Annotated in this window: 808 protein-coding genes, 4 tRNA genes, 1 other RNA gene, 4 pseudogenes and 1 riboswitch (1 of these 818 cut by a window edge); of the genes and pseudogenes, 495 read left to right on the top strand and 322 right to left on the bottom strand. The window is 71.0% G+C overall.

The genetic code is table 11. The annotated features are described in order from the left end of the window. On the bottom strand, positions 1-176 hold the beginning of the coding sequence (locus MUN74_RS05460; protein ID WP_244855417.1) for a TetR/AcrR family transcriptional regulator. It extends 388 nt beyond the left edge of the window; 176 of the gene's 564 nt are visible here — the first part of the coding sequence; it begins with the start codon at positions 174-176; the stop codon falls past the left edge of the window. 60 nt (positions 177-236) lie between these two features. Between MUN74_RS05460 and MUN74_RS05455 the strand changes: the two genes are divergently transcribed. Next, positions 237-710 carry a DUF1772 domain-containing protein gene (locus MUN74_RS05455; RefSeq protein ID WP_244855416.1) on the top strand — a complete coding sequence of 158 codons (474 nt, stop codon included), beginning with the start codon at positions 237-239 and terminating at the stop codon, positions 708-710. Between the two features lie 168 nt (positions 711-878). Further along, positions 879-1,838 carry a sugar phosphate isomerase/epimerase family protein gene (locus MUN74_RS05450; RefSeq protein ID WP_244855415.1) on the top strand — a complete coding sequence of 320 codons (960 nt, stop codon included), beginning with the start codon at positions 879-881 and terminating at the stop codon, positions 1,836-1,838. A gap of 90 nt (positions 1,839-1,928) precedes the next feature. Here the strand turns inward: MUN74_RS05450 and MUN74_RS05445 are convergent, their stop codons facing one another. Continuing rightward, entirely contained in the window at positions 1,929-3,116 is a 1,188-nt protein-coding gene (locus MUN74_RS05445; RefSeq protein ID WP_244855414.1) for an ROK family transcriptional regulator, read from the bottom strand. A 116-nt stretch (positions 3,117-3,232) separates the two neighbouring features. Here MUN74_RS05445 and MUN74_RS05440 point away from each other — a divergent pair, with 116 nt between their 5' ends. The 8 genes from MUN74_RS05440 (at position 3,233) to MUN74_RS05405 (ending at position 11,725) form a co-directional block, all read left to right on the top strand. Continuing rightward, the gene (locus MUN74_RS05440) at positions 3,233-4,339 is read left to right on the top strand and encodes a Gfo/Idh/MocA family protein (RefSeq protein WP_244855413.1); all 1,107 of its coding nucleotides are present in this window, start codon (positions 3,233-3,235) and stop codon (positions 4,337-4,339) included. A 14-nt stretch (positions 4,340-4,353) separates the two neighbouring features. Next, positions 4,354-5,895 (top strand): sugar ABC transporter ATP-binding protein, encoded by a 1,542-nt coding sequence (locus tag MUN74_RS05435; protein WP_244856358.1) that lies wholly within the window; start codon positions 4,354-4,356, stop codon positions 5,893-5,895. Next, the gene (locus MUN74_RS05430; protein WP_244855412.1) at positions 5,892-6,974 is read left to right on the top strand and encodes an ABC transporter permease; all 1,083 of its coding nucleotides are present in this window, start codon (positions 5,892-5,894) and stop codon (positions 6,972-6,974) included. Before MUN74_RS05435 ends, MUN74_RS05430 begins: the two co-directional genes overlap by 4 nt. Beyond that, on the top strand, positions 6,971-8,206 hold the full coding sequence (locus MUN74_RS05425; protein ID WP_244855411.1) for an ABC transporter permease subunit: 1,236 nt from the start codon (positions 6,971-6,973) through the stop codon (positions 8,204-8,206). The genes MUN74_RS05430 and MUN74_RS05425 overlap by 4 nt, the downstream gene beginning before the upstream one ends. Continuing rightward, complete coding sequence (locus MUN74_RS05420; RefSeq protein WP_244855410.1) at positions 8,206-9,411, top strand: substrate-binding domain-containing protein; 1,206 nt, start codon at positions 8,206-8,208, stop codon at positions 9,409-9,411. Before MUN74_RS05425 ends, MUN74_RS05420 begins: the two co-directional genes overlap by 1 nt. Positions 9,412-9,547: 136 nt before the next feature. After that, positions 9,548-10,417 (top strand): sugar phosphate isomerase/epimerase family protein, encoded by an 870-nt coding sequence (locus tag MUN74_RS05415; protein ID WP_244855409.1) that lies wholly within the window; start codon positions 9,548-9,550, stop codon positions 10,415-10,417. Next, positions 10,414-11,424, top strand: a complete 1,011-nt coding sequence (locus MUN74_RS05410; RefSeq protein WP_244855408.1) for a sugar phosphate isomerase/epimerase family protein — start codon at positions 10,414-10,416, stop codon at positions 11,422-11,424. The genes MUN74_RS05415 and MUN74_RS05410 overlap by 4 nt, the downstream gene beginning before the upstream one ends. 7 nt (positions 11,425-11,431) lie before the next feature. Next, on the top strand, positions 11,432-11,725 hold the full coding sequence (locus MUN74_RS05405) for a Dabb family protein (protein ID WP_244855407.1): 294 nt from the start codon (positions 11,432-11,434) through the stop codon (positions 11,723-11,725). 9 nt (positions 11,726-11,734) lie between these two features. Here MUN74_RS05405 and MUN74_RS05400 read toward each other — a convergent pair whose 3' ends face one another. From MUN74_RS05400 to MUN74_RS05390, 3 genes are all read right to left on the bottom strand, one after another. Beyond that, positions 11,735-12,439 (bottom strand): amidase domain-containing protein, encoded by a 705-nt coding sequence (locus MUN74_RS05400; protein ID WP_244855406.1) that lies wholly within the window; start codon positions 12,437-12,439, stop codon positions 11,735-11,737. A gap of 217 nt (positions 12,440-12,656) precedes the next feature. Further along, positions 12,657-13,322 (bottom strand): ABC transporter ATP-binding protein, encoded by a 666-nt coding sequence (locus MUN74_RS05395; protein ID WP_244856357.1) that lies wholly within the window; start codon positions 13,320-13,322, stop codon positions 12,657-12,659. A gap of 110 nt (positions 13,323-13,432) precedes the next feature. Further along, on the bottom strand, positions 13,433-14,962 hold the full coding sequence (locus MUN74_RS05390; RefSeq protein ID WP_244855405.1) for an ABC transporter permease: 1,530 nt from the start codon (positions 14,960-14,962) through the stop codon (positions 13,433-13,435). Positions 14,963-15,182: 220 nt separating this feature from the next. Here MUN74_RS05390 and MUN74_RS05385 point away from each other — a divergent pair, with 220 nt between their 5' ends. The 3 genes from MUN74_RS05385 to MUN74_RS05375 all read left to right on the top strand — a co-directional run bounded on the left by MUN74_RS05385 (position 15,183) and on the right by MUN74_RS05375 (position 19,492). Next, entirely contained in the window at positions 15,183-15,929 is a 747-nt protein-coding gene (locus tag MUN74_RS05385) for a response regulator transcription factor (RefSeq protein WP_244855404.1), read from the top strand. Beyond that, positions 15,926-17,491, top strand: coding sequence for a sensor histidine kinase (locus tag MUN74_RS05380; RefSeq protein ID WP_244855403.1), 1,566 nt, complete (start codon positions 15,926-15,928; stop codon positions 17,489-17,491). Before MUN74_RS05385 ends, MUN74_RS05380 begins: the two co-directional genes overlap by 4 nt. 153 nt (positions 17,492-17,644) lie before the next feature. Next, positions 17,645-19,492 carry a Xaa-Pro dipeptidyl-peptidase gene (locus MUN74_RS05375; protein ID WP_244855402.1) on the top strand — a complete coding sequence of 616 codons (1,848 nt, stop codon included), beginning with the start codon at positions 17,645-17,647 and terminating at the stop codon, positions 19,490-19,492. Between the two features lie 134 nt (positions 19,493-19,626). On the opposite strand, the gene MUN74_RS05370 is transcribed toward MUN74_RS05375, so the two are convergent. Together MUN74_RS05370 and MUN74_RS05365 are read right to left on the bottom strand one after the other, a co-directional pair. After that, positions 19,627-20,064 (bottom strand): MarR family winged helix-turn-helix transcriptional regulator, encoded by a 438-nt coding sequence (locus MUN74_RS05370; protein WP_244855401.1) that lies wholly within the window; start codon positions 20,062-20,064, stop codon positions 19,627-19,629. Between the two features lie 10 nt (positions 20,065-20,074). Beyond that, positions 20,075-21,727, bottom strand: coding sequence for an MDR family MFS transporter (locus MUN74_RS05365; protein WP_454665267.1), 1,653 nt, complete (start codon positions 21,725-21,727; stop codon positions 20,075-20,077). 255 nt (positions 21,728-21,982) lie between these two features. Between MUN74_RS05365 and MUN74_RS05360 the strand changes: the two genes are divergently transcribed. From MUN74_RS05360 to MUN74_RS05320, 9 genes are all read left to right on the top strand, one after another. Further along, on the top strand, positions 21,983-23,197 hold the full coding sequence (locus tag MUN74_RS05360; protein WP_244855399.1) for a PucR family transcriptional regulator: 1,215 nt from the start codon (positions 21,983-21,985) through the stop codon (positions 23,195-23,197). A 262-nt stretch (positions 23,198-23,459) separates the two neighbouring features. Then, complete coding sequence (locus tag MUN74_RS05355) at positions 23,460-25,388, top strand: M64 family metallopeptidase (protein ID WP_244855398.1); 1,929 nt, start codon at positions 23,460-23,462, stop codon at positions 25,386-25,388. Between the two features lie 361 nt (positions 25,389-25,749). Next, positions 25,750-26,238 carry a 50S ribosomal protein L10 gene (rplJ, locus tag MUN74_RS05350; protein ID WP_244855397.1) on the top strand — a complete coding sequence of 163 codons (489 nt, stop codon included), beginning with the start codon at positions 25,750-25,752 and terminating at the stop codon, positions 26,236-26,238. A gap of 49 nt (positions 26,239-26,287) precedes the next feature. Continuing rightward, positions 26,288-26,671: a 50S ribosomal protein L7/L12 gene (gene rplL / locus MUN74_RS05345; RefSeq protein WP_244855396.1), complete on the top strand. Its 384-nt coding sequence runs from the start codon at positions 26,288-26,290 to the stop codon at positions 26,669-26,671. Between the two features lie 162 nt (positions 26,672-26,833). Then, positions 26,834-27,304, top strand: coding sequence for a MarR family winged helix-turn-helix transcriptional regulator (locus MUN74_RS05340; RefSeq protein ID WP_244855395.1), 471 nt, complete (start codon positions 26,834-26,836; stop codon positions 27,302-27,304). Beyond that, entirely contained in the window at positions 27,301-28,548 is a 1,248-nt protein-coding gene (locus MUN74_RS05335; protein ID WP_244855394.1) for an MFS transporter, read from the top strand. Before MUN74_RS05340 ends, MUN74_RS05335 begins: the two co-directional genes overlap by 4 nt. Positions 28,549-28,738: 190 nt before the next feature. Next, positions 28,739-30,088 carry an ABC transporter substrate-binding protein gene (locus MUN74_RS05330; protein ID WP_244855393.1) on the top strand — a complete coding sequence of 450 codons (1,350 nt, stop codon included), beginning with the start codon at positions 28,739-28,741 and terminating at the stop codon, positions 30,086-30,088. Between the two features lie 107 nt (positions 30,089-30,195). Next, on the top strand, positions 30,196-31,167 hold the full coding sequence (locus tag MUN74_RS05325) for a carbohydrate ABC transporter permease (protein WP_244855392.1): 972 nt from the start codon (positions 30,196-30,198) through the stop codon (positions 31,165-31,167). Further along, complete coding sequence (locus MUN74_RS05320; RefSeq protein WP_244855391.1) at positions 31,164-32,156, top strand: carbohydrate ABC transporter permease; 993 nt, start codon at positions 31,164-31,166, stop codon at positions 32,154-32,156. Before MUN74_RS05325 ends, MUN74_RS05320 begins: the two co-directional genes overlap by 4 nt. A 79-nt stretch (positions 32,157-32,235) precedes the next feature. On the opposite strand, the gene MUN74_RS05315 is transcribed toward MUN74_RS05320, so the two are convergent. After that, positions 32,236-33,483: a hypothetical protein gene (locus MUN74_RS05315; RefSeq protein WP_244855390.1), complete on the bottom strand. Its 1,248-nt coding sequence runs from the start codon at positions 33,481-33,483 to the stop codon at positions 32,236-32,238. Between the two features lie 256 nt (positions 33,484-33,739). Here MUN74_RS05315 and MUN74_RS05310 point away from each other — a divergent pair, with 256 nt between their 5' ends. Beyond that, a complete protein-coding gene (locus MUN74_RS05310) occupies positions 33,740-35,680 on the top strand; it encodes an ABC transporter ATP-binding protein (protein WP_244856356.1) in 1,941 nt (646 codons plus the stop codon). A 69-nt stretch (positions 35,681-35,749) separates the two neighbouring features. Here the strand turns inward: MUN74_RS05310 and MUN74_RS05305 are convergent, their stop codons facing one another. Together MUN74_RS05305 and MUN74_RS05300 are read right to left on the bottom strand one after the other, a co-directional pair. Next, positions 35,750-36,514, bottom strand: a complete 765-nt coding sequence (locus MUN74_RS05305) for a DUF305 domain-containing protein (RefSeq protein WP_244855389.1) — start codon at positions 36,512-36,514, stop codon at positions 35,750-35,752. Next, a complete protein-coding gene (locus MUN74_RS05300; protein ID WP_244855388.1) occupies positions 36,511-37,221 on the bottom strand; it encodes a DUF3105 domain-containing protein in 711 nt (236 codons plus the stop codon). The genes MUN74_RS05305 and MUN74_RS05300 overlap by 4 nt, the downstream gene beginning before the upstream one ends. A gap of 263 nt (positions 37,222-37,484) precedes the next feature. On the opposite strand from MUN74_RS05300, the gene MUN74_RS05295 reads away from it, so the two are divergent. The 6 genes from MUN74_RS05295 (at position 37,485) to MUN74_RS05270 (ending at position 44,350) form a co-directional block, all read left to right on the top strand. Then, the gene (locus MUN74_RS05295) at positions 37,485-38,858 is read left to right on the top strand and encodes a cystathionine beta-synthase (protein WP_244855387.1); all 1,374 of its coding nucleotides are present in this window, start codon (positions 37,485-37,487) and stop codon (positions 38,856-38,858) included. A 27-nt stretch (positions 38,859-38,885) separates the two neighbouring features. Next, complete coding sequence (locus MUN74_RS05290; protein ID WP_244855386.1) at positions 38,886-40,082, top strand: cystathionine gamma-synthase; 1,197 nt, start codon at positions 38,886-38,888, stop codon at positions 40,080-40,082. Positions 40,083-40,216: 134 nt separating this feature from the next. After that, positions 40,217-41,032, top strand: a complete 816-nt coding sequence (locus MUN74_RS05285; protein ID WP_244855385.1) for a slipin family protein — start codon at positions 40,217-40,219, stop codon at positions 41,030-41,032. 54 nt (positions 41,033-41,086) lie between these two features. After that, the gene (locus MUN74_RS05280; protein ID WP_244855384.1) at positions 41,087-42,514 is read left to right on the top strand and encodes an APC family permease; all 1,428 of its coding nucleotides are present in this window, start codon (positions 41,087-41,089) and stop codon (positions 42,512-42,514) included. Beyond that, positions 42,511-43,449 (top strand): cyclase family protein, encoded by a 939-nt coding sequence (locus MUN74_RS05275; protein ID WP_244855383.1) that lies wholly within the window; start codon positions 42,511-42,513, stop codon positions 43,447-43,449. Before MUN74_RS05280 ends, MUN74_RS05275 begins: the two co-directional genes overlap by 4 nt. Positions 43,450-43,519: 70 nt before the next feature. Next, a complete protein-coding gene (locus tag MUN74_RS05270) occupies positions 43,520-44,350 on the top strand; it encodes an aldo/keto reductase (protein WP_244855382.1) in 831 nt (276 codons plus the stop codon). Positions 44,351-44,514: 164 nt separating this feature from the next. Here the strand turns inward: MUN74_RS05270 and MUN74_RS05265 are convergent, their stop codons facing one another. Further along, positions 44,515-50,703, bottom strand: coding sequence for a GH92 family glycosyl hydrolase (locus MUN74_RS05265; RefSeq protein WP_244855381.1), 6,189 nt, complete (start codon positions 50,701-50,703; stop codon positions 44,515-44,517). A 169-nt stretch (positions 50,704-50,872) separates the two neighbouring features. On the opposite strand from MUN74_RS05265, the gene MUN74_RS05260 reads away from it, so the two are divergent. The 6 genes from MUN74_RS05260 (at position 50,873) to MUN74_RS05235 (ending at position 58,949) form a co-directional block, all read left to right on the top strand. Then, positions 50,873-51,886, top strand: coding sequence for a LacI family DNA-binding transcriptional regulator (locus tag MUN74_RS05260; RefSeq protein ID WP_244855379.1), 1,014 nt, complete (start codon positions 50,873-50,875; stop codon positions 51,884-51,886). Positions 51,887-51,975: 89 nt separating this feature from the next. After that, positions 51,976-53,397 carry an MFS transporter gene (locus MUN74_RS05255; protein ID WP_244855378.1) on the top strand — a complete coding sequence of 474 codons (1,422 nt, stop codon included), beginning with the start codon at positions 51,976-51,978 and terminating at the stop codon, positions 53,395-53,397. Positions 53,398-53,565: 168 nt separating this feature from the next. Further along, positions 53,566-54,639 (top strand): LacI family DNA-binding transcriptional regulator, encoded by a 1,074-nt coding sequence (locus tag MUN74_RS05250; RefSeq protein ID WP_244855376.1) that lies wholly within the window; start codon positions 53,566-53,568, stop codon positions 54,637-54,639. 174 nt (positions 54,640-54,813) lie between these two features. Further along, the gene (gene mmsA / locus MUN74_RS05245) at positions 54,814-56,358 is read left to right on the top strand and encodes a multiple monosaccharide ABC transporter ATP-binding protein (RefSeq protein WP_244855375.1); all 1,545 of its coding nucleotides are present in this window, start codon (positions 54,814-54,816) and stop codon (positions 56,356-56,358) included. After that, entirely contained in the window at positions 56,355-57,713 is a 1,359-nt protein-coding gene (gene mmsB / locus MUN74_RS05240) for a multiple monosaccharide ABC transporter permease (RefSeq protein WP_244855373.1), read from the top strand. Before mmsA ends, mmsB begins: the two co-directional genes overlap by 4 nt. A 114-nt stretch (positions 57,714-57,827) precedes the next feature. Beyond that, the gene (locus tag MUN74_RS05235) at positions 57,828-58,949 is read left to right on the top strand and encodes a substrate-binding domain-containing protein (protein ID WP_244855372.1); all 1,122 of its coding nucleotides are present in this window, start codon (positions 57,828-57,830) and stop codon (positions 58,947-58,949) included. A gap of 121 nt (positions 58,950-59,070) precedes the next feature. Here MUN74_RS05235 and MUN74_RS05230 read toward each other — a convergent pair whose 3' ends face one another. Further along, positions 59,071-59,460 carry a VOC family protein gene (locus tag MUN74_RS05230; RefSeq protein ID WP_244856355.1) on the bottom strand — a complete coding sequence of 130 codons (390 nt, stop codon included), beginning with the start codon at positions 59,458-59,460 and terminating at the stop codon, positions 59,071-59,073. Between the two features lie 147 nt (positions 59,461-59,607). Between MUN74_RS05230 and MUN74_RS05225 the strand changes: the two genes are divergently transcribed. Continuing rightward, a complete protein-coding gene (locus MUN74_RS05225) occupies positions 59,608-60,192 on the top strand; it encodes an HhH-GPD-type base excision DNA repair protein (protein WP_244856354.1) in 585 nt (194 codons plus the stop codon). 57 nt (positions 60,193-60,249) lie between these two features. Here the strand turns inward: MUN74_RS05225 and MUN74_RS05220 are convergent, their stop codons facing one another. Next, entirely contained in the window at positions 60,250-61,050 is an 801-nt protein-coding gene (locus MUN74_RS05220; protein ID WP_244855370.1) for an alpha/beta fold hydrolase, read from the bottom strand. Between the two features lie 586 nt (positions 61,051-61,636). Here MUN74_RS05220 and nrdH point away from each other — a divergent pair. From nrdH to MUN74_RS05195, 5 genes are all read left to right on the top strand, one after another. Next, positions 61,637-61,870, top strand: coding sequence for a glutaredoxin-like protein NrdH (gene nrdH, locus MUN74_RS05215; RefSeq protein WP_244855369.1), 234 nt, complete (start codon positions 61,637-61,639; stop codon positions 61,868-61,870). A 65-nt stretch (positions 61,871-61,935) separates the two neighbouring features. Next, positions 61,936-62,352, top strand: a complete 417-nt coding sequence (nrdI, locus tag MUN74_RS05210) for a class Ib ribonucleoside-diphosphate reductase assembly flavoprotein NrdI (protein WP_244855367.1) — start codon at positions 61,936-61,938, stop codon at positions 62,350-62,352. 5 nt (positions 62,353-62,357) lie between these two features. After that, complete coding sequence (gene nrdE / locus MUN74_RS05205) at positions 62,358-64,484, top strand: class 1b ribonucleoside-diphosphate reductase subunit alpha (RefSeq protein ID WP_244855365.1); 2,127 nt, start codon at positions 62,358-62,360, stop codon at positions 64,482-64,484. A 52-nt stretch (positions 64,485-64,536) separates the two neighbouring features. After that, positions 64,537-65,559: a class 1b ribonucleoside-diphosphate reductase subunit beta gene (nrdF, locus tag MUN74_RS05200; RefSeq protein WP_244855364.1), complete on the top strand. Its 1,023-nt coding sequence runs from the start codon at positions 64,537-64,539 to the stop codon at positions 65,557-65,559. 128 nt (positions 65,560-65,687) lie between these two features. Continuing rightward, positions 65,688-66,095 (top strand): CHY zinc finger protein, encoded by a 408-nt coding sequence (locus tag MUN74_RS05195; protein WP_370647347.1) that lies wholly within the window; start codon positions 65,688-65,690, stop codon positions 66,093-66,095. Between the two features lie 63 nt (positions 66,096-66,158). Here MUN74_RS05195 and MUN74_RS05190 read toward each other — a convergent pair whose 3' ends face one another. From MUN74_RS05190 to MUN74_RS05170, 5 genes are all read right to left on the bottom strand, one after another. Next, entirely contained in the window at positions 66,159-67,178 is a 1,020-nt protein-coding gene (locus MUN74_RS05190; RefSeq protein ID WP_244855362.1) for a hypothetical protein, read from the bottom strand. A 115-nt stretch (positions 67,179-67,293) separates the two neighbouring features. Further along, entirely contained in the window at positions 67,294-67,971 is a 678-nt protein-coding gene (locus MUN74_RS05185) for an SRPBCC domain-containing protein (RefSeq protein ID WP_244855361.1), read from the bottom strand. Between the two features lie 16 nt (positions 67,972-67,987). Then, entirely contained in the window at positions 67,988-68,416 is a 429-nt protein-coding gene (locus MUN74_RS05180) for an ArsR/SmtB family transcription factor (RefSeq protein ID WP_244855360.1), read from the bottom strand. 31 nt (positions 68,417-68,447) lie between these two features. Then, a complete protein-coding gene (locus MUN74_RS05175) occupies positions 68,448-68,786 on the bottom strand; it encodes a hypothetical protein (protein WP_244855358.1) in 339 nt (112 codons plus the stop codon). A gap of 83 nt (positions 68,787-68,869) precedes the next feature. After that, positions 68,870-69,166 carry a hypothetical protein gene (locus MUN74_RS05170; RefSeq protein WP_244855357.1) on the bottom strand — a complete coding sequence of 99 codons (297 nt, stop codon included), beginning with the start codon at positions 69,164-69,166 and terminating at the stop codon, positions 68,870-68,872. 71 nt (positions 69,167-69,237) lie between these two features. On the opposite strand from MUN74_RS05170, the gene MUN74_RS05165 reads away from it, so the two are divergent. Continuing rightward, positions 69,238-69,843: a uracil-DNA glycosylase family protein gene (locus MUN74_RS05165; RefSeq protein ID WP_244855355.1), complete on the top strand. Its 606-nt coding sequence runs from the start codon at positions 69,238-69,240 to the stop codon at positions 69,841-69,843. Positions 69,844-69,890: 47 nt separating this feature from the next. On the opposite strand, the gene MUN74_RS05160 is transcribed toward MUN74_RS05165, so the two are convergent. Next, complete coding sequence (locus tag MUN74_RS05160; protein WP_244855353.1) at positions 69,891-70,280, bottom strand: MmcQ/YjbR family DNA-binding protein; 390 nt, start codon at positions 70,278-70,280, stop codon at positions 69,891-69,893. A 111-nt stretch (positions 70,281-70,391) separates the two neighbouring features. On the opposite strand from MUN74_RS05160, the gene MUN74_RS05155 reads away from it, so the two are divergent. Continuing rightward, positions 70,392-71,033, top strand: coding sequence for an NAD(P)-dependent oxidoreductase (locus MUN74_RS05155; RefSeq protein WP_244855352.1), 642 nt, complete (start codon positions 70,392-70,394; stop codon positions 71,031-71,033). 85 nt (positions 71,034-71,118) lie between these two features. On the opposite strand, the gene MUN74_RS05150 is transcribed toward MUN74_RS05155, so the two are convergent. The 3 genes from MUN74_RS05150 to MUN74_RS05140 all read right to left on the bottom strand — a co-directional run bounded on the left by MUN74_RS05150 (position 71,119) and on the right by MUN74_RS05140 (position 73,516). After that, the gene (locus MUN74_RS05150) at positions 71,119-71,910 is read right to left on the bottom strand and encodes an aminoglycoside adenylyltransferase domain-containing protein (RefSeq protein WP_244855350.1); all 792 of its coding nucleotides are present in this window, start codon (positions 71,908-71,910) and stop codon (positions 71,119-71,121) included. A 125-nt stretch (positions 71,911-72,035) separates the two neighbouring features. Beyond that, the gene (locus MUN74_RS05145) at positions 72,036-72,617 is read right to left on the bottom strand and encodes a dihydrofolate reductase family protein (protein ID WP_244855348.1); all 582 of its coding nucleotides are present in this window, start codon (positions 72,615-72,617) and stop codon (positions 72,036-72,038) included. Between the two features lie 101 nt (positions 72,618-72,718). Beyond that, on the bottom strand, positions 72,719-73,516 hold the full coding sequence (locus MUN74_RS05140) for an SDR family NAD(P)-dependent oxidoreductase (protein ID WP_244855347.1): 798 nt from the start codon (positions 73,514-73,516) through the stop codon (positions 72,719-72,721). A gap of 62 nt (positions 73,517-73,578) precedes the next feature. Here MUN74_RS05140 and MUN74_RS05135 point away from each other — a divergent pair, with 62 nt between their 5' ends. Beyond that, positions 73,579-74,208, top strand: coding sequence for a TetR/AcrR family transcriptional regulator (locus MUN74_RS05135; protein WP_244855346.1), 630 nt, complete (start codon positions 73,579-73,581; stop codon positions 74,206-74,208). A gap of 33 nt (positions 74,209-74,241) precedes the next feature. Here MUN74_RS05135 and MUN74_RS05130 read toward each other — a convergent pair whose 3' ends face one another. Further along, a complete protein-coding gene (locus MUN74_RS05130) occupies positions 74,242-75,321 on the bottom strand; it encodes a sensor histidine kinase (RefSeq protein ID WP_244855344.1) in 1,080 nt (359 codons plus the stop codon). Then, on the bottom strand, positions 75,318-76,049 hold the full coding sequence (locus MUN74_RS05125) for a response regulator transcription factor (protein WP_244855342.1): 732 nt from the start codon (positions 76,047-76,049) through the stop codon (positions 75,318-75,320). The genes MUN74_RS05130 and MUN74_RS05125 overlap by 4 nt, the downstream gene beginning before the upstream one ends. A gap of 88 nt (positions 76,050-76,137) precedes the next feature. Between MUN74_RS05125 and MUN74_RS05120 the strand changes: the two genes are divergently transcribed. Genes MUN74_RS05120 through arr form a run of 3 tightly spaced genes read left to right on the top strand, consistent with a single transcriptional unit; the run spans position 76,138 to position 77,573 of the window. Further along, positions 76,138-76,764: a M15 family metallopeptidase gene (locus MUN74_RS05120; protein WP_244855341.1), complete on the top strand. Its 627-nt coding sequence runs from the start codon at positions 76,138-76,140 to the stop codon at positions 76,762-76,764. A 42-nt stretch (positions 76,765-76,806) separates the two neighbouring features. Beyond that, the gene (locus MUN74_RS05115) at positions 76,807-77,157 is read left to right on the top strand and encodes a LysR family transcriptional regulator (protein WP_244855339.1); all 351 of its coding nucleotides are present in this window, start codon (positions 76,807-76,809) and stop codon (positions 77,155-77,157) included. A gap of 5 nt (positions 77,158-77,162) precedes the next feature. Further along, positions 77,163-77,573: an NAD(+)--rifampin ADP-ribosyltransferase gene (gene arr / locus MUN74_RS05110; RefSeq protein WP_244856352.1), complete on the top strand. Its 411-nt coding sequence runs from the start codon at positions 77,163-77,165 to the stop codon at positions 77,571-77,573. Positions 77,574-77,596: 23 nt separating this feature from the next. On the opposite strand, the gene MUN74_RS05105 is transcribed toward arr, so the two are convergent. Next, a complete protein-coding gene (locus MUN74_RS05105; RefSeq protein WP_244855337.1) occupies positions 77,597-78,004 on the bottom strand; it encodes a VOC family protein in 408 nt (135 codons plus the stop codon). A 98-nt stretch (positions 78,005-78,102) separates the two neighbouring features. Then, positions 78,103-79,851 carry an L-aspartate oxidase gene (locus MUN74_RS05100; protein ID WP_244855336.1) on the bottom strand — a complete coding sequence of 583 codons (1,749 nt, stop codon included), beginning with the start codon at positions 79,849-79,851 and terminating at the stop codon, positions 78,103-78,105. A gap of 71 nt (positions 79,852-79,922) precedes the next feature. Here MUN74_RS05100 and MUN74_RS05095 point away from each other — a divergent pair, with 71 nt between their 5' ends. After that, positions 79,923-80,867 carry a LysR family transcriptional regulator gene (locus tag MUN74_RS05095; RefSeq protein ID WP_244855335.1) on the top strand — a complete coding sequence of 315 codons (945 nt, stop codon included), beginning with the start codon at positions 79,923-79,925 and terminating at the stop codon, positions 80,865-80,867. A gap of 72 nt (positions 80,868-80,939) precedes the next feature. Here the strand turns inward: MUN74_RS05095 and MUN74_RS05090 are convergent, their stop codons facing one another. Then, positions 80,940-82,736 (bottom strand): acyl-CoA dehydrogenase, encoded by a 1,797-nt coding sequence (locus tag MUN74_RS05090; RefSeq protein ID WP_244855333.1) that lies wholly within the window; start codon positions 82,734-82,736, stop codon positions 80,940-80,942. Positions 82,737-82,905: 169 nt separating this feature from the next. Between MUN74_RS05090 and MUN74_RS05085 the strand changes: the two genes are divergently transcribed. The 4 genes from MUN74_RS05085 to MUN74_RS05070 are packed head-to-tail and all read left to right on the top strand — an operon-like array spanning position 82,906 to position 86,947. Beyond that, a complete protein-coding gene (locus MUN74_RS05085; protein ID WP_244855332.1) occupies positions 82,906-83,682 on the top strand; it encodes an electron transfer flavoprotein subunit beta/FixA family protein in 777 nt (258 codons plus the stop codon). Between the two features lie 10 nt (positions 83,683-83,692). Next, the gene (locus MUN74_RS05080; protein WP_244855331.1) at positions 83,693-84,679 is read left to right on the top strand and encodes an electron transfer flavoprotein subunit alpha/FixB family protein; all 987 of its coding nucleotides are present in this window, start codon (positions 83,693-83,695) and stop codon (positions 84,677-84,679) included. A gap of 5 nt (positions 84,680-84,684) precedes the next feature. Continuing rightward, positions 84,685-86,361, top strand: coding sequence for a cytochrome b/b6 domain-containing protein (locus MUN74_RS05075; RefSeq protein WP_244855330.1), 1,677 nt, complete (start codon positions 84,685-84,687; stop codon positions 86,359-86,361). 1 nt (position 86,362) lies between these two features. Beyond that, positions 86,363-86,947 (top strand): TetR/AcrR family transcriptional regulator, encoded by a 585-nt coding sequence (locus MUN74_RS05070; RefSeq protein ID WP_244855329.1) that lies wholly within the window; start codon positions 86,363-86,365, stop codon positions 86,945-86,947. Between the two features lie 42 nt (positions 86,948-86,989). Here MUN74_RS05070 and MUN74_RS05065 read toward each other — a convergent pair whose 3' ends face one another. Then, positions 86,990-88,132, bottom strand: coding sequence for an acyl-CoA dehydrogenase family protein (locus tag MUN74_RS05065; protein WP_244855328.1), 1,143 nt, complete (start codon positions 88,130-88,132; stop codon positions 86,990-86,992). Between the two features lie 216 nt (positions 88,133-88,348). On the opposite strand from MUN74_RS05065, the gene MUN74_RS05060 reads away from it, so the two are divergent. Beyond that, positions 88,349-89,281, top strand: a complete 933-nt coding sequence (locus tag MUN74_RS05060; protein ID WP_244855327.1) for a lytic transglycosylase domain-containing protein — start codon at positions 88,349-88,351, stop codon at positions 89,279-89,281. A gap of 3 nt (positions 89,282-89,284) precedes the next feature. Here the strand turns inward: MUN74_RS05060 and MUN74_RS05055 are convergent, their stop codons facing one another. Beyond that, positions 89,285-89,710 (bottom strand): MarR family winged helix-turn-helix transcriptional regulator, encoded by a 426-nt coding sequence (locus MUN74_RS05055; protein ID WP_244855326.1) that lies wholly within the window; start codon positions 89,708-89,710, stop codon positions 89,285-89,287. Between the two features lie 77 nt (positions 89,711-89,787). On the opposite strand from MUN74_RS05055, the gene MUN74_RS05050 reads away from it, so the two are divergent. After that, positions 89,788-90,282: a peroxiredoxin family protein gene (locus tag MUN74_RS05050; protein WP_244855325.1), complete on the top strand. Its 495-nt coding sequence runs from the start codon at positions 89,788-89,790 to the stop codon at positions 90,280-90,282. Between the two features lies 1 nt (position 90,283). Here MUN74_RS05050 and MUN74_RS05045 read toward each other — a convergent pair whose 3' ends face one another. Next, the gene (locus MUN74_RS05045; protein WP_244855324.1) at positions 90,284-91,093 is read right to left on the bottom strand and encodes an SDR family oxidoreductase; all 810 of its coding nucleotides are present in this window, start codon (positions 91,091-91,093) and stop codon (positions 90,284-90,286) included. Positions 91,094-91,160: 67 nt separating this feature from the next. Here MUN74_RS05045 and MUN74_RS05040 point away from each other — a divergent pair, with 67 nt between their 5' ends. Both MUN74_RS05040 and MUN74_RS05035 read left to right on the top strand, forming a co-directional pair. Continuing rightward, positions 91,161-91,805, top strand: a complete 645-nt coding sequence (locus tag MUN74_RS05040; protein ID WP_244855323.1) for a TetR/AcrR family transcriptional regulator — start codon at positions 91,161-91,163, stop codon at positions 91,803-91,805. A gap of 77 nt (positions 91,806-91,882) precedes the next feature. Next, positions 91,883-92,476 (top strand): hypothetical protein, encoded by a 594-nt coding sequence (locus MUN74_RS05035; protein WP_244855322.1) that lies wholly within the window; start codon positions 91,883-91,885, stop codon positions 92,474-92,476. Here the strand turns inward: MUN74_RS05035 and MUN74_RS05030 are convergent. Continuing rightward, the gene (locus MUN74_RS05030; RefSeq protein WP_244855321.1) at positions 92,362-93,042 is read right to left on the bottom strand and encodes an HAD family hydrolase; all 681 of its coding nucleotides are present in this window, start codon (positions 93,040-93,042) and stop codon (positions 92,362-92,364) included. The genes MUN74_RS05035 and MUN74_RS05030 overlap by 115 nt on opposite strands. Positions 93,043-93,216: 174 nt before the next feature. Here MUN74_RS05030 and MUN74_RS05025 point away from each other — a divergent pair, with 174 nt between their 5' ends. After that, positions 93,217-94,599: an MFS transporter gene (locus MUN74_RS05025; protein ID WP_244855320.1), complete on the top strand. Its 1,383-nt coding sequence runs from the start codon at positions 93,217-93,219 to the stop codon at positions 94,597-94,599. Positions 94,600-94,674: 75 nt separating this feature from the next. On the opposite strand, the gene MUN74_RS05020 is transcribed toward MUN74_RS05025, so the two are convergent. From MUN74_RS05020 to MUN74_RS05010, 3 genes are all read right to left on the bottom strand, one after another. Next, positions 94,675-95,370 carry a YdeI/OmpD-associated family protein gene (locus MUN74_RS05020; protein WP_244855319.1) on the bottom strand — a complete coding sequence of 232 codons (696 nt, stop codon included), beginning with the start codon at positions 95,368-95,370 and terminating at the stop codon, positions 94,675-94,677. 76 nt (positions 95,371-95,446) lie between these two features. Continuing rightward, positions 95,447-96,190, bottom strand: a complete 744-nt coding sequence (locus MUN74_RS05015) for a formylglycine-generating enzyme family protein (protein ID WP_244855318.1) — start codon at positions 96,188-96,190, stop codon at positions 95,447-95,449. 10 nt (positions 96,191-96,200) lie between these two features. After that, a complete protein-coding gene (locus MUN74_RS05010) occupies positions 96,201-96,578 on the bottom strand; it encodes a DUF2255 family protein (RefSeq protein WP_244855317.1) in 378 nt (125 codons plus the stop codon). An 82-nt stretch (positions 96,579-96,660) separates the two neighbouring features. Here MUN74_RS05010 and MUN74_RS05005 point away from each other — a divergent pair, with 82 nt between their 5' ends. The 12 genes from MUN74_RS05005 (at position 96,661) to MUN74_RS04950 (ending at position 112,594) form a co-directional block, all read left to right on the top strand. Next, a complete protein-coding gene (locus tag MUN74_RS05005; RefSeq protein WP_244855316.1) occupies positions 96,661-97,215 on the top strand; it encodes a bifunctional nuclease family protein in 555 nt (184 codons plus the stop codon). Between the two features lie 157 nt (positions 97,216-97,372). Continuing rightward, positions 97,373-98,161 carry a discoidin domain-containing protein gene (locus tag MUN74_RS05000; RefSeq protein ID WP_244855315.1) on the top strand — a complete coding sequence of 263 codons (789 nt, stop codon included), beginning with the start codon at positions 97,373-97,375 and terminating at the stop codon, positions 98,159-98,161. After that, positions 98,062-99,819: a family 20 glycosylhydrolase gene (locus MUN74_RS04995; RefSeq protein ID WP_244856351.1), complete on the top strand. Its 1,758-nt coding sequence runs from the start codon at positions 98,062-98,064 to the stop codon at positions 99,817-99,819. Before MUN74_RS05000 ends, MUN74_RS04995 begins: the two co-directional genes overlap by 100 nt. A 259-nt stretch (positions 99,820-100,078) precedes the next feature. Next, positions 100,079-101,233: an ROK family transcriptional regulator gene (locus MUN74_RS04990; RefSeq protein WP_244855314.1), complete on the top strand. Its 1,155-nt coding sequence runs from the start codon at positions 100,079-100,081 to the stop codon at positions 101,231-101,233. Between the two features lie 28 nt (positions 101,234-101,261). Continuing rightward, complete coding sequence (locus MUN74_RS04985) at positions 101,262-102,125, top strand: ABC transporter permease (RefSeq protein WP_244855313.1); 864 nt, start codon at positions 101,262-101,264, stop codon at positions 102,123-102,125. Further along, positions 102,122-102,937: an ABC transporter ATP-binding protein gene (locus MUN74_RS04980; RefSeq protein ID WP_244855312.1), complete on the top strand. Its 816-nt coding sequence runs from the start codon at positions 102,122-102,124 to the stop codon at positions 102,935-102,937. The genes MUN74_RS04985 and MUN74_RS04980 overlap by 4 nt, the downstream gene beginning before the upstream one ends. 28 nt (positions 102,938-102,965) lie before the next feature. Then, positions 102,966-103,982 carry an aliphatic sulfonate ABC transporter substrate-binding protein gene (locus MUN74_RS04975; protein WP_244855311.1) on the top strand — a complete coding sequence of 339 codons (1,017 nt, stop codon included), beginning with the start codon at positions 102,966-102,968 and terminating at the stop codon, positions 103,980-103,982. 28 nt (positions 103,983-104,010) lie between these two features. Next, a complete protein-coding gene (locus MUN74_RS04970) occupies positions 104,011-105,486 on the top strand; it encodes a sulfatase family protein (protein WP_244855310.1) in 1,476 nt (491 codons plus the stop codon). Between the two features lie 116 nt (positions 105,487-105,602). Continuing rightward, the gene (locus MUN74_RS04965; RefSeq protein WP_244855309.1) at positions 105,603-107,042 is read left to right on the top strand and encodes a sulfatase family protein; all 1,440 of its coding nucleotides are present in this window, start codon (positions 105,603-105,605) and stop codon (positions 107,040-107,042) included. A gap of 51 nt (positions 107,043-107,093) precedes the next feature. Beyond that, positions 107,094-107,894 carry an alpha/beta fold hydrolase gene (locus tag MUN74_RS04960; RefSeq protein ID WP_244855308.1) on the top strand — a complete coding sequence of 267 codons (801 nt, stop codon included), beginning with the start codon at positions 107,094-107,096 and terminating at the stop codon, positions 107,892-107,894. A 111-nt stretch (positions 107,895-108,005) separates the two neighbouring features. Further along, positions 108,006-112,004: a prealbumin-like fold domain-containing protein gene (locus MUN74_RS04955; protein WP_244855307.1), complete on the top strand. Its 3,999-nt coding sequence runs from the start codon at positions 108,006-108,008 to the stop codon at positions 112,002-112,004. Positions 112,005-112,129: 125 nt separating this feature from the next. Continuing rightward, positions 112,130-112,594, top strand: coding sequence for a recombinase family protein (locus MUN74_RS04950; protein ID WP_370647346.1), 465 nt, complete (start codon positions 112,130-112,132; stop codon positions 112,592-112,594). A gap of 62 nt (positions 112,595-112,656) precedes the next feature. Here MUN74_RS04950 and MUN74_RS04945 read toward each other — a convergent pair whose 3' ends face one another. Further along, positions 112,657-113,538 carry a hypothetical protein gene (locus MUN74_RS04945; RefSeq protein WP_244855306.1) on the bottom strand — a complete coding sequence of 294 codons (882 nt, stop codon included), beginning with the start codon at positions 113,536-113,538 and terminating at the stop codon, positions 112,657-112,659. After that, positions 113,528-114,091, bottom strand: coding sequence for an RNA polymerase sigma factor (locus MUN74_RS04940; RefSeq protein ID WP_244855305.1), 564 nt, complete (start codon positions 114,089-114,091; stop codon positions 113,528-113,530). The genes MUN74_RS04945 and MUN74_RS04940 overlap by 11 nt, the downstream gene beginning before the upstream one ends. A gap of 261 nt (positions 114,092-114,352) precedes the next feature. Between MUN74_RS04940 and MUN74_RS04935 the strand changes: the two genes are divergently transcribed. Further along, positions 114,353-115,726 carry a flavin monoamine oxidase family protein gene (locus MUN74_RS04935; RefSeq protein ID WP_244855304.1) on the top strand — a complete coding sequence of 458 codons (1,374 nt, stop codon included), beginning with the start codon at positions 114,353-114,355 and terminating at the stop codon, positions 115,724-115,726. Positions 115,727-115,830: 104 nt separating this feature from the next. Here MUN74_RS04935 and MUN74_RS04930 read toward each other — a convergent pair whose 3' ends face one another. The 3 genes from MUN74_RS04930 to MUN74_RS04920 all read right to left on the bottom strand — a co-directional run bounded on the left by MUN74_RS04930 (position 115,831) and on the right by MUN74_RS04920 (position 118,967). Then, positions 115,831-116,505: a TetR/AcrR family transcriptional regulator gene (locus tag MUN74_RS04930; RefSeq protein WP_244855303.1), complete on the bottom strand. Its 675-nt coding sequence runs from the start codon at positions 116,503-116,505 to the stop codon at positions 115,831-115,833. Positions 116,506-116,522: 17 nt separating this feature from the next. Continuing rightward, complete coding sequence (ectB, locus tag MUN74_RS04925; RefSeq protein ID WP_244855302.1) at positions 116,523-117,812, bottom strand: diaminobutyrate--2-oxoglutarate transaminase; 1,290 nt, start codon at positions 117,810-117,812, stop codon at positions 116,523-116,525. A gap of 102 nt (positions 117,813-117,914) precedes the next feature. Continuing rightward, entirely contained in the window at positions 117,915-118,967 is a 1,053-nt protein-coding gene (locus MUN74_RS04920; RefSeq protein ID WP_244855301.1) for a LacI family DNA-binding transcriptional regulator, read from the bottom strand. 161 nt (positions 118,968-119,128) lie between these two features. Here MUN74_RS04920 and MUN74_RS04915 point away from each other — a divergent pair, with 161 nt between their 5' ends. From MUN74_RS04915 to MUN74_RS04885, 7 genes are read left to right on the top strand one after another with little or no spacing between them, the layout of a single operon-like run. Next, complete coding sequence (locus MUN74_RS04915; protein ID WP_244855300.1) at positions 119,129-120,772, top strand: ABC transporter substrate-binding protein; 1,644 nt, start codon at positions 119,129-119,131, stop codon at positions 120,770-120,772. 27 nt (positions 120,773-120,799) lie between these two features. Continuing rightward, on the top strand, positions 120,800-121,747 hold the full coding sequence (locus MUN74_RS04910; RefSeq protein WP_244855299.1) for an ABC transporter permease: 948 nt from the start codon (positions 120,800-120,802) through the stop codon (positions 121,745-121,747). Then, complete coding sequence (locus MUN74_RS04905; RefSeq protein ID WP_244855298.1) at positions 121,744-122,679, top strand: ABC transporter permease; 936 nt, start codon at positions 121,744-121,746, stop codon at positions 122,677-122,679. The genes MUN74_RS04910 and MUN74_RS04905 overlap by 4 nt, the downstream gene beginning before the upstream one ends. Further along, positions 122,679-123,575, top strand: coding sequence for an ABC transporter ATP-binding protein (locus MUN74_RS04900; RefSeq protein ID WP_244855297.1), 897 nt, complete (start codon positions 122,679-122,681; stop codon positions 123,573-123,575). The genes MUN74_RS04905 and MUN74_RS04900 overlap by 1 nt, the downstream gene beginning before the upstream one ends. Further along, positions 123,572-124,399 (top strand): ABC transporter ATP-binding protein, encoded by an 828-nt coding sequence (locus tag MUN74_RS04895; protein WP_244855296.1) that lies wholly within the window; start codon positions 123,572-123,574, stop codon positions 124,397-124,399. Before MUN74_RS04900 ends, MUN74_RS04895 begins: the two co-directional genes overlap by 4 nt. A 56-nt stretch (positions 124,400-124,455) precedes the next feature. Next, on the top strand, positions 124,456-125,541 hold the full coding sequence (locus MUN74_RS04890; RefSeq protein ID WP_244855295.1) for a C45 family autoproteolytic acyltransferase/hydrolase: 1,086 nt from the start codon (positions 124,456-124,458) through the stop codon (positions 125,539-125,541). A 56-nt stretch (positions 125,542-125,597) separates the two neighbouring features. Continuing rightward, positions 125,598-126,674 (top strand): CPBP family intramembrane glutamic endopeptidase, encoded by a 1,077-nt coding sequence (locus MUN74_RS04885; RefSeq protein WP_244855294.1) that lies wholly within the window; start codon positions 125,598-125,600, stop codon positions 126,672-126,674. A 13-nt stretch (positions 126,675-126,687) separates the two neighbouring features. Here the strand turns inward: MUN74_RS04885 and MUN74_RS04880 are convergent, their stop codons facing one another. Beyond that, the gene (locus MUN74_RS04880; protein ID WP_244855293.1) at positions 126,688-126,978 is read right to left on the bottom strand and encodes a DUF4287 domain-containing protein; all 291 of its coding nucleotides are present in this window, start codon (positions 126,976-126,978) and stop codon (positions 126,688-126,690) included. Between the two features lie 54 nt (positions 126,979-127,032). Beyond that, a complete protein-coding gene (locus MUN74_RS04875) occupies positions 127,033-127,419 on the bottom strand; it encodes a cupin domain-containing protein (protein WP_244855292.1) in 387 nt (128 codons plus the stop codon). Positions 127,420-127,572: 153 nt separating this feature from the next. Here MUN74_RS04875 and MUN74_RS04870 point away from each other — a divergent pair, with 153 nt between their 5' ends. Continuing rightward, a complete protein-coding gene (locus tag MUN74_RS04870) occupies positions 127,573-128,562 on the top strand; it encodes an ArsR/SmtB family transcription factor (RefSeq protein ID WP_244855291.1) in 990 nt (329 codons plus the stop codon). Between the two features lie 86 nt (positions 128,563-128,648). On the opposite strand, the gene MUN74_RS04865 is transcribed toward MUN74_RS04870, so the two are convergent. Both MUN74_RS04865 and MUN74_RS04860 read right to left on the bottom strand, forming a co-directional pair. Further along, complete coding sequence (locus tag MUN74_RS04865) at positions 128,649-129,671, bottom strand: hypothetical protein (RefSeq protein WP_244855290.1); 1,023 nt, start codon at positions 129,669-129,671, stop codon at positions 128,649-128,651. Positions 129,672-129,879: 208 nt separating this feature from the next. Continuing rightward, entirely contained in the window at positions 129,880-131,637 is a 1,758-nt protein-coding gene (locus tag MUN74_RS04860; protein WP_244855289.1) for an HNH endonuclease signature motif containing protein, read from the bottom strand. 331 nt (positions 131,638-131,968) lie between these two features. Here MUN74_RS04860 and MUN74_RS04855 point away from each other — a divergent pair, with 331 nt between their 5' ends. After that, positions 131,969-132,484 (top strand): GNAT family N-acetyltransferase, encoded by a 516-nt coding sequence (locus MUN74_RS04855; RefSeq protein WP_244855288.1) that lies wholly within the window; start codon positions 131,969-131,971, stop codon positions 132,482-132,484. A 211-nt stretch (positions 132,485-132,695) separates the two neighbouring features. Here MUN74_RS04855 and MUN74_RS04850 read toward each other — a convergent pair whose 3' ends face one another. Both MUN74_RS04850 and MUN74_RS04845 read right to left on the bottom strand, forming a co-directional pair. Then, entirely contained in the window at positions 132,696-135,908 is a 3,213-nt protein-coding gene (locus MUN74_RS04850) for a glycosyl hydrolase family 95 catalytic domain-containing protein (RefSeq protein ID WP_244855287.1), read from the bottom strand. 132 nt (positions 135,909-136,040) lie between these two features. Further along, complete coding sequence (locus tag MUN74_RS04845) at positions 136,041-136,919, bottom strand: LysR family transcriptional regulator (protein WP_244855286.1); 879 nt, start codon at positions 136,917-136,919, stop codon at positions 136,041-136,043. 117 nt (positions 136,920-137,036) lie between these two features. Here MUN74_RS04845 and MUN74_RS04840 point away from each other — a divergent pair, with 117 nt between their 5' ends. Beyond that, positions 137,037-138,542, top strand: coding sequence for an aminotransferase class I/II-fold pyridoxal phosphate-dependent enzyme (locus MUN74_RS04840; protein WP_244855285.1), 1,506 nt, complete (start codon positions 137,037-137,039; stop codon positions 138,540-138,542). On the opposite strand, the gene MUN74_RS04835 is transcribed toward MUN74_RS04840, so the two are convergent. After that, positions 138,520-139,095, bottom strand: coding sequence for a GNAT family N-acetyltransferase (locus MUN74_RS04835; RefSeq protein ID WP_244855284.1), 576 nt, complete (start codon positions 139,093-139,095; stop codon positions 138,520-138,522). The genes MUN74_RS04840 and MUN74_RS04835 overlap by 23 nt on opposite strands. A gap of 78 nt (positions 139,096-139,173) precedes the next feature. Then, positions 139,174-140,301: a DNA glycosylase AlkZ-like family protein gene (locus tag MUN74_RS04830; RefSeq protein WP_244855283.1), complete on the bottom strand. Its 1,128-nt coding sequence runs from the start codon at positions 140,299-140,301 to the stop codon at positions 139,174-139,176. Between the two features lie 372 nt (positions 140,302-140,673). On the opposite strand from MUN74_RS04830, the gene MUN74_RS04825 reads away from it, so the two are divergent. Beyond that, positions 140,674-141,168 (top strand): FBP domain-containing protein, encoded by a 495-nt coding sequence (locus tag MUN74_RS04825; RefSeq protein WP_244855282.1) that lies wholly within the window; start codon positions 140,674-140,676, stop codon positions 141,166-141,168. 51 nt (positions 141,169-141,219) lie between these two features. On the opposite strand, the gene MUN74_RS04820 is transcribed toward MUN74_RS04825, so the two are convergent. The 4 genes from MUN74_RS04820 to MUN74_RS04805 all read right to left on the bottom strand — a co-directional run bounded on the left by MUN74_RS04820 (position 141,220) and on the right by MUN74_RS04805 (position 144,427). Further along, entirely contained in the window at positions 141,220-141,618 is a 399-nt protein-coding gene (locus MUN74_RS04820) for a hypothetical protein (RefSeq protein WP_244855281.1), read from the bottom strand. Positions 141,619-141,701: 83 nt separating this feature from the next. Beyond that, positions 141,702-143,441, bottom strand: coding sequence for an alpha/beta hydrolase (locus MUN74_RS04815; protein ID WP_244855280.1), 1,740 nt, complete (start codon positions 143,439-143,441; stop codon positions 141,702-141,704). Beyond that, positions 143,441-143,716 (bottom strand): hypothetical protein, encoded by a 276-nt coding sequence (locus MUN74_RS04810; protein WP_244855279.1) that lies wholly within the window; start codon positions 143,714-143,716, stop codon positions 143,441-143,443. The genes MUN74_RS04815 and MUN74_RS04810 overlap by 1 nt, the downstream gene beginning before the upstream one ends. Before the next feature lie 93 nt (positions 143,717-143,809). Continuing rightward, positions 143,810-144,427, bottom strand: coding sequence for a TetR/AcrR family transcriptional regulator (locus MUN74_RS04805; protein ID WP_244855278.1), 618 nt, complete (start codon positions 144,425-144,427; stop codon positions 143,810-143,812). A 176-nt stretch (positions 144,428-144,603) separates the two neighbouring features. Between MUN74_RS04805 and MUN74_RS04800 the strand changes: the two genes are divergently transcribed. The 3 genes from MUN74_RS04800 to MUN74_RS04790 are packed head-to-tail and all read left to right on the top strand — an operon-like array spanning position 144,604 to position 147,534. Further along, complete coding sequence (locus MUN74_RS04800) at positions 144,604-145,974, top strand: NAD(P)/FAD-dependent oxidoreductase (RefSeq protein WP_244855277.1); 1,371 nt, start codon at positions 144,604-144,606, stop codon at positions 145,972-145,974. A 51-nt stretch (positions 145,975-146,025) separates the two neighbouring features. Next, positions 146,026-146,406 carry a cupin domain-containing protein gene (locus MUN74_RS04795; RefSeq protein ID WP_244855276.1) on the top strand — a complete coding sequence of 127 codons (381 nt, stop codon included), beginning with the start codon at positions 146,026-146,028 and terminating at the stop codon, positions 146,404-146,406. A 54-nt stretch (positions 146,407-146,460) separates the two neighbouring features. Next, complete coding sequence (locus MUN74_RS04790; protein WP_244855275.1) at positions 146,461-147,534, top strand: epoxide hydrolase family protein; 1,074 nt, start codon at positions 146,461-146,463, stop codon at positions 147,532-147,534. Between the two features lie 16 nt (positions 147,535-147,550). Here the strand turns inward: MUN74_RS04790 and MUN74_RS04785 are convergent, their stop codons facing one another. Beyond that, on the bottom strand, positions 147,551-149,200 hold the full coding sequence (locus MUN74_RS04785; protein ID WP_244855274.1) for a PucR family transcriptional regulator: 1,650 nt from the start codon (positions 149,198-149,200) through the stop codon (positions 147,551-147,553). A 121-nt stretch (positions 149,201-149,321) separates the two neighbouring features. Between MUN74_RS04785 and lysA (MUN74_RS04780) the strand changes: the two genes are divergently transcribed. The 4 genes from lysA (MUN74_RS04780) to MUN74_RS04765 are packed head-to-tail and all read left to right on the top strand — an operon-like array spanning position 149,322 to position 153,428. Further along, on the top strand, positions 149,322-150,632 hold the full coding sequence (gene lysA / locus MUN74_RS04780) for a diaminopimelate decarboxylase (RefSeq protein ID WP_244855273.1): 1,311 nt from the start codon (positions 149,322-149,324) through the stop codon (positions 150,630-150,632). Between the two features lie 47 nt (positions 150,633-150,679). Then, positions 150,680-151,612 carry an ABC transporter substrate-binding protein gene (locus MUN74_RS04775; protein WP_244855272.1) on the top strand — a complete coding sequence of 311 codons (933 nt, stop codon included), beginning with the start codon at positions 150,680-150,682 and terminating at the stop codon, positions 151,610-151,612. Next, the gene (locus tag MUN74_RS04770; RefSeq protein ID WP_244855271.1) at positions 151,609-152,622 is read left to right on the top strand and encodes an amino acid ABC transporter permease; all 1,014 of its coding nucleotides are present in this window, start codon (positions 151,609-151,611) and stop codon (positions 152,620-152,622) included. The genes MUN74_RS04775 and MUN74_RS04770 overlap by 4 nt, the downstream gene beginning before the upstream one ends. Beyond that, positions 152,619-153,428 carry an amino acid ABC transporter ATP-binding protein gene (locus MUN74_RS04765; protein ID WP_244855270.1) on the top strand — a complete coding sequence of 270 codons (810 nt, stop codon included), beginning with the start codon at positions 152,619-152,621 and terminating at the stop codon, positions 153,426-153,428. Before MUN74_RS04770 ends, MUN74_RS04765 begins: the two co-directional genes overlap by 4 nt. 124 nt (positions 153,429-153,552) lie before the next feature. Here MUN74_RS04765 and MUN74_RS04760 read toward each other — a convergent pair whose 3' ends face one another. Continuing rightward, positions 153,553-153,927, bottom strand: coding sequence for a hypothetical protein (locus MUN74_RS04760; RefSeq protein ID WP_244855269.1), 375 nt, complete (start codon positions 153,925-153,927; stop codon positions 153,553-153,555). A 44-nt stretch (positions 153,928-153,971) separates the two neighbouring features. Beyond that, positions 153,972-154,439 (bottom strand): VOC family protein, encoded by a 468-nt coding sequence (locus MUN74_RS04755; RefSeq protein ID WP_244855268.1) that lies wholly within the window; start codon positions 154,437-154,439, stop codon positions 153,972-153,974. A gap of 230 nt (positions 154,440-154,669) precedes the next feature. On the opposite strand from MUN74_RS04755, the gene MUN74_RS04750 reads away from it, so the two are divergent. Beyond that, positions 154,670-156,418 (top strand): FG-GAP repeat domain-containing protein, encoded by a 1,749-nt coding sequence (locus MUN74_RS04750; RefSeq protein WP_244855267.1) that lies wholly within the window; start codon positions 154,670-154,672, stop codon positions 156,416-156,418. Positions 156,419-156,485: 67 nt separating this feature from the next. Here the strand turns inward: MUN74_RS04750 and MUN74_RS04745 are convergent, their stop codons facing one another. Further along, the gene (locus tag MUN74_RS04745; protein WP_244855266.1) at positions 156,486-157,217 is read right to left on the bottom strand and encodes a hypothetical protein; all 732 of its coding nucleotides are present in this window, start codon (positions 157,215-157,217) and stop codon (positions 156,486-156,488) included. After that, positions 157,214-157,897 carry a TetR/AcrR family transcriptional regulator gene (locus MUN74_RS04740; protein ID WP_244855265.1) on the bottom strand — a complete coding sequence of 228 codons (684 nt, stop codon included), beginning with the start codon at positions 157,895-157,897 and terminating at the stop codon, positions 157,214-157,216. The genes MUN74_RS04745 and MUN74_RS04740 overlap by 4 nt, the downstream gene beginning before the upstream one ends. A 101-nt stretch (positions 157,898-157,998) precedes the next feature. Here MUN74_RS04740 and MUN74_RS04735 point away from each other — a divergent pair, with 101 nt between their 5' ends. From MUN74_RS04735 to MUN74_RS04720, 4 genes are all read left to right on the top strand, one after another. Then, positions 157,999-159,042 carry an NAD(P)-dependent alcohol dehydrogenase gene (locus MUN74_RS04735; RefSeq protein WP_244855264.1) on the top strand — a complete coding sequence of 348 codons (1,044 nt, stop codon included), beginning with the start codon at positions 157,999-158,001 and terminating at the stop codon, positions 159,040-159,042. 126 nt (positions 159,043-159,168) lie between these two features. Next, positions 159,169-159,642, top strand: a complete 474-nt coding sequence (locus tag MUN74_RS04730; protein WP_244855263.1) for an SRPBCC domain-containing protein — start codon at positions 159,169-159,171, stop codon at positions 159,640-159,642. Next, complete coding sequence (locus MUN74_RS04725) at positions 159,639-159,956, top strand: ArsR/SmtB family transcription factor (RefSeq protein ID WP_244855262.1); 318 nt, start codon at positions 159,639-159,641, stop codon at positions 159,954-159,956. Before MUN74_RS04730 ends, MUN74_RS04725 begins: the two co-directional genes overlap by 4 nt. A 100-nt stretch (positions 159,957-160,056) precedes the next feature. Beyond that, positions 160,057-160,218: a hypothetical protein gene (locus tag MUN74_RS04720; RefSeq protein ID WP_244855261.1), complete on the top strand. Its 162-nt coding sequence runs from the start codon at positions 160,057-160,059 to the stop codon at positions 160,216-160,218. A gap of 21 nt (positions 160,219-160,239) precedes the next feature. Here MUN74_RS04720 and MUN74_RS04715 read toward each other — a convergent pair whose 3' ends face one another. Together MUN74_RS04715 and MUN74_RS04710 are read right to left on the bottom strand one after the other, a co-directional pair. Then, the gene (locus MUN74_RS04715) at positions 160,240-161,556 is read right to left on the bottom strand and encodes a glycosyltransferase (protein ID WP_244855260.1); all 1,317 of its coding nucleotides are present in this window, start codon (positions 161,554-161,556) and stop codon (positions 160,240-160,242) included. A 59-nt stretch (positions 161,557-161,615) separates the two neighbouring features. Next, entirely contained in the window at positions 161,616-162,068 is a 453-nt protein-coding gene (locus MUN74_RS04710; protein ID WP_244855259.1) for an Lrp/AsnC family transcriptional regulator, read from the bottom strand. 104 nt (positions 162,069-162,172) lie between these two features. Here MUN74_RS04710 and MUN74_RS04705 point away from each other — a divergent pair, with 104 nt between their 5' ends. From MUN74_RS04705 to MUN74_RS04695, 3 genes are all read left to right on the top strand, one after another. After that, positions 162,173-162,847 (top strand): LysE family translocator, encoded by a 675-nt coding sequence (locus MUN74_RS04705; RefSeq protein WP_244855258.1) that lies wholly within the window; start codon positions 162,173-162,175, stop codon positions 162,845-162,847. A 57-nt stretch (positions 162,848-162,904) separates the two neighbouring features. Next, positions 162,905-163,198: a hypothetical protein gene (locus MUN74_RS04700; protein WP_244855257.1), complete on the top strand. Its 294-nt coding sequence runs from the start codon at positions 162,905-162,907 to the stop codon at positions 163,196-163,198. Positions 163,199-163,268: 70 nt separating this feature from the next. Next, complete coding sequence (locus MUN74_RS04695) at positions 163,269-164,345, top strand: winged helix DNA-binding domain-containing protein (protein ID WP_244855256.1); 1,077 nt, start codon at positions 163,269-163,271, stop codon at positions 164,343-164,345. 48 nt (positions 164,346-164,393) lie between these two features. Here the strand turns inward: MUN74_RS04695 and MUN74_RS04690 are convergent, their stop codons facing one another. The 4 genes from MUN74_RS04690 to MUN74_RS04675 all read right to left on the bottom strand — a co-directional run bounded on the left by MUN74_RS04690 (position 164,394) and on the right by MUN74_RS04675 (position 167,721). Next, a complete protein-coding gene (locus tag MUN74_RS04690; RefSeq protein WP_244855255.1) occupies positions 164,394-165,581 on the bottom strand; it encodes a low temperature requirement protein A in 1,188 nt (395 codons plus the stop codon). Between the two features lie 73 nt (positions 165,582-165,654). Then, on the bottom strand, positions 165,655-166,326 hold the full coding sequence (locus tag MUN74_RS04685) for a CatA-like O-acetyltransferase (RefSeq protein WP_244855254.1): 672 nt from the start codon (positions 166,324-166,326) through the stop codon (positions 165,655-165,657). A gap of 125 nt (positions 166,327-166,451) precedes the next feature. Further along, positions 166,452-167,054 (bottom strand): 2'-5' RNA ligase family protein, encoded by a 603-nt coding sequence (locus tag MUN74_RS04680; protein ID WP_244855253.1) that lies wholly within the window; start codon positions 167,052-167,054, stop codon positions 166,452-166,454. A 19-nt stretch (positions 167,055-167,073) separates the two neighbouring features. After that, positions 167,074-167,721: a TetR/AcrR family transcriptional regulator gene (locus MUN74_RS04675; protein ID WP_244855252.1), complete on the bottom strand. Its 648-nt coding sequence runs from the start codon at positions 167,719-167,721 to the stop codon at positions 167,074-167,076. A 154-nt stretch (positions 167,722-167,875) separates the two neighbouring features. Here MUN74_RS04675 and MUN74_RS04670 point away from each other — a divergent pair, with 154 nt between their 5' ends. Then, entirely contained in the window at positions 167,876-168,568 is a 693-nt protein-coding gene (locus MUN74_RS04670; protein WP_244855251.1) for a hypothetical protein, read from the top strand. Between the two features lie 148 nt (positions 168,569-168,716). Continuing rightward, complete coding sequence (locus MUN74_RS04665; RefSeq protein WP_244855250.1) at positions 168,717-170,309, top strand: ABC-F family ATP-binding cassette domain-containing protein; 1,593 nt, start codon at positions 168,717-168,719, stop codon at positions 170,307-170,309. 85 nt (positions 170,310-170,394) lie between these two features. Here MUN74_RS04665 and MUN74_RS04660 read toward each other — a convergent pair whose 3' ends face one another. The 5 genes from MUN74_RS04660 to MUN74_RS04640 form a co-directional block, all read right to left on the bottom strand. After that, positions 170,395-171,381 carry a hypothetical protein gene (locus MUN74_RS04660; RefSeq protein WP_244855249.1) on the bottom strand — a complete coding sequence of 329 codons (987 nt, stop codon included), beginning with the start codon at positions 171,379-171,381 and terminating at the stop codon, positions 170,395-170,397. Between the two features lie 133 nt (positions 171,382-171,514). Beyond that, positions 171,515-172,297, bottom strand: coding sequence for an SDR family oxidoreductase (locus MUN74_RS04655; protein ID WP_244855248.1), 783 nt, complete (start codon positions 172,295-172,297; stop codon positions 171,515-171,517). Positions 172,298-172,302: 5 nt separating this feature from the next. After that, complete coding sequence (locus MUN74_RS04650) at positions 172,303-173,067, bottom strand: SDR family oxidoreductase (protein ID WP_244855247.1); 765 nt, start codon at positions 173,065-173,067, stop codon at positions 172,303-172,305. Between the two features lie 119 nt (positions 173,068-173,186). Continuing rightward, the gene (locus MUN74_RS04645) at positions 173,187-173,564 is read right to left on the bottom strand and encodes a sigma-70 family RNA polymerase sigma factor family protein (RefSeq protein ID WP_244855246.1); all 378 of its coding nucleotides are present in this window, start codon (positions 173,562-173,564) and stop codon (positions 173,187-173,189) included. Further along, positions 173,551-174,432 carry an RNA polymerase sigma-70 factor gene (locus MUN74_RS04640; RefSeq protein ID WP_244855245.1) on the bottom strand — a complete coding sequence of 294 codons (882 nt, stop codon included), beginning with the start codon at positions 174,430-174,432 and terminating at the stop codon, positions 173,551-173,553. Before MUN74_RS04640 ends, MUN74_RS04645 begins: the two co-directional genes overlap by 14 nt. A gap of 233 nt (positions 174,433-174,665) precedes the next feature. Here MUN74_RS04640 and MUN74_RS04635 point away from each other — a divergent pair, with 233 nt between their 5' ends. Next, a complete protein-coding gene (locus MUN74_RS04635) occupies positions 174,666-175,202 on the top strand; it encodes a dihydrofolate reductase family protein (protein ID WP_255820934.1) in 537 nt (178 codons plus the stop codon). A 30-nt stretch (positions 175,203-175,232) separates the two neighbouring features. After that, positions 175,233-176,141: an aminoglycoside phosphotransferase family protein gene (locus MUN74_RS04630; protein ID WP_244855243.1), complete on the top strand. Its 909-nt coding sequence runs from the start codon at positions 175,233-175,235 to the stop codon at positions 176,139-176,141. 194 nt (positions 176,142-176,335) lie between these two features. Here the strand turns inward: MUN74_RS04630 and MUN74_RS04625 are convergent, their stop codons facing one another. Next, the gene (locus MUN74_RS04625) at positions 176,336-178,699 is read right to left on the bottom strand and encodes a glycoside hydrolase family 84 protein (protein WP_244855242.1); all 2,364 of its coding nucleotides are present in this window, start codon (positions 178,697-178,699) and stop codon (positions 176,336-176,338) included. Between the two features lie 404 nt (positions 178,700-179,103). Here MUN74_RS04625 and MUN74_RS04620 point away from each other — a divergent pair, with 404 nt between their 5' ends. Both MUN74_RS04620 and MUN74_RS04615 read left to right on the top strand, forming a co-directional pair. Further along, positions 179,104-180,297, top strand: coding sequence for an ROK family transcriptional regulator (locus MUN74_RS04620; protein WP_244855241.1), 1,194 nt, complete (start codon positions 179,104-179,106; stop codon positions 180,295-180,297). A gap of 257 nt (positions 180,298-180,554) precedes the next feature. Continuing rightward, complete coding sequence (locus MUN74_RS04615; RefSeq protein ID WP_244855240.1) at positions 180,555-181,742, top strand: T6SS phospholipase effector Tle1-like catalytic domain-containing protein; 1,188 nt, start codon at positions 180,555-180,557, stop codon at positions 181,740-181,742. On the opposite strand, the gene MUN74_RS04610 is transcribed toward MUN74_RS04615, so the two are convergent. The 3 genes from MUN74_RS04610 to sigJ (MUN74_RS04600) all read right to left on the bottom strand — a co-directional run bounded on the left by MUN74_RS04610 (position 181,723) and on the right by sigJ (MUN74_RS04600) (position 185,878). Further along, the gene (locus tag MUN74_RS04610) at positions 181,723-183,051 is read right to left on the bottom strand and encodes an MBL fold metallo-hydrolase (protein WP_244855239.1); all 1,329 of its coding nucleotides are present in this window, start codon (positions 183,049-183,051) and stop codon (positions 181,723-181,725) included. The genes MUN74_RS04615 and MUN74_RS04610 overlap by 20 nt on opposite strands. Further along, positions 183,038-184,915 (bottom strand): gluzincin family metallopeptidase, encoded by a 1,878-nt coding sequence (locus MUN74_RS04605; protein ID WP_244855238.1) that lies wholly within the window; start codon positions 184,913-184,915, stop codon positions 183,038-183,040. Before MUN74_RS04605 ends, MUN74_RS04610 begins: the two co-directional genes overlap by 14 nt. Positions 184,916-185,014: 99 nt before the next feature. Beyond that, the gene (gene sigJ / locus MUN74_RS04600) at positions 185,015-185,878 is read right to left on the bottom strand and encodes an RNA polymerase sigma factor SigJ (RefSeq protein ID WP_244855237.1); all 864 of its coding nucleotides are present in this window, start codon (positions 185,876-185,878) and stop codon (positions 185,015-185,017) included. A gap of 233 nt (positions 185,879-186,111) precedes the next feature. On the opposite strand from sigJ (MUN74_RS04600), the gene MUN74_RS04595 reads away from it, so the two are divergent. From MUN74_RS04595 to MUN74_RS04570, 6 genes are all read left to right on the top strand, one after another. Further along, complete coding sequence (locus MUN74_RS04595; RefSeq protein WP_244855236.1) at positions 186,112-186,432, top strand: nitroreductase family deazaflavin-dependent oxidoreductase; 321 nt, start codon at positions 186,112-186,114, stop codon at positions 186,430-186,432. Positions 186,433-186,728: 296 nt separating this feature from the next. Next, on the top strand, positions 186,729-187,352 hold the full coding sequence (locus MUN74_RS04590; RefSeq protein ID WP_244855235.1) for a carboxymuconolactone decarboxylase family protein: 624 nt from the start codon (positions 186,729-186,731) through the stop codon (positions 187,350-187,352). After that, positions 187,349-188,224, top strand: coding sequence for an RNA polymerase sigma-70 factor (locus MUN74_RS04585; RefSeq protein WP_244855234.1), 876 nt, complete (start codon positions 187,349-187,351; stop codon positions 188,222-188,224). Before MUN74_RS04590 ends, MUN74_RS04585 begins: the two co-directional genes overlap by 4 nt. Before the next feature lie 143 nt (positions 188,225-188,367). After that, entirely contained in the window at positions 188,368-188,853 is a 486-nt protein-coding gene (locus MUN74_RS04580) for a nitroreductase/quinone reductase family protein (protein WP_244855233.1), read from the top strand. Between the two features lie 119 nt (positions 188,854-188,972). Then, on the top strand, positions 188,973-189,395 hold the full coding sequence (locus tag MUN74_RS04575) for a hypothetical protein (protein ID WP_244855232.1): 423 nt from the start codon (positions 188,973-188,975) through the stop codon (positions 189,393-189,395). A 26-nt stretch (positions 189,396-189,421) separates the two neighbouring features. Then, the gene (locus MUN74_RS04570; RefSeq protein WP_244855231.1) at positions 189,422-190,318 is read left to right on the top strand and encodes a TerC family protein; all 897 of its coding nucleotides are present in this window, start codon (positions 189,422-189,424) and stop codon (positions 190,316-190,318) included. Between the two features lie 36 nt (positions 190,319-190,354). Here the strand turns inward: MUN74_RS04570 and MUN74_RS04565 are convergent, their stop codons facing one another. From MUN74_RS04565 to MUN74_RS04555, 3 genes are read right to left on the bottom strand one after another with little or no spacing between them, the layout of a single operon-like run. Next, positions 190,355-191,587 carry an RNA polymerase sigma factor gene (locus MUN74_RS04565; RefSeq protein WP_244855230.1) on the bottom strand — a complete coding sequence of 411 codons (1,233 nt, stop codon included), beginning with the start codon at positions 191,585-191,587 and terminating at the stop codon, positions 190,355-190,357. Positions 191,588-191,606: 19 nt separating this feature from the next. Beyond that, positions 191,607-191,936 carry a YciI family protein gene (locus MUN74_RS04560; RefSeq protein ID WP_244855229.1) on the bottom strand — a complete coding sequence of 110 codons (330 nt, stop codon included), beginning with the start codon at positions 191,934-191,936 and terminating at the stop codon, positions 191,607-191,609. A gap of 50 nt (positions 191,937-191,986) precedes the next feature. Further along, positions 191,987-192,586: a dihydrofolate reductase family protein gene (locus MUN74_RS04555; RefSeq protein ID WP_244855228.1), complete on the bottom strand. Its 600-nt coding sequence runs from the start codon at positions 192,584-192,586 to the stop codon at positions 191,987-191,989. A 208-nt stretch (positions 192,587-192,794) separates the two neighbouring features. Between MUN74_RS04555 and MUN74_RS04550 the strand changes: the two genes are divergently transcribed. Together MUN74_RS04550 and MUN74_RS04545 are read left to right on the top strand one after the other, a co-directional pair. Beyond that, positions 192,795-193,589: an SDR family NAD(P)-dependent oxidoreductase gene (locus tag MUN74_RS04550; protein ID WP_244855227.1), complete on the top strand. Its 795-nt coding sequence runs from the start codon at positions 192,795-192,797 to the stop codon at positions 193,587-193,589. A 103-nt stretch (positions 193,590-193,692) separates the two neighbouring features. Then, on the top strand, positions 193,693-194,043 hold the full coding sequence (locus MUN74_RS04545; RefSeq protein WP_244855226.1) for a metallopeptidase family protein: 351 nt from the start codon (positions 193,693-193,695) through the stop codon (positions 194,041-194,043). Positions 194,044-194,098: 55 nt separating this feature from the next. On the opposite strand, the gene MUN74_RS04540 is transcribed toward MUN74_RS04545, so the two are convergent. The 11 genes from MUN74_RS04540 to MUN74_RS04490 all read right to left on the bottom strand — a co-directional run bounded on the left by MUN74_RS04540 (position 194,099) and on the right by MUN74_RS04490 (position 204,156). Next, complete coding sequence (locus MUN74_RS04540; protein WP_244855225.1) at positions 194,099-194,503, bottom strand: hypothetical protein; 405 nt, start codon at positions 194,501-194,503, stop codon at positions 194,099-194,101. Then, on the bottom strand, positions 194,479-195,456 hold the full coding sequence (locus MUN74_RS04535; protein WP_244855224.1) for a low temperature requirement protein A: 978 nt from the start codon (positions 195,454-195,456) through the stop codon (positions 194,479-194,481). Before MUN74_RS04535 ends, MUN74_RS04540 begins: the two co-directional genes overlap by 25 nt. A gap of 57 nt (positions 195,457-195,513) precedes the next feature. Then, positions 195,514-195,936 (bottom strand): acyl-CoA thioesterase, encoded by a 423-nt coding sequence (locus MUN74_RS04530; protein ID WP_244855223.1) that lies wholly within the window; start codon positions 195,934-195,936, stop codon positions 195,514-195,516. A 113-nt stretch (positions 195,937-196,049) separates the two neighbouring features. Next, positions 196,050-196,517 (bottom strand): hypothetical protein, encoded by a 468-nt coding sequence (locus MUN74_RS04525; protein ID WP_244855222.1) that lies wholly within the window; start codon positions 196,515-196,517, stop codon positions 196,050-196,052. 125 nt (positions 196,518-196,642) lie between these two features. Next, positions 196,643-198,982, bottom strand: coding sequence for an arylsulfatase (locus MUN74_RS04520; RefSeq protein ID WP_244855221.1), 2,340 nt, complete (start codon positions 198,980-198,982; stop codon positions 196,643-196,645). After that, positions 198,979-199,980: an ABC transporter substrate-binding protein gene (locus MUN74_RS04515; protein WP_244855220.1), complete on the bottom strand. Its 1,002-nt coding sequence runs from the start codon at positions 199,978-199,980 to the stop codon at positions 198,979-198,981. The genes MUN74_RS04520 and MUN74_RS04515 overlap by 4 nt, the downstream gene beginning before the upstream one ends. 60 nt (positions 199,981-200,040) lie before the next feature. Then, a complete protein-coding gene (locus MUN74_RS04510) occupies positions 200,041-200,859 on the bottom strand; it encodes an ABC transporter ATP-binding protein (RefSeq protein ID WP_244855219.1) in 819 nt (272 codons plus the stop codon). After that, on the bottom strand, positions 200,841-201,701 hold the full coding sequence (locus tag MUN74_RS04505) for an ABC transporter permease (RefSeq protein WP_244855218.1): 861 nt from the start codon (positions 201,699-201,701) through the stop codon (positions 200,841-200,843). The genes MUN74_RS04510 and MUN74_RS04505 overlap by 19 nt, the downstream gene beginning before the upstream one ends. A gap of 186 nt (positions 201,702-201,887) precedes the next feature. Next, entirely contained in the window at positions 201,888-202,652 is a 765-nt protein-coding gene (locus MUN74_RS04500) for a PspA/IM30 family protein (protein ID WP_244855217.1), read from the bottom strand. Continuing rightward, positions 202,649-203,362 carry an FUSC family protein gene (locus MUN74_RS04495; protein WP_244855216.1) on the bottom strand — a complete coding sequence of 238 codons (714 nt, stop codon included), beginning with the start codon at positions 203,360-203,362 and terminating at the stop codon, positions 202,649-202,651. The genes MUN74_RS04500 and MUN74_RS04495 overlap by 4 nt, the downstream gene beginning before the upstream one ends. Before the next feature lie 221 nt (positions 203,363-203,583). Next, complete coding sequence (locus MUN74_RS04490) at positions 203,584-204,156, bottom strand: dienelactone hydrolase family protein (RefSeq protein WP_244855215.1); 573 nt, start codon at positions 204,154-204,156, stop codon at positions 203,584-203,586. A gap of 197 nt (positions 204,157-204,353) precedes the next feature. On the opposite strand from MUN74_RS04490, the gene MUN74_RS04485 reads away from it, so the two are divergent. From MUN74_RS04485 to MUN74_RS04455, 7 genes are all read left to right on the top strand, one after another. After that, complete coding sequence (locus MUN74_RS04485; RefSeq protein ID WP_244855214.1) at positions 204,354-204,623, top strand: hypothetical protein; 270 nt, start codon at positions 204,354-204,356, stop codon at positions 204,621-204,623. Further along, a complete protein-coding gene (locus MUN74_RS04480) occupies positions 204,623-206,245 on the top strand; it encodes a putative T7SS-secreted protein (protein ID WP_244855213.1) in 1,623 nt (540 codons plus the stop codon). The genes MUN74_RS04485 and MUN74_RS04480 overlap by 1 nt, the downstream gene beginning before the upstream one ends. Positions 206,246-206,264: 19 nt before the next feature. Further along, positions 206,265-206,714, top strand: coding sequence for a hypothetical protein (locus MUN74_RS04475; protein ID WP_244855212.1), 450 nt, complete (start codon positions 206,265-206,267; stop codon positions 206,712-206,714). Then, positions 206,711-207,340, top strand: a complete 630-nt coding sequence (locus tag MUN74_RS04470) for a hypothetical protein (RefSeq protein WP_244855211.1) — start codon at positions 206,711-206,713, stop codon at positions 207,338-207,340. The genes MUN74_RS04475 and MUN74_RS04470 overlap by 4 nt, the downstream gene beginning before the upstream one ends. A 289-nt stretch (positions 207,341-207,629) precedes the next feature. Continuing rightward, a complete protein-coding gene (locus MUN74_RS04465; protein ID WP_244855210.1) occupies positions 207,630-208,121 on the top strand; it encodes a DUF6069 family protein in 492 nt (163 codons plus the stop codon). Positions 208,122-208,173: 52 nt separating this feature from the next. Beyond that, complete coding sequence (locus MUN74_RS04460) at positions 208,174-209,331, top strand: sensor histidine kinase (RefSeq protein WP_244856349.1); 1,158 nt, start codon at positions 208,174-208,176, stop codon at positions 209,329-209,331. Further along, positions 209,328-209,942, top strand: coding sequence for a response regulator transcription factor (locus MUN74_RS04455; protein ID WP_255820933.1), 615 nt, complete (start codon positions 209,328-209,330; stop codon positions 209,940-209,942). The genes MUN74_RS04460 and MUN74_RS04455 overlap by 4 nt, the downstream gene beginning before the upstream one ends. Positions 209,943-210,206: 264 nt before the next feature. Here MUN74_RS04455 and MUN74_RS19290 read toward each other — a convergent pair. Continuing rightward, positions 210,207-210,599 (bottom strand): annotated as a pseudogene (locus tag MUN74_RS19290) (HDIG domain-containing metalloprotein); the annotation flags it as partial. Positions 210,600-210,692: 93 nt separating this feature from the next. Here MUN74_RS19290 and MUN74_RS04450 point away from each other — a divergent pair. Together MUN74_RS04450 and MUN74_RS04445 are read left to right on the top strand one after the other, a co-directional pair. Continuing rightward, entirely contained in the window at positions 210,693-211,127 is a 435-nt protein-coding gene (locus MUN74_RS04450) for a hypothetical protein (protein WP_244855209.1), read from the top strand. Positions 211,128-211,137: 10 nt separating this feature from the next. After that, the gene (locus MUN74_RS04445) at positions 211,138-211,686 is read left to right on the top strand and encodes an ATP-binding protein (RefSeq protein ID WP_244855208.1); all 549 of its coding nucleotides are present in this window, start codon (positions 211,138-211,140) and stop codon (positions 211,684-211,686) included. Positions 211,687-211,734: 48 nt separating this feature from the next. On the opposite strand, the gene MUN74_RS04440 is transcribed toward MUN74_RS04445, so the two are convergent. Next, positions 211,735-212,718: a helix-turn-helix transcriptional regulator gene (locus MUN74_RS04440; protein WP_244855207.1), complete on the bottom strand. Its 984-nt coding sequence runs from the start codon at positions 212,716-212,718 to the stop codon at positions 211,735-211,737. Between the two features lie 28 nt (positions 212,719-212,746). Between MUN74_RS04440 and MUN74_RS04435 the strand changes: the two genes are divergently transcribed. Further along, on the top strand, positions 212,747-213,943 hold the full coding sequence (locus tag MUN74_RS04435; RefSeq protein WP_244855206.1) for an epoxide hydrolase family protein: 1,197 nt from the start codon (positions 212,747-212,749) through the stop codon (positions 213,941-213,943). 48 nt (positions 213,944-213,991) lie between these two features. Here the strand turns inward: MUN74_RS04435 and MUN74_RS04430 are convergent, their stop codons facing one another. Next, positions 213,992-214,249 carry a cell division protein CrgA gene (locus MUN74_RS04430; protein WP_244855205.1) on the bottom strand — a complete coding sequence of 86 codons (258 nt, stop codon included), beginning with the start codon at positions 214,247-214,249 and terminating at the stop codon, positions 213,992-213,994. Between the two features lie 39 nt (positions 214,250-214,288). After that, positions 214,289-215,281 (bottom strand): EamA family transporter, encoded by a 993-nt coding sequence (locus MUN74_RS04425; protein WP_244855204.1) that lies wholly within the window; start codon positions 215,279-215,281, stop codon positions 214,289-214,291. Positions 215,282-215,353: 72 nt separating this feature from the next. On the opposite strand from MUN74_RS04425, the gene MUN74_RS04420 reads away from it, so the two are divergent. After that, complete coding sequence (locus MUN74_RS04420; RefSeq protein WP_244855203.1) at positions 215,354-216,307, top strand: LysR family transcriptional regulator; 954 nt, start codon at positions 215,354-215,356, stop codon at positions 216,305-216,307. A 26-nt stretch (positions 216,308-216,333) separates the two neighbouring features. Further along, positions 216,334-216,699: a DUF5655 domain-containing protein gene (locus MUN74_RS04415; RefSeq protein WP_244855202.1), complete on the top strand. Its 366-nt coding sequence runs from the start codon at positions 216,334-216,336 to the stop codon at positions 216,697-216,699. A gap of 69 nt (positions 216,700-216,768) precedes the next feature. On the opposite strand, the gene MUN74_RS04410 is transcribed toward MUN74_RS04415, so the two are convergent. Continuing rightward, a complete protein-coding gene (locus tag MUN74_RS04410; RefSeq protein WP_244855201.1) occupies positions 216,769-218,208 on the bottom strand; it encodes an HNH endonuclease signature motif containing protein in 1,440 nt (479 codons plus the stop codon). Positions 218,209-218,449: 241 nt separating this feature from the next. Between MUN74_RS04410 and MUN74_RS04405 the strand changes: the two genes are divergently transcribed. Next, a complete protein-coding gene (locus tag MUN74_RS04405) occupies positions 218,450-219,028 on the top strand; it encodes a VanZ family protein (protein WP_244855200.1) in 579 nt (192 codons plus the stop codon). 140 nt (positions 219,029-219,168) lie between these two features. Here the strand turns inward: MUN74_RS04405 and MUN74_RS04400 are convergent, their stop codons facing one another. Continuing rightward, positions 219,169-219,819, bottom strand: a complete 651-nt coding sequence (locus MUN74_RS04400; protein ID WP_244855199.1) for a hypothetical protein — start codon at positions 219,817-219,819, stop codon at positions 219,169-219,171. Between the two features lie 207 nt (positions 219,820-220,026). Then, on the bottom strand, positions 220,027-220,614 hold the full coding sequence (locus tag MUN74_RS04395; protein WP_244855198.1) for a hypothetical protein: 588 nt from the start codon (positions 220,612-220,614) through the stop codon (positions 220,027-220,029). Positions 220,615-220,872: 258 nt separating this feature from the next. Here MUN74_RS04395 and MUN74_RS04390 point away from each other — a divergent pair, with 258 nt between their 5' ends. Further along, positions 220,873-222,183, top strand: coding sequence for a PIN-like domain-containing protein (locus MUN74_RS04390; protein ID WP_244855197.1), 1,311 nt, complete (start codon positions 220,873-220,875; stop codon positions 222,181-222,183). Between the two features lie 224 nt (positions 222,184-222,407). Here MUN74_RS04390 and MUN74_RS04385 read toward each other — a convergent pair whose 3' ends face one another. Both MUN74_RS04385 and MUN74_RS04380 read right to left on the bottom strand, forming a co-directional pair. After that, positions 222,408-222,803 carry a hypothetical protein gene (locus MUN74_RS04385; RefSeq protein WP_244855196.1) on the bottom strand — a complete coding sequence of 132 codons (396 nt, stop codon included), beginning with the start codon at positions 222,801-222,803 and terminating at the stop codon, positions 222,408-222,410. A gap of 405 nt (positions 222,804-223,208) precedes the next feature. After that, entirely contained in the window at positions 223,209-224,828 is a 1,620-nt protein-coding gene (locus MUN74_RS04380) for an ORC-CDC6 family AAA ATPase (RefSeq protein ID WP_244855195.1), read from the bottom strand. Positions 224,829-225,297: 469 nt separating this feature from the next. Here MUN74_RS04380 and MUN74_RS04375 point away from each other — a divergent pair, with 469 nt between their 5' ends. The 3 genes from MUN74_RS04375 to MUN74_RS04365 all read left to right on the top strand — a co-directional run bounded on the left by MUN74_RS04375 (position 225,298) and on the right by MUN74_RS04365 (position 229,407). Continuing rightward, positions 225,298-226,083 carry a dCTP deaminase domain-containing protein gene (locus MUN74_RS04375; protein ID WP_244855194.1) on the top strand — a complete coding sequence of 262 codons (786 nt, stop codon included), beginning with the start codon at positions 225,298-225,300 and terminating at the stop codon, positions 226,081-226,083. After that, the gene (locus tag MUN74_RS04370; protein ID WP_244855193.1) at positions 226,080-226,688 is read left to right on the top strand and encodes a deoxynucleoside kinase; all 609 of its coding nucleotides are present in this window, start codon (positions 226,080-226,082) and stop codon (positions 226,686-226,688) included. Before MUN74_RS04375 ends, MUN74_RS04370 begins: the two co-directional genes overlap by 4 nt. Positions 226,689-226,773: 85 nt before the next feature. Continuing rightward, positions 226,774-229,407, top strand: coding sequence for an ATP-dependent Clp protease ATP-binding subunit (locus MUN74_RS04365; protein ID WP_244855192.1), 2,634 nt, complete (start codon positions 226,774-226,776; stop codon positions 229,405-229,407). 200 nt (positions 229,408-229,607) lie between these two features. On the opposite strand, the gene MUN74_RS04360 is transcribed toward MUN74_RS04365, so the two are convergent. The 4 genes from MUN74_RS04360 to MUN74_RS04345 form a co-directional block, all read right to left on the bottom strand. Further along, positions 229,608-230,267, bottom strand: coding sequence for a response regulator (locus MUN74_RS04360; RefSeq protein WP_244855191.1), 660 nt, complete (start codon positions 230,265-230,267; stop codon positions 229,608-229,610). Beyond that, the gene (locus MUN74_RS04355) at positions 230,264-231,421 is read right to left on the bottom strand and encodes a sensor histidine kinase (protein ID WP_244855190.1); all 1,158 of its coding nucleotides are present in this window, start codon (positions 231,419-231,421) and stop codon (positions 230,264-230,266) included. The genes MUN74_RS04360 and MUN74_RS04355 overlap by 4 nt, the downstream gene beginning before the upstream one ends. After that, complete coding sequence (locus tag MUN74_RS04350; protein ID WP_244855189.1) at positions 231,418-232,071, bottom strand: DUF2306 domain-containing protein; 654 nt, start codon at positions 232,069-232,071, stop codon at positions 231,418-231,420. The genes MUN74_RS04355 and MUN74_RS04350 overlap by 4 nt, the downstream gene beginning before the upstream one ends. Before the next feature lie 95 nt (positions 232,072-232,166). After that, complete coding sequence (locus MUN74_RS04345; protein ID WP_244855188.1) at positions 232,167-233,564, bottom strand: NAD(P)-binding protein; 1,398 nt, start codon at positions 233,562-233,564, stop codon at positions 232,167-232,169. Positions 233,565-233,779: 215 nt separating this feature from the next. Here MUN74_RS04345 and MUN74_RS04340 point away from each other — a divergent pair, with 215 nt between their 5' ends. Continuing rightward, complete coding sequence (locus tag MUN74_RS04340) at positions 233,780-238,312, top strand: beta strand repeat-containing protein (RefSeq protein WP_244855187.1); 4,533 nt, start codon at positions 233,780-233,782, stop codon at positions 238,310-238,312. A gap of 78 nt (positions 238,313-238,390) precedes the next feature. On the opposite strand, the gene MUN74_RS04335 is transcribed toward MUN74_RS04340, so the two are convergent. Then, a complete protein-coding gene (locus tag MUN74_RS04335) occupies positions 238,391-239,245 on the bottom strand; it encodes a class I SAM-dependent methyltransferase (protein WP_244855186.1) in 855 nt (284 codons plus the stop codon). Between the two features lie 167 nt (positions 239,246-239,412). On the opposite strand from MUN74_RS04335, the gene MUN74_RS04330 reads away from it, so the two are divergent. Next, positions 239,413-240,222, top strand: coding sequence for an inositol monophosphatase family protein (locus tag MUN74_RS04330; protein WP_244855185.1), 810 nt, complete (start codon positions 239,413-239,415; stop codon positions 240,220-240,222). Positions 240,223-240,397: 175 nt separating this feature from the next. Here the strand turns inward: MUN74_RS04330 and MUN74_RS04325 are convergent, their stop codons facing one another. Continuing rightward, a complete protein-coding gene (locus tag MUN74_RS04325) occupies positions 240,398-240,970 on the bottom strand; it encodes a hypothetical protein (protein ID WP_244855184.1) in 573 nt (190 codons plus the stop codon). 55 nt (positions 240,971-241,025) lie between these two features. Beyond that, positions 241,026-241,679: an FMN-dependent NADH-azoreductase gene (locus MUN74_RS04320; RefSeq protein ID WP_244855183.1), complete on the bottom strand. Its 654-nt coding sequence runs from the start codon at positions 241,677-241,679 to the stop codon at positions 241,026-241,028. Between the two features lie 95 nt (positions 241,680-241,774). Between MUN74_RS04320 and MUN74_RS04315 the strand changes: the two genes are divergently transcribed. Together MUN74_RS04315 and MUN74_RS04310 are read left to right on the top strand one after the other, a co-directional pair. Next, positions 241,775-242,233, top strand: coding sequence for a MarR family winged helix-turn-helix transcriptional regulator (locus MUN74_RS04315; RefSeq protein ID WP_244855182.1), 459 nt, complete (start codon positions 241,775-241,777; stop codon positions 242,231-242,233). Positions 242,234-242,316: 83 nt separating this feature from the next. After that, positions 242,317-243,744 carry a hypothetical protein gene (locus MUN74_RS04310; protein WP_244855181.1) on the top strand — a complete coding sequence of 476 codons (1,428 nt, stop codon included), beginning with the start codon at positions 242,317-242,319 and terminating at the stop codon, positions 243,742-243,744. 170 nt (positions 243,745-243,914) lie between these two features. On the opposite strand, the gene MUN74_RS04305 is transcribed toward MUN74_RS04310, so the two are convergent. Beyond that, a complete protein-coding gene (locus MUN74_RS04305; RefSeq protein WP_244855180.1) occupies positions 243,915-245,195 on the bottom strand; it encodes an MFS transporter in 1,281 nt (426 codons plus the stop codon). 171 nt (positions 245,196-245,366) lie between these two features. Between MUN74_RS04305 and MUN74_RS04300 the strand changes: the two genes are divergently transcribed. After that, a complete protein-coding gene (locus tag MUN74_RS04300; RefSeq protein ID WP_244855179.1) occupies positions 245,367-245,912 on the top strand; it encodes a CGNR zinc finger domain-containing protein in 546 nt (181 codons plus the stop codon). A 21-nt stretch (positions 245,913-245,933) separates the two neighbouring features. Here the strand turns inward: MUN74_RS04300 and MUN74_RS04295 are convergent, their stop codons facing one another. Further along, positions 245,934-246,296, bottom strand: a complete 363-nt coding sequence (locus tag MUN74_RS04295) for a DUF4406 domain-containing protein (RefSeq protein ID WP_244855178.1) — start codon at positions 246,294-246,296, stop codon at positions 245,934-245,936. 59 nt (positions 246,297-246,355) lie between these two features. On the opposite strand from MUN74_RS04295, the gene MUN74_RS04290 reads away from it, so the two are divergent. Next, positions 246,356-247,120 carry a DeoR/GlpR family DNA-binding transcription regulator gene (locus MUN74_RS04290; protein ID WP_244855177.1) on the top strand — a complete coding sequence of 255 codons (765 nt, stop codon included), beginning with the start codon at positions 246,356-246,358 and terminating at the stop codon, positions 247,118-247,120. Here MUN74_RS04290 and MUN74_RS04285 read toward each other — a convergent pair. After that, positions 247,098-247,931, bottom strand: coding sequence for a DUF2306 domain-containing protein (locus MUN74_RS04285; RefSeq protein WP_244855176.1), 834 nt, complete (start codon positions 247,929-247,931; stop codon positions 247,098-247,100). The genes MUN74_RS04290 and MUN74_RS04285 overlap by 23 nt on opposite strands. Before the next feature lie 106 nt (positions 247,932-248,037). Next, a complete protein-coding gene (locus MUN74_RS04280) occupies positions 248,038-248,250 on the bottom strand; it encodes a DUF2188 domain-containing protein (RefSeq protein ID WP_244855175.1) in 213 nt (70 codons plus the stop codon). A gap of 288 nt (positions 248,251-248,538) precedes the next feature. Between MUN74_RS04280 and MUN74_RS04275 the strand changes: the two genes are divergently transcribed. Further along, positions 248,539-249,174: a VOC family protein gene (locus MUN74_RS04275; RefSeq protein WP_244855174.1), complete on the top strand. Its 636-nt coding sequence runs from the start codon at positions 248,539-248,541 to the stop codon at positions 249,172-249,174. A 19-nt stretch (positions 249,175-249,193) separates the two neighbouring features. Here MUN74_RS04275 and MUN74_RS04270 read toward each other — a convergent pair whose 3' ends face one another. Further along, positions 249,194-250,525, bottom strand: coding sequence for a 6-phospho-beta-glucosidase (locus MUN74_RS04270; RefSeq protein WP_244855173.1), 1,332 nt, complete (start codon positions 250,523-250,525; stop codon positions 249,194-249,196). After that, entirely contained in the window at positions 250,522-251,271 is a 750-nt protein-coding gene (locus MUN74_RS04265; RefSeq protein WP_244855172.1) for a DeoR/GlpR family DNA-binding transcription regulator, read from the bottom strand. Before MUN74_RS04265 ends, MUN74_RS04270 begins: the two co-directional genes overlap by 4 nt. A 137-nt stretch (positions 251,272-251,408) precedes the next feature. Here MUN74_RS04265 and MUN74_RS04260 point away from each other — a divergent pair, with 137 nt between their 5' ends. The 5 genes from MUN74_RS04260 to MUN74_RS04240 all read left to right on the top strand — a co-directional run bounded on the left by MUN74_RS04260 (position 251,409) and on the right by MUN74_RS04240 (position 258,885). Then, entirely contained in the window at positions 251,409-252,506 is a 1,098-nt protein-coding gene (locus MUN74_RS04260; protein ID WP_244855171.1) for a carbohydrate kinase family protein, read from the top strand. After that, complete coding sequence (locus MUN74_RS04255) at positions 252,503-253,858, top strand: ABC transporter substrate-binding protein (RefSeq protein WP_244855170.1); 1,356 nt, start codon at positions 252,503-252,505, stop codon at positions 253,856-253,858. Before MUN74_RS04260 ends, MUN74_RS04255 begins: the two co-directional genes overlap by 4 nt. Next, positions 253,851-254,756, top strand: coding sequence for a carbohydrate ABC transporter permease (locus MUN74_RS04250; RefSeq protein ID WP_244855169.1), 906 nt, complete (start codon positions 253,851-253,853; stop codon positions 254,754-254,756). The genes MUN74_RS04255 and MUN74_RS04250 overlap by 8 nt, the downstream gene beginning before the upstream one ends. Beyond that, positions 254,753-255,571 (top strand): carbohydrate ABC transporter permease, encoded by an 819-nt coding sequence (locus MUN74_RS04245; protein WP_244855168.1) that lies wholly within the window; start codon positions 254,753-254,755, stop codon positions 255,569-255,571. The genes MUN74_RS04250 and MUN74_RS04245 overlap by 4 nt, the downstream gene beginning before the upstream one ends. 212 nt (positions 255,572-255,783) lie before the next feature. Continuing rightward, positions 255,784-258,885, top strand: a complete 3,102-nt coding sequence (locus MUN74_RS04240) for an NEW3 domain-containing protein (RefSeq protein WP_244855167.1) — start codon at positions 255,784-255,786, stop codon at positions 258,883-258,885. Positions 258,886-259,050: 165 nt separating this feature from the next. Here the strand turns inward: MUN74_RS04240 and MUN74_RS04235 are convergent, their stop codons facing one another. Both MUN74_RS04235 and MUN74_RS04230 read right to left on the bottom strand, forming a co-directional pair. Then, positions 259,051-260,706 carry an ABC-F family ATP-binding cassette domain-containing protein gene (locus MUN74_RS04235; protein ID WP_244855166.1) on the bottom strand — a complete coding sequence of 552 codons (1,656 nt, stop codon included), beginning with the start codon at positions 260,704-260,706 and terminating at the stop codon, positions 259,051-259,053. A gap of 260 nt (positions 260,707-260,966) precedes the next feature. Next, positions 260,967-261,680: a TetR/AcrR family transcriptional regulator gene (locus MUN74_RS04230; RefSeq protein WP_244855165.1), complete on the bottom strand. Its 714-nt coding sequence runs from the start codon at positions 261,678-261,680 to the stop codon at positions 260,967-260,969. 69 nt (positions 261,681-261,749) lie between these two features. Here MUN74_RS04230 and MUN74_RS04225 point away from each other — a divergent pair, with 69 nt between their 5' ends. Then, complete coding sequence (locus MUN74_RS04225; RefSeq protein ID WP_244855164.1) at positions 261,750-263,144, top strand: amidase; 1,395 nt, start codon at positions 261,750-261,752, stop codon at positions 263,142-263,144. A gap of 95 nt (positions 263,145-263,239) precedes the next feature. Continuing rightward, complete coding sequence (locus MUN74_RS04220; RefSeq protein WP_244855163.1) at positions 263,240-264,730, top strand: APC family permease; 1,491 nt, start codon at positions 263,240-263,242, stop codon at positions 264,728-264,730. A 25-nt stretch (positions 264,731-264,755) separates the two neighbouring features. Here MUN74_RS04220 and MUN74_RS04215 read toward each other — a convergent pair whose 3' ends face one another. Then, a complete protein-coding gene (locus MUN74_RS04215) occupies positions 264,756-265,958 on the bottom strand; it encodes an FAD-dependent oxidoreductase (protein WP_244855162.1) in 1,203 nt (400 codons plus the stop codon). 40 nt (positions 265,959-265,998) lie between these two features. Between MUN74_RS04215 and MUN74_RS04210 the strand changes: the two genes are divergently transcribed. Further along, on the top strand, positions 265,999-266,415 hold the full coding sequence (locus MUN74_RS04210) for a hypothetical protein (RefSeq protein ID WP_244855161.1): 417 nt from the start codon (positions 265,999-266,001) through the stop codon (positions 266,413-266,415). A 48-nt stretch (positions 266,416-266,463) separates the two neighbouring features. On the opposite strand, the gene MUN74_RS04205 is transcribed toward MUN74_RS04210, so the two are convergent. Together MUN74_RS04205 and MUN74_RS04200 are read right to left on the bottom strand one after the other, a co-directional pair. Then, the gene (locus tag MUN74_RS04205; RefSeq protein ID WP_244855160.1) at positions 266,464-267,168 is read right to left on the bottom strand and encodes an endonuclease/exonuclease/phosphatase family protein; all 705 of its coding nucleotides are present in this window, start codon (positions 267,166-267,168) and stop codon (positions 266,464-266,466) included. Positions 267,169-267,239: 71 nt separating this feature from the next. Then, a complete protein-coding gene (locus MUN74_RS04200; RefSeq protein WP_244855159.1) occupies positions 267,240-268,205 on the bottom strand; it encodes an NAD(P)/FAD-dependent oxidoreductase in 966 nt (321 codons plus the stop codon). 67 nt (positions 268,206-268,272) lie between these two features. Here MUN74_RS04200 and MUN74_RS04195 point away from each other — a divergent pair, with 67 nt between their 5' ends. After that, positions 268,273-268,875: an XRE family transcriptional regulator gene (locus MUN74_RS04195; RefSeq protein WP_244855158.1), complete on the top strand. Its 603-nt coding sequence runs from the start codon at positions 268,273-268,275 to the stop codon at positions 268,873-268,875. 80 nt (positions 268,876-268,955) lie between these two features. After that, positions 268,956-269,330 carry a PLD nuclease N-terminal domain-containing protein gene (locus tag MUN74_RS04190; RefSeq protein ID WP_244855157.1) on the top strand — a complete coding sequence of 125 codons (375 nt, stop codon included), beginning with the start codon at positions 268,956-268,958 and terminating at the stop codon, positions 269,328-269,330. Between the two features lie 72 nt (positions 269,331-269,402). On the opposite strand, the gene MUN74_RS04185 is transcribed toward MUN74_RS04190, so the two are convergent. Then, positions 269,403-269,990, bottom strand: a complete 588-nt coding sequence (locus MUN74_RS04185) for a helix-turn-helix domain-containing protein (RefSeq protein ID WP_244855156.1) — start codon at positions 269,988-269,990, stop codon at positions 269,403-269,405. A gap of 99 nt (positions 269,991-270,089) precedes the next feature. On the opposite strand from MUN74_RS04185, the gene speB reads away from it, so the two are divergent. The 4 genes from speB (at position 270,090) to MUN74_RS04165 (ending at position 273,685) form a co-directional block, all read left to right on the top strand. After that, the gene (speB, locus tag MUN74_RS04180) at positions 270,090-271,046 is read left to right on the top strand and encodes an agmatinase (RefSeq protein ID WP_244855155.1); all 957 of its coding nucleotides are present in this window, start codon (positions 270,090-270,092) and stop codon (positions 271,044-271,046) included. Positions 271,047-271,179: 133 nt separating this feature from the next. Beyond that, positions 271,180-271,602 carry a YybH family protein gene (locus MUN74_RS04175; RefSeq protein WP_244855154.1) on the top strand — a complete coding sequence of 141 codons (423 nt, stop codon included), beginning with the start codon at positions 271,180-271,182 and terminating at the stop codon, positions 271,600-271,602. 36 nt (positions 271,603-271,638) lie between these two features. Continuing rightward, a complete protein-coding gene (locus MUN74_RS04170; protein WP_244855153.1) occupies positions 271,639-273,045 on the top strand; it encodes a purine-cytosine permease family protein in 1,407 nt (468 codons plus the stop codon). Next, positions 273,038-273,685, top strand: a complete 648-nt coding sequence (locus MUN74_RS04165) for a cyclase family protein (RefSeq protein ID WP_244855152.1) — start codon at positions 273,038-273,040, stop codon at positions 273,683-273,685. Before MUN74_RS04170 ends, MUN74_RS04165 begins: the two co-directional genes overlap by 8 nt. 147 nt (positions 273,686-273,832) lie before the next feature. On the opposite strand, the gene MUN74_RS04160 is transcribed toward MUN74_RS04165, so the two are convergent. After that, the gene (locus MUN74_RS04160) at positions 273,833-274,471 is read right to left on the bottom strand and encodes a TetR/AcrR family transcriptional regulator (RefSeq protein WP_244855151.1); all 639 of its coding nucleotides are present in this window, start codon (positions 274,469-274,471) and stop codon (positions 273,833-273,835) included. A 127-nt stretch (positions 274,472-274,598) separates the two neighbouring features. Between MUN74_RS04160 and MUN74_RS04155 the strand changes: the two genes are divergently transcribed. From MUN74_RS04155 to MUN74_RS04130, 6 genes and pseudogenes are all read left to right on the top strand, one after another. Then, complete coding sequence (locus tag MUN74_RS04155; protein WP_244855150.1) at positions 274,599-276,110, top strand: purine-cytosine permease family protein; 1,512 nt, start codon at positions 274,599-274,601, stop codon at positions 276,108-276,110. Continuing rightward, complete coding sequence (locus tag MUN74_RS04150; RefSeq protein WP_244855149.1) at positions 276,107-277,306, top strand: serine hydrolase domain-containing protein; 1,200 nt, start codon at positions 276,107-276,109, stop codon at positions 277,304-277,306. Before MUN74_RS04155 ends, MUN74_RS04150 begins: the two co-directional genes overlap by 4 nt. A gap of 168 nt (positions 277,307-277,474) precedes the next feature. Next, positions 277,475-279,814 (top strand): MFS transporter, encoded by a 2,340-nt coding sequence (locus MUN74_RS04145; RefSeq protein WP_244855148.1) that lies wholly within the window; start codon positions 277,475-277,477, stop codon positions 279,812-279,814. Positions 279,815-279,914: 100 nt separating this feature from the next. Continuing rightward, positions 279,915-280,547, top strand: coding sequence for a VOC family protein (locus MUN74_RS04140; RefSeq protein ID WP_244855147.1), 633 nt, complete (start codon positions 279,915-279,917; stop codon positions 280,545-280,547). A gap of 228 nt (positions 280,548-280,775) precedes the next feature. After that, a pseudogene (locus MUN74_RS19285) lies at positions 280,776-281,570 on the top strand (glycoside hydrolase); the annotation flags it as partial. A 1,072-nt stretch (positions 281,571-282,642) separates the two neighbouring features. Beyond that, the gene (locus tag MUN74_RS04130) at positions 282,643-284,427 is read left to right on the top strand and encodes an RICIN domain-containing protein (protein ID WP_244855145.1); all 1,785 of its coding nucleotides are present in this window, start codon (positions 282,643-282,645) and stop codon (positions 284,425-284,427) included. Between the two features lie 81 nt (positions 284,428-284,508). On the opposite strand, the gene MUN74_RS04125 is transcribed toward MUN74_RS04130, so the two are convergent. After that, entirely contained in the window at positions 284,509-285,552 is a 1,044-nt protein-coding gene (locus MUN74_RS04125) for a LacI family DNA-binding transcriptional regulator (protein ID WP_370647345.1), read from the bottom strand. A 138-nt stretch (positions 285,553-285,690) separates the two neighbouring features. On the opposite strand from MUN74_RS04125, the gene MUN74_RS04120 reads away from it, so the two are divergent. The 4 genes from MUN74_RS04120 to MUN74_RS04105 all read left to right on the top strand — a co-directional run bounded on the left by MUN74_RS04120 (position 285,691) and on the right by MUN74_RS04105 (position 290,907). Next, on the top strand, positions 285,691-286,665 hold the full coding sequence (locus MUN74_RS04120) for a carbohydrate ABC transporter permease (RefSeq protein WP_370647375.1): 975 nt from the start codon (positions 285,691-285,693) through the stop codon (positions 286,663-286,665). Continuing rightward, positions 286,662-287,600, top strand: a complete 939-nt coding sequence (locus MUN74_RS04115; RefSeq protein ID WP_244855143.1) for a carbohydrate ABC transporter permease — start codon at positions 286,662-286,664, stop codon at positions 287,598-287,600. The genes MUN74_RS04120 and MUN74_RS04115 overlap by 4 nt, the downstream gene beginning before the upstream one ends. Positions 287,601-287,656: 56 nt before the next feature. Then, positions 287,657-288,997 carry an ABC transporter substrate-binding protein gene (locus tag MUN74_RS04110; protein WP_244855142.1) on the top strand — a complete coding sequence of 447 codons (1,341 nt, stop codon included), beginning with the start codon at positions 287,657-287,659 and terminating at the stop codon, positions 288,995-288,997. Positions 288,998-289,125: 128 nt separating this feature from the next. After that, positions 289,126-290,907 (top strand): glycoside hydrolase family 35 protein, encoded by a 1,782-nt coding sequence (locus MUN74_RS04105; RefSeq protein WP_244855141.1) that lies wholly within the window; start codon positions 289,126-289,128, stop codon positions 290,905-290,907. A 32-nt stretch (positions 290,908-290,939) separates the two neighbouring features. Here the strand turns inward: MUN74_RS04105 and MUN74_RS04100 are convergent, their stop codons facing one another. Together MUN74_RS04100 and sigJ (MUN74_RS04095) are read right to left on the bottom strand one after the other, a co-directional pair. Continuing rightward, entirely contained in the window at positions 290,940-291,230 is a 291-nt protein-coding gene (locus MUN74_RS04100) for a DUF1905 domain-containing protein (protein ID WP_244855140.1), read from the bottom strand. A 4-nt stretch (positions 291,231-291,234) separates the two neighbouring features. Next, a complete protein-coding gene (gene sigJ, locus MUN74_RS04095; RefSeq protein ID WP_244855139.1) occupies positions 291,235-292,167 on the bottom strand; it encodes an RNA polymerase sigma factor SigJ in 933 nt (310 codons plus the stop codon). Between the two features lie 129 nt (positions 292,168-292,296). Here sigJ (MUN74_RS04095) and MUN74_RS04090 point away from each other — a divergent pair, with 129 nt between their 5' ends. Both MUN74_RS04090 and MUN74_RS04085 read left to right on the top strand, forming a co-directional pair. Beyond that, on the top strand, positions 292,297-293,049 hold the full coding sequence (locus MUN74_RS04090; RefSeq protein ID WP_244855138.1) for an SDR family oxidoreductase: 753 nt from the start codon (positions 292,297-292,299) through the stop codon (positions 293,047-293,049). A 105-nt stretch (positions 293,050-293,154) separates the two neighbouring features. After that, complete coding sequence (locus MUN74_RS04085; protein ID WP_244856346.1) at positions 293,155-294,027, top strand: aldo/keto reductase; 873 nt, start codon at positions 293,155-293,157, stop codon at positions 294,025-294,027. A gap of 296 nt (positions 294,028-294,323) precedes the next feature. Here MUN74_RS04085 and MUN74_RS04080 read toward each other — a convergent pair whose 3' ends face one another. Continuing rightward, positions 294,324-295,208, bottom strand: a complete 885-nt coding sequence (locus MUN74_RS04080) for a 3-methyladenine DNA glycosylase (RefSeq protein WP_244855137.1) — start codon at positions 295,206-295,208, stop codon at positions 294,324-294,326. Positions 295,209-295,317: 109 nt separating this feature from the next. Here MUN74_RS04080 and MUN74_RS04075 point away from each other — a divergent pair, with 109 nt between their 5' ends. Both MUN74_RS04075 and MUN74_RS04070 read left to right on the top strand, forming a co-directional pair. Further along, on the top strand, positions 295,318-296,847 hold the full coding sequence (locus MUN74_RS04075) for an ATP-dependent DNA ligase (RefSeq protein WP_244855136.1): 1,530 nt from the start codon (positions 295,318-295,320) through the stop codon (positions 296,845-296,847). 54 nt (positions 296,848-296,901) lie between these two features. Next, positions 296,902-298,743, top strand: coding sequence for an SLC13 family permease (locus MUN74_RS04070; RefSeq protein ID WP_244855135.1), 1,842 nt, complete (start codon positions 296,902-296,904; stop codon positions 298,741-298,743). Between the two features lie 72 nt (positions 298,744-298,815). On the opposite strand, the gene MUN74_RS04065 is transcribed toward MUN74_RS04070, so the two are convergent. From MUN74_RS04065 to MUN74_RS04055, 3 genes are all read right to left on the bottom strand, one after another. Next, positions 298,816-299,139 carry a TfoX/Sxy family protein gene (locus MUN74_RS04065; protein ID WP_244855134.1) on the bottom strand — a complete coding sequence of 108 codons (324 nt, stop codon included), beginning with the start codon at positions 299,137-299,139 and terminating at the stop codon, positions 298,816-298,818. A 41-nt stretch (positions 299,140-299,180) separates the two neighbouring features. Next, positions 299,181-299,786, bottom strand: a complete 606-nt coding sequence (locus MUN74_RS04060; protein WP_244856345.1) for a dihydrofolate reductase family protein — start codon at positions 299,784-299,786, stop codon at positions 299,181-299,183. 214 nt (positions 299,787-300,000) lie between these two features. Then, positions 300,001-301,305, bottom strand: coding sequence for an MFS transporter (locus tag MUN74_RS04055; RefSeq protein ID WP_244855133.1), 1,305 nt, complete (start codon positions 301,303-301,305; stop codon positions 300,001-300,003). 66 nt (positions 301,306-301,371) lie between these two features. Between MUN74_RS04055 and MUN74_RS04050 the strand changes: the two genes are divergently transcribed. Beyond that, positions 301,372-301,926, top strand: a complete 555-nt coding sequence (locus MUN74_RS04050; protein WP_244855132.1) for a CGNR zinc finger domain-containing protein — start codon at positions 301,372-301,374, stop codon at positions 301,924-301,926. Between the two features lie 6 nt (positions 301,927-301,932). Here MUN74_RS04050 and MUN74_RS04045 read toward each other — a convergent pair whose 3' ends face one another. Continuing rightward, a complete protein-coding gene (locus MUN74_RS04045) occupies positions 301,933-302,892 on the bottom strand; it encodes a GlxA family transcriptional regulator (RefSeq protein WP_244855131.1) in 960 nt (319 codons plus the stop codon). A gap of 71 nt (positions 302,893-302,963) precedes the next feature. Here MUN74_RS04045 and MUN74_RS04040 point away from each other — a divergent pair, with 71 nt between their 5' ends. Both MUN74_RS04040 and MUN74_RS04035 read left to right on the top strand, forming a co-directional pair. Then, positions 302,964-303,824, top strand: coding sequence for an MBL fold metallo-hydrolase (locus tag MUN74_RS04040; protein WP_244855130.1), 861 nt, complete (start codon positions 302,964-302,966; stop codon positions 303,822-303,824). Positions 303,825-303,893: 69 nt separating this feature from the next. Next, positions 303,894-304,319 carry a VOC family protein gene (locus tag MUN74_RS04035; RefSeq protein ID WP_244855129.1) on the top strand — a complete coding sequence of 142 codons (426 nt, stop codon included), beginning with the start codon at positions 303,894-303,896 and terminating at the stop codon, positions 304,317-304,319. A gap of 3 nt (positions 304,320-304,322) precedes the next feature. Here the strand turns inward: MUN74_RS04035 and MUN74_RS04030 are convergent, their stop codons facing one another. Next, positions 304,323-305,228 (bottom strand): alpha/beta fold hydrolase, encoded by a 906-nt coding sequence (locus MUN74_RS04030; protein ID WP_244855128.1) that lies wholly within the window; start codon positions 305,226-305,228, stop codon positions 304,323-304,325. Positions 305,229-305,240: 12 nt separating this feature from the next. Further along, a complete protein-coding gene (locus tag MUN74_RS04025) occupies positions 305,241-306,164 on the bottom strand; it encodes an alpha/beta fold hydrolase (RefSeq protein WP_244855127.1) in 924 nt (307 codons plus the stop codon). A gap of 77 nt (positions 306,165-306,241) precedes the next feature. Between MUN74_RS04025 and MUN74_RS04020 the strand changes: the two genes are divergently transcribed. Both MUN74_RS04020 and MUN74_RS04015 read left to right on the top strand, forming a co-directional pair. Continuing rightward, entirely contained in the window at positions 306,242-306,796 is a 555-nt protein-coding gene (locus MUN74_RS04020) for a TetR/AcrR family transcriptional regulator (RefSeq protein WP_244855126.1), read from the top strand. A gap of 62 nt (positions 306,797-306,858) precedes the next feature. Continuing rightward, the gene (locus MUN74_RS04015; protein WP_244855125.1) at positions 306,859-307,761 is read left to right on the top strand and encodes an intradiol ring-cleavage dioxygenase; all 903 of its coding nucleotides are present in this window, start codon (positions 306,859-306,861) and stop codon (positions 307,759-307,761) included. 58 nt (positions 307,762-307,819) lie between these two features. On the opposite strand, the gene MUN74_RS04010 is transcribed toward MUN74_RS04015, so the two are convergent. Then, positions 307,820-309,733 (bottom strand): choice-of-anchor A family protein, encoded by a 1,914-nt coding sequence (locus tag MUN74_RS04010; RefSeq protein WP_244855124.1) that lies wholly within the window; start codon positions 309,731-309,733, stop codon positions 307,820-307,822. Positions 309,734-309,970: 237 nt separating this feature from the next. Between MUN74_RS04010 and MUN74_RS04005 the strand changes: the two genes are divergently transcribed. Continuing rightward, on the top strand, positions 309,971-310,762 hold the full coding sequence (locus MUN74_RS04005; protein WP_244855123.1) for a siderophore-interacting protein: 792 nt from the start codon (positions 309,971-309,973) through the stop codon (positions 310,760-310,762). Positions 310,763-310,794: 32 nt separating this feature from the next. Next, positions 310,795-311,322, top strand: coding sequence for a hypothetical protein (locus MUN74_RS04000; RefSeq protein ID WP_244855122.1), 528 nt, complete (start codon positions 310,795-310,797; stop codon positions 311,320-311,322). Positions 311,323-311,406: 84 nt separating this feature from the next. Here the strand turns inward: MUN74_RS04000 and MUN74_RS03995 are convergent, their stop codons facing one another. After that, on the bottom strand, positions 311,407-312,375 hold the full coding sequence (locus MUN74_RS03995; protein ID WP_244855121.1) for a helix-turn-helix transcriptional regulator: 969 nt from the start codon (positions 312,373-312,375) through the stop codon (positions 311,407-311,409). 63 nt (positions 312,376-312,438) lie between these two features. Between MUN74_RS03995 and MUN74_RS03990 the strand changes: the two genes are divergently transcribed. Beyond that, positions 312,439-313,608, top strand: a complete 1,170-nt coding sequence (locus tag MUN74_RS03990; RefSeq protein ID WP_244855120.1) for an epoxide hydrolase family protein — start codon at positions 312,439-312,441, stop codon at positions 313,606-313,608. A gap of 129 nt (positions 313,609-313,737) precedes the next feature. Here the strand turns inward: MUN74_RS03990 and MUN74_RS03985 are convergent, their stop codons facing one another. After that, a complete protein-coding gene (locus MUN74_RS03985) occupies positions 313,738-314,580 on the bottom strand; it encodes an alpha/beta hydrolase (RefSeq protein ID WP_244855119.1) in 843 nt (280 codons plus the stop codon). A 144-nt stretch (positions 314,581-314,724) separates the two neighbouring features. On the opposite strand from MUN74_RS03985, the gene MUN74_RS03980 reads away from it, so the two are divergent. Further along, positions 314,725-315,306: a TetR/AcrR family transcriptional regulator gene (locus MUN74_RS03980; protein WP_244855118.1), complete on the top strand. Its 582-nt coding sequence runs from the start codon at positions 314,725-314,727 to the stop codon at positions 315,304-315,306. A 62-nt stretch (positions 315,307-315,368) separates the two neighbouring features. Beyond that, complete coding sequence (locus MUN74_RS03975; protein WP_244855117.1) at positions 315,369-315,962, top strand: class I SAM-dependent methyltransferase; 594 nt, start codon at positions 315,369-315,371, stop codon at positions 315,960-315,962. Here MUN74_RS03975 and MUN74_RS03970 read toward each other — a convergent pair. Beyond that, positions 315,931-316,728 (bottom strand): EI24 domain-containing protein, encoded by a 798-nt coding sequence (locus MUN74_RS03970; RefSeq protein ID WP_244855116.1) that lies wholly within the window; start codon positions 316,726-316,728, stop codon positions 315,931-315,933. The two genes, MUN74_RS03975 and MUN74_RS03970, sit on opposite strands and share 32 nt — an antisense overlap. A 38-nt stretch (positions 316,729-316,766) precedes the next feature. Between MUN74_RS03970 and MUN74_RS03965 the strand changes: the two genes are divergently transcribed. Next, complete coding sequence (locus MUN74_RS03965) at positions 316,767-317,600, top strand: alpha/beta fold hydrolase (RefSeq protein WP_244855115.1); 834 nt, start codon at positions 316,767-316,769, stop codon at positions 317,598-317,600. A 16-nt stretch (positions 317,601-317,616) separates the two neighbouring features. On the opposite strand, the gene MUN74_RS03960 is transcribed toward MUN74_RS03965, so the two are convergent. Both MUN74_RS03960 and MUN74_RS03955 read right to left on the bottom strand, forming a co-directional pair. Next, the gene (locus MUN74_RS03960) at positions 317,617-318,696 is read right to left on the bottom strand and encodes a trans-sulfuration enzyme family protein (protein WP_244855114.1); all 1,080 of its coding nucleotides are present in this window, start codon (positions 318,694-318,696) and stop codon (positions 317,617-317,619) included. A 9-nt stretch (positions 318,697-318,705) separates the two neighbouring features. After that, positions 318,706-319,608, bottom strand: coding sequence for a transposase (locus MUN74_RS03955; protein ID WP_244855113.1), 903 nt, complete (start codon positions 319,606-319,608; stop codon positions 318,706-318,708). 55 nt (positions 319,609-319,663) lie between these two features. On the opposite strand from MUN74_RS03955, the gene MUN74_RS03950 reads away from it, so the two are divergent. Further along, on the top strand, positions 319,664-320,347 hold the full coding sequence (locus MUN74_RS03950; RefSeq protein ID WP_244855112.1) for an NAD-dependent deacylase: 684 nt from the start codon (positions 319,664-319,666) through the stop codon (positions 320,345-320,347). Here the strand turns inward: MUN74_RS03950 and MUN74_RS03945 are convergent. Next, positions 320,344-320,820 carry an NUDIX hydrolase gene (locus MUN74_RS03945; protein ID WP_244855111.1) on the bottom strand — a complete coding sequence of 159 codons (477 nt, stop codon included), beginning with the start codon at positions 320,818-320,820 and terminating at the stop codon, positions 320,344-320,346. The two genes, MUN74_RS03950 and MUN74_RS03945, sit on opposite strands and share 4 nt — an antisense overlap. Positions 320,821-320,886: 66 nt before the next feature. Here MUN74_RS03945 and MUN74_RS03940 point away from each other — a divergent pair, with 66 nt between their 5' ends. The 7 genes from MUN74_RS03940 (at position 320,887) to MUN74_RS19250 (ending at position 327,010) form a co-directional block, all read left to right on the top strand. Continuing rightward, positions 320,887-321,525 carry an NAD(P)H-binding protein gene (locus MUN74_RS03940; RefSeq protein ID WP_244855110.1) on the top strand — a complete coding sequence of 213 codons (639 nt, stop codon included), beginning with the start codon at positions 320,887-320,889 and terminating at the stop codon, positions 321,523-321,525. Positions 321,526-321,766: 241 nt separating this feature from the next. Continuing rightward, entirely contained in the window at positions 321,767-322,819 is a 1,053-nt protein-coding gene (locus MUN74_RS03935; RefSeq protein WP_244855109.1) for a GNAT family N-acetyltransferase, read from the top strand. A gap of 108 nt (positions 322,820-322,927) precedes the next feature. Then, positions 322,928-323,131 carry a hypothetical protein gene (locus tag MUN74_RS03930; RefSeq protein WP_244855108.1) on the top strand — a complete coding sequence of 68 codons (204 nt, stop codon included), beginning with the start codon at positions 322,928-322,930 and terminating at the stop codon, positions 323,129-323,131. 164 nt (positions 323,132-323,295) lie between these two features. Next, positions 323,296-323,598 (top strand): DUF1540 domain-containing protein, encoded by a 303-nt coding sequence (locus tag MUN74_RS03925; protein WP_244855107.1) that lies wholly within the window; start codon positions 323,296-323,298, stop codon positions 323,596-323,598. Positions 323,599-323,793: 195 nt separating this feature from the next. Continuing rightward, positions 323,794-325,242 (top strand): Gfo/Idh/MocA family protein, encoded by a 1,449-nt coding sequence (locus MUN74_RS03920; RefSeq protein ID WP_244855106.1) that lies wholly within the window; start codon positions 323,794-323,796, stop codon positions 325,240-325,242. Positions 325,243-325,264: 22 nt separating this feature from the next. Further along, a complete protein-coding gene (locus MUN74_RS03915; RefSeq protein WP_244855105.1) occupies positions 325,265-326,377 on the top strand; it encodes a discoidin domain-containing protein in 1,113 nt (370 codons plus the stop codon). A gap of 150 nt (positions 326,378-326,527) precedes the next feature. Continuing rightward, on the top strand, positions 326,528-327,010 hold the full coding sequence (locus tag MUN74_RS19250; protein WP_305038264.1) for a helix-turn-helix domain-containing protein: 483 nt from the start codon (positions 326,528-326,530) through the stop codon (positions 327,008-327,010). Here the strand turns inward: MUN74_RS19250 and MUN74_RS03905 are convergent. From MUN74_RS03905 to MUN74_RS03895, 3 genes are all read right to left on the bottom strand, one after another. After that, complete coding sequence (locus tag MUN74_RS03905) at positions 326,992-327,627, bottom strand: ClpP family protease (protein WP_244855104.1); 636 nt, start codon at positions 327,625-327,627, stop codon at positions 326,992-326,994. The two genes, MUN74_RS19250 and MUN74_RS03905, sit on opposite strands and share 19 nt — an antisense overlap. Beyond that, complete coding sequence (locus MUN74_RS03900; RefSeq protein WP_244855103.1) at positions 327,624-328,244, bottom strand: ClpP family protease; 621 nt, start codon at positions 328,242-328,244, stop codon at positions 327,624-327,626. Before MUN74_RS03900 ends, MUN74_RS03905 begins: the two co-directional genes overlap by 4 nt. A gap of 153 nt (positions 328,245-328,397) precedes the next feature. Continuing rightward, positions 328,398-328,922 carry a MarR family winged helix-turn-helix transcriptional regulator gene (locus MUN74_RS03895; RefSeq protein ID WP_244855102.1) on the bottom strand — a complete coding sequence of 175 codons (525 nt, stop codon included), beginning with the start codon at positions 328,920-328,922 and terminating at the stop codon, positions 328,398-328,400. Between the two features lie 101 nt (positions 328,923-329,023). On the opposite strand from MUN74_RS03895, the gene MUN74_RS03890 reads away from it, so the two are divergent. Next, entirely contained in the window at positions 329,024-329,596 is a 573-nt protein-coding gene (locus MUN74_RS03890; RefSeq protein WP_244855101.1) for an NADPH-dependent F420 reductase, read from the top strand. A 75-nt stretch (positions 329,597-329,671) separates the two neighbouring features. Here MUN74_RS03890 and MUN74_RS03885 read toward each other — a convergent pair whose 3' ends face one another. Beyond that, positions 329,672-330,526 carry an MBL fold metallo-hydrolase gene (locus MUN74_RS03885; protein ID WP_244855100.1) on the bottom strand — a complete coding sequence of 285 codons (855 nt, stop codon included), beginning with the start codon at positions 330,524-330,526 and terminating at the stop codon, positions 329,672-329,674. 114 nt (positions 330,527-330,640) lie between these two features. Here MUN74_RS03885 and MUN74_RS03880 point away from each other — a divergent pair, with 114 nt between their 5' ends. From MUN74_RS03880 to MUN74_RS03870, 3 genes are all read left to right on the top strand, one after another. Then, positions 330,641-331,330 (top strand): NUDIX hydrolase, encoded by a 690-nt coding sequence (locus tag MUN74_RS03880; RefSeq protein WP_244855099.1) that lies wholly within the window; start codon positions 330,641-330,643, stop codon positions 331,328-331,330. Between the two features lie 2 nt (positions 331,331-331,332). Further along, positions 331,333-332,793 carry a phytoene desaturase family protein gene (locus tag MUN74_RS03875; RefSeq protein WP_244855098.1) on the top strand — a complete coding sequence of 487 codons (1,461 nt, stop codon included), beginning with the start codon at positions 331,333-331,335 and terminating at the stop codon, positions 332,791-332,793. A gap of 115 nt (positions 332,794-332,908) precedes the next feature. Further along, on the top strand, positions 332,909-334,363 hold the full coding sequence (locus MUN74_RS03870) for a lipase maturation factor family protein (RefSeq protein ID WP_244855097.1): 1,455 nt from the start codon (positions 332,909-332,911) through the stop codon (positions 334,361-334,363). Positions 334,364-334,469: 106 nt separating this feature from the next. Here the strand turns inward: MUN74_RS03870 and MUN74_RS03865 are convergent, their stop codons facing one another. Beyond that, positions 334,470-335,948, bottom strand: a complete 1,479-nt coding sequence (locus tag MUN74_RS03865; protein ID WP_370647344.1) for an MDR family MFS transporter — start codon at positions 335,946-335,948, stop codon at positions 334,470-334,472. Between the two features lie 74 nt (positions 335,949-336,022). Between MUN74_RS03865 and MUN74_RS03860 the strand changes: the two genes are divergently transcribed. Continuing rightward, positions 336,023-337,171, top strand: coding sequence for an AI-2E family transporter (locus tag MUN74_RS03860; protein ID WP_244855096.1), 1,149 nt, complete (start codon positions 336,023-336,025; stop codon positions 337,169-337,171). Positions 337,172-337,182: 11 nt separating this feature from the next. Here MUN74_RS03860 and MUN74_RS03855 read toward each other — a convergent pair whose 3' ends face one another. Beyond that, entirely contained in the window at positions 337,183-338,541 is a 1,359-nt protein-coding gene (locus MUN74_RS03855) for a GNAT family N-acetyltransferase (protein ID WP_244855095.1), read from the bottom strand. A 143-nt stretch (positions 338,542-338,684) separates the two neighbouring features. Beyond that, positions 338,685-338,993 carry a hypothetical protein gene (locus tag MUN74_RS03850; protein WP_244855094.1) on the bottom strand — a complete coding sequence of 103 codons (309 nt, stop codon included), beginning with the start codon at positions 338,991-338,993 and terminating at the stop codon, positions 338,685-338,687. Between the two features lie 219 nt (positions 338,994-339,212). Here MUN74_RS03850 and MUN74_RS03845 point away from each other — a divergent pair, with 219 nt between their 5' ends. Continuing rightward, positions 339,213-340,499 (top strand): multidrug effflux MFS transporter, encoded by a 1,287-nt coding sequence (locus MUN74_RS03845; RefSeq protein ID WP_244855093.1) that lies wholly within the window; start codon positions 339,213-339,215, stop codon positions 340,497-340,499. Between the two features lie 25 nt (positions 340,500-340,524). Next, positions 340,525-341,223: a phosphatase PAP2 family protein gene (locus MUN74_RS03840; RefSeq protein WP_244855092.1), complete on the top strand. Its 699-nt coding sequence runs from the start codon at positions 340,525-340,527 to the stop codon at positions 341,221-341,223. A 101-nt stretch (positions 341,224-341,324) separates the two neighbouring features. On the opposite strand, the gene MUN74_RS03835 is transcribed toward MUN74_RS03840, so the two are convergent. The 5 genes from MUN74_RS03835 to MUN74_RS03815 form a co-directional block, all read right to left on the bottom strand. After that, complete coding sequence (locus MUN74_RS03835; RefSeq protein WP_244855091.1) at positions 341,325-341,873, bottom strand: MogA/MoaB family molybdenum cofactor biosynthesis protein; 549 nt, start codon at positions 341,871-341,873, stop codon at positions 341,325-341,327. Next, positions 341,870-342,352, bottom strand: coding sequence for a cyclic pyranopterin monophosphate synthase MoaC (gene moaC / locus MUN74_RS03830; protein WP_244855090.1), 483 nt, complete (start codon positions 342,350-342,352; stop codon positions 341,870-341,872). The genes MUN74_RS03835 and moaC overlap by 4 nt, the downstream gene beginning before the upstream one ends. Next, positions 342,345-343,676 carry a molybdopterin molybdotransferase MoeA gene (locus MUN74_RS03825; protein ID WP_244855089.1) on the bottom strand — a complete coding sequence of 444 codons (1,332 nt, stop codon included), beginning with the start codon at positions 343,674-343,676 and terminating at the stop codon, positions 342,345-342,347. The genes moaC and MUN74_RS03825 overlap by 8 nt, the downstream gene beginning before the upstream one ends. A gap of 95 nt (positions 343,677-343,771) precedes the next feature. After that, the gene (locus MUN74_RS03820) at positions 343,772-344,455 is read right to left on the bottom strand and encodes a DNA alkylation repair protein (RefSeq protein ID WP_244855088.1); all 684 of its coding nucleotides are present in this window, start codon (positions 344,453-344,455) and stop codon (positions 343,772-343,774) included. Between the two features lie 2 nt (positions 344,456-344,457). Then, positions 344,458-344,706 carry a MoaD/ThiS family protein gene (locus tag MUN74_RS03815; RefSeq protein ID WP_244855087.1) on the bottom strand — a complete coding sequence of 83 codons (249 nt, stop codon included), beginning with the start codon at positions 344,704-344,706 and terminating at the stop codon, positions 344,458-344,460. A 1,348-nt stretch (positions 344,707-346,054) separates the two neighbouring features. Between MUN74_RS03815 and MUN74_RS03810 the strand changes: the two genes are divergently transcribed. After that, positions 346,055-347,284, top strand: coding sequence for a ThiF family adenylyltransferase (locus MUN74_RS03810; RefSeq protein WP_244855086.1), 1,230 nt, complete (start codon positions 346,055-346,057; stop codon positions 347,282-347,284). A gap of 28 nt (positions 347,285-347,312) precedes the next feature. Then, positions 347,313-347,726 carry a molybdenum cofactor biosynthesis protein MoaE gene (locus tag MUN74_RS03805; RefSeq protein WP_244855085.1) on the top strand — a complete coding sequence of 138 codons (414 nt, stop codon included), beginning with the start codon at positions 347,313-347,315 and terminating at the stop codon, positions 347,724-347,726. Between the two features lie 6 nt (positions 347,727-347,732). Here MUN74_RS03805 and moaA read toward each other — a convergent pair whose 3' ends face one another. The 5 genes from moaA to MUN74_RS03780 all read right to left on the bottom strand — a co-directional run bounded on the left by moaA (position 347,733) and on the right by MUN74_RS03780 (position 352,246). Beyond that, on the bottom strand, positions 347,733-348,833 hold the full coding sequence (gene moaA, locus MUN74_RS03800; protein WP_305038263.1) for a GTP 3',8-cyclase MoaA: 1,101 nt from the start codon (positions 348,831-348,833) through the stop codon (positions 347,733-347,735). A 62-nt stretch (positions 348,834-348,895) separates the two neighbouring features. Then, positions 348,896-350,158 (bottom strand): sulfate/molybdate ABC transporter ATP-binding protein, encoded by a 1,263-nt coding sequence (locus tag MUN74_RS03795; protein WP_244855084.1) that lies wholly within the window; start codon positions 350,156-350,158, stop codon positions 348,896-348,898. 2 nt (positions 350,159-350,160) lie between these two features. After that, on the bottom strand, positions 350,161-350,988 hold the full coding sequence (locus MUN74_RS03790) for an ABC transporter permease (RefSeq protein ID WP_370647374.1): 828 nt from the start codon (positions 350,986-350,988) through the stop codon (positions 350,161-350,163). Positions 350,989-351,011: 23 nt separating this feature from the next. Then, on the bottom strand, positions 351,012-351,842 hold the full coding sequence (gene modA / locus MUN74_RS03785; protein WP_244855083.1) for a molybdate ABC transporter substrate-binding protein: 831 nt from the start codon (positions 351,840-351,842) through the stop codon (positions 351,012-351,014). After that, on the bottom strand, positions 351,839-352,246 hold the full coding sequence (locus tag MUN74_RS03780) for a TOBE domain-containing protein (protein WP_244855082.1): 408 nt from the start codon (positions 352,244-352,246) through the stop codon (positions 351,839-351,841). The genes modA and MUN74_RS03780 overlap by 4 nt, the downstream gene beginning before the upstream one ends. A gap of 229 nt (positions 352,247-352,475) precedes the next feature. Between MUN74_RS03780 and MUN74_RS03775 the strand changes: the two genes are divergently transcribed. Both MUN74_RS03775 and MUN74_RS03770 read left to right on the top strand, forming a co-directional pair. Beyond that, positions 352,476-354,068, top strand: coding sequence for an NCS2 family permease (locus MUN74_RS03775; RefSeq protein ID WP_244855081.1), 1,593 nt, complete (start codon positions 352,476-352,478; stop codon positions 354,066-354,068). 177 nt (positions 354,069-354,245) lie between these two features. Continuing rightward, positions 354,246-355,484 (top strand): MFS transporter, encoded by a 1,239-nt coding sequence (locus MUN74_RS03770; protein ID WP_244855080.1) that lies wholly within the window; start codon positions 354,246-354,248, stop codon positions 355,482-355,484. A 132-nt stretch (positions 355,485-355,616) separates the two neighbouring features. Here the strand turns inward: MUN74_RS03770 and MUN74_RS03765 are convergent, their stop codons facing one another. The 5 genes from MUN74_RS03765 to MUN74_RS03745 form a co-directional block, all read right to left on the bottom strand. Beyond that, positions 355,617-356,387: an SDR family oxidoreductase gene (locus tag MUN74_RS03765; RefSeq protein ID WP_244855079.1), complete on the bottom strand. Its 771-nt coding sequence runs from the start codon at positions 356,385-356,387 to the stop codon at positions 355,617-355,619. Then, entirely contained in the window at positions 356,384-357,202 is an 819-nt protein-coding gene (gene xdhC, locus MUN74_RS03760; RefSeq protein WP_244855078.1) for a xanthine dehydrogenase accessory protein XdhC, read from the bottom strand. Before xdhC ends, MUN74_RS03765 begins: the two co-directional genes overlap by 4 nt. 17 nt (positions 357,203-357,219) lie before the next feature. Continuing rightward, positions 357,220-359,637: a xanthine dehydrogenase molybdopterin binding subunit gene (gene xdhB / locus MUN74_RS03755; RefSeq protein ID WP_244855077.1), complete on the bottom strand. Its 2,418-nt coding sequence runs from the start codon at positions 359,635-359,637 to the stop codon at positions 357,220-357,222. After that, complete coding sequence (locus MUN74_RS03750) at positions 359,634-361,121, bottom strand: xanthine dehydrogenase small subunit (RefSeq protein WP_244855076.1); 1,488 nt, start codon at positions 361,119-361,121, stop codon at positions 359,634-359,636. Before MUN74_RS03750 ends, xdhB begins: the two co-directional genes overlap by 4 nt. A 198-nt stretch (positions 361,122-361,319) precedes the next feature. Further along, positions 361,320-361,493, bottom strand: coding sequence for a hypothetical protein (locus MUN74_RS03745; RefSeq protein WP_244855075.1), 174 nt, complete (start codon positions 361,491-361,493; stop codon positions 361,320-361,322). 344 nt (positions 361,494-361,837) lie between these two features. Here MUN74_RS03745 and MUN74_RS03740 point away from each other — a divergent pair, with 344 nt between their 5' ends. Further along, on the top strand, positions 361,838-362,116 hold the full coding sequence (locus MUN74_RS03740; RefSeq protein WP_244855074.1) for a GIY-YIG nuclease family protein: 279 nt from the start codon (positions 361,838-361,840) through the stop codon (positions 362,114-362,116). 111 nt (positions 362,117-362,227) lie between these two features. Here MUN74_RS03740 and MUN74_RS03735 read toward each other — a convergent pair whose 3' ends face one another. Then, positions 362,228-362,983: an IclR family transcriptional regulator gene (locus MUN74_RS03735; RefSeq protein ID WP_244855073.1), complete on the bottom strand. Its 756-nt coding sequence runs from the start codon at positions 362,981-362,983 to the stop codon at positions 362,228-362,230. Positions 362,984-363,272: 289 nt separating this feature from the next. Here MUN74_RS03735 and MUN74_RS03730 point away from each other — a divergent pair, with 289 nt between their 5' ends. The 15 genes from MUN74_RS03730 (at position 363,273) to menC (ending at position 381,273) form a co-directional block, all read left to right on the top strand. Continuing rightward, complete coding sequence (locus MUN74_RS03730; RefSeq protein ID WP_244855072.1) at positions 363,273-364,715, top strand: NAD(P)-dependent malic enzyme; 1,443 nt, start codon at positions 363,273-363,275, stop codon at positions 364,713-364,715. Beyond that, positions 364,712-366,325, top strand: coding sequence for a malate synthase A (gene aceB / locus MUN74_RS03725; protein ID WP_244855071.1), 1,614 nt, complete (start codon positions 364,712-364,714; stop codon positions 366,323-366,325). The genes MUN74_RS03730 and aceB overlap by 4 nt, the downstream gene beginning before the upstream one ends. A 2-nt stretch (positions 366,326-366,327) precedes the next feature. Then, positions 366,328-367,674, top strand: a complete 1,347-nt coding sequence (locus tag MUN74_RS03720) for a DUF6986 family protein (protein WP_244856341.1) — start codon at positions 366,328-366,330, stop codon at positions 367,672-367,674. A 46-nt stretch (positions 367,675-367,720) separates the two neighbouring features. After that, on the top strand, positions 367,721-368,533 hold the full coding sequence (locus MUN74_RS03715; protein ID WP_244855070.1) for a bifunctional allantoicase/(S)-ureidoglycine aminohydrolase: 813 nt from the start codon (positions 367,721-367,723) through the stop codon (positions 368,531-368,533). A 286-nt stretch (positions 368,534-368,819) separates the two neighbouring features. Continuing rightward, a complete protein-coding gene (locus tag MUN74_RS03710; protein WP_244855069.1) occupies positions 368,820-369,626 on the top strand; it encodes a hydroxypyruvate isomerase family protein in 807 nt (268 codons plus the stop codon). Positions 369,627-369,701: 75 nt separating this feature from the next. Next, positions 369,702-370,580, top strand: a complete 879-nt coding sequence (locus MUN74_RS03705) for a 2-hydroxy-3-oxopropionate reductase (protein ID WP_244855068.1) — start codon at positions 369,702-369,704, stop codon at positions 370,578-370,580. 55 nt (positions 370,581-370,635) lie between these two features. Next, positions 370,636-372,423, top strand: coding sequence for a glyoxylate carboligase (gene gcl, locus MUN74_RS03700; RefSeq protein ID WP_244855067.1), 1,788 nt, complete (start codon positions 370,636-370,638; stop codon positions 372,421-372,423). A 46-nt stretch (positions 372,424-372,469) separates the two neighbouring features. Next, positions 372,470-375,010, top strand: coding sequence for an allantoinase AllB (gene allB / locus MUN74_RS03695; protein ID WP_244855066.1), 2,541 nt, complete (start codon positions 372,470-372,472; stop codon positions 375,008-375,010). Between the two features lie 214 nt (positions 375,011-375,224). Continuing rightward, complete coding sequence (bcp, locus tag MUN74_RS03690) at positions 375,225-375,701, top strand: thioredoxin-dependent thiol peroxidase (RefSeq protein WP_244855065.1); 477 nt, start codon at positions 375,225-375,227, stop codon at positions 375,699-375,701. Between the two features lie 174 nt (positions 375,702-375,875). Beyond that, entirely contained in the window at positions 375,876-376,373 is a 498-nt protein-coding gene (gene uraD / locus MUN74_RS03685) for a 2-oxo-4-hydroxy-4-carboxy-5-ureidoimidazoline decarboxylase (RefSeq protein WP_244855064.1), read from the top strand. After that, positions 376,370-376,780: a hydroxyisourate hydrolase gene (gene uraH, locus MUN74_RS03680; protein WP_244855063.1), complete on the top strand. Its 411-nt coding sequence runs from the start codon at positions 376,370-376,372 to the stop codon at positions 376,778-376,780. The genes uraD and uraH overlap by 4 nt, the downstream gene beginning before the upstream one ends. Before the next feature lie 7 nt (positions 376,781-376,787). Then, complete coding sequence (gene pucL, locus MUN74_RS03675; protein ID WP_244855062.1) at positions 376,788-377,798, top strand: factor-independent urate hydroxylase; 1,011 nt, start codon at positions 376,788-376,790, stop codon at positions 377,796-377,798. A 318-nt stretch (positions 377,799-378,116) separates the two neighbouring features. Continuing rightward, a complete protein-coding gene (locus tag MUN74_RS03670; protein ID WP_244855061.1) occupies positions 378,117-379,031 on the top strand; it encodes a hypothetical protein in 915 nt (304 codons plus the stop codon). A 206-nt stretch (positions 379,032-379,237) separates the two neighbouring features. Continuing rightward, a complete protein-coding gene (locus MUN74_RS03665; RefSeq protein WP_244855060.1) occupies positions 379,238-380,077 on the top strand; it encodes a GNAT family N-acetyltransferase in 840 nt (279 codons plus the stop codon). Next, positions 380,074-381,273: an o-succinylbenzoate synthase gene (menC, locus tag MUN74_RS03660; protein ID WP_244855059.1), complete on the top strand. Its 1,200-nt coding sequence runs from the start codon at positions 380,074-380,076 to the stop codon at positions 381,271-381,273. The genes MUN74_RS03665 and menC overlap by 4 nt, the downstream gene beginning before the upstream one ends. 30 nt (positions 381,274-381,303) lie before the next feature. On the opposite strand, the gene MUN74_RS03655 is transcribed toward menC, so the two are convergent. Genes MUN74_RS03655 through MUN74_RS03645 form a run of 3 tightly spaced genes read right to left on the bottom strand, consistent with a single transcriptional unit; the run spans position 381,304 to position 384,401 of the window. Continuing rightward, positions 381,304-382,161, bottom strand: coding sequence for an aminoglycoside phosphotransferase family protein (locus MUN74_RS03655; protein ID WP_244855058.1), 858 nt, complete (start codon positions 382,159-382,161; stop codon positions 381,304-381,306). Next, positions 382,158-383,477 (bottom strand): non-homologous end-joining DNA ligase, encoded by a 1,320-nt coding sequence (ligD, locus tag MUN74_RS03650; protein ID WP_244855057.1) that lies wholly within the window; start codon positions 383,475-383,477, stop codon positions 382,158-382,160. The genes MUN74_RS03655 and ligD overlap by 4 nt, the downstream gene beginning before the upstream one ends. A gap of 9 nt (positions 383,478-383,486) precedes the next feature. Beyond that, positions 383,487-384,401: a helix-turn-helix domain-containing protein gene (locus tag MUN74_RS03645; RefSeq protein ID WP_244855056.1), complete on the bottom strand. Its 915-nt coding sequence runs from the start codon at positions 384,399-384,401 to the stop codon at positions 383,487-383,489. A gap of 147 nt (positions 384,402-384,548) precedes the next feature. Here MUN74_RS03645 and MUN74_RS03640 point away from each other — a divergent pair, with 147 nt between their 5' ends. After that, positions 384,549-385,004, top strand: a complete 456-nt coding sequence (locus MUN74_RS03640; protein ID WP_244855055.1) for an SRPBCC domain-containing protein — start codon at positions 384,549-384,551, stop codon at positions 385,002-385,004. Positions 385,005-385,049: 45 nt separating this feature from the next. On the opposite strand, the gene narI is transcribed toward MUN74_RS03640, so the two are convergent. The 4 genes and pseudogenes from narI to MUN74_RS03620 all read right to left on the bottom strand — a co-directional run bounded on the left by narI (position 385,050) and on the right by MUN74_RS03620 (position 392,002). Next, positions 385,050-385,817 carry a respiratory nitrate reductase subunit gamma gene (gene narI, locus MUN74_RS03635; protein WP_244855054.1) on the bottom strand — a complete coding sequence of 256 codons (768 nt, stop codon included), beginning with the start codon at positions 385,815-385,817 and terminating at the stop codon, positions 385,050-385,052. After that, on the bottom strand, positions 385,814-386,572 hold the full coding sequence (narJ, locus tag MUN74_RS03630; RefSeq protein ID WP_244855053.1) for a nitrate reductase molybdenum cofactor assembly chaperone: 759 nt from the start codon (positions 386,570-386,572) through the stop codon (positions 385,814-385,816). Before narJ ends, narI begins: the two co-directional genes overlap by 4 nt. After that, positions 386,572-388,248, bottom strand: a complete 1,677-nt coding sequence (gene narH, locus MUN74_RS03625) for a nitrate reductase subunit beta (RefSeq protein WP_244855052.1) — start codon at positions 388,246-388,248, stop codon at positions 386,572-386,574. The genes narJ and narH overlap by 1 nt, the downstream gene beginning before the upstream one ends. Beyond that, a pseudogene (locus tag MUN74_RS03620) lies at positions 388,248-392,002 on the bottom strand (nitrate reductase subunit alpha). Before MUN74_RS03620 ends, narH begins: the two are co-directional and overlap by 1 nt. A 232-nt stretch (positions 392,003-392,234) precedes the next feature. On the opposite strand from MUN74_RS03620, the gene MUN74_RS03615 reads away from it, so the two are divergent. Genes MUN74_RS03615 through MUN74_RS03605 form a run of 3 tightly spaced genes read left to right on the top strand, consistent with a single transcriptional unit; the run spans position 392,235 to position 396,061 of the window. Further along, positions 392,235-393,509, top strand: a complete 1,275-nt coding sequence (locus MUN74_RS03615; protein WP_370647343.1) for a nitrate/nitrite transporter — start codon at positions 392,235-392,237, stop codon at positions 393,507-393,509. A 9-nt stretch (positions 393,510-393,518) separates the two neighbouring features. Further along, positions 393,519-395,441 (top strand): helicase HerA-like domain-containing protein, encoded by a 1,923-nt coding sequence (locus tag MUN74_RS03610; RefSeq protein WP_244855051.1) that lies wholly within the window; start codon positions 393,519-393,521, stop codon positions 395,439-395,441. Then, complete coding sequence (locus MUN74_RS03605) at positions 395,441-396,061, top strand: GNAT family N-acetyltransferase (RefSeq protein ID WP_244855050.1); 621 nt, start codon at positions 395,441-395,443, stop codon at positions 396,059-396,061. Before MUN74_RS03610 ends, MUN74_RS03605 begins: the two co-directional genes overlap by 1 nt. Here MUN74_RS03605 and MUN74_RS03600 read toward each other — a convergent pair whose 3' ends face one another. Together MUN74_RS03600 and MUN74_RS03595 are read right to left on the bottom strand one after the other, a co-directional pair. Next, positions 396,062-396,583, bottom strand: coding sequence for a hypothetical protein (locus MUN74_RS03600; protein WP_244855049.1), 522 nt, complete (start codon positions 396,581-396,583; stop codon positions 396,062-396,064). It lies immediately after the preceding gene. A gap of 326 nt (positions 396,584-396,909) precedes the next feature. Continuing rightward, the gene (locus MUN74_RS03595) at positions 396,910-398,082 is read right to left on the bottom strand and encodes an ROK family transcriptional regulator (protein ID WP_370647342.1); all 1,173 of its coding nucleotides are present in this window, start codon (positions 398,080-398,082) and stop codon (positions 396,910-396,912) included. A 145-nt stretch (positions 398,083-398,227) separates the two neighbouring features. Between MUN74_RS03595 and MUN74_RS03590 the strand changes: the two genes are divergently transcribed. The 4 genes from MUN74_RS03590 to MUN74_RS03575 are packed head-to-tail and all read left to right on the top strand — an operon-like array spanning position 398,228 to position 403,812. Continuing rightward, positions 398,228-399,550 (top strand): extracellular solute-binding protein, encoded by a 1,323-nt coding sequence (locus MUN74_RS03590; protein WP_244855048.1) that lies wholly within the window; start codon positions 398,228-398,230, stop codon positions 399,548-399,550. Position 399,551: 1 nt separating this feature from the next. Then, a complete protein-coding gene (locus MUN74_RS03585; RefSeq protein ID WP_244855047.1) occupies positions 399,552-400,535 on the top strand; it encodes a carbohydrate ABC transporter permease in 984 nt (327 codons plus the stop codon). Continuing rightward, the gene (locus MUN74_RS03580; RefSeq protein WP_244855046.1) at positions 400,535-401,431 is read left to right on the top strand and encodes a carbohydrate ABC transporter permease; all 897 of its coding nucleotides are present in this window, start codon (positions 400,535-400,537) and stop codon (positions 401,429-401,431) included. Before MUN74_RS03585 ends, MUN74_RS03580 begins: the two co-directional genes overlap by 1 nt. A 2-nt stretch (positions 401,432-401,433) precedes the next feature. Further along, positions 401,434-403,812 (top strand): beta-xylosidase/alpha-l-arabinosidase, encoded by a 2,379-nt coding sequence (locus MUN74_RS03575; RefSeq protein ID WP_244855045.1) that lies wholly within the window; start codon positions 401,434-401,436, stop codon positions 403,810-403,812. A gap of 53 nt (positions 403,813-403,865) precedes the next feature. On the opposite strand, the gene MUN74_RS03570 is transcribed toward MUN74_RS03575, so the two are convergent. Continuing rightward, complete coding sequence (locus tag MUN74_RS03570) at positions 403,866-404,903, bottom strand: LacI family DNA-binding transcriptional regulator (protein WP_244855044.1); 1,038 nt, start codon at positions 404,901-404,903, stop codon at positions 403,866-403,868. Positions 404,904-405,027: 124 nt separating this feature from the next. Here MUN74_RS03570 and xylA point away from each other — a divergent pair, with 124 nt between their 5' ends. Then, positions 405,028-406,221: a xylose isomerase gene (gene xylA / locus MUN74_RS03565; RefSeq protein ID WP_244855043.1), complete on the top strand. Its 1,194-nt coding sequence runs from the start codon at positions 405,028-405,030 to the stop codon at positions 406,219-406,221. A gap of 65 nt (positions 406,222-406,286) precedes the next feature. Next, positions 406,287-407,723 (top strand): xylulokinase, encoded by a 1,437-nt coding sequence (xylB, locus tag MUN74_RS03560; RefSeq protein ID WP_244855042.1) that lies wholly within the window; start codon positions 406,287-406,289, stop codon positions 407,721-407,723. 198 nt (positions 407,724-407,921) lie between these two features. Here xylB and MUN74_RS03555 read toward each other — a convergent pair. From MUN74_RS03555 to MUN74_RS03535, 5 genes are all read right to left on the bottom strand, one after another. After that, positions 407,922-408,009, bottom strand: a tRNA-Ser gene (locus MUN74_RS03555). Beyond that, an RNA gene (ffs, locus tag MUN74_RS03550) (signal recognition particle sRNA small type) lies at positions 408,007-408,103 on the bottom strand. The genes MUN74_RS03555 and ffs overlap by 3 nt, the downstream gene beginning before the upstream one ends. Positions 408,104-408,278: 175 nt before the next feature. Beyond that, the gene (locus tag MUN74_RS03545) at positions 408,279-409,229 is read right to left on the bottom strand and encodes an NAD-dependent epimerase/dehydratase family protein (RefSeq protein WP_244855041.1); all 951 of its coding nucleotides are present in this window, start codon (positions 409,227-409,229) and stop codon (positions 408,279-408,281) included. After that, complete coding sequence (locus MUN74_RS03540) at positions 409,226-410,212, bottom strand: bile acid:sodium symporter family protein (protein WP_244855040.1); 987 nt, start codon at positions 410,210-410,212, stop codon at positions 409,226-409,228. Before MUN74_RS03540 ends, MUN74_RS03545 begins: the two co-directional genes overlap by 4 nt. Further along, complete coding sequence (locus MUN74_RS03535) at positions 410,209-411,597, bottom strand: flavin-containing monooxygenase (RefSeq protein ID WP_244855039.1); 1,389 nt, start codon at positions 411,595-411,597, stop codon at positions 410,209-410,211. The genes MUN74_RS03540 and MUN74_RS03535 overlap by 4 nt, the downstream gene beginning before the upstream one ends. 187 nt (positions 411,598-411,784) lie before the next feature. Between MUN74_RS03535 and pta the strand changes: the two genes are divergently transcribed. The 5 genes from pta (at position 411,785) to MUN74_RS03510 (ending at position 424,720) form a co-directional block, all read left to right on the top strand. Next, positions 411,785-413,974: a phosphate acetyltransferase gene (pta, locus tag MUN74_RS03530; RefSeq protein WP_244855038.1), complete on the top strand. Its 2,190-nt coding sequence runs from the start codon at positions 411,785-411,787 to the stop codon at positions 413,972-413,974. Next, entirely contained in the window at positions 413,971-415,218 is a 1,248-nt protein-coding gene (locus MUN74_RS03525) for an acetate/propionate family kinase (protein WP_244855037.1), read from the top strand. Before pta ends, MUN74_RS03525 begins: the two co-directional genes overlap by 4 nt. Before the next feature lie 54 nt (positions 415,219-415,272). Next, the gene (locus MUN74_RS03520) at positions 415,273-415,851 is read left to right on the top strand and encodes a helix-turn-helix domain-containing protein (RefSeq protein ID WP_244855036.1); all 579 of its coding nucleotides are present in this window, start codon (positions 415,273-415,275) and stop codon (positions 415,849-415,851) included. After that, positions 415,848-417,248, top strand: coding sequence for an MFS transporter (locus tag MUN74_RS03515; RefSeq protein ID WP_244855035.1), 1,401 nt, complete (start codon positions 415,848-415,850; stop codon positions 417,246-417,248). Before MUN74_RS03520 ends, MUN74_RS03515 begins: the two co-directional genes overlap by 4 nt. A 113-nt stretch (positions 417,249-417,361) precedes the next feature. Beyond that, complete coding sequence (locus MUN74_RS03510; RefSeq protein ID WP_244855034.1) at positions 417,362-424,720, top strand: IPT/TIG domain-containing protein; 7,359 nt, start codon at positions 417,362-417,364, stop codon at positions 424,718-424,720. A gap of 45 nt (positions 424,721-424,765) precedes the next feature. On the opposite strand, the gene MUN74_RS03505 is transcribed toward MUN74_RS03510, so the two are convergent. Then, positions 424,766-425,125 carry a TraR/DksA family transcriptional regulator gene (locus MUN74_RS03505; protein WP_244856338.1) on the bottom strand — a complete coding sequence of 120 codons (360 nt, stop codon included), beginning with the start codon at positions 425,123-425,125 and terminating at the stop codon, positions 424,766-424,768. 91 nt (positions 425,126-425,216) lie between these two features. On the opposite strand from MUN74_RS03505, the gene MUN74_RS03500 reads away from it, so the two are divergent. From MUN74_RS03500 to MUN74_RS03445, 12 genes are all read left to right on the top strand, one after another. After that, positions 425,217-427,679 carry a DNA polymerase III subunit gamma and tau gene (locus MUN74_RS03500; RefSeq protein WP_244855033.1) on the top strand — a complete coding sequence of 821 codons (2,463 nt, stop codon included), beginning with the start codon at positions 425,217-425,219 and terminating at the stop codon, positions 427,677-427,679. A gap of 3 nt (positions 427,680-427,682) precedes the next feature. Then, positions 427,683-428,279 carry a recombination mediator RecR gene (recR, locus tag MUN74_RS03495; protein WP_244855032.1) on the top strand — a complete coding sequence of 199 codons (597 nt, stop codon included), beginning with the start codon at positions 427,683-427,685 and terminating at the stop codon, positions 428,277-428,279. Positions 428,280-428,411: 132 nt separating this feature from the next. After that, on the top strand, positions 428,412-428,795 hold the full coding sequence (locus MUN74_RS03490) for a YybH family protein (RefSeq protein WP_244855031.1): 384 nt from the start codon (positions 428,412-428,414) through the stop codon (positions 428,793-428,795). 194 nt (positions 428,796-428,989) lie between these two features. Then, positions 428,990-430,264, top strand: a complete 1,275-nt coding sequence (locus tag MUN74_RS03485) for an aspartate kinase (RefSeq protein ID WP_244855030.1) — start codon at positions 428,990-428,992, stop codon at positions 430,262-430,264. 192 nt (positions 430,265-430,456) lie between these two features. After that, positions 430,457-431,512 carry an aspartate-semialdehyde dehydrogenase gene (locus tag MUN74_RS03480; protein WP_244855029.1) on the top strand — a complete coding sequence of 352 codons (1,056 nt, stop codon included), beginning with the start codon at positions 430,457-430,459 and terminating at the stop codon, positions 431,510-431,512. A gap of 209 nt (positions 431,513-431,721) precedes the next feature. After that, positions 431,722-433,023 carry an ABC transporter substrate-binding protein gene (locus MUN74_RS03475; protein ID WP_244855028.1) on the top strand — a complete coding sequence of 434 codons (1,302 nt, stop codon included), beginning with the start codon at positions 431,722-431,724 and terminating at the stop codon, positions 433,021-433,023. Positions 433,024-433,025: 2 nt separating this feature from the next. After that, complete coding sequence (locus tag MUN74_RS03470) at positions 433,026-433,997, top strand: carbohydrate ABC transporter permease (protein ID WP_244855027.1); 972 nt, start codon at positions 433,026-433,028, stop codon at positions 433,995-433,997. Further along, the gene (locus MUN74_RS03465; RefSeq protein ID WP_244855026.1) at positions 433,994-434,941 is read left to right on the top strand and encodes a carbohydrate ABC transporter permease; all 948 of its coding nucleotides are present in this window, start codon (positions 433,994-433,996) and stop codon (positions 434,939-434,941) included. The genes MUN74_RS03470 and MUN74_RS03465 overlap by 4 nt, the downstream gene beginning before the upstream one ends. 2 nt (positions 434,942-434,943) lie before the next feature. Further along, positions 434,944-436,800: an amylo-alpha-1,6-glucosidase gene (locus MUN74_RS03460; protein ID WP_244855025.1), complete on the top strand. Its 1,857-nt coding sequence runs from the start codon at positions 434,944-434,946 to the stop codon at positions 436,798-436,800. Between the two features lie 116 nt (positions 436,801-436,916). Further along, positions 436,917-438,233, top strand: a complete 1,317-nt coding sequence (locus MUN74_RS03455; protein ID WP_244855024.1) for an ABC transporter substrate-binding protein — start codon at positions 436,917-436,919, stop codon at positions 438,231-438,233. Between the two features lie 2 nt (positions 438,234-438,235). Further along, a complete protein-coding gene (locus tag MUN74_RS03450; protein WP_244855023.1) occupies positions 438,236-439,192 on the top strand; it encodes a carbohydrate ABC transporter permease in 957 nt (318 codons plus the stop codon). Continuing rightward, the gene (locus MUN74_RS03445) at positions 439,189-440,094 is read left to right on the top strand and encodes a carbohydrate ABC transporter permease (RefSeq protein ID WP_244855022.1); all 906 of its coding nucleotides are present in this window, start codon (positions 439,189-439,191) and stop codon (positions 440,092-440,094) included. The genes MUN74_RS03450 and MUN74_RS03445 overlap by 4 nt, the downstream gene beginning before the upstream one ends. A gap of 110 nt (positions 440,095-440,204) precedes the next feature. Here the strand turns inward: MUN74_RS03445 and MUN74_RS03440 are convergent, their stop codons facing one another. Together MUN74_RS03440 and MUN74_RS03435 are read right to left on the bottom strand one after the other, a co-directional pair. Then, positions 440,205-440,501: a GIY-YIG nuclease family protein gene (locus MUN74_RS03440; RefSeq protein ID WP_244855021.1), complete on the bottom strand. Its 297-nt coding sequence runs from the start codon at positions 440,499-440,501 to the stop codon at positions 440,205-440,207. Positions 440,502-440,685: 184 nt separating this feature from the next. Beyond that, entirely contained in the window at positions 440,686-441,342 is a 657-nt protein-coding gene (locus MUN74_RS03435) for a GntR family transcriptional regulator (protein WP_244855020.1), read from the bottom strand. A gap of 163 nt (positions 441,343-441,505) precedes the next feature. On the opposite strand from MUN74_RS03435, the gene MUN74_RS03430 reads away from it, so the two are divergent. The 5 genes from MUN74_RS03430 to MUN74_RS03410 are packed head-to-tail and all read left to right on the top strand — an operon-like array spanning position 441,506 to position 448,842. Beyond that, positions 441,506-443,650 (top strand): beta-galactosidase, encoded by a 2,145-nt coding sequence (locus MUN74_RS03430; RefSeq protein WP_244855019.1) that lies wholly within the window; start codon positions 441,506-441,508, stop codon positions 443,648-443,650. Positions 443,651-443,656: 6 nt separating this feature from the next. Beyond that, positions 443,657-445,057, top strand: coding sequence for an aminomethyl-transferring glycine dehydrogenase subunit GcvPA (gcvPA, locus tag MUN74_RS03425; RefSeq protein WP_244855018.1), 1,401 nt, complete (start codon positions 443,657-443,659; stop codon positions 445,055-445,057). Further along, positions 445,054-446,703: an aminomethyl-transferring glycine dehydrogenase subunit GcvPB gene (gcvPB, locus tag MUN74_RS03420; protein WP_244855017.1), complete on the top strand. Its 1,650-nt coding sequence runs from the start codon at positions 445,054-445,056 to the stop codon at positions 446,701-446,703. The genes gcvPA and gcvPB overlap by 4 nt, the downstream gene beginning before the upstream one ends. A gap of 2 nt (positions 446,704-446,705) precedes the next feature. Further along, positions 446,706-448,094 carry an ATP-NAD kinase family protein gene (locus MUN74_RS03415; protein WP_244855016.1) on the top strand — a complete coding sequence of 463 codons (1,389 nt, stop codon included), beginning with the start codon at positions 446,706-446,708 and terminating at the stop codon, positions 448,092-448,094. Further along, positions 448,084-448,842, top strand: coding sequence for an SDR family NAD(P)-dependent oxidoreductase (locus MUN74_RS03410; protein WP_244855015.1), 759 nt, complete (start codon positions 448,084-448,086; stop codon positions 448,840-448,842). The genes MUN74_RS03415 and MUN74_RS03410 overlap by 11 nt, the downstream gene beginning before the upstream one ends. Before the next feature lie 140 nt (positions 448,843-448,982). Here MUN74_RS03410 and MUN74_RS03405 read toward each other — a convergent pair whose 3' ends face one another. The 4 genes from MUN74_RS03405 to MUN74_RS03390 are packed head-to-tail and all read right to left on the bottom strand — an operon-like array spanning position 448,983 to position 453,169. After that, positions 448,983-449,366 (bottom strand): RidA family protein, encoded by a 384-nt coding sequence (locus tag MUN74_RS03405; protein WP_244855014.1) that lies wholly within the window; start codon positions 449,364-449,366, stop codon positions 448,983-448,985. Positions 449,367-449,422: 56 nt separating this feature from the next. Next, positions 449,423-450,154 carry an IclR family transcriptional regulator gene (locus tag MUN74_RS03400; RefSeq protein ID WP_244855013.1) on the bottom strand — a complete coding sequence of 244 codons (732 nt, stop codon included), beginning with the start codon at positions 450,152-450,154 and terminating at the stop codon, positions 449,423-449,425. Position 450,155: 1 nt separating this feature from the next. Next, the gene (locus tag MUN74_RS03395) at positions 450,156-451,868 is read right to left on the bottom strand and encodes an N-acyl-D-amino-acid deacylase family protein (RefSeq protein WP_244855012.1); all 1,713 of its coding nucleotides are present in this window, start codon (positions 451,866-451,868) and stop codon (positions 450,156-450,158) included. Positions 451,869-451,876: 8 nt separating this feature from the next. Then, positions 451,877-453,169 carry an alanine racemase gene (locus MUN74_RS03390; protein ID WP_244855011.1) on the bottom strand — a complete coding sequence of 431 codons (1,293 nt, stop codon included), beginning with the start codon at positions 453,167-453,169 and terminating at the stop codon, positions 451,877-451,879. 76 nt (positions 453,170-453,245) lie between these two features. On the opposite strand from MUN74_RS03390, the gene MUN74_RS03385 reads away from it, so the two are divergent. The 19 genes from MUN74_RS03385 to MUN74_RS03295 all read left to right on the top strand — a co-directional run bounded on the left by MUN74_RS03385 (position 453,246) and on the right by MUN74_RS03295 (position 475,341). Further along, positions 453,246-454,196: a sugar kinase gene (locus MUN74_RS03385; protein ID WP_244855010.1), complete on the top strand. Its 951-nt coding sequence runs from the start codon at positions 453,246-453,248 to the stop codon at positions 454,194-454,196. Then, a complete protein-coding gene (locus MUN74_RS03380) occupies positions 454,193-454,813 on the top strand; it encodes a bifunctional 4-hydroxy-2-oxoglutarate aldolase/2-dehydro-3-deoxy-phosphogluconate aldolase (RefSeq protein ID WP_244855009.1) in 621 nt (206 codons plus the stop codon). Before MUN74_RS03385 ends, MUN74_RS03380 begins: the two co-directional genes overlap by 4 nt. A 117-nt stretch (positions 454,814-454,930) precedes the next feature. Further along, entirely contained in the window at positions 454,931-456,115 is a 1,185-nt protein-coding gene (locus MUN74_RS03375; RefSeq protein ID WP_244855008.1) for an ROK family transcriptional regulator, read from the top strand. 94 nt (positions 456,116-456,209) lie between these two features. Beyond that, positions 456,210-457,556 carry an extracellular solute-binding protein gene (locus MUN74_RS03370; RefSeq protein ID WP_244855007.1) on the top strand — a complete coding sequence of 449 codons (1,347 nt, stop codon included), beginning with the start codon at positions 456,210-456,212 and terminating at the stop codon, positions 457,554-457,556. A gap of 4 nt (positions 457,557-457,560) precedes the next feature. After that, positions 457,561-458,547, top strand: a complete 987-nt coding sequence (locus MUN74_RS03365) for a carbohydrate ABC transporter permease (protein WP_244855006.1) — start codon at positions 457,561-457,563, stop codon at positions 458,545-458,547. Continuing rightward, complete coding sequence (locus MUN74_RS03360) at positions 458,544-459,371, top strand: carbohydrate ABC transporter permease (protein WP_244855005.1); 828 nt, start codon at positions 458,544-458,546, stop codon at positions 459,369-459,371. Before MUN74_RS03365 ends, MUN74_RS03360 begins: the two co-directional genes overlap by 4 nt. A gap of 2 nt (positions 459,372-459,373) precedes the next feature. Further along, a complete protein-coding gene (locus tag MUN74_RS03355) occupies positions 459,374-460,630 on the top strand; it encodes a family 4 glycosyl hydrolase (protein ID WP_244855004.1) in 1,257 nt (418 codons plus the stop codon). Further along, positions 460,627-461,646, top strand: coding sequence for an N-acetylglucosamine kinase (locus MUN74_RS03350; RefSeq protein WP_244855003.1), 1,020 nt, complete (start codon positions 460,627-460,629; stop codon positions 461,644-461,646). The genes MUN74_RS03355 and MUN74_RS03350 overlap by 4 nt, the downstream gene beginning before the upstream one ends. Positions 461,647-461,709: 63 nt before the next feature. Continuing rightward, a complete protein-coding gene (locus tag MUN74_RS03345) occupies positions 461,710-462,150 on the top strand; it encodes a VOC family protein (protein WP_244855002.1) in 441 nt (146 codons plus the stop codon). Positions 462,151-462,256: 106 nt separating this feature from the next. Then, positions 462,257-463,687 carry a malate:quinone oxidoreductase gene (locus MUN74_RS03340; RefSeq protein ID WP_244856337.1) on the top strand — a complete coding sequence of 477 codons (1,431 nt, stop codon included), beginning with the start codon at positions 462,257-462,259 and terminating at the stop codon, positions 463,685-463,687. Positions 463,688-463,969: 282 nt separating this feature from the next. Beyond that, positions 463,970-465,760, top strand: a complete 1,791-nt coding sequence (locus tag MUN74_RS03335) for an ABC-F family ATP-binding cassette domain-containing protein (RefSeq protein ID WP_244855001.1) — start codon at positions 463,970-463,972, stop codon at positions 465,758-465,760. A 96-nt stretch (positions 465,761-465,856) separates the two neighbouring features. Next, the gene (locus MUN74_RS03330; RefSeq protein ID WP_244855000.1) at positions 465,857-467,983 is read left to right on the top strand and encodes an intein-containing Rv2578c family radical SAM protein; all 2,127 of its coding nucleotides are present in this window, start codon (positions 465,857-465,859) and stop codon (positions 467,981-467,983) included. 131 nt (positions 467,984-468,114) lie between these two features. Beyond that, positions 468,115-469,524: a sensor histidine kinase gene (locus tag MUN74_RS03325; protein WP_244854999.1), complete on the top strand. Its 1,410-nt coding sequence runs from the start codon at positions 468,115-468,117 to the stop codon at positions 469,522-469,524. A gap of 4 nt (positions 469,525-469,528) precedes the next feature. Continuing rightward, a complete protein-coding gene (locus MUN74_RS03320) occupies positions 469,529-470,659 on the top strand; it encodes a hypothetical protein (protein ID WP_244854998.1) in 1,131 nt (376 codons plus the stop codon). Then, entirely contained in the window at positions 470,646-471,323 is a 678-nt protein-coding gene (locus MUN74_RS03315; protein ID WP_244854997.1) for a response regulator transcription factor, read from the top strand. Before MUN74_RS03320 ends, MUN74_RS03315 begins: the two co-directional genes overlap by 14 nt. Next, positions 471,324-471,938: a thymidine kinase gene (locus MUN74_RS03310; protein WP_244854996.1), complete on the top strand. Its 615-nt coding sequence runs from the start codon at positions 471,324-471,326 to the stop codon at positions 471,936-471,938. 126 nt (positions 471,939-472,064) lie between these two features. Further along, the gene (locus MUN74_RS03305) at positions 472,065-472,916 is read left to right on the top strand and encodes a universal stress protein (RefSeq protein ID WP_244854995.1); all 852 of its coding nucleotides are present in this window, start codon (positions 472,065-472,067) and stop codon (positions 472,914-472,916) included. After that, positions 472,913-474,043, top strand: a complete 1,131-nt coding sequence (locus tag MUN74_RS03300) for a heparan-alpha-glucosaminide N-acetyltransferase domain-containing protein (RefSeq protein ID WP_244854994.1) — start codon at positions 472,913-472,915, stop codon at positions 474,041-474,043. Before MUN74_RS03305 ends, MUN74_RS03300 begins: the two co-directional genes overlap by 4 nt. Then, a complete protein-coding gene (locus tag MUN74_RS03295) occupies positions 474,028-475,341 on the top strand; it encodes a UDP-glucose dehydrogenase family protein (protein WP_244854993.1) in 1,314 nt (437 codons plus the stop codon). The genes MUN74_RS03300 and MUN74_RS03295 overlap by 16 nt, the downstream gene beginning before the upstream one ends. Before the next feature lie 91 nt (positions 475,342-475,432). On the opposite strand, the gene MUN74_RS03290 is transcribed toward MUN74_RS03295, so the two are convergent. The 3 genes from MUN74_RS03290 to MUN74_RS03280 all read right to left on the bottom strand — a co-directional run bounded on the left by MUN74_RS03290 (position 475,433) and on the right by MUN74_RS03280 (position 479,288). Further along, positions 475,433-475,509 (bottom strand) — tRNA-Pro (locus tag MUN74_RS03290). Between the two features lie 105 nt (positions 475,510-475,614). Next, positions 475,615-476,592, bottom strand: coding sequence for a metallophosphoesterase (locus tag MUN74_RS03285; protein WP_244854992.1), 978 nt, complete (start codon positions 476,590-476,592; stop codon positions 475,615-475,617). Further along, on the bottom strand, positions 476,589-479,288 hold the full coding sequence (locus MUN74_RS03280; protein ID WP_244854991.1) for a transglycosylase domain-containing protein: 2,700 nt from the start codon (positions 479,286-479,288) through the stop codon (positions 476,589-476,591). Before MUN74_RS03280 ends, MUN74_RS03285 begins: the two co-directional genes overlap by 4 nt. A gap of 97 nt (positions 479,289-479,385) precedes the next feature. Between MUN74_RS03280 and MUN74_RS03275 the strand changes: the two genes are divergently transcribed. Both MUN74_RS03275 and MUN74_RS03270 read left to right on the top strand, forming a co-directional pair. Continuing rightward, on the top strand, positions 479,386-479,619 hold the full coding sequence (locus MUN74_RS03275) for a Sp36 family protein (RefSeq protein ID WP_244854990.1): 234 nt from the start codon (positions 479,386-479,388) through the stop codon (positions 479,617-479,619). After that, positions 479,619-480,089 carry a RidA family protein gene (locus tag MUN74_RS03270; RefSeq protein WP_244854989.1) on the top strand — a complete coding sequence of 157 codons (471 nt, stop codon included), beginning with the start codon at positions 479,619-479,621 and terminating at the stop codon, positions 480,087-480,089. Before MUN74_RS03275 ends, MUN74_RS03270 begins: the two co-directional genes overlap by 1 nt. 79 nt (positions 480,090-480,168) lie before the next feature. Here MUN74_RS03270 and acs read toward each other — a convergent pair whose 3' ends face one another. Further along, positions 480,169-482,121 (bottom strand): acetate--CoA ligase, encoded by a 1,953-nt coding sequence (gene acs / locus MUN74_RS03265; RefSeq protein WP_244854988.1) that lies wholly within the window; start codon positions 482,119-482,121, stop codon positions 480,169-480,171. 870 nt (positions 482,122-482,991) lie between these two features. On the opposite strand from acs, the gene MUN74_RS03260 reads away from it, so the two are divergent. From MUN74_RS03260 to MUN74_RS03240, 5 genes are all read left to right on the top strand, one after another. After that, a complete protein-coding gene (locus MUN74_RS03260; RefSeq protein WP_244856336.1) occupies positions 482,992-483,861 on the top strand; it encodes a TadA family conjugal transfer-associated ATPase in 870 nt (289 codons plus the stop codon). Continuing rightward, entirely contained in the window at positions 483,858-484,814 is a 957-nt protein-coding gene (locus MUN74_RS03255; RefSeq protein WP_244854987.1) for a type II secretion system F family protein, read from the top strand. The genes MUN74_RS03260 and MUN74_RS03255 overlap by 4 nt, the downstream gene beginning before the upstream one ends. Positions 484,815-484,875: 61 nt before the next feature. Further along, a complete protein-coding gene (locus MUN74_RS03250) occupies positions 484,876-485,181 on the top strand; it encodes a DUF4244 domain-containing protein (protein ID WP_244854986.1) in 306 nt (101 codons plus the stop codon). A gap of 16 nt (positions 485,182-485,197) precedes the next feature. After that, positions 485,198-485,506, top strand: coding sequence for a TadE family type IV pilus minor pilin (locus MUN74_RS03245; RefSeq protein ID WP_244854985.1), 309 nt, complete (start codon positions 485,198-485,200; stop codon positions 485,504-485,506). Between the two features lie 17 nt (positions 485,507-485,523). After that, a complete protein-coding gene (locus MUN74_RS03240; RefSeq protein ID WP_244854984.1) occupies positions 485,524-485,871 on the top strand; it encodes an Rv3654c family TadE-like protein in 348 nt (115 codons plus the stop codon). Between the two features lie 91 nt (positions 485,872-485,962). Here MUN74_RS03240 and MUN74_RS03235 read toward each other — a convergent pair whose 3' ends face one another. Next, complete coding sequence (locus MUN74_RS03235) at positions 485,963-486,199, bottom strand: hypothetical protein (RefSeq protein ID WP_244854983.1); 237 nt, start codon at positions 486,197-486,199, stop codon at positions 485,963-485,965. A 209-nt stretch (positions 486,200-486,408) separates the two neighbouring features. Between MUN74_RS03235 and topA the strand changes: the two genes are divergently transcribed. The 5 genes from topA to MUN74_RS03210 all read left to right on the top strand — a co-directional run bounded on the left by topA (position 486,409) and on the right by MUN74_RS03210 (position 492,915). Next, entirely contained in the window at positions 486,409-489,189 is a 2,781-nt protein-coding gene (gene topA, locus MUN74_RS03230) for a type I DNA topoisomerase (protein WP_244854982.1), read from the top strand. Continuing rightward, entirely contained in the window at positions 489,186-489,845 is a 660-nt protein-coding gene (gene tmk / locus MUN74_RS03225; protein WP_244854981.1) for a dTMP kinase, read from the top strand. Before topA ends, tmk begins: the two co-directional genes overlap by 4 nt. Before the next feature lie 35 nt (positions 489,846-489,880). Further along, the gene (locus tag MUN74_RS03220) at positions 489,881-491,110 is read left to right on the top strand and encodes a DNA polymerase III subunit delta' (RefSeq protein WP_244854980.1); all 1,230 of its coding nucleotides are present in this window, start codon (positions 489,881-489,883) and stop codon (positions 491,108-491,110) included. Further along, positions 491,107-492,696, top strand: coding sequence for an alpha/beta hydrolase (locus MUN74_RS03215; RefSeq protein ID WP_370647340.1), 1,590 nt, complete (start codon positions 491,107-491,109; stop codon positions 492,694-492,696). The genes MUN74_RS03220 and MUN74_RS03215 overlap by 4 nt, the downstream gene beginning before the upstream one ends. A gap of 143 nt (positions 492,697-492,839) precedes the next feature. Further along, positions 492,840-492,915, top strand: a tRNA-Thr gene (locus MUN74_RS03210). A 139-nt stretch (positions 492,916-493,054) separates the two neighbouring features. Here MUN74_RS03210 and MUN74_RS03205 read toward each other — a convergent pair. Beyond that, positions 493,055-493,891, bottom strand: coding sequence for an SGNH/GDSL hydrolase family protein (locus MUN74_RS03205; RefSeq protein ID WP_244854979.1), 837 nt, complete (start codon positions 493,889-493,891; stop codon positions 493,055-493,057). Then, the gene (locus MUN74_RS03200; protein WP_244854978.1) at positions 493,888-494,721 is read right to left on the bottom strand and encodes an SGNH/GDSL hydrolase family protein; all 834 of its coding nucleotides are present in this window, start codon (positions 494,719-494,721) and stop codon (positions 493,888-493,890) included. The genes MUN74_RS03205 and MUN74_RS03200 overlap by 4 nt, the downstream gene beginning before the upstream one ends. A gap of 94 nt (positions 494,722-494,815) precedes the next feature. Here MUN74_RS03200 and MUN74_RS03195 point away from each other — a divergent pair, with 94 nt between their 5' ends. From MUN74_RS03195 to MUN74_RS03180, 4 genes are all read left to right on the top strand, one after another. Next, positions 494,816-495,802 (top strand): Gfo/Idh/MocA family protein, encoded by a 987-nt coding sequence (locus MUN74_RS03195; protein ID WP_244854977.1) that lies wholly within the window; start codon positions 494,816-494,818, stop codon positions 495,800-495,802. Between the two features lie 54 nt (positions 495,803-495,856). Continuing rightward, the gene (locus tag MUN74_RS03190; protein ID WP_244854976.1) at positions 495,857-497,353 is read left to right on the top strand and encodes a D-alanyl-D-alanine carboxypeptidase/D-alanyl-D-alanine-endopeptidase; all 1,497 of its coding nucleotides are present in this window, start codon (positions 495,857-495,859) and stop codon (positions 497,351-497,353) included. Between the two features lie 87 nt (positions 497,354-497,440). Then, the gene (locus MUN74_RS03185) at positions 497,441-498,079 is read left to right on the top strand and encodes an isochorismatase family protein (RefSeq protein WP_244854975.1); all 639 of its coding nucleotides are present in this window, start codon (positions 497,441-497,443) and stop codon (positions 498,077-498,079) included. Then, complete coding sequence (locus MUN74_RS03180) at positions 498,076-498,885, top strand: alpha/beta fold hydrolase (RefSeq protein ID WP_244854974.1); 810 nt, start codon at positions 498,076-498,078, stop codon at positions 498,883-498,885. The genes MUN74_RS03185 and MUN74_RS03180 overlap by 4 nt, the downstream gene beginning before the upstream one ends. Positions 498,886-498,942: 57 nt before the next feature. Here the strand turns inward: MUN74_RS03180 and hpaD are convergent, their stop codons facing one another. From hpaD to MUN74_RS03125, 11 genes are all read right to left on the bottom strand, one after another. Beyond that, a complete protein-coding gene (gene hpaD, locus MUN74_RS03175; RefSeq protein WP_244854973.1) occupies positions 498,943-500,085 on the bottom strand; it encodes a 3,4-dihydroxyphenylacetate 2,3-dioxygenase in 1,143 nt (380 codons plus the stop codon). 33 nt (positions 500,086-500,118) lie between these two features. Then, complete coding sequence (hpaE, locus tag MUN74_RS03170; RefSeq protein ID WP_244854972.1) at positions 500,119-501,663, bottom strand: 5-carboxymethyl-2-hydroxymuconate semialdehyde dehydrogenase; 1,545 nt, start codon at positions 501,661-501,663, stop codon at positions 500,119-500,121. A 59-nt stretch (positions 501,664-501,722) separates the two neighbouring features. Continuing rightward, entirely contained in the window at positions 501,723-502,394 is a 672-nt protein-coding gene (locus MUN74_RS03165; protein ID WP_244854971.1) for a GntR family transcriptional regulator, read from the bottom strand. Next, positions 502,391-503,941 (bottom strand): fumarylacetoacetate hydrolase family protein, encoded by a 1,551-nt coding sequence (locus MUN74_RS03160; RefSeq protein WP_244854970.1) that lies wholly within the window; start codon positions 503,939-503,941, stop codon positions 502,391-502,393. Before MUN74_RS03160 ends, MUN74_RS03165 begins: the two co-directional genes overlap by 4 nt. A gap of 102 nt (positions 503,942-504,043) precedes the next feature. Next, positions 504,044-504,949 (bottom strand): HpcH/HpaI aldolase family protein, encoded by a 906-nt coding sequence (locus MUN74_RS03155; RefSeq protein ID WP_370647339.1) that lies wholly within the window; start codon positions 504,947-504,949, stop codon positions 504,044-504,046. Next, complete coding sequence (gene hpaH / locus MUN74_RS03150) at positions 504,934-505,719, bottom strand: 2-oxo-hept-4-ene-1,7-dioate hydratase (RefSeq protein ID WP_244854969.1); 786 nt, start codon at positions 505,717-505,719, stop codon at positions 504,934-504,936. Before hpaH ends, MUN74_RS03155 begins: the two co-directional genes overlap by 16 nt. Before the next feature lie 105 nt (positions 505,720-505,824). Then, complete coding sequence (locus MUN74_RS03145) at positions 505,825-507,504, bottom strand: thiamine pyrophosphate-binding protein (RefSeq protein ID WP_244854968.1); 1,680 nt, start codon at positions 507,502-507,504, stop codon at positions 505,825-505,827. 301 nt (positions 507,505-507,805) lie between these two features. Then, complete coding sequence (locus MUN74_RS03140; RefSeq protein WP_244854967.1) at positions 507,806-509,215, bottom strand: aldehyde dehydrogenase family protein; 1,410 nt, start codon at positions 509,213-509,215, stop codon at positions 507,806-507,808. 51 nt (positions 509,216-509,266) lie between these two features. Beyond that, a complete protein-coding gene (locus tag MUN74_RS03135; RefSeq protein WP_244854966.1) occupies positions 509,267-511,249 on the bottom strand; it encodes a primary-amine oxidase in 1,983 nt (660 codons plus the stop codon). 222 nt (positions 511,250-511,471) lie between these two features. Then, positions 511,472-512,404: an AraC-like ligand-binding domain-containing protein gene (locus MUN74_RS03130; RefSeq protein WP_244854965.1), complete on the bottom strand. Its 933-nt coding sequence runs from the start codon at positions 512,402-512,404 to the stop codon at positions 511,472-511,474. Positions 512,405-512,507: 103 nt separating this feature from the next. Then, positions 512,508-513,131: a TetR/AcrR family transcriptional regulator gene (locus MUN74_RS03125; RefSeq protein ID WP_244854964.1), complete on the bottom strand. Its 624-nt coding sequence runs from the start codon at positions 513,129-513,131 to the stop codon at positions 512,508-512,510. 141 nt (positions 513,132-513,272) lie between these two features. Here MUN74_RS03125 and MUN74_RS03120 point away from each other — a divergent pair, with 141 nt between their 5' ends. Next, positions 513,273-514,775, top strand: a complete 1,503-nt coding sequence (locus MUN74_RS03120; protein WP_244854963.1) for an APC family permease — start codon at positions 513,273-513,275, stop codon at positions 514,773-514,775. A 97-nt stretch (positions 514,776-514,872) separates the two neighbouring features. Next, positions 514,873-515,178, top strand: a complete 306-nt coding sequence (locus tag MUN74_RS03115) for a hypothetical protein (RefSeq protein WP_244854962.1) — start codon at positions 514,873-514,875, stop codon at positions 515,176-515,178. Between the two features lie 21 nt (positions 515,179-515,199). On the opposite strand, the gene MUN74_RS03110 is transcribed toward MUN74_RS03115, so the two are convergent. Continuing rightward, positions 515,200-516,303 carry a VanZ family protein gene (locus tag MUN74_RS03110; RefSeq protein ID WP_244854961.1) on the bottom strand — a complete coding sequence of 368 codons (1,104 nt, stop codon included), beginning with the start codon at positions 516,301-516,303 and terminating at the stop codon, positions 515,200-515,202. A 207-nt stretch (positions 516,304-516,510) separates the two neighbouring features. Between MUN74_RS03110 and MUN74_RS03105 the strand changes: the two genes are divergently transcribed. The 3 genes from MUN74_RS03105 (at position 516,511) to MUN74_RS03095 (ending at position 520,148) form a co-directional block, all read left to right on the top strand. Beyond that, positions 516,511-518,007, top strand: coding sequence for a glyceraldehyde-3-phosphate dehydrogenase (locus MUN74_RS03105; RefSeq protein ID WP_370647338.1), 1,497 nt, complete (start codon positions 516,511-516,513; stop codon positions 518,005-518,007). Positions 518,008-518,090: 83 nt separating this feature from the next. Continuing rightward, positions 518,091-519,266 carry a thiolase family protein gene (locus tag MUN74_RS03100; protein WP_244854960.1) on the top strand — a complete coding sequence of 392 codons (1,176 nt, stop codon included), beginning with the start codon at positions 518,091-518,093 and terminating at the stop codon, positions 519,264-519,266. Positions 519,267-519,359: 93 nt separating this feature from the next. Further along, a complete protein-coding gene (locus MUN74_RS03095; RefSeq protein ID WP_244854959.1) occupies positions 519,360-520,148 on the top strand; it encodes an SDR family NAD(P)-dependent oxidoreductase in 789 nt (262 codons plus the stop codon). A gap of 80 nt (positions 520,149-520,228) precedes the next feature. On the opposite strand, the gene MUN74_RS03090 is transcribed toward MUN74_RS03095, so the two are convergent. From MUN74_RS03090 to MUN74_RS03080, 3 genes are all read right to left on the bottom strand, one after another. Next, positions 520,229-521,209 carry a permease prefix domain 1-containing protein gene (locus MUN74_RS03090; RefSeq protein ID WP_244854958.1) on the bottom strand — a complete coding sequence of 327 codons (981 nt, stop codon included), beginning with the start codon at positions 521,207-521,209 and terminating at the stop codon, positions 520,229-520,231. Beyond that, the gene (locus tag MUN74_RS03085) at positions 521,206-521,547 is read right to left on the bottom strand and encodes a PadR family transcriptional regulator (protein WP_244854957.1); all 342 of its coding nucleotides are present in this window, start codon (positions 521,545-521,547) and stop codon (positions 521,206-521,208) included. Before MUN74_RS03085 ends, MUN74_RS03090 begins: the two co-directional genes overlap by 4 nt. A 101-nt stretch (positions 521,548-521,648) precedes the next feature. Further along, the gene (locus MUN74_RS03080) at positions 521,649-523,091 is read right to left on the bottom strand and encodes a helix-turn-helix domain-containing protein (protein ID WP_244854956.1); all 1,443 of its coding nucleotides are present in this window, start codon (positions 523,089-523,091) and stop codon (positions 521,649-521,651) included. A gap of 129 nt (positions 523,092-523,220) precedes the next feature. On the opposite strand from MUN74_RS03080, the gene MUN74_RS03075 reads away from it, so the two are divergent. The 3 genes from MUN74_RS03075 (at position 523,221) to MUN74_RS03065 (ending at position 526,148) form a co-directional block, all read left to right on the top strand. Further along, complete coding sequence (locus tag MUN74_RS03075) at positions 523,221-525,104, top strand: phosphoenolpyruvate carboxykinase (GTP) (protein WP_244854955.1); 1,884 nt, start codon at positions 523,221-523,223, stop codon at positions 525,102-525,104. 133 nt (positions 525,105-525,237) lie between these two features. After that, the gene (locus MUN74_RS03070) at positions 525,238-525,654 is read left to right on the top strand and encodes a DUF1622 domain-containing protein (protein ID WP_244854954.1); all 417 of its coding nucleotides are present in this window, start codon (positions 525,238-525,240) and stop codon (positions 525,652-525,654) included. Then, positions 525,654-526,148 carry a 2'-5' RNA ligase family protein gene (locus MUN74_RS03065; RefSeq protein WP_244854953.1) on the top strand — a complete coding sequence of 165 codons (495 nt, stop codon included), beginning with the start codon at positions 525,654-525,656 and terminating at the stop codon, positions 526,146-526,148. Before MUN74_RS03070 ends, MUN74_RS03065 begins: the two co-directional genes overlap by 1 nt. A gap of 27 nt (positions 526,149-526,175) precedes the next feature. On the opposite strand, the gene MUN74_RS03060 is transcribed toward MUN74_RS03065, so the two are convergent. The 5 genes from MUN74_RS03060 to MUN74_RS03040 all read right to left on the bottom strand — a co-directional run bounded on the left by MUN74_RS03060 (position 526,176) and on the right by MUN74_RS03040 (position 531,410). Further along, a complete protein-coding gene (locus tag MUN74_RS03060) occupies positions 526,176-527,009 on the bottom strand; it encodes a hypothetical protein (protein ID WP_244854952.1) in 834 nt (277 codons plus the stop codon). Positions 527,010-527,164: 155 nt separating this feature from the next. After that, positions 527,165-529,135 carry an ABC transporter ATP-binding protein gene (locus MUN74_RS03055; RefSeq protein WP_244854951.1) on the bottom strand — a complete coding sequence of 657 codons (1,971 nt, stop codon included), beginning with the start codon at positions 529,133-529,135 and terminating at the stop codon, positions 527,165-527,167. A gap of 83 nt (positions 529,136-529,218) precedes the next feature. Then, positions 529,219-529,446, bottom strand: coding sequence for a hypothetical protein (locus MUN74_RS03050; protein WP_244854950.1), 228 nt, complete (start codon positions 529,444-529,446; stop codon positions 529,219-529,221). A gap of 49 nt (positions 529,447-529,495) precedes the next feature. Continuing rightward, positions 529,496-530,488 (bottom strand): carbohydrate kinase family protein, encoded by a 993-nt coding sequence (locus MUN74_RS03045; protein WP_244854949.1) that lies wholly within the window; start codon positions 530,486-530,488, stop codon positions 529,496-529,498. Next, positions 530,472-531,410, bottom strand: a complete 939-nt coding sequence (locus MUN74_RS03040) for a pseudouridine-5'-phosphate glycosidase (protein WP_244854948.1) — start codon at positions 531,408-531,410, stop codon at positions 530,472-530,474. Before MUN74_RS03040 ends, MUN74_RS03045 begins: the two co-directional genes overlap by 17 nt. Before the next feature lie 105 nt (positions 531,411-531,515). Between MUN74_RS03040 and MUN74_RS03035 the strand changes: the two genes are divergently transcribed. Then, positions 531,516-531,929, top strand: a complete 414-nt coding sequence (locus MUN74_RS03035; RefSeq protein ID WP_244854947.1) for a VOC family protein — start codon at positions 531,516-531,518, stop codon at positions 531,927-531,929. Positions 531,930-532,045: 116 nt separating this feature from the next. Beyond that, the gene (locus MUN74_RS03030) at positions 532,046-532,396 is read left to right on the top strand and encodes a hypothetical protein (protein ID WP_244854946.1); all 351 of its coding nucleotides are present in this window, start codon (positions 532,046-532,048) and stop codon (positions 532,394-532,396) included. A 24-nt stretch (positions 532,397-532,420) separates the two neighbouring features. On the opposite strand, the gene MUN74_RS03025 is transcribed toward MUN74_RS03030, so the two are convergent. Together MUN74_RS03025 and MUN74_RS03020 are read right to left on the bottom strand one after the other, a co-directional pair. Continuing rightward, positions 532,421-532,834, bottom strand: coding sequence for a four-helix bundle copper-binding protein (locus tag MUN74_RS03025; RefSeq protein WP_244854945.1), 414 nt, complete (start codon positions 532,832-532,834; stop codon positions 532,421-532,423). Positions 532,835-533,039: 205 nt separating this feature from the next. Next, complete coding sequence (locus MUN74_RS03020; protein ID WP_244854944.1) at positions 533,040-534,428, bottom strand: MFS transporter; 1,389 nt, start codon at positions 534,426-534,428, stop codon at positions 533,040-533,042. 304 nt (positions 534,429-534,732) lie between these two features. On the opposite strand from MUN74_RS03020, the gene MUN74_RS03015 reads away from it, so the two are divergent. Then, positions 534,733-535,191 (top strand): DUF2269 family protein, encoded by a 459-nt coding sequence (locus MUN74_RS03015; protein ID WP_244854943.1) that lies wholly within the window; start codon positions 534,733-534,735, stop codon positions 535,189-535,191. 98 nt (positions 535,192-535,289) lie between these two features. On the opposite strand, the gene ribH is transcribed toward MUN74_RS03015, so the two are convergent. The 5 genes from ribH to MUN74_RS02990 all read right to left on the bottom strand — a co-directional run bounded on the left by ribH (position 535,290) and on the right by MUN74_RS02990 (position 540,200). Further along, complete coding sequence (gene ribH / locus MUN74_RS03010; protein WP_244854942.1) at positions 535,290-535,775, bottom strand: 6,7-dimethyl-8-ribityllumazine synthase; 486 nt, start codon at positions 535,773-535,775, stop codon at positions 535,290-535,292. Further along, on the bottom strand, positions 535,772-537,085 hold the full coding sequence (ribA, locus tag MUN74_RS03005; protein WP_244854941.1) for a GTP cyclohydrolase II: 1,314 nt from the start codon (positions 537,083-537,085) through the stop codon (positions 535,772-535,774). Before ribA ends, ribH begins: the two co-directional genes overlap by 4 nt. After that, entirely contained in the window at positions 537,082-537,789 is a 708-nt protein-coding gene (locus MUN74_RS03000) for a riboflavin synthase (RefSeq protein WP_244854940.1), read from the bottom strand. The genes ribA and MUN74_RS03000 overlap by 4 nt, the downstream gene beginning before the upstream one ends. Positions 537,790-537,791: 2 nt before the next feature. Further along, positions 537,792-538,838, bottom strand: coding sequence for a bifunctional diaminohydroxyphosphoribosylaminopyrimidine deaminase/5-amino-6-(5-phosphoribosylamino)uracil reductase RibD (gene ribD / locus MUN74_RS02995; protein WP_244854939.1), 1,047 nt, complete (start codon positions 538,836-538,838; stop codon positions 537,792-537,794). An 85-nt stretch (positions 538,839-538,923) separates the two neighbouring features. Beyond that, a riboswitch (FMN riboswitch) is annotated at positions 538,924-539,069 on the bottom strand. Between the two features lie 129 nt (positions 539,070-539,198). Beyond that, on the bottom strand, positions 539,199-540,200 hold the full coding sequence (locus tag MUN74_RS02990; protein ID WP_244854938.1) for a sugar-binding transcriptional regulator: 1,002 nt from the start codon (positions 540,198-540,200) through the stop codon (positions 539,199-539,201). Between the two features lie 121 nt (positions 540,201-540,321). On the opposite strand from MUN74_RS02990, the gene MUN74_RS02985 reads away from it, so the two are divergent. The 3 genes from MUN74_RS02985 (at position 540,322) to glpK (ending at position 544,655) form a co-directional block, all read left to right on the top strand. Beyond that, on the top strand, positions 540,322-542,085 hold the full coding sequence (locus MUN74_RS02985; RefSeq protein WP_244854937.1) for a glycerol-3-phosphate dehydrogenase/oxidase: 1,764 nt from the start codon (positions 540,322-540,324) through the stop codon (positions 542,083-542,085). Between the two features lie 233 nt (positions 542,086-542,318). Further along, the gene (locus tag MUN74_RS02980) at positions 542,319-543,077 is read left to right on the top strand and encodes an MIP/aquaporin family protein (RefSeq protein ID WP_244854936.1); all 759 of its coding nucleotides are present in this window, start codon (positions 542,319-542,321) and stop codon (positions 543,075-543,077) included. Between the two features lie 63 nt (positions 543,078-543,140). Beyond that, positions 543,141-544,655 (top strand): glycerol kinase GlpK, encoded by a 1,515-nt coding sequence (glpK, locus tag MUN74_RS02975; protein ID WP_244854935.1) that lies wholly within the window; start codon positions 543,141-543,143, stop codon positions 544,653-544,655. Between the two features lie 136 nt (positions 544,656-544,791). Here the strand turns inward: glpK and MUN74_RS02970 are convergent, their stop codons facing one another. Genes MUN74_RS02970 through MUN74_RS02950 form a run of 5 tightly spaced genes read right to left on the bottom strand, consistent with a single transcriptional unit; the run spans position 544,792 to position 549,368 of the window. Then, entirely contained in the window at positions 544,792-545,592 is an 801-nt protein-coding gene (locus MUN74_RS02970) for an HAD family hydrolase (protein ID WP_244854934.1), read from the bottom strand. Beyond that, positions 545,589-546,182, bottom strand: coding sequence for a GNAT family N-acetyltransferase (locus MUN74_RS02965; protein WP_244854933.1), 594 nt, complete (start codon positions 546,180-546,182; stop codon positions 545,589-545,591). The genes MUN74_RS02970 and MUN74_RS02965 overlap by 4 nt, the downstream gene beginning before the upstream one ends. A gap of 1 nt (position 546,183) precedes the next feature. Next, positions 546,184-547,194: a tryptophan--tRNA ligase gene (gene trpS, locus MUN74_RS02960; RefSeq protein WP_244854932.1), complete on the bottom strand. Its 1,011-nt coding sequence runs from the start codon at positions 547,192-547,194 to the stop codon at positions 546,184-546,186. 29 nt (positions 547,195-547,223) lie between these two features. After that, positions 547,224-548,063, bottom strand: coding sequence for an exodeoxyribonuclease III (locus MUN74_RS02955; RefSeq protein WP_244854931.1), 840 nt, complete (start codon positions 548,061-548,063; stop codon positions 547,224-547,226). Between the two features lie 9 nt (positions 548,064-548,072). Further along, on the bottom strand, positions 548,073-549,368 hold the full coding sequence (locus MUN74_RS02950) for a YihY/virulence factor BrkB family protein (protein WP_244854930.1): 1,296 nt from the start codon (positions 549,366-549,368) through the stop codon (positions 548,073-548,075). A gap of 342 nt (positions 549,369-549,710) precedes the next feature. Here MUN74_RS02950 and MUN74_RS02945 point away from each other — a divergent pair, with 342 nt between their 5' ends. The 4 genes from MUN74_RS02945 to MUN74_RS02930 all read left to right on the top strand — a co-directional run bounded on the left by MUN74_RS02945 (position 549,711) and on the right by MUN74_RS02930 (position 573,895). After that, on the top strand, positions 549,711-553,247 hold the full coding sequence (locus MUN74_RS02945; protein ID WP_244854929.1) for a DUF7927 domain-containing protein: 3,537 nt from the start codon (positions 549,711-549,713) through the stop codon (positions 553,245-553,247). A gap of 221 nt (positions 553,248-553,468) precedes the next feature. Further along, the gene (locus MUN74_RS02940) at positions 553,469-556,012 is read left to right on the top strand and encodes a DUF7927 domain-containing protein (RefSeq protein ID WP_244854927.1); all 2,544 of its coding nucleotides are present in this window, start codon (positions 553,469-553,471) and stop codon (positions 556,010-556,012) included. Between the two features lie 377 nt (positions 556,013-556,389). Continuing rightward, on the top strand, positions 556,390-563,586 hold the full coding sequence (locus MUN74_RS02935) for a prealbumin-like fold domain-containing protein (RefSeq protein WP_244854925.1): 7,197 nt from the start codon (positions 556,390-556,392) through the stop codon (positions 563,584-563,586). 274 nt (positions 563,587-563,860) lie between these two features. Then, on the top strand, positions 563,861-573,895 hold the full coding sequence (locus MUN74_RS02930; RefSeq protein WP_244854924.1) for a VWA domain-containing protein: 10,035 nt from the start codon (positions 563,861-563,863) through the stop codon (positions 573,893-573,895). Between the two features lie 223 nt (positions 573,896-574,118). On the opposite strand, the gene MUN74_RS02925 is transcribed toward MUN74_RS02930, so the two are convergent. From MUN74_RS02925 to sdhC, 4 genes are read right to left on the bottom strand one after another with little or no spacing between them, the layout of a single operon-like run. Beyond that, entirely contained in the window at positions 574,119-574,889 is a 771-nt protein-coding gene (locus MUN74_RS02925) for a succinate dehydrogenase iron-sulfur subunit (protein ID WP_244854922.1), read from the bottom strand. Between the two features lie 2 nt (positions 574,890-574,891). Continuing rightward, positions 574,892-576,700 carry a succinate dehydrogenase flavoprotein subunit gene (sdhA, locus tag MUN74_RS02920; RefSeq protein WP_244854920.1) on the bottom strand — a complete coding sequence of 603 codons (1,809 nt, stop codon included), beginning with the start codon at positions 576,698-576,700 and terminating at the stop codon, positions 574,892-574,894. A gap of 7 nt (positions 576,701-576,707) precedes the next feature. After that, positions 576,708-577,157: a succinate dehydrogenase hydrophobic membrane anchor subunit gene (locus tag MUN74_RS02915; protein WP_244854918.1), complete on the bottom strand. Its 450-nt coding sequence runs from the start codon at positions 577,155-577,157 to the stop codon at positions 576,708-576,710. A 13-nt stretch (positions 577,158-577,170) separates the two neighbouring features. Continuing rightward, complete coding sequence (sdhC, locus tag MUN74_RS02910) at positions 577,171-577,593, bottom strand: succinate dehydrogenase, cytochrome b556 subunit (protein ID WP_244854917.1); 423 nt, start codon at positions 577,591-577,593, stop codon at positions 577,171-577,173. A 171-nt stretch (positions 577,594-577,764) separates the two neighbouring features. On the opposite strand from sdhC, the gene MUN74_RS02905 reads away from it, so the two are divergent. The 16 genes from MUN74_RS02905 (at position 577,765) to MUN74_RS02830 (ending at position 593,476) form a co-directional block, all read left to right on the top strand. Further along, on the top strand, positions 577,765-578,883 hold the full coding sequence (locus tag MUN74_RS02905; protein ID WP_244854915.1) for a mannose-1-phosphate guanylyltransferase: 1,119 nt from the start codon (positions 577,765-577,767) through the stop codon (positions 578,881-578,883). Between the two features lie 34 nt (positions 578,884-578,917). Then, positions 578,918-579,988: a BMP family lipoprotein gene (locus MUN74_RS02900; protein ID WP_244854914.1), complete on the top strand. Its 1,071-nt coding sequence runs from the start codon at positions 578,918-578,920 to the stop codon at positions 579,986-579,988. Positions 579,989-580,172: 184 nt separating this feature from the next. Continuing rightward, positions 580,173-581,282: a BMP family lipoprotein gene (locus MUN74_RS02895; protein ID WP_244854912.1), complete on the top strand. Its 1,110-nt coding sequence runs from the start codon at positions 580,173-580,175 to the stop codon at positions 581,280-581,282. Positions 581,283-581,450: 168 nt separating this feature from the next. Beyond that, positions 581,451-582,968, top strand: a complete 1,518-nt coding sequence (locus MUN74_RS02890) for an ABC transporter ATP-binding protein (RefSeq protein ID WP_244854910.1) — start codon at positions 581,451-581,453, stop codon at positions 582,966-582,968. Further along, the gene (locus tag MUN74_RS02885; protein ID WP_244854908.1) at positions 582,965-584,248 is read left to right on the top strand and encodes an ABC transporter permease; all 1,284 of its coding nucleotides are present in this window, start codon (positions 582,965-582,967) and stop codon (positions 584,246-584,248) included. The genes MUN74_RS02890 and MUN74_RS02885 overlap by 4 nt, the downstream gene beginning before the upstream one ends. Continuing rightward, positions 584,245-585,561, top strand: a complete 1,317-nt coding sequence (locus MUN74_RS02880; RefSeq protein ID WP_244854906.1) for an ABC transporter permease — start codon at positions 584,245-584,247, stop codon at positions 585,559-585,561. Before MUN74_RS02885 ends, MUN74_RS02880 begins: the two co-directional genes overlap by 4 nt. A gap of 64 nt (positions 585,562-585,625) precedes the next feature. After that, positions 585,626-586,042 carry a cytidine deaminase gene (locus MUN74_RS02875; protein WP_244854905.1) on the top strand — a complete coding sequence of 139 codons (417 nt, stop codon included), beginning with the start codon at positions 585,626-585,628 and terminating at the stop codon, positions 586,040-586,042. Continuing rightward, positions 586,039-587,346, top strand: coding sequence for a thymidine phosphorylase (locus MUN74_RS02870; protein WP_244854903.1), 1,308 nt, complete (start codon positions 586,039-586,041; stop codon positions 587,344-587,346). Before MUN74_RS02875 ends, MUN74_RS02870 begins: the two co-directional genes overlap by 4 nt. Positions 587,347-587,366: 20 nt before the next feature. Then, positions 587,367-587,711, top strand: a complete 345-nt coding sequence (locus MUN74_RS02865) for a hypothetical protein (RefSeq protein WP_244854901.1) — start codon at positions 587,367-587,369, stop codon at positions 587,709-587,711. A 94-nt stretch (positions 587,712-587,805) separates the two neighbouring features. Next, complete coding sequence (locus MUN74_RS02860) at positions 587,806-588,735, top strand: ABC transporter ATP-binding protein (RefSeq protein WP_244854899.1); 930 nt, start codon at positions 587,806-587,808, stop codon at positions 588,733-588,735. Continuing rightward, the gene (locus MUN74_RS02855) at positions 588,732-589,565 is read left to right on the top strand and encodes an ABC transporter permease (RefSeq protein ID WP_244854897.1); all 834 of its coding nucleotides are present in this window, start codon (positions 588,732-588,734) and stop codon (positions 589,563-589,565) included. Before MUN74_RS02860 ends, MUN74_RS02855 begins: the two co-directional genes overlap by 4 nt. Before the next feature lie 68 nt (positions 589,566-589,633). After that, positions 589,634-590,824: a sensor histidine kinase gene (locus MUN74_RS02850; RefSeq protein WP_244854896.1), complete on the top strand. Its 1,191-nt coding sequence runs from the start codon at positions 589,634-589,636 to the stop codon at positions 590,822-590,824. Beyond that, positions 590,821-591,483: a response regulator transcription factor gene (locus MUN74_RS02845; RefSeq protein ID WP_244854895.1), complete on the top strand. Its 663-nt coding sequence runs from the start codon at positions 590,821-590,823 to the stop codon at positions 591,481-591,483. The genes MUN74_RS02850 and MUN74_RS02845 overlap by 4 nt, the downstream gene beginning before the upstream one ends. Before the next feature lie 77 nt (positions 591,484-591,560). Then, positions 591,561-592,676, top strand: coding sequence for an adenosine deaminase (locus MUN74_RS02840; protein WP_370647373.1), 1,116 nt, complete (start codon positions 591,561-591,563; stop codon positions 592,674-592,676). A 66-nt stretch (positions 592,677-592,742) separates the two neighbouring features. Beyond that, positions 592,743-593,195 (top strand): PTS sugar transporter subunit IIA, encoded by a 453-nt coding sequence (locus tag MUN74_RS02835; protein WP_244854892.1) that lies wholly within the window; start codon positions 592,743-592,745, stop codon positions 593,193-593,195. Next, on the top strand, positions 593,192-593,476 hold the full coding sequence (locus tag MUN74_RS02830) for a PTS sugar transporter subunit IIB (protein WP_244854890.1): 285 nt from the start codon (positions 593,192-593,194) through the stop codon (positions 593,474-593,476). Before MUN74_RS02835 ends, MUN74_RS02830 begins: the two co-directional genes overlap by 4 nt. A 21-nt stretch (positions 593,477-593,497) precedes the next feature. Here MUN74_RS02830 and MUN74_RS02825 read toward each other — a convergent pair whose 3' ends face one another. Both MUN74_RS02825 and MUN74_RS02820 read right to left on the bottom strand, forming a co-directional pair. Continuing rightward, the gene (locus tag MUN74_RS02825; RefSeq protein WP_244854889.1) at positions 593,498-595,222 is read right to left on the bottom strand and encodes a phospho-sugar mutase; all 1,725 of its coding nucleotides are present in this window, start codon (positions 595,220-595,222) and stop codon (positions 593,498-593,500) included. 95 nt (positions 595,223-595,317) lie between these two features. Then, a complete protein-coding gene (locus MUN74_RS02820; protein ID WP_244854888.1) occupies positions 595,318-596,145 on the bottom strand; it encodes a purine-nucleoside phosphorylase in 828 nt (275 codons plus the stop codon). A gap of 85 nt (positions 596,146-596,230) precedes the next feature. Between MUN74_RS02820 and MUN74_RS02815 the strand changes: the two genes are divergently transcribed. Together MUN74_RS02815 and MUN74_RS02810 are read left to right on the top strand one after the other, a co-directional pair. After that, positions 596,231-597,661, top strand: coding sequence for an NAD(P)H-quinone dehydrogenase (locus MUN74_RS02815; RefSeq protein ID WP_244854886.1), 1,431 nt, complete (start codon positions 596,231-596,233; stop codon positions 597,659-597,661). 158 nt (positions 597,662-597,819) lie between these two features. Then, positions 597,820-599,322 carry an amino acid permease gene (locus MUN74_RS02810; protein ID WP_244854885.1) on the top strand — a complete coding sequence of 501 codons (1,503 nt, stop codon included), beginning with the start codon at positions 597,820-597,822 and terminating at the stop codon, positions 599,320-599,322. Between the two features lie 21 nt (positions 599,323-599,343). On the opposite strand, the gene MUN74_RS02805 is transcribed toward MUN74_RS02810, so the two are convergent. The 4 genes from MUN74_RS02805 to MUN74_RS02790 form a co-directional block, all read right to left on the bottom strand. Next, the gene (locus MUN74_RS02805) at positions 599,344-599,751 is read right to left on the bottom strand and encodes a GNAT family N-acetyltransferase (protein WP_244854883.1); all 408 of its coding nucleotides are present in this window, start codon (positions 599,749-599,751) and stop codon (positions 599,344-599,346) included. Beyond that, the gene (locus MUN74_RS02800) at positions 599,751-600,221 is read right to left on the bottom strand and encodes a carboxymuconolactone decarboxylase family protein (protein WP_244854881.1); all 471 of its coding nucleotides are present in this window, start codon (positions 600,219-600,221) and stop codon (positions 599,751-599,753) included. Before MUN74_RS02800 ends, MUN74_RS02805 begins: the two co-directional genes overlap by 1 nt. 43 nt (positions 600,222-600,264) lie before the next feature. Continuing rightward, positions 600,265-602,034, bottom strand: a complete 1,770-nt coding sequence (locus tag MUN74_RS02795) for an acetyl/propionyl/methylcrotonyl-CoA carboxylase subunit alpha (protein ID WP_244854880.1) — start codon at positions 602,032-602,034, stop codon at positions 600,265-600,267. Between the two features lie 95 nt (positions 602,035-602,129). Continuing rightward, entirely contained in the window at positions 602,130-602,771 is a 642-nt protein-coding gene (locus tag MUN74_RS02790; protein ID WP_244854879.1) for a Maf family protein, read from the bottom strand. Between the two features lie 45 nt (positions 602,772-602,816). Here MUN74_RS02790 and MUN74_RS02785 point away from each other — a divergent pair, with 45 nt between their 5' ends. The 4 genes from MUN74_RS02785 to MUN74_RS02770 all read left to right on the top strand — a co-directional run bounded on the left by MUN74_RS02785 (position 602,817) and on the right by MUN74_RS02770 (position 607,337). Beyond that, positions 602,817-604,184, top strand: a complete 1,368-nt coding sequence (locus tag MUN74_RS02785; protein ID WP_244854878.1) for a class I SAM-dependent RNA methyltransferase — start codon at positions 602,817-602,819, stop codon at positions 604,182-604,184. A 192-nt stretch (positions 604,185-604,376) separates the two neighbouring features. After that, positions 604,377-605,051, top strand: coding sequence for a response regulator transcription factor (locus tag MUN74_RS02780; protein ID WP_244854876.1), 675 nt, complete (start codon positions 604,377-604,379; stop codon positions 605,049-605,051). Continuing rightward, entirely contained in the window at positions 605,038-606,330 is a 1,293-nt protein-coding gene (locus tag MUN74_RS02775) for a sensor histidine kinase (protein WP_244854874.1), read from the top strand. The genes MUN74_RS02780 and MUN74_RS02775 overlap by 14 nt, the downstream gene beginning before the upstream one ends. Further along, positions 606,327-607,337, top strand: a complete 1,011-nt coding sequence (locus MUN74_RS02770) for a hypothetical protein (protein WP_244854873.1) — start codon at positions 606,327-606,329, stop codon at positions 607,335-607,337. Before MUN74_RS02775 ends, MUN74_RS02770 begins: the two co-directional genes overlap by 4 nt. Positions 607,338-607,764: 427 nt before the next feature. On the opposite strand, the gene MUN74_RS02765 is transcribed toward MUN74_RS02770, so the two are convergent. Next, positions 607,765-608,037 (bottom strand): acyl-CoA carboxylase epsilon subunit, encoded by a 273-nt coding sequence (locus MUN74_RS02765; protein WP_244854871.1) that lies wholly within the window; start codon positions 608,035-608,037, stop codon positions 607,765-607,767. An 11-nt stretch (positions 608,038-608,048) separates the two neighbouring features. Further along, complete coding sequence (locus MUN74_RS02760) at positions 608,049-609,671, bottom strand: acyl-CoA carboxylase subunit beta (protein ID WP_244854869.1); 1,623 nt, start codon at positions 609,669-609,671, stop codon at positions 608,049-608,051. Positions 609,672-609,800: 129 nt separating this feature from the next. Between MUN74_RS02760 and MUN74_RS02755 the strand changes: the two genes are divergently transcribed. The 3 genes from MUN74_RS02755 to MUN74_RS02745 all read left to right on the top strand — a co-directional run bounded on the left by MUN74_RS02755 (position 609,801) and on the right by MUN74_RS02745 (position 612,181). Further along, a complete protein-coding gene (locus MUN74_RS02755; protein WP_244854867.1) occupies positions 609,801-610,673 on the top strand; it encodes a biotin--[acetyl-CoA-carboxylase] ligase in 873 nt (290 codons plus the stop codon). Between the two features lie 7 nt (positions 610,674-610,680). Next, on the top strand, positions 610,681-611,241 hold the full coding sequence (locus MUN74_RS02750) for a PH domain-containing protein (protein WP_244854866.1): 561 nt from the start codon (positions 610,681-610,683) through the stop codon (positions 611,239-611,241). Positions 611,242-611,326: 85 nt separating this feature from the next. After that, entirely contained in the window at positions 611,327-612,181 is an 855-nt protein-coding gene (locus MUN74_RS02745) for a DarT ssDNA thymidine ADP-ribosyltransferase family protein (RefSeq protein WP_244854864.1), read from the top strand. Here the strand turns inward: MUN74_RS02745 and MUN74_RS02740 are convergent. Next, positions 612,139-612,717, bottom strand: a complete 579-nt coding sequence (locus tag MUN74_RS02740) for a GtrA family protein (RefSeq protein ID WP_244854862.1) — start codon at positions 612,715-612,717, stop codon at positions 612,139-612,141. The genes MUN74_RS02745 and MUN74_RS02740 overlap by 43 nt on opposite strands. A gap of 118 nt (positions 612,718-612,835) precedes the next feature. Here MUN74_RS02740 and MUN74_RS02735 point away from each other — a divergent pair, with 118 nt between their 5' ends. The 3 genes from MUN74_RS02735 (at position 612,836) to MUN74_RS02725 (ending at position 615,880) form a co-directional block, all read left to right on the top strand. Beyond that, positions 612,836-613,927, top strand: coding sequence for a 5-(carboxyamino)imidazole ribonucleotide synthase (locus MUN74_RS02735; protein ID WP_244854861.1), 1,092 nt, complete (start codon positions 612,836-612,838; stop codon positions 613,925-613,927). A gap of 115 nt (positions 613,928-614,042) precedes the next feature. Next, positions 614,043-614,510 (top strand): 5-(carboxyamino)imidazole ribonucleotide mutase, encoded by a 468-nt coding sequence (purE, locus tag MUN74_RS02730; protein WP_244856330.1) that lies wholly within the window; start codon positions 614,043-614,045, stop codon positions 614,508-614,510. Then, complete coding sequence (locus MUN74_RS02725; RefSeq protein WP_244854859.1) at positions 614,507-615,880, top strand: LCP family protein; 1,374 nt, start codon at positions 614,507-614,509, stop codon at positions 615,878-615,880. The genes purE and MUN74_RS02725 overlap by 4 nt, the downstream gene beginning before the upstream one ends. A gap of 80 nt (positions 615,881-615,960) precedes the next feature. Here the strand turns inward: MUN74_RS02725 and MUN74_RS02720 are convergent, their stop codons facing one another. Continuing rightward, positions 615,961-617,100 (bottom strand): glycosyltransferase, encoded by a 1,140-nt coding sequence (locus MUN74_RS02720; RefSeq protein ID WP_244854858.1) that lies wholly within the window; start codon positions 617,098-617,100, stop codon positions 615,961-615,963. Positions 617,101-617,265: 165 nt separating this feature from the next. On the opposite strand from MUN74_RS02720, the gene MUN74_RS02715 reads away from it, so the two are divergent. Both MUN74_RS02715 and MUN74_RS02710 read left to right on the top strand, forming a co-directional pair. Further along, entirely contained in the window at positions 617,266-618,216 is a 951-nt protein-coding gene (locus MUN74_RS02715; RefSeq protein WP_244854856.1) for a glycosyltransferase, read from the top strand. After that, on the top strand, positions 618,213-619,046 hold the full coding sequence (locus tag MUN74_RS02710; RefSeq protein ID WP_370647337.1) for a glycosyltransferase: 834 nt from the start codon (positions 618,213-618,215) through the stop codon (positions 619,044-619,046). Before MUN74_RS02715 ends, MUN74_RS02710 begins: the two co-directional genes overlap by 4 nt. Before the next feature lie 9 nt (positions 619,047-619,055). Here MUN74_RS02710 and MUN74_RS02705 read toward each other — a convergent pair whose 3' ends face one another. From MUN74_RS02705 to MUN74_RS02695, 3 genes are read right to left on the bottom strand one after another with little or no spacing between them, the layout of a single operon-like run. Then, a complete protein-coding gene (locus tag MUN74_RS02705) occupies positions 619,056-620,222 on the bottom strand; it encodes a hypothetical protein (protein WP_244854855.1) in 1,167 nt (388 codons plus the stop codon). Then, positions 620,219-621,331: a DegT/DnrJ/EryC1/StrS family aminotransferase gene (locus MUN74_RS02700; RefSeq protein ID WP_244854853.1), complete on the bottom strand. Its 1,113-nt coding sequence runs from the start codon at positions 621,329-621,331 to the stop codon at positions 620,219-620,221. The genes MUN74_RS02705 and MUN74_RS02700 overlap by 4 nt, the downstream gene beginning before the upstream one ends. Further along, a complete protein-coding gene (locus MUN74_RS02695; protein ID WP_244854852.1) occupies positions 621,328-622,293 on the bottom strand; it encodes a dTDP-glucose 4,6-dehydratase in 966 nt (321 codons plus the stop codon). The genes MUN74_RS02700 and MUN74_RS02695 overlap by 4 nt, the downstream gene beginning before the upstream one ends. Positions 622,294-622,378: 85 nt before the next feature. On the opposite strand from MUN74_RS02695, the gene MUN74_RS02690 reads away from it, so the two are divergent. The 4 genes from MUN74_RS02690 (at position 622,379) to MUN74_RS02675 (ending at position 628,403) form a co-directional block, all read left to right on the top strand. Then, positions 622,379-622,834 (top strand): acyltransferase, encoded by a 456-nt coding sequence (locus MUN74_RS02690; protein WP_244854850.1) that lies wholly within the window; start codon positions 622,379-622,381, stop codon positions 622,832-622,834. A 163-nt stretch (positions 622,835-622,997) separates the two neighbouring features. Continuing rightward, entirely contained in the window at positions 622,998-625,376 is a 2,379-nt protein-coding gene (locus MUN74_RS02685; RefSeq protein ID WP_244854848.1) for an LGFP repeat-containing protein, read from the top strand. 70 nt (positions 625,377-625,446) lie between these two features. Then, on the top strand, positions 625,447-626,445 hold the full coding sequence (gene galE, locus MUN74_RS02680; protein ID WP_244854847.1) for a UDP-glucose 4-epimerase GalE: 999 nt from the start codon (positions 625,447-625,449) through the stop codon (positions 626,443-626,445). Continuing rightward, positions 626,442-628,403 carry a DUF6541 family protein gene (locus MUN74_RS02675; RefSeq protein ID WP_244854845.1) on the top strand — a complete coding sequence of 654 codons (1,962 nt, stop codon included), beginning with the start codon at positions 626,442-626,444 and terminating at the stop codon, positions 628,401-628,403. The genes galE (MUN74_RS02680) and MUN74_RS02675 overlap by 4 nt, the downstream gene beginning before the upstream one ends. 3 nt (positions 628,404-628,406) lie before the next feature. Here MUN74_RS02675 and MUN74_RS02670 read toward each other — a convergent pair whose 3' ends face one another. Next, entirely contained in the window at positions 628,407-628,841 is a 435-nt protein-coding gene (locus MUN74_RS02670) for a DUF2304 domain-containing protein (protein ID WP_244854843.1), read from the bottom strand. Between the two features lie 4 nt (positions 628,842-628,845). Next, positions 628,846-629,547, bottom strand: coding sequence for a glycosyltransferase family 2 protein (locus MUN74_RS02665; protein ID WP_244854842.1), 702 nt, complete (start codon positions 629,545-629,547; stop codon positions 628,846-628,848). 72 nt (positions 629,548-629,619) lie between these two features. Between MUN74_RS02665 and MUN74_RS02660 the strand changes: the two genes are divergently transcribed. Genes MUN74_RS02660 through MUN74_RS02620 form a run of 9 tightly spaced genes read left to right on the top strand, consistent with a single transcriptional unit; the run spans position 629,620 to position 639,948 of the window. Next, complete coding sequence (locus tag MUN74_RS02660; protein ID WP_244854841.1) at positions 629,620-630,231, top strand: acyltransferase; 612 nt, start codon at positions 629,620-629,622, stop codon at positions 630,229-630,231. Further along, positions 630,228-631,328 carry a DegT/DnrJ/EryC1/StrS family aminotransferase gene (locus MUN74_RS02655; RefSeq protein WP_244854839.1) on the top strand — a complete coding sequence of 367 codons (1,101 nt, stop codon included), beginning with the start codon at positions 630,228-630,230 and terminating at the stop codon, positions 631,326-631,328. The genes MUN74_RS02660 and MUN74_RS02655 overlap by 4 nt, the downstream gene beginning before the upstream one ends. Then, positions 631,328-632,314: a Gfo/Idh/MocA family protein gene (locus MUN74_RS02650; RefSeq protein WP_244854837.1), complete on the top strand. Its 987-nt coding sequence runs from the start codon at positions 631,328-631,330 to the stop codon at positions 632,312-632,314. Before MUN74_RS02655 ends, MUN74_RS02650 begins: the two co-directional genes overlap by 1 nt. Before the next feature lie 5 nt (positions 632,315-632,319). After that, positions 632,320-633,504: a glycosyltransferase family 4 protein gene (locus tag MUN74_RS02645; protein ID WP_244854836.1), complete on the top strand. Its 1,185-nt coding sequence runs from the start codon at positions 632,320-632,322 to the stop codon at positions 633,502-633,504. Then, positions 633,501-635,291: an ABC transporter ATP-binding protein gene (locus MUN74_RS02640; RefSeq protein ID WP_244854834.1), complete on the top strand. Its 1,791-nt coding sequence runs from the start codon at positions 633,501-633,503 to the stop codon at positions 635,289-635,291. Before MUN74_RS02645 ends, MUN74_RS02640 begins: the two co-directional genes overlap by 4 nt. A gap of 27 nt (positions 635,292-635,318) precedes the next feature. After that, positions 635,319-636,512, top strand: coding sequence for a glycosyltransferase family protein (locus MUN74_RS02635; RefSeq protein WP_244854833.1), 1,194 nt, complete (start codon positions 635,319-635,321; stop codon positions 636,510-636,512). Further along, a complete protein-coding gene (locus tag MUN74_RS02630) occupies positions 636,505-637,596 on the top strand; it encodes a glycosyltransferase (RefSeq protein ID WP_244854831.1) in 1,092 nt (363 codons plus the stop codon). Before MUN74_RS02635 ends, MUN74_RS02630 begins: the two co-directional genes overlap by 8 nt. 43 nt (positions 637,597-637,639) lie before the next feature. Next, positions 637,640-638,785 carry a glycosyltransferase family protein gene (locus MUN74_RS02625; protein WP_244854830.1) on the top strand — a complete coding sequence of 382 codons (1,146 nt, stop codon included), beginning with the start codon at positions 637,640-637,642 and terminating at the stop codon, positions 638,783-638,785. After that, complete coding sequence (locus MUN74_RS02620) at positions 638,782-639,948, top strand: glycosyltransferase family protein (protein ID WP_244854828.1); 1,167 nt, start codon at positions 638,782-638,784, stop codon at positions 639,946-639,948. The genes MUN74_RS02625 and MUN74_RS02620 overlap by 4 nt, the downstream gene beginning before the upstream one ends. Here MUN74_RS02620 and MUN74_RS02615 read toward each other — a convergent pair. After that, positions 639,926-641,089 (bottom strand): acyltransferase family protein, encoded by a 1,164-nt coding sequence (locus MUN74_RS02615; RefSeq protein WP_244854827.1) that lies wholly within the window; start codon positions 641,087-641,089, stop codon positions 639,926-639,928. The two genes, MUN74_RS02620 and MUN74_RS02615, sit on opposite strands and share 23 nt — an antisense overlap. After that, the gene (wecB, locus tag MUN74_RS02610) at positions 641,082-642,149 is read right to left on the bottom strand and encodes a non-hydrolyzing UDP-N-acetylglucosamine 2-epimerase (protein WP_305038262.1); all 1,068 of its coding nucleotides are present in this window, start codon (positions 642,147-642,149) and stop codon (positions 641,082-641,084) included. Before wecB ends, MUN74_RS02615 begins: the two co-directional genes overlap by 8 nt. A 73-nt stretch (positions 642,150-642,222) precedes the next feature. On the opposite strand from wecB, the gene MUN74_RS02605 reads away from it, so the two are divergent. From MUN74_RS02605 to glf, 3 genes are read left to right on the top strand one after another with little or no spacing between them, the layout of a single operon-like run. After that, entirely contained in the window at positions 642,223-643,293 is a 1,071-nt protein-coding gene (locus MUN74_RS02605; protein ID WP_244854826.1) for a glycosyltransferase family 2 protein, read from the top strand. A gap of 57 nt (positions 643,294-643,350) precedes the next feature. After that, complete coding sequence (locus MUN74_RS02600; RefSeq protein WP_244854824.1) at positions 643,351-644,652, top strand: nucleotide sugar dehydrogenase; 1,302 nt, start codon at positions 643,351-643,353, stop codon at positions 644,650-644,652. Further along, positions 644,649-645,800, top strand: coding sequence for a UDP-galactopyranose mutase (gene glf, locus MUN74_RS02595; protein ID WP_244854822.1), 1,152 nt, complete (start codon positions 644,649-644,651; stop codon positions 645,798-645,800). The genes MUN74_RS02600 and glf overlap by 4 nt, the downstream gene beginning before the upstream one ends. Before the next feature lie 57 nt (positions 645,801-645,857). Here the strand turns inward: glf and MUN74_RS02590 are convergent, their stop codons facing one another. Then, the gene (locus MUN74_RS02590) at positions 645,858-647,780 is read right to left on the bottom strand and encodes a glycosyltransferase (RefSeq protein WP_244854821.1); all 1,923 of its coding nucleotides are present in this window, start codon (positions 647,778-647,780) and stop codon (positions 645,858-645,860) included. Positions 647,781-647,834: 54 nt separating this feature from the next. Then, positions 647,835-649,064 (bottom strand): lipopolysaccharide biosynthesis protein, encoded by a 1,230-nt coding sequence (locus MUN74_RS02585; RefSeq protein WP_244854819.1) that lies wholly within the window; start codon positions 649,062-649,064, stop codon positions 647,835-647,837. A gap of 184 nt (positions 649,065-649,248) precedes the next feature. Here MUN74_RS02585 and MUN74_RS02580 point away from each other — a divergent pair, with 184 nt between their 5' ends. Beyond that, a complete protein-coding gene (locus tag MUN74_RS02580) occupies positions 649,249-650,820 on the top strand; it encodes a class I SAM-dependent methyltransferase (RefSeq protein ID WP_244854817.1) in 1,572 nt (523 codons plus the stop codon). After that, positions 650,817-651,023 (top strand): hypothetical protein, encoded by a 207-nt coding sequence (locus tag MUN74_RS02575; RefSeq protein WP_244854816.1) that lies wholly within the window; start codon positions 650,817-650,819, stop codon positions 651,021-651,023. Before MUN74_RS02580 ends, MUN74_RS02575 begins: the two co-directional genes overlap by 4 nt. A 72-nt stretch (positions 651,024-651,095) precedes the next feature. Here MUN74_RS02575 and MUN74_RS02570 read toward each other — a convergent pair whose 3' ends face one another. Genes MUN74_RS02570 through MUN74_RS02550 form a run of 5 tightly spaced genes read right to left on the bottom strand, consistent with a single transcriptional unit; the run spans position 651,096 to position 656,782 of the window. After that, positions 651,096-652,481, bottom strand: coding sequence for a bifunctional cytidylyltransferase/SDR family oxidoreductase (locus tag MUN74_RS02570; protein ID WP_244856319.1), 1,386 nt, complete (start codon positions 652,479-652,481; stop codon positions 651,096-651,098). Beyond that, a complete protein-coding gene (locus MUN74_RS02565; RefSeq protein WP_244854814.1) occupies positions 652,478-653,224 on the bottom strand; it encodes an ABC transporter ATP-binding protein in 747 nt (248 codons plus the stop codon). The genes MUN74_RS02570 and MUN74_RS02565 overlap by 4 nt, the downstream gene beginning before the upstream one ends. After that, positions 653,208-654,077, bottom strand: coding sequence for an ABC transporter permease (locus tag MUN74_RS02560; protein WP_244854812.1), 870 nt, complete (start codon positions 654,075-654,077; stop codon positions 653,208-653,210). Before MUN74_RS02560 ends, MUN74_RS02565 begins: the two co-directional genes overlap by 17 nt. Before the next feature lie 57 nt (positions 654,078-654,134). Beyond that, positions 654,135-655,391 (bottom strand): O-antigen ligase family protein, encoded by a 1,257-nt coding sequence (locus MUN74_RS02555; protein ID WP_244854811.1) that lies wholly within the window; start codon positions 655,389-655,391, stop codon positions 654,135-654,137. Beyond that, positions 655,388-656,782, bottom strand: coding sequence for an O-antigen ligase family protein (locus MUN74_RS02550; protein WP_244854809.1), 1,395 nt, complete (start codon positions 656,780-656,782; stop codon positions 655,388-655,390). Before MUN74_RS02550 ends, MUN74_RS02555 begins: the two co-directional genes overlap by 4 nt. A 60-nt stretch (positions 656,783-656,842) precedes the next feature. On the opposite strand from MUN74_RS02550, the gene MUN74_RS02545 reads away from it, so the two are divergent. Further along, a complete protein-coding gene (locus tag MUN74_RS02545) occupies positions 656,843-658,138 on the top strand; it encodes a UDP-glucose dehydrogenase family protein (protein WP_244854807.1) in 1,296 nt (431 codons plus the stop codon). Position 658,139: 1 nt separating this feature from the next. Here MUN74_RS02545 and MUN74_RS02540 read toward each other — a convergent pair whose 3' ends face one another. Next, on the bottom strand, positions 658,140-660,206 hold the full coding sequence (locus MUN74_RS02540) for an acyltransferase family protein (RefSeq protein ID WP_244854806.1): 2,067 nt from the start codon (positions 660,204-660,206) through the stop codon (positions 658,140-658,142). 174 nt (positions 660,207-660,380) lie between these two features. Here MUN74_RS02540 and MUN74_RS02535 point away from each other — a divergent pair, with 174 nt between their 5' ends. After that, positions 660,381-661,376 (top strand): glycosyltransferase family 2 protein, encoded by a 996-nt coding sequence (locus MUN74_RS02535; protein WP_244854805.1) that lies wholly within the window; start codon positions 660,381-660,383, stop codon positions 661,374-661,376. Here the strand turns inward: MUN74_RS02535 and MUN74_RS02530 are convergent. Then, positions 661,356-661,706, bottom strand: coding sequence for a hypothetical protein (locus MUN74_RS02530; protein WP_244854804.1), 351 nt, complete (start codon positions 661,704-661,706; stop codon positions 661,356-661,358). The genes MUN74_RS02535 and MUN74_RS02530 overlap by 21 nt on opposite strands. A 117-nt stretch (positions 661,707-661,823) precedes the next feature. Then, the gene (locus MUN74_RS02525) at positions 661,824-661,967 is read right to left on the bottom strand and encodes a hypothetical protein (RefSeq protein ID WP_244854803.1); all 144 of its coding nucleotides are present in this window, start codon (positions 661,965-661,967) and stop codon (positions 661,824-661,826) included. A gap of 138 nt (positions 661,968-662,105) precedes the next feature. On the opposite strand from MUN74_RS02525, the gene MUN74_RS02520 reads away from it, so the two are divergent. Continuing rightward, positions 662,106-663,197 (top strand): hypothetical protein, encoded by a 1,092-nt coding sequence (locus tag MUN74_RS02520; RefSeq protein ID WP_244854802.1) that lies wholly within the window; start codon positions 662,106-662,108, stop codon positions 663,195-663,197. A gap of 300 nt (positions 663,198-663,497) precedes the next feature. Here MUN74_RS02520 and MUN74_RS02515 read toward each other — a convergent pair whose 3' ends face one another. Genes MUN74_RS02515 through MUN74_RS02500 form a run of 4 tightly spaced genes read right to left on the bottom strand, consistent with a single transcriptional unit; the run spans position 663,498 to position 668,532 of the window. After that, the gene (locus MUN74_RS02515; protein WP_244854800.1) at positions 663,498-664,742 is read right to left on the bottom strand and encodes a polysaccharide pyruvyl transferase family protein; all 1,245 of its coding nucleotides are present in this window, start codon (positions 664,740-664,742) and stop codon (positions 663,498-663,500) included. Next, complete coding sequence (locus MUN74_RS02510; protein ID WP_244854799.1) at positions 664,739-665,707, bottom strand: lysylphosphatidylglycerol synthase domain-containing protein; 969 nt, start codon at positions 665,705-665,707, stop codon at positions 664,739-664,741. Before MUN74_RS02510 ends, MUN74_RS02515 begins: the two co-directional genes overlap by 4 nt. Further along, complete coding sequence (locus MUN74_RS02505; RefSeq protein WP_244854798.1) at positions 665,704-666,792, bottom strand: nitroreductase family protein; 1,089 nt, start codon at positions 666,790-666,792, stop codon at positions 665,704-665,706. The genes MUN74_RS02510 and MUN74_RS02505 overlap by 4 nt, the downstream gene beginning before the upstream one ends. A 45-nt stretch (positions 666,793-666,837) precedes the next feature. Then, entirely contained in the window at positions 666,838-668,532 is a 1,695-nt protein-coding gene (locus MUN74_RS02500) for a glycosyltransferase family protein (protein ID WP_244854797.1), read from the bottom strand. Between the two features lie 112 nt (positions 668,533-668,644). Here MUN74_RS02500 and MUN74_RS02495 point away from each other — a divergent pair, with 112 nt between their 5' ends. Beyond that, positions 668,645-669,730 carry a glycosyltransferase family 4 protein gene (locus MUN74_RS02495; protein ID WP_244854796.1) on the top strand — a complete coding sequence of 362 codons (1,086 nt, stop codon included), beginning with the start codon at positions 668,645-668,647 and terminating at the stop codon, positions 669,728-669,730. Here the strand turns inward: MUN74_RS02495 and MUN74_RS02490 are convergent. Continuing rightward, positions 669,727-671,499, bottom strand: coding sequence for a glycosyltransferase family 2 protein (locus MUN74_RS02490; RefSeq protein WP_244854795.1), 1,773 nt, complete (start codon positions 671,497-671,499; stop codon positions 669,727-669,729). The two genes, MUN74_RS02495 and MUN74_RS02490, sit on opposite strands and share 4 nt — an antisense overlap. A gap of 84 nt (positions 671,500-671,583) precedes the next feature. Next, a complete protein-coding gene (locus MUN74_RS02485) occupies positions 671,584-674,295 on the bottom strand; it encodes a glycosyltransferase (RefSeq protein WP_244854794.1) in 2,712 nt (903 codons plus the stop codon). A 92-nt stretch (positions 674,296-674,387) separates the two neighbouring features. On the opposite strand from MUN74_RS02485, the pseudogene MUN74_RS19280 reads away from it, so the two are divergent. Continuing rightward, positions 674,388-674,783: pseudogene (locus MUN74_RS19280) on the top strand (type I phosphomannose isomerase catalytic subunit); the annotation flags it as partial. Here the strand turns inward: MUN74_RS19280 and MUN74_RS19275 are convergent. Further along, positions 674,670-674,936 (bottom strand): hypothetical protein, encoded by a 267-nt coding sequence (locus MUN74_RS19275; RefSeq protein ID WP_370647336.1) that lies wholly within the window; start codon positions 674,934-674,936, stop codon positions 674,670-674,672. The pseudogene MUN74_RS19280 and the gene MUN74_RS19275 overlap by 114 nt on opposite strands. Positions 674,937-675,166: 230 nt before the next feature. Here MUN74_RS19275 and MUN74_RS19270 point away from each other — a divergent pair, with 230 nt between their 5' ends. Both MUN74_RS19270 and MUN74_RS02475 read left to right on the top strand, forming a co-directional pair. Continuing rightward, the gene (locus tag MUN74_RS19270) at positions 675,167-675,658 is read left to right on the top strand and encodes a cupin domain-containing protein (RefSeq protein ID WP_370647335.1); all 492 of its coding nucleotides are present in this window, start codon (positions 675,167-675,169) and stop codon (positions 675,656-675,658) included. An 83-nt stretch (positions 675,659-675,741) separates the two neighbouring features. Next, complete coding sequence (locus MUN74_RS02475; RefSeq protein ID WP_244854793.1) at positions 675,742-676,923, top strand: glycosyltransferase family 2 protein; 1,182 nt, start codon at positions 675,742-675,744, stop codon at positions 676,921-676,923. Between the two features lie 31 nt (positions 676,924-676,954). On the opposite strand, the gene MUN74_RS02470 is transcribed toward MUN74_RS02475, so the two are convergent. Continuing rightward, entirely contained in the window at positions 676,955-677,401 is a 447-nt protein-coding gene (locus tag MUN74_RS02470) for an acyltransferase (protein ID WP_244854792.1), read from the bottom strand. A gap of 72 nt (positions 677,402-677,473) precedes the next feature. Continuing rightward, positions 677,474-678,430, bottom strand: coding sequence for a GlxA family transcriptional regulator (locus MUN74_RS02465; protein WP_244854791.1), 957 nt, complete (start codon positions 678,428-678,430; stop codon positions 677,474-677,476). A 104-nt stretch (positions 678,431-678,534) separates the two neighbouring features. On the opposite strand from MUN74_RS02465, the gene MUN74_RS02460 reads away from it, so the two are divergent. From MUN74_RS02460 to MUN74_RS02440, 5 genes are all read left to right on the top strand, one after another. Continuing rightward, positions 678,535-678,678, top strand: a complete 144-nt coding sequence (locus tag MUN74_RS02460) for a hypothetical protein (RefSeq protein WP_244854790.1) — start codon at positions 678,535-678,537, stop codon at positions 678,676-678,678. 96 nt (positions 678,679-678,774) lie between these two features. Then, the gene (gene galE / locus MUN74_RS02455) at positions 678,775-679,737 is read left to right on the top strand and encodes a UDP-glucose 4-epimerase GalE (RefSeq protein WP_244854789.1); all 963 of its coding nucleotides are present in this window, start codon (positions 678,775-678,777) and stop codon (positions 679,735-679,737) included. Between the two features lie 170 nt (positions 679,738-679,907). Beyond that, positions 679,908-680,228 (top strand): WhiB family transcriptional regulator, encoded by a 321-nt coding sequence (locus MUN74_RS02450; protein ID WP_244856317.1) that lies wholly within the window; start codon positions 679,908-679,910, stop codon positions 680,226-680,228. A gap of 119 nt (positions 680,229-680,347) precedes the next feature. Beyond that, positions 680,348-683,494 carry a glycosyltransferase gene (locus tag MUN74_RS02445; protein ID WP_244854788.1) on the top strand — a complete coding sequence of 1,049 codons (3,147 nt, stop codon included), beginning with the start codon at positions 680,348-680,350 and terminating at the stop codon, positions 683,492-683,494. Next, positions 683,484-684,959, top strand: coding sequence for a DUF5719 family protein (locus MUN74_RS02440; RefSeq protein ID WP_244854787.1), 1,476 nt, complete (start codon positions 683,484-683,486; stop codon positions 684,957-684,959). The genes MUN74_RS02445 and MUN74_RS02440 overlap by 11 nt, the downstream gene beginning before the upstream one ends. A gap of 16 nt (positions 684,960-684,975) precedes the next feature. On the opposite strand, the gene MUN74_RS02435 is transcribed toward MUN74_RS02440, so the two are convergent. Beyond that, on the bottom strand, positions 684,976-685,332 hold the full coding sequence (locus MUN74_RS02435; protein WP_244854786.1) for a hypothetical protein: 357 nt from the start codon (positions 685,330-685,332) through the stop codon (positions 684,976-684,978). Between the two features lie 129 nt (positions 685,333-685,461). On the opposite strand from MUN74_RS02435, the gene MUN74_RS02430 reads away from it, so the two are divergent. The 3 genes from MUN74_RS02430 (at position 685,462) to ahcY (ending at position 688,655) form a co-directional block, all read left to right on the top strand. Continuing rightward, on the top strand, positions 685,462-685,677 hold the full coding sequence (locus MUN74_RS02430) for a DUF3499 family protein (RefSeq protein WP_244854785.1): 216 nt from the start codon (positions 685,462-685,464) through the stop codon (positions 685,675-685,677). Then, entirely contained in the window at positions 685,674-687,110 is a 1,437-nt protein-coding gene (locus tag MUN74_RS02425) for a phosphomannomutase/phosphoglucomutase (RefSeq protein WP_244854784.1), read from the top strand. Before MUN74_RS02430 ends, MUN74_RS02425 begins: the two co-directional genes overlap by 4 nt. A gap of 63 nt (positions 687,111-687,173) precedes the next feature. After that, entirely contained in the window at positions 687,174-688,655 is a 1,482-nt protein-coding gene (gene ahcY / locus MUN74_RS02420) for an adenosylhomocysteinase (protein ID WP_244854783.1), read from the top strand. 31 nt (positions 688,656-688,686) lie between these two features. Here the strand turns inward: ahcY and MUN74_RS02415 are convergent, their stop codons facing one another. Beyond that, positions 688,687-689,544 (bottom strand): RDD family protein, encoded by an 858-nt coding sequence (locus MUN74_RS02415; RefSeq protein ID WP_244854782.1) that lies wholly within the window; start codon positions 689,542-689,544, stop codon positions 688,687-688,689. A 17-nt stretch (positions 689,545-689,561) separates the two neighbouring features. Between MUN74_RS02415 and MUN74_RS02410 the strand changes: the two genes are divergently transcribed. Further along, positions 689,562-690,557, top strand: coding sequence for a stage II sporulation protein M (locus MUN74_RS02410; protein ID WP_244854781.1), 996 nt, complete (start codon positions 689,562-689,564; stop codon positions 690,555-690,557). 192 nt (positions 690,558-690,749) lie between these two features. Here the strand turns inward: MUN74_RS02410 and MUN74_RS02405 are convergent, their stop codons facing one another. The 6 genes from MUN74_RS02405 to MUN74_RS02380 all read right to left on the bottom strand — a co-directional run bounded on the left by MUN74_RS02405 (position 690,750) and on the right by MUN74_RS02380 (position 697,463). Further along, on the bottom strand, positions 690,750-691,508 hold the full coding sequence (locus MUN74_RS02405) for an aquaporin (protein WP_244854780.1): 759 nt from the start codon (positions 691,506-691,508) through the stop codon (positions 690,750-690,752). A 227-nt stretch (positions 691,509-691,735) separates the two neighbouring features. After that, positions 691,736-693,073, bottom strand: a complete 1,338-nt coding sequence (locus MUN74_RS02400) for a DUF58 domain-containing protein (RefSeq protein ID WP_244854779.1) — start codon at positions 693,071-693,073, stop codon at positions 691,736-691,738. A 46-nt stretch (positions 693,074-693,119) separates the two neighbouring features. Next, positions 693,120-694,223 carry an AAA family ATPase gene (locus tag MUN74_RS02395; protein ID WP_244854778.1) on the bottom strand — a complete coding sequence of 368 codons (1,104 nt, stop codon included), beginning with the start codon at positions 694,221-694,223 and terminating at the stop codon, positions 693,120-693,122. Beyond that, complete coding sequence (locus MUN74_RS02390; RefSeq protein WP_244854777.1) at positions 694,220-695,461, bottom strand: DUF4350 domain-containing protein; 1,242 nt, start codon at positions 695,459-695,461, stop codon at positions 694,220-694,222. The genes MUN74_RS02395 and MUN74_RS02390 overlap by 4 nt, the downstream gene beginning before the upstream one ends. Further along, the gene (locus tag MUN74_RS02385) at positions 695,458-696,126 is read right to left on the bottom strand and encodes a DUF4129 domain-containing protein (RefSeq protein WP_244854776.1); all 669 of its coding nucleotides are present in this window, start codon (positions 696,124-696,126) and stop codon (positions 695,458-695,460) included. The genes MUN74_RS02390 and MUN74_RS02385 overlap by 4 nt, the downstream gene beginning before the upstream one ends. Continuing rightward, the gene (locus MUN74_RS02380) at positions 696,111-697,463 is read right to left on the bottom strand and encodes a DUF7847 domain-containing protein (protein ID WP_244854775.1); all 1,353 of its coding nucleotides are present in this window, start codon (positions 697,461-697,463) and stop codon (positions 696,111-696,113) included. The genes MUN74_RS02385 and MUN74_RS02380 overlap by 16 nt, the downstream gene beginning before the upstream one ends. Before the next feature lie 126 nt (positions 697,464-697,589). Here MUN74_RS02380 and mtrA point away from each other — a divergent pair, with 126 nt between their 5' ends. The 7 genes from mtrA (at position 697,590) to MUN74_RS02345 (ending at position 707,749) form a co-directional block, all read left to right on the top strand. After that, positions 697,590-698,270, top strand: coding sequence for an MtrAB system response regulator MtrA (gene mtrA, locus MUN74_RS02375; protein ID WP_244854774.1), 681 nt, complete (start codon positions 697,590-697,592; stop codon positions 698,268-698,270). A 15-nt stretch (positions 698,271-698,285) separates the two neighbouring features. Then, entirely contained in the window at positions 698,286-699,956 is a 1,671-nt protein-coding gene (mtrB, locus tag MUN74_RS02370) for an MtrAB system histidine kinase MtrB (protein WP_244854773.1), read from the top strand. After that, positions 699,949-701,661: an LpqB family beta-propeller domain-containing protein gene (locus MUN74_RS02365; protein WP_244854772.1), complete on the top strand. Its 1,713-nt coding sequence runs from the start codon at positions 699,949-699,951 to the stop codon at positions 701,659-701,661. The genes mtrB and MUN74_RS02365 overlap by 8 nt, the downstream gene beginning before the upstream one ends. Positions 701,662-701,757: 96 nt before the next feature. Then, positions 701,758-702,501, top strand: coding sequence for a ComF family protein (locus tag MUN74_RS02360; RefSeq protein WP_244854771.1), 744 nt, complete (start codon positions 701,758-701,760; stop codon positions 702,499-702,501). Positions 702,502-702,591: 90 nt separating this feature from the next. After that, positions 702,592-703,296: a ribosome hibernation-promoting factor, HPF/YfiA family gene (gene hpf / locus MUN74_RS02355; RefSeq protein WP_244854770.1), complete on the top strand. Its 705-nt coding sequence runs from the start codon at positions 702,592-702,594 to the stop codon at positions 703,294-703,296. Positions 703,297-703,491: 195 nt separating this feature from the next. Further along, on the top strand, positions 703,492-706,284 hold the full coding sequence (gene secA, locus MUN74_RS02350; RefSeq protein ID WP_244854769.1) for a preprotein translocase subunit SecA: 2,793 nt from the start codon (positions 703,492-703,494) through the stop codon (positions 706,282-706,284). A 7-nt stretch (positions 706,285-706,291) separates the two neighbouring features. Next, positions 706,292-707,749: a carboxylesterase/lipase family protein gene (locus MUN74_RS02345; RefSeq protein WP_244854768.1), complete on the top strand. Its 1,458-nt coding sequence runs from the start codon at positions 706,292-706,294 to the stop codon at positions 707,747-707,749. A gap of 30 nt (positions 707,750-707,779) precedes the next feature. Here the strand turns inward: MUN74_RS02345 and MUN74_RS02340 are convergent, their stop codons facing one another. Then, complete coding sequence (locus tag MUN74_RS02340; protein ID WP_244854767.1) at positions 707,780-708,229, bottom strand: Rv3235 family protein; 450 nt, start codon at positions 708,227-708,229, stop codon at positions 707,780-707,782. A gap of 181 nt (positions 708,230-708,410) precedes the next feature. Here MUN74_RS02340 and MUN74_RS02335 point away from each other — a divergent pair, with 181 nt between their 5' ends. Then, the gene (locus tag MUN74_RS02335) at positions 708,411-709,010 is read left to right on the top strand and encodes a hypothetical protein (RefSeq protein WP_244854766.1); all 600 of its coding nucleotides are present in this window, start codon (positions 708,411-708,413) and stop codon (positions 709,008-709,010) included. Positions 709,011-709,029: 19 nt separating this feature from the next. Here the strand turns inward: MUN74_RS02335 and MUN74_RS02330 are convergent, their stop codons facing one another. Beyond that, positions 709,030-709,323 carry a helix-turn-helix domain-containing protein gene (locus MUN74_RS02330; protein ID WP_244854765.1) on the bottom strand — a complete coding sequence of 98 codons (294 nt, stop codon included), beginning with the start codon at positions 709,321-709,323 and terminating at the stop codon, positions 709,030-709,032. A gap of 132 nt (positions 709,324-709,455) precedes the next feature. On the opposite strand from MUN74_RS02330, the gene MUN74_RS02325 reads away from it, so the two are divergent. The 3 genes from MUN74_RS02325 to MUN74_RS02315 all read left to right on the top strand — a co-directional run bounded on the left by MUN74_RS02325 (position 709,456) and on the right by MUN74_RS02315 (position 712,955). Continuing rightward, on the top strand, positions 709,456-710,076 hold the full coding sequence (locus tag MUN74_RS02325; RefSeq protein WP_244854764.1) for a CpaB family protein: 621 nt from the start codon (positions 709,456-709,458) through the stop codon (positions 710,074-710,076). A 1-nt stretch (position 710,077) separates the two neighbouring features. Then, positions 710,078-711,316, top strand: coding sequence for a CpaE/TadZ family protein (locus tag MUN74_RS02320; protein ID WP_244854763.1), 1,239 nt, complete (start codon positions 710,078-710,080; stop codon positions 711,314-711,316). Between the two features lie 145 nt (positions 711,317-711,461). Next, positions 711,462-712,955, top strand: coding sequence for a sensor histidine kinase (locus MUN74_RS02315; RefSeq protein ID WP_244854762.1), 1,494 nt, complete (start codon positions 711,462-711,464; stop codon positions 712,953-712,955). A gap of 191 nt (positions 712,956-713,146) precedes the next feature. Here MUN74_RS02315 and MUN74_RS02310 read toward each other — a convergent pair whose 3' ends face one another. Continuing rightward, positions 713,147-713,395, bottom strand: a complete 249-nt coding sequence (locus MUN74_RS02310) for a WhiB family transcriptional regulator (RefSeq protein WP_055859573.1) — start codon at positions 713,393-713,395, stop codon at positions 713,147-713,149. Between the two features lie 199 nt (positions 713,396-713,594). Here MUN74_RS02310 and MUN74_RS02305 point away from each other — a divergent pair, with 199 nt between their 5' ends. After that, on the top strand, positions 713,595-714,083 hold the full coding sequence (locus tag MUN74_RS02305; protein ID WP_244854761.1) for a hypothetical protein: 489 nt from the start codon (positions 713,595-713,597) through the stop codon (positions 714,081-714,083). 58 nt (positions 714,084-714,141) lie between these two features. Here MUN74_RS02305 and bcp (MUN74_RS02300) read toward each other — a convergent pair whose 3' ends face one another. The 3 genes from bcp (MUN74_RS02300) to aroA form a co-directional block, all read right to left on the bottom strand. Next, positions 714,142-714,621, bottom strand: coding sequence for a thioredoxin-dependent thiol peroxidase (gene bcp, locus MUN74_RS02300; protein ID WP_244854760.1), 480 nt, complete (start codon positions 714,619-714,621; stop codon positions 714,142-714,144). A gap of 83 nt (positions 714,622-714,704) precedes the next feature. Continuing rightward, on the bottom strand, positions 714,705-715,745 hold the full coding sequence (rsgA, locus tag MUN74_RS02295; protein ID WP_244854759.1) for a ribosome small subunit-dependent GTPase A: 1,041 nt from the start codon (positions 715,743-715,745) through the stop codon (positions 714,705-714,707). Continuing rightward, positions 715,742-717,118: a 3-phosphoshikimate 1-carboxyvinyltransferase gene (aroA, locus tag MUN74_RS02290; RefSeq protein WP_244854758.1), complete on the bottom strand. Its 1,377-nt coding sequence runs from the start codon at positions 717,116-717,118 to the stop codon at positions 715,742-715,744. Before aroA ends, rsgA begins: the two co-directional genes overlap by 4 nt. 141 nt (positions 717,119-717,259) lie before the next feature. On the opposite strand from aroA, the gene MUN74_RS02285 reads away from it, so the two are divergent. From MUN74_RS02285 to MUN74_RS02275, 3 genes are read left to right on the top strand one after another with little or no spacing between them, the layout of a single operon-like run. Then, positions 717,260-717,904: a sigma-70 family RNA polymerase sigma factor gene (locus MUN74_RS02285; RefSeq protein WP_244854757.1), complete on the top strand. Its 645-nt coding sequence runs from the start codon at positions 717,260-717,262 to the stop codon at positions 717,902-717,904. After that, positions 717,901-718,161, top strand: a complete 261-nt coding sequence (locus tag MUN74_RS02280; RefSeq protein ID WP_244854756.1) for a zf-HC2 domain-containing protein — start codon at positions 717,901-717,903, stop codon at positions 718,159-718,161. Before MUN74_RS02285 ends, MUN74_RS02280 begins: the two co-directional genes overlap by 4 nt. Positions 718,162-718,221: 60 nt before the next feature. Next, complete coding sequence (locus MUN74_RS02275; RefSeq protein ID WP_244854755.1) at positions 718,222-720,471, top strand: MMPL family transporter; 2,250 nt, start codon at positions 718,222-718,224, stop codon at positions 720,469-720,471. Positions 720,472-720,535: 64 nt separating this feature from the next. Here MUN74_RS02275 and MUN74_RS02270 read toward each other — a convergent pair whose 3' ends face one another. Next, positions 720,536-724,339: a multifunctional oxoglutarate decarboxylase/oxoglutarate dehydrogenase thiamine pyrophosphate-binding subunit/dihydrolipoyllysine-residue succinyltransferase subunit gene (locus MUN74_RS02270; protein WP_244854754.1), complete on the bottom strand. Its 3,804-nt coding sequence runs from the start codon at positions 724,337-724,339 to the stop codon at positions 720,536-720,538. 144 nt (positions 724,340-724,483) lie between these two features. Between MUN74_RS02270 and guaB1 the strand changes: the two genes are divergently transcribed. The 4 genes from guaB1 (at position 724,484) to MUN74_RS02250 (ending at position 728,881) form a co-directional block, all read left to right on the top strand. Next, positions 724,484-725,923 (top strand): GMP reductase, encoded by a 1,440-nt coding sequence (gene guaB1, locus MUN74_RS02265; RefSeq protein WP_244854753.1) that lies wholly within the window; start codon positions 724,484-724,486, stop codon positions 725,921-725,923. A 95-nt stretch (positions 725,924-726,018) separates the two neighbouring features. Next, positions 726,019-727,344, top strand: a complete 1,326-nt coding sequence (locus tag MUN74_RS02260) for a hemolysin family protein (RefSeq protein WP_244854752.1) — start codon at positions 726,019-726,021, stop codon at positions 727,342-727,344. After that, a complete protein-coding gene (locus tag MUN74_RS02255; RefSeq protein ID WP_244854751.1) occupies positions 727,341-728,378 on the top strand; it encodes a hemolysin family protein in 1,038 nt (345 codons plus the stop codon). The genes MUN74_RS02260 and MUN74_RS02255 overlap by 4 nt, the downstream gene beginning before the upstream one ends. 74 nt (positions 728,379-728,452) lie before the next feature. Continuing rightward, positions 728,453-728,881, top strand: coding sequence for a VOC family protein (locus MUN74_RS02250; protein ID WP_244854750.1), 429 nt, complete (start codon positions 728,453-728,455; stop codon positions 728,879-728,881). 15 nt (positions 728,882-728,896) lie between these two features. Here the strand turns inward: MUN74_RS02250 and MUN74_RS02245 are convergent, their stop codons facing one another. After that, positions 728,897-730,006: an NADH:flavin oxidoreductase/NADH oxidase gene (locus MUN74_RS02245; RefSeq protein ID WP_244854749.1), complete on the bottom strand. Its 1,110-nt coding sequence runs from the start codon at positions 730,004-730,006 to the stop codon at positions 728,897-728,899. Then, positions 730,003-730,653 carry an HAD family hydrolase gene (locus MUN74_RS02240; protein WP_244854748.1) on the bottom strand — a complete coding sequence of 217 codons (651 nt, stop codon included), beginning with the start codon at positions 730,651-730,653 and terminating at the stop codon, positions 730,003-730,005. Before MUN74_RS02240 ends, MUN74_RS02245 begins: the two co-directional genes overlap by 4 nt. Positions 730,654-730,677: 24 nt before the next feature. Here MUN74_RS02240 and MUN74_RS02235 point away from each other — a divergent pair, with 24 nt between their 5' ends. After that, entirely contained in the window at positions 730,678-731,529 is an 852-nt protein-coding gene (locus tag MUN74_RS02235; protein WP_244854747.1) for an ADP-dependent NAD(P)H-hydrate dehydratase, read from the top strand. Between the two features lie 57 nt (positions 731,530-731,586). Here MUN74_RS02235 and MUN74_RS02230 read toward each other — a convergent pair whose 3' ends face one another. From MUN74_RS02230 to MUN74_RS02220, 3 genes are all read right to left on the bottom strand, one after another. After that, positions 731,587-732,381 (bottom strand): amino acid ABC transporter ATP-binding protein, encoded by a 795-nt coding sequence (locus tag MUN74_RS02230; protein ID WP_244854746.1) that lies wholly within the window; start codon positions 732,379-732,381, stop codon positions 731,587-731,589. After that, the gene (locus MUN74_RS02225) at positions 732,378-733,268 is read right to left on the bottom strand and encodes an amino acid ABC transporter permease (RefSeq protein ID WP_244854745.1); all 891 of its coding nucleotides are present in this window, start codon (positions 733,266-733,268) and stop codon (positions 732,378-732,380) included. The genes MUN74_RS02230 and MUN74_RS02225 overlap by 4 nt, the downstream gene beginning before the upstream one ends. 63 nt (positions 733,269-733,331) lie before the next feature. Beyond that, a complete protein-coding gene (locus MUN74_RS02220; protein ID WP_244854744.1) occupies positions 733,332-734,222 on the bottom strand; it encodes an ABC transporter substrate-binding protein in 891 nt (296 codons plus the stop codon). A 96-nt stretch (positions 734,223-734,318) separates the two neighbouring features. Here MUN74_RS02220 and MUN74_RS02215 point away from each other — a divergent pair, with 96 nt between their 5' ends. The 3 genes from MUN74_RS02215 to MUN74_RS02205 all read left to right on the top strand — a co-directional run bounded on the left by MUN74_RS02215 (position 734,319) and on the right by MUN74_RS02205 (position 737,331). Then, positions 734,319-735,635 (top strand): glycosyltransferase 87 family protein, encoded by a 1,317-nt coding sequence (locus tag MUN74_RS02215; protein ID WP_244854743.1) that lies wholly within the window; start codon positions 734,319-734,321, stop codon positions 735,633-735,635. A 2-nt stretch (positions 735,636-735,637) separates the two neighbouring features. After that, positions 735,638-735,943: a thiamine-binding protein gene (locus MUN74_RS02210; RefSeq protein ID WP_244854742.1), complete on the top strand. Its 306-nt coding sequence runs from the start codon at positions 735,638-735,640 to the stop codon at positions 735,941-735,943. Positions 735,944-736,056: 113 nt separating this feature from the next. Then, a complete protein-coding gene (locus tag MUN74_RS02205) occupies positions 736,057-737,331 on the top strand; it encodes an MFS transporter (RefSeq protein WP_244854741.1) in 1,275 nt (424 codons plus the stop codon). A gap of 64 nt (positions 737,332-737,395) precedes the next feature. On the opposite strand, the gene MUN74_RS02200 is transcribed toward MUN74_RS02205, so the two are convergent. From MUN74_RS02200 to MUN74_RS02180, 5 genes are all read right to left on the bottom strand, one after another. Next, positions 737,396-738,046: a response regulator transcription factor gene (locus MUN74_RS02200; RefSeq protein ID WP_244854740.1), complete on the bottom strand. Its 651-nt coding sequence runs from the start codon at positions 738,044-738,046 to the stop codon at positions 737,396-737,398. Then, entirely contained in the window at positions 738,047-739,357 is a 1,311-nt protein-coding gene (locus tag MUN74_RS02195; RefSeq protein WP_244854739.1) for a hypothetical protein, read from the bottom strand. Then, a complete protein-coding gene (locus MUN74_RS02190) occupies positions 739,354-740,511 on the bottom strand; it encodes a sensor histidine kinase (RefSeq protein WP_244854738.1) in 1,158 nt (385 codons plus the stop codon). Before MUN74_RS02190 ends, MUN74_RS02195 begins: the two co-directional genes overlap by 4 nt. Positions 740,512-740,594: 83 nt before the next feature. Further along, positions 740,595-741,800, bottom strand: a complete 1,206-nt coding sequence (gene metX / locus MUN74_RS02185) for a homoserine O-acetyltransferase MetX (protein WP_244854737.1) — start codon at positions 741,798-741,800, stop codon at positions 740,595-740,597. A 139-nt stretch (positions 741,801-741,939) separates the two neighbouring features. Beyond that, a complete protein-coding gene (locus MUN74_RS02180) occupies positions 741,940-743,262 on the bottom strand; it encodes a bifunctional o-acetylhomoserine/o-acetylserine sulfhydrylase (protein ID WP_244854736.1) in 1,323 nt (440 codons plus the stop codon). 290 nt (positions 743,263-743,552) lie between these two features. Between MUN74_RS02180 and MUN74_RS02175 the strand changes: the two genes are divergently transcribed. Further along, entirely contained in the window at positions 743,553-743,999 is a 447-nt protein-coding gene (locus tag MUN74_RS02175; protein WP_244854735.1) for a hypothetical protein, read from the top strand. Between the two features lie 100 nt (positions 744,000-744,099). Here MUN74_RS02175 and MUN74_RS02170 read toward each other — a convergent pair whose 3' ends face one another. Then, positions 744,100-745,200: an acyltransferase family protein gene (locus MUN74_RS02170; RefSeq protein WP_244854734.1), complete on the bottom strand. Its 1,101-nt coding sequence runs from the start codon at positions 745,198-745,200 to the stop codon at positions 744,100-744,102. A gap of 59 nt (positions 745,201-745,259) precedes the next feature. Between MUN74_RS02170 and MUN74_RS02165 the strand changes: the two genes are divergently transcribed. The 7 genes from MUN74_RS02165 (at position 745,260) to MUN74_RS02135 (ending at position 750,341) form a co-directional block, all read left to right on the top strand. Continuing rightward, positions 745,260-746,048, top strand: coding sequence for an SDR family NAD(P)-dependent oxidoreductase (locus MUN74_RS02165; RefSeq protein WP_244854733.1), 789 nt, complete (start codon positions 745,260-745,262; stop codon positions 746,046-746,048). Next, a complete protein-coding gene (locus MUN74_RS02160) occupies positions 746,045-746,887 on the top strand; it encodes a potassium channel family protein (RefSeq protein ID WP_244854732.1) in 843 nt (280 codons plus the stop codon). Before MUN74_RS02165 ends, MUN74_RS02160 begins: the two co-directional genes overlap by 4 nt. Before the next feature lie 26 nt (positions 746,888-746,913). Then, positions 746,914-747,453: a phosphoribosyltransferase gene (locus MUN74_RS02155; protein WP_244854731.1), complete on the top strand. Its 540-nt coding sequence runs from the start codon at positions 746,914-746,916 to the stop codon at positions 747,451-747,453. Then, complete coding sequence (locus MUN74_RS02150; protein WP_244854730.1) at positions 747,450-748,169, top strand: Type 1 glutamine amidotransferase-like domain-containing protein; 720 nt, start codon at positions 747,450-747,452, stop codon at positions 748,167-748,169. Before MUN74_RS02155 ends, MUN74_RS02150 begins: the two co-directional genes overlap by 4 nt. Beyond that, positions 748,166-748,909, top strand: coding sequence for a Type 1 glutamine amidotransferase-like domain-containing protein (locus MUN74_RS02145; RefSeq protein WP_244854729.1), 744 nt, complete (start codon positions 748,166-748,168; stop codon positions 748,907-748,909). Before MUN74_RS02150 ends, MUN74_RS02145 begins: the two co-directional genes overlap by 4 nt. Then, positions 748,909-749,604: a uracil-DNA glycosylase gene (locus MUN74_RS02140; protein ID WP_244856315.1), complete on the top strand. Its 696-nt coding sequence runs from the start codon at positions 748,909-748,911 to the stop codon at positions 749,602-749,604. The genes MUN74_RS02145 and MUN74_RS02140 overlap by 1 nt, the downstream gene beginning before the upstream one ends. Before the next feature lie 158 nt (positions 749,605-749,762). Continuing rightward, the gene (locus tag MUN74_RS02135) at positions 749,763-750,341 is read left to right on the top strand and encodes a GNAT family N-acetyltransferase (protein ID WP_244854728.1); all 579 of its coding nucleotides are present in this window, start codon (positions 749,763-749,765) and stop codon (positions 750,339-750,341) included. Positions 750,342-750,376: 35 nt separating this feature from the next. On the opposite strand, the gene MUN74_RS02130 is transcribed toward MUN74_RS02135, so the two are convergent. After that, positions 750,377-751,051, bottom strand: a complete 675-nt coding sequence (locus MUN74_RS02130; protein WP_244854727.1) for a hypothetical protein — start codon at positions 751,049-751,051, stop codon at positions 750,377-750,379. 128 nt (positions 751,052-751,179) lie between these two features. Between MUN74_RS02130 and MUN74_RS02125 the strand changes: the two genes are divergently transcribed. The 5 genes from MUN74_RS02125 to MUN74_RS02105 all read left to right on the top strand — a co-directional run bounded on the left by MUN74_RS02125 (position 751,180) and on the right by MUN74_RS02105 (position 757,880). Beyond that, complete coding sequence (locus MUN74_RS02125) at positions 751,180-752,604, top strand: amidase (protein ID WP_244854726.1); 1,425 nt, start codon at positions 751,180-751,182, stop codon at positions 752,602-752,604. 104 nt (positions 752,605-752,708) lie between these two features. Next, positions 752,709-753,578 (top strand): ABC transporter ATP-binding protein, encoded by an 870-nt coding sequence (locus tag MUN74_RS02120; RefSeq protein WP_244854725.1) that lies wholly within the window; start codon positions 752,709-752,711, stop codon positions 753,576-753,578. 84 nt (positions 753,579-753,662) lie between these two features. Continuing rightward, on the top strand, positions 753,663-754,646 hold the full coding sequence (locus MUN74_RS02115) for an iron-siderophore ABC transporter substrate-binding protein (RefSeq protein ID WP_244854724.1): 984 nt from the start codon (positions 753,663-753,665) through the stop codon (positions 754,644-754,646). Positions 754,647-754,653: 7 nt separating this feature from the next. Beyond that, positions 754,654-756,786, top strand: coding sequence for an iron ABC transporter permease (locus tag MUN74_RS02110; RefSeq protein WP_244854723.1), 2,133 nt, complete (start codon positions 754,654-754,656; stop codon positions 756,784-756,786). Positions 756,787-756,884: 98 nt separating this feature from the next. After that, positions 756,885-757,880: a siderophore-interacting protein gene (locus MUN74_RS02105; RefSeq protein ID WP_244854722.1), complete on the top strand. Its 996-nt coding sequence runs from the start codon at positions 756,885-756,887 to the stop codon at positions 757,878-757,880. On the opposite strand, the gene MUN74_RS02100 is transcribed toward MUN74_RS02105, so the two are convergent. From MUN74_RS02100 to MUN74_RS02070, 7 genes are all read right to left on the bottom strand, one after another. Next, positions 757,843-758,265 (bottom strand): Fe-S oxidoreductase, encoded by a 423-nt coding sequence (locus MUN74_RS02100; protein ID WP_244856313.1) that lies wholly within the window; start codon positions 758,263-758,265, stop codon positions 757,843-757,845. The genes MUN74_RS02105 and MUN74_RS02100 overlap by 38 nt on opposite strands. 83 nt (positions 758,266-758,348) lie before the next feature. Next, complete coding sequence (locus MUN74_RS02095; RefSeq protein ID WP_244854721.1) at positions 758,349-759,194, bottom strand: arginase family protein; 846 nt, start codon at positions 759,192-759,194, stop codon at positions 758,349-758,351. A gap of 168 nt (positions 759,195-759,362) precedes the next feature. Continuing rightward, entirely contained in the window at positions 759,363-760,097 is a 735-nt protein-coding gene (locus MUN74_RS02090; protein ID WP_244854720.1) for a PspA/IM30 family protein, read from the bottom strand. Between the two features lie 90 nt (positions 760,098-760,187). Then, positions 760,188-762,260 (bottom strand): TPM domain-containing protein, encoded by a 2,073-nt coding sequence (locus MUN74_RS19210; protein WP_255820930.1) that lies wholly within the window; start codon positions 762,258-762,260, stop codon positions 760,188-760,190. A 171-nt stretch (positions 762,261-762,431) separates the two neighbouring features. Continuing rightward, positions 762,432-762,504 (bottom strand) — tRNA-Arg (locus tag MUN74_RS02080). A gap of 82 nt (positions 762,505-762,586) precedes the next feature. Further along, positions 762,587-763,780, bottom strand: coding sequence for an ROK family transcriptional regulator (locus MUN74_RS02075; RefSeq protein ID WP_244854719.1), 1,194 nt, complete (start codon positions 763,778-763,780; stop codon positions 762,587-762,589). Next, positions 763,780-764,406, bottom strand: a complete 627-nt coding sequence (locus tag MUN74_RS02070) for an iron ABC transporter ATP-binding protein (RefSeq protein ID WP_244854718.1) — start codon at positions 764,404-764,406, stop codon at positions 763,780-763,782. Before MUN74_RS02070 ends, MUN74_RS02075 begins: the two co-directional genes overlap by 1 nt. A gap of 38 nt (positions 764,407-764,444) precedes the next feature. On the opposite strand from MUN74_RS02070, the gene MUN74_RS02065 reads away from it, so the two are divergent. The 8 genes from MUN74_RS02065 (at position 764,445) to prfA (ending at position 775,585) form a co-directional block, all read left to right on the top strand. Continuing rightward, the gene (locus MUN74_RS02065; RefSeq protein ID WP_244854717.1) at positions 764,445-766,118 is read left to right on the top strand and encodes an arginine--tRNA ligase; all 1,674 of its coding nucleotides are present in this window, start codon (positions 764,445-764,447) and stop codon (positions 766,116-766,118) included. A gap of 28 nt (positions 766,119-766,146) precedes the next feature. Next, complete coding sequence (locus MUN74_RS02060) at positions 766,147-767,067, top strand: LmeA family phospholipid-binding protein (protein WP_244854716.1); 921 nt, start codon at positions 766,147-766,149, stop codon at positions 767,065-767,067. Positions 767,068-767,222: 155 nt separating this feature from the next. Then, entirely contained in the window at positions 767,223-768,704 is a 1,482-nt protein-coding gene (gene lysA / locus MUN74_RS02055) for a diaminopimelate decarboxylase (protein WP_244854715.1), read from the top strand. Continuing rightward, complete coding sequence (locus tag MUN74_RS02050) at positions 768,701-770,011, top strand: homoserine dehydrogenase (protein ID WP_244854714.1); 1,311 nt, start codon at positions 768,701-768,703, stop codon at positions 770,009-770,011. Before lysA (MUN74_RS02055) ends, MUN74_RS02050 begins: the two co-directional genes overlap by 4 nt. Then, the gene (gene thrC, locus MUN74_RS02045) at positions 770,008-771,117 is read left to right on the top strand and encodes a threonine synthase (RefSeq protein ID WP_244854713.1); all 1,110 of its coding nucleotides are present in this window, start codon (positions 770,008-770,010) and stop codon (positions 771,115-771,117) included. The genes MUN74_RS02050 and thrC overlap by 4 nt, the downstream gene beginning before the upstream one ends. Further along, entirely contained in the window at positions 771,114-772,058 is a 945-nt protein-coding gene (thrB, locus tag MUN74_RS02040; protein ID WP_244854712.1) for a homoserine kinase, read from the top strand. The genes thrC and thrB overlap by 4 nt, the downstream gene beginning before the upstream one ends. Before the next feature lie 277 nt (positions 772,059-772,335). Continuing rightward, positions 772,336-774,501, top strand: a complete 2,166-nt coding sequence (gene rho, locus MUN74_RS02035; protein WP_244854711.1) for a transcription termination factor Rho — start codon at positions 772,336-772,338, stop codon at positions 774,499-774,501. Positions 774,502-774,508: 7 nt separating this feature from the next. Then, positions 774,509-775,585, top strand: a complete 1,077-nt coding sequence (prfA, locus tag MUN74_RS02030; protein ID WP_244854710.1) for a peptide chain release factor 1 — start codon at positions 774,509-774,511, stop codon at positions 775,583-775,585. 87 nt (positions 775,586-775,672) lie between these two features. Here the strand turns inward: prfA and epsC are convergent, their stop codons facing one another. Beyond that, positions 775,673-776,251: a serine O-acetyltransferase EpsC gene (gene epsC / locus MUN74_RS02025; protein WP_244854709.1), complete on the bottom strand. Its 579-nt coding sequence runs from the start codon at positions 776,249-776,251 to the stop codon at positions 775,673-775,675. Positions 776,252-776,255: 4 nt separating this feature from the next. Further along, positions 776,256-777,191, bottom strand: a complete 936-nt coding sequence (gene cysK, locus MUN74_RS02020) for a cysteine synthase A (protein ID WP_244854708.1) — start codon at positions 777,189-777,191, stop codon at positions 776,256-776,258. Between the two features lie 118 nt (positions 777,192-777,309). On the opposite strand from cysK, the gene prmC reads away from it, so the two are divergent. After that, positions 777,310-778,158 carry a peptide chain release factor N(5)-glutamine methyltransferase gene (prmC, locus tag MUN74_RS02015; protein ID WP_244856311.1) on the top strand — a complete coding sequence of 283 codons (849 nt, stop codon included), beginning with the start codon at positions 777,310-777,312 and terminating at the stop codon, positions 778,156-778,158. Positions 778,159-778,179: 21 nt separating this feature from the next. Here prmC and MUN74_RS02010 read toward each other — a convergent pair whose 3' ends face one another. Then, a complete protein-coding gene (locus tag MUN74_RS02010; RefSeq protein WP_244854707.1) occupies positions 778,180-779,181 on the bottom strand; it encodes a TetR/AcrR family transcriptional regulator in 1,002 nt (333 codons plus the stop codon). A 130-nt stretch (positions 779,182-779,311) separates the two neighbouring features. Here MUN74_RS02010 and MUN74_RS02005 point away from each other — a divergent pair, with 130 nt between their 5' ends. From MUN74_RS02005 to MUN74_RS01935, 15 genes are all read left to right on the top strand, one after another. Continuing rightward, a complete protein-coding gene (locus MUN74_RS02005; RefSeq protein ID WP_244854706.1) occupies positions 779,312-780,244 on the top strand; it encodes an ATP-binding cassette domain-containing protein in 933 nt (310 codons plus the stop codon). 13 nt (positions 780,245-780,257) lie between these two features. Then, complete coding sequence (locus MUN74_RS02000; RefSeq protein ID WP_244854705.1) at positions 780,258-781,076, top strand: ABC transporter permease; 819 nt, start codon at positions 780,258-780,260, stop codon at positions 781,074-781,076. Between the two features lie 88 nt (positions 781,077-781,164). Then, positions 781,165-781,959, top strand: coding sequence for an L-threonylcarbamoyladenylate synthase (locus MUN74_RS01995; RefSeq protein ID WP_244854704.1), 795 nt, complete (start codon positions 781,165-781,167; stop codon positions 781,957-781,959). Further along, a complete protein-coding gene (locus MUN74_RS01990; RefSeq protein WP_244854703.1) occupies positions 781,956-783,224 on the top strand; it encodes an MraY family glycosyltransferase in 1,269 nt (422 codons plus the stop codon). Before MUN74_RS01995 ends, MUN74_RS01990 begins: the two co-directional genes overlap by 4 nt. 52 nt (positions 783,225-783,276) lie before the next feature. Then, complete coding sequence (locus tag MUN74_RS01985) at positions 783,277-783,756, top strand: Cg1360 family ATP-synthase-associated protein (RefSeq protein WP_244854702.1); 480 nt, start codon at positions 783,277-783,279, stop codon at positions 783,754-783,756. 182 nt (positions 783,757-783,938) lie between these two features. Next, positions 783,939-784,736 (top strand): F0F1 ATP synthase subunit A, encoded by a 798-nt coding sequence (gene atpB / locus MUN74_RS01980; RefSeq protein ID WP_244856309.1) that lies wholly within the window; start codon positions 783,939-783,941, stop codon positions 784,734-784,736. Positions 784,737-784,791: 55 nt separating this feature from the next. Further along, the gene (gene atpE / locus MUN74_RS01975) at positions 784,792-785,028 is read left to right on the top strand and encodes an ATP synthase F0 subunit C (RefSeq protein WP_231431480.1); all 237 of its coding nucleotides are present in this window, start codon (positions 784,792-784,794) and stop codon (positions 785,026-785,028) included. A gap of 28 nt (positions 785,029-785,056) precedes the next feature. Beyond that, the gene (locus MUN74_RS01970; protein WP_244854701.1) at positions 785,057-785,614 is read left to right on the top strand and encodes a F0F1 ATP synthase subunit B; all 558 of its coding nucleotides are present in this window, start codon (positions 785,057-785,059) and stop codon (positions 785,612-785,614) included. Between the two features lie 3 nt (positions 785,615-785,617). After that, positions 785,618-786,412 (top strand): F0F1 ATP synthase subunit delta, encoded by a 795-nt coding sequence (locus MUN74_RS01965; RefSeq protein WP_244854700.1) that lies wholly within the window; start codon positions 785,618-785,620, stop codon positions 786,410-786,412. Between the two features lie 92 nt (positions 786,413-786,504). Next, a complete protein-coding gene (gene atpA / locus MUN74_RS01960; RefSeq protein WP_244854699.1) occupies positions 786,505-788,145 on the top strand; it encodes a F0F1 ATP synthase subunit alpha in 1,641 nt (546 codons plus the stop codon). A 40-nt stretch (positions 788,146-788,185) separates the two neighbouring features. Then, on the top strand, positions 788,186-789,082 hold the full coding sequence (locus MUN74_RS01955; RefSeq protein WP_244854698.1) for a F0F1 ATP synthase subunit gamma: 897 nt from the start codon (positions 788,186-788,188) through the stop codon (positions 789,080-789,082). A gap of 23 nt (positions 789,083-789,105) precedes the next feature. Further along, positions 789,106-790,560, top strand: coding sequence for a F0F1 ATP synthase subunit beta (gene atpD, locus MUN74_RS01950; RefSeq protein WP_244854697.1), 1,455 nt, complete (start codon positions 789,106-789,108; stop codon positions 790,558-790,560). Between the two features lie 2 nt (positions 790,561-790,562). Next, a complete protein-coding gene (locus MUN74_RS01945; protein WP_244854696.1) occupies positions 790,563-790,823 on the top strand; it encodes a F0F1 ATP synthase subunit epsilon in 261 nt (86 codons plus the stop codon). A 10-nt stretch (positions 790,824-790,833) separates the two neighbouring features. Next, positions 790,834-791,406, top strand: a complete 573-nt coding sequence (locus MUN74_RS01940; RefSeq protein WP_244854695.1) for a P-loop nucleotide/nucleoside kinase family protein — start codon at positions 790,834-790,836, stop codon at positions 791,404-791,406. Then, positions 791,406-792,167, top strand: a complete 762-nt coding sequence (locus tag MUN74_RS01935; RefSeq protein WP_244854694.1) for a YaaA family protein — start codon at positions 791,406-791,408, stop codon at positions 792,165-792,167. Before MUN74_RS01940 ends, MUN74_RS01935 begins: the two co-directional genes overlap by 1 nt. A gap of 177 nt (positions 792,168-792,344) precedes the next feature. Here MUN74_RS01935 and MUN74_RS01930 read toward each other — a convergent pair whose 3' ends face one another. From MUN74_RS01930 to MUN74_RS01920, 3 genes are all read right to left on the bottom strand, one after another. Beyond that, on the bottom strand, positions 792,345-793,163 hold the full coding sequence (locus tag MUN74_RS01930; protein WP_244854693.1) for a zinc metalloprotease: 819 nt from the start codon (positions 793,161-793,163) through the stop codon (positions 792,345-792,347). A gap of 176 nt (positions 793,164-793,339) precedes the next feature. Beyond that, positions 793,340-793,930, bottom strand: a complete 591-nt coding sequence (locus MUN74_RS01925; protein WP_244856308.1) for a DNA-3-methyladenine glycosylase I — start codon at positions 793,928-793,930, stop codon at positions 793,340-793,342. Positions 793,931-793,935: 5 nt separating this feature from the next. Next, positions 793,936-794,427, bottom strand: coding sequence for a methylated-DNA--[protein]-cysteine S-methyltransferase (locus MUN74_RS01920; RefSeq protein WP_244854692.1), 492 nt, complete (start codon positions 794,425-794,427; stop codon positions 793,936-793,938). Positions 794,428-794,605: 178 nt separating this feature from the next. Between MUN74_RS01920 and MUN74_RS01915 the strand changes: the two genes are divergently transcribed. Beyond that, positions 794,606-795,763 (top strand): DUF4192 family protein, encoded by a 1,158-nt coding sequence (locus tag MUN74_RS01915; RefSeq protein WP_244854691.1) that lies wholly within the window; start codon positions 794,606-794,608, stop codon positions 795,761-795,763. A gap of 69 nt (positions 795,764-795,832) precedes the next feature. Here the strand turns inward: MUN74_RS01915 and MUN74_RS01910 are convergent, their stop codons facing one another. Beyond that, positions 795,833-797,218: an aspartate aminotransferase family protein gene (locus MUN74_RS01910; protein WP_244854690.1), complete on the bottom strand. Its 1,386-nt coding sequence runs from the start codon at positions 797,216-797,218 to the stop codon at positions 795,833-795,835. 12 nt (positions 797,219-797,230) lie between these two features. Next, on the bottom strand, positions 797,231-797,713 hold the full coding sequence (locus MUN74_RS01905) for an Lrp/AsnC family transcriptional regulator (RefSeq protein WP_244854689.1): 483 nt from the start codon (positions 797,711-797,713) through the stop codon (positions 797,231-797,233). Positions 797,714-797,849: 136 nt separating this feature from the next. Between MUN74_RS01905 and MUN74_RS01900 the strand changes: the two genes are divergently transcribed. The 13 genes from MUN74_RS01900 (at position 797,850) to MUN74_RS01840 (ending at position 819,850) form a co-directional block, all read left to right on the top strand. Next, positions 797,850-798,824, top strand: a complete 975-nt coding sequence (locus MUN74_RS01900; protein ID WP_244854688.1) for an FHA domain-containing protein — start codon at positions 797,850-797,852, stop codon at positions 798,822-798,824. After that, entirely contained in the window at positions 798,821-799,657 is an 837-nt protein-coding gene (locus tag MUN74_RS01895; protein ID WP_244854687.1) for a PP2C family protein-serine/threonine phosphatase, read from the top strand. Before MUN74_RS01900 ends, MUN74_RS01895 begins: the two co-directional genes overlap by 4 nt. 131 nt (positions 799,658-799,788) lie before the next feature. Continuing rightward, on the top strand, positions 799,789-801,180 hold the full coding sequence (locus tag MUN74_RS01890) for a serine/threonine-protein kinase (protein ID WP_370647334.1): 1,392 nt from the start codon (positions 799,789-799,791) through the stop codon (positions 801,178-801,180). After that, entirely contained in the window at positions 801,180-807,059 is a 5,880-nt protein-coding gene (locus MUN74_RS01885; RefSeq protein ID WP_244854685.1) for an Ig-like domain-containing protein, read from the top strand. The genes MUN74_RS01890 and MUN74_RS01885 overlap by 1 nt, the downstream gene beginning before the upstream one ends. Beyond that, on the top strand, positions 807,056-808,027 hold the full coding sequence (locus MUN74_RS01880) for an AAA family ATPase (RefSeq protein ID WP_244854684.1): 972 nt from the start codon (positions 807,056-807,058) through the stop codon (positions 808,025-808,027). Before MUN74_RS01885 ends, MUN74_RS01880 begins: the two co-directional genes overlap by 4 nt. After that, on the top strand, positions 808,024-809,337 hold the full coding sequence (locus tag MUN74_RS01875; RefSeq protein ID WP_244854683.1) for a DUF58 domain-containing protein: 1,314 nt from the start codon (positions 808,024-808,026) through the stop codon (positions 809,335-809,337). Before MUN74_RS01880 ends, MUN74_RS01875 begins: the two co-directional genes overlap by 4 nt. Further along, on the top strand, positions 809,334-811,625 hold the full coding sequence (locus tag MUN74_RS01870; protein WP_244854682.1) for a transglutaminase TgpA family protein: 2,292 nt from the start codon (positions 809,334-809,336) through the stop codon (positions 811,623-811,625). Before MUN74_RS01875 ends, MUN74_RS01870 begins: the two co-directional genes overlap by 4 nt. Further along, complete coding sequence (locus MUN74_RS01865) at positions 811,622-812,311, top strand: zinc-ribbon domain-containing protein (RefSeq protein ID WP_244854681.1); 690 nt, start codon at positions 811,622-811,624, stop codon at positions 812,309-812,311. The genes MUN74_RS01870 and MUN74_RS01865 overlap by 4 nt, the downstream gene beginning before the upstream one ends. Positions 812,312-812,430: 119 nt before the next feature. Further along, positions 812,431-815,496 (top strand): FtsK/SpoIIIE domain-containing protein, encoded by a 3,066-nt coding sequence (locus MUN74_RS01860; RefSeq protein WP_244854680.1) that lies wholly within the window; start codon positions 812,431-812,433, stop codon positions 815,494-815,496. A 128-nt stretch (positions 815,497-815,624) separates the two neighbouring features. Continuing rightward, on the top strand, positions 815,625-816,839 hold the full coding sequence (locus tag MUN74_RS01855) for an ABC transporter substrate-binding protein (protein WP_244854679.1): 1,215 nt from the start codon (positions 815,625-815,627) through the stop codon (positions 816,837-816,839). 2 nt (positions 816,840-816,841) lie between these two features. Then, positions 816,842-818,038 carry an ABC transporter ATP-binding protein gene (locus MUN74_RS01850; protein ID WP_244854678.1) on the top strand — a complete coding sequence of 399 codons (1,197 nt, stop codon included), beginning with the start codon at positions 816,842-816,844 and terminating at the stop codon, positions 818,036-818,038. 1 nt (position 818,039) lies between these two features. Continuing rightward, positions 818,040-818,951, top strand: a complete 912-nt coding sequence (locus MUN74_RS01845; RefSeq protein WP_244854677.1) for an ABC transporter permease — start codon at positions 818,040-818,042, stop codon at positions 818,949-818,951. 116 nt (positions 818,952-819,067) lie between these two features. After that, entirely contained in the window at positions 819,068-819,850 is a 783-nt protein-coding gene (locus MUN74_RS01840; protein ID WP_244856306.1) for an ABC transporter permease, read from the top strand. Positions 819,851-819,957: 107 nt separating this feature from the next. Here the strand turns inward: MUN74_RS01840 and MUN74_RS01835 are convergent, their stop codons facing one another. Both MUN74_RS01835 and gabT read right to left on the bottom strand, forming a co-directional pair. Beyond that, complete coding sequence (locus MUN74_RS01835; RefSeq protein ID WP_244854676.1) at positions 819,958-820,947, bottom strand: asparaginase; 990 nt, start codon at positions 820,945-820,947, stop codon at positions 819,958-819,960. 4 nt (positions 820,948-820,951) lie between these two features. Beyond that, positions 820,952-822,340, bottom strand: coding sequence for a 4-aminobutyrate--2-oxoglutarate transaminase (gene gabT, locus MUN74_RS01830; RefSeq protein WP_244854675.1), 1,389 nt, complete (start codon positions 822,338-822,340; stop codon positions 820,952-820,954). A gap of 68 nt (positions 822,341-822,408) precedes the next feature. On the opposite strand from gabT, the gene MUN74_RS01825 reads away from it, so the two are divergent. Further along, positions 822,409-822,888, top strand: coding sequence for an OsmC family protein (locus tag MUN74_RS01825; RefSeq protein ID WP_244854674.1), 480 nt, complete (start codon positions 822,409-822,411; stop codon positions 822,886-822,888). Positions 822,889-822,920: 32 nt separating this feature from the next. Here MUN74_RS01825 and MUN74_RS01820 read toward each other — a convergent pair whose 3' ends face one another. Together MUN74_RS01820 and MUN74_RS01815 are read right to left on the bottom strand one after the other, a co-directional pair. Further along, the gene (locus tag MUN74_RS01820) at positions 822,921-823,880 is read right to left on the bottom strand and encodes a hypothetical protein (RefSeq protein ID WP_244854673.1); all 960 of its coding nucleotides are present in this window, start codon (positions 823,878-823,880) and stop codon (positions 822,921-822,923) included. 115 nt (positions 823,881-823,995) lie between these two features. After that, entirely contained in the window at positions 823,996-824,742 is a 747-nt protein-coding gene (locus MUN74_RS01815) for a lysophospholipid acyltransferase family protein (protein WP_244854672.1), read from the bottom strand. Positions 824,743-824,892: 150 nt separating this feature from the next. Here MUN74_RS01815 and MUN74_RS01810 point away from each other — a divergent pair, with 150 nt between their 5' ends. From MUN74_RS01810 to MUN74_RS01785, 6 genes are all read left to right on the top strand, one after another. After that, on the top strand, positions 824,893-825,531 hold the full coding sequence (locus tag MUN74_RS01810; RefSeq protein WP_244854671.1) for a 4'-phosphopantetheinyl transferase family protein: 639 nt from the start codon (positions 824,893-824,895) through the stop codon (positions 825,529-825,531). Between the two features lie 68 nt (positions 825,532-825,599). Then, positions 825,600-826,691 (top strand): 1-deoxy-D-xylulose-5-phosphate reductoisomerase, encoded by a 1,092-nt coding sequence (gene dxr / locus MUN74_RS01805; protein ID WP_244854670.1) that lies wholly within the window; start codon positions 825,600-825,602, stop codon positions 826,689-826,691. Positions 826,692-826,736: 45 nt separating this feature from the next. Then, positions 826,737-828,062, top strand: a complete 1,326-nt coding sequence (locus MUN74_RS01800; RefSeq protein ID WP_244854669.1) for a M50 family metallopeptidase — start codon at positions 826,737-826,739, stop codon at positions 828,060-828,062. 157 nt (positions 828,063-828,219) lie between these two features. Further along, a complete protein-coding gene (locus tag MUN74_RS01795) occupies positions 828,220-829,422 on the top strand; it encodes a sensor histidine kinase (RefSeq protein WP_244854668.1) in 1,203 nt (400 codons plus the stop codon). Then, positions 829,419-830,084: a response regulator gene (locus MUN74_RS01790; RefSeq protein ID WP_244854667.1), complete on the top strand. Its 666-nt coding sequence runs from the start codon at positions 829,419-829,421 to the stop codon at positions 830,082-830,084. The genes MUN74_RS01795 and MUN74_RS01790 overlap by 4 nt, the downstream gene beginning before the upstream one ends. A 145-nt stretch (positions 830,085-830,229) precedes the next feature. Continuing rightward, positions 830,230-830,535 (top strand): SHOCT domain-containing protein, encoded by a 306-nt coding sequence (locus MUN74_RS01785; RefSeq protein ID WP_244854666.1) that lies wholly within the window; start codon positions 830,230-830,232, stop codon positions 830,533-830,535. 88 nt (positions 830,536-830,623) lie between these two features. Here MUN74_RS01785 and MUN74_RS01780 read toward each other — a convergent pair whose 3' ends face one another. Beyond that, positions 830,624-831,877: a low temperature requirement protein A gene (locus MUN74_RS01780; RefSeq protein ID WP_244854665.1), complete on the bottom strand. Its 1,254-nt coding sequence runs from the start codon at positions 831,875-831,877 to the stop codon at positions 830,624-830,626. 153 nt (positions 831,878-832,030) lie between these two features. After that, entirely contained in the window at positions 832,031-833,215 is a 1,185-nt protein-coding gene (locus tag MUN74_RS01775; protein WP_244854664.1) for an acetyl-CoA C-acetyltransferase, read from the bottom strand. A 220-nt stretch (positions 833,216-833,435) separates the two neighbouring features. Here MUN74_RS01775 and MUN74_RS01770 point away from each other — a divergent pair, with 220 nt between their 5' ends. The 12 genes from MUN74_RS01770 to ispG all read left to right on the top strand — a co-directional run bounded on the left by MUN74_RS01770 (position 833,436) and on the right by ispG (position 844,331). Further along, a complete protein-coding gene (locus MUN74_RS01770; RefSeq protein WP_244854663.1) occupies positions 833,436-834,635 on the top strand; it encodes a substrate-binding domain-containing protein in 1,200 nt (399 codons plus the stop codon). A gap of 4 nt (positions 834,636-834,639) precedes the next feature. Further along, positions 834,640-835,398 carry an ABC transporter ATP-binding protein gene (locus MUN74_RS01765; protein ID WP_244854662.1) on the top strand — a complete coding sequence of 253 codons (759 nt, stop codon included), beginning with the start codon at positions 834,640-834,642 and terminating at the stop codon, positions 835,396-835,398. Then, on the top strand, positions 835,395-836,108 hold the full coding sequence (locus MUN74_RS01760) for an ABC transporter ATP-binding protein (protein WP_244854661.1): 714 nt from the start codon (positions 835,395-835,397) through the stop codon (positions 836,106-836,108). The genes MUN74_RS01765 and MUN74_RS01760 overlap by 4 nt, the downstream gene beginning before the upstream one ends. Then, positions 836,108-836,983, top strand: a complete 876-nt coding sequence (locus MUN74_RS01755; protein WP_244854660.1) for a branched-chain amino acid ABC transporter permease — start codon at positions 836,108-836,110, stop codon at positions 836,981-836,983. The genes MUN74_RS01760 and MUN74_RS01755 overlap by 1 nt, the downstream gene beginning before the upstream one ends. Continuing rightward, positions 836,980-838,071 (top strand): branched-chain amino acid ABC transporter permease, encoded by a 1,092-nt coding sequence (locus MUN74_RS01750; protein WP_370647333.1) that lies wholly within the window; start codon positions 836,980-836,982, stop codon positions 838,069-838,071. The genes MUN74_RS01755 and MUN74_RS01750 overlap by 4 nt, the downstream gene beginning before the upstream one ends. Before the next feature lie 61 nt (positions 838,072-838,132). Then, the gene (locus tag MUN74_RS01745; RefSeq protein WP_244854658.1) at positions 838,133-838,879 is read left to right on the top strand and encodes a 3-hydroxybutyrate dehydrogenase; all 747 of its coding nucleotides are present in this window, start codon (positions 838,133-838,135) and stop codon (positions 838,877-838,879) included. Then, complete coding sequence (locus MUN74_RS01740; protein ID WP_244854657.1) at positions 838,876-839,775, top strand: alpha/beta fold hydrolase; 900 nt, start codon at positions 838,876-838,878, stop codon at positions 839,773-839,775. The genes MUN74_RS01745 and MUN74_RS01740 overlap by 4 nt, the downstream gene beginning before the upstream one ends. Beyond that, positions 839,772-840,545 (top strand): CoA transferase subunit A, encoded by a 774-nt coding sequence (locus MUN74_RS01735; protein WP_244854656.1) that lies wholly within the window; start codon positions 839,772-839,774, stop codon positions 840,543-840,545. Before MUN74_RS01740 ends, MUN74_RS01735 begins: the two co-directional genes overlap by 4 nt. A 1-nt stretch (position 840,546) precedes the next feature. Beyond that, positions 840,547-841,188, top strand: a complete 642-nt coding sequence (locus MUN74_RS01730; protein ID WP_244854655.1) for a CoA transferase subunit B — start codon at positions 840,547-840,549, stop codon at positions 841,186-841,188. Between the two features lie 2 nt (positions 841,189-841,190). Then, the gene (locus tag MUN74_RS01725) at positions 841,191-842,258 is read left to right on the top strand and encodes an alpha/beta hydrolase (protein ID WP_244854654.1); all 1,068 of its coding nucleotides are present in this window, start codon (positions 841,191-841,193) and stop codon (positions 842,256-842,258) included. A gap of 101 nt (positions 842,259-842,359) precedes the next feature. Then, complete coding sequence (locus tag MUN74_RS01720) at positions 842,360-843,127, top strand: hypothetical protein (protein WP_244854653.1); 768 nt, start codon at positions 842,360-842,362, stop codon at positions 843,125-843,127. A 73-nt stretch (positions 843,128-843,200) separates the two neighbouring features. Then, entirely contained in the window at positions 843,201-844,331 is a 1,131-nt protein-coding gene (ispG, locus tag MUN74_RS01715) for a flavodoxin-dependent (E)-4-hydroxy-3-methylbut-2-enyl-diphosphate synthase (protein ID WP_231432358.1), read from the top strand. A 3-nt stretch (positions 844,332-844,334) separates the two neighbouring features. Here ispG and MUN74_RS01710 read toward each other — a convergent pair whose 3' ends face one another. Next, positions 844,335-845,756 (bottom strand): RNB domain-containing ribonuclease, encoded by a 1,422-nt coding sequence (locus MUN74_RS01710; protein ID WP_244854652.1) that lies wholly within the window; start codon positions 845,754-845,756, stop codon positions 844,335-844,337. A 9-nt stretch (positions 845,757-845,765) separates the two neighbouring features. Further along, positions 845,766-846,776, bottom strand: coding sequence for a phosphotransferase (locus MUN74_RS01705; RefSeq protein ID WP_244854651.1), 1,011 nt, complete (start codon positions 846,774-846,776; stop codon positions 845,766-845,768). Between the two features lie 51 nt (positions 846,777-846,827). Between MUN74_RS01705 and MUN74_RS01700 the strand changes: the two genes are divergently transcribed. Further along, positions 846,828-848,591, top strand: coding sequence for a proline--tRNA ligase (locus MUN74_RS01700; RefSeq protein ID WP_244854650.1), 1,764 nt, complete (start codon positions 846,828-846,830; stop codon positions 848,589-848,591). A 64-nt stretch (positions 848,592-848,655) separates the two neighbouring features. Here the strand turns inward: MUN74_RS01700 and MUN74_RS01695 are convergent, their stop codons facing one another. Beyond that, the gene (locus MUN74_RS01695; protein ID WP_244854649.1) at positions 848,656-849,726 is read right to left on the bottom strand and encodes a potassium channel family protein; all 1,071 of its coding nucleotides are present in this window, start codon (positions 849,724-849,726) and stop codon (positions 848,656-848,658) included. 98 nt (positions 849,727-849,824) lie between these two features. Between MUN74_RS01695 and MUN74_RS01690 the strand changes: the two genes are divergently transcribed. Both MUN74_RS01690 and MUN74_RS01685 read left to right on the top strand, forming a co-directional pair. Next, positions 849,825-850,916, top strand: coding sequence for an LOG family protein (locus MUN74_RS01690; RefSeq protein ID WP_244854648.1), 1,092 nt, complete (start codon positions 849,825-849,827; stop codon positions 850,914-850,916). A gap of 164 nt (positions 850,917-851,080) precedes the next feature. After that, the gene (locus tag MUN74_RS01685; RefSeq protein ID WP_244854647.1) at positions 851,081-853,144 is read left to right on the top strand and encodes a PhoX family protein; all 2,064 of its coding nucleotides are present in this window, start codon (positions 851,081-851,083) and stop codon (positions 853,142-853,144) included. 88 nt (positions 853,145-853,232) lie between these two features. On the opposite strand, the gene MUN74_RS01680 is transcribed toward MUN74_RS01685, so the two are convergent. Continuing rightward, positions 853,233-854,357: a glycosyltransferase gene (locus MUN74_RS01680; protein WP_244854646.1), complete on the bottom strand. Its 1,125-nt coding sequence runs from the start codon at positions 854,355-854,357 to the stop codon at positions 853,233-853,235. 24 nt (positions 854,358-854,381) lie between these two features. Beyond that, complete coding sequence (locus tag MUN74_RS01675; RefSeq protein ID WP_244854645.1) at positions 854,382-854,969, bottom strand: TetR/AcrR family transcriptional regulator; 588 nt, start codon at positions 854,967-854,969, stop codon at positions 854,382-854,384. Between the two features lie 155 nt (positions 854,970-855,124). On the opposite strand from MUN74_RS01675, the gene nusA reads away from it, so the two are divergent. The 4 genes from nusA to rbfA all read left to right on the top strand — a co-directional run bounded on the left by nusA (position 855,125) and on the right by rbfA (position 859,846). Then, on the top strand, positions 855,125-856,123 hold the full coding sequence (gene nusA, locus MUN74_RS01670; protein ID WP_244854644.1) for a transcription termination factor NusA: 999 nt from the start codon (positions 855,125-855,127) through the stop codon (positions 856,121-856,123). Positions 856,124-856,173: 50 nt separating this feature from the next. Then, complete coding sequence (locus tag MUN74_RS01665; protein WP_370647332.1) at positions 856,174-856,437, top strand: YlxR family protein; 264 nt, start codon at positions 856,174-856,176, stop codon at positions 856,435-856,437. Between the two features lie 100 nt (positions 856,438-856,537). After that, positions 856,538-859,315, top strand: a complete 2,778-nt coding sequence (infB, locus tag MUN74_RS01660; protein ID WP_244854642.1) for a translation initiation factor IF-2 — start codon at positions 856,538-856,540, stop codon at positions 859,313-859,315. A 63-nt stretch (positions 859,316-859,378) separates the two neighbouring features. Continuing rightward, complete coding sequence (rbfA, locus tag MUN74_RS01655) at positions 859,379-859,846, top strand: 30S ribosome-binding factor RbfA (protein ID WP_244854641.1); 468 nt, start codon at positions 859,379-859,381, stop codon at positions 859,844-859,846. Between the two features lie 55 nt (positions 859,847-859,901). Here rbfA and MUN74_RS01650 read toward each other — a convergent pair whose 3' ends face one another. Both MUN74_RS01650 and MUN74_RS01645 read right to left on the bottom strand, forming a co-directional pair. Then, a complete protein-coding gene (locus tag MUN74_RS01650) occupies positions 859,902-860,828 on the bottom strand; it encodes a LysR family transcriptional regulator (RefSeq protein ID WP_244854640.1) in 927 nt (308 codons plus the stop codon). Between the two features lie 111 nt (positions 860,829-860,939). Beyond that, positions 860,940-861,830, bottom strand: a complete 891-nt coding sequence (locus MUN74_RS01645) for an HhH-GPD family protein (protein ID WP_244854639.1) — start codon at positions 861,828-861,830, stop codon at positions 860,940-860,942. A gap of 60 nt (positions 861,831-861,890) precedes the next feature. Here MUN74_RS01645 and MUN74_RS01640 point away from each other — a divergent pair, with 60 nt between their 5' ends. Beyond that, positions 861,891-862,481 (top strand): nucleoside/nucleotide kinase family protein, encoded by a 591-nt coding sequence (locus MUN74_RS01640; protein ID WP_244854638.1) that lies wholly within the window; start codon positions 861,891-861,893, stop codon positions 862,479-862,481. Positions 862,482-862,856: 375 nt separating this feature from the next. Then, complete coding sequence (locus MUN74_RS01635) at positions 862,857-865,190, top strand: InlB B-repeat-containing protein (RefSeq protein ID WP_244854637.1); 2,334 nt, start codon at positions 862,857-862,859, stop codon at positions 865,188-865,190. A 164-nt stretch (positions 865,191-865,354) separates the two neighbouring features. On the opposite strand, the gene MUN74_RS01630 is transcribed toward MUN74_RS01635, so the two are convergent. Next, positions 865,355-866,353, bottom strand: coding sequence for a ketopantoate reductase family protein (locus MUN74_RS01630; RefSeq protein WP_244854636.1), 999 nt, complete (start codon positions 866,351-866,353; stop codon positions 865,355-865,357). A 41-nt stretch (positions 866,354-866,394) separates the two neighbouring features. Here MUN74_RS01630 and truB point away from each other — a divergent pair, with 41 nt between their 5' ends. The 6 genes from truB to MUN74_RS01600 are packed head-to-tail and all read left to right on the top strand — an operon-like array spanning position 866,395 to position 870,909. Further along, on the top strand, positions 866,395-867,381 hold the full coding sequence (gene truB / locus MUN74_RS01625; RefSeq protein WP_370647331.1) for a tRNA pseudouridine(55) synthase TruB: 987 nt from the start codon (positions 866,395-866,397) through the stop codon (positions 867,379-867,381). Beyond that, the gene (locus MUN74_RS01620) at positions 867,378-867,746 is read left to right on the top strand and encodes a hypothetical protein (protein WP_244854635.1); all 369 of its coding nucleotides are present in this window, start codon (positions 867,378-867,380) and stop codon (positions 867,744-867,746) included. Before truB ends, MUN74_RS01620 begins: the two co-directional genes overlap by 4 nt. 46 nt (positions 867,747-867,792) lie before the next feature. Then, a complete protein-coding gene (locus MUN74_RS01615; protein ID WP_370647330.1) occupies positions 867,793-868,302 on the top strand; it encodes a hypothetical protein in 510 nt (169 codons plus the stop codon). Continuing rightward, positions 868,299-869,231, top strand: coding sequence for a bifunctional riboflavin kinase/FAD synthetase (locus MUN74_RS01610; protein ID WP_244854634.1), 933 nt, complete (start codon positions 868,299-868,301; stop codon positions 869,229-869,231). The genes MUN74_RS01615 and MUN74_RS01610 overlap by 4 nt, the downstream gene beginning before the upstream one ends. Then, positions 869,228-870,436: an MFS transporter gene (locus tag MUN74_RS01605; RefSeq protein WP_244854633.1), complete on the top strand. Its 1,209-nt coding sequence runs from the start codon at positions 869,228-869,230 to the stop codon at positions 870,434-870,436. Before MUN74_RS01610 ends, MUN74_RS01605 begins: the two co-directional genes overlap by 4 nt. A gap of 59 nt (positions 870,437-870,495) precedes the next feature. Continuing rightward, positions 870,496-870,909 carry a hypothetical protein gene (locus tag MUN74_RS01600; RefSeq protein ID WP_244854632.1) on the top strand — a complete coding sequence of 138 codons (414 nt, stop codon included), beginning with the start codon at positions 870,496-870,498 and terminating at the stop codon, positions 870,907-870,909. Between the two features lie 49 nt (positions 870,910-870,958). Here the strand turns inward: MUN74_RS01600 and MUN74_RS01595 are convergent, their stop codons facing one another. Then, positions 870,959-871,891: an ROK family protein gene (locus tag MUN74_RS01595; RefSeq protein ID WP_244854631.1), complete on the bottom strand. Its 933-nt coding sequence runs from the start codon at positions 871,889-871,891 to the stop codon at positions 870,959-870,961. Between the two features lie 118 nt (positions 871,892-872,009). Here MUN74_RS01595 and MUN74_RS01590 point away from each other — a divergent pair, with 118 nt between their 5' ends. The 5 genes from MUN74_RS01590 to MUN74_RS01570 all read left to right on the top strand — a co-directional run bounded on the left by MUN74_RS01590 (position 872,010) and on the right by MUN74_RS01570 (position 876,840). Continuing rightward, positions 872,010-872,954: a sugar-binding transcriptional regulator gene (locus MUN74_RS01590; protein ID WP_244854630.1), complete on the top strand. Its 945-nt coding sequence runs from the start codon at positions 872,010-872,012 to the stop codon at positions 872,952-872,954. A 103-nt stretch (positions 872,955-873,057) separates the two neighbouring features. Then, positions 873,058-874,080 carry a deoxyribose-phosphate aldolase gene (deoC, locus tag MUN74_RS01585; RefSeq protein WP_244854629.1) on the top strand — a complete coding sequence of 341 codons (1,023 nt, stop codon included), beginning with the start codon at positions 873,058-873,060 and terminating at the stop codon, positions 874,078-874,080. 54 nt (positions 874,081-874,134) lie between these two features. Continuing rightward, positions 874,135-875,721: an aldehyde dehydrogenase family protein gene (locus MUN74_RS01580; protein WP_244854628.1), complete on the top strand. Its 1,587-nt coding sequence runs from the start codon at positions 874,135-874,137 to the stop codon at positions 875,719-875,721. Further along, a complete protein-coding gene (locus MUN74_RS01575) occupies positions 875,718-876,578 on the top strand; it encodes an aldehyde dehydrogenase family protein (RefSeq protein ID WP_244854627.1) in 861 nt (286 codons plus the stop codon). The genes MUN74_RS01580 and MUN74_RS01575 overlap by 4 nt, the downstream gene beginning before the upstream one ends. Before the next feature lie 10 nt (positions 876,579-876,588). After that, positions 876,589-876,840 carry a hypothetical protein gene (locus MUN74_RS01570; protein ID WP_244854626.1) on the top strand — a complete coding sequence of 84 codons (252 nt, stop codon included), beginning with the start codon at positions 876,589-876,591 and terminating at the stop codon, positions 876,838-876,840. Positions 876,841-877,079: 239 nt separating this feature from the next. On the opposite strand, the gene MUN74_RS01565 is transcribed toward MUN74_RS01570, so the two are convergent. After that, on the bottom strand, positions 877,080-878,480 hold the full coding sequence (locus tag MUN74_RS01565; RefSeq protein WP_244854625.1) for an HNH endonuclease signature motif containing protein: 1,401 nt from the start codon (positions 878,478-878,480) through the stop codon (positions 877,080-877,082). A gap of 333 nt (positions 878,481-878,813) precedes the next feature. On the opposite strand from MUN74_RS01565, the gene MUN74_RS01560 reads away from it, so the two are divergent. Further along, on the top strand, positions 878,814-879,794 hold the full coding sequence (locus MUN74_RS01560; protein WP_244854624.1) for a glycerophosphodiester phosphodiesterase: 981 nt from the start codon (positions 878,814-878,816) through the stop codon (positions 879,792-879,794). Between the two features lie 170 nt (positions 879,795-879,964). Here MUN74_RS01560 and MUN74_RS01555 read toward each other — a convergent pair whose 3' ends face one another. Then, positions 879,965-880,240, bottom strand: a complete 276-nt coding sequence (locus MUN74_RS01555; RefSeq protein ID WP_244854623.1) for a metal-sensitive transcriptional regulator — start codon at positions 880,238-880,240, stop codon at positions 879,965-879,967. A 54-nt stretch (positions 880,241-880,294) separates the two neighbouring features. On the opposite strand from MUN74_RS01555, the gene MUN74_RS01550 reads away from it, so the two are divergent. The 3 genes from MUN74_RS01550 (at position 880,295) to MUN74_RS01540 (ending at position 886,751) form a co-directional block, all read left to right on the top strand. After that, positions 880,295-882,889 carry a heavy metal translocating P-type ATPase gene (locus MUN74_RS01550; protein ID WP_244854622.1) on the top strand — a complete coding sequence of 865 codons (2,595 nt, stop codon included), beginning with the start codon at positions 880,295-880,297 and terminating at the stop codon, positions 882,887-882,889. A 77-nt stretch (positions 882,890-882,966) separates the two neighbouring features. Beyond that, positions 882,967-884,793, top strand: a complete 1,827-nt coding sequence (locus MUN74_RS01545) for a DUF2207 domain-containing protein (protein WP_244854621.1) — start codon at positions 882,967-882,969, stop codon at positions 884,791-884,793. 35 nt (positions 884,794-884,828) lie between these two features. After that, entirely contained in the window at positions 884,829-886,751 is a 1,923-nt protein-coding gene (locus tag MUN74_RS01540; RefSeq protein WP_244854620.1) for a DUF2207 domain-containing protein, read from the top strand. Between the two features lie 5 nt (positions 886,752-886,756). On the opposite strand, the gene MUN74_RS01535 is transcribed toward MUN74_RS01540, so the two are convergent. Next, a complete protein-coding gene (locus MUN74_RS01535) occupies positions 886,757-886,966 on the bottom strand; it encodes a hypothetical protein (RefSeq protein WP_244854619.1) in 210 nt (69 codons plus the stop codon). 345 nt (positions 886,967-887,311) lie between these two features. On the opposite strand from MUN74_RS01535, the gene MUN74_RS01530 reads away from it, so the two are divergent. From MUN74_RS01530 to MUN74_RS01505, 6 genes are all read left to right on the top strand, one after another. Beyond that, positions 887,312-889,438, top strand: coding sequence for a DEAD/DEAH box helicase (locus tag MUN74_RS01530; RefSeq protein ID WP_244854618.1), 2,127 nt, complete (start codon positions 887,312-887,314; stop codon positions 889,436-889,438). Between the two features lie 193 nt (positions 889,439-889,631). Continuing rightward, complete coding sequence (locus MUN74_RS01525) at positions 889,632-890,663, top strand: 6-phosphofructokinase (protein WP_244854617.1); 1,032 nt, start codon at positions 889,632-889,634, stop codon at positions 890,661-890,663. Positions 890,664-890,666: 3 nt separating this feature from the next. Beyond that, positions 890,667-891,143, top strand: a complete 477-nt coding sequence (locus MUN74_RS01520; protein ID WP_244854616.1) for an 8-oxo-dGTP diphosphatase — start codon at positions 890,667-890,669, stop codon at positions 891,141-891,143. A 57-nt stretch (positions 891,144-891,200) separates the two neighbouring features. After that, positions 891,201-892,382, top strand: a complete 1,182-nt coding sequence (locus MUN74_RS01515) for an inorganic phosphate transporter (RefSeq protein ID WP_244854615.1) — start codon at positions 891,201-891,203, stop codon at positions 892,380-892,382. Continuing rightward, positions 892,379-892,726: a peptidase gene (locus MUN74_RS01510; protein ID WP_244854614.1), complete on the top strand. Its 348-nt coding sequence runs from the start codon at positions 892,379-892,381 to the stop codon at positions 892,724-892,726. The genes MUN74_RS01515 and MUN74_RS01510 overlap by 4 nt, the downstream gene beginning before the upstream one ends. Before the next feature lie 104 nt (positions 892,727-892,830). Further along, positions 892,831-894,252, top strand: coding sequence for an NCS2 family permease (locus MUN74_RS01505; protein ID WP_244854613.1), 1,422 nt, complete (start codon positions 892,831-892,833; stop codon positions 894,250-894,252). A gap of 76 nt (positions 894,253-894,328) precedes the next feature. Here the strand turns inward: MUN74_RS01505 and MUN74_RS01500 are convergent, their stop codons facing one another. Beyond that, positions 894,329-895,615, bottom strand: a complete 1,287-nt coding sequence (locus MUN74_RS01500; RefSeq protein ID WP_244854612.1) for a uracil-xanthine permease family protein — start codon at positions 895,613-895,615, stop codon at positions 894,329-894,331. Between the two features lie 136 nt (positions 895,616-895,751). Here MUN74_RS01500 and MUN74_RS01495 point away from each other — a divergent pair, with 136 nt between their 5' ends. Then, positions 895,752-896,063, top strand: a complete 312-nt coding sequence (locus MUN74_RS01495) for a DUF4190 domain-containing protein (RefSeq protein WP_244854611.1) — start codon at positions 895,752-895,754, stop codon at positions 896,061-896,063. A 290-nt stretch (positions 896,064-896,353) separates the two neighbouring features. After that, positions 896,354-897,817 carry an aspartate ammonia-lyase gene (locus MUN74_RS01490; protein WP_244854610.1) on the top strand — a complete coding sequence of 488 codons (1,464 nt, stop codon included), beginning with the start codon at positions 896,354-896,356 and terminating at the stop codon, positions 897,815-897,817. Between the two features lie 100 nt (positions 897,818-897,917). Here the strand turns inward: MUN74_RS01490 and MUN74_RS01485 are convergent, their stop codons facing one another. Next, positions 897,918-898,340 (bottom strand): MarR family winged helix-turn-helix transcriptional regulator, encoded by a 423-nt coding sequence (locus MUN74_RS01485; protein ID WP_244854609.1) that lies wholly within the window; start codon positions 898,338-898,340, stop codon positions 897,918-897,920. An 86-nt stretch (positions 898,341-898,426) separates the two neighbouring features. Between MUN74_RS01485 and MUN74_RS01480 the strand changes: the two genes are divergently transcribed. Next, a complete protein-coding gene (locus MUN74_RS01480; protein WP_244854608.1) occupies positions 898,427-899,347 on the top strand; it encodes an alpha/beta hydrolase in 921 nt (306 codons plus the stop codon). A 10-nt stretch (positions 899,348-899,357) separates the two neighbouring features. Here the strand turns inward: MUN74_RS01480 and MUN74_RS01475 are convergent, their stop codons facing one another. The 3 genes from MUN74_RS01475 to MUN74_RS01465 form a co-directional block, all read right to left on the bottom strand. Next, positions 899,358-900,233 (bottom strand): fumarylacetoacetate hydrolase family protein, encoded by an 876-nt coding sequence (locus MUN74_RS01475; protein WP_244854607.1) that lies wholly within the window; start codon positions 900,231-900,233, stop codon positions 899,358-899,360. 124 nt (positions 900,234-900,357) lie between these two features. Next, complete coding sequence (locus MUN74_RS01470) at positions 900,358-901,125, bottom strand: SDR family NAD(P)-dependent oxidoreductase (RefSeq protein ID WP_244854606.1); 768 nt, start codon at positions 901,123-901,125, stop codon at positions 900,358-900,360. Positions 901,126-901,182: 57 nt separating this feature from the next. After that, positions 901,183-902,028, bottom strand: coding sequence for a fumarylacetoacetate hydrolase family protein (locus MUN74_RS01465; RefSeq protein WP_244854605.1), 846 nt, complete (start codon positions 902,026-902,028; stop codon positions 901,183-901,185). Between the two features lie 146 nt (positions 902,029-902,174). Between MUN74_RS01465 and MUN74_RS01460 the strand changes: the two genes are divergently transcribed. From MUN74_RS01460 to MUN74_RS01430, 7 genes are all read left to right on the top strand, one after another. Then, on the top strand, positions 902,175-903,488 hold the full coding sequence (locus tag MUN74_RS01460) for an enolase C-terminal domain-like protein (protein WP_244854604.1): 1,314 nt from the start codon (positions 902,175-902,177) through the stop codon (positions 903,486-903,488). Then, entirely contained in the window at positions 903,485-904,450 is a 966-nt protein-coding gene (locus MUN74_RS01455; protein WP_244854603.1) for an aldo/keto reductase, read from the top strand. Before MUN74_RS01460 ends, MUN74_RS01455 begins: the two co-directional genes overlap by 4 nt. Next, a complete protein-coding gene (locus MUN74_RS01450; protein WP_244854602.1) occupies positions 904,447-905,283 on the top strand; it encodes an amidohydrolase family protein in 837 nt (278 codons plus the stop codon). The genes MUN74_RS01455 and MUN74_RS01450 overlap by 4 nt, the downstream gene beginning before the upstream one ends. A 112-nt stretch (positions 905,284-905,395) precedes the next feature. Next, on the top strand, positions 905,396-905,836 hold the full coding sequence (locus MUN74_RS01445; RefSeq protein WP_244854601.1) for an RbsD/FucU family protein: 441 nt from the start codon (positions 905,396-905,398) through the stop codon (positions 905,834-905,836). Then, complete coding sequence (locus MUN74_RS01440; protein ID WP_244854600.1) at positions 905,833-907,359, top strand: sugar ABC transporter ATP-binding protein; 1,527 nt, start codon at positions 905,833-905,835, stop codon at positions 907,357-907,359. The genes MUN74_RS01445 and MUN74_RS01440 overlap by 4 nt, the downstream gene beginning before the upstream one ends. Then, positions 907,356-908,402, top strand: a complete 1,047-nt coding sequence (locus tag MUN74_RS01435; protein ID WP_244854599.1) for an ABC transporter permease — start codon at positions 907,356-907,358, stop codon at positions 908,400-908,402. The genes MUN74_RS01440 and MUN74_RS01435 overlap by 4 nt, the downstream gene beginning before the upstream one ends. 106 nt (positions 908,403-908,508) lie before the next feature. Beyond that, a complete protein-coding gene (locus MUN74_RS01430; protein WP_244854598.1) occupies positions 908,509-909,498 on the top strand; it encodes an ABC transporter substrate-binding protein in 990 nt (329 codons plus the stop codon). A gap of 276 nt (positions 909,499-909,774) precedes the next feature. On the opposite strand, the gene MUN74_RS01425 is transcribed toward MUN74_RS01430, so the two are convergent. Both MUN74_RS01425 and MUN74_RS01420 read right to left on the bottom strand, forming a co-directional pair. After that, positions 909,775-910,446 (bottom strand): FadR/GntR family transcriptional regulator, encoded by a 672-nt coding sequence (locus MUN74_RS01425; protein ID WP_244854597.1) that lies wholly within the window; start codon positions 910,444-910,446, stop codon positions 909,775-909,777. Positions 910,447-910,477: 31 nt separating this feature from the next. After that, positions 910,478-912,016: an AlkA N-terminal domain-containing protein gene (locus tag MUN74_RS01420; protein ID WP_244854596.1), complete on the bottom strand. Its 1,539-nt coding sequence runs from the start codon at positions 912,014-912,016 to the stop codon at positions 910,478-910,480. A 74-nt stretch (positions 912,017-912,090) separates the two neighbouring features. Here MUN74_RS01420 and MUN74_RS01415 point away from each other — a divergent pair, with 74 nt between their 5' ends. The 5 genes from MUN74_RS01415 (at position 912,091) to MUN74_RS01395 (ending at position 918,191) form a co-directional block, all read left to right on the top strand. After that, positions 912,091-913,488 carry an FAD-binding oxidoreductase gene (locus MUN74_RS01415; RefSeq protein WP_244854595.1) on the top strand — a complete coding sequence of 466 codons (1,398 nt, stop codon included), beginning with the start codon at positions 912,091-912,093 and terminating at the stop codon, positions 913,486-913,488. 88 nt (positions 913,489-913,576) lie between these two features. Beyond that, on the top strand, positions 913,577-914,737 hold the full coding sequence (locus tag MUN74_RS01410; protein WP_244854594.1) for a PrsW family intramembrane metalloprotease: 1,161 nt from the start codon (positions 913,577-913,579) through the stop codon (positions 914,735-914,737). 65 nt (positions 914,738-914,802) lie between these two features. Continuing rightward, entirely contained in the window at positions 914,803-916,095 is a 1,293-nt protein-coding gene (locus tag MUN74_RS01405) for a GAF domain-containing protein (protein WP_244854593.1), read from the top strand. Positions 916,096-916,234: 139 nt separating this feature from the next. After that, complete coding sequence (exaC, locus tag MUN74_RS01400; protein WP_244854592.1) at positions 916,235-917,758, top strand: acetaldehyde dehydrogenase ExaC; 1,524 nt, start codon at positions 916,235-916,237, stop codon at positions 917,756-917,758. Between the two features lie 13 nt (positions 917,759-917,771). Then, positions 917,772-918,191, top strand: coding sequence for a DUF779 domain-containing protein (locus MUN74_RS01395; RefSeq protein WP_244854591.1), 420 nt, complete (start codon positions 917,772-917,774; stop codon positions 918,189-918,191). Positions 918,192-918,303: the final 112 nt, after the last annotated feature.

Raw genomic sequence — 918,303 nt, 5'->3', positions numbered from 1 at the left:
TCGCGCCCGCCGGGGAAGTGGCGGTAGAGGATCGGCTGGCTGTACCCGATCTCGTCGGCGAGCCGGCGCACGGTGACGGCTGCCCAGCCCTCGTCCTCGGCGATCCGCCGGGTGGTGTCGAGGATGAGTCGCTCGCGCTCGCGGAATCGCTCGGCCTCTTGCGGGGTGCGTGCCATGCGGCTATGTTAGCGGCGATAACAGTTAGCACTGCTAACACTTTCTGAAGGAGCTCGAGCATGTCGATCGTCATCGCCGTAGCCGCGGTCATCGCAGTACTGAACCTCGCCGTCATCTTCGGCACCGACGTGGTCGCGGCCGTGGTGCTGCGCCCCGTCTACGCCGAGCTCGACGACCGCAGCATGGTGCAGGTCGTCGGCCGCGGCCACTACTACGGCGACCGGCGCCTGCCCGTCGTCGGCATCCTCGGCACGGTGCTGACCGCGGCGTCCGTCGTGCTCGCCGCGCTCTGGGGCACGCCGCTCGCCGCAACCGCTGCGGCGATCGCGCTCGTGCTGCTGCTCGTCTGGCTCGCGATGTTCGCTCGCATCTCGGCGCCCATCAACAAGGTGCTCACCGCCGCGGCGCTCGCCGGCGAGGTGCCCGCCGACGCCCGCTCGCTGCAGGCGCGCTGGGAATCGATCATCGTGCTGCGCTCAGTGCTGCTGGGGCTGGCGATCCTGCTGCTGTGCGCGACGCTCGCGCTCGCGTGAGCTGGCCGCTCACGGGCTGCGCACGACCGTCCCGTGAGCGACCGAGTGGTTCAGATGACGCGCCAGCGACTTCTGGGGGACCCGCCGACGACTTTTGATTGACGAACCGTCAAAAGTAGGCGACAGTGTTCGGCACGGACACTCGACGACGAGATGGAAGGAATGAGCATGTGCTACGGACATGACGGAGAAGGCGCGCTGCGCGAATCACTCGCCCGGCGCGGGGTGACCCGGCGCGGCCTGCTGCTCGGCGCGCTGGGCGCAACGGCCGCCGCCGCGACGCTCGGCGCGGGAGCCGCACCCGCGATGGCCGAGGCCGGGAAGAAACCGTGGAAGCGCGTGCCGCCCGGCAAGATCAGCATCCAGCTGTGGACCGTGCGCGAAGCGCTCGGCGCCCCCTGGGGTCCGGGCGACTACGACACCACGCTGCGCGCGATCGCCGACGCGGGCTACCCGCGCGTCGAGCAGGCGCTCGGCTACTTCGGCCGCACCGCCGCGGAGCTGCGCGCGTTCTACGACGAGATCGGCATCCAGGCGACGTCGTCGCACGACGGCCCGTCGGCCGACGCGTCGGCGCTCGAGCTGAAGCTCGAGAATGCGGCGACGCTCGGTCAGCGATACCTCAACGTGCCCTACTTCGCCTCGAACTCGCTCGCCGACTGGCAGCAGCTGGCCGACACGATGAACGAGGAGGCCCGGGCGGCGAAGGGTTACGGAATCGCCTACGGCTATCACAACCACGCGCACGAGTTCACGACCGACCTGGGCGGCGGGCTCACGCCGTGGCAGGTGCTCACCGAGCGCCTCGACCCCGCCCTCGTGCACCTCGAGGCCGACCTCTACTGGGTCGTCACGGGCGGCATCCAGAGCGGCGACGGGGCGAGCGACCCCGAGCAGTTCGCCATCGACGTGATCGACCAGGCGCCGCAGCGCGTGCGCCAGTTCCACGTCAAGGACCGCCACCTCGACGGCGACATGGCCGACCTCGGCACCGGCACGATCGACTTCGCGCGCATCTTCCGCGCCCATGCCGTCGAGGAGTACATCGTCGAGAACGACACCCCCGACGTCACGCCGCTGCAGACCGCCCGGGTCGGGTACGACTACCTGTTCGACCTGCGCTTCTGACGCGGGCCACGCCGGCCTGCGGCATCCCGAACAGGATGACGCAGGCCGGCGTCCCGGTCGGGCGCGAAGCTCGACGTGCTTCGAGTCGCGTCAGCGCGCGGCGAGGGCGTCGATGCCCTCGGGCGAGAGCACGTGGTGGATGGCGAGCATGCTCGCGCCGAGCACGGCGGCGTTCTCGGCGGCCGCCGACTGCACGATCGAGAGGTGCTCGGTCGCGAGCGGCATCGACCGCGTGTAGACGACCTCGCGCACGCCCGCGATGAGGTGCTCGCCCGCACGGGCCATCGAACCGCCGATCGCGATGACCGACGGGTTCACGAGGCTCACGCACGCGGTCAGCACCTCGCCGATGTCGCGGCCGGCCTGGCGCACCGCCTGGATCGCGTCGATGTCGCCGCGCTTGACGAGTTCGACGACATCGCCGCCCGACGCCGCGTCGATGCCCTCGTCGCGCAGGGCGCGGGCGATCGCCGGGCCCGAGGCGAGGGCCTCGAGGCATCCCCGGTTGCCGCAGTGGCAGGGAACGTCGCTGCCGCGGGCGACCCGCACGTGGCCGATGTCGCCCGCGATGCCCTGGGCGCCGCGCTGCAGCAGCCCGCCCGAGATGATGCCCGAGCCGATGCCCGTCGCGACCTTCACGAACATGAGGTGCTCGACCTGCGGCCACGCGAGGGCGCGCTCGCCGAGCGCCATGATGTTGACGTCGTTGTCGACGAGCACGGGCACCTCGAGGTGCTGCTGCACCCAGCCCGGCACGTCGAACCGGTCCCAGCCGGGCATGATCGGCGGGTTCACGGGGCGGCCGGTCGAGTGCTCGACGGGGCCCGGCACGCCGATGCCGATCGCGACGAGGTCGCGGCGGTCGCGGCCGAGGCCCTCGATGAGCTCGAGGCCCTGCTCGACCATCCAGCCGAGCACCGCCTCAGGGCCCTGGGCGATGTCCTTGCGTTCGGAGTGCTCGACGAGCACGGTTCCCGCGAGGTCGGTGACCGCGAGCGAGGCATGCGAGGCGCCGAGGTCGGCGGCGAGCACGATGCGGGCCGAGGGATTGAGTGCGAACTGCGACGGCGGCCGACCGCCCGTGGAGGCGGCGTCGGCGACGGGCGTGACGAGGCCGAGCCGCATGAGCTCGTCGACCCGTGCCGCGATCGTCGACCGGGCCAGGCCCGTCGACTGCGCGAGCGAGGCGCGCGTGCGCGGGGCGCCGTCGCGCAGCAGCTGGAACAGCTCGCTCGCGCCCGACGCTCCGAGCGCGGATCCCCGACTGATGTCCACCATGCAACCGAGTAAAGCACACGGTCTTCGTCGCAACACCGATCCGCTACCTGATTCTGAACGAACAACTTTTGACGAAGGACTAGCAAAAGTTGTCGAACGTGTGTCACGATGTCCGCATGACAACGGACGTCATCGCCCCGGCCCGCACTCGACGTGCCGGCTTCGTCGGTGGCGGCTTCATGGCCGCTGTGCACTCGCGTGCCGCTCGCGCCGCCCGAGCCGACCTCGTCGGCGCCGCCTCGTCGTCGCCCTCGCGCGCCGCAGCGGCCGCCGAACGACTCGGCCTCGGTGCCGGTTACGACTCCTTCGAAGCCCTGCTCGCCGATCCCGACATCGAGGTCGTGCACATCTGCACGCCGAACACGACGCACGCCGCGTTCGCGCGGGCAGCGCTCGAGGCGGGCAAGCACGTGATCTGCGAGAAGCCCCTCGCGACGACGACGGCGGATGCCGAGGCGCTCGCCGACCTCGCCGCCGAGCGCGGACTCGTCGCGGCGGTGCCGTTCGTCTACCGCTTCCACCCGATGGCCCGCGAGGCCCGCGCCCGGGTCGCCGCGGGGGAGACCGGCCGCCTGCTCAGCGTGCACGGCGCCTACCTGCAGGACTGGCTCGCCACACCGCGCGACGACGACTGGCGCGTCGACACGGCGCTCGGCGGTCCGTCGCGTGCATTCGCCGACATCGGCTCGCACCTCGTCGACCTCGTCGAGTTCGTCGCGGGCGAGCGCATCGTGCGGCTCGCGGCCTCGACGCGCACGGTCTACGCCGAGCGCGCCGACCACGCGGCGATCGAGACCGAAGACCTCGTCGCGCTCGTCGTCGAGCTCTCCTCGGGTGCGCTCGGCACCCTGCTCGTGTCGCAGGTCGCACCCGGCCGCAAGAACGCGCTCTCGATCGAGCTCGCCGGCACCGACGCGAGCGTGCGGTTCGAACAGGAGCGCCCCGACACGCTCTGGATCGGCCGCACCGAGGCCTCGAGCATCGTCGAGCGCGACCCGGCCCGCCTCGCGGCCGACGCGGCGAGGCTCTCGCTCGTGCCCGCCGGGCACCCCATGGGCTACCAGGACGCGTTCAACGCCTTCGTCGCCGACGCGTACGCCGCGATCGACGGCGCGCGGCCCGAGGGCCTGCCGACCTTCGCCGACGGACTGCGCGCCGCCCGGGTCACCGAGGCCGTGCTCGCCTCGGCCGAACGACACGACTGGGTGGAGGTGGCGGCATGAGCGGCACGAGCGGCATGGCCCCGTCGGCGCAGGCGCCCGGCTCCGCGGCAGCGCCGGGAGCGCCCGTGCTCGTCGCCGACGGCCTCGAGAAGTCGTTCTTCGGCGTGACCGTGCTGCGCGGCGTGGGGCTCACCCTGCGCGCCGGCGAGGTGCACGGGCTCGTCGGCGAGAACGGCGCGGGCAAGTCGACCTTCATGAAGATCCTCGCGGGCGTCTACGAGCGCGACGCGGGCACGGTGCGCCTCGGCGGCGAGGAGGTCGCCTTCACGCACCCCGTGCAGGCCGCTCGCGCCGGACTCGCCACGGTCTTCCAGGAGTTCAACCTGCTGCCCGAGCGCACGGTCGCGCAGAACGTCTTCCTCGGCCGTGAGCCCAAGCGTCGCGGTCTCGTCGACCGCAAGGCGATGCTCGCCGAGACCCGCTCGCTGCTCGCGGAGCTCGGCATCGACTCGATCGACGCGGATGCCCCGGTCAGGACCCTCACGGTCGCCGAGCAGCAGATCGTCGAGATCGTGAAGGCGCTCTCGGTCGACGCCCGGGTCATCCAGATGGACGAGCCGACCGCGGCCCTCGCCGACCACGAGGTCGAGCTGCTCTACGCGATCGTGCGGCGCCTGCAGGCGCGCGGCGTCGCGATCCTCTACGTCTCGCACCGGCTCAAGGAGATCTTCGACCTCTGCGACACGATCACCGTGCTGAAGGACGGCGCGCTCGTGTCGAGCGGTCCGGCTGCCGAGCTCGACACCGACGAGCTCGTGCGGCGGATGGTCGGCCGCCCGATCTCCGCGTACTTCCCCGACCCCGAACCCGGCACCGTCGTCGGTGAGCCGCGACTCGAGCTGCGGGGCGCCGGCAACGCCTACGTCGACGGCGTCGACCTCACGCTCCGCGCCGGCGAGATCGTCGGCGTCGCGGGCCTGCAGGGCTCGGGTCGCACCGAGCTCGTCGAGGCGGTGTTCGGCATCGCGCCGTTCACGCGCGGCGAGCTGCGACTCGACGGGCAGGCCGTGCAGATCTCGTCGGCCCGCCAGGCGGTCAAGCGCGGCGTCGCCCTCATCACCGAGGACCGCAAGGCGCAGGGGCTCGCCCTCAACCAGTCGATCGCCGACAACGCCCTGCTCGTCATCCGGTCGGTGTTCTCGCGGCGCACCCGCGAGACGCGGCGCGAACTGCCGGGCGTGCTCTCGTCGCTCGAGCTCTCGTCGCGAGGACTCGACCAGGAGGTGCAGTACCTCTCCGGCGGCAACCAGCAGAAGGTCGTGCTGGCGAAGTGGCTCGCCACGAAGCCGCGCGTCGTGCTCCTCGACGAACCCACCCGCGGCATCGACGTCGGCGCCAAGGTCGCCGTCTACACGCTCATGCGCCGACTCGCGAACGAAGGGGTCGCCATCCTCATGATCTCCTCCGAGCTGCCCGAGGTGATCGGCATGTCCGATCGCATCATCGTCATGCACGACGGCCGGGCATCGGCCGAGCTGCCCGCCCGCAGCGACGAGGCCACCATCCTCGGCGCCGCGACCGGCACTCTGCGCGTCGGCGGGGAGGAGCTGCGATGAGCACCACGACCCCCGCCTCGGTGCGCCGCACGGCACCGCGCCGCCGCCGGCTCGACGCGAGCCTCATCGTCGGCATCGCCCTCGTCGCCGTGATCATCGTCGGCGCGATCCTCGTCGCGTCGGTCGGCCGCAACTTCTTCAGCGCCGGCAACATCCGCGACATCCTCACCGGCATGAGCGTGCTCGGGTTCGTCGCGATCGGGCAGACGCTCGTGATCCTGTGCGCATCGCTCGACCTCTCGGTGCCCTACGTCGTCAGCCTGTCGAGCCTCATCGCCGCCGACCTCATGGCCGGCAACCCGGCGAACATCCCGCTCGCGATCGTCGCCGTGCTCGTGGTCGCCGCCGTCATCGGGCTCGCGAACGGGCTCATCGTCACGAAGCTCAAGGTGAACGGCTTCATCGCGACGCTCGGCACGGGGCTCATCATCAAGGGCTACCTCGACTCGAACTACAAGGGCACGAGCGGACAGGTGCCGTGGGAGTTCCAGCTCATCGGCGCGACGGGCATCGGGCCGATCCCGATCTCGACGCTGCTCATGCTGCTCGTCGCGGTGGCGGGCGCCTTCTTCCTCGCCCGCACCCGCACCGGCAACCACATGTTCGCCGTCGGCGGCAACGAGCAGGTCGCTCGGCTCTCGGGCATCCGCACCGCGCGGCCCCTCATCGTCGCCCACGTGCTCTGCTCGATCACCGCGGCGCTCGCCGGGCTGCTGCTCGCGAGCCGGCTCGGCGTCGGCAGCCCCGTCGTCGGCACGCAGGGCGGGTACGACCTGCTCTCGATCGCCGCGGTCGTGCTCGGCGGCACGCTCCTCATGGGCGGCCGCGGGTCGATCTGGGGCACGATCGGCGGCGTCGCCATCTTCGCCGTCGTCGACAACGTCATGAGCGTCATGCAGGTGAACCCGTTCCTGAAGGACGTCGTGCGCGGCGTCGTCATCGTCGCGGCCGTCGCCGTCTACACGAGCCGCTCGGTCGACCGGCGCAGGCCCCGGTTCGCGAACGCCGCGCCACCGCCGACCGCGAACGGCTCAGGACCCGCGAACGGCAGCGACACGCGAGAGGAGGCCCGCGCATGACCGCCGTCACGACCGACCGACCCGGTTTCGGGCAGCGCCTCGCCGACCTCGGTCGCGCCCTCGTGAGCCCCCGCGGGGCCGTCTTCTTGCTGCTCATCGTGCTGCTCGTCGCGATCGCGCTGATCAACCCGTCGTTCGCGGAGCCGAGCCAGTTCATCCGCTTCATCCAGCGCGTCGCCCCGGTCGCGATCGTCGCGATCGGGCAGTACTTCGTCATCGTCGGCGGCGAGTTCGACCTCTCGATGGGCTCCGTCGTGACCACCCAGGTCGTGATCGCCGGCAACCTCATCGGCCAGGACGACGCGAAGTCGCTGCCCGTGCTCCTGCTCATGCTCGCGTTCGGCGCGTTCATCGGCCTCGTGAACGGCCTCATCGTGTCGTTCCTGAAGGTGCCGAGCTTCATCGTCACCCTGGGCATGATGCTGGCGCTGCTCGGCGCGACGCTCTACTGGACGGGCGGTGCCGCGACCGGAAACCCGGCCGACGGGTTCCGCGAGATCGGGCGCGGCGGCATCCGCGACCTGCCGGTCATCGACATCCTGCCGTGGTCGGTGCTCGTGCTCGCGATCGTGCTCGCCGCGGCGATCTGGTTCTCGAAGCGGCCGTTCGGGCGCACGATCATCGCGCTCGGCGACAACCCCACCACGGCCCGTTTCTCGGGCACCCGCAACTGGTGGGTGAAGACCTCGACCTTCATGATCTCGTCGCTGTCGGCGACGATCGCGGGCGTGCTCCTCGTCGGCTACGCAGGCGTGCACCCCTCGGTCGGGCGCGGCTACGAGTTCACCGCCATCACGGCGGTCGTGCTCGGCGGCGTCGTGCTCGGCGGCGGGCGCGGCTGGGTGGTCGCCGCCGCGGCCGGTGCGTTCGCCCTCGAGGCGCTCTTCACCCTCCTGAACTTCGCGGGAGTGCCCTCGACGTACCGTGACGCGGTGCAGGGCGCGATCATCATCCTCGCGGTCGCGTACTCGGCGACGACCTTCCGGGCGCGCCGCCGCGGACGCGGCATCGAGGCCCCCTCGCCGTCATCGGATCCGGTCGCGGATGCCCCGGCCGAGGCATCCCGCCCCGATTCGCCCACCTCGCCCGACGCGGCGACCCAGATCTCGCCCCCAGCGGCGACCCAGACTTCGCCGGCACCGGCGGAGGAGCGCGATGCCGAGGCATCCGCTCGCCCTGCACCCATTCCCTCGACGCAGAGGGCTGACAACGAAACCAAGGGAGGTTCGTGATGCGACGCAGGTATGCGGTGGCATCCGCCATGGTCGGCGCCCTCGCGCTGATCGCGCTCGCCGGCTGTACCACCGACCCCAACGTGACCGCGCCGACGGAGGACGCCGGCGCCACGGAGGAGTCCGTCGAGTGGTTCGACCAGGAGCTCTTCGACAAGCAGGACGCCGAACGCGACGTCGTGCCGGAGGGGCCCGACGGCCAGCCGTGGCTCCAGCACATCAACGCCGAGATGGTCGACACGTCCGAGTTCGCGAGCGACGGCGCCAAGAAGGCGTGCTTCGCCAACGCCTCGATCTCGAACCCGTGGCGCACGACCGGCTGGATCACGATGAACCAGCAGCTGAAGGTGCTGCAGGACGCCGGTGTGATCAGCGAGATGGAGACGCGCGACGCGCAGGACTCCGACGACACGCAGATCGCGGACATCGACTACTTCATCGAGGAGGGCGGCTGCGACATCTTCCTGATCTCGCCGAACTCCACCGCGGCGATGACCCCGGCCGTCGAGCGCGCATGCGACACGGGCAAGCCCGTCGTCGTGTTCGACCGCGGCGTGCAGACCGACTGCCCGGTCACGTTCATCCACCCGATCGGCGGATTCGCGTGGGGCATCGACACGGCCGAGTTCCTCATCGACGAGCTCGACGAGGGCGACAAGGTCGTGGCGCTCCGCATCCTGCCGGGTGTCGACGTGCTCGAGCAGCGCTGGGCCGCGGCCGAGAAGCTGTTCGACGAGGCCGGCATCGAGGCCGTCGACTACTTCACGGGTGCCGACCCCGCCGAGATCAAGAAGATCATCTCCGACGAGCTCGCCAAGGGCGACGTCGACGGCGTCTGGATGGACGCCGGTGACGGCGCCGTCGCCGCCATCGAGGCGTTCGAGGACGCCGGCGTCGACTACCCCGTGATGACGGGTGAGGACGAGATGAGCTTCCTCCGCAAGTGGAAGGAGACGGGGCTCACGGGTCTCGCGCCGGTCTACTCGAACTTCCAGTGGCGCACGCCGCTCCTCGCCGCGCAGAAGATCTTCGCCGGCGAAGAGGTGCCGCAGGAGTGGGTGCTGCCGCAGTCGCCGATCACCGCGGAGGAGGTCGACGAGTACCTCGCGCTGAACGAGAACATGCCCGACGGCCACTACGCGAAGTTCGGCGGCGAGGACCTGCCGGGTTACCCGCAGGTCTGGGAGGACCGCATCGTCCCGTGAGCCGCTGAGTACGGTGGTCGAGTAGCGACGACCCCACTTCGGTGGTCGAGTAGCGACGAAGGAGCGTATCGAGACCTCGCAACAGGTCTCGATACGCTTCGCTACTCGACCACCGCAACGTCTGCAAGGAGGCAGCATGCGCCGCACCATCGGCGTGAACACCTGGGTGTGGGCCTCGCCCCTCACCGACGAGAACCTGCCGGCGCTCGCCGCGAAGGCGGCGGCGCTCGGCTTCGGCGCGATCGAGCTGCCGGTCGAGAACCCCGGCGACTGGTCGGCGGATGCCGCTGCCGACGTGCTCCGTGAACATCGCCTGGCACCGATCGTGATCGGCGCCATGGGCCCCGGTCGCAACCTCGTCGCCGCTCCCGGCTCAGAGGTCGTCGCGACCCAGAACTACCTCGTGCACTGCCTCGGCGTCGCCGAGCGACTCGGCTCGCCGGTCGTCGCGGGCCCCTTCACCGCGGCCACGGGCCGGGCGTGGCGCATGGATGCCGAGGAACGCGAGGCGCGCTACCGCGAACTCCGGGCGAGCCTCGCCCCCGTCGTCCGCAAGGCGGAGGACCGCGGCATCCGACTCGCGATCGAACCCCTGAACCGCTACGAGACGAGCCTCGTGAACACCGTCGAGCAGGCGCTCGAGGCGCTCGGGCCGCTGCTCGGGCCGGGCCTCGGGCTCGCGCTCGACAGCTACCACCTCAACATCGAGGAGAAGTCGATCGGCGACGCGATCCGCGCGGCGGGCGACCACCTCGCCTACGTGCAGGTGTGCGGCAACGACCGCGGCGCCGTGGGCGACGACCACCTCGACTGGCCGGCGTTCCTCGACGCCCTCGACGACGTGGGCTACGCGGGCGCGCTCGGGCTCGAGAGCTTCACGGGCGAGAACGCGACCATCGCGGTCGCCGCCTCCGTGTGGCGGCCGCTCGCCCCCTCGCAGGACGAACTCGCGGCACGGAGCATCCGCTACCTGACCGCCTTGCAGGACGAAAGGAACCCGGCATGACCGCCACCCACCCCGTCACGCTCTTCACCGGCCAGTGGGCCGACCTGCCGTTCGCCGAGGTCGCGCGCCTCGCGGCCGAGTGGGGCTACGACGGCCTCGAGATCGCGTGCTCGGGCGACCACCTCGACCTCAAGCTCGCCGAGGAGGAGCCGGGCTACCTCGCCGAACGCCGCGAGATCCTCGACCGGCACGGCCTCGAGGTCTACGCGATCTCCAACCACCTCACCGGGCAGGCGGTGTGCGACGACCCCATCGACTTCCGCCACGAGGCGATCGTGCGACCGTACACGTGGGGCGACGGCGACCCCGAGGGCGTGCGGCAGCGCGCCGCCGACGACATGATGCGCTCCGCGCGCGTCGCCCGCAAGCTCGGCGTCGACACCGTCGTCGGGTTCACCGGGTCGAAGATCTGGCCGTACGTGGCCATGTTCCCGCCCGTGCCGGCGTCGATGATCGACGCCGGCTACGAGGACTTCGCGAACCGGTGGAACCCGATCCTCGACGTGTTCGACGCCGAGGGCGTGCGCTTCGCGCACGAGGTGCACCCCTCCGAGATCGCCTACGACTACTGGACGAGCGTGCGCACCCTCGAGGCGATCGACCGGCGAGAGGCGTTCGGCTTCAACTGGGACCCGTCGCACATGATGTGGCAGGGCATCGACCCGGTCGGGTTCATCGTCGACTTCGCCGACCGCATCTACCACGTCGACTGCAAGGACACACGGCTGCGCCCGGCGACGGGACGCCCCGGCATCATGGGGTCGCACCTGCCGTGGGGCGACCCGCGCCGCGGCTGGGACTTCGTCTCGACCGGTCACGGCGACGTGCCGTGGGAGGACGCGTTCCGCGCGCTCGACGCGATCGGGTACACCGGCCCGATCTCGGTCGAGTGGGAGGACGCCGGCATGGACCGCCTGCACGGCGCCGCCGAGGCGGTCGGCTTCATCCGCTCCAAGCTCTTCCCCCGCCCGACCGCGTCGTTCGACGCCGCATTCTCGAACCAGTAGGAGTCGCATGTCGATCGAGCACACCGTCGTCTTCCGGCTCGTCCACGAGCCCGGCTCGGCCGAGGAGCAGGAGTTCCTGGCCACCGCCCGCGAGACCCTCACGGGAATTCCGGGCGTCGAGGGCTTCGCCGTCCTGCGGCAGGTCAGTCCGAAGAGCGCCCTCACGCACCAGTTCCGCATGACGTTCGCCGACGCCGCCGCGTACGACGCCTACAACGCGCACCCGGCGCACGTCGGCTTCGTCGAGGGCCGCTGGGTGCCCGAGGTCGCCGAGTTCCAGGAGTACGACTTCTTGGCCTGACCGGCCGCGTCAGCCCCTCACACTCCAGAAGTACACCTTCGTCTTCGGATGCTTCGGGTGGTCGTCGACCGACCGGTCCCACGTCGCGTCGGTGTGGCCCGCGTAGTACACGTGCACGTCGCCCTCGTCGTCCTCGCGCACGGCGGTCACGACGGCGGTGTGGTCGCGGTCGCCCGAGGCATCCCAGTCGAACTGCACGATGTCGCCCGGCTTCACCTTCGCGCGCTGCGCATCGGAGAGGGGCGTCGCGCGCTCGGGGTGCGCGGCGAGGTAGTCGCTGAACAGGGTGGACGACCGCCAGGCGTCGCTCGACGCGTAGGGGTCGCCGTCGGTCGAGTGCCACCACTCGTCGTCGACCGCCCAGCCGCGCTCGATGAGCGACTGCGACGCGAAGTTGACGCAGTCGTCGTCGCCGAGCACGCCGTAGTCGTCGTTCGCGCCATCCCAGTACTCGCGCACGTACTCGAGCTGGCGCAGCACGGGGGCGGGCAGGTCGGGGTCGAGCTCGAGCGCGGCCGCGTTGGGGTGGACGCCCCGCCCGCCCTGCGTGCCGGGCCCGGTCGGCCCCGGAGGGGTCGCGGCCGCGACCGCCGCAGTCACGATCGCCACGACGAGCCACACGACGAGCCCGAGCACGACGACGAGCGCACCGCCGACGACGAGGCGTCGGCGCAGGTACACGCCGGGGGAGGGGCGTTCGGTCGGCTGGGTCATCGCATCCACGCTACGTCGTGGCACCCTCGGGCGGGCTGAGCCGCGCGCGCGCCGGGCCGCGTCGGTGTTCGCAACTGAGGACGGCCGCCGGGCAGCGCGGCGTGTCGAGTACGCCCGACGGCGTGTCGCCCAGCTTGTCCAGAGCTGCGAACACGGCGAACCGGATGCCTCGCCGGGCGGCATCCCGACGAGGCATCCCCATTCGACCGAAGCGCGGTCAGCGTTCGGTGACCGCGCCGTTCTTGATGTGCAGGCGCCGCTCGGCGCGCCGGGCGACCGCCGAGTCGTGCGTCACGATCACGAGCGTGAGGCCGCGGTCGCGCCAGAGCCCCTCGAGCAGGCCCAGGATCTCGTCGCGGGTCTCCTCGTCGAGGGCACCCGTCGGCTCGTCGGCGAGCAGCACATCAGGCTCCTTGACGAGTGCGCGGGCGATCGCGACGCGCTGCTGCTGGCCGCCCGAGAGCTCTCCGGGCACGTGCGTCGCGCGGTCGGCGAGTCCGACGGCGGCGAGCGCCTCGGCGGCTCGGCGACGCCGCTCTTCCGCCGGCACCCCGAGCGGCTCGAGCCCCGTCTCGACGTTCTCCTGTGCGGTGAGGGTCGGGATGAGGTTGAACCCCTGGAACACGAACCCGACCTCCTTCGCGCGCACCCGGGCGAGTTTCGCGTCGGGCAGGTGCGAGATGTCGGCGTCGCCGAGCCGCACCCGCCCCGACGTGGGCCGGTCGAGCGCGCCGAGCATCTGCAGCAGCGTCGACTTGCCGCCGCCCGTCGGGCCCTGGATCGCGACCATCTGGCCGGCCGCGATCTCGAGGCTCACGTCCTTGAGCGCGGTCACGGTGCGCTTGCCCGGGTATTGCTTGGTGACGTTCTCGAGCACGTACATGGGGGTTCCCTTCGGTCTGATCGGTGAGGTGTCGCTCCCTGAGCTCGTCGAAGGGGCGATGACGGATGCCTCGGGGCCGGCGCCGGGGCCGGTCTGCACATCGATCCGGGTCATGCGACGCTCCGCAGCGCCTCGGCCGGACGCAGGCGCGAGGCCCGCCAGCCGCCGATCGCACCGGCGAGCAGGCCGCCGAGCACGGCGAGCCCGATCGCGACGGCGACGACGCCCACCGTGACCGGTGCGTTCAGCACGACCTCGGTGGTCGATTGCGTCGCCATGCTCGCGCCGAACGGCCCTCCCGCCATGCCGCCGGCTTGCGCCGCGGCATCCCCGGCCGGCATGGCGCCGCCCGGGCCGCCCGCACCCGGCCCGCCGAACGAGGTGCCGCCCGCGCTGCCACCCAGGGTGAGACCGGCGAGGTTGACGATCCAGATGCCCGCGAGTCCGAGCACGAGTCCTGCGGCGCCGCCGATGAGGCCCTGCACGAGCGATTCGCCCGCGACCTGGCCGACGATGCGCCCGCCCGGCCAGCCGATGGCCTTGAGCGTGCCGAACTCGCGCGTGCGCCGGGTGACGCCCTGGATGGTGAAGAGGATCGCGATGAGGAACGCGGCGACGAGCACCGCGAGCGAGATCCACAGCCCGAGGTTCTGGATGAGGCTCGACGCGGTCGAGAGCGAGCCCGAGACCTGCGAGGCGAGGTCGGCCTGGGTCGAGACGGTGGTGTCGGGCAGCGCCTCCTCGATGTCGGCCTGCACGGCGTCGATCCCGCTCGACGAGGTCGCCTGCACGTAGAGGTCGCTGATCATGCCGTCCTCGCCCGAGAGCGACTGGGCGAGGTCGAGCGGCATGTACGCGTTCGACGCGGTCGTCGCATCCGCCGAGGTCGAGGCGACCGTGCCGACCACCTCGAAGTCGGTGCCGCCGAGGTCGATCGTGTCGCCGACCGCGAGCTCGGCGCTCGTCGCATACGTGTCGTCGAGCACGACGACGGCCTGCCCCGTGTCGCCCGACTCGAGGCCGCGCCCGGCCGTGAGCTCGACCGACGAGAGCGGACCGACGGCGGAACCCTCGGGGTCGACGCCAAGCACCGTGACGCGATCGACGTCGAACGCACTGCCGCCCGCGCCGTCGAAGCCGCCCTGCGGGGGCTGCTGGGCCTGGCCGTCGCCGCCGGGCATCGTCTGGTCGCCGCCCTGCGCGCCCTGCGCGGAGAAGTCGGGCAGCTCGCCCGAGAACGTCACGTTCTCGAGCGACAGCGCAGCAGCGGCACCCGCGACCCCGTCGATGCCCTGCACGGTCTCGAGAGCCGACGCGTCGAAGGTCTGCGAGCCGGGACCCGAGGTGAGCCGCGACTGGCTGATCGAGGTCGAGCCGTCGGACGTCTGCCCGGCGTCGGCGCCGAACTCGAAGCGCTGCGGGCCGTCGCCCTCGCCGGGCGCCGCGGGCGTCGCGCTCACCGTGAGATCGGTGCCGACGCCGTAGACCGACTGCAGCACCTGCGCCTGCGCCTGCTGCACGCCCGTCGAGACGGCATTCACGATCATGACGAGCGCGATGGCGAGCGCCATGCCGATCGCGACGATCGCGGTCTGCCTGCGCCGGCCGGCGAGTTCGCGCCGGAGATAGGTGAAGAACATGGAGGTCCTCTCGTCGTTGGGGTCGGCCCGACGGTATGAGCGCACGCTGTGGCGGCACTTTGGCCCGGCTATGCGTCGCCCATGAGGGTTGAGGAGCGAGCGAAGCGAGCGTCTCGAAACCGATTCGGGTTTCGACACGGCGCTGGCGCGCCTCCTCAACCCACGACGTGCGCACAGGCGAGGCATAGGAATCGCATAGCTCGATGCGGATACTGGAGGCATGAGCTCGACGCCCCCCGCCCCGCACCGTGCCCCCGCGATCGCCAAGGGCGACGGGTCGATGGTGCGCGTGCTCGTCGTCGACGACGAGCACTCGCTCACCGAGCTGCTGAAGATGGCGCTCAAGTACGAGGGCTGGGACGTGCGCACCGCCGCCGACGGCGCGACCGCCGTGCGGGTCGCGCGCGAGTTCCGGCCCGACGCGATCGTGCTCGACATCATGCTGCCCGACATCGACGGGCTGGAGGTGCTGCAGCGGGTGCGCGCCGACGGCACCGAGACACCCGTGCTCTTCCTCACCGCGAAGGACTCGCTCGACGACCGCATCGCCGGGCTCACCGCGGGCGGCGATGACTACGTCACGAAGCCGTTCAGCCTCGAAGAGGTGGTGGCGCGGCTGCGCGGGCTCATCCGCCGCTCGACGCTCACCCTCGCGCAGGCGAAGGACCCGGTGCTCACCGTCGGCGACCTCACCCTCGACGAGGACTCGTACGAGGTGGCCCGCGGCGGCGAGCCGATCGAGCTCACCGCGACCGAGTTCGAGCTGCTGCGCTACCTCATGCGCAACCCCCGCCGCGTGCTCTCCAAGGCGCAGATCCTCGACCGCGTCTGGTCGTACGACTTCGGCGGCAAGGAGACGGTGGTCGAGCTCTACATCTCCTACCTGCGCAAGAAGATCGACGCCGGTCGACCGCCCATGATCCACACGGTGCGCGGCGCCGGCTACATGCTGAAGGCGGCGGGATGACGCACCCCGGCGACCCCGGATACGCCGCCGCCCGCCGCGAGGCGACCACGCGCGGCCCCGACGCCTCCGCCGAACCCGTCGACGGTGCCGGCGCCTCGGGCCGACGCCGCCCGTGGACCCTCAGGCGGCGGCTGCTCGTCATCGTGGCGTCGCTGCTCGTCGCGGTGAGCGCGGTCGTCGGCGTCGTGAGCGTCGCCGTCTTCCACAGCTCGTCGGTCGCCCGGCTCGACGCCAACCTCGACTCGGCGATCTCGCGCGCGAACGTCGCGATCGCGGGCCAGCCGCCCGGGTTCCCCGGCAACCCCGACGAGGCGCCGAGCCTCGTGCTCAACGTGCCGGGCCAGGAGGCGGGCACGCTCGCCGCCCTCGTGCCCGATGACGGCGAGCCGCGCGCGGGCTACATCACCGAGGAGGGGCGGGTGCTCGACCTGCCGCAGCACCTCGCGCAGAAGCTCGCCGCGGTGCCGGCCGACGGCGAACCGCACTCGATCAAGGTCGGCGACCTCGGCGACTACCGCGCCCTCGCCGTGCAGGAGGCGGAGTGGGACCGCGTCTCGATCGTGCTCGCGCTGCCGCTCGCGGAGGTCGACGCGGCGACGTCGCAGCTCGCGATCACCATCTCGATCGTCGCGCTCGCGGGGCTCGCCGTCGCGCTCGGGCTCGGCTCGCTCATCGTCACCCGAGCGCTGAGTCCGCTCGCGCGCGTCACCGCGACCGCCCAGCGCGTGTCGGAGCTGCCGCTCGACCGCGGCGACGTCGCGCTCGCCGAGCGGGTCGACGTCGACGACGACGGCACCGAGGTCGGCCGGCTCGGCTCGGCATTCAACCGGATGCTCGGGCACGTGGCATCCGCCCTCACCGCACGCGAGCAGAGCGAGCAGAAGGTGCGCCGCTTCGTGGCCGACGCCTCGCACGAGCTGCGCACGCCGCTCGCGTCGATCCGCGGGTACGCCGAGCTCACGCGCCTGCACGGCGGCGAGCTGCCCGAGGATGTGGTGCACGCGCTCTCGCGCATCGAGTCGGAGTCGGTGCGCATGACCGAGCTCGTCGAGGACCTGCTGCTGCTCGCCCGGCTCGACGAGGGACGCGAGCTCGTCCACTCCGAGGTCGACCTGCGGGCCCTCGTGGTCGACGCCGTCGGCGACGCGCAGGCCGCCGGGCCCGACCACGAGTGGTCGGTCGACGCGGCCGAGTCGCCCGTCGTGGTGTCGGGCGACGACGCGCGCCTGCGCCAGGTGCTCGCGAACCTGCTCGCGAACGCCCGCCTGCACACGCCCGCCGGCACCGCGGTCACGGCGCGGCTCACGAAGGCCGACGGGCGGGCCCGCCTCGACATCGTCGACGACGGCCCCGGCATCGACGAGGGGCTGCGCGATCGCCTGTTCGAACGCTTCGCGCGGGGGGATGCCTCGCGCTCGCGCCGCGCCGGTTCGACGGGTCTCGGGCTCGCGATCGTGCGCGCGGTCGTCGAGGCCCAGCACGGCACCGTCTCGGTCGAGTCGAAACCCGGGCGCACGGTCTTCACGGTCGAGCTGCCGCTCGCCGCTGCATCCGTCGGGTGAGCAGCGCGCGCGCGGAGATTGTTGCACAAAAGACCGTCGATGTCTGGCGCGTCGCGGGCTCGCACCCCTAGCGTGTGGAGGAGTCACGGGGTCGTGGCACCGTGACGATGCGGACGAAGGCGATGGCCCCGGCATGTCCGAAGGAGCATCCGCATGTCATCAGCGGTACCAACGACCGCACGACGACGCCTGACCCGCACCGCCGCACTGCTGACCGCCGTCATCGCCGGCGCCGGTCTCGCCGCCGCCGCGCCGGCGTACGCGAGTCCTGAGCCGGCCGAGCCGACGTTCGTCGACGGCCTCTCCCAGGCCGTCTTCACGAAGAACTCGGCCGAGTGGATCAACGAGGAGGCCTGGGTCGAGAGCGACGTCGACTCCGACCGCGACGGCAAGCCCGACCTCGTGCACATCGACGTCAGCCGGGTGCCCGAGACGAACACCGCCGGTCTCGACGTGCCCGTCATCATGGAGCTGAGCCCGTACTACGCGGGCGGCTCGCAGGTCACGAACTGGCCGGTCGACCACGAGCTCGGCGACCCGCCCGCGACGAAGGACCCGTGGCCCGCCTACGTGCCGACGAACCGCACGAGCCCCACGATCTCGCGCTCGCTCGAGAGCACGTGGGTGCCCCGCGGCTTCGCCGTCGTGCACGCCGAGGGCTTCGGCAGCGGCTGGTCGGAGGGCTGCCCCACCTCGGGCGGCACGAACGAGTCGCTCGCCGGCAAGGCGGTCGTCGACTGGCTCAACGGCCGGGCCAAGGCCTACACGAAGCCCGACCGCGCGACCGAGGTCGCCGCCGACTGGACGACGGGCAGCGTCGGCATGATCGGCACCTCGTACAACGGCACGCTGCCGATCGGCGTCGCCTCGACCGGCGTCGAGGGGCTCGACGCGATCGTCCCCGTCTCGGCGATCTCCGACTGGTACGACTACTACCGCGCCAACGGCGCCGTGCGCGCACCGGGCGGCTACCAGGGTGAAGACCTCGACGTGCTCGCCGACTACGTGTACACGCGCTTCGACCAGGAGATCTGCCAGCCGATCATCGACGAGCTGCGCGCGAACGAAGACCGCGCCACGGGCGACCGCAGCGCGTTCTGGGAGGAGCGCAACTACCTCGCGAACGCCGACAAGATCCACGCCGCCACTCTCGTCGCCCACGGGCTCAACGACTGGAACGTCATGACGAAGAACGCCGCGGCCCTCTACGAGGAGCTCAAGGCGCACGGCGTGCCGCACCAGATCTACCTGCACCAGGGCGGCCACGGCGGCAACCCGACCGACACGATGCTCAACCGCTGGTTCACGCGCTACCTGTACGACGTCGACAACGGCGTCGAGCAGCTGCCGAAGGCGTACATCGTGCGCGAGGACAAGACGCTCACCGAGTACCCCGAGTGGCCCGATCCCGCGATGGAGGACGTGAAGCTCAAGCTCGCCCCGGCGGCCACTGCTGACGGCGTCGGCGCGCTCGCGGTGTCGCGCAACCCGAGCAAGGCGTTCGAGGACCTCGTCGACGACGCGTCGATCACCGCGGCCCAGCTCGCGGCTGCGGCCACGTCGCCGAACCGCCTCGCCTACCGCACGGGCACGCTCGGCACGCCGATGCGACTCTCGGGCACCCCGACGGTGTCGCTGCGACTCGCGGTCGACCGCCCGAAGGCGAACCTCACCGCACTCCTCGTCGAGTACCCGCTGACGGGCTCGCCGAAGATCATCACGCGCGGCTGGATGGACGTCGAGAACCGCGAGTCCGACGCCGTCACGACTCCGGTCACGCCCGGCACGGCGTACGACTTCTCGTTCGACCTGCAGCCGAAGGACTACGTGTTCCAGACCGGCTCGCAGATCGGCGTGGTCGTGCTCTCGAGCGACCGCGAGTACACGGTGCGCCCGGCCCCCGGGACGACGCTCTCGCTGCAGCCCTTCGCGTCCGAGGTGCACCTGCCCCTCGTCGGAGGCACCGAGGCGCTGAACGCGTCGCTGCACGCGGCGCGCTGAGCTTCGCTCGCATCGGCTGAGACGCCGAAGGAGCGCATCGGGACCGTCGGTCCCGGTGCGCTCCTTCGTTGCACGCGAACGGCGGGGGAGTCCGTTCGGCGCGGCCGGGCGGCAGGGGGAGGTCCGCCCGGGGTTCAGGCCTCCGCGAGCACCTTCAGCATCTCGGCGAAGGTCTCGAGCTCGGCGACCGAGCGCTCGCTGAGCGCCTCGTGCAGTCGCGCCTGGTTCTTCGCCCGCAGCACCGCGACCCGTTCGATCGCGAACGCGGTGGGCTCGAGCACGCGCACCCGCCCGTCGCGTTCGTCGGGCCGGCTCATGACCAGCCCGTCCTCCTCGAGGATGCGCACCTGCCGGCTCACGACGCTCTTGTCCATGTCGAAGAGCTCCGCGAGCTGGTGCGCGTTCGACGAGCCGAGTCGCACGATCGTCGACAGCAGCTTGTACCCGGCGGGGTTCAGCTCGGGATGGATCTGCTGGGCCGCCTCCTTCCACACCGTGCGGGCGCGGTTGAAGACGACGGCCAGCTGATCTTCGACGCGGGCGATCGCCTCGTCGACGGACGGGCTGCTCATGGCGATCATGCTACTTGCGGGCCTCCTCGGCCGTGGCGGTGCCTGCGGTCTTCGACGAGCGGGCGGATGCCTCGGGGCCGGCGCCGGTCGCGGCATCCCGCCCCTCGACGACCTGCAGCGACGAGGTGACCGGCGCGGCGATCTCGGCGTCGGCGAGGTCGATCGCGACCTGCTCGGCCTCCTCGGCCAGGCTCTGCGCGGCGTTCTTCGTCGACAGCGGCTTGTTCGGGAGGAACGCGATCGCGATGAGGCTCAGCACCGCGAGGGGGATCGCGATGAAGAAGACGTCGGCGATGCCGTGGCCGTACGAGCCCTCGACGATCACGCGGATCGTGTCGGGCAGCTCCGAGACCTTCGGCAGCGTGCCGCCCGCGAGCGACTTGAGCGCGTCGATCTCGTCGGGCGAGGTCGGCGTGAACTTCGACAGGCCGTCGGTGATGTGGGTCGTCACCTGGGTGGCGAGCACCGAGCCCATGATCGTCACGCCGATGGTGCCGGCGATCGAGCGGAAGAAGTTCACGCCCGAGCTCGCGGCACCGAGCTGCGACGGCGGGGTGTCGTTCTGCACGACGAGGGTCAGGTTCTGCATGACCATGCCGAGGCCTGCGCCGAGCACGAACATGTAGACCGACACGAGGGTGAACTCGGTGTCGTAGCGCAGGGTCGTCATCGCGGTGACGCCGGCGATCACGAAGACCGTGCCGAGCAGCATCCAGCCCTTCCACTTGCCGAAGCGGCTGACGAGCTGGCCGATGCCGATCGAGGCGCCCATCTGGCCGACGATCATGGGGATCGTCATGAGGCCCGACTCGGTCGGCGTCGCACCGCGCGCGAGCTGGAAGTACTGCGCGAGGAAGACGCTCGTCGCGAACATCGCCACGCCGATCGAGATCGATGCGATCACCGAGAGGGTGAAGGTGCGGTTCGTGAAGAGGGTCATCGGGACGATGGGCTCCTCGACGAAGAACTCCGTGACGACGAAGCCGATGACGGCCGCAGCCGAGACGCCGATGATGACGAAGCTCTCCATCGAGTCCCAGTCGAACTGGTTGCCGCCCATCGACACCCAGATGAGCAGGAGCGAGACGCCCACGGTGAGCAGGATCGCGCCGAGGTAGTCGATCTTGACGCGCTCGCGGTTCGGCTTCGGCAGGTGCAGCGTGCGCTGGATCATGATGATCGCGGCGATCGCGAAGGGCACGCCGATGAAGAAGTTGGCGCGCCAGCCGAACGCGTCGGTGATGACGCCGCCGAGCAGCGGCCCGCCGATCGTGGCGAGGGCCATGATGCCGCCGACGATGCCCATGTACTTGCCGCGCTCGCGCGGCGAGATGATGAGCGCGACGGCGATCATGACGAGCGACATGAGGCCGCCGGCGCCGAGGCCCTGCACGACGCGGACGGCGATGAGCATCGTGGTCGACTGCGAGAAGCCGGCGATGACGGTGCCGACGACGAAGAGGCCGAGCGCGATCTGCAGCAGCAGCTTGCGGTCGAGGAGGTCGGCGAGCTTGCCCCAGATCGGGGTCGAGACGGCGGTCGCGAGCAGGCTCGCGGTGATGACCCAGGTGTAGGCGGCCTGGTCGCCTCCGAGGTCGGAGATGATGACGGGCATCGAGGTCGAGACGACCGTGCCCGAGAGCACGGCGACGAACATGCCCATGATGAGGCCCGACAGGGCCGTGAACACCTCGCGCGGCGAACGCGTCGCCTCGGTGTCGTTCGGGAGTGTTGCAGTCAAAGGAGATCCTTCACAGAAAGTTGATTACGGTCAACTATAAGTCATTCGTTGATCATCATCAACTATCGACTGAAGTCAACTATTCCCCGGTCATCGCCATCGGTATCCTGAGAGCCTGGATGCGACGCGTGCCCCCAGTGCGCCACCCGACCGCGCGCCGCACCTCGGAGGCAGCCGGTGACCGTCAGTCAGCTCGTCAATCTCATCGCCCGTGAACTCGGCCGCCCCGCCCTCCTCGAAGACGGCCGGTACCGCGTCGTCGCCTTCAGCCCGCAGTCGGAGGTCATCGACGAGGTGCGGCGCCGCTCGATCCTCGAGCACCACGCCGGCCCGAGCGTGCATTCCTGGCTCGCGGGGCTCGGCGTGTACAGCTCCGACGAGGTCATGCACGTGCCCCGCAACCCGTCGCTCGGCATGATGCAACGGCTCCACGTGCCCATCCGCACACCCGACGGCACCCGAGCACACCTCTGGCTCATCGAGGAGCCCGAGGTGATGGCGCCCGAGGACGTCGCCCGCGCACGCGAGCTCGCCGGGCGCCTCGCCGAGGAATGGGCGAGGCTCCTCTCGCAGCGCGACGACGAGACCGCCCGACGGGCCGAGCGCACCCGCGCGCTGTTCCTCGGCGAGCCCCGCGAGCGGCTCCTGGCGGCCGACGAGCTGGTCGCCTCGGGCGATGTCGACCCGTCGACCGCGTTCCGCACCCACCTGCTGACCGCGCGCGACCGGGGCGTGCCCGGACGCGAGGAGCTCGAGGGCGCCGAACGACGGATCCGACGGCTGCTCGCGGGTCTCGCACCGCTCACCCTCGTGACCGCCGACGGGGTGCTCGTCGTCGCGCCCGACGACGGCGGGCGCCTGCATCCCGACACCGGCGTCGTCGCCGAGCGCCTCCGGTCGGCCGCGATCCGCGCCGACGGCCCGCTGAGCGACCCGATCGTCGCGGTCGGCGGTGCGGTCGTCCACCTCGCCGACTCGGCCAGGAGCCACCGCGAGGCACGGCGGGCCCTCGCGGTCGCGACGGCCTTCGGGCTTCCGGGCCCCACGATCGCCTGGGACGAGCTCGGCGTGTACCGCGGCCTGCAGTCCGCAGCCGCGCTCGGCCTCCGGTCGGCCGACTTCTCGGCCGGATTCGCCGGACTCCTCGACGAGCGCGACGGCGACGTCCTGCTCGAGACGCTCGAGGCGTACTTCGAGCACGGCGGCCGGCTCCGCGACGTCGCCGCCCGACTCAACGTGCACCGGGCGACCGCCTACCATCGCCTCGCACGCATCGAACGCATCCTCGGCGTCGACCTGCGCGACGGGCTCGAGCACCTCGGCCTGCACCTGGCGGTGCTCCTGCACCGGATCGAGGCCTCCGCGAGCGTCGAGGAGGACGCCGGCTCCTGACGCCCCGCAGCGGACGCCGACCGCCGACCCGACCGCCCGTGCGACAACTGTCGCACCCCCGGCCGCGGTTGCTCGACAGTGGGCGGATGACCCCGTCGTGCGGGCTTCCTAGGCTGTGAGACACCCGACACGGGCAATCAGAGCACGCACCCGCCGTCACCGCGGCGGGCCGGAGTTCGCCGCGCCACCCCTGCGCCGACCCACCGACCACGCCGCCGCCCCCCGCCGCGCCGTGGCACATCCAGACGAAGGGAACCACCGCATGAACGCCCAACCGCTCGCCCCGCCCCCCGCCCGACGCACCCCCGCGCAGGCCGCGCGCCGGGTCGGCGCCCTCGCGCTCGCCGCAGCGCTGACCACCGGCCTGACGGTCACCGCCGCCCAGTCCGCGACCGCCGACGAGCCCGCCGTCGGCAGCTCGACGCTCGTTCCGATCCAGGTCACCGGCGACCCGTCGGAGCGCTTCTCGCTCGTCATCCTCGGCGACGGCTACACCGCCGACGAGCAGCCGCTCTTCCGCGAGCAGGTCGAGAAGCACCTCGAGACCATGTGGAGCATCGAGCCGTACAAGAGCTACCGCAACTACTTCAACGTCTACGCGGTCGAGATCATCTCGGGCGAGTCCGGCATCAGCTGCGACTCGTCGCTCGACTCCCCGCGCCGCGACACCCCGCTCAAGATGTCGTTCTGGGGCGGCTGCAACCCGAAGAGCGTGCAGCGGCTCATCACCATGGACGGCGCCAAGGCCCGCGAGTACGCGAAGATCGCGCCGAAGGTCGACCAGGTGCTCGCGCTCGCCAACAGCGACACGTACGGCGGAGCCGGCGGCAGCTACGCGACCGCGAGCGGCGGCAACTCGCTCTCGGCGCTCATCTCGCCGCACGAGATCGGCCACTCGCTCGGCGGCCTCGCCGACGAGTACGACTACTACACGCGCGGCGTGACCACGGGTGACTACACCGGCGGCGAACCGCGGTCGGCGCACCACACCATCATGACCGTCGACGAGATGGCCTCGCAGCAGGCCAAGTGGTGGCGCTGGCTCGGCGAGCCGAGCGAGGCCGGCGGCGTCATCGGCGCCTACGAGGGCGGCCAGTACTACTCGACCGGCATCTTCCGCCCCAGCCGGCACTCGATGATGAAGACGCTCGGCTACCAGATGGACCAGGTCTCGCGCGAGATCATGACCGAGCGCATCTCGTCGAAGATCCCGCTCATTGCCGACGCGCCCGACGAGGCGACCCCCGTCTCGGCCGACGAGGTCATCTCGATCGACGTCGCCCACCCCGTCTACCACGAGCTCGACATCACGTGGACGATCAACGGCAAGGCGGTGCCGAAGCCGCACGACTCGACGACCCAGCTCGACCTCGCCAAGACGAAGGCGAAGGCCGGCGACGTCGTGACCGTGACGGTCGTCGACGACACGCCGTTCGTTCGCGATCCCGCGCTCCGCGAGCGCCCCTCGATGACGCAGACGCGGTCGTGGACCGTCGGCACCGGCCGGGCGGCCGCGAGCGATGTCGCGCCCGCGTTCACCGAGTCGACCCAGACCGAGCGCCCCGTCGGCGCGAACGACGTGCTCTACGTCGAGACGACGCACCGCGCCGACCGGGTCTTCGACGTGATCTGGACGGTCGACGGCGTGCGCCAGGCCAACCCGCACAACGCGCGCACCCTCGCGCTCGCCGACCTCGGGCTCTCGGTCGGCACGCACACGGTCACGGCCTCGGTCGGCGACTCGAAGCGGCCCGGCGCCGCGGCCGAGACGCGCACGTGGACGGTCGACGCGCAGGGTCCGACCGTCGAGTCCGTCGTCTCGGCACCCGTCGAGACCTCGGTCGGCGAGAACGGCGAGCCGCACTACGTCGTCGACGAGTCGTTCACGATGAAGCTGGCCGCGACCGACGACCAGGCCGGCGCCCTCGTCACCGAGTTCCGCCTCGACGGCGACGGCTGGCACAACTACTACGGCTGGCCGACCGACGCGAACGCGCCGTTCCTGTTCACGCCGACGGGCACGAACGTCGACGACCTGATCTACGGCAACCTCGGCACGGGTGGCATGTCGCTCTCCCCGTTCCAGGAGCGCGAGCCGGGCTACGGCACGCACCGGGTCGAGTACCGTGCGACCGACGCGGCGGGCAACATCGGACCGGTGCAGGCGTTCACCGTCGACGTGCGGCAGTGAGCCGGCTGTCGCGCCCTCTCGGCGCGGCATCCCCGGCCTGAACCGAGGCACCCGGGCCGCACGGCCCGGGTGCCTCGTCGCGTGCGGGCGCCCCCTTCGCGATTTGGCGAACCCCGGGGCATCCGTTACGCTTGTCGGAGCCGAAGACCGCTGGTTGTCGTGCGCGCTCGTGAAAGCGAGTGAATGCGACCGAAGTCTTGCGAAAGCAAGTGCCCGCGCAGGTGTGACGAAGACTTTCCGAGTGAATCGGGCCGAGCTCCGCGCAACTGCGCCGGAGCTCTTTTCTTTCTCCCCATTGCTTCCAGCGCTCCCAGGCCGTGCACCGCCTCCGCGATGCACGTTGAATTCACAAGGAGTGGCCATGGCGAACAAGGAAGCCTCGGTTGCCGAACTCACGAACCTGTTCGAGAGCTCGGCCGCCGTTCTGCTGACCGAATACCGCGGCCTGACGGTTGCCCAGCTCAAGGAGCTGCGCAACAGCATCCGTCAGGACGCGAGCTACGCCGTGGTGAAGAACACGCTGACCAAGATCGCCGCCAACAAGGCCGGCATCACGACGCTGGACGACGACCTCACCGGTCCGTCCGCCGTCGCCTTCGTGCATGGTGACTTCGTCGCCACTGCCAAGGCCGTGCGTGACTTCGCCAAGGCGAACCCGAATCTTGTGATCAAGGGCGGCGTCTTCGAGGGCAAGACCCTCGACGCCGACGAGGTCAACAAGTACGCCTCGCTCGAGAGCCGTGAGGTTCTGCTCGCGAAGGCGGCGGGAATGATGAAGGCGACGATGGGCAAGGCTGCCGCCACCATCGATGCCCTTCGCGCAAAGCTGGAGACCGTCGAGGCCGCGTAAGCGCCCGACGATCTCGTCATAAAAACCCCATCAAAGTAGGAGATACATCATGGCGAAGCTCACCACCGAAGAGCTGCTCGAGCAGTTTGCCGGCCTGACGCTTGTCGAGCTCAGCGAGTTCGTGAAGGCGTTCGAGGAGAAGTTCGAAGTCACCGCGGCCGCTCCGGTCGCCGTCGCCGGCGCTGCCGGTGGCGCGGGCGCTGCTGAAGAGGCTGAGGAGAAGGACTCCTTCGACGTCATCCTCGAGGCCGCCGGCGACAAGAAGATCCAGGTCATCAAGGTCGTCCGCGAGCTCACCTCGCTCGGCCTCGGCGAGGCCAAGGCCGTCGTCGACGGTGCTCCCAAGGCCGTGCTCGAGGGCGCGAACAAGGAGACCGCCGACAAGGCGAAGGCCGCCCTCGAGGAGGCCGGCGCGACCGTCACCCTCAAGTAATCCCCGCCCGCCTGAGCGGGTTGGCAGCTTGAGGTGACCAGCGTCACCTGAACACACGGATGCCCCGTGGTCGAACATCGACCACGGGGCATCCGTCGTCTCCGGGCCGTGGACAACGGCGACGCACTCGACAAATAGATAGCATGACTATATAGTTGAGCTATGCAATCTTCCACCGATCCGTCCAGCCTGACCGACCTCATCGGCGATCTCGTCTCGGTGAACAACCGCCTCACCCGCCTCGCCGCCGCCTCGACGCCCGCCGCCGAGTCGCCGGCCGTCTGGCGCACGATCGCCGTGCTGCGCGACCTCGGCCCGATGCGCCTCGGCGAGCTCGCCCGCGTCAGCCGCGTCAGCCAGCCCACGATGACGAAGCTCGTGCACACCCTCGACGAGCGCGGCTGGATCCGCCGCATCGCCGACGCGAACGACGCCCGCGCCTGGCTCATCTCGGCCGATCCAGCGGGTCTCGCGGCGCTCGACGCCTGGCGCGACGAGCTCGTCGGGGCGATGGCCCCCTACTTCGACGACCTCTCGGCCGACGAGCGCGACGCGCTCGCCAGGGCCGTGGCCGTCATCCGCACCCGTATCGAGCGCGCGGACGACGCCGCGCGGAATGGAGCCACTGCGTGACCGCCCACGCCACCCGCGAGACATCCGCATCGATCCTGAAGCAGCCGAAGGCCGTCTGGGCCGTCGCGTTCGCGTGCGTGATCGCGTTCATGGGCATCGGCCTCGTCGACCCGATCCTCCCGGCGATCGCCGAGAGCCTGAAGGCGACGCCGACCGAGACCGAGATGCTCTTCACGAGCTACCTGCTCATCACCGGCCTCGCGATGCTCGGCACGAGCTGGCTGTCGAGCCGCATCGGCGCGAAGAAGACGCTGCTCATCGGGCTCGGGCTCATCATCGTGTTCGCGGCGGCCGCCGGTCTCTCGCAGAACGTCGAGTCGGTGATCGGCTTCCGCGCGGGCTGGGGCCTCGGCAACGCGCTCTTCATCTCGACCGCGCTCGCGACGATCGTCGGCGCGGCGGCGGGCGGCACCGGCTCCGCGATCATCCTCTACGAGGCGGCGCTCGGCCTCGGCATCGCGATCGGGCCGCTCCTCGGGGGCCTCCTCGGCCACGTCAGCTGGCGGGGCCCGTTCTTCGGCACCGCAGCGCTCATGGCGGTCGGCTTCATCGCGATCGTGGCCTTCCTGAAAGACGATCCGGATGCCGCTCGTCCCGAGCCGACGAAACTCTCCGCCCCGATCCGGGCGCTCCGTCAGCCCGCCCTCGCCGTGCTCGCCGCGGCCGCCCTGTTCTACAACATCGGCTTCTTCGTGCTGCTCGCGTACTCGCCGTTCCCGCTCGGGTTCGACGCCCTCGGCCTCGGCTTCACGTTCTTCGGCTGGGGCCTCGCGCTCGCGATCACGTCGGTCTTCGTCGCGCCGCTGCTGACGGCTCGGATGCCGCGCACCCGCGTGCTCTGGATCGCACTGCCGCTGCTCTCGCTCGACCTCGTCGCGGCCGGGGTGTTCATCGACGACCAGGCGGCGCTCGTCGCGTGCATCGTCGTCGGCGGACTCGTGCTCGGTGTGCTCAACACGGTGCTCACCGAGTGCGTCATGGAGGCGACCGACCTGCAGCGCTCCGTCGCGTCGAGCGCCTACTCGGCGGTGCGGTTCCTCGGCGGCGCGATCGCCCCGCCGGCCGCCGCCGAACTGGCCCACCTGATCGCACCCGACGCCCCGTACTACGCGGCCGCGATCTCGGTCGGCGTCGCCCTCGTGATCGTCGTCGCCGGGCACCGCGCGCTCCGCCGGGTCGACCGCGTCGAGGAGGAGCCCGCGGAGGTCGAGGCGGAGGCCATCACCGTCGGCGACGCCGCCTAGTTCGCCGCCCCGGCTCACCCCGGGGCATCCGCACTGATCTTTGGGGGAGCGCTCTCTCCCAGCGTTCGCAAGCAACTGATCGGTGCCGTATCGTGACCCGCCACCCCCTTGTGGGCGCATTCGCCCTGCCATAGCGTGGAAAACGGAGCCGTTTCGGCTCCGCCTGCACCACACTCGACGAGGAGGAGACATGGGATTCACACGGCATCGCCGTTGGATGGCACCGGTCGTGGTAGCCGCAGCGGTCGGCCTCACGCTGACGGCCTGCACGGGCGACATCGCGAACGAAGGAGAGGCCACCGGCGACTGCGGTCCCTACGAGACCTACGGCACGTTCGACAAGGGCACCGAGGTCAACGTCTACGGCACGATCCTCGACCCCGAGGCCGAACTGCTGAACCAGTCGTGGGCCGACTTCGAGAACTGCACGGGCATCGACATCGTCTACGAGGGGTCCGACCAGTACGAAGAGCAGCTCAACGTCCGCATCGAGGGCGGCAACCCGCCCGACCTCGGCATCACCCCGCAGCCGGGCCTCATCGCCCGCCTCGCCCAGCAGGGCGACCTGCTCAAGGCGCCGAAGTCGGTGGCTGACAACGTGGCCGAGTACTGGTCGGAGGACTGGGCGAACTACGGCACCGTCGACGGCGAACTCTACGGGGCCCCGCTCATGGCGAACATCAAGGGCTGGGTCTGGTACTCGCCCGCGATGTTCGAGGAGAACGGCTGGGAGGTCCCGACGACGCTCGACGAACTCACGACGCTGACCAAGGAGATCCGCGATTCGGGTGCGGTCGACAAGCCCTGGTGCGTCGGCTTCGCGTCGGGTGCGGCGACGGGCTGGCCCGGCACCGACTGGGTGGAGGACTTCGTGCTGCGCCAGCAGGGCGCTGACGTCTACGACCAATGGGTCGCCCATGACATCGCGTTCAACGACCCGAAGATCGCCCAGGCGTTCGACTCGGTCGGCGAGTTCATCCGCGACGACGCCAATGTGAACGGCGGCCTCGGAGACGTGCGGTCGATCGCGACGACCGACTTCGGAGACGCGGGCCTGCCGATTCTCGACGGATCGTGCGCCCTGCACCACCAGGCCTCGTTCTACGAGGGCTTCTGGCCCGAGGGGACCAAGGTCGCCGAGGACGGCGACGTGTGGGCCTTCATGCTCCCTGGCACCGAGGCCGGCGCCAACGCGGTCACGGGCGGCGGCGAGATCGTCGCGGCGTTCTCCGACGCTGACGAGGTCGTGGCGGCGCAGACCTACCTGTCCAGCCCCGAATGGGCGAACTCGCGCGTCAAGCTCGGCGGCGTCATCAGCGCCAACACCGGGCTCGACCCCGAGAACGCGGGCAGTGATCTGCTGAAGGCCTCGGTCGAGCTCCTCCAGGACCCGAACACGACCTTCCGCTTCGACGGCTCCGACGTGATGCCGGCCGCGGTGGGCTCGGGCTCGTTCTGGACGGGCATGGTCGACTGGATCGGCGGCAAGAGCACGAAGGACACGCTCGACTTCATCGAGGCGAGCTGGCCGCAGGAGTGACGGACGTCTCGGGGCCGAGCAGCGCTCGGCCCCGAGGCATCCCCACCCGCCCTGCCGTGCCGTGCGCCGGCGACCACTGATTCCGCGAGCGATCGGAGGCATTCGAGTTGACCACCGCCGACCTGATCGGCAAGATCTTCCAGATCCTGCTGGGGCTCGCGCTCTTCGCGGCCGTCATCGGGCTGATCCTGTTCCTCATCGACCGCGCACCAAAGCGCGGTCGTGAGTGGTACCAGCTCGTGTTGTTCCTCGCTCCCGCGTGCCTCCTGCTGGCAGTGGGGCTGCTCTACCCTGCAGTGCGAACCGCGTTCACGTCGTTCACGAACCGGGCTGGCGAACTCGTCGGCTTCGACAATTACGTGTGGATGTTCACGCAGCCCGAGGCGCTGCTCACCCTCGGCAACACGATCCTCTGGGTCGTGCTCGTGCCGACCATATCGACCGGCATCGGGCTCGCGTACGCCGTGTTCATCGATCGGTCGCGCGGCGAGAAGATCTACAAGTCGCTCGTGTTCATGCCCGTCGCGATCTCGTTCGTCGGCGCGGGCATCATCTGGAAGTTCATCTACGAGTACCGTCCGGCGGCCCGCCCCCAGATCGGCCTGCTCAACCAGATCGTGGTCTGGTTCGGCGGCGAGCCCGTGCTCTGGCTGCAGGAACCCTTCATCAACACGCTGCTGCTCATCGTCGTCATGATCTGGGTGCAGACGGGCTTCGCGGTCGTCGTGCTGTCGGCGTCGATCAAGGGCATCCCGAGCGAGCAGCTCGAGGCAGCGGAGCTCGACGGGGCCACCGACTGGCAGCGATTCCGCAACGTGACGCTGCCCGGCATCCGCGGCGGTCTCGTCGTGGTCGTCACGACGATCACGATCGCGACCCTCAAGGTGTTCGACATCGTGCGCGTCATGACCGGCGGCAACTTCAACACGAGCGTCATCGCGAACGAGATGTACACGCAGGCCTTCCGCGCAGCCGAGCCGGGCCGCGGCGCCGCGCTCGCCCTCGTGCTGTTCCTGCTCGTCGTACCGATCGTCGTCTACAACATCCGCGTGCTCCGCAAGCAGAGGGAGATCCGATGAGCCAGGTCACCGGATCGAGCGACAAGGCGATCGCGAAGGAGCTCGACGCGGCCGCCCGCAGCGGCTACAACCTCGACGGCACCAAGGCGACGCGCGTCAAGCGTCGGCTCACGTCGCGCACGGCGACGGTGTTCGCACTCCTCATCGCCGTGCTCTGGACGCTGCCGACGTTCGGGTTGTTCGTCTCCTCGTTCCGGCCGGCCGACCAGATCAACACGACCGGCTGGTGGACGGCCTTCGAGAACTGGGGCTGGACACTCGACAACTACAGCGAGGTCCTCCTCTCGGCGTCGTCCTCGGCCCCGCAGCTCGGGTCGTATTTCGTCAACTCGCTCGCCATCACGATCCCCGTCGTCGTGTTCTGCACGGTGCTCGCGGCGATGGCCGCGTACGCGCTCGCGTGGATCAAGTTCCCGTTCGTCGACTGGGTGTTCATCGGCATCTTCGCCCTGCAGATCGTGCCCCTGCAGATGGCCCTCATTCCACTCCTCCAGATCTTCACGACGACGCTGAAGCCTGCGCAGGAATGGCTGCACGGTGTCATCCCGATCATCCCCGACGAGACGTACGTGCAGGTGTGGATCGCCCACGTGATCTTCGGCCTGCCGCTCGCGATCTTCCTGCTGCACAACTTCATCTCGGAGATCCCGCGCGAGCTCATGGAGGCGGCGCGGGTCGACGGCGCGACGCACGGGCAGATCTTCATGCGCATCGTCGTGCCGCTGTCTGTGCCGATCCTGGCGTCGTTCGCGATCTTCGAGTTCCTCTGGGTGTGGAACGACCTGCTCGTCGCGCTCGTCTTCTCGGGCGGCACGGCCGATGTCGCTCCGCTCACCCAGCGCCTCGCCGAGCTCGCAGGCCAGCGCGGACAGACGTGGCAGCGCCTGACCGCCGCGGCGTTCATCTCGCTCGTCATCCCGCTCATCGTGTTCTTCAGCCTGCAGCGCTACTTCGTACGAGGTCTGCTCGCCGGTTCGACGAAGGGCTGAGCGGCTGGCGGATGCCCCGGCCGGGGCATCCGCGCTTCGACCGTGTACCGAGCAGCAGCCGGGCCGCCGCGCCGCCGGCTCAGCTGTGCCGACGGCGACGCGGGGCGAGCATCACCGCAGGTGCGCCGAGCCCGATCAGCAGGGCGACGGCGAGCAGCGCGCCGCCCGCGTCGGTGCCGGTGGCCGCGAGCTGCGGCCCGGCCGCGTCGGCGGGCGCGGGCGACGGCGTGGGCGTGGGCGAGGGCGAGGGAGTGGGAGTCGGCGTCACGATCACCGCAGGGCAGGCGGACGTGCTCGTGGTCTCGCTCGCCGCGAGGGCGACCGTGCCGAGCGGCACGAAGTTGCCGCCGCCGAGCCACGGCGGCTCCTCCCACGGCGCGGCCTGCCAGGCGCCGTCGACGTGGACGACGATGTCGAGACCGGGGGGCAGCGCGCCGAGGTCTACACTCGCCGCACCGGAAGCATCGCCCGTCACCGGCACGGGCGTCGCGAACGTCCCGGCGTCGGTCGCCGTGGCGGCGTCGGCGCCGACCGTGTACTCGACGCCGGCCTCGAGGTTCGACAGGGTGGCCGTGGCACCGGCCGTTCCGCCCGCCGCCGTGCACTGCTGCACCGCGACCTCGATCGCCGGCTGGCACGGTTCGACGGCGAAGGCGACCCAGTCGAACATGGCCGTCTGCGTCGGTTCCTCGGGGCTCCATTGCACATACACCGTGTAGTTGCCGGGCGGCATGCTCACGATCTCGCGCTGTTCCGTCTCTGACGCGGCCACGAACGGCCCGCCGAGCGAGAACGCGGGGCCGGCCACGTCGAAGAGATACGGCTCGCCGGGCACCATGCTGGTGAACGTGATGAGCGTCGAGCCGTCGTCGCCGAGGCTGCAGGCGAGCGGCGCCGTCGCGACGTCGAGGTCGGGGCATGCCGCCACCGTCGCGGGGATCGTGCCGCCGAAGGAGCTCTCGCCGTAGCCGTCGGGGCGACTGATCTCGACGACGTAGTCACCGGCCGGCAGGGTGAATGACGTCGAGATCGTGGAGTTGTCGCCGAGGCGCGTCACCTCGTCGACCTGGACCCCGCCGCTCCAGATGACGATGTCGTACGGCGCATCCGGGTACGTCGCCGTGATCTCAACCGTGAGCGGCGTCGGGGCGTGGCCGATGCACTGGCCGCCGGTGACCGCCGCGTTCTCGAACTCCCGCTTCATCGGCGCGAACGCTTCCGCCGGCGCGGCGAAGAGCGCGATGCCGCCGGCGACCAGGGCAGCGATCGCGCCGAGCGAGACGATCGCGCGCAGGCGCGAGGTCCACCGACCGGGTTTCGGGTCCATCTCGGCACTTCCTCGAGGCTCGGGATCGCCCGGCATCGCCACGTTCCCAGGCGGGGGACGGCGGGTATCGGGTCGGGATGCGCGGGTACGACCGGAGTTGCGGCTCACGGTATACCCGTGCTCCGCCGGCGGCTGGCCCCAGTTCGGGGTGGCGGCCTCGGGGCCGCGACCGCACGACGGGCCACGCCCGCCGGGTGCGCCCGGGGCGAACGCCGTCGGGCGCGCCGGTGGCCCGCCGTAGGGTGAACGCATGAGCATGCACGGCGGTGGCGGGGGAGGCGGCGGCCAGGTCGGCCGTTACGGCAAGGCGCGCACACGCATCGCCTCGGCCGACGAGGCGGCGCAGCGCGCCGAGAACGCCGACGCGCCGAAGATCCCGCACCTGCTGCGACGCATCTCCGAGCTCTTCGCCCCGCACAAGGGCGCCCTCGCGACGACCGTCGTGCTCGTGCTCATCGGCGCCGCGCTCAGCGTCATCCCGCCGTTGCTCACCCAGCGCGCGTTCGACGACGGCCTCTTCCCGACCGGCGCCGGCGGCGAGGCATCCCCGCCGAACCTGCCCGTGCTGTCGACGCTCGTGCTGGCCATGATCGCCGTCTTCGTCGTGTCGGCCCTGCTCGGCGTCTGGCAGACGTGGCTCACGGCGACGATCGGCAACAAGGTCATGGGCGCCCTGCGCGTGCGGCTGTTCAGCCACCTGCAGGCGATGGAGCTGAGCTTCTTCACGCGCACGAAGACGGGCATCATCCAGTCGCGCCTGCAGAACGACGTCGGCGGCGTCGCCGGCGTGCTCACGAACACCGTGTCGAGCGTGCTCGGCAACACCGTCACCGTCATCAGCGCCTTCGTCGCGATGCTGCTACTCAACTGGCAGCTCACGGTCGTCGCGCTCGTGCTCATGCCGTTCATGGTGATCGCGCAGCGGCGCGTCGGGCAGGTGCGGGCACGCCTCGCCGGCAAGACGCAGGAGTCGCTGTCGGAGATGACGGCGATCACGCAGGAGACGCTGAGCGTCTCGGGCATCCTGCTGTCGAAGAGCTTCAGCCGGCAGCAGAGCGAGATTGACCGCTACTCCGACGAGAACCGCAACCAGATCGGGCTGCAGGTCAAGCAGCAGATGACGGGCCAGTGGTTCTTCGCGATGGTGAACATCTTCATGTCGTCGATCCCGGCGATCGTCTACCTCGTCTCGGGCTGGCTCATCGCGGGCGGCAACGCCGACGTGACCGCCGGCACGATCGTCGCGTTCACGACGGTGCAGGCGCGCCTGCTCTTCCCGCTCATGGGGCTCATGCGGGTCGCGCTCGACCTGCAGACCTCGAGCGCGCTGTTCGCGCGCATCTTCGAGTACCTCGACCTGCGGCCGGCGATCAGCGACAAGGCCGACGCGCGTGCGGTGCCGACCGACGGCGCGCTCGGCCGGGTCGAGTTCGACGACGTCTCGTTCCACTACCCCGACGCGGTACGCACCGAGGGCGACGAGCCCCGTCCGACGCTCGACGGTGTGAGCTTCACGATCGAGCCCGGGCAGTTCGCCGCGTTCGTCGGCCCGAGCGGGGCCGGCAAGACCACGGTGTCGTACCTCGTTCCGCGGCTCTACGAGGCGACGAGCGGCGCCGTGCGCTTCGCGGGGGTCGACGTGCGCGACCTCGATCGCGACTCGCTCATGTCGCACATCGGCATCGTGAGCCAGGAGACGTACCTCTTCCACGCCTCCATCGCCGACAACCTGCGGTACGCGAGACCCGAGGCGACCGACGCCGAGCTCGAGGCTGCCGCGCGGGCCGCGAACATCCACGAGACGATCGCGTCGTTCCCCGACGGCTACGACACGATCGTGGGCGAACGCGGCTACCGGCTCTCGGGCGGCGAGAAGCAGCGCATCGCGATCGCGCGCGTGCTGCTGAAAGACCCGGCGGTGCTCGTGCTCGACGAGGCGACGAGCGCGCTCGACACGATCTCGGAGCGGGTCGTGCAGCAGGCGCTCGACGACGCCGCGCGCGGTCGCACGACCATCGCGATCGCGCACCGGCTCTCGACGGTCGTCGCGGCCGACGTCATCTTCGTGATCGTCGCCGGCCGGGTGGTCGAGCGCGGCACGCACGCCGAGCTCGTCGCGGCGGGCGGCGTCTACGCCTCGCTCTACCGGCAGCAGGAGGAGCGACCGGTGCATGCGGAGGCTCCGCTGGTCGAGTAGCGCCGCACAGGTCACCGGGTCTCGAGACGCTTCCGACGTCGTCGGGCGCTCCTCGACCGGCGGAACCGCTCAGCCGGTCGGCGAGCGCTCGGCGAGCAACTGCTGCATGAGCTCGATCTCGCTCGTCTGGCTCGCGACGATCGAGCGGGCGAGCGCCGTGACGACGTCGTTCGACGAGCGCTCGAGCAGGGCGTCGGCCATCTCGACCGCGCCCCGGTGATGCGCGATCATGAGTTCGAGGAACCGTCGCTCGGCGGCCTCTCCGGAGAGCGTACGGAGTTCGGCGACCTGCTCGGGCGTCGCGAGGCCCGGCATCGGCGCACCCGGCTCGTGGGCGCCGGCACCCGAGCCGTGCGCGTCGTGGCCGCTGCCCGGCACGGGTCGCGTCATCCACGTCATCGACGGCTCGCTGCCGGCCTGCGGCAGCCCCCACGCGCTCAGCCAGCCGTACATCTGCCCCGCCTGCTGGGCCTGGGTCGTCGCCATGTCGTAGGCGAGCAGGCGGATCTCGTCGTCGTCGGTCGCGTCGCGCACGATGAGCGCGAGCTCGACGCCCTGCTGGTGATGCACCTGCATGTCGCGGGCGAACCCGGCCTCGGCGCTCGTGTTCGTCGGCGTCGGGTCGTCGAGGGTCGAGAGCCGCCCGATCGCGAACGCCGCGATCGCGACGATGACGATGGCGACGGATGCGACGACGATCGCCGCGACGCGGCTGCCACCGCTGCCGCCGCGACCGGTGCCACGACGCTCGTCGTGCCCGGTCGCCGCGTCGAGCGGCCCGGGCTCCGCACCGTCCGCGTCGGGCTCGGTGGCGGGCTCCGCCCGCCGGGTCACGACAGCTTGCCGGGCGCGTCGAGGCCGCCCGAGCAGGGGGCGCCGGGCTCGGGCGCGTTCTGGCTCTGCCAGTACTGCTCGACGAACTGCGCGATGCGCGGGTCCGAGGCATCCTCGACCTGCAGCTGCGCGTTCCAGGCGCTGAGCACGATGGGGGAGGGCAGGCCCTCGTACGGCGACAGCACGACGTAGGTCGTCGGCAGCTCGGCGGTGAGCTTGCCGAGCTCGTCGGCCGGCAGCGCCGGGTCGACCGTCACCCAGACGGCGCCGTGCTCGAGCGAGTGCACGGCGTTCTCGTTCGGCACGGGCTGGCTGTATACGCCGCAGTTGAGCCACACCTGGTTGTGCTCGCCGCCGGCCGGCGGGGTCTCGGTGTAGTCGATCGGGCCTTCGACGTGCGCGCCGCCCTGGTAGGAGAAGGTCTGCACGCCCTCGATCGCGCCGCTCGCGCCGCCGCCGCCGTCGGCCGCGGCATCCGCGTTCGTGCCCTTCGGCGCGAGCACGATCGCCGTGACGAGCAGGCCCACCGCGACCAGGCCGCCGACGGCGCCGGCCCACACCAGGATGCGGCGGTTGCGCTTGGACCGGGCTTCGCGGCGCTTGAACTCCTCGAGCTGGCGCTGTCGCTCGGCGGCGCGCTGCTGCTTCGTGGTCTGCTTCGTGGCCTGCTGCTTCGCCTTCGGGGGAACGGGCGGGGTCGCGCTCACGCGGGGCCTCTCTCGATGGGGACGTCGGGTGGTGGGGCCGGCGCCGCACTCGGGCACCGTCTCCTATACGAATGCATGCGGCTGTGAGAACGCCGCATCGACGCGCTGATCGGGCCCCTTTCTGAAAGCTCGGCGCCCCGGCTAGAGTTGACGACGTGCTCCTCTCGCTGTGTTGTCGCTGACGTCTTCCACCGACCCCGCACGCACGCCCGATCGTTCGCCGCACCCCGGCTGAGCCGTGGCCGACTCGCAAGGACACCGCAATGAAGTACGCAGAATCGATCGTCGACCTCGTCGGCGACACCCCGCTCGTGAAGCTCCAGCACGTGACCGAGGGGGTGACCGCGGCAACGCTGCTCGTGAAGCTCGAGTACTTCAACCCGGGCGGCTCGTCGAAGGACCGCATCGCCGGCCGTATCATCGATGCGGCCGAGCGCGAGGGCCTGCTGAAGCCGGGCGGCACGATCGTCGAGCCGACGAGCGGCAACACGGGCGTCGGGCTCGCGCTCGTCGCCCAGCAGCGCGGGTACAAGTGCATCTTCGTGTGCCCCGACAAGGTCGGCGAGGACAAGCGCAACGTGCTCACGGCGTACGGCGCCGAGGTCGTCGTCACCCCGACCGCCGTCGCGCCCGACAGCCCCGAGTCGTACTACGGCGTCTCCGACCGGCTCGCCCGCGAGATCCCCGGTGCGTTCAAGCCCAACCAGTACGCCAACCCCAACGGGCCGCGCTCGCACTACGAGACCACGGGTCCCGAGATCTGGCGCGACACCGACGGCCGGGTGACGCACTTCGTCGCGGGCGTCGGCACGGGCGGCACGATCACCGGCACCGGGCGCTACCTGCGCGAGGTCTCGGGCGACGCGGTGCGCATCATCGGCGCCGACCCCGAGGGGTCGGTGTACTCGGGCGGCACCGGGCGTCCGTACTTCGTCGAGGGCGTCGGCGAGGACTTCTGGCCCGACGCCTACGACCCCGACGTGCCGCACGAGATCATCGCCGTGAGCGACGCCGACTCGTTCGCGATGACCCGTCGGCTCGCCCGTGAGGAGGGCATCCTCGTCGGCGGGTCGAGCGGCATGGCCGTCGTCGCCGCACTGCGCGCGGCATCCGCACCCGGGGTCACCGCCGACGACGTGTTCGTCGTGCTGCTGCCCGACGGCGGCCGCGGTTACCTCGGCAAGATCTTCAACGACAAGTGGATGCGTGCGTACGGCTTCGGCAACGCGCCCACGGGCCACACCATCGCCGACCTGCTCGCCGCGAAGGCCGACCGCACGGCCCCGCTCGTCTACGTGCACCCGAACGACACGGTGCGCGAGGCGATCGACCGCATGACCGAGACCGGCGTCTCGCAGGTCGTCGTCGTCGGGCACGAGCCGCCCGTCGTGCTCGGCGAGGTGCTCGGCGCCCTGCACGAGGACGTCCTGCTCGAGCAGGTCTTCACCGGAGCCGTGAAGCTCACCGACGAGGTCGGCGGAGTGGTCGGCGAGGCGCTGCCCCTCATCGGCGTGCAGGAGCCCGTGGCCGCAGCGCGCACCGCGTTCACCGACGCGCCCGCGATGCTCGTGACCGACGGCGGCAAGGCGCTCGGCGTGATCACCCGCACCGACCTGCTCACCTACCTCTCCCACTGACCTCCCCTCACGTAAGGCACCACCCTCATGAACACCGACCACGCCCGCTTCGACACCCGTGCCATCCACGCCGGCCAGGCCTTCGACCCGACGACGGGCGCCGTGATCCCGCCGATCTACCAGACCTCGACCTATGTGCAGGAGGGGATCGGCGGCCTCCGCGGCGGCTACGAGTACTCGCGCGGCGGCAACCCCACTCGCGACGCGCTCCAGGCGCAGCTCGCGGCGCTCGAGGGCGGCGCGCACGGCCTGTCGTTCGCGTCGGGCCTCGCCGCGGAGGACGCGCTGCTGCGCACGGTCCTGCAGCCCGGCGACCACGTCATCATCGGCAACGACGTCTACGGCGGCACGCACCGGCTCATCCGTCGGGTGTTCGGTGCGTGGGGCGTGCGCGACTCGACCGTCGACACGAGCGACCTCGACGCGGTGCGCGCCGCGATCGAACCCGCGACGAAGGTGCTCTGGATCGAGACGCCGTCGAACCCGCTCATGAAGATCTCGGATGTCGCGGCGCTCGCCGAGCTCGGGCACGAGGCCGGCCTCGTGGTCGTCGTCGACAACACGTTCGCCTCGCCGGCGTTGCAGCAGCCGCTCGCCCTCGGCGCCGACGTCGTCGTGCACTCGACGACGAAGTACCTGGGCGGCCACTCCGATGTCGTCGGCGGTGCGCTCGTGTTCGCGGGCGGCGCGGGCGCGTCGGGCGGTGCCGCCGGGCCGATCGACCGCGACGACCTGCACGACCGGGTGAAGTTCACCCAGTTCGCCGCGGGTGCCGTCTCGGGGCCGTTCGACGCCTTCCTCACCTCGCGCGGCATCAAGACCCTGGGGGTGCGGATGCAGCGCCACAGCCAGAACGCCCTCGCGATCGCCCGCCGGCTCGAGGAGCACGACGCGATCGCGCACGTGTACTACCCGGGCCTCGAGTCGCACCCCGGCCACGAACTGGCCGCGCGCCAGATGTCGGGCTTCGGCGGCATGCTCTCGATCGCGCTCGCCGGGGGCGGGGAGGCGGCACGCCGGTTCGCGGAGTCGACGACGCTGTTCCAGCTCGCCGAGTCGCTCGGCGGCGTCGAGTCGCTCGTGAACTACCCGTCGGAGATGACGCACGCCTCGGTGCGTGGCACCGAGGCCGAGGTGCCCGAGTCGGTCGTGCGCCTCTCGGTGGGCATCGAGGACGTCGACGACCTGCTCGCCGACATCGACCAGACCCTCGCGCGGCTGTAGTCCGGCCCGGCGGTCGAGTAGCGCCGACGCGGAGCGGCGACGCGTATCGAGACCACGGCCGCGTCACCGGCGGGAGTGCGACAATGGAGGTGACGGCGCGCGGCCCGTCACCGGCGCCGCAGGAGATGAGTGCCATGGTCTGGCTCTGGATCACCGTGATCGTCGTCGCCATCGTCGCGATCATCCTGTTCTTCATGTCGGTGAAGATCGTGAAGCAGTACGAGCGCGGCGTCGTGCTGCGGTTCGGCCGCCTGAACGGCGTGCGCGATCCGGGTATCCGCTTCATCATCCCCGTCGTCGACGTGATGACGAAGGTCTCGCTGCGGGTCGTGACCCAGCCGATCCAGTCGCAGGGCATCATCACGCGCGACAACGTGAGCGTCGGCGTCTCGGCGGTCGCGTACTACCGGGTGACCGACGCCGTGAAGTCGGTGATCGTCATCGAGAACGTCACGGCGGCCATCGACCAGATCGCGCAGACCACCCTGCGCAAGGTGATCGGGCAGCACCACCTCGACGAAGCGCTCTCCGACACGGCCGTGCTGAACCTCAACATCCGCGAGATCCTCGACGGCACGACCGCCGAGTGGGGCGTGCAGGTCACGCTCGTGGAGCTCAAGGACATCCTGCTGCCCGACGCCATGAAGCGGGCGATGGCCCGCCAGGCGGAGGCCGAGCGCGAGAAGCGCGCGAAGATCATCGCGGCCGAGGGCGAGGCGCTCGCCGCGGCGCAGCTCGGCGTGGCGAGCGACACGATGATGTCGCATCCGCTCGCCCTGCAGCTGCGCACGCTGCAGACGCTCGTCGAGGTCGGCGTCGACAAGAACACGCTCGTCGTCGTGCCCGCGCCACTGCTCGGCTCGATCGGCGAGCTCACGTCGTTCATCGATCGCGAGGCGGCGGTCGCGCAGGTGCGCGCCGACGTCGGCAAGGTGGCAGGAAATCGATGAAGAGTGTCGACCCTGCCATCGCCGGGTGTCGGTGGCACCCTGCAGAATGAGCGGGTGACTTCGAACACGGATGCCCCGGCCACGACGCCGCGCGACGGCGCGACGCCGCACGCTGCAGGCGCGCAGGGCGCTCCCGCGCACCACGGCACGCTCGGGCTCGGCCAGGGCACGGCGCTCTACATCGCGAGCGTGCTGGGCACCGGCATCCTCGTGCTGCCCGGCCTCGCCGCCGAGGTCGCCGGGCCGGCCTCGATCATCTCGGTCGCCGCGGTCCTCGTGCTGTCGATCCCGCTCGCGGGCACCTTCGCCGCGCTCGCCGCGCGCTATCCCGACGCGGGCGGCGTCGCGAGCTTCGTGCGTCGGGCGCTCGGCGACACGGCCGCACGCATGGCCGGGTACTGGTTCTACTTCGGCGTCTGCATCGGTGCGCCCGTGCTCGCGGTGCTCGGCGGCGAGTACGTCGTCGCGGTGCTCGGCGTCGACCGCTCGGCGGTGCCGATCATCGGGCTCGCGGTGTTCGTGCCGCCGTACATCGCCAACTGGTTCGGGGTGCGCGTCGCCGGCTGGGTGCAGTTCGTGCTGACGGGCCTGCTCATCACGGTCGTGGTCGGGGTCGTCGCCGTGACGTTCCCGGCGGCCGAGGCGTCGAACTTCCAGCCGTTCCTGCCGCACGGGTGGGCCGGCGTCGGCGTGGCCATCAGCCTCTTCGTCTGGGCGTTCGCCGGGTGGGAGGTCGGCACCCACATCGCCGGCGAGTTCAAGAACCCGCGGCGCACGATCCCGATCGCGACGGCCATCGCGGTCGTCGTCGTGGGCGTCGGCTACCTCGCGCTGCAGTTCGTCACCGTCGCCGTGCTCGGCGATCGCGCGGGCGACGGGCAGGTGCCGCTGCTCGACCTCGTCTCCACGACGGCACCGGGCATCGGGCCCGTGCTCGTCGCGATCATCGCGGCGATCGTCACGGTCGGCGTGATGAACGCCTACCTGCCGGCGTTCGGCAAGCTCGGCGCCGCGCTCGGTCGTGACGGCGACCTGCCGCGCTGGCTCGCGAAGGGCGCGGCCGACGGCGAGATCCCGCGCCGTGCCCTCGCCGTCACGGGCGTCATCATCCTGATCTACTACGCGCTCATGCTCGCGAACGACCTCGACCTCACGGGCTTCATCCTCATCCACACGAGCAACATGGTCGCCATCTACGCGGCGGGCATGCTCGCGGCGACCCTGCTGCTGCGCACCTGGTCGTTCGGCTGGTGGCTCGCCGTCGTCGCGACGATCATGACCGCGGCGCTGCTCGTGCTCGCCTGGTCGAACCTGCTCGTGCCCGCGGTGCTCGCGCTCGCCGCCGTGGCCGTCACCGTCGTGCGGCGTATCCGCGCGCGGCGCGCGACGTCGCCCGCCGACGGGGCGGCCGAGGCACGCGCGACGCCTGAATCCGAGACCGCCCCAGACCATCACCCGACGCCAGAGGAGCAACCCGCGTGACCGAGTACCGCGCCCACTTCGACGCCGAGATCGCCTTCGCGAACGGGGGCGATCTCCGCACGACCGGCTTCCGGCTCGACCTGCCGACGAACGACGTGACCGAGGCCGAGATCGCCGAGCTGCTCGTGCGGCACCTGGGCCTCGCGCTCGTCGCGAGCGTCGACCTCACGAACCTCGCGATCGTCGAAGAGCCGCACCGGGGGTCGCGGGGCGTCGAGGCCGGGCGCGACGCCGACCCCGCGGCATCCGCTGCACCGCAGGACGGCCGCGGCCGGCTCGTCGACCTCAGCCACACGGTCGCCGCCGGGCTCACGACCTACCCGGGGCTGCCCGCCCCGACGATCACGCCGTTCCTCACGCGCGAGGCGTCGCGCGCGAACTACGCCCCGGGCACCGAGTTCGCGATGGACGTCATCACGATGATCGGCAACACGGGCACCTACCTCGACAGCCCGTTCCACCGGTACGCCGGTGGGGGAGACCTCGCGAGCCTGTCGCTCGAGACGCTCGTCGGCCTGCGCGCCGAGGTCTTCAGGCTGACCGATGCTTCGCAGCGAGGCATCCCCGCCGAGGTGTTCTTCGACCGCGAGCTCGCGGGGTCGGCCGTGCTGCTGCACACCGGGTGGAGCCGCTGGTTCGGCCGGCCCGAGTACGCCGCCGGCGCGCCGTTCCTCACCGAGGCCGGCGCACGGCATCTCGTCGACGCGGGCGTCGCGCTCGTGGGCATCGACTCGGTCAACATCGACGACGTCGAGTCGGGCGGCGAGCGCCCCGCGCACTCGATCCTGCTCGACGCGGGCGTGCACGTCGTCGAGCACCTGACCGGTCTCGAGCAGGTGCCGCCGCGCGGCGCCCGGTTCACGGCCGTGCCGCCCAAGGTCGAGGCGTTCGGCACCTTCCCGGTGCGCGCCTTCGCCGAGCTGCCCGCCGACTGAGCACGGCGCGCGCCTCACCCCACGGAGGGTGACGCTACTCATCGGGCGGGTCGTGCGACAGTATTGGGGCATGAGTACTCCGGCCTACTCCCTTCGCGACGGCAACACGATTCCCGCGATCGGATTGGGCACGTACGGGCTCAACGACCAGGTCGGCATCGGCTCGATCGTCTCGGCGATCGCCGACGGCTACCGGCTCATCGACACCGCCTACAACTACGGCAACGAGGAGGCCGTGGGTGAGGCGATCCGGCGCACCGAGATCGACCGCAGCGATCTCGTCATCACGACGAAGCTGCCCGGTCGCCACCACGGGTTCGACGAGACGATCGCGAGCTTCGAGGAGTCGCGCACCCGGCTCGGGCTCGAATGGGTCGACCTCTACCTCATCCACTGGCCGCTGCCGCGCATCGACAAGTACGTCGAGAGCTGGCGCGCGATGATCTCGCTGCGCGAAAAGGGCCTCGTGCGCTCGATCGGCGTCTCGAACTTCACGCCCAAGATGCTTCGGCGGCTCATCGCCGAGACGGGGGTGACCCCGGTCGTCAACCAGGTCGAACTGCACCCGTACTTCCCGCAGGCCGAGCTGCGCGCGTTCCACGACGAGCACGAGATCCGCACCGAGAGCTGGAGCCCGCTGGCTCGCCGCACCGAGCTGCTGCGCGAACCCGTCGTCGTCGAGATCGCCGCCGCGCACGGGGTCTCGCCCGCCCAGGTCGTCCTGCGCTGGCACGTCGAGCTCGAGGCCGTGCCGATCCCGAAGTCGTCCGATCACGAGCGGCGTCGCGAGAACCTCGACGTCTTCGGGTTCGCGCTCGGCGCCGACGAGGTCGAGGCGATCTCGGCGCTCGAGCGCGGTCGCATCTGGGGCGCCGACCCCGAGACGCACGAGGAGTTCTGAGCGTCGCGAGCCCGACGCCCGACCGCCGGGCGCGACGGCTCGGCTCGCCCTCCCGTGACGACGAAGCGGGATGCCGCGGCCGACGTCGGCCGCGGCATCCCGCTCGTGTTCGAGTCCGGAGCACCGGTCCGGTGCGCCCGTGACGGACGCACCGGACCGGATCCTCACCAGAGGATCAGCGGGACCGGCACGGTCTGCGAATCCTGGAAGCCGCCGTCACCCGTGAACTCGCCGTGCACGAGATGCACGCCGGCCGGGAGCTTCGGGAGCTTGACCTTCACCCGGCCGTCGGCCGTCGCGGCCACCTGCACGTCGGCGATCGGGCGGTCGCCGTCGTAGACGGTGAACGTTCCGACCGGCGAGCGGCCGTCGAGGGCGGTGACCTGCGCCACGAACTGCACGCCCGACCCCGCCTTCGCGAGCAGCTGGTCGGGCGCACCGACCGAGACGGTGGCGACCTCGACGGTGGTGACCGTCACGGTGAGCTTCGCCTTCGCGCTGAGCGCCGACGTGGTGCCCTCGGCGACGATCGTGTGCTTGCCGGCCTTCGTGGTCGCGGGGATGACGACCTGTGCGGTGAATCCGCCGCGCCCGTCGGTCGTGACCTCGGCGAGCCGGACCGGCCGGGAACGCAGCGTGATCGTCACGGTCTCCGCCGCGCCGAAGCCGCGTCCGGTGATCTCGAGGGTCTCGCCCTGCGCCACGCGGCCGTCGCCGAGCTCGAGCTCGGGCGCGACGACCGGTGCGTCGCCGACCTCGATCGAGAGCGGCTCCGAGGTCGAGGGCAGGTACGACGTCGGCACGTCGGGCGTGAACCGAGCCGTGTACGTGTGGGTACCCGAGGTCTCCACTCGTACGTCGACCGTCGCGGTGCCGGCTGTGACCGCCGCGGTGCCGACCACCGTGTCGCCCTCGAGGATCTCGACGAGGCCGGTCGCCGCCGTCGGCGCGACGGTCACCGTGAACGGCACCAGGTCACCGGCCACGGGTGCGGCGGCATCCGACCCGAGCGTCACCGTCGTGGCCTTCGCCGGCGTGAGCACGCTGATCGTGGCCGAGGCCTCGACCGCCGACACCGCTCCGACCGCGGTCACCGGGTACTCGCCGTCGACGGTGTCGGCCGGAACGGTGAGCTCGGTGTCGATCACGCCGTCGCCGTTCGAGGTCGTCGACACGGGTGCGCCGTCGCCGAGCCGGAGCTCGATCGCCTCGTCGGGCGCGAACCCGGTGCCCGTGACCCGGATCGTGCCGCCGGGCGCGACCTGGGTCGGATCGACCGCGATCTCGGGGGTGTAGACGGGCGCGGGCTCGTCGACGACGATCTCGACCGTGGTCGACGCCGAGCGGATGCCGTCGTCGACCGTGACGGAGACCGTGTAGGTGCCCGCGACGGTGTACGCGTGCTCGCCGGTGACCGCGCCGTCGACCACCGGCACCGACGACACCGCGGTGCCGTCGCCCCAGTTCACGACCGCCGACTGCTCGGCGGCGCCACCCGTGGTGGTCGCGAGCGTCGCCCCGAACGTCTCGCCCGCGACCTGCGTCTCGACCGTCTGCGGCTGCACCTCGAGCGGAGCGGCGGCCGAACGGTCGCCGTCGGAGGCGATGGCGAAGACGTGCACGCGGCCGTCCCTGAGGGTGCCGGCCTCGGTCGGCATCGTCAGCGACTCGACGACCTTCGGGGCGCCTTCGGCGTCGGTGTCGATCGTGATCGGCGCCGTCGCGTAGATCGCGGTGTTCTTGACCGACGACTCGGCTCCGGTGCCCGAGAGGCGCCCCTCCGAGACCGCGAGCACGGTGTTGCCGAAGGCCGGGTTGCCCGAGGCGCCGACCCAGTCGCCGAACGAGACCGGCACGCTCTGCGTGGATCCGTCGGTGAAGTGCAGCACCGCGGCGGGCTGACGTGCGCTCTCGGTCGCGGTGCCGACGAAGGCGAGCTGCGTCGCCCCGGCGCCGAGGTCGAGTCGGACGGTCTGCCCGTCGCCCGTGATGTTGTCGGGCTTGCCGGCTGCGACGGCGGGGAGGTCGTACGTCAGCTCGGTGCCCGGGATGGTGAGGGTCTGGCCCTGGACGAATCCGTCGGCGGCGAGCTTGTCGCGGAAGTACCCGAAGCCCTGGCCGTCGCAGTTCGCGGCGGTCGTGCCCAGGTCGCCGATGCAGACCGAGCCGAACGAGCCGACGAGCGACTCGTCACGCGTGACCGAGACGTTCGAGGCTGCCGAGGCGGCGGCTCCGCTCGAGTCCTGCACGATCACCGAGGCGGTGTACACGCCGGGGGCCGTGAAGGTGTGCGGCGCCGAGACCCGCCAGCCGCCGAGGTCGTCGCGCGTGAGCTTCGACTCGACCGGTCCGCTGCCGTCGCCGTAGTCGACGACGACCTGGTACCCCGACGCCGAGGCCTCGGTGCCGACGATCGTCGCGACCGTGCCCGTGAACTCGGTGTCGACCGCGACCGACTGCGCCGCGGCGGCGCTGACGGTGAGGCCCTCGGCCGTGCCCGCCTTCGCGAACAGCTCGACCTCGGAGAGGGTGAGCGGCCCGCCGGCCGACGACACCTCGAGCCGGAGGCTCGTGAACACGCCGTCGGAGTCGGCCGAGAAGGGGCGCGTCTGGGTCGGCCAGGCGAAGGCCTCGCCGTCGCGGTGGTCGAGCTCCGTCCAGTTCTCGCCGTCGGTCGAGCCCGAGAGCGTCCACGACGCCGGGGCCGCGTCGCGAGCGGCGCCCGTGAGCGTGTACTGGCCGACCGTGACCGGACCGGACTGCGACGTCCAGGTCAGCACGGCACTGCCCGAGTCGAACGTCGTCGCCGTGTTCATGCTGTCGTCGACGAGGGCCGCGGTCGACGTGCCGTCGCCCGCCGTGAGCGTGCCGCGGCCCGGCTTGGTGGCGTCGACGACGGAGCGCGGAACGTCGAGCTCCTCACCGAGGTCCTTCGCGCCCCAGTCGCTCGGCTCGTCGCTCATCGCGAACTCGAGCTCGCCGCCGTCGCGCAGCAGGTCGCCGTCGAGCGTCGTCGCGTCGATCGCCGTGCCGTTCAGCTCGACGCCGGAGACGTAGGTCTTGCCGTCGGAGGCGCCGGGTGCCGAGATCACGAGGTCGTTCTCGCCGATGCTGAGCGTCGCGCGGTCGAACAGCGGCGTGCCGATCGTGTAGTCGCCGGAGCCCACCTCGAGCGGGTAGAGGCCCAGCGCCGAGAACACGTACCAGGCCGAGAACTCGCCGTTGTCCTCGTCGCCCGGGTAGCCCTGGCCGATGTCGGAACCCACGAAGAGGCGCTGCTGGATGTCGCGGATGAGCGCCTGCGCCTCGGCGGGGTCGCCCGCCTCGGCGAGCACGTACGGGATGTGGTGCGCGACCTGGTTCGACATGCCGAGCATGCCGAGGCGCACGTCGCGCGCCTCCCGCGCCTCGTGGATGCCGGAGTAGTCGGCCTTCTCGCGAACCGTGAGGAACTCGTCGAGCTGGTCGAGCAGCCCCTGCCGCCCGCCGTAGAGCGCGGCGAGTCCCGCGACGTCGTGCGGTGCGTGGAAGCCGAAGGTCTTCGCGCTCGCCTCGGTGAACGCGCCGCCCCAGGCCTTCTGGTCGAAGTCGGCGCCGACGGGCCAGCTGCCGTCCGCGTTGCGGGCGGTGAAGGTGTCGGCCTCGGGGTTGAACATCTGCACGAAGTCCCGGGCGCGGGCCTGGAAGTACTCGGCCTCGTCGCGGAGCCGGTCGACGCGGTCGGCGGGGGTGTTCGGGTCGTCGGCGAGTGCCGCCGCCATCTCACCGATGCCGAAGTCGTTGATGAAGCCCTCGAGCCCCCACGAGGCGCTCTCGTGCGTGCTCTCCTCGGTGAAGCCGAGGAAGATCGACTGCGCGAGGCCCTTGCGACCGACGGCGTTCGAGACGGGCAGCACGGTGGCGTTCTTGACGGCGGCGTCGTACGCCTCGAGCGCGGTGTCGGTGTCGAGCGCGCCGGCGAGGTACGCCTCGGCGAAGGCCACGTCGGAGCTCGTGCCGGTCATGAGGTCGGCGTAGCCGGGGGAGGACCAGCGGGCGATCCAGCCGCCGTCGCGGTACTGCTGCACGAAGCCGTCGACGAGCTCCTCGGTCACGTCGGGGTAGAGCAGCGAGTAGAGCGGCCATGCGGTCCGGTAGGTGTCCCAGAATCCGTTGTTGACGTAGATCTTGCCGTCGACGAGCTTCGCGTTCGTCGCGGTGTCGGTCGCCGAACCGGTCGTCGCCGACACGGGGCTCGCGTACCGGTACTCGGGGTCGCCCGCCGTGCCGACGTTCTCGAACTGCGAGTTCGGGTAGAGGTTCAGCCGGTAGAGGCTCGAGTACAGGGTCACGAGCTGGGTGTCGGTCGCCCCCTCGACGTCGTGGATGACGCCGAGCCGGTCGTTCCAAGCCTGCTGCACAGCGGCGTGGGCATCGTCGAAGGACACGCCCGCGAGCTCGAGCTCGTGGTTGCGCTGCGCCTGCTGCTGGGAGATGAACGACGACGCGATGCGGAGTTCGACGGTGCGGTCGCCCGCGGTGTCGAACGCGGCGAATCGGGCGCTGCCGTTGCGGTTGCCGCGGGTCGTCGGGCCGGCGTTCGTCGGCTGCGCGTCGAAGGTGCCGTAGACGAACATGCGAGTCCGCCCCGGCCAGCCCGAACCGCCGTCGACCCAGCCGCTGACCGTGTTGCCCGTGATCGTGAGCTTCGACGAGTTCACGAGCTGGTCGACGATGACCGAGCTCTGGTCGCCGGTGAAGCCGAACCGGTAGATCGCGCCGTGGTCGGTCGCGGTCACCTCGGTCGTCATCCCGTTGTCGAACTGCACGCCGTACACGTCGGGCCGCGCGACCTCGTTCTCGTGGTGGAACTCGAGACGCCGGTCGTCGAGCGTCGAGGTGGGGTTCGCGCTCGCCGCGGGCAGCACGGCCAGCTGGTTGCGGTCGCCCATCCAGATGCTCGGCTGGTGCGAGAAGCCGATGCCCTCCAGTGCGGGGAGGTTCTGCGACGTGTTCGCGCCCTGGTACTGGTAGATCGTGCCGGTGTTGTCGGCGTTCGTCATCGGGGTGATGAAGTTGAAGCCGTTCGGCCAGCCGACCGCCGGGATGTTGTTGCCGCGCGAGAACCCGCCGGTCGAGTTCGTGCCGCGACGCGTGTCGACGTACGAGACGAGCCCGTCGCCGGTGTCGCGCGGGGCGGCCTCGTCGATGCTGAGGTCGTCGATCCAGCCGAGCACGGGCGTGCCGGCGGCCGGCGTCTCGATGCGGGTGACGCCGTCGCCCGGGTGGTCGTAGTCGAGGAGGACGCCGGTGACCGTGCGGCCCGCGAGCGAGCCCAGGTCGACGGTGACCTTGTTCCACTGGTCGGGCCAGAGCGCGTTCGAGAGTCCCTGCGAGCGTGCGTCTGCGCCGTAGCCGTACGAGTCGGTCAGGTCGGCCGCGGCGAGCGTCGTGCCGTCGTCGAGCACGAGGTCGACGGCGACGAAGGTCGACGCGTAGGTCTGCCCCGCGTCGAGCACGGGGAAGACGGTGTACGAGAGCCGGCTGTCGTCCTCGATGGCGATGTCGAGGTCGGTGTAGAGCGCCGTCGAGGACGAGGCGGGGCCCGCGCCGAGGTGCTTGCCGGTGTACCGCACGGCGTGCGTGCCCGAGAAGCCGACGTTCGTCTTCGCGGTGTACGAGCTCGTCGGGCCCGAGTCGACCTCGAGCGCGAGGTCGGAGGCGACGGGTTCCGCGTCGACGTCGGAGATCGGCTCCCAGCCGGCGAGCTGGATGAGTCCGCCCGCGTGGTTCGCGGTGATGTCGAGCCGGTAGTAGCGGCACGCGGCGCTCGGCGCGGCGAGCGTGAACGTGCGCGTCTGGCCGCGACCGGTGAAGGACTCGCCGCTGCGCGTGTCGACGACGGTCCAGTCGGTGCCGTTGTCGGAACCGAGCACGCGGAAGTCGCGGGGGTCGCGGTCGGGGGCGTCGTCGCCCGAGGTGAGGGTGTAGGCCTCGATGGGATGCGGCGCGGCGAGTTCGTACTGCGCCCAGCCGGTCGACGCGAAGATGAGCCACTTCGATCCGGCGTTGCCGTCGGCCAGCTTGACCGCGGTCTCGTTCGGCGGGTTCTCGCCCGACGCCGTGATCGCGGTCACCTCCGGCAGCAGGCTGCCCGGCACGTTGCGGTCGCCGGTGAGGTTGACCGACTCGCCGGTGCCGGTGAGCACGGGCACCGCGTCGCCCGCCTCGAAGGACGACGTGAAGGTCACCTCCCCCGGGGCGGCCGCCGCGGAGATCGGCGTCAAGACCGCCGCCGCCATCGCCATCGTGATCACTGCTGTCGCGGTCGCCCGCGTTCGGCGGGCCCCGCCCGACCGGTTGAAGTGCTTCACCGTCGCTCCCTTGTCGCTACGCTGCGATATGACACCGCTGTCATACGATGTTGGACGGTACCACGGTTGCCGTCCGGTGCGGAAGCCCGCGACGACTCCGACCGACGCAGTCCGGCGCACGCGCGGATTCCGTGGAGAATGGGCCGATCGCCGGTCACGAGGGAGGGCCATGCAGACACCAGCCGGACCGCCGGTCGCACGCGCGACGCTCGCGCAGGTCGCCGAGCGCGCGGGAGTGAGCCTGAAGACGGCGTCGCGTGCGCTCGCGGGCGAGTCGTACGTCAGCGAAGCGACCCTCGCTCGCGTCCTCGCCGCCGCGAGCGCGCTCGACTACCAGCGCAACACCGCAGCGAGCCTGCTCGCGAGCGGACGCCTCGCCGACTCCATCGGGCTCGTCACGGGCGACTTCACGAACCCGTTCTACTCGGCGCTCGCCCAGGCCGTCGAAGACGAGCTGCGTCCGCACGGCATCCACCTCGCCGTCGCGAACTCGCGCGAGTCGGCCGAGCAGGAGTGGCGCACCGTGCAGGACCTCGCCGATCGCAAGACGAAGGCGCTCATCGTCGTGTCGGCCATGCCCGACCACGCCGAGTACGCGCGGCTGCAGGCCCGGGGCATCCCGATCGTGTTCGTCGACCGCCCGGCCGAGCACATCGAGGCCGACTCGGTCGTCTTCGACAACCGGGCCGGCGGCCGGCTCGCCGCCGAGCACCTGCGCGACGCGGGCCACCGTCGCATCGCGTTCATCGGCGACTACAGCTGGCTGCCCACGTTCGTGCAGCGCTCGGCGGGCATGGGCGACGTGCTCGACGAGGCGGGTGCCGACTGGCGGGGCCTGCTGCGCACCGACGCGCACGACGTCGCCTCCGCGCGGGCGGCGACCGCGAGCCTGCTCGCCCTCGCCGAGCCGCCGACCGCGATCGTCGCCGGCAACAACCGGGTGCTGCTCGGCGCGGTCGAGGAGCTCGCGACCCGCGAGCGGGCCGACCGCCCGGCCGTGATCGGCTTCGACGACGTCGAATGGGCGCGGGTGCTGGGCATCACGGTCGTCACCGGCGACGTCGACGCGCTCGGGCGGCGGGCCGCCCAGTTCGCGATGGCGAGGCTCAACGACCGTTCGAGCGCGCTCGAACGCGCGTCGCTGCCGATGCGGCTGATCGTGCGGGCGCAGTCGCGCTGGTGACCTGCGGTTCCCTGCGAGCGCCGTCCCGTCGCCCGGATGCCGCGGGCGCGCTTGAGTTCAAGTGCCCTTGAGGTCGTAGGCTCGATCGGGTGAGTGAACCGACCGCCGAGACCCAGCTGCCGACCGATGCGAACCCGGCGGTCGAGCACGCGACGAGCGCACCGGTCGACGCGCGCAGCCCCCTGTCGCCGCCCTACCGCTGGCTGTCGATCGGCATGTTCGCGCTCATCTTCCTCGCGGCGTTCGAGGCCATGGCGGTCACGACGATCATGCCGCTCGTCGCGAGCGACCTGCACGGCGAGGCGCTCTACGCGCTCGCCTTCGCGGTGCCGCTCGCCGCGGGCATCATCGGCATGGTTATCGCGGGCAACTGGACCGACCGCTCGGGTCCGCTGCCGTCGCTCGTGACGGCGGCCGGGCTCTTCGTGGTGGGCCTGCTCATCGCGGGTACGGCGACCGACATGAACGTCCTCATCGTCGGCCGCTTCGTGCACGGCCTCTCGGGTGCCGCGGTCATCGTGCCGCTGTACGTGATCGTGGCGCGGGTCTACCCCGACGCGCTGCGCGCCCGCGTGTTCGCCGGCTTCGCGGCGGCTTGGGTGATCCCGTCGATGGTCGGCCCGGCCGTCGCCGGACTCGTCGCCGAGACGTGGAGCTGGCACTGGGTGTTCCTCGGCGTGATCGTGCTGCTCGTGCCCGCCGCGGCGATGATCCTGCCGCCGGTGCTGCGCGTGCGCGACCAGATCGCGGGCGACCCTGCGGTCGCGTGGAGCTTCGGTCGCGTCGGCTGGGCGGTGCTCGTCGCGGTGGGCGCGCTCGGCGTCTCGCTCGCGAAGGAGTTCGGCGACCCGTGGCGCTGGGTCGTCGCCGCCGTCGCGGTCGTGCTCGTCGTCGTCGCCGTGCGTCCGCTGCTGCCGGTCGGCACCCTCCGCGCGGCCCGCGGGCTGCCCGCGACCGTACTCTCGCGCTTCGTTGTCGCCGGCGCGTTCTTCGGCAGCGAGATCTACCTGCCCTACCTGCTCATGGAGGACTACGACTTCAGCGCGAGCGCCGCCGGCGCCGTGCTTACGGGCGCGGGCGTCAGCTGGGCGGTGGCGTCGTGGCTGCAGGGCCGCCTCGGCGAACGCGTGTCGAACGCGAGGGCGGTCGTCATCGGGTCGGCGGGTCTCCTCGCGGCGCTCGTCGTCGTGCTCGCGGTCGCGGTGTTCACGCTGCCGCCCGCGATCGCGTTCGTCGCCTGGACCCTCGCCGGCGGCGCGATGGGCTTCATGTACCCGCGGCACTCGGTGTCGGTGCTCGGCCAGTCGAAGGTCTCGGAGCAGGGCTTCAACAGCGCCGCACTCTCGATCGCCGAGTCGCTCGGCGCTGCGGTCGCGCTCGCCGTCACCGCGCTCGTGTCGAGCGCGTTCGTCGCAGGGGGCTTCGCGCCCGACTTCGCCGTCACCGTCGTCGTCGCGGTCGTGGCACTGCTGCTCGCGTCACGCGTGCGGCCCGCGGCATCCCGTTCATAGGCTTCTGCCGGCGCCCGGGATGCCGCGGCGCGGGGTCGCTCGAAATCGATTCGATTCGACCCCGCCATGTGACTGTCACATCATTCGCCTGTCGGCGACGGGGTCGGGTGTGCATAATGGAATCACCTTCGATGTGACCGTGCACATCGGTTCCAGAACGGTCTGGCAGTGAATCCTGAGACTCCCAAGGGGCGGGCGCCCAGCATCCGCGATGTCGCGCGCCTGGCCGAGGTCTCGCACCAGACCGTCTCGCGGGTGCTCAACGATCACCCGAGCATCCGGCCCGAGACGCGCGAACGAGTGCTCGCCGCGATGGAGACGCTGCAGTACCGGCCGAACCGCGCCGCGCGAGCGCTCGTCACGAGCCGGTCGCACACCATCGGCGTGCTCGCCTCGACGAGCACCGAGTACGGGCCGGCGACGAGCATCGCCGCGATCGAGGACGCGGCCCGCGAGCACGGGTACTACGTCAACACGGCGAACATCGCCGACCAGTCGGCCGAGGGCATCGCCGACGCGCTCGAGCACCTCATGCTGCAGGCGATCGAGGGCCTCGTCGTGATCGCGCCGCAGGTGCGGGTCTTCGAGGTGCTCGCGGCTTCGCCCGTCGGCGTGCCGTTCGTGAGCCTGCAGTCGACCGGGCGCAGCGACCACCTGGCGCTCTCGGTCGACCAGGTGACCGGCGCACGCCGCGCGACCCAGCACCTCATCAACCTCGGGCACCGCGACGTCGTGCACCTCGCGGGGCCGCAGGACTGGATCGAGGCCGAGGCGCGCATGCGCGGGTTCCTCGACGCGATCGGCGACGCCGACCTCGACCTGCGTCCGCCGATCCTCGGCGACTGGAGTGCGGACTTCGGCTACTTCGCCGGTCGCGAGCTGCTGCGGCACCGCGACTTCACGGCCGTCTTCGCGGCCAACGACCAGATGGCGATCGGGTTCATGCACGCCGTGCGCGACATGGGCCTCGACGTGCCCGGCGACATCAGCGTCGTCGGGTTCGACGACATCCCCGTCGCGCAGCACGTCTGGCCTCCGCTGACGACGGTGTACCAGGACTACCGCGAGACGGGCCGTCGCGCCGTGGCCCTGCTGCTCAACCAGGTGCACGGCGAGCGGGTGCTCGAGGTCGAGCAGGTGGTGCCGCGGCTCGTCGTGCGCGGCTCCACCGGCGAGGCGCCCGCGGCGCGGTTCGGCGGCCGCACTCCCGACGGCGCCGCCGGTCGGCCGACCGCGTTCTGATCGCAGTCTCATCACAGTCTGGCCCCAGTCCGGGGCCCCGCTTGACACGCGACGTTCTCGGATGCACCATAGGTCTCGATGTGAACGGTCACACGCGTCACATCGAGTCCTTGAACCTGACACAGAGGTCGTGATGAACCCGTCGACGATGACCGCAGCACCGGCAGGCCGCCGATGAACGCGCAGCCGATCCTCGAGATGCGCTCCATCACGAAGGAGTTCCCGGGCGTCAAGGCGCTCTCCGACGTCACGCTCACCGTGATGCCCGCCGAGGTCCACGCGATCTGCGGCGAGAACGGCGCCGGCAAGTCGACGCTCATGAAGGTGCTCTCGGGTGTGTACCCGTACGGCACCTACACGGGCGAGATCTACTTCCGCGGCGAAGAGGTGCAGTTCAGGGACATCCGCGCGAGCGAGGCCGCCGGCATCGCGATCATCCACCAGGAGCTCGCGCTCATCCCCGAGCTCTCGATCACCGAGAACATCTTCCTCGGCAACGAGATCGCCAAGCGCGGCCGCATCGACTGGGCCGAGGCGAAGATCCGCGCGCTCGACCTGCTCGCCCGCGTCGGGCTCGAGGAGGACCCCGACACGCAGATCAAGCACCTCGGCGTCGGCAAGCAGCAGCTCGTCGAGATCGCGAAGGCGCTCGCGAAGGACGTCAAGCTGCTCATCCTCGACGAGCCGACCGCCGCCCTCAACGAAGACGACTCCGAGCACCTGCTCGACCTGATCCGCGGCCTCAAGGGCAAGGGGATCACGTCGATCATGATCTCCCACAAGCTCAACGAGATCGAGGAGATCGCCGACGAGATCACGATCATCCGCGACGGCCACACCATCGAGACGCTCGACGTCAAGGCGGGTGGCGTCGACGAGGACCGCATCATCCGCGGCATGGTCGGCCGCTCGCTCGAGAGCCGGTTCCCCGACCGCACCCCGCACATCGGCGACGTCTTCTTCGAGGTGAAGGACTGGACGATCCAGCACCCGCAGGTGCCCGAGCGCCTCGTCGCGAAGGGCTCGAACCTCAACGTGCGCCGCGGCGAGATCGTCGGCCTCGCCGGCCTCATGGGCGCAGGCCGCACCGAGCTCGCGATGAGCATCTTCGGCCGGTCGTACGGCAACTACCTCTCGGGCACGATCGTGAAGGACGGCCAGGAGATCGTGCTCAAGGACGTCGAGTCGGCGATCGACCACGGCCTCGCGTACGTGAGCGAGGACCGCAAGCAGCTCGGCCTCAACCTGCTCGACTCGATCAAGCGGTCGATCGTCGCGGCGAAGCTCTCGAAGATCTCCAAGCGCGGCGTCGTCGACGACTCGCAGGAGTTCGGCATCGCCGAGGACTACCGCAAGCAGCTGCGCATCAAGACCCCGAGCGTCGACGTCGGCGTCTCGAAGCTGTCGGGCGGCAACCAGCAGAAGGTCGTGCTGGCGAAGTGGATGTTCACCGACCCCGACCTGCTCATCCTCGACGAGCCGACGCGCGGCATCGACGTCGGCGCGAAGTACGAGATCTACACGATCATCCAGGCGCTCGCGGCGCAGGGCAAGGGCGTCATCCTCATCTCGAGCGAACTGCCCGAGCTGCTCGGCATCGCCGACCGCATCTACACGGTCTTCGAGGGCCAGATCACCGACAACATCCCCGCATCAGAGGCGAACCCCGAGGCGCTCATGCGCAGCATGACCTCGGCCAAGAAGAAGGCGAACGCATGAGCACCGCGAGCACTCCCGCGAGCAACCCTCCGAAGAAGAAGGGCGGCCTCTCCGACATCCGCAAGGTGTTCGGCGGCGGCCAGTCGAGCCTGCGGCAGTTCGGCATCCTCGGCAGCCTCATCGTCATCATCGTGATCTTCCAGATCTGGACGGGTGGGCTGACGCTCTCGCCGACGAACCTCATCAACGTCGTCAACCAGTACTCCTACATCCTGATCCTGTCGATCGGCATGGTGATGGTCATCATCATGGGCCACATCGACCTGTCGGTGGGCTCGGTGGCGGCCTTCACGGGCATCGTCGTGGCGAAGTCGATGGACGACTGGGGCCTGCCCTGGTGGGCCGCGATCCTGCTCGGCCTCGCGGTCGGCGTCGCGATCGGCGCGTGGCAGGGGTTCTGGGTCGCCTTCGTCGGGGTACCGGCGTTCATCGTGACGCTGGCCGGCATGCTCGTCTTCCGAGGCGGCAACCAGTTCATCGGGCAGTCGACGACGACGCCCGTGCCGCAGGAGTTCAGCTTCATCGGGGCCGGCTACCTGCCCGAGCTCGCCGTGCCGCTGAACTTCAACGTGCTCACGATGCTGCTCGGCCTCGCCGGCGCCGCATGGATCGTCTGGCACGAGTTCCGGCTTCGCAGCACCCAGAAGAAGCTCGGTTCCGAGATGGCGCCCGTCTGGGTCAGCGTCGTCAAGGTCGTCGTGCTCGCGGGCGTCATCCTCTGGGCGGCCTGGCTGTTCGCGACCGGCCGTCCCGGCACGAGCTTCCCGATCTCGGGCATCATCCTCGTCGTGCTCGTGATCGTCTACTCGTTCGTCACGAACAACACGATCTTCGGCCGCCACATCTACGCGGTCGGCGGCAACCGCCTCGCCGCGACCCTGTCGGGCGTGAAGGACCGCCGCGTCGACTTCTTCGTCATGATGAACATGTCGGTGCTCGCAGCCCTCGCGGGCATGATCTTCGTCGCTAGGTCGACGGCCTCCGGCCCGCAGGACGGCAACGGCTGGGAGCTCGACGCGATCGCGGCCGTGTTCATCGGCGGCGCGGCCGTCTCGGGCGGCATCGGCACCGTGATCGGGTCGATCGTCGGTGGCCTCGTGATGGCGTTCCTCAACAACGGCCTGCAGCTCATCGGCGCCGGCGCCGACGTCGTGCAGATCATCAAGGGCCTCGTGCTGCTGCTCGCGGTCGCGGTCGACGTCTGGTCGAAGCGCCAGGGCGGAGCCTCGATCTTCGGCATCTGGTCGAACCGCCGCAAGGCGAAGCTCGAGTCGCAGGGCCCGACCGAGCCCCCGGCCGTCGCGCCCACCAACGTGTCGAACGAGTCGTCGCAGCCGGCCGACCTGCCGCGGTGACGCTCGGGATGCCGCGGCGCCCGGTCGCCGCATCCCCTCGGCCCCTCACCACCACCCCGCAGACCTTCCCCTCCAAGAGAAGTCCGAAAATCCCAACCAGAAAGTGATTGATCAATGAAGAAGCTCACTCTCGCAGCCACCGCAGTGGCCGCGATCGCAGCGCTCGCGCTGACGGGTTGCTCCGGCGACCGCGGCGGTTCGTCGGGCGGCGGCGACGAGACCACCTCGGCCGGTTTCGCGGCCGACTCGACCATCGGCGTGGCCCTGCCCGACAAGACCAGTGAGAACTGGGTGCTCGCGGGCGGTCTCTTCGAGGACGGCCTGAAGGAGGCCGGCTTCAAGGGCGACGTGCAGTACGCACCGGCCTCGAACACCGTCGCCGAGCAGCAGAACCAGATCTCGTCGATGGTCACGAACGGCGCGAAGGTCATCGTCATCGGCGCGAAGGACGGCAAGCAGCTCGGCACGCAGCTGCAGCAGGCCGCCGACGCGGGCGTGAAGATCATCGCCTACGACCGGCTCATCGAGAACACGCCGAACGTCGACTACTACGTCGCGTTCGACAACTTCAAGGTCGGCCAGCTGCAGGGCCAGGCGCTGCTCGACGGTCTCGCCAAGCGCGCGGGCCACGACGCGCCGTACAACATCGAGCTCTTCAGCGGCTCGCCCGACGACGCGAACTCGGCCGTGTTCTTCAACGGTGCGATGGACGTGCTCCAGCCGAAGATCGACGACGGCACCCTCGTGGTGACCTCGGGCCAGACCGACATCGCGCAGACCGCGACGCAGGGCTGGGAGGCCGAGAACGCGCAGAGCCGCATGGACTCGCTGCTCGCCGCGAACTACGCCTCGGCGAACGTCGACGGCGTGCTCTCGCCGAACGACAACCTCGCCCGCGCGATCATCACCTCGATCAAGCAGGCCGGCAAGGACATCTCGAAGGTGACCGTCACGGGTCAGGACTCCGAGGTCGAGTCGGTGAAGTCGATCATGGCCGGTGAGCAGTACTCGACCATCAACAAGGACACGACCCTCCTCGTGGAGCAGACGATCAACATGATCAAGCAGCTCCAGGCGGGCGAAGAGGTCGACGTCAACGACACCGAGCAGTACGACAACGGCGTGAAGGTCGTTCCGGCGTACCTGCTCGACCCGGTCATCGTGACCAAGGAGAACGCCGCGGAGGCCTACAAGAACAACCCCAACCTCCTCGACATCGTCAACCAGGCGGGCTGACCGCTCGCGTCGACGACGCACTGACGACGGCCCTCGCTCCTCCGGGAGCGGGGGCCGTCGCCGTCGGTGCGAAGCCGGATGCCGGGGGCGCGGCGTCGGCCCGCAGCATCCGTGCTCGTGATCAGCCTGCGGCCTGCTGCGACCAGGCGGGCAGCTGCTGCAGGGTCCACCGGTTGCCGTCGGGGTCGCTGAACGTGACGAAGCGGCCCCAGGCCTGCTCGTCGACGCCCTGTGCGTCGACTCCGGCGGCGCGCAACTGGGCGAGCGCGGCGTCGGCATCGGGGATGACGGCCTGGATCACGTCGAGCCGGCCGGGCTCGATCGTGCCGCCGAGCCCCTCGCCGAAGGCGATCGAGCACGCCGAGCCGGGCGGGGTGACCTGCACGAAGCGCAGGGTGTCGCTGACCCGCTGGTCGTGGTCGGCGTTGAACCCGCACTGGTCGACGTAGAACGCCTTCGCGCGGTCGACGTCGGTGACGGGCACGTGGATGAGTTCGATCTTGACGTCCATCTCGAGCGCCATGGCTCTCCTCCGTTGGTCGTTGGACTGGAATCGTTCGGATCTCGGGTGGCGGTGCTGGGCTTCGGGCTCGAGCCCATTCCAGCACTCGCCGCCGACATCCGCACCCCATGGCCCGCGGCATCCGTCGGTGCGAGGATGGTTCGCATGGCACTGCACATCACGGGCGACCAGGCGGCCGACGAGCTGCTCACCGACGACGCGTTCGCGCTGCTCACGGGCATGCTGCTCGACCAGCAGGTCGCGATGGAGACGGCCTTCGCGGGGCCGTCGAAGATCCGCGAGCGACTCGGCACGATCGAGCCCGGCGAGATCGCCGCGACCGACCCCGACCGCATGGTCGAGGTGTTCACGCAGACCCCGGCCGTGCACCGCTACCCGGGGTCGATGGCGGGCCGCGTGCAGGCGCTGGCCGCGGCGGTGCGCGACGACTGGGGCGGCGACGCGACCGCGATCTGGACGCAGGGCGACCCGTCGGGCGCCGAGGTGCTGAAGCGACTCAAGGCGCTGCCGGGCTTCGGCGAGCAGAAGGCGAAGATCTTCCTCGCGCTCCTCGGCAAGCAGTGCGGGCTCGAGGCACCGGGCTGGCGCGAGGCCGCCGGCGCCTACGGCGAGGCGGGCTCGTTCTCGTCGGTCGCCGACATCGTGAGCCCCGAGTCGCTCGCCAAGGTGCGGGCGCACAAGCAGGCGATGAAGGCGGCGGCGAAGGCCGCCAAGGCCTGATCGGCAGACGTCGGCGGATGCCCCGGGGCCGACCCCGGGGCATCCGCCATGCTGCGACTACTCGACGAGGAACTCGGCGATCGCGAGGGCCATGGTCGACGGCTCCCACGCGTGGTTCGCGGCTCGGATCGGGCGGGACCGCGCGTTCGGCATCGACGCGACGATCGATGCGGCCGCCGTCGTCATGATCGGCATGGTCTCGTCGCCGACGAGGGCGAGGGTGGGTGCCGTGATGTGCTTCCACAGCTCGGCGCGCGGTGCCGACTGGGTCCAGGCGAGCGACTCGGCGTCGGGCTCGAGGCTCGGGCCGAGTTCGAGCATGATCGGCCACCCCGGGCTCTGCTTCGCGCCGGCGAGCCACTCGGGCGGCATGTCCGACATGTAGTGCTCGATGACCGCGGTCGGATCGCCGGCCGCGATCCGCTCGCGCATGCCCGCGAGGAACTCCGCGCCCCGGGTGCCGAGCTCCTCGTCGAGCGGAACCTCGAACAGCACGAGCTTCGAGACCGGCAGGCCGGCTGCGGCCGCGGCGAGAGCGATCGACCCGCCCGACGAGTTGCCGTACAGCGCGACGTCGTCGGCGATGCCGCCGCGCCTGATCTCGCCGATGAGCGCGCGCAGGTCGTCGATCGTCTGGGCGAGCGTGATCGGTGCGGCGGCGGGGCTCTCGCCGCGGCCGCGCCGGTCGTAGTTCACGACGTCGAAGCCGTGGCCGGCGAGGGCGGCGGCCATCGCCACCGTCGTCGGGTCGAACGCCCGGTACTGCATGGCGCCGCCGATGAGGATCACGGGCGGCCCGAAGCCGGCCCGGTCGTACGCGATGCGCGTCCCGTCGGCTGAGGTCGTGTACTCGGTCATCCGGCTCCCTTGCTCGGGGCACAGGGTACGCCGCGCGGGCGGATGCCTCCACCGGGCGCGGGGCGGCGGCGGGGCGTCCGCCGTGTCGTCGGGTGAAGCGGGCGGGACGATACCCGGCTCGTCGCTTGGGGGGACGCCGGGTACCGTCCCTACAGAAGAGATGCATCGGCGGCCCGATCATGACGCGGGTCGGCGGAATTCGTGAGACGAGCTCGACACGCTCGCGCGTCGCGGCCGGAATGTCGGTGGCTGGTGGCATGGTGAGAGCACAACACCATATGTAGGGGTGAGGGTGTCGAACGGCCCCCAAGTGTCGTGCAGCGCGACACGCCGGAGATTCATCCACAGTCGAGAAATCTCGATTCCGCACGGCTGTGGAGAACCGCTCGCCGAACCCCGCAAACAGGCCGATCATCGCGACTTCGCGCTGTTCACAACCCGTGGATAACTCCGTGGATAACTACACGAATGTAACTACAGCATGTTGTGGCGGTTCAGTTCGGCAGACACTAGATGTAGTATTGAAGTACCAGTTAGCAACACGGGGGACGGGCTCCTCCAAGGGCCCGGGAACGAGGGGAAAACAATGACGGTCACGGTCTACACCAAGCCTTCTTGCGTCCAGTGCAACGCGACGTATCGCGCCCTCGACAGCAAGGGCATCGAGTACGAAGTGCTCGACCTCTCTGTCGACGAGAGCGCGCTCGCGCAGGTCAAGGAGCTCGGCTACCTGCAGGCCCCGGTCGTCATCACCGACGAAGACCACTGGTCGGGCTTCCGTCCCGACAAGATCGACGAGCTCGCCGCGCGTCTGAGCTGATCACCTTGGCTTGAACGCAGCCGGTGAGCTCGGGGGAGTGAACCGGTAACGCGAAGGAGACGATCATGACGAACCTGGTCTACTTCTCGAGCGTCTCGGGCAACACGAAGCGCTTCATCGAGAAGCTCGGCCGACCGGCCGATCGCATTCCGCTGCACGCCCGCGACGAGGCGCTGCACGCCGACGAGCCGTTCGTGCTCGTCGTTCCGACCTACGGCGGAGGCGACGGCAAGGGCGCCGTGCCGAAGCAGGTCATCAAGTTCCTCAACGACGAGCGCAATCGTGCGCTCATCCGCGGCGTGATCAGCGCCGGCAACACCAACTTCGGGTCGGCCTACTGCCTCGCGGGCGACATCATCGCCCAGAAGTGCAAGGTGCCGCACCTCTACCGCTTCGAAGTATTCGGAACCCCAGACGACGTTCGCGCCGTCGACGATGGATTGGACGCATTTTGGTCAAGTCAACTGCAGCAGACGGCGTAGCCCTCATGGAGGCCCCGCGCACGGCGATGGATTACCACTCGCTCAACGCGATGCTGAACCTCTACGGCCCGAACGGCGAGATCCAGTTCGACAAAGACCGTGAGGCGGCTCGCGAGTACTTCCTGCAGCACGTCAACCAGAACACCGTCTTCTTCCATTCCCTGAAGGAGCGGCTCGACTACCTCGTCGAGAAGGAGTACTACGAGCCGCAGGTGCTCGAGCAGTACTCGTTCGAGTTCATCCAGAAGCTCAACGACCTCGCGTACTCGAAGAAGTTCCGCTTCGAGACCTTCCTCGGCGCGTTCAAGTACTACACGAGCTACACGCTCAAGACCTTCGACGGCAAGCGCTACCTCGAGCGCTTCGAGGACCGCGTCGTGATGACCGCGCTCGGCCTCGCGCAGGGCGACGAGCAGCTGGCGATCGACCTCGTCGAGGAGATCATCGGCGGCCGCTTCCAGCCGGCCACCCCGACCTTCCTCAACACGGGCAAGGCGCAGCGCGGCGAGCTCGTCAGCTGCTTCCTGCTGCGCATCGAAGACAACATGGAGTCGATCGCCCGCGGAATCAACTCGGCACTGCAGCTCTCGAAGCGCGGCGGCGGCGTGGCCCTCCTGCTGTCGAACATCCGCGAGTCGGGTGCGCCGATCAAGCAGATCGAGAACCAGTCGTCGGGCATCATCCCCGTCATGAAGCTGCTCGAGGACTCGTTCAGCTACGCGAACCAGCTCGGTGCCCGCCAGGGCGCCGGCGCGGTGTACCTGTCGGCCCACCACCCCGACATCATGCGGTTCCTCGACACGAAGCGCGAGAACGCCGACGAGAAGATCCGCATCAAGACGCTGTCGCTCGGCGTCGTCGTGCCCGACATCACCTTCGAGCTCGCGAAGAACAACGAAGACATGTACCTCTTCTCGCCGTACGACGTCGAGAAGGTCTACGGCAAGCCGTTCGGCGACGTGCCGATCACCGAGCACTACCGCGAGATGGTCGACAACCCGCGCATCAAGAAGACGAAGATCAACGCGCGCGAGTTCTTCCAGACGATCGCCGAGATCCAGTTCGAGTCGGGCTACCCGTACATCGTGTTCGAAGACACGGTGAACAAGGCGAACCCGATCAAGGGCCGCATCAACATGTCGAACCTCTGCAGCGAGATCCTGCAGGTGAACACGCCGACCACGTACAACGAAGACCTCTCGTACGACCAGATCGGCAAGGACATCAGCTGCAACCTCGGTTCGCTGAACATCGCGCTCACGATGGACTCGCCCGACTTCGGCAAGACCGTCGAGACCGCGATCCGCGGTCTCACCTCGGTGTCGAACCAGAGCCACATCACCTCGGTGCGCTCGGTCGAAGACGGCAACGACAAGTCGCACGCCATCGGCCTCGGCCAGATGAACCTGCACGGCTACCTCGCCCGCGAGCGCATCTTCTACGGCTCGGAAGAGGGCATCGACTTCACGAACATCTACTTCTACACGGTGCTGTTCCACGCGCTGCGCGCGTCGAACCGCATCGCGATCGAGCGCGGCGAGACCTTCGACGGCTTCGCCGACTCGAAGTACGCGTCGGGTGAGTTCTTCGACAAGTACACGGATGCCGCGTGGGTACCCGAGACCGCGAAGGTGACGCAGCTCTTCGCCGACGCCGGGGTGCACATCCCGACCCAGCAGGACTGGCTCGAGCTGAAGGCGTCGATCCAGGAGCACGGCATCTACAACCAGAACCTGCAGGCGGTGCCGCCGACCGGCTCGATCTCGTACATCAACAACTCGACGGCGTCGATCCACCCGATCGCCTCGAAGATCGAGATCCGTAAAGAGGGCAAGCTCGGGCGCGTCTACTACCCGGCGGCGTTCATGACGAACGACAACCTCGAGTACTACCAGGACGCGTACGAGATCGGCTACGAGAAGGTCATCGACACCTACGCCGCGGCAACGCAGCACGTCGACCAGGGCCTCTCGCTCACGCTCTTCTTCAAGGACACGGCGACGACCCGCGACATCAACAAGGCGCAGATCTACGCATGGAAGAAGGGGATCAAGACGATCTACTACATCCGCCTGCGTCAGCTCGCGCTCGAGGGCACGAACCTGGACGAGTGCGTGTCGTGCATGCTGTAGTCCGGTGATCGAGTAGCGAAGCGTATCGAGATCTGAAATCGAAGGAACAGGGATGACTCTCACCGATCCGGTCAACGCGGCCGGCAACGACCCGGCGCACACCGGCGGCAAGCTCAAGCTCGTCGACCACGTCAACGCGATCAACTGGAACCGCATCCAGGACGACAAGGACCTCGAGGTCTGGAACCGCCTGGTGAACAACTTCTGGCTGCCCGAGAAGGTGCCGCTGTCGAACGACATCCAGTCGTGGAACACGCTGACGCCCGAGGAGCAGACGCTCACGATGCGCGTGTTCACGGGGCTCACCCTGCTCGACACGATCCAGGGCACGGTCGGCGCGGTCTCCCTCATCCCCGACGCGATCACCCCGCACGAAGAGGCGGTGTACACGAACATCGCGTTCATGGAGTCGGTGCACGCGAAGAGCTACTCGTCGATCTTCTCGACGCTGTGCTCGACGAAGGAGATCGACGACGCCTTCCGCTGGTCGGTCGACAACGAGAACCTGCAGAAGAAGGCCGCGATCGTCATGGAGTACTACCGTGGCGACGAGCCGCTGAAGCGCAAGGTCGCTTCGACGCTGCTCGAGAGCTTCCTCTTCTACTCGGGCTTCTACCTGCCGATGTACTGGTCGTCGCGCGCCAAGCTCACCAACACGGCCGACCTCATCCGCCTCATCATCCGCGACGAGGCCGTGCATGGGTACTACATCGGCTACAAGTTCCAGAAGGGGCTCGAGCAGGTCGACCAGGCAACGCGCGACGACCTCAAGGACTACACGTTCTCGCTGCTCTACGAGCTCTACGACAACGAGGTGCAGTACACGCAAGACCTGTACGACGGCGTCGGCCTCACTGAAGATGTCAAGAAGTTCCTCCACTACAACGCCAACAAGGCCCTCATGAACCTCGGCTACGAGCCGATGTTCCCGAAGACCGTCACCGACGTGAACCCGGCGATCCTCTCGGCACTCTCGCCGAACGCCGACGAGAACCACGACTTCTTCTCGGGGTCGGGCTCGTCGTACGTGATCGGCAAGGCCGTGGTCACTGAAGACGAGGACTGGGACTTCTAGTCGCCTGCTGTTTTCGCAACGTGACGAGGGGTGGATGCCACGAGGCATCCACCCCTCGTCTGTTTGTCCATGGTGGTCGAACGCCCGTATCGCGATGGGCGCGCGAACAGCCCGGTACCCTCGGTCGGGTGATCATCTCCGGCGTCCGTGAACCTCGAGACGACTTCGAACACGGTTCGGGGCCGGCCATGCGGCCGCAGGTGCACGGGTCGGTCGTCGATGCCGAGACCCGCTGCGTCCATTACCGAACCGAACTCGATGTCATCGCCATCAAGTTCTCGTGCTGCGGCGACTTCTACCCCTGTCACTTCTGTCATCGTGACGCGGTCGATCACCCGGCCGTGCAATGGCCGGCAGAGGAGTCCCATGAACGCGCTGTACTCTGCGGGGTTTGCAGCGCCTTGCTGACGATCGCCGAGTACGCCGACGCGTACACGTGTCCGTCCTGCGCCGCTCCGTTCAACCCCGGATGCAAACTGCACTGGGAGTACTACTTCTGCGCCCCCATCGACACCGCACGCGACGCAGGAGCCTGACGCTTCTCTGTCGATGAGCGCCTGACCGTCGCAGGCGAAGGCATCATCCTCGGTATCGGGGCGTCAGAGCCCCCAGTAGTACGCGTCAGCCGATCCGTTCGGGTTGCGTGCGACGGCCTTCACGGTTAGCGACAGCCCCGGGCCGGAGCCGACGGGGCACGTGATCGGGATGGTCACCGAGCCGGACTCGGCGCCGCCCGAGACGAGCTGCGTGAACCCACCCGTCGCCCGGTCAGGCGATTCGGTGAGCGCGTAGTAGATGTCGACGGTGTCGCCTTCTCGGGCTTGCCAGCTCATGTCCATGGTGACGACCTGGCCTGTCGGGTTCTCGCCGCAGTCGCCGCGTTCGCCGGGCTCCATCCCGAGGATCGCGGGGTCGAAGGGATGCTCGGCCGAGTATCCACCGGTCGCGTCACCGCCCGTTGCGGGCTCCTCCTCCCAGGCGTCGGCAGCGGCCTCCTCTTCCGCGCGCTGCTTCGCGGCAGCGGCGGCGGCATCGGCCGCAGCCTTGCCGGCCTTCTGCGCGGCGACGACCTGGTCGGAGGCGGCCTTCACCCGGGTGAGCGCGTCGACGAGGTCGTCCGCCGTGGCGAGCTCGGCGACTGCCTTCGCGAGCGCATCACGGGACGTGCCGGCGAGCGGACTCGCCGTGGTGAGTGCCTCGGCCTGTGCGCCTGCACTCGTGGCGAGCGCGCGGAGTGCTTCGTCGACCGCATCGACGGCGGCCGAGACGTCGTCGTGGTCGCCGTCGGCGATCGCGAAGGCGAGCGCCACGCGCGCGGCTTCGAACGCCGCCGCAGCGTCGGCGTGCACGGCATTGCCGAGCGCCGTGGTGAGCCCGTCGAACCCGCCGTTGAGGCGGGCCGCCTCGGCCTTCGCCTCGGCGAGCGCTGCCGCAGCCTTCCGGTCGCCGGCGGCCTGCTTCTCCGCAGCGACCTCGCTGGCCAGCTGACGGTTGTGCTGGTCGACGGCGACCGCAGTGACGGGGACGGAGACCGCCCCGAAGACGATGAGCACCCCGGCGGCGACCGCCGCGACGCGCGCCCGCCTCGGCAGCGCCGCGAACCGACTGACGATCTTCACTCTGGACGTCCTCCTCGACGCATCCTGACAACGGCGTCAAGCATCTCATCCCGACGAGGTCGGAAATGACGCAGGAGGAAGAGGGCGGCCGGACTCCGGCGGAGCGGCCGGTCGATCACTCCGTCTCGGCCCTCGGCGCCTCCCCGGTGTACGCCGCATACGTCCGATCCGCCGCCCCCTTCGCGACCTCCGCACTCACCCCGTCCCGCTCATGCGCCGCGGCCCACGCGTCGGCCGATCGGCGCATGAACGTCTTGCCCTCGTCGCTCGCGACCCAGGCGGGCGCCTCCTCTGATGAGATGCCGTCGTCGCCGCCTGAGAAGTGCAGTGCGAGGCCGAGCAGTCCCTGGTCCCACCCGATGCCGGTCGCCGACGGGCCGAACTGCTCCCACATGCCGTCGGGCAGGCTCGCCGCCGTCGCGACGTTCTCGAGTTCGAGGCGAGTGTGCGAGGCATCCACCTCGACGAGGCGCACGCTGACGATCGCCGGTTCGCCGGAGCCCATGCCCCAGGTGACCGAGTAGCCGGCCGCGCCGTCGCGCGGCGGCTCGCAGCTGCGGATCTCGCCGCCGGCATTGCCCTCGAGCTGGTAGCGGCCGCCGAGGCGCAGGTCGCCCGAGACCGGCAGGAACCAGCGCGGAATGCGCTCCGCGCTCGTCACCGCGTCCCACACGTCGTCGATGGGGGAGGGATAGGTCTGCGCGAGCTGCTGCACGTAGGCGAGCGCGCCGTCGACCTCCTTCGTCTCGATGCTGCGCGTGACGGCGTCGAGCTGGGCGTTCACGTCGACCATGTCGGTACTCCTTCGTTCAGTCGTCATTCGAATCGGTGGTGGTGGTGCCGCGGTGGGGCGGTGATGGCGGTGCGGATGCCGCATCCGGAGCATCCGCCACCGGTTTCGTCGCGGCGGCCTTGCGTTGCGCGAGTCGACCGCGCGCGAGCTCGGTGCCGAGGGCGTCGAGCTTCGGCTGCCAGAACCGGCGGAAGTGGTCGAACCACGCGTCGGCCTGTGCGAGCGGGGCCGGGTCGACGGCGTAGAGCCGCCGCGCGCCCTCGGGGCGCACGGTGACGAACCCCGACTCGCGGAGCACGCGCAGATGCTGCGAGACCGCCGGCTGCGAGATGCCGAACTCGGCCTGCACGACCGAACCGACCTCGCCGGCGGACGCCTCGCCATCGGCGATCAGCTCGAGGATGCGGCGGCGGACCGGGTCTCCGAGGACATCGAGCGCGTGCATGCGTCTATATTTGCGCTGTGACTTATATAAGTCAAGGATTATTTGTGGTCGCGGAGTCGGCCCGGCGGCGCCGCACCCTCCGGACGACGAGCCCGGCGACGGCGACGCCGGCGATCACGATCGGGATCGCGATCGGCCAGAGCGGGGCGAAGCCGAGCAGGAACGCGAGCCCCTCGAAGCCGACGAACGAGCCAGCGGCAATGTAGATCGTGGCGCTCGCGGTGAACAATCGGAGGTTCACGGCTGCGATGAGGCCGCGCACGCGGTCGGCGACGGTCCGCCCGCCAGCGGGCGCCTGGCGCGACGCGACCTCCGAGCGTGACGGGGGCTGCTGTTCTGAAGGGTCGATGAAACGGGTGTGCTGAGGCACGGTGCTCTCCGATGGGTCGATGCATGCATGGATGCGGAGAGCCGGCCCTCGGGGCGCGGTGAAGGGAGTGGTCGCGGGCCGGCTCAGGCGAGCACAGCGCCGGGAGCACGCGGTCGTGCGTCCTGGCGCGCGCGGGTCGGGCCGGGCGGATGGGCCCGTACCCGCCGATCGCTTGGTCGATCCGTACCGTGACGGGGAGCGGCGAGCGCCCCGACGACGACGAGCGTCGCGACGACGACGGCGATCGCCGCAGCGAGCACCACGGCGAGCCCGATGCCGATCATGACGAGCGCACCGTCGGCGTGCGCGCCGAGCACCGGGGTGACGAGCACCCACAGGAACTCGATCAGCTGCCGGATCTCGTCGAACACGTCACCCATGCTAGATCGTTCGCCTGCGCGACGGCCCGCCGAGGCATCCGCGCATCGTCGCAGCATGCGACCCTGAGAAGGTGACTGCGCAGGCCCACGGCGACGAGCTCGAACGCATCCGCGACGAGATCATCGCCGACCCCGAGAATGCGGCGTTCACCGCGCTCGGCTGGAAGCCGTTGTTCGCCGCATCGCCCGAGTCGCGGGTGCTGCTCATCGGTCAGGCACCCGGGAGGCGGGCGCAGGAATCGGGCATCCCGTGGAATGACGCCAGCGGCGACACCCTGACCCGGTGGCTCGGCGTCGACCGCGAGACCTTCCACGACCCGAATGCGTTCGCGATCGTGCCGATGGACTTCTACTTCCCCGGCAAGGCACCCTCGGGCGACCTCCCTCCGCGCCGGGGAGTCGCGGCCACGTGGCATCCGCCCATCTTCGAGCAGCTCGTGAACGTACGGTTGACCGTGCTCGTGGGTGCGCACGCACAGCGCGCCTACCTGCCCGACCGGTTGCCGACGCTGACCGAGACCGTCCGGCACTGGCGTGACTACCTGCCGTCGAAGTTTCCGGTCGTGCACCCTTCGCCCCGCAACATCGCGTGGCAGCAGCGCAACCCGTGGTTCGAGGCTGAGACGGTGCCCGACCTGCGGGAGGCGGTGGCGTCGGCCCTGAGCGGCGGGGGATAGCAACCGACCGACGCGACGCGACGCGACGCGCCGGCCGAAGCCCGCCGCTACGACTCGTCGCCGAACAGCTCGCGCCTCAGGTACTTCGGCGCCTGCACCCGCCACGCCTCGGTCACGAGCTCGGCGAGGTGGTCGGGCTCGATGCCCGCCATGCGGAACGCGACCTTCGGCTCGCCCCACCGGGTCGTCTGGTCGAGGAACACGTCGGGCGCCATCTCGCGGAGCGCGAACGCGTCGACCGGGTCGGCGACCTTCACCCCCACGACGAGCTCGGCCGCGATGATCTCGCGCACGTCGTCGGGGATGCTCGGCCATGGATGGCACTCCCACGCATAGAGCTTGTTGCGCACGAACCACGCCGCGCCGCCCGTCGTGGCCCGCTCCTCGCTGCCGGGCAACCGGTTCGCGGTACGTCGCACGTCGTCGAGATCGGGCACGGGGCGAGCCTATGCCCGGCCGGCGACACCTGGCGCAACGCCGGAATTCTGCGAGCCCCCGTGCGTTGCACTCCCTGGACGCCGCCACCGGGGCGGCAGGAGGAGTTGAGCATGGCCCGCATCGTCGTCATCGGAGGCACCGGCTACGCCGGTGGTCACATCGCAGCCGAGGCCGCCGCGCGTGGACACGAGGTCGTCTCGGTGTCGCGCAACGAGCCCGCCGAGAAGGTCGATGGCGTCGCCTACGTGCAGGGCTCGATCCTCGATCTCGACGGTCTCGAGGCGCAGTTCGACGGCGCCGACGCCGTGATCTCGGCCGTCGCGCCCCGCGGCGACATGACCGACGCCGTGCCCGATGCGCTCAAGGAGCTCGCCGCCCGGCTCACCGACACCCCCACCCGACTCGGCGTGGTCGGCGGCGCGATGGGCAGCCTCTCGGCGCCCGGCGGTCCGCGGCTCTACGACCTCGGTGTGCCTGAGCAGTACCTCCACGAGGCGACCGTCGGCGTCGAGTCGCTCGAGCTGCTCGAGGCGAGCGAGGCCGGGCTCGACTGGTTCCTCGTGCACCCGCCGAAGGTCTTCGGCTCGTGGGAGCCCGGCGAGCGCACCGGCTCGTACCGCGAGGGCGGCGACGTCTTCGTGCAGGCGGCCGACGGCAGCTCGTTCATCTCGGGGGCCGACTTCGCCATCGCGGTCGTCGACGAGGTCGAGCGCGGCAACCACCGTCGCGAGCGCTTCACCGTCGGCTACTGAACATGATCTGACGGCCGGATGCCGCTGCCCGCGCACCGCTCCGCGATGCGCCGACGCCGCACGGCGGCGGCATCCGGTTCGCACGTCACCTGACGTCCAAGGTCGCCGCGAGTTCCGTCGCCTGCGCCGCGAGCACGTGCGAGAGCGCGGCGACCTCGTCGGCGAGGCCCGTCCAGTCGTCATCGGCCTCCCCGCGGTAGCCCGCTCGCGCGCGCTCCATGAGGGCTCGGTCGGCCGGCTCCAGCGACGGCGCCACCGCCGCTGCGGCGACGTCCTTCGGCACGATCTCGCCGGTGCGCAGCGTGGTCACGATGCGGGCGAAGGCGAGCAGCGTGTTCCGCTCGTCGCCGACGATCTCCTCGAGGATGTCGGGGATGATCGCGAGCATCGCCTCGCGAAGCCGAGCCGGCGACACGGGGTCGACGACCTCCGCGAGTGGGCGCCCGTGAAGCACGCGGTGCGCGGACTGGGCCGTCGACAGCAGGATCGGCACGTCGGGATCCACGGTCGGTTCGAGCCGCTGCCCCGCTTCGAGGTCGGCACGCAGCCACTCGCCGAACTGGAAGTCGTGTTCCGCCGGCTCGGGCCAGCGGCCGTCGCTGCCGATGATGATGACCGTCAGCTCGAGCGGGCGGCCCTCGGCGCCATCGGCGAACGTGCCGGAGCGCCCGTGCCAGTCGGAGGCGCCGAGCAGCACCCGCGTGAGCGCCTCGCGCTCGTCGTGGGTGAGTGAGCGCCGCGCGAGCACGAGGACGTCGAGGTCGCTGTCGGGTCGGAGCCCGCCGGACACGGCTGATCCGTACAGGTAGACGCCCACGATGTCGCCGGGGTCGGCCTCGTCGAGGTGCTCCACGACGGGCGCGAGCTGCTCATCCATTCGGCCACGCTACCAACCGGCCACGGCCGCCCGACGACGAGCGCCGCGCCGGCTTCGGCAGGTGGGCGCGGCAACCAGTGCCGCGAGCGCTTCACCGTCGACCGATCCTGACGGGCTGGATGCCGCTACTTCACGACACGGAAACGCAAATGCGTCGCGGCATCCGTCTCGACGGCCCGGATGCGCTCGAGCCGAACGTGCCGGTCGAGCCAGCCCGGTTCGAACAGTGGCGTGCCGCTGCCGAACAGCACCGGCACGACGTGCAGCGAGATCTCGTCGACGAGCCCTTCGCGCAGGTACTGTCGCGCGATGTCTGCGCCGCCCATGATGCCGACGTCCTGCTCGCCGGCGGTCTCGCGCGCGGCCTCGAGCGCCGAGCGGATGTCGCGGGCGAACGTGTAGACGCCGTCCTCGGGCACCTCGTCGGGGGTGCTGTGGCTCACGACCTGCAGCGGAACCCGGGCCGGCCCGGTCGGGCCGTCGGCCGCCCACCACTTGATCGAGTTGTCGTACGTGCGGCGTTCGCAGATGACCGCGCCGAGACGCGCGCCCGCCTGCTCGAGCAGTTCGCGATCGCGCTCGTCGCCGGCGAACGCCCAGTCGTGGAGTGCCTCCCCGCCGACGCCCATGCCCTCGTCGGGAGTCATGCCACTCGCGGCGATGTACCCGTCGAGCGAAATGCTGATGTCGAAGACGACCGTGCTCATGATGTTGCTCCTCTCGAATCGGTGCTTCTACTCATGCGTCGAACGGGAACGCCACCGATCGACATCGCACCCCGAGGAACCGACGACGAACGCCCCCGCGCTCACCGCGTGGGCCCGGTGACCACCCGCCCGCTCATCGAGAGGGCGACCCGTCGCGGCAACCAGCCGACGAGCGAGCTCGCGACCGCGTTGGCCCGGCCGGCGACGACGCTCGGCGGAGTGCTGCGGCGGTCGAGTCGCGAGAGCGCGAGCGACACGACCTGCTCGGGCGTCTGGAAGCTGCCGACCGAGGCGTCTTCGGTGCCCACCACGTCGAAGAACTCGGTGCGCGTCGCGCCGGGACTGACGGTCAGTACGCGCAGGCCCGACTCGCGGGTCTCGTAGGCGATCGCCTCGGTGAAGCTCAGCACGAACGCCTTCGTCGCCCCGTACACGGCCATGTCGGGGCACGGCTGGTAGGCGGCGGTGCTCGCGATGCTGACGAGGGCGCCGCGCCCGTCGGCCACGAGGTCGGGCAGGAACTCGCGGGTGATCGCGACGAGGGAGGCGACGTTCACCTGCACCATCTCGGCGGTGCGTGCGGCGTCGGCCGTCACGAGCGGGCCCTTCATGCCGAAGCCCGCGTTGTTCACGAGCGTCTGAATGCGGATGCCGCGTGCCTCGAGCTCCTCGCGCAGCTTCGATGCGGCGTCGGGGCGGGCGAGGTCGAGTGCGATGGGCGTCGCACGCACGCCGTGCTCGGCCTCGATGCGCGCGGCGAGTTCGCGCAGGCGGTCTTCGCGACGGGCGACGAGCACGATGTCGGCGCCGCGGTCGGCGAGCATGGTCGCGAACGTCGCGCCGAGGCCCGAGCTCGCGCCGGTGACGAGGGCGGTGGTTGCGGTGAAGTCGATGGTCATGTCCGCAAATGTAGACACTGACAGCATTGTTGTCAATGTCTACTTTCCGATAGGGTGCAGGAGTGACCGAACGCGCGTACCACCACGGCAACCTGCGCCAGGCCCTGCTCGAGCGCGCCTGGTCGACGATCGACGACGAGGGGCTCGACGCCCTCTCGATGCGGCAGCTCGCGCGTGATGTCGGGGTCAGCCATGGGGCATCCGCCCGTCATTTCGCCGACCGCACCGCCCTGCTCGACGCTGTCGCGATCACCGGGTTCGAACGCATGAACACCGCGCTCGCCGAGGCGGTCGCGGCCGAGCCGACCTTCGCCGGCGGCCTGCGTTCGGCCGGTTTCGCGTACATCGGGTTCGCCGTCGAGCACCCCGCGATCCTCGACCTCATGTACAAGGCGAAGCACCACCCCGAGGCATCCGTCGAACTCGTCGACCTCGGCCGCGCGAGCATGGCGGCCGTCGTCGCGCTCGTCGCCGAGGGGCAGCAGCGCGGCGAGATCAGGCCCGGCGACGTCGAGCGGCAGGCCCTCGTCGTCTTCGCCGCCGTGCACGGCGTCGCCGCGCTCGCCACCGACGACCTGCTCGACGGCGTCGACTGGCGGGTCGCAGCGGATGCGACGCTCGAGGCCGTGCTCGGCGCGCTCGCGGTCGCCGGTGCGAGCGGCGAGCAGCACGAGGCATCCGCCGTCCGCTGAAGCCACCGGCCCGCTGACCGCAGCCGTCGTCGCCTATCGTGCCGTGGGCAACCGCACGTCGACCACGAGCCCGCCGCCGTCGCGCGGAGCCAGTTCGAGCGCTCCGTCGTGCGCGCGCACGATGCTCTGCACGATCGCGAGGCCGAGCCCGACGCCCGCGTGATCGCTGCGGATGCGCTCGCTGCCGCGCTGGAACGGCTCGGTCAGCGTTGCGGCCACCTGCGGGCTGATCGGCTTGCCGGTGTTCTCGACCGTGAGCGTGACGGTGTCGCCGGCCGTGCCGGTCGTGATGCGCACGTCTCCGCCGTCGGGCAGGTTGTGCACGATCGCGTTGTGCACGAGGTTCGTCGTCAGCTGCAGCAGGAGGGCTGGCGACCCCAGGGTTTGAGCGACCGGTCCGGCGGCCTCGAGCGTGACGCCGCGCGCCTCGGCGAGGGGCAGCAGGGTCTCGACCGCCTCCTCGGCGAGGAGCGACAGGTCGACCGGCTCGCGCGTGAACGACCGCTGGTCGGCGCGGGTGAGCAGCAGGAGTGCTTCGGTGAGCTCGATCGCCCGCGCGTTGACGATGCGGAGGCGCTCGACGAGCGCTTCGTGGTCGGCGTTCGGATCGTCACGGGCGACGTCGAGCATGGTCTGCGTGATCGCGAGCGGCGTGCGCAGCTCGTGCGAGGCGTTCGCGGCGAAGCGCTGCTGCTCGGCGACGTGCGCCTCGAGCCGGGCGAGCATGGCGTCGAAGCTGTCGGCGAGCTCGCGGAACTCGTCTTGCGAGCCCTCCAGCTCGATTCGGTGCGAGAGCGACCCCGTCGCGGCCTTGCGGGTCGCCGCCGTGATGCGGCGGAGCGGTGCGAGCATGCGCCCGGCGAGGAACCACCCGCCGACGAGACCGAGCACGAGCAGGAACAGCAGCGCCCAGCTCACCGCGGGCACGAACGCCCGCACGAGGTCGTTGCGGCCGGGCATCATCTCGTCGAGGTTCGAGCCGGCCTGCTCGGGCACGTAGCGCAGCAGGTACGCCCAGACGACCGCGAGCAGCAGCCCTCCTGCGACCACGAGGAAGCCGGCGTAGCTGAGCGTGAGCTTGAGCCGGACGCTGAGCCCGGGCGGCCGGGTCATCCGCGTCCGCCCGGCGGCCGGCCCGCGGCATCCCCGTCGCCGCCGCCGCTCGCGGCGTCGATGTCGGAGCCGACGTCGATGCGGTAGCCCACGCCGACGACGGTGGCGATGATCCACGGCTCGCCGAGGCGCTTGCGCAAGGCCGACACCGTGATGCGTACGGCGTTCGTGAACGGGTCGGCGTTCTCGTCCCACGCCCGCTCGAGCAGCTCCTCGGCGCTGACGACCCCTCCGCCGGCCTCGACGAGCACCTCGAGCACGGCGAACTGCTTGCGCGTGAGCGCGACGTACCGTCCGTTGCGGAAGACCTCTCGCCGGAACGGATCGACCCGCAGCCCTGCGATCTCGCGCACGGGCGGCGTGATCCGCCCGCGCCGCCGTCCGAGTGCCCGCAACCGCAGCACGAGCTCCTGCAGTTCGAACGGCTTCGTCAGGTAGTCGTCGGCGCCGAGCTCGAACCCGGTGGCCTTGTCGTCGAGCCGGTCGGCGGCGGTGAGCATGATGATCGGGATGCCGCTGCCCGAGGCCACGATGCGCTCGGCGACCTCGTCGCCCGAGGGGCCCGGGATGTCGCGGTCGAGCACCGCGACGTCGTAGCTGTTGACGCTCAAGAGCTCGAGTGCGGTGTCGCCGTCGCCCGCGAGGTCGGCCGCGATCGCCTCGCGTCGCAGACCGTCGCGGATCGCCTCGGCCATGAAGGGCTCATCCTCGACGACCAGCACCCGCATGCCGTCCATGATACGAACCCGCGCATATCGTCCGCGTATCGGATTCCGCAGACGCTCTCGCAACACGGCGCTGCCTTGACTGGGAGACATGAATCACGCACGATCCTCACGAGCCCGCCGACGCCTGACCGCCCTGGTGGTCGCGCTCGGCCTGCTGCTGGTCGGCGCGGCGGTCACCGGCGTGCTCGTCGCCCGTTCGGCGCCGACGGCGCTGGCCGACGCGCTCGACGGCGCTGCGACGGCTGCCGACGGGCAGGGTGTCGATCCGGCCGACGACGGCGAGCTGCCCGACGGGGCGACCGTCTTCGACGACGGATACGCCGGAATCGCGAAGCTCGATCCCGAGCTGCTCGGTGCCCTCCGGGCGGCGGCCGGCGATGCAGGGCCCGACGACGTCGACTTCATCGTCAACAGCGGCTGGCGCTCGCCCGAGTACCAGCAGGAGTTGCTCGACGAAGCCGTCGCCGAGTACGGCTCGGTCGAGGAGGCGGCCCGGTGGGTCGCCACCCCCGAGCGATCGGCGCACGTCGCCGGCGAAGCGGTCGACGTCGGCCTGGATGCCACGGTCTGGCTGGCCGACCACGGCGCGGAGTACGGGCTGTGCCAGATCTACGACAACGAGGCGTGGCACTTCGAGCTGCGCCCCGAGGCCGTCGACGCGGGGTGCCCGGAGAAGTACTGGGACCCGACCTTCGATCCTCGCCTGCAGGGGTGAGAGGCCCCGCCCCGATACGATCGTCGGGGAGGGAGGGCTCAGGTGAACGTCACCCTGCTGGTCCGGTACGTCGCCGTCGCCGAGGAGCTGCACTTCCCGCGCGCGGCGAAGGCGCTGGGCATTCCGCTCGCCTCGCTGTATTCGTCGATCGAGAAGCTCGAGAGCGAGGTGGGCACGCAGCTCGTCGTCCGCGACGGTGCCAACACCCGCCTGACCAAGGCCGGAACCCTGTTCCTCGAGACGGCCCGCGCCGAGATCGCCGCCGCTCCGCCGCCGCCGCCGGCAAAGCCGGTCGTCCCGGCCGGCGGCAAGGCGAAGGCGTCGAAGGGCAAGGGCCGCGCCCCGATCGTGAAAGGCCAGCCGAAGCCCTACAAGAAGCGTCAGAGCCGGTGAGCACGGTGAGCCGGCCACACGACGACGGTCCGTTCTTCCACGGCACGAAGGCCGACCTGCAGGTGGGCGATCTGCTGCGCGCCGGCTTCCGGTCGAACTATCGGCCCGAGGTCGTGATGAACCACATCTACTTCACCGCGCTGCGCGACGGTGCCGGCCTCGCCGCGGAGCTCGCCGCAGGCGACGGCACGCCGCGCGTCTACGCCGTCGAGCCGACCGGGCCGTTCGAGGACGATCCGAACGTGACCGACAAGAAGTTCCCCGGCAATCCGACGCGCTCGTATCGCAGCCGCGACCCGCTCCGCGTCCTCGGCGAGGTCACCGACTGGACGCGGCTGACGTCCGAGGCGCTGCAGACCTGGCGAGACCGGCTCGCGGAGCTCCGCGCCGACGAGCGCGGCGAGATCATCAACTAGGAGACCCCGTTCATCGTCGCGGCTCAGCCGGCGGCGAACTCGCGGGGCGGGTTGTGCATGAACTCGAGCCGGATGCCGTTGTCCTCCTCCACGAACGAGGCGTAGTAGCGCTCGTTGAACCGCGGGTAGAGCTTCGGCTCGCGCACGGCGGTCCAGCCGGCATCCATGGCGATCGCGTGCAGGCGGTCGACCTCGTCGCGGGACTCGACCGCGAACGCGAGATGCTGCCAGCCGACCCGGCCGTGCCGGTGCGGTCCGCTGTCGGCCTCGCGTGCGGGGAAGAGGATCAGCTCCTCTTCGCCCCGGCTCCAGGCCACACTGCCCTCGGCGTCCTGCCGGGTGCAGCCGAGCGCCTGCATCACGGGGTCGAACTGCTCGATCGAGCGGGCGAGGTCGTCGACGGAGACGCCGAGGTGGTCGAAGAGGGCCATCACGCCATCGTATGGGCGGGTGCCGAGGTGTTCCCGCGCGGACGATGGGTGAGGGGCGGATGCCTCATGGCATCCGCCCCCGCTGCACGGCGCAGCCCCTACTCGACGAGCTTGCCCACGGTCGACACCTCGTGCATGAGCGCCGTGATCTCGTCGGGGATCGCCGGGATCTCCTCGCGCGTCACGCCCGTCGCGGGCGACCACACGAGGTTCACCTGCAGCGACTCGTCGATCGCCGGGTAGTCGCTGCGGTTGTGGCATCCGCGCGTCTCGCGACGTTCGAGCGCGGCTTCGAGGGTCGCGCGCGCCGCGAGCGCGGCCGACTTGAGATCGAAGGCGTGCGCGAGGTCCTGGTAACCGGCGATGTCGGGGTGCACGCCGATGTCGGCCATGCGCGCCTCGATCGCGTCGAGCTCGGCGAGGCCGGCTCGCAGGCCCTGCTCGTCACGGACGACGCCCGCGTGCTCGGTCATCGTGTCGCGGATCGCGCGCTGGAGGGCGCGCACGTTCTCGGATCCGTCCGACGAGAGCAGCGCGGCGATCTCGTCGCGCGCGACTTCGACCGCGGCCGCCGAGCGCTGCTGGGCCGGCAGGGCGGCCGAGTACGCGGCCGCCGCCTGCCCGACGATGCGCCCGAAGACGAGCAGTTCGATGAGCGAGTTGCCACCCAGCCGGTTCGCTCCGTGCAGGCCCGAGGATGCCTCGCCGATGGCGTAGAGCCCGGGCACGTCGGTGCCGTGGTCGTCGGGGCGCACCCAGACGCCGCCCATCGAGTAGTGCGCCGTCGGCGCGATCTCGATGGGTTGCTTCGTGATGTCGAGCATCTGCAGCTCGAGCATGGTCTGGTACACGCGCGGCAGACGCTGCATGATCGTCTCGCGGGGCAGGTGCGAGACGTCGAGCCAGACACCGCCGTTGGGAGTGCCGCGCCCCTCCTTGATCTCGGTGTAGCAGGCGAGTGCGACGCGGTCGCGCGTCGAGAGCTCGAGCCGCTCGGGGTCGTACTTGTGCATGAAGCGCTCGCCGAGGCCGTTGGTGAGGATGCCGCCCTCACCCCGCGCCGCTTCGGAGATGAGGGTGCCGGCCGCGCTCTCGGGCTCGATGATGCCGGAGGGGTGGAACTGCACGAGCTCGGGGTCGCGCACGCGCCCGCCGGCCTCGACGGCGAGCCGCCACGAGTCGCCCGTGTTCTCGTCGCGTCGTGACGACGTGCGTCGCCAGATGCGGTTGTGCCCGCCCGCGGCGAGGATCACCGCGTCGGCGTGGATGAGGTAGCGGGTGCCGGTCTCGAGGTCGAAGCCGTAGGCGCCGAACACCGCACCGTCGTCGTTCACGAGGATGCGCGTGACGTACACCGTGTCGAGGATCGGCACCTCGAGCTGCGCGGCGCGGTTGACGAGCGTGCGCTGGATCTCGAGCCCCGTGTAGTCGCCCGCGAACGCCGTGCGACGGTAGGTGTGCGCCCCGAAGAAGCGCTGCGAGATGCGGCCGTCGGCCTCGCGGGCGAACGGCATGCCGTAGCGCTCGAGATCCTGGATGCCGCGGCCCGCGCCCTTCGTGACGGTTTCGACCGTTCGTGGATCGGCGAGCAGGTAGCTCTCCTTGAGGGTGTCGGCGGCATGCTGCTGCCAGCTGTCGTCGGGGTCCATGGTGGCGAGGGCGGCGTTGATGCCGCCCGCGGCGAGCGAGGTGTGCGCGTCGGACTTCTGGCGCTTGCCGAGCGCGAGCACGTCGACGCCGGCCTCGGCGAGTTCGATGGCGGCGCGCAGGCCCGAGCCGCCGGTGCCGATGACGAGCACGGTCGTGGAGAGCTGACGCTCGGTCGTGGTGCTGGTGGGGGTGGTCATGCGATCGACGGTAGGCGCGTCGCTTCGATTACTCCAATGCATATTGAGCGTGGTGACAATGCGCGTAGAGTATGCGTGTGAACCTCGAGCAGCTGCAGAGCTTCGTGACCGTCGCGCGCTTCGGCAATTTCACCCGCGCCGCCGAAGAGCTCTATCTCGCGCAGCCGACGCTGAGCCGGCAGATCACCGCCCTCGAACGGGACCTGGGTGCCGAGCTGTTCCGTCGTGCCCGCGGCGGTTCGACGCTCACCCCCGCGGGGGAGTCGCTGCTGCCGCTCGCACGCCGCATGCTCGCCGACGCCGAGTCGGTGCGGCGCGAGCTCGCCGAGCTCGCGGGTCTCGAGCGCGGGCGGGTGCGACTCGGCGCCACCCCGACCCTCTGCATCAGCCTCGTCGCCGAGGTGCTCAGTGCGTTCCATGCGGAGCATCCCGGCATCGACCTGCACCTCTCCGAGCAGGGGTCGCGGCGCCTGCTCGACGAGCTCGTGAGCGGCGAGCTCGACCTCGCGCTCATCACGACGTCCGACGCGAGCGACGCCGCCGAGCGCTTCATCACGACCCCGCTGCTCGTCGAGGAACTCGTCGTCGTCTCCTCGGCGGTGAGGCCGCCCGTCGCAGACGGGGACGCCATCGCGCTCGCCGAGGTCGCCGCCCTGCCGCAGATCGTGTTCAGCTCGACGTACGACCTGCGTGGCACGACCGACGCGGCGTTCGCCGATGCCGGGCTCACCCCCGAGGTCGTGCTCGAGGGCGCCGAGATGGACGCCGTGCTGCGGTTCGTCGAACGGGGCCTCGGCGTCGCGATCGTGCCGGCGCTCGTGCTCGTCGACCGTCCGGGCCTGCGCTCGGTCCGGCTCGAGGCGCCGACCCTCGCCCGCACCATCAGCCTCGCGCGCCCGGTCGATGTCGAGCCCACGGCGGCGGTCGAGGTCATGCAGCGCACGATCGCCGCCACCGCGCAGGGCTTCGCGGCACGGGCGGGAGCGACGATGCGGCTCGCCGAGCCGAACCGCTGACCGCGGGGACCCTCGGAAACGACGATGCGCCCGCCCCGAGGGGCGAGCGCATCGTGGTTCGTGCCGATCGCGTCAGACGCGCGCCCCGCGAGCCGCGGCGTCGCCGAGCGCGGCACCGTCGAGGGCGAAGAGGTCGCGCGAGCCGGCGGTCGCCGCACCGACGAGGCCGGCCGCCTGCGGCAGCAGCTGCTCGGCGTAGAAGCGGGCCAGCGGCAGCTGCGTCTCGGCGACGCCGTCGGCGTCGAGCCCACGAGCGGCGAGCGCCGACTTCGCGAGCAGCCAGCCGCCCACGACGAGGCCCCAGATGCGCTGGTACGGGCTCGAGCCCGAGAGCACCGCGTTGGGGTCGGTGGCGCCGGTACGCAGCATCCACGCCGTCGTGCGCTCGAGTGCGTCGAGCTGCTCGCCCAGGTTGGAGCGGATCGAGGCGAACTCCTCGCCGGCTGCGGCGAGCTGGGCGTCGAGCTCGCGCATGGTCGCGATGAACTCGAGCGCCGATGCGCCGTCGCGCACCGGGAGCTTGCGGCCGACGAGGTCGGCGGCCTGGATGCCGTTCGTGCCCTCGTAGATCGCGGCGATGCGCACGTCGCGGTAGTGCTGCGCGGCGCCCGTCTCCTCGATGAAGCCCATGCCGCCGTGGATCTGCAGGGCGAGCGATGTGAGCTCGTTGCCGAGGTCGGTGCCGAACGACTTGCAGATGGGGGTCAGCAGGCCGACGATCTCGTTGGCGCGGGCGCGCACCGCGGCGTCGGGGTTGTGCGTCGACTGGTCGACGTACGTCGCGTTCAGCAGCATCATGCGGCGCATCGCGGCGATGTACGCCTTCTGCGTCATGAGCATGCGGCGCACGTCGGGGAAGTCGATGATGGGCGAGTCCTGGGTCGCGCCGATCGCGCGGCCCTGGATGCGCTCCTGCGCGTAGTCGAGCGACTGCTGGTACGCGCGCTCGGATACGGCCAGGCCCTGCGTGCCGACCGAGAGGCGGGCGCTGTTCATCATGACGAACATGATGCGCATGCCGATGTTCTCCTCGCCGACGAGGTAACCGGTCGCGTCCTCGTACGACAGCACGCAGGTGGGCGAGCCGTGGATGCCCATCTTGTGCTCGACGCCGACGGTGTGCACGCCGTTGCGCTCGCCGAGCGAGCCGTCCTCGTTCACGAGGAACTTCGGCACGATGAAGATCGAGATGCCCTTCGTGCCGGCCGGCGCGTCGGGCGTGCGGGCGAGCACGAGGTGCACGATCTGCTCGCTGAGGTCGTGGTCGCCGAAGGTGATGAAGATCTTCTGGCCGGTGATGCCGTAGGTGCCGTCTTCGCGCTTGACCGCCTTGGTCGTCAGCGCGCCGACGTCGGAGCCCGCGTGCGGCTCGGTGAGGTTCATGGTGCCGGCCCACTCGCCCGAGACCATCTTCGGCAGCCACTGCTGCTTCTGCTCGTCGCTGCCGTAGTGCAGCAGCGCCTCGATCGCACCCTGCGTGAGCAGCGGGGCGAGCGAGAACGCCATGTTGGAGGTCATCATGAGCTCCTGCACCGCGAGACCGACGGTGCGCGGGAAGTTGCCGCCGCCGTACTCCTCGGGCAGCGGGACCGAGCCCCAGCCGGCGTCGACGTAGGCCGCGTAGGCCTCCTTGAAGCCGGTCGCGGTCGTGACGGTGCCGTCGGCGTTGAGCTTCGAGCCCTCGAGGTCGCCGGCGCGGTTGGTGGGGGCGACCACCTCGGCCATGAAGCTGCCGACCTCGTCGAGCACTTCGGACACGGTCTCCATGTCGGCGTGCTCGAATCCGGGCAGCTGCGCGACGGCGTCGTAGTCGACGACGTGCTCGAGGGTGAAGGCGATGTCTGCAACAGGGGGTCGGAATCCGCTCATGCCCGCAGCGTAACCTCGCGTCTCGCGCGCGCGGACCCGAACTGTGGACGCTCTACGAGGAGCATCGGTCGCGAATGGCAGTGCTTTGGCGGCATCCCACAAGAACCACCCCGACCCAGGCAAGCAAGTGCTTGGTTAGGATGGAGCGAAACCGTGTCGAAGGAGCGGAATGAAGATCGTCGTCCTGGTCAAAGAGGTGCCCGACACGTACGGGGACCGCAAGCTGAACCTGCAGACCGGCCTCGCCGACCGCGCCGCGAGCGAGACGGTGCTCGACGAGATCGGCGAGCGCGCGCTCGAGGTCGCGCTCTCGTACGCCGATGCGAACGCCGGTACCGAGGTGGTCGTGCTCTCGATGTCGCCCGAGTCGGCGGCCGCGACCGTGCGCAAGGGCCTCGCGATGGGCGCGTCGTCGGCCGTGCAGGTCGTCGACGAGGCGCTCGTCGGCGCCGACACCGGCCTCACCGCTGAGGTGCTCGCCGCGGCGCTGCAGCGCATCGGGTACGACCTCGTGATCGCGGGCAACGAGTCGACCGACGGGTCGGGCGGCGTGCTGCCGGCCATGATCGCCGAGCTGCTCGACGTGCCGAACGCGACGAGCCTCAACTCGGTCGAGATCACCGACGCCGAGGTGCGCGGCGAGCGCGCGAGCGACGACGCCACGATGCAGGTCGCGGCCCAGCTGCCCGCGGTGATCTCGATCACCGAGCGCCTGCCCGACGCCCGCTTCCCGAACTTCAAGGGCATCATGGCCGCGAAGAAGAAGCCCTTCGAGACGCTCTCGCTCGCCGACCTCGGCGTCGACGCCGACACCACCGACGCCGCGCGCTCGATCATGATCTCGCTGGCAGAGAAGCCCCCGCGCACGGCGGGGACCAAGATCGTCGACGAGGGCGACGCCGGCGAGCAACTCGCCGACTTCCTCGTCCAGAACCGGCTCGCGTAAAGGAACCGAGATGACTGACTACAAGGCCGACTCGATCCTCGTGCTCGTCGAGCTGACCCCCGCGGGTGAGCTCGCCAAGAGTGCCGCGGGCCTCCTCGGCGCCGCTGCCGGCGTCGGCACCCCCGTCGCCGTCATCGTCGCCCCCGCTGGGGCCGGCGAGCAGGCGGGTGCGGATGCTGCCGCGCTCGGCGCGACCCACGTGCTCGTCGCCGAACATGCCCAGACGAGCACGCAGCTCACGGTGCCGGGCGCCGATGCGCTCGCCGCCGCAGCCGAGCTCGTGCGCCCCGACGCCGTGCTCGTGTCCAACTCGATCGAGGGCCGCGAGATCGCGGCCCGCTTCGCCGCCCGCACGCGCTCGGCGCTCGCGGTCGACGCGGTCGCGGTCTCGCGCGACGCCGAGGGCGTCGTCGCCCACCACTCGGTCTACGGAGGCGCCTACAACGTCGACTCGGCCGCCACGTGGGGCGCGCCTGTGATCACCGTCCGCCAGGGTGCGGTCGACGCGCGCGCCGAGGCGCAGCCGGCGTCGGTCGAGCGGATCACGGTCGAGGCCTCCGGTCGTCGCAGCGCCACGGTCGAGAGCGTCGAGGCCGCCGTGGTCGCGTCGTCGCGCCCCGAGCTGCGCGGTGCCGCGAAGGTCGTCTCCGGCGGACGCGGTCTCGGCTCGGCCGACCAGTTCGCACTCGTCGACCAGCTCGCCGACGTGCTCGGCGCCGCGGTCGGCGCCTCGCGGGCAGCGGTCGACGCGGGCTACGTGCCGCAGTCGTACCAGGTCGGCCAGACCGGCGTCTCGGTGTCGCCGCAGCTGTACATCGCGCTCGGCATCTCGGGCGCGATCCAGCACCGCGCCGGCATGCAGACCGCCAAGACGATCGTCGCGATCAACAAGGACGGCGACGCCCCGATCTTCGAGATCGCCGACTTCGGCGTCGTCGGCGACCTGTTCACGGTCGTGCCGCAGCTCATCGCCGCGCTCGAGGCGCGGAAGGCGTAGCGCCGATGGCGACGTACGGGCGAACGACGCGGCAGGGGCTGCCCCGCTTCCCGGGCGGCGACCCCTGGCCACCGGTGGTCGAGGTCGACGGGCTCGTCGGCGCTGTACGCACGGCAGTCGCCGCGGGCATCGCCGCCGACACCGTGACGGGGCATGCCGCGCCCGAGGTCGCGGCAAGGGAGGCCGGCACCACTGCCGTGCCTCCGGCAGCGATCACAGCCGAAACGCCCACGGTCGCCGGTCCCGCGCTCGTCGCGACGTCGGAGCGACCGCTGCGACGCGGACTGCCCCGCGTCGCCGGCGGCGAGCCGTGGCCGCCCGCTCGCACGGCTCCGGCAGCGGCATCCTCGGCCGCCCCGGTGGCCGGGCCCACGACAGCGGAGGTGGCGCCGATCGCGACCGTCCCGAGCGCCACGACCGCGCCGAGCGCCACGGCGGCGCCGAGCGCCACGGCGGCGGCGACGGCCACGTCGGGCGGCATCGCGCTGCGTCGCGGCCTGCCCCGAACGCCTGACGGAGACCCGTGGCCTCCGGCGGGCTCCGCACCCGCTCGGCCCGAGCGCGTCGTCGAGGCTCCGGCGGTCGCGGCCGTCGCGGCCGTCGCCGCCCCGGCGGTCGCCGAGCCCGAGACCGTTCCGGCTCCCGCGGCGGCTGTGACGCCTGCGCCTGCGCCGGCACCGGTCGCGGCATCCGTCGCCCCACGCGCCCCGATGCCGCAGCCGCGCCGTGCGGCGCCCGTCGCGGCATCCGCCCCGCCCGTCGCCGAACCGTGGCCGAAGCTGTACGGTCCGTTCTCGCGAGCCGAATGGGCCGCAGCGCTCGTCATCGGCGGTTTCGGCCTGCTCCTCGCCGGCACGGGCGTCGTCGTGCTCGTCAACTGGCTGCTGGCCACCGCGCCGATGCAGGACTTCCTCGCAACGTACCCGGGCGAGTACCACCTGCCCGAGTCGGCGCCCGTGGGCATTCCTGCGTGGCTCGGCTGGCAGCACTTCTTCAACGTGTTCCTGATCGTCCTCATCATCCGGTCGGGCCTGCAGGTGCGCACCCAGAAGCGGCCGACCGCGTTCTGGACACCGCGCTGGAACGCGAAGCGGAAGATCAGCCTCGCGCTCTGGTTCCATCAGTCGCTCGACCTCCTGTGGCTCGTCAACGGACTCGTGTTCGTCGTGCTGCTCTTCGTCACCGGGCAGTGGATGCGCATCGTGCCGACGAGCTGGGAGGTCTTCCCGAACGCGGTCTCGGCGCTGCTGCAGTACCTCTCGCTCGACTGGCCGACCGAGAACGGCTGGGTGAACTACAACAGCCTGCAGCAGCTCGCCTACTTCGCCACCGTCTTCATCGCGGCCCCGCTCGCCGTGATCACGGGCGTGCGCATGTCGGGGCTCTGGCCGAAGAACGCCAAGGCGCTCAACCGCATCTACCCCGTCGAGTGGGCGCGCGCCGTGCACTTCCCGGTGATGCTCTACTTCGTGGCGTTCATCGTCGTGCACGTCGGCCTCGTCTTCGCGACCGGGGTGCTGCGCAACCTCAACCACATGTACGCGAGCCAGGACACCGTGAGCTGGCTCGGCTTCTGGATCTTCGTCGGCTCGCTCGTGGTGATCGGGATCGCCTGGATCGCCGCGCGACCACTCGTGCTGGCGCCGATCGCACGCCTGTTCGGCAAGGTCTCAGGGCGCTGACGTGGGCGACGGACCGGGTCGGCGCGAGCAGATCATCGCGATCGCGCGCAGGCAGATCGCCTCGCGCGGCTACTCGTCGACCACCGTGCGCGACATCGCCGACGAGGCGGGGATCCTCTCGGGCAGCCTGTACCACCACTTCGCGTCGAAGGAGGCGGTGCTGCAGGAGATCCTGCGCACCTTCATGGACGAGACGCTCGCCCAGTTCGAGCGCATCGTCGCCAGCTCGGCCGGGTACCGGAGCCATCTCGACCAGCTCATCGAGCATGCGTTCCTCACGATCGCCGAGCGCCCCGACGACGTGCGCATCTACCAGAACGAGACCGGGTTCCTGATGACCCAGCCCGGCTTCGAGTTCCTCGTCGACGGTGCCGCCCGCATCGAGGAGCTCTGGCTCGACCAGATCATCGCGGGTCAGCGCGACGGCGTCTTCCGCGACACCGTCGACCCGCGCCTGGCGTTCCGGTTCATCCGCGACGCGGTGTGGTCGACGGTGTTCTGGTACCGCCCCGGCGGCAGCCACACGGCCGCGAGCGTGAGCGAGAACTACCTCGAGCTGCTGCACTCGGGGCTCCTGGCCGACTGAGCGGCGTGCGCCCGTCGCGCTGCCGGTCGATCGGCCGGATGTTCAGCGCGAGTCGAGCAGGCGCTTGGCGATGATCATGCGCATGACCTCGTTCGTGCCTTCGAGGATCCGGTGCACGCGCAGGTCGCGCACGACGCGTTCGAGGCCGAAGTCGGAGAGATAGCCGTAGCCGCCGTGCAGCTGCAGCGCCTCGTCGGCGACGGCGAACGCGACATCGGTGGCGAACCGCTTCGCCATCGCGCACCGTGCGGTGGCGTCGGGAGCGCCCTCGTCGAGCGCGCTCGCCGCATCGTGAACCACGAGGCGGGCGGCGTGGAGCTCGGTCGCGAGGTCGGCGAGGGTGAACCGCACCGCCTGGTGCTCGGCGAGCGGCCGCCCGAACGTCTCGCGCTCGCGAACGTGCCGGAGCGCCCGGTCGAGCGCCCACTGCGCACCGCCGAGGGAGCACGCCGCGATGCTCACGCGCCCGCCGTCGAGCCCCGACAGCGCGATCGCGAAGCCGCCGCCCTCGGCCCCGAGCCGGTTGCCGACCGGCACCCGCACGTCGTCGAGCACCACCTGGCGGGTCGGCTGCGCGCGCCAGCCCATCTTGCGCTCGTCCGGTCCGAACGAGAGACCGGATGCCCCGGCGGGAACCACGATCGCACTGATGCCGTGCGGGCCTGACCCCCCGGTGCGGGCGAACACGAGGTACACGGCCGAGGAGCCGGCGCCCGAGATGAACTGCTTCACCCCGTTCAGCACGTACTCGTCGCCGTCTCGGCGGGCGGTCGTCGTGATCGCCGCGGCATCCGACCCGGCAGAGGGCTCGGTGAGGCAGTAGCTGCCGCGGTCGACGAACGAGGTGAGGCCCGGCAGCCAGCGTTCGCGCTGGGCGGCGTCGCCGTACCGGTCGATCATCCAGGCGACCATGTTGTGGATCGAGATATAGGCGGCGATCGTGGTGTCGCCCATGGCCAGTTCCTCGTACACGAGCGCCGCGGTCAGTCGATCGAGCGCCGAGCCGCCGACATCCTCGCCGACCAGGACGCCGCCCAGCCCGAGCCGACCGGCCTGTTCGAGCGCGTCGACCGGGAAGTGCATCGTCTGATCGCGTTCGTTCGCGAACGGGGCGAGCTCTGCCGCCGTGAACTCGCGGACGGCGCCGACGATCGCGCGCTGGTCTTCGGAGAGTGCGCTCGACATGGCCGTTCAGCCCTTCTTCGTGCCGATGCGGCCGAGCCTATCCGCTCGGGGCACGCCCGCGCGAGGGATCGCACCGGGACGCCTGTGGAGAATTCCGTGCGGGAGTCGCCCGAGGCGCGTACCGTGGGAGGACGGGTCGTGTGCCGTGCTCATTCGGGCGCGTCGACCGGCCCGGCGGGCACCGCGAACCAACGCCCGAACGGAGTGAGCCACCTGATGTCATGGGACGACGACGCCGACGAGTACGGCGCGCACCACCGGTCGCCCCGCGAGCGACCGACCGGCTGGCGCCTCGTGCGTCGCATCGCGGCGTACTCGGGCATCGTCGTGGGCTCGATCGCCGGCGCGGTGGCGCTCGTCGTCGGCGTGGTCTACGGCGTGAACGTCATGGGCACGGCGGCGAACCCCGGCGGATTCGCCGCGCCCGACGCGTACGGCACCCGCGTCGCACTGCCGCCCGTCGCCTCGACGCCCGACGACGGCCAAGGCGACGCGCTCGGTCAGGGCGGTTCCGGCACCGGCATCGGCGACGACGGCGATACGAGCGGCGAGGAGCCGACGGGCCTCTCGAGCTCGGGCGCAGCACCACTGCCGTCCGTCGACCCCGAGTGGCTCTCGCGCATCTCCGGCGCGACCGGCATTCCCGAGCGGGCGCTCACCGCCTACGCGTTCGCACACGTGATGCTCGCCGACGAGGCGCCCGAGTGCGGCGTCGACTGGGCGACGATCGCCGCGATCGGCGACGTCGAGTCGGGGCACGGCAGCCACGGCGACAGCTCGCTCGACGAGTACGGCAACGCCGAGCCGCCGATCATCGGACCGGCCCTCGACGGCAAGGGCGTCGCGAAGATCGACGACACCGACGACGGCATCTTCGACGGCGACCAGAAGTTCGATCGCGCGGTCGGTCCGATGCAGTTCATCCCGTCGACGTGGGAGAAGTGGGGCAGCGACGGCAACGGCGACGACCTCGCCGACCCGAACCAGATCGACGACGCGGCGCTCACGACCGCACGGTACCTCTGCGCATCGGGCCCGATGACCGACCCCGAGGGCTGGCGAGCCGCGGTCTACTCGTACAACCACGACAACGACTACGTCGACAAGGTCGCGCGCATCGCCAACGAGTTCGCCGCTGCAGCCGGGTAGTCTTCAGCGCTCGAGCAGGTCGCCCAGTGCGCCCTGTGCAGCCGCGTATCGCTCGGTGCCGAGGGCGCTGGCGTACGACGCCTCGACCTCCGCGACGATGCGCAGGCAGTCGGCCAGGGCTCGCTCGCCCTTCGGGGTGGCGACGATGAGTCGTGCCCGGCGGTCGGCGGGGTCGGGGCGTCGCTCGAGGTAGCCTCCCCGCTCGAGGTCGTCGACCAGCTCGCCCATCGCCTGGGGCGTCATGCCCGCCTGGGCGGCGAGTCGGGTGAGCCGGAGGCCGGTGCGATCGAGCGAGCCCAGCAGCACCGAGTGGCGCACGCGCAGGTCGGGGTAGCCGGCGCGGGTCAGGGCCTCGAACACGCGAGCCTCGAACTCCTTCGCGAAGCGGGCAGCGAGCATCCCGAGGGGGAGCTCCGGCGAGTGGGCCATGGACCAACGCTAGCCGAGCGCCAGATCTTCAAGTAGCCTGTTGATCAGGCAACCTGAATAGATGAGAAGGAGACAGCATGATCACCGTCGGAACGCCGGCACCGGACCTGGACCTGATCGACACCTCGGGGGAGCGGTTGCGACTGCTCGACGCGGTCGGCGAGCGGGGCCTCGTCGTGTTCTTCATGCGGACGACGACCTGCCCGATCTGCAATGCGCACGTCCGCGACCTCGTCGCACGGGCCGACGAGTTCGCGGACCGCGGCATCGCCGTACTCGTCGTCGTGCCCGAGGGGCGGGACGAGGCGGCCAGTTGGGCGAGTCGGCGCGGCATCCCGCTCACGGTCGTCACGGGTGGCAGCGCCTCGGCCCACGAGCAGGTCGGCCTCACCCGGCGCGTGTTCGGTTCGATGCAGCAGTCGGGCACGCTGCTGCTCGACGCCGCAGGCGTCGTGCGCTACGCGCAGTCGTCGACGCTGCCGACGGGCAGCTACGACCGCGTCGCCGTCGCGCGGGCCGTCGACGAGTTGGTCGCAGCCGTCGAGCGGCCTGCGCGCGGCCGGCCGGTGTAGGTCAGGAGCTCGGCTTCGCGTCGTTCCACGACCAGATGTCGTCGCCGCGGAGCGTCGCGTCGGCGCCGCCGTCGCAGTAGATCGTCTGGCCCGCCATGTGCGTGTTCTCGACGCTCGTGAGCCAGACGAGCAGGTTCGCGATCGACTCCGCGGGCTGGTGGTAGTTGAGCGGCATCGGCACGGCCGCGTCGACCATCGCGAGACCTTCGGGGTTGTCGAGCAGGCCCGCGGTCATCGGCGTGATGACGGTGCCGGGTGCGATCGCGTTGAGCGGGATGCCGGCACCGGCCCAGGCCTCGGAGATCGACTCGCGGCGTACCCAGCGCGAGAGGGCGCGCTTCGACGACGGGTACACGAGGTAGCCGACCTCGGGGCCCTGCTCGGCGAGCGTCGCCGCGACCTCGAGCGCGCCCGCCTCGTCGCCGGCGAGGGCGGCCTCGACCAGCTCGGGTGCGTTCGGCTGCAGCGACGCCATCGACGAGACGACCGCGGCGCGCGGCGCCGACGAGGCGCGTAGCGCGGGCAGCAGCCCCTCGAGCACGGCGGTCACGCCGAAGAAGTTGACGGCCATCGTGACGGGTGCCGGCGCCGAGAGGCCTGCACAGGCGATGACACCGTCGACGACGCCGCCCGACTGCTCGAGCACGCCCGCGACCGCGGCGGCGCGGCCTTCGGCGGTCGACAGGTCGGCCTCGACGTCGGCATCGCGGAGGTCGACGCCGATCACGCGGGCGCCCTGCTCGCCGAGCGCGCGCTTCGTGGCGGCGCCGATGCCCGAGGCCGAGCCCGTCACGACGTAGGTGCGAGTCATGATGATTCCCTTCGGAAGAGTGAGATCGTATATTTGACACACTACGACAAAAATCATGGAGGCGGCTGTGGATGCTGCGGAGCGAGTGACGCCGCCGGGCGGGGCGGGCGGGGCCGGCGAGGCGGGGAGGCCGGCGCGCGGGCGCGGTCGGCCGAGCGTCGTCGACGTCGACGCGGTCGCCGAGGTCGCGTTCGAGCTCTGGTCGACGCGCGGCTACGGCGCGACCGGCTGGAAGGAGCTCGCCGCGGCGACCGGGGTGAGCGCCCGCACGCTCATGCGCCATTTCGGCACCCGCGATCGGATCGCCTGGGCCGAGGTCGAGGCGGCGAACGAGCGCCTCGTCGACGCGATCGCCGTGCTGCCGTCCGACCTGCCGTCGGCGGAAGCCGTGCGTCGAATCATCGTCGCCTCCATCTCGCACGACCGGCACATCCGTCGCAGCGCGACCGCATGGTTCCGCCTGATCGCCTCGGAGCCCGAGCTCGCGGCGACCGCGGCGGCGGCGAACCGCGTGTGGACGACGCGGATCGCGACGTTCCTCGGCTCGCGACTTCCCGATGCGTCGCCCGAGGTGTGCCGGGCTCTCGCCGCGGCGCTCGAGGCGGCGACCTTCGCCGCGCTCAGCGCGTGGGCGGAGACGGGCGGTGCGGGCGACCCGGCAGACGCGGTCGACCGTGCGCTCGTGTGGATCGAGTTCGGCCCGCCGGGCTGAGCCGGCGGAGCGGCCGCGACCACGGCCGCTCGACCGTCGTGCGAGTCGCGGCGGCCGCGACCACTAGGCTCCCGCTCATGGAACGACGGCTCCTCGGGTGGATCAGGTTCTGGCTCGTGGTCATGATGGCCGGGCTCGTCGTGAGCGGCATCACCGCCTTCCCTCTCGACGTCGAGCTCGCGTTCGCCGCCGAGCTGCTGCAGCGCATCGGCGCCGCGGCATGGGTGCCCGGCGTCGCGGAGTGGGTGCAGCGCGTCGACGAGGCGTTGCGCGAGACCTATCAGGAGCACCCGTTCATCGCGTACGGCACCGACTGGCTCGCCTTCGCACATCTCGTGATCGCGCTCGCGTTCATCGGCCCGTACCGCGACCCGGTGCGCAACGTCTGGGTCACCCAGTGGGGCATGCTCGCGTGCCTCGGCGTCGTGCCGCTCGCCCTCGTCGCGGGCTCCATCCGCGGCATCCCGCTCGGATGGCAGCTGATCGACATGTCGTTCGGCGTCATCGGAATCGTGCCGCTCATCATCGTGCTGCGACTCACGCGCCGGCTCGAACGTCAGTCGCCGACGAGCCCCGGCAGTTCGGCCATGTCGGTGAACACGAGCGACGCACCCGCAGCCGTGAGCTCGGCGGGGTCGGTGCGGGTCGGTCCGGGCGGTGCGAAACCGTAGACCGTTGCGCCCGCGGCGACGCCCGCGGTGACCCCGGCGACCGAGTCCTCGATGACGAGTGCGGTCGTCGGGTCGACGCCGAGCGCGCGGGCCGCGGCGAGATAGACGTCGGGGGCGGGCTTCGTGCGCGGTTGCTCCATGCCGCTGAAGATGCGGTCGCCGAAGAACGGGCGCAGCCCCGTGGCATCCAGCTGCAGCTCGACCTTGCCGCGATCGGCCCCCGACACGCACGCCACGCGGTCGCCGCGGTCGGCTGTGATGGCGGCGAGCGCCTGTGCGACGCCGGGGATCGGAGTGACCTCGGTCGCGAGGGCCGTGTCGCGGCGGCGGCGGAACGCGCCGATCCAGGTGTCGTCGATGCGAACGCCCGTGTGCTCGAGGATGACGGGCCACTCGTCGCGCAGCGAGCGGCCGAGGAAGTAGCGCACGACATCGGCCTCGCCGAGTTCCCAGTCGAGCTCGCGCAGCATCTGGCGCAGCACTCCGAGCGTGATGCGCTCCGAATCGACGAGCACGCCGTCGCAGTCGAAGAGCACGGCTGGGAAGCGGGAGATCGGGGTCGTCACCCCGCAAGGATACGGGCGCGTCGTGGGGCCGGCGGACGAACGGCACCGAGACCTCCCAATCAGATCTGAAATCGTATATGATCGCGGAAGGTCGTCGACGACCCTTCGTGGCGACCTCCTCGGCAGGCGCTCGGCGCGCCCGCCGGGCCCCTGACCAGACGAAGGAGTCACGCGATGAGCGCACCCGACCAGCCCGGGTTCACCCCGACCGGCACGATCGCCCAGGTCGGCGACCGAAGACGAGTGGTCTTCGCGACCGTCGTCGGCACGACCGTCGAGTGGTACGACTTCTTCATCTACGCCTCGGCGGCGGGCCTCGTGTTCGGCGAGCTGTTCTTCGCGCCGGCGGGCCCCGGCATGGCGACGATCCTGTCGTTCCTCACGGTCGGCATCAGCTTCCTGTTCCGCCCGCTCGGCGCGTTCCTCGCCGGTCACTTCGGCGACAAGTACGGCCGCCGCCTCGTGCTCATGCTGACCCTCATCCTCATGGGCGTCGCGACCGCGCTCGTCGGCCTGCTGCCGACCTACGCCGCGATCGGCATCGCGGCGCCGATCCTGCTCATCCTGCTGCGCGTGCTGCAGGGCATCTCGGCCGGCGGCGAGTGGGGCGGCGCCGTGCTCATGGCGGTCGAGCACGCGCCCAAGCAGAAGCGCGGCCTCTTCGGCGCCTCGCCGCAGATCGGCGTGCCCCTCGGCCTGCTGCTCGCCTCGGGCACGATGGCGCTCATGACGGCCATCGCACCCGGCGACGCCTTCCTCGCGTGGGGCTGGCGCATCCCGTTCCTGCTCAGCGTCGTGCTGATCCTCATCGGCTACTACGTGCGCCGCAGCGTCGAGGAGAGCCCCGTGTTCGTCGAGATCGCCGAGCGCAAGGAGCAGACGCGCATGCCGATCGTGCAGTTGTTCCGCAAGCACCTGCTGCTCGTGATCATCGCCGCGCTCGTCTTCGCCGGCAACAACGCCGTCGGCTACATGACGACGGGCGGCTACATCCAGAACTACGCGACCGACGCCGCGGGACCGCTCGCGCTCGAGCGCGGACCCGTGCTCTGGGCCGTCGCCGGGTCGGCCGTCACGTGGCTGCTCGCGACGGGGTTCGCCGGCTGGCTGAGCGACCGCCTCGGCCGGCGCACGACGTACATCATCGGGTGGATCCTGCAGCTCGCGGGCGTGTTCCTCTTGTTCCCGCTCGTGAACACGGGCTCGATCGGACTGCTGTTCCTCGGTCTCGCGATCCTCACGATCGGCCTCGGCTTCACCTACGGCCCGCAGGCGGCGCTGTACTCGGAGCTGTTCCCGGCGTCGATCCGGTTCTCGGGCGTCTCGATCTCGTACGCGATCGGCGCGATCATCGGCGGCGCGTTCGCTCCGACGATCGCCTCGGCGCTCGTGCAGGCGACCGGCACGACGATGTCGGTCACGTGGTACCTCGCCGGCATGACCCTCGTCGGGCTCGTCGCGACCCTGTTGCTGCGCGACCGCTCGGGCATCCCGCTCGGCCCCGACCACGAGGCCGAGCAGGAGCAGAGCCCCATCTACGGGCTCGCGAAGGCCTGAGGCGGGCGGCGGGGTTCGACCCGTTGCACCTTGACGGCACGAGGGGCGGACGCTTGGCATCCGCCCCTCGTCGCGTCAGGGGCCTTCGGCGGCGGCTGCGGCGGCCCGCGCCGCCTCGGCCGCTCGGGCGACCCACTTCGGCACCTCGCCGTAGCGCTGGAACGGCACGAGCACCCCGGCCGCGCTGTCGTCGATGAGCTGCTGCAGCCGGCGCTCTCGTGTCGCCTCCTGCTTCGCCTGCAGCACCCAGTGCGTGGTCTGGCGCCGGTACGTCGGGGTCGCGGCGTCGAGGAACGCGGATGCCGCGGGGTTCGCCGCGACGCGGGCGGCCCACTCGGGCGGCAGGGCCTGGTCGGGGTTCTCGTGCGAGTAGATGCCCGTGCGGTCGTCGCGACGCCGGGTGTAGGCGGCGAGGCCGGCCTCGGTCATGAGCCCCTTCGCGGTCAGCTCTTCGACGAGGGCGATGTTGACCTTCGACCAGGTGCTCGACGGCTTGCGGGGCGACCACCGCTGGCGCACCGCGTCGTCGTCGATGCGCTGGGCGACCGAGTCGATCCACCCGAAGCAGAGGGCGACGGGCACCGCCGTCGCCCACGTGATCGGGCGGTCGGCGACGTGCTTCTTGTAGAGGCCCATCCATAGCTCGGTCTCGGTGGCGTGGTTGGCCTCGAGCCACGTGCGGAACTCGTCGGGGCCGGAGAAGAAGACCGCCGGGCGTTCGGGCGTGCCGCCGGGCGTGCCGATCTGCGCGGGGCTCGTCTCGTCAGGCATGTGCCGAGTCTGCCATGCGCCGCCGACACGTCGGCGGGACCCGCATCGCGCCCAGTGTCGCGCGAGCGACGGGGCGTCAGCGTCGCGGCGTCCACCCCGGCGGCAGCGGCCCGCCGATCGTCGCGCGTTCGACGTCGGCCGCGAGCGACCAGCCCTGCGCGGCATCCTCGTCGTCGAAGCCGCCGCGGGCGACGCGGAAGCCGACGTCCTCGTGGTGCATGCCCGGCGCCCCGCCGCGACGCGTCGACGCGCGCACGCTCCACGCGTCGTCGGCGAACCCGCCGCCGCGGAACACCCGGTAGTCGTCGTAGCGCGCCGGGTCGAGCAGGTCCCAGCACCACTCCCACGTATTGCCGAGCGTGTCGAACAGGCCGTTGAGGTTCGGCAGCTTGAGCCCGACGCGCTGCGGTGTCGTGACGCCGTCCGCCGCAGTCCAGGCGACGTCGGCGAGCGGGCCGTAGTGCGGGCCCGTCGAGCCCGCGCGGCACGCGTACTCCCACTCCGCTTCGGTCGGCAGCCGGTAGCCGTCGCTCGTCGCATCCCACCGCACGTCGAGGCCGTCGAACGCGTACGCGTGTTCGAGCCCCTCCCACTCGGAGAGGGCGTTGCAGAACCGGATCGCCCGCAGCCAGCTCACGTCGGTCGCGGGCCGAAGCGGATGCTGCGCCGTCTCGCCGATCGCCTCGGCGAGCTGCTCCTGCGTGACGGCGAACACGCCGATCTCGAACGGCTCGAGCTCGACCGTCCACCGCACCTTGCGGCGGGCGTCGTGCAGGGTCACCGAGCCGCCGGGCAGGCTCGCCAGCTCGAGGTCGGGCATCACCCGTCGATCACCCGGCCGGGACGAGTCGGACGGTCACGTCGTACCGGTGCTCGCCGACGACCGTCGCGACGATGTTCTCCGCGTAGCGCGCGTACTTCTCGCGGTAGGCCGCGTCGAGGTCGGCGTGCACGTCGGTCGCGGCATCCGCGAATCGCACGTCTCGTTCGATGCCGCCCGCCCGGATGCGGCCCGTGCCGCTCGCGACCGCCCGCCGGTACCAGCCGGCCTCGGGCCCGTACGCCGAGCGCACGTAGAGGCCGTCGCCGACGCGGGCGACCCACATCGTGACGTACGGGCGCAGCGTGCCGTCGGGGCGCCGCGAGGCGAGCTCCAGCTCTTCGGCGGCGCCGATGCGGTCGAGCTCGTCGGGGGTCCACTCGGTCATCGCCGGCTCCTTCGGTCGCGGATGATGTGTCGGCTGGTGTCAGAGCCTACGCTCGGAGGAGGGTCGCGGAACGGAGGCGCACATGATCCAGGTGCGGGTGCTCGGCATCGCGCTCGACCAGTCGGGGCAGCACCTCGTGCTGCTGCGGCCGCTCGTCGACGGCCCCGACGGGCCCGTCGTCGTGCCGATCTGGATCGGCCAGAACGAGGCGAACTCGATCCTCATCGCCCTGAGTGGCGAGGCCACGCCGCGCCCGCTCACCCACGACCTGACGACGACCCTGCTCGGAACGCTCGGCGCCCGGCTCGACCGGGTCGAGGTGACCCGGCTCGACGAGGGCACGTTCTACGCCGAGCTCACGCTCGTCACTCGGCAGGGCCCGCGCATCGTCGATGCCCGGCCCTCCGACGCGATCGCGCTCGCGGTGCGGTCGGAGGCGACCATCTGGGTCGCCCAGCAGGTGCTCGAGGACGCGGGCATCCCGGCCGAGCTCGCCGGCGAGGCGGCGGCCGAACCCGCCGAACCGCCGCACTGGGGGGATGCCTCGGGCGGGGCGGCCGCGCAGATCGACGAGTCGAAGCTCGAGGAGTTCAAGAAGTTCCTCGACGACGTCGACCCCGAGGACTTCGAGGGCTGAATCCGTATCGTCCGGTTGTTGCCGGCAGAAGTCGGATGGATAGCCGCTTTCGTCGCGGTGCGGCGCCGCAAAGGCCGAATTACGACGGGCCGTTGACGGAAAAAACATCGGATCTTAGCGTGAGGCGCAATTCCGTGACCTCGATGAGGAGATCCCCATGCAACGCAGTTCCAGACTCACGGCGGCTGCGCTCGCCGCAGTGCTCATCGCGCCCGTGGTGCCCATTGCGGCGACCGCAGCAGCAGCGGCCGAGCCGGCTGCGGCCACGGCAGCCGCCCCGCCGAACCTCGCCCTGACCGCGACGGCCACCGCGTCGTCGACCGAGCTCGACGACGCACGCTTCGTGCCCGCCCACGTGAACGACGGCGACGCGTCGACGCGCTGGTCGTCGAAGTACCAGGACGACAACTGGGTGCAGCTCGCCCTCGCCGAACCCGCCGACGTCGAGCGCGTCGTGATCGACTGGCCCAACGCCTGCGCCCGGGCCTTCAGCATCCAGACGAGCGTCGACGGCGTGACCTGGACGACGCAGGCCGAGCGGACGTCGGCCACGTGCCCGCGGACCGACGACATCGAGATCGACGCGGGCGGGCCGGTCGGCTTCGTGCGCATGCAGGGCGCGCAGCGCTGGTCGACCTGGGGCTACTCGATCGCCGAGTTCGCCGTGTACGACCAGCCCTTGCCCGAACCCGAGCCGCAGCTGCCGCTCGTCCCGCAACCCGTGTCGGTCGAGCGCGGCGAGGGCGACTACGTGCTGCCGCGCGACGCCGAGGTGCGCGCGACGGGCGAAGCGGCCGAGGCCGGCGAGTACCTCGCCGACGTGATCCCCAGTCGACCGGATACGACCTGCCGGTCGTCGACGAGGGCGACGCGGCGATCTCGATCGAGGTCGCGCCGGGGTCGGCGCCCGCCGGGCACGAGGCCGAGGGGTACTCGCTCGACGTGACCGCCGACGGCATCGATATTGCCGCAGACACCGCGGCCGGTGCGCTCAACGGCGTCCAGACCCTGCGCCAGCTGCTGCCGGCGTGGATCGAGTCGGACACCGCGGTCGACCTCTCGTGGACGGTTCCCGTCGTCGCCATCGACGACTACCCGCGGTTCGAGTACCGCGGATTCATGATCGACACGGCACGGAGCTTCTACACCGTCGACGAGATCAAGCGCATCATCGACACCACCGCCCCGTTGAAGCTCAACCGGCTGCACCTGCACCTCAGCGACGACCAGGGCTGGCGCCTGGCGATCGACACCCCGGAGGAGAACCCGTCGGGCATCGAGTACGGCCGCCTGACCGAGGTCAGCGGTGCCACCGCGATGACGTACAACGGCAACGGCCAGCTCATGGGAACGGAGCTCGGGCACACGGGCTTCTACACGAAGGCGGACTACCGGGAGATCATCGACTACGCGGCGCGCAACGGCATGACCGTCGTACCCGAGATCGACCTGCCCGGGCACACCAACGCCGCGCTGCACGCCATCCCGCAGCTCAACTCGGCCGGATCGAACCCGAAGCCGATGCCCGGCGAGTCGACGGCGCCGCACCAGGGCACGGGCGACGTCGGCATCTCGACGTTCGACGCGAACAACGCGAACACCTACGTGTTCATCACGGAGGTGCTGCGCCAGCTCGCCGAGCTGACGCCCGGCGAGCTGCTGCACATCGGCGGCGACGAGGCGCACTCGACGAGCCGGGCCGACTACACGAAGATGGTCGACTTCGCGACGAGCACGGTGGCCGACCTCGGCAAGACGGTCGTCGGGTGGAACGAGTACGCCGGCACGGCACTGCCCGAGGACGCCGCCGTCGTGCAGTACTGGAACGGCGGCACGGCAGCGGTCGCGAACGCCGTGAACACCCGTGGGGCGAAGGTCATCCTCTCGCCGGCGAACAAGACCTACATGCCGCAGAAGCAGGACGCGCGTCAGCCGCTCGGCGGAACCTGGGCGTGCGGCTCGCCCTGCACGCTCGAGAACGCGTACAACTGGAACCCCGGCACGCAGATCGCCGGGATCTCCGAGCAGGACGTGCTCGGTGTCGAGGCCGCGGTCTGGGGCGAGTTCATCCGCGGAGTCGACCAGGCGCAGTTCTACAGCTTCCCGCGCCTGCTCGCGACGGCGGAAGCCGGCTGGACCCCGCAGGCCCGCAAGAACACCGCGGAGTTCGTCGAACGAGTGGGGGCATCGGGGCCGCGGATGGCGGCGTCGGGCGTCAACTTCTTCCCGACCGCCACGGTCGACTGGAGCGCTTCGGCCGCACCGGTCGTGACCGCGCACCCGGTCACCGCGACGCCAGAGGCGGCCGGCGACGCACCCACCGCCTCGCGCCTCGCCGTCGACTGGCGCGTCAGCGCGCCGGGCGCGACGGCAACCTCGTTGTCGGCGGAGCTCGTGTGGGACGACGGCGTTCGCGAACGCGTGGCGTTGACGGCCTCGACCGCGGTCGACATCGCCGGCATGACGAACAGCACGGAGTTCGCGGGCTCGAGCCGGCGGAACTTCCACACCTCGGGCGTGCACGTCGGTCACCTGCGACTCATGGGCGACGGCGACCCCGTGGTCGCGGGGTCGATCGCTGTGACGGTGCCGGGCCGGCGCTGACGCGCCGGCGGCAGCCCGAATACCGGGGGCGCGAGGGTCGACGGACCCTCGCGCCCCTGTGCGTCCACGGGGCCGGGAGACCGCTCCTCACCCCTTCGAACGGTTTCCGTGAAATTCGAAACTGAATTATGCCGGGTTGTTGACGGAAAAATTCGGCCTTCCTAGCCTGATCCTCGTGACCTTGCCCAGTGGAGTGCACGCACTCGTCAGACGGACCCACGAAGACCGCGTTCTTCGGGTGCTCCGCGAGCACGGCGGGATGACCCGCGCAGACCTCGCGGACCACATCCGCCTCTCGCGGACGACCGTCTCGGAGATCACCGCATCGTTGCTCGATCGCGGCGTCATCTCCGTCTCCGAGGACGACACCCCGAGGCTCGGTCGCGGGCGGCCGGCCGAGATCCTCACCCTCGACCCGGCCGCCGGACAATACGTCGGCGTCGACTTCGCCCACCGTCGGGTGCGGGTGGCCGTCGCCAATGCCGCGCACGAGCTCATCGCCTCGGACACCGCGCCCTACGAGCAGGCCGACGACTGGCCGACGCGCGTCGATGCGGCGTTCGCGCTCATCGAACGCATGGCCGAAGAGCACGAGCTGCACTTCAGCGGGGTGCTCGGCGTCGGCATCGGATTTCCCGGCCCGTTCTCGCCGCGCCTGCCGCGCGGCGAGTCGGAGCCCGTCGCCGAGGCGAGGCGCGCGGGCGCAGCGCTCGTCGTCTCCTCGTTCGAGCGACGCTTCTCGGCGCCCGTCGTGCTCGACAACAACACGCGGCTCGCGGCGCTCGCCGAGGCGGCCTGGGTGACCGCGACCGAGGTCGATCACCTGCTCTACGTCCGGCTGTCGGCCGGCATCGGCGGCGGCGTCGTCGTCTCGGGTCGGCTCGTGACCGGGGCGACCGGCCTGGCCGGCGAGATCGGGCACATGACGGTCGGCGGCCACCAGCGGGACTGCCGTTGCGGCAAGCGCGGCTGCCTCGAGACGGTCGCCTCGATCGGTGCGGTGCTCGACCGCTGCCGCGACGCGGGCGTCGAGTTCGACGGCATCGCCGCACTCGCCGCGGCCGCGGAGAAGGGCGACCCGGTCGCCATCGGCGCCCTCCGGGAGGCGGGGGAGGCGACCGGCCACGTACTCGGTTCGCTCGCCGTCGCGCTCAACCCCTCCGACATCGTCATCGGCGGCGAGATCGCCCAGATCGCCGATGTCGTCGTCGAACAGGCGGCCGCCACCATCGCCTACGAACTCGTGCCGGTCGGCGGTGCGGTGCCCCGCATCCGCCGCGCCACCCTCGGCGACGAGGGCGGCGCGATCGGCGGCATCATCGCGTTGCTGCGCGGCACCCCGCTGCTCGCCGGCTACCACCCCTCGGTGGACTCCCCACCCGCCGAACCCCGATTGCGAAGGAGCGCCCCCTGATGTCCACAGCAGTACGAGGAGGCCCGGGATGGTCACGGTGACGGAGAAGCGCCCCGGCGCGCCCACGGGGGCGCGCATCGACCGCGGCGCAGGTGCCTCGTCGAACGACCGGGGCGCATCCCGCAAGTCGTCGCGCTCGCGGACGCCCGGACGCGGTCGGACGATCGTGCTCAGCACGATCAGCATCGCCGCGGGGATCGGCATCTGGTGGCTGCTCTCGGCCATCGGCTTCCGGTTGCCCTCGCCGGTCGAGGTCGCCGTTCGCGGGTGGGAACTCCTCATCGACGGCACGCTCGTCACCGATGTGGTCGCGAGCCTCACGCGCGTGCTCATCGGTTTCGCGCTCGGCACGATCGTCGCGATCCCCGTCGGGTTCCTGATGGGCTGGTACGTCACGGCGCGCGGACTCATCGAGCCGTGGATCCAGTTCTTCCGCACCATCCCGCCGCTCGCGATCATCCCGCTCGCGATCGTCCTGCTCGGCATCGGCGAGGAGCCGAAGATCCTCGTCATCTTCCTCGCGGCGTTCTTCGCCTGCGTGATCTCGACGTTCCAGGGCGTCGTGACGGTCGACCGAACGCTCATCAACGCCGCGCGGGTGCTCGGCACGAACGACGCCGGCATCTTCGCGCGGGTCGTCGTGCCCGCCTCGGTGCCGTTCATCCTCGTCGGCATGCGCGTCGGCCTCGGCGCCTCGTGGGCGACGCTCGTCGCAGCCGAGCTGATCGCCGCGCAGGTCGGCCTCGGCTACCGGATGCAGCAGGCGCAGCTCTACTACGACCTCCCGACGATCTTCGTCGGCCTCATCGTCATCGGCGTGCTCGGCCTGGTCATGGACCGGATCCTGCTGTTCGCCGAGCAGAAGCTCACCGGATGGCAGGAACGTCGATGACCATGCACACCGCAGGAACGAACGCACCCCGCATCTCGGTGCGCGGCGTGACCAAGACCTTCGACCTCAAGGGCGAGGAGTTCGTCGCCCTCGACGACGTCTCGCTCGACGTCGCCGACAACGAGTTCGTCACCGTCGTCGGACCGTCGGGATGCGGCAAGTCGACGCTCATGAACATCCTCGCGGGCCTCGACTCGCCGACCGACGGCGAGGCGCTCGTCGACGGCGTGCCGGTCGCAGGTCCGGGGCCCGATCGCGGCGTCATCTTCCAGCAGTACGCGCTCTTCCCCTGGCTCACCGTGCGCAAGAACGTCGAGTTCGGGCTCAAGACCGCGGGCCTGCCGGCGAAGGAGCGCCGCGAGAAGGCCGAGCACTTCATCGAGATGGTCGGGCTCGGCGAATTCGCCGACGCACTGCCGAAGATGCTCTCGGGCGGCATGAAGCAGCGATGCGCCATCGCCCGCGCCTACGCCGTCGACCCCAGCATCCTGCTCATGGACGAGCCGTTCGGCGCGCTCGACGCGCTGACGCGCGTGAAGCTGCAGGAGCAACTGCTCGACACCTGGAGCCAGGAGAAGCGCACGGTCGCGTTCATCACGCACGACGTCGACGAGGCCGTCTTCCTCGCGAACCGCGTCGTCGTGATGGCCGCCCGCCCGGGGCGCATCTACGAGATCGTCGACGTCGACCTGCCCTACCCGCGCACCGAGGAGATGCGGCTCAGCCCCGAGTTCGCCGAGCTTCGCAACCGCGTCTGGAACGCGGTCTACCACCAGACCCCCGGCCACCGTGCCGCCAGCGCTGTCGCCTGACAGCACGATCCCCCCAAGGAAGAAACCCATGACACGCTCAGCTCAGATCCGCGGCATCGCCGCCGCGGCCGCCGCAGCTCTCACCGCCCTCGCCCTCGCCGGATGCGCCACCCCCGCCGCCAACGGCTCGTCGGGCGGCGACGCCGAGATGCCGAAGGTGCGGTTCGGGTACATCGCCGACTTCAATGGCGCGAGCCTGCTCGCGATCGCCGACGACCAAGGGCTGTGGGAGGACGCCGGGCTCGAGGTCGAGACCCCGGTGTTCACCAACGGCCCGCTGCAGATCCAGGCGCTCGGCACGAACGACCTCGACTTCGGGTACATCGGCCCCGGTGCGATGTGGCTGCCGGCCTCGGGCCAGGCGCAGGTCGCCGCGATCAACAGCCTCGGCAATGCCGACCGCGTCATCGCGCAGCCCGGCATCACCTCGATCGAGGACCTGAAGGGCAAGAAGGTCGCCGTGCCCGAGGGCACGTCGGGCGACATGATCCTGACGATGGCGCTGAAGTCGGCCGACATGACGACCGACGACATCGAGAAGGTCGTGATGGACCCGGCGACCGTCGTGTCGGCGTTCGCCTCCGGACAGGTCGACGCGGCGGGCATCTGGTACCCGCTCATCGGCACGATCGAGCAGCAGGTCCCCGACCTCGAGATCCTCGCCGAGAACGAGGACTTCTCCGACGAGGTCGCCTTCCCGAGCGCGTTCGTCGTGAGCCCGGCGTTCAGCGAACAGCACCCCGAGGCGACGACCGCCGTGCTCGGCGTGCTGCGCGAGGCGATGGACTTCCGTGCCGAGCACCTCGACGAGACGGTGCAGCTCACCGCCGACATGCTGAAGGCCGACCCCGAGGCATTCGCGACCGACGCGCAGTACGCGAAGTACATGTCGGCCGGCGAACTCGACGCGCTCACCGAGGACGGCACGGTCGCGACCTGGCTCACCGGCCTCAACGAGTACTTCGTCGAGGCGGGCAAGCTCGACACCGCGACCGACGCGAACACCTACTACCTCGGCGACGAGTTCGTCGCGGCCGGGCAGTGACGTGACCGGTCGCAACATCCTGTTCCTCATGACCGACCAGCATCGGGTGGACAGCCTCGGTGCCTACGGCAACCCGACGGCGTCGACGCCGGCGCTCGACGAGCTCGCCCGCACGGGCACGCGGTTCGACCGGTGGTACACGCCGACGGCGATCTGCACCCCCGCCCGGGCGAGCCTGCTCACCGGTCAGGCACCGTTCCGCCACAAGCTGCTCGCCAACAACGAGCGCAACGTCGGTTACATCGAAGACCTGCCCGCCGACCACTACGCGTTCACGACCGACCTGCGGGCGGCCGGGTACAACTGCGGACTGATCGGCAAGTGGCATGCGGGAACCGAGCGCACCGCCGCCGACTTCGGCTTCGACGGCCCGCACTTCGACGGATGGCACAACGCGATCGACCACGAGGACTACCTCGCGTACCTCGACGAGCGCGGCCTGCCGCACTACGAGATCAGCGACCAGATCCGAGGGGTGCTGCCGAACGGCGGGCCGGGCAACCTGCTCGCCGCCCGGCTGCACCAGCCGGTCGAGGCGACGTTCGAGCACTACCTCGCGACGCGCACGATCGAGATGCTGGAGCGGTACGCCGACGACTACCGGTCGGGGGCGCGGCCGTTCTACCTCGCGTTGCACTTCTTCGGGCCGCACCTGCCGTACGTCGTGCCGAGCGAGTACTACGACATGTTCGATCCCGACGAGGTCGAACTGCCGCACTCGGTGGCCGAGACCTTCGACGGCAAGCCCCCGGTGCAGCGCAACTACAGCGCGCACTGGTCGTACGACTCGCTGGCGCCCGAGACGAGCCGCAAGCTCATCGCGATCTCGTGGGGCTACGTCGCCCTCATCGACTCGCAGATCGGACGGGTGCTCGAGGCGCTCGACCGTCTCGGGCTCGTCGACGACACCGCGGTGTTCTTCAGTTGCGACCACGGCGAGTTCACAGGTGCGCATCGCCTGCACGACAAGGGCCCGGCGATGTACGAGGACATCTACCGGACGCCCGGGATCGTGCGCATCCCGGGGGCGCCCGAGGGTCAGGAGCGCGACGAGTTCGTGAGTCTGCTCGATTGCACAGCGACGTTCCTCGACCTCGCCGGCCTCGATCCGTCGAACGCGGTCGACTCGCGCAGCCTCGTCCCGCTCGTCGCGGGGGAGTCGCCCGAGTGGGCCGACGACCTCGTCTGCGAGTTCCACGGACACCACTTCCCGTACCCGCAGCGCATGCTCCGCACCGACCGGTACAAGCTCGTCGTCAACCCCGACTCGGTCAACGAGCTGTACGATCTCGAGCTCGATCCGCACGAGCTGCAGAACCTCTACGCGGTACCGGGTTCGGCGCCCGTGCGCGACGCCATGCTCGCGCGACTGTACGAGCTGCTGCGCGAGCGCGGCGACAAGTTCTACCACTGGATGACGGCCATGTACCCGGTCGGAGGTGTGGAGTACGACCCGTCGTTCAGCGGGTTCGACGACCGCGCCTACGAGGAGTCCGCCACCTGACCGACCGCCGCGCCCCGGCGTCGCACCGCCTGTTCCGCGACGCCGGGGACCCGGCCCGACCGCACTCGGCCCGCTTCGACCCGCTCGAGGGCGACGGGCGACACCGAATGAGGAAGATGAACGCCACCCAGTCCCGACCGAACGTCGTGATCATCCTGACCGACGACCATGCCGCGCACGCGATCGGCGCGTACGGATCGGTCGTGAACCGCACCCCCCGCATCGACGAGATCGCCGACGCCGGTGTGCGGCTCGACAACTGCTTCTGCACGAACGCCCTGTGCACGCCGAGCCGGGCCTCGATCCTCACCGGCACGTACAGCCACGTCAACGGCGTGACGACGCTCGAGACGCCGATCGATGCGAGTCAGCCGACCTTCGTCTCGCAGCTGCGCGAGGCCGGCTACCGCACGGCGATCGTCGGCAAGTGGCACATGGGAGAGGGGCCGGGCCACGACCCGCAGGGCTTCGACCACTGGGCGGTGCTACGCGACCAGGGCGAGTACTTCGACCCCCAGATCCTCACCGCCGACGGCGTCGAGGTCGTGCCCGGGTACGCGACGGACGTCATCACCGACCTCTCGCTCGCGTGGCTCGACTCGCTCGATGGCGACGAACCGTGGTGCCTGCTCATCCATCACAAGGCGCCGCACCGGCCGTGGGAGCCCGACGAACGGCACCGGGGCATGTACGCCGACCCGATCCCGGTACCCGCGACCTTCGCCGACGATTACGCGACGCGAGGCTCGGCGGCGCACCGGGCGGCGATGCGCATCGCCGACCACCTCACCCTCACCGACCTCAAGTCGCCGCCGCCCGAGGGCCTCACCTACGAGCAAGCCGCGCTCTGGAAGTACCAGCGCTACATGGAGGACTACCTCGCGTGCGTCGCATCCGTCGACGACAACGTCGGCCGGGTGATCGACTGGTTGCGCGAACGCGACGTGTTCGACGACACGCTGCTCATGTACACGTCCGACCAGGGCTTCTTCCTCGGCGACCACGGCTGGTTCGACAAGCGCTTCATGTACGACGAGTCGCTGCGGATGCCGCTCCTCGTGAGCTGCCCGTCGCGGATCCCGCATCGGGAGGCACCGCTCGAGCAGATCGTCACGAACGTCGACTTCGCCCAGACCATCCTCGCCGCCGCCGGCATCGACGCCCACCCGAGGATGCAGGGCACGAGCCTCTGGCCCCAGCTGACCGACGAGCCCGACCGGCCCACCCGCAGCGCGATGTACTACCGCTATTGGGAGAACGACGACGTCAACCACCACGCGTTCGCCCACTACGGAGTGCGCACCGACCGGTACAAGCTGATCTACTTCTACAACGACGGGCTCGGGCTGCCGGGTTCGTCACCGCACAGCTACCCGCCGGAGTGGGAGCTGTACGACCTCGAGGCCGACCCCGACGAGTTGCACAACGTCTACCTCGACCCGGCGTATCGCGAGATCAGGGACGAGCTCGAGGTCGTGCTGTGGGAGTTGCAGGCCGAACTGCTCGACGAGCCGCATCCGTCTCAGCAGCGCCCGGCCCGGGTCGCGGCGGCCTGACGGCGCGCCCGCGGCTCCGACGGCGGCCGGCGGCGCGGCAGAATGGCTGACATGGATGCCTCGCTGCCGCCGCGAACCATGATGCCGTCGCCCCAGTACGTGATGGCGCCCGACGGCGTCCGCATCGCGACGTACGTGTGGGGCGACGACGACGCGCCGACCGTGCTGTGCGTGCACGGGTTCGCGTCGAGCTGCAAGGACAACTGGGTCGACACGGGCATGGTGCGAGACCTCGTCGCGGCCGGGTTCCGGGTCGTCGGCGTCGACCAGCGCGGGCACGGAGCGAGCGGCACTCCGCACGAGGCATCCGCCTACCGCATGTCGGCGTTCGTCGAAGACCTCGTGACCGTGCTCGACACCTACCTGCTCGACGGCGTGCGCTACCTCGGGTACTCGCTCGGCGGCCGCGTGGGCTGGCAGCTCGCGGTGCAGGCGCCCGAGCACGTCTCGCGTGCGGTGCTCGGCGGCATCCCCGACGGGCGGCCGCTCGCACGCCTGCAGATCGACCAGGCGCGCGCGTACGCCGACCACGGCACGCCCGTCGACGACCAGGTGACGCGCAACTACGTCACCCTCGCCGAGCGGGTGCACGGCAACGACCTGCGCGCGCTGATCGCGCTCGCCGAGGGGATGCGGCTGGGCGACGCCGACCCCGATCCGGCCGACCCGCCGCGCCAGGAGGTGCTGTTCGCGACCGGCACCGACGACGCGATCGTCGAGCAGTCGCGCAGCCTCGCCGCCGCGACGCCGCGGGGGACGTTCGTCGAGGTGCCGGGGCGGCACCACTTCAACACCCCCGGGTCGAGGGTGTTCCGGCAGGCGGCGGTCGATTTCCTCGGCGCGACGGGCTGACCGCGACGAGCGGGGGTGTCGCCCGGCGCGAGGATTCGCTACGGTGAAACGGTGCGCACCCCGGGGGGATCGGGCGGTTCGAGGCGCGTGACCAGGGTACGGTCGCGGTGGATGAGTGCGCGCATCGGGGCCGCCGCGCTCGCGGGCGCGTTGCTGGCCGCACTGCTCGTGCCGTTCGCCGGCACCGCTCCCGCTTCTGCGGCGACGCTGCAGCCGTCGGGGCTCACGACCGGCATGATCATCGACGGAACGACGACGACGCCGGGCTCACCCCCCTCGACGTTCAACTGGGGCGACTTCATCTCGAACGTGCAGCCCGACAGCAGCTTCACCTTCACCCCGACCGGGCCGTACACGACGACGCAGGGGCTGCAGTCCACGGGTGTGATCCAGGGCGCGTTCGACTGGGACAACAACTCGGCGTCCGCCGCCTGCGCCGTCGGCGCGGAGCCGACGGGTGCGCCGCCCAGCCAGGGCCCCAACACCAACCCGTGGGTGCCCGGCACGGCCAAGCCGAACGAGAAGGGCGACCTGTGCTCGACGGGCTACGGGCTCGAGGTCGTGACCGACGCCGCCGGGGTGCGGCACGCGATCCTCTACGGGTACTGGACGCGCTACGTCGGCAACGGCGAGGTCAGCATCTACCAGCACCTCGAAGGGCCGGGCGCGGGTCGGTGCAACGACGTGCTGCTCGAGTTCGACTACGCCTCCTCGGGCACGACCGCCCGGATCCTGCGGTGGGTGCCGACCGCGGGCGACGCGTGCGCGAACGAACTCGGCGCCGGCACGTGGCAGGCCCAGCCGGGCACCGCCGACTTCGCCTGGGCGACGGGCGTGCGACAGGAGGGGCCGCCGCTGACGAACCAGTTCCTGGACACGTTCGGCGAGTTCGCCATCGATCTCAACACCGCGGGCATCTTCGCCCCGACGCAGTGCAGCACCTTCTCGGTCTCGGAGATGTTCACGCGCACCGGCAACTCGCCGCAGGCGAACATCCAGGACTTCGCCGACCACGCGCCCGACCGCATGAGCCTCGCGAACTGCGGTGCCCTCACGGTCACGAAGGCGACGGTGCCCGCCGGTGTCGTGGCGAGCGACGAGTTCGGGTTCGCCGTGCGACGTGACGGCGGAGCGGTCATCCCGGGACCGCCGCCGGTCGAGACGATCATGGACTCGGTCGTCGCGGGCCAGACGAAGACGTACGAGAACGTGCTCTCGAGCTCGCAGTACCACCTCGACGAGGTCTCGATCCCGCCGCCGTGGTCGTTGCAATCGATCGTCTGCACGGCCATCCCGCTCGGCGGCGGCGACCCCCAGCAGTTCGTCATCGACGATCCCTCCGACACGTTCCTCGTGTCGCCCGAGAACACGACCGACTGCCTGATCACGAACGCCGCGGCCGTCGTCACCGTCGAGAAGCAGACGTTGCCCGACGGCTCCGAACAGCAGTTCGGCTTCGACGTGACGGGCCAGCAGCCCGTCTCGATCGCCGACGGCGGTCGGCGTTCGTTCGCGGTGCCCGTCGGCGAGGACGTGACGATCACCGAGGGCGAGGCCGAGGGGTGGCTCCCGCCGGACATCTCGTGCGACACGGGCGGCGCCGAGGTCGACGGCCGCTCGGTGACCGTGACGCCCGAGGCGGGCGAGAACATCACGTGCACGTTCACGAACACGCAACTCGGCACCGTCGTGATCTCGAAGGAGGCGCACGGCATCGACGGGCGCACCTACCACTTCACGAGCGACCTCCCCGGCGGTGAGAACTTCGACATCGCGGTGCCGAACGGCGACGGCACCCTCTACGAGCAGGTGTTCACCGACGTGCCGCCGGGCGACTACACGGTCGGCGAGGACCCCGACGCCGAGACCCCGCCCACCAGGCTGGCCGACCTGTCGTGCACCTACGGCGGCACCGACCACACGGGCGACACCGAGGCGCGCAGCATCGGGTTCAGCGTGCTGCCCGGTGAGACCGTGCGATGCTTCTTCACGAACAGCCTCCCGGGCTCGATCGCGGTGATCAAGCGCACGGTGCCGGTCGAGTACGACCAGTTGTTCGACTTCACCTTCACGCCGCCCGAGGGCGCGCCGACCGACTTCCAGCTCAACGGCAACTCGACGCCGCCGAACGTCGCACTGCGCTCGTTCCTGTCGCTCGAGGCCGGCCAGTACACGATCACCGAGCCCGACGACGTGTCGGGGTGGGCGTTCGACCCCAGCGCCCTCGACTGCAACGGGGCCGAGTGGGCGGTCAGCGACGACGGCCGGGGAGTCGTCGTCGATCTCGCCGACGCCGACGCAGCCGTGTGCTTCTTCACCAACCGCGCCGACACGGCGACCCTCACGCTCGAGAAGACCGTCGCGGGCGCGGATCCCGGCCTCGGCTGGTCGTTCGGCTTCGAGCTCGTCGCCGCCGACGGCACGATCGTCGGGCGCACCGCCACTGAGGCCGCGCCCGTCGTGAGCTGGGACGCGCTCGTGCCCGGCGCCGTCTACACGCTGCGCGAGGCCGGCGCGGCCCAGGCGGGGTGGACGCGAAGCCCGATCACCTGCCAGGGCATGCCCGACATCGATCCGGCCGCGCCCGAGTACCAGTTCACGGCGCTCCCCGGACAGGCGGTGACGTGCACGGCGGAGAACACCGCCGCGCCCTCCTCGATCAGCGTCGCGAAGGTGGCCACGGGCATCGGCACCGAGCTCGAGTGGTCGTTCGACCTGCACATCGACCCGCTGCCCGACGGCGAGACCGATCCGAAGACCGTGAACGGCGTCGGCCAGTCGGGTGAGACGGCGACCTGGTCGGGCCTCGTGGCCGGGCGCAGCTACTCGATCACCGAGGACGACGCACCGGGCTGGACGAACCGGTTGAGCTGCACCGGGGTGACCGACGAGCAGCCCGGTGTCGCCGGCCTGCAGTTCACGGCGCCGGTCGGGCAGTCGCTCGCCTGCACCTTCATCAACGAGGCGGTTCCGGGCAACGGCACCCTCACGAAGACCTCGCTCGGCGGCGACGACGAATTCGAGTTCGTGCTCGTCGACCTCGACAACGGCATCGACCCCGTGCCCGTTCCGGTGACGACGGCCGGCGGCACCGCCACGATCACGCTGCCCTCGATCTTCCCCGGCGTGCGGTACTCGTTCGTCGAGACCGACCACCCCGACTGGATCGAGGGATCGCTCACCTGCATGATCACGCCCGGCGACGGCGGTGAGCGCTTCCTGCTCGACGACCTCAGCGACTTCTCGGTGAACCCGGGCGACGTCGGCGAGTGCACCGCGGTGAACTCCGCCTACGGACGGATCGTCATCGTGAAGGCGGTCGACGGCGCCGACGGCGCGTTCGACTTCACGGGCGACTGGCAGTCGCCGCCCGACTTCTCGATCACGACGAGCGACGGCACCGGTTCGGCGTCGTTCGACCGCATCGTGCCCGGCAGCTACACCGTGGAGGAGCTCGCGAAGGACGGCTACGACACGACCGACCTCACGTGCGTCGACGGTGACGCGGAGGGCACCACGTCGACGGCGGACGGCCTCGTCGGTTCGATCGAACTCGACCCCGGTGAGACCGTGACCTGCACGTACACGAACACCGAACGCGGCGTCATCGTCGTCGACAAGTCGACGACGCCCGCCGGTTCGCCGCAGGAATTCGGCTTCGAGTGGGGGCCCGACGGCGGTGAGACCCAGGGGTTCACGCTCGCGGATGCCTCTGAGCCGTTCTCGACCGCACCGATCGAGCCCGGCGACTACCGGGTCACCGAGCTCGCCACCGACGGCTGGACCCTCGACGGCATCGAGTGCACCGGCGCGGCATCGACGCCGACGGTCGAGGGTCCGAGCGCCCTCGTCGCGCTCGGGGCCGGCGAGACCGTGGTCTGCGCGTTCGCGAACACGCAGGACTCGCCGCCCGAACCGCCGGAGCCCCCGGAGCCGCCCGCACCTCCGGCACCGCCCGGGCCGCAGCCGCCCGGACCGGGAACGCTGCCGGCGTCGGGCTTCGCCGCGCTGTGGCCCGCGGTCGCCGCGCTCGCGCTGCTCGCGGCCGGTGCCGGCGTGGTCGTGGTCGGTCGGTACCGCGCGCGACGGTCGGGATCGAAACGGAGCTGAGCACCCCGAGCGGCATCCGCGTCGACAGGGCCGCCGCCGGCCCCGGAGTCGGTGGGAGCGCGTACGATGATTGCCGGACCGAACCGGGCCGTACCGGGCCCGACGGGCAGGAGCGAGGCGATCAGATGAGCGACGAGAACCCCACGATGGGTGCGTCGTCGTCGACGCACACGCACATGCATGCGCACACCGCGATCACGTGCCCCGAGTGCTTCGTCGAGCTGCAGCGCGACGGCGACTGGTGGATGGCTCGGCCCGAGGGGTCGCGCCTCGTCGGCCTCGTGATCCAGCGCGACGACATGCCGCCCATCCTCGAGCAGCGCGAAGACCTGCTCGCGTTCGGCGTCGAGATCGAGGACTTCCGCTACCCGGCGCCCGAGAACCTGCTCGAGTCGTGGGAGCAGCGACTCGCCCGCTTCTTCGGCACACTGCGCGACGGCGACGTGCTCGTCGTCGCGAACGTGCACTCGCTCGGTCGCGACGTCGACGAAGAGCTGCGCACGCTCGCCGAACTGCGACGCCGCGGCGTCGTCGTCAAGGTGCTGAGCCACGGCGCGCGGCACCTCGAGAGCACCGGGCTCGAGGGATAGGCCGAGCGGCCATTAGCGCCGCGCATTCGCGTATGCGCGGCGCTACGGTTCGCAGGGGCCTCCTAGAGCCCGCTTGCCTGCCCGAGGCCGAGGTTGATCGGTGCGATCACCACGGACGGCCAGTCGTCGAGCCAGTCGGAGGCGACGACCGAGTGCGCGTTCACTCCGCCGCCGTCCACCGGTGGGCCGAGCTCCGCCCCCGTCTCGAGCGCCACGAGATTCTCGGCGTACTCAGTGAACGTCTGGTCGCCGATGCTCGCCATGTACTGCTCGACGTCGTCGCCTGGTGCGAAACCCGCGGTCGTCGTGACGGCGACGCCGTCGCCGACCAGCGGGCGTGAGAACGTAACGATCACGTTCGTCCGCAGTCGACCGGGCCCCTCGACGAGATCATCGTTGACATAGAGGCCGGACCAGTCGTAGCCGAGGAACTCGCCGGATCCCTTCTCCTCGACGGTCGGCTCCGCGCCGAGCACCGCGGTGAGCGTCGAGACGATCAGGTCGGTGCCGTCGTCGTAGGAGACCGCCGTGACGATGGTGCCCGCTGCGTCCTCGAAGTCGATCGCCTCTGGTCGGACGACGATCGTCGTCACCGTGTCGAGCCGATCGGCGGCCTCGGCCGGCGTCGGCGTCGTGACCGGGGACTCCTCGGGAGCCGACTCGGCCTCGGTCGGAGACGGCGACTCCGGCGCCGTGGGTGGCGGCGAGGCCGACTCGGTCGGCACCGGGGCCGGGCCCGCGAACGGTGCCGGTGCGAGGGTGAAGGCGACGAGTGCGCCTCCGGTCACGAGAGCGATCAGGAGGACCGCTGCGACCATGCTGCCGACGAGTCGCTCGATGCGGTGCGGTCGTCGCGGGGTGCGGCGCGCCTCGGTCATGAGGCCGCCCTTGGCCGACGCCAGCAGCCCGGCCATCTCCTCACCGGTCGGTGGTTCAGTTCTCATCGACGGTCACCGCCTTCCTCAAGCGCGTCCGATTCCGGGAGACCCGCTGCTTCACCGCGCCCACACTGAGGCCGAGCTCGGCGGCGACCTGCGCGTACGGCAGGCCTTCGAGGAGGCACAGTTCGCAGACCCGGCGATCGACCGCGTCGAGGCGCTCGATCGCGTCGAGCACCCAGCGCAGCTCTTCACGGGCCGACTCGCGCGCCTCGTCGGCCCTGACGAGCGACATGTGGGCGGGCATCCACTCCTCGGGCAGCTCGTCGGCGGCGGACCGCGCGTGCTTCCGTCGCGCGTTCGCCGCCACGTTGCGGCACGTCACGAGCAGCCAGGGCAGCAGGGAACGGTCGAGCAGCGCGATGTCGGCCCCTCGTCGCCAGAGCGTCAGGAAGGTGTCCTGCACGATCTCCTCGACGTCCATGCTGCTCGGCGCGAGCGCCCACGCGTAGCGGGCGACCGTCGTCGCATGTCGATCGAACGCGTTCGACAGGGCGCGCTCGTCCCCCTGACCGATCCTGCGCAGCAGGTCGGAATCACCGGGTTCGTCATCGTCCACGGGAAACCTCCTCACAGCAGGAATGTCGCCGGATCGCCCGAAGGTCACATGTCGTTCGGGCAATTCTGCACTGAAGCCGTCCCCGAAAATGAACCGCGAGGTCGGTGCGTCGTTCCGGGTTGCGCAACCACGCCGACCGGTAAATGAATTCGGCGGGCCTCGCCGCTCACGCGTAGGCACCCGGCGCTCGTAGGCTGCCCCGACGAAGACCGCACCGTCGCGGCGTCGACGGACTCGAAGACTCGATGAGGAGCAGCACACGTGAGAGAGATCACCAGGGACGTCGTCGTGATCGGCGGCGGAGTGAGCGGACTCGTGACCGCCCGGCGGCTGGTCGAGGCGGGCGCGTCGGTCGCCCTGCTCGAGGCCCGCGACCGCGTCGGCGGCCGCACCTGGTCGGACACGGTCGACGGCGAGTGGTTCGAGCTCGGCGGCCAATGGATCTCGGCCGGACAGGACGCACTCGAGTCGCTCCTCGCCGAGCTCGGCAAGGAGACCTTCGCGCGCTACCGCGACGGCCGCTCGGTGTACCTCGCGCCCGACGGTCGGCGCACCGAGTTCGAGGGCGAAGACTTTCCGACCGCGCCCGAGACGGTGGCCGCGATGAACACCCTCGTCGCCGCGCTCGACGAGCTCGCAGCCGAGCTCGACCCGGCCGAGCCGTGGGCGCATCCGCGCGCTGCCGAGCTCGATGCGATCAGCTTCAGCGCGTGGCTGCGCACGCTCAGCGACGACGACGAGGCGGTCCGCGCGTTCGACCACTTCATCGCGGGCGGCATGCTCACGAAGCCCGCCCACACGTTCTCGGTGCTGCAGGCGATGCTCATGGCGGCGTCGGCGGGCTCGCTGCACGAGCTCGTCGACGACGGGCTGCTGCTCGACCGCCGCGTGGTGGGCGGCATGCAGTCGGTCTCGACCCAGCTCGCCGACGAGCTCGGCGACGACGTGGTCTTCCTGTCGTCACCCGTGCGCAAGCTGGGCTGGACCGACGAGGGAGCCGGTCGCGCGGCATCCGTCATCGCTGAAAGCGACGAACTGCGAGTGAACGCCCGCTTCGCGGTGGTCGCCGTGCCGCCGAACCTCTACTCCCTCATCCGGTACGAGCCGCACCTGCCGCGCGAGCGCATGGTCTCGCAGCAGCACCAGTCGATGGGTCTCGTCGTGAAGGTGCAGGCCGCGTACGAGACGCCGTTCTGGCGGGAGCAGGGGCTCGCCGGCACCGGGTTCGGCCGCAACGAGTTCGTGTGCGAGGTGTACGACAACTCGACCCACGGCTCGACGCAGGGCATGCTCGTCGGCTTCGTCGTCGACGTCGAGGCCGAGCGGCTCTGGGCGATGCCCGACGCCGAGCGACGGGCCGCCGTGCTCGACTCGTTCGCCGCGTACTTCGGCGACGAGGCGCGCAACCCCGTCGCCGTCGCGATGTCGGACTGGGGGAACGAGGAGTGGACGCGCGGCGCCTATGCCTGCAGCTACGACCTCGGCGGCCTGAGCCGCTGGGGCCACCTGCAGAACGAGCCGGTCGGCCCGATCTTCTTCGCGTCGAGCGACATCCAAGGCGTCGGCTACCTGCACGTGGACGGTGCGATCCGCATCGGCGGCGACACGGCGCGGCGCATCCTCGCCGCGTGGTAGGGCACCTCGACCGGGATGCCTCGGTCGGGCGTCGGCCCCGCGGTGAGGCATCCGCGGCATGCCTGACGGGGATGCCTCGCCCGAGGCATCCCGACCGGTTCCGTTCAGCGGGCCGGGGCGATGCGGTGCCGCGCGGCCAGTCCGTCGAGCAGCAGGCCGAGCGCCAGCTCGAATGCACGGTCGGCGACGAGCGCGCGCTCCTCGATGAGCTGCCGGCGGTGCAGCACGTAGGCCTGCGCGACGATGCCCGGCGCCTCGGGCTCGTAGACGTCCTCGGGGCCGAGCGAGTCGATCGCGCCGCCGAACACGAGCTGCTCGATCGCCGAGATCGACGCGAACACCTCGGGCGGCGGGAATCCGGCCGCCTGGAACCCGACGATCACGCGCTGGTACATCTGCGTCGCCTCGGGGGTGTCGCGGATCGGCAGGTGCGCGTAGAGGGCCACGCACTCGCGGTGCGCGCGCAGCACGCGGAGGTAGCTGCGCGCCCACCGCTCGGTCGCCGCCCGCCAGGGGAGCGAGCCGAAACCCGAGGCGTCGACGTCGCGCACGAGGCGCGCCTGGATCCAGTCGAGGATGACCGAGCGCGACGACGCATGGTTGTAGATGGCGCTCGGCACGACGCCGAGCCGCTCGGCGAGGGCCTGGATCGTGAGCGCGCCCGCCCCCTTGCGATCGACGAGGCGCAGCGCCTCGTCGGTGATGCGCTCGCGGGTCAGCACCGCGACGCGCGGTCGACCGGCGCCGCGCCGCGGGGCTGGAGGCGCGTCGCCGGTCATCGCGGTCGGGCGGTCGCTCAGCTCGCCGCGAGCGCGTCGGCCGTGACCGCGGCGAGGCTCTCGCGCACGATCGCGAGGCCGCGCAGCAGCTCGTCGTCGGTGATGGTGAGCGCCGGCAGGAACTTCAGCACCTCGTCGTGCGCACCCGAGGTCTCGATGACGAGGCCGCGCGTGAACGCGTCCTTCGAGATGCGGCCGGCGAGCGTGCGGTCGCCGTCGGAGACGAGCCCGTACATGAGGCCGCGGCCGCGCACCGTGAGGCCGAGCGAGGGGTTCGCCGCAGCGATCTGCTCGAGCTCGGCGGCGAGGAGCGCCGACTTGCGGGCGACGTCGTCGACGAACGCGGTGTTCGCCCAGTACGTCTCGAGGGCGACGCGCGCCGACACGAAGGCGAGGTTGTTGCCGCGGAACGTGCCGGTGTGGGCGCCCGGCTTCCACACGTCGACCTCGGGGCGCAGCAGCACGAGCGACATCGGCAGGCCCGAGCCCGAGATCGACTTCGACACGGTCACGATGTCGGGCACGATGCCCGCGGCCTCGAACGCGAAGAACGCACCCGTGCGGCCGACGCCCGCCTGGATCTCGTCGAGGATGAGCAGGATGCCGCGCTCGGCGGTGATCGCGCGCAGGCGCTGCAGCCACGGCACGCTCGCGACGTTGATGCCGCCCTCGCCCTGCACCGCCTCGACGATGACCGCTGCGGGCAGGTCGAGGCCCGAGCCCGGGTCGTCGAGCATCTTCTCGAAGAGGTCGAGCGTGTCGACGTTCTCGCCGAGGTAGCCGTCGTAGGGGAGGCGCACGACGTTGTCGAGCGACTGGCCCGCCGCGCTGCGGTAGTGGCTGTTGCCGGTCGCGGCGAGGGCGCCGAGGCTCAGGCCGTGGAACGCGTTCGTGAACGCCACGACGGTCGAGCGGCCGGTGGCCTGGCGGGCGACCTTGAGGGCCGCCTCGACGGCGTTCGCGCCGGTGGGGCCCGTGAACTGCAGCTTGTGGTCGAGGCCGCGCGGAGCGAGGATCAGCCGCTCGAACGCCTCGATGAACGCGCGCTTGGCCGAGGTCGCCATGTCGAGGCCGTGGATGATGCCGTCGCGCTCGAGGTAGTCGATGAGGGCCCGCGTGAACGCCGGGTTGTTGTGGCCGTAGTTGAGCACGCCCGCGCCGGCGAAGAAGTCGAGGTACTCGCGACCGTCGGCATCGACGAGGGTCGAGCCGGTCGCACGGTCGAACACCGTCGGGAACGAGCGCACGTAGCCGCGCACCTCGGACTCGCGGCGGTCGAACACGTCGAGGTTCACGGCATCGCTCATGGCGGGCAGGCTCCTTCTGGGTGAGGGGATGCGGTGCATCGAGCCTACGGCCTCAGCCGGTGCGTCAGCTGCGTGCGGAGGTCAGCGGGGGATCGGCCGGCGTCACGCGGGCGCCGCGGTGGCCGTCCCACGCCGCGTCGTGGAGTCGCGGATCGCGAGCAGGCTCGTGGGGTCCTTGCTCGACCAGTCGACGGCCTCGCCCTCGAGCACGCTGATGAGCGAGTCGACCGCGAGCCGGGCGGTCTCGACGGGGCGCATGTCGAGCGACGTGATCGACGGCGTCGAGGTGCGGGTCACGACGGCATCGGAACCGGCGGCGACGAGCAGGTCTTCGGGCACGTCGTACCCGAGTTCGATGGCTCCGGCGACGAAGCCGGTGGCGTGCCGGCCGGTCAGGCAGTACACGCCGTCGGGCCGGTCGGATGCCTCGGCGAGGAGCTCGTGCGCCATCGACCGCCCGCCCTCGACGCCGCTCGTCTCGTCGAGCGTGCGGATCAGCGGCGCCATGTCGTGCTCCGCGGCCCATCGCTCGTACCCTCGCAGGGCCAGCGCGTTCCACGAGTTCTCGTCGGTGCCGGTGACGAGCGCGATGCGCTGCGCCCCGGACTCGCGAAGGTGGTCGAGCACGAGGAAGGTGTCGCGCTCGGTCTGCTGCGAGATCGCCGGGAAGTCGTCGGGGCGATCGGGGTCGACGCCGATCGCGACGAAGGGGATGCGCTTGCGGTCGAGGAGGGTGAGCGCGGGGTCGTTGCGGATCGGGGACTCCACGAGGCATCCGTCGGCGGCGAGCGACGACCGCGGCGCACCGGGCTTCGCCGGGTCGCTGATGAGCATGAGCGAATACCCGTGGTCCATCGCGGCGAGGGCGGCCGAGCCGGCGAAGCGGAGGAAGTAGTCGACGCCCTCGGGCATCGCGGTGTCGAGCGACTCGAGAGGCCGGATGAGCAGCGAGATCACGCCGAGCTTCGACTGCCGCAGCCCGCGTGCGACGGCGTTCGGCTCGTAGCCGAGTTCGTCGGCGACGCGCCTGACGCGCTCGATCGTCTCGGCACCGATCGTGCCCTTGCCGTTCAGCGCGTTCGAGACCGTCGTGCGCGAGACGCCGGCGCGCTCGGCGACGTCGTTGATCGTCGGTCTGGCCGCATCGATGGACACCCGGCCAGCGTAGCAAGCGAACGGCGCCCGCGGGAGTAGGGATCCTGACGAAAGAATCGATTCAGGGAATCGATTTACAAGAATCGATTCTTCTAGTACCTTCGCCGTTAGCTCATCGCATCATCGGCGTGAGATTCAACGGAGAACCTCAGGAGGACACAGTGAAAACCGCAGTGACGAGAGCATCGATCGCGCTCCTCGCGGTCGCGAGCCTGGGGCTCGCGGGATGCACGGCCGACCGCGGCGGCGATTCCGGCGCGAAGCTCGACGACGGCGAGCTCCTGCAGCTCACGCCGGCGGCCACCGGCGAGGTCGACAAGGTCACCTGGAACTCGACCTACGGCGAGCTCGCGACGCTCGACCCGGTGAAGGCGTTCAACTACCCCGAGAACACGATCATCTCGAACCTCTGCGAGTCGCTGTTCCAGTTGCAGCCCGACTTCTCGGTCGAGCCGAACCTCGCCTCGAGCTTCACGGTCTCCGACGACGCGAAGACCTACGTCTTCCAGATCCGCGACGACGTCACCTTCTGGGACGGCACGCCGATGACCACCGACGACGTCGTCTACAGCCTGAACCGGCACCTCGACCCCGCCGAGGGCAGCTACCTCGCGTCGAGCTTCGCCGACGTGACGAGCATCGAGAAGACCGGCGACCAGGAGGTCACGCTCACCCTGTCGGAGCCCAACACCATCCTCGACGAGGAGCTCGCCACGAACCTCGGCGCCGTCGTGCAGCAGCAGCAGCGCGAGGCGGCCGGCGAGAACTACGGCAACCCCGAGGCCGGCGTCATGTGCACCGGTCCGTTCCAGGTGGGGGAGTGGAAGCAGGGCCAGTCGATCACGCTCGAGCGCTACGACGACTACTGGAACGCCGACAAGCGCGCCAAGGCGAAGGAGGTCGACATCGGATTCGTCGTCGACCCCACCGCCATCGCGACCGGGCTCTCCACCGGCGAGATCCAGGGCTCGTACGACGTGCCGCTGCCGGCGCTCGGCCAGCTCTCGTCGAGCAGCACGGGTGCGCTGTCGTTCGGGCAGGGCATGCAGATCATGGCGATCATCTCGACCGGCAACGGCACCTTCGGCGACCCGGCCGTGCGCCGTGCGCTCACCCGCGCGACCGACCGCCAGGCGATCGCCGACACCGTGTACGAGGGCACCGGCACGCCGTCGCGCTCGATCGTCCCGCAGGGTCCCTGGAACCGGTACCCCGACGTCGCCGAGCAGCGCGACACCGAGCTGCCCGACCTGAGCTACGACCTCGAGGCGGCCAAGCAGGAGCTCGAGGCCGCGACCGTCGACCTCTCGCAGCCGATCAAGATCGCGTACCCGAGCGAGCGGGCGTTCTACGCCGACATCCTCAACGAGATGGCCAACGGCGCCAAGGAGCTCGGACTCACCCTCGAACCGACCGGCGTGCCGAGCGCGCAGTTCGGCGCGTTCTTCTCCGACCCCGAGGCGCGCAAGGGCTACGACGGCTTCGTGACCACGAACTACCTCTCGAGCCCGTCGCCGCTCGCACACCTCGACAACGTCGCCTACACGGGCAGCCAGCAGAACTACGCGGGCTTCTCCGACCCCGAGGTCGACGCGGCGATCGACGCGGCCTATGCCGAGAGCGACCCCGACAAGCGTGCCGAGCTCACGGTCGCCGCCGAGGCCCTCGTCATGCAGCAGCAGCCCTGGGTGCCGATCAACGACCTCGCGGTGCGCCTCTACCTCGACGAGTCGGTGACGGGCGTGCCCGCGTCGTTCGTCTACCTGTACTACCCCTGGGCCGCCGACCTCGGCTCGGCCGAGTAACCGGGTGCACACGGGAAGGGATCGTCCATGCTCTACGTACTGAAACGCATCGTCGCGCTGGCGCTGGTGCTGCTCGTCTCCAGCTTCATCGTGTTCAGCGGGATGTACTTCGCGCCGGGAAGCCCCGAGCAGTTCCTCGTCCAGGGCCGCACGGTCACCCCCGAGGTGCTCGAGGCGATCCGAGCGCAGTACGGGCTGGACGATCCCTTCCTGGTGCGCTACTGGAACTGGCTCGTCGACGTGCTCCACGGCGACTTCGGCCGCTCGCTGCTGACGCAGCAGGACGTCTCGACGCTCATCGAGTCGCGACTGCCCACGACGCTCTTCCTCGCCGCGTACGCCGCGATCATCATCGTGCTCGTCGGCGTGGGGCTCGGGATCCTCGCGGCCACCCGCTCGGGCGTGTTCGAGAAGGTCGTCGTGTTCGGTTCGAACCTCGGGTTCGCGGTGCCCACGTTCTTCGCCGCGCTCGTGCTCATGGCGATGTTCGGCGCGAACCTCGGCTGGTTCCCGGTCTCGGGATCGGGCGACGGGTTCGCCGACCGGGTCTGGCACCTCACGCTGCCGGCGATCGCCCTCGCGTTCCCGGCGATCGCCGTCGTGGCCCGCATCACCCGCACCGCGGTGCGGGAGGAGCAGGGCTCGGAGCACGTCATCATGGCGGTCGCCCGCGGCGTGCCCAAGCGCATCGTCCTCGGCCGGCACACGATCCGCAACTCGATGCTGCCCGTGACCACGGTCATCGGCACGAACATCGCGGGCCTGCTCGCGAGCGCGTTCGTGATCGAGTACGCGTTCACGCTCGACGGCATCGGGTCGCTGCTCGTCAACTCCGTGCAGAAGAAGGACTTCGCCGTCGTGCAGGCGATCGCGCTCATCATGGTGCTCGCGTTCGGCCTCATCAATCTCATCGTCGACCTGCTCTACGCCGTGATCGATCCGCGGGTGCGACTGGCCAAGGAGGTGTCGGCATGACGAGTCGGCAGACCACCACCGAGCCGCCGGCGAACACCGTCGGCCAGGACACCGTCGCCGTGCAGGCGGTGCGCCGGCAGCGGCTCGACGTCCCGGTGTCGGGCTGGAAGCGCCTGCGGCTGCGCCTCGGCGTCCTCGGGCTCATCTGCGCCGGCGTGCTCGCCGTCGTGGTGCTCACGGCGATCTTCGCCCCCTACCTCGCGCCGTACGACCCGTACGTCGGCTCGGTCATCGACCGGCACCTGCCGCCGAGCCCCGAGCACTGGTTCGGCACCGACCAGTCGGGCCGCGACATCTTCTCGCGCATCGTCTGGGGAGCGCGCACGAGCCTCATCGGCCCCGTCGTCGTCGTCCTCGTCGCGGCCGTCTCGGCCTCGCTCCTCGCGCTCACCGCCGTGTGGTTCGGTGGTCGCGTCGACGCGTTCATCGGCCGGGTCCTCGACGTGCTGTTCGCGTTCCCGAACATGCTGCTCGCGATCCTCGCGGTCGCGATCTTCGGGCCGTCGCTGCTCACCGCCTCGATCGCGCTCGCCATCGGCTTCACGCCGTACTCGGCCCGCGTCATCCGGTCGGTCGCCCTGCGCGAACGCAACCTGCCGTACGTGTCGTCCGCGCAGCTGCAGGGCATCTCGGGGCTCGTCATCACCGGTCGGCACATCCTGCCGAACGTCCGCACCCAGATCTTCACGGGCATGACCATCAACTTCGGCTACGCGATGATCGACCTCGCCGCGCTCTCGTTCCTCGGGCTCGGCGTGCAGCCGCCCACGCCCGACTGGGGGCTCATGGTGTCGAACGGCCAGGCCTCGCTGCTGCAGGGGTACTGGGAGCAGAGCGTGTTCGCGGGCCTCGCGATCGTCATCACCGTGGCCGCGCTCGGCTACGTCGGAGAGCAGCTCGGCGGGCGCCGAGCCGCGGGAAGGACGCGCTGATGTTGAACGTCGACCACCTCACGCTGTCGGTCGTCGATCCCGACACGGGGCACGAGACCGAGATCCTCCGCGGCAACTCGTTCTCGCTCGGCCAGGGCGAGGCGCTCGGGCTCGTCGGCGAGTCGGGCTCGGGCAAGTCGATGACGCTCAAGTGCATCCTCGGCATCGAGCCGGGCGGCGCCCGGGTCGGGGGCTCGATCGAGCTCGACGGGACGGACCTGCTCGCCGCGAGCGGCGAGCCCCTGCGCCGCATCCGGGCGAACGACCTCGCGCTCATCGCGCAGAACCCGCACGGCGCGCTCAACCCCGTGCTCCGGGTCGAGCGGTTCCTCATCGAGGGCATGGCCGATGCCCGGGGCATCCCCACAGCCATGGCGAAGGCCCGCGCCGCCGACCTGCTGCGGCAGGTGGGCATCACCGACACCGAACGGGTGCTCCGGTCGTATCCGCACCAGCTCTCGGGCGGGATGCTGCAGCGCGTGGTGATCGCGGGCGCGATGTCGGGCGAGCCGAAGCTCTTGCTCGCCGACGAGCCGACCACGGCGCTCGACGTGACGACGCAGGCGGAGGTCGTGGCGATCCTCGACGAGAAGCGTCGCGAGAACGGGCTGTCGATGATCTTCGTGACGCACGACCTCGACCTCGCGGCGGCCGTCTGCGACCGACTCGCGGTGATGAAGGACGGCGCCATCCTCGAGATCGGCACGCCCGACGAGATCCGCGACCGGCCGAAGACCGAGTACACCCGTGCCCTCATGGCCGCGCGCCCGCTGCTGCATCCGGCCGGGCGTGCGCCGGTGGCCTCGAGCGGCGCGCCGGCGCTCTCGGACGGGGAGCCGCTGCGGTCGGACGGCCCCGAGCCGGTGCTGTCGAACGGAACGGAGGCGCACGAATGAGCACGGACCTGATTCTCGAGGCGGAGGGGCTCCGCCGCACCTTCCACGTCGGTCGCCGCTCGAGCGTCACCGCGCTCGACGACGTCTCGTGCGCGGTGCGCCGCGGCACGTGCCTCGCGGTCGTCGGCGAGTCGGGGTCGGGCAAGTCGACGCTCGCCCGCGTGATCGTCGGCCTCGAGACGGCCGACGCCGGAGTCGTGCGCATCGACGGCGCCGAGGTCAGGCCGACGACCTCCCGTGCTCGCCTGCGCACGCGTGCCAAGCTCGTGCAGATGGTGTTCCAGGACCCGCAGGGGTCACTGAACCGGTCGCTGCCCGTGTCGGCGACGATCGACGAGATGCTGCGCGTGCACCGGCCCGACCTCGACCGGGCCGGTCGCCGGGAGTGTCTGCTGGAGCTCTTCGCCGAGGTCGGCCTCACCGAGCGGCACGCCGACGCGAAGCCCTCGGCGTTGTCGGGCGGCCAGAAGCAGCGCGTCGCGATCGCCAGGGCCCTCGCCGCGGAACCCGAGATCATCGTGCTCGACGAAGCCGTCTCGGCGCTCGACGTCTCGGTGCAGGCGCAGGTGCTCGACCTCCTCGACCGGCTCCGCAGCGACAAGGGCCTCACCTACCTGTTCATCACGCACGACCTCTCGGTCGTGCGCGCCGTCGCCGACGACGTCATCGTCATGCGGCGCGGCAGCATCGTCGAACGGGGGACGGTCGACGACATCCTCGACCGTCCGACGCACCCGTACACGAGACTGCTGCTCGAGTGCGCACCCCAGCCCGGCTGGGTGCCGCGCCGAGGCGTCATCGAGGAACTCGCCCACCAGCTCTGACCGCGACGGGAGACCCGCCGCATGATCCACACCGCTTTTTTCGAAGGAACGATCCATTGCACAGCATCATCGACCGCCTGCACGTCGTCGCGAACGCGGCCGACCCGTTCGACCGCGGGCGTGAGCGCGGCACGCAACTCCGCGACGCGCTGCCGGCGGGGCTGCAGACCTACCTCGAGCTCTTCGCGAAGTACGAGCTCGACGAGGCCGTCGTGCGCGACCTCGCGATGAGCTGCGCCGATGCGGTCGGCGGATGGCGGCCGGTGCGCCTCGCCGAGATGGATGGCATCGCGGCCGGTGCCGGGGTCGAGCCGTGGCACGTGTACGCGCTCAACGCGCGCACCGAGATCCTCTCGCAGGGCGTCGGGGCGGCGCCGGGCGAGTGCTCGACGATCGGTCGCCGGGTGCAGCTCGCCGACGGCTCGGTGCGCACGTTCGGGCTGCAGACCTGGGACTGGCACCACCAGCTCGACGGCGAGTGGCACACTCACGAGACGCGCGGCGGCCGTTACGACTTCGCGGGGCTCACCGAGCACGGCATGCTCGGCAAGATCGGCGTGAACAGCGCGGGTCTCGCCCTGCACTTCAACATCCTCGGGCACCGCACGGACGGTGCCGGCGGCGTGCCGGTGCACGTGCTGTCGGCGACCGTGCTCGAGGAGGCGGCCTCGGTGGAGGAGGCCCTCGAGATCGTGCGCGACGCTCCCCGCAGCGCGTCGAGCTCCTTCACGCTGCTCGACGCCGACACGGTGGTGACGACCGACATCACGCCGATCGGCGTGTTCGTCGTCGAGCCGGTCGACGGCACGGTCGTGCGCACGAACCACTTCCTGAGCCGTGAGGCGCAGGCCGAGGAGAAGACCGAGATCTACCAGCCCGACTCCGACGAGCGGTACGGCCTGATCGCCAGCCGCTTCGCCGACTACCCGGAGCCGCGCACCGACGAGGAGCTGCTCGCCTTCCTCTACTCCGACCCCGGCCAGCCGCTGCTCTGCCACCGACCCGACCTCACGCTGCCCTTCGGCGAACGCTGGGCGACGCTCGCGACCGTGCAGCTCGACCCGGCGACGCGGACGGCGCGCATCGCGAACGGCACCCCGATCGACGCCCGCGCAGGCGACTGGCGCACGTTCGTCGCCTGACGATCTCCGTCGCACGACGGATCCGCAGCAGGAGCCGCCTCGGTAGCGTGGCGACCGTGAGCGAGGACCCGAGCAACCCGATGGACCCGAGCAACCCGACGGACACGACCGACATCGACGACGCCGCGGCGACCGTGATGCCACGTGCTGCGACGGCGCCGGCATCGCAGCCTACGGCGCCGGTCGTCCCGGCACCCGAAGCACGCACGTCCGTGCCGTGGGTGCCCGTCGTGGTGTTCGCCGTCGTCTCGTGCGGGCTCGCCTGGCTCGTGGCCTGGCCGCTCTGGGTGCGCGGCGAGGGGATGGCGGACCCGATGGTGCCCGTCATCGCCGCGGCGATGATGCTCACCCCCGCCGTCGCGACCCTCGTGGCGATCCTCGTGGAGGCGCGGGCCGGCGGACCACGTCGGGCACGTGACATCCTGCGCGGTCTCGGGATGTGGCCGCTGCGACCGGCTCGGCGAACGATCGGCTTCAGCGTCGTCGCGATCATCGCGATGCCGGTGCTCATCGCGATCGGCCTCGCGATCACGTGGTTCGCCGGATTCGCCGTGCTCGATCCGGTCGGGTTCTCGGGCTTCGCCGAGGCGTTCGCTGCACAACTGCCGGCTGACACGCCGCTCCCGCCGGTCGGAATCGTCGTCGCGCTGCAGTTCGCGATGATCCCGATCGCCGCCGTGATCAACGCGCCGTTCGCGTTCGGCGAGGAGGTGGGCTGGCGGGGCTGGCTCCTGCCGGCGCTGCGCCCGCTCGGCGACTGGCCGGCGTTGCTGCTGTCGGGTGCGTTCTGGGGCTTCTGGCACACTCCGCTCATCCTGCTCGGCTACAACTTCGGCCTCACCGACGTGACGGGCGTGCTGCTCATGGTGCTCGCGTGCACGCTGTTCGGGATCCTCCTCGGCTGGACGCGCCTGCGCACGGGGTCGGTCTGGCCGGCCGTGTTCGCGCACGGGTCGTTCAACGCTTCGGCGGGGATGGGCGCGCTCCTCGTGGCATCCGGTTCGCCCGTGCCGCCCGCCTGGCTGGCCGGCCCGCTCGGCCTGATCATGTGCATCGTGTTCGCGTGCATGGTCGCGCTGCTCGCGGCAGCGGGGCAGTTCCGCAGGTCGCGGCTGTCGGCGCGGCTCGGCTGAGCCGCGCCGCCCGTCAGGGATGCGGGTTCGTCGCCTTGCCGTCGAGCCAGAGCGTGTCGGTGACGTCTCGGTGCACCCCGTCGGTACCGACGTGCTTAGTGCTGATCTGCGGCCCCTTGGTGATGACGTGCACGAGCGCCATCGCGTGACCGCGGCCGAGGCCGTAGTCCTCGGCGAGCCACGCGACGATCGGCGTCGCCTTCGTGGTCTCGTCGAAGCCGCGTTCGTGCGCGAGCTCGACGAACTGGCGCGGGGTGAGGCCGGTCTTGGTCTCGATGTTGTCGAGGTAGGCCTGGAACGACATGGTGGATGCTCCTTATCGTGGTGCGTGCGGTGTTCGTGCCGCGTGTGGTGGGCCCTACTCGGCCCAGGTCTGCACGATGGTCTCGGCGGCGTGGATGCCGATGAGCCGCAGACGTCCTTCGCCGATGTTCGTGAACCCGTGCCAGACGCCCGACGGTGCGGTCGCCGTGTCGCCGGCGCGGGCGATGAGCTCGGTGTCGCCGACCGTGATGCGGGCGGTGCCCTCGAGCACGATCCAGGTCTCGCTGTAGGGGTGCCAGTGCAGGTCGGCGCCCTGGCCGGGCTCGTTGTCGACGAAGAAGTACGAGATGCTCGCACCGTGCTCGCGACCGACGAAGCGCCGGGTGCGGCCGGTGCCGATGCGCAGCTCGTCCGCGCTCACGACGACGGGTGTCACGGGCGGGGTCATCGTCGGCGTCAGGGTGATCTCGGCGGCGTTCATGGGTGCTCCCTCGGTTCGGTGGTGGTCGATGCGTCGGGTCGACGGTCGGTGCGGATGCCGCGGTGCGAGGCCCCGGCATCGTGCTCGAGGCGTTCGCGCTGCGTCTTGAGGACAGCCTCGGCCCGAGGCATCCGCACCCGTTAGAGTTTCGATGTGGATCGAAACTTCGTGGAGTTCCGGCTCGCGCCGGGCGACATCTCGGCGATCCGGTTCGGCGTCTCGCCAGGGCACGAGCTCAGCCATGCCATGCGCGTGCTGCAGCGGCCCGAGGCGCATCCACTGCAGTGGGGCTGGCTGCGCGCGGTGCGCGGCCGGGTGCCGCGCGAGGCGTTCGAGCTGCTCGCGGTCGTGATCGGCATCGACGGGTACATGCCCGACTTCCTCACCTCCGAACCCGGGTGGGATCTGGAACCCGAGGAGGAGGCGGCCCGCATGCGGGTCGCGCCGGTCGAGCCCATGCTCGTCGACCTGCACAAGATGGTCGCTCGGTCGGAGGGCGCCAGGCAGCAGGCGATCCGGCGCATGATCGACGAGCCCGAGCGGGCGCGCGCAATGATCGCCGACGCGTGGAGCGAGGTGTGGGCCGCCGTTCTCGCACCCGTGTGGACCCAGCTCGAACGGTTGCTGCGCGCCGACATCGCGGTGCGATCGCGCCGCGTCGCGACGGCCGGCGTGGGCGCGATGGTGAGCGAACTGCATCCGTCGGTGAGCTGGAGCGACGACGCCGTGCGGGTCGAGCTGCGCCTGCACCGTGAGGCGCTCGACTGTCGCGGATCGGGACTCGTGCTCGTGCCGTCGGTCATGTCGTCGTTCGGGTGCATGGTGCTCACCGAGCCGCCCGCGCAACCGACCGTGTTCTACCCGGCGCAGGGCGTCACCGAGACCTGGGCTCGCGACCCTGCGTCGACGGTCGCGGCGCTCGGCGCGCTCATCGGGCCGGCACGCGCCGAGATCCTGCTCGGTGCGCACGTCGCGCGCACCACGTCGCAGGTCGCGGCGGACGTGGGGCTCGCGATCTCGACCGCGTCGCACCATCTGTCGGTGCTGCGCGAGGGCGGGCTCGTCGCGTCGACGCGCGACGGAGCTCGGATGCTGCACCTGCGGACTCCGCTCGGCGAGGCGCTCGTGGGTGCGATGCTCTGAGGCGTCGGGGTCTCGAGACTGCGCAACCTCACGCCGCCCGCTCCGAGCCGCTCGCGCGCGTGACGCTCGCTGCGCCCGCTCGCGAGCTACGCGGCGGCCGCGTCGACCCAGCGCAGTACTCGCAGGGCGCGAAGGGTGTTCCAACGGCTGGGCTCACCCTCGGGTGCGTCGAGTGCGAAGTACACCTCGCCCGGCCACGGTTGACCTGCGAGCCAGCGACCGTCGTCGCCGCGCTTCGCGAGCAGCAGGTCGACGGCGTCGGAGACGCGCGCATCGGGTGCATCGCCCGTCGACCGGAAGTAGTCGAGTGCACGCAGCACGTCGTAGAACCAGTACGTCGGAAACGAGAAGTTGCGGTAACGGGGCTGCACGATCTCGCCCGTCGAGCGGCGGCGGAAGAGGGCACGCTCGAGCAGGTACTCCTCACCGCGTCGTCGAGCCGCGGTGACCGCGGTGAGATCGGCTGTCGGCGGTGTGCCGTCGTGGGCGGCGCCGGTCGACGTGGATGCCGCTTCGGCTTCGCCGCCCTGGAGGTCGGGGTTGCTGCTGCCGGCGCCCCGGACCGCCCGCTCGTATTCGAGCAGCCCCTCGAGGACGCACAGCGTCGAGTCGAACGACGACCGCTCGGATTCGTCGCGCGGTTCGCAGTTCCAACCGCCGTCGGGCAGCTGCTCGTCGAGCAGGCGCGCGATGATGCGGTCGCTGCCGGCACCGAGTACTCCGAAGTAGGCGCCCGCGGCGAGGACTCCGCCGTTGATGCACTCCTCGACCTCGCCGTGGAAGAAGGGCAGGTCGCCCCAGTAGTGCCAGGTGACCCCGTCGCGCACCCGCCCGATCGCACGGCGCACGGCCGGTGCCGCGGGCACGGCGCCGAGACGGCGAAGCGATTGCAGTGACCACATGACGCTGCGTCGATCGCCGTGTTCGCCGTACTCGTCGTCGTTCCAGTAGCCGCGTTCGTCTTGCAGGGCGAGCAGTCGGGCGCCCCAGCCTTCGGTCGAGATGCGTGCGCGCTCGGCTGCGGCCCCTTCGGCGTCGTCGCGCAGGTCGTGCAGCACCTGCCATCGGATCGCCGGGTCGGCGTCGAGCAGCCAGTCGATGACGTCCATGCACGACATGTTCGCCGACACCACCGACAGCCGCCACCCGTTGTTGCCGGACGCCGGGTTCGGCATGCCGACGCGGAAGACCCCTGCTCGCCACGTTCGCAGTTCTGGCCATCCACCCGCAGTTCTGCTCATCCACCCGCAGTTCTGCTCATCCGCCCGCAGTTCTGCTCATCCACCCGCAGTCCTGCTCATCCACCCGCAGTACTGCTCACCCTGCTCGCAGTTCGAATCGCGCCCGGCCGCCGAGTCGTGGACGCTGGGCGGGATCGATGTGCGGCGGTGGAACGAACCAGACCTCTCGAGCCTTCGCCCTGATCTGCCAACCGCCGCGGTGGATCGTGCGATGGCAATGGCTGCACAACAGCACGCCGTTGGAGACGTCGGTGGGGCCGAGGTCGCGCTTCCACCAGAGGATGTGGTGGGCGTGCACGTACGCGATGTTGCGACCGCAGCTCGCGCACCCGCCGTCGCGTTCGGCGAGCGCCAGCCGCTGGGCACGGGTGAAACGTCGTCGCCGGCGCGCGAGGTCGAGCGGTTCGCTGTCGCCGCCGAGCACGACTGGGATGAGCTCGGCCTCGGCGGCGAGACGTCTGGCGGTCGCCGCGGAGACGCGACGATCGAATCCGTCGAGCTCGGCGACCGCGCATCTGGAGATCGCCGCATCGCGGTCGGGCCACGGATGCCGCGCGCTCGGAGGCGGTGACGAACGCGGCGGACTCGCTCCGGCCGGCGGTGATGAGGGTGCGCTCGCGTGGGCGGGCGGTGTTGGGGACGGACTCGCGTGGGCCGACCGTGAGCCGGGCTCAGGCTCGGCGGCGGCCCGTCGCGACGTGGGAGGACTCGCACCCGCCGGCGGTGTTGAGGACGGACTCACGTGGGCCGGTGGAGAAGCGGGCTCGTGCTCGGCGGCGGTCGGAGGCTGAACCGGTGCCGCCCCGATGCCCGCCGACGCGAGGTCGGCTCGAAGGGCGTCGAGGTGCATGCGCACGACGACGGTCGTCGCCGCGACGACGGGCAACTCGGCGCAGCCGAGGGTGTGGCGCGCGAGATCGGCGAGCGCATCGGCCTGCAGCTGCGGAATCGTGCGTTCGTCGGAGACGATCGGCGTGCCGTCGTCGCCGCTGCGGTAACCCTTGTCGCCGGGGTCGCCGTCGCCCTCCCGACCGCTGTCGCGGCGTTGATCTTCGCGCCGACGGAGCATGTCGCTCACGATCGCTTCGACAGCAGCCTTGACGGGCGCCGCGGTGACGGCGTCGAGGCGCGCGGTGAAACGCACCATGCCCGATGCCTCTTCGTGGATCGTCAGTGAGCGCTGTCGGTGGAGCAACTCGTCGCGCGGCTCGACGCCGTCGGGATCGAGTCGTGCTTCAGCGTGTGCCAGTGCGCGCTGCAGCAGTGAGAACGACGTACCGACGGCGAACCCCGCGAGTTGCGCCTCGTACGCGCTCGCTCGAGCGGGGCTCGTTCGCGGCGCGACCCGGTCGAGCATCGTGCAGATCGCGTTCGCAGCGTCGAGCCCGATCCGGCCGTCGTCGAATGCCGATGCCACGTGCGGTCGCAAGGGCGGCAGCAGTTCGCCCGTGAACGACTCACGACCCCGGATCGCGGTGCCGACCCGCACGAGCTTCGCGGCCTCGCGCACGGGCGAGCCGGTCGTGACGGCGATGAGCTGCGGCGCGTTGCGATGCCCGTGCCGCCTGGCGAGGCCCTCGGCGCCGAACGCACGGTCGCTGCGCCGCTCGATCTCGGCCGAGAGTCGTGCGAGGACGACGTCGGCCTGCCGCCGCAGTCGTGCGGCCGCATCGAGGGCGCGCACGAGACCGCCGTCGCTCATCGCGGGGATGTCGTCGCCGGCGCCGCCCGAAGGCGCGGACACCCGCTCGTCACCGAACGCGGGAACCGCACCCGACCACTCCGCACGCAGCGCGTCGAGGTCTGCCTCGAGTGCGGTGAGCGGGTTCGTCATGCTTCGATTGTGCCGCGAGCCACTGACATTCCGATTGGACCGTTTTGTCGACCTGATCAGCGAAATCGACTGTGGAGAACTTCGAGCGAGCCCTGCCTGTGGAGGACGAGTCGGCATGGCGCGGCCGGGATGAGACGGTGGGTTTCGAGACGGTCGCTGCGCTCCCTCCTCAACCCGCTCGGGCGAGACGGTCGCTGCGCTCCCTCCTCAACCCGTCGGGCGAGACGGTCGCTGCGCTCCCTCCTCAACCCGTCGGGCGAGACGGTCGCTGCGCTCCCTCCTCAACCCGCTGGAGTGGGGTGCTCAGCGTCTGGTGCGAGAGACTGGCGGCATGCCCCCTACAGCCCCCGCGCGCATCGCGCTCCCCGTCGACCTCGAGATCCGCGACGACCGTTACACCCTTCGGCGCACGACCCTCGACGACCTGCCCGCGCTCGTCGCGCTGCTCGCCGCCGACGCGCTCCGCCGCAACGACGACAGCACCGATCCCGAGCACTTCGCCCGGTACGAGCGGGCCTTCGACGCCATCGACGCAGACCCGGCCCAGACGCTCGTCTCGATCGCCGACGCCGACGGTCGCCTCGTCGGCACGATGCAGCTCACGCTCATCCCGGGCCTCGCGCGCGGCGGCGCCTACCGCATGCAGATCGAGGCCGTGCGCGTCGCCGACGACCTGCGCGGGCGTGGCGTCGGCAGCGCGATGATCCGGTGGGCCGTCGACCAGGCGCGCGCGAGCGGGGCGGCGCTCGTGCAGCTCACCTCCGACGCCCGCCGCGAAGACGCGCACCGCTTCTACGAGCGGCTCGGCTTCGCGGCATCCCACGTCGGGTTCAAGCTCTTCCTCTGACGCTGCCGGAGCGGTTTCGAGACGGTCGCTCCGCGCCCCGCTCAACCGGCAGGGTGGGTTTCGAGACGGTCGCTGCGCTCCCTCCTCAACCCGCAGGGTGGGTTTCGAGACGGTCGCTCCGCGACCTCCTCAACCGGCCTTCACGTCGACGAATCGGATGCCCCGGGCCGAAGCCTGAGGCATCCGATTCGATGCGCGATCGAGAGTCTGGTCAGGCGGCCGGGCCGAGATCGCGCATCGGCTTGCCGTTCTTCGTGTTCGCGGGCTTCACCTTGCGGCGATCGCCGTTCACGACGACCGTGACGTTCGACATGTTCGGTGCACGGTCGGCGACGACGTCGTACGAGACGACCTCGCCGTCCTTCCACTCGCAGCTCACCTTGTAGCCGCCGCGGGCGCGCAGGCCGGTGAACGAACCGGATGCCGCCCAGTCGGCGGGCAGCGCCGGCAGCAGGCGGATCACGCCGTCGTGACTCTGTAGCAGCATCTCGGCGATCGCTCCCGTGATGCCGAAGTTGCCGTCGAGCTGGAACGGCGGGTGGTTGCACCACAGGTTCGACAGCGTGTTGTAGGTGAGCAGGCCCCGCACCATGATGCCGGCGCGCTCGGCGTCGCCGAGGCGGGCGAACAGGGCGGTGCGCCACGGCCACGTCCACGAACGGCGGCTGTCGCCCGACACGGTGCCCGCGGTGAACGGCACGCCCTCCTTCTCGCCGCAGCGCGCCTTGAGCGACACGAGTGCCGCCGCCGCGAACTCGGGCGACGACGGCGTGATCTGCCGGCCCGGGTACACCGCGAACAGGTGCGAGGTGTGCCGGTGGATGTCGGTCGGGTCGTCGCGGTCGGACTGCCACTCCTGCAGCTGGCCCCACTTGCCGATCTTGTTCGGCGCGAGCCGCGACTGCAGGTCGGCGATCGTCGCCCGGTACTCGACGTCGGCGCCGAGCTCCTCGTCGCCGAGGGCGTCGGCGCAATCGAGGTAGTTCTGGAACAGGTCCCAGATGATCTGCTGGTCGTACATGACGCCGTCCTCGCGGGGGCCGTGCTCGGGCGACCAGCCGTCTGGCGCGACGAGGGTGCCGTCGGGCAGCTCCTTCAGGCGGTCCTGCCAGAACTCGCAGATCTCCTTGATCATCGGGTAGGCGACGTCGCGCAGGTACGTCTTGTCCTGCGTGAACGCCCAGTGCTCGTAGACGTGCTGCATGTACCAGGCGCTCGCGACGGTGTTCCACTCCCACGAGTTGCCGCCGAAGATGCTCTGCGAGGTGCGGGCCGTCCAGCCGCGGGTGTTCTCGCCGAACGCGTTGCGGGTGGCGACCCGGCTCGGCACGGCGACCTGCTGCACGAACGCGATGAGCGCCTCGTGCGACTCGGGGAGGTCGGCCGTCTCGGCGCCCCAGTAGTTCATCTGCACGTTGATGTTCGTGTGGTAATCGCTCGCCCACGCCGGCTGGTTGCTGTTGTTCCAGAGCCCCTGCAGGTTGGCGGGCAGGCCGCCGGGCCGCGACGAGCTCAGCAGCAGGTAGCGGCCGAAGTCGTACATCGTCTGCTCGAGCGTCGGATCGGACTCGCCCGCGCCGTAACGGGCGAGCCGCGTCGTCGTGGGCAGCGCCAGCACCGCGGCATCCGTCTCGCCCCACTCGACCGCGGCGCGCGACATGAGCTCGGAGACCTGGGCGACGTGCTCGTCGAGCAGGTCGTCGAAGCTGCGCGCGACCGCCGCCTCGAGCGCCGCGTCGATGCCCGGCTGCGGCGGGTCGCCGCGCCAGCCGTCAGCGGCGCTCAGCTTGTAGTCGGTGCGCGCGTCGAGGAGGAGGGTGAGGGTCGACGCGCCCGTCACGCGCAGGCCCGCGCCGTCGGCCGTGACCTCGCCGTCGGTGTCGGCGATGCGCACCGTCGCCGCGTGGCTGAGGTCGTTCGCCATGGTGCCCGCGAAGCCGATGCGGCGTGCGGCGACATCGGCCGAGGCGGGGGAGTTCTCCTGCTCGGAGGCGAGCGTGATCGTGCCGGTCAGCGCGCCGGCCGTGTCGCTCGTGTACCGGAGCACGACGACGTCGGCCTCGCGGCTCGCGAACGCCTCGCGCAGCACCGTGCCCGAGACCGTGGCGAAGTGGGTCGTGTGCACGCCGACGGTCGGGTCGAGCGCCCGGCGGTACCCGACCACGTTGCGCTGGCCCCGCGTCGTGTACCCGCTGCCCGTGAGCGCGACGCCGGCGAGCCGGAACGCGCCGGGCGACGTGAAGGTCAGCCGGTAGATCGAGTACGCCGTCGAATTCGCGAACGAGAAGCTCTTCGCCTCGCCGCGGCCACCGAACGCGACGCCCGACTTCGTGTCGAGGGTCTTCCACGCGAGCCCGTCGTTGGAGGCGGCGAGCACCCAGTCGCGCGGATCGGCCTCGGGCGCGTCGGGCCCGCTCGTCAGCACGTAGCCGGTGAGCGCCCGCTTCGCGCCGAGCTCGAGCTGCCACGCGGCGCCCGATCCGGCGTCGGCCACCTGCCAGACCGTGGATGCCTCGCCGTCGACGCTGCCCACGAGCGAGTCGGCGTGTCCCGTGGGCGACGAGACGTAGACGCTGCCTCCGGTCGCGAGCTCGACGCCGCCGAGCCCGATCTCGGCGACCTGGAAGTGGCTCACGCCGGCCTTCGGCACGAAGTCGATGCGGTAGAAGCGGTAGGCGGTCGTGTTCTGGAACTCGTACGTCTTCGTCTGGAAGCGCTGCTCGAACGGCGCACCCGTGCGCGAGTCGAGCGTCGCCCATGTGCCGCCGTCGTTCGAGCCGAGCACCCGCCACTCCTGCGGGTCGCGCGCCGGCACGTCGTTCGCGCTCGTGAAGCTGTACGACGAGACCACGGCGGGGGTCGGCAGCTCGGCCTGCCAGAGCACGTGCGACGGCGGGCCGTCGATGCACCACTTCGTCTGGCTGTTGCCGTCGTAGCTCTTGTCGACGTCTTCGGCGCCCCAGATCTTGTACGGGCCGCCGGGCGCCGTGACCTTCGGGCGGGCGCCGAACCCGATCGTGAGCGTGCCGAAGTCGCGGTACGAGCCGAAACCCGTCACACTCGTGTCGTAGGCGCCGTCGGGCTTGCCGGCGAGCGCGTTGTCGTAGTCGTTGAGCCCGCCCCAGAGGCTCTGCTCGTTGAACTGCACGACCTCCTCATCGGGGTTGCCGAAGAGCATCGCGCCGAGGCGGCCGTTGCCGATCGGCAGTGCCTGCTTCTCCCAGTCGGTGGCCGGGGTGCCGTACCAGAGCGCCTTCGGCGAGAGCTCGGGCACCGGGATGCCGCGACCGGCGGCTGCCGCGACCCGGCCGCCGACGAGCGCCGCCGCGGGCTGGGCGGCGAGGAACTGGGGGACGAGCGGGGCGAGTGCGACGAGCCCGCCGAGCTGCAGGGCACGACGGCGCGGAATCTCGCGTTGGAGCATCGGGGAACCTCCGGAGCATCATTGATCTGGTGTTTAACAGGTCTTGACCCACTGTGATCGGCGAAAACAGCGAGGTGCGATCAATCCTGCCCGATTAAAGATCGGATGTATAGAGATCTCGGCAAACGCCGCTCATGCAAGCGTTCTCACCATGAGCGCGACGAGGTCGGGGTCGAGCGTCGGCGCCGTGGCGAGCGACACGGCCCGCGAGAGTTCGAGGCCGGCGACGTCGAGCACGGCGAGGTCGTCGCGTTCGGGCGGCAGGGCGAGCTCGGGCACGAGCGCCACGCCGAGGCCCGCGGCGACGTACTCGACGACGACGCGGTAGTCGTCGCTGCGCGGCCCCACGATGGGGTCGAAACCCGCCCGCACGGCCGCGGCGCGGAACCCCGCGTCGATCGGGTCGTCGTCATGCGTGCCGATCACCCATCGCTCGCCGGCGAGCGCGCCGAGCCGCACCTGCCCGCGGCCTGCGAGCGGATGCCGCGCCGGCACGACGAGCGAGAAGTGCTCGGTGAACAGGGGAGTGGTCGTGTAGCCGGCCGCCGCGCGCGGCTGCTCGCCGGGCGCCGTGTAGACGACCGCTGCGTCGAGGTCGAGCCGCTCGAGCGACGACTGCAGCACGTCGAGCTCCGCCTCGGTGATGCGGGCGACGAGCCCGGCGGCGTCGAACGCTGCGACGAGCGCGGGCAGCAGCCTGGCGGCGGCCGTCGGGAAGACGCCGAACCGCACCGTGCGCCGCGCCTCGCCGAGCGCGGTGCGCACCTCGTCGAGCGCCCGGTCGGCGCGGTCGACGATGGCGGCGGCATGCGGCAGCCAGAGCCGCCCGGCGGGGGTGAGCACCGTGCCCGCCGCGGAGCTCTCGACGACCGCGGCCCCCGTCGCGCGGGCGAGCCCCGCGAGGTGATGGGCGACCGTCGGCTGGCTCCAGCCGAGCTCGCGGGCGGCGGCGGCCACCGAGCCGTGCTCGGCGATCGCGCGGAGGGCGCGCAACTGGCGCAGGTCGATCACGCTCCCTCCCTCCCTCGCGGCATTCGCCGGAGCATCAATCCCAGATCAATAGCTGCTATCGATCATTCCAGAACAATCGGTATTCCGTATTGAGATTCGGCACGGGACGATGGAGGCATGCCCACTCCCTATGCCGACGCCGTCGCCCGCTACGCCGAGACCGACCGCGCCCGGGTCTACGTGCCCGGGCACGCCGCCGACCCCGACGCGGCGCCCGCGCTCACCGAGTGGTTCGGCCCCGAACTGCTGCGGCGCGACGTCCCGCCGCTGCTCGGCGGCATCGACAAGGGGCCCGGCAACCCGCTGGCGGAGTCGCTCGCGCTCGCCGCCCGCGCCTGGAACGCCCGCCGTACCTGGTTCCTCACGAACGGAGCCTCCCAGGGCAACCGCATCGCCGCCCTCGCGCTCGGTGCCTACCGTGACGCCGACGCACCGGTCGTCGGCCAGCGCAGCGCCCACTCGTCGTTCATCGACGGCGTCATCCTCGCCGGGCTCGCGCCGCGCTTCGTCGCACCCGCGATCGACCCGCACCTCGGCATCAACCACGGCGTCTCGCCCGACGCACTCCGCGCCGCACTCGCCGGCGTCGACCGTCCGAAGGGCGTGTACCTCATCTCGCCGAGCTACTTCGGGGCCGTCGCCGACGTGGCAGCGCTCGCCGACGTCGCCCACGAGGCCGGCGCCCCGCTCATCGTCGACGCGGCCTGGGGCGCGCACTTCGGCTTCCACCCCGACCTGCCCGAGAACCCGTTGCGGCTCGGCGCCGACCTCGTCATCTCGAGCACGCACAAGCTCGGCGGCAGCCTCACGCAGTCGGCGATGCTGCACCTCGCCGACGGGCCGTACGCCGACGAGCTCGAGCCGCTCGTCGAGCGCGCGTTCATGCTCACGCAGTCGACGAGCGCGAGCTCGCTCCTGCTCGCCTCGCTCGACCTCGCCCGCGAGACCCTCGAGACGGGGCACGACCGCATCGCCGCGTCGATCGCCGCGGCCGACCGGCTGCGCGACGAGATCCGGGCGCGCGGGCGGTTCGCCGTCGTGAGCGACGGCTTCGGCGAGTTCGACGACATCATCGACGCCGACCCGCTGCGCGTCTCGATCGACGTCGCCCGCGGCGGCCTGCACGGGCACACCGTGCGCGAACAACTCGAGCGCGAGGGCATCTCGTTCGAGATCTCGACCGACTCGGCCGTCGTCGCCGTGCTCGGCGCCGGCGTCGTGCCCGACGCCGACCGCATCGTCGAGGCGCTGCACGCGATCGCACCCGAGTCGAGCGGCGACGGGGTATCCGCGATCGAGGCGGCCGTCGCGTTGCCCGCGCCCGGACCGCTCGCGATGCTGCCCCGCGCGGCGTTCCTCGCGCAGGGCGACGCCGTGCCGGTCGCCGACGCGATCGGGCGCGTGTCGACCGACGCGCTCGCCGCCTACCCGCCCGGCATCCCGAACGTGTTGCCGGGCGAGGTGATCACGGCCGAGGTCGTGGCCTTCCTGCAGCGCATCGCCGGGACGCCGGGCGGCTACGTGCGCGGTGCGGTCGACCCGTCGCTCGCGACCCTTCGCGTCGTGCGCGACGCGGATGCCGTCGACCGGCCCGTGTGCCTCAGCGCAGGTCGAGCCGCATGATCACCCGCGGGTGACCCGACAGCACCGACGTGGTGTCTGAGGCCTTGGTGAAGCCCGCCTCTTCGAAGACTGCGCGGGTGCCGACGTAGGCCATCGTCAGGTCGACCTTCTCGCCGCGGTTGTCGACGGGATAGCCCTCGATCGCGGGTGCGCCGTTCGCACGGGCGAAGTCGACCGCGCCCGCGAGCAGGTGGTGCACGAGGCCCTTCTTGCGATGACCCGGCCGCACCCGGAAGCACCAGACCGACCACACGTCGAGATCGTCGACGTGCGGGATTCGCCGGTTCTTCGCGAAGCTCGTGTCGGCGCGGGGATGCACCGCCGCCCAGCCGACCGGCTCGTCGCCGTCGTACGCGAGCACGCCGGGCGGGGGGTCCATCGAGCACAGCTCGCGCACCCGCTCGGACCGCTGCGGCTCGCGCAGCGCGACGTTCTCCTTCGAGCTCAGCAGGCGGTAGCTCAGGCAGAAGCACACGTTCGAGGTCGGCTTCTTCGGCCCGATCACCGCCGCAACGTCGTCGAACACATCCGCCGGTCGCACCTCGATCGCCATGCCACCAGCATGGCAGCGACCGCCGACACCCGTCGCTCCTCGACACCCCGCCGACACTCCGCGCAGGGGGGTCGAGCCTCAACGGCGGCGGCGGTCGGCGACCTCGAGCCCGAGCCACTCCGCGAGCGCGGCGATCTCGCCGTCGACCGCGTCGCGCGTCGCACGATCGAACGGCACGTCCTCGTGCACGGCGTTCACGACGAGCACGCCGTCGCCGCGCTCGGCCTTCGCGTCGAGCTTGCCGACGAGCCGGTCGCCCACGAGGATCGGCAGCGCGAAGTACCCCCACCGCCGCTTCAGGGCCGGCTTGTACATCTCGAGCGTGTACTCGAAGTCGAAGAGCTGCAGGGCGCGCTTGCGGTCGTAGATGAGCCGGTCGAACGGCGACAGGAGTGCTGCGCGCGGCTCGAACGGACGGCCGGATGCCTCGTCGCCGAGGGACGCGAGCAACTCGGGGTCGACCCGCCATTCACCGGGCACGCCGTCGACGACGGCCGGCTCGCCGGCCCGCCCGACGTCGACCGGCTCGAGCGGCATCTTCGTGCTCTTCGCCCTGGCGATGCCGAGCGACGTCAGTCGGCGCTCGTTGCGCAGCGCCGTCGCTGCCTCGGCGGTCAGTTCGGAGCCCGGCACGACCGCCGGGTACACCCGCTCCGCGAGCGTCCACAGGCGTTCGCGCCCCTGCCGGCCGGCGATCGCGATCTCGCCGCGCAGCGCGAGCGACTCGAGCATGCGGCTCACGTTGCGATCGTGGGTCCACCCGGTCGACTGCCAGGCCACGGCGCTCGTGTCGGGGATGTCGCGGGAGAGCATCGGCGCCGGAGCATCCGCCAGCAGGTTCAGCACGTCGCGTCGGAACCCGTCATTCTGCTCGAGCCAGTCGCGCCAGCGCGGCCATTCGGGAAACGAGGCCATCTCGGACCGCAGCATCGGAAGATCGCCGACGGGCCGGATGAGCGCGTCGAGCTCGAACAGCGCGCGGTCGCGCTCGAGTGCCGCGGTCAGGTCGCTCGGGCGGTACGACCCGCCGAGCCGGCTCCACGCGGCGAGGTCGGCGTTCGGCGCGATCGCCGCGGTCGGGTCGAGTTGCAGCAGGTTGAGATCGTGCACGAGGCTGACGAGGTCGGTCGGCCGGGATGCCTCGAGCCGTTGTGCACGCACCGCGAGGCGTCGGGCCGTGGTGAGGTCGAGCCGATGCGCTGCCATGGGGTCGAGGCTAGACCCGACCCCCGACGACCCCGACCCCCGACGACCCCGACCCCCGAGGACCCCGACGCCAGGCGACCCCCGATGCCGATCCTCACCCGCTCATCGAGTGCCGACCGGCCCGTTCAGCCGCCGTTCCGGTTCGCGGGCGTAGACTCGGCGATCGTGAATCGTTCTGGTGTGCCCGCGAATGCGCGCGGGCGTGAGGGGGTCGCCGGCGCCGTACGCGCCGCGATCAGTTGACCCCGCCCGCGGTCGCCGGCATCCGCCCGGGGGCCGCCGTCGTCCGCGCCCGGAAACGCCCGTGGCCGACGTCGTCGCACACGTCAACGTGCCGCCCGATCGGGTGGCGAACAGAACAGGTTCCGATTCATGCTTCCCATCACCGACGCGCAGATCCGCGCGTCCTTCGTCAACGCCACCGTCCGTGAGCGCAACACGCTCACCCTGCCCGCCGACTTCGCCGACCTCGACTGGGACCGCCGCGACTTCCTCGGCTGGCGCGACCGCAAGCTGCCGAACGTCGCCTACGTCGTCGCGGAGGTCGACGGCGAACTGGTCGGCGTCATGCTGAAGCGCGCCGAGGGGCGCATGCGCTCACGCCCCCAGTGCGCCTGGTGCGAGGACGTGCACCTGCCGAACGACGTGCTCTTCTTCATCGCGCGCCGCGCCGGACAGGCGGGCCGCAAGGGCGACACCGTCGGCACGCTCGTGTGCGCCGACTTCCAGTGCTCGGCGAACGCGCGCAAGCGCCCGCCGACCGCGTACATCGGTTTCGACGTCGAGGCCGCCCGCGAACGCCGCGTCGAGGCGCTGCGCGACAACGTGCTCGGGTTCATCCGCACGGTGGGCGCCGGCGAGGGCTGAGCGAGGTCATCCGATCGTGGCCGCGCCGTGTCGCGCGGCCACGATCGGACATCACTCCGAAACAGGCTCGGAGGCCTCAGGGGAACCGGGCTCGCAGTCGCTGCCGCCGGAGAGGAACGATCCCTCGGTCGACATCGCGAACGTGATGCGCGACCTGCGGTCGTTGCCGCCGACGAGTCGCGGTCCGAGATCCCCTTCGCGGACGACCTCGGTCTCATATCCGTGCTCTCCCCAGAGCGCGGCGACCTCGTCGAGGTGCGCGTCGATGGTCGCCTCGTCGGTCGCGCCGTCGCCGAGCCGCGAGAACGCGTACTGCACGCCCACCCCGCCGCTAGCGGTCGTGCATTCGTACGGCGCCGGGTCGTCGCGGTTCTCCCAGTCGCCGCCGAGCAGGGTCTCGGTCTCGTCGAAGAGGGCCGCGAGTTCGTCTCGGGCGGTCTCAGCGGTCATGTCCGATTGTCCTTCCGTTGCACAGCCGACCAGGGCGAGGACGGCGGCGACCGCGGCGATGAGGCCTCCGGTGCGGGCGAGCATCACACCACCCCGCCGGAGTCGTCACCCGGCGCGCCCGGCGCGAGCGTCGTGAGATCGCTCGTGACCAGGTCGCCGCGACCGAGGTTGATGAGGGCGAGGTTGCGCACCGACTCGCTCGACGGGATGAGGTACTCGCCGTGTCCGTGCGACTCGGCGAGCCGCTCGCCCGAGATCGGGTCGGTCTCGCCGCCGTTGGTGCCGAATTCGTTCACTCCGGTCCAGTCGGCCGGGTCCTGGCGTCCGCTCAGGATCCGCCCGGTCGGTGCCCACGGGTCGTCGATCGTCTCGCCGGCCCAGACCTGGCCGTCGGGCACGTGGAGCCCGCCGAGGCTGACATCGCCCGTCAGACCCGCCGACCCGTACATCGCGAACGAGTCGGCCGAGATGCCCGGCTGGCTCAGTGCGATCGCGACGGTCGGCGTGCCGTACGAGTGGGCGTTGATGTTGAGCGTCGTTCCGGTGCCGACGGTCGCGTCGTAGGCGCGGAGTTCCTGTTCGAGCAGCTTCGCGCCGGTGCGGGCGTGCCCTTCGCCGAGCACGGTGATCGCGTCGGGCGACGAGTAGCCGATCCAGGCGACGACCGCCGTCGAACCGCCGAGGCCGAGGTAGGTCGCCCACTCGTCCTCCGTTCGCTTCATCGTCTTCGCATCGGTCACGGCGTTGACCATGTCGCTCGTCGACGAGTACATGCCCGAGACCTGGAACGTCGCGTTCGTCGCCGTGTCGAGGTCGCCGACCGAGATGGCCGCGAGCGGCTTCGGCTCGGCGTCGGCATCCAGCGAGACGAGCTGCATCGGATAGTTCTTCGACGCCGTCGCCAGCGCCTCCCGGATCGCGCGCAGGTCGCTCAGCTCCTGCGAACCGAGGCCGGTCGCCTCGAGCCGTGTGATGGTGCGGTCGAGCACGAGGCGGTTCGCGAGGTCTCGCGCGGCATACGGCACGCCGCCGAGGTTGCCGACGATCTCGGGGATGCCGTTCACGAGGGTGCGCCGCGCCTCCGGAGAGAGCGTCGCCCACAGTTCGGCGACCGCGTTCGGGTCGGCCTCGATCAGGGTTTCGGCGAGCTCGGGATGCAGCTCGAGCAGCAGCGCGAGGTCTCCTTCGGAGAGCTCCGAGAGCTTCTCGAGCAGCGCGCTCGCTGACGACGACGCGATCGTCTCGGCATCGATCCGCCAGGCGCCGCCCAGCGAAAGCGCATCGGTGAGGCGGGCGGCGAGCTCGCGGTCGATCCGGCGCCGCTCACGGACGAGTTCATCCCAGTCGTGCTCGACGGCGTCGAGTCCCGAGCGCGCGTCCTCGATCGTCTCGCGATAGCGGGCTCGACGACGCGCGATGCGTTCGTCCTCGGACTCGTCGCCCGTGGTGAAGCCGGGCGGCGCGAGCACCCGCAGCTCGCGGGTGGCCGCCGCCTCGTCGTCGTGCAGCTCGTCGCGGCGCTCGCGAAGCGCGCGTTCGGTCTCCGCGAGCGTCTCGAGGTCGCCCGCGTAGCCGCGGAGCAGTTGCGCGTGATGATCGAATCCGTCGGCGAGTACGACCAGGTCGGGACCCGGCCCGTCGAGTGCCGTGAGGAAGGACGACTTCGCCTCGCCCTTCCATTCGTCGTCCTCGGCGATGCCTCTGGCGTCGTCGAGCCGTGAGATCGCCTCGCGGATGCCGTCTGCGGCGTCCTGCCGTGCTCGTGCGACCGCCCGGATCTGATCGGGATATCCCGCCGACGGGTGATCCTCCGTCCACGCCATCAGTCTGTTTCCCCGAGTACGCGGTCCTGCTGGGCGAAGCGGTCGGCGACGGTCGTGGGTCGTTCGGCGAGTTCCGAGAGTCGCGTGTGCAGCGCCTCGGCGCGAGCCGCATGCTGGCGCGCCGCCTCGGCGAGCGCGTCCTCGGCGGTCGGGGACTGGAGTCCCGCCGCGCCCGGTGAGACCACGCGTGACTGCAGTACGAGCCGCTCGGCGGCCGATTCGAGCTTCCGCGTGATCTGCTCGAGATGCTCGCGATCGATCGACAGGTCAGTCATTCGTCCCCCGATCGTGTCGACCTGGTTCGAGGGTAGCCGACGGCGGCATCTCGTACGGCTGCGCGGCCGGTCGCGCGACCGGTCGTGCGGCCGTCACTCGGCAGGCGAACCGGAGCGCCCGAACACGAGGGCGTCGAGCAGCACCTCGAGCGAGGCCTGCACCCGCTCGTCGGTCCAGACCTCGGGGTCTTCGATCGCCTTCACCTCGTAGCCGCGGCAGTAGAGGTAGAGGATGTCGGCGATGTGGGCGGCCTCGTCGTGGTCGACCCGTTCGCCGTCGTGCGCGACGTGCTCGGCGCCCGCGAGGAACTTGCCGTAGGTGGCATCCGTAACGCCCTTCACCACCTCGTAGGCGCGCCGGTTCGCGCCGCGCACGTCGGCGATGACCTCGATCCAGAGGCTGCGCAGCACGTTCTCCTCGGGGGAGGAGGAGCACATCCAGCGGGTGAGCTCGGCGAGGCGCTCGACGCCGACGCGATCGCCGAGGTGGGCCGCGCGCGACTCGTCCCACTGGGCGCGGGCGTGGTCGAGCGCGTTCGCCATGAGCAGCGCGCGCGACGGCACGAAGTTCGTGATGTAGGCGGTCGAGCGGTCGAGGCGCTCGGCCACGGCGCGCAGCGTCACGGCGCGCGTGCCGCGCTCGCGGGCGACCTCGACGGTCGCGCGGGCGATGTCGGCGAGGCGCTCGTCGGGGTCGACCTCGATCGGCACGGGCCTCCCTCCCTCACCGGCTCGTCGTGCGCGAGCCGGCGTTTGACAGCCTGACATGACGAGGGTACGTTTCAAAACACTGTTGTACAACACGCCGATATCTCAGGCGAACGGGATGCCTCGCCGGCGCCCCGTCCGCGGCGGCGGACCCTCGACGAAGATGGAGCACACCCCACATGACGGTCAACGGCGGCGTCTCGTTCTGGCTGCAGCAGGTCGGCGTGCCGACCCCGCGACCGGCGCTTCCGGGCGACCTCGACGTGGACGTGGCGATCGTCGGCGCCGGCTACACCGGGCTCTGGACGGCCTACTACCTGAAGCGCGACCAGCCCGACCTGCGCGTCGCCGTGCTCGAGCGCCGCTTCGCGGGCTACGGGGCCTCGGGGCGCAACGGCGGGTGGCTCACCAACTCGGTCACCGGCGGCCGTGCCCAGTACGTGAAGACGCACGGCCGTGAGGCCGCGATCGCGCAGCAGCGCGCGCTCAACGCGACGGTCGACGAGGTCATCGCGGTCGCCGCGACCGAGGGCATCGACGCCGACATCCACAAGGGTGGCGAGTTCGAGGTGGCGCTGAACCCGGCCCAGCTCGCCCGGCTCGAGGCCGCCGGCGGGTCGGAGCAGTCGTGGCCCGCGACCGACGTCGAGGTGTTCGACGCGAAGGCCGCCGCCGCGCGCATCAACGTCGACGGCGTGCTGGGCGGTATCTGGCACCCGCACGCGGCACGCATCCACCCCGCGAAGCTCGCACTCGGGCTCGCGCAGGCCGTCGAACGGCTCGGCGTCGCGATCTACGAGGGCACGACCGTCACCGAGATCGTGCCCGGCGAGGCCCGTACCGACCACGGCACCGTGCGCGCGGCGCACGTGCTGCGCGCGACCGAGGGCTTCACGCCCGATCTCAAGGGCCTGCACCGCACCTGGCTGCCGATGAACTCGTCGCTCATCGTGACCGAACCGCTCGCAGCTTCCGTCTGGGAGCAGATCGGCTGGAACGGCCGCGAGGTGCTCGGCGACTTCGCGCACGTCTACATGTACGCGCAGCGCACCGCCGACGACCGCATCGCGTTCGGCGGCCGCGGTGTGCCCTACCGCTACGGGTCGCACGTCGACCAGGACGGACAGACCCAGCAGCGCACGATCGAGAGCTTGACGGCCCTCCTGAACCGCTTCTTCCCGCAGACGACGAGCGCCGCGATCGACCACGCCTGGTCGGGCGTGCTCGGCGTTCCCCGCGACTGGGCGGCGACCGTCGGCCACGACCGGGCGACCGGCCTCGGCTGGGCCGGCGGCTACGTCGGCACGGGCGTGACCGCCACGAACCTCGCGGGTCGCACGTTGCGCGACCTCGTGCTCGGCCAGGACACCGAGCTCACCCGCCTGCCGTGGGTGGGGCACCAGGCCCGCAACTGGGAGATCGAGCCGCTGCGCTGGCTCGCCGTGCAGGCGATCTACACCGCGTACCACGCCGCCGACCGCGGGGAGCAGCGGGGGCGGGCGACCACGTCGCCCATCGCGAAGGTCGCCGACCTCGTCGCCGGGCGCTGAACGCGGGGCCGCGCGCCCACGACCCCGAACGTATCGAACATCGGAGCAACCATGACCGACCAGCCCACCGCCGTACCGACCGTCGCAGGGCTCGCGCCGACCGCGCGCGACCTCGGCCCTGCCGTGCCGAAGCCCACCGCCCTGACCGAGGGCGTGCTCGAGGCGTCCGGTTCGCTGTGGGAGGTGCCCGGCATCGACGTCGGCTACTGGGAGTGCACGCCCGGTCGGTTCGCCGCCGCGCGCGAGGGCTACACGGAGGTGTGCCAGTTCCTGTCAGGGAGCGTGACGATCGAGGTCGACGGCGAGGAGCCCGTGACCTTCGGCGCCGGCGACACCCTCATCACGCCGAGCGGCTGGCGCGGCGTGTGGGACGTGCACGAGACCGTGCGCAAGCTCTACGTCATCATCGACGACGTGCGGTCGGTCGGGTAGCGCGCAGCGCGTATCGAGACCACGGCCGTCGGTCGAGCCCGATACCGTCGGGCCATGCAGCCCTTCCCGATCTCCGTCTCCGACGACGTGCTCGACGACCTGCGCGCCCGGCTCACCCGCACGCGCTTCACCACCCCGAGCGCGTCCGCCTGGGGTGCGGGCGTCGACCCCGGTTATCTCGCCTCGCTCGTCGACTACTGGGCGAACGACTTCGACTGGCGCGCGGCCGAGGCACGGCTCAACGAGTATCCGCAGTTCGTCGACCGCGGGCAGCACTTCGTGCACCTGCGGCGCGACCCGACGAGGCCGCCCGTGCTGCTCGCGCACGGGTGGCCGAGCAGCTTCGTCGAGATGCTGCCGCTCGCCGACCTGCTCGACGTCGACGTCGTGATCCCGTCGCTGCCGGGATTCCTCTTCTCCGAACTCGTCGACGGCCCGCTCACCCGAGCTGCGATCGCCGAGGCCTTCCACGTGCTCATGACCGAGACGCTCGGGTACGACCGGTACTTCGCGTTCGGTGGCGACATCGGCGGTGCGGCGTCGACGTGGCTCGCGACGATGCACCCGAACGAGGTGGCGGGGCTGCACCTCATCCACGGCGCGTTCCCGGCCGACTTCGACGCGTCGCCGATCACGCCCGACGAGCAGGCGTTCCTCGACGCCGAGGCGGCGTACGACGAAGGCGACGAGGGCTACAGCTCGATCATGGGCACCCGCCCCGACACGATCGCCGCCGCCCTTGTCGACTCGCCGGCCGGGCTCGCCGCCTGGATCGTCGACAAGTACCGCGACTGGAGCGACTGCGGGGGTGACGTCGAGTCGCGGTTCGATCGAGATGCGCTCTGCACCATCCTCACGCTGTACTGGGCGACGGGATCGATCGGCACCTCGTTCCGCCAGTACCTCGACTTTCCACACAACGCGAAGCGGCCGACCGTCACGGTGCCGACGGCCGTGACGCTCAGCTGCGAACCGGGCATGCGCGGGTTCCCGCGTTCGATCGTCGAACGCGCCGTGACCGACCTTCGCCACTACTCGGAGCCGGGACGAGGCGGTCACTTCCTCGCGTTCGAGGAACCCCAGCTCGCCGCCGACGAACTCGGTGCCTTCATGCGCTCGGTGGGGTGACCGCTGCCCGGCGGGCTCAGCGCGCGAGCGCGCGCAGCTGCAGCCACGCGGCGAGCCGCTCGTCGGCGTCGCCGATCCGCACGCCATGCGACTCGGTCGCCCGCCGCAGCCGGTGCCGCACGGTGTTCTCGTGCACGCCGAGGCGCTCGGCCGCCTGGGCGACGTTGCCGAAGCACTCGAGCCACACGAGCAGCGTCTCGGCGACGGCCCGGGAGGCCTCGGCCTCCGACGACTGCAGGGCGTCGAGGGCGGGGTCGCGCAGCTCGTCGCCCGCGGCGAACAGCTCGGCGACCCGGTCGACGACGAGGAGCGGTCGCAGGCTTGCGGCCGTCACGATGCGCTGTCCTGCGACGCCGCGCTCCCGGACGCCGTGCGTGCCGCCTGCCGACCCGGCAGCCCTGGAGGCCACGGCCCCGCCCTCCGCAGCCCCGCGACCCGCGACCTCGAGCAACCGGTCGGCGAGGTCTCTCGCCCCGGCCACGTCGCCCGAGCGGTGCGCCGGGCCGGTGACGGCGATGCGCGTGCCCGGTCCGACGAGCCGGTCGACGAGCGGTACGAGGGGCTCGGCGACCGTCGTCGCCTCGTCGACGGAGCCGGCCGCGAAGAGCGCGTACACGCGTGAGCGGTGGGCGACGGCGACCGCATCAGGCCGGTTGAGCACGAGGTGGCGGATGACGGTCGACCGCAGTTGCGCGACCGCCGTCGGGCCCGCACTCGGCACCTCGAACGCGAGCAACGCGGCGCCCCGGTCCTCGTCGATGCCGAGCTCGGCGAACTCGGTGCCGGTGAGGTCGATGCCGGTGAGCAGCGTGCGCAGCCGGTCCTCGCGCGGTCGCTGGTCGGTCGCGTGCGCCCGCAGGTCGTCGAGCAGGTGGGCGCCCGCGAGCGCGCTCGCCCGTCGCATCCGCGCCTCCTGATCGGCCGTCACGGGCGCCTCGCCCGACGCGTCGATCGCCCAGATGCTGCCGAGCGGCAGGGCGCCGGCGCGGATCGCGAAGGCGACTCGCGGCTCCTCGTCGCCGAGACGCGGGTACTTGATGGGGCGGTCGGAGCGCAGCACCGTGCGGTACTGGTCGTCGTTGTAGGGGGAAGCGGGCACCTGCCGCGCGAGGATGCCGTGCGTGCGCAGCGTGTCGATGAGCTGGCCCGGCACCGACGAGTAGGCGAGGATGTTGCGGCTCAGGTCTTCGACGGCGACCGAGCCGCCGAAGAACTCGGCCAGTTCGTTCGCGATCGCGAAGAGCGGTTCGGCGCCGCGCTGCTGCGGCGGCGCGAGCGACGCCTCGGCCTCGCCGAGCAGGTGCGTGAGCTGCGCGTCCAGCAGCCGCCAGCTGATGCGGTCGGCGACGCGCACGAGCGGCAGGCCCGTCGACTCGACGATGGCCGCGAGCGCGGGCACGCGGTCGGCACTGCACTTGAGCGCGAGGCCGGCGGCGCCGTGTTCGGCCGCCGCACCGGCGAGTGCCGCGAGGCGGGCGGTGCTGAGCGACGCCGTCGAGGGTGCGAGCAGCAGGGTGGATGCGACGTCCCCGAGTTCCTCGGCGATGTCGACGAACTCCGTGCCGGTGACGGCGACGGACGGCAGCGGCGGACCGATCGGCGTCACCGTGCGCGGGCCGAGTCCGTCGACGAGTTCGGCAAGCGTGACCCGCGGGCTCGGCGACACGCCAGTTGGAGAAATCGCTGCATCCATGGGGCAAAGTTATCCGAGATCGCCAACCAATCGCGATCCCGTTCTTCCTAGGCTGGCCACCGCGACGGCGAAGGCGCCGCGCGAAGGAGGAACGATGACCGCGAACCGCCCCGCACCCGCGGGCACCCGCCTGGGCGAACTCTGGCGCATCCTGCCCGAGGAGTCGTCGGCGAGCGCCGACGGCGTGCTCGAGATCGGCGGCGTCGCCGTCACCGAGCTCGCGGAGCGCTTCGGCACGCCGTTGCACGTCTACGACGAGGAGGGGCTGCGACGCCAGATCGGCCGCTTCGTCGAGGGGCTGCGCGAACGGTGGCCGAACTCCGAGGTGCTGTTCGCCTCGAAGTCGCTGCCCGCGGTCGGCATGTACCGGCTCGCCCACGAGGAGGGGCTCTCGATCGACATCGCCGGCGGCGGCGAGCTGCGGCTCGCGCTCGCCGCGGGCGTCGACCCCGAGCGCCTCTACTTCCACGGCAACGCGAAGACCGACGCCGAGCTGCGCCTCGCGCTCGAGGCCGGCATCGGCGCGATCATCGTCGACAACGACGACGAGCTCGATCGGCTCGAACGCCTGCTCGAACGGCCGCAGCGGCTCCTGCTCCGCGTCATCCCCGGTGTCGAGGCGAAGACCCACGCGTCGCAGGCGACCGGCGGGCAGAACTCGAAGTTCGGCCTGCCGATCGACCAGGCCGCCCGCGCGATCGCCCGGATGCAGGCGCACCCGCTCATGCAGTTCGAGGGCGTGCACCTGCACATCGGCTCCCAGATCCTCGACGTCGCGCAGTTCGGCGAGGCCGTCGCGAAGATCTCGAGCGTCGGCACCTTCGGCACGTACGACGTCGGCGGCGGTCTCGGCATCGCGTACACCTACGACGAGGAGGCCCCCGAGGTCGCCGCCTACCTCGACGAGATCGTCGCGGCAGCGCGGGCGCACCTGCCGGCCGACGCCAAGCTCATGATCGAGCCCGGACGCTCGGTCGTCGCGCGCGCGGGCGTGACCCTGTACCGGGTGACCACGGTCAAGCGCACCGGACGCACCTTCGTCGCCGTCGACGGCGGCCTCGCCGACCAGATGGACATCGCCCTCACCCAGCAGCGCTACGAGGCGATCATCGCCGACCGCCTGCTCGAGCCGTGGACGGAGACCGCGCAGCTCGTCGGCCGCCAGTGCGAGTCGGGCGACCTGCTCGTCGACGGCGCCGCGCTGCCGCCCGCGCGGGTCGGCGACCTCGTCGTCATGCCGGCGACCGGCGCGTACGCCTACACGATGTCGAACAACTACAACGGCGCCCTGAAGCCCGCGATCGTCTTCGCGAGCGAGGGCGACGCCCGCCTCGTCACTCGTCGCGAGACCTACGACGACCTCCTCGCGACGCACGCGCCGGCCATGGCCGAGGCGTTCGCCTGAGGCATCCCGATCGATCACCAACCCCCACCACGACAAGGAAGTCACCGATGATCGCACGCACCACCCTCCTGTTCGGCGCGACGGCCGTCGCCGCCGCCCTCGCCCTCACCGGCTGCTCGGGGGCCTCGGGCTCCGGCGCCCAGGCCGCCGCGGGCTCGAGCCTGCCCGCCGGCGACGAGGTCTCGACGACCGTCGACGAGTCGCTGCACGACCTGCTGCCCGACGACATCGTCGAGAAGGGCCGCATCGACGTCGCCGTCGACATCCCGTTCCCGCCCATGGCGATGTACGACGACCAGAACCGGGCGATCGGGTTCGACCCCGAGCTCGGCCGGCTCATCGGCCAGAAGCTCGGCATCGACGTGTCGCTCAACAAGCAGGCGTTCGACTCGGTGATCCCGTCGCTGCAGGCCGACAAGAACGACATCATCATGAGCGGCATGAACGACACCCCCGAGCGGCAGGCGACGCTGAGCTTCGTCGACTACACGCACGGCGGGTTCGCGATCCTCGTGCAGGCCGGCAACGAGGCCGGCGTGCACACCCAGCAGGACCTCTGCGGCAAGACCGTCGCGGTGCAGAAGGCCACGGTGCAGGGCGAGCTGCTGCGGGCCATGGAGTGCGACGGCGACCCCGTCACCGTGACCGAGCTGCCGAGCGACCTCGACGCGCAGACCGCGCTCCGGGCCGGCAAGAGCGACGCCTACGTCGCCGACGCCGTGGTCGCGGAGTATGTCGCGGCGACGACCGACGACGGCGAGGCGTTCGACGTCGTGCGCGACCCCGAGAACCCGGCCGGCTTCAACCCGGTCTACAGCGGCATCGGCATCCTCAAGGAGGACACCGGCCTCGTCGAGGCCGTGCAGGCCGCGATGCAGGCCCTCATCGACGAGGGCACCTACCAGCAGGTGCTCGAGCGCAACAACATCGCCGCCTACGCCGTCGAGTCGGCCGAGGTGAACCAGGGGGCGGAGCAGTGACGACCGCACCAGCGGCGCCCGCCGCACCCTCGACAGCGCCCGGCGCTGCGCCCGGCTTCGGCGCTGCACCCGAGTCGACCGACGACGACGTCCGCGCCATCCCGCTGCGCCGGCCGTGGCGCTGGATCAGCGCCGCCGTGGTGCTCGTGTTCGTCGCCGGGTTCGCGTACTCGGTGTTCACGAACCCGAACATCGACTTCGCGGCGATCGGGCAGTTCCTCGTCGATCCGCGCATCATCGACGGCGTGTGGCTGACCCTGCTCATCACGTTCATCGCGATGGTCGTCTCGACGGTGCTCGCGATCGTCATCGCGGCGATGCGACTCTCGTCGAACCCCGTGCTCACGAGCGTCGCGTGGTTCTACGTGTGGGCGTTCCGCGGCACGCCGCTGCTCGTGCAGATCGTGCTCTGGGGGTACCTGGGCCTGCTCTACGAGAAGCTGTCGATCGGCATCCCGTTCACCGACATCGTGTTCTGGCAGGCCGACACGAACCTGCTGATCACGGCGATGGTCGCGGGCATCCTCGCGCTCACCCTCAACCAGGCCGCGTACTCGTCGGAGATCGTGCGCGCCGGCATGATCTCGGTCGACGAGGGCCAGCGCGAGGCCGCGTACTCGCTCGGCATGTCGCCGCTGTACACGTTCCGCAGGGTGCTGCTGCCGCAGGCGATGCGGGTGATCATCCCGCCGATGGGCAACGAGACCATCTCGATGCTGAAGAACACCTCGCTGCTCTCGGTGATCGCGGTGCTCGAGATCTACACGCAGGCCACCGTCATCTCGTCGCAGAACCTCAAGCAGGTCGAGCTGCTCATCGTCGCGAGCATCTGGTACCTCGTCATGACGAGCATCCTGTCGATCCCGCAGTACTACCTCGAGCGACGGTACGGCCGCGGCACCAGCCGCAACCTGCCGCCGACCCCGTTCCAGCGCCTGCGTCAGGCGTTCGCCTCGCGCCGGCCCGGCCCCGAGCCCGCGCCCGAGACCAAGGCGGTCAGTGCAGCATGAACACCCTCACCACCACGAAACCGATCGAGGATGCCGCGGCCGAGGCCCGGCCGCTCGTCGAGATCCGCCGCGTGCGCAAGAGCTTCGGAGCCCACCAGGTGCTGCGCGACGTGTCGCTCGCCGTGCCCGCCGGCACCGTGACCGTGCTGCTCGGCCCGTCGGGCTCGGGCAAGTCGACCCTGCTGCGCTGCGTCAACCACCTCGAGTCGATCGACGGCGGGCGCATCATCGTCGACGGCGAGCTCATCGGCTATCGGCAGGCGGGCCACGACATCCACGAGATGACGCCGAAGCAGATCGCCAGGCAGCGCCGTGACATCGGCATGGTGTTCCAGAAGTTCAACCTGTTCCCGCACATGACCGCGCTCGAGAACATCACCGAGGCACCCGTGGGCATCGCGGGTGCACCGCGCGCGAAGGCGAAGGCGCGCGCGCTCGAACTGCTCGACCGGGTCGGCCTCGCCGACTTCGCGAGGCACTACCCGGCCCAGCTGTCGGGCGGCCAGCAGCAGCGCGTCGCGATCGCGCGGGCCCTCGCGATGGACCCGAAGCTGATGCTCTTCGACGAGCCGACCTCGGCGCTCGACCCCGAGCTCGTCGGCGACGTGCTCGACGTCATGCGCGAGCTCGCGAACGAGGGCATGACGATGATCGTGGTCACCCACGAGATCGGCTTCGCGCGGGGCGTCGCCGACCAGGTCGTGTTCATGGACGGGGGCGTCGTGGTCGAGGCCGGACGGCCCGAGGACGTCATCGACCGACCGCAGCGGCAGCGCACGCGCGACTTCCTCGAGAGCGTGCGATAGCCGACGGGGAGACCCGGGCGCCCGGCCGGCGAGGGGGGAACCGCCGGCCGGGCGCCCGTATCCGTCGTCGGTTCGCCGACGTCGTCGGTTCGGCGACGCCCCCGTCGTCGGCGGCGGTGCGACGTCAGCCGATCGCGACGAGCAGGCTGAGCACCGCGAGCACGATGACGACGGGCGTCATCGTGAGGCGTTCGGCCCGGCTGCGCGAGATCGCGTCCATCGCGATGCCGAGCACGAAGTAGGCGAACACGATCCACATGCCGACCGTCGACACCGCGTCGGACACGACGTCGACGAGACCGGCCCGATCGAGGGCGAGCACGGCGATGATCGCGTAGATCACGATCGACACCGCGCTGCCGACGCGCAGCCGCGCGGGCAGGACGCGATGCTGACCGCCCCACGCGAACCGGCCCAGCGGGGCACCGAGCGCGAGCGCGAGCTGGAAGATCGCGAGCAGGGCGAGCAGGACGCAGAGCGCGATCGCGGCGGCGGGCATGGGCCCGAGCCTAGCGAGCGCCGGCGACGAGCGAGTGGTGCGGCCTACGCGTTCTCGAGCTCTGCGATCACGACCTTCTTCTGGCCCATCATCACCTGGATCTGCTCGGGCCGCTTCGTCAGGTCGCCCATGTTCGCCGGGATGACCTGCCAGCTCACGCCGAAGCGGTCCTTGCACCAGCCGCACTGCTCGGCCTCGGGCACGTGCGACAGTGCTGCCCAGTACCGATCGATCTCGGCCTGGTCGGCGCACGACACGACGAACGAGATCGACTCGTTGAACGTGAAGAGCGGGCCGCCGTCGAGGCAGACGAAGTCGACGCCGTTCAACGTGAACTGCCCGTTGAGCACCTTGCCGCGCATGCCGACGAAGTGCTCGTCGAGCGCTTCGTCGGGGTACTCGTCGATGCGCCTGATGCGCGAGTTCGGGAACACCTCGACGTAGTACTCCATCGCCTCGCGGGCGTTGTCGCTGAACCACAGGCACGGCTGGATGGGTGAGAGCTCGGCCATCGGAAACCCCTTTGTTCGGCCCGTCGCTTCGGCGGCAACGTTACGCCGGTCGCGCCCACTGGTCGAGTGGACCGGTGGACTCGCGGGCCGGCGTGCCGTTCGTCGCGGCCGAACCCCCCGAACGGGGGTGAGTTCGACGGCGCGTCGCTCGCCTAGGGTGAATCGACCCGACCGACTGGAGACCACCGGTGAACCCTGCTGAATCGGTGCGCCGCGTCCGCGGCGCTCGCATGTTCGGACTGCTTGCCGCGCTGACGGCGGCGGCGCTGATCTCGACGATGTCGCCGACCCCGGCCGACGCCGTCGAGGCGACGACCGTGTCCGTGAGCGGCATCGCACGCCTGGGCGGCGCATCGCGGGTCGCCGGAGCGGGCGAGGTCAAGGTGATCGTCACGACGAGTCCCTACTCGGATTCCGGGCCGTCGGCCCTCACCGCTGCCGACGGCAGTTTCGTGATCCCCGACGTGCCGGTCGGCGCTTACGCCGGCGTGAAGTTCATCAACCTGGGCGCGACCGACTCGCTGAACGGCTGGTACGACGGAGAGGCCTGCGGCTCGGAATGCCCGTGGATCACGTTGAGCGCCGACGTGGTGCTGGATCACACCCTTCCAGCGGGCCGCGGCCCGCAGGGCGTCGTCCGGAACACCGCAGGTTCGCCGCTGCGCGGCATCATGGCGACGCTGCAACGACGAGACGCCGTCAATCCCGTCTGGTACGAACAGCAGGTCGTGACCACCGGGGCCGATGGCCGGTACCGGTTCGCGCAGGTCTTCGACGGCATCTACCGGATCGTGTTCCGCGATCCCGCCTCCGTCTACGCGACGCAGAACCAGGCGGGCACCGCGCCCGACGACACGTCGAAGGTCATCGACATGCGGAACGGCGCCGTGCCGGCGGCCATCGACGTGAAGCTGCGGCGAGCCGGGAGCCTGTCCGTCCAAGTCAAGACGCTGGGCCTGCTCCCGGCATCGAGCACGTACTACCTCGACCTCGAGCGCCGGACGTCGGACGGCGCGTGGCGCATCATCGAGGAGGACGTCGTGGTCTCGGCGAGCAAGTCGACCTTCGCTCGACGCGGGCTCTACCCGGGCACGTATCGGGTGAGGGGTCATGTCTCGGGCGGTGGCTTCGAACAGGTGAAGATCAGCGCCTTCGCCATCGGCGAGGGGGCCGCCGTCACGGGAACCGTGACCTTCAAGACGGACGAGAACGGGCCGAATCGCGACTTCTCCGGCGACCGTCGGCCCGATGTGCTCGCGATCAGCAAGACGGGAAGTCTGCTGATGTACCCGGGGCGATCCGACGGGAGCCTCGCGTCGTCGAAGGTGATCGGCTCAGGGTGGACGGCCTTCGATCATGTCTTCGCGGTCGGCGATTTCTCGGGCGACGGTCTGCCCGACCTCCTCGCGCGAGACCGCACGGGCGCGTTGTGGCTGTACCGGGGCAACGGCGTCGGCGGGTGGCGCGGCGGGGGCATCAAGGTCGGCACGGGGTGGCAGGGGTTCACCGCGATCTACGGCGCAGGCGACTTCAACGGCGACGGCGCCAACGACGTCATCGCGCGGGACACCGCCGGACGCCTCCGCCTGTATCCGGGCAACGGCTCAGGCGGCTTCCGTGCCTCGTCGCAGATCGGGTCGGGATGGGGGAGCTTCAAGACACTCATCGGCGACGGTGACATCGACGGCAACGGCACGGACGACACGCTCGTCGTGTCGAACTACCTCGTCCCCGCGAGCGGGCGGCCCGACCTCGTCGTGTATCGCGCCACCGGTACCGGCTCTTGGATGTCAGGGTCGAAGGTCATCGGCTACGGCTTCTCGCCGTACAACGTCGTGCTGGGCGCGGGCAACCGCGCGGTGATCGCGCGCGACACGAGCGGGCGACTGTGGCGCTCGACATCGCCCGACTGGGGCGCGCCCTTCGGTGCACCGAAGCAGATCGGGACGGGGTGGTCCACGCTCAGGTTCGTGCGCTGATCGCCGATCGCGACCGGCGCGAGTCGTGAGCGCGGCGAGCGTGTCGAGACCAGGGCGGATGCCGCAGCTACAGGTACCGCACGATCATGAGCGCGATCACGAAACCCACGACGGCGCTCATCACCCAGCCGATCGCCGCGCCGAGGTACCAGGCCTGCACGACCGCGAACCGCGTCCGCTCGCTCGAGTCCGCCGGGAGCCGGCGGACGCGGCGGTCGGTGAGCCAGAGCACCGGCACGATGAGCGCCGCCATCAGCAGGAACGCCCCGAACTGCAGGGCGAGCCACCACGAGCGGGCGCCAGCACTCGCCGCATCGAGCGCGCCGAGCAGGGCGAGCGTGACCTGCTGCGGGCCGCAGATCGCGAGCAGCGCGGCGGCCCCGACGAACAGGATCGCCGCTCGTGCCCAGCGCTCGCCGACGGTGAGCGGAACCTTCGGCACGGGCGCGGTCGGTTCGGCGCCCCAGCGCATCGACTCGTCGGGCCGGCGCGCGCGGAAGTGCCAGACCTGACGCTGCGCCCCGTACGCCGTGATCGGCCACAGCACGAGCGCGACGAGCGCTGCGGCGAGCCACGCGAAGATCTCGTTCGCGGTGAACGGCCAGTCGAGCCGGGCGCCGAGCACGACGAGTCCGATCCACGCTCCGAGGCAGAGCGGCATGCCGACTCCGACCGCGAGCGCTGCCCAGGCGAGTTGCTTCGCCACCGACCGCCTGGCCGGCGTGGCCGGCCGCGCCGCGTTCGTCTGCTCCGAGGCGGTGGCGGTCGCGGATGCCTCGGGGCCGGCGTCGCTCGTCAACGCTCCGCCGCCCGGCGCCGCTCGAGGCCCTCGAGCACGAGGTCGAGTCCGAACTCGAACTCGGTCTGGTCGTCGCACCAGCCGAGCGTCGAGTCGGGGTCGTCGTGCACGACGTCGGCGAGCATGGCCGCGAGGTGCGGCGCGAGCGCGGCGAACGCCGACGGGTCGGCCGGGGGCTCGGCCGCGTTGTCGTCGTTGAGCTCCTGCACGAATCCGTACATGCGGCTGCCGATCGCGTGCAAACCGTGGTGGATCAGATCGTGCGAGAGCCCTCCGGCGCGCATGATGCCCACGATGCCGTCGGCGTAGCGGATGGCGAGCAGCCCGGGCGTCCCGCGTGCGTTCATGACGCCGGGTGCCCAGGGATGCCGCAGCAGCACGCTCCGCGCGCCGAGGATGCGTTCGCGGAGCGTGGGAGACCAGTCCGAGGCATCCATCGATCGCGGCGGGGTGAAGCCGCCGACCTCGGCTTCGATCTCGGCGAAGACCTGCTCGACGAGGCCGTCGAGGATCGCGTTCTTGTTGGGCAGGTGGTAGTAGATCGACATCGCCTCGACGCCGAGTTCGTCGGCGAGTGCGCGCATCGTGAGTCGATCGATGCCCTCGCGGTCGGCGATGCGCAGCGCGGTCTGCAGCACGCTCTTGCGGCTGAGGGGCGTTCGCGCGGCGGTTCTGGGCACAGTTCACCGTACAACGTCAGGTAATTGTCGCGAAGGTCTGGACACGCGCAGTGCGGCGGCGTATCTTACGTCGTAAGACTTACAACGTAAGGGAGACGATGATGTCGATCGCAGCACAGCCGGAGGAGACGGCCGCCGAGGCGGCAGCGACGACGAGCGAAGCCACGATGCGCGCCGCCTACCTCGATCGATTCGGGCCGCCCGGCGTCGTGGGCGTCACCAGAATTGCGAAGCCCGAACCCCGGCCGGGGGAGCTGCGCGTGCGCCTGCGCGCCTCGACCGTGAGCGTCGCCGACCAGCGCCTGCGCAGCCGGCGTCTGCCGCGCGGCTTCAGCCTGATGGTGGCGCCGACCGTCGGCCTCTTCCGGCCGCGGCAGCACGTGCTCGGCATGGACGGCGCCGGCGTCGTCGACGCCGTCGGCACCGGGGTCACGCGGTTCGCCGCGGGTGACGAGGTCATCGTCATGCGGGGGTCGCGCATGGGCTGCCACGCCGAGTACGTGACGATCGCCGCCGACGGCGAGGTGGCGCCGAAGCCCGCGAACCTCGACTTCGACGAGGCCGCCGCGATCGTCTTCGGCGGGCACACCGCAGTCCGGTATCTCGATCGCGTCGCGATCGGACCGGGCAGCGAGGTGCTCGTGAACGGCGCCTCCGGCGCGGTCGGTTCGGCGGTCGTGCAGCTCGCGGCGGCACGCGGTGCGAACGTCACGGCGGTCACGAGCGGCGGCAACACCGAGCTCGTGCGCTCGCTCGGCGCGCGCCGCATCATCGACTACACGCGCGAGGACTTCGCGGCGCCGGGGGAGGCCGGTCGCTACGACGTGATCGTCGAGTGCGTCGGCAATGCGCCGTTCACGCGGGTGGCGCACCTGCTGCGTCCCGGTGGTGCGCTGCTGCTCGTCATCCTCGACCTGCCCGGTCTGCTCTCGGCGAAGCGCCAGGCGCGGCGAAGCGGCCTCGTCGTCGACCACGAGGGTGGACGCATGGGCGCAGCGGGCATGGAGCGGCTCGCCGCGCTCGCCGAGTCTGGCGTGTTGCGTCCCGTGATCGACCGCACCTACGCACTCGACGAGGTCGTCGAAGCGCACCGCTACGTCGATGGCGGGCACAAGCGGGGGAGCGTCGTGCTGCGGATCGGCTGATCCGAAGAAATGCAACTCTGCGGTTGCGCTCTGTGATGGATCATGCAACTATTGGGTTGCAGGTGATCATTCGATCGCCGCGACATCCACTCAGCATCCGCTGGAAGGAGCGCGATCATGGTGAGCATGACCGACAACGAAGCATCCGTCATCGACGAAGGCGCCTTCACGGTACGACGGACGATCCGCATCGCCGCCCCCCTCGAGAAGGTCTGGCGTGCCGTCACCGAGCCCGAGCACATCTCGCGATGGTTCGGGCGGACGGTGCTCGACGGCGCGGGGGTCGGCGCCACGGGCGCGATGACGTTCGAGGGGTACGGCGTGATCCCGCTGCGCGTCGAGGCGATCGACGCCCCGCGCTCGGTCTCGTACCGCTGGGGCAACGACGACGCGGCCGACCGCCGGCCCGACGTCGTCGACGAGGCGACGACGACGGTCTTCACATTCACCCTCGACGAGGTCGACGGCGGCACCGAGCTCACGGTCGTCGAGACCGGCTTCGACCGCACGAGCAACCCGGCGTCGAACATGGCCGACCACGCGCAGGGCTGGGTCGAAGAGCTCGACAAGCTCGTCGCCCTGCTCGAGGGCGAAGCATGAGCTCAGCGACGCTGGTTCCCGTGTTCGCCGCCTTGGGCGACGAGACGCGCTGGAGCATCCTCGCGGCGCTCGGCGAGGGCGACGCTTCGGCGTCGGCCCTCGCCGAGCGCTTGCCCGTGACCCGCCAGGCGATCGCCAAGCACCTCGCGGTGCTCGCGGAGGTCGGCCTGGTCGAGCCCGTGCGGGTCGGCCGCGAGGTGCGCTATCGCGTGCTCGGCGCCGAGCTCAGTGCGACCGCCGCCCGTCTCGACGCCGTCGGCCGTGAATGGGAGCGTCGCCTCGCCGCGATCAAGGAGATCGCGGAGGGGTTGTGAGGCTGCGTTCCCCGCAGTTTCCCAGATACCCCCGGGGTATTGTTTTGAGTGGGTTGCGAGCGCCCGGCTCGCCCCTCACCCGAACCCCTGGAGGAATCCCATGTGCAGTGCCGTGACGTGTCGCAAGTGCGGCAAGACGACGTGGTCGGGCTGCGGCCAGCACGTCGACCAGGTGATGCGCGCCGTGCCCCGCAACGAGCGCTGCGCGGGTCACGAGAACGAGCCGTCGACCGGGTTCTTCGCCCGCATCTTCGGGCGCTGAGCCCGCCGCCCGGGCCGTGCGTCAGGTGCGGCGGGCGCCTGCAGGCGGCTCCACCGGCGCCCGGTTCGCGTCGATCCGCTCGAGTTCGTCGAGCAGGGCGCCGCTTGCGGCATCCCGTCTGATCGCGGTGCCGAGTCGCTCCGCCGCGAGCCGCAAGCGCTCGTCCCCGAGCACGTCGGCGACCGCCTCGGCGATGCGCGCTGACGAGGCCTGGCGAGGCACGGTTAGGCCGGCGCCCCGTGCGGTGACCCGCACGGCGTTGTCGACCTGGTCGCGGCCGTGGTGCAGCACGACGAGCGGGCAGCCCGCGGCCAACGCCTTCATGACCGTGCCGTGCCCGCCGTGCGTCACGACGACGGCCGCGTCGCGCATGGCCGCGGCATGCGGGGCGGATGCCTCGACGACGACGTTCGCCGGAGCGTGGAGTGCCTCGGGCTCGACTGCGGGGCCGGTCGTGACGAGTCCGCGCACTGGCAACGTGCCGAGCGCATCGGCGATGCGCTGGAGGCAGTCGGTCTGGTTCTGGAACGTCGACGACATCGCCACGAGCACGAGCGGGTCATCACCGGGCGGCGGCGTCCACGCGGGGTCGGCCGCCCAGGCGGGGTCGTCGAGCACGGGGCCCACGTAGCGCACGTTCGGCCCGAACTCGCCTGCGAAGTCGAACTCGGCCGAGGTGAGCACGAGCTCGCGCCGGGCGTGGTGCACCTGCTCCCAGGTGGTGCCGATCGGCGCGAGTCCGTATCGCGCGCGTGTCTCGTTGAGCGCAGGCAGCGTGTACCCGTCGAGCAACCGGCTCGTCATGGCGTTCGCTGCGCGGTCGCGAAACGACCCGAAGGCGCCGCGCATCGGCTTCATGCCCGCGCCGCCCGGCGGCCGGCCTGCGACGGGCGCGATGTAGACGTTCGGCATGAGCACGTCGAACGGGATGCCGCGGGCTTCCGCCCCGATCATCGCGCCGAGGGTGAAGAACGTGGTGACGACGAGGTCGGGGTGATCGGCGCCGATCGCCGCGAGGGTGTCGTGCGCGTGTCCGGCCGCGGGGCCCGAGAGGTAGTGGTCGGCCATGCCGCGGGCGAGCTCGAGCGGGTTGCGGATCGCCCAGTCGCGGTACGCGTCGGTCGGCACCGCGCTCCAGGTGCGCACCGTGGCACCGGTGCGGCGCGCCGCCTCGAGCATGCTGGCGTCGACGATCGCCGTGACGCGGTGGCCGCGCTCCACGAGCCGACGCACCACCCCGAGTTCAACGGGCACCGTGCCGCCGCCGTCGGCGAGGGCGAAGAGATACGTGTGCGCGGTGGCTGCGCCCGGCGACGCTGCCGGGATCTCGATGTTCATGCGCGCGAGCCTAGGAACGGCGTCGGGTCGCGGCATCCGGGCTGCCGCTGAGAACGGCGTCAGATCGGCAGCGGCCGGTCGTCGACGATGGTCTTCATGACGAGCGTGGAGGCGACCCGGCGCACGCCGGGGAGCGCCGAGAGGCGTTCGTCCCACAATCGCTGGTACGCGGCGAGGTCGGGCACCGCGACGCGCAGCAGGTAGTCGGGATCGCCGAAGAGGCGCAGCGCCTGGATCACCTCGGGGATCTCGGCGACGGCGGCATCGAACGCCGGCACCGTGGCGCGGTTCGCCTGCTCCATCGTGACGAAGACGAGCGCGCCGAAGCCGAGCCCGACCCGGTCGGCGTCGATCACGGCTCGGTATCCGGTGATCGCGCCCGACTCCTCGAGCGCGCGCAACCGGCGGTGCGTCGGCGACATGCTGAGCTGCACCCGGTCGGCGAGCTCGGTGAGACTCAGCCGGCCGTCCAGCTGGAGTTCGGCAAGGATTTTCCGATCAGTGGCGTCCATGGGGTGGATTCTTCCACGACAGGTGCTGCGTCGGGCTGAATTCGGCAGCGGCTTCCAACGCGAGTCGCATACGTTCGAGGGGCCCGAATGAAGGAGGCCCCGGAATGGACGTACAGCTGCTCGTCGCGTGCTCGGTCATGATGACGCTCATGGTGCTGCTGCCCGGCCCCGACTGGGCCTACCTCATCGCCGCGGGCACGAGCGGCCGCAGCATCCTGCCGCCGATCGCGGGCGTGCTGCTCGGGTACCTCGTCGTAGTGGCCGCCGTCGCGGTGGGCGTCGGTGCCGCCGTCGCCGCGGTGCCGTGGGTGATCGTCGTGCTCACGTTCTCGGCGGCCGCCTACCTCGTCTACCTCGGCGTGCGGGTGCTGCGCGATCCGCCGGTCGTCGCCGCCGCGACGGATGGGCGAGCGGAGCTGGACGCGAGCGCCGGCCCGGCGCCGGTCGCGGCATCCGACCGCCCGTGGCTGCGCCTCGCGCAGGGCGCGGGCGTCAGCGGGCTGAATCCGAAGGGCCTGCTCGTGCTCGTGGTGCTGCTGCCGCAGTTCACGGATGACTCGGGGTCGTGGCCGATCCCCGTGCAGCTCGCCGTGCTCGGGCTGATCTTCGTCGGCTGCTGCGCCCTCGTCTACACCGTCGTCGGGTTCGGCGCGCGAGCCGTGCTTCGCTTGCGGCCGTCGGCGATGAAGGTCGTCTCACGGGTGTCGGGGGCGGCGATGATCGTGCTCGCCGGCGCGCTCGTCGTCGAGCAGGTGCCGCACCTCGCGGGCTGGGCGTGATCGGGCGGGTCGTCCGGAGAGCTCGTGATCATGGGCATGTACCGGACGGCGGTTGCCATGAACGCCGACTGGGATGAGCATGGTCTGATGTCACTGCGACCGGGAGGTGCGAGTTTGAAGCGATTTCCCCATGGGCTCGTCTCGATCGGTGCGGTCGTTCTCGGGATCGTGGTGATCGCGGTCACGTTCCTGATTCAACTGCCTCGCATCCACGACGTCGACGTCAACGGCGGCGTCGACTACACGACCCCCGCGGAGTTCGCCTTCTCGCTCGGCGGTGTCGCACTCGTCGTGGCGGGCCTCGTGTACGGCTTGATCTCGCTCATTCGGTGGTCCGGTCGGCGGGAGTGATCTCCGTCGCAGTGCCTCGCGGCCGGCAGCGTCGAGACCGATCGACACCGGCCCGCCGTACGCTCGGAGCATGATCACCGATCGCGACCTCGCCCGATGGCGGCTGCGCTCACAGTCGCTCGCCGCGCCGCTCGACGGGGCGGAGTCGGTCGTGCGATCACTCCTCGCCGTGCAGGCCGAGAACCCGGCGCAGTCGGCGTGGGCGGTCGCGACACGCACGAGCGACCCGAGCGTCGGAGATCTCGCCGGAGCGCTCGCGGGCGGGCGGGTCATCCGCACGCACGTCCTGCGGCCGACCTGGCACTACGTGCACGCCGACGACGTGCGCTGGCTCACCGAGCTCACCGCGCCGCGCGTGCTGCCGGTGTTCGACCAGCAGTTGAAGCCGCTCGCCGAGCACTTCTCCGCGCTCGCCGACGCGGTCGAGGCCACATTGGGCGCGGCATCCGACCGCACCCGAGCCGAGTTGGGCGCAGCGCTGGCCGAGCAGGGGTTCGAGCTGACCGGGCAGCAGCTCATGCTGGTCGTCGGGCGGCTCGAGATGACGGGGCTCGTCTGCAGCGGCGCGCCGCGCGACGGCGAGCATACGTATGCACTCCTGAGCGAGCGCGTCTCGGGCGGACGCGGGCTCGATCGCGACGAGGCGCTCGCCGAGCTCGCGCTGCGGTACTGCCTCGCTCACGGACCGGCGACCGAACGGGACCTCGCCTACTGGGCCACGCTCACGGTGACCGACGCGCGCCGCGGCATCGCGGCGGTCGCCGACCGGCTCGAGTCGTTCGAGCACGATGGGCGCACCTACTGGCACGCGATGGGTGAGACACCACCGGCGGGGCCCGCCGAACCCGAGGGTCATTTGCTGCAGGTCCTCGACGAGATGTACCGCGGCTACCAGGACTCGCGCTGGGTGCTCGACGGCGAGGGCATCGTGCCGCGCGAGCGTGAGACGGCGATCGGCATGGCGCTCGTCGACGGGCAACTGCTGGCCGCCATGAAGCGCACCGTCAACGCGAAGGCGGTCACCTTCGCGCTGCATCCGCATCGCGCGCTCGCTCGGTACGAGCGCGAGGCGATCGACGACGCGGCGGCGCGCTACGGGCGGTTCCTCGGGCTCGAGGCGCGGGTGCAGGTGGCCGGCACCGACTGAGGGCGCCGATGCGGCCCGGCGCGCGGCTCGGGCCGATGCGTGGCGCGCTCAACCCGTCGGCGTGACCGGCAGTCCCGCCTCGGTACCGGGCCCGACCGCGCGCTTGCGTCGATTGGTGAGCTCGGAGATCGCGACGATCACCCCGAGCACGACGGCCGCCGCGGCGATCGCGAGCTGCGCGTCGAGCACGAGGCTCGCGAGTCCGAGCGCGGCCGTGAGCAGCAGCGCGGGCACCGCCCAGCCGAGCACCGCGCGCAACGGCCGGCCGAACCGCAGCGAGACGATCGCGTTCGTCGCGTAGAAGATCGCGATGCCGCCGGCGAGGGCGAGTACGGATGCCTCGGGCAGCGGCTCGTGCGGATGGGCGATCGCCGCGGCGAGCGCACCCGAGATCGCGGTCACGCCGACGACGATCAGGAAGGGCAGGAACCCGACGGTGTCGCGGATCGCCCGGAAGTCGCCCGCCTCGCGCAGCGCGTCGAGGCCGGTGCGCATGGCGTCGGTGCCGTACATGAAGAACGACCACGCGAGCATCGAGATGACGCACAGGCCGAGCGCGGCGGTGACGCCTTCGGCGGCGCCCCAGTGCCCGCTCAGCGTCGCGACGCATACGAGCACCGACTCGCCGAGCACGATCACCACGAGCAGGCCGAATCGCTCCGAGAGGTGCTCTGTGTTCATGTTCGGCAGCACGCGGTCGGCCCAGCTGCGGCTGCTCGTGACGAGCAGGGCAACCTCGACGACGATGGCGAGGCCCCAGAGCGCGAACATCCATGGCACCGGCACCCAGATCGAGACGAGCCAGATGAGGGCGGTCGCGCCGTTGTAGGCGAGCACCCGCACCCGCGACGCCGTGCCGCCCGTGCGCCACGACACGGCGATCCAGAGCCCGAGCAGCACGAATCGCAGTGCGGCGTTGCCGGCCGCGAAGAGCCACGCGCGCTCGCCCGTGGCCTCGGGCGCGGCGACCGCGATCGCGCCGACCGAGATCATCGCGGCGAGCATCACGAGCGCGAGCTGCCGGCGGGTGAGCCAGGGCATCACGTTGACCGTGAAGGTCAGGTTCACCCACGACCACCACACCGAGGCGAACAGGGCGACGAACAGCAGCAGCCCCGACACCGTCGGATGCTCCTGCAGTCCGTGCGCGAGCTGCCCCACGAGCGCCACGAAGATCAGGTCAAAGAAGAGCTCCATCCAGTGCGCGCGGGATGGATCGCGATCGGGAACCGTCACGGGCACCCCCTCGTCCGGCGTGGCGTTGCTGCCGGACACGCTACGCGCGGTGCGCGGCCGTGTCACGCACCCGTCAGGCGGCGACCCATGAGGGATCGGCGAAGAGCTGTTCGAGCTCGCCGACGAGTCGAGCGGTGTGGAACCCGTCGGCCGAGGCGTGGTGGATCTGCACGGCGAGCGGCAGGAGGGTACGGCCGCCACGCTCGACGTACCGCCCGAGCGTGAAGATCGGCGCGAAGTGGTTCGACCCGCCGTCGATCTGCAGGGTGAACCCGGTGAAGCTCGTCCAGGGGATGCTCGAGACGTCGAAGCCGTTCGCGGGCAGCCCACCTTGCGGGAACATCTCGGTCGCGGTGGCCGCGGACGCGAGCACCTCGACCGCAGCGTCGTGGAAGCTCGCGAAGTCGGCGTCGTACGGCACCGACACGGCGGCGAAGGTCTCCCGCTCGGGATTGAACACCGTGAATGCCGGGTGCACGACCGGCCACGTGGCGGGTGCGCCGTCGTCGGTGAGCGTCATGCGGAACTCGGCGTGCCGGTTCACGACGTTCGCGATCGCCCAGATCTGCGACGGGTAGGTCTTGCGGGATGCTGCGCGCAGGGCGGCGACGAACGCGGTGACGTCGAGCTCGACCGTCATCGCGTAGGTGCACGGCACGCGGTGCCGGTAGTGCTCGAACGCCTCGCGGCGCGGCCAGGTGTCGAGGTCGATCGGCGTGGGCGTCGGCGGCGGGGTCGTCGGCATGCGTTCGATCCTCGCATCTACGACCTCGGGCCGCTCATTCCACCGCGGATGAATAACGACGTGGGCACCGAGCGGGCATGCTGCGCGGGGTGCTCGCCGTGACCGAGAGGGCGGTGACGGCGGGCTCAATCAAGCTCGGCAGCGAGAGCCGTTTTGGAGCCGAGCGGCAGCACCTCGGCGTGTTCGACGCCGGCTCGATACCAGACGAACTCGACCTCGGCGATGGTCTCTGCCGGCCCATCGGCGATTTCGCGCCGGCGGCGCTCGAGCGTGTCGCCCCACGCGCGTTCGTCGAGCGTGCCCGCGTACGCCAGCGACATGTGGAACACCCACTCGTCGAGCGGGAGCTCGCCGATGCGGTCGAAGTCCGTCGCATCCAGGGCGGTGGTCAGGCTCGCGTAGGCGTCGACGAGCGATGGCGAGCGCTCGGCGCGCGCGATGATCACCTGGAACGGCGGCGGGAACCCGTCGATCGCACGAACGCGCACGTCGACCGGCGGCTGCTTCGCGGCCCATGCTGCGAGTGCAGAGCGCAGCGCGTCGACCCGCTCGGGCTCGAAGAACCCGCGCAGCGTCACGTGTCCGGCATCGGGGTGGGTGATCGAGGCAGGCAGGCCTCGCAGCAGCGCCGATTGCTCGGCGTCGTAGAACTCGGCGACGGCGCCGGTGGGACGCAGCACCAGATACTGCTGGCCCTCGAGCGACTCGAGCTGGCGGGAGCCGGTCATGAACGGTCTGCGCATGCGCCTACCGCCCCCGCCCGCCCGCGACATGCGCCTCGATGCCGTCGAGGATGCGCGCCAGCCCGAACTCGAACCCGTCGGGCGAAGTCGCGTCACCGACGAATGCCGGGTCGCGCATGACGTCGGCCACCGCGTCGAGCCCGCGGGCGCGCAGCTGGACGTCGAGGAAGCCGCGCACGGCTCGTCGCCGGTCGGGATGCGTCACGCTCAGGGCGGGCGGAGTCGGGGCGTTGCGGCGGAGATTCGCGTCATACCGTGCGTGGCTGTCGAGCAGGTAGGCCGAGTACAGCACCTCGTTCGACGGCAGACCGGCCGGCCCGAGTCCGACGATCAGCACGTCGAGCCAGGCTGCGGTGTGCGGAGTCAGCGGAAGCGTCGTGGGCACGTCGAGCAGCCACGGGCGCGCGATGAATCGCTCGTGCAGGCGCTGCGACCACGTCGTCGCCGCGGCGCGCCAGTCGTCGGCGGGCAGCTCGGGAGCCGCGCCCCACGCCCGGTCGGCGACCAGTACGACGAGCTCCTCCTTGGAGTCGACGTAGCGATAGAGGGCGTTGGTCGTGACGCCGATGCGCGCCGCCACCTTCGGCAGGGATGCCGCGGCGATTCCTTCGCCGTCGGCCAGGTCCATCGCGGCCGCGACGATCTCATCCACGGTGTGCGCCGGCTTGCGGCCACGCCTGGTCGAGGTGTCGACGACGTCCCACGCGGAGGCGAGTCCGGGGGCAGGGCTTCGAGATCGACGTCGTCGGTGATCGGCATGAAAGAAATAGTAGACGGCTTACACAATTAACGTTACTGTGCATGGCATGAACAGTGCATCCCATACACAGATTCAATCCACCGACGCCGTTCGCCGCTGGATCGGCTGGGCCGCGGTCATCGGCGGCATCTTCGCCGTCGTCGAGCTGCCGCTCTACTTCGCCGTACCCGCGTGCCCCGTCGACGAGTGCGGTGTCGACACGGGCGCACTCATGCCCGACTGGCTGATCCTCACGCGCACGCTGCTCAGCTTCTTCGCGCTCGTCTCGCTGCTCGTCTTCATGAGCGGCGTGCGATTCCTGATCGCTCCGCGCGCGCCGCAGCTCGAGTGGTTCGCCGTCGTCGCGGGCACCACCGGCGCCGCATGGACGATCGTCGACCTCGTCGCCAAGGGCCTCGAGGGCGGCAGTGCGATCCTGGCCGACGAGTGGATCGACCCCACCCGCAGCGTGCCGACCTACCTGCTCTACGGCGCGATCACGCACCTGCTGCTGCTCGTGTTCAACGTCGCGTTCGGGTACGCCGTGCTGCGCTCGGGGGCGCTGCCCCGCTGGGTCGCCTGGTCCTCGTTCGTCTTCGCGGTGCTGCACGTCGCGGGCGTGCCGTCGATGTTCCTCGGCCACAATTCGTACGACTTCTACGCCGCGAACGGCTGGGGAGCGGTCGCGACCTTCAACGGCATCAGCGTGATCTGGCTCGCGATCGTCGGCATCGCGGTACTGCGCACGCGACGTCCGTGACCGAGAGAGCGAGCGAGGCGGATGCCTCGACCGACGCCCGGCCTGCACGCAGGCGCGCTCGATAGAGTGGGGCGCCGGCTCGAGGCATCCGTCTCGCCGTTCTGGAAACCCCTGCGAACCGCACCGCACCCCGAAACCGAGGACCCCCGTGAGCCTGATCCGCCTGAACGACGTGAGCATCGAGTTCGACGGGCGCACCGTGCTCAAGGAGGCGTTCCTCAAGCTCAAGCAGGGTGACCGGGTCGCGCTCATCGGCAAGAACGGCACGGGCAAGTCGAGCCTGCTCGAGGTCGTGCTCGGCCGGCGCGAGCCGTCGGGCGGTACCCGCGACGTCACGCTCGGCACGACGATCGGGTACTTCTCGCAGTTCTCCGAGCTCGACGGCGAGCAGAGCATCGCGCAGACGCTGAGCGCCCACTTCGCCGACGTGCACGAGACGCAGGCGCGGCTCGACGAGATCGGGCTCGCGCTCGCCGAACCGATGCCCGACGACGAGATGACCCGCCTGCTCACCGAGCAGGGCGAGCTGTTCGAGCGCATGGACCACATCGGCGGCTGGACCTACGAGACCACGATCGACACCGTGCTCACCCGGCTCGGCTTCGACGACGAGCGCCGCAACCTGCCCGTCGACCGGCTTTCGGGCGGCTGGCGCAACCGGGCTGCGCTCGCGCAGATCCTCGTGCAGGCGCCCGACGTGCTGCTGCTCGACGAGCCCACGAACTTCCTCGACCTCGACGGCGTCAAGTGGATCGAGAACTGGCTGCAGTCGTTCGGGGGCGCCGTGCTCGTCGTCTCGCACGACCGGCAGTTCCTCGACGGCGTCGTCGACCGCATCATCGAGATCGAGAACTACCGCCTGCAGGAGTACGAGGGCGACTACTCGGCCTACGTGCACGCCAAGCAGTCGCGGCTCAAGATGCTCGAGAAGCAGTTCGCCCACGAAGAGGAGCTGCTCGCCTACGAGCAGGCCGCCGCGTCCGCGCGCCGAGAGGCCGCGCGCAACCCGTCGAACGCGGTCGCCCGCCGGCTCGCCGACATCAAGAAGCGGCAGGCGCCCCGCCCGATCGACCAGATCATCACGTCGATCTACGACGGGCTCAAGGTCTCGAACGACCTGCTCACCGTAACGGGCCTCACGAAGGGCTTCGGCGGCGCGCCGCTCTTCGAGGGCGTCTCGTTCGACCTGCAGCGCGGCGACCGGGTCGCGATCATCGGCTCGAACGGCTCGGGCAAGTCGACCCTGCTCGACGTGCTGACCGAGGATGCCGCGGCCGATGCCGGCTCGGTGCGCTGGGCGAAGGGCGCCAGGTTCGTGTCGTACAACCGGGTCTACGCCGAGCTCGACCTCACCGACACGGTGGGCCACGCCGTCAACGCCTACCCCGACTCGCTCGCGTTCACCGCGACGAAGAAGAGCGTCGGGCGGTTCCTCGCGATGCTGCAGTTCTCCGACGCCGACCTGCAGCAGAAGATCGGCAACCTGTCGGGCGGTCAGAAGGCGCGCGTCGCGATCGCGCAGTGCCTGCTCTCTGGCGCTGCGGTGATCGTGCTCGACGAGCCGACCAACCACCTCGACATCACGTCGACCCAGGTCATGGAGCGGGCGCTCACGCACTTCCCGGGCGCGGTCGTCGTGGTGTCGCACGACCGGTTCTTCGTCGACAAGCTCGCCGATCGCCTGCTCGTGTTCGAGGGCGGCGGGCGCGTCGTCGAGAAGCCCGCGACCGGGGCTCTGTAGGGGGCCGACGCGCGGGGCGTCCGATGAGTCGGACTCGCCCTCGTCGCGCGTTCGCCCCGGCGCCGCCGCTCGGCTGAGATCCCCGTCAGTCGTCGCCGCGGTGCTTGTCCGCTTCGGCCTCGTGCCAAGCGCGCAACTCCGATTCGGGCAGTTCCACGAGCGATCCGAAGACGGCTGCCACGTCTTCCGCGGTGGCGCCGGAACCGGCGCGGACCTCGACCCACCGGTCGTCGTCGAGGCGCGTCCCCGCGACGAGGCGATCCGTCGTCGCCCACCCGCCGTCGATGATCTCGCAACGACCTGCGAAGTCGGCCATGGTCTCGTCGCCCTCGAAGCCCTGACCTCCGCCGCCGACGACGCGCCAGCAGGCGAACCCGTCGGGGTCGGCAGTGCCGGGGTTGCCGGTCGGCGTGGTCGTGATCGAGAGTTCGTGCCCGTTGCGATCGACGGTGACGCCTGCGGCGTCGTTCGACGACGACGTGAGCTCGGCAGTGGTGCCGCCGAGGTCGGTGCTGATCGGATCGACGAGCGACTGGAAGAGCTGTTCGCGCAACGCCGCCTCGCGTTCCTGCGCTTCGGCGGCCTGCTGCTGCACGTCGGTGACGATCGGCACGACCAGTGGCACGGCGATCGCGACGGCGCAGATCGCCCCGGCGAGGCGCCACCAGCGCGGCAGCGCGAGCATCGACAGTGCGCCGGTGGCGACTCCGATGACCGCCTCGGCGGGGAGGCCGAGCACCCGGTCCAGCGGAATCTCTCCGCTGGACCGGACGGCGATCGCGATGCCGGCGACCGGAACGAGCGCGAGCAGGACGGCTGCAAGGAGATGTCGTCGACGGTCGACCGCGCGCAGTGCGAAGAAGAACCCGGTGATGCTCGCAGCCAGCACCCCGACGACGATGACGACCCCGGCGAGGTTGCCGAACAGAACGACGATGAGGGAACTCGCGTACAGTCCGGCGGCCATCCACCCCGCGAGGCCCAGACCGATCGGAATGATGACGAGCAGTGCCGGATGCGGTGGCGGTGGCGTCGGCGCATGCCCCTCGTCGGATCGGCTGGCTGACGTCATCGTGTTCTCCGTCCGGGTGGAGGATCCGGCTTCGTAGGGTTGCCGGTCGCGCGTGGCATACGCCTCCACGTGGACGGCACGCTAGCGCATGACGGACGAATCCCGCGCCACCACCCCGATCAGGACGCTTCGTTCAGCCGACGCCCTCGAGTGCGACGTTCGGCATGCCGCCGGCGCGGAACCAGTCGTCGTAGCGCGTCGTGGCGAGCGTGGCGTCGGGGCCCGGCAGCAGCTCGCGCTCCTCGAGGTTCGTGCCGAAGTACCGCGCGAGCGGGTCGACCTTCACGTCGCGCAGGTCGCTGCGTTCGCGCAGGTGCCGGCGCACGAGTTGCTCGAGGTGGAACTGCTCGGGCCCCGCGAACTCCACCATCCGCCCGAGCGGCGGGCCGACGGCCACCGAGGCCACCGCGGCAGCCACGTCCTCGGCGGCCATCGGCTGGAACAGCGCCCGGGAGAGCCGCACGACGTCGTGGTCGCTGCCCGCGTCGGCGATGTTCGCGATGAACTCGAAGAACTGGGTGGCGTGCACGATCGAGTACGGCCGGCCCGACTGGCGGATCAGTCGTTCCTGGGCGGCCTTCGCGGCGAAGTACCCGCCCTCGGTGCGAGCCAGCCGGTCGGTGCCGACGACCGAGAGCGCCACGTGGTGGGCGACGCCGGCGGCCGCGCCATACGTCAGCAGGTTGAGCGTCGACCCGTAGAAGAAGTCGTTCGCGGCGGCTTCGTCGAGGTAGTCCGAGTTCGACACGTCGACGAGCGTCTCCGCACCGGCGAGGGCTTCGGCGAGGCCCTCGCCGGTGTAGGAGTTCACCCCCGTCGCGCGCGAGGCTGCGACGACGTCGTGCCCGGCGGCACGGAGCCGGGCGACGAGGCGGGTGCCGATGAGACCGGTGCCGCCGATCACTGCGATGCGCATGGCGACTACTTCGCCGCCGGTGCCGACTGTGCGGCGAGCCACTCGCCGAACGTCTGGGTCGACAGCTGCGCGCCGGCGCTCTCGGGCACGAGCTCGGTGCCGCGCAGCTTGGTGCCGAAGTACGGTGCCTCGGGGTCGCCGACGACGGTGCGCGGGTCGCCCTTCGCCGCGAGGCCGCGGCGGATGAACTCGTCCTGCCCGAGCCGCTCGGGCCCGCCGATCTCGAGGGTGCCGTCGAGCGGAGCACCAGCGGCGACGCGAGCGACCGCGGCCGAGACGTCGGCTGCGGCGATCGGCTGCATCAAGCCGGTCGACAGGGTGGCGACGCCGTCGACGGTCGCTTCGTCGGCGATGCGGCCGGCGAACTCGAAGAACTGGGTGGCGCGCACGATCGAGTAGGGCACGCCCGACTCCTCGATGAGCCGCTCCTGTGCGACCTTCGCGCGCAGGTAGCCGCTGCTCGGCAGTCGCTCGGCGCCGACGATCGAGAGCGCCACGTGGTGTCCGACGCCCGCTTCGCGTTCGGCGGCGATCAGGTTGTTCGTGGAGGTCGTGAAGAACGCGAGCACGTCGTCGTCGGCGAACGACGGCGAGTTCGACACGTCGACGACGACGTCGGCCCCGGCGAGTGCCTCGGCGACGCCCTCGCCCGTGATGGTGTTCACGCCCGAGCCGGGGGAGGCGGCGACGGCCTCGTGGCCGTGCTCGGCGAGGAGCTCGACGACCTTCGAGCCGATCAGGCCGGTTCCTCCGATGACGACGATCTTCATGTCTGGTGCCTTCCGTCCCGGGCGGCGGCCGATCCGCTGCCTTCACCCAGCTCTGACCGGGTGGTCGCCTGAGTTGTGACGGGATCGGGCGAATCCACCCGATCCCGATCTCGGACGCGTCAGCGGTCGCTCGGCGTGTGCCGGTTCCAGTGGGCGAGCTTCGCCGGGGCGACCGAGAGCCAGAGCGCGTCGATCACGTCGTCGGCGTCAGGGCCGGTGTCGACAGCGAGTGCGGCGACGACCACGTCGTCGTCGCCCCGCACGATGAGGCCGGGCCCGCCGTTCACGGTCGACGCCTGCACCGAGGCATCCGCCCCGCTCGTCAGCCGCCGGCGCAGTTCGCGCATGACGGAGGTTCGCCCACGCATCGCGCAGCCGGTCTCGTCGCCGGTGTCGACGACGAGTCGCACGTCACGGTGCAGGCAGCTCGCGAGCGCGACCTCGTCGCCCGAGCGAAGCGCCGCGAGCAGCCGCTCGACCGGGTCACGAGGCGACACGGGCAGTCACCGCGCCGAGCTTGTGCGGGTTCATCATCCAGAGCACCTGGTCGATGCCGTCGCGGCTCGTGACGATCGTGAGCACGGCGAACGTGGCTCCCTCCTTCGAGAGCAGCACCGACGGCTGGCCGTTGGTGTCGGCCTCGACGATCTCGACGCCCTCCCAGAAGTGGGTGTGGAACGCCCGCACGAATTTCGCGACGCGCTCGCGCCCGACGACCGGGAACTTCGACGCGCGCACGACGCCGCCGCCGTCGGAGTACGACACCACATCATCGGCGAGCAGCCGTTCGAGGGCGACGAGGTCGCCCGTCTTCGCCGCCGCGAGGAACGCGGTCAGCAGGCGTCGCTGTTCCGACGGCGGCACCTCGCGTCGGCGCTCGCCCGTGAGGTGCTTCCGGGCGCGGCTGACCAGCTGGCGCGCCGCCGCCTCGGAGACCTGCACGATCTCGCTGATCTGGTCGTACGGGTAGGCGAACGCCTCGCGCAGCACGTATGCGGCCCGCTCGGTGGCGGTGAGCTTCTCGAGCATGACGAGCACGGCGAAGCCGAGCGCCTCGGCGCGCTCGGCCCCGAGGGTGGGGTCGGCGCTCGTGTCGACGGGTTCGGGCAGCCACGGGCCGACGTAGGTCTCGCGACGGGCGCGGGCCGACTGCAGCGCGTTGATCGCGAGCCGGGTCGTCGTGGTGGCGAGGAACGCGGGCGGGTCGTCGACGACCGTGCGATCGGTGCCCTGCCAGCGCAGCCACGCGTCCTGCACGATGTCCTCGGCCTCGCTCGCGCTGCCGAGCATGCGGTAGGCGATGCCGAACAGGCGTCCGCGCACGGCTTCGAACGCGGTCAACGCGTCGTCGAGGTCCGCTCGCATGCGTGCTCCCGTCTTCGATGGTGGGACGACGGTCGTCCCCACTGACTGAGACCGGATGCCCCGCCCGAATGTGACGGCTCGGCCGGAATTCGTTCCGTGACGATCCGATTCGCCGAGCGAGGCGTCTGCCGGGACTCTATCGCCGCGGCGTCCATTCGACGGGTCGGCCCGGAGCCGTCGGGCCCGTGCCATTCGTCCGTGACTTCGCGCGGCGGGCAGGGGAGGCTGGGGCGATGGGCAACGTGACGATCTCTTTCGAAATGACGCTCGACGGGGTGTTCGACCAGATGGAGTACTGGTTCGACGAGAACGATCCCGGGCTGCAGCGGGCGAGCGACGAACTCGTGTTCGGCGCCGACGCCGTGCTGCTCGGCCGCAGGAGCTACGAGTTCTTCCGCGAGTACTGGCCCGCGCAGACCGACGACCGCGGCTTCGCCGCGCACTACAACGCGCTGCCGAAGTACGTCGCGTCGACGACGCTGAGCGGGCCGCTCGACTGGAACTGCACCCTCATCGAGGGCGACCTCGCCGACTACACACGCGGACTGCTCGACCAATACGACTCGATCATCTCGCACGGCTACGGCGGCGTCGCTGCGGCGCTCGTCGATGCCGGCCTCGTCGACGAGGTGCAGGCCGGCATCCATCCGTTCATCGTGGGGCAGGCCGAGGAGCGGCTCCGCTCGCCGCATCCCATCGGTCTCGAACTGCTCGACGTGCGCCGCACCGACACGGGCATCATCCAGGCAAGGTACTCGCCGCGACGCTGACTGCCGCCGCGCGCAGGGCAGAATGGGCGGATGCCGCTGCACGACGACGAGCTCGACATCGATGCGGCGCTCGTGGCCGACCTCCTGCGCCGGCAGCGTCCCGTGTGGGCCGACCTGCCGATCGTCGAGGCGGGCGGCGGCACCGACAACCGCATGTTCCGCCTCGGCGACGAGCTGCTGGCGCGGATGCCGCGTACGAAGGACACCGCGGGCTCATTGCGCAAGGAACGGGAGTGGGTGCCTCGGCTCGCGCCCAGACTGTCGCTGCGCGTGCCGACTCCCGAGTTCGCGGGGTCGCCGACTCCGGAGTATCCGGCGGAGTGGGCGGTCGTGCGCTGGATCGACGGCGCCGTGCCCGATGCCGGCAACGTCTCGGACTGGGCGGAGTTCGGCGCCGACCTCGCGGGGTTCGTGCGCGAGCTGCACGCGATCGACCTCATGGGTGCGACGCGTGACGGTGACCTCAGCTGGTACCGCGGCGGCAGCCTGGGCGACGCCGACCGGTGGATCGGCGGCTACTTCGACGAGTGTCGTCCACTCGTGGGGGACGACCTCGACGTCGACACGCTCGAGCGCTGGTGGCGCGAGGCCGTCGCCATGCCCGACTCGACCGCCGGCCCGGTGTGGCTGCACGGCGACCTGCGACCGGGCAACCTGCTCGTGCGCGACGGCCGGCTGCTCGCCGTGATCGACTTCGGCGCGCTCTCGGTCGGTGCGCCCGACGCCGAGCACGCGCCCGTGTGGGACCTGCCCGCCCCAGCCCGTGACGCGTACTTCGCGGCGGTGGAGCTCGACGAAGCGACCTGGCTGCGCGCTCGCGCATGGGCGATCGGCGTCGCTGTCTCGGGCATCGCGTACTACTGGGAGACGTTCCCCGAGTTCGTCGCCGAGTGCCGCGCGCGTCTGCGCGCCGTGCTCGACGGTGCGGGTGAGCACTAGGAGACGATCGTCGTCACGGCTGTGCAAGTTCCGCCTCATCGTGAGGCGGAACTTGCACAGCCCGAACGAGGAACCCGAGCCCCGAGACGGCCGCGGCATCCCGAGGAGTCGCGGAGCGCAGGAATGTGCGACACCCGCGCAGCGGAGTGCCCTCCCACCCGTAGAGGAGTGGGAGGGCACCGGTCAGAGCGGCCTCACTTCGCCGCGTAGATGCCGAACTCCCAGATCGAGTAGCCCCACGTGGTCTTGCGGTCGATGCCCTGCATGCGCACGTACTGCACCGGGGCGGCCTCGTCGAACGTGAAGAGGTCGAGCCCGCAGGTCGAGTCGTTCACCGTGCGGATCGTCGTCCAGGTCACCCCGTCGTTCGAGGTCTGCAGCTCGTACGCATTCGCGCAGGCCGACTCCCAGTTGAGGGTGATGCCGCGCACGACCGTCGGTTCGGCGAGCTTCACCTGCACCCACGAGTCGTCGCTGTAGCCCGACGCCCAGCGGGTCGTCGCCTTGTCGTCGTTGACGTTCGCCACGCCGAATTGCGGCACCTCGACGCTCGACGCGGTCGCCGTGCCCTTCGGGGCGACGTTGACGACGTCGCCGGCGTCCCACATCGCGAGCGTGAACCCGATGCGGCCGTGGAACACGTCGAGCACGCCGTCGGCGATGCGCACCTTGGCCTTGCCCCATGTGTTGTCGGCCGGGTCGACCACGACGGCCGCGGCCTGGGCCGCCGTGGCCTTCGCCGAGGCGGCGAGCGAGTCGGACGACGCCTGGTCGCCGTCGATGCGCGCCTGCACGGCGTCGAGCAGTTCGACGGTCGCGTCGCCCCAGAGCTTCGTCGCGTCGAGCCAGGGGCTCGCGTCCGAGAGGAACGCCGGGTCGGTCGGCCCGCTGCGGATCGCGTCGGGTGCGTCGGCGATGGCGACGGCGTACGAACGCAGTCCGGCGACGGCACCGGCCTTGTCGCCCGCGTCCCAGCTCTCCCAGAACGCCGCGATGCGCGCGTTCAGCTCGGGCGACTGCGGCTGCCACGGCGCACCGAAGCTCGGCGCGAGGTGGTTCAGGTCGGCGAAGACGCGCAGCGAAGCGGCCGTCGCGGCATCCCCGTTCGCGATGAATCGCAGCGCCTGGTCCCAGTTGTGCTCGGCGTCGTACGCCTCGTCGTTCCACGTGAAGTCGGCGACGCCGAAGATCGCGATCTTGCTCGCGGCGGCCTGGTTCATCGGGTTCGAGACGATGCCGGCGAGGTACTCGCCGAGGCCGGCCTCGCGCTTGTCGTAGGGCGCGAGCAGCAGCCGGCCCGAGGTCTGCCCGTAGTCGTTCACGGGGTAGTTGTCCCACAGGAAGGTCGGGCCGCCGAACACGGTCGCGGCCTTCTTCGCCTGGTCGACCGTGACCTCCTGGGGCACGACGCCCTCGCCGGTCCACATCACGACGACGTCCTCGTCCATGCCGCGCAGCGCGGTCTTGTAGCCCGAGTCGGTCGTGTTGTAGTACTCGGTCGGCACCATCTGCAGCGGGTAGGCACCCTCGTGGGTCTCGATGAACTCCTTCTGCACCCGGTCGAGGAAGGTGGCCTGCGCGATGCCGGCCGTGCGGGCGCTCGGTGCGCCGAACGCGGTGCGGTCGGCGTCGCAGTGCCAGCTGCCGAGGTTGATGTCGTCGAGCGGGATGTTGAACGCGCGCACCCCGAGGTCGTACATCTGCTGCATCTTGCCGGTCAGCGCCTGGTAGTCGCCGTCGCTGGAGTAGCAGACCGTGTTGCCGGGGGAGAGGGCGAACGTGAACCGCACGTGGTTGTCGGTCGCCGTCTGCACGAGGTCGCCGAGCTCGGCGAGCTTGTCGGCGGGGTACGGGTCGCGCCACTTGTCGCGGTGGTACGGGTCGTCCTTCGGCGCGTAGATGTAGGTGTTCGCCTTCACGTCGCCGTAGAACTCGAGCTGGTCGAGGCGCTCCTCGTGGGTCCACGGGTTGCCGTAGAAGCCCTCGATCGTGCCGCGCAGCGGCATCGACGGGAAGTCGCTGACCGAGGCGCCGGCGATGCGGTAGCCGCCGTCGTCCTTCGGTACGAAGAGCTGCTCGAGCGTCTTCACCGCGTAGAACTGGCCGGCCGCGTCGACGCCGCCGAGGGCGACGGTGCCGAGGGGGCCGCTCGAACGGTCGGCGCGGATCGCGTAGCCCTCCGCATGCTCGGGCACCTCGGTGCCGGCGAGCGCCGCCGCGATGTCGGCGCGCGTCGTCGCGCCCAGCTCGATCGTGAGCGGGGCGGTGCCGCTGCGCTTCGCACGCTCGTCGATGCGGTCGACGCCGTGGGCGGTGAGCGTCTCGCGCAGGGCGGCGAGGGCCGCGGCATCCGTGCCGTCGTCGACGACGACCTCGACGCGCCCCGGCACGTTCAGGTCGGAGCTGGCCCGGTCGATCGACTGCGGGGTCGGGCTCACGGTGGGCAGCTCGCCGGCGGGTGGCGCGGCGGCGGCCGGGAGCGGCATCAGCACCCCGGCCAGGGCCACGGCGCAGACTCCCGCCGTGGCCATCAACGTCTTGCGAATCGATTGCATCATTGCCTCCAATTTCTCGACGACACTGTCTGTTCGGCGTCGGTCGGCGACGCCGTTCGAACCCGGATGCCGCTCGCTGCGCCGCCCGGGCGTCGGCGCGCAGCACGGCGGAGGTCGCGGTAGGGCGCGCAGACGGAGCCGGAGTCCCGCGGCCAATCCCCGACCGCGGGACTCGCGCGACGGGAGTCGGATTCCCGTGCATCAGGCCCACTTTGTTGACTTAGTAAACTAAGTTGGTACGAACCTAGGCGATTCGCGGTCGAGGCGTCAAGGGGCAAGATGTTCTCGAGCCCGGTAGCGCGACCCGAGACCGCGTCGTGGGCCGCACGCCGGACGGCCCGTGATCGCTCGCGGGCCGGCTGTTCCACCGCCCGCGACCGCTTCGCCCGATCGAGGAGACCATGACCGTGAGCACCGTGACCCCGCAGCGCAAGCACGACCTCCAGCGTCGGTTCGCGAGCACGGGCGTCGTCGACGCACAGACGGCGATCCGTCGTGAGAACCTGCTGCGCGCGTTGAGCCTCATCGCCCGCGAACCCGCCCCGGTCACGCGGGCGGTCATCGCCCGGCAGACCGGCCTCACCTCGGCGACCGCCTCGTCGCTCGTCGCCGAGCTCATCGAGCTGGGCCTCGTCACCGAGACCGGCCAGGCCGAGAGCACGGGCGGCAAGCGGGCGACGAGCCTCGCGATCGACACGAGCACGCACCTCATCGCGGTCGCGGTCGTGCGCACCCGTGCGATCGACGCCGCGCTCGTCGACCTCGCCGGTCGCACGGTGGCGAACAGCCGGGTCGAGCTCACGGGCAAGGTCGAGACCTCGGCCGTCGTCGATGCGGTGCGCGCGCTCGCCGACGGCGTCGAGTCGCGCCTGCTCGCCGCGTGCGTGCAGGTGCCCGGCGTCACGAACGACGGCGTCGTCGTGGACAGCGTGCAGCTCGACTGGTACGCCGTGCCCGTCGCGAGCATCCTCGAGGAGGCGATCGGCGTGCCGACCTCGGTCGTCAACGACGTCGACGCCGAGGCGCTCACCGAGGCGGCCGACGCCGCCGACGGCGCGGTCCGGCTCGTCGTGCACCTCGGCGAGGGTGTCGGCGCCGCGGTCACCAACGGCGGCGCGCTCATGGCCGGCGCGACCGGCCGTGCGGGTGAGATAGGTCACGTGCGCGTCGTCTTCGAGGGCAGCCGGGCGATCTGCCGGTGCGGTCTGTCGGGATGCCTCGAGTCGGCGGCCTCCATGAGCGCGATGCTCGGCGACGCCTACACCGACGAGCTCGACGAGCACGACACGAGCCTGCTCGCGTCGACCGCCGAGTCGCGCGAGCGCATGGCGTTCGGAGCCCGCGCGCTCTCACGGGCGCTGCGCATCATGGCGGCGCTGCTCGACCCGCAGGAGGTCGTCATCGCCGGCGCCGCCCCGGCGCTCGGCCCGCACTTCCTCGGCACGCTGCGCGACGAGTTCGAGATGTATCCCGCGAAGGGCACGGCGCCGGTGCCGATCCGGTACGGACGACCCGAGCTCGGCCGCCACCTCGGCCCGGCCCGCTCGGCGCTCGCGCCGATCCTCGGCGACGCGCTGCCGCTCACCGAGCGCGCGTCGTAACCGGTCGTCGAGCCGGTCGAGGCGCCGTGAGGCTCTCGGTCGTCGAGTGCGACGCTTGGACAGGAGCATCCGACATTCACGTCCGAATGCGAGGGTGTCGGTCGAATGGTCCTGCTCGAGGGCGGAGGTCGAACGGCCCGAACGCGCCGCCGCGGAACTCAGTGTCAGCGCTGAGGAGCGCCCGTCGCCGTCGGCGTAGCGTTCGCACCGTGACGGGCTCGGCCCGAGCCCCAGGCGATGGCGGAGGGGGAGCGATCGTGAAGAACATCGTCATGTGCTTCGACGGCACCGGCGCGCAGGTCCGGGCGACGAGGAACTCGAACGTCGTGCTGCTCTACTCGATGCTCGACCTCTCCGATCCGGCGAAGCAGGTCGCCTATTACGACCCCGGCCTCGGCACGCAGGCCGCCGCGGGCGCCTGGTCGCCGGCGGCCCGTGCCCTGTCGAAGCTGTTCGGGCTCGCGTTCGGAACGGGGATCCGGCGCAACCTCGGTGAGGCGTACCTGTGGCTCGCGAACAACTGGGTGCCGGGCGATCGCATCTACCTCTTCGGCTTCAGCCGCGGCGCCTACACCGCACGGGCGCTCGCCGGCATGCTCAGGAACGTCGGCCTCGTGCGCCCCGGCTCGGAGAACCTCGTCGAATACGTGGTCGCCACCTACACCCGTCGCCACGACGACCGGCGGCGACGCCCGGCGGCCGCCGCGGACGACGCGCAGGAGGCGGCCTTCTGGGGCGACGCCCACAAGACCGCCGAGCTGTTCGGCCGGCCGGTCGACGACGAGGGCCGCACGACGCCGCCGATCGCCTACCTCGGCCTGTGGGACACGGTGAAATCGGTCGGGATGCTGCGGTGGGAGGTGCACTGGCGCGACACGAACAAGCTCGGCATGGCCGACCACGTGCGTCACGCGCTGTCGATCCACGAGTGGCGGCGCCCGTTCCTGCCTGCACCGGTCACGCCCGACCCCGAGGCGCCCCGGCCACGGCTCGAGGAGATGTGGTTCACGGGCGTGCACACCGACGTCGGCGGCGGCTTCCCCGACGATCGCCTCAGCCGCATCTCGCTCAAGTGGGTCGTCGACGGGGCGATCGACGACGGCATCCTGCTCGCCGCGCGCGGGCGCAACCGCTACGAGCGCAGTTGCCGCGTCGAGGCCGGCGACGTGCAGGGCGGCGTGGGAGCCATGAGCGGCTGGTGGCGGCTGCTCGGGGTGGCGCATCGCCGCGTCCCGGCATCCGCCGTCGTGCACGAGAGCGTGCGGCTGCGCCGCGACGGCGGCGGTCGCGACCTGCCGGAGTTCGGGCCCGGCGTGACGTGGGGCGACACCGACTGGCTGACACCCCGGGAGATCGCGGCGCCCGAGGCGCCCGAGGCGCCCAAGGCGCTCAAGGCGCCGAAGGCGGCGGATGCTGCCGGCGCCCTCACGGCTCCGGGATCGTGAACGTGATCTGGGTCCACCGCTTCTCGGGGTCCTGGGTCACGATGGGGTCGTCGATGAGCGCGTCGGCCCGCACGATCTTCGCCGCCGTGTCGCCGAGCGCCGAGATGAGGTGCGGTTCGGGAATGGTGTCGTCCCACTCGGGCACCGACCCCCACGGCAGCATCGCGTAGACGGGCTGGTGCGCGAGCACCTCGTCGACGAACCGCCGGGGCGTCGCATTGTGGGAGCCGTGGTGCCCGATCTTGTAGAAGATCAGCCCGTCGAGGTGCGTTCGGGCGGCGGGGTCGTCGAGCACGTGCCGCCAGGCGCCCTCCTGCGAGTCGCCCACGAACAGCAGCCGATGCCCGTGCACGTCGAGCACGAAGAACACGCTCGTGTTGTTGACCGCTCGCTCGAGCACGGCGGCGGCGGCGAGCAGCGGATCGAGCTCCGAGCCGAGCTCGTCGAGGTCGGCGTCATCCGCGACCTCGAGCAGGGCCGCGAGCGTCGGGTCGTCCGACAGACCGGCCGTGATCGCGCCCGCCTCGACCGCGAACGACGGGGCGAAGAGCGGAAGCGGCGCATGGGGCTTCTCGGGGTCGAGGGCGTCGGCGTACGCGATCCAGTGGTCCTTCTTCGGCGGATCCATCCGCTTGAGGTCGGCCGGGTCGCGCGACGGACCCAGCACGGTGACGGACGCGCCCGCCACCGACGTCGCGATGCGGTTGCGATCGGGCTCGAGGTCGGGGAGGAACCGGACCCTCGGGTCGCCGGCGAACCGACCATCACCGGCGCTGAGCAGGCGCGACATCGCCTTGCGATTGGGTCCGTCGAACATCGAGTTCAGCGCGAGCGCCTCCGCGAGTGCGCGCCGGTGCGAGTCACGGCCCGGCCGATCGCTCGCCGCGAGGGTGCGCGCGGCGGCGTGGATCGCCTCCGCACTCTCGACCTGACCGGTGCGCAGCGCGACCGCGTCGGTGTCGTCGGGGTCTTCGACGAACGACACCCACACCTCGCCGACCTCGACCGCGTCCCATTCGGCGTCGGCGAAGCCGCTCACGTGGTCGGTGTGGCGGTGAGTCGCGACGACCACGTCGAGACGGGGCGGATCGCCGTTGGTCGACGCCGAGCGCAGGTCGGAGACGATCGTCGAGACCGTCTCGCCGATCTCGCGTGACCGACCGTCGACCTTGAACCGCCCGTGCGAGTGCACACCGCAGTCGACGAGCATGCGCCAGGCGGTGTCGTCGTCGTCGACGGTGATGAGGAAGGCATCGCCGAACCCGACGTTGTACATCCTCACGCTGACCGTGGTGTCATGCGTGCTCATGAGCCTGCTCCGTGGTGGGTGCCGGGCCGTTGGCGGGCGACGGCTCCGGCTCGTTCTCGGGTTCGGATGCCGCATCCGCCGCGAGATGCAGGTGGGCGAAGTCGATGCGGAGGGCGGCGTTCGGCAGCCACGCGGCGAGTGGGTCGTCGTCGACGATGCCGTCGGCGAAGTCGAGCATGCGGGCGAGCCGCCGGGTGCCGACCTCGTGCTGCTGCTCAGCGAACCCGCGGAGGGGCTCGTCCTCGGGCAATGGGCTCGACCGCGGGAGCGGCTTCGTCACGATCGCCTCGACCACCCCGTCGACGCGGGCGATGACGGTGCAGGCCGCCCGGAGTGGCATCCCGTTCGTGTCGACGGTCGCTTCGAGGTCGTCGCGCCGCTGCACGAACTGGATGACGAAGATCGGCCGTGGCTGCCGGTCGGCGGCCGACAGGTACGAGACGTGCGCGCCCATCATGTCGACGTCGTGCCCGGGGTCGAGTCCGAGCGCGTCGGCGTTCGCCGCGCCCCACGCCTCGAGCGAGGTCGCGATGCGCCCCCACGGCACGTCGGCGGAGGTGCCGTGCACATCGAGGTCGAGGGTCGTCGTCACCACGAGGGTCTCGAGCTGCACGAGCGGGCCGTCCTCGAGCGTCAGCGGGATCGGCGGATCCGGCCACGCGAGCGCCTCGTCGGCGAGGGAGGCGACCGAGTCGGGGTAGATGCCCCGCTGCCGCAGCGACTCGACGAGCGTAGCCCGGAGCCGCATCGCGTCGCCCGGGTAGAGGGCGCGGTCGGCGGTGACGATCGCCCGCACGACGTCGCCGAAGGTGACGTCGACGACGGGCAGGTACTCGAACGCCCGCACGACCATGCCGAGCAGGCGGTCGGCGTTGCGCACCGCTTCGACGGCGACCCGGTTGACGAGGTCGGGGTGCAGGGCGCCGGGCGGGAGCACGCCTGTGCCTCCGCTCGCGATGCGCCGGAGGTCGGCGGTGCTCGACCGGTACACGTCGAGGAACGCCTCGAACACGGCGGTGACGAAGAACGCGCCGCGTTCGTGCGGCTCGACCGCGGCGGCGAACGCGGCCGGGGTGCGCTTCGAGTCGAGCGCGCTGCGCAGGGCCTTGCCGCGCGCGGTGGTCGCACCGAACTCCTTCGCGAGGTCGAGGAGGGCGTCGGCCGATCGGAGGTCCGCCTGCGACGACGCCACCGCACCGGCGACGATGTCGGCGAACGCGAAGTGGTGGAACAGGGCGACGAGGTCGGCGAACGCCTCGTGCCATGCGAAGACGTCGGGGTTCGTCGCCTCGGTGAAGTACTCGCGCAGCCGGTCGACGAGGGCGTGCGTGACCTCGTGGGCGATGATGTCGGTCGAGAGGCACGTGAACACGAGCTGGCGCGGCAGATTCGCACCGGGTTCGTCGTCGGCGAGGAAGTACCCGAACAGCACGGCACGCCGCTTCGGATCGAAGTACGCGTTGCGGCCCTCGAACGCGTGCGGCACGAGTCGCAGGGGCTTGCTGCCGCGCCACTCGAAGCGCCGCCCGAGGAACCGCTCGAAGCGCTCGATGACGCTCATCGCGACGCCGTACACGATCTGCTGGTGCGAACGGGGGTCGCGCTCCGACGGGGCGAGCCCGCCCTGGGCGAGGATCGCGGGGTGGTCGAGGTCGACCGGGTGGTAGAGCACACGGCGGGTCGGGTCGTAGTCGACGACCTGGATCAGCTGGCCCATCGGCCCGGGACGAAGCCCGCGCTCGAACGGGATGTCGAGGTTGAGGGTCGACCCGCCGAGGCGGCTCGACATCGGGTCGAACGCGTAGGCGCGCAACCGCCGTCGGTCGGGCAGCTGGATCAGCGGCATCTCGCTCGTCGGCGTCATCGCAACCTCCCACAGGAGTGGAACGATGCTCACGCTATGGATGCGGCGGGACCGCCGGAACAGTGGTGACACTGAGTTGCACGGCGCGGCGTGCGCCGTCTACTGCAGGTGCCCGAGCTTCTTCGGGTTGCCGACGCCGTGGATCGCCGAGATGCGATCGCCGTCGAACTCGAGCGCGAGCACCGAGACGACGCGTCCGCGTCGGCGCACGACGATGCCCGGTGCGGCGTTGACCTCGGCGGTCTCGAAGTCGAGTCCTCGCCCGCCGACGCCGCGCAGCAGCTGACGTGCGACCGAGTCGGCGCCGACGACGACCTCGGTCGAGGCATCCGGGTAGAAGCCGTTCGAGTCGAAGTGCCCGCGCGCGTCGGTCGCGAGCGCCGAGATGAGCCCGTCGAGGTCGCCGTCGGCGGCCGCGCGGGCGAACCGGTCGGCCAGTCGCCGGGCCTCGCCGGCATCGACCGAGAACCGTGCCTCGCCGTGCGCCGCGATGCGACGGCGCGCCCGCGACGCCGACTGGCGTGCGCTCGCGGGGCTCACGCCGAGCACGTCGGCGACCTGGTCGAAGCCGAGGTCGAACACGTCGTGCAGCAGGAACGCCGTGCGCTCGGCGGGTGTGAGCTGCTCGAGCACGACGAGCAGCGCCATGCGCACCGAGTCGTCGAGGGTGACGCGGTCCTCCGGCAGGGTGCGCTCGTCGGTGACGATCGGCTCGGGCAGCCACGGGCCGACGTAGGCCCGACGGGAGCGCTCGTGCGCCCGCAACCGATCGATCGACAACCGCGACGCGACCGTGACGAGCCACGCGCGCGGGTCGTCGAGGGGTTCGTCGCCGCGGGCGAGCAGGCGCACGTAGGTCTCCTGCGTGACGTCCTCGGCGTCGGCGACCGAGCCGAGCACCCGGTAGGCGACGTCGCGCACGACGCGGCGATGCTCGATCCAGAGGTCGGCGAATTCGGTCATGTCAGTACGACGATCCACCAGCGCCGGGTGTGACGGCAAGTGCGCGCGAACTTCGGCGGCACTGTCACGATCGCAGGCGCTCGATCGTCTCCCTGGGTATGAACGAGATGCTCTCCGCTGCACGACCGGCCGATTCTCCGTCATCCGGCAAGGATGCCTCGGGCCGGCGTCCGCCCAGGGGGCTGGTCCACGCGACCGAACCGGTGGCGCGCGCGCTCGCCGGACGCAGGTGGATGCCGATCTGGGCGGTGATCCGCCACCGGGGTCGCAAGAGCGGCACCGCCTACGAGACGCCGATCGCGGTCGTGCCGACGACCAGCAGCGCGATCGTCATGATCGGACTGCCGTGGGGCGCGCACACGAACTGGGCGCGCAACGTCGTCGCCGCGGGCGGCGCCACCCTGCGCTGGAAGGCGCGCGACGTCGAGGTCGTGCACCCGCGCATCATCGACGGCGCCGAGGCCGAGCGCCTCGCGAAGCCGGCGTTCCGGGCCGTGGTCAAACGCTTCCCGGCGGCGATCGTGCTCGATCGGGCGGCGCCGCCGGTCGAGTAGGCGCGCAGCGCCGTATCGAGACCACCGCCCGAGCGGCCTCGATACGCTTCGCTACTCGACCGATTCGACTCCTCGACCGGGCGACCTCCCCATGTGACCAATGCCAATTGCGCCTCAATTGAGGCGGAACTGAAACAGCTCGAACGGGAATCCGCCGGGCCCGCCGTTCGCCCGCCGCGGCATCCCGAACAGAAATCTCGATGCGGATGTCACACGCGCACGCCGGCCGGTGTCTTCATGTCGACGGAATGATCCGGGGACCGACCCTCCGGCCGTCTCGACCCCAGGAGGACACGATGACCACGCAGACCCGCATCCCGCCGACCGAGCTCACGGGCGTCTTCGGCAGTGTCGTGAAGGTGGCCGCCAAGCGCATGATCGGCCGGGTGCCCGACTCGATGGGCGTGCTCGCGCACCACCCCGCGCTCATGCGGGCGTCGATGGGCATCGGCCGCAAGATCGAGGCGCTCGACGAGCTCGACGCGAACCTCGCGAGCTACGCCGTGATGGCGACCGCCGCGACCATCGGCTGCAGCTGGTGCCTCGACTTCAACTACTACAAGTCGCACAACGAGGGGCTCGACGAGGCGAAGGCCCGGCAGGTGCCGGTGTGGCGCGAATCGTCGGTGTTCACGCCGCTCGAGCGCGACGTCATGGAGTACGCCGAGGCGATGAGCCAGACTCCGCCCGCCGTGACCGACGAACTGTCGGCCGCGCTGCTCGACGCGCTCGGCCCGGCCGCGCTCATCGAGCTCACCGCGAAGGTCGCGTTCATGAACATGAGCTCGCGCATGAACGTCGCGCTCGGCATCCACTCGGAGGGCTACGCCGACGCGTGCGAGCTGCCGCCGCTCGCGACGCGGGCAGCGGCGTCGGCGCCCGAGGCCACCGCACCCGAGGTCGTAGGCTCGGCATCATGACCGACGATCCGTTCGTCACCCATCGCAGCCTGCTCTTCACCGTCGCGTACGAGATGCTCGGGTCGGCGGCCGACGCCGAGGACGTGCTGCAGGAGGCGTGGCTGCGCTGGAGCACGGTCGACCGCTCCCAGGTGCGCGACGAGCGCGCGTACCTCGTGCGCATCGTCACCCGTCAGGCACTCAACCACCTGCGCACGCTGGCCCGGCGCCGCGAGTCGTACGTGGGCGAGTGGCTGCCCGAGCCGCTGCTGACGAGTCCGGATGTCGCGGACGACGTCGAGCTCGCCGAGAACGTGTCGATCGCGATGCTCACGGTGCTCGAGACGCTCGGCCCGACCGAACGCGCGGTGTTCGTGCTGCGCGAGGTCTTCGACGTCTCATACGACGAGATCGCCGACGCCGTGGGCAAGACGCCGGCCGCGGTGCGCCAGATCGCGCACCGGGCGAAGGAGCACGTCTCGGCCCGCCGTCCGCGCATCGCGGTCGACCGGGCCGAGCAGGAAGCCGTGATCACCCGGTTCATGCACGCGGTGAACTCGGGCGACCTGCAGGGCCTCATGGACGTGCTCGCGCCCGACGTCGTCTCGGTCGCCGACGGCGGCGGGTTCGTGCGGGGTGCGGCGCGGCATCCGATCGTCGGTGCCGACAAGATCGCACGCTACCTGCTCGGCGGCCTCGCGAAGCTCGGGCTGCCGTTCGAGGCGCGGCCGACGTGGGTCAACGGGCATCCGGCGCTGCGTGGCGAGATCGACGGGTCGCTCGCCGGCGCGATCTGCTTCGAGATCGAGGACGGTCGCATCACCCGCATCTTCTCGATCGCGAACCCCTACAAGCTCGGCCGCCTCGACGAGGAGGCCGAGCTCGCGCGGTGAGGTAGCGGTCGTCGCGGAGCGCGTGCGCGAAGCGCGCCGCCGCGAGTCGAGGCCTGGTGACACGTATCGAATCTGGCCGGTTCCCGCCATCCGCGGGATGATTGAGGGGTAGCAGCACTCGCCACCAGAGGGAGGCGATCCCCATGGCGTTCGACACCCCGAACGGCACCCGAGGGGCGCACCAACCGGCTCGCAATCGCTTCGAGCGCTGGGCCAATCGGCGATTCGCCGAGCGCATCCGCCGCAAGGGCGACCGGAGCGGCACGAAGCTCGCGCTCGTCACGATCGGCCGCCGCTCGGGTCTCGAGCGCGTGACTCCCGTGCGGTGGTTTCCCGCGAACGGCGGCGGTGCGCGCTACATCGTGGCCTCGGCGAACGGCGCCGCGCGCAACCCGGCCTGGTACTACAACATCGCGGAGCATCCCGACCGGGTGCGCATCGAGTTCGCCGGCCGACGCATCGAGGTCACGGCCGAGCAGCTGCACGGGGAGGAGCGCGCCGCCGCCTGGAAGCAGATCACGGCGGCGGCGCACGGATTCTCGAAGTACGAGCAGGTCACCGATCGGGAGATCCCCGTCATCAAGCTGACCCCGCGCACCGACGGCGGCGCGGCGCGGTCGGTCGGCTGACGCGCGCCCGCGGCATCCTCGGCCCTCGGCCCTCGGCCCTCGGCCCTCGGCCCTCGGCCCCCGGCCCTCGGCCCTCGGCGACGGCGACGCACGGCGGTGCGGGCTCGTACAGTGATGGGATGGACGCCTGCGCCGCCCTCGCCGACTCGATCGCGGCGCTCGCCGACCGCGGCTATTCGAACCGGCGGTTCCTGAAGGAACTCGGTCGCGTCGCCGGCGTACGTCGCGGACCGCTCTGGCCGTTCGACGCGGCCCGCGGCGGCCGCAACCGGCTGCGCGGGCGGGGATTCCGGCGGTCCGTCGACGACGAGACCGACGGCCAGGCTCGCCACTTCGCCGGTACCGTCGCGGTCGCCGCGCGCATCGGCGGCGGGCTCACGCGGTGGCTGACGGTGCGGGTGCTGCGCGATACGCCCGACACGGCCGACGGCCGGCTGAGCGAGGAGGCCATCGAGTTCGCCCGGGCGATCCGGTCGGGCGAGCTCGCGCAGGCGGATGCCGCGGCCTGGGTGCGACAGCGGCTCTGTCATTCCGCCCGTTGACGTGACGCGCTCCCTACGATGAACGCGTGGACTTCTCCTTCGCCCTCACCCCCGACCTCATCGCCGTCTTCCTCACCCTGTTCGTGCTCGAGATCGTGCTCGGCGTCGACAACGTCATCTTCATCTCGATCCTCGCGTCGAAGCTCCCGAAGGAGCAGCAGGCGAAGGCCCGCAACCTCGGCCTGACGCTCGCGATGCTGATTCGCGTGGTGCTCGTCTTCTTCGCGGGCTGGATCATCACGCTCAAGGAGGACATCGTCGAACTGTGGGGCATGGGCTTCTCGGTGAAGGACTTCATCCTGATCGCCGGTGGCCTCTTCCTCGTCTACAAGGCGGTCACCGAGATCCACCACAAGCTCGAGGGCGCCGAGGAGGAGCACGGCGTGGCGCCGAAGCGCATCACGTTCGGGTCGGTGCTCGCGCAGATCCTCGCGCTCGACGTCGTCTTCTCGCTCGACTCGGTGATCACCGCGGTGGGCATGACCGAGAACCTCGTCGTCATCGTGACGGTCGTCGTGCTGTCGTTCGGCATCATGCTCTTCGCGGCGCGGTTCATCTTCACGTTCGTGAACCGCCACCCCACGGTGAAGATGCTCGCGCTCTCGTTCCTGCTGCTGATCGGCGTGTTCCTCATCGCCGAGGGCTTCGGCGCGCACATCGACAAGGCGCTCATCTACATGCCGATGGCGTTCGCCATCCTGGTCGAGGCGCTCAACCTCATCGCGGCGTCGCGCAAGGCCAAGCGCGAGCAGCGGCGCCGTCAGCCGGTGCAGCTGCGCCCGCAGTATCCGGCCATCGACGAGTCGGCCGCGGTGGCCGCGGCGCTCTCGAAGGGCGAGCCCGGTGCCGGTTCGGTCGGCCTGTCGAGCCGCCCGGTCGAGGGCGAGCGGGATGCCTCGGAGGAGCGCGCCGGCCTCGGGTGAGGTCGGGCTCCCGAGCTCATCCAGCCCCGGCGATCCTCAGCCGAGCTCGTCGCGGCGCCGCGTCAGGTACGCGTGCTCGGCCGTGTTGCCCGCGAGGGCGATCGCGCGCCCGTACGCGATGCGCGACTCCGCCGGGCGTCCCGCCCTGCGCAGCAGCTCGGCCCGGGTGGCGTGGAACGCGTGGTACCCCGACAGGGCGGGCTCGAGGCGGTCGACGGTCGGCAGCGCAGCCTCCGGGCCGTGGAGCTCGGCGATCGCGATCGCGCGGTTGAGCGCCACGACCGGCGACCGGTCGACGTGCACGAGCTGGTCGTAGAGGGCGAGCACCTGCGACCAGTCGGTGTCGCGGGGGTCGTGCGCGTCGGTGTGCACCGCGTTGATCGCGGCGAGCAGCTGGTAGCGGCCGGGCGCCTGCGCGGCATCCAGTCGTTCCCGCACGAGCCGGTGCCCCTCGTCGACGAGTGCCTGGTCCCACGCGTCGCGGTCCTGTTCGCCGAGGGGCACGAGCTCACCGCCCGCGGTGAGCCGGGCCGGTCGGCGTGCCTCGATGAGCAGCATGAGCGCCAGCAGGCCCGCGACCTCGCCGTCGTTGGGCAGCAACTCGCGAACGAGCCGGGTCAGCCGGATCGCCTCGCGGGTCAGGTCGGCGCGCACCGGGTCGGAGTCGGCGCCGGTCGCGAGATAGCCCTCGTTGAAGACCACGTAGAGCACCGTGAGCACGCCGTCGACGCGGGCGGGCAGGTCGCTGGCCGTCGGCACCCGGTAGGGGATGCGGGCGACCGCGATCTTGTCCTTCGCGCGCGTGATGCGCCGAGCCATGGCGCCCTCCTGCACGAGGAACGCCCGGGCGATCTCGGGCACGGTCAGGCCGCCGACCATCCGCAGGGTGAGTGCGACTCGCGCCTCCATCGCGAGGGCGGGGTGGCAGCAGGTGAAGATGAGCCGGAGCCGGTCGTCGTCGATCGCGCCGAGCGGTTCGGGCACGTCGGCGTCGACCAGCATGAGCGCCTCCCGTTGCTTGTCGTCGCGTCGGTGCTCGCGCCGGATCCGGTCGATCGCCTTGTGGTTCGCGGTCGTGGTGAGCCAGGCGCCGGGGTTCGGCGGCACGCCGTCGGCAGGCCAGCGTTCGACTGCGATCGCGAACGCCTCGGCCGCGGCATCCTCGGCGATGTCGAGATCGCCGAAGCGCTTGGCGAGCGAAGCAACCACCCGCGCCCATTCGTCGCGGTGTGCTCGGGCGATCGCGCCGCGCGCGTCGTCGTGGGTCACTCGGCGGGATCCGCTGCGCTCATCCGAAGATGAGCGGCCGCACCTCGAGCCGTCGGTTGCAGGCCCTGGATCCGTCGGCCATGAGCGCCAGCGCGACGTCGAGGTCGGGGGCCTCGATGATCCAGAGGCCCGCCATGTGCTCCTTCGACTCGATGAACGGGCCGTCGGTGAACACGGGCTCCTCGCCGCGGCCGTCGATGACGGTCGCGCTGCTGGGCGCGGCGAGGCCCGCGGCGAACACCCAGTGACCACCCGCCCGGAGCCGGTCGTTGAACTCGTCGATCGCGAGCATCTCCTCCTCGGTGCCGGAGTTCGTGCGGTCGTCGATCACGGAAACCAGGTACTGCATCTCACACCTCCACGGGGCGGTTCACCTGCCATTCTGCAGATGGTCGGTCGCTACGCATACTGCGGGCGCCCGCTCGGCCGGAACGTCTGCGCCGTGATGCCGGTCGCGAACGTGCGGGAGTCGAGCGGTTCGAGTGCGAAGTCCTTGCCCTCGTCGGGGAACAGCCGGGTGCCGGCGCCGACGATCACCGGGAAGACGATGAGCGTCAGCTCGTCGACGAGCTCGCGTTCGAGCAGCCAACGGATGAGCTGCCCGCTGCCGTGCACCTGCAGTTCGCCGCCCGGAGTCGCCTTCAGGTCCCGGATCGCGGCCTCGACATCGCCCGAGAGCACGGTGGTGTCGGGCCACTGCGGCGTCGTGATGGTGTTCGAGGCGACGAACTTCGGGCGCGTGTTGAGCGAGCGCACGAACGGGTTCTCGAAGTCGTGCTGCACGCCCCAGTACCCGGCGAACAGGTCGTAGGTGCGCCGGCCGAACAGGAACGCGTCGGCCCGCAGGTAGAAGTCGCCGATGTAGCGCAGCGACTCGTCGTCGCCGAGCGGCATCGCCCAGCCACCACGTTCGAACCCGGGGTCGAACTCGGGGTTGTTGCCGCCGTTCGCCTGCATGACGCCGTCGATGGTGATCTGCGTGTTGGTGACGAGTTTCATGGTCGTCGTTTCCCTTCTCCTGCGCCCCCGTTCGGGGCGCCCTCACCATCACCACGAACAGGGATGCCGCGATCGGACAGTTCTCGCGGAACTTTTTTCGCACGATTCGGATGCCGCCAACGGAGTGCAACCCGTTGGTTGCGTTACTGCCATCATTTATGCAACCATTGGGTTGCATTATTGGAGTCACCGACGAGGAGAGACCATCATGCTGCTGAAGGACAAGGTCGCCGTGATCCACGGCGGCGGAGGATCGATCGGCGCGGCCGCCGCACGAGTGTTCGCCCGCGAGGGCGCACGGCTCTTCCTCGCGGGGCGGAGCCTGCCCCGACTCGAAGCCGCGGCCGCGGCGGCACGCGCCGAGGGTGCCGAGGTCGACCTCGCCGTCGTCGACGCCATGGACCCGGCCGCCGTCGACCGTCACATCGACGACATCGCCGAGCGGGCCGGGCGCATCGACGTCGCGCTCAACGCGGTCGGCTTCGACCACGTGCAGGGCCTGCCGATCGCCGAGACCTCGCTCGACGACTACCTGCACCCCGTCGTCGGCTACCTGCAGACGAACTTCGTGACGGCGAAGGCCGTCTCACGGCACATGGTCGCGCAGCGCTCGGGCGTGATCCTCACGATCTCGACGCCGGGAGCGCGGCTCACCGGGCGCGGCCTCATCGGCAACGCCGCCCAGTCGGCGGGCCTCGAGGGATTCTCGCGCGCGCTCGCCGGCGAGCTCGGCCCCGACGGGGTGCGCGTCGTCTGCGTGCGCCCGCATGCGATGGCCGACGCGCTCGCGACGTCGTACACGCGCGACATGTTCGGTCGCATCGCGGAGGCTGGCGGCATCCCGTTCGACGACTGGATCACCGGCCTCGAGAGCACGACCCTGCTCGGCCGCCTGCCGTCGCTCGACGAGGTCGCGGAGTACCTGGCGTTCGCCGCGTCCGATCGCGCAGCCTCGATGACGGGTGCGATCGCGAACCTCTCGGCGGGGGCGCTGGTCGACTGAACCGCGTCGGGTGCGGCCGCGCCGATTCCGTCGTCAGCGAACGGGATGCCCCGGATCGGCCGATTCCGGCCGTGAGCGCCCGATCGGGGTTCAGAATCAGACCATGGTCGAGATCTCCGACGACGACTTCGAACAGATGGTCAGCGAGGTGTTCGACGCGCTGCCCGACGAGATGGTGCGCGGGGTCGAGAACGTCGCGATCCTCATCGCGAACCAGCCGCCGGGTGAGCGGCCGCGGCTCTTCGGTCTCTACAGCGGGCGTCCGCTGAAGACGCGCGGGGTGTACGGCTACGGTGAGCTGCCCGACCGCATCACGCTGTTCAAGAACAACATGCAGGCGCACTCGGCCGACCTCGACGCGTTGCGCGCACGCGTGCGCATCACCCTCGTGCACGAGATCGGCCACTACTTCGGCCTCGACGACGCCCGCCTCGGCGAGCTCGGCTGGGCGTAGCGCCCCGCCGATCGAGGGCCGGGCGTGCAGGCGGCCCGCGATCGGCGCGTTGCGATCAGATGGATGCCTCGGCGTCCGCCGTCTCGGCATGGCGCGCGTCGATCTCGGGCTCGAGCAGGTGCCGCTTCGCGGCCTGCAGGGTGTGCGAGTAGCCCACGAGTTCGTGGCCGACGACCTCGATCACGCAGGAGAGCGACACGAGGCCGATCACGGTGACGAGCGCCGTGAGGTCGCCGCCCGGCTCGAGGTCGATCGGCGCTCCGGCGTCGGTGGCGGCTGCGATGAGCACCGCGGCGACGAGCGGCACCAGGTTCGCGATGAACAGCGGCACGTGCGTGAAGTCCATGGAGTGCATGAGCACGCTCCAGATGAGGAACACGAGCACGACCACGCAGGCGACCGGCACCGCGAGGGCGAGCGTGATCTGCAGCAGGCTCAGCTCCTGGTGCTCGACCCCCACCGCGGCGACGTGCAGCCCCGCCCGACCGCGGCGATCGCGCCGAACAGTGGAAGATGCACGTACCGCCAGCCCCACGTGCGTTCGGGCCAGCGCTCGAGGATCGTGCGCGAGGGAACCAGGTAGTACGCCCACCACAGCCCGGCGGCGATCACGAGCCCCGCCGCGACGATCGCGACCGCAGCGATCGACCACCCCTGTTCGGCGACGAGGGCGCCGACCGCCGCGACCGTTCCCGCGATGACCTCCCCGATCGTGATGAGCGTGAGCAGGCCGAATCGCTCGGCGATGTGGCCGGCGTTCCACGGCGCCCGCCCGTACCGGCGCTCGATGACGACGGGTGCGACGAGTTCGGCGGTCGCGAGCACGACGATGGCCGTGATCGTCGCGCCCGTCGGGATGCCGGGGATGGTCGTGAGCAGCCAGCCGACCTGCGCGACCGCGATGACGACCGCGTACCCGATGGCGGTGCGCCGATGCGCCGGATCCTCGCGCGCCGCGCGCAGCCACAGCGCGATCAGCGGCACGCGCATGACGATGTAGCCGGCGACGAGCAGCATGTTGTTCGGGCTCGCGCCATGCGCGGCATCCTCGAAGCTGACGGGCAATCCGAAGATGAAGATGACGACGCCGACCATCTGTGCGACGACGGCCGCGCGCACGAGGGCGTCGTCGTTGTCGTACGCCGACGAGAACCACGTGAAGTTGAGCCACGCCCATGACACCCCGAAGATCGCGAACAGGTAGGCGCCGATGCCCGGTCCGACCTCGCCTGCGAACACCGCGTGCGCCAGCTCGTCGGCTGCGGCGGCGAACGCGATGACGTACGTGAGGTCGTAGAGCAGCTCGAGCGGAGTGACGGCGCGATGCCGTTTGTCGGGGTTGCGACCCGACATGGGGCGCAGGCGATGCCTGAGGTCGAGCCTGAGCTGGGCGGTGAGGGTCGGCGTCGTCATGGGGACATGATGCGCCGGTGCGCGCCGCGCGTCGAGGGCGGGCGGTGCGCGATCGCGTCACTCCGCCGGTTCGAAGAACAGCGCCTGCAGTTCGTCGGGCCAGTCGGCGCCCCGGCGCGTGCGCGCGTCGACGTAGGCCACGATCATGAGGCAGGTCGCGGTCGTGGCGCCCGAGGCATCCGTCATCGTGCACTCGATGATCGCGTCGTGCCCCTGGAACTCGCGCACGAACGACGTGATCGTCACCGCCTGGTCGCCGTCGACCGGGCGCACGAAGTCGATCTCGAGCCGCCGCACCCAGGTCATGAACCCGAGCGTGCCGAGGGTCGGGAGGTCCCAGCCGGCGTAGCGGGCGAGCCCCTCCATGCGGTGGTCGGTGAAGTACCTCGCGTAGTTGCCCGTGCTGAGGTGCTGGAACGGATCGAGCTCGGAGAACGCCACCTGGTGCGTGGTCTCGTAGACGATCGGCTTCTGCGCCATGGACGACATTCTCCTCATCGGGCGCGAGCGGGTGAACCCCGCGTTCGGGGTGCGTCCCCTTCGGAGAATCGGTGGTGAAGCAGAATTGCAGAGCGCTTCTGCAGAGCGATGTCCTACCGGGTGATGTCGACGTCGACGACGCCGAACGTGAACGGGATCGTGAACGTTCCACCCGGGCCAGGCGGCTCGATCGACAGCGCGATGAACGACACCATCGCCAGCGCCGCCCAAACGAGGGTCGCCGCGATCATGATGATCACTGCACGGTCGATGAGTCGCAGCGCGGATGCCTCGGTGCGACCCGGCCGCAGCACGAGGCTGATCGCCACGACGACGGTCACCGCGATCCCGAGGTAGACGAGCGGGCTCGGACTCAGGGTGAGGTTCACGCACGTCGACACCGGTTCGGGGCCGTCGACGGCCGCATCGAAGCAGGCGCCCTTGCTCGCGAAGCCGACGAACGAGTAGACGATCCCCGTGCTCAGCGCGGAGAAGATCATGCCGCGGATGCGACGGATGATCGTCGCGCCCGGCACGCTCGCAAGTGAGCCGGCCTGCGACTGGTCGAGCATCTCGGGCATCGGATCCTCCATCGGAATCGGCCTACCGGCATCGTGGCAGTCGCCTGACGGTGGGGCAATACCCCGATGGGGCCGGCCGGGCTCGATGCGCCCGCCCGGCCCCCGTCGGCCCCGGGCCCGACCCGTCAGTCGTAGTACAGCGCCGCGCTGTGGGCGAGCTCGGCGACCGCAGACGGATCGTACGGCGCGCGCTCGCCGGGGGTGAAGGTCACACCGACCAGCTCGCCCGTGAACTCGAACGACCCGTGGCGCTCGTACAGCGGCCAGCTCACCGGTCCGCCGCTGTTGCGCCCGACCTCGATGCCCGAGAACGGCGCCATGCCGACGAGCATCCGCACGCCGTCGAGACGCGCGCGTTCGACGCCGTCCACGGTGATCGCGACGTCCCAGCGGAACTCGGGCCGCCACTCCAGCGAGACGCCGAGCACGTGCGCGCCGTGCGGCAGCACGCCCGCCGACACCTCGAGCAGGCGCCCGTACTCGTTGTACGAGAAGTGCAGCTCGCCGTGCTCGATCCACAGTGAGTAGCCGCCGCCCTGGTCGCCGTGCGCGACGATCACGCCCTCGCTCCCGGCGTCGAGCACCACATCGGCCCAGAGGTCGACCGACCGCAGCGTCACGAGCGCCGCCGCCCGATGACGTTCGAGCTTCGGTGCCCCGGGTAGCAGGCGCAGCGGCCGCTGGAACAACGCCTCCTCCGGTCGGCGCACGTCGCTGAACGCGGCGCCGAGCGGGAACACCGCGTTGCGCCAGGCCGCCTCCTCCCAGGCGGCGGCGAGCTCGCGAACCTGCTCGGGATGCTCCGCGCTCACGTCGTGCAGTTCGTTGGGGTCGTTCGCGACGTCGTAGAGCTGCCACTCGTCGTCGTCGAACGCCGCCCCGAACGCGTGGTCGGTGACGAGCTTCCAGCCGTCGCGCGTGAAGCCGCGGTTGCCGCCGAACTCGGAGTACTGCTCGCGGCGCGTGCTCGGCGCGTTCTCGCGGGCGACGCTCGCGAAGCTCACGCCGTCGATCTCCTGCGCGGGCAGGTTGTGCCGCACCCCGCCGTGGTCGACGCCCGCGAGCTCGAGGATCGTGGGCAGCACGTCGGTCACGTACTGGAACTGGTTGCGGATGCCGTGATCGCCGTCGGCGCGCGGCAGCCCCTTCGGCCAGCTCAGGAGGAAGGGCACACGCACGCCGCCCTCGAAGGTCTGCCCCTTGAAGTACCGGAACGGGGTGTTCGAGGCGAGCGCCCACCCGCGCGGGTAGTGCGTCATCGCCTGCGGCCCGCCGATGAGGTCGAGGTCGCGTTCGACGTCGGGGTCCCAGTCGGCCGGCAAGCCGGGCACGTGCACGAACCGGCTGAAGTACGAGCGCGTGCCCTCGGGTCCGCCCTCCGAGGTGCCGCCGTTGTCGCTCGTGACGATGACGACGGTGTTCTCGAGGTCGCCGGTCTGCTCGAGGGTGTCGAGCAGTCGGCCGAGGTTCTGGTCGACGTTGTCGACCATCGCGGCGTAGACCTCCATGTGGCGGGCGTAGAGCTCCTGCGTCTCGTCGTGGAGGTCGTCCCACGCGGGCACCTCATGGCCGAACGCGGCCGTGCGATCGGGCAGCGGCAGGTCGTCGGGGAAGAGTCCCTGCGCCTTCTGGCTTGCGAGCCGGGCTTCGCGGATCGCGTCCCACCCGGCGGCGTATCGGCCGCGGTGGCGGGCGAGGTCGACGGGCTTCGCACCGAGCGGGCCGTGCATCGCCGTGTGCGCGAAGTACAGCAGGAACGGCTTGTCGGGGTCGTTCGCACGCAGGGCGCTGATCATCGAGATCGCCTGGTCGGTGTAGTCGTCGGTCACGTAGTACGGCTCGTCGTCGCGCCCGGCGAGCGTCTCGGGGCCGACCGGCGAGTTGTCGCGAATGAGCCGGTTCGGGTGGAAGAAGCTGTTGAGCCCCTCGAGCGACCCGTAGTACCGGTCGAACCCCCGCTGCAGCGGCCAGGTGTGCTTCGACGCGGCATCGTTCATGAGCGCGTCGCGGGTGAGGTGCCACTTGCCGACCATGTACGTCGCGTAGCCCGCATCACGGAGGATCTCGGGCAGCGTCAGCACGTCGTCGTCGATCTCGAGCCGCAGGTTCGGGAACCCCGGGTCGGAGTTCGCGACGCTCGCGAACCCGGCGCGGTGCGGGTTGAGCCCCGTGAGCAGCGCCGCCCGCGCCGGCGAGCAGACCGGCGTCGTGTGGTAATTCGTGAGCCGCACGCCCGAGGCGGCGACCCGGTCGAGGTTCGGCGTCGGGATCTCCGATCCGAACGGCCCGAGGTCGCTGAAGCCGAGGTCGTCGAGCAGCACGACGACGACGTTCGGCGCGCCCTCTGGCGCCCGCTTCGAGCGCGGCCAGGCCCGCTGCGACTGCGGCACGGTGCGGCCGATCGCGCCGGGGTGGCGGTCGTAGCCGCGGGCGAAATCAGGGATGCCGCGTTCGTCGACGCTCATCGTGAGGCCTCGATCGCCGCGTTGTAGCGGTCGTCGAGCGACTGGGCCACGTCGGGAGCCTCGGGGATCAGCCCGATCTCGGCGTAGGTGTCGGCCTGCTGCTGCTGGCTGGTCGTGAACTCGTCGCCGAGCGGCACGAGGTCGTAGGTGTCGCGCGCGGTGACCGCTGTCGCGATCTCGAGCGGCAGCCCCGTCGTCTCGGCGTAGACCTTCGCCCACTCGTCGGGGTGTTCGTCGGCCCACCGATAGGCACGGTCGAGGCGCAGGACGTAGTCCTCGATCGCGTCGGCCTTGGCGTCGTCGGCGAGCGCCGCGTCGGTCGCGACGGTGATGTTCCAGTCGGTGACGACGTCGGAGGCGTTCGCGATCACCTGGCCACCCGCCGCGAGCGCGATCGCGCGCTGCGGGTCGAGCAGCGCCGCGGCGTCGACGTCGCCGTTCGTGAGCGCCGTGTACGCGTCGGCCGGCGGCAGGTTCGCGGGCACGATGTCGTCGTACGTGAGGCCGTGCTCGCCGAGGATCTCGATGAGCGAGTACTGCAGGGTCGTGCCCTGCAGTGTCGCGACCTTCTTGCCGGCCAGGTCGGCCGCGTCGTCGATGTCGGAGCCGGCCGGCACGACGATCTCGACGACGCTGCCGCCCGGCGCGCTGGTCTTCGCGGCGGCGACGATGTGCGCCTCGGTTCCGGCGACCTGCCCGAAGATCATGGGGGTGTCGGCCATGTTGACGACGTCGATCTGCCCAGACGGCACGGCTTCGAGGGCCGCCGGGCCGGAGTCGAACAGCGCGGTGTCGATCTCGTAGTCGACCCCGTCGTTCTCGCCGGACGCCTCGAGCAGGGCTTCGCTCACCTTCGCCTGGCCGAGTTGGCCGACGTGGAGGGTGACGGTGCCGTCGTTCGGCGTCGAGGATGCCGCGGTCGCGGCGCAGCCCGACAGGGCGAGGCCGGCGACGGCGAGTACGGCCGTCGAGGCGATCGTGGTGGAGCGGATGGGCATGGTCGTTCCGTTTCTCTTGGTGGGTGCGGTGGTCTCAGGTGGTGAAGCGGGCCGCGCCGGTCAGTGGTCGTCGTCGCCGACGCCGAGCTCGGTGAGCAGGCGGGCGCGCAGCGCCGCGAACTCGGGGCGCGAGCGTCGGCCCTCGACGGGCAGGTCGACGCCCACGTCGAGCGAGAGCTCGCCGTCGGTGAGCACGATGATGCGGTCGGCGAGCAGCACGGCCTCGTCGACGTCGTGCGTGACGAGCAGGACGGCCGGTGTGTGCCGGGCGATCAGCCCGCGCAGCAGGCGGTGCATGCGGATGCGGGTGAGCGCGTCGAGCGCGCCGAACGGCTCGTCCATCAGCAGCAGCGAGGGCTCGCGCACGAGGGCCCGCGCGAGCGAGACGCGCTGCGCCTCGCCGCCCGAGAGCGTCTTCGGCCAGACGCAGGCCTTGTCGGCGAGGCCGACCTCGTCGAGCAGGGCGCCTGCGCGTCCGCGGGCGTCGCGACCGGCTCGACCTGCGCGTGGCAGGCCGAGCAGCACGTTGTCGAGCACCTTGGCCCAGGGCAGCAGTCGCGAGTCCTGGAACGCGACCGAGGGCAGCGCGGGCGCGTGCAGCGAGCCGGTATACTCGGTGTCGAGCCCAGCGAGGATGCGCAGGAGGGTCGACTTGCCCGAGCCCGAGCGGCCGAGGAGGGCGACGAACTCGCCGCGGCGGAGGTCGAGTTCGATGCCGTGCAGCACGCCGCGTCCGTCGAAGCTGCGGGTGACGCCGTGGGCGCGCACGACGAGCTCGCTCGCCTCCGCCGACCCGGGCGACGGGGATGCCTCGGACGAGGCATCCGGTTCGATGATGATGCCCGATGCGGGCGCAGTGGTCACAGCGTCGATCGCCATGTCAGGGTCTTCCTCTCGATGAAGCGGACGAGCGTGTCGGAGATGAGCCCGAGCAGGGCGTAGACGACGAGGCCGACGACGATGATGTCGGTCTGGCTGAGGCTGCGGGCCTGCATCATGAGGTAGCCGATGCCGCTCGACGCGTTGATCTGCTCGGAGACGACGAGCACGAGCCAGGCGATCGACACGGCGAACCGCAGGCCGGTGAAGAAGTTCGGCAGCGCGCCCGGCAGCACGATGCGGCGGATGATCTCGACCTTGCCGAGGCCGACGGTGCGGGCGAGGTCGATGTACTTCCGATCGACGCCGCGGATGCCCGCGTACGTGTTGAGGTAGATCGGGAACGCGACCGCGAGGGCGACGAGGAAGACCTTCACCTCCTCGCCGATGCCGAACCAGATGATGGCGAGAGGCAGCAGCGCGAGGATCGGCATCGCGCGGATCATCTGCAGGTTCGCGTCGAGCAGCACCTGCCCGAGCGCGAACAGGCCCGTGACGATCGCGAGCGCGAGGCCGACGACGATGCCGATCACGAGGCCGAGCATCGCCCGCTGCAGCGACACGAGCAGGTGCTCGCCGAGCGCGCCGCTTGCGACCAGCCGCCAGCCCGCCTCGCCGACGGCGAGGGGAGCGGGGAAGATGCGCGCAGAGAGTGCCCCGCTCGCCGAGGCAGCGAACCACACCCCGAGCAGCACGAGCGGCCCGATCCAGCGCAGGTTCGCGGGGTCGGTGCGCCGGCGCGCGGGCACCACGTCGCGCGTGATGCGGTCATCGATGCCGGGGCGCAGCGACTCGTCGGCAGCCACCCCTCGCCCGGCCTTCACAGCTGTTTCGATCGCCATGAGGGTATTCAGGCAGAGCCCTCGCGGCCGCTTCCAGCCTGTTCGTCACGCGGCGACAGCCGGGGTCACGCAGCGTCGGCCGGGGTCATCCGGCGTGCGGAATCGTCACCCGGTGTCATCCGGTCGGTCGGTCGAGTAGCGCGAAGCGCGTATCGAGACCACCGGCGCGGTCACCTCACGTCGCGGCTAGCCCTGCCCGATGCCCAGCCACCCGTCGGGGCCGTCGGCTCGCCGCTGCGAGGTGCCTCCGGCTGAGTCACCCGACTGCATCGCGCGCAGCTGCCGGTCGATCTCCGCCTGCGCCGACATCGCCGCGAGCTGCCGCTCGATATCGGCGTCGGGGGAGGCCGTGAGGTCCTTGAGGGCGCCGCTCGCGAGCAGCTCGTCGGTCGCGGCGGCGCGCGCCTGCATCTGGGCGACGCGGTCGCGGGCCCGGTCGAGGCTCGTGCCGATGTCGTCGATGCTCGCCCCGAGGCCGGCGACGGCCTCGTTCGCCTTCACCTGCGCCGCCGACGCGGTGTACGTGGCCTTGATCGTCTCCTTCTCGATGCGGAAGGCAGCGATCTGCTCCGACAGCTGACGTTCGCGGCTCTGCAGCTGCGCCGTCTGCTGCTGCAGCGAGTTGAACTGGTCCTGCAGCTTGGCGACCTGGCCCTCGAGGAGGGCGCGCCGCTCGAGGGCTGCGCGCGCGAGGTCTTCGCGGCCCTGCGCCATCGCCTCGCGGGCCTGCTCGCCGAGCCGCTGGTAGCGGGCGCCCATCTCCTGCCCCTGCAGGTCGATGCGCTTCTTCGCGGTCGCGACGTCGGCGACCGCCTGACGCACCTGCTGCAGCAGCTTCACCTGCTGCTCGTAGCTGTCGTCGAGGGTCTCACGCGGATCTTCGATCTTGTCGAGGGTCTTCTTCGTCTTGCTGCGGAAGATCGTGCGGACGCGCGCGGTGTTGTCGCTCATGGTCTGGTCTCCTTCAGATCGAACGTCGAGCGTGGTCGGTGAACGGACGCCGCGGGCCGGGACGGCGGCCGCGTCGGCGTGCGGAGCGGTTCGTCGTGCCGGTTGAGTCGTCGCAGCTCGTCGACGCCGGCGGCGAGGGCGGCGACCTCGCGCTCCAGGTCGGCCTGCAGGTCGGTGAGCGTCTCGTCGGTCGCTCCTTCGAGGCCGGATGCCACGGCCGAACGCAACCGCCGCACGAGCCCCGCCAATTGATCGACCCGGCTGGTCGCCGCGGGAAGCTCGGCGGCGAGCACCGCCTGGTCGGTCTCGCTCTCGAGCAACCGCAGCTGCAGGTCGAGTGCCGTGCCCTCCTCGCGGATGCGGCGGAACAGCCTCGGCAGCTCGCCGTGGCTCGATGCGGCGGGGGCGACGTGCCCGGTGCTCCGGCCGCGCGCGGCGCGCCCACTGCGCCCATCGGGCCGGGCGGTGCCCGTTGCGAGGTCGATCGCGGCCTGCCCGCTGTCGAGGGTCTCGGCGAGTCGGACCCGTAGCGCGAGCACCTTTCGGCGCGGGCCGCGGCTGAAACCCGCGCGGGCGCGCAGGGTGGTGTCGGCGACCGTACGGCTGCGACGGATGCGCCGGTAGACGGCTCGAACGACGAGCACGATCGTCGTCACCGAGACGACGAACATGATCAGGAACGCGACGAGGATGCCGAGCAGCACCTCCATGACCCCCACCTCCCGTCGGCGCGGCATCGGTGCCGCCCGCAAACGCGATATAACGCAATCTACGCTCGGGTCGGCCGAGGGCCTAGCCCTCACTGCGAATTCGGAGGCGGCGGGCGCCACCGACGGCCATCACTCGGTGGTCGAGGAGCGACGTGTCTCGATACGGCGCTTCGCGCCTACTCGACAACCGGCGTATCGAGACCGGCCTCAGGCGACCCGCCTCACACGCGCGCGAGAAACTCCAGCACGCGCCGCATGAGCAGCGCGCTCGCCTCGGCGTCGTAGCTCGGCAGCGTGGGGTCGGCGAAGTAGTGCTGGTCGCCCGGGTACAGGAAGAGCTCGGCGTCGTCGGCCGACGCGACCAGCTCGCGCGCGGCATCCACATCGCCCTCGTCGATGAAGATCGGGTCGGCGTCGGCGCCGTGGATCTGCACGGGTACGCCCGCCGGCCATCCGCCGAACTCCGAGGCGGGCAGGCACGAGTAGCAGAAGAGCGCGCCGCGGGCGCCGGGGCGGGTCTGCGCGAGCCGTTGCGCGGGCACGACGCCGAGCGAGAACCCGGCGTAGACGAGGTCGTTCGGCAGGTTGTCGGCGGCGCGTGCGCCGCGCGCCATGATCTCGCTGAACCCGACCTCGCTCGCGTAGCCGACGCCCTCGTCGATCGAGGCGAACGTGCGGCCCTCGAACAGGTCGGGGGTGTGCACCGTGTGGCCGGCCTCGCGCAGTTCGTTCGCGAGGATCTCGATGCCCTCGGTGAGGCCGAGCGCGTGGTGGAAGAGCAGGACTTCGGTCATCGTGGCGACTCCGTTCGTAGGCCGGCGCGGGGCCGGTGCGCGTACGGTCGCGACGCTACCGGTACCCTCCACCACTGTCGACGGGGTGGTGTTCGACGGCCGTGATGGGGAGTGCTGCCCATCGCGACCTCACCCGCACGATGATGAGATGCTCGTGTGCCTTCCGGCGCAGCATCCCGATCGGAATGGAGCGAGTGATGGCCGATGTCGACCTCGACCTGACAGCGCTGCAGACCGCGCAGATGCGCGTCGGCGCAGCGCTGACGACGTTCGCGTCGGCTGATCGCGTCGGCGACGACCTCGCCGACCTGACGGGCGAGTCGCGCCTCGCGAGCCGGGTGCATGACTTCGCCGGCAACTGGGACCACAACCGCGGCAAGCTCGAAGAGCAGCTCGAGACCGTGCGCGACTGGCTCGATGCCATCGTCGAGACGTTCACCGAGCTCGACGAAGACATGGAGGGCTGATGAGTTCCGGACTCGCCGTCGAGTACGAAGACGTCTTCGCCGGGCGACCGGCACAGCTCGAGACCCGCGCACGTCGCCTGCAGTCGACGGCCGACGCGATCGAGCGCGCCGCCGACGCTCTGCGCGACCTCGTCGACGACCAGGTCTCGAAGTCGACCGAGCAGGTCGGCGAGAGTGCCGAGGAGGCGGCGAAGGGCCTGCGCCGCGCGTTCCGCCGCTACAGCGGCACCGCGTCGGCGCTGACGACGTTCGCCGTCGAGCTCGCACCCATCCAGGAGCGGGCGCGCGCGGCCGTCGGCGACGCCGACTTCCACCAGGACCGCGTCTACAGCCGCGAGCGCGACCTCGGCGACCTGAACAACAAGATCACGCAGGCCGAGGCGGCGGGCAAGCCGACCGACGACCTGCGCGACGACCTGTGGGCCGCGAACAACGAGATCGCGACCTCCCACCGGCATGTCGAAGACGCGCGGCGCGTGCTGCGCGAGGCGCGCGAGCAGATCTGGGATGCCGCGGACCGGGCGATCCGCGAGATCGAGACCGCCATCGAACACGGCGCCGACTCGTTCGGCGACAACTGGGACCAGTTCTGGGGTGGCGTCGGTGACGTGCTCTCGTCGGTCGGGGAGTGGTTGTCCGACGTGCTGACGCCGGTCATCGACTGGCTCGTGCAGGTCGTCAGCGAGCTCGTGTCGGAGCTCGTCGTGCTGCTCATGATGGTCGTCGGCGCGCTGGTCGTGGGGCTCGTGTTCACGCTGTTCGGACCGATCGGGCTGCTCGTGCTCGGCCTCGGGCTCGCGGTGGGCATCATCGCGCTCGTCTGGGGCGAGCAGGCGGGCTCGCCCCAGCTGAAGAACAGCAAGACCGAGTCGACGCGCGACGAGAACGACCCGAAGCGCAACGGGGAGCTCGACGGCCAGGAGGCGCGCGACTACCAGGACCTGATGCAGCAGCTCGCCCAACAGGACGACCACGGCAAGGACAGCCTGACCGAGATCAAGGTCGTCGCGATCAAGGACGCCGACGGCAACATCATCTCGTGGCGCATCCAGACGCCGAGCACGCAGAACTGGGGCCCGTTCAACACCGACGGCGCCATGAACGACCTGCGCACCGACCTCATGCTGTCGCTCTTCCCCGAGATGCGCACGCAGTACGAAGAGGCGGTGTGGCAGGCGATGACCGACGCCGGCGTCTTCGAGAGCGACGCGCCGATCATGTTCACCGGCTGGTCGCTCGGCGGCATGATGGCCGGCGAGATGGCCACCGACCCGCGGGTCGCCGACCGGGTCGAGTCCGTCTTCGTCGCCGGCTCCGCGATCGACAAGCACTACAGCGACATGCCCGACGGCGTGCGCGTCACGCAGATCAAGAACGGCATCGACCCGGTGCACACGCTCGAGTTCGTCGGGCTCGACCCGATCGACCGGCTCGCGGAGTTCGACTCCGACTGGCAGGAGTACCGACCGCTCCAGTGGCCGATGCACGATGCGACCATGTACGGTGACCAGGCTGAGCACTACCTGCCCGAGCCTCGGCCGGGCGACGAGATCTTCTTCGCCGAGACGGGGGACGGAAGCTATGAGGAGGCATACGTTGCGCAGTACACGCGTGGGTCGTAGGGGGCGCGGCACGCTGCGCGTGACGGCATTGGTCGCGACGTTCGCGATCGGGGCGGTCGCGCTCGTCGGCTGCACGACCGCGGAGCCCGACGTGGCCGGCCTGGAGTCGGAGCTGTCGCAGGTCGACGGCGTGAACGACGCGGTCGTCGGGGTCACCCACTCGGGGGCGCCGTGGAACACCCAGCTCGTCGTGACGCTCTACATCGACGACGACACGGCAGACGGCATGGTCGGGGCTGCGCGTGCCGCGGCCCCCGTCTTCGTCGCCGGCGGCGCGGGCGCACGCCACGAGGTGAGCATGTACTTCATCCCCGGTCAGCGCAGCGACTACGAGAGCGACTTCGACGCCGAGTCGTACGAGCTGACCGTCACGCCCGAGGTCGCCGCCGCCCTCGGCGTGTCCGACAGCGGACCGTTCTCGCTGCGGATCTCGCCCGCCCAGATGCGCCAGATCGCGGCCGGCGAGTGAACGACGAGACGGCGCAGCTCGCGCCGCCGCGACTGACGTTCCAGTTGCCCGGCCGCTGGCTCACGGTCGACCCGCGCGACGAACGGCAGGCCCGCGAGCAGGTCGACGCGGCCGTACGCGACCTCGTGGGCGCAGCCGACGACGCCGTGCTCGCCCGCCGGAGCCTCACCGCGAGCTTCGACCGTGCGATCGCCGCGGCATGGAAGGCCGAGGCGCACGCCCTGTTCCTGTGCTTCGAAGCGGCCCCGGGCGTCACGCTGCCGGTATCGCTGACGGTGCACGCGCCCGAGCGGCTGCGGATGACGCCCGCGATCGGCACGTCGGCAGACGCCGTGCTCGGCGTGCTCGCGAAAGGGCTCGCGGCGTCGACCGCCGCCGGGGCCGAGACCGCACGTCGTCTCGACGGACCGCGCGCGAGCGTGCTGCGCACCGACCGCGAGATCGAGGAGCTCGTCGAGGAGGACGGCGTCGCTGTCACCGCCGTGCGCCTCGAGGTCGACTACTGGTTCGCGGTGCCCGGGTCGAAGCAGGTCGTGCTCGCGAGCTTCGCGACCCCGCTCGGCGAGATCCGCAACGCGATGCTGAGCTTCTTCGACTCGATCGCGCTCGCCGCCTCGTTCGCGTAGCCCACGGCAGGTTGAGGAGGCGCGAAGCGCCGTCTCGAAACCCGCGGCAGGTTGAGGAGGCGCGAAGCGCCGTCTCGAAACCCGCGGCCGCCGAGGAGCGCACGCCGTCGGCGGGACATCCCTTCGCGCACCCTGTGGACATGTGGAATTGTGGCCGCCTGACCGGTGGACTTGTGGACTTGTGGCCGTTGCTCCCGGATGGATCTCGCCAGCGCACGCGAAACACCCACCCCCGATCAGTGACATTCGTCTCTGCCGCCGCGCCGTCGCAGTTCATACCGTCGAAGGCATGGATACGACAACCGATCAGACCGAGACCGACGCCCAGACCAACGACCCGACCAACGCCGCTGCCGTTCGCCCCCCGGCCGACATCGCCGCGGCCCGCCGCCGTCGACTCCTCCGCGCCGCGACCGTCGCAGCCGCGGTCGTGCTGCCCCTGCTCGTGTGGGTGGTCGCGGTGCCGCTCGCGGGGCTCGACCTCGTGGCGGGCGTCGGCCCGACCGCCCAGACCGTCACGCCGGCGTCGATCGTCGCCGTCGCGCTGCTGATGGGCTTCGCCGCGTGGGGCGTCATCGCCCTGCTGGAGCGGGTGACCCGCCACGGCCGACGCATTTTCGCCATCGTCGGCTGGACGCTCCTCGCGCTCTCGCTGCTCGGCCCGGTCGGCGCGGGCGCCTCGGGCGCGGTGCTCGTGACCCTCCTCGCGATGCACCTCGTCACGGGCGGCGCCATCATCATCGGCCTGCCGCTCGCGGCCCGCCGACGGAGCGCTGAGTAGATTGGCTCGCGGAACCAGCCCGATTGCGGAGCCGACCAGGATGCGTGACGTGATGACGACGATCGAAGAACCGCAGTCCCCGCCGCGCACGGCCGCGTGGCTCGCCTACCGGCCGGCGGCGTGGCTCGCCCTCATCGCGGCGCCCGTGCTGCTCGTCGCCCCGCTCGTCGCGGCCATCGTCGCCGGCGACCCGGTGCGCATCGCCTACGTCGTGCTCATCGGCGTCGCGTTCGGCGTCGCGGTGTCGCGGCCGTTCGGCGCCGGCCGCCGCCCGAGCGTCATGACCGAGATCGTCTTCGTCGCCCTGCTCGCACTCTGCACCGGATACTTCTGGCTCTGGCAGTCGGGGCAGGCGCTGCTGTTTCCGCTGCTCGCCGTCGCCGCGTCGCTCGCGATCCGGCGGCGCTGGGCGATGGGCGTCGTCGGCTCGATCGCGGTGACCGGTGCACTGGCGGTGGGCTTCGCCGAGTGGTCGCTCGCCGGAGCAGTGCTCGTGGGCTTCGCCGCGTTCGCGGGCGGCGCGGGCAACTACCTCGTGCAGTACTACGTCGCGCTCGCGCACGAGCTCGACCGCACCCGCGAGCGGCTCGCCGATGCGGCCGTCGCCGAGGAGCGCCTGCGCTTCTCGCGCGACCTGCACGACCTGCTCGGTCATTCGCTCTCGGTCATCGCGGTGAAGTCCGAGGCCGCGCGCCGGTTGATGAACCCCGATCCGGATGCCGCGGCCGCACACATCTCGGATGTCGAAGGGATCGCCCGCGAAGCCCTCGGCGAGGTGCGTTCGGTGGTGGCCGGCTCGCGAGCGGTGAGCCTTCGCGACGAGGTGGCGAACGCACGTCGCACCCTCGAGGAGGCCGGGGTGGCGACATCCGTGATCATGCCCGAGCGGCCGCTGCCGGTCACGGTCGACGCCCTGCTCGGCTGGGTCGTGCGCGAGGCGGCGACGAATGTGCTGCGGCACTCGGTGGCGCGCGAGTGCGCGATCGAGGTCGTAGCCGACGACGATCGGGTCACGATCGCCTTCTCCGACGACGGGCCGAGTCGGTCGCGCGGGGCGTCGGCCGCGGCATCCGCGTCGCCTGCCGTGGGCAACGGCCTGCGCGGCCTCCGTGAACGCGTCGCAGCCGCGGGCGGCGAGTTCGCGGTCGAAGCTGCGCCGCGCTTCAGGGTGACGGCCGTCGTGCCGCTGAACGGGGAGACGCTGCGGTGAGCGAGCCGACGACGATCCTCATCGCCGAGGACCAGCGCATGATGCGCTCGGCGCTCGCCACCCTGCTGGGGCTCGAGCCCGACCTCGAGGTCGTCGGCGCGGTCGAGCGCGGCGACGAGGTGGTCGCGGCCGCCGAGCGGCTGGCGCCCGACGTGGTACTGCTCGACATCGAGCTGCCCGGCAGGAGCGGACTCGACGTGATCGCGCCGCTGCTCGCCGCGCTGCCGAGCTGCCTCGTCGTCGTCGTGACGACCTTCGGCCGGCCCGGCTACCTGGCCCGGGCGCTCGCGGCTGGGGCGAGCGGCTTCCTCGTGAAGGACGACCCGGTCGAGCAGCTCGCCGCGGCGATCCGCCGGGTGCGCGCGGGGGAGCGGGTCGTCGACCCGAAGCTCGCCGCCGAGGCGCTCGGCACGAGCGACAACCCGCTCACTGCCCGTGAAGCCGAGGTACTGCGCGCCTCGGCCGACGGCGCGACGATCCACGATCTCGCCGAGCAGTTCTTCCTCTCGCCGAGCACCGTGCGCAACTACCTGTCGAACGCGATCGGCAAGCTCGACGCCCGCAACCGCATCGAGGCGCTTGCGATCGCCCGCGACCGCGGGTGGGTGTGACGGGCTGCGAGACGTCAGCGATCGGGCATCTGCGCGACGCGCAGCCACGGGATCGAGGCATCCGGCCGCGCCGCCGCACCCCGGGCCTCGCCATCGCAGCGCACGATGACGGCCCAGTCGGCGAGCGCCCGCAGCTTCGAGTCGGGTGCGCAGGCGGCGCACCGCCCGCGCTGACGGCGTGCCTTGCACCGAGACGTGCGCCATGTGCGTCGCAGTGATCGCGGCCGCCGCGGTGACGAGCGGCTGGGCGAGTCGCATCCGTCGCCCCATCGACCCGATCACGTCGGCGCCCCGCTCGGCATGACCGTGCGAGCTGATCCGGCCATCCCTGCGGGTCGTGGTGTCGGGCTTGCCGATGTCGTGGAGGAGCGCCGCGAGCACGAGCAGGGCGCGACGTTCGTCGTCGACGTCGCGCTCGTCGGCGTACGCGGCGGCGAGGTCGGCCGCCCACAGCGAGTGCACGAGCACGTCGCCCTCGGGGTGCCAGTGCGGGTCCTGCGGGGTCGTTGCGAGCGCGGCGATCTCGGGGATCGCGTCGATCAGGCCCGCGTCGCGAATCGCCTGCGAGGGGGTGCGCTCGGAGCGGGCGATCGCGAGCAGCGCAGCGCCTGCGGCTGCTTCCGACGGGATGCCGCGGGCATTGGTCGGCTCGACCATCGAGACCTCCTCGGGAACACGGGTCAGCCTACGATGCCGTGGTGATCCGAGCCCGGGTACCCGGCGCGGAGCAGGCTCGACGATGATGGGGTCGTGAGCTTCGAAATCTACCTGCAGGACTTCGCCGACACTCCGCGCGACCGCCGTGACGCGGTCGGGCCACTTCTGCGCTCGTTCACGGACGAGTCCGGCGAGAATATCCGCACTGCTGATGGCATGGCCGCGGTCTACGGGGCGGACGACGACCCGCTGACGGGATTGATGCTCAACCATGTCGAGGGTGAGCTCGTCTGGCAGGTCATCTTCGATCTCGCCGTAGCGGGCGACTGGGTCATCATGCCTGTCGGATGCCCGGTGTGCGTCGTGAGTGAGGCGCAGGCTGATTCTGTACCGCCGGAGCTCCACGACAATGGCGTCGTCCTGGTCGACTCGGGGTCGCGATTGCTCGATGTCATCGTGAATGGGAGTGACGAAACCGGGCCGTCCTTGACGAATGACGACGGATCGACTGCGTCGGACCACCCCTAGAATGCCCCGCATGCGGATCGTCGTCTCGGGTACCCACGCCAGCGGCAAGACCACGCTAATCGACGACTTCGTCGAGGCCCACCCCGAGTATGAGCGATGGGGCGACGCCTTCGAGTTCGTCGACTCCGCGCTCGACGAGCCCGACGCGTCGACGTACTTCGAGCAGCTCGTCTCGAGCGGTAAGCGCCTGCTCGCCGGCGGACCGGAGCAAGACGTCATCGTCGAGCGGGGGCCGCTCGACTTCCTCGCGTACCTGGCCGCGCTCGAGACGCTGGGGCGCGGCGGTCGCTCGTCGGCCCTCTACGAACAGGGACTCGAGCTGACCTCGCGGGCGATGAGCGAGGTCGACCTGCTCGTCATCCTGCCGCTCCAGCACCGCAACGGCCCCGAGGCGGCTGCCGACGAAGACCTCGAACTGCGCAGCGCGATGAACGAGTCCCTGCTCGAACTGAGCGACGACCAGGATCTGACCGGCGACCGTGCCCGTGTGATCGAGGTGGTCGGCGATCGAACAGCACGGCTCGCTGCGGTGAACGCTGCGCTCGCCGACTTCGGTTGACGTTCGGATCGCCCCGGGGGCGAACACAGGGCCATTCGGAATCCCCGGTCACGCGCTCGCGGTCGCGTACCTGCGAGCGAGCACCTGAATCGCCTCGGTCAGCTCGGGCGGGCCATCGACGGTGAAGTCCTCGTCGAGCAGGGCGAGGTAGACGGCGACCGTCATAGGGTGGTCGGCGCCCGTGACGAGCACGCAGCGCTCGTCGTCGATCGTCTCGACCAGGCCGACCGAGGGATCGATCTTCTCGGCGACGACGCTCGCCGGCGCGTGCACGACGACACGGGCGCGAAAGCGCCAACCCGCCGAGGCGACGCCGCGCAGCACGTAGCCCGCGACGTCGTCGGCCGGGAGACCGCGCGGGTTGAACCGTCGCCGGGTCGGCGGGCGAAGCGCCATGCGGTCGACGCGGAAGCTGCGCCAGTCGTCGCGCTCGAGGTCGAACGCCACGAGGTACCAACGACGGCCCCAACTCACGAGCCGGTACGGCTCGACCCGACGGAGCGACGCCTCGCCCTGGAACGGCGTGTACTCGAACCGGAGCCATTCGGTGCGCTGCACGGCGCCGGCGATCGCGGCGAGCATCGGCGCCTCGACGCTCGGCCCGGTGTCTCGCGCCTGAGGGGCGGTCGCCGCGGCCATCGCGCTCACCTGTTCGGCCAGCTGATGCGGCAGCACGTGCTCGAGCTTGGCGAGGGACCGTGCAGCGCTCGCCTCGATGCCGGCGACGGCGTTCGACGTGACCTGGTGCAGGGCGATCGCTACGGCGATGCCCTCGTCGTCGTCGAGCATCAGCGGCGGCAGGTCGGTCGCTCGGTCGAGGCGGTAGCCGCCCGCCCTGCCGCTCGTGGCGTCGATGACGTAGCCGAGTTGACGAAGGCGCCCGATGTCGGAGCGGATGGTGCGGGTCGACACCGCCAGCCGCTCCGCGAGTTCGGTCGCCGTCCAGTCCTGGCGCTGCCGTAGCAGCGCCAGGACCTGCAGCACGCGCGTCGCGGTCTGGTTCACGGGCGTCCTCGATTCACGGAAGCTCATCTTCCGCATTCGTTTCTACCGTAGGGGCATGACGAACAGCGAGCCGACCACCGGCACCCAGCAGGCCACCACTTCGACGATCGAGCCGAACGACGAGCGCGTCATCCCGTTCACCCTCTCGATCCCTGCCGCGGATCTCGACGACCTCCACGACCGTCTCGCCCGCACGCGCTACACGACCGAGGTGCCGGGCGGCGACCCGGCCTACGGAGCGAGCCTCACCAAGGTGCGCGAGACGGCCGAGTACTGGCGAGACGAGTTCGACTGGCGCGCCGTCGAGCAGCGACTTGCCGCCTTTCCGCAGTTCATGACGACGATCGACGGGCAGCCGATCCACTTCCTGCACGTGCGCTCGGCCGAGCCGAACGCGTTCCCCATCGTGCTCACGCACGGCTGGCCGGGATCGTTCGCCGAGTTCGCCGACATGATCGGGCCGCTGGTCGATCCGGTTGCGCACGGCGGTCGCGCCGAGGACGCCTTCCACGTCGTGGTGCCGAGCTTCCCGGGTTACGCGTTCAGCGGGCCGGTCACGGAGGCGGGCTGGGGATCGGCGCGGGTCGCGGCCGCATGGGACGTGCTGATGAAGCGCCTCGGCTACGAGCGCTACGGCGCGCACGGTGGTGACGGCGGATCGCTCGTCGGCCGCGAACTCGGCATCCTCGCCCCCGACGGCCTCGTCGGCACGCATGTGCTGCAGCTGTTCTCGTTCCCGAGCGGCGACCCCGCCGAGTTCGAGAAGCTGGAGCCGAAGGATTTCGAGGCGCTCGAGATCTTGAAGAACTTCGGCGAGATCTCGGCGTTCGCCAGCCTGCAGTCGACGAGGCCGCAGACACTCGCGCACGCGCTCGCCGACTCGCCGGTCGGGCAGCTCGCCTGGAACGAGCTCATGGCGACGTTCGACCGGCCGACCGAACTCACCCGCGACCAGATCCTCACGCACGTGTCGCTGTACTGGTTCACGAACACCGCCGGGTCCTCGGCGCGGCAGTACAAGGAGGACGCGCGGTTCAACGCGGGTGAGGGCGTCGCTGCCCGCATCAATCACGCACCGACGGGGGTGTCGATCTTCAAGAACGACTTCCACTCGATCCGCACGTTCGCCGAGCGAGACAACGACCAGATCGTGTTCTGGAAGGAGCACGAGGTCGGCGGCCACTTCGCCGCGATGGAGGTGCCCGAGGCCCTGGTCGGCGACCTGCGCGAGTTCTTCCGACCGCTGCGCTGAGTCCGCGAACCGAGACGGCCGCGCCCTCCGGGGTGCGGCCGTCTCCGTTCAGAACGAGCGCGTCGGCTGTCGTCGGCTCGCGGCCAGGAGGAGCCTGCCCGTCAGTGCCAAGGGGGCGCCGATGAGCAGGGGGATCAGCCCCACCACGAGGTTCGCCGAGCCGAGCTCGGGCATCGGAAGCTCCCCGCGCGAGGCGTAGAAGGTGAGTATCCAGATGAGGCCGAACAGCGTCGCGGGAATGCCGCACGCGAGGAGCACGATCGCAGCGGTACGGAGTCCGCTCGACTGAGGAACAACGTTGGTCACCCCGAAAGACTAGGGCGCTGGATGCCGGGCGTGAGTGGATCAGCTCGTCCCAGAACGGGGACTTGCGGGTTGGGGCATCGGGGTGATCGCGGTGCGTTCCGAGGGTCGCGTGCGGGGCGGGACCTGAGCCTGCGCCGTGCCGCCAGGGCCCCGTCCAGCGCCACGCCGCACCGGCGCATTCGCGATGAACACGCCGCCGACGAGCACGACCCCGCCGATGATCTCCCACCCGTTCGGGATCTGCGCGAGCAGCAGGGCCGCCGAGATCATCGCGACGACGGGCGCGAGCAGCACCCACGGCACCACCGACGCCGAGCGGTTGCGGGCGAGCAGCGCGTTGAAGATGGCGTAGCCGACGAGGGTGCAGAGCCCCGCCGTGTACAGGGTTGAGACGAGTGGCCGCCAGCCGAACACGGCGATGCCCGCGGCGATCGCGTCGGGCCCCTCGATGAGCGCCGACAGGGCGAGTGCCGGCAGCGGCACGACGAGCGACGACCAGACCGTGAGCGACAGCGCACCGAACCGCTTCGCGGGTGCGACCGGACCGGCCTTGCGCGAGATCACGTTGCCGATCGCCCATGAGAGTGCGGCGAGCAGGCACATCACGACCGCGATCGCCGGGGCGTCGCCGCCGCGACCGAGCGCGACGACGCCGAGCCCGACCGTACCGACGAGCACGCCGATCGTCTGCATGCGGTTCGGCCGTTCGCGCAGGGCGAGCGCCGCCACCACGATCGTCAGTACGACCTGCGCCTGCAGCAGCAGCGCCGCGATGCCGGGCTGCAGTCCGAGCGCGATCGAGGTGTAGAGCAGGGCGAACTGGCCGAGGCTCATGAACAGGCCGACGCCGACGATGGTCTTCCAGCTCGCAACCGGGCGGGGCACGAAGACGACCGCGAGGGCGACGACTGCGAAGCGCACGGCGACGAAGAAGAGGGGCGGGATGCCTCGCATGCCCCAGTCGATCACGACGAAATTGAAGCCCCACATCGTCGCCACCAGGGCAGCCAGCAGCATGTCGCGTCTCGTCATGGCTCTACTTCACCGCGTCGCATCCGGAAACACCAGCGATCATTTGTGCGAGTAATTCGGTAGCATCCGTACATGATCGATCTCGAAGCGGTGGTCGCCCTGCGTGCCGTTGCCACCAACGGAAGCGTCGCGGCCGCGGCCGACGCGCTCGGCTTCACGCCGTCGGCGGTGTCGCAGCAGATCAAGCGGCTCGAACGCGGCACGCGCGTCGCCCTGCTCGAGCGAGCCGGCCGCGGGGTCGTGCTCACCGATGCCGGGCGGCACCTGGTCACGTCGTCGGCGAACGTGCTCGCCGACCTCGAGCGACTCGAGGCCGACCTGCACTTGGCGGGCGGCACCGGTGCGGCCGAACGCGGTCCGGTGGTTGGCGAGGTGCGCATCGGCGCGTTCTCGACGGCGGTGCGCGGCATCCTCGTCGATGTGCTGCCGCGGCTGCGGGCGGAGCATCCCGAACTGCGGGTGCCGATGCGCGAGAGCGAGCCGTGGGAGACGATCGCCCTCGTCGCGTCGGGGCAGCGCGACCTCGGCATCGTGCACCGGTGGGGCGGCGTGGCGCTCGCGATGCCCGAGCACCTCGTCGAGACGCCGCTGTTCACGGATGTCGCGGATGTGATCCTGCGGCGGGACCACCGGCTCGCGGACCGGGCAGAACTCACGCCGCTCGATCTCGCGAACGAGGAGTGGATCGCGACGTTCGACTCGACCATTTGCCGGCAGTGGCTGCGGCGGCTGTTCGACGGCGTCTCGAACGCGCCGCGCGTCGTGCACGAGTCGATGGAGTTCGAGAACCACCTCGAGCTCGTGCGGGCGGGGCTCGGGGTCGCGTTGGTTCCGCGGATGGGGCGGCCGGCGTTGCACCCTGACCTGGTGGCGATCCCGACGGTGCGGCCGGCCTCGACGCGTGGCGTGTCGGCGGTGCATCGGCGCAGCCAGGCGGATTCGCCGGCGTTGCAGGTGGTGCTCGATGCGGTCGTGGATGCCGCGGTCGGACTTTCGGCGGAGGCGACCTCGTCGGCTACCGGCTGACGTCGTCGCTGCCTATCGTGGTCGGCATGAGCGAGCCGGTCGAGGGCGAGGAGTTCTTCGCGGACGACGCTCAGGCACGTGCGATCTATCGTGCGCTCGCGCGTCCGTTCGTCGGCCTCGAGGGCGTGGAGGTGCGCGTCTCGAAGAGCCAGGTCGCCCTTCGCGCCAGACGGGGCTTCGCCTACTGCTGGGCTCCGTCGCGGTACATCTCGTCGGACGTGCCGGTGGTCGTGTCGATCGCGTTGCCCGAGCGGCTGGAATCGGAGCGGTTCAAAGAGATCGCGCATCCAGCGAATTCGACGTGGATGCATCATGTCGAGCTTCGGCAGGTCGACGATGTCGACGCTGAACTGGTCGGTTGGGTGCGACTGGCGTGGGAGAACGCCCGCTGAAGCTGGCGGTTACGCCGCTCGATCGTCGCGCCGCTCGATCGTCACGCACCCGATCATCGCGTCACCCGATCATCGCGTCACCCGATCGTGGCGCAGCTCGAATCGCGCCCGCCCACCGAGGCGCGGCACCTGGTCGGGGTCGATGTGCGGTGGTGGGATGAACCACACCTCGCTCGGTCGCGCGTCGATACTCCACCCGTCGCGGTGGATGCGGTGGTGGCAGAAGCTGCAGAGCATCACGCCGTTCGAGAGGTTGGTCGGTCCGGCGTCTCGCTCCCACCACCGGATGTGGTGGGCTTCGACATACGCGATGTTCTGGCCGCAGGAGGCGCAGCCGCCGTCGCGCTCGCCGAGCGCGAGGCGTTGCGCCCTGGTGAAGAGCCGGACCTGCCTTCCGAGGTCGAGCGGGAGGCTCTCGCCGCCGAGCACAGCGGGGATGAGTTCGGCGTCGGCGGCCATGCGGCGCGCCGTGGATGCCGAGACGGGCTGGTCGAGACCGTCGATGCGGGCGTGTCCGAGGCCGCTCTGGAGGGTGTCGAGGTCGACGCGGACGACGACCGTGGTCTTCGCGAGGGGCGTGAGCGTCTGGCTGCAGCCGAGCGTGTGGCGCGCGAGCGCGGCGAGCGCGTCGGCCTGGATCTGCGGGATCGATCGGGTGTCGTCGAGGACCGGCGCGTGGTCGACGTCGCCCGCCTGGCGTCGGCGCAGCGCATCGCTGACGAGGGCCTCGATCGCCGCCTTGACCGGTGCGGCGCTCTCGGGGTCGAGTCGGGCCACCAGGTGCACCACGCCGTGGCGGTCTTCGCGCATCGTCAGCGAGCGCTCCGAACGGAGTTCGTCGTCGCGGGGCTCGACGCCGTCGGGATCGAGCCGCGCCTCTGCCTCGCGGACTCCGCGCAGGAGCGTCTCGAGCGGAACCTGCCTGGCCAGTTCGACGAGCGCAGCTTCGACCACGTCGACTCGGGAGGCATCGGCTCTCGCAGACGCTCGGTCGAGCATCGAGGTGATCGCGGAGGCGGCATCGAGACCAATCACCGCGGCTGCGAGCGCCGTCGCCACATGCGGATGCCGCGACGGCGCGCGCTCACCGCTGAAGGTCTGCCGTTCGGCGGTCGCCGTGCCCACCGCGATCAGCCGCTGCGCGTCGGTGCGCGACGCCCCGGTGGACGCGGCGATGAGTCGTGTCGGATTGTGGAACCCCTGCGCCTTCGCGAGCCCGGTCTCGCCGAACTCGGGCCCGGAGCGTCGCGCGACCTCGGCCGCGACCCGGGCGAGCACGGCGTCGATGTCGCGCCGCGTCTTCGCCAGCGCATCGGTGACCCGGATGAGACCCGAATCGCTCATCTGCTCGAGGTCGAGCTGAGCCGACCCGAGGCTCGCGCCGAAGGGCGGCATCGCGCCGGCCCACGCCTCACGGAGCCCCGCCACCCCGCGTTCGAGGGCGGCCAGCGCGTGCAGCGCGGCCGGTGCCGCGGGCACGGCCTGCGCGGGTCGCGAGGTCTCTTCCATGTCTCCACTCTGCGCCCACCCACTGACATTCGCCCGCGCTGGAAATCAGCGATGATCGGCTGTTTCGCCTGTGGACAAATCGCGCAGAACGCGACCTGTGGAGGACAAGTCGCGCGCCGTGGCATCCGGCGCATCGGAGCGGTCGAACAGGGAGCGCCAGCGGTGGTGCGGAAAGGCTCGTGCCGATCCCGCTGAGCGCGTGGCTCGGCCGTTCTGAAGGTTCGCAGGGAGAGAATGCCCTGTGACCTCCTCGACCCCCTCGCGATCGAACCGCGGCCGCGGCATCCTGATCGTCGCGTTCGTCGTGTACCTTGCGCTGCTCGCGTGGGTGGTGCTGTGGAAGCTCGACGTGCCCTGGATCGGCGAAGCCGCAGGCCTCGCCAGGCCGATCAAGCTGGTGCCGTTCGTGCCGGCCGGCGACGACGGCGCGAGCAAACCGACCGAACTGCTGATCAACCTCGTGCTCTTCGTGCCCTTCGGGCTGTTCGCCGGCGCACTCGCGCCAAAATGGTCGTGGTGGAAGACCGGCCTCGCCGCGCTCGCCACGAGCCTCGTGCTCGAGACGGTGCAGCACGCCATCTCGACGGGCAGCTTCGACACCACCGACCTCATCGTCAACACCGCCGGAGCGCTCATCGGCTGGAGCATCTTCGTCGCCGTGCGGCGCGTGGCGGGCGAGCGCACGTCGGTCGTGATGTCGCGCGTGTGCGTCGTCGTCACGACACTTTCGCTCGTCGCGGTGCTCGCGTTCGTCGCGTCACCGCTGGAGTATGGGCCGCAGCGCGATGTGGTCGTGGAGCGGTCGAACCCGACACCGTAGCTGGTCGGGTACCGCGCGGAGCGCAACGCCTGGAAGGCTCCGCGTGGAGATTGAGGGATCGCCGTGGCGTGTTCCGCCCGGCGCTGACGCCGCATCGAGGACACGTCGACTGGCATTCCGCTTCGAAGCGGCGGAGTCGCCTACTCGCCTTCGCTCTGAGCAGCGAGTTGCTTCTCGCGCTCTTGCTTCTCTGCGATGAGAACGGCGTGCTTGTCTCGATGATCCATGCAGGTAGCCGAGGTGTCGGCGCCGATACCGAGCTGATACCGGATCTCCTGCGCTGCTGCCTGGGACGCAGCGCCATCTGGCCAGACCGCGTCGTACGCGGACTCGTAATCAGGTGCGTTCACCATGGTGCTCAACGTGCCGAGCGCGCTGATATTGAAGTCGCGCAGAGTGGTGATCTCGTTGCCGAGATCGTTTGGCCACTCGTAATACTCGTCGTCGAACAACTCAGTCTGCGCGCTGATGGAGTCCATTTGGACCTGGGCGGCCGCTTTCACGGCTGCGGGGTCGGGCGAACCCCCGTTGAGGAACTCATCTTCGCTCGCCTTGAACGCCGCGGTCAGCGCTTCGATCGTTGCATTCGTCGGGCAGACGATGCCGAGGTAGCGATCGGCCGCTTCGTCAACCGTGAGCTCCACTGGCCCTGGGTCGATCGTCGGCGTCGGGCTTGGGGTGATCGTCTGCGATGGCTTGGGAGCGGCCTGGTGGTTCGGTGTCGCCGTGCACCCTGCGAGCATCAGACACGTCGCGGCAAGAAGAGCGGCGTGCGCAGGAAGGTTCTTCATCGTCCGGGCCTCCTTGGTGCCTGCTGCATCCCCTGACGCGGAGGCGCAAGCCAACGTGCTGTCAATGCTGTCCGGCTAACGGTCCATACGCGACCTTAAACACGTCCATCACCCTCGAAGTGGGGCCGGGCGGGTCCGCATCTTTGGGCCCGTTCGACGGGGATGACGCCTAGCTCGAATCGGCATCGGGGATGGGAGCGCAGGTAATCAGACAGGATCGATCCGCAGCACCGGCGCCGCCTCATCCACGGTCAGATCATCGACAACCCGAATCTCACGAGCGAGCTCATCGACCTCCCCGACGACCGTCCCGAACCGCTCACGATCCCCGCACACCGCCGTCACGGTCACGAGGTGCGTGCCGAGATCCCACGTGTACGTCGCGAACGGCGGCCGGCCACCAGCCGGATGAGGCATCACGAGCTTCTCGCCCACGCCAAGGTACGTACCGCGGAACTCCTCGGTGTCGTCGTACTCGATCGGCATCGATGCTCGCGCGATCCGCACCTCAGGCGTCGCTGCCTGCACCTGGGCCATCACGACGAGCAGGTCGGGCTCGGCCTTCCAGACCCACACGAGCACGCGCCCGTCGGCCTTGCGCATCAGGAACGGCACGGCCTGGCTCATCGCCCACGCGCTGAAGCCGCCGCGCTTCGACCCCGAGGCATCCGCCCCCTTGGCCTGCGACAGCAGCATGCCGATCGCCGCCTTGCGGGCGCGGCGACCGCGGAACCCGAGGGAGTCGGTGACGGGCACCCACAGGGAGCGATCGGGTTCGGCGTGGAGTCGGGGCACGCTCCCAGCCTACGAGGCGGGCAGTGTTCGATCGGCGGATGCCTCGGCCGCTACATCATCGACTGCAAGAGCCGCGTGGCCGGTTGTCTTTGATTGCGTAGCACCATGTGACCCCGGTTTCGCCATGAATGTGAATCCGGCCTTTTCCGGATTATGGGAAATCGGCGTTGGGCAAGCCCCCGATCTGGGGACTCATCACTTCAAGTCGATCGGGGCTTCGCCGTGGCACGATGACGCAAGTAGAGCGGAGTCGAGAGTATGAAAAGCAGGTTTCGCGGGTACTACCCGCCTTCGCACGATGAGCTTGCCGAGCTCTGGAATGACGGCGTCGTAATACTCGACACCAACGCGCTCTTGAATCTGTTTCGATACACAGCCGACACGAGAAATAGCTTCCTAACGTTGCTTGCGGAGCGGGTGGAGTCCCTGTGGCTGCCACATCAGGTTGGGCTCGAGTTCCATCGTCGGCGACTCGAAGTCATCAACATGCAGGGGAGGGCCTTCGTCGATATCGATGAGAGTCTCACTTCGGCGAAGAATTCGGTGCAGGCTGCGATCAACAAGTTCAAGAGGCATCCTTCTCTGGACACGGCAGGACTCTCGGAGCTCTTGGAGACCAGCATTCGCGATATCGCCAACGGCCTTGCAAAGGCACGTGCAAGTCACGATGCCGATGTCGTTGGCGCTCATGCGATTGAAGCGACCTTTGATTCCATTACGGCGCTGTACGAAGGAAAGGTAGGCGAACCCTTCGGAGATTCCGAGCTGAAGGCGATACACGACGAAGGTGAAGTGCGGTATGCCGAGAGCATCCCGCCGGGCTACAAAGACAAAGCCAAGGATGGGACAGCGAAGTACGGTGATCTCGTCCTCTGGCGCCAGATCCTTGACTATGGGCGAGCGATGCAGAAGCCCGCAATCTTCGTCACGGACGATTCGAAGGAAGACTGGTGGTACATCGTCGAAGGAAAGACTCAGGGGCCGCGAGTTGAGCTCATCGACGAGTATTTTGATTCTGCGAAGGCCCGCATCCACTTCTACAGCCCTGAGCGGTTTCTTGCATACGCCCAGGAGCGAGGTTCGCAGATCAGCGCGAGTTCGCTGGATGAGGTTGAGCAGGTCTCGACGGCCCGTGCTGGTCGATCGGCACCGCAGGTTAATGATCTACTGCACGAGCGGGAAGTTCTGCGACGGCATCTCCACACCAACTTGCTTGAACGTCGAGAAGAAGCTGGAGGAGTTGGCCTTCGCGAAACCCTGAACATCGTGCGTTCGCTGGAGGATCGCCTCGATGAGCTTTCCGCGAGAATCAGTTCTATCCAAGACGATCTTGCTCATGAGGATGTCGACGGTAACCGGGTGCAAGCGCTGGAAATGCGCGAAGGGTTGCTCGCTGAGCAGTCGCACCTTACGAGCCAGTTGGCTACACTGACCCGTCACCTCGATGTCCTGCAGCGGCGCCGACGGCGCGATGCGCACCTGCGGGCCGATTCACGCGATCTTGAGCGTAGATTGACGGAGATCGATGATCGACTGCGAGACGCGGGCTACTTTGACCTCGACGAATAACTGGCGCGACTGAGGCGATTTGTCGGTGCAGGGCAGTGCCGTCTGGCTCGATTGTTGACTTTAGGCAGCTGATGTCGACGACCACGGCGCGGCGGATCGTCGGTTGGCGGCGGACCTGCATTCGGTGACAGCACCTACGTGGAGCGATCGGGTCCGGCGTGGAGTCGTGGCACGCTCCCAGCATGCGAGGCGGGCAGCGTGTGAATGATAGATGCCTCGGGCGACTACATCATCGACTGCAAGAGCCGCGTGGCCTGCTGATTGTCGTCGGTCGCGAGCACGACGCGGTTGCGGGTGGCGACGTAGACGAGCGAGATGTTGATGCCGGCCTCGCCCAGCGCACGCGCCATGCCGCCGAACACGCCCGGCGTATCGATGTCGGGCTCGGGCAGCGCCGGGCTCACGATGACGTCGGTCACCGCGTCGACCGCGATGTCTGCGCCCTCGAGCGCCGCCGTGGCACCCGCGACGTCGTCGACGAGGATGTGGACGGCACCCCGACCACCCTCCATGATCGCGCAGAGACCCTCGATGTTGACGCCCGCATTGCCGAGCGCTTCGCCGAGCCGAGCCCCCTCGCCGGGCTGATCCTCGAGGGTGACCAAGAGATCCTTCGCCATGACGGCACCTCCTTCTCGGGCTGTCTCTGGTCTACGCCGGTGGGGTTGGGGCGTCAATGCATGTTGCCGCGAGTCCACCGATGTCAGGAGCCAACTGAAATGCATATATCGACGCGCGAGAACGGCCGGTGTGCGAGCCGATCGAGCGGATCACTGTGTCGGGCAACGCAAACCCGCATTGAATACCCTCTGGAGCGGTGGGGCCCACGGCATCTCATTGAGACGCTCCATTTCACCGATGCCGCGGACGTGCTACGCGTAACGACCATCAGTTCGTCGACCGCACCGAGCGGGACCTTGCTGGCCAGACAATGCCGCACTACGTGTTCGTGGCGATTCCGACGGCGTGAAGAGGGTCGACTCGTGCGGCTTCGGCCGAGCACCGGCAGGGTCAGGCAGGAGACATTATGGCTCTAGGTCAAACAACGGTGATGGTTCTGTCGCGACAGACTCACCAAGCCCATCACGTTGTGCACGAAGATTACTTGCTTGATGGTCGCGCCACTCTGGCGAGTAGACCCACTCGGCGCGGCGAAGCTTGTCGAACTCGGCGGTTCCTTTCCAGAACTCCGGGATGCCGGTTCGGAGCCGCTGATCTGCGACCTGGGCGAGGTCAACCATGAATGCCATGGTCTTGATCCCACGCCAGTTTGGAGTGTTCGGAACCGTGTCTTTGATTCGATGCAAGAGTCGAAGGCTTTCGAGCTGTTGAATCTCCTTACCCCACCCACTTCCTTCGAGGTCGGATTGCTTCACGAGTACGAACGCGATATCGCCGGATTCTCGAGTGAAATCACAAATGTCTCGCCATCGCGAACTCAATGCCGGAGCATCAGTTCCGGCGTCCAGGCTCAGTTCTTCCTCTTCCTTGGTATTGAGCCGCTTCCGAACTGCCCGATGTACATCCCCCGCTTGGATGTTCACCCTGGCAGCGTCCTTGTAGGTTCCTGCCTTGCTCATTCGTTCGATCGCCTCGTCGAGCGCGGCATCGGTCAGGGTGATGTAGTCGCGAGCCACGGCTCCGCCGCAAGCAAGAACCATGCGCGCACGAGCGGTGTCGGTAAAGAGTTGAGGCGAAGTAACTTTGAACTCGGCGAGCACGCCGTCGAGCATGTCTTCGAGAAAGCGCTGGGCCGTCGCAAAATCGTCGAGGGTAACGTCCAGTGCCAGCCTGTCAATGTCTTGGGTTGGCTGCATACCAATCGGTGGATTACCTTCCACGAATGGGCGCAATCGCGACCCCACTCCGCCGACTTTCAGCCAAACTCCGGTGCTCTTGCAAACTTGGTGTAGGTAGTCGAGAACATGCGGCTGATCCTGCAACCTCACGAAGTAGTAATCGTCGATGAATATGATCGCGTGCTGATCCGCGGAACGCTTGACGAGTTGCGAAAGTACGTGTGCGATCTGTGGTGCGAGTTGTTGAAGGCGTTCAATTTTCAGCTCTTCGAACTCCGCCTCGCTCGAATGTGTGGACGTGGAGGAGCGCCCGGCCGCGAGTCGTGCCCCGGCATTGCCGCCTTCGAGCGGGATTCCGAGGCTGAGACGTCCTTGGGCCTTTACGTCGCGCGCAGCTCTTCTCTCGACCTTTCGAATCAGGCTTTGCGGGTCCTCGAGAATTGCGCTCAGTTTTCGGGCGAGTCGCTTCGAATCGACTTTGAGACGAGTGTCCTTGTACAGGTGACCGACTCGAATTGGAGGGGCGATCTCGTCAAGAAGTGCAACAAGTATCTCGATCAGGACGTCGGGGAATTCCCGACCCTTGAACCTCTCCATGTCAACCGTCGCCACCGCAATGCCATCTGCTTGAAGACGCTTGCGGACCACGTGCAGCAGCGTGGATTTGCCTGTCCCACGACGGCCAGTCAGCAGATGGTGGCGGCGGGCAGCGAGTTTGTCGGTGACCCCAGGGCGGAGTTCGATGAAGCGCTCGTACACGCGATCCGCTGAACTCTCATCGGCGCGAGCTGCTTCCGCGAGTGCTTTTCGTACTGCGCCAACGTCGCGGACGAACAGTTCTCCCATTGGCTCTTCCTTCACACGCGCACATCGCTCCGACAACAGGCCCTTGAATGCTGCTGCGGCGCATCCTCCTGATCGTCATGCGATCCTACGGTCGGCTTGACGCAAATTGACGTATGTCTTTGTGACCCGTTCTAGGGGTGGCCCCTTCGAGGCTGAGCACATCAAGTCGCCATAGAACGCCGCTTCGAAGCCCTCACCTGGTACAGGAGGCAGGTCTCGCGTCGCGGGCGTGAGTTGGTGAATCTTCGTGTCGATAGGTTTCCCACTGCACAACAAGATCAGGTTGACGAGGCCACGGAGAGTGTGCGCGACGCCGCCCGTCCATGTTGGGATGTTCGCGTCCCAGTTGTGCCGCAAGAGCAACTCTGTCGAGCGAATGGGCCGGGCCGCCGCCAACGCGAGTCAATCATCCGTACTCAATCGGCAGGGCGAGTGGCCGAGCATCGCGGCGACTGGAATGCTTCAACTCATGTCTTCGACACTCATCGACAAGCAGATCATCTCGCTCGCGGAGAGCGGGCTCTTGATCACCTCCGAGTTTGCGCCGGAGCGCGTCAAACAAGCGTGCTACGAGCTACGCGCTTCGGATATCTTCTATGATCTCGACGAGCCAGATCGGCGACACGTTGCAGCGCTAGGCGACACAATCTTGATGAAGCCAAAGCAGATGATCGTGTTCATCACGATGGAGTCCCTCGATCTACCAGACGACTATTTCGGTCGGGTCATGAGCAAGGGACAACTATTCAGTTTGGGCCTCGTGCCTGTCAACACATTTGCCGACCCAGGGTTCGTCGGCCGCCTGGGAATTGTGATGATCAACGCGTCGAACGAGTACCTCGCGATCCCTCCAGGCACAGCGATCGCGAAAATCGAGTTCGTGAAACTGGATGAGCCTGTCGCGCGGCCTTATTCCGGGCAGCACGGATACGAGACCGAGATATGGCCGATCGCGAACTCATTCAAACTGTCCAAATCCGAGATCAAGAAGGATCCAAGGGTTGGCGATACGGTAAGTGAGCTCACTCGCGCATACGGAGACGATTTCGGTCGCGTTACCACCCGAGTGTTCCGCTACGAGCGGAGGTTGCTTATAGCTTCGGCGCTGTTTGTTCTGTTGTCCATGGCCGTCGTCCTGGCAATCGGTGACGAGTCAATTGAAGACAACTGGTTAGCGGTCGTAATCGGTGTGCTGAGCAACGTACTCTTTCAGCTCATTCTGTGGTTCGGACTGAACTTGCGGCGTCGGAAATGACGAAATCATCGGTCGTGGTGTCGGTACTCGGCAACATTGCGGCTGGAAAGACCACGATCGCTGGGTCGCTCGCCCGCAGCATCTCGCTGAGACCCGTGCTCGAGCGGCCGGAACTCAATCCGTTCTTGCCAAGGCTGCGCGCGGCGCCGACTCGATGGTGCTTCGCGAATCAGGCGTGGTATATCAACGAAGCTGCTAACTCGCTGCGCCTCGCAATGGGACAGGGCGGGGTGTTGGATCACTCGTTGGAAGAACTGATTGAGATCCACACACCCGTGTTCGTCGAGAACAAGTGGCTGGAGCGGTCTGAAGCTGATTTGTTGACGGCGCTTGGGCGGACTTTGACACGCGGGATCGCGGTTCCTGATGTGTACGTGCTCGCGGAGTGTCCTTTTGAGGTGCTTATCGAGCGGGTCACTGCTCGAGGTCGTGGCGCGGACCGAGTCCCCGACATCCGTTATCTGGAATTGGTGACAGCGGAGCGCGAGAGGTTCCTCGCGACCACGACCGTGCCCGTCGTGCGGGTTGACACCTCCACGCTTGACATTCGACAGCCCGCATCCGCTTCGACCGTCGCGGCAGATATTCTGCGGGCCCTCGCCTAGCTGCCGACTGGAGTCGCGTGGAATACTCCAGACACGGACGCGTTGAACTTGAGCGAACCACACTCAACTTCAACCAGGAGGCCAGGTGCCCAACGACTTCAACGAGGCCGGCGCGAGCTCGTTCGACGAGTTCCTCGCCCGATACCTCGCGGGTGAGCAAGCTCGGCAGGCGCGGTCGATCGACCTCAGCCGGTTCTTGACTGCCCGTACTCAATCGATCCTTCAGCAGGCGGGCCGCTTCGCCCTCGAACGCGGACAGGTCGAGCTCGACGCCCTGCACATCCTGCGCGTCATCGTCGAAGACGAGAGCGTGCAGCAGGCGATCCGACGCATCGGCGCGAGCCCCGAACGCATCATCACGGCGACCGAGGCACGTCTGCCCGCTGCCGGCGAGGTCGCCGACATCAACGCGGCGACGATCACGCCGAGTGCTTCCCGCGCGCTGTTCCACAGCTACCAGGTGGCGCGCTCGTCGGGGGCGACGTACATCGACCCCGAGCACCTGTTCTTCGCGTTGGTGCTGGGGCAGGATGCGCCTGCGGGGCAGGTGCTGGCTCGGGCTGGGGTGACGGCTGAGGCGTTGACGCAGGGGATGCGTGAGCACGACGGGGGGACCGGTTTCGAGACGCGTCCGACTTCGTCGGGTGCTCCTCAACCCGCGGATGAGGAGTCGACCACGCCGATGCTCGACAAGTTCGGCATGGACCTCACCGAGCTGGCCGCGAACGGCGAGCTCGACCCCGTGATCGGGCGTGCCGACGAGATCGAGCAGACGATTGAGATTCTCAGCCGCCGCACCAAGAACAACCCGGTGCTCGTCGGCGAGGCCGGCGTCGGCAAGACGGCGATCGTCGAGGGCCTCGCCCGCGCGATCGTCGAGGAGAACGTGCCCGAGGCGCTGCTCGGCAAGCGCGTCATCGCGCTCGACCTGCCCGGCATGCTCGCCGGCACCCGCTACCGCGGCGACTTCGAAGAGCGCCTCACGAAGACCATGGAGGAGATCGCCGACAACAAGGGCGAGCTCATCGTCTTCATCGATGAGGTGCACACGGTCGTCGGCGCAGGTGGTGCGGGCGACGGCGGCATGGACGCGGGCAACATCCTGAAGCCCCGCCTCGCACGCGGCGACCTGCACCTCGTGGGTGCGACCACGCTCAACGAGTACCGCAAGATCGAGAAGGACCCGGCGCTCGAGCGCCGCTTCCAGCCGGTGCGCGTCGGCGAGCCGTCGATCGACGACGCCGTGCTCATCCTGCAGGGCGTCAAGCCTGCGTACGAGCAGCACCACGGCATCGAATACACGGATGCCGCGATCCGCGCCGCCGTCGAACTGAGCGCCCGCTACCTGACCGACCGGGTGCTGCCCGACAAGGCGATCGACCTCATCGACCAGGCCGGCGCGCGCCTGCGGCTGCGCCTCGGCGTGAAGGTGGATGTCTCCGCCCTGCAGGTGCGCCTGGGTGAGCTCGAGGCGGAGAAGAACGCCGCGGTGTCGAACGAGCACTATGAGGAGGCATCCCGGATTCGGGATGAGATCTCGAAGGTGCAGGGGAAGCTCGATGAGGCGACGTCGGTCGGTCGAGTAGGCGCGCAGCGCCGTATCGAGACCACCGATAGCGAGGGTTTCGATACGCGTGCTCCTTCGTCGCTCGCTACTCAACCGGCGGCGACCATTGTCGACGAGGCCGACATCGCCGCGGTGATCTCGCGGGCCACCGGCATCCCGGTGAACCGCCTCACTGAGACCGAGCGCGAGCGCCTCGCCGACCTCGAGGGCGAGCTGCACCAGCGCGTCATCGGGCAGGACGACGCGGTCACCGCGGTCGCGAAGGCCGTGCGCCGCAACCGCACCGGCATGGGCGACAGCCGCCGGCCGGTCGGGTCGTTCCTGTTCCTCGGGCCGACGGGTGTCGGCAAGACCGAGCTCGCGAAGTCCCTCGCCGACCGCCTGTTCGACGACGAGACCGCCGTGATCCGATTCGACATGTCGGAGTTCGGCGAGCGGCACACCGTGTCGCGCCTCGTCGGCGCCCCTCCCGGCTACGTCGGCTACGACGAGGCCGGCCAGCTCACCGAGCGCGTGCGCCGCAACCCGTACTCGATCGTGCTGTTCGACGAGATCGAGAAGGCGCACCCCGACGTGTTCAACCTGCTGCTGCAGGTGCTCGACGACGGACGCCTCACCGACGGCCAGGGCCGCACGGTCGACTTCCGCAACACGGTCGTCGTGATGACCTCGAACCTCGGTTCGGAGTTCCTCGCGTCGCGGTCGGGTGCGCTCGGCTTCGTCGCGGGCACGGATGCCTCGGGCTTCGCGTCGCAGGACGACGTGAAGGCTCGCGTCATGGGCAAGCTGCGCGAGGCCATGCGGCCCGAGTTCCTCAACCGCATCGACGAGATCGTGCTGTTCCAGAAGCTCGACCAGCCCCAGCTCGAGCAGATCGTGCGCCTGATGCTCGGTGCCACGGCGCGACGTCTCGCCTCGCGCGAGGTCGGCCTCGAGGTGACCGATGCCGCGGTCGCGCTGCTCGCCGAGCGAGGGTACGAGCCCGAGTACGGTGCGCGCCCGTTGCGCCGCGTCATCCAGCGCGAGGTCGACGACCGCATCGCCGACCTGTTCGTCTCGGGTGCCGTGGGCGACGGGGGCGCGGTGCACGTCGACGCCCGCGACGGCGAGTTCGTCGTCACCGCCGCCGGTCTCGTGCCGATGGCGGCGTAACCCCTCCCGCCGGTTGAGGAGGCGCGCCAGCGCCGTCTCGAAACCCAGTGACCCGACCTGCGAAACCGAACCCCCGGCCCTCGTTCCCCGAGGGCCGGGCGTTCGTCGTGCGCGGTCGCGGGTCTCGATACGCGTGCTCCTTCGTCAGGCGCTCCTCAACCCAAGGGTTTCGATACGCGTCCGACTCCGTCGGGCGCTACTCAACCGGCGGCGGCGCGCTCGTGCGCCCAGATCGCGAGCTCGACGCGGTTGCGGGCGCCCGTCTTGGCCATGATGCTCGCGATGTGCGTCTTCACCGTGCTCAGCGAGATGTGCAGCTCGCGCCCGATCTCGGTGTTGCCGAGGCCGCGGGCGAGCGCGGCGAGCACGTCCTCCTCGCGGTCGGTGAGCGGGGTGACCGGTGCCACCGGTACTGCAGGTGCGGATCCAGCCGACCCCGCGAACGCCTCGATGAGGCGCACCGTCACGTTCGGGTCGATGAGCGCGTCGCCGCGGGCGGCCGCGTGCACGGCCTCGGCGAGCAGCACGGGCCCGGCGTTCTTGAGCAGGAATCCGCGCGCGCCCACCCGCAGCGCGCCGTAGACGTACTCGTCGAGATCGAACGTCGTGATGACCACGACCGCCATCGGGTCGGCGATCCCGGGCCCCGCGAGCTCACGCGTCGCCTCGAGACCGTCCATCACCGGCATCCGGATGTCGAACAGGCACACGTCGGGCCGCAGCTCGCGCGCGAGGGAGACCGCCGCGGCGCCGTCGGCGGCCTCGCCGACCACCTCGATGCCGGGCTGCGCATCGAGGATCATGCGCAGGCCCGACCGCACGAGCTCCTGGTCGTCGGCGATCAGCACGCGCACGTTCATGACGACCATCCTGCGCGTGGCAGGTTCGCGGTGACGGCCCATCCGCCGCGCGGCGCCGGGCCGGCCTGGCAGGTGCCGCCGAGCAGCGCGGCCCGCTCGGCCATGCCGGTGAGGCCGAAACCGGGCTGTGCGGATGCCTCAGGCTCGCCGTCGTTCTGAACCGAGAGCCGCACGCCGTCGGCGTCGGCGAGCACCCGCACGTCGACGCGCGTCGCACCACGGGCGTGCCGGCGGGCGTTCGTCACGCCCTCCTGTGCGAGTCTGAAGACGGTCGCGGCGACGACCGGCGGCAGCGCGTCGACGTCGCCCTCGAGCTGCACGTCGACGACGGGGGAGCCGTCGCCCGCGGCGAGAGCCCGCAGGTCGGCGATGCCGGGCAGCGGTGCCAGGTCGGCCGCGGGTGCGGCATCCCGCCCCGATGCCGCCGAGTCGGGTCGGCGCAGCACGCGCACGATCGCCCGCATCTCGTCGAGCGTGCGCGACGCCTCGATCTCGATCACGCGCAGCACCTCGGCTGCGGCCGCGGGGTCGGCCCGTGCGACCGCCGTGCCCGCCTGCGCCTGGATCGCGATCGCCGACACGTGGTGCGCGACGGTGTCGTGCAGGTCGCGCGCGAGCTGCTCGCGTTCGAGCAGGCGCGCCCGGTCGAGCTCGCGCGCCCGGGAGCCGGCGCGCCAGCGGAACGCGACGCCGAGGGTGCACGTCAGGGTCGCGACCGCGACTCCGCCGATGACGTCGCCCAACGGCGGGGCACCGCCGACGTACTCGAGCAGCACGCCGGCGACGACGAGCGCGGCGCCGCCGATGAGCGCCCGGCCCGACCCCCAGCGGAATGTCGCGTACACGAGCACGAGGAAGTACGCGGTCGTGAACAGCTGCGAGTCGCCGCCCGTCGCGAGGCTCACGGCGGTGCCGGCGCCGAACGCGATCGCGAGCATCGTGAACGGCCGCGTGCGTCGCCACAACAGCGTCGGCGCGAGCGCCACGAGCACGACCGCCCAGAGCCAGCGCCACGGCACGTCGGTTCGCAGCGCGACCTCGACGAGCGCGAGCGCCATGACGAGGCCGACGAGCACCCAGTCGCGCCAGACCCGTCGCGGCGGTGGCGGTGCAGCGGCCGGCGCGTGCCAGAGCGCGCTGGCGGGGCTCGTCATGCCCCGATGATACGTCGGCGACGGATGACGAACTCGGCCACCGCGAGGTTGATCACCCAACCCGCGCCCATGAGCACCGCGTGCATCGCCTCGCCGGGGGCGCCGAACACGAGCGTGAACGGCAGGAACGTGAAGACCTGCGTGCCGGCGCCGATGCCGATCGCGTAGGCGCGCGTCATCCAGGCGCTGTGCGTCGCGACGTCGCCGCGGCGGATCGCGAGGAACGCGACGACGATCGCGGCCGCCATCGTGGTGCCGAAGCCGAGGCGCATCACCCAGAGGGCGGGGCCGTTGACCGCCGGCATCGAGTAGAACAGCGTCATCCACAGCGCCGACCCCGCCGAGAGCAGGCCCGCGGGTGCCGCGATGCGCCCCGCGATGCGGTGCCAGCGGTGACGTCGCAGCGACGGTGCGAACTGCAGCGCGCCGAGCACGAGGAAGATGCTCGACCCCACGACGTGCACGATCACGGGCACCGGCGAGTCGAAGAACCGCGCGTTGTCGGCGTTCACCGGGCCGCCGCTCGCGAGCGAGGTCAGGCGGAACGCGCCGCCGAGGAGCGGCACGAGGCTCAGGGCGATGAGGCCCGCGGGAACGAGCCACTCGGGGCGGCGGGTCGTGGTGCGGCGTGCGGCGGTCGTCGTGGTCATGCCCCGATGCTCGCGCCGCCGAGGTCTCCGGCACATCGGCCGAGTGGCTCGACCGCATCGGCCGATCGGCCGAGCCTCGATGCGCTCCTTCGTCGCTACTCGACCACCGAGACGGTGCCTCCGCTCAGCTCCATGAGCCGGGCGACGCCCGGCCGGGTGTGCGCCTGCAGCCGACCGAGTACCTCGTCGAGCTCGGTCGAGTGCGGAGACCCGGGCGCGATGCGTGCCGGATTGATCGCGACGGTCGACGCCCACGCGGCGATGTCGGGCTCCGCCCCGAACGACATCGCGTTGCGGGCGCCGACCGCGGTCATGCGCACCCACGCCGCCATCGAGTCGGGGTAGGGCGACGGCGGGCACAGCCGGTTCTTCTCGTCGTCGTCGGTGCGGGTGGCCTCGACGTAGCCCGCGATCGCCGCCCCGAAGCACGGAAAGCCCGACCGCACCGGCTGCAGCGTCATCTCGCCGGGCGACCAGATCGGCACGAGCGGCCGGTTGAGCAGGCCCTTGCCGGCGCAGTGCACGACGAGTGCGTCGTCGGCGATCGGGATCGACCCGCTCGCGAAGTCGATTCGCCCCCGTGCGACCCGCGTGATGTGCCCGAGTCGCACGACGTCATCGATCGTGCGCAGCAGGTCGAGCTCCCACGTCGCGAGGGTGGGCGCCCGCGCCATGGTGGGCATCACCGAGCGGTCGATGCGCAGCATGATGCCCGCGTCCTCGAGCCGCAGGAACAGCTGCTCGAGCGACTCCGCCGTCTCGCCCGCCTCCATGGTGTCGGCGACCATGCCGAGGAACACCTCTGGCACGGGCTGTACGACTGCGCGGTTGATCATCCACGGGTCGCGCGGCCGAATCCACGTGATGGCGTCGGGTGCGACGCCGTGCGTCAGCAGCCACACGCAGGCGTCGGTCGCGGTCTTGCCCGACCCGACGATCACGTACTGACTCGCCGGTTCGTCGACGTGGGCGAGCTCCCCCACCGGCACGACGCGCGCGCCGTCGTCGACCTCGAACGGGGGCGGAAGCTCGGCAGGCACCAGGGGTGCGAGGTAGTGCGCGTCGACGACCCGGCACCGATCGGGAACCGTGAACCGTTCGCCCGACACCCGCGACGCGAACGTGCGGTCGCCGAGGTACTCGCAGCCGGGGAAGAACTCGACCCGTCCCGAGTCGAGCAGGCGGTCGGCGAGGATGCGCTCGTAGTACGCGCAGATCTCCGACTTCGTCGCGCGCTCCTGCAGCCCGGTCTCCGGCCCGCGGTGCTGCACGCGGCCACCGCCGAGCAGCGTCGAGCCGACGCCGTAGAGGGCGGATGCCTGGTGCAGGCGCACGAACGGGTAGGCCTCGAGCCAGTGGCCGCCGACCCCGTGCCGGCGATCGACGATCGCCACCCTCGCCCGGTCGGTGTGGTCAATGAGCGCGTCGGTGAACGCCATCCCCATCGCCCCCGCCCCGACCACGAGGTAGTCGACGTCGACCGCGGTGCTCATGGGAAGACCTCCCGCAAACAAGCCAAGAAATCCTCACGATCGGTCATGCTCTCAGGATCCTCCCGTCGGCCGACGGGCACAATCGCCCGCGGGTGCGCCCGCCACCCCCGTTCTCGGGGTGGCGGATGTCGCGCGACGGCGCGATTGTTGGCACCAGTTCCGCATCGAACCCGACGATCGCGGATCGACGGCGATGGCCGCCCCGAGGAGGGCCCATGTCCTACGCGTCCGAACCGCGCTCAACCGACGTGGTCGCCTCGGCGGCGACCGATGCGGGCGTGCACCGACCGAGACTGCTCGCGCTCGTGCTCCTCACCGTCGCTGCGGTGGTCCTCGCGGTCGCGACGCCGTCGGTCGCCTTCGCCGTCGATGACGGGATGCAGCTGCGGTACGCGTGCGCCCAGAAGTCGAACGGGCTCATGCGGGCGGCGTCAGCTCCCGGCGACTGCCGGCCGAAGCAGGAGACGGCGGTCGCCATCTGGCCCGGCCCGACCACGCTGTGCATCCAGCCCGACGGCTCGGTGCGCCGCTATGTATCGGCGAAGTCGTGCACGGGAACGAAGCCGGCGGGCACCAAGCTCGTCGTGCCGACCACGAACGGGCAGCCCGTCTACTTCTGCGCCCCGAGCTCGGGGGTGCTGCGACGGGTGAGCGCCTCGACCGCGTGTCTCAGCGGCGAGCGGCGCTGGGTGATCGGCAACCACGTGCCGAGCGACCTCACGCTCTCGAACGACGACGTGCTCGAGAACGAGCCCGCCGGCACCGTCGTCGGAACCCTCGCGCTCGTCGACGAAGACCCCGCGGCGACGCCCGCGTTCACGCTCGTGAGCGGCACGGGTGACGCCGACAACTCGTCGTTCACGATCACCGGGTCGACCCTGAAGACCGCCGCGAGCTTCGACTACGAGGTGAAGCAGAGTTACTCGATCCGCGTGCGCGGCAGCGACGGCTACGGCGGCAGCCGCGAGGAGGCGTTCACGATCGGCGTGCTCGACGTCGTCGAGGACCTGCCGCCGACCGCCGTCGACGACTCGGCGACCGTCGACGAGGACAGCGGCGCGACGGCGATCGACGTGCTCGCGAACGACGAGAACGGCGACGGCGGACCGATCGCGATCAGCCAGGTCTCGCAGCCGGCGGACGGCACCGTCGAGATCGCCGGCGACGAGGCATCCCTCACCTACGAACCCGGCCCCGCGTACTGCAACGACCCGCCCGGAACGACCCCCGACACGTTCACCTACACGCTCGCGCCCGGCGGGTCGACCGCGACGGTGAGCGTGCGGGTCACGTGCGTCGACGACCTGCCGGTCGCCGCCGACGACGAGGCGACCGTGAATGAGGATGCTCCCGCCACGGCGATCGACGTGCTCGCGAACGACGAGGACCTCGACGGCGGCCCGCGCTCGATCACGAGCGTCGTGCAGCCCGACCACGGCACCGTCGCCATCACCGGCGGCGGAACCGGGCTCACCTACGCGCCCGATGCCGACTACTGCAACGCCCCGGGCGGCGAGCCCGACGTGTTCAGCTACACCCTCACGCCGGGCGACGGCAATGCCCAGGTGTCGGTCACCGTGACCTGCATCGCGGACGCGCCCGTCGCCGACGATGAGAGCTTCGGCGACGCCGACGCAGCGGTCGGCAACACCGCCTACGTGATCGACGACCCCACCGACGCCGCGCCGACCGTTGCCGGCCCGCATCTCGTGGTCACGGGCGACCTGCTCGAGGGCGACACCGACGGCGACCAAGGTACCGAGCTCGCGATCGTGCCCGGCACGTTCGCGACCCAGCAGGGCGGCAGTGTCACGCTCGAGGCCGACGGCGACGTCGTCTACACGCCGCCGGCCGGCTGCACGACGGTCTCCGACGGGTTCGACTACACCGTCACCGACCAGGACGCGGTCGCCCCGCTCACCGGCACCGGCCACGTCACCATCGCCATCGGCGACTGCGTCTGGTACGTGAGCAACGACGCGGCGGGCAACAGCGGCACCTCGACCGCACCGTTCGACACGATCGCGCAGGCGGCCTCGGCGAGCGCCGCGGGCGACGACCTCTTCGTCTTCGACGGCGACGGCAGCACCACCGGGTACTCGACCGCGATCACGCTCGACGACGACCAGCAGCTCATCGGCGAGGCATCCGACCTCGTCGTCGACGGCCGCACCCTGCACCAGGGCGACCCGGCGAAGCGGCCGACGATCACCATGGCCTCTGGCACCTTCGTCATCGGACTCGGCGTCGGCAACCGCGTCGCCGGGCTCGAGGTGCACCCCGTCACCGCGGGCGGCGGCATCGGCGTCGTCGACATCGCGAACGACCCGGGCGGTGACGCGACCATCGACGACGTGCGCATCGTCGATGCGATCGACGGCGGCATCGGCCTCGCGCTGCAGGGCCTGACCGGCACGAACGTGATCGGCGATCTCGACGTCGACGTGATCGGCACGGGCGTGTTCGTCGACTCCACCCAGAAGGTCGTGTTCGACCCGGCGGCCACCGTGAAGATCCGCACCTCGGGAACCGGTTGGACGTTGCTCGCGCGGCTCTGCAATCTCGAAGGAAGCCAGATCGACCAGCTCGTCACGACCGGAGTGTCCAACGGCGGCGGCGTCAACCTGCAGCAGACGACCGGCGCCCTCGCGTTCGGCGACCTCGACATCCGCACGCTGAACTCGAGCCAGGCGGCCTTCTCGCTCAGCCTGACCGGTCCGGTGACCGTGCCGGCGAGCGCGACCGCGAAGATCGTCGCGACCAACGGCCCGGCGGTCAGCGTCGGCGCGTCGTCGGGCTCGCAGCTCTCGTTCGACGAGGTGACCGCGACGAAGAGCGGTGTGTACGGCATCAACATCGACCAGATCGGCGCGGGCACGTTCTCGGCGGCGGCTGGCGAGCTCTCGTCGGGGCCCTTCGGACTCACGCCATTCAGGGTGCGCGGCGGCACCGGCGACATCTCGTACGGCGGCTCGATCACCGACGGACCGGCGACCACCAGCGTCGACATCCAGAACCGCGCCGGAGGCACCGTCACGCTCTCGGGATCGATCACCGACGGCAGCGACGCGGGCGGCGGCATCGTCGTCGCGAACAACACCGGCGGCGCCACCGTGCTCTCGGGGCCGTCGAAGCACCTCGAGACCGGTACCGCCGACGGCATCCGGTTCGCCTCATCCAGCGGGCACAGCCTCTCGATCACGGGCGGCGGACTCGACGTCACGACGACGAGCGGGATGCCGCTCGAAGCCGCCCTGTCGGGCACCATCGTCGTCACCGGCGCCGGCAACAGGCTCTCGAGCACGACCGGCACCGCGCTCACGATCGCGCTGACCGGCATCGGGGCCGACGACGTCACGTTCCAGCGCATCGCCTCGAACGGGGCGCCCTCGGGCATCGTGCTGGCCGGCACGGGCACGGCGGGCGGACTGCACGTCACGGGCGGCGGCAGCACCGTCCAGGGCGGGGACGCCTCGGGCGGCACGATCGCCGCCGCCACCGGCGACGGCATCTCGCTGCAGAACACCGCGGATGCCTCGTTCCGCAACGTCCGCGTCGAGAACAGTGCCGGCAACGGCATCTCGGGCATCGGCGTCACCGGGTTCTCGTTCCTCAGCGGCACGGTCACGGGGGCGGGCGACGCTGCTGGCGAAGACGGCATCGCCTTCGACGGGGCGGGCATCGTCAACCTCTCGGGCGTCGTCGACATCTCGAACAACGTGCTCACGTCGAACGAGGCATCCGGCATCTCGATCGCCAACCGCGGCGGCACGATCTCGCAGCTGAAGATCGACGGCAACCGCATCGCCGATGCCGGTGACCTGCTCACGCCCGGCTCGGCGGTGGTGATGTCGGCGACCGGAAGTTCGGCCGGTGCCGCGACGATCTCGAAGGGCACGATCTCGAGCAACGTGATCAGCGACTTCCGCGCCGGCGATGGTATCCGCGTGCTCGGCGGCAACACCGAGAGTGCCATCCCGTCGACACTCGGCGCGAGTGTCGTCGCAATCACCGGCAACCGCATGGACGGCGGCGACGGCGGCCCCGGGCAGCAACCCGACACGTTCGCCGACGTCAGAGTGTTCGGTGCGGGCGTCGGCAACTTCGACGTGTCGAACAACGGCACCAACGCCGAGCCGCTCCGCCACTTCGAGTGCGAGGTGATCGATATCGCGACCGGCGGCGCGGCGAACGTCACGGCGACAGTGAACGCCAACGTCATCGCGGCCGGAAACGGATCAGGTTGCGTCGGTATCTCGGCCGAAGCGCGCTCGTTCGGCTCGGTCGGGGCGGACCTCGCCGCGCGGGTCACGAACAACCAGGTACGGTCGACCGCCGGCCCGGGGATCTCGGTAGTGGCGAGTGGCGCCGGCGAGGTCTCGTCGCGCGTGAAGGACAACACCGTCTGGGCGCCGACCGGCGGCTACGCGGGCATCTTCGCCGCTTCGGGCGAGGATGGCGACATCGGAGCCCGGCTCTGCCTGGCGATCACCGGCAACACGACGGCGGGCGGCACGGACCAGCTGGTCGGGTTCCGCGCGCCCGGTATCGAGCTCGCGAAGGAGGCGGACGACCTGCTCAAGAATCCCTTCGGCATCGAGGGCCTGCCGGCAGGGCTGACCGCATCGCCCAACGTCGAGTTCTACGTGAACAGTCTCAACGCGAGTACGCCGGGCGACCTCGGCGTCGGTGGCACCTTCCTCTCGAAAGCGACGGCCGGCTTCTCTCCATGCGCGACCGCGCAGTGACCCGGCGTACGCCCAGCTGAGACCCCGTGAGCCGGTCGCCACGACCGGCTCACGGGGTTTCAGCGCGCGTGCGGCCGGTCAGCGGCGGGTCGCGGTGACGAGCAGGTACTCCCACCGCATCGCGCCGTCGCCGTCGGTCTGCAGCTGCGTGTCGCCGAGCGCGGCGAGCGCGTCGTCGAGCGCCCGCACGGCGTCGGCATCGTCGGCGATGCGGCGGTACACCGCGATCGTCGGGCCGTAGTTGGCCTTGAAGTAGTCGCGGAACTCTGCGCCCGTGGCGAAGTGATCGACGACGACCGAGTCGCGCTGCACCTCGACGTCGTCGACCGCGTCGCCGAAGAGGGTGCGCACGTGCGACTCGTCGCCCCAGAGCGGGGCCGGCTGCGTACCCTCGGGCAGGGGCGGAGCGAACGGCTTCATCGCGCGGAACATGCGGCCGATGAACCCCTCGGGCGTCCAGCTCAGCACACCGACGCGACCGCCGGGGCGGGTGACGCGCAGCAGTTCGCCCGCCGCCGCCTCGTGGTGCGGGGCGAACATGATGCCGATGGCCGAGATCGCCGCGTCGAACGCGGCGTCGTCGTACGGCAGGTGCTCGGCGTCGGCCTCGACCCACTCGAGGTCGACGCCGGCATCGGCCGCGTTGCGGCGGCCTGCCTCGAAGAGCTCGGGTGCGAGGTCGCTCGCCACGACGTCGGCACCGCGGGCGGCCGCGCGGATCGCAGCGCTGCCGGTGCCCGCCGCGACGTCGAGCACGCGGTCGCCGGCGCGCACGCCGACGGCGTCGACGAGGCGCGCTCCGAGCGGCCAGACGAGGTCGGCGGCGACCGCCGGGTAGTCGCCCGACGCCCACATGCTGCGGTGCTTGGCCTTGAGTTCGCGGTCGGCGTCGGTGTCGACGCCGGCCGAGGTGGTCGGGTTGGTTCCAGTCATCGGGGGCTCCTTCAGTCGGGGTGATGACAACAGGAGCGAGTGTCGGTCGGGGCGGTGCGGTGCCGCATCCGTGCGCGCACGGAGATCGGGCTCAGGGTCGGGCAGAACCTCGCGTAGCTTTACCCCGGGGGAGACCCGCGTAGCACCGAGCCTGCTATCTTCGGCGCGTGCACCTCAGTGACGTCGATGTGGCGATCGCCACGGCCGAGGCCGGAGCCGCTGTCGTGGCGAGACGCTACGGCGGTCCGAATGCGCGGTTCGCGAAATCGGCGACTGATTTCGCCACGCAAGCCGATCTCGATGCCGAGCAGGCGATGCTCGCAGTACTCGACGAGCATCGACCGGCTGACGCCCGCATCGGCGAGGAATCGGGTGCGTCGGGCGGCGGCGGCGGAACTCGCCGCTGGCTCATCGACCCGCTCTGCGGAACGTTGAACTTCGCCGCAGGGACGCCCCTCTTCGCGGTGAACGTCGCGCTTCGCGAGGGCGACGCCGATCTCGCCTCGGCCGTCGCCGAACCGATCTCCGGCGATCTCTTCTGGACCGATGGCGAACGTGCACGGCGCCGATCTCGCGGCACTGAAGAGGCGCTCGTCCCGAGCGCGAGATCGGGGCTCGTCGAGATCAACTGCGACGGGCCGCTCGACCGCCCGTTCGTCGGCGGGCAACTCGTCGCCGACTCGCTCCTTCGCGCCGAGTACGGTCCGCGGGTCATCTCCTCCACGCTCGGGGTGGCGTGGGTCGCCGCCGGTCGCCGAGCCGCGTACGTCTCAGACGGGCGTCTGCATGACAACCTGCACTTCGCCGCAGGGATCGCGCTGTGCGAAGCATCCGGTTGCGTCGTCAGCGACCTGGCGGGCGAGCCCCTGCGCAGCGGGAACGGGCTGCTCATCGCCGCCGATGCCCCGACCCATGAACGGACGCTCGCACTCATCGCCCCGCACTCGGAAGCCGTTCGGGCCGAGCTCGCCACGTAGCCCGACTCGGCGAGACTCGCGTGCGGGGTCTCGATACGCGTGCTCCTTCGTCGCGCGCTACTCGACCGGCGGTGGGGAGTCACGCGCTACTCGACCGGCGGGGCGCCGGTGGCGCGGCGACGATGCGGCGTCGAGACGCCCAGGAGAAGGCGGCCGGAGCTGTTTCAGTTCCGCCTCACGATGAGGCGGAACTGAAAGAGCCTCCAGACAGGACTCCATCGGTCGTCGATCGGGCGAGGCCGATCGCGAGCGCGCGCAGCCGCGCTCCGTACGCCGTGATCGCGAGCGTCGTGAACGCGTAGATCACGAGAGCCTGCAGCACGTAGGCGGGGTAGTCGATGACCCACAGCGGTGCCGACGGGTCGGTCGCGCTCGCCGGGTTGTCGTGCACGTACGGCACAGCCTCGGCGAGGAGGTAGCCGACCGCCTGGCCGGCACCGTAGACGACGACCAGCATGCCGAGCGCGAGCCAGGCCTGGCCGGCGCGTCGCCGCCACACGTCGCGGGCCGACCGCAGCGCCGTGCGCGGTTGCCACGTGCCGTCGACCGGTGCGGCGATCGCGCTCAGCACCGGAGCGAGCACGACGCCGGCGATGAGCAGGGCGAACAGCAGCAGCATCCCGATCATGAGCAACGATTCGCTGCCGGCACGGCTCCGCATGAGCTGCGGGATGAGGAGGAGGACGAGCAGGGGCAGGCAGCCGAGGGCGGTGACCGCCCAGCCGCGCAGGAAGCTGACGAGAGACATGCCTCGAGTCAACCGGCCCGCGCGGCCGGGCGATATCGGGTCAACCCCCGAAACCTCACGCCGCCGCGGCTCGCGCGTCGCGCCCGAACTCGGCGCCCAGCCGACGCGCCTCGGCATGTGCAGCGAGCCGGCCGGGCTCGGCGTCGGCGATCGCGAGGTTCGGGCGGAACTCGATCGAGTCGATCTCGTCGATGCCCGCCCAGCGCAGCCACCCCTCGAAGAACGGCTGCTGGAAGTCGGCGCCGAACGCCGGCGGCCGCCCCTCGCCGTAGACCGCGCTCGAGTACACGACCGCGGCGCGCTTGCCCTCGAGCAGGCCCGAGTACCCCGTCTCGCCGTCGAAGCCGAACACCCAGCCGGGCTGGCTCACGACGTCGATGAACTGCTTCGCGATGTAGGGCACCCCCGAGTTCCACATGGGCAGGCTGAACAGGTAGAGGTCGGCCGCGGCGAAGCGCTCGAACGCGAGGCGGGCGCGGTGCCAGGCGATCTCCTCGGCACCCTTGGGCTCGTCGCCTGCGAACACGCGCATCTTGGCGCCCGCTCCGTCGGGGCCGAAGGCGGGCAGCGAGCCGTCCCAGAGGTCCCAGTGCGAGACGGATGCCTCGGGCGAGACCTCCGCGAACGACTCGACGAACGTGCGGGCGATCGCGAGCGAGTGCGACGCCTCACCGCGCGGCGAGGCGGAGATGTGCAGGAGCGTGGTCATGGTGGTCCCTTCAAGTGTGTGCAGACGCACATATCGTGACGAGAGGCGAGTCTGGCATATGTGTGCGCACGCACGCAAGTGGTAGGGTTCACGGCATGAGCAGATCGAGCGACGCCGAACGCGCCTGGGAGTCCCTGCTGCGGCTGCACGCAGCCGTGCTGCCGCGACTCGAGCGCGCGGTCGCGACCGATGGCGGGCTGCCGCTCGGCTGGTACGACGTGCTGCTCGAGCTCAACGACGCGGGCGGGCGCCTGACGATGGGCAAGTTGGGGGAGCGCGTCGTGCTGAGCCGCACCCGGGTGAGCCGCCTCGTCGACGACCTCGTCGCCGCTGGGCTGGTCGGCCGCGAGGTCAACCCCGACGACGGGCGTTCGGCCTACGCAGTGCTCACCGCCGCCGGCCGACGGCGGTTCCTCGCCGGGGCGAAGGCGTACCTGCCGGCGATCGATCGCGAGTTCGCACCGGTCGGTCGCGACGGCGTGCGTGCGCTCGCCGACGCGATCGAGCAGGCGCTCATCGCGATCGACCCCGAGGCGCCGATCCGCAGCCGATAATCTGTCGGGCATGACCGTCTCGGCCCGACCCGCCTCCGACCACCGACCGACCGTCGCGGTCGAGCGCAGGGCCTGAGCCGGTGGTGCGCGCCCACGACGAGCGGTTTTCACGCGGACGCGCCGCCCGCACCGCACGACGCCGGGCGGAGCGCGCTCGCGTCGAGCGCGAACTGCGCGACGTCCGGTTCGTCGAGGTGCCCGAGACGTCGGCTTCGGCCTTCGCACGCACGGCGGCCGGACTCGCGAACGCCTTCGCCATCGGCGCGGGGGCGACGTGGCTGCTGTTGCTCATCACCGCGATCGTCGGCGACGAAGCGCTCGGCGACCTGTCGCGCGAGCTCGAGTTCGAGGAGTTCTTCCGCGCGACGGTGCTGCCGCTGTTCGGGCTCGCCGCGGCGCTGGCGCTCGCGATTCCCTTGCTCGGCGCCCTCGACGCCACGACGTCGCTGCGGCTGCTCGAACGCCACGTCGCCGCGCACCCCGACCAGGTGCCGTCGGCGGGGCAGCGCGCACGGCTCGCGATCCTTCCCGCCCGTCACGTCCGCCGTGCGGTGCTCGCGGTCGCCGTGATCGCCATGGCGGTCGGCGGCTTCTGTCTGTGCTTCGCGCTGTTCGACGACGAGGGACGGACACCCGTCGTGTGGACGATCGTGGGCGTCAGCGCGGCGGTGATCGTCGCGTGGCTCGTCGTGCGGTCGATCCTGCTCGGCGTCGAGGAGGGGCAGGAGGCCCGCCGCGCCGAGCTCGAGGTGGGCTGGAACCGTACGGTCGTCGCCGCCGACTTCGCCGAGGAACATCGGCGCGAGGCATCCCCGGTCGAGGACCCGCCCGCGCTGCTGCGCGAACGCTTCTTCCGCGTCATCGACCGCGCGCTCCTCGTCGCGGGGTGCGCGCTCTTCGCGGTGGCGGCGATCTGGTTCGTGTCGGTCTGGCTGCGACAGCCGTGCCGGCAGTGCGACGAACGCTACTTCGACGAGCCGGTCGAACGGTTCATCGACGGGCTCAGCCTCTGGGGCGGCGTCGCGATCGCGTGCGCACTGGCGATCACGATCGGGCTCGCCGTCGTGCGGATCGTCATGATGCGCCGCGTCGAGCTGGCCGCGGTGCGCTGGGTCGCCGACGGGCGACCGAGGCGTGCTCCCGATGAGGTCACCGACGCGCTGCTGCTCGACCCGCGGGCCGGGCGGTGGGCGTCGCTGGCGATCGTCGCCGCGATCATGCCGATCGCCCTGTTCGCGATCGCGGGATTCGCCGGGTCTGACCTGAGGGCCGGGCGACCCGGCATCGCGCTCGCGGTGGCGGTCGCCGTGGTGGTCGCCGCGCCGACGCTCGCGACGCTCGTCGGCATGGCCGACCTGCGCGGCGCCGTTCGCGAGCGCAACCTGCTGCGCGCGGCGCTCTCGCCCGGAGACCCCGACCAGTCGTCGCTCGCCGGCCGTCGTCTGGCCGAGCAGCGCCGACGTGCCAAGCGCGATCGACGCGCGCAGCGCCGCACCCCTCCCGCTGGTTGAGGAGCGCCGACGCGGAGCGGCGACGCGTCTCTCCTGCTGGTTGAGGAGCGCCGACGCGGAGCGGCGACGCGTCTCGAAACCGGCTCGCAAGGGTTTCGAGACGCGTGCTCCTTCGTCGCTCGCTCCTCAACCAGCGGAGGGAAGACGCGTGCTCCTTCGTCGCTCGCTCCTCAACCAGCGGCGACCGGGGATGCCTCGGGCTCGCGCCGCTCGGGGATCGCGAGCTCGGCGGGGTCGGTGACGCGCGGCAGCGGGCCGAGTGCGACCCAGATCACGGCCGCGAACGTGAAGAGCACGCCGATCAGGATGCCGAGGCGCGTGCCGACGAGCTCGCCGACGATGCCGCCGGCGGCAGCGCCGAACGCGATCGTGCCGTACGAGACCCAGCGCATGCTCGCGTTCACGCGCCCGAGCATGTGGTCGGGCGTGCGCAGCTGCCGGATCGTGATGAGGATGACGCTCGACAGCGTCGCCCCGGCGTCGCCGACGGCGAACACGAGTCCGAGCACGATGACGAGCAGGGGTGCACCCCACGAGGCATCCGCGACCGGGAGCACGAGCAGCACGACGCACTCGGCGATCGCGGTCAGCAGGATGGGGCGGCCCGCCCCGAACCTCCGGACGAGCGGCCCCGCGAGGAGCGAGCCCGCCAGCGCGCCCGTCGCTCCGATCGCGAGGATGAGGCCGACCTGGAACGCGTCGAGCCCGAGCTCGTCGACCGCGTGCAGCAGGAACAGCACCATGACCCACTGGATGAAGGGGTTGTAGAGCGCCGAGAACCCGAGGTTCGCGACGAGGTACCTGTCGCGGCGCACGAACGAGAGCCCGGCCCGCAGTTCGTCGATGAAGCGGCCTCGCTCGGCGGGCAGGGTCTCATGCGCACGGATGCCGCCGACCGAGAGGGCCGAGATGACGTAGCCGCCCGCCGTGACGAGGAGGGCGAGCGGCGCGGTGATGAGCTGCACGAGCAGCCCGCCGAGCCCCGGACCGCCGACCTGGATGGCGGCCGCCGTGGCGGCGAGCTTCGAGTTCGCGGAGGCGAGCCCCGAGGGTGGGACGACGCTCGGCACGATCGACTGGTACGACACCTCGAAGAGCACGGTGAAGCAGCCGATCGCCGCGGCGAGCAGGAGCAGGGCCGGCATCGTCAGCATGCCCGCGACGGCCGCGACGATGATCGCGACGGTGAGCGCGGCGCGGCCCCAGTCGGAGATGACGATCATCGGGCGACGACGGTGCCGGTCGACGAGCACGCCGAGCGGCAGCGCGAGCAGCAGGAACGGCAGCCACCGTGCGACCCCGAGCAGCCCGAGTTCGAGCGCGGAGGCGTTCAGCGTGAGCACCGCGAGCAGCGGCAGGGCGAGCTCGGCGACCTGGGCGGCCGCGACACCGGCGCCCTGTGCGACCCAGAGGCGCGAGAAGTCGGCCGCGCGTCGAGGACGGACCGCCACGATGCGGTGTCTAACGGATGATCGTACGAGCATGCATTACAGCGTGGCAGAACATCTCCAATGCGTAAAGCCCGGAATGTGCATTAGCATGATGGTGTGGCGGTTCTCGACTCGTATCGTCGGCGCGAAAGTCCCTTCGCGCAGATCGCGGGCGCCGTCGGGCTCGATCTCATGAACACCGTCTCCGAGCGGCTCGCGCCCGAGCTCTGCGTCGACTACCTCGTCGACTACGACGAGGTCGTGCGCTTCGGCGTCGAGACCGGCCTCGTCGACGACGAGCAGGCGGCGGTGCTGCGCGCGCTCGCGTCGCGGCATCCCGACGTCGCCGTTGCCGAGTGGACTCTCGTGCGCGGACTGCGCGAGGACCTGTACGCGGCCTGCTACGAGGGCGGGCCCACCGAACCGGTCGTGCGCGAGCACGCCGAGGCGGTCGCGGCGGGCACGCTCGCGCGAGCCGGCGACGGGTGGGAGTGGAGCTTCGCCGTCGACCTCGCGCTGCCGCGCCGACGTCTGGCGCTCGCGGCGGTCGACCTGCTGCTGCGCGACGACCTCGACCGGCTCGCGCAGTGCGCCGACGCCGAGTGCGGCTGGGTGTTCCTCGACTCGTCGCCCCGGCACAACCGCCGCTGGTGCGTCGCATCCGACTGCGGCAACCGCAACCGGGTGCGCGACTTCTACGCGCGCAAGCAGGCGGCCACGACCGGCGTCGTCGAGTAGGGCGCCGGCCGGGCCGGCGCGTCAGCAGGTCGAGCGTGCGGGAACCTCGTCGAGCGAGTGATAGACGGGGATGCCGCGGTCGTGGGCGATCGCGACGTCCTGGTCGGCGCCGCGCGAGTCGCCGGGGAGCCGCAGCACGGCGTCGCAGTGCTGCAGGAGGCGCTCCGCCGTCGGGTACATGACCTCGGCCGCGAGTGGATCGGCCGGGCCGGTCGCACCGGCGCTCGAGAGGACGGGCAGTGCGACCCACTCGCCGATCATCGGCACGTGGCCGGCCCGGAAGATCGGCCAGGCCGCTGCTTCGAGGCGCCGCAGGTTCTCGGCCATCAACTCGGGGTCGCCTCCCGTGCCCGAGGCATAGGGTCCAGCGATCAGGATCATCATCGATTTGCTCATATCGGGCACAATACTGCAGAATCGTGAAAGAACCGGAAGGAACGTGAATGCTGGCCGCTGCGCGCAAAGACCTGCTCCTCGCTCGACTCCGCCGCGACGGTCGCATCGTCGCGAAGAAGATCGCCCTCGAACTCGGGCTGTCGGAGGACAGCATCCGGCGCGACCTGCGTGGCCTGGAAGCTGCGGGCCTGGCCGTGCGGGTGTACGGCGGGGCGCTCCCGGCGTCGCCCGCCGTCGCCGACTATGCGACCCGCACGTCGGTCGCCCCCGAGAGCAAGCGCGACGTGGCCGCGGCCGCCGCAGCGCTGATCGAGCCCGGGGCCACCGTCATCCTCGACGGCGGCACGACGACCCTCGCGGTCGTCGAGGCCCTGCCCAGGATGCTGGAGTGCACGATCATCACGCACAGCCCGACCGTCGCGGGCAGCCTCCTCGAGCACGCGGCCGACGTGTTCCTGATCGGCGGCCGGCTCTTCAAGCACTCCGCGGTGGCCTGCGGCGCAGCCGCCGTCGAGGCCGCCAACACGATCAGCGCCGACCTGTTCCTCCTCGGCGTCACGGGCGTGCACCCGGCGGCGGGGCTGACCACCGGCGATCCCGACGAAGCCGCCATGAAGCGTGCCCTCGCCTCGCGTGCCGCCGAGACGTACGTGCTCGCGAGTGCCGAGAAGATCGGCACGGCCTCGCGGTACACCGTCGTGCCGTTCGACGCAGTCGCCGGAATCGTCACCGACGGCGAACCGGACGACGCGACGTTGCGCGAGCTCACCGCGGCCGGGGTTCGGTTGATCAGCGCCGATGCGCGCCGGTGACGACACCGGGGGTCGGCGCTGGACCGCCTGACCGCCAGACGCCCGGCAGCCCGCGCCGCGCGATGAGCCACTCGGCGACGATGAGGTTCGGCACCCAGCAGAGGAACGGCACCGCGGCGTACGCGTTCGCGAACACGGCGTCGAAGTCGGTGCCCGGGGCGACGAAGGGCAGTTGCACGAGGAGCAGCAGCGGCAGCCAGATGCGCAGGGTCACGGCGGCGTAGGTGAGGGCGAGGTTGCGCATCATCCAGGCTCGGTGGGTGTCGACGTCGCGCCGGCGGATCGCGCGATAGGCGAGCCATCCCGACACGAGCCAGAGCACGCCGAGCCCGCCGAAGCCGAACAGGCCGACGAGTCCGGCGTCGTTCACCGGTGCGATCACGAGCGCCGCGATGCCGCCGACGCCGATCGCCCCCAGGTAGACGCGCCCCGTCCAGCGGTGCACGCGCGGATGCCGGTCGCGCAGGCCGCGCCAGAACTGCAGCGGCCCGAGCATGAGCGCGATGCCGCCGCCGACGATGTGGGCGTAGAACGCGACCTGGATCGGCAGTGACTGCTCGGCGTAGTTGCCGGCGAGCCCGCCCGACGGCGACGCGGCGAGCTCGCGCAGCGGTGCCGTCAGGTAGGGCACGACGGCGAACGCGGCGATGCCGAGCGACGAGAGCAGCACCCAGGTCCAAGCGATGCGGGTACCGGTGCGGCGCGGTGCGCGAGTCGGGCCGTCTCCGGTGCGGCCGGTGACGATCTGGTCGTCCGACGTGCTCGAACGTTCGGGAAGGGTGCTCTGCTGGGCTGCGGTCTCGGTGGTCACAGCGGCAAGCTACGACCGCGCCGGGAGCGCCGACAGGGGGAGAACCCCCGAAAGCCGGGGTGAGTCGTCGCGCGACGGTCGCCGGAAGCGGTTGCAGGACGTCGCGTCAGCCCGCGGTCGTGTCGCCCTCGTCGGTGATGGCGCCGGTCGGCTCTGCGTCGATCACGGTGTGCCGGGTGCCCATCGCGAGTGCGAGCCGCTCGCCCTCCTCGACGGCCTCCTCGCGACTCGCGAAGCTCTGCGAGAGCTCCGGTGAGTCTTCGACGTGGTTCTCCCACTGCCCGCGGTTCGAGCGGGTCTCGATGTCTCCCTTGGCCATGTCGTCTCCTCGGCGTGTGTGGTCATGTGGTCATGTGGTCGCACACGGTGTGGAAATGTGGATTTGTGGCGTCCCTCGCCGGAGCGGTACATCCCTCGCTCGAGCCGCCCGTCCCGCGGCGCGAGCAGTGAGACAGTCGGGAGCGAGCCAGCGGGAGCGCCGTCGTTCGCGAACCTACGCGGAACCGGCAGCATCCGCACCGGGGTTGACGAGCACGGGAGTGAATGCGGACCGGATGGACGGGCGCCGGGGTTGACGCGGCCCGCCCGCTCCGGAATCGTCACCCCCATGGACACCGAAGACCAGCAACGGCTCACGTCGATCCGCTCGATCACGCTCGAGGTCGACGACCCCGACGCCGCCGCCCGGTTCTACGACGAGGCCTTCGAGCTCGGCGATCGGCTGCGGCTCAGGCGATCGGATGCCCCGACGAGCGGCTTCCGCGGATTCACGATGTCGCTCATCGTCGCCCAGCCGGCCGACGTCCTGCACCTGTTCGACGCGGCCGTCGCCGCCGGTGCGACCGTGCTGAAGCCCGCCGAGAAGTCGCTCTGGGGGTTCGGCGGCATCGTGCAGGCACCCGACGGCACCATCTGGCAGATGGCGAGCGAGTCGAAGAAGGACACCGGCCCCGCCACGCATCGCATCGAGAACGTCGTGCTGCTGCTCGGCGCCGACGACGTGTCGGCGAGCAAGCGCATCTACGCAGACCGCGGCCTCACCGTCGCGAAGAGCATCGGCGGCTACGTCGACTTCGCCATGGGCGACAGCCCGATCGGCCTCGGGCTCTACAAGCGTCGCTCGCTCGCGAAGACCGTGGGCGTCGCGGCCGACGGCACCGGTTCGCATCGGGTGGAGATCAACGGGGATGCCGCGGCCTTCGTCGACCCAGACGGCTTCGCGTGGGCGCCGGCGCCGGAGTGAGCGCCGACGTCGGGGGCGCCTACGCCGTGAGCGTCTCGCCGATCTCGGGGAACGCCTGGCTGTAGCGGTCGACGAGCGAGCGCGCGACGCCGACCGAGTCGACGAGCGGGTGCGCGGCGAAGCCGCGCCAGGCGAGCTCGCGCGACCCCTCGTGCACGGCACCGATGACGAGCCGCTCGGCCGACTTCACCTGCGTCATGAGTCCCAGCATGTCGCCGCGCACGGGTGCGATCGGCCACGGGTGCACCCCGTCGGCGTCGACGACGCAGCCGACCTCGACGACCGCGTCCTCGGGCAACTGCGGCACGAGGGTGTTGTTGCGCACGTTGAGGATCATGGTCGACGGGCGGCCGCTCGCGAGCGCCGCCATGAGGTCGAGCGCGACCTGGTGGTAGCCGCCGCCGTCGACGTCGGAGGCGTGGCGCTCCTCGTCGGCCTCGCGGCTCTCGGCCATGTAGCTCGACTCGCGGTCGTGGCGCGCCTGCAGCCAGGTGGCGAGCGGGTCGTCGCCCGGCGCCGAATAGAACTGCGCCTGCTGGCGGTCGATGAACTCGCCGCGCGTCGTCGCGGCCGCGCTGATGCGCGCCGTCGCCTCCCGCGTGAAGTAGTAGTAGTACAGGTACTCGTTCGGCAGCGCGCCGATCGCGCGCACCCAGTCGAAGCCCATGAGCCTCGCCTCTTCGATCGACTCGAGCGAGGCATCCGACCCGAGCAGGCGGGGCAGCAGGTCGTCGCCGCCCGCCGTGATCGACCGCAACCAGCCGAGGTGGTTGAGGCCGACGTAGTCGAACGTGATCGCGTCGGCCGAGCTGCCGGCGGCCGCAGCCGCGCGGCGCATGAGGCCGATCGGGGTGTCGCAGATGCCGACGACCCGCTCGCCGAGCACGCGCTGCATCGCCTCGGTGACGATGCCGGCCGGGTTCGTGAAGTTGATGACCCACGCCTCGGGGGCGACCCGGCGGATCGTCTCGGCGAGGCGCGTCATGAACGGCACCGTGCGCAGGGCGTACGCGAGGCCGCCGGGGCCGACCGTCTCCTGGCCGAGCACGCCGAGCTCCAGTGCGGTGCGCTCGTCGAGGATGCGGCCGCGGGTGCCGCCGATGCGAACCGCGCTGAAGATGAAGTCGGCGCCGCGCAGCGCCTCGTCGAGGTCGGTCGTCGTCGTGATCGTCGGCACGTGACGGCGCTCGGCCGCCAAGCGCGCCAGGATCGCTCCGATGATCTCGAGCCGGTCGGCCGACACGTCGTAGAGTGCGAGTTCGTCGATGCGCACGGGGGCGTCGTCGGCGGCGACCGCCTCGAACACCTGGGGAACGCGGAACCCGCCGCCGCCGATGATCGTGAGCTTCACGCCGTCATCACCTCGACTCCCGCTTCGCGGAGGAGGTCGAGGGTCGCGGCATCCGCATCGTCGTTGGTGACGACCGCCGAGATCTGCTCGGGCCCGCACACGCTCAGCACGCCCACGCCCGGGAACTTCGACGCGTCGGCCAGCACGACCGTGCGTTGCGACGACTCGATCATCGCCCGTTTGACGGGCACCTCCATGCCGGTCGTGTCACTGATGGTGCCGTCGGCGCGGATGCCGCTCGTGCCGAGGAAGCACATGGTCGCCCGGATCTGCGCGAGCGCCTGCTCGGTGAGCGTGCCGATCATGGAGTTGTAGTTCTTGCGCACCGCGCCGCCGAGCACGATGAGCTCGACGTCGTCGTCGTCGCGCAGTTCATCGATGACGGCGAGGCTCGAGGTGACGACCGTGATGCGTCGGCCGCGCAGCTGGGCCGCGAGCAGCGCGGTCGTCGTGCCGATGTCGATGATGACGACGTCGCCGTCGGCGACGAGCTCGGCCGCCCGCTCGGCGACCCGCGACTTCTCGGGCGCGTGCTGGCGCTCGACGTCGGTGAACGGGATCTGGTCGGGCTCGATGCTGCCGCCCCCGCGCACGCGGCGCAGCAGGCCCTCGGCGCTGAGGGCGTTGAGGTCGCGGCGGATCGTCGAGAGCGAGACGCCGAACTGCACGGCGAGCTCTTCGACGGTGACTTCGCCGTCGGTGCGCAGGGAGTTCAGGATCTGAGCCTGTCGCGTTGCTGTGAGCATGAGCACGATGCTAGCAGTCAACTTCGAGCATGAATCGACGATTTCGAGCATGAATTGACGCAGAACCGTTCATTCGAGAGTATGTTCAGTCAAAGCCGATCTCGCGATCGCGCGGTCGATGCAATCGAGGAGGATGCGTGGCAGAACGGGTGGTCGACGGCACCGTCGACGTGCTCCTCACCGGGCCGGTCTTCTTCGACCTGGTGATGACCGGCGTGGCCGGAGCACCGCGGCCCGGCACCGAGATCTACGCCGACGCGCTCGCCACGAGCCCCGGCGGCGTCGCCAATCTCGCCGTCGCGACCGCCCGCCTCGGGCTCAGCACCTCGCTCGCCGCGACGCTCGGCGACGACGTCTACGGCCGCTGGTGCTGGGAGTTCCTCGGCGACCGCGAGGGCGTCGACCTCGGCCGCTCGCGCCTCGTGCCCGGCTGGCCGACCCCCGTCACGGTCTCCATCGCGTCGGGCGACGACCGCAGCATGGTCACCCGCGAGGAACCCTCGCCGTTCACCGCTGCCGAACTCGTCGGCGACGGCACCCGCGCCCGCGCCGCCTTCGTCGACCTCGGCGCCGCGCGCGGCGGCCGCGGCGACGACGCCTGGTGGCGCACCGCCGCGCACGCGGGCACCAAGGTCTTCGCCGACCTCGGGTGGGATGCGACGGAGCGATGGGACCCGGCCGACCTCGGCCCGCTCGCCGACTGCTTCGCGTTCACCCCCAACGAGACCGAGGCGATGGCCTACACGCGCACCGACTCGGCCGCCGCCGCGGCCCGCGCACTCGCCGAACGCGTGCCCCTCGTCGTCGTCACCCGCGGCGAGCAGGGGGCCGTCGCGATCGACGCCGCCCGCGGTGAAGAGGTCACCGTTGCGGCCGTGCCCTCGAACGGCCGCGATGCCACGGGTGCGGGCGACGTCTTCGGCGCGGCCCTCGTCTACGGCACCCTGCACGAACTGCCGCTCGCCGATCGGCTCTCGTTCGCAGCGCTGTGCGCCGCGCTCGCGGTCGAGCACGCCGGCGGAGCGGTCGGTGCGCCCGGCCGGGGCGACCTCGCCGACTGGTGGCAGCACACGCGCGACGGGGCCGACCGCGAGCTCGCGCGCCGGTTCGCGTTCATGGACGACGCCTTCCCCGAGGCATCCGGGCGCCGCAGAGCGGAGCTCACCTTCCCCTTCGCCGACTACGGCTCCACAGCAGCCCGGCGATCGAATCCCGAGAAGAGAGGTACATCATGAGACGGAACACCCGACTGACCGCGGTGGCGCTGACCGGCGCCGCGCTCGTCGTCGCCCTCACGAGCTGCGCCCCCGGCACCGGCGCCCCCACGGGCACCGCCGACACCGGCGACATCAGCACCGACATCTCGGGCGTGGGCGACGTGACGCTCACCGTCTGGGACCAGGAGGTGCGCGGCGGCCAGAACGAGCAGATGGAACAGCTCAACAAGGCCTTCATGGAGAAGTACCCGAACGTCACGATCGACCGCAACTCGCAGTCGTTCGACGACCTCGCCACGACGCTGCGGCTCGCCCTCACCGACGAGGACGCCCCCGACGTCGTGCAGGCGAACAACGGCCGCAACACCATGGGCCAGTTCGTCGCCGCGCAGCAGCTGCGCCCGCTCGACGACTACGCCGAGGCGTACGGCTGGACCGACCGCTACTCGCCCTCGGTGCTGCAGTACTCGACCTACAGCGACGACGCGAAGGTGTTCGGCGACGGCAGCCTCTACGGCCTGCCCCAGGTGGGCGAGGTCGTCGGCGTCTTCTACTCGAAGTCCAAGCTCGAGGAACTCGGCCTCGAGGTGCCGACCGACTGGAGCGAGTTCGACGCGGCCCTCAAGTCCGCGAAGGCCGCGGGGGAGACCCCGATGCTGCTCGGCAACATCGAGAAGTGGCCCGCGCTGCACGTGTTCGGCCCGGTGCAGGGCGACGACGTCGACCCCGAGGTCATCACCGACCTCGGCCTCGGCAACGCAGGCCAGAGCTGGACCACCCCCGAGAACGTCGCCGCCGCGACGACCCTGCAGGAGTGGGTCGACGCCGGCTACTTCAACGACGGCGTGAACGGCACCGACTACGACGCGGCCTGGCAGTCGCTCGCGGCCGGCGACGGCGTGTTCCTCATCGGCGGGTCGTGGCTCGCCGCCGACCTCGCCGACGCGATGGGCGACGACGTCGGGTTCTTCATCCCGAACACCGGCGACGGCACGCCCGCGACCACCGGCGGCACCGGCCTGCCGTTCACGATCACCTCGGCCGCCGACAACACCGACGTGGCCGCTGCGTACATCGACTTCATCACGAGCGACGACGCGATGCAGGTGCTCGCCGACACCGGCAACCTGCCCGTCAACCGCACCGCCGAGCTCGCACCGAGCGAGGGCGTGATGGCCGACGTGTTCACCGTGTTCGGCGACGTCACCGGCAAGGGCGCCCTGCTTCCGTACCTCGACTACGCGACGCCGACCTTCGGCGACACGATGGGTCAGGCGCTGCAGGACCTGCTCGCCGGCCAGACGACGCCCGAGAAGTTCACCGAGACCCTCGAGGCCGACTACTCGGAGTTCGTCGCGAGCAATGAGTAGCGGCACGACCACGGTCGGGCGGAGCGCCTCGCGGCGTTCCGCCCGATCGGCGTGGGTTCCCTGGGCGTACCTCGCGCCCGCCATCCTGCTCTACGGCGCCTTCCTGCTCTTCCCGCTCGGCCGCGCCGCGCAGTTCTCCCTCTTCCAGTGGGACGGGCTCGGCGCCTCCACCTTCGTGGGGCTCGACAACTACGCCGAGATCATCGCCGACCCGCGACTGCGCGAGGCGTTCTGGCACGCCCTCGTGCTCGTCTTCTTCTACGCGGTGCTGCCGCTCGGCATCGGACTGCTGCTCGCGAGCCTGCTCACCCGGGCGCAGGTGCGCGGGCTCGGGTTCTTCCGCAGCGTGATCTTCCTGCCGCAGGTCATCGCGATGGTGGTCGTCGCCGTCACCTGGCGGCAGATCTACGCGCCCGACGGACCGCTCAACGGGTTCCTGCGCCTGATCGGGCTCGGGTCGCTCGCGCGGCCGTGGCTCGGCGACTACACGTTCACGCTGCCCGCGGTCGGCCTCATCGGCACGTGGGTCTGCACGGGCCTCGTGACCGTGCTGCTCATGGCCGGCATGAGCCGGGTGCCGCGCGAGCTCTACGAGGCCGCGCGTCTCGACGGCTCGGGGCCCGTGCGCGAGTTCTTCGCGATCACGTTGCCGATGGTGCGCGGCGAGATCACGGTCGCACTCACGCTCACGATCGTCGCCGCGCTCAAGACCTTCGACCTCGTCTACGTGACCACGAGCGGCGGGCCGGGCACCTCGACGACGGTGCCGAGCTTCGAGATCTACCGGCGGGCGTTCCAACTGGGCGAGGTCGGGGTCGCGACCGCCGTCGGCGTCGTGCTGACGCTCATCGTCTTCGCCATCAACGCCGTCGTGAACGTGATCGGAGACCGCAAATGAAGGTGTCCCCGATCGAACGGGGCGCGAACTACGTCGTGCTCATCGGGTTCGCGCTCATCGTGCTCGGCCCCATCGCCGTCATCGTGTCGCTCGCGTTCGGCCCGCAGAGCGCGTCGGCCGCGCGCGAGGGCGGACTGTTCCACCCCGAGAACTTCCCCGAGGCGTGGGAGATCGGCCGTTTCGGCCAGTACATGCTGACCTCGCTCGTCGTCGCCGTGATCGTCGTGATCGTCGCCGTGCTCGCGTCGATCCTCGCCGGGTATGCGCTCGGCACGATGAAGTTCCGCGGGGCGACCGTGGTGTTCTACGTGTTCCTGCTCGGCATCATGGTGCCGACCGAGGCGTTCATCGTGCCGCTCTACTTCGACCTGCGGGTCGTCGGGCTGACGAACACGGTGTGGGGCGTCGCCCTGCCGCAGATCGCGATGTCGATCGCGTTCGGCACGTACTGGATGCGGACGTACTTCCGCACCTCGAGTCGCGCGCTCATCGACGCCGCCCGCCTCGACGGCGCGGGGTCGATGCGCATCCTGTGGCAGGTGCTCGTGCCGATCGGGCGACCGGCGATCCTCACGCTCGTGCTGCTGACGTTCATGTGGACGTGGAACGAGTTCCTGATCCCGCTCGTGATGTCGCCGAACGGCTCGGTGCGCACCGCGCCGCTCGGGCTCGCGTTCTTCCAGGGCCAGTACACGCAGGGCACGGCGCTGCTCGCGGCGGGCGCCGTCATCGTCGCGTTGCCGATCGTGCTGCTCTACGTGTTCCTGCAGCGCCACTTCATCAAGGGCATGATCGAGGGCGCCGTGCGCGAGTGATCGATGCGCGCCGGGCGTGGCCGGCGCAGAGCGGGGTGCGCGCGCGTCTGGTGGGCGCGCACCCCGCGTCGGCATGCCCAAATGTGCGCACGAGCGCGCACGCATTAATGCGCGAAGCTGCGTGAAACTGCTTGATTGTTCGATCGAGTCTGCTCTAGCTTGAGGGGAGATCGGGCGGCAGTCCGTCGTCCGAGTGTCCAACGGAGGACCGCATGAAACGACATCACGCCATCCTGCTGACCTCGCTGGTCGCGGCCGCCGTGCTCTTGACGCCCGGCACCGCGCTCGCGGCGACGATGGGCAACGGCGACTCCGGCTCGCCCGCCGCGGCTGCCGCGACCGGGTCGACCGCCGCGGCCGACGCCGCCACCAAGCTCGAGGTCGGCGACCCCTCGATCGCGATCGACACCGAGCGGGGCAAGATCGACGTCATGGGCATCTGGGCCCACCCCGACGACGACGCCGGGTTCACGACACCGTGCGGCGTCTGGCACGACCTGTACGGCGTGCGCTGCGGCATCATCATGGCCACCCGTGGCGAGGGCGGCTCGAACTCGGTCGGCCCCGAGGCCGGCCCCGACCTCGGCCTGCGCCGCGAGAACGAGGACCGCACCTCGCACGTGCGCTCGGGCACGATCGACATCTTCAACCTCGACCGCGTCGACTTCTTCTACAACACCTCGGCGGCGCTCACCGCGAAGGTGTGGGACGCCGACGAGACGCTGCGCCGCACGGTGCGCATCATCCGCGAGACCCAGCCCGAGATCCTCGTCGGCTCGACGCCGTCGCTCGCGGCCGGGCACGGCAACCACCAGTACGCGCAGGGCCGCATGATCTGGGAGGCCGCGGCGGCCGCCGCCGATCCCGAGATGTTCCCCGAGCAGCTCACCGGCCTGGGGGCCGTCGACACCTGGCAGGTGAAGAAGATCCTCGCCGGCGGCCTGACCACCGGCGCGGGCGGCACCGCCGCGCCGAACTGCAACACGGGCTTCACGCCCGCCGCGACGAACCCGTTCACGGTCGTCGGCACCTGGACCGGTTACGACTCGCCGTACACCTGGGCCGAGGGCAACGTGCAGGGCCAGCAGGCCGGCACCGCCAAGACGTGGGCGCAGGTCGGCCGCGAGGGCGGTCGCGCGCACCCGACGCAGGCGCGCGTGATGGAGAAGGGCCTCACCAACCCGAGCTGCCAGCGCTACGGCGTCTCGCAGTCGATCGTGCCGATGCAGCCCAACAGCGCACCGGCCTCGGCGAACGACGACGCGGTGCTCTACGGCGCGGTCGTCGCCGACCCGGGCGGCATGCCGCTCGGCTCGCAGTTCGCGCTCGCGGTCGACGAGTACTACCAGGCGCCGGGCGAACCGTTCGACGTCACCGTCTCGGCGCGCTCCGGCGAGGGCGACCTCGACGGCGGCACGGTGAGCCTCGCGGTGCCGGCCGGCTGGCAGGTCTCCGAACCCGTCACGATCGACGGCATCGGCGACGAGGATGCCGCCACGGCGACCTTCACCGTCACCCCGGCGTCGAACGCCGCGGTCGGCGTGTACAAGCTCGCAGCATCCTTCGACGGCGAGGTCACGGCGTACAACGACACCCGCATCGAGCTCGTCGCACCCGTCGAGGGCCGCTTCGAGCGCTGGGGCAACATGGCCGAGTACGAGCAGTGGACCCGCGACCACGACGCCTACGTCGGCGGCCGTTCGGGTGCCGTCGCCCAGATCGGTGCCGGTGAGACCATGACCGTGCCGGTCGAGGTGACGAACCGCACCGCGGCGACCGAGTCGGGCCAGGTCGCGCTGACCGTGCCCGCCGGGTTCGTCGCCGACGCGGCATCCAAGTCGTTCACGGGGCTCGCCCCGGGCGACACCGCGACGGTCGAGTTCGTCGTCACCCACACCGACCCGGCCGACCCGGGCAGCCGCACGGTGACGTTCACCGCGACGACGACCTCGGGTGCGGGCACGTCGACCGAGAACGAGACGGTGTACCTCGTGCCCACGGTCGTGATCCCCGAGCTCGCCTCGGCGCCGACCGTCGACGGCGCGGCCGACGACGTCTACACGGGCGCGCCCGTCGACATCGGCACCCGCTGGGAGGGCGCGGCCTGCGCCGCCGACGGCGTCGACTGCGGCGACGGCAGCCTCGCGAAGCTCGGCTGGTTCGACGACGCGCTCTACGCGCAGATCCGCGTGACCGACGACGTCGCGAGCGCGGCGGCGACGCCCGACCGGTGCTTCGGCCACTGGCTCGTCGACTCGGTCGAGCTGCTGCTCGACCCGCGCGGCGACTCGGTCGACACGTCGACGACGTTCAAGCTCGGCATGTTCCCCTTCACCGACGATGCCGAGGGCGCCAACGGCAACGGCGAGAACGGCCCGTGCTGGTCGCGCGACGCCGACAACCACCAGGGGTTCTCGACTGGCCCGCTCGCCGAGACCGTCGAGGGCGGGCTCAACGCCCCCGGCGTCGAGGTGGCGGTCGAGGTCGTGCGCGAGGCCGACGGCAGCTACGCCGGCGGCGGCTACGACCTCGAGGTGAAGGTGCCGCTCGCGGACCTGCCCGCGGCCGTGGGGCCGACGAGCGCCGTCCCGTCGGGCGACGCCGCGGCGAACGACGTCGACCCGAGCTACCTCGGGCTCAACGTCACGCCGTACGACTCCGACACGCAGGACTTCATCGGCCAGACCCGCACCGCGTGGTCGGCCTTCGGAAGCCAGCAGTCGGAGCCGTACCGCTGGGGTCACGCCTACCTCGACGGCTACACGCCGCCGGCCGACCGGTCGACCGAGGCCTCGGCGCCGATCATCCCCGACACCGCCCTGCAGGGTGTGCAGTCGCCGCAGACGGTCGCCCAGTCGGCCACCCGCGGCGGCACGATCTCGGGGGTGCAGCCGAGTGACGCCATGAGCGTGACCGACGTCAAGATCCAGCAGAAGAACGTGCGCATCTCGGTCGACGCAGAGCAGGCGGGAACCGTGCGCGTCTTCCTCTGGAAGGGCGACACGACGTTCATCCCGGTGTGGACCTCGAGCTGCGCCGGCGACGTGTACGGCTTCGAGGCGTGCTCGCCGACCGACGGTGCAGCACCGCCGTGGGCGCCCGACATGAGCGGTCGCCTGCTCGGCACGTTCGAGCAGAGCGTCGACGCGGGCAAGGCCAAGCTGACCGTGCCGATCGACGCCGGCGTGCGCGCCGCGCTCGCCGATGACGCCCGCATCCTCGTCTCGTACGCGGAGCGCGACGGCGTCGACGCGGGCGACGGGGTCAACGCGTGGAGCTTCCCGATCGAGGCATCCCGCCCCGGCAAGGGCTGATCCGCGGCTGAAGCACCGCCACTGGGTGAACGCCCGGTCCGCATCCGCGGGCCGGGCGTTCGCGTCGCCGCCGCGACTTCGGCGATCGCCGCCGGATCGGACGGGATCGTGCCGAAACACCCGAAGTCGTGGCGATCGCCGAAGTCATGGCTGGCGGGCGGCGCATCACTCCGGCAGCCGCAACCGCTGCCCCCCGAACCGCTCGCGCAGCAACCGGTCGTGCGAGACGAGCACGACCGCACCCGCGAACGTCTCGAGCGCGCCCTCGAGGTCTTCGACGAGGTCGGGGGAGAGGTGGTTCGTCGGCTCGTCGAGCAGCAGCAGCTCGTGCGGCTCGCTCACGAGCAGGGCCAGCTCGAGCCGCCGTCGCTGGCCGTACGAGAGCGCGCCGACCGGCACCGCGAGATCGCGCGGATGGAACAGCCCGAGCGGCATGAGCCGCGCCTCGGCCGTCTCGAGGTCCTCGCGGAGACCGGCGGCGTACACGTCGAGCAGGGGCTGCCCGCTCGGCGCGATCGCGCTGTGCTGTCGCAGGTGCCCGATGCGCCGCGACGCCGTCACCGTGCCCGCGTCGGCGCGCCGCTCGCCCGCGATGACCCGCAGCAGGCTCGTCTTGCCGATGCCGTTGCGCCCGGTGATGAGCAGGCGGTCGCCGGCGGCGAGTTCGAGATCGTCGACGGATGCCTCGGCCACGCGCACCCCGGAGAGCGCGAGCAGCACCGGGCTCGCGTCGTCCGCGGCATCCGGCCCGATGCCCGCCGCAGGCGCCGCGCTCATGCCGGGTGCGCTGAACGTCAGCGGTTCAGGCGGCGGCGCCACCGGTTCGGCGAGCAGTCGCGTGACCTGCGCCTTCGCCATGCGGATGCGGCCCATCGCTCCGTGGGTGCGGTCGCGGGGTGTGAAGGCGCCGTGCCCCATGGCCGCCTTCTCCATCTTTCGCGGGATCGCGGCGAGCCGGCCCGCGTTCGCCGCGATGAGCTCTCGGTTGCGGGCGAGGTCGCCCTTCCACTCCTCGTAGGCGAGCCGATGCCGTTCGCGCTCGTTCCGCTTCGCGACGAGGTAACCGGCGTAGCCGTCGCCGTAGCGCGAGACGCCGCCGTCGTCGACCTCGACGATCACCTGCGTGAGCGCCTGCAGGAACGCGCGGTCGTGGGTCACCACGACGACCGTGCCGTCGTGCGCCCGCAACCGGTCGACGAGCCACTGCCACGCGTCGTCGTCGAGATCGTTGCTCGGCTCGTCGAGCAGCAGCAGCTCGGGGTTGGCGGCGACCGTCGCCGCGATCGCGACACGCGAGCGTTCGCCGCCCGACAGCGTCGCCCACTCGCGTTCGCGATCGAGGCCGCCGACGCCGAGCGCCTCGAGCGACGCGTCGAGTCGGGTGGGGGCTCCGTAGCCGTCGCGCGACTCGAACCGCTCGGTGAGCGCCGCGTACTCGGCGAGGGCGACATCGAGGGCGGCGCCGTCGAGTCCGGCGCCGTCGAGTCCGGCCAGGCCCTGCTCGGCGACGCGCATGGCGAGTTCGAGCGCGCGCAGCTCGGCCGAGCAGGCGTCGATCGCGTCGTGCATCGTCGCGCCGGCGGGCAGTTCGAGCACCTGGTCGAGCATGCCGATGCCGCCCGCGACCCGCACGATGAGCTCGCCGGCGTCGGGGTCGATCGCCCCGCCGATGAGGCGGAGCAGGGTCGACTTGCCCGAGCCGTTGTCGCCGATGACGCCGACGCGCTCGCCCGGGCGGAACGAGAGGTCGATGCGATCGAGCACGACGCGGTCGGCGAAGCGCTTGGTCACTCCGTGGAGTGAGAGTCGGCTGGTGGTCATGGGTGAACTCCCTTCCCGGCCCGTTCGCGAATGCGCGAACGCCGGTCGATGCTCGTCGCCGAGCACCGCTCAGAGGGTGCTGCGAGCATCGACGGCTGCGAGCCGTACGATCAGTGGTCGATGGCGCGTCGATCGGCGGCGCGAAGCGCCTGCGCGAAACGATGCGGAAGCCGTGGAGCTGAGCTCGACACGGCTCACCACTCAGGAGTAGATCAGCGTACCCATTGCCGCACGACCCTAGTTGCGGTCGCCGAGTGATGTCAAGTGCCGGCTTCGGCCGGACCCGGTACGAGGGTCGCGCCGAGTCCCGCGATGAGGGCCTCGAGGCCCTGGTCGAACGTCTCGAGGTCGCGCATGGCGGCGACCTCGTCGGGCGCGGCGGCTGCGGCTGCCGCATCCCGTTCGGCAGTGGATGCGGCATCCGGTGCGGTCACGGACGCGGCGGCCGCCCGCCGCGTCGACGTCGTGCTGCGCGCCCACACCACGAGGAACCCCGAGGCGTACGCGTCGACGATGCCGAGCACCTGGCGTGCCTGGTCGGGCGCGAGCCCGGCCCGCTCGAGGCCCGCGAGCACGCCGACGAGGTGCGGTGCGACGGGTGTCGTGTCGTACGGAGCGAGGGCGAGCAGCTCGAACGCGTGCGGCAGCGCGACCGCGAGGTCGCGGTAGGTACCGAGGGTTCGGCGCACCGCCTGCTGCCAGGGCTCGCCCGGTTCGTCGTGCAGGTCGAGCCGCTCGATGAGCTGCTCGACGATGGCATCGACGAGGTCGTCGCGACTCGCGACGTGCGTGTACAGGCTCATCGGCGCGACGCCGAGCTCGGTCGCGAGCCGGCGCATCGTGAGCGCGTCGAGCCCGTCGCGTTCGACGAGGTCGATCGCCGCGTCGGTGACCTCGCGGCGGGTGAGGGTCTGGCGGGGTGCGCGCCGGCGCGGAGCAACCGCCTTCTGAACTGCCGCTTGACGTGACGCCATGCGTGCAAGAGTATCGTCCGTACAGTGTACGGAAGCGTACAACGTACGGATCTGCGAAAGGCACCCCACATGGACCTGTTCCGGCTCACCGCCACCGAGGCATCGGAGCTGATGCGACGACGCGAGCTGTCGCCCGTCGACCTGCTCGAATCGGTCATCGCCCGCACCGAGGCGACCGAACCCGTGATCAACGCCGTCACCGAGCAGTGGATCGACGAAGCGCGCGACGCCGCGCGCACGTCGGAGGCCCGGTTCGCGGCGGGCGACGACCTCCGCCCGCTCGAGGGCATCCCGCTCATGCTCAAGGACGAGCAGCCCATCGCGGGTCGCCTGCTCGAAGACGGCTGCCTGCTCGAGAAGGGCCACATCGCCGACGAGACGCACCCGATCGTCGAGCGCATCCTGGCCGCGGGCGCGGTCGTCCACGCGCGCACCACCACCCCCGAGTACTGCTGCGCGCCGGTCACGCACTCGAAGCTGTGGGGCATCACCCGCAACCCGTGGAACCCCGACTTCACCCCCGGCGGCTCGTCGGGTGGATCGGGCGCCGTGCTCGCGGCCGGTTCGACCCTGCTCGCGACGGGGTCCGACATCGGCGGCTCGATCCGCATCCCGGCGTCGTTCTGCGGGGTCGTCGGCTTCAAGCCGCCGTTCGGGCGGGTGCCGGGCATGGCGCCGTTCAACTCCGACACGTACTGCGCCGACGGTCCGATGGGCCGCAGCGTCGGCGACGTCGCCATGCTGCAGAACGTCATCTCGGGGCCGTGGGTCGGCGACGCGGCATCCCTGCGCGACATCGCGACCGTCTCGGGCGCCGTCGGATCCCTCGAGGGCGTGCGCATCGCGCTCTGCCTCGACCTCGGCGGCTACGACGTCGACCCGTCGGTCGAGCACAACACGCGCGCGGTCGGCCGGGCGCTCGTCGCGGCCGGCGCGACCGTCGACATGGTCGAGCTGCCGTGGGGTCCCGACCTCGTGCAGGAGACCTCGTGGCCGCACTTCGGCGCGGTCATGGGCCCGTTCATCGAGTCGATCCTCGAGGGCGACGCGTCACGCGCCGACCAGCTCATGCCGTACACCCGGGCGTTCGCGGCGAAGGCCGCGGCCGGCGGCGACTACGTCGAGGGCCTCGTCGCCGAGAGCGCGTTCTACCGTCCCTTCGCCGAACTCATGACCGAGTACGACGCCCTCGTCTGCCCGACGATCGCGACGACCGGCTTCGCCGCCGACGAGCCGTCGACCGACAGCGCCGCAGTGTTCGGCAAGCTCATGACGCTGCCGTTCAACGTGATCGGCCGCGTGCCCGTGCTCGCCGTGCCGTCGGGCGTCGCGCCGAACGGCGTCCCGACCGGCGTGCAGATCGTCGGTCGCACGTATGACGACGCGGCCGTCTTCCGCGTCGGCGCCGCGCTCGAGCAGGAGCTCGGACTCTGGACCGACCCCGCCTGGTGGCCCGAGGTCTAGGCCGCCCGATCCGGTGCCGCCGCCGTTCGCGTCGGCACCGGATCGACCACCCCACGCAGCATCCCCGTCATCACCGTCGCTGACCAGGAGTACCCATGACCACATCCCCCGACCCGGCGCCCGGCGTCACGACCGCCCCCGCCCCCGCGACCATCCCGCCAGGCGCCGTCGCCGGCGGGTCGCTCGCCCGCGGCAGGCTCGGCACCTTCGACATCTTCTTCTTCGTGGTCGCCGCGGCAGCCCCGCTCGCCGTCATGGCCGGTGCGGCGCCGCTCGCCTTCCGCCTCGGCGGCATCGGTGCTCCGGGGGCGTACGTGTTCAGCGGCATCGTGTACATCCTCTGCGCCGCCGGGTTCACGGCGTTCGCCCGCCACGTGCGCAACGCGGGCGCGTTCTACGCCTTCATCGGGCGCGGCCTCGGTCGGCGCACCGGCGGGGCCGCGGCCCTCGTGGCCCTGCTGTCGTACGCGCTCATCTGCGCGGGCTTCTACGGGTTCCTCGGCTTCTACGCCGCCGAGACGTTCAACCCGATGCTCGGACTCGACGTGCACTGGTCGGTGTACGCGCTCGCGGGTGTCGCGATCGTCGCCCTGCTCGGCTACCGGCAGATCGACATCGGCGCGCGCGTGCTCGCGGTGCTCATGATCCTCGAGGTGCTCATCCTCGTGGTGCTCGCGATCGCCGTGCTCGCGACCGAGGGCACGACGAACTTCACGGTCGAGCCGTTCGCGCCCGGCAACGTGTTCAACCTCGCCTCGGGCGGCATGTTCGTGCTCGCACTCGGCGCGTTCATCGGCTTCGAGGGCACGGCGATCTACGCCGAGGAGGCGCGCGATGCCGAGCGCACCGTGCCGCGGGCGACGTACCTCGCAGTCGGGTTCCTCGCCCTGTTCTACGGCTTCATCGCGTGGGTCGCGGTCGCGGCGCTCGGCGTCGACGGGCTCACCGAGTTCTCGCTGTCGGACGCGTTCCAGGGGCTGTACTTCATGCTCGCCGAGTCGTACCTCGGGGCGTGGGCGTCGACGGTGATGGGGCTCCTCATCGTGACGAGCATCCTCGCGGCGACGATCGCGTTCCACAACGCGACCAGCCGGTACCTCTTCGCCCTCGGCCGCGACGGCGTGCTGCCCGCGAAGCTCACGCGCACGCACCCGCGGTTCCACTCGCCGGTGCTCGCGAGCCTCGTGACGACGATCGTGTCGGTGCTGCTCATCGCGATCACGATCGGACTGCGCGGGGACCCCTACCTGCAGCTGCTGCTCTGGACGAACGGCGTCGGCATCATCGGCGTCGTCGCGCTGCAGCTGCTCTGCATGGTCAGCGTCGTGCGCTTCTTCAGCCGTGATCGCCGCGGGCACGGGGTGTTCCGCGTGGTGATCGCGCCCCTGCTCGGCGTGCTCGGCCTCGCGGCGGGCCTCGCCCTCATGCTCACGAACCTCGACCTGCTGACCGGGCGCGACGACTGGGTGAACTGGGCGCTCATGTCGACGCTCGTCGTCGCGGCCGTTTTCGGCGCCACCAGGCCCGGGCATGCCCCGTCCTCGATCGCGGATGAGCCCGCGGCCGCGGCATCCGTCGGCGCCTGACTGCCGCGGCGCGGCCGGGCCCCGATCAGGATGCCTCGGGCGCGCCGCCGAGCGCGGTGGGCGATTCGAGCGCTGCGGCGGTCGCGGCAGCGGCCTCGGGGTCGACCGCGTCGAACCGGTCGAACGCGAATGGTGCGAGGTCGACCCGCGGCGCCGCGCCCTCGGCGAGGTCGGCGAGCACGAGGCCCATGAGCGCCGAGAACTTGAAGCCCTCGCCCGAGTCGCCGCACGCGACCGTCACGCCCGGCAGCGGCGTGCCGATCACGAAGCGGCCGTCGGGGGAGTCGGTCCAGCTGCACACCTTGGCGTCGACCACGGTCGCGCCCGTCATGCCGAGGGTCGATCGGGCGTAGTCGAGCAGCATCGCGGTGCGCGATTCGTCGGGCGTGCGGTCGTCGTCGACGCCCCACGCGACGTCGCGCAGCGGCGCGTCGAGGCCGAGCTTGTAGCCGACTCGGGGCGTCGTCATCGCGTAGAGCGTGGGTCGCTCGCCGCTCGCGATGTCGATGAGGTCGGGCAGGTCGTCGAACGGGCGTGCCGGGTCGGCGACGTGCACGACCTGCTCGAGGTGCGGACGCAGCGGCACCGAGAGCCCCAGGTGACCGAGCAGGGTGGATGCCCCGGGGCCGGCGGCGATCACGAGGGCGTCGGCCTCGAGCACCTCACCGCCCTCGAGGTGGACCCGTGCGCCCCCGCCGCCCGACCCGGTGCCCGTCGCATCCGTCTCGAGGTCGACGACGTGCCCGATGCGCAGTTCGCCGCCCGCCTGCTCGAACCGTCGCAGCTGCGCGCGCAGCGAGACCTCGGCGAGCACGGGACCCGCCTCCGAGGTGTAGATGGCGCCGCGCCCGTCGGGTACGAGGCCCGGGAAGCGGGTGGCGACCCGGTCGGCGCCGAGCCGCAGGTGGGGGATGCCCTCCATCGCGAGCGTCCACTCGAAGCGGTCGAGCGAGGCACGGTCGTCGCGCCAGACGAGCCCGCGGCGCAGGAACACCGGTTCGCCCGCGATCGACGACAGCCGCTCCATCGCCTCGAGGCTCTGTCGGGTCATCGCGATCTTCGCCGGGTCGGGGTCGGCGAGCCGCCAGATGCGGGTCGGGCCGTGCGACGACGAGAGCGCGTTGCCGGGGCCGTAGCGGTCGACGAGGGTGACGCGGTGGCCGCGTTCGGCGAGCTCGGCCGCGGTCGGAAGCCCCCAGGCGCCGGCGCCGATGACGATGATCTGCATGGTTCCATCCTCGCCCGCCGCGCTGGTGGAGAATGTCCGCATGACGGTAGGAGTCCGGCTCATCGTCGACGTCGCGAACGTGATGGGGTCGAAGCCCGACGGCTGGTGGCGCGACCGGGCGAGGGCCGCGACGCGTCTGCTCGGCGAACTGCCGCAGCTTCTCGGACGCACGGTCGAGCTGCCCCATGGCGAAGCGGCGGACGAACCCGTTCGCGTCGACGCGGTCGTCGCCGTGGTCGAGGGTGCCGCCCGATCGGCCGAGGCGCCCGCCGGCATCGAGCTCGTGCGCGCGACGGCCGACGGCGACGCCGCGATCGTGGAGATCGCGAACGTCGCCGTCGGCGGAGCATCCGGTTCGACCCTGGTGGTGACCGCGGATCGCGGGCTGCGCGCCCGGCTCGACCCGGGTGTGCGCGTCGCGGGACCGGGCTGGCTCAACGCCCTGATCGGGCGCTGAGCCCCGGGTGTGACAGCGGCGACGAACGGCCCCGCGGAGTCCGCCTGATCAGATGACGACGTCGATCTCGTCGTCGGCGTGCAGGCCGACGTACTGCGCGTCGACGAGGATCGGCAGGTGGTCGCTCGACCCGCGGGGCAGCGTCTCGACGCGACGGATCTCGAAGTCGGCCGACGTCGCGAAGTCGAAGTGCCCGCGGAAGTACTTGTACCGCGTGTAGGTGCGACTGTCGCTCAGCGTGAGCTCGTAGCCCGCATCGCGCACCTTCTCGGCCAGATTGTCCTTGAACACGGGGTAGTTGTAGTCGCCGACCATGAGCGTCGGCAGGTGCGGCCCCATGAGCTGCAGCGCGCCGAGCGCCGAGCGGATCTGGTGCCGTCGCAACGAGTTGAGGGCCGTGAGCGGCGCCGCGTGGAACGACGCGACGATCACGTCGCGGCCGTGCTCGAGGTCGGTGAGCCGGGCGCCGAGCAGCCGCTCGTGGGCGGGCCGGAGGATGCGGTCGTGCAGCGACTTCTTGAGCGCGAAGGCGCGGATGTCGCGGGGCTCGAACCGATCGTCGCGGTAGTACATCGCGAGGCCGAGCCGGTTGCCCGTCGTCGAGTGCGCGAGGCGCAGCCGGCCGACCCGCTCGGCAAGGTTCGACGTGTCGACCTCCTGCAGGCAGAGCACCTCGGGTGAGTAGCGCTCATCGAGCGCCGCGAGCTCGGAGATGGCGCGGTGCTTGCGCAGGTTGTAGCTGATGACCAGCATCACCTCAGCCTAAATGGTCGAAGGTGAACGGCGGCCGTGGATGTCGCGACGAGTCACCCGCCCTGCGGCGGTCAGCTGCCGGCGGCAGGCGCTCGGCGCGCGACGACGGCCCGGACCTCCTCCTCGACGAGGTCGGCATTGATCGCCGCGCCGGCCATGCTGCCCGCGGCCATCGCGAACGGCACCGACGACCGGGGATCGGTCACGTTGCCCGCCGCCCACACGCCCGGCACGCTCGTGCGCCCCATCGCGTCGACCACGACGAACTCGCCGCCCATGGGGTGCGGGGCGCGCTCGGCGCCCAGCCGGCGCAGCACCGGGTCGTTCGGCTCGGGTGCGGGGCCGACGAAGATCGCGTCGGCCGCGATCTCGGTGCCGTCGACGAGCCGGATGCCGCGGAGCGACCCCCGCTCGTCGGCGACGACCGCGGCCACGGGGCGCTCCTCGACGACCACCCCGCGTGCCACGAGGCCGTCGCGGGCGTCGACCGGGAGGCCGGCATCGTGCGCGAAGACGGTGACGTCGGTCGACAACTGCCGCATGAGCTGCGCCTGGTGCACCTGCGCCGCCGAGGTGGCGATGACCGCGATGCGGCGGTCGCGCACCTCCCAGCCGTCGCAGTACGGGCAGAGGAACGCACCGCGTCCCCACTGCTCGGCGAGACCGGGGACGGATGGCAGCGCGTCACGCAGGCCGCTCGCGACGAGCAGCCGTCGGGTGCGCCGGCGCGCGCCATCGGCGAGCTCGAGTTCGAAGCCGGCGGGCCCTTCGGGCTCGGCGCGCGCGCCGATCGCGACGCCCGTGCGGATCGTCACGTTCTCGTAGCGGCCCAACTCGGCGCGGCCGTCGGCGAGCAGGTCGAGCGGCGACGTGTGATCCCGGCCGAGCACGCCGTGCATGTGGCCGGCGAAGCGGTTGCGGGGAGCGCCCTCGTCGAGCACGAGCACGCTGCGGCGCGACCGGCCCAGCATGAGGGCCGCGCTGAGCCCGGCGCTGCCGCCGCCGACGATGATGACGTCCCACGAGTTCTGCTGCATGATCCGATCGTCGGCCGTGGCAGTATGAAATGGCAAGTGAGTTTGCCGGAACAGCAAAGGATGTCCCGTGGCCGCCGACCCCGCCGAATCGCCCTCCGATCCGCCCATCGACCGCATGCTCGACGGCGTCGCCGCGCGGCTGCGCGCGCTCCGCACCCGTCGTGGCCTCACCCTCGCCGAGCTCTCGGAGGAGACCGGCATCTCGACGAGCACGCTCTCGCGCCTCGAGTCGGGTGGCCGCCGACCGACGCTCGATCTGCTGATCCGGCTCGCCGCGGTCTACCGGGCGAGCCTCGACGACCTCGTCGGCGCACCGCAGATCGCCGACCCCCGCGTGCACCCGAAGCCCTTCTACCGCGGCGGCAAGGCGATCATCCCGCTCACCCGCAGCAACCCCGACCTGCACGCCTACAAGATGGTGCTGCCGGGGCATCCGCCCGAGGCGCCGGTCGAGCAGCGCGCGCACGAGGGCTACGACTGGATCTACGTGCTCAGCGGTCGCGTGCGCCTCGCGCTCGGCGACGAGGAGCTCGTGCTCGAGCCCGGCGAGGCCGCCGAGTTCGACACGCGGATGCCGCACGGCACGGCGAGCGCGTCGCTCGAGCCGGCCGAGATCCTCAACCTCCTGAGCGCGCAGGGTGAACGCGTGCACCTGCGCGAAGCGCGGTGATCGCGGGGCACACGTGAAGGCGTCGCGCGCCGCTCGCGCGGGCTCGACCTCGCGGTCGCCGTCGCCCTAGGCTGGCGGCCATGCCGATGGTCTTCTCGCTCGTGGTCCTCGCGGGCATGGTCTACGCCCTCGTCGATCTCATCATGCGCGACGAGTCGCAGGTCAAGCACCTGCCGAAGTTCGGGTGGATCCTGCTCGTGATCTTCCTGCCGCTCATCGGCACGGTGCTCTGGTTCACGCTCGGCCGCGAGTACTCGTCGAGCGGCCGGGGCCTCGGCGGATTCACGCCCGCGGGCCGCGCGCCCGAGGAGCCGTACGTGCCGCCGATGCCGCGCGACACCCGCTCGACCGAGGAGCAGATCGCCGACCTCGACCGCGAGATCGAGTACTACCAGAAGCGCGCCGAGCTCGAGCAGCGCAAGCGCGAGCTCGGCGGGGGCTCGCAGGTCGAGTAGGCGCGCAGCCCCGTATCGAGGCCGCGGCGGGTGGTCTCGAAACGCTCCTTCGTCGCTACTCGACCGACCGGTTCAGCTCGAGCCGCTCCACGACGCGGGCACGATCACCCAGACGACCTCGGCGCCGAGTTCGTCGTCGGCGCGCCAGTTGTGCGGCTCGCGGCCGGGGAAGGTCATCGAGTCGCCCGCGACGAGCGGCACCTCGCGGTCGACGAAGCGCACGCTCACGGCGCCCGAGAGCACGTGCAGCACCTCGACGTCGCTCGAGATCGTGTAGAGCTCGGCGCCGCCCGACGCCCCGGGCTCCATGACCGAGCGGATCATCTGCACCCGTGACTCGCTGCGCGGCGAGATGAGGTGCTCGGCGACGCCCGTGCCGCCGAGGTTGATGCGGGGCGCAGAGGCGAGCTGGACGACCTGGATCTCGGGCTCGGCGAACAGCGAGCCGACCGAGATCGAGAGCACCTGGCAGAGCTGCACGAGCGTCGCGACGCTCGGCGACGTCTCGTCGCGCTCGAGCCGGCTCAGGAAGCCCTTGGTGAGTCCGGCGGCTGCGGCGACCTGCGCGAGGGTGAGCCCCTGCGCGGTGCGGGCGTTGCGCAGGCGAGGGCCGATCGCCATGGGGGAGTCGCTCGGCGACGGCGGGACCGGTCGTTGCATGCGGGCTCCTTCGGGGTCGACGGCGGGCTGTTGACACCGTAGCGGGCCGGTCGTAGCATTGCCCCGAAGTTTACTCCAGTACATCGGAGGTTTCGCAATATGCAACCGGATGTTTCGCCCGAACCCATCGGTCCCGTCGACGCCAGCCGTGTCCCGCGCTTCGCGGGCATCGCGACGTTCGCCCGCCTTCCCCGCCTCGACGAGGTGCCGCACGCCGACATCGCCGTCGTGGGCGTGCCCTTCGACAGCGGCGTGAGCTACCGCCCCGGCGCGCGATTCGGCCCGTCGCACGTGCGCGAGGCGTCGCGCCTGCTGCGACCGTTCAACCCGGCGCAGGGCGTGCTGCCCTTCGCCGTGCAGCAGGTCGCCGACGCGGGCGACATCGCCGTCAACCCGTTCGACATCGCCGAGGCCGTCGCCGACGTCGAGGCCGGCGCCCGCTCGCTCGCCGAGCAGGCCGACCGGCTCGTCGTCATCGGCGGCGACCACACGATCGCGCTGCCGCTGCTGCGCGCCGTCACGGCGCAGCACGGCCCCGTCGCAGTGCTGCACTTCGATGCCCACCTCGACACGTGGGACACCTACTTCGGGGCCCCGATCACGCACGGCACGCCGTTCCGCCGTGCGTCGGAGGAGGGGCTCATCGACCTCACCGCGAGCATGCACGTCGGCACCCGCGGCCCGCTCTACGGCGTCGAGGACCTGACCGACGACGCACGACTCGGCTTCGCGATCGTCACGAGCGAGGACATCGAGGAGCAGGGCGTCGAGTCGGCGATCGAGCGCATCCGCGCCCGCATCGGCGACAAGCCGCTCTACATCTCGATCGACATCGACGTGCTCGACCCGGCGCACGCGCCCGGCACGGGCACCCCCGAGGCGGGCGGGCTCACGAGCCGTGAGCTCCTCCGCATCATCCGCGCCCTCGCCGACAAGCGCATCGTCGGCGCCGACGTCGTCGAGGTCGCCCCGGCCTACGACCACGCGCAGCTGACGGCGGTCGCGGCATCCCACGTCGCCTACGAGCTCATCAGCGCGATGGCGCCCCGCGCCTGACCCGGCGACCCGACCGCCATGACCTCGGAGATCGCCACGATCTCGGACCGGATCGCGCACATGCATCCGATTCCGTGGCGATCGCCGAGATCGTGGCGGCCCTCGAACCCCCACCCGATCGAAGGAGATCGACATGACCACCCGTGAACCGACCGTCGACGAGGTGCTCGCCGCCGCCGACGCGATCGTCGACGCGTTCGCCGCGACCGACGGACCCCGCTACTTCGCGGGCTTCGCCCCCGACGCGAGCTTCATGTTCCACACCGAGGCCGCACGGCTCGACGACCGCGCCGCCTACGAGGCCCTCTGGGCGGAGTGGACGGGGGGCGGCTGGCGCGTGCTCTCCTGCGAGTCGAGCAACCGACTCGTGCAGACCTACCCGGGCGGCGCCGTGTTCTCGCACGACGTCGCGACCCGCGTCGACACCGGCGACGGCGAGGACGCGTACACCGAGCGGGAGACGATCGTCTTCCGCGTCGACGGTGACGGACTCCTCGCCGTGCACGAGCACCTCTCACCCATGCCCGGCGCCGACGCCGACGCATCCACCGACTGACGGCCCACGCCGACTCCCACCCCCACAGGAGAAGCAATGTCGCTCTACACCCGTCTCGACCGCCGATTGGCGCAGCAGGCCGACAACTCGGGGCCGGTCCGCGGCACCCTGTCGACGCCGCGCATCGGAATGATCTGGCTGGCGGCGAACCTCGTCGTCACGACCCTGCTCACCGGCACCCTGTTCATCCCGGCCGTCGACTACGGCGTCGCGATCACGATGATCGTGCTCGGCACGCTCGGCGGCGCCGTCGTGCTCACGCTCGTCGGCAACATCGGCACCCGCACGGGCCTGCCGACGATGGCGCTCACGCGCGGCGCGTTCGGCACCCGCGGCGGCTACCTGCCGATGGCGGCGAACGTGATCATCCTCATGGGCTGGAGCTGGGTGCAGGCGATGCTCGCGGGCGTCACGGTGAACTACCTCGTCGAGAGCCTCACGGGCTTCTCGAGCCCGATCCTGTTCTCGGTGCTGTGCCAGACGATCGTCGTCATCCTGGCGATCTTCGGCCACGACGGCATCGCCCGGGTCGAGCCGTGGCTCGCGGTGCTCATGCTCGCGATCATCGCGTGGATCTTCTTCGTCGCGTTCTCGACCTTCGGGCCGGGCGAGTACCAGGCGATCCCGGTCGACCTGTCGATCGGGTACACACCCGCGATCGTGCTCGACATCGTCATCGCGACCGCCGTGTCGTGGACGGTGCTCTCGGCTGACTTCAACCGCCTCGCGGTGTCGAGCCGCGCGGGCATACTCGGTTCGGGCATCGGCTACACGCTCTCGACCGTCATCGCCATGACGCTCGGCGCGACCGCGATCGGCTACGTCATCCTCTCGGGCGGCGACGCGGCCGCGTTCGACCCGGGTGTGCTCGTCGCGGCGTTCGGCGCGCCGATCGCGATCGTCATCTTCGTCTCGGTGATGGCGACGAACTCGATGGTCGTCTACGGCATGACCACGTCGATCGTGAACGCGAGCGCAGGCCGGGCGAAGCTGCGGTTCCTGCCCACCGCGCTCGTCGTGGGCGTGATCTCGATCGTCGGCTCGACGTGGCTGGCCCTGCTCGACCAGTTCACGACGTTCCTCACGATCATCGGCGCGTTCTTCGTGCCCGTGTTCGCGATCATGATCGTCGACTACTACCTGATCAAGCGGTCGTCGTACACCCGCGACCTGCTCGAGCACCGCGGCGGCCGGTACTGGTACCTCGCGGGCGTCAACTGGTTCGCGGTCGGCGCCTGGGCGATCGGCGCGTTCGCGTCGTACCTCATGGTCTTCGTGTGGCCGAGCCCGGTCGGCGCGACGATCCCCGCGTTCGTCATCACGTTCGTGCTCTACCTCGTCGCGATGCTGCCCGAGCGGGCGCGCACCGTACGGGAACCGAGCGTGCACCTCGCCGAGGTCGCGACCGAGCAGAGCGACGAGGATGCCGCGGCCCATGCGTGACCTCAGCAGGCTCGTCTCGGGCGGCATGCGGGTGTACCCGGGCGACCCCGAGGTCGCGATCGGGCCGGCGCTCGAGGTCGCGACCGACGGCGTCGACGTCGCGCTCCTGCGCCTCGGCTCGCACACCGGCACGCACCTCGACGCGCCGTCGCACACGGTGCCGGGCGGACGCACGACCGGTCGCATCGGGCTCGACGAGCTCGTGGGGGAGGCGCTCGTCGTGCACCTGACGGGCCTCGAGCCGCGCGAGGTCTACGGGCTCGCCGAGATCGAGGCGGCGCTCGGCGGGCCGCTCGCCGAGCAGGTCGAGCCGATCGTGATCGTCGACACGGGGTGGGCGCAGCACTTCGAGACCGATGCCGCGCTCGACCACCCCGCGCTCGACGCGGAGGCCGCGGCCGAGCTCGTGCGACGCGGCATGCACGTGCTCGCCGTCGACACCTTGAGCCCCGACCTCACAGGCGGCGACGGCGGATTCCCGGTGCACGAAGCGGTGCTCGGCGCCGACCGGCTCATCGTCGAGAACGTCGCGGGCCTCGACGGGCTGCCTGCGCGCGTGCGGGTCGGGTTCTTCCCGCTGCGGGTCGACCTCGACGGGGCGCCCGTGCGGGCGGTCGCGTTCGACGTCGACCCTGAATAGCGCTCATCGAAGCGCGCCGGGCTGTTCGCAACTCAGGATGCCGGGCTCGACACGCCGCGGCTCTGGCCGTCCGAGCGGCGTGTCGCCCGAGGCATCCTGAGTTGCGAACGCGAGCCCGCACGTCGCGCGCACGCCTCGCGGAGCGTGTCAGTCGGCGAGCGCCGCGACCGCGGCGCGCAGGCGACCCGGCTCGAGCCCGAGCGCCCACTCGGCGGCGTCGGTGACGAACCGCGCGTAGGCGTCGGGTGTGAAGGTGCCGGTGTTGTTGGCGTACGCCCCGAATCCGTCGATCGCGATGAAGATGCGCACGCACGCGACCAGCGCGTCGTCGCAGGCGAACACCCCGGCGGCGATGCCCTCCTCGACCAGCTCGGTGAGCTTCGCGCGGTCGAGCGACTCCTGCTCCTCGAGCGCGTCGTCGAGCGCGGGGCGGAACCGGCTGAGGTGGCGCGCGTTCAGCCACAGCCGAGAAATGGGTCGCGCCCCGGGACTCTCGACCCGCGAGACGAGGCGAGCCATGCGCTCGAGCGGCTCGCCGCCCTCGGGCACGAGGGTCTCGCGCTCGTCGCTCACGGCGTGCACGAACGCGGCGATCACGAGGTCCTCCGCGACGGGGAAGTAGTGGCTGATGAGGCCGGGCCGCACCCCCAGGCGGTCGGCGACCGCGCGCAGCGTGATGCCCTCGAGGCCGTCGTCGAGGGCGATCGCCGCCGCAGCCGCGACGATCTCGGCGCGTCGCTCGGCCGGCGGCTTGCGGGCTCGGGTCGTGGGCGCGCTTGACATCATGCCGATCATGTTATTGGATAAGCGACCAATAGCCCATTGGTCATGTGACCAATAGCAGCGTCGCACACGGCAGCCCGGCACGGCCCCGACCCGACGCCGCCTCGGGCCCCCGCCGAGAGGATCCCCCGTGTCATCCCAGACTCCCGCAGCGTCGCAGGACTACGTCGACGCACCCACCCAGCCCGAGACCCGCGGCATCGAGGTCGTCAGCCCGTCGGAACGCCACGGACGCGCCCGCGACCTGTTCGGCGTCTGGGCGGCGCCGAACGTCAGCATCCTGAACTTCACCATCGGCGCGACGATGATCCTGCTCGGCCTCGAGATCTGGCAGGCGATCGCCGTGATCGTCGCGGCGAACCTGCTCTGGGTGTTCCCCGGCCTCATCGCGATCTCGGGCCCCGCCGCCGGCACCTCGGGCTCGGTCATCAGCCGAGCGCTCTACGGGGTCTTCGGCAACAAGATCATCATCGCCTTCACCGGGTGGCTCATCTCGGCCGTCTTCCTCGCGCTCAACTGGCTCGCCTCGTCGTTCATGGGCGCCGACCTGCTCGCCCAGTGGGGCTTCACCGACCCGCTGTGGGGGCCGGTGGTCGTCACGCTCCTCGTCTCGGCGATCACCGTGCTCGTCGCGGTCTACGGGCACGGCCTCATCATCAAGAGCTACACGGCGATCTCGATCGGCCTCTTCGCGGTCTTCCTCGCCGTCACGGCGTTCGCGCTGCCGACGGTCGACTGGGCCTACCAGGCGCCCGAGCCCCTCACGGGCGTGCCGCTCTGGTCGGCCGTGACGATCGGCTTCACGATCCTCGCCTCCACCCCGCTCTCGTACATCAACAGCCCCGACATCGCGCGCTACCTGCCGCGCGAGACGAAGGCGTCGCACATCATCGCGGCGACCGCGCTCGGCGGCGCCCTGCCGGGCATCTTCTTCACCGCCGTCGGCGCCCTCATCGTGACCGGACTCGACGGCGCGGCGGTCGATTCCGGCATCGAGGGAGCGATCCTCGGCATCCTGCCGACCTGGCTCGGGCCGCTGCTCGTGCTCGCCGTCATCGTCAACACGGTCGCCCTGAACGGCATGACGACCTACACCTCGAGCATGGCGCTCCAGTCGGTCGGCGTGCCGATCCGCCGCATCCCGTCGGCCATCGTCATCGGCGTCATCGGCACCGCGCTCACGCTGTACCTCGTGATGTCGACGAGCCTGCTCGACGCGGTGAACCTCATGCTGCAGTTCCTCGTCATCGTCTCGGGCCCGGCCATGGCGATCTTCGCGACCGACATCATCCTGCGCCGCAACCGCTACGACGCGAACGACCTCTTCGACGAGGAGCGCGGCGGCAGGTTCTGGTACACGGCCGGCTGGAGCATCCCGGGCATGACCGCCGTCGTGCTGGGCGGCGTCGCGACCGCGGTCTGCCTCTCGACCACCGTGTGGTCGGGCCCCGTCTCGGAGGCGATGGGCTTCATCGACCTCTCGGTGCCGGTCGGCATGACCGTCTCCGCGCTCGTCTACCTCGGGCTCTCGAAGACGCCGCTCGGCCGGTTCGACGAGGTGCGCGCCGTTGCCCCGCGCACGGCGTCGGCGACGGCGGATGCCGCGACCGCCGCCGCCCCCGAGCCCGAGACCGCCGCATGAGCACCGGGCCCCACCCCGCCCGCTACCCGGGCGCGCCCGCCGGCGTGCCGAGCCTCGACACCTGGCAGGAGGCGCCGGGCAACCGCTGGGCGTTCGGCGGCCTCGCCGAGCTCGTGCCGACGGCGACGATCTCGCGCACGGCGCCCGGTGTGCGTGCCGCAGCAGCCGAGACGGCGACCGTGCGGCTCGACGCACTGACCCCGCACCTGCCCGACCTCGAGCGCCGGCTCGAGGCGACCTGCACCGACGCGTTCCTCGTGCTGCGCGGCGACGAGGTCGTGGCCGAGTACGCCAAGCCCGGGTTCGCGCCCGATCAGCGCCACCTGCTCATGAGCGTCTCGAAGTCGCTCTGCGGGCTCGTCGTCGGCGCGCTCGTCGGCGACGGCCGCATCGACCCCGACCGCCCGGTCGTCGACTACGTGCCCGAACTCGCAGGATCGGCGTACGACGGCCCGACCGTGCGGCACGTGCTCGACATGCGCGTCGCCGTCGACTACGACGAGAACTACGTCGACCCGGCGTCCGAGGTGCAGACGCACGACCGCTCGGCCGGCTGGCGCGTGCGCCGCCCGGGCGATCCGGCCGACACGTACGAGTTCCTGACGACGCTGCGCACCCGCCCCGACGCCGACGCACCCGGCGGGGGCGGGGCGTTCCAGTACTGCTCCGCGAACACCGACGTGCTCGCCTGGATCGTCGAGCGGGTCACCGGGCTGCGCTACGTCGAGGCGCTGAGCGAGTTCCTCTGGTCGAAGCTGGGCGCCGACCGCGATGCGACGATCACGGTCGACGCGGCGGGCTTCGGCTTCGCGAACGCCGGCATCTCGTGCACGGCGCGCGACCTCGCGCGGGTCGGCCGGGTGGTGCTCGACGGCGGGCTCGCGCCGGGCGGCCGGGTCGTCCCCGAGGCGTGGGCGCGCGGCATCCTCGCCGGGGGAGACCGCGACGCGATGACCTACGAGGGGTTCACGGGCGCGTTCCCGGGCGGCTCGTACACGTCGCAGTGGTGGTGCATGGGCAACGAGCGCGGCAACGTGAGCGGCATCGGCATCCACGGGCAGAACCTGTGGCTCGACCCGGCGACCGACTCGGTGATCGTCAAGTTCTCGACCTGGCCCGACCCCGACACGGCCGAGTGGAACGACCTGCAGAGCACCCTGCTCGTCGACGTCTGCGAGGCGCTCGACTCGGTGTGAGTCGATTGCGGGCGATACGGATGCCTCGGGGCTGCGCAGCCCCGAGGCATCCCTCGTCGGCCGCCGACGAATCGGTGCCAGCCCGGAGGCCGCGCCAGAACCTGAGGTTCTATCATCCAGATGGCTCGAACCCCCGCCGCACTGCGGCGCCGACCATCGGGAGGACACGTGGACGGCCATCTCGCAACGCTCGTGCCCCTCGCCGCCGACGCTGCCGACCCGTCCGACTGGAGCCTCTTCCAGTCGGGGTTCATCAGCTGGTTCGTCGACCATGCTCTCGTGTGGGTGGCCGTCTGGCTCGTGACGGTCGTTGCGGCCCGGCTGCTCTCGATCTGGAAGCTCTGGACTCGGAAGCCCGTCACCCGCAGCAGCAGCACGGAGGCGAAGCTGGTCGGCGCCGGAGTGACCGCGCTCGCCGCGTTCGCGTTCGTCGTGGTCGGCAGCATCACGAGCCTCATCGCACCCTGGCTCGTCGTCGCCTGGATCGGCGTCGGGGTCATCGCAACCGTCGGCATCGTGGTGCTGGCATTCGGGATGGCGACCACTCCGTGGCTCCGCATCACCGTGACCGGCACGGGCGGCGCGACGAACGACGCGTGGGCCACCGAGGTCACGGTGCGCATGCGCGAGCTCAACGCCGACAACCCGAAGGGGCGCATCGAACGCCCCGACGGATCCGACCTCAACGAGCTCGTCGCGATCGCCGACCGCACCGACAACTGGGCGGTCGCGCTCGTCGGCGGAGCGGTGTCGATGCTGTTCAACCTGACTCCCTGGCGGCTCGAGGTCACCGTGTTCAATTCCGTGTCCGGCGTGGCACGTCTCCGCCGCAACGGCCGGGTCGTCGACGACGCATCGCTCCAGCTGCCCGCGCCGCCCGCCGACGGCGGGCACCCCGGCGAACTGCTCACGCTCGCAGCGGCGTTCGCCGCCGTGACGGTCGCGCACGAGTACCCAGACATCGTCGGCTTCTACAACACGAACGACTGGCGGGGCCTCGGACTCATCGGCGTCGCCCGCGGCACCGACGACCCTGCGCTCCGCGAGCGGTACATCGCGCGGGCACGAGAGGTGGACCCCGACAGCATCCTCGTCGAGTACGAGGACGTCTACCACCGATACGCCGGAGCGACCGATGCCCGACGGCTGCGCGAACTCATCGAACGGCTCGAACCCATGATCGCGTCCGCGGCGCTGCAGGCCGGGCGGCCGATCGCGGGGATCGGCACGGAGGACGAGTCGGTCACCGGCGCGACTGGGACCCGGAGCGAACCGGGGAAGCCCGAGGCGGATGCGTCCGGCGCCCGATGGTCGGGCCGCCGCTACGTCGAGCCGCCGATGCTCATGCTGCGGCTGCAGAGCTACTACCTGATGACCATTCGCAACTGGCTCGTGGCGGCCGACGGCTCGGCGAAGGACGACGCGGCGGGCGGGCACGCGGATCGGCCCGAGCGGCTCGAGCGCGCGACCATCGTCGCCGCCGAGCTCGTCGCCGCCCTCGACGAGTTGAAGCGAGAGGCGGATGCGAAGCAGCGCAGGGCGCAGTATGCCAAGCAGCGAACGTCGCTCGAGCGTATGGAGCAGCGCGCGGCCCTCGGCCTGCTGCTGCTCAACGACGAACGCATGAAGAGCCGCACTGCGGCCGACACGGCCGCTGTCGACGACGCGGAGGCGTCCGCGCGCCTGCGGCAGCGGGTCGAGCTCGCGACCGGCTGGAAGAACATCGCCAAGCGATCGGGCCTCGTCGAGGTGAAGTACTCGGTGGCGTGCTACGAGAGCCGGCGCATCGCCGAGGGGTGGGCCGACGACGACGCCGACTTCGAGTTCATCGTCGCGCAGCTCGGCGCCGTCTGCGGAGACGACGAGTACCGGCAGCTCGCCCTCGCAGATCCCGAGCTCGCCCCGCTCGTCGACCCGCGCGGCGACCGGGCACGCCGGATCAGGATGCGCGATGCCGTGCTGCTCGACATGAACGACGCCTGGCAGATCGAACGGTTCCGCAGGGTCAGAGTGCCGCTCGAGCGTGCCGGCGTGCGTACACCGCAGGACCTCGTCGTCCCGGCGACGCAGAGCCGGGTGGTGCTGCGTTCGGACCTCGACTTCGACGAGGTGACGTCGCTCGCCGACGCGGCGCGCATCCTGCATGCGGTGATGACGACCGAGTGCGACCTGGTCCCCGACCGGTTCGACGGACGCGACGCCGATCGCGAGCACTGGGCGCGACTTCGCGCCGCACGTGCGCTGCTCGACGACGACCGGCACACGGTGCGGACGCTGTGCGACGAGCACGCCCAGGACCGCGACACACTGGTCGACGAGCTTGCGTCCGCAATGTTCTGGCGGCCCGACGAACGCGAGGAGCGCACGGTCGGCGACTACGTCGACCGGATGATCGAGCGGCTGGGCGGCCCGCACGGCCTGCCGGTGGCCCAACCGGACGAACCTGCCGAACCGGCCGAAGCTGACGAGCGTGACGCGGCTGGCGGCCGCGACGAGCCCGCTGCATGATCGAGCCGCTCAGGCGCGCGACGCGGCGCCGGCGCACCCGCGCACGATCGGTCAGGATTCGAGAAGCAGGGGTCGTCGCCACGCTCGTAGCGTGATGGGCATGTCAACGATCGAATCCATCACCCTCGAAGTCCAGGACACCGCCGCCGCCGACCGCTTCTACGCCGACGCGTTCGCGCTCGACGCGCTCGACGGCCGAGTGCGCACCCGGGCCGCCGACCAGCACACGAGCGGCTTCCGCGGCTACACCCTCTCGCTCGTCGTGCCGCAGCCCGGCAACGCCCAGGCGCTCTTCGACGCGGCCGTCGCCGCCGGTGCGACCGTGCTGAAGCCCATCGCGAAGTCGCTCTGGGGCGTCGGCGGCTCCGTGCAGGCGCCCGACGGTGCCATCTGGAAGTTCGCCACCTCGGCCAAGAAGGACACCGAGCCCGTCAGCCGGGCGTTCGACCGCATGGTGCTGCTGCTCGGCGTCGAGGACGTCGGCGCCAGCAAGCGCTTCTACGCCGAGCAGGGCTTCACCGTCGGCAAGAGCTTCGGCAGCTACGTCGACTTCGAGACGCCGGGCAGCCCGATCGGCCTCGGCCTCTACAAGCGGCGCGCGCTCGCCAAGGACGCGGGTGTGCCGGAGGAGGGCACGGGTTCGCACCGGCTCGTGATCGCCGGCACCGGCGGCGCGGTCACCGACCCCGACGGGTTCGCATGGGCACCGGCATCGCAGACCGCCCCGGCGTGACCGCATCGCCGTCGTGACCGATGGTGATACCGCGACCCGTCCTCACGGACGCCGAGACCCCTGACGCATGTCGCGTCGGGGGTCTCCTCCGTCTGACCGCCGGATGCCGCCGACGAGTGCGCCCGGACCCCCGGGCTTCCAAATGTTGACGTGAACATGTAACCTCGCGGCGAGGAGTGTTGACGTCAACATCCTTGGTCCATCTTGACGGCGGAAAGGACGGCATCGATGAAGATGTCACGCGGAAGACGAATCACCGCGCTCATCGCGACCGGCGCGCTCGCCGGCGCACTGGTCGTACCGCTCGCGACGGCTGCGGCCGAAGCGGCGGACGGCACGACCATCACCCCGAATCCCGCGTACGCGGGCGAGGCGTTCGAAGGCTGGGGTACGAGCCTCGTCTGGTTCGCCAACGCGACCGGCGGCTACCCCGATGAATTGCGCGAGGAGCTGTACCAGGCGGTGTTCGGCGAAGACGGCCTCGACCTGAACATCGCGCGCTACAACATCGGGGGCGGCAACGCGAGCGATGTCGGCGACTACCTGCGTGCCGGCGGCGCGGTCGACGGCTGGTGGGCGGAGAACCCCGACGGCGACGCCGGCGCCTACGGCGGCGTCTCGACCGACCTCGCCGATCGGGACGCACTGCTCGCCGCCTGGGACCCCGACGACCCCGCGTCGTACGACTGGGAGGCCGACGCGACCCAGCGATGGTGGGTCGAGCGGCTCGCCGCCGACGACCGCATCACGCACTGGGAGACGTTCGCCAACTCGGCGCCGTACTTCATGACCGAGAGCGGATACGTGTCCGGCGGCTTCGACGCGTCGGCCGAGCAGTTGAAGCCCGCCGCGATCCCGGCGTTCGCGAGCTATCTCGTCAACGTCACCGAGCGCCTCGAGGACGAGTACGGTATCGAGGTCGACACGATCGACCCCCTCAACGAGCCGAATACGAACTACTGGGGCACGCGACTGCAGGACGGCGTACCCGTCGGCGGCCGGCAGGAGGGCATGCACGTCGGCCCCGTGCGGCAGGCGCAGCTCGTGGACGCCGTCCACGCCGAGCTCGCCGAGGCCGGCACGACGACCGATGCCGGTGTCTCCGCGATGGACGAGACGAACCCGGGCATCTTCGCGACCGACTGGGCCGCCTACCCGCAGCAGACCCGCGACGCGATCGCACGCATGAACGTGCACACCTACGGCACGTCGGGCCGGCTCGTCGTGCGCGATCTCGCCAAGCAGGCCGACACCGACCTCTGGATGAGCGAGATCGAGGGCAACTGGGGCGGCTCGTGGAACCCGCTCAGCATGGAGAACGGACTCGGCATCGCCGGCCGCATCCAGGACGACCTGCGCGAGCTCGAGCCGAAGGCGTGGGTGCTCTGGCAGCCCGTCGAAGACCTCTACAACATGCAACCGCAGGGCGAGAACCTCAACTGGGGATCGATCTTCATCGACCTCGACTGCAAGCCGTACGCGGAGGGCGGCGAGACGGTGTGGAAGTCGGAGCGACGCGTGGCCGACGCGGGCGGCGACTCGACCGCGGTGCCCGAGTGCGGCGTCTCGATCAACTCGAAGTTCAACGCGATCCGCAACTTCACGAAGTACATCCACGAAGGCGACCACCTCATCGCCGTCGACGATCCGTCGAGCACGGCGGCGGTGCGAGGCGACGGAACGGGCGCGACGATCGTGCACCGCAACACGGCCGCCTCGTCGCAGCAGGTCACGCTCGACCTGTCCAACTTCGGTGAGATCGCCGCGGATGCGCGCGTGACCCCCGTCACGACGACGCAGGCCGATTCGGCCGACGCCCCCACGGCGAACGCCCTCGTCGCCGGTGAGCCCGTCGCGATCGATCGCGAGGCGGGCACTGCGACGCTCACGGTGCCGGCGAAATCGGTCACCACGTTCGTCATCGACGGCGTCTCCGGCGTCGCCGGCGCCGCGCCCGCCCTTCGCGACGGCCACGACTACCAGTTCGTGGGGCTCCAGAGCGGCAAGGCGCTCACGGCCGGCACCACCGGGGCAGCCACCGCCATCCGCGATCTGGCGACGGATGCCGCCGCAGCAGCCCCCCCAGACGTGGACGGTGCATGCCGTCGACGCCGGGGAGCGCGAAGCGACCCACCGGGTGGTGCTCGAGGCCTCCGACGGCCGGGTGCTGGGGGCGACGAACGCCGGCACGGACCTGCGTACCGCGGGCATCGACGCCGCAGCGGCCGACCCCGCGACCCGGTGGGTCGTCAACACGACCGACGGACGCGGCTACTCGCTCGTCAACGAGAAGCTCGCGGTCGCCCTCGACGTGAACGGGCAGTCGACCGCGAACGGTGCGACGGTCGGCGTCTACGGCTCGAACGGCGGCGCCAACCAGACGTGGGATCCGCGCGACCTGGCACCGCTCGACGGCCAGACGGTCGCCGCGCGCACCGCGGTCGGTACCCCGCCGGTCCTGCCGGAGACGGTCGTTCCGCGCTACGCATGGGGGGCCGGCGTGCCCGTCCCCGTGATCTGGCGGCAGCCCGACGAGCGTGCGTGGGCGGAGCCCGGCCGCGTCGAGGTGCCCGGCACCGCGACCGACGTCTTCGGCGGGCAGGTCGCCGTCACGGCCCTCGTCGACGTCGGCGGACTCACTGCGACCGACCCGGTCTCGATGACCGTCGCGGTCGGTGCGGCGCCGAACGGCGTCGAGTCGGCCGCGCCCACGACGGTGCCGGCCCGGATCGGGGCGTCGGAGAACACGTTCGACGTTCCGGTGACGTGGGACTGGTCGAGCCTGCCCGACGGGGCCTTCGACGAGGTCGGCGTCGTGCGGGTACCGGGCGAGGCATCCGCCGACGGAACGACGCTCGCGGCGACGCTGTCGGTGATCGTCACCGAGGGCAGTCTGCGCAACGTCAACCCCGACCCGGGCACGACCGCCTCGGCGAGCTCGACCGAGTCGGGCTACCCCGTCGACCGCACCCGCAACGGCGTGGAGGGCGACAAGGGCTGGTCGAACTGGGTCTCGTCGAACAAGCCGGCCCAGTCGACGCTCACCTACGCGTACGCCGCTGCGCATCAGGTGGAGCAGGTCTCGGTGCAGTTCTACCGCGACGGCACTACGAGCTGGGCGCAGACCATGCAGGTGCTGTTGCGCGCGGCCGACGGCACCTGGTTGCCCGCACCGGGATGGGAGTCGTTCCAGCCGGTGGCGTCGCCCGCCGACGGCAGCGCGCCGACCGTCGTGGCGTCGTTCGATCCGGTCACGGCGACCGGCGTTCGCGTCGTCATGAACGCGTACCCGAACACGCACCTCATCGTGTCGGAGGTGAAGGTGTTCGAGTCGGTGCCGTCGCCGGCCGCGATCGCCGACCTCGCCGCGCTGCGGATCGACGGCGTGACGATCGACGGCTTCGACCCCGAGACGCACGACTACGCGGTCGACGTCGCCGGCGGGCGCCTGCCGGTCGTCGACGCGATCGCGCTCGACCGCGACGCGACGGTGCGCGTGTCGCAGCCGGCCGCCGCGAAGGGTTGGGTCGGCACGGTCGGAGTGACGTCGGCCGACGGCTCGGTGAATGCGGTCTACACGGTCACGATCCGCCGGCACGCCACGATCGACGAGCTCACCCTGGCCGACCGGCCGCGCGTCGGAACACCCGTCGCGAGCGTGGGCGTCCTCGACCCGGTCGACGGCGAGATCGCGTACCGGTGGCTCAGCAACGGCGAGCCGATCGACGGTGCGACCGAGGCGACCTACACCCCCGTCACGAGGGACGCGGGCAAGCTGCTGAGCGTCGAGGTCACCGTGTCGGCCGACGGCGTTGCCGCCGCGACGGCCGAGACCCCCGCGCAGCGGGTGCTCGCCGCCAACGCCCGGAAGCCGGAGTAGGGGCGCGGGCTCATCGGCGGGATGCCCCGGGTGCACGCCCGCGGCATCCCGTCGTCTGCCCGGGGTCGGCCGGGCGGGTGCTCAGCCGCGCGGCTGAGCGGTGCTCGCGCGCACGATCAGCTCGGTCGGCACGAGGATGCTGGTCGCGTCGCCTCCGGTCTCGACCTCGAGCAGGAGCGTCTCGACCGAGCGTCGGCCGACTTCGTCGAAGAACTGCCGCACGGTGGTGAGCGGCGGCCAGAAGCTGCGCGACTCCTCCATGTCGTCGAAGCCGACCACGCTGACCTCGCCGGGCACGGCTCGACCGGTCTCGTGGAGCGCGCGCAGCACGCCGAGCGCCATCTGGTCGTTCGCAGCGAAGATCGCGGTGACCGCGGGGACGGCGGCGAGCCGCAGCCCGAGCTCGTGACCCGACTCGCTCGACCAGTCGCCCACGAGCACGGGCGGCACGTCGGCGCCGTGGGCGCGCAGCGTCGCCTCCCACGCCTCACGGCGATGCGTCGCCGAGTACGAGCGCTCGGGGCCGGCGACGTGCCAGACCGTGCGGTGGCCGAGCGAGAGCAGGTGCTCGGTCGCGAGTCGCGCGCCGTGGGCCTGGTCGGTGTCGACGACGGGGTAGCGGTCGCCGGCGGTCGAGTCGACGACGACGACGGGCAGCCCCGGCGGCAGTTCGACGTCGCTCTCGTCGAGCAGGTGCGCCTCGACGATGATGATGACGCCGTCGACGGCCTCTTCGCTCAGCCGGTCGAACGCGACCGACACCTCGCCCTGGGTGGGGTGCGGCACGGGGATGAGGTTGATCGAGTACCCCGCGTCGGCGGCCGCGACGGCGATCGCGTCGAGCGTGCGCATGTTGCCGAAGCTCGACAGGGTGAACATGATGACCCCGATGCTGTGGAAGCGCCCCGAGCGCAACGCCCGCGCGGCGCTGTTCGGCCGGTAGCCGAGCGCCCGCATGGCCTCGAGCACGCGGTCGCGCGTCTCGGGGTCGACGTTGTCGCGGCCGTTCGACACGCGTGAGACCGTCTGGCCCGAGACGCCCGCCTCGCGGGCGACGTCGGCCATCGACGGCCCGCGCCGACGTGCGGTCGGGGCTGGCGTCTCGTGGCGGTCGGCCATCGTCATGTTCGCTCCTTCTGACGAGTCCATGCTGCCCACTGGCGCATGTTCACGTCAACATGCTACGGTGTCCGCATCGCATGTTGACGTGAACATGCTCCCGATTGGAAGAAACCGATGACAACGACGTCCGCACCGCAGCCGATGCGCCCGAGCTCGGCCGCGACCGCGCCCGGCGCATCCCGCGGGGCACGAGAGCCCGGGGCATCCGGTGCGCCGAATGCCGGCCGCACCCGCCGCCGCCGAGCCGGCCACCGCAACGAGTGGAAGGGCCTCGCCTTCACGGCACCCTTCCTCGTCGTCTTCCTGCTCGTGTTCATCGCCCCGGTGGTCTACTCGATCTACCTCAGCCTGTTCCGCGAGCAGCTCATCGGCGGCAACGCCTTCGTCGGCCTCGACAACTACCTCGAGCTCGCCGTCGACCCGCAGTTCTGGGACGGGTTCGGGCGCGTCGTGCTCTTCCTGCTCATCCAGGTGCCCATCATGCTCGGCATCGCCCTCGTCGCCGCCCTCGCCATCGACAGCGCCCGCCTGCACGCGTCGGGCTTCTTCCGCATCGCGATCTTCCTGCCGTACGCGGTCCCGGCGGTCGTCGCGGTGCTCATGTGGGGCTTCATCTACGGCGACCAGTTCGGGCTCGTCGCGAACCTCAACGACTGGCTCGGCTCGACCGTCTTCGCCCCGTTCTCGCGCGAGTTCATCCTCGTCTCGATCGGCAACATCGTCACCTGGGAGTTCGTCGGCTACAACATGCTGATCTTCTACTCGGCCCTCCGCGTCATCCCGACCGACCTCTACGAGGCCGCCGAGCTCGACGGCGCCGGACCGTTCCGGGTGGTCACCGGAATCAAGCTGCCGGCCCTGCGCGGCGCGATCGTCATCGCGACGATCTTCTCGATCATCGGCAGCTTCCAGCTGTTCAACGAGCCGAACATCCTGCGCACGCTCGCTCCGAACATCATCACGACGTTCTTCACGCCCAACATGTACGCCTACAACCTGTCGTTCTCGGGCCAGCAGTACAACCAGGCCGCGACCGTGGCCATCGTCATGGGCGTCATCACCGCCGTGATCGCCTACGTCGTGCAGCTGCGCGGCTCGCGCAAGGAGGAACGATGAGCACGCTCACCGAGGCGATGACGACGGCGGATGCCTCGGGCCGAGGCCGCGCCCGGGCGTCGCGCCGCCCCCGCCGCAGCACCTCGGCGCTGCGCCCGCGCAAGTCGATCGCGTTCACCGTGCTCATGTCGCTGCTCGCGCTCTACGCGCTCGTGCCGCTCGCCTGGCTCGTCATCAACTCCACGAAGACCCAGGCCGGCCTGTTCTCGAGCTTCGGGCTCTGGTTCGACGATGACTTCGTGTTCTTCCAGAACGTCTGGGAGACGCTCACCTACCGCGACGGCATCTTCGTGCGCTGGCTCGGCAACACCCTGCTCTACGTCGTCGTCGGCGCCGGCGGCGCCACCCTGCTCGCGACGCTCGCCGGGTACGGGCTCGCGAAGTTCCGGTTCGCCGGCCGGCGCGCGATCTTCGCCGTCGTGCTCGGGGCGATCGCCGTGCCGGGTACCGCGCTGGCCGTGCCGACCTTCCTCATGTTCAGCCAGCTCGGGCTCACGAACACGCCGTGGGCGGTCATCATCCCGTCGCTCATCAGCCCGTTCGGGCTCTACCTGATCTGGGTCTACGCGGTCGACTCCGTGCCGACCGAGATCCTCGAGGCGGCCCGGATGGACGGCGCGGGGGAGTTCCGCACGTTCTTCACGATCACGATCCGGCTGCTCGCACCCGGCATCGTCACGGTGCTGCTGTTCACCGTCGTCGCGACCTGGAACAACTACTTCCTCCCGCTGATCATGCTGAGCGACCCGACGTGGTATCCGCTCACGGTCGGCCTGAACCAGTGGAGCGCGCAGGCCTCGGGCGTCGCCGCGCAGCCCATCTACAACCTGGTGATCACGGGGTCGCTCCTCACGATCATCCCCATCGTCGTCGCGTTCCTCGGCCTGCAGCGGTTCTGGCAGTCGGGGCTCAGCGCCGGCAGCGTCAAGCAATGACGCGCACCCGTCCCACGCACCACCACACGGCACAACGAAGTGAAGGGAAACCCCACATGGCCATCTCACGCACCGCGCGTCGCGCGCTGACGATCGCCGCCACCGCCGCGCTCGCCGTCGGCACGCTCGCCGCCTGCTCCCCGAGCGGCGGCGGCACCGAGGCATCCGGTTCGGCCGACGACCTCGACGCCGCCCTCGAGCAGGGCGGCGAGCTCACCTACTGGAGCTGGACCCCGAGCGCCGAGGCGCAGGTCGCGGCCTTCGAGAAGGCGTACCCGAACGTCGACGTCGAACTCGTCAACGCGGGCACCAACACCGAGGAGTACACGAAGCTGCAGAACGCGATCAAGGCCGGCTCGGGCGCCCCCGACGTCGTGCAGATCGAGTACTACGCGATCCCGCAGTTCGCCCTCTCCGACTCGCTCGTCGACCTGTCGCAGTACGGTCTCGACAGCCTCGAGGACGAGTACAGCGCCTCGACGTGGGGCTCGGTCAACGTCGGCGGCAAGCTCGTCGGCCTGCCGCAGGACTCGGGCCCCATGGCCCTCTTCTACAACCAGGCCGTCTTCGACCAGTACGGCATCGAGGTGCCGACGACGTGGGACGAGTACGTCGCCGCCGCCGAGAAGCTGCACGCCGCCGACCCGACGAAGTACATCACGAGCGACACCGGCGACTCGGGCTTCACGACGAGCATGATCTGGCAGGCCGGCGGTCGCCCCTTCGCGACCGACGGCACCGACGTCACGATCGACTTCGCCGACGAGGGCACGAAGAAGTGGACCGGCGTCTGGAACCAGCTCATCGAGAACGACCTCGTCGCACCGATCCCCGGGTGGAGCGACGAGTGGTACAAGGGCCTCGGCGACGGCACCATCGCGTCGCTCGTGATCGGCGCCTGGATGCCGGGCGTGCTCGAGTCGAGCGTCGCCGACGCGGCCGGCGACTGGCGCGTCGCGCCGATGCCGACCTACGACGGCACGCCCGTCGCCTCGGAGAACGGCGGCGGCGGACAGTCGGTCGTCAAGCAGTCGAAGAACCCGGCGCTCGCCGCGGCCTTCCTGCGCTGGCTCAACAGCGACCCCGAGTCGATCTCGATCTTCCTCGAGAAGGGCGGCTTCCCCTCGACGACCGCCGACCTCGAGGACCCCGACTTCGTCGGCTACGAGTCGGAGTACTTCGGCGGCCAGAAGATCAACGAGGTGCTGACGCAGGCCTCGAAGGACGTCTCGAGCGGCTGGCAGTACCTGCCGTACCAGGTCTACGCGAACAGCATCTACGGCGACACCGTCGGCCAGGCCTACGCGAACAAGACGAGCCTCGACGACGGCCTCGCCGCCTGGCAGGAGCAGCTCGTCGACTACGGCAACGAGCAGGGCTTCACGGTCAACCAGTAGCCCGTTCGTGGGTTGAGGAGCGCCCGACGAAGGAGGACGCGTCTCGAAACCCCGCGGTTTCGAGACGGCACCTTCGTCGCCTCCTCAACCCACCCTGAATTCCCGAACAACCCAGAAACGGATGCCTCGTGACCGCCCCTTCCCGCTTCGCCATCGGCGAGTCCGACTTCGAGCTCGACGGCCGGCCGCACCGCGTCATCGCGGGCGCACTGCACTACTTCCGGGTGCACCCCGACCTGTGGGCCGATCGCATCCGCAAGGCGAGGCTCATGGGGCTCAACACGATCGAGACGTACGTCGCCTGGAACGCCCATGAGCCCCGGCGGGGCGAATGGAGCGCCGAGGGCGGGCTCGACCTCGGCCGGTTCCTCGACCTCGTCGCCGCCGAGGGACTGCACGCGATCGTGCGGCCGGGGCCGTACATCTGCGCCGAGTGGGACAACGGCGGCCTGCCCGCGTGGTTGCTGCGCGATCCCGTCGTCGGTGTGCGCCGGTCGGAGCCGCGCTATCTCGCGGCCGTTGGCGAGTACCTGCGTCGTGTCTACGAGATCGTCGCGCCCCGGCAGGTCGACGCGGGCGGACCGGTCGTGCTCGTGCAGATCGAGAACGAGTACGGAGCGTACGGCGCCGACAAGGCCTACCTGCAGCACCTCGTCGACGTCACGCGCGATGCGGGCATCACCGTGCCGCTCACGACGATCGATCAGCCGGTGCCGCAGATGCTCGCCGACGGCAGCCTGCCCGGACTCCACCTCACCGCGTCGTTCGGCTCGCGCTCGGTCGAACGGCTGGCCGCGCTCCGCGAGTTCCAGCCGCGCGGGCCGCTCATGTGCATGGAGTTCTGGTGCGGCTGGTTCGACGACTGGGGCTCGCACCACCACACGACCGATGTCGCGGCGTCGGCGGCCGAGCTCGACGCGCTGCTCGCGGCGGGCGCCTCGGTCAACGTCTACATGTTCCACGGCGGCACGAACTTCGGGCTCACGAACGGAGCGAACGACAAGGGTCGGTACGCCCCCATCACGACGAGCTACGACTACGACGCACCGCTCGACGAGGCGGGGCATCCGACCGAGAAGTTCTTCGCCTTCCGCGAGGTCATCGCGAAGTACGCCCCCGTGCCCGACGAGGTGCCGCCTGCGGCGACCACGGCGCCCGTGCTCGAAGCGCCGTTGCGCCACGGACCGGCCCTCCTCGACGTGGCCGAGCGGCTCGGCGACGCCGTCGACGTCGAGTCGATGCCGACGTTCGACGAACTCGACCATGACGGCGGAGTGGTCGTGTTCTCGACGACGATCGACCACGACGGTCCGGCGACGCTCACGATCGGCGACGAGGTGCGCGACCGGTGCTGGGCGCTCGTCGACGGTGTGCCGGTCGGCGTGCTGGCGCGCGATGCGCACGAGCGGGCGATCCGCATCGCCGACCCCCGCGGTCGGCTGACGCTCGTGGTCGAAGACCAGGGCCGCGTGAACTACGGCCGACGCATCGGCGAGCCGAAGGGGCTCGTCGGCGGCGTGCAGCTCGCGGGTCGCGAGCTCACCGGCTGGCGGGCCACGCCGCTCGACCTCGACCGGGTGCCGGCGCTCGCCGCAGAGACGGTCGCGGGCTCCGCGGATGCTCCCGGCGTGGAGTCGGTCGTAGGCCCGTCGCTCGCGATCGCCGAGTTCGACCTCGACGAGCCGACCGACCTCTTCATCGACACGGCGGGCTGGGGCAAGGGCATCGCCTGGATCAACGGGTTCATGCTCGGTCGGTACTGGCGGCGCGGGCCGCAGCAGACGCTCTACGTGCCGGGCCCCGTCGTTCGTTCGGGCCGCAACACGGTCGTCGTGCTCGAGTTCGAGTCGTTCGCCGACCCGACGGTGCGGCTCGTGGCGGGGCCGGCGCTCGGGCACACCGAGATCTGATCGCCGGCAGCGCGTGAGGCGCCCGCCAGGTGTCAGGGCGCTCCGACCGTCAGCCGCACCTCGACGAGGTCGCCGACCTCGAGCGACTCGGCGGCGCGCACCCACGCCTTGACGGGCACGATGTAGCCGCCGTCCTTCGGCCAGAGCGCGGTCGGCCACTCGCTGCCGCCGATGCGCACCGTCGCCGGCACCATGCCCCAGCCGTAGCTGACGAGCGGAGCGACCGCGGCGAGGTCGTCGCACGCGGCGGGCGGGACGGTCACGAAGTGCCACGGCGCGGGGCCCCGCCAGAACCACAGCTCGCCGCTGAAGTCGAACTCCATCGGCTCAGGATACGGGTGGTGCGTTCCAGCGCCGCAGCTTCTCGGGGTTGCGCATGATCCAGGTCTGCGAGACCCGGTCGCCCCGCACCTCGACGACGGCGACCGTGTCGACGACGCCCTCCTCGCCGAACGCGAGCGTGAGGCCGTCGGCGGTCTCGTGCAGCGACCACTCGAGCGCCGGCCCCCGCTGCGTGAGGATGCCGGCGACGAAACGGGCCACGTGATCGGGCCCGAGTACGCGCCGGCGCGCCGCCGTCGCGAACCCGCCGCCGTCGGAGACGAGCACCACGTCGGGGTCGAGCAGCGAGATCAGCGAATCGAGCCGCCCCGATCCGGCTGCGGCGACGAACGCGCGCACGACCTCGTCGTGGCGTTCGCGGCTCACGACGCCCTCGCGGCGTTCGCGGACATGCCGGCGGGCGGAGGCGGCGAGCTGCCGGCACGCCGCCGGCGTGCGGCCGACCACCTCGGCGATCTCGGCGAACGACATGGCGAACACGTCGTGCAGCACGAACGCGACGCGCTCGGCGGGCGTCAGCGACTCGAGCACGACGAGCAGCGCCGTCGAGACCGACTCGTCGAGCATCGCGCGGTCGAGGGGGTCGTCGGCCGAGCGCACCGCGAAGCGCGCGGCATCCGCCGTCGGCAGCGGTTCGGGCAGCCACTCGCCGACGTAGCGTTCGTGCCGGTGGCGGGCGGACCCGAGCTGGTCGAGGCAGACGCGGCTCACCACCCGCATGAGCCAGGCGCCAGGTCGCTCGATCGCGTCGCGCTCCTCGAGCGGCATCCGATACCAGCGGGCGAAGCCCTCCTGCACCGCGTCCTCCGCATCCGCGACCGTGCCGAGCATGCGGTAGGCGAGGCCCACGAGGGCCGGGCGTTCGGCCTCGACCTCGGCATCGCGCGCGTCGGTGGGGGCGGTGGGCGCTTCGGGCATGCCCTCAGCCTCGCACGTGGCGACGCGAGCGGCACCTTGCATTCGGGCCGGCCGTGTCGTCGGACTGGTGAAGGGGCGAAACGGATGCCCCGCCGTCGCCGCACCCGCGGCCCGAACGAGGAGCTCACCATGAAGATCGCCGTCGCCGGAGGAACCGGAACGGTCGGACGCCACGTCGTGGACGTCGCCCGGGAACGCGGACACGAGGTCGTCGTCCTCACGCGGTCGGCCGGCGTCGACGTGATCACGGGGCAGGGACTCGCCGCGGCATTGCGAGGCGTCGAGGCGGTCGTCGACACGAGCAACCTGGTGACGCTCGACGCGAAGAAGGCCGAACGGTTCTTCACGACCGGATCGCGCAACCTGCTCGCCGCCGAGGCCGCCGCGAGCGTGCGTCACCACGTGCTGCTCTCGATCGTCGGCATCGACCGGGCACCGTACGGCTACTACGCCGCGAAGGTGGCGCAGGAGCGCGTCGTCGAGCAGGGCGACGTGCCGTGGACGATCCAGCGCGCGACCCAGTTCCACGAGTTCGCGGCGCAGATGCTCGACGGCATGTCGTTCGCGGGCCTGCACCTCGCGCCCAAGTTGCGCACCGCGCCCGTCGCGGCACGAGAGGTCGGCGAGCGGCTCGTCGCGGTCGCCGAGGCGGGGCCGGCCGGGCACGTGGCCGATCTCGCCGGTCCGCGCGAGGAGCGGCTCGAGGAGATGATCCGCAAACTCGCCCGGGCGCGGGCGCTTCGCGGGCCGGTGATCGCCGTGTCGATGCCGGGCAAGCAGTTCGCGGCGATGCGTTCGGGCGCGACGCTGCCCGGCCCCGACGCGGTGCGCGCCCGGCAGACGTTCGACGAGTGGGTGGCTGGAACCCCGGTGGCCGAGTAGCGCGCGACGAAGGAGCGCGCGTATCGAGACCCGTCGCTAGGGTTGACACTCGTGAAGACCATCGATCTCGCCGGCATCGCGGCGCCCAACGTCGTGCTCGGACTCATGCGCATCGAGCAGCTCGGCGACGACGAGGTGCGCACCCTCATCGGCACGGCCCGCGACGCGGGCATCGACTTCTTCGACCACGCCGACATCTACGGCGAGACGCTGCACGCGTGCGAGCGACGGTTCGCCGAGGCGATGCAGCTCTCGTCGTCCGAGCGCGAGCAGGTCACGCTGCAGACGAAGTGCGGCATCGTGAAGGACGGTCCGTACTTCGACTTCTCGTACGAGCACATCATGGAGTCGGTCGACGGCTCGCTCGCGGCGCTCGAGACCGACTACCTCGACATCCTGCTGCTGCACCGGCCCGACGCCCTCGTCGAGCCCGACGAGGTCGCCCGCGCGTTCGACGAGCTCGAGGCATCCGGCAAGGTGCGCGCCTTCGGCGTCTCGAACCACACGCCGAGCCAGATCGAGCTGCTGCGCCGCTCGGTGCGCCAGCCGATCGTCGCGAACCAGCTGCAACTGTCGATCACGCACGCGCCGATCATCGCCCAGGGCATCTCGGCGAACATGCAGGGCTTCTGGCAGTCGACGATGCTCGACGGGGGAGTGGTCGACTACTGCCGCATGAACGGCATCACGATCCAGGCGTGGTCACCGCTGCAGGCGGGCTTCTTCAACGGCGTCTTCCTCGGGTCGGCCGACTACCCCGAGCTCAACGCGGCCATCGACCGGCTCGCCGAGAAGTACGACGTCACGCCCATCGCGATCGCCACCGCGTGGATCACCCGACACCCCGCGAACATGCAGGTCGTGCTCGGCACGACGAACCCGACGCGCGTCGCCGACGCCGCAGCCGGTTCGGCGGTGCCGCTCACGCGCCCCGAGTGGTACGAGCTGTTCCGCGCCGCGGGCTACCAGGTGCCCTGAGCCGCGCTCCGTCGGGCGGGCCGGTATGCCAGCGGATCCCGCTGCCACTGCTGCCCTGCTGCCGCTGCTGCCGCTGCCGTTCGCGCTGTCACTGCCGTTCGCACTGCCACTGATGCCCCCGCTGGCGCTGGTGTTGGCCCCGCTGCCCTCCCGCTGCCGCTCTGCCGGCGCGTCAGCAGGCATCCCTCTTCGGAGGGTGTGGTCATGTGGAATTGTGGTCGGCCAGGGTGTGGTCATGTGGAATTGTGGTCGGCCTCCCCGGAGTGGATGACGCCGGGCCGCACGACCACGCGAAGTCACCCGACCGGCAGCGCCGCCAGAGTGGGCGTCGCGAACGCGGCATCCAGGATGCTGCGCCGCAGGCCGTTCGCGCGCTCGGCGAACCCGCGTTGCCGGCGCACGTACTCGGCCTTGCCCTCGGGCGTCTCGATGCGCACGGGCTCGCCGCCCCACGGCTCCATGTCGTAGGGCGACGCCTGCATGTCGAGAAAGCGGATGTCGCGGGCGAGCTCGAACGCGTCGAGCAGGAGTTCGCCGGGCACGAGCGGACCGAGCTTCACCGCCCACTTGTAGACGTCCATGTTGGCGTGCAGGCAACCGGGCTGCTCGAGCTGCGGCTGCGACTCGCGGGTCGGCTCGAAGCGGTTGCGCGGCACCGCGTCGGGCGTGAAGAAGCGGAACGCGTCGATGTGCGTGCAGCGCAGCTCGTGCGCCTCGACGACCTGATCGGTCGCGGCCTGGCCGAGTCGCAGCGGCACGGGGTGCCGATGCGCGCCCTGGCGGTAGACCATCGCCCACTCGTGCAGCCCGAAGCATCCGAACGAGCCGGCGCGCCGCGCCGTGAGCCGCAGCATGCGCTCGACCGACGCGAGCATGGGGCCCTTCTCGGCCGTCATCGCCTCGCGATCGACCACGAGCGAGCCGGATGCCGCGCCCGGCGCGTACCAGCGCCAGCCCGCGCGCTCGGTGGCCGCTGCGCGGTCGAGCTCGATGCCGGGACCCGGGTGCCAGCGGCGCAGCAGGCTCGGCGAGTACGAGTAGTACGTGAAGAGGAAGTCCTCGATCGGGTGCTGCTCTCGCGCCGCAGCCCGTGCGCGATGACCGGCCGTGAGCGCGTCGGCCCGCTCGGCGTGCGCCGCGGCGCGGGCGCGCCAGTCGGCGGCGGCGAGCAGGGTGGTCATCCTTCAAGGGTACGTTCCGTGGTCGGTCGGTCGGTCGGTCGCTCGGGTACCGCGGAGCGCGGATCGAGACCACCGGTCGCGTGTCGGCGGCACCTGCCAGACTGGGCGCGTGCTGCTCGAAGAGCTCGTCACCACATCCGATGCCGTCGGGTCGACCCGTTCGCGCCTCGCGAAGGTCGACGCCCTCGCGGCGTTGCTGCGCCGCCTCGAACCCGACGAGATCGCGCCCGCGGTCGGGTTCCTCGTCGCCAAGCCACGACAGGGTCGGGTGGGCGTCGGGTGGCGCGGACTCGCCGCAGCGGTCGACGCGACGCCCGCGGCCGACGAGCCCTCGCTCACGGTCGACGACCTCAACGCAGCCCTCGACCGGTTGGCCGGGGCCGGCGGCGCGGGGTCGTCGGGCGACCGCGCCCGCGAGCTCGCCGAGCTGCTCGGCCGCGCGACCGATCGCGAGCAGCATTTCATCGGCGGAGTGCTGCTCGGCGAGCTCCGCACCGGCGCGCTCGAGGGCGTGCTCACCGACGCGATCGCCCGAGCCGCCGACCGGCCGGGCGACGTCGTGCGCCGCGCCGCGATGCTGTCGGGCGACCTCGGCGAGACCGCACGGCTCGCGCTCACCGGTTCCGAGGCCGAACTCGAGGCGGTCGAGCTCGTCGTCGGGCGGCCCGTGCTGCCGATGCTCGCGGCGACCGCGGCGACGCCGACGGCCGCGATCGAGCTCACGGGCGAGGCATCCGTCGAGTACAAGCTCGACGGCGCGCGCATCCAGGTGCACCGCAACGGCGACGACGTGCGCGTCTTCACCCGCAACCTCGCCGACGTGACCCACCGGCTGCCCGAGGTCGTCGAGGTCGTTCGGGGCCTGCCGGTCCGCGACGTCATCCTCGACGGCGAGACGCTCTCGCTCGACGAAGACGGCGCGCCGCGGCCGTTCCAAGAGACGATGTCGAGGTTCGGCGCCGAGCACGCGCGAGAGACCGTGCTGCATCCCTGGTTCTTCGACGTGCTGCACGTCGACGGTCGTGACCTGCTCGACGAACCGCTCGCGATCCGGCTCGCCGAGCTCGAGCGCATCGCGCCGGCCCATCGCATCCCGGGCGAGGTGACGGCCGACCCCGAGGTCGCCGAACGAGTCTCGGCCGAGGCGCTCGCCGCAGGCCAGGAGGGCGTCGTCGTCAAGGCGATCGGCTCGCCGTACGCGGCGGGCCGGCGCGGGTCGAGCTGGGTCAAGGTCAAGCCCGTGCACACGTACGACCTCGTCGTGCTCGCGTGCGAGTGGGGCTCGGGGCGGCGCACCGGCTGGCTCTCGAACCTGCACCTCGGCGCGCTCGACCCCGACGGCGAGTACGGCGAGCCGGGCGGCTACGTCATGGTCGGCAAGACGTTCAAGGGGCTCACCGACGAGCTGCTGCGCTGGCAGACCGAGCGATTCCAAGAGATCGAGGTGCGCCGCACCCCGCACACGGTCTGGGTCGAGCCGATCACGGTCGTCGAGATCGCGATCGACGGCGTGCAGCGGTCGAGCCGGTACCCGGGCGGCATCGCCCTGCGCTTCGCGCGCGTGAAGGGCTACCGCGACGACAAGCGGCCGGGCGACGCCGACACGATCCAGACGCTGCGCGCGCTGCTGCGCGGCTGACGGGCCGACCGGCTCCTCCCGATCGCGCCCGTTCGTGCGCGATACTGTGGCACCGTGGACTGGCAGCTGCTGGTTGTGCTCGCATTGCTCGTCGCATCCATCGTGATGTTCGCGATCAATCGACCGCGCATGGACGTGGTCGCCGTGGCGCTGCTCGTCGCCCTGCCGCTCACCGGCGTGCTGACCGTGCCCGAGACGCTGTCGGGGTTCTCCGACCCCAACGTCGTGCTCATCGCCGCGCTGTTCGTGATCGGCGAGGGCCTCTCGCGCACCGGGCTCACCTACCGGCTCGGCGACTGGCTCTCGGCGCGAGCCGGCACGAGCACCACGCGGCTCATCGTGCTGCTCATGCTCACCGTCGCGCTGCTCGGGGCCTTCATGAGCTCGACCGGGGTCGTGGCGATCTTCATCCCCGTCGTGCTCAGCATCGCCGCGCGGCTCGGCGTCTCGCCACGCCGGCTCATGATGCCGCTCAGCTTCGCCGCACTCATCAGCGGCATGCTCACGCTCATCGCGACCGCGCCGAACCTCGTGATCGACGCCGAACTCGTGCGCGCGGGCGAGCAGGGGTTCGGGTTCTTCTCGATCACCCCGTTCGGACTCGTCGTGCTCGCACTCGGCATCGGCTACATGCTCGTCGCGCGCCGGTTCCTCGGCGACGACGCCGACGCGGAGCCGATCGGCGCCGACCGCACGTACGGACACCTCATGACCGACTACCGCCTCGCCGATCGCGATCGGCGGCTGCAGGTCGGACGGGGTTCGCCGCTCATCGGCCGGAGCCTCGGCGAGGTCGACCTGCGCCGGCACGGCATGCGGGTGATCGCCGTCGAGCGCCGACGGTGGCTGCGGCGCACCCTCGAGGTCACCGCGACCGCCCCGTCGGCCGTGATCGGCCGCGGCGACGTGCTGCTCGTCGACGTCTTCGCGCGTCGCGACGAGCTCGAGGGGTACCTGCGGCGGCTGCGCCTGCGCACCCGGCCCGTCGACGACGGGTTCCTCGCCGAGCGGTCGCGCGAGGTCGGACTCGGCGAGGTGATGCCACCGCCGAACTCGGCCGCGCTCGGCCGGACGGTCGGCGAGCTGCGCACCCGGGAGCTCTACCGCGTCGACGTGATGGGCCTGCGTCGCGGCACCGAGGCGCTGTCGGGCTCGCTCGCCGCCGAGCGTGTGCGGCTCGGGGACACCCTGCTCGTCGTGGGCGCGTGGGAGGACGTGCAGCGGCTGCCCGCACGCAGTGCCGACTTCGTGGCGCTCGAGCTGCCGGCCGAGGTGCGCGAGCAGTCGCCGGCCGCGAACCGCGCGCCGTTCGCGCTCCTCAGCGTGGTCGTCATGGTCGTGCTGATGGTCACCGGCATCGTGCCGAACGTGATCGCCGCGCTCATCGCCTGCCTCATGATGGGCCTGTTCGGCTGCATCGACATGTCGAGCGCGTACCGGGCGATCCACTGGCCGACGCTCCTGCTCATCGTCGGCATGCTGCCCTTCGCGCTCGCCCTCGAACGCACGGGCGGCATCGACCTCGCCGTCGACGCGCTCACCGGCGTGCTCGGCGAGGGGAGCCCGACCGTGCTGCTCGCCGGACTGTTCATCACGACCGCCCTGATCGGCTTGTTCGTGTCGAACACGGCGACGGCGGTGCTGATGGGGCCGGTCGCGATCGTGATGGCCGAGAAGCTCGGGGCCTCGCCCTACCCGTTCGCGATGGTCGTCATGCTCGCGGCGTCGGCCGCGTACATGACACCGGTGTCGTCGCCCGTGAACACGCTCGTGCTCGGGCCGGGGCGCTACCGGTTCTCGGACTTCGCACGCATCGGCACCCCGTTCGCCCTCATCGTCATGATCGTGGCGATCACCATGGTGCCCTGGCTGCTGCCGCTGTACCCGGGCCGGTGAGGCGCCGGCGCGACTGCGGGGCCGACGCGGCGCCGCTGCGAGCCGACGCGAGCCGACCGTCTGCGACCCCGCTCAGCTGGGCGTGATCGAGTCGACGAACGCGTACGCCTCGCGGGCGACCGTGCGCCATCGGTCGACGCCCTCGGCGACCGGCACGACCGCCCACTCCCGCATCGGGCGTCCGCGCATCACCATGTTGTCGAGCCCGGCCTCCGCGATGCGGTCCTCGGCGAGCTTCACGACGAGGTCGCCCTGCGACGAGACGAACGCGAAGAACTTGCCGCGCACCGACAGGCCCTCGGAGCCGAACATGCGGCCGAAGCCCACGTCGGGCTCCGCGAGCAGCTCGGTCGCCACCTGCTCGAGGAGCTCGAACCCCTCGTCACGCGTGCCCAATTCGCCCTCCTCGCCTGCTCGCCCGCCGCGTAGCCCCGGGCTCATTCGCCGATCGTGATGCCGGTGACCGGCTCGCCCGCGCGGTCGTAGACCAGCCCGACGGCGCCGCTGGCGTAGGTGCGGGCGGGCTGCGCGAGGCGGAACGCCGCGGGATGCACCCCGTCGCGGAACATCCGCTTGCCCGTGCCGAACGCGACCGGGTACAGGTACAGGTTCAGCCGGTCGACGAGGTCGTCGTCGAGGAGCGTCTGCAACAGGTCGCCGCTGCCGATGGTGTGGATCTCGTCGAAACGCTCCTTCAGGCCGGGCAGCTCGCGCACCGGGTCGCCGATCACGGTCGTACCCGCCCACGTCGGCTCGCCGAGCGTGCGCGAGACGACGAACTTCGGCACCGCGTTGAACTTGTCGCCGATCGGGTCGGACTGCTTCGGCCAGTACGACGCGAAGATGTCGTAGGTCTTGCGGCCGAGCAGCAACGCGTCGAGGCGGTCGATGCCGGCCATGATGTCGGCGCCGTTCTCGTCGTCGAGGTACGGCGCCTGCCAGCCTCCGTAGGGGAAGCCGCCGTCTTCGTCTTCGCCGGGCCCGCCCGGGGCCTGGTACACCCCGTCGAGCGTGACGAACAGGTCTGCGGCGATGATGCCCATGGTCGGCTCCTTCACGTACCGGTCGGCACGGCGGCCCGGCTCGTCGGCGACGGCGGGTCGCGGGTGCGCGCCTCGCACATCACCATCATTCGCCCCCCGCGGCTCGAACGGAACCCCTGCTCGACGCCCGCGCACCCGCATGCACCGAATGGAGGAACGCTCGGGCGACACGCGGCCGGGCGCCCGCAGCGACCGGCGTGGCGCGCGGAAGTTCCTACAGATCCGAACCGGATGCCTCCGCCGAGGTCGCCCGTCCGGCCAGCCGTGCGCGCCAGACGACGACGTACCCGGCAGTCGCGATGAGCGCCACGGCGGTCGCCGCCAGGAACACGGCCTGGACCCCGAACGCGGCGGCGCCGGCGCCGGCGAGTGCCGACCCGAGCGGCAGCGCACCCCAGCTGATCACCCGTGAGGCGGCGTAGACCCGACCGATGAGGTCGGCGGGCGTCGTCTGCTGGCGGATGACCGCGACCACGATGCGCCAGACGCTCGACCCCGCGCCGGCGGCGACGACGCCCGCGGCGACGACCCAGACCGGTGCCCCGAGCGCCGAGGGTGCCACGAGCGCGATCGTGCCGAGGCAGTCGGCGAAGAGCAGAACGCCGTCGCCGAGACGCCGCTGCAGCGCGCTCGTGACCATCGAGGCGCCGATGCCGCCGGCGGCCATCGCGGTCAGCAGCCAGCCGTAGCCCGCGGGCGAGAGACCGAGCGGTCCCGGGGCGACCGCGTGCACGACGAATACCGCGAGCCACATGCCCCACACGAGATTCATCGCCGCTGTGAGCACGGTGAGCGATCGCTGCAGGGGATGCCGCCAGAGGAAGACGATGCCGTCGCGGACCCGGCCCGTCGGAACCGCGGACGTCGCGCCGGCTCCGCCGCCCGTGGCCGCGACGGCCTCCGCCGCTGCGGCGATGCGCGACCGCGCCCGCTGCCAGCCCGTGGCGAGGCCGATCGCCGCGAGGCCGGCGAGCGCGTAGAGCGCGCTGCCCGTCGCCGCCGACAGCGCCGCCGAGACGCCGACGAGCCACCCGGCGAGCGGTGGGCCCACGAGCTGGTTCGCGACGTTCACCGTCGCCTCGAGCCGGGCGTTCGCGCCCGTGAGCGCGCCGCCCGGCACGATCGTCGGCACCGCGGCGACGAGCGACGTGTCGACGAGCGTCTCGGCGACGCCGTACACGAACGCGGCGGCGAGCACGGCAGTCACGACGGGGCCGTCGAACAGGATGACGGCGGCGAGGCCGGCGAAGGCGAGCATCCGCACCGCGTTGACGCTCATGAGCAGGCGAGGCGCTGCGATCCGGTCGACGATCCACCCGGCGTGCAGGCCGAACAGCGGCCAGGCGATCGTCGCGACGGTGGCGACGAGGGCGATCTCGCCGGGGGAGGCGCCGGCGGCGAGTGCGACGAGCGGCATCGCCGTGAGCATGACGCCGTCGCCCAGGTTGGCGGCGCCGGCGCCCGCCCACAACCAGCGGAACGACCTCGTCGCCGCTGTCTCACCGGTGAAACTCCTCATACTGGTGAGACTACGCACCTGGCGACTAACCTGTCAATCGGCTTGCACTGGTGAGAGAATGAGAGCGTGGACTTCGAACACGTCGCCAACTCGCTCGCCCTCGAGCTCGTGAACTCGGTCACCGACCGCGAGCACACGACCGATTGGCTGGCCGAACCGGCGGTCGCGGCGGCTTGGGCCGACTCGCTCGACCTGCCGCTCGACGCGCCGCTCGACGACCGCGGGCGCGGGGTGCTCACCGATCTGCGCGCGGCGATCACCCGGGTGTTCGGCGCGGTGGCCGCCGGCGATCCCGCCGACGCCGCCGCCGTGCGGAGCATCACCGACGCTCACGCGCGCGGCCTCGACGCGTACGGGTACGTCGTCGACGGGGCATCCGTCTCGCGAGCCTGGCCCGAGCGCTGGAGCGCCGACGCCCTCGCCGCGCGCTTCGCGGAGTCGGCCGTCGACGAGCTCACGGGCGAGCGGCTCGCCCGCGTGAAGGAGTGCCCGAGCTGCGGCTGGCTGTTCGTCGACACGAGCCGCAACCATGCTCGTCGTTGGTGCTCGATGGAGATGTGCGGCAACCGCGACAAGGCGTACCGGCACTACCACCGGAGGCGCGGCGCCGACATCAAGTAGCGGCGGTCAGGCGGCCTCGGGCCCGCGGAACGCCGCACGGTGGGCGGCCGGGCTGACTCCGAGGCGCCGCTGGAAGTGATGCCGCAGGTTCACGGCGCTGCCGAAGCCCGATCGTGCGGCGATCGCCTCGACCGGATCATCGCCCTGCTCGAGGAGCAGCCGCGCGTGGTCGACGCGCTGGTCCAGCAGCCACTGCTGCGGGCTCGTCGCCGTGCGGTCGCGGAAGTGGCGCGTGAAGGTGCGCCGTGAGAGGTGCGCGACGCCCGCCCAGCGGTCGAGATCGACGGGGTCGGCGAGGCTCGCCCGCGCCCACACCATCGCGCGCTCGATCGGATCGTCGTCGCCGTTCGAGGCCGCCATGGGCACCGGGATGTACTGGGCCTGCGAGCCGGTGCGGTGCGGTGCGAGCACGAGGGCCCGCGCGAGGTCGGCCGCGACCGCGCTGCCGCGGTCGCGGCGGGTGAGGTGCAGGCAGCAGTCGAGGGCGGCGGCGACGCCGGCCGATGTGACGACGTCGCCGAGATCGGACCAGAGGATGTCGCGGCGCACCACGACCTCCGGGTGCTCGCGTGCCAGCCGGTCGGCCGCCGACCAGTGCGTCGCCACCTCTCGGCCGTCGGCGACGCCGCTGGCCGCGACGACGAACGATCCGAGGCAGAGGCCGACGATGCGAGCGCCGCGGCCGTGCGCCGTGCGCACCGCGGCGAGCAGTTCGGGCGACGGCACGAGGCCCGCCTTCCAGCTCGGGATGACGATCATGTCGGCGTCGGCGAGGGCCTCCAAGCCCGCATCGACGACGATGCGATAGCCCGCGGCGGTGGCGAGCGGGCCCGGGTGCTCGGCGCAGACCTGCACGTCGTACTGCGCAGCGGCGCTGTCGATGCCGGCGGCGCCGAAGACGAGTGTTGGCACCGAGAGGTGGAACGGGCTGATGCCGTCGAAGGCGACGACCGCGACGGAGTGCATGGCCCGATCTTACCGAAGAGTGGCCTTCGGGCCACTTTCGCGGCGGCGGTGCGGCGGGCAGCATGGTCGACATGACGACATCCGACGTGACCACGACCCCCACCCGATCCGGCGCCGCGGCGACCTCGCGGGGTCAGCGCGAGGTCCACCGCTTCGAGGCCCTGCTCGTCGGCGGTCCGACGCTGCACTTCCGGTACGCCGGGCTGGCCTTCCTCACCGACCCGACGTTCGACGAGCCGGGCGACTACGAAGGGGCGATCGCGCTGCACAAGCTCACGGGGCCGGCCGTGCGCCCCGACGAGCTCGGGCCGATCGACGTCGTCCTCCTCTCGCACGACCAGCACTTCGACAATCTCGACCGCGCCGGCCGGGAACTGCTCGCGACGGTCGACACCGTGCTCTCGACGCCCGACGCGGCCGGTCGCATCGAGGGAGTCACGGGCCTCGAGGCCTGGCAGGCGGTGTCGATCGGCGAGGCCGAGATCACGGCGGTGCCCGCGCTGCACGGACCGGAGGGGGCCGAGGCGCAGAGCGGCGTCGTGACGGGCTTCGTGCTGCGCGCTCCGGGTGTGCCCGTCGTCTACGTGTCGGGCGACAACGCCTCGGTCGAGCTCGTTCGCGAGATCGCCGGCCGGGTCGGTCCGATCGACGTGGCGATCCTGTTCACGGGCGCTGCGAATCCCGGTCGATTCGGTGACGTCGACGTCACCCTCAACGCGCGCACCGCCCTCGAAGCGGCGGTCGCCCTGGGCGACGCGCTCATCGTGCCGATCCACGCGGAGGGGTGGGCGCACTTCTCCGAGACGCTCGAACGTCTCGAGCTCGTGTTCGGCTACGGCGGCGAGGCCGACCGGCTGCGGGTGCCCGAGAAGGGGCGTCGACTCGTCGTCGATCGCTCGGCGGGGCTCGAGGATGTCGCAGGCCGGGCGTAGCCTGTGCCGCGTGACCGGTCGCGGGCGGCGGCCGATCGAAACGCAGACGAAGAGACGGACGGAGCCATCATGGCCAACCTGGTCGTGCATTTCGAGATCCACGCGAGCGAGCCGCAGCGGCTCGTCGACTTCTACTCCCAGCTGCTCGGCTGGCGGTTCACGCAGTTCGGCGACACCCCGTACTGGGTGATCGACACCGGTGAGGGCGCCATCGGCAACGTCGCGGGCCAGCCGGGCATGGGTATCAACGGCGGGCTCACCCAGCGGCAGGGGCCGCCGCCCCAGCAGGGTGCACCGATCAACGGCTGCAACATCGTGGTGGGCGTCGACGACGTCGACGCGCTCTTCGCGCGCGGCATCGAGCTCGGCGCGACCGAGGCCCTGCCGCCCGAAGACATGGAGGGTGTCGGCCGCGGCGCCTACCTGCACGACCCCGACGGCAACCTCTTCGGCCTCATCACCCCCGTGATGAGCGACGGCACCCAGGCGATGTGAGCGTCAGCCCGTTCGGGCGAACCAGTCGAGCGTGAGATCGACGACCTCCTGGGGCCGGTCGTCGGTGATGAAGTGCGCGGCGTCGTCGACGAAGGCGAACTCGAGACGGTCGGCATGCTCGCGGGGGTCGCCCGAGATCCGTCGCACGAGGTCTTCGGTGAACGGCTCGTCGCGACGGCCGAACACGACGAGGGCCGGCGGGTGCAGGCGCTGCCGCTTGTAGGCGCCGCCCATGATCCGCCCCGCCTCGGGAAGGACCATGCCCCGGTACAGCCGGCCGATCGCGGCATCGATCTCGGGTCGCTGCGTCGGCGCGAGATAGGACTCGATCGTCTCGGGGTCGAAACCGTTCACGGCGTACTCGTCGGTGAAGAGCCAGGCGAGTGAACGACCGCGCCGGTGCAGGCTGAGCGGCGGCAGGTGACTGAGACCGCTCAACAGCTTCGGGCTGAACGAGATGAACGTCGGCGGCACCGAGAGCATGACCATCGACTCGACGCGCTCGGGGTGGGCGTACGCGAGCTGGCAGCCGGTGATCGCCCCCATGTCGTGGCAGAGCAGGCGTACGCGCTCGAGCTCGAGTGCGTCGAGCAGCGCGACGAGGTCGTGCAGCCGCGTCTCGCGCCCGATGCGCGGGTCGTCGGCCTCGGTCCAGCCCGCGCCGCGCAGGTCGGGGCAGATCGCCCGGTACCCGTGTTCGGCGAGGCGGGGTGCGACCTCGCGCCACTGCCACCAGTGCTGCGGGAACCCGTGCAGCAGCACGATCGGGGCGCCCTCGCCGATCGCGGCGACGTGGGTGCGCAGTCCGGGGGTCTCGACGACGAGGTGCTCGAAGCCGGCCGCGGGCGGCAGGGGCGGCGACCAGGTCGCCTCGTCAGCGGGGATGCTGCGGAGCAGTGGGGTGTCCATGGTGGCCTCCGGCTATTCGGTGCGGTCGGATGCGCCGGTGCGCCCGAACCAGTCGAGTACGAGTTCGGCGACCGCCCCGGGGGCGTCGTCGACGATGAAGTGGGCGGCGTCGTCGACGAATGCGAGCTCGAGGTCGTCGGCGTACCGGTCGGCGCCGCGGCACAGGCGCCTGATGAGCGCTTCGTCCCACGGGTGGTCGAGCCGCCCGAAGGCGATGAGCGTCGGCGGCTGCAACCGCCGGCGACGGTAGTCGCCGCGGGCGAAGCGCAGCGACATCGGGATCGCCATGCCGCCGAAGATCCGCCGGACGGCACTGTCCACCTCAGGTCGTGACAACGGCGCCAGGTAGGTCGCGATCGTCTGGGCCGACGGCCGGTGCGCGGTGTGCGCGTCGTCGTACAGCCAGTCGAGCGATCCGCCCCGGCGATGCAGGAGCAGGCGCGGCATGTGCCGGAACCCCGGCACGAGCTCGGCGCTGAACCCCATGAAGAACGGCGGCACCGAGAGCTGCACCAGTGAGCGCACGCGCTCGGGATGCCGGTAGGCGAGCTGCATCGCCGGAATCGCGCCCATGTCATGGGCGAGGAAGCGGGGTCGCTCGAGGTCGAGCGCGTCGAGGAGTGCGACGAGGTCGGCGACGTACGACTCGGCGCCGATGCGGGGGTCGTCGGCCTCCGTCCAGCCGGTGCCGCGCAGGTCCGGGCAGACGGCGCGGTACCCGGCCTTCGCGAGCCGGGGCGCGACGTCACGCCACATCCACCAGTGCTCGGGGAACCCGTGCAGCAGCACGACCGGCTCGCCCTCGCCGATGGTCGCGACGTGCGTGCGCAGGCCGGGGGTCTCGACGATCGAATGCTCGAAGCCGAGAGCCTCGGGCAGCGGCGGCGACCACGTCTCAGCGTCGGCGGCGACCTTCTGGGAAGCGGGCGTGTCCATGACGACTCCTTCGTCGCAGCATTACTACGTTCGTAGTAGGACTATGTTCATAGTACCCCTGATCGAGCGAGGTGTACATGGCCACGACCCGAGACCGTGCTCTCGATGCGGCGCTCCTCCTGCTCGGCACCGAGGGGGTGCGGGCGCTCACCCACGCGCGGGTCGACGCGGCCGCCGGACTGCCGGCCGGCAGCACCTCGAACTGGTTCCGCACCCGCAGGGCGCTGCTCGCCGGGTGCGTCGACCACCTCGCCGAGCAGGAACGCGCCGACTTCGACTCGTCGGGGGCGCCCGCACCGCGCACGCCCGACGAGTTCGTCGACGGCCTCTGTCTGGTCTTCGACCTCGAGACCGGGCCGCTCGCAGCACGAACCCGTGCCCGATACTCGCTCTGGCTCGAGCTCGGCGACGACCCCGAGCTCGGCGCCCCGCTGCGGCGGCAGCGACTCGAGTTCGAACGGTGGACTGAGGCGTTCCTGGTCGGGTTCGGCATGCCCGACCCGGCGACCGCGACGAAGACCGTCATGGCGCTCGGCGACGGCCTGGTCCTGCACCGGCTCACCGTCGACCCCGTGCTCGACGCGCGCCCGCTCCTCGAGCGTGCGGTGCGAGCGCTCATGGCCGGGGCATAGCGGCCGCACAGCCCCCGGCGAGGCATCCGGGTCATGCTCGATGACGACGTGAGGAGCCCGACATGACCGACCGCGACCGCACCACCGACCCCCGCTGGCTCGACGCCGACGGCAACGAGATCGACGAGGACCACCGCGGCCTCGTCTACGACATCCGCACCCTGGTCGACCGCCGCCGGGCGCTCGGCATCTTCGGCGGCATCGGGCTCACCTCGCTGCTCGCGGCCTGCGCCGGCGGGTCGTCGCCCACGGCGACCGCGACGACGGATGCCTCGGCGGGGGCATCCGCAACCGCCACGCCGACGCCGTCGAGCAGTGCGGCGGCCGGGGCCACCGGCCCCCTCGACGAGGTCCCCGACGAGACCGGCGGGCCGTACCCGGGCGACGGCTCGAACGGCGTCAACGTGCTCGACGACTCGGGCATCGTGCGCCGCGACATCCGCTCGTCGTTCGGCTCGTCGACCACGGTCGCCGAGGGGGTGCCGCTTGAGATCGCGCTCACGGTGCGCGACGCCGCGACGGGCAGCGCGCTCGTCGGTGCCGGGGTCTACCTCTGGCACTGCGACCGCGGTGGCAGCTACTCGCTGTACTCACCCGGGGTCGAGAATGAGAACTACCTGCGCGGCGTGCAGGCGACCGACGAGACGGGCACCGTACGGTTCACCTCGATCTACCCGGCCTGCTACTCGGGACGCTGGCCGCACATCCACTTCGAGGTGTACGCCGACGTCGACAACGCCGTCGCCTCGGGGCCGATCGTGAAGACCTCGCAGATCGCGCTGCCCGAAGAGGCGAACGCGCTCGTCTACGCGACCTCGGGCTACGAGCAGAGCGTGCGCAACCTGGCGCAGACGAGCCTCAGCCGCGACATGGTCTTCGGCGACGACGGCGGCATCCACCAGATCGCGAGCATGTCGGGCTCGGTCGCGAACGGCTACACCGCGGCGCTCACCATCGGGGTGTGAGACGACGGATGCCCCGGGCATGAAGCCCGAGGCATCCGTCTCGCTTCGCGCGCCGAGCTCAGGCGCTGCGGCGACGGCGCACGACCAGCGCGGCGACGCCCGCGGCGATCAACAGGGCCGCACCGGCGAGGGCGGGCACGAGGCCCTGCACGCCGGTCTCGGCGAGGTCGCCGTCACCGCTCGTCGACCCCGGCGTCGGGGCGGGGCTCGGGCCGGGGTTCGGCGACGGGCTCGGGCCGGGCGAGGGCGTGGGGCCGACGGGCACGTTCGCGGTGTTCGTCACCGTGACCAGCACGTTCTCGCCGTCGGCGATCACGACCGTGTCGGGGCTGAACGTCGGCTCGCCCCACTCGACGCCCTCGATCACCGGCAGGTCGGTCTCGGTGAACTCGACGACGGTGCCGGCCGGGAGATCCTGCGGTCCGTCGACGACGGTTCCGTCGGCGGTGACCGTGAGCGAACCGGCCTGCTCGGTGCCGTCGACCGTGTACGCGTAGTCGACGGTGAACTCGGTGTCGTCGGGCACCACCGAGGCGGCATCCCCTTCGACGGCCTTCGCGACCGAGAAGCCGCCGGTCGCGAGCACGGCCGAGGACGTGCGGTTCGTGACGGTGACGCGGGTGTTCTCGTCGTCGGCGATCGTCACCTGCGCCGGGCTGATCGCGGGGGTGCCCCATTCGACGCCCGGGATGGCGGGCAGGTCGGTCTCGGTGAAGTCGACGACCGTGCCGACGGGCAGGTCCTGCGGGCCGTCGACGACGGTGCCGTCGGCGAGCAGCGTGAGCTCTCCCGTCACCGTCTCGCCGTCGAGGTCGTACGAGTACTCGAGCGTGAACTCGGTGTCGGCGGGGACGCTGCCGGCCTGGGGGCCGGTGACGACCTTGGCCGCCGAGAAGCCGCCCACCTGCTGGCAGCCGAGGGGACCGCCGCCGGTCCACGGGTAGTTGTGGAGCTCGTTGCCGACGCCGCGCGTCGTGAGGTCGCCGCCGACGTGCACGCGGCCGTTCGTCGACGCGGTGATGTCGGTGTCGGCGTTCGGCGCGAGGATCGAGCCCATGAACTGGCTCGTGCCGCCGATGAGCAGCGAGGTCGTGTCGGTGAAGTTCCAGAGGATGCGCGAGGCCGCGTTGCCGAACTCGGGGCTCGCCAGGTCGTCGACGCGCACGCCGTCGATCGCCACGTAGTTCGGCGAGAACGCGATGTCGGCCGAGCCGACGACGTTGATCACGACCGGTACGTCGGCGGGAAGCGAGACGAACGTCACCTCGGTGATCGCCGAGAGCGCACCCGCGGCGACCGTGAACACCTGCGGGTCGTCGCCGGGAGTTCCGGTGAACTCGATGCGGTTGGCCGCGATCAGGCCGGTGCCCGTGTCGGGGTAGGCGGCGATGTCGGCCGAGGCATCGGCGATGACCGTCTGGAAGTCGGCGTTCGGGGCCATCGCGGCGGCTTGGCCGAGCCCGGTCTCGATGCCGCCGCCGTTCGTCACGACGGTACCGCTGGCCTGCCCGCCGACCTGCACGGCGCCGCCACCCGTGATGTTCGCGCCGACGTCGACGGTAGTGGTCGGTGCGACCGTGAGTTCGCCGCCGACGGCGAGCATGGTGCTGCCGCCGGGCGGGACGATGCCCGAACCGGCGCCGACGACGCCGACGTTGAAGACTCCGCCGCTCGGCTTGTCGAAGACGGCGTCACCGCGCACGAGCAGCAGCCCCTCGGACTCGGCGGCGGACGCACCGGCCCGGAAGTCGCCGCCGGCGTAGACCGCGACGTTCGTGTCGGTGTAGGTCGGGCCGGGGCCGATCGGGGGTGCGCCGCCGTCGGGCGGGCAGATCGGCAGCGGTTCGGCCGCGTTCGCGGGTGCGGCCGGCGTGGCGGTCGCGAGTGCGACGGCGCCGATCACGGCCAGGGTTCCTGCGGCGGCGATGCTCGCGCCCGTGCGGAGGGCGCGTCGAATTCGATGGGGCTTCACGGTTCGAGCTCTCTGTGTTGCTGACGGGGGACGGGGTGGGTCGTGCGGGCACACGATGCATCCACTCGATTGAAGAGACGTGGCGGGGGCCGAATCATGACGCGGGTTCGCGGAATTCGTCAGGGATCCTCTCGAACCGAGCCCGAGCGAGGTCGTCGCACCCTCGCCCAGCTGACGGGGTGCGCGGACGAGTCTCGTGTGAGTAAGGTAAGGATTACCTAAATCGAAGGAGCGTTCGTGGCCGTCAGCAACATCGCCGTGACTCACGCCTCGACCGGTCTGGTCGAGGCCGAGGTGATCCGGGCCGAGCGCGTCTCGCCCCACTTCGTGCGGCTGACCGTCGCCGGTGACCAGCTCGCCGACTGGCGTCACCTCGGGTTCGACCAGTGGTTCCGGCTCGCAGTGCCGACCGCCGGCGACACGCGGTTCGACAACCTCGCCGACACGTACGACATGGCCGGGTACCTCCGCTACCTCACGCTGCCGAAGGCGACGCGGCCCGTCATCCGCAACTACACGGTGCGCGAGTTCCGGCCCGAGCTCGGCGAACTCGACATCGACTTCGTCGTGCACGGCGACGACGGCGTCGCCGGGCCGTGGGCGAACGACCTGCCCGTCGGTGCGCACGTCGCACTCATCGACCAGGGCTGCGGCTTCCAGCCGGTCGAGTCCGACTGGACGCTCCTCGTCGGCGACGAGAGCGCCCTGCCCGCGGTGCTGGGCATCCTGCGCGACCTGCCGCGCGACGCCCGGGGCCACGCGATCGTCGAGATCCCCGACGCCGACGACTTCCAGCACGTCGACGCGCCCGCGGGGTTCGACGTGCACTGGGTCATCCGACGGCCCGGCGCGCCGGCAGGGCGGGGCGCGCTCGACCACCTGCGCGAGCTGCCCTTCCCCGACGGATCGGTCTACGCGTTCGCGGCCGGTGAGTCCAAGCTCGCGACCGGCGCGCGACGCCACCTCGTGAGCGAGCGCGGTGTGCCCAAGCACAACGTGTCGTTCTGCGGGTACTGGCGCGCCCGCTGACCGCGCCCCGTCCGCGGACGTAGACTGCGGAAATGGAGGCCTCGACGAGCACCACGCTGGTCGTCGTCGGTGACGAGACGACGAGCGCCATCCACGCGCTCGAGGGCTTCGCGAACGTGCAGGCGGCCTCGCTGACGGATGCCTCCGACGCCGAGGTCGCGCGCTGGTCGTCGGTGTCGGCCGCACCGTACGTCGTGCACGACCACGATCCGCTCGCGCACGTCGCTGCCGCGTGGGTCGAGTTCTTCGACGACCTGTCGACCTACGGGGTGCTCGAGCTCGAGATCGCACGTGCGCTCGAGGCGGCCGGCCGCCACGAGCTCGACGTACCCGACTACTACGTCGTGATCCATCCCGAGCACCTGCAGATCACGTGGAAGCACTGGTGGCTCGGCGTGCTCTCGAGCGCGTCGCCCAGCCGCGTCATCCCGTGGCCCGCTGCCGACGAGTCGCTCGCGCAACTGCTGCGGCGGCTGCCCGCCGCTCGGGCGTGGCCCGAGGTGGACGCCTGGCTGCCGACGGTCGCGAGCGCCGTGCCCGACCGCATCGGGCTCGGCTGACCTCCGAGGCGGATGCCCCGTGGCCGATGTCGGCCGTGGCCGGTCGGCGGGCTCACCGGTCGCCGAGCTCATCGGCTGCCGAGCTCACCGGCTGCCGAGCTCTCCGATCGCCGCTCGCCGGTACCGCTCGGCGTAGGCGATGAGGAGTGGACGGAGCTCATCGGGCGACTCGACCGTGAAGTCCATGCCCAGCATGCCGATGTACGCCGCGACGGTGTCGAGACTGTCAGCGCCCGTGACGAGCACGCTGGTCCGCTCGTCGACGGGCTCGACGACCCCGACCGTGGGGTTGATCCGTGCCAGCACGGTCTCCGCCGGGGCGGCGACGCGCAGGCGTGCGTGCACGTTCCAGCCGGTCGCGGCGATCGTGCGCATCGCGAACGCGGTCGGGTCGCCGCCGGGCACGGGCTGCGGCTCGAACCGTCGACGGGTCGGCATGCGGGGCTCGATCCAGTCGACCCGGAAGGTGCCCCACTCGCCGCTGCGCGGGTCGCGCGCGACGAGGTGCCAGCGCCGCTGCCAGCTGAGCAGGCGGTACGGCTCGACGAGCACTGCGTCGCCCTTGAAATCGAAGCGCAGCCACTCGACGTCGCGGATCGCCGCGGCCACCGCCTGGAGCACCGCGGGGTCGACCTCGGGGTCGGGGGCGTCGGTGTCGATGTTCTCCGGCCCGCGGTCGACGGTGCTCCGGAGCGCGTCGACGGTCGGACGCAGGCGGGCGGGCAGCACCTGCTCGAGCTTGGCGAGCGCCCGGCCGCTCGACTCGTGGATGCCGGCGATCCCGGTCGCCGCGCGAAGACCGACCGCGACGGCGATCGCCTCCTCGTCGTCGAGCAGCAGGGGCGGCAGCTTGGCCCCTGCACCGAGTCGGTACCCGCCGGTCGTGCCCCGCGTCGCATCGACTGGGTAGCCGAGCTCCCGCAGGCGGTCGATGTCGTTGCGGATGGTGCGGGTCGTGACGCCGAGGCGGCCGGCGAGTTCGGTCCCCGTCCAGTCGGGTCGCGACTGCAGCAGCGACAGCAGCGCGAGCAGGCGTGCGGCGGTGTCGGTCATGTCTCCGAGATTCTTCCAGAATCAGGAACGATCCATTCCTGTATCGACCGTACCGTCGGAGACATGAACTCCACCACCGCTTCCACCGAGATCCGCCCCTTCCGCATCGAGGTCGCCCAGGCCGAGATCGACGACCTGCACGAGCGCCTCGCGCGCACCCGCCTCCCGCAGCCTGCCCCGGTCGACGACTGGGATGCCGGTACGCCGAACTCCTACCTCCGCGAGGCCGTCGAGCGCTGGCGCTCGGGCTTCGACTGGCGCGCGGTCGAGGCGCGCATCAACGAGGTGCCGCATTTCATGACCGAGGTCGACGGCCAGCCGATCCACTTCATCCACGTGCGCTCGCCGCACGCCGGCGCGACGCCCCTGCTCCTCGCGCACACCTACCCCGGGTCTTCCGTCGACTACCTCGACCTCATCGGACCGCTCGTCGACCCCGTCGCCCACGGCGGCCGCGCCGAGGACGCCTTCGACGTCGTCGTGCCCGACGCGCCGGGTTTCGGGTTCTCGAACCCCGTCGCCGAGACCGGCTGGACGACCGCTCGCGTCGCCCGGGCCTACGACACCCTCATGCGCCGGCTCGGCTACGCGGAGTACGGCATCCACGGCTCCGACAACGGCGCGCTCGTCGCCCGCGACCTGGGGCTCCTGAACCCCGAGGGCTTCCTCGGCCTGCACGTGCTGCAGCTGTTCTCGTTCCCGTCGGGCGACCCCGCCGAGTTCGAGCGGCTCGAGCCGCAGGACTACGCCGGGCTCGAGCACATGCAGTGGTTCCAGTCGGTCGGCGGCTATAACACGATGAACGCGAGCCGCCCGCAGACCGTCGCCGTGGGGCTCAGCGACTCGCCCGTCGGCCTGCTCGCGTACAGCGAGCTGTTCAACTCGTTCGGCAACGGCACCTCGCTCGTGCCGCTCGACGCGATCCTCATGGAGGTGAGCGTCAACTGGTTCGCGAACGCCGCGGCCGGGATGAGCCGTGCCTACCTCGACAACGCGCGGGCGGCGGCGGCCGCGAGCGCGGCAGGGGAGGAGCCGCAGGTGAACGCGGCGCCGACCGGTGTCGCCGTGTTCGCCGACGACTTCCAGACGATCAGGGTGTTCGCCGAGCGTGACAACTCGAACATCGTGCACTGGAGCCGGTTCGACCGGGGCGGCCACTTCGCCGCGCTCGAGGTGCCCGAGCTCGTCGTCGGCGACATCCGGGCCTTCTTCTCCGGGTTGCGCGAGGCCTGAGCGCCGAACGGCACCGCGGATGCCGCGAGCGAATCGCTCGCGGCATCCGCGTGCGGTGCGGTGGAAACGGGCGAAGGCGCGGATCCGATCGGATCCGCGCCTTCCGCGTGGGCCGGGAGCGACCCGGGATCAGGCGACCTGCGCCGCCCGGGCGTGCTCGGTCGCCCAGTTCAGCGCGTACTCGGCGACCTCCTCCCAGCCGTCCTGGCTGACGATGCGGTGCGTGCGCCCCGCGAACTCGCGGTAGTCGACGACCGCGGGGCTGCCGCTCGAGGTGTACTTCTTCACGATGGCCCGGCCGATGGCCGGGGGCACGACGTGGTCGATCTCGCCGGTGATGACGAGGAGCGGCGCGCGGTCGGCTCGGGCGTAGTCGACGTGCGTCACGCCGCCCTTCTCGTTGAGCGTCGAGGCGACGCCCTCGAAGAACACCCGGTTGTACGAGTTCACCGCGTACTCCTCCCAGATGCGGTCGGAGGCCTCGCGGGGGAGGTCGTTGCCGAAGGTGAAGTGGAAGTGCCCCTTCGAGATCGGCTTCGCGCCGTTCTTGTCGAACGGGTTCGCGAGGATCGGGAAGCCCGTGCGCAGCGTCGAGGGCGGCAGCGTCGTGATGCCGGCGGTCTGGCCGGGCTCGACGCCCACGTACGCGGCGCCGAGGCCGCGGTCGGCGAGCATCTGGGTGATCACGCCGCCGAACGAGTGGCCCATGATGATCGGCTTGGCGGGGAGGGCGCGGATGATGCGCTCGTAGTGGTCCACGATCTGCTTCAGGCCGATGCCCTTGAGCGCCTCGGGGTTCGAGCGGATGTCGGCGACCTCGCGGTCGTCGATGCCGGGCCAGCCAGGGACGATCACCTCGTGGCCGCGGGCCCGGAAGTACTCGGCCCAGGTGTCCCAGCTCTTCGGGGTCATCCAGAGGCCGTGGACGAGGACGATGGTGGCCTTGCTGCGGTCGGCGTCGGTGGTGTTCATGGTTCCTGCTCCTTCTGGTGCGATGCGGTGGATGCTTCGATGTGAAGTAGAACGATCGTTCTATCTCTTTCTATTCCCAGAATGTACGCCCAGGGCGGAACGGATGTCAAGCAAAAAGAGAAAGATCGTTCTATCATTTTCGGTATGGCAGCACGAACCACCTCCACCGGCGCCTCAGCGGCGCGCGAACGACTGCTCCAGACCGCGTCGGAGCTCTTCTACCGGGAGGGCATCCACGCCGTGGGCGTCGACCGCATCATCGCCGAGGCCGGCGTGACCCGCGCCACGTTCTACCGGCACTTCCCGAGCAAGGAGGACCTCGTCGAGGCCTACCTCGGGGTCGAGGACGCGAACATCCGCGGCGCGTTCGCCGCCGCCGAGGAGTCGGGGGCCGAGCCGAAGGAGCTCGTCGGCCTCGTCATCGACGGCCTCGCCGACGACGTCTCGCGTCACCACACGCGCGGGTGCCCATTCATCAACGCCGCGGCCGAGTACCCCGACCCGGCGAGCGGCGTCCGCAAGGCGGTCGCCGAGCACCGCGAGTGGTTCCGCTCCGAGCTCGAGCACGTGCTCGAGGCCGCGGAGGCCGACGACCCCGAGGGTGCGGCCGGCCAGCTCGTGCTCCTCCGCGACGCCGCGATGGTCGGGGGGTACCTCGACGGCTGGGAGCGCGTGCGTCCGTCGTTCGTCGCCGCCGCCACCCGGACAGCCGGGCTCGACCGCTGACGAATGCGGTCGGCATCCGCCTGCCCGGTGACAGCGTCGGCCGAGCGCGGTAGCGTGCCGGGGTGACCTCACCCCGACCGGTCGACCGCGACTCGCTCGACGACCTCGAGCGCGAGCTCATCGGGCGCGTGCGCGGCCGCGTGCTCGAGATCGGCGCCGGCGAGGGCGAGAACTTCGGTGCCTTCGCCCTCGACGTCGAGTGGATCGGGCTCGAGCCCGACGCCGATCGCCGCGTCGAACTCGCCACCAGGGCCCGCGAATGGCGGCACGACGCAGAGCCCCTCGACGCCGTCGCCGAGGCGATCCCGTTGCCCGACCACTCCGTCGACGCGGTCGTCGGCACGTACGTCCTCTGCTCGGTGGCCGATCAGGCCGTCGCGCTCGCCGAGGTCCGGCGGGTGCTCGTACCCGGCGGCCGGGTGGTCTTCGTCGACCACGTCGCCGCACCGCACGGCACGGCGAAGCGGGCGATCCAGCGCCTCGCCACGCCGATCTCGAAGCGGTGGTGCCACGGCTGCCACTGGGATCGCGAGACCGAGCAGGCGCTCGTCGACGCGGGATTCGTCGGCACCGACGTCCGGCGGTTCCGCGCGAGGTCGCTGCCGTTCGGGCCGGTCCCGATCCTCATGTTCGAGGGCCGGGCGCCGGGGGAGTGACGGTCGCCCCCGCGGCGGGCGGGGGGCCGTCGGGCTTCGCCGCGCCGAGCGCCGCCCGGGCGAGCATCGTCGACCCGGCCACCGCTGCCGGCATCGTGAACACCGCACCGAGCGGCACCATGAAGCACAGCTGGGTCGCGACGCCGAAGCCGAACATCGCCGCACGATGGCCGCGCAGCAACCGGCGCCGATCGGCGCCGTACAGGTCGCGTGCGGCGAAGGCCCGTGAGACGAGCTCGGCGGCGAGGAGCCGCCCCGAGAGCACGATCCCGAGCACCGGCCCGACGACGGCGCCGACGAGCGGCACGAACCCGACCAGACCCACGCCCATCGCGATGAGCGCACCGACGCCGATGAGCGCGAGCGAGTCGCCGACCGCGCGCCAGAACCCGGCGCCCTGCTCGGGAACGTCGCCGCCCAGTTCGGTCTCGACCGCGCGCCAGATGCGCTCGTAGAAGGGATCGCCGACGGCGAGCGTGACGGCCGTGAACGTCACCGCGGCGAGCACCACCGCAGCCGCGAGCACGACGGCGCCGAGCACCCCGCGCACGACGCCCGGCCACGGGTCGGGCCAGTCGTCGGCGAACGGCGTGAGCCAGTCGGTGATCGACGGCAGCCCGAACCCGAGCCCGACGAGGGCGGCGACGACCACGAGGAAGACGATCGCCGCCGGGATGAGACCGAGGAACATCACACCCGGCCGCCTGCCCCAGAACCCGAAACCGCGCGCGAGCATCGCCACGCCCGAGAAGAATCCGCCGACCACGCGCCAAGCCTAGGCTGGGTGGCGACACGGAGGTTCGCATGGTCACCGCACACGACGTCGAGGTCGGCGACGGGCGCGTCCTGCGCGCCTACGACTCGGGGCCGGATGCCGCGACCCGGCTCACCCTCATGTGGCATCACGGCTCGCCGCAGACCGGTCGGCTGCTCGACCCGGTGCTCGAGGCGGCGTCGACGCGCGGCATCCGCCTCGTCTCGTACGCGCGCCCCGGGTACGGCGGCTCCTCGCCGAACCCGGGGCGCGACGTCGCCTCCTCGGCTGCCGACGCGGTCGCGGTGGCCGACGCGCTCGGCGTCGAGCGGTTCGCGTCGATGGGCGCGTCGGGCGGCGGTCCGCATGCCCTCGCAGGCGCCGCCCTCGCTCCCGACCGGGTGCTCGGCGTCGTCACGCTCGCGGGCGTCGCGCCGTTCACCGAGGCGTTCGACTGGTTCGAGGGCATGCACGCGCCGGGTGCCCTCCGCGCCGCGCGCGAGGGCCGAGCCGCTCGGGCGCGGTTCGCCGAGACCGAGGAGTTCGACCCGGAGGTGTTCCTGCCGGTCGACCTCGTGGCCCTCGAGCGCCGGTGGGACTCGCTCGGGGCCGACGCCGCCCGCGCCGATCGCGAGGGGCGAGGCGGGCTCGTCGACGACGACGTCGCCTTCGTCGAACCGTGGGGCTTCGAGCTCGAGCAGGTCGCGGCGCCCGTCCTGCTCGTGCAGGGCGAGGGCGACCGCATCGTGCCGCGACGGCACGCGGTCTCGATGCTCGCCCGGTTGCCGAACGCCTCGCTCTGGATGCGCCTCGACGACGGACACGTCTCGGTGCTCGACACCGTTCCCGACGCGATGGACTGGCTGCTCGAACGGCTCGGCTGAGCGCCTGCGGCGGAGGTCAGCCGATCGTGTCGAGCGCCGCCGAGAGATCGCGCCAGAGGTCGTCGACCTGCTCGATGCCGACCGAGAGTCGCACGAGGCCCTCGGGGATGGTCGGCTGCTCGGCGGGCCAGCGCCGCCGCCGCTCGAAGGTCGATTCGACGCCGCCGAGGCTCGTCGCGTGGACCCACAACCGGGTGCGCTCCACGAGCGCGTCGGCCGGCCCGGCGCCGCCGCGCACGACGATCGACACGATCGCGCCGAAGCCCGGGTACCGCACCTCGTCGAGGGCGGGGTGGCCGTCGAGCCGGCGTACGAGCTCCTGCGCGTTCGCCTGTGCGCGCTCGAGCCGGACGGCGAGGGTGCGTATGCCGCGCAGCGCGAGATACGTCTCGAGCGGCGCGGGGATCGCTCCGCCCAGGGTGCGGCGTTGTACGAGCGCGGCTTCGTGCTCGGCGGACGCGGCGATCGCGGCGCCCATGACCACGTCGCTGTGCCCCGAGAGGTACTTCGTCGCCGAGTGCACGACCAGGTCGGCGCCGAGCGCGAGCGGCCGCTGCAGCAACGGCGTCGCGAAGGTGTTGTCGACCGCGACGAGTGCGCCGTGCGCGTGCGCGGCCGCGGCGATCGCGGCGATGTCGGCGACCTCGAGCGCCGGGTTCGTCGGCGTCTCGAACCACACCATGGCCGCACCCTCGCACGCGGCCGCCACCGCGGCAGTGTCGGCGATGTCGACGAACTCGACGCGCAGCCGCCCCTGCTGGGCGCGCTCCTCGAGGAGCGCGACCGTGCCGGTGTACGAGTGCCGCGGCGCCACCACGAGTCCACCGGGCTCGACGAGGTCGAGCACCGCCGAGATCGCCGCCATGCCCGAGGCGAACGAGACGCAGCGGCCGCCCTCGAGGGCGCCGAGCACGTCTTCGAACGCGGTCCAGCTCGGATTGCCGTACCGTCCGTACGCGATGTCGCCGCCGGCGACGTACGTCGAGGTCAGGTGCACGGGCACGTTCATCGGGGCGTCGGGCGCATGCGCGGGTCGACCTGCCACGACGGCGACGGTGTCGGGGTGGAGGTCGGAATCGTCGGAGGCGGCGTGCATGCCGCAAGGCTAGTCGAGCGCGTCGCGCGCCGCGGTCGCCTCGTCGCGGGCCGACTCGGCCGCCCGTGCGGCGCGGTCGCGGTCGCGCGCGAGCCGCCGCCGCTCGCGCCCCGACTCGGCCAAGCGCTCCTCGAGCTCGCGCAGTTCGTCGTCGAGCTCGTCGCGGCGTTCGGTGTCGGCGGCCATGCGGTCGTCGATATCGGAGAGCTCGTGTTCGAGGTCGTCGAGGGCGGCGGATGCCTCGGCCGCGCGCTCCTCGGCTGCCGATGCCGCGCGTTCGCGCTCCCGGCGCTCCTCCTGTTCGCGTTCGGCCCGTTCCCGGGCTTCGGTCGCGGCATCCGCACCGGCTCGCCTGGACCGGCTGCTCGATGAGGTGCGTCGCCTCGACGCGGCCTCGACGTCGCCCGGCTCGCCCGCGACGGCGCCGTCGAGGTCGACCTCGACGCCGACCGCCTCGAGGCCGCGCACGAGCCGGCCGCTGCGCACCGCTTCGGCGGCCGCGGCATCCGCCATGCCCGCCTGCAGCGTCTGGGCGAGCTCGTCGAGCACGGGTTGCCGCACCGGGCTGCCGAGCTCGTCGGCGAGACCGCCCGCCTCCTGGGCCAGCGCCGCGACGAGGCGGCGCCGCTCCTTCGCGAATCGCGCGAGCGAGACGGCGTCGAGGTCGTCCTGGGCGTCGCGCAACTCCTCGCCGAGTTCGAGCAACTGCTCGACCTCGTCGCCGCGATGCCGCACGAGCTGGTTCGCGAGCCAGGCCGCGGGGGAGGGGCGCTTGAGCGCCCCGACGGCGTCGGCGAGCTCGCGGTCGTCGTCGCGCAGCTCGCGGGCGCGGGTGTTGCGGGCAGCGGTGAACTCGTCGGGACGGAGCGCGTAGAGCGCCGCCGCCTCGTCGACGAGCGCATCGGCGGGCATACCGCCCATCCTGCAAGATCGTGCGCGATTGCGACAGGGCGTGGATCATGGAGCCATGAAGGTCGTCGTGCTCACGGGCGCCGGCATCTCGGCGGAGAGCGGGGTGCCGACGTTCCGCGACGCCGGCGGGCTCTGGGAGGGGCACCGCGTCGAGGACGTCGCGACGCCCGAGGCGTTCGCGCGCGACTCCGACACGGTGCAGCGGTTCTACGACGCCCGGCGGCACGCGGTCGCCCTCGCCGAGCCGAACCCCGCGCACGACGCGCTCGCCGGGCTCGAGCGTGCGCTCGGCGACGACCTGCTCGTCGTCACCCAGAACATCGACGGCCTGCACGAACGAGCCGGCTCGCAGCGGGTGCTGCACATGCACGGCGAGCTCTCCGTCGCCAGGTGCACGGCCTGTGGGGCGCGCTCACCGGTGCCCGGCGACCTGATCGACCGGCCGGCCTGCCCAGCATGCGGTGAGCGGATGCTGCGCCCCGACGTCGTCTGGTTCGGCGAGATGCCCTACGGGCTCGACGAGATCGAGCAGGCCCTGGCATCGTGCGACGTGTTCGCCGCGATCGGCACGTCGGGTGCCGTGTACCCGGCCGCGGGCTTCGTCGTCACCGCTGCCGAGCACGGCGCGCGCACGATCGAGCTGAACCTCGCGGCGAGCGAGATCACGCCGCTGTTCGACGAGGTGCGCCACGGGCCCGCGAGCATCGTCGTGCCCGACTGGTGCGACGAGTTGCGCTAGTCGCGCCTCGCCAACCACGACTCGAGCGCGTCGAGCACCTGCACCTGGCCCTTGGTCACGAGCACGCGCGCCTCGCCGAGGGCGACCCAGCGTGCATCGTCGACCTCGGGAAAGGACTGCACGCGCCCCGACCGCGGCGGCCACTCGAGCTCGAACGTGTTGCTGTCGACGCCGACCACGTCGAACTCCGGCGCCTCGCCGGCGAACACCCGGATGAGCTTGCCCGACGCGTAGCGGAACTCGCCCAGGTCGACGTAGTCGAGCTCGGGCGGCGCGACGCCGATCTCCTCGCCGAACTCACGGCGCGCGGCGAGCAGCGGGTGCTCGGTCGCGGCGAGGTACTCGCCCTTCGGTACGGTCCACGCGCCCTCGTGCTTGCGGGCCCAGAACGGCCCGCCCATGTGCGCGATGAACACCTCGGTGCCCGGCCCGAGGTCGCGGTGCAGCAGCACGCCCGCGCTCGTCACCGCCACGGTCGACCCCCTTGCGGCGGCAGACCCGACCGGTAGCGTGGACCGGGACATGCGAAGGAGTCGCCCATGGCACGCATCGTACTCATCGGCGGTCACGGCAAGGTCGCCCTGCTGCTCGAACGGCTGCTCGTCGCGCGCGGCGACGAGGTCGACGCCGTCATCCGCAACCCCGAGCACGCCGCTGACGTGATCGAGACGGGCGCGAAACCGGTGGTCGCCGACATCGAGACGCTCGACGTCGACGGCTTCGTCGACCTCGTGCGCGGCCACGACGCCGTCGTGTGGTCGGCCGGCGCGGGCGGCGGCGACCCTCGTCGCACGTACGCGGTCGACCGCGACGCCGCCCTGCGGTCGATGGCCGCTGCCGAACTCGCCGATGTCCGCCGGTACGTCATGGTGTCGTACTTCCGCTCGCCCGATCACACGGTGCCCGAGGGCGACTCGTTCCACGCCTACGCCGAGGCGAAGGCCGCCGCCGACGAGCACCTCGCGACGACGCCGCTCGACTGGACGATCCTCGGTCCGAGTCGGCTCACCGACGGCGACGGCACGGGCGGCATCGACGCCGAGGCATCCGAGAGCCTGACGGTCGACCGGGCCGACGTCGCCGCCGTCGCGGCCGCCGTGCTCGAAGAGCCGGCGACCATCGGCCGGACGATCCGCTTCAACGTGGGATCGACGCCGATCGTCGACGCGATCCGCTGACCGGCCCGACCCGCCGAGAGGTCGCCGGGGCAGGGTTCAGGTCATTGCTGGCGCGGCCGGCGCACGAGCGCCCAGAGGCTCGCGAGCAGCCCGATCCCACCCACCGTCGCGATCACCGCGAGCACCGACCACAAGATCTGTTCGATCGACATCGTCCACCTCCGAGTGCGTGGCACCCATTCTGCTCTCGGAGCCGAACCGAACTCCAGCATCGTGCGCCGGTTCGTGCGAGGATCTGGGCATGCCCGCCCCCGAGCTCCCGCTTTCTCGCCGCGTCGGCCCGTCGCCCGAGCCGCAGCTCCCGACTCATCCCGACGTCGCGAACTGGCGCGCGGCGACAGCGGCCGATGTCGACGAACTGCTCGCATTCCACGCCGACGTCGCGGCCGCCGACCACCCCGAGTGGATCGAGACGCGCGACGAAGTGATGGAGGCGTTCGAGGCCTCGCACATCGATCCCTCCCGCGACACGATGCTCGGCATCGACGCGAGCGGGCGCGTTCTCGCGTCGGGCTCCGTCGTCGTGCCGACGGGGCGTGAGACGCTCATCCGGGCCATCGCGCTCGGCGCCGTGCGTCCCGACGCGCGCGGTCGAGGCATCGGCCGGGCGTTGCTCGACTGGCAGCTCGAGCGGGCTCGCGAACGGCTCGCGGGGTTCGACGACCCACTGCCGGGCTGGATCGTCGCCTACGCCGAGGAGCGCGCACCCGACGCGGGCGCGCTGCTCGAGCGGGCCGGGTTGCCGCAGCGCCGTCACTTCTTCACGCTCGGCCGCGACGTCTCGCTGCCGATCGAGCCGATCGAGCCGCGCACCGACGACGTCGATCTCGTGCCGTGGGCGACCGAGTGGACCGAGTCGACCCGCCTCGCCCGCAACGAGGCCTTCGCCGACCACTGGGGCAGCCAGTCGACCGGGCCCGAGACCTGGGGTCGCATCGTCGGTGCCGAGCACTTCGCACCGTCGCTCTCGTTCGTCGCCGTCGAGCGCGGTGCGGCCGGTGCGCGCGGCGATCGCGTCGTCGGGTTCGTGCTGGCGCTCTGCAACCCGGGAGACTGGCCGGGTCAGGGGTTCAGCTCGTCGTACGTGCAGCTCGTCGGCGTGGTCCGCGAGCAGCGCGGGCGACGCATCGCGCAGGCGCTGCTCGCCCGGCACCTCGAGGCCTGTCGCGCAGCGGGCCTCGATCAATCGATCCTCGACGTCGATGCCGAGAGCCCGACCGGTGCGCTGGGGCTCTACACGGCTCTCGGCTACGTGGTCGCCAACACGCACCACAGCCACGTGCTCGAGTACTGAGGCTGCGCGTCGCCTGAGTCAAGGCGTTGACGGATGCCTCGTGGCCCGCGCACGCTCGAATCGACGAACTCGATCGTGGAGACGAACTCGATCGTGGAGGAGGGCGAGATGACCGACGAACGAGGACCCGACCCGACACCGACGGATCCCGACGAGACGGACGACGCGACGCAGCGACTCGATCGTGAGGGCGACCCGGCGGAATCGCCCGAGGGCGGCGAGCCCGGGCCCGACGCGAACGACGTGGAGGCCGACAACCCGGTCGAGGAGGACACGATCGAGACCGTCGACCCCGACAACGCACCCGGTTGACGTCGACGCCCCGGGTCCCGGATCGGCCCGGAAAGGTAAGGCAATCCTCAGAAGAAACTCGGCACTGATCTGCGGAAATCGTCCCTCGAAGTGCTGCGTTCCGACGTGATGCGGGGCTACCATCCAGATACTCGCACGGTCAGCACCCACTTCAGGAGGTCACCATGAGCATGACGCTCGACGAGATGCCCGCAGTCGCCGAGTGCTCGGTCGCCGGGTGCTCCTACAACGACCACTCGCACTGCCATGCGGCGGCCGTGACGATCGCCGGCTCGCCCGGCGACGCGGAGTGCGCGACGTTCATCCCGCTCGGCTCGAAGGGTGGACTCGACAAGGTGCTCACCCATGTCGGCGCCTGCCAGCGCTCCGAGTGCATCCACAACTCGAAGCTCGAGTGCACCGCGGCCGCGGTGCGCATCGGCGCAGGGGCCGATGACGCCGACTGCCTGACGTACGAAGTCGCCTGACCCTTTTCGACGAACGGGCCGTTCCGCTGACGCGGGGCGGCCCGTTGTCCGTGCGGAGTTGGCGGTCAACTCCATTGCGCGTTTGTGATCATTTCGATCACTTTTGAATCAACTCTTGACATCCAGCGATCATTCGCGAGAGTGTGCTCCCCAAGTGACCTACCCACTGACGCCAGGAGTGCAACGATGCGTTTCTTGACCAGTTCTCGTGAGCGAACCCGGCCGGCGGCCGGACTCGAGTCGATGCCGTCGGGCTTCACTCGACGCAATCTCATCGGCGGCGCGCTGGCCGGCGTGGCCATCGCGACGGCCGCGTCGGCCGGACCCGCCGGCGCCCTCGCACCGATGCGCGCCTCGGGTGCGAAGTCGATGGCGAACGTGCCGTTCGAGGCCGTCGACACCGTGAAGATCGGCCTGATCGGCCTCGGCAACCGAGGCATGGGCATGCTCGGCAGCTGGGTCGCGGTGCCCGGCGCCGAGGTCGTCGCCGTCTGCGACATCCGAGCCGATCGGGCGACGCGCGCCGCCGATCGCGTCGCAGCCGCGGGCAAGACCCGCCCGCGCGAGTACGGCGGTGCCGACACCTCGTTCCAGAAGATGCTCGACACCGAAGAACTCGACCTCGTCTACATCGCGACCCCCTGGGAGTTCCACTACCCGCAGGGCAAGGCCGCCCTCCGCGCCGGCGCCCACGTCGGCGTCGAACTGCCGATCGCGACCGAGCTCGACGAGCTGTGGGACCTCGTCGACACGAGCGAGCAGACCCGCAAGCACCTGTGGCTGATGGAGAACTGCTCGTACGGCCGCAACGAGCTCGCGATGCTCAAGATGGCGCACGACGGCGTGTTCGGCGACATCACGAGCGGCCACGGCGGCTACCTGCACGACCTCCGGGCACTGCTCTTCAACGACGGCTACTACACCGACGACTGGCGACGCATCTGGCACACGAAGAGCGTCGCGAGCTTCTACCCGATGCACGGACTCGCACCGATCGCCGCCGCCATGGACATCAACCGCGGCGACCGGTTCACGACGCTCTCCGCGACGACCACCGCACCGCGCGGCCTCGCCGACTACCGCGAGCGCTTCGTGCCGCGCGACCACCGGTCGTGGAAGGAGGAGTACGTCAACGGCGACCTGGTGACCTGCATGATCAACACGGCGAAGGGCCGCACGATCCGGGCCGAGCACAACGTCAGCCAGCCGCGCCCGTACAGCCGCATCAACACGCTCGAGGGCAGCCGCGGCCTCTTCGAGGACTATGCCGGCAGCGACGCGACCGGAGCCCGGATCTACGTCGAGCCGCTGCACAGCGGTGACACCTGGCGCGGCGCGAGCGCCCTGCGCACCGAGTACGACCACTGGCTCTGGAAGGACCTCGAGGGTCCCGCGTCGGGCGGCGGCCACGGTGGCATGGACTACGTGCTCCAGTGGCGCATCGTGCAGCTGATGCGCACCGGCCAGGTGCCCGACATCGACGTGTACGACTCGGCGGCGTGGTGCGCCCCGGTGCCGCTCAGCGTGATGTCGATCGAGAAGAACGGCCGCCCGGTCGAGGTGCCCGACTTCACACGGGGCGAGTGGAAGAAGCTCCGCCTCGGCCTCGACTCCGTCCGCACGACCATGCCCGCCGTCGCCTGACGCCGACGAGAGAGGAACAGACATGTCATCGAAGACCGTCCGGCGCGGCGCACTCGCGCTCGCCCTCGCCTCGACGCTCGCGCTCGCGGTCCAGCCCGCGTTCGCCAGCACCCCGGATGACGCGACCGAACCGGTCGCGACGAGCACCCCCGCGCCGGCGGTTCCCGAGTCGTCGCCCGCGCCCGAGCCCGACGGAGCGGCGCCGTCGACCGAAGCCCCGTCGACCGAAGCCCCGTCGACGGACGCGCCGTCGGCCGACGTTCCCGCCCCGGAGGCCGTCGCGCCCGGGGCATCCGGTTCGAGCGGCCCGGCCGCGGCCCCGACGCCCGTCGAGGCCGCCGAGGAGGAGCCGCCCGCCGAACCCGACATCGCCGTCTCGATCTCGGAGATCAGCCTCGACGGCCCGGCGATCCTCGACGTCGAGGTCACCGTGCAGAACGACTCGGCGAAGGCGATGACCAAGGTCGGCGTGTCGTTCGCGGGTCCGATCGGCTGGCAGGTCGTCGCCGTCGACGACGACCTCGGACGCATCGCGCCCGGCGACGACGAGTCGGCCGCCTTCCAGATCCGCATTCCCGAGAAGCGACCCGGCTACGCGCTGCGGGTCTTCACCGCGACCGCCGAGTACCGCGGCGGCGACGGTGCGGGGACTGCGACCGAGACGGTCTCGATCCCGACGATCCCGCCCATGCCGAACCTCATCGACCAGTCGACGTTGTCGATCGCCGACGTCTCGAGCGAGGAGACGGTTTCGGAGCGCACGCCGGCGACCAACGCGATCGACGGCGACACGAACACCATCTGGCACACCGCCTACCGCGACGGCGCCCGCCCGTACCCGCACCACATCACGATCGACCTCGGCGCCGAGTACGACGTGACCGGCCTCGAGTACGTGACGCGGCAGAACGCGGTCAACGGTCGGATGAAGGACTACCAGGTCTACGTCTCGGCCGACGGCACGACGTGGGGCGATCCGGTCGCGACCGGTTCGTTCACGGCCGACCTCGGCCCGCAGCGCGTGGCATTCGCGGCGACCGCCGGTCGCTACGTGAAGCTCGTCGGCCTGAACTCGATCGCCGGTAACGCGTTCGGCGGTGCTGCGGAGATCAACATCGGCGGCATCCGCCGATGAAGGCCCCGACTCGACGCCGAGGCGTCGAGTCGGTGGGCGCAGGCGGCGCGGGTTCGGGTCCCGCGTCGCCTGCGACGTCTGCGCAGGCGCGCATTCTGCTGTGAGCGGATGACCCTGTCGCAGCGCCGCCGCCGCGGTTAGCCTCTCGACATGGGCAAGGTCGTCGAGTTCCCGAAGGTGAAGAAGCGGTCGAAGCCGCTCTGGCGCGACGTGCTCGGCGAGGTGCTGCGCGGCGAACGGCTCGCGCAGGAGCGGATCCTCACCGAGGTCGCGGCGACGGCCGGCGTCTCGCCGCAGTACCTCTCCGAGATCGAACGCGGCCGCAAGGAGCCGTCGAGCGAGGTGCTCGGCGCCGTCACCGAGGCGCTCGGGCTCGAGCTCTTCGAGGTCGCGCACCGGGTCGGCGAGCTGCTCGGGACCCGCCACGAGGCCGAGCGCCGCGACGACGAGCGGCGCGAGTCGCTCGAGCGCGAGCGGGCGTTCGCGTTCCGGTCCGACCTGCCGGCGAGGCATCCGGCCGTCGATCTCGGCACCGTGCTCGTGCTCGACGTCGACGGGCCCCCGGTGGTGATCGCCGACGGCGGCGCGACGGCCGCCGCGCCGCCCGGCGGCGTCTACCTGCTCGCGGCGTAGGCCCCGACACCCGAGCCGACCGACACGCGTGCCGTCAGCACGTGGTCGGCGAGGCCGTACTCGACGGCCGCCGCGGCCGGCAGGATGAGGTCGCGGTCGGTGTCGTGACGCAGCGTCGCCACGTCGTGGCCGGTATCGGCCGCGAGGGCCGCTTCGAGCTCGGCGCGCACGCGCACCACCTCATCCGCGTGGATGATGAGGTCGGGGATGGTGCCCCGGCCCTGCGTCGACGGCTGGTGCAGCACGACCCGCCCGTGCGGCAGGATCGCCCGCTGTCCCTTCGCGCCGCCCGCGAGCAGCACGGCGGCGGGCCCGCCGGCCTGGCCGACGCACGTCGTCGCGACATCGGGGCGGATGTGCTGCATCGTGTCGTAGACCGCGAGCGCCGCGCCAGGCGAGCCGCCGGGGGAGTTGAGGTAGAGGCTGATGGGAGTGTCGCTCGACTCCGACGCGAGGTGCAGGAACTGCGCGATGAGCACGTTCGCGACGCCGTCGTCGATCTCGGTGCCGAGGTAGACGATGCGCTCCGAGAGCAGGCGGCTGTACACGTCGAGCGAGCGTTCGCTGTTGCCGCGACGCTCGATGACGTACGGGATGGTGTAGCTGGAGCTGGTCATGCGCTCGCTCGCAATCCGGTCTGGGGGCGCTCGGCCCTCGGGAACATCTCGTCGAAGCCGTCGACGACGCGGTCGATGAAGCCGTAGTCGACCGACTCCGCCGCCGTGTACCAGCGGTCGCGCAACGAGTCCTCGGCGATCTTCGCGAGCGGTTGCCCGGTGTTCTCGGCCGTGATGCCGAGCACCGTGTCGCGGGTGTACCGAAGGTCGTCGGCCTGCAGCTCGACGTCGACCGCGGTGCCGCCGATGCCCGCCGAACCCTGGTGCATGAGGATGCGCGCGTGCGGCAGCGCGAACCGCTTGCCCGGCGTGCCGGCGCTCAGCAGGAACTGCCCTGCGCTCGCCGCGATGCCGTACGCGATCGTCGCGACGTCGTTCGGGATGGACCGCATCAGGTCGGCGATCGCGAGCATGGCCGAGACCGAGCCGCCCGGCGAGTTGATCCAGAATCGGATGTCGCGACGGGGGTCGTCACCGGCGAGGGTGACGAGCTGCGCGCAGAGCCGGTTGCCGCCCTGCTGGTCGAGCTCGTCGCCGAGCACGATGATGCGTTCGTGGAAGAGCCGGGCGGTGAGCTCGGCGTCGATCGGCTGGATCGCCGGGGTCTGTTCGCTCATGACCCCAGCCTGCGCTGCGGCGGGCTCAGGTGGGGCGGACGCTGCTCAGAGCAGTGCTGCTCTCGGCAGACTGAGCGGGCTGAGGAGGAGCGCCGGCGCGCTCTTTCCGCAGGTCGAGGAGCGCCGACGCGGAGCGGCGACGCGTCTCGAGACCTAGCCCGCGAGCTCCCGCGCGACCGGCCCCTCGCTGTACTGGCACGAGGTCGCGCTCAGGCGCTCGTCGGGGTCGAGCTTCGACAGCACGGCGCCCGCGATCACGTAGAGCTGCTCGAGCTGCTCGGGCGTGAGCGCGTCGAGCACGTTGGCGCGTACGGTGCCGACGTGGCCGGGTGCCGCCGCGGCCATGAGGTCGAGGCCCGCTTCGGTGATCGTCGCGTTCGTGGCGCGGCGGTCTTCGGGGCACGGGAACCGCCGGATGAGCCCGCGCTCCTCGAGCCGGCGGGCGACGTGCGAGAGCCGGGGGAGCGTCGCATTGGTGCGCGAGGCGAGCTCGGTCATGCGCAGTGTGCGGCCGGGTTCGTCGGCCAGCGCCATGAGCGCGACGTACTCGAAGTGGGTGATTCCGGCGTCGCGCAGCAGCTGCGTGTCGAGCGCGCCCGGCAGCAGTTCGGCGACGGCGATGAGGCGAACCCACGCCGCCGATTCCTCCGTGCTCAGCCACTTCGTGTCGTCGGTCATGTCCTCAGTCTACCGCAATAGTTGACGGAACAACTGAATTGGCGTACAGTGATGGTTGTCGAAACAAGTAATCGCGTCGAACGGCGCGGGGAGGAAAGACAATGACCACGGTCAGCATCATCGGCAACGGCAACATGGGTCAGGCGATCGGCGGCATCGTCGCCGCGGGCGGCAACAGCGTCGAGGTGCTCGGCCGCGATCTCGCGAAGCCCGTCACGGGCGACATCGTCGTGCTCGCCGTGCCCCACTTCGCGATCGCCGAGATCGCCGAGGCCCGCCGCGCCGAGCTCGCCGGCAAGATCGTCGTCGACATCACCAACCCGCTGAACTTCGAGACCTTCGACTCGCTCGTTCCCGCATCCGACAGCTCGAAGGCCGCCGAGCTCGCCGAGCTCCTGCCCGAGTCGCGCGTGCTCAAGGCCTTCAACACCAACTTCGCCGCGACCCTGGCCTCGAAGTCGGTCGGCGAGGAGGAGACCACGGTGCTCGTGGCCGGCGACGACGCCGTGGCCAAGCAGGCGCTCATCGACGTGGTGCGCGCCGGTGGCGTCAAGGCGATCGACGCTGGTGCCCTCAAGCGCGCCCGCGAGCTCGAGTCGATCGGCTTCCTCCAGCTCACCCTCGCGGTGCAGGAGAAGATCGGCTGGACCGGCGGCTTCGCCGTCGCGGCCTGAGCCCAGCACAGCGCTGAACCGAACGAGTCGCCCGCTTCCGAACGGAGGCGGGCGACTCGGCGTATCCGGCGGGCGTCAGCGGCGGTCGCGCAGGTACTTCAGCTGCGCCCGCATGGATGCCTCGGCGGCACCTCGCACCGCAGCATCCGTGTCGGCGTAGACGACGTCGGTGACGGCGCCGACCGAGGCCGCCGCGGCATCGACGCCGAGCCGGGCGAGCGCGGCACGCACCTGGTCGAGCCGCTCGGCCCGGTGCGCGAGGTAGGCGCCGCAGATCGCCGCGAGATCGGGCAGCGCAGGCCCGTGCCCCGGCAGCACCGCGACGGGGCCGGGCGTGCCGAGCGAACGCAGCCGCTCGAGCGAGTCGAGGTAGGCGCCGAGCGCGCCGTCGGGGTCGGCGATGATCGTCGTGCCGCGGCCGAGCACGGTGTCGCCCGTGAGCACGGCGAGCGGTGATGGCGGTGCAGCGGGCACGACGCCTGTGCCGGGGGCCGCGGGCGCCTCGCCGACGAGCGCGAAGCACGCCGAGTCGGCCGTGTGCCCGGGCGTCGCCACGACCTCGAGCTCGATCCCGGCCGCCGTGATGCGTTCGCCGTCGATGAGCGGGTCGGCGTCGCGGCAGAAGGCCGGGTCGATCGCTCGCACCGGTGCGCCGGTCATGCGGGCGAACGCGTCGATCGCCTCGGTGTGGTCGGCGTGATGGTGCGTGATGAGCACGAGCTCGACGGGCAGCGCCGCGAGCAGCTCGAGGTGGCCGGCGTCCGCCGGGCCTGGATCGACGACGATCGTCGACCGCGTGCCCGGCGCCTGCAACAGGTAGCTGTTCGTGCCGTCGAGGGTCATCGGGCCGGGGTTCGGTGCGAGTACGGCGCGGGCGAACCGCGTCGGCCCCGACGGGTCGACGTGCGTCGGTGCGGTGGGCTCCTCCATGTCGGCAGTGTATCGACGGGTCGGCTCGGGGAATCCGTCGATCGGTGTGGGTCGGCGCCAACCGGGGCGTGGGAAGGCTGGCCCGTGCTCCGATCACCGGCCTAGGCTGAAGGGATGGACAGCGTGCCCGAATCTCCGTCCACCTCCGTCGCCGACCGACCGATCGCCGGCTCCGCCGCCACCGTCGTGCTGCTGCGCGACGGCGAGCTCGGCGTCGAGGTGCTGCTGGCCGAGCGTCCGAGCGACCGCGGTTCGTTCGCGGGCGCCTGGGTGTTCCCGGGCGGCGCCGTCGACGACGACGACCTGCTCGGCGACGCACGCGACGGCGTCGACGCGGCCCGGCGTGCGGCCGTGCGGGAGGTCGCCGAAGAGGTCGGGCTGGTCGTGGATGCCACGGAGCTCGTGCCGTTCTCGCGATGGACGCCGCCGAGCGGTGCCCCCAAGCAGCTCACGACCACGTTCTTCGCGGTGCGCGTCCCCGACGGCGACTTCCGGCTCGCGGCCGACGAGGTCGTCGCCGTCGACTGGCTGCGGCCCGCCGACGCCCTCGAGCGGCATGCGGCCGGCGAGCTCACGCTCTGGCCGCCGACCTGGGTCACGCTGCACGGGCTCGCCGGCGCGACGTCGGTCGACGCCGCCCTCGCCTCGTTCGCAGCCGGCGATGTCCTCGAGTACGTCGCCCGCCGCGACGACGCACGGCGCATGGTGCTCTGGCAGGAGGACGACGAGGTCGCCGGCGCACGCGGCCACCGGCACCGGCTGCTCATGGAGCGGCTGCCCTGGGTCTACGAGCGCGAGTTCTGAGCGTGGTCGACGTCACCGTCGTGGGGTCGGGACCGAACGGTCTCGTCGCCGCGGTGCTGGCCGCCCGCGCCGGACTCTCGGTGCGCGTGCTCGAGGCCGCGCCGACGCTCGGCGGCGGCGTCCGCACGGCCGAACTCACCCTTCCCGGGTTCCGCCACGACGTCTGCTCGGCCGTGCACCCCGCTGCGCTCGCCTCGCCGGTGTTCCGCAAGCTGGGCCTCCTCGACGGGCCTCGGGCACCCGAGTGGATCGTGCCCGACGTCTCGTACGCCCACCCGCTGCCGGGTGGGCGGGCGGGCATCGCCTGGCGCGACCTCGACCGCACGGTCGACGGCCTCGGCGCCGACGGGCCCTCCTGGCGCCGTCTCGTCGCCCCCCTGCTCGCGCGACAGCGCGGCGTCGTGGCGTTCACGGGCTCGCAGCTGCTGCAGGTGCCGCGCGACCCGATCGCCGCGGTGCGATTCGGGCTTCGCGCGCTCGAGCAGGGCACGGGGGCATGGAACTCCCGCTTCAGCGGCGACGTCGCGCCCGCGCTGCTCACCGGGGTCGTCGCGCACGCGGCGGGGCGCATGCCGTCGCTCGCCTCGGCCGGCGCGGGCCTGCTGCTCGCGATGCACGGCCACGGGGTCGGCTGGGGCCTTCCCGTCGGCGGCTCGCAGGCGATCGCCGACGCCCTCGTCGCCGAGCTGCGCGACCACGGCGCCGAGATCGAGACGGATGCCCCGGTGCGGAGCCTCGACGAGGTCGGCGACTCGCGTGCGGTGCTGCTCGACACCTCGCCCGAACTGCTGTTCTCGGCCGAGCTGCCCCGCCGCTACGAACGGGCACTGCGCCGCTACCGGTACGGTTCGGGCGTCGCGAAGGTCGATTTCGCGCTCGACGGACCCGTGCCGTGGGCGAACCCGGCCGTCGGGCTCGCGCCGACCGTGCACATCGGCGGCAGCCGCCGTGAGATCGCGCTCGCCGAGAACGCGGTCGCGCACGGCCTCCAGCCCGGGGTGAACGTGCACGGCGCCGGGGCCGGCGGCGCGCCGAGGCATCCCTACGTGCTCGTCTGCCAGCCGAGCGTCGTCGACCCGACGCGCGCGCCCGAGGGCAAGCACGTGCTGTGGGCCTACACGCATGTGCCGGCAGGGTCGACGCTCGACGCGACCGAGCTCGTGACCGCCGCCGTCGAGCGTTTCGCGCCCGGATTCCGCGACGTCGTGCTCGCGTCGGCGGCGAGCTCGGCGGCCGAGGTCGGCGCCTACAACGCGAACTACGTCGGCGGAGACATCTACTCGGGCGAGTTGACGTTCGCGCAGCTCGTGAAGCGGCCCGTCGTGTCGACCGCACCGTGGCGCACGCCCGTCGACGGGGTCTACCTGTGCTCGAGCGCGACGCCGCCCGGGCCGGCCGTGCACGGCATGAACGGGTGGTACGCCGCGAAGCTCGCGCTGAAGGAGCGGTTCGGCGTCGGGTAGCAGGAAACGTCGGTCGAGGAGCGGCGAAGGACCGTGTCGAGGCCACTCCGTCGGTGGTCTCGATACGGCGCTTCGCGCCTACTCGACCGACCAGGGTCGGGCGTAGCGTGGAGGCGTGGACTGGACCGCCTGGTTCGACGCGAACGACTACGAGGTCGCCCGCCAGGTGCTGCAGCGCGGCGTCGCGGCGCTCGCGGTGGTCGCGTTCGTCTCGACGCTGAACCAGTTCCGGCCCCTGCTCGGCGAGCACGGGCTCCTGCCCGTGCCCGCGCTGCTCCGCCGGGCGAACGCTCCGGGCGCCAGGCTGCGCGGTCCGACGATCTTCCGCTGGGGCTACACCGACCGGGGGCTCGTGGCGGTCGCCGTGTCGGGCGTCGTGCTCGCGGCATCCCTCGTCATCGGCCTGCCGCAGGCGGGCCCGCCCTGGCTGCCGCTCGCCGTCTTCCTCGCGCTGTGGGTGCTGTACCTCTCGATCGTGAACGTCGGCCAGACGTTCTACGGCTTCGGCTGGGAGATGCTGCTCTGCGAGGCCCTGTTCACGGTCGCGTTCCTCGGCTCCGACCAGGTGCCGCCGCCGCTCACGATCGTGGTGGCGGTGTGGTGGCTCGTGTTCCGGCTCGAGTTCGGTGCGGGCATGATCAAGATCCGCGGCGGGCGCGAGTGGCGCGACCTCACGGCGCTCATGTACCACCACGAGACGCAGCCGATGCCGGGCCCGCTCAGCCGGCAGGCGCACCTGCTGCCGCCGTGGTTCCACCGCGGCGAGGTGCTCGGCAACCACTTCGCGCAGCTCGTCGTGCCGTTCCTGCTGTTCGTGCCGGGGCCCGTCGGCTCGGCTGCGGCGGCCGTCGTCATTCTCACCCAGCTGTGGCTCATCGTGACCGGCAACTTCGCGTGGCTCAACTGGATCACGGTCGTGCTCGCGGCCTCGGCGATCACCGACCCGGTGTGGCACTGGCTGATCCCGGCGATTCCCGCCGACCTCGGGGCGGATGCCTCGGGCTCACCGCTCTGGTGGATGATCGTCGTGCTCGCCGTGAGCGCCCTGATCGTCGTGCTCAGCTGGTGGCCGCTGCGCAACCTGTTCGCGCACCGCCAGCTCATGAACGCGAGCTTCAACCGGTGGATGCTCGTGAACGCCTACGGCGCGTTCGGCACCGTCACGAAGCGACGTATCGAGATCGTCGTCGCGGGCACGCTCGACGAGATCCCCGACGACGATGCGGCGTGGCGGGAGTACGCCTTCAAGGGCAAGCCGGGCGACGTGCGCGCGCTGCCGCGCCAGTGGGCGCCGTACCACCTGCGGCTCGACTGGCTGATGTGGTTCCTGCCGCTCGGGCGGATGTGGGAGCCGTGGTTCGGCGTCTTCATCGAGCGACTGCTCGCGGCCGACGCGCCGACGCTCGCGCTGCTCGCGCACGATCCGTTCGACGGGGAGGCGCCGCGCTGGATCCGCGTGCACGCGTACCACTACCGCTTCGCGACGCGGGCCGAGCACCGGGCGACGGGCGACCGCTGGGTGCGCACGCTCGAGGGTGCGGTCGTGCCGCCGCTCGCGCGTCGGGACTGAGGGTGACTGGCGAGTCGCAGGAACGAACCGGCGAATCGAGCCTGCAGACGGTGCGGCCGGGCAGATCCTCATGCAACTCGCCGGTCGCCCCTCGACCCGCTGGGCGTCAGCCCGCGGCGGACGCCTCGGCCGGCCGGTGCTCGATCTCGTCGACGCGGGCGCGCGGCATCGCGACCGCCGCGATGATCGTGAGCACGGCCGCGATTGCGACCGCGAAGAACACCGCGGCCGACGCGGCCTGGATGGCCACGGGCGACTCGTCGCCGAGCCCCGAGCGCGCGATCACGCCGTTCGCGACCGCGCCGAAGATCGCGACGCCGACCGCGCTGCCGACCGAGCGCAGGAACATGTTCGCGCCCGTCACGACGCCGCGCTCCTCCCACGGCACCGACGACTGGGCCGCGATGAGCGTCGGCGACGCGATGAGCCCGAGTCCGAGGCCCACGATGAAGCAGGCGATCGCCGTGGTCACGACGTTCGGGGTGAACGAGACCGCGAAGAGCGCGATGCTGCCGAGCACCGCGATCGTGATGCCGATGAGCGCGGTGTTCTTGAACCCGATGCGCAGGTACAGGCGGCCCGAGTTCGACGCCGAGATCGGCCAGCCGAGGGTGAGCGCTGCGACCGCGAGTCCCGAGACCAGGGGCGATGCGTCCGCGGTCTTCTCGAGGAAGGTCGGCACGTACGACGTGAGCCCGATGAGCACGGCGCCGACGCCGAGCGAGATGAGCGACGTCGTCACGATGAGCCGTCGCGAGAAGACCCACAGCGGCAGCACGGGCTCGGCCGCACGCAGCTCGATGAACACGAACGCGACGAGCAGCAGCCCGCCCACGCCGAAGGCGATGAGGCTCTGCCACGAGTACCAAGCCCACGCCTGGCCGCCCTCGAGCACGCCGAGGATGACGAGCGTGAGCCCGATCGTGAGCGCGATCGAGCCGGTGATGTCGATGCGGTGCTGTTTGCGCTCGAACGACTCGTGGTATGCCCGCCAGAGCATCACGCCCGCGATGATGCAGAGGGGGATGTTGATGAAGAAGATCCAGCGCCACGTCAGGAACTCGGCGAACACGCCGCCGAGGGTCGGGCCGAGCACCGACGCCGCCGCCCAGACGCTCGCGATGTACCCCTGCACCTTCGCGCGCTCGCGCACCGTGTAGATGTCGCCGGTGATGGTGATCGACACGGGCATCACGGCACCGGCGCCGAGGCCCTGCACCGCGCGGAACACGATGAGCGAGGTCATGTCCCACGCGAACCCGCAGAGCACCGACCCGACGAGGAACAGCGCGATGCCGACGAGCATGATGGGCTTGCGGCCGACGGTGTCGGCGAGCTTCGCGTACACGGGCACCGACACCGCCTGCGCGAGCAGGTAGATCGAGAACAGCCAGGGGAACTGCGCGAACCCGCCGATGTCCCGCACGATCGACGGCACGGCCGTCGCGAGGATCGTCGAGTCGATCGCGATGAGCCCCGTCGCGAGCATGACCGCGATGAGCACGGGCCCGCGCTCCGACCGGAATCCAACACCTGCTGCGTCGCCCACGCCACTCCTCTCGCGGACGGCGCGCGCACGCGGCATCCATAAGGGTGCAATCACGGCACCGGGCCGTTTCATTCCCCGCGGATGCCGCGTGCCGGCCGTACGGTCGGAACATGAAGCCTTTCGGTCTGCCTGCGAAGCGTCGCCCCGCCGAGTCCGCCGCACCGGCGAACCCGGCGACGACGCCGTCGATGACCGTGGAGCCCGCCCCATTGCCCGAGTTCCGCATCCGCGCCTTCCGCGTCGGGTTCACGGCGACCCTGGGCGTGCTGCTCGCGCTCCTGCTCGGCGGCATCGTCGGACAGCTGTCGACGGTCATCCTCTATGTGGCGCTCGCGCTCTTCCTGGCGCTCGGCCTCGACCCGGCGGTGAGCTGGATGCAGCGCAAGGGGCTGCCGCGATGGGCGGCGATCCTCATCGTCATCGCCGTCGTGATCGGGGTGTTCGTCGCCCTGATCGCGGCGATCGTGCCGATCGTGATCAACGAGGGCACGAAGATCGTGAACGACTGGGATCGCATCGCGTTCAACCTGCAGCACAACGACTTCGTCACGTGGATCAACGACATCACGGGCGGCGACGCCGTCGACCAGACGATCAAGGCGATCGGCGACTGGGTCAGCAATCCCGCGAACATCGGCTCGCTCGGCGGCGGCATCCTCGCCGTCGGCGCGGGCATCGCCGGCGGCTTCACGGGCGCGATCATCGTGCTCATCCTCACCCTGTACTTCCTCGCGTCGCTGCGGGGGATGCGCCGGGCGTCGGCCCGCTTCGTGCCGGCGAGCTCGCGCCGCGGCTACCTCGACGTGGCCGGCGACATCACCGACGCGGTCGGCCGGTACGTGATGGGCCAGGTCACGCTCGGTGCGGTCAACGGCGTGCTGAGCCTCTTCTACCTGTCGATCATCGGTGCGCCCGCGCCGATCCTGCTCGCGTTCATCGCGTTCCTGTGCTCGCTCGTGCCGCTCGTCGGCACGCTGACGGGCGCGATCATCATCTCGCTCGTGTGCCTCACCGCGTCGCCCGTCACCGCGCTCGCCGCGGCGATCTACTACCTGATCTACATGCAGGTCGAGGCCTACGTCATCAGCCCGCGCATCATGAACCGGGCCGTGGCGGTGCCCGGCGCGCTCGTCGTCATCGCGGCGGTCGCGGGCGGCACGCTCGGCGGGGTGCTCGGCGCCCTCGTCGCGATCCCGGTCGCGGCGTCGCTCATCATCATCCTCGAGAAGGTCGTGTTCCCGAAGCTCGACGCCCGCTGAGGCCGGCGGGCTCAGAACCAGATGCTGAGGTGCGGGGTGCGCGGCGACGCGAAGAGCCGGTCGGCGAGCGCGAGCGAGCCCGGCGTCGTCTCGACGATGCGCCCGGCGCGGGCGAGCAGCGACGGCGTCACGTCGCCGAGGTAGATCGCGCCGAGCTCGGCGACCCCGAGCCGCAGTCCCAGCCCCTGCGAGGGGCGCGAGCGCCGCGCAGCTCGAGCCGAGGCATCCGTGCCACCGGGTTCGGCCCGCCGCACCTCGGCATGGCCCTTGGCTGAGAACTCGATCGCGAACCGGCCCGCCGCATAGCCCTGCGGGTCGTCGATGTCGAGCACGAGCGAGCCGCTGCCCGAGTACCGTCGCGCCTCGAGCGCGGCGACCGGATCGAGGATGCGCAACCACAGGTGGTCGGACACCTCGCCGATGCCGATCGCGCGGCGGTCGGCGACGAGCCACGGCAGGGGCTCCTCGATGGAGCGCAGCCGACCGCGGATCTTCGCGACCAGGTCGTGCTCGATGAGGAAGCGCCAGAGCGCCCGCTCGGCCTCGTCGGTCGCGGCGGCGAGGAAGTCGAACTCGAGGGCCATCTCGTGCGTGCCGGGCTCGGGCCGCAGGCGGAAGACGACGAAGCCCTGCGGCTGGTCGTGCCGGTCGTCGTAGCGGGCGACGCGGATCGCGCGCGACCGCTCGCTGTCGGGGTCGTGTGTGCCGAGCATGCGATCGAGCAGGCCGGGCCAGCGGTCGATCTCGCCAGGGGTCCTCGCGACCGCGCGGCGTGCGATCGCCGCTGCGGCCGGGCGCATGACCTGCGGGGAGACGAACTGCACCCGTCCGGGCTCGGCGGGCGCGGTCCACTCGACCCGACGGCGGTCGACCTCGACCGTCGCGATCCGCGCGGCGGGTGCGTACCCGTAGCGTCCGTACAGCGTGGCCTCCGAGGCGGTGAGCATCGCGAGCGCGGCCCCAGCGGCCTGTGCGCTGCGGAGCTCGGCCTCCATCATCGCGCGGGCGATGCCGCGCCGGCGATGGGTCGGCGCGACCGTCACCGAGGCGACGGCCCAGGCGTCGACGCTGCGGCCGCCCGGCACGCTGAGGCCGCTCGGCCAGCAGGCGGCGGTCGCGACCGGGACGTCGGGCGCGTCGAGCGTCGGGTCGTAGACGCCGACGACGCGGCGGTCGGCGATCACCGACAGTTCACGGGCGAGTTCGGGCGCGTGCGCGCGGCCCTCGTGGAAGCCGCGCCGGTCGGCGTCGACCCACGCCTCGAGCGCGGATCGATCAGCGGGATCGAGGACGCGGTACTCGAGGCCCCGCGCAGCGAGCGCGGCCTCGGCCTTCTGGTCGAGCGGGATGTCTCGCAGATCGAACGGCATCGATCCAGACTACCGACGCGGCGTCGCGAATCGGCTGGGGATCCGCTTCGGACGGCGTCGTGGAGGCGGTCAGCGCGGTCGTCGGCAGACGACGGTCGTCGGCGGGCGGCGAAGTCCGACGACGACGCCCGACGACGCCCGCGTCAGTCGTCGCCGGTGCGGCGGGGTCGGCGCGGGTCGTTCGACGCGAACCGGCCGTGGCGCTCGGCGGCGTCGTGCAGCTCGGGATCTTCGTCGGTCGAGGTGTACGAGCCGACCTCGTCATCGACGACGCCCTCGCCGCTCGTGTACGCGCCGGCGACCGTGCGCAGGTGCGGGGCCGAGCCGTCGACGTCGGTGTACTCGCCCTCGGTGGGGTCGGCGTCGGCTGCGGCCTGGTCGGCAGCCTCGGCGTGCCGGGATGCTTCGTCGCCGCGCTCGCGGGTCGGGTCTTCGCGTTCGGATCCGGACATCTTCGCTCCCTCGCTCGAATGCATCGGGGCGCCGTCGGTTCGGCGACGTCGTCGGTTCGAAGTCTACTCGCGAAGCCTGCACGGAGTGCTCGAGTGCGGCGCTGCGTCGAGTAGAATCGAGCCTTCTCGAATGCTTCGAATCGATTCGAGTCCGGCGTCCGACGGCGTGCGCCGCAGCATCCCCGCCGCCTTTCCGCCTCCCAGCACGCCAGGAACGCCATGTCCGCCACGAGTCCCATCCCCATCGTCCGCCCCGACGACACCCGGTCGACGCCGGTCGTGTCGGTGCATCCCGGCGACCGCCTGTCGAGCCGTCAGCGGCTCGTCTACGTGCTCGTGCTCGGGGCGCTCACGGCGCTCGGCCCGTTCACGGTCGACCTCTACCTGCCCGCGTTCCCCGTGCTGCAGGACGAGTTCGGCGTCTCGGCGGCAGCGGTGCAGATCACGCTCACCGGCACGATGATCGGGTTCGGTTTCGGACAGCTCATCGTCGGCCCCTGGAGCGACAAGGTCGGCCGGCGACTGCCGCTCATGCTCTCGACCGCGCTGCACATCGCCGCGTCGATCGGTGCGGCGCTGTCGCCCGACATCGCGTGGCTCGCCGCGTTCCGGCTGCTGCAGGGCTTCGGCGCGGCAGCGGGCGGTGTCGTCGCGATGGCGATGGTGCGCGACCTGTTCGGCGGCAAGCCGCTCGTGAAGATGCTCTCGCGGCTCGCCCTCGTGAACGGGCTCGCACCGGTGCTCGCACCGGTGATCGGGTCGCAGCTGCTGCAGGTCATGGACTGGCGCGGCGTGTTCTGGGTGCTCGCCGGCTACGGCGTCGTCGTCGTGTTGTGCGTCGCGTTCCTCATCGTCGAGACGCTGCCGCCGTCGCGGCGCCACGTCTCGGGTCACACGACGATGCGCGACCGGTACGCGTCGCTGTTCCGCGACCGGGTCTACCTCGGTGCCGCGCTGGTCGGCGGCATGGTGTTCACCGGCCTGTTCGGTTACCTGTCGACGTCGTCGTTCCTCTTCCAGGAGGTCTACGAGTTCACCGCCCAGCAGTACGGACTGCTCTTCGGCGTCAACTCGATCGGCATCATCATCGGCGTGCAGACGAGCTCGCGGCTCATGCGCGGGCGGGTCGCCCCGCAGTGGATCCTCGCGGTCACGACCCTCGTGCTGTTCGGCTCGGCGATCGCGATCGGCGTGCTCGACGTGACCGGGGCCGGCCTCTGGGGCACGATCGTGCCGCTGTTCCTGTTCATCACGGCGTGCGGGTTCTCGTTCCCCGCGGTGCAGATCCTCGCGCTCGCGTCGCACGGCAGCGAGGCGGGCACCGCGGCGTCGCTGCTCGGTGCGCTCAACTTCGGGCTCGCCGGGCTCATCTCGCCGGTGATCGGCGTCATGGGCGTGGGCAGCGCCCTGCCGATGGCGATCGTCATGACGGGCGCCGCGGCCGTCGCCATCATCGGGCTGTGGGCGCTCGTGCGCCCGAAGACGGTGCCGCCGCTCACCGACTGAGCGTGCGACCGCCTACGGTTGACGCATGGTTGCAGGAGAGACCGGGCGGGATGCCGCGGTGCGACGTGTACGTCGGCGGGCGCCGCTCATCGGGGGCATCGCCGCGATCGTGACGGCGACGCTCCTCGGCTTCGTCATCATGGTGCGCAACGGCGGTGTGCCATTCCCGGTGGACGAGGAGTGGGTCGAGGAGATGGTGTCGCTCCGCGGGCCCGTCGGCGACGCGTTCGGCTACTTCATGAACGCGCTCGGCGGCGGGATCATCGGCGTCTTCGTCGTGCCGGTCGCGACCGCGATCCTGCTGCTCATCCTGCGGCGACCCTGGGCCGCGTTCTACTTCATCGTCGCCTCGGCCGCCAGCGCAGCCGTCGTGCAGGTGCTGAAGTCGTTCTTCGATCGGGCAAGACCCGAGGACATGATCGTCGTCTCCGACCACGGTTCATTCCCGTCGGGGCATGTGGCGAACGCGGCGACCATCGCGGTCGCGCTCGGCGTGATCGTGCCGCGGGTCTGGGTGTGGGTGCTCGGCGCCGTCTACACGGTGCTCATGGCGGTCAGCCGCACGTACCTCGGGGCGCACTGGCTGAGCGACACGGTCGGCGGAGCGCTCGTCGGCGCCGGGGTCGCGCTCGTGCTGTGGGCGGTGTTCGCCGCGCCCCTCGAGCGCGAGCGACTGGCGTGGATCGATCGCAGGACCAAGCGCGACACCTCGGTGGTCGAGTAGCGACGCAGGAGCGTATCGAGACCCGTTGCGTGAGTCTCGATACGCGTGCTCCTTCGTCGCGCGCTACTCGACCACCGGAGGGAGTGCTCGGTCGTCGCGCGCTACTCGACCACCGGAGGGGACGCGTGGTCGCCGCCCGCGAGTTGGTCGAGCACGTGATCGAGCACTTCGCCGAGCAGGGCGAGGCCGTCGCGCACGCCGCCGCGCGAGCCCGGCAGGTTGACGACGAAGGTCGAGCCGGCGACGCCCGCGACCCCGCGGGTGAGCAGCGCGGTCGGCGTGGTCGCCGAGCCGCGTCGGCGCAGCTCCTCCATGAAGCCGGGAAGCTCCCGGTCGAGCACGGCGGCCGTCGCCTCGGGGGTGAGGTCGCTGGGGGCGAGTCCGGTGCCGCCCGTCGTCACGACGACGGCCGGGGCCGCGTCGATCGCGCGCCCGAGGGCCACGGCGAACTCCGCGCCGTCGGCGACGACGACCGGGCCGCGCACCTCGAAGCCGCGCTCGGCCAACCAAGCCGCGATGACGGGACCGGTGGCGTCTTCGTAGACGCCGGCCGCGGCGCGCGTCGAGGCGACGAGCACGGTCGCAGCACGGGGCATCCCCTCGTCTGCCGTCGCGGCCATGCCGCCGGCCGCACCGCCGTGCCCGGTCATTCGCGGCTCCAGTCGCCGCTCTTGCCGCCCTCCTTCGCGAGCACCATGATGTCGGTGATCACCGCGCGGTTGTCGACGGCCTTGATCATGTCGTAGAGCGTGAGGGCGGCGACGCTCGCGGCGGTCAGCGCCTCCATCTCGACGCCGGTCACGCCCTTCGTGGTCGCGGTCGCGACGACGCGCACGCGCGAACCGTCGGCGGTGATGTCGACATCGAGCTTCGTGAGCGGCAGGGGGTGGCAGAGCGGGATGAGTGCCGACGTCTGCTTCGCGGCCATGATGCCGGCGATGCGTGCGGTGCCGATCGCCTCGCCCTTGGGCAGGGTGCCGTCGGCGATCATCGAGACCACCTCGGGCCGCGTCGTGAGCACGGCCTGCGCGCTCGCGGTGCGCTTCGTGATCGCCTTGTCGGTGACGTCGACCATGTGCGCCGACCCGTCGTCGCGCAGGTGGGTGAGGCGGGGCGGGGTGTCAGTCATCGATCCTCCAGACGTCGACGAGGGAACCGGCCGGCAGCGCATCGACGCCGATCGGCAGGTGCACGAGCACCGTGGCGTTCGCGTAGGCGTGCAGCAGGTGCGAGCTCGGGGCGCCGACCTCGACGGCGCCATCGCCGTCGACGATGCCGCGGCGCACCTGGTGGCGCCGGCCCGGCGACGTCACGTCGTGCGCGAGACGCAGGCGGGCGCGGTGCCGGTCGGGCGTGAGCCCTTCGAGCCGGCGCAGCACGGGGCGCAGGAACAGCTCGAACGACACGAGCGCCGAGACCGGATTGCCGGGGAACGAGACGACCGGCACGCTGACGGCGCCTTCGGTGCGGGATGCCTCGACCGCGGCATCCTCGTCGGCAGGCAGCATCGCCGTGCCGAGTCCCTGCGGACCGCCGGGCTGGATCGCGACCTTCGTGAACTCGACGCCGAGCGGCTCGAGGGCGTCGCGCACGACCTCGAAGGCGCCCGCGCTCACCCCGCCCGTCGTGACGACGAGGTCGACCGGCGAGCCGGCGACGGGGCGGATGCCGCGCGCGATCGCCGCTCGCACCGCATCGGGTTCGTCGGGTGCGACGGCGACGACGACCTCGGCGCCGCACTCGCGCAGCGCGGCGCTGAGCATCGCGGTGTTGGCGTCGTGGATCTGCCCCGGCCGCAGCGCCGACCCGGGCGGTCGAAGCTCGTGCCCGGTCGAGAGCAGCAGCACCCGCAGGCGGCGGCGCACCGTGACCTGCGTGAGGCCCGCAGCGGCGACCACCCCGAGTTGCGCCGGCCCGAGCCGGGAGCCCGCGGCGAGCAGAAGCTCGCCGCCGGCGACGTCGCTGCCCGCCCTGCGAACGAACTGGCCGTGCGCGACGGGTGCGGTGAACGCGACGACCGACCCGGCGGGGGAGTCGTGCCGGCCGCCGCCGAGTCCGATGAACGCGGGCGGGTCCGCCACCTCGATCTGCACGACCGCGTCGGCGCCGCGGGGGATCGGCGCGCCGGTCATGATGGGCGACGCGGTGCCGGGTGCGAGGTCGAAGACCGGGTCGCCCGCTGCGCTCGTCGGACCGACGGGCAGGCGAACCGGTGCGGCCGGGCTCGCGTCGGCGAGGTCGACCGCGCGCACCGCGTAGCCGTCCATCTGCGAGTTGTCGAAGCCGGGCAGATCGGTGGGGGAGAGGAGGCCGGACGCCAGTACGCGCCCGAGCGCATCGTCGACCGCGACGACCTCGGCTCCCTCGTCGCTCGCACCTGCTGAGGAGAGCCGAGACCCGAGCGGATCGAGCAGCTCATGCACGGCACGCTGGTGTTCGGCGTAGGTGCGCATGCGGCCTCCTGCTGTACGTCGTCGGCGGTGCTTCGTCGCCCAGTGGGCAGTGTAGTCGCGGGGTCCGCTCCCCGAACCTCCCGAAGTGTTGAGCTCTACGCGGTCGCGCCCTGCCGGCTCACCATCTCGCCGATCCAGATCGGGGCGAACGGCGACGTGCAGTTCGGCGGCGTCGGGTAGTCCTTCAGCACCTCGAGCCGCTCGCCGATCGCGATCGCCCGAGCCCGCTCGGCCGGGTGGTTGATGCCGATCATCGCCAGGCAGGTGTTCATCTCCCACTGCAGCGGTTCGGCGGCGCCCTGCATCTCGCGTTCGATCTCGTCGAGCAGGGCGTCGAGGTCGACGAGCTCGGGCTGCTTCGCGACGACGTCGGCCGTCAGCGCCCAGCCGGCCGCGGCGACGTGCGGATCGGTGTCGTCGAGCCAGGCGAGCCGCAGCGTCTCGCGGTGCGGGCTCTTCTTCACGACGTAATTCACGAGCCAGTCGCGCACCTTCGGCGCCCGGGCCTCGCGCAGCATCGCATCGAGCTCGGCGGCGTCGAATGACTTGGGTTTCGCGATGAGGATCGCGACGAGGCGGGCTGCGGTGTCGTCGGTCGCCCACAGCTCGAGCGCGAGCTCGTGCTGCGTCTTGAGGTCCTTCGCGACGCCGCGCAGCTTCGTGAGGTTGACGCCGTGGTCGTCGCCGTGGCGCTCGTTCACGGCACGCATCTTCGGGTCTTCGAGTTCGGCGAGCCGCGCCAGCACGTCGGCGGCGGTCATCGAGGTGGTGCCGGCCATGCTCACCCGCCGGCGAACGGGGGAAGGATGTCGACGGTCGCCCCGACCGGATGCGCGGGGTCGCGGTGAACGGTGCCGTCGACGAGGAACGAGCCGCTGCGGAGCACGCGCTCCATCGCGACGCCGTAGCGTTCGACGAGCTCGTCGCGCAGGGCGCCGAGGGTCGAGTCAGCGGCGATGTCGAGGCGCTCCTCCTCGACGCCGGCCGCCTCGGCGGCCGCCGCGAAGTACCGGACGGTCACGGGAGGCATGCGACGATGCTACCCCGGCGCGGGATGCCCCGTCGGTCGAGTAGCGACGAAGGAGCGTATCGAGGCCACGGCCGAGTCGATCAAGCGTTTGGTTGAGGAGCGCCGACGGATTCGAGGCGAGAAACCAATCGTGCGCCGAGCTGAAGGGCGCCCCAAAAGACCCGCTCGAAACCACCGAGGTCCTCTTGGGCTGCTGATGATGTGGGCCGGAACCGACTTGGTGGCGGGCGGTGGCGCATTGTGCGCGACTGGCGTCGGTTGCACCGGTGGCGGATTCATGGTCGCCGGTGGGATTGCTCTCGCGTCCGCAGGTACGGCCGCAGCGACGAGCGGACTGACCGGTTTGATCGGATACGCGAGGGAGACAGCCGCGTCGAAGTCATGAACCGTGACGCCGCGGGTGGGTCACGAGAAACTGAGAAGTCGGGAATGCTTGGGGAGAGCGGGACGAAAAACGCCGGGCACAACCTTGACGAAAACCGGGCCTCGGCTATCGAAATGATGTCGAAAACCCGGCGCCAGGCGTGCGAGCCGGTCAGTTGCACTTTCAACAGGGACGTGAAAAGTACTTGTACGACTTTGAGACGGTTTCTTGGATTGGTATGCCGCGACCCCTCCAGAAGCGGATCTCAGGCCACCAGAATGTCACACGTGTCGTAGAACAAGGGGCAAAGATCCTGGGGGTCAACTAGTGAACTTGGAGAATGCGCGTGAGCTTGCGATGGCTCCAGAGATCTGGGAGATCACGTTGCGTGATGGCACCATACTGAAGGTCCTTTCACATGCCTATCGAGTCGAACACGACGAGGCAGTCTTCCTGCTCCTGTTCGAAGGTTCCCCGCCCTTCTACGTCGACTCCTTGCGGATACCGCTGTCCCTCTTGCCGGTCGACTTCTCATAGTGGCGAGTTTCGCAAGCATCCGGGAAGTCGCCAGCACGCTTGCCGGCAGAGGAATAGTCGCTGAGGAACATAAGGAGGGGTCTGCTGAAGGTTCGGTTGAGCTCTTGAGCTCGTGATCCGGCTCAGGTCCGGCGAGCCGCGCCGTCGACCGCTCGTCGAGCCCCGCGAGGGGAATCTCAGTCGCGCAGCCGAGAGCATCGACTCCGCCGAAGCGGAACTTATCGGCCGGGATGATCCTGCGGCGGTGGAACTGCATTCATTCATCGCAGCCTTCCGAAATCGCTACGGTGTCACGTCATCGGACTAACCACAAAGCCGATGCCAAGACGCGCGAGCTGGGTTGTAGCGCGAGCGATGCGATTTCGTGGCGCCCGTGCGGCATCCGATATTCGGAAACAGATGTCCACCAAGCGGAGGCGTCGTTCTGGCCGAGCTTACAATTGGCGCATGCCCTCGACGCCCGCAGCAGCCGCGACGACGCGCGTCACAGACGCGCGGCCGAACCCGCGCCCGCTCGTCGAGCCCGCCCCGCCGCTCGCTCCCGAGCGCATCGCCCGGTACAGCCGGCAGATCATGCTGCCGGGCTTCGGTGAGCTCGCCCAGCGACGCCTTGCCGCGGCGCGGGTGCTCGTGATCGGCGCCGGCGGCCTCGGCGCGACCGTCGTGCCGCTGCTCGCGGCCACGGGCGTCGGCACGATCGGCATCGCCGACGACGACGACGTCGAGCTCTCGAACCTGCACCGCCAGCTCGGTCACGGCGTCGCCGACCTCGGCCGGCCGAAGGTCGATTCGCTCGCCGACACGGTCGCGGCGACCGACCCCGAGATCCGCGTCGTGCGGCACCGCGAACGCCTGACCTCGGCGAACCTCGTCGACCTCCTGGCCGATTACGACCTGCTCGTCGACGGCAGCGACAACTTCCCGACCCGGTACCTCGCGAACGACGCCGCGATCATCGCGGGCGTGCCGCTCGTGTGGGGCTCGATCCTGCGGTTCCACGGGCAGGTGAGCATCGCGTGGCACCGCGAGGGCCCAACCTACCGCGACCTCTTCCCGGTGCCCCCGCCGCCCGACGAGGTGCTCTCGTGCGAGCTCGGCGGCGTGCTGCCCTCGCTCTGCGTGACGGTCGGCGCGCTCATGTCGGGCGAGGTCGTGAAGCTCGTCACGGGCGTCGGCACGCCGCTGCTCGGCCGGGTCACGACGATCGACGCGCTCACCGGCCGCACCCGCGAGCTTGCCTACGAGGCGATCGCAGATGCGCCCGAGATCACCTCGCTCGTCGACTACGAGCTGTTCTGCGGGCTCGAGCCGACGGTCGGCGCCGGCTCCGAGGCATCCGCTCGGTCGAATCAGGATGCCGCGGACCCTCGCATCTCGGCCGCCGAACTGCTGCGCCGCCTGCGCGAGGGCGCGCCGATGCGGCTCGTCGACGTGCGCGAGCCCGCCGAGGCCGAGCTGCGACGCATCGACGGGTCCGAGCTCGTGCCGCTCGGCGACCTGCTCACGGGCGCCGAGCCCGCCGCGGGTGACGGTGCGATCGTCGTCTACTGTGAACGGGACGTCCGCTCGCGTCGCGCGGCGCGGGCACTCGCCGACCGGGGCCACGTCGACGTGACGTACCTGGCCGGCGGCATCGACGGCTTCGCCGCCGTCGCCTCGGAGTTCGTGCGTCGATGACGGCGCCGACCAGTCGGAAGCGAGACGCATGAGCACCACCCTGGCCGCCATCACCGACCAGCCAATCGACGAGGGCGCCGTGCGCGCCGCCGTCGAGGCCGACGCGAGCGGCGCGATCGTGCTGTTCTGCGGCGTCGTGCGCGATCACGACGGCGGCCGCGGCGTGCACTCGCTCGACTACCGCGCGCACCCCGAGGCCGAGCGGTTCCTCGCCGAGTGCGTCGAACGCGTCGCGTCGGAGACCGGGCTCGCGATCGCCGCGGTGCACCGGGTCGGCGAGCTGAAGATCGGCGATGTCGCGCTCTACGCGGCCACGGCGGCCGCGCACCGTGCCGAGGCGTTCGACGCGTGCGAGCGACTCGTCGAGGAGATCAAGCGCACCGTGCCGATCTGGAAGCGGCAGCACTTCGCCGACGGCGTCTCGGAGTGGGTCGGGCTGTAGGCCGGCTCACCCGCCGATGTAGCTCATCTCGACCTTCTGGCGCGCGAGCCGCAGTTCGGGCGTGAGCGTCGAGCGGATCTCGCTGTACCGGTCATCGCGCGCGCCCCAGATGCCGGCCATCGCGAGAGAGAGCCCCTCGTCGTCGATGCCGCCGCGCAGGAGCGCCCGCAGGTCGTGCCCCTCGTCGGCGAACAGGCACGTGAAGAGCTTGCCCTCGGTCGAGATTCGCGCGCGGTTGCAGGTGCCGCAGAACGCGTTCGTCACGCTCGAGATGAGTCCGATCTCGCCGCCGCCGTCGGTGTACCGCCAGCGCGTCGCGGTCTCGCCGGGCGCGGTCGCCCCGAGCGGTTCGAGCGGCATCTCGGCGCCGATGCGCTCGACGATCTCGGCCGACGGCACGACCTCGTCGAGCGACCAGCCGTTCGACGTGCCGACGTCCATGTACTCGATGAACCTCAGGGTGTACGGAGTTCCCTTGAAATGCCTGGCCATCGGCAGGATCTCGTCGTCGTTGAGGCCGCGCTTGACGACCATGTTGAGCTTGATCGGGCCGAGCCCAGCCTCGTGCGCGGCGTCGATGCCGTCGAGCACGCGCGAGACCGGGAACCGCACGTCGTTCATCGCCTGGAACCGCGCGTCGTCGAGCGAGTCGAGCGACACCGTGACGCGGGTGAGCCCCGCCTGCTTGAGCGATGCGGCCTTGACCGCGAGGGCCGAGCCGTTGGTCGTGAGGGCGATCTCGAGCGGTCGCCCGTCGGGCGTGCGCAGTTCGGCGAGCTGCTCGATGAGCGACTCGACGCCGCGGCGCAGCAGAGGTTCGCCGCCCGTGAGGCGCAGCTTCTCGACGCCGTTCGCGGCGGCGACCCGCGCGATGCGCGTGATCTCCTCGAAGCTCAGCAATTCGTCGCGGTCGAGGAACGCGTAGTCGCGCCCGAAGACGGCCTTCGGCATGCAGTACACGCAGCGGAAGTTGCACCGGTCGGTGATCGAGATGCGGAGGTCGCGCATCGGCCGAGCGAGGCGGTCGGTGACGAGCCCGGTCGAGGGCAGCCGGCGCGCGCGAGGGCGCCCCGTCGCGTCATCGCGTGTCGGAACGGTCGTCGTCATCGGTCACCCCCTCGTGTCGGCCACTACGGTAACACCGCCGCTGCGCGGCTCCGCAAACGGAGTCAGGACTCCGCGCGCACCGAGACGTCACCCGCGGCGACGCTGAAGGCGAGTCGCGAACCGTTGCGGAGGTCGAGCGCGACCGCGCGTGACGACGGCACGTCGACGGCGAGCCCGGGGTGCTCGGCGATGCGGATGCGAACGCCGCCAGGGGCCGGCTCGACGAGCGAGACCGTGCCGGTCCAGCGGTTCGGTCGGTCCGGTCCTGCAGCGGGCATCGACGGCGATGCGGATGCCTCGGACCCGAGCCCGGCTCGGACCGCGGCATCCCGGTCGGTGCGCCCGGATGCCTCGGCGCCGAGTCCATCGCGGCCGGCGGCATCCCGCTCGGCTTGGTCGGAACCTGCGGGACCGACGTGCACGGCGCCAGGGCTGAACACCGCCGAGGCGGCCGATCCGATGTGCAGCACGCCGACTCCGCGCAGCTCGAGCCCGTCGGCGATGAGGCGGTCGCGTGCGGCGGCGACGCCCGTCACGAGGTTCACGCCGGCGAGGGCGGCGATGAACGGCGTGCGCGGGTGCCCCAGCACCTCGCCCGTCGGGCCCTCGTCGACGATCGCGCCGTCGTGCAGGATCGCCGCCCGCCGGGCGAGCACGATCGCGTCGAGCGGGTCGTGGGTGACGAGCACTGCCGGAACCTCGAGCCGAGCGAGCTCGTCGGCGACGAGCCGCCGCATGGATGCCGCGGCCTCGACGTCGAGCGCGGCGAACGGCTCGTCGAGCAGGAGCGCCTCGGGTTCGGCGGCGAGGGTTCGCGCGAGGGCGACGCGCTGCTGCTGCCCGCCGGAGAGCGCGGCCGGTCGACGGTCGCCGAGGCCCTCGAGTCCGACGCGGGCGAGCCAGTCGTCGGCGGCAGCGCGCGCCGTGCGGGCGGGCACGCCGCGGGCACGCGCGCCGAAGGCGATGTTCTCGCGGGCGGTCAGGTGGGGGAAGACGAGGCCGTGCTGTCCGAGCAGGCCCACCCGGCGATCGGCGGGCGGCAGCACGATGCGTCGCCCGTCGCCGAGGTCGGTGAGCACGCGCTCGCCGAGCAGGACCCGCCCGACGTTCGGCTCGAGGTGGCCCGCGATCGCGCCGAGCAGGGTCGACTTGCCCGAGCCGTTCGGCCCGAGCACGGCGAGCACGTCGCCCGGCTCGACGAGGAGTCGGGCCTCGAGCCGGAACGTGCCGGCGGCGACCTGCACGTCGACGTCGAGGGCCTGCGTCGGCGGCGTGGACACTGGGCCCGGCGGGATGAGGACGCGGGCGTTCGGGGGAGTGGGCACGCTCATCGCGGGGCGTCCGCCCGCCAGCCGCGCATGAGCAGCAGCACCCCGATCGCGACGAGGATGAGCATGAGTGAGAGGGCGATCGCCGTGTCCTCCTCGACGCCCGCGCCGTTGAAGGCCGTGTAGATCGCGAGCGGCATCGTGCGGGTCGTGCCCGCCGAGTTGCCGGCGAACAGGGCGGTTGCGCCGAACTCGCCGAGCGCGCGGGCGAAGCACAGCACGGTGCCGGCGACGAGGCCGGGCGCGACGAGCGGCAGCGTGATTCGCCGGAACACCGTCCACCTGCTCGCGCCGAGCCCGGCGGCGACGAGCTCGTACCGCGTGCCCGCGGTGCGGAGCGCGCCCTCGACCGAGATCACGAGGAACGGCAGCGCGACGAACGTCTGCGCGATGACGACGGCCGTGGTCGTGAACGGGACGCGGAGCCCGAACGCCGCGAGCGCGTCGCCGAAGAGGCCCTGCCGGCCGAGGAGTGCGAGCAGCGCGATGCCGCCGACGAGCGGCGGCAGCACGAGCGGCAGCGTCGTGAGCGTGCGCAGCACGGCGGCGAGGGCTGGGCCCGACCGGGCGATGACGAGGGCGAGGGGCACGCCGAGCACGATGCACACGGCGGTCGCGATCGAGGCCGTCGTCAGCGACAGGCCGAGGGCCTGCAGCGCCTCGGGCGAGGTGATCGCGGCGGGCACGCCGACCCAGTCGAGCCGGGCGAACAGTGCGGCGAACGGCAGCACGAGCACGGCGGCGCCGATCGCCGCGGGCACGTAGAGCCACAGCGGGAAGCGCGCCGCGACGCGGGTGGCGTCGCGGCGCGCGGGCGGCGCCGTCAGCGAGCGGGATGCCGCCGTCTGCGTCACGGCGCTCCGAAGCCGAACGAGGCGAGCACCTGCTGCCCCGCCTCCGACGCGACGAACTCCACGAACGCAGCGGCGGCGTCGGGGTTCGGCGCGTCGGTCAGGGCCGCGAGCGGGTAGACGTTGGTCGCGGCATCCGCGTCGTCGATCTCGACGCCCGCGACGGCGTCGCCGGCCGCCCGCACGTCGGTGACGTAGACGAGTCCGGCGTCGGCCTCGCCTGCCTTCACCTTGGTGAGCACCGCGGTGACGTTCTGCTCCTCGCTCGCGGGGGTGACCGTGATGCCCGCATCGGCGATGAGCGTCTGCGCCGCGTTGCCGCACGGCACCTCGGGCGCGCAGACGACGACCGTGATCGGGCCGCCGTCGGCGCCCGTCGCCGCGCCGTCGGCGAGGTCGTCGAGCCCCGCGATGCCGAGCGGGTTGTCCGGGGCGACCGCGATCTCGAGCACGTTGGTCGCGAAGTCGACTGGCTCGTCGGCGAGGCCTGCGTCGACCACCTTCGTCATGTTCTTCTCGTCGGCCGAGGCGAACACGTCGGCCGAGGCGCCCTCGATGAGCTGGGTCGCGAGCACCGACGATCCGTCGTACGTGATCGGCACGACGTCGAGCCCGGGGTGCGCGGCCTCGAACTCCGTCGCGAGCTCGTCGAAGGCGCCGCCGAGCGAGGCTGCCGCGAAGATCGTGAGTTCACCGCCGAGGTCGTCGGTCGCGGCGGTCGGTGCGGCGCTCGGCTCCGTGGTCGAGTCGCCGGCGCCCGAGGCGCACCCCGTGAGGGCGAGCGCGGCGAGGCCGATCACGACGGGCAGCAGGTGGCGGGGACGGGTCATTGCGAAGCATCCTTCTCGGTCTCGATGATGACCGTGGTCGCCTTGACCACGGCGACGCCGCGCGAGCCGACCTCGAGCCGCAGCTCGCGCGCCGCCTCGGCGGACATGAGCGAGACGACGCGGTGCGGCCCGCACTGCAGCTCGACCTGGGCCATGAGCCCGTCGATCTGCACGTCGGTCACCAAGCCGACGAAGCGGTTGCGTGCGCTGCGGCGCACGTGGCTGCGGTCGGCGACGGCGGCGGCGACCGCCTTCGCCCGCTCGGCGAGCTCGGCGCCGGGCACGACCTGGAGACCCGCACCGTCCTTCGTGGAGCTCAGTGCGCCGTCGTGCACCCACCGGCGCACGGTGTCGTCGCTCACGCCGAGCAACTCGGCGGCCTCACTGATCCGATAGTGCGTCATGAACCACACGATATCGCCGCATCTGCGGAGGCGCAATTCCGATATCCATAATGTGGAAGCGCGATTCCGAAAATCTCTAGACGCGGGCCCGACCGACTGCTAGCTTCGAACCCGGCCGCCGCAGGAACCCTGACGACCGTGCGGCCACCCATGAGTCGGATCAACGGAGATCCACCCGGTACCCCGGGGAGTCCACCGCGCCGGCGTTCAACAGCAAGGAAGCCCTCTCATGGATTCGACAACGCGCGCCGGCGATGACGCCGCCGTGACGCAGTCCGACGGCACCGCCGGGACTGCAGATTCCCCAACCCCCAACCTCGAGGCCCGCACCGAGCCGTCGCTCGACACGTTCGCCGTCGCGAGCGTGCCGAACCCGTTGCCCACGGGCGCGACGACGACGGTCGACGCCGAGCCCAAGAACGCCTTCGACCGGTTCTTCGAGATCTCGCGGCGCGGCTCGACCCTCGCCCGGGAGTTCCGCGGCGGCATCGTGACCTTCGTCACGATGGCCTACATCGTCATCCTCAACCCGCTCATCCTCGGCAACGTGCCCGACGTCGACGGCAACGTGCTCAACCCGGCCATGGTCGGCGCGGCGACCGGCCTCACCGCCGGCGTCATGACGATCCTGTTCGGCGTCTTCGCGCGACTGCCGTTCGCGCTCGCGGCCGGCCTCGGCATCAACTCGTTCCTCGCGGTCTCGGTCGTCGGGCAGGTCACCTGGCCCGAGGCCATGGGCCTCGTCGTCATCAACGGCATCATCATCGTGCTGCTCGGTGCCACCGGCGCCCGGACCGCGATCTTCAAGGCCGTGCCGCAGGCGCTCAAGGCCGCGATCACGGTCGGCATCGGCCTGTTCATAGCCTTCATCGGCTTCGTCGACTCGGGCTTCGTCAACCGCACCCCGGGCGGCCCGCCCGTGCAGCTCGGCGACGCCGGATCGATCACGTCGGTGCCGACGCTGATCTTCCTGCTCGGCCTCCTCACGATCGGCATCCTGGTCGCGCGGCGCGTGCCCGGCGGCATCCTCATCGGCATCGTCTCGACGACGATCGTTGCGATCATCGCGCAGGCCATCCTGAACCTCGGCCCCTCGTTCGAGGACCCGAACGGCTGGCACATGACGATCCCCGAGCTGCCCGCCTCATGGGTGACCGTGCCCGACTTCGGGCTCGTCGGCCAGTTCGACCTGTTCGGTGCGTTCAGCCGCATCGGCGTGCTGAGCGCGACGATGCTCGTCTTCACCCTCGTGTTCTCGAACTTCTTCGACGCGATGGGCACCATGACCGGTCTCGCGAAGAACGCCGGCCTCGCCCACAAGGACGGCACGTTCCCGCGCCTGCGCTCGGCGTTCGTCGTCGAGGGTCTCGGTGCGGTCGCGGGCGGCGCCACGTCGACGTCGTCGAACACGGTCTACGTCGACAGCGCCTCGGGCATCGGCGAGGGCGCCCGTTCGGGCGTCGCGTCGCTCGTCGTCGGCGTGCTGTTCCTGCTCTCGATGTTCCTCACGCCGCTCACCCTCGTGGTGCCGATCGAGGTCGGCTCGGCCGCCCTCGTCGTCGTCGGTGCGATGATGATGGCGCAGATCAAGGAGATCAAGTTCTCGAACTTCGCGGTCGCGCTGCCGGCGTTCCTCACGATCGTGACGATGCCGCTGACCTACTCGATCGCGAACGGCATCGGCGTCGGCTTCATCTCGTGGACGCTCGTGAACGCCCTCTCGGGCCGCGCCAACAAGGTGCACTGGCTCATGTGGGTCGTCTCGGCGGGCTTCGCGCTCTACTTCGTGCGCGGACCGATCGAGGCGATGCTGGCAGGCTAGACGCAGCCGGCTCCACGACGACGGCCTGGCCCGGTCCGCACTCCGTGTGCGGTCCGGGTCGGGCCGATTCGCGTGCGGCAGGGTGATTCGGGATGCCTCGGCGCGAGGCATCCGCAACGGATCAGCCCGCCTGCGCGGTCGCCGCCGGTAATGCACACATGAGAAAGAGGAACGCACGTGACGCATTCGGTCTGGCGCGCGCCCGGCATGCCCGCCCTGCTGACGATGGTCGCGGCGGGCTTCTCGGGGTATGCGGTGCTGCTGCCCGTCGCTCCGCAGTGGGCGGTGACGGGCGGAGCGGATGCCGCGGGTGCCGGCCTCGTCACGGGCGTCTTCATGCTCTCGACGGTGCTGTTCCAGGTGTTCGTGCCGGCGGCGTTGCGCCGGCTCGGCTGGGGGCCCGTGCTCGTCGCGGGGCTCGTGCTACTCGGGGCCCCGTCGCTCGCGCTGCTCGCCTCGAACGATCTCGTCGCGGTGCTCGCCGTCTCGGCCGTCCGCGGAGCGGGCTTCGCCGTGCTCACCGTCGCGGGGTCGGGCGCGGTCGCCGACCTCGTCGAACCTGCACGCCGCGGGCGCGCGATCGGTGCGTTCGGCCTCGCGATCGCCGGGCCGCAGTTGCTGCTGCTGCCGCTGGCGCCCTGGGTCGCTCAGACGTTCGGCTATGGGTGGGTGTTCGTCGCGGGGGCGCTGCCGCTCGTCGGCATCGTGCCCGCGGTCAGGCTCGCCCGCCGCCTGCACGCCCGTCACGCGGAGCAGGCGGCCGCCGCGGCTTCGGCCTCCAAGCACGTGCATCAGGTCGGGCGGGGCGCCGCGTTGCGCGCCCTGTTCGCGCCCGTCGGGATCCTGCTCGGCGTCACGCTCGCGGGCGGCGCGCTCATCACGTTCACCCCGCAGGTCACGGACAACGCCGTCGCCGTGACGTTCGGGCTCGCGCTGTTCACCGGCATGGCCGCGCTCACCCGGTGGCTCGTCGGTGGACTCGCCGACCGGTACGGGACGCACCAGCTGCTCTGGCCGTTCATCGTCGCGACGACGGCCGGGCTCGGGCTCGTGGCGTGGGCCGTCGTCGGGCTTGGGGAAGTTGCGGGTTCAAGTCCCGCAGTCGGTCCCGGTGGCGCTCTGGATGCCGCGACCGCGCCGCTCCTCGTCGGGCTGGCGTTCGTCGGGGTGAGCTACGGAGCGCTGCAGAACCTCACCATGGGCGAGGCGTTCGCCGTGGTGCAGCCGAACCAGTCGGTCTTCGCGAGTGCGGTCTGGAACATCGGCTTCGACGCGGGCAGCGGCATCGGCGCGATCGTCGTCGGCGTGATCGCGACGGGGTCGTCGTTCAGCGTCGCGTTCCTCGTCGCGGGCGCCATCTCGCTCGCGACGCTGCCGCTCGCGCTGCGTCGCCGGCCGACCGTCGCGACGGACTGACGCCGCGGTCGCGATTCTTGTGTAGGAACTTCTGGCGCAGGGGCGGCGTGTCGGTGCGCGACACTCCGGGGGTGCGCCAGTTCTTCCTACACTGGCGATTCGCGTGGGGCGCGGGCTAGCACGCCGGGCGGGTCAGCCGCGGCCGACGAAGGGCATGCCGGCGGCGGTCGCGGTCAACTGCGGCACGCTCGCCTCGGCGGGCAGGCTCGCGAGCTGCGCGATGAGACCGGCGACGATCGCCACGTCCATCGTCGGCTCGACCAGGCGTCGCCCATCGGGTTGCAGGGCGCCCTCGCCGACGAAGCCGTCCAGCAGTTCGGTGCGCGCGTTGCCGACGTCGAGCTGCGTGCAGCTGATGCCATAGGGCCGCCCGTCGAGCTCGATCGACTTCGAGAGTCCGGCGATCGCGTGCTTCGTCGTCGTGTACGCGACCGACTTCGGCCGCGGCGAGTGCGCGGCGATCGAGCCGTTGTCGATGATGCGTCCGCCGCTCGGGCGCTGAGCAACCATCTGGCGGAACGCCGCCCCGGCGCAGAGCACGGCGCCCGTGAGATTGACGGCGACGACCTCGGCCCAGTCGTCGGGGCGCAGCTCGCCGATGTCGGCCGCCGGTCCGGGCACGCCCGCGTTGTTCACGAGCACGTCGAGGCGCCCGAACCGCTCGACGTGCGCGGCGACGAGCGCATCGACCTGCTCGGGCACGGTCACGTCGCAGGGCACGACGAGGGCGGCGGGATGCCTCGAGCTGTCGTCGCCCGTCGCGGCGGCGGCCTCCTCGAGCGGACCGGTTCGGCGCCCCGCGAGGGTGACGCCGAAGCCGGCGTCGAGCAGGGCGCGGGCGGTCGCCCGCCCGATGCCCGTGCCGGCCCCGGTGACGATGACCGAGCGCACGGGTGCGGTCATGCGGCCTCCTCGATGAGCTGCAGGATGCGTGCCGCCACGCTCACCGCGATCGTCGCGGGCGCCTTGCCGGCCACCTCGGGGATGCCGATCGGCGTCGTCACCCGCCCGAGGTCGGCCTCGTCGTGGCCGAGCTCGGTGAGTTTCGCCGTGAACCTGACCCACTTCGACTTCGACCCGATGAGCCCGATCGAGCCCAGGCGATCGCGACGCAACGCGCTGTCGGTGATCGCCAGATCTTCGAGATGGTCGTGGGTCATGATGAGCACGTGGGCGCCCGGCGGCAGTTCGGCCAGGCCCGCTTCAGGCACGGGCTCGTGGTGCACGCGCACGTCGGCGACGGCATCGGCGAGTACGCCCGAGACGCCGGGCACTCCGAGGCGGGACGGCGCGAGCATCTCGGCACGCGAGTCGACGAGGTGCAGTTCGAGCTCCTGCCGCGCGAGGATGCGCGCGAGCTCGAGGCCGACGTGCCCCATGCCGAACACGGCGACCGACGGAACGACCCGCACGGGTTCGAGCATGAGCGTGACCTCTCCTCCGCAGCACTGCACGCCGTATTCGGTCGTGGCCTTGTCGCTGAGCTTCAGGGTGAGCAGTTCGGGTTCGGCCGAGCCGGCCGCGAGCAGTTCGCGGGCCCGGTCGATCGCGGTCTGCTCGAGGTTGCCGCCGCCGACGGTGCCGAACACCGTGTCGGGGGCGACGACCATCTTCGCGCCGCCGTTGCGCGGGGCGTGGCCGCGCACGATGGCGAGCGTGACGATCACCGCGGGCGTCCGCGCGTCGCGGAGGCGCCGGAGGGCGTCGAGCCAGTCCATCGTGCGCGACCCTCCGTTCAGGAGTCGGCGCCCGCGAGGGCGGGCTCGGTGCCCGCCTCGGCGTCGACGGTCGTGCGGCTCGGCTCAGCGGCATCCGCGTCGATGGATGCCTCGGCCCGCGCCGCCTCGATCGCCCAGTAGACCGCTTCGGGAGTCGCGGGCGAGCCCAGCACGACGCCGCGCCCCGCCGGACCGAACGCGCCGACGGCGGTGCGGATCGCTTCACGCGCGCTGAACCCGAGCATCAACGGCGGCTCGCCGACGGCCTTCGAACCGTACACGGCGCCGTCTTCGCGGGCCTTCTCGAACAGGCGCACGTTGAACTCCTCAGGCATCTCCGAGAAGCTGGGCAGTTTGTACGTCGAGGCCGACTGGGTCAGCAGGCGGCCTCGGCCGGGGCCGTCGGTCTCGTCCCAGCGCAGCTCCTCGAGCGTGAGCCAGCCGACGCCCTGCACGTACGCGCCCTCGATCTGGCCGATGTCGAGCATCGGGGAGAGCGAGTCGCCCACATCGTGGATGATGTCGACGCGGCGCACCCGGTACGCGCCCGTGAAGCCGTCGACCTCGACCTCGGTCGCCGCGGCGCCGTATGAGTAGTACTTGAACGGCGAGCCCTGCATGAGGTCGGGGTTCCAGTGCAGGCCCTCGGTGCGGTAGTAGCCGGCCGCCCAGAGCTGCACGCGCTGCAGGTACGCCGCCTCGGCGACCTCGGCGAAGCTCAGCCGCTGGTCGCGGTTGCCGAGACCCGTGACGAAACCGCCCTCGAAGCGCACGTCGCGCTCGTCGACGTTCAACAGGCGCCCGGCGACCTTCGCCATGCGCTCGCGGATCTGCTCGCACGCGTTCTTCACGGCGCCGCCGTTGAGGTCGGCGCCCGAACTGGCCGCGGTCGCCGAGGTGTTCGGCACCTTGTCGGTGCGGGTCGGGGCGAGCCGCACCTGGTGCAGTTCGAGGCCGAGCGCCGTCGCGGCGACCTGCAGCATCTTCGTGTGCAGGCCCTGGCCCATCTCGGTGCCGCCGTGGTTGATGAGCACCGAGCCGTCCTTGTAGACGTGCACGAGCGCGCCCGCCTGGTTGAACGCCGCGAAGTTGAACGAGATGCCGAACTTGATGGGCGTGATCGCGAGGCCGCGCTTCACGTCGTCGTGCCCGGCGTTGAACTCCGCGATCTCCGCGCTGCGCACGTCGAAGTCGCACTCGCTCTTCAGCTGCGACCAGATGAGCGGCATGCGCTCGGCGTCCTTCACGAGCTGGCCGTACGGTGTGGTCTGGCCGGGCGCGTAGAAGTTCTGCTCGCGCAGCACCGTCGGGTCGATGCCGAGCTCGGGGGCGATGCGGCCGAGGATGTCCTCGATGAGGAACACGCCCTGCGGCCCGCCGAAGCCGCGGAACGCGGTGTTCGACGTCTTGTTCGTCTTCGCGATGCGCCCGTGGGCGTGCACGTTCGGAATCCAGTAGGCGTTGTCGAGGTGGCAGAGCGCGCGGCCGAGCACGGGCTCGGAGAGGTCGATGCTCCAGCCGCCGTCGGCGGTGAGGGTGGCGTCGAGCCCCTGCAGGAACCCGTCGGCGCTCACGCCGACCTTCCACGTGATGTGGAAGGGGTGGCGCTTGCCCGTCATCGTCAGGTCCTGCGTGCGGTTGAGGCGCAGGCGCACGGGGCGGCCGGTGAGCTTCGAGCCGAGCGCGGCGATCGCGGCGAGGCCGTGCGGCTGCATCTCCTTTCCGCCGAAGCCGCCGCCCATGCGCAGCTGCTGCACGGTCACCTCGCTCGAGGCGATGCCGAGCACGTGCGCGACGATCTCCTGCGTCTCGGAGGGGTGCTGCGTCGAGCACTGGATGAAGTACTGCCCCTCGCTGTCTCGCACGGCGAACGACGCCTGCGTCTCGAGGTAGAAGTGCTCCTGGCCGCCGAACTGGGTGACACCCTCGAAGACGCGGTCGGCCGCGGCGATGGCCGTCTTCGCGTCGCCGCGCTCGACCGTGCGGGCGATGCCCTGGAACGAGTCGGCGTCGATGGCCTCCTGCACCGTGATGTACGACGGCAGCGGCTCGTACTCGACCTTCACGGCCTCGGCACCGAGGCGGGCCGACTCGGGGGAGTCGCCGAGCACCCACACGAGCGCGTGGCCGTAGAACATGGCCTCGCTCGGGAAGAGCGGCTCGTCGTGCTTGATGCCGGCGTCGTTGAGACCGGGCACGTCGTCGGCGGTGAGCACGCGCACGACGCCGGGCACGTCGTAGGCGGGGCCGACGTCGATCGTCACGCGGGCGTGCGCGTTCGTCGACTGCACGGGCCAGGCGGTGAGCACGCCCGTCGAGAGGCCGGCGACGTCGTCGGTGTACATGGCGGCGCCGGTCACGTGCAGCGCGGCGCTCTCGTGCGCGGCGCGGCGGCCGACGACGGGGTTGGCGGGGCGGTCGGCGAGGGCGCTCATGCCGACACCTCCTTCTCGTCGTGGATCGTGGTCGAGTAGAGCTTCAGCAGTGCGCTGCCGAGCATGAGCGAGCGGTAGTCGCTCGAGGCGCGGTGGTCGCTCATCGGCGTGCCCTCGCCCTTCAGCACCGCCGATGCCGCCTTGACGGTGGCGATGTTCCAGGCCTTGCCGACGAGCGCGGCCTCGGTGTCGTACGCGCGAAGCGGCGTCGCGGCGACGCCGCCGAGTCCGATGCGGGCGTTCGTGACGACCCCGCCCGCGATGTCGAGTGCGAAGCCGAGCGCCACGCTCGAGATGTCGTCGAAGCGGCGCTTCGCGATCTTGTGGAACGCCGTCACGCGGGCGAGCGGCAACGGGATGCGAATCGCACGGATGAGCTCGTCGGGCCGGCGGATCGTCTGCCGGTAGCCCGTGAAGTAGTCGGCGAGCTCGACCTCGCGCTCGCCGTCGGACGAGGCCAGCACGAGCCGCGCGCCGAGGGCGAGGAGGGCGGGCGGGGTGTCGCCGATGGGCGAGCCCGTGCCGAGGTTGCCGCCGATGGTGCCGCGGTTGCGGATGAGCCGCGACGCGAACTGCGGGAAGAGCTGCGCGAGGAGCGGCACCCGGCCGTCGAGTTGGCGTTCGACTTCGGAGAGCGCCAGCGCTGCGCCGATCTCGATGACGTCGTCGCCGATGTCGAGGGTGCGCAGCTCGTCGAGCTGTTCGATCGCGACGACGAGGGGCGCGCGGCGGCCACGCAGGTTGACCTCGACGCCGACGTCGGTCGAACCCGCGACGAGGAGGGGCGACTCCTCGTCGCGCAGGATGCGCAGGGCCTCGTCGAGCGAGGCGGGGCGGACGAACCGCCCACCGCCGGCGGTGAAGTCGGTCGGCACGGGCGCGGGCGCGGGGTGCCCGCGGCGTTCGGCGAGCACGTCGCCGGGCTCGGGCGAGCCGAGCTCGTAGGCGGCGTCGCGGATCGGGCGGTACCCGGTGCAGCGGCAGAGGTTGCCGCTCAGCGCGTGCAGGTCGAAGCCGTTCGGCCCGTGCTCGGGGTCGTGCACGGGGCATCCCTCATCATGCGCGTCGGCCGGATCGTGGTCGTGCGCCGGGGCCGGAACGCGGTCGGTGCGGTAGTACTCGCCCGCCATGCTGCAGGCGAAGCCGGGGGTGCAGTAGCCGCACTGCGAGCCGCCCGCCTCGGCGAGCTTCTCCTGCACGGGGTGCAGATCGTCGGGGGAGCCGAGGCCCTCGGCGGTCACGACCTCCTGGCCGTTGAGCGCCGCGACGGGCACGAGACAGGCGTTGACCGCGGTCCACTCGGTGCCGCCGCCGGCGGCGGGCGTCGCGATGAGCATCGCGCACGCGCCGCACTCGCCTTCGGCGCAGCCCTCTTTGCTGCCCGTGAGGCCGGTGTCGCGCAACCAGTCGAGTGCGGTCGTGTGGGCGGTGGCACCCTCGAGCGGGCGTCGAAGCCCGTTGACGGTGATGGCGATCTCGTCCATGGATCTCCTCGGGTGAGGCGTCATCGATGACGCCTGCGGCACCGGGGCCCCGGTGGCCCCACCTCGCGCCGCGCCTGCCAAGGGCAGTACATACCGATAGTACTGCGTCGGTGGCAGGAAGTTCTTACGATTCGGAATCCCGATTTCGCAGAACGGATATTTGCTCGCGTGAGCGCTTGTTCGCGCTCGCCCGCTCGTTCAGGCGGCCCGGCGGCTCAGCCCGGACGTGCGGTGGAACCAGCGGGCGAAGATGCCCCGCCTGGCGGCGCGCGCCGGGATGTAGATGTCGGGGTCGACCTCGATCGAGGCATAGCTCACGGCGAGCGGTCGGTTGACGATCGTTGCGTCCTCGTGGTCGTGGCGGTCGTACATTCGTCACCCTCCTCTCCGTCGAATCACTTCCGTATAACGGAAGCAAAGTTCTGAACTACGGAAAGAGTATGGCGAAGCGGGATGCCGCGTCAATACCCGTGGTGGGTTGAGGAGCGACGAAGGAGCGTCTCGAAACCCGTGGTGTGTTGAGGAGCGACGAAGGAGTGTCTCGAAACCCGTGGTGGGTTGAGGAGCGACGAAGGAGCGTCTCGAAACCCGAATTCGTCGCGACCTTGCCGATCGACTCATCCTCCCCAGCGCGACCTCGCGGCGAGGCATCCGAATTCAAGCCTGAAGGTCGTGCCGGGGGCCGCGGGCTCCCGCATCCTCGAACGATGCCGCACATGTACATGCTCCGCTGTAGCGATGGAACCTATTACGTCGGAAGCACGCGCAATCTCGAGCGACGCCTCGAAGAGCATTCGCTCGGAGTAGTCCCGTCCTACACCTCGACGCGACGGCCCGTCGAGCTCGTCTTCGCTGAGGAGTACGACCGGATCGACGACGCGTACGCCCGTGAGAAGCAGGTGCAGGGCTGGAGTCGCCGCAAGCGCGAAGCGCTGATCCGCGGCGAGTTCGGACAGCTCCCGGGGTTGAGCAGTCGGGCGCGCGACAAGCGCTGAGCGGTCGACGACCCGCTGGGTGGGTTTCGAGACGGTCGCTGCGCTCCCTCCTCAACCCGCTGGGTGGGTTTCGAGACGGTCGCTGCGCTCCCTCCTCAACCCGCCGCGGGGCTACGCGGCGGCTGTCGCGTCGGCGATCTCCTGCACGACCTCGCGCAGCACGGGGATGGCGCGCTCGGCGAACTCCTCGTCGACACGGGCGACCGGGCCCGAGACCGACACCGCGGTCGGGATGGGGGCTCCGGGCACCGTCATCGCGTAGCAGCGCACGCCGATCTCCTGCTCGCCGTCGTCGATCGCGTACCCGCGCTCGCGGATGAGGCGGAGATCGTCGAGCAGCGCGTCGAGCGTGTCGATCGAGTGCACGGTCGACTGCGGGAGCCCCGTGCGGGCGATGATGTCGCGCACGGTGTCGTCGTCGAGCTGGGCGAGGATCGCCTTGCCGACGCCCGTGGCGTGCAGGTGCGAGCGGCGGCCGACCTCGGTGAACATGCGCATGGCGTGCGGCGACGGTGCCTGCGAGACGTAGATGACCTGGTCGCCGTCGAGGGTTGCGAGGTTCGCGGTCTCGCCGAGTCGTTCGACGAGCTCCTTGAGCTGGGGGCGGGCGAGCCGGCCGAACTGGCGGTTCGCGACCTCGCCGAGGCGCACGAGGCGCGGGCCGAGCGCGTAGCGACGGTTCGCGAGCTGCCGGGCGTAGCCGAGGGCGACGAGCGTGCGCAGCAGGCGATGGATCGTGGGCAGCGGCAGCTCGGCCATCGTCGAGAGCTCGCTCAGCGTGACGTCGCCGCCCGCGTCGGCGATGAGCTCGAGCAGGTCGAACACCCTCGCGACCGACTTGACGCCCTCGGGCTGACCCTCCGCCATGCGCTGCTCCGTTCATCGTCGTGGCAGCTCTTATCCGCATCGCGGAAAACTGCCGGGATGCAGTCAACATACCGCACCGCGTGTGCGTTGTCGGCGAGGGATGCCGCGGGCATGGGTTTCGAGACGCTCCTTCGTCGCTCCTCAACCCACTCAGTCGATGCTCCTCAGCCCACCCGAGCGTCGTACCTCGCGGCAATCGGGGCTTGAGTTTCCGAATAGCAGACAATAACATCCGTAATACGGAAACCGCCGCGCTTGAAACAACGCGGGCAGTCAAGAAAGTGATCCGATGGCGAATCCCAGTCCCGGCTACTCCATCCAGCTCCGCGTCGAGGCGCCAGCGGGCGTCACCGCGACGAGCGAACTCGTCGTGGCGGCGGCCGACGCCGGCGCGGTCATCACCGCCGTCGACGTCAGCGAGTCGAGCACCGACCGGGTGCTCGTCGACCTCACCTGCTACGCCGAGAGCGCCGAGCACGCCGCCCAGGTCGCCGCCGCGCTCGCCGCTCGCGAGGGCGTCGTCGTGCACGAGGTGGCCGACCGCACCTTCCGCCTGCACCAGGGCGGCAAGCTCGAGATCGTGCCGAAGACGCCGCTGCGCAACCGCGACGACCTCTCCCGCGCCTACACGCCCGGCGTCGCCCGGGTCTGCCTCGCGATCGCCGAGCGTCCCGCCGACGCGCGCCGCCTCACCGTCAAGGGCAACACGATCGCCGTCGTCACCGACGGCTCGGCCGTGCTCGGCCTCGGCAACATCGGCGCGACGGCGTCGATCCCGGTGATGGAGGGCAAGGCCGCCCTCTTCAAGCAGTTCGCCGACGTCGACGCCTGGCCCGTCGCCCTCGACACGCAGGACACCGAGGAGATCATCGCGATCGTCAAGGCGCTCGCACCCGTCTACGGCGGCATCAACCTCGAGGACATCGCGGCGCCCCGCTGCTTCGAGATCGAGCGTCGCCTCCGCGAGGAGCTCGACATCCCCGTCTTCCACGACGACCAGCACGGCACCGCCATCGTGACGCTCGCGGCGCTCATGAACGCCCTGCGCGTCGTCGGCAAGCGCCTCGGCGACGTGCGCATCGTCGTCTCGGGCGTCGGCGCGGCCGGCAACGCGATCATCCAGCTGCTCAAGGCCGAGGGCGCACGTCACATCGTCGCGTGCGGTCGCAACGGCGCCATCCACCGCGGCGAGCGGTACGCCGACGGCCACCGCACGTGGCTCGCGGCGAACACCAACGCCGACGGCGTCACCGGTACGCTCGCCGAGGTGCTCGTCGGCGCCGACGTCTTCATCGGCGTGAGCGCTCCGAACCTGCTCGGCGAGGCCGAGGTCGAGAGCATGGCCGACGACGCGATCGTCTTCGCGATGGCGAACCCCGACCCCGAGGTCGACCCCGTCGTCGCCGCCCGCCACGCGGCCGTCGTCGCCACGGGTCGCAGCGACTTCCCGAACCAGATCAACAACGTGCTCGCGTTCCCGGGCTTCTTCCGGGGCCTGCTCGATGCCGGCGCCGTCGACATCACGCCCGAGATGCTCGTCGCCGCGGCAGAGGCGATCGCCTCGTGCGTGCGCGATGATGAACTCAACGCGAGCTACATCATTCCGAGCGTCTTCGACCCCGATGTCGCCCGAGTCGTCGCCGAGGCCGTGGCCGGTGCGGCGCACGCGGGCACCGCCGCCGCCGCCGACCTCGAGACCATCGCCGCAACGCAGGAAGGCGCCGCCGCATGACCACCGACATCCGTTCCCTCGAGATCACCGGCCCGGCCGAGATCGACGGCGCCGACGAGATCCTGACGCCCGAGGCGCTCGCCTTCGTCGAGGCGCTGCACCGCGAGTTCGACGGCCGCCGCCTCGAGCTCCTCGCCGCCCGCAAGGTGAAGCGCGACCGCATCGCCGCCGGCGGCACGCTCGACTTCCTGCCCGAGACGCGCGAGATCCGCGAGTCCGACTGGAAGGTCGCACCCGCCCCCGAGGCGCTGCTCGACCGCCGCGTCGAGATCACCGGCCCGCCGTCGCCCGCGAAGATGGCGATCAACGCGCTGAACTCCGAGGCGCGCGTGTGGCTCGCCGACCTCGAGGACGCGGCCGCTCCGAAGTGGGAGAACGTCGTCGGCGGCATCCTGAACCTTCGCGACGCCGCCCGTGGCACCCTCGCCTTCACGTCGCCGCAGGGCAAGGCGTATGCCCTGCGCACCGACGTGCGCCGCCCGACCGTCGTCACGCGTCCCCGCGGCTGGCACCTGCCCGAGCGGCACGTGCTCGTCGACGGACGCGAAGGCAGCGGCTCGCTCGTCGACTTCGGCCTGCACTTCTTCCACACGGCGCGCCAGCTCATCGAGAACGGCGACGGTCCCTACTACTACCTGCCGAAGATGGAGAGCCACCTCGAGGCCCGCCTCTGGAACGACGTCTTCGTCTTCGCCCAGGAGTACCTCGGCATCGCCCGCGGCACCGTGCGCGCGACCGTGCTCATCGAGACCATCCCCGCCGCGTTCGAGATGGACGAGATCCTCTACGAGCTGCGCGAGCACGCCTCGGGCCTCAACGCCGGCCGCTGGGACTACCTGTTCAGCATGATCAAGGTCTTCCGCGACGCGGGCGACGCCTACATCCTGCCCGACCGGGCCCAGGTGGCGATGACCGCGCCGTTCATGCGCGCCTACACAGAGCTGCTCGTGAAGACCTGCCACCGCCGTGGCGCCTTCGCGATGGGCGGCATGGCCGCCGTCGTGCCGAACCGCAACGACCTCGAGGTCACCCGTGCCGCCTTCGACAAGGTGCGCGCCGACAAGACCCGTGAGGCGAACGACGGCTTCGACGGCTCGTGGGTCGCGCACCCCGACCTCGTGCCGGTCTGCCGCGAGGTGTTCGACCAGGTGCTCGGCGCCAAGCCGAACCAGCTCGGCAAGCAGCGCCCCGAGGTCGAGGTCACCGCGGCCCAGCTGCTCGACGTCGCGTCGGCCGGCGGCGACGTCACCGAGAAGGGCCTCCACGACAACCTCTACGTCGCGGTCGCCTACACCGCCGTCTGGCTGTCGGGCAACGGTGCGGTCGCCATCCACAACCTGATGGAGGATGCCGCGACCGCCGAGATCTCGCGATCGCAGGTGTGGCAGCAGCTGAAGAACGGGGTCGTCTACGCCGACTCCGGCAACACCGCCACCGTCGAGCTCGTGCGCAGCGTGCTCGCCGAGGAGGTCGAGCGCCTGCGCGGCGAGGTGCCCGCCGACCGGTTCGCCGCGTACTACGAGCCCGCCGCGAAACTCATCGAGGAGATCTGCACCTCCGACGACTACGTCGACTTCCTCACCCTGCCCGCCTACGAGCTGCTGGGATGAGCATGGTCGACAGCGAGGTCGCGGGCGGCCAGGGCGCGGCATCGGATGCTGCGCCGCTGCGCACCGCGCTGACCGCCGCCGACCTCGACCGCGTCGAGGCGCGGCTCGCCGACACCGACGAGCTGCTCGCGACCGTCTACCCGGGCGACGACGGCTCCCGCCAGCCCGTGCACACCGTGTACGTGCCGGCCGACACCTTCACTCCCGAGCTGCCTGCGGCGTGGGGCCGCGCAGCCGAGGAGTCCGTGACTGCGGACGGCGGGTTCGAGGCTCTCGCCGTCCGCATGGGGGTGGATCCCGCACTCGCGGCGCGCATCGCGCCGCGAGTGCGGGAGAAACTCGCCCGCGAACCGATCGAAGACCTGCGTCTCGACTTCGAGGACGGCTACGGCGACCGCGGCGACGAGATCGAGGACGCCGACGCCGTGCGCGCCGCCGAACAGGTCGCCGCCGCCGTGGCCGCCGGCGTCGCACCGCCCTTCATCGGCATCAGGTTCAAGTGCTTCGAGGCGCCCACCCGGGCCCGGGGCATCCGCACCCTCGACCTCTTCATCGGCGCGCTCGTCGCCCGAAGCGGCGCGGCGGGCCTGCCCGACGGCCTCGTGCTCACACTGCCGAAGGTGACGACGGTCGCGCAGGTCGAGGCGATGGTCGACCTCGTCACCGCGCTCGAGCGCGCGCACGGACTGCCCGAGGGACGACTGCGTTTCGAGGTGCAGGTCGAGACGCCGCAGCTCATCCTCGGCGCCGACGGCACGTCGCCCGTGGCGCAGCTCGCCGTCGCGGCGCCGGGGCGCATCACCGCCCTGCACTACGGCACCTACGACTACAGCGCGTCGCTGCAGATCGCGGCCCGCTACCAGTCGATGGAGCACCCGGTCGCCGACCTCGCGAAGGAGATCATGCAGCTCGCGGTCGCCGGCACCGGCATCCGGCTGTCCGACGGGTCGACGAACATCCTGCCGATCGGCGATCGCACCGAGGAGGCCTGGCGCCTGCACGCGCGACTCGTGCGACGCTCGCTCGAACGCGGCTTCTACCAGGGCTGGGACCTCCACCCGCACCAGCTGCCGACGCGGTACCTCGCGACCTACGCGTTCTACCGCGAGGGCTACCCCGAGGCATCCGTTCGCCTGCGCAACTATCTCGAGCGCACCGCCGGCGCCGTGCTCGACGAGCCGGCCACGGCCCGCGCGCTCGCCGACTTCGTGCTGCGCGGTGTCGAATGCGGCGCCGTCGGCGAGACCGAGATCGTCGCCGACATCGGCATCGACCGGCGCGCGCTGACGGTGCTCGCGCACCCGAAGCTCGCGAACGTCGCGCAGGCGGCAGGTGCCGCCGACGCCTGAGCGGGATGCCGCCACCCACCCCACACCCCACCGACGAGGACCATCGATGAGTTACTACACCCCGAGCGGCGGACTGCCGCCGCAGACCGACCTGCTCACCGACCGGGCGGTCGTGAAGCTCGCCTACACCTTCATCCCGAAGGGGGTGCTGCGCGACATCGTCACGTCGAGCCTGCCCGGCTTCACCGACACGCGCGCGTGGATCATCGCCCGCCCCACCCCGAGCTCCGCGACGACCTTCTCGCAGCTCATCGTCGAGATCGCGCCGGGCGGCGGCGCGGCGAAGCCCGAGGTCGAGGCAGGCGTCGAGGGCGTCGTCTTCGTGACCGCCGGCGCGCTCACGCTCACGCTCGAGGGGGAGCGGCACGTGCTCGAGGCGGGCGGGTACGCCTTCATCGCGCCCGGCGCGTCGTGGTCGCTCGCCAACGAGGGCGACGAGCTCACGAGCTTCCACTGGATCCGCAAGGCGTACGAGTACCTCGACGGCGTCGAGCCGCCGGCGTCGTTCGTGACCCGCGACCAGGACATCGAGCCCGTGCCGATGCCCGACACCGGCGGCGTGTGGGCGACGACCCGCTTCTCCGACGCGAGCGACCTCGCACACGACATGCAGGTGAACATCGTGACGTTCCAGCCGGGCGGGTCGATCCCGTTCGCCGAGACCCACGTCATGGAGCACGGCCTGTTCGTGCTGCAGGGCAAGGCCGTCTACCGGCTCAACGACGACTGGGTCGAGTGCGAGGCCGGCGACTACATGCTGCTGCGCGCGTTCTGCCCGCAGGCCTGCTACGCGGGCGGCCCCGAGCCGTTCCGCTACCTGCTCTACAAGGACATGAACCGGCAGATCCGGCTCACCTGAGCACCTGCCCGCGCGGTGACACCCGCGCGGGCGGGTGTGCGAAGCGCCCGGCGACGAGAGGTCCGTCGCCGGGCGCTTCGTCGTCTCCGTCGGTCGGCGAGTCGTCGGAGAATTCGGCGATCGGGCGCGTCTCCGAGCGTCATGGCGTCTTCTCTCCTGCATTTCGCCCCGGATGCCTCGGCGGCATGCGTCACAAGGGTTGACGCCGTACGACTCTGCGCTTACGATTTCATACAGCAAAAGAATTATTCCGGAATGCGGAAGAGAATCACGAAAGAAGTCGACGATGACGTACACGGTGAACTGCTCGATCCTCCTCACCGAGCTGCCCCTGCTCGAGCGCCCGGCCGCGGCCAAGGCCGCCGGCTTCGACGCCGTCGAGTTCTGGTGGCCGTTCGCCGAGTCGGTGCCCGCCGACCGCGACGTCGACGCCTTCATCGGCGCGATCCGCGACGCGGGCGTGCAGCTGACCGGCCTCAACTTCAACGCGGGCGACATGCCCGCCGGCGACCGCGGCCTCGTCTCGTGGCCGGCGCGTTCGAACGAGTTCCGCGACAACATCGCGGTCGTCGCCGGCATCGGCCAGGCGCTCGGCACGACGGGCTTCAACGCGCTCTACGGCCTCCGCCAGGACGGCGTCGACGCCGCCGAGCAGGACGCCGCGGCGATCGAGAACCTCGCGGCCGCGGCGGCGGGCGTCGCCCCCATCGGTGGCACCGTGCTGCTCGAGCCGGTCTCCGGCGCCCCGGCCTACCCGCTGAAGACCGCGGCCGACGCCGTGCGCGTGATCGACGCCGTGCGCGAAGCCTCCGGCACTGAGAACCTCAAGCTCCTCGCCGACTTCTACCACCTCGCCGTCAACGGCGACGACGTCGCCGCCGTGATCGAGGCGCACGCCGCGTCGTTCGGCCACATCCAGATCGCCGACGACCCCGGTCGTGGCGCCCCCGGCACCGGCACGCTGCCCCTCGACGCGTGGATCGCCCGCAGCCGCGAGCTCGGCTACGAGGGCCCGATCGGTCTCGAGTACAAGGCGCCGATCGACAAAGCCTTCACGTGGCTCGCCGGCGCCGAAGCATCCGCACGCGCCTGACCGGCGCCCGCGCCGCCGCCTGACACGCCAACGCAGACACCAGACCCGCACGACGCAACCAGAAGGACCCACCTCATGAGCAAGATCGCGATCATCGGCCTCGGCATCATGGGCCTGCCCATGGCCAAGAACCTCGTCACCGCCGGGCACGAGGTCACCGGCTACAACCGCAGCCAGGCCCCGATCGACGCGCTCGTCGCCGCTGGCGGCAACGGTGCGTCGAGCATCGCCGACGCGGTGAAGGACGCCGACGTCGTCATCACGATGGTGCCCGACTCGCCCGACGTCGAGGGCGTCGTGCGCGGCGAGGGCGGCGTGTTCGCGAACGCCAGGCCGGGTGCGCTGTGGATCGACAACTCGTCGATCCGCCCCGATGTCGCGAAGGAGCTCGCCGAGGAGGCCGTCGCGGCGGGCTTCGGCGCGGTCGACGCGCCCGTCTCGGGCGGCGAGCAGGGCGCCATCGACGGCGTGCTCTCGATCATGGTCGGCGGCAGCGATGCCGACTTCGCCGCGGCGCTGCCCGTGCTCGAGGGCATCGGCAAGACCATCGTGCACGTCGGCCCGGCCGGTGCCGGCCAGACCGTCAAGGCGGCGAACCAGCTCATCGTCGCCGTCAACATCCAGGCGCTCGCCGAGGCGGTCGTCTTCCTCGAAGCCTTCGGCGTCGACACCGACGCCGCGCTGAAGGTCCTGGGCGGCGGGCTCGCCGGCTCCAAGGTCCTCGACCAGAAGGGGCAGAAGATGCTGAACCGCGACTTCGCCCCCGGATTCCGCCTCGCGCTCCACAACAAGGACCTGGGCATCGTCACCGCCGCCGCACGCCGGGCCGGCATCACCGTTCCGCTCGGCTCGGCCGTCGCCCAGCTGGTCACGTCGCTCGTCGCCCGCGGCGACGGCGGACTCGACCACTCGGGCCTCTTCAAGCTCACCGCCGAGCTCGCCGGTCGCGAGTAGCCCCGCGCCGCGGCATCCACCCACGCCTTTCCACTTTCTCCGAAGGAGCACTCCCATGACTCGCATGCGCGCCGTCGACGCCATCGTGCAGATCCTGATCAAGGAGGGCGCCACCGAGGCCTTCGGCCTGCCCGGTGCCGCGATCAACCCCCTCTACTCCGCGATGCGGGCCAACGGCGGCATCCGGCACACCCTCGCCCGCCACGTCGAGGGCGCCTCGCACATGGCCGACGGCTACAGCCGCACCGGCGACGGCCGCATCGGCGTGTGCATCGGCACCTCGGGCCCCGCGGGCACCGACATGATCACGGGCCTCTACGCCGCGATCGCCGACTCGATCCCGATGCTGTGCATCACGGGCCAGGCGCCCGTCGCGAAGCTCGACAAAGAGGACTTCCAGGCCGTCGACATCGCCTCGATCGCGAAGCCGGTCACGAAGTTCGCGAAGACCGTGCTCGAGGGCGCCCAGGTGCCGGGCGCCTTCCAGTCGGCGTTCCAGATCATGCGCTCGGGCCGCCCCGGTCCCGTGCTCATCGACCTGCCGTTCGACGTGCAGATGACCGAGATCGAGTTCGACATCGACACGTACGAGCCGCTGCCGGTGGCCAAGCCCGCCGCGACCCGCGCGCAGGCCGAGAAGGTGCTCGACCTGCTCGTCGCCTCCAAGCACCCCGCGATCATCGCGGGCGGCGGCATCGTCAACTCGGGCGCGTCGGCCAAGCTCGTCGAGCTCGCCGAGACCCTCGGGGTGCCCGTCTTCCCGACGCTCATGGGTTGGGGCGCGATCGCCGACGACCACCCGCTCGCCGCCGGCCTCGTCGGCATCCAGACCTCGCAGCGCTACGGCAACGCGAGCTTCCTCGAGTCCGACTTCGTGCTCGGCATCGGCAACCGCTGGGCGAACCGCCACACGGGCGGCCTCGACACCTATCGCAAGGGCCGCACATTCGTGCACGTCGACATCGAGCCCACCCAGATCGGCCGCGTGTTCGCACCCGACTACGGCGTGGTGTCCGACGCGAGCGCCTTCATCGACGCTTTGCTTGCGGCGGCGCGCGACCGGGTGGCGTCGCTGCCCGACTACTTCGGCTGGGCCGAGGAGTGCCGCGGCCGCAAGGCGACCCTGCTGCGCAAGACCAACTTCGACGACGTGCCGATGAAGCCGCACCGCGTCTACCAGGAGATGCTGTCGGCGTTCGGCCACGACACCACCTACGTGACGACGATCGGCCTGTCGCAGATCGCCGGCGCCCAGCTGCTGCACGTCTACGGCCCCCGTCAGTGGATCAACGCGGGCCAGGCCGGCCCGCTCGGCTGGACCCTGCCCGCGGCGCTCGGCGTCGTGCGCGGCAAGCCCGAGGAGAAGGTGGTCGCCCTCTCCGGCGACTACGACTTCCAGTTCATGATCGAGGAGCTCGCGGTCGGCGCGCAGCACCGGCTGCCGTACATCCACGTCGTCGTGAACAACAGCTACCTCGGCCTCATCCGCCAGTCGCAGCGCGGCTTCGAGATGGACTACGAGGTCTCGCTGGCGTTCGACAACATCAACACGCCGTTCGACCCCGAGAGCGTCGCGACCGGCTACGGCGTCGACCACGTCAAGGTGGCCGAGGGCCTCGGCTGCAAGGCGATCCGGGTCGAGCGCCCCGAAGACCTCGCGGCCGGCTTCGCCGAGGCCGAGCGGCTGCGCGAGGAGTTCCAGGTGCCGGTGGTCGTCGAGGTGATCCTCGAGCGCGTCACGAACATCGCGATGGGCGCCGACCTCGACACGATGAACGAGTTCCAGGACCTCGCGACCTCACCCGCCGACGCACCCGAGTCGGTCTACGCGCTGCTCGACTGAGCCGCGCCCCCTCCCGCTGGCCGTGCTGAGACGGAAGACTGAACCCATGCGCATCGTGATCGCGCCCGACAAGTTCAAGGGGTCGCTGTCGGCTCCCGAGGTGGCCGCGCGGGTCGCCGAGGGCGCCCGCCGTGTCGACCCCGCGATCGAGGTCGACGCGATCCCGGTGGCCGACGGCGGCGAGGGTACGCTCGACGCGGCCCTCGCGGCCGGCTTCGAGCGCCGTACGGCGACCGTCGCCGGCCCGCTGGGCGCGCCGGTCGAGGCCGCCCTCGCGCTGCGCGGCGACGAGGCGGTCGTCGAGATGGCGCAGGCGTCGGGTCTCGACCTGGTACCTGCAGGCGGGGTGGATGCCTCGGGCGCGACGAGCATCGGAACCGGTCAGCTGATCGCGGCCGCACTCGACGCGGGTGCCCGGCGCATCGTGCTCGGCATCGGCGGCAGCGCCTCGACCGACGGGGGAGCGGGCGTGCTGCAGGGGCTCGGCGCGCGCCTCCTCGACGCGACGGGTGCCGAGCTGCCGGTCGGCGGGGGAGCGCTCGCCCGTCTCGCGCGCGTCGACCTGACCGGGCTCGACCCGCGGCTCGGCTCCGCCGAGATCGTGCTCGCGAGCGACGTCGACAACCCGCTGCTCGGGCCGACCGGCGCTGCGGCGGTGTTCGGTCCGCAGAAGGGCGCGTCGCCCGACGCGGTCGTCGCGCTCGACGCGGCGCTCGCGAACTTCGTCGCCGTGCTCGCCGCCGAGGACTCATCGCTCGCCGTGCCGGCCGCCGTCGCCGCCGAGCGGCCCGGTGCCGGAGCGGCCGGCGGTGTCGGCTTCGCCGCGCTCGCGGTGCTCGGCGCCGAGCGGCGGCCGGGCATCGACGTCGTGCTCGAGTTCACCGGCCTCGAGGCCCGGCTTGCGGGCGCAGACGCCGTGATCACGGGCGAGGGCAGCCTCGACGCGCAGAGCCTCATGGGCAAGACGCCCGTCGGCGTCGCCCGCGCGGCGCGGCTCGCGGGTGTTCCCGTGTACGCCGTGAGCGGGCGGCGACTGCTGAGCGACGACGAGGTGCGCGATGCCGGATTCGTCGCCGCGCGCTCGCTCGCCGAGCTCGAACCCGACCCAGCACGCAGCATGGCCGAGGCATCCGACCTGCTGGCCCGACTCTCGGAGGAACTCGTGACCGACCTCATCGCAAGCCGGGCGTCCGCCCGCGGAACCGCGGGCGCCGGCGGCACCGCCGACGCCTCGGTGGCATTCGACGTCGTGTTCCGCGCACGGCGCGCCCTCGTCACGAACGAGGGCGACGGAGCCCCCGTCGAGCGCTCGGTCGAGATCGGCGTGCGCGACGGTCGCATCGTCGCGATCACCCCGCTCGGTACGGGACTCGCCGGCGCCGAGGTCGTCGAGCTCGCCGCCGACGAGGTGCTGCTGCCCGGTCTCGTCGACACCCACGTGCACGTCAACGAGCCCGGCCGCACCGAGTGGGAGGGCTTCGCCTCCGCGACGCGCGCCGCGCTCGCGGGCGGCGTGACCACGATCATCGACATGCCGCTCAACTCGATCCCCCCGACCGTCTCGGTCGCGGCGCTCGACGAGAAGCGCGCGGCCGCCGCCGGCCAGACCTTCGTCGACGTCGGCTTCTGGGGCGGCGTCGTGCCCGGCAACCTCGACGAGCTCGCACCCCTCGTCGACGAGGGCGTGTTCGGGTTCAAGTGCTTCCTGCTGCACTCGGGCGTCGACGAGTTCCCGCAGGTCACAGCCGACGAGATGGAGCAGGCGATGCGGGTCATCGCCGAGCGCGACTCGATGCTCGTCGTGCACGCCGAGGACGCGCACGTCATCGACGCCGCGCCGCACCGGGGCGGCCCCGGCTACGCCGACTTCCTCGCCTCGCGTCCGCGTGCGGCCGAGGATGCGGCGATCGCCGAGGTCATCGAGCGGGCGGGCTGCACGGGCGCCCGGGCGCACATCCTGCACCTCTCCTCTTCCGACTCGCTCGGGCAGATCGCCCGGGCCAAAGCCGCGGGCACGGACCTCAGCGTCGAGACGTGCCCGCACTACCTCACCCTGTTCGCGGAGGACGTGCCCGCCGGCGCGACGGCCTTCAAGTGCTGCCCGCCGATCCGCGAGGACGCGAACCGCGACCGGCTGTGGGCGGGTCTCGTCGACGGCGTCATCGACTACGTCGTGTCCGACCACTCGCCGTCGACGCCCGACATGAAGTACCAGGGCGACGGCGACTTCGAGCTCGCGTGGGGCGGCATCGCGTCGCTGCAGCTCGGCCTGCCGCTCATCTGGACCGAGGCGCGCGAGCGCGGCATCGGCCTCGAGCGGGTCGTCGAGTGGATGGCGCAGCGACCCGCCGAGCGGGTCGGCCTCACCAGGAAGGGGCGCATCGCGCTCGGTTTCGCCGCCGACTTCGCGGTGTTCGCGCCCGACGAGCAGTTCACCGTCGATGCCCGCTCGCTCGAGCATCGGCACCCCGTCACGCCGTACGACGGTCGCGAGCTCACGGGGGGTGTGCGCCGTGCGTACCTCGCGGGCGCCCACGTCGACCGCGAGCGGGCCCAGGGCCGGATGCTCCGAAAAGGGAACGCGTAGCATCCCGGGGGCCGCGAGGCCGGCCGGTCCGATACCGTGCCGGTCCGCGGCCGAATCCCGTCGCCCGGTCGATCAGTCGATCACCTGATCATCCGATCGACCGGCGACACCAGCGTTCCACCACCACCCTCCCGCCAACCGAACCGGACCACCGGACCCCGCGAGGGACACCGGCGCCGAGGCATCCCCGTCGACCGAAGAAACGGAGCCCCTCATGATCAACTCGTCCGAAGAGCTGGAGACCGGCCAGCAGGCCCCCGACTTCGCCCTGCCCGACGCCACCGGCACGGTGCGCCGGCTGAGCGACCACCGGGGCGGCCCCGTCATCGTCTACTTCTACCCGGCCGCGTTCACGCCCGGCTGCACGACCGAGGCGTGCGATTTCCGCGAGAACCTCGCGTCGTTCCAGTCGGCCGGCTACACCGTGCTCGGCATCTCGCCCGACCCGGTCTCGCGGCTCGCCGAGTTCGCCGAGGCCGAGCAGCTCTCGTTCCCGCTGCTCTCCGACGAGGACGCGCAGGTCGCCCGCGCGTGGGGTGCGTGGGGCCAGAAGACGGTCGCCGGCCGCACCTTCGACGGACTCATCCGCTCGACGGCGGTCATCGACGCCGACGGCCGGGTCGCCGCCCTCGAGTACAACGTCGACCCGAACGGGCACGTCGGCCGTCTGCGGGAGCAGCTCGGCCTCTGAGCGCGCTGGAACCGGATGCCTCGTGGCACGACTTCTTCATCGGAAATCGTTGCCACGGGGCATCCGTGTTGTTAGCATTGTCACATGCTGAAATAACAGTTCCACGATGTGAAACATCAGTTTCACATATCCGTACACCGTGGATGCCAGCAGAATGAGAAAGTGACTCAAGCGATGAAGCTTGAAGAGTTCAACGAAGCTGGTCGCTCGGAGGCGATCGCCACGCTTCGACCATGCGTCGACGTCACACGATGGTGCGAGCACCTCGCCGACCGTCGACCGTACGGCTCGATCGACGAGCTCGTGAGTGAGGCCGGCGCCGCCGCGTCGCCGTTCACGGCCGACGAGGTCGAGCAGGCGCTCAGCCACCATCCCCGCATCGGGGAGCGTGCGCGCGGTGCGAGTACCGAGGCAGCCCTGTCGCGATCCGAGCAGGCGGGCGTCGACCCCGCCGACGCCGAGATCGCACGGGCGCTCGCCGAGGGCAACGCCGCGTACGAGCAGCGGTTCGGGCGGGTGTTCCTCATCCGTGCGGCCGGCCGCTCGGCGGGCGAGATCCTCGAGGCGCTCACCGCCCGGCTCGGCAACGACGACGCGACCGAAGAGCGGGTCGTCGCCGAGCAGCTGCGCGAGATCGCCGTACTCAGATTGAAGGGGGCAATCGCCGCATGACCGATTCGCAGCCTGCGACCGTCTCGCAGATCACGACGCACGTGCTCGACGCCCAGCGCGGCAAGCCCGCTGCCGGGGTGCCCGTCGAGCTGTACCGCCGTTCCGGTGCCGGTGCCGGTGCCGGTGCCGGGGCCGCCGCCGGCTCCGCTTCCGGCGGTGACGGCTGGGAGCTCGTCGCGAGCGCCGTGACCGACGACGACGGGCGGGCGAAGCAGCTCGGCCCCGAGACGATCCCCAACGGCGAGTACCGACTCCGGTTCGACACCGGCGCCTACTTCGCCTCCACCCAGACCGAAGCCTTCTACCCCGAAGTGCAGCTCACGTTCCTCGTCGCCGAGGAGGGTCGCCACTACCACGTGCCGATCCTGCTGAGCCCCTTCGCCTATTCGACCTACCGAGGAAGTTAGAACGAACATGACCGACACCCTGATCAACACCGTGACCACCACCGACGCCGCGGGCGGCGCGACCGCCGCCTCCTCGGGCGCTGCCTCGGCCTCGGCCTCGGCTGAGACCTCGGCCGCGGCATCCGGCGCCATCGTGCTCGGCCCGAACCAGTACGGCAAGGCCGAGGTCCGCGTCGTCAAGGTCACGCGCGACACCGACCGCCACGAGATCGAGGACCTCAACGTCACGTCGCAGCTGCGCGGCGACTTCGCCGGGGCGCACCTCGACGGCGACAACGCGCACGTCGTCGCGACCGACACCCAGAAGAACACCGTGTTCGCGTTCGCACGCGACGGCATCGGTTCGCCCGAGGCGTTCCTGCTGCGTCTCGCCGACCACTTCATCGGCTCGTTCGACTGGGTCACCGGCGGCCGCTGGCTCGCCGAGAGCTACGCGTGGGAGCGCATCACCGCCCACGGCGAGCCGCACGACCACTCGTTCGTGCGCAAGGGGCAAGAGGTGCGCACCGCCGCGGTCATCGCCGACGGCGACACGCGTCACGTCGTCGCGGGCCTCAAGGACCTCACCGTGCTGAAGACGACGCAGTCGGGCTTCGTCGGCTACCCGAAGGACCGCTACACGACCCTGCAGGAGACGACCGACCGCATCCTCGCGACGAGCGTCGCGACGCGCTGGCGCTACCAGCCGGGTGCCGAGGTCGACTACAACGCCGTCTACGACAGCGTGAAGGCGATCCTGCTCGAGACGTTCACCGAGCACTACTCGGCGGCGCTGCAGACGACGCTCTTCGAGATGGGTCAGGCCGTGCTCGAGGCGCACCCCGAGATCGCGGAGATCCGCTTCTCGATGCCGAACAAGCACCACTTCGTCGTCGACCTCTCGCCGTTCGGGCTCGACAACCCCAACGAGGTGTTCTACGCGAGCGACCGTTCGTACGGCCTCATCGAGGCGACCGTCACGCGCGAGGGGCTCGCCGAGGCGCCCGAGGTCTGGGCATCGACCGGCGCCTTCTGCTGACGCGCGCTTCGCTCGCCTGAGGCATCTGGTTCACCTGGTCTGCCTGGATCGTCTGGTTCGCCGGATTCACCGAGAGTGCACTTGTCGTCCAAACGCGGGCGACAAGTGCACTTTCGCGTGGTCTCGGCGAGAGGCATCCACGGTGCTCCTCGTCGAGAGTGCACTTGTCGCCCGTAGCGGGGCAACGAGTGCACTCTCGAAGCTTGGGCGGGCGTGACGAGCGTGTGACTCGTCCTCGACAGCAGCGAAGAGCCCGAGTCATCCACGAGTGGGCATTCAGGACGGGGACCGTCGCATGCCGAGTGCGAGCATCATCGGATGCGAGAGTTGCCGTTCGACCTCACCTTGCGTCCGTTCACGACCACCGAGGGGCTCCAGCGAGGACTCAGCCCCAAGCGGCTGCGCAAGCGCGACCTGATCACCCCGGTGCGGGGTGTTCGCCTCGCCATCACCGAGGCCGACTCGTTGACGCAACGCTGCGCAGCGCTCGACCTGCATCTGTCGCATCCGACCGCGGCGTTCAGCCACGCGACGGCGGCGCAGCTGTGGGGCATGCCACTGCCTCGCCGGCACGAGTTCCCGGCTCCGCTCCACGTCGTGGTTTGGGGCGGCGTGACACCGCTGCGTGTCAGCGGCGTCATCGGACACCGTTCGGCGGAGCCGCTGCGCACCTCGCTCCAGCGCGGGCTGGTAATCGTGAGCGCGGCTGACGCATGGTGCCAGCTCGCCACCATCCTCGACGAGAGCGAACTCGTCCAGGCCGGCGACCGTCTGATCGGCCGTCCCTCTCCGCTCACGACGGTTCCCGAGATCGATGCGGCGCTCGCGCGATACGGCTCACGCCGGGGCGCTCGCGTGCTGCGATCTGCCAGGAAACACCTTCGCATCGGCTCGGAGTCCCCGAAGGAGAGCACGCTCCGGCTCGGCGTGATCGCGGCGGGGTTTCCCGAACCCGAGCCGAACGGCGTCATCGCGCTGCGCTCGGGGCGGAGCACGCACGGGGACCTCGTCTTCCGCGCGTGGAAGGTGCTGCTCGAGTACGACGGGGCGCATCATCGTGTCGACGATGTCCAGTGGGCGCGCGATGTCGATCGGCTCAACGAGCTCGCAGGCAACGGATGGCTCGCCATACGAGTCAACAGGGCGTCGGACCACAGGGTGATCCTGAGACAACTCGACGAGGCGATGCGCCTGCGCGGGTGGGACGGTACCGCGAGGTCGACGCACGAGTGAGCCGAACGTCGTATCGAGAGCGCACTTGCCGCCCGATCCGGGGCGACGAGTGCGATCTCGGCGAATGGGAAGTGCGCTGGATCTCCAGCACGTGGCATTGAGAGCGCACTTCTCGCCCCTTCACGGGCGACGAGTGCGCTTTCGATGGGTGTCGGGCGCGAAGGCACGGGCCGCACCGCAGCAACACCCTCGGCTAGCCTCGACACATGGACGCCGCCGTCGCCGAAGCCCTCACCGCCGCCGATCGGGCCGACCTCGGCGCAGGCATCATCACGCGCGAGGCCGCCGAGCACGAGATCGCCGCGGTGCTCGACCGGTTCGAGTCGACGTGGGGCGCGGGTCGCGGCCCCGACCACTCGATGATCCGCGCCCTGGTGCACGCGGGCGGCACGGTGCTCGTCGCGGTCGCCGACGACGAGGGCGGGGTGGATGCCTCGTCGACGCCGCCGTTCGCGAGGCCGGGCGAACTGCTCGGGTCGACGCTCGGGTTCCTCGGCTGGAACGAGGGCATCCACCTGCACTCGCACATGAACGCGGTCGCGCCGGCCGCCCGCGGCCACGGCATCGGGCTCGCGCTGAAGCTCCGCCAGCGCGCGATCTGCCTCGAGCATCGCGTCGACGAGATCCGCTGGACGTTCGACCCGCTCATCCGCCGCAACGCGCACATGAACCTCGTGCGGCTCGGTGCCGAGGTCGCCGCGTACCTGCCCGAGTTCTACGGCGTGCTCGGCGACGACATCTCGGGCGCCGACCGCAGCGACCGTTTCGAGGTGCGCTGGCGACTCGACTCGCCACGCGTGCGGCGTGCGCTCGCCGGCGGCGTGCCGGCCCGCTGGTCGGGATCGAACGGCTTCGCGCTCGTGCCCGACTTCGAGGCACTACGGCGGGATGACGCAGCCGGCGCGGCGCGGATGCGCGAGGCATCCGTGCGCGCGTTCACCGAGATGGCGCGGCAGGGGCTGCGGCCCGAGCTCGACGCCGACGGGAACTACGTGTTCACCGCCGACGCGCCCGACCGCGCACCCGAGGCCGAGGAGGCGAGATGACGAACCCGACCCGCATCGAGGCGATCGAGCTGCACCGCATCGAGGTGCCGCTCGTGCGTCCGTTCGAGACGAGCTTCGGCCGAGAGACGGTGCGCGAGGCGCTGCTCGTGCACGTCCGCACCGACACCGGCGAAGGCTGGGGCGAGTGCGTGGCCGGCCGGGAGCCGTTCTACTCGTCCGAGTACGTCGACGGCGCGGCATCCGTCATCGAACAGTTCCTCGGTCCCGCCCTGCTCGACGCACCGCACCCGCACGGCGGCCAAGTGGCGGCCGACGCTGCCGACGGCGCCGGCGACCGCGGCGCCTCGGTGCCGCTCGCACGGTCGGTCGCCCGAACGCTCGCGTTCGTGGCCGGCCATCGCATGGCGAAGGCCGCGCTCGAGGCGGCCGTGCTCGACGCCGAGCTGCGTGCGCAGGGGCGCTCGATGGGTGAGGCGTTCGGCGCCGAACGCGAGTGGGTCGACTGCGGCGTCTCGGTCGGCATCGCGCCGACGCTCGAGGAACTGCTCGACGAGGTCACCGGCTACCTCGAGGCCGGGTACCGGCGCATCAAGCTCAAGATCAAGCCCGGCTGGGACGTCGTGCCCGTCGCCGCCGTGCGCGAGCTCATGGGCGCCGGAGGGCTGCTGCAGGTCGATGCGAACACGGCGTACACGGGCGACGACATCCCGACGCTCGCGAGCCTCGACGCGTTCGACCTGCTGCTCATCGAGCAGCCCTTCGCCGAGGAGGATCTCGCCACCCACGCCCGCCTCGCGGCCGCCTGCGACACCCCGGTCTGCCTCGACGAATCGATACTGGATGCCGCGACGGCGGTCGACGCGATCGATCGCGGTGCCACGAGCATCGTCAACATCAAGCCCGGACGCATGGGCGGCTACCTCGAGGCGCTGCGCGTGCACGACGCGTGCCGCGAGCTCGACGTGCCGGTGTGGTGCGGCGGCATGCTCGAGACCGGCATCGGCCGGGCGGCCAACGTGGCGCTCGCCGCGCTGCCCGGGTTCACGCTGCCAGGCGACACCTCGGCGTCCGACCGCTACTACGCCGATGACGTGACCGAGCCGTTCGTGCTCGGCGAGGGGGAGCACCGCGGCCAGTTGCGCGTGCCCGACGGGCCGGGCACCGGCGTCACCGTGCGCACCGAGCTGGTTCGGGAGTGGGCGTCGAGGCCGCCCGTCGTGCTGTCTCGTCCCTGAGCCGGATCCGACTCCCGGTGGGTCGGCGAGTCAGAGCCTGAGATCGGCCGCCGTCACCCCGATGCGCGTGACCGACTCGGCGTGCACGGGGTCGTCGGCGATCGCGAACCAGGTCGACGACAGCGCGCACCACGCCACGAGCCAGTCGCGCAGTCGCGACGGCAGGATGCCGGTCTCGGCGACGACGACACCGAACTGGCGCTCGAGACGCCCGGGCTGCAGCGCCCGCGCGTGCGACGGGTTGCACAGCAGGTTGCAGTAGTCGAAGGTCGCCTCGCCGACGAGTCCCTTCGGGTCGATCACCAGCCACCCGCGCTCGCCGAAGTCGAGCACGTTGCCGTGGTGCAGGTCGCCGTGCAGCGCGCGCACGTCATGTTGGGAGGAGAGCAGGCGGTCGGCGTAGTCGGCACCCTGCCGGTGCAGCGGGTCGAAGTCGTCGGCGTGCGCGAACAACTCGCGGAACCACTCCTCGAGCGGGACGAGCAGCGGGACCCCCGAGTCGGCGAGGGTGGGGAGCTCGACGGGGTCGCGATGCACGCGCGCCGCCGCTTCGCAGATGATGCGGGTCGCGCCGTCGTCGTCGCCGTCGACGACCATCTGCACGAGGTCGCGTGTGCCGGTCGCGCGTTCGAGCAGCACCGCCTGCCCGTCGCGCTGCAGGACGCGGGCGGCACCGCGGCCGTCGAGCTGTTCGAGCAGTTCGGCGCCGCGTTCCTCTTCGTCGACGTGGGCCACCTTGAGCACCGCGGGGATGCCGTCGATCGTGCGCACCGGGATGAGCGTGCTCGAGGCGGTCGTGTGCGGGTCGCCCTCGGCGTGCAGGCGCCAGCGGTGCAGCCACTCGACGTCGGCGCGGTGCCCGGGGTCGACGGGGCCGAGGTCGCTCACGAGGTCGGGTCCGAGCTGCTGCCGGCGTCGGCGCCGCTTCCTTCGGCTCGGGCGCGTCCGCCCGGGAACGACAGCGAGCCGTCCTCGTCGCGGTACTTCGCCCACGGGTCGTAGTCGACCTCGAGCGGCTCCTGCGCAGGGCGCTCTGCCTCGGGCACGTGCTGCAGGTTCACCCGGATCCGGTACCAGAGCGACGAGCTGCCCCGCATGCCGTCGACGAGCACGTCGGCCGGTTCGAGGCGTGCGACGACGCCGGGATGCCGCTCCTTCCACCGTTCGAGGCCCTCGAGCGCCTCGGGCTTCGTCTTGGCACGCGCGATCTCGATGAGCGGCATCGTCGACTGGCGTTGCCCCGAGCCGTCGCCCGAGCCGCGACGCGGGGGCTTCTCGGCGGGCCCGAGCTCGTCGGCGAGCCGCAGCAGCCCGTCGAGGCGGCCGACCGCGTCGTCGATGCCGGCCGCGGCATCGCCGCGCTCGGCGAAGCGTTCGAGCACCGTGGCGACGGTGAAGCGCTCGGGCCTGCTCTCGCGCACCTCCGACCAGTCGAGCGGGGTCGAGACGCGCGCGTCGGGCAGTGGGCGCACCGAGTAGGCAGACGCGACCGTGCGGTCCTTCGCGTTCTGGTTGAAGTCGACGAACACGCTCTCGCCGCGCTCCTCCTTCCACCAGCGGGCCGACGCGAGTCCCGGAGCGCGTGACTCGACCTCGCGAGCGAGCGTCTCGGCGGCGAGCCGCACCTCGGGATAGGTCCACTCGGGCGCGATGCGCACCGAGATGTGGATGCCGCGCGAGCCCGAGGTCTTGGGCCAGCCGACCAGCCCGACGTCGTCGAGCACCTCGCGCGCGACGAACGCGACGTCGACGATCTGCGACCAGTCGACGCCCGGCATCGGGTCGAGATCGACGCGCAGTTCGTCGGGGTGGTCGAGGTCGTCGGCCCGTACCGGGTGCGGGTTGAGGTCGATGCATCCGAGGTTGACGACCCAGGCGAGGGCGGCCGCATCGTTCACGACGACCTCTTCGGCCGAGTTGCCCGAGGCGTAGTGCAGGGTCGCCGTCTCGATCCAGTCGGGGCGCTTGTCGGGGGCGCGCTTCTGGAAGAACGCCTCCTGGTCGATGCCCTTCACGAACCGCTTGAGCACCATCGGCCGGCCGCCAGCTCCGTGCAGCGCTCCGTCGGCGACGGCGACGTAGTAGTTGACGAGGTCGAGCTTCGTGAGCCCTGGCTCGGGGAAGACGACCTTGTCGGGGTGCGAGATGCGCACCTCGCGACCGTCGAGTTCGATGACCTCTGCCGCACGCGCCGTCGGGCTCACCCTCTCACCCTAGGTCGGGGCGGTGCCGCGAGGGAACCCCGCCGCGCGCGCCGCCGCCGCATACCGTCGCGGGGTCTCGCCGATGACGGTGCGGAACTCGCGGGTGAAATGCGCCTGGTCGGAGAAGCCGAGCTCGGCCGCGAGCTCGGCGATCGGCGGCGGATCGGACGCGGCGAGCCGGTGCGCCGCCTCCTGCATGCGGTAGCGGCCGATGAGCCACTTGGGCGTCAGCCCGAGCCGCGAGCGCACGAGGCGTTCGAGCGCTCGGAGCCCGAGTCCGGCCGCCTCGGCGAGCTCGCTCGCCCGCAGGATGGAGCGATCGGTCTCGGCGAGCTCGACGACCCGCGCTGCAAGGGCGGAGTCGTCGTCGAGGGCGAGCCGCTGCAGGCCGAGCCAGTCGGCGAAGGCCGCGACCGCCTCGTCGTCGCGACCGGCGCCGGCGGACTCCCGGACCCGGGCGACGCCGGCCGCGGCGCCGTGCAATCGCAGCGCCTCGACCGGCACCGAACCGCCGACCAGCGCGCGGATCTCGCCGGGGGCGATCAGCCCCGCGACGCCCGGTTGCAGGAGGGCGCCGACGGCCCAGCCCTCGCCCTCGAGGCGTGAGACGCCCCGCCCGATCGATGGCCCGTACAGCGCAGCGGCGTCGGGCTCGACCACGAGGTTCGCGGACGGGTACTCGAGCACGCCCTGTTCGACCACGACGCCGGTGGGCAGCCGCCACCGGGGCACCCAGAAGTGCCGCACCACGTGCGCGACCGGTGCCGGTGCGGGAAACCGCGCGAGCCGCACCGGTTCGTTCGCCGCGTGCTGAGCGGCCGCGTCGGATGCGATCGGAGCGAGTCCGGGCTCCCCGCTCCGCGGCGCGAGCACGCCCTTGACGGCCGCGCCGGCGCGCGTGCGCCAGTAGTCCGAGGGCTGCATGCTCCGAGTATGGCGTCGCCCGCCGACACCGTCGCTCGTGGCCACGACCCCCGGGCGACGCTGTCGCGTTTCTGCAAGACGCCCGCCACGAGGCATCCGTACCGTCGAACCGAACCCGAGCACAGAACGAGAGAGTGGAGCACCGACATGTCCGATTTCGAGATGACCCTGTACGTCGCGGCCGAGCCGCAGCAGGTGTGGGAGGCGATCACGGGCGACGAGGGCAGCCGCGCCGTCATGTGGGGCTCGGCGATCCGCGGCGAGCTCGCCGCGGGTGAGCGCTACGAGTACGTGGGCCCGGGCCAGGACGGCGACGAGACCGTGCACGTCTACGGCGAGGTGCTCGCCGCCGAGCCGGGCACGTTGCTGCAGCTCTCCGAGCACCCCGGCCCCACGTATCGCGAGAACCACGCCGAGCTGCGCAGCCGCATGACGTGGCGCATGGACTCCGCCGGCGACGGCCTCACGAAGCTGACCTTCACGAACGACGAGTGGAGCGAGGGGCACCCGGCCGAGGCGGAGACGGCCGAGACGTGGCCGCTCGTGCTCTCGAGCTTCAAGTCGTGGATCGAGACGGGCCGGGCGCTGCCGTTCCCGGCGTGAGGCCGACACCCGACTGGGCCGGTCCGGACCGGCCCACGAACCACCTCACAGCTTCGTGAGCTTCTTCGGGTCGGGTGTCTGGATGCCCTCCCAGCCGCGCCGGGTCGGGTGCGACCCGGTGCGGCCGTCGGCGTCGCGCGAGCGGTACACGATGTACGGCCGGAAGAGGTACCCGACGGGCGCCGAGAACACGTGCACGAGCCGCGTGAACGGCCAGAGTGCGAACAACAGCGTCGCGCACAGCACGTGCAACTGGAACATGAGCGGCACCTCGGCCATGAGCTGCGGCTGCGGCTGCAGGATGATGAGGCTGCGGAACCACGGCCCGATCGTTCCTCGGTACTCGTAGCCGGGTCCGAGCACCTGGTACATCACGGTGGCGAGCGAGCCGAAGAGGATGACGCCGCCGAGGAACACGTACATGACCTTGTCCATGCGCGTCGTCGCGAGGAACACCGGCCCGACGGTGCGCCGTCGGTAGATGAGGATGGCCAGCCCCGCGATCGTGAGCAGTGCCGCGAGCGAGCCGAGCACGGTCGCGCCGAGGTGGTACATGTGCTCGTCGATGCCGATCGCGTACAGCCACTCGCGGGGGATGAGCAGGCCCACGACGTGCCCCACCAGCACCGCCAGGATGCCGAGGTGGAACATCGGCGACCCCCAGCGCAGCAGCCGATTCTCGTAGGTCTGGCTCGACCTGGTCGTCCAGCCGAACTTGTCGTAGCGGTACCGCCAGATGTGCCCGACGACGAACACCGCGAACGCCGCGTACGGCAGCGCGACCCAGAGCAGCACGTTCCAGGCGTCGTTCATGCGCGGACCTCCTCGTGCGCGGCGCCGACCGGCGCGTATGGTGCCGTGGCCGCCCGGCCGGGCATGCCGAGGAACGACAGCCCGACCGTCTCGGCCGGCGGCCCCTCGTTCACGAGCGCGAGGTAGCGCTCGCGGGTCTCGTCGTCGAGCTCGGGCAGCGATCGGCAGACGGCGCGCACGAGCCCGGCCCACGGGCTGCCCTGCTTCTCGAGTGCCTCGCGCAGCACCTCGAGCCCGTCGCGATGGGCGGCGATGAGCTCGGATGCCTCGGGCGAATCGCTCCGCGCGGAGAACTCGAGCACAGCAGGCAGGAAGTCGGGCAGCTCGTCGGCGTCGAACTCCCACCCGGCCGCCCGGTAGGTCTCGATGAACGACACGAGCGCTGCGCCGCGCTTGCGGGTGTCGCCCGCCTGGAAGTAGGTGAGGTAGAGGCAGCACTTGCGCTTGAGGTCGAACGTCGCGACGTAGTCGGCCTCGAGCTCTGCGGCCGGCGTCGCGGCGACGTGGTCGAGGAAGGCGCGGAACTCGCCCGACAGCTCGGGTGGCAGCCCTGCGAGGGCGTCGTCCTGAGCCTGTCGAAGGGATGCCTCGACCGCGGCCGCGCGCTCGGCGAAGCCCGCGCCCGGGTAGTCGAGCAGCAGTGACGCCGCCATGTGCACGAGACGGCGCTGGTCGTCGGTGAGTCGCAACCCGGCGCCCGCGACCCGCCGCGGGGCGTCGCCCGGTCGACGGAAGATGAGCGGCAGCCTGGCCATCACGCGCCCCCGTCCGTCGAGGAGGCGCCATCCGGCGGCGAAGCGGCGTCCTTCGGCGGGAAGAGCCCCTGCGGCGTGCCGTTGCCGTCCCAGTTGAGCAGGTTCACCCGGCCAGGCGACGAGGGTCGGTCGGCCGTCTGCCGGTTCTTCAGCGCGTGGAAGTTCTCGACCGCGACCGGCACCTGCTGGCCGCTCGACGAGCCGAACGGGCCTGCACCGCCCATGCCGGGCCCGCCGTCGTAATCGAGCGAGCACGCGAGTTCGTCGAGCTCGCGCGCCTGCTCGGTGTGTGCGGCCGGGATGACGTAGCGCTCCTCGTACTTCGCGATCGCGAGCAGCCGGTACATCTCCTCGAGCGTGTCGCCCGACATGCCGACGGCGTCGGCGATGCGTTCGTCCTTGCCCTCGCCGAGGTTGATGCCGCGCATGTACGAGCGCATCGCGGCGAGCTTGCGCAGCGACGCCTCGACGGGGCGGGTGTCGCCCGCCGTGAACAGGCCCGCGAGGTACTCGAGCGGGATCCGCAGCTTCGAGATCGCCGAGAACAGCGTCTTCGCGTCTTCGCCGTCGTTGCCCGACGAGGCGACGACGTCGACGACGGGGGAGAGCGGCGGGATGTACCAGACCATCGGCATCGTGCGGTACTCGGGGTGCAGCGGCAGCGCGACCTTGTACTCGTTGATGAGCTTGTGGATGGGGGAGCGCTGGGCGGCGTCGATCCAGTCCTCGGGGATGCCGGCCTCGCGCGCGGCCTGCACGACCGCGGGGTCGTGCGGGTCGAGGAAGACGCTGCGCTGCGACTCGAGCAGCTCGTGCTCGTTCTCGACGCGGGCCGCCTCGGCGACCTTGTCGGCGTCGTAGAGCACGAGCCCGAGGTACCGAAGCCGACCGACGCACGTCTCGGAGCAGACGGTCGGCAGCCCGACCTCGAGCCGCGGGTAGCAGAGCGTGCACTTCTCGGCCTTGCCGGTCTTGTGGTTGAAGTAGACCTTCTTGTAGGGGCATCCCGACACGCACATGCGCCATCCGCGGCACTGGTCCTGGTCGACGAGCACGATCCCGTCCTCGACCCGCTTGTACATCGCGCCCGACGGACACGAGGCGACGCACGAGGGGTTCAGGCAGTGCTCGCAGATGCGCGGCAGGTAGAACATGAACGTCTGCTCGAACTCGCTCGCGACGTGCTCCGACATGTGCTGCAGGATCGGGTCGTCCTGCATCGTCTCGCCCGACCCGCCGAGGTTGTCGTCCCAGTTCGCCGACCACGAGATCTTCATGTCCTCGCCGGTGAGCAGGCTCTTGGGCTTCGCGACCGGGGTGTGCTCGCCCGCGGGGGCGTTGAGCAGCATGTCGTACTCGTAGGTCCACGGCTCGTAGTAGTCGTGGATCTCGGGCAGCTTCGGGTTCGAGAAGATCGTCGCGAGCTTCTTGAGCCGCCCGCCCGAGCGGAGCTTCAGGCGCCCCGACTTCGTGCGCATCCAGCCGCCGCCCCACTTCTCCTGGTCCTCGTAGCGGCGCGGATAGCCGATGCCGGGCCGGGTCTCGACGTTGTTGAACCACACGTACTCGACGCCCGAGCGGTTCGTCCACGCCTGCTTGCAGGTGACGCTGCAGGTGTGGCACCCGATGCACTTGTCGAGGTTCATGACCATCGACATCTGCGCCATGACCTTCATCAGTACTCGACCTCCTGGCTGCGACGGCGGATCACCGTGACCTCGTCTCGTTGGTTGCCCGTCGGGCCGAGGTAGTTGAACGCGAAGGCGAGCTGCGCGTAGCCGCCGATCAGGTGGCTGGGTTTCAGCAGCACGCGGGTCAGCGAATTGTGGATGCCGCCGCGGAGGCCGCTCGTCTCGGTCCGCGGCACATCCACCGTCCGGTCCTTCGCGTGGTACATGTACACCGTGCCCTCGGGCATGCGGTGCGAGACGATCGCGCGGGCGACGACGACGCCGTTGCGGTTGTACGACTCGATCCACTCGTTGTCGCGCACGCCGATCTTCTCCGCGTCCTGCGGGCTCATCCAGATCGTGGGGCCGCCGCGCGAGAGCGAAAGCATGAAGAGGTTGTCCTGGTACTCGGAGTGGATCGACCACTTCGAGTGCGGCGTGAGGTAGCGCACCGCGACCTCGGCGCGGCCGGCCGCTGCGGGGTCGCCGCTCGGCGCCGTCGAACCGGGCGCCGGCGAGTCCCCGAAGAGCCGTGCGAGGTCGAGCGGAGGCCGGTAGACCGGCAGGTTCTCACCGAGCTCGCTCATCCAGTCGTGGTCGAGGAAGAAGTGCTGGCGGCCGGTGAGGGTGTGCCACGGCTTCAGGTGCTCGACGTTGATCGCGAAGGCCGTGTAGCGGCGGCCGCCGTGCTCGGAGCCCGACCACTCGGGGCTCGTGATGACCGAGACGGGGCGCGACTGCACGTCGGCGAACCGGATGCGGCCACCCTCGTGATCCTCGGCGAGTTGGGCGATGCGTTGCCCGGTGCGCTTTTCGAGTTGGCGGAACCCCTGCACCGAGAGCCGGCCGTTCGTCGTGCCCGAGAGCGCGAGGATGGCCTCGCACACCTTCACGTCGGAATCGAGCAGCGGCTGCCCGGCGCCGGCACCGCTCGTCGCGACGCCGTTGAGGCGCCCGAGCTCGGCGACCTCTGGCGTCGGGTCGAACACGATGCCCTTCGTGACCATGCCCGCCGACGCTGCGAGGGGCCGAGCGTCGCCATCTTGTCGGCGATCGCGGTGTAGTCGCGCTCGACGACGACGAGCTTGGGCATCGTGACCCCGGGCACGAGCGGCAACCCGTCCTCGACGATGCCGTGCGGCGTCGCCATCGCGTCGGGGGTGTCGTGCATGAGGGGAGCTGCGACGAGGTCGCTGCGGGTGCCGAGGTGCTTTCGCGCGTAGAGCGAGAGGCGCTGCGCGATGAGGTGGAAGATCTCGAAGTCGGTCTTCGTCTGCCAGGGCGGCGCGATCGCCGGGTTGAACGAGTGGACGAACGGGTGCATGTCGGTCGACGAGAGGTCGTGCTTCTCGTACCAGGTCGCGGCCGGCAGCACGACGTCGGAGAACAGCGTCGTCGAGGTCATGCGGAAGTCGGTCGTGACGAGCAGGTCGAGCTTGCCCTCGGGCGCCTCATCGTGCCATTCGATCGTGTTCGGCCTGCGCTCGGGCGGCGCCTCGGCGGCGCGCACCGCCGAGTCGGTGCCGAGCAGGTGCTTGAGGAAGTATTCGTTGCCCTTGCCCGAGGAGCCGAGGATGTTCGCCCGCCACACGTTGAGCACGCGCGGGAAGTTCTCGGGCGAGTCGGGGTCCTCGCACGCGAACCGCAGCGACCCGTCGTTCAGCGAGTCGACGACGTACTCGGCGGGTTCGCGGCCGGCGGCCCGCGCGTCGTCGACGAGGTCGAGCGGGTTGCGGTCGAACGTGGGATAGCTCGGCATCCAGCCGCGCTTCGCCGACTCGACGAGGCAGTCGGCGGTCGTCCGCCCCGCGAACAGGCCCGCCGCGAGCGGCGAGGCGAGCTGGTCGGCGGGGAGTCCGTCGTAGCGCCACTGGTCGGTCGCGAGGTACCAGAACGCGGTGCCGATCATCGCGCGGCCCGGCCGGGACCAGTCGCTCGCGGTGCCGTACTGGGTGTATCCGGTGACGGGCCGCACCTTCTCCTGGCCGACGTAGTGCGCCCAGCCGCCGCCGTTGACGCCCTGGCACCCGGTCATCGTCGTGAGCGCGAGGAACGTGCGGTAGATCGTGTCGGAGTGGAACCAGTGGTTGGTGCCCGCGCCCATGAGGATCATCGAGCGGCCGCCCGAGCGTTCGGCGTTGTCGGCGAACTCGCGACCGATGCGCTCGGCCTGCTCGGCGGGAACGCCCGTGATCTCCTCCTGCCACGCCGGTGTGCCGGGCGTGGACGGGTCGTCGTAGCCGGTCGGCCATTCGCCGTGCAGCCCGTCACGGGGGACCCCGTACTGGGCGAGCACCAGGTCGAACACGGTCGTCACGGTGCTGCCGGCGACTTCGACCGTGGGCACGCCGCGGCGAACGACGCCGGCACCGCCCTCGTGCTCGGCACCCGGCGCGGGCGCGACGTCGAAGCGCGGCAGGTCGACGGCCGCGGTCGCGCCGAGCCATGCGGCGTCGTCCATGATCGAGAGCAGCGGGTCGACGCCCTCGAGGTCGAGGTTCCACCTGCCCTCGTCGTCGGCGCTGAACCGGTGCCCGAGCGAGCCGTTCGGCACGACGGGCTCGCCGCCCTCGCCGAGCAGCACGGTCTTGAACGCGGCATTCGCGACCCCCGCCGATTCGCCGCCGAGATCGGCCGCGGTGAGGAACTTCCCCGGTACGAAGCCGTCGCCCCGCGGTTCGAGGGTGACCAGGTAGGGGGCATCCGAATAGGTCTTCAGGTACTGCGCGAAGCGCTCGGTGCGCCGCTCGACGAGGAACTCCCGCAGGATCACGTGTCCCATCGCCATCGCGAGGGCGGCGTCGGTGCCCGGGTGCGGCGCGAGCCATTCGTCGGCGAACTTCGTGTTGTCGGCGTAGTCGGGCGAGACCGTCACGACCTTCTGGCCGCGGTAGCGGGCCTCGGTCATGAAGTGCGCGTCGGGCGTGCGGGTGACCGGCACGTTCGAGCCCCACATCATGAGGTAGGTGGAGTTCCACCAGTCGGCCGACTCGGGCACGTCGGTCTGGTCGCCGAACACCTGCGGGCTCGCGACGGGCAGGTCGGCGTACCAGTCGTAGAACGACTGCATCGTGCCGCCGATGAGGTTGATGAAGCGGGCACCCGCGCCGTGCGACACCATCGACATCGCCGGGATCGGGGAGAAGCCCGCGACCCGGTCGGGCCCGTACGCCTTGATGGTGTGCACGTGCGCCGCCGCGATGATCTCGAGCGCCTCGTCCCAGCTCGCGCGCACGAGCCCGCCCTTGCCGCGGGCCCGCTTGTACGCACGGGATGCCTCGGGGTCGTCGACGAGCGCCGCCCAGGCGAGCACGGGGTCGCCGCCGACCCGGGCCTTCGCAGCCCGGTACCGCTCGACCAACACGCCGCGCAGGTAGGGGTAGCGCACGCGCGTCGGGGAGTAGGTGTACCAGCTGAAGGCGGCGCCGCGCGGGCAGCCGCGGGGCTCGTACTCGGGGGAGTCGGGGCCGACCGACGGGTAGTCGGTCTCCTGCGTCTCCCACGTGATGATGCCGTCCTTCACGTAGACCTTCCACGAGCAGGAGCCCGTGCAGTTCACCCCGTGGGTGGAGCGGACGACCTTGTCGTGTGACCAGCGGTCGCGATAGAAGACGTCGCCCTTGCGACCGCCCTCGAGGGTCACCGTGCGCAGGTCGGGAGACACCTCGCCGGGCCGCACGAAGCGGCCGAGCTTGACGAGGGCATCGGCGAGCGCGCCGTCGGTGGCTGGACCGCTCGAACTCGGGGGCGTCTGACTCACGAAGGCCTCCTCGCCTGTGCGACGAACGCCGTTGCCGGCGCCGCCGGGGTTGCCGCTTGACGCGGACACTACCGACCGTATTGCGCACGGCGGCGGTCTGTCGAGGCGTTTCACCGGGTTTATCCGATGTTCACGAACTCGGCCGAAATGGCTGGCCACACGGGTCATACGCCCGGTACTGTCGGGCGCAGACGGCGGGTTCGCCGGCACATCGCACCGATCGGGGGCAGCGTTGAGCGAGTCATCGAAGCAGGCCGGGGCAGTGGCCGAGGCGCCGGGCCCGCCCCCGCTCAAAGGGCAACTCGGCCAGGTGCTGCTCGCCACGTTCGCCTCGGCGATCGGCTTCTGGGCGTGGATGCTCATCGCCCCGCTGCAGAAGACGTACGCGACCGAGATGGGCCTCGACGAGGGGCAGATCTCGCTCATGCTCGCGACGCCCGTGCTCGTCGGCGCGCTCGGGCGCATCGTGACGGGGGCCATGACCGACCGCTTCGGCGGGCGCAAGATGTTCACCATCGTGCTGCTCGGGTCGGTGCCCGCGGTGCTGCTCGTCGCGCTCGCCGGCGAGATCAAGAGCTTCCCGCTGCTGCTCGTGGCGGGGTTCTACCTCGGCGTCGCCGGCACGATCTTCGCGGTCGGCGTGCCGTTCTCGAGCGCCTGGTACGAGGCGAAACGGCGCGGTTTCGCGACCGGCGTGTTCGGCATGGGCATGATCGGCACGGCGATCTCGGCGTTCCTCACGCCGCGCCTCGCCGAGTCGATCGGCTACCTTCCGACGCACCTCCTCGTCGCCGGAATCATGGCCGTGGCGGCGATCGTCGTCTGGCTGTTCCTGCGCGACTCGCCCCGATGGGAGCCGAGCCGGCAGCCGCTCGTGCCGAAGGTGGTCGGCGCGCTGAAGCTGCCGATCACGTGGGAGATGGCGTTCCTCTACGGCATCGTCTTCGGCGGCTTCGTCGCCTTCTCGACGTTCCTGCCGAAGTACCTCACGACGATCTACCCCGACGAGGTCGACCCGGTCGGGGCGGGCACGCGCACCGCGCTGTTCGCGGCCGCGGCCGTGATCGCGCGGCCGATCGGCGGCACGCTCGCCGACCACGTCGGACCGAAGGTGATCTCGCTCATCTCGCTCGCCGGCATCGTCTCGCTCGCGTACATCGTCGGGCAGCAGCCGCCCGAGGGCATCCTCACCGGGGTCACGTTCATCCTCATGGCTGCGGCGATGGGCCTCGGCATGGGCGCGGTCTTCGCGTGGGTCGGTCCGTCGACTCCGCCCGACAAGGTCGGCGCCGTCACCGGTGTGGTCGCGGCCGCCGGCGGCCTCGGCGGCTACTTCCCGCCGCTCGTGATGGGCGCGACGTACAACCCCGAGACGAATTCGTACGCGCTCGGCCTGTGGCTGCTCGTGCTCGTCGGCGCCGTCGCCCTCGTGGTGGCCGGCATGCTGCGAGACGCGCGTCCCGGCTCGGCCAAGCCGTCGCCGGGATCGGCGGCATCCCCTCGATAGGATCGCCGCATGGCCGATGACGCGGTGAAGCAAGCTCAGGAGGCGGCCGCCGCTGCGGCCGAGGCGGCGAAGGCGCTGCAGGCGCAGGCCGAGGCCGCGATCAAGGCGGCTGAGGAGGCGGCGGCGCTCGCGAAAGCGGCCGCCGAGGCGGCGAAGGCCGGGGATGCCGCGGCAGAGACGCCGGCGCCGACGGAGCCGTCCGCCGCAGCCGGAACTCCGGCCGCACCGGCGCCCGAGACGCCCGCCGCGAGCACGCCGGCATCCGCACCGCCCGCGGCCGGGGCATCCGGCCCCCTCGACGCGAAGCACGTCGAGACGGTGCGCGCCGGGTACGCCTTCGAGGGTCCGGCCCTCGAGATGGGCGCGCTCGTCAACGGCGAGGCCGACCCCTCCGTGCCGGTGCGCATCCCGATCGCCATGACGAACCGGCACGGCCTCGTCGCCGGAGCCACCGGCACCGGCAAGACCCGCACCCTGCAGGTGCTCGCCGAGCAGCTCTCGGCGGCGGGCGTCGCGGTGTTCGCGGCCGACATCAAGGGCGACCTCTCGGGCGTCGCGACCCCCGGCGAGGGCAACGAGAAGCTCCTCAAGCGCACGGCCGGCATCGGCCAGGAGTGGACGGCGGCGAGCTTCCCGACCGAGTTCTTCTCGCTCGGCGGCGTCGGCCGCGGCGTGCCGATCCGCGCGACGATCTCGGGCTTCGGACCGCTGCTGCTGTCGAAGGTGCTCGGCCTCAACGACACCCAGGAGTCCAGCCTCGGGCTCGTCTTCCACTACGCGAACCGCGAGGGGCTCGCGCTCCTCGACCTCGAGGACCTGCGCGCCGTGCTCGCCTACCTCGTGAGCGACGCGGGCAAGGGCGAGCTCGAGGGGCTCGGCGGCCTGTCGAAGGCGACGGTCGGGGTCATCCTGCGCGAGCTCATCACGTTCGCCGACCAGGGCGCCGACGTGTTCTTCGGCGAGCCCGAGATCGACACCGCCGAGTTCCTGCGCACAGCCGCCGACGGGCGCGGCGTGATCAGCCTGCTCGAGGTACCGGGCGTCGCCGACAAGCCGGCGCTGTACTCGACGTTCCTCATGTGGCTGCTCGCCGACCTCTTCACCGACCTGCCCGAGGTCGGCGACCTCGACAAGCCGAAGCTCGTGTTCTTCTTCGACGAGGCGCACCTGCTCTTCAAGGACGCCTCGAAGGAGTTCCTCGCGCAGATCACGCAGACCGTGCGGCTCATCCGGTCGAAGGGCGTCGGCGTGTTCTTCGTGACGCAGACGCCGAAGGACGTGCCGGGCGACGTGCTCGCCCAGCTCGGCTCGCGGGTGCAGCACCAGCTGCGCGCGTTCACCCCCGACGACGCGAAGGCGCTCAAGGCGACCGTGTCGACGTACCCGAACTCGGGCTACGACCTGGAGGAGACGCTCACCATGCTCGGCACGGGCGAGGCGATCGTCACGGTCATGAACGAGAAGGGCGCGCCGTCGCCCGTGGCGTGGACGCGGCTGCGCGCACCCCAGGCGTCGATGTCGCCCTCGCCCGACGCCGTGATCGACGCGGCGGTCGCCGCGTCGCCGCTCACGGCGAAGTATGCGACCGGCATCGATCGCGAGTCGGCTCACGAGATCCTGACGAAGAAGCTCGCGGATGCCGCAGCGAAGGTCGACGCCGAGCAGGCGGCCGCCGCCAAGGCGAAGGCCGATGCCGAGTACGCGAAGATGCAGGCCAAGATCGAGGCCGATGCGGCGAAGGCCGACAAGAAGGCGCAGGCCGAGTACGACCGGCTGATGAAGCAGACGTCGGGGAGCTCGCGGTCGCGCACGAGCTCGCGGTCGAAGTCGAAGGAGAAGTCGGCGCTCGAGGAGGTGCTCGGCTCGCGCACGACGCAGACGGTGATCAAGGAGGTCATCACCGGCATCTTCGGCATGGCCAAGCGTCGCTGATGGCGTTCGAGATCCGACCGTACCGTCCGTCCGATCGCGACGACGTCGCATTGATCTGCCTGCGCACCGCTGCGGCCGGCGGCGACGCGACCGGGGTGTACTCCGACGACACGCTCATGCCCGAGGTGTTCGCCCTGCCGTACCTCGAGTACGCGCCCGACCTCGTCTTCGTCGTCGCCGACGAACAGCGGGCGGCCGGGTACGTCATGGCGGTCGCCGACACAGCCGACTTCGTCGAGTGGTGGAAGCGCGAGTGGGCGCCCGGCTTCGCGGAGCGGCATCCCGTCGTCGCACCGCCGACCGCGCACCAGCCAGCGTTCTCCGAGGCGGCCCTCGTCGACGCGGGCCTGCATCCCGAACGCATGCTCATCGACGAGCTCGACGACTATCCGGCCCACCTGCACATCGACCTCCTGCCCGAACTGCAGGGCCAGGGCTGGGGGCGGCGGCTCATCGACACGGTGCGCGCGGCGCTCGCCGAGCGCGGCGTCGATGCGCTCCACCTCGGACTCGCCGCTGAGAACACCGGCGCGCGGGCGTTCTACGACCGACTCGGCTTCCACGAACTGCCGTCGAGCCGGCCCGACGCGCCGAAGCTCGGCATCGCGACGAGCGCCTGATCAGGCCATCAGGGCGCGGCGCTCGAACCAGTAGAGCAGTCCGGGGTCGCTCTCGCGCAGTTCGGCGAGCGTGACGGGATCGGGCCGGGTCACCTCTTCGACGTCGAGCGTGCGGGCGACGAGATCCATCGAAGCGGCATCCCAGAACCGGCCGCGCATGCGGAACCGGCCGCGACCGCCGCGGCAGACGACGAACAGCTCTTCGGTCGTCTCGAGACTGTTGGGTCGGTAGAGCTGGATGCGCAGGACCTTCGCGACGTCGCGGGCGGCGACGACGGTCGTGGCGCCGAAGAAGCCGCGCTCGACGATGCCCTGGCGGCTGACCGAGACACGGGTGCGACGGTACGCGACCCAGCCGAGGCACATGAGTGCGAAGACGATCGCGGCCGTGACGGCGACGACCGGCCAGGAGCCGGTCGGATCGAGCACCCACAGCTCGACCGCCAGGAGGGGCAGCACGAGTGCGGCGGCGGCGATGCTGTAGCTCCACCCGAGCGAGCGACGAGGCCTCAGGGTGATCACCCTGAGGCCGTCGCCCCCTGCTGCCGCTGCGCCGATGGAGGAGCCCCCTGCGTCCCCACTCCTCGTGTCCACCTGTGCCGCTGACATCTCTCACATCATGCGGCCAACGCGCGATGCGCGCCATTCGGCATTAATGAGGACACGGGGGTCGGGCACGGTCGTTCGCTGGTCGGGCACAGTCGTTCGCCATCATTCGGGACGGTGGAGGGAAGTGTGTGCCGGCGTCGTGGGGTCGACGAGAACGCCGTCGTCTTCGTCGACATCTCGGGCCCTCACGACCCGGCTCAGGACAGCATAGGCGGTGCCGGCGACGCTCGTCGACGTGCTCAGCCGTCGGTCCCGACGGGCTCGCGAAGCAGGTCGGCGAACGCCGCCTCGGCGGCGCCGATCAGCAGGCGGTCCTCGCCGAGCGCGGCCACACGGATCTCGAGCGACTCGGCGGCCGCCGGCATGGTCTGCGCCACGACGGCGTCGCGGAGTGCGTCGGGGTCGCTCGCGGCGACCGTGGCGAGGAACCCGCCGAGGATGACGAGCGACGGGTTCAGCACGTTGACCGCGTTGGCGAGCGCCGTGGCGAGGATGCGGCGCTGGCGCGAGAGCTCGGCCTCGACGTCGGCGTCGGCGCGCGCGGCGAGTGCGGCGGCGAGCGTCGGCTCGTCGGCCGACGCGAGGCCGACCACCGTGAGCAGCCGTGCGCGACTCACCTCCTCCTCGAGCACCCCCGCCGGCGCGGTGCGATCGTCGGGGTCCGAGATGCCCGGGCGGTTCCAGCCGAACTCGCCCGCGTAGCCGCCCGCGCCGGCGACGGGCAGACCGTGCACGATGAGGCCGCCGCCGATGCCGCTCGCACCGCCGTTGAGGTAGACGATGTCGTCGACGCCGCGCCCGGCGCCGAAGAGGTGCTCGGCGGTCACGCCGAAGGTGGCGTCGTTGCCGACGACGGCGGGAAGCCCCGTCGCGTGCTCGACGAGCGCCGGAAGCGGCACGTCGCGCCACTGCAGGTGCGGGGCGAGTCTCACCATTCCGTCGCCCGCACGAACGAGACCGGGCACCGCGAGACCGATCGCGACGATGCGCGCGCCCGCCAGTTCGGCACCGCGCCAGCGGTCGATCGTGCGCGCGACGATGTCAGCCGTCTCGGTGGGAGAGACGATGCGATCGACGTCGATGCGCTCGCGCGCGGGGATGCGGCCGTCGAGCCCGACGGCGGCGATCGTGACGGCATCGAGCTCGGGGTTGACCGCGATCGCGACGACATCGGGGGAGGGGGCGACGACCGGTGACGGTCGACCGACCCGGTTGGTCGGGTCGGGCGCCCGCTCGACCGCCAGCCCGAGGTCGACGAGTTCGGCGGCGAGCGACGCGACGGTCGAACGGTTGAGACCCGTCATGGCGGTCAGCCGGGCGCGTGAGAGCGGCCCCTCGAGATGCACGAGGGTGAGGAGTTTCGAGAGGTTTCGACGATGGACGCCGTCGAAGGTTCCGCTCCGTTCGATCACCCGTTCACTCTAGGGAGTGCTGGGATCGCTCGGTTGCGGACACGCCGAATTTGTTGCGCTTGACTCGATATCCGGAGGCGACGTATATTCGAGGCGTCCAAGATCACTTTCGGCACAACACCCGAAAATTTCGAGAGGTTCAACGATGAACAGACGCAGCACCAAGCTCGTCGCGCTCGGGGCGACCGTCGGACTCGCGGCGTTCGCGCTCGCGGGCTGCGCGCCGGCGGCAGGCGGAGGCGACGCCTCAGGCGACGGCACGACGATCACGTGGTGGCACAACGGCACCGGTGAGCCGCTGAAGTCCTTCTGGGAGGACGTGGCCGACGAGTTCGAGGCCGACCACCCCGGCGTCACCGTCAAGGTCGAGGCCTTCCAGAACGAGGACCTGCAGCGCACCCTCATTCCCAACGCGCTCCAGGCCGGTGGCGACGCGGCGCCCGACCTCTTCATGGTGTGGGCCGAAGGTGAGATCAAGGCACAGGTCGAGGCCGGCTACCTCAAGGACCTCAGCGGCCTCACCGACGTCGTCGAGAGCGTCGGCGGTGCCGGCACGGGCTGGAACGTCGACGGCAAGCAGTACGGCATCCCCTACCGCTACGGCATCGAAGGCATCTGGTACAACGCCGACCTGTTCGAGAAGGCGGGCATCACCGAGCCGCCGGCGACCTTCGACGAGTTCGGCGAGGCGATCGACAAGCTCTCCGCCTCGGGCGTCTCGCCGGTCGGCGTCGGCGCGGCCGACGGCTGGCCCGCGGCCCACTGGTGGTACCAGTTCGCCATCAAGACGTGCTCGCCCGAGTCGCTCGAGAAGGCGGCCGACACCCTCGACTTCAGCGACCCCTGCTTCGTCGAGGCGGGCGAGAACCTGAAGGCCTGGATGGACTCGTTCGACGGCGACCTGCCCTTCCAGTCGAACCCGACCAGCACCCCCGCGCAGAGCGTGCCGAACAGTTCGGCCGGCCTGCTCGCCTCCGAGGCGACCGCCATGGAGCTCATGGGCACCTGGCACCGCGGCGAGGTCGCGAAGCTCGTTCCGGGCGCACCCGCCGACAACCCGCCGGCACCCGAGTGGCTCGCCTGGATGCCCGTGCCCGACATCGAGGGTGCCGAGGGTGCACCCGGTGCCGCGCTCGGCTCCGGTGACGCGTGGGGCGTCTACGCCGACGCTCCCGACGAGACGCTCGACCTGCTCGAGTACATCATGAGCGAAGACGTGCAGAAGCGCTTCGCGGCGACGGGCGAGATCCCGACCGTCGCGGGCGCCGAGGCCGGCATCACCGACCCCGTGCTCAAGCAGATCGCCGACGGCACGGTGGGCGCCTCGCTCGTCGTGACGTGGCTCGACACCCAGTACGGCCCGGTCATCGGCCAGGCGATGAACGACGCCATCGTGGCCCTCATGTTCGGCGACGGAACGCCCGAGTCGGTCCCCGACGCCATGAACGCAGCGGCGGCCACGCTCTAGCATGACTGCACTCGAAACGGCCGGGCCCGCGGTGACCGCGGGTCCGGCCCCTCGCATCGAGCGGCGTCCGACACGACGCAACACGCGCAAGTGGGGCGAGATCTCGCTCTTCGCCGGACCCGCCGTGCTCGTCTACGTCGTCTTCGTCCTCCTGCCCGTCGTGCTGGCGGCGTACTACAGCTTCTTCAATTGGAACGGGCTGGGTCCGCTCGACCGGTTCATCGGTCTCGACAACTACACCCGGTTGCTCACGGATCCCGTGTTCCACCGTTCGGTGTACAACAACTTCTTCATCATCGTCCTGTCGCTGCTGATCCAGGGGCCGCTCGCGATCCTCATCGCGCTGCTCATGAACCGACCCCTGCGGTTCCGCGGCCTCCTCCGCGCCCTCATCTTCGTGCCCTACGTGCTGAGCGAGGTCACGGCCGGTCTCGCCTGGCAGATCCTGCTGCAGTCGGTGCCGCCGGCGCGTTGGGGCCCGGTCGACACGCTCCTGCAGGCGATCGGCATCGAGAACCCGCCGGCCTGGCTCGCCGATCCCGATGTCGTGATGTGGACCATGTTCGGCATCCTCACCTGGAAGTACCTCGGGCTCGCCATCATCCTGATGCTCGCCGGCCTGTCGGGCGTTCCCGAGGAGCTCTACGAGGCCGCAGCCCTCGACGGCGCCGGCTGGTGGAAGACGCAGTGGTACATCACCGTGCCGCTGCTCGGACCGACCATCCGCATCTGGGCCTTCCTGTCGATCATCGGGGCGCTGCAGCTGTTCGACATGGTCTGGATCGTGACCGGAGGCGGGCCGCTGAACGCGTCGTCGACGATGGCGGTCTACATGGTCAAGAACGGGCTCAACGTCACCCAGATCGGCTACGGCAGCGCCGTCGCCGTCGTCCTGTTCCTCATCTCCCTCGTCATCGCCCTCGTGTACCAGCGCTTCGCGCTGCGGCGTGATCTCGCCGGAGCCATCACCGGAGGGGTGCGCTGATGACCGCAACGACCGCCATGACCGTCGCCGACCCGGCATCCGTCCCGCGACGACGAGCCGGCCAGCGCTTCGACTGGGGCCAGCCGTTCGTGTACCTCGTCGCACTCGTCGTCGCCGCCCTCGCGGTCGGGCCGGTGCTCTACGTGTTCGTCTCGGGATTCCGCACGAACCCCGATTTCTTCGCGAACCCCGCGGGGATGCCCGATCCGTGGACCGTCGACAACTACGCGCGGGTGCTGACCGACCCGACCTTCTGGAACCAGGTGCTCGCGAGCATGGTGACGGCGCTCGGCACGACCCTCGGGGTCATGCTGATCGGCGTCATGGCCGCGTTCGTGATCGCCCGCTACGACTTCAGGGGCCGCGAGTTCCTCTACGCCATGTTCACGACGGGGCTGCTGTTCCCCCTCACGATCTCGATCCTCCCGCTGACCGTGCTGCTGCGGCAGATGAACCTCTTCGGCAACTGGTGGGGGCTCATCATCCCCCAGGTGGCCTTCGCGCTTCCGACGACGATCATCATCCTCGTCCCCTTCCTGCGCGCCATCCCCGGCGAGCTCGAGGACGCGGCGATGGTCGACGGGTCGAGCCGGATCGGGTTCTTCTGGCGCATCATGCTGCCCCTGTCGATGCCGGCACTCATGACCGTGGGCGTGCTCGCGTTCGTGGGCAGCTGGAACGCCTACCTGCTGCCGCTGTTCGTGCTGCAGGCCGGCGGCGCCGGCGTCGACAGTTACACCCTGCCGCTCGGCGTGCAGTTCTTCTCGACCGCGTACGGGCAGGACACCACCGGCGTGCTCTCGTACACGGCGCTCGCGATGCTCCCCGCGATCGCCTTCTTCACCCTTGCCGAGAAACGCATCGTCGGCGGGCTCCAGGGAGCGGTGAAGGGATGACGATGGAACACGCCCGCCCCTGGCAGGACACCTCCGTGCCCGCCACCGAACGGGTCGACTCGCTCATCGCGGCGCTCAGCCTCGACGAGAAGCTCGCGCAGCTCTACGGCGTCTGGGTCGGCGCCTCCGCGGACGGCACCGACGTCGCGCCGAACCAGCACGAGATGATCGGCGACGTCGACCTCGACGCGTTGATCCCCGACGGCCTCGGCCAGCTCACCCGGCCGTTCGGCACCGCACCGGTCGACCCGGGCGTTGGGGCGCTCTCGCTCGCCCGCACCCAGCGCCGCATCGTCGCCGAGAGCCGCCTCGGCGTGCCCGCGCTGGCCCACGAGGAGTGCCTCGCCGGGTTCGCCGCCTGGGGCGCGACCGCGTACCCGGTTCCGCTCAGCTGGGCGGCGACGTTCGATCCGGCGCTCATCGAACGGATGTCGCGGCGCATCGGCGACGACCTCCGGCGCGTCGGCATCCACCAGGGGCTCGCACCGGTGCTGGACGTCGTGCGCGACGCCCGCTGGGGCCGGGTCGAGGAGACCATGGGCGAGGACCCGTACCTCGTCGGCACCGTCGGCGCCGCGTACGTCCGCGGCCTGGAGTCGGCCGGCGTGGTCGCGACGCTCAAGCACTTCGTGGGCTACTCGGCCTCGAAGGCCGGCCGCAACCTCGCGCCGGTCTCGGTGGGCGGGCGCGAGCTCGCCGACGTGCTGCTGCCGCCGTTCGAGATGGTGCTGCGCGAGGGCGCTCCCCGCAGCGTGATGAACGCGTACACCGACATCGACGGGATTCCGACGGCGGCCGACGCGGCCCTGCTCACCGACCTGCTGCGCGGCGTGTGGGGCTTCGAGGGCACGGTCGTCGCCGACTACTTCTCGATCGCCTTCCTGCAGACGTTGCACGGCACCGCGGGCTCCCTCGCGGACGCCGCAGCCGCCGCGCTCGAGGCCGGCATCGACGTGGAGCTGCCGACCGTGCACGCGTTCGGGGCGCCGCTGCGCGAGGCGATCGCCGACGGGCGTCTCGACCCCGCGGTCGTCGACCGGGCACTGCGTCGCGTGCTCGCGCAGAAGCTCGAGCTGGGCCTGCTCGATGCCGACTGGGATCCCGTACCCGAGGCGTTGCGCGATCTCGCCGACGACCTCGAGGCGGTGCGGGGCGCCGTCGACCTCGACCCGCCGGCGAATCGGGCGCTCGCCGCCGAGATCGCCGAACGAGCGATCGTCCTGCTGCACAACGACGGCACGCTGCCGCTGGATGCCGCGGCCGGTGCTCCCGCTCGGATCGCCGTGATCGGCCCGAACGGCGACGATCGGTTCGCGGTGCTCGGCTGCTATTCGTTCCCAGCCCACGTGGGCGTCCACCACCCGGCCTCGGGCGACGGCATCGCGCTGCCGACGCTGCTCGAGTCGCTGCGCGCGGAGTTCCCGGGCACGGAGATCGACCACGTGCTCGGCACCTCCGTCGACGGCGGCGAGACGGACGGCATCGCCGAGGCGGTGGCCGCGGCATCCGCAGCCGATCTGGTCGTGCTCGCCCTCGGCGACCGCGCCGGACTGTTCGGCAGGGGGACGAGCGGCGAGGGATGCGACGCGGAGTCGCTCGCACTGCCCGGTGCGCAGGGCGCGCTCCTCGAGTCGGTGCTCGACACCGGCACTCCGACGGTCGTGACGCTGCTGGCGGGGCGCCCGTACACGCTCGGCACCGCGCCCGAGCGTGCTGCCGGCATCCTCGAGGCCTTCTTCGCGGGCGAGGAGGGGACGCGTGCGCTGGCCGGCGTCCTCAGCGGGCGCGTCGCGCCGTCCGGCCGCCTCCCGATCTCGGTGCCGGCGACGGCCGGCGTGCACCCCTCCACCTACCTCGCCCCGCCGCTCGCGCAGCGCAACGGCGTGTCGAGCATCGACCCGACGGCGAGGTACCCGTTCGGCCACGGCCTCACGTACACGAGCTTCGAGTGGGGCGAGGTGCGGGGCGAGGCGTCAGAGATCCCGACCGACGGCGAGGTCGCCGTGCAGGTGCGGGTCGCGAACACGGGTGCCCGCGCCGGCGCCGAGGTGGTGCAGCTCTACCTGCACGACCCGGTCGCGAGCGTGGTGCGCCCCGTGCAGCGGCTCATCGGCTACGCGCGGGTCGACCTGGCGCCCGGGGAGGCCGTCGACGTGCGCTTCGTCGTGCCCGCCGACCTGTCGTCGTTCACCGCGCGCGACGGCGCTCGCATCGTCGAGCCGGGCGTGCTCGTGCTCGGCCTCGGCCGATCGAGCGCCGACCTGGTCGGGACGCACCGGGTCGAGCTCACCGGGAGGGTGCGCCGCGTCGACCACACCCGGCGCCTGCACCCCGAGGTCACCGTCGAACGGCTGCCGCTGGAGGCGCCGGTCACGGCGTGATCCCACGGCCACCGGCCGACGGCTGCACTCAGCCGTCGGCCGTGGCGGCGGCGTCAGCCGTCGGCCGGGGCAGCGGTGCTCTCGCGGACCACGAGGCTCGTGGCGAGGTCCATCCGCGGGGTCGGCGCCGTCGGGTCGGCGGGGGCGTCCGCGAGCCGGATCGCCAGGCGCGCCGCCTCCTCGCCCATGCGGCGCAGCGGCTGGTGCACCGTCGTGAGCCGCGGGGTGAGCCAGCGCGCGAGCGGGATGTCGTCGTAGCCGACGACCGAGAGGTCCTCGGGCACCCGCAGGCCGAGCTCGCGCGCCACCTCGAGCACGCCGAGCGCCTGCATGTCGCTGCCCGCGAACACCGCGGTCGGCCGATCGGGGCTGGTGAGCAGCTCCTGCGCGTGGTCGCGTCCGCCGGTCACGTGGAAGTCGCCGAAGCGGATCCAGGCGGGGTCGATCGCGAGACCGGCCGAGTTCATCGCGGACCGGTAACCGTCGACGCGTGCCAGCGAGCACATCATGTCCTCGGGGCCGGTGATCGCGGCGATCCGCCGATGGCCGAGCTCGATCAGGTGCCGGGTGGCGGCGAGCCCGCCCGACCAGTTCGCCGAGCCGACGCTCGGCGCGTCGGGCGACGGGTCGCCGGCGGGGTCGACGATGACGAACGGGATCGCCCGGGCGCGCAGCTGCTCCCGGTAGTCCGGCGCGAGGTCACTGAAGACGAGCACGACCCCGACCGGGCGGCGCCGCATGACCCCCTCGACCCAGTCGGCGTCGGGCGAGTGCCGGCTTCCGCTCACCGTGAGCACGACGCTCAGGCCGTGCTCCTTCGCGACCGACTCGACGCCGTCGATGAGCTCCATCGACCAGATGGGGTCGAGCTCGTGGAAGACGATCTCGATCAACTCGGCGCGGGTCTCGCTGCGCCCGCCGCCGCGCCGCCGGTAGCCGCGCTCGGCGAGCACGTGCTCGACCCGCTCGCGCGTGGCCTCGGAGACGTCGGCGCGCCCGTTCAGCACCTTGGAGATGGTCGACAGCGAGACGCCGGCCTCGTCGGCGACGTCGGCGAGCGTGACGCGCGCGCCCGCGGCATCCGATTTCATGTTTCGAATCCTAGTGTCGAAATTTCCGGAAGGGTTTCCCGGGAATCGGTTTGCGTGTCTCAGCGTGTCGGGTTATGTTGAACTCGCCAACAAATCATCGACGACGCTGAAAGGCGGATCATCCATGGCCAGCGCGCCCACCCGCGACGACAAGTTCTCCTTCGGCCTCTGGACCGTCGGCTACAACGGCACCGACCCCTTCGGTGGTCCGACCCGCGATGCGCTCGACGTCGTGCACGTGGTCGAGAAGCTCGCCGAGCTCGGCGCGTACGGGCTGACGTTCCACGACGACGACCTGTTCGCCTTCGGCTCGACCGACGCCGAGCGGCAGACCCAGATCGACCGCCTCAAGCAGGCGCTCGCCGACACCGGCCTCATCGTGCCGATGGTCACCACGAACCTCTTCTCGGCACCGGTCTTCAAGGACGGCGGCTTCACGTCGAACGACCGGGACGTGCGACGCTTCGCGATGCGCAAGGTGATGCGCCAGCTCGAGCTCGGCGTCGAGCTCGGGGCGAAGACCTTCGTCATGTGGGGCGGGCGCGAGGGCGCCGAGTACGACTCCGCGAAGGACATCCGTGCGGCGCTCGACCGCTACCGCGAGGCGGTGAACTTCCTCGGCCAGCACGTCATCGACCAGGGTTGGGACATCCGCTTCGCGATCGAGCCCAAGCCCAACGAGCCGCGCGGCGACATCCTGCTGCCGACCCTCGGACACGCGATCGCGTTCATCGACTCGCTCGAGCACCCCGAGCTCGTTGGCCTCAACCCCGAAGTCGGCCACGAGCAGATGGCGGGCCTCAACTTCGCCGCAGGCATCGCCCAGGCGCTGTACCACGGCAAGCTCTTCCACATCGACCTCAACGGCCAGCGCGGCATCAAGTACGACCAGGACCTCGTGTTCGGTCACGGCGACCTGCACAATGCCTTCGCGCTCGTCGACCTGCTCGAGAACGGCGGCCCCGGCGGCGTGCCCGCCTACGACGGCCCGCGTCACTTCGACTACAAGCCGAGCCGCACGGAGGACGAGCGCGGCGTCTGGGAGTCGGCTGCAGCGAACATGCGCACCTACCTGCTGCTCAAGGAGCGCGCAGCCGCGTTCCGCGCCGATCCCGAGGTGCAGGAGGCGCTCGCGGCCGCGAAGGTCGACGAGCTCGCCGCGCCCACGCTGGACGCGGACGAGACCTGGGAGTCGCTCGCCGCCGACCGCTCGGCGTTCGAGGACTTCGACGCGAACGCGTACCTCGGCGGCAAGGGCTTCGGCTTCGTGCGCCTGCAGCAGCTCGCCACCGAACACCTGCTCGGCGCTCGCGGCTGACCCCGCGCCCGCACCGCCCCGCCGATCATCCACCCGCCCGTCGCATCGTCGCCAAGGAGGGCAACGTGACGCTCGTCGCCGGAGTCGACTCGTCGACCCAGTCGTGCAAGGTCGTGATCCGGGATGCCGCCACCGGCGCGCTCGTCCGGACCGGTCGCGCCCCGCATCCCGACGGAACCGAGGCCGACCCGCAGCACTGGTGGCGCGCGCTGCAGTCGGCGATCGCCGCAGCGGGCGGACTCGACGACGTCGCCGCGGTGTCGATCGCCGGCCAGCAGCACGGCATGGTCGTGCTCGACGCCGACGGCCGGGTCATTCGCCCGGCCCTCCTCTGGAACGACACCCGCTCGGCGGGAGCGGCCCGCGATCTGACCCGCGAGGTCGGCTCGCGGGCCTACGCCGACCGCACCGGCGTGGTGCCCGTCGCCTCGTTCACGGCGACGAAGCTGCGGTGGTTGCGCGATGTCGAGCCGGCCAACGCGGCGCGCGTCGCCGCGGTCGCGCTCCCGCACGACTGGCTCACCTGGCGGCTGCGCGGGTACGGCCCGGCCGGCGACGCCGAGTCGCCGCTCGGGCCTGTGCTCGAGGAGCTCGTCACCGACCGGTCCGACGCGAGCGGCACCGCGTACTGGGGCGCCCGCGGGTACGACCGCGACCTCCTGGTCCGCGCGCTCGGCCACGACGCCGTGCTGCCGCGGGTGGCCGGCCCGGCCGACCGGGTCGGCGCGACGGCGGCCGGCGTCGTCGTCGGCCCGGGCTGCGGCGACAACGCGGGCGCCGCACTGGGACTCGACGCGCAGCCGGGCGACGTCATCGTGTCGATCGGCACGTCCGGCACGGTGTTCGCCGTCGCGGACGCACCGATCGCCGATGCGTCGGGCACCGTCGCAGGCTTCGCCGACGCGAGCGGCAACTGGCTGCCGCTCATCGCGACCCTCAACGCCGCGCGCGTGCTCGACTCGGCCGCCGGCCTGCTCGGCGTCGACCACGACGAACTCGGCAGGCTCGCGCTCGAGGCCGAGCCCGGGGCATCCGGTCTCGTGCTCGTGCCGTACTTCGAGGGGGAGCGCACCCCGAACCTTCCCGAGGCGACCGCCTCGCTGACCGGCATGACGCTCGCCTCCACCACCCGGCCGAACCTCGCCAGGGCGGCCGTCGAGGGGTTGCTGTGCGGGCTCGCCGACGGCCTCGACGCCGTGCGGGGCCAGGGCGTGGCGGCGCGACGCGTGCTGCTGATCGGCGGCGCCGCGCAGAACCCCGCCGTGCGGGCGATCGCCGCCCAGGTGTTCGACGTGCCGGTGGCCGTGCCCGCCCCGAGCGAGTACGTCGCCGACGGGGCCGCCCGCCAGGCGGCCTGGGCGCTCATGGGCGAGCGACCGGCTTGGGCCGTCGAGTTCGCGGTCGAGCTCGAGCCCGACACCCGGCCCGAGATCCGGGCGGCGTACGCCGCCGCGACGGCACGCATCGCGGTCGACTCCGGGAGCGCCGCAGTCGACGACTGACCCGGCCGCCGGAGCCGCTTCCGGTGACCGGTCTGCGCCGTGCGTGCGCACCCGGCGTGGGACATCTCGGCGGAGGGTGGGGGATTCGATACCCGGTGCGGGTGCTGTGCGCGCACCCGGCGTGGGACATCTCGGCGGAGGATGGGGGATTCGAAGCCCGGTGCGGGTGCTGTGCGCGCACCCGGCGTGAACGGTTCTTGGCGGAGGATGGGGGATTCGAACCCCCGAGGGCTTTCACCCAACACGCTTTCCAAGCGTGCGCCATAGGCCACTAGGCGAATCCTCCAGTGACCCCCCACGCACCCGCCAGAGCCCGGTTACCCTTGCTGCGTTTCCGCCCTGGGGGAGTTGGCCTGGATGGCGCCACGTGGGGAGCCTCGGACAGTCTACCCGAGTCCTGAGGGCTCGCCGTACGCGCGGCCGGTGGCAGCCGTCGGCGGGCGCGATCCTCCGAAGGATGGCCGTATCCGAGTCGGCTGGAGAGGAGCATCCGACACGAACCGCCGATATCGGGCCTCTGCGTCGGATGCTCCTGCCCGAGCTGCACCGACTGCGCTACCCGCGCGCGGCTCGCGCCTCGAGGTAGGCGTCGAACGCCTCGCGGCTCGTCCTGCCGGGCACGTACCCGAGCTGCGTCTTGAGCCGGTCGTTCGCGAGCACCGGCCGGTACTGCAGGAAACCCACCCGCTCGGGCCCGTGCACCGTGAGCCGCAGCGCCCGCCCCGCGCGCAGCGCGAACGCGAGCACGCCCGGCGACAGGGTGAGCACGGGCTTGCCGAGCGCGTCGGCGATCTCGTGCACGGTGACCTTGCCGTCGCCGGCGACGTTGAACTCGCCGGTCACGTCGCCCGTGGCGCCCGCCACGATCGCGCCGACGACGTCGTCGACCCACACGAACACGAACGGGCTGTCGGAGCCGCGGATCGCGAGGATGCGCGGCCCGTCCCACAGCGCGGTGATCTGGTTCGCGACCGTCGGGCCGAGGATCGTGCCGATGCGCAGCACGACCTGCCCGAGCGACGGATGCCCCGCCCGGTAGTCGGCGAGCATCTCCTCGACGAGACGCTTGTGGCGCGAGTAGCTGAACTCCTCGTTGCCGCGGATGGCGTCGGTCTCGGTCAGCCACTCGGGGTTGTCGGCGTGATAGCCGTAGGCCGCGCCCGACGACGACACGACGATGCGGGAGACGCCGTAGGCGACCGCGGCGTCGAGCACGTTGCGGGTGCCCTGCACGTCGACGCGGTACTCGATCTCCTCGTCGAGGGCGCCCGGGTTCACGATGGCCGCGAGGTGCACGATCGTGTCGATGCGGTGCTTCGCGACGACGGTCGCGACGGCCTGCGCGTCGGTCACGTCGCACGACTCGACGACGACCCCGTCGACGACCTGCGCGGGTGGGCGCACGTCGCCCGAGACGACGAGTTCGACGAGGGGATGCCGCGCCAGGGCGGCGACCGCGGAGGAGCCGAGGAACCCCGACCCGCCGGTCACGAGCACGCGCCTCATTCGGCGTCCTCCGACCCGGTGGTCTCGATACGCTCGCTGCGCTCGCCACGCGACCGACCAGGAGGCGCCGTCGCCGCGGCATCCGCCCGCTTCTTCGTGTGCCGCGCCCAGAAGGAGGCGACCGCGAGGCCCGCGATGATGTCCCAGATGCCCCACCAGCCGGCGACGACGGCCATGCCGCCGAGACCGCCGAAGAACGCGAAGACGAGCCCCAGCCCGAGCCCCGAGTTGCGGATGCCGACCTCGAACGTGATCGCCTTGCGGTCGCGCACGCCGAGCCCGCCGATGCGGGCGCTCGCGTAGCCGAGGCCGAGCGCGACGGCGTCGTGCAGGAAGACGGCGACGAGCACGACGCCGATGTACGCCATGAAGATCGCCCAGTTGCCGATGAGCGCCGCGGCGATGAAGCCGACGAGACCGAGCAGGCTGATCCAGCGGGCGTAGGGCTGCACGCGCTCGGCGAGGCGGGTCCACCTGGCGCGGATGAGCATGCCCGCGAAGAACGGCAGGCCGATGATGAGGAAGATGTCGGCGAGCATCTGCCAGCCGTCGAGGCTCACCTGGTGCATGAGTTCGCGCGCGGTCGGGTGGAGGCTGCCCCAGAACGCGAGCGAGATCGGCAGCACGAAGATGTAGACCACGTTCGACACGGCCGTCATCGACACCGAGAGGGCGACGTTGCCGCGCGAGCAGTAGGTGAGCACCTGCGAGATGTTGCCGGGCGGGCAGCACGCGACGAGGATCATGCCGAGCGCGATCGACGCCTGCACGTTCAGCAGCAGCGTGAGCGCGAACGTGACCGCGGGCAGCAGCACGAGCTGCGCGACGAGCGCGATGATCATCGCCTTCGGCGCCTTGGCGACGGCCTTGAAGTCGTCGACGCTCGTGTCGAGCGCGATGCCGAACATGATGAGCCCGAGCACGATGTTGAGCGCGACGAGCGAGCCCGGGGTGAAGTTGAGGACGACGTCGTCGATGTTCACGCGGTCACCTCGTCGGTCGAGGAGCTGCGCGCATCGAGACCACGGTCGACCGGGGATGCGGCGGGCAGCGCCTTCCGCAGCTTCTTGACGTTGCGCCGGTAGGCGTCCTTGTTGACGTAGTACGACATGCGGTCGAGCCCGAGGTAGTCGTAACCGCCGGTGAGGTCGGGCCATGCGGCATCCGCCCGGCGCCGGAAGGCGGCCGCCTGCTCGGGTGCCCCGCCTGCGGCGGCGAGGTAGGCGGCGATGAGGTCCGCCTGCTCGTAGCGGCCCTGCCAGCCGATTCCCGACGCCTCGATCATGCCGAGCACGTACAGGCCGTTGAAGCTCGGCGGGAAGATGTTCATGAAGAGCGACGGAGAGGCGCCCCGCCAGTTGAGGTGCTCGCGCGCCACGAACGGATAATCGAGCTTGTAGCCGGTCGCGAGCACGACGAGGTCGTAATCGCCCGACGTGCCGTCGGCACCGTGTTCACCGACGAAATGCACCGTGTCGCCGTCGAAGCGGTCGATGTCGGGCACGACCCGCAGGTCGCCCTGTCCGAGGTGGTTCAGGATCAGCGTGTTCACGATCGGGTGCGACTCGTAGATCTTGTAGTCGGGCTTCGGGAATCCGAAGCGCACCGGGTCGCCCGTGAACGCCTCGAGCACGCGCGTGTCGACGAACTGCTTGATCGGCGCGGGCAGCGGCCGGCCCTGGTTGAGCGTGTCGGACGGCTTGCCGAAGAGGTAGCGGGGCACGAAGTAGTAGCCGCGGCGCACCGACAGGTCGACGGATGCCGCGTGGTGCACGGCATCGACCGCGATGTCGCATCCCGAATTGCCGGCGCCGATGATGAGCACGCGCTTGCCGTCGAACACCCTCGCCGACTTGTACGCGCTCGTGTGCATGACCTCGCCGGTGAAGTCGCCGCGGAACGACGGCACGTTCGGCTCGGCGAGCGTGCCGTTCGCGAGGATCACCGCCGAGTAGTCGCCCTCGAACGTGTCGCCGCCGTCGGTTACGGCGGTGAGCCGCCAGCCGTTCGCACCCGGCGTCTCGCCGTCGGCGACCGGCAGCGGCTCGACGCTCGTGACCCTCGTGCCGAAGTGGAAGTGCTCGCGCAGCCCGAACCGGTCGGCGTACGCGCGGAAGTACTCGAGGAGCTCGCGATGGCCGGGGTAGTCGGCGGTCGACCGCATCGGGAACTCGGCGAACTCGGTCGTCGTGCGGCTCGAGATGAGGTGCGCGGACTCGTACATGGTCGAGCGGGGGTTGTCGATGTTCCAGAGGCCGCCGACGTCGGCGCCGGCCTCGAAACCGTGGAAGGAGAGCCCGGCGCGGCTCAGTGCTCGCGCGCCGGCGAGGCCGGAGGGGCCCGCTCCGATGAGGGCGATGGGGTTCACGGGTGGGGGATTTCGGGTTCGGGTCGCGCCGCAGGGGAGACGGCACGGCACGTCGATGTGCCCGATCAGCCTAGGCGAAGATCGTTCGGATTCCTTCCCCTTCGCGCGGGGGTCGATTCGGATGACGCGGGTGTACTCCCCGCGAACTCCCGACCGGGCGACGGCGCCGCCGAATAGGCTGGGAATCGTGGCGCACAGCATCTACATCTGCTCGGCCGAGGGGAACACCGGCAAGTCCACCGTCGCGCTCGGCACGCTCGACACCCTGACCCGGCGTGCCGCGAAGGTCGGCGTGTTCCGGCCCATCGCGCGGTCGACCGCCGAACGCGACTACGTGCTCGAGCTGCTGCTCGCGCACGACGGCGTCGTGCCGCTCTCGTACGACGAGGCGATCGGCGTCTCGTACGACGAGGTGCACGCCGACCCCGACGCGGCACTCGCGACGATCGTGCGGCGCTTCAAGGCGATCGAGGGGCGGTGCGACGCGGTCGTCATCATCGGGTCGGACTATACCGACGTGGGCAGCCCGACCGAGCTCGCCTACAACGCCCGCATCGCCGCGAACCTCGGCACCCCCGTGCTGCTCGTGCTCGGCGGCCGTGTCGGCGAAGGACAGAACCGGGCGCTCAGCGAACGACTCGGCGACAGCGACGCCCGCACGCCCGACGAGCTCGCCCAGCTCTCCGAGCTCGCGGTCGAGGAGCTCGAGCGCGAGCACGCGTCGCTTCTCGGCGTCGTCGTCAACCGCGCCGACCCCGGCCGGCTCGACGAGATCGTCGCGGCGGTGCGGGCGGCCGGGCTCGGGCCGGTGTCGGGCGCCCGCCCGGCGACCGGCGCCGGCGGCGCGGCATCCTCGACCGAGGCCGACGGCGCGGCTGTCTGGGCGATCCCGGAAGACCAGTTCCTCGTCGCCCCGTCGATGCGCACGATCATGCAGGCCGTCGACGGCGAGCTGTACGCGGGCGACCCCGACCTCCTCGACCGCGAGGCGCTCGGCGTCGTGATCGCCGCGATGTCGATGGAGAACGTGCTCTCGCGGCTCATCGAGGGTTCGGTCGTGATCGTGCCGGGCGACCGCAGCGAGGTGCTGCTCGGCGTGCTGACGGCGCACTCGTCGCAGACGTTCCCCTCGGTGTCGGGCATCGTGCTGAACGGCGGGTTCCCGCTCTCCGAGCACATCGTGCGACTCGTCGAGGGCCTGAAGGCCGGGCTGCCGATCATCCGCACCGAGCTGTCGAGCTACGAGACCGCGCTCGCGATCACGCACACACGCGGCCGCCTCGCCGCCGAGTCGCAGCGCAAGCGCGACACCGCGCTCTCGCTCTTCGAGCACCACGTCGACGCCGATGCCCTGCTCGACCGGCTCGAGATCGCGAGCCCCGACGTCGTCACGCCGCTCATGTTCGAGTTCGGGTTGCTCGAGCGCGCGCGTCGCGACCGCAAGCACATCGTGCTGCCCGAGGGCTACGACGACCGCATCCTGCGCGCCGCGGCGACGCTCCTCGCGCGCGACGTCGCCGACCTCACGATCCTCGGCGAGGAGATCGAGATCCGCTCGCGCGCGATCGGGCTCGGCCTCGACATCTCGCGCGCGACCGTGCTCTCGAACCACGACTTCGTCTACGTCACCCGCTTCGCCGAGGAGTACCAGAAGCGCCGCGCCCACAAGGGCGTCACGCTCGAGCAGGCGCGCGAGCGCGTGCAGGACGTGTCGTACTTCGGCACCATGATGGTGGAGCTCGGCATGGCCGACGGCATGGTGTCGGGCGCCGCGCACACCACCGCGCACACGATCAAGCCCTCGTTCGAGATCATCAAGACGAAGCCCGGCGTCGACGTCGTCTCGAGCGTGTTCCTCATGGCCCTCGCCGACCGGGTGCTCGTCTACGGCGACTGCGCGATCGTGCCCGACCCGACCGCCGAGCAGCTCGCCGACATCGCGATCTCGTCGGCCCGCACGGCGGCGCAGTTCGGCATCGAGCCGCGCATCGCGATGCTGTCGTACTCGACCGGGGAGTCGGGCGCGGGCGCCGACGTCGACAAGGTGCGGCTGGCGACGGAGCTCGTGCGCGAGCGCGCGCCCGAGCTCGCCGTCGAGGGGCCGATCCAGTACGACGCGGCCGCCGACGCCGCGGTCGCCCGTACGAAGCTGCCCGAGTCGGAGGTCGCGGGTCGGGCGACGGTCTTCGTGTTCCCCGACCTCAACACGGGCAACAACACGTACAAGGCGGTGCAGCGGTCGGCCGGTGCGGTCGCCATCGGGCCGGTGCTCCAAGGCCTCAACAAGCCGGTGAACGACCTCTCCCGCGGGGCGCTCGTACAGGACATCGTCAACACCGTGGCCATCACGGCGATCCAGGCGGCGGATGCCTCGTGAGCCTCGTCCTCGTCATCAACTCGGGCTCCTCGTCGCTCAAGTACCAGTTGATCGAGGCCGGCTCGGGCCGCTCACTTGCCTCGGGCCTCGTCGAGCGGATCGGGCGCTGGGGAGGGCGGGCGAAGCACGTCGCGCCGGTGGCGGCGACGTCGGGTCGCGAAGGAGATGCCGCCGAGGCCCCTTCGCCGAGCTCAGGGGACACCGTCACCCGTGAGCGCGAGGTCGACGTGCGCGACCATTTCGCGGCGTTCGACGTGATGCTCGAGGCCTTCGCCGAGACCGGTCCGTCGCTCGTGGCGCACCCGCCCGTCGCGGTGGGCCACCGTGTCGTGCAGGGCGGCGCCAGGTTCTTCGAACCGACCGTCATCACCGACCTCGTGAAGATCAACATCGACGAGCTCTCGACGCTTGCGCCCCTGCACAACTCGGCCAACCTCGAGGGCATCGAGGCGGCGCAGCGGGCGTTCCCCGACGTGCCGCACGTCGCCGTCTTCGACACGGCGTTCCACCAGACGATGCCGCCGGCTGCGTACACCTATGCGATCGACCGGGACGTCGCGGCGAAGCACCGCATCCGGCGCTACGGCTTCCACGGCACGTCGCACCGCTACGTCTCGCGCGCTGCGGCGGAGTTCGTCGGCCGACCCGTCGAGGAGCTGCGGCAGATCGTGCTGCACCTCGGCAACGGCGCCTCGGCCTGCGCGATCGACGGGGGCCGATCCGTCGACACGAGCATGGGCATGACCCCGCTCGAAGGGCTCGTCATGGGCACCCGCTCGGGCGACCTCGACCCGGCCGTGCTGCTGCACCTGCAGCGGCGCGCCGGACTCGACGTGGACGGCGTCGACGAACTGCTCAACCGCCGCAGCGGCATCCTCGGCCTCGGCGGGCACGCCGACATGCGCGACCTGGTCGACGCGTCAGAGGCCGGCGACGAGCGCGCGTCGCTCGCGCTCGACGTGTACGCCCACCGGCTGAAGGCCTACATCGGGGCGTACCTCGCGCAACTCGGCGGGGTCGACGTGATCTCGTTCACCGCGGGGGTGGGGGAGAACTCGGTGCGGGTTCGTGCCGCGGCGCTCGCCGGGCTCGAACGGCTCGGCATCGAGCTCGACCCGGTGCGCAACGCCGTTCGCGGCAGCGAGACACGCGTGATCTCGACCGACGCGTCGCCCGTGACGCTGCTCGTCGTGCCGACGAACGAGGAGCTCGAGATCGCCCGGCAGACGCTCGCGGCGGTCTGAGCCAACTCTGCAAGAACTATTGCGCAATAGTTCTTGCAGAGTTACGCTGGCGGTATGAGCGAGCACGAGAAGTCCATCGACCTGCGCGACGCGGGGGCGATGCGCGCCATGGCCCACCCGTTGCGGCTGCGCATCCTGGGTCTCCTGCGCATGCACGGGCCGCAGTCGACCGGCATGCTCGCCGAGGCGACCGGCGCCGCGTCGGGATCGATCAGCTACCACCTGTCGACGCTCGCGAAGCACGGCTTCGTCGAGGCCGCACCCGACCTCGGCCGCGACGGGCGTGAACGCTGGTGGCGCGCGGCGCACGAGGTGACGAGCCTCAACGCCGAGAGCTACCTCGACGACCCCGACCGCCGCGAGGCCGCAGAGGCGATGCGCCGCACCGTCGTCGACGCGTACCACCGTGAACTGCTCGAAGCGATCGACGCCGATTACTCGCTCGAACCCGAATGGATCGCCGCCTCCGACTCGAGCGACGGCGGGGCGCAGCTCACCCTCGACGAGTTCCGCGAGCTCACCGCCGACCTCGCCGCGGTGCGCGACAAGTGGTGGGCGGTCGGTCGCGAGCCCCGGCCCGGCACCCGAGCGGTGCGCTGGATCACCCACACCTTCCCGAGGACCGAGCAATGAGCGTCGAGGTCGCCGCCGGCGATGCGTCGATCGAGGCGGATGCCGCGACCGAGGCCGCTCGCGGGGCGCGAGACGCCGCGTCGACCCCCGCCGGCTCGGTCGAGACGCCGCGCCGTCGCATCCCGCTGCTGGCCAACCTCGCTGCGGCGCTGTTCTCGCGCGGCGGCAACGCGATCGCGCTCGTCGCCCTGCCGATCATCGCACTGCAGCAGACGGGGTCGCCGCTCGCCGCCGGTGTCGTCGGCGTGTTCGCGACCGTGCCGCTCGTGATCGGGGGCGCCTTCGGCGGCGTGCTCGTCGACCGGTTCGGCTACCGCGTCTCGTCGATCGTCGCCGACCTCGCGAGCGCGGTCACGGTGCTCGCGATCCCGGTGCTGCACGCGACCGTCGGGCTGCCGTTCCCCGTGCTGCTCGCCCTCGTCTTCCTCGGCGGGCTGCTCGACCCGCCCGGCGACACCGCGAAGACGTCGATGACGCCCGACCTGGCTGCGCTCGCCCGCTGGCCGATCGAGCGTGCGGCGGGCGCGCAGTCGGCCGTCGAGCGCTCGGCGATGATGCTCGGCGCGGGCACCGCGGGCGCGCTCGTCGCACTGCTCGGGCCGATGCCCGCGCTCTACATCGACGCGGCGGGCTTCGCGGTCTCGGCGCTGCTCGTGGCGGGGCTCATCCCGCGCTGGGACCGTGTGCGGGCGGCGGAACCGGCCGCCCACGTGGTGCCGGCGACCGACGGCGGGTCCACGGCGCTTCCGGGCGTCGTCGACGCCGCCGGTCCCGAGCCCTCGGCCACGGGCACCGGCGGGTTCATGGAGGGGCTCCGCTTCGTGGCATCCTCGCCGCTGCTGCGCTCGATCGTGCTGCTCGTCACGTTCACGAACGCGATCGACGCCGCCGGAATGACGGTGCTCAAGCCGCTCTACGCGACCGACGTGCTCGGCGACCCCGCCCAACTGGGATTCATGATGGGGTGCTTCGCGGCCGGCGCCCTCACCGGATCGATCGTGTTCGGGGCCGTCGGCCACCGGTTCTCGGGGCGCGCCCTGTTCGCGGCGTGCTTCATGGTCGCCGGCACCGTGCCGTACCTGACGATGGCCCTCGGGGCGCCCGCACCGGTGCTGCTGCCCGTGCTCGCCCTGTCGGGGTTCGCGGCCGGAGCGATCAATCCGATGATCTCGACGGCCATGTACGCCCTGATCCCCGACGGCATGCGCGCCCGGGTGTTCGGGGTGACGACGGCCGGCGTGGCGGCGACCATGCCGCTCGGCGCGTTCCTCGGCGGTCTCGCGGCCGAGCAGGCGGGACTCGTGCCGACGCTGGTGGCGTGCGCCGCGCTGTATCTGGTGCTCGCGTCGTCGCCGCTGTACCTGCGATCGTTCCGTGGGCTGGCTTCGATGGAATGACCCCCATTCGGGGGTGATTTCGAGTCATCCCCTTACCGCGGGACGCTCGGTCGCCATACATTGAGCGCATGCGGCGCGGGGGGCGTCGCAGCTGACTTCTGGGGGGACGTCATATGCCGTTCGCGCGCGCCCGCATTGCCACCGACCGGAAGCGCCGCGGCGCACACCGGGCAGCCGACCCGCGGGGGAGGCGGGCGATTCGCTGGCTCGCCGCGGTCGGCGTCGTCGCGCTGACCGCCGGGGGCGGCGCGATCTCGGCACAGGCCGCGCCGGGAGACTCGTCATACGCCGAGGGGCAGTTCCTCTCCGGGTCGCTGCTCGACTTCGTCGACCTCAGCGCCATCGCCGGCATCGACGGCGAGACCGCGTCGAGCGACGGCGTCACGCCCGAGACGAACTCGACGAACCTCGATCTCACGGCGCTCTCCCTGCTCAATGTCGACATCGGCGGCGGGGTGCAGATTCCGCTGAACTTCGCGAACGCCGGCGTCGTCGGCCAGTATGCGAGCGCGCAGACCGACGGTTCCTCGATCGGCGCCTCGGGGCTCATCTCCGACTCCGGCGCGATCGGCACCGGGATCACGCCCGCCCCCGGCGTCGCGCCCGGACCCCTGAGCATCGACCTCGCCGACCTTCTCGGCCCGGAGTTCGCCGCCACGATCTCCGACCTCGACGTGACCCTCGGGGCCATCAGCGCCAACGCCTCCGCAACCCAAGGCGGAGTGCCCGTGGGCGACTACGAGATCGCGAGTGCGACGGTCGTGGTCGACAGCCCGATCGTCGAGGGCATCACCGGCACGGTGGACGCTGCCGTCGCTGACCTGGACACCGCGGTCGACGGGCTCGCCGGACCGGACGGGTCGCTCGTCGACGGCGTGCTCTCGGCGGTCGACAGCGTGCTCGCCGTGGGCGGACTCGGAACCGCCTCCGCCACCGTCACGGTCGACCTGCAGGCCGCGGTCGACGGCGTGCTCGCCGTGCCGCTCGACTCCGGCGGCGGCGTGGTGATCGACCTCGAGGACGGCACCATCACGCTCGACCTCGATCAGTTGGTGGGCGGGCTCAACTCGCTCGACCCGAGCACCGAGCTGCTCTCGAGCGCAGTGCTCACCGAGGTCACGACGCAGGTTGCCGGGCTCATCGACGGACTCGTCGACGACCTCGACGCGGCGGTGACCAATGCGCTCAACAACGCGGCGGTCAGCGTGAACGTCAACGTGAACGCGGCCGGCCTCGTTCCCCTCGTGAACGTGACGGTCACCGGCACGCTGCTGCAGATCGCGAACGGCACCGCGACCGTCGGCATCACCGCTCTGGGCGTGCTGCCCATCACCGGCCTCACGCCGGCCGTCGTGCTCGGCACCCTCGGCCCGATCGTCGACGCGGTGATCGACCCCGACACCGGTGCACTCGGCACCTTCCTCACCACGCTGACGAACGACGTGCTCAACCCGGTCATCGACGACCTGAACCCCGCGCTGCTGCTCATCAACACCCTCGTCTCGCTGCTCGCGAACGTGCAGGAGCCCTCACCCGGTGTTGCAGGCCAGGTCTTCCAGGAGACGGCACTGCGACTGAGCCTGCTGCCCACGACGATCGTGCCGGAGCTGCTCGAACTCGACCTGGCCCGTGCACTCGTCGGCCCGAACCTCGTCGCCCCCGTACTGACGACGCTCACACCCGACGAAGGGCCGACGGACGGCGGCACGCTCGTCACGATCGACGGCACCGCGCTCGGCGATGCGACGGCCGTCACCATCGGTGGAGCTTCCGTGACGTTCAACCAGGTGAGCGCGTCGCAGATCACGTTCACGACGCCACCGCACGCCGCGGGCACGGTCGACGTGGTCGTGACCACTCCCGCCGGGGTTTCCGGGCCGCTGCCGTTCACCTACGTGCCGGCGCCGGTGCTCACGACGCTCACCCCTGACGAAGGACCGACGGCGGGCAACACGCTCGTCACGATCGAGGGCACGAACCTCGCCGGCGCGACCGCGGTGACCGTCGACGGCGCCTCCGTCGGCTTCACGCAGGTCGACGACACGCATGTGACGTTCTCGACCCCGGCGCATGCCGCCGGTCCCGTCGACGTGACGGTCACGACTGCCGGTGGTGAGAGTGATCCGCTCACGTTCACGTACATTCCGGCGCCGGTGCTGACCGACCTCGATCCTGATGCAGGTCCGGTCGCCGGCGGCACACCGGTGACGATCAACGGCACCGATCTGGCGGGTGCGAGCGAGGTGACGGTGGACGGGGTGTCGGTGCCGTTCACGCAGGTGAGTGACACGCAGATCACGTTCACGACGCCTGCGCACGCGGCCGGCCCGGTCGACGTGGTCGTGACCACGCCTGGTGGTGAGAGCAACGCGTTGCCGTTCACGTACTTCGATGTGCCGGTGCTGACGAGCCTCACCCCTGATGAGGGTCCGGCTGCGGGTGGCACACTCGTGACGATCGACGGCACCGCGCTCGGCGGTGCGACGCAGGTGACGGTGGACGGGGTGTCGGTGCCGTTCACGCAGGTGAGCGACACGCAGATCACGTTCACGACCGAGCCGCATGCGGCGGGCCCGGTCGACGTGGTGGTGACGACGCCCGGCGGTGCGAGCGATCCGCTCGAGTTCACCTACCTCCCCGGCCCGGTGATCGATGCCCTCGATCCTGACGCGGGTCCGGTCGCGGGCGGCACGCCGGTGACGATCACGGGAACCGACCTGGCGGGGGCGACCGAGGTCACGGTCGACGGGGTGCCGGTGCCGTTCACCCAGGTGAGCGACACGGAGATCACGTTCGAGACGCCGGCGCATGCGGCGGGTGCGGTGGACGTCGTCGTGACCACGGGCGGCGGCGAGAGCAACGCCCTGCCGTTCACGTATTACGACGTGCCGGCGATCGTCACGCTCGCACCCGATGAGGGTCCGACTGCCGGTGGCACGATCGTGACGGTCACGGGTACTGACCTCGCGGGTACGACGGACCTGACGATCGATGGGGTGTCGGTGCCGTTCACGCAGGTGGACGACACGACGGTGGCGTTCGAGACCCCGCCGCACGCGGCGGGCACGGTCGATGTGATCGTGACGACGCCGGGCGGTGAGAGCAACCCGCTGCCGTTCACCTACGTGCCGGCGCCGGTACTGACGTCGTTGGCCCCTGATGAGGGCCCGGTCGCTGGCGGCACGCCGGTGACGATCACGGGAACCGACTTGGCGGGTGCGACCGAGGTCACGGTCGACGGGGTGTCGGTGCCGTTCACCCCGGTGAGCGACACGGAGGTCACGTTCGAGACGCCGGCCCACGCCGCGGGTCCGGTGAACGTGGTCGTCGTGACCGCGGGCGGGCCGAGCAACGCGCTGCCGTTCACGTACTTCGATGTGCCGGTGTTGACGTCGCTGGATCCCGATGAGGGGCCGACCGCGGGTGGCACGCTCGTGACGATCGACGGCACCGCGCTCGGTGGTGCGACGCAGGTGACGGTCGACGGGGTGTCGGTGCCGTTCACGCAGGTGAGTGACACGGAGATCACGTTCGAGACCCTGCCGCACGCGGCGGGGCCGGTGGATGTCACGGTCACGACTCCGGGCGGTGAGAGCGATCCGCTGCCGTTCACCTACGTGCCGGCGCCGGTGCTGACGGCGTTGGCCCCTGATGAGGGTCCGGTCGCGGGCGGCACGCCGGTGACGATCACCGGCACCGACCTGGCGGGTGCGACCGAGGTCACGGTCGACGGGGTGTCGGTGCCGTTCACCCAGGTGAGCGATACGGAGATCACGTTCGAGACACCGGCCCACGCGGCCGGCGCGGTCGACGTGGTCGTGACCACGCCCGGTGGTGAGAGCAACGCGTTGCCGTTCACGTACTTCGATGTGCCGGTGTTGACGTCGCTGGATCCCGATGAGGGGCCGACCGCGGGCGGCACGCTCGTGACGATCGACGGCACCGCGCTCGGCGGTGCGACCGAGGTCACGGTCGACGGGGTGTCCGTGCTGTTCACGCAGGTGAGCGACACGCAGATCACGTTCACGACCGAGCCGCACGCGGCGGGACCGGTGGATGTCACGGTCACGACTCCGGGCGGTGAGAGCGATCCGCTCACGTTCACCTACGTGCCGGCGCCGGCGCTCACGGCGCTCACGCCCGATGAGGGCCCGGTCGCGGGCGGCACGCCGGTGACGATCACGGGAACCGACCTCGCGGGGGCGACCGAGGTCACGGTCGACGGGGTGTCGGTGCCGTTCACCCAGGTGAGCGATACGGAGATCACGTTCGAGACACCGGCCCACGCGGCCGGCCCGGTCGACGTGGTGGTCACGACGCCGGGCGGGGACAGCAACGCGTTGCCGTTCACCTATTTCGACATGCCGGTGCTGACGAGCCTCACCCCTGATGAGGGTCCGGCTGCGGGCGGCACGCTCGTGACGATCGACGGCACCGCGCTCGGCGGTGCGACCGAGGTCACGGTCGACGGGGTGTCCGTGCCGTTCACGCAGGTGAGCGACACGCAGATCACGTTCACGACCGAGCCGCACGCGGCGGGACCGGTCGACGTCGTGGTGACGACGCCCGGCGGTGCGAGCGACCCGCTCGAGTTCACCTACCTCCCCGGCCCGGTGATCGATGCCCTCGATCCTGACGCGGGTCCGGTCGCGGGCGGCACGCCGGTGACGATCACGGGAACCGACCTCGCGGGGGCGACCGAGGTCACGGTCGACGGGGTGCCGGTGCCGTTCACCCAGGTCAGTGACACGGAGATCACGTTCGAGACACCGGCCCACGCGGCCGGCGCGGTCGACGTCGTCGTGACCACGGGCGGCGGTGAGAGCAACGCCCTGCCGTTCACGTACTACGACGTGCCCACGCTCACGGCGCTCGATCCCGATCAGGGCCCGATTGCGGGTGGAACCATCGTCACCGTCACGGGTACCGCGCTCAGCGGTGCGACCGAGCTGACGGTCGACGGCGTCCCCGTGCCCTTCACCCCGGTGAGTGACACGATGATCGTGTTCACGACGCCACCGCATGCCGCGGGGCCGGTCGACGTCATCGTCAGCACCCCCGGTGGCGAAAGCGGGCCGCTCACCTTCACCTACTTCGCTACGCCGGCGCTGACGAGTCTCGACCCGGACGCGGGCCCGGTGGCGGGTGGCACCCCGGTGACGATCACGGGTACGGCCCTCGGCGGTGCGACGGAGGTCACGGTCGATGGTGTGCCGGTGGCGTTCACGCCGGTGAGCGACACCGAGATCACCTTCACGACGCCGGCGCATGTCGCGGGTGCGGTCGACGTAGTCGTGACGACGCCGGGCGGTGACAGCAATGCGTTGCCGTTCACCTACGTCGCACTGCCGGCGATCACGGCGCTCGTGCCCGATGAGGGCCCGACGGCGGGGGGCACGATCGTGACCGTCACGGGCACGAACCTCGGTGGCACGACGGAGCTCACCATCGGCGGGGTGTCGGTGCCGTTCACCCAGGTGGACGACACGACCGTCGCATTCCAGACGCCGTCGCACGCAGCCGGCCCCGTCGACGTCGTCGTGACGACGCCCGGCGGGTCGAGCAATCCGCTGCCGTTCACGTACGTGCCGGCGCCGGTGCTCACGCTCCTCGACCCCGACGAGGGCCCCGTAGCGGGCGGTACCCCGGTGACGATCACCGGCACCGACCTCGCGGGAGCGACCGAGGTGACGGTCGACGGTGTGCCGGTGGCGTTCAGCCAGGTCAGCGGAACCGAGATCGACTTCACGACGCCGGCCCACGCGGCCGGAGCGGTCAACGTGGTCGTGACGACCGCGGGAGGACCGAGCAACGCGCTGCCGTTCACGTTCGTGGCGGCACCGGTCCTCACCGCTCTCGCGCCGGACGCCGGCCCGGTCGCCGGTGGAACGCCCGTCACGATCACGGGCACCGCACTCGGCGGCGCCACCGCCGTGACCGTCGACGGGGTGCCCGTGGCCTTCACGCAGGTGAGCGACACGGAGATCACCTTCACGACCCCGGCGCACGCCGCGGGTGAGGTCGATGTGGTCGTGACGACCGCAGGCGGTGCCAGCAACGCGCTGCCGTTCGAGTACGTGCCGGCGCCCATCCTCACCGGCCTCGCGCCGGACCAGGGGCCGTCGGCCGGCGGGACGCCGGTGACGATCACGGGAACCGACCTGGGCGGTGCGACCGAGGTGACGATCGATGGGGTGCCGGTGCCTTTCGTGCAGGTGAGCGACACCGAAATCACCTTCACGACCCCGGCACACATCCCGGGGACGGCCGACGTGGTCGTGACGACGGCGGGCGGCGACAGCAACGCGCTGCCGTACCTCTACATCGTCGCCGCGGGCCTCGACACCCTCTCGCCCGACGAAGGACCGACGGCGGGCGGCACGCTCGTCACGATCAGCGGCTCCGATCTCGCGGACGCGTCGGGGGTGACGGTCGACGGAGCGCCGGTGGCCTTCACGCAGGTGAGCGATACGGAGGTGACGTTCACGACTCCGCCGCACGCCGCCGGCACGGTCGACGTGGTCGTCACCACTCCTGGCGGGGCGAGCAACGCGCTGCCGTTCACCTACGTACCGGCTCCCGTGCTCGACGCCCTCGAGCCTGACGCGGGGCCGATCGCGGGCGGCACCGCCGTGACGATCACCGGCACCGATCTCGGTGACGCGACCGGCGTGACGATCGGCGGAGTCCCCGTGCCGTTCACGCAGGTCAGCGACACGGAGATCACGTTCGTGACCCCGGCGCACGTGGCCGGCCCCGCCGATGTCGTCGTGACGACCGTCGGCGGCGAGAGCAACGCGCTGCCGTTCACGTTCGTCGCCGTTCCGGCGCTCACGAGCCTCGCCCCCGACGAGGGGCCCGCCAGCGGCGGCACGGTCGTCACCATCACGGGCGCCGATCTCGGGGATGCCTCGGAAGTGACGGTCGACGGGGTTGAGGTGCCGTTCACCCAGGTGAGCGACACCGAGATCACGTTCGTCACCCCGCCGCACGCCGCCGGGGCGGTCGACGTGGTGGTCACGACGCCGGGCGGCGCGAGCGGCCCGCTCGAGTTCACCTATCTGCCGGCGGCGATCGACGACGTCGAGCCTCCGACGGGACCCGCCGCAGGCGGAACCGAGGTCACGATCGCCGGCCAGTGCTTCACCGGCGCGACCGATGTGCTCTTCGGCGACACCCCGGCGACCTCGTTCGAGGTGGTCGATGACGGCACGATCGTCGCGGTGGCCCCGGCGGGCACGGGAGTCGTCGACATCACCGTCGTCGGCAGCGAGCAGTGCGGCGAGGCGAACCTGCCCGACGCGTTCACCTACCAGCCGACGCCGACCCCGGCGCCCACGCCGGGCGCGCCGTCCGGCGGCATGGCGGCGACGGGCATCGACCTGATCGGTCCGCTCGCACTCGGCGGCGGGGTGCTCCTGCTCGGGCTCGGGATGCTGCTCGTGGTGCGTCGCCGCTCGGCTCGCTCCTGAGATCGGTGGCGGGTGCCCGGCGAGGATCGCCGGGCACCCGCCTCGTCACCGCTCGAGGCGGGCGCAGTCGATGCAGAGCGTCGCGGTCGGACGGGCGTCGAGGCGGGCGACGGTGATGCGCTTGCCGCACCTCGCGCAGACGCCGTAGGTTCCGTCGGCGATGCGGGCGAGCGCGTGGTCGATCTCGGCGAGCTCCGACTGCACGTCGGCGAGCACGGCGGTGCGCTGCGACCACTCCTGCGTCATCGTCGGGCCCTCGGGGTCGTGCTCGTCGTCGGCGCTCGCCTCGGAGCGGGCGTGGCGCACCTCGCTCATCTGGTCGTCGAACTCTGCGGCGCGCTCCTGGGCGTCGGCGCGCTCGGCGAGCAGCCGGGCCTGGAACCTCTCGAGCTGAGCCGGGGTCATCGTCGTCACCGTGATCACGCTCCTTCCGTCCGTGCATCGTACGCCCGAGGCATCCGGATGCCGTGTCGGACGCGGCAACTACGATTGATGCGTGGTCACCGCCCTATATCGCCGCTACCGGCCAGAGACGTTCGCCGAGATGATCGGCCAGTCCCAGGTGACGGAGCCGCTGATGACGGCGCTCCGCACCGATCGGGTCAATCACGCGTACCTCTTCAGCGGCCCGCGCGGGTGCGGCAAGACGACGTCCGCGCGCATCCTCGCGCGCTGCCTCAACTGCGCTGAAGGGCCGACGGATGCTCCGTGCGGGGTGTGCCCGAGCTGCATCGAGCTCTCCCGTGGTGGTGGCGGGTCGCTCGACGTGGTCGAGATCGACGCCGCGAGCCACGGTGGTGTCGACGACGCCCGTGACCTGCGCGAGCGCGCCATCTTCGCGCCGGCGCGCGATCGCTACAAGATCTTCATCATCGACGAGGCGCACATGGTGACCTCGGGCGGGTTCAACGCGCTGCTCAAGATCGTCGAAGAGCCGCCCGAGCACGTGAAGTTCATCTTCGCGACGACCGAGCCCGACAAGGTGCTCGGCACGATCCGCTCGCGCACGCACCACTACCCGTTCCGGCTCGTGCCGCCGGCACCCATGCTCGAGTACGTGCAGCAGCTCTGCAACGAAGAGGGCATCTCGGTCGAGCCGGGCGTGCTCGCGCTCGTCGTGCGAGCCGGCGGCGGGTCGCCGCGCGACACGCTGTCGCTGCTCGACCAGCTCATCGCGGGCTCCGAGGGCTCGGCCATCGACTACGAGCGCGCCGTCGCCCTGCTCGGCTACACGCACGGCGCCCTGCTCGACGAGGTGATCGACGCGATCGGCTCGCACGACGCCGCCGGTGCGTTCGCGGCGGCCGACCGCGTGGTGCAGACCGGGCAGGATCCGCGGCGCTTCGTCGAGGACCTGCTCGAGCGCCTGCGCGACCTGATCGTCGTGGCGGCGTCGACGCCCGAGGCCGCCGCCGCGGTGCTGCGCGGGGTGCCCGAAGACGAGCTCGCCCGCATGGCCGTGCAGGCGCGGGCGTTCGGCCCCGCCGAGCTGTCGCGCGTCGCCGACCTCGTCAGCCAGACGCTCACCGAGATGACGGGGGCGACCTCGCCGCGCCTGCACCTCGAACTCATGCTCGCCCGCGTGCTCGTGCCCGCGAGCGACGACACCGCGCGCGGGGCACTCGCACGCGTCGAGCGGCTTGAGCGCCAGGTCGGCGCCGGGGGAGCGGCAGCGAGTCCCGCGGCCGCGACCGAGACGGTCGATCAGAGCGCACGTCGGGCCGATTCGCCCGCTCGACCCGCCGCGGCGAGCGTTGCGGCGGAGCCGGCACGTCCGTCGCGTGGCGCGGAGCCGATGGCCGAACCCGCCCGCGTGGCGGAGGTGCTCGAGGCCGCCATGCCCGAGCAGCGCGCGGCCGCCGAGCGACCCGCGGCTCCCGAGGCACCTGCCGCTGCCGAGGCATCGGCCGCTGCCGCCGAACCGCCGACCGCGCGTGCGACGGCGGACGCCTCTCCGACGGCGCCGGCGTTCACGCGGCCGAGCGGGCCGATCACCGTGCAGCAGATGCGCGACGCCTGGCCCGAGGTGCTCAACGTCCTCCAGCGCAAGAAGCGCACCGCGTGGATGGCCGCGCTGACCGCGCAGGTGCTCGAGTACCGTACCGACGAGGCAGTCCTCGTGCTCGGCTTCACGAGCGCCGGTGACGTCGAGGGCTTGCGCAGCGGCACCGGATCGCAGAACTCGGCGGAGCTGCTTCGTGCGGCGATCGACGAGGTGCTCGGCGTGACGGTCAAGTTCATCCCTCGGGTGATCGGCGGCGGCGGGCCGGGTGGTGCAGCTCGGCCCGAGACGCCGTCGGCGCCGCCCTCGCGTCCGGCCGGAGACGCCGGCACGACTCCCGTCGCCGCACCGGCGACCGCAGCCGGCGCCACGGGGGCGACCCGGTCAGGCACCTCGGCGTCGGAGTCGACTTCGGCGGCGGACCTGGCGCCGAGCACGACGAGCGCCGGGGCGTCGGCACCGTCGGGTCCCGTCGATTCCTGGGCGACCGTCGCCATTCCCCGCGATCCCGAAGGCGACACCGACGCAGCCTCCGTCACGCCGACCGCCCGAACCGCGACGGCGCTCGCCGAGCGGCCCGAATCCACGCCTGCCGAGCAGACGACACGGCAGACGGCGACGGCCGTCTCCGCCGCTGCCCGTCCGGTCGCTGCGGGCGACGTGCCCGACTACGTGCCCGACGACGCTGATGCGCCGCCCGCCGACGACGAGCCGCCATTCGACCCGGGCCCTGAGCCCGAGTCGTTCGACTCCGCGCCGCCCGTCGCCCCGCGTTCGGCGTCGGCCGAGCCCGCCGTCGCGGCACGCGCGTCGGCGCCGAGCCGACCGCGACCGGCCGCGTCGACCACCGACGGCGGCATCCAGCGGTACGGCGAGGCGGTCGTGCGCGAGGTGCTCGGCGCGACCTTCCTCGAAGAGATCGAAGTGCCCGGTCGCGGGTTCGGGGAGCGTGCGTAGCCCGTGTACGAAGGCATCGTCCAAGAACTGATCGACGAGCTCGGCCGGCTGCCCGGCATCGGGCCGAAGTCCGCCCAGCGCATCGCGTTCCACATCGTGCAGACCGAGCACTTCGACGTCTCGCGGCTCGCCGAGATCCTGCTGCAGATCCGCGACAAGGTGCGGTTCTGCGAGATCTGCGGCAACGTCTCCGAGCAGTCGACCTGCTCGATCTGCCGCGACCCTCGGCGCGACCCGTCGTACATCTGCGTCGTCGAGGAGGCGAAAGACGTGGTGGCGATCGAGCGCACCCGCGAGTTCCGCGGGCTGTACCACGTGCTCGGCGGCGCGATCAGCCCGATCGACGGCATCGGCCCCGACGAGCTGCGCATCCGCCAGCTCATGCAGCGGCTCGCCGACGGCTCCGTCACCGAGGTCATCATCGCGACCGACCCGAACCTCGAGGGCGAGGCGACGGCCACCTACCTCAGCCGACTGCTCACCACGCTCGAGATCAAGGTCACGCGGCTCGCCTCCGGCCTTCCCGTCGGCGGCGACCTCGAGTACGCCGACGAGGTCACCCTCGGCCGCGCGTTCGAGGGGCGTCGCGTCGTCGGCTGATGTCGCACGCACCGGTGGTCGAGCAGCGACGAAGAAGCGTATCGAGACCCGTCACCGTCTCGATGCGGCGCTGCGCGCCTCCTCGACCGATCGGCGGTTGACGCACGCATGGGGCTCGCGTAGACCGGGGTCATGAGCGAGACGACGAACGAACCGGCATCCGATCGCACCTCGAACTGGGTCGACGGCTACGTGCGGGCCTGGCGCAGCAACGACCCCGACGACATCCGGGCCCTCTTCACCGTCGACGCGGTCTACCTGCTCGCGCCCGACGCCGAACCGCTGCGCGGGCACGAGGGCATCGTCGCGGGCTGGCTCGAGCACGCCGACCAGGACGGCGAATGGTCGTTCGAGTGGAAGCCCCTGCACGAGGCATCCGATCTCGCCTTCGTGCAGGGCCGCACCGAGTACCCGGCTGAGCGCGACTACCTCAACCTGTGGGTGATCCGGTTCGCGCCCGACGGGCGCGCCACCGAGTTCACCGAGTGGTACATGGCGCGCGACCACAGCGAGTAGGCGGGAGGCGGGGGCGGGGTCTCGATACGCTTCGCTCCTCGACCACTGGGGCTGCGCTACTCGACCGACCGCCTTGCCCGCCCGTCCGACGGCTGACGTCACATGGCGGGGCGCGCATGCGCGCCGCCGTATGATGAAGCAATCCGACGACGGGCCCGTCGGCCCGCGCGCGCCCAGAACCCCCTGGAGGCCCCGTGAGCTTGATCGTGCAGAAGTTCGGCGGGTCGTCCGTCGCCGATGCAGAGAGCATCAAGCGGGTCGCCAAGCGCATCGTCGAGACGCGCAAGGCGGGCAACGACGTCGTCGTCGCGGTCTCCGCCATGGGCGACACGACCGACGAGCTGCTCGACCTCGCGAACGAGGTCACGCCGATCCCGGCGCCGCGCGAGCTCGACATGCTGCTGTCGGCCGGCGAGCGCATCTCGATGGCGCTGCTCGCGATGGCGATCAAGAGCATGGGCCACGAGGCGCGCAGCTTCACCGGCAGTCAGGCCGGCATGATCACCGACGCCCAGCACGGCGCCGCCCGCATCGTCGACGTCACCCCCGTGCGCCTCCGCGAGGCGCTCGACGAGGGGGCGATCGTGATCGTCGCCGGGTTCCAGGGCTTCAACCGCGACACCCGTGACATCACGACCCTCGGCCGCGGGGGCAGCGACACGACCGCGGTCGCGCTCGCCGCGTCGCTCGACGCCGACGTCTGCGAGATCTACACCGATGTCGACGGCGTCTTCACCTCCGACCCGCGCGTCGTGAAGAAGGCGCACAAGCTCGACCGGATCACGAGCGAGGAGATGCTCGAGCTCGCCGCATCGGGCGCGAAGGTCCTGCACATCCGCGCCGTCGAGTACGCACGCCGCCACGGCGTGACCCTGCACGTGCGTTCGTCGTTCAACAACAACGAGGGGACGATCGTCTACGACCCCTCGCGTCTTCCCGAAGGAGCAGCTGTGGAAGAGTCCGTCATCGCCGGTGTCGCGATCGACCTGTCCGAGGCGAAGATCACGGTCGTCGGCGTTCCCGACAAGCCGGGCGCCGCGGCGAAGATCTTCAAGATCGTCGCGGGCACGAACGCGAACGTCGACGTCATCGTGCAGAACGTGTCGGCCGCGGCGACCGGCCGCACCGACATCTCGTTCACGGTGCCGAAGGCCGACGGCGAGAAGGCGCTCACGGCGCTCGCCGGCGCGCAGGACGCGATCGGCTTCGAGGCCCTGCAGTACGACGACCAGATCGGCAAGCTCTCGCTCGTCGGCAATGCGATGCGTTCGGCCGCCGGTGTATCGGCGAAGCTGTTCGAGGCGCTGTACCAAGCGGGCATCAACATCGAGATGATCTCGACGAGCGAGATCCGCATCTCGGTCGTGACGCGCGCCGACAGCGTGCACGCCGCGGCGCGTGCGGTGCACACGGCGTTCGACCTCGACGGCGACGACGACGCGGTCGTGCACGGCGGCACGGGTCGCTAGCGAGACGGATGCCCCGGGGTGGTCGTCGTACGCGAGTCGAAGCCCTGCCACTCCAGCGGACGTCGGCCGCCACGCGGCATCCCGCCCCGTTTGCTGAGAAAGCTGCCAATTCAGGAGGGATTCGCGCAATCCTGCCGGAGCCGCCTCCGATGTCCTGCAAACTGAAATGAACTCGAAGAGCAAGAGGGTGACATGAGCAATGGTGTGAACATCGGCGTCGTCGGCGCCACCGGCCAGGTCGGTGCGGTCGTGCGGCGACTGCTCGAGGAGCGCGACTTCCCGGTCGGGCAGATCCGCTTCTTCGCGTCGGCGCGCTCGGCCGGCACGACGCTGCCGTTCAAGGGCGAGGACATCGTCGTCGAGGACGCCTCGACCGCCGACCCCACGGGGCTCGACCTCGCGATCTTCTCGGCCGGTGCCACCCTGTCGAAGGCCCAGGCGCCCCGCTTCGCCGCGGCCGGCGTGACGGTGATCGACAACTCGAGCGGCTGGCGCATGGACCCCGAGGTGCCGCTCGTCGTGAGCGAGGTCAACCCGCACGCGATCGACGAGGCCAAGAAGGGCATCATCGCCAACCCGAACTGCACGACGATGGCCGCGATGCCCGTGCTCAAGGTGCTGCACGACGAGGCCGGCCTCGAGCGTCTCATCGTCGCGACCTACCAGGCGGTCTCGGGTGCGGGCCTCGCCGGCGGCGAGGAACTGCTCGAGCAGGCCAAGGCCGCGGTCGCGCAGGACGCGATCAACCTCGTGCACGACGGCTCGGCGGTCGAGCTCCCGGCGCCCGCGAAGTTCCCGCGGCCGATCGCGTTCGACGTGATCCCGCTCGCCGGCTCGATCGTCGACGACGGCGACCTCGAGACCGACGAGGAGAAGAAGCTCCGCAACGAGAGCCGCAAGATCCTCGAGCTGCCCGGCCTGCTCGTCGCGGGCACGTGCGTGCGCGTGCCGGTGTTCACCGGTCACTCGCTGTCGATCCACGCGGAGTTCGCGAACCCCATCACGCCCGAGCGGGCGACCGAGCTGCTCGCCGAGGCGCCCGGGGTCGAACTGAGCGAGGTGCCGACGCCGCTCCAGGCCGCCGGCACCGACCCGAGCTACGTCGGCCGCATCCGCCAGGACCAGTCGGCGCCGGAGGGCAAGGGTCTCGTGCTCTTCGTCTCGAACGACAACCTCCGCAAGGGCGCGGCGCTGAACGCCGTGCAGATCGCGGAGTTGGTGGCGGCGAAGCTGCCGGCGAGCGTGTAGCCGGCTTCACCCAGCACGAAACGGATGCCCCGTGGCCGACCCGGCCACGGGGCATCCGTCGTTCTCGGGAGCGCCGGTTCGCCCCGTTGCGCGTTCGTGACCTCGCACACCTTGACGCGATTGAGTTTTGTATACAGAATAATGACGAGCAATCCCCCTCACGCCGGCTCATCGCCGGCCCCTCCTGCAATGACGAAAGAGGTAGCGGAATGGCCCGCTCGAACTCGAAGATGAGGCGCCTGCTGGCGATCGGTGCTGCGAGCGCCGTCGCGATCGGACTCGCGGCGTGCAGCGGCGGGGGAGGTGCGCATGACAAGAACACCGTGGTGTGGTCGACCTGGGGTTCGGCCGATGAGCTGACCCGCTACAAGGAGTTCAACGCGGAGTTCATGAAGCGTCACCCCGACATCACGGTGAAGTTCCAGCCGGTCGCGGGCTACGGCGACTACCACTCCAAGCTGCTCGCGCAGCTCGCGAGCAACACGGCGCCCGACGTGTTCTACGTCGGCGACGACCAGATCGGGCAGTTCGTCGACTCGGGCCGACTCATGGACATGACGAAGCTCATGAACTCGAAGGACAGCCAGACGAAGCCCGACGACTTCTTCCCGGGCCTGTTCGGCGCAGCCGAGAAGGACGGCGAATACTACGCCGCACCGAACGACGCGAACCCCGACGTGCTCTGGTACGACAAGGAGACGCTGAAGGCGGCCGGCATCACCGAAGACCCGGCGACCCTCGCGGAGAACGGCGAGTGGACGACCGACAAGTTCCTCGAGATGAACGACGAGCTGAAGGCCAATGGCGTCGCCGGCACGCTCTTCTGGAACTACTGGGCGACCCACTGGAGCTGGCTGTCGTCGCAGGGCGACCCGGCCCCGTACGACGAGTCGGGCGCCTTCATCGCGAACGAGGACCCGCAGACCGTCGCCGACGTGCAGACGCTCGGCGACTACTTCGCGGACGGCAAGTTCGTCGTCGCCGACACGCTGCCCGACGGTGCAGGCGCCGACAGCCTCTTCGTCACGGGCAAGGCCGGCTTCTTCGTGCAGGGCCGGTACACGATCGGCACCGTCGAGGCCGCCGGCACCGCCGATCAGGTCGACATCGTCCGGTGGCCCACGCCCGACGGCAAGGAGGCGCCGACGGGTGTCGCGACGAGCTTCCTCGCGATGAACGAGAACACGAAGTCGAAGGACGCCTCGTTCACGTTCTGGACCGAGTTCCTCTCCGCCGAGGGCCAGAAGTTCCGCCTCGCGGGCGGCGGCAACGCCGTGCCCTCGATCAAGGGCGCCGACGAGGTCGTGCTCGAGGACGACTACCCCGAGCACGCCAAGACGATGCTCGAGATGCGCGACATCGGCTTCGAGGACTACCCGGCCGAGGCCGCGATCCCGAGCCTCGCGACCGACATCAGCGAGCTCTTCCAGAAGCTCTACGAGGGCAAGGCCGACGCGCAGCAGACGCTCGACGCCGCCGCCGACCTCGTCGCGGAGAAGCAGGGCGAGTAAGCGTGAGCCAGATCGCTTCCGGCGAGCGGATGCTGCAGGACCTCCCTGCGGCATCCGCTCCGCCCCGGCGCCAGCTCCGCAAGGAGTCGGCGTGGCGCCGCCGCGACCGGCGCTGGGGATTCGTCTTCGTCGCGCCCCAGCTCATCGGCATGGTGCTCTTCGTCGTGCTGCCGTTCGCGGCGAGCCTCGTGCTCGCCTTCACGAGCTGGGACGGCCTGGGCGAACTGACCTGGGTCGGCTTCGAGAACTTCACCGCGCAGTTCCAGGACGACCTGCTGTGGCGCTCCATCCTGAACACCCTGATCATCGCGGTGATCACGGTGCCCGTCGGCCTCGGCCTCGCGGTGATCATCGCGGTCGCGCTCGAGAAGCTGAAGACGCGCACGCTCTACCTCATCCTGTTCTTCGCCCCCGTCGTCACGTCGACCGTCGCGGTCGCGATGATCTGGCAGCAGATGTTCCGCTCCGACGGCGTGCTGTCGACCGCGATCTCGAAGATCTTCGGCATCGCCCCGCCCGACTGGCTGCAGGACCCGAAGCTCGCGTTGCTCGCGGTCTGCATCGTCGCGATCTGGGCGTCGCTCGGCCTCAACGTGGTGATCTTCCTCGCGGGCCTGCAGAACATCTCGCCCTCGGTGATCGAGGCGGCCCGGATCGACGGCGCGGGCCCGTGGACGCTCTTCACGGCCATCCGCCTGCCGTTGCTGTCGCCGATCGTCTTCTTCTCGTCGGTCGTGGCGTTCATCTCGTCGCTGCAGACGTTCGACATCGTCTACGTGCTCGTATCGGGCGGTGGGCCCGACAACGCGACCCGTACGATCGTCTACCACATCTACGACCTCGGCTTCGGGCGGTTCGAGTTCGGACCGTCGAGCGCGGCGAGCATCATCCTGCTCATCCTCACGCTCATCATCACCGCGATCCAGTTCGGCGCCCAGAAGAAGTTCGTGCACTACGAGGACGACCCCGCATGAGTCTCACGAATCCCAGCCTCGCCGACGGCTCGGTCGCCCCGCCGACCGACTCGACCGTCGCCATGAGCGCGCCCGGCTACGCGCCGCGTCCGACCGGTGCGCGCACGGGCGGGGGCAAGCGCCGGCTCGGCTCGACGATCCTGCACATCGTGCTCATCATCGCCGGCATCTCGATGGTGTTCCCGTTCATCTGGATGCTGCTCACGTCGTTCAAGACGCTGCCGCAGCTGCTGCAGGATCCGCTCTCGTTCCTGCCGCAACCCTGGACGTTCGACAACTACGTCGAGGCGTGGAACGCCGTGCCGTTCGGCCAGGCGTACGTCAACAGCATCTACATCGCGGTGCTCGTCGTGGTGGGCACGCTCATCACGGCGTCGATGGCCGGCTACGCGTTCGCCCGCATCCCGTTCAAGGGCAGCCGGGTGCTGTTCATCGTCTTCCTCGCGACGCAGATGATCCCCGCGCAGGTGACGCTCATCCCGTTCTACCTGCTGATGTCGTCGTTCGGCTGGGTCGACTCGCACCTCTCGCTCATCGTGCCGGCCCTGCTCGCGAACCCCTTCGCGGTGTTCCTCATGCGCCAGTTCGTGCTGAGCCTGCCGAAGGAGCTCGAGGAGGCTGCACTCGTCGACGGCGCCGGCCGCTGGCGCATCTTCTGGAGCGTCGTGCTGCCGAACCTGAAGCCGGGTCTCGCGGCCCTCGCGATCATCACCTCGCTCGGTGTCTGGAACGCCTTCCTGTTCCCGCTCGTGCTGCTCAACACGCCCGACCTGTTCACGGTGCCGCTGCTGCTCACGAGCTTCCAGGGCCAGTTCGGCTCGATCAACTACGGCCTCGTGATGGCGGCCAGCGCGATCTCGACGATTCCGATGCTCATCGTGTTCGTCATCGGACAGCGCCGCATCCTCAACAGCATGGCCGCCTCGGGACTGGGAGGACGATGATCTTGGCCGGTCGAGCAGCGAGCGCCAGCGAGCGTATCGAGATCACCCCCGAGAACCTGGCAGCCCTCGCCGGTCGCCACCTCGACCTCGTGCAGGCCCCGTTCACGCTGCCGCGCTCGCGCGTGCTCGTGTTCCGGGCCGATCGCTCCGAGGTCGTCGAGCGTGGGGGCGTCGTCACCCCTGCTTCGAGCCTTCGGGTGCACACGTCCGAGTACGAGCGCTGGCTCGACGACTGCCGGGTCATCGACGAACTGACGGTTCGGGATGCCTCGGGGTCGGCGTTGCCCGTGACGGCGGTGCTGCCGCACGCGATCGAGTTCGGCGGGGGAGCGGCGACGCTGACGTTCGCCGGGCCCGGTGCGCTGTCGATCGGCCTCGGTCGGTCGAGTAGCGACGAAGGAGCGTATCGAGACCACCGCAGCGAGGGTCTCGATACGCGTGCTCCTTCGTCGCGCGCTACTCGACCGGCGGAAGAGGACTCGATCGACGGTCTCTCGGTCGAGTGGACGACCCCCGACGGAGCGCGAACCCGGGTCGAGCTCACGCCGGAGGCGCCCTCGGTGCGGCTGCGCATCGGCTCCGACCGCGGCGTCGACCACGAGGCATCCATCTCGCACCGAACCGATCTCGAAGCGACCGAGGCCCTCTGGGCCGACTGGTTCGCGAAGTGCCCGATCGTGCGCGACGACCTGCAGCAGATGGCCGCGTTCTGCTGGTGGGTGCTCGGCGCGAACATCGTCGAGCTGCCCGGGCTCGGCGACGCGCGCGGCGTGGTGCCGTCGAAGATCGGCTACGTCGGCGTCTGGCAGTGGGACGCGTACTTCATCGCGATGGGCCTGCGACACGGCGACCCGGCGCTCGCGCGCGAGCAGCTCGAGATCGCGTTCCGCTATCCGAGCGAGAACGGGCAGTTGCCCGACGTCGTGCACGAAGAGGGCGTACTCGCGACGAGCGACGACCTGCCGCAGGCCGACCGCGACCGGTTGCGGCGTGCGGGGTCGCAGATCGCCGACCCGAACGCACCCGTGCCGCTCACGAAGCCGCCGCTCGCGGCCTGGGCCCTCGCGAAGGTGCTCGAGGCCGAGGACGCACCCGACTGGGCGCGCGAGCAGCTCGCGACGATCCGCCGGTCGCAGGACTGGTGGTTCGCCGGCAGCGACCTCGACGGCGACGGCATGCCCGAGTACGGGCACCCGTACTCCTCGGGGCTCGACGACAGCCCCATCTTCGACGGCCCGCTGCCGACGACCGCGCCCGACCTCGGCGCGTACCTCGTGCTGCAGGACCTCGAGCTCGCCCGCCTCGCCGAGCGCTACGGCGCCGATGCCGCGGGCGACCCGGCCGCCCACCGAGAGCGCGCCGCCCGCACGCTCGAGCTCCTGCTCGGACTCTGGAACGAGGCATCCGGCCGGTTCGAGGCCCGCGCCGCGGGTGCGGCGGTCGCGAGCGACGCGATCGTCGGCTTCATGCCGCTCCTGACCGGAGCGCTGCCCGAGCCGGTGCTCGACGCGTTGATCGAGGCGCTCGGAGACCCCGAGCGATACGCCCTGCCCTGGTCGGTGCCGACGGTCTCGGCCGCCGACCCCGACTTCTCCGCGACGCGGATGTGGCGGGGGCCGGTGTGGGTGAACACCAATCGGCTCATCATCGAGGGGCTGCGGGCCTCGGGGCGCGACCACCTCGCGCACGACCTCGCCGAACGCACCGTCGCGCTCGTCGTGCACGGCGGCGGGCCGCACGAGTACTTCAACCCGCTGACGGGAGAGAAGGCGCCGACGGCCACAACGGCCTTCGGCTGGTCGGCGGCCCTGTTCATCGACCTCGCGGTCGAGCTCTCGGCTTCGGCGTCGGTCGAGTAGCGACGAAGGAGCGTATCGAGACCACCGCCCGCGGCATCCGTGGTCTCGATACGGCGCTGCGCGCCTGCTCGACCGACGGACACGAACCATCATTCACAACAGACAAGGAAGTCCAGATGAAGTCACGCACCCTGCTCGCCCCCGTCGTGGCCCTCGGCGCCGCGGCACTCCTCGCCGGCTGCGCGATGGGCGGCGGCCAGCCGACCGGCAGCCAGGTCGTGCTCGACCCCGACGCGAAGGTCGACGGCGAGATCACGATCTGGTCGTGGGACGTCGCCGCGACCGCGCTCGAGCGGCTCGCGCCCGAGTTCGAGGCCGAGCACCCCGGCACGAAGATCAACGTCGTCGACGTCGGCTACGACAACGCCTACGACAAGCTCTCGGTGGGCCTCCAGGCGGGCAGCGGCCTGCCCGACGTCGTCACGGTCGAGACCGACCGGGCCCCCGGGTACATCAACGAGTTCCCGACCGGCCTGGTCGACCTCACGCCCGCCTTCGGCGACGACGAGGCCGACTTCGACCCGTTCAAGTGGCAGGCGCAGTCCGACGCCGACGGCGCGCTCAAGGTCGTGCCGTGGGACTCGGGCACGGTCGGCCTCTTCTACCGCGCCGACTACTTCGACGAGGCGGGCATCGACCCGACCACGATCGAGACGTGGGACGACCTCGTGGCCGCGGGCGAGCAGATCAAGGCGAAGACCGGCCACACGCTCATGTCGCAGGATGTCTCGACGGGCGGCGGCTTCCAGATGCTGCTGCAGCAGCAGGGCCAGGGCCTGTTCGACGAGAACGGCGACATCACCGTCAACTCGCCCGAGGCCGTCGAGGCGCTCACGCTGCTGCAGACGATCAACGAGAAGGGCCTGCTCAAGAACGTCGACGGCTGGGACGGCCGCGTCACGAGCGCCAAGGACGGCGACTCGGCGGTCACGCCCGAGGCGGTCTGGTGGATCGGCACCCTGCAGGGCGACGCCCCCGAGCTCAGCGGCAGCTACGGCGTGACCGAGCTGCCCGCGTTCGAGGACGGCGGTGTGCGCACGTCGAACAGCGGTGGCTCGGGCCTCGCGATCCCGACGCAGGCGAAGAACCCGCAGCTCGCCGCGGCGTTCATCGACTTCGTGCTCGCCGACGCCGACAACCAGGCGTCGATGATGGAGAACGAGGGGCTCTTCCCGTCCTACCTGCCGGCCCTCCAGGGCGAGTACTTCGCGACGCCGCAGGAGTACTTCGACGGCCAGCCCGTCTACGAGCTCTTCGCCGAACAGACCGCGAACATCCCGCCGATCACGTTCACGACCGACAACGCCGAGGCGAGCGACATCGTCGCCAACGCGGTCGTCGCCGCCGTGCTGAACGGGGCCGACCCGCAGCAGGCGCTCGACGACGCTGCGAAGCAGATCGCCACCGCGACCGGTCGCGAGATCGCCGAGTAGCCATGGCCTCGCCGACGCTCACCACGGGTGGGCGGGGAACGGCACCCGCCCGGGGCATCCGAAACCTGAAACCGGATGCCCCGGGCCGCCGCCGGTCGCTGGGGCGACGCCTCCAGCGGCCGGGGGCGTGGTTCGCACTCCCCGCCGCCGCCCTGCTCGTCATCTTCTTCGCGTACCCGCTCGTCACCTCGCTCTGGCAGAGCTTCTTCGCCACCTCGGGCGGGGTGTCGACCTGGGTCGGGCTCGAGCAGTACGCGCGGCTCTTCGAGGACCCGCTCGTCGCGAAGAGCCTCTTCAACGCCCTGCTCATCCTCGTGGTGCAGGTGCCCCTCATGATCGGCCTCGCGCTCGGTCTCGCGTACCTGCTCAACCAGGCCTGGCTGCGGTTCAGGTCGGGGTTCCGGCTGCTGACCTTCCTGCCCGCGGTCACGACGCTCGTCGCCTACGCGGTCGTCTTCAAGGTGATGCTCGCGACCGACGGCGGAGCGGTCAACCAGATGCTCGGCCTCGTCGGCGTCGCGCCCGTCGACTGGCTCAACAACGAATGGTGGGCGCGCGTCGCCCTCATCGGAGCCATCACGTGGCGGTGGACCGGTTACAACATGGTCATCATCCTCGCGGGGTTGCAGTCGATCCCCGGCGAGCTTTACGAGGCGGCCCGCATCGACGGCGCCGGGCGCTGGCAGATCTTCACGAGGATCGTCATCCCGCAGCTGCGGCCGGTGCTCATCTTCACGACGGTCACCTCGACCATCGGCGCGCTGCAGCTCTTCGACGAGAACTGGATCCTCACCGAGGGCGGCCCGAACGACGCGACGCTGACGCCCGTGCTCTACCTGTACAAGGTCGGGTTCCGGCAGTTCGACTTCGGGTACGCGTCGGCGATCGCCTGGATGCTCGTCGTCATCACCGCGATCATCTCGATCGTGCAGTTCCGCCTCATGAGGGAGAAGCCGTGACCGCGACGAGCGCCCTGACCGCCGTCAATCCCGCCGTGGGGGTGCCCCGCGAGGAGCGGCCCTCCGGCCCCGGGCCGGCACTGCGCCGGGGCATCCTGCGCCTGCCCGTCTACCTCGTGCTCGTCGTCTCGAGCGTGCTCGCGGTCGTGCCGTTCCTCTGGATGGTGATCGCGTCGACGCACTCGACGCCGGAGCTCTTCGGCACGCCGCTCCCGGTGCTGCCCGGCGACCAGTTGTGGGAGAACCTCGCGCGCCTGCAGGAGTCGGTGAACTTCAGCCAGGTGATGCTCAACAGCTTCGGCGTCGCGGTCGTGTACACCGTGTTCTCGTCGGCGGTGAGCGTCATGGCCGGGTACGGGCTCGCGACGTACCGGTTCCGCGGGCGGGGTGTGCTGCTCGGCGTCGTGCTCGTGACCATGATGATCCCGATGCAGGTGCTGCTCGTGCCGCTCTTCCAGATGATGGCGAGCGCGGGGCTCATCGACACGTACCAGGCGGTGATCCTGCCGTTCCTCGCGAACGCGTTCGGCATCTTCCTGATGCGGCAGGCGTTCCTCGACTTCCCCGTTACGCTCATCGAGGCGGCCCGCATCGACGGGGCGGGGGAGCTGCGCACGTTCTGGCGCATCGTGCTGCCCGTCGCGCGGCCGCAGCTCGCGGCGCTCGTGATCTACACCTTCATCAGCCAGTGGAACTCGTTCATCTGGCCCCTGCTCATGCTCAACACCGAGGACAAGTACACGGTGCCGGTGGCGCTCAACACGATGATCGGCATGTCACGGGTCGACTACTCGGGCCTCATGCTCGGGTCGCTGCTCGCCACGCTGCCGCTGCTCGTGCTGTTCCTGGTCTTCCAGAAGCAGTTCGTCTCGGGCCTGCTCGGCGGGGCCGTGAAGGGGTAGGAGGCCGGGTCGGTCGAGTAGGCGCGAAGCGCCGTATCGAGGCCACCCGGCGGTCGGTCGAGTAGGGCGCGAAGCGCGTATCGAGACCACCGGGGAGCATGCTCTCGCGCCTACTCGTCCGCCTTCTTCGGGAACCGCTTCCTCGCGAGCTCCGGCAGCAACTCGAACCGCCCCTCGATCAGCGCCGACCGTTTCGCACGGCCCCACCCCTGTACGTGCTTCTCGGCGAAGTACGCGTCATCGATCCGGTCGAACTCGTGCTGGAAGACGAGCGCCACCGGGCGACGTCGTCGCGTGTACTCGGCGCCAGCGCCCGAGTTGTGCTCGGCGAGGCGGCGGTCGAGGTTCTTGGTGCTGCCGACGTAGTACGAGCCGTCGCGGCACTCGAGGATGTACATGAAGGCCATTCGGCGATCATCACGGGTCGTCGGCGACATGGATGCCTCGCGGCCGTGATTCACCGAGGCATCAGTGCTCGACGCTCGTGGGGAGGACGAGTGGTGGTCTCGATACGGCGCTGCGCGCCTACTCGACCGACCGACGGGAGCGGTGGTCTCGATACGGGCTTCGCCCTACTCGACCGACCGGCTGCTACGCCGTGAAGTAGGGGCTCGAGGCGTTGTCGAGGATGCGGCGCATGCCGTGCAGCCAGTTGATCTTGAGCGCCGCGACGGCGCCGGGAACGTCACCGTCGGCGAGACAGGCGGCGATCGCGGCGTGCTCGGCCGCGACGCGCTCGATCATCACGTTGTTCGGCACGAGCAGCGACTCGTAGCGGTGGAAGGCGCCGCGCACGCTCTCGATCACGTCGAGGAGTCGGCGGTTGGGGCAGGCCGAGAGCATGATGCCGTGCCACTCGTCGTCCTTCGTGACCACGAGGGCGTGCTCGACGACCTCCTGGTCGAACTCGGCCGCGAGCGTCGACAGGCGCGCGCCGATCTTCCGCAACTCGTCGACGGGGCTGAGCTCGAGGGCGAGGCTCTCGAGCGCCGCCATCACGGGCGCGAGGTCTTCGAACTCGCTGGCGCTGAGCGGCACGAACCGGAACCCCTTGCCGTTCTCGCTCGTGATCTGACCCTCGCTCTCGAGGGCGATGAGCGCTTCGCGCAGGGGGGTGCGACTGACGCCGAGCTCGCCGGCGAGCTGCACCTCGTTGATGCCCTCGCCCGGCTGCACCTCGCCGGCGCGCATGCGTGCGAGCAATTCCTCACGGACCTGCGAGCGCAGGTTCTTGCGTTCGATCGCCATGAAGATCGCCTTTCAGGCCGCGAGCGGCCGTTCGTCCGTCGCGGCAAGCCTAGGGCCGAGGCCGGGCTTGACCGCTTCCGGCATCCGGTTTACGGTGTCTGTATACAGAATACATTCTGCATCGCAGATGTACACCCCCGCGCACACTCAGAGAGGAGCAGGTGTGACCGACGAGTCCCCTCGAGCGATCCGCCTCGACGCGCTCGCCTACGGCGGCGACTACAACCCCGACCAGTGGTCGGAGGAGGTCTGGCACCAGGACATCCGCCTCATGCGCGAGGCCGGGGTCAACATCGTGAGCCTGCCGGTCTTCTCGTGGCCGCAGCTCGAGACAGCTCCCGGCGTCTACGAGTGGGACTGGCTCGACCGCATCATCGACCTGCTCTGGGCGGGCGGCATCGCCGTCGACCTCGCGACCGCGACCGCGACGCCGCCGTCGTGGCTCATTCGTTCGCACCCCGAGATGCTGCCGTGGAACGAAGCCGGTCAGCGCCTCGAATTCGGGTCGCGGCAGGCGTACTGCCCGAGCTCGCCGGTCTGGCGCGAGAACGTCGCGCGGATGACGCGGGCGATGGCCGACCGGTACGGCGACCACCCCGCCCTCGCCCTCTGGCACGTCTCCAACGAGTACGGCGACCACGTGTCGCGCTGCTGGTGCCCCGAGTCGTCGGCGCACTTCCGTCGCTGGCTCGAGGCCCGCTACGGCGACCTCGACGGCCTCAACGAGGCCTGGGGCGTCAACGTCTGGGGCCAGCGCTACACCGACTGGGCGCACATCGAGGCGCCGCGCCGCTCGACCGGCCCGGTGAATCCGACGCAGCTCCTCGACTTCGAGCGCTTCTCGTCCGACGCGCTGCTCGAGCTCTTCCAGCTCGAGGTCGACATCCTCCGCGAGATCACCCCCGAGATCGGCGTCACCACGAACTTCATGTCGATCCTGCGCGACCTCGACTACTGGAAGTTCGCCGCCGCCGAGGACCTCGTCACCGACGACGCCTACCCCGACCCGGCCGACCCGCTCGCGCACGTGCCGGCCGCGCTCAACTACGGCTACATGCGCTCGCTCAAGGGCGGGCAGCCGTGGCTGCTGCTCGAGCAGGCGCCGAGCGGCGTCAGCTGGCGCGACGTGAACGTGCCGAAGGCGCCGGGCCATTACCGCATCGGAAGCCTGCAGGCGATCGCGCACGGCTCCGACGGCGCGATGGTGTTCCAGTGGCGGCAGGCCAAGTACGGGCAGGAGAAGTTCCACTCCGCGATGGTCGGGCACCGTGGCGAGGCATCCCGCTCGTTCCAAGAGGCGAAGGCGTTCGGCGCCGAGCTGAAGCAGCTCGAGCCCGTGCGAGGCAGCCGGGTGCGCTCGCGCATCGCGCTCGTCGTCGACCACGACTCGTGGTGGGGCTCGTCGGCCACCGAGTCGCTGCCCTCGCAGCGACTGCAGTGGCTCGCCCAGACGCGCGCCTGGCACGCTGCGCTGCACGCGCTCGGCCACGCGGTCGACACCGTGCGCGCCACCGGCCCGCTCGACGGGTACGACGTCGTCGTGGTGCCGAATCTCTACGTCGCGGATGCTGCGCAAGCGCAGGTGTTCTCCGACTTCGTCGCCAGAGGCGGGCAGCTCGTCGTCGGCCCGTTCTCGGGCGTCGTCGACGACACCGAGAAGGTGCACGACGGGGGAGCGCCCGGTCCGCTGCGTGGACTCCTCGGCATCGAGGTCGACGAGCAGTGGCCCGTGGCCGACGGGCTCGCCGAACGCGTCGCGTTCTCCGCCGGCGGCGAGTTCGACGTCCCCACCTGGGGCGAGTGGCTCGAGGTGCACGACGGCACCGAGGTGCTCGCGCGGTACGCGTCGGGTGAGCTCGACGGGCGCGCTGCGATCACGCGGCGCGCCGTCGGTGGTCTCGATACGGCGCTTCGCGCCTACTCGACCGACCGACCCGGCGCCGCCTGGTACGTGAGCTGCGTGCTCGAGCACGACGGGCTCGTCGCGCTGTTCCGCGACGCGCTCGCGGCGGCGGGTCTGCCGGCGCGCGAGCGCATCGACCTCGACCTCGAGGCCGTCACCCGCAGCGACGAGACGACCGACTACACCTTCGTGCTCAACCACGGCCGCCGCGAGATCACGGTCGACGTGCCGACGGGCGCGAACGACCTGCTCGGTGGCGAGGGTCTCGAAACGCTCCGCTCCTCGACCACCGGTGGCCGCACCACCCTGACGCTCCCGCGCTTCGGCGCCGCCGTGCTCGCGACCCCGCGCGCGGCGGAGCCGCCCTTCATCACCCTGTCCCACGCACACGACACGAACGACTGAGGCACCATGACCGACACCTTCGTCCATCCGTACATCCCCAACACCGCACCCGCCACGAAGCAGGCGATGCTCGACGCCGTCGGCGCCGCATCGACCGACGAGTTCTACGCCGACGTGCCCGCCGAGCTCCGCCTCGGACGAGCGCTCGACCTGCCGGCGCCGCTCGTCGCCGAGCAGGACCTCGCCCGCCACGTGCGCGGCCTGCTCGCGAAGAACCGCTCGACCGACGAGCGGCTGAGCTTCCTCGGCCACGGCACCTACCACCACTACGTGCCCGCCGTCGTCGACGAGGTGATCAACCGCAGCGAGTTCCTCACCGCGTACGCGGGCGAGCCGTACGAGGACCACGGCCGGTTCCAAGCCCTGTTCCAGTACCAGTCGCTCATGGCCGAGCTCCTCGCGATGGACGTCGTGAACGTGCCCACCTACGACGGTTACCAGGCCACGGCGACGAGTCTCGCCATGGCCGGGCGCATCACCGGTCGCCGCCGCGTACTGGTCGCGAGCGACGTGCTGCCCGCCAAGTACTCGAAGGTGCTCGACTACGTGCGCGTGCACCTCGACCTCGAGCAGGTCGAGACGGTGAACGGCACGGCGGATGTCGCGGCCGTCGCCGCACGACTGGGCGACGACGTCGCGGCCGTGTGGATCGAGACGCCGAGCGTGACCGGCGCCGTCGAGGCGTCGCTGCCCGCGATCGCCGAGGCCGCGCACGCGGTCGGGGCGGTCGTCGTCGTCGGCACCGACCCGATCGGCTACGGCGTGCTCACCCCGCCCGCCGAGCAGGGCGCCGACATCGTGTGCGGCGACATCCAGTCGCTCGGCCTGCACCAGTGGTTCGGCGGCGCGCACGGCGGATTCATCGCGGTGCACGACGACCCGACGTTCGTCATGGAGATGCCCTCGCGCCTCTTCGGCCTCGCGACGACCGACGTGCCGGGCGAGGTCGGCTTCGGCGACGTCGCCTACGAGCGCACCTCGTTCGCCCTCCGCGAGGAGGGCAAGGAGTGGGTCGGCACCGCCGCCGCCCTCTGGGGCATCGCCGCCGGCGTCTACCTCGCGCTCATGGGCCCGCAGGGCATGCGCGACCTCGGCGAGCTTCTGCTCGCCCGCACGCGGTACGCCCAGCAGCAGCTCGCCGCCATCCCGGGCGTCGCGCTCGGCGACGAGGCCCTGCACCTGCGCGAGTTCACGATCGACGTGGCCGGCGCGGGGCTCACCGCGCAGGGCGTCGTCGAGGCGCTGCGACGCCAGGGCATCGAGCCCGGCGTCGTGCTCGGCGAGCACGAGCTCGTCGTGTGCGTAACCGAAGTCACCGGCCAGGCCGACATCGACCGGCTCGCCGCCGCGATCGGCGCGCTCGCCGGGGCATCCACCGTCACGACCACCAAGGAGGACCGCGCATGACGCTCCCCATCGCCCCCAAGCCCGCGATCCGTCGCTTCCACCAGGCCAGCTGGGACGAGCCGGTCATCTTCGAGCTCTCCACGCCGGGCGAGCGTGGCGTGCTCGTCACGCCGATCGAGCCGGGCGTGCGCGAGGTCGTCGGCGACATCGTCGCCGACCTGCCCGCGGGGCTGCGCCGCGCGGTCGCCCCCGCTCTCCCCGAGATGGGGCAGCAGCGCGTGCTCAAGCACTACCTGCGCCTCTCGCAGGAGAACCTCGGCGCCGACCTCAACGTCGACATCGGCCAGGGCACCTGCACCATGAAGTACTCGCCGAAGATCAACGACCAGTTGATCGGCGTGCCGCAGCTCACCGCGATGCACCCGCTGCAGGATCCGGCCGACGCGCAGGGCGTGCTCGAGATCGCCTGGAACCTCGAGCGCATGCTCGCCGAGATCTCGGGCATGGACGAGGTGTCGCTCCACACCCAGGGCGGCTCGGCCGCGATCTGGTCGAACATCGCGATGATCCGCGCGTATCACGAGGCGAACGGCGAGGGCGAGCAGCGTCGCGAGGTCATCACGACGATCTTCAGCCACCCGTCCAACGCGGCGGCGGCGAAGGCGGCGGGCTACGACGTCATCACCGTGTTCCCCGACGCCGACGGCTACCCCGACCTCGCGGCCCTCAAGGCCGCGCTCTCGCCCCGCACCGCCGCGATCATGGTCACCAACCCCGAGGACACCGGCATCTACAACCCGGCGATCAAGCAGTGGGTGGATGCCGCGCACGAGGTGGGTGCGCTCGCCTCGTACGACCAGGCGAACGCGAACGGCATCCTCGGCATCACCCGCGCCCGCGACGCCGGGTTCGACGTGTGCCACTTCAACCTGCACAAGACGTTCTCGACCCCGCACGCGTGCGGCGGTCCGGGTGCCGGTGCCAACGCGGTGAGCGCCGCGCTCGCGCCGTTCCTGCCGGGTCCGCGCATCGTGCGGTCGGTGGATGCCTCGGGGTCGGCGTCGTTCGACGTGCAGCAGGCCGGCCCGCAGTCGATCGGCGCGGTCGCCCCGTTCCACGGCGTGATCCCGAACATCGTGCGCGCCTACTCGTGGATCATGGCCCTCGGTGCCGAGGGCCTCCTCGCCGCCGCCGAGATCGCCGTGCTCAACAACAACTACCTGCTCAAGAAGGTCACCGACATCCCCGGCGCCTCGGCGCCGTACGCCGAGGGCCGTCGCCGCATCGAGCAGGTTCGTTACTCATGGCAGGAGCTCTTCGAGGACACCGGCATCTCGTCCGAGGAGATCGGCATCCGCATGACCGACTTCGGCATGCACTACTGGACGAGCCACCACCCGTACGTCGTGCCGCAGCCGTTCACGCTCGAGCCGACCGAGTCGTACTCCATGGCCGAGATCGACGAGTACGTCGCCACGCTCGCCGAGGTCGCGCGCGAAGCCCGTGAGGAGCCCGAGGTCGTGCGCACCGCGCCGCACAACCAGACCGTGCACCACACCCACCACGACGACCTCGACGACCCCGAGCGCTGGGCCATCACGTGGCGGGCCTACCAGCGCAAGTACTTCGGCTCGGTCGGTCGAGTAGCGCAGCGTATCGAGACCACCGAGACCACCGAGGCCCCCGCTGCGGAGCCGGCCGCCTGAGCATGCTCGCCCTCGTCGTGAACCCCGTCGCCGGGGTCGGCGGTCCCGCTGGGCTCGCCGGCTCCGACGGCGCGGCCGTGCAGGCGGAGGCCGCCGCGCGCGGTGCCGCACCGCAGGCGGGCGAACGGGCGAGGCTCGCGCTCGAGGTCGTCGCTTCCGCTTCGCGGGTTGCGGAGGGAGCGCAGCGACCGTCTCGAAACCCGGCCGACCTGGGGCGCCCGGTCGTCCTCACCGCCGCCGGCCCGATGGGCGAGGACGCGGTACGCGCCGCAGGCCTCGAGCCGCGCGTCGTCTACCGGCCGGCCGGCGCCGACCCCGAGGCGTCCGGGTGCACGACCACACCGACGGACACGACCGCCGCCGTGCGCGCGCTCGTCGCCGCCGGCGCCACCCTCGTGCTCTTCGCGGGCGGCGACGGCACCGCGCGCGACGTGGCCGCGGGCCTCGGCGCGGACGCCGCGCTCGCTTCCGTAGGAACTTCTGCCCGACACGCCGAGCCGACGGCCGCCGACACCGGCGTGTCGGCGAGAAGTTCCTCCACACGGGAGGCAGGCGTGTTGGTCGGCGACGCGGCGGCTGCACGGGTCGCCGCCCTCGGCATCCCCGCCGGCGTCAAGATGTACTCACCCGTCTTCGCCGTGAGTCCGCGCGCGGCCGGCGCGCTCGCCCAAGCGTGGGTCGAGGCATCCGAGACCGGCGCAGCCCTGCCCCTGCAGGAGCGCGAGGTGCTCGACATCGACGAGGCGGCCATGCGGCGTGCCCGCGTCGAACCGCGCCTCTACGACACCATGCTCGTGCCCTACCGGGCGGGCCGCACCCAGTCGCGCAAGGCGGCGACGCCGACGAGCGAACATGCCGCGGTCGTCGGCGCGGCACGCGGTGCCGCCCGCGAGATGCGGCCCGGCATCCGCTACCTGCTCGGGCCGGGCGGCACGATGGCCGAACTCGCCCGCGAGCTCGGCATCGAGAAGACCCCGCTCGGGGTCGACGTCGTGCTCGACGGCCGGGTCGTGCTCGCGGGTGCGAGCGAGCGCGAGCTCGTCGACGAGATCTCGCGCGGGCCGGCGAAGGCCGTCGTCAGCGTCATCGGCGGGCAGGGCTTCCTGCTCGGACGCGGCAACCAGCAGCTCTCGGCACGCGTGCTGCGCCTGCTCGACGACGACCCGCTCGTCGTCGTCGCCCCCGAGCAGAAGCTCATCGACCTCGGCGGGCGCCCACTGCTCGTCGACACCGGCGACCCGCACGTCGACGCCCGCCTCGCGGGGTTCGCGCGCGTGATCACCGGCCCCTCCACCACGAGCGTCTACCCGGTGCAGGCACCCGACGCCGAGGCAGCCGACCAGACTGACAACACCAACCCCCACACCGAAGGAGAAGGCCATGCGCCTTGAGAACAAGCAGGCCATCGTCACCGGCGGCGCGGGCGGCATCGGCCGCGCGACGTCGATCGCGCTCGCCGCCGAGGGCGCGAAGGTCGCCGTCGTCGACCTCGACCTCGAAGCCGCGCAGGCCGTCGCCGACGAGATCCGCGAGGCCGGCGGCACCGCCGTCGCGATCGGCGCGGACGTCGCGAGCGAGGCCGACATCGAACGGGTCGTGCAGACCGTGGTCGACGAGTTCGGCGGCGTGAACGTCGTGTTCAACAACGCGGGGATCATCCGCCGCACGACCGCCGTCGAGACGACCGTCGAGGAGTGGGACCGCGTGTTCGGCGTGAACGTGCGGTCGATCTTCCTCATGTGCAAGCACGTCGTGCCGATCATGGCGGCCGCGGGCGGCGGCTCGATCGTCAACACCGGCTCGGGCTGGGGCCTCAAGGGCGGCGGCCAGGCGATCTCGTACTGCGCCTCGAAGGGGGCCGTCGTCAACATGACCCGCGCGCTCGCGATCGACCACGGCCCGCAGGGCATCCGCGTCAACTCGGTGAACCCGGGCGACGTGAACACCGGGATGCTGCGCGACGAGGCACGCCAGCTCGGCCAGGCCGAGGACGGGTTCCTCGCCGAGGCCGCCGACCGGCCGCTGCGGCGCATGGGCGAACCGCGTGAGATCGCCGCGGCGGTCGTGTGGCTCGCGAGCGACGAGTCGAGCTACGTCACCGGTTCGGCGCTCGTCGTCGACGGCGGCGGCATCGCCTGACGAACTCGTCGGTCGAGTAGGCGCGCAGCGCCGTATCGAGACCACGGATGCCGGGGAACCGGTTGTTTCGAGATGCGCTTCGCGCTACTCGACCGACCGGTGGTCTCGATACGCGCTTCGCGCTACTCGACCGGCCGGCGTCAGCCCTGCGGGATCGCGGCGACGACGTCGATCTCGACGAGGATGTTCGCGAGTCGCGAGCCGACCGTGGTGCGCACGGGGTACGGCTCGGTGAAGAACTCGGCGTACGCCTCGTTGTACTCCGCGAAGTCGGCGAGGTCCTCGAGGTGGGCGGTGACCTTCACGACGTCGTCGTGGGTGAGCCCGTACTCGGCGAGCACCGCGCCGATGTTGCGCAGCACCTGGCGGGTCTGCTCCTTCACGCCGCCCTCGACGACGAGCCCGGTCGCCGGGTCCTGCGGGCCGAAGCCCGCCGTGTACAGGAATCCGTTCGCGACGACGCCGTGGCTGTAGGGCCCGGCCGGCTTCGGCGCGTTCGAGAGGGTGACGGCGGTCTTGGACATGGGGTTCCTCCTGTGTGTGGGTGGTCGAGGGGGATGCCTCGGCCGAGGCATCCGGTTCAGCCGAGCTCTCGCGAGATGAGCTCGGCGGTCTCCCGCATCGCGGGCAGGTCGGCCTTCAGCCGGTCGAGGTCGGCGACCATGCGGATCGCCGTGACCGAGAGCGCGCCGACGATGCCCATCGAACTGCGGATGGGCACGGCGATGCAGTTCACGAAGGCCTCGAACTCTCGGTCGTCGGTCGCGTAGCCGCGGGCGGAGACGAGCGCCAGTTCGCGGTCGAGCCGCTCGCGCGAGTCGATCGTGAGGTCGGTGTACCGCTGCCAGACGACGCCGTCGAGCACCGCGTCACGGCCCGCCCGGTCGAGGTCGGCGAGGATCGCCTTGCCGACCGCCGAGCAGTAGGGGATCACGGCGCGACCGATGCGCGAGTACATGCGCACGCCGGACTCGTCCTCGGCCTTGTCGACGTAGACGATCGAGCGGTCCATGAGTGCGGCGAGGTGCACGGTGTTGCCCGTGCGGCGCTGCAACCGGCGCACGTGCTCGGAGCCGGCCTCGCGCAGGTCGAGCGAGTCGAGCGCCTGCTTCGAGAGCGCCGCGAGCTGCGTGCCGAGGGTGTACCGGCCCGAGCCGCGCTTGCGCACCCAGCCGACCGACTCGAGCGCCTGCAGCTCGCGGAACATCGTCGACCGGTGCAGCGAGAACTCCTCGGCGAGCTCGGCGACCGTCCGCGGGTCGGCGGCGATCGCCTCGATGATGCGCGCCGCGCGCGTCACGCTCTGCGACATGTCAGCCCTCCCTTCCAGATCCGGGTTGGGGAGGGAGCGCAGCGACCGTCTCGAAACCTGACCCCGGGTTTCGGGACGCTTCGCTCCTCAACCCGCTGACGTTCGTCGACCGCCGAAGCCCCATGCCCGGTGTCGCCCCGGTGAGCTCGCCGCCCGCGAGCACGGGCACGCCCGCGACGAACACGTCGTCGATGCCCTCGGCGAGCCCGAGCGGCGCGTCGTATGCCGCGCGCGGGCCGACGTGCGAGGGGTCGACGAGCACGAGGTCGGCGATCGCGCCCTCGCGCACGACGCCTCGATCGCCGAGTCCGAACCGCTCGGCCGCGCGCGCGGAGACGAGGGCCGCGGCATCCGGCCAGCTCATCGCCCCCTGCTCGCGCACGAGCAGCGAGAGGTACCTCGCGAACGACCCGCGCGCCCGCGGATGAGGATGGCGGCCGAGGAAGATGCCGTCGGAGCCGCCGATCGCGCTGGGCAGCGAGAGGATCGCCGCAAGCTCGTCGTCGCTGCGCTCGTGCTGCACCGCCATCACGACGTTGACCTCGAGCCGCGACGCCACGAGCACGTCGAGGGCGAAGTCGATCGCATCGGTGTCGACGCCCGTGCGCCGGGTCGCCTGCACCGCGCCCTCGGCGAGGGTGAGCCCGTGCGCCCAGTCGTACTCGGGCGCCGCGACGTGCGCGAGTGTGAGCATGGCCGGCCAGTCGGGCCCGAGGCTCGCGTAGCCGGTGATCGTCGGGAACCAGTCGCGGCGCAGCCGTCGGCGCGAAGCGGGATCGGCCAGCACGGCGACCACCTCGTCGGCGGGGCGCACGGTGAGCTCGGCGGGCAGGATCGGCATCGCGAGGATCGAGCAGCCACGCGTGTAGGGGTAGGCGTCGAAGCTCGCGTCGACGCCCGCGGCCGCGAGACGGGCGAGCTGGTCGCGAACGATGCCGGGTTCGGCGTGGAAGTGCGACACGTGCACGCGCACCCCGCCGGCCGCGGCGATCGCGGCGATCTCGTCGATGCCCGCGGCCGAGTTCGCCTCGTAGCCGCCGCGCATGTGCGAGACGTACACGCCGCCCGCATCGGCGACGGGCCGGGTGAGTTCGGCGAGCTCGGCGGCATCGGCGAACACACCGGGAACGTAATCGAGACCGGTCGAGAGGCCCGCGGCGCCGTCGTCGAGGCCGGATGCGACGAGGTCGCGCATCTCGTCGAGCTCGGCGCGGGTCGGTGATGCGGTCGAGCGGCCCATCACGGCGAAGCGGACGGTGCCTGCCGGGACGAGGGTGGCGACGTTGAGCGCGGTCGCGCCGTCGTACCCGGCGAGGAGGCCGGCGATGCCGCCGCCCGCGTAGTGCGGGTGCGGTCCGTTGATCGCCGCGAAGTACTCGGTGCCGTAGACGCCGTCGCCCGGGGCGAAACCGACCCCGTCCTGACCGCCGATGACGGTCGTGACCCCCTGGCGGAGCAGTGCGAGCTGCACCTCGGGGACGAAGACGGCCGCGTCGGCGTGCGAGTGGGCGTCGACGAAGCCGGGCATGAGCAGCCGCCCGCCCGCGTCGACCATGGTCGTGGGTTGAGGAGCGAGCGCAGCGAGCGTCTCGAAACCCGCACCTGACGTCTCGACGATCCGCGCGACCCGCCCGCCCTCGAGCAGCACGTCGTGCAGCCCGGGCCGTTCGCCGGTCGCGTCGACGACGCGCGCATTCGTGATCAGCACGGTCACAGCGGGCCTCAGAAGTACGTGCGCACGAGGTCGACGACGCGGTCGCTGCCGGCGTGCTCGACGACGGGGATCCACCGCCACTTGTCGAACGCGGTGCACGGGTGTGAGAGGCCGAGCGCGACGACGTCGCCGATGCCGACCGGGAGCACGCCGCCCGCCTCGGCCCGCAGGTACGCGTGCTGGTCGTTGACGGCGGTGACGGATGCCTCGCCGAGGGGCCGCACGTCGGCGCCCGGTTCGGCGGCGACGCCGAGCGGCACCGGCATCCCCTCGTCGTACGGCAGGTCGCGCTTGCCCCCGTCGAGCAGGGCGAGCCCGGGTTCGGGATGCGACACGATGCGGGCGTGCCCGCGCATCGCCGGGGTGAGTTCGGCGTCGATGGGGGAGATGCCGCGGTAGAAGCCCTCGTCGTGCACGAGCGACGCGCCCGAGCGCAGCACCCAGCGCGTCGCGTGCACCTCGGCGTCGGCCTCGATCCCGGGTCCGAAGACGTCGGCGACGAGGTCGAGGTAGGCGCTGCCGCCGGCCGTGACGACGAGCGGGCCGTCGGTCGGTGCGGCGAGCCGGCGAACCTCGTCGTGCAGTTCGAGCAGGTCGGCGAGGTAGTCGCGCACGGCGGCGACCGCGACCGAGGAGCGGTCGTGACCGAGGCTGCCTTCGTACCCGGCGACTCCGGCGAGCCGGAGTGCGGGGGAGTCGGCCACTCGGCGGGCGATCTCGACCGCCTCGTCGAGTCCGCGGGCTCCCGTGCGACCGCCGCCGGCGCCGAGCTCGACGAGCACCGCGAGCGGGCGCGCCGGTGCGTCGATCGCCGCCGCGAGCCCGCGCTCCATCGCCTCGACGGTCTCGATCGAGTCGACCCACGACCAGAACTCGAACGACGCGTCGGCGGCCTGTTCGGCGGCGAGCCACGCGAGCGCATCGGGTGCGACGAGCGCGTTCGCGAGCATGATCGAGCGAACTCCGAACGAGCGGGCGGTGCGCACCTGGCCCGGGGTCGCGAGGGTGAGGCCGGTCGCGCCGGCCTCGAGCTGCAGACGCCACAGGGCCGGGGCCATGGTGGTCTTGCCGTGCGGCATGAGCTCGAGCCCGCGTTCGGCGCACCAGCGCTGGATGGTCGAGGCGTTGTGCTCGAGCGCTGCCCGGTCGAGTGCGAGCAGGGGAGTCCAGAACTCGGCGAGCGTCGGTGCGGTCGCGAGGAACTCGCGCACGCTGAGGCCGGCGGCACGGGCCGGTAGGCCCTTGTCGCTCGACTCGAGGCGGGTGTCGGCGGTCTCGGCGAGCGGCGTGAGGCGGGACATCCGGTGCGCTCCTTCGGTATGTTGCGAATGCTGCAACGCGTTTGCGCAACGCGTGCACACCGGTCAGCATAGACCGGTGACCGCCGCCCCGCAGCCCGAGCTCATCGCCGTCGGCGAGACGATGGCGCTCGTGACACCCGCCCTCGCCGAGCCGCTCGAGCGAGCCGTCGACTTCCACGTCGAGGCGGCCGGCGCCGAGTCGAACGTCGCCTCGCACCTCGCCGCACTCGGCCACGCCGCGGCCTGGGCCGGTCGCGTCGGCGACGACGCGCTGGGCCGCCGCCTCGTCGCCCAGCTCTCGACCCGCGGCGTCGACGCCAGCCTGGTCGAACGGGATGCCGCGGCGCCGACCGGTCTCTATGTCAAGGATCCGGGCAACGGTGTGCAGTACTACCGCGCCGGCTCCGCCGCATCGCGCATGTCGCCCGCGTTCGCCGAGCGGCTGCCGCTCGACGGCGTTCGCGTGGTGCATCTGAGTGGCATCACCGCGGCACTCTCGAGTGACTGCGACGCGATGCTCGACGCGCTCGTCTCCCGTGCCCGCGCGGCGCGGGCGCTCGTGAGCTTCGACGTCAACCATCGCGCGGCCCTGTGGTCGTCGACCGCGGCCGCTGCGCGACGCCTGCGCGCGCTCGCCGCCGCCGCCGACCTCGTCTTCGTCGGACTCGACGAGGCGGCCCGGCTGTGGGGCACGTCCACCCCGAGTGACGTGCGCGCCCTCCTCCCCGAGCCCGGCCGGCTCGTCGTGAAGGACGGCGACGTCGGCGCGACGGAGTTCGGGCGCGCCGCCGACGGCACCGACGGTGTCGCACATGCCGCGGCGCACGCGGTCGAGGTGGTCGAAGCGGTCGGAGCGGGCGACGCGTTCGCCGCCGGCTACCTCGCCGCGCTCCTCGAGGGTCGCGATGCCGCCGCGCGACTCGGTACCGGTCACGATCGCGCCGTGCTCGTGCTCGGCGAGACGAGCGACTTCCCCCGCGGCATCCCGACCGCAGCACGTCAGAGCACCGAGGAGCCGACGCCATGACGACCATCGACAACCGCGCCTTCGACACGCTGCTCGCGGGTCGCCCGCTGATGGCGATCTTCCGCGGCCTCGGCGTGGAGCGCAGCCTCGAGCTGGCGCGTCAGGCGTGGGCGCTCGGCATCGACGTCGTCGAACTGCCGATCCAGTCGGCGGAAGACGTCGAGGCGCTCGCCGCCGTCGCCGAGGCCGGGCGCGCCGAGGGGCGCATCGTCGGTGCCGGCACCGTGGTCGCCAGGCGTCACGTCGACGAGGCCCGCGCCGCGGGTGCCGCCTTCACGGTCAGCCCCGGCTTCGACGAGCGAATCGTACGTGCGTCGTTCGAGGCGGGCCTGCCGCCGCTGCCCGGCGTCGCGACCGCGACCGAGGTGCAGCAGGCGATGTCGCTCGGCCTCACCTGGCTGAAGGCGTTTCCCGCGTCGCTCCTCGGACCGGCCTGGTTCGGCGCGATGGCCGGCCCGTTCCCCGAGGCACGGTTCGTCGCGACGGGTGGCATGGATGCCGCCAACGCCGGCGTCTTCCTCGCGCGGGGTGTGCGCACCGTCGCCGTCGGATCGGCGCTCGAAGACCCCGAGCAGTTGCCCGCGCTGGCCGCGCTGCTCGCGTCGCGCTCCGCGTAGGGGCGGGGCGGGCCGTTCCGCGGACCTGATCGCGCCGTCATCGATTCCGGCTGCCCTCTTACTATCAAGAAAGTTTCCTGTTACATTTGCGTCGAACCCGATGCGAAGGAGCAGGGAATGGGCGCGAAGTCGTTGCAGGGCACCCCGGCATGGCTCGGCGCGGTCAACGACCGCACCGCCTACGCGCTGCTGCTCGAGCACGGCGTGCTCACCCGCAATCGCATCGGCGAGCTCTCGGGCCTGTCGAAGCCGACCGCGTCGCAGATCGTGTCGCGACTCGAGGGCGCGGGGCTCATCCACGTCGTCGGCGAGGTGTCGGGCGGCCGCGGGCCGAACGCGGCCGGCTACGCCGCACGCACCGACCTCGTCTACGGCGTCGCCGTCGACGTGACGGCCACGACCATCCGCGCCGCGGCGGTCGATGCGGCCGGCGACGACCACCCCGTCGTCGAACGTCCGGCGAAGCAGCCCGGCGGCGCGCGCACGGCCCACGGCGACCTCACCTGGGCGATCGAGGCGGCGTCCGACGCCGCAGGCATCGACGCCGAGCGCGTCCGTCGGGTCATGGTCGGCGTGCAGGGCGCCGTCGACTCCCGCACGGACGAGCTGTCGTTCGCCGAGGCGCTTCCGGGCTGGCCCCGCCGCGGCATCCGCGGCAGCCTCGAAGACAGCCTGCAGCGCATCGTGACGATCGAGAACGACGTGAACCTCGCGGCGATCGCCGAGCGCACGCGCGGCGCGGGCGCCGGCACGGCGGGTTTCGCGCTGCTCTGGATGGGCAACGGCCTCGGCGTCACGATCGACCTCGACGGCGACCTCGTGCGCGGTGCCGGCGGCAGCGCGGGCGAGATCGGCTACCTCGAGGTGCCCGCCGCGGCCGCCGACATCGACCCCACGGCGGTCGACCTGCAAGACCTGATGGGCGGTCCGGCGGTCGGCCGCGTGCTCCGTGCGAACGGCATCGCCGGGCGTACGCTCGCGGAGCGACTCGCCCGTCTCGAGGCCTCGCCCGGTCGCGACGACGCGATCGCCCAGCTCGCCCAGCGCATCGCGATCGGCCTCGCTCCGCTGGCCGCGCTCGTCGACCCCGGACTCGTCGTGCTCGGCGGCCCGACCGGGGCGGCCGGCGGCAAGGCCCTCGCCGACGCCGTGCGCACGACCCTCCGGCGCACCACGCGCTGGTCGCCCGACGTCGTCGCGACGAGCGTCGAGGAGCACCCCGTGCTCCGCGGCGCGCGCGACCGACTCGTCGCCGAGGTGCGGGCGTCGCTCCTCGACGACGTCAGTTCCCTCATCGCGTGAACCGAACGCACCACCTCAGTTGCACCCGTGAACGACCGCACCACCGCAGTTGCACCCGTATCCCACTCACACCGACCGCACCAATGAGGACATCATGAGAAATCGATCACTGGCCGGCACCGTCGCGATCGCGACGGCCCTCGCCACCGCCGCAGCGCTCGCGCTGTCCGGCTGCTCGTCCGACACGAGCGGCACCGACTTCGCCACCAGCACGCCGAAGAACCTCGAGGGCACCGTCTCCTTCTGGCACTTCTTCTCCGACCGCGAGGCCGACGTCATCCAGTCCGTCGTCGACGACTTCGAGAAGGAGAACCCCGGTGTCAAGGTCGAGGTGCACTCCGGCCAGGACGACGAGAAGCTCCGCAAGGCGATCGCGACGGGCAGCAAGGTCGACCTCGGCCTCAGCTACTCGACCGACATCGTCGGCAACTTCTGCTCGACGGGCGCGTTCCGCGACCTCAACGACGTCATCGAGCGCGACGGCGTCGACCTCGGGCAGTTCCCCGACATCGTCAAGAGCTACACCGAGTTCGACGGCACGCGCTGCTCGATGCCCGTGCTCGCCGATGCCTACGGCCTCTACTACAACAAGGACCTGCTGAGCGCGGCCGGCTTCTCGGAGCCGCCGAAGACGCTGAGCGAGCTGGAGACGATGGCCGACGCGCTCACGACGTACAACGACGACGGCAGCATCAAGACGCTCGGCTTCAACCCGATGATGGGCTGGGCCGAGAACTCGGCCGCGCACTACGGCCCGCTCGCCGGCGGCGAGTGGCTCAACGACGACGGCACGAGCGCGGTCGGTTCGTCGGGCACGTGGAACGACCTCATGGAGTGGCAGGAGGCGTACGTGCAGAAGATCGGCTACGACAAGCTGAACACCTTCACCTCGGGCCTCGGCCAGGAGTTCTCGGCCGACAACCCCTTCCAGAAGGGCGCCGTCGCGATGAACCTCGACGGCGAGTACCGCACGGCCTTCATCGCCGACCAGGCGCCCGACCTGAACTACGGCACGGCCCCCATGCCGGTGCTCGACGGCAAGGACGACCTGTACGGCGCGGGCTACATCACGGGCAACATCGCGGGCATCTCGAAGGGGTCGAAGGAGCCCGAGCTCGCCTGGGCGTTGCTCAAGTACCTCACGACCGACACCGACGCCGTCGTGAAGCTCGCGAACGGACTCAAGAACGTGCCGACCACGGCCGACGCGCTCGCGAGCCCCGACCTCGACCTTCCCGACCAGTTCACGACGTTCCTCGACATCATGAACGACCCGAACTCGGCGACGACGCCGCCGAGCCCGCTCGGCGCCGGGTACCAGCAGACGTTCCAGGACTTCTGGAACACCTACCAGGACGGCTCGGTCGACGATCTGCAGGCCGGCCTCGACGGGGTCGACCAGGCGATCGACGACCAGCTCGCCCTCGTGACCGGCCCGTAGTCCGGTGACCACTGCAGTACGCACGGCCCGGGGGCGGGCGACGGTGACCGTCGCCCGCCCCCGCGGGTCACGCCGACGGCGCAACCTCGTCGTCCTGTCGATGCTCGCGCCCGCCCTGCTGGGCCTCCTGATCTTCTTCGTGTACCCGCTCGTCGCCTCGGTGTACTACTCGTTCACCCGCTACGACCTGGTGTCGCCGCCCGAGTGGATCGGCCTGCGCAACTACACCTACCTGTTCACCCAGGACCCGAAGGTGTGGGTCGCGACGCTCAACACGCTCTGGTTCGTGGTGTTCCTCGTGCCGATCAAGATCATCTTCGCCCTCGGCATCGCCGGGCTGCTCGTGAGAGCGAAGCGCGTCGCCGGCGTCTGGCGCACGGTCTTCTACCTCCCCGCGCTCGTTCCGCCCGTGGCATCCGTCGTCGCCTTCGTGTTCCTGTTCAACCCCGGCACCGGACCGGTCAACCAGGTGCTGAAGTTCTTCGGCATCCCCGGGCCGCTGTGGTTCAACGACCCCGCCTGGTCGAAGCCCTCGCTCGTGATCCTCGGCATCTGGGTGATGGGCGACATCATGATCATCTTCCTCGCCTCGCTGCTCGACGTCCCGCGCGAGCAGTACGAGGCGGCGTCGCTCGACGGCGCCAACGGCGTGCAGCAACTGCGTTACGTGACGCTGCCGAACATCCGCCCGGTGCTGCTGTTCGCAGTCATCACCGGTGTGATCGCCGCGCTCCAGTACTTCACCGAGGCAGCCGTCGCCTCGACCGTCGCCAACGGCAAGGCCGTCGTCGGCGAGGGCACGGGGTCGGCGCTCGGCTACCCCGACAACTCGCTGCTCACGTACACGCAGTGGCTCTACGTGCGCGGCTTCGCCAACTACCAGCTCGGCTACGCCTCGGCGCTCGCCGTCATCCTCTTCGTCGTCGCGAGCGTGCTCCTCGTGATGCTGCTGCGCCGGTTCAAGGCCTTCACCCCGGAGAACGCCGCATGAGACTCCGCACGACCCTCGCCTGGATCGCCGAGAACGCCCTCCTCGTCGCGCTCGCGATCCTCTTCATCGCCCCGATCGTGTTCGTCGCGCTCACGTCGCTCATGTCGAGCGAGCAGACGCTCACGGCGTCGTTCTGGCCCGACCCGTTCGAGTGGTCGAACTACACGACGGCGTTCACCGAGGTGCCGCTCGCGCTCTGGTTCGGCAACTCGACGATCTACGCGGTGCTCGCGACGGCGTTCATGCTGCTCTCGAGCGTGCCCGCGGCGTACGTGCTGGCCAAGATCCGGTTCCGCGGCGCGAACCTCATCTTCACGGCCATCATCATCGCGATGCTGCTGCCGCCGCAGGTGACGGCGATCCCGATCTACGTCATGTGGTCGCAGCTCGGCCTGACCGGCACGCTCTGGCCGCTCATCCTGCCCAACCTGCTCGGCGACGCGTTCTCGATCTTCCTGCTCCGGCAGTTCTTCCTCACGATCCCGTCCGAGTACGCGGACTCCGCTCGCATCGACGGCAACGGCGAGTGGGGCGTGCTCACCCGGGTGATGGTGCCGATGGCGAAGCCGGGCATCGCCGCCACCGCGATCTTCATGTTCTTCCACTCGTGGAACGACTACTACGGCCCGCTGCTCTACACGTCCGAGAACTCGGCGGCGTGGCCGGTCGCCTACGGGCTGGCCTCGTTCCGAGGCATCCACGGCACCGACTGGGGCCTGACGATGGCGATGACGCTGCTCGTCACGGTGCCCGTCGTGCTCATCTTCTTCTTCGCCCAGCGCGTCTTCGTCGAGGGCATCACCATGACCGGAGTGAAAGGCTGACCATGAGACTCGCCATCGTCGGCGGCGGTTCGACCTATACCCCAGAGCTCATCGACGGCTTCGCGCGACTGCGCGAGACCCTGCCGCTCGAGGAGGTGCGGCTCGTCGACCCCGACGAATCGCGCCTCGCCCTCGTCGCCGGGATGTCGCGGCGGATGCTCGAGCACGCCGGCCATTCCGCCCGCGTCGTCGGTACGACCGACCTCGTCGACGGGGTCGCCGACGCCGACGCCGTCCTCATCCAGTTGCGGGTCGGCGGACAGCACGCCCGTCACGCCGACGAGACCTGGCCGCACGAGGTGGGCTGCATCGGCCAGGAGACGACGGGACCGGGCGGGCTCGCGAAGGCGCTGCGCACCGTGCCCGTCGTGCTGCGGATCGCCGAGACCGTGCGGCGCCACGCGAAGCCCGACGCCTGGATCGTCGACTTCACGAACCCCGTCGGCATCGTGACGCGTGCGCTCCTCGAGGCCGGGCACCGTGCGGTCGGCCTCTGCAACGTCGCGATCGGCTTCCAGCGTCGGTACGCATCGCTCTACGGGGTCGAGCACGACCGCGTGCACCTCGGCCACGTCGGACTCAACCACCTCACGTGGGAACGCAGCGTCACGATCGACGGTCGCGACCGACTGCCCGAGCTCCTCGCCGACCGGCTCGGCGATCTCGCTGGCGAGGTGCACCTCGCGCCCGAGCTCCTCACCCAGCTCGGCATCGTGCCCTCGTACTACCTGCGCTACTACTACGCGCACGACGAGGTGCTGCGCGAGCAGCTCGCCGAGCCGACCCGTGCCGAGGCGGTGCAGGCGATCGAACGCGAACTCCTCGAGCTCTACGCCGACGAGTCGCAGCACGTGAAGCCGGCGGCCCTCGAGGGCCGCGGCGGCGCCTTCTACTCGGAGGCCGCGATCGAACTGCTCGCCGCGATGCAGGGTGGCGCCGACCGAGCCCGCGTCGTGAACCTCCGCAACGACGGCGTGCTGCCGTTCCTGCCCGACGACCACGTCATCGAGGTGCCGGCCGCGTACCGCGACGGGCGATTCGTCGCCGAACCGGTCGCACCGCTCGCCGACGACCTCGCCGGCCTCGTGGCAGCGGTCGCCGGCTACGAGCGCCTCGCGCTCGACGCGGCCGTGCACGGCGGGCGCGACCGGGTGCTGCGCGCCATGCGCGCCCACCCGCTCGTGCTGCAGCACGACCGCGCCGAGCGGCTCACCGACCTGCTCATGGCCGAGAACGCCCGCTTCCTGGAGTGGGCGTGATCGGGCGGGTCGACGAGCCGGATGCCACGGCCGTCGTGGTCGCGGTCGACGGCGGGGGATCGAAGACCGATGCCGTCGCGCTGCGCCTCGACGGCGAACTCGTCGCCCACCGCCGCGGACCCGGTTCGAGCCCGCACTTCGAGGGACTCGACGCGTCGGTCGACGTCGTCGACGGGCTCGTGCGCGCGGTCGCGGGGGAGCGGCCCGTCGTCCATGCCGGCCTCTACCTCTCGGGCCTCGACCTGCCGATCGAGATCGAGCGCTACCGATCGGCGATCGCGGGTCACTCGTGGGCCGCGGCGTCGCTCGTGGTCGACAACGACCTGTACGCCCTCCTGCGGGCCGGCACCGACGAGCCCGACTCCGTCGCGATCGTGTGCGGCACCGGCGTGAACGCGATCGGCATCCGCGCCGACGGCGCGCAGGTGCGGTTCCCGTCGCTCGGCGCACTGTCGGGCGACTGGGGCGGCGGGTCCGGACTCGGCGAGGAGGTCCTGTGGCATGCCGCGCGCGCGGTCGACGGGCGCGGCCCGGCGACGGCGCTCGTCGGCGAGATCGAGCGCCGGCTCGCCGTCGGCTCGGTGGGCGAGCTCATCGAGGGCCTGCATTTCGGCGACCGGGATGCCTCTGAGCTGATCGCGCTCGCTCCTGCGGTGTTCGCCGCGGCGCGCGCCGGCGATGCCGTGGCGATCTCGCTCGTCGAGCGGCAGGCGACCGAGCTGGCCGACTTCGCCCGGGCGTGCCTCACCCGACTCGACCTGCTCGACCACGAGGTGCCCGTGGTGCTCGGCGGCGGAATCGCCCGGTCGGGCGATGAGCGTCTGCTCCGGGGCATCCGGTCGGAGCTCGCGGCGGTCGCGCCGCGCGCGCGACTGGGCATCGTCGACGACGCACCCATCGTCGGGGCGGCCCTGCTGGCGCTCGGCGCCGCGGGGGCCGGCGATGCGGCGCTCGTGCGTGCCCGGGCCGCGGTCTCGGCGGTGACGTCGCCCGAGGCGGCGCTCCTCGAGGCCTGAATCGCGACGGACGGCTCGGTCTTGGCACGTGACGCCGTCGGCGGTCGGGCGTACGCTCGGCGCATGAGCATCCCGCAGCGCTTCTCGCTCGTCACGCTCGGCGTCGCCGATGTCGAGGCGGCGACCGCCTTCTATCATCGGCTCGGCTGGCACGAGGCCCGCTCGTCGGTGCCGGGCGAGGTAGCGTTCTTCGCGACACCCGGCGGCGTGGTCGCGCTCTGGCAGACGGCCGAACTCGCGAAAGACGCGGCACTGCCCACGTTCCACGCGAACGCACCGGCATTTCGTGCGGTCGCGCTCGCCATCAATCTCGGCTCGCGCGACGAGGTCGACGACGCGGTCGGCGACTGGGTGCTCGCCGGCGGTTCGATCTCGAAGGCCCCCGCCGCGACCGAGTGGGGCGGGTACAGCGGGTACGTCGCCGATCCCGACGGCAACCTGTGGGAGCTGGCGCACAACCCGGGCTGGCCGCTCGACGAGCGAGGGTTGCCGCAGCTCGACTGAGTGACGCGAAGAGTACCCCGGTCAAGGGCACCCTCTGCGCCCATCTAGACTGGAATCCGTGAATTCAGAGGAAACCGTCGACGTCGTGCTGATCGGCGGGGGCATCATGAGCGCCACGCTCGGCTCCCTGATCTCCCAGCTCCAGCCCGATTGGACGATCCGCCTCTACGAACGCCTCGGCGAGGTCGCACAGGAGTCGTCGAACGCGTGGAACAACGCGGGCACGGGTCACGCCGCCCTCTGCGAGCTCAACTACATGCCCGAGAATCCCGACGGCACCGTGAGCGCCGCGAAGGCCGTCTCGATCAACGAGCAGTTCCAGATCAGCCGCCAGTACTGGGCCTACCTCGTCGCCCAGGGCGCGCTGCCCGAGCCGCACAACTTCATCAACTCGACGCCGCACATGACCTTCGTGCGCGGCTCGGCGAACATCGAATACCTGCGCAAGCGCGTCGCCGCCCTGAAAGACCAGCCGCTCTTCCCCGACCTCGAGTACACCGAAGACCTCGAGCGCATCGCCGAGTGGACGCCGCTGCTCGCGAAGAAGCGCAACCCGAAGGCCCGCGTGGCCGCGACCCGCATCGAGGCGGGCACCGACGTCGACTTCGGCGCGCTCACGAAGTACCTCATGGAGGACATGTCCTCGCGGGGTGCGTCGATCCAGACGAACCACCAGGTCACCTGGCTCAAGCGCCAGAAGGACGGAACGTGGAAGCTGCGGCTGCGGCACACGGTCGGCAACACCCCGAAGATGGTGCGCGCGCGCTTCGTGTTCGTCGGGGCCGGCGGCGGTGCGCTCGCGCTGCTCCAGCACTCCGGCATCCCCGAGATCAAGGGCTTCGGCGGCTTCCCGATCTCGGGCCAGTTCCTCCGCACGACCGACCCGAAGATCGTCGCCCAGCACCAGGCGAAGGTGTACGGCAAGGCGGCGGTCGGCGCGCCGCCCATGTCGGTGCCGCACCTCGACACCCGCGTCGTCGACGGCGAGACCGCGCTGTTGTTCGGCCCGTACGCCGGCTTCACGCCCAAGTTCCTGAAGACGAGCACGTGGTTCGACCTGCCGTTCTCGGTCCGCCTGCACAACCTCTGGCCGATGATCCAGGTCGGTCTCAAGAACTTCGACCTCGTGAAGTACCTCGTCGGCGAGCTCATGGCGAACCGCGAGAAGAAGATGAAGGCGCTTCGCGAGTTCATGCCCACGGCGAAGACCGGCGACTGGGAGCTCATCACGGCCGGCCAGCGCGTGCAGGTCATGAAGAAGGACCCGCAGAAGGGCGGCGTGCTGCAGTTCGGCACCGAGGTCATCACGGGGGCCGACGGCACGATCGCGGGCCTGCTCGGTGCGTCGCCCGGCGCCTCGACGGCCGCGCCGATCATGCTCGACCTGCTCGGCCGCTGCTTCCCCGACCGCATGGCCGAGTGGGAGCCCAAGCTGCGCGAGATGATCCCGAGCTACGGCACGACGCTCTCCGACGACCCGGTCGCCGCCGAGGCGTCGCTGAAGGCGACGGCCGACGTGCTGGGGCTCACCGCCTGAGCCTCGGCTGCTTGCGCGCCCGCGCGATCGTCTGCTACGGTCGTCAACACTATGAAGTGAGTACGACCCATCGTCCCGCGCCTGAGGCGCCGTTGACGTCGGGTGTGCTCGCGGAGTTGACGAACTCCAGCTGATCGGCGCGGCGCCGTGCCGATCGACGCGACCGGCGCACCCATCACGGCAACGCCCGGCGGGAATCCTCTTCGCCTCCGAACGGTCGTCGCGCTCGCGCTTCACGACGACCGGCGACCGTTCGGGGCCTTCCGCGAATGGCGGTCCCATATGCCGGTACAGCTTTCCTTCTCGAATCATCTCCGGGCCGACGGACTGTCGGTCTCCTTCCCCGACCGACGCATCTTCTCCGACCTCGGCTTCACGGTCGCACCGGGACAGCGGGTCGGCCTCATCGGCGAGAACGGAGCTGGCAAGTCCACGCTCCTGCGCCTCCTCTCCACCGACACGGATGCCGCATCCGCGGGTCTCCCCGACGCGGCATCCGTCGCGGGCCGGGTGACGAGGCCGCGCCGCACGCGGCTCCTCGAGCAGGAGGTGCCGTTCGCGCCCGACGAGCGGGTGGGTCTCGTGCTCGAGGCCGCACTCGCCGAGGTGCGGGCGATCGAGCGCGAGCTCGACGCCGCCGCCGAGGCGCTCGGCGGTGAGGTCGACGCCGACGGCGAGGCCGCCTCGTCGCGGTACGCGGCGGCGCTCGACGCCGCCGAGCGTGCCGAGGTCTGGACGGCCGAGGCTCGCCGCGACGAACTGCTCGAGGGGCTCGGGGTCGCTGGCCTCGGCCTCGACCGTCGCATCGACGAGCTCTCCGGCGGGCAGCGGTCGCGGTTCGCCCTGGCCGCGCTCCTGCTCTCGTCGCCCGAGGCATTGCTCCTCGACGAACCGACGAACCACCTCGACGACGACGCGGCCGACTTCCTCGAGTCGCGACTGCGCGCCTGGGGCGGGCCGGTGCTCTTCGCGAGCCACGACCGGGCGTTCCTCGACCGTGTGGCGACCGGACTCATCGACCTCGACCCGGGGCGGCAGGGGGCCATCGCGGCGGCGCACGCGGCCGCCGGCGGCAACGGACGGGACGGCGCGGGCCGTCGCAACGTGAACCGCGGCGACGTCCTCAGCGCGTCGGGCGGCACGGTGTTCGGCGGCGGGTTCAGCGAGTTCCTCGCGGTCAAGGCCGACGAGCGCACCCGCTGGCAGCATCAGTACGACGACGAGCAGGAGGAGCTGAAGCGTCTCCGCGCGGCGGTCGCCGAGACGGCGCGCAACGTGGCCTACGGTCGGGCCGCGACCGACAACGACAAGTTCATCCGGCACTTCAAGGGCGAGAACGTCGCCCGCACCGTGTCGCGCCGGGTGCGCAACGCCGAGCAGCGGCTCGAGGTCCTCGAGCGCGAGCAGCTGCCGAAACCGCCGACGCCGCTGGCGTTCGCGGGCATCCCGACGGGTTCGCACGCGCTCGAGGAGGAGGCGGGTTCGCTCCTGCAGCTCGGCGACGTCGTCGTCGAGGGTCGGCTGCGCATCGACGAGCTGAACCTCGCCCCGCTCGCCCGGCTCCTCGTCACGGGCGCGAACGGTGCGGGCAAGTCGACGCTGCTCGGTGTGCTCGCGGGCGAGCTCGAGCCCGACCGCGGCACGCTGCGGCGACGCAAGGGTCTGCGCGTGCAGCTGCTCGAGCAGGACGTGCGGTTCGCCGACCCCGGTGCGACGCCGCGGGAGCTGTACGCGCGGGTGCTCGGCGAGCGACGCGCCGAGCAGGTGCCGCTCTCGGGCCTGGGGCTGATCGCGCTGCGGGACCTCGACCGACCGGTGGGGGCGCTCTCGGTCGGGCAGCAGCGCCGGCTCGCGCTCGCGCTCGTGATCGCCCGGCCGCCGCACGTGTTCCTGCTCGACGAGCCGACGAACCACCTGTCGCTCGCGCTCGCGACCGACCTCGAGGAGGCGCTCGGCGGCTATCCCGGCGCCGTCGTCATCGCCAGTCACGACCGCTGGCTGCGCCGGCGATGGGCGGGGGAGCATCTCGAGCTCCACTCGGGTGCGGCGGTTCCGGCAACTGCGGCGACCTGACCCGGGATGCCTCGGGGTCGGCGCGACCCCGAGGCATCCGCGTCCGCCCCATGCCGGGCGCTTGCACCAGATTCGAATGTATGTTCGAATGGAGGAGTGAGATGGAGCGGGCAGGAGCTGGGCGTCGACCAGGTCGACGCCCTGCCCGGCCTCGCCCGGCTCAACAACCTCGTGCGTTCGGTGCAGACGCCCGAGTTCGCCGGCATGACCTTCCACGAGGTGCTCGCGAAGTCGGCACTCAACCGGGTGCCCGGCCAGTCGATGATGCCCTTCGGGTGGACCATCAACCCCTACCGGGGCTGCAGCCACGCGTGTGTCTACTGCCTGGATCCGTCTACGGCGATCACGATGGCCGACGGACGTACGAAGTCGCTCGCCGAGATTCAGATCGGCGACGAGGTGATGGGCACGAGGGCGATCGGTCGGTATCGCACGTATGTTCAGGCGAAGGTGCTGGCGAAATGGTCGTCACGCAAGGCGGCCTACCGCGTTCGCCTCGCAGACGGCACGGAGATCATCGCCAGCGGGGACCATCGATTCCTCACCGAGCGTGGTTGGAAGCACGTGACGGGCGCGATGCAGGGTGCGTCACAGCGTCCATATCTCACGACGAACAACTCGCTCGTCGGGTTCGGTGGCGGAAGGGCAGTGCCGTTCCCGCCTTCGACGTCTGAAGATTATCGTCGCGGCTATCTCACCGGCATGATCCGCGGAGACGCGATGATGCTTCGACGCACGTATGCACGTTCGACCGGTGGTTCGTACGTCGCGCATCGTTTCAGGCTGGCTCTTGCCGATGAGGAGGCGTTGGACAGAACACGTCAGTACTTGGAATCCTTCGGCGTTCCGACGTCCACGTTCCAGTTCTCGGCCGCGACAGCACGCCGTCGCGAGATGACCGCGATCCGAACGTCGAGGGCCCGCGATTTCGACGCGATCACTGCCTTGGTCGAGTGGCCGAAACAGTCGACCGAGGAGTGGGACGCCGGATATCTCGGCGGCATCTTCGACGCGGAAGGTTCGTGTTCACGCGGGGCGCTCCGTATTTCGAACTCCGACGAGACGATCCTCTGTGCGATCGAGGCGGCGTTGAGCCGGTTCCGCATCGACTATGTGCGCGAGGGGCAGCGGGAGAACGGTGTCTCGAGCGTTCGGGTACGGGGCGGGCTCAGCGCGCGCAACGCGTTCTTCGCCGTCAGCCAGCCGGCGATCAGCCGTAAGCTCGCGTTCGCCGGCACCACTGTGAAGACCTTGGGCGACCTCCGCGTGGTCGCGATCGAGCCGCTCGGCGCGACCCTCGACATGCTCGACATCACGACGTCTACGGGCGACTTCATCGCGAACGGCGTGGTCAGCCACAACTGCTTCGCCCGACCGACCCACAGCTATCTCGACCTCGACGCGGGCGACGACTTCGACCGGCAGATCATCGTCAAGGTGAACGTCGCCGAGGTGCTGCGCAAAGAGCTCGCGCGCCCGTCGTGGCGGCATGAACCGGTCGCGCTCGGCACGAACACCGACCCGTACCAGCGCGCAGAGGGGCGTTACGCGCTCATGCCCGGCATCGTCGACGAGCTCACGGCGAGCGGCACGCCGTTCAGCGTGCTGACGAAGGGCACGCTGCTGCGGCGCGACCTGCCGAAGATCGCCGCGGCCGCCGAGCACGTGCCGGTCGACCTCGCGATGTCGATCGCGATCTACGACCCCGAGCTGCAGCAGTCGATCGAGCCGGGCACGCCGTCGACCAAGGCACGGCTCGCGACGGTGACCGCGGTGCGCGACGCCGGCCTCGACTGCGCGGTCTTCCTCATGCCGATCCTGCCGTACCTCACCGACTCCAAGGCGCACCTCGACGAGGCGCTCCGACAGGCCAAGGCGGCCGGCGCGACGAGCGTGCTGTACACCGCACTCCACCTGCGCGGGGCGGTGAAACCCTGGTTCATGCACTGGCTCGAGCGCGAACACCCCGAGCTCGTGCCGAAGTACCGGTCGATGTACTACGGCGGCAACGCCTACGCACCGAAGGAGTACCGGCGCTGGCTCGGTCAGCGCATGCAGCCGCTGATCAGGGCGCACGGACTCGCCCGCGGCACCGAAGACCCGGTCACGGGTGGCGTGCGCTCCACCGCGCTGCGCGGCGGCCGACGTGCGGCGCAGCAGCGATCCGGCGCCGAGCTGCCGCTCGACATCGCCGCGCCGAGCGACCCCGGGATGCTGTTCTGAGGTTTCGAGCGACTGCTCGAAGCCGATCATGAAGCGGCCCGGATGCGCGGAACGGCGCAGAACTGGGATAATTCGCTGAGCCCGATCCACATGACCGATCGGGCCGGCGTCGCGAGTGGTGGAGGTTCACGATGAGCCTGGGGTTGCCGGGGCACCTCGCACGCGACAGCCTGAGCCGCGCACTCGCCTTCGCGGGCCATTGCGCCGCGTTCGCCTGCCTCGCCGTCTCGATCGCCGTCGGCATCATCGTCGCGACCATCGGCGGGGCGTCGGGCGGATGGGCGGGCGCCGCATTGTCGGGCGTCATGGTGCTCGCGCTCGCCGCGGTCGCACGATTCCCGACGGTCACGCTGACCGTGCTCGCACTCGTCGTCGGCACGGGCGTCGTCCTCGCGCTCACCGTGCTCATCATGCGCCCGGGCGGGTTCGAATCCACGAACAACGCCCTGCTCGCGCTCCCGCGCATCGCCCTGCTGCTCGTCGGCGGTGCAGGCAGCGGTTCGCTCATCGCGATCGTCTGGGCGACGCTCGGCTACGCACTGGGCGAGGCGGCGATGTTCCTCGGGGTCGCGCTCGCCGGCGGGGTGTACGCGACGAACACCGCGGCGGCCGCCGCGTTCGGCATCCTCCTCGTCGTGCGGGTCTTCGACGGGGTCTCCCGCCGCTCCGACGCACGTCAGGAGACGGGACTGCACCGGGCGAGCCAGCAGACCCGCGAGCTCGCCATCCGACACGACTACGAGCTGCGAGCGACGGCGCGACTGCACGACACCGCCCTCAGCCACCTCATCGCGATCGCCGCCGCCGGGTCGGGCGCCGTCGACGAGCGGCTGCGTGCGGGGATCCGACAGGATCTCGGCCTCATCGTCGGTCGCGACTGGGCGATCGATCACGCCGGTCCCGCCACGAGAACCGCGCCCGCACAACGCTCGGGCGCACAATCGCCATCGACGTCGCGCGGCAGCACGGTCGCGACGACCGCCGCCGCGACGACCGCCGCCGGCGCGGGCGAGTCCGCCGCGGTCGACGACACGCTCGCGACGAGCGCGGGCCGGGCCCGCCGGCGGGGTGCCACGCGACGCTCGACGGCCCACGGCTCCGCCGGAGCGGGCCCGGCCAGGGGAGCGGCCGATCCGCTGCCGATGTCGAACGGTGGTCCGCCGCTCGCACAGGCGTTCACCGCCGCCGAGCACGCCGGGCTCACGGTGCGCGTCACGGGTGATGTCGGGGTGATGCACGTGCTCGGGCCGGCGCGCGCCGAAGCGCTCGACGCCGCGGTCGCCCAGTGCCTCATCAACGTGGCCCGTCACGCGGGCGTCGGCGAGGCCGAGCTCGCGCTCGGCCTCGGCGGCGGCGAGGTGACCGTCGCCGTCATGGACAGCGGCGTCGGCTTCGACGAGTCGGCCGTGCCCGACGACCGCATCGGGCTGCGCACCTCGATCCGTGCCCGGATCGAGCAGCAGGAGGGCACGGTCCGCCTGTGGTCCACGAAGGGCATCGGCACCACGATCGTGCTCACGGTCCCCGAAGGGGGTGCGTGAACCGATGCGGTTGACCCAGCAGGAGGCCGACCCGATCGGCGCCATCACGGCCGCCCCGATCGTCGTCATCGGGGCCGTGCTCTCGTTCGGAACCTCGCTCGCGCTCACCTGGGTGCACCGAGCCGAGATCGTCGCGCCCGCCGCCGCGATCGCATCGATCGTGCTCGTCGCCGCCGCGGGCGTGGTCGCCGCGATCTCCGCGGCCCCGTCGCGTGCGCCGTTCACCGCGGAGCGGCTGTGGCTCGTGGTGACGCTCGCGGTCGGCGCGGCGATCGCCGAGTACATGAGCACGGTCGGCTCGAACCAGTACCTCTACGACGACTTCGGTCCGGTCGTGATCGGCATGCTGATCCTCTCGGTCGCGCCGTTCTGCACCTGGCTCTCGCTCGCGCTCGCCGGGGTGCTCGCCTCGATCGTGCTGTCCATCCTCGTGGTCGGAGCCTCGGCGTACGTGCTCGCCGACGCCCCGGTCGCGGCGCTCATCGCGATCAACGCGGCTCCGGTCATCGCCCTCACAGCCGCCGCGGCGGGCTACGCCTACGCGATCATCGCCGAGACGCTCGCGTGGCAGCGCGAGGCGAACCGGGCCGCGCTCCAGCGCGACGCCGAGCTGCGCGCCGGCATCGCGCGGTCGGTGCAGCAGAGCCGGGTCTCGGTGCTCGGTCGTGAGGTGCTGCCGTTCCTCGCGGGCGTGATGACCGCCGAACGCATCTCGGTCGCCGACGCCGACCGCGCCCGCGAGCTCGCGGAGGAGCTGCGCCGGGCGCTGCGCGCCGGTATCGAGTCGACCTGGCTCGACGACCTCGCCGCGAATCTGCGGGTGAGCCGCGGTGTCGAGACGTTCGTCGACGACCCCACGGGCGCCGCCGACCTGCTCGGCGACGACCAGCGCTCGGCACTGACCGCTCTCATCACCTGGCTCGCCGAGACCGGTCGTTCCGAGCGCGTCGGCGTGTCGTTCGCACCCGAGCCGGGCGGCGGGCTGATCCGCATCGTGGCCGATCCGTCGGGGCGTCCGCCCGCGAAGCGTGAACTCGATCGTTTCGTCGCCGTGGCTCGCGCTGTGGCGTTGGGTGCCGAATCGGTCTCGACGCGGGAGAATGTCAGTGTGGAGCTGAGATATGTCATCGAGTGAACCGGCAGCGACGCCGCGCCATCGACTCGCGATCCTCGACGATCACGGGCTGATCGTCGACAGCCTGGCCAGGTGGTTCGCCGACCTCGCACCCGATTTCGAGGTCGTCGTCACGGCCACCTCGTGGATGGACCTCGTGCGCAGTCCAGCGTTCCCCGTCGAGCTCGTGCTGATGGACCTGCAGCTCGGCGACAACGACAGCGTGTCGATCGAGTCGCGCGTTCGCGCGTGCCGGGCCGCCGGCGCCCGGGTCATCGTCGTCACCGCCCTCGACGACGAGGAGTCGCGCGAGCGCAGCATGGCCGCGGGGGCGGCGGGCTTCGTCTCGAAGACGCTGCCGGCCGAGACCCTCGTCGACTACGCGCGACGCGTGATGCGCGGAGAACGTCTGCCGCGGCATCCCCGGCCGATCGGCGCCGTCGGCACCAGCGGCGGCACCACGACGATGTCGGGTGTGCACCTCAGTCCGGCCGAGGAGCGGGCGCTGCGCTATTACGCGCAGGGCCTCAGCACGCTCGAGGTCGGCCAGCGCATGGACGTCGGCTACGAGACGGCGAAGACGTACCTGCGACGGGTGCGCGAGAAGTACGCGAAGGTCGGCAAGCCGGCCAGTCGCAAGGCGGAACTGATCCGCCGGGCGGCGGAAGACGGGTTCCTCGAGTAGATGGCGAAGCTGTACTTCCGCTATGGGGCGATGAACTCCGGCAAGTCCACGGCGTTGCTCCAGGCGGCGTTCAACTACGAGGAGCGGGGCCATCGGGTGCTGCTCGCGAAGCCCGCGATCGACACGAAGGGCGACCGCGACATCGTCTCCCGGCTCGGCGTCGTGCGCGAGGTCGACTTCGTGATCGAACCCGACGCGCCCGTGCTCGACCGGTTCCAGGGGCATCGCACCCGCGTGATCGAGGAGGCCGGCCGCGACGTGAGCTGCCTGCTCGTCGACGAGGCGCAGTTCCTGTCGTCCGACCAGGTCGACGACCTGCTGCGCATCGCCCTCATCGACGGCATCCCGGTGCTCGCGTACGGCATCCGTACCGACTTCCAGACGGTCGCCTTTCCCGGCAGCCGGCGACTGCTCGAGGTGTCGCACTCGCTCGAAGAGCTGAAGACGATCTGCCGGTGCGGCCGCAAGGCCATCTTCAACGGCCGCCGAATCGACGGCCGCTACATCTTCGATGGCGACCAGGTCGCGATCGACGGGGTCGAGGTCGCCTACGAGTCGCTCTGCGGGGTCTGCTACCTGCAGGAGTCGGGCGGGGTGCTCAACGGTCGTCACTGAGCGGGATGCCGCGGCCGAGGTCGTGCGTTCCCGGTGTCGCACGATGTCGCGTCGCGGGTGCACGGCGTCCGAGAGGGTGGTGCCGCCGCGGCATCCGCGTGATGATGGAGGCGGGAGGGCCGCCGCATGAGTGAGATCGTCGTCGGAGTCAGCACCGCCGGACAGGCCGGCCTGCGGGCCGTGCGCTGGGGCGCCGAACGGGCCTCGGCGCAGCGGGCACGGCTGCGGCTCGTGCACGTCGTCGACAGTGCCGTGGAGGCCACCGGAGATGCGGAGCTGCTGCTCGCCGCCCTCGACCGCGCGCGTGCATCGCTGGCCGACGCGGCGGGCGTCGCGCTCGACGTCGACCCGGCACTCGAGGTCGAGACCGATCTCGAGCAGGGTTCCCCGGTCGACGTGTTCGCGGCCCGGTCGCGCGGAGCGGGACTCCTCGTCGTCGGCAGCGACTGGCACGGCGGCAAACGGCCGAGCCGGCGCGGCGTGCACAGCCTGCGCATCGCGGCGGCGAGCGAGGCGCCCGTCGCCGTCGTGCCCGACATCGACGTCTCAGCCCGGCGAGGGGTGGTCGTTGGCGTCGACGGCTCCGAGCCGGGCGGTCGTGCCCTCGCCTTCGCCGCCGACGAGGCCGAAGGCCGCGGGGTGCCGCTCGTCGCGGTGCACGCGTGGGACATGGCGCTCATGGCCGGGGGCGAATACGGCTACGGTCCGGCGATGGTCGCCGTCGACGACCTCAGCGACGCGGCACGCACCGTGCTGGACGACGTACTCGACCCGATCGTCGCCGAGCGCCCCGAACTCGAGATCGAGCGACGCATCGAGGCGGGCGATCCGGTCACGGCGCTCTCGGAGGCGGCAGCCTCCGCCGAGCTGCTCGTCGTCGGCAGCCACGGCAGGGGAGCGATCGCACGCTTCCTGCTCGGGTCGGTGAGTCACGGGGTGCTCTCGCGCCTCGAGGCGCCGACGGTCGTCGTGCGGTGAGCACGACGCCCGACGTGCCGGCGGTGCGGGACCGTGTTCGCGCTCCTGCTCCCGCCCGCGTCGACGGCATCGACGCGGCGCGAGGGCTGGCACTCATCGGCATGTTCGTCGCGCACGTCGCACCTGCCGTCTCCTCGCCTCAGGTCGCCGAGCTCATCGCGATGGCCGATGAACGACCGCGCCTGCTGTTCGCGCTCACCGCGGGATTCGGGCTCGGGTTCATCTCGGGCGGTACCCGGCCGATCGCGGAGCGACGGGGCGTGCTGCGCCGGCAGATCACGGTGCGCGCACTCATCCTCATCGCCCTCGGACTGCTGATCGCGGCCACGCTGCACCCGCTCGTCTACATCATCCTCGACGTCTACGGGGTGGCGTTCCTCATCATGCTGCCGCTGCTGTTCCTTCCGGCCCGGGTCGCGCTCGTGCTCGGCGGCGTGCTGCTCGCGATCGCTCCAGGCCTCGCGGCGGCCGCGCAGTACGACCCGCAGGTCGTCGCCGCCGGCGACGGCGAGGTCGGCCTGCTTGTCGACTGGGTGCTCACGGGCGCCTATCCGGTCATCGTCTGGGTGCCGGTCATGCTCATCGGGCTCGGCCTCGCGCGCCTCGGTGCGGCCCGGCCCCGGGTGGTCGCCTCGTATGCGCTCGCCGGGGCGCTCGTCGCGGTCGTCATGCTGCCGCTCACCCGGCTCCTGCCCGACGAGGGGGATGCCACGGCTCCCGTCTTCGCGCACGCCGTGTCGGCCTCCGCGCTTGCGCTCGGAAACGTCGGCGTCGGCCTCGTGATCGTGGCCGGCATGGTCACGCTCACCGCGTTGGCGGTCCCTGGCGTCCGCCGCGTCGCCGGCGCCGTGCTGTCGCCGGTGACCGCGATGGGTGCGATGCCGCTGAGCATCTACACGCTGCACCTGATCGTGATCTCGGCGGCGAAGCGCGTCGAGGACGGGTACTTCACCGATGACTCCTGGGCGCTCACGATCGGCCTCGTCGTCGGCAGCATGGTCTTCGCCTGGTGCTGGCGCCGGTGGCTCGGCCGCGGTCCGCTCGAACGGCTGCTGCGCGCGGCGAGCGGGCGCAGCCGCGAGAATGGAAGCCCGGCTCGAAAGGACCTGCCATGCGCATCTCGGTGATCGGCTGCGGCTACCTCGGAGCGGTGCACGCCGCCGCGATGGCCGAGCTCGGGCACGACGTCGTCGGCGTCGACGTCGACTCGGCGAAGATTGCAGAGCTCGCGGCCGGGCGCCCCCCGTTCTTCGAGCCCGGCCTCCACGAGATCCTGACGTCGGCGATCGCGTCGGGGCGACTGCGCTTCTCGACCGACGTCGCCGACGCAGCCGACGCCGAGGTGCACTTCGTCGCCGTCGGCACGCCGCAGTCGGCCGGCTCGAATGCCGCCGACCTGCGCTACGTGGACGCGGCGTTCGAGTCGCTCGCCCCGCATCTCGCCGACGGTGCGCTCGTCGTCGGCAAGAGCACGGTGCCGGTCGGCACGGCGGAGCGCCTCGCCGAGCGCCTCTCGGGCCTCGCGCCCCACGCCGAGCTCGCCTGGAACCCCGAGTTCCTGCGCGAGGGGTTCGCGGTGCGCGACACGCTCGAGCCCGACCGGCTCGTGTACGGCGTCGCCGATCCGAGCGGCGACGGCCACGCGGCATCCGTGCTCGATCACGTCTACCGGGCCGCGATCGAGGCGGGCACGCCGCGCATCGTCACCGACTACGCGACCGCCGAACTCGTGAAGGTCGCCGCCAACGCGTTCCTCGCGACGAAGATCAGCTTCATCAACGCGATGGCCGAGATCGCCGACGTCACGGGTGCCGACGTGGTCGCACTCGCCGACGCGATCGGCCACGACGCCCGCATCGGGCGACGGTTCCTGAACGCCGGCGTCGGGTTCGGCGGCGGGTGCCTGCCGAAGGACATCCGGGCGTTCGCCGCCCGAGCCGAGGAGCTCGGCCGGGGCGAGTCGCTCGCGTTCCTGCGCGAGGTCGATGCGATCAACCTGCGCCAGCGGCAGCGTGTCGTCGACCTCGCCGTCGATGCGCTCGGCGGAAGCGTGCACCGCAACCGCGTCGCCGTGCTCGGGGTGACGTTCAAGCCCGAGTCCGACGACGTGCGCGACGCGCCCGCCCTCGACGTCGCCGTACAGCTCAAGGGGCTCGGCGCCGATGTCGTCGCGACCGATCCCGAGGGTATTGAGAACGCGCGCGCCAGGCACCCGCAGCTCGACTACGTCTCGTCGACGCGCGAGGCGCTGCGCGGTGCCGACCTCGTCGTGCTCGTCACCGAATGGCGCGAGTACCGCGCCCTCGACCCCGTCGACACGGGCCGGCTCGTCTCGGGCCGCCGCATCATCGACGCACGCAACGTGCTGGACGCCCGAGTGTGGCGCGCGGCCGGATGGGAGCTGCGGGGGATCGGGCGGCCGTGAGGCCGGTCGTCGAGCGGTGCGCAGCGCCCCGTACCGAGACCGACATCGGGAACGACAGAACCCCCTCCGATCTCGGAGGGGGTTCTGCGTATGGTCGGGGTGACAGGATTTGAACCTGCGACCTCTTCGTCCCGAACGAAGCGCGCTACCAAGCTGCGCCACACCCCGGTGGCCCCGCAGGGCCTCAACAAGGATAGCCGATATTTCGAACGCCGCTGACCACCGAGCGGATGGCGCGGGCGCGAGACATCGCGCCCGAGCATCCGTACGCGATCAGGCGGCCGGAACGAGGGTGATCAGCGTCGCCTCGGGCGGGCAGGCGAACCGCACCGGGGCGAAGATCGATGTGCCGAGACCGGCCGAGACGTTCAGGAAGGCCGATCGGAGGCCGTGCCGCCAGACGCTCAGCCCCTTGACCTGCTTGCGCGGGATGTCGCAGTTCGTGACGAGCGCACCGTAGCCGGGCACGCAGACCTGGCCGCCGTGCGTGTGGCCGGCGAGGATGAGCTGGGCTCCGTGGTTGACGAACGAGTTGAGCACGCGCTGGTACGGGGCGTGGGCGACGCCGATCGTCACGGTCGGTCGGGCAGCCGAACGGCTCGTGCCGACGTCGGGCCAGGTCTCATCGCCGAGCGGGTCGTCGGCCCGGAGTTCGTCGATCGCCGCCGTGATCAGGTCGAGCCGGTCGTATCCCTTGTGCGGGTCGTCGACCCCGAAGAACTCGAAGTGCGTGCCACGCAGGTCGAGGCTCGCCGCGGTGTTGTCGAGGTCCTGCCAGCCGAGCTCGGCGAAATAGCCGTGCAGGGCGTCGATGTCGAGCCGCTTCGACTTGGGGCGGTGCCGCGACGGACCCGTGAAGTAGCCGAACGGGTTCTTCGGGGTCGGGCCGAAGTAGTCGTTCGAACCGTTCACGAACACGCCGGGGATGCCCTCGAATCGCTCGAACGCCCGGCGGATGCCCTCGAGCCCGCGCTCGTGCCCGAGGTTGTCGCCGGTGTCGACGATCAGGTCGGGCTCGAGCTCGGCGAGTGCGCGCACCCAGTCCTGCTTGTCGCGCTGCCACGGTGCCATGTGCAGGTCGGAGAGGTGCAGCACCCGGATCGGCTCGGCGCCGACCGGAAGCACAGGCACCTCGGCGCGGCGCAGCGTCCACCGGGTGCGCTCGACGAGCGAGCCCCACGCGAACGCGGCGACGCCCGCCGCGCCGATCGCCAGGGCGATCCGCGCGACGGGCGTCAGGCGGCCGGTCAACCGGCCACCGGCGGTGTGTTGCCGTCGGTTCCGCCGCCCGGCGTGCCGTCGCCGCCGTCGCCGCCGCCTCCGGTGAAGCGGCCGATCACGATCGTGACCTTCTGGCCGGGCTTCGCATTCTCGCCGGCGCCCGGCGACTGCGAGATGACGAGACCGTCCTTCGACTGGTCATCGGTGTCTTGACGATCACGATCGACGCGGAAGCCGGCCGCGGAGAGGGTCGCCTCAGCCTGATCGGCCTGCATGCCCGTCACGTCGGGCAATGCGCTCAGGTTGCCGCGGCTGGTCTTCAGCGAGATCGACGAGCCCTTCGGTGCCTGACCGGTCGCCGACTGGCTGCCGATCGTGCCCTTCGGCTGCGCCGAATCCACTTCGCCGTCCATGGACCAGCCGAAGCCGGCATCCTGGAGCGCCTTCTGCGCGGCCTCGGGCGAGAGGCCGAGCACGCTCGGCACGTTGGCCATCGGGGTCGTCAGGAACTTCTGGTCGGGCTCGGGGAAAGCCCCGCCCGGGTACTTCGTGTTCGCGACGTCCATGATGCGCGGCCAGATGTTGTGACGGAGCACGGCGGCCTGCTCACCGTTGATGAACGTCTCGCGAAGGTTCACGAAGCCCGTCGTGTTGTAGACGCCGACGACCGTGGCGACGCGCGTGGAGGCGCCGCTCATCCAGGTCGCGACGGCGTCGTCCGTCGTACCGGTCTTGCCGATCATCGGAGTCCCGGCGGTGTCCATCTGCCGGCGCGAGGATCCGCCCGTGCCTTCCGTCATGACCCGCTGAAGGGCATAGTCCATGCCCGCCGCCACCTCGGGGGTGATCGCCTGCGTACAGGTCGACTTCGGCACCTCGACCGGTTCGCCCTTGGCATCGGTCATGTGGTCGATCACGATCGGCGTGCACGACTTGCCGCCACCGGCGACCGCGGCGAACGCCGTGGCCATCGAGATCGGTGCGATCTCCTCGGTGCCGAGCACAGCCGAGGGACCGAACGCGATGCGGTTGCCCTCTTCATTGATGCCTTCGCCGAGCGGCTTGCCGTCAGCGCGCCCGGAACTCATGAGTGCGGTCGCACCCTTCTTGATGCCGCACAAGTCGAGCTGCTTCGCCATGGCGATGTAGCCGGTGTTCTCCGAGTTGACGGTGTTGAAGAGCGCCGACCAGTAGCCGCCGTTGCCACCCTCGTCGTTGCCGGGGTTCCAGCCCGCCGTGGAGGTGTTGTCCTCGGGACAACTGCTCTTGAAGGTGCCCCAGTCGGAGCGGCGTCGGGCGTCCATGCTCTCGTTGACCGAGTGCCCTTCCTTCAGCCACTCGGCGAGGGTGAAGATCTTGAACGTCGACCCGGGTTGGAATCCGCTCGAGCTGCCGTAGTCGGCAGTCGCGTTGTAATTGACCGCGTCGTACTGGTCGCCGGTCACCTCGGGGTCGACGTTGTACGTCGTGTTCTGGACCATGGCGAGCACCTTGCCGGTGCCGACCTCGACCGAAACGGCCGAGCTGCCGATGTTCGCTTCGGGGATGGAGCCAGGCACGTTGTCGTGCACGGCCGAGTACGCAGCCGTCTGGAGGTCCATGTCGACGGTGGTGTAGATGTCGAGGCCACCGCGCTCGAGCCGTTCCGCACCCTCGTTGACGTCGGGAGTCTCGGGGTCGTCGAGCTTGTTCTTGATCTCCCACGTCACGTAGTCGCAGAAGTACGCGTACACCGGAGAGGCCTGGCAACCGCTCGAGGGCTCGGTGATCTTCGGCGCTACCGGCTCGGCCTTCGCCGCGTCGTGCTGCTCCTTCGTGATCTTCTTCTGCTGGAGCATCTTGTCGAGGATGTAGTCGCGACGCTCCTTGTTGCGCGCGTACGGCACCGTCTCGCCGTCGACGACGGTCGCAGCGCCGTTCAGCTCGTCGTCGGGGTAGTCGAGGCGGAACTCCTCGGGACTGTTCACGATCGCGATGAGGCTCGCCGCCTGGGCGAGCGTCAGGTCGTGGGCGTTCGTGCCGAAGTAGTACTGCGCGGCGGTCTGCACGCCGTAGATCTGCCCGCCGAAGCCCGCGATGTTGAGATAGCCGCGCAGGATGTCGTCTTTCGAGTACTTCTTCTCGACCGAGATCGCGTACCGCATCTCTTTCAGCTTGCGGTCGACCGAGGTCTTGGTGTGCTTCTCCCAAGCCTCGAGGCGCTCCTCTTGCGTCTTCGCCTTGGCCATGTCGTTGGCGACGAGGACGTTCTTCACGTACTGCTGCGTGATCGACGAGCCACCCTGGGTGCCGCCGCCGCTGATCGTCGAAAGCGCGCCGCGGACCGTGCCCGCGATGTCGATGCCGCCGTGGTCGTAGAACCGCGGGTCCTCGCCCGCGACCGCCGCGTCCTTCAGGAACGGCGAGATGTACTCGAGCGAGACCTCTTCGCGGTTGTCGTCGTAGAACCACGCCATGGGCGACGCGGACCCGTCGGCCTTCACCGCGTAGATGGTCGACTTCTGCGCCAGATCGCCGATCTCGAGCGAGCTCGGCAGGTTCTCGAACATCGTGATGCTGTTGTTCGCAGCCATGCCGGTCACGGCCAGTGCCGGGGTCACCGCAGCGGTGACGAGGATGCCGGCGAGAGCGCTCAGGCCGACGAAGCCGAGGATTCCGGTGCCGACGTCGCTCATCGTTCGTTTTTGGGCAGACATATAGTGGAGCGTATCGGAGAAGGCTGGCAAATCCCGATACGCGCGCTGGGCGTCGTATCAGGGAAGACACGCCGAGTCCGGTGATTCCCGCACGCATCGTGCACGAGACATCCGAAGAGGAGCCCATATGCAGGCCTGGGAGTACATCACCACTCCGCTGCTCATCCACAACACCGCTGCCATCCTCAACAACTGGGGCTCGGAGGGGTGGGAGCTCGTGCAGATCGTGCAGGGGCCCGAGGGCGGCCTCGTCGCCTACCTGAAGCGGCCGAAGGGCGACGAGTCGTCGGCTGCCGCCCAGGCCGGCGCGGCTGCGGCAGCCCAGGCCGCGAAGCAGTTCGAGGGCGAGGGGCACGCCTGATGGCCGGCTACGAGGCCCGCCTCGCCGAGCTCGGTATCGAGCTTCCCGAGGTCGCCGCACCCGTCGCCGCCTACGTGCCCGCCGTCGTGACCGGTTCGTACGTCTACACCTCGGGCCAGCTGCCGTTCACGGCCGGGTCCCTGCCCGCCACCGGCAAGGTCGGCGACGGTCACGGACTCGTGCCCGCAGACGACGCCAAGGCCTACGCCCGCACGTGCGTGCTCAACGCGCTCGCGGCCGTGCGCGCCGAGATCGGTTCGCTCGACCGCGTCACCCGCATCGTGAAGCTCGTCGGCTTCGTCGCGAGCGACCCGGCCTTCACCGGTCAGCCCGGTGTCATCAACGGCGCTTCAGAGGCGCTCGGCGAGATCTTCGGCGACGCCGGCCGCCACGCTCGCTCCGCCGTGGGCGTCGCGGTGCTGCCGCTCGACTCGCCCGTCGAGCTCGAACTGGTCGTCGAGTTCGCCTGACGCACCCGACCTGAATACGGATGCCTCGGCGGGAAGCTTCCCGCCGAGGCATCCGTGTCTCAGATGAGCGCGCGGTGCGCTACTTCACCTGCTCGCTGATGATCTGCATGATCGAGGTGTCGGCCAGCGTCGTGGTGTCGCCGATCTGACGGCCCTCGGCGAGGTCGCGCAGCAGGCGGCGCATGATCTTGCCCGAGCGGGTCTTCGGCAGTTCGTTGACGATGAACACCTGCCGCGGGCGGGCGATGGCGCCGATCTGGGTCGCGACGTGCTTGCGCAACTCCTCCGACGCGGCGGCGAGGTCGTCGCCGTGCTCGGCCTGGCTCTGCTTGAGGATGACGAACGCGACCACGGCCTGACCGGTCGTCTCGTCGGACGCGCCGACGACCGCGGCCTCAGCGGTCCACGGGTGGGCGACGAGCGACGACTCGATCTCGGCCGTCGAGAGGCGGTGGCCCGAGACGTTCATGACGTCGTCGACCCGGCCGAGCAGCCAGATGTCGCCGTCTTCATCGCGGCGGGCGCCGTCACCGGCGAAGTACTTGTCGCCGAACTTCTCCCAGTAGGTCTCCTTGAAGCGCTCGGGATCGCCCCAGATGCCGCGCAGCATCGACGGCCACGGCTCGGTGATGACGAGGAGCCCGCCGTCCTCTCCTTCGACCGGGGTGCCGTCGTCGCTCAGGATGTCGATCGAGATGCCGGGGATGGCGACCTGCGCCGAACCCGGCTTGAGGTCGGTGATGCCGGGCAGCGCCGAGATCATGATCGCGCCGGTCTCGGTCTGCCACCACGTGTCGACCACGGGGATCGAGCCGCCGCCGATGACGTGGCGGTACCAGATCCACGCCTCGGGGTTGATCGGCTCGCCGACCGAGCCGAGCAGGCGCAGCGAGCGCAGGTTGAACTCGTGGGGGATCTGCCGGCCGAGCTTCATGAACGAGCGGATCGCCGTGGGGGCGGTGTAGAGGATGGAGACCTTGTACTTCTCGACGATCTCCCACCAGCGGCCCGGGTGCGGCGTGTCGGGGGTGCCCTCGTAGAGCACCTGCGTCGCCGCGTTGGCGAGCGGGCCGTAGACGACGTACGAGTGGCCCGTGATCCAGCCGACGTCGGCGGTGCACCAGTAGACGTCGGTCTCGGGGTGCAGGTCGAAGACGTTCTTGTGGGTGAACGCGGCCTGGGTCAGGTACCCGCCGCTCGAGTGCACCACACCCTTCGGCTTGCCCGTCGTGCCCGACGTGTAGAGGATGAACAGCGGGTGCTCGGCGTTGAAGGCCTTGGCCTCGTGCTCTGCGGATGCCTCGCCGACGGCGTCGTGCCACCACACGTCGCGGCCCGCCTCGACGTCGACGTCGTTGCCCGTGCGCTTGACGACGAGCACCTTCTCGACCGAGCCGGCCGTCTTCGCGATCGCCTCGTCGACGGTCGGCTTCAGCGGGAAGACGCGACCCTTGCGGTAACCGCCGTCGGCGGTGATGACGACCTTCGCCTCGGCGTCGTCGATGCGCGACGCGAGGCTGTCGGAGCTGAAGCCGCCGAACACGACCGAGTGGATCGCGCCGATGCGCGCGACGGCGAGCATCGAGACGACGGCCTCGGGGATCATCGGCAGGTAGATGGCGACGCGGTCGCCCTCGCCGACGCCGAGTCCTTCGAGCACGTTGGCCGCCCGCTTGACCTCGTCGGTCAGCTCGGCGTACGTGATGTCGCGACTGTCGCCCGGCTCGCCCTCGAAGTGGATGGCGACGCGGTCGCCGAGTCCGGCCTCGACGTGTCGGTCGAGGCAGTTGACGGCGACGTTGAGCTCGCCGTCGTCGAACCACTTCGCGAACGGCGGGTTCGACCAGTCGAGGGTTCGGGTGAACGGCTTCTGCCAGGTCAGCAGTTCGCGGGCCTGGTCGGCCCAGAAGCCGAGCCGGTCGGTCTTCGCGGCCTCGTAGAGGCTCTCGTCGGCGATGGCTTGGGCGGCGAACTCGGGGCTCGGACGGAAGCGCCTGATCTCCTCGAGTGCGTGATCGATCTGAACGGTCATGGTTCTCCGGTCGCTCCTTCGCGATCTGTTTCATCGGTTGGGTCGCCTGCCCCACCCAGCACACTACCCCGCGGCCATGACCGTGTTGCACGCGTGCGGAAACACTTCGTGCGAATGCTCTTCCGCGCGCGTTCGAGAGGCGCTACTGTGCCTTTGCGCAGAGAATTCTGAGTGTCCGCACAAATGAGGACAAAAAATGCTTGCGCATTGTTTCTGAGGCCGTACACTGAGTACCGCCCGAACACTCGTTTCGAGGCCTGCAGCACTCGAGATTCCCCCCAATCCTTGTGCTGCCGAGGCGGCACCTGTTCCCCCCAATGGGTGCCGCCCCCTTCTGTTAACGCACCGATCAGTCTCGCGGTGCCGAGAGAGTCCTCCTCCACAACGCCGTGGAGGGGGACTCTTTCCACATCCGGGCCTGAGACGGATTCGAGCAACGGTCGCCGTTCGTACGCTCGCCGCATGAGCCTTCCGTTCGTTGCGACGCCGTCCTGGCGCGCGAGCGCCTCGGCCCCCGTGCTCGCGGTGCCGGGGGCGTCCGCGGTGCCTCGGGTGTCCGCGGTGCCGGGAGCGCCGGCGCTGCCGGATGCGCCCGCGCTGCCGGATGCGCCCGCGGTGCCGGGGGTGTCCGGTGCGCGTGCCGGCCGTGTCGCGAGCCCGTCCGCAGCGCCCGAGCGCGCCGGCGTTCTCGGGCCGGCGGGGTCAGCCGACGTCGATCGGGAGCGCGAGGACGGGGCGGACGCCGACGGCGCGGGTCGCTCGAGATTCGTGCCGACGGCACCGGTCGCCTTCTCCGGCGCCTCGGGGCACGTCGAAGCCGTCGACCTCGCCGAACTCGGCCCGCTCGAACCGTTCGCCGCCGACGGCCCGGTGACCGACCTGTTCGTGAACGGTGCCGCCGGCCTCTGGGTCGACCGCGGGCACGGCGCCGTTCGCGAGCTCGCCTGGTCGGCCGACGAGGCGGAGGTACGTGCGCTCGCCGTGCGACTCATCGCCCGGGGTGGCCGACATGTCGACGAAGCGACGCCCGCGGTCGACGTGCGGCTCGGCCGCGGCATCCGCGTTCACGTCGTGCTGCCGCCGGTGTCGACTGCGGGCACGCTCGTCTCGGTGCGCATCCCGCGCGCAGCAGGGCGTTCGCTCGACGACCTCGCCGCCGGAGGCATGCTCGACGATCGGCAGCGCGAGCGGCTCACGGCCGCCGTCGCCGCCCGTGAGAACCTGCTGATCACCGGTGCCGGCGGCACCGGCAAGACCACGATGCTCGCCGCGCTCCTGAGCCTCGCCCCCGCGCACGAACGGCTCGTCGTCATCGAAGACGTCTCCGAGCTCCGGGTCGAGCACCCGCATGTCGTCGCCCTCGAAGCGCGGCAGCCGAACCTCGAGGGCACCGGTCGCATCGGGCTCGACGCGCTCCTGCGCGAGGCACTGCGGATGCGTCCCGATCGACTGGTCGTCGGCGAGTGCCGCGGCGCCGAACTGCGCGAACTGCTCGCGGCGCTCAACACCGGCCACGACGGTGGCGCCGGAACCCTGCACGCCAACTCGCTCGCCGACGTGCCCGCGCGGCTCGAGGCGCTCGGGGCGACCGCCGGGCTCACCGCTGACGCGGTCGCCCGCCAGACGGCGAGTGCGTTCGACCTCGTGCTGCATCTCGAACGCGTCGAGGGTCGCCGTCGGCTCGCGCAGGTGGGGTGGTTCGTGGTTGAAGACGGGCGACTCGGAATCGAGGCCCTGTGAAGACACGCCTGAGGCTGCGCCCCCGCATCGACCCGGGCGCCGAGGTCGACGCCGTCGCCGGTATCACCGAGCGGCTCGCCGTGCTGCTCGCCGCCGGGGTGCCCGCGGCGACCGCCTGGCGTCACGTCGCGATCGGTCGCAACGCGGCCGACGAGCAGGTGCTCGCGGCCGCGGCGACGGCCGCCGGCGAAGGAGACGACATCGCCGAGGCGATCCGGCGAGCGTGCGAGGAGCGGCCGGGAACGGCCGCGACGTGGGCGGTGCTCGCTGCGGCATGGTCGGTCGCCGCGGAGGCCGGAGCCCCGCTCGCCGCGAGCCTCAGGTCGCTCGCTGCGGTGCTCCGCGACGAGGCGCAGCTGCGACGCGACGTCGCCACCGCGCTCGCCGGGCCTGCCGCGAGTGCCCGACTCGTGTCGGCGCTGCCCGTGGTCGCGCTCGGCTTCGGCGCGATGCTCGGGTTCGACACCATCGGCATCCTGCTCGGCAACCCGCTCGGGCTCGCGTGTCTCGTGCTCGGTTCGCTCTTCCTCTGGGTCGGCGCACGGTGGAATCGCCGCCTCGCCCGTTCGGCCTCCGCCTCGCGCGCCGACGCCGGTCTCGAGCTCGAGCTGCTCGCGATCGCGATGTCGAGCGGCGCCTCGATCCAGCGGGCCCGCGCCCTCGCCCTGGCCGCGATGCAGCGGCATCTCCCGAGGGTCGCGGGCGACGGCACCGTGGTCGACGACGTCGTCGGGCTCGCCGAGCGGGCCGGCGCACCCGTCGCCGAACTGCTCCGGGCGGAGGCGTTCCGCGTCCGCCGTGCGGCGCGCACCGACGGCGAGTCGAGGGCTGCGGCGCTCGGCGTGCGTCTCATGCTGCCGCTCGGCGCCTGCGTGCTGCCGGCGTTCGTGCTGCTGGGCGTCGCACCGCTCATGATCTCCGTCGTCACGGGCACCCTCGGCGGTGCGATGTGACGGCCCCAGGCTCGTGCCGCACAGCCGCCGGTCCGCCGGCGAAACCGAAGGGAATACCGACATGCAGAACCCCTCAACCGCGGCGATCGACGCGCCCGACGTGCCGGCCGCCGCTGCCACGGGCGGCGCGACCGATCGTCTCCCGTTCGACGTCGACGCCGGCGGCTCCGCCGATGTGCGCCGAGCGAGCCTGTTCCGCCGTCTGGCGCGCCGCGTGGCCGGTGAGCGCGGCGCCGCCACCGCCGAGTACGCCGTCGCCACGATGGCGGCCGTCGGCTTCGCCGGGCTCCTCGTCGTCATCCTGCGCGGTGACGAGGTGCGCGGCATCCTCACCGATCTCGTGCGGAATGCGCTCACGGTCGGCTGATCGCGAACGCGGCAGCGTGACGGCGGAGTTCGCCGTCGCGCTGCCGGCGATCGCGCTCGTCCTCGCCGTCTGCCTCGGTGCGGTGCTGCTCGCGGCGCAGCAGGTGCGACTCACGGATGCCGCTGCCGATGCCGCGCGAGCGCTCGGCCGCGGTGAAGACGCCGGCAGTGCCCGCTCGATCGCCGCACGCGTCGCGGGCGATGTCGCGATCGAGGTCGTGAACGACGGCGACATCGTGTGCGCGCTGTTGAGCACGTCGGGGGCGGGGCTCCTGTCGGCGGTGCGTCTCGAGGCACGATCGTGCGCGCTCGGGGGCGGGCTGTGAGGCGGGCTGTGCGGCGGGTGGATCGCGGCGACGAGCGTGGCGCGGCGACCGTGGTCGCGGTCGGGCTGGTCGGTGCGATCGTGCTCGTCGCGTCGGTCTTCGTCCCGGCGCTCGGTGCCTTCGTCATGTCGCAACGCGCAGCCAATGCCGCCGACGCGGCCGCGCTCGCCGCCGCCGACGCCTCGGCCGGCATCGTCACCGGCGTACCGTGCGAACGCGCCGCCGACCTCGCATCGCGAAACGGCGCGATGCTCGCGTCATGCACCCTCGACGGCCCGGTCGCCGACGTCTCGGTGCACGCCGACGTCCTCGGATTCACCGTGTCAGCGCGGGCGAGGGCCGGTCCGCCGGGATGGGAGGGATGACGTGTTCCCCACCCGACCCGGGGCGAGCTCGGCCGAATCGAGACGCGCTTCGACCGAATCGGCACGCGCTTCGGTCGGAGGCCGGTCAGGCTCAGTCGAAGACGGTCTCGATGAAGCGGTACTCGACCGCCGACGGGCGGTCGTCGCCCGGCGTGTCGAACTCGAGGCCCGCCGCGCGGGAGTAGACGTAGCGCTTGCCCGCGTCGACGCCGAGCTCGAGTCGCGGCTTGGGGTCGCCCGTCTCCAGGAATGCCGTCGCCACGGTCTTGCCCTCGAGCGGGCCGTCGATCAGCTTGGCCGTGTACGAGCCCTGAGATGACGTGTCCATGCGGCCATTCTCCTCCGACGCGGGGGAACCGCAAGGGGTGGCGCTGCGCGGCGCAGCGGGCGGAATCGGTGCGGGGCGGTGGGCGTACACACCGCCGGGGTGTGTAAGGTGTGGCTGTCTGCGGAGCGTACCGCCGACCATGGCACACCGCTCGGGGGCGCGGCAATCGATGTGCGTTCTCGTCTCAGAAGTGGAACAAGAGGAGTCTGGTGTCAGGCGCGAAAAAACTGGTGATCGTCGAGTCGCCGACCAAGATGAAGTCCATCGCCCAGTACCTGGGCGAGGGCTACGAGGTGCTCTCCTCGGTCGGTCACATCCGCGATCTCATCGAGCCGAAGAATCTTCCCGCCGAGCTCAAGAAGGGCCCGCTCGGCAAGTTCTCCGTCGACGTCGACAACGGATTCGAGCCCTACTACGTCGTCTCCGACTCGAAGAAGAAGACGGTCGCCGAACTCAAGCGCGCGCTCAAGGGCGCCGACGAACTCCTGCTCGCAACCGATGAGGACCGCGAGGGCGAGGCCATCGCGTGGCACCTGCTGCAGGAGCTGAAGCCGAAGGTGCCCGTGCGCCGAATGGTCTTCCACGAGATCACGAAGGACGCGATCCAGAAGGCGAAGGACAACACTCGCGAGCTCGACACCGCCCTCGTCGACGCGCAGGAGACCCGACGCATCCTCGACCGCCTCTACGGCTACGAGGTCTCGCCCGTGCTCTGGCGCAAGGTCGGCCCCGGCCTCTCGGCCGGACGCGTGCAGTCGGCCGCGACGCGCCTCGTCGTCGACCGTGAGCGCGAACGACTCGCGTTCGTCGCCGCGGGCTACTGGGACCTCGCGGGACGCTTCGCCGACGAGGCATCCGCATCGAGCTCGTTCGAGGCGAAGCTCGTGCGCCTCGGCGGCGAACGGGTCGCGACCGGTCGTGACTTCGACGACGCCGGCAAGCTGAAGTCGAAGGCCGTCGTGCTCGACGAGGCCGCGGCCGAGGCACTCGTCACCGCGCTCCGCGCCGACGGGGTCTCGCGCACCGTCTCGAAGGTCGAGTCGAAGCCGTACTCGCGTCGTCCGGCGGCGCCGTTCACGACGTCGACCCTGCAGCAGGAGTCGGCCCGCAAGCTCCGTCTCTCGGCCAAGGACACGATGCGCGTGGCGCAGTCGCTCTACGAGAACGGCTACATCACCTATATGCGTACCGACTCGTCGTCGCTGTCGCAGCAGGCGATCACGGCCGCGCGCACCCAGGCGACGGCGCTCTACGGCGCCGACTCGATTCCCGACAAGCCCCGCGTGTACGCCGGCAAGTCGAAGAACGCGCAGGAGGCGCACGAGGCGATCCGCCCGTCGGGCGAGGTGTTCCGCACGCCGTCGTCGTTGCAGGGCGCGCTCCGCGGTCGCGAGTTCGACCTCTACGACCTCATCTGGAAGCGCACCGTGGCCTCGCAGATGGCCGACGCGAAGGGCCAGACCGCGACGGTCACGATCGCCGTCGGTCCCACGAAGTCAGACGCCGTGACGCCCGAGGGCGCCGCCGTGCCGATCGCGGGCACGATCGCCGAGTTCACGGCGAGCGGCACCGTGATCACGTTCCGCGGGTTCCTCGCCGCGTATGAAGAGGGACGCGACGAGGAGCGCAACGCCGACGACGCGCCGGGCGAGGCGAAGCTGCCCCCGCTGAAGGAGGGGCAGTCGCTCGCGATGCCCGAGCTCGAGGCCAAGGGGCACGAGACGAGCCCGCCGCCGCGCTACACCGAGGCGAGCCTCGTCAAGCGGCTCGAGGAGCTTGGCATCGGGCGCCCGTCGACGTTCGCGTCGATCATCTCGACCATCCTCGACCGCGGCTACGTGACGCAGCGCGGCCAGGCGCTCGTGCCGAGCTGGGTCGCGTTCTCGGTCGTCCGCCTGCTCGAGGAGCATTTCGGCGAACTCGTCCAGTACGACTTCACCGCCGAGATGGAGGACGACCTCGACCGCATCGCCTCGGGCGAGGCCGACCGGGTCGACTGGCTCAACGGCTTCTACTTCGGCTCCGACCAGCACCGCGGCCTCCGCCAGGTCGTCGACAACCTCGGCGACATCGACGCGCGCGAGATCAACTCGGTCGCGATCGCACCCGACATCACGCTGCGCATCGGCAAGTACGGCCCCTATCTCGAGACCGTCGATGCGGATGCCGCGACCGATGCCGCCCCGCGCCGGGTGAACCTGCCTGAGGGGCTTGCTCCAGACGAGCTCACCGAGGCCAAGGCTCGCGAGTTGATCGAGGCACCGGTCCAGAGCGATCGCGTGCTCGGCGCGAACCCCGAGAACGGCAAGCAGGTCGTCGTGAAGGACGGCCGGTTCGGCCCGTACGTGACCGAGCTCGAGCCTGAACCCGAGGCCCCCGCGACGGCAGAGGCGACCGTGGACCCGGCGACGGGCGAGGTCGTCGAGCCGCCGAAGTCGAAGCGCGCGCCGAAGAAGGCGGCGGCCGCGAAGCCGCGCACCGCGTCGCTCTTCAAGAGCATGCAGATCGAGGAGGTCGACCTCGCCACGGCCCTGAAGCTGCTCGACCTGCCGCGCGTCGTCGGGCTCGACCCCGAGTCGGGCGTCGAGATCACCGCGCAGAACGGTCGCTACGGCCCGTACCTCAAGAAGGACGCCGACACGCGCACGCTCCCGAGCGAGGACGCGATCTTCGACATCGACCTCGCCGGCGCCCTCGAACTCTTCGCACAGCCGAAGTACGGCGCTCGCCGGGCGTCGAGCGCGCTCAAGGAGTTCGACAACGACCCCGTGAGCGGCAAGCCGATCAAGGTGAAGGACGGCCGCTTCGGCCCGTACGTCACCGACGGCACGACGAACGCGACGATCCCGCGGGCCGAGTCGGTCGAGGACATCACCTTCGAGCGTGCGGTGGAGTTGCTGCAGATCAAGCGCGACAAGGGGCCGGCCGCCCCGCGCAAGAAGGCGGCCGCCAAGAAGCCCGCGGCGAAGAGGACGGCGTCGAAGAAGTGACCGGTGTCGAACCGGCATCCGGCTCGGTGACGGGTCGCGGGCTGTTCATCACCCTCGAAGGCGGCGACGGCTCGGGCAAGACGACCCAGGCCGAACTGCTGCATGAGTGGCTCGCCGGCGAGGGCCGCACCGTCGTGCGCACCCGCGAGCCGGGTGGCACCGCCGTCGGCATCGAGGTGCGCGAGATCGTGCTGCACCACCGCGGCGACATCGCCCCGCGCGCCGAGGCGCTCCTCTACGCGGCCGACCGCGCCCACCACGTCGCGACCGTCGTGCGCCCCGCGCTCGCGCGCGGCGAGGTCGTCATCCAGGACCGCTACATCGACTCGTCGGTGGCCTACCAGGGTGCCGGACGGGTGCTCGACCCCGAGGCCGTGCGCGGCCTCTCCGAGTGGGCGACCGAGGGGCTCATGCCCGACCTCACGATCCTGCTCGACCTCGACGCCGTCGCGGCGCGCGGTCGGCTCGACGAGGCCCGCACGCGCTACGACCGGCTCGAGGCCGAGGCATCCGAGTTCCACGACCGGGTGCGCTCGGCGTACCTCGGGCTCGCCGAGGCCGAGCCCGAGCGGTTCCTCGTCGTCGACGCCTCGCAGCCGGTCGACGAGATCGCGGCGAAGATCCGCGAGCGCGTGGCGTTGCTGACCGGGCTCTGAGCTTCGCGTCGGCGGCGGAAGGTAGCGTGGAACCCGTGAGCGTGTGGAGCGAGCTGACCGGCCAGGACGTGGCGATCGCCGTCTTCCGGGCGGCTGCCGAAGCCGCCGGCGTCCGCCCCGGGGCATCCACCGCCTCCACCGTGACCGACGGCGACGGAACGGTCATGGCGAAGTCGGGTCCCGGTCAGCAGATGACCCACTCGTGGCTCATCACCGGCCCGCCCGGTTCGGGGCGCTCGAATCTTGCGTACGCGTTCGCGACCGCGCTCATCTCGGGGCGGCCCGACGGCGACGACGCGACCCGCATCCAGGTCGATGCCCGCAGCCACCCCGACCTGCACGTGCTCGCGACCGAGGGCGTGATCATCAAGCGCGACGACGTGCGCGAGATCGTCAAGCGCTCGCACTACGCGCCGTCGATCGGGCGGCACCGCGTCATCATCGTCGAAGACGCCGACCGCATGACCGAGCAGACGTCGAACTTCCTGCTCAAAGAGCTCGAGGAGCCGCCCGAGCGCACGGTCTGGATCCTGTGCGCGCCGAGCGAGGCCGACCTCATCCCGACGATCCGTTCGCGCGTGCGTTCCGTTCGGCTGCAGGTGCCGAGCGTCGCCGACGTGGCGGAGCTGCTCGTGCGCCGTGACGGCGTCGACGCCGAGCTCGCCGAGCGCGCTGCGCGCGAGGCGCAGAGCCACATCGGCATGGCGCACCGGCTCGCGACCGACGAGCAGGCGCGCGCCCGTCGGTCCGAGACGCTCGAGCTCGCGCTCGACGTGTGCTCGACGGCGAGCGCCGTGCTGACGGCCGCACGCTTCCTCGAGATCGCGGGCGACGACGCGAAGGCGATCACCGAGCTGCGCGACGCCGAGGAGCGCGAGCACGCGCTGCACTCGCTCGGCATCGCACCCGGCCAGGCGGTCCCGCCGGCACTCAGGCCCCAGATCAAGGCCCTCGAAGACGACCAGAAGCGGCGCGCGACGCGGAGCCTCCGCGACGGCATCGACCGCATCCTCGTCGACCTCGCGTCGCTGTACCGCGACATCCTGCTCATCCAGCTCGACGCCGACGTCGACCTCGTCAACCGCGAGCTGCTGCCGCGCCTCGAGCGCGCCGCCGATCAGGCGACGCCGGCCCGCACGCTCGCGACGCTCGACGCCATCCAGACCGCACGCACGCGCATCGAGGGCAACGTCCAGCCCGCCCTCGCCCTCGAGGCCATGCTGGTCTCGGCCGTGCGCGCACCCGACACCCGAAGGGCCGCATGACCGACACGACCCCCAGCCCGACCGGTCCCGTCCGCCGGTTCTCGACGGTGCGGATGCCTCGTGGCCGGCGCCGCGCGGCGTTCGCCGCGGCACTCGTCGCGGTGCTCGCGCTGAGCGGCTGCGTGCCGTCGTTCCTCGAGCAGAAGCAGCCCGTCTCGACGCCGACGGGCGAACACGTCGCGGCCGACCTCGAGCCCTTCTACACGCAGGTCCTCGAGTGGGAGCGTTGTGGTGACGGACTGGGTTGCGCCACGGCGAAGGCGCCCCTCGACTGGAGCGACCCAGCGGCGGGCGAGATCGACCTCGCCCTCGTGCGCCACGTCGCCACCGGCGAGAAGCTCGGGTCGCTGCTGGTGAACCCCGGCGGGCCCGGCGGGTCGGGCTACGACTTCATCCACGACTCGCTCGACTACGCCGTCGGACAGCCCCTGCAGGAGCGGTTCGACATCGTCGGGTTCGACCCCAGGGGCGTCGGCCGTTCGTCGGCGGTCTCGTGCCTCGAGCCCGCCGAGATGGACGACTATCTCTACGGCATCACACCCGGTGAGCGCGGCAGCGACGAATGGATCGCAGACCGTCGCGAGGCATCGGCTGCGTTCGGCGCCGCATGTGCCGACAGCACGGGCGACCTGCTCGCGAACGTCGACACGAAGAGCGCGGCACGCGACCTCGACCTGCTGCGCGCCGTCCTCGGCGACGAGAAGCTCAACTACCTGGGGTACTCCTACGGCACCTTCCTCGGTGCCACGTACGCCGACCTCTACCCCGAGAAGGTCGGCCGGCTCGTGCTCGACGGCGCGATCGACCCGTCTGCCAGCGACTTCGAGGTGACGAAGGCGCAGTCGGTCGGATTCGAGCAGGCGCTCGCGGCCTATCTCGACGACTGCCTCGCATCGACCGACGGCGACTGCCCGTTCGACGGCACCGTCGACGAGGCCAAGGACGAGATCGGTCGCCTGATCGCGTCGGTCGACGAGAGCCCGCTGCGGGGCAGCGACGGCCGCATGGTCGGCGCCGACACCCTCGTCACGGCGATCATCTACCCGCTGTACAGCGCCGACATGTGGGGCTACCTCGACGACCTGTTCGATGCGACGATGTTCGGCGACGGCGACCTCGCGCTCGCCTACGCCGACGCCTACAACGGTCGCGACCCCGACGGCACGTACGCCGACAACCAGACCGAGGCGTTCCGCGCGGTCAACTGCCTCGACTACACGTACCAGTCCGACGCCGACGTGATGCGCGAACATGCCGCCGAGATGGCCGACGTGGCACCGACGATCGGCCCGTACATGGGCTACGGCGATCTCGCGTGCATCGACTGGCCGTACCCGCCGGCGAGCGAGCGGTCCGAGATCCACGCCGCCGGCGCCGACCCGATCATGGTCGTCGGCACCACCGGTGACCCGGCGACCCCGTACGAGTGGGCGGTCGCGCTCGCCGACCAGCTCGACTCGGGCGTGCTCGTGAGCTATGACGGCGAGGGGCACACGGCGTACAACAAGTCGAACTCGTGCGTGAACGACGCCGTCGAGTCGTACTTCATCGACGGCACCGTTCCCGCGAAGGACCCGAAGTGCTGAGGGCGGCCGTGCGCCAGCCGGCCGGGTGACGCGGCGCCGGGGCATCCGGTTCGTCGAAGCCGGGGAGTGGTCATTCGCACCCCGAACCATCCGCTAGTATTGACTCTCGTGCCACGCGGTGCGCAACGCGCATCGCGAGTCACGCCGCCTTAGCTCAGTCGGCAGAGCGTCTCACTCGTAATGAGAAGGTCGTGGGTTCGATTCCCACAGGCGGCTCCACCAGAAGGCCCCGGAGAGATCCGGGGCCTTCCGCCGTTCCGGGGGCGTGCACGAGACGGGGCTCGCACGCACGAAGGGCCCGGGTTCGCCGGGCCCATCGCGCTCTCCCGAGGGAGGTCGCGGGAGAGTCTCGGGGACGTCAGCCGAGTGCGGGCTTGACGAGTGCCGCGTAGTTCGCGTACCCGGTCGAGTTCGGGTGGAATGCCGCAGTCGTGTTGAACCAGCTGAAGCTGTTGATCCACGGCGACGAGCTGCCGATGCCGTGGCCGGTGAACGCGACCTCGACGTCGACGAAGCCCGCGCCGTTCGCGGCCGCGGTCGCCTCGAGCACGTCGTTGAGCGTGGCGGTGTCGGCGTTGACCCGTGCGGCGTATGCGTAGCTCGACGGCTCGTTGAAGAGCTTCGGGTACCCGGTGACGACGACCTTGCCGTCGGCGGCGAGGCGCGACTTGATCTGCGTGATGACGCCGGCGACCTTCGCGCCGACGACGCTCGACGTGCCGCCCGCGATCATGCCCTCGGCCGTCGACAGCTGCGACTGGCAGGTCGTGTTCGAGATGAACACGAAGCAGTTCTGCATGATGTTCGAGAAGCCGAGGTCGTTGCCGCCGACGGTCAGCGTGACGCGCTTCGTGCCGAGCGGGATCGCGGCGATCTGGCCGGCTGAGACCTCGACGGTCGACGCGCCCGAGCACGCCGGGAACGCGGTCAGCTTGATCGCGGCGTCGGCGTCGAGTCGTTTCGGGTAGCTGTTGCTGCTGCGGTAACAGCTCGTGTCGAGGTAGCTGCCGCCGCCCTGGCCTGCGGCGAACGAGTCGCCGAGCGCCGTGTAGGTGAGCTCGGTCGTGCCTCCACCGCCTCCGCCGGGCTTGCCGCCGCCGCCCTTCGCGGCGAACGCGGGCGAGGCGCCGGCGAGGGCGAGAGCGGTGATGACGACGGCTGCGGATGCCGCGGCCAGCGTGCGGCGGATGTTCATGGTGCCACCTCCAGGTAGGCGTCGTGGACGACTTCGGCGTAGGCCGCGTAGCCCGCGGCGTTGGGGTGCAGGAACGTGACGGGATCGAGCGGGTTCGAGCCCAGCCACGCGGCAGGACCCGCCTCGGCGCCGTGGCCCGCGAACGCGTCGGCGACGGGGACGAAAACGGTCGGCGAACCGGTCGCGGCCGCGGATGCGACGCCCGCCGCGACCTGCCCGTTGAGGGTCGCCACCGCCTGGTCGATGAGCGTCGGCAGGCCGGGGACCGCGCCGTCGAAGGGGATCGGATAGCCCGTGACCAGGATCTGCGCCTGCGGCGACCGCGCGTGCACGGCCGCGACGAGGCCCGACATGCGCGTCGTGACCGCGCCCGACTCGAGCACCTCGACCGCTGCGCCGTAGGCGGCGGCGCATGCGAGGCTCGACGGGTCGGGCACGCACGCCGCATACACGTCGCCGATGCCGAGGTCGCCGGCACCGGCGGTGATCGTGACGAGGGTCGTGCCGCGGTTGACCTGGCCGAGCTGCGACCCGGCGACGTCGCCGATCGTCGCGCCGCTGCATCCCGCGTTGCGCAGCAGGTTCAGGCGCGGCATCTCGTCGAGCAGGTTCGCGTAGCCGGCGCCGGTGCGCAGGCAGGCATCGAGCGGTACGCCCGCACCCTGCCCGGCGGCGAGCGAGTCGCCCAGTGCGACGTACTTCGCGACGGGATGCTCCGGGGGCGCCGCCTGCGCGGGTGATGCGAACCCGATCGGGATCGCCAGGAGGACGGAGGCGAGCGCAGCGGCGACGATGCCGCGTCGCGCCGGCCGGGGTGAAGGCGCGTTCATGACCCAACGTTAGGAGCGAAGGTGAGTAATCCGCATATCCCAGATCAGGGGGTGCGGCCGTCGACGGCAGCGTGACGGCAATAGTCTGGAGCGCATGACCGAATCACTGCGCTGGGGCATTCTCGCGACGGGCGGCATCGCCCGGATGTTCACGACCGACCTGCGCCTGCACGGCTTCGACGTCCGGGCGGTCGGCTCGCGTTCCGAGTCGTCGGCCGCGCGATTCGCCGACGAGTTCGAGATCGATCGCATGCACGGCAGCTACGAGTCGCTCGTCGCCGACCCCGAGGTCGACGTCGTCTACGTCGCGACCCCGCACCCGATGCACGCCGAGAACGCGGTGCGCGCCCTCGAGGCCGGCAAGCACGTGCTCGTCGAGAAGGCGTTCGCGCTCAACGAGGCCGAGGCGCGGCGCATCGCCGAGGCGGCCGAGGCCAACGGCAGGGTCGCCCTCGAGGCCATGTGGACGAGGTACCTGCCGCACATGGTGCGCATCCGCGAACTCGTCGCGGCCGGCGTCATCGGCGACCTCCGGGGCCTCATCGCCGACCACACGCAGCTCCTGTCGGAGGACCCGGCCCACCGCCTGAACGCGCTGGAGCTCGGCGGCGGCGCTCTGCTCGACCTCGGCATCTACCCGATCTCGTTCGCGTGGGACCTGTTCGGCGAGCCGGCCGAGATCACCGCTGCGGCGACGTTCAAGCCGTCCGGAGCCGACGCCCAGGTGTCGGCGGTGTTCCGCTACGACGGCGGACGCACGGCGTCGACCTTCTCCGCCTCGAACACGCAGGGCCCGAACACGGCCGTCGTGCTCGGCTCGGAGGCCCGCATCGAGATCGACTCGGTCTGGTATTCGCCGACAACGTTCCGCGTGGTGCGGCCCGACGGGGTCGTCGTCGAGGAGTACGTCTCCCAGGTCGAGGGCCGCGGCATGCACTACCAGGCCGCCGCGCTCGAGCGCGCGGTCGCCGACGGGCGACTCGACGGCGGTGACATCCTGCCGACCCGCGAGAGCGTCGCCGTCATGGGCACCCTCGACCGCATCCGCGCGCAGATCGGGCTCGCCTATCCGGGGGAGTGATCGGCGAAGGCCGGTCTCCTGCGGCTCCCAGCGGCCGGCGCGTATGATGCCCGGGTGAACGACGAGACGGATGCTCCGGGCGAGACGCCGGGCTCCGTCGAGCCGTCGAGCACGACCGACACCGATGCAGCGACGCCTCGCACCGGAGCATCCTTCATCGGGTTCGTTCGCAAGCACCGCGTGCCGCTCGCCATCGTCGGCGGCGTGGTCGCGCTCGCACTCGCCGGCACGGCGGCGGTGTTCGCCGGCGCCGCGACCGTCGCCGAGCCGACCGCGATCGCGGCACCGACGCCGAGCGAGACGCCGACGCCGACCCCCGAGGCGCGCCCCGTGCCGACCGCGGCTCCCGTGAGTCGCATCCGCACCTGCTCGGTCGCCGACCGGGCGGCCGACGCCAGGCTCGCGAACCTGCAGGCTCAGGTGCTCAACGCGAAGACGGGCGAGGTGCTCTACGACCGCGGCGGCACGACGGCGTCGCGCACGGCGAGCGTCATGAAGGTGCTGACGTCGGCCGCCGCGCTCTCGGTGCTGGGCCCCGACCACCGGGCGGCGACCACGGTCGTGAAGGGGGCCGAGCCCGGGTCGATCGTGCTCGTCGGCGGCGGCGACGTGACCCTCTCGCGCACGCCGTCGGGCGACGAGACCGTGTATCCGGGCGCCGCGCACCTCGACGACCTCGCCGCGCAGGTGCAGGCCGCCTGGGCCGCCGACCCCGCGAACCCGCCGATCACGAAGCTCATCCTCGACGCCTCGTATTTCGGCGGCGACGAATGGCAGCCGAGCTGGGAGCTCGTCGAGCGCGACGACGGCTACATGTCGAACATCACGGCGCTCATGGTCGACGGCGACCGCGACGACCCGTACTCGAACACCTCGACGCGCAGCGACGACCCGATCAGCCGCGCGGGCGTCGCATTCGCCGATGCGCTCGGCGGCGTCGCGACCATCGAGCGCGGCACCGCGCCGGCAGGAGCGCAGCAGCTCGGGCAGGTGCTCTCGCCGACCGTCGCCGAGCTCGTCGACAAGGCCCTCGTCGTCAGCGACAACACGGTCGCCGAGATGCTCGCCCGCCTCGTCGCGATCGAGACCGGCTCGGGCAACACGTTCTCCGCGATCAACGCGGGTGTGCTCGAGGGGCTCGCGGGCTACGGCGTCGACACCGCGGGCATCACGATCGTCGACGGCTCCGGGCTGTCCGACGACAACGCGGTTCCGCCCGCCTACCTCACCCGGCTGTTCGTGAAGATCAACGCCCGCGAGGGGAACCTCGGGTACCTGCTCGACTCGCTGCCCGTCGCGGGGGAGCGCGGCTCGCTCTCGTACGACGACCGCTTCTGGGGCGACAACGCCGTGGCCGACGGCAGCGTCATCGCGAAGACCGGCTGGATCAACACGGGCTACACGCTCGCCGGCGTGATCCGCGCCGAGGACGGCACCGACCTCACGTTCGCGATCTATGCACTCGGCGACGTCACCGACGAGGCGAAGACCGCGATCGACACGCTCGCGACCGGCTTCTACCTCTGCGGCGACAACCTGTCGAACCAGTAGCGCGGGTCGCGGCATCCCGGGCAGACGGTCTCAACCGCCGCCGCCGCTCGGGGTTGTCGGCCGCGCGGTCGGAGAGACAATGGAGTCATGACCCGCGCGCTGTTCATCATCGACGTCCAGAACGACTTCACCGAGGGGGGTGCCCTCGGGGTCGACGGGGGAGCCGCCGTCGCCGCCGGTGTGAGCGACCTGCTCGCGAAGCACCGCGACGCGTACTCGCTCGTCATCGCGTCGCGCGACTGGCACTCGGGCGACAACGACAACGGCGGCCACTTCGCCACCGATGCCGAACCCGACTTCGTCGACACCTGGCCCTCGCACTGCGTCGCCGGCACGCTCGGCGCCGAGTACCATCCCGCGCTCGCCGTCGACGAGATCGACGTGCACATCCGCAAGGGGCAGGGCGTGCCCGCCTACTCGATCTACGAGGGCACCGACGACGCCGGCGAGAGCGTGAGCGAGGTGCTCGGCCGCCACGGGATCACCGACGTCGACGTCGTCGGCATCGCGACCGACTACTGCGTGCGCGCGAGCGCGCTCGACGCCCTCGAGCACGGCCAGCACGTGCGCGTGCTGACCGACCTCGTCGCCGGCGTCGCGGCCGAATCGTCGGCGGCGGCGCTCGCCGAGCTCGGGCATGCGGGTGCGACGATCGCCGACTCGGGCGCGGTCGGCGCGACGGATGCGGCGGGCGACGACACCGAGGCGTCCGGAACCGCGGAATGATCGGCGGCGCGCCCGATCGCACGCCGACACTTCACGCCGAGGCCGACGACGGCGCCCTCATCGCGTATCGGCGCTACGGCGGCGCAGGCGCGGATGCCGCGGGGGCCGTGGCGGCAGCGGCGGGGCCGCAGCTGCCGCCCGTGCTGCTCGTGCACGGCTTCGCGACCGACGCCCGCGTGACCTGGCAGGGCACCGGCTGGGTGAAGGCGCTCGTCGACGCCGGACGCGACGTCATCACCGTCGACCTGCGCGGACACGGCGAGAGCGACACGCCGATCGAGGCCGACGCCTACCGCGCGGCGGTGCTCGGCGCCGACCTCGTCGCCGTGCTCGACTCGGTCGGCGTACCCGTGGTCGACGTCGTGGCCTACTCGATGGGATGCCGCGTGGCGACCGCGTTCGCGACGCTCGCGCCCGACCGTCTGCGACGCCTCGTGCTCGGCGGGGCAGGGCCGCGCGAGCACTTCGCGGCCTGGCGGCTCGACGAGGTGCGGGCGCTCCTCCTCGACGGTGTGCCGTCGAGCGACCCGGTCGTCGAGCAGGTGCTCAAGCCGGCGCTCGACGCCGGCGCCGACCCCGAGGTGCTGCTCGCGGTCGTCTCGGGGTTCGCGGGCGCGCCCCTCGAGGTTCCCGGCGGCGTGCCCGTGCTGTTCGTCGCGGGCGAGCTCGACCCGGTTCCGGCCGGTGTGGCCGAACTCGCGCGCGACCACGGCGCCGAGCTCGTGACCGTGCCCGGGCGCGATCACGTGTCGACGCTCACGTCGCGCGTGTTCAAGGACGCGGCGATCGGGTTCCTCGGGTCCTGAACGGCGAAGGGGCGCCGCAGCGATCGCCGCGACGCCCCGTCAACCGAAGCCGTCGGCCTACAGCGTGTTGCCGAGCTTGAAGCCCTGCTCCTCGTCGCCCTTGCGGGTGTACGAGAAGCCGTCGGCGCCGATCGTCACGGCCATCTCCGACGAGTCGGTGCGCGCGACGACGGGCTGCGGGTTGCCGTCGAGATCGAGCACGAGCGAGGCGTCCGTGTACCACGAGGGAACGACGGGGTTGCCCCACCAGTCGCGGCGCTGGTTGTCGTGTACGTCCCACGTGACGACGGGGTTGTCGGGGTCGCCCGTGTAGTAGTCCTGCGTGTAGACCTCGACGCGGTGCCCGTCGGGGTCGCGCAGGTACAGGTAGAACGCGTTCGAGACGCCGTGGCGGCCGGGACCGCGCTCGATCGCGTCGGAGCGGCGCAGCGCACCGAGCTTGTCGCAGATCGCGAGGATGTTGTGCTTCTCGTGCGTCGCGAAGCACACGTGGTGCATGCGCGGGCCGTCGCCGCCGGTCATGGCGGTGTCGTGCACGGTGGGCTTGCGGCGCATCCACGCGGCGTAGACCGTGCCCTCCTCGTCCTGGATGTCCTCGGTGACGCGGAAGCCGAGGTCTTGCATGAACTTCACCGCGCGCGGCACGTCGGGCGTGACCTGGTTGAAGTGGTCGAGGCGCACGAGCTCGCCGGGCACGTGCAGGTCGTAGCGCCAGCTCATCCGCTCGACGTGATCGGCCTGGTAGAAGAACTCGTACGGGAAGCCCAGCGGGTCCTCGACGCGCACCGAGTCACCGATGCCCTTCGTGAAGCCCTCAGGGCGACGCTCGACGCGGCATCCCAGTTCGGTGTAGAAGGCGACCGCCTTGTCGAGCTCCTCGGGAGTGCGCACCCGGTACGAGAACGCGGCGACCGCCGCGATCGGGCCCTTGCGCAGCACGAGGTTGTGGTGGATGAACTCCTCGGTCGAGCGCAGGTAGATCGCCTCGTCGTCCTCCTCGGTGACGTAGAGGCCGAGCACGTCGACGTAGAACTCGCGGCTCGCGGCGAGGTCGGTGACGATGAGCTCCATATAGGCGCAGCGCAGGATGTCGGGGGCCGGGGCCGACGGGGTCGGCACCGGGTTGTCGGTGGAGATGGGGGCTTCCTGCGAAACGTAGAAGCCCGACGACGTCAGGGTCATATCGTCGCGGTTGGTCATGTCAGCGTCCTTGCGTGGGTGGGTCGGCGGGCTTCAGCGGGGGTCCGGGTCGTCGAGGTCGGATGCCTCGTGGACCTGCTGCTTGCCGAAGGTGGGGTTGTGCGGCGCGCCGAGCGTGATGTGCACGCTCTGCTGGTCGGTGTAGAAGTCGATCGAGCGGTAACCGCCCTCGTGGCCGAGGCCCGAGGCCTTGACGCCGCCGAAGGGGGTGCGGAGGTCGCGCACGTTGTTCGAGTTGAGCCACACCATGCCGGCCTCGACCGACTGGGCGAAGTTGTGCGCGCGCTTGAGGTCGTTCGTCCAGATGTAGGCGGCGAGCCCGTACTTCGTGTTGTTCGCGAGGGCGAGCGCCTCATCCTCGGTGTCGAACGGCGTGATCGCGACGACCGGGCCGAAGATCTCCTCCTGGAAGATGCGCGCGTCGGGTGCGACGTCGGCGAACACGGTGGGGGCGACGTAGTTGCCCGTCGGGAAGCCGTCGGGGCGGCCGCCGCCCGCGACGAGCCGGCCCTCGGTCTTGCCGAGCTCGACGTAGCTCATGACCTTGTCGTAGTGCTCGGGGTGCACGAGCGCGCCGACCTCGGTCTTCGGGTCGTGCGGGTGGCCCACCTTCACTCGCGCGGCCTGCGCGGCGTAGCGCTCGACGAACTCGTCGTACACGTCGCGCTGCACGAGGATGCGGCTGCCCGCGGTGCAGCGCTCGCCGTTGAGCGAGAACACGCCGAAGATGCACGCGTCGATCGCGACGTCGAGGTCGGCGTCGGCGAAGACGACGGCGGGGCTCTTGCCGCCGAGCTCCATCGAGAGGCCCTTGAGGTACGGGGCGGCGTTGCCGAAGATGAGCTGTCCGGTCGAGCTCTCGCCCGTGAACGAGATGAGCGGCACGTCGGGGTGCTTCACGAGCGCGTCGCCCGCGTCTTCACCCAGCCCGTTGACGAGGTTGAACACGCCCTTGGGCAGGCCCGCCTCCTCGAAGATGCCGGCCCAGAGCGACGCCGAGAGCGGCGTGAACTCGGCGGGCTTGAGCACGACGGTGTTGCCGGTCGCGAGCGCGGGGCCGAGCTTCCACGACTCGAGCATGAACGGCGTGTTCCACGGCGTGATGAGGCCCGCGACGCCGATCGGCTTGCGGTTCACGTAGTTCATCTGCTTGCCGGGCACCTTGAACGCGTCGTCGGCCTGGGCGACGATGAGGTCGGCAAAGAAGCGGAAGTTCTCGGCGGCGCGGCGGGCCTGGCCGAGCGCCTGCGTGATCGGCAGGCCGGAGTCGAACGACTCGAGCTCGGCGAGGCGCTGGTCGCGCGACTCGACGATGTCGGCGATCTTGTGCAGCACGCGCGAGCGCTCGCGGGGGAGCATCCGGGGCCACGGGCCCTCGGTGAAGGCGCGACGTGCGGCGGCGACGGCGCGCTCGATGTCGGCCTTCTTGCCGGCGGCGGCGTGCACGTACGTCTCGTTCGTGACGGGGTTCAGCACCTCGAAGGTGTCGCCGTCGATCGAGTCGACGAACTCGCCGTCGATGTAGTGGCGGATGCGGTCGGGCAGCCCCTCGGGCGTGTAGTCGGTGTAATCGGTCATCTGTTGCTCGCCTTCGTGTGTGGTCGGGGTGGGCGGCGCGGCTCGCGCGCCACGCGGGGTCAGGGGGTCGGCACGGGATGCCGCAGCTCGGCCTGGTGCTCGAGCACGGCGTCGAGCGTGGCCGTGCGGTGGGCCCGTGCGGCGAGCTCGATCTCGAGGGCGTCGGCGCCCTGCTCGATGAGGGCGACGATGTGCTCGTGCTCGTCGACCGACTCGTGCGCGCGGCCCGGCACGAAGCTGAACGACGAATCGCGCAGCACCTTCATGCGGTTCCAGCCGCGGTGCACGAGGTCGAGGATGTGCGGGTTCGGGCACTCCTCGTAGAGCACCGCGTGGAACTCGAGGTTGAGCTCGGTGAAGCGGTGCGGGTCGAAGTCGTCGAGCGAGCGGCGCATGCGCTCGTTGATCTCGCGGGCGCGGCGCAGGTGCTCGGGCGTGAGGGCGGGAGCCGAGAGCGCGGTCGCGGCGCCCTCGACGAGGGCGAGCGTCTGCATGGTGTGCAGGTACTCGGTCTCCTTGATGAGGGCGACCTGCGCGCCGACGTTGCGCTCGAACGTCACGAGTCCTTCGGCCTCGAGCCGGCGGATCGCCTCGCGCACGGGCACGACGCTCACGTCGAGCTCGGCCGCGATCGGGCCGAGCACGAGCCGGTAGCCGGGCACGTAGCGCCCGTCGTCGATGCGCTCGCGGATGAACCGGTAGGCCCGCTGCGACTTCGATTCGGCGTTCATCGTTCGTCCGCTTCGTCCTGAACCGGTCGGAGGGACGCCTCGTACCGCGCCCGCCACTCGGCGTTCATGGGGAACAGGCCGTCGACGGATGCCCCGGCCGCGACCTGCTCGGCGACCCAGGCGTCCTCCGCCTCCTGCGCGGCCGCCTCGGCCGCGACCTCCGCGGCGATCGCCGCTGGGATCACGAGCACCCCGTCGCCGTCGCCGACGATGACGTCGCCGGGCTGCACGGCAGCGCCGCCGCAGGCGATCGTGACATCCGTCTCCCACGGCACGTGGCGGCGGCCGAGCACGCTCGGGTGCGGGCCCTGGCTGAACACCGGGATGTCGAACTCGGCGACCGCGTCGAAGTCGCGCACACCGCCGTCGGTGACGATGCCGGCCGCGCCGCGCACCTGTGCACGGAGGGCGAGCACGTCACCGACCGTGCCGGTGCCGCGCTCGCCGCGGGCCTCGACGACGAGCACCTCGCCGGCCTCGACCGTGTCGAATGCGCGCTTCTGGGCGTTGAACCCGCCGCCGAACTCCTTGAACAGGTCGGGACGGAACGGGATGAACCGCAGCGTCTTCGCGGTGCCGACGATGCGGTCGCCCGGGTGGTTCGCGTACACGCCCTCGATGAACACGTCGTGGTAGCCGCGCTTGCGGAGTGCCGCCGAGATCGTCGCGACGGCCGCGCTCGAGAGCAGGTCGCGCACCTCGTCGGTGAGCACGGTCGGGGATGCCGCAGGTACGGCGCCGGCCGCGGCATCCGCCCCGGTCGCGGCCGGTGCGTCGAGCGGGCTGGCCTTGCCGGCGGCGACGGCCGCGGCGTGCTCGGCCTCCGAGCCCCACGCCTCGATGCGCTGGGCGTCGTCGATGGCGGGCTTGGTGCCGAAGTCGCCGAACGGGACGTCGCCCTCGGTGACGGTCGTGACGAGGCGGCCGGTCGTCGGCGTGCCGGGCGCGAGCGGCGCGTCGACCTCGACCTCGACGACGTCGCCCGGCACGACGACCGAGGAGCCGGCGGGCGTGCCGGTCAGGATGACGTCGCCCGTCTCGAGCGTCATGTGCTGCGAGAGGTCGGCCACGAGTCGCCCGAACGGGAACAGCAGGGTGTCGCTGGTGTCGAGCTGCACGAGCTCGCCGTTGACCCAGGTGCGCACGCGCCAGCCGTCTTCGCCCGCGACGCTCGCGGGGATCGCGGCCGGCCCGATGGGGGTGAAGCCGTCGCCGCCCTTGTTGCGCACGTTCGAGCCCTTGTCGGCGGCGCGCAGGTCGTAGAGGCCGAAGTCGTTCGCGGCGGTGACCTGGGCGACGTGCTTCCAGCCGTCGGCGGGGGAGACGTGGCGGGCGGGCTCGCCGATGACGATCGCGATCTCGCCCTCGAAGGCGAGCAGCTCGGTGCCCGCGGGGCGCTCGATCGTGCCGCCGGTCGGAGCGAGGGAGGACGCCGGCTTGAAGAAGTAGCTCGGCTGCGCGGGCGTACGACCACGTTGCGTGGCCCTCGACGGGTAGTTGAGGTGCACGGCGATGATCTTGCCGGGGGTCGGGATACCGAAGGTCATTGACGTCCTCGTCTCGTGATATCAGAAATCATATACGATCTGGCTGGGGTTGTGAAGGGCCGCGCGCGTCGGCATCGGTGCAGACACGGGATGCCACGTGGCTCAGTAGCTCGTGCGCGGCGGCGTGGCCGGGGCATCCGTCTCGCTTGCGGCATCGGGCCCGACCGGTCGTGAGGCGATGAACCGGTCGGCGAGCGCCTCGGAGGCGCGGGCGAGGATCGCGACGTCGGCGCCGACGGCGGCGAACGACGCACCGGCCGCGAGGTAGCGGTCGGCGTCCTCGGCGACGAAGGCGTTGATGCCGACGGGCTTACCGGCCGCCTGCGCGGCGCGGATGGCGGCCATCGCGGCGTCGACGACATCGGGATGCGACGGCTGGCCGAGCAGTCCCATCGAGCCGGCGAGGTCGGCCGGGCCGACGAAGATCGCGTCGACCCCGTCGACCGCGAGGATCTCCTCGACGTTCGCGACCGCGGTCGCCGACTCGATCTGCACGGTGAGGCTCACGGTCGCCGAGGCGCCGGCGAGGTAGCCCTCGACGCGGTTCCAGCGCGACGACCGCGCGAGCGAGGCACCGACGCCGCGCACGCCGTGGTCGGTCGGGCCGGGGCGATGGCCCGAGGCATCCGGCTCGGATGCGTGGGCCGCGGTGCCCGGATACCGCACGGCACGCACGATCTCGCGTGCCTGCTCGGCCGTGTCGACCATGGGCACGAGCAGGTTCTGCACGCCGAGGTCGAGGTACTGCTTGATGACGACGGTGTCGCCGTACGGCGGGCGCACGAGCGTCGAGACCGGGTACGCCGAGACGGCGTAGAGCTGGTTCAGGATCGTCTGCAGGTCGTTGGGGGAGTGCTCGGCGTCGATGAGCAGCCAGTCGACGCCGCTGCCCGCCGCGATCTCGGCGACGAGCGGGCTCGCCGAGCACACCCACATGCCGATGAGCGGGCGGTCGGCCCCGGTGACCCGGCTGATGAACGGCTCGGGGAGGTTCAGGCGAATCGGCACGTGATCGCCCCCAGCTGTCCGTAGTCGGCGTGCACGGTGTCGCCCCGCTCGACCCACATGGGCCGGGTGAACGAGCCGGCGAGGATGATCTCGCCCGCCTCGAGGGACTGGCCGTGCTGGGCGAGCTTGTTCGCGAGCCAGGCGACGCCCATCGCCGGGTGGCCGAGCACGGCTGCGGCGACGCCCGACTCCTCGATCGTCTGGTTGCGGTAGAGCAGAGCGCCGATCCAGCGCAGGTCGACCTCGTCGACCTTCACGGGGCGTCCGCCGACCACCATCGCGCCCATCGCCGCGTTGTCGCTGATCGTGTCGACGATCGTGCGGCCCTGCAGCTCGATGTGCGAGTTGAGGATCTCGAGCGCCGGCACGACGTACGCGGTCGCGTCGAGCACGTCGAAGATCGTCGTGTTCGGGCCGGTGAGCGGCTTCGCGAGCACGAACGCGAGCTCGACCTCGATGCGCACGTTCGAGAACCGGTCGAACTCGATCTCGGCACCCGACTCGAACACCATGTCGTCGAGGATGACGCCGTAGTCGGGTTCGGTGATGCCGGTCGCGACCTGCATGACCTTCGAGGTGAGGCCGATCTTGCGGCCGACGAGCCGGGCGCCACCGGCGATGCGTCGGTCGGCCCAGACCTTCTGCACGGCGTATGCGTCGTCGACGGTCATGTCGGGGTGCCGCGCGGTCAGCCGCGGCACGATGCTGCGGTCGCGATCGGCAGCGACGAGCTCGTCGGCGATCGACTCGATGGCGGATTGGTCAAGCACGCGGGCTCCACTTCGTCGTCGGGGCGTTCATCACAGATCGTATACGATCTGGCTCATCCTGCACAGGGGCCTGCGCAGATGGGCGAGCGCGGCGGGCGGGATGCCTCAGCGCGAGTTCACCCGAATGATCTCGTGCTGGTACGGGGCGATGACCGATCCTGAGATGCGGCAGTCGAGCATGAGGAACGGCCGCTCGGCGACCGGCCGTGCCGCCCACTCGGCGAGCGCCTCGAGGTCGGCGAGCGTGCGCACGACGACGCCCTGGGCGCCGAACGCGGTCGCAGCGCCCGCGAAGTCCGCCTCGGGGATGCGCATCGGAGCCTCGGCGAGGCCCTTCAGCCCGTACAGGTTGACCTCGGCACCGTAGGCGGCGTCGTTCCAGATCACGGCGATGCCGCGGCCGGCCGCGGTGCGCACGGCGGTCTCGAGGTCGGCGAGGGCCATGAGCCCGCCGCCGTCGCCCGACGTGAGCACGATCGTCGCGTCGGGTTTCGCGGCCGCGGCGCCGGCGACGCTCGGGAAACCCTGCCCGATCGACTGGAAGGCCGTGCCGACCATCATCATGCGGTCGGGCGAGGCGACCGGCCAGTACATGTTCGCCCAGCCGATGAAGTGCCCGCCGTCGGAGACGACGACCCGGTCCTCGGGCAGCAGTTCGGCGATCCGCGTCGCGACCGCGCGCGGGTCGAGGCGGCCGTCGCCCGCGAGGCCGTCGGGGCGGTCGGGGCCGGGGTAGGCGCGGAGTGCGGCGATGTCGACCGACTCGCGCCAGCCCGACGGCGTGGCACCGGTCACGGCCAGTTCGGCGACGAGTGCGCGGGCGATGACGCCGGCGTCGGCACGGAGGTATCCGCCGACGTGCGGGTGGGTCGCAGCCGGTGCGACGTCGATCTGGAACACCCGGGTGCCGGGCGCGAACAGCTCGCCGAACCGCATCGTGAACTGGTTGAGCGAGGCGCCGAAGACGACGGCGACGTCGGCCTCGTGCACGAGCGCCATCGCGCCGTCGGCGCCGAATCCGCCGGTGACGCCGAGGTCGTAGCTGGTCTCGGGGAAGATGCCCCGTCCGAGCGCGGTCGACGCGGTCACGGCTCCGGTCGCCGCGGCGAGCTCGCCGAGCGCCTCGCCCGCGTCGGCGAGCCAGGCGCCGCGGCCGGCGAGGAGGAACGGGCGCTCGGCGCCGGCGAGCGCGCGTGCGATCTCGGCGATCGTCGCCACCGCGAACTCGCCGGCGGGGGCGAGGGGCGCGGGATGCCGCGGGGCCGGCGCCTCCACGAGCGGGCCGGCCTCGACCGACGCGACGTCGTAGGGGATCGCGAGCACGACGGGCACCCGGTAGTTGAGCGCGTGCTCGACGGCGATGACGGTGGTCGCGGCGGCGTCGGTGCGGCCGACGGTGTACGTGCGCGCCCCGACGGCGGAGGCGAGGGCGATCTGGTCGACGTCCCACGGGCGGGGACCAGAGGTGGGCTCATCGCCGACGACGAGCACGAGCGGCACGCGCGCCTGCGCCGCCTCGGCGAGCGAGGTGAGCGTGTTCGTGAAACCGGCGCCGTACGTCGACGTCGCCGCCGCGAGCCGCTTCGAGGCGCGGTAGTGCGCGTCGGCGGCCACGACCCCGCCGGCCTCATGGCGGACCGCCGTGAACGCGGCACCCGTCTCCTTCTCGAGCGCGTCGAGGAAGTAGGCGTTGCCGTTGCCCATGACGCCGAAGACGTGGTCGACGTGGGCGGCGAGCGCGTGGGCGACGTGTGCGGAGACGGTGGTGGACGAGGTCGCGGGCATCGCGGAGCCTTTCGAGACGTGACGGAGGTGGTGGATTCCGTATGTGTCTCGCGGCAGGGGCCCGCTTCGTGCCCATTTTTCGAGCACCGGCGCCGCGCGCGATCGACGATCGGCGGCGCCTGGACGTGTCGAGTATACGACGCCGCCCCTCGTGCGTTCGGCGGCCCGGCTCGGGGCACGGAGGGTCGTGCGTCCTCGGCCGCGCGCCTGGCTGACGACGCGCGCACGCGGCACGCAGCACGCAGCACGGAGCGCCGAGCGCCGACGCCCTGAGGACGTCGGCGCTCCGCGGCATCCGGCCTCAGCCGTTGACGACCTGCGGGACGGACACCGCCTTCAGGCCCTCGACGCCGAACTCGAGGCCGTACCCCGACTGCTTGACCCCGCCGAAGGGGATCATGGGGTGCACGCCGCCGTGCGAGTTGATCCAGACGGTGCCGGCCTCGAGGCGGGCGGCGATCTCGCGGGCGCGGTCGCGGTCGCCCGACCAGACCGAGGCGCCGAGGCCGACCTCGACGTCGTTCGCGAGCCGCACGGCCTCGTCGACGTCGGAGTACCGGATGATCGGCAGCGCCGGGCCGAACTGCTCCTCGACGACGAGCGGGTTCTGCGGGTCGATGTCGGCGACGAGGGTCGTCGGGTAGAAATGGCCGGGCTGCTCTCGGTCGGGTTCGCCGCCGACGAGCACGCGGGCGCCCGACGCCTTGGCCGCCTCGACGAGCCGGTCGACGACGCCGAACTGCATGCCGTTCTGCAGGGGGCCGAGCACGTTCTGCTCGTCGAGTCCGACGCCCATCGGCATCTGCGCGGCGAACGCCGTGAGCGACTCGCAGACCGCGTCGTAGACGTCGTCGTGCACGTACAGCCGCTTCATCGCGGCGCACGTCTGCCCGGTGTTGATGAACGCGCCCCAGAAGAGCCCCTCGGCGATCGCCGCGGGGTCGACGTCGGGCAGCACGATGCCGGCGTCGTTGCCGCCGAGCTCGAGCGTGAGCCGCGTCAGGTTGCCGGCGGAGGCCTCGATGATGCGCTTGCCGGTCGCGGTCGAGCCGGTGAACATGATCTTGCCGAACTCGGGGCGGGCGACCATCTCGGCGCCGACGGCGCCGTCGCCGGCGACGACCTCGAGGACTCCCTCGGGGAGCACCTCGTTCATGACGGTGGCGAGGGCGAGGCCCGAGAGCGTCGTGTACTCGCTGGGCTTCGCGACGACCGTGTTGCCCATGCGCAGCGCCGGCGCGATCTGCCAGATCGCGATCATCATCGGCCAGTTCCACGGGGTGATCGCCGCGACGGTGCCGACGGGGCGGTAGTGCAGCTCGGCGTAGGTCTCGCCGTCGTCGACGACGACCTCGCCAGGGAGCGGGGTCTCGGCGGTCGCGCGCAGCCAGCCGACGCAGGCGCCGACCTCGAAGCGGGCGTTCGGGCCGTTCAGCGGCTTGCCCTGCTCGCGCGAGAGCACCCGGGCGAGCGGCTCGGCCGCAGCCTCGATCGCGTCGGCGACGCGGTGCAGAGTCGCCCGGCGTTCGTCGTCGCCCAGGGCAGCCCATGCCGGCTGGGCCGCGGTCGCCCGTGCGATCGCGCGGTCGAGATCGGCGGGGCCGTGCACGGGCGCTCGGCCGATCACCTCGTCGGTGGCGGGGTCGTGCACCTCGCGGCTCGGGCCGTCGGCCGGGGCGATCGCGGCGAGCAGCTCTGCTTCGCTGTTCATGAGGGTCTCCTTCTCGGGTTCGTTCGGTCGGTTCGAAGAGCGGTCGTCGGCTCAGTGCCCGCAGGCGCAGGCGTCGCCCGTGCCGCAGCAGCCCGAGGCATCCGCCCGGCTCGCATCGGGCAGGTCGAGCGCGGGGTTGCGGTCGAGGAAGCCGTGCGGCTTGAACAGGAAGCCCGAGTAGTCGACAGGCATGACCGGCCAGTCCTCGGGGCGCGGGAGGTGTGTGGGCCCGAACACATGCCAGAGCACGAGGTCGGTGCCGTCGAGGTCGCGGTCGGCCTGCTGCCAGGCGGGGATGCCGGCACCGCCCGCATGGGCGTTCGGGTAGTCGCCCGCGGGGAAGCGCTCGTCGGGCGAGTAGGCCGTCGCCCAGAGGTGCTTCGTCGCGAAGTTCGCCCGGCCCCACACGGTCGAGTCGGGCTGCGCGAGCAGCGTCGACTTGCCCTCGGGGATGAGCCAGAAGGCGGTGGGGCGCCCGACCGCGTTGCGCCGCGATGCGCTCGCGACCTGCCAGACCCGCGAGGTCGCGCCGTTCGCGACGCGGCCGGCTTCCGACTCGCGCGTGATCGGGGTGACCTTCCACGTGAAGGCGTTGCCGTAGGGGTTCTCCGGGCCGGTCGGCACCCCGACCGCGTCGATCTCGGCGAGCGTGTTGTCGTCGCCGTCGATCGAGACGTCGAGACGGGCGCAGAACAGGTGCTGGTGCACGGGTGCGAAGAGGCCCGGCGCGATCTCGTTCGCGTGCGGGTCGTCGCGGCCGGGCTCGCCCGCGCCGGCGAAGACGATGCCGGTGGCCTTCGCCTCCATCTGGATCGTGCCGTCGAGGTACAGGTACCAGAAGAAGCCGTAGTCGTAGTTGCCGATCGTCGCGAAGTAGCTGATCACGAGGCGCCGGCTGCGCCGCACCTCGGGCCGCTCGCCCATCTCGTTGTGCTTCCAGAGGATGCCGTAGTCCTCCTCGTGCATGCAGACGACGTTCGGCATGCGCACGGGGTTGCCGTGATCGTCGGCCACGTGGGCGTCGAAGTAGTGGATGACGCCGAGGCAGTCGCATCCCAGTTGCAGGGCGTTCGCGTTCTTGCCGAGCAGGTATTCGCCGGCGTCGAAGTAGCTGATCCAGAAGCGGGTGGGCGACGTGTCGCCGTACGGCACGACCATCTCGGGCACGCTCGCGCGGGAGAGCACGGGGCGGTGCTCGTCGCCGTCGCGGAAGGAGACCTGGTGCAGCACGAGCCCCTCACGCGCGTTGAAGCCGACCCGGAACCGCCAGTTCTCCCACTCGACCGCGTTGCCGTCGACACGATAGCTCGGCCCCTCGGGCTGGGTGATCTCGATGGGCTTGAGGCTCGTGCGGGCGGGGCCTGCCGACTCGGCGTCGTAGCGGCCGTCGAGGTCGGGCACCGGGGCGCCGTCGTGGTCCTCGACGCGGATGACCCGGCGCTCGGTGAGGTCGATGTGCACCACGAGGCCCTCGACGGGGTGCGACCAGTGGTTGTCGCCGGGCGAGTCCTTGAGGAACGTGAGCGAGCGGATGACGCGGCGACCGACCTCGTCGGACCGGTTGAAGAAGCCCGGCGCGAGCGGGCCGCAGAACGCGAGCTCGATCTTGTCGGCGAGCCCTCGGCGCTCCATCGCGGTGCGCCACTCGGGGGAGGACTTCACGATCTCGGCGGCGAGCTCGTACTCCTCGAACAGGTATTGGGGCTGCCCGTAGGGCGGATGCTGCGGGTCGAGGTCGCGCCAGTCGTCGATCTCGCCCGTCGTGAGGTTCACGACGGCCTCGGCCGCCTGGCCGGTGTCGAGCTCGAGGATCGTGTAGCGCAGCCGGCGCTCGACGGGGTCGCCCTCGGCGAAGCCCGCGACGAGTGCCTTGTCGGGCTCCTCGGGCATGACGTTCGGGAACCGCGTGTGCTCGCCGACCCGCCCGGCCTCGACCAGGATCTCGCGTCCGCGCTCGAACTCCTCCGCGGTCGTCAGGTCGAGGGGGTGGCGCACCTCGGTCGGGGCGACGGTGAGCAGTTCGTGGTGGTGCATGGATCCTCCAGGGTCGTTTCCCAGTCTTCGTGGCGGGTGCGTCGTCGTCTTGTCGCTCCGGGCGCGGTGGTGTTCCGTGCGCGCACGGGTGCGGGTGCGGTTGGCGGGGCGGTGGCGGGGCGCGCGTGCGCGTGCTGCGCGCATACGAGCTCGAGTGCGGGTTCGGGATGCTGCGGCGCGATGTCGCCGCAGGCGCAGGTCGTCGACGCGGCCGAGCGCGGGCTACCGCTCGCCGCGGATCGCGCTCGGCGAGCGGTCGAACTCGGTGCGGAACACGCGGCTGAAGTGCGCCGCGTCGGCGAAGCCCCACTCGCTCGCGATGCTCGAGATCGACCGGTGGTCGAACGCGGGGTCGGCGAGGCGGCGGCGGCACTCCTCGAGCCGGCGCCGGCGCACCCAGCCCGAGACCGTCGCACCGTGCTCGTGGAACAGCGAATGCAGGTGGCGGGGCGAGACGAAGTGCGCCGCTGCGAGGCTGCCCGGGTCGAGTTCGGTCGAGCGCAGGTGCTCGTCGATGTAGCGGGTGACCTCGCTGAACAACCGCTGTCGCGGGCTCGTCGACACCCGGGCCGTCGCGAGCTCGTTCGAGAGCATGGCGGCGACGAGGTCGACGCTCGTGCGGGCGAGGCGGTCGCCGCCGGGTCCGCCGACCAGCTCGAGGTTGCCGGCGAGGTTCGCGAGGTGCGGTACGACGACGTCACCGAGCCCGCCGGCGTCGCCGAGCGACGTCGCCGTGAGCTCGCCGACGGCGTCGTGCGGGAGGTCGAGGGCGTGCGCCGGGAACATGAGCACGAAGGTGCTCGACCGCTCCTCGAAGGCGAGCGAGTAGGGGTGGTCGGTGTCGTAGATGACGAGCGATCCGGGCCGGAGCACCGTCTCGCGTCCGTGCTGCACGAGGAGGCCGGTGCCCTCGAGCTGCAGGCCCACCTTGTAGCAGCGTCGCGGCGAGTCGGCGATGAGTCTCGGCGTGCGCTCGACGAGGTGCTCGTCGGCCGCGACGATCGAGCAGTGCACGTCGCCCGCGGCGACGTGGCGGATGCCCCCGCCGAACGGGTCGGGACGGTCGGTCGTCACCCGGAGCGGCACGAAGGACTCGCTCACCGCCGTGCGGAATCGGGGGAAGTCCAGACTTCCCGTCGTCGTCGCTCGACCCATCGCCATTCCTCCTCGAACCGCCTCGATGGTTGCGAACACCATAGGACTATCCATTTGGATAGTCAAGAAATCGGGCGGGTCGAGGATGCTGCGCCCTCGCGCCTCAGCTGCGGGTCGCGTGCTCCTCGACGAGTCGGCGGATGCGCGCGAGCACCCGCTCGGCGTCGGCGTCGACCCCGAGCACGAGGGTCTTGAAGACGAGCCCGTCGAGGGCGAACCAGATCACCTCGATGAGCTCGTCGTCGTCGATGCCGAGCTCGAGGAGCCGGTCGCGGGTCGCCCGTCGGTAGGTCTCGTAGTACTGCTCGACCGCGGGGCGCAGCTCGGGCCGGCGTCGCGACTCGAGCAGCAGCTCGTACTGGAACGCCTGCACCGCCGTGCTGCGCGAGGCGAGCGACGCGAGCCCCTCCGCGAAGTGCGCCGTGTCGCCCGGCGCTCCGCGACCCGCCATGTTCGTCTCGCGCAGGCTCTCGTCGACCGCGAACGAGAGCGCCTCGGCGATCAGCTGGTCGCGTGTGCCGAAGTGGTGACGCACGAGTCCGTGCGAGACGCCGGCCTCGGCCGCGACCGCCCGGTAGGTCAGCGCTCGCAGGCCCGACTCGGCCACCACCGTGATCGTCGCGGCCAAGAGGGCCTGCCGGCCGGAGGTCGTCGCCGCGGGCGTCGATGACGTCGTGGCCGGCGTCTCGGTGTCGTCGGCCGGGGGCGAGGGGCGTTCACTGCTCACAGCGAGCACGATAGCGGGCCGGCGCGCGAGCGGCGCCGGCATGCCGCGGTGGTCAAGCACCGTGCGCCGCCGGACAAGACGGCGCGGATGCGGCGGGGGAGTATTGCGTCTGCCCCGTCCCCGTCGAACACTGGAGTTCACATGAGTGCGAGCACGCTCCCCGACACGATCGCTCCCGAGCACCGTACCCGCGGCAAGCTCGGCGTTCCCGCGATCGTGGTGCTGATCATCGCGGCATCCGCGCCCCTCACCGTCATCGCGGGCGGTGCCACGACCGCCTATTCCGTCACCGGCTCGATCGCGGTGCCGATCGGGTATCTCGTGCTCGCCGCCGTTCTCGCCGTGTTCTCGCTCGGCTACGCCGCGATGAGCCGGTTCATCACGAACGCCGGCGCGTTCTACGCCTACGCGGCGCAGGGGCTCGGGCGCCCCGTCGGCGTCGGCGTCGCCCTCATTGCCCTCGTGGCGTACAACTGCATGCAGATCGGCATCTGGGGCATGTTCGGCTTCCAGATCTCGGTGCTCGTCAGCGAGAAGCTCGGCATCGACGTGCCGTGGTGGGTCGGCGTGGTCGTCTTCATCCTCATCGTGGGCCTGCTCGGCGTGAACCGGGTCGACCTCTCGGCGAAGGTGCTCGGCGTCATCGTCGTGCTCGAGTTCGTCGTGGTCACCGTCTTCGACGTCGTCGCGTTCGCGAACCCCGCCGACGGCTTCACGGCGGCGCCCATCTCGCCCGCCTCGCTCCTGCTGCCCGGCATCGGCGCCGTGCTCGTCTTCGGCATCGCCGCGTTCATGGGCTTCGAGTCGGCGGCGATCTACGGCGAGGAGGCGAAGGACCCGAAGCGCACGGTCGCCCGGGCCACGTTCGCCGCCGTCATCATCATCGGCGTGTTCTACGCGATCTCCTCCTGGGCGCTCGCGCTCGCCGTGGGCACCGACAAGATCTCCTCGGGCGGCATCTCGCCCGAGGAGGCCGGACCGCCGCTGTTCTTCGCGTTCGTCGCCGAGCGGCTCGGACCGATCATGGTCGACTTCATGTCGCTGCTGTTCATCACGAGCCTGTTCGCCGCGCTCGTCAGCTTCCACAACGCCGTCGCCCGGTACGGGTTCGCACTCGGCCGCGAGGGCGTGCTGCCCGCCTGGTTCGCCAAGGTGCGCGAGCGCAGCGGCTCGCCGTGGGCCGGCTCGATCGCACAGTCGGTCCTGGCGCTCGTCGTCGTCGGGGTCTTCGCGATCGCCGGTGCCGGCAGCGAGCTCGGGCCGCTGTTCCCCGTCGTCACGCTCTTCAACTGGCTCACCAACACGGGTGCCCTCGGGCTCGTGCTGCTCATGGCGGTGGTCTCGCTCGCGGTCATCGGCTACTTCCGCCGCGACCAGCGCGACGTCGGCGTGGGTTCGCGCATCGTGTCGCCGGTGCTCTCGTTCCTCGCACTCACGACGGTGCTCGTGCTCATCGTCATGAACTTCACCGTGCTGCTCGGCCAGGCCGAGCCCGACGCCACGACCTTCCTGCTGCCGGCGCTCATCGTGCTCGCGGGGGTCGTCGGCATCGTCTGGGGCCTCGTGCTCCGCGGGCGGCGGCCCGACGTCTACCGCCGCATCGGCCACGGCGCGGAGGGCGCGACGGCCGAGCACCTCGGCTGAGCCCGCCCGTCGCGGGCCGGCACCCGACGCGAGGCGTCAGGGTGCCGGCCTGCGACGCGAGGCGTCACGGGCCCGCCCGCCACGGCATGATTGACGCATGAAGACCGTGCAGTTGCGCCGCTACCAGATCGTCCCCGGCGAGTACGAGGCGTTCGTCTCGTGGTTCGAGGCGAAGATGCCCCCGGTGCGGCGGGCGACGGGTTTCGCGGTCGAGTTCGCCTACGGCGTGCCCGAGGCGAACGAGTTCGTGTGGGCCGTGAGCGTGCCCGGCGACCGCGCCGAGTTCGAGCGCACCGAGGCCGCCTACGTCGTCTCGCCCGAGCGGGCGGCGATCTTCGAGGGCATCCCCGAGCGCATCGCGAGCAAGGAGATCGGCTACGTCGACGACGTCCGCATCGCCTGAGCGGTCGAGCGCGGCACCCGCCTAACGCGGCGTCGTCGTCGACGAGGCCTCACCGAGCGCCGTCTTCGCCGTCGCCGGCCGCGCACGCCCGACCGCGTCCATGCCCGCCACGGCCTGGGCGAACCCGCGGTGGCCGCGGGTCGTGAAGGCGCCCACGAGGTTGGCGATCGCGAGCACCGGGGCGACGAGGGCGAGCAGACCCGGGAGCAGACCCGCGATCGTGTAGCCGCCGATGCCGACGGCGAAACGGACGACTCGGCGTCCGAGCTTCGGTGGCCGCATCTCGACGGCCTCGATGAGCACGACGCGCTCGCCGATGGTGACGCCGCCGGCGAGCACCGACCACGCCTGCGCACCGATCGCGACGAGCGTGGTCGCGAGCCCGACGCGATCGGGGTCGAACCACGCCGGCAGACCTCCGGCGAGCACCGAGACGACCGCGGACGCCATCACGGCGAGCCCGTAGGCGGTGAGCCACACCGTGAGCAGGTCGACGACCATCGCGAGCACTCGGCGTCCTGCCGTGACCGGCGCGTCGTCGGCGGTCGCCGGAGTCGCCCGGCCCCGCCCGCGCCACGGGTGCAGCGCCGCCGCGGCGATCGCCGAACCGAGCACGGCGCCGACCGTGTTCGCGGCGAGGTCACCCGTGTCGAACAGCCGGTACGCGCAGGGGAAGAGTCCCCACACACCCGTCAGCTGGGTGACCTCGATCGCGAGCGACACGATCGCTCCCGACCCGGCGGCGACGAGGACGCCCCGGCCGAAGAGCGCCCGCGCGAAGAAGCCGAGCGGCAGGAACAGCAGGATGTTGAGCACGAGCTGCTGGAACGCCGGGTTGCGCAGCAGCGAACCGCCGTGCTCGGCCTGCAGCCGAGCGATGTCGGTGACGACGGCGAACGGGTTCAGTTCGACGCCGACGCAGTCGTACGCGCCGTCGGGCAGCGGGAGCAGGGTGTACGCCCACAGTCCCATGACGTAGAACAGCAGCGCGATCCAGCCGAGCAGGCGGGCTCCCGAGAAGCCGCCGCGGCGGCGGTAGCTGAGGGCGACGAGCGGCACGAAGACGACGACGAGCGCGGCGGAGCCCACGATGATCGCGATGACGCCGGGCATGATGCGATCCACGTCACAGCAGTCTACGGAGGTCGCACGAGGTCGCCGTGCCGTCGCGCGCCGACGCATGCGTTCGACGTCACGTACAGCAATCACGCATCGATGTCCACGTATGATCGAGACATCCCCGGAAAGAATGCGGCCAGCGCTGCCCACCGGCAGACGCGGTCGCACGACCCTGGTCGACGACGCCCGCGCGCTCGGCCGAGAAGGAAGACCGTGAGCCACGAGTTCGACGCCCGCCGTGCTGAATGGATCGCCAAGGAGGAGCTCGCCGAGCGGATGATTCCGCTCATCGGCGGCCTCTACCGTGACCACGGGGTCGTGACCTCGATCCACGGCCGCCGCCTCATCAACCGCTCCGCGATCGAGCTCGTGAAGGCGCACCGCTTCGCACGTCAGGCCGGCGACGACGAGCTCGACCTCGCCGACACGATGCGCGTGCTCGAGGCGCTCCGCGAGATCGCCCCCGGCCCCGCGTCGATCGACGTCGCCCGCATCGTGAGCCGCCACGCCGCCGCGCAGGCCGCTGGCGAGGCGCCCGGGTTCACGGACTTCGTGCGCGCCGAGATCGCCCCCGTCGCGGGCGGCGCCGCCCCCGAGGCATCCGGCACCGACGTCGTGCTCTACGGGTTCGGCCGCATCGGCCGTCTGCTCGCCCGCATCCTGATCGCCCACTCGGGTGGCGGCCAGGGCCTCAACCTGCGCGCGATCGTCGTGCGCAAGGGCAGCGACAACGACCTCATGAAGCGCGCGAGCCTGCTGCGCCGCGACTCGGTGCACGGCCCCTTCGCCGGCACGATCGAGGTCGACGAGGCGAACAACACGATCCTCGCCAACGGCACGCTCATCCAGGTCATCTACTCGAACGACCCCGCGACGATCGACTACACCGAGTACGGCATCCACGACGCGATCGTCGTCGACAACACGGGCCGCTGGCGCGACGAGGCCGGCCTCAGCCAGCACCTGCAGTCGACGGGCGTCTCGCGCGTGCTCCTCACCGCGCCGGGCAAGGGCGCGATCAAGAACATCGTGCACGGCATCAACACCGACGACATCGTCGACGCCGACCGCATCCTCTCGGCGGCTTCGTGCACGACGAACGCGATCACTCCGGTGCTGAAGGCCGTCAACGACGCCTACGGCGTGGTGCGCGGACACGTCGAGACCGTGCACTCGTTCACGAACGACCAGAACCTCATCGACAACTTCCACAAGGGCGACCGTCGCGGCCGCTCGGCGGCGCTCAACATGGTCATCACCGAGACCGGTGCGGCGAAGGCCGTCTCGAAGGCGCTGCCCGAGCTCGAGGGCAAGCTCACCGGCTCGGCGATCCGCGTGCCCACGCCCGACGTGTCACTCGCGATCCTCAACCTGCAGCTCGAGCGGCCGACCTCGAAGGACGAGATCAACAAGTACCTCCGCCAGGTGTCGCTCACGTCGCCGCTGCGCCAGCAGATCGACTACATCGAGTCGCCCGAGGTGGTCTCGACCGACTTCGTCGGCAACAACCGCGCGGGCATCGTCGACGGCCTCGCCACGATCGCCGACGGCACCGACACCGTGCTCTACGTCTGGTACGACAACGAGTACGGCTACTCGTGCCAGGTCGTGCGCGTCATCGAGGCGATGGCGGGTTCGCACCCGATCGTCTTCCCCGAGCGCCAGCCCGTCGTGCTCGCCTCGCTCGAGCGCGAGGTCGTGCCCGTCTGACCTGCTTCACGATCGATCGGATGCCCCGTGCGCGAGTCCGCGTCCGGGGCATCCGCCGTTCGCGGCCGACGTAGGCTGGAGCCATGAGCAACGAAGCCGTGATCGTCGACGTCGTGCGCACCCCCGTCGGGCGCGGCAAGCCCGGCGGACTCCTCTCGGGCGTGCACCCGGTCGATCTGCTCGCGGGGGTGCTCGACGCGCTCGTCTCGCGCAGCGACCTCGACCCGGGACTCGTCGACGACGTCATCGGCGGCTGCGTCAGCCAGATCGGCGAGCAGAGTTACAACATCACCCGCAACGCGGTGCTCGCCGCCGGCTTCCCCGAGCACGTCCCCGGAACGACCATCGACCGGCAGTGCGGGTCGAGCCAGCAGGCCGCGACGTTCGCCGCCCAGGCCGTCATCGCGGGCAGCGCCGACATCGTGATCGCCTGCGGCGTCGAGTCGATGAGCCGCGTGCCGCTCGGCACGAGCGCCGCCGGCGCCGACCCCTTCGGCTCGCGCCTGCGCAATCGCTACCCCGAGGGGCTCGTGAACCAGGGCGTCTCGGCCGAGCTCATCGCCGCGAAGTGGGGCTTCTCGCGCGACGAGCTCGACGCGTTCTCCGCGCGCTCGCACGAGCTCGCGGCCGCCGCGACCGAGTCGGGCGCCTTCGCGACCGAGGTCGTGCCCGTGCCCGGCGTCGACTCGCTCACGGACGAGACCGTTCGCCCCGGCACGAGCGCCGAGTCGCTCGCGGGGCTCAAGCCGGCGTTCCGCACCGACGCGCTCGCCGAGCGCTTTCCCGAACTCGACTGGCGCATCACGCCCGGCAACTCGTCGCCGCTCACCGACGGAGCATCCGCAGCCCTCATCATGAGCGCCGAACGCGCCTCGCAGCTGGGGCTCACCCCCCGCGCGCGGTTCCGGGCGTTCTCGGTCGTCGGCAGCGACCCGCTCTACATGCTCACGGGCGTGATCCCGGCGACGGCCAAGGTGCTCGAGCGAGCCGGGCTCACGCACGACGACATCGACGCGTACGAGGTGAACGAGGCGTTCGCCTCGGTGCCGCTCGCGTGGCTCGCCGACACCCGGGCCGACCCCGAGAAGCTCAACCCGCGCGGCGGCGCGATCGCGCTCGGGCACGCGCTGGGCTCCTCCGGAACGCGCCTGCTCACAACGCTCGTCAACCAGCTCGAGGCGACCGGCGGGCGCTTCGGCCTGCAGACGATGTGCGAAGGCGGCGGCATGGCGAACGCCACCGTCATCGAGCGCATCTGACCGCACCACCCGCTCGCTGAGCCTGTCGAAGCGAGACCACCACGACCGCGCGCTTCGGCAGGCTCAGCGAGCGACCTCCACGAAGGAGCACACATGGAACTCAGCGGCGCATCCGCGATCGTCACCGGCGGGGCCTCGGGCCTCGGCCGGGCGACGGCTGCCGCCCTCATCGACGGCGGCGCCTCGGTCGTCATCGTCGACCTGCCCGGGCCCCGCGGCGAGGAGGCCGCGGCCGCCCTCGGCGAGAACGCCCGGTTCGTCGCGGCCGACGTCTCGAACGAGGCCGACGTGCAGGCCGCGGTCGACGCGGCGCAGGCGCTCGCGCCGCTCCGTGTCGCGGTGAACTGCGCCGGCATCGTGACCGCGAACCGCACGGTCGGCCGTGAGGGCGCGGGCCCGCTCGACGCATTCGAGCGCACGATCCGGGTGAACCTCATCGGCACCTTCAACGTGACCCGGCTCGCCGCCGCGGCGATGGCGCAGAACGAGCCCGTCACCTCCTCGCTCGCCGGCGGACCCGAGACGGCCGAGCGCGGCGTCATCGTGAACACGGCGTCGGTCGCGGCGTTCGACGGCCAGATCGGCCAGGCCGCCTACTCGGCGTCGAAGGCGGGCGTCGCGGGCATGACCCTGCCGATCGCGCGCGACCTCTCGAAGCTGCTGATCCGCGTCATGACGATCGCGCCCGGCATCTTCGAGACGCCCATGATGGCCGGCATGCCCGACGAGGTCCGCGCCTCGCTCGAGGCGCAGGTGCCGCACCCCTCCCGGCTCGGCCACCCCACCGAGTACGCCGCCCTCGTGCGTTCGATCATCGCGAACCCCATGCTCAACGGCGAGGTCATCCGCCTCGACGGCGCGATCCGCATGCAGCCGAAGTGACCTGACGAACCTCGCGACAGGATGCCTCGGGGCCGGCGATCATCGCCGGCCCCGAGGCATCCGTGTTCATGCCGCCGCGTTCACACGGCCGTGATGCGCTGCTGCGACCGGGCCGCCTTGATGAAGCCGTCGACGACGTCCCACGCGGCGGCGGCGATCACGACCACCACGACGATGGGCGCGATCACGGCGCCCGCCTCGCCCCACGGCCAGCCGACCGCCTCGAGAGCCGCCGGGTTGAAGAGCTGCCCGGTCGCCCAGAGCCACAGGCCGGGCACGACCCAAGCGGCGCCGAGCACGAGGTTGATGCCCGCGAGGCCCCACGTCCAGCCACGGACGTACACGGCGATCGCGAACGCCGCCTCGAGCACGATGAGAACGAGGAAATACGGCAGCCAGAAGCTCCACAGCGCCGGGTCGAGGAGCGGCATCGACGAGAGCGCGTCGACCCACGGCAGCCCGAACTGCTGTACGACGAGCAGCACGCCGAAGATGCCGAGCAGCACGAGCGACGAGACGAGGTCGACGAGCCGGTTGGTGCGGCCGTCGTCGGCGATCTGCGGCAGCATCTCGGGCTTCCACTCGAGATCGATGCCGCGCTGCCCGGGGGCGGCGGGCACCCGTTCGAGGATCGCGAAGACGAGCGTCGTCCAGAAGCAGAGGTGCACGCCGACCGAGAGCGCGCCCGAGACCGCGCTGCCGATGACCTCGCCGACCTCGACGCCCGACAGCAGCTGCCCGAGCGTGATGCCGGCGACCGCGATCGGGAGCACGAGCGCGAGCAGGAACTTCAGCAGCCGCCACCACACGAGGAAGTAGCGCGGGCCGATGAGTTGCAGCGGGCGCCCGATGTAGTCGGCGGCGAGGGCGGCCGGGTCGCCGAGCGCCGTCAGTGCGGCGTGCTCGGCGTCGGCCGGCGCCTGCCCCTCGTCGACGAGTGCGTCGGTCGCGTCGCCGATGCGTTCGCGCAACTCTCGCTCGAGCTCGTCGCGCTGGGCCTCGGGCACGCTGCGGCCGGCGGCCCAGACGTAGCGGTCGGTCAGGCTGGTGGTGGCGTTCATGATTCGTCTCCGTCGGTGAGGCGGGCGAGGGCATCGTCGATGCGTCGCCAGTCGGTCATGAGGGTGTCGGCGAGGAGCTCGCCGGTCGGGCTCGTGCGATAGAACTTGCGGGGCCTCGCCTCGTCGGTGTTCCACTCGCTCGTGAGCAGCCCCTGCTTCTCGAGCCGGCGCAGCAGCGGGTAGAGCGTGTTGGCGTCGACGAGGATGCCGAGCGAGTTGAGCGACTCGAGCAGTGCGTAGCCGTAGTCGGGCGTGCGCAGCCGCACGAGGCAGGCGAGCACGACGGTGCCGCGGCGCAGCTCTTGCAGGTGCCCGGCGGTCGTCTCATCGAGGTTCATGCCTCACACGATACTGTGCCAAACACACTATTGCAACAGAAACTTCATTGCGCGGCGGATGCCTCGGCTCGAGGCATCCCGATCGGAAGGGCCGGCCGCGCCTACTGCCCGGCGTGCGCCTCGAGGAACTCGTACACCGACACGTCGTCGACGCCGGGGAAGGTGCCCGAGGGCAGCGGGGAGAGCACGTGCGCGTGCAGCCGCGCGCTCGGCCAGGCCTGGCCCGCCCACCGCTCGGCGAGCTCCGAGGGGGCACGGCGGCAGCACGACTCGTCGGGGCACGTCGACACCGCGCGCACCGTCGTCTCGCGACCGCGGAACCACTTGGCCTGCGCGAACGGCACGCCGACCGTGATCGAGAACTCCGCGGCATCCGTTCGGCCGGTCTGGGTCGCGCACCAGAAGGTGCCCGCCGGGGTGTCGGTGTACTGGTAGTTCTCGGTCGTGCGGTTGGTGTGCTCGAAGGCGGTGCGGGCACTCCACTTCTTGCACACCCACTGGCCCTCGATCGAGCCCGTCACGTCGGTCGGCAGCGGCAGCCCGTCGTTCTCGTAGCCCTTGAGCAGTGCGCCGTCGCCGTTCACCCGCAGGAAGTGCAGGGTCATGTCGAGGTGCTCGGTCGCGAGGTTCGTGAACCGCAGCGCCGCCGCCTCGTGGGTGACGCCGAACGCGTCGCGGAAGTCCTCGATCGCGAGTCGCTTCTCCTTCTTCGCCTCCTGCAGGAACGCGACCGACGCGTCCTGCGGCATGAGGCACGCCGCCGCGAAGTAGTTGATCTCAAGGCGCTGCCAGAGGAACTCGTCGTAACTGGCCGGGGGAGTGTGCCCGAGGAGTCGGTGCGCCATCGCCTGCAGCGCCATCGAGCGCAGGCCGTGTCCGCCCGGGATCGAGGCGGGCGGCAGGTAGATGCGCCCGTTCGCGAGGTCGGTGATCGAGCGGGTCGAGTCGGGCAGGTCGTCGACGTAGATGAGCTGGAAGCCGAGCTTCTCGGCCATCACGCCGACCTCGCGGTGGGTGAGCGCGCCCGACCGGTGCCCGGAGGCGCGCACCTGCTCCTCGGCGAGGGCCTCGATGTCGCGCAGGTAGTTGTGCTGCCCGCGCATGCGCTCGCGCAGGTCGGTGTTCGCGCGCCGCGCCTCCTCGGGCGTCGCGATCGCCTCCGACGCGCGGCGCTGCAGCTCGCGGTGGAGGCCCACGACCGCTTCGAGCGTCTCGTCGGTGATTCCGCGCGAGGGTTTCACGGGCGGCAGCCCGAGGCTCGCGTACAGCGGACCCGACTGGGCGCGACCGAGCTCGAGCTCGAGTGCGGCCCGACGGCTCGGCGCCTCGCGCGAGAGCAGGTCGGCGAGGTCGACGCCGAGCGCCGCCGCGAGGGCGTCGAGCGTCGAGAGCTTCGGCTCTCGCTTGCCGTTCTCGATGAGGGAGAGCTGGCTGCCGGCCATGCCGACGGCGTCGCCGAGCTGGTCGAGCGTGAGCCCGCGCTCGCCGCGGAAATGGCGTATGCGGTGGCCGAGGGTCGCGAGATCGGGGGAGCCTGCCTTCATCCGTTAAGAATATCGAAAGATCGCAGATTCTTAACACCCGATTTGGCGGGTGGGATGCCGCGAAGAGGCGCATTCTGGAAATACGAACCGATCCGGCGCCGTGCCGGGCAGCATTTGGAAGGGACGACGATGACCATCTCCGGGCTCTCGACCGACACGGACGGCACCCAGTCATACGGCGAAGGCCACGCGCAGCGCGGCACCACCGACCCGGCCCTTCGCGCCTGGGTCGACGAGATCGCCGGCCTCACGAAGCCCGACGCCGTCGTGTGGTGCGACGGTTCGCAGCACGAGGCCGACCTGCTCGAGCGCCAGCTCGTGGCCGAGGGCAAGCTCATCAAGCTCAACCCCGAGTGGCGCCCCAACAGCTACCTCGCGCGCACCGACCCCTCCGACGTCGCGCGCGTCGAGGACCGCACCTTCATCTGCTCGACCTACGAGGAGGACGCGGGCCCGACGAACAACTGGCGCGACCCGCGCGAGATGCGCGACGAACTCACCGAGGTCTTCGACGGCTCGATGAAGGGCCGCACGATGTACGTCGTGCCCTTCTCGATGGGCCCGCTCGGCGGCCCGATCTCGCAGCTCGGCGTCGAGATCACCGACTCGCCCTACGTCGTGCTGTCGATGGGCATCATGACCCGCATGGGCGAGCAGGTCTACCGCCTCATCGAGGCCGGCGAGCCCTGGGTGCGCACCGTGCACTCGGTCGGTTACCCGCTCGTCGACGGCGTCGGCCACCACCGCGCCGAGATCGAGTGGCCCTGCAACGACGAGAAGTACATCGTGCAGTTCCCCGACTCGCGCGAGATCTGGTCGTACGGCTCGGGCTACGGCGGCAACGCCCTGCTCGCGAAGAAGTGCTTCGCGCTGCGCATCGCCTCGGTGATGGCGCGCGACGAGGGCTGGCTCGCCGAGCACATGCTGCTCATCAAGATCACCTCGCCCGAGGGCAAGTCGTACCACGTGGCTGCGGCGTTCCCCTCGGCCTGCGGCAAGACGAACCTCGCGATGCTGCAGCCCACGATCCCGGGCTGGAAGGTCGAGACGATCGGCGATGACATCGCCTGGATGCGTCCCGGCGAGGACGGCCGCCTCTACGCGATCAACCCCGAGGCCGGCTTCTTCGGCGTCGCGCCCGGCACGGGTGAGTCGACGAACCCGACCGCGGTGCAGACGCTCTGGGGCAACACGATCTTCACGAACGTGGCGCTCCGCCCCGACGGCGACGTCTGGTGGGAGGGCCTGACCGACGAGGTCCCGGCCGAGCTCACCGACTGGGAGGGCAACCCCTGGACGCCCGCCTCGGGTCGTCCGGCCGCGCACCCGAACTCGCGCTTCACGGTCGCCGCCGCCCAGTGCCCGCAGATCTCCGACGACTGGGACGCCCACGACGGCGTGCCGATCGACGCGATCCTGTTCGGCGGTCGTCGTGCGACGAACGTGCCGCTCGTGGCCGAGGCCCGCTCGTGGAAGCACGGCGTCTTCATGGGTGCGACCATCTCGTCGGAGAAGACGGCTGCGGCCGAGGGCACCGTCGGCGAGCTGCGCCGTGACCCGTTCGCGATGCTGCCGTTCTGCGGCTACAACATGGCCGACTACTGGGGCCACTGGGTGAAGATGGGCCGCGTGCTCGGCCAGAACGCGCCGAAGATCTTCCAGGTCAACTGGTTCCGCAAGGGCGCCGACGGCTCGTTCCTGTGGCCCGGGTTCGGCGAGAACTCGCGCGTGCTCGAGTGGATCGTCGGCCGCGTCGAGGGCACCGCCGACACGGTCGAGACCCCCATCGGCCTGCTGCCGGCCGCCGACTCGCTCGACCTCGACGGCCTCGAACTCAGCGACGAGACCCTCGCGCAGCTCTTCGACGTGGACCGTGACTCGTGGCTCGCCGAGTGCGACCTGACCGACGAGTACTTCGCCCAGTTCGGCGACCGCGTGCCCGCGGCGCTGAAGGCCGAGCTCTCGAGCCTGCGCTACCACCTCGAGCACGCCTCGTCGCCCGTCGCCGAGTAGCGATCACCGCGGTCCCGAGGGGGCGGACGCCGGCCGGCGTCCGCCCCCTTCGCGTCCCCGCCTCCGCGCCACGCGGGCTGCGTCGACGGGCCTCCGCCCCACCCGGGTCTAGCGTGTGCGGCAGGAGGGTGCCATGGACTTCGGCCAGATCATCACCCGCGCGGGCGAGGTCATCGACGTCGTCGGCGTGCTCGCGATCGTCATCGGGGTGCTGTACGCGATGGTGGATGCCGCGGTCCGGCGCCTGCGCAACACGGGACCGGTCTACGAACGCTTCCGCAGGGTGCTCGGCCGGGGCATCCTGATCGGCCTCGAACTGCTCGTCGCCGCCGATATCATCCGCACCGTCGCCGTCACCCCGACGCTCGAGTCGGTCGGCGTGCTCGGCATCATCGTGCTCATCCGGACGTTCCTCAGCTGGTCGCTCGCGGTCGAGATCGACGGGCGATGGCCGTGGCAGCGGCGGCGTGACACGACGGCGGGTGAACCGCGCGACGACGACGCGACGGTCGTCGGCGACGACGAATCGGCGACGGCCACTGCCCGCTGATGGCACGGTACGTCGTGGTGCTGCCGCTGGAGCCCCTCGCCGCCGGCGAGGTGTTCACGGTCGCGCAATGGCCGCTGCACGTGACCCTCGTCGAACCGTTCGAGACCGACCTCGACGCCGACGCGCTGGTGGCGGCGCTGGCGGGCGTCGCGCGCGAGGCCGCACCGCGGCCGATCTCGGTCGCGGTCGGCGACGACGCGATGTTCGGCCCCCGCCGCGACATCCCCGTCTCGCTCGTGCGCGACGGCGGTGAGATCGCCGCCCTGCGGGCCGCGACGATCGCGAGGCTGCGCGAACTCGGCGTCGACCTCGTGCGCCTGCGACCCGACTTCCGCCCGCACGTGACGGCGAAGCGTCACGGCCGCGTGCATCGGGGTGAGCGGCTCGACCTCGGCACGGTCGCACTCGTGCGACTCCGCCCGCCGGAGACCTCGCATCACGGCCGGATCGCGGGATCGTGGCCGCTCGGCGAGCTCTCGGCGGGCGGAGTCTGACGGCGCCGGGCCGAGCCCGGCGACCGGTCAGTCGAACGTGTGCGGGTCGTCGAGGTGCCCGATGACGCGCAGCACGGCGGCGGGCGCGTAGCGGAACTCGACCGTGCCGCTCGCGCCGGGCTCGGCCGGGCCGACCCACGTGCTCGAGCCTTCGTGCAGGCGCACCCAGCCGTCCTCGAAGAGCACGTCGGTGCCGATCACGAACGCCATCGCCGGGGTCTCGCCCTGGCGCACCGCGATCGACCCTTCGAACACCTGCGACGCCTGCGCGTCGACCTCGGCGCGGGCCTGCACGCCCACGAGCGGCCTGACGATCGGCGTCGCGAAGCCGGGCGCCTGGAAGGGGCTCTGCTTCGCCGCGTCGGCGACGACGCCGAAGTTGACGCTCGTCGAGACGAGGCTGAGCGAGGCATGGCCGTCGAGCACGAGCCGGCTCGACACGCTGAAGCGGTAGAAGAGCCGGCCCGACTCGCGTGCGGGCGGCAGCACCGCGGCGCTCGCCCAGTTGCGCGACCAGGCGAGCGGGCCGCGGTCGGCGTCGTGCTTGGGCGGGTCGTAGAGGCTCGCGGTGAGGCGCACCGAGCCGTCGGCGCGCGTCGGCGCCGCCTTCAGCGAGCTGCGGCCGCGATCGTCGTCGGGCATGACGTCGCGAACGGGGGTGAAGGCGGGCAGCTCGAGCGGCTCCCAGTGCCGCAGCCAACCCTGCAGGGCCGACTGCACGCGGTCGAACGAGTTGCCGAGGCCCGCGCGGCGGGTCGTCGTGGCGTCGCCGCCGACGTCGGGCAGGTCGTCGATGAGGCCGACGGGGATCCCGTCGTAGGGGTCGAGGTCGCGTGCGGTGGGCACGGTCGCGATGGTCATGATGGGTCCTCCAGGGGGCGTGGGCTCAGGGCATCCACGTTCGGATGCGATGGCTCAACGCTAGGAAGCCGGTGCTTCCGGTCCATCCGAGCAGGCACTGAGGTTCGCCCGGGCTGGCACTGAACCCGGGTGGATGCGTCGCCCCGGCCCCCCGCTCAGACGAGGAGCTGGTGCTCGGCGAGCTCGCGGTAGAGCGGCACGCTCGCGACGAGCTCCTCGTGCGTGCCCTCGCCGATCACCCGGCCGTCGTCGAGGACGACGATGCGGTCGGAGTCGACGACCGTCGAGAGCCGGTGGGCGATCACGATGAGCGTGCGACCTGCGGCGACGGCGTCGATCGCCTCGCGCATCATGCGCTCGTTGACGCCGTCGAGCGACGAGGTCGATTCGTCGAGCAGCAGGATCGGCGGCGCGGCGAGCAGCGCCCGGGCGATCGCGAGGCGCTGCCGCTCGCCGCCCGAGAGCATGATGCCGTCGTCGCCGACCGCCGCACCCAGTCCGGCCGGGTCGCGATCGAGCACCGCGCCGAGGTTGACCGCGCGCAGCACGTGCTCGCACTCGGCGTCGGTCGCGTCGGGCGAGCCGAGCAGCAGGTTCTCGCGGATGGTGCCGGCGAGAACGGGCGCGTCCTGCTCGACGTAGCCGATCTGGGCCCGGAGCTCGGTGCGGTCGATCGAGCGCAGGTCGAGGCCGCCCATGCGCACGGTGCCGACCGACGGATCGTAGAAGCGCTCGACGAGCGCGAGGATCGTCGACTTGCCCGCGCCCGACGGGCCGACGAGCGCGATGCGCCGGCCGCGCGGCACGTCGAACGAGACGCCGCGAAGCACCGGTTGGCGCTCGGTGACGTCGGGCTCGGGCAGGTGCTCGTCAGCCGAGTCGTTGGCCGGGTCGGCCGGGTCCTGCCGCGTCGATGCGTACGCGAAGTGCACGTCGTCGAAGGCGATCGCCGGCGCGTCGGGCAGCAGGCCCTCGTTCGCATCGCCGACGATGAGCGCCCGCGGGGCGAGCTCGCGGTCGTGCTCGTCCTCATCGGGCAGGTCGAGGATCTCCTGGATGCGGCCGAGTGCACCGAGCGCCGAGTTGACCGAGGTGATCGCGCCGAACGCCTGCCCGAGCGGCAGGATCATCATGAACAGGAACAGGATGAACGCGACGAGGTTCGCGACCGAGGTCGCGCCCGAGGCGACCCGGTACCCGCCGACGCCGAGCACGACGAGGAACGACACCTGCATCGCGATGCCCGCGATGGGCACGATGAGCGCCGAGATCTTGGCGACCTGCACACCCATGCGCCAGGCGCCTTCGGCCTCGGCCTCGACGGCGGCGACCTCGCGTTCGGTCGCGCCCGCGGCGCGGATGGTGCGTACGGCGCCGATGGCGCGTTCGACGCTGGCGGCGACATCCCCGACCTTCGCCTGGGCGGCGTGCGAGGCCTCGCGCACCCGCTGCGACAGCAGGGTGACGGTCGTGATCGCGATCGCGACGACGAGCACGGTGAGCCCGAGCAGCACGGGGTCGAGGATGAGCATCGCGATGAGCGCGCCGACGAAGGTGACGGTGCCGCCGATCGCCTCGACGAGGCCCTGCGTGAGCACGGCGCGCAGCATCGTGGTGTCGCTGCCGACGCGCGAGACGAGGTCGCCGGTGCGGCGGGTGTCGAACTCGGCGATGGGCAGGTTGAGCAGCTTGGCGATGAGCCGCTTGCGACTCGAGAGCACGACGCCCTCGCCTGTGCGCTGCAGCAGGTAGTGCTGGTAGCCCGAGATCACGCCGCTGATCACGACGAGGGCGACGAGCGCCCAGACGATGCCGCCGAGCGGGTCGCCCGCCTGCACGGTGTTGATGACGCTGCCGACGAGCAGCGGCTGGGCGAGGCTCGCGAGCGCGCCGACGATCGAGAGCACGGCGACCCAGATGAGCACGGGGCGGTGCTCGAAGATGAACGGCAGCAACTGCGCGAAGGTCGCGCGCGGGCCGGTGGGCTGATCGCCGCGGCGGCCGAAGCGCGAGGTGCGGGCCTTGCGGTCGTCTGTTCGGGAGTCGGACGCCGATCGCGCGGTGCGTTCGGGACGGCGGCGCGCTTCGCGCTCTGATCGGCGGGTGGGGGTCTCGCTGGTGCTCATGCTCGCTCTCTCGTCGATGACGGCGAATCGGATGCCTCGCGCCCCCGTCGCCCGCGTCATCGCCGCATTGCAGCCTACGCGCCTCAGCTGCGTCCGTACTTCTTGTGCACCGCCTGCTTCGAGACCTCCAGCGCGAGTGCGATGAGCTGCCAGCTCGATCCGGCGGCGCGGGCCCGGCGGACGGCGACGGACTCGGCGCGGTCGAGCGCTCGATTGAGGTCGACGCGAGCCCGATGCAGCTCGCGCAACGCTCGGTAGGGGTCGTCGCCGTCGGCTGCGGCGATGGCGGTGCGGAGGCGGTGGTCGTCCATGCCGTCAACCGTAGTTGACGTTGGCGCACCGTGTCAACCTACGTTGACGTCAGGGGTCTGCGACGCCGACCTCCGCTCCGGCGGCGGTGATCACGCGCGCGGCGAGCCGATGCCCGGCCCGCGCTGCGGCCGCGGGGTCGGCGCCGCCCAGGGCCGAGGCGAGATAACCTGCGGCGAACGCATCGCCCGCACCGGTGAGGTCGCGAGCCTCGGGCACCGGGTCGACGGGCACGGTCGCGACCGATGCGCCCGCCGCGAACACCTGGGTGGGGTCGGGTCCGTGCTTGACGACGATCGTCGCCGCGATCGGCCTCGACCTGAGACCGTATCCGTCCCCGTGGCCGTACCCGTGCCCGAGCCCGAGTCCGAGCAGTGCCGCCTCCGTCTCGTTGGCGAAGAGCACGTCGGGCGCGAGCGACGCGTAGAGGTCGAGCACCTCGTCGACGCCGAGGCCCGTGAGCAGACCCGTCGAGGATGCGTCGATCGAGAGGCCGGCACCGCGTCGGCGGGCCTCGGCGATGAGCTCGAGGACCGCCGTGCGCGCGGGTTCGCGCTCGAAGCCGTAGCTCGGCACATGCAACCAGGAGGCGCCGTGGAGCCAGTCCGGCTCGACCCCGTCGAGCAGGGCCGATGCGCCGCGGTCGGGGAACATCGTCCGCTCGCCGGCCGGATCGACGATCACGACGACCGCACCGGTCGTACCGCGACGCTGCACGAGCGTCTCGGCACCGGAGGCCTCGAGCGCCGAGACGAGCGCGTCGCCCGCCGCGTCGGGTCCGACGCAGCCGATGAATCGGGTCGTGACGAGCGGGGCCGCGAGCGCGGCGACGTTCGCGGCGCTGCCGCCGCGCGTGCGGAAGACGCGAGCCGCGGTGTCGGTGCCGTCGCGAACCGGCTCGGAGGCCCACACCACGATGTCCTCCACGAGGTCGCCGACGATCGCGAGGAGCGGTCGGCCCGAGGCATCCGCCCCATCGCCCGTCGCCCCGCCATCGGCCGCCGGCCCAGCCACGGCGCCCGCCCCGTCAGCCGGCGATCGCACGCGCGATCTCCGCACCGAGCGCGACGTTGGCCGCATACAGTTCGAGGTTGACCTCGAGGCTGCGCCCGCCCGTCTCGCGCTGGAATCGGTCGAGCAGGAACGGCGTGGTGTCGTGGCCCGTGATGCCCGCGGCGTCGGCGGCCGCGAGGGCCTCGGCGAGCACCCGGTCGTGCAGGGCGGGGTCGAGCTGCCGGTCGGCGGCGATCGGGTTGGCGACGAGCACCGCGGCCCGCTGCCCGAAGTCGTCGCGCGCCCGTGCGAGCGCAGCCGCTTCGGCGGGGGAGTCGACGCGGTAGTCGACGGAGAAGCCGGAGTCGGCGACCGTGAAGGCCGGGAACCGCGTCGTGCGATAGCCGACGACCGGCACCCCGAGCGTCTCGAGGCGCTCGAGCGTCGCGCCGATGTCGAGGATCGACTTCACGCCGGCGCTCACGAGGGTGATCGGCGTCTCGGCGAGCACCGGAAGATCTGCCGACTCGTCGAAGCTCTCGCCCGCGCCGCGGTGCACACCGCCGAGCCCGCCCGTCGACATCACGCGGATGCCGGCGCGATGCGCGAGCCACGCGGTCGCCGCGACGGTGGTGCCCGCATCCAGCCGCTTCGCCCGGGTGATCGGCAGGTCGCGCACGCTCGCCTTCACGACGTCGTCCGCCGTGCACAGCCGTTCGATCTCGGCGCCGGAGAGGCCCACGACCGCGACGCCGTCGACGACGCCGATGGTCGCCGGCACGACTCCGGTCGCACGCACGTCGGCCTCCGACCCGAGCCCGACCTCGAGGTTGCGCGGCCGCGGCAGACCGTGCGTGAGGATGGTCGACTCGAGCGCGAGCACCGGCCGCCCCGCGTCGAGGGCGGCGCGCACCTCGTCGGAGACGCGGATCGCGGCGTGGTCGGCTGGAACGGGGTGCACGTCGGCGGGCATGCGGCAATGCTAGGGGCGGCTACCGACACGACCGGGATGCCTCGCCCACGGCATCCCTCGGCTGCGGGGTACCCGGCGAGCGGGCCGCGGCGCTACGGTGGCGCCATGAGCGAGACATCAGATTCGGCGGGCCCCGTCGGCATCCTCGCGGCGCTCGGCAGCATGAGCGTCGACGACGAGGCCGCGGCAGGCGCCTTCTACCGCGACGTGCTCGGCGCCACGATCGACGAACTGCCGCTCGGCGGCGGGCTCGTCGTCACCTTCGGCGACGGCCATCGCCTGCACGTGTACGGCAAGGGAAGCCGGCACGAACCCGCGTCGTACACCGCCCTCGCGCTCGTGGTCGCCGACATCGACGAGGCCGTCATCCGGCTCAACGCGCTCGGCGTCGCCACGAAGATCTACGACGACGCCGTGCTGCCGACCGACGAACGCGGCATCGCGCGCACCGACTCCGGCTCCCGCGCCTGGTTCCTCGACCCGGCGCGCAATGTGCTGAGCGTCGCCCAGCTCGGCTGATCGTCAGATTCGTCGGCCGCGTCGGGCGACACTGTTGCCGCGTGTGACGGCCGCCCGCGACATCCCGACGCCGTCCGCGTATCGTCGCCTGCACGAACCGATCACGAGGAGCCCTCATGTCGCACCGCGAGCCGCACGCCGCCACCCAGCCCCGCACGGGCCGGGCGACGGGCATGCGCGGCTGCGTGCACGCGAGCGAGTGCTCGAGCGATCGTCCGGGCCACGGCCTGCACGCGATGCAGCTGCGGCTCGCGACCGCGACGCCGTCGAAGTGGCTCGACGCGATCGTGACCTCGATCGACGCCGACGGCTTCGCCACCGTCGCGACGCTCGCGGGCGGGGCACGCCGAGTCTGGCACCACGACGCGTTCGCGGGCGAACTGCAGGTCGGCGACCCGGTCGCCGTGCACGGCGTCTACGGCGTGCTCGCAGCGGGCGGACTGCGGTTCAGCGTCGCGGAGGCGTGAGCCGAACAGCCGTCGGGTGACCGCTCAGGCCATCGACATCGACCCCATCATCTTCTCCATGGCGGCGGCGCACTGATCGCAGGCCATGGCGCACATGCGGCAGTGCTCGCTCATCTCGGCGTGCTGCATGCACTCGGCCGAGCAGGCGCGACACATCGCGATCGTCGTCTGCATCATCGACGTCATGACCTCTCGGTCCATGCCGCGCATTCGCAGCATCATCCGCATCATGGTGTCGCACACGTCGGCGCAGTTCGCGCACATCGCGGCGCAGCGGCCCATGCCCTCGCCCGCGTCCGCATCGGCGCACATGAGGCACGCCTGCACGCATGCGGAGAGGGCCTCCAGACACTCCTGCATCATCGCCGCATCCATGCCCTGCATCGGCATCTCGCCGGTCGACATGGCGTCCTTCATCATGTCCATCGTCATGTTCATCGGCGCACCCGTTCCCACCCGGGCGGCCGAGCGTCGACGGTGCCGACGCGGGGATCGGCGGCCCTGATGCGGGCCATGCTACGCCGGGGCCGGTCGCGCCAGAAGGGGCTCGGAACGACGACGCATCCTCAACGGGGCAGCCGCAGACACGACGAGGGGGATGCCGCGCGGCATCCCCCTCGCGGACCGAGCGGCCCGAACCCGACTACAGCACGGCCGACGACTCGAGCCCGGCCTCGTCGAAGTCGACGTCGCGGGTCTCCTTCGAGACGAGCAGCGCGATGAGCGTGAGCACCGCCATCGCCGAGAGGTAGATGCCGACCCAGAACGGGCTGCCGCCGCCCGCCTGCCAGAGCGCGACCGCGATGAACGGGGCGACCGCGGCGCCGAGGATCGACGACACGTTGTACGAGATGCCCGAACCCGTGTAGCGCACGTTCGTCGGGAACAGCTCGGGCAGGAGCGCCCCCATCGGGCCGAACGTCATGCCCATCAGCGAGAAGCCGATCACGAGCCAGCCCATGACGCCCGCGAAGCCCGCCGACAGCAGCGGAACCCAGAGCAGGCCGAACACGATGATCGCGAGCGTGACCCAGATGAGCGTCTTGCGGCGGCCCCAGCGGTCGGCCCACGGGCCGGACAGCAGGGTGAAGACACCGAAGAACACGACGCCGCCGATGAGCATGAGCACGAACGTGTTGTACGAGTAGCCGAGGCCGGGCAGCACGCCCTCCGAGGCCTCGACCGGCGCACGGCCGTAGCTCAGCGAGAACGTGGTCATCAGGTAGAAGAGCACGTACGTCGCAAGCATGAAGAAGGTTCCGAGGATGAGCTGCTTCCAGTAGTTCTTGAAGACGCTCGCGAGCGGCAGTCGCTTCAGGCGCCCCTGCTTCGATGCGGCCGAGAACGCGGTCGACTCGACGAGGCGCAGGCGCACCCAGAGCCCGACGGCGACCATCACGACCGAGAACAGGAACGGGATGCGCCAGCCCCAGTCGAGGAACGCCTGCGACGGCATCGTCGGGTCGCTCGACGGCAGCGCGGCGGCGATGATCAGGAACAGGCCGTTCGCGATGATGAAGCCGATCGGCGCGCCGAGCTGCGGGAACGTGCCGTACCAGGCGCGCTTGCCCTTCGGGGCGTTCTCGGTCGCGACGAGCGCGGCGCCCGACCACTCGCCGCCGAGGGCGAAGCCCTGCGCGATGCGGAGGATGACGAGCAGCAGCGGCGCGAGCCAGCCCACCGCGGCGTAGGTCGGCAGCACGCCGATGAGGAACGTGGCGATGCCCATCGTGAGGAGGGCGCCGACGAGGGTCGCCTTGCGGCCGACCCGGTCGCCGAGGTGGCCGAAGACGACCGCGCCGAGCGGGCGGGCGACCATGGCGGCGCCGAACACGGCGAACGAGGCGAGCAGCGCGGTCGTCGGGTCGCCGGTCGGGAAGAAGAGGTGGGGGAAGACGAGCACGGCCGCGGTCGCGTAGACGTAGAAGTCGTAGAACTCGATCGTCGTGCCGATGAGGCTCGCGAGGATCACGCGACTGCGTGGGTTGGCGGGTGCTGCGGGTGCGGCCGTGGCCGCGGTCGATGACGACATCGCTGCGAAGACTCCAGTGGTGTTGCGGGTGACGCTGCGCTCGGGGCACGTCGGTCTGGCGCTGGGCCGCGAGGCAGTGATGGAATCGTCGCTTGTGGCAACCCGCATACGATACGGCAGGGATGCCGCGCCACCCCGCGATCGGGGGTGATCGGTGCCGCTCGCTGCGACGAACGGTGGCGATCGTGCGACGAACGGTCGGTCGGTCGAGCAGCGCAGCGGATCGACGCCACCCGTGCCCGCGGCATCCGGTTCAACCGAAGGTTCGACGCGGCAGGAGCGCCCGCCTCGTTAGGCTGAGCGCATGGATACCCTCTTCAGCGTTCTGCACGTGACCGCGGCCGTCTTCATCGTGGGCCCGATGGCCATCCTGCCGATGACCGCGATGCGCGCGGTGCGTGCCGGCAACGGGGCGCAGGTCGCCACGCTCGCGAAGTCGACGATGATCTTCAGCTGGCTCTCGCTCGCCGTGTTCGTGTTCGGCTTCGGCGCCATGAGCATGGCGCCCGATGAGTACGACCTGTCGGTGACGACGCCGTGGATCCTCTGGTCGATCATCCTCTACGTCATCGCCTTCGGCCTGAGCCTCTTCGTCGTCGTGCCGGCGATGAACCGCGCCGCCGAGGCGCTGCAGGCGAGCGGGGCGGATGCCTCGGGCGCGACGGCCGGCGAGTCGAAGGGCTACCCGGCGATCGCGGCCGGCAGCGGCATCGTGTCGCTCCTGCTCCTCGCGGTCGTCGTGCTCATGGTCTGGAAGCCGTAGGCGCACCGCCTCCGGTGGTCGAGTAGCGACGAAGGAGCGTATCGAGACCCTCGCGACGGGCCTCGATACGCTCCGCTACTCGACCACCGGAGTACTCGCTACTCGAACGACTTCGGAGCGCGCAGCGCGCCGAGCGCCCGCGCCGTCGCGATCGCGGCCTCGGCCGCCTCACGACCCTTGTCCTCCTTCGAGCCGGGCAGGCCCGCACGGTCGAGGCCCTGCTGCTCGTCGTCGAGGGTGAGCACGCCGAACCCGACGGGCTTGCCCGTGTCGAGCGCGACCCGCGTGAGCCCATCGGTCGCGGCCGACGACACGTACTCGAAGTGCGGCGTGCCGCCGCGGATGATCACGCCGAGCGCGACCACCGCGTCGGCGCCCGCCTCGAGCGCGGCCTTCGAGACGACCGGCAGCTCGAAGCTGCCCGGCACCCGCACGAGCTCGTAGTCGGCGCCGGCGCCCTCGAGCGTGCGCGTCGCGCCGGCGATGAGTCCGTCGGTGATCTCGTCGTGCCAGCTGCCGGCGACGATCACGACCTTGAGGCCGCTGCCGTCGATGTCGAGGATCGGGGATCCCTGTCCGCTCATGATGCGTGTCCTTCCAGGAGGGCTTCAGCCGCGGCATCCGCGAGCTGCTGGTCGTCGATGGCGTGGCCCATGCGCGACGCCTTGGTCTCGAGGTACGCCTGGTTCACGCGGCCGACGCCGACGACGAGCGGAAGTCGCTCGACGACGTCGATGCCGTGCGCGGTGAGCTGGCGCACCTTCTCGGGGTTGTTCGTGAGCAGGCGCACCTTCTCGATGCCGAGGTCGGTGAGGATCGCCGTCGCGGCCGTGTAGTCGCGGGCGTCGATCGGCAGGCCGAGGGCGACGTTCGCATCGAGCGTGTCGAGGCCCTGCTCCTGCAGCCGGTAGGCGCGCAGCTTGTTGATGAGGCCGATGCCGCGCCCTTCGTGCCCGCGCAGGTAGACGACCACGCCGCCGTCCTGCTGGATCGTCTGCAGCGCCGTGTCGAGCTGCGGCCCGCACTCGCACTTCAGCGAGCCGAAGGCTTCGCCCGTCAGGCACTCGGAGTGCACGCGGACGATGGCGCCCGCCGGGTCGGCGGCGGGGTCGCCCGCGATGATCGCGACGTGGTCGGCGCCCGTGCCCCGGTCTCGGTACGCCCGCACCCGGAAGTCGCCGTGCACGGTCGGCAGCATCGTCTCGACCTCGAAGTCCACAGGGGAGGACTCGTCGATCGCGGCCCGGGCCTGTCGAAGCGCATCGGCGTCGAATGCCTGACCGTCGAATCGCTCGCGCAACCAGTCGGTGAGCGCGGCGACGGTCGTCACCGGCAGGCCCTCGCGCTCGCCGAGCGCGATGAGGCCGGGCAGGCGCATCATCTCGCCGTCGTCCTCGACGAGCTCGCCGATCACGCCGACGGGCGCGAGCCCGGCGAGGCGCATGAGGTCGACCGCGGCCTCGGTGTGGCCGGCACGCTCGCGCACGCCGCCGTCCACCGCGCGCAGCGGCAGGATGTGCCCGGGCCGTACGAGCGCGCGCGGCGTCGAGTCGGGATCGGCGAGCACGCGCAGGGTGTGCGCTCGCTCGGCGGCGGAGATGCCGGTCGAGTTGCGGTCGGCCGCGTCGACCGAGACCGTGTACGCGGTGCCGCGCACGTCTTCGTTGCGTTCGACCATGAGCGGCAGCGACAGCCGGTCGGCGACCGAGTTCGGCATCGGGGCGCAGAGGTAGCCGCTGGTGTGGCGCACCATCCACGCGATCCACTCCTGGGTCGCGAACTCGGCGGCCATGATGGCGTCGCCCTCGTTCTCGCGGGCCTCGTCGTCGGCGACGATGACGGGCTTGCCCGCGCGCAGCGCGTCGAGCACTTCTGGGATCGTGGCGAGGCTCATGCCGCGCCTCCTTCGGTCGTGATGGCGGGATCTGCGGGCTGAGGAGCGCCCGGCGCAGGAGGGCGCGTCTCGAAGCCCACCGACGACGGCAACGTCCGGTGGTCGCCGTAGCGCAGCATCCGCGCCACCTGCCTCGCGACGATGTCGGTCTCGATGTTGACGAGGTCGCCGACCTCGCGCTCGCCGAGCGTGGTCGCGACGAGCGTCTCGGGGATGAGCGACACCTCGAACCAGTCGCCGTCAGCGTCGGCGCCGACGCTCGAGACCGTCAGCGAGACGCCGTCGACGGCGATCGAGCCCTTGTCGACGACGAGCGGCGCGTGCTCGGGGTCGAGCGAGAACCGCACGTAACGCCAGGCCTCGCCCGGGCGGATCTCGAGCACCCGAGCGGTGCCGTCGATGTGGCCCTGCACGATGTGCCCGCCGAGCCGGTCGCCCACCCGGGCGGCGCGCTCGAGGTTGACGGCGAGTCCCTCGCGCGCATCGTCGAGGGTCGACATGGCGAGGGTCTGGGCCATCACGTCGGCGGTGAAGCCCTCGGCGTCGAAGTCGACGACCGTGAGGCAGACGCCGGACACCGCGATGGAGTCGCCGTGGGCGACGCCCTCGACGGCGAGCGGCCCGCGCACGGTGAGTCGTGCGGCGTCGTCGCTGCGCTCGACGCGCGTGATGCGGCCGAGCTCCTCGATGATTCCCGTGAACATGGTCAGTTCCCTCCAGGGTGGGTGGTCGGGTGGGCGACGAGCAGCACGTCGTCGCCGAGCCGCTCGACGGCGGCGAAGCGGAAGCGGTGGGCATCGGCGATCGTCGAGATGCCGAGATCGCCGACCGCGAGGTGCGGGCCGCCGAGGAGCGCCGGCGCGACGTAGACGAGGAGTTCGTCGACGAGACCGGTGGCGAGGAAGGCGGTCGCGAGCGTGGGCCCGCCTTCGACGAAGAGCGAGCGGATGCCGCGGCGCTGGAGTTCCTCGAGGTCGGCGGCGAGATCTTCGCCGGTCAGGAGGACGGGCGTGTGCGGGTGCCGGTGGACCGCGGCGTCGGCGGGAACCGCGCGGCGACCGAAGACGACCGGCACGGGCTGTTCGTCGAGCAGGTGCCCGCCGTCGTCGCGCGCGGTGAGCGACGGGTCGTCGGCGAACACCGTGCCGGTGCCGACCGCGATGGCGTCGGCCGCCGCCCGACGACGGTGCACGTCAGCGCGTGCGGCCGGCCCCGTGATCCACTGGCTCGTGCCGTCCGTCGCGGCGGTGCGGGCGTCGAGCGTCGCCGCCCACTTCACGATCACCCGCGGGCGCCGGCTGCGGGCGGCGAAGAGCCAGTCGTCGAGCATCGCCTCGACCTCGCCGGCGAGCACACCCGCGGTCACGTCGACGCCCGCCGCGCGCAAGCGAGCGGCACCGCCGGAGGAATGATCGCCAGGGTCGGCGACCGCATAGACGACGCGCCTGACGCCGGCGTCGACGAGGGCGACGGCGCAGGGGCCGGTGCGGCCGGTGTGGTTGCAGGGCTCGAGGGTCACGACGGCGGTCGCGCCGCGTGCGGCGCCTGGCTCGAGCTTCGACAGCGCGTCGACCTCGGCATGCGCCGTGCCCGCGCCGCGGTGCCAGCCCTCGGCGAGGACGTCGCCGGCGGGGGAGAGGATCACGCACCCCACCCGCGGGTTCACCCCGCGAGCCGGTCCGAGCTCGGCGAGCTCCAGGGCGCGGCGCATCGCGGCGGCGTCCGCCCCGAGCCGTTCATCGACCGTCGTCATTCCTCGTCCTCATCCGAGGCTCCGGGAATGCTCGGTCGGCCACGGTGCGATCGCCGTGGCGTCGACGGCGCACACGGCGCTGCCGACACGTGCCGCCTCCCATCCGGACTTTCACCGTCGGTACCGGAATTCCACCGGCTCAACCGTGCGCTGCCGATCTCTCGATCGATCGCGCCCGGCTCGCGGACTATCACCGCCGGCTCGGAATTACACCGACCCCGGAGCACGTTTCTCGTGTTCGATCATAGGTCAACGCAGGACGGGCCGACCTATTCCCGCGTCGCCGAGCGGGTTGGGAGCGACGGAGGAGCGTCTCGAAACCGGGGGGGGTGGTTTCGAGACGGTCGCTGCGCTCCCTCCTCACCCAGCCTGATGCTCCACCAGGGCCCGCGCCGTTCCCTCGTCGACGATCAGGTCGGTGATGAGTCCGGCGGCGAGGGCGCCGCGCAGGCCGGCGAGCTTCGCCCTGCCGGAGACGACGCAGATGCGGCGGGGCGCTCGGCGGAGCACCGAGAAGTCGGGACCGGTCGCACGTGCGTTCAGCGGGATGCCGTCGGTCGAGCCGTCGGCGCGATAGAACACCGTCGCCACGTCGCCGACGGCGCCGTCGGCGCTCAACGCCTCGTAGTCGGCCCGCTCGAGGTATCCGCCCTGGTAGACGTGGCTCGGCACCTCGGCGAACGGCGACCCGATGCCGAAGATGGCGAGGTCGAGCCGGCCCTGCAGCTCGAGGAGCCGCCGGGTCGAGCGTTCGCGCCAGAACGCCTCCTTGGTCGCGGGGTCGTCGAAGAACGCGGGCACCGGGAACTGCTGGACGCGCGCGCCGAACGCGTCGCCGAAGCGGCGCAGCAGCTCGCTCGCGTAGACGATGCCGGTCGTGCGCAGGTTGCCGGCGCCGTTGAGCTGCACGATCTCGGTGTTGTGCGTCGCCTTCGGCACGAGGTGGCGGCTCATCGCGCCCATCGTCGAGCCCCAGGCGACGCCGACGAGCTGGTTCGAGTCGATGAACCGCCCGAGAATTCGTGCAGCGGAGAGTGCGACCCGATCGAGCCGGTCGACGTCGCTCGCGTGGTCGGGCACGGGGATGACGTGGGCCGCGACCTCGAACCGCTCGAGGATCTCCTGCTCGATGCGGCTCGGCAGGTCGAGCGGCGAGTGGATCGAGATCTCGACGAGCCCGCTGGCCCTGGCGTGGCTCAACAGGCGGGAGACGGAGGATCGCGAGGTGTGCAGCTCGTGCGCGATCGCATCCATCGTGAGGTCCTGCAGGTAGTAGAGGTGCGCTGCGCGCAGCGCGTCCCGCGTCTTGCCGGGCACCGCCTCGTCGGCGTCCACCGTCGCGAGGAGTTCCTTGTCGATCATCCGTCCACCTTGCACATATGTGCACGCACCTTGCAAGTTCGTGCTGTCGTGTTCACGATGTATTCATCCACATTCGGCAGGCTTCGTGCAAGCCCGCCGTTCGCTTCCCGAGAGGACAGTGATGTCAGCGCAATCGACGAACCGGAACCGCCGGCAGCCCGCTTCGGCCGGCGCGGTCTCGACCCGTGAGGCGGTCGCGGCACTGCGCGGGCGCCCGCACGCCGCGGTGCTCGTGATCGGCGGCGGCATCAACGGCATCGCGACGTTCCGCGACCTCGCCCTCCAGGGCGTCGACGTCGTGCTCGTCGAGCGCGGCGACTTCGTCTCGGGGGCGTCATCCGCCTCCTCGCACATGATCCACGGCGGCATCCGGTACCTCGAGAACGGCGAGTTCCGGCTCGTCAAGGAATCGGTCGAGGAGCGAAACGGGCTCATCCGCATCGCACCCCACTACGTCAAGCCGCTCGAGACCACGGTGCCGATCTTCTCGACCTTCTCGGGCATCCTCTCGGCCCCGCTGCGGTTCCTCACCCACAAGTCGGGCAAGCCGACCGAGCGCGGCGCCGCGCTCATCAAGACCGGACTCACCATCTACGACTCGTTCTCGCGCGACGGCGGCACGGTTCCCCGTCACCGGTTCCACGGTGCGAAGCGCTCGCTCGCCGAGCTGCCGGCCCTGAACCCCGGCGTGAAGTACACCGCGACCTACTACGACGCGAGCATGCACGACCCCGAACGGCTCGCACTCGACGTGCTCTTCGACGGCCTCGCCGCCGGAGCGCACGCCCGTGCGGTGAACTACGTCGAGGCGATCGGCCACGATGCGGCCGGCGTGCGGCTGCGCGACACGACGACGGGCGAGGAGTTCTCGGTCGCCGCCGACGTGGTCGTCAACACCTCTGGCCCCTGGACGGACCTCACGAACACCGACCTCGGCCGCGAGACCCGGTTCATGGGCGGCACCAAGGGCTCGCACATCGTGCTCGACCACCCCGAGCTCTACGCCGCCACCGCAGGCCGCGAGATCTTCTTCGAGCACGAGGACGGCCGGATCGTGCTCATCTACCCGCTCAAGGGCCGCGTGATGGTCGGCACGACCGACCTCGAGCACGACATGCGCGAGCCCGCGATCTGCACCGAGGAGGAGGTCGACTACTTCTTCGACCTCATCGCGCACGTTTTCCCAGCCGTCCGTGTCGACCGCTCGCAGATCGTCTACCGCTTCTCGGGGGTGCGGCCGCTGCCCCGGCACGACGACACCCAGCCCGGCTTCGTGTCGCGCGACTACCGCATCGAGCGGGCGGATGCCTCGGGCCGGCCCGGCACCACCGTGCTGAGCCTCGTCGGCGGCAAGTGGACGACGTTCCGCGCGCTCGCCGAGCACCTCTCCGACGAGGTGCTCGCGCTCCTCGGACGCGAGCGGGTCGTCTCGACCGAGGGGCTCGCGATCGGCGGCGGCGTCGGCTACCCCGCGACCGACGATGCGCGACGCGTCTGGGTCGTCTCGCACGGCGACGAGGTCGGCCGCGCCCGCGCGGACGAGCTGCTCGAACGCTACGGAACGCGGGCGGCGGCCTTCCTCGCCGACATCGAGGGCGAGCAGGACGAGCCGCTCGCGCACCACCCCGGCTACAGCCGGCTCGAGGTCGCCTGGCTTGCGCGCAACGAGCGCGTGGTCCACCTGCAGGACGTCGTGCTCCGGCGCACGAGTCTCGCGTTCACGGGCGCGATCACGGCCCCGCTCCTCGAGGAACTCGCGGGCATCGTCGGCGGCGAACTCGGCTGGGACACCGGTCGCGTCGCGGCCGAGATCGCTGCGACGACGCACCTGCTCGCCGAGCGTCACGGGGTCGAACTCGGAGCGGTCCCGACCCCCGTGGGTTGAGGAGCGCCCGACGAAGGAGGTCGCGTCTCGAGACCGGGTCGGCCACGTGCGGCAGGTTCTGAGACGCTGCTTCGTCGCGCCGCAACCCCCGCCCGAATCTGCACGGATGTGCACGCGGAAACCCCTCGATTCGGCGATTCCGGCGGGTACGTTTCATCGGGGCCGAACGCGGCCCATCGTTCGGAACACGGGCGGATGCGGCATCCGCGCCGCCCTCGTGAAAGAAGGTCAACGTGGACAATCTCGGTCTCGTCTTCCTCTCGGAAGTCGTCGGCACCGCACTGCTCGTGCTGCTCGGCTGCGGCGTCGTCGCCAACGTCGCGCTCGCGCGGAACAAGGGACACAACGGCGGCTTCCTGATGGTGAACATCGGCTGGGGCCTCGCGGTCTTCGCCGGCGTCACCGTCTCGTACGCCTCGGGCGCACAGCTCAACCCCGCCGTCACCCTCGGTCTCGTGGCGAACGGCGCCCAGGAGTTCGGCTCCGGTGTGCCCGTGAACCTGGTCTCGGTGCTGACCTACATCGGCGCCCAGATGATCGGCGCGTTCATCGGTGCGGTGTTCTGCTGGCTCGCCTACAAGCAGCACTTCGACGCCGAACCCGACGCGGGCAACAAGCTCGGCGTGTTCTCGACCGGTCCGGCGATCCGCTCGTACGGCTGGAACCTCGTCACCGAGATCATCGGCACCTTCGTGCTCGTCTTCGTCGTCATCGGCTTCGGTCGCAACGGCGACGCCGCGGGGCTCACTGCGCTGGGCGCCCTGCCCGTCGCGCTCCTCGTGATCGGCATCGGCGCCTCGCTCGGCGGGCCGACCGGCTACGCGATCAACCCGGCCCGTGACCTCGGGCCGCGCATCGCGCACGCCATCCTCCCGATCAAGGGCAAGGGTGGTTCGGACTGGTCGTACTCGTGGGTGCCGGTCGTCGGCCCCATCATCGGCGGCGTGCTCGCCGGCTGGGCGGCACTCGTGCTGCTCCCCGTCCTCGGCTGACCCCGAGGCATCCACCCCTCAACCACACCATTCACCATTCACTGACAGCAACGGAGTTCTCAGATGGCTGACTACGTCCTCGCGATCGACCAGGGCACCACCTCGTCGCGCGCGATCATCTTCGACAAGGCCGGATCGATCGTCTCGACCGGCCAGCTCGAGCACGAGCAGATCTTCCCGAAGGCGGGCTGGGTCGAGCACGACCCGACCGAGATCTGGACCAACACGGGCGAGGTGATCGGCCAGGCCCTCGGCAAGGCGAACCTGACCCGGCACGACATCGCCGCGGTCGGCATCACGAACCAGCGCGAGACCGCGGTCGTGTGGGACAAGAACACCGGCGAGCCGGTCTACAACGCGATCGTGTGGCAGGACACCCGCACGCAGTCGATCGTCGACCGCCTCGCGGCCGACGGCGGCGTCGAGCGCTTCAAGGCCAAGGTCGGCCTGCCCCTTGCGACCTACTTCTCGGGCACGAAGATCGTCTGGATCCTCGAGAACGTGCCCGGTGCGCGCGAGAAGGCCGAAGCGGGCGACCTGCTGTTCGGAACGACCGACACGTGGGTGCTGTGGAACCTCACCGGTGGCGTCGAGGGCGGCGTGCACGCGACGGATGTCACGAACGCCTCGCGGACCATGTTCATGGATCTCGAGACGCTGCAGTGGGACGACGAGATCCTCGCCGCCTTCGGCGTGCCGCGCTCGATGCTGCCCGAGATCAAGAGCTCCTCCGAGGTCTACGGCGTCGCGAACGAGCACTCCCTCCTCCGCGAGACCCCGATCTCGGGCATCCTCGGCGACCAGCAGGCCGCGACCTTCGGGCAGGCCGCGTTCGCAACCGGCGAGGCCAAGAACACCTACGGCACGGGCAACTTCCTGATCTTCAACACGGGTGAGGAGATCGTCCACTCCAAGAACGGGCTGCTCACGACCGTCGGGTACAAGCTCGGCGACCAGCCGGTGCACTACGCGCTCGAGGGATCGATCGCGGTCACGGGATCGCTGATCCAGTGGCTCCGCGACAACCTCGGGCTGATCTCTTCGGCTGCCGAGGTCGAGGAGCTCGCGAACTCGGTCGAGGACAACGGCGGTGCGTACTTCGTGCCCGCGTTCTCGGGCCTCTTCGCACCGTACTGGCGACCCGATGCGCGTGGGGCCCTCGTGGGCCTCACCCGCTACGTGAACAAGGGCCACATCGCCCGGGCCGCGCTCGAGGCGATCGCCTTCCAGACCCGCGACGTCATCGAGGCCGTGAATGCCGACGCCGGTGTCGACCTGACCGAGCTGCGCGTCGACGGCGGTGCCACCGCCAACGACACCCTGCTGCAGTTCCAGGCCGACATCCTCGGCGTGCCGGTCGTGCGGCCGGTCGTCGCCGAGACGACCGCGCTCGGCGCCGCCTACGCGGCGGGACTCGCGGTCGGCTTCTGGTCGAGCCTCGACGAGCTCGCGCAGAACTGGCAGGAGGACCGGCGCTGGACCCCGTCGATGGACGAGGCCGAGCGTGCGCGACTCGACCGCAACTGGAAGAAGGCGGTGTCGAAGACCCTCGACTGGGTCGACGGCGACGTCGTCTGACATCGAGTGCGCCCACCGCGGGTTACGGTGGGTTCGCGGGCCGGGCGCATGGGGGTGCGCCCGGCCCCCCTGCCGTTCGAGGCGCGAGGGCTCCGGTGGGTCGCTCCCGGCGCGGCGAGCCCTCGCGCCGCGGGCGTCAGCGGAGCCGGTCGGCGAGCAGCGGGGCCAGCTCGTCGAGCGACGCGATCTCCGTGACCTCGGCGGCTTCGGCCGCCTCCGCATCGTCAGGAAGAGGCCGCCCGCCTGCACGGTTCAGCCACACGCCGAGGAGTCCCGCCCGCGCCGCCCCGATCGCATCGGTCACGAGCCGGTCGCCGACGTATGCCGCACGCCCGACGGGCGCGGCCTCCGCGAAGCGGCCGAGGGCAAGCTCGAAGATCGCCGGATCGGGCTTGGCGACGCCCACGTCGCCCGAGGCGATGACGAGTTCGAACCGCTCGAGCAGGCCGAGCCGTTCGAGCTTCGTCGTCTGCAGCTCGAGCTCGCCGTTCGTGATCACGCCGAGCCGAACGCCGGGCAGCGCGGTCTCGACGGCCGCGAGCGCTGGGAGCGCGTCGTCGTGCAGCGACCACCACTCGCGGTAGCGCTCGAAGTACCGGGCGAACCAGGCGCTCGCCGCGAGGTCGTCGAGCTCGTCGTCGTGGGCGAGGGCGAAGTCACGGGCGCGAGCGCGGCGCTGCCCTTCGTACGTCGCGCGCCCGGCAAGGTACTCGTGGTAATGCTGCTCTTCGAGTTCGTGCCAGAGCCGCTGCGCCGCGTCGTCGTCGCCGATGTATGCCCGTTCCCGCATGTGGAGCACGATCGCCGTGGCGACCGCCTCGCGGTGCGCCATGAGGGTGTCGTCGAGGTCGAAGAGCACGACGGGAGCCGCAGGTGCCGTGGTCGATTCCGCCGGGCCGCCGGCGTCCGGTCGACGAGTGTCCTCGTCGGCGGTCACGCGGCACCGCCCTCGTCGGTCACCTCGCCGAGCAGCGGCCGCCAGCTGACTCGCGCATCGGCGACCGGCAGTCGCCCTCGCTCGCCCGACCACCCCGGGAGATCGGCGCCGTCACGGGCGGGAACCGTCGTCTCCGCCGTCGTGGTGTTGCAGAACCCGGAGGCGCGGGCGACCATGGCCGATGCCGTGTTGCCCGCGTTCGCGCGCCAGGTGATGGTCTCGGTCCCGGGGAATCCGTCGAACGCCCACGTGCAGACGGCATCGAGGGCCTCGGCCATGTACGCCGAGCCGCGGTGTTCGGCACCCAGCCAGTAGCCCACCTCGCGACCCTTCGCGCGCAGGCTGATGACGCCCATGAGCGAGCCGCCCGGCGCGGCACGCAGGGCCCACGTCAACTCGGCACCCGACTGCCATGCGCTCGGTACATACTCGTCGAGGAATCCGCGCGCGTGCGCATCGGTGTACGGCCACGGCGTCGTGAGGAACCGCTCGAACAGCGGGTCCTTGCAGTACCGCGCAACCCGCTCGGCATCGCCTGACACTGGAAGGTCGAGCACGAGCCGCGACGTCTGCAACGTGACCGGCCGCATGTCAGCGCTTTCGCACGAATCCGACGCGGTCGTACACGTCGCGCAGCACCTTCTCAGCGCGCTCGGCGGCCCGGTCGGCGCCGATCGTGAGCAGGCGGTCGAGTTCGGCAGGATCTTCGAGCAGTTCGAGGGTGCGCGCACGGATCGGGGTGAGCCGATCGACGACGACCTCGGCGAGGTCCTTCTTGAGGTCGCCGTAGCCGCGCCCGGCGTAGCGCGCCTCGAGGTCGGCGATCGAGTCGCCCGAGATCGTCGCGTAGATGTCGAGCAGGTTCGAGATGCCCGGCTTCGCGGCCGGGTCGTAGCGGATCTCGCGCTCGGCGTCGGTGACCGCGCTCTTGAACTTCTTCGCCGTGATCGCGGGGTCGTCCATGAGCTTCACGAGGCCGGCCTCGGAGGCCGCCGACTTCGACATCTTCGCGGTCGGCTCCTGCAGGTCGTAGATGCGTGCCGACTCCTTCGGGATGAGCGCCTCGGGCACGACGAACGTGTCGCCGTACCGCGAGTTGAAGCGCCCTGCGAGGTCGCGAGTGAGCTCGAGGTGCTGGCGCTGGTCGTCGCCGACGGGAACGAGCTCGGTGTCGTACAGCAGGATGTCGGCGGCCATGAGCACCGGGTAGGTGAACAGGCCGACGGTCGTCGCCTCGGCGCCGTAGCGGCTCGACTTGTCTTTGAACTGCGTCATGCGGCTCGCCTCGCCGAAGCCCGTCATGGTGCCGAGCACCCAGGCGAGCTCGGCGTGCGCGGGCACGTGCGACTGCACGAACAGCGTCGACCGTTCGAGGTCGACGCCCGCGGCGAGGTACTGCGCGGCGGTGCGGCGCACGTTGTCGTGCAGCGCCTTCGGGTCTTGCTGCACGGTGATCGCGTGCAGGTCGACGACGCAGTAGATCGGGTCGTACTCGTCTTGCAGCGCGACCCAGTTGACGAGGGCGCCGAGGTAGTTGCCGAGGTGGAGCGAGTCGCTCGACGGCTGCATGCCGGAGAAGACGACGGGTCGGTTGGTGTTCATGGAAGTCCTCAGAGGTGGAGTAAGCGTGATCAGATGGCGTAGTCGACGACGACGGGGGCGTGGTCGGACCATCGCTCGTCGTAGGCCGCCGCGCGATCGACGACGTACGAGGCGACCCGCTCGGCAAGGGCCGGGGTCGCGAGGTGGTAGTCGATGCGCCACCCGGTGTCGTTGTCGAACGCCTGGCCTCGCTGGGACCACCAGGTGTAGGGGCCGGGCACCTCGCCCGCGTCGCGCCGGCCGACGTCGACCCAGCCGAGGCCTGCGCCCGCGTTGTATGCGGGGTCGTCCTCGGCGCCGACGAACCGGTCGAAGTAGGCGCGCTCGGTCGGCAGGAAGCCCGCCTTCTTGACGTTGCCCCTCCAGTTCTTGATGTCGAGCGTGCGGTGCCCGACGTTGAGGTCGCCGACGACGACCGCGAACTCGGAGTGCGCGGCGAGCTCGGGCAGCCGCGCCTCCATCGCATCGAGGAACTTGTACTTCTCGACCTGCTTGGGCGTTCCGTCTTCGCCCGAGTGCACGTACGCGCTCACGACCGTGAGCACCGTGTCGCCGACCTCGTAGTCGGCCTCGAGCCAGCGGCCCGCGCTGTCGAAATCGGCCGCGCCGAGCTCGACCCGGTGGATGTGCGCCCGACGGCGGCTCGCGATCGCGACGCCCGCCCGGCCCTTCGCCGTCGCGGGGTCGTGCAGGATGTCCCACTCGTCGCCGAGCAGCCCCTGGAGGTCTTCGGTCGACGCGCGCACCTCTTGCAGCGCGAGGATGTCGACATCGCGCCCGGCGAGCCAGTCGCCCATGCCCTTGCGGAACGAGGCGCGCACCCCGTTGACGTTGACGCTGGCGAGACGGAGGGGCTTCGCAGAGGGCATGCGTCGATCCTACGGGAGGCCTCCGACGCCGCCGGCCGCGGGGGCGCCGTCGGGCATCGCCTCGAGGTCGGCGAGCTCTTGCTCGGCGCGTGCGAGCCGCCGATTCGCACTGAAGTGCTCGAACCAGCCGGCGTCGGCGACCGCGTTGCGCGCCACGCGGACCCGCACCCGGGCCGCCGTGAGCAGCGCCTCCCGCTCGCGTTGCCGGGCCTCGGCCGCGAGCTGCTCGGCGGTGACGAGGCGCAGGCTCTCGTTCGCGTCGGCCGCCTCGACCGCGATCCAGGCGGAGGCGGTCAGGATCACGATGCTCGTCAGGTGGAACCAGAGCAGGAGGCCCACGAACACCGCGAAGGTCGCGAGCAGCGGGTTGCTCGTGACGCTCGAGACGAGCAGCCCGCTCAGCAGCTGCAGGGCGGAGAGCGCGGCCGCGCCGAGCAGCGAACCGACCCACATCCGCCGCCACGGCATCGCCGCGCCGGAGAGGAAGCGGAACATCACCGCGAGGGCGAGCGTGTCGATGACGAACACGACGATGAGCGTGCCGAAGCGCACCGTGAACGCCTCCCAGCCGTCGGCGTTCGGCAGGTCGAGCACGTCGAAGAGCCAGGCGACGAACGACGTCGTCGCGACCGAGAGCACCGACGCGAGGATGAGCACGCCGCCGAAGGCGAACCCGGCGAGGAAGTCCCGGGCCTTCAGCAGCACGTACGCCCGGGTGTCCTTCGGCAGCCCGAAGATGCTGCGCACCGCGAGGCGCGCGTACGTGATCCAGCCGATGGCGGTCCAGATGAGGCTGATGACGGCGATCGCACCGGTCCACCCGAGCACCCCGCTCGACACGGTCACGATCGAGTTGAGCGCATCCTGCGAGATGACGCCCGTGGTGTCGGCGTCGCCGATCAGCCCGGGCGCGTACGTGTTGACGAGCTTGATGAGCGCTTTGAGCGTGTCGGGGTTGCTCGTGAGCCATAGCCCGCCGACCGCGAACAGCACGTACACCGCGGCGAACACGGCGAAGAGCGCCTGGTAGCTGAGCCCCGCGGCCAGCAGGAACCCATTGCGTGCGAGAAAGTGGCGCCAGACCCGAACCGGGAACAGCGCCATCGTCTTCTTCGTGATGGTCGTGACAGTGCTGATCGGCTCGTCGAACCGGTCGCGCAGCGGCTGGCTCAGGGCGTCGAACCGCTCCTTCGCGCTCGGCGCAGCGGTCGGCGTCTGCTCCGGCGGTGCGACCGGGCCGACACCGGACGCAGCGTCGTCCTTCGCCGCCGCACGGCCGCGCCGACGGGACGCTCGATCACTCACGATCCCAACGATAGCGAGAAGCGTGAGTTGCCCCCTGCACGGCGGCGGTGCTGTCCGGGATGCTCCGACCGGGGCCGCTCAGGGGCAGCACTGAACCCCGCTCAGCGTGTACCCCGAAATCGCTCATTTCTGTACCCCGACTTCGGGGGGTGAGAGGTGAGAAATCCTTGAAAACGGGGGACGGGCCGGAGAAGACTGACCGCGCCGACCCGAAGGCCGAGCCGGTGCATCCAGTACGAGATGAGCGGAACCATGCAACCACGCAGCAGAACCCGACCCGAACCCCGAACGCGGATTCGGGGGACACTGAGCCCCGGTCTCGGTGGTCTCCTCGCCGCCGTCGTGGCGGGCGCGCTCGTGCTCGCCGGAGTACCGGCGATCGCGTCGGCTGACGACGCGGCGGCACCCGCCGGCACGTCGGCGGCGACCGCGGACGCGTCATCCCCGACGGCGTCTGCGACGCAACCCCCTGCGGCTGAACCCGAGCCGACGGCGTCGGTCGATCCGGCCGATCCGGTCGATCCGCCGGCACCTGCCGACGAGCCGGCGACGGAGCCCCAGACACCGGCCGAGGAGACGCCGGCCGAGCAGACGCCGGCCGAGCAGACGCCGGCCGCCGATCCGGTCGATCCGCCGGGCGACGATCCGGCCGCCGGCCCGGTCGGCCCCGTGGCCGCGCAGGACGGCTCTGCGCCGGGCGCGGCCACCGACGCCCCGGCGGACGAGGCCCCGGCCGCGGCGACGCCGAAGCGGGCCGCGGTCGCCGTCGACTGCGAGACGATCCCGATCGCGAACGACGATCGGAGCGCGCGCGACGCGTGCCTCGCCGAACAGCGCACGGGTCTGCGCTCGCTCGCCGCCGCCGCCCCGACGGTGGGCACGGTCGCGAACCCCGACCTGCAGCCGAACTGCGGCGTCGACATCGCGCTCGTGCTCGACAAGTCGGGCTCGATCGGTGCCGCGGGCATCGCGAACCTGAAGGCGGCAGCCGACGCGTTCACGAGTGCGCTCGTCGACACCGGTTCGCAGGTGTCGGTGACCGCGTTCGACCAGGACGCGTCGGTGCTGCTCGGGGCGACCGACCTGACGAGTGCGAACCTCGCCGCGATCCAGGGCTCGTACGCCGGCCTCGTGAGCGACGGCTGGACGAACTGGAAGCGCGGGCTCGAACTCGCGGCCGGCACGTTCGGCGGCTTCGACGACGCGGTCGACCTCACGATCATGATCACCGACGGCAATCCGAACACCGTCGATCCCGCCGACGGGGGAGAGTTCCCCGACGGCTCGGCCGGTGCGCTCGACCCGGCGATCGAGCAGGCGAACGCGATCAAGCTCTCGCCGTCGCACCTGTTCGGCATCGCCGTCGGCAGCGACCTCGACCTCGAGCCGATCAGGGCCATCACCGGTGACGACGTCTACGGCGGCGACCTCACGAGCGCCGACCACGTCGTCACGACCGACTACGGCACGCTCGGCGGCCAGCTCAAGCAGATCGCGCTCGAGCTCTGCGGCGGCTCGGTCTTCGTGCACAAGGAGATCGCCGGCCAGCCCGTCGAGGGCTGGCAGTTCGCGACCGGCGACGCCGAGGTGTCGCCGTCGTCGCAGACGACCGACGAGACGGGCACGACCGAGGCGTTCGAGGTGACCGGGTTCACGAGCGACACCCGCACCGTCGAGTTCGCCGAGGAGGACCGTCCGTTCCACCACCGCACCGACGTCGCCTGCGAGGACGGCGACGGGCCGCTGCCCGTCACCCTCGTCGGCGACCTCGGCTGGCGGGTCGACGTCGGCATCGAGTCGATCGTGCACTGCACCGTCGAGAACGCCGTCGAGCCGCCGGTCTGGCGGGTCACGAAGAGCGCCGACCCGCCGAGCGGCACCGCCGTCGAGCCGGGTGACGAGATCGAGTACACCCTCGCCGTCGAGCACGTCTCGGGCCCGGCCGCAACCGACCTCGAGCTCTTCGACGACGTCTCGCAGCTGGCCCCGTACGTCGACTTCGACGGATTCGTCGGGTCGCCGCCCGTCGTCGAGTCGGACTGGAACACGACCCACCCGGGCCGACTCTTCCTGAAGCTCGCGTCGCTCGAGGCCGGTGAGACGTTGCAGATCACGTACCGCGTCATCGTCTCGGCGGACACCCCGCCGGGAACGGTGCTCCGCAACCACGTGCTCACGAACTGCCCGACCGAGCCCCTCCTCGTCGGCCCCGACGAGGTCGAGGCCGAGTCCGACGCGTGCGTGACCGAGCACCCGACGCCGGGCTTCGTGCTCTGGAAGACGAGCGACCCCGCCGACGGACTCGTCGAACCGGGCGACACGATCGAGTACACGCTGCACGCGTGGAACTTCTCGCAGGCGAGCGTCGAGGGCGCGACCGCGGTCGACGACCTCGCCGACGTGCTCGACGACGCGACCCTGACGGAGCCGCTCGATCCGTCGCTCACGCTCGACGGCACCGACCTCGAGTGGGCCGTGCCCGACCTGGCGGTCGGCTCCGACGAGGCCACGGTCTCGTTCGAGGTCACCGTCGACGACGACGCGTGGAACGCGCAGCTCGTCAACGTCGTGACGCCCGACACCCCGGGCATCTGCCCGCCCGGCGACGGGGGAGGGGAACCGCCCGTCGTCATCGGGGGGCTGGATGCCGGGTCGCAGCGTTCGCCCGGGGCATCCGCGCAGGTCGTGCCCGAGGTGACCGACTGCACGACCGAGCATCGCACGCCCAACGTCGACCTCGCCGTCACGAAGACCGCGACCACGGCCGACGGCGACGCGGTCGACTCCGGTTCGACGCCGCCCGACGTCGTGTCGTACGAGGTGCGCGTCGAGAACCTCGGCGACGACCCGGCGTACGGGGTCGAGGTGACCGACGTGCTGCCCGAGGGCGTGGCCTTCGTGCCGGGCTCCGAGGTCGTCGTGACGACGCCGCCCGGCGAGGAGGCGGGCTGGACGATCGACGACTCGGTCGGCGGCGAGTTGACGTTCCGATATCCGGGGCCGTTCGCGCCGGGCGACACGGCGACGATCACGTTCGACGTCGAGGTGGGCGAACTGGCCCAGCCCGATCCGACCGTGCCGATCCCCGACCTCGTGAACACGGTGTGCGTGTTCAGCGGGCCGGTGCCCGCGCCCGAGCCGCCGGCGCTCATCGCCGCCCTCGACGTCGTCGGCCCGGGTGCCGACGCCCCGAGCCGCGATGCGAACCCCGGGAACGACTGCGACGAGGCATCCACCCCCGTCAAGTCGATCGCGCTCGACGGCGGCGCGCAGTGCGTGAACGACACGCCATGGTTCGCGTACTCGGTCACGCCGGTGAACGTCGACTCGCCCCAGGTCGCCCTGATCTGGTGGACGGCCGACGCCTTCGCCGCGCACGATCCCTCGATCGATGCGGGCGACGAGGCGGCGCTCCTCGCCGACGGCGCCTCGCAGGTCGACTACCTCGACGTGCCCGCCGACTGGGTGCCGGGCGACTCGATCGACGGCCGGCAGCTCTGGCCGGGCGCAGCGGTCGACGAGAACGGCGACCCGATCGCCTGGCCCGGCTGGACCGAGCTTGCCGACGGCACGTGGGTGCTCGACCCGGATGCTCCGTTCTACGACCTCCGCGAGGAGGCCGTGGTCGAGATCCGCATCAACCCGTCGACCGACGTGATCACGGTCTACCCGCCGGCGACGCCGAACTGCAACGCGGCCCCGCCCGCGAACGAGGTGCCGGAGAACCCGTCGAACCCCGGGCAGTCGACCCCGCAGGGCATGGCGACGACCGGCATCGACGGGGCGGGCCTCCTGTCGGGCGCGATCGCCCTGTTCGTGCTCGGCGCACTCGGCGCCGTCGGCGCGTGGGTTCGGGCGCGTCGATCGAGCGGCGCATGAGCGCCGCCTGACGGGCGGTGGGATGCCTCGGCGCGACGCGCGCCGGGGCATCCCCCTCTTCAGGGTACAAAAGATGAGAAATCCTTGTCGTCGGCGCCGATCGCGGCGCACACTGGCACTGCTGACCCGACTACCCGAGCCGGCTCCCATACCCGACGTCTGGAGCTGTCATGCAACGATCTCTGCCTGCGCACCGCGCGGCCCGAATCCGAGGCGGGGGCGTGCGCGCTGCGCTCGCCGCCGTCACCGTCGGCGCTCTCGTGATCTTCGGAGCGCCCATGGTCGCCGCCGCCGACGAGGCGGCACCCGCCGACCCGACCGCGGCGGTCGCCGCCGCACCCGAGGCCGAACCGGCGCCCGATCCCGCGGCCGAACCGGCACCCGAGCCGGCCCCGGAACCCGCGGCCGAACCGGAGCCCGCACCGGCGCCGGCGGAGTCCGCTCCCGCTGCCGAGCCCGCGCCCGCTGCCGAGCCCGCTCCTGCGGCGGAGCCCGCCCCTGCGGCGGAGCCCGCCCCTGCTGCCGAGCCCGCCCCTGCTGCGGAGCCCGAGCCTGAGGCGCCGGTGGCCGACGCGCCGGCGGGAGCATCGACGTCGCCCGCTCCGGCGGCCAGGACCGTTGCCGCAGCCGACGAGGCCGGCGGGCCTCCGGTCACGACGATCCCCGAGTGGAACGACCACGTCGCGATCTGCCACGCGACCGCGAGCGACTCGAACCCGTACGTGTTCATCAGCCCGAGCGTGCGGTCGATCATCGACCCGAACGGCGACCCGAGCGACCCGTACTCGGGCGGCCACGCGCACGCGACGCATCAGGACCTCCAGGACATCATCCCGGTCTTCGACTACAAGGACAAGGACGGGGTCGAGCATCACTTCCCCGGCCTCAACACCACGAAGACCGAGCTGACCGAGGAGGACTGCAACCCGGCTCCGCCTGAGATCGAGCTCTTCGCCGCCGTGTGCACCGAGGTCGGCGGCACGCCGCCGGCCCTGAAGGTCACGCTGCTCGACCTGCTGCTCAACTTCGACTACACCATCACCGTGTACGTCTCCGGTACGGACGACGTCGTCGCGACGTTCGACTTCACCGACCCCGACGGTTCGTTCGACCACGACTTCCAGTTGCAACCGGGAACGTACGACGTGGTGCTCCATCGCGAGGGCGACGATCCCGAGAACGACCTCGAGAAGACCGTCACCGTGAACCCCTGCCCGACCGCTCCGGTCCCGCACTGGGTGCTGCAGAAGTGGTCGGATCCGACCGACGGTGAGACGGTCGAGCCCGGTGACGAGATCACGTACACCCTCCAGGCGTACAACGACTCGGACGCGGTCGTGACCGGTGCGCAGGCGTTCGACGACGTGAGCGACGTGCTCGACAACGGCACGCTGGGCACGCTCGGTGCGGGGCTCACCGGTCCGGTCGGCGATGTGCTGACCTGGAACATCCCCGACCTCGAACCGGGTGCGACCGCGACCGTCACGTACACGGTCATCGTCGATGGTGACTCCGCCGGCACCCTGCTGCATAACGTGGTCGTTCCCGGCCCCGGCGGCGAGTGCCCGACCGACGACGTCGTGCTCGAGAAGGCCGCGGTCGCGGTCGCGGCCGAGGACGACCCGTGCGTCGTCGACCACCCGGTCGCCGACGTCGACCTCGTGCTCGTGAAGGACGAGGCGACCGAGAACGACGAACCGGTCGACTCCGGCGAGGGTGACGTCATCACGTACACCATCACGGTCACGAACGAGGGAGAGGACCCGGCATACCGGAGCCTCGTCACCGACACCCTTCCCGAGGGCGTGACCTACGTCGACGGGTCTGCGGTCATCGCGCCGAACCCCGGCGAGTGGGATCCGGTCGAGGTCGCGGACGGCGTGCTCACCGCGCAGCACAACGGCTGGATCTACCCGGGCGACGTCATCACGATCACGTTCGAGGCCACGGTCGGCGAGCTCTCGCAGCCCGCACCCGACCAGCCGATCCCCGATCTCGTGAACGGCGCCTGCGTCGCGAGCGAGGCGTATCCCGACCCCGAGCCGCAGGTCGCTGCTGACGTCGCGGCCTCGGCCGCCGGGGTCGACTCGAATCCCGAGAACAACTGCGACGACGCCGTGACGCCCGTGAAGTCGATCGGCCTCGTCGGGCTCGCGCAGTGCGTGAACGACACCCCGTGGTTCACGTACTCGATCACGCCGTTCAACATCACCGACCCCGCGGCCAATCCGATCTCGCTGATCTGGTGGACGCCCGAGGCGTTCGCGAACCGCGACCCGTCGATCCCCGCCGATGACATCTCGGCGTTGCTCGCGGACGGGGCGTCGGAGGTGGACCCGATCGCCTATCCCGACGGATGGGTGAGCGGCGACACGATCTCGGGCCAGCAGCTCTGGCCGGGAGCGGCGGTGAACGAAGCCGGAGACCCGATCGCCTGGCCCGGCTGGACCGAGCTGGCCGACGGCACCTGGGTGCTCGACCCGAGCGCACCGTTCTACGACCTGCGGTCGCAGGCGGTCGCCGAGATCCGCATCAACCCGTCCAGCGACGCCGACGTGGTCTACCCGCCGCCGACGCCGAACTGCAACGCGGCACCCGACCAGCCGACGCCGCCCGTGACGCCGCCGTCGACTCCGACGGGTTCGACGCAGGGACTCGCCGAGACGGGTGTCGAGACCGGCCTGATGCTGCCGTTCGCGGTGCTGCTGACGGCGATCGGGGCCGCGGCGATCGCGCGCGGAGCACGCCGCCGTCGCGTCGACTGATCCACTGAGACGGATGCCTCGCCGGGAGCGATCCCGGCGAGGCATTCGCCGTTCGCCGCGAAGTCCGGAATCGGGGGACGCTCCGGTTCGCACACTGGACTTGACGACGACGCACCCGGGCAAATCGAACCTGTACCCCGTTTTCGAGTGTTTCGGGGACGGATCTGTACCCCGAACATGAGGATCCCCCCGTTTTGGTGTCACCCGCCCCCTATCCGCAGCCCCACGGCGATGCGAGTATGAGCGCGAGTCCGCACCCACGGGCTCGCATGTCCGCTTTCAGCGGACTTCGGGGTTCGTGCCCGCGAACTCCGAATGGCTCGGTCGCCCGGGCCGGATTACAGCCGGAAGTTCCCGCTTCCGAAACCCGAAGGCTGATGATGAACGTCAAGCGATCTTTCCGCACCCGTTCCACCGACCCGGCGACCGCTCCCAGGTCGACGCGCCTGCGCCTCGAACGCGCGAGGAAGCGCTTCATCAGCGCCCTCGCGATCGCCGGCCTGATCGCGACGGGCGGTGCCGTGTACACGGTCGCGCTGGCACCGGCGCAGTCCGCGTCGGCGGTCGATCTCGGCAATGGGATCATCACGTCGTTCGAGATCGACGGGGACACGGACAGTGACGGGCAGCTCGACTGGCGGAACGTCGTCGGGTCGACGCCCAAGGCGCCCTACACCGCTGGGAGCGGACAGTCGACGGGCATCCTCGACGCCCAGCGCAGCTGGGACTCGGGCACGACGCCGGCCGACGTCAACGGCGGGGCGAAGGGCACGTGCGGTGCGACCGAGACGCTCAGCGTCTTCCCGGGCGGCGCGAAGGTCAACGACGACCCGTGGAAGGCGCTGATCACCAACTCGGCGAACGCCAAGGGCGACGCCTGTACCGGTGGCTCGGCCTACGAGGTCGTGACGGTCAACGGCGTGCCGCACACGATCTTCTACGCGTACTGGACCCGTCTGTCGGGCAACGGCGACATGACGTCCTACGAGATCTTCCAGGGGCCGGCTGCCGGGCGCGCCGACGACTACCTCATCGAGTTCAACTACGACCCGTCGTCGGGAACGTCCGTGCGCGTGCTCGGCTGGAACGGCTCGGCGTGGGTGTCGACCGGCGATCCGGTCGTGTACAAGGCGGCGGTCGGCGGCAACACCGACACGAACACCTCGGGAAACGATGCGACCTTCGGTGAGATGGCCGTCGACCTCACGGCATCGGGCCTCCTGCCGGCCGGCGGCACCTGCCGTACCTTCCTCGACGCGGGCTTCATCACGCGCACCGGCAACAACGACACGGCGACGCTGCAGGACATGCTCGCTTCGACCGACCCGATCACCCTCTCGAACTGCGGCAACCTCGTCGTCAAGAAGGTCGGTACCGCGGGCGGTCCCGACGCGACGTTCAGCTACACCGTGAACCGCACGGGCGGCGGGCAGGTGCACGACGGCACGCTCACGGGCACGGTCGCCGACACGGTCGCCGGCAACAACGGCCTGGGCGCCGGGATCAAGATCGGCGACACCCACAACTGGGGCAACGTCTTCGCCGGGAACGACTACAAGCTCACCGAGGCGGCGCCGCCGTCGCCCTGGGCCTTCAAGCAGACCACCTGTACGGTGACGAACCCCACCACGAACCAGGTCGAGACGACCACCAACGGCGGCTTCGCCATGTACGTCGGCGCCACCACGACCTGCACGATCGAGAACGTCACCTCCGCGGTGAAGATCACGAAGGTCGCACAGGGCGATGCGGCGACGTTCGACTTCACCGTCACCGGACAGCAGGGCACCGTGCAGGTGCCGGGCAACTCGAGCTCGCAGGTGTTCTACTACACGCCCGGTTCGACCGTCGACATCACCGAGATCGCCGAGCCCGGCGACCCGGCGTGGAAGCTGCAGTCCATCGCGTGCACGCCGCAGGGCGGCGCGTACCAGACCGACGTCCCGACCGGGAAAGCCTCCGTGCAGACGGTCGCCGGACAGGTGATCGAGTGCACGTTCACGAACCGCCAGGACGGCCAGATCAAGATCATCAAGAAGGTCCAGGGCGACGGCGGCGAATTCCACTTCACGGGCAACTGGAACGGCGGCGTGACCCCCACGCTCACGCCCGGTGAGAACGGCAGCGACGAGGTCCTGTACACCAGCGTCACCCCGGGCGCCTACAGCGTCCAGGAGCTCACACCCGCACCGGAGTACGACGTGACCGCCCTCACCTGCGCGGGCGACGTCGCCGACGACACCTCGAGCGGAAACGTCGCGACGGGCGTCGGCACGATCGACCTCGACCCGGGCGAGCTCGTCACCTGCACCTACACGAACACGCAGCGCGGCGACCTCACGGTCATCAAGCAGACGATCCCCGACGGTGCGACGCAGTCCTTCGACTTCACGCTCACCGACCAGACGAACTTCTCGCTGACCGACGGCGGCTCGAAGGCCTTCGACAACATCAAGCCCAAGACGTACACGCTCGAAGAGGTGAACCTTCCCGACGGCTGGAAGGTCGACAACATCTCGTGCGCCGTGGACGGCGGCGTGCCCTCCCAGACGACCGCCGCCAAGCGCGACGTCGTCGTCGGCATCGGACAGAGCGTCGTCTGCACCGTCACGAACGAGGCGACCAAGGGCAAGCTCGTCGTCGAGAAGCACGTCGAGAACGTGCCCGACGGCGTCGCATGGGGTCCGTTCTCGCTGAGCCTCAGCGACGCGCCCGCGAGCGAGCAGAACCCGCAGACGGTCGACAGCACCGATGCGACCGCCGAGTGGGACAACCTCGTGGTCGGCAAGACCTACACGATCACCGAGACCGTTCCCGACGGCTGGACGCTGAAGAGCTTCACCTGCAACGTGACCGACCAGGACGGCAACCCGAACAACGCGTCGGTGACGTTCACCGTCACCCCCGGTCTGGTCGTCGAATGCGACATCACCAACACGGCCAAGCCCGGCGAGGTGACGCTCGAGAAGAAGGTCGAGGGGGTCGCGCCGGGATTCGCGTGGTCGTTCGACTTCACGATCTCGCCCGCCGACCAGGTGACGCCGTCGGCGAAGCAGACGGTGTCGGGCACCGGAAACTCCACCGAGAGCATCACGTGGAAGAACCTCACCGTCGGACACGTCTACACGATCACCGAGACGCCGAAGGCCGGCTGGGAGTCCAGCGCGGTCGAGTGCGGTGAGGACGTCGACCCGAACACGCCCGGCGACCAGTTCCGGGTGACTCCGGGCTTCACGCTCACCTGCACGGCGACGAACACGGCCAAGCCCGCGACGGCGAAGGTGACGAAGACGGCGATCGGCGCCGACGGGACCTTCACCTTCGTCCTCACGCCCCTGGCTCCGGCCGGTGACCCGGTCGAGCAGTCGGTCAGCGTCGACGCCGGCCAGTCGGGCTCGACGACGTTCACCGCCCTCGTGCCCGGCACGAAGTACTCCATCGCCGAGAAGGACCCGGGAGCCGGCTGGACCGCCGGCGCCCTCGTCTGCAAGGTCAAGGCCATCGGCTCCGACACCTGGACCGACATCGACGAGACCGGATTCACGGTGCAGCCCGGCGACACGTTCGAGTGCACGATCACGAACACCGCCAAGGCGACGATCGTCATCGTCAAGAACATCAACGGCGACGACGCGACGTTCAACTTCACGGGCACGTGGCTCGACCCCCAGGCGTTCACCATCACCACGGTGAACGGCACGAAATCGAACACGTACAACGACGTGCTGCCGGGCACCTACCAGGTGACCGAGCTGCTCACGACGGCCCACATCGGCGCGCTGCAGTGCACCGACCCCGACCAGGGCTCGAGCGTCGCCGGCCTCGTCGGCACGATCGACCTCGACCCGGGTGAGACCGTCGTCTGCACCTACTCGAACACGCAGCTCGGCAAGATCATCGTCGACAAGGTCGTCCCCGGGGTCGGATCGATCCCCGGCGGCGCGACGCAGGTGTTCGACTTCGAGTTCGGAGACGACCCGTTCACGCTGACCGACGGCGCCGACCCCTTCGAGTCGGGGCTGCTCGTTCCGGGTGAGTACACCGTCGAAGAGCTCGCCGAGGCGAACTGGCATCTCACCGGTCTCCAGTGCCCCGTCGGCGAGGGCGACAAGTCGACCGTCGAGATCGATGGCTCGGTCGCGACGATCGACCTCGCTGCCGGTGACGTGGTGCACTGCACCTACACCAACGCCCCCGACACCGGCGACCTGACGGTGCGCAAGACCGTCGACGGGGTGCCGCAGGGCTACGACTTCGAGTTCGAGATCTTCCTCGCCGGCGGCACGCCGCCGTCACAGAAGGTCACCGACGAGGACCCGAGCGTCAGCTGGAGCGACCTCGTCGTCGGTCAGACCTACACCCTCACCGAGGGCGACGTCGGCGGCTGGAACGAGGGCGACTTCATCTGCAACAGCGGCTCGCTGAAGGATGCGGACGACGAGCTCGCCGGCTTCCAGTTCGTCGTGACGCCCGGCCTCTCGATCAGCTGCACGATCGAGAACACCGCGGTCCCCGGCAAGGTGACGGTCGAGAAGGGCGTCTCGGGCGTGCCCGAGGACTTCGACTGGTCGTTCCAGCTCGAGATCAGCCCGACCGAGGGCGTCGAGGGCGACAGCCCGCAGACGGTCAGCGGCACGGGCGACGTGACCGACACGGCGACGTGGTCGAACCTCGCGATCGGCCAGCAGTACGTCATCACCGAGCTGCCGGTGCCCGCCGGCTGGACCGGCGGCGAGATCACCTGCTCCGTCGGCGGCGACCCGCTCACCGACGAGAACGGCGACGAAGCCGGCTTCGCCTTCACGGCGACGCCTGGCCTCGAGGTCGCGTGCGAGCTCACGAACAAGGTGATCCCGCCGACCGGCCTGATCGAGAAGCACCTGACGTCGATCGCGCAGCAGACGGACGGCACGTGGGACCTCGAGTACGAGGTGACGGTCGAGAACCAGAGCCCGGTCGCCCCGCTGGTCTACGACCTCCGCGACGAACCGCAGTTCGGCGCAGGCGTCGTGATCAACGAGGCGAGCGCGACCGGACCGGCGGACAGCTCGGCGGCGTCGTGGGATCCGATCGGCGACCCGGCGGACTTCGTACTCGCCGACGACACCTCGGTGCCGGCATCCCAGACCGACACCTACGTGATCACGATCAACGCGACCGTGCCGGCGGAGGTCTACGAGACGGGCCAGGACCAGTGCCAGGAGGGCGACGACGGCGGCTTCCGCAACACGGCCTGGCTGACGGTCGGGCACGGTGAACCGCAGCCGGCCACCGACTGCGACGTCCCCGGGCGCACGACCATCGAGAAGTCCCTCGACGGCCAGCCCGTGCGCGACGCGGTGACCGGTGACTGGACCGTCAAGTACAACGTGGTGGTCACGAACCAGAGCGACCTCCGCGACCAGTACTACGACCTGAGCGACGACCTCGGCTTCCCCGCCGGCGTCGAGATCGTCTCGGCCACGGCGACGACCGATGCGCCCAGCACGGGCTCCGTCGACGTCGCCGACTGGAACGGTGACACGGTGACCGCGCTCGCCGACGACGCGCCCATCGCGAAGTCGGCCGTGCACACCTACAAGATCACCGTGGTCGCCGATGTCGACGAGATCACCGACATCGACGACGTCCAGTGCGTCGAGTCGACGAGCGGCAAGGGCTTCTTCAACGAGGTCACGCTCGACAACGGCACGATCACGACGACGGACGACGCGTGCGCGACGCCGCCCGTCGGTCGGATCACGCTCATGAAGCACGTCGACCTGTCGGCGTTCGAGGGCATCGACCCGGCCGACCTCGGCCTCGGCGACGGGGTGGTGCAGCTCGCCGCGAAGGACTGGCTGCTGACCGGTGAGGGCCTGCTGAAGGGCATCGCCGAACTCGGCGACCAGGGCCTCGTGTTCACGGTGCCGACGGGCGACTACACGCTCGACGAGGAGCCGACCGCGATGGCCGCCGGTCACCCGCTGCTGAAGTACTTCTTCAGTCAGGGCTGGAGCTGCGACGACGAGACGCCCGCCGGCGACACGGCGACCGTCTCGCTCGGAAAGCTCACGAGCTGCGACCTCACCAACAAGGCCGAGCTCGCCGACGTCGGCCTCGAGAAGTCGTACGACCTCGGCGACGACCCCGACGGTTACATCGAGCAGGGCGACACCTTCGACTTCGTGCTGAAGGTGACGAACCACTCGACGGTGCCGGTCGCCGGGCTCGACGTGACCGACGTCATCGACTCCGAGCTCGTGGTCGCCGGCGACCCGGTCTTCGACGGTCCCGGCACCTGGACCGAGACCGGCACGACGGGCGACAACGACTTCGCCGCCCACGGCGACGGGCCGTTCGCGCCGGGTGACGTGATCACGATCACCATCCCGGTCACGCTGCCCGCAGCGCCGGTCGAGACGCCCGACGTCGTCGGACCCGACGACCCCGCGCCGACGGTCGAGCCGGTCGACCTCGACGACGTGCCGAACGAGGCGTGCGTCGCGATCACCGACGGCGAGGGCGTGCTGCCCGACCTCATCGAGCGCAACAACTGCGACTCGGTCGAGGTGCCCAAGAAGGCGATCGACTCCGGCGCCTACGTGCGCTGCGTCGCCGACGTCCCGTGGCTCTACTACGACATCCAGGTGTCCGACGGCGTCGAGCCCGGCGACATCACGGTGACGTGGACGAGTGCCGACGGCACGCTCACGAAGACGCAGACGATCGCGTGGGACGAGCGCGAGGGCAAGCTGCTCTGGCCGGGTGCGGCGGTCGACGAGAACGGCGTGCCGTACGAGTTCCCGGGCTGGCGCCCCATCACCGAAGAGGACCTGATCAACCCGCCGACGCCGGGCACCCGGTTCGGTGACCTGATCCTCGACGAGACGGTGCCGACGTACCCGTGGCGCGACATGGAGAACCCGGCGACGATCACCTTCTCGATCAACCCGTCGCAGTCGGTGCTCGCGGTCTACCCGCAGGCCCTCCCGGCCTGTGCGATCGATCGCACGCCGGACGTGAGCATCGTGAAGGAGGCGAGCGTCACCCAGGCGAAGCCGGGTACCTCGTTCGACTACACGCTGTCGGTCTCGACCACCGGAACCGGGTCGGCCGAGCCCGTCGAGATCTTCGACGAGATCCCGTCGGAGCTCAAGGTGACCGACATCACGACCGCCGGCTCGCCGACCTTCCCGCGCTGGCAGGACTGCGAGGTCACGGGTCAGGACAGCGACGGCTACGGCGGCACGCTGCACTGCGACCTGCTCGGCGTGCTCGGCCCCGACTACCCGGAGGCACCCGACATCGTGCTCGACGTGAGCGTCGACCCGGGCACGACGTCGACCGAGGTCGAGAACACGGGCGAGGTCTGCTGGCAGAACGCCGACGACACGTCCGACGATCCGGCCGTCCTGTGCGACGACGACTCGGTGACGGTCACGATCCCGCAGCCGCAGCCCTCGATGCCGGCCACCGGGTTCGGCGGGTCGCCGTTCATCTGGGGCGCGGCCGGGCTCGTGATCCTGGGCGGCCTGCTGGTCGCCGCCGGGGTCGTGATCCGTCGACGCAAGCACGGGACGCCGTCGGCGTAACCCACTGCACCAACCTTCCGGGGGTCGGGCCTGAAGGCCCGGCCCCCGGTTGTTCGTGTCCCCCGAATGGGGTTATTCGAGTATTTGTCGTTAACCCCGTTTTCGGGGGACAAGGTTTTGAAAACCCCAGATCAAAGTTCTAATCAGAATCTGCGTTGTCCCCCGTTTTGGTGCCAGCCCACCCCTGTTACGTACCCCGAATCCTCTGCTTGACTCGGCGCAACTGCGCGATCCGACGTGGCGCGGCATTACCCGATCAGAAGGTTCGACGACCATGGACAGCTTGTTCGACCCGTTCCGTTCCGCTCCGCTCCACGACGGCCGGCGTGCTCGACGCCGTCGCACCGAACGCCGATCACGATCGCTGCGTGCGACGATCGCCGCGCTCACCGCGGGCGCGATGCTCGCGGTCGGGCTGCCGACGATCGCGTTCGCCGCGGCGAACGGCGAGGCGGGGGCGGATGCCTCGGCGACCGAGTCGTCGCAGACGAGCGAGCAGGCCGGCGCCGAGGCATCCACGACGGCGAACGACCAGGCGCCCGCCGCAGACGAGCCGACCACGCAGCAGCCGGCCGAACCGCCTGCCGACGACGCGGCGGCCGACGACTCGACCGGCGACGACGCACCCGTCGCCGAGCCGCCGGCCGCCGACCCGCCGACGAGTGAGCCGCCCGCAGCGGAGACGCCGACGACCGAAGAGCCCGAGGCATCCACGCCACCGACCGAGGAGGCACCCGCCACCGGGCCGCCGACGAGGGCCAAGGCCGCGCCACCCGCGATCACCCCGCTCGCGGCGGCGCCGGCGGACACGGCCGACTGTACGACGAACTGCGGCAACCTCACCATCACCAACGTCGTCTCCGGCGGACCCGCGACGCCGAACCAGTGGACGCTGCACGCGATCCGCTCGAGCAACAGCGACAACTACGACTTCACGTCGGGACAGACCCGACCGGTGCCGCGCAACACCACCTACACCCTCTACGCCGACAACGGGCCGGCCGACTACACGACGACCTTCTCGTGCACCACCGGCGGCTCGGGCGGGCAGGACCCCGATTGGGACGAGGACGACCGCACGGTCACCTTCAGCAACTCGAACGGCAACCCCACGCAGAAGTTCGCGAACTGCACGTTCACCCAGACCTACTCGGGTCCCGCGACGATCAACGTCCAGGTCGGCGGCAGCCGCACCGGCCTCTCGAGCGTCGGCGGCCTCGGCGGCGTGACTCTCCAGCTCTACACCGACAACGGCGGCAGCTTCGGCTCCATCATCAACCAGCCGTGGGCCACCTGCACCTCGACCGCAGCCGGCGTCTGCACCTTCACGGTGCCGAACGCGAACGGCTCGCGCTACTGGGTCGCCCAGGCGACGCCGGGCGTTCCGGCCGGCTGGTTCCAGAACAACAACCTCGCCACGGGCACATCGCCCGCCTCGTCGCCGTACCGCTTCCAGACCTCGGTCATCGACAGCGGCGGAACGTACAGCTCGCTGAGCGACTTCATGATCGCCACGGGCAGCACCGCGAACAACGCGTCCGGCGGCATCTGGCAGAACTCGCTCGCGAATCCCACCAGAGCCCAGCAGTGCGGTGTGCGCGTCGCGCTGGTGATCGACCTCTCCGGCTCGGTCGCACCGAACTTCACCGAACTGAAGAACGCCGCCAAGGGCTTCGTCACGGCGCTGCAGGGCACGCCCTCGCAGGTCGGCATCTTCACCTTCAACAACGTGGCACCGGCGTCGTCGGGCGCGAACCTCGGCATCACCCCGGTCTCGACCGTGGCCGGCGCGAACACCGTGCGCAACCACATCGACGGCTTCTCGACGCCGACCGATGCGACGAACTGGGATCGCGGCATCTACCAGGTGGCGACGAGCGGCACGCAGTACGACCTCGCCGTCGTCCTCACCGACGGCAACCCGACGGTCTACGCGGGCGACGAAGGCCCCGGCAACCGCACGCGCTTCCGCGAGGTCGAGAACGGCGTGTTCTCGGCGAACGCGCTCAAGGCGCTCGGCACCCGCGTCGTGGCGTTCGGAGTCGGCGACGGCGTCGGCGGCTCGCCGAACAACCTGATCGCGATCTCGGGCAGCACGCTGAACTCCGACTACTTCCAGTCGGCCGACTACAACGAGGCCGGCACGATCCTCCGCAACCTCGCGCTCGGTTCCTGCCAGGGATCGATCTCGGTCGTCAAGCAGGTCGTCTCGAACACGAGCACGGGCGAGCAGAAGACGGGCCAGACCCCCGCCGGCGGCTGGAACTTCACCGCGCAGCCCACGACCGGCGGCATCACGCCCGCCTCCCAGTCGGGTGTGACCGCGGCCGGAACCGGCGCCGTGAACCTCCCGCTCACGTTCGCCGGCGGCACGACCTCTGGCACGGTCAAGGTCACCGAGGATCCGCAGGGCCACAGCATCGTCACGTCGAGCGGCAAGAACGCCGTCTGCACCGACGTCGCCACCGGCGGCGCCATCACCGTGACGAACGAGACGAACGGCTTCTCGATCCCGGTCAGCTCCACGCAGGCCGTCAGCTGCACGGTCTGGAACCGGCCACCGCTGCCGCAGGCGACGTACAGCGTCAACAAGGTCTGGGTCGTGAACGGCGTGACCTACCAGAACGGTCAGCAGCCGATCGGCCTCACGGCCCAGCTCACCGTCGGCGGCGCGAACGCGCCGTGGGTGACGCCGCAGGGACCGGTCCCGGCCAACACCGTCGTGTCGCTGAACGAGACGACGAGCGTCGGCTCTCGGGATCTCTGCCGCATCACCGACAGCAGGGTGACGCTCGCGAACGGCAGCGCTCCGGCCAACGGCGCCCTGCCGTACAGCGCGACGCTGCAACCCGGCGACAACACCTACACGATCACGAACACCGTCACCTGCGACTCCCAGTTGACGCTGAAGAAGACGGTCGCGAACGGTCCGGCCGCACCGGGCGCGTGGAACCTCGACGCGGTCGCCCCCGGCGGGGCGCTCGCCGGGCCGAACGGAGCCACCGGCACCCCCGGGGCGACCGCCCTCGTGACGCCGAACGTGACGTATCCGCTCGTTGAGACGGGTGATCCGCGCTACGTGCAGACGCTCGGCCTGAACGCCGTCCCGATCCCGCCCGCCACGGGCAGCTGGGACTGCGTGCAGGTCAACGCGGCCGGAACGGTCGTCCCCGGCTTCGCCGACGGCCTCAACGGCGGGGTCACGGTTCCGCTGGGCTTCCGGGTGCAGTGCACGGCGGTCAACCAGACGGCGTCGCTGACGCTCATCAAGAACGTCGACAACGACCTCGACCTCGACGCCGACCCTGCCGACTGGACGCTCGTCGCGACCCCGAAGGCGCCCGCTCCTGCCGGCCTCGGAGCCGTCGACGCGACCTCGGGCGACACGGTGTTCGTCCGCCCCGGTCAGACGTACACGATCTCCGAGACCGGGGGCCCCGACGGCTGGGAGCAGACGTCGGTCATGTGCCGCACGACGCCGAACGGCCAGTTCGTCGAGACGAACGAGATCACCGTGGCCGCGCTCGGACAGGGCACGTGCGTCGTGTACAACGATCCGATCGCCCCGACGCTCGAGCTCGAGAAGGTCGTGACCGACGGCGTCGTGTCGGCCGACGAGTTCACGTTGAGCGCAAGCCGCGCCGACGACGACCAGATCGTCGCCATCGGCGACGGCGGCACCGGCGGCCCGGTTCCGGTGCCGGCGGGCGTCGCGTTCGATCTCGCCGAGACGACCGACCTCGCTCACGCCGACCAGTTCGCCCCGGGCGTCTGGACCTGTTCGCTCAACGACGGACCCGACACTCCCGTCCCGTCCGCGAGCGTGCCCGCCCTCGGAGCCGGTGACGAGCTCTCGTGCACCGTCGTCAACACGCTCAAGCCCATCACCCCGTCGATCACGAAGACAGCGGGGGTGCCCGTGCCGAACGCCGACGGCAGCTGGACCATCGCGTACGACATCGTCGTGACGAACCCGAGCGCGTTCCAGTCGCTCGGCTACGTGCTCTCCGACCGGCTCGAGTTCGGCTCGGAGGTCACGGTGAACAGCGCGAGCTACCAGCGCACGTTGCCGCTTCCGGCGGGATCGAGCGAGAACTGGACGGTCCCCTTCGACCAGATCCAGCCGTTCGACGGTGAGCCGCAACTCGCGCCGGGCACCTCGCACACGTGGCGGGTCACCGTGAACGCGACCCTCGACGTGGACGCCGACTTCGACGGCACCACTGCCGCGGCCTGCGACGACCTCGAGCCGGGCACTGTCGGATTCCTCAACACGGCGACCATGTACGTCGGGCAGACCCCCTACGCGGCATCCGACTGCGCCCTGCCGGTGAAGCCGACGATCACGAAGACCGGCGGCACCGCCGTCGACAACGGCGACGGAACCTGGACCCTGCCGTACACGATCACGGTGACGAACCCCTCGGCCACGACCGGCGTCGTCTACGACCTCAGGGACGAGCTCGACCTGCCCACCACGGCGACGCAGGAGGGCGACCCGACGGTCGTCGGCAAGCCGGCCGGCGTCGCGACCGTGCCCACCTGGACGGGGGCGGCGCCGAACGACCTCCTCGCCGACGACGTCGCCCTCGCGGGCGGCGCGGCGGCTCACGTCTACCAGATCGCGGTCACGGTGCGTCTCGGTGCCGACGACCCGACCTACACGTGCCCGAGCGCGGACGGCCTCGACAACACGGCGACGCTCGTCTCGGGCAACCAGACGACGGATGCCACGGGCTGCGTGACCCTCGAGTCGCCGAAGATCACCCACACCAAGGTGGTCGTCCCCGGCTCGGTCGCGCAGGCGATCGACGGCACGTGGAGCATCCAGTACGACGTCGTCGTGACGAACACCGGCACGGTCGGCGGCGTCTACGACCTCTCGGACACCACCCACTTCGGTGCCGGTGTCACGGGCGGCACGTACTCGGCCACGAAGAACGGCGTCGCGATCCCCGGCTGGACGAACGGCGGCGTCCTCGCCGACGACGCCTACCTCGCGGCCGGCGACCCCGACCCGAGCGACACCTACCGCGTGACGGTCACGGGCATCGCCCTCACGGGCCCCGACCTGACACCGGCCCAGTCGGCATGTCCGACCGGTGGCAGCGGGAACGCGGCGTTCAACAACACGGCGACCCTGACGGTCGCGGGCGTTCCGGCCGATGCATCGGCGTGCGACTCGCCCAGCGCCCCGAAGATCGTGAAGTCGGGGGCGACCTCGACCCAGCAGCCCGACTCGACCTGGAACGTCGCGTACACGCTGACCGTCTCCAACACCGACCCGGGTGCCAAGCCGTCGTACTACTCGCTGACCGATGACCCGGCGTTCCCGGCCGGCGTCGCCTACCTCGGCTACGCGATCGACGGGGGCGCACCCGTGACCCCGTACGACGGCTCGCCGTTCACGGTGGCATCGGACAAGCCGATCGCCGCCGGAGCGACCGACGTCTACACCGTCGTGCTGAACGTCGACGCCCCCGCCGGGGACATCGACCCCGACGAACTCGAGTGCAAGACCGCCGACCACTCCGACGGTGTCGGCTTCCTGAACAACGCCATCGTGACGTCGGGCGACATCGCGCGCACCGACGACGACTGCACCGACATCGAGCGCGGCGGCGAGCCGACCGTCGTGAAGGGCGACCCGACGGTCACGCAGGACGGCGACGGGCTCTGGACGATCGTGTACGACGTCACGGTGACCGGCAACTCGGAGTTCGTCTCGCGCTACACGCTCGCCGACTCGCTGCGGTTCGGCCCCGAGGTCGACATCCAGTCGGCGAGCTGGGAGGGCGAGGGCGCGAACGGCACCTGGAGCGACCCCGAGAACGACCCGACGGCCGACATCGTGCCGAACAGCACGGCACCGGCCGACAAGGTCATCGGCATCGACGGCGTGCACACCTACACGGTGACCGTCACCGCGAAGGTCGACGAGGCGGCGTTCGGCGTCCCGACGACGAACACCTGTTCGCCGACCGAGGCGGACCCGAACGTGGGCTTCCTCAACGAGGTCACGCTCACGTCGAACGGCATCCCCTCGAGCGACACGGGGTGCGGCCTTCCCGCCGAGCCCGAGGTGACCAAGACCTTCGACGGCCCGGTCACCGGGGACGCGAGCGGGTGGACGGCGAGCTACACGATCACCGTGCACAACACGAGTGCCGACCAGGCGCTGGTCTACGACCTCGACGACGCGCCCGACTACGCCGACGGCGTCGTCATCACGGGTGCCACGGTCGAGTCGGCCGACGTCACGGTCAACCCCGGCTGGAACGGCGACGACGACACCGAGATCGTCGCCGACCAGGCGCTCGCGGGCGGCGCGACCCACACCTACACGGTGACGGTCACCTTCACCGTCGACGCGGATGCCCCGGCCGAAGGCCTCGTCTGCGCCGGCGACCAGACCGAGGGGGACGGCCTGCTGAACACGGCGACCGTCATCTCGGGCGACGAGTACACCGCCGACGACTGCGGCGACGTGCCCGTGGTCGTCATCGTCGACAAGGCATGGGTCATCGACGGCGGCGAGCCGATCGCGTGGAACAGCGACGACCTGCCCGACGGGTTCACCGCCCAGGGGCAGCTCGACGGTTCCGACGTCGACTGGGGCGCCGAGTCCGGACCGTACGCCCTCGGCGACCAGGTGACGGTCGGCGAGACCGACGTCGTCGTGCCCACCGGGTGCGTGCTCGTCGACACCGCCGGCAACGGCACGGGCGACAAGACGCTGGATGCCGCGGTGTCGACGTTCCTCATCACGAACGAGGTCGACTGCACGCAGACCGTGAACCTCGAGAAGACGGTCGTCAACGCGCACGGCGGCGACGCCGTGGCCGACGACTGGACCGTCAGCGCATCGAGCCCCGGCGACGGCTTCGGCGGTCCGGGCACGGCGAGCGGATCCGTTCGACTCGACGCCCCGTACACCCTTGCCGAGACCTCGGTCGAGTGGACGAACGGCGACGAGTACCGGGTCGCAGCGACCTGGGCGTGCACGTCCGACCAGGGCGACGACGCATTCACGCTCACGGATGCGACCGGTTCGACGACCGCGACCATCGAAGTGCACGAACTCGGCGCCACGGTCGACTGCGAGATCGTCAACACCGACATCGCGCCGAAGCTCACCCTCGTGAAGGAGGTGCAGCCCGACGCGGTCGCGGCGGACTTCCCGCCGACGCTGTGGACGGTCTCGGCGACCGAGGACGGCGAGGACCCGATCGTCACGGGCGCCGGCACCGCGAGCGGGGCGGTCGACGCGAACGTCGACTACGTGCTCGACGAGGTCGCGACCGACTTCGCAGGCGCCGACGAGTTCGAGGCCGGCACCTGGAGCTGCGACGCCGCCGGCGTCCTCGACGGCGACACCGTGAACCTCGACCCGGGCGACGACGTCACCTGCACGATCGTCAATACGGCGAAGCCGGCGACGTACTCCGTCGTCAAGGACGTCACCGACGTCGTGCAGCACGACGACGGCAGCTGGACGATCGAGTACCGGGTCACGGTCACCGACGAGAGCGTCGTCTCGGCGGTCACGTACGACCTCACCGACTCGCTCGCCGACTTCGGCAGCGGCATCCGCATCGACTCGGCCGCCTGGCAGGGACCCGACGGTGCCGCCGGCTCCTGGGCCGACCCCGAGGCCGAGCCGGTGGAGGAGCTCGCGGACGACGTCGTGCTCCCCGCCTCCGTCGGCACCCACGTCTACGACGTGACGGTCGACGCGACCGTCACCGCCGACGTGGTCTGGGACGACCCCGAGACCGAGGAGGTCGAGGGCTCGACGAGTTGCGTGCCCGGCGAGCAGGGCGGCTTCGCGAACACCGCGACGCTGACCGTCGCGGGCGTGCCGACCGAGGCCGGGGCGTGCGACGAGCCCGGCCGCACGACCGCGGTGAAGGCGCCCACCGGCCCCGCGACCCTCGTCGCACCGGGCCAGTGGGAGGTCGAGTACGAGATCACGGTCGACACCGTCGGCTCGCACGATCTCGTCTACGACCTCGACGATGCGCTCGCATTCCCCGACGGCGTGAGCATCGTCTCGGCGTCGGCGACCGATCCCGACGGCGACCCGGTCGCCGACTGGAACGGTCAGGATGCGACGACCCTCGCCACCGCGCACGCGATCGTGGCCGGAGACACCCACGTGTGGACGATCACCGTCCGCGCGAACGTCGCCTCCATCACCTCGATCGACCTCGCGACGTGCGAGGCGACCGAGACGGGCGGCGGATTCCTCAACACGGCCGAGATGACGAACGGCACGTTCACGACCGAGCTCGAGGGGTGCACCGACATCCCCGTCGGCAAGCTGCGGCTCACGAAGTCGGTCGACAACACGGCTCTCCTCGACCTCGGCATCGATCCGGCGGAGCTGCTCGCGGCAGCCGACTGGAACCTCAGCGGCGAGTCGGCCACAACGTTCGCGCAGTACCTGAACGGCGGCGGCCTCGAGCTCGTCGTCCCGGTCGGGTCCTACCTGCTCGGCGAGCAGCTGGCGGCCGCGCACGCGAGCAACCCGTTCGCGGCGTACTACCACGCCGAGGCCTGGCTCTGCGGCGACGCGGCGGTCACCCACGCGCAGGTCGCGCCGGGCGGCACCACCGTGTGCTCGCTGAAGAACGTCGCCGAGTCGTTCGACGTCGGCATCGAGAAGGAGTACGTGCTTCCCGACGACCAGACCGCGGTGCAGGCGGGCGACGCGTTCGAGTACCGGCTCACGGTGACGAACCACGGCACGCTCGACGTGCCGGGCCTCGAGGTCTCCGACCTGCTCGACGACGACCTCGTCGTCACGGGGCCGGCCACGTTCGCGCCGGCCGACGACCCGGCGCAGACGGGCACGTGGGCGCAGACGTCGGGTGATGCCGACAACGCGTTCGCGGCGACGTACACGGGCGCGTACCCGGCGGGGGCGGTGACCGTCATCACCATCCCGGTGCAGATGGCCGTGCCCGCGCCGCTGCCGCCGGTGCCGCCCGTCGGGCCCGACGACCCGGCGCCGCCCGTGCCGGTCGTCGACCTGGGCGACATCCCCAACGAGGCCTGCGTTGCGATCGTGGCGTCCGAGCAGCCCGAGCTCGCCGAGTTCGCCGGGCTCGCGCGCGGACTCGCACTCGCCGAGGACGGCGTGATCCCCGACATGGTGCCCGCGAACGACTGCGACGACGTCGACGTGCCGACGAAGGCCATCGACCCGGCGGCCTACACCCGCTGCGTCAACGACGTGCCGTACCTCTACTTCGACGTCGCGGTCTCCGACGACGTCGAGCCCGGGCCGATCACGGTGACCTGGACGCCCGACCCGACCGTCTACCCCGACGCCGAGCCGATCGTCATGCAGGTGCCGTGGAGCGAGCGCAACGGCCGGCTGCTCTGGCCGTACGGTGTCGTGAACGACGACGGCATCTCGATCGGCTGGCCCGGCTGGCGCCTGATCGAGGAGGGCGACGTCGTCGGCGAGAACGGCATCGTCGACATGTGGGAGAACATGGTCAAGGACTCGAAGCTCCCGAGCTACGCGTTCGCCGACCAGGTGAATCCGATGACGATCACCTTCTCGGTCAACCCGAGTGAGTCGATCCTCGCGGTGTACCCGCAGGCCACCCCGGCGTGCGAGGTCGTGCGCGACCCGTCGGTCGAGATCGTGAAGACGTCGAGCGTCGAGCAGGCCAAGCCGGGCGACGCATTCGACTACACCCTGTCGGTGACCAACTCGGGTCTCGGCGCCATCGAGAACATGGAGCTCTTCGACGAGATCCCGGCTGACCTCAAGGTCACCGGCATCACGACGGCCGAGGCGCCCGCGTTCCCGCGCTGGGACGACTGCGCGGTGACCGACGCCGACGCCGACGGGTACGGCGGCACGCTGCACTGCGTGCTCAACGGCATGATCGGCGGCACGCAACCGGATGCTCCGGACGTGGGGCTCTCGGTCGTGCTCGATCCGGCGACCACCGTCGACAGCATCGACAACACCGGCGAGGTCTGCTGGAACGATCCCGACGACGAGCCCGTGGAGCCCGAGGCCGAGGCGGAGCCCGCCGCCGAGGGCGAGGTCGGTGCGGCCGCGGCGATCGATCCCGAACTGCCCGTCCTGTGCGACGACTCGACCGTGACGGTCACGGTCGTGACGAGCCCGTCGCCGAGGCCGACCCCGAAGCCCGGGATCGCCTCGACCGGGTTCGCCGGAGGCCCCTTCCTGTGGGGAGCTGCCGGGCTGCTGCTGATCGGCGCGCTGCTGGTCGCGACGACGATCGTCCGTCGTCGTCGACCGGGGGAGCGGCGCACCGAGTAGCGCCCGACGAAAGGGACGGGGGGCCGGGGCAGCGGGTGCACCGGCCCCTCGTTCGTCCCTCCAGGTCGTTCCGGGGGTGCATTTCCGCAGTCAGGCGGGTGCATCCGGCCCGAAGCTTGCGCAAAAGCACCCCCGGAACGCAGCCGAGGGTGCGGAAGCGCACTGAAACGCGAACGGGGCCGGTCGCCTCAGGCGACCGGCCCCGTTCGCGGAGCGCAGGTGGTTACGGCTTGCCGCGCATGACGGCCTGCTTCACCTCGGCGATGGCCTTCGTGACCTCGATGCCGCGGGGGCACGCCTCGGTGCAGTTGAAGGTCGTGCGGCAGCGCCACACGCCCTCCTTGTCGTTGAGGATGTCGAGGCGGGTCTGCGCGTTGTCGTCGCGCGAGTCGAAGATGAAGCGGTGCGCGTTGACGATCGCGGCCGGTCCGAAGTACTGGCCGTCGGTCCAGAACACGGGGCACGACGAGGTGCACGCGGCGCAGAGGATGCACTTCGTGGTGTCGTCGAAGATCGCGCGCTGCGCGACCGACTGCACGCGCTCCTTGCCGGCCTCGGGGGTCGAGTTCGCGACGAGGAACGGCTGCACCTCGCGGTAGCTCGCGAAGAACGGCTCCATGTCGACGATGAGGTCCTTCTCGAGCGGCAGGCCCTTGATCGCCTCGACGTAGATCGGCTTCGAGATGTCGAGGTCCTTGATCAGCGTCTTGCAGGCGAGCCGGTTGCGGCCGTTGATGCGCATCGCGTCGGACCCGCAGATGCCGTGGGCGCACGAGCGGCGGAACGTCAGCGAGCCGTCCTGCTCCCACTTGATCTTGTGGAGGGCGTCGAGCACGCGGTCGGTTGCGTACATCTCGACGTCGAAGTCCTGCCAGCGCGGCTCGGTGTCGACGTCGGGGTCGAAGCGACGGATCAGGAAGGTGACCGTGAACGACTGGATGGCGTCGGACCCCGATGCGGCCGGCTGCTGTGCTTCGAGCGTGGCGGTGCTCACGATCAGTACTTCCTCTCCATCGGCTGGTAGCGCGTGACGACGACCGGCTTCCAGTCGAGCCGGATGTGGTCGCTCGCATCGGACGAGTGCGCGTCACCCGACAGGTACGCCATCGTGTGCTGCATGAACTTCTCGTCGTCGCGGTTCGGGAAGTCGTCGCGCATGTGGCCGCCGCGACTCTCCTCCCGGTTGCGGGCGCTCGTGACGACGACCTCGGCGAGGTCGAGCAGGAAGCCGAGCTCGACGGCCTCGAGCAGGTCGGTGTTGAACCGCTTGCCCTTGTCCTGCACGGCGACGTCCTTGTAGCGCTCGCGGAGACCGGCGATCACGCCGGCCGCGTGGGCGAGCGACTCGTCGGTGCGGAACACCTGGGCGTTGCGGTCCATCTCGTCCTGCAGCTCCTTGCGGATCGCGGCGATCCGCTCGGTGCCGGTCGAGTCGCGCAGGCCCACGAGGAGGTCGCGGACGCCGGCGGCGGGGTCGTCGGGCAGCGGCAGGAAGTCGACGCCCGAGTTCACGTACTCGACCGCGTTGCGGCCGGCGCGCTTGCCGAAGACGTTGATGTCGAGCAGCGAGTTCGTGCCGAGTCGGTTCGAACCGTGCACCGAGACGCACGCGCACTCGCCGGCGGCGTACAGGCCGGGCACGACGGTCGTGTTGTCGCGAAGCACCTCGGCGTTGTTGTTGGTGGGGATGCCGCCCATCGCGTAGTGCGCGGTCGGCATGACGGGCACCGGCTCGTAGACGGGGTCGACGCCCAGGTAGGTGCGCGCGAACTCGGTGATGTCGGGCAGCTTCGTCTCGAGCACCTCGGCGCCCAGGTGGGTGCAGTCGAGCAGCACGTAGTCCTTGTGCGGGCCGGCGCCGCGGCCCTCGGCCACCTCTTGCACCATGCAGCGGGCGACGATGTCGCGCGGCGCCAGGTCCTTGATGGTGGGGGCGTAGCGCTCCATGAAGCGCTCACCGCTCGCGTTGCGCAGGATCGCGCCCTCGCCGCGGGCGCCCTCGGTGAGGAGGATGCCGAGGCCGGCGAGCCCGGTCGGGTGGAACTGGAAGAACTCCATGTCCTCGAGCGGCAGGCCCTTGCGCCAGATGATGCCGACGCCGTCGCCCGTGAGGGTGTGCGCGTTCGACGTCGTCTTGAAGATCTTGCCGAAGCCGCCGGTGGCGAAGATGATCGCCTTCGCCTGGAAGACGTGCAGCTCGCCGGTCGCGAGTTCGTACGCGACGACGCCGCTCGGCTGCTGGACGCCGTCGACCTCGGTCATGACGACGTCGAGCGCGTAGTACTCGTTGTAGAACTCGATGCCGAGCTTGACGCAGTTCTGGAACAGCGTCTGCAGGATCATGTGACCCGTGCGGTCGGCCGCGTAGCAGGCGCGGCGCACGGGCGCCTTGCCGTGGTCGCGGGTGTGGCCGCCGAAGCGGCGCTGGTCGATCTTGCCCTCGGGCGTGCGGTTGAACGGCAGGCCCATGTTCTCGAGGTCGATGACCGCGTCGATCGCCTCTTTCGCGAGGATCTCGGCCGCGTCCTGGTCGACGAGGTAGTCGCCGCCCTTGACGGTGTCGAAGGTGTGCCACTCCCACGAGTCCTCCTCGACGTTCGCGAGCGCCGCGGCCATGCCGCCCTGCGCCGCGCCCGTGTGCGAGCGGGTGGGGTAGAGCTTCGAGATGACGGCGGTCTTCGCGCCCGGGCCGGCCTCGATGGCCGCCCGCATGCCGGCGCCGCCGGCGCCGACGATCACGATGTCGTACTGGTGGTAGTGGACGCCGTCGACGATCTTCGTCTCGACGTGGGTCTCGCTGGTCACATGTCTCCTAGAGCGCGGCGCAGAAACTGGGGAGGAGGTCCGCCGGGGCACCGGCGGGGCACGGGTCGAACGTGAAGACGACGAGGGTGCCGAGCACGATGAGCACGGCGGCCGCTGCGAAGAGCGCGCCCTTCAGGACCTTCTGCACCGCACCGGGGTTCGTGTAGTCGTTCACGAGGGTGCGCATGCCGTTGGCGCCGTGGATGAGGGCGAGCCAGAGCATCAGCACGTCCCACCACTGCCAGAACGGGTCGGCCCACTTGCCGCCGACGAAGCCGAAGTCGATGGCGTGGATGCCGTCGCCGAGCATGAGGTTGGTGAAGAGGTGCCCGAAGATGAGCACGAGCAGCAGCACGCCGGAGGCGCGCATGTAGATCCAGCCCCACTTCTCCCAGTTGGCGCCGCCCTTTCGGGCCGGACGCGCCGGAGTGCGGGGTGCTTCGATGGTCGCAGTCATGTCAGTGAACCCCTCAGTGCCCGAACACGTTCATCAGGTGGCGCGGCGTGAACGCGAGCATCGTGATCACCCAGAGGGCGATGACGATCCAGAACAGCACCTTCTGGTGGCGCGTGGCCCAGGCCCAGAAGTCGACCAGGATGATGCGCAGGCCGTTGAACGCGTGGAACACGATCGCGCCGACGAGCGCGACCTCGCCGAGGCCCATGATCGGCGTCTGGTACGCGCCGATGACGGTGTTGTACGCCTCGGGGCTCACCCGCACGAGTGCCGTGTCGAGGATGTGCACGAGGAGGAAGAAGAAGATGGCGACACCCGTGATGCGGTGCAGCACCCATGACCACATACCCTCGTGGCCGCGATAGAGCGTGCCGCCCGGCTTCTGCTTCGCCGGCTTCTCGGGTGCGGTCAGGGTTCCTGCCGAGGTCTCTGGCATGAACAACCCTCCCTGGCTGTGTGAAACACGCCCTTGACAAGCGGGCGCAGGGGCACGACGGCCCGATCCGAGTCTAGACCCGGCTCGCTCGCCATGCAGGTGAGGGCACCCTTAGCCGATCGCCGCGACGGCGATCAGGTCGGTGGGATGCCTCGCCGCTATCCTGTTCGGATGCCGAACGAACCGCTCGAGGGCTTCTACACGATCATCCCCGCCGGGGGAGTGGGTTCGCGCCTCTGGCCGCTCTCCCGCGCCGACGCGCCGAAGTTCCTGCACGACCTCACCGGATCGGGGCAGACGCTCCTCAAGGACACCTGGGACCGCCTCGCACCGCTCTCGGGCGACCAGCGCATCATGATCGTCACCGGGCGCGCCCACCGCGGTGCCGTCGAGGAGCAGCTGCCCGACCTGGCCGACGCGAACATCGTGCTCGAGTCGGAGCCGCGCGACTCGACCGCGGCGATCGGCCTCGCGGCGGCGATCCTCGAGCGCCGCGAGCCCGGCGTCGTCATCGGCTCGTTCGCCGCCGACCACGTCATCTCGGGCGATGCCCTCTTCCAGGCGGCGGTCACCGAAGCCGTCACCGCGGCGCAGGCCGGCTACATCGCGACGATCGGCATCACCCCGACGGAGCCGGCGGTCGGCTTCGGCTACATCGAGTGCGGCAGCGCGCTCGACATCCCGGGCACCGAGCACGCCGAGGTCGTGTCGAGCTTCGTCGAGAAGCCCGACCTCACGACCGCGAAGCGCTACCTGGCCGGCGGCAAGCACCTCTGGAACGCGGGCATGTTCATCGCCCGCGCCGACCAGCTGCTCGCCGAGATCGAGCGCAACAAGCCCGAACTCCATGCCGGACTCGTCGAGCTCGCCGAGGCGTGGGACGACCCCGCGACCCGCGGCCCGGCGGTCGACCGCATCTGGCCGAGGCTCGAGAAGATCGCGATCGACTACTCGGTCGCCGAGCCCGCGGCCGCGGCGGGGCGTCTCGCCGTCATCCGCGGGCATTTCCAGTGGGACGACGTCGGCGACTTCGCCTCCCTCGCGAAACTCAACACCGCCGGCCGCTCGGGCGAGCTCGCGATCCTCGGCGAGCACGCCCGCGTGCTCGCCGACGCGTCGAGCGGCATCGTCGTGAGCCGCTCGAAGCGCGTCATCAGCCTCATCGGCGTGCGCGATATCGTCGTCGTCGACACCCCCGACGCGCTGCTGGTCACGACGAGCGAGCACGCCCAGCGCGTGAAGGCGGTCGTCGACGCACTGCGGCTCGGCGGCTCGAGCGACGTGCTCTGACCACGCACCACCTCACGGAAGAACGGGTATCAGGATGCCTCGGGCACAGCGTCTCCTCCTCGTCGCGGCGTCGGCCGCGGCATCCCTCGCCCTCGTCTCGTGCGCGACCGCGCCCGAGGCGAAGCCGACCGACGCGGCGAGCGAGGTCTGCGCGCGGATGGTGACGAACTCGGGCGGTCTCGAGGACCGTTCGTTCAACCAGTCGAGCTGGGAGGGCCTGCAGGCCGCCGAGCAGGAGTACGGCATCGACGCGAAGGCGATCGTCTCCACCGGTGAGACCGATCTCGCACCGAACGTCGCCCAGGCCGTCGACTCGGGCTGCGAGCTCATCGTGACGGTCGGCTGGGAGCTCGCCGAGGCGACGACCGACCAGGCGGCGAAGAACCCCGACCTCCACTTCGCGATCGTCGACGAGACGGTCGAGGGCGACAACATCAAGCCCGTCGTGTTCGACACGGCGCAGGCGTCGTTCCTCGCCGGCTACCTCGCGGCCGGCGTGTCCAAGACGGGCGTCGTCGCGACGTTCGGCGGCGGCAACCAGCCGCCCGTGACCCTCTTCATGGACGGCTTCGTCGACGGCGTCGCGAAGTACAACGAGGTGCACGGCACGAACGTGCGCGCGCTCGGCTGGGACAAGGCGAAGCAGGACGGCGCGTTCACGGGCGACTTCGAAGACGTCAACAAGGGCAAGACGCTCACCCAGGGCTTCATCGACCAGGGCGCCGACGTGATCCTGCCGGTGGCCGGCCAGGTGGGCGAGGGCGCGGCCGCGGCGGCGCTCGAGCACGACGGCGTCTCGGTGATCTGGGTCGACAGCGACGGCTACGAGACCCTCAACGCGCAGTTCCGCCCCGTCGTGCTCACGAGCGTGCTCAAGAACACGCAGGACGCGATGGTCGAGATCATGGGCGATGTCATCGACGACGAGTTCACGAACGAGCCCTACATCGGCACGCTCGAGAACGGCGGCGTCGAGATCGCGCCGTACCACGACCTCGCGCCGCTCGTCTCCGACGAGCTCGACGGCGAGATCGACGGCCTGCGGAAGGCCATCATCGCGGGCGACCTGGTCGTCGACTCGCCGAGCGCCCCGTCGCGCGGCTGAGCCGCAGGGACGCGTTCACCCCCGTTCGCGGGACAGGCCGCCTGCTCATATGAGCAGAATGTCGCGTATTCATAACCATTGGCCGATCGATGCGGCCGAGCCCATGGCGCACGACGAAACATTGGGTAACGTGACATCGATCAGCCCCGCGAAGGTCGGGGTCTTGCGTCTTTTGGAGGACACAGTGAAGGTCACGACCAAGAAGGCCGCGCTCGGCGGCCTCGCGCTGCTCGGCAGCAGCGCCCTGCTGCTCGCGGGCTGCGCATCCGCGCCCGAAGAGGCGGCCACCCCGACGGCCGAGGCGATCGAAGGCTTCCAGCCGTGCATGGTCTCCGACGCGGGCGGCTTCGACGACAAGTCCTTCAACCAGCTGGGCTACGAGGGCATCAACAAGGCCGCCGACGAGCTCGGCGTCAAGGCCATCACGGTCGAGTCGAAGGACGAGACCGAGTACGCCCCGAACCTCTCGAGCCTCGTCGACCAGGGCTGCTCGGTCATCACGACCGTCGGCTTCGCCCTCTCGGCGGCGACCGTCGAGTCGGCGCTCGCCAACCCCGACATCGAGTACATCATCATCGACGACGCGGCCGACAACGACTTCGACGGCAAGGTCGACGCCCCGAACATCAAGCCGATCCTCTTCGACACCGCCCAGGCCGCGTTCCTCGCGGGCTACGCGGGCGCCGACTTCTCGGAGACCGGCGTCGTCGGCACGTACGGCGGCATGAACTTCCCGACCGTGTCGATCTTCATGGACGGCTTCGCCCAGGGCGTCGACTACCACAACAAGGAGAAGGGCACCGACGTCAAGGTCGTCGGCTGGGACCGCGCCAAGCAAGACGGCTCCTTCACCGGCGGCTTCGAGGCCAACGACCAGGCCCGCCAGACCGCGCAGGCGCTCATCGACCAGAACATCGACGTGCTGCTGCCCGTCGGCGGCCCGATCTACCAGTCGGGTGCCGCGGCCGTGCGCGACTCGGGTCGTGACATCGCGATGATCGGCGTCGACGCCGACCTGACGCAGACCGACCCCTCGGTCGCCGACCTGATCCTCACCTCGATCCTCAAGGGCATCGACGTGGCGACCTACGACTCGGTGCTCGCCGCGGGCAAGGGCGACTTCGACGCCGCTCCCTACGTCGGCACGCTGGAGAACGAGGGCGTCGGCATCGCGCCGTTCCACGACTTCGAGTCGAAGGTGTCGCCTGAGCTCCAGGGCGAGCTCGACGACCTGAAGGCCGCCATCATCTCGGGCGACGTTCCGGTCGAGTCGTACCTCTCCGGCCAGGAGTAAGTCGACACCGCCAGATCGGGGAGGTCGGTTCGCCGGCCTCCCCGATCTGCGTTCCACCCGGTCGCGCGTCTTCGCGCCGACCGCAACATCTGAGCGACCCGCCATTCGGGTCGCCGACATCCGCGCACCATCTGCTGCAGATGCAGCGCGCTCACTAGGATTCAGAACATGAAGCTCGAACTTCGCGGTATCACGAAGCGGTTCGGCAGCCTGGTCGCGAACGACCATATCGACCTCACCGTGGAGGCCGGAGAGATCCACTGCCTGCTCGGCGAGAACGGTGCAGGCAAGTCGACGCTGATGAACGTGCTCTACGGCCTCTACCAGGCCGACGAGGGCGAGATCCTCCTCAACGACGAGGTGCAGCACTTCTCCGGGCCCGGCGACGCGATGGCGGCCGGCATCGGCATGGTGCACCAGCACTTCATGCTCATCCCCGTGTTCACGGTCGCCGAGAACGTCATGCTCGGCAACGAGGCGACCAGGGGCGGCGGATTCCTCGACCTCGACGCGGCCCGCCGAAGGGTCCGCGAGATCAGCGAGCGGTTCGGGTTCGACGTCGATCCCGACGCGCTCGTCGACGACCTGCCGGTCGGCGTGCAGCAGCGCGTCGAGATCATCAAGGCGCTCTCGCGCGACGCGAAGGTGCTCGTGTTCGACGAGCCCACCGCGGTGCTGACGCCCCAGGAGACCGACGAGCTCATGGAGATCATGCGCCAGCTCAAGGCCTCCGGCGCATCGATCGTCTTCATCACCCACAAGCTCCGCGAGGTGCGCGAGGTCGCCGACCGCATCACCGTCATCCGGCTCGGCAAGGTCGTCGGCGAGGCGTCGCCGACCGCGTCGAACACCGAGCTCGCGTCGCTCATGGTCGGCCGCGCCGTCGAGCTCACCGTGCAGAAGGACGCGCCGAAACTCGGCGAGCCCGCCCTCGTCGTCGAGGGGCTCACCGTCATCGACCACATCGGCCAGCTCGTCGTCAACGACGTGAGCTTCGAGGTGCGCAGGGGCGAGATCCTCGCCGTCGCGGGCGTGCAGGGCAACGGGCAGACCGAGCTCACCGAGGCGCTCGTCGGCCTGCAGCCGCGGGTGCGCGGGTCGATCACGCTCGAGGGCACCGAGCTCACGACCGAGAGCGTCCGCAAGATCCTCGACTCCGGCGTCGGGTTCGTCCCCGAAGACCGCAACGAAGACGGCCTCGTCGGCGAGTTCACGATCGCCGAGAACCTCATGCTCGACCGCTCCGACGGCGCGCCGTTCGTGAAGGCTGGCAACATCCAGCGCGGCCTCCTCGCCGAGTTCGCGCGCGACAAGGTCGAGGAGTTCGACGTCCGCACGCAGGGCATCGACGAGAAGGTGCGCCAGCTCTCGGGCGGCAACCAGCAGAAGGTCGTCCTCGCGCGCGAGCTCAGCCGCGACCTCAGCCTCCTCGTCGCCGCGCAGCCCACCCGCGGCGTCGACGTCGGCTCGATCGAGTTCATCCACAAGCGCATCGTCGAGACCCGCGACCGTGGCGTGCCCGTCGTCGTCGTCTCGACCGAGCTCGACGAGGTCGCCGCCCTCGCCGACCGGATCATGGTCATGTACCGCGGCAAGGTCGTCGGCATCGTGCCGGGCGACACCCCCCGCGACGTCCTCGGCCTCATGATGGCCGGCGAACAGCCTGCAGAAGGAGCCGCAGCATGAGCGACGAGGCCTCGACGAACACGACGAGCACGCCCCGCGACACGACGACCGTACCGGCCCAGGCGCCCGAGCCCTCGCGCTGGCACACGATGTGGCAGCAGATCGTCACGGGCAACGCCCTCATCTCGGTGCTCTCGGTCGTGCTCGCGCTCATCGTCGGCGCGATCATGATCGCGTTCACCGACGAAGAGGTGCAGCAGGCGAGCGTGTACTTCTTCGCCCGCCCCGGCGACACGTTCATCGCCGTCTGGAACTCGGTCTCGGGCGCCTACTCGGCACTCTTCCAGGGCTCGATCTACAACTTCCGGCGCGACAGCTTCGTCGACGGCATCAAGCCGCTCACCGACACGCTGACGTTCGCGACACCGCTCATCGCGGGCGGCCTCGGCGTCGCCCTCGCCTTCCGCGTCGGCATGTTCAACATCGGCGGCCGCGGCCAGATGCTGATCGCCGCGTCGGTCGCCGGCTGGCTCGCCTTCGGGTTCGACATGCCGTGGGGCATCCACATGCTCGTCGCCCTCATCGGCGGCCTTCTCGGCGGCGCCCTCTGGGGCGGCATCGCCGGCCTCCTGAAGGCGCGCACGGGTGCGCACGAGGTGATCGTCACGATCATGCTCAACTTCGTCGCGTTCTACCTCGTGTCCTGGATGCTGCGCACCCCCGGCCTCCTCCAGGCGCCGGGCTCGTCGAACCCGAAGACGCCGCCCATGAAGGAGACGGCGGTCTTCTTCGACCTGCTCGGGCCGAAGTACAACCTGCACTTCGGCTTCATCCTCGCGGTCGCGGCGACCGTGCTCGTCTGGTGGATCCTGTCGCGCTCGAGCCTCGGCTTCCGCTTCCGGGCGGTCGGTGAGAACCCGAACGCGGCGCGCGTCGCGGGCATCAACGTGCCGTCGATGTACGTCTACGCGATGCTCATCTCGGGCGCGCTGCTCGGCCTCGCCGGCGTCAGCCAGGTGCTCGGCACGGTGACCACCGGCTTCACGGCCGGCATCGACGCGGGCGTCGGCTTCGACGCCATCACGGTCGCCCTGCTCGGCCGCTCGACGCCGTGGGGCACGTTCCTCGCCGGCATCCTGTTCGGCGCCTTCAAGGCCGGCGGGTACTCGATGCAGGCCGCCGAGGGCGTGCCGATCGACATCGTGCTCGTCGTGCAGTCGCTCATCGTGCTCTTCATCGCGGCGCCGCCGCTCGTGCGCACGATCTTCCGCCTGCCCGACCCGACCCGCGCGCCGAAGAGACCCCGCCCGATCGTCACGAAGGAGGTGGCGGCGAAGTGAGCACCGTCACCGAGCACCACACGGTCGCACCCCAGCCCGACGCCCTCGCCAAGACGGTCGTCGTCAGCTGGAAGGCCCCGATCGCCTACGCGGTCTTCACGCTCGTCGCGCTCGCCCTCGCGGTGTTCGCACCGCGTGACGGCGACACCACCTACCGGCTGACCGCGTCCGACAAGGACGTGATCCAGGTCGCGAACATCACGGTGCCGGCGATGCCCGCGCTCTGGACGGTCGTGATCCTGCTCGCGGCGCTCACCGCCTATGCGGTGTGGTCGACGTCGGCCAAGCGCCGAGTGCCGCTCTGGATCACGGTGATCTTCGCCGTGCTCTTCCTGTTCGGCTTCCTCACGTGGGCGGGCGCCGGTGCGACGCTGCCGATGATCGGCCTGCTGTTCGGCTCGCTGAGCCTCGCCGTTCCGCTCATCTTCGGCTCGCTCGCGGGCGTCATGGGCGAGCGTGCGGGTGTCATCAACATCGCGATCGAGGGCCAGCTGCTCGCCGGCGCCTTCTCGTCGGCCGTCGTCGCCTCCGCGGTGGCGTCCGCCACGGGCTCGCCGTGGATCGGCCTCATCTCGGGCTCGGTCGGCGCGATGATCGCGGGCATGCTCGTCGGCATGGTGCTCGCGGCCTTCGCGATCAAGTACTTCGTCGACCAGGTCATCGTGGGTGTCGTGCTCAACGTGCTCGTCACGGGCCTCACGAGCTTCTTCTTCTCGCAGGTGCTCTCGAACAACGCGGCCGTGCTGAACTCGCCGCCGAGGTTCCCGCGCCTGCCGATCCCGCTGCTCAGCGACATCCCCGTCATCGGGCCGGTCTTCTTCCGCCAGACGGTGATCGTGTACATCATGTACATCGCGGTCGCCGCGGTCTACGTCGGGCTCTTCCACACCCGCTGGGGCCTTCGCCTCCGTGCGGTCGGCGAGCACCCGCAGGCCGCCGACACGGTGGGCATCAACGTGAACCGCACGCGGTTCTGGAACGTCGCCCTCGCGGGTGCGATCGCCGGCTTCGGCGGCACGTTCTTCACGATCGGCTCGGGCATCGCCTTCAACAAGGAGATGACCGCCGGAGCGGGCTTCATCGCCCTGGCCGCGGTGATCTTCGGTGGCTGGGACCCGATCCGGGCGACGCTCGCAGCGCTCCTGTTCGGCTTCGCGTCGAACCTGCAGAACACGCTCTCGGTGATCGGTTCGCCCGTGCCGAGCGAGTTCATGCTCATGCTGCCGTACGTCGTCACGATCATCGCGGTGGCCGGGCTCGTGGGCAAGGTCCGCGGACCGGCTGCGGCGGGCAAGCCCTACATCAAATCCTGACCGGATGCCTCGGGGCAGGCGCTGCCCCGAGGCATCCGTCACCCATCTCGAACGGGGGAGCAGCATGACCGCGACCGACGTGATCGACTGGGCCGACCTGCGCGAGCGTGCTCGCGAGGCCATGGCCAAGGCCTACGTGCCGTATTCGGAGTTCCCGGTGGGCGCCGCCGCGGTCGTCGACGACGGCCGCATCGTGAGCGGGTGCAACGTCGAGAACGCCTCCTACGGCGTGACGCTGTGCGCCGAGTGCTCGCTCGTGTCGGCGCTCGTGATGTCGGGCGGCGGCAAGCTCGTCGCCTTCACGTGCGTCGACGGGCACGGGGCGACGCTCATGCCGTGCGGCCGCTGCCGGCAACTGCTCTACGAGCACTCGGCCGAGGGCATGGTGCTCGACACCGTCTCCGGCTTCAAGACCATCGACGAGGTGCTGCCCGACGCGTTCGGCCCGCGGCAGCTCGCTGAATTCCGAGGAGAATCATGACCGACGCCGCCATCGAGCCGTTCGACGCCGTCGACCTCATCCGTGCCAAGCGCGACGGGCACGAGCTCGAGACGCCCGAGATCGACTGGCTCGTCGACGCCTACACCCGCGGCTACGTCGCCGACGAGCAGATGTCGGCCATGACCATGGCGATCTTCCTCAACGGCATGAGCCGACGCGAGATCCGCGACCTGACGATGGCGATGATCGCCTCGGGCGAGCGCATGGACTTCTCGGGGCTCGGCAAGCCCACGAGCGACAAGCACTCCACGGGCGGAGTCGGCGACAAGATCACGCTCCCGCTCATGCCGCTCGTCGCGACATTCGGCGTCGCCGTGCCGCAGCTCTCGGGCCGCGGCCTCGGGCACACGGGCGGCACGCTCGACAAGCTCGAGTCGATCCCGGGCTGGCGCGCCGACCTCACGAACGACGAGATGTTCGCGCAGCTGCGCGACGTCGGCGGCGTGATCTGCGCCGCGGGCGCCGGGCTCGCGCCGGCCGACAAGAAGCTCTACGCGCTCCGCGACATCACCGGCACGGTCGAGGCGATCCCGCTCATCGCCTCGTCGATCATGTCGAAGAAGATCGCCGAAGGCACGGGCGCGCTCGTGCTCGACGTGAAGTTCGGCTCGGGGGCGTTCCTGCAGGACATCGAGCGTTCGCGGGAGCTCGCCCGCACCATGGTCGAGCTCGGTGAGGACGCGGGGGTTGCCACGAGCGCACTCATCACCAACATGAACGTGCCGCTCGGCCTCACGATCGGCAACGCCAACGAGGTGCGCGAGTCGGTCGAGGTGCTCGCCGGCGGCGGCCCGGCCGACGTGCGCGAGCTCACGATCGCACTCGCGCGCGAGATGCTCGAGCTCGCGGGCCGCGACGGCGACGACGTCGAGGCCGCGCTCGACGACGGACGCGCGATGGACACGTGGCGCCGGTCGATCGAGGCGCAGGGCGGCGACCCCGACGCGCCGATGCCGGTCGCGAACGAGCAGCACGTCGTGACCGCCGACCGCGACGGCGTGCTCGTCGAACAGCAGGCGCTGCCGTTCGGCATCGCCGCGTGGCGACTCGGTGCCGGGCGCGCGCGCAAGGAGGATCCGGTGCACCACGCCGCGGGCATCGACCTGCACGCGAAGCCCGGCGACGTCGTGCGTGCGGGGCAGCCGCTGTTCACGCTGCACGCCGACGAGCCCGCCCGCTTCGAGCGAGCACTCGCGGCCGTCGAGGGCGCCTGGCGCATCGGCGACGCGGGCGACCCGATCGAAGACGGCGGGCCGCTCATCGCCGACCGCATCGGGCGCTGAGCGACCCGATGGCGGCGCCGGTGGGTGACGACGACCGCACGTCGGGCCGAGCGGGGGAGGACTCCCGACTGAGGCTGCGACGGCGGTTGGCGCCCTGGCTCACCGGCCTGCCGTACCTCGTGCTGGCCGTGATGTGGATCGGGTTCCTGTCGACGCTCGACGACCCTGCGGCCATGGGCTGGATCGCGATCATGTGGTGCTCGTGCCTCGTGCTGCTCCCGCTCGCGGTGGTCGGTGCGGTCTGGGCCCGCAGCGGCGGCGACCGGGGGACCATGTGGGGCGGGATCATCGCCGCCGTGATCTGCCTCCCCGGGTTCGTCATGGGCCTGTTCGCGCTGCCGTCCGTGATCGCGAGCATCGCCTGAGCGGTCGTCTCTGCGCCGCGACATGACGAATGTCATGCCCACGACGTGACAGCCGTGTGAGGGCCACGGCCGTCGTCGTCGCCACGATGGAGGCATGACCACGACAGCCTCAGCGCTCGACGAGCGCATCACGACCGTTCCGGCGGTCGCCGCGACCGGCATCGCGAAGAGCTTCGGCTCGGTGCGAGCCGTCGACCGGGTCGACCTCGAGATCCGCCAGGGCGAGATCGTCGCCTTCCTCGGGCCGAACGGCGCGGGCAAGACGACGACGATCGACCTGTTGCTCGGCCTCGCCCAGCCCGACGAGGGCCGGGTCGAGGTGTTCGGGCAGACGCCCCGCGGCGCGATCGCCCGCGGCTTCGTCTCGGCGGTGCTGCAGACCGGGGGCCTCCTCGGCGACCTCACCGTGCGCGAGACCCTCGCCCTCACCGCGAGCCTGTTCGCCGACACCCGTCCGGTCGCCGAGGTGCTCGACCGGGCCGGCATCGCCGAGATCGCGGATCGCCGGGTCAAGCTGTGCTCGGGCGGGCAGCAGCAGCGCCTCCGGTTCGCGATGGCGCTGCTCAGCGATCCGGGGCTGCTCATCCTCGACGAGCCGACGACGGGCATGGACGTCGAGGGGCGGCGAGCGTTCTGGGGAGCCATCCGTGCGGATGCGGCGAGGGGTCGCACCGTGCTGTTCGCCACGCACTACCTCGAAGAGGCCGACGAGTACGCCGACCGCATCGTGCTCATGAGCCGGGGTCGCATCGTCGCCGACGGCACGGCCGCCGAGATCAAGAACCTCGTCGCCGGACGCACCGTGCACGCGACCCTGCCCGGTGCCGACCAGGTCGCCCTGGCCGCGCTGCCGGGCGTCGAGCAGGTCGAGGTGCAGGGCGACCGGGTCGTCCTGCGCACCCGCGACTCCGATGCCGTCGCCCGGCACCTCCTCACCACCACCGACGCGCGCGATCTCGAGATCACGACGCAGAACCTCGAGAGCGTCTTCCTGGCGCTCACCGCCGAAGGAGCGAACTCATGAGCGGCACCACCCCCGACACCGCAGCCGGCGCACCCGCACGGGTCGCCCTCGAGCGCCGGGTGCCGCCGTTCGGCGGCTTCAACCTGACCTACCTCGGCATCGAGCTCATGCGCAAGCTCCGCAACCGGCGCACGCTCGTCTTCACGCTCGCCTTCCCCGTCGTGATGTTCTTCATCGTCGGCTACAACCTGCGCGACGTGCCGCTCACGTCCACCCCGATCGCCGACGGCGGGCCGTCGGTCGCGGCGTACATCATGGTGTCGATGGCGATGTACGGCGCGATGATGTCGGCCACGCAGACCGGTGCATCCGTCGCCGTCGAGCGCGCCCAGGGGTGGAGTCGCCAACTGCGGCTCACGCCGCTCAACCCGCTCGTCAACGTCCTCATCAAGATGATCGCGGGCATGCTCCTCGGGCTCGTCGCGGTCGTGGCGACGTTCGTCGCGGGAGCCTTCTCCGGCGTCCACCTGAGCGCCGGGCAGTGGATCGTCTCGGGCCTCGCCGGCTGGCTGCTCGCGGGCGCCGTGTTCACGACGCTCGGCCTGTTCATCGGCTATCTCGTGCCCGGCGAGAACGCCGCGCAGATCACGAGCCTCGTGATCGTGTTCCTCGCGTTCATCGGCGGACTCTTCTACCCGGTCGAGAGCATGCCCGACTTCCTGCAGGTCATCGCGAAGTTCACCCCCGTCTACGGCATCTCCGAGATCGCCCGTTCGCCGCTCACGGGCGACGCCCCCGACATCTGGGCGTTCGTGAACGCGGCGGTGTGGCTCGTGCTGTTCCTCGCAGGCACCGCGCAGGCGTTCCGCCGCGACACGGCCCGCGGATGAGCGAGCGAACCCGGCCGGGCGCCCGTACCGGGCGCCCGGCCGGCGTGCGCGCCCCTAGCATGGGAGCCATGTTCAGCGACGACCGCACCGTGCGCGGCGCTCGGCGCTGGCCGCTCCGGCCGGCGTGGGTCGTGCCGAACGAGGGCGGTGACCTGCGCGCCTCGCTGCGTTCGCGTGGGGCGGTCAGCTGGTACATCGGCGGCGGTCTCTCGCTCCTCTGGTTGTTCGCCCCGCTCCACGAGCTCGTGTTCGAGCCCGTGCCCGATCTCCTCGGGGCGGCGCACGCGGGCTGGTTCCTCGCCCTCGGCATCGGGCTCCTCGTCGTCTACGCCCTCGCCTTCCTCTGCTCCGCGCCCGTCGTGTGGGTGCTGCCGGGTCGCCTGCGGCCGCTCGTGCCGCTCGGGTTGTTCGCGCTGTCGTTCACGCTCGTGCCGTGGTACGGCTGGGGCGTGCGCGGCGTCTGGACCTACGTCGGCGTCGCCGTCGGCATGTGCGTGCTGCGCTGGCGGCCCACGATGATCGCCATCGTCGGGCTCGCCGTGCTCGCCTACCTGTTCGGGATCCCGCTCGCAGCCGCAGGAGGGCCCGACCTGTTCCTGCCCGCGATCATCCTGTCGATCTCGCTCATGATGGCGGCGTTCGCCCGCCAACTCGCGGCGATGAACGAGCTGCGGTCGGCCCAGGAGGAGCTGCAGGTGATGGCGGCGGATCGCGAACGCGGCCGCATCGCGCGCGACATGCACGACCTCCTCGGCCACTCGCTCACCGTCATCACGGTCAAGAGCGAGCTCGCCGGCCGGCTCGTCGATCTCGACCCCGACGGCGCCAAGCGGGAGATCGGCGAGATCGAGCAGCTCGCCCGCGGCGCGCTCGCCGACGTGCGGACGACCGTGTCCGGCTTCCGAGGCGCGAGCCTGGGCCGCGAGCTCTCCGCCGCGCGGGTGGCGTTGCAGGCGGCCGGAATCCGCGCGGAGCTGCCGAGCTCGGTCGACGTCGTCGACGAGTCGCACCGCGAACTCGCCGGATGGGTCGTACGCGAGGGCGTCACCAACGTCGTGCGCCACTCCGAGGCGTCCGTCTGCCGGGTCACGCTCGCCGGCCGCGCCGTCGAGATCGCAGACGACGGGGTCGGGCCGAGCACGGCTTCGCGCGACTCGACGGGGCTCGCGGGGCTCCGCGAGCGCGCCGAGGCCGCCGGCGCGGTCCTCACGGTCGGCCGCAGCGAGCTCGGCGGCTTCGGGTTGCGGGTGGCGTGGTGAGCGGGCCCGTCGGGGCGGGGACGCCGGATGGGACCGGCGACGCGGATGCCGCGACCGTGCGCCTCCTGATCGCCGACGACCAGGCCCTCGTGCGCGGGGCGCTGTCCGCCCTGCTGGGACTCGAGCCCGACATCGAGGTCGTCGCGGAGGTCGGGCGTGGCGACGAGGTCGTTCCGGCTGCGCGCGCCTCGCATCCCGACGTGTGCCTCGTCGACATCGAGATGCCCGGCATCGACGGCATCGAGGCGGCGCAGCGGCTCCGCGACGAGGTGCCCGCCTGCCGAGTCCTCATCGTGACGACCTTCGGTCGACCCGGCTACCTCAAGCGCGCGCTGCAGGCGGGGGCGGCGGGATTCATCGTGAAGGACACGCCGGCGGCGCAGCTCGCGGACGCCGTCCGACGGGTCGCCGGGGGCTTCCGAGTCGTCGACCCCGGGCTCGCCGCTGAGTCGCTCGCCCAGGGCGACTCGCCGCTGACCGAGCGCGAGACCGACGTGCTCGCGCTCGCCCGCACGGGCGGATCGATCTCCGACCTCGCCCGCATCCTGCACCTCTCGGAGGGCACGGTCCGCAACCACCTGTCGAGCGCGATCGGCAAGACCGGCGGGCGCAATCGCGCCGATGCCGCGCGCATCGCCGAGTCGAACGGATGGCTCTGACCGGTCGCGCGACGCCATCCTTCGAATTCGCCGAGACGTGGCGCGACGCCCGCCGCTATCGTTGTCTCGTGAACACGATTCCGACCGAGTACCGCCTCGAGGGCGACGGCACGAACATCCAGGCTCTGCCGAAGGTCTCGCTGCACGACCACCTCGACGGCGGGCTGCGTCCGCAGAGCCTCATCGAACTCGCCGACGAGATCGGGCTCGAGGTGCCCGCGTCCGACGCCGACTCGCTCGCGACGTGGTTCACCGACCAGTCGAACTCGGGCTCACTCGTCGAGTACCTGAAGACCTTCGACCTCACCACGGCCGTCATGCAGACGCGTGCCGGCCTCTCGCGCGTCGCGCGCGAGTTCGTGCAGGACCTCGCGGCCGACGGCGTCGTCTACGGCGAGATCCGCTGGGCCCCCGAGCAGCACCTCACGCGCGGACTCACGCTCGACGAAGCGGTCGAGGCCGTGCAGGAGGGGCTCGAGCAGGGGGCCGACGACGTACGGCACCAGAGCGGCCGCACGATCCGCACCGGCCAGCTCGTCACCGCGATGCGCCACGCCGACCGGGGTCTCGAGATCGCCGAGCTCGCCGTGCGGCACCGCGACCGCGGCGTCGTCGGGTTCGACATCGCCGGTGCCGAGGCCGGGTTCCCGGCGAGCCGGCACCGCACCGCGTTCGACTACCTCGCGAGCCAGTTCATGCCCGTCACGGTGCACGCGGGCGAGGCCGACGGCCTCGACTCCATCCGCGGAGCCCTCTTCGACGGACGCGCCCTCCGCCTCGGGCACGGCGTGCGACTCGCCGAAGACCTCGTGATCGAGCGTCAGGACGACGAGAACACCTACGTCTCGCTCGGTCCGGTCGCGCAGTGGGTGCGCGACCGCGAGATCGCCCTCGAGACGAGCCCCTCGTCGAACCTGCAGACCGGCGCCATCGCCGCCTGGGGCGACGAGCTCATCGACCACCCGTTCGACCTGCTCTACCAGCTGGGCTTCCGGGTGACCGTCAACACCGACAACCGCCTGCAGTCGGGCACGAGCCTCACGCGAGAGCTCGCACTGCTGAGCGACGCGTTCGGGTACGACCTCGACGACCTCGAGACCTTCCAGCTGAACGCCGCCGCCGCGGCGTTCCTGCCGCTCGACGACCGCGACGAACTCGCCGAGCTGATCCAGGACGGCTTCGACGAAGCCTGACGCGACCCCTGCGGCCGGATGCCTCGTGCCCCGGCCGCTCGGCCCGCCGCCCCGAACGGACCCGAGATGAACCTCCCCCCGCTGCCCGACGACGCCGTCGTCATCGGCGCGCACGCCGCCGACTGGCGTGCCGCCGTGCGCGAAGCCGGTCGCGCCCTCACCCGATCGGGGTCGACCAAGGCCGAGTACGCCGATCGAATGGTCGCCGTCATCGAGGAGTTCGGCGCGTACGTCGTCATCGCCCCCGGGCTGGCGCTCGCGCACGCGCGACCCGGACCCGACGTGCGTCGCGAGGGCATCGCGGTCGTGACGCTCGCCGAGCCGGTGCCGTTCGGCCACCCGCACAACGACCCCGTGCGGGTCGTCGTCGGGCTCGCGGTGTCGAACGCGGAGGAGCACGTCGCCTCGGTCGCGACGCTCGCCAACGTGTTCAACGACACGGGCGCGGTCAGCCGACTGGCGCACGCGGGCGATGCCGACGAGGTCCGCGGACTCCTCGGCCTCGAGGCGGCCGCGTGAAGATCATCGCCGTGTGCGGCGCCGGCATCGGCACCTCGGCGATCCTCAAGGTCAACGCCGAGCGCGCACTCGAACGACTCGAGCTGTCGGCCGACGTCGACGCGAGCGACCTCGCGGGCGTGGCGGTCGCGGCCGCCGACGCGCAGGTCATCCTCACGTCGACCGAGCTCGCCGACGCCGTGCGCGACGCGATCGGGCGAAGCTTCACCGAGGTCGTCGAGGTCGTGAACTACTTCGACGTCGACGAGATCACGCGCCTGCTCGAGCGTTCACTCGCCTGAGGCATCCGGCTCGGCGTCGACTCAGGCGACCAGCTCGCGCATGCCGGCCTCGAGCGCGTCGATCGTCGCCGTCGCTGCGGCGCGGCGCTCGGCGACGGAGCCCCGGTCGGCGACCGCGTCGAGGTAGACCTTGAGCTTCGGCTCGGTGCCGCTCGGGCGCACCATGACCCGCGAGCCGCCCTCGAGCACGATGCGCAGCACGTCGGACGGCGGCAGGTCGCCGAAGCCATCGGCGAGGTCTTCGATGCGTTCGACGCGGATGCCGCCCACCGAGGCCGGCGGTTCGGCGCGCAGGCGCGCCATGACGGTGCCGATGCGCGAGAGGTCGGTGACGCGGATCGACACCTGGCCCGACGCGTGGCAGCCGAACCGCTCGACGAAGTCGTCGAGGTGGTCGGCCACGGTCTTGCCCTCGGCCTTCAGCGACGCCGCGAGCGACAGGAACGCGACCGCGGCCGAGATGCCGTCCTTGTCGCGCACGACTTCGGGGTTGACGAGGTAGCCGAGCGCCTCCTCGAAGCCGAAGACGAGGCCTGGCGCACGGGAGATCCACTTGAATCCCGTGAGCGTCGCCTCGAAGTCGAGCCCGTAGGCGCGTGCGACGGCCTCGAGCCCGGGCGACGAGACGATCGAGCACGCCAGGGCCCCGTTCGGCCCGCCCTCGCCGGTCGCTGCATCGGCGGCGCGGCGCGCGGCGAGCCAGCCGAGCGTGAGGCCGACCTCGTTGCCCGTGAGGCGCCGGTAGCCGGCCCCGTCGGGCGCTGAGGGGTCGGGGACCGCGATCGCGAGCCGGTCGGCGTCGGGGTCGTTCGCGACGATGAGCTCGGCGTCTGCGGCGCGCGCGGCCTCGAACGAGAGGTCCATCGCCCCGGGCTCCTCGGGGTTCGGGAACGAGACCGTCGGGAACGCCGCGTCGGGCGCGATCTGCGCCTGGACGAGGGTCGGCGCATCGAAGCCGGCCGTCTCGAGCACCCGTGCCGCCGTCTCCCAGCCGACGCCGTGCATGGCCGTGTAGACGACGCGGGGCTGCGCGGCGGGCGCACCGGGCGCGGCGCTCGCGGCGGTTCGCCGCACGTACTCGTCGACGACCGACTCGGCCGCCGTCTCGAACTCGCCACGCGGTAGTGCGGGTACCGTCGTCGAGGCGGCGACGCGCAGGATGTGCTCGGCGATCTCGGCATCGGCCGGTGCGACGATCTGGGAGCCGTGGTCCTGCCCGCCGAGGTAGACCTTGTAGCCGTTGTCGTTCGGCGGGTTGTGCGAGGCCGTGACCATGACGCCCGCCGAGGTGTCGAGGTGGCGCACCGCGAACGCGAGCACGGGCGTCGGCAGCAGGCGCGGCAGCAGCACCGCGCGCACGCCGGCGCCGGCGAAGATCTCGGCCGAGTCCCGCGCGAACACGTCGGAGTTCTTGCGCCCGTCGTAGCCGATGACGACCGACGGCGTCGTGCCGGGCTCGGCCCGCTCGACGAGGTACGCGGCGAGGCCGGCGGCGGCCTGCGACACGAGTACGCGGTTCATGCGGTTCGGACCGGCGGCGATCTCGCCGCGCAGGCCCGCGGTGCCGAACGCGAGTCGCGAGTCGAACCGGTCGGCGAGGTCGGCGGCCGCCTCGGCGTCGCCGCCGCGCACGGCCTCGACGATCGCGGCCAGCTCGGTGCGCGTCTCGGCGTCGGGGTCCTGCGCGATCCAGGCCTCGGCGAGGGCGACGCGCTCGGCGTCGCGGGAGTCGAGTTCGTGCGACATCCGTCGTCCTTTCTGCGCCGCTCGCTGCGCTGGTCGAAGCGAGTCGCCGAAGCGGCGGGTCGGGCTCCCCTCGGCAGGCTCGGGGAGCGGTCCTTCTAGAGCGAGGCGACGATCTTCGCGAGCAGGGCGCTGATCACGGGCTCAGCGGCCTGGCCGGCCTCGATGACCTCCTGGTGGCTGAGCGGCGTCTGCTGGATGCCGGCGGCGAGGTTCGTGATGAGCGACATGCCGAGCACCTCCATGCCCGCCTGGCGCGCGGCGATCGCCTCGAGCGCGGTCGACATGCCGACGATGTGGCCGCCGATGGCCTTCGCCATCTGCACCTCGGCGGGCGTCTCATAGTGCGGCCCGGTGAACTGGCAGTACACGCCCTCGTCGAGGGTCGGGTCGATCGAGTGCGCCAGGTCGCGCAGGCGCTTCGAGTAGAGGTCGGTGAGGTCGACGAACGTCGCGCCCTCGAGCGGCGAGTCGGCCGTGAGGTTGATGTGGTCGCTGATGAGCACGGGTGTGCCGGGCTTCCACGTCTCCTTGATGCCGCCGGCGCCGTTGGTGAGGATCATGGTCTTCGCGCCCGTCGCGGCCGCGGTGCGCACCGAGTGCACGACCCGGCGCACGCCGTGCCGCTCGTAGTAGTGGGTGCGGGCGCCGATGACGAGGGCGCGCTTGCCGGTCGGCAGCAGCACCGAGCGCAGCGTGCCGACGTGCCCCTCGACGGCGGGCTTCGAGAAGCCGGGCACGTCGGTGGCCGCGATCGTGTGGGTCGTCTCGCCGATGAGCTCGGCGGCCTTGCCCCAGCCCGAGCCGAGCGTGAGGGCGATGTCGTGGTGCTCGACGCCGGTCAGGTCGGCGATCTGGTCCGCGGCCTCGCGGGCGATGGCGAACGGGTCGGCTGAGGGCGCGTCGAGCGGGTTGGCATCGTGCATCCCACCACTCTAGAGCGCGGGGGATGCTTCGGGCACGGCGCTGCTCATGTGCTGGCCGGGTACGCGGAACTGACAGAATATGAGCATGGCCTACGAGTTCGAGCGCACGCAACGGATCGCCGTCCTCGGAGGGGGACCCGGCGGCTACGAGGCGGCACTCGCCGCGGCCCAGCTCGGTGCGGAGGTCACCCTCATCGAGCGTGCGGGCGTCGGCGGCTCAGCCGTGCTCACCGACGTCGTGCCCTCGAAGTCGCTCATCGCCACCGCAGAGGCATCCAACGCCGTGAAGGAGGCGGCAGACCTCGGCGTGCAGTTCTACGCGAAGGGCGAGGCCGAGAAGGCCGTCAAGCCGCAGGTCGCGATCAACCTCGCCGCCGTGAACAAGCGGCTCCTCGGACTCGCCGCGCAGCAGTCGGAGGACATGCGCTCGAACCTCCTCGAGGCCGGCGTGCACCTCGTGCACGGCGAGGGTCGCCTCGACGGCCCCAACGCGGTGATCGTCTCGACGGCGAAGGGCGGCACCGACTTCGACCGCATCGAGGCCGACACGCTCGTGCTCTCGGTCGGCGCGTCGCCGCGCGTGCTGCCGACGGCGGTGCCCGACGGCGAGCGCATCCTGACCTGGACGCAGCTCTACTCGCTCCAGCAGGTGCCCGAGCACCTGATCGTCGTGGGATCCGGCGTCACCGGCGCCGAGTTCGCCTCGGCGTACCGGGCGCTCGGTGCGAAGGTCACGCTCATCTCGAGCCGCGACCAAGTGCTGCCCGGCGAAGATGCCGACGCGGCATCCGTCATCGAGAAGGTGTTCAAGCGCAACGGCATGAAGGTGCTGAACAAGTCGCGCGCCGAGTCGGTCGTGCGCGAGGGCGACGGCGTCGTCGCGACGCTCTCCGACGGGCGCGAGGTGCACGGTTCGCACTGCCTCATGGCGGTCGGCTCGGTGCCGAACACGCGCGACCTCGGGCTCGAGCAGGCGGGCGTGCAGCTCGCCGAGTCGGGGCACATCCGGGTGAACCGGGTGGCGCGCACCTCGATGCCGAACATCTACGCGGCCGGCGACTGCACGACGTTCCTGCCGCTCGCCTCGGTCGCCTCGATGCAGGGGCGCACGGCCGTGTTCCACGCGATGGGCGACGTCGTGAACCCGCCCGAGAACCGCAACATCACCTCGAACATCTTCACCCAGCCCGAGATCGCGACCGTCGGCTGGACCGAGAAGGAGATCGAGGAGGGCGTCGTGCCGGGCGTCGTCTACAAGCTGCCGCTGTCGTCGAACCCGCGCGCGAAGATGATGGGCATCCGCGAGGGCTTCGTGAAGCTCTTCGCCTCGAGCGGCTCCGGCTCGATCATCGGCGGCGTCATCGTCGCGCCGAAGGCCTCCGAGCTCATCTTCCCGCTCGCGCTCGCCGTCGAGCACCGGCTCACGGTCGATCAGTTCGCCGAAGCGTTCCCGGTGTACCCCTCGCTGTCGGGCTCGCTCACCGACGCCGCGCGAGCCATGCACATCGTGCGCTGAGTCCCTCGCCTGCCGAGCCGCACCGGCCGTCGCGCCGAGTCGTGTCGTCGCGTCGCGTCACGCCGCGCGGAGCCGCGCCCGCCTGGTGACGACGCCCGGGCGTACGCTGGGTCACACGCAGCGTCGCGGCCGCGGCGCGCCGACGGCTTGGGGGAGCGATGAACCTGCGCGTGAAATCGGTCGAGGCCTCGATCGCCGACTCGGTCGACGAGTCGAGGAGCCTCAAACGCTCGCTCGGCACCTGGGACCTCGCCCTCATGGGCATCGCGGTCGCGGTCGGCGCCGGCATCTTCTCGGTCGGGGCGCAGGCCGCCGCGAACTTCGCGGGGCCGAGCGTCATCCTCTCGTTCGTGCTCGCCGCCGTCACGTGCGGCCTCGCGATCATGTGCTACGCCGAGTTCGCCTCGACGGTGCCCGTCGCCGGCAGCGCCTACACCTTCACCTACGCGACGATGGGGGAGCTGCTCGCCTGGATCATCGGGTGGGACCTCATCCTCGAGATGTTCACCGCCGCTGCGGTGCTCGCGAAGTACTGGGGCGTGTACCTGTCGGAGGCGCTCCTCGCGTTCGGCGTGCCGTTCCCGGCGACGTTCTCGATCGGCGGCATCGAGGTGAGCTGGCCCGCCTTCCTCATCGTCGCGGTCTTCACGGTGCTGCTCGTCGCGGGCACGAAGCTCACCGCGCGCGTGGGCGCCGTGTTCACGCTCATCAAGGTCGCGATCGTGCTGTTCGTGATCGTCGTGGGCTTCTTCTTCGTGCAGGCGGCCAACTTCACGCCGTTCATCCCCGAGGCGGTGCCCACCGAGGGCGGGGCGGCGGATGCCTGGACGCAGTCGTTGTTCGCCTGGATGACGGGTGCGGCGCCGGCGCAGTACGGCGTGTTCGGCATGCTGGCCGCGGCATCCCTCGTGTTCTTCGCGTTCATCGGGTTCGACGTGGTCGCGACGAGCGCCGAGGAGGTGCGCGAGCCGCAGAAACGGCTGCCCCGGGGCATCTTCCTCGGGCTCGGCATCGTGACGCTGCTCTACGTGCTCGTCTCGATCGTGATGACGGGCATGGTGCCGTACACCGAGCTCGCGGCTGAAGAGAGCCCGTCGCTCGCGACCGCGTTCCGGCTCGTCGGCCAGGACTGGGCGTCGGCCGTCATCTCGCTCGGCGCGCTCGCTGGTCTCACGACCGTGATCATGGTGCTGCTGCTCGGCCTGTCGCGCATCGTGTTCGCGATGAGCCGCGACGGGCTGTTGCCGCGCTGGCTCTCGAAGACGACCGAGCACACGAAGACCCCGGCGCGCATCCAGATCATCGGCGGCACGGTCGTCGCCCTCGTCGCCGCGTTCACCGACGTCGGCCTCCTCGAGGAGATGATCAACATCGGCACGCTCTCGGCGTTCGTGCTCGTGTCGATCGGCGTGGTCGTGCTGCGCCGCACCCGGCCCGACCTCAAGCGCGGCTTCACGGTGCCGCTCTCGCCCGTGCTGCCGATCCTCTCGGCGGCGCTCTGCGTGTGGCTCATGCTCAACCTGACGACGCTCACCTGGGTGCGGTTCCTCGTGTGGCTCGTGCTCGGCGTCGTGATCTACCTGCTCTACGGCCGGCGCCGGTCCCGCCTCGCGGGCGAACGCGTGAGCGAGGTCGAACTGCCGACCGCTCAGGGCACCTGAGCCCGCGACCGCTTCGCCCGATCAGCCGCGAGCGCGGATCGCCGCGAGATGCTCGGGGCGCCGCGGCACGACGTGCGCGGCGTACTCGGGATGCTTCGGCAGCCAGGCGCGCACGTAGGGGCAGACCGGCACGATCGCGAAGCCGCGCGCGATCACGTCGTCGACGACCGTCCGCACGAGGAACGAGGCGAGCCCCTGGCCTGCGTAGCCGTCGTCGACGCCGGTGTGGATGAGCACCCGCTCGGTGCGGCCCGAATCGCCGAGGACGTCGACGTACTGCTCCTCGCCGATGACGGGGTCGGGTGCCGTGGACGCTCCCGACGCGGCATCCGCCTCGATCGAGTCGACGACCGCGGATGCCTCGTGATCGAGCAGCACGTAGCGCGACTCGGCCGGCCGGTCCTCGACGGTGAAGCGTTCTGCGGTCATCACCGGAGCCGCCCCTCCGCGTCCCGTGGCCTGACGGGATGCTCGCTCAGGATCGAGATGCGGTTGAAGAGGTTGATGGTCGCGGCGACCCATTCGGCGGCGACGAACTTGCGCTCGCCGAGCACCTGCCGTGCGGCGGCGAGGTCGGCCTGGGCGTCATCGGTCAACGGCAGGCGGGTCACGGCTTCCGCGACCGCGAGCACCGCCTCCTGCCGCGGCGAGTAGCGGTCGGTCTCGCGCCAGGCCGGCAGCAGGTCGAGCAGCTGCTGCGCGACGCCGGCCGCGCGGGCCTGCCTCGAGTGGAGGTCGAGGCAGAAGCCGCACCCGTTCAGCTGGGAGGCCCGGACCTTGATGAGCTCGATCTCCTCGGCGCCGAGGCCGAGCTCGGCCGCCTCGCGGGCGACGACGGCCGAGTAGTCCGAGGCGGCCTGCCATGACGCCGGACCGCACTTGTCGAGGTACGGACGCATCGGGCAGGCTCCTCTCCGAGAACGGCCGTGGCCGCGAAGGTGTCTACGCGTCGGCGATCGACAGCAGCAGGTGGCCGCTCGAGACGGTCGCGCCGGCCTCGGCGTTGATGCCGCCGACGACGCCGTCCTTGTGGGCGACGATGGGCTGCTCCATCTTCATCGCCTCGAGCACGAGCACGAGGTCGCCCTTGACGACCTTGTCGCCCTCGGCGACGGCGACCTTGACGACGGTCGCCTGCATGGGCGCCTTCACGGCGTCGCCGGTGCCGGTGTCGACGGCGTGCGAGCCGCTGCGGCGGCGCGGGGCGGGGCCGGCGGTGCGCGAGAGGGATGCTCCGCCCGCGAGTCGCTTCGGCAGGCTGACGTCGATGCGTCGGCCGGCGACCTCGACGACCACGTTCGTGCGCGCGGCGGGCCCCGTCGTCTCCTCGAGCTCGCCCGACCACGGCTCGATCGTGTTGTCGTACTCGGTCTCGATCCAGCGCGTGTACACCGAGAACGGCTCGTCGCCGGCCGGGGCGAAGGCGGGGTCGTCGACGATGTCGCGGTGGAAGGGCAGCACGGTCGGCAGCCCGGCGACCTCGAACTCGTCGAGGGCGCGGCGGGCGCGCTCGAGCGCGTCCTTGCGGTCGCGGCCGGTGACGATGAGCTTGGCGAGCAGCGAGTCGAAGGCGCCCGAGATCTCGTCGCCGCTCGTCACGCCCGAGTCGACGCGCACGCCGGGACCGCCCGGGAAGCGCAGCTGGTGGATCGGGCCCGGCGCGGGCAGGAAGTTGCGGCCCGGGTCTTCGCCGTTGATGCGGAACTCGAACGAGTGGCCGGTCGTCACAGGGTCGGGGTAGTCGAGCACGCCGCCCTCGGCGAGTCGGAACTGCTCGCGCACGAGGTCGAGGCCCGTGACCTCCTCGGACACGGGGTGCTCCACCTGCAGGCGCGTGTTCACCTCGAGGAACGAGACCGTGCCGTCCTGGCCGATGAGGAACTCGCAGGTGCCGGCGCCGACGTAGCCGACCTCCTTGAGGATCGCCTTGGAGGCGCTGTACAGCGCCTCGATCTGGGCATCGGTGAGGAACGGCGCGGGCGCCTCCTCGACGAGCTTCTGGTGCCGGCGCTGCAGCGAGCAGTCGCGCGTCGACACGACGACGACGTTGCCGTGCTGGTCGGCGAGGCACTGGGTCTCGACGTGGCGGGGCTTGTCGAGGTACTTCTCGACGAAGCACTCGCCCCGGCCGAACGCGGCGACCGCCTCGCGGGTGGCGGACTCGAACAGCTCGGGCACCTCGTCGCGGGTGCGAGCGACCTTGAGACCGCGGCCGCCGCCGCCGAACGCCGCCTTGATCGCGACGGGCAGGCCGTGCACGTCGACGAAGTCGAGCACCTCCGAGGCATCCGCCACGGGGTTGAGGGTGCCGGGCGCGAGCGGCGCGCCCACCTTCTCGGCCACGTGCCGGGCCGACACCTTGTCGCCGAGGCGTTCGATCGCCTCGGGCGACGGGCCGATCCAGATGAGGCCCGCGGCGATGACGGCGCGGGCGAAGTCGGGGTTCTCGGCGAGGAAGCCGTAGCCGGGGTGCACGGCGTCGGCACCCGAGCGACGGGCCACCGAGAGGATCTTGTCGATGACGAGGTACGTGTCGGCGCTCGTCGTGCCGTCGAGCGCGTAGGCCTCGTCGGCGAGCTTCACGTGACGGGCGTCGCGGTCCTGATCGGCGTACACGGCGACCGAGCCGAGGCCGGCGTCGCGTGCGGCGCGGATGACGCGGACGGCGATCTCTCCACGGTTGGCGATGAGGACCTTGGTGATGCGCGGCATGAACCCCAGCCTATTGCGCAGCGCCGTCAGGCCTTTGGGTGACCTCCACAAAATGATCGGAAGTCTCTTGCGGCAGTTGACAATCGACCCCCGGGTCAGGCGCCGCGGTTCCAGAGCGAGGTCCAGTCGACGCCGAGCTCTCGCACGAGGTCGCGCAGCGTCGACAGCGAGAGGCCGACGACGGTCGACGGATCGCCCTCGACGCGGCGGATGAACGGCCCGCCGAGCGAGTCGACCGTGAACGCGCCGGCGACGAGCAGCGGTTCGCCCGAGGCGATGTACGCGTCGATCTCGGACTCGTCGAGCGCGGCGAAGCGGACGGTCGCGACATCGGCCCGTCCGACCGCGCCGTTCGCGCGGCCGCCCCGGTGGTCGATGAGCCAATGGCCCGACCACAGGTCGCCGTGGCCGCCGTTCTGGGCGAGCCAGCGCGCCTTCGCGACCTCGGGCGTGTGCGGCTTGCCGTGGATCGCGCCGCCCGTGAGGAACGCCGAGTCGCCGCCGAGGATGAGCCCGTCGATCGGCTCGCCGCCCGGCTGGGCGCCCACGAGCGCCTCGGCCTTCGCGCGGGCGAGCAGCTGCACCATGTCGGGCGCCGCGAGCGGGCCGTCGATCGCCTCGCGTGCCGCTACGGCCGCCTCCTCGTCGACGCCGGGTGGCACCGCGATCGGCTCGATGCCCGCCGAGCGCAGCGTCTGCAGGCGGGCGGGCGACGTTGAGGCGAGGTAGAGGCGCATCCCTCCATCCTGCCCGCGGTCAGGCGGCTGTGGAATGCTCGGAGCATGGTGAACCCCGATCGTCGACGCAGCAACCGATCCCGCCGCCGCCCGGCGGGCTCCGCAGCTGCCGCGCCTCGCGTCCAGCGCCCCGCCCCGGCCGAACCCAGGCTCGACGGGCCGGTGCTCGAGCTCGACGTCGAACGGATCGCGCACGGCGGCGTCGCCGTCGCGCGACACGAGGGCCGGGTGGTCTTCGTCGCCGACGCGATTCCGGGCGAGCGGGTCAGGGCCCGCGTCACCGACGACTCGAAGGCGAAGTTCTGGCGCGCCGACACCCTCGAGGTGCTCGACGCCTCGCCCGACCGGCGCGAGCACCCCTGGGCCGAGGCGGGCGTCGACCGCGCGCCCGAGCTCCGCGCGGGCGGTGCCGAGTTCGGCCACATCGCGATGGCCCGCCAGCGCGCGCTGAAGGCCGAGGTGCTCGTCGACGCACTCGCGCGGTTCGGCGGCGTCGAGCGCGCCGTCGCCGTCGAGGCCGTCGACCCCGCCCTCGCGCCCGGCGCCGACGCCGAACAGGGCACCGGCTGGCGCACGCGCCTGCGGCTCCAGGTCGACGCCGAGGGCCGGGTCGGGCCGTACGCGTCGCGCAGTCATCGCGTCGTGCCGGTCGCGTCGGTGCCGCTCGCGGTACCCGAGCTCGCGCCGCTCGCCCCGCTCGACGAGCGGTTCGCCGGCGCCACGGCGGTCGATCTCGTCGCACCGTCGCTCGGCAACCCCTGGGTGGTCGTCGACACGGGCGAGTCCACGCGCGGCGGTCGTCAGCGCATCGAGGAGCAGGTCGGCGACCGGGTCTTCCGACTCGACCGGGGCGGCTTCTGGCAGGTGCACCGCGGCGCCGCGGCGACGCTGACCTCGGCTGTGCAGCAGGCCGTCGACGCCGAGCTGTTCGACCCGCGGGCGGCGAACCACGACCTCTACGGCGGAGTGGGCCTGCTCGCGGCGGCCGTCGGCGACCGCTTCGGCGAGACGGTGCGCATCACGAGCGTCGAGTCCGACGCGCGGGCGACCGAGCACGCCGGCGCGAACCTCGCCGACTGGGTCGGCGCCCGCGCGATCACCGGCCGGGTCGACCGCTACCTCGACGAGCTCGTCGCCACGGCCGCCGCGAGCCGCACCGAGCGCGACCGGCTGCACGCCGCGACCGTCGTGCTCGACCCGCCGCGTTCGGGCGCCGGTCGCGAGGTGGTCGACCGGCTCGCCGAACTCCGCCCCCGGCAGCTCGTGTACGTGGCGTGCGACCCCGTCGCGCTCGCCCGTGACGTGGGACTGCTGCGCGAACGCGGCTACGAGCTCGACGAGGTGCGCGCGTTCGACCTCTTCCCGAACACCCACCACGTCGAGGCGGTGGCGCGGCTGACGGTCGCCGGGTAGCGCACGCGCGCTCGACGCCGCCGGCCGGGGGACACCGACGTCGACCCTCGACGATGCCGGGACTGCGCCGCGCCCGACGCCGGCGCGCGGCATCCGTGATCGCAGCGGCATGTCGCGCCCGACGGCCGATCACGGCGGTCGTCGACCGCTATCGTTGAGTCCGAGCCCGCAACCGACGAGAAGGGGGACCTCGTGGCAGACGGCGCGCATCAGGCGACGGTCGCGATCGTCGACGACCACGAGGCCGTACGGCTCGGTCTGCGCGCCGCGTGCGAAACGGCGGGGTACGTCGTGGTCGCCGACACGGCCGACGTCGCGACCCTCATCCCCATCATCGACGGTCGCCCGTGCGACGTCGTCGTGCTCGACCTCTCGCTCGGCGACGGCACGAGCGTGACCGAGAACGTCCGTGCGGTGCTCCGCACCGGCAGCGCGGTGCTCGTGCACAGCATCGCCGACCGGGTCGCGGCGGTGCGCGAGTCGCTCGCCGCCGGGGCTGCGGGCGTCATTCCGAAGGCCTCGCCGATGTCGGCGGTCATCGCGTCGATCGCGACGGTCGCCGCGGGCGGCGTGCTCAACAACGTCGAGTGGGCGAGCGCGATCGAGGCCGACCGCGACTTCGCGAAGGCGCAGCTCGGCCGGCGCGAGCGCGACGTGCTCCACCTCTACGCCTCGGGACTCCCGCTCAAGGCCGTCGCCATCCAGCTCGGCATCGCCCACTCGACGGCGCGCGAGTACCTCGACCGCATCCGCGCGAAGTACGTCGAGGTCGGTCGTCCAGCCCCCACGAAGGTCGACCTGCTGCGTCGGGCGGTCGAAGACGGCATCCTGCCGGGCCTCGACGACGGCGGAGATGCCCGCTCCTGAATGGCGGGTGCCCCGCCTCGCGCGGCGCCGCGCCACCGTGACGAGGGCCCAGGTCGAGACGATCGTGGCCCGGGCGCTCGGGCTGTTCGGACTCGTGTTCGGCGCCCAGACGGTGCCGCTCGCGCTCGCGCAGGCCGATGCGCTCGGCCGGGGTTCCGGCGCCGCGCTCATGGCGGGCCTCTACGGGGCGATCGCCGCCCTCGCGGTGGCGACCGCCATGAAGTCCGCCGTGCGCGTGGCGTGCCTCGTCTTCGCCGGACTGTACGCCGTGGCCCTCATCGTGTGGCCGCTCCTCGTCGCCGACCCCGCAGCGCTCGACGGCGCGGCGCCGTGGCTCTACTACCTCTGCACCGTCGCGACGACGGCGGCCGTCGTCGCGCTGCCCCCGATCTGGGCGGCCGCGTACACGTTCGTGATCCCCGCCCTCTACGGCGTCATCCGGGTGACCCCGTCGGGCGGCGGCGCGCCGCCGCTGCTCGCCGTGCTCGACGCCGTCTACGCGATCGTGCTCGGCGTCGTGGTGCTCGCGATCGTCACGATGCTGCGCGAGGCCGCCGAGGCCGTCGACAACGCCCAGGAGGCGGCCCTCGAGCGCTACGACCTCGCGGCTCGCCAGCATGCGACCGAGGCCGAACGCGTCAAGGTCGACGCGCTGGTGCACGACTCGGTGCTGACGACGCTGCTGTCGGCGGCCGCGGCCACCACCCCGGGCGAGCAGCAGCTCGCGGCGCGGATGGCGCGCGATGCGTTGCACCGCCTCGACGAGGCGGGGGCGACGGGCCCGCGTGCGCTCGACCGGGTCGGGCTCGCCGTGCTCGTGCGGCGGTTGCGCGCCGCGCTCACGACGTTCACGACGCCGTTCACCGTGCGCGTCGTGAACGCGGCCGGCGTCGAGCTGCCGGTGGAGGCGATCGACGCCCTCTACACGGCGTCCGTGCAGGCCATGGTCAACAGCCTGCAGCACGCGGGCGAGCCCGGACGACGGGTACGCCGCGACATCCGGATCCGCGGTGTGCGAGCCGGCGGTTGCGTCATCGAGATCTCCGACAACGGCATCGGGTTCGACCCCGCCACGGTGCCGGCCGTGCGGCTCGGACTGCGGGTCTCGATCGAGGAACGCCTCTCGAACGTCGGCGGCAGCGCCGACATCGCCTCGCAACCGGGCCACGGCACGACCGTCACGCTCGCGTGGCCGGCGGGCGCGGGGCACGCGCCGCGCACCGACGCGGGCCGGCTCGGCGGGCCGTCGCCCGCCGACGGCGAGGAGGTCGACTCGTGATCACGATTCCCCGCTGGCTCCTGCTCGTCCTGGGCGCCCTCTTCTCCGCCTATCACGTGGTGCTCGGCATCTACTCGATCGGGATCCCCGCGTCGCCCTGGCCGGCGGCCGCGGCGCTCCTCCTCTACGCCGCCGCGACGGTCATGAGCCTGTGGCCGTCCCGCCGCATCCGCATGCCCGACTGGCTCGCCGCGTTCGACCTCGCGGTGAGCCTCGTCGTGCCGGTGCTCGTCACGGGCCAGCTCGACCCCGCCGTCGACAACGGCTACGCGACCTGGTACGTCGCCGCGGTCGGCACCCTCATGACGATCGCCGCGGCACGCCGCCGGCTGGTCACCGCGTGGCTCGGCGTCATCGCGCTCGCCGTGCAGACCGTCATCTGGGCCGGCCCGCTCGCTCTCGGCTCGCTCGGCGTCATCGGCAGCATCGTCTGGGTGGCGATCGCGCACATGCTGACGAGCGCGCTCGCGAGCGCCGGCCGCGAGACCCGGCGCTACGCGCAGGCCGAGCGCGAGGCGGCGGCGTGGCAGGCCGCGCAGGACGCGCACCTCTTCGAGGGTCGCATGCGCCTCGCGCACACGAACCGCGTCGCGGCGCCCATGCTGCGCCGCATCGCCGACCTCGACGGCCGGCTCAACGACGCGCAGCGAGCCGAGTGCCGCCTGCTCGAGGCGACGGTGCGCGACGAGATCCGGGGCCGGATGCTGCTCACCGACGCCGTCCGGGCCGAGGTGCAGCGCGCCCGCCAGCGGGGCATCGACGTCACGTTGCTCGACGAGGGCGGCATCGACGACCTCGACGAGGCGGCGCGCGACCGGGTGCTCTCGCAACTGGCCGAGGCCATCGCCGGGTCGACGGCCGATCGGATCATCGCCCGCACGGCCGCCGAGGGATCGCCGACCGCGGTGACCGTCGTCGGGCTCGTCGAGGGCGGCGATTCGGAGGCCGGTCTGGGGGACACCGACGACCTCGACGTGGAGCTCTGGCTCGAGATCCCGCGCGCCTGATCGCGGGCGGAGCAGGCGGCGGCGGAAGAACGCGGTCCGCAGCGGCCCGGCGACGAACGGGTCACGCCGTCGGTCCTGCCCCCGCGGGTGCGCTGCCGAACTGGATGCGGTCCGTCAGGACATGAAGGAGGGGACCCAGGACATGAAGGAGGGGGACCGATCCTCGATCGGTCCCCCTCAAGCCCGAGCCACGGCGACAACCCGAATATCGCCCTGGCTCGCCCCCAACAGGTCATCGGTTACCCGACCGATGACTGTGGCGGCTCCAGTGGAGCCTGCACATCAATAGTCCATGATCTGCAAGCCCGATACCAGTCAGCATTTCGGGGGACAGCCGTGTCCCCCTGCGAGGTGGGCACCGGATCGACCCGCGCGAGGGCGCGCGGGACTCCGCCGGCGCCTGCCGGACGAAACGGGGTACACGCGATCAGCGGAGCGAGCGCACCCAGCGACCCGGGCCGACCTCGACCGGCCGGCGGAACGCCGTCGTCGACCGCACCCACGGGTCGCGGCCCGGTTCGGCCTCGGCGGCGGAGGCGTCGACGGCCGCTTCGGCGTCGACCGCGGCGAGGAGCACCGCGGTGACCGCTGCGGCCTCCTCGTCGGTCACGCTGGTGAGGATGCGCAGGTCGACCGCGCGGGGGTCGCCCCCTGCCACGGTCCGCGCCGTGCCCGAGGCATCCATCTCGTCGTCGTTCATCGTCGCGCCCCTTACAGCGGGATGTTGCCGTGCTTCTTGGACGGCAGGCTCGCGCGCTTCGTGCGCAGGGCGCGCAGCGCCTTCACGACGGCGACCCGCGTGGCGGCCGGCTCGATCACGCCGTCGAGCTCGCCGCGCTCGGCGGCGAGGAACGGCGAGGCGACGTTGTACGTGTACTCGTTCGCGAGCTTCGTGCGCACGGCTGCGACGTCTTCACCCGCCTCCTCGGCGCGCTTGATCTCGCCGCGGTAGAGGATGTTCACGGCGCCCTGACCGCCCATGACGGCGATCTCGGCCGTGGGCCACGCGAGGTTGATGTCGGCACCGAGCTGCTTCGAGCCCATCACGATGTACGCGCCGCCGTAGGCCTTGCGCGTGATGACGGTGACGAGCGGCACCGTCGCCTCGGCGTACGCGTACAGCAGCTTCGCGCCGCGGCGGATGACGCCCGTCCACTCCTGGTCGGTGCCGGGCAGGTAGCCGGGAACGTCGACGAGCGTGAGGATCGGGATCGAGAACGCGTCGCAGAAGCGCACGAACCGCGATGCCTTCTCGCCCGCGGCGATGTTCAGGGTGCCGGCCATCTGCGACGGCTGGTTGGCGATGATGCCGACCGTGCGACCCTCGACGCGGGCGAAGCCGACGACGATGTTGGGTGCGTAGAGCGGCTGCACCTCGAGGAAGTCGCCGTGGTCGACGACGCCTTCGATGACCGAGTGCATGTCGTACGGCTGGTTCGGCGAGTCGGGGATGATCGTGTTCAGCCGCTTGTCGTCGTCGGTGATCTCGAGCTCCACCTCGGAGTCGTACACCGGCGCGTCGGTCATGTTGTTGTCGGGCAGGAACGACACGAGCGTGCGCGCGTAGTCGAGTGCGTCGGACTCGTCGCTCGCGAGGTAGTGCGCGACGCCCGAGACGGTGTTGTGCGTGAGCGCGCCGCCGAGCTCCTCCATGCCGACGTCTTCACCGGTGACGGTCTTGATGACGTCGGGACCGGTGACGAACATCTGGCTCGTCTTGTCGACCATGATCACGAAGTCGGTGAGGGCGGGGGAGTACACCGCTCCGCCCGCGGCAGGGCCGCAGATGATCGAGATCTGCGGGATGACGCCCGAGGCCTGCGTGTTGCGGCGGAAGATCTCGCCGTACTTGCCGAGGGCGACGACGCCCTCCTGGATGCGGGCGCCGCCCGAGTCGAGGATGCCGATGATCGGCACGCCGACCTTGATGGCGTGCTCCATGATCTTGATGATCTTCTCGCCGGCGACCTCGCCGAGCGAGCCGCCGAAGATCGTGAAGTCCTGCGAGTACACGGCGACCTGGCGACCGTGGATCGTGCCGGTGCCGATGACGACGGAGTCGCCGTAGGGGCGCTTCGCGTCCATGCCGAAGGCGTGGGTGCGGTGGCGCACGAACTCGTCGAACTCGACGAACGAGCCCGGGTCGAGGAGCTCGGCGATGCGCTCGCGCGCGGTCATCTTGCCCTTGGCGTGCTGCTTCTCGATCGCGGCCTCGCCCGACGCGGTCACCGCTTCGTGGTAGCGCTGCTTGAGGTCGGCGAGCTTGCCGGCGGTCGTGGAGAGGTCGGGGCCGTCAGTCGATTCGGTCACGTCGTTCACTCTACCGGCGGGCATCCGGGCGAGTTCGTTGACGGTTTCCTACAAATCCACTCGCGAGTTGCCCGACTATGCACAAAAGCGGTCGACTCGCGGCCCGGTCGGACCCGCGTGGCGGTCCGACCGGCGGGCCGTAGGGTGTGAGGCATGGAGTGGGAGCGATCGCGCGCGGCCGTGCCGCGCTTCGAGTTCCTCGCCGAGGCGGGGTCGACGAACGACGAGCTGCGCCGGGCGGCGACGAGCGAGGATGCAGCGGGCTGGCCGCACGGCTCGGTGATCGTCACCGACAACCAGACGAAGGGTCGTGGCCGGCTGGGCCGCACCTGGCTCGCACCGACCGGCAAGACGCTCGCGATCTCGCTCCTCCTGCGGCCTGCGCTCGGCGGGGGGAGAGCGTTCCCGCCCGACGCGTACGGCTGGATCCCGTTGATCGCCGGGGCGGCGATGACCGAGGCCGTGCGCAACGCCGTCGACGCCGCGGCGGCGCGTGTCGCGGCGACCGACCCCGAGCACGATGCCGACGACCGCTCGGGCGGGGTGTCGGTCGAGCTCAAGTGGCCGAACGACGTGCTCGTGTCCGACTACAAGATCTGCGGCATCCTCTCGGAGCTCGTGCCAGCGACGGAGGACGTGCCGGCCGCCGTCGTCGTCGGCGCGGGACTCAACCTGACCCTCGACGAGCACGACCTGCCGACGCTCACGTCGACCTCGCTGCTGCTCGCGACGGGCGTCAGGCCCGACGGCGACGCCGTGCTCGCCGACTACCTGACGCGCTTCCTCGCGATGTTCGACGACTTCTGTCGCGCCGGCGCCGACGCGGCCGCCGCCTCGATCGACCGGCGCGTCACCGAGCTCTGCGGCACCATCGGCGCCGAGGTGCGCGTCGAGCTCCCGGGCGACCGCGAGCTCCTCGGCCGTGCCGAGCGGCTCGACGCCGACGGGCGACTCGTGGTCATCGACCGCGAGAACGGCGAGCCCTGGTCTGTCGCCGCCGGCGACGTGACCCACCTGCGCTATTAATGGGCGTATGACGAGAGCCGACGCGCCGATGACGGCTGCGCCGACGGCTCCGCCAGAGCGGGTCGTCGCGCGGGTGCGCCGCCACGCCCGCGTGCTCGTCCTGCCGGTGCTCGTGCTCCTCGTCGTCGCCGCGGGCGCCGGCTACGCCGTCGGCTTCGTCGACGAATCATGGCAGCTGCTCGCCGTCGGCGCCGGTGCGCTCCTCGTGGTCGTGCTCGGCTGCCTGCTGCCGTACCTCGCGTGGCTCACCAGTCGCACGACGATCACGACGAGGCGCATCATCATGCGCCACGGGGTCTTCGTCCGCGTGCGCAACGAGGTCGCGCACGCGCGGGTGCGCGAGGTGACCGTGCGCAAGTCGCCCGGCCAGAGCATGTTCAACTCGGGCGATGTCTTCGTCGACATCGGTCAGGAGAAGCCGGTCGTGCTGCGCGACCTGCCGAAGCCGCAGCTCGTGCAGTCGGCGCTGCACGAGCTCATGGAGGCCGCGCATCGCGGGCCGTACGGGCACCCGCACGGGGCGCCCGCGCCGCTCGACGGCGACACCGTGGCGTGGGGCGGTCGCTGAGCGCGTAATGTAGTCGGGCGCATCCCGCGCGCCCCCGAGCGCGAGACGCACGATGAGCGCGATCCGCTCGATGAAGGGTTCTGACTTGGCCGACGAATGCATCCACGGTTTCGACGACGGGCTCTGCGCCATCTGCTTCCCGCCGAAGCAGGCCGAACCCGTGACGACCGCTCCCGTGCGCGGCTCGACGCGTGAGAACGCGCGCACCGCGACGTACTCGACCCGCACGGCCACGGCCGACGCGGGCCGCCCCTCCCGCCCGGCGCCCTCGGCCCGCCCCCTGACCGCGCCGCCCGTCGACGTGGGGGCGATGCGCATCTATCACGTGACGCACATCGACAACCTCGCGCGCATCCTCGGCGCGGGTGCGATCGTGCCCGACGCCGGCGGGGCGAATCCGGCGGTCGACCTCGCGGCCCCGGCGGTTCGCGCGTTCCGTCGCACCGCCGCGGTGCCCGGCACCGACGCGGTGCTCGCGGACTACGTGCCGTTCCTGCTCACCCCCGACGCGCTCGTCTGGGACGCCGTGCGCACGGCCACCCCGGATCCGCGTCTCAGCGCGGAAGCGGTCGAGCGGCCCGCCGCCGACCACGTCATGCTCGTCGGCTCGGTCGCGGCGGCCAGGGGTGCGTCGACCGCGTCCGGCGCGATCGCCGCGAGCGCCATGGATGCCTCGCTGCCAGGTTCGGCCGTGGTCGTCGAGTGGCCCGACGTCGAGCGGTTGCTGCGCCGACTCGCCCACGACGACGAGTCGGCCCGGCTCGCGACGGCCGAGCTGCTCGTCCGCGGCGACGTGCCGCTCGAGCGCATCGCGCTCATCGCCGTCGCGAACGAGAAGGTGCGCGACCGGGTGCGTGCGGCGCTCGCCGCGGTGGGAGTGCGCGCCCGCGTGGCGGTCTACCCGCCGTGGTTCCTGCCGGCGGCCGTCGACGAGGGCTGAGGCGGCTCCTCGAAGATGGCCCGCTGGGCCTCTTCGACGCGGTCGACCTGCGAGAGCCCGTCTGAGCGATGGTGCCCGTAGACCCAGTACCGGTAGAGCACGAAGCGGAACGCCGTGCCGAGCCCGAGCCCGATGACGTTCGACGAGATGTTGTCGGCGACGAGGTTCGTGAGTCCGAGTGCGTGATGGCTGATCCAGAGGCACCCGAGCGAGATCGCCATGCCGCCCAGCGAGACGATCACGTACTCGGCGAACTCGCGCAGGTAGTTGCGACGACGATGCTTGCGGAAGGTCCAGTACCGGTTGCCGAGCCAGTTGAACACGATCGCGACGCTCGTCGAGATGGTCTTCGCGCCGATCGCCGACTGCGCCCAGCCGTCGGCGCCGAACATGCCGAGTCGCAGGGCGTTGAAGAGCGCCACGTCGATCACGAGGCCGATGAGGCCGACCACGCCGAACTTCAGGGCGTAGGCGATGAGCCCGTGCCAGGCACGGGCGGCGAGACCCTGCTGGCGATCGGGAGCGACGGTGGTCACCGGCACATCCTATTCCCCGAGCCCTAGACTGAACTGGGCGTCGACCGGCGCCGAGGCGATGAGAACTGGGGTGCACGGAGTGCGGGTCGGAGTGATCGGCGGCGGACAGCTGGCCCGGATGATGATTCCTGCGGCGATCGAGCTCGGCGTCGAGATCCGGGTGCTCGCCGAGCAGCCCGGCATGTCGGCCGAGATCGCCGCCGATCGGGTGGGCGACTACACCGACACGGCGACCGTGCTCGAGTTCGCGAAGACCGTCGACGTCGTCACGTTCGACCACGAGCACGTGCCGCAGGACGTGCTGCGGGCGATGGTCGACGCGGGCGTGCCGGTGCATCCCGGTCCCGACGCCCTGCGGTTCGCGCAAGACAAGCTGCTCATGCGCGAGCGCCTCTCCGAGCTCGGCCTGCCCGTGCCCGACTGGGCGCGCGTCGAGACCGTCGACGAGCTCGACGCGTTCATCGCCGCCCACGGCGGAGCGGCCGTCGTGAAGACGCCGCGCGGCGGGTACGACGGCAAGGGCGTGCGGGTCGTGCGCAGCGCCGGCGAGGTCGCCGAGTGGTTCTCGACGATCGTCGAGGACGGCCGGCAGGGCGCACTCCTCGTCGAGGAGCTCGTCGACTTCCGACGTGAGCTCGCGCAGCTCGTCGCCCGTCGTCCGAGCGGCGAGATCGTCGCGTGGCCCGTCGTCGAGACGGTGCAGGTCGGCGGGGTCTGCAGCGAGGTCATCGCCCCCGCGCCGCGTTCGGCCGGCCGGCTCGCCGACGTCGCGGCCGACGTCGCCGTCACGATCGCCGAGGGGCTCGGAGTCACGGGCGTGCTCGCGGTCGAGCTCTTCGAGACGACCGACGACCGCATCCTCGTGAACGAGCTCGCGATGCGCCCGCACAACAGCGGGCACTGGTCGATGGACGGCGCGACGACGGGGCAGTTCGAGCAGCACCTGCGCGCCGTGCTCGACCTGCCGCTCGGCGCGACGGGCAGCCGCGACGAGTGGTCGGTCATGGTCAACGTGCTCGGCGGTCCCGCCGAGGGCGTGCTCACCGACCGCTACGCCGAGGCGCTCGCGGGGCACCCGACCGTCAAGGTGCACAACTACGGCAAGGCGCCGCGTCCCGGTCGCAAGATCGGCCATGTGACGGCGACGGGCGACGATCTCGACGCCGTCGTGTACGAGGCGCGGGCCGCCGCCGCGTTCTTCCAGGACTGAGGCGCCACCGTCGGTCGGGTCGGCGCGCAGGTGTCGTTGCGGGGATCTCCCAGCGCCCGGCCGTACACTCGATCAAGTGACTGAGACGAACAGCAGCCCGCTCGTCGGCGTCGTGATGGGGTCGGACTCCGACTGGAACGTCATGCGCGACGCGTCGGCGGTCCTCGACGAGTTCGGCGTCGCCCACGAGGTCGAGGTCGTCTCGGCGCACCGCACGCCCGAGAAGATGATCGCCTACGGCAAGGAGGCGGCCGCGCGCGGTCTCAGGGTGATCATCGCGGGCGCCGGCGGCGCAGCGCACCTGCCGGGCATGCTCGCCTCCGTCACGACCCTGCCCGTGATCGGCGTCCCCGTGCCGCTCGCGAAGCTCGACGGCCTCGACTCCCTGCTCTCGATCGTGCAGATGCCCGGCGGCATCCCCGTCGCGACCATGGCCATCGGCGGTGCGAAGAACGCCGGCCTCTACGCGGTACGCGTGCTCGGGGCATCCAACCCGGCCCTGCAGGCCGCCCTCGACACCTACGCGCGCGATCTCGCGGCCCTCGTCGAGGAGAAGAACGAGCGGCTGAAGCAGTCTCGATGAGCGTCGCAGCAAGCCCCATCCGCTATCCGGATGTCGCCTCGCGCACCGTGATGACCCGCCGCGGGTGGTGGCTCGTGGTGCTCAACTTCCTCATCCCCGGCGCCCCGCAGGTGCTCGCCGGCAACCGCCGGCTCGGCCGTTTCGGGCTCGGCGCGACGATGGTGTTCTGGGTGCTCGCGATCCTCACCGTGCTCGGATGGTTCCTGTGGCGGCCGTTGCTGTTCACGATCGCGACCACGACGTGGACGCTGTGGCTCATCGCCGTCATGCTCGTCTTCTACGCCGTGCTGTGGGTCGTGCTCACGCTCGACACGCTGCGGCTCGTGCGCATCGTCAAGACGGCTCCGTCGGCTCGCGGCTGGATCGCCGGCCTCACGACGCTGGTCATGATCGTGCTGTCGGGGGCCGCCGCGTACGGTGCGTACTTCTCGTTCACCGCGAGCGGCGTCATCTCGTCGATGTTCGTGGCCGGCCCCAGCCTGCCGCCCGACGAGAACAACCGCTACAACATCCTGCTGCTCGGCGGCGACTCCGGTCCCGACCGGGAGGGCATGCGGCCCGACAGCATGTCGATCGTGTCGATCGACGCCGACACCGGCGAGGCCGTCACGATCGGACTGCCGCGCGACCTCGAATACTTCCCGTTCCCCGACGGCTCGCCGCTCGCCGAGGTGTATCCCGAGGGTTACGGTGCGATCGACGGCTGCGAGGTCGACGTCTGCCAGCTCAACTCGGTCTACACCGAGGTCGAGCTGAAGAGCCCCGAGATGTACCCCGACGCGGTCGCACGCGGCTCCGAGCCCGGCATCGAGGGCATGCGCGACGCGGCCGAGGGCATCACCGGCCTCGACATCCAGTACTACGCGCTCATCGACATGCAGGGCTTCGAGGCGCTCATCAACGCGCTCGGCGGCGTCGACATCGACGTCGAGACCCGCATCCCCATCGGCGGCGACGAGGACAACAACGGCGTCGACGGCTGGATCGAACCGGGCAAGCAGCACCTCGACGGCTACCACGCGCTCTGGTACGGCCGGGCGCGCTACGGCGTCGCCGGCGGCGACTACGAGCGGATGGCGCGCCAGCGCGTGCTGCAGGAGGCGATCCTGCGCCAGTTCACGCCCGCCAATGTGCTCGCGAAGTTCCAGGAGGTCGCCGCGGCCGGCGCCGACACCGTGAAGACCGACCTCCCGCAGGGGAGCCTCGGCTACTTCGTGAACCTCGGCATGAAGACCAAGGAACAGCCGATGCAGCACGTCGAGCTCACGCCCGACAACGGCATCGACCCGACCGACCCCGACTACGAGTACATCCGCCAGCTCGTGCACGACGCGGTCGTGCCGCCCGCGACCGAGGAGCCGGCCGAGTAGATCGGGCGGGGGAGGCCGGCCGACGGCGGTCGTCGGCGTGTGCGGGTCGTGGCGAGACGGATGCCTCGGGGCCGACGCCGTCAGATCTCGGCGTGGAGCGCCCAGACGCGCTCCGCCGAGTCGCGCCAGCTGAACGCGTGGGCGCGGTCGGAGCCGGCGACCGAGAGACGCTCGGCGAGGTCGGCGTCGCCGGCCACGTCGGAGATCGCGGCGGCCAGCCGCTCGGCGTAGCCTGCGCCGCCCTCGCCGACCTCGACCTGACGGCCCGCCTCGGCCGAGACCTCGACGTAGGCCGGGGTGTCGGAGTGGATCACGGGGACGCCGAGGTGGAACGCCTCGATGAGCGACGTGCCCGAACCCTCGTCGTGGCTCGGCGCGACGTAGGCCGTCGCACCGGAGAGGACGGTCGCGAGGTCGGCCGGATCGGCGATTTCGAGCGCACGCACCCGGCCGGGGGCGACACCGGCCTCCTCGGCGACCGTCGCGAGGTGCAGTTCGCCCCAGTTCTCGGGCCCGAGCACCACGAGCGGCAGGTCGGGGCCGCCCTGCGAGCCGAGCGCGGCGAGCACGTCGACGACGCCGTTGCGGGGGTCGAGGGAGCCGGTCGTGACGAGGTAGTCGGCGGGGAGGGCGAACCGTGCCGCCCGGTCCGCCGCGTCGCGGGGCATCTTCAGCCCGAGACGCGGTGCCGTGCCGATGACGCGCACTCGGTCGCCGAAATCGGCGACCATCGAGAGCCGTTCGGCCAGCGCGTGCGTGGGAACGACGACGGCGTCGGCGTGCTTGCGGGCGCGCTTCAGCATGCCCTTGTGCCACGCCACGCTCGTGGACGTGAGCGACTCGGGGTGGGTCCACGCGAGCAGGTCGTGCACCGTGACGACCGTCTGGTCGCCCGCCGTGCGGTCATGACGTCGCAGGGGGGCGAAGAGCCCGGGAGCGTGCACCATGCCGCCGCCGGGTGAGGTCGTGAGCCCGAACTGCCAGGCCGCGGCGAGCTCGCGACGCGCGAGACTCGTCTTGTAGAGCCCGGACAGGCCGGGGAACCGATCGGTGAGCCGGTCGTAGTCGGCCGGCGGCGACGACGAGACGACGCCCTCGACCTGACAACCGGGCGGGGTCGCCGCGATGAGCGACTCGGTGAGCGCCTCGGTGTAGCGGCCGAGCGCACCGGGCACCGGCGCGACCACTTGGTCGACGATCATCCGAAGCGTCGTGGGCATGCCCCTCCTTCGAGCGTCACAGGCGACCCTCCAATCTATCGCGCGCCTTTCCGAGAATCCGGCGAGAGCCGCATGCTGTGGAAAGCCCGTGCGCCCGGACAGGGCAAGATAGTCAGGGAGCCCGTCGCGAGCCACGGGCCCGTCAGCCGAGATCAGCGAGAGTCGATGAGTCCGTCACCAGTGCCCCCACGCGTCGTCGCCGTCGTCGTCGCCTACAACCGGGCGGCCCTCCTCGCCGAGGTGCTCGGCGCGCTCGCGGCCCAGCAGTTGCCGCTCGCGAAGGTCGTCGTCGTCGACAACGCGTCGACCGACGACTCCGCCGAGGTCGCCCGCGCTGCCGGCGATCTCGTCGACCTCGTCTCGCTGCCGCGGAACACGGGCGGCGCCGGCGGGTTCGCCGCGGGCATGGCGGTCGCGCTCGCCGATCACGACCCCGACTGGCTCTGGCTCATGGACGACGACACGGTGCCGACCGCCTCGGCGCTCGCCGAGCTCGTCGGCGCGGTCGACGGCACCGACCTCGTCGCCGCGGGCTCGCGCGTCGTCTGGCACGACGGCACCGAGCATCCGATGAACACGCCCCGCGAGAAGCCCTTCGTCGACCGCGACGAGCGCATCGCCGCGGCGCGCCGCGGAGGCATCCCGATTCGCAGCACCTCGTTCGTCTCGATGCTCGTGCGCGCCGACGTCGTGCGCGAGATCGGGCTGCCGATCGCCGACTACTTCATCTGGAACGACGACTTCGAATACTCCACCCGCGTGCTGCGCGGCCGACGTGGCGTGCACGTGCCGTCGTCGGTCGTCGTGCACAAGACCAGGGTGCTCGGGGCGACCGACGCCGACCCCGGTCCGCGGTTCTACTACGAGGTGCGCAACAAGCTCTGGATGTTCCGTCGCTCGTCGAGCCTGTCGGCGGGGGAGAAGCTCGTCTACGGCGCGTCGAGCGTCCGCCGATGGATCCGCACGTTCACGCGGTCGGACGACCGTGCCGTGCTCCGCGACGGCTGGAAGCGCGGCTACCGCGACGGCACTCGCACGAGGCCCCGCCCCAACGCGATGTCGCTCGACGGACTCGGGCGGGCGACCGACGCCGTGCGCCTGGTGGAACCGACGTGAGCGCGCCGTTCTCGCTGCTCATGCCGGTCTACCGCGGCGACGACGCCGCGCACTTCGCGAAGGCCTTCACCTCGACGGTCGGCGAGCAGACGGTGCGGCCGGCCCAGGTCGTGCTCGTGCAGGACGGACCCGTCGACGACGAACTGTCGGCGGCGATCGACCGCGTCGTCGACGAGAGCCCGGTGCCGGTCACGCACCACGCCCTCGACGAGAACGTCGGGCTCGCGCGTGCGCTCGACCTCGGACTGACGCTGTGCGAGCACGAGATCGTGGCCCGCATGGACGCCGACGACATCTCCCTGCCCGAGCGCTTCGCCAAGCAGCTCCCGGTGATCGAGGGCGGCGCCGACCTCGTCGGCACCGGCATGTTCGAGTTCCTCGACGACGGCGGGGCGATCGTCGCGCGCCGGACACCGCGCACCGGCCACGACGAGATCTCGCGCTATGCGCGGTTCCACGATCCGTTCAGCCACCCGACCGTGATGTACCGGCGCACCGCCGTCGAACGGGCCGGCGGGTACCAGCCCCTCGGGCTCATGGAGGACTACTGGTTGTTCGCGAGGATGATCGACACCGGAGCATCCGTCGAGAACCTCGCCGACCCGCTCGTCATGTACCGCGTCGGCGCGGGCGCCTACGCCCGCCGAGGCGGGCGCGCCCAGTGGCGCAGCGAGCTCGAGCTGCAGCGCGCGCTGCGCCGCATCCGGTTCACGAGCCGCTGGGAGTACGTGCGCAACGTCACCGTGCGCGGCGTGTACCGGTTCGTGCCGGAGCGGGTGCGGAAGGTCGCCTATCGCAGGCTGATCGCGCGCGGGGGCACGGCGGCCTGAGGCGCCGCGTCAGCGGCCGCCGTCCGCGATCTCGTCGAGCACCCGGGCGAGCGCCGAAGCCGACGCCGACTCCGACGCGTGATCGCGCGCCCAGCGATTGCCCCTGACCGCCTGGTCGCGCATGCGTCGGGGGTCGTCGAGCAATGCCGAGACCTGCTCGTAGATGTGCTCGTGCGGGGTGACCAGCCAGGCGCCGGTGGCCTCGGACCCGAGATCGGGCTCGAGCCGGGGATCGGCACTGCAGAGCATGGCGGCACCGCGGGCCATCGCCTCGATGCCGAAGACACCCGGCACGTATGCGTAGAACTGGTTGAGCACGATGTGGGCCTCGTCGATCGCGGCGAGCACCTCGGTGTTCGAGGCGTTCGTGAGCTCGCGGTACTCGACGTTCGGGCGCTCGGCGCAGATGCGGTTCATCGCCTCACGCACGAGCGCCGTGCCCTTCACCGTCGGGTTCGACGGCGCGTGCAGGACCACGATGCGCTCGGGGGCGTCGAATCGCGAGAAGTCGTCCGTGAAGTTCGCGTCGGGATGGAAGTAGAGGAAGGGGTGAGTCCGACGCGTGAGGTAGGACGTCTGGTCGACCGACATCGAGAAGATCGCGTCGGAGAATTCGTCGGCCACTGCTGCCCGCCGGCGGACCGGTTCCTCGTACTGGTCCGTGAGGAGCTCGGGCCGTGCCTCGGCGAGCTTGGAGCCGACGTTCGGCCGGCCCGTGCGGTCGGCGAGCTCGCACATGAGCCGGAGCGATCGGATGTCGGTGCCCGTGAAGTACGTGACGAGCCGCTTGCCGCGGCGCTTCAGGAACGCGAACTCGAACCGTCGCTCGTCATCGACGATGTCGAGGAACCCGGCGCGACCGACGTACACGAAACCGCGGGCGCGGCGCAGCAGCCACGCGAACACGATCGCTCCGCCGTAGAGCCGACGGAACCGTCCCCATCGGCCCTCGTCGTCGCGGATGACGACGTCGTAGTCGACGTCGTAGAACGGGTGCGGCTGCTGCACGACGCTCACCGATCCGGGAATGGCGTCGGCCAGGTGCCGAGTGACCGACGCGACCTCCTCGACGCCGACGACCCAGTCGACCTTGCGGCGGAACCAGCCGACGGGGGCGAACAGTGCGTACGCCACCGTCGTCAGGCGCCGCTGGTGTCGCGTGAGCGCGCTCGTCATCGCCCGCGGGACTCCGCGATGCTCGCGACGAGGGCGTCGCGCACGAGTTCGAGATCACGTTCGTCGAGCTGCTCGTACAGGGGGAGCGTGAGCGCCTGCCGGTGCGCCCTGGTCGAGTTCGGCAGCAGTGCGTCGCCGATACCGAACCGATCGCGGAAGTAGGGCTGCAGGTGCATGCCGTAGGTGCCGAGCGTGGTCTCGACGTCGCGGCGCGCCATCGACCTGATCACCTCGTCGCGGTCGATCCCCTGGTCGAGCAGGACGACGTACGACTGGTACGTCGGTTCGATGCCCTCGGGTACGACGGGCACCCGAGCGCCCTCGACGTCGGCGAGCAGGCCGTCCAGTACGCGGGCGCGGGCCCGCCGCTGCTCGACGATGCCGTCGAGGCGCGACATCTGCACGACGCCGATCGCGGCATGCACGTCGCTCAACCGGTAGTTGTACCCGGCGTCGACGAACTCCATGTAGAGCTCGCCCCGCACGGCGCCGTGGGCACGGAGAACGCGCAGCCGGTCGGCGAGCTCGGGATCCGACGTCGTGATCATGCCGCCCTCGCCGGTCGTGATGACCTTGCGCGGATGGAACGAGTAGACGCCGGCGGTGCCCAGCGATCCCGCCTGCCGGCCGCGGTAGCTGCCGGCGAGCGCGCACGCCGCGTCTTCGAGGACGGGCAGCCCGTGGGCGGCCGCCACGGCGTTGATCGCGTCCATGTCGGCGCAGAGCCCGAACGCGTGCACCGGCATGATCGCCTTGGTGCGCGGCGTGATCGCGGCCTCGATGAGCGTCGCGTCGATGTTGAAGGTGTCGAGGTCGATGTCGACGAACACGGGCGTCGCGCCCGTCTCCACGACGGCGTTCGCCGTCGCCGGGAAACTGAAGTCGGGAATGACCACCTCGTCGCCCGGACCGACCCCCAGTGCGTGCAGTGCGAGGTGGAGTCCGGTCGTCGCCGAGCTCGTCGCGAACGCGTAGGCCACGCCGGCCTTCGCAGCGACGAGACGCTCGAACTCGGCGGTGCGCGGGCCCTGGGTCAGATATCCGCTCGCCAGCACCTCCGCGACGGCCGCGGCCTCCTCGACGCCGAGCACCGGGACGTTCAGCCTCATGCAAGGACTCCGCGGTACCAGTCGATCGTGCTGGCCAGCGCGTCGTCGGAGAGCGGCGTCGGCGCGTGGCCGAGGATTCCGGTCAGCTTCGTGACGTCGGCGCAGTGGCGGCGAACGTCGCCGGGGCGCTCGTCGGTGTGGACGACGGGGTGGTCGGGGCGGTCCATGATGGCGAGGATGCGGCGGACGAGGTCGTTCACCGACGTCTCCACTCCGGTCGCGACGTTGAGGACCTGCCCGCGGCAGCGAGGCTCGTCGTGGATGCGGGCGATCAGGTCGGCGGTCTCCTTGACGTACGTGAAGTCGCGCGTCTGCTCGCCGTCGCCGAAGATCTCGATCGGCCGGTCCTCGAGCACGCGCCGGACCACGATCGGGATGATGCCCGCGTAGCTTCCGGGGTTCTGGCGGGGTCCGATGTTGTTGAACGGCCGGATGACGGTCGCGTCGATGCCGAACGTCTGCACGTACGACTCGATGATGTGGTCGGCGGCCGACTTGCTCGCGGCGTACGGCGTGATCGCGTCGTGCGGGTGCTGCTCGTCCATCGGGACGTATCGCGCCGAGCCGTAGGCCTCAGAGCTCGACACGTGCACGAGACGCTCGATCAGGCCCCGGCGGACGATCTCGCAGAACGTCGTCGCGATGCCGACGTTGGTCTGCACGGTCCACGCCGGGAACGTGAGCGAGGTCGGCAGCGGGATGACGGCGAGGTCGAACACGACGTCGACCTCGTTGCGCTCGACCACGTCCTGCATCGCGGCCAGGTCGGCGGCATCGAGCCGGACGACCTCGATGTCGGGCCGGGCGATGACGGCGTCGCGGAGATTGTCCTCGTTGCCGAGGAAGAAGTTGTCGACGACCGTGATCTTGCTCGGCTCGTCGCGGATGAGCCGATCGACGAGATGGCTTCCGATGAAGCCGGCTCCGCCCGTGACGAGGACTGACTTGGATCGAACGGACATCGACATCCCAACGCGTAGAGTTCTGGAAGGAACGGGCGACGGCCCGCGCCAACACCTTAGCAACGCCACCCGAGGAGTACCCGCGATGTCCGAGGCCGGCCAGGCGGCACCGTTCGATCACGGCGTCCCCGCGAACCCGTTCAACCCCCATGCGTGGCTCGTCGGCGATCCCGTGGTGGGCGCCGGTACGTGGATCGGCGCCTTCACGGTCATCGACGGCAGCGGCGGGCTCGAGATCGGCGAAGGATGCGACATCTCGTCGGGCGTCCACATCTACACGCACTCGACGGTCGCGCGGTGCGTCAGCGAACGGCGTGCGGGCATCGAGCGGGCCCGTTCCACGATCGGCTCGAACGTCTACGTCGGCGCGAATGCGACCATCCTGATGGGAGTGGCGATCGGCCATCACTCGGTGGTCGCCGCGGGAGCAGTCGTGACCGAAGGCACGATCGCACCCCCGTACAGCCTGCTCGTCGGCGTCCCGGCGCGGGTGATCGAGGGTGGTGCGTCGAAGTACGCGGCGTCCGCCGACACTCCGTAGCGGGTCTGGTGCATGGCACGCGCCTCCCTACAATGGGGTGGAGCGGAGCCGCTCTGCACGCGATTCCGCCGAGCACGCGCTCGGAGACGGTTGGGGGACCATGCGATCGCTACTGAGGGGGGTTCTCGCGACCCTGGCCGGGCTCGCAATCATCGTGGCCGGCGTGATCTCGCCGATCGGGCAGACCGGGGCGTCAGCGGCGACCGGCAAGGACTTCAACCCGGGCAACATCATCTCGGACGACGTCTTCTACAACTCGAAGACGATGACGGTCGACCAGGTCCAGGCGTTCCTCAACGCCAAGGTCCCCATCTGTCGCGAGGGATACACCTGCCTCAAGAGCTATGTCGAGACGACGAGGTCGCAGCCCGCCAGGTCGGAGGGCTGCAGCGCGTATGCCGGCCAGACCGAGTCGGCCGCACGGATCATCTACAAGGTCGCGACCGCCTGCGGGATCAACCCGAGGGCACTGATCGTCCTGCTCGAGAAGGAGCAGGGACTCGTGACCGACACCTGGCCCACCGCGCGCCAGTATCGCTCGGCCACGGGCTACGGCTGCCCGGACACCGCCGATTGCGACGTCAACTACTACGGCTTCTTCAACCAGCTCTACAACGCCGCGTGGCAGTTCAAGAAGTATCGTGCCCGGCCGGCCGACCGCGCATACCAGGCGGGCCGCTACAACACGATCCTCTGGCACCCGAACAGCGCGTGCGGGAGCTCTCAGGTGTACATCCAGAACCAGGCGACCGCGGGCCTCTACCTGTACACGCCGTACCGGCCGAACCAGGCTGCGCTCGACAACCTCTACGGCACGGGGAACGACTGCTCGTCGTACGGCAACCGGAACTTCTGGCGTATGTTCACCGACTGGTTCGGTTCGACGACGATCCAGGTGCACCCGCTGCTCGTCGCCGCTTGGACGAAGAACGGCGGCGCGACCGGGACGAGGCTGGGGCCGCCGCTCGCGAACGCCGTGTCCCTCTCGGGCGGCGGGCTCATGCAGCGATTCAAGTACGGCGAGCTCGTCTACCGCTCCGACCTGGGGGCGTTCCGGACCGCCGCTTCGATCTCGAAGTACTACTACTCGAAGGGCGGCGTGACGAGCGGCCTCGGGTACCCCGTCAGCGACGTCGCCGGTGCCGATGCCATCGAGCACACGCAGTCGTTCGAGTTCGGCTACGTGAGCTGGAAGCCGACGAGCGGGATCGCGGTCCGCGGCGGTTATCGGGTCTCCGGTGCGTTCCTCACGAACTGGAAGGCCCTCAAGTCCTGGTCGGGTGTGCTCGGCTACCCGACCTCGAACGTCGTCAGCCACGGCAGTGGATGGACCTCGCAGCGCTTCGAGAAGGGCCGCCTGCTCTACAGCGGCTCGGTCATGTACTGGATGCCGACGAAGATGTGGGACTACTGGACGGCGCACGGCGGGTTGACCGGCTCCATCGGCGCGCCGACGACATCGCCGAAGGGGTCGGCCACGACCTCGTGGACGCAGCGGTTCGTCTATGCCCAGCTCACGCAGTCGAGCGCGGGCGTCGTGACGCAGTACGGCGGTGCGTCGGTCTCAGGCACCTGGAGGACGAACTGGTTCGCCCTCGGCGGCCCGAGCGGTCTCCTGGGCTACGCGGTCGCCGGCGTCGTCGACGAGGGCTCCGGCTGGTCGTCGCAGCGGTTCGAGAAGGGCCGCCTGCTCTACAGCGGCAAGGCCATGTACTGGTTGCCGGGCAAGATCTGGGACGCCTGGAAGGCGGCAGGCGGCGTGAAGGCGCCGATCGGAACACCGACCACGTCGCCCGCAGGGTCGTGGTCGAAGGGGTGGACGCAGCAGTTCAGGTGGGGCGCGATGTCGGTCGACGCGGCTGGAACGGTGAAGAGCCGGGGCGGCGCGAAGGTATCGGGTGTCTACTTCACGAACTGGTCCGCCCTCGGCGGCGGTGGCGGCGTGCTCGGCTATGCGGTCGCCGGCGTGGTCGACGAGGGATCGGGCTGGTCGTCGCAACGCTTCGAGCGGGGGCGCCTGCTGTACAGCGGCACCGTCATGTACTGGCTGCCGAACGCCATCTGGGACGCCTGGAAGTCGGCCGGCGGCCTCAAGGCGCCGGTCGGGCCGCCGGTGAAGTCTCCGACCGGATCGTGGTCGACCGGATGGACCCAGCAGTTCTCGAACGGCTACCTCGCGGTCGACGCGGCCGGCAAGGTGCGGAGCGGCGCCAAGGTCTCAGGGGTCTACCTCACGAATTGGACGGCGCTCGGCGGCGGAAGCGGTGTGCTCGGCTTCGCGGTCGCAGGGGTGGTCGACGAGGGGTCGGGCTGGTCGTCGCAGCAGTTCGAGCGGGGACGGCTGCTGTACAGCGGCAAGGTCATGTACTGGCTGCCCGGCAGGATCTGGGATGCATGGAAGGCCGCAGGGGGGCTGAAGGCCCCGGTCGGAGTGCCCGCGAAGTCGCCGACCGGCTCGTGGTCGAAGGGGTGGACGCAGCAGTTCACGAAGGGGTCCATGCGGGTCGACTCGGCTGGAAAGGTGACCACGACACTGGGGTGACCGGCCCCGCGTCGGGTGCGGCCGCGGACGCCGCACCGATCGGTCAGGCGCTCACCGGTAAGCTGTGCGGGTGTCAGTCCTCATCACCGGCGGCGCCGGGTACATCGGCGCACACATCGTCCGGCTGCTGGTCGATCGGGGCGACCGCGTGGTCGTGGTCGACGATCTCTCGAGCGGCGACGCTTCGCGGCTCTCCGGAGCCACCCTCGTGCGAATCGATCTCGCCGGCGACGGCGCACGTGAACGGCTCGGCTCGGCGATCCGCGACCACGGGGTGACGAGCGTCGTGCATCTGGCCGCCCGCAAGAACGCGGCCGAATCCGTCACCGATCCGGCCGGCTACTACCGTGACAACGTCGGTGGCCTGGCCGCCGTCATCGGCGCCTGCGCCGACACCGGTGTGCGTCGTCTCGTGTTCTCGTCGTCGGCAGCCGTCTACGGCACCCCTGCTGTCCCGCGGGTCGACGAGGCCGCACCCACGCAGCCCATCAACCCGTACGGCGAGTCGAAACTCGTCGGCGAGTGGCTCGTGCGAGATGCCGCGACCGCTCACGGCATCGACGCGATCAGTCTCCGGTACTTCAACGTCGCCGGCGCCGGCTGGCCCGACCTGGGCGACCCGTTCCCGCTCAATCTCATCACGATCGCCATCGACCGGGTTCGCAGGGGCCTCGCGCCGAGCGTCTTCGGCGCCGACTTCGACACCCCTGACGGAACGGGCGTGCGCGACTACGTCCATGTCATGGACCTCGCTGAAGCGCATCTCGCTGCCCTCGATGCGCTGGCGTCGAGGCAGCAGGCGGACTCGCCGGCTGGAGCGCAGGTCTTCAACGTCGGCACGGGCGAGGGGGCGAGCGTCCTCGAGGTGCTCGACCGGCTGCGCGCTGCGTCGGGCATCCGATTCGAGGTGCAGGTGGGGCCGCGTCGGCCGGGTGACCCAGCTGCGGTCGTCGCCGATCCGGCGATGATCGCCCAGCAGCTCGGCTGGCGTGCGACGCGGACGCTCGACGACATGGTGTCGAGCGCGTGGCAGGCGGAGCGACCGGAACCCACGGCGTCGCTCGCATGAGCTGGTTCGAATTCGTGCCGCCCGTCGGGGTGGCCATCGCGGTGATGTTCGGGCCGGGACTCGCGCTCGGGCTCGCGGCGGGTGCTCGACGACTGACCCTGTGGGCGATCGCACCGGCGATCACGGTCGCGTTCCTGTCGCTCGTCGCCATCGTGTTCGGCCGGGCGGGCATCAACTGGGGTCCGCTCCCCGTCGCCGTCGCACTCGCGGTCGTCGCGGTCCCGATCGCGGTCGTCCGGCAGGTCATGCGACGCCGCTTCGGACGGCCCGATCGGCCGGAGTCGGTGTTGAGCGCATGGACCGTCGCCGGTCTCGGCATCGCAGCCGTGCTCATCAGCTCTCAGCTCATCATCGGGCTCCAGGCGCCCGACCGAATCTCGCAGACGTTCGACGCCTACTTCCACCTCAACGGAATCCGCTACATCATCGAGACGGGCAGCGCGTCGTCGTTCGACATCCAGGGTCTCGTGCTGCCGGCGGGCCAGCGGCCGTTCTACCCCGCGGGCTGGCATGCGGTCGCCTCGCTCGTCGCCGTCACGGGTGTCGGAAGCATCCCCGTCGCGGTGAACGCGGTGAGCATCGTGATCGCGGCGCTCGTCTGGCCGGCCGGATGCCTCCTGCTCATGCGCTCGCTGATGCCGAGGAGCCGCACGGCGGCACTCGCGACCGGCGTACTCGCCGCGGCGTTCCCGGCCTTCCCCATCATGATGCTCACGTTCGGCGTGCTCTACCCGTACTGCCTCGCGCTCGCGATGCTGCCCGCCGCGCTGGGGCTCGGATTCGCGATCGGTCAGGCGAGGAGCCTGCACGGCAGCGGCATCCTCTTCCGGAGCCTGCTGCTCGTGCTCGCGCTGCTCGGCATCGCCTTCGCCCAGCCCGCCGGAGCGTTCGGGTGGGCGGCGATGACGCTGCCGCTCGTACTGTGGCGCGCGGTGCCCGCCATTGCGAGACTCGACGGCGCCCGTCGCGTCATCTGGTGGCTCGTGCTCGCCATCGGCCTGGTCGGGTTCGCAGCCGCATGGGTCTGGTTCGGACGCATCGGCGAGAACACCCCCTGGATCGCCTACACCAACCTGCTCGGTGCGCTGGGGGAGGCGCTGTTCCACGGATTCAAGGCGTCGTTCCCGTCGATCATCGCGTGCGTGCTCGCGCTGATCGGCGTCTTCGACCTCGTCCGACGTCGCGAGAAGCTCTGGTTCGTCGGCACCTGGGCGGTGACGATCGTGTTGTTCGTCGTCGCAGCCGGAGGCCCGTCCTGGAAGCTTCGCGCACTCGTCGACGGCATCTTCTATCGCGATCCGCCGCGGCTGAGCGCCCTGCTCGTGATCACCGCGGTGCCGATGGCCGTGTTCGGAACGGTCGCTCTCTGGCGTCTCGTGCAGGCCAGGCTCGAGCGTCGGCAACGCATCGAGCCGGGCTCGGCTGCTGCACGGACCCTGGCTGCGGCATCCCTCGTCGTACTGGCGATCGCCACCCAGGCGAGCCCCGCCATGTGGACGCAACTCGGCCTCACCATGCGCGCCTACACGGATGCGGAAGACGCCCCGATCCTCTCCGGCAGCGAGCGACGGCTCATCGAGCGGATGCCCGAGCACGTCCCTGCTGACGCCCTCGTCGCAGGCAACCCCTGGACCGGTACCCCGTTCGCGTACGCCCTCACGGGCATCCACATGATGAACCCGCACTTCAACTCGTACCTGTACCCCGAGGCCCGACTCATCAACGAGCACCTCGCCGATGCGCTCGAGGATCCCGCGGTGTGCGAGGCGGTGCGATCGACCGGGGTGTCGTACGTGCTCGACTTCGGCGGCTACTTCAAGGATGCGGGCGAGACGGGACTCGAGATCGACGGGACGACGCCGTTCCGCGGGCTGCGAGACCTCGCCGAGGCGGGGGTCGCCGAGGAAGTCGACCGCGAGGGCGACGCCGTGCTGTACCGGATCACGGCCTGCGACTGATCGTCAGTCGTGCCGGGCGTCGTTCGCCGGCTGCGTCGAAGCCGGCTGCGCCGTCGCCGTCGGTTCGGCGTCCGGTGCGGCGCCTTCGGCGACCGAGTCGCCGCGCGCGTCCTCCGTCTCGGCCTGGGTGAGGGCGATCTGTCGTGCGAGCAGCGTGATGCGTCGATTGACCTGGACGTTGCGTCGGTACGTCGTCGCCACGAACACCAGGAAGGCGAGGATGAGCGCGTAGAGCATCAGGTCGGCACCACGGCCGACGCCGATGGTGTTCGCGATCCAGCTCAGCCATTGCGGGAAGAGGATCGAGGCGATCGCCACGACCACGAACGCCGCCATGAAGAGGCGTCGGAGCGCGAGGTGGCTGTCGCCCGCCGTGGGCCGGGCGAGGAACAGGCCGATCAGGATGACACCGACGACGAGGAGGATCTGGATCCACATGGCGCTACCTCACCAGCAGGTCGACGAGGATGTTGACCGAGTTCAGGAGGGACTGGCCCTTCGATTTCGAGTAGTCGGTGTACAGGACCTCGACCGGGAACTCCCGCCACGGGAGCTTGGTTCGACCCAGCTTGAGCACGATCTCCGAGGCATGTGCCATGCGGTCCTGCTCGAGGTGGATCTGCGCCGCGGCGTCGCTGCGGATGACGCGGAGGCCGTTGTGGGCATCGGTGAGCTTGAGCCCGGTGGTGAGGTTGGTCACCTTCACGGCGGTCTTCAGCACGATGCGCTTCAGCACGCCGGGGTTGGTGCGGTCGTCGAGGAACCGCGACCCGAACACGATCGCGACGTCGTCCTGCTTCGCGAGGTCGAGCATCAGCATCGCGTCCTCGATGCGGTGCTGGCCGTCGGCGTCGAAGGTGACGAGGAACCTCGCACCGGGCTGCCTCACGGCATACTCGAAGCCGGTCTGCAGGGCAGCGCCCTGGCCGAGGTTCACGGGATGACGGACGACGCGGGCGCCCGCGGCCTCGGCGGCCGCTATCGAGCCGTCGGTGCTGCCGTCGTCGATGCAGACGATGTGCGCGAAGTGCTCACGGAGCTCGGTGACGACACGGCCGATGACGGTCTCCTCGTTGTAGAGGGGGATCACGATCCAGGTGTCGTCGGAGTGCCGCCGGGCGTCGGTGCGGGCGGAACTGTCCATCAGGCCATTCTTGCAGAACACGGTAGGCTGTCTGCGCAGCCGCGGCTGCCCGGACCGCATGAGGAGCACAGATTGTCAACACCTTCGAGCGCCCGCATCGTCGACTCCGCAGATGTCTCGCCCGAAGCGACCATCGGTGACGGCAGCTCGGTGTGGCACCTCGCCCAGGTGCGCGAGCAGGCCGTGCTCGGCGAGAACTGCGTGATCGGCCGCGGCGCATACATCGGCACGGGCGTTCGACTCGGCGACAACTGCAAGGTGCAGAACTACGCACTCGTCTACGAGCCCGCGTCGCTCGCCGACGGCGTGTTCATCGGACCTGCCGTCGTGCTCACGAACGACACGTACCCGCGGGCGGTGAACCCCGACGGAACGCTGAAGAGCGCCCACGACTGGGAGCCCGTCGGCGTGACGATCCGCGAGGGAGCCTCGGTGGGCGCCCGGGCGGTCTGCGTGGCACCGGTTACGATCGGTGCCTGGTCGACGATCGCTGCCGGCGCCGTCGTCACCAAGGACGTCCCCGACTTCGCGTTGATGGCCGGCGTGCCCGCCCGACGCCTCGGGTGGGTCGGCAAGGCCGGTCAACGGCTCGTGGCCGACGGAGAGATCTGGCGCTGTCCCGCGACGGGCGCCGAGTACGTCGAGACCGATGGGGTCTTGAGAGAGATGAGTGAGAACGCATGACCGAGTCGTTCATTCCGCCCGCGAAGCCGATCATCGGCGACGACGAACGAGCCGCCGTCGACCGGGTGCTGCAGTCCGGCATGGTGGCCCAGGGCCCCGAGGTCGCCGCCTTCGAGCGCGAGTTCGCCGAGACGCTCGTCGACGGTCGCGAATCGGTCGCCGTGAACTCGGGCACGTCCGGGTTGCACCTCGGGCTGCTCGCCGCAGGCATCGGACCGGGCGACGAGGTCATCGTGCCGTCGTTCACGTTCGCGGCGACGGCCAACTCGGTCGCGCTCACGGGGGCGACTCCCGTCTTCGCCGACATCGAACCGGCTCAGTTCACGCTCGACCCCGCGTCGGTCGAAGCCGCCGTCACCGAGCGCACGAAGGCCATCATGCCCGTGCACCTCTACGGTCACCCGGCGCACATGGACGAGCTGCAGGCGGTCGCCGACCGCCATGGTCTGGCGCTCTTCGAAGACGCCGCGCAGGCGCACGGCGCCTCGCTCGGCGGACGCAAGGTCGGCACGTTCGGCCGGTTCGCGATGTTCAGCCTGTATCCGACGAAGAACATGACGAGCGGTGAGGGCGGCATGGTGACGTGCGAGACCTCCGAGCTCGTGCGCAACGTCAAACTGCTGCGCAACCAGGGCATGGAGGCGCAGTACCAGAACGAGGTCGTCGGCTTCAACGCCCGCATGACCGACATCCACGCTGCGATCGGCCGCGTGCAGCTGACGAAGGTCGGCGGCTGGACCGAGACCCGGCAGGCCAACGCGGCCTTCCTCGACCGCGAACTGCGCGGTGTCGTCGTGCCGCCCGTGGCCGACGGCGCGGTGCACGTCTACCACCAGTACACGATTCGCGTGCCCGAAGACCGCGACGGCTTCGTGGCGGCCCTCAAGAACGAGTACGCGGTCGGCAGCGGCGTCTACTACCCCGTGCCGAACCACCGTCTCGCGTCGCTCGCGCACTTCGCACCCGGGCTGCACCTGGCCGAGACCGAACGGGCTGCCGCCGAGGTCGTGTCGCTGCCCGTGCACCCCTCGCTCTCGCAGCGCGACCTCGAGCGCATCGTCGAGGCCGTGAACGCCGTCGCCGGGGCGGGCGCCTGATGGCCGGGCTGCGCGCCGGCCTCATCGGCGTCGGCATGATGGGGCGCCACCACGCCCGGGTGCTGCGCGAGCTGCCCGGCGTCGACCTGGTCGCGATCGCCGACCCGGGCGGCGATCCGCACGGCGTCGCCGGTGACCTCGAGGTGCTGCCCGACGTCGAGTCGATGATCGCGGTCGGCATCGACCTCGCGGTCGTCGCGATCCCGACCCGGTTCCACTACGACGCCGCGATGAAGCTCGCCGACGCCGGGGTGCACACCCTCGTCGAGAAGCCGATCGCTCAGACCGTCGAACAGGGCCGCGAGATGGCCGATGCCTTCGCCGCTCGGGGGCTCGTCGGCGCCGTCGGCCACATCGAGCGGTTCAACCCGGCTCTCCAGGAGCTGCGTCGGCGCATCGCGGCCGGAGACCTCGGTGAGGTCTACCAGATCGCCACGCGACGACAGGGCCCATTCCCCGCACGGATCGCCGACGTCGGCGTCGTCAAGGACCTCGGTTCGCACGACGTGGACCTGACCGCATGGGTCGCCCAGAGCGAGTACGCCTCGATCTCAGCGCAGACGCTCCACAAGAGCGGCCGCGAGTACGAGGACATGGTGCTCGCGACCGGCCGCCTGCGCAACGGGGTGCTCGTGAATCACGTCGTCAACTGGCTGAGCCCGATGAAGGAGCGCGTCACGATCGTCACCGGCGAGCTCGGCGCGTTCGTGGCCGATACCTCGACCGGCGACCTCACGCTCTTCCGCAACGGCACCGTGGCCACCGAGTGGGAGACGGTCTCGGCCTTCCGAGGTGTCAGCGAAGGCGACATGACGCGGTTCGCGTTCGCAAAGCGCGAGCCGTTGCGCGTCGAGCACGAGGCGTTCCGCGACGCCGTGCTCGGCGAGCGGCACGACGTGGTGACCATGGAGGAAGGGCTGCGAACCCTGGTCGTCGTGGAGGGCGCGATCTCCTCCGCCGCGACGGGTTCCGTCGTCGAGTTCTGACTACGATGCGCGTCACGATCGCCACGCGGATCTTCACGCCCGAGCCGGCTGCGGCCGCGTTCCGGCTCGCTGCACTCGCCGACGGTCTCCGCGAGCGGAACCACGACGTGACGGTGCTCACGTCCGCGGCGCCGGCCGGTCTGACGGACGGTGTCGACGACCAGACGGGTCCGACGGTCCGGCGAGCACCGGTCCTGCGTGACCGTCGCGGACAGATCCGCGGCTACCTCCAGTACCTCAGCTTCGACGTGCCACTCGTCTTCCGGCTGCTGTTCGGACGCCGGAGCGATGTCGTCGTGTCCGAGCCGCCTCCCACCACGGGGGCCGTCGTGCGGCTCGTCTGCGCCGTCCGCCGGTGTCCGTACGTGTACTACGCCGCCGACATCTGGTCGGATGCCGCGCAGTCGGCGGGTACCCCCGGATGGATCGTCGCGGGCGTCCGCGCGCTCGAACGCTGGGCACTTCGAGGCGCTGCCGCGGTCGTCGCGGTCAGCGACGGAGTCGCGGACCGGGTACGCGACCTCACGCGCCGTGACGTCGTGACGGTCGTGCGCAACGGGATCGACACGAGCGTGTTCGCGCCCGGCGCCGAGCCACCCGCCGGGCCCCCCACGATCGTCTACGCGGGAACCACGTCGGAGTGGCAAGGCGCGGATGTCTTCATCCGCGCCATGCCGGGCGTGCTCGAGCAGGTTCCCGATGCCAGGCTGATCTACCTCGGTCAGGGCACCGCCTGGGAACACCTGCGCGAACTCGCCGAGCGCACCGCGCCCGAATCGATCGAGTTCCGCGGCCCCGTCCCGCCGGCCGCAGCGGCGGACATCCTCGCCGGAGCGCGCATCGGCGCGGTGAGCCTGAGGCCCGGACAGGGCTACGACTTCGCGGTACCGACGAAGATCTTCGCCACGATCGCCTGCGGCACGCCCGTGCTCTTCGCCGGCCAGGGCGCGTCGGTCGAGGTGATCACGCCCGAGCTCGGCCGGAGCGTCGACTGGGATGCGGCATCCGTCGCCGTCGCGATCACCGAGATGCTCATCGCGCCGGACCGACCGGAGGAGCGCACCGCACGCGCACGATGGGCTGCGGCGCACGCGTCGCTCGCAGCGACCGGACGTGCCGCCGCAGCCGTCGTCGAATCGGCGGCACGCCGCCCGCGCCAATCCGAATCCGAAGGGATCCACCGCTCATGAGACAGGTGCTGTCGGCCTACCGGAGCATGCTGCCGCTCCTGCCCACCGGCGCCCGGCGATTCCTGTGGGTCTACGTCGTCATCTCGAGCGCGCTCGCGGTGCTCGACATCGCCGCGCTCATGCTGCTCGCGGTCTCGTTGACCGGCATGGTGCAGGGCAAGCCGCTGCAACTGCCGTTCATCGGCGCCATCGAGCCCGACTCGACGATCTGGTTGCTCGTCGTCGTGTGCTCGCTCATCGTCGTGAAATCGATCCTCGCGGCGGGGCTGCAATGGATCGCGACGCGACGGTTCGCCGCGTACGAACTGCGGATCGGCGATCAGTTGTTCGACGCGTACATCACGGCACCGTGGACCGAGCGGCTGCGCCGCAACACCGCCCAGCTCGTCCGGCTCGCCGATGTCGGCATCGCGGCGATCATCGGCGGCTTCCTCATCCCGCTGATCACGCTGCCCTCGATGCTCGCGACCTTCGTCGCCGTCGTGGTCGTCCTCGTGGTGAGCCAGCCGATGACCGCCGCGATCACACTCGTGTACCTGGGGCTGATCGCGTTGCTGCTGTACTGGCTCGTCTCCCGCCGGGCCACCGTCGCCGGACGGGTGAACCGCGACTACTCCTTCAAGGTGGCCGAGCTCATGACCGATATGGTCTCGGCGCTGAAGGAGATCACACTCCGCGGTTCGGCCCGTTCCGTCGCGGAGGTCGTGCACGACAATCGCATCCACACCACTCGGGCCCGCGCGAACCTCAGCTTCCTCGGAGCGGTGCCGCGCTTCGTGTTCGACGCGGCGCTCGTCGGCGGCTTCCTGTTGATCGGCGGTTTCGCGTGGCTCATCGGCGGACCCGCCGAGGCGTTCTCGGCGATCGCCCTGTTCGGCGTCGCGGGCTTCCGACTCGTGCCGTCCCTGACGGGATTCCAGTCGGTGGTGACTCAGACCCAGGCGAGCGTGCCGATCGTGACCGCGGTGATCCGCGACATCCGTGACGCCGAGGGGCACACGCTCGCCGCGGAGGAGCTCGGCAGGCAGCCGCTGGGGTCTGCACCGAAGCGGCTCGAGTTGCGCGACGTCGCCTTCACCTATCCGGGCACGAGCCTCGAAGCCGTGCACGCGATCGACCTCGACGTCCCGCTCGGCAGCAGCCTCGGTCTGGTCGGCTCATCGGGCGCCGGGAAGTCCACGCTCGTCGATGTGCTCCTCGGCCTGCTGACACCCACTCGGGGCAGCGTGACCATCGACGGCACTCCGCTGCACGACGTGCTTCGGGACTGGCGCTCCCGCGTCGGCTATGTGCCGCAGGAGGTCGCGCTGTTCGCCGGCTCGGTGGCGCAGAACGTCGCGCTCACCTGGACCACGGACTTCGACGAGGACCGCGTCAGGCGCGCGCTCGAGCGTGCACAGCTGCTCGAGGTGATCGAGTCGAGGCCGGGCGGCATCCACGCCCCGGTCGGCGATCGCGGCATGTCGCTGTCCGGCGGGCAGCGTCAGCGGCTCGGCATCGCGCGTGCGCTCTACGACGACCCGCTCGTGCTCGTGATGGACGAGGCGACGAGCGCGCTCGACACGAAGACCGAGTCCGAAGTGGCCCGTGCCATTCGTGAACTGCACGGGTCGGTCACGGTCATCGCGATCGCGCATCGACTCTCGACGATCCGCGAGAGCGATCAGGTGTGCTTCATGCGCGACGGGACCATCGTCGCATCGGGCACGTTCGACGAGGTCGTGCGCGACGAGCCCGACTTCGCGGAGCAGGCGGCGCTCGCCGGCCTCACCGAGGACGACCGATGACGTGGCTGGAACGGGCCGGGTAGTCGCATGCTTCCACGTGGCCTCACTGCGGTCGCCGGCCGACTGACCAGACTGGTGCCCGAACCGCTGCTCGCCCGAATCCTTCCGGGCCGGCTGCGCTACGACCCGGCGTCGCTGGCGGTCGCCGTACCTCCCGAAACCCCGATCCGCCTGTTCGTCGGGCCGGTGAACTTCGCCGGCCAGGGGTGGCAGTGGGCGCGCGCCGCCGAGCGGCTGCCCGGCGTGGGTGCGGTCAGCATGGCCTATCGCATCGGCACGGAGTTCGGCTATCCCGTCGACGTGGAGGTTCCCGCCTCTGCGTACGTCTTCTCGAAGAGTTGGCAGAGGGCCCAGCGCGAGGCGGTCACCGGCGGCTTCAGCCATGTGATCGTCGAGGCCGAACGCCATCTCTTCGGACGCGTCTACGACCAGACCGTCGAGCAGCAGGTGCGGGAGCTCCTCGCTTCGGATGTCCGGGTGGCGATGCTCTCGCATGGCAGCGACCTCCGGTTGCCGAGTCGTCATGCGGCCACGCATCCGGATTCACCGTTCCAGCCCGACTGGGATCAGACCGCCGTGTTCGAACGCCAGGCTGCCGACAATCTCGCACTGCTCGAGCGCCTGGGACTGCCGGTCTTCGTCTCGACCCTCGGACTCCTCAGCGACATGCCGTCGGCCGACTGGCTGCCCGTCGTCATCGACGTCGAAGCCTGGAGCGGCGGCGAGCCCCCCATGCTTCGGGCGCGTCCCGTCGTGGCGCATGCGCCGAGCAACGGTCGTATCAAGGGTTCGGACCTCATCGACCCCGCGCTCTCGCGTCTGCATGGCGAAGGGTTGATCGAGTATCGACGGGTCACCGGCGTCCCGGCCGCGGAGATGCCGGAGCTCTACCGCAGCGCCGACATCGTGCTCGACCAGTTCAGGCTCGGCGACTACGGCGTCGCCGCGTGCGAGGCGCTCGCGGCCGGCCGGGTCGTCGTCGGACACGTCGCCGACCCGGTGCGCTCGGCGGTCTCCGCTCGAACCGGCCTCGAGCTGCCGGTCGTCGAATCGGCAGGAGCCGACGTCGAGCGGGTGCTCCGGCGACTCGTCGCTGATCCCGATGGGGCCAGGGCTGTCGCCGCACGTGGGCCGGCATTCGTGCGCGAAGTCCACGATGGACGGTTCTCGGCCGATGCGATGAGCCGCTTCCTCGGCACGGTTCGGGATGACGATGGCTGAGACGACACCGGAGATGCGAGAGACGCCCACGATCGACGTCGTCATCGCGGTTCACGACGCGAGTCGTCCGGTGACCCGGGCGATCGCCTCCGTGCTGCACGACGGTGTGGACGGGGTTCGGGTCATCGTGGTGTGCCACGGCGTTTCCGCCGATGCCTTCGACCGGACGGCGTTCGCCGACGAAGCCGTGGACTGGCGCGAATACTCCGACGGCATACGATCACCGGCCGGCCCGTTCGATCATGGGCTCAGCGTCGCGACGGCCGATTACGTCGCGATCATGGGGTCCGACGACTTCCTCGAGCATGGGGCGGTTGCGGCTGCCTCCGCCCGTCTCGGCGCTGACGCACCCGATGCGCTCGTGCTGCCGTTGCGGCATCAGTCGGGGGAGGCGGTGCGCACACCGCTGGCGCGGCGTGGGCGAGTCCGGCGACTCGATCCGGTGCGAGATCGCCTGGCGTACCGCACCGCACCGCTCGCCCTCCTGCGACGCCGCCTCATCGATGAGCTCGAGCTGTCGCTGACCCCGGGCCTCGCCTCCGGCGAGGACATCGACTTCTCGTCGCGACTGTGGTTCTCCGGTGCTCGCGTCGACTTCCACCCGGCTGACCCCGCGTATGTCATCGGTGCCGACGCGGCGACTCGCGTGACTGCGGCGCCCATGCCGGCGGCGACCGAACTCGAAGCCGTGCGGATGCTCCTGGCGAGCGAGTGGATCCGCGGCTTGACCGTCCCGAAAGCCCGCAGCCTCGTCATCAAGCTCATTCGGATCCACATACTCGGCCCGATCCTCCGACGAGCGGAATCCGATGAGCTGTCGCCCTCGGATGTCGAGGCATACAGCGAGGTCGCTCGTGCTGCGGTTGCCCTGGCTCCGGGCGCGGTGCGTCCGTTCGCCCGCGTCGACCGCGACCTCGTCGATGTGCTCGCATCGGGTTCTGCGTCTGCAGCCGCTGTGCTCGACATCGCACGCGTCCGACCTGCCGCAGGGCGCTTCGCCCGCCTCGTCCCGCGCAACATCTTCGCCACTCTCGATCGCGAGGGAGCGGTCCGACGATTCCTCCGGTACCGGACGTGGCCGTGAGCGCCCTCCCGCCATCAGAAACCATGAAGAACGGATCCACCGCATGAACGACCATCGGCCGCCACGCAAGCACGTGCTGATCCTGTCGTTCTCACCGATCGCCGGTGATGCGCGGGTGCTCAAACAGGTGGACCTGTTGCGCCGTGAATACGACGTGACGACGTGCGGCATCGGCGAGTTCGACCGCGAGGGCCTCGAGCACATCCGCATCCCCGACGGCCTCGCCGCCCGTGAACTCGACGGAAGGCGCATCACCCTGCGGCAGTATCGCGCAGCCTACCGACGGATTCCCGCGGTCGAGTGGACCAGACGGGCCCTCGCCGGCCGAACCTTCGACGTCGTCCTCGCGAATGACGTCGAATCGGTTCCGGTCGCATTGGAACTGCGCCCGGCCGACGGCGTCCATGCGGACCTCCACGAGTACGTCTCCCGCCTGCACGAGGAGAATCCTGCCTGGAACAGGCGGATCCGCCCCTTCTGGGAATGGGTGTGCCGGCGCTACGTCGCGAGGGCATCGTCGTGGACGACCGTGAGCGACGGGCTCGCGCGAGAGTACGAGCGGGAGTTCGGGTTCCGCCCCGAGGTCGTCACGAACGCGGCGCCGTACGCGGCACTCTCGCCCCAACCCGTCGCGTCGCCGGTTCGCCTCGTGCATTCGGGCGTCTGTCTGCGCAATCGCAACCTCATCGCGCTCATCGACGCAGTCGACCGGTCGTCCGCCGCCCTCACGCTCGACCTCTACCTGACCCCGAATGATCCGGCTCATCTCGCGGAGCTCCGTGCCCGCGCCGCCGACGTCGAGGGCGTCGAGGTGCGCGACCCCGTTCCCTACGCCGACCTGGTCGCGACGTTGAACGCCTACGACGTCGGAGTCTTCGCGGGACCTCCCGTCAACTTCAACGCCGAATGGGCGCTGCCGAACAAGCTCTTCGACTTCATCCAGGCCCGCCTCGGGATCATCGTGGGGCCGTCGGTCGAGATGGCCGCGTACGTCGACCGGTACGGGCTCGGACGCGTGACGTCGGACTTCGACGCCGACGCGCTCGCGGCGACCTTCGACACCGTGACCGCTGCCGACGTCGCGGCTTGGAAGGGCAAGTCGGATGCGGCGGCCGAACCGCTGTCCGCCGAGCGGCAGAGCGCGCCCTGGGCGACCGCGATCCGTCGACTGACGGGAGCGTCGGCATGAGCGGCCGCGGCGACGAAGCGCGTTCAGCAGGGCGCCGACCGACGCTGTTGATCCTCTCGTTCTCGGACATCTCCGCAGATGCTCGGGTGCTGAAGCAGGTCGAGCACTTCTCGACGTCGTACGAGGTCACGACGTGCGGGTACGGGCCGTCGCCGTCGCCGGACGTGACGCACATCGAGGTGCCGGGAGACCGGGTCATCTGGCGGTACGACCGAGCGGCCCTCCTCCTGCGGCGGTATCGTCACGCGTACTGGACGAGCCCGGCGATCGAATGGACGGCCGGTGCGCTGTCGGACATGCGGTTCGACGTCGTCCTCGCGAACGACGTCGACGCCGTGGGGCTCGCCCTCTCGCTGCACCCGACACACGGGGTGCACGCGGATCTGCACGAGTATGCACCGCGTCAGAAGGAGGAGCTTCCTCGCTGGCGGTGGTTCGTCGCTCCGTTCATCGCCTGGATGTGCCGTACGTTCGTCGCCCACGCCCAGTCATGGACGACGGTGAGCGGAGGGCTCGCTCGCGAGTACCGACGCGTATTCGGGTTCGACGCGCAGGTCGTGACGAACGCCTCACCGTACCTGTCGCTCTCGCCGACACCCGTGGAGGACCCCATCCGGCTGGTCCATTCGGGTGCCTGCCTGCGCAACCGGCACCTGATGACCCTGATCGACGGAGTCGAGGTCGCTTCGCGAGCGGTGACGCTCGATCTCTACCTGACCCCCAACGACCCGGCCTACCTCGCCGAGCTGCGCTCGAGGGCGGCCGGGGTCCCGGGCGTGCGGGTGCACGATCCCCTGCCCTATGCAGAGCTCGTACGAGCCCTGAACGGCTACGACGTCGGGGTCTTCGTGCTCCCGCCCGTCAACTTCAACTACGAGTGGGCGCTGCCGAACAAGCTCTTCGATTTCGTGCAGGCCCGCCTCGCGGTGCTGGTGGGGCCCTCGGCCGAGATGGCGGCGTACGTCCGCGAGTACGGGCTGGGGTCGATCACCGACGACTTCAGCGCAGCGGCTCTCGGGCGGGCCATCGACGAGCTGGACGTCGATTCCGTCACCGGTTTCAAGCGGCGAGCGGATGCATCGGCTGTCTCGCTGTCGGCCGAGGCTCAGGTGGCGATCTGGGACCGGGCGCTCACCGCGCTCACCGAGTCGCGGCCGGGCTGAGCTCGCTGTCGACCGCCGCCCGTCGTGCGCGTCGTTCGTCCCAGGTCCGCCGCAGGAGGCGTTCGCAGGGGCGTTCGACGAGGTAGTGCAGGGCTGCGGCGACCCCGAGCGATACCACGAGCAGAGCAGCGTACCAGGCGAGGTTCGCCCAGCTCGGCGCGCGAGCGCCGACGACGGCGAGAACGCCGTAGATGACCGTCGCGTGCACGAGGTAGAACGCGTACGACCACTCGCCGAGGAGTACCAGGACGCGCTTGCGCAGCAGCGAGAATCGGCCGCGCAGGTCGCGCCACGCCACGGCCGCGATCGTCAGCGCGCAGAGCGCGATGATCCATTCGTTCGCGCTCAGCACGACGAAGCGCACGAATCCGTTGTCGGGAGCGACGCGCGGGGCGATGACGACGAATCCGAGGAACGCGGCACTCGCGAGATAACACCAGATGGGCGCGATGCGGACTCGCCATCCCATCAGGATCGCGCGGGCGAGACCCATCCCGATCACGAACTCCGAGAGTCGGATCACGGGCCACGGCAGGCCGGCCCACCAGGAACCCGGCTCGAGGATGACCGAGATGCGGAAGGCGAGGGCCGCCGCGAAGACTGCAGCGGTGATGAGCAGCGCGCCGCGCGCGCGCACGAGGTTGAAGATGCGGTTGATCGCCGGGTGCAGCGCGTAGAAGAACGCCTCGCACGTCAACGTCCACGCCGCGGGGTTGCCGGAGAACAGGATCGTCGGGTCGCGCCACCAGCCCTGGATGAGCACGACGGAGAGCAGCAGGATGCCGAGGTCGAAGGGTTTGACCCACCAGTCCTCGGGCGATGGCGCGAAGCTGTAGAACACCGGTATCGCGAGGAACAGGGCGACGAGGGCGGAGGGATAGATGCGCGCGAACCGACGCCACCAGAAGGTCGGCGCGTCGACCGATGCCCGGGCCGACCAGGTCAGCACGAAACCCGAGAGGACGAAGAAGAACGTCACACCGTAGGCGCCGTAGCTCAGCGCGCCGTGGATCGGCAGTGGCGCCAGGTTGCTCATGTGGTGGGCGAAGACCGCGAAAGCGGCCCACCATCGCAGGCCGGTCAGCGAGTCGAGCCGGATGGGACGGACGACCGGCGAGAGCCCGACGGGTCCGTCAGCCATGGGACTCGAGGAGCAGTCGGACGACGCGCTCGGCGGCGCGCCCGTCGCCGTACGGTGTCGCATCGGTCGGTCGTGGCGCCGCTCGTCGTACGGCATCGGTGATCGCCTGCGGATCGGTCGCGAGCGTGTTCCAGCCGAGGTCGACGGTCTCGACCCATTCGGTCTCGGTTCGCACGGTGACGCAGGGAACGCGGAGGAGGAACGCCTCCTTCTGGAGGCCACCCGAGTCGGTGACCACGCTGCGAGACGCGAGGACGGCCGAGATCAGGTCGGGATAGGCGAGCGGGGCGTGGGCGATGAGCGAGCCCTGCCCCAGGTCGAGCGCGTGCTCGGCCGCCGTCGCCACGAGTCGAGGATGGGCGAGCAGCACGACCGGCAGGTCGAGCGAGGCGAGCGCTCCGAGGATCGATCGCAGGATCGCAGGGTCGTCGGTGTTCTCGGCGCGGTGGATGGTCGCGACGTGGAAGGCGCCGGGTGTCAGACCGAGTTCTTCGACGAGTCTCGACGGCGAGCCCGCGACGCGATCGCGAACCTGGTGGAGGACATCGGTCATGACGTCGCCCACGAGCACCGAGCGGTCGCTCAGCCCCTCGCTCGCGAGATGCGACATCGCCACCTCGGTCGGTGCCAGGCAGAGGTCGGCGGCATGATCGGTGAGCACGCGGTTGTGCTCCTCCGGCATGCGCCGATTGAACGATCGGAGGCCCGCCTCGAGGTGGGCGAGGGGACGATGCAGTTTCACCGCGCTCACCGCAGCAGCCAGGGTGGAGTTCGTGTCGCCGTAGGCGAGCACCCAGTCGGGGGAGTGCTCGTCGAACACGGCATCGAGTGCGCCGAGCATCGCGCCCGTCTGCACGCCGTGGCCACCCGAACCGACGCCGAGGTGCACGTCGGGCGTCGGGATGCCGAGGTCCTCGAAGAAGACGTCCGAGAGCATCGGGTCGTAGTGCTGGCCGGTGTGCACGATGACATGGTCGATGTTCGCGGCGGCAGCGGCGGCAGCGATGGGGGCGAGCTTCACGAACTGCGGGCGAGCACCCACCACACTGACGACCTTCACGTGCAGAGATTCTAGGTCAGGAAGCTGCCGATCACCGCGACGCCCGGCGCCTCGGCGCTGATAGCGTCGGAGCGTGCTGCCCTCCACCCCAGCGGTCGACGTCGTGATCGCCGTGCATGATCCACGGCGGCGGATCGAGCGTGCGGTGCGGTCGGTGCTCACCTCGATCGCCGTCGCGCGGGCCGTCGTGGTCTGTCACAACACGCCGGTCTCGGGAATCGCGGAGCGGCTCGGCGAGCTCGTCGACGATCCCCGCGTGATCCTCGACGGATTGCGCGACGACATTCCGAGTCCGGCAGGACCCTTCAACCTCGGCCTGGACCGGGCGCAGGCGCCGTACTTCGCCATCATGGGTTCGGACGATGAGCTCGCCGACGGCGCGATCGACGAGTGGCTCCGCGTGGCCGAGCGCGACCGCGCCGACGTCGTGATCCCGGCACTTCGCTACGCGGGCGGCCGGCGTGTCCCGACGCCGCCGACGCGACCGTTGCGGACCACCGGGCTCGACGCGGTTCGCGATCGCCTCGCCTATCGGACCGCTCCGCTCGGCCTGATCGGACGCGAGCGGTTCGGTTCGCTGCGGTTCACCGAGGGCCTCGTGACCGGCGAGGACCTCGAGTACTCGACCCGGTTGTGGTTCTCGGGCGCACGGATCGCTCGGGTGCGGTCCGGGGCCGAGTACCTGATCCACGACGATGCCGAACGGGTCACGTTCACGAAGCGCCCGGTCGCCGTCGAGCTCCGAGCGGTCACGGCACTGCTGGAGAACGACTGGGTGCGAGGGCTGACGGCGGTCGAGCGCGTCGCCATCGCCGTCAAGCTGTGGCGGCTTCCGATCTTCGGCACGGCGCACTACCGGGCCGGTGCCTGGACCCCGGCGGATCGCGAATCGCTCAGCGAGGTCGGCCGAGCCGTCGGACTGCTGGCCCCGGCGGCGTCGGAGGTGCTCTCCCGGGCGGATCATGCGCTCGTCGCGGCCATCCTCGACCCCTCGGTGCCCGACGATGAGCTCGACCGGCGGTCGCGAGCCCGACGCCGGTTCGCGACGCCGTCGGCGCTGCTGCCGAGGCGACTCGGTCGGGTTGCGGCGCGGGAAGCGCCGATCCGCTTCGCCGCGGCGACGTGGTTCGCCGGGCGGGCGTGATCGCCCGACGGCCGACGGCGGAGTTCCGGGTGGTCGCGCCAAGATAGACTCGAATTCATGCGTATCGCCGTCGTGGCCCTCGGAAAGATCGGCCTCCCTCTTGCTGTGCAGTTCGCCGATCAGGGCCACGAGGTCATCGGCGTCGACGTCAACCAGGCCGTCGTCGATCTGGTGAACGCCGGCACCGAGCCGTTCCCCGGTGAGGCCCACCTGCAGGAGAAGCTCGCCGAGCTCGTGCCGGCAGGGCGCCTGCGCGCCACCACCGACTACGCCGAGGCCGTTCCCGGGGCGGATGCCGTCGTCATCGTCGTGCCGCTGTTCGTGAACGACGAGACCTGGGAGCCCGACTTCGGCTGGATGGACGCCGCGACGCGCTCGCTCGCCGAGCACCTCACGCCCGGCACGCTCGTCTCGTACGAGACGACCCTCCCCGTCGGCACCACGCGCGGCCGCTGGAAGCCGATGATCGAGCAGGTGTCGGGCCTCACCGAGGGCACTGACTTCCACCTCGTGTTCTCGCCCGAGCGGGTGCTCACCGGACGCGTCTTCGAAGATCTCCGCAAGTACCCGAAGCTCGTGGGCGCGCTGGGCGCAGAGGGCACGCGCCGCGCGGTCGAGTTCTACGAGGCGGTGCTCGAGTTCGACGAGCGTCCCGACCTCGCCCGCGCCAACGGCGTGTGGGACATGGGTTCGCCCGAGGCATCCGAGATGGCGAAGCTGGCCGAGACCACGTACCGCGACGTCAACATCGGCCTCGCCAACCAGTTCGCCCTCTACGCCGACGAGGTCGGCGTCGACGTGTACGCCGTCATCGAGGCGTGCAACTCGCAGCCCTTCAGCCACATCCACCGGCCGGGGATCGCGGTCGGTGGACACTGCATCCCGGTGTACCCGCGCCTGTACCTGTCGACCGACCGCGACGCCGAGATCGTGCGCACGGCTCGAACCCTCAACGCCTCGATGCCCGAACGCCTCGTCGCGCAGGCCGCCGGCGTGCTCGGCGACCTCGGCGGGCTCACCGCCGTGGTGCTCGGCGCCGCCTACCGCGGCGGCGTGAAGGAGACCGCGTTCTCGGGCGTCTTCGCGACGGTCGACGCACTCGAGTCGCGCGGCGCGAAGGTGCTCGTGCACGACCCGCTCTACACCGACGACGAGCTCGCACGCTTCGGCTGGGCGCCCTACCACTTGGGCGAGACCGCCGACCTCGTGATCGTGCAGGCCGATCACGCCGACTACAAGACCCTCGGGTCGGGCGACGTGCCCGGCGCCCGCCTCGTCGTCGACGGTCGCAACGTCACTTCGGCCGCGAACTGGGTCGGCACGCCCCGGCTCGTCATCGGAAGTGGAGGTGTCCGATGACCGATCTCGTCGTCGTCGGCTCAGGATTCTTCGGACTCACCATCGCGGAGCGCGCCGCGAACGAATTCGGCCTGCGCGTGCAGGTCATCGATCGTCGCGACCACATCGGCGGCAACGCCTACAGCGAGGACGACCCCACGACCGGCATCGAGGTCCACCGCTACGGCGCGCACCTCTTCCACACCTCGAACGAGAAGGTGTGGGAGTACGTCAACCGGTTCACGAAGTTCACGAACTACGTGCACAAGGTGTACACGAACCACAACGGCGTCGTGTACCCGCTGCCGGTGAACCTCGGCACGATCAACCAGTTCTTCGGTGCCGCGTACTCACCCGACGAGGCGCGGGCGCTCATCGCCTCGCAGGCCGGCGAGTTCGACACGAAGTCGGCGGCCAACCTCGAGGAGAAGGCGATCTCGCTCATCGGGCGCCCGCTGTACGAGGCATTCATCCGCGACTACACCGCGAAGCAGTGGCAGACCGACCCGACCGAGCTCCCGGCCGAGGTCATCAGCCGCCTTCCGGTGCGGTACAACTACGACAACCGCTACTTCAACGACACCCACGAGGGCCTGCCGGTCGACGGCTACACCGCGTGGATCGAGCGCATGGCCGACCACCCGAAGATCGACGTCCAGCTGTCGACCGACTTCTTCGATGCATCCCAGCCGATCAACAAGTCGGCGGTCGTCGGCAATGTGCCGGTCGTCTACACCGGCCCGGTCGACCGCTACTTCGACTCGTCGGCGGGCCACCTCAGCTGGCGCACGCTCGATTTCGAGCGCGAGGTCGTGCCGGTCGGCGACTTCCAGGGCACCTCGGTCATGAACTACGCGGATGCCTCGGTGCCGTACACCCGCATCCACGAGTTCCGCCACTTCCACCCCGAGCGCGAGTACACCGCCGACCAGACCATCATCATGCGCGAGTTCTCGCGCTTCGCGGAGCACGGCGACGAGCCGTACTACCCGGTGAACACGCCTGAAGACCGCGCGGCGCTGCTCGCCTACCGCGACCTCCAAGACGGGGAGCCCGACGTCTACTTCGGCGGCCGGCTGGGCACCTACCAGTACCTCGACATGCACATGGCGATCGGTTCGGCGCTCAGCATGTTCCAGAACAAGCTGGTCGAGCGCTTCGCGCGCTGACGCCGCAACTGCGACGGCCCCGGGGCGGATGCCTCGGGGCCGTCGCTGTCGTCGCCGCTACTTCTTCGTGGTGAAGTGCGGCACCCACTGTTCGGGTGAGGTGATCTCGGGCAGGGCGGCCCGGTACTCGCGGGCGAGCTCGGGCCAGCGCTTGCGCAGTTCGCGGTGCAGGCGACGGCTCTCGCGCAGCAGCCGGCGGAACGTCTTCGGGTCGCGCGTGTAGCGGACCTTGCCCGAGCCGTCGGCGGTCGAGACGAGGGCGCTGTCGAAGTGCGGCAGGCGGAACCAGGTGCCGTCGCGCTTGGCGAGCTCGACCTGCGGTTCGGCGACGTTCTTCGGTGCGGGGCGTGTGAACCACTGGCGTACCGTCATCTGCACGGTGAACAGCACGAGGGGGATGCCGCGCGGGCCCTTGGGCCCGGCCGTCGTCGCCGGCACCGGGTAGACGCGCTTGCCCTCGACCGTCATCGGGATCTCCGACTCGTGACGCAGCACGGTCTTCTCGGGGAAGTCGGCAGCGGCGGCACGGAGTTCGCCGAGAATGGTCGCCATGCCCTGTTGCATGTGCGCCGGCCCCGAGAGGATGTCGCGCAGCGCACGGTGGCGCAGCGTCACGGGGTAGTACTGCATCGAGAGCAGGTGCTTGAGGTCCCACCGCTCGCTGTCGCGGGCGAGCAGGCCGCCGTTCGGGTAAGGGGAGTGCAGGAGGCCCGCGACGATGCGGTTGCGGGCGTGGAAGTACGCCTGCCAGTCGATCGAATCGTCCTTGTCGAGCCACGACACGTGCCAGAGCGCCATGCCCGGCAGGGTGACGGTGGGGTAGCCCGCGTCGCGGGCGCGCAGGCAGTACTCCGCGTCGTCCCACTTGATGAACGCGGGCAGCGACAGGCCGATCGAGCGGATCACCTCGGTCGGGATGAGGCAGAACCACCAGCCGTTGTAGTCCGCGTCCATCCGGGCGTGCATCCACCGGGTCTGGCGCAGGTTCGAGAAGCGGAAGTCGTGCGGGACCTCGTCGTGGGGCTGCGCGTGCCAGACGAAGGGCTTGAGGTCGACCGTCTCGGCGAAGGCGTGGAGGACCGGGCGGTTGAGCAGGTCGAACATGTGGCCGCCGACGACGACGGGGCGCGTCGTGTGCCGCGCGAACCGCACGGCACGTGCGATGCTCTCGGGCTCGACGGTGACGTCGTCGTCGAGCAGGATGAGGAAGTCGCTCTCGCCGGCATCGAGGGTCTCCGCCATCGAGCGGGCGAATCCGCCCGAGCCGCCGAGGTTCGGCTGCTCGATCATGGTCAGGGTGTCGCCGAGCCGCGCGGCGACCGCTTCGAAGCCGGGCTCGTCGACCACGCGCTGGTTGCCCTGGTCGACGATGTAGATGCGGTCGATGACCTCGCGCACGGTCTCGTCGCCCGCGAGCGCTTCGAGCGTGCTCACGCAGTAGTCGGGCTTGTTGAAGGTCGTCGTGCCGATCGAGGCGCCGCCCTTGCGCACCTCGGGCGCATCCGTCAGCCAGCGTCCGTCGGCGACGACCACCTCGGCGTCGCCGGCGACGATGTCGAACCAGTACCAGCCGCCGTCGCCGAACGTGACGATGGGCAGCTCGATCTCGTGGCGGACCGTGCCCGAGAACGGTTCGGAGGCGACGCGCTGGGGCACGCCCTGAGCCGTGGAGCGGTACACGAGCAGCGTGCCCTCGCCTGACGTCTCGACCGAGAGGCGCACGCGCTCGACGTTCGTCCACTGCTGCCAGTAGGAGGCGGGGAACGCGTTGAAGTAGCTCGCGAACGAGACCCGCTCGCCGGATGAGACACGGAACCGGTCGCGGCCGAGCACATCGTCGAGGTGGGCCCGGTCGCTCACCCGGACCTCGCGGTCGCCGACCTTCGCCCAGACATCGGCGTCGACGTACAGGGAGATGACGTCGGGGTCGGCGTCCTGCGGGAAGACGACGCGTTGGATCTCGTTCCAGGTAGCGCTCACGCTGCGGTGCTCCGTGTGGTTCTCGTGGGAATCGCGCCGCGGCCCCCGGCGCGACTACGAGCCTACTGGTTCGATTCGGCGAAGTCTGGGAGCCAGCGTGACGAGCTGCACGCCGAGCACGCAGAGCTCTGCGACCGCGAGCCCCCAGGCGACACCGGGGGCGCCGATCCAGAGGAGCAGCGGGTACATGAGGAGCGTGCCGACGACGGCGCCGACGATCGTCGACGTCGCGAGTGCTCGGGTGAGGCCGAAGGCTGTGAGGCACGCGAACCCCGTGAGCTGCGAGGCCAGGATCGCGGCGAGGTTGACGGCCATGGGTACGGCGAGGGCGAGCGGGATGACGAGAGTGCCGCCCGAGAGCAGGTCGCCGATCCACGGGCCCGCGATCGCGTAGACGAGTCCACCGAGACCGCCGAGGCCGAGCGCGACGAGGGTGACGCGCCGCGCACGGGCCGCCTGAACCTCGGGCACCGGGTTCGGCACCCAGCCCTGGGCGATCTGCACGATCGGTCGCGTCGAGTAGAGGGCGAGGCGCACGATGCGCTCGGCGAGGGCGTAGACGGCGGTCGCCTGCGGGAGGAACAGATCGATGAGCACGATCGGCACGTTGACGTACACGGCGGCCGTCGCGGACATCGCGACCGGGCTCGCCTGACCGGCGAGATTGCGCACGGCCCGGACCGGCGAGATTCCGAACCGCCAGCCGCGGTATCTGGAGAGGATGTTCCAGTTCGCGACGACCGCGGACATGACGACGCCGACGAGCTGCAGGGCCGCGAAGGCGATGACGTCGCCGGTCGCGATGAGCACGATCGCCCCGACCACGGTGCCGGCGATGCGGGGGAGCGTGTCGATGAGCAGGAATCGGATGGGGCTCGCCTCACCCACGTAGAACCACCCCGCGCCGAGCGCCACGAGCACCCCGCTGGCCACCGTGAGCGCCGCGAGCAGCGCATCGCCGTCGACGATCACGACGGCGATGACGATCGCGATCGGCACGATCACGAGGCAGAGCCACACCCGGCTGAGGAGGGAGTCGAAGTAGTACGCGCCGCGGTCGGCGTCGGGGCGGCTCGCGACCTCGGTCGGACCGACGACCCCCCAGCCGTAGACGGCGAACACGAAGGCGAACCCGGCGACGGCCTGGGCCACCGCGATCGTCGCCCACGAGTCGGCGCCGGCCGCGACGATGATCGCAGGGATGACCGCGAGGCTGACGACGCCGGAGATCGCGACCGACAGGCCGTAGCCGCCGGCGTAGCGCAGCGCAGTCTTCGTCTTCACGCGTGCGCCTCCATGCGTCTCGGGTTCGGGCGGTCGGCGCCCGGTGGACTCGCGCGCATTCCCGCTATTCTCCCTCACGGATGCACCCGGTGTGAACAGGATGGGGATGAGCGGAATCGACGCGTTCGCATAGACTCAGGTGCATCCCCTGGCCAATCGTCCGCCGACCGAAGGAAGCGTGTTCGTGACTCTCTTCCGACGCGGTGCCAGGCGTGCATCGCTCCGGGCCGGCCGGCGGGGACTGTCGATCCGGTTCGACTCGCCGGCGATCGGCCGGATGGTCGATGTGGAGATCGACGGCCGCAAGCTCTGGAGCACGCCGGTGCCCGAGGCGGCAGGCCGGGCCGCACACGTCTCCTGGCCGACGGTACTGCACACGCACCTCCACGGCACCGGAACGATCGTTCTGCGCGATCAGCGCAACGGGCTCGCGCTCGCGGAAGGGCGCTACTCGTGGCCGGCGAAACCGGGTGCGGTTGGCCTGGCCGAGCTCGTCGCGGCCGGCCAGGTCATCGACAAGTGGGGCAAGCTGACGGACGCCCCGTCGGATGCGCTCCATCGGCGGCTGATGCTCTCGATGCGTGAGGTGCTCGACGACCTCGTCGGGCTGGGCTACACCGCGGCGATCACGGGCGGCACGCTGCTCGGCGCGATCCGCGAGGGACGCATCCTCGCGCACGACGACGACATCGACCTGCTCGTCTACCTCGGGGAGGCGGCGCCGCCCGACGTGTCGATCGCGTCGTACGAGCTCGAGCGCGTCATTCGCGCTCGCGGACACGAGGTGCTGCGGCACAGCGACGCCCATCTGCAGGTGATGTTCGACGACGAGACGTCGCCGAGTCCGACCTCGTCGGCCGTGCACGTCGATCTCTTCCTCGGCTTCCATGACCGCGGTGTCTACAATCAGCCCATCGCCGTACGCGGCGCCTTCGCACCCGCATCACTGCTGCCGCTCGGCGAGGTGACGCTCGAAGGTGTCTCGGTGCCGTCGGTCGCCGACGGCGACGCCTGGCTGGAGCTCTGCTACGGCACGGGCTGGCGAACACCCGATCCGTCGTTCCGCTTCCGGACGCCGTCGTCGACTCGCCGTCGCTTCGAGAACTGGTTCGGCGTCTACGACCTCAACCGCGACTTCTGGGAGCGCCACACCACGCTCGGGCGTTCGCGCCACTGGCACGGCGATGTCGAACGTCTGCTCGCCGCGACGAAACCCGGAGATCGGGTCATCGATCTCGGATGCGGAGACGGAGAACTCGCGGAGATGCTCGCACGGGCCGGCCGTGAGGTGATCGCGGTCGACTACACGCGAGCCGCGCTCGCCAGGGCGTCGGCCCGTGAGGGACTCGTCGTGCAGCGCCTGAATCTCGCCGACCGCCGCGCGGTGCTCGAGTTCATCGCCGACGAACTCGCCGTCGGCGGCAGCCGGCACGTCCTGCTGTCGAACGTGCTCCACACGCTGACGCGCGAGGCCCGGGCGAACACGTTCCTGCTGCTGCGCGCTCTGCTCGACGGCGGCTCGGTGGCGCTCGCCTCGTTCTCGGTGAACGCGTCGTTCGTCTACGATCACGACCGCCCCGACACGTGGCATCTGCCGCTCAAGTGGTTGCGCGAGGAGGCATCGGCATTCGGCATCGAATGCGCGGTCGAGGCGCATCAGGTCCGGGGGACCGCCGCCGGACCGCGCATGGTCGCGACGACGAGGCTCTACAGTACGAAGGTGGCCGCGTCGGTGGCCCGGGAGGAGGCACGGTGAACCGGATCGAGGCGGCACTGCGCAAGCTCAAGCACCGGGGCCCCGCGGTTCCCGAGTCGGCAGAGATCGCGCGCCTGCAGGGCGAGATCGATGCGCTTCGCGCCGAGATCGACGAGCTGCGAGTCGACTCCCGACGAATCGCCGAGCTCTACGACCTCGTGTTCGAGCGCCTGCGCGAGGACGGCGGCCGCGCACACGGCTGACCTGCTCTTCATCTGCGGGCTTCTCCCGGTGACCGAGGGGCGTCGACGCCGACCAGGACGGCGAACCCTCCCTCAGTGCCCTGCCGCCTCCGCAACCTGCACATCGACGACCTGACCGGTGAGACCGGAGGCGAGCACCCGGAGGGCGACCACTGCGACATGCTCGGGGTCGAGCAACGTGTGGGCAGGCTCTTCGCCGAAGGCTTTCGTGCGCATGGGCGTACGCGTGCGCTGCGGGTTCAGGCAGTTCACTCGAACGCCGATGTCAGCCCACTCATCGGCCAAGGCCTGCGTGAGGTTGACGACGCCCGCCTTGGTCGCCGAGTACATGCTGTACCCGGCACGCCCGCGGGTGTACGAACTCGAGGTGAACAGCAGCAATTGGCCGCCCGACGCCTCGAGGTGGGAGAACGCCTCCTGCGCGATCACCGCGGGCGCCAGCAGATTGGTCTCGACGGTCGCGCGCAGCATTTCCTTCGACGTCGTCGCGAGGTGGTTGACCTCCAGGAGTCCGGCAGTCACGACCACCGCATCGATCGGTCCCGCCGAACGCGCATCGGCAAGAGCCGCTGCCACGTCGTCGCGTGCGGTGACGTCGGTCCCCGTTGCGGAGCGACTGTACCCGTGCACGACCGCTCCTGCCGACGCGGCATGCTCGGCGATGCTCGCGCCGATGCCGTAGCTCGAGCCGAAGATGACGATCGACTTGCCGGCGAGATCGAGCTCCTCGGAGTTGCTCGCGGAGCCGGTGAGCGTCGTCGTCTGCAGTTGGAAGATCTTGTCCGCGATGTGGATGTCGAGCGGCTCGGTGATCTTCATGTTCTCCGGCGCACCGTCGATGACCTTGATCGGAACCGTGGGCAGGTATTTGAAGATCACGCCGCAGTCATCCGTCGCCGCGAACTCGGCGTCCTCCGCGGCGAGCTCGTACGCTCGGCGAATGACCGAGAGCCTGAAAGCCTGCGGTGTCTGCCCACGACGCAGACGCGAGCGTGGCGGTATTCCCGTGATGGTCGATCGCTCATCGACCTCGATGATCGTGTCGGCCGATGGAATGGCCGTGTCGACGGCGTCGAACTCGTCCAAGGCGTTGACGCAGTCCTCGATGATTCGTTCGTCGAGGAACGGACGCACGGCGTCGTGGAAGAGCACCTTCGTCTCGCCATGGGGAGGCAGCGCGTCGAGCGCGAGGCGCGTGGAGTCGTTGCGGGTATCCCCGCCAGGGAGCACGGCGGAGACCTTCGAGAACCGCGAATCGGTCATCAGGTGGTCGAGCTCGTGGAGCGAGGCCTCGTTCATCATGACGAGTACTTCATCGATGAGCGGACTCGCCTCGAGCGCCTCGAGCGTGTGCTCGACGATCGCCTTGCCGGCGATGCGAATGAGTTGCTTCGGCATGCCGAGGCCCACGCGCTCGCCGATGCCCCCTGCGAGCACGACGGCGATGGTCGCGCTCATCGAGAGGCCTTCAGCGCTGCGATCGCCTCGGGCATCGTCCCGTCGTAGATGACCTCGCCCTTGCTCAGGACGATGCCGCGGTTGCAGATCTCGGAGGCCGTGTGCAGGTCGTGAGTGACGATGAAGAGGGTCTTGCCCGCGGCGACGAGTTCGCGGATCTTCGCATTGCACTTCTCGCGGAAGGGCGCGTCACCGACCGCGAGCACCTCGTCGACGAGGAGGATGTCGAGTTCGGTGTGGATGGCCACCGCGAACGCAAGTCGCACGAACATGCCCGAGGAGTAGTGCTTGACCTCGGTGTCGATGAAGTCGCCGATCTCGCTGAATGCGAGGATGTCGTCGAAGCGAGCGTCGATCTCCTCCTTGGACATGCCGAGGATGGCGGCATTCAGGTAGACGTTCTCCCGGCCGGAGAGATCGGGGTGGAACCCGGCACCCACCTCGATGAGCCCGGCCACTCGGCCGCGTGTGAGGACACGGCCGGCGTCCGGCCGGAGGACTCCGGAGACGAGCTTCAGGAGCGTGGACTTGCCGGACCCGTTGTAGCCGATGAGCGCGATCGCCTCACCCTCGCCGACCGTGAGGCTGACGTCGTTGATGGCATCGAACGACGTGGCCGTCCGTCGGCGACGGGCGCGGGCGACCAGCGTCTCCTTGAAGGAATGGGTGTGCCGCAGCGTGTATGTCTTCTTCACGCCCTCGATGACGATCCGCGGCAGGTCGAGCTCAGAGTTCTTGAGCAAAGCGCCCCTCCAACCGACGGAAGACGAGCTGGCCGATGATCAGGGTCACCACGGCGACACCGAGGGAGATCAGCGCGAACAGCAGCAGGTGCTCGGGGCGATCGGCGGTCTCGGAAGTCGTCGGGAACCAGAACGCCGAATGGAACAGTTCGACGGCCGAGGTCAGCGGATTGAGCATGTAGATGTCGTAGAGCCATCCGGGCAGCTTCGCCTGCACCATGCTGAACGAGTACAGCACGGGCGAGGTGTACGTCGCGAACATCAGGATGAGCTCGACGACGTTCTGCGAGTCCCGATACGAGACGTTGATCGAGCCGAAGAACAGGCCGAGTCCCGTCGCGATGAGCACCACGATGAGCATCGCGAGCAGTGCGCCCGCGATCTGCACCACGGTCGGCACCCAGCCGGCGATGAGGCAGACCACGATGAGGATCGTCAGCTGCGGCAGGAAGTGCACGAACGCGATGAACACGTCCGCGATCGGGAAGAGTTCGCGCGGCAGGTAGATCTTCTTGACGAGCGCCTTGTTGTTGACGATCGACTTCGTCGCGTTGCCGAACGCCTCGTTGAAGAGGTTGACGACGACGATTCCCGAGAACAGATAGATGGGGAATCCCTCGATGCCGCGATTCAGGCCGAGGAAGACGCCCATGACCATGTAGTAGATGAGGAACTGGGCTGTCGGCTTGACGTACGACCATGCCCAGCCGAGCACCGAGCCGTGGTACCGGGTCAGGATGCCCTTGCGGACGAGGAGCCGGAGCAGGTACCGGTACCCGAAGACGTCGAGGATGCCGCGGCTGGTTCCGGGTATGGAGAACGCCGACAGATCGACGGAATCGGACTTGGACATCCCGACGATTCTATTCGCCCGAATCCCGCAAGAACGCCCAGCGCCCGACCGAGCGGCTCAGCTTCGCTTGAGCGCGTCGCGCCAGCTCATGTCGCGGGCAGCCTTGACCGCGCAGATGACCACGAGCATCCATCCGCCCTCGTAGAGGGCGAAGCTCTCGGCGGCGCTCGTCACGGTGACCGCGACGAGCACGAGCGCCGGCCACAGGTAGACGACGCTGCGGCGGTTGGAGGCGAGCAGCCACGAGCGAACGAGGGCGACGCCGATGAGTGCGGCGAACGCGAGCACGCCGATCACGCCGATCTGGAAGTAGGCGTCGAGGTAGGCGTTGAGCGCCGACTCGTGGGCTCGGCCGACACCGGCTTCGAGCCACGTGTACGGCGGAGCATCCGGCCACTTGCCGACCCAGCCCCAGCCCTGCAGGGGATTGAGGCTCAGATAGCGCGAGAGCTCGCGCCAGAGGTCGAGGCGCACGTCGAACTCGGCCCTCGCGTCGAGCAGTTCGATGATGCGGATCCGGAAGATCCACCCCGCGACGAGCGCTGCCGCCACGAGCAGGAGGAGGCCGAGCTGCCAGCGCCACCGATTCTGTTCGGCGACGCGGCGCAGACCGTAGAGGGCGGCGAGTGCGAGGAGGGCGGCACCGAGCGCGATCCAGGTCGTCGGCGAGCCTGCGAAGACGATCGAGAGCGCCGCGAGCGAGATCGAGAAGATCGTGCGCGTTCGCGTCACGATGTGCGTACGCCACTCGACGATGAACGTGATGAGCGCGACGAGCGCGACGAAGCCGAGCAGGTTGCGCGACCCGAAGATGCCCTGGATCGGCCCGAGCAACGCGATGTTCCCCTCGATGCCGAGGAATCCGATGGGCTGGTCGACGAGGATGCCCGAGAACACCTCGAGGGCGAGCGAGACGCCGAGCAGCAGCCGGAACACGTCGCCGAACGCGCGGACGATCTGGATCGTGTCGCGCATGAGGGCGATGTAGATGCCCAGCACCGCGTAGGCGACGAGGTACGCGACCCGCACCGCCGAGGCGAGCGGGGCGTTGCTCCAGAGCACCGATGCCGCGCTCCAGCCGACGAAGATGAGGATCGTGAGCGGCAGGATGCCGTACCACTCGATCGCCCGCCAACGCGTCACGAGCGAGGCGGCGCAGAGGACGAGCAGCCCGCCGAGCGCCGCGAGCAGCCCGGGCCAGCCGATGAGCGAACGCACCGCGTGCGTCGAGAACGCGAGCCCGATCGCGATGAGCGCGAGCGCCTGGGCGAATCGCGCCGAGCCCGTGAACTCGCGCACCGCGCCCCAGTTCAAGCGCGATCCTCGCCGGTCGAGGAGGAGCGCAGCGACGTCTCGAAACCCGCACCCGACGGATAACTCCGCTCGTCATGCCCCGCCCGGAGCGGCTCCGGCGCCCACTGCCGGCGCTTGGTCGCCCACGCGACCGCGACGAGCAGCGCCCACCCGCTCTCGACGAGCAGGCGGCTCTCGGCGAGGCTCTGCCCGATGAGCGCGACCATCAGGAGCAGCGGGAGCAGGGCGGCAGCCGAATAGGGGAGTGCTCGGCCCGTGGCATCCATCGGCCGGTCGACGGCGAGGAACCACGACCGCCAGAGTGCCCCGATGACGATGGCGGCGAACGCGAGCAGGCCGACGACGCCGAGCTGCATCCAGACGTCGAGCCAGGCGTTGTGCGCCTGCAGGTAGACGACGCCCTTGCGCACCGCGAGATCGGTGAACGGTTCGACGAACGGGTTCCAATACCCGACCCAGCCCCAGCCGAACCACGGGCGTTCGCCGATCATGCCGATGACCGAGTTCCAGATGTCGAGCCGGCCCGTGAGGTCGTCGCCCTTGCCGAACAGTTCGAGGAGGCGACCCCAGAACACCACGAGCAGGGTCACGGATGCCACGAGCACGCCGCCGGCCGTCCAGTAGACGCCGCGCCGGCGGTCAGGACCGACGCGACGCGCCCAGAGCGCGAACCCGAGGGCGACGGCCACGACGGCGGCGACGAGGATCACCGTCGCCGACCGAGTCAGCGCGAACGTCGCCGCGGCGACGACGAGCCAGAACACACCGCTCGCGCGCCGCATGGTGCCGGTGGCGACGAGCGTGCCGAAGACGGCGAGGCCGAGCAGCGCCGCCATCGCGAGCAGGTTGCGGCTCGCGACGATGCCTTCGACCGGTCCACCGTGGAAGAGCAGCGCGCGCGACCAGTAGAACGCCATCGGCAGCTTCTCGGCGCTGGCGTCGAAGTCGGGGAAGTTCGGCAGCAGCGGCTGGCGGACGACGACGGCGACCCAGAGCTCGAACAGCAGTGAGAGGCCGAGCACCCATTTGAGGGCAGCACTGAGCGCCCGCACGAACTGCGGCCAGCTGAGGCACAGCACGAGGGCGACGCCGACGAACGTCGTCGCGAGCGTGAGCGCGACCCCGAGCGCGGATGCACCGGGGTAGAACGACCACGCGATCGAGAGCGTCGCGATCACGAGGAAGACGAGCGTCGACTTCGGCACCCGACGCCACACCCACGTCGGTCGCGTCGTCGCGACGAGCCAGATGCCGCCGACGATGACGAGCGCCGCGACGATGCCGAAGCCCCACCACCCCAGCAGATTGCGCCAGAACTGGCCGGCGAGGAGGGTGAAGAGCGCGAACGTCGCGTACGCGCCCGTGAGCGCGTTGCGACGTGCGGGAGTCATGGCGTCAAGGCTACCGGGCCGGATGCCGCAGAATGGACTGGATTTACCTGAAGGAGAAACGTGAAGCTCTCAGTGATCGGTTGCGGCTACCTCGGTGCGGTGCACGCTGCCGCGATGGCGAAGCTCGGGCACGAGGTGGTCGGCGTCGACACCGATCCTGCGAAGGTTGCGAAACTTGCCGCAGGCGAGGCGCCGTTCCACGAGCCGGGACTCCCCGAACTGCTCATCGAAGGCGTCGAGAGCGGGCGCCTCCGCTTCACGACGGACATCACCGAGGCGGCGGGCTCGGAGGTGCACTTCCTCGCGGTCGGGACCCCGCAGCTCGCGGACGCCGATGGTGCGGACCTCCGATTCGTCCACAGCGCCATCGACGCGCTCCGACCGGTGCTGACCCCCGGCGCGCTCGTCGCAGGCAAGAGCACCGTGCCGGTCGGCACGGCCGCCGCGCTCGCCGAGCGGATCGCCGATACGGGTGCGGCACTCGCATGGAACCCGGAGTTCCTCCGCGAAGGCTTTGCCGTCGCCGATACCCTCACGCCCGACCGCATCGTGTACGGGGTCACCGACGATGCCCATGCCGAGGTCCTGGACGCGGTCTATCGGGTCGCGCTCGACGCAGGCACCCCCAGGATCGTCACCGACCTGGCGACCGCCGAACTCGTGAAGACCGCGGCGAACGCCTTCCTCGCCACGAAGATCAGCTTCATCAACGCGATGGCCGAGATCGCCGAGGTCACGGGTGCGGATGTGACGACCCTCGCGGACGCGATCGGACACGACGCGCGAATCGGCCGGAGGTTTCTCAACGCCGGTATCGGATTCGGCGGCGGCTGCCTGCCGAAGGACATCCGCGCGTTCACCGCGCGAGCCGAAGAGCTGGGTCGCGCAGAGTCGGTCGCATTCCTCCGTCAGGTGGATGCGATCAACCTTCGGCGACGTGAACGAGTGATCGACCTCGCGGTCGAGTTGCTCGGCGGGTCCGTCTTCCAGAAGCGCATCGCGGTGCTCGGCCTCACGTTCAAGCCGGACTCCGACGACATCCGCGACTCTCCGGCGCTCGACGTCGCCGCCCGACTGCACGGTCTCGGCGCGGATGTGGTCGCCACCGACCCGTTCGGCATCGAGAACTCTCGGGCGAAGCATCCGCAGCTCGAGTACGTCCACGACACCGAGGAAGCGCTTCGCGGAGCGGAGCTCGCCGTCCTCGTGACTGAGTGGGGCGAGTACCGCGCCCTCGATCCCGTGCACGTCGATGCGCTCATGGCTGCGCCCCGCATCATCGACGGACGCAATGTCCTCGATCCCTCGACGTGGAAGTCGGCCGGGTTCGACTACCACGGCCTCGGTCGCCGCTGAATCAGCCGGTGACCGCCTCGATCCGCTCGATCAGGTACGGCGCCATCGTCTTCATGTACGTGCCGGAGATGTGGCCGGCGGCGTCGCGGTAGACGATGACATCGCCGATGACCATGGGGCATTCCGTCTCCGTGCAATAGAAGTCGGTCATGTCGACCACATCGACACCGGCCTGCGCCGCGGCCTCGAGTTGCACGTCGGTGGGTTGGGTCGCCTCCGAGCGCGACGTGGTGCATTCGGAGAGATCGGCGCCGACTCGTGAGAGGCAGGCGAACGCCGTCTCGGGGACGGTCGGCACGGCGCTGACGACGACGACCTCGGCACCCGTCGATGCGACCTCGGCCCACCGTGTGCTGAAGGACTCGGGCGACGCATCCGCGATCGCCCACCTCGCGGCGGTGGTGATCACCAGGTCGTAGTCGCCGTCGACGAGTCGTTGCTGGATCTCGTCCGCCACCGCATCGCAGTCGCTGCCGTCGGATTGGTCCCGCCATTGGCACCCGAATCCCGTGTAGGTGTCGAGGGACCAGTCGAGAGCCTCGGCTCGATCGAGGAATGCCGGGAGCATGGCGGCGGCGTGGCTGTCGCCGACGAGGGCGACCTTCATCGCGTCGGGCTCCTCGGAGCCGAAGGTGCAGGTCTTGAGCGGACCGCCCTTCTGACGCCAGCACGAGTATCCACCCGCCGTGTCGTCAGGCAACTGGTCGAGCGTCGGTGCGACGTCGTCCGCGGTCACTCCCTCGTCGACGGAGCAGGTGACGTCGGCCCCGGGAGCCGCTTCCGCCCCGAAGCACGCACCCGCGGACGGCGGGGGAGTCGAGGCAGCGGGGGGCGGTGTCGCGAGCCGCGCGGCGCCGAGCCCAGCGACGGCGACCAATGCCATGACGGCGACCGCTGCGACGATCGGGCCGCGACGGTCCGGCTTCGCACCGGGGGCCTTCGGGAGCAGCCACGTCGAACGACGGACGGGCTCCTCGACGAAATGGTAGGACAGCACCGAGACGACGGCTGTGATCGCGAGCGCGAGCACGTAGTAGCGCCTCGACTCGAGGGGGACGAACGCGGCAAGCAGCACGATGACCGGGAAATGCCAGAGGTAGAGCGAGTACGAGACGGCACCGACATACGTGCTCACCCGGTTCGTGATCGGCCAGAGGGCGCGGTCGTACGTCCGACCGCCGATCCCGATCCCGGCGGCGATCACGGCTGCAGTGGAGAGAACCGGAAGCGCCGCCGTCGGGGCGGGGAACGGCGAGGTCGCATCGATGAGGAACACGCTCGCGATGAGACCCGCGACGCCCAGCCAGGCGAGCACCACGCGGAAGGCGAAGGGGATCGACCAGCGCCCTAGCGACACGGCGGCCAGGAGCGCACCCACTCCGAGCTCCCAGGCGCGTGTGAACGTGGAGAAGTACGCAGCGGTGGGGTTCGTGGCGGTCTCGACCATCGCCCAGCCGAATGACGCCACGACGAGGATCGCGAAGACGGCGGTGACGGCGACCCGCGCGATACGCGCGGCGTGCCAGCGCCTGATCGCGTAGACGAAGACGACCATCGTGAGGAGCGGCCAGACGAAGTAGAACTGCTCCTCCACCGAGAGCGACCAGTAGTGCTGAAGCGGCGAGGGGAGCTGACCGAGCTGGAAGTAGTCCGTGCCGACCGCCATCGACCGCCAGTTGGCGCCGAAGAAGAATGCCCAGACGCCGTCGACGGCGATCGACATGGCCCGACCATAGGGGAGGACCAAGGCGGAGATCGCGACCGTCACGACGATGGTGACCGTCGCCGCCGGCGCGATTCGCCGGATGCGACGGCGGTAGAACCCCGACAACGACAGGCGTCCGGTTCGATCGAGCTCTCGGAGGATGTGGGAGGTGATCAGGTAGCCGGAGATGACGAAGAACACGTCGACGCCGACGAACCCACCACTCGGCCAATGGAAGAGATGATCGAGGATCACGACGACGACGGCGAAGGCACGGAGGCCCTGGATGTCGGCACGGAATCCCTGACGTGGCTGTGCGGCACGAGACGGTGCGGCGACACCCGCGTCAGCCTGTAACGTCATCTCGGTCCTTTCGTGCCCCGGTGGCCGGGATCGTGTTCATCGACATGCAAGTATCCCTCATCGGTTCACGGGAGCCGATTCGACCCGGCTCACGGACCGACCGCGGCATGTCGGCGGGCGGCGAATGGGGTACGATCATGCCTGCTCAGCCGACATGAAAGAACACATCCCCCAATGAAGGTTTTCGTCCAGATCCCGTGCCTCAACGAAGAGGCGACTCTCCCTGCGGTACTCGCTTCGATTCCCCGAGAGATCGACGGCGTCGACGAAGTAGTCATCCTCGTCATCGACGACGGTTCGAGCGATCGTACCGTCGAGGTGGCTCGGGAGCTCGGGATCACCCACTTCGTGCGGCACACGCGGAACATGGGGTTGGCGCGATCGTTCGCCGACGGTGTCAGCTACGCGCTCGCGAACGGTGCCGACATCGTCGTCAACACCGATGGCGACAACCAGTACCCGTCGGAACGCATTCCCGCGCTCATCGAGCCGATCCGGCAGGGCGTCGCCGACATCGTCGTCGGCGACCGCCAGACCTCGACGATCGCCCACTTCTCACCCTTGAAGCGTCTGCTCCAGCGGTTCGGCAGCTGGGTGGTCAATCGAGCCGCCGGAACCGATATTCCGGATGCCGCGAGCGGGTTCCGGGCGTACTCGCGCGAGGCGCTCATCCGCCTGAACGTCGTGACGACGTTCAGCTACTGCATGGAGACGATCATCCAGGCGGGACACAAGCGGCTCAAGCTGGCGAGTGTTCCCATCACGACGAACGCGAAGACGCGTGAGTCTCGCCTCTTCCGCTCGATGTGGCAGCACGTCGGCGAGTCGGGTCGGGCGATCGTCCGAAGCTACCTGATGTTCCGTCCGCTCGCGTTCCTCGTACCCCTCGGCCTGGTGTTGACCGTCCTCTCGCTGATCCCGTTCGTGCGCTACCTCGTGTTGTGGTCGTCGGGGGCCGCAGGCGACCACATCCAGTCGCTCATCCTCGGCTCCGCGCTGCTCGTCGGTGGACTGCTGACGTTCGCGCTCGGTTTCCTCGCGGATCTGATGCGGATCAACCGGATCCTGCTCGAGGATTCACTGGAGCGCACGAAGCGCATGCAATTCGGTCCCGCAGTCGGGGTGCCCAATCCCGACGCGGTGGCGGTCTCACGCGCCGACGCCGCCTGAGAACGGCGTCGAAGTCCGGCCGTGTCCTGTCGCGGCGGATGCGGATACGCTCTCCTGATGTCGAACTATCTGTTCCTCGTGCACGACGATGCCACGGAAGCCCCCGTGAACACGTGGATTCAGCGCCACGCCGCCGGAACGGACATCGCTCGGGCGGAACTCGGCCGTGGCCGGCATCTCGTCGTCATCAGCAAGGACGTGATGCGCTCCACTCGCGCCGGCATCTTCTTCCGCGGAACGCTGGTCGCACCCGACGATGACGCCATGGTCTTCGGCGTCGAGGGCTGGCTCGCCGCGCCCCGTCGAATCCGCAGCGACCCGGGTGCGCACGGGGGAACGTACCTCGTCGCTACGTGGGGCCGACGGCACCTCACGATCGACAGAGACGTCTTCGGCGGTGCGCGACTTCTGCAGACGACGGGAGCCGGATTCGCGGCGGCCTCCGACTCACTGCTCGTGCTCGCCAGCCTCCGCCGCGCACTCGGCATCGGCGTGGCTCCGCACCGAGAGGCGCTGCTCGCGAGGACGGCGCTGAACGCCGTCGCCGGTCAGACCGTCTCCACCGACACGATCGTCGCCGACATCGGTCATGTTCCGGCGGGTCAGGGACTACGCCTCGACCGGCTCGAGTGGCGGCTCACCGGGACCGCCATCGGGCGACGCGTCACCTCCGGCCGCCTCGACGGCATCGCGACCGTCCGCGCCGGCGCCCGAGACATCGGTCGCACGGTGGCGACGCTCGCCGACATCGACGGCTGGACTCCGAACCTCGACCTGTCAGGCGGGTACGACTCACGTTTGGTGCTCGCCGCCGTCGTGGCCACCGGAACGAACGAACGATATACGACCAGGACCGTCGATCACGGCCCCCGGTACGCCGGCGACTACCGAGTCGGCGTCAGCCTCGCGAGACGATTCGGCATCCGTCGTGAGCGTGACCGCCTGCCGCCCACGACCGAGGAGGCGGAGGATCAGCTCACCCTCTGGTCCGCAACGCTTCTCGGCGCGTACGACGCGTACGGGCCGGCGCGCACCACGCGCGCGCACAGCCATCGCTTCGGGCTCACCGGGCTCGGTGCCGAGATCCACAAAGGTCAGTGGGGATGGAGAACCATCCCGCAGCTGCTCGATCTTGCGGTGAAGGGCGGACCCGCTCGCGAAGCGCTCGCCGCGCAACTCGACAAGGGCGTGGCGAGCATCGGCGCCGATCCGGCGCTCCGCGATGCATCCGAGCTCTACTATCTCGGTTACCGAAACGGCGTCCACGGTTCGGCCGGCCACATCGGCGTCGAGATGACGACTGTGCACCCGGTCATGCAGTTGCATCTCGCTCGACTGGCGCACACGCCCGCCGAGGGTCGGCGGCGGCGGCCCGGGGTCGCATTCCGGGGTTCCGCTGCAGGTATCGCCGACCACACGATCCTTCTCGCTCCGGACGTCGCGGCCCACGAATACGACGATCCGGCGAGGAACCTCGACCGCTCGTACATCGCCGAGCGCCTTCGGGTGCTCGGCGGCCCGCTCGGCGGCGTCGAGCCGCTGACCGTGTACGGTCGCCCGGATTCCGTCGTCGACGGGCCCTCAGACCTGTCCATGTCGATCGCGCGGGACCTCGATCTCGTCGGACCCATCGCCGCCGAGCCCATCCTCGCCAGAGCGGAGCGTGCGCTCGAGCTTCTCGATGACCTCGAGTTGCGAACCGCGTATGAGGCGACGTTCGACAACGCGCGATGGCGGGTCGAGCGGCAGGGCGATCTCCGACTCGCACATCTCAGCCCGGCACGCATGAGCATGCTCGAAGTGTTCCGCCTCGCGTCCTGAGGGAGCCACGTCAGCGGCATCCGGATGCGCGGCACGCGACAGGCTCGAAGGAGCGGCGGCGACCATCGTGAGCCACATGACATCCGGAGCGGGGCTGCACCCGGCGCCTCGAGCCGCGCTCCTGCGCGGAACGTGCCTGCACGGTGCGCGGCTCCGTTCGTGCAGAGTCGCGACCGTGACGGCGAGGATGCGGACCAGGATTGACGCCGCGAGGGGGATGACTCGTCCGCCGATCGCTCCGCTCGATTCCGGTGCGGGAGCGAACTCGCCGGACCGATCGCGGCCGACCGGCGGCGACCGTCAAGCCGGGTTGCCGACCGAGGACGTCCTCACCAGGTCAGCGATGAGGTCCGCCTGCTTGAGCGAGCGAGCCTTCACCTCAGGCAGGTGCTCGGCCAGGTGGGCGCGAACCTCCGGCTCCGCCTCCACCAGCGATCCGAATCGGGCCCAGACCGATTCCTCGGTCGCGTCGGCGCTTCCGATCGCCCAATCCTGAAGCTCGAACATCTCGAGGACTTCCTCGTACTTGTGGCTCCAGCCGATGACGAGGGTCGGCACCCCCATCGAGAGGCTCGAGATCATCGCGTGGAACCTGCTGGTCACGAAGAAGGCGCACATGCCGATGAGGAAGCGCAGCTCCTGCGACGTCAGTTCGTCGGCGACGAAATGCACGTTCGGCGACTCGCCGATCCGCGTGACGATCTCCCGGCAGAGGGGAAGGTCGTTGTTGTGCGTCTTCTCGGTGCCGGTTCGTGCACTGTGCGGCAGAACGAGGACGTCGTAACCGGCGTCGACCATGCGTCGCGCCAATCCCGCCATCATCGCGACGTAGTCGCCGCCGCGGGCTTCGACCTTCTTCTGGAGCACGACACTCGGGGAGATGCCGACGAGCCGGCGCTCGCCCGACAGTCCTTCGAGGTCGATCCGCCCCGCGAGCGAGGACCGCTCGTCGCCCCGGAGCTCGAGCGAGAAGGCGTAGTCCGCCCCCGGAAAGGTGTTCGTCAACCCGAGCCCGTCGGCGAAGCGCTGGGTGATGGCACCTCGCGTCACGATCGTGTCGACCTTGGGCAGGAAGGTCTTCGACGCCCAACGGTTGATCGGGTTCTTGAACGGGCCGATCGCCTGCGCGCACTTGAACACCGGTGTCTTCGTGTTGAAGGCCGGAAGGATGGATGCGACGTTGTAGAGCAGGAACTTCTCACGACCGTCGGTGAAGGTGATTCCGCCCTGATCGAGCAGTACGTCGGCGTTCGCCAACGCACGGATGGCGCGCGACCGTCGCTGGATCGTCGAGCGCAGCGGCGGCAGAATCCGGTGCAACAGGGCGAGCGAGTTGATGCCGACGCCGAGCTGGATCGGATCTGCGGGGACGATCTCGAGGTTCGGGTACGTGTTCAGCGCTGCATCCCGATCGGGATACATGCTGAGCAGGGTGAACCGTGCGTCCGGCAGGCGTGCGCCGAGCGTGTCGATGGCGCTCTCGAGCATCGCTGCTGCACCCTTGTTGCCTGAGAGCGCGGAACCGATGATCACGATGGAGGTCATTGCGGGCTGAGGCCTTTCTTGCGGTCGATGAGGCGGAGGATTCCGTAGAGCGCGGCGACGAGCGCGTCGGCCGCGGTGGCGAACAGCCGGCTGAGCAGCGCGAGCACCACCGCTTGGGCGGTCGGCATGTACTGGGAGGCGATCAGCACGATCACAGCCTCCCGCACGCCCAGGCCCGAGGGGACGAAGAACGCGAGGATGCCGATCGCGCCTGCCAGTACGTATGCCGACGCGAGCGGGAGCCACGTGTTCGGCGCCAGGTCGAGCACCGATGCGCCGACGAACAGGAATCCGATTCCGTTCAACGCTCGGGGAACGAAGAACTCGAGTTGGAGCAGGAGGCCCTGCCGCGAACTCAGGAAGTACTCCGCAGGGACCTCGCGCTTCAACGTGCGACGAATCAGCTGCGAGACGATCCAGTGGAACCACCTGGGGTTCGCGATCACGACGAACGGGATGAGCACGAGGAGGGGCAGGAGCAGCGAGGTCGCGTTGTCGACGAAGATCTGCGAGCCGAGCGAGGCGAGCAGGATCGCCACGGAGGGAACGATCGATGCGGTCAGCAGGAAGGCGTTCTCGTAGACGAACGTGATCGCGACGAGCGACTTGCTGATGCCGCGCCCGTGCGCCCACACGAGCTTGTTCGCGACCGAGCCCACCTGGCCGGGAACGTACTTGAGGATCCACGACAGGCACTGGACGGCGACCACCTCGAGCACCCGCACCCGTGTCGTGGTCAGCATCCGCAGCATCTGCCACCAGAGGAGTCCCGAGAGCGGGACGGCGACGGCGAACAGCACGATCGCGCCGACGCTCCAGGCGTTGAACTGGATGTCGAGCTCGACGACCTGCTCCCAGTTGGCGGCGAGGGCGGACGCGAAGAAGTACCCGACGATCGCGATGATCGCGATCGATGCGGTCCAGCGGACGACGGTCCTGCTACGCCGAGACCACCGCGCCATCATCCAGCGACGTTGTACGAGCGGAAGGTGTCGAGTTCCTTCTTCTGCGAGTAGGCGACGACGCCATCAGGATCTGCGTACCCGACTGCGATGAGCATCACGACGCGGTCGGGCATGCCGAGCTTGAGCGTCTTCTGCATACGTGACTCGAGCGGCTCGAAGTCGGGCCAGTTGATGACGCTGGAACTCAGGCCGAGCGTTTCGAGTGCGAACATGAACGACATCGATGCCAGCGCCGCGTCGACGTAGATCGCGTGACGGTCGCGGGGGCTGAAGTACGAGTCGAGCTTGCCGATGACCACGATGATCGTGGGGATGTTCTCGGCGTAACCTGCGGCGCCGAAGGGGATCGCCGAGACGGTCCGCACCAGCTCCGGGTCGTCGAACACGCGGAACTCGTACGGCATGCGGTTGCAGGCCGTCGGTGCCTGCCGCGCCACCATGAACGCCTGGTCGATGAGCTCTCTCGGCACGGGACGCTGCTCGAACCACCGCACCGATCGGCGGCGGTGCGCGAGCGTGAGGAGATCGTCGTACGAGACCTCCGAGTCGGGACTCGTGACCCGCGAGTACGGTCGCCGCTCACCGGTCGTCGGCAGGCTCAGGCCGGCGAACGCGGCGCGCGCCGCGTCGATGGTCGGGTTGGGCTCGGAGATCGAGTTGAAGTACGTCGCCAGGACGTCGTGCGCCCAGGAGATCTCGCCGGGGTCGATACCTGCATCGTCGAGGGAGCACTGGGCGTGCGCCTTCGTGTAGAACTCGATCGTCTCGCCGATGTAGTCGGTGGCGAAGACCGCACGGCGCGGTCGCATGAGCAGTGCCTTCTCGAGGCGGTGCACGTTCCGGCGGAGTTCGACCCTGGTGCGGCGCGTCGAGGACCGCTTGTTGCGGTAGTAGTCACGCCGGCCCCGAAGCACCGCCGACTGTTCGCGGTTGAACGTGAGGAACGCGAAGAAATAGAGGATGTGCGTGAGGATCCGGCTCGATCCGAAGGTCTCGAGCACCACGGTGTTCGCGAATTCGTACGCCTTGCGGATCCACGGGACGGCGAGGAGCGCATAGACGAGACGCTTGACGCGATTCAACATTGGTGTGCTTTCGGGAGGGAGGGACGGGACAAGACGACGTACAGCCTAACTGCGATCAGGCGCGGCGATCGCCTCGAGCTGAGCGGTCGATCCAGCCGGGGCCCCCGCATCGCTTCGCCCCCGGTCGGAGCCTGCGCCGAGCGTCGGCTCGGAGTCGGACCCCATCTCGAGGCGGAACTCGCGCACGGTGAACACCGCCACGATCAGAATCGATCCCGCAAGGAGCAGGAAACACGACATCGATGCGGCATAGGGGAGCGGCGACCAGGCGAAGAGCGCTCGGAAGTGCTCCATCAGGTCGTGAGCTGCGGGCGCCCAACTGTTGACGACGGCGGTCCACGAGCGCCAGGCGGTGAGCGCGAGCCCACCGGCGGTTACGACCAGCATCCCGATCATCTGCGCGCGGCGCGGCAGAAGCCACCCGAGCGAGAGTGCGACGACCGTGGTCATCCCGATGATCGCGCAGTAGAGGTAGCGTCCCTGCACGCCGGCCGGATAGCCGGTGCTCATCGTGATGCGGATGGTCGAGTACAGCAGGCTCGCGAGGGTGAGCGCGAAGGGTGTGAGCATGACGATCACGTTGAGCGCCCCTCCGCGTGGCCTCGACGGGGTCGGCACGATCAGTGCGACCACGACGACCAGGACGGCGACCACGCTGAGCGCCAGGAAGGGCCAGAGTGCAGGATCCTCGCTCCCGGAGGAATCGAACCCGGCCCAGTAACGGGTGAAGAACACCCGGACGAACTGGTCGAGGTAGATCGTCAGTGCGTCCACCAGGGGAAGCGGACCGTCCGGGAGGGGAGCCGCGGTGCCCGCCGGCTGCAGCGTTCCGTAAAGGAGCAGGTTGCGCACCCACCACCATCCGCCGAGCATGGCGACGCAACCGGCAACGGTCGCTGCGATGATGCCCGATCGGACGGCGCGCGTGCGGACGATGGTCACCAGGTAGGCGAGCGCAACGGCGAGCGCCACCGGAATCGCGAAGGCCTTCGACATGAGCGCCACGGCGAGGGCGAGACCGATCCATGTTGCGGTTCGCAGTCGCAGATCGCCGCTCAGAACGCACCCGGCACCGAGGAGCGCCCAGGACGAGGCCGCGGTGAGGAGATTGTCGTTGTTCACCGTGCCGCCGATCGACGCGAGCCCGGGCAGCAGCGCGGTGGAAGCCGCGGCGATCACGATCACCGGTCGCGAACCGCCCAGACGGCGCGCGAGCGCGGCGGCCAGGAGCGGGAGGGGCGCCATGATGAGCACGGACAGGCCTCTCATCAACCAGACTTCGAGGTCCGCCGGAGTCTCCGACGGAACCCAATCGTGCAGTTGGCCGAGGACGATGTAGTACAGCGGCGGGTGCTGCGTCATCTGATTGATCGTCTTGCCGCTCACGAGCTCCTCGCTGGTGAGGTCGGCGAACGAAGGCCGATCCTGTCGGGAAGCGGCATTGCCGGCGTCGCGTTCGTCGGCCGAGACGGCGTCATGGCTGCGCATGACGCTCAGCATCATCGGCATCTCTTTGAAGCCCGGCCATTCGTGGAACTCAGCCCAGTACAGGGCAGCGGCGACGTGCTTGTGCTCGTCGGGGGAGTTGTAGGTCGCCTTCGTGATCGACCAGGCCAGCATCGATGCCACGAACAGGCCGCACAGCATCCACACGACCACGGGCAGGCCGGCGAACAGCGGCGGGTAACGGCGCTGAGGAGCGGGCGGCCTGGGATCTGCATCGGTCGAGGCACGGGTCACCAGTGCATCGTAGGGCCTCGCCGACCGACCGACGAATCTCGCCCGCCGGCCCGTGTGCGAGCCTCGCCGACTTCCGCGCCGGTTCAGTCTGCGCGGGATACGATGTCCGACTATGCGCACGCTTCATCGAGTTCTCGTGTTCCCCGCGTGGGGCGACAACCCCTACCTGAACCTCATGAGCCTCGCCCCGCGAGCGAGTGGCTACGAGTTCCGAGGCGCAACCCTGTTCGAGTCGCTGCTGAAAATGGCCGGTGAACTCGAGCCGAACGACGTGCTGCACCTGCACTGGACCGCGCCGATCCTCCAGCGTGCGGCGACCGAGGCCGAGGCCGAAGCGGGACTGGCCCGATTCAGGGAGCTCCTCGATGGGCTCCGCGACCGCTCGATCCGCGTGATCTGGACCGTGCACAACCAGCTCCCGCACGAACTCGCCTATCGCGATGCCGAAATCGCCCTGTATCGTCTGCTCGCCGAGCGCGCCGACGCCATCCACGTGATGTCACCGTCGACGGCCGCGGTGCTCGCCGGCATCTGCGAGTTGCCGTCGGACCGGATCAGGCAGATTCCCCATCCGAGCTATCTCGGGGTGTACGGCGTGCCGCCGTCGAGGAGCGAGGCGCGCCGCGCCCTCGGGGTCGAGCAGCTCGCGCCGACGGTGTTGTTCCTCGGTCAGATGCGCCCCTACAAGGGGCTCGGCACCCTGCTCGGAGCACTGCGGCTGCTGTCCGAGGAAGGCCGGCCGTTGCCGACGCTTCTGCTCGCGGGCGCAGCCACTCCCGAGGTGCGCGCAGAGATCGAGTCCCTCATTCCCGAAGGCCTCGATGTCGTGTCGAAGTTCGAATTCGTTCCGGACGGAGAGGTCAGCACCTGGTTCGCCGCTGCCGACCTCGCGGTCTTCCCATACACGGCCATCCTCAATTCGGGGAGTGTGCATCTCTCCGCGGCATTCGGGGTGCCCGCCATGCTGCCGAACGAAGCGCACTTGGTGGAGCAGTTCGGCGATGAGCCCTGGGTCGGATTCTTCGATGTCGAGGATTCGGTCTGCTCGATGGCCGACGAGATCTCCCGTCGTCTTGCCGATCTCGGCGGAGCCGACCACGACGAGCGGTTCGGCGGGTTCAACGAGGCCATCTCGCCGTGGCGGATCTCGGTGAAGTACTCCGCCCTGCTCGACGAGGTCACGGCGGCGACCGCCTAGCGGCCCTTCGTCACCGCTGCACGAAGCGCGTGGTACGTGCGCTTCGCCCCGCGGACGGTCCAGTGGGGACGGCGCTCGATCCACATGCCGCCCTCACCGCTTCGTCCGACGTCGAAACGGGCGAGGCGGTCATATGGCGTCGCGAACGCGACGTCGCGGGGAAACGAGACGAGCGTGCTCACGTCGTCTTCACCGTGCGCCACGAGGTGCAGCCGCACGCCGGTCGGCAGGCTCGTCGATCGGGTGGTCGCCGTGGTCCAGGCCGCGCCGTGCCCGTCGCCGTCGGAATCGTGCGTCACGACGACCGCGAAGCGCCGATCGGTCGCGTTGTCGCGGAACGCGAGCTCGACCGTGTCCGCGTGGGCGAGACCCGAGATCGTGACGGCACCTCGTTCCACCGTGACCGTCGTGATGCGATGGGCGGCGGCTCGGCTCGCCCGCAGGCGGTCGAGGAGCGCGCCGTCGTCGAGTTGCGTCGATCCGTCGAGCTCGGGCACCCGGCGGAGCGGTCGCCACGGATCGGTCTGCGAAGCGTGCTCCGCCGACCTGATCAGAACGACGAGTTCGTCGTCGTCGTCCGGACTGCCGAGGCGGATCTGCTCGGTGATGAGCGGTGTGAGCATCCGGACCGCTTCTTGGGCGGTCGCCTGGTCGCCGCGCATCCGAAGCCGGTCGAGGACGAGGTTCCAGAGCCCGACGTGATCGGGCCTGTGCAGTGGGTGCGGCTCGGTGACGCGGACGAGGGCGGAGGCGGCGTCGAGCTCGCCGCTTCGTGCCAGCTCGAAGACCGCACGTCGGATCCGGCTGAGTCGATTGAATCGGAACGACGGGAGCCCGTCCATGATCGTGGTGAGCACCTGAGCTATGGCGTCGTCGTGCGAGGTGTCTCGATCGGCTTCGGCGAGGTGGTCGCGAAGGTGTTTCCAGCCATCGGCCTCGTAGAACACGCCGGCGTACGTGGAGCTGAGTCCGGCGTCCGAGGCCAGTGTGATCAGCGTCGCGCAGGCCGACTCCTGTTCGAGGTACGCGAGCAGGGAACCAGCTGACGCCGCGCGCGCGGTCATCGACGAGGCGCCGGGGCGTTCTCGATAGAGGTACACGACGTCGTCGATCACGTCGATGCGATCCGCGGCGAGGTAGCTCGTGAGCATCGGGACGATGTCGTTGGAACGAGGCGTCTCCGGGAACTCGACGTCGATGCCCTCCCAGAACTCGCGTCGGAACACCTTGTTCCAGACCGCGCGTCCACGGATGAGCGACGGATGCTCGGCGACGGCGACTGAACGGCGTGGCTCCGAATAGGCCGGCCACCCGCTCGTGGGCCGCCACGTCGTCGTCGGGGAGAACTTCAAGTAGTCGCCGAACGCGATGTCCGAGCCCGTCGATTCAAGTGATTCGACCAGAGCGCGATAGGCGGTCGGAGGTACGAGGTCATCGGCGTCGCAGAATGCGAGGTAGCGCCCCCGCGCGAGGCGCATCGCCGTGTTGCGGGCTGCCGCTCCGCCCACCTCCGTCGCCTCGATGATCCGCACCCTCGAATCGTCGCGGGCGATGTCGGTCAGGAACTCGAGCGTTCCGTCCATGGAGTGATCGTCGACGACGATGATCTCGAGTTCTTCGAGCTCCTGATCGAGGAGCGACTGCACCGTCTCGCCGATCCACGGCCTGACGTCGTGGGTGGGGACGACCACGCTGAGCAGGGGAGGATCGGATGCCTCCCCGTACGTCGTCCGCCTGCCGAGCGCTTCGGTCGGCTCAGTGTTCGTCATCGATCGAGTTTCCTCCGTGAAGCAGGACGGCCACCGGACGCGTGGTCGTTCGGGTCGACGAGATCCTATCCGAGCGACGACGTCCTACCGCGCGGAGAACGGGAGACGGCGCCTCGCGGCGCGTGCGCCGCGGCGTGCGGCACGGACGAGCCAGGTGGCCCGTCGTTCGATGAGGACCCCGCGGTCGTCGAAGTGCAGCAGGAATCGGTCGAACGGACTGTACTCAGGTGTTCGAGCCGCGAACCGGATGCTCATGACGCGACCGTTCTCCCGGTTCAGGAGCACCGGCCGGAGTGCGCGTGCGGGAGGGACTCGGCCCGCCGAGATGCGCCCGCGTACGATCGGTCGGTCGTCCGCTCGGCCGGCGCCTTCGCGAACGGGGCGAAGTGCAACCACGAGACCCGTCGACTCGTCGAAGAGCGCCGGTACATCCGATGCGTCGCCGTCGCTGCGCAGCGTCAGCGTGATGGAACCTCCGGATTCGAGCACGACGAGTTCGGCGTCCCTCCGGCGGGACTCGGTGAGCTCACGGCGGATCGACGTCTCGGAGGCCTCGAGTGCGTCGGCGACCTCGGGCACCGGCTGCAGGAGGCTCCGGCGGCCCGGCGGGATGGAACGCACCAGCCCGATGACGGCGTCATCGTCGGTCGCCGAGCCCTGAACGACTTCCCTGGCGATGGCATCGGTCAGACGACTTGCGAAGAACGCGTCGGCGAGGAGGTCGACGCCGTCCACGGCCGGGCCGTCGACGATCCGCTGCCAGCTCGCCAGCCTCCGCGACGACGAAGACTCGTCTCCGCTGAACAGGATGGCGACCGCGGCCGCGAGCTCCATCTTGCCGAGGTGTACGAGATCGAAGACGGCCCGCTTCGCGCGGGCGCGGAGAAGGGTGCGGTCCGCGGCAACGGTATCGAGGAGTTGGCGGACGAGCATCGCGATCTCGTCGTCGCGAGTCTCGTCGCGTTGCGGCGATCGCAGGTATCGCGTGAGGTGGACCCAACCGTCGCGATCGAGGATCAGGGTCGCGTAGACCTCGCTGAGCTCGGGGGAACCGGCCGCGGCGATCATCCGGGCGCACGCGAGCTCCTGGGTCAGGTAGCTCAGGAGGGAGGCGGCCGACTCAGCGCGAGCCGTCATCGAGCTGGAACCCGGGCGCTCGCGATAGAGGTACACGACGTCTGGGAGGACATCGATGGAATCTGCCGCGAGGTACGACATGACCATCGGAACGATGTCGTTCGAGCGCGGTACATCCGGGAATCGGGCCGATATCCCATTCCAGAAGGACCGACGGAACACCTTGTTCCAGCACGGCCGTCCGTTCAACAGCGACGGCTCGTCGGTCAGCCGGATACCCTGTCGGTCTTCGCGATACGCGGCCCAGTTCGCAGTGGGCGACCAGGTGCGCGTGGGTGAGAACTTCACATAGTCGCCGAACGCGATGTCGGAACCGGATCGTTCGAGGCTGTCCACCAGCTTGCGGTAGGCGTCGGGAGCGACGAGGTCGTCGCCGTCGCAGAAGGCGAGGTATCGCCCTCGCGCATGATCGGCTCCGACGTTTCGCGCAGTGCCGCCGCCCCTCGTGACCGAATCGACGAAGCGGACCCTCGGGTCGTCGGCGGCGATGCGACGAATGACTTCCTGCGTGCCGTCGGTCGAGTGGTCGTCGACCACGATCACCTCGAGATCGACCTGCTGGCTGAGCACGGACTCGAGGGTCTCGCCGAGCCATGGAAGCACGTTGTGCGCCGGGATCACTACGGAGAGCAGGGGCTCTTCGAATGGTCGGTCATCCTGCGTGCGCTGCAAGCCGGTCGCGGCGAGCTCCTCGCTGGTGAGACCGTCGAGTGGGGGATTGCGCAGGCTGAGCATCTCCAGACGACCGAGCGCAGCGTCGGTCTCGGGCGCGGATCCGCCTGCAAGCCCCTCGCGCAGGCGGTCGCGTTGTGCGGCCGCGTCTTCGCGCATCGCCAGGTACGTCGGGTGTCCCACCGGGACCGGAGACGCAGAGCCGGTCCAGAGATCGATCGGGAACGTATCCAGGAGGAGGTCGAGGTCGACGTCCGGCGGTTGGATGGGCCCGAGCGAGCGTGCCTCGTCGATCGTTCGTGCGAACACGACGTCGGGTCGTCCCGTTCCCGCGTAGTAGTCGAGGTACTTGAAGACGCTCTCGGACTCCGGGGCGATCGGTCGCGACGGTACGCCGAGGGCATCCGCCACCACGAGGGCGTGCAGCGAGGTACCCGTCACGAACTCGCTCGACGCGATGTCGGCGATGATCTCCCGAGGGGCTCCGATCGGCGATCGGGTGGCCTCGGGCGGGAACCGGTCCGATTCGTTGAGATTCGGGACGACGAGGATCGATCGGTTCTTCGACGTCGTCAGCCGCTCGAGGTCCGGCCACAGCCGGGCCAGCAGCAGTGCGGGGTCGCCGAAGACCTCGGGAGCCTGGATGCCGCGCGCGGTCAGCACGGCGCGGGTGAGCGGGCCGCGTACCGCGCGAACGTCCAATGACGGCGGAAGCGGCTGGGTCGCGATCTTGCCGTTGACCCCCGACCCCCAGACGACGTCGCCGGCCGCGGCGAAATGCATGACGGACCCCACCGTGAGCGCACGTCGGCTCTTCGAGGGGGTGAGGCGCACCCGCTCGAGCTCGACGATCCGACGCGCGATCATCGGTCCGAGGAGATCGCCGAAGTTCGAGACCGGTGCGAGCCCACCGTGTTCGTCGGCGCGAATGGGGTTCCAACGCACGCATCGCACGCCGAGCACGCGCTCTTCCAGGTCGCTCGTCACTCGTGACATCCTATGCGGGCGAGTCCTCGCGACCGGATCCCGTCGAGCCCGTTGGTAGTTTGGGACGACCCCCGACGAGAGGAGCATCACGGATGTTTGTAGCGATCGACAACACCCCACGGGACTACGCCTGGGGCTCGCTCAGCGCGATCGCCGACCACCGCGGACGGACCGCGTCGGGACGCCCCGAGGCGGAGCTCTGGCTCGGAGCGCATGCCGGTTCGCCTGCGAAGATCGTCGACGGGGCCGTCGGTCACGCCGATCTCGCCGGATGGATCGCGGCCGACCCGGTCGCGGCGCTGGGGCCCGATCTCGCGGCGAGTGGCGCGCGCCTGCCGTTCCTCCTCAAGCTGCTCGCCGCAGCGGCTCCGCTCTCACTGCAGGCGCACCCGACGCCCGCGCAGGCCCGCGCCGGCTTCGCCCGCGAGGAGGCCGAGGGCCTCGCGCTCGGCGCTTACGACCGCAACTACAAGGACGAGTTCCACAAGCCCGAGCTCATCGTCGCGATGAGCGACACCTTCGACGCACTTTCGGGCTTCCGTCCCCTCGACGAGGTGCGCGCCGTGCTCGCCGTGCTGCGCGCTGCCGATGCGACCTCGGCCGCCCCGCAGCCCGGCGCCCTCGACCTGCTCGAGACGCACCTGTCCGATCCCGAGCCGCTGCGCACGACGGTCGAGTGGTTGCTGCGCGACGGGCGAGGTGGCGACTCGGGCGAGGCGAGCTGGGTGGTCGAGCGGGTCACGACGCTCGCAGCATCGGCAGAGGCCGCGGCGTCGCCGTATGTCCTCTCGTTCGAGACCGTCCGCGCACTCGCGGAGGAGTATCCGGGGATCCGGGCATCGTCATCTCGCTGCTGCTCAACCGGGTGCGGTTGCGGGCGGGGGAATCGCTCTACCTCGCCGCGGGCAACATCCACGCCTACCTCGACGGGCTCGGCATCGAGCTCATGGCCGCGAGCGACAACGTGTTGCGCGGCGGACTCACGCCCAAGCACATCGACGTCGCCGAACTCGTCGACGTGCTCGACTTCACTCCCGGCGCGCCGCCGCTGCTCGAGCCCGAACGTTCGGGTGCGGGCATCGAGACGTTCCGACCCGACGTGCCGGATTTCGTACTGCACCGGCTCGATGCGGTCGCGGCGGCAGCGGACGGTTCAGCCGGCGCAGAGGCCCCTGACCCTGCTGTGCCGCTCGAGGGGCCGGCGATCGTCATCGCCGATCGCGGCTCCGTTGCGCTTCGAGGTGCGCTCGGCGACGCACGCCTCGAGCGAGGCGAGGCCGTCTACGTCACACCCGAAGAGCGGGCGATCGAGGTGTCCGGCCCAGGCGTCGCCTGGATCGCGACCGTCGGCCACCGCGGGTGATCGGCGCGGGCATGCTCCGAGCAGTCGCCTCGCGTGCTCGCGGCAGTGCGCTTCATGCGAGAGGCCGTGCGGCCGCGCGTGCGGTGTCAGACGCCGATCGAGTATCGGGCTGGGTCGACCTCGTCGTTCCCGTGCACGACGTCGGCAGGCTGATCGACGCGACGCTCCGTTCCGTGCTCTCTCAAGACCACTGGCAGGTCCGGCTCCTGGTCGTCGACGACGCGTCGACGGACGACACCGCGGCGCGGGTCGTCAAGTGGGCCGCACGCGACTCGCGCGTGCAGCTCGAGCGGGTCGCATTCCACGATGTCAATGCGACGCGCAATCATGCGCTCGAGCTCACGCGGGCCGACTACGTCGGGTTCCTGGACGGCGACGACCTCCTCCGCCCCGGTGCGCTGCGCGATCTCGTCGCCAGCCTCGAGGAGTCGGGCTCCGACTTCGCGGTCGGCGGATACGACCGCCTGCAGGGGCGTCGTCGGACTCCGCCCGCCTTCTGGGTCGACGAGGCCCACGAGTCGCCACGACGGGCCGTCTCTGCGGAGCAGTTCCCGTTGATCATGGTGAACGCGGTCCAATGGACCAAGCTCTACCGACGCGAGTTCTGGACGCGAGCGGACCTGCGCTTTCCCGAGGGCGGCCACTTCCAGGACCAGATCGTGAGCGCGCGCGCCTACGCGCGTGCACGCACCATCGACGTGCTGACGCGGAAGATCGTGGACTGGAGGGTCCGTTCCGACGGCAGCTCGATGACGCAGCAGGGCATCCGGCCCGGACAGGTGCGCGATCGATTCGCCACCGCGCTCGCGGCCCTGCAGGTGCTCGCCGCCGAATCGACTGAAGCCGTCCGGCGTGCGCGGATCGCCCAGTTCCTGGCGAACGACGCCGCCGTGGCAACGGCCGAACTGCCGAACATGGATGACGAGGCGTTTGCGAACCTTCGATCGGGGCTCACGGACCTCGCTGCGTTGGCCGACGACGAGATCTGGCGCGAAGTCCCTGCCGAGTCGAAGGTGCTGTACGAGTTCGTCCTTCGCGATGACCGCGCGCGGGCGCGGGACTACATCGACCGAGGTGGCCTGGAGTCGCTCCGCCATCCCCTCATCGAACTCGACGGTGAGCGGTACATCGCGCTGCCGTTCTGGCAGGACCCCGAAGCATCCGTGCCGGTCGACCGCTTCCTTGCGGCGCCTCGTGAGCTGCGTGCCTATGCGGCCGCGCGCATGCCGAGGAAGCGTCGGTGGTCGCGGTCCGGCTCGACGTGACCGATGCGATCGGGTGGGCCGCTCGATCGCGCTATGCGGGCAGCGTACGGATGAGCCGTGCGGGCACGCCGCCCACGAGCGCGTCTTCGGGTACGTCGGAAGTCACGACGGCGCCGGCGGCGACGATTGCGCCCGGCCCGATCGTGACCCCGCCGACGACGAGCACACCCGCGCCGATCCACGCACCGTCGCCCACGGTGATCGGATCGTTGCGGCCGGCGCCGGCCCGCTTCCGGTGGCTGCCGATCTCGTGGGTGTCGGTCACGAGCCGCACGAACGGCCCGAAATTGACCCGATCGCCGATCCTGGTGCCCGGCCGAGCGTAGAAGTCGCGATTGATGAACACGTCATCTCCGATCTCGACTGGGCCGAGGATTTCGCCCCCGCGGTAGATCGTCACTCGATCGCCGATGCGAACGTCGCCGTTGAGCTGAACACGGGGGTCGATCTTGCAGTCTTCGCCGATGTCGGTGGTCACCAGAACATTGTGCCAGCCGGGTGGGCATCGGAGATCGTGGCGCCACGACAGGACGCGACGAACCCATCCGGTCTACGAGGCCACGCGCACCCCGAACAGCCGTCGATAGGCGGTCGGCGTCGTCTGCAGCACCTTGACGAAGTGGTGGCGCATGACCGCGGCGGTGCCGAAGCCCGTCTCGCGCGCGATCTCCTCGAGGTTGAGGTCGCTCTCCTCCAGCAGTTGCTGCGCGCGCAGCAGACGCTGCCGGTTGAGCCAGGCGTTCGGCGTCGTGCCGGTCTCGGCGCGGAACCTGCGCGCGAACGTTCGCGGTGACATGAGCGCCTTGCGCGACAGCAGGTCGACCGTGAGGTCTTCGTCGAGGTGCTCGAGCATCCACGCGGTGATGGTCGCGAACGAGTCGCTCCGGCACTCGGTTACGGGGGTCTGGATGAACTGCGACTGACCGCCGTCGCGCTGCGGCGGCACGACCATGCGGCGGGCGATGATGTTCGCCGCGCTCGCGCCGAGCTCGGTGCGCACGATGTGCAGGGCGGCGTCGATGCCCGCGGCGGTGCCGGCACCGGTGACGACCTTGCCGTCCTGCACGAAGAGCACGTCGGGGTCGACCTCGGTGTCGGGGAAGTCCGCGGCGAGGCGGTCGGTGTACATCCAGTGCGTGGTGGCGCGGCGGCCGTCGAGCACCCCTGCCTTGCCGAGCATGAAGGCGCCCGAGCAGACGCTCAGCACCCAGGCGCCCCGTGCCACGGCGTCGCGCAGCAACTCGGCGATGCGCTCGTCGACGGGCTGGTCGATGAGCGCGGCCGGGACGGCGACGAGGTCGGCGGTGCGTGCGAAGTCGAGGCCCTCGTGCACGACGAGATCGAAGCCGAGCTTCGTGGAGACGGTGCCGGGGTCGGCAGCGACGACATGGAAGTCGAAGACGGGGCCGCCGTGCTCGGACCGGTCGATGCCGAAGACCTCGCAGATCACGCCGAACTCGAACGGCGCCATCTGCGGGACGGCCAGGCAGGCGATGGAGTGGAGCACGGGGAACCTCCGAGCGGCGAAACGCTGCCGGTTGGCAGGAATGAGTGGATCTGTGTCAACACTGCCACTGTCGGCAGGATCTCGCAATACATAGATTTACTGCCATGTCACTCGTCATCCTCTTCCTGCTTGCAGCGCTCGCCCTGTGGGGCGTCGTCGCGACTCTCGTCCGCCTCGACTTCGACGGCTACGGCCGGCCCGAGATCCGCGACCGCAACCGGCACGTCGAGCACCTCGGGGAGCTCTGAGGGCGCAGCGGTTTCGAGACGCTCGCTGCGCCCGCTCCTCGACCCACCGGTACCATCGTGGGGGCGCCGGAGACACCGCCGCCGGAGAGGCGGAACATGAGCTGGTTGGTCACCGGGGGAGCAGGCTACATCGGTGCGCACGTCGTGCGGGCGTTCCAGGCGAAGGGCATCGACACGGTCGTCGTCGACGACCTCTCGTCCGGACGGCGCGGATTCGTCGCCGACGGCACCTCGTTCGTGCAGGGCTCGATCCTCGACGGCCGCCTGCTCGAGTCGACCTTCGACCGCTACGACGTCCGCGGCGTCGTGCACCTCGCCGGCTTCAAGTACGCGGGGGTCTCCGTCCAGCGGCCGCTCCACACCTACCAGCAGAACGTGACGGGCACGACGACGCTGCTCGCCGCCATGGAGTCGAAGGACGTCGCGCGCATCGTCTTCTCCTCGAGCGCGGCCGTCTACGGCACGCCCGACGTCGACCTCGTGACCGAGGCCACCCCGAAGCATCCCGAATCGCCCTACGGCGAGTCGAAGCTCATCGGCGAGTGGCTGCTCGCCGACCAGGGCCGCGCGACCGGGCTCGCGCACACGAGCCTGCGCTACTTCAACGTCGTCGGCTCGGGCACGCCCGAGATCTTCGACCCGAGCCCGCACAACCTGTTCCCGCTCGTGTTCGACGCCCTCCTCGACGGGCGCGCGCCGAAGGTCTTCGGCGACGACTACCCGACGCCCGACGGCACCTGCGTGCGCGACTACATCCACGTCGCCGACCTCGCCGAGGCGCACGTCGTCGCCGCGCAGCGGCTCGATGCCGGTGAGTCGGTCGAGCCGGTGTACAACCTCGGCTCGGGCGACGGCGTCTCGGTGGGCGAGATCATGCGCGCCGTCGCCGACGTGACCGGCATCGCGTTCGCGCCCGAGGTCGCGCCGCGCCGCGCCGGCGATCCCGCACGCATCGTCGCCTCGGGCGAGCTCGCCGCACGCGACCTCGACTGGAAGATGCGATACACGCTCGACGAGATGGTGCGCACCGCGTGGGAGGCGCGTCGGGCCGCCGGCTGACCCGCCGCTTCATAACGTCTGCCCAACGCCACCGGCGTGTCGCGAGCGGCGTGAAGCCTCGATCGGTGATTGAGGGTTTACGATCCGCGACTTGACGCGCGGGAATTACACGGGTGTAATTGTTGATGACACACCCTCCGGGTGGTCGGTACAACTGGGTGGGAGACGATATGGCTAGTCCTGAATATCGTTCTGGAGTACCTGACGATTGGTTCGTCGATCCGGTCAGGCTGGGAGTTCCCGGTGTGCGCCCGGTCGTCGACGACGACAATCAGTTGGCGTGGCAGAGCGACGCATTGTGCGCGCAGACCGATCCCGAAGCGTTCTTCCCTGAGAAGGGCGGATCGACGAGGGATGCGAAGAAGATCTGCACCGGGTGCGAGGTTCGCGCCGAATGCCTCGAATACGCGCTCGGCAACGACGAGCGGTTCGGCATCTGGGGCGGACTCTCCGAGCGCGAGCGGCGCAAGCTGCGCAAGCGAGCGGTGTGAGTGGCGGGGTCTGCTTCGGCAGGCCCCGCACTCGTCTTCGCGCTCGTCCCGTGCCCGGTTTCGAAACGCGCCCGGAGCGGTCTCCCGACCAGCGGCCCGAGCCGCTTAGGCTGACTGCGATGTTCCCCAGAGTCACCGCCGTCCTCGTCGTGCATCACGGCGGCGACCACCTCCGTCAGACCCTCGAGGCGATCCGCGCACAGGAGCGCGCGCCCGATGCGCTCGTCGTCGTGCTCACCGAGGCCGATGTCGTCGCCCGCGAGCAGATCGCGAAGATCTCGCCCACGCATCTCGTCGACCTCTCGCAGCGGCTCTCGTTCGGCGAGGCCGTGCGGGCCGCCGACCGTGTGCTCGGCGACCCCTCGTCCGACGGCGATGCCCTCTGGCTGCTCGCGGAGGACAGCGCCCCCGCCCCCGATGCCCTCGCGCAGCTCGTGGCCACCTTCGAGACGGCCCGATCCGTCGCCGTCGCCGGGCCGAAGCTCGTCGCATGGAACGAACCCGACCGCATCGCCCGATTCGGCCGGTCGGTCACCCGGCTCGGCCGGAGTGTCACCCTCGTCGCCGACGAGCTCGACCAGGGCCAGCACGACGGCATGAGCGACGTGCTCGGCCTCGATCCGGCCGCCATCCTGGTGCGTCACAGCGTGTGGCGCAGCCTCGGCGGATTCGACCCGGGTCTGCCCACCGTCGACGACGCGCTCGACCTCTCGATCAGGGCGCGGCTCGCCGGGCATCGCGTCGAGGTGGTGCCCGCGGCGAAGGTCCGCTTCGCGGGAGCCGGCGTCGCCGGACCCGAGACCGGTCCGAAGGCGAGCACGACGCGGCGACGGGTGCGGGCCACCCGCGCGGCGCAGCTGCATCGTCGTCTCGTGTACGCTCCCGTCGTCGCGGTACCGCTGCACTGGCTCACCTTCCTGCCGCTCGCGGTGCTGCGGTCGATCCGGCTGCTGCTCGTGAAGGCGCCCGGCGCCATCCCCGGAGAGTTCGCCGCGGCGGTCACGACGATGTTCTCGGGCGCCCGGGTGCCACGAGCCCGCCGCACCCTCAAGGCAGCCCGCACGGTCGGCTGGTCGGCGATCGCGCCGCTGCGCATGCAGCCCGACGAGATGCGCCGCCGCCGTCAGCATGCGGCCGAGGCGCGCCGCGAACGCGCGCGCGGACGCAAGCACGAACTGCAGTTCCTCGGCACGGGCGGCGGCTGGGTGCTGCTCGTCTCGGTCGTGGCGTCGGTCGCCCTGTTCTCCTGGCTCCTCGGCGCCGGCGGCGTGAGCGGCGGAGGACTCGAACCGCTCTCGAGCGGTCTCGACGTGCTCTGGCGCAACGCCGCCTACGGGTGGCGCGACATCGGCCCGGGGTTCATGGGCGGCGCCGACCCGTTCGCGGGAGCGCTCGCCGTGCTCGGCTCGGTGACGTTCTGGGCGCCCTCGCTGTCGCTGCTGCTGCTCTGGCTCCTCGCGATTCCGGCGGCCGCCCTCGGCGCATGGTTCACCGCCTCGCGCCTCACCGAGCGAGGGTCGCTGCGCGCGGTCGCCGCGTTCGCATGGGCGTTCGCCCCACCGTTCCTCATCGCCCTCGGCGACGGCCGCCCGGGCGCCGTGCTCGCCCACGTGCTGCTCGCGTGGCTCGCGTTCGCCGCGTTCGGTGCGGCCACCTCGTGGGCGGCCGCCGCGACCGCGTCGCTGCTCTTCGCCGCCGTGATCGCGGCGGCGCCGAGCCTCACGCCGGCCCTCCTCGTCGCCTGGATCGTCGCCCTCGCGGTGAGCGGACGCGCCGCGGTCAGGCTCATCGGCCTGCCGATCCCCGCGATCGTGCTCGCCGCGCCGCTCGTCATCGGCCAGTTGGACCGAGGCAACCCGCTCGGCCTCCTCGCCGACCCGGGGCTTACGACCGAGAGCACCGTCCCGTCCGTGTGGCAGCTCGCGGTCGGCCTGCCCGACGGGTCGTGGGGTGACTGGAGCGGCTTCTTCGCGACGACGAACGTCGACTTCCGCGTCGCCCTCAGCGCCCTGGTCCTGCCGCTCGTCGTCGTCGCCCTGACCGCGGTGCTCGCACCCCGGTTCCGCTCGGCGCTGCTCGCGCTCGGCGTCGCCGTGCTCGGGTTCGCGACCGCCGTGCTCGCGACCCACCTCGCACTCTCGAGCTCGGGCGCGACCGCGGTGCCGCTCTGGTCGGGCGCCGGCCTCAGCCTCGCCTGGCTCGGGCTCGTGCTGGCCGCGGTGCTGGCGCTCGACGCGCTCCGGCGCGGCCGCGCGCTCGTCGCCTGGGTCGTGCTCGCCGCGCTCGTCGCGGCCGTCGCGCCGACGGGACTCGCGCTCGCGACCGGCAGCGTGGCGGTGCGCCCCGCGGCCGAGCGCACGCTGCCGGCGTTCGTCGGCGCCGAGGCCGAGAACGATCCTCGCGTGACGACCCTGCGCATGACGCCCGATGCCGACGGCAGCCTGCGTACGACGCTCGAGCGGGGATCGGGCACCACGCTCGACGAGCAGTCCACGCTCGACGCGACCGCGCTGACCCTCTCCGCCGACGAGCGTCAGCTCGCCGAGATCGCCGGCAACCTCGCGTCGCGGAGCGGGTACGACCCCGAGGCCGCCGTGAAGGAGTTCGGCGCATCGTTCGTGCTGCTCGACGACCCCGACGTCGACGACCGCGCCGCGGTCGCGACCGCCGAACGTGCGCACACGGCGCTCGACGGCAACGCCGCGCTCGTGGCCGTCGGCGAGACCGATTTCGGCACCCTGTGGCGGTTCACGGCGGCCGAACCGGATGCTGCCGCCGCACAGATCCCCGCAGCAGCGAGCAGTTGGCTCGTCGGCGCCGTCGCAGCCGTGCAACTCATCGTCCTCGGTGCGACGCTGCTGCTCTCGATCCCGACCGGCGCCGGCCGCGAAGCCGATCGCAGTCCGCAGCGCCGTCCTGCGCGGCGTCCGTTCGGACGCCGCACGCCGAAGGCCGAGGTGGTGCCGGCGCCGTCCGAGGCCGCCTCCGCGGTGCCCGAGACGGGCGCGCCGGCTTCGGCCGGTGACGACGCTCCGTCCGCCTCCGCCGAACCGGAGGCGTCTCCGGAGGTCGGCGTCGCCGACACGACCGCACCGGCACCAGTGGCATCCCCAGTGCCGTCGGCCGAGGGCAAGTCCGATGCTGCAGCCGAACCCACGACCTCCGCCACGGCATCGGCCGCACCGCCCGTCGATACGACCGAACCACCGGCGGAGACGACCGAACACCAGACCGACGCGACCGAGGGAGACGACGATGGCCGCTGAGCGCAACCTCCGACGCCGCCTCGTGCGGGCCGGCGCACGCGGACTCGCCGTCGTGATCGCGGCGGCCGTCGCGGTCGGGGTCCTGGCCGCCGCCGCACTCGTGCCCTGGCCCGAGCACCGGGTCACCCCGCCGTCGATCGTCGTCAAGCCGGCCGAGACGGGTCAGCTGCGCGTGTGCCCGGGCCCGCTGCTCTCGCTCGGCGACGACCCCGATGCGGCGACCACGGCCGTCTCGGTCGGGTCGACCTCCGTGACGCACGGGGCGGTGCCGAGCGACGCCGAGATCACCGAGACCGCCCTCGCGGCCCCCGAGAACCCGCGGGCCGAGCAAGACGGCACGCCGCTCGCACTGACGACCGAACCCGGCGCCGTCGAGGCGGGCATGCTCGCCGGGGCACAGGGGCAGTCGGTCTCCCGCGACAGCATCGCCGGCTATGCGACGGCCGCATGCGACGAGGCCGTCGCAGAGGCCTGGCTCGTGGGCGGGGCGACCGACGTCGGCCGCTCGGGCCTCGTGCTGCTGTCGAACCCGACCGCCGTCGCCGCGACGGTCGACGTGCGGGTCATCGGCGAGAACGGTGCGGTCGACGCACCGTCGGGGCTCGGCATCACCGTACCCGCGGGCGAGCAGCGCGTCGTCTCGCTCGCCGGCCTCGCACCGAACCTCGCCTCGCCCGTCGTGCACGTCACGAGCACGGGCGGCGGCATCGCCGCCACGCTCGAGCACACCGTCGTCGAGGGCCTCACCCCCGCCGGCGTCGAACTCGTCGGGCCGACGGCGACGCCCGCGCCCACCCAGATCATCCCGGGAGTCACGGTGCCCGTCGACGGCGGCGTCGAGGCGACCGACGACCACGCCGAGGGAGACTCGTTCCCGGCCGTGCGGCTGCTCGCAACCGGTGACGACACCGTCGACGTCTCGATCGACGTCGCCTCAGAGTCGGGCGGTCGCGGTTCGAGCATCGACGCCACCCTCGAACCCGGGATCGTGAGCGATGTGCCGCTCGGCGACCTCGATGCGGGGGAGTACACCATCACGCTCGACGCCGACGGGCCGATCGTCGCGGGCGCGCGGGCGACGACGGGCACGCCGCAGGCGCAGACCGGACCGGGCGGAGACGATCGAAACGCCTCCGTCGACCTCGCCTGGACGGCGGCGACGCTGCCGCTCCTCGACACCGCCGTGATCGCGGTGCCGCGCGGACCGAACCCCGTGCTGCATCTCGCCAACCCGGGGGACGACGAGGTCGAGGCGACCGTCACCCTCGACGGAGACGAGCACGAGGTGAGCATCGCTCCCGGCGCCACCGAAGCCGTCGAGGTCGATGCGCGAGGCGTCGTCGAACTCGCCGGAGTCGCTGGAGTGCACGCGACGGTGGCGTATTCGGGTGAGCGTGCGCTCTCATCGTTCGCGGTGCGTCCGCCGGGGCCGCTCGACTCGCCGCTGCGGGTGTACCCGCACTGACCCGGTCGGTCGCGGTTCAGAAGTGGCGGTAGCGCCCGGGCGCGAGCTCCCAGGGGTCGCGCCCGAGGAAGTCGGCGATCGCGCGGAACACGCAGCTCTCGACGAGCAGCTTCTCGTCTTTGTCCTCGCCCTCCTGCACGCGCAGGAATCGGACGATCGGCAGCCGGAAGAACACGATGCGGCGTTCGTCGTGGTACACCTTCCACCGGTCGATGTGATCGTCGTGGATCGCCTCGGCGGGAGCCTGGGCGACCTCGAAGACCACGCCCTCGAGCTCGGGCCACAGACCGCGGAGGTACGACACCGTGGTTGCGATCGTGAGCTCGAACTCGTCGAGCCGGTTCGTGAGCATCGGCAGGTGGGGGCCGGTCACCGGTGAGCGCATGCCGCGCCCGTGTCGATCGCGGGCCGACCGCCTCGGAGAGCGCGGCACGGCGACACGACGAGAGCGGGGCATACCCTCCATCGTAATGGCGGCGGTCGTCGCTACTCTTGATCTGCCATGAGACGTTGTTCGCGCACCGCATGCGCCGCCGAGGCGGTCGCGACCCTGACGTTCGACTACGCCGAATCGATGGCCGTCCTCGGTCCGCTCGCGATCGTTCGGGAGCCGCACGGGTACGACCTCTGCGCCCGGCATGCCGAGCGCACCTCGGCGCCGGTCGGCTGGCAGATCGTGCGGCATGCCTCGCTCGGTGAGGTAGGTTTCAAGGCATGAATCCCGCTGCAACGTCCGGCGCTCGCGCGCGCCTCGAAGCGATCGTGAAGGCCTACGACGTCCGCGGAATCGTCGGCGACGGGCTCACCGCCGAGACCGTCGAGGCGCTCGGCGCCGCCTTCGTCGACGAGGTCGGTGCGGCCGGCGGCAGGGTCGTGGTCGGGCACGACATGCGCGACTCGTCGCCGCCGTTCGCGACGGCCTTCGCGCGTGGCGCTGCGGCGCGCGGCGCCGACGTCGTGTCGATCGGGCTCTGCTCGACCGACGAGAGCTACTTCGCCTCGGGCTCGCTCGACGCTCCCGCGGCGATGTTCACCGCGAGCCACAACCCCGCCGCCTACAACGGCATCAAGTTCTCGCGAGCGGGTGCCCAGGGCATCTCGCTCGACACCGGGCTCGCGGCGATCCGCGATCGCGCCGCCGACTACCTCGAGGGCGGCATCCCCGCCGTCGAGGCCCCCGGCACCGTCACCGAGGCCGACGTGCTCGCCGACTACGCCGCCTACCTGCGATCGCTCGTCGACCTGTCGGCGATCCGCCCGCTCAAGATCGTCGTCGATGCGGGCAACGGCATGGGCGGCCTCACGGTGCCGGCCGTGCTCGGCGAGGCCGCCGGCCTTCCCGCGCTGCCGCTCGAGATCGTGCCCCTCTACTTCGAGCTCGACGGCAGCTTCCCGAACCACGAGGCGAACCCGCTCGAGCCCGCCAACCTCGTCGACCTGCAGCGCGCGGTCGTCGAGCACGGCGCCGACCTGGGTCTCGCGTTCGACGGCGACGCCGACCGCTGCTTCGTCGTCGACGAGCAGGGCGGCGCGGTCAGCCCCTCGGCGGTCGCGGCGATCGTCGCCCTCCGCGAGATCGCGCGCGTCACCGCCGCCGGCGAGACCGACGTCAACGTCATCCACAACCTCATCACGTCGCGCTTCGTGCCCGAGACGATCGAGGCGGCCGGGGCGAACCCCGTGCGCACGCGGGTCGGTCACTCGCTCATCAAGGATCAGATGAAGGCCACGAAGGCGGTCTTCGGCGGCGAGCACTCGGCGCACTACTACTTCCGCGACTTCTGGGGTGCCGACAACGGCATGCTCGCGGCCATGCACGTGCTCGCCGAGTTCGGTGCGCAGCAGGCGCCGCTCTCCGAGGTCGCGGCGCGGTTCACGCCGTACTCGCTCTCGGGCGAGATCAACTCGGTCGTCGACGACGTGCCGGCCGCCTACACGCGCGTCGTCGAGGCCTTCACCGGCCGCGGCGAGTTCGACGAGCTCGACGGACTGACCGTCGACGGCGTCACGGCGGGCGACGAGCCGTTCTGGTGGTTCAACGTGCGCCCTTCGAACACCGAGCCCCTCCTGCGGCTCAACGTCGAGGGCGCCGACGAGCCGACGATGGCCGCCATCCGCGACGAGGTGCTCGCGCTCATCAGGGCCGCGTAGCGCGAGCGGGGTCGGAGGTCACCCGTCGACCGACCCGCCGGCGAGCCTGCGAGAATGGTCGGCATGAGCATCGAGCCCGCCACCATCGCCCTCCCGTTCAAGGTCGCCGACCTGTCGCTCGCCGAGGCGGGGCGACACCAGCTGCGGCTCGCCGAGAACGAGATGCCCGGCCTCATGGCCCTCCGCGCCGAGTTCGGCGAGCAGAAGCCGCTCGCGGGTGCGCGCATCGCGGGCAGCCTGCACATGACCGTGCAGACCGCCGTGCTCATCGAGACGCTCGTCGCGCTCGGCGCGCAGGTGCGCTGGGCGAGCTGCAACATCTTCTCCACGCAGGACGAAGCCGCCGCGGCGGTCGTCGTGGGGCCAGACGGCACGGTCGACGAACCCAAGGGCGTGCCGGTCTACGCGTGGAAGGGCGAGACCCTCGACGAGTACTGGTGGTGCACCGACCGCATCTTCGACTGGAGTGCCGAGGCCGCGGCAGCGGGCGCCGACTGGGTCGGCCCGAACATGATCCTCGACGACGGCGGCGACGCGACCCTGCTCGTGCACAGGGGGCGCGACTTCGAGGCCGAGGGCGCCGTGCCCGAGGCATCCGCCGGCGACAGCCACGAGTACCGCGTGGTCCTCGACACGCTGCGCCGCTCGCTCGAGCTGAGCCCCGACCGCTGGACCCGCATCGCGGACGAGATCAAGGGCGTGACCGAGGAGACGACGACGGGCGTGCACCGGCTCTACGAACTGCACGCGGCCGGCGAACTGCTCTTCCCGGCGATCAACGTCAACGACTCGGTCACGAAGTCGAAGTTCGACAACAAGTACGGCATCCGCCACTCGCTGCCCGACGGGCTCAACCGCGCCACCGACGTGCTCATGGGCGGCAAGGTCGCGTTCGTCGTCGGCTACGGGGACGTCGGCAAGGGCGCGGCCGAGGCGCTGCGCGGCCAGGGTGCGCGCGTGATCGTGAGCGAGGTCGACCCCATCTGCGCACTGCAGGCGGCGATGGACGGCTACCAGGTCGCGCGCGTCGAAGACGTCGTCGGCGAGGTCGACATCTTCGTCACCTGCACCGGCAACAAGGACGTCATCCGCCTCGAGCACATGCTCGCGATGAAGCACCAGGCGATCGTCGCGAACGTCGGCCACTTCGACAACGAGATCGACATGGCCGCGCTCGAGTCGCTCGCGGGCGCCGAGAAGGTCGAGATCAAGCCGCAGGTGCACGAGTGGCGCCTGCCGTCGGGCCGCTCCATCCTCGTGCTGAGCGAGGGGCGCCTGATGAACCTCGGCAACGCGACCGGTCACCCCTCGTTCGTGATGTCGAACTCGTTCGCGAACCAGGTGCTCGCCCAGATCGAGCTGTGGACGCGCCCCGACGCGTACCCGACGGGCGTGTACGTGCTGCCGAAGCACCTCGACGAGAAGGTCGCGCGCCTGCACCTCGACTCGCTCGGTGTGCAGCTCACCACATTGAGCCCCGAGCAGGCCGCCTACATCGGCGTCTCGATCGAGGGGCCCTACAAGGTCGACCACTACCGCTACTGATCAACGCGGGGCGGATGCCTCGTCGCGGTCGTCAGCGCTCGGGGAACCCGGTCGGCCGCGACGTGAGCACGGGTGCGAGCGCGTCCATGCGCGCCTGCTCGAGCTCGAGTGCGGCCGCGTCGCGTTCGCGGCGGAGCGCGGTCACCCCGGCGAGGAACAACTCGGGCGGCGCCGCCGGTACCGGTGACACGTACGGGGCGACCTCTGCGGCGAGCGACGCCGCCACCCGGGCGCGGCTGGAGGGCACGAGGTGCTCGACGTTCGCAAAGAACGACGCGACGCGACGCGCGAGCGGGTCGGGCAGGCGTGCCACGTCGGCCGTCGTCGCCCACGCCGCGAGCGGCACGGGCACGCCGAACGCGTTCGAGGGCGGCGCCGGCACCCGCTCGACCTGCGAGTGCGTGCCCGCGAGGATGTCGCCGAGCCGCTTCGACGACGGATTGAGGAAGCCGACGAGGAGTGCGAGTCCGCCGAACGTCATGTAGATCTCGACCACGCCGACGAGCGCTCGGATGAACGCGTGCCGGAACCCGCTCGCGCCGCCGTCGTCGCGCACCACCCGCAGTCCGAGTGCGAGCTTGCCGAGCGACTTGCCGTGCGCGGCGGTCTCGACGGCGGTCGGCACGATGACGATGACGGTCACGATGCCGGCGACCATCGCGGCACGCAGCGCGGCCTCGTCGACGCCGAGGCTCGAGACGAGCCACAGCAGTCCGAGGATCAGCACGATGCTCACGAGCACGTCGATCGCGGCACCGCCCGCGCGCATGAGCACGCTCGCAGGGCGCACGTCGAGCGAGACGGCTTCGCCCGTGAGCACGCCGTCGGCGTCGAAGCGGGCGACCCGGACGGCCGTGCCCGACGGGGTCGCGGCGGTCGGGGAGGCCATGGGTAGTATTCAAGCAGATGGACCTCGAAGCCCTGGCCGCAGCCCGCCACGACGACTGGCAGCGGCTCGACGCGCTCGCGCGCGGCTCGCGCCTCTCGGGTCCCGAGACCGACGAGCTCATCGAGCGCTATCAGGCGGCGGCATCAGATCTCTCGCTCGTGAAGTCGACCGCAGGATCGACCGCGCTCGGCGACCGGCTCTCGCTGAGCCTGTCCCGGTCGCGCCTGCGGTTCACCGCGGCCCCCGAGAATCCGTTGCGCCGGCTCGGACGGTTCGTCGCACTCGACCTGCCGGCGGCGCTCTACCGGTTGCGCTGGCTCACGCTCGCCGTCGCCCTCGCGACGTTCGTGATCGCTGCACTCTACGCGTGGTGGATCATGGGCGACCCACGTGTGCTCGCGTCGCTCGGATCCGAGCGCGAGCTGCGCCAGATCGCGGAAGAGGGGTTCGTCGCCTACTACTCCGAGCACCCGGCCGGGTCGTTCGCGGGCTCCGTCTGGACGAACAACGCCTGGATCGCCGCGCAGTGCGTCGCGTTCGGCATCCTCGGCGTCTGGGTGCCGTGGGTGGTCATGCAGAACGCGCAGAACCTCGGCGTCAACGCGGCCGTCATGTTCACCTACGACGAGGCCGACACGTTCTTCCTCTACATCGCGCCGCACGGGCTGCTCGAGCTCACGTGCATCTTCATCGCGGCCGCCGCCGGCCTGCGCATCTTCTGGGCGTGGGTCGCCCCCGGCCCGCGTCCGCGCGGCGTGGCGCTCGCCGAAGACGCACGCGCCCTGTTCACGGTCGCGATCGGGCTCGTGTTCTTCCTGCTCGTCGCCGGCCTCATCGAGGGGTTCGTGACGCCCGCGCCGTGGCCGTGGGCCGTGAAGATCGGCATCGGCGCCGCCGCGCTCGCGGGGCTCCTCGTCTACATGCTCGTGGTCGGCCGCCGGGCGGCCCGAGCGGGCGTCACCGGCGACCTCGGCGAGTTCGACGCCGGCGCAACGCGCATCGTCGCGGGGTAGCCTCCGGGGTCGGAGGTCACGGCCCGGGCGGCCGGCGGTCGGCGACGTGCCACCGCTCCGCGTGTCGGATCGGAACCCTGCGGAAGAGGGCCCGACACGACGAAGGCGGATGCCTCGCCCGCACGCCGAACGGCGTGGGGAGCGGCATCCGCCTTCGCGGGTGCGCGGCCGGTGGGAGCCGGCCGCACGGGCTCACTTGGTGAGCTGGGCGGGGCGGTCGAAGAGCGCCTTGTAGATGACGCCGGCGAGCAGCGCACCGACGATCGGCGCGACGATCGACGCCCAGAGCTGGCTGAGCGCGACCGGGCCGCCGAAGATCGCGGTCGCGATCGAGCGGGCCGGGTTGAACGAGCCGTTCGACACGTTCCCCGCGACGAGCACGAGCACCGTGAGGGTGAGGCCGATCGCGAGCGGGGCGAGGTTCGACGCGGCGCGGCCGGCCGAGGTGACGCCGAGGATCACGAAGAGGAACACCGCGGTCGCGACGATCTCGGCGATGAGGAAGGACACGAGGCCGAACCCGCCGGGCGAGAGCTCGTCGTAGCCCGTCGAGACGCTCTGGAAGATCGCCATGTCGAACTTCGGTCCGGTCGAGAGGATGCCGAGCAGGACGACCGAGCCGAGGATGCCGCCGACGATCTGGGCGACGATGTAGCCGAGCGTGTCCTTCCACGCGAAGCGGCCGGCGATCGCGAGACCGAGGGTCACCGCCGGGTTGAAGTGGCCGCCCGAGATGGGGCCGAACGCGTAGATGCCGACGAGCACGGCGAGGCCGAGCGCGAAGGCGACACCGAGCAGGCCCGTGCCGGCCGACGAGAAGATCGCGGCGCCGATGACGCCGAAGACGAGGATGAACGTGCCGAGGAGTTCGGCGGTGAGCTTCTGGCCGGTCGACGGGCCGGCGACGGCTGGCGCCGGGGCGGACGTCTGTGCGGGGGCTGTGTCGGACATGTGACTGCCTTTCGGTGGAGACCGGAATCGTGGGTTCGAACGATCGGTGGACGCGGCGCACGGCCTCGACGGCGCCTCCGAGAGCGTAGCGACCCGAGCGGGCGGGGCGCGTGAACCTCGTGCGAATGTCTCGAAACGAGTCGCCGTGCGACGCGGGATCACTGCCGGTCGGTGACGTGTCCCGTCGGCGGTGCCGACCGGTGCCGGCCGGTGCGGACCGGCGCGGTTCAGAGTCGCCCCGACGCCTTCAGGTCGAGGTATCGGTCGGCGAGGGCGGGCGGCAGCTCGAGCGGCGACGCCGAGACCGTCTGCCCGCCGAGGCGGCGGATCGCGGCGGCGACGCGTTCGCCGTCGTCGAGACCGCGCTGTGCAGCACCGGCCCGGTACACCGCGTCGAGGTCGTCGCGATCACGGGTCGCGTCGATGAGCGCCGGGTCGGCGACCGATGCGACGATGACCGTGTGCCGCCCGGTGAGCTGCGGCAGCATCGAGAGCAGGCCGCGGGCGCTGCCGGGGGAGTCGGCGGCCGTGAGCAGCACGACGAGGGCCCGGCGGCTCGTCACCTGTCGCACGAGGCCCGGCACGAGCGACCAGTCCGCCTCGAGGAGCTCGGCGTCGATGCCCGCCATCGTGTCGACCATGCGGGCGAGCAGGTCGGCCCCGGTCGCGCCGTGCACGCGGCCTCGCAGCCGGCGGTCGGTCGCGAGGAAGTCGACGCGGTCACCGGCGTGCGTGGCGAGGGCGGCGAGCAGCAGGGATGCCTCGTAGGCGGTGTCGAGCCGCGGTTCGTCGGCGATCCTCGCGGCGGCCGTGCGGGAGGTGTCGGCGACGATCACGATGCGCCGGTCGCGCTCGGGGCGCCACGTGCGCACCATGAGCCTGGCGTTGCCGGGCACCTCGGGGTCGATGTGGCGGGCCGTCGCACGCCAGTCGATCGAGCGCACGTCGTCGCCGCGCACGTACTCGCGGATCGAGTCGAACTCGGTGCCCTGGCCGCGGATGAGCAGGGGCGTGCGTCCGTCGAGCTCGCGCAGTCGCGTGAGCCGCGAGGGCAGGTGCACCCGCGAGTGGAACGGCGGCAGCACCCGCACCCGTCCCGGGGCGGCGAGCGTCGCCTGCCGCGCCCAGAGCCCGAGCGGACCGTGCGAGCGGATGGTCACCTGCTCGGTGCGCCGGTCGCCGCGGCGCACGGGCACGAGGTGCAGCGTCAGCCGTCGACGCTCGCCCGGGGGCACGTCGAGCCGGGTGCGGTTCGGCCCGTCGACGCCGGCCGACGGCTCCCAGCCGTCGCGCACGATCGCCCGCAGGCGGCGCGGCCCGAGGTTCTGCACGATGAGCACCGATGCGACCGGCTCGCCGAGCCGCACCCGTTCGGGCAGTTCGCGTACGAAGGCGACCCGTCGTGGCGATGCGGCGATCGAGAGGTCGACCGCCCCGGCGCCGACCGCGACGAGCAGCCAGCCCACGAGCGCGAGCCAGGCCTCGAGGGCGCCGCTGAGCCCGGCGGCGACCACGGGGATCGCGCCGAGCGCGACGAGCACGGCGAAGCGGCCGGTCAGCGCCATGGGGTTCGCCTCCTCGAGACCGGAGTCATCGTGCCACGTGCAGTGCTCAGAGCGGCACCTGCACCTGCTGCACGATGCCGCGCAGCACCTGGTCGACCGACACGCCCTCGAGCTCGGCCTCTGGGCGCAGCTGCACGCGGTGCCGCCAGACCGGCAGCAGCATCGCCTGCAGGTGATCGGGAGTGAGCGAGTCGTGGCCGGTGAGCCAGGCCCAGGCCTTCGCTGCGGCGAGGAGACCGGTCGTTCCGCGCGGGCTCACCCCGAGCCGCATCGACGGGCTGCGCCGGGTCGCCCGGGCGAGGTCGACGAGGTAGGCGAGCACGTCGTCGGAGACGCGCACCGCCGCTGCAGCGGCTCGCGCCCGCGCGAGTTCGGCGGCGCCGAGCACGGGCTCGACTCCGGCTGCGGCGAGATCGTGCGGGTCGAACCCGTCGGCGTGGCGGCGCAGCAGCGAGATCTCGGCATCGCGCTCGGGCACGTCGAGCACGAGCTTCAGCAGGAAGCGGTCGAGCTGCGCCTCGGGCAGCGCGTACGTGCCCTCGTATTCGATCGGGTTCTGCGTCGCCGCGACCATGAACGGATCGGGCAGCGGGCGGGTGACGCCGTCGGCGGAGACCTGCCGTTCCTCCATCGCCTCGAGGAGCGCCGACTGCGTCTTCGGCGGCGTGCGGTTGATCTCGTCGGCGAGCAGGATGTTCGTGAACACCGGCCCTTCGCGGAACGCGAACTCGCCGGTGCGGGGGTCGTACGCGAGCGAGCCCGTCACGTCGCCCGGCATGAGGTCGGGCGTGAACTGCAGGCGTCGCGTGTCGAGCCGCAGGGTTCGGCTGAGCGTGCGCACGAGCAGCGTCTTCGCAACGCCGGGCACGCCCTCGAGCAGCACGTGCCCGCGCGTGAGGAGCGCGATGATGAGGCCGGTGACGGCGCCCTCCTGGCCGACGACGGCCTTGCCGACCTCGGTGCGCACGCGGCCCAGCGCGGCGCGCAGCTCGGCGTCGGGGCCCGCGGGGGCGGTCGTGGGCGCCGTGCCGGGCGCAGCTGGCGCCGGGCCGGGGCCGGTCGCCGAGGGTGCCGGCGTCGTCGGCACGGCGGCCGCGGGTGGCGGCTCCGTGCCGCCGGGCCTCGGGTCGTTCGCGATCGGGTCGGTCATGGTCGCCTTCCTGGTCGGGTCTCGGGTGAGAGTGTGGCACGGACGTCGTCCTCGAGCTCGGTCAGCTCGCCCGCGAGCCGCACGAGCTCGGCGTCGCCGCCCGGAACATCGTCGACGAGCAGCCGTCGCACAGCGACGGGATCCCGCCCCGTGGTCGCGGCGGCCGCCTCGGCGAGTTGCTCGACGTCGAGCCCTCGTGGCAACCGGAGGGTCTCCGCGAGCCGGCCGATCGTGCCGATGCGCAACTGGTCGAGGGCGTGCGCCCGTGCGGCGTTGCGTGCGTAGAGCCGGGCGCGCCCCTCGCTCGTCTCGCCGGCCGGCACGTGCACCGGGAGGTTCTCGGCGACGAGCGGGCCGAATCGGCGGCCTTGCCAGATGCCGGTGACGATGGTGACGACGACGGCGAGGGCGAGCACCGGCGAGACCCAGCCGGGCGTGAGCTCGGCGATGGTCGGCGCCGCCTCGGTCTCGGCGTCGGTCGGGCCGGGCAGGTACCAGACGAGACGATCGGATGCCCCGGTCAGTCCGACCGCGAGCGCTGCATTGCCGCGCTCGGTGATGCGGCCGTTCTCGAACGATGTAGTGGCTCCGACGAGCGCGACCTCGCCGCCGCGCGACTCGCCGGTCACCACCGCGTACCCGTGGTCGCCGTCGCGGAAGCAGCCCAGCCAGCCATCGGCCGCGGCATCCTCGTCGACGTTGAAGAGCCGTTGGTCGTCGGAGAGTGAACCTGCGCGCACGGCGGTGGGCACGTCGCACGCGACGTCGTCGATGGGCCCACCCGCGACGCCCGCGAGGCGGACGCCCGGCGCGAGCGACTCGAGCGCCGTGAAGTCGGGCGCGACGACGACGAGACGGTCGGCGTAGAGGCCGAGCTTCGAGTACCGGTCGGTCGAGAGCACTCCGAGCTCGTCGTAGACGAGCACCGTTGCCCCGGTCTTCGCCTCCTCGAGTGCACGTTCGTAGGTCGCCGCGACGGTCGTCTCGACGCCGTGGCCGGCGAGTACCGCGACGAGCGCCTTCGCCCCCTCGGGTGCAGGGTTCTCGGCACCGAGTCGCGGTCCTCCGCCGCGGGCGGTGCCGCCGATCAGCGCGATCGCGAGCACGCCGAGCACGACCAGCGCGGCGAAGACGATCCAGATCCGTCGACGACGGAGCGTCGCGCGGATGGTGGGCGTGACCGCCGGTGCCGCGGTGGTCGCGGACCCGCCGACGACCGACGCCGGGGGAGCGCTCATCGGACGGCCTCCGCCTCGACGTCGGGGGCGCCGGCCGGGCGTGCGTCGACGATGCGCTGCTCGAGCCGGGTGAGCTCGTCGTAGACGACGACGTCGCCCGTGCCGCCCGAGTACCGCACGTCGTCGAAGGCCGCCGCCGCTGTGGCCAGCGAATCCCGTTCCGAGGGGAACGGGCGGGCCGCGGCAACCGCGAACCCCCTGGCCGTCGTGCCCGGATGCACCTGCACGAGTTCGCGGTCGACGACCCCGCGCACGAGTGCGCGGAATCGCTCCTCGATCGCGAGCGGCCAGTCGCCGACCCGGGCGGCGGTCTCGGCAGCCGCGCGGATCGCAGCGAGATCGCGGACATCGTGGTCGTCGAAGAGCGGCACGGCCGAGCGTCGGGCCCGCCGCAGGCGCGGCGCGCCGAAGACGAGGAACGCGACGACGACCAGTGCGACCACGACGAGCACGACGATAAGCGTGACGATCGGTCCGGGCACGCCGCCGGCCCCACGGAAGAGATCGGCGATCCAGTCGCCGACCGCCTGCATCGCGAGATCGAAGGCCGTCGGCTTGGCGTTCTGGTACTCGGGCTTCAGCAGTTCGTCCTCGAGCCACCGACGCGCCTCGGGCGCGTCGGGGTCGAGCGGGGGCACGGCGCGCACGATCAGCGGGGCGTCCACGTCTCGCCGCCGGTCGCGTCGGGCACCGGGCCGGGGGCAGCCCAGGTCGCCGCGGCCGGCGGCGGCGCGTACGGGTCGCCAACCGGGCGACCGGCGTCGCGCTCTTCGACGTGCCGGGTGAGCTCGAGGTCGAGGCCCTCGCGTCGCATGCGCAGGTCGATGTAGATGACGGCGACGAGCGCCGACTGCACGACCGACGTGATCGCCCCGATCACGATCGTGAGGACGACCGTGATCACGAGCGTGGCGATCGTGATCCCGATCGCGGCGCCGCTGCCCGTCGGGTCGATGACGGCCGCGATCATCGTGCCGACCAGCGACACCGGCTGCGTGACCACCTGCCCGGCGAACGAGAGGATGACGGCCACGAGCAGCAGCGTGCCGAAGGTCCGCCAGAAGAAGCCGGCGGTGAGACGCCACGAGCGGCGCACGGCCTCGCCGATGCCGGCGTGCTCGAGCACGATCGCGCTCGGCACGACCGCGAGCTTGGTCATGAGCCAGGCGGCGAGCGCGACGAACCCGAGCGAACCAACGAGGCCGATGATGATCGCTGCGACGGCTCCGGCGGGTCCGCCGGCGACGGCCGTACCGGCGACGGCCGCGAGCGCGATCACCGCGACGAAGCCGACGACGCCGACGAGCAGCGCGCCCGTGATGATCGCGGTCCAGCCGAGCAGCGGGCCGATCCGACGGGCGGCGCGCCGCCAGAGCGCACCGAAGGCGAGCCGCTCACCGAGGGTGCCGGTGGCGACCTCGACCACCATGACGCCCTGCAGGAACGCGCTCGCGACGAGCGAGACGGCGATCGGCACCAGCATGAGCAGGAGGAGGGCGCCGATGCCGCCGGCGGCGACCGCATCGACGTCGTCGGTCGTCGCGCTCTCGATGCGGCCGAAGATGAGCACCATGAACGGCACGAACACCGCGAGCGTCGCCACGGTCGTGACGAGCTGCACGACGAGCCCCGATCCGAATGTCGCCGCGGGATTGCGCCGGAGCGTCTGGAAGGGCGCCCACAGGAGCGTGCCGAAACCGAGGGGCCGCAAGGGCAGGAGCCCCGGCTTCGGCGGCGGTGCCCAGCCGGGCGTCGGCTGCGAGCCGCCGACGGGCGGCGGGTACTGCGCGGTGCCGGGGGAGGCGGGTGGCGGGTACTGCGCGGTGCCGGGGGAGGCGGGCGGCGGGTACTGCACGGTGCCGGGGTAGGCGGGCGGCGGATACTGCGCGGGGCCGGGAGATGTGGGCGGGGGATACCCGCCAGCGGAGGGCACGTCGTTCGACGGGCCGGTTGGCGCAGCGCCGTTCGCGCCACCGGGCGCCTGCCAGTCCTGGTCCGACACGTCTCCGCGCTCCTTCCGGCGTGCTGACCCCCATGCTCGCACATTCGGCCGCTGCGCACGCCCGACCGGTTACGCTGGGGAAACCGGATTCCGCCGAGCCATCGGCTGCTGACAGGAACGAACGGGATGACTCCACGCGTACTCGTCGTCGACGACGACACGGCCCTCGCCGAGATGATCGGCATCGTGCTGCGCACCGAGGGCTTCGAGCCCGTCTTCTGCGCCGACGGGGCCGCCGCGCTCGCCGCGTTCCGCGAGCACAAGCCCGACCTGGTGCTGCTCGATCTCATGCTCCCCGGCATGGACGGCATCGAAGTGTGCGGGCGCATCCGCGCCGAGTCGGGCACGCCGATCATCATGCTCACCGCCAAGAGCGACACGGCCGACGTCGTCAAGGGCCTCGAGACCGGCGCCGACGACTACATGGTGAAGCCGTTCAACCCGAAGGAACTGGTGGCCCGCATCCGCACGCGGCTGCGACCCGCGCCCGAACCGGCCTCGGCCACGTTGCCGATCGGCGACCTCGTCATCGACGCCGCGGGGCACGAGGTGCGGCGCGGCGATGCGCGCATCAACCTCACCCCGCTCGAGTTCGACCTGCTGCTCACGCTCGCCTCGAAGCCGCAGCAGGTGTTCACCCGCGAGATGCTGCTCGAACAGGTCTGGGGCTACCACTACAAGGCCGACACGCGGCTCGTGAACGTGCACGTGCAGCGCCTGCGCGCGAAGGTCGAGCACGACCCCGACAACCCGCGAATCGTGATGACGGTCCGGGGTGTCGGCTACCGCGCCGGCGCGACCACCTGAGGCCGGCGAGGGCCGATGACGCAGGCCGAAGCCGCGGCGACGCCGTTCGCCGGATCGTGGCGCGAGCAGCCCCGGCGTCTCGCGGCGCTGTGGCGACGGTCGCTGCAGTTCCGGACGGTCGCGATCACGCTCGCCCTGTCGTCGCTCGCGATCTTCGTGATCGGCCTCTACATCTCGTTCAGCGTCGCGTCGGGTCTGTTCCAGAACCAGCTCGATGCGGCGCTCGGCGCCTCGAACAAGGCGACCACCGCGGCGCAGCAGGTGCTCAACGCCTCCGACGCGAGCGACCGTGCGTCGCTGCAGGCGCTCATGAGCTCGACCGTTCGCACGGTGACGTCGGTGTCGGGGTCGAACCTCATCGCCTACTTCCGCGTCGACGACGAGCAGGACCGGGCGGCTCCGCCCGACCGCGGCGATCCCGCACTCACGAGGGTGATCACGGATGAGCTGAAGCAACGGGTCAAGGACAATCCCGAGGGCCAGTTCTGGCAGTCGGTCGAGTTCGAGACCGAGGCCGGGGGCGGGGACCCGGGCGTCGTCGTCGGATCGACCATCACGGTTCCCCAGGCCGGCCGCTACGGCCTGTACATCGGTTACGACTTCGCCGACGCGCAGGAGACGCTCGCATTCATGCAGACGGTCGGCACGATCGGCGCCATCGCCCTGATCGCCCTGCTCAGCGCGATCACGCTGCTCGTCGTGCGCTGGGTGATCGAGCCGATCCGCACGGCAGCCGCGACGAGTCGCCGGCTCGCGGCGGGCGACCTCGGCGTGCGCATGCCGTCGAAGGGCGAGGACGAGCTCGCGACCCTCGCGGCGTCGTTCAACGGCATGGCCGACAGCCTGCAGGCGCGCATCCGCGAACTCGCCGAGCTCTCGGTCATGCAGCAGCGCTTCGTCTCCGACGTCTCGCACGAGCTGCGCACGCCGCTCACGACGATCCGCCTCGCCGGCGATGTGCTGTACGGGCAACGTGAGGACTTCGCCGGACCGACGTCCCGCACCGTCGAGCTGCTGCACACGCAGACCGACCGCTTCGAGACGCTCCTCGCCGACCTGCTCGAGATCAGTCGCTACGACGCCGGCTCGGTCGAGCTCGCGACCGAGCCGACGAACCTCGTGCATCTCGCCGGCGACGCGATCGAGTCGATGCACGAGCTCGCCCGTGAACGCGGTTCGGAGCTCCGGCTGGTCGCGCCCGGCGGACATCTCGACGCCGACGTCGACCCCCGCCGGATCCGCCGTATCGTGCGCAACCTGCTCGGAAACGCGATCGAGCACGGCGAAGGCCGCCCGATCGTCGTCGCCGTCGACAGCAACGAGTCGGCGATCGCGCTCTCCGTGCGCGACTACGGGCTCGGCATGACCGAGGAGGAGAGCGCTCGCGTGTTCGACCGGTTCTGGCGTGCCGACCCCAGCCGCACCCGCACCATCGGCGGCACCGGGCTCGGCCTCGCGATCTCCCTCGAGGACGCGGTCTCGCACGGTGGCATGCTCGACGTGTGGTCGCGGCCCGGCGTCGGCAGTGTCTTCCGGCTGACGCTCCCGCGCACGCGTGACGTCGAGGCCGTCGTGTCGCCCCTGCCTCTCGAGCCAGACGACGTCGGTGCCGTCGGCCCGCCGCCGACGGGCGTCGTCGCCGCGATCGACCTGGATGCCTCGGAGGGAGGTCGGCCCGATGCGTAGACGCCCGCTCGCGGCATCCCTCGCCGTGCTGGTCGCAGCCCTCCTGACCGGCTGCGTCGCCCTACCCACGTCGGGGCCCGTCGGCGTCGGCCACCCCGACCCGGTCGAGGAGTCGCTGGAGCTCGACACCTTCGTGCGTTCGCCGCAGCCGGGCGATTCCCCGGAGGACATCGTGCAGGGGTTCATCGATGCAGCGGCGAGCCCTCGCGGCAACTACGCGGCGGCGCAGCAGTATCTGACCGAAGAGTTCCAAGACGAATGGCGTCCTGACGCGCGCGCGACGATCGACGTGCGCGCCGACCGGGTGTTCGAAGCGCCGAAGACGCTCTCCGACGACGCGACCGAGACGCAGGTCCAGGTCGCCACGACGCCGGTTGCGGCGCTCACGGACGTCGGACAGTACGAACAGCCCGAGTCGACCGCTGAGGCGAAGCTGCCCTACCGTCTCGTCACGGTGGACGGCGAGTGGCGGATTGCCGAGGCGCCGCAGGGCCTCCTCGTCGACGAGCTCACGTTCGGAGAGGTGTACCGCTCGTACGAGCTGTACTTCTACTCGCTCGACTATCGCTACCTGGTGCCCGATCTGCGCTGGTTCGCGCGGACCGACGCCGTACAGACGAACGTGGTCCGCGCGCTGCTGGGCGGGCCGGGCGACTGGCTCGCGGCCGGCGTCGCGACGGCGTTCCCCGAAGGCACGGCGCTCGAACAGAGTTCGGTGCCGATTGCGAACGGCACGGCGAGCGTCGACCTCTCGGGGGCGCAGTTCGACGACACCCGCACACTGCAGCGCATGCAGGCGCAGCTCGACGAGAGCCTCGTCGGACAGGTGCGCAACGTCGATTCGGTCGCGCTCTCGATCGACGGCGCGGCGCAGGATCCTCCGCCCCTTGCCGATCCGCCGATCCAGAACCCCGCCGTCGATCCGCGGCCGGTCGTCTACGACGGCGAGACGTTCGGATACCTGGCCGCGTCGAACGATGAGGTCCAGCCCATCGAGGGCGTCTCGGAGCAGGTCGCGGCCCTCGCGCCGACCGGCGCCGCAGTCGGTGCCGGGGGCACGTCCGTCGCGGTACGCAGTGAGATCGGCGTCTCGATCGTGCGGTCGGGAGACGACCCGGTCACCCTCGATCCCCGTGCGGGGTCGTCGCTGATCGTGCCGGCCATCGACCCGCAGGGGGTCGTCTGGTCGGTGCCGACGGCGGCGCCCGGCGAACTCGTCGCCTACCCGCCCGAGGGCGACCCGATCCCGATGGCCGTGCCGTGGATCGGATCGACGATCTCGTCGCTGGAGGTCTCCCGCGACGGCACCCGCATCATCGCCCTGCTGGGCGACGGCACGCGCGCGAGATTCGTGGCTGCGTCGATCGAACGCGATGCGGACGGCGTTCCGATCGGCCTCGGAAAGGTCGCGCTCGCCCTCACGAGCGTGTCGGGCGCTCCACGCGACGTCGCCTGGCTCGATGCGAACCGGGTCGCGGCACTCGTCGAGATGCCGGGCGGCGACACACGGGTGCTCGTGCAGGAGATCGGGGGTGTTCCCGATGACGAGGCCGGGCCTGCGGACGGCAGGATGCTCGATGCCGGCAACGGCGAACGCAGCCTGCGCGTGCTCACGGCCGAGGGGGCGCTCGAGGTCCCGAGCGGCGTGACGTGGCAGGAGCGGGCGAGCGGCTTCTCGTTCGTCTCGGTGCAGATGCCGGGCTGATCCGACCCGTCCTCCCCAGCCCGTGTTCGATGGGCACGTGCGCGTGGTACGCAGGCATCGACTGCGCGGTCGGCGCCGCTGCGCGAGCCTTGGTGCATGGCGGATCGACTCGGCGCCCTCGACAGGCTCGGCGCAATGGGCGCGCTCCGCGCGCTCGCTCGCGACGCGGTGCTCGACGCGCTCGCGGTGCTCGCGCCCGTCACGTGCGCCGGATGCGGCGGGCACGACCGCGCCGTGTGCGACGGGTGTCGGTCGGCGCTCGCGGCAGTGCCGCGCGTCGTGCATCGCGACGGCCCCGACGGCCGGTTCGCCGTGCATGCGGCACTCGAATACGCGGGCGTCGCGGCAGCGGCGATCGGCGCCTTCAAGGACGGCGGTCGCACCGATGCGGCCTCCGTGCTCGCGGCGTCGCTCGGCGCTGCGATCGGTGCGGCGCTCGCGATGAGCCGGCTCGGACCCGTCCCGGTCGAACTCGCCGTCGTGCCGTCGACCGCCCGGGCGATGCGGGAGCGCGGCTACGCCCCGGTCGAGCTGCTGCTCGCCCGCAGCCGTCTGCGGCCGGCCCGGGTCCTGCGCCTCGCACGCGAGCGCGTCGACCAGGCGGGGCTCGGCGTCGACGCCCGTCGTGCGAACGCCGCGGGCGGACTCGTCGCCGTCGCGCCGCTCGCCGGGCGACGGTTCCTGCTCGTCGACGACATCGTGACCACCGGTTCGACGCTGGCCGACGCGGCACGTGCACTGCACGCGGCGGGCGCGTCCACGGCCGGCGCCGCAGTGCTCGCGGAGACTCCGCTGCGGCGTGCTTCGGCTCTCGGCGAACTCGACGGAAACACTCCGTGACTTTGCCCGGCGGGCGGGCTACGGTGGCAGGACAGGCGTGGTCGATCCACCCTTCAGAACCGGGTGACACGCCGGTGAACGGAGGTCGTCATGGAACTGAACATCGTCGGACGAAACCTGGGGATCACGGACCGCTTCCGCGCGTACGCGACGGAGAAGTCCGAGAAGGTCACGCACTTGACCGACCGGGCCATCTCCCTCGACGTGAAGCTCAGCCGTCACAACGAGAAGAACGGCAACCCGGGTCTCGACCGCGTGGAGCTCACCCTCTTCGGCAAGGGGCCCGTCGTGCGGGCCGAGGCCGACGGCACCGACAAGTACGCGGCGTTCGACGTCGCTCTCGGTCGCCTGCTCGAGCGGATCCGGCGCGCGAAGGACCGCCGGAAGGTGCATCGAGGCGGCAACCACCGCCATACGTCGCTCCGCGAGGCGACCGATGCCGGGTTCTCGGGCGTGGGGGTGCAGGCCGCAGGCGTCGACGTGCTCGAACAGGTGCGCACGGGCAGCATCCCCGTCGTCGACACGACCGACGAGATGGGCGACGACGAGGTCTACACGCCCGTCGTGATCCGGCGCAAGGTGTTCGCGTCGACGCCCATGACGGTCGACGAGGCGCTCTACTTCATGGAGCTCGTCGGCCACGACTTCTACCTGTTCATCGACTCCGAGACGAGTCGGCCGAGCGTCGTGTACCGCCGCAAGGGCTGGGACTACGGCGTCATCGGGCTCGACGAGAACGGCGAGGGTGCGATCGACACCCCGGTGACGAGCGGACGGGAGCCCGTGGCATCCTGATCTGAACACGGTCTCGAACGGCCCCGCCACCGCATCAGCCGATGCGGTGGCGGGGCCGCTCAGGTTGCGGCCCACTAGCATGGCTATGATGACCGCTGCAGAGGCGGCAGCAGGCACCGCGGCCACCCGAGGCCGCGGGTCCCGTGGCGCAGCGCCCGAGCGGGCAGCACCCATGAAGTACAGGAGAGAACATTCGTGGCTTCGATTCTTGAAAAGGTCCTCCGCGTCGGCGAGGGCCGAACCCTCAGGCGGCTCGAGAACTACGCCTCGGCGATCAATGCGCTCGAAGAGGGCTTCCAGGCGCTCAGCGACGACGAGCTGAAGCACGAGACCGTCGAGCTGCGCGAGCGCTACGCGAACGGCGAGTCGCTCGACGACCTCCTGCCCGAGGCCTTCGCCGCCGTCCGCGAGGCGAGCCGTCGCACGCTCGGCCTGCGTCACTTCGACGTGCAGCTCATGGGCGGCGCGGCGCTGCACCTCGGCAACATCGCCGAGATGAAGACCGGTGAGGGCAAGACCCTCGTCGCGACCACCGCGGCGTACCTCAACGCGCTCACGAGCCGTGGCGTGCACATCGTCACGGTCAACGACTTCCTCGCCTCCTACCAGTCCGAGCTCATGGGTCGCGTCTTCCGCGCCCTCGGCATGACGACCGGATGCATCGTGGCCGGCCAGACCCCGCAGGTGCGCCGCGAGCAGTACGCGGCCGACGTCACCTACGGCACGAACAACGAGTTCGGCTTCGACTACCTGCGCGACAACATGGCGTGGCAGGCCTCTGACATGGTGCAGCGCGGCCACCACTTCGCGATCGTCGACGAGGTCGACTCGATCCTCATCGACGAGGCCCGCACCCCGCTCATCATCTCGGGCCCCGCATCGGGCGAGGCGAACCGCTGGTTCGCCGAGTTCGCGCGCCTCGCGACCCGCCTCGTCGCAGGCGAGGACTACGAGGTCGACGAGAAGAAGCGCACCGTCGGCGTGCTCGAGCCCGGCATCGAGAAGGTCGAAGACTACCTGGGCATCGAGAACCTGTACGAGTCGGCGAACACGCCGCTCATCTCGTTCCTCAACAACTCGATCAAGGCCAACGCGCTGTTCAAGCGCGACAAGGACTACGTGGTCATGAACGGCGAGGTGCTCATCGTCGACGAGCACACCGGCCGCATCCTCGTCGGGCGCCGCTACAACGAGGGCATCCACCAGGCGATCGAGGCGAAGGAGGGCGTGCAGGTCAAGGCCGAGAACCAGACGCTCGCGACCGTCACGCTGCAGAACTACTTCCGTCTCTACGACAAGCTGTCGGGCATGACCGGTACCGCCGAGACCGAGGCGGCCGAGTTCATGTCGACGTACAAGCTGGGTGTCGTGCCCATCCCGACGAACAAGCCGATGCAGCGCATCGACCAGCCCGACCTCGTCTACAAGAACGAAGAGGCCAAGTTCGCCCAGGTGGTGGAGGACATCGTCGAGCGGCACAAGAAGGGCCAGCCCGTGCTCGTCGGCACGACGAGCGTCGAGAAGAGCGAGTACCTCTCGCGCCTGCTCGCGAAGAAGGGCGTGCGCCACGAGGTGCTGAACGCGAAGAACCACGCTCGCGAGGCCGCGATCGTCGCCCAGGCCGGCCGCTACGGCGCCGTCACGGTCGCGACGAACATGGCGGGCCGCGGTACCGACATCATGCTCGGCGGCAACGCCGAGTTCCTCGCGGTGCAGCAGATGCACGAGAAGGGGCTCTCGCCGACCGAGACGCCCGACGAGTACGAAGCCGCGTGGGACGAGGTGTTCGAGGCCATCAAGGGCGAGGTCTCGATCGAGGGCGAGAAGGTGCTCGCCGCCGGCGGGCTCTACGTGCTCGGCACCGAGCGTCACGAGTCGCGTCGCATCGACAACCAGCTGCGTGGTCGCTCGGGGCGTCAGGGCGACCCGGGCGAGAGCCGCTTCTACCTCTCGCTCACCGATGACCTCATGCGCCTGTTCAACGCGGGCGCCGCCGAGAGCCTCATGTCGCGCGGCGTGCCCGACGACGTCGCGATCGAGTCGAAGGTCGTCACCCGCGCGATCCGCTCGGCGCAGTCGCAGGTCGAGGCCCGTAACGCCGAGATCCGCAAGAACGTGCTCAAGTACGACGACGTGCTGAACCGCCAGCGCGAGGCGATCTACTCCGACCGCCGCCACATCCTCGAGGGCGACGACCTGCACGAGCGCACCCAGAAGTTCCTCGACGACGTGATCGACGAGGTGCTCGACCAGCACACGGCCGAGGGCAACCCCGACGAGTGGGACTTCGACGCGCTGTGGGCCGAGCTGAAGACGCTCTACCCGATCGGCATCACGATCGACGAGGTCGTCGCCGAGGCCGGTGAGAAGGGTCGCGTGAACCGCGAGTTCGTGCGGCGTGAGATCATCTCCGACGCGAAGCTCGCCTACCAGCGCCGCGAGCAGCAGCTCGGCAGCCCCGCCATGCGCGAACTCGAGCGCCGCGTCGTGCTCTCGGTGATCGACCGCCGCTGGCGCGACCATCTCTACGAGATGGACTACCTGAAGGACGGCATCGGCCTCCGGGCGATGGCCCAGCGCGACCCCCTCGTCGAGTACCAGCGCGAGGGCTACGCGATGTTCCAGCAGATGATGGGCTCGATCCGCGAGGAGACGGTCGGGTTCCTCTTCAACCTCGAGGTCGAGGTGGCTCCGCAGGCCGGTGCCGGCGAGGCGACGATCGAGGCGAAGGGGCTCGCGCGCGAGTCGACCCCCGACGAGAAGCTCAGCTACACCGCTCCGAGCGACTCGGGCGGCGTCGAGGTGCGCAACCAGCGCGGCCAGGTGCAGCAGGCGGCGACCCAGCGCGCACGTCGTGCCGTCGCCGAGAGCCAGGCGCCGCAGCAGGCGGTCGAGGGCGGCGAGCGCGGTGCGTTCGGTCAGCGTTCCGGCGGCGAGGCGCCGCAGAACCGCGCCGAGCGTCGCGCTCAGGAGCGCAAGGGCCGCTGAGCACGGCATGACCGTACCGGTCGTCGCCGTCTCGTCGGGGAGGCTGCGCGGCACCCGCATCGGCGGGGTCGCGCGCTTCCTGGGCGTGCCATACGCAGCGGCGCCCTTCGGCGATCGTCGGTTCTCGGCGCCGCAGCCGCACCCCGGCTGGCCCGGCGAACGGGATGCCTCGAGCCCGGGTGCGACCTCGCCGCAGGCGCCGTACGGCGGCGGTCTCGAGCACGTGCTGCCCTCGATCGAGATCGCCGGCGACGAGATCCTCAACCTGAACGTGTGGGCGCCCGACTCGGCGATGTCCGACGCCGAGACCGGCGGGGCAGGTGCCGGCCTGCCCGTCATGGTGTGGGTGCACGGCGGGGCGCTGTCGCGCGGCGCGAACGCGCTCGACAGCTACGACGGCACGCCCTTCGCGCGCGACGGGGTCGTCTTCGTCTCGGTGAACTACCGGGTCGGGTCCGAGGGGTTCTCGGTGCTCGACGACGCCCCACTGAATCTCGGCCTCCTCGACGTGATCGCCGCGCTCCGCTGGACCCGGCGCGAGATCGCGCAGTTCGGCGGTGACCCGGCCCGCGTGACCGTCGCGGGACAGTCGGCCGGTGCGTCGCTCATCGCGGCGGTGCTCGCCCACCCCGAGGCATCCGGGCTCGTCGACCGCGCGATCCTGCAGAGCGGACCGCTCGCCGCCCGGCCTCGCGAGCAGGCCGCGCGGATCACCCGTCTGATCGCGAAGGACCTCGGGGTGGCTCCGACCCGCGAGGCGTTCTCGTCGATCGCTCCCGACGCGCTCGTCGCGGCGCAGTTGCGCGTCACCGCGGGTACGACGCCCGTGACGGGCGGCCCCGGCTTCGCCCTCGCGATCGGCGAGGGACTGCCCGATCCCGAGCAGGCGCTCGTCGACGGCGCGGCCGACGCGGTGCCGGTGCTCATCGGATGCACGGCCGAGGAGGCGCGGCTCTGGCTGGAGCCGACCGGGCTCGTCGATCGGATCGGCCGACGGCACCTGCTCGGCGCGAGGATCGCGTTCCGGATCCGGTCGCGCACGATGCGGCGCTACCGCGAGAACCGGCCCGACCTCCGGCGAGGCGACCTGTTCGGCGTGCTCGCCACCGACCTGCTGCTGCGACTGCCGATCAACCGATGGGCCGACGCGCGGCTGGGCCGCGGCGCCGCGACGTGGGTGTACGAGTTCGCCTGGCGAAGTCCCCGGCTCGGGCTCGGCGCCGCGCACTGCATGGACCTTCCTGCCGTGTTCGACCGGCTCGACGCGCCCGACGCGGTCGCGCTGACGGGTGGAGCGGCCCCCGCGTCGCTCGCCGCGGAGATGCACGGGGCATGGGTGGCGTTCTGCCGTGGTGGCGACCCGGGTTGGGAGCCGTGGAACCGCTTGCGCCCAGTGCGCACGTTCGACACCGAGACGCGCACCGTGTTCGCGCCACGGGAGGATGAACGCGCCTCCTGGGGCTGACGCCCGCCGCTCAGTCGGCCGGCCGTCGGGTCAGAGCACCCCGATGGCGCTCGCACGCCAGCGCTGGTCGTGGCCTTCGAGGCGGATCGCGACCGCTCGCGATCGTGCCCGCTGATGCACGATGACGACCGCCTCGACGACGCCGTCGTGGGGCTCGCACAGATGCACCCGGCCGAGTGAGAAGGCGGGCCGCTGTGCGGACTGGCCCTTGACCCGGCGGGCGCGGGCGGCGAGCACGACCCGCTTCGAGAGGTTGCGATACACCTCGTCGGTGACCCATCGCGCCAACTGCTCGAGGTCACGGGCACCGGCGAGCGCCTCGATCACGCAGTGCGTGAGGTTGCGCAGCAGTTGCTCGGGATCGGGCAACTCGTCGCGCCGTGAGGGCTGTCGCCCGAAGTACTCGTCTTCGTCGTCGAGGTGGCGGGCTGCGGCGCCCTGCACGGCCGTCGTTCGGGCGGCGGCATCGCGTACGGTCATCTTCGCTCCAGTAGGGCTGGCGGTCGCGAGCCTCGCAGCATCGCGACGGGAATCACCCCCGCTCGGGGGTTTCGGGGATTCCTCAAGCGAATGTAAGCAGACCTGTCGAAGGTGTCAAGAGAATTCTCCGACTGTGGAGAACTCCGATCGTCGTCTCGCGGATCGAGGTACCGTCGCGGGTATGCGCTGGGACCAGCTGTTCTCGGACCTCGAGAGCCAGATCGATCGGGAGATGCTCGACGAGCAGCGCGCCCTCGAGCTCGAGGAGGAGCGGCTGCGGCTCGGCCGGCTCACCCTGCGCGACCGCATCGCCGCACTCGCTCGTGCGGGGGAGTCCGCGACCGAGGCACTCGTGCGCATCGAACTGCAGGGCGGATTGCTCATCGGCGTGCGCCCGCTCGCGTTCGGTCGCGACTGGTTGAGTGCGGAGACCGTCCACTACGGCCGACCGTCCGCACAGGTGGTGGTGCCGTTCGCCGCGATCGCCGCGATCCTGCCCGGTCGCGAACAGCTCGAGCCGAGCCTCGTCGCCGTGCCCGAGGCATCCGTGCGCCTGGCCGAGCGGATCGGGCTGCCCTTCGTCCTGCGCGATCTCTCGCGGCGGAGGACGGCGGTGCAGCTCACGACGATCGACGGCATCGTGCACGGCACGATCGACCGCGTCGCCCGAGACCACCTCGATCTCGCGCTGCACGACCCGGGCACCCCGCGGCGCGAGCACGACGTGCACGGCTACCGGATCGTGCCGCTCGCGCGGCTGCTGCTCGTGCGCTTCGGCTGAGACCCCGCGCGAGGGCGGGTCAGTCGACCGGGCGGATGGGGCCGGTGCGCACCCCGGAGAGCTCGGTGATGTTCGCGTACTCGCCTTCGTTCCACGCGACGTCGACCCGGGTCTCTTCGTACTGCAGTTCGATCCACACCTCGAGCTGCGCGCGTTCGATGCGCCACGGACCCGAGCTGCCCACACGGATCGCGGGGAGCTCGCCGCTGCGGATGAGCGCGTCGACCGCCGCCACGTCGACGGCGAGGATCTCGGCCGCGTCGGCGATGGTGAGGAAGCGGCCGATGTCGCCGGCCGAACCAGGAGGGGTCATGTCTCGATTATCGACCCCTCGCCAGGGCCTCGTGCGGCACGGGGGCGGTTGTGGATAACTTCGGGACGATCTTCGCGGATCGGGTGACGATGGACTCCGGCATCACGCGCCGACGAGAGGAGACGAGACCACATGACCGGTCGAAGCCGTCGCGAACGGGGTGCGGTCCGCATCGATCCCAGGCTGCTCATCGGAATCGTGCTCGTCGCTGCGTCGACGGTCGGCGTGTGGGCGCTCGTCGACGGGCTCGACGACACCGTCGACGTGTACACGGCACGCGAGACGCTGACCCCCGGCACGGTGCTCGAGCTCGACCGGCTCGACGTCGCATCGGTTCGGCTCGGTGCAGCAGAGGCGAACTACCTGCGCGTCGACGAGACCGACGACGGGCTCGTGGTCACCGACACCGTGCGCAAGGGCGAGCTGGTTCCGGCCGCGTCCGTCGGCGAGTCCGACGACACCGGCCTCTCGGTGGTCGTCGTGCCGAGCCGGGGTGCACTCGCGAGCGGGCTCGATGCGGGCTCGCGCGTCGACGTCTGGTCAGCCAGGGCGACCGAACGCGGCGGCTTCGAGGCGCCGAAGGTGCTCGTCGCCGATGCGGAGATCGCCGGCATCGTCGACGAGGAGGGCATGGTGTCGTCGAACGGGGCATCGGTCGAGGTCCTCGTGCCGAGCGACCGGGTGGCGGCCGTGCTCGAGGCCCTCGCGACGGGTGACGCGATCGACCTCGTGGCCGCCGGGGCGGGCGACTGACGTGGCCAGGCTCGCACTCGCGCTCGACGCCGCGACCGAAGACCGGCTGCTGGCCGACCTGGTCGAACACGGTCACACGGTGGTCGCGCGCCTCGTCGGCTGGCGCGACCTCGTCGACAGCCTCGACGTGCTCGCCCCCGAGGTCGTCGTCGTGGGCGCCGGCCGCGGCACGTTGAGCGCCGAGCTGCTGAACGCCTGCGACGAACGCGGCATCCGTCTCATCGCCGTCGCGACCGATGACGCCGAGCGCGCGACGGCTGCCACGCTCGGCGTGCACGAGATCGCCGGCCGCGGCGCCGGCTGGGGCGAGATCGAAGCGCTCCTCGCCGGGGTCGCCGCGCTTCCGTCGCGGCTCGATGCCGGCTCGACGACGAGACCCGAGGCGGCGGTGATCGCCGTCTGGGGGCCCGCCGGTGCGCCCGGTCGGACGACGGTGGCGGTCAACATCGCGGCCGAGCTCGCCGCGGCGGGGCACCGCGTCGCGCTCGTCGACGCCGACCCGTACGGCGGCGCCGTCGCCCCTGCGCTCGGACTGCTCGACGAGACTCCCGGGTTCGCCGCGGCGTGCCGGCTCGCGGGCGCCGGGTCGCTCGATCGCGCCGAGCTCGAACGCATCGCCCAGCGCTACACGTCGCCGCGGGCGTCGTTCGACGTCTACTCGGGGCTCGTCGGCGCCAACCGGTGGCCCGAGCTCGCGCACGAGCGGGTGACCTCGGCGCTCGAGACGATGCGGGGGCAGTTCGAGTACCTCGTGATCGACACCGGGTTCAGCCTCGAGCGCGACGAAGAGCTCACGAGCGATCAGTTCGCACCGAGGCGCAACGCCGCGACCTTTGCCGCGCTGGAGTCGGCGGACCGCATCGTGGCCGTCGGCCTCGCCGACCCGGTCGGGCTCTCGCGGCTCCTCCGCGGGCACGGGGACCTCGCGACGCTCGTCGACCCCGAGCGCATCGACGTCATCGTGAACCGGGTGCGCCAGAGCGCCCTCGGCATCGACGCCCACGCCCAGGTGCGGCAGACGCTGCACCGGTTCGCCGGCATCGACGCCGCCACCCTCCTGCCGCACGACGGCCGGGCAGCCGATGCCGCGATCCTCGGTGCCCGCACGCTCCGCGACGCCGCCGGCCGGGCGCCCTTGCGCGCGGCGCTGCGCGACTACGTCCTGCGTGCGATCCTGCCCGAGCCGGCGCCGCGCCGCCGTGGATTCACGCTGCCCGTGCTCCGACGGGCCGAGGCCTGACTCGACCGGTCGAGCCGGGCGTCTGCTCGTGCGCCTTCCGTGCGCCCGCTCGCGCGTCCTCCGCGCGTCATCCGGCCGCGGGGCCGGGTCGACTCCGCGCCGCGGAGTGCATGGCGGCGAGGCATCCGCGCACTACGCTGGGTCTGTGTCGACCCTCAGTGATCTCGTCCTCGCCCAGGGCCGCAGCAGTCAGGCCGACGTCGACTGGCTGCACATGCTCGTCGGCGACCTGCAGCTGCTCGCCGACCTCGCGTTCGCCGACATCGTGCTCTGGGTGCCGTCGGGCGACGACGGATTCGTCGCCGTCGCGCACTCGCGTCCGTCGAGCGCCGCGACGCTCTTCTACCGCGACTTCGTCGGTCAGGAGATCAAGCCCCAGTGGCGCGACCTCGTGACGGCGGCCTTCTCGACCGCGTCGATCGTCGACTCGTCGGCGCCCGACTGGTACGAGGAGATGCCGACGCGCGTGCGGGCCGTGCCCGTGATGCGACGGCTCACCGAGAGCGGCACCGCACTCGCGCCCGAGCCGGTCGCGGTCATCACGCGCCACACGAACCTCGGTGCGACGCGAACGCCGAGCCGGCAGGAGCTCACGTTCAACGAGTGCGCCGAAGAACTCTTCCAGATGATCGCCTCGGGCGACTTCCCCGACCTCGGTGCGCCGACCGGGCCCCGCCGCGGCGCGCCGCGCGCCTCCGACGGGCTCATCCGGCTCGACGTCGACGGCGTGACGACGTTCGCGAGCCCGAACGCGCTCTCGGCGTTCAACCGCATGGGCTTCGACGACGAGCTCGAGGGCGAGTCGCTCGCCGAGGTGACGACCGGTCTCCTCGGCGGCAAGCTCGTCGTCGACGAGTCGCTCCCGCTCGTGGTCACCGGCCGGGCGCCGTGGCGCACCGACGTCGAGTCGCGCGGGGTGACGGTGTCGCTGCGGGCGATCCCGATCCGCCGACGGGGCGAGCGGATCGGCGCGATCGTGCTCACGCGCGACGTCACCGAGCTGCGCCACCAGGAGCAGGAGCTCATCACGAAGGACGCGACGATCCGCGAGATCCACCACCGCGTCAAGAACAACCTGCAGACGGTCGCGTCGCTGCTGCGCATCCAGGCGCGCCGCACCCACTCCGACGAGGCGCGCGACGCCCTCACCCAGGCGATGCGACGGGTCGGCGCGATCGCCGTCGTGCACGACACGCTGTCGACGGGACTCAGCCAGAACGTCGACTTCGACGAGGTGTTCGACCGTGCGCTCCTGCTCGTCGCCGAGGTCGCCTCGGCGCACAACACGACGGCGCACCCCAAGCGTCAGGGCTCGTTCGGCGTGCTGCCGAGCGAATACGCGACGCCGCTCGCGCTCGCGCTCACCGAGCTCGTCACGAACGCGGTCGAGCACGGCCTCGCGGGGCAGGAGGGCGACGTCGAGATCATCGCGAACCGCTCCGACACGATGCTCACCGTGCAGGTGCGCGACACCGGTGCCGGGCTGCCCGAGGGCAAGGTCGGCGAGGGGCTCGGCACCCAGATCGTGCGCACGCTCATCCAGGGCGAGCTCGGCGGCACGATCGATTGGCACACGGTCGTGGGTCGCGGTACCGAGGTGACGATCGACGTTCCGCTGCGCTGGATCGCCCAGGCGTAGCGACGGGAGCGCGTCGGACCGACGCGCTCCTCCGACCGTCGCCGAAGCGCTCGCGCGACGGAGTGCTCGCGCTGGAGCCAGGTTTTCGCGCGGGCGCCACGAACGATCGTGGTCCTGGCGTCAGCAGGTGATTCCAGCGTGCTTTCGAGGATGCGACGCGGCGGGCGCGCCGCCGGCGCGCGGCGCGGGGATCAGCCCGCGCGGCGGGCGCGAGCGGCGCGACGCTTGAGGGCGCGGCGCTCGTCCTCGCTCAGGCCGCCCCAGACGCCCGAGTCCTGGCCGGTCTCGAGGGCGTACTGCAGGCAGATCTCCGTGACGGTGCAACGTGCGCAGACCGCCTTGGCCTTCTCGATCTGGTCGACGGCGGGGCCGGTGTTGCCGACCGGGAAGAAGAGTTCCGGGTCTGCGGTGAGGCAGGCGGCCTTGTCGCGCCAATCCATGGAGATGCTCCTTGCGGGTGTTCGTTCGCAGACGCGCGCGTGATTGCGCGTGCCCATTCGGGCTGCTGCAGGGGGAAAGTCGAATCTCGGGAAGTAGGATCATGACTGATCGGCTCACCACCCTGTGAGCATCAATTCGACCTTGTAAATGGTCGCATAGCCCCGACTCCGAATCAATAGCCATGTATGGGATAACGCTGTGAATCGACGTGACGAACGACCCGACGGCCCCGACGATCGCGGGCCTGCGGCATCCGATTCGTCGGCCGGCGGCGGCGCCCGCAGCGCCCTCGTCGTCGTGAGCGTGCTGCTGTTCGGCGAGGCCGTGCTCGTCACCGTCCTGCTGGGCTGGCTCCTGATCGACCTCTTCTCGCTCGAGCCCTCCTCGATGGCGACGGCGGTGGCGCTCACGGTGCTCGTCGCGGTCGGCGCCATCTGGGTGTGGGCCGTGGCGGTCGCCTCGCTGCGCCGTGCGCCGTGGTCGCGCGCAGCGGCGATCGTCTGGCAGATCCTGCAGATCTCGGTCGCCGTCGGCGCGTTCCAGGGACTGTTCGCGCGGCCCGATGTGGGCTGGCTGCTGCTCGTGCCGGCCGTCACCGTCATCGGGCTGCTGCTGTGGACGCCCGTGCGCATCGCCTACTCGCGGCCCGAGGACCGCCCGCTCGAGGAGGCGCCGCCGGGCGCCTGAGCGCACGCGAGAGCCCGGCAGCACGAGGCGGCCGGGCTCAGGCGGGTGGATCAGGTGCTCAGGCGGCGTCGAGACCGAGCTCGCGACGCACGCGGGCGACGTGACCCGTCGCCTTCACGTTGTACATCGCGCGCTCGATGCGGCCCTCCTCGTCGATGATGAAGGTCGAGCGGATCGAGCCCACGACGATCTTGCCGTAGAGCGACTTCTCGCCCCAGACGCCGTACCGCTGCTGCACGGCGAGGTCGGGGTCGGCGAGCAGGGTGAAGTTCAGGCGGTCGCGCTCAGCGAACCGGGCGAGCTTGTCGACGTCGTCCTTGGAGACGCCGAGCACGCGGATGCCGGCGCTCTTGAACGAGTTGAGGCTGTCGCGGAAGTCGCACGCCTCGGTCGTGCAGCCCGGGGTCATCGCCTCGGGGTAGAAGTAGAGGACGACCTTCGAACCGCGCAGCGACGAGAGCGTGACGGGGTCGCCGTGCTGGTCGTCGAGCGTGAAGTCGGGGGCGAGGTCGCCGGGGCTGAGTCGTGCATCGGTCATGCGTTCCATCGTAGGCAGGCCGCGAGGCGCGGATGCCGCCCCATGGGTGCCGCTCGTCCCGTATTCGGCGCCGGCCGGGCGTGTCAGGCGAACGTCTCGAGCAGGCGTTGCAGGGAGTCGAGGCGTGCCCGGCCGGTCTCGCCGAGGTCGCCGGCGTCGACGGCCTCGTTGATCGCGCAGTCGGGGGCGTCGGGCAGGTGGGTGCAGCCGCGCGGGCAGTCCTCCGCGATGCGGGCGAGGTCGGTGAACGCGCCGAGGATGTTCGCGGGGTCGACGTGACCGAGCCCGAACGACCGCACACCCGGGGTGTCGATCGCCCAACCGTGCCGTCCGTCGTGCTCGATGCGCAGCGACACGGTCGACGACGACGTGTGGCGGCCGCGCCCCGTGACGACATTCACGTGGCCGGTCGCCCGGTCGGCACCCGGCACGAGCGCGTTCACGAGCGTCGACTTGCCGACCCCCGAGTGGCCGACGAACACCGTGCGGTGGCCGACGAGGGCGTCGGCGATCTCGTCGATCGGCATCGCATCGGTGCGGGAGCGGAACACCGGCAGGTCGAGCCCCGCGAAGTTCGCGAGGAACTCGGCCGGGTCGGCGAGATCGGTCTTCGTCATGCAGAGCAGCGGCCGGATGCCCGCGTCGAACGCGGCGACGAGGTAGCGGTCGATGAGCCGGATGCGCGGCTCGGGATTCGCCGCGGCGACCACGATGAGCATCTGGTCGGCGTTCGCGACGATCACCCGCTCGACCTCGTCGGTGTCGTCGGCGCTGCGGCGCAGCAGGGTCGAGCGTTCCTGCACGCGGACGATGCGTGCGAGGGTGCCCTCGTCGCCCGTGACGTCGCCCACGAGGTCGACGCGGTCACCCGTCACGACCGACTTGCGGCGGAGCTCGGACGCGCGAGCTGCGGTGATCGCGCGCTCGTCGGCCTCGCCCTCGTCGACGAGCACCGAGTACCGCCCCCGGTCGACGCCGAGCACGGTTCCGGTCACGGCGTCGGCGTGCTCCGGTCGCACCTTCGTGCGCGGGCGGGAGCCGCGCCGGTTCGGGCGCACCCGCACGTCGGACTCGTCGAACTCGGGCTCGTCGTCGTCATCGTCGTCGGTGCTCCACCAGGTCATGCCAGCAGCTGCTCCCAGAGTCGGGTGAACTGCGGCAGGGTCTTCGAGGTCGAGCCGATGTCGTCGACGACGACGTCGTCGACCGCGAGGCCCACGATCGCACCCGTCGTCGCCATGCGATGGTCGGCGTAGGCGTGCCACACCCCGCCGTGGAGGTCGGTCGGCTCGATGCGCAGGCCGTCGTCGAGCTCGGTGACCCGGCCGCCGAGCCCGTTGAGCTCGGCGGCGAGGGCCGCGAGCCGGTCGGTCTCGTGGTGGCGGATGTGCCCGATCCCGGTGAACGTCGACGGGCCGTCGGCGAAGGCGGCGAGCGCGACGAGGTTCGGGACGAGCTCACCCGCCTCGGAGAGGTCGAGATCGACGCCGCGGATGCCGCGGCCCGAGCCTGCCCCGGTCGCCGGCGTCGGTGCGTGAACGGTGAGCCGATCGCCGTCGCGCTCGACGCGTGCGCCGAACTGCGGGAGCAGTTCGGCCAGCTGCGCGCCGACCTGGGTCGTCTCGGCCGGCCAGCCCGTGATCGTGACGGAGCCGCCCGCGACGAGTGCGGCGACGAGGAAGGGGGCGGCGTTCGAGAGGTCGGGCTCGATGTCGACGTCGACCGCGCGGATCGGACCGGGGGAGACGCGCCAGCGCCCGGTCTCGGGCGTCTCGACGACGACATCGCGTGCGGCGAGGGTCGCGATCGTCATCTCGATGTGCGGCAGGCTCGGCAGGCGGTCGCCGACGTGGCGGAGGTCGAGTCCCTCCTCGAACCTGGCGGCCGAGAGCAGGAGGCCGGAGACGAACTGGCTCGACGCCGACGCGTCGATCTCGAGCGCGCCCCCCGACACCCGGCCCGTGCCGTGCACCGTGAACGGCAGCGTGCCGCGCCGGTCGTCGTCGAGGTCGACGCCGAGCCCCTTGAGCCCGTCGATCACACCCGACATGGGGCGCTTGCGGGCGTACTCGTCGCCGTCGAAGGTGGTCGGGCCGAGCGCGAGCGCTGCGACCGCGGGCAGGAACCGCATGACGGTACCGGCGAGGCCGCAGTCGATCGTGGTCGAGCCGACGAGCTCGTCGGCGGGGGTCACGCGCAGGTCGTCGCCGAAGCCCCCGTGGCCCGGCACCCGCTCGAAGCCGGTGCCGAGCGCGCGCAGGCCCTCGACCATCAGCTCGCTGTCGCGCGACCAGAGCGGGGCGCGCAGCGTCGACGGGCCGTCGGCGAGGGCAGCGAGCACGAGCTCGCGATTCGTGAGCGACTTCGAGCCCGGCAGCGAGAGCGACGCTGCGAGCGGGCCCGCCGCGCGCGGCGCGCGCCACGAGGCATCCGTCTCGGTCTGTTTCATGTCGCCGTACGGGTCGAACTCGGGCTCGGAATACCTCGAAATCTGCATCGGTTATCAACAGTAGCGTCGGCGGCTCGGACGAGCGCGACGCGGAAGGAGATGGTGCGCGTGTCGCTTGAGGTGCTCGAGCGCCCGACCGGGCGAGTGGTCGATCGTGGCGTGGAGGTCGACGATCTAGGATTGCTCGTGATGACTGCCGACGAGATCGACCAGGCGCCGACCGACGAGACCCCCGAAGAGAGCCGACCGCTCGGCGAACTCTTCGAAGAACAGGCGCTGCCGTTCCTCGACCAGCTCTACGCGGCCGCGCTGCGCATGACGAAGAACCCGGCCGACGCGCAAGACCTGGTGCAGGAGACCTTCGTGAAGGCGTACGCCGCCTTCGCCCAGTTCAAGCAGGGCACGAACCTCAAGGCGTGGCTCTACCGCATCCTGACGAACACCTTCATCAACAGCTACCGCAAGAAGCAGCGCGAGCCCTATCAGGGCACGATCGACGAGCTCGAGGACTGGCAGCTCGGAGGCGCCGAGTCGACGACCGCGCGGTCGAGCCGTTCGGCCGAGGCCGAGGCCATCGACCACCTGCCCGACAGCGCCGTGAAGGACGCACTGCAGGCGCTGCCCGAGGACTTCCGCCTCGCGGTCTACTTCGCCGACGTCGAGGGCTTCTCCTACCAGGAGATCGCCGACATGATGAACACCCCCATCGGGACCGTGATGAGTCGCCTGCACCGTGGCCGGCGACTGCTGCGCGAGTCCCTCGCCGACTACGCCCGCGAACAGGGGTTCGCCGCGGCCGAGAAGGCGCCGAAACCCGCGAGGAGCACGAAATGACCGACTGCGGCTGCGAGAAGGCCCGCGCCGAACTCGAGGAGTTCCTGCACAACGAGCTGCAGGCCGCCGACGCGGTCGACATCCGCGAGCACGTCGAGAACTGCGCCGACTGCCAGGCCGAGCTGCGCGTGGGCGTCGCGATCACCGAGGTCGTGCAGCGCGCCTGCCGTGAGAGCGCCCCCGACGAGCTGCGCGTGCAGGTGCTCACGAAGATCCGGCTGTACCAGTCGACCCACACGGTGACCGTCGCCGAGTAGTCGGCCGATTCAACCGTTCGTTCGATGCGGGGCGTCGTCCGGCACTCGTAACGTCGGACTGTGATCGAAACTCCTGCCCGTCGTCGCGTGCCCACGTGGCTGCGCGTCCTCATCCCCGCCGTCCTCATCCTCGTCTGGTTCGCCGCGTTCGGCGGGGGCGGTGCGTCGTTCGGTCAGCTGAGCAAGCTGTCGGTCAACGACCAGAGCCAGTTCCTGCCCGCCTCCGCCGAGGCGACCGAGGTCCAGGCGCTGCAGGAGGATTTCCGCGACACCGAGACGATCCCGGCGATCGTCGTCGTCGCCACCGACGACGGCGCGAAGCTCGACGACGCGCAGCTCGCCGCGATCGACGACCTCCGATCGGCGTTCGGCGACGTGACCGGCGTCGTCGGCGACGAGATCTCGCCCGCGATCGCCTCCGACGACGGCGAGGCGGTCGAGGTCGTCGTGCCGATCGAGTCGGGCGACGGGGCCGAGCGCGCGGCGGACGTCGTCGGCGACCTCCGTGCCGCGATCGACGACGCCCCGATCGAGGGGGCGACCGTCGCGGTCGCCGGCCCGGCCGGCTTCAGCGCCGACATCGCGGGCGCCTTCAGCGGCATCGACGGGCTGCTGCTCGCGGTCGCCCTCGCCGCGGTGTTCGTCATCCTCATCGTCGTCTACCGCTCGCCGCTGCTGCCGCTCATCGTGCTCTTCACGAGCATGTCGGCACTCTGCGCCGCCGTGCTCACGGTCGTCGCGCTCGCCTCGGCCGACGTGATCGTGCTGTCGGGCCAGACCCAGGGCATCCTCTTCATCCTCGTGATCGGCGCAGCGACCGACTACGCGCTGCTCTACATCTCCCGCTACCGCGAGACCCTCGCGCGCTACGAACGCAAGTGGGATGCGACGTGGGCCGCGCTGCGCGGATCGTGGGAGCCGATCGTGGCGAGCGGCGGCACCGTCATCGTCGGTCTCCTGATCCTGCTCGTGAGCGAGCTGAACTCGAACAAGACGCTCGGACCGATCGCGGCGATCGGCATCGTGTTCGCGCTCCTGGCGGCGCTCACGCTCCTGCCGGCGCTGCTGCTCTGGGCGGGGCGCGCGGCGTTCTGGCCGCGCAAGGTCGCGCACATCGGCGACGCGGGCGCCGCGGTCGCACCGGCTCATGCGAAGCACGCGGACGGCGTGCTGCACGGAGCGTCCGCCCCCGACGAGGCCGACCTGCCCGACCGCGGACTGTGGGCGGGCGTCGGCCGCCTGGTCTCGCGGCGGCCGCGCACGGTGTGGATCGTCTCGGTGCTCGCGCTCGCCGGCATGTCGCTCGGCCTCGCCCAGCTCGACGCCGACGGCGTGCCCTCGAGCGAGTTCGTGCTCGGCGAGTCGCAGGCGCGCGACGGGCAGGCGATGATCGGCGAGCACTTCCCCGCCGGATCGGGCACGCCCGCCATCGTCGTCGGCCCCGAGGACGACCTGCAGCGGATGGCCGACGTCGCGCTCGCCACGGCGGGCGTCGACTCGGTCTCGGTCGTCTCCGCCGACTCGCCGTCGGGTTCGGCACCGGTCACCGCCGACGGGGTGCAGGCCTTCGGCCCGCCCGGAACCCCCGCGCCCGCGCCCACCGTCGTCGACGGCGACGTGCTGTTGCAGGCGACCCTCTCCGACCCGTCGGACTCGCTCGAGGCCGAGGCGACCGTGGCCGAACTCCGCACCGCGCTCGACGAGGTCGGCACCGACGTGCTGGTCGGCGGGCAGACGGCTGTCGCGCTCGACACGAACGACGCGGCGATCGCCGACCGCAACCTCGTGATCCCGCTCGTGCTCGCCGCGATCCTCGTGATCCTCATGCTGCTGCTGCGCTCGATCGTTGCACCGCTCATCCTCATCGGCAGCGTCGTGCTCTCGTTCACGGCGGCGCTCGGCGTCTCCGCGCTCGTGTTCGAGCACGTCTTCCACTTCCCGGGAGCCGACCCGTCGGTGCCGCTGTTCGGATTCGTCTTCCTCGTGGCGCTCGGCGTCGACTACAACATCTTCCTCATGACGCGCGTGCGCGAGGAGTCGATGCGGTTCGGCACCCGGCCCGGCATCATCCGCGGCCTGCGGCTGACGGGCGGAGTCATCACCTCGGCCGGGCTCGTGCTCGCCGCGACGTTCGCCGCGCTCGGGGTGCTGCCGATCCTCTTCCTCGTGCAGATCTCGTTCATCGTCGCGTTCGGCGTGCTGCTCGACACGTTCCTCGTGCGCACCCTGCTCGTGCCCGCCCTGGCCTACGACATCGGCCGGGGCATCTGGTGGCCGAGCCGGCTCGCGCGCGCGGGCCGGCCCGAGTAGGCCGAGAACGACGAAGCGGGATGCCTCGGAGGAGGCATCCCGCTTCGTCGTCGACGATCAGCGACTACAGGGTGGTCGCCCGTCGCACCAGCTCGGCCTGCTCGGCCGCGTGACGCTTGGCCGAACCGGTCGCGGGCGAGGCCGCGGCCTGGCGCGCGACGACCTGCACCGGGCGCGGCCCGAGCTTGTTCGTCTCGATGATGAAGTACGGCCAGGCGCCCTGGTTCTCGGGCTCGTCCTGCGCCCACATGAGCTCGGCGTCGGGGTACGAGTCGACGATGCCCTTGAGCTCGACCGCGGGCAGCGGGTAGAGCTGCTCGACGCGCACGACCGCGACCTCGGTGTTCTGCTGCTTCTCGAGCTCGCTCACGAGGTCGTAGTAGATCTTGCCCGACACGAAGACGACCCGCTTGACCGCGGAGCGGTCGGCGATGCGCGCGTCGTCGATGACCGGCTCGAACTTGCCCTGCGTGAAGTCCTCGACCGAGCTCGTCGCGCCGCGCAGACGAAGCATCGCCTTCGGCGTGAAGACCACGAGGGGCTTGCGCGGCCGGGCGTACGCCTGCCGGCGCAGCAGGTGGAAGTACGAGGCGGGCGTCGAGGGCCGTGCGACCGTCATGTTGTTCTCGGCGCACAGCTGGAGGTAGCGCTCGATGCGGGCACTCGAGTGGTCGGGTCCCTGGCCTTCGTAGCCGTGGGGGAGCAGCAGCACGACGCTCGAGCGCTGGCCCCACTTCTGCTCGGCCGACGAGATGAACTCGTCGATGATGGTCTGCGCGCCGTTCGCGAAGTCGCCGAACTGCGCCTCCCACAGCACGAGCGCGTCGGCGCGCTCGACCGAGTAGCCGTACTCGAAGCCCATCGCAGCGTACTCGCTCAGCAGCGAGTCGTAGATCCAGAAGCGGGCCTGGTTCTCGGCGAGGTTCTGCAGCGGCAGCCACTCCTGGCCGTTCACGCGGTCGTGGAGCACCGCGTGGCGCTGCACGAACGTGCCGCGGCGGGCGTCCTGGCCGGCGAAGCGCACGGGCGTGCCCTCGACGAGCAGCGAGCCCAGGGCGAGCAGCTCGCCGAAGCCCCAGTCGATGCCGCCGTTGCGGCTCATGTCGAAGCGCTTCTGCAGCAGCTGCTGAATCTTCGGGTGCACCGTGAAGCCGGCCGGCTTGTTGTTGAACGCGTCGCCGATCGCGTGCACGACCTCGAGCGAGACGCCCGTGGTCTCGAGCTCGCCCGTGGCGGGCTCGGGCGGGTGCACCTGGGCGGTCGCGCCGACCACGTCGATCGCACCGGTCTGCACGGCGTGCGTCTCGGCGAAGGCGCGCTCCATGCGGTCCTGGAAGTCGCGGTGCGCCTCTTCGTACTCGGCCTCGGTGATGTCGCCGCGACCGACGAGCGCCTCGGTGTAGAGCTTGCGGACGCTGCGCTTGGCCTCGATGAGGTTGTACATGAGCGGCTGCGTCATCGACGGGTCGTCGCCCTCGTTGTGACCGCGACGGCGGTAGCAGACGAGGTCGATGACGACGTCGCGCTTGAACTCCTGGCGGTAGCGGAACGCGAGCTCGGCGACCCGGACGACGGCCTCGGGGTCGTCGCCGTTCACGTGGAAGATCGGCGCCTGGATGGTCTTCGCCACGTCGGTCGAGTAGATCGACGAACGGGCGTCGCCCGGCACGGTGGTGAAGCCGACCTGGTTGTTGATGTTCACGTGGATCGTGCCGCCCGTGCGGTAGGCGCGCAGCTGCGACATCTGCATCGTCTCGACGACGATGCCCTGGCCCGACATGGCGGCGTCGCCGTGCACGAGGATGGGCAGGGTCGAGAAGGTGCCGATGGGCTTGCGGTCCTGCTTGGCGCGCACGATGCCCTCGAGCACGCCGTCGACGGCCTCGAGGTGCGACGGGTTCGCCGCGAGCGAGACGGGCACCTGGTGGCCGTCGTCGGCGGTGAAGGTGCCCTCGGTGCCGAGGTGGTACTTCACGTCGCCCGACCCGTGCGCCGACGCGGTGCCCTCGAACTCGCGGAACACCTGGCCGTACGTCTTGCCGGCGATGTTCGTGAGCACGTTGAGGCGACCGCGGTGCGCCATGCCGATGGCGACCTCGTCGAGGCCCTCCTTCGCGGCGCCCTGCAGGATCTCGTCGAGGAGCGCGATGACCGACTCGCCGCCCTCGAGGCTGAATCGCTTCTGGCCGACGTACTTGGTCTGCAGGAAGGTCTCGAACGCCTCGGCCTCGTTGAGCTTGCGCAGGATGCGCATCTGCTCGTCGTGGGTGGGCTTCTCGTAGGGGCGCTCGACCTCGTTCTGGATCCACTGCCGCTGCACCGGGTCCTGGATGTGCATGTACTCGATGCCGATGGTGCGGCAGTACGAGTCGCGCAGCACCCCGAGGATGTCGCGCAGCAGCGCCTTGCGCTTGTCGCCGAACCCGCCCGTGACGAACTCGCGGTCGAGGTCCCAGAAGGTGAGGCCGTGGGTCGCGATGTCGAGGTCGGGGTGCGAGCGCTGCACGTACTCGAGCGGGTCGGTGTCGGCCATCATGTGGCCGCGCACGCGGAACGAGTTGATGAGCTCCTGCACGCGGGCGGTCTTGTCGATCGCGCTCGCGACGTCGACCGCGATGTCGGGTGCCCAGCGGATGGGCTCGTACGGCAGGCGGAGCGCCGCGAAGATGTCCTCGTAGAAGCTGCGCTGCCCGATGAGCAGCTCGTGCACCTTCTTCAGGAACTCACCCGAACCCGCACCCTGGATGACGCGGTGGTCGTAGGTCGAGGTGAGCGTGATCGTCTTGCCGATGGCGAGGTTCGCGAGCGTCTTCTCGCTCGCGCCCTGGAACTCGGCCGGGTACTCGAGGGCGCCGGCGCCGATGATGCAGCCCTGGCCCTTCATGAGGCGCGGCACCGAGTGCACCGTGCCGATGCCGCCCGGGTTCGTGAGCGAGATCGTCGCGCCCGAGAAGTCGTCGGCCTTGAGCTTGTTGCCGCGGGCGCGCGAGACGAGGTCTTCGTAGGCGCTCAGGTACTCGTTGAACGTCATCGTCTCGGCGCGCTTGATCGCCGGCACGAGCAGCGCCCGGGTGCCGTCGGGCTTCGGGAGGTCGATCGCGATGCCGAGGCCGATGTGCGCGGGCTTCACGAGGCTCGGCTTGCCGTCGACCTCGGAGTAGAAGACGTTCTGGCTCGGGAACTCCTTGAGCGCCTGGATGAGCGCCCACCCGATGAGGTGGGTGAAGCTGATCTTGCCGCCGCGGGTGCGCCGCAGGTGGTTGTTGATCACGATGCGGTTGTCGATCATGAGCTTCGCCGGCACGGTGCGCACGCTCGTCGCGGTCGGCACCGTGAGCGACGCGTCCATGTTCGCGGCGAGGGTCTTCGGCATGCCCTTGAGGGTGACGACCTCGTCCTCCTGGGGGGCCTCGGCGACCACCGGCTGCGGGCTCGTGACCGGGACGTCGGCGGGCACCGGCTGCGTGCGGGGCGCGACCGAGGTCGTGCGGGCGGCGGGCGTCTGGCCGATCACGGGGATCGGCGCGGTCGCCGGGGCCGGCTGGGCGGGTGCGTCGGCGGCCGGCTGAGCGGTTGCGTCGGCGGCCGGCTGCGCCGGTGCGGCGGGTGCCTGCTGCTCGGCGACCGCGGGTTGCGCGGCCGCTGCCGGTGCGGATGCCTCGGCGGCGACGGTCGCGTCGCCGTTCGTCGCCGCTCCGCCGTCGGTCTGCACGCGGTGGTACTGCTCGAGCACCGCCCGCCAGGTCTGGTCGACCGAATCGGGGTCGGCGAGGTACTTCTCGTACATCTCGTCGACGAGCCATTCATTGGCTCCGAATTCGCCCGACGCCGTCTCGTCGGCTCCCGCCCCGGTCAATTGGCTCGACACAGCCTCTCGCCCACTCTCTCCGTTGATGCTGGTTAGCGGAGATCGACCCGGCCGCGCACGCGAACGTGGCCGATCACCCACACAAGCCTAAACCCCGCGCGCGGCGCCCGGCGCACCCTTGCGCGCGCCGCCTACGCTTGCAACATGGAGTTCTACCGAACGGCGCCGACGCACGACCTCACCTACTCCGACGTGTTCCTCGTCCCGAGCCGCTCGGGGGTCACCAGCAGGCTCGACGTGTCGCTCGCGCCCGACGACGGGTCGGGGGCATCCGTGCCGATCGTGTCGGCCAACATGAACTCGATCACGGGGCCGCGCCTGGCCGCGACGCTCGCCCGACGCGGCGGCATCGGCGTGCTGCCGCAGGACCTGCACCTGCAGGACCTGGCCGAGTCGATCCGGTGGGTGAAGGCGCAGTCGCCCGCGTTCGACACGCCGCACTCGTTCAGCCCCGAGACGACCGTGGCCGAGGCGCTCGAGCAGATTCCGCCCGTCGACGGCCACGGCATCGTGCTGCACGACGCGAAGGGCGACTACGCGGGATGCCTCGTGGCGACGCGGCTCGCGAGCGCGCTGCCCGACGCGCGGCTCGGCGACCTCGTGCACGGCGGCATCCCGTCGCTCGACGCCGACGACGTCGACACCCCGCGGCGTGCGTTCGACCTCATGGTCGAGGCCGACCTCGAGTTCGCCCCGGTGCTCGCGCACGGCAGGGTCGTCGGCACGCTCAGCCGCCGCAGTGCGCTGCGCGGCACGATCTACGCGCCGAACGTCGACGCCGACGGGCGGCTGCGGGTCGCCGCGGCGGTCGGCATCAACGGCGATGTCGCGGCCAAGGCGACGGCGCTCGCCGCGGCGGGCGTCGACATGCTCGTCGTCGACACCGCCCACGGGCACCAGGAGGGCATGGTGCGTGCCGTCTCGATCGTGCGCGACCTCGACCTCGGGCTGCCGATCGTCGCCGGCAACATCGTCACCGAGGCCGCCGTCGCGGACCTCGTCGAGGCCGGCGCGGACGTGCTCAAGGTCGGCGTCGGCCCCGGCGCCATGTGCACCACGCGCATGATGACGGCGGTCGGCCGCCCGCAGTTCTCGGCTGTGCTCGAGACCGCCGAGGCCGCGCGCGAGCTCGGCGCCAGGGTCTGGGCCGACGGCGGCGTGCGGTACCCCCGCGACGTCGCACTCGCGCTCGCCGCGGGCGCCTCGTCGGTCATGATCGGATCGTGGTTCGCCGGCACGATCGAGGCCCCCGGCACGCTCCGCCGCGACACCTCGGGCCGGCTCTTCAAGGAGAGCTGGGGCATGGCCTCGACCAAGGCCGTGCGCGAGCGGTTCGACCGCCTCTCGCCCTACGAGCTCGCCCGCAAGGAGCTCTTCGCCGAGGGCATCTCGTCGTCGTCGATCTACCTCGACCCGCTGCGGCCGTCGCTCGAGGACCTGCTCGACATGATCACCTCGGGCGTGCGCAGCTCGTTCACGTACGCGGGGGCTCGCTCGCTCGACGAGTTCCGCGAGCGGGCGCTCGTCGGCATCCAGTCGGCGGCCGGCTACGAGGAGGGCAAGGCGCTGCCGGTCAGCTGGTAGGCCGCGCCGATATACTGGATCGACCATGGACGATCCTCCTTCTGCGAATACGCCCGGCCATAGACCCTCGCCCGTGACCGCTCGGGGAGGTTGCGTTGTCTGAGTGGATACTCCTCGGCATCGGAATCCTCCTCACGATCGGCACGGGCTTGTTCGTTGCGAGCGAGTTCGCGCTCGTCAACCTCGACCGCGCCGATCTCGAGGCGCGGCGCGAACGGGGTGAGACCCGGCTCGGCATGACGATCGCCGCGCTCAAGATCACCTCGACGCACCTCTCGAGCGCGCAGCTCGGCATCACGCTGACCACGCTGCTCACCGGCTACACGATGGAGCCGGCGATCTCGTCGCTGCTCGCCGGGCCGCTCACCGCCGCCGGCCTGCCCGAGGCGCTCGTGCGGCCGGTGGGAGCGACCACGGCGGTCGTCGTGGCGACGCTCCTCTCGATGGTGCTCGGCGAGCTCGTGCCGAAGAACTTCGCCCTCGCCCTGCCGATCGCCACCGCGAAGCTCGTGATCCCGTTCCAGGCGGCGTTCACGTGGGTCTTCCGCCCGGCGATCGGCCTGCTCAACGGCAGCGCGAACGCGCTGCTGCGCTCGTTCGGCATCGAGCCGAAGGAGGAGCTCTCGGGTGCCCGCTCGGCCGAGGAGCTCTCGTCGCTCGTACGGCGCTCGGCGAGCGCCGGCCTCCTCGAGGCCGACACCGCGACGCTGCTCGGCCGCACGCTGCGGTTCGCCGACCACGATGCATCCGACGTCATGACGCCGCGGCCTCGGGTGGCCGCGGTGCAGCGGCTCGAGCCCGCCGAGGCGGTGCTCGAGCTCGCGAGGCAGACGGGCTTCTCGCGCTTCCCGGTGTACGACGAGAACCTCGACGACGTCGTCGGCGTCGTGCACGTCAAGCAGGCGGTCGCCGTGCCCCGCGAGCGACGCGGCGAGGTGCCCGCGTCGGCGCTGCAGTCCGACGCGCTGCGCGTGCCCGAGACGATCAAGCTCGACGCGCTGCTCGGCGAGCTGCGCGGGCGCGGCTTCCAGATGGCGGTCGTCGTCGACGAGTACGGCGGCACCGCCGGCGTCGCGACGCTCGAAGACCTGGTCGAGGAGCTCGTCGGCGAGGTCGCCGACGAGCATGACCGCACCCGCGCCGGCATCGTGCGTCGGGGCGACGTCGTGAGCTTCCCCGCCATCCTGCGCCCCGACGAGCTCGAGGAGCGCACGGGCATCCGGGTGCCCGAGAACGGCGACTACGAGACCGTCGCCGGGTTCGTGATGGCCGAACTCGGGCGACTGCCCGTGGTCGGCGACGAGGTGGCGATCGACGAGGGCACCCTCGTCGTGCAACGGCTCGACGGCCGCCGCATCGACCGGCTGCGCTTCGTGCCGACACCCCTGCCCGCCCATGCCGACGAGGAGGCCGACCGATGAGCGACTGGGCCGGAATCGCGTGGCTCGTGGTGCTGCTCATCGCGAACGCGTTCTTCGTGGGCGCGGAGTTCGCGGTCATCTCGGCGCGACGATCGCAGATCGAACCGCTCGCCGAGCAGGGCCGGCGCAGCGCGAAGACCGCACTCTGGGCGATGGAGCACGCGACCCTCATGCTCGCGATGAGCCAGCTGGGCATCACGGTCTGCTCGCTGCTCATCCTGAACGTGTCCGAACCGGCGATCCACCACCTGCTCGAGGTGCCGCTGCACCTCACCGGCTGGTCGGAGGAGGTCGTCGCGACGGTCGCGTTCATCGTGACCCTCGTGCTCGTGTCGTACCTGCACGTCGTGTTCGGCGAGATGGTGCCGAAGAACCTCTCGTTCTCGGTACCCGACAAGGCCGTGCTGCTGCTCGCGCCGCCGCTCGTGTTCCTCGCGCGCATCTTCAAGCCGATCATCGTCGCCCTCAACGCGACGGCGAACGGCGTGCTGCGGCTGTTCAGGGTCGAGCCCAAGAACGAGGCGAACTCGACCTTCACGCTCGAGGAGGTGCAGACGATCGTCCACCAGTCGCGCCGCGAGGGCGTGCTCGACGACGCGAGCGGCACCCTGACGGCCGCGTTCGAGTTCACCGCGAAGCGGGTGAAGGATGTCGCCGTTCCGGTGTCGGCGCTCGTGAGCCTGCCGCCGGCCGCGACGCCCGCCGACGTCGAGCGCGCGGTCGCCCGTCGCGGCTTCTCGCGCTATCCGATCCTCGACGACGACGGCGAGCCCGACGGCTACGTGCACCTGAAGGACGTGATCGACCTCGACGACGACGAGTTCGACGACCCCATCCCGGCCAAGCGCGTGCGGCGGCTCGTGTCGATCTTCGACGGCACCGACCTCGAGGACGCGCTCGCGACGATGCGCCGGCTCGGCACGCACGTGGCGCGCACCTTCGAGGAGGACGGCAAGACGAGCGGCGTGATCTTCCTCGAGGACATCATCGAGGAGCTCGTCGGCGAGGTGCAGGACGCGACCCGGCGAGGGTAGACGCGATCGGGGGACGGCGGTCCGGAGGACGGCGGCGTAGAATTCTGTCGACCCGAGGAACTCGAGGAATCATCATGTTCGAAAAGCTCATGGCGTGCGCCGTCCTCCCCGCCGCCGACATCGACCGGGCGCGGGGCTGGTGGCACGACGTGCTCGGCCGCGACCCGGTGTACGAGGAGACCGAGGGCGGGATGCTGTTCTACGACGTCGGCGGCACCGGCGTCATGGTGTACCGCACCGACTACGCCGGCACCGCGCAGAACACCGCGTTCAACCTCTTCACCGACGACCTCGACCGCGACATGACGGCCCTTCGCACGCACGGGGTCGTGTTCCACGACTACGACCTGCCCGGGCTCACCACGGTCGACGGCGTGGCCGAACTCGGCGACGAGCGCAGCGCCTGGTTCAGCGACAGCGAGGGCAACATCTGGGCGATCGGTCAGATGTCGGGCGAGTCGGCGGAACGCATGGCTCGCATGCGGTCGGGCTCCGCGGGGTAGCCGCCCGACCGCTCGTCACCACTCGCCGTCGTTGTGCTCGGGCCTCGCCCGCAGGTACTGCGGCGGCCACATCGCCGTGCCGGCGTCGAGTTCGTGCGCGGCCCGCATCGCGAAATGCGGGTCGCGCATCATCGCCTTCCCGAACATCACCGCGTCGGCACGCCCCTCCGAGACGAGCGCCTCGGCGTGGCGGGCATCGGTGATGCGGCCGACCGCCGACACCGGGGCGCCCGCGTGCTCGCCGACGTACTCGGCGAAGTGCGCCTGATAGCCCGGGGCGACCGGGATGTCGGCGGCGGCGACGAGCCCGCCCGTCGAGATGTCGAAGAAGTCGGCGCCCGCCTCGACCGCCCAGGCCGTGACGGTCGCGGTCTGCTCCTCGTCCCAACCGCCCGGCGTCCAGTCGGTCGCGGAGAAGCGCACGAACAGGGGCATCGCCTCGCCGATCTCCGCGCGGACGGCGCGCACCACGTCGAGCAGCAGGCGGGCCCGGTTCTCGAGCGGACCGCCCCACGCGTCCGTCCGCCGGTTCGACAGCGGTGAGAGGAACTGGTGCACGAGGTAGCCGTGGGCGGCGTGCACCTCGACCAGGTCGAACCCGGCCTGCACCGCCCGTGCGGCGGCGCTGCGGAAGTCGTCGACGACCCGGGCGATGCCCGCCTCGTCGAGCGCGATCGGCTCGCGGAGCCCGTCGAACGCGAGCGCCGAGGCGGACACCGTCGGCCAGCCGCCCTCGTCGAGCGGCTGCGAACCCGGTCGGCGCATCGGCTCGGGCCAGACGGACGCCTTGCGTCCGGCGTGCGCGAGCTGGAGACCCGCGGCAGCGCCCTGCGAGCGGATGAAACGGGTGATGCGCGACCACCCCTCGACGTGCTCGTCACCCCAGATGCCCGTGTCGTGATCGGAGATGCGGCCCTCTGGACTCACCGCGGTCGCCTCCGCCATGACCAGCCCCGCACCGCCGGCCGCCATCGCCCCGAGGTGCACGAGGTGCCAGTCGTTCGGCACGCCGTCGCGCGCCGTGACCGAGTACTGGCAGAGCGGCGGCACCCACACCCGGTTGCGGATCTCGAGCCCGCGGATCGTGATCGGACGGAACAGCGCGGGCGCCTCGGGGGCGCTCACACGAGGCTCCTGAGCCACTGCTCGAGCCCTGCGGCATCCGTGAACACATGCCCCTCGCCGCCGACCGCGCGCGCACCGTCGACGTTCTCCGCCTTGTTGTCGACGAAGAGCAGGTCGGATGCCGCGATGCCGAGTTCGCCGATGACATGTTCGTAGATCGCCGGATCGGGCTTCACGAGGCGCAGCTCGCCGCTCACGAACACACGCTCGAAGAGCGGCGCGAACGAGCCGTGCCGCAGCCAGCCCGAGTAGTCGGCGCCCGCGTTCGACAGGAGGGCGAGGCGGGTGCCGCCCGCGGCGAGGGCATGCACGACGCCGAGCGTCGACGGGTCGACCGACAGCCAGCCGCGGTGGTCGATCGCCCACAGTAGGTGCACGTCGATCGGCGACCACTCGGTGCCGAGATCGCGCGCCACGGCGTGCCAGTAGTCGGCGATCGACGTCGTGCCCTGATCGAGGCCATCGCGGTGCGCCCAGTACGCCGACCAGAAGCCGGTGACGGCCTCGTGGTCGGCGCTGTCGACGCCGGCTCGGTCGACGAGCGCAGCCCGATCGGCGTCGCTCGGTTCGCGGGAGATGACCTCGCCGTAGTCGAACACGACGACGCGAGGCGAGAGGCTGATCGGGGCGAGGGCTGTCGCAGGCATGATCGTCCAACCTATCGTTGGAGCATGGGCACCGAGTGGCAGGACTGGACGGCCGCCGACGCGGCCAGCTGGGTGCGTGCACCCGGCATCGACGACGACAAGTACACGCGCGGCGTGCTGGGCGTCATCACCGGATCGAGCGACTACCCGGGCGCCGCCGTGCTCGGGGTCGAGGCCGCCACCCGAGCGGGCGTCGGCATGGTGCGCTACACCGGCCCGCGCGGCGTTCGCGCCGCCGTGCTGCTGCGACGCCCCGAGACCGTGACCGTCGCCGGGCGGGTGCAGGCGTGGCTCGTCGGCTCGGGCATCGACCCCGGCCGACGGTCGTTCGTGCTGTCGGGCGACCTCCAGCACGCGCTCGCCTCGCGGGTGCCCGTCGTGCTCGACGCGGGGGCGCTCGATCTCGTCGGCACGCACACCGCGCCCACCGTCATCACGCCGCACGCGCGCGAGCTCGCGAACCTGCTCACCTCGCGCGAGGTCGACACCACGGTCGAGGAGGTGCGCGCGGACCCGTCCGGCTGGACCGAGCGCGCTGCCCGCGAACTCGGCGTGGCGGTGCTGCTGAAGGGGGCGGTCACCCGCATCGCCGACCCGGCCGGAGCCCGGTACGCCGTGACGGCGCCGACGCACTGGCTGGCCTCGGCCGGCACCGGTGACGTGCTCGGCGGCATCCTCGGCGCGCTCGTCGCGACCCACCACGCCGAGCTCGCCGTCGACGCGGGCGCGATCACGAAGCTCGCGGCGACCGCCGCCTGGATCCACGGCGAGGCCGCCCGGCGCGCGAGCGCTGCGGTCGGCGACGGGCCGATCGCGGCGCTCGAGATCGCGGCGGCCGTCCCCGCCGTCGTCGGCGACCTGATCGCCGCGCAGTAGGGCGCGCGATGCGCCCGCGCGGCGCGGTGCGCCCGTGTTGCGCGGTACGGTGCCCGCTCAGGCGAGGAAGCGCGCGAGGAACTCGCGCGTGCGGGCCTCCCGTGGGGCGCCGAAGAACTCGGCCGGGGGAGCGGACTCGATGATGCGACCGCCGTCGAGGAACACCACCCGGTCGGCGACCTCGCGCGCGAAGGCCATCTCGTGCGTCGCCATCACGATCGTCGTGCCGCCCTCGGCGAGCGAGCGCACCAGCGAGAGCACCTCGCCGACGAGTTCGGGGTCGAGCGCGCTCGTCACCTCGTCGAGGAGGAGCAGCTCGGGCCCCGTCGCGATCGCCCGCACGATCGCGGCCCGCTGCTGCTGGCCGCCCGACAACCGGTCGGGGAACGACCTCGCGTGCTCGGCCAGACCGATCGAGGCGAGCAGCTCGAGTGCGCGGCGTTCGGCGTCGCGCCGCGGCATCCGGTGCACGAGCCTCGAGGCGAGCGCGACGTTGTCGAGCACGCTGAGGTGCGGGAACAGGTTGTAGTGCTGGAAGACCACCCCGATGCGGGCGCGCACGGCGTCGGCGTCGACGCGCGGGTCGCTCACGTCGTCGCCCCGCAGCCGGATGACCCCGTCGTCGATCGGCTCGAGCAGGTTGATCGTGCGCAGCAGCGTCGACTTCCCCGACCCGCTCGCGCCCAGCAGGGCGACGACCTCGTGCGGGGCGACGTCGAGGTCGATGCCGTCGAGCACGACCTTGTCGTCATAGGCGCGGCGCACGCCGCGCAGGCTCAGCACGGTGCGGTCGGTCGCGGGGATGCCCGCCGGACCGGCGTCCACAGTCGGGCCGTCCGTCTCCGCGCTCATACGATGCTGCCGATCTGCTCGCGCGAGCGCATGCGCGCCGTGACCCAGTCGGTCAACCGGATCGTCGGCCAGGCGAGCAGCACGAACAGGAGCCCCGCGACGACGTAGGGGGTGTAGTTGAAGTAGTGCGCCGTCTCGATCTGCGCGGCGCGCACGGCGTCGATCGCACCGAGCACCGAGATGAGCCCGACGTCCTTCTGCATGGCCACGAAGTCGTTCATGAGCGCGGGCGTCACCTTGCGCAGCGCCTGCGGCAGCACCACGCGGCGCATCGTCTGGCCGTGGCTGAGCCCGAGTGCGCGGGCGGCGAGCCGCTGCGAGGGATGCACCGCCTCGATGCCCGCCCGGAACACCTCGGCGACGTACGCCGAATAGGTGAGGATGAGCGCGATCGTGCCCCACACGGCGACCGGAACGCGCGGGAAGAAGTCGAGCCCCGGCACGCCGTAGCCGACCAGGTAGAGCACGATGAGGAGCGGCACTCCGCGGAACAGGTCGGTGTAGCCGGCCGCGAGCGCTCGCAGCGGGAAGAACACCGGGCCGCGGAGCGTGCGCATGGTCGCGAGCAGGAGCGCGAACAGTACGACGCCGATCGATGCGGCGACGAGCACCTGGATGTTGAGCCAGAGCCCGTCGAGGATGCGGGGGAACGAGGCGATCGCGACATCGAGGTCGAAGAACGACTGCCGCACCGCCTCCCAGCCGGGCGAACCGATCAGGGCCCACGCGATGAGCACGGCGAACACGACGGTCGAGATCGCGCTGAGGAGCACCGATCGACGGGTCTGGCGGCGCCGGAACCGGCGACGGTCGAGCTCGAGCTCGCTCGGCTGCCAGGCCGTCGCGCCAGCAGCGCCCGCGGGGGCGGTGGAGCTGGGGGTGGTCATGACGGCAACGCTAGCGGCACGTGACGGCGATACCGCGCGTCAGCGGCACCTTCGCCCGGCGACTCACTCGAGCACGGGCGCCGTGTCGTCGCCCCCGAGCCACTCGGCCGCGAGGTCGTCGAGCGTGCCGTTCTCGCGGAGCGCGTCGACGGCGGCCGTGACGTCGGCGGTGAGCGGCGAGTCCTTCGCGAGCACGATGCCGAACTCGTCGCCGCCCGACGAGGTCTCGGGCAGCTGGCCGATGATCTCGCCGCCGTCGAGCTCGGCGCCCGTCAGGTAGAAGGCGGTCGGCAGGTCGACGACGATCGCGTCGACGGTGCCGCTCTGCAGGGCGAGTTTCGCGTCGTCGTTCGTGTTGAAGACCTGGGGACCGAGCGACGGGTCGATGATCTGCTCGACGGCGTCGAAGCTCGTCGTGCCGGTCTGGGCGCCGATGCGCAGCGGCTTGAGGTCGGCGATCGACGAAGCGCCCGAGGCGGGCGAGCCCTCGACCGTGATGACGACCTGCGTCGTCGCGTAGTACGGCGACGAGAAGTCGACGTTCTCGGCGCGCTCGTCGGTGATCGAGAACTGCTGCAGGTTGAGGTCGAAGTCCTTCGGGCCGGGCGCGATCGCCTGGTCGAACGTGGTGCGCACCCACACGACGTCCTCCTTCGCGTACCCGAGCTCGTCCGCGACGGCGTAGGCGACCGCCGCCTCGAACCCCTTGCCGCTCTCGGGGGCGTCGTCGAGCACCCAGGGGAAGTAGGCCGGTTCGCCGGTGCCGATCGTGAGCTTGCCCGGGGTGACGTGGCCGTCGCCCGCGTCGTCGCCACCGCCCGAACCCGCTGGGGCGCAACCGGCGAGCACGAGGGCCGCCGCACCGGCGAGGGCGATCGCCGCGAACGTTCGCGCGATGGCGCGGTCGGGCGCGCGTCGTGCGTGCGTGCGCTGCGAGGGCGTGCGTCGAGTCATGAGAACCTCCGGGTGGTCGCTGGCTCCAGCATGGCCGAAACCTCCGACGTCGCGCATCGGCGTGGCGCATTGTGACGCTCGGCTAGGCTCGTCGTCGTGACCGGGGGAGACGAGCGCGAGACGTCCGAGCTCGCCGCCGGCCCGCGGCCCCGCCGCGCCGCCCTCCGCCGATGGCTCGGGGGTCGCGCCGCCCTCTGGACGGCGTTCGTCGTCGTGCACGGCCTCGTGGTGTGGCTCAACCTCGAGGCGCCGGGCCTGCCGATGGGCGATGTCACCGGGGTGTACCGGATCTGGGCCGAGAACGCCGCACACGGTTGGCTCCGCATGGGCATCGACGCGCCGTGGGTGTACCCGATCCTCGCGTTCGCGCCCATGGCGGCCGCCCTCGTCTTCGGTCAGGCGTACGTCGCCCAGACCTGGCTCGCGATCGTGGTGCTGCTCGATGCGATCGCGTTCTCGATCCTGATCGGGCGGGCGACGCTCTCACGGCCTCGGCGCCTGGCCGCGTGGTGGTGGCTCGCGTTCATCGCCCTGCTCGGCCCGATCGCGCTCGGCCGCATCGACGCGATCACGGTGCCGTTCGCGATCACCGGCCTCCTGTGGGCCGCCGGACGCCCGCGCGTCGCGGCGACCCTGCTCACGATCGGCGCCTGGGTCAAGGTGTGGCCGGCGGCCCTCATCGCAGCCCTCGTCATCGCCGCGCGTCGACGCCTCGAGGTCGTCACGGTCGCGGTCGTGCTCAGCATCGGCATCCTCGGCGTGAGCCTGCTCGCGGGATCGGGGATGAACGCGATCGGGTTCATCGCCGAGCAGGCGGGTCGCGGCCTGCAGATCGAGGCACCGGCCGCGGTGTTCTGGCTCTGGCAGATCGTCGCGGGCTCGAGATCCGTCAGGATCGTGTACGACCGCGACATCCTGACCTTCCAGATCGCAGGGCCCGGAGCGGATGCCGCCGCCGCGGTCACGACCCCGCTCATGATCGTCGGGGTGCTCGTCGTCGTCGTGCTCGGCGTGCGCGCCGCACGACGCGGGGCACCCATCGGGCGGCTGCTGGCGCCGCTCTCGCTCGCGTTCGTCGTCGTGCTCATGCTCGCGAACAAGGTCGGCTCGCCGCAGTTCGTGACCTGGCTCGCCGCGCCCGTCGTGCTCGGCCTCGTGCTGCGACCGGCGCGGTTCCTCGTGCCCGCGGCGCTCGCCGCCGCGGTCGCCCTGTTCACGCAGATCATCTACCCGTACTGGTACGGGTGGCTCCTGATCGCCAACCCGGCGTTCGTGTTCCTGCTGACCGTCAAGGTCGCACTGCTCGTGGCCCTCCTCGCCTGGGCGCTACGAGCGGTGTGGCAGGCTGGGTCGCGACGGAACGAGGCGGCGCCGCACGGCGGAGACGTCGGTCGCCGCCGGACGGAAGGGTGAACATGCTGGTCGCATTCTCGGTCGCACCGAGCGGAACGGGCCGTGACGACGGATCGGTGCACGACGCCGTCGCCGCGGCGGTGAGGATCGTGCGGGAGTCCGGGCTGCCCAACCGCACGACGTCGATGTTCACCGAGATCGAGGGTCCCGACTGGGACACCGTGATGGACGTCGTCAAGCGCGCGACCGAGGCCGTCGGCGCGTACGGGTCGCGGGTGTCGCTCGTGCTGAAGGCCGACATCCGCCCGGGCTACACGGGTGAGATCGACGGCAAGCTCGAGCGGCTCGAGGCCGAGCTCGAGGGCTGAGCTCGGAGGCCGAGCCTCCCGGCGGTGCTGGCCGTCCTGATCTCGACACTGTGCTGCGCGCCCGTTCGGGCGACGGGTTGTCGAATCGATTCGACTCGTGAGAGAATCGCTCGGTGACCCCAGCTTCCTCCGGGCCGACGACGTTGTCGCCGGCCCGTATCCGTTTCGCGCTCCTGGCGCTCGCCCTCGGCGGCTTCGGCATCGGCTCGACCGAGTTCGTCGCGATGGGCCTGCTGCCCGACCTCGCGCTCGACCTGCTGCCCGACGTGCACGCCGAGTCGGCCGACGCCGCGAACGCGACCGCCGGCTGGATCATCTCCGCCTACGCGCTCGGCGTCGTCGTCGGCGCACCCACGATCGCCGCGGTCGCCGCGCGCTGGCCGCGCAAGCGACTTCTGCTCGCCCTCGTCGCGGCGTTCACGATCGGCACCGTCGCCTCGGCGCTGCTGCCGTCGTTCGGTCTCGTGCTCGTGGCCAGATTCCTGTCGGCGCTCCCGCACGGCGCGTACTTCGGCATCGCATCGCTCGTCGCCGCAAGCCTCATGGGGCCGGGCAAGCGGGGACGCGGCGTGGCGCTCGTGCTGTCGGGGCTCACGATCGCCAACGTCGTCGGGGTGCCGGCGATCACCTGGCTCGGGCAGGCGACGAGCTGGCGCGTCGCCTACCTCGCGGTCGCCGGGATCTTCGCGCTCACCTTCGTGGCCGTCGCGGCCGCCGTGCCGTGGCAGCCGGGCGACCCCGGCGCGAGCGTGCGCCGTGAGCTCGGCGCGTTCAGCCGCCCGCAGGTGTGGTTCGCGATCGCCATCGGCGCGATCGGGTTCGGCGGCTTCTTCGCGATGTACAGCTACATCGCGCCGCTCGCGACCGAGGTCACCGGGCTCGCCACCGCGGCCGTCCCGCTCGTGCTCGTCGCGACCGGTCTCGGCATGACGGCCGGCAACCTCGTCGGCGGGCGACTCGCCGACTGGAGCGTGCGGCGCACCATGTACCTGGCGTTCGCGGCGCTCGCCGCGTCGCTCGCGCTGCTCGCCCTCACCGCGCAGTTCACCGCCGGACTGTTCATCGGCGCGTTCCTCATCGGGGCGACCTCGTCGGCCCTCGCGCCGACGATCCAGACCCGGCTCATGGACGTCGCCCGCGACAGCCAGTCGATCGCCGCGGCGCTCAACCACTCGGCGCTGAACATCGGCAACAGCCTGGGAGCGCTCCTCGGCGGCACGGTCATCGCGGCGGGGTTCGGCTATGTCGCGCCGATCTGGGTGGGCCTCGTGCTCACGATCGCCGGCATCGCGCTCGCGGTGTGCAGCTTCGCGCTCGACCGTGCCGCCCGCAACCGGGGCGTGCACGTGCCGTACGCGACGGGCGCCGTGCCGGCCGTCGAGGGGTGACCGGGCGGCCGAGGCGTGCGGGGAACGTCCGCCCGAGGCATCCGGAATCGATGCCCTGCGAGCGTCAGTCGGACTGGAGCAGGATGCCGTCGGCGATCGCCCGCTTGCGCAGCGCGACCTTCGTGCCGACGTCGTAGCCGGCCGCGCGGTACTTCTCGCGGATGCGCTTGAGGTAGCTCTTGGCCGTCTCCTCGGAGATGCCGAGCTGGAACGCCACGGCCTTCACCGGCTGGCCCGCACCGTAGAGCGCCATGACGCGTCGCTCCTGCGCCGACAGCTTCGGCACCGTGCCGTCGTCGAGCAGCGCCGCCTCGAGCTCGGGGGTGAGGTACGACTGACCGAGCATGGCCGAGCGGATCGCCTCGATGATCGACTCGACGGGCTCGGACTTCACGAGGTACCCCATCGCCCCGGCGCTGAGCGCTTCGCGCACGACCGACGGCTCGGAGTAGTTGCTCATGAGCATCGTCTGCACCTCGGCGGACTTCAGCATCGAGAGCTTGAGCGAGATGGGGATGTTGTCGCGCAGGTCGAGGTCGAGCAGCACCACGTCGACGGGGAAGTCGGGGTGGGCGAGCAGTTCGGACCAGGAGGGCACGGCGGCGACGAGCTCGATCTCGGCCGAGGCGCCACGCAACCACTCGGTGAGGGCACCGAGCAGCATTCGATGATCGTCGACGATCGCCAGTCGGATCGGCGGAGCAGTGTCGGGCATTCAGCTTCCCCTCGGACGGGCCGCGGCTGCGGCCGACGCACTCGCCGGAACGGTCGGGTCCGTCCGGCACTCGATGTCGATGCGGAAGGCATCGGGCCCCCCGACGACATCGTGTGTTCCGACCTTACCGATAGCGTCCCAAGTTGCGGCGTCGAGACGTCGGCGTGCGACGCCGTCGACCTCGATGCCGATGTGGACCACGGGCGACGGTCGGGCTGACTCGGCGCCGTCGTGCGGCGCGCCTGCGGCGGCATCGGTCTCGTCGTCGTCGGCGTCGAGCGACGTGACGGTGACCGAGATCGCCGTCGCCGGGCCCTTGCGCCGCTCGCCGCCGAGCAGCCACAGCGCGAGCAGCAGGTTGTCGCGCTGCGCCTTGCCGAGGTTGCCGGCTGCACCCTCGGGATCGTCGACGACGACGCGTTCGCTCAGGTACGCCGACTCGGTCACGGCGTGTCGGAGCCAGGTGTCGGTGCGCCCCTCGATGAGGCGTGCGCGCAGGGCAGCGGCGAGCCGGCCGGCACGTTCGGCGGCCTCGGCGGGGAGGGGGATCGCGATGCGGCCCGAGCCGACGTCGTCGAGCAGGGTCTCGGCGTCGAAGTCGAGTTGCGCGAGCTCTTCGGACGCGCGCATGCCGACCGGCGACGGCTGCGTCGCCACCGTGCTCTGCACGAGCGACAGGTCGAGCTCGCGCACGACGAGGCGGCGGAATCCCCGGATGGTCACGACCGCCAGGATGAGCGGCAGCACGGCCGCCGCCGCCACGGCGAGTCCGGTGACCGTGTACGGTCCGGCCGACGGCGCCTGCAGGAGCGCGGCGATCGCGAGCACGGCGCCGTCGGCGATCGCGACCGCGAGGGGGATGCGCGTGCCGCGGATCGCGGCGACCGGCATGAGCACCGCGCCGACCGCTGCCGCCGCCGTCGGCGTGACGCCGAGGTGCAGCAGGCCCCAGGTCGCCGAGACGTCGAGCCAGACGGGTACCGCGAGCGCGACGAGGAGCAGGGCGTAGAGCACGTCGGGCAGCGGCTGCATGCTCGAGAAGACGCGAGAGACGACGCCGATGCCGATGATGACGGCGATCGCGATCCAGGCCGGCCATGGGCCGGGGCCGGGTGGGAAGAGCGGCATGATCACGATGGTGCGCGCCAGCAGCCAGACGATGACGACCCCGCCGGCGACCGTGATGCCGGTCGCGAGCCGGCGACCGCCGTGGCGATCGCGCACATCGGCGACGGCCCGCGCGGCGCGCGCGGTTCGGGCGGGCCGGCGGAATCCGTTGGCGCCGGTCTGCTCGAGCGTCTTGATGCTCATGGCTTGGGCACCTCGAGCATCACGGTCGTTCCCGAACCCGGCGACGAGAAGACCCGGGCGCGACCGCCCACGGTCTGCAGTCGGCCGACGACGGACTCGGCGTAGCCGAGGCGCGCCCTGTCGACCGTCTCGGGTTCGAAGCCGTGCCCGGCGTCGGTCACCATCGCGCGCACGGTGCGGTCGTCGTCGCTGACCGTGACGTCGGCCTCGTTCACGCCCGAGTGGCGCCGCACGTTCTCGAGGCACTCGCCGAGCGCGCCGAGCAGGGCGTCGAGGGTCTCGCGCGGCAGCGCGAGCTGACCGACCCCGTGCCAGTTGACGTCGAGCCCCATGCGGGCGAACCGCTGCCGCACCGACTCGAACGTCGTCGAGAGCAGGTCCTCGTCGGAGTCGGGGGAGAAGATCGCGTTCGAGGCGTTGTCGAGCGGCGCACCGAGCCGCAGCTGCTTGAGCAGCCGGGCGTCGTCGCCCGCCTGCTGGCGGAGCGCCGCGGCGCCGACGCCGACTCCCGAATGGGCGAGCAGGCTCAGGGTCGCCAGCACGGTGTCGTGCAGCACTCGCGCGTCCTGGCGCTGGCGGGCCTCCGCCTCGCTCGCGATGCGTTCGGCCTGGTGCGCGCGACCGACCTCGTCGATGCGGGCCGCCGCGCCGGCGATGCCGTGGTCGAGCGCGAGTCCGATCGACGCGGCGACCGACCACCCCGCGATCGTCGCGATGATGATCGTCGGCGTCGGATGCCCGGTCGCGACGATGGCGACGGCGACCACGAGCGAGATCGCCGCGAGCGAGCCGACGAGGGGCACGCCGTTCGGCCGCACGACGAGGGTGACCGCGACCGACGGCGCGGCCGCGGCGGTCGTGAGCGACATCGCGGCGAGCGCAGCCGGGTCGACGGACTCGGCCGACCCGAGGACGGCCAGCGTCGCGAGCGCCGTCGCGACGGCACCGAGGGCGGCGGGGATGCTGCCGTGCATCGTGTGCACGACGACGAGCACGGCGGTGCCGAGGCCGAGGAGCACCACGACGCCGGTCTCGAGCGCGCCCGCGCTGCCGGGGACGGCCATGCACGCGAGAGCGCCGAGCGCACCGGAGAGCCCGGCGATCCTCGCGATGCGCCGCAGGAGCCGATCGCGCTCCTTGTGGATGCGCTTCATGTCACCCCCTCGGCATGACCGACGGGCGCGAGCGGGCACCCGTCATTTCGAACACTAGCCCAGTCGGGCCGATGTGGCACGGCTCACGCGGCGAGCAGCCGTGCGAGCTCCGTGCCGACGACGTCGCGTTCGATGAGGAACGCGTCGTGCCCGAAGTCGCTGGAGACGACGACGGGCGCCGGCCCGTGCACGCTGTGCGCGAGGCCCGCGGCCACCTCGACCTGGCCCGCGAGGGGGAAGTAGCGGTCGCTGTCGATGCCGAGCACGAGGCTCTTGGCCTGCACCATGCCGAGCGCGGCGGCGACACCGCCGCGACCGCGACCGATATCGTGCGAGTTCATCGACTCGGTGAGCACGATGTAGCTGTTCGCGTCGAACCGGCGGGTGAACTTGTTGCCGTGGAAGTCGAGGTACGACTCGACCGCGAACCGGCCCTCGCCGCCGAGCGGGTCGAGCTCGGACTGCCAGCTGCGCTCGAATCGGTCGTTGAGCTCGGCCGCGGTGCGGTAGTTGAGCATCGCCATGCGGCGTGCGAGCGCGAGGCCGCGCGTGGGGCCCTCGCCGTCGGCGGCGTCGTAGAAGGCGCCGGCGCGGAAGGCCGGGTCGGTGCGGATCGCCTCGATCTGCACCGAGTTGAGCGCGATCTGGTCGGCGGTCGTCGCGGCGGGTGCGGCGAGCACGGCGATGCGTTCGACCGCCTCGGGGGCCTCGATCGCCCATTCGAGCACGTGCATGGCGCCCATCGATCCGCCGATCACGGCCGCGAAGCGTTCGATGCCGATCGCGCGGGCGAACGCGATCTGCGCGCGCACCTGGTCGCGGATCGTGAGGAAGGGGAATCGCGCACCCCACTCCACCCGGTCGGGCGCGAGCGAGGCCGGACCGGTCGAACCCTGGCAGCCGCCGACGACGTTGGGAGCGACGACGAACCAGCGATCGGTGTCGACCGCGAGACCGGGCCCGACGACGCCCGCCCACCAGCCCGAGCTCGCGTGGCCCTCGCCCGCGTCGCCGAGCACATGACTGTCGCCGGTGAGCGCGTGCAGCACGAGCACGGCGTTGTCGCGTGCGGGCGACAGCGTGCCCCACTGCTCGTAGGCGATGCGGACGCCGGGCAGCGTCGCGCCCGACTCGAGTGGCAGGTCGCCGATGCCGACGAAACGGCGGTCGCCCACCGGGTCGCCCTCGCGCCACGCGCCCGTCGCGGGTGCCCGCCCGAGCAACGCGAGCGCGCCCGCCTCGGGCACGAATCCCGCGGGAACCACGTCGGCGGTCGTCTGCCAGTCCATGCCTTCGATTCTCCCAACTCGGTCGGACGCGCCGGTCATTGTTACGTCGCCATCCGTGGGTTGCCGGTGCTCGGAGACGACGAAGGCGGATGCCTCGGGCCGACGTCGACCCGAGGCATCCGCCCCGTCGTTCAGTGCCTCAGACGCGCAGCGCGTCGGTCGCCGCACGGGCGGCCGCAAGGCCGGCCTCGAGGTCGGCCTTGAGGTCGTCGATGTTCTCGATGCCGACCGACAGGCGCACGAGGCCCGGCGTGACGCCGCTCGTGAGCTGCTGCTCGGGGGTGAGCTGCGAGTGCGTCGTCGACGCGGGGTGGATGACGAGCGAGCGAACGTCGCCGATGTTCGCGAGGTGGCTGAATAGCGACAGGCTGTCGACGAGCGCGCGGCCGGCGTCGACGCCGCCCTTGAGCTCGAACGAGAGCACCGCGCCGACGCCCTTGGGGGCGTACTTGTTCGCCGCCGCGTACCACGGGCTCGAGGGCAGCCCCGAGTAGTTGACGCTCGCGACCTCGGGGTGGTTGTCGAGCCACTCCGCGATTTCCTGTGCGTTCTGCACGTGACGCTCGATGCGCAGCGACAGGGTCTCGACGCCCTGCAGCAGGTTCCACGCGCTCTGCGGCGCGATCGCCGAGCCGAGGTCGCGCAGCAGCTGCACGCGGGCCTTGATGATGTAGGCGAGGCCGTCGCCGACCGCCGTCGTGTAGCTCGCGCCGTGGTACGACGGGTCGGGCTCGGTGAGGCCGGGGAACTTCTCGACGTTCTTCGACCACTCGAACTTGCCGCCGTCGACGATGACGCCGCCGATGGTCGTGCCGTGACCGCCGAGGAACTTCGTGACCGAGTGGATGACGATATCGGCACCGTGCTCGAACGGCCGGATGAGGTAGGGGGTCGCGATCGTGTTGTCGACGATGAGCGGGAGACCGGCCTCGTGCGCGACGCCCGAGACGAGCTCGATGTCGAGGATGTTGATCTTCGGGTTGCCGATCGTCTCGCCGAAGAAGAGCTTCGTGTTCGGGCGCACGGCGCGGCGCCACTCGTCGGCGTCGTCCTGGTTCTCGACGAAGGTGACCTCGATGCCGAGCTTCGCGAGCGTGTACTTGAAGAGGTTGTACGTGCCGCCGTAGATCGACGACGACGAGACGATGTGGTCGCCCGCCTCGGCGATGTTGAGCACGGCGAACGTCGACGCGGCCTGGCCGCTCGAGAGCACGAGCGCCGCGGTGCCGCCCTCGAGCGCGGCGAGGCGCTGCTCGAGCACGTCCTGCGTCGGGTTCTGGATGCGCGTGTAGATGTTGCCGAACTCGGCGAGCGCGAAGAGGTTCTGCGCGTGCTCGGCGTTGTCGAACACGTACGACGTGGTCTGGTAGATCGGCGTCGCGCGGGCCTTCGTGACGGGGTCGGGGGCAGCGCCCGAGTGGACCTGCTTGGTCTCGAAGCGCCAGTCGGCGTTGCTGGTCATGGTGTCTCCTCGGAAGTCGGGTGCGCGGCCTGCGTCCGTCGGTGGTGCGGTCGCGGTGTCCGAGTCACGTTAGGCGGGCACCGCGGCAGGGGCAACGGATGCCGCAACACGGCGTCACGACTCCGCAGGTTGAGGAGGAGCGCAGCGACGTCTCGAAACCCGCGCGTTCCAAGCGGTGCGAGGGAACCCTGTGGTCGATGCTGCTCTGGGTCGTTGCTGGCTCGGGAACCATTGCCGCTACCGTACGAATACGGTGAGTGGAGCAGCTTTCGGAATCGAGGAATCGCCTGATGACCGTTCAACTTGGTCGTTACGTTCCGCCGAAACGAGGCTGGGCTGCTGAGCTTCTTCTGCTCGGGGCTGTCGGCGGGCTCGTGCTTGGGGCGGTTTTCGGTTTGCTCCACGCGCTCGTCCTCACCGATGCGGCGACGCGCCAAGGCCCTGGGATCGTGTTCTTCTTCGCTGTCGGCGGAGCCTTCGCCGGCGTCTTCATCGGTGCTGCCGTGGTGAGCTTCGGTGCGCTGTTTCGCATCGTGGTGGGGCAATTCGTGCGGGCAGCGTGGATCGAGGCGGTCACTGTCGGCCTTGGGAGCGCGATGGGTTCGCTCGCCGTCTACTACCTGATGCCCTGGGGGTATCCGATGAACGCGTGGCTGTACCTCGCGCTCTTCGTCGTCGTGCCAGCCGTCCTCTGCGGCATGCATACTCTCTGGGCGCGGCTCCAGCCTGCTGGCTGACCGTCACCGTGTGCGTTCGACTGGTTCAGCATGATGACGGTCGGCAGAAAGTCGAGCCAAGCAGCAGCGGTGATTCGTCTCGTGTTCGGCGTTGATGCCACTACCGGCGCTCGGGATCCGGCGGCAGCACGATCGTGCCCGTCGCGGTCGACGGCTCGGGCCGGAACAGCCACCTCGCGCGCGGCTCGACGAGTGGGCGGAACACGCGCCTGACGGGCTTCAGGGACAGTACGATCGCGATGCCGACGCAGAAGACGATCATCGCCGGCAGCACCCAGAACGGCTGGTCGCCGGCGAGGATGCCCGTCTCGCGGAACGGGTACAGCACGAACGGGTGCAGCAGGTAGATGTACATGGTCGCCCGGCCGAACGGGGTGAACCAGTGCGACCCGCGCGGCATGAGGGTGAGGAACGCGACCGCGAGCACCATCGCCGACAGCAGGAGCACGAGTCGGATGGCGCCCGACCACGGCTCGTCGTAGCCGATCGCCTGGTACGACTCGTCGTAGAGCATGAAGCGGCGCAGCTTCAGGTCGCGCAGCGTCTCGATCGTCATCGGCATGACCGCGAGCACCACCGCGAAGAGGGCGATCGCGCCCGCGCGCCAGCGCCACGCGACCGCGGTGCGCAGCTCGAGCCATCGGCCGGTGACCTGCCACTGCCTGAGCTTCCAGCCGAACACGAAGAACGGCAGCATGCCGAACGTGCGCGTGAGCGCGAAGGTCGAGTCGATCGCCTCCGAGTAGCCGGCGCCGATCGAGATGACGATCGCGATGAGCAACGGGTAGCGCAGCAGCACGAGGTAGGGCAGCACGATGCGCCAGACGGCGAGGGCGATGAGGAACCAGAGGGTCCACGACGCGGTCGTGAAGTCGATCACGAGCTCGCCGCCCAGCGCCCACTTGATGACGGTCCAGATGGTCTCGAAGATGAAGTACGGGAAGACGATGTCGGTGAGGATCTGGCGCAGCGCTCGCGCGTTCGGCGGCCCCGACTTCGCGAAGTACCCGCTGACGACGACGAACACGGCCACGTGGAACGAGTAGATGAAGAGGTAGACGCTGTAGGCGGCGTCGTCCTCGCCGATGAGCGGCAGGATGCCGTGGCCGACGACGACGAGCGTGATGGCGATCCAGCGGGCGTTGTCCCACAGCGGCACCCGCTTGCGGGTCGGCCGGGGGTGGTCGATCCTCGTGTGCATCACTCCATTCAACCGCACGGTGCTCTGACCGAACGGTCGGAACCGGGCAGAATGGGCGCATGGTGACACTTCGAGCGGTCGTGACGGGTGCGAGTTCGGGCATCGGCGCGGCCACGGTGCGCGCGTTGCGGGCAGCAGGATGGGACGTCGTGGGCGTCGCCCGCCGTGAGGAGCGCCTGCGCGCGCTCGAGGCCGAGACCGGAGCATCCGTCTTCGTCGCCGACCTCACGCAGCAGGCCGACGTCGACGCCCTGCGCGACCACCTGGCTGCCACCGGCGGCATCCACCTGCTCGTCAACAATGCGGGCGGCGCGAAGGGGCTCGACTCGGTCGAGGCGAGCGAGATCGACGACTGGGCGTGGATGTTCGAGGTCAACGTGCTCGCGCTCAAGCGCGTGACGAGTGCGCTGCTGCCGCTGCTGCGCCGGGGAGCCGTCGAGCGGGGGGTCGCCGACATCGTGAACATCACGTCCATCGCGGGCCACACCGCGTACGTCGGCGGCGGCGGGTACAACGCCGCGAAGTTCGCGGCGCACGCACTCACCGAGGTGCTGCGGCTCGAGCTCAACGGCGAGCCGCTGCGCGTCATCGAGGTCGCCCCTGGTCTCGTCAAGACCGACGAGTTCGCGCTCGTGCGCTTCGGCGGCGATCGCGCCCGTGCCGACGCGGTGTACGAGAACGTGCCCGAGCCGCTCGTCGCCGAGGACATCGCCGGCGTCGTCGTCGACGCCGTGCAGAAGCCGCGGCACGTCGATCTCGACCTCATCGTCGTGAAACCCGTCGCCCAGGCCGCGCCGTACCGGCTGACGAAGGGGCCGCTCGCCGTTCGCGGGACGGACGGGCCGTGAGCGCGTCGGCGACGAAGCCGAAGACCGGGGCGGATGCCCCGACCGGACGACGCGATCGCTGGGAGGCGCGCACGTCGACACCGCTCATGGTGCTCGGTGTCGTGTTCCTGTTCGTCTACGCCGTGCTCGTGCTCGACGAGCGCACGCCGCACTGGCTGAACGTCGTGCTCGCGTGCCTCATGATCGCGACCTGGGCCGCGTTCCTCCTCGACTTCGTCATCCGCGTCCTGCTGACCCCGAAGGGGCGGCGGGTGCGGTTCGTGTTCACGCGGCCGCTCGACCTGCTGTCGGTGTTCCTGCCGGTCTTCCGCGCGCTGCGCGTCGTCAACCTGCTGCACAACGTCGCGTTCTTCCGTGGGCACAGCGGCGAGGCGTTCCGGGCCAGGGTCGTCATCTCGGCGCTCGCATACGCGGTCGTGTTCGTCTTCTTCATCGCGCTCGCGACGCTGCACGTCGAACGCGACGCCCCCGGCGCGAACATCACGAGCTTCGGTGACGCGATCTGGTGGGCCTGCGTGACGGTGGCGACCGTCGGGTACGGCGACACCTACCCGGTGACCGGGCTCGGCCGTTGCTACGGCGTGCTGCTTATGATCGGCGGCATCGCGATCATCGGCACGGCGTCGGCGACCGTCGTCTCCCTCTTCAATGACCGGCTCGGCCGCATGCGGCACGAGGCCGAGACGACGGGGGAGATGAGCACGATGGCCCGCCAGCCCGCGCTCGACCTCGACCCGCTCGACGTCGACTCCGAGATCGACGACGAGATCGAGGAGGGGCTGAACCGGCCCCAGCCCGGCGACCTGCCACCCGACGGCGGCGACGCGCCGACACGCTGACGGGCCCGGCCCGTTACGCTTTCCAGATGACGTTCGATGCGAATGACGCCGGTCTCGGCAAGCCCGAGATCCGCCGCGAGATCCTCAGCTGGGACCAGTTCGGAGAGGCGGCCCGCGGGCTCGCCGCGGAGGTCCTCGAGTCGGGCTTCAAGCCCGATGTCGTGATCGCGATCGCGCGCGGCGGACTGCTGCTCGCCGGGGCGATCTCGTACGCGCTCGGCACCAAGCAGTGCGGGTCGATCAACGTCGAGTTCTACACCGACATCGAGCAGGTGCTGCCCGAGCCGATCGTGCACCCGCCGATGCTCGACGCGCCCGCGCTCGCTGGGCTCACGGTGCTGCTCGTCGACGACGTCTCCGACTCGGGGCGCACCCTCGCGAAGGTGCTCGAGCTCCTCACCGAGGTCGGCGCCGAGGTGCGCACGGCCACCCTCTACACGAAGTCCCGCACCATCCTCGTGCCCGACTACAGCTATCGCGACACCGACGACTGGATCGTCTTCCCGTGGTCGGCGCTTCCGCCCGTCACCGTCTCAGCGGCAGCCGGCTCCGAGGGCACCGCGTGAGCGTGCACCTCGTCGGAGGCGGCTGGCCCGCCGCCGGCGACCTCGCGGTCTTCGGCCGGTTCGTCGACGAGGCGACCCGACGGGCTACGGCGGCCGGACGATCGGAGCCGCGCGTCGCGGTCGTCGCCGTGCGCGACGGCGACGCCGCTGCACATGCTGCGAAGCTCGTCGAGGTGGCGTCCGTGGCCGGTGCCGTCGACCCGGTCGTCATCGCCGTCGAGCACGGCGGCGAGGTGCCCCAGGCGGCCTTCGCCGACGTCGACGGCGTGATCGTCGGCGGCGGGAACGCCCCCGCGTACCGCGCTGCCCTCGAGCCGCGGTTCGGCGAACTGCGACGACTCGTCGCCGCGGGCACGCCGTACCTCGGCTTCTCGGCGGGTGCGATGATCGCCGCCGAGCGTGCACTGATCGGCGGACGCGCGATCGGCGGTGTCGTCGTGTCGCCCGAGATGGGCGACCAGGGCCTCGACGAGGTCACGGTCGCACCCGGCATCGGCCTCGTCGACGTCACGATCGACGTGCACGTCGCGCAGTGGGGCGCGCTCTCGCGGCTCGTCGCCGCGGTCGAGGCGGGCATCGCCGAGGGCGGCCTGGGCATCGACGAGGAGACGGTGCTCATCGTCGGCGAGGGCGGCCTCGAGGTGCAGGGTCGCGGCAGCGTCTGGCGGGTGCTGCCCGCCGAGCACGGTGTCGTCGTGTCGACGATCGGCGCGTGACGGTGGCGCCCGAGGTTCGCAGCGGCAGTATCCATCTCGTCGGCGGCGGTGCGCTGACCGTGGCGGATGCCCCGTTGTACGCGCCGTTCGTCGCCGAGGCCGCCGCACGCGGCCGAGCGGCGGGCCGCGCCCGCCCGCGCATCGCCGTGATCTCCGTGCACCCGGCGAACCCGACCCCGGCCGGCGTGCTCGTCGACGTCCTCGCCGCCGCAGGCGAGTTCGATCCCCGCGTGACCGCCGTGCGCGGCGGCGAGGAGGTCGGGCTCGCAGCCCTCGCCGAGGTCGACGGCATCGTCGTCGGCGGCGGCATCGTCGAAGAGGTGCGCGACGGCCTCGAGCCCCTGTTCGACGAGATCCGCCGGCAGGTCGCCGACGGCGTGCCGTATCTCGGCGTCTCGGCCGGAGCGATGATCGCCGCCGAGGGAGCACTCGGTGGCGGATCGCGTGTCGACGGCATCGTCGTCTCGCCCGAGGACCCCGACGAGCCGGGCGAGGAGCTCGAGATCGGAGGGGGCATCGGGCTCGTCGACGTCGCCGTCGAGGCGCACGTGGCCCAGCGCGGCACGCTCTCGCGTCTTGTCGCCGCCGTGGAGTCGGGTCTCATCGGGGGTGCGCTCGGCATCGACGAGCGCACCGTGCTCGTCGTGGGCGAGGGCGGGCTGAGGGTCGAGGGGTCGGGCAGCGTCTGGCAGGTGCTCCCCGGCGAGCGCGGCGTCGCCGTCGCGACGGTGGGCGCATGATGCCCGCCAAGAGCCTCGACGAACTCGCCGCCGCAGGGCTCATCGATCCGGCGTGGGCCGGAGCGCTTGCTCCGGTCGGTCCGCGCATCGCGGCGATGGGCGACTTCCTCCGCGCAGAGACGGCCGCCGGGCGCGGCTACCTGCCCGCCGGCGACCGGGTGCTGCGCGCGTTCGGCGCACCGCTCGACGACGTGCGCGTGCTCATCGTCGGGCAGGACCCGTACCCGACGCCGGGGCATCCGATCGGCCTCTCGTTCGCGGTCGACCCGCACGTGCGACCGGTGCCCCGAAGCCTCCAGAACATCTACCGCGAGCTGCACGACGACCTCGGCGTCACGCCGCCCGCCCACGGCGACCTCACGCATTGGAGCCGCAACGGCGTCATGCTGCTCAACCGCGTGCTCACGGTGCGCCCCGGTGAGGCGGCTTCGCACCGCGGCAAGGGTTGGGAGGAGGTCACGGACCACGCGATCCGGTCGCTCGTGAATCGCGGCACTCCGCTCGTCGCGATCCTCTGGGGCCGCGACGCGCAGGGCCTGAAGCCCCTGCTCGGCGACACCCCCGTGATCGAGTCGGTGCACCCGAGCCCGCTGTCGGCGTCGCGCGGGTTCTTCGGCTCGCGCCCGTTCAGCCGGGCCAACGCGCTGCTCGAGGCGCAGGGCGCGGCGCCCGTCGACTGGAGCCTGCCCGCCTGAGCGCGCCCCGAGGGTGCGTGACCGATCGAGTCGGCGGAGATCGGCCAGGATCGGCGCAAACTGGACGATCTGTGCCCGTTCGATTCCTTCGTCGCGGGATGCTCGGCCACGCGGCATCCCGAAACCTGCCCGCAATCTCGCCGACGTAGGCTGACCGCATGCTCGAAGAGGAATACCAGGAGCGGCGTGTACTGCCGCGCCACCTGCGCAAGCCCGTGCCGGTCGAGGCGCCGTTCGAGTACACGCTGCGCGACGCGGTCGCCGCCGACCTGCCGGGTGTTCGCGAGATCTACAACCACTACGTCGCGAACTCGACCGTCACCTTCGACGAAGATCCCATGACCCTCGCGGAGTGGCGGGCGAAGTTCGCGCAGCTCGCTGATCTCGGCATGCCGTTCATCGTCGCCGAGTCGCCGTCGGGGCAGTTGCTCGGCTACGCCCTCGTCGCGCCGTGGAAGCCGAAGCGCGCCTACCGGTTCACCGTCGAGGACTCGATCTACCTCGGTCCGGCGGCGACCGGCAAGGGCCTCGGGCGGGTGCTGCTCGGCGAGCTCATCGACCGGTCGAAGGCGGCCGGCATCAAGGAGATCATCGCGGTCATCGCCGACCAGGGCGCCGAGGGCTCGCTCGTGCTGCACGAGCGCTACGGCTTCACCGAGATCGGGCGGATGGGCCGGGTCGGGTTCAAGTTCGACCGCTGGCTCGGCACGATCCTGATGCAGCGATCGCTGAAATAGGGGGCGGATGCTGCGGGCCGCGCGGACGCCGTCGGTCAGAGGTTCAGCACGAGTTCGGCCGACTCGGCGACGAGCAGGCCCGCGCAGGCGAGCACGCCCGTCGCGATGAGCAGGCCCGGGTGCGCCAGCCCGATCACGACGCGTCGTCGCCGGGGTCGCGTCGCGAGCAGGCGGGCCGGGATGCCGGTCTCCTCGGGCGCTTCGCGCCAGCCGCGGATTCGGGCCAGGAACCACGCGCAGCGTGCGATGAACGCGCCCCACAGCACGACCGCCACGATCGGCACGACGCCGGCGAGCAGCTCGAAGCCGATGCCGGCCACCTCGTCCTCGCGGCCCTCGGCGGCGAGCTGGATCGACGTCGAGATCGTCGCGCCGAGCACGATCGACGCGCACCAGGCGACGAACGCGAGCACGAGCGTCACGTATCGCACGAAGAAGTGGCCGAACACCGACGAGTGCTGGTCGAGACGGCGGCGCGGCGTCGCCGCGAGCACGATGATCGTCGCGATGAGGCTCGGCGCGATGAGCAGCGCCAGGAGCACCGCCCAGGTGAGCTCGAACCGAGCGGTCGTCGCCGTCGCGGCCAGTGCCACGAGTACGACGACGGCCCACCCCGCGCCCCAGCGAAGCGGATGCCGCGTGATCGATGCTGCGACCGCGCCGGTCGCACGCCGCAACCACGACGGCTGCGCCCCCGCTCGTGCGTGCATGCCGCCACCCTAGTGCGAGCCGGGTCCGGTGCCTCGCACCGCGCCGTCGGGACCGCGCCGTCGGGACTGCGCCGTCGGAGCCGCGCCGTCTGGACGGCGTCGTCGGCACCGCGCCGTAGGCTCGGGGCATGACCGAGCTGCACGAGCACACCGCACTCGACCAGTACCGGCTGCTGCAGTCGGGCGACGTGTCGCCGACGGAGCTCGCCCGCCACTATCTCGAGCGCATCGATCGGCTGAACCCGGTGGTCGGTGCGTTCGCGACCGTGACGGCCGAACTCGCCCTCGAACGCGCGGGCGTCGTCGAACGCGAGGTGCCGCGGGCGCGCCCGCTCTGGGGTCTGCCGCTCGGCGACAAAGACCTGCAGCTGCGCGCGGGAGTGCCGGCCGCGTTCGGTTCCCGCGCGTTCGCGGGCTTCGTGCCCGACGAGTCCGACGAGCTGGTGCGTGCGGTCGACGACGCCGGCGCGGTGAGCCTCGGCAAGACGGCGACGCCCGAGTTCGGCATGCCGTCGTATACCGAGGGGCTGGCCTTCCCGCCGGTGCGAAACCCGTGGAACCTCGACCTCGGCGCTGGCGGCTCGAGCGGGGGAGCGGCCGCGGCCGTCGCATCCGGCATGCTGCCCTTCGCGCCCGGTTCCGACGGCGGCGGCTCCATCAGGATCCCCGCGGCGTCGTGCGGGCTCGTCGGCCTCAAGCCGTCGCGCGGACGCGTGCCCGGCGGACCGGGCATCGCGAGCCTCGCGGGGCTCGGCGTGGCCGGCCCGATCGCGCGCACGGTCGCCGACGCGGCACTGCTGCTCGACGGGCTCATCGCGCCCGTCGGCTACCCGGCGGCGCACCGGTACGCGCTGCGGGCACCCGGCGACGACGGGCCGTTCCTCGGTGCGGCGATCCGCGGGGAGGGCCGGTTCCAGCTCGGGGTGATCACCGATTCGCCGTGGGATGACGCCTACGAGATCTCGATCGAACCGTCGGCGCGCGCCGCGCTCGACGGTGCGGTCGCGGTGCTCGATGCCAGGGGCCACGGCATCGAGGTCGTTCCTCCCGCTCCCGAGCCGGGGTACGCCGAGGCGTTCCGCACGGTGTGGCAGGCCGGCGCCGCGACGATCCCCGTCGACGGCGAACGCGAGGCGCTGCTCGAACCGCTCACGCGCTGGCTCGTCGAGCGAGGCCGCTCCGTGCCCGCGCGACAGCTCGCCGAGGCGCTCAGCTGGCTCACGGGCTACGAGGAGCGCGTCATCCGCCGGTTCGCGTCGTACGACGCGGTGATCAGCCCGGCGCTCGCGCTGACGCCCCGCCCGGTGGGCTGGTACGACGCCGACGACGGCGAGCGCAACTTCGCCCAGCAGGTGCAGTTCACGCCGTTCACGTCGTTCGTGAACGTGTCGGGCCTGCCCGCGATCACGGTTCCCGTCGCCGAGACCGACGACGGCGTGCCGCTCGGCGTGCAGCTCATCGGCCGGCCCGGGGGCGAGGCCGTGCTCTTCTCGCTCGCCGCGCAGCTCGAACGTCGGGTCGGGCGCAGCACGCGGCATCCCGGGCTGTGGTGATGCGCGTTGCGACGATGGCCGGGCGCGAGCATGTCGGGGATGCATCGACCCGATGCGTCACGGGAATTTGACGGGGTTAGGTAAGCCTCACCTATAGTGGAGGCATGCTCGGTCTCGACCTCACGATCTCGTACAACGGCACGCCCGTCGTGCACGGTGCGGAGCTCCACCTCGAGCCGGGCAAGGTGACGGCGCTCGTCGGCCCGAACGGTAGCGGCAAGTCGACCCTGCTTCGCGCGCTCGCACGGCTGCACCAGCCCGACTCGGGTCGCGTGCTGCTCGCCGGTGGCGAGACGCACACGGTCTCGGCCGGTTCGCCCGTCTCGGCCGCCGAGCTCGCCGAACAGGGCGTCGACGCCGCGACCCTCAGCGCACGCGAGTTCGCGCGGCGCGTCACGCTGCTGGCCCAGAGCCGGCCGACGCCCGGCGGGCTCACCGTGCGCGAGCTCGTCGAGTTCGGACGCCACCCGCACCGCGGCCGCTTCATCGCGGGCGACGCGGGCGGTGCGGCGATCGTCGACCGAGCCATGGAGCTCACGGGCGTGCGGGGCCTCGCTGCGAATGCCGTCGACGAGCTCTCGGGCGGACAGCTGCAGCGCGTCTGGCTCGCCGCATGCCTCGCGCAGGACACGGGCGTGCTGCTGCTCGACGAGCCGACCACCTACCTCGACCTGCGCTACCAGGTCGAGCTCCTCGACCTCATCCGCGAACTCGCCGACGAACACGGCGTCACCATCGGCGTCGTGCTGCACGACCTCGACCAGGCCGCCGCGATCGCCGACCGCATCGTGCTGCTCGAGTCCGGTCGCGTGCGAGCCGTCGGCACACCCGCCGAGGTGCTCGTGAGCGACGTCCTCAGCTCGGCCTACGGCATCCGCGTCGACGTCGACGTCGACGAACGCGGCTGCATCACCACGTGCCCCATCGGCCGCTACAACACCCGGCAGCGCGCCCCGCGGCTCGCCATCGCCTGACCCCACGTCTCGACGACCCACCCCACCCATCACCATGCGTGGCGCCGCTGTGCCCGCGCGCCCGGAAACAAGGAAGCCCCCGCCATGACCTCTGCCAAGAAGACCCCCGCGATCGCGCTCGGCGCCGTCGCCGCGGCATCCCTGCTGCTGCTCACCGGTTGCGGAACGACCGAGACGCCCGACGCGGCGACCGACGGCGCCGCGGGTGCCGTCACCGTCACCGACGACCGCGGCGAAGAGGTCGCGCTCGACGCCCCCGCGAAGGACGTCGTCGCCCTCGAGTGGAACACCGCCGAGAACCTCGTCGCGCTCGGCGTCATGCCGACGGGCGTCGCCGACGTCGCCGGCTACACCGCGTGGGTGCAGTCGGAGCCGCTCGACGAGGGCGTGACCGACGTCGGCATGCGCGGCGAGCCCTCGGTCGACGCCATCGCGGGCCTCGCGCCCGACCTCGTCGTCACGACGAGCGACCTGCCCGACACCGTCGTCTCGCAGATCGAGGAGTTCGCCCCCGTGCTCGTCGTGCGCGGCGCCGACGCCTCGGACCCGATCGGCCAGATGGAGGAGAACCTCGAACGCATCGCGACGCTGACCGGCACCGAAGACGAGGGCGAGGCGCTCCTCGACGGGTTCCACGCCAAGGTCGACGAGGGCAAGGCCGCGCTCGCCGACGCGGGCCTCGCGGGCGAGCCGTTCATGATGAGCGACTCGTGGGCCTCGGGCGGCCAGGTGTCGATCCGTCCCTTCGCCGAAGGCGCCCTGCTCACCGCCGTCACCGAGGAGCTGGGCCTCGAGAACGCCTGGACGGGTGAGGGCGACGCCGACTACGGCCTCGGCTCGACCGACGTCGAAGGCCTCACCGGCCTCGGCGACCTCGAGTTCCTGTACATCACGAACGGCGACGCCGACGCGTACGCGGTCGACCTCGCCGACAACGCCGTGTGGAAGAGCCTGCCGTTCGTCGCCTCGGGCAACGTGCACCGCCTGCCCGACGGCATCTGGATGTTCGGCGGGCCCTCGTCGATGAACGACTACATCGATGCGGTCGTCGACACCCTCGCGAACTGAGTCGGTCGTGACGTCGAGCGCCTCGAGCGCACCGGCCGGGTCGGCCGCACCGGCCGGGTCGGCCTCGCCGACCGGGCCGGGCCCGGCCGGAGGCGTCCCGCGCCTCCGGCTCGGAGCCGTCGCGCTCATCGCGCTCGGCGTCGTCATCGTCGCGCTGCTCGCGGCGGTGCACGTCACGCAGGGCTCTGCCGATGTCGGACTCCCCGAGCTGCTCGGGCTCGTCACGGGCGGCACCGACGACCAGGCCACCGCGGTCTTCGTCGCCTCGCGCGTGCCCCGGCTCGCCGCGGGCGTCGTCGTCGGCGTCGCGCTCGGCGTGGCCGGGCTCATCCTCCAGAGCGTGTCGCGCAACGTGCTCGCGTCGCCCGACACGCTCGCCGTCAACGCCGGCTCGTACCTCGCGGTCGTCGTCGTCGCATCGTTCGGCATCGCGCTGCCCGTCGTCGGGGGAGGCGCCGTCGCATTCATCGGCGGTCTCGCCGCCGCGGGCCTCGTGCTCGCGCTGTCCTCGGCCGGCGGTCGCGGCAGCGGCACGGCGAGGCTCGTGCTCGCGGGCTCGGCCATCGCACTCGCGCTCACCGCGCTCACGACCATGCTGCTGCTGCTGTTCCCCGAGCGCACCACCGGGCTCTACGCGTGGAGCAACGGCACCCTCGCGCAGACCGGCATCGGCCCCGCCGCGCAGCTCGCACCGGTCGTGGCCGTCGCGATCGCCGTGCTTTGCTTCTTCGCCCGGCAGCTCGACCTCGTCGCGCTCGGCGACGACACCGCGACCGTGCTGGGCGTCGACGTGCGCCGCACCCGCCTCGTCGGCGTCGTCATCGCCGTGCTGCTGTCGGCGGTCGCCGTCACGCTCACCGGGCCGATCGGCTTCGTCGGCCTCGCCGCCCCGGCGATCGTGCGGCTGATCGCCGTGCGCGTACCGGGCATGCAGAAGCACGTGCTGCTCATCCCCGCCGCGGCGATCATGGGCGTCATCGTCGTGCTCGGTGCCGACGTGCTGCTGCGTCTGGCGTTCGGCGGGCAGGCCGCCGTCGAGGTGCCGACGGGCGTCGTGACCACGATCTTCGGCGCGGTGTTCCTCGTGGCGCTCGCGCTGCGCTCGCGCGCGACGAGCGAGGCGGCGACCGGGTTCGTCATCGGTGCCGGGCTCTCGCGCCGGGGCCGCATCGCCGTGATCGTCGCGGAGGCCGCCGCCGTCGTCGCGGTCGGCTTCGTCTCGCTGCTGCTCGGCGACGCGAAGCTGCTCGGCGGCGACGTGCTCAACTGGATCACCGGCCAGGCCGGTCCCCTCGTGGAGTTCGTCATGAACACCCGGGCGCCTCGCGTCGTCGCGGCGATCCTCGCGGGTGCCGCGCTCGCGGTGGCGGGCACGGTCGTGCAGGCCGTGTCGCGAAACCCGCTCGCCGAGCCCGCGATCCTCGGCGTCACGGGTGGCGCCGGCGTCGGAGCCGTGCTCGTCATCACCTTCGTACCGCTCGCCGGATTCGCCGCGATCACCGCGGGCGGACTCGTGGGTGCGGCGGCAGCAGCGGCGATCGTCTTCGGACTGACGTTGCGCGGCGGGCTCGCGTCGAGCCGCCTCATCCTCGTCGGCCTCGGCGTCTCGGCGGCAGCCGGGGCGATCACCGCGATGCTCATCATCGCGACCGACCCGTACAACGCGGCGAAGGCGCTCACCTGGATGTCGGGCTCGACGTACGGCCGCACCTTCCCGCAGCTCATCCCGTTACTCGTGGTGCTCATGGTGTCGCTGCCGGTGCTGGCCTCGATGCGACGCGAACTCGACCTGCTCGCGTTCGACGACGACACGCCCCGGGTCCTCGGCATCCGGCTCGGCCCGGCCCGCCTGTGGTTGCTCGTCATCTCCGTTGCCCTCACCGCGACCGCCGTGTCGGCCGTCGGCGTGATCGGGTTCGTCGGCCTCGTCGCTCCGCACGCCGCCCGCGCGCTCGTCGGTGGACGGCACGCGCTCGTGCTGCCGCTCGCGGCACTGCTCGGCGCACTGCTCGTGACCGTCGCCGACACGATCGGTCGCACCGTGATCGCCCCGGGGCAGTTGCCCGCGGGCCTCGTGACCGCCGTCGTCGGCGCCCCGTACTTCGTCTGGCTGCTCTGGCGGGCACGCCGAACCGCCTGACCGCGCGAGGCGCTGGCCGGGCGACGCACCCGACGCCACGGTCGCTGGTCGCATACCCGTTCGCCCGAACCGAACCTGAATCACCGACAGGAGCCCTCATGGCCAAGCCCGGATACCGCGCCTTCGAGACCACCGTCGGCGAGGTGCGCCGGCTGACGCCCCACTTCGTGCGGGTCGTGTTCCGCGGCGACGACCTCCGCGAGGTCGGCTGGGACGGTCCCGACCAGCGCATCAAGGTCGTGCTGCCGCTCGAGCGTGACGGGGGCGACCTCGGCGCCGACGGCCCGGCCGCCATCGACGGTCTCGACGATTCCGACAGCGGGTACGCGCACTTCCCTCGCACCGGCGACGACTGGTTCGGCGCGTGGCGCGCCCTGCCCGACGCGACCCGCAACCCGATCCGCACCTACACGATCCGAGACGCGCGCCCCGAGTCGGGCGAGCTCGAGGTCGACTTCGTCGCGCACGGCGACAGCGGCCCCGCGTCGCGCTGGATCGCCCGCGCCGCGATCGGCGACCGCATGCTCCTGATCGCCCCGGATGCCACGTCCGAGGCGCCCGCGGGCGGCTGGGAGTGGCATCCCGGCGATGCGCGGACGCTCCTCATCGCGGGCGACGAGACCGCGGTGCCGGCGATCTCCGTGATCCTCGGGCAGCTCCCCGCCGACGCGCGCGGCGCCGCGTTCCTCGAGGTGCCCGACACGACCGACCGACTCGAACTGCGGGCGCCGGAGGGGGTCGAGGTCCACTGGATCGCGCGGAGCGAGCAGGGCGAACAGCGCGGTGCCGACCCCTCGCGGGCCGATGGCGAGCCTGCCTACGGCACCCGCCTGGTCGAGGCCGTCACCGCCTGGGCCGATCGACGACTCGGTGGGGATGCCTCGGCCGAGGCATCCGCGCTGCCCGAGATCGGCGACGACGAGATCCTCTGGGAGGTGCCCGACGCGACGACCGGTGGCGGCTTCTACGCCTGGCTCGCGGGCGAGGCGGGCGCCATCACGACCCTGCGTCGCCACCTCGTGAAGGAGCTCGGCGTCGACCGTCGCCGGGTCGCCTTCATGGGGTACTGGAAGCTCGGTCGCGCCGAGGGGTGACCGGCGCCTGCGGGCGAGCGGGGTGTCGCCCGCGCGGCAGGTAGCCGCCCGCCTCGAGACCGGCTTCGATCTCGAACCGGTTGCGCAGCGGGTCGCGGCCGGCGATCAGGTACAGGACCGGCAGCAGCATGCCGTACTTCAACCATTGCTGCTTGTGCACCGCCTCATGGCCGAGCACCCGGTCGCCGTCGTTCGAGCCGGTCAGGTAGCATCCGCCGACGCACGAGCCGCCGCGTCCGAAGGTCCACTTCGGCATGCCGGTGAACACGATGAGGCCCGCACGGTAGGTGATCGGACCGGTGCTCCAGAGGAAGCCCCAGACGAAGCCCACGAGCGTCGCCCACGCGTAGCCGACGCGGCTGACGGGGGAATCGGTGAGCCGGATGCGGAGTGTGCGGGTCCGGGCGAGCGGCGGAGCGCCGTTCGCATTGGCGGTCGTCGCGTCGGCGGCCGTCTCGCGCGCCCGGCTCACGCGCGGTCGCCCGAGGTCAGCGCGCCGACCAGGCGCAGGATCGTCGGCAGGTCGTCGACCGCCGCCTCGGGGTTGGCCGGCGTGAACCCGGCGATCGCCGCCCCCGCGAGCGGGAAGCGCGCGGCGACCGCACGCAGCAGGCTCACGAGTTCGGCGGCGCCGATGCCGAACGGCATCGGGTACGAGAGCCCCGCGAGCGCCGACGGGTCGAGCACGTCGAGGTCGACGTGCACGAACACGCGGGACGCGCCGGTCGCCTCGAGCTCGGCGATGACGGCCGTCGGGTCGGAGAGGTCCTCGACCGTGAGCACCGAGACGCCGTGCTCGTCGATGAACCGTCGCTCCTCGTCGTCGATCGCGCGCACCCCGCCGAGCACGAGCCGCGCGGGTGCGACGCGCGTCGCCTCATCGAGCGCGAGCCCGGGAGCGCCCTCGCCCGTGATCGCACGCAGCGTCATGCCGCCGAAGCCGCCCGACGGAGAGGTCTCGGGCGTGTTCAGGTCGGGGTGCGCGTCGAGCCAGAGCACGGCGAGGTCGCCCTCCGCGACCCGGACCGCGTGCGCGACCGCGGCCACCGACGTGCCGCAGTCGCCGCCGATGGTGAGCGCCCAGTCGGGCACCCGCTCGAGCGCCTCGGCGGCGGCGTCGCGCACGCGCACGATCGTGCTGTAGCGGTGCACGCCCGTGCCGAGCGACTCGCCCGCCTCGACGGGGACGTCGACCGTGACGGTCGCGGAGCTCGGCAGGTCGCCCAGGATGGCTGCGGCACCGTCGGCGAGGCTCATCGCCCGCGCGGACACCGAGCCCTGCCACAGGGGAACGACGACGAAGGTGGCTGGCATGCCTCCCAGTATCGCGCGCTGCGACCCGGCGCGGCACGCTGCGCCCAGAACTCGTGCACGCCGTGGGCGAACCACCGGACGGGACGGCCCGTGCCGCCGGCCGCGAACGACGAAGCGGATGCCCCGGGTCGACCCCGGCGCATCCGCTTCAGGTCGTTCGCCGGTTCGTCAGCCGCCGATGGCGCCCTGCGACCCGCCGGCCTTGAGCGCGGCGAGGCGCGCGTCGACCTCGGTCAGCTCGCCGAGGTCGTCGAGCTCGTTGAACTGCGCGTCGAGGCTCGACGCGGCGAGCTCGGCCTGGCCGCGAACGACCGCCTCCTCGCGCCGGATCTTGTCCTCGAAGCGGCCGATGTCGCTCGTCGGGTCGAGGATGTCGATCGACTTGACCGCGTCCTGCACCTGCTTCTGCGCCTGCGCCGTCTTCGCTCGGGCGACGAGCTCGGAGCGCTTGTTCTGCAGCTGGACGAGCTTCTCCTTCATGCCGTTGAGGCCCGCCTTGAGCTTGTCGACGACCTCGGTCTGAGCGGCGATCTGCGGCTCGGCGGCCTTCGCCTCGTTCTCGGACGAGATCTGGCGGCTGAGCGCGACCTTCGCGAGGTTGTCGAACTTGTCGGCGCCTGCCGCGTCGCCGGCGGCGCGCAGCTCGTCGCCCTTGCGGCTCGCCGCGACGGCCTTCTCGCCCCACTCACGGGCTGCTTCGACGTCTTCGCGGTGGTCGTCCTCGAGGAGACGCAGGTTGCCGATCGTCTCGGCGATGGCGGCTTCGGCGTCGGCGATCGAGTTGGTGTAGTCGCGCACCATCTGGTCGAGCATGAGCTGCGGGTCTTCCGCCTGGTCGATGAGCGCGTTGATGTTGGCTCGCACGAGTTGCGAGATCCGTCCGAAGATGGACTGCTTTGCCATGGTTACTCCCTCGTTCGTGGGCTGGATTCGGTCAGGTGGGGCCTGGACGGCCGTCGGGGTGGTGAGCCGTGCTCGGCGGGTTCTCGTGGTTCAGAAGCGACCTCCGCTTCCGCGGCGACCGCTCGAGCCCGAGCCGCCGAACCCGCCGCCGAAGCCTCGCGACCGACCCGATCCGCCGAAGCCGCCGAACCCGCCGCCGGAGCGGCCGGAACCCCCGAACCCGCCGAGGCCCCCGAACCCGCCCGAACTGCGAGAACCGCCGCCCATCGAGCCGCCGATGATGCCGCCGATGACGGCTGCGAGGAGTTCGCCGCCGTCGACGCCGAAGTCGCCGACGCCCGTGTTCGAGTCGCCGACGTCCTGCTGGGCGAGCGTCATGGCCGCCGCTGCGAGGCGAGCGGCCTGCTCGGCGCTCTGCAGCGCGCCGGCCGGATCGGTCGCGGCGGTCTGCTCGGCCTGCACGATGAGACGGCCGGCCTCGGCGAGCCGGGTGCGCGCCTCGGCGCCGATCACTCCGCGCCGCGCGATCATGTAGTCCTCGGCGGACTGCGCCTGGGCCTTGGCCGACTGCAGGGTGCGCTGCAGCTGCGCGGCGAGCTTCGCCGCGGCCGCCGCGGCGTCGCGAGCGCCCTGGATGGCGGCGTCGATCTCGGCATCGGCGCTCGTGAACCGCGCTTGGAGTTCGAGCGGATCGCGGCCGTTCGCCGCGATCGCGGTGCGCAGGGCGGATGCCTCGGCGGCGACCCGATCGGCGACGGCCACGGCATCGGGGCCGAGTGCGCGCGCCGCCTCGACGTCGCCGTCGAGCTCGTCGACGCCGGCGGCGACGGCGCGGTCGGCCGCGGCCAGTTCGGTCGCCAACCGGTCGACCGCGGCGGCGAGCAGCTCCACCTGGTCGACCGCGGCTTCGGCCGTGCGGATGCCGAGCGCGGCGGGCCCGGTCTCGCCCCGGCCGAGTGCGGCCTGCGCCTCGGTGAGCGTGGTGCGGGCGAATGCCGCTCTGGCCTCGGCCTGCGCCGGGTTGTCGGCGATCGGGGCGAGCGCCGACGGGACGTAGACGGCCTGGAGCTCAGCGAGACGGGCGGCCGCCGGCGCGATCGCGGCGGCGGCCGCGGTCGCCTCGGCGTCGACACGGGCGAGGGCCTCGGGTGCGTGTCGCTCGACGTCGCGCAGCGCGTCGAACTGCTCGACCTGCGCGTCGAGCAGCTCGTCGGCCTCGCCCGCGAGCCGCGCGATGTCCTGGTACCAGGCGCGGCGCTCGTCGTCGGTGTCGGGGTCGACGTCGTCGAGTCGCTGCTGCACGGCGAAGGCCTCGCCGAGCTTCGCCTTCGCATGGTCGAGCGCGGCGCGGAAGTCGGCGGTCGCGGCCTCGCCGAACGAGGCCACCGCGAAGCCGAGCTCCTCCTCGCTCGACTTCACCGCGTCGTCGGCCTGCACGAGGGCGCTGCCCGCCCGGCGGCGCAGGTCGTCGAGCGACGGAGCAGGCGGCGCCGGCGGCGCGGGCGCCGCCGAGGGTGCGGTGCCGCCCGCAGCACGGCGCCTCCGTCGACGGAGGATGAACCAGACGATCAGCACGGCGGCGGCGCCGAGCACGAGGACCCAGATGGCGCCCGTCCGCGACGGGCTCCCGCCGGTGTCGGTCCCGGGGCCCGACTCGTCACCCGGAACGACCGCTCCGTCGTCGGCGTTCGCATCGGCGATCGCCGACGCGCCGGCGATCGCCGCACCGGCCCAGTCTTCGTCACGAAGCTCGGGTTCGATGACCTGCGTCGAGATGCGCTGCAGGTCGGCGTCGCTGAGTGCGGCGTCGCTCGCCGCCGAGAGGTAGTACTGCCGGCCGTCGACCGCGACCGCGAGCAGGTAGTCCTCGGTGCCGAGCCCGTTGTCGATCGCCGTCTGCTCGGCCCAGGCCTGCGCCGACGCCGGGTTCGTGAACTCGCCGACGTAGGCGACGAACAACTGGCGGCCGCTGCGGTCGGCGATGTCGCCGAGCGCGCTCTCGACGTCGTCGAGCTGGTCGCCGAGCACCCCAGCCGCGTCGACGACGGGGGAGGAGCCGAACGAGACGGGATCCTCAGCCCAGGCGACGCCCGCGCCCGAGACGGCGAACAGCGCTCCCGCGACCATCGCGACGATCACGGACCATGTGCGCTTCGAACGCATGCACCAGCGCCTTCCCCGTTACAGACGAACGAGTCCGAGTCTATGGGGGTGCGTGGCCGGTCGTCCACGGGCGTCGCCTCAGCGCGCAGCGCTCGCCGGGTCGTCGCTCAGCGGTGCCGAAACGCGTTCGAGCGGGGAGCCGGACTCGGCTCGACCCGCTCGATCACAACGTGCCCCCGGAGGGATTCGAACCCCCGACCTACGGTACCGGAAACCGGCGCTCTATCCCCTGAGCTACGGAGGCGCACAGTTGAAAACCCTACCATCATCCGGGGTGCGTCGATGTCGCACGAGCACCCCGGGAACGCCCGAACCGGCGCCGCGACTCAGGGCAGGGCGAGCCGGGCGACGGTGCCCAGCAGGTCCTCTCGCACCTTCGCGGTCACGAACGCGGTCGCGCCCTGCAGCACGGCGTCGCCGTCGACATGGGTCGCCACCACTTCGGGATACCAACGGCTCAGGCGTCGGATGTCGCGCTCGACCGCTTCGGCGAGACGGGCGCCGCCGACCGCGGCCGTCGGCCCGGCGAGCACGAGCAGCCCGGGATCGAGCATCGCGAGCACCGGCAGTGCGATGTGCGCGATGCGCTCGCCGAGCTCGTCGACGATCGCGTCGAGCGCATCACTGTCGGCGATGCCCGCGAGCAGGTCGTGGAAGTCGTCGTGCTCCACCCCGTGCGCCGCGGCCAGCCGACGCAGCCCGATCGCGCCCACGAGGTCGCCGCTCGTCGTCGCCCGGGCGTCGAGTTCGCGCGCCTCGGCCGAGAGCGGCAGGAAGCCGATCTCGCCCGCGCCGCCGAAGGTGCCCCGGTAGAGGTCGCCGGCGATGTCGAACGAGGCGCCGAGGCCGTTGCCGAGCCACAGCAGCACGAACACGTCGCGCCCTTCGCCGGCGCCCGTCTCGCGTTCGGCGACGGCGGCGAGGTTCACGTCGTTCTCGATGTAGACGGTGACGCCGAGCGCCTGCTCGAGCGTGGCGCGCAGGCCCGTCGTCGGCCACCCGGGGAGCGTCTCGCTGAACAGCGTGCCCTCGCCGCCCGGGTCGATGTACCCGGCGGTGCCGATGCCGACGGTGTGCACGGCGGCGGGGTCGGTGCCGGCGGCCGCGCTCGCCTCCTCGATCGCTCGACGCACCTCGTCGACGGCCGAACGCTCGGCGACCTCGCGTGGGAGCTGGATCGTGACGAGCGGGCGGTCGCTGCCCGCCGCGTCGACGACTCGCGCGCGCAGCTCGAACGCGTCGATCGCGATCGCGACGCCGAGTGGTCGATCGATGCGGGCGGCGTAGAGCACCGCGTTGCGCCCGGGGCTGCCGGCGACCTGGCCGCGTTCCTCGACGACGCCGGCGGCGATGAGCCGGGTCATCATCATCGAGGCGGTCGGCTTCGAGACGCCGACGAGCTCGCAGATGCGGTTGCGCGTCAGCGGGCCGTGGTCGAGCAGGGCCGAGAGCCCGACCCGATCGTTGACCGCTCCGAGCCAGGACGGCGTGCCCTGCGCCTGCCTCGTCGGTCCGGCCATCAGGCGGCCTCGAGGTTCGCGACGATCGCGCTCACGAGCGACTGGGCGTCGCCGGGCTCGACGAGCTCGGTCGAGGCGACCACGATCCAGTACTCGCCCGTGAACACCTGGGCTTCGCCGGTCTCGCCCGAGCGCTCGAAGTAGCCTTCGACATCGGGCGGGGTGCCATAGGTCGGCACCGGATTCGACCCGAGCGCCGCATCGTTCTTCCTGGCCTCGAGCGCCGCCTCGGGCGGGGTCGCGACCGCGTACTCGATGAGCGCCCCGTTGGTCTGGTTGACGAGACCGCACGCGGTGCCGGCCTCGTCGGTCACCCCGACGACGCCTGCGGCCGCGGGTGCGTAGCCGGGCGCCGCGCTGTAGTTCGGGTTGAACGCGTACACCTGATCGGGCGTCAGCAGCACGTCGCACGCGACCTCGAAGGGCGTCGCGGGCTCTTCGGTCGGCGTCGGTGCCGGCGAGTCGCTCCCGCCCGGGGCGGGCGCCTCGGTGCCGGCGGTCGGCGTGGCCGAGCCGGTCGGCTCCGGTGCATCGGCGGCGCAGCCGGTGAGCGCGAGCGCGACCGCGGCGATCGCGGCCGCGAGGCCGATCGGGCGCTGGCGGAGCAGGTGGGGGGAGCGCGGCATGTGACGAACCTTATCAATGAGCCGGATAGGATTTGCGGGTGACTCCAGCCGATCTCTCCAGCGCCCTGTACGACCTCGTCCTCGCCTTGGTCGAGCGACGTCGTGCTGCCGGTGCCGAGGTCGAACTGCGGCTCGAACCCGGCGATGTCGTGCTCGAGCGTCCGAAGCTCCGCGAGCACGGCGACTGGGCCTCGTCGATCGCCCTGCGCATCGCGAAGCCGCTCGGCATGAACCCCCGCGAGGTCGCGGGCGAGCTCGCCCCTGCGCTCGCCGGCATCGACGGCGTGGCGAGCGCCGAGATCGCCGGTCCCGGCTTCATCAACATCCGGCTCGACGCCGCCGCTGCGGGCGCACTCGCCAAGACCATCGTCGACGAGGGCGACGCCTACGGCCGCAGCGACGCGCTCACCGGTTCGGTCATCAACCTCGAGTTCGTCTCGGCGAACCCCACCGGTCCGCTGCACATCGGCCACACCCGCTGGGCCGCGCTCGGCGACTCGATCAGCCGCGTGCTGCGCGCCGCGGGTGCCGTGGTGGCGAACGAGTACTACATCAACGACGCCGGCAACCAGATGCAGATCTTCGGCGCCTCGGTGCTGGCCGCGGCGAAGGGCGAGCCGACCCCCGAGGGCGGCTACCCGGGCAGCTACATCGCCGACCTCGCCACGCGGGTGCTCGAGCGGGAGCCGAAGCTCGCGGAGCTCGAGCACGACGTCGCCCTGCACACGGCGACCGAGATCGCGTACGAGCTGCAGCTCGCCGAGATCAAGGCCTCGCTCGAGCGCTTCAACGTGCACTTCGACGTCTGGACGAGCGAGCGTCGCCTGCACGCGAAGGGCGACGACGGGCTCAGCGACATCGACACGGCGCTGTCGCGGCTTCGCGCCCAGGGTCACGTCTACGACGCCGACGACGCGGTCTGGGTGAAGACGACCGACTTCGGCGACGACAAGGACCGGGTGTTCGTGCGGGGCAACGGCGTGCCGACGTACTTCGCGGCCGACTCCGCGCTGTACCTCGACAAGGGCGACCGCGGCTTCAAGCACAAGATCTACCTGCTCGGCGCCGACCACCACGGCTACGTGCACCGCCTCAAGGCGCTCGCCGGCGCCGCCGGCGACGACCCCGAGCGCGACATCGAGATCCTCATCGGCCAGCTCGTCTCGGTGAACGGCGCGCGGCTCTCGAAGCGCGCGGGCAACATCATCGAGCTCGACGACCTGCAGGCCTGGCTCGGCACCGACGCGCTCCGCTACACGCTCGCGCGGTACCCGGCCGACTCGCCGCTCACGATCGACCCCGAGATCCTGCAGCGTCGCGGCAACGACAACCCCGTGTTCTACGTGCAGTACGCGCACGCCCGCACCGCTGCCGTCGCGCGCAACGCCGCCGACTCCGGCGTCGGCCGTTCGACGTTCGCGCCCGAGCTGCTCGAGCACGAGACCGAGTCGGCGCTCCTCGGCGCCCTCCAGGAGTTCCCGCGCGTCGTGGCCCAGGCGGCCGAGCTGCGCGAGCCCCATCGGGTCGCGCGGTATCTCGAGGAGCTCGCGGGCCTCTTCCACCGCTGGTACGACAACTGCCGTGTCCTGCCGCTCGGTGACGAGCCCGTCGGCGACCTGCACCGCACCCGACTGTGGCTGAACGACGCGACCGGCCAGGTGATCCGCAACGGTCTCGACCTGCTCGGCGTGTCCGCGCCCGAGCGCATGTAGTACTCCGCATCCGATCGAGGGGGCACCGATGAGCGACGAACAGCCGACCGTTCCGCAGCCGAACGACGCGCAGCCGACCGGTGCGCAGCCGACCGTGCCGCTCGACGTCGACGGTCAGCCCACCCTCCGGCTCGACGTCGACGGGCGACCGCCAGCCGATCCGGGCATCGAACCGGATGCCGCGACCGCGGTCCCCGCGCCCCGCAAGCGGCTCGGTAGCGGCGCGAAGATCGGCATCATCGTCGGCGCCGTGGTCGTCGGGCTCGTCGCGATCGCGGTGACCGTCGACGTGATCGCCCGCGGTGTGGCCGAGCAGCGCGTCGCCGACGAGATCGCGAAGAGCCTGCCCGAGCAGGTGCAGGGCGATGTCGACGTGACGATCGGCGGGTTCTCGGTCATCGCGCAGTACCTCTCGGGCACGATGGACGAGGTCTCGCTCAGCGCGCCCGACCTCTCGGTCGACGGTGCTCCGCTCGACGTGCAGGTCACGCTCCAGCAGGTCCCCGTCGATCTCGACCAGCCGGTCGGCCACCTCGCGGCGACCGTGTCGGCCGACGAGGCATCCCTCAACCAGCTCGTCACGGTGCCCGGAGCGACGGGCACCGTGACCCTCGGCGACGGCACCGTCGGCTACGAGGGCAGCGTCGAGGTGTTCGGGTTCCCGGTCGGCTACCAGGTGACTGCGAAGCCCACGGCTGCGGGCGACCGCATCCTGCTCGAACCGGTCGGGGTCGAGGTCGGCGCCGGTGGCGGTTCGATCGATGTCTCGGGCATCGTCAGCCGCCTGCTGGGCGACGACCCGGTGCCGGTGTGCGTCGCCGAGCACCTGCCCGAGGGCATCGGCGTGACGGCCGTCGCCGTCGCGCCGGGTGCGGTGCGGGTCGAGCTCGAAGGCGACGACGTCGTGCTCGGTGCCGACGCGATGAGCCGCACGGGCAGCTGCGGGTAGGTGCAGCCGACCCGTCGATTCGGCTGGGCACCGGCCCCTCGGTAGACTCGCGGATAGTCCGACCCACAAGGTCGGCACGCATCAGGCTTCAGGGACCGATCCGGGTTCGCTCGCCGCGAGCGACCGTCGAATCGATCTCTCCTGTGAGGTTCCCCGTGGCATCCGTCTCTCACGACCCCGGCGCGCAGTCCGCGCCGGCCGACGCCGACGCGCTCGCGCCGCAGGTCTGGCCGGCCGGCGCCCGTCGCGACGAAGCGGGTCGCATCGAGATCGGCGGCCTCGACGCGGTCGCGCTCGCCGGGCGCTTCGGCACCCCGCTCTACGTCGTCGACGAGGCCGACGCGCGAGCGCGGGCACGCCGCACGCGGCTCGCGTTCGAGTCCGCGGCGCACGCGGCCGGCACCGATGTGACCGTCTATTACGCGGGCAAGGCCTTCCTCTCGGGCGAGGTCGTGCGCTGGGTCACCGGTGAGGGGCTCGCGGTCGACGTGTGCACGGGCGGGGAACTCGCGGTGGCGCTCGCCGCCGGCGCCGAACCCGCTCGGATCGGCTTCCACGGCAACAACAAGTCGCTCGCCGAGATCGCCCGTGCGGTCGAGGTCGGCGTCGGTGCGCTCATCATCGACAGCGAGGTCGAGATCGAGCGCGTCGCCGAGGCGGCCGCCCGGGCCGGCCGACGCCAGCGGGTGCGGCTGCGGGTGAACAGCGGGGTGCACGCCTCCACGCACGAGTTCCTCGCCACCTCGCACGAAGACCAGAAGTTCGGCGTGCCGCTCGAGCGCGCGGTCGAGCTCGGCAACCGCATCCGCGCGCACGCCTCGCTCGAGTTCCTGGGCCTGCACTGCCACATCGGCTCGCAGATCTTCGACGCCGAGGGCTTCGCCGAGTCGGCCTCGCGGCTGCTCGCCGCCCACGCGGCGCTCGCCGCCGTCGAACCGCTGCCCGAGCTCAACCTCGGCGGCGGGTTCGGCATCGCCTACACGTCTGCCGACACCCCGCAGCCGATCGAGGAGATCGCCGACGGCATCGTCTCGGCGGTCGTCGAGGGATGCCGCGACCGGGGCATCCCGATCCCGAGGCTCGCGTTCGAGCCCGGTCGCTCGATCATCGGCCCCGCGGGCGTCACCCTGTACACCGTCGGCACGGTGAAGCCGGTTCCCGTCGAGGGCGGCACCCGCCGCTACGTGAGCGTCGACGGCGGCATGAGCGACAACGCCCGCACGGCGCTCTACGGCGCCGACTACACGGCGCGCGTCGCGAACCGCGCCTCTGCGGCGGAGCCCGCGCTCAGCCGCGTGGTCGGCAAGCACTGCGAATCGGGCGACATCGTGGTCGACGTCGAGCACCTGCCCGCCGACACCGCGCCCGGCGACCTCCTCGCCGTCGCCGCGACGGGCGCGTACTGCTGGTCGCTCGCCTCGAACTACAACCACGTGCCCCGTCCGCCCGTCGTCGCCGTGCGCGACGGCGAGGCGCGCGTCATCGTGCGCGGCGAGTCGATCGACGACCTGCTCGCGCGCGATCTCGGGCTCGGAGCATCCGAAGCCGCATCCGAACCGGATGCCGCAACCGCCGTCGACGACGCGACCGGCACGCCCGCCGCAACCCGCACCACCACCGAAGGGAACCCCGCATGATCGAGTACCGGTCCATCCGAGTCGGACTGCTCGGGGCGGGGTCGGTCGGCTCCCAGGTCGCGCGGCTCCTGCTCGAGCACGCCGACGAGCTCGCCCAGCGGGTCGGCGCGCGCCTCGACCTCGTCGGCATCGCCGTGCGCAACCTCGACGCGAAGCGCGACACCGACCTGCCGGCCGAGCTGCTGACGACCGACGCCGAGTCGCTCATCCTCGGGTCGGATGTCGTCATCGAACTCATGGGCGGCATCGAGCCGGCGCGCACGCTCGTGCTGCAGGCGATCGCCTCGGGCGCCGACGTCGTGACCGGCAACAAGGCGCTGCTCGCCTCGCACGGCCCCGAGCTCTACGCCGCCGCCGAGCAGGTCGGGGCGCAGCTCTCGTACGAGGCGGCCGTGGCCGGCGCCATCCCGATCATCCGGCCGCTGCGCGAGTCGCTCGCGGGCGACCGTGTGGAGCGCATCCTCGGCATCGTCAACGGCACCACGAACTTCATCCTCGACCGCATGGACCAGACCGGCGCCTCGCTCGAGGACGCACTCGCGACGGCGACCGAGCTCGGCTACGCCGAGGCCGACCCGACGGCCGACATCGGCGGCTACGACGCCGCGCAGAAGGCGGCGATCCTCGCAAGCCTCGCGTTCCACACGAGCGTGCCGGTCGACGCGGTGCACCGCGAGGGCATCACCGAGGTGACGGCCGCCCAGGTCGAGTCGGCGCGCCGGGCCGGCTACGTGGTCAAGCTCCTCGCCATCTGCGAGCGGCTCATCGACGGCGAGACCGGCGACGAGGGCGTCTCGGCGCGGGTCTATCCGGCGCTCGTGCCGCGCAGCCACCCGCTGGCCGCGGTCCACGGTGCGAACAACGCCGTGTTCGTCGAGGCGTCGGCTGCCGGCCCGCTCATGTTCTACGGTGCCGGCGCCGGGGGAGTGCAGACCGCCTCCGCCGTGCTCGGCGACCTCGTCGCGATCGCGCGTCGCCGCGTCTCCGGCGGTCCCGGCACGGCCGAGTCCACCCACGCCGAGCTGCCGCTGCTGCCGATCGGTCGCATCACCACCCGGTACGCGATCACCCTCGAGGTGACCGACGAGCCCGGCGTGCTCGAGCAGGTCGCCCGCACGTTCGCCGAACACGGCGTCTCGGTCGAGCAGCTGCAGCAGAGCGTGCCCGAGGGCTCGCGCAGCGCGACCCTCGTGATCGGCACCCACGAGGCGACCGAGTCGGCGCTCGCCGACACGGTCGCGTCGCTCGCCGCGAGCCCGGTCGTCGCATCCGTCGCATCCGTCCTCCGAGTCGAAGGAGCCCAGTGAACAGCCTGAACCCGACGCCCGCACCCAAGCCCGGCTCGCGCCAGTGGCGTGGCGTCATCCGCGAGTACGCCGACCGGCTCGACGTGACCGAGGCGACCCCCGTCGTGACCCTCGGCGAGGGCGGCACGCCGCTGCTGCCCGCGCCTGCGCTGTCGCGGCGCACGGGTGCCGACGTGTGGGTCAAGTTCGAGGGCATGAACCCCACCGGCTCCTTCAAGGACCGGGGCATGACCATGGCCGTCACGAAGGCGGTCGAGCACGGTGCGAAGGTCGTCATCTGCGCCTCCACCGGCAACACCTCGGCCTCGGCGGCCGCGTACGCCACCCACGCGGGCATCGGCGCGGCCGTGCTCCTGCCCGAGGGCAAGGTCGCGATGGGCAAGCTGAGCCAGGCCATCGCGCACGACGCGAAGCTCATCCAGGTGCAGGGCACGTTCGACGACTGCCTCGACATCGCCCGCGAGCTCTCCGCGAACTACCCCGTGCACCTCGTGAACTCGGTCAACAACGACCGCATCGAGGGCCAGAAGACGGCGGCGTTCGAGGTCGTCGAGGTGCTCGGCGACGCTCCCGACCTCCACTTCGTGCCGGTCGGCAACGCCGGCAACTACACGGCGTACACGCGCGGTTACCGCGAGGACATCGCGGCCGGCAACGCGACCCGGATGCCGCGCATGTTCGGCTTCCAGGCGGCGGGCTCCGCGCCCATCGTGCGCGGCGAGCCCGTGCGCGACCCCGACACGATCGCGAGCGCCATCCGCATCGGCAACCCCGCGTCGTGGGAGCTCGCACTCCAGGCGCGCGACGAGACCGACGGGTACTTCGGCGCGATCGAGGACGCGGCGATCCTCGAGGCGCAGCGCATCCTCTCGGCCGAGGTCGGCATCTTCGTCGAGCCGGCCTCCGCGATCTCGGTCGCCGGTCTCCTCGAGCGCTCGGCCGCCGGAGCCGTGCCGCAGGGCGCCCGCGTGGTGCTCACCGTGACCGGGCACGGCCTGAAGGACCCGCAGTGGGCACTCCGCACGGCCGACGGCTCGGAGGTCCAGCCGACCGTCGTGCCCGTCGACACGGCCGAGGTCGCCGCAGCGCTGGGACTCGCCTCATGACCGGCACGCTCGTCGCCGAGGCGACCACCCCGCTCGCCGGGCGCACCGTCGACGTCAAGGTGCCCGCCACCTCGGCGAACCTCGGCCCCGGCTTCGACACGCTCGGACTCGCGCTCGCGGTCTACGACGAGCTCGAGATCTCGGCGACCGACCGCGGCGTCGAGGTCGAGGTGCACGGCGTCGGCGAGGGCGAGGTGCCGCTCGACGCGTCGCACCTCGTGGTGCGCTCGATCGCGCACGCCTTCGAGCGCGCGGGCGTGCCGCTGCCCGGCCTTCGGCTCGTGGCGCACAATGCGATCCCGCACGGCCGCGGGCTGGGCTCGTCGGGTGCCGCGATCGTCGCGGGCGTCATCGCCGCGAAGGGTCTGCTCGAGGGCGTCGTCGAGTTCTCGGCCGACGACCTGCTCGAGCTCGCGACCGAGCTCGAGGGACACCCCGACAACGTCGCGCCCGCGCTCTTCGGCGGACTCACGATCGCGTGGGTCACGCCCGAGGGGCCACGGCACAAGAAGCTCATCGTGCACCGGGGCGTCTCGCCGCTCGTGCTCGTGCCCGAGCACGAGATGTCGACGGCGCTCGCGCGTTCGCTGCAGCCCGAGCAGGTTCCCCACGAGGATGCCGTGTTCAACGTGTCGCGCTCGGCGCTGCTCGTGGCGGCGCTCATCCAGAGCCCCGAACTGCTCTTCCAGGCGACCGAGGACAAGCTGCACCAGCACTACCGCGCCGCGGCCATGCCCGAGACCGACCGGCTCATCCGCGCGCTGCGCGAGGCGGGGCATCCGGCCGTCGTGTCGGGCGCCGGCCCGTCGATCCTCGTGCTCGCGAACGACCCGAGCACGCGCGCCGAGGCGATCGCCCTCGTCGAGCGCGAAGCCGACACCGCGTGGCAGTCGCTGCCGCTCGCCGTCGACTTCAAGGGCGCGACGGTCTCACCGGCCTGATCGCGGCGGTCCGGGATTCCGCGACACGAGGTTCTCCACAGCGGTGCGTCGCGTGACCGAGCGCGGGGAAGCACAGTGCTAGACTGACTCCGCACCCGGCGGGTGAAGCGGCTGATACGTCAGACCCGACACCGCTCACGAGCCGCATCGTGCACTTCCCGGCAATCTCTTGCTTTCGCACTTGCGCAGTCTGCGCCGCGCGCGCCGACCTCGCTCGAGGCTGCGATCAACTCTCCTGCCGTGCAACCACTTGCGCCAGGGGAAAGGAAAACACCCAGTGACCAACGCATCCGATCACGCAGCACGCGTGGCGAACGGCGCCCCCCTGACCGGTCTCAAGGTCGCCGAGCTCCAGGAGCTCGCGGCCTCGCTCGGCATCGTGGGCGCATCCAAGCTCCGCAAGGGCGAGCTCGTCGAGGCGATCACCGCGCGTCAGGCCGAGGGCGACGCCGCCCCCACGCTCGACGTCGACGGCATCGAGGCGTCCGCGACCGAGGCCGCTGCCCCGGTCGCCGAGGCAGCGACCGAGGCACCCGCGGCGGAGGCTCCCGCAGCCGACGCTCCCGCGGCCGAGGCCGCTTCGGCTCCGGTCGAGCAGGCGACGACGGCCGAGCCCGCCGCGGGCGAGGCATCCGCACCGCGTCGCGGCCGTCAGCCCCGTCGGGCGACGAGCGCGACCACCGCGGCCGCGCAGCACGTGAACGGCGGCGGCGCCGGCGTGGGGCTCGTGCCCCCGACCAACGACGACGAGGCCCGTGAGGCGGCTCGCGCCGCCGTGCGCGAAGAGCTCGCCGCCGCGACCGGCGAGCCGGCCCGCGAGGGCGCCCGTGCCGAGACGGCCGAGGGTGAGCAGCCCGCCGAGGAGCCCCGTCAGGGCGGCCGCCGCAACCGCGGCCGTCGCGGCGGCGGCGACCGCAGCGAGCGCGCCGAGCGCGGTGAGCGGGCCGAGCGCGGCGACGACGCCCAGAAGGGCGGTCGCCAGAACGGCAACGGCCAGAACCAGAACGGCCAGAACCAGAACGGCCAGAACCAGAACGGCAAGGGCGACGAGTCGCGCAAGGGCGACGAGAAGCAGGCCGACCGCCAGGGCGACGCCGACAAGGCCAAGCAGGGCGAGAAGGCCCAGGGCGGCCAGAACCAGAACCAGGCCGACAAGAACCAGGCCGACAAGCAGGAGGGCGAGGGCGGCCGTCGCAGCCGCTACCGCGACCGCAAGCGCCGCGGCCAGGGCGGTGCCGGCGACGAGCTCGAGCCCGAGATCCTCGACGACGACGTGCTCATCCCCATCGCGGGCATCCTCGACGTGCTCGACAACTACGCGTTCGTGCGCACGACCGGCTACCTGCCCGGCCCGAGCGACGTCTACGTCTCGCTCGGCCAGGTGAAGAAGTACCACCTGCGCAAGGGCGACGCGGTCGTCGGCGCGATCAAGCAGCCTCGCGACGGCGAGCAGTCGAGCCGCCAGAAGTACAACGCGCTCGTCAAGGTCGACTCGGTCAACGGACAGTCGGTCGACGAGGCCGCCGCGCGCGTCGACTTCCAGAAGCTGACCCCGCTCTACCCGCAGGAGCGCCTGCGCCTCGAGACCGAGCCCACCAAGCTCACGCAGCGCATCATCGACCTCGTCGCCCCGATCGGCAAGGGCCAGCGCGGCCTCATCGTCGCGCCCCCGAAGGCCGGCAAGACGATCGTGCTGCAGCAGATCGCGAACGCGATCTCGCAGAACAACCCCGAGGTGCACCTCATGGTCGTGCTCGTCGACGAGCGGCCCGAAGAGGTCACCGACATGCAGCGCACGGTGAAGGGTGAGGTCATCGCCTCGACGTTCGACCGTCCGGCCGAAGACCACACGACGGTCGCCGAGCTCGCGATCGAGCGCGCGAAGCGCCTCGTCGAGCTCGGCCACGACGTCGTCGTGCTGCTCGACTCGATCACGCGCCTCGGCCGCGCGTACAACCTGGCCGCGCCGGCCTCGGGTCGCATCCTCTCGGGCGGCGTCGACGCGTCGGCGCTCTACCCGCCGAAGCGGTTCTTCGGTGCGGCGCGCAACATCGAGAACGGCGGCTCGCTGACCATCCTCGCGACCGCGCTCGTCGAGACCGGCTCGAAGATGGACGAGGTCATCTTCGAGGAGTTCAAGGGCACCGGCAACAGCGAGCTGCGCCTCTCGCGCCAGCTCGCCGACAAGCGCATCTTCCCGGCCGTCGACGTGAACGCGTCGTCGACCCGTCGCGAGGAGATGCTGCTCAGCCCCGACGAGGTCAAGATCACGTGGAAGCTGCGTCGCGCCCTCGCCGGGCTCGACCAGCAGCCCGCGCTCGAGGCCGTGCTGGGCCGCCTGAAGGAGACCCAGTCGAACGCCGAGTTCCTGCTGCTCATGCAGAAGTCGATGCCGGTCGCCGGCCACGGCAACTCGCACGGGCACGAGACCGACCACCGCTGAGGCATCCGTGTTCGAATCGGTTCAGCCGCTGCTCGACGAGCACGCGCAGCTGCAGGAGGAGCTCGCCGACCCGGCGCTGCACGCCGACGCTGCGCGGGCGAAGAAGGTCAACCGGCGCTACGCCGAGCTGAGCCGGATCGTCGCGGCGAACCAGGCGTGGCACCAGGCGCAGGACGACCTCGAGGCCGCGCGCGAGCTCGCGAAGGAGGACGACGCCTTCGCCGAGGAGGTGCCCGCCCTCGAGGAGGGGCTGGCGCAGGCGCAGGAGAAGCTCCGGCGCCTGCTGATCCCGCGCGACCCCGACGACGGCCGTGACGTCATCATGGAGATCAAGGGCGGCGAAGGGGGCGCGGAGAGCGCCCTCTTCGCGGCCGACCTCCTCCGCATGTACATCCAGTACGCGCAGTCGAAAGGCTGGAAGACCGAGCTCCTCGAACGCAACGAGTCCGACCTCGGCGGCTACAAGGACGTGCAGGTCGCGATCAAGTCGAACGCGACCGACCCCGCGCAGGGCGTGTGGGCGCACCTCAAGTACGAGGGCGGCGTGCACCGCGTGCAGCGCGTCCCCGTCACCGAGACCCAGGGCCGCATCCACACGTCGACCACGGGCGTGCTCGTCTTCCCCGAGGTCGACGAGCCCGAAGAGGTCGACATCAACCAGAACGACCTCAAGATCGACGTGTATCGCTCGTCGGGCCCCGGCGGCCAGTCGGTGAACACGACCGACTCGGCGGTGCGCATCACCCACCTGCCGACGGGCATCGTGGTCTCGATGCAGAACGAGAAGTCGCAGCTGCAGAACCGCGAGGCGGCGATGCGAGTGCTCCGCGCCCGCATCCTCGCGCGCCAGCAGGAGGAGCTCGCCGCGGCCGCCTCCGACGCACGCAAGTCGCAGATCCGGTCGATGGACCGCTCGGAGCGCATCCGCACGTACAACTTCCCCGAGAACCGCATCGCCGACCACCGCACGGGCTACAAGGCGTACAACCTCGACCAGGTCATGAACGGCGCGCTCGAGCCGCTCATCGAGTCGGCGATCCAGGCCGACGAGGAGGCGCGGCTCGCCGACCTCGGCGGCGAGTAGGCGCGACGTCCGACCGCACGGCGGTCGACCAGCACGACGCGGATGCCCCGTGGCCGGCCGGCCACGGGGCATCCGTCGTCTGCGGGCTCAGATGTGCCAGTCGTGCACGCCGCGGGCGGCGTCGGCCGTCGCGTGCGAGAGCGGCCGCACGGTCGCGGGCACGCCGACGACGAGCGAGTGCGGGGGAGCGCCGCGGGTGACCACGGCGTTCGCGCCGACCGCGCTCCACGCGCCGATCGTGATGTCGCCGAGGATCTTCGCCCCGGCGCCGACGGTGACCCCGTCGTCGAGGGTCGGGTGGCGTTTCGTGCCCGGCGGGGTGTTGCGCGGCGCCTTCCCGCCGAGGGTGACGCCGTGATACAGCATGACGTCGTCGCCGACGACGGCCGTCTCGCCGATCACGACGCCCATGCCGTGGTCGATGAAGAAGCGCCGGCCGATCGTGGCGCCGGGGTGGATCTCGATGCCCGTGAGGAATCGCGCGAACTGCGAGATGAGCCGGGCGGGGAACCGCCAGCCCGCCACCCACAGCCGATGCGTGAGGCGGTAGGTCCAGATGGCGTGCAGGCCCGAGTACACGAGGAAGACCTCGAGGCCGCTCCGTGCCGCGGGGTCGTGCGCACGGGCGGTCGCGAGGTCTTCTCTCAGGCGCGAACTGATCGTCACGCGATCAGTCAAGCAGACCCTCGTACAGGACGGTCGACAGATACCGCTCGCCGTAGCTCGCGACGATCACCACGATGGTCTTGCCGGCGTTCTCGGGGCGCTTGGCGAGCTCGAGGGCGGCGTAGACGGTGGCGCCCGACGAGATGCCGCCGAGGATGCCCTCCTCCTGGCCGAGACGACGCGCCGTCTCGACGGCCTGGTCGATGTTGACGTCGAGCACCTCGTCGTAGACGGTGCGGTCGAGCACGTCGGGCACGAAGTTCGCGCCGATGCCCTGGATCTTGTGCGGGCCGGGTGCGCCGCCGTTGAGGATCGGCGACTCGGCGGGCTCGACGGCGACGACCTCGACCGAGGGCTTCCGCTCCTTGAGCACCTGGCCGACGCCCGAGATGGTGCCGCCAGTGCCGATGCCGGCGACGAAGATGTCGACGCCGCCGTCGGTGTCGGCCCAGACCTCCTCGGCCGTCGTGCGGCGGTGGATCTCGACGTTGGCCTGGTTCTCGAACTGGCGGGCGAGGATCGCACCGGGGGTCGCTGCGGCGATCTCCTCGGCCTTCGCGACCGCGCCCTTCATGCCCTCGGATCCGGGCGTGAGCACGAGCTCGGCACCGTAGGCCTTGAGCAGCGACTTGCGCTCCTTCGACATCGTCTCGGGCATCGCGAGGATGACCTTGTACCCGCGAGCCGCGCCGATCGCGGCGAGGGCGATGCCCGTGTTGCCGCTCGTGCCCTCGACGATCGTGCCGCCGGGCTTCAGCTCGCCCGAGGCCTCGGCCGCGTCGACGATGCCGACGCCGAGCCGGTCCTTCACGCTCGCGGAGGGGTTGTAGAACTCGAGCTTCGCGAGCACGGTCGCGCCGGCGCCGTCGGCGAGTCGGTTGAGGCGGACCAACGGGGTGCGGCCGAACGCCTGCGTGATGTTGTCGTAGATCTGAGCCATGGTCGGGCCTTTCTCGATGGGCGTCGCGGGTGTGCCCAGCCTATGGGCGCGGCCCCGGCCGCGCGCGTGCGTTACATTCCATTGCGTGGATGCACCCGTCGAACAGCCAGGACGACCGCTGCGCGCGGTGCGCGACGAGACGACGGCGACGCTCGCCGCGGCCGGCGTGCCCGACCCCGAGGTCGACGCCGAGCTGCTGATCGGCCATGTGCTCGGCCTCAGCCGCGGCGGCGTGCAGGCGCGCCTCGTGGTCGGCGGCCTCATCGACGATGCGGATGCCGCGGCGCTGGCGTCGCTCGTCGCGCGTCGTGCCCGCCGCGAGCCGCTGCAGCACCTCACCGGGCGTGCCGCGTTCCGTTCGCTCGACCTCGCGGTCGGGCCGGGCGTGTTCGTGCCGCGACCTGAGACCGAGGGGGTCGCGCAGATCGCGATCGACGCGCTGCGCGCCGTCGCCGAGCCCGAGCCGATCGGCATCGACCTCGGCTCGGGTTCGGGCGCCATCGCGCTCGCCCTCGCGACCGAGGTGCCGCACGCGCGGGTCTGGGCGGTCGAGAAGTCGCCCGAGGCGTTCGTCTGGACCCGCCGCAACGTCGAGGAGGTGGCCGCGCCCAACCTCGAGCTCGTCTTCGGCGATCTCGCCGACGCGCTGCCCGAGCTCGACGGGAAGGTGTCGGTCGTCGTCTCGAATCCGCCGTACATCCCGCTCGGCGCGATCCCGCGCGACCCGGAGGTGCGGCTGCACGACCCCGAGACGGCGCTCTACGGCGGCGACGACGGGCTCGACGTCGTGCGCGTGCTCTCCCGGCGCGCGCTCGCGCTGCTGCGACCGGGTGGGGTGCTCGTGATCGAACACGGCGAGGCGCAGTCGGCCGACATCGCGACGCTGCTCGCGGCCGACGGCTGGCGTGCGATCGACCACCACCGCGACCTCACGGGCCGCGATCGGGCGACGACCGCCGTGCGCTGAGCGGGTGCGATCGCGCGTCGGCTACTTCGCGCGTTCGGCCTTCTCGCGAGCCGCCTTCTCGCGTTCGAGTGCGTGCTTGATCGCCTCGCGCTCTCGCTTCTGCGCCTCCCGGAGCGCCTTCTGCGCTTCGCGCACGCCCTTCTCCGCCTCGCGCCTGGCCTTCGCGGCGTCGCGCACGCGCGGGTCGCGGGGGAGCTCGAGCTGCGGCGGCAGCTCGGGCTCGCGCTCGGTCGCAACGGGCGAGCCGGGCCCTCCGTCGCGCTCGACGTGGTGTGCGATGCCGTCGAGGATGCGTTCGAGGCCGAACGCGAAGTCGTCGTCGACGTCGGTCCCGTCGGCCTGGGTGCCGGGCTCGGCGACGTAGCCGCCGGCCGCGAGCAACGGGCTGAGGTACGGGAAGCGTTCGGGGGTGACGAGCTCGGTGAGCGCCTCGAAGTAGTTCTCGCCCGTGACGTCGGCCGGGTCGGCCGCGGTCGCGGCCGCGGCGCCGAGGTCGCGTTCCTGCGCGCTCGTCGCCCGGGCGTAGCTCGTGAGGAGCAGCAGGGCCGACATCTTCTCGCCGTCGGTGAGGGGGAGGTCGCGGACCTCGCGCAGGAACCAGTCGACGAGCAGGAGGCTGTTCGGCGTGATCGGCGCGCCTGAGACCGGGATGTCGACGAGCCACGGGTGCTCCCGGTAGGCGCCGCGCACGGCGAGCACCCATGCGCGCACGCCGTCGCGCCACGCGCGCTCGACGGCGTCGTCGGGCACGGGCGGCACGAACGCGCCCTCCTGCATGAGCAGGATGAGGTCGTCCTTGCTCGTGACGTACCGGTAGAGCGACATCGTCGTGAACCCGAGCGACCCCGCCACGCGGCTCATCGACACGGCTCCGAGCCCCTCGGCGTCGGCGATCTCGATCGCGGCGTCGACGATGCGCTCGATCGAGAGCTCGCGCTTCGGACCGCGTTGCGGATGGGCTGCGACGCCCCAGGCCAGGGCGACGCCGCGGGGGAGTTCGGGGTCGGTTCGCGCGTCGCTCATTCGGCTCCGTTCGGATCGGCGGGTTGACCTCAGTCTAGAACTGTGTATTACTTAAACAACAGTGGATTACATAAACAGTTTGCGACGTACGCGGAACGCGGACGAGCATCCCGATCGACAGGAGCACGACATGCAACTCGCCATCGACGCACGCGGCCTCCGCAAGGCGTTCGGCCGCACCGAGGTGCTCGCGGGGCTCGACCTCGCGGTCCCCGCTGGCAGCGTCTTCGCGCTGCTCGGACCGAACGGCGCGGGCAAGACGACGACCATCAACATCCTCACGACGCTCGTGAAGCCCGACGGCGGCACGGTCCGGGTCCTCGGCCACGACGTCGCCCGCGAACCGGGGGAGGTGCAGCAGCGCATCGCCCTGACGGGGCAGGCCGCAGCCGTCGACGAGGCGCTCACCGCTCGCGAGAACCTCGTCATGATGGGGCGGCTCTCTGGTCTGTCGAGGCGCGACGCCCGACGACGCGCGGCCGAGCTCGTCGCGCGGTTCGACCTCGAGCAGGCCGCCGACCGGCGGCTCGGCACCTACTCGGGCGGCATGCGGCGCCGACTCGACCTCGCGCTGAGCCTCGTCGTGCCCGTGCCCGTTCTGTTCCTCGACGAGCCGACCACGGGCCTCGACACCCGGAGCAGGCAGGACCTCTGGGCGGTGATCCGCTCGCTCGCCGAGGCGGGTACGACGATCTTCCTCACGACGCAGTACCTCGAGGAGGCCGACCGGCTCGCCGATCGCATCGCCGTCCTCGACGGCGGCCGCGTCGCCGCGGAGGGCACCGCCGACGAGCTGAAGGCGCGCGTCGGCGGCGACGTCGTCGAGCTCCGCGACGCCGACGGGGTGCTGCTGCGCGAACTGCCCACCGACGGCAGCGTGCACGGACTGCGTGCGGCGATCGACGAACTCGACCGCAGCGCCCACGACGGGGTCGACGGCCGTCAGGTCACGATCCGCAGGCCGAGCCTCGACGACGTCTTCCTCGCCATCACGGGCGGCGGCCGCGACCCCCGCGACGCCGACCGCGAGGCATCCGCCCCCGAACTCATCGCCACGAACTGATCGGAGCCTTCGAATGACCACGCTCACCGCACCGCCCGCCGTCGTCGCACGCGACGACCTGCGTCGCCCGCGCCTGCGCGGCTTCGCCGCCGAACGGGTGTTCATCACCCGCAGCTTCATCCACACGATCCGCGACGTCGACACCATGATGATGGCGGTGCTGCTGCCGACGATGCTCATGCTGATGTTCACGTACATCTTCGGCAACGCCATCGATCCGTCGGGCGGGTACGTCGACTACGTCGTGCCGGGCATCATCCTGCTGTGCGCGGGCTTCGGCGCCTCATCGACCGCGATCTCGGTGTCCCGCGACATGACGACGGGCATCATCGACCGGTTCCGCACCATGCCGCTGCGCAGCGGAGCCGTGCTCACGGGGCACGTCGCCGTGAGCCTCGTGCGCAACCTCATCGCCACGGCGATCGTGATCGGCGTCGCCCTGCTCGTCGGGTTCCGGCCGTCGGCCACGCCACTCGAGTGGGTCGGCGCGTTCGGCATGGTGGCGCTGTACATCCTGACCATCACCTACCTGTTCGCCGCGATCGGCCTCGCCGCCCCCTCGCCGGAGGCTGCGAGCGGCTACGGCTTCATCCTGCTGTTCCTGCCGTATGTGTCGAGCGCGTTCGTGCCCGTCGACACGATGCCCGAATGGCTGCAGTGGCTCGCCGAGAACCAGCCCATCACGCCTGTCATCGAGACGATCCGGTCGCTGCTCATGGGCACCCCGAAAGGCGACTCGGGCTGGTGGGCGGTCGGCTGGTGCGTCGCCATCATCGCCATCGCGGCGGCCTGGGGCGCGTGGCTCTTCCGTCGCAAGGCGGGTCGCCGCTGAGCCGGGTGCCGAACGGCGCGGATGCCGCGGGCGCACGTCGCCCGCGGCATCCGGCCGTCTCCCGCCGCTGGTCTAGAATCGGCTGGTCATGACTGCCACCTACGACTGCTCGGTCGACTCCCAGCTGCTCACCGGCATGCGACTCGCGCGCGGCGCGATCGGTCGCGGCGAACTCGTCGTGCTGCCGACCGACACGGTCTACGGCGTCGCCGCCGACGCGTTCAACGCGAAGGCCGTGGCCCGGCTGCTCGAGGCGAAAGGGCGTGAGCGCACGTCGCCGCCGCCCGTGCTCATCCCGGGCCTGCCGACGCTCGACGCCCTCGCGACCGAGGTGCCGTCGGCCGTGCGCGACCTCGTCGCGGAGTTCTGGCCGGGCGGTCTCACGGTGATCCTGCGCGCGCAGCCGTCGCTGCAGTGGGACCTCGGCGAGACCCGCGGCACGGTTGCACTGCGCATGCCCGCGAATCCGGTCGCGCTCGAGCTCCTCGCCGAGACGGGTCCGCTCGCGGTCTCGTCGGCGAACCTGTCGGGAATGCCGTCGGCGAAGACCGCCGACAGCGCGCTCGAGATGCTCGGCGAGTCGGTCGCCGTCTACCTCGACGGCGGTGCCGCCGGCACCGGGTACGAGGCGATCGGCGAGCGACCGGGCGACACCTCGTCGACGATCGTCGACGCGACCGGGCTCACCGAGTCGGGCGGCGTGCTGCGCATCGTGCGTGCGGGGGTCATCTCACGCGAGCGCATCGCCGCGGTCGTGGGGGAGGAGCTGCTCGCTCCCGCGGGAGGCGAGCCCGAGGCATCCGCGACGGTCGACGACGCGCCCGCTCGCACCGGCGAGCCGGCCGACGAAGCGGTCGACGAAGCGGGTCCCGCCGCCTCATGACCCTCTTCCTGTCGCTCGCGCTGCTCGCCGCGCTCGTCACGTTCGGCGGGTCGATCCTCGTCTGGAAGCTGAGCCACAAGTACCGGCTCTACCCCAAGATCCGCGAGCGCGACGTGCACACCCGGCCGACGCCGCGGCTCGGCGGCATCGCGATGTTCATCGGCATCCTCGTCGCGATCGCGGCCGCGGCGTTCGTGTCGTCGCTCGGCATCCAGCGGTTCGCGAACGTCGCGATCATCTTCCAGAACCCCGCCCAGATGCTCGCGATCCTCGGGGCCGCCCTGCTCATCGTGCTCATCGGCGTCGCCGACGACATCTGGGACCTCGACTGGACGACGAAGCTCGCCGGCCAGTTCATCGCCGCGGGCCTCGTCGCCTGGCAGGGCGTCACGATCGTGTCGCTGCCGATCGCGGGCATCACGCTCATCCCGTCGTGGCTGAGTGCGACGCTCACGGTGTTCGTCATCGTGCTCGTGATGAACGCCGTCAACTTCATCGACGGGCTCGACGGCCTCGTCGCCGGCGTCTCGCTCATCGCCAACGGCGTGTTCTTCCTCTACACGTACCTGCTCGTGCAGCAGACCTCGCCGCTCAACTACTTCAACCTCGCGTCGCTCCTCGCCGTCGTCATCGTGGGCGCGTGCGCGGGCTTCCTGCCGCTCAACTGGCACCCCGCGAAGCTCTTCATGGGCGACGCCGGCGCCCTGCTCATCGGCCTGCTCATGGCGACCTCGGCGATCGCGGTCACCGGGCAGATCAACCCGCGCGGCGTCGGGTTCAGCGAGCTGTTCGCCGCGTTCATGCCGATCATCCTGCCGTTCGTGGTGCTCATCATCCCCCTGCTCGACTTCGGCATGGCGGTCATCCGCCGCCTGCGTGCAGGGAAGTCGCCGTTCGCCGCCGACCGCAAGCACCTGCACCACCGCCTGCTCGACATGGGTCATTCGCACCTCAACGCCGTGCTCATCCTGTACGGCTGGACGGCCGTCGCCTCGGTGGGGTGCCTGCTCACCTACGTGCTGCCCGTCTACTTCCACCTGAGCACCTGGTGGGCGTTCGTGTTCCTCGGCGTCGGATTCCTCGCCTGCACGATCATCACGCTCGCCCCGCTCGGCCGGCGCAAGCGGCTCACCGTCGCCGCGGAGGAGCGTCCGCCGTCGGCGACCCACGTCGACGCATCGGCCGACCTGCCCGATGTCGCGGTCGACGAACTCGCAGGTTCGCCCTCGGTAGAATCGGGCGACCCCCCGACCGGAGCGCGATGACCGCACGCCCCGGATCGGCCGACCGCACCCCCGACCCGGGGACTGGAGCACGATGAGCGACGCACGCCCCGAACCCGCCGACCGCACCCCCACCTCGAACCCCGTGCTGAAGCGCGCACTCGCGTGGGGAGGGGCGCTCGCGGGCGTCATCCTCGTCGTGAGCGCCGTGCTCGGCTACGTCTTCGCCGGGCTCCCCGGCCTGTGGGGCGGCATCGTCGGCACGCTCATGGCGGTGCTGTTCATGGGCATCACGGCCGGCACCATCCTCCTGGCCAACCGCTTCGCGGGCAGCGACCTGTTCGTCGGCATCTTCTTCGGCATCGTGCTCGGGGGCTGGCTGCTGAAGTTCGTGCTCTTCATCGTGCTCGTGTTCGTGCTGCGGGATGCCGCGTGGCTCGACCCGATGGTGGTGTTCCTGAGCCTCGTGGCGGGCGTCATCGCCTCGCTCGTGGTCGACGTGCTCGTCGTCGCGAAGTCGCGCCTGCCCTACGCCAGCGACGTCACGCTGCCCAAGGCTCCCGAAGACGACTGAACCTCAGCCGAACGACCTTCGATCTCGAATTCGTCTGCTCGTAGAAGTCTTGCTAGAGTAATGGCGATCCCCCACGGTTTTCGCAGGGCTCCGGCCTGTGCGAAACCCGTTTCCGATGTTCGTCGTCGCGAGAGCCCCTGCTCCACGCCCCGAAACAGGAGAGAGCCCTGCTAGCACACGCTCTGAACCAGCTGGTTCTGACCGCCGCCGACGAAGGCGGATTCCACGGGCCCAGTCTCGACGAGTTCTTCCCCGAAGTCTTCCTCTTCGAGGGCACGCCGTTCGCGATCAACCGCGTCATGATGGTCCGCATCATCGCCATCATCGCGCTGCTCGTGATCTTCTGGCTCGGCACGCGTCGCATGCGGGTCGTTCCCGGTCGCTTCCAGAGCCTCGTCGAGATGGGTCTCGACCTGGTGCGCGTGAACATCGCCGACGACCTGCTCGGCAAGAAGGACGGCAAGCGGTTCCTGCCGATCCTCACGACGATGTTCTTCATGATCCTGTTCATGAACCTGACGGGCATCTTCCCGGGTCTGAACATCGCCGGCACCTCGGTCATCGGCGTGCCGTTCGTGCTCGCCGCGATCTCGTACGTGACCTTCATCTACGCGGGTGTGAAGAAGAGCCCCGCGAACTTCTTCAAGAACGCGCTGTTCCCCGCTGGCGTGCCCTGGCCCGTCTACTTCATCGTGACGCCGATCGAGTTCATCTCGACCTTCATCATCCGCCCGGTGACGCTGACGCTCCGACTGCTCATGAACATGCTCGTGGGCCACATGCTGCTCGTGCTGTGCTTCTCGGCGACCTGGTTCTTCCTGTTCACCGCGCCCGGCCTGTTCAAGCTCATGGGTGTCGGCACGTTCGCCTTCGGGTTCGCCTTCACGGTGTTCGAGATCCTCGTCGCGGTGCTCCAGGCGTACGTCTTCACCGTGCTGACGGCGGTCTACATCCAGCTCGCCGTCGCCGAAGAGCACTGATCGCACGACTCGGGCATCCCCGCCCACAACTCCACCACAACGAAAGGTAAACAACGTGGACGCAACGACCGTTCTCGCTGAGATCAACGGACACATCGCCTCGGTCGGTTACGGCCTCGCAGCCATCGGCCCGGCCATCGGCGTGGGCATCGTCGTCGGCAAGACGATCGAGGGCGTCGCCCGCCAGCCCGAGCTCGCCGGCCGCCTGCAGGTCCTGATGTGGATCGGTATCGCCTTCACCGAGGCGCTCGCCTTCGTCGGCATCGCCGTCGCCTTCATCCCGTTCCCGTAAACCCTCCAGCCCCGCGAGGAGTCAACACATGCTTCACTCTGTAGTGAGCGCCGCGGAGGAGAGTACGCGAAACCCGCTGATCCCCGAGGTCTACGACCTCGTGTGGTCCGGCGTCATCTTCGTCATCCTCCTCCTCTTCTTCTGGAAGTACGTGCTCCCGCGCGTCCAGAAGATGCTCGACGAGCGTGCCGAGGCCATCGAGGGCAACATCGCGAAGGCCGATGAGGCGCAGCGCAAGGCCGAGGCGGCACTCGAGGAGTACACCGCCCAGCTCGCCGACGCGCGCACCGAGGCGGGCCGCATCCGCGAGACCGCCCGCGAGGACGGCAAGAAGATCGTCGCCGAGGCCAAGGACACGGCTGTGGCCGAGGCCTCGCGGGTCACCGCGAGCGCGCAGGCGCAGATCGAGGCGGAGCGCCAGTCGGCACTCGTCTCGCTCCGCTCCGAGGTGGGCACCCTCGCCATCGACCTCGCGTCGGGCGTCATCGGCGAGTCGCTCTCCGACGACGCGAAGGCGACCGCCGTCGTCGACCGCTTCCTCGCCGACCTGGAGGCCTCCGAGGCCGCCGCCGGGGGGAAGAAGTAATCCATGGGTAGCGCTACGAGAGGGGCCCTGGCCGGGACGCGAGCTGCGCTCGCGGAGCTCGGCCGGGCCGAACTTCCCGTCGCCGAGGGGCTCCTCGCCGCCGGCCGCGTGATCGGTGCGTCGTCGCAGTTGCGCACGGCGCTGACCGACGCGGAGGCCGACGCCGCCCAGAAGCGCACGCTCATCGAGCGGGTCTTCGGGTCGCAGCTGCCGGCCGCATCGGTGTCGCTGCTCGTCGCAGCGGCCTCGAGCCGCTGGTCGTCGGGCGACGACTTCCTGGCGGGCATCGAAGACCTCGGTTACCGCGTCGCGACCGATTCCGCGGCGGAGGGCGTCGACATCGACGCCGAGCTCTTCGCGTTCGACCGGGCGGTCGCCTCCGACGCCGAGCTCGAGCTCGCGCTCGGCTCCAAGCTGAGCGCAGCCGAGGCGAAGACGAAGCTCGTCGACCGCCTGCTCGACGGCAAGGCGGCACCGCAGACCGTCGCGATCGTGCGCCACCTCGTGCAGCAGCCCCGCGGCCGTCGCATCGGCGAGGCGCTCCGGCACGCGGCATCCGTCGTCGCCGACCAGCGCGGTTTCGACGTGGCGACCGTGACGACCGCGGTCGCACTCTCGGCCGAGCAGCTCGGCCGTCTCGAGAAGGGGCTCGCGGCTCAGGCCGGGCGTCCGATCCGTTTCGACACGATCGTCGACCCCACCCTCATCGGCGGGGTCCGCATCCAGATCGGCGACGACGTCATCGACGGCAGCGTCGCCAGCCGCCTCGGCTCGCTGAGGCAGAAGCTTGCCGGCTGACGCCGGTTGACACCACGACCGGCGTGCAGCGCCGCCACACAGAGAAGCTGAAACCGGCGCCGACGAGGCCCGGCCCAGAAAAGGAAATGGCAATGGCAGAACTCTCCATCAGCCCCGACGAGATCCGTTCGGCTCTCTCGGAGTTCGTCTCGTCGTACGAGCCGGGCCAGGCGCAGAAGACCGAGGTCGGGTACGTCACCGACGCCGCCGACGGCATCGCTCACGTTGGCGGCCTCCCGTCGGTCATGGCGAACGAGCTCGTCCGCTTCGCGGACGGCACCCTCGGTCTCGCCCTGAACCTCGAAGAAGACGAGATCGGCGTCGTCGTGCTCGGCGAGTTCACCGGCATCGAAGAGGGCATGGAGGTGACCCGCACGGGCGAGGTCCTCTCGGTCCCCGTGGGCGAGGGCTACCTCGGCCGCGTCGTCGACCCGCTCGGCAACCCGATCGACGGACTCGGCGAGATCACCGGCATCGAGGGTCGTCGCGCCCTCGAGCTCCAGGCTCCCGGCGTCATGCAGCGCAAGAGCGTGCACGAGCCGCTCCAGACCGGCATCAAGGCGATCGACGCGATGATCCCGGTCGGCCGCGGCCAGCGCCAGCTCATCATCGGCGACCGCCAGACCGGCAAGACCGCGATCGCGATCGACACGATCATCAACCAGAAGGCGAACTGGGAGTCGGGCGACCCGTCGAAGCAGGTTCGCTGCATCTACGTCGCGATCGGCCAGAAGGGCTCGACCATCGCCTCGGTGAAGGGCGCCCTCGAAGACGCCGGCGCGATGGAGTACACCACGATCGTCGCCGCGCCGGCCTCCGACCCGGCGGGCTTCAAGTACCTCGCGCCGTACACCGGCTCGGCCATCGGCCAGCACTGGATGTACGACTCGAAGCACGTCCTCATCATCTTCGACGACCTGTCGAAGCAGGCCGAGGCCTACCGTGCCGTGTCGCTCCTCCTCCGTCGCCCGCCGGGCCGCGAGGCGTACCCCGGCGACGTCTTCTACCTGCACTCGCGCCTCCTCGAGCGTTGCGCGAAGCTCTCCGACGAGCTCGGTGCGGGTTCGATGACCGGTCTGCCGATCATCGAGACCAAGGCGAACGACGTCTCGGCGTACATCCCGACCAACGTGATCTCGATCACCGACGGCCAGATCTTCCTCCAGTCCGACCTCTTCAACGCGAACCAGCGTCCGGCCGTCGACGTCGGCATCTCGGTCTCGCGAGTCGGTGGCGACGCGCAGGTCAAGTCGATCAAGTCGGTCTCGGGCACGCTGAAGCTCGAGCTCGCCCAGTACCGCTCGCTCGAGGCGTTCGCGATGTTCGCGTCCGACCTCGACGCCGCGAGCCGTCGCCAGCTCGCCCGTGGTGCGCGTCTCACCGAGCTGCTGAAGCAGCCGCAGTACTCGCCGTACCCCGTCGAGGACCAGGTCGTCTCGATCTGGGCCGGCACCAAGGGCCACCTCGACGAGGTGCCGGTGGAGGACATCCTGCGCTTCGAGGCCGAGTTCCTCGACTACCTGCGCCGCAACACCGATGTGCTCGACGTGCTGCGCGCGACCAACAAGCTCGAGGACGAGACCATCTCGAAGCTCGAGTCCTCGGTCGCGACGTTCAAGAACGAGTTCCAGACCGGCGAGGGCAAGCCGCTCGCCTCGGTCGGGTCGGAGCAGTTCGAGGCCATCGCCGCCGAAGACGTCAACCAGGAGAAGATCGTCAAGGGTCGCCGCTAGGCGCCGGGCGACTCACCGGGCATAGGGATACAGGAGAGACATGGGAGCGCAACTTCGGGTCTACCGGCAGAAGATCAAGTCTGCCCAGACGACGAAGAAGATCACCAAGGCGATGGAGCTCATCGCCGCCTCGCGCATCCAGAAGGCGCAGGCGAGGGTGGCGGCTTCGACGCCGTACTCGCGGGCGATCACCCGTGCCGTCTCGGCCGTGGCGACGTACTCGAACGTCGACCACGTGCTGACGACCGAGCCCGAGAAGATCGAGCGCGCGGCGATCGTGATCCTCACGAGCGACCGCGGCCTCGCCGGTGCGTTCAACTCGCAGGTCCTGCGTGAGGCGGAGGAGCTCGCCGAGCTGCTCCGCTCGCAGGGCAAGGAGGTCGTGTACTTCCTCGTCGGACGCAAGGCGGTCGGGTACTTCCAGTTCCGCCACCGCGAGTTCGAGCAGCAGTGGGTCGGGCAGAGCGAGAACCCCGAGTTCGAGCTCGCCAAGGAGATCGCCGACGCGGTGCTCGAGTCGTTCCTGCGCGACGCCGCCGACGGCGGCGTCGACGAGATCCACGTCGTCTACAACACCTTCGTCAGCATGATGACGCAGACCCCCACGGTCGTGCGCCTCCTGCCGCTCGAGGTCGTCGAAGGCGTCGAAGAGCCCGACTCGACCGTGCAGCCCCTGTACGAGTTCGAGCCCGACGTCGAGACCGTGCTCGACGGCCTGCTGCCGGTGTACATCGAGAGCCGCATCTTCAACGCGCTCCTGCAGTCGGCCGCCGCCAAGCACGCGGCGACGCAGAAGGCGATGAAGTCGGCGTCCGACAATGCCGACAAGCTCATCACCGACTACACCCGCCTGGCGAACAACGCGCGCCAGGCCGAGATCACGCAGCAGATCTCCGAGATCGTGGGCGGCGCGGACGCGCTCGTCGCCGCCAAGTAGCAAATCCAGAAAGAGTGAGCAGAATGACTGACACCATCGACATGGTCGCTGACCAGGCCGTCGCCGTCGGCCGCATCGCCCGAGTGACCGGCCCCGTCGTCGACATCGAGTTCCCGCACGACTCGATCCCCGAGATCTACAACGCGCTCCAGACCGACGTCACCATCGGCGGCGAGACCACGACGCTGAACCTCGAGGTCGCGCAGCACCTCGGCGACGACCTCGTGCGCGCCATCGCCCTGAAGCCGACCGACGGACTCGTCCGCGGCCAGGAGGTGCGCGACACCGGTGCCCCGATCTCGGTGCCCGTCGGCGACGTCACCAAGGGCAAGGTCTTCAACGTCATGGGCGAGGTGCTGAACCTCGAGCCCGGCGAGACGATCGAGGTTACCGAGCGCTGGCCGATCCACCGCAAGCCCCCGGCCTTCGACCAGCTCGAGTCGAAGACGCAGCTCTTCGAGACCGGCATCAAGTCGATCGACCTCCTCACGCCGTACGTGCAGGGTGGAAAGATCGGTCTGTTCGGTGGTGCGGGCGTCGGCAAGACCGTCCTCATCCAGGAGATGATCCAGCGCGTCGCGCAGGACCACGGCGGTGTGTCGGTGTTCGCCGGTGTCGGCGAGCGCACCCGTGAGGGCAACGACCTCATCCACGAGATGGAGGAGGCGGGCGTCTTCGACAAGACCGCCCTCGTCTTCGGCCAGATGGACGAGCCGCCGGGGACGCGTCTGCGCGTCGCCCTCTCGGCTCTGACGATGGCGGAGTACTTCCGTGACGTGCAGAAGCAGGACGTGCTGCTCTTCATCGACAACATCTTCCGCTTCACGCAGGCCGGTTCCGAGGTGTCGACGCTGCTCGGCCGCATGCCCTCCGCGGTGGGCTACCAGCCGAACCTCGCCGACGAGATGGGCATCCTGCAGGAGCGCATCACCTCGACGCGCGGTCACTCGATCACGTCGCTGCAGGCGATCTACGTGCCCGCCGACGACTACACCGACCCGGCGCCGGCCACGACGTTCGCGCACCTCGACGCGACCACCGAGCTCTCGCGTGAGATCGCCTCGAAGGGTCTGTACCCCGCGATCGACCCGCTGACCTCGACGTCGCGAATCATGGACCCCCGTTACCTGGGTGCCGACCACTACCGCGTCGCGACGACGGTCAAGCAGATCCTCCAGAAGAACAAGGAGCTGCAGGAGATCATCGCCATCCTCGGTGTCGACGAGCTCTCGGAAGAGGACAAGATCACCGTGGCCCGCGCGCGCCGCATCCAGCAGTTCCTTTCGCAGAACACCTACATGGCGAAGAAGTTCACGGGTGTCGAGGGTTCGACCGTGCCGCTGAAGGACACGATCGAGTCGTTCGACGCCATCGCCCGGGGTGACTTCGACCACGTCGCCGAGCAGGCGTTCTTCAACGTCGGCCCGATCACCGACGTCGAAGAGAAGTGGGCGCAGATCCAGAAGGAGAACGGCTGAGCATGGCCGCCCTCAATGTGAGCGTCGTCTCGGCCGACCGCGAAGTGTGGTCGGGCGAGGCCGCCATGGTGGTCGCGAAGACCGTCGAAGGCGAGATCGGCATCCTCCCCGGTCACGAGCCGATGCTCGCGATCCTGGCGAGCGGCGAGGTGCGGGTCACCCTGCCGGGCGGTGAGAAGGTCACCGCTTCCGCCGAGGACGGCTTCCTCTCGGTCCAGTCCGATCAGGTGCAGGTCGTCGCGTCCCGCGCCGACCTCGCCTGAGGGGGAACGGATGCCGGGGGAGCAGCCGTTCGACCGCCAGTTCGGTGACCTGAGCGTCACCCAGCTCATCGTCATGGCGGGGCTGCCGGGCGCGGGCAAGTCGACGATCGCACAGATCGTCGGCGCCCGGCTCGGCGCCACCGTCGTGTCCGTCGACCCGATCGAATCGGCGATCCTGAAGGCCGGGATCGATGCCGACCAGCCCACGGGTCTGGCGGCGTACCTCGTCGCCGAGGAGATCGCCGAGAAGGAGCTCGCCTCCGGCCGGACCGTGATCGTCGACGCCGTGAACGCCGCGGAGGCCGCTCGCCTGCAGTGGCGCGATCTGGCCGCACGCACCGATGCGAAGCTCCGTGTGATCGAGGTCGTCTGCTCGGACGAGGCGCTGCACCGCTCCCGGCTCGAGAAGCGCGAGCGGGGGCTGCCGCACCTCGAGGAGACGACGTGGCGCGCGGTCGAGCAGAGCCTGGAAGGCTATGCGGCGTGGACCGGTCCGTCGTCGGCCCTGCCTCGCGTCACGATCGACAGCGTCGAATCGCTCGGGACGAACGTCGACGCGGCCCTCGCCTTCATCGGCTCGTAGTGCTGCTCCTGCTCCCGCCGTCGGAGACGAAGCGCGACGGCGGTTCGGGCGCGCCGCTCTCACTCGACGCGCTGTCGTTCGAAGAGCTCAGCGCGCCGCGGGCGCAGCTGACGCGTGCCGTCGTCGATCTCGCGGGCGACCACGACGCGATGATGCGCGCGCTGAAGCTCGGCCCGCGCCAGGCACTCGAGGTGGCACGCAACCGCGACCTCGCGACGTCGGCGACCATGCCCGCGATCGATCGCTACACGGGCGTGCTGTACGACGCGCTCGACGCCCCGTCACTGGACGAGTCGGCGCGCGGGTTCGGCGCCCGCACCGTCGTCGTCCACTCGGCGCTCTTCGGGCTGGTGGGCGCACTCGACCCGCTTCCCGCGTACCGACTCTCGCATGACTCTCGGGTGCCGGGCCTGCGCCTCAAGGCGTTCTGGCGCGAGCCGCTGGCGCTCGTACTCGATCGGACGCCGGGCCTCATCGTCGATCTCCGCTCCGAGGGCTACGCCGAGTTGGGCCCGGCGCCTACGAGACCCGACAGCGTCTACGTGCGCGTCGTTTCGATCGACGGCACGGGGCGCAAGCGTGCGCTCAACCACTTCAACAAGCAGGCCAAGGGGCGATTCACGCGCGCCGTGCTCGAGCAGCGTCCCGAGGCGGACACGGTCGAGGAGCTGCTCGACTGGGCCGCCGGTGCGGGCTTCGCGATGCAGCTCGGCGAGGATCGCGGTGCGAGTCTGCCGCGCGAGGTCGAGCTCGTCGCCTGAACGGCTGACCGACCCGCGTCGGGGGACAGGGACGGGGCCGGGCACCTCGGGCGGCCTGGCCGCCTCTTCGTGACGGCCCACTGGACCCGGCCGAAGGCGACCGGGTCCAGCGGACTCTGGCGGTGAGCTCAGCGCTCGCGCTCAGAGCTCGCGCTCAGAGCTCGATCGAGCCGAACCTCAGTTGCCGTACAGGGCGACGGCACCCGCACGGTCGGTGTTCGTCATCGACAGGTCGTCGGACGAGCCGTTGCACTGGGGGTAGTGCATGATCGACGCCGAGTCGTAGGGCGTCAGCGGGCGCCAGTTGTTGTCCTCGAAGCACGTGCCCGACTCCGGGCGGGTGTGCTCGTGACGGAAGCCCAGGGTGTGGCCGAGCTCGTGCCCGAGGATGTTGCTCGGCGTCCACGAGCCCGACGACCAGATCGAGTCGTCGACGAGCACGTTCTGCTGACGGTCGGGCGAGCTCGGGAAGAACGCGCGGGCGATGTACTGCGACGTCTGCACGGGCTCGACCGAGAAGAGGACGTTCTTGTTGCGCGTCGTGCACGAGCCGTCGGCGCTCGGCACGTACACGAAGTCGATCTTCGACGAGGCGGCCTCCCACAGGGCGGCACCGCCGGCCATGGCGGCGACGACGTCGTCGTGACGCGTGCCGAACTTCGTGCTGACGCAGTACGTGAGGTTGCCGACCTGCGAGGTCGACCACTTGTCGTCGGCGCCGTTGACGGTGTTGACGATGAGACCGTCGGTCGGCGTCTGCGGCCCGACGAGCACGTCGTAGAACGACCGCAGGTCGCTCTGGCCGGAGATCAGTTCGTCACCGTTGACGACATAGCCGCCGTCGACGTCTCGATACGTCGACGCCGCGAACTCCTGGTACGAGGGAACGCTCGAGTCGTCGTCGAGCGGGCTTGCGCCGGCAGCCGGGATGACCGTGCCGACGGTGAACGCGGCAGCCGCGGTGGCGGCGAGCGCGAGTGTTCTCGTGAATCGCATGCAGTGCTCCTTCTGAGTGAGCGATCACCGCTCACCGGATCGGCGAGCGGACTCGGATCCGCGGGGCGAGCGTCGTTGCCCGTCCCGTCGTCCCCCGAAGTGGGCTCAACGTAGCCTGCGCGAATCGGCGGTGTCAAGAGTTCCGAGTCGCGCATTCTGCGCACTGTGCGAGGCGCTCAGGCAGCGCTATGATGCATCGCGCGGTGACACCCGGCGACGTGATCGTCGACCATGCCCGACGCCTGCATGAGCGCGTACATCGTGGTCGGGCCGACGAAGCGGAATCCTCGCCGCCTGAGGTCGCGACTCATCGCGGTCGACTCGACGGTGACGGCCGGCACGTCGGCGAACGATGCGGGCGCGCCCGTGCGCGCGGGCGGCGCGAAACTCCACAGCAGCTGGTCGAGCGGAACGTCGAGGGCGAGTACGGCTCGCGCATTGGCGATCGTGGCCTCGATCTTGCCGCGATGGCGGATGATGCGGGCATCACCGAGCAGGCGCTCGACGTCGTGCTCCGTCATCGCGGCGACGCGCTCGGCGTCGAATCCGTGGAACACCTCGCGGAACGCCGGGCGCCGCCGCAGGATCGTGATCCACGACAGCCCCGCCTGGAACCCCTCGAGACACACCTTCTCGAAGAGCCGCACGGGATCGTGCTGCGGCGTGCCCCACTCCTCGTCGTGATAGCGACGGTACTCGGGATCGGTGGCGCCCCATGCGCAGCGGGCGAGCCCGTCGTCGCCGAGGACGACGTCGGGGCGGGGGATCACGCTCACGCTGCGAAACCGATGCGCTCGTGCCCGAGGAGCCAGAGCTTCGTGGGGATGCCCTCGCCGCCCGAGTAGCCGGTGAGGCGGCCGTCGGAGGCGAGCACGCGGTGGCAGCCGACGAGGATCGGCACCGGGTTCGCCCCGACCGCTCCGCCGATCGCCCGCGCGGCGCCGGGTCGACCGACCGCAGCGGCGAGCGAGCCGTACGAGGTGGCCTCGCCCCAGCCGAGGCGCGACAGTTCGCGCCAGACGGACTCCTGGAACGGCGTGCCGTGCCAGCGGACGGGGACGTCGAATCCGGTCCGGGTGCCGGCGAAGTACTCGTCGAGTTCGGTTCGCGCCCGCTCGAGCACGGGATTGGTGCGTTCGGGCTCGCCGTCGTGAGGGAGGACGCCGTCGCGTTCGATCGTCAGCGCGAGGACGGCGGAGTCGTCGGCGACGACCTCGAGACGGCCGATCGGGCTGTCGAGGCGGATGAGGTACTCGGTGGTCATGTGTTCGAGCGTAGCCGCGGCATCCCGCATCGGTTCGCGGGAATCGGACATGTGGGAACGCCCACCCGATGCCGGGCCTGTGGAGGACGGGTGGCGCCTTCGCCGTCCACAGGCGGGGTGTCGCACGCGATCGGTCCACAGGAGCGGCCGCTCCGTCGAGACGCGCCAGTCTCGGGACATGACCACCATCATCCGCGCCGGATCGGCGCAAGAGTTCCTCGCCCTCGTGCCGACCCTCGCGGGATTCCATCCGTCGCGATCGCTCGTCTGCGTCGCGTTCGACGGGCGTCGCACGGTCGGAGTGCTGCGCCACGACCTGCCGCGTCGGGCACGCGATCGCAGCGCACTCGTCTCGGCGATCGTCTCGACGCTCTGCCGCATGCCGGGGGTCGATGCGATCGCGCCCGTCGCGTACTGCGACGAGACCTTCGCCCAGCACGGCGATGCACCTGAGCGGCGACTCGTCGACCTGCTCTGCCGTCGCGCGAGCGAAGCCGGATTCGGCATCCGCGACGCGCTCTGCCGGGCGGCCGACGGCTGGGGGTCGTATCTCGACGACGACCTTCCTGCTGGCGGGCGGCCGCTCGCCGACCTGGTCGAGCCGCGCGTTGCGGGGCTCGCCCCCGATCGACCCGCGGAGTCGTCGACCTCGTGGGCGCACCTCCCCGAGGTCGACGAACGTCGTGCTCGGGCGATCCGGCGGGAGCTGCGGCGGATCGAGCGGGCGGGCGTCGGGGACGCCGTCTTCCGCGCGCTCGGCGACGACGTCGACCCGGTCGAACTCGTCGAGCGGTTGCTCGAGAACGACGAGCCCTCGATGCTGCGGCGGGCCTGGTTCCTGCACCTCGCCGCGCGGCCGGTGTTCCGCGACGGCATGATGCTGCAGTTCGCGTTCGGCCCGGTCGTCGGTGCGGCCGCCCACGAGGATGCGGTCGATCTCGCCGAACGAGCCGAGGCGCAGGGCGAATCGGTCGACGCGCTCGTGCGGCGCGAGTTCGCCGCCCACGACGGCGAGCTCGGGGTGAGCGAGTTCCTCTCCCGGCTCCTGCTGGGCCGGACGACCCTGCGACCCGAGCCCGACCGGATCGAACGTGCGCTCGACATCGTGCGGGCGATCATCGCTGATGCCCCGCCCGGCATCCGTGCGGGCTCGATCTGCATCGCGGCCTGGTTGTGCTGGGCGCTCGGGCGCGGATCGGCCGCAGGGGCGCTGCTCGACCTCGTCGAGACCGAGGAGCCGCATCACACCATGGCCGCCCTGCTGCAGCAGTACTTCGGCGGCGGTGCGCTGCCCGACTGGGCCTTCATCCGACCGGATGCGGCACCGGGTCGATGATCGCCGGGGACGACGAACCCGGTGGCGGCTCGGACGAGCCTCCACCGGGTTCGGGATCGCACCGCGCGATCAGAGGCGGTTGGACGCCTCGGTGAGCACGCTCCGGAGGATCTGCTCGATCTCCTGGAACTCGGGCACGCCGATCGTGAGCGGCGGCGAGAGCTGGATCACGGGGTCGCCGCGGTCGTCGGCGCGGCAGTACAGGCCCGCGTCGAACAGCGCCGTCGAGAGGAAGCCGCGGAGCAGGCGCTCCGACTCGTCCTCGTTGAACGTCTCGCGCGTCGCCTTGTCCTTCACGAGCTCGACGGCGAAGAAGTAGCCGGCACCGCGCACGTCGCCGACGATCGGCAGGTCGCTGAGCTTCTCGAGCTCTGCACGGAACAGCGGCGAGTTCTCGCGCACGTGCTCGAGCAGGTGCTCCTCCTCGAAGATGTCGAGGTTCTCGAGCGCGACGGCCGCCGAGACCGGGTGACCGGCCCAGGTGTAGCCGTGGTAGAAGGTCGTGTCGCCCTTCGAGAACGGCTCGTAGATGCGCTCGTTGATGATCGTCGCACCCATGGGGGCGTAGCCCGAGGTCATCGCCTTGGCGCACGTGATCATGTCGGGCACGTAGCCGTACTCGTCGCACGCGAACATGTGGCCGATGCGGCCGAACGCGCAGATGACCTCGTCGGAGACGAGCAGCACGTCGTACTTGTCGCAGATCTCGCGCACTCGCTGGAAGTAGCCGGGGGGCGGCGGGAAGCAGCCGCCCGAGTTCTGCACCGGCTCGAGGAAGACGGCCGCGACGGTGTCGGGGTCCTCCATGAGGATCTGCTCCTCGATGCGGTTCGCCGCCCAGATGCCGAACGCCTCTTCGCTCTCGGTCGGCGCGCCCATGTCGGCGGCGCGGTAGAAGTTGGTGTTCGGCACGCGGAGGCCGCCGGGGGTGATCGGCTCGAACGGCGCCTTGATGGGCAGGCCGGTCACGGCGAGCGCACCCTGCGGGGTGCCGTGGTATGCGAGGGCGCGCGAGATGACCTTGTACTTGGTCGGCTTGCCCATGAGCTTCCAGTAGTTCTTCGCGAGCTTGTAGGCGGTCTCGACCGCCTCGCCGCCACCGGTGGAGAAGAACACGTGGTTGAGGTCGCCGGGCGCGTAGTCGGCGAGACGGTCGGCGAGCTCGATCGCCTTCGGGTGCGCGTACGACCAGATCGGGAAGAACGCGAGCTCCTCCGCCTGCTTCGCACCCGCCTGGGCGAGGCGCTTGCGGCCGTGGCCGGCGTTGACGACGAAGAGTCCGGCGAGGCCGTCGATGTAGCTCTTGCCGTTGATGTCGAAGACGCGGTGGCCCTCGCCACGGGTGATGATCGGCACGCCCGAGGTCTCCATCGTGGACTGCCGGGCGAAGTGCATCCAGAGATGGTCCTTCGCCTGTTGCTGCAGTGCAGCGTTGTCGTAGACCGTGTCGGTCATGATCTTCCCTTCTTAGCGAGTGCCCCAGTTGTAGAACTGCTTCTGGAGCTTGAGGTAGACGAACGTCTCGGTCGCGTGCACGCCCTCGAGGCTGCGGATGCGCGCGTTCAACAGGGAGATCAGCTCCTCGTCGTTCTCGCACACCACCTCGGCGAGCAGGTCGAAGCTGCCCGCGGTGAGCACGACGTAGTCGATCTCGGGGATGTCGGCCAGCTGCTCGGCGAGCACCCGCGTGTCGCCCGACGCGCGGATGCCGATCATCGCCTGCCGGGTGAAGCCGAGCTGCATCGGGTCGGTGACCGCGACGATCTGCATGACCCCCGACTCGGTGAGCCGTTGCACGCGCTGCCGCACGGCGGCCTCGCTGAGACCGACCGCCTTGCCGATGTCGGCGTACGACCGGCGGCCATCGGCCTGCAGCTGCTCGATGATCGCCTTCGACACCTCGTCGAGCTGCACGGGTCGATGCCCGTTGGAACGACCTGCGTTCGTCATGGCTCGATTGTGACAGTGAAGGATGCCGCTGGCAAGTGATTCCGCAGGATCAAGAGCCATTCGCAACTGATTCCATGGTCAGTCTCCCGATTCGCTGAGCATTTCGTGTTCCGCCCACTCATGGAAGACTGGGGGGATGCCACGTGGGACGGTGTCGAGCCATGCGGTCCCGGGCGCCGTCGCCTGGGACGCGATCGTCGGCGAGCGGTTCATCGCGATCCTCTCGGCGCCCGCGCCCGACGAGGTCGTCGCGGCGCTCGCCGGTCTCGCGGGCGACCACGAGCTCGCCCTCGAACGGCTCATCGAGCAGATCCCGGCGCGGCTCGACGTCGACGACCGGGACTTCGCACTCGTCTGGTGGCCGGGCGACGAGCCGGCCGAGGTGACGGCCGTCGCACGCGGAGGTGCGGTCGTCGATCTCGAGTCGCCCGGGGGGAGCCGCCGGTTCGACGCCCGCGGCATCAGACCCTGGCACCTCGCCGAGTTCCACGACGTGTCCGGAGTGCGACTCACCGGCGGAGCATCCCCCCTCGGATCGATCACGGGGGGAGCGCTCGTCGAACACGCCCGCGCGCGCCTTCGCGCCTCCGCCGTGGAATGGCGACCCGGGGTCTCGTCGGCCGACGCGGACACGATCTACGCGGCTCCGGCCGCGGCCCTCGACGCCGACACGGTGCGTGCCCTGCCCGACCCGACCGCCGGGCCAGGGGCCGACGAGGTCCCGCCGCCGGCGCCGCTGCCGTGGGTCAGGGTCGCGGGCGGCGAGCCGTTCGCACCCGAGGGGTCGGTGCTCATCGGCCGACGGCCGGGAGCACCGCGGATTCCCGGTGCGCACGGTGCGCCGCGCCTGATCGCCGTCGACTCGCCCGGCCGCATCGTCTCGTCCACCCATCTCGAGCTGCGGGTCGAGGGCGCGCGGCTCGTCGCGAGTGACCTGCGGTCGACCAACGGCACGACCGTCGTCGGACCGCGGGCCCCGCGCAGGCTGCGCGCGGGGGAGTCGATCGTCGTCGTGCCGGGAATGAGCCTCGATCTCGGAGACGGTACGATCGTCGAGATCCTCCAACCCCCGGGAGTCGATCACCCGACGCGAGACAGGCCGGACACGTGACGCAGATAGGCAACGGCAACGCGCGCCATCGGATCGCGCTGCCCGACGGCACCGAGATCACGCTCGCCTGGGCCGCCATCACCGACACCGGCCTGCGGCGCGAGGTCAACGAAGACAGCTTCGTCGCGCAGGCACCGGTGTTCGCCGTCGCCGACGGCATGGGCGGCCACGCGGCCGGCGACTTCGCGAGCGCCGCCGTCGTGACCCGGCTCGCCGAGCACGGCGGCAAGGCGGTCATCGGCACCGCAGAGATCGACGCGTCCCTGCATCGCGCGGTGCAGGACATGGGGCGGGGCGCCGGCGTCACCGACGAGGGCAGCGGCACCACGGTCACGGGCGCAGCGCTCGGCATGATCTCCGACGAACCCGCGTGGATCGTGTTCAACATCGGCGACTCGCGCGTCTACCGGCTCGTCGGCGGGGTGCTCGAGCAGCTCACCGTCGACCACTCGATCGTGCAGGAGCTCGTCGACGCCGGACAGATCACGCGCGAGGAGGCCGACACCCACCCGCACTCGAACGTCATCACCCGCGCCGTCGGATTCCACGAGCCGCCGATCCCCGACTACCGGGCGATCGCGGTCGAAGAGGGGATGCGCCTGCTCGTCTGCTCCGACGGCCTGACGAAGGAGCTGACGTCGTACGGCATCCGGCACTTCCTCGTCGCGAACCCCAAGGCCGACAAGGCCGCGAACCAGCTCGTCGATGCAGCGCTCGGCAACGGCGGTCGCGACAACGTGACGGTCGTCGTCGTCGACGTCGTGAAGGTCGTGCCGCCCGAACCGGAGTCGACCGACCACGACGACGACGCCGGCGAGACCGCGAGGGCCTGAAGCCCCGTTCGCAGCCGGTCGGCGCGACCTACAATGGGGGTCAGCGGGCCTGATGTCGGCACCGAACCCTGCCGCTCGTCCCGATGAGCACCGCCCGACGAGCGTCGGGCCCGAGGAGCGCAGGGAGGATCGTGTCGCGACGACTGCCGTCCACCCCGCCGACCCTGCCCGGCTTCGAGTTCATCCGAGTGCTCGGTTCGGGCGGCTTCGCCGACGTGTTCCTGTACGAGCAGAACATGCCGCGCCGGCTCGTCGCCGTGAAGGTGCTGCTCGCGGGAGTCGTGAACGACGACCTCCGGCAGATGTTCCAGGCCGAGGCGAACCTCATGGCCCAGCTCAGCTCCCACCCGTCGATCCTCACGGTGTACCAGGCGAGCGTCGCCGCCGACGGACGCCCGTACCTCGTCATGGAGTACTGCTCGGCGTCGATCGGACAGCGCTACCGTGCGGTGCAGCTGCCGCTCGGGGAGGTGCTCTCCATCGGCGTGCGCATCGCGAGCGCCGTCGAGACGGCGCATCGTTCGGGAGTGCTCCACCGCGACATCAAGCCGTCGAACATCCTCACGACCGCCTACGGACACCCCGTGCTGAGCGACTTCGGCATCGCGGCCACGCTCGGACAGGCGGAGCGCACGGAGGCGGTGGGGCTCTCGGTTCCGTGGTCGGCACCCGAGGTCCTGCGTGACGAGACGAGCGGAACCGTGGCGAGCGAGGTCTGGGCGCTCGGCGCCACGGTGTACTCGCTGCTCGCCGGCCGCAGTCCGTTCGAGGTGCCGGGCGGCGACAACTCGCCGCAGGCGCTCACGGCGCGCATCGGCAAGGCGAAGCTCGCGCCGACGGGTCGCATCGACGTGCCCGCGAGCCTCGAGGCGGTGCTCGCGAGGTCGATGGCGAAGCAGCCGAAGGCGCGACAGTCCGGGGCGCTCGAGTTCATCCGCGACCTCCAGGCCGTCGAGGAGGAGTTGGGGCTGCCCCAGACGCCGATCGAAGTCGCCATGGACGACTGGGCCCTCGCGACGGCCGTCGACCTCGACGAACGCACCCGCGTGAGCCCGGCCCGCTCCGGACTCGACGCCGGACGCCGTCGTCGGCGATCGCACGCACGCGTCCCGGCGGCGTCGACGGCGGCCGACACGACCGCCGGGCGAACTCGTTCGGCCCCGCCGACCGCGCGCCGGCTCGCATGGGGGGTCGCCGTCGCGGCCGTGCTCCTCGTCGCGCTCGTCGGCGCGGGCATCGTCACCGTCCTCCAGAACACCCGGACCATCCCCGTGGTCACCGACCTGCGCGGCGCCGCCCAGGGCACCGAGGTCACGTTCGACTGGAGCGATCCCGGCATCCGCTCGGGCGACGCCTATCTCGTCTGGATCGACGGCGAGGCCGCGCCGATCCAGCGCGAGACGAGCCTCTCGGTCGACGCCGGCAGTCGTGACCGCGTGTGCGCCAGCGTGACGGTCACCCGCGACGGGCGACCCGGTACGCCGAGCACCGAGCGTTGCGTCGACGTCGAAGGTGTCGGGTGATGCGATTCGCGATTCCCCGCAGACACCGGTCCGCGCTGATCTCCGCGGCGGCGATCACCGCCGTCGTCGGCGTCGTCGCCACGATCGCCGTGACGAGCGGTGGCTACGCGGCACAGCGGGTCGAGCTCGGGGATGCCGCGGTCTGGGTCGCGAACGAGCGGCTGCAGTCGGTCGGTCGGGCGTCGACGGCCGCGTTCGAGCTCAACTCGATCGTCGAGACCGGCGGCGGATCGACGATCGTCCAGCGCGGGTCGACCGTGCTCGTGCTCGACGCCGACCGATCGAGCGCAGGCATCCTCGACGCCGCGGACTCGACCCTCACCGACACCGTGCCGGTGCCGCCCGACACGTCCCTGCTGGCGCTCGCCGGCGACCGGGTCGTCGTCGCCGCCCGCGGTGAGATCTGGACGAGTGCGATCAGCGAGTTCGCCGACTTCGACGCCAGCGAGGAGTCGGCGCTCAGCTTCGGTGCGAACGCCGTCGTCTCGGTGGCGCCGTCCGGGCTCGTGTTCGCCTACAGCCCCTCGACGGGTGACCTCTCGGAGGTCTCCGCCTCCGACGACGACCAGGTCGTCGCGAGTTGGGCGCTCGAGCCGTTCCCCGCCGGCGACGAGGTGCAGGTCGCCTCGGTCGGCGGGCGCTGGGCCGTGTTCGACGCCGATGAGCGCCGGCTCGAGCTCGACGGCCGCCGCGTCGACCTCTCGAGCCGGATCGGTGCGAACGACGTGCCGCGGCTGCAGGCTCCGGCCGACGGCGGGCACGAGGTGTGGGTCGCTCATCGCGGAGGACTGCTCGCGGTGGACCTCGACAGCGGGGCGGTCCGCTCCGCCGTGTCCGGCGTCGACGGCAGGCCCGCCGCTCCCGTCATGCACGACGGGTGCGTCTACGCCGCCTGGTCGGGAGGATCGGCCTGGCGCTCCTGCGGCGGATCGGCCACGCCGGTGACGCTCGACGGCGCGGCGGGCGACGGGCTCCGGTTCGCGGAGAACGGTCGCGCGATCGTGCTCAACGACCCGGCCAGCGGGCGCACCTGGGCGGCCGACGACCGTTTCCGGCGTATCGACGACTGGCAGCGCCTCATGCGGACCGAGCGCGACGACGCGGAGGTCGAGCGCAACGACCCCGACAGCGACCCCGAGATCGAGAAGCGCCGCACCCCGCCGGTCGCGAAGGACGACGCCTTCGGCGCACGACCGGGGCGGACGACGGTGCTGCCGGTGCTGCTCAACGACTACGACCCGAACGGCGACGTGCTCGCGATCGCCGGCGTCGAGGGCGAACTGCCCGACTGGGCGCGGCTCGACGTGATCTCCGCTGGGCAGCAGCTCCAGCTGACCCTCGGTGAGGACGCGTCCGGTCCACTGCGGTTCGCCTACGTGGTCGACGACGGCCACGGAGGGTCGAGCCGGGCCGCCGTCGCCGTCGAGCTGCGCGCGGCCGACGCGAACTCGCCTCCCGAGCAGCGCCGGTCGATCAGCGCGGATGCGGCCGACGGCGGGCGGGTCTCGACGCCGGTGCTCGGCGACTGGGTGGATCCCGACGGCGACCCGATCTTCCTCCGACGCGCCACGACCGCCGAACCCGACCGGGTGTCCTCGACGGCCGACGGTACCGTCGGCTTCATCGAACGGGGCGGCACCGGCGACGAGCGGAAGGTCCAACTCGTCGTCTCGGACGGTCGCGACGAGACCGAGGGCGTCCTCGAGATCGACGTGCATCCCGCCGACGCGGTGCCGCTCGAGGCCGAGCCGTTCATCGCGGTCGCGACCGCGGGCCGTGAGATCGTCGTCGACCCGCTGCGTCACGTGCACGGCGGCGCCGGCCGGGTGCGCTTGAGCGCCGTCCCCGCGAAGGCCGACGTCCGGATCGCCGTCGACTACGGCGGCGGAACCTTCCGCTTCACGAGCGACGTCGTCGGCACGCACTACCTCGAGTACACGGTCACCGACGGCTCGACGCCCGTGACGAGCATGGTCCGCGTCGACGTCCAGGCCCCGCCCGACCGCGACACGACGCCGATCACCGTGCCGCACACCGCGTTCCTCCGCGTCGGGCAGCCCACCGACGTCGATGTGCTCGCGACCGACATCGATCCGACCGGCGGCGTGCTCGTCGTGACCGAGGCCGACGTCGACGGCGACGACCGCGGGCGGCTCGAGGTCGAGGCCGTCGACCACGGACTGCTGCGCGTCACCCTCACGGCCCCGCTCGAGGCCGGGTCGACGACGTTCGACTACCGCGTGAGCAACGGTCTCGCCGAGGCGGTCGGCGAGGTCACCGTCGTCGAGGTGCCCGACCCCGAGCAGGCGCAGGCACCGGTGGTGGTCGCCGACGCGATCTCGATGCGCACCGGAGACGTCATCGACATCCCCGTGCTCGCGAACGACGAGCAGCCCGACGGGCTCCCGATCGAGCTCGCGTCCGAGCTCGTCGAGAAGCCCCGTGCCGGCCTGCTCTTCGCCTCGGGTGAGCGACTGCGCTATTTCGCGCCCGAGCAGACGGGTGAGTATCGGGCGCGCTATCAGGCGGTGACCGAGGACGGCCAGACCGCCGAGGGCGACGTCACGATCTCCGTCTCCGACGCCGACCCCGACACGAATGCCGACCCCGTGCCCGAGACGGTGACCGCACGCGTCATCGCGGGCGAGAACGTCCGCATACCGATTCCGCTGACCGGGGTCGACCCCGACGGCGACTCGGTGCAACTGCTCGGCCCGCAGTCGAACCCCGAGCGCGGCACCGTCGAGGCGACCGGTCCCGACTGGCTGGAGTACCGGGCGAGCGACTACGCGGCCGGCACCGACGAGTTCGCCTATTCGGTCATCGATGCGCTCGGCGCGCGCGCCGAAGGCACCGTCCGCGTCGGCATCGCCCCACGGGTCGCCCGCCCCGAGCCTCCGCTCGCGGTCGACGACCTCGTGACGGTTCGCCCCGACCGCACGGTCACCGTGCGGGTGCTCGCCAACGACTCGGATCCCGCGGGCGGCCGGTTGCGCATCACGTCGGCCGAGGCCGCCGACGGCGCCGACGTCCGGGTCGTCGACGACCGCCTCGAGATCGACGTGCCGGAGGGCGAGGGCCGGTACGGCGTCTCCTACGAGATCGAGAACGAGACCTACGGCCGCGCCACGGCATGGGTCTACATCGATGCGCTCGCCGACGCGCCGCTCGCCCGCCCCGAGGCATCCGACACGGTGCTCGGACTCACCGACATCGTCGGCGAGACGTCCGTCGTCGTTCCCGTGCTCGACAACGTCTACCTCGCCGACGGCGACGTCGACGAGGCGGGTGTCGACCTCGTCGACGGATACCGCAGCGGTGCGGAGGTGCTGCGCGACGGCACGATCAGGGTCGACGTCGAGGACCGACGCCGCGTCGTGCCGTTCGTCGTGAGCCATCCCGACGACGCCGAGCTGGTCGCCTACGCCTTCATCTGGGTGCCGGGCCGCGACGACGCCCTGCCGCAGCTCCGAGCGGACGCCCCCGATGTCGAGGTCGCCAGCGGAGAGGTGATCCAGCTCGAGCTCGCCGACTTCGTGATCGCCGCGTCGGGTCGGCCGGTGCACATCACCGACGAGGCGAGCGTGCTCGCCTCGCACGGCGACGGGAGTTCGCTCGTCGTCGATCGCGACACGTTGCGGTTCCGCAGCGAGCCAGGATACGACGGACCCGCGTCGATCTCGTTCACCGCGACCGACGGCGATGGGCCCGACGACCCGTCTGCGCGCACGGGCACGATCGTTATCCCGATCACGGTGCGATCGAACGACGACGAACCGCCCGCGTTCACCGGGACCCTGATCGAGTTCGAGCCGGGGCAGACGAAGCCGATCGACCTGCGCCGCCTCACGATCCCCGATGCGTCGACCGCGCAGTCCGAGCGCACCTACCGGGTGATGCAGCCCGACGCGGAGGGCTTCGACGTCGCCCTCGACGGCGACGAGCTCACCATCACCGCCCGTGCCGACACGCCCGTCGGCGCGAGATCGGCGGTCGTCATCGGCGTCGCCGACGAAGCGGGCAAGGGGTCGGGCGGCCGCATCGAGCTGAGGGTCGTCCCCTCGACGAAACCCCTCGCCCGTCCGATCGACGATGCGGCGATCGCGAAACGCGGACAGACGACGCGGATCGACGTGCTCGCCAACGACGAGGCGACGAATCCGTTCCCGGAGACGCCGCTCAGGGTCGTCGCGGTCGACCTCGACGACGTCGGCGAGGGCATCTCGGTCACGCCGAGCGAAGACCGGTCGACCCTCACGGTGACGGCCGCCGCCGGCGCGCCGCCGGTGAACACGACGGTCCGCTACCAGGTCGAGGATGCCACGGGGGAGGCGTCGCGCAGGGCCTGGGGTGCGGTGACGATCTCGGTGCAGGACCGGCCCGAACCCGTCATCGGCCCCGTCGTGACCGGGTTCGGCGACGGCACGCTGGACCTGGCGTTCGGTGCGGGCGCGTTCAACAACTCGCCCATCACGGGCTACGAGATCGCACTCGTCGATCCGGCGACCGGCGACGCGCTCTCGACGGCGATGTGCGCCGCGACCGCGTGCACGGTCGCGACGCCCGGCAACGGCCAGGCGAACGCGGTCGACGTGCGGATCAGAGCGCGGAACGGCATCGGGTACTCCGACGCGCAGGTCGCACCGGGACCCGTCTGGTCCGACGTCATCCCGCCGCCGCCCGCCGGACTCGGCGCGCTCCCGCTCGACGGGCGGCTCGGCATCGTCTGGAAGCCCGTCGGCACGGGGTCGGGCAGTGCCGTGCATTCGTACGTCGTCACGGTCGCCGGCGTCGCGACGGAGGTGACCGCCGCGTCGGCGTGCACCGCCGGTCAATGCCGCGTCGACTCGCAGGCGATCGCGAACGGAAGCCGCGTGCCCGTGAGCGTGAGCGCGCGCAACGAGGCCTATCCGGCTCTCGCCGTGTGGACCGACGCCGAGACCGCCGGAACGCCGTTCGGCCCGCCCGTCGCCGGCGCGATCGAGGTCGTGGGCGATGCGTCGGCCGGCGCGGCGACGGTCACCTGGGCGCCGTTCGGGGCGAACGGCGACCCCGTCGCGGGCTACTTCGTGCAGCGGCTCGTCGACGGCGCCACGGGGGTGCCGAGCGGAGCGCAGGCGTGCCAGGTCACCACGCCCGCCCCGGGCAGCGTGGTCCCGCCGTCGTCGGGCGGCACGGTCGCGGAGACGATCCGCGTCGGACCGGAGACGTCCAGCCTGCGATTCACGGGCACGGCGGCCGACTCGACCAAGTACTCCTTCGTGGTGTGGGGCTACAACCGCGCCGGCTGCACGCACACGGACGTCGCCGGCGTCGTCGTGCGCCCCGGACCGGGAGCCGTCGACGGCGTCACGAGCGAGATGGCGTGGAACGGCCCCGAGATCTGGGACCGGTACATCGACGACGTCGACGTCTCCGCATCACGGATCGAGATCGTCGGCGTCGACGACCAGGGCACCCAGATCCCCGGCACGAAGCGGGAGTTCCGCGGATCGGGTTGGCTCAGGGACCTCTTGAGCGAGCGCTTCGACTACGGCGAGACTGGTCGGTTCCAGGTGCGCGGATGCACCGTGTGGGGCAGTTGCGGGCGCTGGTCCGACGTGCTGCCGGGCGGTGAGTCGCCGACCCTCACCTTCGCGCTGCCGAGCCGGCAGTGGGACGACCGTCGATCGACCTGGTCGTGGACCGACGAACCCGACAACTCGGGCCTTCCGGTCGAGTTCAGCTGCGGCGTCGACGGCGACCCGACCGGACGCCCCGCGCAGACCCCGACGAGCTGCGAGATCACCGGGGCCGGCCCCGGCGACCGGGTCTGGTTGGATGTCAGGATCGCCGGCGTGAGCGCACGATACGAGGCCAAGGGCAAGGAGACGCAATGACGATGACCCCCGATGAGGCCGCCGCATTCGCGGCGACGCTCGACCGACTCGTCGGCGCCGTCGAAGAGGTGCTGCTCGGCAAGAACCGCGTCGTCCGCCTCGCGTTCACCGCGCTGCTCAGCGAGGGACACCTGCTCCTCGACGACGTGCCCGGCACCGGCAAGACCTCCCTCGCCCGGGCCATGGCCCAGTCGGTCTCGGGCACGAGCAACCGCGTGCAGTTCACGCCCGACCTGCTGCCCGGCGACATCACGGGCGTCACCGTGTACGACCAGCGCGAGGGCGTCTTCGAGTTCCACCCCGGACCGGTGTTCGCGAACATCGTGCTCGCCGACGAGATCAACCGTGCGAGCCCGAAGACCCAGTCGGCACTCCTCGAGGTGATGGAGGAGGGGCAGGTCACCGTCGACGGGCAGACCCACCCCGTCGGACACCCCTTCATGGTCATCGCGACCCAGAACCCCGTCGAGCAGGCCGGCACCTATCGCCTGCCCGAGGCGCAGCTCGACCGGTTCCTCATGCGCACCTCGATCGGCTACCCCGACCACGCGTCGACCATCAGGATCCTCGAAGGCGCCGACCAGCGCGCGCACGACCATCGCGTCGACCCGGTCATCGGTGCCGACGAGGTCGTGCAGCTGGCGGCACTCGCGCGCACCGTCTACGTCGATCCGACCATCCACGACTACGTGTCCCGGCTCGTCGACGCGACGCGCACGGCGCGCGAGGTGCGACTCGGCGTGAGTGTACGCGGTGCGCTCGCGCTGATCCGCACGGCCAAGACGCACGCCGCCGGCCGCGGTCGCCACTACGTCGTGCCCGACGACGTCAAGGCGCTCGCCGAGCCCGTGCTCGCGCATCGCCTCATCCTCGACCCCGAGGCGGAGTTCGACGGGGTCACGACGTCGAACCTCGTCGCCCAGGTGCTCATCGAGACGCCGCCCCCCTCGACCAAGCAGGCCGTGTGACCCTTTCCGCGACGCGAACCACGATCCCCGAGGAGGCCAGGAGACAGGGCCTGCTCGCGGTCGTCATCGCGCGCGCGGTGCGCGGGGGCAATGCGATCGCGCTCGCCGCGATGCGGTGGACGCGGGCGGTGAGCGGCGTGGTGACGCCGCTCGGCTGGTCGGTCGCCGCGGCGGCGATCGCCGCGCTCGCGGTGGGCTACGGGTGGGGGCTGGTCGAGGTCATCGTGCTCGGCTGGGCGTTCGCCGTGCTCTTCGCGGTCTCGGCGCTGTGGCTCGTCGGCCGCGGCGCCGGCGAGGTGCACCTCTCGCTGCCGTCGCCGCGGGTCGTCGTTGGCGATCATGCGGAGGCCAGACTCCTCGCGAGCAATCGCGGGCCGCGACGGTTCGGCGGAGTCCAGCTCGAAGTGCCGGTCGGTGCACGGCTCGTCGAGCGCGTGCTACCCGGCCTGCCGAGGGGCGGCTCGATCGAGGCCGAGCTGCACATCCCGACCGACCGTCGCGGCGTCGTTTCGATCGGTCCGGCGCGCACCGTACGCGCCGACCCGATCGGGCTCATGCGCCGTGAGATCGTGTGGTCGGAGACCGTCGAGATGCGGGTGCAACCGCGCACGGTCGCCGTCTCGGCGCTCAGCACGGGATTCATCCGCGACCTCGAGGGGTCGCCGACCCGCGACCTCACGACGAGCGACATCGCCTTCCACGCGCTGCGCGAGTACCTGCCGGGCGACGACCGCCGCTACATCCACTGGCGCTCGAGCGCGAAGACCGGCACGTTCATGGTGCGCCAGTTCGAGGAGTCGCGCCGGAGCCGGATGATGGTGCTGCTCGACCTCGACCCCGGCGCCTACGTCGACGACGCGGAGTTCGAGCTCGCGGTGGGCGCGGCCGCCTCCGTGGGCGCGCGCGCCATCCGCGACGCGCGGAGCGTCGCGTTCGTCGTCTCCGGCCACCGCACCGGCCGGACCGGCGCGATGCGCGAGCTGCCGACCGTGTCGCGAGACCGCCTCGTCGACGCGCTCTGCGTCGTCGAGCGTGACGACCGGGCTGCGCCGATGCCAGAGGTCGCGCGCACCGCGGCCGAGACGCTCCACGGGCTGTCGCTCGTCTTCCTCGTGACGGGTTCGGCACGCGGAGTCGCGCCCCTGCGCTCGGCCGCGAGCCGGGTGCCGCCCGGCATCGAGGTGGTGGCGGTGCAGTGCTCGCCCGAGTCGCAGCCGACCGCGCGCACGGTCGGCGGGCTCACCGTGTTCGGCATCGGCTACCTCGAAGACCTGCGCGCGATGCTCGCGAGATCGGCCTCGATCGCATGAGCGCGCGTCTCGGGCTCGGACCTCGCCGCGGATGGTCGGTCGCGCTCAGCGTCGCGCTCGTCGTGTCGATGCTCGCAGCGGCGATGATTCCCTGGTGGCCCGTGTACGAGAGCCCGGCGTTCTTCGTCGCCGCCGGGACGGCGATCGTCGCCGGCTGCGGGATCGGACTCGCAGGTGCCCGGTGGTCGTGGCCGACGTGGGTCGTCGCGGTGGCGGTCGCCGGCGCGTACGTCGTGCTCGGTGTGCCCGCCGCGGTGCCGGATCGAGCCCTCTTCGGGGTGCTGCCGACGCCGGACGGCCTCGTCGAACTCGTCGCCGGTGCGGCGCTCTCGTGGAAGCAGCTCGTCACGATCGCGGTGCCCGTGGGTTCCTACCAGGCGCTGCTCGTGCCGCCGTTCCTCACCGGGCTGGTCGCCGCGACCGCCGCCACGACGATCGCACTGCGCACGCCGCGCCCCGCTGCCGCCGTGCTGCCGCCCGCGGTCCTCCTGCTCGCCGGAATCACGCTCGGGGTGGTCCACGACGACTTCGCCCTCGAAGCCGGGCTCGCGTTCTTCGCGACCGCGGTCGCCTGGTTCGTGCGGATCGCGATCGCTGGGCGTCGGGCGATCTCCGGCGGACGACCGGTCGAGGCGACGCTCGCCGATGCACGACGCGTGCTCGGAGCATCCATCATCGTCGCCGTCGCCCTCGTCGGTGCGACCGCGGCGGCGTTCGCGCTGCCGTCGCCGGCGCGCAACGTCGTCCGAGCCGGCCTGCAACCGCCTTTCGAACCGAACGAGCACGACAGCCCGCTCGCGGGATTCCGGACCGCCTTCGACCCCGAGGTCGACGACGACCCGATGCTCGAGGTGCGCGGGCTGCCCGACGGCGCCGGGCTCGCGATCGCGGTGCTCGACACGTACGACGGAATCGTCTACTCGGTCGGCGGGTCCGACGGGGCCGGCCCGTCGGGCAGCTTCAGCCGGGTGCCCTTCCGGCTCGACCAGCCCGCCGATGCCGGTGAGACGGTGCGCATCGACGTCAGCGTCGAGGGCTACCGCGACGTCTGGGTGCCGGGCATCGGCAAGCTCGAGCGGATCGAGTTCGGCGGCCCGCGCGCCGACCGGCTCGGGGAGTCGTACTTCTACAACGACGTCACGGGCACGGGCGCCGTCGTCGGCGGGCTCCGGTCGGGCGACCGGTACCTCGCGGTGTCCGTCGTGCCGACCCCGCCGACCGACCTCGCGTCGATCGAGCCCGGCACGAGCGTGCTGCCGCCGCTCCCCGAACTCCCGGCGCGCCTCGGAGACGTGCTCGAGGAGTGGGCGCCGCCGGGGGACCCGCCCGGCGAACGCCTCTCGAAGGTCATCGCCGGATTCCACGAGTACGGCTTCGTGAGTCACGGGCTCGACGGCGAGGAGCCGAGCCGCTCGGGGCACGCGCTCGACCGCATCGACGAGCTCATGACCGATCAGCCCATGATCGGCGACGGCGAGCAGTACGCCGTCGCCGCCGCCCTCATGGCGCGCGTCATCGGGTTTCCGGCGCGGGTCGTGGTGGGCTACCTGCCGGGCCACGACACCGAGCGGGATGCCTCGACGGGCGCCGTGCGCTTCACGAGCGCCGACCGTCAGGCATGGATCGAGGTGCAGGCGTCCGACGGAACGTGGCTGCAGGTCGACCCGAATCCGCAGCCGCGTCCGATCCCGAAGCGCGAGCCCGAACGTCCGAAGGTCGTCTCGCGCCCCGAGTCGGTGCTGCCCCCGCCGGCCGAGCGAACACCGCTCGTCGACGACGAGCCCGGACCGGGATCGACGCCGGACGACGGCGGGGACGGCGACGACTGGTTGCAGGCGGTGCTCGGCGGACTCGAGGTGGCCGGGATCGCGCTCGTCGGCATCGTCGCCGTGTGCAGCCCCTTCGTCGCGATCGTCGTGGCGAAGCAGCGCCGTCGTCGGGTGCGTCGTCGTGCGCCCACGGCCGTCGAGCGGATCGAGGGCGGGTGGCTCGAGTTCGCCGACTCGGCGGCCGACCACGGGTACGCCATCGTGCCGACCGCGACGCGAGCCGAGCAGGCGGCGATCGTCGGCGGACTCGCGCCGCTCGTGCTCGCCGCGGTCGTCGACCGCGCCGTCTACGCGCCGGGCGGACCGGGCGACGGCGACGATCACCGGGTGTGGGAGACGGTCGACGAACTCCGTCGCCGCCTGGGCGTATCGCGGAGCGCCCGGGATCGCCTGCGGGCGGCGATCTCGCTCAACTCGCTCGGCGGGTACGCTGTGAGCCGGAGAGGAGCCCGTTCGTGAACTGCCGGATCTGCGGTGCCGAACTGCCAGCCGACGCGATGTTCTGCGGCGAGTGCGGCAGTTCGACGAGTGCGACCCCCGAGTCGCGACGCCGACCCGACCCCCGCCCCGGGGACACGACACGGGTCGACCGCCTCCCGCGCGCGTCGCAGCGCAACAGCGGTGTGATCAGCGTGCCGGTCGACGGGTTCCGCGCCGCCGAGCCGATCGTCGACCCGCCGTCCGCCGACCCTCGAGCCACGGGCGCAGGAGTCTCCGAGGTCGGGGCCGCCTCCGCCGTCGCATCCGCCGCGGATGCCGGCGAGGTGCCGGACGTCGGTGCGGCGCCGCTCGTGGGCGGCGTCGCCGTCCAACCCGCGCGCCCGCAGTTCTCGCTGCGGTTCAGCACCGGGGAGACCCGCACGGTGTTCGGATCGGGACTCATCGGTCGCAAGCCCATGCCGCAGCCAGGCGAACGATTCGACCACCTCGTGCAGATCGCCGACCACACCCTCTCGGTGTCGAAGACCCACCTCGAGTTCGGTGAGCACGAGGGCGGGCTCTGGGTCGCCGATCGGTTCTCGAGCAACGGCACGGTCGTCAGACGTCCCGATGACGGGGCGTTGCGGTGCGAGCCGGGCCGACGCTACCTCGTGCCGCGGGGCAGCCGCGTCGAGATGGCCGAGCAGTACTTCTCGGTCGACTGACGGCGTCCTCGGTCGATTGCGGGCCCGACCCGTCCTCCACAGGTCCGCATCCCGCCGGTCGACGCACCTCGGAGGCGGTCTCGAGTGTCGCGGCATCGTGCTCGTGGTCGTATCGATGAGTGGACCAGACCGAGCTCGCCGTACCCGGCCATGAGGCCCTGCCCGCCGTGCACCTGCCGCTGCGCCTGCCGCCGGTGCCGTCCGAACCCGAGCGACCCGGCTTCCCGCTGCTCGCCGCCGCGGCGCCCGTGGCCGGCGCGCTCGCACTGTGGGCGGTCACGGGGTCGATGTACTCCCTCATGTTCGCCGCGCTCGGCCCGCTCGTGGCCGTGGCGTCCGTGCTCGACGCGCGGCGGCAGGGGCGACGCCGACGGCATCGCGCGGAACAGGCGCGCGCTGCGCAACTGGCCGAGCTCGAGGCCGAGATCCTCGCCAGGCATGACGAGGAGCGACGTGCGGCATGGCGCGCCGAGCCCTCTCCGGCCGCCCTCGTCGCTGGCGCGGCGCGGCCGGCCTGGACGGGTGACGGCCCGGGGCGGGTGGTGATCGGCAGGGGCATCGTCGCCAGCCGGGTGCGGGTCGAGGGCACGATCGCCGACGCCCGCGATCGGGCTGTGCTCGAGAGCGCCGCGCGACTCGTCGGTGCACCCGTCGTGGCCGACCCGGCGCACGGTCTCGCCTTCGTCGGTCCGCTCGAACTGGCCAGGGCGGCCGCGCGGGCCGCCCTCATCGCCTGGGCCCATCGGGTCGATCCCGCGGTCGCGGTCGTCGAGCTCCCGCAGTCGTCCGAGTGGGCCTGGGCGGCGCGGCTCCCGCACGCCGCGGGCCACGCGCGACGTTCAGAGCCCGGCCTGCGGCGCGGGGAACGGCCGGAAGCGAGCGCGGCCACCGCGCTCGTGCGACTGATCGACTCCATGGCCGATCCCGCCCAGGCGAACGCCGGCGGGCACGCGACGTCGCGAATCGTCGTGGCGAGCGAGGCGCGGTCGCTGCCGCCTGGAATCGGCGCCGTGGTGCGCCTGCTGGGCCCCGGCCGCGCACTCGTCGAGGCCGCGGGCGCGGCGCCGGCGAGCATCGAGCCCGTGCTCGTGTCGCGCGCTGCGGCGAACGGCTGGTGCACGTCGGCCGCCGAACTCGCCGAGCGCCTCGGCGGAGACGCGCCCGCACCGCTGCCCGAGCGGGTCGCCCTCGCCGAACTCCCGCCGCCGTCCGGCGAACGACGCGACCCCGAGCGAGGCAGCCTCGCCGTCGCGGTCGGGCGTGCGGCGAGCGGACCGCTCGAGCTCGATCTCGTCCGCCACGGCCCGCACGCGATCGTCGGAGGCACGACGGGCAGCGGCAAGAGCGAGTTCCTGCTGGCATGGCTGACCGCGCTCGCACGGGCCTACACGCCGCTCGAGGTGTCGTTCCTGCTGGTCGACTTCAAGGGCGGTGCGGCGTTCGAACCCATCCGCGACCTGCCGCACGTCACCGGCATCGTGACGGATCTCGACGGGTCGGAGGCGCGACGCGCGGTCGAGAGCCTCCGCGCCGAGCTGCGGCATCGGGAGTCGGTGCTCGCCCGGGCGGGCGCGCGCGACGTGCGCGAGCTGACCGGCTCCGTCGAGCTCGCGCGGCTCGTGATCGTCGTCGACGAGTTCCAGGCGATGATCGAGCAGTTCGCCGAACTCGGAGCGGTGATCGCCGACATCGCCGCCCGCGGCCGCTCGCTCGGCGTGCACCTCGTGCTCGCTTCGCAGCGGCCCAACGGCGTCGTACGCGAGCAGGTCACCGCGAACTGCGCGATCCGGGTCTCGCTCCGCGTCATGCAGCGGGCCGACAGCCTCGCGGTCGTCGGCGTCGACGCCGCGGCGTCGATCCCGCCCGACCTGCCGGGTCGCGGCGTGATCGACCGGGGCGACGGCGACCCGGTGCTCTTCCAGTCGGCCGTCGCCGACCAGGCGGCGGTGCTGGGCGCGAAGGTCGCCGCGGCCGGCCGGCCACGGGCACGCCGTCCGTGGCTCGACCCGCTGCCCGCACTGCTCACGGGCGCCGACCTCGACGCGTTCGTCGCTTCGTCGTCGGCGGCGGCAGCATCGGCAGGCGAGCCGGGCGACGGCCTCGCGTTCGGCCTCGTCGACCTGCCCGCCGAGCAGCGCCGCAGCGTCGCCGAGTGGCGACCGGGTGCCGACGGCAATCTGCTCGTCGCGGGGATGCCCGGCAGCGGACGATCGACCGTGCTCGCCACCATCGCACGTTCGGCGGCCCGCCGATACGGTTCCGGCTCAGTCGCTCGACTCGGCGGTCCGCGCAGCGAGGTCTGGGACGCGCTCGCCGCGTTCACGAACAGACTCGGAAGACCCGACGAAGCGAACGGCCTGCCGCGCCTGATCGTGATCGACGACCTCGACCGTCGATTCGTCGACTGGCCCGACGATTACCGGGCCGCGGCGATCGAGCGGCTCGCCCGACTGCTGCGCGAGGGACGCGCGCACGGCGTCGCCGTCGTGGCGTCGGCGGTGCAGTGGCTCGGCGTTCCGCACGAGTTGCGCGACGCCTTCGGGTCGCGGCTCCTGCTGCGGCATCCGACCCGGCCCGACCTGCTCCAGGGCGGGGGAGCGGGCGAACTCTGGCGTGCCGACGACGGCCCCGGTGCGGGGCAGTGGCGCGGCCACCGCGTACAGTGCGCGCTGACGGCCGGAGTCGCCGAGGAGGCCGGCGCGATCACCTCGACGGGCGGCGTCGGCGAGCGGGCCGCGCGTGACGGCGCACCGGAGCTCGACCTCGCACGCTCCGGCTCCTACGCCGTCGTGACCATCGACCCGGTGGGCGACGCCGAGACGTTCGCCCGGCTGGGCGCGACGGTGATCGCCGTGGCACCGGGCGTACCCGTGGCACCGGGCGCGGTTGCGGTGTCGCGGAGTGACGACGAAGCGGCGGAAGCCCAGGACCGGCCGATCGCGTATGTCGGGGGCGCCGACGGGTGGGCCGCGAACTGGTCGCTCGCGGCGGGGATCCGCGAGCGCGCCACCGTCCTGGTGCGCGGTGCCGCCGCGGAGTATCGCGCGCTCGTGGGCGACCGGGCACTCCCGCCGCTGCTCGACGAGGGTTCCCGTCAGGGATGGGCGAGATCGCCCGGTTCGCCTGCGCGCAGGATCACGTGGTTCGATGCCGGCGCGCAACCGAATCCGCGGTCGAAATCGTGATCGGGTACTGATTCCGTGCACATCGTTCTCAGAAGTTAACGATTCGGACACCATGTACTGCCGAATCGGCATCGCCTGTGTCAGGATCGTCCCACCCCGTATGCGCTTGCAATGAATGGAGTCCCCCCGTGAGCCCTCGGCCCCTGCCCCAAGACCCGATGATCCGCTCGCTGATCGCCCAGGCGCGCAACTCGCAGCTGAGTCGTCGCACCCTTCTCGCCGGCGCCGGAGCCGGCGCCACCGCCCTCACCCTCGCCGCCTGCTCGACCGGCGGCGGAAAGGCCAAGCCCACGGCCGCCGCCGACAAGTCGGCGACCGACAAGACGCTCAACTGGGCGAACTGGGCCGCGTACATCGACGAAGACGACGCGGGCAACTACCCCACCCTGCAGGCCTTCACCGAGCAGACCGGCATCGAGGTCAACTACGACGTCGCGGTCGACGACAACAACACCTATTACGGCAAGGTGAAGGACCAGCTCGCGCTCGGCCAGGACATCGGTGCCGACACCGCGGTGCTCACCGACTGGATGGCCGCCCGCTGGGTGCGCCTCGGCTACACCCAGGCGCTGAACCACGACAACCTGCCGAACCTCGCGAACCTCAACCCCGCGCTCCGCGACCCCGACTTCGACAAGGGTCGCAAGTTCACCGTGCCGTGGCAGGGCGGCTTCGCCGGCATCGCCTGGAACAAGGAGGCGATCCCCGGAGGCCTCTCGAGCGTGTCCGACCTGTGGGACTCGTCGCTCAAGGGCCGGGTCGGCGTGCTCAGCGAGATGCGCGACACGATGGGCTGCATCATGCTCGAGAACGGCACCGACATCGCGGGTGACTGGGGCGACGACGAGTACACCGCCGCCATCGACATCCTGCGCGAGCAGGTCGAGAACGGCCAGGTCCGCAACATCAAGGGCAACTCGTACCTCGAAGACCTGAAGAGCGAAGACACGCTCGCGGCGATCGTGTGGTCGGGCGACATCACCGTCATCAACGCCGAAGCCGGCGACAAGTGGGAGTTCGCCCTGCCGTCGGCCGGCGGCACGCTGTGGAACGACAACTTCCTCGTGCCGATCGGCTCCCCGCGCAAGACCAACGCCGAGACCCTCATCAACTACTACTACGAGCCCGAGGTCGCCGCCGAGGTCGCCGCATGGGTGAACTACATCACGCCGGTCGTCGGTGCGAAGGAGGCCGCCGCTGCGATCGACCCCGACCTCGCCGAGAACCAGCTCATCTTCCCGAACGAGGAGACGCTGCAGCAGGCGCACATCTTCCGCTCGCTCTCGGGTGCCGAGGAGCAGAAGTACCAGGCGCAGTTCCAGAGCATCCTGCTGGGTTCGTGACGATGGCGATCAGAGAATTCGCCGAACGCGGCGCCGACCTCGAGCTCGTCGGCATCCAGAAGCGGTTCCCCGGCTTCACCGCCATCGAGGACCTCGACCTGAAGATCCCGGCCGGCTCGTTCTTCGCCCTGCTCGGCCCGTCGGGCTGCGGCAAGACGACGACGCTGCGCCTCGTCGCCGGGCTCGAAGAGCCGACCAAGGGTCGCATCCTCATCGGCGGCAGCGACGTCACGAGCACGCGGGCGCATGAGCGCCCCGTGAACACGGTGTTCCAGAGCTACGCGCTCTTCCCGCACATGACGATCATCGAGAACGTCGCCTTCGGCCTCAAGCGCCGCAAGATCGGCGACGCGATGGTCAAGGCGCACGAGGCACTCAAGCTCGTCGAGCTCGACCACGTGGCCCAGCGCAAGCCGCAGCAGCTCTCCGGCGGCCAGCAGCAGCGCGTCGCCCTCGCCCGCGCCATCGTGAACCGTCCTGCTCTGCTGCTGCTCGACGAGCCGCTCGGCGCGCTCGACCTGAAGCTGCGCCGCCAGATGCAGCTCGAGCTGAAGACCATCCAAGAAGAGGTCGGCCTCACCTTCCTGCACGTGACCCACGACCAGGAGGAGGCCATGACCATGGCCGACACGGTCGCGGTCATGAACAAGGGTGCGATCGAGCAGATGGGCGCACCCGAAGAACTCTACGAGCTGCCGCGCACGGCGTTCGTCGCGAACTTCCTCGGCCAGTCCAACCTGTTCACCGGCAACGTCGTCTCGACGACGGCCGACGCGATCACGGTCGAAGCCGCCGGTGCGCGCATCATCGTGCCGACCGCGCGTGCGCAGCGCCACCAGGGCGAGGTCACCGTCGGCGTCCGTCCCGAGAAGGTCTCGTTGCACACCGAGGCGCCGATCGCCGACGCGAACCGCAACGTGCTGGGCGCCGGGCGCGTCGTCGACGTGTCGTTCTCCGGTGTGAGCACCCAGTACCTCATCGAGCTCCCCGGCCAGGGCATCGTCACCGTGTTCGCGCAGAACATCGGCTTCGGTCCGGTCGCCGGGCTCGGCAGCGAGGTCTGGGTGAGCTGGGCCGTCGAGCACGGCTTCGGCCTCGAGGACACGCCAGACGAGACCCGTTTCCAGGACGACGCGTCGACGACGTCACTGGCGGCGCTGCATCGCGAGGCGCTCGTCTCGGAGCTCGAGGAGCACTGACATGGCCTTCGCAGCGTTCTCGACCGCCGAGGCGCAGCCGCAGGCCCAGCGAAAGCGCAGCCCCATCGCGCTGCTGCTGCTGCTGCCCGGCATCGCCTACCTCGTGCTCTTCTTCCTCACGCCGCTCGTCTCGCTCGTGCTCACCTCGCTCCAGGCGCCGAGCGAGTTCGGCGACATCGGCGTGTACGACTACGCGTTCAACTGGCAGAACTACGTCGACGTCGTCAACCAGTACTGGCCGCACATCGTGCGCTCCTTCGGCTACGCGCTCGTCGCGACGGTCGCGGCGCTCGTGATCAGCTACCCGCTGGCGTACTTCATCGGCGTCAAGGCGCGCCGCTGGCCGCTCCTGCAGAGCCTCATGCTCGTGCTCGTGATCGCCCCGTTCTTCATCAGCTTCCTGCTGCGCACCCTCGCGTGGAAGCAGATCCTGTCGGACGAGTCGTTCATCATCACGTCGCTCAAGGCGCTCTCGCTGATGGCCCCCGACGCGCACTTCACGGGCACGCCCTTCGCGGTCATCTTCGGTCTGACCTACAACTTCATCCCGTTCATGACGCTGCCGCTCTACACGACGCTCGAACGCCTCGACCTGCGCTACCTCGAGGCCGGCAGCGACCTGTACGCGAGCCCGTTCCAGGTGTTCCGCAAGGTCACCATCCCGCTGTCGATGCCCGGCATCGTGGCGGGCACGCTGCTCACGTTCATCCCCGCCGCGGGCGACTACGTGAACGCGAGCCGCGACTTCCTCGGCGGGCCCGACACGCAGATGATGGGCAACGTGATCGAGGCGAACTTCCTCGTGCTGCTCAACTACCCGGCGGCCGCGGCGCTGTCGATCATCCTCATGGCGGCGATCCTCGTGCTCGTCGGCATCTACGTGAAGCGCTCGGGAACGGAGGACCTGCTGTGAGCGGAGAAGTCCAGGCGGCCGCCGTCCTCGGCGGACTCGGCGAGAACGAGCAGCTCGATGCGAACAAGCCCGCCGGCGGGCGGGTGCGCCCGCGCCGGCTCGGCCTCGGCGACTGGCTGCTGCCCGTCTACACGGTGCTCGCGTTCATCTTCCTGCTGATCCCGATCGCGTACACCTTCGTGTTCAGCTTCAACGACTCGATCAAGTCGAACATCTCGTGGCGCGGATTCACCCTCGACAAGTGGCTGAACGTCTGCAACGTCGAGGGCGGTGCGGTCTGCGAGGCGTTCGCGAACAGCATCATCATCGGCATCGTGGCGACCGTGGTCGCGACGGTGCTCGGCACGATGATCGCGATCGCCATCGTGCGCTACCGGTTCCGGGCGCGGTCGGCGATCAGCCTGCTGCTGTTCCTGCCGATGGCGACCCCCGAGGTCGTGCTCGGCGCGGGACTCGCCGCGCAGTTCCTCGCGGCGGGCGTCGCGAAGGACATGACGACGATCATCCTGGCGCACACGATGTTCTGCATCAGCTTCGTCGTGGTGACGGTGAAGGCGCGCGTGGCGAGCCTCGATCCGGCGCTCGAGGAGGCTGGCCGCGACCTCTACGGCTCACCGGCCCAGGTGTTCTGGCGGGTGACCTTCCCGCTGCTGATGCCCGGCATCGCTGCGGCGGCGCTGCTGTCGTTCGCGTTGAGCTTCGACGACTTCATCATCACGAACTTCAACTCCGGTTCGACGTCGACGTTCCCGAAGTACATCTACATCTCGGCGGCGCGCGGCATCCCGGCCGAGGCGAACGTCATCGCGTCGGCGGTGTTCATCGTCGCCCTCGTGCTCGTCGTGGGCGCGCAGGTGTCGCGGGCGGCACGACAGAAGCGGCTCGCGAAGCTGGGCTGAACGACGGCCTCCGGCCCGAACGAGGATGCCCCGGCGAGATCGCTCTCGCCGGGGCATCCTCGTTCTCGGCATCGGCGGGGCGAGCACTCGCCCGCGCCCGCCGTGCCTCAGACGGTCGCGCGGATCTCGCCGACGCGACGGTCACCGCCCATGATCCAGAGATCGAGCTCGGTCTGCATCTCGTCGATCGCGGCGTCGTCGAGGGCGCCGGCGGCGGCGAGCAGTCGCAGGCCGATGATCGTCGATGCGCGGTTCGAGCCGTCGAGCACCTTGACCGTCGTCGTCGTGCCGTCGGGCGCCGACATGATCATGACGCCCTCGGCGCCGAACTTGGCGAAGACGCCGAGCCGTTCGATCGCGACCGTGTCGGGCTGACCCGGACCGGCGACGGCCCAGCCGTGCTCGCGGGCGGCCGCGGTGAGGGCCGCCGACTCCCGGTAGAGCGCGAACGGCGAGCCGGCCTGCGCGGTCGTGATCTTGTGCACCCCGCGCGCGAGCCCCGTGAGGCTCACGGCGTGCACCGGCGCACCGCAGCCGTCGATCGCGGTCGCCGCGGGGCGTTCGCCCGTGAGGCGCTCGAGCACGTCGAGGATGCGCTTCTGCAGCGGGTGCTCAGGGTCGAGGTAGCCGTCGAGCGGCCACTCGTTGGCCGCGCACGCGAGCAGCATGGCGGCGTGCTTGCCCGAGCACGTCATATACGCGCGGCGCTTGGGGGCGTCGCGGCGGACGAGCTCATCGCGGGCGGCGCGATCGACCGGCAGCGCGGGCGGGCAGCCGAGCGATGACTCGGGGATGCCGGCTCGGGCGAGCAGGCCCTCGACGAGTGCGACGTGCGCGGCGGTGCCGGAGTGGCTCGCCATCGCGATCGCCGCGTCCTCGCCGCGCAGCGTGACACCCGAGGTCATCACGGCGACGGCCTGGAACGGCTTCAGCGCCGAGCGGGGGAAGACCGGGGTCGCGACGTCGCCGAGCGTGCGCACGACCTCGCCCTCGGGGGAGAGCACGACGGCGGAACCCGCGTGCCTGGACTCGATGAAACCACTGCGTTCGACCACGGCGAGCTGGACGGAATCTGCGACGGAGAAGGTGCCGGACACGGGTTCAGCCGAGGGCCGCGAGGCCGTCGTCGAGCACACCGAGGGCGTCCTCGATGAGCGCGTCGCTCATGGCGAGGCTCGGCAGGAATCGCAGGACGTTGCCGTAGGTGCCCGCGCTGAGCAGGAGCACCCCGTGCTGGGCGGCGTACGCGACGAGCTCGCCGACCGCCTGGGCGTTCGGCGTCTTCGTCGTGTCACGGGTACCGGGCTGGACGAGTTCGATCGCGATCATCGCCCCCTTGCCGCGGATGTCGCCGATGACGTCGTACCGCGCACGCAGTCGTTCGAGACCGGCCGTCAGGGTCGCGCCGATGCGGCGGCCCTCGGCGAGCAGATCGTTCTGCTCGATCGCCTCGAACACGGCGATCGCCGCGGCGCAGGCGACGGGGTTGCCGCCGAACGTGCCGCCGAGCCCGCCGGGGTGCGAGGCGTCCATGATCTCGGCGCGGCCGGTGACGGCGGCGAGCGGCAGGCCGCCCGCGATGCCCTTCGCGCTGAGCACGAGGTCGGGCTCCCAGTCGAAGTGCTCGCTCGCGTAGTAGCGGCCGGTGCGGGCCATGCCCGACTGGATCTCGTCGGCGATCATGACGACGCCGTGCTCGGTGCACCAGGCCTGCAGCATCGGCAGGAATCCGTCGGCCGGAACCATGAATCCGCCCTCGCCCTGGATCGGCTCGACGACGAGGCACGCGAGGTCCTCGGCACCGACGACCTTCTCGAGGTAGGCGATCGTGCGCGCGGCGGCGTCGGCGCCCGACAGCCCGTCGCGGTACGGGTACGAGCTGGGGGCGTGGTAGACGTCGCCCGCGAACGGCCCGAAGCCGGCGCCGTACGGCATCGCCTTGTAGTTCATGGCCATCGTGAGGTTCGTGCGGCCGTGGTAGGCGTGGTCGAGCACGGCGACGGCGCGCCGGCCCGTGTGCTTGCGCGCGATCTTGACGCCGTTCTCGACGGCCTCGGCGCCCGAGTTCACGAGCACCGTCTTCTTCGCCCAGTTGCCGGGCGTGTGCTCGGCGAGCAGCTCGGCGACGCGCACGTACTCCTCGTAGGGGGTCACGGTGAAGAGCGTGTGGATGACGTCCTGCAGCTGTGCGGCGGCCGCCGCGACGACGGAGGTCTCGGTGTGCCCGATGGTCGTGACGCCGATGCCGGCGCCGAAGTCGACGAACCGGTTGCCGTCGACGTCGACGAGGATCGCGCCGTTCGCGCGCTCGATGAAGACGGGCAGGGCGCTCGAGACGCCGGCCGAGACGACGCTCTCGCGTCGGGCCTGGAGCTCCTGCGACTTGGGGCCGGGGACGGCGGTGACGATCTTGCGCTCCTGCGGCACGGTGTACACCGGTGCGACGGTCTGGGCGGGCGCGTTCTGGGCTTCGATTGGCGAGTCGGTCATGGTGCCTCCACCATATCGCCGCGGCCACCGCCCGGCGGGGGAGAATCGGATGACGGAGAGGGGACGACATGCTCGGACGGCACGAGTACGAGGTCGAGGTCGAGTGGCAGGGCGACCGGGGCAGCGGCACGAGCGGCTACCGCGCGTACAGCAGGCGGCACGTCGTGCGGGCGGCGGGCAAGGCGCATGAGCTCGAGGGGTCGAGCGACCGCGTGTTCCACGGCGACGCCGAGCGCTGGAACCCAGAGGACCTGCTCATCGCGGCGCTCAGCCAGTGCCACATGCTCTCGTACCTGCACGTCGCGACGAACCACGGCGTGATCGTGCGCGGATACACCGACTCGGCGGTCGGCACGATGCAGGAGGACGGCCGAGGCGGCGGCGCGTTCACCGAGGTGGTCTTGCGCCCCCGGGTCGTGGTGGCGGATGCCTCGATGCTGGGTCTCGCGGAACGGCTTCACGCCGAGGCATCCGAGAAGTGCTTCATCGCCGCATCCGTCGCGTTCCCGGTGCGCCACGAGCCGACGGTGAGCGTCGCCGAGGACTGAGGGGCAGCACCTGCGAGGGCACTGTCGCCCCGCTACTCCACGGGTGCCGGCGGCCGGGTCGGCAGCGCCGGGCCGGGCGGGCACGCGTGTCCGCCGACGAGGCGGGAGCACTCCGGCAGGAAGCCGGGGTACCGCTCGGCCTCGGGGTCGCCGAACCAGCGGTGCCACAGGCGCCAGAAGTTGAGGTTGCCGAACGCCGAGCAGTCGTCGCCCGTCTCGGGATCGGCGAGGGTCGCCTCGCTCGGCTGGTACGGCGTGTAGTTGTAGAGGTTCGCGGTCGCCTGGTTGCGGATGCCGACCTTCGTTCCTCCGCACGCCGAGTCGGGGTTGAAGGCGACCTGCACCTTGCCGATGCGGTACTGGCGCTTGGGCTGCTCGGTGTACTGACGGAACTGCCATGCGGCGTTGTACACCTGGTTGAAGAACCCGAAGTACTCCTGGTCGCAGTCGGCCGTGTCGGGGCATCCGTAGCCCGTCGCCCGCAGGTAGCCGTCGGCGCTCGGGCGCGTGAGCAGCGACTGCTCCTTCTGCAGGAGCACGAGCAGCGTGCGCGGACTGATGCCGCACGCGGTCGCGACCTTGGCGATGATCGACGACGCCCGCTCGCGGTACTCGCCGTCGTAGGCGGCGCAGTGCGCGCCGCCGACCGCGGGCTGCGAGGTCGTCGTCTGGCGGTAGTCGGCCAGGCAGGGCACGTCGTCCTGCGGGCGGCAGTCGATGCCGTCGAGGAACGTCTGGATCTCGCCGACCGACATCGACGAGCTGTCGTAGAACGCGTCGTCGCTCACGATGTATCCGGGGTCGAACCCGGTCGTCGCGTCGGGGATGTCATACTCGGGCGTCGGCGTCGCACGACTCGCCGCCCCACCGTCCCAGGGCTCGACGGCGGCCGTGTCGGGAGCGCACGCGGCGAGCCCGAGCAGCGCGACCGCGGCGACGGCGACGAGCCGCGCGGTGCGCGCGATGCCGGCGTTGGTCTTCGGCGGGGTCACCGGAGCGACGATACCCGGTGCCGGCGCCTTCAGGCTGGAAGACCGCCCGGGTGAGCTGGGAGAACGCTCGAGCAGGGCTGGGAGAACGGCGACGAGGCGGTGGTCGTCGAGCGCCTCACATCCGCTCGCGCGGAACGACCTTGTCGGCGAGCTTGGCGAGGGTGCCCTGCGGCGGCGCCTCGTTGTAGACGCCCGCGAGCTCCTGCCCGCTGAGCGCGTGGATGGCGGCCATGATCTCGTCGGTGGCCTGACGGCGCGCGCGGCCGCTCGTCGCGGCGCCGTGTCGGGACACGTCGATGGGAGCGCCGAACTTCACCGTGACCGGGCGCACGCGGGGGAGCTTCGCGCCGACGGGCTGGATCTCCTGGGTGCCGATGAGCCCGACGGGCACGACCGTGGCGCCCGTCATGAGTGCGAGCCAGGCGACGCCCGTGCGTCCCCGGTAGAGGCGCCCGTCGAGCGACCGCGTGCCCTCGGGATAGAGCGCGAACGCGTTGCCGCCCTCCAGGATGCCGCGACCCGCGTCGAGCGCCTCCTGGGCCTGCGACCCGGCGCCGCGTTCGACCGGCACGGCACCGATCGCGCCGAAGAACGTGCGCGAGAGCCACCCCGAGAAGCCGGTGCCGGTGAAGTACGTCGACTTGGCGAGGAACTGCACGGGCCTGGGCGAAGCGAGCGGGATCACGACGCTGTCGACGAACGACAGGTGGTTCGACGCGAGGATGACCGGCCCCGAAGCGGGAACGTGCTCGGCACCGAGGATCTTCGGACGGTAGACGAGCCTGACGAGCGGCTTCAGGATGCCCCGGAAGATCCGGTAGGCGGGACCCTGTCTGACCTGCTTGACCGACGGCGCACTCACCATCCGACCCTAAGGTCGCCGATATGCGACGAGCGGCATATGGCTGCGGGGCGTTCCGAAGGGCTCCCAGTGGGCGCGGGCGGCCGAGCGGCGGACGCCGAGCAGGCCCAGAGCAGGCGCCGAACCGGTCGCATGCGGGAGAATCGGCTCATGGAACCGATCGGCGACGGTGAGCTCATCGAGCTCGCAGGCGGCGACACGCGCGTGCTCGTCGCGACGCGCGGCCGTCGGGGCCCGGCGCCCGACGCCGTGCTCAGGCGGCTCGTCGCGCACGGTTCGGGCGTGCCCGCCGACGACGTCGAGCTCGTGCACCGGTGCGAGGTCTGCGGGAACCGTCACGGGCGGCCCTCGGTCGGATATCCGACGACGCCGACGGGCGCCCCGTGGTTCGTCGATGCCGGGGCCGCCGGCGACGTCGTGGTCGCCGCCGCCGCCACGAGCCGGCGCGTCGGCGTCGGCATCGAGCCCGCCGGCGACGACGTTCGCGAATCGGTCGACGAAGCGGCGCTGCACCCGAGCGAGCGCGCCGGACTGGCGCTCCTCGACGCCCCCGAGCGGGCCCGGGCCCGGGCCGTCCTCTGGGCGCGCAAGGCCGCGTTGCTGCGTGCGATGGGGCACACGGGCTTCGTCGAACCGTCGACCCTCGCCCTCACCTTGCCGGGCGACGACGGCGGCGTCGGCCGCATCGAGCACACCGTGCCCGAGTTCGGGCCGGGCTGGCGGGGTGTGCGGTTCCACGACCTCGCCGTTCCCGAACCGGTGGTCGCGTCGGTCGCCGTGCTCGTCTGATCGGATCCGGTGTCCCGGCGCCTCGTCGTCACCGGGCGATCCCGACGGTCGCGTCCTAGGGTGGACTCGTGCGCAGCGTCATCGTTCTCGGCTCATCAGGCTCCATCGGCGTCCAGGCCCTCGACGTGATCAGGGCGAACCCCCGACGGTTCGAACTCGTGGGCCTCGGCGTCGGCTCGAATCGCACGCTGCTCGCCGAGCAGGCCGCCGAGTTCGGCGTCGAGCACACGGCCGTCGGCATCGACGAAGCCGTACAGCTCGTGCGCGACGTCGACGCCGACGTGGTGCTCAACGGCATCACGGGCTCCGTCGGCCTCGGCCCGACCCTCGCCACGCTCGAACGTGGCACGACCCTGGCGCTCGCGAACAAGGAGTCGCTCATCGTCGGCGGCGACCTGGTCACCCGGCTGGCGAAGCCCGGCCAGATCGTGCCCGTCGACTCCGAACACTCGGCGATCGCGCAAGCGCTGCGCTCGGGCACCGACGACGAGGTGCGCCGGCTCGTGCTCACCGCGTCGGGCGGCCCGTTCCGCGGTCGCAGCCGCGAGTCGCTCACGGGCGTGACCCCGGCCGAGGCGCTCGCGCACCCGACCTGGGACATGGGTCTCGTCATCACCACGAACTCGGCGACCCTCGTGAACAAGGGCCTCGAGGTCATCGAGGCGCACCTGCTCTTCGACGTCGACTACGACCGCATCGACGTCGTCGTGCACCCGCAGTCGATGATCCACTCGATGGTCGAGTTCGTCGACGGCTCGACGATCGCGCAGGCCTCGCCGCCCGACATGCGCCTGCCGATCTCGCTGGGCCTCGACTGGCCGAACCGGGTCGCGGCCGCCGGCCGTCCGATCGACTGGACGAAGGCGCAGAGCTGGACGTTCGAGCCGCTCGACGAGAACGCCTTCCCCGCGATCCGGCTCGCGAAGCAGGTCGGCCGCGCCGGCGGCGAGTACCCCGCCGTCTTCAACGCCGCGAACGAGCAGGCGGTCGCCGCGTTCCACGCGGGGCGCATCGGGTTCCCGGGCATCGTCGACACGGTGCGCGAGGTGGTCGAGCACCACGAGGCATCCGGACCGGTGACCCTCGAGTCGCTCGGGGCCGCCGAATCGGCAGCCCGACGCGCCGCCGATGCTCGCATCGCGCGCTCAGCGGATCGATAGCCCGCGCCCAGCACGCTCCGAGCCGTCGGCAGTACGCTGTCGACCGTGGATTCCGTGCTCGCGTTCGTCATCGGCGTCGCCATCATCGTCGTCGGCCTCGCCCTGTCGATCGGCCTGCACGAGATCGGGCACCTGATACCCGCGAAGCTCTTCGGCGTCAAGGTGACGCAGTACATGATCGGCTTCGGACCGACCGTCTGGTCGCGCCGCAAGGGCGAGACCGAATACGGCGTGAAGGCCATCCCGCTCGGCGGCTACATCTCGATGATCGGCATGTTCCCGCCCGGTAAGAAGGGCGCCGTCGGATCCGACTCGACGGGCTTCTTCCGCGGCCTCGTGCAGGACGCGCGGGACTCGAGCGCCGAGTCGATCACCCCGGGTGACGAAGAGCGCGCGTTCTACCGGCTGCCGGTGTGGAAGCGCATCGTCGTCATGTTCGGCGGCCCGTTCATGAACCTCGTGCTCGCGACCGTGCTCTTCGGCGTGCTGCTCATGGGCTTCGGCGTCAGCCAGGCCTCGACGACGGTCGGCACCGTCTCGGCGTGCGCGCTGCCCGCGACGAGCGAACGCCAGACCTGCGAACCCGGCGACCCGAAGGCACCCGGTGCCGCCGCGGGCATCAAGCCCGGCGACCGCATCGTCGAGGTCGCCGGCGAGCCGATCGACTCGTGGTCGCAGTCGACGACGATCATCCGCGAGCACCCGGGCGACGCCATCCCGGTCGTCGTCGAGCGCGACGGGGCGAAGGTCGTGCTCACCGTCACCCCGATGCTCAGCACCCAGTACGCGATCGGCGACAACGGCCAGATCGTCAAGGATGCCGCGGGCGAACCGGTCACGGTCGACGTCGGGTTCGTCGGCATCGGCGCGGCGAGCGAGACCGTGCAGCAGCCGATCACGGCGGTGCTGCCGGCCGTCGGTGACCAGATGAACGCCGTCGCCGGCGTCATCTTCAACCTGCCGCAGCGCATGGTCGACGTGGCGCAGGCCGCGTTCGGCCCCGAGGAGCGCGACCCGAACGGACCCATGTCGGTCGTCGGCGTCGGCCGGGTGGCCGGCGAGGTCGCGGCGCTCGACAATGTCGCCGTGGTCGACAAGGCCGCCTGGATGGTCGGCATCCTCGCCGCGCTCAACGTCATGCTCTTCGTGTTCAACATGATCCCGCTGCTGCCCCTCGACGGCGGCCACATCGCGGGCGCGCTCTTCGAGGGCATCCGGCGCGGGTTCGCGAAGCTCTTCAAGCGGCCCGACCCCGGCCCCGTCGACCTCGCGAAGCTCATGCCGGTCACGCTCGCCGTGGTCGTCGTCTTCGGTGCGATGAGCGCCCTGCTCATCTACGCCGACATCGTGAAGCCCGTCTCGCTGTTCTGATGCCGGCCGGCGCCCGCCGCGGGCGCCCGCCCACCCCGATGCGACGGCGACGGGGCGTCGGCGCCGGTACCGGTTGACGTGCGTACTCCCGAGGGAGTAGCCGATGAGCCGCCTGGCGGCCGATGCCCGGGCGGAGCAGCGGCGATACGATCGGGCCGTGCCCGAATCGCGCAGCCCCGAGACGTGGAACGGCCGGCCGCCGTGGGCGGGCGGCGGGCCGCCGTGGGCGGGACCCGAGCGCCGCCCGCCCGCCGGCTTCGTGCTCTGGGCGCCCGTCGTCATCAGCCTGCTCGTGCAGCTGCCGGCCGCGATCGGCATCGCGTTCTGGCTGCACCTCGAGCCGTGGCAGGCGGCCGCGCAGATCGCGCTCGCCCTCGCCGGCCCGTTCGCCCTGCTCGCCTCGCGGCGGCTCCCGGGACCCACGGTCGCCTTCGTGAGCCTCGCGGCGCTCGCCGACCTGCTGTTCACCCCCGACGCCGGACCGCCGTACCTGGCGCTCGCGTTCGCGATCGTGCTCGCGGTCGCCCGCGGTGCGGTGGTCTGGGCGGCCGTCTCGGTGGTGACGGCCTGGGCGGCTGCGCTCGCGCTCGGGTCGATGCTCGGGCTCTCGTGGCATCCGTTCCGCATCGCCGTCACGACACTCGCGCTCGCCGCCTGCTTCGGCATCGGATGGTTCGTGCGTTCGCGGCGCACGAGGATGGCGGCGTATCGGGCCGAGGCGGCGCGACGACGGCAGACCGCCGAGGAGCGCGAACGCGTGCGCATCGCGCGCGAGCTCCACGACGTGATCGGACACGCGCTCTCGCAGATCAACGTGCAGGCGAGCGTCGGCCTGCACCTCATGGACCGCGACGCCGAACAGGCCCGCACGGCGCTGGTGAACATCAAGGAGACCTCGAAGACCGCGCTCGACGAGGTGCGGAGCGTCCTCGGTGTCATCCGCGACGGGGACGCGCCGCTCGTGCCGCAGGCCGAGCTCGCCGAGCTGCCCCGCCTCGTACAGGGCCTCACGACCCCCGGATTCGCCGTCGAACTCGACGACCGGCTCGCCGAGCCGCCCGGTCGCGCGGTGCAGTTCGCGGCGTACCGCATCGCGCAGGAAGCGCTCACGAACGTCGTCCGTCACGCCCGAGCCCGTCGAGCGGTCGTCGTGCTCGAGCGCGACGACGGCCGGCTCGTCGTGACCGTCGACGACGACGGGACGGGCGCTGGCGGCGCCGACGGACGTGGCGACGAGGGTCGCGGCATCCTCGGCATGCGGGAACGGGCGGCGCTGCTCGGCGGCTCCGTCGAGCTCGGTGCGAGCCCGCTCGGCGGCACCCGGGTGCGTGCCGAACTGCCCTGGGGAGGTGCGGCATGACCATCACGGTCGCCCTCGCCGACGATCAGCTGCTCGTGCGCGCCGGGTTCCGGGCGCTCCTCGACGCCGAACCCGATCTCGAGGTCGTGGGCGAGGCCTCGACGGGGGAGGAGCTCCTCGCTCTCGTGCGCGCGTCGCCTGTCGACGTCGTGCTCATGGACATTCGGATGCCGGGCGGCGACGGGCTGTGGGCGACCGAGCAGATCGCGGCCGATTCTGCCCTAGCGGGCGTGCGCGTCGTGATCGTCACGACCTTCGAGCTCGACGAGTACGTGGCCCGCGCGGTGCGCGCGGGCGCGAGCGGCTTCCTCGTGAAGGACACCGAGCCGGCCGACCTCATCCGTGCGGTGCGGGTCGTGGCCGCCGGGGAGGCGCTGCTGTCGCCGGGGGTCACCAAGCGACTGCTCGAGCGCTTCGCGACGGGCCTGCGCGATGCCGACGAGGCATCCCTCTCGGTGCTCACCGACCGGGAGCGCGAGGTGCTGCGCCTCGTCGGCCAGGGCCTCACGAACGACGAGATCGCCGAGCGGCTCGTGCTGAGCCCGCTCACGGCGAAGACGCACGTCTCGCGCATCATGCAGAAGCTGCACGCGCGCGACCGGGTGCAGCTCGTGGTCGTCGCGTACGAGACCGGGCTCGTCGCACCCGGCTGGCAGGAGTAGTCGCAGGGCGGCACCGGCCGTGGGCGCCCCTGCTCCCCGGGGAGCAGTCGAAGTGTCTCCGCCGGGCGGATTCGCCCGGGAGCCCGTCTCGCGAGACTCGAATCGACGGTCGAGACGCGACCGCACGAATCAACCGGAGCAACTCATGTTCACGACCCTCGCCGCCACCGCGGCCACCCACGTCGGCCCCTGGGCCGCCGGCTTCGGGTGGATGTTCTTCCTCATCCCGATCTTCTGGATCCTCGTCATCGGGCTCGTCATCTTCCTCGTGAGCCGCAACCGTCGCCGCTACTGGGCGCAGGCCGAGGCGGGCGGATACGGTCCGCCGTGGGCGCGCGGCGCCCGCAGCGCCGAGCAGACGCTCGCCGAGCGGTTCGCCCAGGGCGACATCGACGAGACCGAGTACCGTGCGCGCCTCGAGGTGCTGCGCGCGAACCGGCCGGGCGCCTGAGCCGACACGACGGGGATGTCGCGACCTCGCGTCGCGGCATCCCCGTCGTCGTGCGCGTCGCGTGCGCTCCCCGGGGAGCCGGCGTTCCTCAGCCCAGGATCTCGTCGAGAGCCGCCTTCTGGTGCCGATGGCCGACGGTCTCGTAGCCGACGACGACCACGATCGGGGCGAGTGCCGTGATCACGATGCCGACCGGCAGGCTCGCGCCGACGGAGACCGCGACGACCGCGAGCGCGAGGACGGCGATGCTGCCGAGGAAGAGCCCGATGTGGAAGGTGTCGAACCGGCCCATCAAGAACGTGTACAGCGTGAACAGTGCCGTGAGGAAGATCGCGACCGGCACGACGACGGTCAGGACCGCGGCCACGTCGTCGATGTGCGCCTCGCCGACGATGGCGTTCGCCGCGACGTGGAGGCCGGCCCCGGTGGCCGCGAGCGAGCCGAACACGATCATGTGCCCGTAGCCCCACACATACGAGCGATCGCGGAACCGGGCGAGGAGCTTGCCCGAGGGCATCGTGAAGTACGTCCACCACAGGCCGAAGGCGAGCATCGTGCCGCCGAGGGCGACCAGGCCCGCGTCGAGCGACCACTCGTGCGCCTCCTCGACGACGGCGGAGATGGCGAGGATCGTGCCGAGCACGACCTCGCCGAGCGTGATGATCACGAGCAGGCCGTAACGCTCGGCGATGTGGTGCGGGTGCCACGGCGTCTTGCCGCCACCGCGCTCGGCGAGCGGGGGCACGAGCATCTCGCAGATGCCGAGGAAGAGCCAGATCCACAGAGTGAGCGCGAACGGCAGGTTGACGATGATGAGCACGATCCAGGCGACCTGCACGATGGCGAGGTAGCCCGCATAGCGCAGCGCGGTGCGGCGCGCGGTCGGGTCGTGCCGCGCGACGCGAAGCCACAGGGCGATCGTCGACAGGCGCATGATGACGTAGCCGGCGATGATGACCCCGTTGTCGACGTGCACCCCGCCCTCGACCGACTGGAAGAACGCGGGCATGCCGAGCGCCATGACGAGCACGCCGACCATCTGCACCATCGTCGCGACGCGCACGTAGACGTCGTCGTTGTCGTACGCGCTCGCGAGCCACGTGTAGTTGATCCACGCCCAGCAGATCGCGAACACGGCGAGCGAGAACGCGATGATCGCCGACGAGAAGTGCCCGAGCTCGAGCAGGTGCGCCGCCTGCGTGCCGGCCTGGCTGAACGCGACGACGAACGTGAGGTCGAAGAGCAGCTCGAGCGGCGTCGAGGCGCGATGCTGCTCCGACGGGTCGCGGCCGACCATCCGGCGCAGCCGGTGGTCGAGCGGGGGATGGGCGGGCGTCGTCATGCGCATATCGTCGCACGGCGGTCGGTGGTCCGGTGGCGCACAGCCGGTGGTCGAGTCGCGTGCGGGTCTCGATACGCTCCTTCGTCGCTTCTCGACCACCGGAGTGGGTCCGTCGTTACTCGACCACCGGAGTGGGTCCGTCGCGCCGGTCGATCAGCGGCTGAGCAGGAGCGCCTCGCCCTGACCGCCGCCGCCGCAGAGCGCGACCGCGGCGGTGCCGCCGCCGCGGCGGGAGAGCTCGAGGGCCGCGTGCAGCGCCAGGCGCGCTCCGGATGCGCCGATCGGGTGGCCGAGTGCGATCGCGCCGCCGTGGACGTTGACGCGCTCGAGGTCGAGGTCGAGGTCGCGCGCCGACTGCAGCGACACGGCCGCGAAGGCCTCGTTGATCTCCACGAGGTCGAGGTCGGAGGCGGCGACGCCGCCCTTCTCGAGGGCCGCGGCGATCGCGTTCGAGGGCTGCGAGTGCAGCGAGTTGTCGGGGCCGGCGACCTGGCCGGCGGCGCCGATGAGGGCGAGCCACGGCAGGCCGCGCGACTCGGCCCACTCGCGGCTCGCGACGACGACCGCAGCCGCGCCGTCGGAGAGCGGCGACGAGTTGCCGGCCGTGATCGTGCCCTCGGCGGCGAACGCCGGGCGGAGCTTCGCGAGCACCTCGACCGTCGAGTCGGGGCGCACGCCCTGGTCTTCGCCCACGACGACCGGGTCGCCCTTGCGCTGGGGGATCTCGACGGCGACGATCTCGTCGGCGAAGAGGCCGTCGGCCTGCGCGGCGCCTGCGCGCGCGTGCGAGGCCGCGGCGATCTCGTCCTGCTCGGTGCGACCGATGCCGTAGCGCCCGTTGACCCGCTCGGTCGAGGCGCCCATCGACTCGTGGTCGAACGCGTCGGTGAGGCCGTCGTGCGCGGCGTGGTCGACCATCACCCAGTCGCCGTAGGTCTTGCCCGCACGCGACCCCGGCAGCAGGTGCGGGGCGTTCGTCATCGACTCCTGACCGCCGGCGACGACGACGTCGGCCTCGCCGAGGCGGATCAGCCGCGCCGCATCCGTGATCGCGACGAGCCCCGACAGGCAGACCTTGTTCACCGTGGTCGCCGGCACGCGCCACGGGATGCCGGCGGCGACCGCCGACTGCTTCGCGGGGTTCTGGCCGGCGCCGGCCTGCAGCACCTGTCCCATGATGACGGCGTCGACGTCGTCGGGCGAGACGCCCGAACGCTCGAGGGCGCCGCGGATGGCGGCCGTGCCGAGCTCGACCGCGGACTGCGCGGCGAGGTTGCCGTTGATGCGGGCGAACGGGGTGCGGGCGCCGGCGATGATGACGACGTCGGGCGTGCTCATGGTGTGGTGACTCCTTCGTCAGCAGGTGGGGTGTGCTTCCAGTCTAGGTTCCGCGGGAGGGTGGACGGCCTCCGCGCCGATGTGCAGAAGTGCACATCGAGCCTGCGAATCTCGGCATCGACGGTGCACGCGTGCGCATCGAATACTGGGAGGCGATCACGGGCCGTGCACGTCGCCGGACCCACCACCACAGCCGTTCACCGTTGAGAGGCATACACACATGCGGGTTACGAAGACGTATCTCGCGACGGCCGTCATCGCCGCCGCGTCCATCGCCCTGGTCGGGTGCGCACCGACCACCAGCGCGGGCGGAGGCGATGCGTCGGGCGACGCGGCCCCCGTGAAGGTCGCGATGATCACGAGCCAGTCTGGACCGCTCGCGGCCTACGGCGAGGCCTACACCGCCGGCTTCGAGGCCGGCCTCGACTACGCCACCGACGGCACGGGCGCGGTCGACGGGCGCGAGCTCGACATCGAGTGGCTCGACGACCAGGGCAACCCCGACACCGCCGTCTCGCTCGCCAAGGACGTCATCGGCCAGGGCACGCAGATCATCGCCGGCACGGTCGTGTCGGGCATCGCGACCGCGCTCGCCGAGCAGGCCGAGCAGAACAAGGTCCTCTACATCTCGGGTCCGGCCGCCGCCGACGCGATCACCGGCGCCAACGACTACACCTTCCGCTCGGGCCGCCAGACGTACCAGGACGTCGCGACCGCCGGCACCTTCATCGGCGACCCGGCCGGCAAGAAGGTGGTCGTGTTCGCGCAGGACAACGCCTTCGGCCAGGGCAACCTCGCCGGCGTGCAGGCCGTGCTCGGCGGACAGGGCGCGACGGTCGAGGGCGTGCTCGTCGCCGAGGACGCGACCGAGTTCACCCCGTTCGCCCAGCAGCTGATCGCCGCCTCGCCCGACCTCGTGTTCGTCGCGTGGGCCGGTGCCTCGTCGGGTGCGATGTGGACCGCGCTCGCCCAGCAGGGCGTGTTCGACGCCGTGCCGGTCGTGACGGGTCTCGGCGACGTCGCCACCTACGGCGCCTACGGGGACGCCTCGGGCGACATCTCGTTCCTCAACCACTACTTCGCGGGTGCTGCGGGCACCGACGTCGAAGCGGCGATGATCGAGCACCTCGACGAAGCGGGCGCGACGCCCGACCTGTTCTCGCCCGACGGATTCGTCGCGGCGCAGATGCTCGTGCAGGCCGTGCGCGAGGGCGGCGACTCGGTCGACGGCATGGTCGACGCGCTCGAGGGCTGGACGTTCGACTCGGTCAAGGGCGAGGTCACCGTCCGTGAGGAGGACCACGCCATGATCCAGCCGATGTACCAGGCGAAGCTCGTGCAGGACGGCGACGCCTGGGTGCCCGAACTCGTCGACACGGTCGACGCCGAGACGGTCGCGCCGCCCGTCGCGGGCGAGTGACCCGATGGCGAGCGACCACCTGATGCTCGCCCTCGAGGGGATCGGGCTCCGCATCGGCGGGGCCCGGATCCTCGGGGGCGTCTCGCTCGAGGTGCCCGCCGGGCAGATGCTCGGCGTGATCGGGCCGAACGGTGCCGGCAAGACGACCCTCTTCAACGTCGTCTCGGGCGTCGTGCGACCGACCGCCGGCCGGGTGCTGCTCGACGGCGTCGACGTCACCCGCGAACCGATCCACCGGCGCGCGACAGCGGGCCTCGGCCGCACCTTCCAGACCTCGAGCCTGTTCCCCGAGCTCAGCGTGCTCGAGAACGTGCGGCTCGCCGCTCAGGCCCGCCTCGGCGGGGCCACGAGCCTCGTGCGCATCCCGCGGGCGGGCGATGAGGCGACCAGACGCGCCCTCGACTGCCTCGAGGAGGTCGGTCTCGCACACCGCGCCGACGCCGCGGCATCCGGCCTCGCGCACGGCGAGAAGCGCAAGGTCGAGATCGCGATGCTCATCGCGCAGGACCCGAAGGTGATCCTCCTCGACGAGCCGATGGCGGGCGTCGCCTCGGGCGACGTGCCCGCGCTCACCGAGGTCATCCGCGGGCTCCACCGCGGCGGACGCACCGTGCTCATGGTGGAGCACCACATGGAGGTCGTGCTCGGCCTCGTCGACCGCGTCGCGGTCATGCACCACGGCGAGCTGCTCGCCGTCGACACCCCGGAGGCCGTCATGGCGAACCCCACCGTGCAGTCCGCGTACCTCGGGGAGGCGATGTGACCGAGCCGATCCTCGCCCTCAGCCGTCTCAGCGGGCGCATCGCCGGTCAGCAGGTGATCGAGGACGTGAGCTTCGAGGTGCCGGCGACGGGCGTCACGGCCCTGCTCGGCCGCAACGGCGTCGGCAAGACCTCGACGGTCAAGTCGATCCTCGGCCTCATCGAGCGCACGGGCGAGGTGCGGCTCGCGGGCGAGCGCATCGACGCCCTGCCCACGCACCGCATCGTGCAGCGCGGCGTCGGCTACGTGCCAGAGGACCGCGAGGTGTTCGGCGGACTCACCGTCGCCGAGAACCTCCGGCTCGCCGAACGCGACGCAGCCCCGCGACGCGAGCTCGTCGCGCAGCTCTTCCCCGATCTCGTCGAGCGCCGCGCGCAGCGGGCGGGCACGCTCTCGGGCGGACAGCAGCAGATGGTGTCGCTCGCTCGCGCGCTCGTGAACGACAACCGGCTGCTGCTCGTCGACGAACCGACGAAGGGCCTCGCCCCCCGCATCGTCGATGAGGTCGCCGCAGCCCTCGCCACCGCCGCCGAGACCGTGCCGATCCTGCTCGTCGAGCAGAACCTGCACGTCATCCGCCGCCTCGCCGAGCGGGTCGTCGTGCTCTCGGGCGGTCGAGTCGTGCACACCGGCGCGGCGGTCGACTTCCTGGATGACGAAGCGCTCGTGCAGCGCCACCTCGGCGTGCACGACGCGAGCGAGGCCGCCTGATGAGCACGGTCGTCCTCCTCCTCATCACCGGGCTCGGCCTCGGAGCGCTCTACTTCCTCGTCGCGAGCGGGCTCTCGCTCATCTACGGGCTCATGGGCGTGCTCAACTTCGCGCACGGTGCCTTCCTCACGATCTCGGCGTTCCTCGGCTGGGAGGCCGGGCGTCGCGTCTCCGACGGCACCTGGTGGGGGCTCGCGATCTCGGCCCTCGTCGGCATGGCGGTGGGCGCACTCGTCGCCGCGCTCACCGAGTACTTCCTGATCCGGCGGCTGTACGAACGGCACATCGAGCAGGCGCTCGTCACCGTCGGCCTGTCGCTCGCCGCCGTCGCCCTCTTCGAGGGCATCTGGGGCACCGACCCGATCTACACGGCGAAGCCCGAGTGGCTCACCCAGACGACCGAGATCCTCGGGGCGAAGATCCCGAACGACCGGTTCCTGCTCATCGCGTGCGCCCTCGTGGTGCTCGGCGGCATCGTGCTGTTCCTGCATCGCACCCGGTACGGGCTCATCATCCGCGCCGGCGTCGAGAACCGGCAGATGGTGTCGGCCCTCGGCATCGACGTGCGCCGCTCGTTCACGCTCGTCTTCGCCATCGGCGGGGCGGCCGCGGGCCTCGGCGGCGTGCTCGCCTCGGTCTATTACGGCTACGTGTCGGCGCACCTCGGCAGCGTGCTGCTCATCTTCGCCTTCATCGTGACCGTCATCGGCGGGCTCGGCTCGCTCACGGGCGCGGCCGTGGCCTCGGTGCTCGTCGCCGTGCTGCAGCAGTTCGCCAACTTCTACCTCGGCGGCACGGGCGACCTCGTGGTCGTCGTCGCGCTCGCCGCGGTGCTGCTCGTCCGTCCGCGCGGACTCATGGGGAAGGTCGCATGATGTCGTGGAAGAACCTCCGCCCCGTCGTCGTCGGCGTCGCCGTCGTCGCCGTGCTCGCGATCCTGCCGTTGCTCGCCATCGACGTGCCGGGCGTCCTGCCCGGACCCACCTACACGCCGGGCACGCTGCAACTGCTCGCGTACGCGATGCTCATCGCCGCGCTCGCGCTCGGCTACCGCATGATGTTCGGGCTCGCGGGCCTGCTGTCGTTCGGGCATGCGCTCTTCTTCGCGGCCGGCGCGTACGGCCTCGGCATGACGCTCGACGCGTTCGCGCCGCCGTCGTGGCCGCGCGACGCGATCTTCGTCGTGTCGATCCTCATCACGCTCGTCGGCGGGCTCGTGCTCGCCATGACGGTCGGCGCGCTCGCGCTGCGGGTCACGGGCATCTCGTTCGCGATGGTGACCCTCGCGTTCGCCCAGGCGGGCTCGGTGCTCATCCGCCGCAACCCGGGCGGTGCGACGGGCGGCGACGAGGGGCTGCCGCTCGACATCGACAACGTGCCCGGTGCGTTCGTCGGCGTCGTCAACACCCGCAACCTCTACTGGCTCGCGCTCGCCGTGCTCGTTCTCGTGTACCTCGTGGTGCTGTGGGTCGAGCAGAGCCGAGCCGGTCACGTGGCTGCGGCGACCCGCGAGAACGAGCTGCGCGTGCGCGTGCTCGGACTGCGGCCGTACACCGTCAAGCTCCTGGTCTTCGCGGTCGCCTCGGTGCTCGCCGTGGTCGTCGGCATGGCCTACCTGCTGCTGCAGTCGGGCGCGGCGCCGCGCATCGCCACGGCGGACTTCACGCTGACGCTGCTCGTCATCGTCGTGCTCGGCGGGGTCGGACACCGGTGGGGCGCGATCGTCGGCGGCATCGTCTACACGCTGCTCGACCAACGGCTCACCGCGCTCGCCGGCTCCGACTTCATCGCGGGGCTCCCCGCGGTGCTGCGGGTGCCGCTCAGCGAGCCGCTGTTCATCCTCGGCACGCTCTTCATCCTCGTGGTGATGTTCCTTCCCGGCGGCATCGCCGGCATCCCCGACCGCATCCGGTCGGGTCGCAGGAGCCATCCCGCGGAGCCCGAGACGGCGACCGATGCGTGAGCCCGGGGCATCCCACTCGATTCATGACGCCGCGCGGGGGCGCGGTCCCGAAGGAGGAAACGTGACCGATCTGACCGGGCGACGTGCCGTCGTCACCGGGGGAGCGAGCGGCATCGGCGCGGCCTGCGCGCGTGCGTTCGCGGGCGCCGGCGCGCACGTCGTGATCGCCGACCTCGACGGCTCCGCCGCGGCGGCGCTCGCAGCCGAGCTCGGCGGCGAGGCGTGGGCGGTCGACCTGGCCGACACCGCGGCGCTCGCCGAGCTCTCGCTCGACGCCGACATCCTCGTGAACAACGCCGGCATCCAGCACGTGCGACCGATCGAGGAGTTCGAGCCCGAGCGGTTCGCCTTCATCCTGCGGCTCATGCTCGAGTCGCCGTTCCTGCTCATCCGTGCGGCGCTGCCCGGCATGTACGCGCGCGGGTTCGGGCGCGTGCTCAACGTGTCGAGCGTGCACGGGCTGCGCGCGTCGCCGTTCAAGTCGGCCTACGTCGCCGCGAAGCACGGGCTCGAGGGACTGTCGAAGGTCACCGCGCTCGAGGGCGGTCCGCACGGCGTGACGTCGAACTGCATCGACCCCGGCTACGTGCGCACGCCGCTCGTCGAGAAGCAGATCGCCGACCAGGCGCGGCTGCACGGCATCACCGAGGCGGAGGTGCTGCCGAGGATCATGCTCACCGAGTCGGCCGTCAAGCGCCTCGTCGAGCCCGCCGAGGTCGCGAGCCTCGCCCTCTGGCTCGCCGGACCCGACGCCGGTATGGTGACGGGCGGCAGCTACACCATGGACGGCGGATGGAGCGCACGATGACGAGCACCCCGTTCACCGCGCCGGTCGACGGCGGCGCGATCGCCGGCGGGCAGTGGCATGCGGATGCACCGGGGCTGCCGGTGCTCGCCGTGCACGGCATCACCGCGAGTCACCGGGCGTGGGACCTCCTCGCCGACGGCCTGCCCGAACGGCGCGTCATCGCCCCCGACCTGCGGGGGCGCGGGCGCAGCAACCGGCTGCCCGCGCCGTACGGCCTCGACCAGCACGCCGACGACCTGGCGGCGGTGCTCGACGCGCTCGGTGTCGAGCGGGCCTTCGTGGTCGGGCACTCGATGGGTGCATTCGTCACCGTGCGCTTCGCCGAGCGGCATCCCGACCGGGTCGCCGGAATCGTCCTCGTCGACGGCGGTCTGCCCATCCCGGCACCGCACGGCATCGCGCCAGAGGACCTGCCGGCGCTGCTGCTCGGACCCGCGCTCGAGCGCCTCGCGATGACGTTCCCCGACCGGTCGGCCTATGCCGGCTTCTGGCGGGCGCATCCGGCACTCGGCCCGTACTGGAACGACGCGATCGCCGACTACGTGGACTACGACCTCGTCGGCGAGGCGCCCGAACTGCGCAGCTCGGCGAATGCCGACGCGGTCGCCGTGAACGCGCTCGAGCTCGACGGATCGGCCGGCTACGCGGCGGCGCTCGCCGCGCTGCCCGGCCCCGTCGACTTCTTCCGCGCCCCGCGCGGCCTGCAAGATGGCGCGCCACTGTACGCCGAAGCGCTCGTCGCGGCCGAATCGGCGCGGATGCCGCAACTCGTCGTCCACGAGGTCGACGACGTCAACCACTACACGATCCTCATGACGGCCCCGGGCACCGGTAGCGTGATCGATGTGATCCGCACCCGCATCCAGGCCGCGGAGACACAGGAAGGTGCATCGTGACACTCGACAAAGTCGTCGGGTCCGCCCAAGAAGCGGTCTCCGACATCCCCTCAGGAGCAAGTCTCGCCGTCGGCGGGTTCGGGCTCTGCGGCATCCCGATGGTGCTGATCCAGGCCCTGCTGGACGCAGGGGTCGACGGGCTCTCCGTCGTCTCGAACAACTGCGGCGTCGACGACTGGGGGCTCGGCGTGCTGCTCGCGAAGCAGCGCATCGCCAAGATGACCTCCTCGTACGTCGGCGAGAACAAGGAGTTCGAGCGCCAGTACCTGTCGGGCGAGCTCGAGCTCGAGCTCACCCCGCAGGGCACGCTCGCCGAGAAGCTGCGTGCCGGAGGCAGCGGCATCGCCGCGTTCTTCACGCAGACGGGCGTCGGCACGCAGGTCGCCGAGGGAGGCCTGCCGCGCCGCTACCACGCCGACGGAACGATCGCCGTGGCGAGCCCCGCCAAGCCCGTGCAGACGTTCGAGGTCGCCGGCGAACCGCGGGAGTTCGTGCTCGAGGAGGCGATCACGACCGACTTCTCGCTCGTGCACGCGCTGAAGGCCGACCGGTTCGGCAACCTCGTGTTCGACAAGTCGGCACGCAACTTCTCGCCGCTCGCGGCCATGGCCGGGCGCGTCTGCATCGCCCAGGTCGAGGAGCTCGTCGAGCCCGGCGACCTCGACCCCGACGCCGTGCACCTGCCCGGCGTGTACGTCGACCGCGTGGTCGTCGTCGGACCCGACATCGAGAAGCGCATCGAGCGCCGTACCGTGCGAGAGGTGAACTGAGATGGCCCTGACCCGCCTCGAGATGGCGGCCCGCGCCGCCCGCGAACTCAGCGACGGATCGTACGTCAACCTCGGCATCGGCCTGCCGACCCTCGTGCCGAACTACGTGCCCGAGGGCACGACGATCCTGCTGCAGTCGGAGAACGGCATCCTCGGCGTCGGGCCGTACCCGACCGAGGACGCGGTCGATCCCGACCTGATCAACGCCGGCAAGGAGACGGTCACCGTGCTGCCCGGCGCCGCGTACTTCGACTCGGCCCTCAGCTTCGGCATGATCCGGGGCGGCAAGATCGACGCCGCGATCCTCGGTGCGATGCAGGTGTCGGCCGCGGGCGACCTCGCGAACTGGATGATCCCCGGCAAGATGGTGAAGGGTCCCGGCGGCGCGATGGACCTCGTGCACGGCGCCCGTCGCCGCATCGTGCTCATGGAGCACGTCGCGAAGGACGGCTCGCCGAAGATCGTGGACGAATGCTCGCTGCCGCTCACGGGCAAGGGGGTCGTCGACCGCATCATCACCGACCTCGCGGTCATCGACGTCACGCCCGACGGGCTCGTGCTCGTCGAGTGCGCGCCGGGCGTCACGGTCGACGAGGTCGTCGCCGCGACCGAGCCGCCGCTCGACACGTCCGCGGTCGGGTAGTCGTGGTCGGCACGATCCTGCCGGGCATCCTCGCCCGGCAGGTCGAGACGTCGCGCCTGCGCGCCGGGGTGCTCGAGCGGCCCGCCGCCCCGGCGGCTCCCGGATCACCGCCCGCCGAGACCGTGGTGTTCGTGCACGGCAACGTCTCGTCGTCGCTGTTCTGGCAGCCGGTCATGCTCGCGCTGCCCGAGTCGCTGCACGCGGTCGCGATCGACCTGCGCGGGTTCGGCGACAGCGAGGCGCTGCCGGTCGATGCGACCCGCGGGGTGCGCGACTTCTCCGACGACGTCGCCTCGGTCGTCGACGAGCTCGGGCTCGGCGCGGTGCACCTCGTCGGCTGGAGCATGGGCGGCGGCGTCGCGATGCAGCTGCTCATCGATCGCCCCGAGCTCGTCGCGAGCCTCACGCTGCAGTCCACCGTGTCGCCGTACGGATTCGGCGGCACCCGTCTCGACGGGTCGCTGCTCTCCGACGATGGGGCCGGCACGGGCGGTGGTGGAGCGAATCCCGACTTCGTCGCGCGGCTCGCCTCGGACGACCGCACCGAGGAAGCGCCCACTTCGCCGCTCGCGGTGTACCGGTCGAGCTACGTGGCACCCGGCTTCACCTCCGAGCACGAGGCGATCTGGGTCGAATCGATGCTGACGACCGCGACGGGCGTCGACAACTACCCGGGGGATGCCTCGGGGTCGGCGAACTGGCCCGGCTTCGCGCCCGGCGGACGGGGCGTGCTGAACACGATGGCCCCGACGTGGTTCGACACTTCGGGCATCGTCGACGTCGTGCCGAAGCCGCGCGTGCTGTGGATCCACGGCGCGCAGGACGCGATCGTCGGCGACGCCTCGTTCTTCGACCTCAACCAGCTCGGCAAGGCCGGCGTGATCCCGGGCTGGCCGGGCGACGACGTCGCGCCGCCGCAGCCGATGGTGTCGCAGACCCGGGCTGTGCTCGCTCGGTACGCCGAACGCGGCGGGATGGTGACCGAGGTCGAGCTCGAGGGCTGCGGGCACTCGCCGCACCTCGAGCGGCCGGCGGAGTTCCTCGCGGCCCTCGTCACGCTGATCGGGTGAAACGGAGGAACGTTACCGAATCGTGCTGAGGCGGTACTCCCGCCGCGGCGGAGTCCGACGACAGAATTGCGCAAACGGCTCGGCACGATTCGGAGGAACACATGTCGATCGCTCGCGGGGCAGGCGCACTCGTCGGTCTGGCTCTGGTCGGGGCACTGCTCACCGCCTGCGTGACCGCGACGACCGCGGAACCCTCCGTGTCGACGCTTCCGTCGAGCCCACCCGCAGCACCGGATGCACCTTCGCCGACGCCGGCGATCGATCCGATCGACACCGTCGAGACGATCGTCGTGCGCCCCGAGACGATCGAGCTCCGCGACGACACCGGAGCCGTCGTGCTCGAGCTCGACTACCTCGAGGACGTGCCCGAGGCGATCGCGACGATAGAACGCGTGATCGGCATCGCGCCGGTCAGCGAAGAGCATCCGGCCAGCAACCACCACCCGCCGAGCACGGTCCACCGCTGGGGCGGTCTCGAGATCTGGGAGCAGCGCTACGTCGACTACCAGGCGACGGGCAGTGACTACGTCTACCGGTGGTCGGAGTTCGCCGATCACGAGCGCACACTGGCGCGGCCGGCGTTCAAGGCGGTGCTCATCGGTCCTGACGCTGACGACATCGCGCTCACGACCGACGACGGCATCGTCGCGGGATCCGCGTGGGTCGACCTCGAGGCGACGCCCGAACTGCAGATCAACCCGAGCGGATGCTCGGGGCCCTACCTCGACTACACGGTGCATGAGGAGATATGGCCCGATGGCACGGTGCACGACAAGCGATACGCTGTCGACTTCACGGAGAGTGAAGACGGCACGAGCATCGCCTGGGTTCGAGCACCGGTGCCGATCCACGAAGACGGCTGCGCCTGAGCCGACTCGCGTTCGCGGCGAGCACCCGGCCCGGCGCAACTAGACTGGCCTCGTGCCTGCAGTGAATCTCGGAATGCCCAAAGTCCCTGAGGTCCTGGCCCCCCGACGCAAGTCGCGCCAGATCAAGGTGGGCAAGGTGCTCGTCGGCGGCAACGCCCAGGTGAGCGTGCAGTCGATGACCACGACGCCGACGACGAACATCAACGCCACACTCCAGCAGATCGCCGAGCTCACCGCGTCGGGCTGCGACATCGTGCGCGTCGCCGTGCCGAGCCGCGACGACGCCGAGGCGCTGCCGATCATCGCGAAGAAGAGCCAGATCCCGGTCATCGCCGACATCCACTTCCAGCCGAACTACGTGTTCGCCGCGATCGACGCCGGCTGCGCCGCGGTGCGCGTCAACCCCGGCAACATCCGCAAGTTCGACGACCGCGTCGGCGAGATCGCCGCGCGCGCGAAGGCCGCCGGCGTCTCGCTGCGCATCGGCGTCAACGCCGGCTCGCTCGACCCCCGCCTGCTCGAGAAGTACGGCAAGGCGACCCCCGAGGCGCTCGTCGAGTCCGCCGTGTGGGAGGCCTCGCTCTTCGAGGAGCACGACTTCCACGACTTCAAGATCTCGGTCAAGCACAACGACCCGATCGTCATGGTGAAGGCGTACCGCATGCTCGCCGAACGGGGCGACTGGCCCCTGCACCTCGGCGTCACCGAGGCGGGCCCCGCATTCCAGGGCACGATCAAGTCGGCGACGGCGTTCGGCATCCTCCTCGGCGAGGGCATCGGCGACACGATCCGCGTCTCGCTGTCGGCCCCGCCCGTCGAGGAGGTCAAGGTCGGTCTCCAGATCCTGCAGTCGCTGAACCTGCGCGAACGCAAGCTCGAGATCGTGTCGTGCCCGTCGTGCGGTCGTGCGCAGGTCGACGTCTACACGCTCGCGAACGACGTGACCGAGGGGCTCAAGCACGTGACCGTGCCGCTCCGCGTCGCGGTGATGGGCTGCGTCGTGAACGGCCCCGGCGAGGCCCGTGAGGCCGACCTCGGCGTCGCGAGCGGCAACGGCAAGGGCCAGATCTTCGTCAAGGGCGAGGTCATCAAGACCGTGCCCGAGGCCGAGATCGTCGAGACCCTCATCGCCGAGGCGCAGCGCATCGCCGACGAGATGGGCACCGACGCGCCGGTCGGCGCGCCGACCGTCGTCACCCCCTGACGATCACGTCGCGCTGAACCGCACCGTGCCGGTCGCGATGTCGGCGGCTTCGAGGAGCACGTCGATCGTGCCCCCGGCGACCGCACCGGGCGGTGCCGGACAGGTCGCCGTCACCGCGGGCGTCTCGAGCTGGAACGCGACGCGTTCGCCCCTGTGCTCGAGCACCGTCGCCGTGAACCGCTCGCCGACGCGGTCGGCGAGCAGCGCGGCCTCGACCCGGGCGATCGCCTCGGCGCCGAGCCGGCCGGACCGCTGCTCGGAGGCGGCCATGATCGACGGCAGGTCGCCGAGCGACGACCTCGCCCAGGCGGGCACCTCGCGCCCCGCGACGACCGCCTCGCAGACAACGAGCCCCCACCGGTCGACGAGCCGACGGATCGGCGCCGTCACGTGGGCGTACGGCGCGGCGAGCGCCGCCTGCGTCGTCTCGGCGGGCGGTTCACCGTCGAACGCGGCGTAGCCGGCGCCCCTGAACAGCCCGCTCGCAGCCTGCAGCACCGCGAGCACGACGGGATCGGCGCGGTCGAGGCGGCGGAGGTACTCGCCGTACGACTCGCCCGCGGGCCACGGCCGGTCGAGTGCTTCGGTCTGACGGCGGAAGGCCGCGAGCCGCGCCTCGTCGGGCTCGGGCATCGTGCGGAGGATGCCGACGCGGGCGTGGAGCATGATCGACGCGGCCGCCATGCCCGTCAGGAGCGAGAGCTGTGCGTTCCAGTCCTCGACCGGTAGCGGCGTACGGCGTTCGAGGTCGTAGCCGCCGTTGCTGCGCACGATCTCCTCGTCGGGCGTGTTGAGGCTCGCGCCGCCGCGGAGGCGCTCCTGCTCGATGCGGGCCCGCCCGATCTCGCCGAGCAGGGCGATGGGGGACTCGTCGTCGCCGTGCTCGATGAGGGCCTGCGCTCCCGGATAGTCGAATCGGGCACGCGATCGCACGAGCGCACGCTCGAGCGTCGTCGACTCGAGGGTGCCGTCTGCGGCGAGCTCGAACCGCCAGACGTACGCGCTCCGATCGACGTCGGGGAGCAGCGACGCGCGGTCGTCGCCGATGACCGGCGGATGCAGCGGCACTCGCCCGTCGGGCGCGTAGAGCGTCTGCCCGCGGTCGCGGGCGGCACGATCGATCGCGCCGCCCGGGCGGACGAACGCCGGAACGTCGGCGATCGCATAGTGCACGAGGTAGCCGTCGCCGCGCCTCGCAAGATGCATCGCCTGGTCGAGGTCGGTCGAGTCGGCCGGGTCGATCGTCGCGAACGGCACGTCGCGCAGGTCCTGCGCAGGAGGATCGGGCCGGGTGGCCACCGCCTCGGCGACGACGTCCGGGGCGAACCCGTCGGGCAGTCCCATCGACGCCCGCAGCGCGGCGAGGGAGGCGGCCAGCTCGCTCTGCGCGACGGACGGGGCGAGATGCGGTCGGCGGGCGGGCATGCGCCCAGCCTACGAGTCGTTGCCCGAGCCGAGCACGCGCGAGAGGTGTCGCAGCACGGCCTCGCCCCAGTCAGCCATCTCGTCGTCGGTCGCCTGCGCGAGGCATCCCCACCAGGTGCAGGCGCGGTTGACCGCGTGCGTGGTCTCGGCCGCCGCGACGAGCGCCGCCCATGCTGCGTCGTCATCGTCGGGCGCGATCGGCGACCAGGCCGTTCGGAACGCGGCCATCGACGACGCCGGATCGAGCCCGTTGTGCTCCATCACGGCGATCGGCACGAGCACCGCCTCGATCGGGTGAGCCCACTGCGCGTCGCCGAAGTCGAAGATCCGCAGCGAGTCGTCGGCGCCGGTCGCGAACACGTTGCCGGGGTGCAGGTCGCCGTGCTGGAGGGCCGGGGGCATCGGGCTCGATGCGAGCGTGGCCGCGGCTCGCTCGACGCGGCCGGCGGCGGCGCCCAGTGCGTCGGCGGTCGCCGGGTCGGGTGAAGCGGGATGCTCCGCCGGGAGCCCGAGCACGACCTCGAGCAGTTCGGCGAAACGCGCCGGCACGGTCGCGGGCGAGCAGTCGGGCACCCCCGCGGCGAGCACCTCGGCCGAGCGGCCGGCCAACCGTCGCTGGAGCCCCGCCCACTCGCCGATGACCCGCGTCCAGTCGCCCTCGCGCGGTCGGTGCCGGTCGGCCATCGTCGGCCCGCGATCGGCGGTGAGCATCCAGCCCCGAGCGGGGTCGGCGGCGACCGGCACGTCGACGTCGTCGGGCGCGAGCTCGGCGAGCAGCGACTGCAGCACGGGCTCGAACGCCTGGGCGCGGCAGTTCGCCTTGAACCAGAAGCGTTCGACGCCGGCCGGTCCTTCGGCGTCGACGACGAGCTGCGTCGACCACGGGCGCACGCGAGGCTGCTCGGTTCGTGCGACGGAACGACCGCGGGCGGTCAGCGCATCACCGATCCAGGCCTCCGCGTCCACGCGCCACGCCTCGGAGGTGACCTCGACGGAGAACGGCGTGCTCGACTCACCCATGCGAGCACCCTAGGGCAGGAGGCATCCCCGTGTCGTCAGTAGAATCGTCGGGTGCCCACACGCCTTTCGAACTTCTTCCTCCGCACCCTCCGTGAAGACCCGGCCGACGCCGAGGTCACGAGCCACAAGCTGCTCGTGCGCGCCGGCTACATCCGGCGGACCGCGCCGGGGATCTTCACGTGGCTGCCGCTGGGCCTCAGGGTGAAGGCGAAGATCGAGCGTATCGTGCGCGACGAGATGGAGGCAGCCGGCGCACACGAGGTGCACTTCCCGGCGCTGCTGCCGCGCGAGCCCTATGAACTGTCCGGCCGGTGGGAGTCCTACGGCGATGGCATCTTCCGCCTGCAGGACCGCAAGGAAGCCGACTATCTCCTCGCCCCGACGCACGAGGAGATGTTCACGCTGCTCGTGAAGGATCTGTATTCCTCGTACAAGGACCTTCCGCTCACGATCTTCCAGATCCAGGACAAGTACCGCGACGAGGCGCGTCCACGAGCCGGTCTTCTCCGCGGCCGCGAGTTCACCATGAAGGACGCGTATTCGTTCGATGTCAGCGACGAAGGGCTGGATGCCTCGTACCAGGCGCAACGCGACGCCTACGAGCGCATCTTCACGCGGCTCGGTCTCGAGTACGTCATCGTCACCGCCGACAACGGCCTGATGGGCGGAGCGCGCAGCGAAGAATTCCTGCACCCGACGCCCGTCGGCGAGGACACCTTCGTGCGGTCGGCGGGCGGCTACGCCGCGAACGTCGAGGCGTTCGAGACGCTCGCACCCGAACCGCTCCCGATCGAGGGGCAGCCCGCCGCGCGCATCTTCGATTCGCCGAACACGCCGACCATCCTGAGCCTCGTCGACCACGTCAACGACCACGAGACCCGCACCGACCGCCCGTGGCACGCGGCCGACACACTGAAGTGCGTCGTCCTCGCGCTCACCCACCTCGACGGCAACCGCGAGCTCGTCGTCGTCGGCATGCCCGGCGACCGCGAGGTCGAGATGAAGCGCGCCGAGGTGGCGTTCGCTCCGGCCGAGGTCGAGGCCGCCACCGAGTCCGACTTCGCGAAGCACCCTGGGCTCGTCAAGGGTTACATCGGGCCGTGGTCGCCCGAGGGGCCCGTGCTCGGCGAGGAGTCGGCGACCGGCATCCGGTTCCTCGTCGACCCGCGCGTCGTCGACGGCACCGCCTGGGTGACCGGAGCCAACCGGCACGAGCAGCACGTGCTCTCGCTCGTCGCGGGCCGCGACTTCACGGCCGACGGTGTGATCGACATCGCCGACGTGCGCGAGGGCGACCCCGCACCCGACGGCTCGGGCCCCGTGGAGCTCGCGCGCGGCATGGAGATCGGCCACGTCTTCCAGCTCGGACGATTCTTCGCGGAGACCCTCGGGCTCAAGGTGCTCGACGAGAACGGCAAGCTCGCAACCGTGACGATGGGTTCGTACGGCATCGGCGTCACCCGCATCCTCGCGATCATCGCCGAGCTGCACAACGACGACAAGGGCCTCATCTGGCCCGAGTCGGTCGCTCCGTTCGACGTGCACGTACTCGCCACGGGCAAGGACCAGGCGGCGTTCGATGCCGCCGAGCGCATCGTCGCCGACCTCGAGGCATCGGGTCGCGACGTGCTCTACGACGATCGACCCAAGCTCTCGCCCGGCGTGAAGTTCGCCGACGCCGAACTCATCGGCGTGCCGAAGATCGTGATCGCGGGTCGTGGCGTCGCCGACGGCGTCGTCGAGGTCTGGGACCGCGCGACGGGCGAGCGCACGCAGGTGCCGATCGACGGCGTCGTCGCGGCGCTCGGCGCCTGACGCGAGTACGCGGTCGAAACGGCCGGGCGCCTGTGCGCCCGGCCGTTCGCTTTCACCGACCGGTTCAGCGTGACGCGTCGGCGAGCAGGCTGCGCAATTCGGCGGCGGTCGCCTCCGACTCGGCGATGAGCGCGGCCAGTCGGGCGCTGAGCTCTGCGGGGGAGGCCCCGAGGGCCGGGGAAGCGGACTGGTCGGACGCGGTGGCCGGCGGCAGGCCGTGGCCGGAAGCCGTGCCGCTGCTGCCGGCCGTCGCCCCCGCGGTGACGGCGCCGGAGGTCGCACCGGCCGCGACGCCGGTGGCCGCGGCGTCAGCGACGGTGGTCGTCGGAGCACCCGACGTCGGCGCGCCGGCCGCAGCTGGTGCGTCCGTCGCCGAGGGGGCGCCGGTCGTGGACGGCGCACCCGTCGCGCCGGTGTCCGCGGCGACGTCGGTCGCGACGTCCGCGGCCACGTCGGCGGCCTCCTGCGCCTGCTGCTGCGGGCCGAGGAAGAGGTTCGCCAGGTATCCGGTGAAGGTGCCGAAGATGCCGACGCCCACGACGATGATGACGGCGCCGATCAGGCGCCCGAGGTTCGTGACGGGGTACTGGTCGCCGTAGCCGACGGTCGAGATCGTGACGATCGTGTACCAGAGCGCGTCGGACGCCGTCGTGATGTTGGCGCCCTCGGCGTCCTCCTCGACGGCGAGGATCGTGATGCTGCCGAACTGCAGCACGAGCACGCCGAGCAGCAGCAGCGTCATGAGCGTGCTGTTGGCGCGGTCGTGGATGAGCGTGTTCCAGATCGTGCGCGGCCCGAGCTCGCGCAGCAGGCGGAAGACACGGAGCAGGCGGAAGATGCGGAGCACCTTCAACTGCGCGAACGGCAGGCTCGCGAGCAGGTCGGCCCAACCGAAGCCGCGGAAGAAGTACCGCGACGCCGACGGGGCCGTCGTGATGCGGTAGATGAAGTCGCACAGGAAGATCAGGCTGAACAGCGCGTTCATCGCCGAGAGCACGACCTGCAGCGCCCGATCGTCGCGCATGACGTACACGAGCACGAGGTTCAGGATCGAGAGGATCGACAGGATGCCGATGAAGATCTCGTACGCGGTGTTCTTGAGCTCTGAACGCACCTTCTTGCGTGTCCTGGCCATGTGCGGACCCTTCGCCTCGTGCGGCCCGATCGGCCGTCTGCTCACGATTCTGCAGGATGCGACGGGCTCGACGCGGCACGGCATGCGAGGCTTGGCACATGAGCATCGCCGATCCCGCGCCCGCCGAGCCGGCGCACGAGCCAGACGACCTCGCGGCGAAGATCGAGGCGCTGCTCGACGAGGCGGGCGTGCACGGAAACCGCAGTCTGGTGCGCCGCATCGTCACGAGCGGCCTCGGCCTCGGCGTCGACGGCACCGACCGGCTCGACCTCAAGATCTCGGCGGCCGCGCTCGAGGAGATGCGCAACGCGTTCCGGTTGTTCGCACCGTTCGACGGCGTGCCGAAGGTGACCGTCTTCGGATCGGCCCGCACGCAGCCGCGCGATCCGCTGTACCGGCGCGCCGAGGCGGTCGCCGCATCGCTCGCGGGCGACGGGTGGATGGTCGTCACCGGTGCCGGCCCCGGCATCATGCAGGCCGCGGCGCACGGCGCCGGCCCCGAACGGGCGATCGGGATCTCCATCCGGCTGCCGTTCGAGGAACGCCCGAGCGAGGTGTTCGACGTCGACCCGAACCTCGTGTCGATGAAGTACTTCTTCACCCGCAAGCTCATGCTCATGAAGGAGTCCCGCGGCTTCGTGTGCCTGCCCGGCGGCTTCGGCACCCTCGACGAGACGTTCGAGCTGCTGACCCTGCAGCAGACGGGCAAGGCCGAGCCCGTGCCGATCGTGCTGCTCGACGCGCCCGGCGGCGGGTACTGGCAGGGCCTGCGCCGCTACGTCGAGGAGCAGCTCGTGCCGCTCGGCATGATCGCACCCGACGACCTCGACCGCGTGCTCATCACCGACACGGTCGACGCGGCCGTCGCGGAGATCACCGGCTTCTGGCGCAACTACGACTCGCTGCGCTGGGTGGGCGACCGACTCGTGCTGCGACTGAACGCCGAGCCCACCGCAGCCGAGGTCGACGAGCTCAACGAGCGTTTCGGCTCGCTCTGCACGACCGGCCGCATCGAGCCGACGGGTCCGCTCGGTCCCGAGCGGACCGACGGCGACGAGCTCGATCACCCGCGGCTCGTGCTCACCCTCGACCCGCACAAGGTCGGCGAGCTGCACCGGCTCATCCGGGCGATCAACGCGCTCGACTCGGCGCCCGATCAGGCGACGCCGCCGACCGTCGTGGGGGAGTAGCCGGGTTCGGCGGCCCGCGACCGGAGTGGCGCGTCGCCCCCGAACGCACCGTTGTCCCGACGGTCACCTCCCGTTCACCGACCGGTCCTCTCGGCGTCGCACGGCGGCGCGACGCTCGACGCATCGTCGCCGAGTCGCGACCACCGTCGAGAGTGAGGAAGCCCGTGACGCTGACCGAGGGCGCACCGCGCCGAACCCTGCCGATCGTCGACCACGCGCGCGGCAAGCGCTCGCCGGTGACGTGTCGCCTCAAGTGCGCCGACGCGTGCCTCGGGCCCGAGTGCAACACGTCGGGCAACCCCGAGTTCCGCTCGCTCGCCTCTGCGGCGCTCAGCCGCCGGGCGCTGCTCGGCCTCGGCGCCGCCGGCGCGCTCGCGATCGCGGCGGGCGGCGCGCTCCGCCCCGACGCCGCGCAGGCTGCGACACGAGCGGGCGGAGGCACGGCCGCGGCATCCGGCCTGCCCTTCGAACCCATCGAACCGGTCTCGCACCTCGTCGACGAGTTCACCGTGCCGACGGGGTACCGCTGGCAGGCGCTCGTGCGCTGGGGCGACCCGATCTTCCCCGACGCGCCGGGCTTCGACCTCGCGAACCAGACCGCTAAGGCGCAGGCGCGCCAGTTCGGCTACAACAACGACTATCTCGACGTCATCGCCGACCGGGGCGGACTCACGGGCGTGCTCGTCGCGAACCACGAGTACGTGAACCCCGGCATCATGTTCCCGCCGTCGAGCGACCCGGCCGAGCTCCGCCGTCGTGGCGAGATCTACAAGGCCGCACAGGGCATGTCGGTCGTCGAGGTCGAGCGCGACCGCGTCGGCGGCCCGTGGCGCATCGTCACGGGCGGCGCCCGCAACCGGCGCATCACGGTCGAGACCGAGTTCGAGTTCACGGGGCCCGCCGCGGGCTCGGCGCTGCTGCAGACCGTGGGCGACCCGACGGGCACCGTGGTGCACGGCACCCTCGGCAACTGCGCCGGCGGCACGACGCCGTGGGGCACGGTGCTGAGCGGCGAGGAGAACTTCAACGGCTACTTCCGCGCCGCACCCGACACCGCCGCCCGCAAGCGCTACGGTTTCGCCGACGCGGCGACCTCGACCGGCTGGGAGACGTGGGACCCGCGCTTCGACGGTGCCGCGCCGGGCTACGAGAACGAGTCGAACCGCTTCGGGTACATCGTCGAGATCGACCCGCAGGACCCGACCTCGACGCCCGTCAAGCACACGGCGCTGGGCCGCTTCAAGCACGAGGGCGCCAACGTGCGCATCGCCGCCGACGGGCGAGCCGTCGCGTACATGGGCGACGACGAGCGCGGCGACTACCTGTACAAGTTCGTCTCGAAGCACAAGTTCAACCCGAAGGACAACCCGGGCGCGCGCAAGCAGAACCGCCGCCTGCTCAGCGAGGGCGACCTGTTCGTCGCCCGGTTCAGCGGCAACTCGCCGGCCGCCGAGATCGACGGCACCGGCAAGCTGCCCGCTGACGGCGCGTTCGACGGCTCGGGCCGGTGGATCGCCCTCACCCGCAAGGGCGAGAGCGTCGTGCCCGGCATGTCGCTCGAGGAGGTGCTCGTCAACACGCGACTGGCCGCCGATCTCGTCGGCGCGACGAAGATGGACCGCTGCGAGGACGTCGAGCCGCACCCGACCAGCGGCCGGGTCTACATCGCGTGCACGAACAACACCCAGCGCGGCACGGCGGGCAAGCCTCCGGTCGACGAGCCGAACCCGCGGGCCACGAACCGCGACGGCCACGTCATCGAGCTGACCGAGGTCGCGGGCCAGTCGGGCGAGCGCTTCGCCTGGAGCATCCTGCTGCTCTGCGGCGACCCCGCCTCGATCACGCAGACGTACTTCGCGGGCTACCCGAAGGACCAGGTCTCGCCGATCTCGTGCCCCGACAACGTCGCGTTCGACACCGAGGGCAACCTGTGGATCTCGACCGACGGCGCGCCGTCGACGATCCGCAGGAACGACGGCCTCTTCAAGGTGCCGCTCGAGGGGCCCGAGCGCGGGCACGTGCAGCAGTTCCTCTCGGTGCCGCGGGAGGCGGAGACCTGCGGCCCCGTGGTGCGCGCCGAGGAGGGCGTCGTGTTCGTCGCGGTGCAGCACCCCGGCGAGGAGGGCTCGTTCGCGGCGCCGAGTTCGCTGTTCCCCGACTACGGCTCGACGGCCGCCGGCGCGGTCGCCGCGCCGAGGCCGTCGGTCGTGCAGGTCTGGCGCGGCTGACCCGCGCCGGTCCCGTCGCGCTGGGGGGTGCGACGTGAGAGGCGGATGCCGCGCGGTGGGGGCCGCGCGGCATCCGTGTCGTTCGGGATCAGTGCGCGCGGGCGCGAGCCGCGGCGACCCGCTCGAGCAACGTGCACGCGGCGGCCGCGGCATCGACGCTGCGGATCCGCGCGCCGATTCCGGCGGCCGCCGCTCGCATCGCCTCGTCGGTGAGTGCGCGTGTCACCGCGCCCGCGATGCGATCGGCGCTCGCGGTCTTCGGCAGCCGGATGCCGGCGCCGGCGGCCTCGACGGCCGATGCCACCATCGGCTGGTCGACGAACGGGTGCATCGGCAGGGCGACGACCGGCACATCGTGCGCGAGGGCGCGGAGGGTCGTCGAGTGTCCGCCGTGCCCGATCAGCACCGCGGTCCGCGACAGCACCTCGCCGTGGTCGGCGCGGTCGACGAGTTCGACGTTCGACGGCAGGTCGAGCGGCCGGTCGAGCTCGAGCCCGCCGAGCGTGATGAGACCGCGGACCGGCAGCGCGCCGAGCGCCGTCGCGATGCGCTGGTACGCGGCGGACTGCCCCGGCAGCCAGGTGCTGCTGAGACTCGCGACGACGAGCGGCGGCCGTGCGGGGTCGCGTTCGGCAGGACGGCCCGTCTCCACGGCCCCCGTCCAGTCGAATGCGGATGCCTCGTGCCCGGAGCGTGCGGCGGGGTCGAGTGCCGCGTCGCTCGCGACGATGCGTGCCGCGGCGGCCCGCCACGCTCGCGACGGTGCCGTTCCGCGCAGCCCGGCGACGGCGCCGACGGGGCCGCGGGCGTACCCGCCCAGCCAGTACGCGAGGAGCGTGTGGAACAGCACGACGTCGGGCACGCCGGCCGCCCGTGACGCACGACCGCAACCCGCCATGAGGCAGTCGACGAGCGAGGCGTCGGCCCCGAGCCCGGCGAGGCGCTCGCCGACTTCGCGTTCGACGGCGGGGGAGGAGGCGAGCCGCGTGTAGGCGCGCAGCATCCCGACCGCACCGTGCGGCTCGACGGCGGTCCAGTCGCGCAACGACTCGAGCTCGACGAACGGCAGTCCGGCGGCCGTCACTCGCTCCCGCAGTCGCTCGTGGGCGAGCACGTGCGCGGTGTGGCCGCGTCGCGCGAGCTCGGCGGCGATCGTGAGCGCGGGCGGCACGTTGCCGCCCGCATCGACGGTGACGATGGCGAAGGTGCCCATGCCGGTGCCTCCTCGGGTCGGGTTTCAGATGCGCTCGACGACGGCGTCGACGAGCCGGAGCATGCGGCGGCGGACATCGGTGCGACCGAGGCCGCGGTCGCGTCGCCAGAGCTTCCAGGTGAAGAGGTCGGTCGCGGCGACGAGCAGGTCGACGGTCTCGTCGCGGTCGGCCGGGGCGCACGCCTCGAGGGCTCGGGCGAAGGTGCGCTCGACCCAGTCACGGTGCAGCGCGCGGCCCGCCGTCGTGACGCGCATGGCGACGGGCTCCCACGCCTCCTGCCCGAGCAGCAGCAGCGTGCCGTCGCCGCGTCGCTCGTAGTGGTCGAGCAGGACGTCGATCGAGCCGGGCACATCGTCGGGGTCGGCGGGCCGTTCGGCGAGCACGTCGGCCCGGCCGTGGGCTTCGGCGGCCGAGAACAGCCCGTCGCGCGAGCCGAAGATGCGGAGCACGGTCTGCACCGAGACGCCCGCGCGTTCGGCGACGGCGGGCAGGGTGCAGGCGGCCAGGGGCAGCTCGCCCGCGAGCGCGATGGTCGCCTCGAGGATGCTGCTGCGGGTCTGCGCGGCCCCGTCGGCGCGGGCCCGCATGGTGTAACTGCGCTTCTCTTTCATCTCAACGTCCATTAACGCCGAATCGCGATTCCATGTCAATACCAATTGACGCGAAAATGCCCGAGCCGCGGGTGACGCTCGCTCGCGGCATCCGATACGCTTGAATGTCCGCTCCGAGGGGTAGCGGCCTGAGAGCTGAATAGAGGAGGCCGGCGATGGATATCGACCTCAGCATGCTTCGCATGGTGGAGCGCGAGAAAGAGATCCCGTTCGACGAACTGGTGCAGATCATCGAGCAGGCGATCCTGATGGCCTACCTCAAGCACCAGAACCCGAACCAGCACGGGCATTCGAACCCGAACGGCGCCCGTGCCGAACTCGACCGCAAGACGGGGCACGTGACGATCTTCGTGCCCGAGGTCGACGACGAGGGCAACGTCATCGGCGAGGCCGACGACACCCCGAACGACTTCGGTCGCATCGCGGCCTTCGCGGCCAAGCAGGTCATCATGCAGCGTCTGCGCGACATCGCCGACGACGCGGTGCTCGGCGAGTTCCGCGGGCGCGAGGGCGACATCGTGGCGGGCGTCATCCAGCAGGGCCCGAACCCGAAGATGGTGCACATCGACCTCGGCACGGTCGAGGCGATCCTGCCGCCCGAGGAGCAGGTGCCCGGCGAGGAGTACCCGCACGGGCAGCGCATCCGCGTCTACGTCACGAGCGTCGCGAAGGGCGCGAAGGGGCCGTCGATCACCGTGTCGCGCACCCACCCCGCGCTCGTGCGCAAGCTCTTCGCGCTCGAGGTGCCCGAGATCGCGTCGGGCGTCGTCGAGATCGTCTCGCTCGCCCGCGAGGCGGGGCACCGCACCAAGATCGCGGTGCGCGCGAACCAGCCCGGCGTCAACGCCAAGGGCGCTGCGATCGGCGAGCTCGGCCAGCGCGTGCGCGCGGTCACCGCCGAGCTCGGCGCCGAGAAGATCGACATCGTCGACTGGTCCGACGACCTGGCGACGTTCGTCGCGTCGGCGCTCTCGCCCGCGAAGGTGACGAGCGCGTACGTGATCGACGAGCAGACGCGCGCCGTGCGCGCGCTCGTGCCCGACTACCAGCTCTCGCTCGCGATCGGCAAGGAGGGGCAGAACGCCCGCCTCGCCGCCAAGCTCACGGGGGCCAAGATCGACATCCAGCCCGACTCGATCCTCGAGCAGGGCTGAGCCGGCACGAGCCGGACTTCGAGCCCGGTCGGCGGCGGCGTCGGCGGGGCATGAGCGCAGAGTGTAAGATGGAACCCGTCAGAACGTGCATCGGATGCCGTTCGCGCGCCCCGCGATCCTCGCTTCTGAGGGTCGTTCTCCAAGAATCCCAGGTGACCGCAGATGATGCGGCCGTGCTTCCGGGGAGGGGTGCGTGGTTGCATCCGACGCTCGAGTGCTATCAGCTCGCGGTCCGGCGCCGTGCATTCGCACGGGCGCTCCGCGTCCGCGGCGAGGTCAGCACGACCAACGTAGAGAACAGGCTGAACGGCTAGTGATCACCAATGAGTGACAAGTAATGAGCGGCTCGAAATGAGTCCCGTCCGCCATTGATGGTCTGCCCCTGTCCGGGTGCAGGCCCGGAACAGGAGAGAAGTGGCTGCCAAACCACGCGTACACGAGATCGCATCCGAACTCGGTGTCGACAGCAAGATCGCCCTTGAGAAGCTCAAGGAGATGGGCGAGTACGTCAAGGGACCGTCGTCCTCGATCGAACCCCCCGTCGCGCGTCGCCTGAAGGCGGCGCTCGAGGCCGACGGCGCCGCCAAGGGCGCCGCCGCCGCGGCACCTGCCGCGCCCGCGAAGGCCGCGGTGAAGCCCGGCCCCAAGCCCGGCCCCAAGCCGCCGGCAGCGCCGGCGCCCGCCGCGCCCGCTCCGGCCGACGCGCCGCTCACGGTCGCCGAGCGTCAGGCCCAGGCCGAGGAGAAGGCCGCGCACGCCGCCGCCGAGAAGGCCGCGGCCGAGCAGGCCGCCGCCGAGAGCACGCCCGCCCCGGCGAAGTCCGGCGACGCGGTGAAGCCCGGCGGTGCACCGAAGCCCGGCGCCCCGCGCCCCGCTCCCAAGCCCGGCGGCGCCGCCCCGCGTCCCGGCAACAACCCGTTCTCGAGCTCGCAGGGCATGGGCCAGCGTCCCGCCCAGCCGCGCCCGGGCAACAACCCGTTCTCGAGCTCGCAGGGCATGGGCCAGCGCCCCTCGCCCGGCAACATCCCGCGTCCGCAGGCGCCGCGTCCCGGTTCGCCCCGTATCGGCGCTCCGCGTCCGGCCGGTGCCGGTGGTCGTCCCGGCGGCTTCCAGCGCCCCGGCGGCGGCGGCGCAGGCGCACGTCCCGGTGGAGCCGGCGGTGCCGGCGGTGCCGGCGGCGGCTTCCAGCGCCCCGGCGGCGGCTTCGGCGGCCCGCGTCCCGCGGGCGGCGGCGGTCGTGGTCGTGGTCCCGGCGGCGGTACGGCCGGTGCGTTCGGCCGTGGCGGCGGCAAGTCGAAGTCGCGCAAGTCGAAGCGGACGAAGCGGGCCGAATTCGAGATGCGGGAGGCCCCGTCGCTGGGCGGCGTGAGCGTCCCCCGCGGCGACGGCAACACCGTCATCCGCCTGCGTCGCGGCTCGTCGATCTCCGACTTCGCCGACAAGATCGACGCGAACCCCGGTTCGCTCGTCACGGTCCTGTTCCACCTCGGTGAGATGGCGACCGCGACCGAGTCGCTCGACGAGGCCACCTTCGAGGTGCTCGGTGCTGAGCTCGGGTACAAGATCCAGGTCGTCTCCCCTGAGGACGAGGACCGCGAGCTGCTCGAGGGCTTCGACATCGACCTCGACCAGGAGCTCGAGGACGAGACCGACGAAGACCTCGCGCAGCGTCCTCCGGTCGTCACCGTCATGGGTCACGTCGACCACGGTAAGACCCGACTCCTCGACGCGATCCGCAACGCGAACGTCGTCGCGGGCGAGGCCGGCGGCATCACCCAGCACATCGGTGCGTACCAGGTGCACACCGCGCACGAGGGCATCGACCGCGCGATCACCTTCATCGACACCCCGGGTCACGAGGCGTTCACCGCCATGCGTGCCCGTGGTGCGCAGGTGACCGACATCGCGATCCTCGTGGTCGCGGCCGACGACGGCATCATGCCGCAGACGATCGAGGCGCTGAACCACGCCCAGTCGGCGAACGTGCCGATCGTGGTCGCGGTGAACAAGATCGACAAGCCCGACGCCAACCCGGCGAAGGTCCGTCAGCAGCTCACCGAGTTCGGCCTCGTCGCCGAGGAGTACGGCGGCGACGTCATGTTCGTCGACGTCTCGGCTCGCGAGGGCACCGGCATCCAGGACCTGCTCGACGCGGTGCTCCTGACCGCCGACGCCGGGCTCGACCTGCGCGCGAACCCGAACAAGGCGGCACGTGGTGTCGCGATCGAGGCGAAGCTCGACAAGGGCCGCGGCGCCGTGGCGACCGTGCTCATCCAGTCGGGCACGCTCAAGGTCGGCGACGCGATCGTCGCGGGCACGGCTTACGGCCGCGTGCGCGCCATGGCCGACGAGAACGGCGACCCGGTGACGGCCGCGACCCCGTCGCGTCCGGTGCAGGTGCAGGGCCTCTCGAGCGTTCCGCGCGCCGGCGACACGTTCCTCGTCACCGACGAGGACCGCACCGCCCGCCAGATCGCCGAGAAGCGCGAGGCCGCCGAGCGCAACGCGCAGCTGGCGAAGGCCCGCAAGCGCATCTCGCTCGAGGACTTCACCCGTGCGCTCGAAGAGGGCAAGGTCGAGGCGCTCAACCTCATCATCAAGGGCGACGTGTCGGGTGCCGTGGAGGCGCTCGAGGAGTCGCTCATGAAGATCGAGGTCGACGACTCGGTGCAGCTGCGCATCCTCCACCGCGGTGTGGGTGCGATCACCGAGAGCGACATCGACCTCGCCACGATCGACAACGCGATCGTGATCGGGTTCAACGTGCGTCCCGACGTCAAGGCGCGCGAGCGCGCCGCCCGCGAGGGTGTCGACGTGCGCTTCTACTCGGTCATCTACAACGCGATCGACGACATCGAGAACTCGCTCAAGGGCATGCTCAAGCCCGAGTACGAAGAGGTCCAGTCGGGTGTCGCCGAGATCCGCGAGGTGTTCCGTTCCTCGAAGTTCGGCAACATCGCCGGTGTCATCGTGCGCAGCGGCACCATCACGCGCAACGCGAAGGCACGCGTCATCCGCGACGGCGTCGTCATCGCCGACAACCTCGCGATCGAGTCGCTGCGCCGGTTCAAGGACGACGTCACCGAGGTCCGCACGGACTTCGAGGCGGGCATCGGCCTCGGCAAGTACAACGACATCCAGGTCGGCGACGAGATCGAGACCATCGAGATGCGCGAGAAGCCTCGCGTCTGAACCGAACGACCCGGGGCGGTTCTCCGCCCCGGGTTCCGCTCGGACTGAACACAGGAGACAGTCATGGCTGATCCGGCACGGGCCAGGAAGATGGCCGACCGCATCAAGGAGATCGTCGCGCGTCGTCTCGACAAGGGTCTCCGCGACCCGCGTCTCGGTTTCGTGACGATCACCGATGTGCGCGTCACGGGCGACCTGCAGCACGCGAGCATCTTCTACACGGTGTACGGCACCGACGAGGAGCGTCGCGACTCGGCGCTCGCGTTGAAGGCCGCGACCGGGATGCTCCGGAGCGAGGTCGGCCGCAACATCACGGCGCGGCTCACCCCGAGCCTCGAGTTCATCGCGGATGCGATCCCCGAGAACGCCGAGCACATCGAGGAGCTGCTGCGCGAGGCACGCACCCGCGACGAGGCGACGACCGCGCTGGCGGCGAACGCCGCGTACGCGGGCGAAGCCGATCCGTACGTGAAGCCGCGCGAGTTCGACGAGGAGTCCGACGACGACCTCGACGAGGCCGACGCGCGCTGAGCCGCACCGGCACCTCGCTGATCGCACTGAACCGCCCCTCCCTCCGAGGGGCGGTTCAGTGCGTTCGGCGTCCGTCGAGCCCGAGGAGGGCTCCCTGCACCTCGGCGGCCCGCGCACGGAGGGCGGCGATGAACGCGAGCACGGTCGGCTGGCGCAGCGCCTCGGGCCGGCAGACGAGCCAGTAGGGCAGACGTTCCTCGACCTCGTCGGGGAACAGGCGCACGAGGTCGTCGTGGCGGTCGGCGAGGAAGGCGGGCAGCAGCCCGAAGCCGGCGCCGGCGCGGGTGGCGTCGACCTGCACGTAGACGTTCGTGCTCGACACCGTGTCGCGCATGCCGTGCGTCGGTCGGCGCGCCTCGTCGAGTGCGTCGACCTGCAGCATCGACTCGATGAAGTAGATGAGCGGTTCGCCGGCGAGATCGTGCGGGGCGACGGGCGTGCCGTGCGCGGCGAGGTAGTCGCGGCTCGCGTACAGGCCGAGCACGTAGTCGGCGAGGTGGATCGCCTCCGCCTTGTGCACGTGCGGCTTGCCGACGACCACCTCGAGGTCGATGCCGACGCGCTGCTGGGTCGCGCGCCGCTGGGCTGCGACGATCTCGAGGGTCACGCCCGGATGCTCGCGGCGCACGGCGACGATCGCGGGCGACGCGATGAATCCGCTGAACCCGTCGGTCGCCGATAGCCGGACCACGCCCGTGAGCGTCGTGCCGCCGGGTCGCAGCCCGTGCATCGCCTGCTCGACCGCTTCGGCGGAGGCGACGGCGTGCTCGCCGAGCGGCGTGAGCATCCAGCCCGAGGCGCTGCGGGCGAGCACCCGGCCGCCGAGGGCGTTCTCGAGGGCGTCGATCCGCCGTGCGACCGTCGTGTGGTTGAGTCCGAGTTCGGCCGCGGCGAGCGTGTAGCGCCCGGCCCGGGCGACCGCGAGCAGCACGAGCAGGTCGTCGGGGCTCGGTGCCGGGCGCGGGTCGGAGGCGAGCGTCATCCCAGCATGCTCGCACAGTCGGCGCGTGCCTGCCGCTGGGACCGCCGTGGTCGTTCCGGTCGCATCAGCCTCCGCCGCGGCCTCGTCGCGTCGGTTCCCCGCCCGATCGCGTCACGCGTCGGGCAGGGCGAGGCCGCCGTCGTCGGCCGCCACGGCGAGCCCGTCGGCCACGAGCCCGGCGATGGCGCGCTCGAGCTGCGCGCCGTCGGCCCACACGCCGTCGAGTTCGGTGCGGGCAACCGGACGGTGGGCGGCGCGGAGCTCGCGCATGACGAGGCCCCGCACCTGCCGGTCGGACCCCTCGAAGCGGGCCTGCTTCGCCTTCCGCGGGCCGTCGTAGGCGGGGTAGCCCGCGGCACGCCAGGCGCAGTGATCGCTGATCGGACATGCGTCGCACCGCGGCGTCCTGGCGACGCAGACCGTCGCTCCGAGTTCCATCGCGGCCGCGTTGAACGCCCGGGCCGAGGCAACCGTTTCGGGCAGGAGCGCAGTCATGGCGGGCAGGTCGCGCGCCGGCGACGGGGGAGCGGGCTCGGCCTGGCCGTCGACCGCACGGGCGATCACGCGTCGTGTGTTCGTGTCGACGACGGGCACGCGCACGCCGTAGGCGAACGCGGCGACCGCACGCGCCGTGTACGGGCCGACGCCCTGCAGGGCGAGCAGCGCGTCGACGTCGCGCGGCACCTCGCCACCGTGCCGTTCGACGATCTCGGTCGCCGCCCGGTGCAGCCAGAGCGCGCGGCGCGGGTAGCCGAGCCGGTCCCAGGCGCGCACGGCCTCCGACGCGGGTTCGCGGGCGAGGCTCGCGGGCGTCGGCCAGCGGGCGATCCACGCCTCCCAGCGGGGCACGACGCGGTCGACCTGCGTCTGCTGCAGCATGAACTCGCTCACGAGCACCGCCCATGGCGACACGTCGGCGGCCCGCCACGGCAGCGGCCGCGCGGCGTCGGCGAACCAGTCGACGAGCACCTCGGCGATCGGGTCTGCTTGCTCACGGGGCATCCGACCAGCGTACGACGGCCGGCGCCCGACCTCGGATGCCGCGGAGCTATGCTCGCTCGTATGCGGATCGTCACGACGCCCAGGATCGCGTTCCTCCGCGAGCTCGGATCCGAGATCGCGGGCCGATACGGACGAGGCCGCATGATCGTGGCCGTCGACGGGCCCGTGCAGAGCGGCAAGACCGCGCTCGCCGACGACCTCGGCGCCGTGCTCGAAGAGCGTGGCCTCTCGGTGTTCCGTGCTCGCATGGAGGGGTTCCACCGGTCGCGCGCCGCGCAGGACGCGTTCGGCGACGACACCGCCGAGCGGTACTACCGCTACGGCTTCGACGAGTCGGCGCTCAGGCGGGTGCTCGTCGAGCCGTTCCGCATGGGCGGCTCGACCGCGTTCGTGACGCGGGTGCTCGACCCGGCGCGCGATGCGTGGGTCGAGCCGAAGTGGATCAGCGGTCCCGCCGATGCGATCCTCGTGCTCGACGGACGCTTCGTGCTGCGCGAGCGTCTCGACGAGCTCTGGGACTACCGCATCGCGGTCGACGGCGAGCCCGTCGACGCGGCGGACCGGCTCGCGTACGCCGACCGCGACCCGCGCTCGGTCGCCGATGCGGTGGTCGACCTCGCCGACCCGGAACGGCCGGTCAGGCGCCGATAACGAGCCGCGGGCGGGCGCTGCGGCGTGTACCCCGTCCCAAGTACCCCTTCTTCGGGGGACATCTGTGCGAAACGGGTGCGTGAGGGCTGGCGTGTCCCCCTCTTTGCGGACATAATGAGGTGATTGCCCAAGCCCCCGGCAGGCAGCGAAACCCGACGCATTACCCGTACCACCCGAATCACCCGAACATCTCGCAGAGATCGACGCGATCACCCGGTCGCGTCGATCGTCGCTGCGCGATCGACCCGACCCGCGCGTATCCGACGCGCGTTCTCGGATCGATCGCGCAACGACCGCGCGCGCTTCGCCGCGCCACCGCGCGTTCGACCTCCGGTTTCGTCGCCCCCGCTGGGCCGAACCCAGGAGACAACCCGAATGAGCAAGCTCGGCGTCCATACGACGCACGATGCCCACGGCGACTTCCGCGCGCGGAAGCGCCTCAGTCAGAACCCGGTGCGCCGTCTCGCGGCGGCCGTCGCAGCCCTCGCGCTCGGCGCGGGCCTCGCACTCGTCGGCGTCGCGGCACCTGCCTCGGCGCACCACAACACGATCACGCCGTCGGTCGTCTGCGACACCGACGGCACGCCGTCGATCACGTGGACGGTGTCCAACTCCGAGAAGGACAAGGACGAGACGATCACCGCCTCGAGCAACCCCGGGGTCGTCCCCGTCGGGTCTGCGATCAAGAAGGGCAAGAGCGAGTCGTTCGTCCAGGCCGACGTCGAGCCGGGCACGTACTCGCTCCAGCTCAAGGCCCTCTGGAGCTCGAGCGGCGCGACGAGCACCGACTCGGGCAGCATCACCATCACCGACGAGCAGTGCGACAGCGTGCCCACCGTCAAGAAGATCACGTTCTGTCACGCCACCCACAGCGAGACCAACCCGTTCGTGAAGATCACCACCTCGGTCAACGCGTTCTTCCGCTCGGGTCACGACAAGCACCAGGACCTCGAGGACATCTACCCGACGTTCAGCTACGAGAAGCACGGCAAGACCTACACGGTCGAGGGACGCGGCGACCAGAGCCTCCTCGAGTACGAGGACTGCATCAAGCCCGCGCCCGAGGAGATCGAGGTCGAGGGCGTTCCCAGCCTGTTCGACGTGTGCGGTCCCGCCAACGAGCGCCTCACCCTCCCCGAGGACACGAAGTTCATCGACTGGAGCTCGACCCGCGACGGCAACGTGATCACGGTCACGGCGACCGCCAAGGCCGGCTACGTCTTCAAGCCCGGCTCGACGTTCAGCTGGACGTTCACGGTGAACGACGACGCCTGCCCGCCGGTCGTCGTGCCCGTCGGCGGCGAGCCGACCTTCGCCGACACCTGCGGCGTCGACAACGAGGAACTGAGCGTTCCGTCCGACACCGACTTCGTCGACTGGAACGACTCGCGCGCGGGTGACGTGATCACGGTCACGGCGACCGCCAAGGACGGCTACGCCTTCGAGCCCGGTGCGAAGACCGTGTGGACCTTCACGGTGAACGACGGCGACTGCATCATCGACGTGGTCGGCGTGCCGAGCTTCCAGGACACCTGCGGCCCGGAGAACGAGCAGCTCACCGTCCCGGAGGACACCGACTTCATCGACTGGAACGACTCGCGCACCGGCGACGTGATCACGGTCACCGCCACCGCGAAGGACGGCTATGCGTTCGCCGAGGGTGCGACGACCGAATGGAAGTTCGACGTCGACGACGAGGACTGCCTCATCGAGGTCGTCGGCGCCCCGACGTTCGAGGACGTCTGCGGCCCCGACAACGAGCGGCTCACCGTGCCGGAGGACACCGACACGATCGACTGGAACTCGACCGAGGAGAACGGCGTGATCACGGTCACGGCGACGGCGAAGGCCGGCTCGAAGTTCCCCGAGGGCGCGACGGTCACCTGGACCTACACGGTCGACGACAGCGACTGCGTCGTCGAGCTCGAGGGCGCCCCGACGTTCAGCGACGTCTGCGGCCCTGACAACGAGCAGCTGACCGTGCCGGCCGACACCGACACGATCGACTGGGCCCAGGCCGAGCAGGCCGGCATCATCACCGTCACCGCGACGGCGAAGCCCGGCTACACCTTCGAGCAGGGCGACGTCGTGACGTGGACCTACACGCTCGACGACGAGGCCTGCGCCGAGCCGAGCCTCGACGGCTCGGTCGCGACCGGCACCTGCATCGCCGATGCGCCGTGGATCTTCTACGACATCACCCTGACCGACCCCGACCAGCAGGCGACGAGCCACGACGCCTCGCTCGTGCTGAGCGACGGCACCAACACCGAGACGATCGCGCTCGGAACGATCGGCGACTCGGGCAAGCTCTCCGGCCACGTCCTGTGGCCCGGTGCGTCGGTCGATGACGAGGGCAACGCGAACGGTTGGCCGGGCTGGAAGCAGCTCGACGACGGCACCTGGGTCGAGACCGACGGCAACTTCGCCTGGACCCGTGCGCTCACGAGCGCCGAGCTCATCGTGAACCCCGAGCTGAAGGTCGCGCTGGCGTACCCGCCGGCCACGCCCGACTGCATCGCAGCGCCGCCCGTCGACCCGGAGAACCCCACCGAGCCGACCGATCCGGCCACCCCGGCCGCGTCGGGCAGCCAGGATCTCGCCGAGACCGGCTTCGCCGGCACTTCGATCGCCATCGCGGCGGGCGTGATCGTGCTCGCGGGCATCGCCTTCGTGGTGGTCGCGCGCCTGCGTCGCAAGAAGGCCTGAGGCCGTCGCGGCGCTGACGCAGCGCACTGAACGAAGGGGGTCCGGTTCGCCGGGCCCCCTTCGTCGCGTTCGCAGACGGCGGGCACCCCGGGCGGCACTCGCCGCTGCATCCCGATCGACCCGGCGCCTGAGTAGGACCAGCGGGACGGACGGGTGCTGCGGTGTCAGGCCGGCACGGCCGCGAGCACGCGCTCGTCGGACAGCGGGGTGCCGCCAGCCGCCTCCACCTCGTGCACGAGCGCGGTGATCGCCCGGCTGACCGGTGCGTCGAGTCCCGCCGCGGCCGCTTCGCGCACGACCGCGCCGTTGAGGAAGTCGATCTCGGTCGGCTGGCCGCGTCGCACGCTCTGCTGGGTCGAACCGAGGTTCGGCACGTTCCCCATCCGCACGCGCATGAGCCAGGGGAGCACCTGCCCGATCGCGAGCGGCAGCCGGGCGAAGAGTCGCAGGCGACGGTCGCCGAGTCCCTGCAGCGAGCCGAACCGCACCCCGCGGGCGATGCCGACGCGCACCGTCTCGCGCATCGACGCGGCGACGACGCGGCGGAGCCGACGGTCGTCGATCACGTCCTGCACGCTGCGCCCCACGATCGCGGGCACGGCGTTGACCATGTTCACGACGAGCTTCGTCCACTGCGCACCGCGGAAGCCCGGGATCGCCACGACCGGCACGGCGTCGGACAGGATGCGGGCGATGCGCACCGACTCGGCATCGGGTTCGCCGTCGCCGCGACCGAGATAGCTCGTCGCGGGCGTCGTGACCCGGACCACGCCCGGTTCGGTGTAGTTCGCGGCGATGATCGAGAGCAGGCCGACGCAGCGCGATCCGGGCAGCAACCGCTCCGCCGTCGCGACGCCGTCGAGGCCGTTCTGCACGACGACCACCGGCACGCCGTCGACGAGCGGGGCGTTCGCGTCGATCGCGGCCGCCGCATCCTGCGCCTTCGTGCACACGAGCACGAGGTCGGGTCGCACCGCGAGCGTTTCGCCGGCGGCGACGTGCGCGTGCGCTTCGCCGTACCCGCCGCTCAGCCGGATCCCGTGCTCGCGGATCGCCGCGAGGCCTCCGCCGCGGGCCGTCACCTCGACCTCGTGCCCCGCCCGCGTGAGCAGTGCCGCGAACGTGCCGCCGAGCGCGCCTGCGCCGATGATGCCGATCCTCACGGCATCCAGCGTAGGGCCGCGCGACTGTTAGCCTGTACGGCGTGAACAGCGGCATCCTCCTCGTCGACAAGCCGCAGGGAATCACGAGCCACGATGTCGTCGCGCGCATGCGCCGCCTCGCCGGCACCCGCAAGATCGGGCACGCGGGCACCCTCGATCCGATGGCCACGGGCCTGCTCGTGCTCGGCGTCGAGAGCGCCACCCGCCTGCTGCACTACCTCGTCGGCCTCGACAAGGAGTACTTCGCGACCGTACGGCTCGGCTTCGGCACCACGACCGACGACGCCGAGGGGGAGCCGGTGCCGCGGTCGTCAGAGGGCGACGACGCCGTCGCTGCGCTCGCCGGCGCGGCGGCTTCGGGCGACGACGCGGTGCTGCGCGAGGCCATGCGTGCGTTCACGGGCGAGATCGACCAGGTGCCGAGCTCGGTGAGCGCGGTCAAGATCGACGGCAAACGGGCCTACCAGCGCGTTCGCGACGGCGAGACCGTCGAGATCACGCCGCGCCGGGTCACCGTCTCTGCTTACGAACTGCTCGCGATACGGCCGGGCGACGAGGGATGCCTCGACCTCGACGTCCGCGTCGAGTGCTCGTCGGGCACCTACGTGCGGGCGCTCGCGCGCGACCTCGGCGCGTCGCTCGGCACCGCCGCCCACCTGACCGCGCTCCGCCGCAGCCGCATCGGCCGGTTCGGCGTCGACGAGGCGGGTGAGCTCGACGGCTTCGACGTCGGTGCGCGGCTGATCGCGCCGGCCGACGCCGCCCGTCGCACGCTGCCCGTCATCGAGGTCACCGAGGCCGAGGCCGTCGATCTCGGCCATGGCAAGCGCATCGCGGCGGGCGACGCACGCCCCGTGGCATCCACGCCCGCCGAAGCCGGCGACGATGCGGATGCCGCAGCCCGCGACCGCCCCGGCGCCGACGCGGTCGCCGCGATCGCCCCGGGCGACCGGCTCGTCGCGATCGTCGAGCGCAAGGGCTCGCAGTGGAAGGTCGTCACCGGATTCCCGCAGGAGGAGCGAGCATGATCGAGTGGTTCACCTGGGTGCAGCTGGCCGTCGCGGTCGCAGCCGGACTGCTCTGCCTCGTGCTCGGGCTCGCCGGACGGAAGCCCAGCGACCTGACGCTCGGCTCGGTGGTCGTCGTCGAGGTGCTGCTGATCGTGCAGGTCGTGGTCGCGATCGTCGCGCCCGCCGTCGGCAACGTCCCCACCGGGAGCGGGCTCGAGTTCTGGGTGTACCTCGTCGCCGCCGCACTCGTGCCGCCCGCCGCCGCCTTCTGGGCGCTGCTCGAACCCAACCGCTGGTCGACCGTCGTACTCGGCGTCGCCGCCCTCGCGGTCGCGGTCATGGTGTACCGCATGTACCAGATCTGGACCGTGCAGGGCGCCTGAGCGCCGGTACGCCCGCCGCCCGAAGCGTCTGAGAGAATCGAACGTCATGGAACGACTGCAGAGCGCCCCCGCATCGACCCGAGAAGCCGGTGCCCGACCGGCCCGCATGAGCGGCATCGGGCGTGTGCTCGTCGCGGTGTACGGCGTGCTCGCGCTGGCCGCGCTCGGCCGGTCGTTCGTGCAGATCGTCTCGAAGTTCGACGAGGCGCCGCTCGCCTATGCGCTGTCGGCCCTTGCCGCCGCGGTGTACGTCGTCGCCACGATCGCGCTCGTGCGACCCGGTCGTGCTTGGTACCGCGTCGCCTGGGTGACGCTCGTCTTCGAGCTCACGGGCGTGCTCGTCATCGGCACCCTCAGCGTCATCGACCCGGCGCTCTTCCCGCACGACACCGTGTGGTCGTGGTTCGGCCGGGGGTACCTGTTCATCCCGCTCGTGCTGCCCGTGCTCGGCATGTGGTGGCTGGCGAAGCATCGCCCGGCCGGTGACGCGGGCGACGCCGATGGCGCCGACGCGGCCGATGGTGCCGGGGTGGCGCGCGAGGCGGGCGCCGAGTGAAGACGTACAAGGGACTCGAGGCGGTGCCGAACGGCTACGGGCCGTCGGCCGTCACGATCGGCAAGTTCGACGGCGTGCACCGCGGTCATCGCGAGATCATCTCCCGCCTGCGCGGCCTCGCCGAGTCCGACGGCCTCACGACCACGGTGGTCACGTTCGACCGCAACCCGCTCGCACTGCTCGCGCCCGACAAGTGCCCCGAATCGCTCGTCAGCAATCGGCAGAAGCTCGAGCTGCTCGCGACGACGGGCATCGACGCCACCGTGCTGCTGCCGTTCGACCGCGCCCTCGCGTCGGTTCCCGCGACCGAGTTCGTCGAGCGGGTGCTCGTCGACACGCTGCACGCGAAGGCTGTGCTCGTCGGCCGTGACTTCCGGTACGGCGCACGCGGTGCGGGCGACGTCGCACTCCTCGCCGACCTCGGCGCCACGTTCGGCTTCACGGTCGAGGTCGTCGACGACGTCGCCCCCGAGGGGGAGCGACGTGTCTCCTCGAGCTGGGTGCGCGAACTCCTCGCCGACGGCGACGTACGGCACGCGACCGAACTGCTCGGGCACACGCCGACCGTGTCGGGCCTCGTCGTGCACGGTGCGGCCCGTGGGCGCGAGCTCGGGTTCCCGACGGCGAACCTCTCGCCCGAGTCCGAGGGGCTGATCCCCTCGGACGGCGTGTATGCGGGCTGGTTGACCGACGCCGGCACCCGGTACCCCGCGGCGATCTCGGTCGGCGACAACCCGACCTTCGAGGGCGTGCCCAAGAAGCAGGTCGAGGCCTACGTGCTCGATCGCGAGCTCGACCTGTACGACCACGTCGTCGACGTCGAGTTCGTCGATCGCATCCGCGGCATGGTCGCGTTCACGACGATTCCCGCCCTCATCGACACCATCCGCGACGACGTCGAGCGCACCCGCGTCATCCTCGGCCTGTGACGAGCGGCACGCGGCCGCTGTGGGCCGGTCGGGCGCTCGCGCTCGTCGGCATCGCGCTCGTCGCGTTCAACCTGCGCACTGGCGTCGCCTCGCTGTCGCCGATCATCTCGCGCGTCGAGCACGACATCGCGCTCGACCCCGCGGTCGTCGGTCTCGTCGGCATGCTGCCGCCGTTGTGCTTCGCCGCGTTCGGCATCGCGACGCCGCCGCTCGCGAAGCGGTTCGGCCTCGAGCCGCTCCTCGTCGGCGCGCTGCTCGCGCTCACGGCGGGGCTCGCTTGGCGGGGCCTCGCCGACTCGGCACTCGCCCTCGTCGCGGCGGGGGTCGTGATCTTCGCGACGACCGGCATCGGCAACGTGCTGCTGCCACCGCTCGTGAAGCGGTACTTCCCCGACCGGATCGGCCTCGTGACGACGATCTACGTGACGGCGATGTCGATCAGCACGTTCATCCCGCCGCTCGTCGCGGTCCCGGTCGCGGATGCCGCAGGCTGGCGCGTCTCGATCGGCGCGTGGGCGTTCGTGGCGGTCGTCTCGGTGATCCCGTGGATCGCGCTGCTCGTGCACCCGAAGCGCGGCGCCGGCGTCGAACTGCCCGAGGAGCCGGCGTCGGGCGGCGTCAGGCGGATGCTGCGCTCCTCGGTCGCCTGGTCGCTCGCCGTGATCTTCATCGTGAGCTCGTTCAACGCCTATTCGGCCTTCGCCTGGCTGCCGCGGGTGCTCGTCGACATCGCCGGGGTCTCGCCCGCCCAGGCCGGCGCCCTGCTCTCGCTGTACGCGGCGATGGGACTGCCGGCGGGAATCCTCGTGCCGATCGTCGCCGCCCGGTACGGCCGGGTGCGACTGCTCGTCGCGGTCTCGATGACGGCGTTCGTGCTCGGCTACCTCGGGCTGCTGTTCGTGCCGGAGACGGCGACCTGGCTCTGGGTGGCGCTCGCCGGCATCGGCCCGCTCATGTTCCCGCTCGCGCTCGTGCTCATCAACCTGCGCTCGCGCACGCATGCCGGGGCGGTCGCGCTCTCGGGCTTCGTGCAGTCCGTCGGGTACCTCGTCGCCGCGGCCGGTCCACTCGTCGTCGGCTTCGTGCACGCCGCGACGGGCGGTTGGACGGTGCCGATCCTGATCCTGCTGGCGTCGATCGTGCCGGGTGCGATCGCGGGCGTCGTCGCGGCCCGGCCGCGCTACGTCGAGGATCACACCGCCTGACGTACCCCGCGGACGGGGGACTCCCGAGGCCGGACCTGCGCCGCTATCATCCGGATGCCATGGAGCTCCTGACACTCGCCGCCGAGGCGGCCGGCCCCGCGAAGTCGCCGAACCTGTGGGGCGCGCTGGGCTGCGCGCTGGCCTATTCGGGGGCGTTGTTCGCGACGATCGACGCGTTCGCCGACCTGCTGCTCGCGCGCGGAGACACCCTCGGCGGTCGGCTGAGCCCCGCACTGCGGCTGAAGGCCGGTTCGAAGGTCGCCGCCGCGGGCATCACGGTCGTCTCGGCGGGCGTCGTGCTCGCGCTCGACGCGAACTGGTTCGCGTTCACGACGCTCACGATCGCGTTCGTCGTGCTCGTCGGACTCGCAGCGCTCGTGCTCGTGCGCCAGCGCGCGCACGCGCGCATCCTCGCCGCCGAGTTCGTCCCGGTCGGCGGAGGTCAGCAGACACCGCGGGTCGACGGCGCCTGACCGGATCGGGTCGGGCCGCGGGAGCCCGAGGTGCCGGTCGAGTCCGAGATCAGACGACGAGATCGGGGCGGTGCACGAGTGCGGCCGCGCCGATGAGCGGACCCTCGTCGGAGAGGCCCGACGGCACGATCTCGACACGGGTCGCGAACGAGAACGCCGTGCGTTCGGCGACCGCGGCGCGCGCGTGGTCGAACAGCACGGGGGAGACCCGCGAGAACCCGCCGCCGATCGCGACGAGATCGAGGTCGAGCAGGTTGGTCGCCGAGGCGATGGCCTGGCCGATCGCGCGGCCCGAGCGTTCGACGGCGGCGATCGCGATCGCGTCGCCGGCCGCGTGAGCGCGGGCGAGATCTTCGCCGGTGGTGCCCTCGAACCCCTGCGCGCGGGCCCAGGCCACGGTGCGGGGGCCGGAGGCGATCGCCTCGAGGCAACCCCGACCGCCGCACGAGCAGCGGTCGTCGAAGCCGCCGACCTCGATGTGGCCGATGTGTCCGCCGTTGCCGGTCGGGCTCGCGACGGCGCGCCCGCCGATGACGATGCCGCCGCCGACGCCCGTGGAGACGACCATGCCGAGCAGGTTCTCGGCGTCCCGGCCGGCGCCGATCCAGTGCTCGGCGAGGGCGATGCAGAGGCCGTCGATGCGAAGGGTGACAGGAACGCCCGGGGCGGCCTCGACGAGGAGGTCGCGCAGCGGGTGCTCGCGCCAGGCGGGGACGTTGAGCGGCGAGACGCGGCCGGTCGCGACGTCGATGGGGCCGGCCGATCCCGCGCCGACGCCGATCAGCTCAGCGTCCGCCGGAAGGGCGGCCAGCGCGGCGGTCGCGACCGCGCGCACGGCCTCGTCGAGCTCGTCGGCCGAGGCGGTCGGCCCGGTGGGGCGGCGGTGGCGGGAGTCGGGCACGAGTCGGCCGAGCTCGTCGACGAGGGCGGCTTCGACCTTGGTACCGCCGAAGTCGACGGCGAGCGCGAGGGGCGTGGGCATTGCACCAGCATAGGCGCGCAGCATCCGCGGCCTGAATGCTCATATGAGCAGGAATGCCCGCGAGTGTTGCCGACGCGCATCGCGCTGCCTACGCTGGAGGCGAGGCGGACGGAGGCGCATGGACGAGATCGACGAACTCCTCTCGATCAGGGCGGCCGAGCTCTACTACGAGGAGAACAAGACGCAAGACGAGATCGGGCAGGCGCTGAACCTCACCCGGTGGAAGGTCGGTCGTCTCCTCGCGCAGGCGAAGCATCGCGGGTTCATCCGCATCGAGATCGTGCACCCGCGCGCCCGGCGACTGCCGATCGAGCGTCGGTTGCGCGACGAGCGCGGCCTCGACGACGCGATCGTCGTGTCGTCGGCCGGCGTCGCGTCGTTCGAAGAGCTGCAGGCGCGCACCGCGCAGGCGGCCGCCGACTACCTCACGGCCCTCCGTCCGGTGCCGCGCACCCTCGGCGTGAGCTGGGGACGCACGCTCTTCGAGATCTCGCAGCACCTGCGCAACGGCTGGGCGACCGGCGTGAACGTCGTGCAGATCAACGGCGGCGTCAGCCTCAATCGCCGGGCGGGCACCGCTGCGGCGACGGCCGTCTCGATCGCACAGAAGGGCGGCGGCCAGGCCACCCTGCTGCCGAGCCCTGCGATCCTCGAACGACTCGAGACGAAAGAGGCGATCGAGTCCGACCGCGTCGTCGCCGGCGTCATCGAGCTCGCCCGCTCAGCCGACGCGTACCTCTTCAGCGCCGGCGCGGCCGACCACAACTCGGTGCACGTCGAGAGCGGCTACCTCTCGCCGACCGACGTCGACCTGCTCGTCGCCAAGGGGGCGGTCGGCGATGTGGTGGGCCGCTACATCGACTCCGACGGCAACATCGTCGACCCGGCGCTCGACGCGCGCACGGTCGGGCTCACGCTCGACGAGTTGCGCGCGGCCCGGCTCGCGGTCGCCGTCGTGGCCGGCCCGACCAAGCACGCGGTCGCCGATGCGGTCGTGCGCAGCGGCCTCTGCTCGGTGCTCGTCACCGACGAGGCGACCGCCCTCCACCTCCTCGACGGCTGACGTCGTCGTGCGTCCCGCGGCCCATGTCCTCGGCCAGGCCGCTCCTGAAACTCGAAACCCGCAGCACCCAGCTCGCAACTCGCAACGAAAGCCAGGTCACCCCATGTCAGCACCGGTCAACACCGGCACCGCGCTCGTCACCGCGCGCGAGCGTGCGCTCGCCGTGCTCGGCGGCGAACCCGACGACCAGACCCTCGGCCGCTACCTCCACGGCATCCCGGGCGTCGACGCCGTCGGCCTCGAACAGCGCGCGGCCGGGCTCGGCACGCGCTCGATCAAGACCACCTCGAAGCGCTGGGCGCTCGACAAGATCATCGCCCTCATCGACCTCACGACGCTCGAGGGTGCCGACACCCCCGGCAAGGTGCGCTCGCTCGTCGCCAAGGCGATGAACCCCGACCCCGCCGACCCCTCGGTGCCCCGCGTCGCCGCCGTGTGCGTCTACGGCGACATGGTGCCGTTCGCGATCGATGCCCTCGGCGCCGCGCACGGCGACCCAGACGACGGCCTCATCTCGGTCGCCGCGGTCGCGACCGCGTTCCCCTCGGGCCGCTCCTCGCTCGAGATCAAGCTCGCCGACACCGCCGAAGCGGTCGCGGCGGGTGCCGACGAGATCGACATGGTGATCGACCGCGGCGCGTTCCTCGCAGGCCGCTACGGCGAGGTGTTCGACCAGATCGCCGCCGTGAAGGAGGCGTGTCGTCGCGCCGACGGCACGAGCGCGAGCCTCAAGGTCATCCTCGAGACCGGCGAGCTCGTGACCTACGACAACGTGCGCCGGGCCTCGTGGCTCGCGATCCTCGCGGGCGGCGACTTCATCAAGACCTCGACCGGCAAGGTGCAGCCCGCGGCCACGCTGCCGGTGACGCTCCTCATGCTCGAGGTCGTGCGCGACTGGTACCGGCTCACCGGCCACCGGGTGGGCGTGAAGCCCGCGGGCGGCATCCGCTCGTCGAAGGACGCGATCAAGTACCTCGTCACGGTCGCCGAGACCGTCGGCGAGGAGTGGCTCGTGCCCCACCTGTTCCGCTTCGGCGCGTCGAGCCTCCTCAACGACGTGCTGCTGCAGCGGCAGAAGATGACGACCGGGCACTACTCGGGCGCCGACTACGTGACGATCGACTGACCGGATCTCGAAACGGCCCTGGCGGGCCCACTCGATCACCGAAAGAGACTGAACATGAGCTTCCTCGATTACGCGCCGGCCCCAGAGTCGCGCGCCATCCTCAACCTCCGCGACAGCTACGGGCTCTTCATCGACGGCCGGTTCGTCGATGGTCGCGGCACCCCGTTCCAGACCATCTCGCCCTCGAGCGAGGAGCGCATCGCGATGATCGCGAACGCGAACGAGGCCGACATCGACGACGCGGTCGCCGCCGCCCGTCGGGCGTACGACCGCGTGTGGTCGAAGATGAGCGGCCGCGACCGCGGCAAGTACCTCTTCCGCATCGCCCGCCTCGTGCAGGAGCGCGCCCGCGAGCTCGCCGTCGCCGAGTCGCTCGACAACGGCAAGCCGATCAAGGAGTCGCGCGACGTCGATGTGCCGCTCGTCGCCGCGTGGTTCTTCTACTACGCGGGCTGGGCGGACAAGCTCGACCATGCCGGCCTCGGCGCCGACCCGCGCTCGCTCGGCGTCGCCGCACAGGTCATCCCGTGGAACTTCCCGCTGCTCATGCTCGCGTGGAAGATCGCGCCCGCGCTCGCCGCGGGCAACACGGTCGTGCTGAAGCCCGCAGAGACGACGCCGCTCACGGCGCTCATCTTCGCCGAGATCCTGCAGCAGGCCGACCTGCCCCCGGGCGTCGTGAACATCGTCACGGGCGCGGGCGACACCGGTGCGGCGCTCGTCGCCCACGAGGGCGTCGACAAGGTCGCCTTCACGGGTTCGACCGCGGTCGGTCGGGCGATCGCGAAGCAGATCGCGGGCACCGACAAGCGCGCGACCCTCGAGCTCGGCGGCAAGGCCGCGAACATCGTCTTCGACGACGCGCCGATCGACCAGGCGATCGAGGGCATCGTCAACGGCATCTTCTTCAACCAGGGTCACGTGTGCTGCGCCGGCAGCCGACTGCTCGTGCAGGAGAACATCCACGACGAGGTCGTCGAGCGGCTGAAGACCCGCCTCTCGATCCTCCGCCTCGGCGACCCGCTCGACAAGAACACCGACATCGGCGCGATCAACTCGCGCGAGCAGCTCGACCGCATTCGCATGCTGAGCGACGCAGGTGTCGAAGAGGGTGCCGAGCGCTGGAGCGCGCCGTGCGAGATCCCCGAGAACGGCTTCTGGTACGCGCCGACGATCTTCACGAACGTGCAGACGTCGAGCCGCATCGCCCGCGAGGAGATCTTCGGCCCGGTGCTGTCGGTGCTCACCTTCCGCACGCCGCAGGAGGCGATCGCGAAGGCGAACAACACCCCGTACGGCCTGTCCGCCGGCATCTGGACCGACAAGGGCAGCCGCATCCTCGCCGTCGCCGACCAGCTGCGCGCGGGCGTGATCTGGGCGAACACGTTCAACCGGTTCGACCCGAGCTCGCCGTTCGGCGGCTACAAGGAGTCGGGCTACGGCCGGGAGGGCGGCCGCCACGGCCTCGCCGCGTACCTGTCGCCGGCACCCATCGGGCGCTCGGCCGCGCAGGTCACGGCCGGTCGTTCGGGCGCGCAGCGCCCCATCGAGGCCGCGGATGCCTCGGCCGGGGCATCCGCGTCGAAGCCGAAGGCGCGCACCCGACGAGCGGGCGCCGCGAAGAAGGGAGCCGCGAAGTGAGCCGCCTCGCCGTGCCGAAGACGTACAAGCTCTACATCGGCGGCGCGTTCCCGCGCAGCGAGTCGGGGCGCACCTACGAGGTCGTCGCCGCCGACGGCAGCTTCCTCGCGAACGCCGCGAAGGCCTCGCGCAAGGACGCACGCGACGCGGTCGTCGCCGCACGGGCCGGGGTGTCCGGCTGGGCCGGTGCGACCGCGTACAACCGCGGCCAGGTGCTTTACCGCATCGCCGAGGTGCTCGAAGGGCGTCGTGCGCAGTTCGTCGCCGAGATCGAGGAGTCCGAGGGCGTCTCGCGCGCCGTCGCGACTGCCCAGGTCGACGAGGCGATCGATCGCTGGGTCTGGTACGCGGGCTGGGCCGACAAGTTCGCCCAGGTCGCGGGCAACGCGAACCCGGTCGCCGGGCCGTACTTCAACATCTCGGTGCCCGAGCCGAGCGGGGTCATCGCGATCATCGCTCCGCAGGACTCGTCGCTCGTCGGCTTCGTGTCGGCGCTTGCGCCGGCGCTCGTCGCCGGCAACTCGGTCGTGATCGTCGCGAGCGAGCGATACCCGCGGTCGGCGATCTCGCTCGCCGAGGTGCTCGCCACGAGCGACGTGCCGAAGGGCGTCGTGAACGTGCTCACCGGTTCGCCCGCCGAGATCGCCCCGTGGCTCGCGAGCCACGCCGACGTCAACGCGATCGACCTGGTCGGTGCGGGCGCGCTCGACTGGGTCTCGCTCGAGATCGACGCGGCCGACACGCTCAAGCGCGTGCTGCGTCCCGAGAACGGCCCCGACGCTGCGGCGCCCGCGCTCGGCCGCATCACCGCGTTCACCGAGACGAAGACGGTCTGGCACACGAAGAGCCTGCGGTAGGCGCCGGCCGATGTCAGGTCGCAACGGCGCGTCCGACGAGCGAGGGCGTCTCGTCGCCGATCCGTTCGAGTACCGCGTCGCGAAAGACGGCGCGGTGCTCGTCTCGCGCGGCGGACGCGTCGTGACGACCGTCGGCGGTTCGGCCGCCGCGCGACTCGTCGCGGGCCTCTCGCGTGCCGAGGCGGACCGCGACGAGCTCGCGGCACAGCATCTGCTCGCCCGGGTGACCGGCAACTACCGGCGCGGCAACGAGCGGCGGTGACCGGAGTGTCGAGGGCGTCGATGTCGTTGCGCCGACTCGCCGGTCGCACGTGGGCGTCGGCCGCCGGCGCGGTGGCGATCCTGCTGACGACTCCGCTGCTGAGCGGTTGCGTCGAGAGCGCGTCGTGCGTACCTCGAGGCGGCCGAAGGCGCATCGGGCACGTGGCGGACCATCACCGCTCTGCAAGGGGCGGTGCCGCTGCGGGCGGCGGCTGCGCGCTCGCCGACGGGGGCCACCGTCTACCCGGTACTTCGTTCTCGTTCTCGTTCGTCGGCGAGTCGTGTCGGTGAGGTGGTCGATCTTCGCCAGGTGCCGGTCGGGTCGAGCCAGTGGGGTGCTCTTACCTCGGGGACGCCGTGTCGCATGCGGATGGTCCAGCCGGAGGTGTCGATGGTGCGGTGGTGGAACCAGCAGAGCAGGACCCCGTTGTCGGTGTGGGTGGCGCCGTCGTCGCGGTCGGGGATGACGTGGTGGATCTCGGCCCAGGCGGCGGGGATGGTGCAGCCGGGGATGACGCAGTTGCCGTCGCGGAGCGTGATCGCGCGGCGTTGGTGCGGCGTGAAGCATCGTTCAGGTGAGCCGAGTCGGATGATGCGACTCGCGTCGTCGAAGACGACGGTCTGGACGCCGCCAGTGCACATCATGTGCCGGGCAGCGCGGAGCGAGATCGGCGCATCGACGCCGTCGGCGTGGGCTGCGCCGTGTCCGGTGGCGAGGTCGGCGCTGCGCACGCTGACGAGCACGGTCGGCGCGGCGCCGCCGATCGAGGGGTGTTCTCCGGAGCGGGCGGCGGTGTCGATGATCGCGGCGAGCACGTCGTGGCGTTGCTGGGCGGGCGTACGCGTCTCGGCTTGGGTCGCGAGATCTTCGCGTTCGGCATCGGTGAGGAAGCCGCCGCCCGCGCGGGGTGCGAGGTGCGCGTCGAAGAGGCGGCGGAGTTTGGCGGCGACCTCGGGCATGAGTTCGCCGGTGAGGGTGATGAGGCCGTCGCGGGTGCGGCCGAGGCGGAGGCCGCGTTTGCGCATGGCGCGTTCGTCGTCGGGTTCGGGGCAGTCTTGGTCGAGGTAGAGGGCCCAGGCGCGGGCTTGGACGGTGAGTTCGTCGGCGGTGCACCGGACGGGTGCGGCGTCGCCGTGGCCCTGCGCGGCGTCGACGAGTTCACGTTCGGCGATGTCGAGCTTCACGGGGTCGGCGACGGGTCGCGTGCGGCCGAGCTCGCGGACGACCATCGCAGCGGCGTCGAGCCCGACCGCACCCGCGGCGAGTGCGGAGGCGATGTGCGGGTACTCGGGCGGCAACGTCTCACCGGTGTGGCCGACTCTCGGTCGGGTGGCTTGGCCGACGGCGACTCGGCGTCGGGCTTCGGCCCCGGATACCTGAGTGACGCGTTCGAGCAGTTCGGCGGCTGACCGGCAGCCCTTCGTCGCGGAGAGTCGTTCGGCGCCGTGGTTGCGGTCGCTGCGTTCGGCGATCTCGCCCGCGAACCGGGCCCGCCCGGCATCGACCAGCCGGCCGAAGCGTTCGAGCGCGGCGGTCGCGAGGAGCAGGTCGTCATCGCGAAGCGCTGCGGGCCGGGTTGCGGCGAAGGCGTCGGCGAGCAGTACCTCGAGGTGTTCGAGTGCTGCCGCCAGGTCTGCCATGAACCCATTCCAGCACCACCCACCGACGTTCCGGTCCGGCCGAAACGCGCCGTTGACCAGCGATTTTCTGGCGACTCGTCCTCCACAAGCCGACCCCAAGCCGAGTTGTCCACAGGCGGGTTTCGAAACGTCGCTGCGCTCCTCCTCGACCCGCGGCCGGCCGGGTTCGAGGCGTCGCTGCGCTCCTCCTCAACCCGCGAGCGGTCGTCGCCCGTGGCATCCGCGTCGATGCCGGCCGGTTCCCCGAAAAATGGTAACGAAACGATAACGCCGGTGCTAAGGTTTCCTGCACCGGCGCGCGACGGAGCGCGATCGGTGGAAAGGCCCGAACCCGTGACGCACGCCTCGCGTGCGGTCGCCCCGACGACCGCACGTCGGCGGCCGAGTGCCGCCGCACCCGCGACCCCCGCCCGATTCCGACCCCTTGCCGTGTTCGCCCGCCCGCCCCGACGTGCGGTTCGAGCCACCCTCGCCGCGATCGCCGTCGCCCTCGTCGCGACCGTGCTGTTCATCGCGCAGACGCCGCCCACGGTCTACGCGATCGACGTGTTCGGCGCCCTTCGCGCACCCGGTGAGCCGGCTTTCACCGTCGGACACCGCGGCGATCGCGCGACGGCCCCCGAGAACACGATGCCCTCGCTCGAGCTCGCGATGGACGAGCTCGAGTTCGTCGAGACCGACGTGCAGCTCACCCGCGACGGGGTGCCGGTGCTCTTCCATGACGCGACGCTCGAGCGCGTCGCCGGCGTCGATCGCAGCGTCGACGAACTCGATCTCGACGAGCTCGAGCGGCTCGACGTCGGTGCCTGGTATGCGCCGGAGTACGCGGGCGAGAGGGTCCCGACCCTCGAGCGCTTCCTGACGGCGCTCGCCCGGCGGGACGATGCGCGCGCCCTCATCGAGCTGAAAGCCGACTGGACGCCCGAGGAGGCGCGCCTCGTGACCGATCTCGTCGAGCGGCACGGGCTTCGCGGCAGGGTCGTGTTCCAGAGCTTCAGCATCGAGACGCTGACCTCGCTGCAGGCGGTCGCACCGACCCTGCCGCGCATCATGCTCATCCGCGAGCTGCCGGCGGACCCGGTGCCGATGGCCGAGCGATTCGGGCTCATCGGGTTCGCGACGACCGTCGACTCGGTGACGGCCGTGCCCGGTGCCCTCGAACGCGCGCACGACGCCGGCATCGCGGTGCTCTGCTACACCCTCAACGAGCTCGAGCACTGGGAGACCGTCAACGCGCTCGGCGTCGACGGCATCATCACCGACGAGCCGAGCGAGCTCGACGCCTGGCTCGCGGAGACCGCGCCCGGCACCTGATCGGCGCGGCGGGCGGGGCCGGCGGTACAGGCGTGGCGGGGCAGTCGTCCGGTGCGAACGCGCGGCTACGAGCGGCGATGCAGCCGCGAGCGCGACGGTCGGGCACGATCCACGGCGAAGCCGTGCGCGCGACCGAGGTGTTCGCGGCCGACGGGGGAGCCGAGGCCCGATCAGCCGCGGTTGGACAGCTCGAAGATGCGGACGAGCTCGGCGACAGCCGCCTCGCGCTCGTCGCCGCCGGCCTCGTACTGGTGGGTGACGTGCGTGCGCAGGTGGTTCTCGACGAGCAGCTTGTTGAGCGAACCGAGCGACTTCTGCACGGCGAGCGAGAGCGTGATGATGTCGACGCAGTAGTCGTCGTTCTCGATCATCTTCTCGATGCCGCGCAGCTGGCCCTCGATGATGCGTGTGCGGTGCAGGGCGCGCTTCTTGATGTCCTCGATCACGAGTACAGGATACCGCGTTTGCGCCTGATACCCCTAGGGGGTATATTCGTCGTCATGACCACGCTCGACGACGCCCCGCTGCAGACGATCGACCTCGACATCGAGGGCATGACGTGTGCGAGCTGCGTGGGGCGGGTCGAGAAGCGACTCGGCCGGCTCGACGGCGTCGAGGCGGCGGTCAACCTCGCCACCGAACGGGCGCGCGTGCGCTTCCCCTCGACGACCTCGATCGACGCGCTCGTCGATGCCGTACGCCAGGCCGGCTACACGGCCACCCCGGTCGAACGCGGGCGGGATGCCGCGGCGCCGGCGCCGCGCGCGGGGGAGCAGTCGTTCGCCGCCGCGAGCACGAGCACGTCCTCGGCCGCGCCGCCGCAACGCGTCGAGCTCGGTCTCCCGGTCGTCGGCACGCCGACGCGACCCGCCGAGCCCCACGGCGCAGGCGTCGGCGCGTCGGCCGACGGTGCAGACGATCGGCCGCGCGCCACGACCGACTCGTCGGTACCGGTACCGGCACCGGCCGTCAGCCATGCGCCTCGGCGCACGACCCCGGCGCCCGCGAGCAGCGCCCGCCCCGCGGCATCCCGCACCGACGACCCGTTGCGCACCCGACTCATCGTCTCGGCCGTGCTCACGGTGCCGGTCGTCGCGATCGCGATGATCCCGGCGCTGCAGTTCACGTACTGGCAGTGGCTGTCGCTCGCGCTCGCCGCGCCGGTCGTGGTGTGGGGCGGCTGGCCGTTCCACCGGGCGGCGTGGGTGAACCTGCGACACGGCTCGCTCACGATGGACACCCTGGTCTCGCTCGGCACGCTGACGGCGTTCGCCTGGTCGCTCTGGGCGCTGTTCTTCGGTGACGCGGGCATGGCGGGCATGACGCACGAGTGGACGTTCGGCGTGCGTGGCACCCCCGGCGGCGACGTGTACCTCGAGGTCGCGGCGGGCGTCATCACGATCATCCTGCTCGGGCGGTACATCGAGGCGCGCTCGAAGCGCCGGGCCGGCAAGGCCCTGCGTACGCTCCTCGAGCTGGCGCCACGCGAGGTGACCGTCGTGCGCGGCACGGCAGCCGCGACGCCCGACGGCGCCGGCGCACCGGTCGGCGCATCGGCCGGCGCAGCGTCCGACGCGGTCGGCGCACGCACTGGCGCGCTCGTCGAGACGCGCGTCCCGATCGCCGAGCTCCACCCGGGCGACCGGTTCGTCGTGCGCCCCGGCGAACGCATCGCCGCCGACGGCACGGTCGTCGACGGGGCCGCGAGCGTCGACGAGTCCATGCTCACGGGCGAGCCGGCCCCCGTCGACGTCGCCGCCGGCAGCGAGGTCACCGCCGCGACGATCGTGCACGGCGGCAGCCTGGTGGTCGAGGCGAAGCGGGTCGGCGCCGACACCCGTCTCGCGCAGATCGCGCGCCTCGTCGAGGACGCGCAGCTCGGCAAGTCGAAGGCGCAGCGCCTCGCCGACCGCATCTCGGCCGTGTTCGTGCCGATCGTGATCGCGATCGCGCTCGGCACCGCGATCGTCTGGGTCGCGACCGGCAGCCCAGTCGAGCAGGCGATCACCGCAGCCGTCGCAGTGCTCGTGATCGCGTGCCCGTGCGCGCTCGGACTCGCGACGCCGATGGCGATCCTCGTCGGCACGGGGCGCGGCGCCGAACGCGGCATCCTCATCACCGGTCCCGAGACCCTCGACCGCATCGCGGGCATCGACACGATCCTGCTCGACAAGACCGGCACCCTCACCACGGGGCGCATGCGCCTCGGCGCAGTCGTCACGCCCGGCGCGGGCACGAGCGAGACCGCGGATGCCGCAGCCCACGCCGCACTCGCCGTCGCCGCCGCGCTCGAGGGCCGTTCGGAGCACCCGATCGCCCGGGCCGTCGTCGCAGGCGCGGCGGAGCGCGGCGCGACGGTGCCCGAGGTACGCGACTTCCGGGCCCACGCCGGGCTCGGGGTGACCGGTGTCGTCGACGGGGTGGCGGCGGCGGTCGGTCGTCCGGCCTTCCTCGAGGAGCTCGGCCTCCGGCTTCCCGACGACCTCGCCCGGCGCATCGCCGACTCCGACGCGACCGCGGTCGCCGTCGGCTGGGGCGGCGAGGTGCGCGCGGTGCTCGAGGTGGGCGACACCGTCCGCCCCGGTGCCCGCGAGGCGATCGGGCGCCTGCGCGGCCAGGGGCTCGTGCCCGTGCTCGTCACGGGCGACGCCGAGCGGCCCGCCCGCCGGGTCGCCGCGGAGCTCGGCATCGACGAGGTGCACGCCGGCACGAGCCCCGAGGGCAAGCTCGCCGTCGTCACCGGCCTGCAGTCGGCCGGGCACAAGACCGCGATGGTCGGCGACGGCGTCAACGATGCGGCCGCGCTCGCCGCATCCGACCTCGGCATCGCCATGGGCGGCGGCACGGATGCCGCGGCGAGCGCGAGCGACCTCGCGCTCACGCGCGACGAGCCGGGTGCGATCCCCGATGCGATCTCGCTCGCGCGCGCCACGCTCGGCACGATCCGCGGCAACCTGTTCTGGGCGTTCGCATACAACGTCGCGGCGATCCCGCTCGCGGCGGCCGGGTTCCTCAACCCGATGATCGCGGGTGCGGCGATGGCGTTCTCGAGCGTGTTCGTCGTGCTCAACAGTCTGCGACTGCGCCGGGCCTGATCCGCCCGCGCGTGGCCGATCCGTACGCCGCGTTCTGGGGGTCACCCCGAGCGCGGCGTCCGGCTACCGTGGGCACCATGACCCGACTCACGCGTCGGCACCGGGCCGCTGCGCTCCTCATCGCGGTCGGTGCCCTCACGGGCTTCGGCATCGTGCTCGGCGGCGGAACGCCCGGTCCCGGGGCCGCCGCCCACGCCGCGGCGAGCTCGGGCGTGCGTGCGGGCGTCGACGACTTCACGTTCGACTCGTTCGACGCGAAGTACACGCTGTCGAAGGACGACGCGGGCAGGTCGGTGCTCGACGTCACCGAGACGCTCGTCGCCGTGTTCCCCGACTTCGACCAGAACCACGGCATCCTCCGCGCCGTGCCCGACCATTACGACGGTCACCCGCTCGACATGACGGTGCTCTCGGTGACCGACGAGTCGGGCGCGGCCCGCCGCTACGACGTGGCGAACGAGGACGGCTTCGAGGTGCTGCGCATCGGCGACCCCGACGCCTACGTGCACGGCCGCCAGACGTACGTCGTCACGTATCGGCTGCACGACGTGACCCACCGGCCGAGCGACGCCGCGATCGACGAGTTCTACTGGGACGTGAACGGCACGGGGTTCGCCCAGCCGTTCGGTCGGGTGACCGCGACGCTGGCGCTGAGCCCCGAGGTGGCCGGTGCCGCCGACGGGACGAGCGCCTGCTATCGGGGTGCCGAAGGAGCGACGACGCCGTGCGACTCGCTCGAGCGCCTCGCCGACGGTTCGGTCGTCGTGCAGGCGTCGCAGCTGCGGCCGCACGAGACCCTGACCCTCGCGGTCGGATTCGAGGCCGGAACGTTCGCGGCGGCGCCGATGCCGCCGGAGGGCTGGCTCGGCCTCGCGGGCGCGGTCGGCGCGGTCGGCTCGATCGTCGCGACGCTCGTGCTGCGCTTCGGCGTGTGGCGGTACCGGCGAGCGGGCACCGTGATCGCGCAGTACGACCCGCCGGAGGGGATCGGCCTCATCACCGCGGCCCACCTGCTCCGGGCCGAGCGCCGCGCGATCACCGCCTCGATCCTGCAGTTCGCGGTCGAGGGCGTCGTGCGCGTGCAGCAGCACGGCGCGAAGAAGTACCGGCTCGAGTACCTGGGCGGCGAGGTCGACGGCACCGAGGCGAAGGCCGTGCTCGGTGCGTTGTTCGCGCACCGGGGAGTGGGCTCGGTGCGCGACCTGCCGAGCACGGACTCGGCGATGGCGATCGCATTCGCCGAGGCGTTCCGTCGGGCCCGCTCGAAGGCGCTCTCATCGGGCCTCGTGGCCTCGACGACCCGGGTCGGGCGGGTGCTCTTCGCCGTGTGCCTGCTCGGTACGGTCGCGGCGTTCTTCGCGATCTTCAACGTGCCGGGCTCGCCCGTCGTGCCGTGGCTCGTCGCGGCCGCGGTCGTCGGCGTGATCGGCGTCTTCGCGATCCCCGTGATCGGGCGCGGCGCGGTCAGGCCGACCCTCGAGGGCCGGCGGCTCCGCGACCATCTCGAGGGGCTGCGCCTCTACATCCGGCTCGCCGAGGCCGATCGGCTGGCGATGCTGCAGAGCCCGACGGGTGCCCTGCGCGGGCCCGATGAGGTCGTGCGGCTCAACGAGCGGATGCTGCCGTACGCGGCGCTGTTCGGCCTCGAACGCGAGTGGGCCGAGGTGCTCGCGACCGAGTATGCGGCGGCCGGGTCGGCGCCCGCCTGGTACGCGGGCGGCGACCTGTCGTCGATGGGCGGGTTCGGCCAGGCGACGAGTTCGTCGTCGTGGACGACCGCAACAGCAGCATGGTCGAGCTCGTCGTCGTGGTCGAGTTCGTCGAGCTCGTCATCGTTCTCCGGATCGAGCGGCGGCGGCTCGTCGGGCGGCGGCGGCGGTGGCGGCGGAGGCGGCGGTTGGTGATCGTCGGTGCCGGCGCGGGCCGATACCGTGGGGGGATGCCGCTCGCCCGACTCGTCCGTCGCGCCCTCACCGCCGTGGCCGCCGTCGCCGCCGTCGCGGCGCCGCTGCTCGCCGGTCAGGCGGCCGTCGCGACCCCCCTGCCCGACAGTTCTGCGGCCGTCGCCGACGCGGGAGCGGCGCGGACCTCGTTCCTCGCGCACCGCACCTCGACGCCAGACGTCTCGACGACCGGAGTCCGTGCCGGACTCGACGACTTCAGCTTCGACTCGTTCGACGCCGTGTACGACCTCTCGCTCGACGCCGACGGCCGATCGGTGCTCGAGACGACCGAGACCCTCGTCGCCCGGTTCCCCGACTTCGACCAGAACCGCGGCATCCGCCGCGCCATCCCGCTCGACTACGACGGTCACCCGACCGATCTCGTCATCGAGTCGGTGACCGACGAGTCGGGGGCGCCCCGCGCCTTCGAGACCGAGGCCGACGAGGACGGCGAGTTCCTGCTCGTCACGATCCGGGCCGACGACTTTGTGCACGGCGAGCAGACCTATGTGATCACGTACCGTCAGCACAACGTCACGCACGTGCCCGACCACGCGGCGATCGACGAGTTCTACTGGGACGTCAACGGCACCGGGTGGGCACAGCCGTTCGGCGTCGTGCGTGCGGAGCTCCGGTTCAGCGGTGCGCTCGCCGACGGCTTCACGGGCGCCGCGGCGTGCTATCGCGGCTGGAGCGGGTCGAGCACGCCGTGCGACGACATCACGGCGACTCCGGGTGCCGACGGCGAGACCGTCGTCGTCGCGCGGGCCGAGGCGATCGGCCCGTACAAGAACCTCACGATCGCCGCGGGGTTCCGCGCGGGCACGGTCGTGCCCCGCGACGACGCGTTCGGATCGTCACCGGCGGCGGTCGGCGGCGGGGTCGCCGCCCTCGTCGCCGTGGGCGCGGCCATCGCGGCCCTCGTCGCGCGGCTCACACGCTGGCGCGACCATCCCGGCCGCGGCACGATCATCGCGCAGTACGAGCCGCCCGAAGGCGTGTCCGCCTTCGTCGCATCCGACCTCGTGGGCAAGCCGGGAAAGGGCGTCACCGCGACGATCCTCGAGCGCGCCGTCGCCGGCGACGTGCGCATCCTCGAGACCGGACGCCGCAAGTACGCCGTCGAGTTCGTCGGCGGGGGCGCGACGGCCGACGAACACGCCCGCGCAGTCACCGGGGCGCTCTTCGGCTCACCGCCCGCACGCGGCGCGGTCCGCGACCTGAAATCGCGCGACACCGCACTCGGCAAGCGGCTGCTCGCGATCCGCCAGCGGGTCACGAAGGGCGTCGTCACCGCCGGTCTCCGGAGACGTCCCGACCGTGGCCTGCGCGTCGTGCTCGGCCTCGTCGCCGTCGTCGCCTCCACCCTGAGCGTCGTGCTCGGCATCTTCGCGCTCGACGGCGTCATGGGCGGCGCCTGGCCGGCGATCGCCTTCGTCGTCGCGATCCTCGCGTCCCTCGCCGCGCTCGGCCTCGTCGCCGACGTCCGCCCGCTGACCGAGCGCGGACGCGAATTGCGCGACTACCTCGAAGGCCTGCGCCTCTACATCCGGCTCGCCGAAGCCGATCGTCTCCGGGTGCTGCAGAGCCCGACGGGCGCACTCCGCGTCGACACCACCGACCGTCGGGCCGTGCTGAAGCTCAACGAGCGGCTGCTGCCCTACGCGGTGCTCTTCGGGCTCGAACGCGACTGGAGCCGCGAGCTCGCCGCCCTCTACGAGCAGGACGGCACGTCGCCCGGGTGGTACTCGGGAAACGACGGCTTCAACGCCGCCTGGTTCGCCGCGGGAGTCTCGTCGTTCTCGCAGGCCTCGTCGAGCTCGTGGTCGGGCTCGAGCTCGAGTTCCTCGTCGAGCGGATCCGGCGGCGGCGGTTCGTCGGGCGGCGGCGGCGGTGGCGGCGGAGGTGGCGGCGTCTGACCGGCTCAGTCGTCGTCGGCGGGCGCCCGTTCGTCGCGCAGGTCGACCCGGCGCTCGGCGTCGACCCCCGGCAGTTCGTCGTCGAGCGCGTCGTCGAGCGAGCGTTCGTCGTCGTCGTGCGCCTCGTCGGCCTCGTCGAACTCGGTGTCCTGCGACACGGTGAAATCGTCGTCCTCGGGCGAGAACTCGGCGCCCGCCCCCGCGAGATCGTCCATACTCCAAGGGTAGGCGGGTCGGCGCGGCAAGGGTAGCCCCGAGCACACCGGCGCATGACGGCGACGTCGTCCGTCGCATCCTCTTCGCCCGACGAAGACGATCACGCCGCCCCGACGGGGCGGCGGTTTCCCGTTCGCGGGCCTCAGCCCGCTAGAATGGGCACCGCGCCCGACGAATCCGTTCTTCGGCCGACCGTGCGAGCCTCGCTCGCCGCTGCTCGGTTCGGGATTCGGCGTACCGCGCCGCACGGCCCTCGCGCCGTCGCAGCCGGCCCGATCACCCATCGGGCCGAGGGGGCGTTCAGGGGAGAGCGTGCCGGCACGGCACGAATGAACGGGAGAACAATGGCCCAGCAGAGGCAGCGGCAGCGCACGCGTTCGCGTGACGACGACGCGCCCATCATCCCGATCCTCGCGCGCAAGGTGCGAGAGGTCGAGCAGAAGGCGCAGAAGGGCAAGCTCGGCCCCACGAACCGGCAGAAGTTCCAGGTCATCGCCCTGCTCATGCGCGAGGAGCGCGCCCGCGTCAAGGGCGACGCCGACATCACCGACGCGGCGCGTGCCGAGCTGCTGAAGCGCCTCGACGGCATCGCGCAGATCCTCGCCAAGACCGCGGCGCGCGACACGAGCCTCATCCAGCTGCTCGAGCCCGATGCGTCGATCTCGACCGTGGCGCAGCGGTTCCGCCGCGACTGGCTGCTCGAGTCGGGCGCCGAGCTGAGCGCCGACGAGCTCATCATCACGCGCGAACCCGAGGCGGCGCCCGTCGTGCTCTCCGAGAACCAGGTCGTGCCGCGCTCGGTGAAGTCGCGCCAGCTGGCGAACCCGTTCCTCGCCCCCGACTTCTCGAAGCCCGCCGCGCCCGTCGTGCCCGTGCGGCGCCTCGCCAACTGGGAACTGCTCGGCCCGTTGTTCAAGGCGTTCGAGCAGGGCTCCGGCGGCCAGGCGGCGACGATGGACCTGCCCGAGGCGCCGAAGGTCGACCGGCTCGCGCCGCGCGGCCTCGAGCTCATGAAGCACCAGGCGCGATTCATCGAGGCCGCCCGGAACGGCCACCGCACGTTCCTGCTCGCCGACGAGCCCGGCCTCGGCAAGACCGCCCAGTCGGTGCTCGCCGCCTCCGTCGCGAACGCCTACCCGCTGCTCGCCGTCGTGCCGAACGTCGTGAAGATGAACTGGGCGCGCGAGGTCGAGCGGTGGACCCCGCACCGACGCGCGACCGTCATCCACGGAGACGGCGACACCCTCGACGCCTTCGCCGACGTCGTCGTCGTGAACTACGACGTGCTCGACCGGCACATGGCATGGTTGTCGACCCTCGGCTTCCGCGGCATGGTCGTCGACGAGGCGCACTTCATCAAGAACCTCCAGTCGCAGCGCTCGCGCAACGTGCTCGCGCTCGCCGACCGCATCCGCCGCGCGACCCCCGGCGGCGACCCGCTGCTGCTCGCCCTCACGGGCACCCCGCTCATCAACGACGTCGACGACTTCCGGGCGATCTGGCAGTTCCTCGGCTGGATCGAGGGCGACAAGCCGTCGCCCGACCTCCTCGGCAAGCTCGAGGAGACGGGGCTCACGCCCGCCGAGCCCGGCTTCTACGCCGAGGCGCGGCGCACCGTCATCGACCTCGGCATCGTGCGCCGGCGCAAGGTGGATGTCGCGGCCGACCTGCCCGCGAAGCGCATCGCCGACCTCCCGGTCGAACTCGACGACGAGCTGGGCCGGTCGGTGCGCGCCGCCGAGCGCGAGCTCGGCAACCGCCTCGCGTCCCGCTTCCGGGCGCTCGTCGAGGCCCGCCACCTGCGCGTCGGCGACCTCGACGAGGACACGCGCGACCAGTTCATCCGGGCGGTCGCGAGCGCCGAGCTCGAGGAGTCGAAGTCGGCGAAGTCGGGCGAGAACGTCTTCACGATGGTCCGCCGCATCGGCCAGGCGAAGGCCGGCCTCGCGGCCGACTACGCCGCCCAGCTGGCCCGCTCGGTCGGCAAGGTCGTGTTCTTCGCCAAGCACATCGACGTCATGGACCAGGCCGAGGCGGCCTTCGCCTCGCGCGAGCTCCGCACCGTGTCGCTGCGCGGCGACCAGACCGCGCTGCAGCGACAGGCCGCGATCGACGCGTTCAACAACGACCCCGAGGTGCACGTCGCCGTCTGCTCGCTCACCGCGGCGGGCGTCGGCGTCAACCTGCAGGCCGCGTCGAACGTCGTGCTCGCCGAGCTCAGCTGGACCGCGGCCGAGCAGACGCAGGCCATCGACCGCGTGCACCGCATCGGTCAGGAGGAGCCCGTGACCGCGTGGCGCATCATCGCCGCGCACACGATCGACGCCCGCATCGCCGAGCTGATCGACTCGAAGCAGGGTCTCGCCGCCCGCGCGCTCGACGGACAGGACGTCGAGCCCGGCTCGGCCGACTCGGTGCAGCTGGACGCGCTGCAGCACCTGCTGCGCCGGGCGCTCGACGGCGCGCTGTAACCCGGGGCCCGGGCGTCGCTCGCACTGCTGAGCGCCGTTTCTGGCACGATGCTTTCGGCATCTGGCGACCTCGATTCGGCGACCCCGCCGAGTCGTCACGCGAGAGTCGAGGTTCGCTAGACTTCCGAAACGTCGTGCCCCGATGAAGCGGCTCCAGCGACGATTCCCCCCACCTCAAGGAGTCCAACGAGCCATGAAGATCGGCATCCTCACCTCGGGCGGCGACTGCCCCGGTCTCAACGCGGTCATCCGCGGCGCGGTGCTCAACGGCGTGATCTTGCACGACACCGAGTTCGTGGGCTTCCGCTGGGGCTGGAAGGGCGTCGTCGAGGCCGACATCATGCCGATCACCCGTCACGACGTGCGGGGCCTCTCGAAGCAGGGCGGCACCATCCTGGGCTCGAGCCGCACCAACCCGTTCGAGGGCGAGGGCGGCGGGCCCGAGAACATCCAGCGCATGCTCGACGAGCAGGGCATCGACGCGATCATCGCGATCGGCGGCGAGGGCACCCTCACCGCGGCGCGCCGCCTGCACGACGAGGGCGGCATCAACGTGGTCGGCGTGCCGAAGACGATCGACAACGACCTCGCCGCGACCGACTACTCGTTCGGCTTCGACACCGCCGTCGAGATCGCGACCGAGGCGATCGACCGCCTGCGCACGACGGCCGACTCGCACGGCCGCTGCATGGTGCTCGAGGTCATGGGCCGCCACGTCGGCTGGATCGCACTGCACTCGGGCATGGCCGGGGGAGCGCATGCCATTCTCATCCCCGAGCAGCCCCAGTCGATCGAGCAGATCTGCGAGTGGGTCGAGTCCGTCCGCGATCGCGGGCGCGCCCCGCTCGTGGTCGTCGCCGAGGGCTTCACGCTGGACGGCATGGACGAGGCGCACTCGCACAAGGGCCTCGACGCCTTCAACCGGCCGCGTCTCGGCGGCATCGCCGACGTCCTCGCCCCGATGATCGAGGAGCGCACCGGCATCGAGTCGCGGGCCACCGTGCTCGGCCACATCCAGCGCGGCGGCGCGCCCTCGGCCTACGACCGAGTGCTCGCGACGCGCCTCGGCATGGCGGCCATCGACGCGGTCTACGCGCACGCCTGGGGCTCGATGGTGACGCTGCGCGGCACCGACATCGAGACCGTCTCGATCGCCGAGGCGGTCGGCACGCTCAACCGCGTGCCGCAGTCGCGGTACGACGAGGCGCGCATCCTCTTCGGCTGAGTCGTGTACGACGTCTGCGTCTGCTACCTCCTGCGCGAGCGCGGGGGTCGCACCGAGGTGCTCCTCGGCCGCAAGAAGGAGGGCCTCGGCGAGGGGCGCATCGTCGCGCCCGGCGGCAAGCTCGAAGCCGGTGAGACGGCGAGGGATGCCTCGGTGCGCGAGATCCTCGAAGAGGTGGGCCTCGTCGTGACAGCGGCAGATCTCGAGCCGCGGGGCCTCATGACCTACCACTTTCCCCACCGCGAGCGGTGGAGCCAGCGTTCGCACGTGTTCGTCGCCCGTTCGTGGACGGGCGAGCCAGTGGCATCCGACGAGCTCGACCCTGAGTGGTTCGCGCTCGACGCCGTGCCGTACGACCGCATGTGGGACGACGCCCGCCGCTGGCTGCCCGACGTCCTCGCCGGCGGCACCGCGCACCGCACGTTCGTGTTCGGCGAGGATCTCGCGACGGTGGTGTCAGAGCGACCGACGGTCGCGTAGTATCGACGGGGCGCCTGAACTCCAGGTGAACCGCACACTCTCGTAGGAAAGACGCCGGTGGATTCGACCCTCATCGTCGTGCTGGTCATCGCACTGGCGCTGTTCTTCGACTTCACGAACGGCTTCCACGACACGGCCAACGCCATGGCGACGCCGATCGCGACGGGGGCGCTGCGTCCCAAGGTCGCCGTCGGGCTGGCCGCGATCCTGAACCTCGTGGGCGCCTTCCTCTCGACCGAGGTCGCGATGACCATCTCGGGCGGCATCATCAAGGAGGGCCCGGGCGGCGTGCTCATCACGCCGGAGCTCATCTTCGCGGGCCTCATCGGCGCGATCGTGTGGAACATGATCACGTGGCTGCTCGGGCTTCCGTCGTCGTCGAGCCACGCCCTGTTCGGCGGCCTCATCGGCGCGGCGTTCGTCGGCTTCGGGGCGAGCGCGATCGACTTCTCCGTGGTGCTCTCGAAGGTCATCCTGCCGGCGCTGCTGGCGCCGCTCACCGCCGGGCTCATCGCCTACATCGCGACGAAGCTCGCCTACGCGATCACCCGCAGGCACGACGGCAAGCCCGACGGGCGCGACCGGTTCCGGCACGGGCAGATCTTCTCCTCCTCGCTCGTCGCGCTCGCCCACGGCACCAACGACGCCCAGAAGACGATGGGCATCATCACGCTCACGCTCATCGCCGCCGGCGTGCAGTCGGTCGGCAGCGAGGTGCAGCCGTGGGTCATCGTGACCTGTGCCGTCGCGATCGCACTCGGTACGTACATGGGCGGCTGGCGCATCATCAAGACGCTCGGCACGGGCCTCACCGACGTCAAGCCCGCACAGGGCTTCGCCGCCGAGACCGCGACCGCCGCCACGATCCTCGCCTCGAGCCACGTGGGCTTCGCGCTCTCGACGACGCAGGTCGCCTCGGGGTCGGTGATCGGCTCGGGTCTCGGCCGCCGCGGCTCGAAGGTGCGCTGGCGCACTGCCGGCCGCATCGGCGTGGGCTGGCTCATGACGCTCCCGGCCGCGGGCGCGGTCGGTGCGCTCGCCGCCTTCGTCGCCCTCCAGTTCGGCATCGTCGGCATCATCGTCGACACGATCGTCGGCGTCGCCGTCATCGGCGGCATCTTCCTCTGGTCGCGGCGCAGCGAGGTCACGGCGAGCAACGTCGTGAGCGAGGTCGCCGACTCGGGCCGGGCCGTCAAGATCAAGCGCAACCCGAAGCCGAAGAAGAAGGTCAAGAAGTGATCGACTGGATGGCGTTCGTCCTCGTGCTCGTGTCGGCGCTCGTCGCCACGGCCGTCGTCGTCTCCGCGTACTCGCTCGGCATCCGGTTGCTCACCATCTCGGGCCGCACGCCCATCGTCACCCCGGCCGAGTTCACCGACGCCATCACGATCGTCACGCCCGCCGAAATCAAGGCCGCAGAGAAGCGAGCCAAGAAGGCGGCGAAGAAGAGCCCGCTCTCCGAGGGTCAGAAGCGCGCCGCGTTCGTCGGCGCGTGGGTCTGCTTCGCGGTGAGCGCCCTTGCGGTGGTCTACGGCATCTACCTGATCGTCGGCGACCACCTCATCAAGCTGTTCACCCACTGAAACCGGGGCGGTTCCGCGCGTCTCCTCGCACGGTCCGTCCCGGCGCAACGACAGTCCACCCGTCGTGCGACCCTGCTCGCGCGTCCCTCATCGAAGGTTCCCGGATGACCACTGCAACCCCGCCCACGACCGACCCCACCGACGAGAAGCCCGTCGGCGCGTTCGACCGCTTCTTCGAGATCTCCGCGCGCGGCTCGAACCTCCTGACCGAGGTGCGCGGCGGCATCGTCACGTTCGTGACGATGGCCTACATCGTGATCCTCAACCCGATCATCCTGTCGACGCCCGACGTCGACGGCAACACCCTGAACGGCGCCGCGGTCGCCGCGGCGACCGCGCTGACCGCGGGCGTCATGACGATCCTGTTCGGTCTCGTCACCCGCCTGCCGTTCGCCTTCGCGGCCGGCCTCGGCATCAACGCGTACATCGCGTTCTCGGTCGTCGGCCAGGTCACCTGGCCCGAGGCGATGGCACTCGTCGTGATCAACGGCGTCATCATCGTGCTCCTGGCGGCCACGGGCCTCCGCAAGATGATCTTCGACGCCGTCCCCGTGCAGTTGAAGCTCGCGATCACGGTCGGTATCGGTGTGTTCATCGCGTTCATCGGACTCGTGAACGCCGGCTTCGTCACCGCCACCGGCAACCCGTCCCCGCCGGTCGGCCTCGGCGTCGACGGCTCGGTCGGCACCCTGCCCACCGTGCTCTTCGTGATCACCGTGCTGGCGGGCGGCGTGCTGATCTCGCTGCGCGTCAAGGGCGCCATCCTCATCGCCCTCGTCGGCGGCACGGTCCTCGCCGCGATCACCAACGCGATCTGGCCGTTCGGGCTCGACTTCGGGTTCGCGGGCGGCATCGTGAGCCTGCCCGACCTCAGCCTCATCGGTGCCGTCGACTTCTCGTTCGACCTGTCGAAGGTCGGCGTCCTGGCGCTCGTCATGATCGTCTTCACGCTCGTGTTCTCGAACTTCTTCGACGCCATGGGCACCATGACGGGCCTCGCCGAGGAGTCGGGCCTCGCCGACGCGAAGGGCGACTTCCCGCGCATCAAGTCGGCGCTCGTCGTCGAGGGTGTCGGCGCGATCGTCGGCGGCAGCACGTCGTCGTCGTCGGCGACGGTGTTCGTCGAGTCCGGCGCCGGCATCGGAGAGGGCGCCCGCACGGGCTTCGCGACGCTCATCACGGGCGGACTGTTCCTGCTGGCGATGTTCCTCACACCGCTCACCTCGCTCGTTCCCGGCGCGATCGCCGGCGCCGCCCTGGTGCTCGTCGGCGCGATGATGCTGTCGCAGATCAAGAACATCGACTTCAGCGACTACCGGGTGCTGCTGCCGGTCTTCCTCACCATCACGGTGATGCCGATGACCTACTCGATCGCCAACGGCATCGGTGCCGGCTTCGTGAGCTGGGTGGTCGTGAACGCGCTCTCCGGCAAGGCCCGGTCGATCCACCCGTTGCTCTGGGTCGTCGCCGGCGGCTTCGTGCTCTACTTCGCTCGCGGGCCGATCGAGGCGATCTTCGCCGGCTGACGGACGCTCGGCGACAGCCCGAACGACGGATGCCCCGTGCCGCACGTGCGGCACGGGGCATCCGTGTTCTCGAAGGTCAGTTCGTGCCGCGCACCTTCGCGATCGCGTTCATGCCGTGGTAGACGACGAGCGCCGCGACGGTGCCGAGCGCGATGCCGCCGAAGACGACGCTGCCGAACTCGATCGTGAAGTTGGCGATGCCGATGATCAGGGCGACGGCGGCCGTGAACTGGTTCACCGGGCGTGAGAAGTCGACCTTGTTGTCGACCCAGATCTTCACGCCGATGATGCCGATGAGGCCGTAGAGCGCGACCGTCGCGCCACCGAGCACCCCGGGCGGGATCGTCGCGACGAGCGCGCCGAACTTGGGGGAGAGGCCGAGCAGCACCGCGACGATGCCCGCGATCCAGTACGCCGCCGTCGAGTAGACGCGGGTCGCCGCCATGACGCCGATGTTCTCGCCGTAGGTCGTCGTACCCGAGCCGCCGAACATGCCCGCGATCGTCGTGGCGATGCCGTCGGCGAACAGCGCCCGGCCCGTCTGCCTGTTGACCGAGGCGTCGGTCATCTGGGCGACGCCGCGCACGTGGCCGACGTTCTCGGCGATGAGCACGAGCACCACGGGCAGGAACGCCGGCAGGAGGCCCCAGACCGCGGGGTCGGCGAACGGGTTCGTCGCGAGGTGGAAGGTCGGCAGGCCGACCCATGCGGCCTCCGTCACCGGGGTCCAGTTCACCTGGCCCTGCAGGAATGCGGCGACGTAACCGACGACGACGCCGACGAGGATCGAGATGCGGCCGAGGATGCCCCTGAAGAGCACGGTCGTCAGCAGGATCGCCGTGAGCGTGATGAGTGCCGTGAGGGGCGCCTGGTCGAAGTTCGACTTCGCGGCGGGCGCGAGGTTGAGACCGATGAGGGCCACGATGGCACCGGCCACGACGGGCGGCATGAGCGCGTCGATCCAGCCGGTCCCGGTCCAGAGCACGAGCGCGCCGACGAGGGCGAGCATGATGCCGACCGAGACGATGCCGAACAGCGCCGCTCCCATCGGGTCGGCGACCAGCTTCGACCCGAGGGCCGCGGCCATCGGGGCGAGGAACGCGAACGACGAACCGAGATAGCTCGGCAGCTTGTTCTGCGTGATCACGAGGAACAGCAGCGTGCCGATGCCCGAGAAGAACACCGTCGTCGCAGGCGGGAAGCCGGTCAGGAGCGGCACGAGGAACGTCGCACCGAACATGGCGACGACGTGCTGGGCGCCGATGCCGATCGTGCGCGGCCAGGTCAGGCGTTCGCCGGGCGCGACGACGTCGCCGGGCGCGACGTGCTTGCCGTCGCCGTGCAGCGTCCAGGGAAGGTTCATGGGGCTCCGATCGATGGTGGAGGGGCGGAAGTCCTCAGATCGTATCGGGGGGATACCCCCATACCGCCAGCCGCTCGGTGCTCATAGCGTTGAAGCAGATACCGGAACACCCCGGTCGAGAACAGGAGCAGACACCATGACCACCGTCACCGACACCGCAACCCAGGCGCCGTACCAGGGGCAGCCCGCTGCGCCCGTCGCGGAGTCACGGGGCTTCAGCATCGCCAGCCTCGTGCTCGGCATCGTCTCGATCATCGCGAGCTACACGTTCGTCGTGCCGGTCGTCGGACTCGTGCTCGGCATCATGGCGCTCAAGCGCGAGCCCGCGACCCGCACGATGGCGATCTGGGGCATCGTGCTCAACTCGGTGATGCTCGCGGGGGCCGCGCTCGTCGCGATCGGCGCCGCGGTCTTCGGCCTCGTCATGCTGCCGTTCGCATTCCTCTGAGCGATCGGCATCCGGCGGCGGGCGCGGGGGCGCCCGCCGCCGTGCCGTGTCCGGCCGCCGGCCGCGTGCTCCGGGTCCGGGCCGGGCCCGTGCTTCGGCTCCGGCTCCGGCTCCGGCCAGAGCGTCTCATGGCGGGGCGGTGTCCGGACGCCTCGATGCCGTGGCGGGAATGGCCCGAACGGTAGGCTCGAAGGGACGATTGCGCGGCGATCCCGCGCGTACGAACGGCGATGGGGCCGGTCCGGCGCGTCGAGACCGACGCGCTGCACGGCTCCGTGGAGGAACGAGAGATGCACGAGCCCGAACCGACCGAACCCACCCGCACCGAGACCGATTCGCTCGGCTCGGTGGAGGTGCCGGCCGACGCGTACTGGGGGGTGCACACCAAGCGCGCACTCGACAACTTCCCGATCTCCAAGCGCCCGATCTCGGTCTACCCCGAGCTGGTCGTCGCCCTCGCCTCGGTGAAGCAGGCCGCAGCACGCGCGAACCGCGAGGTCGGCGTGCTGAGCCAGCAGAAGGCGGCCTGGATCGACGAGGCGTGCCAGCGCATCATCGACGGCGAGCTGCACGATCAGTTCATCGTGGGCGTCATCCAGGGCGGCGCGGGCACCTCGACCAACATGAACGCGAACGAGGTCATCGCGAACCTCGCGCTCGAGATCGCCGGTTATCCCAAGGGCCGCTACGACGTGCTGCACCCGATCGACGACGTCAACCGCAGCCAGTCGACGAACGACACCTACCCGACCGCGGTCAAGATCGCGATGGCGTTCTCGCTGCGCACGATGCTCGTCGAGCTCGACCTCCTGCGCATCGCCTTCAGCAAGAAGGGCCGCGAGTTCCACGAGGTGCTGAAGGTCGGCCGCACCCAGTTGCAGGATGCCGTGCCGATGACCCTCGGCCAGGAGTTCCACGGCTTCGCGACGACGCTCGGCGAGGACATCGACCGCCTCCGCGAGACGATCAAGCTGCTCGGCGAGGTGAACCTCGGCGCGACGGCGATCGGCACCGGCATCACGGCCGACCCCGGCTACGCGGCATCCGTCGTCGAGCACCTCAGCACGATCACCGAGCTGCGCCTCGAGACCGCACCCGACCTCATCGAGGCGACGAGCGACACGGGCGTGTTCATGACGTTCTCGAGCGCGCTCAAGCGCAGCGCCATCAAGCTCTCGAAGATCTGCAACGACCTGCGCCTGCTCTCGTCGGGCCCGCAGGCGGGGCTCGGCGAGATCAACCTGCCGCCCATGCAGGCCGGCTCGTCGATCATGCCCGGCAAGGTCAACCCCGTCATCCCCGAGGCCGTGAGCCAGGTCGCCTACTCGGTCGCCGGTGCCGACGTGACCGTCATGATGGCGGCGGAGAGCGGACAGTTGCAGCTCAATGCCTTCGAACCGGTCATCGCGCACTCGCTGCTGCAGTCGATCACGTGGATGCGCCAGGCCTGCTGGACGCTCCGCGTCAACTGCGTCGACGGCATCACGGCGAACACCGACCGCCTCGCGCAGATGGTCGCGTCGAGCGTCGGCGTCATCACCGCCCTCATCCCGTTCATCGGCTACACCGAGGCGGCGAAGCTCGCGAAGCTCGCCCTCGCCACCGGACGGCCGGTGGCCGACCTCGTCGTCGAGGCCGGGCTCATGAGCCGCGACGAGGTCGTCGCGCAGCTGCAGCCGTCGAAGCTGTCGGGCATCCGGCCGATCACGACGGTCATCCCGGTGCAGCACCTGCAGAGCGAACCCCACGAGTGATCAGGATGCCCCGTGGCCGGCGTCGAACCGGCGCCGGCCACGGGGCATCCCAGGCCTGACCGTCGAGCCGCGCCGAGGCGCCGAGCCCGGCCGAGGCGCCTCAGTCGAACGAGCGGCGCAGTGCGGTGAGGCCGCTCGCGAGCGCGCGACGCGCGTCCGCGTCGATCGACTCGAGCCGGGCGTCGACCGCGGTGCCGACGAACGGGGTCGCGCGCTCGAGCAGCTCGGTGCCCGCGGCGGTGAGCGTGATGAGCGACGAGCGTCGGTCGGCGGGGTTCGCCACCCGCTGCGCCCAGCCGTCGCGCTCGAGGCGGTCGACCGACTTGCTGACGGCGCCGACGGTGATGCCGATCTCGCGGACGATGTCCTGCACGCGGCAGCCCTCGATCGAGTCGATCACCTGGAGCACGTCGTAGCTCGCCATGTGCACGCCGTGCTGGGCGAACAGATCGCCGTCGAGCTGTTCGAACCAGCGCGTCTCGGCGCGCACGAGGTCGAAGAAGAGGGCGAGTCCGGTCGGCATGATGAATTCCTCGGAAATAGATTGACAGGAATCTAATTACACCTACTATTGATTCCGGGTAATCAATCTACGACAGGAGCCAGGGGATGTCACGCACCGAGTTCGACCGACTGAGCGAGTCCTACGCATCGTCGCGCTTCGCCGCCGACGCGACGGTCGCGGAGATGCGTGCGGCCTTCGCGGCCGGGGCCGTCGCGCCGCCCGCGGGGTTCACCTCCCGGCAGACCCGGCTCGGCAACCGGCCCGCGATCGAGCTCGTGCCCGGCGAGGGCGGGCGCGAGGGGGCGCTGCTCTACCTGCACGGCGGCGGATACGTGATCGGCTCGGCCGCCACGGGGGTCGGCATGGCGGCCGCCCTCGCCGAGCGCACGGCGACGACCGCGTACTCGCTCGACTACCGGCTGGCACCCGAGCACCGCTTCCCCGCGCCGGTCGACGACGCGCTCTCGGCGTACCGCGAGCTGCTCGAGCGCGTGGGCGCGCAGCGCCTCGTGGTCGCCGGCGACTCCGCGGGCGGCGGCCTCGCGATCGCGACGCTCGTCGCCGCGCGCGACGCCGGGCTCGAGATGCCGGCCGCCGTGGCGGTGTTCTCGCCGTGGGCCGACCTCACGCTGAGCGGGGAGTCGTTCGGTGCGCGCGTCGGCGACGATCCGCTGTTCAGCCAAGAGGACGTCCGCGGGTACGCCCGCCGCTACCTCCCCGAGCTCGGCGGCGACGAGGCCGCGGCATCGCCCATCGCCAGCCCGGTCTTCGCGAGTCTCCGCGGCCTGCCGCCCATGCTCGTGCAGGTGGGTTCGCGCGAGCTCCTGCTCGATGACGCCGTACGGCTGGCGGTCAACGCCGCGCACGACGACGTCGACGTCGTGCTCGAGGCGGCGGCGCGGGCACCGCACAACTACCAGACCGCGCTCGACGGGCTCGATGCGGCCGGTGACGCGCTCGATCGGGCGGGGGCGTTCCTGCGTCGTCGGATCGGAGCAGCGGGCGCCGAGGCCCGCGCGGCCTGACGCGGTCGCGTCAGATCACGCGGCAGTGCGTCGAGAGCGATCCGATGCCGCCGATCGACACCGTGACCGTCGAGCCGTCCTGCAGGAAGACCTGCGGGTTGCGCGAGTAGCCGGCCCCGCCGGGGCTGCCGGTCGAGATGAGCGTGCCGGCGGGGATGGTCGCCGATCGCGAGAGGTACGAGATGATCTCGGCGACGCTGCGCACCATGTCGCCCGTCGAGGCGTCCTGCAGGATGCGACCGTCGAGGTTCGTCGTCAGCCAGAGGTCCTGCGGGTCGGCGACCTCGTCGGCCGTGACGACCACGGGGCCCGTCGGGGTGAAGCCGTCGAACGACTTGCAGCGCGACCACTGCGCCTCGGAGAACTGGATGTCGCGGGCGGTGATGTCGTTCACCACGGTGTAGCCCCACACGTAGTCGAGCGCGTCGCGCTCGTGCACGCCGCGTGCGGGGCGGCCGATGATGACGCCGAGCTCGGCCTCGTAGTCGACCTGGTGGGTGAGGTCCTCGGGCCAGGTCGTCGTCGCGCCGTGCGCGCTGAGCGAGTTCGGCCACAGCGCGAAGATCGTGGGCGCCGTCTCGTGGCGGAGCTTCAGCTCCTGCGAGTGCGCCGCATAGTTCGCGCCGATCGCGAGGATGTGCGGCGGACGCAGCACCGCCGAGGCGTGGCGCAGTTCGCTCACGGGCGTCAGCTCGGCGCCGGCGGCGAGGGCGGCGTCGACGGCGACACGGACCTCGGCGAGGCCCTCGGGGCCGCGCTCGATGAGGTCTTGCAGGTCACGGGGGGAGCGCTCGAGCACCTCGTCGAGGAAGAGTGCCGCTTCGGCGACCACCACCGCGAGCCGAGGGGTCGTCTGGCCTTCGGCTCTCAGGTGCGCGAACTTCACCCGTCCACGCTATCGCGCCGTTCGCCGGGATCGTTTGTCGAGATGTACAAGTCGACCCCTGAGACCTTCCACGAAGGCGACAGTTGAATTCCGTGATGCGAAAGGATCTCGCCGTCGCGGCGGGTCAGGCGGGCCTCAGGCGCAGTTCCTGCATGCCGCCGTCGACCGCGAGCTCGACACCGGTCGTCGAACCCGACGCGGGGCTCGCGAGGTAGGCGACGGCTGCGGCGACCTCGTCGGCCGCGACGAGGCGGCCGTGCGGCTGGCGCGCCTCGAGTGCCGCTCGCTCGGCGGCGGGGTCGGGGGCCTGGGCGAGCAACCGGCCGATCCACGGCGTGTCGGCGGTGCCCGGGTTCACCGCGTTCACGCGGATGCCCTCGCGCAGGTGATCGGCCGCCATCGCCCTCGTGAGGGCCGAGACCGCGCCCTTGCTCGCACTGTAGAGCGCGCGCTCGGGGAGCCCGGCGGTCGCCGCGATCGAGGAGGTGTTCACGATCGCGGCGGCGGGCGACCGGCGCAGGTGGGGGAGCGCGGCCCGGGCGACGCGCATCATGCCGAGCACGTTGACGTCGAGCACGCGCCGCCACTCGTCGTCGGTGTTCGACTCGATCGTGCCCTGCGCGCCGATGCCGGCGTTGTTCACGACGATGTCGAGCCGGCCGAGCTCGGCGACCAGCCGCTCGACGCCGGCCCTCACGCTCGCGTCGTCACCGATGTCGACGGTGACGGCGAGATCGGCATCGGCGCCCTCTGGGCGGAGGTCGAACACCGCGACACGGGCGCCGCCGCGGCGGAGTCGGTCGGTGATCGCGGCCCCGATGCCCGACGCGCCGCCGGTCACGACGGCGACGAGGCCCTCGAACTCGGCGGGTCCGATCGGCTGCTGGCTCATGTTGGCTCCTTCGGTGATCGTTCGGTGGTGCGGGTTCGATGGTGCGGATGCGCCGGCTCAGGCGGCGACGTACCGCTGGCGCTGGCGGCCGAGCCCGTCGATCTCGAGCTCCACGACGTCGCCCGCGCGCAGGTAGGGGAACCGCCCCGAGAGCGCGACGCCCTCGGGGGTGCCCGTGAGGACGAGATCGCCGGGCTCGAGGGTGAGGTAGCGGCTCAGCTCCCACACGATCGTGTCGATCCCGAAGATGAGGTCGGCCGTGCGCGAGTCCTGGCGCGCCTCGCCGTTCACGAAGCTGCGCAGGCGCACGTCGTCGGCATCGAGCTCGTCGGGCGTTGCGAGCCACGGGCCCGTCGGGCAGAAGCCGGGTGCGCTCTTGCCCTTCGACCACTGCCCGCCCGAGACGGCGAGCTGCCAGTCGCGCTCGGAGAGGTCGTTGACGGTCGTGAACCCCGCGATGTGCGCACGCGCGTCGGCGGGGGACTCGAGGTTGCTCGCGCGGCGGCCGATGACGATGCCGAGCTCGACCTCCCAGTCGGTCTTCTCGCTGCCCGGCGGGATCGTGACGTCGTCGTCGGGCCCGATGACCGTGTTCGGGGCCTTCATGAACATGACGAGCTGCGTCGGCGGCTCGGAGCCCGACTCGGCGGCGTGCGCCGCGTAGTTCATGCCGATGCAGTAGACCGCGCTCGGCCGGGCGATCGGCGCTCCGACGCGCAGGGTCTCCGCACCCGGCAGCACGGGCAGTTCGCCGGCGGCCAGGGCGGCGGCCGCACGCTCGACGCCGCCCGCGAGGAATTCCCCGTCGACGTCGCCGGTGACGGGTCGCAGGTCGAGCACGCGGTCGCCGTCGAGCAGCACGGGGATCTCGGTGCCGACGGGGCCGAGGCGGGCGAATCTCATGCGGGTGTCCTTCCGGGTCACGGGCTGCGAACATCTGAAGTATCCGCGAGGCTTGGTGGTGGTTCTCGGCGATTCTCGCACACTCCGGCACAGTTGACAGCAGAGACATCGGATGTTTATGCTCAGGACGCCCACGAAAGGACGCCATGAGCAGGATCGTCAGTGTCGACACCCGGGATATCCGGTTCCCGACCTCACTCGAACTCGACGGGTCGGATGCGATGAACCCCGACCCCGACTATTCGGCCGCCTACCTCGTCATCCGCACCGATGCGGCCGACGGGCTCGCCGGTCACGGCTTCGTCTTCACGATCGGCCGCGGCAACGACGTGCAGGTCGCGGCGCTCGACGCGCTGCGCGGCCACCTCGTCGGTCGCGACGTCGAGGCGCTCCTCGACGACATGGGCGGTGCCTGGCGCCTGCTGGCGCACGACTCGCAGCTGCGCTGGCTCGGCCCCGAGAAGGGCGTCATGCACATGGCGATCGGTGCGGCCCTGAACGCCCTGTGGGACCTCAAGGCGAAGCGGGCGGGCCTTCCGCTCTGGCAGCTGCTAGCGGGCCTCAGTCCCGAAGAGCTCGTCTCGCTCATCGACTTCCGCTACATCTCCGACGCGGTCACCCCGGCCGAGGCCCTCGACCTCTTCCGCGCCGCCGAGCCCGGCCGCGCCGAGCGCACGGCGAAGCTCCTCGAGGCCGGCTATCCCGCCTATACGACGACGCCCGGGTGGCTCGGCTACTCCGACGAGAAGCTCGAGCGGCTCTGCCGCGAGGCCGTCGCCGACGGCTATCCGCAGATCAAGCTGAAGGTCGGCGCCTCGCTCGACGACGACGTGCGCCGGCTCGGCATCGCCAGGGCCGCGGTCGGCGAGCACTTCCCGATCGCGATCGACGCCAACCAGCGCTGGGGCGTCGACGAGGCGATCGCCTGGGTGGGCGAGCTCGCGAGGTTCGACCTCGCCTGGATCGAGGAGCCGACGAGCCCCGACGACATCCTCGGCCACGCCGCCATCGCCCGAGGCGTCGCCCCCGTCCGGGTCGCCACGGGCGAGCACGTGCAGAACCGCATCGTCTTCAAGCAGTTGCTCCAGGCCGGCGGCATGCACGTCATGCAGATCGACGCCGCACGCGTCGGCGGCGTCAACGAGAACCTCGCGAACCTCGTGCTCGCCGCCAAGTTCGGCGTGCCCGTGTGCCCCCACGCCGGCGGCGTCGGACTCTGCGAGGCCGTGCAGCACCTCTCGATGTTCGACTACGTCGCGCTCTCGGGCAGCATGGAGGGGCGCATGATCGAGTTCGTCGACCACCTCCACGAGCACTTCGTGGTGCCCGCGGTCGTCGAGCGCGGTCGCTACCGCACGCCCATCGCGCCCGGCGCGGGCACCGAGATGCACGCCGCGTCGGTCGATCGCTACACCTGGCGCGGCTCGCACGTGATCGACGACGCCGGGGTGCCGGCATGAGTGCGGGCGTCATCGCCGAACGCCTCGGCCCGCTGGGCTACGGCGGCGCGTCGATCGGCAACCTGTACCGCGAGAAGACCGATGCCGACGCCCGCGGCGCCCTCGAGGCCGCGTGGGACGGCGGCATCCGCTATTACGACACGGCCCCCCACTACGGGCTGGGACTCGGCGAGCGGCGCATGGGGGAGTTCCTGCGCACGAGGCCGCGCGACGAGTTCCTGCTGTCGACCAAGGTCGGGCGCGTGCTCGAGCCCAATCCCGGCTTCGCCGGCGGCGACGACCTCGCCAACGGCTACGCGGTGCCCGATCGAACGGTGCGCCGGTTCGACCCGAGCGAGGCCGGGGTGCGCCGCAGCATCGAAGACTCGCTCACGAGGCTCGGGCTCGATCGCGTCGACATCGCGTTCCTGCACGACCCCGACGTCTACGACCTCGACCAGGGCCTGCGCGAGGGACTGCCGGCGCTCGCACGGCTGCGTGACGAGGGCGTCGTCGGTGCCGTCGGCATCGGCACGAACAGCGCGGATGCCGCGGCCCGCGCCGTCCGCGAGGGCGATCTCGACCTCGTCATGATCGCGGGGCGCTACACGCTCCTCGAGCAGCCCGCGCTCGCCGAACTGCTGCCGCTCTGCGCGGAACGCAGGGTCGGCGTGATCGCGGCAGCGCCCTACAACTCAGGGCTGCTCGCCACCTCGACGCCCGCGGCCGACGCGCACTACGACTACGAGACGGTGTCGGCCGAGGTGCTCGACCGAGCTCGTCGGCTCGCGGCGGCCTGCGCCGACGCTGGCGTCGAGCTGCCGGTCGCGGCCCTGCAGTACCCGCTGCGCCACCCGGCGGTGCGCGCAGTGGTGGTCGGCTCGTCGCGGGCCGCCGACGTGGCGCAGAACCTCGCCCGCCTCGCGACGCCGATCGACGAGTCGCTCTGGCGACGACTCGCCGAGGACGGGCTGATCCCGTGAGTCGCACGATCGACGCGCACCTGCACCTCTGGACCCGGTCGGCGGGTGCCTACCCGTGGATCACGCCCGAGCTCGGGGCGCTCGACGCCGACTTCGGCCCCGACGACGCTCGCGCCGAGCTGGACGCGGCGGGCGTCGACGCGGCGATCCTCGTGCAGGCCGACGACACCGCCGCCGACACGCGCTTCATGCTCGACGTCGCGGCGCAGCACGACTGGGTCGTCGGCGTCGTCGGCTGGGTGCCGCTCGACGACACCCGTGCCGCGGTCGCCGCGCTCGACGATCTCGCCGTGGAGCCCAGGCTCCGAGGCATCCGCCATCTCGTGCACGACGACCCACGCGACGACTTCCTCGACCTGCCCGCGGTGCACGCGTCGCTTGCCGAGGTGGCGGCGCGCGGCCTCGCGTTCGACGTGCCCGATGCCTGGCCGCGGCATCTCGACGCCGCCCGGCGCGTCGCAGCCGCCATCCCCGAACTGACCGTCGTCGTCGACCACCTCGCGAAACCACCCGTGGGCCGCGACGACTTCGACGACTGGCGGTGGGCGTTCGCGGCGGTCGCGGCGCTGCCCAATACCGTCGCGAAGTTCTCGGGGCTCCACCTGCCCGGCGTCGCCTTCGCGGAGTCGACCGTGCGGCCGCTCTGGGACATCGCCATCGAGGAGTTCGGCGCCGAGCGCCTCATGTACGGTGGCGACTGGCCGATGTCGGTGCCGCACGGCGGCTACCAGCCGACGTGGAACGTCATGCGCGGGTGCATCGACGAGTTGGCGGCGGCCGAGGCCGCCGCGGTGCTCGGTCGCACCGCTGAACGGGTATATCGCCTTGAATAATCAGATCTCTGCGCCATTTTCGCACCGGAAGCGCAACGTTCTTCGCTAGAACCTTATGAAACATCGGATGAGTGGTTACACTCGTCCCACATCTCAAGGAAGAGAGGCCCACGTGCTGAGTGGTATTGACCCGATCCTCGCCGGCGACCTGCTCGCCGCGCTCGATCGGCTCGGCCACGGTGACGAGCTCGTCGTCGCCGATGCGAACTTCCCGGCGTACCGGGTCGGTCCGGCCGTCGTCGAGACGCCGGGCTCCGCCGCCCCGAGGGTCGTCGAGGCGATCCGCACGGTCCTGCCGCTCGACGGCTACGAGGGCGCATCGGTGCTGCTCATGGCAGCCGAGGGCGGCGAGCGGCTCGCGGTCCAGCACGAGCTCGTCGGCGCCGCGGCCGTCGACGCCGACCGGGTCGGCGAGCTCGAGCGGTTCGCGTTCTACGAGCGGGCGGCCGGCGCGCAGCTCGTCGTCCGTACCGGCGAACTGCGCCCGTACGGCAACATCGTCCTGCGCAAGGGCGTCGTGAACGCCTACGAGTCGACGGGGGCGGCACGATGACCGCGACCACCGGCGCGCTCCTCGAGGTCGAGGGCGTCAGCAAGGGGTTCCCGGGCGTGCAGGCGCTCGCCGATGTGCAGCTCGAGCTGCGTCACGGGGAGGTGCTCGCGCTCGTCGGCGAGAACGGCGCCGGCAAGTCGACGCTCATGAAGCTGCTCGCGGGCATCTACACCCCCGACACGGGCACCTTCCGCCTGAACGGCGAGGAGCTGTCGATCGAGGGGCCGCGCCACGCGCAGGAGCTCGGCATCTCGATCATCCACCAGGAGTTCAACCTCATGCCCGACCTCACGGTCGCGCAGAACATCTTCATCGGGCGCGAGCAGCGCCAGGCCGGGCTGTTCCTCGACGACCGCGGCCTCAACCGACGGGCCCAGGAGCTCTTCGACCGGCTCGGCCTCGCGCTCGATCCGGCCGAGCGCGTCGAACGGCTCACGGTCGCCCGCCAGCAGATGGTCGAGATCGCGAAGGCGCTCTCGTTCGACGCGAAGGTGCTCATCATGGACGAGCCGACCGCTGCGCTCAACGACGCCGAGGTCGATGTGCTGTTCGGCCTCATCGAGCGGTTCCGCACGCCCGAGACGGGCGTCATCTACATCTCGCACCGCATGGAGGAGCTCGCGCGCATCTCCGACCGCATCAGCGTGCTGCGCGACGGGCGCTACGTCGGCACCCGCGTCACGGCCGAGACCGAACCGCGCGAGATCATCTCGCTCATGGTCGGACGCGAGATCCGGGGCGAGCAGCGTCCGGCACCGCGTCAGCCGGTCGGCGAGCCGGTGCTGTCGGTCCGCGGGCTGTCGACGAAGCACCTGCTGCGCGACGTCGCCTTCGACGTGTACCCGGGTGAGATCCTCGGCTTCGCCGGGCTCATGGGCGCCGGTCGCACCGAAGTGGCGCGGGCGGTCGTCGGTGCCGACCGGCGCGAGTCCGGCGAGATCCGGTTGCACGGCAGGCCGGTCGACATCTCGAACCCCGCCGAGGCCGCGCGTCTCGGCATCGGCTACCTCTCCGAGGACCGCAAGCAGCTCGGGGTGCTCCTCGAGCGCAGCGTGCGCGAGAACATCGTGCTCTCGTCGTTGCGCGACTATGCGTCGGGCCTCGGGTTCGTGCGCGACGGGCGCATCGAGGCGACGGGTCGCGAGTACGTCGAGAAGCTCCGCATCAAGACGCCGTCGACGGCACAGCTCGTGCAGAACCTCTCGGGCGGCAACCAGCAGAAGGTCGTCATCGCGAAGTGGCTCGTGAAGGACTGCGACGTGCTCATCTTCGACGAGCCCACCCGCGGCATCGACGTGGGCGCGAAGGAGGAGATCTACGCGCTGCTGCGCCGGCTCGCCGACGAGGGCAAGGCGATCGTCATGATCTCGTCGGAGCTGCCCGAGGTGCTGCGCCTCTCCGACCGCATCGCCGTCATGGCCGAGGGCCGGCTCACCGCCGTGCTCGACAACGCCGACGCCACCCAGGAGAACCTCATGGACTACGCAACCCGATTCTCAAGCGAAGGAACGATCGCACGATGAGCCCGACCACGACGAAACCGGAATCCGGCAGCGCCGCCGCCACCACGCCGTCGACGAGCGCCTACGCCGCGATCGACGCCGGCAAGCCGCGCATGGCGTGGCTGCGCGGCTCCCTGCAGCAGTTGCTCGCGTTCGCGAGCCTCATCGTCATCGTCGCGGTGTTCTCGTTCGCGAGCCCGCACTTCTTCACCGCGAACAACCTCGTCTCGATCCTCACGGCGGCGACCGTCACCGGCATCCTCGCCCTCGGCACGACGTTCGTCATCATCACGGGCGGCATCGACCTGTCGATCGGCACGGGCATGGTGCTGTGCGGCGTCATGGCGGGCGTGTTCCTCACCTACCTCGGGTGGCCGCTCTGGGCGGGTGTGACCGCGACGATCCTGTTCGGCGCGCTCATCGGGCTCGTGAACGGCGTGAACGTCTCGGTGCTCGGCATCCCGCCGTTCATCGCCACGCTCGGCATGATGCTCATCGCTGCGGGCCTCTCCCTCGTGATCTCCGGCACGAAGCCGATCTACTTCTCGGAGACCCCCGAGTTCCAGTCGATAATGAACCTGTCGATCATCCCGGGCATGCGGTTCCCGCTCGGCGTCGCGATCTTCATCGTCATGATCATCGTCGCCGCGGTGCTGCTGTCGAAGACGATCCTCGGCCGCTACACCTTCTCGATCGGCTCGAACGAGGCGGCCACCGCGCTCTCGGGTGTCAACGTGCGGCGCTGGAAGATCATCATCTACACCCTCGCGGGCCTGTTCGTCGGCCTCGCAGGCGTGCTCAGCGCCTCGCGGCTCTCGTCGGCGCAGCCCACCGGCGGCATGGGCCTCGAGCTCGAGGCCATCGCCGCGGTCGTCATCGGCGGCACGTCGCTCCAGGGCGGCAAGGGCTCCATCGTCGGCACCGTGATCGGCGCCCTCATCATGGCCGTGCTGACCAACGGACTGCGCATCATCTCGGTGCCGCAGGAGTGGCAGTCCGTCGCCGTCGGCATCGTCATCCTCGTCGCCGTCTACCTCGACATGCTGCGGCGCCGACGCGCCTGAGCGGCACGCCGCCGCGGCATCCGCACCGATGGACGCCCGGCGGCCCCCGAAAACCGTCCCATCCCCCAACCAGCACCACCTGCACCACCGATACCAAGGAGTGAGCATGTTCAAGAAGCGCGCCATGGGCGCCGTCGTCGGCGCCGTCGCCGCGGCCCTGATCCTCGCCGGCTGCGCGAGCGACGGAGGAGACTCCGGCTCGGGCGACGGCGGCAGCGGCGACACGCCGTACGTCGCCCTCGTCTCGAAGGGCTTCCAGCACCAGTTCTGGCAGGCCGTGAAGACGGGCGCCGAGCAGGCGGCCGACGAGTACGGCGTCGAGATCACCTTCGAGGGCCCCGACACCGAGGCCGACGTCGACCAGCAGATCCAGATGCTGCAGACGGCGCTCGACAAGAGCCCCGCCGCGATCGGCTTCGCCGCGCTCGACAGCCAGGCCGCCGGCCCGCTGCTGCAGCAGGCGAAGGACTCGAACATCCCGGTCATCGCGTTCGACTCGGGCGTCGACAGCGACATCCCGCTGACGACCGCGGCGACCGACAACCTCGCCGCCGCGGCCGAGGCCGCCAAGCACCTGGCGGACGCCGTCGGCCACGAGGGCAAGGTCGCCCTCGTCGTGCACGACCAGACCTCGGTCACCGGCCAGCAGCGCCGCGACGGGTTCGTCGACTACATGGAGAAGAACGAGCCGAACATCGAGATCGTCGACATCCAGTACGGCGGCGGCGACCAGGCCAAGTCGGCCGACCTCGCCAAGGCGATCATCGCGGCGCACCCCGATCTCAAGGGCATCTACGGCTCGAACGAGGGCTCGGCGATCGGCGTCGTGCAGGCCGTGAAGGAGCTCGGCATCGACCCGGCGAAGCTCGCGGTCGTCGGCTTCGACTCGGGCAAGGCGCAGATGGACGCCATCCGCGACGGGCTCATGCTCGGCGCGATCACGCAGAACCCGATCGGCATCGGCTACGAGACCGTCAAGGCCGCCGTCGAGGCGATCGACGGCAAGGAGCTGCCGAAGACCATCGACACCGGGTTCTACTGGTACGACGCGTCGAACATCGACGACGAGGAGATCCAGGCCGTCCTCTACGAGTGAGGTCCTGAGCGTCCTCTTCGGGGGCGTCGGCTTCGGCCGGCGCCCCTTTCCTCATGCGCGCAGCGCTCGTGAGCGTTCGTGCCTGGCGGTCGTCGCGAGGGTGCATTTCCGCAATGATCAGGCCTCGGGATGCCGCCGCATTGCGGGAAAGCACCCTCGCGACGAGCGCGGCGGCGCGAGCGGGCGCAGGCGCCGCAGGCGGGCAGCGCCGCGGGCGCAGGCGCCGCAGGCGGGCAGCGCCGCGGGCGCCGCGTGCGGGCGGTGCGACTCAGGCGCTCAGAGCGCCGAGCGCAGCCACTGCTCGACGCCCGACACGTGCACGACCGTGAGGGCGGAGGCGAGGTCGGCGTCGCCCGCGGCGATCGCGTCGAGGATCGCGTGGTGCTCCTGCAGGGTGCGTTCGACGGCGCTCTCCTGGGTGATGCCGCGCCAGATGCGGGCGCGCACGGTGTGGCTCGAGAGCGAGTCGATCAGGCTCGCGAGATAGCCGTTGCCGCCGGCGTCGGCGATGCCGCGGTGGAACTCGAGGTCGTGGTCGACGAGCCCCTCGACGTCGGCGGCGTGGTCGACGCCGGCCACCGACTCGCGGAGCCGCTCGAGGTCGGTCTCGGTCGCGTTGCGCGCCGCGAGCGATGCGGCGGCCGGCTCGAGGATGCGCCGTACCGCGAAGATCTCGAGCACCGAGTGGTCGTCGTGCAGGTCGACGACGAACGACATCGCCTCGAGCAGCAGCCGAGGCTCGAGGCTCGTGACGTACGTGCCGTCGCCACGACGCACGTCGAGCACCCGGATCACCTCGAGCGCCTTGACGGCCTCGCGCAACGACGAGCGCGAGAGACCGAGGCGTTCGCTCAGTTCCTTCTCGGGCGGCAGGCGATCGCCGGGGGCGAGCTCGCCCGAGATGATCATCTCTTTGATGCGCAGGATCGCTTCGTCGGTGACGGCCATGCCGGAATGGTAGCGCGTCAGGGCTCAGACATCAGATCTCTTCGGCGGCGGCGCGCCACAGGTGCATCGACGCATAGCTGCGCCAGGGCGCCCAGTCCGTGCCGAGCGCGTCGAGCTCGGCCACGGTGCCCGGCAGGCCCAGCCGTTCGGCGCCCGCGCGCAGTGCGAGGTCGCTCGTCAGCAGCACGTCGGGTGCACGGGTGACCCGCATCGCCACGTAGCCCGCCGTCCACCGGCCGATGCCGGGGATCGCGACGAGGTCGCGCACGAGCTCGTCGCGATCCCGGTCGGCCGAGACGACGAGCTCGCTCGTCACGAGTCGCGTCGCGACGTCGACGATCGTGCGGATGCGGCTCGCGGGGCCCCGCAGCACGTCGGTGCCGTGCTCGGCGATCGCGCTCGCCGTGGGGAAGAGCCGCAGCAGGGCCTCGCTGCCGGCCGGTCCCGGGCGATCACCCGTCGCGAGCGGCTCGCCCAGCTCGGCGGCCAGCCGCGAGAGCGTCGTGCGGGCCGCCTTCACCGAGATCTGCTGGCCCACGAGCGCGCGGAAGACGAGTTCGTGCGGGTCGAGGCACCCCGGTACGCGCAGGCCCGGGTGGGCTGCGACCGAGGCGGCGAGCGCCGGGTCGGCGCCGAGTGCGGCGTCGATCGCGATGGCGTCGGCGTCGAGATCGAACAGGCGGCGCACCCGGGCGACGAGCGGCGGCAGGTCGGTGAGCGACGCGAGCCGCGCCTCGACCTCGATCGCGGGCGCGTGGGCGTCGCCGCCGGGCTCGAGCCCCACGACGGCCGCGCCGCCGGGGAGGCGGAGGGTTCGGACGAAGCGATCGCCCGTCGCGATCTCGACGCCGTCGACGGCGCGGGCCGCGAGCCAGGCGAACACGCCGCCCGCGTCGAACGGCGCCCGTGCGGGCAGCCGCAGCCGAACGATGCCGTCGTCGCTCGGTTCGCGGCGGTCGGAGGAGCGGGCGGTCAGGCGGAGCTCTCGCGGGGTGCGTTCGTACACCTCGCGGATCGTGTCGTTGAACTGGCGAACGCTGCCGAAGCCGGCGGCGAAGGCGACATCGGCCGCCGGCAGGTCGGTGGAGGTCAGCAGCGCCCGTGCGGTCTGCGCGCGGTGCGCCCGAGCGAGCCCGAGCGGACCGACGCCGAGTTCGGCGGTGACGACGCGGGTGAGATGGCGCGGGGTGTAGCCGAGATGCGCGGCGAGACCCGGCACGCCCTCGCGCTCGACGACGCCGTCGGCGATGAGCCGCATCGCGCGAGCCGCGAGGTCGTCGCGGAGGTCCCACTCGGGGGAGCCGGGAACCGCGTCGGGCAGGCACCGCTTGCAGGCGCGCAGCCCCGCCTCGTGTGCGGCGGCGGCCGTGAGGTAGAAGCTCACGTTGCCGGGCTTCGGTGTCACGGCCGGGCAGCTCGGTCGGCAGTAGATCCCCGTCGAGTGGACGCCCGTGATGAACTGGCCGTCGAAGCGCGCGTCGCGCGCCTGCATCGCCCGGTAGCGCTCGGCGAAGACGGGGTCGGCGAGCGGATCGGGCGTGCCGGTGCGCGGCGCTGCGGTGATCGTCATGACCTCAGCCTCGCACGTGCCGACGACTTCGACTAGCGGAAATCGGACGCGGGCGCCGTGGCTAGGGTGGAAGCATGCCGAACGTCGTCGCCCAGCTCGCCGATGCCCTCGGCGGGGCCGTCACCGTCGACCCCGCCGCCCTCGACGCGGCCCGAGAAGACCGATCCGGCTGGCGCGGCGACACCCCGCCGCTCGCCGTCGTCTTCGCGGGTTCGATCGACGACGTGCAGCAGGTCATGCGCATCGCCCACGCGACGTCCACGCCCGTCGTCGTCCGCGGCGCGGGCACGGGCCTCGCGGGCGGCGCCATCGCGAGCCCCGGCGCGATCGTGCTCGATCTCTCCCGCATGAACCGCATCCTCGAGATCTCCGACGCCGACGAGCTCGCGGTCGTCGAGCCGGGGGTGCTGAACGGCGACCTCAACGACGCGCTCGCGCCGCTCGGCCTCTGGTTCGCTCCCGACCCCGCGAGTCGCGCGATCTCGTCGATCGGCGGCAACATCGCGACGAACGCCGGCGGGCTGCTCTGCGCGAAGTACGGCGTGACCCGCGAGGCGGTGCTCGGCCTGGCCGTCGTGCTCGCCGACGGCCGGCTCGTGCGCCTCGGGCACCGCACCGTGAAGGGCGTCACCGGCTACGACCTCACGGCATTGTTCACGGGCTCCGAGGGCACCCTCGGCGTCATCGTCGAGGCGACCGTCCGCGTCCGCCCGCAGACCCCCGGCGCCCCGGTGACCGTCGCGGCGGCGTTCGCCGGTGTCGAGGCGGCCGCCGAGGCGTGCGCGGCCGTCACGGCCGCGCGCATCCGCCCCGCCGTGCTCGAGCTCCTCGATGCGGGCGTCGTCGCGCGGGTCGCCGCGTACCTCGGCGCCGACGCGCTCGCCGGCACGCCACTCGAGACGACGGCGCCGGGCGAGACCTTCCTCCTCGCGCAGGCCGACGACGGTTCGGCGGCGGTCGAGGCCGCTCGCATCGCCGAGCTCTTCGCCGCGGCAGGCGGCCGGGTCACGCTCTCGACCGACGCTTCGACCGGCGAGCGGCTGCTCGACATCCGGCGGGCGATGCACCCGGCCCTCGCGGCGAGCGGACAGGTGCTGATCGAGGATGTCGCGGTGCCGCGCAGCGCGCTGCCGGCGATGTTCCGTGCGATCGAGGAGATCGCCGCGCGTCGCGGTGTCGAGATCCCGACGATCGCGCACGCGGGCGACGGCAACCTGCACCCGAACTTCGTGTTCACGGGCGACGAGGTGCCCGAGCACATCTGGGCGGCTGCCGACGAGATGTTCCGCGCGGCGGTCGCGCTCGGCGGAACCCTGACGGGCGAGCACGGCGTCGGCGTGCTCAAGCGTCGCTGGCTGGCCGAGGAACTCGGCGACGACGTGTTCGAGTTGCAGCGCGCGGTCAAGGCGGTGTTCGACCCGACCGGCATCCTGAACCCGGGAGTCATGTTCGAGGCGCCGCCCGCGGGCTGAGGCTCGCACACCGCTTCCGGTTCGCGACCCGGGCCCGCCTGGGCCTTCGTCCCGGCCTCCCGGCGCGCCCGTTCGGTAGGCTGCCCCGGTGAGTCACCTCGTCCCCGGCCCAGCGCCGCAGCCCGTCGCCGTCGCACCCGCTTGGGCGGCGCCCGTCCGGGCCCGGAGCGGCGGCACCGTCTTCGCCGTCGTCGGCATCGTCGTCGGCGGCTTCGCCGCGTTGCTCGTGGTCGCCTACCTCGCGATCGCGCTCGGCGCGTCGACGCTCGTCATCGGGTCGCTGCTCGCGCTCGTCCCGCTCGCCGGGGTGCTGCTCGCGATCCGCTGGGTCGATCGCTGGGAGCCCGAGCCGCGGGGTGCGCTGTGGTTCGCGTTCCTGTGGGGCGCGGCGGTCTCGGTCGCGATCGCGCTCGTCGTCGACCTCGGCGTGCAACTGGCGGTCGCGTTCGCGACGCCGGGCGGCGCCGCCGACGAGGCGATCACCGCGGTCGTGCAGGCGCCCGTCGTCGAAGAGGTCGCGAAGGGCCTCGGCGTGCTGCTCGTCTACGCCTTCGCGAGGTGGCAGTTCGACGGACCCGTCGACGGGCTCGTCTACGCGGCGACCGTCGCGGCGGGGTTCGCGTTCACCGAGAACATCATCTACTTCGGGTCGGCGCTCATCGAGGGCGGAGCGTCCTCCCTGGGCGCGACGTTCGTCGTGCGCGGCATCTTCTCGCCCTTCGCGCACGTGCTCTTCACCGCGTGCACCGGCCTCGCGATCGGCATCGCCGCGCGTCGCGGTGCCGGCGGCGGGGGAGTGATCGGCTGGTTCCTCCTCGGCCTCGTCGGCGCCATCGCGCTGCACGCCCTCTGGAACGGCTCGCTCGCGTTCGGCGACGACTGGATCGGCCTCTACGTCACCGTCCAGGTGCCGATCTTCGTCGCCGCGATCGTGCTCGTCGTGCTCCTGCGCCGCGAAGAGGCTCGCACGACGAGACGCCGGCTCGCCGAGTACGCGGCCGCCGGCTGGTTCAGCGCCGGCGAGGTCGATCTGCTCGCGACCCCCGCCGGTCGCCGTCAGGCGAAGGCGTGGGCCCGGGCGCAGCATCCGCCCCGGATCGTCGCCATGCGACGCCTCATCACGGATGCGACGCACCTGGCATTCGCGCGTCAGCGCATCGTCTCGGGGGTCGGCGGTGCGAAGAGCGTCGCCGACGAGCAGGCGCTGCTCGCGTCGATCGTCTCCGAGCGCGCGGCGCTCATGCGCTGACCCCGGGGCGTGCCGGCCGCGGCGGATAGGATGTCGGCATCCGCAACGACGCGATCGGAGACGGCATGCCCGTGCCGCAGCGACCCCCGCAGGGATTCGACGCCCACGCCCTGCGCGATCGACTCGTGCGCGCGCAGGAGGAGGCGCTCGCCTCCGGGACGGTGCCGCCCACGCTCCGCCCGGTCGTCCGTGCCTCCTGGGAACGGGCGCTCCGCGAGGCGATCGACCCGGTGCACGCCCTGCCCGGCATCGACCTCGACGAGGACGGCTTCCTCGCGTACCGCGACGCCCACGTGCTCGCCCCCGTGCTGCCCGTGATCCGGCGGTTGCTGGTCGACGACGCGAGCGATGCCGGCCTGGTGGTCGCCGTCGGCGACGAGCACGGCCGGCTGCTGTGGGTCGAGGGCGATCCCGCCCTTCGGCACCGTGCCGAGGACATGCTGTTCGTCGCGGGAGCCGACTGGTCGGAGTCCCGAGTCGGGACGAACGCGCCGGGCACCGCCATCGAGCTCGATCGCGGAGTGCAGATCCGCGGCGCGGAGCACTTCAATCGGATCGTGCATCCGTGGAGCTGCACCGCGGCCCCGGTGCACGACCCGCGGACGGGCGCCGTGCTCGGGGTCATCGACATCACGGGCACCGACCACGCGGTGGCGCCGCACACGCTCGCACTCGTCACGGCGACCGTCGCCGCGGTCGAGGCCGAGCTCAAGCTCGCGCAGCTCGAGTCGACGGTCCGCTCGACGCTCCGCCGAAGCCGGATCCGCCCGGTCGACCCACCGCGCTGCACGCTCGACGTCCTCGGACTGCAGCGCCCCCGCCTCGGCGGACGCGAACTGGGACTCCGGCACGCCGAGATCCTGGTGCTGCTCGCCTGGCATCCACGGGGTCTCGCGGCCGAGCGCCTCGCCGACCTCGTCTACGGCGAATCGGCCGGCACCGCGACCCTCCGTTCCGAACTCGTGCGGCTCCGGCGCGTCCTCGACGTCGTGGGCGAGCCGCCGATCGAGGCGCGGCCCTACCGGCTCGCCCGGCCGCTCGCGCTCGATGCGCACGAGGTGCTCGCCCGCCTGCGGCGCGGCGCACGGCGCCTGGCGCTGGACGCCTATCCGGGGCCCCTGCTCCCAGACTCGACGGCACCCGGCATCATCGAGATCCGCGAGGAGCTCGCGAGCCGGCTCCGCGAGTCGCTCATGGCCGATGCGTCGCCCGAGCTGCTCCTCGACTACGCCGAACGCGAGGAGGGGCGCGACGACGTCGAGCTCTGGCGGGCGGCGCTCCGGCTCCTCCCGCCTCGGTCGCCGCGCCGGGCTTCGGTCGTCGCGCACCTCGAGCGTCTCGACGGCGCACTCGACTGACGGGCCCCCGCTCGGCCGCATCCCACGTGTGCCCATGCAACGCAGGTGCAACGTTCGTGCGACCGGGATGCAACCTCCGTCGGCGTACCGTGACGTCGTCCCGCTCAGGGGCATCCGACAACGACGTCAAGGAGACACGATGACCGTGTACGCCGCGCCCGGCACCCCCGGCGCGCTCATCGAGTTCAAGCCGCGCTACGAGCACTTCATCGGCGGCGAGTGGGTGAAGCCCGCAGGCGGCGCCTATTTCGAGAACATCTCGCCGGTGAACGGCAAGGCGTTCACCGAGGTCGCCCGCGGCACCGCCGCCGACATCGACGCGGCGCTCGACGCCGCCCACAAGGCCGCTCCGGCGTGGGGCCGCACGAGCGCCGCGCACCGCGCGGGCATCCTCAACGCGATCGCCGATCGCATCGACCGCAACCGGGAGCTCCTCGCCGTCGCCGAGACCTGGGACAACGGCAAGTCGATCCGCGAGCCGCTGAACGCCGACCTCCCGCTCGCGAGCGACCACTTCCGGTACTTCGCGAGCCTCATCCGCGCGCAGGAGGGCAGCTTCACGCAGCTCGACGAGGACACGGTCGCGTACCACTTCCAGGAGCCGCTCGGCGTGGTCGGGCAGATCATCCCGTGGAACTTCCCGCTGCTGATGGCCGTGTGGAAGCTCGCCCCCGCGCTCGCCGCGGGCAACGCGGTCGTGCTGAAGCCCGCCGAGCAGACCCCGACGTCGATCCTCGTCCTCGTCGAGCTCATCGCCGACCTGCTCCCCGCGGGCGTGCTCAACGTCGTGAACGGCTTCGGCGTCGAGGCGGGCAAGCCGCTCGCCTCGTCGAACCGCATCCGCAAGATCGCGTTCACGGGGGAGACGACGACCGGCCGGCTCATCCTGCAGTACGCGTCGAACAACATCATCCCCTCGACCGTCGAGCTCGGCGGCAAGAGCCCGAACATCGTGTTCGAGTCGGTCGCCGACCGGCGCGACTCGTTCTACGACAAAGCGCTCGAGGGGTTCAGCCTGTTCGCGTTCAACCAGGGCGAGGTCTGCACCTGCCCCAGCCGTTCGCTCATCCAGCGCTCGATCTACGACACCTTCCTCGACGACGCGATCGAGCGCACGAAGCAGGCGAAGCAGGGCAACCCGCTCGACACCGAGACCCAAGTGGGTGCGCAGGCGTCGAACGACCAGCTCGAGAAGATCCTGAGCTACATCGACATCGGCAAGCAGGAGGGGGCGAAGCTGCTGCTCGGCGGCGAACGGGCCGACCTCGGCGGCGACCTCAGCGAGGGCTACTACGTGCAGCCGACCATCTTCGAGGGGCAGAACCGCATGCGCCTGTTCCAGGAGGAGATCTTCGGCCCCGTCGTCGCCGTCACGAGCTTCACCGACTACGACGACGCCATCTCGATCGCGAACGACACCCTCTACGGGCTCGGCGCGGGCGTCTGGAGCCGCAACGGCAACGAGGCGTACCGGGCCGGTCGCGACATCCAGGCCGGTCGCGTCTGGGTGAACAACTACCACGCGTACCCCGCAGGCGCCGCCTTCGGCGGGTACAAGTCGTCGGGCATCGGCCGTGAGAACAACAAGCTCGCCCTCGATCACTACCAGCAGACGAAGAACCTGCTCGTGAGCTACAACGAGAACCCGCTCGGGTTCTTCTGATCGGCGGTCCCACATGTCGCTCGAACGGTTCGCGGAGGGCGTCGTCGGCAGCGTCGTGATCGTGGGGGAGTCGTCGCCGCGGGTGGAGCTCTCACCCGCGGCGGCGGCGCTCGTCGACCGGCTCTGGGCGGCGCACGGCCCGCTCATGTTCCACCAGTCCGGCGGGTGCTGCGACGGCAGTTCGCCGATCTGCTACCCCGCGGGGGAGTTCCTCACGAGCGACGCCGACGTGCTCCTCGGCGAGCTCGAGATCGGTGCGGATGCCGCGGGCGCGATGCGAGTCGTCGGGTTCTGGATGTCGGCCGAGCAGTTCGCGTACTGGAGGCACACGCACCTCACCGTCGACGTCGTGCCGGGTCGGGGAAGCGGCTTCTCGATCGAGGCACCCGAGGGCGTCCGCTTCCTCATCAGGTCCCGGCTGATGGAGGAATGAACTCATCGCAGGGCGGCGGACCGCCTGCTCCGTCGCGTCCCGGCGGCCGGCACCACGTGCCGCCGAGACGGAGAAATCCGCCGCCCTGTGGTGTGGCACTGCCGACATCTCT

The organism is Agromyces sp. H17E-10 (assembly GCF_022919715.1).
Lineage (GTDB): Bacteria > Actinomycetota > Actinomycetes > Actinomycetales > Microbacteriaceae > Agromyces.
The sequence above is the reverse complement of the archived record's forward strand: the minus strand, read 5'-3'. Positions and strand labels throughout refer to the sequence as shown.

What these genes read in the sequence shown, in the direction of transcription:
- MUN74_RS02440 (WP_244854787.1), top strand. Translation starts at nt 683,484, where the DNA reads ATGGCCGCTGAGCGCAACCTCCGACGCCGCCTCGTGCGGGCCGGCGCA.
- MUN74_RS04295 (WP_244855178.1), bottom strand. Translation starts at nt 246,296, where the DNA reads ATGATGATCCTGATCGCTGGACCCTATGCCTCGGGCACGGGAGGCGAC.
- MUN74_RS02675 (WP_244854845.1), top strand. Translation starts at nt 626,442, where the DNA reads ATGAGCTGGTTCGAATTCGTGCCGCCCGTCGGGGTGGCCATCGCGGTG.
- aroA (WP_244854758.1), bottom strand. Translation starts at nt 717,118, where the DNA reads ATGCAGATTTCGAGGTATTCCGAGCCCGAGTTCGACCCGTACGGCGAC.
- ribD (WP_244854939.1), bottom strand. Translation starts at nt 538,838, where the DNA reads ATGACGACGGTCGATGAACGGCTCGGGGCGGACGCCGCCGCGATGCGC.
- MUN74_RS05295 (WP_244855387.1), top strand. Translation starts at nt 37,485, where the DNA reads ATGAAGTACGCAGAATCGATCGTCGACCTCGTCGGCGACACCCCGCTC.
- MUN74_RS05320 (WP_244855391.1), top strand. Translation starts at nt 31,164, where the DNA reads ATGAGCCAGGTCACCGGATCGAGCGACAAGGCGATCGCGAAGGAGCTC.
- MUN74_RS01530 (WP_244854618.1), top strand. Translation starts at nt 887,312, where the DNA reads ATGGCCCAGCAGAGGCAGCGGCAGCGCACGCGTTCGCGTGACGACGAC.
- MUN74_RS04100 (WP_244855140.1), bottom strand. Translation starts at nt 291,230, where the DNA reads ATGGAGTTCGACTTCAGCGGCGAGCTGTGGTTCTGGCGGGGCCCCGCG.
- narI (WP_244855054.1), bottom strand. Translation starts at nt 385,817, where the DNA reads ATGAACGACGCCTGGAACGTGCTGCTCTGGGTCGCGCTGCCGTACGCG.
- MUN74_RS04165 (WP_244855152.1), top strand. Translation starts at nt 273,038, where the DNA reads ATGCGTGACCTCAGCAGGCTCGTCTCGGGCGGCATGCGGGTGTACCCG.
- MUN74_RS05425 (WP_244855411.1), top strand. Translation starts at nt 6,971, where the DNA reads ATGACCGCCGTCACGACCGACCGACCCGGTTTCGGGCAGCGCCTCGCC.
- MUN74_RS02755 (WP_244854867.1), top strand. Translation starts at nt 609,801, where the DNA reads ATGGAGTGGGAGCGATCGCGCGCGGCCGTGCCGCGCTTCGAGTTCCTC.
- MUN74_RS05410 (WP_244855408.1), top strand. Translation starts at nt 10,414, where the DNA reads ATGACCGCCACCCACCCCGTCACGCTCTTCACCGGCCAGTGGGCCGAC.
- MUN74_RS02135 (WP_244854728.1), top strand. Translation starts at nt 749,763, where the DNA reads ATGCTCGAAGAGGAATACCAGGAGCGGCGTGTACTGCCGCGCCACCTG.
- MUN74_RS03815 (WP_244855087.1), bottom strand. Translation starts at nt 344,706, where the DNA reads ATGCCTCCCGTGACCGTCCGGTACTTCGCGGCGGCCGCCGAGGCGGCC.
- MUN74_RS05170 (WP_244855357.1), bottom strand. Translation starts at nt 69,166, where the DNA reads ATGGGTGACGTGTTCGACGAGATCCGGCAGCTGATCGAGTTCCTGTGG.
- MUN74_RS04495 (WP_244855216.1), bottom strand. Translation starts at nt 203,362, where the DNA reads ATGGAGGTGCTGCTCGGCATCCTCGTCGCGTTCCTGATCATGTTCGTC.
- MUN74_RS02550 (WP_244854809.1), bottom strand. Translation starts at nt 656,782, where the DNA reads ATGACTCCCGCACGTCGCAACGCGCTCACGGGCGCGTACGCGACGTTC.
- MUN74_RS03895 (WP_244855102.1), bottom strand. Translation starts at nt 328,922, where the DNA reads ATGACCGACGACACGAAGTGGCTGAGCACGGAGGAATCGGCGGCGTGG.
- MUN74_RS01545 (WP_244854621.1), top strand. Translation starts at nt 882,967, where the DNA reads ATGACCCGACTCACGCGTCGGCACCGGGCCGCTGCGCTCCTCATCGCG.
- MUN74_RS01525 (WP_244854617.1), top strand. Translation starts at nt 889,632, where the DNA reads ATGAAGATCGGCATCCTCACCTCGGGCGGCGACTGCCCCGGTCTCAAC.
- MUN74_RS04140 (WP_244855147.1), top strand. Translation starts at nt 279,915, where the DNA reads ATGTCAACGATCGAATCCATCACCCTCGAAGTCCAGGACACCGCCGCC.
- MUN74_RS01870 (WP_244854682.1), top strand. Translation starts at nt 809,334, where the DNA reads ATGAGCGCGCGTCTCGGGCTCGGACCTCGCCGCGGATGGTCGGTCGCG.
- modA (WP_244855083.1), bottom strand. Translation starts at nt 351,842, where the DNA reads ATGACCCGTCCCCGCCACCTGCTGCCCGTCGTGATCGGCCTCGCCGCG.
- MUN74_RS03665 (WP_244855060.1), top strand. Translation starts at nt 379,238, where the DNA reads ATGGACGCCGCCGTCGCCGAAGCCCTCACCGCCGCCGATCGGGCCGAC.
- mtrA (WP_244854774.1), top strand. Translation starts at nt 697,590, where the DNA reads ATGACTCCACGCGTACTCGTCGTCGACGACGACACGGCCCTCGCCGAG.
- glpK (WP_244854935.1), top strand. Translation starts at nt 543,141, where the DNA reads ATGGCTGACTACGTCCTCGCGATCGACCAGGGCACCACCTCGTCGCGC.
- MUN74_RS03160 (WP_244854970.1), bottom strand. Translation starts at nt 503,941, where the DNA reads ATGACCTTCGGTATCCCGACCCCCGGCAAGATCATCGCCGTGCACCTC.
- MUN74_RS04275 (WP_244855174.1), top strand. Translation starts at nt 248,539, where the DNA reads ATGGACACCGAAGACCAGCAACGGCTCACGTCGATCCGCTCGATCACG.
- MUN74_RS04750 (WP_244855267.1), top strand. Translation starts at nt 154,670, where the DNA reads ATGTTCGGACTGCTTGCCGCGCTGACGGCGGCGGCGCTGATCTCGACG.
- MUN74_RS04790 (WP_244855275.1), top strand. Translation starts at nt 146,461, where the DNA reads ATGCAGCCCTTCCCGATCTCCGTCTCCGACGACGTGCTCGACGACCTG.
- MUN74_RS04670 (WP_244855251.1), top strand. Translation starts at nt 167,876, where the DNA reads ATGAACAGTGCATCCCATACACAGATTCAATCCACCGACGCCGTTCGC.
- MUN74_RS05075 (WP_244855330.1), top strand. Translation starts at nt 84,685, where the DNA reads ATGGCGACGTACGGGCGAACGACGCGGCAGGGGCTGCCCCGCTTCCCG.
- MUN74_RS03645 (WP_244855056.1), bottom strand. Translation starts at nt 384,401, where the DNA reads ATGCAGCCCTCGGACTACTGGCGCACGCGCGCCGGCGCGGCCGTCAAG.
- MUN74_RS02700 (WP_244854853.1), bottom strand. Translation starts at nt 621,331, where the DNA reads ATGAGGCTGAACGTCCCGGTGCTCGGCGTCGAGGAGGCCGCGGCCGTC.
- MUN74_RS03520 (WP_244855036.1), top strand. Translation starts at nt 415,273, where the DNA reads ATGAGCGAGCACGAGAAGTCCATCGACCTGCGCGACGCGGGGGCGATG.
- MUN74_RS03840 (WP_244855092.1), top strand. Translation starts at nt 340,525, where the DNA reads ATGGTTGCAGGAGAGACCGGGCGGGATGCCGCGGTGCGACGTGTACGT.
- MUN74_RS04375 (WP_244855194.1), top strand. Translation starts at nt 225,298, where the DNA reads ATGTCTTCGACACTCATCGACAAGCAGATCATCTCGCTCGCGGAGAGC.
- xylA (WP_244855043.1), top strand. Translation starts at nt 405,028, where the DNA reads ATGGCCAGCGCGCCCACCCGCGACGACAAGTTCTCCTTCGGCCTCTGG.
- MUN74_RS03860 (WP_244855096.1), top strand. Translation starts at nt 336,023, where the DNA reads ATGAAGCCTTTCGGTCTGCCTGCGAAGCGTCGCCCCGCCGAGTCCGCC.
- MUN74_RS02180 (WP_244854736.1), bottom strand. Translation starts at nt 743,262, where the DNA reads ATGACCAGCAACGCCGACTGGCGCTTCGAGACCAAGCAGGTCCACTCG.
- MUN74_RS02805 (WP_244854883.1), bottom strand. Translation starts at nt 599,751, where the DNA reads ATGACCGCAGAACGCTTCACCGTCGAGGACCGGCCGGCCGAGTCGCGC.
- MUN74_RS04465 (WP_244855210.1), top strand. Translation starts at nt 207,630, where the DNA reads ATGGATACGACAACCGATCAGACCGAGACCGACGCCCAGACCAACGAC.
- MUN74_RS02105 (WP_244854722.1), top strand. Translation starts at nt 756,885, where the DNA reads ATGGCCAAGCCCGGATACCGCGCCTTCGAGACCACCGTCGGCGAGGTG.
- MUN74_RS02170 (WP_244854734.1), bottom strand. Translation starts at nt 745,200, where the DNA reads ATGCACACGAGGATCGACCACCCCCGGCCGACCCGCAAGCGGGTGCCG.
- MUN74_RS19210 (WP_255820930.1), bottom strand. Translation starts at nt 762,260, where the DNA reads ATGCGTTCGAAGCGCACATGGTCCGTGATCGTCGCGATGGTCGCGGGA.
- MUN74_RS01435 (WP_244854599.1), top strand. Translation starts at nt 907,356, where the DNA reads ATGAGCCCGACCACGACGAAACCGGAATCCGGCAGCGCCGCCGCCACC.
- MUN74_RS02630 (WP_244854831.1), top strand. Translation starts at nt 636,505, where the DNA reads ATGGCTGAGACGACACCGGAGATGCGAGAGACGCCCACGATCGACGTC.
- MUN74_RS05400 (WP_244855406.1), bottom strand. Translation starts at nt 12,439, where the DNA reads ATGACCCAGCCGACCGAACGCCCCTCCCCCGGCGTGTACCTGCGCCGA.
- metX (WP_244854737.1), bottom strand. Translation starts at nt 741,800, where the DNA reads ATGGACTGGCAGACGACCGCCGACGTGGTTCCCGCGGGATTCGTGCCC.
- MUN74_RS01790 (WP_244854667.1), top strand. Translation starts at nt 829,419, where the DNA reads ATGACCATCACGGTCGCCCTCGCCGACGATCAGCTGCTCGTGCGCGCC.
- MUN74_RS01695 (WP_244854649.1), bottom strand. Translation starts at nt 849,726, where the DNA reads ATGGCCAGGACACGCAAGAAGGTGCGTTCAGAGCTCAAGAACACCGCG.
- MUN74_RS03055 (WP_244854951.1), bottom strand. Translation starts at nt 529,135, where the DNA reads ATGAGCACCAGCGAGACCCCCACCCGCCGATCAGAGCGCGAAGCGCGC.
- MUN74_RS05080 (WP_244855331.1), top strand. Translation starts at nt 83,693, where the DNA reads ATGACTGACTACAAGGCCGACTCGATCCTCGTGCTCGTCGAGCTGACC.
- MUN74_RS03850 (WP_244855094.1), bottom strand. Translation starts at nt 338,993, where the DNA reads ATGTCCGGATCCGAACGCGAAGACCCGACCCGCGAGCGCGGCGACGAA.
- ispG (WP_231432358.1), top strand. Translation starts at nt 843,201, where the DNA reads ATGCCCAAAGTCCCTGAGGTCCTGGCCCCCCGACGCAAGTCGCGCCAG.
- MUN74_RS03060 (WP_244854952.1), bottom strand. Translation starts at nt 527,009, where the DNA reads ATGACCATCGCGACCGTGCCCACCGCACGCGACCTCGACCCCTACGAC.
- MUN74_RS03050 (WP_244854950.1), bottom strand. Translation starts at nt 529,446, where the DNA reads ATGGACGACCACCGCCTCCGCACCGCCATCGCCGCAGCCGACGGCGAC.
- MUN74_RS04480 (WP_244855213.1), top strand. Translation starts at nt 204,623, where the DNA reads ATGAGTTCCGGACTCGCCGTCGAGTACGAAGACGTCTTCGCCGGGCGA.
- MUN74_RS04060 (WP_244856345.1), bottom strand. Translation starts at nt 299,786, where the DNA reads ATGGGCATCATCGCCGCAGACCTGTTCGTCACGCTCGACGGGGTGTAC.
- MUN74_RS04800 (WP_244855277.1), top strand. Translation starts at nt 144,604, where the DNA reads ATGACGGTCAACGGCGGCGTCTCGTTCTGGCTGCAGCAGGTCGGCGTG.
- MUN74_RS04840 (WP_244855285.1), top strand. Translation starts at nt 137,037, where the DNA reads ATGCCCACTCCCTATGCCGACGCCGTCGCCCGCTACGCCGAGACCGAC.
- MUN74_RS01640 (WP_244854638.1), top strand. Translation starts at nt 861,891, where the DNA reads ATGCGGATCGTCACGACGCCCAGGATCGCGTTCCTCCGCGAGCTCGGA.
- MUN74_RS01465 (WP_244854605.1), bottom strand. Translation starts at nt 902,028, where the DNA reads ATGAGATTCGCCCGCCTCGGCCCCGTCGGCACCGAGATCCCCGTGCTG.
- ribA (WP_244854941.1), bottom strand. Translation starts at nt 537,085, where the DNA reads ATGAGCCTCGCCACGATCCCAGAAGTGCTCGACGCGCTGCGCGCGGGC.
- MUN74_RS03705 (WP_244855068.1), top strand. Translation starts at nt 369,702, where the DNA reads ATGAGCAAGATCGCGATCATCGGCCTCGGCATCATGGGCCTGCCCATG.
- MUN74_RS03730 (WP_244855072.1), top strand. Translation starts at nt 363,273, where the DNA reads ATGGCGAATCCCAGTCCCGGCTACTCCATCCAGCTCCGCGTCGAGGCG.
- MUN74_RS04115 (WP_244855143.1), top strand. Translation starts at nt 286,662, where the DNA reads ATGAGCACGCTCACCGAGGCGATGACGACGGCGGATGCCTCGGGCCGA.
- MUN74_RS04635 (WP_255820934.1), top strand. Translation starts at nt 174,666, where the DNA reads ATGGGCAACGTGACGATCTCTTTCGAAATGACGCTCGACGGGGTGTTC.
- MUN74_RS04015 (WP_244855125.1), top strand. Translation starts at nt 306,859, where the DNA reads ATGACCGACCGCGACCGCACCACCGACCCCCGCTGGCTCGACGCCGAC.
- MUN74_RS01920 (WP_244854692.1), bottom strand. Translation starts at nt 794,427, where the DNA reads ATGACCACCGAGTACCTCATCCGCCTCGACAGCCCGATCGGCCGTCTC.
- MUN74_RS05130 (WP_244855344.1), bottom strand. Translation starts at nt 75,321, where the DNA reads ATGACCCGGCCGCCCGGGCTCAGCGTCCGGCTCAAGCTCACGCTCAGC.
- MUN74_RS02060 (WP_244854716.1), top strand. Translation starts at nt 766,147, where the DNA reads ATGAGCGACGAACAGCCGACCGTTCCGCAGCCGAACGACGCGCAGCCG.
- MUN74_RS02955 (WP_244854931.1), bottom strand. Translation starts at nt 548,063, where the DNA reads ATGCCCTCTGCGAAGCCCCTCCGTCTCGCCAGCGTCAACGTCAACGGG.
- MUN74_RS04775 (WP_244855272.1), top strand. Translation starts at nt 150,680, where the DNA reads ATGATCGCACGCACCACCCTCCTGTTCGGCGCGACGGCCGTCGCCGCC.
- MUN74_RS04400 (WP_244855199.1), bottom strand. Translation starts at nt 219,819, where the DNA reads ATGAAGAACCTTCCTGCGCACGCCGCTCTTCTTGCCGCGACGTGTCTG.
- MUN74_RS03250 (WP_244854986.1), top strand. Translation starts at nt 484,876, where the DNA reads ATGCAGAACCCCTCAACCGCGGCGATCGACGCGCCCGACGTGCCGGCC.
- MUN74_RS04760 (WP_244855269.1), bottom strand. Translation starts at nt 153,927, where the DNA reads ATGCCCGCCGCCGCGATCGCGCTCTGCGTCCTGCTCGCCCTGCTCGCG.
- MUN74_RS01455 (WP_244854603.1), top strand. Translation starts at nt 903,485, where the DNA reads ATGAGTGCGGGCGTCATCGCCGAACGCCTCGGCCCGCTGGGCTACGGC.
- MUN74_RS04240 (WP_244855167.1), top strand. Translation starts at nt 255,784, where the DNA reads ATGAAACGACATCACGCCATCCTGCTGACCTCGCTGGTCGCGGCCGCC.
- MUN74_RS02425 (WP_244854784.1), top strand. Translation starts at nt 685,674, where the DNA reads ATGAATCCCGCTGCAACGTCCGGCGCTCGCGCGCGCCTCGAAGCGATC.
- MUN74_RS05455 (WP_244855416.1), top strand. Translation starts at nt 237, where the DNA reads ATGTCGATCGTCATCGCCGTAGCCGCGGTCATCGCAGTACTGAACCTC.
- MUN74_RS02210 (WP_244854742.1), top strand. Translation starts at nt 735,638, where the DNA reads ATGCTGGTCGCATTCTCGGTCGCACCGAGCGGAACGGGCCGTGACGAC.
- MUN74_RS04150 (WP_244855149.1), top strand. Translation starts at nt 276,107, where the DNA reads ATGAGCACCGGGCCCCACCCCGCCCGCTACCCGGGCGCGCCCGCCGGC.
- MUN74_RS05055 (WP_244855326.1), bottom strand. Translation starts at nt 89,710, where the DNA reads ATGGCCCACTCGCCGGAGCTCCCCCTCGGGATGCTCGCTGCCCGCTTC.
- MUN74_RS04325 (WP_244855184.1), bottom strand. Translation starts at nt 240,970, where the DNA reads ATGTCTCTCGTCAGCTTCCTGCGCGGCTGGGCGGTCACCGCCCTCGGC.
- MUN74_RS03570 (WP_244855044.1), bottom strand. Translation starts at nt 404,903, where the DNA reads ATGAAATCGGATGCCGCGGGCGCGCGCGTCACGCTCGCCGACGTCGCC.
- MUN74_RS03745 (WP_244855075.1), bottom strand. Translation starts at nt 361,493, where the DNA reads ATGTACGACCGCCACGACCACGAGGACGCAACGATCGTCAACCGACCG.
- MUN74_RS04960 (WP_244855308.1), top strand. Translation starts at nt 107,094, where the DNA reads ATGGATGCCTCGCTGCCGCCGCGAACCATGATGCCGTCGCCCCAGTAC.
- MUN74_RS02835 (WP_244854892.1), top strand. Translation starts at nt 592,743, where the DNA reads ATGAACCTCCCCCCGCTGCCCGACGACGCCGTCGTCATCGGCGCGCAC.
- MUN74_RS02365 (WP_244854772.1), top strand. Translation starts at nt 699,949, where the DNA reads ATGCGTAGACGCCCGCTCGCGGCATCCCTCGCCGTGCTGGTCGCAGCC.
- MUN74_RS04560 (WP_244855229.1), bottom strand. Translation starts at nt 191,936, where the DNA reads ATGCAGTACCTGGTTTCCGTGATCGACGACCGCACGAACTCCGGCACC.
- MUN74_RS02715 (WP_244854856.1), top strand. Translation starts at nt 617,266, where the DNA reads ATGAGTCCGTCACCAGTGCCCCCACGCGTCGTCGCCGTCGTCGTCGCC.
- speB (WP_244855155.1), top strand. Translation starts at nt 270,090, where the DNA reads ATGCAACCGGATGTTTCGCCCGAACCCATCGGTCCCGTCGACGCCAGC.
- allB (WP_244855066.1), top strand. Translation starts at nt 372,470, where the DNA reads ATGCGCATCGTGATCGCGCCCGACAAGTTCAAGGGGTCGCTGTCGGCT.
- MUN74_RS01595 (WP_244854631.1), bottom strand. Translation starts at nt 871,891, where the DNA reads ATGCCCACGCCCCTCGCGCTCGCCGTCGACTTCGGCGGTACCAAGGTC.
- MUN74_RS01825 (WP_244854674.1), top strand. Translation starts at nt 822,409, where the DNA reads ATGCTCGGACGGCACGAGTACGAGGTCGAGGTCGAGTGGCAGGGCGAC.
- MUN74_RS04580 (WP_244855233.1), top strand. Translation starts at nt 188,368, where the DNA reads ATGGCGTTCGACACCCCGAACGGCACCCGAGGGGCGCACCAACCGGCT.
- MUN74_RS02195 (WP_244854739.1), bottom strand. Translation starts at nt 739,357, where the DNA reads ATGAGCATCAAGACGCTCGAGCAGACCGGCGCCAACGGATTCCGCCGG.
- MUN74_RS04575 (WP_244855232.1), top strand. Translation starts at nt 188,973, where the DNA reads ATGGACGCCTGCGCCGCCCTCGCCGACTCGATCGCGGCGCTCGCCGAC.
- MUN74_RS03475 (WP_244855028.1), top strand. Translation starts at nt 431,722, where the DNA reads ATGGCCCGCTCGAACTCGAAGATGAGGCGCCTGCTGGCGATCGGTGCT.
- MUN74_RS01490 (WP_244854610.1), top strand. Translation starts at nt 896,354, where the DNA reads ATGCACGAGCCCGAACCGACCGAACCCACCCGCACCGAGACCGATTCG.
- MUN74_RS05150 (WP_244855350.1), bottom strand. Translation starts at nt 71,910, where the DNA reads ATGGATGAGCAGCTCGCGCCCGTCGTGGAGCACCTCGACGAGGCCGAC.
- MUN74_RS03740 (WP_244855074.1), top strand. Translation starts at nt 361,838, where the DNA reads ATGTACATGCTCCGCTGTAGCGATGGAACCTATTACGTCGGAAGCACG.
- MUN74_RS04120 (WP_370647375.1), top strand. Translation starts at nt 285,691, where the DNA reads ATGCGCCCGAGCTCGGCCGCGACCGCGCCCGGCGCATCCCGCGGGGCA.
- MUN74_RS02230 (WP_244854746.1), bottom strand. Translation starts at nt 732,381, where the DNA reads ATGAGCGCGGAGACGGACGGCCCGACTGTGGACGCCGGTCCGGCGGGC.
- MUN74_RS02800 (WP_244854881.1), bottom strand. Translation starts at nt 600,221, where the DNA reads ATGCGTCCGTACCTCGACAAGTGCGGTCCGGCGTCATGGCAGGCCGCC.
- MUN74_RS04755 (WP_244855268.1), bottom strand. Translation starts at nt 154,439, where the DNA reads ATGGCCGAGCTCTCACCCATCCAGCCGTGCCTGTGGTTCAGCGACAAC.
- MUN74_RS02255 (WP_244854751.1), top strand. Translation starts at nt 727,341, where the DNA reads ATGAGCGACTGGGCCGGAATCGCGTGGCTCGTGGTGCTGCTCATCGCG.
- MUN74_RS03195 (WP_244854977.1), top strand. Translation starts at nt 494,816, where the DNA reads ATGACCGAATCACTGCGCTGGGGCATTCTCGCGACGGGCGGCATCGCC.
- MUN74_RS03130 (WP_244854965.1), bottom strand. Translation starts at nt 512,404, where the DNA reads ATGGGTCGAGCGACGACGACGGGAAGTCTGGACTTCCCCCGATTCCGC.
- MUN74_RS05285 (WP_244855385.1), top strand. Translation starts at nt 40,217, where the DNA reads ATGGTCTGGCTCTGGATCACCGTGATCGTCGTCGCCATCGTCGCGATC.
- MUN74_RS04605 (WP_244855238.1), bottom strand. Translation starts at nt 184,915, where the DNA reads ATGACGCCGACGAGCGAGATGCCGCTGATCCAGCTGCCCGACCGACGG.
- MUN74_RS05025 (WP_244855320.1), top strand. Translation starts at nt 93,217, where the DNA reads ATGAGCGCACCCGACCAGCCCGGGTTCACCCCGACCGGCACGATCGCC.
- sigJ (WP_244855237.1), bottom strand. Translation starts at nt 185,878, where the DNA reads ATGACCGAATTCGCCGACCTCTGGATCGAGCATCGCCGCGTCGTGCGC.
- MUN74_RS05390 (WP_244855405.1), bottom strand. Translation starts at nt 14,962, where the DNA reads ATGTTCTTCACCTATCTCCGGCGCGAACTCGCCGGCCGGCGCAGGCAG.
- MUN74_RS04415 (WP_244855202.1), top strand. Translation starts at nt 216,334, where the DNA reads ATGAGCGAGCCGGTCGAGGGCGAGGAGTTCTTCGCGGACGACGCTCAG.
- mmsB (WP_244855373.1), top strand. Translation starts at nt 56,355, where the DNA reads ATGAGCACCGCGAGCACTCCCGCGAGCAACCCTCCGAAGAAGAAGGGC.
- MUN74_RS05440 (WP_244855413.1), top strand. Translation starts at nt 3,233, where the DNA reads ATGACAACGGACGTCATCGCCCCGGCCCGCACTCGACGTGCCGGCTTC.
- MUN74_RS04045 (WP_244855131.1), bottom strand. Translation starts at nt 302,892, where the DNA reads ATGCACTCCGTCGCGGTCGTCGCCTTCGACGGCATCAGCCCGTTCCAC.
- MUN74_RS05415 (WP_244855409.1), top strand. Translation starts at nt 9,548, where the DNA reads ATGCGCCGCACCATCGGCGTGAACACCTGGGTGTGGGCCTCGCCCCTC.
- MUN74_RS04300 (WP_244855179.1), top strand. Translation starts at nt 245,367, where the DNA reads ATGAACACCGTCTCCGAGCGGCTCGCGCCCGAGCTCTGCGTCGACTAC.
- MUN74_RS02655 (WP_244854839.1), top strand. Translation starts at nt 630,228, where the DNA reads ATGACCGAGTCGTTCATTCCGCCCGCGAAGCCGATCATCGGCGACGAC.
- MUN74_RS05100 (WP_244855336.1), bottom strand. Translation starts at nt 79,851, where the DNA reads ATGACCACCCCCACCAGCACCACGACCGAGCGTCAGCTCTCCACGACC.
- MUN74_RS04510 (WP_244855219.1), bottom strand. Translation starts at nt 200,859, where the DNA reads ATGGCGATCGACGCTGTGACCACTGCGCCCGCATCGGGCATCATCATC.
- MUN74_RS02310 (WP_055859573.1), bottom strand. Translation starts at nt 713,395, where the DNA reads ATGGATTGGCGCGACAAGGCCGCCTGCCTCACCGCAGACCCGGAACTC.
- MUN74_RS02645 (WP_244854836.1), top strand. Translation starts at nt 632,320, where the DNA reads ATGCGCGTCACGATCGCCACGCGGATCTTCACGCCCGAGCCGGCTGCG.
- MUN74_RS04090 (WP_244855138.1), top strand. Translation starts at nt 292,297, where the DNA reads ATGAAGATCGCCGTCGCCGGAGGAACCGGAACGGTCGGACGCCACGTC.
- MUN74_RS03950 (WP_244855112.1), top strand. Translation starts at nt 319,664, where the DNA reads ATGAAGGTCGTCGTGCTCACGGGCGCCGGCATCTCGGCGGAGAGCGGG.
- gabT (WP_244854675.1), bottom strand. Translation starts at nt 822,340, where the DNA reads ATGACCGACTCGCCAATCGAAGCCCAGAACGCGCCCGCCCAGACCGTC.
- MUN74_RS03455 (WP_244855024.1), top strand. Translation starts at nt 436,917, where the DNA reads ATGAAGTCACGCACCCTGCTCGCCCCCGTCGTGGCCCTCGGCGCCGCG.
- MUN74_RS05355 (WP_244855398.1), top strand. Translation starts at nt 23,460, where the DNA reads ATGAACGCCCAACCGCTCGCCCCGCCCCCCGCCCGACGCACCCCCGCG.
- MUN74_RS04160 (WP_244855151.1), bottom strand. Translation starts at nt 274,471, where the DNA reads ATGATGTCAAGCGCGCCCACGACCCGAGCCCGCAAGCCGCCGGCCGAG.
- MUN74_RS04205 (WP_244855160.1), bottom strand. Translation starts at nt 267,168, where the DNA reads ATGCTGGTCATCAGCTACAACCTGCGCAAGCACCGCGCCATCTCCGAG.
- MUN74_RS03985 (WP_244855119.1), bottom strand. Translation starts at nt 314,580, where the DNA reads ATGAACACCACCGACGCCGACCGCAGCAAGGCCACCATCGTCCTCGTC.
- MUN74_RS03670 (WP_244855061.1), top strand. Translation starts at nt 378,117, where the DNA reads ATGCGAGAGTTGCCGTTCGACCTCACCTTGCGTCCGTTCACGACCACC.
- MUN74_RS01540 (WP_244854620.1), top strand. Translation starts at nt 884,829, where the DNA reads ATGCCGCTCGCCCGACTCGTCCGTCGCGCCCTCACCGCCGTGGCCGCC.
- MUN74_RS03270 (WP_244854989.1), top strand. Translation starts at nt 479,619, where the DNA reads ATGGCCGGCTACGAGGCCCGCCTCGCCGAGCTCGGTATCGAGCTTCCC.
- MUN74_RS04830 (WP_244855283.1), bottom strand. Translation starts at nt 140,301, where the DNA reads ATGGCAGCGCATCGGCTCGACCTCACCACGGCCCGACGCCTCGCGGTG.
- rsgA (WP_244854759.1), bottom strand. Translation starts at nt 715,745, where the DNA reads ATGACCTGGTGGAGCACCGACGACGATGACGACGACGAGCCCGAGTTC.
- MUN74_RS05370 (WP_244855401.1), bottom strand. Translation starts at nt 20,064, where the DNA reads ATGAGCAGCCCGTCCGTCGACGAGGCGATCGCCCGCGTCGAAGATCAG.
- MUN74_RS04815 (WP_244855280.1), bottom strand. Translation starts at nt 143,441, where the DNA reads ATGGCGTGGACGGAGGATCACCCGTCGGCGGGATATCCCGATCAGATC.
- MUN74_RS04040 (WP_244855130.1), top strand. Translation starts at nt 302,964, where the DNA reads ATGACGACATCCGACGTGACCACGACCCCCACCCGATCCGGCGCCGCG.
- MUN74_RS02115 (WP_244854724.1), top strand. Translation starts at nt 753,663, where the DNA reads ATGACCTCTGCCAAGAAGACCCCCGCGATCGCGCTCGGCGCCGTCGCC.
- MUN74_RS04320 (WP_244855183.1), bottom strand. Translation starts at nt 241,679, where the DNA reads ATGACCACGCTCCTGCACATCTCCGCCTCGCCGCGCGGTGAGGCGTCG.
- MUN74_RS03355 (WP_244855004.1), top strand. Translation starts at nt 459,374, where the DNA reads ATGAGACTCGCCATCGTCGGCGGCGGTTCGACCTATACCCCAGAGCTC.
- rplJ (WP_244855397.1), top strand. Translation starts at nt 25,750, where the DNA reads ATGGCGAACAAGGAAGCCTCGGTTGCCGAACTCACGAACCTGTTCGAG.
- MUN74_RS04380 (WP_244855195.1), bottom strand. Translation starts at nt 224,828, where the DNA reads ATGGGAGAACTGTTCGTCCGCGACGTTGGCGCAGTACGAAAAGCACTC.
- MUN74_RS04215 (WP_244855162.1), bottom strand. Translation starts at nt 265,958, where the DNA reads ATGCAGATCATCGTCATCGGCGCCGGCGCCTGGGGGCTTCCGACCGCG.
- MUN74_RS01580 (WP_244854628.1), top strand. Translation starts at nt 874,135, where the DNA reads ATGAGCTTCCTCGATTACGCGCCGGCCCCAGAGTCGCGCGCCATCCTC.
- MUN74_RS05005 (WP_244855316.1), top strand. Translation starts at nt 96,661, where the DNA reads ATGATCCAGGTGCGGGTGCTCGGCATCGCGCTCGACCAGTCGGGGCAG.
- MUN74_RS04460 (WP_244856349.1), top strand. Translation starts at nt 208,174, where the DNA reads ATGACGACGATCGAAGAACCGCAGTCCCCGCCGCGCACGGCCGCGTGG.
- MUN74_RS19250 (WP_305038264.1), top strand. Translation starts at nt 326,528, where the DNA reads ATGGGCAAGGTCGTCGAGTTCCCGAAGGTGAAGAAGCGGTCGAAGCCG.
- MUN74_RS04255 (WP_244855170.1), top strand. Translation starts at nt 252,503, where the DNA reads ATGAGACGGAACACCCGACTGACCGCGGTGGCGCTGACCGGCGCCGCG.
- uraD (WP_244855064.1), top strand. Translation starts at nt 375,876, where the DNA reads ATGAAGCTTGAAGAGTTCAACGAAGCTGGTCGCTCGGAGGCGATCGCC.
- MUN74_RS05090 (WP_244855333.1), bottom strand. Translation starts at nt 82,736, where the DNA reads ATGAGCGGATTCCGACCCCCTGTTGCAGACATCGCCTTCACCCTCGAG.
- MUN74_RS04945 (WP_244855306.1), bottom strand. Translation starts at nt 113,538, where the DNA reads ATGAGAACTGAACCACCGACCGGTGAGGAGATGGCCGGGCTGCTGGCG.
- MUN74_RS03275 (WP_244854990.1), top strand. Translation starts at nt 479,386, where the DNA reads ATGCAGGCCTGGGAGTACATCACCACTCCGCTGCTCATCCACAACACC.
- MUN74_RS03400 (WP_244855013.1), bottom strand. Translation starts at nt 450,154, where the DNA reads ATGTCGCAGAGCGTGACGCGCGCGGCGCGCATCATCGAGGCGATCGCC.
- MUN74_RS03545 (WP_244855041.1), bottom strand. Translation starts at nt 409,229, where the DNA reads ATGAGGCGCGTGCTCGTGACCGGCGGGTCGGGGTTCCTCGGCTCCTCC.
- MUN74_RS03855 (WP_244855095.1), bottom strand. Translation starts at nt 338,541, where the DNA reads ATGCCGTTCGATCTGCGAGACATCCCGCTCGACCAGAAGGCCGAGGCC.
- MUN74_RS03885 (WP_244855100.1), bottom strand. Translation starts at nt 330,526, where the DNA reads ATGGAGGAGCCCACCGCACCGACGCACGTCGACCCGTCGGGGCCGACG.
- MUN74_RS03805 (WP_244855085.1), top strand. Translation starts at nt 347,313, where the DNA reads ATGAGCACCACCCTGGCCGCCATCACCGACCAGCCAATCGACGAGGGC.
- MUN74_RS01460 (WP_244854604.1), top strand. Translation starts at nt 902,175, where the DNA reads ATGAGCAGGATCGTCAGTGTCGACACCCGGGATATCCGGTTCCCGACC.
- sdhC (WP_244854917.1), bottom strand. Translation starts at nt 577,593, where the DNA reads ATGCCAGAGACCTCGGCAGGAACCCTGACCGCACCCGAGAAGCCGGCG.
- MUN74_RS03185 (WP_244854975.1), top strand. Translation starts at nt 497,441, where the DNA reads ATGACCCGCGCGCTGTTCATCATCGACGTCCAGAACGACTTCACCGAG.
- MUN74_RS02905 (WP_244854915.1), top strand. Translation starts at nt 577,765, where the DNA reads ATGCCGAACGAACCGCTCGAGGGCTTCTACACGATCATCCCCGCCGGG.
- MUN74_RS04735 (WP_244855264.1), top strand. Translation starts at nt 157,999, where the DNA reads ATGTCGATCGCAGCACAGCCGGAGGAGACGGCCGCCGAGGCGGCAGCG.
- MUN74_RS01990 (WP_244854703.1), top strand. Translation starts at nt 781,956, where the DNA reads ATGACCCTCTTCCTGTCGCTCGCGCTGCTCGCCGCGCTCGTCACGTTC.
- MUN74_RS02490 (WP_244854795.1), bottom strand. Translation starts at nt 671,499, where the DNA reads ATGACGAACACTGAGCCGACCGAAGCGCTCGGCAGGCGGACGACGTAC.
- MUN74_RS01565 (WP_244854625.1), bottom strand. Translation starts at nt 878,480, where the DNA reads ATGGCAGACCTGGCGGCAGCACTCGAACACCTCGAGGTACTGCTCGCC.
- MUN74_RS04730 (WP_244855263.1), top strand. Translation starts at nt 159,169, where the DNA reads ATGACCGACAACGAAGCATCCGTCATCGACGAAGGCGCCTTCACGGTA.
- MUN74_RS03435 (WP_244855020.1), bottom strand. Translation starts at nt 441,342, where the DNA reads ATGGCGATCGAACGCAAGAACCTGCGCTCGCAGGTCCGTGAGGAATTG.
- MUN74_RS04225 (WP_244855164.1), top strand. Translation starts at nt 261,750, where the DNA reads ATGGACCTGTTCCGGCTCACCGCCACCGAGGCATCGGAGCTGATGCGA.
- MUN74_RS04900 (WP_244855297.1), top strand. Translation starts at nt 122,679, where the DNA reads ATGTTGAACGTCGACCACCTCACGCTGTCGGTCGTCGATCCCGACACG.
- MUN74_RS03120 (WP_244854963.1), top strand. Translation starts at nt 513,273, where the DNA reads ATGAGTGCGAGCACGCTCCCCGACACGATCGCTCCCGAGCACCGTACC.
- MUN74_RS03990 (WP_244855120.1), top strand. Translation starts at nt 312,439, where the DNA reads ATGAACTCCACCACCGCTTCCACCGAGATCCGCCCCTTCCGCATCGAG.
- MUN74_RS04880 (WP_244855293.1), bottom strand. Translation starts at nt 126,978, where the DNA reads ATGTCGTTCCAGGCCTACCTCGACAACATCGAGACCAAGACCGGCCTC.
- MUN74_RS04715 (WP_244855260.1), bottom strand. Translation starts at nt 161,556, where the DNA reads ATGAACATCGAGATCCCGGCAGCGTCGCCGGGCGCAGCCACCGCGCAC.
- MUN74_RS04210 (WP_244855161.1), top strand. Translation starts at nt 265,999, where the DNA reads ATGACGGTAGGAGTCCGGCTCATCGTCGACGTCGCGAACGTGATGGGG.
- MUN74_RS03360 (WP_244855005.1), top strand. Translation starts at nt 458,544, where the DNA reads ATGAGACTCCGCACGACCCTCGCCTGGATCGCCGAGAACGCCCTCCTC.
- MUN74_RS03095 (WP_244854959.1), top strand. Translation starts at nt 519,360, where the DNA reads ATGGAACTCAGCGGCGCATCCGCGATCGTCACCGGCGGGGCCTCGGGC.
- MUN74_RS04250 (WP_244855169.1), top strand. Translation starts at nt 253,851, where the DNA reads ATGAGTAGCGGCACGACCACGGTCGGGCGGAGCGCCTCGCGGCGTTCC.
- MUN74_RS01480 (WP_244854608.1), top strand. Translation starts at nt 898,427, where the DNA reads ATGTCACGCACCGAGTTCGACCGACTGAGCGAGTCCTACGCATCGTCG.
- MUN74_RS02600 (WP_244854824.1), top strand. Translation starts at nt 643,351, where the DNA reads ATGCGTATCGCCGTCGTGGCCCTCGGAAAGATCGGCCTCCCTCTTGCT.
- MUN74_RS01965 (WP_244854700.1), top strand. Translation starts at nt 785,618, where the DNA reads ATGGGTAGCGCTACGAGAGGGGCCCTGGCCGGGACGCGAGCTGCGCTC.
- MUN74_RS01680 (WP_244854646.1), bottom strand. Translation starts at nt 854,357, where the DNA reads ATGGGCACCTTCGCCATCGTCACCGTCGATGCGGGCGGCAACGTGCCG.
- MUN74_RS03080 (WP_244854956.1), bottom strand. Translation starts at nt 523,091, where the DNA reads ATGAAGGCAGGCTCCCCCGATCTCGCGACCCTCGGCCACCGCATACGC.
- MUN74_RS02415 (WP_244854782.1), bottom strand. Translation starts at nt 689,544, where the DNA reads ATGGCCTCCCCGACCGCCGCGACCCCGTCGGGCACGGCCGTCCGGGTC.
- MUN74_RS02400 (WP_244854779.1), bottom strand. Translation starts at nt 693,073, where the DNA reads ATGGCGCTGACCGGCCGCTTCGCCGTGCTCGTCGCGCTCGGCGCGATC.
- MUN74_RS02915 (WP_244854918.1), bottom strand. Translation starts at nt 577,157, where the DNA reads ATGACTGCGACCATCGAAGCACCCCGCACTCCGGCGCGTCCGGCCCGA.
- MUN74_RS03450 (WP_244855023.1), top strand. Translation starts at nt 438,236, where the DNA reads ATGGCCTCGCCGACGCTCACCACGGGTGGGCGGGGAACGGCACCCGCC.
- MUN74_RS05315 (WP_244855390.1), bottom strand. Translation starts at nt 33,483, where the DNA reads ATGGACCCGAAACCCGGTCGGTGGACCTCGCGCCTGCGCGCGATCGTC.
- narH (WP_244855052.1), bottom strand. Translation starts at nt 388,248, where the DNA reads ATGAAGGTCATGGCGCAGATGTCGATGGTCATGAACCTCGACAAGTGC.
- MUN74_RS03065 (WP_244854953.1), top strand. Translation starts at nt 525,654, where the DNA reads ATGGCACGGTACGTCGTGGTGCTGCCGCTGGAGCCCCTCGCCGCCGGC.
- MUN74_RS05105 (WP_244855337.1), bottom strand. Translation starts at nt 78,004, where the DNA reads ATGGCCCTCTTCGACCACCTCGGCGTCTCCGTCGACGACCTCGCCCGC.
- MUN74_RS02140 (WP_244856315.1), top strand. Translation starts at nt 748,909, where the DNA reads ATGCCCGCCAAGAGCCTCGACGAACTCGCCGCCGCAGGGCTCATCGAT.
- MUN74_RS02640 (WP_244854834.1), top strand. Translation starts at nt 633,501, where the DNA reads ATGAGACAGGTGCTGTCGGCCTACCGGAGCATGCTGCCGCTCCTGCCC.
- MUN74_RS05000 (WP_244855315.1), top strand. Translation starts at nt 97,373, where the DNA reads ATGCAACGCAGTTCCAGACTCACGGCGGCTGCGCTCGCCGCAGTGCTC.
- MUN74_RS01675 (WP_244854645.1), bottom strand. Translation starts at nt 854,969, where the DNA reads ATGAAAGAGAAGCGCAGTTACACCATGCGGGCCCGCGCCGACGGGGCC.
- MUN74_RS02235 (WP_244854747.1), top strand. Translation starts at nt 730,678, where the DNA reads ATGGGCACCGAGTGGCAGGACTGGACGGCCGCCGACGCGGCCAGCTGG.
- MUN74_RS04710 (WP_244855259.1), bottom strand. Translation starts at nt 162,068, where the DNA reads ATGGACGCCACTGATCGGAAAATCCTTGCCGAACTCCAGCTGGACGGC.
- MUN74_RS02695 (WP_244854852.1), bottom strand. Translation starts at nt 622,293, where the DNA reads ATGTCCGTTCGATCCAAGTCAGTCCTCGTCACGGGCGGAGCCGGCTTC.
- MUN74_RS04170 (WP_244855153.1), top strand. Translation starts at nt 271,639, where the DNA reads ATGTCGCTCTACACCCGTCTCGACCGCCGATTGGCGCAGCAGGCCGAC.
- MUN74_RS02720 (WP_244854858.1), bottom strand. Translation starts at nt 617,100, where the DNA reads ATGCCCACGACGCTTCGGATGATCGTCGACCAAGTGGTCGCGCCGGTG.
- rplL (WP_244855396.1), top strand. Translation starts at nt 26,288, where the DNA reads ATGGCGAAGCTCACCACCGAAGAGCTGCTCGAGCAGTTTGCCGGCCTG.
- MUN74_RS02330 (WP_244854765.1), bottom strand. Translation starts at nt 709,323, where the DNA reads ATGACCCCTCCTGGTTCGGCCGGCGACATCGGCCGCTTCCTCACCATC.
- nrdE (WP_244855365.1), top strand. Translation starts at nt 62,358, where the DNA reads ATGGAGGCCCCGCGCACGGCGATGGATTACCACTCGCTCAACGCGATG.
- mtrB (WP_244854773.1), top strand. Translation starts at nt 698,286, where the DNA reads ATGACGCAGGCCGAAGCCGCGGCGACGCCGTTCGCCGGATCGTGGCGC.
- thrB (WP_244854712.1), top strand. Translation starts at nt 771,114, where the DNA reads ATGACCGGCACGCTCGTCGCCGAGGCGACCACCCCGCTCGCCGGGCGC.
- MUN74_RS02870 (WP_244854903.1), top strand. Translation starts at nt 586,039, where the DNA reads ATGACCGACGCCGCCATCGAGCCGTTCGACGCCGTCGACCTCATCCGT.
- MUN74_RS01905 (WP_244854689.1), bottom strand. Translation starts at nt 797,713, where the DNA reads ATGACGAACGCAGGTCGTTCCAACGGGCATCGACCCGTGCAGCTCGAC.
- MUN74_RS03315 (WP_244854997.1), top strand. Translation starts at nt 470,646, where the DNA reads ATGTCATCGAGTGAACCGGCAGCGACGCCGCGCCATCGACTCGCGATC.
- MUN74_RS04795 (WP_244855276.1), top strand. Translation starts at nt 146,026, where the DNA reads ATGACCGACCAGCCCACCGCCGTACCGACCGTCGCAGGGCTCGCGCCG.
- MUN74_RS03340 (WP_244856337.1), top strand. Translation starts at nt 462,257, where the DNA reads ATGAGCGCCACGCTCGGCTCCCTGATCTCCCAGCTCCAGCCCGATTGG.
- MUN74_RS02850 (WP_244854896.1), top strand. Translation starts at nt 589,634, where the DNA reads ATGTTCAGCGACGACCGCACCGTGCGCGGCGCTCGGCGCTGGCCGCTC.
- bcp (WP_244854760.1), bottom strand. Translation starts at nt 714,621, where the DNA reads ATGACCGATGCACGACTCAGCCCCGGCGACCTCGCCCCCGACTTCACG.
- MUN74_RS02050 (WP_244854714.1), top strand. Translation starts at nt 768,701, where the DNA reads ATGATCGAGTACCGGTCCATCCGAGTCGGACTGCTCGGGGCGGGGTCG.
- MUN74_RS02200 (WP_244854740.1), bottom strand. Translation starts at nt 738,046, where the DNA reads ATGCCCGACACTGCTCCGCCGATCCGACTGGCGATCGTCGACGATCAT.
- ribH (WP_244854942.1), bottom strand. Translation starts at nt 535,775, where the DNA reads ATGAGCGGACAGGGATCCCCGATCCTCGACATCGACGGCAGCGGCCTC.
- MUN74_RS03405 (WP_244855014.1), bottom strand. Translation starts at nt 449,366, where the DNA reads ATGTCCAAGACCGCCGTCACCCTCTCGAACGCGCCGAAGCCGGCCGGG.
- MUN74_RS03940 (WP_244855110.1), top strand. Translation starts at nt 320,887, where the DNA reads ATGGCACGCATCGTACTCATCGGCGGTCACGGCAAGGTCGCCCTGCTG.
- nrdI (WP_244855367.1), top strand. Translation starts at nt 61,936, where the DNA reads ATGACGAACCTGGTCTACTTCTCGAGCGTCTCGGGCAACACGAAGCGC.
- MUN74_RS04335 (WP_244855186.1), bottom strand. Translation starts at nt 239,245, where the DNA reads ATGACTGGAACCAACCCGACCACCTCGGCCGGCGTCGACACCGACGCC.
- MUN74_RS01850 (WP_244854678.1), top strand. Translation starts at nt 816,842, where the DNA reads ATGGCGATCAGAGAATTCGCCGAACGCGGCGCCGACCTCGAGCTCGTC.
- MUN74_RS04505 (WP_244855218.1), bottom strand. Translation starts at nt 201,701, where the DNA reads ATGGCGATCGAAACAGCTGTGAAGGCCGGGCGAGGGGTGGCTGCCGAC.
- MUN74_RS04485 (WP_244855214.1), top strand. Translation starts at nt 204,354, where the DNA reads ATGGCCGATGTCGACCTCGACCTGACAGCGCTGCAGACCGCGCAGATG.
- MUN74_RS04695 (WP_244855256.1), top strand. Translation starts at nt 163,269, where the DNA reads ATGATCACCGATCGCGACCTCGCCCGATGGCGGCTGCGCTCACAGTCG.
- MUN74_RS04030 (WP_244855128.1), bottom strand. Translation starts at nt 305,228, where the DNA reads ATGGACACCCCACTGCTCCGCAGCATCCCCGCTGACGAGGCGACCTGG.
- MUN74_RS04265 (WP_244855172.1), bottom strand. Translation starts at nt 251,271, where the DNA reads ATGCTCACAGCAACGCGACAGGCTCAGATCCTGAACTCCCTGCGCACC.
- MUN74_RS03775 (WP_244855081.1), top strand. Translation starts at nt 352,476, where the DNA reads ATGGATTCGACAACGCGCGCCGGCGATGACGCCGCCGTGACGCAGTCC.
- MUN74_RS02965 (WP_244854933.1), bottom strand. Translation starts at nt 546,182, where the DNA reads ATGCGGCCGGTCACGTTGCAGACGTCGCGGCTCGTGCTCGACCTTCCA.
- MUN74_RS01970 (WP_244854701.1), top strand. Translation starts at nt 785,057, where the DNA reads ATGCTTCACTCTGTAGTGAGCGCCGCGGAGGAGAGTACGCGAAACCCG.
- MUN74_RS03710 (WP_244855069.1), top strand. Translation starts at nt 368,820, where the DNA reads ATGACGTACACGGTGAACTGCTCGATCCTCCTCACCGAGCTGCCCCTG.
- MUN74_RS03585 (WP_244855047.1), top strand. Translation starts at nt 399,552, where the DNA reads ATGACTGCACTCGAAACGGCCGGGCCCGCGGTGACCGCGGGTCCGGCC.
- MUN74_RS03025 (WP_244854945.1), bottom strand. Translation starts at nt 532,834, where the DNA reads ATGAACATGACGATGGACATGATGAAGGACGCCATGTCGACCGGCGAG.
- MUN74_RS02760 (WP_244854869.1), bottom strand. Translation starts at nt 609,671, where the DNA reads ATGCCCGCCGGTAGAGTGAACGACGTGACCGAATCGACTGACGGCCCC.
- MUN74_RS05235 (WP_244855372.1), top strand. Translation starts at nt 57,828, where the DNA reads ATGAAGAAGCTCACTCTCGCAGCCACCGCAGTGGCCGCGATCGCAGCG.
- MUN74_RS01995 (WP_244854704.1), top strand. Translation starts at nt 781,165, where the DNA reads ATGACTGCCACCTACGACTGCTCGGTCGACTCCCAGCTGCTCACCGGC.
- MUN74_RS02815 (WP_244854886.1), top strand. Translation starts at nt 596,231, where the DNA reads ATGGCCTACGAGTTCGAGCGCACGCAACGGATCGCCGTCCTCGGAGGG.
- gcl (WP_244855067.1), top strand. Translation starts at nt 370,636, where the DNA reads ATGACTCGCATGCGCGCCGTCGACGCCATCGTGCAGATCCTGATCAAG.
- MUN74_RS02390 (WP_244854777.1), bottom strand. Translation starts at nt 695,461, where the DNA reads ATGAGCGCTCCCCCGGCGTCGGTCGTCGGCGGGTCCGCGACCACCGCG.
- MUN74_RS01880 (WP_244854684.1), top strand. Translation starts at nt 807,056, where the DNA reads ATGACGATGACCCCCGATGAGGCCGCCGCATTCGCGGCGACGCTCGAC.
- MUN74_RS03465 (WP_244855026.1), top strand. Translation starts at nt 433,994, where the DNA reads ATGAGTCTCACGAATCCCAGCCTCGCCGACGGCTCGGTCGCCCCGCCG.
- MUN74_RS02820 (WP_244854888.1), bottom strand. Translation starts at nt 596,145, where the DNA reads ATGCACGATGCCAACCCGCTCGACGCGCCCTCAGCCGACCCGTTCGCC.
- MUN74_RS05330 (WP_244855393.1), top strand. Translation starts at nt 28,739, where the DNA reads ATGGGATTCACACGGCATCGCCGTTGGATGGCACCGGTCGTGGTAGCC.
- MUN74_RS03415 (WP_244855016.1), top strand. Translation starts at nt 446,706, where the DNA reads ATGCTCGCCCTCGTCGTGAACCCCGTCGCCGGGGTCGGCGGTCCCGCT.
- MUN74_RS01665 (WP_370647332.1), top strand. Translation starts at nt 856,174, where the DNA reads ATGAGCGCAGAGTGTAAGATGGAACCCGTCAGAACGTGCATCGGATGC.
- MUN74_RS04280 (WP_244855175.1), bottom strand. Translation starts at nt 248,250, where the DNA reads ATGGCCAAGGGAGACATCGAGACCCGCTCGAACCGCGGGCAGTGGGAG.
- MUN74_RS03510 (WP_244855034.1), top strand. Translation starts at nt 417,362, where the DNA reads ATGCCGTTCGCGCGCGCCCGCATTGCCACCGACCGGAAGCGCCGCGGC.
- MUN74_RS05065 (WP_244855328.1), bottom strand. Translation starts at nt 88,132, where the DNA reads ATGTCGAGCGCACTCTCCGAAGACCAGCGCGCGATCGTCGGCGCCGTC.
- MUN74_RS01440 (WP_244854600.1), top strand. Translation starts at nt 905,833, where the DNA reads ATGACCGCGACCACCGGCGCGCTCCTCGAGGTCGAGGGCGTCAGCAAG.
- MUN74_RS02750 (WP_244854866.1), top strand. Translation starts at nt 610,681, where the DNA reads ATGACGAGAGCCGACGCGCCGATGACGGCTGCGCCGACGGCTCCGCCA.
- MUN74_RS04345 (WP_244855188.1), bottom strand. Translation starts at nt 233,564, where the DNA reads ATGAGCACCGCGGTCGACGTCGACTACCTCGTGGTCGGGGCGGGGGCG.
- MUN74_RS03295 (WP_244854993.1), top strand. Translation starts at nt 474,028, where the DNA reads ATGCGCATCTCGGTGATCGGCTGCGGCTACCTCGGAGCGGTGCACGCC.
- MUN74_RS03140 (WP_244854967.1), bottom strand. Translation starts at nt 509,215, where the DNA reads ATGAACAGCGAAGCAGAGCTGCTCGCCGCGATCGCCCCGGCCGACGGC.
- MUN74_RS02345 (WP_244854768.1), top strand. Translation starts at nt 706,292, where the DNA reads ATGACCGTACCGGTCGTCGCCGTCTCGTCGGGGAGGCTGCGCGGCACC.
- atpD (WP_244854697.1), top strand. Translation starts at nt 789,106, where the DNA reads ATGACTGACACCATCGACATGGTCGCTGACCAGGCCGTCGCCGTCGGC.
- nrdH (WP_244855369.1), top strand. Translation starts at nt 61,637, where the DNA reads ATGACGGTCACGGTCTACACCAAGCCTTCTTGCGTCCAGTGCAACGCG.
- MUN74_RS01650 (WP_244854640.1), bottom strand. Translation starts at nt 860,828, where the DNA reads ATGACGCTCGCCTCCGACCCGCGCCCGGCACCGAGCCCCGACGACCTG.
- MUN74_RS04985 (WP_244855313.1), top strand. Translation starts at nt 101,262, where the DNA reads ATGGTCACGGTGACGGAGAAGCGCCCCGGCGCGCCCACGGGGGCGCGC.
- MUN74_RS03515 (WP_244855035.1), top strand. Translation starts at nt 415,848, where the DNA reads ATGAGCGTCGAGGTCGCCGCCGGCGATGCGTCGATCGAGGCGGATGCC.
- MUN74_RS04595 (WP_244855236.1), top strand. Translation starts at nt 186,112, where the DNA reads ATGCCGATCTGGGCGGTGATCCGCCACCGGGGTCGCAAGAGCGGCACC.
- MUN74_RS01505 (WP_244854613.1), top strand. Translation starts at nt 892,831, where the DNA reads ATGACCACTGCAACCCCGCCCACGACCGACCCCACCGACGAGAAGCCC.
- MUN74_RS04550 (WP_244855227.1), top strand. Translation starts at nt 192,795, where the DNA reads ATGCTGCTGAAGGACAAGGTCGCCGTGATCCACGGCGGCGGAGGATCG.
- MUN74_RS03030 (WP_244854946.1), top strand. Translation starts at nt 532,046, where the DNA reads ATGTCGCACCGCGAGCCGCACGCCGCCACCCAGCCCCGCACGGGCCGG.
- MUN74_RS03900 (WP_244855103.1), bottom strand. Translation starts at nt 328,244, where the DNA reads ATGAGCGAACAGACCCCGGCGATCCAGCCGATCGACGCCGAGCTCACC.
- MUN74_RS04525 (WP_244855222.1), bottom strand. Translation starts at nt 196,517, where the DNA reads ATGCCCGAGATGCTCGACCAGTCGCAGGCCGGCTCACTTGCGAGCGTG.
- MUN74_RS03380 (WP_244855009.1), top strand. Translation starts at nt 454,193, where the DNA reads ATGACGACCATCGACAACCGCGCCTTCGACACGCTGCTCGCGGGTCGC.
- MUN74_RS03205 (WP_244854979.1), bottom strand. Translation starts at nt 493,891, where the DNA reads ATGAACATCCGCCGCACGCTGGCCGCGGCATCCGCAGCCGTCGTCATC.
- MUN74_RS02540 (WP_244854806.1), bottom strand. Translation starts at nt 660,206, where the DNA reads ATGACGTTACAGGCTGACGCGGGTGTCGCCGCACCGTCTCGTGCCGCA.
- MUN74_RS03070 (WP_244854954.1), top strand. Translation starts at nt 525,238, where the DNA reads ATGGACTTCGGCCAGATCATCACCCGCGCGGGCGAGGTCATCGACGTC.
- MUN74_RS04905 (WP_244855298.1), top strand. Translation starts at nt 121,744, where the DNA reads ATGACGAGTCGGCAGACCACCACCGAGCCGCCGGCGAACACCGTCGGC.
- MUN74_RS05340 (WP_244855395.1), top strand. Translation starts at nt 26,834, where the DNA reads ATGCAATCTTCCACCGATCCGTCCAGCCTGACCGACCTCATCGGCGAT.
- MUN74_RS01590 (WP_244854630.1), top strand. Translation starts at nt 872,010, where the DNA reads ATGGACGAGATCGACGAACTCCTCTCGATCAGGGCGGCCGAGCTCTAC.
- MUN74_RS04445 (WP_244855208.1), top strand. Translation starts at nt 211,138, where the DNA reads ATGCGGATCGTCGTCTCGGGTACCCACGCCAGCGGCAAGACCACGCTA.
- rbfA (WP_244854641.1), top strand. Translation starts at nt 859,379, where the DNA reads ATGGCTGATCCGGCACGGGCCAGGAAGATGGCCGACCGCATCAAGGAG.
- MUN74_RS04930 (WP_244855303.1), bottom strand. Translation starts at nt 116,505, where the DNA reads ATGACCGGCGACGCGCCTCCAGCCCCGCGGCGCGGCGCCGGTCGACCG.
- MUN74_RS02250 (WP_244854750.1), top strand. Translation starts at nt 728,453, where the DNA reads ATGTTCGAAAAGCTCATGGCGTGCGCCGTCCTCCCCGCCGCCGACATC.
- MUN74_RS02515 (WP_244854800.1), bottom strand. Translation starts at nt 664,742, where the DNA reads ATGACCTCCATCGTGATCATCGGTTCCGCGCTCTCAGGCAACAAGGGT.
- MUN74_RS05270 (WP_244855382.1), top strand. Translation starts at nt 43,520, where the DNA reads ATGAGTACTCCGGCCTACTCCCTTCGCGACGGCAACACGATTCCCGCG.
- MUN74_RS04720 (WP_244855261.1), top strand. Translation starts at nt 160,057, where the DNA reads ATGTGCAGTGCCGTGACGTGTCGCAAGTGCGGCAAGACGACGTGGTCG.
- MUN74_RS03505 (WP_244856338.1), bottom strand. Translation starts at nt 425,125, where the DNA reads ATGACCCCGGCTCAGCTCGAGAGGTTCCAGGCCCGGCTGCTCGCCGAG.
- MUN74_RS02340 (WP_244854767.1), bottom strand. Translation starts at nt 708,229, where the DNA reads ATGACCGTACGCGATGCCGCCGCCCGAACGACGGCCGTGCAGGGCGCC.
- MUN74_RS02125 (WP_244854726.1), top strand. Translation starts at nt 751,180, where the DNA reads ATGACCGAGCTGCACGAGCACACCGCACTCGACCAGTACCGGCTGCTG.
- MUN74_RS02240 (WP_244854748.1), bottom strand. Translation starts at nt 730,653, where the DNA reads ATGCCTGCGACAGCCCTCGCCCCGATCAGCCTCTCGCCTCGCGTCGTC.
- MUN74_RS03040 (WP_244854948.1), bottom strand. Translation starts at nt 531,410, where the DNA reads ATGCCCGCCGACGTGCACCCCGTTCCAGCCGACCACGCCGCGATCCGC.
- MUN74_RS02405 (WP_244854780.1), bottom strand. Translation starts at nt 691,508, where the DNA reads ATGTCCGACACAGCCCCCGCACAGACGTCCGCCCCGGCGCCAGCCGTC.
- MUN74_RS01470 (WP_244854606.1), bottom strand. Translation starts at nt 901,125, where the DNA reads ATGAGCCAGCAGCCGATCGGACCCGCCGAGTTCGAGGGCCTCGTCGCC.
- MUN74_RS02450 (WP_244856317.1), top strand. Translation starts at nt 679,908, where the DNA reads ATGGCTAGTCCTGAATATCGTTCTGGAGTACCTGACGATTGGTTCGTC.
- MUN74_RS01495 (WP_244854611.1), top strand. Translation starts at nt 895,752, where the DNA reads ATGACCACCGTCACCGACACCGCAACCCAGGCGCCGTACCAGGGGCAG.
- MUN74_RS04230 (WP_244855165.1), bottom strand. Translation starts at nt 261,680, where the DNA reads ATGGCGTCACGTCAAGCGGCAGTTCAGAAGGCGGTTGCTCCGCGCCGG.
- MUN74_RS01705 (WP_244854651.1), bottom strand. Translation starts at nt 846,776, where the DNA reads ATGGGTGAGTCGAGCACGCCGTTCTCCGTCGAGGTCACCTCCGAGGCG.
- MUN74_RS02505 (WP_244854798.1), bottom strand. Translation starts at nt 666,792, where the DNA reads ATGTTGAATCGCGTCAAGCGTCTCGTCTATGCGCTCCTCGCCGTCCCG.
- MUN74_RS03305 (WP_244854995.1), top strand. Translation starts at nt 472,065, where the DNA reads ATGAGTGAGATCGTCGTCGGAGTCAGCACCGCCGGACAGGCCGGCCTG.
- xdhB (WP_244855077.1), bottom strand. Translation starts at nt 359,637, where the DNA reads ATGAGCGCCCTCGCCGACCGCCCCGCCAACCCCGTCGTCGGCCGCCGC.
- MUN74_RS02765 (WP_244854871.1), bottom strand. Translation starts at nt 608,037, where the DNA reads ATGAACGACGACGAGATGGATGCCTCGGGCACGGCGCGGACCGTGGCA.
- MUN74_RS01810 (WP_244854671.1), top strand. Translation starts at nt 824,893, where the DNA reads ATGGAACCGATCGGCGACGGTGAGCTCATCGAGCTCGCAGGCGGCGAC.
- MUN74_RS03610 (WP_244855051.1), top strand. Translation starts at nt 393,519, where the DNA reads ATGGCCGATGACGCGGTGAAGCAAGCTCAGGAGGCGGCCGCCGCTGCG.
- nusA (WP_244854644.1), top strand. Translation starts at nt 855,125, where the DNA reads ATGGATATCGACCTCAGCATGCTTCGCATGGTGGAGCGCGAGAAAGAG.
- MUN74_RS05405 (WP_244855407.1), top strand. Translation starts at nt 11,432, where the DNA reads ATGTCGATCGAGCACACCGTCGTCTTCCGGCTCGTCCACGAGCCCGGC.
- MUN74_RS04875 (WP_244855292.1), bottom strand. Translation starts at nt 127,419, where the DNA reads ATGAACGCCGCCGAGATCACCCTGACGCCGACGATGACCCCGCCCGTG.
- MUN74_RS02005 (WP_244854706.1), top strand. Translation starts at nt 779,312, where the DNA reads ATGCAACTCGCCATCGACGCACGCGGCCTCCGCAAGGCGTTCGGCCGC.
- MUN74_RS02825 (WP_244854889.1), bottom strand. Translation starts at nt 595,222, where the DNA reads ATGTCGCACGAACTCGACTCCCGCGACGCCGAGCGCGTCGCCCTCGCC.
- MUN74_RS01485 (WP_244854609.1), bottom strand. Translation starts at nt 898,340, where the DNA reads ATGCCGACCGGACTCGCCCTCTTCTTCGACCTCGTGCGCGCCGAGACG.
- MUN74_RS04355 (WP_244855190.1), bottom strand. Translation starts at nt 231,421, where the DNA reads ATGACGAGCCCCGCCAGCGCGCTCTGGCACGCGCCGGCCGCTGCACCG.
- MUN74_RS04515 (WP_244855220.1), bottom strand. Translation starts at nt 199,980, where the DNA reads ATGCCCATCCGCTCCACCACGATCGCCTCGACGGCCGTACTCGCCGTC.
- MUN74_RS04185 (WP_244855156.1), bottom strand. Translation starts at nt 269,990, where the DNA reads ATGCAACGACCGGTCCCGCCGTCGCCGAGCGACTCCCCCATGGCGATC.
- MUN74_RS04410 (WP_244855201.1), bottom strand. Translation starts at nt 218,208, where the DNA reads ATGGAAGAGACCTCGCGACCCGCGCAGGCCGTGCCCGCGGCACCGGCC.
- MUN74_RS04535 (WP_244855224.1), bottom strand. Translation starts at nt 195,456, where the DNA reads ATGACGACGCCGACCCTCACCGCCCAGCTCAGGCTCGACCTCAGGCAT.
- MUN74_RS01600 (WP_244854632.1), top strand. Translation starts at nt 870,496, where the DNA reads ATGGAGCTCCTGACACTCGCCGCCGAGGCGGCCGGCCCCGCGAAGTCG.
- narJ (WP_244855053.1), bottom strand. Translation starts at nt 386,572, where the DNA reads ATGGCCAGGCTGCCGCTCATCTTCCGTCGACCGGGCGACGCCCCGCGG.
- MUN74_RS01420 (WP_244854596.1), bottom strand. Translation starts at nt 912,016, where the DNA reads ATGACGATCACCGCAGCGCCGCGCACCGGCACGCCCGATCCGCTCGCC.
- MUN74_RS04220 (WP_244855163.1), top strand. Translation starts at nt 263,240, where the DNA reads ATGACCACATCCCCCGACCCGGCGCCCGGCGTCACGACCGCCCCCGCC.
- MUN74_RS04825 (WP_244855282.1), top strand. Translation starts at nt 140,674, where the DNA reads ATGCTTCCCATCACCGACGCGCAGATCCGCGCGTCCTTCGTCAACGCC.
- MUN74_RS04385 (WP_244855196.1), bottom strand. Translation starts at nt 222,803, where the DNA reads ATGGCGAAGGATCTCTTGGTCACCCTCGAGGATCAGCCCGGCGAGGGG.
- MUN74_RS02075 (WP_244854719.1), bottom strand. Translation starts at nt 763,780, where the DNA reads ATGGCCGGACCGACGAGGCAGGCGCAGGGCACGCCGTCCTGGCTCGGA.
- MUN74_RS04020 (WP_244855126.1), top strand. Translation starts at nt 306,242, where the DNA reads ATGGCCACGACCCGAGACCGTGCTCTCGATGCGGCGCTCCTCCTGCTC.
- MUN74_RS04835 (WP_244855284.1), bottom strand. Translation starts at nt 139,095, where the DNA reads ATGGCGATCGAGGTGCGACCGGCGGATGTGTTCGACGACGTTGCGGCG.
- MUN74_RS02010 (WP_244854707.1), bottom strand. Translation starts at nt 779,181, where the DNA reads ATGAGCGACGCGCGAACCGACCCCGAACTCCCCCGCGGCGTCGCCCTG.
- MUN74_RS03000 (WP_244854940.1), bottom strand. Translation starts at nt 537,789, where the DNA reads ATGTTCACGGGAATCATCGAGGAGCTCGGCCGCATCACGCGCGTCGAG.
- MUN74_RS04290 (WP_244855177.1), top strand. Translation starts at nt 246,356, where the DNA reads ATGCTGGCCGCTGCGCGCAAAGACCTGCTCCTCGCTCGACTCCGCCGC.
- MUN74_RS04990 (WP_244855314.1), top strand. Translation starts at nt 100,079, where the DNA reads ATGACCCGCGCAGACCTCGCGGACCACATCCGCCTCTCGCGGACGACC.
- MUN74_RS02860 (WP_244854899.1), top strand. Translation starts at nt 587,806, where the DNA reads ATGACCACGACAGCCTCAGCGCTCGACGAGCGCATCACGACCGTTCCG.
- MUN74_RS02725 (WP_244854859.1), top strand. Translation starts at nt 614,507, where the DNA reads ATGAGCGTCGCAGCAAGCCCCATCCGCTATCCGGATGTCGCCTCGCGC.
- MUN74_RS02130 (WP_244854727.1), bottom strand. Translation starts at nt 751,051, where the DNA reads ATGCACGCACGAGCGGGGGCGCAGCCGTCGTGGTTGCGGCGTGCGACC.
- MUN74_RS03640 (WP_244855055.1), top strand. Translation starts at nt 384,549, where the DNA reads ATGTCCGATTTCGAGATGACCCTGTACGTCGCGGCCGAGCCGCAGCAG.
- MUN74_RS04975 (WP_244855311.1), top strand. Translation starts at nt 102,966, where the DNA reads ATGACACGCTCAGCTCAGATCCGCGGCATCGCCGCCGCGGCCGCCGCA.
- galE (WP_244854789.1), top strand. Translation starts at nt 678,775, where the DNA reads ATGAGCTGGTTGGTCACCGGGGGAGCAGGCTACATCGGTGCGCACGTC.
- MUN74_RS02335 (WP_244854766.1), top strand. Translation starts at nt 708,411, where the DNA reads ATGCGCTGGGACCAGCTGTTCTCGGACCTCGAGAGCCAGATCGATCGG.
- MUN74_RS02635 (WP_244854833.1), top strand. Translation starts at nt 635,319, where the DNA reads ATGCTTCCACGTGGCCTCACTGCGGTCGCCGGCCGACTGACCAGACTG.
- MUN74_RS04555 (WP_244855228.1), bottom strand. Translation starts at nt 192,586, where the DNA reads ATGAAACTCGTCACCAACACGCAGATCACCATCGACGGCGTCATGCAG.
- aceB (WP_244855071.1), top strand. Translation starts at nt 364,712, where the DNA reads ATGACCACCGACATCCGTTCCCTCGAGATCACCGGCCCGGCCGAGATC.
- MUN74_RS04440 (WP_244855207.1), bottom strand. Translation starts at nt 212,718, where the DNA reads ATGAGCTTCCGTGAATCGAGGACGCCCGTGAACCAGACCGCGACGCGC.
- MUN74_RS02070 (WP_244854718.1), bottom strand. Translation starts at nt 764,406, where the DNA reads ATGCCGCGCTCCCCCCACCTGCTCCGCCAGCGCCCGATCGGCCTCGCG.
- MUN74_RS03325 (WP_244854999.1), top strand. Translation starts at nt 468,115, where the DNA reads ATGAGCCTGGGGTTGCCGGGGCACCTCGCACGCGACAGCCTGAGCCGC.
- MUN74_RS02155 (WP_244854731.1), top strand. Translation starts at nt 746,914, where the DNA reads ATGACGTTCGATGCGAATGACGCCGGTCTCGGCAAGCCCGAGATCCGC.
- MUN74_RS03310 (WP_244854996.1), top strand. Translation starts at nt 471,324, where the DNA reads ATGGCGAAGCTGTACTTCCGCTATGGGGCGATGAACTCCGGCAAGTCC.
- MUN74_RS03335 (WP_244855001.1), top strand. Translation starts at nt 463,970, where the DNA reads ATGCCGGTACAGCTTTCCTTCTCGAATCATCTCCGGGCCGACGGACTG.
- uraH (WP_244855063.1), top strand. Translation starts at nt 376,370, where the DNA reads ATGACCGATTCGCAGCCTGCGACCGTCTCGCAGATCACGACGCACGTG.
- MUN74_RS01885 (WP_244854685.1), top strand. Translation starts at nt 801,180, where the DNA reads ATGCGATTCGCGATTCCCCGCAGACACCGGTCCGCGCTGATCTCCGCG.
- ectB (WP_244855302.1), bottom strand. Translation starts at nt 117,812, where the DNA reads ATGAGCGATGCCGTGAACCTCGACGTGTTCGACCGCCGCGAGTCCGAG.
- MUN74_RS02790 (WP_244854879.1), bottom strand. Translation starts at nt 602,771, where the DNA reads ATGCGCCTCTACCTCGCCTCAACGTCGCCCGCCCGCCTGCAGACGCTG.
- atpA (WP_244854699.1), top strand. Translation starts at nt 786,505, where the DNA reads ATGGCAGAACTCTCCATCAGCCCCGACGAGATCCGTTCGGCTCTCTCG.
- MUN74_RS03085 (WP_244854957.1), bottom strand. Translation starts at nt 521,547, where the DNA reads ATGAACCTCGATGAGACGACCGCCGGGCACCTGCAAGAGCTGCGCCGC.
- MUN74_RS01645 (WP_244854639.1), bottom strand. Translation starts at nt 861,830, where the DNA reads ATGCCCCGTGAGCAAGCAGACCCGATCGCCGAGGTGCTCGTCGACTGG.
- MUN74_RS05395 (WP_244856357.1), bottom strand. Translation starts at nt 13,322, where the DNA reads ATGTACGTGCTCGAGAACGTCACCAAGCAATACCCGGGCAAGCGCACC.
- MUN74_RS03955 (WP_244855113.1), bottom strand. Translation starts at nt 319,608, where the DNA reads ATGCCCGCCGATGCGCTCGTCGACGAGGCGGCGGCGCTCTACGCGCTC.
- MUN74_RS05140 (WP_244855347.1), bottom strand. Translation starts at nt 73,516, where the DNA reads ATGACCATCGACTTCACCGCAACCACCGCCCTCGTCACCGGCGCGAGC.
- MUN74_RS02430 (WP_244854785.1), top strand. Translation starts at nt 685,462, where the DNA reads ATGAGACGTTGTTCGCGCACCGCATGCGCCGCCGAGGCGGTCGCGACC.
- MUN74_RS03980 (WP_244855118.1), top strand. Translation starts at nt 314,725, where the DNA reads ATGGCAGCACGAACCACCTCCACCGGCGCCTCAGCGGCGCGCGAACGA.
- MUN74_RS02225 (WP_244854745.1), bottom strand. Translation starts at nt 733,268, where the DNA reads ATGACCACCCCCAGCTCCACCGCCCCCGCGGGCGCTGCTGGCGCGACG.
- MUN74_RS01910 (WP_244854690.1), bottom strand. Translation starts at nt 797,218, where the DNA reads ATGACCGACACGGTCTACGACAACGCTGCACTGCAGCAACAGGCGAAG.
- MUN74_RS04655 (WP_244855248.1), bottom strand. Translation starts at nt 172,297, where the DNA reads ATGCGCATCGCAGTGATCGGCGGCACCGGTCTCATCGGCACCCGCCTC.
- menC (WP_244855059.1), top strand. Translation starts at nt 380,074, where the DNA reads ATGACGAACCCGACCCGCATCGAGGCGATCGAGCTGCACCGCATCGAG.
- MUN74_RS04125 (WP_370647345.1), bottom strand. Translation starts at nt 285,552, where the DNA reads ATGACGATGGCCGACCGCCACGAGACGCCAGCCCCGACCGCACGTCGG.
- MUN74_RS02525 (WP_244854803.1), bottom strand. Translation starts at nt 661,967, where the DNA reads ATGACCGATGTCGGCGACGATCGTGTCGGTGGAGACGGTCTGACCGGC.
- MUN74_RS05260 (WP_244855379.1), top strand. Translation starts at nt 50,873, where the DNA reads ATGCAGACACCAGCCGGACCGCCGGTCGCACGCGCGACGCTCGCGCAG.
- MUN74_RS03825 (WP_244855089.1), bottom strand. Translation starts at nt 343,676, where the DNA reads ATGCGCACCTACGCCGAACACCAGCGTGCCGTGCATGAGCTGCTCGAT.
- MUN74_RS03090 (WP_244854958.1), bottom strand. Translation starts at nt 521,209, where the DNA reads ATGAACGCCACCACCAGCCTGACCGACCGCTACGTCTGGGCCGCCGGC.
- MUN74_RS02360 (WP_244854771.1), top strand. Translation starts at nt 701,758, where the DNA reads ATGGCGGATCGACTCGGCGCCCTCGACAGGCTCGGCGCAATGGGCGCG.
- MUN74_RS04110 (WP_244855142.1), top strand. Translation starts at nt 287,657, where the DNA reads ATGGCCATCTCACGCACCGCGCGTCGCGCGCTGACGATCGCCGCCACC.
- MUN74_RS01770 (WP_244854663.1), top strand. Translation starts at nt 833,436, where the DNA reads ATGCGGGTTACGAAGACGTATCTCGCGACGGCCGTCATCGCCGCCGCG.
- MUN74_RS02620 (WP_244854828.1), top strand. Translation starts at nt 638,782, where the DNA reads ATGAGCGGCCGCGGCGACGAAGCGCGTTCAGCAGGGCGCCGACCGACG.
- MUN74_RS02890 (WP_244854910.1), top strand. Translation starts at nt 581,451, where the DNA reads ATGAAGCTCGAACTTCGCGGTATCACGAAGCGGTTCGGCAGCCTGGTC.
- MUN74_RS04500 (WP_244855217.1), bottom strand. Translation starts at nt 202,652, where the DNA reads ATGAGCGACAACACCGCGCGCGTCCGCACGATCTTCCGCAGCAAGACG.
- MUN74_RS02650 (WP_244854837.1), top strand. Translation starts at nt 631,328, where the DNA reads ATGGCCGGGCTGCGCGCCGGCCTCATCGGCGTCGGCATGATGGGGCGC.
- hpf (WP_244854770.1), top strand. Translation starts at nt 702,592, where the DNA reads ATGGAACTGAACATCGTCGGACGAAACCTGGGGATCACGGACCGCTTC.
- acs (WP_244854988.1), bottom strand. Translation starts at nt 482,121, where the DNA reads ATGACCGTTCAGATCGATCACGCACTCGAGGAGATCAGGCGCTTCCGT.
- MUN74_RS03905 (WP_244855104.1), bottom strand. Translation starts at nt 327,627, where the DNA reads ATGACCAGCTCCAGCTACACCATCCCGTACGTCATCGAGCGTCGCGGC.
- glf (WP_244854822.1), top strand. Translation starts at nt 644,649, where the DNA reads ATGACCGATCTCGTCGTCGTCGGCTCAGGATTCTTCGGACTCACCATC.
- MUN74_RS02090 (WP_244854720.1), bottom strand. Translation starts at nt 760,097, where the DNA reads ATGGCAAAGCAGTCCATCTTCGGACGGATCTCGCAACTCGTGCGAGCC.
- MUN74_RS03765 (WP_244855079.1), bottom strand. Translation starts at nt 356,387, where the DNA reads ATGACCGCACCCGTGCGCTCGGTCATCGTCACCGGGGCCGGCACGGGC.
- MUN74_RS05095 (WP_244855335.1), top strand. Translation starts at nt 79,923, where the DNA reads ATGCGTGTGAACCTCGAGCAGCTGCAGAGCTTCGTGACCGTCGCGCGC.
- MUN74_RS01730 (WP_244854655.1), top strand. Translation starts at nt 840,547, where the DNA reads ATGGCCCTGACCCGCCTCGAGATGGCGGCCCGCGCCGCCCGCGAACTC.
- MUN74_RS04855 (WP_244855288.1), top strand. Translation starts at nt 131,969, where the DNA reads ATGCCCCCTACAGCCCCCGCGCGCATCGCGCTCCCCGTCGACCTCGAG.
- lysA (WP_244855273.1), top strand. Translation starts at nt 149,322, where the DNA reads ATGACCGCGAACCGCCCCGCACCCGCGGGCACCCGCCTGGGCGAACTC.
- MUN74_RS05435 (WP_244856358.1), top strand. Translation starts at nt 4,354, where the DNA reads ATGGCCCCGTCGGCGCAGGCGCCCGGCTCCGCGGCAGCGCCGGGAGCG.
- MUN74_RS02445 (WP_244854788.1), top strand. Translation starts at nt 680,348, where the DNA reads ATGTTCCCCAGAGTCACCGCCGTCCTCGTCGTGCATCACGGCGGCGAC.
- MUN74_RS05125 (WP_244855342.1), bottom strand. Translation starts at nt 76,049, where the DNA reads ATGCGGGTGCTGGTCGTCGAGGATGAGCCCTTCATGGCCGAGGCGATC.
- MUN74_RS04080 (WP_244855137.1), bottom strand. Translation starts at nt 295,208, where the DNA reads ATGACCACCCTGCTCGCCGCCGCCGACTGGCGCGCCCGCGCCGCGGCG.
- guaB1 (WP_244854753.1), top strand. Translation starts at nt 724,484, where the DNA reads ATGGAGTTCTACCGAACGGCGCCGACGCACGACCTCACCTACTCCGAC.
- MUN74_RS04680 (WP_244855253.1), bottom strand. Translation starts at nt 167,054, where the DNA reads ATGACCGGCTCCCGCCAGCTCGAGTCGCTCGAGGGCCAGCAGTATCTG.
- MUN74_RS04590 (WP_244855235.1), top strand. Translation starts at nt 186,729, where the DNA reads ATGACCACGCAGACCCGCATCCCGCCGACCGAGCTCACGGGCGTCTTC.
- MUN74_RS04545 (WP_244855226.1), top strand. Translation starts at nt 193,693, where the DNA reads ATGGTCGAGATCTCCGACGACGACTTCGAACAGATGGTCAGCGAGGTG.
- MUN74_RS03720 (WP_244856341.1), top strand. Translation starts at nt 366,328, where the DNA reads ATGGTCGACAGCGAGGTCGCGGGCGGCCAGGGCGCGGCATCGGATGCT.
- MUN74_RS04055 (WP_244855133.1), bottom strand. Translation starts at nt 301,305, where the DNA reads ATGAGGAGTTTCACCGGTGAGACAGCGGCGACGAGGTCGTTCCGCTGG.
- MUN74_RS04035 (WP_244855129.1), top strand. Translation starts at nt 303,894, where the DNA reads ATGGCCAACCTGGTCGTGCATTTCGAGATCCACGCGAGCGAGCCGCAG.
- MUN74_RS05420 (WP_244855410.1), top strand. Translation starts at nt 8,206, where the DNA reads ATGCGACGCAGGTATGCGGTGGCATCCGCCATGGTCGGCGCCCTCGCG.
- MUN74_RS04700 (WP_244855257.1), top strand. Translation starts at nt 162,905, where the DNA reads ATGAACGCCGACTGGGATGAGCATGGTCTGATGTCACTGCGACCGGGA.
- moaC (WP_244855090.1), bottom strand. Translation starts at nt 342,352, where the DNA reads ATGACTGACACCCCGCCCCGCCTCACCCACCTGCGCGACGACGGGTCG.
- MUN74_RS02000 (WP_244854705.1), top strand. Translation starts at nt 780,258, where the DNA reads ATGACCACGCTCACCGCACCGCCCGCCGTCGTCGCACGCGACGACCTG.
- MUN74_RS05015 (WP_244855318.1), bottom strand. Translation starts at nt 96,190, where the DNA reads ATGCCCGACCTCGAGCTGGCGAGCCTGCCCGGCGGCTCGGTGACCCTG.
- MUN74_RS02460 (WP_244854790.1), top strand. Translation starts at nt 678,535, where the DNA reads ATGTCACTCGTCATCCTCTTCCTGCTTGCAGCGCTCGCCCTGTGGGGC.
- MUN74_RS05085 (WP_244855332.1), top strand. Translation starts at nt 82,906, where the DNA reads ATGAAGATCGTCGTCCTGGTCAAAGAGGTGCCCGACACGTACGGGGAC.
- MUN74_RS05145 (WP_244855348.1), bottom strand. Translation starts at nt 72,617, where the DNA reads ATGAGCACGGTCGTCTTCGACATCAGCATTTCGCTCGACGGGTACATC.
- MUN74_RS02900 (WP_244854914.1), top strand. Translation starts at nt 578,918, where the DNA reads ATGCCTCGGGCACAGCGTCTCCTCCTCGTCGCGGCGTCGGCCGCGGCA.
- MUN74_RS02560 (WP_244854812.1), bottom strand. Translation starts at nt 654,077, where the DNA reads ATGTCCAAGTCCGATTCCGTCGATCTGTCGGCGTTCTCCATACCCGGA.
- MUN74_RS02175 (WP_244854735.1), top strand. Translation starts at nt 743,553, where the DNA reads ATGACCGTTCAACTTGGTCGTTACGTTCCGCCGAAACGAGGCTGGGCT.
- MUN74_RS03880 (WP_244855099.1), top strand. Translation starts at nt 330,641, where the DNA reads ATGGACAGCGTGCCCGAATCTCCGTCCACCTCCGTCGCCGACCGACCG.
- MUN74_RS04610 (WP_244855239.1), bottom strand. Translation starts at nt 183,051, where the DNA reads ATGAGCACGCATGACACCACGGTCAGCGTGAGGATGTACAACGTCGGG.
- MUN74_RS05450 (WP_244855415.1), top strand. Translation starts at nt 879, where the DNA reads ATGTGCTACGGACATGACGGAGAAGGCGCGCTGCGCGAATCACTCGCC.
- MUN74_RS01775 (WP_244854664.1), bottom strand. Translation starts at nt 833,215, where the DNA reads ATGAGCACGCCCGACGTCGTCATCATCGCCGGCGCCCGCACCCCGTTC.
- MUN74_RS03115 (WP_244854962.1), top strand. Translation starts at nt 514,873, where the DNA reads ATGAAGACCGTGCAGTTGCGCCGCTACCAGATCGTCCCCGGCGAGTAC.
- MUN74_RS03820 (WP_244855088.1), bottom strand. Translation starts at nt 344,455, where the DNA reads ATGGCCGGCACCACCTCGATGACCGCCGCCGACGTGCTGGCGCGGCTC.
- MUN74_RS05035 (WP_244855322.1), top strand. Translation starts at nt 91,883, where the DNA reads ATGGAACGACGGCTCCTCGGGTGGATCAGGTTCTGGCTCGTGGTCATG.
- MUN74_RS05445 (WP_244855414.1), bottom strand. Translation starts at nt 3,116, where the DNA reads ATGGTGGACATCAGTCGGGGATCCGCGCTCGGAGCGTCGGGCGCGAGC.
- MUN74_RS01765 (WP_244854662.1), top strand. Translation starts at nt 834,640, where the DNA reads ATGGCGAGCGACCACCTGATGCTCGCCCTCGAGGGGATCGGGCTCCGC.
- MUN74_RS04340 (WP_244855187.1), top strand. Translation starts at nt 233,780, where the DNA reads ATGTCCTACGCGTCCGAACCGCGCTCAACCGACGTGGTCGCCTCGGCG.
- MUN74_RS02690 (WP_244854850.1), top strand. Translation starts at nt 622,379, where the DNA reads ATGTCCGAGGCCGGCCAGGCGGCACCGTTCGATCACGGCGTCCCCGCG.
- MUN74_RS03235 (WP_244854983.1), bottom strand. Translation starts at nt 486,199, where the DNA reads ATGGACACGTCATCTCAGGGCTCGTACACGGCCAAGCTGATCGACGGC.
- trpS (WP_244854932.1), bottom strand. Translation starts at nt 547,194, where the DNA reads ATGAACACCAACCGACCCGTCGTCTTCTCCGGCATGCAGCCGTCGAGC.
- MUN74_RS04360 (WP_244855191.1), bottom strand. Translation starts at nt 230,267, where the DNA reads ATGAACGTGCGCGTGCTGATCGCCGACGACCAGGAGCTCGTGCGGTCG.
- MUN74_RS03345 (WP_244855002.1), top strand. Translation starts at nt 461,710, where the DNA reads ATGAGCATCCCGCAGCGCTTCTCGCTCGTCACGCTCGGCGTCGCCGAT.
- MUN74_RS02705 (WP_244854855.1), bottom strand. Translation starts at nt 620,222, where the DNA reads ATGACGAGCGCGCTCACGCGACACCAGCGGCGCCTGACGACGGTGGCG.
- MUN74_RS02670 (WP_244854843.1), bottom strand. Translation starts at nt 628,841, where the DNA reads ATGTGGATCCAGATCCTCCTCGTCGTCGGTGTCATCCTGATCGGCCTG.
- MUN74_RS03135 (WP_244854966.1), bottom strand. Translation starts at nt 511,249, where the DNA reads ATGCACCACCACGAACTGCTCACCGTCGCCCCGACCGAGGTGCGCCAC.
- MUN74_RS03375 (WP_244855008.1), top strand. Translation starts at nt 454,931, where the DNA reads ATGGGCGCGAAGTCGTTGCAGGGCACCCCGGCATGGCTCGGCGCGGTC.
- MUN74_RS02395 (WP_244854778.1), bottom strand. Translation starts at nt 694,223, where the DNA reads ATGACCGACCCGATCGCGAACGACCCGAGGCCCGGCGGCACGGAGCCG.
- MUN74_RS01940 (WP_244854695.1), top strand. Translation starts at nt 790,834, where the DNA reads ATGCCGGGGGAGCAGCCGTTCGACCGCCAGTTCGGTGACCTGAGCGTC.
- MUN74_RS03845 (WP_244855093.1), top strand. Translation starts at nt 339,213, where the DNA reads ATGTCCGCCACGAGTCCCATCCCCATCGTCCGCCCCGACGACACCCGG.
- MUN74_RS02570 (WP_244856319.1), bottom strand. Translation starts at nt 652,481, where the DNA reads ATGAGCGCGACCATCGCCGTCGTGCTCGCAGGGGGCATCGGCGAGCGC.
- MUN74_RS04860 (WP_244855289.1), bottom strand. Translation starts at nt 131,637, where the DNA reads ATGACGAACCCGCTCACCGCACTCGAGGCAGACCTCGACGCGCTGCGT.
- gcvPB (WP_244855017.1), top strand. Translation starts at nt 445,054, where the DNA reads ATGACGCTCCCCATCGCCCCCAAGCCCGCGATCCGTCGCTTCCACCAG.
- MUN74_RS05220 (WP_244855370.1), bottom strand. Translation starts at nt 61,050, where the DNA reads ATGACCGAGTACACGACCTCAGCCGACGGGACGCGCATCGCGTACGAC.
- moaA (WP_305038263.1), bottom strand. Translation starts at nt 348,833, where the DNA reads ATGACGACGACCGTTCCGACACGCGATGACGCGACGGGGCGCCCTCGC.
- MUN74_RS04630 (WP_244855243.1), top strand. Translation starts at nt 175,233, where the DNA reads ATGCCGCTGCACGACGACGAGCTCGACATCGATGCGGCGCTCGTGGCC.
- MUN74_RS03735 (WP_244855073.1), bottom strand. Translation starts at nt 362,983, where the DNA reads ATGGCGGAGGGTCAGCCCGAGGGCGTCAAGTCGGTCGCGAGGGTGTTC.
- MUN74_RS03925 (WP_244855107.1), top strand. Translation starts at nt 323,296, where the DNA reads ATGAGCATGACGCTCGACGAGATGCCCGCAGTCGCCGAGTGCTCGGTC.
- MUN74_RS01415 (WP_244854595.1), top strand. Translation starts at nt 912,091, where the DNA reads ATGCCGAACGTCGTCGCCCAGCTCGCCGATGCCCTCGGCGGGGCCGTC.
- MUN74_RS04965 (WP_244855309.1), top strand. Translation starts at nt 105,603, where the DNA reads ATGAACGCCACCCAGTCCCGACCGAACGTCGTGATCATCCTGACCGAC.
- MUN74_RS01405 (WP_244854593.1), top strand. Translation starts at nt 914,803, where the DNA reads ATGCCCGTGCCGCAGCGACCCCCGCAGGGATTCGACGCCCACGCCCTG.
- MUN74_RS01900 (WP_244854688.1), top strand. Translation starts at nt 797,850, where the DNA reads ATGCCACGTGGGACGGTGTCGAGCCATGCGGTCCCGGGCGCCGTCGCC.
- MUN74_RS01785 (WP_244854666.1), top strand. Translation starts at nt 830,230, where the DNA reads ATGTTCACGACCCTCGCCGCCACCGCGGCCACCCACGTCGGCCCCTGG.
- MUN74_RS03100 (WP_244854960.1), top strand. Translation starts at nt 518,091, where the DNA reads ATGAGCAACGAAGCCGTGATCGTCGACGTCGTGCGCACCCCCGTCGGG.
- MUN74_RS03890 (WP_244855101.1), top strand. Translation starts at nt 329,024, where the DNA reads ATGACCACGGTCAGCATCATCGGCAACGGCAACATGGGTCAGGCGATC.
- MUN74_RS04895 (WP_244855296.1), top strand. Translation starts at nt 123,572, where the DNA reads ATGAGCACGGACCTGATTCTCGAGGCGGAGGGGCTCCGCCGCACCTTC.
- exaC (WP_244854592.1), top strand. Translation starts at nt 916,235, where the DNA reads ATGACCGTGTACGCCGCGCCCGGCACCCCCGGCGCGCTCATCGAGTTC.
- MUN74_RS02735 (WP_244854861.1), top strand. Translation starts at nt 612,836, where the DNA reads ATGATGATTCCTGCGGCGATCGAGCTCGGCGTCGAGATCCGGGTGCTC.
- MUN74_RS03165 (WP_244854971.1), bottom strand. Translation starts at nt 502,394, where the DNA reads ATGAACGCCGAATCGAAGTCGCAGCGGGCCTACCGGTTCATCCGCGAG.
- MUN74_RS01690 (WP_244854648.1), top strand. Translation starts at nt 849,825, where the DNA reads ATGAGCATCGCCGATCCCGCGCCCGCCGAGCCGGCGCACGAGCCAGAC.
- MUN74_RS04625 (WP_244855242.1), bottom strand. Translation starts at nt 178,699, where the DNA reads ATGATGCAATCGATTCGCAAGACGTTGATGGCCACGGCGGGAGTCTGC.
- MUN74_RS04350 (WP_244855189.1), bottom strand. Translation starts at nt 232,071, where the DNA reads ATGACCACGACGACCGCCGCACGCCGCACCACGACCCGCCGCCCCGAG.
- MUN74_RS03410 (WP_244855015.1), top strand. Translation starts at nt 448,084, where the DNA reads ATGCGCCTTGAGAACAAGCAGGCCATCGTCACCGGCGGCGCGGGCGGC.
- MUN74_RS04865 (WP_244855290.1), bottom strand. Translation starts at nt 129,671, where the DNA reads ATGGACGTCATCGACTGGCTGCTCGACGCCGACCCGGCGATCCGATGG.
- MUN74_RS03750 (WP_244855076.1), bottom strand. Translation starts at nt 361,121, where the DNA reads ATGGACGAGATCGCCATCACCGTCAACGGGCTTCGACGCCCGCTCGAG.
- MUN74_RS02775 (WP_244854874.1), top strand. Translation starts at nt 605,038, where the DNA reads ATGCCCGCTCCTGAATGGCGGGTGCCCCGCCTCGCGCGGCGCCGCGCC.
- MUN74_RS01720 (WP_244854653.1), top strand. Translation starts at nt 842,360, where the DNA reads ATGTCGATCGCTCGCGGGGCAGGCGCACTCGTCGGTCTGGCTCTGGTC.
- MUN74_RS04910 (WP_244855299.1), top strand. Translation starts at nt 120,800, where the DNA reads ATGCTCTACGTACTGAAACGCATCGTCGCGCTGGCGCTGGTGCTGCTC.
- MUN74_RS05185 (WP_244855361.1), bottom strand. Translation starts at nt 67,971, where the DNA reads ATGGTCGACGTGAACGCCCAGCTCGACGCCGTCACGCGCAGCATCGAG.
- MUN74_RS04685 (WP_244855254.1), bottom strand. Translation starts at nt 166,326, where the DNA reads ATGCCGACGACCCCGCCGCCGACGCCCACGCCGATCGACCTCGACACC.
- MUN74_RS01395 (WP_244854591.1), top strand. Translation starts at nt 917,772, where the DNA reads ATGTCGCTCGAACGGTTCGCGGAGGGCGTCGTCGGCAGCGTCGTGATC.
- MUN74_RS03575 (WP_244855045.1), top strand. Translation starts at nt 401,434, where the DNA reads ATGGAACACGCCCGCCCCTGGCAGGACACCTCCGTGCCCGCCACCGAA.
- MUN74_RS03965 (WP_244855115.1), top strand. Translation starts at nt 316,767, where the DNA reads ATGGTCACCGCACACGACGTCGAGGTCGGCGACGGGCGCGTCCTGCGC.
- MUN74_RS05375 (WP_244855402.1), top strand. Translation starts at nt 17,645, where the DNA reads ATGTCATCAGCGGTACCAACGACCGCACGACGACGCCTGACCCGCACC.
- MUN74_RS04810 (WP_244855279.1), bottom strand. Translation starts at nt 143,716, where the DNA reads ATGACTGACCTGTCGATCGATCGCGAGCATCTCGAGCAGATCACGCGG.
- MUN74_RS01425 (WP_244854597.1), bottom strand. Translation starts at nt 910,446, where the DNA reads ATGGCCGTCACCGACGAAGCGATCCTGCGCATCAAAGAGATGATCATC.
- MUN74_RS04850 (WP_244855287.1), bottom strand. Translation starts at nt 135,908, where the DNA reads ATGCTCCAACGCGAGATTCCGCGCCGTCGTGCCCTGCAGCTCGGCGGG.
- MUN74_RS04420 (WP_244855203.1), top strand. Translation starts at nt 215,354, where the DNA reads ATGATCGATCTCGAAGCGGTGGTCGCCCTGCGTGCCGTTGCCACCAAC.
- xdhC (WP_244855078.1), bottom strand. Translation starts at nt 357,202, where the DNA reads ATGGACTGGCTCGACGCCCTCCGGCGCCTCCGCGACGCGCGGACGCCC.
- MUN74_RS02325 (WP_244854764.1), top strand. Translation starts at nt 709,456, where the DNA reads ATGACCGGTCGAAGCCGTCGCGAACGGGGTGCGGTCCGCATCGATCCC.
- MUN74_RS02410 (WP_244854781.1), top strand. Translation starts at nt 689,562, where the DNA reads ATGGACCTCGAAGCCCTGGCCGCAGCCCGCCACGACGACTGGCAGCGG.
- ahcY (WP_244854783.1), top strand. Translation starts at nt 687,174, where the DNA reads ATGAGCATCGAGCCCGCCACCATCGCCCTCCCGTTCAAGGTCGCCGAC.
- MUN74_RS05225 (WP_244856354.1), top strand. Translation starts at nt 59,608, where the DNA reads ATGGTTCGCATGGCACTGCACATCACGGGCGACCAGGCGGCCGACGAG.
- MUN74_RS03370 (WP_244855007.1), top strand. Translation starts at nt 456,210, where the DNA reads ATGAGAAATCGATCACTGGCCGGCACCGTCGCGATCGCGACGGCCCTC.
- MUN74_RS04705 (WP_244855258.1), top strand. Translation starts at nt 162,173, where the DNA reads ATGGACGTACAGCTGCTCGTCGCGTGCTCGGTCATGATGACGCTCATG.
- sigJ (WP_244855139.1), bottom strand. Translation starts at nt 292,167, where the DNA reads ATGCCCGAAGCGCCCACCGCCCCCACCGACGCGCGCGATGCCGAGGTC.
- MUN74_RS04235 (WP_244855166.1), bottom strand. Translation starts at nt 260,706, where the DNA reads ATGACCACCAGCCGACTCTCACTCCACGGAGTGACCAAGCGCTTCGCC.
- MUN74_RS04725 (WP_244855262.1), top strand. Translation starts at nt 159,639, where the DNA reads ATGAGCTCAGCGACGCTGGTTCCCGTGTTCGCCGCCTTGGGCGACGAG.
- MUN74_RS03580 (WP_244855046.1), top strand. Translation starts at nt 400,535, where the DNA reads ATGACCGCAACGACCGCCATGACCGTCGCCGACCCGGCATCCGTCCCG.
- MUN74_RS01985 (WP_244854702.1), top strand. Translation starts at nt 783,277, where the DNA reads ATGAGCGACGCACGCCCCGAACCCGCCGACCGCACCCCCACCTCGAAC.
- MUN74_RS04980 (WP_244855312.1), top strand. Translation starts at nt 102,122, where the DNA reads ATGACCATGCACACCGCAGGAACGAACGCACCCCGCATCTCGGTGCGC.
- MUN74_RS04520 (WP_244855221.1), bottom strand. Translation starts at nt 198,982, where the DNA reads ATGAGCGTCGACGAACGCGGCATCCCTGATTTCGCCCGCGGCTACGAC.
- MUN74_RS05120 (WP_244855341.1), top strand. Translation starts at nt 76,138, where the DNA reads ATGAATCACGCACGATCCTCACGAGCCCGCCGACGCCTGACCGCCCTG.
- pucL (WP_244855062.1), top strand. Translation starts at nt 376,788, where the DNA reads ATGACCGACACCCTGATCAACACCGTGACCACCACCGACGCCGCGGGC.
- MUN74_RS04175 (WP_244855154.1), top strand. Translation starts at nt 271,180, where the DNA reads ATGACCACCCGTGAACCGACCGTCGACGAGGTGCTCGCCGCCGCCGAC.
- gcvPA (WP_244855018.1), top strand. Translation starts at nt 443,657, where the DNA reads ATGACCGACACCTTCGTCCATCCGTACATCCCCAACACCGCACCCGCC.
- MUN74_RS04955 (WP_244855307.1), top strand. Translation starts at nt 108,006, where the DNA reads ATGAGTGCGCGCATCGGGGCCGCCGCGCTCGCGGGCGCGTTGCTGGCC.
- MUN74_RS03020 (WP_244854944.1), bottom strand. Translation starts at nt 534,428, where the DNA reads ATGTCGTCATCGACCGCGGCCACGGCCGCACCCGCAGCACCCGCCAAC.
- MUN74_RS04820 (WP_244855281.1), bottom strand. Translation starts at nt 141,618, where the DNA reads ATGACCGCTGAGACCGCCCGAGACGAACTCGCGGCCCTCTTCGACGAG.
- MUN74_RS02625 (WP_244854830.1), top strand. Translation starts at nt 637,640, where the DNA reads ATGAACGACCATCGGCCGCCACGCAAGCACGTGCTGATCCTGTCGTTC.
- MUN74_RS01945 (WP_244854696.1), top strand. Translation starts at nt 790,563, where the DNA reads ATGGCCGCCCTCAATGTGAGCGTCGTCTCGGCCGACCGCGAAGTGTGG.
- MUN74_RS04425 (WP_244855204.1), bottom strand. Translation starts at nt 215,281, where the DNA reads ATGACGAGACGCGACATGCTGCTGGCTGCCCTGGTGGCGACGATGTGG.
- MUN74_RS04765 (WP_244855270.1), top strand. Translation starts at nt 152,619, where the DNA reads ATGAACACCCTCACCACCACGAAACCGATCGAGGATGCCGCGGCCGAG.
- MUN74_RS05180 (WP_244855360.1), bottom strand. Translation starts at nt 68,416, where the DNA reads ATGCACGCGCTCGATGTCCTCGGAGACCCGGTCCGCCGCCGCATCCTC.
- MUN74_RS05430 (WP_244855412.1), top strand. Translation starts at nt 5,892, where the DNA reads ATGAGCACCACGACCCCCGCCTCGGTGCGCCGCACGGCACCGCGCCGC.
- MUN74_RS02935 (WP_244854925.1), top strand. Translation starts at nt 556,390, where the DNA reads ATGATGAACGTCAAGCGATCTTTCCGCACCCGTTCCACCGACCCGGCG.
- MUN74_RS01535 (WP_244854619.1), bottom strand. Translation starts at nt 886,966, where the DNA reads ATGGACGATCTCGCGGGGGCGGGCGCCGAGTTCTCGCCCGAGGACGAC.
- mmsA (WP_244855375.1), top strand. Translation starts at nt 54,814, where the DNA reads ATGAACGCGCAGCCGATCCTCGAGATGCGCTCCATCACGAAGGAGTTC.
- MUN74_RS02535 (WP_244854805.1), top strand. Translation starts at nt 660,381, where the DNA reads ATGAAGGTTTTCGTCCAGATCCCGTGCCTCAACGAAGAGGCGACTCTC.
- MUN74_RS01755 (WP_244854660.1), top strand. Translation starts at nt 836,108, where the DNA reads ATGAGCACGGTCGTCCTCCTCCTCATCACCGGGCTCGGCCTCGGAGCG.
- MUN74_RS01635 (WP_244854637.1), top strand. Translation starts at nt 862,857, where the DNA reads ATGAGCAAGCTCGGCGTCCATACGACGCACGATGCCCACGGCGACTTC.
- MUN74_RS04370 (WP_244855193.1), top strand. Translation starts at nt 226,080, where the DNA reads ATGACGAAATCATCGGTCGTGGTGTCGGTACTCGGCAACATTGCGGCT.
- MUN74_RS02285 (WP_244854757.1), top strand. Translation starts at nt 717,260, where the DNA reads ATGACTGCCGACGAGATCGACCAGGCGCCGACCGACGAGACCCCCGAA.
- MUN74_RS01750 (WP_370647333.1), top strand. Translation starts at nt 836,980, where the DNA reads ATGATGTCGTGGAAGAACCTCCGCCCCGTCGTCGTCGGCGTCGCCGTC.
- MUN74_RS02665 (WP_244854842.1), bottom strand. Translation starts at nt 629,547, where the DNA reads ATGGACAGTTCCGCCCGCACCGACGCCCGGCGGCACTCCGACGACACC.
- nrdF (WP_244855364.1), top strand. Translation starts at nt 64,537, where the DNA reads ATGACTCTCACCGATCCGGTCAACGCGGCCGGCAACGACCCGGCGCAC.
- MUN74_RS01550 (WP_244854622.1), top strand. Translation starts at nt 880,295, where the DNA reads ATGACCACGCTCGACGACGCCCCGCTGCAGACGATCGACCTCGACATC.
- MUN74_RS05290 (WP_244855386.1), top strand. Translation starts at nt 38,886, where the DNA reads ATGAACACCGACCACGCCCGCTTCGACACCCGTGCCATCCACGCCGGC.
- MUN74_RS05380 (WP_244855403.1), top strand. Translation starts at nt 15,926, where the DNA reads ATGACGCACCCCGGCGACCCCGGATACGCCGCCGCCCGCCGCGAGGCG.
- MUN74_RS03865 (WP_370647344.1), bottom strand. Translation starts at nt 335,948, where the DNA reads ATGCCGCGTGCGCGCGCCGTCCGCGAGAGGAGTGGCGTGGGCGACGCA.
- MUN74_RS03930 (WP_244855108.1), top strand. Translation starts at nt 322,928, where the DNA reads ATGACCGACGAACGAGGACCCGACCCGACACCGACGGATCCCGACGAG.
- MUN74_RS03960 (WP_244855114.1), bottom strand. Translation starts at nt 318,696, where the DNA reads ATGCACGCCGCCTCCGACGATTCCGACCTCCACCCCGACACCGTCGCC.
- MUN74_RS01845 (WP_244854677.1), top strand. Translation starts at nt 818,040, where the DNA reads ATGGCCTTCGCAGCGTTCTCGACCGCCGAGGCGCAGCCGCAGGCCCAG.
- MUN74_RS03715 (WP_244855070.1), top strand. Translation starts at nt 367,721, where the DNA reads ATGAGTTACTACACCCCGAGCGGCGGACTGCCGCCGCAGACCGACCTG.
- MUN74_RS02930 (WP_244854924.1), top strand. Translation starts at nt 563,861, where the DNA reads ATGGACAGCTTGTTCGACCCGTTCCGTTCCGCTCCGCTCCACGACGGC.
- MUN74_RS04435 (WP_244855206.1), top strand. Translation starts at nt 212,747, where the DNA reads ATGACGAACAGCGAGCCGACCACCGGCACCCAGCAGGCCACCACTTCG.
- MUN74_RS05060 (WP_244855327.1), top strand. Translation starts at nt 88,349, where the DNA reads ATGTCATGGGACGACGACGCCGACGAGTACGGCGCGCACCACCGGTCG.
- MUN74_RS05310 (WP_244856356.1), top strand. Translation starts at nt 33,740, where the DNA reads ATGCACGGCGGTGGCGGGGGAGGCGGCGGCCAGGTCGGCCGTTACGGC.
- MUN74_RS01930 (WP_244854693.1), bottom strand. Translation starts at nt 793,163, where the DNA reads ATGCGATTCACGAGAACACTCGCGCTCGCCGCCACCGCGGCTGCCGCG.
- MUN74_RS03780 (WP_244855082.1), bottom strand. Translation starts at nt 352,246, where the DNA reads ATGACGCACTATCGGATCAGTGAGGCCGCCGAGTTGCTCGGCGTGAGC.
- MUN74_RS05020 (WP_244855319.1), bottom strand. Translation starts at nt 95,370, where the DNA reads ATGCCTGACGAGACGAGCCCCGCGCAGATCGGCACGCCCGGCGGCACG.
- MUN74_RS04200 (WP_244855159.1), bottom strand. Translation starts at nt 268,205, where the DNA reads ATGCAGCAGAACTCGTGGGACGTCATCATCGTCGGCGGCGGCAGCGCC.
- MUN74_RS03320 (WP_244854998.1), top strand. Translation starts at nt 469,529, where the DNA reads ATGCGGTTGACCCAGCAGGAGGCCGACCCGATCGGCGCCATCACGGCC.
- MUN74_RS02510 (WP_244854799.1), bottom strand. Translation starts at nt 665,707, where the DNA reads ATGATGGCGCGGTGGTCTCGGCGTAGCAGGACCGTCGTCCGCTGGACC.
- MUN74_RS01780 (WP_244854665.1), bottom strand. Translation starts at nt 831,877, where the DNA reads ATGACGACGCCCGCCCATCCCCCGCTCGACCACCGGCTGCGCCGGATG.
- MUN74_RS04000 (WP_244855122.1), top strand. Translation starts at nt 310,795, where the DNA reads ATGGAGGCCTCGACGAGCACCACGCTGGTCGTCGTCGGTGACGAGACG.
- MUN74_RS03915 (WP_244855105.1), top strand. Translation starts at nt 325,265, where the DNA reads ATGTCATCGAAGACCGTCCGGCGCGGCGCACTCGCGCTCGCCCTCGCC.
- MUN74_RS03390 (WP_244855011.1), bottom strand. Translation starts at nt 453,169, where the DNA reads ATGTCCCGCCTCACGCCGCTCGCCGAGACCGCCGACACCCGCCTCGAG.
- MUN74_RS02190 (WP_244854738.1), bottom strand. Translation starts at nt 740,511, where the DNA reads ATGAAGCGCATCCACAAGGAGCGCGATCGGCTCCTGCGGCGCATCGCG.
- MUN74_RS02985 (WP_244854937.1), top strand. Translation starts at nt 540,322, where the DNA reads ATGTCAGCGCAATCGACGAACCGGAACCGCCGGCAGCCCGCTTCGGCC.
- MUN74_RS04970 (WP_244855310.1), top strand. Translation starts at nt 104,011, where the DNA reads ATGACCGACCAGCATCGGGTGGACAGCCTCGGTGCCTACGGCAACCCG.
- MUN74_RS01430 (WP_244854598.1), top strand. Translation starts at nt 908,509, where the DNA reads ATGTTCAAGAAGCGCGCCATGGGCGCCGTCGTCGGCGCCGTCGCCGCG.
- MUN74_RS01500 (WP_244854612.1), bottom strand. Translation starts at nt 895,615, where the DNA reads ATGAACCTTCCCTGGACGCTGCACGGCGACGGCAAGCACGTCGCGCCC.
- MUN74_RS02165 (WP_244854733.1), top strand. Translation starts at nt 745,260, where the DNA reads ATGGTGACACTTCGAGCGGTCGTGACGGGTGCGAGTTCGGGCATCGGC.
- MUN74_RS01570 (WP_244854626.1), top strand. Translation starts at nt 876,589, where the DNA reads ATGTCAGGTCGCAACGGCGCGTCCGACGAGCGAGGGCGTCTCGTCGCC.
- MUN74_RS03440 (WP_244855021.1), bottom strand. Translation starts at nt 440,501, where the DNA reads ATGGCCTTCATGTACATCCTCGAGTGCCGCGACGGCTCGTACTACGTC.
- MUN74_RS03015 (WP_244854943.1), top strand. Translation starts at nt 534,733, where the DNA reads ATGGATACCCTCTTCAGCGTTCTGCACGTGACCGCGGCCGTCTTCATC.
- MUN74_RS03075 (WP_244854955.1), top strand. Translation starts at nt 523,221, where the DNA reads ATGACCATCTCCGGGCTCTCGACCGACACGGACGGCACCCAGTCATAC.
- MUN74_RS02120 (WP_244854725.1), top strand. Translation starts at nt 752,709, where the DNA reads ATGCTCGGTCTCGACCTCACGATCTCGTACAACGGCACGCCCGTCGTG.
- MUN74_RS04245 (WP_244855168.1), top strand. Translation starts at nt 254,753, where the DNA reads ATGAAGGTGTCCCCGATCGAACGGGGCGCGAACTACGTCGTGCTCATC.
- MUN74_RS02095 (WP_244854721.1), bottom strand. Translation starts at nt 759,194, where the DNA reads ATGCCAGCCACCTTCGTCGTCGTTCCCCTGTGGCAGGGCTCGGTGTCC.
- MUN74_RS01955 (WP_244854698.1), top strand. Translation starts at nt 788,186, where the DNA reads ATGGGAGCGCAACTTCGGGTCTACCGGCAGAAGATCAAGTCTGCCCAG.
- MUN74_RS02855 (WP_244854897.1), top strand. Translation starts at nt 588,732, where the DNA reads ATGAGCGGCACCACCCCCGACACCGCAGCCGGCGCACCCGCACGGGTC.
- MUN74_RS05385 (WP_244855404.1), top strand. Translation starts at nt 15,183, where the DNA reads ATGAGCTCGACGCCCCCCGCCCCGCACCGTGCCCCCGCGATCGCCAAG.
- MUN74_RS04950 (WP_370647346.1), top strand. Translation starts at nt 112,130, where the DNA reads ATGAGCGACGAGAACCCCACGATGGGTGCGTCGTCGTCGACGCACACG.
- MUN74_RS04660 (WP_244855249.1), bottom strand. Translation starts at nt 171,381, where the DNA reads ATGACGTCAGCCAGCCGATCCGACGAGGGGCATGCGCCGACGCCACCG.
- bcp (WP_244855065.1), top strand. Translation starts at nt 375,225, where the DNA reads ATGATCAACTCGTCCGAAGAGCTGGAGACCGGCCAGCAGGCCCCCGAC.
- MUN74_RS04390 (WP_244855197.1), top strand. Translation starts at nt 220,873, where the DNA reads ATGAAAAGCAGGTTTCGCGGGTACTACCCGCCTTCGCACGATGAGCTT.
- purE (WP_244856330.1), top strand. Translation starts at nt 614,043, where the DNA reads ATGGGGTCGGACTCCGACTGGAACGTCATGCGCGACGCGTCGGCGGTC.
- MUN74_RS04585 (WP_244855234.1), top strand. Translation starts at nt 187,349, where the DNA reads ATGACCGACGATCCGTTCGTCACCCATCGCAGCCTGCTCTTCACCGTC.
- MUN74_RS01620 (WP_244854635.1), top strand. Translation starts at nt 867,378, where the DNA reads ATGATCGAGTGGTTCACCTGGGTGCAGCTGGCCGTCGCGGTCGCAGCC.
- MUN74_RS03590 (WP_244855048.1), top strand. Translation starts at nt 398,228, where the DNA reads ATGAACAGACGCAGCACCAAGCTCGTCGCGCTCGGGGCGACCGTCGGA.
- MUN74_RS04085 (WP_244856346.1), top strand. Translation starts at nt 293,155, where the DNA reads ATGCGCATCGAGCAGCTCGGCGACGACGAGGTGCGCACCCTCATCGGC.
- MUN74_RS02220 (WP_244854744.1), bottom strand. Translation starts at nt 734,222, where the DNA reads ATGACTCGACGCACGCCCTCGCAGCGCACGCACGCACGACGCGCGCCC.
- MUN74_RS03215 (WP_370647340.1), top strand. Translation starts at nt 491,107, where the DNA reads ATGACCGACACGACCCCCAGCCCGACCGGTCCCGTCCGCCGGTTCTCG.
- hpaD (WP_244854973.1), bottom strand. Translation starts at nt 500,085, where the DNA reads ATGACCAACCGCGACGATATGACCCTGACGTCGTCGGGCTTCTACGTT.
- MUN74_RS05155 (WP_244855352.1), top strand. Translation starts at nt 70,392, where the DNA reads ATGGCCCGCATCGTCGTCATCGGAGGCACCGGCTACGCCGGTGGTCAC.
- MUN74_RS02495 (WP_244854796.1), top strand. Translation starts at nt 668,645, where the DNA reads ATGCGCACGCTTCATCGAGTTCTCGTGTTCCCCGCGTGGGGCGACAAC.
- MUN74_RS03490 (WP_244855031.1), top strand. Translation starts at nt 428,412, where the DNA reads ATGAGCGAGACGACGAACGAACCGGCATCCGATCGCACCTCGAACTGG.
- MUN74_RS03180 (WP_244854974.1), top strand. Translation starts at nt 498,076, where the DNA reads ATGATCGGCGGCGCGCCCGATCGCACGCCGACACTTCACGCCGAGGCC.
- MUN74_RS05050 (WP_244855325.1), top strand. Translation starts at nt 89,788, where the DNA reads ATGATCACCGTCGGAACGCCGGCACCGGACCTGGACCTGATCGACACC.
- MUN74_RS03480 (WP_244855029.1), top strand. Translation starts at nt 430,457, where the DNA reads ATGAGCAATGGTGTGAACATCGGCGTCGTCGGCGCCACCGGCCAGGTC.
- MUN74_RS01710 (WP_244854652.1), bottom strand. Translation starts at nt 845,756, where the DNA reads ATGCCCGCCCGCCGACCGCATCTCGCCCCGTCCGTCGCGCAGAGCGAG.
- MUN74_RS02875 (WP_244854905.1), top strand. Translation starts at nt 585,626, where the DNA reads ATGACCGCGACCGACGTGATCGACTGGGCCGACCTGCGCGAGCGTGCT.
- MUN74_RS04650 (WP_244855247.1), bottom strand. Translation starts at nt 173,067, where the DNA reads ATGAAGATCGTCGTCATCGGAGGAACCGGCCTGATCGGCTCGAAGGTC.
- MUN74_RS05365 (WP_454665267.1), bottom strand. Translation starts at nt 21,727, where the DNA reads ATGGGCATGTTCGTCGCCGTGCTCTCGGGCACGGTCGTCTCGACCTCG.
- MUN74_RS02615 (WP_244854827.1), bottom strand. Translation starts at nt 641,089, where the DNA reads ATGGCTGACGGACCCGTCGGGCTCTCGCCGGTCGTCCGTCCCATCCGG.
- MUN74_RS04640 (WP_244855245.1), bottom strand. Translation starts at nt 174,432, where the DNA reads ATGCGAGCGGACCTCGACGACGCGTTGACCGCGTTCGAAGCCGTGCGC.
- hpaE (WP_244854972.1), bottom strand. Translation starts at nt 501,663, where the DNA reads ATGACCGATTACACCGACTACACGCCCGAGGGGCTGCCCGACCGCATC.
- MUN74_RS02785 (WP_244854878.1), top strand. Translation starts at nt 602,817, where the DNA reads ATGGTGAACCCCGATCGTCGACGCAGCAACCGATCCCGCCGCCGCCCG.
- MUN74_RS03145 (WP_244854968.1), bottom strand. Translation starts at nt 507,504, where the DNA reads ATGCCCGCGACCTCGTCCACCACCGTCTCCGCACACGTCGCCCACGCG.
- MUN74_RS02990 (WP_244854938.1), bottom strand. Translation starts at nt 540,200, where the DNA reads ATGATCGACAAGGAACTCCTCGCGACGGTGGACGCCGACGAGGCGGTG.
- MUN74_RS05230 (WP_244856355.1), bottom strand. Translation starts at nt 59,460, where the DNA reads ATGGACGTCAAGATCGAACTCATCCACGTGCCCGTCACCGACGTCGAC.
- MUN74_RS03035 (WP_244854947.1), top strand. Translation starts at nt 531,516, where the DNA reads ATGAGCGAGACATCAGATTCGGCGGGCCCCGTCGGCATCCTCGCGGCG.
- MUN74_RS04315 (WP_244855182.1), top strand. Translation starts at nt 241,775, where the DNA reads ATGAGCAGATCGAGCGACGCCGAACGCGCCTGGGAGTCCCTGCTGCGG.
- MUN74_RS01740 (WP_244854657.1), top strand. Translation starts at nt 838,876, where the DNA reads ATGACGAGCACCCCGTTCACCGCGCCGGTCGACGGCGGCGCGATCGCC.
- MUN74_RS02280 (WP_244854756.1), top strand. Translation starts at nt 717,901, where the DNA reads ATGACCGACTGCGGCTGCGAGAAGGCCCGCGCCGAACTCGAGGAGTTC.
- MUN74_RS01915 (WP_244854691.1), top strand. Translation starts at nt 794,606, where the DNA reads ATGACCACCATCATCCGCGCCGGATCGGCGCAAGAGTTCCTCGCCCTC.
- MUN74_RS04530 (WP_244855223.1), bottom strand. Translation starts at nt 195,936, where the DNA reads ATGGCGCAGAAGCCGATCGTCTACGAGACCACGCACCAGGTGGCGTTC.
- MUN74_RS04025 (WP_244855127.1), bottom strand. Translation starts at nt 306,164, where the DNA reads ATGGACACGCCCGCTTCCCAGAAGGTCGCCGCCGACGCTGAGACGTGG.
- MUN74_RS03835 (WP_244855091.1), bottom strand. Translation starts at nt 341,873, where the DNA reads ATGACCGGGCACGGCGGTGCGGCCGGCGGCATGGCCGCGACGGCAGAC.
- MUN74_RS03605 (WP_244855050.1), top strand. Translation starts at nt 395,441, where the DNA reads ATGGCGTTCGAGATCCGACCGTACCGTCCGTCCGATCGCGACGACGTC.
- MUN74_RS05045 (WP_244855324.1), bottom strand. Translation starts at nt 91,093, where the DNA reads ATGACTCGCACCTACGTCGTGACGGGCTCGGCCTCGGGCATCGGCGCC.
- MUN74_RS02885 (WP_244854908.1), top strand. Translation starts at nt 582,965, where the DNA reads ATGAGCGACGAGGCCTCGACGAACACGACGAGCACGCCCCGCGACACG.
- MUN74_RS03810 (WP_244855086.1), top strand. Translation starts at nt 346,055, where the DNA reads ATGCCCTCGACGCCCGCAGCAGCCGCGACGACGCGCGTCACAGACGCG.
- MUN74_RS03935 (WP_244855109.1), top strand. Translation starts at nt 321,767, where the DNA reads ATGCCCGCCCCCGAGCTCCCGCTTTCTCGCCGCGTCGGCCCGTCGCCC.
- deoC (WP_244854629.1), top strand. Translation starts at nt 873,058, where the DNA reads ATGTCAGCACCGGTCAACACCGGCACCGCGCTCGTCACCGCGCGCGAG.
- MUN74_RS01615 (WP_370647330.1), top strand. Translation starts at nt 867,793, where the DNA reads ATGGAACGACTGCAGAGCGCCCCCGCATCGACCCGAGAAGCCGGTGCC.
- MUN74_RS03995 (WP_244855121.1), bottom strand. Translation starts at nt 312,375, where the DNA reads ATGACCGACACCGCCGCACGCCTGCTCGCGCTGCTGTCGCTGCTGCAG.
- MUN74_RS04190 (WP_244855157.1), top strand. Translation starts at nt 268,956, where the DNA reads ATGCCGATGGTCTTCTCGCTCGTGGTCCTCGCGGGCATGGTCTACGCC.
- MUN74_RS03200 (WP_244854978.1), bottom strand. Translation starts at nt 494,721, where the DNA reads ATGAACGCGCCTTCACCCCGGCCGGCGCGACGCGGCATCGTCGCCGCT.
- MUN74_RS04490 (WP_244855215.1), bottom strand. Translation starts at nt 204,156, where the DNA reads ATGACCGAAGTCCTGCTCTTCCACCACGCGCTCGGCCTCACCGAGGGC.
- MUN74_RS02810 (WP_244854885.1), top strand. Translation starts at nt 597,820, where the DNA reads ATGAACCTGCGCGTGAAATCGGTCGAGGCCTCGATCGCCGACTCGGTC.
- cysK (WP_244854708.1), bottom strand. Translation starts at nt 777,191, where the DNA reads ATGGCTCAGATCTACGACAACATCACGCAGGCGTTCGGCCGCACCCCG.
- MUN74_RS05010 (WP_244855317.1), bottom strand. Translation starts at nt 96,578, where the DNA reads ATGACCGAGTGGACCCCCGACGAGCTCGACCGCATCGGCGCCGCCGAA.
- MUN74_RS02795 (WP_244854880.1), bottom strand. Translation starts at nt 602,034, where the DNA reads ATGCCGCGCATCACCAAGGTCCTCATCGCCAACCGTGGAGAGATCGCC.